896 protein-coding genes, 14 tRNA genes, 11 pseudogenes and 1 CRISPR repeat array (1 of these 922 running past the window's edge) are annotated in these 890,539 nt (G+C 65.7%); of the genes and pseudogenes, 445 read left to right on the top strand and 476 right to left on the bottom strand.

Going from position 1 to position 890,539, the window contains the following annotated elements; genetic code table 11:
• Positions 1-35 precede the first annotated feature (35 nt).
• The 3 genes from DVK03_RS13630 to serS all read left to right on the top strand — a co-directional run bounded on the left by DVK03_RS13630 (position 36) and on the right by serS (position 3,566).
• Complete coding sequence (locus DVK03_RS13630) at positions 36-296, top strand: hypothetical protein (protein WP_049896232.1); 261 nt, start codon at positions 36-38, stop codon at positions 294-296.
• A 141-nt stretch (positions 297-437) separates the two neighbouring features.
• Positions 438-2,006 (top strand): DASS family sodium-coupled anion symporter, encoded by a 1,569-nt coding sequence (locus DVK03_RS13625; protein ID WP_004062977.1) that lies wholly within the window; start codon positions 438-440, stop codon positions 2,004-2,006.
• Between the two features lie 177 nt (positions 2,007-2,183).
• Positions 2,184-3,566 carry a serine--tRNA ligase gene (gene serS / locus DVK03_RS13620; RefSeq protein ID WP_008608299.1) on the top strand — a complete coding sequence of 461 codons (1,383 nt, stop codon included), beginning with the start codon at positions 2,184-2,186 and terminating at the stop codon, positions 3,564-3,566.
• Between the two features lie 49 nt (positions 3,567-3,615).
• Here the strand turns inward: serS and DVK03_RS13615 are convergent, their stop codons facing one another.
• Positions 3,616-3,969 (bottom strand): nuclear transport factor 2 family protein, encoded by a 354-nt coding sequence (locus DVK03_RS13615; RefSeq protein WP_004041801.1) that lies wholly within the window; start codon positions 3,967-3,969, stop codon positions 3,616-3,618.
• 128 nt (positions 3,970-4,097) lie between these two features.
• On the opposite strand from DVK03_RS13615, the gene DVK03_RS13610 reads away from it, so the two are divergent.
• Positions 4,098-4,595, top strand: a complete 498-nt coding sequence (locus DVK03_RS13610) for a DUF367 family protein (RefSeq protein ID WP_115803248.1) — start codon at positions 4,098-4,100, stop codon at positions 4,593-4,595.
• A gap of 45 nt (positions 4,596-4,640) precedes the next feature.
• Here DVK03_RS13610 and DVK03_RS13605 read toward each other — a convergent pair whose 3' ends face one another.
• Positions 4,641-5,003, bottom strand: a complete 363-nt coding sequence (locus DVK03_RS13605) for a DUF5518 domain-containing protein (protein ID WP_115803247.1) — start codon at positions 5,001-5,003, stop codon at positions 4,641-4,643.
• Positions 5,004-5,234: 231 nt separating this feature from the next.
• On the opposite strand from DVK03_RS13605, the gene DVK03_RS13600 reads away from it, so the two are divergent.
• Positions 5,235-6,212: an NOG1 family protein gene (locus tag DVK03_RS13600; protein ID WP_004041804.1), complete on the top strand. Its 978-nt coding sequence runs from the start codon at positions 5,235-5,237 to the stop codon at positions 6,210-6,212.
• Positions 6,213-6,361: 149 nt separating this feature from the next.
• Here the strand turns inward: DVK03_RS13600 and DVK03_RS13595 are convergent, their stop codons facing one another.
• From DVK03_RS13595 to DVK03_RS13580, 4 genes are all read right to left on the bottom strand, one after another.
• Entirely contained in the window at positions 6,362-7,114 is a 753-nt protein-coding gene (locus tag DVK03_RS13595; RefSeq protein ID WP_004062974.1) for an SIMPL domain-containing protein, read from the bottom strand.
• Between the two features lie 91 nt (positions 7,115-7,205).
• Entirely contained in the window at positions 7,206-8,510 is a 1,305-nt protein-coding gene (locus DVK03_RS13590; protein WP_115803246.1) for a TIGR00341 family protein, read from the bottom strand.
• 42 nt (positions 8,511-8,552) lie between these two features.
• A complete protein-coding gene (locus DVK03_RS13585; protein WP_006601124.1) occupies positions 8,553-9,284 on the bottom strand; it encodes a 5-formyltetrahydrofolate cyclo-ligase in 732 nt (243 codons plus the stop codon).
• Positions 9,285-9,375: 91 nt separating this feature from the next.
• On the bottom strand, positions 9,376-10,038 hold the full coding sequence (locus tag DVK03_RS13580) for a helix-turn-helix domain-containing protein (protein WP_004062971.1): 663 nt from the start codon (positions 10,036-10,038) through the stop codon (positions 9,376-9,378).
• Between the two features lie 484 nt (positions 10,039-10,522).
• On the opposite strand from DVK03_RS13580, the gene DVK03_RS13575 reads away from it, so the two are divergent.
• Both DVK03_RS13575 and engB read left to right on the top strand, forming a co-directional pair.
• Positions 10,523-10,855, top strand: a complete 333-nt coding sequence (locus DVK03_RS13575) for a hypothetical protein (protein ID WP_115803245.1) — start codon at positions 10,523-10,525, stop codon at positions 10,853-10,855.
• 138 nt (positions 10,856-10,993) lie between these two features.
• Positions 10,994-11,611 carry a GTP-binding protein EngB gene (gene engB, locus DVK03_RS13570; protein ID WP_004062969.1) on the top strand — a complete coding sequence of 206 codons (618 nt, stop codon included), beginning with the start codon at positions 10,994-10,996 and terminating at the stop codon, positions 11,609-11,611.
• 49 nt (positions 11,612-11,660) lie between these two features.
• Here the strand turns inward: engB and ddh are convergent.
• From ddh to DVK03_RS13555, 3 genes and pseudogenes are all read right to left on the bottom strand, one after another.
• A pseudogene (gene ddh, locus DVK03_RS13565) lies at positions 11,661-12,583 on the bottom strand (D-2-hydroxyacid dehydrogenase).
• Between the two features lie 135 nt (positions 12,584-12,718).
• Positions 12,719-12,847: pseudogene (locus DVK03_RS20280) on the bottom strand (hypothetical protein); the annotation flags it as partial.
• A 372-nt stretch (positions 12,848-13,219) separates the two neighbouring features.
• Positions 13,220-14,461, bottom strand: a complete 1,242-nt coding sequence (locus tag DVK03_RS13555) for an NUDIX domain-containing protein (protein ID WP_115803244.1) — start codon at positions 14,459-14,461, stop codon at positions 13,220-13,222.
• A gap of 60 nt (positions 14,462-14,521) precedes the next feature.
• Between DVK03_RS13555 and DVK03_RS13550 the strand changes: the two genes are divergently transcribed.
• The 3 genes from DVK03_RS13550 to DVK03_RS13540 all read left to right on the top strand — a co-directional run bounded on the left by DVK03_RS13550 (position 14,522) and on the right by DVK03_RS13540 (position 16,928).
• Complete coding sequence (locus DVK03_RS13550) at positions 14,522-15,016, top strand: metallophosphoesterase family protein (RefSeq protein WP_115803242.1); 495 nt, start codon at positions 14,522-14,524, stop codon at positions 15,014-15,016.
• A 117-nt stretch (positions 15,017-15,133) separates the two neighbouring features.
• A complete protein-coding gene (locus DVK03_RS13545) occupies positions 15,134-15,889 on the top strand; it encodes a coenzyme F420-0:L-glutamate ligase (RefSeq protein WP_004062964.1) in 756 nt (251 codons plus the stop codon).
• 52 nt (positions 15,890-15,941) lie between these two features.
• Positions 15,942-16,928: a 5,10-methylenetetrahydromethanopterin reductase gene (locus tag DVK03_RS13540; RefSeq protein ID WP_115803240.1), complete on the top strand. Its 987-nt coding sequence runs from the start codon at positions 15,942-15,944 to the stop codon at positions 16,926-16,928.
• Here the strand turns inward: DVK03_RS13540 and DVK03_RS13535 are convergent.
• A complete protein-coding gene (locus DVK03_RS13535) occupies positions 16,882-17,118 on the bottom strand; it encodes a hypothetical protein (protein WP_004062962.1) in 237 nt (78 codons plus the stop codon). The genes DVK03_RS13540 and DVK03_RS13535 overlap by 47 nt on opposite strands.
• A gap of 153 nt (positions 17,119-17,271) precedes the next feature.
• Between DVK03_RS13535 and DVK03_RS13530 the strand changes: the two genes are divergently transcribed.
• Positions 17,272-17,529 carry a zinc ribbon domain-containing protein gene (locus tag DVK03_RS13530; protein ID WP_115803239.1) on the top strand — a complete coding sequence of 86 codons (258 nt, stop codon included), beginning with the start codon at positions 17,272-17,274 and terminating at the stop codon, positions 17,527-17,529.
• Positions 17,530-17,640: 111 nt separating this feature from the next.
• Here the strand turns inward: DVK03_RS13530 and mutL are convergent, their stop codons facing one another.
• Together mutL and mutS are read right to left on the bottom strand one after the other, a co-directional pair.
• Positions 17,641-19,332: a DNA mismatch repair endonuclease MutL gene (mutL, locus tag DVK03_RS13525; RefSeq protein ID WP_115803238.1), complete on the bottom strand. Its 1,692-nt coding sequence runs from the start codon at positions 19,330-19,332 to the stop codon at positions 17,641-17,643.
• Positions 19,329-22,097 carry a DNA mismatch repair protein MutS gene (gene mutS / locus DVK03_RS13520; RefSeq protein WP_115803236.1) on the bottom strand — a complete coding sequence of 923 codons (2,769 nt, stop codon included), beginning with the start codon at positions 22,095-22,097 and terminating at the stop codon, positions 19,329-19,331. The genes mutL and mutS overlap by 4 nt, the downstream gene beginning before the upstream one ends.
• 207 nt (positions 22,098-22,304) lie before the next feature.
• Between mutS and DVK03_RS13515 the strand changes: the two genes are divergently transcribed.
• From DVK03_RS13515 to yciH, 6 genes are all read left to right on the top strand, one after another.
• Positions 22,305-23,261, top strand: coding sequence for a MoxR family ATPase (locus DVK03_RS13515; RefSeq protein ID WP_004062958.1), 957 nt, complete (start codon positions 22,305-22,307; stop codon positions 23,259-23,261).
• 5 nt (positions 23,262-23,266) lie between these two features.
• Positions 23,267-24,295, top strand: coding sequence for a DUF58 domain-containing protein (locus DVK03_RS13510; RefSeq protein WP_115803234.1), 1,029 nt, complete (start codon positions 23,267-23,269; stop codon positions 24,293-24,295).
• A complete protein-coding gene (locus DVK03_RS13505) occupies positions 24,292-26,541 on the top strand; it encodes a transglutaminase domain-containing protein (protein ID WP_115803233.1) in 2,250 nt (749 codons plus the stop codon). Before DVK03_RS13510 ends, DVK03_RS13505 begins: the two co-directional genes overlap by 4 nt.
• A 52-nt stretch (positions 26,542-26,593) precedes the next feature.
• Entirely contained in the window at positions 26,594-27,892 is a 1,299-nt protein-coding gene (locus DVK03_RS13500) for a hypothetical protein (RefSeq protein ID WP_115803231.1), read from the top strand.
• 165 nt (positions 27,893-28,057) lie between these two features.
• Entirely contained in the window at positions 28,058-29,116 is a 1,059-nt protein-coding gene (locus DVK03_RS13495) for a hypothetical protein (RefSeq protein WP_115803334.1), read from the top strand.
• A 66-nt stretch (positions 29,117-29,182) separates the two neighbouring features.
• Positions 29,183-29,476 carry a stress response translation initiation inhibitor YciH gene (gene yciH / locus DVK03_RS13490; protein ID WP_004041826.1) on the top strand — a complete coding sequence of 98 codons (294 nt, stop codon included), beginning with the start codon at positions 29,183-29,185 and terminating at the stop codon, positions 29,474-29,476.
• 122 nt (positions 29,477-29,598) lie between these two features.
• Here the strand turns inward: yciH and DVK03_RS13485 are convergent, their stop codons facing one another.
• The 8 genes from DVK03_RS13485 to DVK03_RS13450 all read right to left on the bottom strand — a co-directional run bounded on the left by DVK03_RS13485 (position 29,599) and on the right by DVK03_RS13450 (position 38,218).
• The gene (locus DVK03_RS13485; RefSeq protein ID WP_004062953.1) at positions 29,599-29,964 is read right to left on the bottom strand and encodes a rhodanese-like domain-containing protein; all 366 of its coding nucleotides are present in this window, start codon (positions 29,962-29,964) and stop codon (positions 29,599-29,601) included.
• Positions 29,965-30,528: an NUDIX hydrolase gene (locus DVK03_RS13480; RefSeq protein WP_006601135.1), complete on the bottom strand. Its 564-nt coding sequence runs from the start codon at positions 30,526-30,528 to the stop codon at positions 29,965-29,967.
• Positions 30,525-31,010 carry a DUF5809 family protein gene (locus DVK03_RS13475; RefSeq protein ID WP_115803230.1) on the bottom strand — a complete coding sequence of 162 codons (486 nt, stop codon included), beginning with the start codon at positions 31,008-31,010 and terminating at the stop codon, positions 30,525-30,527. The genes DVK03_RS13480 and DVK03_RS13475 overlap by 4 nt, the downstream gene beginning before the upstream one ends.
• A 24-nt stretch (positions 31,011-31,034) precedes the next feature.
• Positions 31,035-31,553: a DUF5810 domain-containing protein gene (locus DVK03_RS13470; RefSeq protein ID WP_004041830.1), complete on the bottom strand. Its 519-nt coding sequence runs from the start codon at positions 31,551-31,553 to the stop codon at positions 31,035-31,037.
• A gap of 263 nt (positions 31,554-31,816) precedes the next feature.
• Complete coding sequence (locus tag DVK03_RS13465) at positions 31,817-32,164, bottom strand: HalOD1 output domain-containing protein (RefSeq protein ID WP_115803229.1); 348 nt, start codon at positions 32,162-32,164, stop codon at positions 31,817-31,819.
• 161 nt (positions 32,165-32,325) lie between these two features.
• A complete protein-coding gene (locus DVK03_RS13460; protein WP_115803333.1) occupies positions 32,326-35,529 on the bottom strand; it encodes a bacterio-opsin activator domain-containing protein in 3,204 nt (1,067 codons plus the stop codon).
• Positions 35,530-35,611: 82 nt separating this feature from the next.
• Positions 35,612-36,100: a ribosomal protein S18-alanine N-acetyltransferase gene (rimI, locus tag DVK03_RS13455; protein WP_006601140.1), complete on the bottom strand. Its 489-nt coding sequence runs from the start codon at positions 36,098-36,100 to the stop codon at positions 35,612-35,614.
• Positions 36,101-36,253: 153 nt separating this feature from the next.
• Positions 36,254-38,218 carry an aconitate hydratase gene (locus DVK03_RS13450; RefSeq protein WP_115803227.1) on the bottom strand — a complete coding sequence of 655 codons (1,965 nt, stop codon included), beginning with the start codon at positions 38,216-38,218 and terminating at the stop codon, positions 36,254-36,256.
• Positions 38,219-38,490: 272 nt separating this feature from the next.
• Here DVK03_RS13450 and DVK03_RS13445 point away from each other — a divergent pair, with 272 nt between their 5' ends.
• From DVK03_RS13445 to DVK03_RS20100, 6 genes are all read left to right on the top strand, one after another.
• Positions 38,491-38,964: a deoxyuridine 5'-triphosphate nucleotidohydrolase gene (locus tag DVK03_RS13445; protein WP_115803225.1), complete on the top strand. Its 474-nt coding sequence runs from the start codon at positions 38,491-38,493 to the stop codon at positions 38,962-38,964.
• 418 nt (positions 38,965-39,382) lie between these two features.
• Entirely contained in the window at positions 39,383-40,621 is a 1,239-nt protein-coding gene (pan2, locus tag DVK03_RS13440; RefSeq protein ID WP_049896234.1) for a proteasome-activating nucleotidase Pan2, read from the top strand.
• A gap of 113 nt (positions 40,622-40,734) precedes the next feature.
• Positions 40,735-41,208: a pyruvoyl-dependent arginine decarboxylase gene (locus tag DVK03_RS13435; RefSeq protein ID WP_004041838.1), complete on the top strand. Its 474-nt coding sequence runs from the start codon at positions 40,735-40,737 to the stop codon at positions 41,206-41,208.
• 90 nt (positions 41,209-41,298) lie between these two features.
• The gene (locus tag DVK03_RS13430; RefSeq protein WP_004041839.1) at positions 41,299-42,144 is read left to right on the top strand and encodes a sensor histidine kinase KdpD; all 846 of its coding nucleotides are present in this window, start codon (positions 41,299-41,301) and stop codon (positions 42,142-42,144) included.
• A gap of 109 nt (positions 42,145-42,253) precedes the next feature.
• On the top strand, positions 42,254-42,637 hold the full coding sequence (locus DVK03_RS13425) for a DUF5811 family protein (RefSeq protein WP_004062941.1): 384 nt from the start codon (positions 42,254-42,256) through the stop codon (positions 42,635-42,637).
• A gap of 171 nt (positions 42,638-42,808) precedes the next feature.
• Positions 42,809-42,970, top strand: a complete 162-nt coding sequence (locus DVK03_RS20100; protein ID WP_006601142.1) for a hypothetical protein — start codon at positions 42,809-42,811, stop codon at positions 42,968-42,970.
• 25 nt (positions 42,971-42,995) lie between these two features.
• On the opposite strand, the gene DVK03_RS13420 is transcribed toward DVK03_RS20100, so the two are convergent.
• Positions 42,996-43,319 (bottom strand): hypothetical protein, encoded by a 324-nt coding sequence (locus DVK03_RS13420; RefSeq protein WP_115803223.1) that lies wholly within the window; start codon positions 43,317-43,319, stop codon positions 42,996-42,998.
• A 116-nt stretch (positions 43,320-43,435) separates the two neighbouring features.
• Entirely contained in the window at positions 43,436-45,238 is a 1,803-nt protein-coding gene (gene infB / locus DVK03_RS13415) for a translation initiation factor IF-2 (protein ID WP_049916525.1), read from the bottom strand.
• Between the two features lie 198 nt (positions 45,239-45,436).
• Between infB and DVK03_RS13410 the strand changes: the two genes are divergently transcribed.
• Complete coding sequence (locus DVK03_RS13410; RefSeq protein WP_004041843.1) at positions 45,437-45,682, top strand: PRC-barrel domain-containing protein; 246 nt, start codon at positions 45,437-45,439, stop codon at positions 45,680-45,682.
• Positions 45,683-45,700: 18 nt separating this feature from the next.
• Positions 45,701-46,159, top strand: a complete 459-nt coding sequence (locus DVK03_RS13405; protein WP_004062937.1) for an NOB1 family endonuclease — start codon at positions 45,701-45,703, stop codon at positions 46,157-46,159.
• 33 nt (positions 46,160-46,192) lie between these two features.
• On the opposite strand, the gene DVK03_RS13400 is transcribed toward DVK03_RS13405, so the two are convergent.
• Entirely contained in the window at positions 46,193-46,930 is a 738-nt protein-coding gene (locus tag DVK03_RS13400; protein WP_115803221.1) for a CPBP family intramembrane glutamic endopeptidase, read from the bottom strand.
• Positions 46,931-47,179: 249 nt separating this feature from the next.
• Positions 47,180-48,472 carry a hypothetical protein gene (locus DVK03_RS13395; protein ID WP_004062935.1) on the bottom strand — a complete coding sequence of 431 codons (1,293 nt, stop codon included), beginning with the start codon at positions 48,470-48,472 and terminating at the stop codon, positions 47,180-47,182.
• A gap of 72 nt (positions 48,473-48,544) precedes the next feature.
• Here DVK03_RS13395 and DVK03_RS13390 point away from each other — a divergent pair, with 72 nt between their 5' ends.
• Positions 48,545-49,078 (top strand): hypothetical protein, encoded by a 534-nt coding sequence (locus DVK03_RS13390; RefSeq protein ID WP_004041847.1) that lies wholly within the window; start codon positions 48,545-48,547, stop codon positions 49,076-49,078.
• A 19-nt stretch (positions 49,079-49,097) separates the two neighbouring features.
• On the opposite strand, the gene DVK03_RS13385 is transcribed toward DVK03_RS13390, so the two are convergent.
• The 4 genes from DVK03_RS13385 to DVK03_RS13370 all read right to left on the bottom strand — a co-directional run bounded on the left by DVK03_RS13385 (position 49,098) and on the right by DVK03_RS13370 (position 51,949).
• Complete coding sequence (locus DVK03_RS13385; RefSeq protein WP_006601147.1) at positions 49,098-49,781, bottom strand: TVP38/TMEM64 family protein; 684 nt, start codon at positions 49,779-49,781, stop codon at positions 49,098-49,100.
• A complete protein-coding gene (locus DVK03_RS13380) occupies positions 49,778-50,491 on the bottom strand; it encodes a PHP domain-containing protein (protein WP_115803219.1) in 714 nt (237 codons plus the stop codon). Before DVK03_RS13380 ends, DVK03_RS13385 begins: the two co-directional genes overlap by 4 nt.
• On the bottom strand, positions 50,488-51,186 hold the full coding sequence (locus tag DVK03_RS13375) for a phosphatidylcholine/phosphatidylserine synthase (protein ID WP_004062931.1): 699 nt from the start codon (positions 51,184-51,186) through the stop codon (positions 50,488-50,490). The genes DVK03_RS13380 and DVK03_RS13375 overlap by 4 nt, the downstream gene beginning before the upstream one ends.
• A 127-nt stretch (positions 51,187-51,313) precedes the next feature.
• Positions 51,314-51,949 (bottom strand): GNAT family N-acetyltransferase, encoded by a 636-nt coding sequence (locus tag DVK03_RS13370; protein ID WP_006601149.1) that lies wholly within the window; start codon positions 51,947-51,949, stop codon positions 51,314-51,316.
• Between the two features lie 114 nt (positions 51,950-52,063).
• Here DVK03_RS13370 and DVK03_RS13365 point away from each other — a divergent pair, with 114 nt between their 5' ends.
• Positions 52,064-52,561, top strand: coding sequence for a DUF5812 family protein (locus DVK03_RS13365; protein WP_115803218.1), 498 nt, complete (start codon positions 52,064-52,066; stop codon positions 52,559-52,561).
• 35 nt (positions 52,562-52,596) lie between these two features.
• Here the strand turns inward: DVK03_RS13365 and DVK03_RS13360 are convergent, their stop codons facing one another.
• A complete protein-coding gene (locus DVK03_RS13360) occupies positions 52,597-52,938 on the bottom strand; it encodes a hypothetical protein (RefSeq protein ID WP_115803217.1) in 342 nt (113 codons plus the stop codon).
• A gap of 127 nt (positions 52,939-53,065) precedes the next feature.
• Here DVK03_RS13360 and secF point away from each other — a divergent pair, with 127 nt between their 5' ends.
• The 3 genes from secF to DVK03_RS13345 all read left to right on the top strand — a co-directional run bounded on the left by secF (position 53,066) and on the right by DVK03_RS13345 (position 56,012).
• Positions 53,066-53,929 (top strand): protein translocase subunit SecF, encoded by an 864-nt coding sequence (gene secF / locus DVK03_RS13355; RefSeq protein WP_004062927.1) that lies wholly within the window; start codon positions 53,066-53,068, stop codon positions 53,927-53,929.
• On the top strand, positions 53,926-55,500 hold the full coding sequence (gene secD, locus DVK03_RS13350; protein WP_004062926.1) for a preprotein translocase subunit SecD: 1,575 nt from the start codon (positions 53,926-53,928) through the stop codon (positions 55,498-55,500). Before secF ends, secD begins: the two co-directional genes overlap by 4 nt.
• 281 nt (positions 55,501-55,781) lie before the next feature.
• Entirely contained in the window at positions 55,782-56,012 is a 231-nt protein-coding gene (locus DVK03_RS13345; RefSeq protein WP_004041856.1) for a hypothetical protein, read from the top strand.
• 66 nt (positions 56,013-56,078) lie between these two features.
• On the opposite strand, the gene rnhB is transcribed toward DVK03_RS13345, so the two are convergent.
• Together rnhB and DVK03_RS13335 are read right to left on the bottom strand one after the other, a co-directional pair.
• On the bottom strand, positions 56,079-56,726 hold the full coding sequence (gene rnhB, locus DVK03_RS13340; RefSeq protein WP_115803215.1) for a ribonuclease HII: 648 nt from the start codon (positions 56,724-56,726) through the stop codon (positions 56,079-56,081).
• 90 nt (positions 56,727-56,816) lie between these two features.
• Positions 56,817-58,100, bottom strand: a complete 1,284-nt coding sequence (locus tag DVK03_RS13335) for a tRNA pseudouridine(54/55) synthase Pus10 (RefSeq protein WP_115803214.1) — start codon at positions 58,098-58,100, stop codon at positions 56,817-56,819.
• Positions 58,101-58,290: 190 nt separating this feature from the next.
• Between DVK03_RS13335 and DVK03_RS13330 the strand changes: the two genes are divergently transcribed.
• Positions 58,291-59,268 (top strand): DMT family transporter, encoded by a 978-nt coding sequence (locus DVK03_RS13330; protein ID WP_006601151.1) that lies wholly within the window; start codon positions 58,291-58,293, stop codon positions 59,266-59,268.
• A 133-nt stretch (positions 59,269-59,401) separates the two neighbouring features.
• Here the strand turns inward: DVK03_RS13330 and DVK03_RS13325 are convergent, their stop codons facing one another.
• From DVK03_RS13325 to DVK03_RS13305, 5 genes are all read right to left on the bottom strand, one after another.
• Positions 59,402-60,010 carry a twin-arginine translocation signal domain-containing protein gene (locus DVK03_RS13325; protein WP_115803212.1) on the bottom strand — a complete coding sequence of 203 codons (609 nt, stop codon included), beginning with the start codon at positions 60,008-60,010 and terminating at the stop codon, positions 59,402-59,404.
• A 100-nt stretch (positions 60,011-60,110) separates the two neighbouring features.
• Positions 60,111-60,704, bottom strand: coding sequence for a DUF4112 domain-containing protein (locus tag DVK03_RS13320; RefSeq protein WP_115803211.1), 594 nt, complete (start codon positions 60,702-60,704; stop codon positions 60,111-60,113).
• Positions 60,705-60,918: 214 nt separating this feature from the next.
• Positions 60,919-62,220, bottom strand: coding sequence for a malate synthase AceB (gene aceB / locus DVK03_RS13315; RefSeq protein WP_115803210.1), 1,302 nt, complete (start codon positions 62,218-62,220; stop codon positions 60,919-60,921).
• Positions 62,213-63,250, bottom strand: coding sequence for an isocitrate lyase (gene aceA / locus DVK03_RS13310; protein WP_058566409.1), 1,038 nt, complete (start codon positions 63,248-63,250; stop codon positions 62,213-62,215). The genes aceB and aceA overlap by 8 nt, the downstream gene beginning before the upstream one ends.
• Complete coding sequence (locus tag DVK03_RS13305; RefSeq protein ID WP_115803209.1) at positions 63,247-63,501, bottom strand: hypothetical protein; 255 nt, start codon at positions 63,499-63,501, stop codon at positions 63,247-63,249. The genes aceA and DVK03_RS13305 overlap by 4 nt, the downstream gene beginning before the upstream one ends.
• Positions 63,502-63,846: 345 nt before the next feature.
• Here DVK03_RS13305 and DVK03_RS13300 point away from each other — a divergent pair, with 345 nt between their 5' ends.
• From DVK03_RS13300 to DVK03_RS13270, 7 genes are all read left to right on the top strand, one after another.
• Entirely contained in the window at positions 63,847-64,800 is a 954-nt protein-coding gene (locus DVK03_RS13300) for an ABC transporter ATP-binding protein (RefSeq protein ID WP_006601154.1), read from the top strand.
• Positions 64,797-65,573, top strand: coding sequence for an ABC transporter permease (locus tag DVK03_RS13295; protein WP_115803208.1), 777 nt, complete (start codon positions 64,797-64,799; stop codon positions 65,571-65,573). Before DVK03_RS13300 ends, DVK03_RS13295 begins: the two co-directional genes overlap by 4 nt.
• A 132-nt stretch (positions 65,574-65,705) precedes the next feature.
• A complete protein-coding gene (locus tag DVK03_RS13290) occupies positions 65,706-66,605 on the top strand; it encodes a S49 family peptidase (protein ID WP_004062915.1) in 900 nt (299 codons plus the stop codon).
• A complete protein-coding gene (locus tag DVK03_RS13285) occupies positions 66,592-67,641 on the top strand; it encodes a DUF4350 domain-containing protein (RefSeq protein ID WP_115803207.1) in 1,050 nt (349 codons plus the stop codon). The genes DVK03_RS13290 and DVK03_RS13285 overlap by 14 nt, the downstream gene beginning before the upstream one ends.
• A 214-nt stretch (positions 67,642-67,855) precedes the next feature.
• Positions 67,856-68,452 (top strand): tRNA (pseudouridine(54)-N(1))-methyltransferase TrmY, encoded by a 597-nt coding sequence (gene trmY / locus DVK03_RS13280; protein ID WP_115803205.1) that lies wholly within the window; start codon positions 67,856-67,858, stop codon positions 68,450-68,452.
• Positions 68,453-68,536: 84 nt separating this feature from the next.
• Positions 68,537-68,609, top strand: a tRNA-Pro gene (locus DVK03_RS13275).
• A gap of 545 nt (positions 68,610-69,154) precedes the next feature.
• On the top strand, positions 69,155-70,396 hold the full coding sequence (locus DVK03_RS13270; protein WP_115803203.1) for an ABC transporter substrate-binding protein: 1,242 nt from the start codon (positions 69,155-69,157) through the stop codon (positions 70,394-70,396).
• 117 nt (positions 70,397-70,513) lie between these two features.
• Here the strand turns inward: DVK03_RS13270 and DVK03_RS13265 are convergent, their stop codons facing one another.
• Entirely contained in the window at positions 70,514-70,708 is a 195-nt protein-coding gene (locus tag DVK03_RS13265) for a cold-shock protein (protein WP_004041873.1), read from the bottom strand.
• Between the two features lie 252 nt (positions 70,709-70,960).
• Here DVK03_RS13265 and DVK03_RS13260 point away from each other — a divergent pair, with 252 nt between their 5' ends.
• Positions 70,961-71,578, top strand: a complete 618-nt coding sequence (locus DVK03_RS13260) for a bifunctional 2-polyprenyl-6-hydroxyphenol methylase/3-demethylubiquinol 3-O-methyltransferase UbiG (RefSeq protein WP_008608314.1) — start codon at positions 70,961-70,963, stop codon at positions 71,576-71,578.
• Positions 71,579-71,622: 44 nt separating this feature from the next.
• On the opposite strand, the gene DVK03_RS13255 is transcribed toward DVK03_RS13260, so the two are convergent.
• Positions 71,623-72,339, bottom strand: a complete 717-nt coding sequence (locus DVK03_RS13255) for a hypothetical protein (protein ID WP_006601160.1) — start codon at positions 72,337-72,339, stop codon at positions 71,623-71,625.
• Between the two features lie 119 nt (positions 72,340-72,458).
• Here DVK03_RS13255 and DVK03_RS13250 point away from each other — a divergent pair, with 119 nt between their 5' ends.
• The 4 genes from DVK03_RS13250 (at position 72,459) to DVK03_RS13235 (ending at position 76,570) form a co-directional block, all read left to right on the top strand.
• Entirely contained in the window at positions 72,459-73,190 is a 732-nt protein-coding gene (locus tag DVK03_RS13250; protein ID WP_115803202.1) for a hypothetical protein, read from the top strand.
• Between the two features lie 46 nt (positions 73,191-73,236).
• Positions 73,237-73,785 carry an NUDIX hydrolase gene (locus DVK03_RS13245; RefSeq protein WP_004062906.1) on the top strand — a complete coding sequence of 183 codons (549 nt, stop codon included), beginning with the start codon at positions 73,237-73,239 and terminating at the stop codon, positions 73,783-73,785.
• 91 nt (positions 73,786-73,876) lie between these two features.
• Positions 73,877-74,650: a CPBP family intramembrane glutamic endopeptidase gene (locus DVK03_RS13240; RefSeq protein WP_004062905.1), complete on the top strand. Its 774-nt coding sequence runs from the start codon at positions 73,877-73,879 to the stop codon at positions 74,648-74,650.
• 48 nt (positions 74,651-74,698) lie between these two features.
• Positions 74,699-76,570: an SLC13 family permease gene (locus tag DVK03_RS13235; protein WP_115803200.1), complete on the top strand. Its 1,872-nt coding sequence runs from the start codon at positions 74,699-74,701 to the stop codon at positions 76,568-76,570.
• Positions 76,571-76,653: 83 nt separating this feature from the next.
• On the opposite strand, the gene DVK03_RS13230 is transcribed toward DVK03_RS13235, so the two are convergent.
• Positions 76,654-78,162: a methyl-accepting chemotaxis protein gene (locus DVK03_RS13230; RefSeq protein ID WP_115803198.1), complete on the bottom strand. Its 1,509-nt coding sequence runs from the start codon at positions 78,160-78,162 to the stop codon at positions 76,654-76,656.
• Positions 78,159-78,440, bottom strand: coding sequence for a hypothetical protein (locus DVK03_RS13225; protein ID WP_115803196.1), 282 nt, complete (start codon positions 78,438-78,440; stop codon positions 78,159-78,161). The genes DVK03_RS13230 and DVK03_RS13225 overlap by 4 nt, the downstream gene beginning before the upstream one ends.
• A gap of 188 nt (positions 78,441-78,628) precedes the next feature.
• Here DVK03_RS13225 and tgtA point away from each other — a divergent pair, with 188 nt between their 5' ends.
• The 3 genes from tgtA (at position 78,629) to DVK03_RS13210 (ending at position 80,912) form a co-directional block, all read left to right on the top strand.
• Complete coding sequence (gene tgtA, locus DVK03_RS13220; RefSeq protein WP_006601163.1) at positions 78,629-80,179, top strand: tRNA guanosine(15) transglycosylase TgtA; 1,551 nt, start codon at positions 78,629-78,631, stop codon at positions 80,177-80,179.
• Between the two features lie 72 nt (positions 80,180-80,251).
• Positions 80,252-80,527 carry a winged helix-turn-helix domain-containing protein gene (locus DVK03_RS13215; protein WP_004041883.1) on the top strand — a complete coding sequence of 92 codons (276 nt, stop codon included), beginning with the start codon at positions 80,252-80,254 and terminating at the stop codon, positions 80,525-80,527.
• A 79-nt stretch (positions 80,528-80,606) separates the two neighbouring features.
• Positions 80,607-80,912 carry a hypothetical protein gene (locus DVK03_RS13210; protein ID WP_008605678.1) on the top strand — a complete coding sequence of 102 codons (306 nt, stop codon included), beginning with the start codon at positions 80,607-80,609 and terminating at the stop codon, positions 80,910-80,912.
• 50 nt (positions 80,913-80,962) lie between these two features.
• Here DVK03_RS13210 and epsC read toward each other — a convergent pair whose 3' ends face one another.
• Positions 80,963-81,826: a serine O-acetyltransferase EpsC gene (gene epsC, locus DVK03_RS13205; RefSeq protein ID WP_004062899.1), complete on the bottom strand. Its 864-nt coding sequence runs from the start codon at positions 81,824-81,826 to the stop codon at positions 80,963-80,965.
• A gap of 276 nt (positions 81,827-82,102) precedes the next feature.
• Here epsC and DVK03_RS13200 point away from each other — a divergent pair, with 276 nt between their 5' ends.
• Together DVK03_RS13200 and DVK03_RS13195 are read left to right on the top strand one after the other, a co-directional pair.
• Positions 82,103-84,118 carry a PGF-CTERM sorting domain-containing protein gene (locus DVK03_RS13200; protein WP_199505995.1) on the top strand — a complete coding sequence of 672 codons (2,016 nt, stop codon included), beginning with the start codon at positions 82,103-82,105 and terminating at the stop codon, positions 84,116-84,118.
• Positions 84,119-84,386: 268 nt separating this feature from the next.
• Positions 84,387-84,887, top strand: a complete 501-nt coding sequence (locus DVK03_RS13195) for a hypothetical protein (RefSeq protein WP_004062897.1) — start codon at positions 84,387-84,389, stop codon at positions 84,885-84,887.
• A 151-nt stretch (positions 84,888-85,038) separates the two neighbouring features.
• Here the strand turns inward: DVK03_RS13195 and DVK03_RS13190 are convergent, their stop codons facing one another.
• Entirely contained in the window at positions 85,039-85,500 is a 462-nt protein-coding gene (locus DVK03_RS13190; protein ID WP_115803192.1) for a pyridoxamine 5'-phosphate oxidase family protein, read from the bottom strand.
• Between the two features lie 112 nt (positions 85,501-85,612).
• Here DVK03_RS13190 and arcS point away from each other — a divergent pair, with 112 nt between their 5' ends.
• The 4 genes from arcS (at position 85,613) to DVK03_RS13170 (ending at position 88,865) form a co-directional block, all read left to right on the top strand.
• Positions 85,613-87,370, top strand: a complete 1,758-nt coding sequence (gene arcS / locus DVK03_RS13185) for an archaeosine synthase (protein ID WP_004062895.1) — start codon at positions 85,613-85,615, stop codon at positions 87,368-87,370.
• 240 nt (positions 87,371-87,610) lie between these two features.
• A complete protein-coding gene (locus DVK03_RS13180) occupies positions 87,611-87,880 on the top strand; it encodes a hypothetical protein (RefSeq protein ID WP_006601167.1) in 270 nt (89 codons plus the stop codon).
• Between the two features lie 102 nt (positions 87,881-87,982).
• Entirely contained in the window at positions 87,983-88,291 is a 309-nt protein-coding gene (locus DVK03_RS13175) for a hypothetical protein (protein WP_004041894.1), read from the top strand.
• Between the two features lie 184 nt (positions 88,292-88,475).
• Positions 88,476-88,865, top strand: coding sequence for a hypothetical protein (locus DVK03_RS13170; protein ID WP_004041895.1), 390 nt, complete (start codon positions 88,476-88,478; stop codon positions 88,863-88,865).
• A gap of 1,127 nt (positions 88,866-89,992) precedes the next feature.
• On the opposite strand, the gene DVK03_RS13160 is transcribed toward DVK03_RS13170, so the two are convergent.
• Together DVK03_RS13160 and DVK03_RS13155 are read right to left on the bottom strand one after the other, a co-directional pair.
• Positions 89,993-90,388 (bottom strand): response regulator, encoded by a 396-nt coding sequence (locus DVK03_RS13160; RefSeq protein WP_004041896.1) that lies wholly within the window; start codon positions 90,386-90,388, stop codon positions 89,993-89,995.
• A gap of 127 nt (positions 90,389-90,515) precedes the next feature.
• A complete protein-coding gene (locus DVK03_RS13155; RefSeq protein ID WP_233521791.1) occupies positions 90,516-91,700 on the bottom strand; it encodes a tubulin/FtsZ family protein in 1,185 nt (394 codons plus the stop codon).
• Between the two features lie 123 nt (positions 91,701-91,823).
• Between DVK03_RS13155 and DVK03_RS13150 the strand changes: the two genes are divergently transcribed.
• Positions 91,824-92,324, top strand: coding sequence for a zinc finger domain-containing protein (locus DVK03_RS13150; RefSeq protein WP_115803190.1), 501 nt, complete (start codon positions 91,824-91,826; stop codon positions 92,322-92,324).
• 81 nt (positions 92,325-92,405) lie between these two features.
• Here DVK03_RS13150 and DVK03_RS13145 read toward each other — a convergent pair whose 3' ends face one another.
• From DVK03_RS13145 to DVK03_RS13125, 5 genes are all read right to left on the bottom strand, one after another.
• Positions 92,406-93,416: a cell division protein FtsA gene (locus DVK03_RS13145; protein ID WP_004041899.1), complete on the bottom strand. Its 1,011-nt coding sequence runs from the start codon at positions 93,414-93,416 to the stop codon at positions 92,406-92,408.
• Positions 93,417-93,581: 165 nt separating this feature from the next.
• Positions 93,582-94,481, bottom strand: coding sequence for a permease (locus tag DVK03_RS13140; RefSeq protein WP_115803188.1), 900 nt, complete (start codon positions 94,479-94,481; stop codon positions 93,582-93,584).
• A 102-nt stretch (positions 94,482-94,583) separates the two neighbouring features.
• Positions 94,584-95,963: a pentapeptide repeat-containing protein gene (locus DVK03_RS13135; RefSeq protein ID WP_115803186.1), complete on the bottom strand. Its 1,380-nt coding sequence runs from the start codon at positions 95,961-95,963 to the stop codon at positions 94,584-94,586.
• A gap of 94 nt (positions 95,964-96,057) precedes the next feature.
• On the bottom strand, positions 96,058-96,417 hold the full coding sequence (locus tag DVK03_RS13130; protein ID WP_004062888.1) for a hypothetical protein: 360 nt from the start codon (positions 96,415-96,417) through the stop codon (positions 96,058-96,060).
• A 271-nt stretch (positions 96,418-96,688) separates the two neighbouring features.
• Positions 96,689-96,961, bottom strand: a complete 273-nt coding sequence (locus DVK03_RS13125) for a PRC-barrel domain-containing protein (protein WP_004041903.1) — start codon at positions 96,959-96,961, stop codon at positions 96,689-96,691.
• Between the two features lie 336 nt (positions 96,962-97,297).
• Here DVK03_RS13125 and DVK03_RS20625 point away from each other — a divergent pair, with 336 nt between their 5' ends.
• Complete coding sequence (locus DVK03_RS20625) at positions 97,298-97,600, top strand: hypothetical protein (protein ID WP_115803184.1); 303 nt, start codon at positions 97,298-97,300, stop codon at positions 97,598-97,600.
• On the opposite strand, the gene DVK03_RS13115 is transcribed toward DVK03_RS20625, so the two are convergent.
• The 5 genes from DVK03_RS13115 to DVK03_RS13095 form a co-directional block, all read right to left on the bottom strand.
• Positions 97,544-98,347 carry a DUF502 domain-containing protein gene (locus tag DVK03_RS13115; RefSeq protein ID WP_004041905.1) on the bottom strand — a complete coding sequence of 268 codons (804 nt, stop codon included), beginning with the start codon at positions 98,345-98,347 and terminating at the stop codon, positions 97,544-97,546. The two genes, DVK03_RS20625 and DVK03_RS13115, sit on opposite strands and share 57 nt — an antisense overlap.
• Positions 98,348-98,609: 262 nt before the next feature.
• Positions 98,610-98,810, bottom strand: a complete 201-nt coding sequence (locus tag DVK03_RS13110) for a hypothetical protein (protein WP_004041906.1) — start codon at positions 98,808-98,810, stop codon at positions 98,610-98,612.
• Between the two features lie 271 nt (positions 98,811-99,081).
• A complete protein-coding gene (locus DVK03_RS13105; protein WP_115803182.1) occupies positions 99,082-99,687 on the bottom strand; it encodes an acetyltransferase in 606 nt (201 codons plus the stop codon).
• A 64-nt stretch (positions 99,688-99,751) separates the two neighbouring features.
• Positions 99,752-99,979: a hypothetical protein gene (locus DVK03_RS13100; RefSeq protein ID WP_004062884.1), complete on the bottom strand. Its 228-nt coding sequence runs from the start codon at positions 99,977-99,979 to the stop codon at positions 99,752-99,754.
• A 670-nt stretch (positions 99,980-100,649) separates the two neighbouring features.
• Positions 100,650-101,882, bottom strand: a complete 1,233-nt coding sequence (locus tag DVK03_RS13095) for a hypothetical protein (RefSeq protein ID WP_115803180.1) — start codon at positions 101,880-101,882, stop codon at positions 100,650-100,652.
• Positions 101,883-102,067: 185 nt separating this feature from the next.
• Here DVK03_RS13095 and DVK03_RS13090 point away from each other — a divergent pair, with 185 nt between their 5' ends.
• Entirely contained in the window at positions 102,068-103,249 is a 1,182-nt protein-coding gene (locus DVK03_RS13090; RefSeq protein ID WP_004062882.1) for a PAS domain-containing protein, read from the top strand.
• Positions 103,250-103,351: 102 nt separating this feature from the next.
• Entirely contained in the window at positions 103,352-103,531 is a 180-nt protein-coding gene (locus DVK03_RS13085; RefSeq protein WP_004041911.1) for a hypothetical protein, read from the top strand.
• A 30-nt stretch (positions 103,532-103,561) separates the two neighbouring features.
• Here DVK03_RS13085 and DVK03_RS13080 read toward each other — a convergent pair whose 3' ends face one another.
• Complete coding sequence (locus DVK03_RS13080) at positions 103,562-103,954, bottom strand: DoxX family membrane protein (RefSeq protein WP_004041912.1); 393 nt, start codon at positions 103,952-103,954, stop codon at positions 103,562-103,564.
• Positions 103,955-104,143: 189 nt separating this feature from the next.
• On the opposite strand from DVK03_RS13080, the gene DVK03_RS13075 reads away from it, so the two are divergent.
• The gene (locus DVK03_RS13075) at positions 104,144-106,321 is read left to right on the top strand and encodes a PAS domain S-box protein (protein WP_004062881.1); all 2,178 of its coding nucleotides are present in this window, start codon (positions 104,144-104,146) and stop codon (positions 106,319-106,321) included.
• A gap of 9 nt (positions 106,322-106,330) precedes the next feature.
• Here the strand turns inward: DVK03_RS13075 and lrp are convergent, their stop codons facing one another.
• Positions 106,331-106,792, bottom strand: coding sequence for an HTH-type transcriptional regulator Lrp (lrp, locus tag DVK03_RS13070; RefSeq protein WP_004041915.1), 462 nt, complete (start codon positions 106,790-106,792; stop codon positions 106,331-106,333).
• A gap of 264 nt (positions 106,793-107,056) precedes the next feature.
• On the opposite strand from lrp, the gene DVK03_RS13065 reads away from it, so the two are divergent.
• The 5 genes from DVK03_RS13065 (at position 107,057) to DVK03_RS13045 (ending at position 113,307) form a co-directional block, all read left to right on the top strand.
• Entirely contained in the window at positions 107,057-108,268 is a 1,212-nt protein-coding gene (locus DVK03_RS13065; protein WP_006601174.1) for a BMP family protein, read from the top strand.
• A 57-nt stretch (positions 108,269-108,325) separates the two neighbouring features.
• The gene (locus DVK03_RS13060) at positions 108,326-109,894 is read left to right on the top strand and encodes an ABC transporter ATP-binding protein (RefSeq protein ID WP_004062879.1); all 1,569 of its coding nucleotides are present in this window, start codon (positions 108,326-108,328) and stop codon (positions 109,892-109,894) included.
• A complete protein-coding gene (locus DVK03_RS13055) occupies positions 109,891-111,021 on the top strand; it encodes an ABC transporter permease (protein ID WP_008575087.1) in 1,131 nt (376 codons plus the stop codon). Before DVK03_RS13060 ends, DVK03_RS13055 begins: the two co-directional genes overlap by 4 nt.
• On the top strand, positions 111,018-112,073 hold the full coding sequence (locus DVK03_RS13050; RefSeq protein WP_115803178.1) for an ABC transporter permease: 1,056 nt from the start codon (positions 111,018-111,020) through the stop codon (positions 112,071-112,073). The genes DVK03_RS13055 and DVK03_RS13050 overlap by 4 nt, the downstream gene beginning before the upstream one ends.
• A gap of 115 nt (positions 112,074-112,188) precedes the next feature.
• The gene (locus DVK03_RS13045) at positions 112,189-113,307 is read left to right on the top strand and encodes a TrmB family transcriptional regulator sugar-binding domain-containing protein (protein ID WP_008605746.1); all 1,119 of its coding nucleotides are present in this window, start codon (positions 112,189-112,191) and stop codon (positions 113,305-113,307) included.
• A 595-nt stretch (positions 113,308-113,902) separates the two neighbouring features.
• On the opposite strand, the gene DVK03_RS13035 is transcribed toward DVK03_RS13045, so the two are convergent.
• From DVK03_RS13035 to DVK03_RS13020, 4 genes are all read right to left on the bottom strand, one after another.
• Complete coding sequence (locus tag DVK03_RS13035; RefSeq protein WP_206043018.1) at positions 113,903-114,229, bottom strand: SHOCT domain-containing protein; 327 nt, start codon at positions 114,227-114,229, stop codon at positions 113,903-113,905.
• A gap of 147 nt (positions 114,230-114,376) precedes the next feature.
• Complete coding sequence (locus DVK03_RS20095) at positions 114,377-114,553, bottom strand: hypothetical protein (protein ID WP_004041923.1); 177 nt, start codon at positions 114,551-114,553, stop codon at positions 114,377-114,379.
• A 437-nt stretch (positions 114,554-114,990) separates the two neighbouring features.
• A complete protein-coding gene (locus DVK03_RS13025) occupies positions 114,991-116,169 on the bottom strand; it encodes an ABC transporter substrate-binding protein (protein ID WP_115803174.1) in 1,179 nt (392 codons plus the stop codon).
• A gap of 309 nt (positions 116,170-116,478) precedes the next feature.
• Positions 116,479-116,979: a hypothetical protein gene (locus DVK03_RS13020; RefSeq protein WP_206043019.1), complete on the bottom strand. Its 501-nt coding sequence runs from the start codon at positions 116,977-116,979 to the stop codon at positions 116,479-116,481.
• Positions 116,980-117,293: 314 nt separating this feature from the next.
• Here DVK03_RS13020 and DVK03_RS13015 point away from each other — a divergent pair, with 314 nt between their 5' ends.
• Complete coding sequence (locus DVK03_RS13015; protein ID WP_006601183.1) at positions 117,294-118,214, top strand: NAD-dependent epimerase/dehydratase family protein; 921 nt, start codon at positions 117,294-117,296, stop codon at positions 118,212-118,214.
• A 315-nt stretch (positions 118,215-118,529) separates the two neighbouring features.
• A complete protein-coding gene (locus DVK03_RS13010) occupies positions 118,530-118,853 on the top strand; it encodes a hypothetical protein (RefSeq protein WP_115803172.1) in 324 nt (107 codons plus the stop codon).
• 283 nt (positions 118,854-119,136) lie between these two features.
• On the opposite strand, the gene DVK03_RS13005 is transcribed toward DVK03_RS13010, so the two are convergent.
• From DVK03_RS13005 to DVK03_RS20275, 3 genes are all read right to left on the bottom strand, one after another.
• A complete protein-coding gene (locus tag DVK03_RS13005) occupies positions 119,137-120,846 on the bottom strand; it encodes an NAD(P)/FAD-dependent oxidoreductase (protein ID WP_115803170.1) in 1,710 nt (569 codons plus the stop codon).
• 103 nt (positions 120,847-120,949) lie between these two features.
• A complete protein-coding gene (locus tag DVK03_RS13000) occupies positions 120,950-121,735 on the bottom strand; it encodes a winged helix-turn-helix domain-containing protein (RefSeq protein WP_223173911.1) in 786 nt (261 codons plus the stop codon).
• 225 nt (positions 121,736-121,960) lie between these two features.
• Complete coding sequence (locus DVK03_RS20275) at positions 121,961-122,305, bottom strand: hypothetical protein (RefSeq protein ID WP_223173912.1); 345 nt, start codon at positions 122,303-122,305, stop codon at positions 121,961-121,963.
• A 1,728-nt stretch (positions 122,306-124,033) separates the two neighbouring features.
• On the opposite strand from DVK03_RS20275, the gene DVK03_RS12990 reads away from it, so the two are divergent.
• A complete protein-coding gene (locus DVK03_RS12990; RefSeq protein ID WP_006601188.1) occupies positions 124,034-125,278 on the top strand; it encodes a hypothetical protein in 1,245 nt (414 codons plus the stop codon).
• Positions 125,279-125,293: 15 nt separating this feature from the next.
• Here the strand turns inward: DVK03_RS12990 and DVK03_RS12985 are convergent, their stop codons facing one another.
• Positions 125,294-127,708, bottom strand: a complete 2,415-nt coding sequence (locus DVK03_RS12985; protein ID WP_394337642.1) for a TraM recognition domain-containing protein — start codon at positions 127,706-127,708, stop codon at positions 125,294-125,296.
• A gap of 2,116 nt (positions 127,709-129,824) precedes the next feature.
• Here DVK03_RS12985 and DVK03_RS12980 point away from each other — a divergent pair.
• Positions 129,825-130,673, top strand: a complete 849-nt coding sequence (locus DVK03_RS12980) for a DNA-binding protein (RefSeq protein ID WP_115803166.1) — start codon at positions 129,825-129,827, stop codon at positions 130,671-130,673.
• Positions 130,674-130,995: 322 nt separating this feature from the next.
• On the opposite strand, the gene DVK03_RS20270 is transcribed toward DVK03_RS12980, so the two are convergent.
• On the bottom strand, positions 130,996-131,238 hold the full coding sequence (locus DVK03_RS20270; RefSeq protein WP_233521789.1) for a hypothetical protein: 243 nt from the start codon (positions 131,236-131,238) through the stop codon (positions 130,996-130,998).
• Complete coding sequence (locus DVK03_RS12970; protein ID WP_115803164.1) at positions 131,239-131,853, bottom strand: winged helix-turn-helix domain-containing protein; 615 nt, start codon at positions 131,851-131,853, stop codon at positions 131,239-131,241.
• 153 nt (positions 131,854-132,006) lie between these two features.
• Between DVK03_RS12970 and DVK03_RS12965 the strand changes: the two genes are divergently transcribed.
• From DVK03_RS12965 to DVK03_RS20530, 6 genes are all read left to right on the top strand, one after another.
• Positions 132,007-133,398 (top strand): ATP-binding protein, encoded by a 1,392-nt coding sequence (locus DVK03_RS12965; protein WP_115803162.1) that lies wholly within the window; start codon positions 132,007-132,009, stop codon positions 133,396-133,398.
• A 189-nt stretch (positions 133,399-133,587) separates the two neighbouring features.
• Positions 133,588-134,448, top strand: coding sequence for an ArdC-like ssDNA-binding domain-containing protein (locus DVK03_RS12960; RefSeq protein WP_115803160.1), 861 nt, complete (start codon positions 133,588-133,590; stop codon positions 134,446-134,448).
• An 89-nt stretch (positions 134,449-134,537) separates the two neighbouring features.
• Positions 134,538-135,074: a hypothetical protein gene (locus tag DVK03_RS12955; RefSeq protein WP_233506068.1), complete on the top strand. Its 537-nt coding sequence runs from the start codon at positions 134,538-134,540 to the stop codon at positions 135,072-135,074.
• 429 nt (positions 135,075-135,503) lie between these two features.
• Positions 135,504-136,433: a transcription initiation factor IIB family protein gene (locus DVK03_RS20435; protein WP_115803155.1), complete on the top strand. Its 930-nt coding sequence runs from the start codon at positions 135,504-135,506 to the stop codon at positions 136,431-136,433.
• Positions 136,434-136,746: 313 nt separating this feature from the next.
• Positions 136,747-137,274, top strand: coding sequence for a winged helix-turn-helix domain-containing protein (locus tag DVK03_RS12940; protein ID WP_115803153.1), 528 nt, complete (start codon positions 136,747-136,749; stop codon positions 137,272-137,274).
• Positions 137,275-137,724, top strand: coding sequence for a hypothetical protein (locus DVK03_RS20530; RefSeq protein ID WP_115803151.1), 450 nt, complete (start codon positions 137,275-137,277; stop codon positions 137,722-137,724). It abuts the gene before it with no gap.
• Positions 137,725-138,011: 287 nt separating this feature from the next.
• Here DVK03_RS20530 and DVK03_RS12930 read toward each other — a convergent pair whose 3' ends face one another.
• The 6 genes from DVK03_RS12930 to DVK03_RS20255 all read right to left on the bottom strand — a co-directional run bounded on the left by DVK03_RS12930 (position 138,012) and on the right by DVK03_RS20255 (position 145,336).
• Positions 138,012-140,117, bottom strand: a complete 2,106-nt coding sequence (locus DVK03_RS12930) for a VirB4 family type IV secretion system protein (protein ID WP_115803150.1) — start codon at positions 140,115-140,117, stop codon at positions 138,012-138,014.
• Positions 140,110-141,225: a hypothetical protein gene (locus DVK03_RS12925; RefSeq protein WP_115803148.1), complete on the bottom strand. Its 1,116-nt coding sequence runs from the start codon at positions 141,223-141,225 to the stop codon at positions 140,110-140,112. Before DVK03_RS12925 ends, DVK03_RS12930 begins: the two co-directional genes overlap by 8 nt.
• 6 nt (positions 141,226-141,231) lie before the next feature.
• Positions 141,232-142,296, bottom strand: a complete 1,065-nt coding sequence (locus DVK03_RS12920; RefSeq protein WP_115803146.1) for a hypothetical protein — start codon at positions 142,294-142,296, stop codon at positions 141,232-141,234.
• A gap of 2 nt (positions 142,297-142,298) precedes the next feature.
• The gene (locus DVK03_RS12915) at positions 142,299-142,973 is read right to left on the bottom strand and encodes a hypothetical protein (protein ID WP_306452309.1); all 675 of its coding nucleotides are present in this window, start codon (positions 142,971-142,973) and stop codon (positions 142,299-142,301) included.
• 161 nt (positions 142,974-143,134) lie between these two features.
• Entirely contained in the window at positions 143,135-144,877 is a 1,743-nt protein-coding gene (locus DVK03_RS12910) for a hypothetical protein (protein ID WP_188423223.1), read from the bottom strand.
• 36 nt (positions 144,878-144,913) lie between these two features.
• The gene (locus DVK03_RS20255) at positions 144,914-145,336 is read right to left on the bottom strand and encodes a hypothetical protein (protein WP_233521787.1); all 423 of its coding nucleotides are present in this window, start codon (positions 145,334-145,336) and stop codon (positions 144,914-144,916) included.
• Between the two features lie 391 nt (positions 145,337-145,727).
• Here DVK03_RS20255 and DVK03_RS12900 point away from each other — a divergent pair, with 391 nt between their 5' ends.
• The 4 genes from DVK03_RS12900 to DVK03_RS12885 all read left to right on the top strand — a co-directional run bounded on the left by DVK03_RS12900 (position 145,728) and on the right by DVK03_RS12885 (position 147,422).
• Positions 145,728-145,892, top strand: coding sequence for a hypothetical protein (locus DVK03_RS12900; protein WP_233521786.1), 165 nt, complete (start codon positions 145,728-145,730; stop codon positions 145,890-145,892).
• A gap of 107 nt (positions 145,893-145,999) precedes the next feature.
• Entirely contained in the window at positions 146,000-146,611 is a 612-nt protein-coding gene (locus DVK03_RS12895; protein WP_004062848.1) for an HD family hydrolase, read from the top strand.
• A gap of 181 nt (positions 146,612-146,792) precedes the next feature.
• Positions 146,793-147,059 (top strand): AbrB/MazE/SpoVT family DNA-binding domain-containing protein, encoded by a 267-nt coding sequence (locus DVK03_RS12890; protein ID WP_006601197.1) that lies wholly within the window; start codon positions 146,793-146,795, stop codon positions 147,057-147,059.
• A gap of 3 nt (positions 147,060-147,062) precedes the next feature.
• Positions 147,063-147,422: a type II toxin-antitoxin system PemK/MazF family toxin gene (locus DVK03_RS12885; protein WP_115803140.1), complete on the top strand. Its 360-nt coding sequence runs from the start codon at positions 147,063-147,065 to the stop codon at positions 147,420-147,422.
• A gap of 245 nt (positions 147,423-147,667) precedes the next feature.
• On the opposite strand, the gene DVK03_RS12880 is transcribed toward DVK03_RS12885, so the two are convergent.
• Both DVK03_RS12880 and DVK03_RS12875 read right to left on the bottom strand, forming a co-directional pair.
• On the bottom strand, positions 147,668-147,925 hold the full coding sequence (locus DVK03_RS12880; RefSeq protein ID WP_004062845.1) for a hypothetical protein: 258 nt from the start codon (positions 147,923-147,925) through the stop codon (positions 147,668-147,670).
• Positions 147,926-148,050: 125 nt separating this feature from the next.
• Positions 148,051-148,365, bottom strand: a complete 315-nt coding sequence (locus DVK03_RS12875) for a hypothetical protein (protein WP_049916507.1) — start codon at positions 148,363-148,365, stop codon at positions 148,051-148,053.
• A gap of 93 nt (positions 148,366-148,458) precedes the next feature.
• Here DVK03_RS12875 and DVK03_RS12870 point away from each other — a divergent pair, with 93 nt between their 5' ends.
• On the top strand, positions 148,459-148,800 hold the full coding sequence (locus DVK03_RS12870; protein WP_004062843.1) for a hypothetical protein: 342 nt from the start codon (positions 148,459-148,461) through the stop codon (positions 148,798-148,800).
• A gap of 405 nt (positions 148,801-149,205) precedes the next feature.
• Here the strand turns inward: DVK03_RS12870 and DVK03_RS12865 are convergent.
• Positions 149,206-149,550, bottom strand: a pseudogene (locus tag DVK03_RS12865) (zinc ribbon domain-containing protein); the annotation flags it as partial.
• Between DVK03_RS12865 and DVK03_RS12860 the strand changes: the two are divergent.
• Positions 149,548-149,799: a hypothetical protein gene (locus tag DVK03_RS12860; RefSeq protein ID WP_233564213.1), complete on the top strand. Its 252-nt coding sequence runs from the start codon at positions 149,548-149,550 to the stop codon at positions 149,797-149,799. The pseudogene DVK03_RS12865 and the gene DVK03_RS12860 overlap by 3 nt on opposite strands.
• Before the next feature lie 239 nt (positions 149,800-150,038).
• Here DVK03_RS12860 and DVK03_RS20250 read toward each other — a convergent pair whose 3' ends face one another.
• On the bottom strand, positions 150,039-150,227 hold the full coding sequence (locus tag DVK03_RS20250; RefSeq protein ID WP_233509310.1) for a hypothetical protein: 189 nt from the start codon (positions 150,225-150,227) through the stop codon (positions 150,039-150,041).
• A 409-nt stretch (positions 150,228-150,636) separates the two neighbouring features.
• Here DVK03_RS20250 and DVK03_RS12850 point away from each other — a divergent pair.
• Both DVK03_RS12850 and DVK03_RS12845 read left to right on the top strand, forming a co-directional pair.
• Positions 150,637-151,420 (top strand): annotated as a pseudogene (locus tag DVK03_RS12850) (NAD-dependent epimerase/dehydratase family protein); the annotation flags it as partial.
• 185 nt (positions 151,421-151,605) lie between these two features.
• Positions 151,606-152,856, top strand: coding sequence for an RNA-guided endonuclease TnpB family protein (locus tag DVK03_RS12845; RefSeq protein WP_115803138.1), 1,251 nt, complete (start codon positions 151,606-151,608; stop codon positions 152,854-152,856).
• On the opposite strand, the gene DVK03_RS12840 is transcribed toward DVK03_RS12845, so the two are convergent.
• Together DVK03_RS12840 and DVK03_RS12835 are read right to left on the bottom strand one after the other, a co-directional pair.
• Positions 152,842-153,267: a putative toxin-antitoxin system toxin component, PIN family gene (locus DVK03_RS12840; RefSeq protein WP_004062839.1), complete on the bottom strand. Its 426-nt coding sequence runs from the start codon at positions 153,265-153,267 to the stop codon at positions 152,842-152,844. The two genes, DVK03_RS12845 and DVK03_RS12840, sit on opposite strands and share 15 nt — an antisense overlap.
• Positions 153,264-153,524, bottom strand: coding sequence for an AbrB/MazE/SpoVT family DNA-binding domain-containing protein (locus DVK03_RS12835; protein ID WP_004062838.1), 261 nt, complete (start codon positions 153,522-153,524; stop codon positions 153,264-153,266). The genes DVK03_RS12840 and DVK03_RS12835 overlap by 4 nt, the downstream gene beginning before the upstream one ends.
• Before the next feature lie 95 nt (positions 153,525-153,619).
• Between DVK03_RS12835 and DVK03_RS12830 the strand changes: the two are divergent.
• Positions 153,620-153,739 (top strand): annotated as a pseudogene (locus tag DVK03_RS12830) (UDP-glucose 4-epimerase); the annotation flags it as partial.
• A 201-nt stretch (positions 153,740-153,940) separates the two neighbouring features.
• Here DVK03_RS12830 and DVK03_RS20090 read toward each other — a convergent pair.
• The 4 genes from DVK03_RS20090 to DVK03_RS12810 all read right to left on the bottom strand — a co-directional run bounded on the left by DVK03_RS20090 (position 153,941) and on the right by DVK03_RS12810 (position 156,821).
• Positions 153,941-154,114 (bottom strand): transcriptional regulator, encoded by a 174-nt coding sequence (locus DVK03_RS20090; protein WP_158547224.1) that lies wholly within the window; start codon positions 154,112-154,114, stop codon positions 153,941-153,943.
• A 194-nt stretch (positions 154,115-154,308) separates the two neighbouring features.
• Positions 154,309-154,722, bottom strand: a complete 414-nt coding sequence (locus DVK03_RS12820; protein ID WP_004062836.1) for a hypothetical protein — start codon at positions 154,720-154,722, stop codon at positions 154,309-154,311.
• Between the two features lie 569 nt (positions 154,723-155,291).
• Positions 155,292-155,684 carry a putative toxin-antitoxin system toxin component, PIN family gene (locus DVK03_RS12815; protein ID WP_004062835.1) on the bottom strand — a complete coding sequence of 131 codons (393 nt, stop codon included), beginning with the start codon at positions 155,682-155,684 and terminating at the stop codon, positions 155,292-155,294.
• 486 nt (positions 155,685-156,170) lie between these two features.
• Positions 156,171-156,821 carry a hypothetical protein gene (locus tag DVK03_RS12810; protein WP_115803137.1) on the bottom strand — a complete coding sequence of 217 codons (651 nt, stop codon included), beginning with the start codon at positions 156,819-156,821 and terminating at the stop codon, positions 156,171-156,173.
• 296 nt (positions 156,822-157,117) lie between these two features.
• Here DVK03_RS12810 and DVK03_RS12805 point away from each other — a divergent pair, with 296 nt between their 5' ends.
• Entirely contained in the window at positions 157,118-157,345 is a 228-nt protein-coding gene (locus DVK03_RS12805; protein ID WP_115803330.1) for a MarR family transcriptional regulator, read from the top strand.
• Between the two features lie 436 nt (positions 157,346-157,781).
• Complete coding sequence (locus DVK03_RS12795; RefSeq protein ID WP_115803133.1) at positions 157,782-158,090, top strand: hypothetical protein; 309 nt, start codon at positions 157,782-157,784, stop codon at positions 158,088-158,090.
• Between the two features lie 329 nt (positions 158,091-158,419).
• On the opposite strand, the gene DVK03_RS12785 is transcribed toward DVK03_RS12795, so the two are convergent.
• Positions 158,420-159,097: a cyclase family protein gene (locus tag DVK03_RS12785; protein WP_115803129.1), complete on the bottom strand. Its 678-nt coding sequence runs from the start codon at positions 159,095-159,097 to the stop codon at positions 158,420-158,422.
• A gap of 1,687 nt (positions 159,098-160,784) precedes the next feature.
• On the opposite strand from DVK03_RS12785, the gene DVK03_RS12780 reads away from it, so the two are divergent.
• The gene (locus DVK03_RS12780; protein WP_049896250.1) at positions 160,785-162,014 is read left to right on the top strand and encodes an orc1/cdc6 family replication initiation protein; all 1,230 of its coding nucleotides are present in this window, start codon (positions 160,785-160,787) and stop codon (positions 162,012-162,014) included.
• 619 nt (positions 162,015-162,633) lie between these two features.
• Here the strand turns inward: DVK03_RS12780 and DVK03_RS12775 are convergent.
• Positions 162,634-163,206, bottom strand: a pseudogene (locus DVK03_RS12775) (glycosyltransferase); the annotation flags it as partial.
• 42 nt (positions 163,207-163,248) lie between these two features.
• On the opposite strand from DVK03_RS12775, the gene glmM reads away from it, so the two are divergent.
• Together glmM and DVK03_RS19830 are read left to right on the top strand one after the other, a co-directional pair.
• A complete protein-coding gene (glmM, locus tag DVK03_RS12770; RefSeq protein WP_115803128.1) occupies positions 163,249-164,574 on the top strand; it encodes a phosphoglucosamine mutase in 1,326 nt (441 codons plus the stop codon).
• A 128-nt stretch (positions 164,575-164,702) separates the two neighbouring features.
• Positions 164,703-164,876: a hypothetical protein gene (locus DVK03_RS19830; RefSeq protein WP_158545160.1), complete on the top strand. Its 174-nt coding sequence runs from the start codon at positions 164,703-164,705 to the stop codon at positions 164,874-164,876.
• Here DVK03_RS19830 and glmU read toward each other — a convergent pair.
• The 9 genes from glmU to DVK03_RS19725 form a co-directional block, all read right to left on the bottom strand.
• A complete protein-coding gene (gene glmU, locus DVK03_RS12765) occupies positions 164,873-166,069 on the bottom strand; it encodes a bifunctional sugar-1-phosphate nucleotidylyltransferase/acetyltransferase (RefSeq protein WP_115803127.1) in 1,197 nt (398 codons plus the stop codon). The two genes, DVK03_RS19830 and glmU, sit on opposite strands and share 4 nt — an antisense overlap.
• A 133-nt stretch (positions 166,070-166,202) precedes the next feature.
• Positions 166,203-166,694 (bottom strand): metal-dependent hydrolase, encoded by a 492-nt coding sequence (locus DVK03_RS12760; RefSeq protein WP_115803126.1) that lies wholly within the window; start codon positions 166,692-166,694, stop codon positions 166,203-166,205.
• Positions 166,687-167,196, bottom strand: a complete 510-nt coding sequence (locus DVK03_RS12755; RefSeq protein WP_115803125.1) for a hypothetical protein — start codon at positions 167,194-167,196, stop codon at positions 166,687-166,689. Before DVK03_RS12755 ends, DVK03_RS12760 begins: the two co-directional genes overlap by 8 nt.
• 68 nt (positions 167,197-167,264) lie before the next feature.
• Positions 167,265-169,064, bottom strand: a complete 1,800-nt coding sequence (gene glmS / locus DVK03_RS12750) for a glutamine--fructose-6-phosphate transaminase (isomerizing) (protein WP_115803124.1) — start codon at positions 169,062-169,064, stop codon at positions 167,265-167,267.
• A 196-nt stretch (positions 169,065-169,260) separates the two neighbouring features.
• Positions 169,261-170,424 carry a sugar phosphate nucleotidyltransferase gene (locus DVK03_RS12745; protein ID WP_115803123.1) on the bottom strand — a complete coding sequence of 388 codons (1,164 nt, stop codon included), beginning with the start codon at positions 170,422-170,424 and terminating at the stop codon, positions 169,261-169,263.
• Positions 170,425-170,539: 115 nt separating this feature from the next.
• Entirely contained in the window at positions 170,540-171,655 is a 1,116-nt protein-coding gene (locus DVK03_RS12740; RefSeq protein ID WP_115803122.1) for a sulfatase-like hydrolase/transferase, read from the bottom strand.
• A 138-nt stretch (positions 171,656-171,793) separates the two neighbouring features.
• On the bottom strand, positions 171,794-173,263 hold the full coding sequence (locus tag DVK03_RS12735; RefSeq protein ID WP_115803121.1) for a polysaccharide biosynthesis C-terminal domain-containing protein: 1,470 nt from the start codon (positions 173,261-173,263) through the stop codon (positions 171,794-171,796).
• Positions 173,264-173,265: 2 nt separating this feature from the next.
• Positions 173,266-174,180 (bottom strand): glycosyltransferase family 2 protein, encoded by a 915-nt coding sequence (locus DVK03_RS12730; protein ID WP_115803120.1) that lies wholly within the window; start codon positions 174,178-174,180, stop codon positions 173,266-173,268.
• Positions 174,177-175,730, bottom strand: a complete 1,554-nt coding sequence (locus DVK03_RS19725) for a hypothetical protein (protein ID WP_147301744.1) — start codon at positions 175,728-175,730, stop codon at positions 174,177-174,179. The genes DVK03_RS12730 and DVK03_RS19725 overlap by 4 nt, the downstream gene beginning before the upstream one ends.
• On the opposite strand from DVK03_RS19725, the gene DVK03_RS19720 reads away from it, so the two are divergent.
• From DVK03_RS19720 to DVK03_RS12720, 3 genes and pseudogenes are all read left to right on the top strand, one after another.
• Positions 175,717-175,995 (top strand): hypothetical protein, encoded by a 279-nt coding sequence (locus tag DVK03_RS19720; protein WP_147301743.1) that lies wholly within the window; start codon positions 175,717-175,719, stop codon positions 175,993-175,995. The genes DVK03_RS19725 and DVK03_RS19720 overlap by 14 nt on opposite strands.
• A gap of 235 nt (positions 175,996-176,230) precedes the next feature.
• Positions 176,231-177,145 carry a glycosyltransferase family A protein gene (locus tag DVK03_RS12725; RefSeq protein ID WP_115803119.1) on the top strand — a complete coding sequence of 305 codons (915 nt, stop codon included), beginning with the start codon at positions 176,231-176,233 and terminating at the stop codon, positions 177,143-177,145.
• Positions 177,146-177,270: 125 nt separating this feature from the next.
• Positions 177,271-177,999: pseudogene (locus DVK03_RS12720) on the top strand (IS6 family transposase).
• A gap of 48 nt (positions 178,000-178,047) precedes the next feature.
• On the opposite strand, the gene DVK03_RS12715 reads toward DVK03_RS12720, so the two are convergent.
• The 4 genes from DVK03_RS12715 to DVK03_RS12700 are packed head-to-tail and all read right to left on the bottom strand — an operon-like array spanning position 178,048 to position 182,668.
• On the bottom strand, positions 178,048-179,247 hold the full coding sequence (locus tag DVK03_RS12715; RefSeq protein WP_115803118.1) for a glycosyltransferase family 4 protein: 1,200 nt from the start codon (positions 179,245-179,247) through the stop codon (positions 178,048-178,050).
• A 15-nt stretch (positions 179,248-179,262) separates the two neighbouring features.
• The gene (locus DVK03_RS12710) at positions 179,263-180,549 is read right to left on the bottom strand and encodes a nucleotide sugar dehydrogenase (RefSeq protein ID WP_115803117.1); all 1,287 of its coding nucleotides are present in this window, start codon (positions 180,547-180,549) and stop codon (positions 179,263-179,265) included.
• The gene (wecB, locus tag DVK03_RS12705) at positions 180,546-181,655 is read right to left on the bottom strand and encodes a non-hydrolyzing UDP-N-acetylglucosamine 2-epimerase (protein WP_115803116.1); all 1,110 of its coding nucleotides are present in this window, start codon (positions 181,653-181,655) and stop codon (positions 180,546-180,548) included. Before wecB ends, DVK03_RS12710 begins: the two co-directional genes overlap by 4 nt.
• Positions 181,652-182,668, bottom strand: a complete 1,017-nt coding sequence (locus tag DVK03_RS12700) for a glycosyltransferase family 2 protein (protein WP_115803115.1) — start codon at positions 182,666-182,668, stop codon at positions 181,652-181,654. Before DVK03_RS12700 ends, wecB begins: the two co-directional genes overlap by 4 nt.
• Before the next feature lie 364 nt (positions 182,669-183,032).
• Here DVK03_RS12700 and aglF point away from each other — a divergent pair, with 364 nt between their 5' ends.
• The 3 genes from aglF to DVK03_RS12685 all read left to right on the top strand — a co-directional run bounded on the left by aglF (position 183,033) and on the right by DVK03_RS12685 (position 185,657).
• On the top strand, positions 183,033-183,761 hold the full coding sequence (gene aglF, locus DVK03_RS12695; RefSeq protein WP_115803114.1) for a UTP--glucose-1-phosphate uridylyltransferase AglF: 729 nt from the start codon (positions 183,033-183,035) through the stop codon (positions 183,759-183,761).
• A gap of 87 nt (positions 183,762-183,848) precedes the next feature.
• The gene (gene aglM, locus DVK03_RS12690; protein ID WP_115803113.1) at positions 183,849-185,153 is read left to right on the top strand and encodes a UDP-glucose 6-dehydrogenase AglM; all 1,305 of its coding nucleotides are present in this window, start codon (positions 183,849-183,851) and stop codon (positions 185,151-185,153) included.
• A gap of 66 nt (positions 185,154-185,219) precedes the next feature.
• The gene (locus tag DVK03_RS12685) at positions 185,220-185,657 is read left to right on the top strand and encodes a hypothetical protein (protein WP_233521784.1); all 438 of its coding nucleotides are present in this window, start codon (positions 185,220-185,222) and stop codon (positions 185,655-185,657) included.
• A 330-nt stretch (positions 185,658-185,987) separates the two neighbouring features.
• Here the strand turns inward: DVK03_RS12685 and DVK03_RS12680 are convergent, their stop codons facing one another.
• The 3 genes from DVK03_RS12680 to DVK03_RS12675 all read right to left on the bottom strand — a co-directional run bounded on the left by DVK03_RS12680 (position 185,988) and on the right by DVK03_RS12675 (position 187,945).
• On the bottom strand, positions 185,988-186,425 hold the full coding sequence (locus DVK03_RS12680) for a type IV pilin (protein ID WP_115803112.1): 438 nt from the start codon (positions 186,423-186,425) through the stop codon (positions 185,988-185,990).
• Between the two features lie 659 nt (positions 186,426-187,084).
• The gene (locus DVK03_RS20085) at positions 187,085-187,246 is read right to left on the bottom strand and encodes a hypothetical protein (protein WP_004041948.1); all 162 of its coding nucleotides are present in this window, start codon (positions 187,244-187,246) and stop codon (positions 187,085-187,087) included.
• A gap of 282 nt (positions 187,247-187,528) precedes the next feature.
• Entirely contained in the window at positions 187,529-187,945 is a 417-nt protein-coding gene (locus DVK03_RS12675) for a hypothetical protein (protein WP_115803111.1), read from the bottom strand.
• Between the two features lie 203 nt (positions 187,946-188,148).
• Between DVK03_RS12675 and DVK03_RS12670 the strand changes: the two genes are divergently transcribed.
• Entirely contained in the window at positions 188,149-188,433 is a 285-nt protein-coding gene (locus DVK03_RS12670) for a hypothetical protein (protein ID WP_004062814.1), read from the top strand.
• A gap of 394 nt (positions 188,434-188,827) precedes the next feature.
• Complete coding sequence (locus DVK03_RS12665) at positions 188,828-189,802, top strand: CARDB domain-containing protein (protein WP_115803110.1); 975 nt, start codon at positions 188,828-188,830, stop codon at positions 189,800-189,802.
• 163 nt (positions 189,803-189,965) lie between these two features.
• On the opposite strand, the gene DVK03_RS12660 is transcribed toward DVK03_RS12665, so the two are convergent.
• The 4 genes from DVK03_RS12660 to DVK03_RS12645 all read right to left on the bottom strand — a co-directional run bounded on the left by DVK03_RS12660 (position 189,966) and on the right by DVK03_RS12645 (position 196,089).
• Entirely contained in the window at positions 189,966-190,586 is a 621-nt protein-coding gene (locus DVK03_RS12660) for a TetR/AcrR family transcriptional regulator (RefSeq protein ID WP_115803109.1), read from the bottom strand.
• A 178-nt stretch (positions 190,587-190,764) separates the two neighbouring features.
• The gene (gene cetZ6 / locus DVK03_RS12655) at positions 190,765-191,877 is read right to left on the bottom strand and encodes a tubulin-like protein CetZ6 (protein WP_115803108.1); all 1,113 of its coding nucleotides are present in this window, start codon (positions 191,875-191,877) and stop codon (positions 190,765-190,767) included.
• A gap of 120 nt (positions 191,878-191,997) precedes the next feature.
• Positions 191,998-194,517: an RND family transporter gene (locus DVK03_RS12650; protein WP_115803107.1), complete on the bottom strand. Its 2,520-nt coding sequence runs from the start codon at positions 194,515-194,517 to the stop codon at positions 191,998-192,000.
• Between the two features lie 3 nt (positions 194,518-194,520).
• A complete protein-coding gene (locus tag DVK03_RS12645; RefSeq protein ID WP_233521782.1) occupies positions 194,521-196,089 on the bottom strand; it encodes a COG1361 S-layer family protein in 1,569 nt (522 codons plus the stop codon).
• 501 nt (positions 196,090-196,590) lie between these two features.
• Here DVK03_RS12645 and DVK03_RS12640 point away from each other — a divergent pair.
• Together DVK03_RS12640 and csg are read left to right on the top strand one after the other, a co-directional pair.
• A complete protein-coding gene (locus DVK03_RS12640) occupies positions 196,591-198,123 on the top strand; it encodes a hypothetical protein (protein ID WP_115803329.1) in 1,533 nt (510 codons plus the stop codon).
• Positions 198,124-198,582: 459 nt separating this feature from the next.
• A complete protein-coding gene (gene csg / locus DVK03_RS12635) occupies positions 198,583-201,075 on the top strand; it encodes an HVO_2072 family ArtA-dependent S-layer glycoprotein (RefSeq protein WP_115803105.1) in 2,493 nt (830 codons plus the stop codon).
• A gap of 358 nt (positions 201,076-201,433) precedes the next feature.
• On the opposite strand, the gene DVK03_RS12630 is transcribed toward csg, so the two are convergent.
• On the bottom strand, positions 201,434-202,189 hold the full coding sequence (locus DVK03_RS12630) for a TrmB family transcriptional regulator (protein WP_115803104.1): 756 nt from the start codon (positions 202,187-202,189) through the stop codon (positions 201,434-201,436).
• 679 nt (positions 202,190-202,868) lie between these two features.
• On the opposite strand from DVK03_RS12630, the gene DVK03_RS12625 reads away from it, so the two are divergent.
• Complete coding sequence (locus tag DVK03_RS12625) at positions 202,869-204,446, top strand: hypothetical protein (protein ID WP_006601228.1); 1,578 nt, start codon at positions 202,869-202,871, stop codon at positions 204,444-204,446.
• Between the two features lie 307 nt (positions 204,447-204,753).
• Here DVK03_RS12625 and DVK03_RS19715 read toward each other — a convergent pair whose 3' ends face one another.
• Entirely contained in the window at positions 204,754-204,933 is a 180-nt protein-coding gene (locus DVK03_RS19715) for a hypothetical protein (protein WP_147298721.1), read from the bottom strand.
• Between the two features lie 97 nt (positions 204,934-205,030).
• On the opposite strand from DVK03_RS19715, the gene DVK03_RS12620 reads away from it, so the two are divergent.
• Complete coding sequence (locus DVK03_RS12620; protein WP_115803103.1) at positions 205,031-206,140, top strand: PH domain-containing protein; 1,110 nt, start codon at positions 205,031-205,033, stop codon at positions 206,138-206,140.
• A gap of 3 nt (positions 206,141-206,143) precedes the next feature.
• Positions 206,144-207,004: a PH domain-containing protein gene (locus DVK03_RS12615; protein ID WP_115803102.1), complete on the top strand. Its 861-nt coding sequence runs from the start codon at positions 206,144-206,146 to the stop codon at positions 207,002-207,004.
• 72 nt (positions 207,005-207,076) lie between these two features.
• Here the strand turns inward: DVK03_RS12615 and DVK03_RS12610 are convergent, their stop codons facing one another.
• Together DVK03_RS12610 and DVK03_RS12605 are read right to left on the bottom strand one after the other, a co-directional pair.
• Complete coding sequence (locus tag DVK03_RS12610) at positions 207,077-209,335, bottom strand: RND family transporter (RefSeq protein ID WP_008606351.1); 2,259 nt, start codon at positions 209,333-209,335, stop codon at positions 207,077-207,079.
• Positions 209,336-209,363: 28 nt separating this feature from the next.
• Entirely contained in the window at positions 209,364-210,920 is a 1,557-nt protein-coding gene (locus DVK03_RS12605) for a COG1361 S-layer family protein (protein ID WP_115803101.1), read from the bottom strand.
• A 391-nt stretch (positions 210,921-211,311) separates the two neighbouring features.
• Here DVK03_RS12605 and DVK03_RS12600 point away from each other — a divergent pair, with 391 nt between their 5' ends.
• The 4 genes from DVK03_RS12600 to DVK03_RS12585 all read left to right on the top strand — a co-directional run bounded on the left by DVK03_RS12600 (position 211,312) and on the right by DVK03_RS12585 (position 217,640).
• Positions 211,312-214,374 carry a right-handed parallel beta-helix repeat-containing protein gene (locus tag DVK03_RS12600; RefSeq protein ID WP_115803100.1) on the top strand — a complete coding sequence of 1,021 codons (3,063 nt, stop codon included), beginning with the start codon at positions 211,312-211,314 and terminating at the stop codon, positions 214,372-214,374.
• Positions 214,375-214,664: 290 nt separating this feature from the next.
• Positions 214,665-215,822 (top strand): hypothetical protein, encoded by a 1,158-nt coding sequence (locus DVK03_RS12595; protein WP_004062800.1) that lies wholly within the window; start codon positions 214,665-214,667, stop codon positions 215,820-215,822.
• 1 nt (position 215,823) lies between these two features.
• Entirely contained in the window at positions 215,824-216,501 is a 678-nt protein-coding gene (locus DVK03_RS12590; RefSeq protein WP_004041966.1) for an ABC transporter ATP-binding protein, read from the top strand.
• Positions 216,498-217,640 carry an ABC transporter permease gene (locus DVK03_RS12585; RefSeq protein ID WP_115803099.1) on the top strand — a complete coding sequence of 381 codons (1,143 nt, stop codon included), beginning with the start codon at positions 216,498-216,500 and terminating at the stop codon, positions 217,638-217,640. Before DVK03_RS12590 ends, DVK03_RS12585 begins: the two co-directional genes overlap by 4 nt.
• Positions 217,641-217,667: 27 nt before the next feature.
• Here the strand turns inward: DVK03_RS12585 and DVK03_RS12580 are convergent, their stop codons facing one another.
• Positions 217,668-218,468, bottom strand: coding sequence for a UbiA family prenyltransferase (locus DVK03_RS12580; protein ID WP_188148487.1), 801 nt, complete (start codon positions 218,466-218,468; stop codon positions 217,668-217,670).
• Between the two features lie 333 nt (positions 218,469-218,801).
• Between DVK03_RS12580 and DVK03_RS12575 the strand changes: the two genes are divergently transcribed.
• Positions 218,802-220,436, top strand: coding sequence for a histidine kinase N-terminal 7TM domain-containing protein (locus tag DVK03_RS12575; RefSeq protein WP_081606187.1), 1,635 nt, complete (start codon positions 218,802-218,804; stop codon positions 220,434-220,436).
• A 545-nt stretch (positions 220,437-220,981) separates the two neighbouring features.
• Complete coding sequence (locus DVK03_RS12570) at positions 220,982-221,980, top strand: formylglycine-generating enzyme family protein (protein WP_115803097.1); 999 nt, start codon at positions 220,982-220,984, stop codon at positions 221,978-221,980.
• A 166-nt stretch (positions 221,981-222,146) separates the two neighbouring features.
• On the opposite strand, the gene DVK03_RS12565 is transcribed toward DVK03_RS12570, so the two are convergent.
• On the bottom strand, positions 222,147-223,517 hold the full coding sequence (locus tag DVK03_RS12565) for an APC family permease (protein WP_115803096.1): 1,371 nt from the start codon (positions 223,515-223,517) through the stop codon (positions 222,147-222,149).
• Between the two features lie 209 nt (positions 223,518-223,726).
• Here DVK03_RS12565 and DVK03_RS12560 point away from each other — a divergent pair, with 209 nt between their 5' ends.
• Positions 223,727-225,379: a sulfatase-like hydrolase/transferase gene (locus DVK03_RS12560; RefSeq protein ID WP_115803095.1), complete on the top strand. Its 1,653-nt coding sequence runs from the start codon at positions 223,727-223,729 to the stop codon at positions 225,377-225,379.
• Positions 225,380-225,457: 78 nt separating this feature from the next.
• On the opposite strand, the gene DVK03_RS12555 is transcribed toward DVK03_RS12560, so the two are convergent.
• Both DVK03_RS12555 and DVK03_RS12550 read right to left on the bottom strand, forming a co-directional pair.
• Positions 225,458-227,560: a glycoside hydrolase family 3 C-terminal domain-containing protein gene (locus tag DVK03_RS12555; protein ID WP_115803094.1), complete on the bottom strand. Its 2,103-nt coding sequence runs from the start codon at positions 227,558-227,560 to the stop codon at positions 225,458-225,460.
• Positions 227,561-227,970: 410 nt separating this feature from the next.
• Entirely contained in the window at positions 227,971-230,187 is a 2,217-nt protein-coding gene (locus DVK03_RS12550; protein WP_115803093.1) for a glycoside hydrolase family 3 N-terminal domain-containing protein, read from the bottom strand.
• A 171-nt stretch (positions 230,188-230,358) separates the two neighbouring features.
• Here DVK03_RS12550 and DVK03_RS12545 point away from each other — a divergent pair, with 171 nt between their 5' ends.
• Positions 230,359-230,733, top strand: coding sequence for a hypothetical protein (locus DVK03_RS12545; RefSeq protein WP_004041972.1), 375 nt, complete (start codon positions 230,359-230,361; stop codon positions 230,731-230,733).
• Between the two features lie 594 nt (positions 230,734-231,327).
• Here DVK03_RS12545 and DVK03_RS20520 read toward each other — a convergent pair.
• Positions 231,328-231,471 (bottom strand): annotated as a pseudogene (locus tag DVK03_RS20520) (galactonate dehydratase); the annotation flags it as partial.
• A 9-nt stretch (positions 231,472-231,480) separates the two neighbouring features.
• Here DVK03_RS20520 and DVK03_RS12540 point away from each other — a divergent pair.
• Together DVK03_RS12540 and DVK03_RS20515 are read left to right on the top strand one after the other, a co-directional pair.
• Positions 231,481-231,699: pseudogene (locus tag DVK03_RS12540) on the top strand (zinc ribbon domain-containing protein); the annotation flags it as partial.
• 149 nt (positions 231,700-231,848) lie between these two features.
• A pseudogene (locus tag DVK03_RS20515) lies at positions 231,849-231,965 on the top strand (IclR family transcriptional regulator); the annotation flags it as partial.
• Here the strand turns inward: DVK03_RS20515 and DVK03_RS12530 are convergent.
• A complete protein-coding gene (locus DVK03_RS12530) occupies positions 231,944-233,269 on the bottom strand; it encodes an aspartate aminotransferase family protein (protein WP_004041975.1) in 1,326 nt (441 codons plus the stop codon). The pseudogene DVK03_RS20515 and the gene DVK03_RS12530 overlap by 22 nt on opposite strands.
• A gap of 246 nt (positions 233,270-233,515) precedes the next feature.
• Complete coding sequence (locus DVK03_RS12525; RefSeq protein WP_006601234.1) at positions 233,516-234,319, bottom strand: IclR family transcriptional regulator; 804 nt, start codon at positions 234,317-234,319, stop codon at positions 233,516-233,518.
• 373 nt (positions 234,320-234,692) lie between these two features.
• Here DVK03_RS12525 and DVK03_RS12520 point away from each other — a divergent pair, with 373 nt between their 5' ends.
• Complete coding sequence (locus DVK03_RS12520; protein WP_115803092.1) at positions 234,693-236,162, top strand: Na+/H+ antiporter NhaC family protein; 1,470 nt, start codon at positions 234,693-234,695, stop codon at positions 236,160-236,162.
• 13 nt (positions 236,163-236,175) lie between these two features.
• Here DVK03_RS12520 and DVK03_RS12515 read toward each other — a convergent pair whose 3' ends face one another.
• Together DVK03_RS12515 and DVK03_RS12510 are read right to left on the bottom strand one after the other, a co-directional pair.
• On the bottom strand, positions 236,176-237,423 hold the full coding sequence (locus DVK03_RS12515) for an ABC transporter substrate-binding protein (RefSeq protein WP_004062790.1): 1,248 nt from the start codon (positions 237,421-237,423) through the stop codon (positions 236,176-236,178).
• 125 nt (positions 237,424-237,548) lie between these two features.
• Positions 237,549-238,562 (bottom strand): NADP-dependent oxidoreductase, encoded by a 1,014-nt coding sequence (locus DVK03_RS12510; RefSeq protein WP_115803091.1) that lies wholly within the window; start codon positions 238,560-238,562, stop codon positions 237,549-237,551.
• A gap of 169 nt (positions 238,563-238,731) precedes the next feature.
• On the opposite strand from DVK03_RS12510, the gene DVK03_RS12505 reads away from it, so the two are divergent.
• From DVK03_RS12505 to DVK03_RS12495, 4 genes are all read left to right on the top strand, one after another.
• Positions 238,732-239,376: an SDR family oxidoreductase gene (locus tag DVK03_RS12505; RefSeq protein WP_115803090.1), complete on the top strand. Its 645-nt coding sequence runs from the start codon at positions 238,732-238,734 to the stop codon at positions 239,374-239,376.
• 83 nt (positions 239,377-239,459) lie between these two features.
• Positions 239,460-240,668 (top strand): nitrate/nitrite transporter, encoded by a 1,209-nt coding sequence (locus tag DVK03_RS12500; RefSeq protein WP_115803089.1) that lies wholly within the window; start codon positions 239,460-239,462, stop codon positions 240,666-240,668.
• Between the two features lie 111 nt (positions 240,669-240,779).
• Positions 240,780-240,929, top strand: a complete 150-nt coding sequence (locus DVK03_RS20080; protein WP_004062786.1) for a hypothetical protein — start codon at positions 240,780-240,782, stop codon at positions 240,927-240,929.
• 97 nt (positions 240,930-241,026) lie between these two features.
• Positions 241,027-241,230, top strand: coding sequence for a hypothetical protein (locus tag DVK03_RS12495; protein ID WP_144858712.1), 204 nt, complete (start codon positions 241,027-241,029; stop codon positions 241,228-241,230).
• Positions 241,231-241,809: 579 nt separating this feature from the next.
• On the opposite strand, the gene DVK03_RS12490 is transcribed toward DVK03_RS12495, so the two are convergent.
• The 7 genes from DVK03_RS12490 to DVK03_RS12460 all read right to left on the bottom strand — a co-directional run bounded on the left by DVK03_RS12490 (position 241,810) and on the right by DVK03_RS12460 (position 246,829).
• Positions 241,810-242,091 carry an HPr family phosphocarrier protein gene (locus DVK03_RS12490; RefSeq protein ID WP_013035533.1) on the bottom strand — a complete coding sequence of 94 codons (282 nt, stop codon included), beginning with the start codon at positions 242,089-242,091 and terminating at the stop codon, positions 241,810-241,812.
• 232 nt (positions 242,092-242,323) lie between these two features.
• Complete coding sequence (locus DVK03_RS12485) at positions 242,324-242,785, bottom strand: PTS sugar transporter subunit IIA (protein ID WP_115803087.1); 462 nt, start codon at positions 242,783-242,785, stop codon at positions 242,324-242,326.
• Positions 242,786-242,900: 115 nt separating this feature from the next.
• Positions 242,901-244,343, bottom strand: coding sequence for a PTS galactitol transporter subunit IIC (locus tag DVK03_RS12480; RefSeq protein ID WP_115803086.1), 1,443 nt, complete (start codon positions 244,341-244,343; stop codon positions 242,901-242,903).
• 172 nt (positions 244,344-244,515) lie between these two features.
• On the bottom strand, positions 244,516-244,812 hold the full coding sequence (locus DVK03_RS12475; RefSeq protein ID WP_004062782.1) for a PTS sugar transporter subunit IIB: 297 nt from the start codon (positions 244,810-244,812) through the stop codon (positions 244,516-244,518).
• A gap of 106 nt (positions 244,813-244,918) precedes the next feature.
• Positions 244,919-245,596, bottom strand: coding sequence for a triose-phosphate isomerase (locus DVK03_RS12470; RefSeq protein ID WP_004062781.1), 678 nt, complete (start codon positions 245,594-245,596; stop codon positions 244,919-244,921).
• A 28-nt stretch (positions 245,597-245,624) separates the two neighbouring features.
• The gene (locus tag DVK03_RS12465; RefSeq protein ID WP_115803085.1) at positions 245,625-246,401 is read right to left on the bottom strand and encodes a class I fructose-bisphosphate aldolase; all 777 of its coding nucleotides are present in this window, start codon (positions 246,399-246,401) and stop codon (positions 245,625-245,627) included.
• 2 nt (positions 246,402-246,403) lie between these two features.
• Positions 246,404-246,829 (bottom strand): secondary thiamine-phosphate synthase enzyme YjbQ, encoded by a 426-nt coding sequence (locus DVK03_RS12460; RefSeq protein WP_004062779.1) that lies wholly within the window; start codon positions 246,827-246,829, stop codon positions 246,404-246,406.
• A gap of 212 nt (positions 246,830-247,041) precedes the next feature.
• Here DVK03_RS12460 and DVK03_RS12455 point away from each other — a divergent pair, with 212 nt between their 5' ends.
• From DVK03_RS12455 to DVK03_RS12445, 3 genes are all read left to right on the top strand, one after another.
• Positions 247,042-247,803 (top strand): IclR family transcriptional regulator, encoded by a 762-nt coding sequence (locus tag DVK03_RS12455; protein ID WP_004041991.1) that lies wholly within the window; start codon positions 247,042-247,044, stop codon positions 247,801-247,803.
• A gap of 347 nt (positions 247,804-248,150) precedes the next feature.
• Positions 248,151-249,611 (top strand): FGGY family carbohydrate kinase, encoded by a 1,461-nt coding sequence (locus DVK03_RS12450; RefSeq protein WP_008605504.1) that lies wholly within the window; start codon positions 248,151-248,153, stop codon positions 249,609-249,611.
• 655 nt (positions 249,612-250,266) lie between these two features.
• Complete coding sequence (locus DVK03_RS12445; protein WP_115803084.1) at positions 250,267-251,031, top strand: IclR family transcriptional regulator; 765 nt, start codon at positions 250,267-250,269, stop codon at positions 251,029-251,031.
• Between the two features lie 69 nt (positions 251,032-251,100).
• On the opposite strand, the gene pdxA is transcribed toward DVK03_RS12445, so the two are convergent.
• Together pdxA and DVK03_RS12435 are read right to left on the bottom strand one after the other, a co-directional pair.
• The gene (gene pdxA, locus DVK03_RS12440; protein WP_115803083.1) at positions 251,101-252,108 is read right to left on the bottom strand and encodes a 4-hydroxythreonine-4-phosphate dehydrogenase PdxA; all 1,008 of its coding nucleotides are present in this window, start codon (positions 252,106-252,108) and stop codon (positions 251,101-251,103) included.
• Positions 252,108-253,346 (bottom strand): four-carbon acid sugar kinase family protein, encoded by a 1,239-nt coding sequence (locus DVK03_RS12435; protein ID WP_115803082.1) that lies wholly within the window; start codon positions 253,344-253,346, stop codon positions 252,108-252,110. The genes pdxA and DVK03_RS12435 overlap by 1 nt, the downstream gene beginning before the upstream one ends.
• A gap of 303 nt (positions 253,347-253,649) precedes the next feature.
• Here DVK03_RS12435 and DVK03_RS12430 point away from each other — a divergent pair, with 303 nt between their 5' ends.
• Both DVK03_RS12430 and DVK03_RS12425 read left to right on the top strand, forming a co-directional pair.
• Positions 253,650-254,861, top strand: coding sequence for an ABC transporter substrate-binding protein (locus tag DVK03_RS12430; RefSeq protein WP_004062774.1), 1,212 nt, complete (start codon positions 253,650-253,652; stop codon positions 254,859-254,861).
• A gap of 133 nt (positions 254,862-254,994) precedes the next feature.
• Positions 254,995-255,930 (top strand): dihydrodipicolinate synthase family protein, encoded by a 936-nt coding sequence (locus tag DVK03_RS12425; RefSeq protein WP_004062773.1) that lies wholly within the window; start codon positions 254,995-254,997, stop codon positions 255,928-255,930.
• Between the two features lie 235 nt (positions 255,931-256,165).
• Here the strand turns inward: DVK03_RS12425 and DVK03_RS12420 are convergent, their stop codons facing one another.
• Positions 256,166-256,942 (bottom strand): aldo/keto reductase, encoded by a 777-nt coding sequence (locus DVK03_RS12420; protein WP_004062772.1) that lies wholly within the window; start codon positions 256,940-256,942, stop codon positions 256,166-256,168.
• Between the two features lie 180 nt (positions 256,943-257,122).
• On the opposite strand from DVK03_RS12420, the gene DVK03_RS12415 reads away from it, so the two are divergent.
• The 5 genes from DVK03_RS12415 (at position 257,123) to DVK03_RS12395 (ending at position 262,271) form a co-directional block, all read left to right on the top strand.
• Entirely contained in the window at positions 257,123-258,067 is a 945-nt protein-coding gene (locus DVK03_RS12415) for a carbohydrate ABC transporter permease (protein ID WP_006601242.1), read from the top strand.
• Complete coding sequence (locus DVK03_RS12410; RefSeq protein WP_004062769.1) at positions 258,064-258,984, top strand: carbohydrate ABC transporter permease; 921 nt, start codon at positions 258,064-258,066, stop codon at positions 258,982-258,984. Before DVK03_RS12415 ends, DVK03_RS12410 begins: the two co-directional genes overlap by 4 nt.
• Before the next feature lie 111 nt (positions 258,985-259,095).
• A complete protein-coding gene (locus tag DVK03_RS12405; protein WP_115803328.1) occupies positions 259,096-260,199 on the top strand; it encodes an ABC transporter ATP-binding protein in 1,104 nt (367 codons plus the stop codon).
• An 11-nt stretch (positions 260,200-260,210) separates the two neighbouring features.
• Complete coding sequence (locus DVK03_RS12400; RefSeq protein WP_233521780.1) at positions 260,211-261,050, top strand: hypothetical protein; 840 nt, start codon at positions 260,211-260,213, stop codon at positions 261,048-261,050.
• Positions 261,051-261,113: 63 nt separating this feature from the next.
• Entirely contained in the window at positions 261,114-262,271 is a 1,158-nt protein-coding gene (locus DVK03_RS12395; protein ID WP_115803080.1) for a sialidase family protein, read from the top strand.
• A gap of 533 nt (positions 262,272-262,804) precedes the next feature.
• On the opposite strand, the gene DVK03_RS12390 is transcribed toward DVK03_RS12395, so the two are convergent.
• From DVK03_RS12390 to DVK03_RS12365, 6 genes are all read right to left on the bottom strand, one after another.
• Positions 262,805-263,014 carry a hypothetical protein gene (locus DVK03_RS12390; RefSeq protein WP_004062765.1) on the bottom strand — a complete coding sequence of 70 codons (210 nt, stop codon included), beginning with the start codon at positions 263,012-263,014 and terminating at the stop codon, positions 262,805-262,807.
• Positions 263,011-264,117, bottom strand: coding sequence for an ABC transporter ATP-binding protein (locus DVK03_RS12385; RefSeq protein WP_004042006.1), 1,107 nt, complete (start codon positions 264,115-264,117; stop codon positions 263,011-263,013). Before DVK03_RS12385 ends, DVK03_RS12390 begins: the two co-directional genes overlap by 4 nt.
• On the bottom strand, positions 264,114-265,196 hold the full coding sequence (locus tag DVK03_RS12380) for an ABC transporter ATP-binding protein (RefSeq protein ID WP_004062763.1): 1,083 nt from the start codon (positions 265,194-265,196) through the stop codon (positions 264,114-264,116). The genes DVK03_RS12385 and DVK03_RS12380 overlap by 4 nt, the downstream gene beginning before the upstream one ends.
• Entirely contained in the window at positions 265,193-266,197 is a 1,005-nt protein-coding gene (locus DVK03_RS12375) for an ABC transporter permease (protein ID WP_004062762.1), read from the bottom strand. Before DVK03_RS12375 ends, DVK03_RS12380 begins: the two co-directional genes overlap by 4 nt.
• Before the next feature lies 1 nt (position 266,198).
• The gene (locus DVK03_RS12370) at positions 266,199-267,158 is read right to left on the bottom strand and encodes an ABC transporter permease (protein ID WP_004062761.1); all 960 of its coding nucleotides are present in this window, start codon (positions 267,156-267,158) and stop codon (positions 266,199-266,201) included.
• Positions 267,159-267,233: 75 nt separating this feature from the next.
• Positions 267,234-268,985: an ABC transporter substrate-binding protein gene (locus DVK03_RS12365; protein ID WP_115803079.1), complete on the bottom strand. Its 1,752-nt coding sequence runs from the start codon at positions 268,983-268,985 to the stop codon at positions 267,234-267,236.
• 184 nt (positions 268,986-269,169) lie between these two features.
• Between DVK03_RS12365 and DVK03_RS12360 the strand changes: the two genes are divergently transcribed.
• From DVK03_RS12360 to DVK03_RS12350, 3 genes are all read left to right on the top strand, one after another.
• Positions 269,170-270,432 carry an amidohydrolase gene (locus DVK03_RS12360; protein WP_004062759.1) on the top strand — a complete coding sequence of 421 codons (1,263 nt, stop codon included), beginning with the start codon at positions 269,170-269,172 and terminating at the stop codon, positions 270,430-270,432.
• 129 nt (positions 270,433-270,561) lie between these two features.
• On the top strand, positions 270,562-271,818 hold the full coding sequence (locus DVK03_RS12355) for a M20 family metallo-hydrolase (protein ID WP_115803078.1): 1,257 nt from the start codon (positions 270,562-270,564) through the stop codon (positions 271,816-271,818).
• Positions 271,819-272,443: 625 nt separating this feature from the next.
• Positions 272,444-273,262 carry an IclR family transcriptional regulator gene (locus DVK03_RS12350; protein WP_006601246.1) on the top strand — a complete coding sequence of 273 codons (819 nt, stop codon included), beginning with the start codon at positions 272,444-272,446 and terminating at the stop codon, positions 273,260-273,262.
• Positions 273,263-273,886: 624 nt separating this feature from the next.
• Here DVK03_RS12350 and DVK03_RS12345 read toward each other — a convergent pair.
• Positions 273,887-274,756 carry a class 1 fructose-bisphosphatase gene (locus DVK03_RS12345; RefSeq protein ID WP_115803077.1) on the bottom strand — a complete coding sequence of 290 codons (870 nt, stop codon included), beginning with the start codon at positions 274,754-274,756 and terminating at the stop codon, positions 273,887-273,889.
• Between the two features lie 644 nt (positions 274,757-275,400).
• Complete coding sequence (locus DVK03_RS12335) at positions 275,401-276,567, bottom strand: Cdc6/Cdc18 family protein (RefSeq protein WP_115803075.1); 1,167 nt, start codon at positions 276,565-276,567, stop codon at positions 275,401-275,403.
• A 133-nt stretch (positions 276,568-276,700) separates the two neighbouring features.
• Between DVK03_RS12335 and DVK03_RS12330 the strand changes: the two genes are divergently transcribed.
• A complete protein-coding gene (locus tag DVK03_RS12330) occupies positions 276,701-276,934 on the top strand; it encodes a DUF2249 domain-containing protein (RefSeq protein WP_004062753.1) in 234 nt (77 codons plus the stop codon).
• 131 nt (positions 276,935-277,065) lie between these two features.
• A complete protein-coding gene (locus tag DVK03_RS12325; RefSeq protein ID WP_115803074.1) occupies positions 277,066-278,406 on the top strand; it encodes a hypothetical protein in 1,341 nt (446 codons plus the stop codon).
• Positions 278,407-278,437: 31 nt separating this feature from the next.
• Here DVK03_RS12325 and DVK03_RS12320 read toward each other — a convergent pair whose 3' ends face one another.
• Complete coding sequence (locus DVK03_RS12320) at positions 278,438-278,737, bottom strand: hypothetical protein (RefSeq protein ID WP_115803073.1); 300 nt, start codon at positions 278,735-278,737, stop codon at positions 278,438-278,440.
• A 161-nt stretch (positions 278,738-278,898) separates the two neighbouring features.
• Between DVK03_RS12320 and DVK03_RS12315 the strand changes: the two genes are divergently transcribed.
• Positions 278,899-279,204, top strand: coding sequence for a cupin domain-containing protein (locus DVK03_RS12315; protein ID WP_115803072.1), 306 nt, complete (start codon positions 278,899-278,901; stop codon positions 279,202-279,204).
• A 35-nt stretch (positions 279,205-279,239) separates the two neighbouring features.
• Here DVK03_RS12315 and DVK03_RS12310 read toward each other — a convergent pair whose 3' ends face one another.
• Positions 279,240-279,854, bottom strand: a complete 615-nt coding sequence (locus DVK03_RS12310) for a hypothetical protein (RefSeq protein ID WP_115803071.1) — start codon at positions 279,852-279,854, stop codon at positions 279,240-279,242.
• A gap of 241 nt (positions 279,855-280,095) precedes the next feature.
• Complete coding sequence (locus tag DVK03_RS12305) at positions 280,096-280,416, bottom strand: hypothetical protein (protein ID WP_115803070.1); 321 nt, start codon at positions 280,414-280,416, stop codon at positions 280,096-280,098.
• 242 nt (positions 280,417-280,658) lie between these two features.
• Here DVK03_RS12305 and DVK03_RS12300 point away from each other — a divergent pair, with 242 nt between their 5' ends.
• The gene (locus DVK03_RS12300; protein ID WP_115803069.1) at positions 280,659-280,925 is read left to right on the top strand and encodes a hypothetical protein; all 267 of its coding nucleotides are present in this window, start codon (positions 280,659-280,661) and stop codon (positions 280,923-280,925) included.
• Positions 280,926-281,092: 167 nt separating this feature from the next.
• Here DVK03_RS12300 and nirK read toward each other — a convergent pair whose 3' ends face one another.
• The 3 genes from nirK to DVK03_RS12290 all read right to left on the bottom strand — a co-directional run bounded on the left by nirK (position 281,093) and on the right by DVK03_RS12290 (position 282,994).
• On the bottom strand, positions 281,093-282,172 hold the full coding sequence (gene nirK / locus DVK03_RS12295) for a copper-containing nitrite reductase (RefSeq protein ID WP_008605605.1): 1,080 nt from the start codon (positions 282,170-282,172) through the stop codon (positions 281,093-281,095).
• Between the two features lie 169 nt (positions 282,173-282,341).
• Positions 282,342-282,494, bottom strand: coding sequence for an HVO_2142 family zinc finger protein (locus DVK03_RS19825; protein ID WP_155821732.1), 153 nt, complete (start codon positions 282,492-282,494; stop codon positions 282,342-282,344).
• Between the two features lie 140 nt (positions 282,495-282,634).
• Positions 282,635-282,994, bottom strand: a complete 360-nt coding sequence (locus tag DVK03_RS12290) for a DUF2249 domain-containing protein (RefSeq protein ID WP_004042025.1) — start codon at positions 282,992-282,994, stop codon at positions 282,635-282,637.
• A 32-nt stretch (positions 282,995-283,026) separates the two neighbouring features.
• On the opposite strand from DVK03_RS12290, the gene DVK03_RS12285 reads away from it, so the two are divergent.
• From DVK03_RS12285 to DVK03_RS12275, 3 genes are all read left to right on the top strand, one after another.
• On the top strand, positions 283,027-284,217 hold the full coding sequence (locus DVK03_RS12285; protein WP_115803068.1) for a TIGR04053 family radical SAM/SPASM domain-containing protein: 1,191 nt from the start codon (positions 283,027-283,029) through the stop codon (positions 284,215-284,217).
• 83 nt (positions 284,218-284,300) lie between these two features.
• A complete protein-coding gene (locus tag DVK03_RS12280; RefSeq protein WP_115803067.1) occupies positions 284,301-284,867 on the top strand; it encodes a halocyanin domain-containing protein in 567 nt (188 codons plus the stop codon).
• A gap of 95 nt (positions 284,868-284,962) precedes the next feature.
• On the top strand, positions 284,963-285,460 hold the full coding sequence (locus DVK03_RS12275) for a hypothetical protein (RefSeq protein ID WP_115803066.1): 498 nt from the start codon (positions 284,963-284,965) through the stop codon (positions 285,458-285,460).
• 1,007 nt (positions 285,461-286,467) lie between these two features.
• Here the strand turns inward: DVK03_RS12275 and DVK03_RS12270 are convergent.
• Positions 286,468-288,750 carry a nitric-oxide reductase large subunit gene (locus DVK03_RS12270; RefSeq protein WP_115803065.1) on the bottom strand — a complete coding sequence of 761 codons (2,283 nt, stop codon included), beginning with the start codon at positions 288,748-288,750 and terminating at the stop codon, positions 286,468-286,470.
• Between the two features lie 119 nt (positions 288,751-288,869).
• On the opposite strand from DVK03_RS12270, the gene DVK03_RS12265 reads away from it, so the two are divergent.
• The gene (locus tag DVK03_RS12265) at positions 288,870-289,190 is read left to right on the top strand and encodes a CGCGG family rSAM-modified RiPP protein (protein WP_115803064.1); all 321 of its coding nucleotides are present in this window, start codon (positions 288,870-288,872) and stop codon (positions 289,188-289,190) included.
• A 34-nt stretch (positions 289,191-289,224) separates the two neighbouring features.
• Here DVK03_RS12265 and DVK03_RS12260 read toward each other — a convergent pair whose 3' ends face one another.
• Positions 289,225-289,878 (bottom strand): hypothetical protein, encoded by a 654-nt coding sequence (locus DVK03_RS12260; protein ID WP_115803063.1) that lies wholly within the window; start codon positions 289,876-289,878, stop codon positions 289,225-289,227.
• A gap of 28 nt (positions 289,879-289,906) precedes the next feature.
• Between DVK03_RS12260 and DVK03_RS19820 the strand changes: the two genes are divergently transcribed.
• Both DVK03_RS19820 and DVK03_RS12255 read left to right on the top strand, forming a co-directional pair.
• Positions 289,907-290,074, top strand: coding sequence for a hypothetical protein (locus DVK03_RS19820; protein WP_158599086.1), 168 nt, complete (start codon positions 289,907-289,909; stop codon positions 290,072-290,074).
• Between the two features lie 7 nt (positions 290,075-290,081).
• A complete protein-coding gene (locus DVK03_RS12255; protein ID WP_004062737.1) occupies positions 290,082-290,279 on the top strand; it encodes a XapX domain-containing protein in 198 nt (65 codons plus the stop codon).
• A gap of 70 nt (positions 290,280-290,349) precedes the next feature.
• Here DVK03_RS12255 and DVK03_RS12250 read toward each other — a convergent pair whose 3' ends face one another.
• Entirely contained in the window at positions 290,350-291,453 is a 1,104-nt protein-coding gene (locus DVK03_RS12250; protein WP_115803062.1) for a halocyanin domain-containing protein, read from the bottom strand.
• A 156-nt stretch (positions 291,454-291,609) separates the two neighbouring features.
• Here DVK03_RS12250 and DVK03_RS12245 point away from each other — a divergent pair, with 156 nt between their 5' ends.
• On the top strand, positions 291,610-292,251 hold the full coding sequence (locus DVK03_RS12245) for a helix-turn-helix domain-containing protein (protein WP_004042034.1): 642 nt from the start codon (positions 291,610-291,612) through the stop codon (positions 292,249-292,251).
• Positions 292,252-292,254: 3 nt separating this feature from the next.
• Here DVK03_RS12245 and DVK03_RS12240 read toward each other — a convergent pair whose 3' ends face one another.
• The gene (locus DVK03_RS12240; protein ID WP_049914811.1) at positions 292,255-292,623 is read right to left on the bottom strand and encodes a helix-turn-helix domain-containing protein; all 369 of its coding nucleotides are present in this window, start codon (positions 292,621-292,623) and stop codon (positions 292,255-292,257) included.
• A gap of 257 nt (positions 292,624-292,880) precedes the next feature.
• Here DVK03_RS12240 and DVK03_RS12235 point away from each other — a divergent pair, with 257 nt between their 5' ends.
• The 3 genes from DVK03_RS12235 (at position 292,881) to DVK03_RS12225 (ending at position 296,753) form a co-directional block, all read left to right on the top strand.
• Positions 292,881-294,038 carry a multicopper oxidase domain-containing protein gene (locus tag DVK03_RS12235; RefSeq protein ID WP_004042036.1) on the top strand — a complete coding sequence of 386 codons (1,158 nt, stop codon included), beginning with the start codon at positions 292,881-292,883 and terminating at the stop codon, positions 294,036-294,038.
• 113 nt (positions 294,039-294,151) lie between these two features.
• Entirely contained in the window at positions 294,152-295,600 is a 1,449-nt protein-coding gene (gene thiC / locus DVK03_RS12230) for a phosphomethylpyrimidine synthase ThiC (protein ID WP_013035563.1), read from the top strand.
• A gap of 118 nt (positions 295,601-295,718) precedes the next feature.
• A complete protein-coding gene (locus tag DVK03_RS12225; protein WP_115803061.1) occupies positions 295,719-296,753 on the top strand; it encodes a sodium:calcium antiporter in 1,035 nt (344 codons plus the stop codon).
• A 71-nt stretch (positions 296,754-296,824) separates the two neighbouring features.
• On the opposite strand, the gene DVK03_RS12220 is transcribed toward DVK03_RS12225, so the two are convergent.
• From DVK03_RS12220 to DVK03_RS12200, 5 genes are all read right to left on the bottom strand, one after another.
• Positions 296,825-297,730 (bottom strand): universal stress protein, encoded by a 906-nt coding sequence (locus tag DVK03_RS12220; RefSeq protein ID WP_115803060.1) that lies wholly within the window; start codon positions 297,728-297,730, stop codon positions 296,825-296,827.
• 88 nt (positions 297,731-297,818) lie between these two features.
• A complete protein-coding gene (locus tag DVK03_RS12215; RefSeq protein WP_004042040.1) occupies positions 297,819-298,016 on the bottom strand; it encodes a hypothetical protein in 198 nt (65 codons plus the stop codon).
• Positions 298,017-298,397: 381 nt separating this feature from the next.
• Positions 298,398-300,653, bottom strand: coding sequence for an NADP-dependent malic enzyme (locus DVK03_RS12210; protein WP_115803059.1), 2,256 nt, complete (start codon positions 300,651-300,653; stop codon positions 298,398-298,400).
• Between the two features lie 175 nt (positions 300,654-300,828).
• A complete protein-coding gene (locus DVK03_RS12205) occupies positions 300,829-301,119 on the bottom strand; it encodes a hypothetical protein (RefSeq protein WP_006601256.1) in 291 nt (96 codons plus the stop codon).
• Positions 301,120-301,569: 450 nt separating this feature from the next.
• Complete coding sequence (locus DVK03_RS12200; RefSeq protein WP_049896263.1) at positions 301,570-301,821, bottom strand: hypothetical protein; 252 nt, start codon at positions 301,819-301,821, stop codon at positions 301,570-301,572.
• A gap of 611 nt (positions 301,822-302,432) precedes the next feature.
• Here DVK03_RS12200 and DVK03_RS12195 point away from each other — a divergent pair.
• On the top strand, positions 302,433-309,152 hold the full coding sequence (locus tag DVK03_RS12195) for a PGF-pre-PGF domain-containing protein (protein WP_115803058.1): 6,720 nt from the start codon (positions 302,433-302,435) through the stop codon (positions 309,150-309,152).
• Positions 309,153-309,269: 117 nt separating this feature from the next.
• Positions 309,270-310,343, top strand: coding sequence for a cell surface protein (locus tag DVK03_RS12190; protein ID WP_115803057.1), 1,074 nt, complete (start codon positions 309,270-309,272; stop codon positions 310,341-310,343).
• A gap of 45 nt (positions 310,344-310,388) precedes the next feature.
• Here DVK03_RS12190 and DVK03_RS12185 read toward each other — a convergent pair whose 3' ends face one another.
• The gene (locus tag DVK03_RS12185) at positions 310,389-310,916 is read right to left on the bottom strand and encodes a metal-dependent hydrolase (protein WP_004042046.1); all 528 of its coding nucleotides are present in this window, start codon (positions 310,914-310,916) and stop codon (positions 310,389-310,391) included.
• 153 nt (positions 310,917-311,069) lie between these two features.
• Between DVK03_RS12185 and DVK03_RS12180 the strand changes: the two genes are divergently transcribed.
• From DVK03_RS12180 to DVK03_RS12155, 6 genes are all read left to right on the top strand, one after another.
• Complete coding sequence (locus tag DVK03_RS12180) at positions 311,070-311,819, top strand: ABC transporter ATP-binding protein (RefSeq protein ID WP_004042048.1); 750 nt, start codon at positions 311,070-311,072, stop codon at positions 311,817-311,819.
• Positions 311,812-313,047, top strand: a complete 1,236-nt coding sequence (locus DVK03_RS12175) for an FtsX-like permease family protein (RefSeq protein WP_004062727.1) — start codon at positions 311,812-311,814, stop codon at positions 313,045-313,047. The genes DVK03_RS12180 and DVK03_RS12175 overlap by 8 nt, the downstream gene beginning before the upstream one ends.
• Positions 313,040-314,329: an ABC transporter permease gene (locus DVK03_RS12170; protein ID WP_115803056.1), complete on the top strand. Its 1,290-nt coding sequence runs from the start codon at positions 313,040-313,042 to the stop codon at positions 314,327-314,329. The genes DVK03_RS12175 and DVK03_RS12170 overlap by 8 nt, the downstream gene beginning before the upstream one ends.
• 74 nt (positions 314,330-314,403) lie before the next feature.
• Entirely contained in the window at positions 314,404-314,679 is a 276-nt protein-coding gene (locus DVK03_RS12165) for a hypothetical protein (protein ID WP_115803055.1), read from the top strand.
• Positions 314,680-315,585 (top strand): DUF4350 domain-containing protein, encoded by a 906-nt coding sequence (locus DVK03_RS12160; RefSeq protein ID WP_006601261.1) that lies wholly within the window; start codon positions 314,680-314,682, stop codon positions 315,583-315,585.
• A gap of 98 nt (positions 315,586-315,683) precedes the next feature.
• Positions 315,684-316,673, top strand: a complete 990-nt coding sequence (locus DVK03_RS12155) for a MoxR family ATPase (RefSeq protein ID WP_004062724.1) — start codon at positions 315,684-315,686, stop codon at positions 316,671-316,673.
• A 15-nt stretch (positions 316,674-316,688) separates the two neighbouring features.
• Here DVK03_RS12155 and DVK03_RS12150 read toward each other — a convergent pair whose 3' ends face one another.
• The 3 genes from DVK03_RS12150 to DVK03_RS12140 are packed head-to-tail and all read right to left on the bottom strand — an operon-like array spanning position 316,689 to position 319,654.
• Positions 316,689-317,708, bottom strand: a complete 1,020-nt coding sequence (locus DVK03_RS12150; RefSeq protein WP_115803054.1) for a hypothetical protein — start codon at positions 317,706-317,708, stop codon at positions 316,689-316,691.
• Entirely contained in the window at positions 317,705-318,199 is a 495-nt protein-coding gene (locus DVK03_RS12145) for a hypothetical protein (protein WP_004062721.1), read from the bottom strand. The genes DVK03_RS12150 and DVK03_RS12145 overlap by 4 nt, the downstream gene beginning before the upstream one ends.
• 18 nt (positions 318,200-318,217) lie before the next feature.
• Positions 318,218-319,654: a DUF58 domain-containing protein gene (locus DVK03_RS12140; protein WP_115803053.1), complete on the bottom strand. Its 1,437-nt coding sequence runs from the start codon at positions 319,652-319,654 to the stop codon at positions 318,218-318,220.
• A 258-nt stretch (positions 319,655-319,912) separates the two neighbouring features.
• On the opposite strand from DVK03_RS12140, the gene DVK03_RS12135 reads away from it, so the two are divergent.
• The 11 genes from DVK03_RS12135 (at position 319,913) to DVK03_RS12085 (ending at position 329,784) form a co-directional block, all read left to right on the top strand.
• A complete protein-coding gene (locus DVK03_RS12135; RefSeq protein ID WP_115803052.1) occupies positions 319,913-322,096 on the top strand; it encodes a DUF4129 domain-containing protein in 2,184 nt (727 codons plus the stop codon).
• A 61-nt stretch (positions 322,097-322,157) separates the two neighbouring features.
• A complete protein-coding gene (locus DVK03_RS12130; protein ID WP_004062718.1) occupies positions 322,158-323,162 on the top strand; it encodes a DUF1616 domain-containing protein in 1,005 nt (334 codons plus the stop codon).
• Positions 323,163-323,353: 191 nt separating this feature from the next.
• The gene (gene rdfA, locus DVK03_RS12125; protein WP_004062717.1) at positions 323,354-324,001 is read left to right on the top strand and encodes a rod-determining factor RdfA; all 648 of its coding nucleotides are present in this window, start codon (positions 323,354-323,356) and stop codon (positions 323,999-324,001) included.
• Positions 324,002-324,036: 35 nt separating this feature from the next.
• Positions 324,037-326,001: an archaea-specific SMC-related protein gene (locus tag DVK03_RS12120; RefSeq protein WP_115803051.1), complete on the top strand. Its 1,965-nt coding sequence runs from the start codon at positions 324,037-324,039 to the stop codon at positions 325,999-326,001.
• Positions 326,002-326,283: 282 nt separating this feature from the next.
• Complete coding sequence (locus DVK03_RS12115) at positions 326,284-326,637, top strand: HalOD1 output domain-containing protein (protein ID WP_309139231.1); 354 nt, start codon at positions 326,284-326,286, stop codon at positions 326,635-326,637.
• Between the two features lie 276 nt (positions 326,638-326,913).
• Complete coding sequence (samp3, locus tag DVK03_RS12110) at positions 326,914-327,192, top strand: ubiquitin-like modifier protein SAMP3 (RefSeq protein WP_004042069.1); 279 nt, start codon at positions 326,914-326,916, stop codon at positions 327,190-327,192.
• A 1-nt stretch (position 327,193) separates the two neighbouring features.
• The gene (locus DVK03_RS12105; protein ID WP_004042070.1) at positions 327,194-327,451 is read left to right on the top strand and encodes a hypothetical protein; all 258 of its coding nucleotides are present in this window, start codon (positions 327,194-327,196) and stop codon (positions 327,449-327,451) included.
• Entirely contained in the window at positions 327,448-327,918 is a 471-nt protein-coding gene (locus tag DVK03_RS12100) for a hypothetical protein (protein ID WP_008575287.1), read from the top strand. The genes DVK03_RS12105 and DVK03_RS12100 overlap by 4 nt, the downstream gene beginning before the upstream one ends.
• A gap of 36 nt (positions 327,919-327,954) precedes the next feature.
• Positions 327,955-328,650: an AzlC family ABC transporter permease gene (locus DVK03_RS12095; protein WP_004042072.1), complete on the top strand. Its 696-nt coding sequence runs from the start codon at positions 327,955-327,957 to the stop codon at positions 328,648-328,650.
• On the top strand, positions 328,651-328,989 hold the full coding sequence (locus tag DVK03_RS12090) for an AzlD domain-containing protein (RefSeq protein WP_004042073.1): 339 nt from the start codon (positions 328,651-328,653) through the stop codon (positions 328,987-328,989).
• Between the two features lie 75 nt (positions 328,990-329,064).
• The gene (locus tag DVK03_RS12085; RefSeq protein WP_115803050.1) at positions 329,065-329,784 is read left to right on the top strand and encodes a hypothetical protein; all 720 of its coding nucleotides are present in this window, start codon (positions 329,065-329,067) and stop codon (positions 329,782-329,784) included.
• A 54-nt stretch (positions 329,785-329,838) separates the two neighbouring features.
• Here DVK03_RS12085 and DVK03_RS12080 read toward each other — a convergent pair whose 3' ends face one another.
• Positions 329,839-331,770, bottom strand: coding sequence for an aldehyde ferredoxin oxidoreductase family protein (locus DVK03_RS12080; RefSeq protein ID WP_004062712.1), 1,932 nt, complete (start codon positions 331,768-331,770; stop codon positions 329,839-329,841).
• Positions 331,771-331,896: 126 nt separating this feature from the next.
• A complete protein-coding gene (locus DVK03_RS12075; protein WP_115803049.1) occupies positions 331,897-332,976 on the bottom strand; it encodes a hypothetical protein in 1,080 nt (359 codons plus the stop codon).
• A gap of 130 nt (positions 332,977-333,106) precedes the next feature.
• Here DVK03_RS12075 and DVK03_RS12070 point away from each other — a divergent pair, with 130 nt between their 5' ends.
• Together DVK03_RS12070 and DVK03_RS12065 are read left to right on the top strand one after the other, a co-directional pair.
• Complete coding sequence (locus DVK03_RS12070) at positions 333,107-333,940, top strand: DICT sensory domain-containing protein (protein ID WP_004062710.1); 834 nt, start codon at positions 333,107-333,109, stop codon at positions 333,938-333,940.
• Positions 333,941-334,018: 78 nt separating this feature from the next.
• Positions 334,019-335,101, top strand: coding sequence for an archaeosine biosynthesis radical SAM protein RaSEA (locus DVK03_RS12065; protein ID WP_115803048.1), 1,083 nt, complete (start codon positions 334,019-334,021; stop codon positions 335,099-335,101).
• A gap of 504 nt (positions 335,102-335,605) precedes the next feature.
• Here DVK03_RS12065 and purQ read toward each other — a convergent pair.
• Both purQ and purS read right to left on the bottom strand, forming a co-directional pair.
• The gene (purQ, locus tag DVK03_RS12060) at positions 335,606-336,280 is read right to left on the bottom strand and encodes a phosphoribosylformylglycinamidine synthase I (RefSeq protein ID WP_004042080.1); all 675 of its coding nucleotides are present in this window, start codon (positions 336,278-336,280) and stop codon (positions 335,606-335,608) included.
• 1 nt (position 336,281) lies between these two features.
• Positions 336,282-336,533: a phosphoribosylformylglycinamidine synthase subunit PurS gene (gene purS, locus DVK03_RS12055; RefSeq protein WP_004042081.1), complete on the bottom strand. Its 252-nt coding sequence runs from the start codon at positions 336,531-336,533 to the stop codon at positions 336,282-336,284.
• A gap of 281 nt (positions 336,534-336,814) precedes the next feature.
• Between purS and DVK03_RS12050 the strand changes: the two genes are divergently transcribed.
• The 3 genes from DVK03_RS12050 to DVK03_RS12040 all read left to right on the top strand — a co-directional run bounded on the left by DVK03_RS12050 (position 336,815) and on the right by DVK03_RS12040 (position 339,657).
• Positions 336,815-338,236: a GntP family permease gene (locus tag DVK03_RS12050; protein WP_115803047.1), complete on the top strand. Its 1,422-nt coding sequence runs from the start codon at positions 336,815-336,817 to the stop codon at positions 338,234-338,236.
• A gap of 145 nt (positions 338,237-338,381) precedes the next feature.
• The gene (locus DVK03_RS12045) at positions 338,382-339,365 is read left to right on the top strand and encodes a formyltetrahydrofolate deformylase (protein WP_115803046.1); all 984 of its coding nucleotides are present in this window, start codon (positions 338,382-338,384) and stop codon (positions 339,363-339,365) included.
• 76 nt (positions 339,366-339,441) lie between these two features.
• Positions 339,442-339,657, top strand: coding sequence for a hypothetical protein (locus tag DVK03_RS12040; protein ID WP_115803045.1), 216 nt, complete (start codon positions 339,442-339,444; stop codon positions 339,655-339,657).
• Between the two features lie 41 nt (positions 339,658-339,698).
• On the opposite strand, the gene DVK03_RS12035 is transcribed toward DVK03_RS12040, so the two are convergent.
• Positions 339,699-340,718: a phosphoribosylaminoimidazolesuccinocarboxamide synthase gene (locus DVK03_RS12035; protein ID WP_115803044.1), complete on the bottom strand. Its 1,020-nt coding sequence runs from the start codon at positions 340,716-340,718 to the stop codon at positions 339,699-339,701.
• A 138-nt stretch (positions 340,719-340,856) separates the two neighbouring features.
• On the opposite strand from DVK03_RS12035, the gene DVK03_RS12030 reads away from it, so the two are divergent.
• Both DVK03_RS12030 and DVK03_RS12025 read left to right on the top strand, forming a co-directional pair.
• Positions 340,857-341,615: a Sir2 family NAD-dependent protein deacetylase gene (locus DVK03_RS12030; RefSeq protein WP_115803043.1), complete on the top strand. Its 759-nt coding sequence runs from the start codon at positions 340,857-340,859 to the stop codon at positions 341,613-341,615.
• Positions 341,616-341,807: 192 nt separating this feature from the next.
• Positions 341,808-343,778 (top strand): ATP-binding protein, encoded by a 1,971-nt coding sequence (locus DVK03_RS12025; RefSeq protein ID WP_115803042.1) that lies wholly within the window; start codon positions 341,808-341,810, stop codon positions 343,776-343,778.
• A 24-nt stretch (positions 343,779-343,802) separates the two neighbouring features.
• On the opposite strand, the gene DVK03_RS12020 is transcribed toward DVK03_RS12025, so the two are convergent.
• Positions 343,803-344,225: a DUF5518 domain-containing protein gene (locus tag DVK03_RS12020; protein ID WP_004062700.1), complete on the bottom strand. Its 423-nt coding sequence runs from the start codon at positions 344,223-344,225 to the stop codon at positions 343,803-343,805.
• Between the two features lie 126 nt (positions 344,226-344,351).
• Here DVK03_RS12020 and cofH point away from each other — a divergent pair, with 126 nt between their 5' ends.
• From cofH to DVK03_RS12005, 3 genes are all read left to right on the top strand, one after another.
• A complete protein-coding gene (gene cofH / locus DVK03_RS12015; RefSeq protein WP_006601276.1) occupies positions 344,352-345,719 on the top strand; it encodes a 7,8-didemethyl-8-hydroxy-5-deazariboflavin synthase subunit CofH in 1,368 nt (455 codons plus the stop codon).
• Between the two features lies 1 nt (position 345,720).
• Positions 345,721-346,269 carry a hypothetical protein gene (locus tag DVK03_RS12010; RefSeq protein ID WP_004042091.1) on the top strand — a complete coding sequence of 183 codons (549 nt, stop codon included), beginning with the start codon at positions 345,721-345,723 and terminating at the stop codon, positions 346,267-346,269.
• A gap of 135 nt (positions 346,270-346,404) precedes the next feature.
• Positions 346,405-347,007, top strand: a complete 603-nt coding sequence (locus DVK03_RS12005; protein ID WP_115803041.1) for a hypothetical protein — start codon at positions 346,405-346,407, stop codon at positions 347,005-347,007.
• Positions 347,008-347,043: 36 nt separating this feature from the next.
• Here the strand turns inward: DVK03_RS12005 and cofG are convergent, their stop codons facing one another.
• The 6 genes from cofG to DVK03_RS11975 form a co-directional block, all read right to left on the bottom strand.
• The gene (gene cofG / locus DVK03_RS12000) at positions 347,044-348,219 is read right to left on the bottom strand and encodes a 7,8-didemethyl-8-hydroxy-5-deazariboflavin synthase subunit CofG (protein WP_115803040.1); all 1,176 of its coding nucleotides are present in this window, start codon (positions 348,217-348,219) and stop codon (positions 347,044-347,046) included.
• A gap of 315 nt (positions 348,220-348,534) precedes the next feature.
• Positions 348,535-349,155: a 2-phospho-L-lactate guanylyltransferase gene (cofC, locus tag DVK03_RS11995; RefSeq protein ID WP_004062695.1), complete on the bottom strand. Its 621-nt coding sequence runs from the start codon at positions 349,153-349,155 to the stop codon at positions 348,535-348,537.
• 6 nt (positions 349,156-349,161) lie between these two features.
• Positions 349,162-349,956, bottom strand: a complete 795-nt coding sequence (locus tag DVK03_RS11990) for a hypothetical protein (RefSeq protein ID WP_049896265.1) — start codon at positions 349,954-349,956, stop codon at positions 349,162-349,164.
• On the bottom strand, positions 349,925-351,112 hold the full coding sequence (locus DVK03_RS11985) for a tubulin/FtsZ family protein (protein ID WP_004042096.1): 1,188 nt from the start codon (positions 351,110-351,112) through the stop codon (positions 349,925-349,927). The genes DVK03_RS11990 and DVK03_RS11985 overlap by 32 nt, the downstream gene beginning before the upstream one ends.
• Before the next feature lie 211 nt (positions 351,113-351,323).
• A complete protein-coding gene (locus DVK03_RS11980) occupies positions 351,324-352,229 on the bottom strand; it encodes a complex I NDUFA9 subunit family protein (RefSeq protein WP_049896267.1) in 906 nt (301 codons plus the stop codon).
• A gap of 146 nt (positions 352,230-352,375) precedes the next feature.
• The gene (locus DVK03_RS11975; protein WP_006601278.1) at positions 352,376-352,621 is read right to left on the bottom strand and encodes a hypothetical protein; all 246 of its coding nucleotides are present in this window, start codon (positions 352,619-352,621) and stop codon (positions 352,376-352,378) included.
• A gap of 84 nt (positions 352,622-352,705) precedes the next feature.
• Here DVK03_RS11975 and tmk point away from each other — a divergent pair, with 84 nt between their 5' ends.
• Positions 352,706-353,299, top strand: coding sequence for a dTMP kinase (gene tmk, locus DVK03_RS11970; protein ID WP_004042099.1), 594 nt, complete (start codon positions 352,706-352,708; stop codon positions 353,297-353,299).
• Positions 353,300-353,318: 19 nt separating this feature from the next.
• Here the strand turns inward: tmk and DVK03_RS11965 are convergent, their stop codons facing one another.
• A complete protein-coding gene (locus tag DVK03_RS11965; protein WP_006601279.1) occupies positions 353,319-353,639 on the bottom strand; it encodes a hypothetical protein in 321 nt (106 codons plus the stop codon).
• Between the two features lie 139 nt (positions 353,640-353,778).
• On the opposite strand from DVK03_RS11965, the gene DVK03_RS11960 reads away from it, so the two are divergent.
• Entirely contained in the window at positions 353,779-354,825 is a 1,047-nt protein-coding gene (locus tag DVK03_RS11960; RefSeq protein WP_004062691.1) for a thiamine pyrophosphate-dependent dehydrogenase E1 component subunit alpha, read from the top strand.
• Positions 354,826-354,841: 16 nt separating this feature from the next.
• On the opposite strand, the gene DVK03_RS11955 is transcribed toward DVK03_RS11960, so the two are convergent.
• Positions 354,842-355,075, bottom strand: a complete 234-nt coding sequence (locus DVK03_RS11955; protein WP_004042102.1) for an Lrp/AsnC ligand binding domain-containing protein — start codon at positions 355,073-355,075, stop codon at positions 354,842-354,844.
• Positions 355,076-355,183: 108 nt separating this feature from the next.
• Between DVK03_RS11955 and DVK03_RS11950 the strand changes: the two genes are divergently transcribed.
• A complete protein-coding gene (locus DVK03_RS11950; protein ID WP_115803039.1) occupies positions 355,184-355,867 on the top strand; it encodes a TrkA family potassium uptake protein in 684 nt (227 codons plus the stop codon).
• 2 nt (positions 355,868-355,869) lie between these two features.
• Positions 355,870-356,106, top strand: coding sequence for an Lrp/AsnC ligand binding domain-containing protein (locus DVK03_RS11945; protein WP_004062689.1), 237 nt, complete (start codon positions 355,870-355,872; stop codon positions 356,104-356,106).
• Between the two features lie 60 nt (positions 356,107-356,166).
• Here DVK03_RS11945 and DVK03_RS11940 read toward each other — a convergent pair whose 3' ends face one another.
• The 6 genes from DVK03_RS11940 to DVK03_RS11920 form a co-directional block, all read right to left on the bottom strand.
• Positions 356,167-356,664 (bottom strand): DUF5813 family protein, encoded by a 498-nt coding sequence (locus tag DVK03_RS11940; RefSeq protein ID WP_115803038.1) that lies wholly within the window; start codon positions 356,662-356,664, stop codon positions 356,167-356,169.
• A 354-nt stretch (positions 356,665-357,018) separates the two neighbouring features.
• On the bottom strand, positions 357,019-359,412 hold the full coding sequence (locus DVK03_RS11935) for a methyl-accepting chemotaxis protein (RefSeq protein ID WP_115803037.1): 2,394 nt from the start codon (positions 359,410-359,412) through the stop codon (positions 357,019-357,021).
• Positions 359,413-359,523: 111 nt separating this feature from the next.
• Positions 359,524-359,700, bottom strand: coding sequence for a hypothetical protein (locus DVK03_RS20075; protein ID WP_004042107.1), 177 nt, complete (start codon positions 359,698-359,700; stop codon positions 359,524-359,526).
• A gap of 69 nt (positions 359,701-359,769) precedes the next feature.
• Complete coding sequence (locus DVK03_RS11930; RefSeq protein ID WP_004062685.1) at positions 359,770-360,069, bottom strand: hypothetical protein; 300 nt, start codon at positions 360,067-360,069, stop codon at positions 359,770-359,772.
• A gap of 114 nt (positions 360,070-360,183) precedes the next feature.
• Positions 360,184-360,268, bottom strand: a tRNA-Leu gene (locus DVK03_RS11925).
• Between the two features lie 41 nt (positions 360,269-360,309).
• The gene (locus DVK03_RS11920; RefSeq protein WP_004062684.1) at positions 360,310-360,654 is read right to left on the bottom strand and encodes a ferredoxin; all 345 of its coding nucleotides are present in this window, start codon (positions 360,652-360,654) and stop codon (positions 360,310-360,312) included.
• A gap of 291 nt (positions 360,655-360,945) precedes the next feature.
• Between DVK03_RS11920 and DVK03_RS11915 the strand changes: the two genes are divergently transcribed.
• Both DVK03_RS11915 and DVK03_RS11910 read left to right on the top strand, forming a co-directional pair.
• On the top strand, positions 360,946-363,507 hold the full coding sequence (locus DVK03_RS11915; RefSeq protein WP_004062683.1) for an extracellular solute-binding protein: 2,562 nt from the start codon (positions 360,946-360,948) through the stop codon (positions 363,505-363,507).
• A gap of 124 nt (positions 363,508-363,631) precedes the next feature.
• Positions 363,632-364,975 (top strand): hypothetical protein, encoded by a 1,344-nt coding sequence (locus tag DVK03_RS11910; RefSeq protein WP_115803036.1) that lies wholly within the window; start codon positions 363,632-363,634, stop codon positions 364,973-364,975.
• Between the two features lie 30 nt (positions 364,976-365,005).
• Here the strand turns inward: DVK03_RS11910 and DVK03_RS11905 are convergent, their stop codons facing one another.
• Positions 365,006-365,524: a peptidylprolyl isomerase gene (locus DVK03_RS11905; protein WP_004062681.1), complete on the bottom strand. Its 519-nt coding sequence runs from the start codon at positions 365,522-365,524 to the stop codon at positions 365,006-365,008.
• Positions 365,525-365,731: 207 nt separating this feature from the next.
• Between DVK03_RS11905 and DVK03_RS11900 the strand changes: the two genes are divergently transcribed.
• The 3 genes from DVK03_RS11900 (at position 365,732) to DVK03_RS11890 (ending at position 368,101) form a co-directional block, all read left to right on the top strand.
• Positions 365,732-366,709: a bile acid:sodium symporter family protein gene (locus tag DVK03_RS11900; RefSeq protein ID WP_006601285.1), complete on the top strand. Its 978-nt coding sequence runs from the start codon at positions 365,732-365,734 to the stop codon at positions 366,707-366,709.
• Between the two features lie 90 nt (positions 366,710-366,799).
• Positions 366,800-366,958 (top strand): YgaP-like transmembrane domain, encoded by a 159-nt coding sequence (locus tag DVK03_RS11895; RefSeq protein ID WP_006601286.1) that lies wholly within the window; start codon positions 366,800-366,802, stop codon positions 366,956-366,958.
• A 111-nt stretch (positions 366,959-367,069) separates the two neighbouring features.
• Positions 367,070-368,101, top strand: a complete 1,032-nt coding sequence (locus DVK03_RS11890) for a succinylglutamate desuccinylase/aspartoacylase family protein (protein ID WP_115803035.1) — start codon at positions 367,070-367,072, stop codon at positions 368,099-368,101.
• A gap of 68 nt (positions 368,102-368,169) precedes the next feature.
• Here DVK03_RS11890 and DVK03_RS11885 read toward each other — a convergent pair whose 3' ends face one another.
• Entirely contained in the window at positions 368,170-369,252 is a 1,083-nt protein-coding gene (locus DVK03_RS11885) for an anthranilate phosphoribosyltransferase (RefSeq protein ID WP_115803034.1), read from the bottom strand.
• 108 nt (positions 369,253-369,360) lie between these two features.
• Between DVK03_RS11885 and DVK03_RS11880 the strand changes: the two genes are divergently transcribed.
• Positions 369,361-370,404, top strand: a complete 1,044-nt coding sequence (locus tag DVK03_RS11880) for an Lrp/AsnC family transcriptional regulator (RefSeq protein WP_115803033.1) — start codon at positions 369,361-369,363, stop codon at positions 370,402-370,404.
• 66 nt (positions 370,405-370,470) lie between these two features.
• Here DVK03_RS11880 and DVK03_RS11875 read toward each other — a convergent pair whose 3' ends face one another.
• Positions 370,471-371,340 (bottom strand): PHP domain-containing protein, encoded by an 870-nt coding sequence (locus tag DVK03_RS11875; protein ID WP_004062675.1) that lies wholly within the window; start codon positions 371,338-371,340, stop codon positions 370,471-370,473.
• 136 nt (positions 371,341-371,476) lie between these two features.
• Complete coding sequence (locus tag DVK03_RS11870) at positions 371,477-372,511, bottom strand: NAD(P)/FAD-dependent oxidoreductase (RefSeq protein WP_006601290.1); 1,035 nt, start codon at positions 372,509-372,511, stop codon at positions 371,477-371,479.
• A gap of 156 nt (positions 372,512-372,667) precedes the next feature.
• Here DVK03_RS11870 and DVK03_RS11865 point away from each other — a divergent pair, with 156 nt between their 5' ends.
• The 5 genes from DVK03_RS11865 (at position 372,668) to msrB (ending at position 375,864) form a co-directional block, all read left to right on the top strand.
• Positions 372,668-373,408: an HAD family hydrolase gene (locus DVK03_RS11865; protein WP_115803032.1), complete on the top strand. Its 741-nt coding sequence runs from the start codon at positions 372,668-372,670 to the stop codon at positions 373,406-373,408.
• A complete protein-coding gene (locus tag DVK03_RS11860) occupies positions 373,405-374,181 on the top strand; it encodes an aldo/keto reductase (RefSeq protein ID WP_004062672.1) in 777 nt (258 codons plus the stop codon). The genes DVK03_RS11865 and DVK03_RS11860 overlap by 4 nt, the downstream gene beginning before the upstream one ends.
• 86 nt (positions 374,182-374,267) lie before the next feature.
• Positions 374,268-374,972, top strand: coding sequence for an ATPase domain-containing protein (locus tag DVK03_RS11855; RefSeq protein ID WP_004062671.1), 705 nt, complete (start codon positions 374,268-374,270; stop codon positions 374,970-374,972).
• Between the two features lie 10 nt (positions 374,973-374,982).
• Positions 374,983-375,399: a hypothetical protein gene (locus DVK03_RS11850; protein ID WP_008606181.1), complete on the top strand. Its 417-nt coding sequence runs from the start codon at positions 374,983-374,985 to the stop codon at positions 375,397-375,399.
• Between the two features lie 63 nt (positions 375,400-375,462).
• Positions 375,463-375,864 (top strand): peptide-methionine (R)-S-oxide reductase MsrB, encoded by a 402-nt coding sequence (gene msrB, locus DVK03_RS11845; RefSeq protein ID WP_004042123.1) that lies wholly within the window; start codon positions 375,463-375,465, stop codon positions 375,862-375,864.
• Between the two features lie 49 nt (positions 375,865-375,913).
• Here the strand turns inward: msrB and DVK03_RS11840 are convergent, their stop codons facing one another.
• The 3 genes from DVK03_RS11840 to DVK03_RS11830 form a co-directional block, all read right to left on the bottom strand.
• Positions 375,914-376,366 (bottom strand): hypothetical protein, encoded by a 453-nt coding sequence (locus DVK03_RS11840; RefSeq protein WP_004042124.1) that lies wholly within the window; start codon positions 376,364-376,366, stop codon positions 375,914-375,916.
• Positions 376,363-376,662 carry a winged helix-turn-helix domain-containing protein gene (locus tag DVK03_RS11835; protein ID WP_004042125.1) on the bottom strand — a complete coding sequence of 100 codons (300 nt, stop codon included), beginning with the start codon at positions 376,660-376,662 and terminating at the stop codon, positions 376,363-376,365. The genes DVK03_RS11840 and DVK03_RS11835 overlap by 4 nt, the downstream gene beginning before the upstream one ends.
• A gap of 206 nt (positions 376,663-376,868) precedes the next feature.
• Positions 376,869-377,309, bottom strand: a complete 441-nt coding sequence (locus DVK03_RS11830; protein WP_004042126.1) for a hypothetical protein — start codon at positions 377,307-377,309, stop codon at positions 376,869-376,871.
• A 249-nt stretch (positions 377,310-377,558) separates the two neighbouring features.
• On the opposite strand from DVK03_RS11830, the gene DVK03_RS11825 reads away from it, so the two are divergent.
• Positions 377,559-377,831, top strand: coding sequence for a hypothetical protein (locus DVK03_RS11825; RefSeq protein WP_004042127.1), 273 nt, complete (start codon positions 377,559-377,561; stop codon positions 377,829-377,831).
• A 138-nt stretch (positions 377,832-377,969) separates the two neighbouring features.
• On the opposite strand, the gene DVK03_RS11820 is transcribed toward DVK03_RS11825, so the two are convergent.
• The gene (locus DVK03_RS11820) at positions 377,970-378,398 is read right to left on the bottom strand and encodes a universal stress protein (RefSeq protein ID WP_004042128.1); all 429 of its coding nucleotides are present in this window, start codon (positions 378,396-378,398) and stop codon (positions 377,970-377,972) included.
• Between the two features lie 120 nt (positions 378,399-378,518).
• Complete coding sequence (locus DVK03_RS11815) at positions 378,519-379,331, bottom strand: helix-hairpin-helix domain-containing protein (RefSeq protein WP_115803031.1); 813 nt, start codon at positions 379,329-379,331, stop codon at positions 378,519-378,521.
• A gap of 96 nt (positions 379,332-379,427) precedes the next feature.
• Between DVK03_RS11815 and DVK03_RS11810 the strand changes: the two genes are divergently transcribed.
• Positions 379,428-379,658: a hypothetical protein gene (locus tag DVK03_RS11810; RefSeq protein WP_004062667.1), complete on the top strand. Its 231-nt coding sequence runs from the start codon at positions 379,428-379,430 to the stop codon at positions 379,656-379,658.
• A gap of 148 nt (positions 379,659-379,806) precedes the next feature.
• Here the strand turns inward: DVK03_RS11810 and DVK03_RS11805 are convergent, their stop codons facing one another.
• Positions 379,807-380,415 (bottom strand): translation initiation factor IF-2 subunit beta, encoded by a 609-nt coding sequence (locus DVK03_RS11805; protein ID WP_004062666.1) that lies wholly within the window; start codon positions 380,413-380,415, stop codon positions 379,807-379,809.
• A 138-nt stretch (positions 380,416-380,553) separates the two neighbouring features.
• Between DVK03_RS11805 and DVK03_RS11800 the strand changes: the two genes are divergently transcribed.
• Entirely contained in the window at positions 380,554-380,772 is a 219-nt protein-coding gene (locus DVK03_RS11800; protein WP_004062665.1) for a hypothetical protein, read from the top strand.
• 61 nt (positions 380,773-380,833) lie between these two features.
• Here DVK03_RS11800 and DVK03_RS11795 read toward each other — a convergent pair whose 3' ends face one another.
• The 6 genes from DVK03_RS11795 to DVK03_RS11765 form a co-directional block, all read right to left on the bottom strand.
• Complete coding sequence (locus DVK03_RS11795) at positions 380,834-381,553, bottom strand: fumarylacetoacetate hydrolase family protein (protein WP_115803030.1); 720 nt, start codon at positions 381,551-381,553, stop codon at positions 380,834-380,836.
• 523 nt (positions 381,554-382,076) lie between these two features.
• Entirely contained in the window at positions 382,077-382,919 is an 843-nt protein-coding gene (locus DVK03_RS11785) for an ion transporter (RefSeq protein ID WP_115803029.1), read from the bottom strand.
• A gap of 82 nt (positions 382,920-383,001) precedes the next feature.
• Positions 383,002-383,817, bottom strand: coding sequence for a hypothetical protein (locus tag DVK03_RS11780; protein WP_004062661.1), 816 nt, complete (start codon positions 383,815-383,817; stop codon positions 383,002-383,004).
• A gap of 130 nt (positions 383,818-383,947) precedes the next feature.
• Positions 383,948-385,336 carry a uracil-xanthine permease family protein gene (locus tag DVK03_RS11775; RefSeq protein ID WP_115803028.1) on the bottom strand — a complete coding sequence of 463 codons (1,389 nt, stop codon included), beginning with the start codon at positions 385,334-385,336 and terminating at the stop codon, positions 383,948-383,950.
• A 166-nt stretch (positions 385,337-385,502) separates the two neighbouring features.
• The gene (gene hpt, locus DVK03_RS11770; RefSeq protein WP_115803027.1) at positions 385,503-386,048 is read right to left on the bottom strand and encodes a hypoxanthine/guanine phosphoribosyltransferase; all 546 of its coding nucleotides are present in this window, start codon (positions 386,046-386,048) and stop codon (positions 385,503-385,505) included.
• A 69-nt stretch (positions 386,049-386,117) separates the two neighbouring features.
• Positions 386,118-387,812 carry an L-lactate permease gene (locus tag DVK03_RS11765; RefSeq protein ID WP_115803026.1) on the bottom strand — a complete coding sequence of 565 codons (1,695 nt, stop codon included), beginning with the start codon at positions 387,810-387,812 and terminating at the stop codon, positions 386,118-386,120.
• A gap of 307 nt (positions 387,813-388,119) precedes the next feature.
• On the opposite strand from DVK03_RS11765, the gene DVK03_RS11760 reads away from it, so the two are divergent.
• Positions 388,120-389,151 (top strand): hypothetical protein, encoded by a 1,032-nt coding sequence (locus DVK03_RS11760; protein ID WP_115803025.1) that lies wholly within the window; start codon positions 388,120-388,122, stop codon positions 389,149-389,151.
• A gap of 176 nt (positions 389,152-389,327) precedes the next feature.
• Here the strand turns inward: DVK03_RS11760 and DVK03_RS19710 are convergent, their stop codons facing one another.
• The gene (locus tag DVK03_RS19710) at positions 389,328-389,750 is read right to left on the bottom strand and encodes a hypothetical protein (protein ID WP_147301742.1); all 423 of its coding nucleotides are present in this window, start codon (positions 389,748-389,750) and stop codon (positions 389,328-389,330) included.
• A gap of 74 nt (positions 389,751-389,824) precedes the next feature.
• Positions 389,825-390,826 carry a hypothetical protein gene (locus tag DVK03_RS11755; protein WP_115803024.1) on the bottom strand — a complete coding sequence of 334 codons (1,002 nt, stop codon included), beginning with the start codon at positions 390,824-390,826 and terminating at the stop codon, positions 389,825-389,827.
• A 176-nt stretch (positions 390,827-391,002) separates the two neighbouring features.
• On the opposite strand from DVK03_RS11755, the gene DVK03_RS11750 reads away from it, so the two are divergent.
• The 4 genes from DVK03_RS11750 (at position 391,003) to DVK03_RS11740 (ending at position 394,246) form a co-directional block, all read left to right on the top strand.
• Positions 391,003-392,004 (top strand): hypothetical protein, encoded by a 1,002-nt coding sequence (locus tag DVK03_RS11750; RefSeq protein WP_115803023.1) that lies wholly within the window; start codon positions 391,003-391,005, stop codon positions 392,002-392,004.
• Positions 391,985-392,674, top strand: coding sequence for a hypothetical protein (locus DVK03_RS19705; RefSeq protein ID WP_147301741.1), 690 nt, complete (start codon positions 391,985-391,987; stop codon positions 392,672-392,674). Before DVK03_RS11750 ends, DVK03_RS19705 begins: the two co-directional genes overlap by 20 nt.
• Positions 392,675-392,783: 109 nt before the next feature.
• Complete coding sequence (locus DVK03_RS11745) at positions 392,784-393,317, top strand: hypothetical protein (RefSeq protein WP_115803022.1); 534 nt, start codon at positions 392,784-392,786, stop codon at positions 393,315-393,317.
• The gene (locus DVK03_RS11740) at positions 393,314-394,246 is read left to right on the top strand and encodes a tyrosine-type recombinase/integrase (protein WP_115803021.1); all 933 of its coding nucleotides are present in this window, start codon (positions 393,314-393,316) and stop codon (positions 394,244-394,246) included. Before DVK03_RS11745 ends, DVK03_RS11740 begins: the two co-directional genes overlap by 4 nt.
• Before the next feature lie 338 nt (positions 394,247-394,584).
• Here DVK03_RS11740 and DVK03_RS11735 read toward each other — a convergent pair whose 3' ends face one another.
• Positions 394,585-394,986, bottom strand: coding sequence for a zinc ribbon domain-containing protein (locus tag DVK03_RS11735; protein ID WP_115803020.1), 402 nt, complete (start codon positions 394,984-394,986; stop codon positions 394,585-394,587).
• Between the two features lie 592 nt (positions 394,987-395,578).
• On the opposite strand from DVK03_RS11735, the gene DVK03_RS11730 reads away from it, so the two are divergent.
• A complete protein-coding gene (locus DVK03_RS11730) occupies positions 395,579-397,174 on the top strand; it encodes a hypothetical protein (protein ID WP_115803019.1) in 1,596 nt (531 codons plus the stop codon).
• Between the two features lie 326 nt (positions 397,175-397,500).
• Positions 397,501-397,872 carry a hypothetical protein gene (locus DVK03_RS11725; protein ID WP_115803018.1) on the top strand — a complete coding sequence of 124 codons (372 nt, stop codon included), beginning with the start codon at positions 397,501-397,503 and terminating at the stop codon, positions 397,870-397,872.
• 135 nt (positions 397,873-398,007) lie between these two features.
• On the opposite strand, the gene DVK03_RS11720 is transcribed toward DVK03_RS11725, so the two are convergent.
• Positions 398,008-398,274, bottom strand: a complete 267-nt coding sequence (locus DVK03_RS11720; protein WP_115803017.1) for a MarR family transcriptional regulator — start codon at positions 398,272-398,274, stop codon at positions 398,008-398,010.
• Between the two features lie 131 nt (positions 398,275-398,405).
• Between DVK03_RS11720 and DVK03_RS11715 the strand changes: the two genes are divergently transcribed.
• Entirely contained in the window at positions 398,406-398,942 is a 537-nt protein-coding gene (locus DVK03_RS11715) for a hypothetical protein (protein WP_115803016.1), read from the top strand.
• A gap of 43 nt (positions 398,943-398,985) precedes the next feature.
• A complete protein-coding gene (locus DVK03_RS11710) occupies positions 398,986-399,426 on the top strand; it encodes a hypothetical protein (RefSeq protein ID WP_115803015.1) in 441 nt (146 codons plus the stop codon).
• Positions 399,427-399,626: 200 nt separating this feature from the next.
• Here the strand turns inward: DVK03_RS11710 and DVK03_RS11705 are convergent, their stop codons facing one another.
• Positions 399,627-400,175, bottom strand: coding sequence for a TATA-box-binding protein (locus DVK03_RS11705; protein ID WP_115803014.1), 549 nt, complete (start codon positions 400,173-400,175; stop codon positions 399,627-399,629).
• Positions 400,176-400,298: 123 nt separating this feature from the next.
• The gene (locus tag DVK03_RS11700; protein WP_115803013.1) at positions 400,299-400,703 is read right to left on the bottom strand and encodes a hypothetical protein; all 405 of its coding nucleotides are present in this window, start codon (positions 400,701-400,703) and stop codon (positions 400,299-400,301) included.
• Between the two features lie 224 nt (positions 400,704-400,927).
• Here DVK03_RS11700 and DVK03_RS11695 point away from each other — a divergent pair, with 224 nt between their 5' ends.
• On the top strand, positions 400,928-403,675 hold the full coding sequence (locus tag DVK03_RS11695) for an N-6 DNA methylase (RefSeq protein ID WP_115803012.1): 2,748 nt from the start codon (positions 400,928-400,930) through the stop codon (positions 403,673-403,675).
• Between the two features lie 922 nt (positions 403,676-404,597).
• On the opposite strand, the gene DVK03_RS11685 is transcribed toward DVK03_RS11695, so the two are convergent.
• The 10 genes and pseudogenes from DVK03_RS11685 to DVK03_RS11640 all read right to left on the bottom strand — a co-directional run bounded on the left by DVK03_RS11685 (position 404,598) and on the right by DVK03_RS11640 (position 412,959).
• Positions 404,598-405,692 (bottom strand): hypothetical protein, encoded by a 1,095-nt coding sequence (locus DVK03_RS11685; RefSeq protein ID WP_115803010.1) that lies wholly within the window; start codon positions 405,690-405,692, stop codon positions 404,598-404,600.
• Between the two features lie 108 nt (positions 405,693-405,800).
• Positions 405,801-406,135: pseudogene (locus DVK03_RS11680) on the bottom strand (amino acid transporter); the annotation flags it as partial.
• A gap of 101 nt (positions 406,136-406,236) precedes the next feature.
• On the bottom strand, positions 406,237-406,926 hold the full coding sequence (locus tag DVK03_RS11675; protein WP_115803009.1) for a helix-turn-helix domain-containing protein: 690 nt from the start codon (positions 406,924-406,926) through the stop codon (positions 406,237-406,239).
• 129 nt (positions 406,927-407,055) lie between these two features.
• On the bottom strand, positions 407,056-408,135 hold the full coding sequence (locus DVK03_RS11670) for a deoxyhypusine synthase (RefSeq protein ID WP_004062654.1): 1,080 nt from the start codon (positions 408,133-408,135) through the stop codon (positions 407,056-407,058).
• Between the two features lie 81 nt (positions 408,136-408,216).
• Positions 408,217-408,978, bottom strand: a complete 762-nt coding sequence (locus DVK03_RS11665; protein ID WP_115803008.1) for a Nif3-like dinuclear metal center hexameric protein — start codon at positions 408,976-408,978, stop codon at positions 408,217-408,219.
• Between the two features lie 141 nt (positions 408,979-409,119).
• On the bottom strand, positions 409,120-409,935 hold the full coding sequence (gene speB / locus DVK03_RS11660; RefSeq protein WP_115803007.1) for an agmatinase: 816 nt from the start codon (positions 409,933-409,935) through the stop codon (positions 409,120-409,122).
• Between the two features lie 15 nt (positions 409,936-409,950).
• A complete protein-coding gene (locus DVK03_RS11655) occupies positions 409,951-410,325 on the bottom strand; it encodes a translation initiation factor IF-5A (protein ID WP_004062652.1) in 375 nt (124 codons plus the stop codon).
• Between the two features lie 94 nt (positions 410,326-410,419).
• Positions 410,420-410,848 carry a DUF5518 domain-containing protein gene (locus tag DVK03_RS11650; protein WP_004042194.1) on the bottom strand — a complete coding sequence of 143 codons (429 nt, stop codon included), beginning with the start codon at positions 410,846-410,848 and terminating at the stop codon, positions 410,420-410,422.
• A 57-nt stretch (positions 410,849-410,905) separates the two neighbouring features.
• Complete coding sequence (locus DVK03_RS11645; RefSeq protein ID WP_008605327.1) at positions 410,906-412,582, bottom strand: AarF/ABC1/UbiB kinase family protein; 1,677 nt, start codon at positions 412,580-412,582, stop codon at positions 410,906-410,908.
• A gap of 8 nt (positions 412,583-412,590) precedes the next feature.
• A complete protein-coding gene (locus DVK03_RS11640; RefSeq protein WP_115803006.1) occupies positions 412,591-412,959 on the bottom strand; it encodes an Hsp20/alpha crystallin family protein in 369 nt (122 codons plus the stop codon).
• 142 nt (positions 412,960-413,101) lie between these two features.
• Here DVK03_RS11640 and glp point away from each other — a divergent pair, with 142 nt between their 5' ends.
• The 3 genes from glp to DVK03_RS11625 all read left to right on the top strand — a co-directional run bounded on the left by glp (position 413,102) and on the right by DVK03_RS11625 (position 417,069).
• A complete protein-coding gene (gene glp / locus DVK03_RS11635) occupies positions 413,102-414,322 on the top strand; it encodes a gephyrin-like molybdotransferase Glp (protein ID WP_115803005.1) in 1,221 nt (406 codons plus the stop codon).
• The gene (locus tag DVK03_RS11630) at positions 414,319-416,223 is read left to right on the top strand and encodes a molybdopterin biosynthesis protein (protein WP_115803004.1); all 1,905 of its coding nucleotides are present in this window, start codon (positions 414,319-414,321) and stop codon (positions 416,221-416,223) included. The genes glp and DVK03_RS11630 overlap by 4 nt, the downstream gene beginning before the upstream one ends.
• Positions 416,224-416,322: 99 nt before the next feature.
• Positions 416,323-417,069: a response regulator gene (locus DVK03_RS11625; RefSeq protein ID WP_008575417.1), complete on the top strand. Its 747-nt coding sequence runs from the start codon at positions 416,323-416,325 to the stop codon at positions 417,067-417,069.
• A gap of 71 nt (positions 417,070-417,140) precedes the next feature.
• Here DVK03_RS11625 and DVK03_RS11620 read toward each other — a convergent pair whose 3' ends face one another.
• The 8 genes from DVK03_RS11620 to DVK03_RS11585 form a co-directional block, all read right to left on the bottom strand.
• Positions 417,141-417,809 carry an HAD family hydrolase gene (locus DVK03_RS11620; RefSeq protein WP_115803003.1) on the bottom strand — a complete coding sequence of 223 codons (669 nt, stop codon included), beginning with the start codon at positions 417,807-417,809 and terminating at the stop codon, positions 417,141-417,143.
• A 46-nt stretch (positions 417,810-417,855) separates the two neighbouring features.
• On the bottom strand, positions 417,856-418,251 hold the full coding sequence (gene lwrS / locus DVK03_RS11615) for an LWR-salt protein (protein ID WP_008575420.1): 396 nt from the start codon (positions 418,249-418,251) through the stop codon (positions 417,856-417,858).
• Positions 418,248-418,523, bottom strand: coding sequence for a 4a-hydroxytetrahydrobiopterin dehydratase (locus DVK03_RS11610; protein ID WP_004042202.1), 276 nt, complete (start codon positions 418,521-418,523; stop codon positions 418,248-418,250). The genes lwrS and DVK03_RS11610 overlap by 4 nt, the downstream gene beginning before the upstream one ends.
• Before the next feature lie 45 nt (positions 418,524-418,568).
• Entirely contained in the window at positions 418,569-419,102 is a 534-nt protein-coding gene (locus tag DVK03_RS11605; RefSeq protein WP_223173929.1) for a hypothetical protein, read from the bottom strand.
• 61 nt (positions 419,103-419,163) lie between these two features.
• Positions 419,164-420,549, bottom strand: coding sequence for a glutamyl-tRNA reductase (hemA, locus tag DVK03_RS11600; protein WP_115803002.1), 1,386 nt, complete (start codon positions 420,547-420,549; stop codon positions 419,164-419,166).
• Positions 420,546-421,193, bottom strand: a complete 648-nt coding sequence (locus tag DVK03_RS11595; RefSeq protein ID WP_004062642.1) for a bifunctional precorrin-2 dehydrogenase/sirohydrochlorin ferrochelatase — start codon at positions 421,191-421,193, stop codon at positions 420,546-420,548. The genes hemA and DVK03_RS11595 overlap by 4 nt, the downstream gene beginning before the upstream one ends.
• A 1-nt stretch (position 421,194) precedes the next feature.
• On the bottom strand, positions 421,195-422,256 hold the full coding sequence (locus tag DVK03_RS11590; RefSeq protein ID WP_115803001.1) for an Lrp/AsnC family transcriptional regulator: 1,062 nt from the start codon (positions 422,254-422,256) through the stop codon (positions 421,195-421,197).
• Between the two features lie 179 nt (positions 422,257-422,435).
• Positions 422,436-422,834 carry a DUF5778 family protein gene (locus DVK03_RS11585; RefSeq protein WP_008575434.1) on the bottom strand — a complete coding sequence of 133 codons (399 nt, stop codon included), beginning with the start codon at positions 422,832-422,834 and terminating at the stop codon, positions 422,436-422,438.
• A gap of 108 nt (positions 422,835-422,942) precedes the next feature.
• Here DVK03_RS11585 and uppS point away from each other — a divergent pair, with 108 nt between their 5' ends.
• Positions 422,943-423,872, top strand: a complete 930-nt coding sequence (gene uppS / locus DVK03_RS11580; RefSeq protein ID WP_004062639.1) for a polyprenyl diphosphate synthase — start codon at positions 422,943-422,945, stop codon at positions 423,870-423,872.
• Between the two features lie 26 nt (positions 423,873-423,898).
• Here the strand turns inward: uppS and DVK03_RS11575 are convergent, their stop codons facing one another.
• The 3 genes from DVK03_RS11575 to DVK03_RS11565 all read right to left on the bottom strand — a co-directional run bounded on the left by DVK03_RS11575 (position 423,899) and on the right by DVK03_RS11565 (position 426,449).
• Positions 423,899-425,260: a serpin family protein gene (locus DVK03_RS11575; protein ID WP_115803000.1), complete on the bottom strand. Its 1,362-nt coding sequence runs from the start codon at positions 425,258-425,260 to the stop codon at positions 423,899-423,901.
• 71 nt (positions 425,261-425,331) lie between these two features.
• The gene (locus tag DVK03_RS11570) at positions 425,332-425,700 is read right to left on the bottom strand and encodes an Rz1 protein precursor-related protein (RefSeq protein ID WP_115802999.1); all 369 of its coding nucleotides are present in this window, start codon (positions 425,698-425,700) and stop codon (positions 425,332-425,334) included.
• Between the two features lie 140 nt (positions 425,701-425,840).
• Entirely contained in the window at positions 425,841-426,449 is a 609-nt protein-coding gene (locus DVK03_RS11565; RefSeq protein WP_115802998.1) for an undecaprenyl diphosphate synthase family protein, read from the bottom strand.
• Positions 426,450-426,597: 148 nt separating this feature from the next.
• On the opposite strand from DVK03_RS11565, the gene DVK03_RS11560 reads away from it, so the two are divergent.
• Both DVK03_RS11560 and DVK03_RS11555 read left to right on the top strand, forming a co-directional pair.
• On the top strand, positions 426,598-427,911 hold the full coding sequence (locus tag DVK03_RS11560; protein ID WP_115802997.1) for a DUF92 domain-containing protein: 1,314 nt from the start codon (positions 426,598-426,600) through the stop codon (positions 427,909-427,911).
• Positions 427,908-428,363: a GNAT family N-acetyltransferase gene (locus DVK03_RS11555; protein WP_233506042.1), complete on the top strand. Its 456-nt coding sequence runs from the start codon at positions 427,908-427,910 to the stop codon at positions 428,361-428,363. Before DVK03_RS11560 ends, DVK03_RS11555 begins: the two co-directional genes overlap by 4 nt.
• 62 nt (positions 428,364-428,425) lie before the next feature.
• Here DVK03_RS11555 and dnaG read toward each other — a convergent pair whose 3' ends face one another.
• Together dnaG and DVK03_RS11545 are read right to left on the bottom strand one after the other, a co-directional pair.
• Positions 428,426-429,844: a DNA primase DnaG gene (gene dnaG, locus DVK03_RS11550; protein WP_115802996.1), complete on the bottom strand. Its 1,419-nt coding sequence runs from the start codon at positions 429,842-429,844 to the stop codon at positions 428,426-428,428.
• 223 nt (positions 429,845-430,067) lie between these two features.
• Complete coding sequence (locus tag DVK03_RS11545) at positions 430,068-430,817, bottom strand: sugar phosphate isomerase/epimerase (protein ID WP_115803325.1); 750 nt, start codon at positions 430,815-430,817, stop codon at positions 430,068-430,070.
• Positions 430,818-431,034: 217 nt separating this feature from the next.
• Here DVK03_RS11545 and DVK03_RS11540 point away from each other — a divergent pair, with 217 nt between their 5' ends.
• From DVK03_RS11540 to DVK03_RS11505, 8 genes are all read left to right on the top strand, one after another.
• Positions 431,035-431,250 (top strand): DUF3311 domain-containing protein, encoded by a 216-nt coding sequence (locus DVK03_RS11540; RefSeq protein ID WP_004042215.1) that lies wholly within the window; start codon positions 431,035-431,037, stop codon positions 431,248-431,250.
• The gene (locus DVK03_RS11535) at positions 431,250-432,749 is read left to right on the top strand and encodes a sodium:solute symporter (RefSeq protein WP_004062631.1); all 1,500 of its coding nucleotides are present in this window, start codon (positions 431,250-431,252) and stop codon (positions 432,747-432,749) included. Before DVK03_RS11540 ends, DVK03_RS11535 begins: the two co-directional genes overlap by 1 nt.
• Positions 432,750-432,818: 69 nt before the next feature.
• Complete coding sequence (locus DVK03_RS11530) at positions 432,819-433,103, top strand: amphi-Trp domain-containing protein (RefSeq protein WP_004042217.1); 285 nt, start codon at positions 432,819-432,821, stop codon at positions 433,101-433,103.
• Positions 433,104-433,178: 75 nt separating this feature from the next.
• The gene (locus DVK03_RS11525; RefSeq protein WP_008605889.1) at positions 433,179-433,676 is read left to right on the top strand and encodes a GNAT family N-acetyltransferase; all 498 of its coding nucleotides are present in this window, start codon (positions 433,179-433,181) and stop codon (positions 433,674-433,676) included.
• A 136-nt stretch (positions 433,677-433,812) separates the two neighbouring features.
• The gene (locus DVK03_RS11520) at positions 433,813-434,610 is read left to right on the top strand and encodes a YqcI/YcgG family protein (RefSeq protein WP_115802995.1); all 798 of its coding nucleotides are present in this window, start codon (positions 433,813-433,815) and stop codon (positions 434,608-434,610) included.
• A 28-nt stretch (positions 434,611-434,638) separates the two neighbouring features.
• Positions 434,639-435,205: a cysteine hydrolase family protein gene (locus DVK03_RS11515; RefSeq protein WP_115802994.1), complete on the top strand. Its 567-nt coding sequence runs from the start codon at positions 434,639-434,641 to the stop codon at positions 435,203-435,205.
• An 80-nt stretch (positions 435,206-435,285) separates the two neighbouring features.
• Positions 435,286-435,669 (top strand): hypothetical protein, encoded by a 384-nt coding sequence (locus DVK03_RS11510; protein ID WP_115802993.1) that lies wholly within the window; start codon positions 435,286-435,288, stop codon positions 435,667-435,669.
• Positions 435,670-435,783: 114 nt separating this feature from the next.
• Positions 435,784-436,911: a putative sulfate/molybdate transporter gene (locus tag DVK03_RS11505; protein WP_115802992.1), complete on the top strand. Its 1,128-nt coding sequence runs from the start codon at positions 435,784-435,786 to the stop codon at positions 436,909-436,911.
• Between the two features lie 270 nt (positions 436,912-437,181).
• Here DVK03_RS11505 and DVK03_RS19700 read toward each other — a convergent pair whose 3' ends face one another.
• Positions 437,182-438,249, bottom strand: a complete 1,068-nt coding sequence (locus DVK03_RS19700) for a hypothetical protein (protein ID WP_147301740.1) — start codon at positions 438,247-438,249, stop codon at positions 437,182-437,184.
• Positions 438,250-438,404: 155 nt separating this feature from the next.
• On the opposite strand from DVK03_RS19700, the gene DVK03_RS11500 reads away from it, so the two are divergent.
• Positions 438,405-439,331: a DUF6293 family protein gene (locus DVK03_RS11500; protein ID WP_004042223.1), complete on the top strand. Its 927-nt coding sequence runs from the start codon at positions 438,405-438,407 to the stop codon at positions 439,329-439,331.
• Between the two features lie 42 nt (positions 439,332-439,373).
• Here the strand turns inward: DVK03_RS11500 and DVK03_RS11495 are convergent, their stop codons facing one another.
• Positions 439,374-440,429 carry a hypothetical protein gene (locus DVK03_RS11495; protein WP_115802991.1) on the bottom strand — a complete coding sequence of 352 codons (1,056 nt, stop codon included), beginning with the start codon at positions 440,427-440,429 and terminating at the stop codon, positions 439,374-439,376.
• Positions 440,430-440,472: 43 nt separating this feature from the next.
• Entirely contained in the window at positions 440,473-441,213 is a 741-nt protein-coding gene (locus tag DVK03_RS11490) for a DUF1405 domain-containing protein (protein ID WP_115802990.1), read from the bottom strand.
• 149 nt (positions 441,214-441,362) lie between these two features.
• Between DVK03_RS11490 and pdxS the strand changes: the two genes are divergently transcribed.
• Positions 441,363-442,271: a pyridoxal 5'-phosphate synthase lyase subunit PdxS gene (pdxS, locus tag DVK03_RS11485; protein WP_004042226.1), complete on the top strand. Its 909-nt coding sequence runs from the start codon at positions 441,363-441,365 to the stop codon at positions 442,269-442,271.
• Positions 442,272-442,362: 91 nt separating this feature from the next.
• Here pdxS and DVK03_RS11480 read toward each other — a convergent pair whose 3' ends face one another.
• The 3 genes from DVK03_RS11480 to DVK03_RS11470 all read right to left on the bottom strand — a co-directional run bounded on the left by DVK03_RS11480 (position 442,363) and on the right by DVK03_RS11470 (position 445,759).
• A complete protein-coding gene (locus tag DVK03_RS11480) occupies positions 442,363-442,866 on the bottom strand; it encodes a universal stress protein (RefSeq protein ID WP_004042227.1) in 504 nt (167 codons plus the stop codon).
• A 133-nt stretch (positions 442,867-442,999) separates the two neighbouring features.
• Positions 443,000-443,881: a homoserine kinase gene (locus tag DVK03_RS11475; RefSeq protein ID WP_004062622.1), complete on the bottom strand. Its 882-nt coding sequence runs from the start codon at positions 443,879-443,881 to the stop codon at positions 443,000-443,002.
• Positions 443,882-443,938: 57 nt separating this feature from the next.
• Positions 443,939-445,759 carry a histidine kinase N-terminal 7TM domain-containing protein gene (locus DVK03_RS11470; protein ID WP_115802989.1) on the bottom strand — a complete coding sequence of 607 codons (1,821 nt, stop codon included), beginning with the start codon at positions 445,757-445,759 and terminating at the stop codon, positions 443,939-443,941.
• Positions 445,760-445,855: 96 nt separating this feature from the next.
• Here DVK03_RS11470 and DVK03_RS11465 point away from each other — a divergent pair, with 96 nt between their 5' ends.
• From DVK03_RS11465 to DVK03_RS11455, 3 genes are all read left to right on the top strand, one after another.
• Complete coding sequence (locus DVK03_RS11465) at positions 445,856-447,169, top strand: NAD(P)/FAD-dependent oxidoreductase (protein WP_115802988.1); 1,314 nt, start codon at positions 445,856-445,858, stop codon at positions 447,167-447,169.
• 147 nt (positions 447,170-447,316) lie between these two features.
• Positions 447,317-447,976, top strand: coding sequence for a TetR/AcrR family transcriptional regulator (locus tag DVK03_RS11460; protein WP_006601366.1), 660 nt, complete (start codon positions 447,317-447,319; stop codon positions 447,974-447,976).
• Positions 447,973-449,457 (top strand): MATE family efflux transporter, encoded by a 1,485-nt coding sequence (locus DVK03_RS11455; protein ID WP_004062618.1) that lies wholly within the window; start codon positions 447,973-447,975, stop codon positions 449,455-449,457. Before DVK03_RS11460 ends, DVK03_RS11455 begins: the two co-directional genes overlap by 4 nt.
• Positions 449,458-449,484: 27 nt before the next feature.
• Here DVK03_RS11455 and DVK03_RS11450 read toward each other — a convergent pair whose 3' ends face one another.
• A complete protein-coding gene (locus DVK03_RS11450; protein ID WP_199505989.1) occupies positions 449,485-450,126 on the bottom strand; it encodes a DUF6149 family protein in 642 nt (213 codons plus the stop codon).
• 123 nt (positions 450,127-450,249) lie between these two features.
• On the opposite strand from DVK03_RS11450, the gene DVK03_RS11445 reads away from it, so the two are divergent.
• The 6 genes from DVK03_RS11445 (at position 450,250) to mptA (ending at position 454,991) form a co-directional block, all read left to right on the top strand.
• Complete coding sequence (locus tag DVK03_RS11445) at positions 450,250-451,158, top strand: winged helix-turn-helix domain-containing protein (protein WP_115802987.1); 909 nt, start codon at positions 450,250-450,252, stop codon at positions 451,156-451,158.
• An 88-nt stretch (positions 451,159-451,246) separates the two neighbouring features.
• Complete coding sequence (locus tag DVK03_RS11440) at positions 451,247-451,615, top strand: hypothetical protein (RefSeq protein ID WP_115802986.1); 369 nt, start codon at positions 451,247-451,249, stop codon at positions 451,613-451,615.
• Positions 451,616-451,740: 125 nt separating this feature from the next.
• A complete protein-coding gene (locus tag DVK03_RS11435; protein WP_115802985.1) occupies positions 451,741-452,982 on the top strand; it encodes an NAD(P)/FAD-dependent oxidoreductase in 1,242 nt (413 codons plus the stop codon).
• Between the two features lie 213 nt (positions 452,983-453,195).
• Positions 453,196-453,435, top strand: coding sequence for a hypothetical protein (locus DVK03_RS19695; protein ID WP_144858646.1), 240 nt, complete (start codon positions 453,196-453,198; stop codon positions 453,433-453,435).
• A 152-nt stretch (positions 453,436-453,587) separates the two neighbouring features.
• Positions 453,588-453,983, top strand: coding sequence for a hypothetical protein (locus DVK03_RS11430; RefSeq protein ID WP_004042237.1), 396 nt, complete (start codon positions 453,588-453,590; stop codon positions 453,981-453,983).
• An 81-nt stretch (positions 453,984-454,064) separates the two neighbouring features.
• Positions 454,065-454,991: a GTP cyclohydrolase MptA gene (mptA, locus tag DVK03_RS11425; RefSeq protein ID WP_115802984.1), complete on the top strand. Its 927-nt coding sequence runs from the start codon at positions 454,065-454,067 to the stop codon at positions 454,989-454,991.
• Between the two features lie 60 nt (positions 454,992-455,051).
• On the opposite strand, the gene DVK03_RS11420 is transcribed toward mptA, so the two are convergent.
• On the bottom strand, positions 455,052-455,855 hold the full coding sequence (locus DVK03_RS11420; protein WP_004062611.1) for a TrmB family transcriptional regulator: 804 nt from the start codon (positions 455,853-455,855) through the stop codon (positions 455,052-455,054).
• Between the two features lie 74 nt (positions 455,856-455,929).
• Positions 455,930-457,588 carry a DUF255 domain-containing protein gene (locus DVK03_RS11415; protein WP_115802983.1) on the bottom strand — a complete coding sequence of 553 codons (1,659 nt, stop codon included), beginning with the start codon at positions 457,586-457,588 and terminating at the stop codon, positions 455,930-455,932.
• A 171-nt stretch (positions 457,589-457,759) separates the two neighbouring features.
• Between DVK03_RS11415 and DVK03_RS11410 the strand changes: the two genes are divergently transcribed.
• From DVK03_RS11410 to DVK03_RS20430, 4 genes are all read left to right on the top strand, one after another.
• Entirely contained in the window at positions 457,760-458,344 is a 585-nt protein-coding gene (locus DVK03_RS11410) for an FxsA family protein (RefSeq protein WP_013035598.1), read from the top strand.
• A gap of 180 nt (positions 458,345-458,524) precedes the next feature.
• Positions 458,525-458,598, top strand: a tRNA-Ile gene (locus DVK03_RS11405).
• A gap of 326 nt (positions 458,599-458,924) precedes the next feature.
• Entirely contained in the window at positions 458,925-459,113 is a 189-nt protein-coding gene (locus DVK03_RS11400) for a hypothetical protein (RefSeq protein WP_004042242.1), read from the top strand.
• Between the two features lie 180 nt (positions 459,114-459,293).
• Complete coding sequence (locus tag DVK03_RS20430) at positions 459,294-459,422, top strand: hypothetical protein (protein ID WP_004042243.1); 129 nt, start codon at positions 459,294-459,296, stop codon at positions 459,420-459,422.
• A gap of 126 nt (positions 459,423-459,548) precedes the next feature.
• Here the strand turns inward: DVK03_RS20430 and DVK03_RS11395 are convergent, their stop codons facing one another.
• Entirely contained in the window at positions 459,549-460,571 is a 1,023-nt protein-coding gene (locus DVK03_RS11395; RefSeq protein ID WP_006601370.1) for a sodium:calcium antiporter, read from the bottom strand.
• 69 nt (positions 460,572-460,640) lie between these two features.
• Positions 460,641-461,864 (bottom strand): enhanced intracellular survival protein Eis, encoded by a 1,224-nt coding sequence (eis, locus tag DVK03_RS11390; protein WP_115803323.1) that lies wholly within the window; start codon positions 461,862-461,864, stop codon positions 460,641-460,643.
• A gap of 139 nt (positions 461,865-462,003) precedes the next feature.
• Here eis and DVK03_RS11385 point away from each other — a divergent pair, with 139 nt between their 5' ends.
• The 3 genes from DVK03_RS11385 (at position 462,004) to DVK03_RS11375 (ending at position 463,329) form a co-directional block, all read left to right on the top strand.
• Positions 462,004-462,225, top strand: coding sequence for a hypothetical protein (locus tag DVK03_RS11385; protein WP_115802982.1), 222 nt, complete (start codon positions 462,004-462,006; stop codon positions 462,223-462,225).
• A gap of 165 nt (positions 462,226-462,390) precedes the next feature.
• Positions 462,391-462,642, top strand: coding sequence for a hypothetical protein (locus DVK03_RS11380; RefSeq protein WP_004062606.1), 252 nt, complete (start codon positions 462,391-462,393; stop codon positions 462,640-462,642).
• A gap of 156 nt (positions 462,643-462,798) precedes the next feature.
• Positions 462,799-463,329, top strand: coding sequence for a DUF5815 family protein (locus DVK03_RS11375; protein WP_004042248.1), 531 nt, complete (start codon positions 462,799-462,801; stop codon positions 463,327-463,329).
• Positions 463,330-463,354: 25 nt separating this feature from the next.
• Here DVK03_RS11375 and DVK03_RS11370 read toward each other — a convergent pair whose 3' ends face one another.
• A complete protein-coding gene (locus DVK03_RS11370; protein ID WP_115802981.1) occupies positions 463,355-464,377 on the bottom strand; it encodes a S66 peptidase family protein in 1,023 nt (340 codons plus the stop codon).
• 144 nt (positions 464,378-464,521) lie between these two features.
• On the opposite strand from DVK03_RS11370, the gene carB reads away from it, so the two are divergent.
• Together carB and DVK03_RS11360 are read left to right on the top strand one after the other, a co-directional pair.
• Complete coding sequence (gene carB, locus DVK03_RS11365) at positions 464,522-467,770, top strand: carbamoyl-phosphate synthase large subunit (protein ID WP_115802980.1); 3,249 nt, start codon at positions 464,522-464,524, stop codon at positions 467,768-467,770.
• A gap of 152 nt (positions 467,771-467,922) precedes the next feature.
• Positions 467,923-468,687, top strand: coding sequence for an SDR family oxidoreductase (locus DVK03_RS11360; RefSeq protein ID WP_004062603.1), 765 nt, complete (start codon positions 467,923-467,925; stop codon positions 468,685-468,687).
• A gap of 15 nt (positions 468,688-468,702) precedes the next feature.
• On the opposite strand, the gene DVK03_RS11355 is transcribed toward DVK03_RS11360, so the two are convergent.
• Entirely contained in the window at positions 468,703-469,524 is an 822-nt protein-coding gene (locus DVK03_RS11355; RefSeq protein ID WP_004062602.1) for an NAD(+)/NADH kinase, read from the bottom strand.
• Positions 469,525-469,734: 210 nt separating this feature from the next.
• Here DVK03_RS11355 and DVK03_RS11350 point away from each other — a divergent pair, with 210 nt between their 5' ends.
• On the top strand, positions 469,735-470,934 hold the full coding sequence (locus tag DVK03_RS11350; RefSeq protein WP_115802979.1) for a KaiC domain-containing protein: 1,200 nt from the start codon (positions 469,735-469,737) through the stop codon (positions 470,932-470,934).
• 137 nt (positions 470,935-471,071) lie between these two features.
• On the opposite strand, the gene DVK03_RS11345 is transcribed toward DVK03_RS11350, so the two are convergent.
• The 3 genes from DVK03_RS11345 to DVK03_RS11335 form a co-directional block, all read right to left on the bottom strand.
• Positions 471,072-471,743: a nitroreductase family protein gene (locus DVK03_RS11345; RefSeq protein ID WP_006601371.1), complete on the bottom strand. Its 672-nt coding sequence runs from the start codon at positions 471,741-471,743 to the stop codon at positions 471,072-471,074.
• 162 nt (positions 471,744-471,905) lie between these two features.
• Entirely contained in the window at positions 471,906-472,340 is a 435-nt protein-coding gene (locus DVK03_RS11340) for a universal stress protein (protein ID WP_004062599.1), read from the bottom strand.
• A gap of 58 nt (positions 472,341-472,398) precedes the next feature.
• Entirely contained in the window at positions 472,399-474,360 is a 1,962-nt protein-coding gene (locus DVK03_RS11335) for an ATP-binding protein (protein WP_008605489.1), read from the bottom strand.
• 135 nt (positions 474,361-474,495) lie between these two features.
• Between DVK03_RS11335 and DVK03_RS11330 the strand changes: the two genes are divergently transcribed.
• Positions 474,496-474,909 (top strand): hypothetical protein, encoded by a 414-nt coding sequence (locus tag DVK03_RS11330; protein WP_115802978.1) that lies wholly within the window; start codon positions 474,496-474,498, stop codon positions 474,907-474,909.
• Positions 474,910-474,975: 66 nt separating this feature from the next.
• Here DVK03_RS11330 and DVK03_RS11325 read toward each other — a convergent pair whose 3' ends face one another.
• Entirely contained in the window at positions 474,976-476,250 is a 1,275-nt protein-coding gene (locus DVK03_RS11325) for a DNA double-strand break repair nuclease NurA (protein ID WP_004042258.1), read from the bottom strand.
• A gap of 149 nt (positions 476,251-476,399) precedes the next feature.
• On the opposite strand from DVK03_RS11325, the gene DVK03_RS11320 reads away from it, so the two are divergent.
• Positions 476,400-477,059, top strand: a complete 660-nt coding sequence (locus tag DVK03_RS11320; RefSeq protein WP_004062594.1) for an HAD family hydrolase — start codon at positions 476,400-476,402, stop codon at positions 477,057-477,059.
• A gap of 19 nt (positions 477,060-477,078) precedes the next feature.
• On the opposite strand, the gene DVK03_RS11315 is transcribed toward DVK03_RS11320, so the two are convergent.
• Both DVK03_RS11315 and DVK03_RS11310 read right to left on the bottom strand, forming a co-directional pair.
• Positions 477,079-477,483 carry a hypothetical protein gene (locus DVK03_RS11315; protein ID WP_115802977.1) on the bottom strand — a complete coding sequence of 135 codons (405 nt, stop codon included), beginning with the start codon at positions 477,481-477,483 and terminating at the stop codon, positions 477,079-477,081.
• 73 nt (positions 477,484-477,556) lie between these two features.
• Positions 477,557-478,003 carry a DUF2240 family protein gene (locus DVK03_RS11310; RefSeq protein WP_004062592.1) on the bottom strand — a complete coding sequence of 149 codons (447 nt, stop codon included), beginning with the start codon at positions 478,001-478,003 and terminating at the stop codon, positions 477,557-477,559.
• Positions 478,004-478,132: 129 nt separating this feature from the next.
• On the opposite strand from DVK03_RS11310, the gene DVK03_RS11305 reads away from it, so the two are divergent.
• A complete protein-coding gene (locus tag DVK03_RS11305; protein WP_004042262.1) occupies positions 478,133-478,510 on the top strand; it encodes a 30S ribosomal protein S8e in 378 nt (125 codons plus the stop codon).
• A gap of 169 nt (positions 478,511-478,679) precedes the next feature.
• Here the strand turns inward: DVK03_RS11305 and DVK03_RS11300 are convergent, their stop codons facing one another.
• Complete coding sequence (locus DVK03_RS11300; RefSeq protein WP_004062591.1) at positions 478,680-479,681, bottom strand: phosphate uptake regulator PhoU; 1,002 nt, start codon at positions 479,679-479,681, stop codon at positions 478,680-478,682.
• 346 nt (positions 479,682-480,027) lie between these two features.
• Here DVK03_RS11300 and DVK03_RS11295 point away from each other — a divergent pair, with 346 nt between their 5' ends.
• The 5 genes from DVK03_RS11295 to phoU all read left to right on the top strand — a co-directional run bounded on the left by DVK03_RS11295 (position 480,028) and on the right by phoU (position 485,516).
• The gene (locus tag DVK03_RS11295) at positions 480,028-481,083 is read left to right on the top strand and encodes a PstS family phosphate ABC transporter substrate-binding protein (RefSeq protein WP_115802976.1); all 1,056 of its coding nucleotides are present in this window, start codon (positions 480,028-480,030) and stop codon (positions 481,081-481,083) included.
• A 63-nt stretch (positions 481,084-481,146) separates the two neighbouring features.
• A complete protein-coding gene (gene pstC, locus DVK03_RS11290; RefSeq protein WP_004062589.1) occupies positions 481,147-482,106 on the top strand; it encodes a phosphate ABC transporter permease subunit PstC in 960 nt (319 codons plus the stop codon).
• Between the two features lies 1 nt (position 482,107).
• A complete protein-coding gene (gene pstA / locus DVK03_RS11285; protein ID WP_115802975.1) occupies positions 482,108-483,736 on the top strand; it encodes a phosphate ABC transporter permease PstA in 1,629 nt (542 codons plus the stop codon).
• A 51-nt stretch (positions 483,737-483,787) separates the two neighbouring features.
• The gene (gene pstB / locus DVK03_RS11280; RefSeq protein WP_004042267.1) at positions 483,788-484,636 is read left to right on the top strand and encodes a phosphate ABC transporter ATP-binding protein PstB; all 849 of its coding nucleotides are present in this window, start codon (positions 483,788-483,790) and stop codon (positions 484,634-484,636) included.
• A gap of 199 nt (positions 484,637-484,835) precedes the next feature.
• Positions 484,836-485,516 carry a phosphate signaling complex protein PhoU gene (gene phoU / locus DVK03_RS11275; RefSeq protein WP_004062587.1) on the top strand — a complete coding sequence of 227 codons (681 nt, stop codon included), beginning with the start codon at positions 484,836-484,838 and terminating at the stop codon, positions 485,514-485,516.
• Between the two features lie 90 nt (positions 485,517-485,606).
• Here the strand turns inward: phoU and DVK03_RS11270 are convergent, their stop codons facing one another.
• Positions 485,607-487,838, bottom strand: a complete 2,232-nt coding sequence (locus tag DVK03_RS11270; RefSeq protein ID WP_004042269.1) for a CDC48 family AAA ATPase — start codon at positions 487,836-487,838, stop codon at positions 485,607-485,609.
• A 193-nt stretch (positions 487,839-488,031) separates the two neighbouring features.
• Here DVK03_RS11270 and larC point away from each other — a divergent pair, with 193 nt between their 5' ends.
• The gene (gene larC / locus DVK03_RS11265) at positions 488,032-489,513 is read left to right on the top strand and encodes a nickel pincer cofactor biosynthesis protein LarC (protein ID WP_115802974.1); all 1,482 of its coding nucleotides are present in this window, start codon (positions 488,032-488,034) and stop codon (positions 489,511-489,513) included.
• A gap of 151 nt (positions 489,514-489,664) precedes the next feature.
• Here the strand turns inward: larC and DVK03_RS11260 are convergent, their stop codons facing one another.
• Positions 489,665-490,411 (bottom strand): hypothetical protein, encoded by a 747-nt coding sequence (locus tag DVK03_RS11260; protein ID WP_115802973.1) that lies wholly within the window; start codon positions 490,409-490,411, stop codon positions 489,665-489,667.
• Between the two features lie 171 nt (positions 490,412-490,582).
• Between DVK03_RS11260 and radB the strand changes: the two genes are divergently transcribed.
• Positions 490,583-491,272, top strand: coding sequence for a DNA repair and recombination protein RadB (radB, locus tag DVK03_RS11255; protein ID WP_004042272.1), 690 nt, complete (start codon positions 490,583-490,585; stop codon positions 491,270-491,272).
• Positions 491,273-491,389: 117 nt separating this feature from the next.
• Here radB and DVK03_RS11250 read toward each other — a convergent pair whose 3' ends face one another.
• A complete protein-coding gene (locus tag DVK03_RS11250) occupies positions 491,390-492,532 on the bottom strand; it encodes a CBS domain-containing protein (protein ID WP_004042273.1) in 1,143 nt (380 codons plus the stop codon).
• Between the two features lie 387 nt (positions 492,533-492,919).
• On the opposite strand from DVK03_RS11250, the gene DVK03_RS11245 reads away from it, so the two are divergent.
• The 6 genes from DVK03_RS11245 (at position 492,920) to DVK03_RS11220 (ending at position 502,499) form a co-directional block, all read left to right on the top strand.
• A complete protein-coding gene (locus DVK03_RS11245) occupies positions 492,920-495,193 on the top strand; it encodes a type II/IV secretion system ATPase subunit (protein WP_115802972.1) in 2,274 nt (757 codons plus the stop codon).
• A complete protein-coding gene (locus tag DVK03_RS11240) occupies positions 495,183-497,309 on the top strand; it encodes a type II secretion system F family protein (protein WP_115802971.1) in 2,127 nt (708 codons plus the stop codon). Before DVK03_RS11245 ends, DVK03_RS11240 begins: the two co-directional genes overlap by 11 nt.
• Before the next feature lie 4 nt (positions 497,310-497,313).
• On the top strand, positions 497,314-499,491 hold the full coding sequence (locus tag DVK03_RS11235) for a hypothetical protein (protein WP_115802970.1): 2,178 nt from the start codon (positions 497,314-497,316) through the stop codon (positions 499,489-499,491).
• Between the two features lie 3 nt (positions 499,492-499,494).
• Positions 499,495-501,225 carry an Ig-like domain-containing protein gene (locus DVK03_RS11230; protein ID WP_115802969.1) on the top strand — a complete coding sequence of 577 codons (1,731 nt, stop codon included), beginning with the start codon at positions 499,495-499,497 and terminating at the stop codon, positions 501,223-501,225.
• Between the two features lie 119 nt (positions 501,226-501,344).
• Positions 501,345-502,049: a haloacid dehalogenase type II gene (locus tag DVK03_RS11225; protein WP_115802968.1), complete on the top strand. Its 705-nt coding sequence runs from the start codon at positions 501,345-501,347 to the stop codon at positions 502,047-502,049.
• 78 nt (positions 502,050-502,127) lie between these two features.
• On the top strand, positions 502,128-502,499 hold the full coding sequence (locus DVK03_RS11220; RefSeq protein ID WP_115802967.1) for a hypothetical protein: 372 nt from the start codon (positions 502,128-502,130) through the stop codon (positions 502,497-502,499).
• An 83-nt stretch (positions 502,500-502,582) separates the two neighbouring features.
• On the opposite strand, the gene DVK03_RS11215 is transcribed toward DVK03_RS11220, so the two are convergent.
• Positions 502,583-503,923, bottom strand: coding sequence for a hypothetical protein (locus DVK03_RS11215; RefSeq protein ID WP_115802966.1), 1,341 nt, complete (start codon positions 503,921-503,923; stop codon positions 502,583-502,585).
• 499 nt (positions 503,924-504,422) lie between these two features.
• On the opposite strand from DVK03_RS11215, the gene DVK03_RS20070 reads away from it, so the two are divergent.
• The 3 genes from DVK03_RS20070 (at position 504,423) to DVK03_RS11200 (ending at position 507,071) form a co-directional block, all read left to right on the top strand.
• A complete protein-coding gene (locus DVK03_RS20070) occupies positions 504,423-504,572 on the top strand; it encodes a hypothetical protein (RefSeq protein WP_171810347.1) in 150 nt (49 codons plus the stop codon).
• Positions 504,572-504,760 carry a hypothetical protein gene (locus tag DVK03_RS11205; RefSeq protein WP_013035537.1) on the top strand — a complete coding sequence of 63 codons (189 nt, stop codon included), beginning with the start codon at positions 504,572-504,574 and terminating at the stop codon, positions 504,758-504,760. Before DVK03_RS20070 ends, DVK03_RS11205 begins: the two co-directional genes overlap by 1 nt.
• Before the next feature lie 403 nt (positions 504,761-505,163).
• The gene (locus DVK03_RS11200; RefSeq protein WP_115802965.1) at positions 505,164-507,071 is read left to right on the top strand and encodes a class I SAM-dependent DNA methyltransferase; all 1,908 of its coding nucleotides are present in this window, start codon (positions 505,164-505,166) and stop codon (positions 507,069-507,071) included.
• Here the strand turns inward: DVK03_RS11200 and DVK03_RS19690 are convergent.
• Positions 507,054-507,875 carry a hypothetical protein gene (locus DVK03_RS19690; RefSeq protein WP_147298716.1) on the bottom strand — a complete coding sequence of 274 codons (822 nt, stop codon included), beginning with the start codon at positions 507,873-507,875 and terminating at the stop codon, positions 507,054-507,056. The two genes, DVK03_RS11200 and DVK03_RS19690, sit on opposite strands and share 18 nt — an antisense overlap.
• Before the next feature lie 109 nt (positions 507,876-507,984).
• Between DVK03_RS19690 and DVK03_RS19685 the strand changes: the two genes are divergently transcribed.
• On the top strand, positions 507,985-508,272 hold the full coding sequence (locus DVK03_RS19685) for a helix-turn-helix domain-containing protein (RefSeq protein ID WP_147298715.1): 288 nt from the start codon (positions 507,985-507,987) through the stop codon (positions 508,270-508,272).
• A 917-nt stretch (positions 508,273-509,189) separates the two neighbouring features.
• On the opposite strand, the gene DVK03_RS11195 is transcribed toward DVK03_RS19685, so the two are convergent.
• From DVK03_RS11195 to DVK03_RS11180, 4 genes are all read right to left on the bottom strand, one after another.
• Positions 509,190-509,264: transfer RNA gene (locus DVK03_RS11195), tRNA-Val, on the bottom strand.
• A 71-nt stretch (positions 509,265-509,335) separates the two neighbouring features.
• Positions 509,336-509,587 (bottom strand): hypothetical protein, encoded by a 252-nt coding sequence (locus tag DVK03_RS11190; protein ID WP_004042283.1) that lies wholly within the window; start codon positions 509,585-509,587, stop codon positions 509,336-509,338.
• Positions 509,588-509,846: 259 nt separating this feature from the next.
• Positions 509,847-510,380 (bottom strand): cob(I)yrinic acid a,c-diamide adenosyltransferase, encoded by a 534-nt coding sequence (locus tag DVK03_RS11185; protein WP_004062575.1) that lies wholly within the window; start codon positions 510,378-510,380, stop codon positions 509,847-509,849.
• The gene (locus DVK03_RS11180) at positions 510,377-510,616 is read right to left on the bottom strand and encodes a glutathione S-transferase N-terminal domain-containing protein (RefSeq protein ID WP_004062574.1); all 240 of its coding nucleotides are present in this window, start codon (positions 510,614-510,616) and stop codon (positions 510,377-510,379) included. Before DVK03_RS11180 ends, DVK03_RS11185 begins: the two co-directional genes overlap by 4 nt.
• Before the next feature lie 188 nt (positions 510,617-510,804).
• Between DVK03_RS11180 and DVK03_RS11175 the strand changes: the two genes are divergently transcribed.
• From DVK03_RS11175 to DVK03_RS20065, 4 genes are all read left to right on the top strand, one after another.
• A complete protein-coding gene (locus DVK03_RS11175) occupies positions 510,805-511,911 on the top strand; it encodes a metal ABC transporter substrate-binding protein (RefSeq protein ID WP_115802964.1) in 1,107 nt (368 codons plus the stop codon).
• Positions 511,908-512,804 carry a metal ABC transporter ATP-binding protein gene (locus DVK03_RS11170; RefSeq protein ID WP_115802963.1) on the top strand — a complete coding sequence of 299 codons (897 nt, stop codon included), beginning with the start codon at positions 511,908-511,910 and terminating at the stop codon, positions 512,802-512,804. Before DVK03_RS11175 ends, DVK03_RS11170 begins: the two co-directional genes overlap by 4 nt.
• Positions 512,801-513,799: a metal ABC transporter permease gene (locus tag DVK03_RS11165; RefSeq protein WP_004042288.1), complete on the top strand. Its 999-nt coding sequence runs from the start codon at positions 512,801-512,803 to the stop codon at positions 513,797-513,799. The genes DVK03_RS11170 and DVK03_RS11165 overlap by 4 nt, the downstream gene beginning before the upstream one ends.
• A 175-nt stretch (positions 513,800-513,974) precedes the next feature.
• Positions 513,975-514,151: a hypothetical protein gene (locus DVK03_RS20065; protein ID WP_004042289.1), complete on the top strand. Its 177-nt coding sequence runs from the start codon at positions 513,975-513,977 to the stop codon at positions 514,149-514,151.
• Positions 514,152-514,173: 22 nt separating this feature from the next.
• On the opposite strand, the gene gcvPB is transcribed toward DVK03_RS20065, so the two are convergent.
• The 8 genes from gcvPB to DVK03_RS11125 all read right to left on the bottom strand — a co-directional run bounded on the left by gcvPB (position 514,174) and on the right by DVK03_RS11125 (position 521,194).
• On the bottom strand, positions 514,174-515,595 hold the full coding sequence (gene gcvPB, locus DVK03_RS11160; protein ID WP_115802962.1) for an aminomethyl-transferring glycine dehydrogenase subunit GcvPB: 1,422 nt from the start codon (positions 515,593-515,595) through the stop codon (positions 514,174-514,176).
• Positions 515,595-516,938 (bottom strand): aminomethyl-transferring glycine dehydrogenase subunit GcvPA, encoded by a 1,344-nt coding sequence (gene gcvPA, locus DVK03_RS11155; protein ID WP_115802961.1) that lies wholly within the window; start codon positions 516,936-516,938, stop codon positions 515,595-515,597. The genes gcvPB and gcvPA overlap by 1 nt, the downstream gene beginning before the upstream one ends.
• Position 516,939: 1 nt before the next feature.
• Positions 516,940-517,320, bottom strand: a complete 381-nt coding sequence (gene gcvH / locus DVK03_RS11150) for a glycine cleavage system protein GcvH (protein ID WP_004062569.1) — start codon at positions 517,318-517,320, stop codon at positions 516,940-516,942.
• A 2-nt stretch (positions 517,321-517,322) separates the two neighbouring features.
• On the bottom strand, positions 517,323-518,414 hold the full coding sequence (gene gcvT / locus DVK03_RS11145; RefSeq protein ID WP_115802960.1) for a glycine cleavage system aminomethyltransferase GcvT: 1,092 nt from the start codon (positions 518,412-518,414) through the stop codon (positions 517,323-517,325).
• Positions 518,415-518,644: 230 nt separating this feature from the next.
• On the bottom strand, positions 518,645-519,445 hold the full coding sequence (locus tag DVK03_RS11140; protein WP_115802959.1) for an energy-coupling factor ABC transporter ATP-binding protein: 801 nt from the start codon (positions 519,443-519,445) through the stop codon (positions 518,645-518,647).
• Positions 519,433-520,245 (bottom strand): cobalt ECF transporter T component CbiQ, encoded by an 813-nt coding sequence (cbiQ, locus tag DVK03_RS11135; protein WP_115802958.1) that lies wholly within the window; start codon positions 520,243-520,245, stop codon positions 519,433-519,435. The genes DVK03_RS11140 and cbiQ overlap by 13 nt, the downstream gene beginning before the upstream one ends.
• On the bottom strand, positions 520,242-520,541 hold the full coding sequence (locus tag DVK03_RS11130; protein WP_004042296.1) for a PDGLE domain-containing protein: 300 nt from the start codon (positions 520,539-520,541) through the stop codon (positions 520,242-520,244). Before DVK03_RS11130 ends, cbiQ begins: the two co-directional genes overlap by 4 nt.
• Complete coding sequence (locus tag DVK03_RS11125; RefSeq protein WP_115802957.1) at positions 520,538-521,194, bottom strand: energy-coupling factor ABC transporter permease; 657 nt, start codon at positions 521,192-521,194, stop codon at positions 520,538-520,540. Before DVK03_RS11125 ends, DVK03_RS11130 begins: the two co-directional genes overlap by 4 nt.
• Before the next feature lie 127 nt (positions 521,195-521,321).
• On the opposite strand from DVK03_RS11125, the gene DVK03_RS11120 reads away from it, so the two are divergent.
• The gene (locus DVK03_RS11120) at positions 521,322-521,738 is read left to right on the top strand and encodes a CopG family ribbon-helix-helix protein (protein WP_004062563.1); all 417 of its coding nucleotides are present in this window, start codon (positions 521,322-521,324) and stop codon (positions 521,736-521,738) included.
• Between the two features lie 98 nt (positions 521,739-521,836).
• Here DVK03_RS11120 and DVK03_RS11115 read toward each other — a convergent pair whose 3' ends face one another.
• The 3 genes from DVK03_RS11115 to DVK03_RS11105 all read right to left on the bottom strand — a co-directional run bounded on the left by DVK03_RS11115 (position 521,837) and on the right by DVK03_RS11105 (position 526,621).
• Positions 521,837-524,284, bottom strand: a complete 2,448-nt coding sequence (locus DVK03_RS11115; protein ID WP_115802956.1) for a DUF2309 domain-containing protein — start codon at positions 524,282-524,284, stop codon at positions 521,837-521,839.
• A complete protein-coding gene (locus DVK03_RS11110; RefSeq protein ID WP_115802955.1) occupies positions 524,274-525,758 on the bottom strand; it encodes a proton-conducting transporter membrane subunit in 1,485 nt (494 codons plus the stop codon). The genes DVK03_RS11115 and DVK03_RS11110 overlap by 11 nt, the downstream gene beginning before the upstream one ends.
• 377 nt (positions 525,759-526,135) lie before the next feature.
• A complete protein-coding gene (locus DVK03_RS11105; RefSeq protein WP_004042301.1) occupies positions 526,136-526,621 on the bottom strand; it encodes an Lrp/AsnC family transcriptional regulator in 486 nt (161 codons plus the stop codon).
• Positions 526,622-527,033: 412 nt separating this feature from the next.
• Between DVK03_RS11105 and tuf the strand changes: the two genes are divergently transcribed.
• Positions 527,034-528,296, top strand: coding sequence for a translation elongation factor EF-1 subunit alpha (gene tuf / locus DVK03_RS11100; RefSeq protein ID WP_115802954.1), 1,263 nt, complete (start codon positions 527,034-527,036; stop codon positions 528,294-528,296).
• A gap of 120 nt (positions 528,297-528,416) precedes the next feature.
• Here the strand turns inward: tuf and DVK03_RS11095 are convergent, their stop codons facing one another.
• Positions 528,417-528,668: a hypothetical protein gene (locus DVK03_RS11095; protein WP_004062560.1), complete on the bottom strand. Its 252-nt coding sequence runs from the start codon at positions 528,666-528,668 to the stop codon at positions 528,417-528,419.
• Positions 528,669-529,090: 422 nt separating this feature from the next.
• On the opposite strand from DVK03_RS11095, the gene DVK03_RS11090 reads away from it, so the two are divergent.
• The 5 genes from DVK03_RS11090 (at position 529,091) to hmgB (ending at position 535,416) form a co-directional block, all read left to right on the top strand.
• On the top strand, positions 529,091-529,567 hold the full coding sequence (locus tag DVK03_RS11090) for an NYN domain-containing protein (RefSeq protein WP_115802953.1): 477 nt from the start codon (positions 529,091-529,093) through the stop codon (positions 529,565-529,567).
• A gap of 106 nt (positions 529,568-529,673) precedes the next feature.
• Positions 529,674-530,522 carry a TatD family hydrolase gene (locus DVK03_RS11085; protein WP_004042305.1) on the top strand — a complete coding sequence of 283 codons (849 nt, stop codon included), beginning with the start codon at positions 529,674-529,676 and terminating at the stop codon, positions 530,520-530,522.
• A gap of 170 nt (positions 530,523-530,692) precedes the next feature.
• A complete protein-coding gene (locus DVK03_RS11080) occupies positions 530,693-531,280 on the top strand; it encodes a DUF2150 family protein (RefSeq protein ID WP_004042306.1) in 588 nt (195 codons plus the stop codon).
• A gap of 57 nt (positions 531,281-531,337) precedes the next feature.
• A complete protein-coding gene (locus tag DVK03_RS11075) occupies positions 531,338-534,016 on the top strand; it encodes an Ig-like domain-containing protein (protein WP_115802952.1) in 2,679 nt (892 codons plus the stop codon).
• A 62-nt stretch (positions 534,017-534,078) separates the two neighbouring features.
• Positions 534,079-535,416 carry a hydroxymethylglutaryl-CoA synthase gene (hmgB, locus tag DVK03_RS11070; RefSeq protein ID WP_004042308.1) on the top strand — a complete coding sequence of 446 codons (1,338 nt, stop codon included), beginning with the start codon at positions 534,079-534,081 and terminating at the stop codon, positions 535,414-535,416.
• A gap of 54 nt (positions 535,417-535,470) precedes the next feature.
• On the opposite strand, the gene DVK03_RS11065 is transcribed toward hmgB, so the two are convergent.
• Positions 535,471-535,773 carry a hypothetical protein gene (locus tag DVK03_RS11065; protein ID WP_004062556.1) on the bottom strand — a complete coding sequence of 101 codons (303 nt, stop codon included), beginning with the start codon at positions 535,771-535,773 and terminating at the stop codon, positions 535,471-535,473.
• A 139-nt stretch (positions 535,774-535,912) separates the two neighbouring features.
• Entirely contained in the window at positions 535,913-536,620 is a 708-nt protein-coding gene (locus DVK03_RS11060; protein ID WP_004062555.1) for a helix-turn-helix domain-containing protein, read from the bottom strand.
• 140 nt (positions 536,621-536,760) lie between these two features.
• Here DVK03_RS11060 and DVK03_RS11055 point away from each other — a divergent pair, with 140 nt between their 5' ends.
• The gene (locus DVK03_RS11055) at positions 536,761-537,417 is read left to right on the top strand and encodes a metal-dependent hydrolase (RefSeq protein WP_115802951.1); all 657 of its coding nucleotides are present in this window, start codon (positions 536,761-536,763) and stop codon (positions 537,415-537,417) included.
• Positions 537,418-537,505: 88 nt separating this feature from the next.
• On the top strand, positions 537,506-538,045 hold the full coding sequence (locus DVK03_RS11050; RefSeq protein ID WP_115802950.1) for a GNAT family N-acetyltransferase: 540 nt from the start codon (positions 537,506-537,508) through the stop codon (positions 538,043-538,045).
• 55 nt (positions 538,046-538,100) lie between these two features.
• On the opposite strand, the gene DVK03_RS11045 is transcribed toward DVK03_RS11050, so the two are convergent.
• The 3 genes from DVK03_RS11045 to DVK03_RS11035 form a co-directional block, all read right to left on the bottom strand.
• A complete protein-coding gene (locus DVK03_RS11045; RefSeq protein ID WP_115802949.1) occupies positions 538,101-538,682 on the bottom strand; it encodes a transporter in 582 nt (193 codons plus the stop codon).
• 184 nt (positions 538,683-538,866) lie between these two features.
• A complete protein-coding gene (locus tag DVK03_RS11040) occupies positions 538,867-539,514 on the bottom strand; it encodes a GNAT family N-acetyltransferase (protein ID WP_008607112.1) in 648 nt (215 codons plus the stop codon).
• Positions 539,511-540,149, bottom strand: coding sequence for a GNAT family N-acetyltransferase (locus DVK03_RS11035; RefSeq protein WP_115802948.1), 639 nt, complete (start codon positions 540,147-540,149; stop codon positions 539,511-539,513). The genes DVK03_RS11040 and DVK03_RS11035 overlap by 4 nt, the downstream gene beginning before the upstream one ends.
• A gap of 206 nt (positions 540,150-540,355) precedes the next feature.
• On the opposite strand from DVK03_RS11035, the gene DVK03_RS11030 reads away from it, so the two are divergent.
• The 3 genes from DVK03_RS11030 (at position 540,356) to DVK03_RS11020 (ending at position 543,509) form a co-directional block, all read left to right on the top strand.
• Complete coding sequence (locus DVK03_RS11030; RefSeq protein ID WP_115802947.1) at positions 540,356-540,748, top strand: hypothetical protein; 393 nt, start codon at positions 540,356-540,358, stop codon at positions 540,746-540,748.
• Between the two features lie 135 nt (positions 540,749-540,883).
• Entirely contained in the window at positions 540,884-542,359 is a 1,476-nt protein-coding gene (locus DVK03_RS11025; RefSeq protein ID WP_115802946.1) for a replication factor C large subunit, read from the top strand.
• A gap of 88 nt (positions 542,360-542,447) precedes the next feature.
• Positions 542,448-543,509 (top strand): zinc-binding dehydrogenase, encoded by a 1,062-nt coding sequence (locus DVK03_RS11020; protein ID WP_115802945.1) that lies wholly within the window; start codon positions 542,448-542,450, stop codon positions 543,507-543,509.
• Positions 543,510-543,556: 47 nt separating this feature from the next.
• Here the strand turns inward: DVK03_RS11020 and DVK03_RS11015 are convergent, their stop codons facing one another.
• The 5 genes from DVK03_RS11015 to DVK03_RS10995 all read right to left on the bottom strand — a co-directional run bounded on the left by DVK03_RS11015 (position 543,557) and on the right by DVK03_RS10995 (position 547,438).
• On the bottom strand, positions 543,557-543,787 hold the full coding sequence (locus DVK03_RS11015; RefSeq protein WP_115802944.1) for a hypothetical protein: 231 nt from the start codon (positions 543,785-543,787) through the stop codon (positions 543,557-543,559).
• Positions 543,788-543,857: 70 nt separating this feature from the next.
• Entirely contained in the window at positions 543,858-544,586 is a 729-nt protein-coding gene (locus DVK03_RS11010) for an amino acid ABC transporter ATP-binding protein (RefSeq protein WP_004042321.1), read from the bottom strand.
• Entirely contained in the window at positions 544,583-545,413 is an 831-nt protein-coding gene (locus tag DVK03_RS11005; protein WP_004042323.1) for an amino acid ABC transporter permease, read from the bottom strand. Before DVK03_RS11005 ends, DVK03_RS11010 begins: the two co-directional genes overlap by 4 nt.
• Positions 545,414-545,456: 43 nt before the next feature.
• Positions 545,457-546,368, bottom strand: a complete 912-nt coding sequence (locus DVK03_RS11000) for a basic amino acid ABC transporter substrate-binding protein (protein WP_115802943.1) — start codon at positions 546,366-546,368, stop codon at positions 545,457-545,459.
• 278 nt (positions 546,369-546,646) lie between these two features.
• A complete protein-coding gene (locus tag DVK03_RS10995; RefSeq protein WP_188148678.1) occupies positions 546,647-547,438 on the bottom strand; it encodes a COX15/CtaA family protein in 792 nt (263 codons plus the stop codon).
• 213 nt (positions 547,439-547,651) lie between these two features.
• On the opposite strand from DVK03_RS10995, the gene DVK03_RS10990 reads away from it, so the two are divergent.
• On the top strand, positions 547,652-548,758 hold the full coding sequence (locus DVK03_RS10990) for a Xaa-Pro peptidase family protein (protein ID WP_115802941.1): 1,107 nt from the start codon (positions 547,652-547,654) through the stop codon (positions 548,756-548,758).
• Between the two features lie 131 nt (positions 548,759-548,889).
• On the top strand, positions 548,890-551,148 hold the full coding sequence (locus DVK03_RS10985; RefSeq protein ID WP_115802940.1) for an NADP-dependent malic enzyme: 2,259 nt from the start codon (positions 548,890-548,892) through the stop codon (positions 551,146-551,148).
• A gap of 174 nt (positions 551,149-551,322) precedes the next feature.
• Here the strand turns inward: DVK03_RS10985 and DVK03_RS10980 are convergent, their stop codons facing one another.
• Together DVK03_RS10980 and DVK03_RS10975 are read right to left on the bottom strand one after the other, a co-directional pair.
• Positions 551,323-552,012 carry a hypothetical protein gene (locus DVK03_RS10980; RefSeq protein ID WP_115802939.1) on the bottom strand — a complete coding sequence of 230 codons (690 nt, stop codon included), beginning with the start codon at positions 552,010-552,012 and terminating at the stop codon, positions 551,323-551,325.
• Between the two features lie 174 nt (positions 552,013-552,186).
• Positions 552,187-552,825 (bottom strand): hypothetical protein, encoded by a 639-nt coding sequence (locus tag DVK03_RS10975; RefSeq protein WP_004062538.1) that lies wholly within the window; start codon positions 552,823-552,825, stop codon positions 552,187-552,189.
• Between the two features lie 219 nt (positions 552,826-553,044).
• Between DVK03_RS10975 and DVK03_RS10970 the strand changes: the two genes are divergently transcribed.
• The 6 genes from DVK03_RS10970 (at position 553,045) to DVK03_RS10945 (ending at position 560,263) form a co-directional block, all read left to right on the top strand.
• Positions 553,045-554,628 (top strand): ABC transporter substrate-binding protein, encoded by a 1,584-nt coding sequence (locus tag DVK03_RS10970; protein WP_233521777.1) that lies wholly within the window; start codon positions 553,045-553,047, stop codon positions 554,626-554,628.
• Between the two features lie 3 nt (positions 554,629-554,631).
• Complete coding sequence (locus DVK03_RS10965; protein WP_004062536.1) at positions 554,632-555,630, top strand: ABC transporter permease; 999 nt, start codon at positions 554,632-554,634, stop codon at positions 555,628-555,630.
• Positions 555,631-555,636: 6 nt separating this feature from the next.
• Positions 555,637-556,701 (top strand): ABC transporter permease, encoded by a 1,065-nt coding sequence (locus DVK03_RS10960; RefSeq protein WP_115802937.1) that lies wholly within the window; start codon positions 555,637-555,639, stop codon positions 556,699-556,701.
• 1 nt (position 556,702) lies between these two features.
• Positions 556,703-557,893 carry an ABC transporter ATP-binding protein gene (locus DVK03_RS10955; RefSeq protein WP_004062534.1) on the top strand — a complete coding sequence of 397 codons (1,191 nt, stop codon included), beginning with the start codon at positions 556,703-556,705 and terminating at the stop codon, positions 557,891-557,893.
• Complete coding sequence (locus DVK03_RS10950; protein ID WP_115802936.1) at positions 557,886-559,217, top strand: ABC transporter ATP-binding protein; 1,332 nt, start codon at positions 557,886-557,888, stop codon at positions 559,215-559,217. The genes DVK03_RS10955 and DVK03_RS10950 overlap by 8 nt, the downstream gene beginning before the upstream one ends.
• Before the next feature lie 110 nt (positions 559,218-559,327).
• The gene (locus DVK03_RS10945; RefSeq protein ID WP_004062532.1) at positions 559,328-560,263 is read left to right on the top strand and encodes a DMT family transporter; all 936 of its coding nucleotides are present in this window, start codon (positions 559,328-559,330) and stop codon (positions 560,261-560,263) included.
• Positions 560,264-560,275: 12 nt separating this feature from the next.
• Here the strand turns inward: DVK03_RS10945 and DVK03_RS10940 are convergent, their stop codons facing one another.
• Positions 560,276-560,575 (bottom strand): hypothetical protein, encoded by a 300-nt coding sequence (locus DVK03_RS10940; protein ID WP_004042347.1) that lies wholly within the window; start codon positions 560,573-560,575, stop codon positions 560,276-560,278.
• Between the two features lie 346 nt (positions 560,576-560,921).
• On the opposite strand from DVK03_RS10940, the gene DVK03_RS10935 reads away from it, so the two are divergent.
• The 4 genes from DVK03_RS10935 to DVK03_RS10920 all read left to right on the top strand — a co-directional run bounded on the left by DVK03_RS10935 (position 560,922) and on the right by DVK03_RS10920 (position 563,223).
• Complete coding sequence (locus tag DVK03_RS10935; protein WP_004062531.1) at positions 560,922-561,188, top strand: hypothetical protein; 267 nt, start codon at positions 560,922-560,924, stop codon at positions 561,186-561,188.
• Between the two features lie 188 nt (positions 561,189-561,376).
• On the top strand, positions 561,377-562,360 hold the full coding sequence (locus DVK03_RS10930) for an aldo/keto reductase (RefSeq protein ID WP_004062530.1): 984 nt from the start codon (positions 561,377-561,379) through the stop codon (positions 562,358-562,360).
• A gap of 60 nt (positions 562,361-562,420) precedes the next feature.
• Positions 562,421-562,981 carry a DUF1684 domain-containing protein gene (locus DVK03_RS10925; RefSeq protein WP_115802935.1) on the top strand — a complete coding sequence of 187 codons (561 nt, stop codon included), beginning with the start codon at positions 562,421-562,423 and terminating at the stop codon, positions 562,979-562,981.
• Between the two features lie 53 nt (positions 562,982-563,034).
• Positions 563,035-563,223, top strand: coding sequence for a hypothetical protein (locus tag DVK03_RS10920; protein WP_004042355.1), 189 nt, complete (start codon positions 563,035-563,037; stop codon positions 563,221-563,223).
• A gap of 177 nt (positions 563,224-563,400) precedes the next feature.
• Here DVK03_RS10920 and DVK03_RS10915 read toward each other — a convergent pair whose 3' ends face one another.
• The 3 genes from DVK03_RS10915 to DVK03_RS10905 all read right to left on the bottom strand — a co-directional run bounded on the left by DVK03_RS10915 (position 563,401) and on the right by DVK03_RS10905 (position 567,852).
• Positions 563,401-563,868, bottom strand: a complete 468-nt coding sequence (locus DVK03_RS10915; RefSeq protein WP_115802934.1) for a type IV pilin — start codon at positions 563,866-563,868, stop codon at positions 563,401-563,403.
• Entirely contained in the window at positions 563,869-564,297 is a 429-nt protein-coding gene (locus tag DVK03_RS10910) for a type IV pilin (protein WP_115802933.1), read from the bottom strand. It abuts the gene before it with no gap.
• A 453-nt stretch (positions 564,298-564,750) separates the two neighbouring features.
• Positions 564,751-567,852, bottom strand: a complete 3,102-nt coding sequence (locus DVK03_RS10905) for an adenosylcobalamin-dependent ribonucleoside-diphosphate reductase (protein WP_115802932.1) — start codon at positions 567,850-567,852, stop codon at positions 564,751-564,753.
• A 535-nt stretch (positions 567,853-568,387) separates the two neighbouring features.
• On the opposite strand from DVK03_RS10905, the gene DVK03_RS10900 reads away from it, so the two are divergent.
• Positions 568,388-568,600, top strand: coding sequence for a hypothetical protein (locus DVK03_RS10900; protein WP_004042362.1), 213 nt, complete (start codon positions 568,388-568,390; stop codon positions 568,598-568,600).
• Positions 568,601-568,690: 90 nt separating this feature from the next.
• Here the strand turns inward: DVK03_RS10900 and trpG are convergent, their stop codons facing one another.
• Genes trpG through trpD form a run of 4 tightly spaced genes read right to left on the bottom strand, consistent with a single transcriptional unit; the run spans position 568,691 to position 572,535 of the window.
• Positions 568,691-569,305, bottom strand: a complete 615-nt coding sequence (gene trpG / locus DVK03_RS10895) for an anthranilate synthase component II (RefSeq protein WP_004042365.1) — start codon at positions 569,303-569,305, stop codon at positions 568,691-568,693.
• Positions 569,302-570,876, bottom strand: a complete 1,575-nt coding sequence (trpE, locus tag DVK03_RS10890) for an anthranilate synthase component I (protein WP_115802931.1) — start codon at positions 570,874-570,876, stop codon at positions 569,302-569,304. The genes trpG and trpE overlap by 4 nt, the downstream gene beginning before the upstream one ends.
• Positions 570,873-571,538, bottom strand: coding sequence for a phosphoribosylanthranilate isomerase (gene trpF / locus DVK03_RS10885; protein ID WP_115802930.1), 666 nt, complete (start codon positions 571,536-571,538; stop codon positions 570,873-570,875). Before trpF ends, trpE begins: the two co-directional genes overlap by 4 nt.
• A gap of 1 nt (position 571,539) precedes the next feature.
• On the bottom strand, positions 571,540-572,535 hold the full coding sequence (gene trpD, locus DVK03_RS10880; RefSeq protein ID WP_115802929.1) for an anthranilate phosphoribosyltransferase: 996 nt from the start codon (positions 572,533-572,535) through the stop codon (positions 571,540-571,542).
• 240 nt (positions 572,536-572,775) lie between these two features.
• On the opposite strand from trpD, the gene DVK03_RS10875 reads away from it, so the two are divergent.
• The 3 genes from DVK03_RS10875 (at position 572,776) to DVK03_RS20060 (ending at position 573,343) form a co-directional block, all read left to right on the top strand.
• A tRNA-Val gene (locus tag DVK03_RS10875) sits at positions 572,776-572,850 on the top strand.
• A gap of 45 nt (positions 572,851-572,895) precedes the next feature.
• A tRNA-Val gene (locus tag DVK03_RS10870) sits at positions 572,896-572,970 on the top strand.
• Between the two features lie 223 nt (positions 572,971-573,193).
• Positions 573,194-573,343 (top strand): hypothetical protein, encoded by a 150-nt coding sequence (locus DVK03_RS20060; RefSeq protein ID WP_004042373.1) that lies wholly within the window; start codon positions 573,194-573,196, stop codon positions 573,341-573,343.
• On the opposite strand, the gene DVK03_RS10865 is transcribed toward DVK03_RS20060, so the two are convergent.
• The 3 genes from DVK03_RS10865 to DVK03_RS10855 form a co-directional block, all read right to left on the bottom strand.
• A complete protein-coding gene (locus DVK03_RS10865) occupies positions 573,344-573,853 on the bottom strand; it encodes a DUF2062 domain-containing protein (protein ID WP_115802928.1) in 510 nt (169 codons plus the stop codon).
• Positions 573,854-573,972: 119 nt separating this feature from the next.
• Positions 573,973-574,410, bottom strand: a complete 438-nt coding sequence (locus DVK03_RS10860) for a CBS domain-containing protein (RefSeq protein WP_115802927.1) — start codon at positions 574,408-574,410, stop codon at positions 573,973-573,975.
• Position 574,411: 1 nt separating this feature from the next.
• Entirely contained in the window at positions 574,412-576,715 is a 2,304-nt protein-coding gene (locus tag DVK03_RS10855) for a methyl-accepting chemotaxis protein (RefSeq protein WP_115802926.1), read from the bottom strand.
• Positions 576,716-576,890: 175 nt separating this feature from the next.
• Between DVK03_RS10855 and DVK03_RS10850 the strand changes: the two genes are divergently transcribed.
• Positions 576,891-577,184 (top strand): zinc ribbon domain-containing protein, encoded by a 294-nt coding sequence (locus DVK03_RS10850; protein WP_115802925.1) that lies wholly within the window; start codon positions 576,891-576,893, stop codon positions 577,182-577,184.
• Between the two features lie 41 nt (positions 577,185-577,225).
• Here the strand turns inward: DVK03_RS10850 and sucD are convergent, their stop codons facing one another.
• The 3 genes from sucD to DVK03_RS10835 form a co-directional block, all read right to left on the bottom strand.
• Positions 577,226-578,095, bottom strand: a complete 870-nt coding sequence (gene sucD / locus DVK03_RS10845) for a succinate--CoA ligase subunit alpha (protein WP_004062518.1) — start codon at positions 578,093-578,095, stop codon at positions 577,226-577,228.
• A complete protein-coding gene (gene sucC / locus DVK03_RS10840) occupies positions 578,092-579,237 on the bottom strand; it encodes an ADP-forming succinate--CoA ligase subunit beta (protein ID WP_004042383.1) in 1,146 nt (381 codons plus the stop codon). The genes sucD and sucC overlap by 4 nt, the downstream gene beginning before the upstream one ends.
• 310 nt (positions 579,238-579,547) lie before the next feature.
• Positions 579,548-580,402 carry a hypothetical protein gene (locus tag DVK03_RS10835; RefSeq protein WP_231896122.1) on the bottom strand — a complete coding sequence of 285 codons (855 nt, stop codon included), beginning with the start codon at positions 580,400-580,402 and terminating at the stop codon, positions 579,548-579,550.
• Between the two features lie 44 nt (positions 580,403-580,446).
• Between DVK03_RS10835 and DVK03_RS10830 the strand changes: the two genes are divergently transcribed.
• From DVK03_RS10830 to DVK03_RS10800, 7 genes are all read left to right on the top strand, one after another.
• Positions 580,447-581,412: an NADPH:quinone reductase gene (locus DVK03_RS10830; protein WP_115802924.1), complete on the top strand. Its 966-nt coding sequence runs from the start codon at positions 580,447-580,449 to the stop codon at positions 581,410-581,412.
• A 108-nt stretch (positions 581,413-581,520) separates the two neighbouring features.
• Entirely contained in the window at positions 581,521-582,228 is a 708-nt protein-coding gene (locus tag DVK03_RS10825; protein WP_008605480.1) for an SDR family oxidoreductase, read from the top strand.
• A gap of 260 nt (positions 582,229-582,488) precedes the next feature.
• Positions 582,489-583,826 carry a sodium-dependent transporter gene (locus tag DVK03_RS10820; protein ID WP_006601415.1) on the top strand — a complete coding sequence of 446 codons (1,338 nt, stop codon included), beginning with the start codon at positions 582,489-582,491 and terminating at the stop codon, positions 583,824-583,826.
• A 172-nt stretch (positions 583,827-583,998) separates the two neighbouring features.
• Complete coding sequence (locus DVK03_RS10815) at positions 583,999-585,417, top strand: sodium-dependent transporter (RefSeq protein WP_004062514.1); 1,419 nt, start codon at positions 583,999-584,001, stop codon at positions 585,415-585,417.
• A 221-nt stretch (positions 585,418-585,638) separates the two neighbouring features.
• Entirely contained in the window at positions 585,639-587,183 is a 1,545-nt protein-coding gene (locus DVK03_RS10810) for an acyl-CoA carboxylase subunit beta (RefSeq protein WP_004062513.1), read from the top strand.
• Positions 587,180-587,449, top strand: a complete 270-nt coding sequence (locus tag DVK03_RS10805; protein WP_004042408.1) for a hypothetical protein — start codon at positions 587,180-587,182, stop codon at positions 587,447-587,449. Before DVK03_RS10810 ends, DVK03_RS10805 begins: the two co-directional genes overlap by 4 nt.
• Before the next feature lie 63 nt (positions 587,450-587,512).
• The gene (locus tag DVK03_RS10800) at positions 587,513-587,815 is read left to right on the top strand and encodes a hypothetical protein (protein ID WP_004062511.1); all 303 of its coding nucleotides are present in this window, start codon (positions 587,513-587,515) and stop codon (positions 587,813-587,815) included.
• Position 587,816: 1 nt separating this feature from the next.
• Here DVK03_RS10800 and DVK03_RS10795 read toward each other — a convergent pair whose 3' ends face one another.
• From DVK03_RS10795 to DVK03_RS10765, 7 genes are all read right to left on the bottom strand, one after another.
• Entirely contained in the window at positions 587,817-588,473 is a 657-nt protein-coding gene (locus DVK03_RS10795) for a glycerophosphodiester phosphodiesterase (RefSeq protein WP_115802923.1), read from the bottom strand.
• A 208-nt stretch (positions 588,474-588,681) separates the two neighbouring features.
• Positions 588,682-588,870: a 30S ribosomal protein S17e gene (locus DVK03_RS10790; protein ID WP_004042417.1), complete on the bottom strand. Its 189-nt coding sequence runs from the start codon at positions 588,868-588,870 to the stop codon at positions 588,682-588,684.
• 24 nt (positions 588,871-588,894) lie between these two features.
• Complete coding sequence (locus DVK03_RS10785; protein WP_006601419.1) at positions 588,895-589,593, bottom strand: DUF447 domain-containing protein; 699 nt, start codon at positions 589,591-589,593, stop codon at positions 588,895-588,897.
• On the bottom strand, positions 589,590-590,450 hold the full coding sequence (locus DVK03_RS10780) for a triphosphoribosyl-dephospho-CoA synthase (protein WP_115802922.1): 861 nt from the start codon (positions 590,448-590,450) through the stop codon (positions 589,590-589,592). The genes DVK03_RS10785 and DVK03_RS10780 overlap by 4 nt, the downstream gene beginning before the upstream one ends.
• The gene (locus DVK03_RS10775; RefSeq protein ID WP_115802921.1) at positions 590,450-591,241 is read right to left on the bottom strand and encodes a tRNA-dihydrouridine synthase; all 792 of its coding nucleotides are present in this window, start codon (positions 591,239-591,241) and stop codon (positions 590,450-590,452) included. The genes DVK03_RS10780 and DVK03_RS10775 overlap by 1 nt, the downstream gene beginning before the upstream one ends.
• Positions 591,241-592,233 carry a 2-phospho-L-lactate transferase gene (gene cofD, locus DVK03_RS10770; RefSeq protein ID WP_115802920.1) on the bottom strand — a complete coding sequence of 331 codons (993 nt, stop codon included), beginning with the start codon at positions 592,231-592,233 and terminating at the stop codon, positions 591,241-591,243. The genes DVK03_RS10775 and cofD overlap by 1 nt, the downstream gene beginning before the upstream one ends.
• 105 nt (positions 592,234-592,338) lie before the next feature.
• On the bottom strand, positions 592,339-592,599 hold the full coding sequence (locus tag DVK03_RS10765; protein WP_115802919.1) for a hypothetical protein: 261 nt from the start codon (positions 592,597-592,599) through the stop codon (positions 592,339-592,341).
• 126 nt (positions 592,600-592,725) lie between these two features.
• Between DVK03_RS10765 and DVK03_RS10760 the strand changes: the two genes are divergently transcribed.
• The 4 genes from DVK03_RS10760 (at position 592,726) to DVK03_RS10745 (ending at position 596,995) form a co-directional block, all read left to right on the top strand.
• Positions 592,726-593,898, top strand: coding sequence for an HD domain-containing protein (locus tag DVK03_RS10760; protein WP_115802918.1), 1,173 nt, complete (start codon positions 592,726-592,728; stop codon positions 593,896-593,898).
• An 84-nt stretch (positions 593,899-593,982) separates the two neighbouring features.
• Positions 593,983-595,206 (top strand): HD domain-containing protein, encoded by a 1,224-nt coding sequence (locus DVK03_RS10755; protein WP_115802917.1) that lies wholly within the window; start codon positions 593,983-593,985, stop codon positions 595,204-595,206.
• 52 nt (positions 595,207-595,258) lie between these two features.
• Positions 595,259-596,272, top strand: coding sequence for an amidohydrolase family protein (locus tag DVK03_RS10750; RefSeq protein WP_115802916.1), 1,014 nt, complete (start codon positions 595,259-595,261; stop codon positions 596,270-596,272).
• Between the two features lie 153 nt (positions 596,273-596,425).
• Positions 596,426-596,995 carry a universal stress protein gene (locus tag DVK03_RS10745; protein ID WP_004062501.1) on the top strand — a complete coding sequence of 190 codons (570 nt, stop codon included), beginning with the start codon at positions 596,426-596,428 and terminating at the stop codon, positions 596,993-596,995.
• Positions 596,996-597,034: 39 nt separating this feature from the next.
• Here DVK03_RS10745 and DVK03_RS10740 read toward each other — a convergent pair whose 3' ends face one another.
• A complete protein-coding gene (locus DVK03_RS10740) occupies positions 597,035-598,039 on the bottom strand; it encodes a biotin--[acetyl-CoA-carboxylase] ligase (protein ID WP_115802915.1) in 1,005 nt (334 codons plus the stop codon).
• 68 nt (positions 598,040-598,107) lie between these two features.
• Entirely contained in the window at positions 598,108-599,907 is a 1,800-nt protein-coding gene (gene pccA / locus DVK03_RS10735; RefSeq protein ID WP_115802914.1) for a propionyl-CoA carboxylase biotin carboxylase/biotin-carboxyl carrier subunit, read from the bottom strand.
• Between the two features lie 197 nt (positions 599,908-600,104).
• Here pccA and asd point away from each other — a divergent pair, with 197 nt between their 5' ends.
• From asd to DVK03_RS10715, 4 genes are all read left to right on the top strand, one after another.
• Complete coding sequence (asd, locus tag DVK03_RS10730; RefSeq protein ID WP_004042439.1) at positions 600,105-601,139, top strand: aspartate-semialdehyde dehydrogenase; 1,035 nt, start codon at positions 600,105-600,107, stop codon at positions 601,137-601,139.
• Positions 601,140-601,250: 111 nt separating this feature from the next.
• Positions 601,251-601,772, top strand: coding sequence for an HPP family protein (locus DVK03_RS10725; protein ID WP_008605371.1), 522 nt, complete (start codon positions 601,251-601,253; stop codon positions 601,770-601,772).
• 297 nt (positions 601,773-602,069) lie between these two features.
• Entirely contained in the window at positions 602,070-602,339 is a 270-nt protein-coding gene (locus DVK03_RS10720; RefSeq protein ID WP_004042445.1) for a hypothetical protein, read from the top strand.
• A 107-nt stretch (positions 602,340-602,446) separates the two neighbouring features.
• Entirely contained in the window at positions 602,447-602,773 is a 327-nt protein-coding gene (locus DVK03_RS10715) for a hypothetical protein (protein ID WP_115802913.1), read from the top strand.
• A gap of 63 nt (positions 602,774-602,836) precedes the next feature.
• Here DVK03_RS10715 and DVK03_RS10710 read toward each other — a convergent pair whose 3' ends face one another.
• Positions 602,837-603,946, bottom strand: coding sequence for a site-specific integrase (locus DVK03_RS10710; protein WP_115802912.1), 1,110 nt, complete (start codon positions 603,944-603,946; stop codon positions 602,837-602,839).
• A gap of 393 nt (positions 603,947-604,339) precedes the next feature.
• Between DVK03_RS10710 and DVK03_RS10705 the strand changes: the two genes are divergently transcribed.
• Both DVK03_RS10705 and DVK03_RS19680 read left to right on the top strand, forming a co-directional pair.
• Positions 604,340-604,660 (top strand): helix-turn-helix transcriptional regulator, encoded by a 321-nt coding sequence (locus DVK03_RS10705; protein WP_115802910.1) that lies wholly within the window; start codon positions 604,340-604,342, stop codon positions 604,658-604,660.
• Between the two features lie 436 nt (positions 604,661-605,096).
• Positions 605,097-605,963 carry a hypothetical protein gene (locus DVK03_RS19680; protein ID WP_147298741.1) on the top strand — a complete coding sequence of 289 codons (867 nt, stop codon included), beginning with the start codon at positions 605,097-605,099 and terminating at the stop codon, positions 605,961-605,963.
• A gap of 406 nt (positions 605,964-606,369) precedes the next feature.
• On the opposite strand, the gene DVK03_RS10695 is transcribed toward DVK03_RS19680, so the two are convergent.
• Positions 606,370-606,582: a hypothetical protein gene (locus DVK03_RS10695; protein ID WP_115802909.1), complete on the bottom strand. Its 213-nt coding sequence runs from the start codon at positions 606,580-606,582 to the stop codon at positions 606,370-606,372.
• Between the two features lie 538 nt (positions 606,583-607,120).
• Between DVK03_RS10695 and DVK03_RS19675 the strand changes: the two genes are divergently transcribed.
• Positions 607,121-607,525, top strand: a complete 405-nt coding sequence (locus DVK03_RS19675; protein WP_147298742.1) for a hypothetical protein — start codon at positions 607,121-607,123, stop codon at positions 607,523-607,525.
• Between the two features lie 261 nt (positions 607,526-607,786).
• On the opposite strand, the gene DVK03_RS10690 is transcribed toward DVK03_RS19675, so the two are convergent.
• The 3 genes from DVK03_RS10690 to DVK03_RS10680 form a co-directional block, all read right to left on the bottom strand.
• Positions 607,787-609,418, bottom strand: a complete 1,632-nt coding sequence (locus tag DVK03_RS10690) for a MarR family transcriptional regulator (protein ID WP_115802908.1) — start codon at positions 609,416-609,418, stop codon at positions 607,787-607,789.
• Between the two features lie 88 nt (positions 609,419-609,506).
• Positions 609,507-609,743 carry a hypothetical protein gene (locus tag DVK03_RS10685; RefSeq protein WP_115802907.1) on the bottom strand — a complete coding sequence of 79 codons (237 nt, stop codon included), beginning with the start codon at positions 609,741-609,743 and terminating at the stop codon, positions 609,507-609,509.
• A 177-nt stretch (positions 609,744-609,920) separates the two neighbouring features.
• Positions 609,921-611,030: a site-specific integrase gene (locus tag DVK03_RS10680; protein WP_121593835.1), complete on the bottom strand. Its 1,110-nt coding sequence runs from the start codon at positions 611,028-611,030 to the stop codon at positions 609,921-609,923.
• Positions 611,031-611,423: 393 nt separating this feature from the next.
• Here DVK03_RS10680 and DVK03_RS10675 point away from each other — a divergent pair, with 393 nt between their 5' ends.
• On the top strand, positions 611,424-611,744 hold the full coding sequence (locus DVK03_RS10675; protein WP_115802910.1) for a helix-turn-helix transcriptional regulator: 321 nt from the start codon (positions 611,424-611,426) through the stop codon (positions 611,742-611,744).
• A gap of 436 nt (positions 611,745-612,180) precedes the next feature.
• Positions 612,181-613,047, top strand: a complete 867-nt coding sequence (locus DVK03_RS19670; RefSeq protein ID WP_147298741.1) for a hypothetical protein — start codon at positions 612,181-612,183, stop codon at positions 613,045-613,047.
• Positions 613,048-613,453: 406 nt separating this feature from the next.
• Here DVK03_RS19670 and DVK03_RS10665 read toward each other — a convergent pair whose 3' ends face one another.
• Entirely contained in the window at positions 613,454-613,666 is a 213-nt protein-coding gene (locus DVK03_RS10665; RefSeq protein WP_115802909.1) for a hypothetical protein, read from the bottom strand.
• A 538-nt stretch (positions 613,667-614,204) separates the two neighbouring features.
• Here DVK03_RS10665 and DVK03_RS19665 point away from each other — a divergent pair.
• Positions 614,205-614,609 (top strand): hypothetical protein, encoded by a 405-nt coding sequence (locus tag DVK03_RS19665; protein WP_147298742.1) that lies wholly within the window; start codon positions 614,205-614,207, stop codon positions 614,607-614,609.
• A 261-nt stretch (positions 614,610-614,870) separates the two neighbouring features.
• Here DVK03_RS19665 and DVK03_RS10660 read toward each other — a convergent pair whose 3' ends face one another.
• The 3 genes from DVK03_RS10660 to DVK03_RS10650 all read right to left on the bottom strand — a co-directional run bounded on the left by DVK03_RS10660 (position 614,871) and on the right by DVK03_RS10650 (position 617,030).
• On the bottom strand, positions 614,871-616,502 hold the full coding sequence (locus DVK03_RS10660; RefSeq protein ID WP_115802908.1) for a MarR family transcriptional regulator: 1,632 nt from the start codon (positions 616,500-616,502) through the stop codon (positions 614,871-614,873).
• A gap of 88 nt (positions 616,503-616,590) precedes the next feature.
• The gene (locus DVK03_RS10655; RefSeq protein ID WP_115802907.1) at positions 616,591-616,827 is read right to left on the bottom strand and encodes a hypothetical protein; all 237 of its coding nucleotides are present in this window, start codon (positions 616,825-616,827) and stop codon (positions 616,591-616,593) included.
• Between the two features lie 132 nt (positions 616,828-616,959).
• A tRNA-Pro gene (locus DVK03_RS10650) sits at positions 616,960-617,030 on the bottom strand.
• A gap of 173 nt (positions 617,031-617,203) precedes the next feature.
• Between DVK03_RS10650 and DVK03_RS10645 the strand changes: the two genes are divergently transcribed.
• Positions 617,204-617,488 (top strand): hypothetical protein, encoded by a 285-nt coding sequence (locus DVK03_RS10645; protein ID WP_004042450.1) that lies wholly within the window; start codon positions 617,204-617,206, stop codon positions 617,486-617,488.
• Positions 617,489-617,497: 9 nt separating this feature from the next.
• On the opposite strand, the gene DVK03_RS10640 is transcribed toward DVK03_RS10645, so the two are convergent.
• From DVK03_RS10640 to DVK03_RS10625, 4 genes are all read right to left on the bottom strand, one after another.
• Positions 617,498-618,367 (bottom strand): RNA-guided pseudouridylation complex pseudouridine synthase subunit Cbf5, encoded by an 870-nt coding sequence (locus DVK03_RS10640; protein WP_115802906.1) that lies wholly within the window; start codon positions 618,365-618,367, stop codon positions 617,498-617,500.
• 2 nt (positions 618,368-618,369) lie between these two features.
• Positions 618,370-618,948: a (d)CMP kinase gene (gene cmk, locus DVK03_RS10635; protein WP_115803321.1), complete on the bottom strand. Its 579-nt coding sequence runs from the start codon at positions 618,946-618,948 to the stop codon at positions 618,370-618,372.
• A 218-nt stretch (positions 618,949-619,166) separates the two neighbouring features.
• A complete protein-coding gene (locus DVK03_RS10630; RefSeq protein WP_004042456.1) occupies positions 619,167-620,084 on the bottom strand; it encodes a DUF106 domain-containing protein in 918 nt (305 codons plus the stop codon).
• A gap of 150 nt (positions 620,085-620,234) precedes the next feature.
• Entirely contained in the window at positions 620,235-620,861 is a 627-nt protein-coding gene (locus tag DVK03_RS10625; protein WP_004042457.1) for an adenylate kinase, read from the bottom strand.
• Positions 620,862-621,069: 208 nt separating this feature from the next.
• Between DVK03_RS10625 and DVK03_RS19815 the strand changes: the two genes are divergently transcribed.
• The 8 genes from DVK03_RS19815 to kynU all read left to right on the top strand — a co-directional run bounded on the left by DVK03_RS19815 (position 621,070) and on the right by kynU (position 629,506).
• A complete protein-coding gene (locus tag DVK03_RS19815) occupies positions 621,070-621,216 on the top strand; it encodes a hypothetical protein (protein WP_158543169.1) in 147 nt (48 codons plus the stop codon).
• On the top strand, positions 621,213-622,232 hold the full coding sequence (locus DVK03_RS10620; protein ID WP_115802905.1) for a YeiH family protein: 1,020 nt from the start codon (positions 621,213-621,215) through the stop codon (positions 622,230-622,232). Before DVK03_RS19815 ends, DVK03_RS10620 begins: the two co-directional genes overlap by 4 nt.
• Before the next feature lie 91 nt (positions 622,233-622,323).
• Positions 622,324-622,719 (top strand): hypothetical protein, encoded by a 396-nt coding sequence (locus DVK03_RS10615; protein ID WP_004042461.1) that lies wholly within the window; start codon positions 622,324-622,326, stop codon positions 622,717-622,719.
• Positions 622,720-622,910: 191 nt separating this feature from the next.
• A complete protein-coding gene (locus DVK03_RS10610) occupies positions 622,911-623,381 on the top strand; it encodes a universal stress protein (RefSeq protein ID WP_115802904.1) in 471 nt (156 codons plus the stop codon).
• On the top strand, positions 623,378-625,624 hold the full coding sequence (locus DVK03_RS10605) for an amino acid permease (RefSeq protein ID WP_115802903.1): 2,247 nt from the start codon (positions 623,378-623,380) through the stop codon (positions 625,622-625,624). The genes DVK03_RS10610 and DVK03_RS10605 overlap by 4 nt, the downstream gene beginning before the upstream one ends.
• Positions 625,625-625,805: 181 nt before the next feature.
• Positions 625,806-626,756 (top strand): alpha/beta fold hydrolase, encoded by a 951-nt coding sequence (locus DVK03_RS10600; protein ID WP_115802902.1) that lies wholly within the window; start codon positions 625,806-625,808, stop codon positions 626,754-626,756.
• A 350-nt stretch (positions 626,757-627,106) separates the two neighbouring features.
• A complete protein-coding gene (locus DVK03_RS10595; RefSeq protein ID WP_115802901.1) occupies positions 627,107-628,147 on the top strand; it encodes an AIR synthase family protein in 1,041 nt (346 codons plus the stop codon).
• Between the two features lie 54 nt (positions 628,148-628,201).
• Positions 628,202-629,506, top strand: coding sequence for a kynureninase (kynU, locus tag DVK03_RS10590; RefSeq protein WP_115802900.1), 1,305 nt, complete (start codon positions 628,202-628,204; stop codon positions 629,504-629,506).
• 27 nt (positions 629,507-629,533) lie between these two features.
• On the opposite strand, the gene DVK03_RS10585 is transcribed toward kynU, so the two are convergent.
• The 4 genes from DVK03_RS10585 to DVK03_RS10570 form a co-directional block, all read right to left on the bottom strand.
• Entirely contained in the window at positions 629,534-630,232 is a 699-nt protein-coding gene (locus tag DVK03_RS10585) for an SDR family NAD(P)-dependent oxidoreductase (protein WP_115802899.1), read from the bottom strand.
• Between the two features lie 119 nt (positions 630,233-630,351).
• A complete protein-coding gene (locus tag DVK03_RS10580; RefSeq protein ID WP_049896316.1) occupies positions 630,352-630,771 on the bottom strand; it encodes a desampylase in 420 nt (139 codons plus the stop codon).
• On the bottom strand, positions 630,758-631,327 hold the full coding sequence (locus DVK03_RS10575; protein WP_004062449.1) for an NUDIX domain-containing protein: 570 nt from the start codon (positions 631,325-631,327) through the stop codon (positions 630,758-630,760). The genes DVK03_RS10580 and DVK03_RS10575 overlap by 14 nt, the downstream gene beginning before the upstream one ends.
• A 69-nt stretch (positions 631,328-631,396) precedes the next feature.
• Positions 631,397-631,810 carry an Lrp/AsnC family transcriptional regulator gene (locus DVK03_RS10570; protein ID WP_004042482.1) on the bottom strand — a complete coding sequence of 138 codons (414 nt, stop codon included), beginning with the start codon at positions 631,808-631,810 and terminating at the stop codon, positions 631,397-631,399.
• A 97-nt stretch (positions 631,811-631,907) separates the two neighbouring features.
• Between DVK03_RS10570 and carA the strand changes: the two genes are divergently transcribed.
• Both carA and DVK03_RS10560 read left to right on the top strand, forming a co-directional pair.
• Complete coding sequence (carA, locus tag DVK03_RS10565) at positions 631,908-632,990, top strand: glutamine-hydrolyzing carbamoyl-phosphate synthase small subunit (protein ID WP_115802898.1); 1,083 nt, start codon at positions 631,908-631,910, stop codon at positions 632,988-632,990.
• A 193-nt stretch (positions 632,991-633,183) separates the two neighbouring features.
• Complete coding sequence (locus DVK03_RS10560) at positions 633,184-634,221, top strand: PAS domain-containing protein (RefSeq protein WP_115802897.1); 1,038 nt, start codon at positions 633,184-633,186, stop codon at positions 634,219-634,221.
• A 49-nt stretch (positions 634,222-634,270) separates the two neighbouring features.
• Here the strand turns inward: DVK03_RS10560 and DVK03_RS10555 are convergent, their stop codons facing one another.
• Both DVK03_RS10555 and gatD read right to left on the bottom strand, forming a co-directional pair.
• The gene (locus DVK03_RS10555) at positions 634,271-635,185 is read right to left on the bottom strand and encodes a GNAT family N-acetyltransferase (RefSeq protein WP_115802896.1); all 915 of its coding nucleotides are present in this window, start codon (positions 635,183-635,185) and stop codon (positions 634,271-634,273) included.
• 4 nt (positions 635,186-635,189) lie between these two features.
• On the bottom strand, positions 635,190-636,437 hold the full coding sequence (gene gatD, locus DVK03_RS10550; RefSeq protein WP_115802895.1) for a Glu-tRNA(Gln) amidotransferase subunit GatD: 1,248 nt from the start codon (positions 636,435-636,437) through the stop codon (positions 635,190-635,192).
• A gap of 255 nt (positions 636,438-636,692) precedes the next feature.
• On the opposite strand from gatD, the gene DVK03_RS10545 reads away from it, so the two are divergent.
• Both DVK03_RS10545 and DVK03_RS10540 read left to right on the top strand, forming a co-directional pair.
• Entirely contained in the window at positions 636,693-636,902 is a 210-nt protein-coding gene (locus DVK03_RS10545) for a PLDc N-terminal domain-containing protein (RefSeq protein ID WP_004042489.1), read from the top strand.
• A 96-nt stretch (positions 636,903-636,998) separates the two neighbouring features.
• Positions 636,999-637,496 carry a hypothetical protein gene (locus DVK03_RS10540; RefSeq protein WP_004042491.1) on the top strand — a complete coding sequence of 166 codons (498 nt, stop codon included), beginning with the start codon at positions 636,999-637,001 and terminating at the stop codon, positions 637,494-637,496.
• A gap of 3 nt (positions 637,497-637,499) precedes the next feature.
• Here DVK03_RS10540 and DVK03_RS10535 read toward each other — a convergent pair whose 3' ends face one another.
• The gene (locus tag DVK03_RS10535) at positions 637,500-638,153 is read right to left on the bottom strand and encodes a metalloregulator ArsR/SmtB family transcription factor (RefSeq protein ID WP_004042493.1); all 654 of its coding nucleotides are present in this window, start codon (positions 638,151-638,153) and stop codon (positions 637,500-637,502) included.
• 65 nt (positions 638,154-638,218) lie between these two features.
• On the bottom strand, positions 638,219-638,920 hold the full coding sequence (locus DVK03_RS10530; protein ID WP_004042494.1) for a DUF1405 domain-containing protein: 702 nt from the start codon (positions 638,918-638,920) through the stop codon (positions 638,219-638,221).
• Between the two features lie 134 nt (positions 638,921-639,054).
• Between DVK03_RS10530 and gpmI the strand changes: the two genes are divergently transcribed.
• Positions 639,055-640,635: a 2,3-bisphosphoglycerate-independent phosphoglycerate mutase gene (gpmI, locus tag DVK03_RS10525; protein WP_115802894.1), complete on the top strand. Its 1,581-nt coding sequence runs from the start codon at positions 639,055-639,057 to the stop codon at positions 640,633-640,635.
• Between the two features lie 59 nt (positions 640,636-640,694).
• On the opposite strand, the gene DVK03_RS10520 is transcribed toward gpmI, so the two are convergent.
• The gene (locus DVK03_RS10520) at positions 640,695-641,327 is read right to left on the bottom strand and encodes a TVP38/TMEM64 family protein (RefSeq protein ID WP_115802893.1); all 633 of its coding nucleotides are present in this window, start codon (positions 641,325-641,327) and stop codon (positions 640,695-640,697) included.
• Between the two features lie 90 nt (positions 641,328-641,417).
• Between DVK03_RS10520 and DVK03_RS10515 the strand changes: the two genes are divergently transcribed.
• Positions 641,418-641,789 (top strand): DUF5830 family protein, encoded by a 372-nt coding sequence (locus tag DVK03_RS10515; RefSeq protein ID WP_006601439.1) that lies wholly within the window; start codon positions 641,418-641,420, stop codon positions 641,787-641,789.
• 33 nt (positions 641,790-641,822) lie between these two features.
• Here the strand turns inward: DVK03_RS10515 and DVK03_RS10510 are convergent, their stop codons facing one another.
• A complete protein-coding gene (locus DVK03_RS10510; protein WP_115802892.1) occupies positions 641,823-642,971 on the bottom strand; it encodes a hypothetical protein in 1,149 nt (382 codons plus the stop codon).
• Between the two features lie 128 nt (positions 642,972-643,099).
• Here DVK03_RS10510 and DVK03_RS10505 point away from each other — a divergent pair.
• Positions 643,100-643,248 (top strand) — tRNA-Met (locus DVK03_RS10505).
• A gap of 57 nt (positions 643,249-643,305) precedes the next feature.
• Positions 643,306-645,800: a CRISPR direct-repeat array (repeat unit 30 nt; unit sequence GCTTCAACCCCACAAGGGTTCGTCTGAAAC).
• 214 nt (positions 645,801-646,014) lie between these two features.
• On the opposite strand, the gene DVK03_RS10500 is transcribed toward DVK03_RS10505, so the two are convergent.
• The gene (locus tag DVK03_RS10500) at positions 646,015-647,064 is read right to left on the bottom strand and encodes a CNNM domain-containing protein (protein ID WP_004062441.1); all 1,050 of its coding nucleotides are present in this window, start codon (positions 647,062-647,064) and stop codon (positions 646,015-646,017) included.
• A 164-nt stretch (positions 647,065-647,228) separates the two neighbouring features.
• On the opposite strand from DVK03_RS10500, the gene DVK03_RS10495 reads away from it, so the two are divergent.
• The 4 genes from DVK03_RS10495 (at position 647,229) to DVK03_RS10485 (ending at position 650,520) form a co-directional block, all read left to right on the top strand.
• Positions 647,229-647,699 (top strand): Lrp/AsnC family transcriptional regulator, encoded by a 471-nt coding sequence (locus tag DVK03_RS10495; protein WP_004042506.1) that lies wholly within the window; start codon positions 647,229-647,231, stop codon positions 647,697-647,699.
• A 625-nt stretch (positions 647,700-648,324) separates the two neighbouring features.
• Entirely contained in the window at positions 648,325-648,477 is a 153-nt protein-coding gene (locus tag DVK03_RS20055; protein WP_004042510.1) for an HVO_2523 family zinc finger protein, read from the top strand.
• A gap of 168 nt (positions 648,478-648,645) precedes the next feature.
• On the top strand, positions 648,646-649,665 hold the full coding sequence (locus DVK03_RS10490) for a phytoene/squalene synthase family protein (protein WP_115802891.1): 1,020 nt from the start codon (positions 648,646-648,648) through the stop codon (positions 649,663-649,665).
• Between the two features lie 57 nt (positions 649,666-649,722).
• The gene (locus DVK03_RS10485) at positions 649,723-650,520 is read left to right on the top strand and encodes a helix-turn-helix domain-containing protein (protein WP_115802890.1); all 798 of its coding nucleotides are present in this window, start codon (positions 649,723-649,725) and stop codon (positions 650,518-650,520) included.
• 4 nt (positions 650,521-650,524) lie between these two features.
• Here the strand turns inward: DVK03_RS10485 and DVK03_RS19810 are convergent, their stop codons facing one another.
• Positions 650,525-650,680, bottom strand: a complete 156-nt coding sequence (locus DVK03_RS19810) for a hypothetical protein (protein WP_158543170.1) — start codon at positions 650,678-650,680, stop codon at positions 650,525-650,527.
• Positions 650,681-650,691: 11 nt separating this feature from the next.
• Between DVK03_RS19810 and DVK03_RS10480 the strand changes: the two genes are divergently transcribed.
• On the top strand, positions 650,692-651,639 hold the full coding sequence (locus DVK03_RS10480) for a DMT family transporter (protein ID WP_115802889.1): 948 nt from the start codon (positions 650,692-650,694) through the stop codon (positions 651,637-651,639).
• Positions 651,640-651,699: 60 nt separating this feature from the next.
• Here DVK03_RS10480 and cruF read toward each other — a convergent pair whose 3' ends face one another.
• The 3 genes from cruF to DVK03_RS10465 are packed head-to-tail and all read right to left on the bottom strand — an operon-like array spanning position 651,700 to position 655,046.
• Positions 651,700-652,581 (bottom strand): bisanhydrobacterioruberin hydratase, encoded by an 882-nt coding sequence (cruF, locus tag DVK03_RS10475; protein ID WP_115802888.1) that lies wholly within the window; start codon positions 652,579-652,581, stop codon positions 651,700-651,702.
• A 24-nt stretch (positions 652,582-652,605) separates the two neighbouring features.
• Positions 652,606-653,547 carry a prenyltransferase gene (locus tag DVK03_RS10470; RefSeq protein ID WP_115802887.1) on the bottom strand — a complete coding sequence of 314 codons (942 nt, stop codon included), beginning with the start codon at positions 653,545-653,547 and terminating at the stop codon, positions 652,606-652,608.
• Positions 653,544-655,046 carry an NAD(P)/FAD-dependent oxidoreductase gene (locus tag DVK03_RS10465; protein ID WP_004062435.1) on the bottom strand — a complete coding sequence of 501 codons (1,503 nt, stop codon included), beginning with the start codon at positions 655,044-655,046 and terminating at the stop codon, positions 653,544-653,546. Before DVK03_RS10465 ends, DVK03_RS10470 begins: the two co-directional genes overlap by 4 nt.
• Positions 655,047-655,141: 95 nt before the next feature.
• Between DVK03_RS10465 and DVK03_RS10460 the strand changes: the two genes are divergently transcribed.
• The gene (locus tag DVK03_RS10460; protein WP_004062434.1) at positions 655,142-655,834 is read left to right on the top strand and encodes an SDR family NAD(P)-dependent oxidoreductase; all 693 of its coding nucleotides are present in this window, start codon (positions 655,142-655,144) and stop codon (positions 655,832-655,834) included.
• Between the two features lie 75 nt (positions 655,835-655,909).
• The gene (locus DVK03_RS10455) at positions 655,910-656,737 is read left to right on the top strand and encodes a zinc transporter (RefSeq protein ID WP_004062433.1); all 828 of its coding nucleotides are present in this window, start codon (positions 655,910-655,912) and stop codon (positions 656,735-656,737) included.
• Here DVK03_RS10455 and DVK03_RS10450 read toward each other — a convergent pair.
• From DVK03_RS10450 to DVK03_RS10440, 3 genes are all read right to left on the bottom strand, one after another.
• A complete protein-coding gene (locus DVK03_RS10450; RefSeq protein ID WP_115802886.1) occupies positions 656,730-658,052 on the bottom strand; it encodes a phosphoribosylamine--glycine ligase in 1,323 nt (440 codons plus the stop codon). The two genes, DVK03_RS10455 and DVK03_RS10450, sit on opposite strands and share 8 nt — an antisense overlap.
• A 61-nt stretch (positions 658,053-658,113) precedes the next feature.
• The gene (locus DVK03_RS10445; RefSeq protein WP_004062431.1) at positions 658,114-658,479 is read right to left on the bottom strand and encodes a hypothetical protein; all 366 of its coding nucleotides are present in this window, start codon (positions 658,477-658,479) and stop codon (positions 658,114-658,116) included.
• Positions 658,467-659,477: a PGF-CTERM sorting domain-containing protein gene (locus DVK03_RS10440; RefSeq protein WP_004062430.1), complete on the bottom strand. Its 1,011-nt coding sequence runs from the start codon at positions 659,475-659,477 to the stop codon at positions 658,467-658,469. Before DVK03_RS10440 ends, DVK03_RS10445 begins: the two co-directional genes overlap by 13 nt.
• A 164-nt stretch (positions 659,478-659,641) precedes the next feature.
• Between DVK03_RS10440 and DVK03_RS10435 the strand changes: the two genes are divergently transcribed.
• Together DVK03_RS10435 and DVK03_RS10430 are read left to right on the top strand one after the other, a co-directional pair.
• Positions 659,642-659,800: a DUF1059 domain-containing protein gene (locus DVK03_RS10435; protein WP_158250835.1), complete on the top strand. Its 159-nt coding sequence runs from the start codon at positions 659,642-659,644 to the stop codon at positions 659,798-659,800.
• 50 nt (positions 659,801-659,850) lie between these two features.
• Positions 659,851-660,252, top strand: coding sequence for a universal stress protein (locus DVK03_RS10430; RefSeq protein ID WP_004062428.1), 402 nt, complete (start codon positions 659,851-659,853; stop codon positions 660,250-660,252).
• Between the two features lie 30 nt (positions 660,253-660,282).
• Here the strand turns inward: DVK03_RS10430 and DVK03_RS10425 are convergent, their stop codons facing one another.
• The 31 genes from DVK03_RS10425 to DVK03_RS10275 all read right to left on the bottom strand — a co-directional run bounded on the left by DVK03_RS10425 (position 660,283) and on the right by DVK03_RS10275 (position 679,593).
• Positions 660,283-660,993 (bottom strand): hypothetical protein, encoded by a 711-nt coding sequence (locus tag DVK03_RS10425; protein WP_115803320.1) that lies wholly within the window; start codon positions 660,991-660,993, stop codon positions 660,283-660,285.
• A 109-nt stretch (positions 660,994-661,102) separates the two neighbouring features.
• Entirely contained in the window at positions 661,103-662,353 is a 1,251-nt protein-coding gene (locus tag DVK03_RS10420; protein ID WP_115802885.1) for a TIGR00300 family protein, read from the bottom strand.
• Positions 662,354-662,463: 110 nt separating this feature from the next.
• Positions 662,464-662,955 (bottom strand): hypothetical protein, encoded by a 492-nt coding sequence (locus DVK03_RS10415; RefSeq protein WP_004062425.1) that lies wholly within the window; start codon positions 662,953-662,955, stop codon positions 662,464-662,466.
• Positions 662,956-663,024: 69 nt separating this feature from the next.
• The gene (locus DVK03_RS10410; RefSeq protein ID WP_115802884.1) at positions 663,025-663,966 is read right to left on the bottom strand and encodes an alpha/beta hydrolase; all 942 of its coding nucleotides are present in this window, start codon (positions 663,964-663,966) and stop codon (positions 663,025-663,027) included.
• On the bottom strand, positions 663,963-664,319 hold the full coding sequence (locus DVK03_RS10405) for a hypothetical protein (protein ID WP_008605701.1): 357 nt from the start codon (positions 664,317-664,319) through the stop codon (positions 663,963-663,965). The genes DVK03_RS10410 and DVK03_RS10405 overlap by 4 nt, the downstream gene beginning before the upstream one ends.
• Before the next feature lie 102 nt (positions 664,320-664,421).
• A complete protein-coding gene (locus tag DVK03_RS10400) occupies positions 664,422-665,150 on the bottom strand; it encodes a hypothetical protein (RefSeq protein ID WP_115802883.1) in 729 nt (242 codons plus the stop codon).
• A 170-nt stretch (positions 665,151-665,320) separates the two neighbouring features.
• Positions 665,321-666,790: a preprotein translocase subunit SecY gene (gene secY / locus DVK03_RS10395; protein WP_004062422.1), complete on the bottom strand. Its 1,470-nt coding sequence runs from the start codon at positions 666,788-666,790 to the stop codon at positions 665,321-665,323.
• Between the two features lie 3 nt (positions 666,791-666,793).
• Positions 666,794-667,291 carry an uL15m family ribosomal protein gene (locus DVK03_RS10390; RefSeq protein WP_004042560.1) on the bottom strand — a complete coding sequence of 166 codons (498 nt, stop codon included), beginning with the start codon at positions 667,289-667,291 and terminating at the stop codon, positions 666,794-666,796.
• Positions 667,288-667,752: a 50S ribosomal protein L30 gene (locus DVK03_RS10385; RefSeq protein ID WP_004062421.1), complete on the bottom strand. Its 465-nt coding sequence runs from the start codon at positions 667,750-667,752 to the stop codon at positions 667,288-667,290. Before DVK03_RS10385 ends, DVK03_RS10390 begins: the two co-directional genes overlap by 4 nt.
• The gene (locus DVK03_RS10380) at positions 667,752-668,396 is read right to left on the bottom strand and encodes a 30S ribosomal protein S5 (protein ID WP_008605703.1); all 645 of its coding nucleotides are present in this window, start codon (positions 668,394-668,396) and stop codon (positions 667,752-667,754) included. Before DVK03_RS10380 ends, DVK03_RS10385 begins: the two co-directional genes overlap by 1 nt.
• A complete protein-coding gene (locus DVK03_RS10375; RefSeq protein ID WP_004062419.1) occupies positions 668,393-668,947 on the bottom strand; it encodes a 50S ribosomal protein L18 in 555 nt (184 codons plus the stop codon). The genes DVK03_RS10380 and DVK03_RS10375 overlap by 4 nt, the downstream gene beginning before the upstream one ends.
• A complete protein-coding gene (locus tag DVK03_RS10370; RefSeq protein ID WP_004042571.1) occupies positions 668,947-669,402 on the bottom strand; it encodes a 50S ribosomal protein L19e in 456 nt (151 codons plus the stop codon). The genes DVK03_RS10375 and DVK03_RS10370 overlap by 1 nt, the downstream gene beginning before the upstream one ends.
• The gene (locus DVK03_RS10365) at positions 669,402-670,109 is read right to left on the bottom strand and encodes a 50S ribosomal protein L32e (protein ID WP_004042573.1); all 708 of its coding nucleotides are present in this window, start codon (positions 670,107-670,109) and stop codon (positions 669,402-669,404) included. The genes DVK03_RS10370 and DVK03_RS10365 overlap by 1 nt, the downstream gene beginning before the upstream one ends.
• Complete coding sequence (locus tag DVK03_RS10360; RefSeq protein ID WP_004042575.1) at positions 670,109-670,645, bottom strand: 50S ribosomal protein L6; 537 nt, start codon at positions 670,643-670,645, stop codon at positions 670,109-670,111. The genes DVK03_RS10365 and DVK03_RS10360 overlap by 1 nt, the downstream gene beginning before the upstream one ends.
• Positions 670,646-670,649: 4 nt before the next feature.
• Positions 670,650-671,042, bottom strand: coding sequence for a 30S ribosomal protein S8 (locus DVK03_RS10355; RefSeq protein WP_004042581.1), 393 nt, complete (start codon positions 671,040-671,042; stop codon positions 670,650-670,652).
• 3 nt (positions 671,043-671,045) lie between these two features.
• Positions 671,046-671,222 carry a 30S ribosomal protein S14 gene (locus DVK03_RS10350; protein WP_004042587.1) on the bottom strand — a complete coding sequence of 59 codons (177 nt, stop codon included), beginning with the start codon at positions 671,220-671,222 and terminating at the stop codon, positions 671,046-671,048.
• Positions 671,219-671,737 carry a 50S ribosomal protein L5 gene (locus tag DVK03_RS10345; RefSeq protein WP_004042589.1) on the bottom strand — a complete coding sequence of 173 codons (519 nt, stop codon included), beginning with the start codon at positions 671,735-671,737 and terminating at the stop codon, positions 671,219-671,221. The genes DVK03_RS10350 and DVK03_RS10345 overlap by 4 nt, the downstream gene beginning before the upstream one ends.
• The gene (locus DVK03_RS10340; protein ID WP_115802882.1) at positions 671,734-672,477 is read right to left on the bottom strand and encodes a 30S ribosomal protein S4e; all 744 of its coding nucleotides are present in this window, start codon (positions 672,475-672,477) and stop codon (positions 671,734-671,736) included. Before DVK03_RS10340 ends, DVK03_RS10345 begins: the two co-directional genes overlap by 4 nt.
• Positions 672,474-672,830: a 50S ribosomal protein L24 gene (gene rplX / locus DVK03_RS10335; RefSeq protein WP_004042593.1), complete on the bottom strand. Its 357-nt coding sequence runs from the start codon at positions 672,828-672,830 to the stop codon at positions 672,474-672,476. Before rplX ends, DVK03_RS10340 begins: the two co-directional genes overlap by 4 nt.
• A gap of 1 nt (position 672,831) precedes the next feature.
• On the bottom strand, positions 672,832-673,230 hold the full coding sequence (locus DVK03_RS10330) for a 50S ribosomal protein L14 (protein WP_004042597.1): 399 nt from the start codon (positions 673,228-673,230) through the stop codon (positions 672,832-672,834).
• Positions 673,230-673,574, bottom strand: a complete 345-nt coding sequence (locus DVK03_RS10325) for a 30S ribosomal protein S17 (protein ID WP_013035359.1) — start codon at positions 673,572-673,574, stop codon at positions 673,230-673,232. The genes DVK03_RS10330 and DVK03_RS10325 overlap by 1 nt, the downstream gene beginning before the upstream one ends.
• Positions 673,565-673,996: a ribonuclease P protein component 1 gene (locus DVK03_RS10320; protein ID WP_004042600.1), complete on the bottom strand. Its 432-nt coding sequence runs from the start codon at positions 673,994-673,996 to the stop codon at positions 673,565-673,567. The genes DVK03_RS10325 and DVK03_RS10320 overlap by 10 nt, the downstream gene beginning before the upstream one ends.
• A complete protein-coding gene (gene rpmC, locus DVK03_RS10315) occupies positions 673,996-674,208 on the bottom strand; it encodes a 50S ribosomal protein L29 (protein WP_004062417.1) in 213 nt (70 codons plus the stop codon). The genes DVK03_RS10320 and rpmC overlap by 1 nt, the downstream gene beginning before the upstream one ends.
• Positions 674,209-675,114: a 30S ribosomal protein S3 gene (locus DVK03_RS10310; RefSeq protein WP_115802881.1), complete on the bottom strand. Its 906-nt coding sequence runs from the start codon at positions 675,112-675,114 to the stop codon at positions 674,209-674,211.
• The gene (locus DVK03_RS10305) at positions 675,114-675,575 is read right to left on the bottom strand and encodes a 50S ribosomal protein L22 (RefSeq protein WP_004042608.1); all 462 of its coding nucleotides are present in this window, start codon (positions 675,573-675,575) and stop codon (positions 675,114-675,116) included. The genes DVK03_RS10310 and DVK03_RS10305 overlap by 1 nt, the downstream gene beginning before the upstream one ends.
• 3 nt (positions 675,576-675,578) lie before the next feature.
• Entirely contained in the window at positions 675,579-676,001 is a 423-nt protein-coding gene (locus tag DVK03_RS10300; RefSeq protein WP_004042610.1) for a 30S ribosomal protein S19, read from the bottom strand.
• 2 nt (positions 676,002-676,003) lie between these two features.
• Entirely contained in the window at positions 676,004-676,729 is a 726-nt protein-coding gene (locus DVK03_RS10295) for a 50S ribosomal protein L2 (protein WP_004042612.1), read from the bottom strand.
• A gap of 2 nt (positions 676,730-676,731) precedes the next feature.
• Complete coding sequence (locus tag DVK03_RS10290; protein ID WP_004042614.1) at positions 676,732-676,983, bottom strand: 50S ribosomal protein L23; 252 nt, start codon at positions 676,981-676,983, stop codon at positions 676,732-676,734.
• Positions 676,980-677,726, bottom strand: a complete 747-nt coding sequence (gene rpl4p / locus DVK03_RS10285) for a 50S ribosomal protein L4 (protein WP_115802880.1) — start codon at positions 677,724-677,726, stop codon at positions 676,980-676,982. Before rpl4p ends, DVK03_RS10290 begins: the two co-directional genes overlap by 4 nt.
• Before the next feature lie 3 nt (positions 677,727-677,729).
• Positions 677,730-678,746, bottom strand: a complete 1,017-nt coding sequence (locus DVK03_RS10280; protein ID WP_004062414.1) for a 50S ribosomal protein L3 — start codon at positions 678,744-678,746, stop codon at positions 677,730-677,732.
• Positions 678,747-678,750: 4 nt separating this feature from the next.
• Positions 678,751-679,593, bottom strand: a complete 843-nt coding sequence (locus tag DVK03_RS10275; RefSeq protein WP_004062413.1) for a putative RNA uridine N3 methyltransferase — start codon at positions 679,591-679,593, stop codon at positions 678,751-678,753.
• 289 nt (positions 679,594-679,882) lie between these two features.
• Between DVK03_RS10275 and DVK03_RS10270 the strand changes: the two genes are divergently transcribed.
• Both DVK03_RS10270 and DVK03_RS10265 read left to right on the top strand, forming a co-directional pair.
• Positions 679,883-679,953: transfer RNA gene (locus tag DVK03_RS10270), tRNA-Gly, on the top strand.
• A 12-nt stretch (positions 679,954-679,965) separates the two neighbouring features.
• A tRNA-Gly gene (locus tag DVK03_RS10265) sits at positions 679,966-680,036 on the top strand.
• A gap of 541 nt (positions 680,037-680,577) precedes the next feature.
• Here the strand turns inward: DVK03_RS10265 and DVK03_RS10260 are convergent.
• The 5 genes from DVK03_RS10260 to DVK03_RS19805 all read right to left on the bottom strand — a co-directional run bounded on the left by DVK03_RS10260 (position 680,578) and on the right by DVK03_RS19805 (position 683,017).
• Positions 680,578-680,868 carry a hypothetical protein gene (locus DVK03_RS10260; protein ID WP_115802879.1) on the bottom strand — a complete coding sequence of 97 codons (291 nt, stop codon included), beginning with the start codon at positions 680,866-680,868 and terminating at the stop codon, positions 680,578-680,580.
• 180 nt (positions 680,869-681,048) lie between these two features.
• The gene (locus DVK03_RS10255; protein WP_115802878.1) at positions 681,049-681,303 is read right to left on the bottom strand and encodes a hypothetical protein; all 255 of its coding nucleotides are present in this window, start codon (positions 681,301-681,303) and stop codon (positions 681,049-681,051) included.
• Positions 681,304-681,374: 71 nt separating this feature from the next.
• Complete coding sequence (locus tag DVK03_RS10250; protein WP_006601451.1) at positions 681,375-681,659, bottom strand: hypothetical protein; 285 nt, start codon at positions 681,657-681,659, stop codon at positions 681,375-681,377.
• A gap of 39 nt (positions 681,660-681,698) precedes the next feature.
• Positions 681,699-682,757: a YihY/virulence factor BrkB family protein gene (locus DVK03_RS10245; protein ID WP_115802877.1), complete on the bottom strand. Its 1,059-nt coding sequence runs from the start codon at positions 682,755-682,757 to the stop codon at positions 681,699-681,701.
• 92 nt (positions 682,758-682,849) lie between these two features.
• On the bottom strand, positions 682,850-683,017 hold the full coding sequence (locus DVK03_RS19805; RefSeq protein ID WP_155821754.1) for a hypothetical protein: 168 nt from the start codon (positions 683,015-683,017) through the stop codon (positions 682,850-682,852).
• A 103-nt stretch (positions 683,018-683,120) separates the two neighbouring features.
• Here DVK03_RS19805 and DVK03_RS10240 point away from each other — a divergent pair, with 103 nt between their 5' ends.
• The 3 genes from DVK03_RS10240 (at position 683,121) to DVK03_RS10230 (ending at position 684,988) form a co-directional block, all read left to right on the top strand.
• On the top strand, positions 683,121-683,435 hold the full coding sequence (locus tag DVK03_RS10240) for an MTH1187 family thiamine-binding protein (RefSeq protein WP_004062408.1): 315 nt from the start codon (positions 683,121-683,123) through the stop codon (positions 683,433-683,435).
• 132 nt (positions 683,436-683,567) lie between these two features.
• Positions 683,568-684,500: a methenyltetrahydromethanopterin cyclohydrolase gene (gene mch, locus DVK03_RS10235; RefSeq protein ID WP_004062407.1), complete on the top strand. Its 933-nt coding sequence runs from the start codon at positions 683,568-683,570 to the stop codon at positions 684,498-684,500.
• Positions 684,497-684,988, top strand: coding sequence for a hypothetical protein (locus tag DVK03_RS10230; protein ID WP_115802876.1), 492 nt, complete (start codon positions 684,497-684,499; stop codon positions 684,986-684,988). The genes mch and DVK03_RS10230 overlap by 4 nt, the downstream gene beginning before the upstream one ends.
• A gap of 44 nt (positions 684,989-685,032) precedes the next feature.
• Here the strand turns inward: DVK03_RS10230 and DVK03_RS10225 are convergent, their stop codons facing one another.
• The 8 genes from DVK03_RS10225 to DVK03_RS10185 all read right to left on the bottom strand — a co-directional run bounded on the left by DVK03_RS10225 (position 685,033) and on the right by DVK03_RS10185 (position 695,043).
• Positions 685,033-686,637 (bottom strand): GTPBP1 family GTP-binding protein, encoded by a 1,605-nt coding sequence (locus DVK03_RS10225; protein WP_115802875.1) that lies wholly within the window; start codon positions 686,635-686,637, stop codon positions 685,033-685,035.
• A gap of 141 nt (positions 686,638-686,778) precedes the next feature.
• The gene (locus DVK03_RS10220) at positions 686,779-687,369 is read right to left on the bottom strand and encodes a J domain-containing protein (protein WP_115802874.1); all 591 of its coding nucleotides are present in this window, start codon (positions 687,367-687,369) and stop codon (positions 686,779-686,781) included.
• A 90-nt stretch (positions 687,370-687,459) separates the two neighbouring features.
• Positions 687,460-688,257, bottom strand: a complete 798-nt coding sequence (gene pyrF / locus DVK03_RS10215) for an orotidine-5'-phosphate decarboxylase (RefSeq protein WP_115802873.1) — start codon at positions 688,255-688,257, stop codon at positions 687,460-687,462.
• Between the two features lie 99 nt (positions 688,258-688,356).
• Complete coding sequence (locus DVK03_RS10210; RefSeq protein ID WP_115802872.1) at positions 688,357-689,553, bottom strand: MFS transporter; 1,197 nt, start codon at positions 689,551-689,553, stop codon at positions 688,357-688,359.
• A gap of 84 nt (positions 689,554-689,637) precedes the next feature.
• The gene (nadC, locus tag DVK03_RS10200) at positions 689,638-690,444 is read right to left on the bottom strand and encodes a carboxylating nicotinate-nucleotide diphosphorylase (protein ID WP_115803319.1); all 807 of its coding nucleotides are present in this window, start codon (positions 690,442-690,444) and stop codon (positions 689,638-689,640) included.
• Positions 690,431-692,044, bottom strand: a complete 1,614-nt coding sequence (locus DVK03_RS10195; protein ID WP_115802870.1) for an L-aspartate oxidase — start codon at positions 692,042-692,044, stop codon at positions 690,431-690,433. The genes nadC and DVK03_RS10195 overlap by 14 nt, the downstream gene beginning before the upstream one ends.
• Positions 692,041-693,198 (bottom strand): quinolinate synthase NadA, encoded by a 1,158-nt coding sequence (gene nadA, locus DVK03_RS10190; RefSeq protein ID WP_004062399.1) that lies wholly within the window; start codon positions 693,196-693,198, stop codon positions 692,041-692,043. The genes DVK03_RS10195 and nadA overlap by 4 nt, the downstream gene beginning before the upstream one ends.
• A 210-nt stretch (positions 693,199-693,408) precedes the next feature.
• Complete coding sequence (locus DVK03_RS10185; RefSeq protein ID WP_115802869.1) at positions 693,409-695,043, bottom strand: amidohydrolase; 1,635 nt, start codon at positions 695,041-695,043, stop codon at positions 693,409-693,411.
• Positions 695,044-695,194: 151 nt separating this feature from the next.
• Between DVK03_RS10185 and hmgA the strand changes: the two genes are divergently transcribed.
• The gene (gene hmgA, locus DVK03_RS10180) at positions 695,195-696,406 is read left to right on the top strand and encodes a hydroxymethylglutaryl-CoA reductase (NADPH) (protein ID WP_115802868.1); all 1,212 of its coding nucleotides are present in this window, start codon (positions 695,195-695,197) and stop codon (positions 696,404-696,406) included.
• A 211-nt stretch (positions 696,407-696,617) separates the two neighbouring features.
• Positions 696,618-696,767 (top strand): hypothetical protein, encoded by a 150-nt coding sequence (locus DVK03_RS19800; protein ID WP_158545159.1) that lies wholly within the window; start codon positions 696,618-696,620, stop codon positions 696,765-696,767.
• Between the two features lie 44 nt (positions 696,768-696,811).
• On the opposite strand, the gene DVK03_RS10175 is transcribed toward DVK03_RS19800, so the two are convergent.
• Positions 696,812-697,351, bottom strand: coding sequence for a DUF5817 domain-containing protein (locus tag DVK03_RS10175; protein ID WP_004042654.1), 540 nt, complete (start codon positions 697,349-697,351; stop codon positions 696,812-696,814).
• A 140-nt stretch (positions 697,352-697,491) separates the two neighbouring features.
• Here DVK03_RS10175 and DVK03_RS10170 point away from each other — a divergent pair, with 140 nt between their 5' ends.
• The 3 genes from DVK03_RS10170 to DVK03_RS10160 all read left to right on the top strand — a co-directional run bounded on the left by DVK03_RS10170 (position 697,492) and on the right by DVK03_RS10160 (position 699,223).
• A complete protein-coding gene (locus DVK03_RS10170; RefSeq protein WP_115802867.1) occupies positions 697,492-697,836 on the top strand; it encodes a cupin domain-containing protein in 345 nt (114 codons plus the stop codon).
• Positions 697,837-698,080: 244 nt separating this feature from the next.
• Positions 698,081-698,584, top strand: coding sequence for a hypothetical protein (locus DVK03_RS10165; RefSeq protein ID WP_115803318.1), 504 nt, complete (start codon positions 698,081-698,083; stop codon positions 698,582-698,584).
• A gap of 183 nt (positions 698,585-698,767) precedes the next feature.
• Positions 698,768-699,223 carry a hypothetical protein gene (locus DVK03_RS10160; RefSeq protein ID WP_008575886.1) on the top strand — a complete coding sequence of 152 codons (456 nt, stop codon included), beginning with the start codon at positions 698,768-698,770 and terminating at the stop codon, positions 699,221-699,223.
• A 114-nt stretch (positions 699,224-699,337) separates the two neighbouring features.
• On the opposite strand, the gene icd is transcribed toward DVK03_RS10160, so the two are convergent.
• Positions 699,338-700,597 (bottom strand): isocitrate dehydrogenase (NADP(+)), encoded by a 1,260-nt coding sequence (icd, locus tag DVK03_RS10155; protein ID WP_004062392.1) that lies wholly within the window; start codon positions 700,595-700,597, stop codon positions 699,338-699,340.
• Positions 700,598-700,715: 118 nt separating this feature from the next.
• Between icd and DVK03_RS10150 the strand changes: the two genes are divergently transcribed.
• The 3 genes from DVK03_RS10150 (at position 700,716) to DVK03_RS10140 (ending at position 703,254) form a co-directional block, all read left to right on the top strand.
• Positions 700,716-701,735, top strand: a complete 1,020-nt coding sequence (locus tag DVK03_RS10150; protein ID WP_004062391.1) for an isoaspartyl peptidase/L-asparaginase — start codon at positions 700,716-700,718, stop codon at positions 701,733-701,735.
• An 85-nt stretch (positions 701,736-701,820) separates the two neighbouring features.
• Positions 701,821-702,756 (top strand): oxidoreductase, encoded by a 936-nt coding sequence (locus tag DVK03_RS10145; RefSeq protein WP_004062390.1) that lies wholly within the window; start codon positions 701,821-701,823, stop codon positions 702,754-702,756.
• A gap of 69 nt (positions 702,757-702,825) precedes the next feature.
• Entirely contained in the window at positions 702,826-703,254 is a 429-nt protein-coding gene (locus DVK03_RS10140; RefSeq protein WP_115802866.1) for a hypothetical protein, read from the top strand.
• Positions 703,255-703,321: 67 nt separating this feature from the next.
• On the opposite strand, the gene DVK03_RS10135 is transcribed toward DVK03_RS10140, so the two are convergent.
• The 3 genes from DVK03_RS10135 to DVK03_RS10125 all read right to left on the bottom strand — a co-directional run bounded on the left by DVK03_RS10135 (position 703,322) and on the right by DVK03_RS10125 (position 706,668).
• On the bottom strand, positions 703,322-703,954 hold the full coding sequence (locus DVK03_RS10135; protein WP_004062388.1) for a DsbA family protein: 633 nt from the start codon (positions 703,952-703,954) through the stop codon (positions 703,322-703,324).
• A gap of 129 nt (positions 703,955-704,083) precedes the next feature.
• Positions 704,084-705,895, bottom strand: coding sequence for a formate/nitrite transporter family protein (locus tag DVK03_RS10130; protein WP_004062387.1), 1,812 nt, complete (start codon positions 705,893-705,895; stop codon positions 704,084-704,086).
• 131 nt (positions 705,896-706,026) lie between these two features.
• Positions 706,027-706,668, bottom strand: a complete 642-nt coding sequence (locus DVK03_RS10125; protein WP_115802865.1) for a dienelactone hydrolase family protein — start codon at positions 706,666-706,668, stop codon at positions 706,027-706,029.
• Positions 706,669-706,834: 166 nt separating this feature from the next.
• Between DVK03_RS10125 and DVK03_RS10120 the strand changes: the two genes are divergently transcribed.
• From DVK03_RS10120 to DVK03_RS10110, 3 genes are read left to right on the top strand one after another with little or no spacing between them, the layout of a single operon-like run.
• Positions 706,835-707,869: a thiamine pyrophosphate-dependent dehydrogenase E1 component subunit alpha gene (locus DVK03_RS10120; protein WP_004062385.1), complete on the top strand. Its 1,035-nt coding sequence runs from the start codon at positions 706,835-706,837 to the stop codon at positions 707,867-707,869.
• Complete coding sequence (locus DVK03_RS10115; protein WP_004062384.1) at positions 707,869-708,909, top strand: alpha-ketoacid dehydrogenase subunit beta; 1,041 nt, start codon at positions 707,869-707,871, stop codon at positions 708,907-708,909. Before DVK03_RS10120 ends, DVK03_RS10115 begins: the two co-directional genes overlap by 1 nt.
• 31 nt (positions 708,910-708,940) lie before the next feature.
• Positions 708,941-709,201: a lipoyl domain-containing protein gene (locus tag DVK03_RS10110; protein WP_004042676.1), complete on the top strand. Its 261-nt coding sequence runs from the start codon at positions 708,941-708,943 to the stop codon at positions 709,199-709,201.
• Between the two features lie 15 nt (positions 709,202-709,216).
• On the opposite strand, the gene ppk1 is transcribed toward DVK03_RS10110, so the two are convergent.
• Both ppk1 and DVK03_RS10100 read right to left on the bottom strand, forming a co-directional pair.
• On the bottom strand, positions 709,217-711,454 hold the full coding sequence (gene ppk1 / locus DVK03_RS10105; RefSeq protein ID WP_115802864.1) for a polyphosphate kinase 1: 2,238 nt from the start codon (positions 711,452-711,454) through the stop codon (positions 709,217-709,219).
• Between the two features lie 76 nt (positions 711,455-711,530).
• Entirely contained in the window at positions 711,531-712,232 is a 702-nt protein-coding gene (locus DVK03_RS10100; RefSeq protein WP_115802863.1) for a metallophosphoesterase family protein, read from the bottom strand.
• Between the two features lie 183 nt (positions 712,233-712,415).
• Between DVK03_RS10100 and map the strand changes: the two genes are divergently transcribed.
• From map to DVK03_RS10085, 3 genes are all read left to right on the top strand, one after another.
• Entirely contained in the window at positions 712,416-713,306 is an 891-nt protein-coding gene (map, locus tag DVK03_RS10095; protein WP_115803317.1) for a type II methionyl aminopeptidase, read from the top strand.
• 80 nt (positions 713,307-713,386) lie between these two features.
• Positions 713,387-713,953 carry an HIT domain-containing protein gene (locus tag DVK03_RS10090; protein WP_004062379.1) on the top strand — a complete coding sequence of 189 codons (567 nt, stop codon included), beginning with the start codon at positions 713,387-713,389 and terminating at the stop codon, positions 713,951-713,953.
• A gap of 81 nt (positions 713,954-714,034) precedes the next feature.
• Positions 714,035-714,970, top strand: coding sequence for a cation diffusion facilitator family transporter (locus tag DVK03_RS10085; protein WP_004042686.1), 936 nt, complete (start codon positions 714,035-714,037; stop codon positions 714,968-714,970).
• A 54-nt stretch (positions 714,971-715,024) separates the two neighbouring features.
• Here the strand turns inward: DVK03_RS10085 and DVK03_RS10080 are convergent, their stop codons facing one another.
• Positions 715,025-715,615 (bottom strand): S26 family signal peptidase, encoded by a 591-nt coding sequence (locus DVK03_RS10080; protein WP_004062378.1) that lies wholly within the window; start codon positions 715,613-715,615, stop codon positions 715,025-715,027.
• Between the two features lie 91 nt (positions 715,616-715,706).
• Between DVK03_RS10080 and DVK03_RS10075 the strand changes: the two genes are divergently transcribed.
• Positions 715,707-716,156: a GNAT family N-acetyltransferase gene (locus tag DVK03_RS10075; protein ID WP_004062377.1), complete on the top strand. Its 450-nt coding sequence runs from the start codon at positions 715,707-715,709 to the stop codon at positions 716,154-716,156.
• Positions 716,157-716,213: 57 nt separating this feature from the next.
• On the opposite strand, the gene DVK03_RS10070 is transcribed toward DVK03_RS10075, so the two are convergent.
• The gene (locus DVK03_RS10070; RefSeq protein ID WP_115802862.1) at positions 716,214-717,503 is read right to left on the bottom strand and encodes a tRNA (N(6)-L-threonylcarbamoyladenosine(37)-C(2))-methylthiotransferase; all 1,290 of its coding nucleotides are present in this window, start codon (positions 717,501-717,503) and stop codon (positions 716,214-716,216) included.
• 365 nt (positions 717,504-717,868) lie between these two features.
• Between DVK03_RS10070 and DVK03_RS10065 the strand changes: the two genes are divergently transcribed.
• Both DVK03_RS10065 and DVK03_RS10060 read left to right on the top strand, forming a co-directional pair.
• A complete protein-coding gene (locus tag DVK03_RS10065) occupies positions 717,869-719,077 on the top strand; it encodes a PQQ-like beta-propeller repeat protein (protein WP_115803316.1) in 1,209 nt (402 codons plus the stop codon).
• Positions 719,074-720,294, top strand: coding sequence for a PQQ-binding-like beta-propeller repeat protein (locus tag DVK03_RS10060; protein ID WP_115802861.1), 1,221 nt, complete (start codon positions 719,074-719,076; stop codon positions 720,292-720,294). The genes DVK03_RS10065 and DVK03_RS10060 overlap by 4 nt, the downstream gene beginning before the upstream one ends.
• Positions 720,295-720,344: 50 nt before the next feature.
• On the opposite strand, the gene DVK03_RS10055 is transcribed toward DVK03_RS10060, so the two are convergent.
• The gene (locus DVK03_RS10055; protein ID WP_115802860.1) at positions 720,345-721,331 is read right to left on the bottom strand and encodes a calcium/sodium antiporter; all 987 of its coding nucleotides are present in this window, start codon (positions 721,329-721,331) and stop codon (positions 720,345-720,347) included.
• A 113-nt stretch (positions 721,332-721,444) separates the two neighbouring features.
• Positions 721,445-722,083 carry a deoxyribose-phosphate aldolase gene (gene deoC, locus DVK03_RS10050; protein WP_115802859.1) on the bottom strand — a complete coding sequence of 213 codons (639 nt, stop codon included), beginning with the start codon at positions 722,081-722,083 and terminating at the stop codon, positions 721,445-721,447.
• Positions 722,084-722,149: 66 nt separating this feature from the next.
• On the opposite strand from deoC, the gene DVK03_RS10045 reads away from it, so the two are divergent.
• The 5 genes from DVK03_RS10045 (at position 722,150) to DVK03_RS10025 (ending at position 726,853) form a co-directional block, all read left to right on the top strand.
• Positions 722,150-722,959, top strand: a complete 810-nt coding sequence (locus tag DVK03_RS10045; protein ID WP_115802858.1) for a DUF63 family protein — start codon at positions 722,150-722,152, stop codon at positions 722,957-722,959.
• Between the two features lie 120 nt (positions 722,960-723,079).
• On the top strand, positions 723,080-723,997 hold the full coding sequence (locus DVK03_RS10040; RefSeq protein ID WP_004062370.1) for a carbohydrate kinase family protein: 918 nt from the start codon (positions 723,080-723,082) through the stop codon (positions 723,995-723,997).
• Between the two features lie 68 nt (positions 723,998-724,065).
• Positions 724,066-724,596 carry a hypothetical protein gene (locus tag DVK03_RS10035; RefSeq protein WP_115802857.1) on the top strand — a complete coding sequence of 177 codons (531 nt, stop codon included), beginning with the start codon at positions 724,066-724,068 and terminating at the stop codon, positions 724,594-724,596.
• Between the two features lie 94 nt (positions 724,597-724,690).
• On the top strand, positions 724,691-725,419 hold the full coding sequence (locus DVK03_RS10030) for a nucleoside phosphorylase (RefSeq protein ID WP_004042710.1): 729 nt from the start codon (positions 724,691-724,693) through the stop codon (positions 725,417-725,419).
• Positions 725,420-725,428: 9 nt separating this feature from the next.
• Positions 725,429-726,853, top strand: a complete 1,425-nt coding sequence (locus DVK03_RS10025) for a universal stress protein (RefSeq protein WP_115802856.1) — start codon at positions 725,429-725,431, stop codon at positions 726,851-726,853.
• Between the two features lie 76 nt (positions 726,854-726,929).
• On the opposite strand, the gene DVK03_RS10020 is transcribed toward DVK03_RS10025, so the two are convergent.
• Positions 726,930-728,189: an NAD-binding protein gene (locus tag DVK03_RS10020; protein ID WP_115802855.1), complete on the bottom strand. Its 1,260-nt coding sequence runs from the start codon at positions 728,187-728,189 to the stop codon at positions 726,930-726,932.
• 100 nt (positions 728,190-728,289) lie between these two features.
• On the opposite strand from DVK03_RS10020, the gene DVK03_RS10015 reads away from it, so the two are divergent.
• Genes DVK03_RS10015 through samp1 form a run of 3 tightly spaced genes read left to right on the top strand, consistent with a single transcriptional unit; the run spans position 728,290 to position 731,293 of the window.
• Positions 728,290-729,501 (top strand): potassium channel family protein, encoded by a 1,212-nt coding sequence (locus DVK03_RS10015; RefSeq protein WP_115802854.1) that lies wholly within the window; start codon positions 728,290-728,292, stop codon positions 729,499-729,501.
• Positions 729,501-731,006, top strand: coding sequence for a cation:proton antiporter regulatory subunit (locus tag DVK03_RS10010; protein ID WP_115802853.1), 1,506 nt, complete (start codon positions 729,501-729,503; stop codon positions 731,004-731,006). The genes DVK03_RS10015 and DVK03_RS10010 overlap by 1 nt, the downstream gene beginning before the upstream one ends.
• A 23-nt stretch (positions 731,007-731,029) precedes the next feature.
• A complete protein-coding gene (gene samp1 / locus DVK03_RS10005; RefSeq protein ID WP_004042720.1) occupies positions 731,030-731,293 on the top strand; it encodes a ubiquitin-like modifier protein SAMP1 in 264 nt (87 codons plus the stop codon).
• 255 nt (positions 731,294-731,548) lie between these two features.
• On the opposite strand, the gene DVK03_RS10000 is transcribed toward samp1, so the two are convergent.
• Positions 731,549-732,394: a cytochrome bc1 complex Rieske iron-sulfur protein gene (locus DVK03_RS10000; protein WP_004062363.1), complete on the bottom strand. Its 846-nt coding sequence runs from the start codon at positions 732,392-732,394 to the stop codon at positions 731,549-731,551.
• Positions 732,395-732,606: 212 nt separating this feature from the next.
• On the opposite strand from DVK03_RS10000, the gene ppc reads away from it, so the two are divergent.
• On the top strand, positions 732,607-735,300 hold the full coding sequence (gene ppc / locus DVK03_RS09995; RefSeq protein ID WP_004062362.1) for a phosphoenolpyruvate carboxylase: 2,694 nt from the start codon (positions 732,607-732,609) through the stop codon (positions 735,298-735,300).
• Between the two features lie 75 nt (positions 735,301-735,375).
• Here ppc and DVK03_RS19795 read toward each other — a convergent pair whose 3' ends face one another.
• Both DVK03_RS19795 and DVK03_RS09990 read right to left on the bottom strand, forming a co-directional pair.
• Complete coding sequence (locus tag DVK03_RS19795) at positions 735,376-735,543, bottom strand: hypothetical protein (RefSeq protein WP_155821702.1); 168 nt, start codon at positions 735,541-735,543, stop codon at positions 735,376-735,378.
• A gap of 174 nt (positions 735,544-735,717) precedes the next feature.
• Positions 735,718-736,518, bottom strand: coding sequence for an aldo/keto reductase (locus tag DVK03_RS09990; RefSeq protein WP_115802852.1), 801 nt, complete (start codon positions 736,516-736,518; stop codon positions 735,718-735,720).
• Positions 736,519-736,605: 87 nt separating this feature from the next.
• Between DVK03_RS09990 and DVK03_RS09985 the strand changes: the two genes are divergently transcribed.
• From DVK03_RS09985 to DVK03_RS09940, 10 genes are all read left to right on the top strand, one after another.
• The gene (locus tag DVK03_RS09985; protein ID WP_115802851.1) at positions 736,606-737,163 is read left to right on the top strand and encodes a sugar O-acetyltransferase; all 558 of its coding nucleotides are present in this window, start codon (positions 736,606-736,608) and stop codon (positions 737,161-737,163) included.
• A 135-nt stretch (positions 737,164-737,298) separates the two neighbouring features.
• Positions 737,299-738,948: a glutamine hydrolyzing CTP synthase gene (pyrG, locus tag DVK03_RS09980; protein ID WP_115802850.1), complete on the top strand. Its 1,650-nt coding sequence runs from the start codon at positions 737,299-737,301 to the stop codon at positions 738,946-738,948.
• Complete coding sequence (gene guaA / locus DVK03_RS09975) at positions 738,948-739,865, top strand: glutamine-hydrolyzing GMP synthase (protein WP_004042733.1); 918 nt, start codon at positions 738,948-738,950, stop codon at positions 739,863-739,865. The genes pyrG and guaA overlap by 1 nt, the downstream gene beginning before the upstream one ends.
• A complete protein-coding gene (locus DVK03_RS09970; RefSeq protein ID WP_006601476.1) occupies positions 739,862-740,182 on the top strand; it encodes an NAD-binding protein in 321 nt (106 codons plus the stop codon). Before guaA ends, DVK03_RS09970 begins: the two co-directional genes overlap by 4 nt.
• A 124-nt stretch (positions 740,183-740,306) precedes the next feature.
• Positions 740,307-741,041: a DUF4397 domain-containing protein gene (locus DVK03_RS09965; RefSeq protein ID WP_004062355.1), complete on the top strand. Its 735-nt coding sequence runs from the start codon at positions 740,307-740,309 to the stop codon at positions 741,039-741,041.
• 118 nt (positions 741,042-741,159) lie between these two features.
• On the top strand, positions 741,160-742,122 hold the full coding sequence (locus tag DVK03_RS09960) for a beta-ribofuranosylaminobenzene 5'-phosphate synthase family protein (RefSeq protein ID WP_115802849.1): 963 nt from the start codon (positions 741,160-741,162) through the stop codon (positions 742,120-742,122).
• 86 nt (positions 742,123-742,208) lie between these two features.
• Positions 742,209-743,045: a hypothetical protein gene (locus DVK03_RS09955; RefSeq protein WP_004062353.1), complete on the top strand. Its 837-nt coding sequence runs from the start codon at positions 742,209-742,211 to the stop codon at positions 743,043-743,045.
• Between the two features lie 84 nt (positions 743,046-743,129).
• Positions 743,130-744,053: a hypothetical protein gene (locus tag DVK03_RS09950; protein ID WP_115802848.1), complete on the top strand. Its 924-nt coding sequence runs from the start codon at positions 743,130-743,132 to the stop codon at positions 744,051-744,053.
• A gap of 15 nt (positions 744,054-744,068) precedes the next feature.
• Positions 744,069-744,611: a hypothetical protein gene (locus tag DVK03_RS09945; RefSeq protein ID WP_115802847.1), complete on the top strand. Its 543-nt coding sequence runs from the start codon at positions 744,069-744,071 to the stop codon at positions 744,609-744,611.
• Positions 744,612-744,695: 84 nt separating this feature from the next.
• Positions 744,696-745,025, top strand: a complete 330-nt coding sequence (locus tag DVK03_RS09940) for a transcription factor S (RefSeq protein ID WP_004062350.1) — start codon at positions 744,696-744,698, stop codon at positions 745,023-745,025.
• 55 nt (positions 745,026-745,080) lie between these two features.
• On the opposite strand, the gene DVK03_RS09935 is transcribed toward DVK03_RS09940, so the two are convergent.
• Positions 745,081-746,166: a hypothetical protein gene (locus DVK03_RS09935; RefSeq protein WP_115802846.1), complete on the bottom strand. Its 1,086-nt coding sequence runs from the start codon at positions 746,164-746,166 to the stop codon at positions 745,081-745,083.
• Between the two features lie 123 nt (positions 746,167-746,289).
• Complete coding sequence (locus DVK03_RS09930; RefSeq protein ID WP_115802845.1) at positions 746,290-746,946, bottom strand: dienelactone hydrolase family protein; 657 nt, start codon at positions 746,944-746,946, stop codon at positions 746,290-746,292.
• A 54-nt stretch (positions 746,947-747,000) separates the two neighbouring features.
• Between DVK03_RS09930 and DVK03_RS09925 the strand changes: the two genes are divergently transcribed.
• Entirely contained in the window at positions 747,001-747,831 is an 831-nt protein-coding gene (locus DVK03_RS09925) for a PspA/IM30 family protein (RefSeq protein WP_115802844.1), read from the top strand.
• Between the two features lie 103 nt (positions 747,832-747,934).
• Positions 747,935-749,035 carry a hypothetical protein gene (locus DVK03_RS09920; protein WP_115802843.1) on the top strand — a complete coding sequence of 367 codons (1,101 nt, stop codon included), beginning with the start codon at positions 747,935-747,937 and terminating at the stop codon, positions 749,033-749,035.
• 70 nt (positions 749,036-749,105) lie between these two features.
• Here the strand turns inward: DVK03_RS09920 and DVK03_RS09915 are convergent, their stop codons facing one another.
• From DVK03_RS09915 to DVK03_RS09890, 6 genes are all read right to left on the bottom strand, one after another.
• Positions 749,106-750,143: a dipeptide epimerase gene (locus DVK03_RS09915; RefSeq protein ID WP_115802842.1), complete on the bottom strand. Its 1,038-nt coding sequence runs from the start codon at positions 750,141-750,143 to the stop codon at positions 749,106-749,108.
• A complete protein-coding gene (locus DVK03_RS09910; protein ID WP_115802841.1) occupies positions 750,144-751,169 on the bottom strand; it encodes a DUF1611 domain-containing protein in 1,026 nt (341 codons plus the stop codon). It abuts the gene before it with no gap.
• 126 nt (positions 751,170-751,295) lie between these two features.
• Positions 751,296-752,225, bottom strand: coding sequence for a Vms1/Ankzf1 family peptidyl-tRNA hydrolase (locus tag DVK03_RS09905; RefSeq protein ID WP_004062340.1), 930 nt, complete (start codon positions 752,223-752,225; stop codon positions 751,296-751,298).
• Between the two features lie 96 nt (positions 752,226-752,321).
• Positions 752,322-752,720, bottom strand: a complete 399-nt coding sequence (locus DVK03_RS09900; RefSeq protein WP_004062338.1) for a DUF5802 family protein — start codon at positions 752,718-752,720, stop codon at positions 752,322-752,324.
• Between the two features lie 237 nt (positions 752,721-752,957).
• Complete coding sequence (locus tag DVK03_RS09895; RefSeq protein WP_006601483.1) at positions 752,958-753,278, bottom strand: hypothetical protein; 321 nt, start codon at positions 753,276-753,278, stop codon at positions 752,958-752,960.
• Positions 753,268-754,308: a zinc-binding dehydrogenase gene (locus tag DVK03_RS09890; protein ID WP_004042764.1), complete on the bottom strand. Its 1,041-nt coding sequence runs from the start codon at positions 754,306-754,308 to the stop codon at positions 753,268-753,270. The genes DVK03_RS09895 and DVK03_RS09890 overlap by 11 nt, the downstream gene beginning before the upstream one ends.
• Positions 754,309-754,545: 237 nt before the next feature.
• Here DVK03_RS09890 and DVK03_RS09885 point away from each other — a divergent pair, with 237 nt between their 5' ends.
• From DVK03_RS09885 to ilvD, 3 genes are all read left to right on the top strand, one after another.
• On the top strand, positions 754,546-755,349 hold the full coding sequence (locus tag DVK03_RS09885; RefSeq protein WP_115802840.1) for a winged helix-turn-helix domain-containing protein: 804 nt from the start codon (positions 754,546-754,548) through the stop codon (positions 755,347-755,349).
• A gap of 100 nt (positions 755,350-755,449) precedes the next feature.
• Positions 755,450-756,073, top strand: a complete 624-nt coding sequence (locus DVK03_RS09880; protein WP_008607243.1) for a molybdenum cofactor biosynthesis protein B — start codon at positions 755,450-755,452, stop codon at positions 756,071-756,073.
• Between the two features lie 96 nt (positions 756,074-756,169).
• The gene (gene ilvD / locus DVK03_RS09875; protein ID WP_115802839.1) at positions 756,170-757,924 is read left to right on the top strand and encodes a dihydroxy-acid dehydratase; all 1,755 of its coding nucleotides are present in this window, start codon (positions 756,170-756,172) and stop codon (positions 757,922-757,924) included.
• A 37-nt stretch (positions 757,925-757,961) separates the two neighbouring features.
• On the opposite strand, the gene DVK03_RS09870 is transcribed toward ilvD, so the two are convergent.
• The 3 genes from DVK03_RS09870 to DVK03_RS09860 all read right to left on the bottom strand — a co-directional run bounded on the left by DVK03_RS09870 (position 757,962) and on the right by DVK03_RS09860 (position 759,605).
• A complete protein-coding gene (locus DVK03_RS09870) occupies positions 757,962-758,222 on the bottom strand; it encodes a hypothetical protein (RefSeq protein WP_006601487.1) in 261 nt (86 codons plus the stop codon).
• Between the two features lie 122 nt (positions 758,223-758,344).
• Positions 758,345-759,304, bottom strand: a complete 960-nt coding sequence (locus DVK03_RS09865) for a D-2-hydroxyacid dehydrogenase (RefSeq protein WP_004062327.1) — start codon at positions 759,302-759,304, stop codon at positions 758,345-758,347.
• Between the two features lie 73 nt (positions 759,305-759,377).
• Complete coding sequence (locus DVK03_RS09860; RefSeq protein ID WP_004062324.1) at positions 759,378-759,605, bottom strand: hypothetical protein; 228 nt, start codon at positions 759,603-759,605, stop codon at positions 759,378-759,380.
• A gap of 324 nt (positions 759,606-759,929) precedes the next feature.
• Here DVK03_RS09860 and DVK03_RS09855 point away from each other — a divergent pair, with 324 nt between their 5' ends.
• Both DVK03_RS09855 and DVK03_RS09850 read left to right on the top strand, forming a co-directional pair.
• The gene (locus DVK03_RS09855) at positions 759,930-761,315 is read left to right on the top strand and encodes an NAD(P)/FAD-dependent oxidoreductase (RefSeq protein WP_006601488.1); all 1,386 of its coding nucleotides are present in this window, start codon (positions 759,930-759,932) and stop codon (positions 761,313-761,315) included.
• Between the two features lie 42 nt (positions 761,316-761,357).
• On the top strand, positions 761,358-761,801 hold the full coding sequence (locus DVK03_RS09850; RefSeq protein ID WP_006601489.1) for a hypothetical protein: 444 nt from the start codon (positions 761,358-761,360) through the stop codon (positions 761,799-761,801).
• A 303-nt stretch (positions 761,802-762,104) separates the two neighbouring features.
• Here the strand turns inward: DVK03_RS09850 and DVK03_RS09845 are convergent, their stop codons facing one another.
• The 5 genes from DVK03_RS09845 to DVK03_RS09825 all read right to left on the bottom strand — a co-directional run bounded on the left by DVK03_RS09845 (position 762,105) and on the right by DVK03_RS09825 (position 767,065).
• Positions 762,105-763,778 (bottom strand): lipopolysaccharide biosynthesis protein, encoded by a 1,674-nt coding sequence (locus DVK03_RS09845; RefSeq protein ID WP_199505988.1) that lies wholly within the window; start codon positions 763,776-763,778, stop codon positions 762,105-762,107.
• Positions 763,779-763,857: 79 nt separating this feature from the next.
• A complete protein-coding gene (locus tag DVK03_RS09840) occupies positions 763,858-764,334 on the bottom strand; it encodes a hypothetical protein (RefSeq protein WP_006601491.1) in 477 nt (158 codons plus the stop codon).
• A 37-nt stretch (positions 764,335-764,371) separates the two neighbouring features.
• A complete protein-coding gene (locus tag DVK03_RS09835) occupies positions 764,372-765,796 on the bottom strand; it encodes a cytochrome bc complex cytochrome b subunit (protein WP_004042783.1) in 1,425 nt (474 codons plus the stop codon).
• A 1-nt stretch (position 765,797) separates the two neighbouring features.
• On the bottom strand, positions 765,798-766,451 hold the full coding sequence (locus DVK03_RS09830) for a ubiquinol-cytochrome c reductase iron-sulfur subunit (RefSeq protein ID WP_004062316.1): 654 nt from the start codon (positions 766,449-766,451) through the stop codon (positions 765,798-765,800).
• Between the two features lie 14 nt (positions 766,452-766,465).
• Positions 766,466-767,065, bottom strand: a complete 600-nt coding sequence (locus tag DVK03_RS09825) for a hypothetical protein (protein ID WP_004042787.1) — start codon at positions 767,063-767,065, stop codon at positions 766,466-766,468.
• A 269-nt stretch (positions 767,066-767,334) separates the two neighbouring features.
• Between DVK03_RS09825 and DVK03_RS09820 the strand changes: the two genes are divergently transcribed.
• The gene (locus DVK03_RS09820) at positions 767,335-768,021 is read left to right on the top strand and encodes a plastocyanin/azurin family copper-binding protein (RefSeq protein ID WP_115802838.1); all 687 of its coding nucleotides are present in this window, start codon (positions 767,335-767,337) and stop codon (positions 768,019-768,021) included.
• Positions 768,022-768,049: 28 nt separating this feature from the next.
• Here the strand turns inward: DVK03_RS09820 and DVK03_RS09815 are convergent, their stop codons facing one another.
• Entirely contained in the window at positions 768,050-769,408 is a 1,359-nt protein-coding gene (locus DVK03_RS09815) for an NRAMP family divalent metal transporter (RefSeq protein ID WP_115802837.1), read from the bottom strand.
• Between the two features lie 143 nt (positions 769,409-769,551).
• Here DVK03_RS09815 and DVK03_RS09810 point away from each other — a divergent pair, with 143 nt between their 5' ends.
• Complete coding sequence (locus tag DVK03_RS09810) at positions 769,552-771,420, top strand: PAS domain S-box protein (protein WP_115803314.1); 1,869 nt, start codon at positions 769,552-769,554, stop codon at positions 771,418-771,420.
• On the opposite strand, the gene DVK03_RS09805 is transcribed toward DVK03_RS09810, so the two are convergent.
• The 3 genes from DVK03_RS09805 to DVK03_RS09795 all read right to left on the bottom strand — a co-directional run bounded on the left by DVK03_RS09805 (position 771,381) and on the right by DVK03_RS09795 (position 774,093).
• Entirely contained in the window at positions 771,381-771,752 is a 372-nt protein-coding gene (locus DVK03_RS09805) for a tautomerase family protein (protein ID WP_004042795.1), read from the bottom strand. The two genes, DVK03_RS09810 and DVK03_RS09805, sit on opposite strands and share 40 nt — an antisense overlap.
• Before the next feature lie 76 nt (positions 771,753-771,828).
• Positions 771,829-772,941: an alanine--glyoxylate aminotransferase family protein gene (locus DVK03_RS09800; RefSeq protein ID WP_115803313.1), complete on the bottom strand. Its 1,113-nt coding sequence runs from the start codon at positions 772,939-772,941 to the stop codon at positions 771,829-771,831.
• 162 nt (positions 772,942-773,103) lie between these two features.
• On the bottom strand, positions 773,104-774,093 hold the full coding sequence (locus DVK03_RS09795; RefSeq protein WP_115802836.1) for a ring-cleaving dioxygenase: 990 nt from the start codon (positions 774,091-774,093) through the stop codon (positions 773,104-773,106).
• 144 nt (positions 774,094-774,237) lie between these two features.
• On the opposite strand from DVK03_RS09795, the gene DVK03_RS09790 reads away from it, so the two are divergent.
• A complete protein-coding gene (locus tag DVK03_RS09790; RefSeq protein WP_004062305.1) occupies positions 774,238-775,122 on the top strand; it encodes an aldo/keto reductase in 885 nt (294 codons plus the stop codon).
• A gap of 41 nt (positions 775,123-775,163) precedes the next feature.
• Positions 775,164-775,910: a class I SAM-dependent methyltransferase gene (locus tag DVK03_RS09785; protein WP_115802835.1), complete on the top strand. Its 747-nt coding sequence runs from the start codon at positions 775,164-775,166 to the stop codon at positions 775,908-775,910.
• A 9-nt stretch (positions 775,911-775,919) separates the two neighbouring features.
• Here DVK03_RS09785 and DVK03_RS09780 read toward each other — a convergent pair whose 3' ends face one another.
• The 4 genes from DVK03_RS09780 to thiE form a co-directional block, all read right to left on the bottom strand.
• A complete protein-coding gene (locus DVK03_RS09780) occupies positions 775,920-776,717 on the bottom strand; it encodes an HpcH/HpaI aldolase/citrate lyase family protein (RefSeq protein WP_004042805.1) in 798 nt (265 codons plus the stop codon).
• Between the two features lie 84 nt (positions 776,718-776,801).
• Complete coding sequence (thiD, locus tag DVK03_RS09775; protein ID WP_115802834.1) at positions 776,802-777,641, bottom strand: bifunctional hydroxymethylpyrimidine kinase/phosphomethylpyrimidine kinase; 840 nt, start codon at positions 777,639-777,641, stop codon at positions 776,802-776,804.
• Positions 777,642-778,538: a hydroxyethylthiazole kinase gene (gene thiM / locus DVK03_RS09770; RefSeq protein WP_115802833.1), complete on the bottom strand. Its 897-nt coding sequence runs from the start codon at positions 778,536-778,538 to the stop codon at positions 777,642-777,644.
• Positions 778,535-779,167, bottom strand: coding sequence for a thiamine phosphate synthase (gene thiE / locus DVK03_RS09765; protein WP_004062291.1), 633 nt, complete (start codon positions 779,165-779,167; stop codon positions 778,535-778,537). Before thiE ends, thiM begins: the two co-directional genes overlap by 4 nt.
• Before the next feature lie 148 nt (positions 779,168-779,315).
• Between thiE and DVK03_RS09760 the strand changes: the two genes are divergently transcribed.
• The 16 genes from DVK03_RS09760 to DVK03_RS09685 all read left to right on the top strand — a co-directional run bounded on the left by DVK03_RS09760 (position 779,316) and on the right by DVK03_RS09685 (position 794,276).
• Positions 779,316-779,891: a flavodoxin domain-containing protein gene (locus DVK03_RS09760; protein ID WP_004062289.1), complete on the top strand. Its 576-nt coding sequence runs from the start codon at positions 779,316-779,318 to the stop codon at positions 779,889-779,891.
• A 95-nt stretch (positions 779,892-779,986) separates the two neighbouring features.
• Positions 779,987-783,187, top strand: a complete 3,201-nt coding sequence (locus tag DVK03_RS09755) for an FAD-binding and (Fe-S)-binding domain-containing protein (protein WP_115802832.1) — start codon at positions 779,987-779,989, stop codon at positions 783,185-783,187.
• A gap of 165 nt (positions 783,188-783,352) precedes the next feature.
• Positions 783,353-784,489: an alanine--glyoxylate aminotransferase family protein gene (locus DVK03_RS09750; protein ID WP_004062285.1), complete on the top strand. Its 1,137-nt coding sequence runs from the start codon at positions 783,353-783,355 to the stop codon at positions 784,487-784,489.
• 127 nt (positions 784,490-784,616) lie between these two features.
• Positions 784,617-784,889, top strand: a complete 273-nt coding sequence (locus DVK03_RS09745) for a hypothetical protein (RefSeq protein ID WP_115802831.1) — start codon at positions 784,617-784,619, stop codon at positions 784,887-784,889.
• Between the two features lie 71 nt (positions 784,890-784,960).
• Positions 784,961-785,569, top strand: a complete 609-nt coding sequence (locus DVK03_RS09740; RefSeq protein WP_233509317.1) for a hypothetical protein — start codon at positions 784,961-784,963, stop codon at positions 785,567-785,569.
• A 226-nt stretch (positions 785,570-785,795) separates the two neighbouring features.
• Positions 785,796-787,028, top strand: coding sequence for an Nramp family divalent metal transporter (locus DVK03_RS09735; protein ID WP_115802829.1), 1,233 nt, complete (start codon positions 785,796-785,798; stop codon positions 787,026-787,028).
• A 125-nt stretch (positions 787,029-787,153) separates the two neighbouring features.
• Entirely contained in the window at positions 787,154-788,434 is a 1,281-nt protein-coding gene (hisD, locus tag DVK03_RS09730) for a histidinol dehydrogenase (protein WP_369333263.1), read from the top strand.
• Positions 788,435-788,530: 96 nt separating this feature from the next.
• The gene (locus DVK03_RS09725; protein ID WP_004062279.1) at positions 788,531-788,896 is read left to right on the top strand and encodes an iron-sulfur cluster assembly accessory protein; all 366 of its coding nucleotides are present in this window, start codon (positions 788,531-788,533) and stop codon (positions 788,894-788,896) included.
• Positions 788,897-788,935: 39 nt separating this feature from the next.
• On the top strand, positions 788,936-789,184 hold the full coding sequence (locus DVK03_RS09720) for a DUF5816 domain-containing protein (RefSeq protein ID WP_004042840.1): 249 nt from the start codon (positions 788,936-788,938) through the stop codon (positions 789,182-789,184).
• Between the two features lie 88 nt (positions 789,185-789,272).
• Positions 789,273-789,617, top strand: coding sequence for a hypothetical protein (locus DVK03_RS09715; protein WP_013035460.1), 345 nt, complete (start codon positions 789,273-789,275; stop codon positions 789,615-789,617).
• A gap of 56 nt (positions 789,618-789,673) precedes the next feature.
• Positions 789,674-790,417, top strand: coding sequence for a hypothetical protein (locus DVK03_RS09710; RefSeq protein WP_004062278.1), 744 nt, complete (start codon positions 789,674-789,676; stop codon positions 790,415-790,417).
• Positions 790,414-791,073, top strand: a complete 660-nt coding sequence (locus DVK03_RS09705) for a hypothetical protein (protein WP_006601505.1) — start codon at positions 790,414-790,416, stop codon at positions 791,071-791,073. The genes DVK03_RS09710 and DVK03_RS09705 overlap by 4 nt, the downstream gene beginning before the upstream one ends.
• Positions 791,074-791,173: 100 nt before the next feature.
• A complete protein-coding gene (locus tag DVK03_RS09700; RefSeq protein WP_004042849.1) occupies positions 791,174-791,971 on the top strand; it encodes a winged helix-turn-helix domain-containing protein in 798 nt (265 codons plus the stop codon).
• Positions 791,972-792,064: 93 nt separating this feature from the next.
• Positions 792,065-792,277, top strand: a complete 213-nt coding sequence (locus DVK03_RS09695) for a dodecin (protein WP_004062268.1) — start codon at positions 792,065-792,067, stop codon at positions 792,275-792,277.
• A gap of 127 nt (positions 792,278-792,404) precedes the next feature.
• Positions 792,405-793,784 (top strand): bifunctional UDP-sugar hydrolase/5'-nucleotidase, encoded by a 1,380-nt coding sequence (locus DVK03_RS09690; protein ID WP_115802827.1) that lies wholly within the window; start codon positions 792,405-792,407, stop codon positions 793,782-793,784.
• Between the two features lie 84 nt (positions 793,785-793,868).
• Positions 793,869-794,276 carry a universal stress protein gene (locus DVK03_RS09685; protein WP_004042855.1) on the top strand — a complete coding sequence of 136 codons (408 nt, stop codon included), beginning with the start codon at positions 793,869-793,871 and terminating at the stop codon, positions 794,274-794,276.
• Positions 794,277-794,380: 104 nt separating this feature from the next.
• On the opposite strand, the gene DVK03_RS09680 is transcribed toward DVK03_RS09685, so the two are convergent.
• Complete coding sequence (locus DVK03_RS09680) at positions 794,381-795,529, bottom strand: mechanosensitive ion channel family protein (RefSeq protein WP_115802826.1); 1,149 nt, start codon at positions 795,527-795,529, stop codon at positions 794,381-794,383.
• A gap of 333 nt (positions 795,530-795,862) precedes the next feature.
• Between DVK03_RS09680 and trmB the strand changes: the two genes are divergently transcribed.
• The gene (gene trmB, locus DVK03_RS09675) at positions 795,863-796,924 is read left to right on the top strand and encodes an HTH-type sugar sensing transcriptional regulator TrmB (RefSeq protein WP_004062257.1); all 1,062 of its coding nucleotides are present in this window, start codon (positions 795,863-795,865) and stop codon (positions 796,922-796,924) included.
• Positions 796,925-796,996: 72 nt separating this feature from the next.
• Here the strand turns inward: trmB and DVK03_RS09670 are convergent, their stop codons facing one another.
• The 8 genes from DVK03_RS09670 to DVK03_RS09635 form a co-directional block, all read right to left on the bottom strand.
• Complete coding sequence (locus DVK03_RS09670; protein WP_115802825.1) at positions 796,997-797,797, bottom strand: hypothetical protein; 801 nt, start codon at positions 797,795-797,797, stop codon at positions 796,997-796,999.
• Positions 797,798-797,839: 42 nt separating this feature from the next.
• Entirely contained in the window at positions 797,840-798,940 is a 1,101-nt protein-coding gene (locus DVK03_RS09665; protein WP_004062255.1) for a Gfo/Idh/MocA family protein, read from the bottom strand.
• 154 nt (positions 798,941-799,094) lie between these two features.
• On the bottom strand, positions 799,095-799,298 hold the full coding sequence (locus DVK03_RS09660; protein WP_004042869.1) for a hypothetical protein: 204 nt from the start codon (positions 799,296-799,298) through the stop codon (positions 799,095-799,097).
• Positions 799,299-799,413: 115 nt separating this feature from the next.
• Positions 799,414-800,601, bottom strand: a complete 1,188-nt coding sequence (locus DVK03_RS09655; RefSeq protein WP_006601508.1) for an ABC transporter ATP-binding protein — start codon at positions 800,599-800,601, stop codon at positions 799,414-799,416.
• A 2-nt stretch (positions 800,602-800,603) separates the two neighbouring features.
• Entirely contained in the window at positions 800,604-801,563 is a 960-nt protein-coding gene (locus DVK03_RS09650; RefSeq protein WP_004061444.1) for a carbohydrate ABC transporter permease, read from the bottom strand.
• 1 nt (position 801,564) lies between these two features.
• Positions 801,565-802,512, bottom strand: a complete 948-nt coding sequence (locus DVK03_RS09645; RefSeq protein WP_004061442.1) for a carbohydrate ABC transporter permease — start codon at positions 802,510-802,512, stop codon at positions 801,565-801,567.
• Positions 802,513-802,638: 126 nt separating this feature from the next.
• Entirely contained in the window at positions 802,639-804,189 is a 1,551-nt protein-coding gene (locus DVK03_RS09640; protein ID WP_115802824.1) for a substrate-binding domain-containing protein, read from the bottom strand.
• 154 nt (positions 804,190-804,343) lie between these two features.
• Positions 804,344-805,321 (bottom strand): aldo/keto reductase, encoded by a 978-nt coding sequence (locus DVK03_RS09635; protein WP_115803312.1) that lies wholly within the window; start codon positions 805,319-805,321, stop codon positions 804,344-804,346.
• A gap of 125 nt (positions 805,322-805,446) precedes the next feature.
• Here DVK03_RS09635 and priS point away from each other — a divergent pair, with 125 nt between their 5' ends.
• Genes priS through bcp form a run of 3 tightly spaced genes read left to right on the top strand, consistent with a single transcriptional unit; the run spans position 805,447 to position 808,091 of the window.
• Complete coding sequence (gene priS / locus DVK03_RS09630) at positions 805,447-806,604, top strand: DNA primase small subunit PriS (RefSeq protein WP_115802823.1); 1,158 nt, start codon at positions 805,447-805,449, stop codon at positions 806,602-806,604.
• A complete protein-coding gene (locus tag DVK03_RS09625; RefSeq protein WP_115802822.1) occupies positions 806,601-807,596 on the top strand; it encodes a DNA replication protein in 996 nt (331 codons plus the stop codon). The genes priS and DVK03_RS09625 overlap by 4 nt, the downstream gene beginning before the upstream one ends.
• Before the next feature lie 36 nt (positions 807,597-807,632).
• Positions 807,633-808,091: a thioredoxin-dependent thiol peroxidase gene (bcp, locus tag DVK03_RS09620; protein ID WP_115802821.1), complete on the top strand. Its 459-nt coding sequence runs from the start codon at positions 807,633-807,635 to the stop codon at positions 808,089-808,091.
• A 285-nt stretch (positions 808,092-808,376) separates the two neighbouring features.
• Here the strand turns inward: bcp and DVK03_RS09615 are convergent, their stop codons facing one another.
• Both DVK03_RS09615 and DVK03_RS09610 read right to left on the bottom strand, forming a co-directional pair.
• Positions 808,377-810,641, bottom strand: coding sequence for a CDC48 family AAA ATPase (locus tag DVK03_RS09615; protein WP_115802820.1), 2,265 nt, complete (start codon positions 810,639-810,641; stop codon positions 808,377-808,379).
• The gene (locus DVK03_RS09610) at positions 810,642-810,893 is read right to left on the bottom strand and encodes an Hsp20/alpha crystallin family protein (protein WP_004042888.1); all 252 of its coding nucleotides are present in this window, start codon (positions 810,891-810,893) and stop codon (positions 810,642-810,644) included.
• Between the two features lie 251 nt (positions 810,894-811,144).
• On the opposite strand from DVK03_RS09610, the gene DVK03_RS09605 reads away from it, so the two are divergent.
• Positions 811,145-811,927 (top strand): alpha/beta fold hydrolase, encoded by a 783-nt coding sequence (locus DVK03_RS09605; protein WP_004061429.1) that lies wholly within the window; start codon positions 811,145-811,147, stop codon positions 811,925-811,927.
• Positions 811,928-811,970: 43 nt separating this feature from the next.
• Here DVK03_RS09605 and panB read toward each other — a convergent pair whose 3' ends face one another.
• Complete coding sequence (gene panB, locus DVK03_RS09600; RefSeq protein ID WP_115802819.1) at positions 811,971-812,780, bottom strand: 3-methyl-2-oxobutanoate hydroxymethyltransferase; 810 nt, start codon at positions 812,778-812,780, stop codon at positions 811,971-811,973.
• A gap of 140 nt (positions 812,781-812,920) precedes the next feature.
• Between panB and DVK03_RS09595 the strand changes: the two genes are divergently transcribed.
• The 3 genes from DVK03_RS09595 (at position 812,921) to DVK03_RS09585 (ending at position 814,756) form a co-directional block, all read left to right on the top strand.
• Positions 812,921-813,427, top strand: a complete 507-nt coding sequence (locus DVK03_RS09595; protein WP_115802818.1) for a type IV pilin — start codon at positions 812,921-812,923, stop codon at positions 813,425-813,427.
• A 129-nt stretch (positions 813,428-813,556) separates the two neighbouring features.
• Positions 813,557-813,793 (top strand): DUF5822 domain-containing protein, encoded by a 237-nt coding sequence (locus DVK03_RS09590; RefSeq protein ID WP_006601514.1) that lies wholly within the window; start codon positions 813,557-813,559, stop codon positions 813,791-813,793.
• A gap of 114 nt (positions 813,794-813,907) precedes the next feature.
• Positions 813,908-814,756: a translation initiation factor eIF-2B gene (locus tag DVK03_RS09585; RefSeq protein ID WP_115802817.1), complete on the top strand. Its 849-nt coding sequence runs from the start codon at positions 813,908-813,910 to the stop codon at positions 814,754-814,756.
• A 51-nt stretch (positions 814,757-814,807) separates the two neighbouring features.
• Here DVK03_RS09585 and DVK03_RS09580 read toward each other — a convergent pair whose 3' ends face one another.
• The 3 genes from DVK03_RS09580 to DVK03_RS09570 all read right to left on the bottom strand — a co-directional run bounded on the left by DVK03_RS09580 (position 814,808) and on the right by DVK03_RS09570 (position 817,652).
• Complete coding sequence (locus DVK03_RS09580) at positions 814,808-815,926, bottom strand: Gfo/Idh/MocA family protein (RefSeq protein ID WP_115802816.1); 1,119 nt, start codon at positions 815,924-815,926, stop codon at positions 814,808-814,810.
• 173 nt (positions 815,927-816,099) lie between these two features.
• Positions 816,100-817,068 (bottom strand): sugar phosphate isomerase/epimerase, encoded by a 969-nt coding sequence (locus DVK03_RS09575; RefSeq protein ID WP_008608883.1) that lies wholly within the window; start codon positions 817,066-817,068, stop codon positions 816,100-816,102.
• 107 nt (positions 817,069-817,175) lie between these two features.
• Complete coding sequence (locus tag DVK03_RS09570) at positions 817,176-817,652, bottom strand: N-acetyltransferase (protein WP_004061415.1); 477 nt, start codon at positions 817,650-817,652, stop codon at positions 817,176-817,178.
• A 177-nt stretch (positions 817,653-817,829) separates the two neighbouring features.
• Between DVK03_RS09570 and DVK03_RS09565 the strand changes: the two genes are divergently transcribed.
• Both DVK03_RS09565 and DVK03_RS09560 read left to right on the top strand, forming a co-directional pair.
• Positions 817,830-818,240, top strand: coding sequence for an archease (locus DVK03_RS09565; RefSeq protein WP_115802815.1), 411 nt, complete (start codon positions 817,830-817,832; stop codon positions 818,238-818,240).
• A 108-nt stretch (positions 818,241-818,348) separates the two neighbouring features.
• Entirely contained in the window at positions 818,349-819,809 is a 1,461-nt protein-coding gene (locus DVK03_RS09560) for an RtcB family protein (protein WP_115802814.1), read from the top strand.
• Between the two features lie 27 nt (positions 819,810-819,836).
• On the opposite strand, the gene DVK03_RS09555 is transcribed toward DVK03_RS09560, so the two are convergent.
• From DVK03_RS09555 to DVK03_RS09545, 3 genes are all read right to left on the bottom strand, one after another.
• Positions 819,837-820,184, bottom strand: coding sequence for a hypothetical protein (locus DVK03_RS09555; protein WP_115802813.1), 348 nt, complete (start codon positions 820,182-820,184; stop codon positions 819,837-819,839).
• A 123-nt stretch (positions 820,185-820,307) separates the two neighbouring features.
• Positions 820,308-820,748 (bottom strand): hypothetical protein, encoded by a 441-nt coding sequence (locus DVK03_RS09550; RefSeq protein WP_004061407.1) that lies wholly within the window; start codon positions 820,746-820,748, stop codon positions 820,308-820,310.
• Between the two features lie 209 nt (positions 820,749-820,957).
• Positions 820,958-821,512 carry an HAD family hydrolase gene (locus DVK03_RS09545; protein WP_004061406.1) on the bottom strand — a complete coding sequence of 185 codons (555 nt, stop codon included), beginning with the start codon at positions 821,510-821,512 and terminating at the stop codon, positions 820,958-820,960.
• Positions 821,513-821,587: 75 nt separating this feature from the next.
• On the opposite strand from DVK03_RS09545, the gene DVK03_RS09540 reads away from it, so the two are divergent.
• The gene (locus tag DVK03_RS09540; protein WP_004061404.1) at positions 821,588-822,001 is read left to right on the top strand and encodes a hypothetical protein; all 414 of its coding nucleotides are present in this window, start codon (positions 821,588-821,590) and stop codon (positions 821,999-822,001) included.
• A gap of 38 nt (positions 822,002-822,039) precedes the next feature.
• Here the strand turns inward: DVK03_RS09540 and DVK03_RS09535 are convergent, their stop codons facing one another.
• From DVK03_RS09535 to DVK03_RS09520, 4 genes are all read right to left on the bottom strand, one after another.
• Positions 822,040-823,185 (bottom strand): acyl-CoA dehydrogenase family protein, encoded by a 1,146-nt coding sequence (locus tag DVK03_RS09535; protein WP_004061402.1) that lies wholly within the window; start codon positions 823,183-823,185, stop codon positions 822,040-822,042.
• Between the two features lie 99 nt (positions 823,186-823,284).
• Complete coding sequence (locus tag DVK03_RS09530; RefSeq protein WP_115802812.1) at positions 823,285-824,481, bottom strand: DHHA1 domain-containing protein; 1,197 nt, start codon at positions 824,479-824,481, stop codon at positions 823,285-823,287.
• 35 nt (positions 824,482-824,516) lie between these two features.
• On the bottom strand, positions 824,517-825,038 hold the full coding sequence (locus tag DVK03_RS09525) for a multiprotein-bridging factor 1 family protein (RefSeq protein ID WP_115802811.1): 522 nt from the start codon (positions 825,036-825,038) through the stop codon (positions 824,517-824,519).
• A gap of 235 nt (positions 825,039-825,273) precedes the next feature.
• A tRNA-Leu gene (locus tag DVK03_RS09520) sits at positions 825,274-825,358 on the bottom strand.
• Between the two features lie 143 nt (positions 825,359-825,501).
• Here DVK03_RS09520 and DVK03_RS09515 point away from each other — a divergent pair.
• The gene (locus DVK03_RS09515) at positions 825,502-826,062 is read left to right on the top strand and encodes a DUF420 domain-containing protein (RefSeq protein WP_004042923.1); all 561 of its coding nucleotides are present in this window, start codon (positions 825,502-825,504) and stop codon (positions 826,060-826,062) included.
• Between the two features lie 354 nt (positions 826,063-826,416).
• Here the strand turns inward: DVK03_RS09515 and purF are convergent, their stop codons facing one another.
• The 3 genes from purF to DVK03_RS09500 all read right to left on the bottom strand — a co-directional run bounded on the left by purF (position 826,417) and on the right by DVK03_RS09500 (position 828,679).
• Positions 826,417-827,898 carry an amidophosphoribosyltransferase gene (gene purF / locus DVK03_RS09510; RefSeq protein ID WP_004061396.1) on the bottom strand — a complete coding sequence of 494 codons (1,482 nt, stop codon included), beginning with the start codon at positions 827,896-827,898 and terminating at the stop codon, positions 826,417-826,419.
• A 377-nt stretch (positions 827,899-828,275) separates the two neighbouring features.
• Complete coding sequence (locus DVK03_RS09505) at positions 828,276-828,452, bottom strand: 50S ribosomal protein L37e (RefSeq protein WP_004042936.1); 177 nt, start codon at positions 828,450-828,452, stop codon at positions 828,276-828,278.
• Positions 828,449-828,679: an LSM domain-containing protein gene (locus tag DVK03_RS09500; RefSeq protein ID WP_004042938.1), complete on the bottom strand. Its 231-nt coding sequence runs from the start codon at positions 828,677-828,679 to the stop codon at positions 828,449-828,451. Before DVK03_RS09500 ends, DVK03_RS09505 begins: the two co-directional genes overlap by 4 nt.
• Positions 828,680-829,061: 382 nt before the next feature.
• Here DVK03_RS09500 and DVK03_RS09495 point away from each other — a divergent pair, with 382 nt between their 5' ends.
• From DVK03_RS09495 to DVK03_RS09480, 4 genes are all read left to right on the top strand, one after another.
• Positions 829,062-830,414 (top strand): ribonuclease J, encoded by a 1,353-nt coding sequence (locus tag DVK03_RS09495; RefSeq protein ID WP_004061394.1) that lies wholly within the window; start codon positions 829,062-829,064, stop codon positions 830,412-830,414.
• Entirely contained in the window at positions 830,414-831,460 is a 1,047-nt protein-coding gene (gene idsA3 / locus DVK03_RS09490) for a geranylfarnesyl diphosphate synthase (protein WP_004042941.1), read from the top strand. The genes DVK03_RS09495 and idsA3 overlap by 1 nt, the downstream gene beginning before the upstream one ends.
• 189 nt (positions 831,461-831,649) lie before the next feature.
• On the top strand, positions 831,650-833,362 hold the full coding sequence (locus DVK03_RS09485) for a glutamate--tRNA ligase (RefSeq protein WP_115802810.1): 1,713 nt from the start codon (positions 831,650-831,652) through the stop codon (positions 833,360-833,362).
• A 66-nt stretch (positions 833,363-833,428) separates the two neighbouring features.
• Entirely contained in the window at positions 833,429-834,088 is a 660-nt protein-coding gene (locus DVK03_RS09480) for a cyclase family protein (protein WP_006601519.1), read from the top strand.
• A 30-nt stretch (positions 834,089-834,118) separates the two neighbouring features.
• Here DVK03_RS09480 and DVK03_RS09475 read toward each other — a convergent pair whose 3' ends face one another.
• A complete protein-coding gene (locus DVK03_RS09475) occupies positions 834,119-834,598 on the bottom strand; it encodes a DUF456 domain-containing protein (RefSeq protein ID WP_004042946.1) in 480 nt (159 codons plus the stop codon).
• A gap of 167 nt (positions 834,599-834,765) precedes the next feature.
• On the opposite strand from DVK03_RS09475, the gene DVK03_RS09470 reads away from it, so the two are divergent.
• The 6 genes from DVK03_RS09470 to DVK03_RS09445 all read left to right on the top strand — a co-directional run bounded on the left by DVK03_RS09470 (position 834,766) and on the right by DVK03_RS09445 (position 840,806).
• A complete protein-coding gene (locus tag DVK03_RS09470; RefSeq protein WP_004042948.1) occupies positions 834,766-835,095 on the top strand; it encodes a ferredoxin family protein in 330 nt (109 codons plus the stop codon).
• 130 nt (positions 835,096-835,225) lie between these two features.
• A complete protein-coding gene (locus DVK03_RS09465; RefSeq protein ID WP_115802809.1) occupies positions 835,226-836,107 on the top strand; it encodes an electron transfer flavoprotein subunit beta/FixA family protein in 882 nt (293 codons plus the stop codon).
• Between the two features lie 2 nt (positions 836,108-836,109).
• On the top strand, positions 836,110-837,858 hold the full coding sequence (locus DVK03_RS09460; protein WP_115802808.1) for an electron transfer flavoprotein subunit alpha/FixB family protein: 1,749 nt from the start codon (positions 836,110-836,112) through the stop codon (positions 837,856-837,858).
• On the top strand, positions 837,855-839,519 hold the full coding sequence (locus DVK03_RS09455; RefSeq protein WP_008610359.1) for an FAD-dependent monooxygenase: 1,665 nt from the start codon (positions 837,855-837,857) through the stop codon (positions 839,517-839,519). The genes DVK03_RS09460 and DVK03_RS09455 overlap by 4 nt, the downstream gene beginning before the upstream one ends.
• A gap of 13 nt (positions 839,520-839,532) precedes the next feature.
• Positions 839,533-839,973, top strand: a complete 441-nt coding sequence (locus DVK03_RS09450; protein WP_115802807.1) for a hypothetical protein — start codon at positions 839,533-839,535, stop codon at positions 839,971-839,973.
• Between the two features lie 98 nt (positions 839,974-840,071).
• On the top strand, positions 840,072-840,806 hold the full coding sequence (locus DVK03_RS09445) for a GNAT family N-acetyltransferase (protein ID WP_008611747.1): 735 nt from the start codon (positions 840,072-840,074) through the stop codon (positions 840,804-840,806).
• A 113-nt stretch (positions 840,807-840,919) separates the two neighbouring features.
• On the opposite strand, the gene DVK03_RS09440 is transcribed toward DVK03_RS09445, so the two are convergent.
• Positions 840,920-841,084, bottom strand: coding sequence for a hypothetical protein (locus DVK03_RS09440; protein WP_172795821.1), 165 nt, complete (start codon positions 841,082-841,084; stop codon positions 840,920-840,922).
• A 78-nt stretch (positions 841,085-841,162) separates the two neighbouring features.
• Complete coding sequence (gene tmcA / locus DVK03_RS09435) at positions 841,163-843,427, bottom strand: tRNA(Met) cytidine acetyltransferase TmcA (protein ID WP_115802805.1); 2,265 nt, start codon at positions 843,425-843,427, stop codon at positions 841,163-841,165.
• A 372-nt stretch (positions 843,428-843,799) separates the two neighbouring features.
• On the opposite strand from tmcA, the gene rpl7ae reads away from it, so the two are divergent.
• The 5 genes from rpl7ae (at position 843,800) to DVK03_RS09410 (ending at position 845,391) form a co-directional block, all read left to right on the top strand.
• Positions 843,800-844,162 (top strand): 50S ribosomal protein L7Ae, encoded by a 363-nt coding sequence (rpl7ae, locus tag DVK03_RS09430; RefSeq protein WP_004042964.1) that lies wholly within the window; start codon positions 843,800-843,802, stop codon positions 844,160-844,162.
• A gap of 6 nt (positions 844,163-844,168) precedes the next feature.
• Positions 844,169-844,393, top strand: a complete 225-nt coding sequence (locus tag DVK03_RS09425) for a 30S ribosomal protein S28e (protein ID WP_004042966.1) — start codon at positions 844,169-844,171, stop codon at positions 844,391-844,393.
• A 2-nt stretch (positions 844,394-844,395) separates the two neighbouring features.
• The gene (locus DVK03_RS09420; protein WP_004061377.1) at positions 844,396-844,596 is read left to right on the top strand and encodes a 50S ribosomal protein L24e; all 201 of its coding nucleotides are present in this window, start codon (positions 844,396-844,398) and stop codon (positions 844,594-844,596) included.
• The gene (gene ndk, locus DVK03_RS09415; RefSeq protein ID WP_004042970.1) at positions 844,597-845,061 is read left to right on the top strand and encodes a nucleoside-diphosphate kinase; all 465 of its coding nucleotides are present in this window, start codon (positions 844,597-844,599) and stop codon (positions 845,059-845,061) included. It begins immediately after the preceding gene.
• Between the two features lie 105 nt (positions 845,062-845,166).
• Positions 845,167-845,391, top strand: a complete 225-nt coding sequence (locus tag DVK03_RS09410) for a hypothetical protein (protein ID WP_115802804.1) — start codon at positions 845,167-845,169, stop codon at positions 845,389-845,391.
• Positions 845,392-845,430: 39 nt separating this feature from the next.
• Here DVK03_RS09410 and DVK03_RS09405 read toward each other — a convergent pair whose 3' ends face one another.
• The 8 genes from DVK03_RS09405 to DVK03_RS09370 are packed head-to-tail and all read right to left on the bottom strand — an operon-like array spanning position 845,431 to position 851,564.
• Complete coding sequence (locus tag DVK03_RS09405) at positions 845,431-846,504, bottom strand: methionine synthase (protein ID WP_006601522.1); 1,074 nt, start codon at positions 846,502-846,504, stop codon at positions 845,431-845,433.
• On the bottom strand, positions 846,501-847,511 hold the full coding sequence (locus DVK03_RS09400; RefSeq protein WP_006601523.1) for a vitamin-B12 independent methionine synthase: 1,011 nt from the start codon (positions 847,509-847,511) through the stop codon (positions 846,501-846,503). The genes DVK03_RS09405 and DVK03_RS09400 overlap by 4 nt, the downstream gene beginning before the upstream one ends.
• A 59-nt stretch (positions 847,512-847,570) precedes the next feature.
• Complete coding sequence (locus DVK03_RS09395; protein WP_115802803.1) at positions 847,571-848,167, bottom strand: HemK2/MTQ2 family protein methyltransferase; 597 nt, start codon at positions 848,165-848,167, stop codon at positions 847,571-847,573.
• A complete protein-coding gene (locus DVK03_RS09390) occupies positions 848,164-849,357 on the bottom strand; it encodes a mechanosensitive ion channel family protein (RefSeq protein ID WP_004061366.1) in 1,194 nt (397 codons plus the stop codon). The genes DVK03_RS09395 and DVK03_RS09390 overlap by 4 nt, the downstream gene beginning before the upstream one ends.
• Positions 849,358-849,360: 3 nt before the next feature.
• Positions 849,361-850,224, bottom strand: a complete 864-nt coding sequence (locus tag DVK03_RS09385; protein WP_004042983.1) for a 16S ribosomal RNA methyltransferase A — start codon at positions 850,222-850,224, stop codon at positions 849,361-849,363.
• 42 nt (positions 850,225-850,266) lie between these two features.
• Complete coding sequence (locus DVK03_RS09380; protein WP_004061364.1) at positions 850,267-850,860, bottom strand: DUF655 domain-containing protein; 594 nt, start codon at positions 850,858-850,860, stop codon at positions 850,267-850,269.
• Positions 850,861-850,913: 53 nt separating this feature from the next.
• Positions 850,914-851,270 carry an RNA polymerase Rpb4 family protein gene (locus DVK03_RS09375; RefSeq protein ID WP_004042989.1) on the bottom strand — a complete coding sequence of 119 codons (357 nt, stop codon included), beginning with the start codon at positions 851,268-851,270 and terminating at the stop codon, positions 850,914-850,916.
• A 3-nt stretch (positions 851,271-851,273) separates the two neighbouring features.
• Positions 851,274-851,564: a 50S ribosomal protein L21e gene (locus tag DVK03_RS09370; protein WP_004042991.1), complete on the bottom strand. Its 291-nt coding sequence runs from the start codon at positions 851,562-851,564 to the stop codon at positions 851,274-851,276.
• Between the two features lie 123 nt (positions 851,565-851,687).
• On the opposite strand from DVK03_RS09370, the gene DVK03_RS09365 reads away from it, so the two are divergent.
• Both DVK03_RS09365 and DVK03_RS09360 read left to right on the top strand, forming a co-directional pair.
• Positions 851,688-852,848: a cystathionine gamma-synthase gene (locus DVK03_RS09365; RefSeq protein WP_115802802.1), complete on the top strand. Its 1,161-nt coding sequence runs from the start codon at positions 851,688-851,690 to the stop codon at positions 852,846-852,848.
• Positions 852,849-852,978: 130 nt separating this feature from the next.
• Positions 852,979-853,236, top strand: a complete 258-nt coding sequence (locus tag DVK03_RS09360) for a hypothetical protein (RefSeq protein ID WP_004042994.1) — start codon at positions 852,979-852,981, stop codon at positions 853,234-853,236.
• Between the two features lie 55 nt (positions 853,237-853,291).
• On the opposite strand, the gene DVK03_RS09355 is transcribed toward DVK03_RS09360, so the two are convergent.
• From DVK03_RS09355 to DVK03_RS09320, 8 genes are all read right to left on the bottom strand, one after another.
• Positions 853,292-853,558: an elongation factor 1-beta gene (locus tag DVK03_RS09355; RefSeq protein ID WP_004042995.1), complete on the bottom strand. Its 267-nt coding sequence runs from the start codon at positions 853,556-853,558 to the stop codon at positions 853,292-853,294.
• A gap of 2 nt (positions 853,559-853,560) precedes the next feature.
• Positions 853,561-853,740 (bottom strand): HVO_2753 family zinc finger protein, encoded by a 180-nt coding sequence (locus DVK03_RS09350; RefSeq protein ID WP_004042997.1) that lies wholly within the window; start codon positions 853,738-853,740, stop codon positions 853,561-853,563.
• Positions 853,741-853,823: 83 nt separating this feature from the next.
• Positions 853,824-855,107 (bottom strand): tripartite tricarboxylate transporter permease, encoded by a 1,284-nt coding sequence (locus DVK03_RS09345; RefSeq protein WP_115802801.1) that lies wholly within the window; start codon positions 855,105-855,107, stop codon positions 853,824-853,826.
• A gap of 208 nt (positions 855,108-855,315) precedes the next feature.
• Positions 855,316-855,657 carry a 50S ribosomal protein P1 gene (gene rpl12p / locus DVK03_RS09340; protein WP_004043001.1) on the bottom strand — a complete coding sequence of 114 codons (342 nt, stop codon included), beginning with the start codon at positions 855,655-855,657 and terminating at the stop codon, positions 855,316-855,318.
• A 21-nt stretch (positions 855,658-855,678) separates the two neighbouring features.
• The gene (locus DVK03_RS09335) at positions 855,679-856,725 is read right to left on the bottom strand and encodes a 50S ribosomal protein L10 (RefSeq protein WP_115802800.1); all 1,047 of its coding nucleotides are present in this window, start codon (positions 856,723-856,725) and stop codon (positions 855,679-855,681) included.
• Entirely contained in the window at positions 856,722-857,360 is a 639-nt protein-coding gene (locus tag DVK03_RS09330) for a 50S ribosomal protein L1 (RefSeq protein ID WP_004043003.1), read from the bottom strand. The genes DVK03_RS09335 and DVK03_RS09330 overlap by 4 nt, the downstream gene beginning before the upstream one ends.
• A gap of 305 nt (positions 857,361-857,665) precedes the next feature.
• Positions 857,666-858,145: a 50S ribosomal protein L11 gene (locus DVK03_RS09325; protein WP_004043005.1), complete on the bottom strand. Its 480-nt coding sequence runs from the start codon at positions 858,143-858,145 to the stop codon at positions 857,666-857,668.
• 116 nt (positions 858,146-858,261) lie between these two features.
• The gene (locus tag DVK03_RS09320) at positions 858,262-859,326 is read right to left on the bottom strand and encodes a M42 family peptidase (protein WP_115802799.1); all 1,065 of its coding nucleotides are present in this window, start codon (positions 859,324-859,326) and stop codon (positions 858,262-858,264) included.
• Positions 859,327-859,488: 162 nt separating this feature from the next.
• Here DVK03_RS09320 and DVK03_RS09315 point away from each other — a divergent pair, with 162 nt between their 5' ends.
• The 3 genes from DVK03_RS09315 (at position 859,489) to DVK03_RS09305 (ending at position 861,851) form a co-directional block, all read left to right on the top strand.
• Positions 859,489-859,839 carry a hypothetical protein gene (locus DVK03_RS09315; RefSeq protein ID WP_115802798.1) on the top strand — a complete coding sequence of 117 codons (351 nt, stop codon included), beginning with the start codon at positions 859,489-859,491 and terminating at the stop codon, positions 859,837-859,839.
• A gap of 159 nt (positions 859,840-859,998) precedes the next feature.
• Entirely contained in the window at positions 859,999-861,108 is a 1,110-nt protein-coding gene (mvk, locus tag DVK03_RS09310; RefSeq protein WP_115802797.1) for a mevalonate kinase, read from the top strand.
• Positions 861,105-861,851: an isopentenyl phosphate kinase gene (locus DVK03_RS09305; protein WP_115802796.1), complete on the top strand. Its 747-nt coding sequence runs from the start codon at positions 861,105-861,107 to the stop codon at positions 861,849-861,851. The genes mvk and DVK03_RS09305 overlap by 4 nt, the downstream gene beginning before the upstream one ends.
• 48 nt (positions 861,852-861,899) lie before the next feature.
• Here DVK03_RS09305 and DVK03_RS09300 read toward each other — a convergent pair whose 3' ends face one another.
• On the bottom strand, positions 861,900-862,646 hold the full coding sequence (locus DVK03_RS09300; protein WP_115802795.1) for an MBL fold metallo-hydrolase: 747 nt from the start codon (positions 862,644-862,646) through the stop codon (positions 861,900-861,902).
• Between the two features lie 133 nt (positions 862,647-862,779).
• On the opposite strand from DVK03_RS09300, the gene DVK03_RS09295 reads away from it, so the two are divergent.
• Entirely contained in the window at positions 862,780-865,536 is a 2,757-nt protein-coding gene (locus tag DVK03_RS09295; protein ID WP_115802794.1) for an ATP-dependent helicase, read from the top strand.
• A gap of 46 nt (positions 865,537-865,582) precedes the next feature.
• Here the strand turns inward: DVK03_RS09295 and DVK03_RS09290 are convergent, their stop codons facing one another.
• Positions 865,583-868,237 (bottom strand): AAA domain-containing protein, encoded by a 2,655-nt coding sequence (locus DVK03_RS09290; protein WP_115802793.1) that lies wholly within the window; start codon positions 868,235-868,237, stop codon positions 865,583-865,585.
• Between the two features lie 138 nt (positions 868,238-868,375).
• On the opposite strand from DVK03_RS09290, the gene DVK03_RS09285 reads away from it, so the two are divergent.
• Both DVK03_RS09285 and DVK03_RS09280 read left to right on the top strand, forming a co-directional pair.
• Positions 868,376-868,960, top strand: coding sequence for a hypothetical protein (locus DVK03_RS09285; protein ID WP_115802792.1), 585 nt, complete (start codon positions 868,376-868,378; stop codon positions 868,958-868,960).
• 101 nt (positions 868,961-869,061) lie between these two features.
• The gene (locus tag DVK03_RS09280) at positions 869,062-869,289 is read left to right on the top strand and encodes a hypothetical protein (protein ID WP_004043015.1); all 228 of its coding nucleotides are present in this window, start codon (positions 869,062-869,064) and stop codon (positions 869,287-869,289) included.
• Between the two features lie 11 nt (positions 869,290-869,300).
• On the opposite strand, the gene DVK03_RS09275 is transcribed toward DVK03_RS09280, so the two are convergent.
• Positions 869,301-870,263, bottom strand: a complete 963-nt coding sequence (locus DVK03_RS09275; RefSeq protein ID WP_115802791.1) for a zinc-dependent metalloprotease — start codon at positions 870,261-870,263, stop codon at positions 869,301-869,303.
• 111 nt (positions 870,264-870,374) lie between these two features.
• Between DVK03_RS09275 and DVK03_RS09270 the strand changes: the two genes are divergently transcribed.
• Positions 870,375-871,193: a VOC family protein gene (locus DVK03_RS09270; RefSeq protein WP_115802790.1), complete on the top strand. Its 819-nt coding sequence runs from the start codon at positions 870,375-870,377 to the stop codon at positions 871,191-871,193.
• Between the two features lie 57 nt (positions 871,194-871,250).
• Here DVK03_RS09270 and DVK03_RS09265 read toward each other — a convergent pair whose 3' ends face one another.
• The 14 genes from DVK03_RS09265 to DVK03_RS09200 all read right to left on the bottom strand — a co-directional run bounded on the left by DVK03_RS09265 (position 871,251) and on the right by DVK03_RS09200 (position 878,691).
• Entirely contained in the window at positions 871,251-872,411 is a 1,161-nt protein-coding gene (locus DVK03_RS09265) for a rhodanese-like domain-containing protein (protein ID WP_115802789.1), read from the bottom strand.
• Positions 872,412-872,585: 174 nt separating this feature from the next.
• The gene (gene rpsB / locus DVK03_RS09260) at positions 872,586-873,368 is read right to left on the bottom strand and encodes a 30S ribosomal protein S2 (protein ID WP_004043019.1); all 783 of its coding nucleotides are present in this window, start codon (positions 873,366-873,368) and stop codon (positions 872,586-872,588) included.
• Positions 873,365-874,564, bottom strand: coding sequence for a phosphopyruvate hydratase (eno, locus tag DVK03_RS09255; protein WP_004043020.1), 1,200 nt, complete (start codon positions 874,562-874,564; stop codon positions 873,365-873,367). Before eno ends, rpsB begins: the two co-directional genes overlap by 4 nt.
• 4 nt (positions 874,565-874,568) lie before the next feature.
• Positions 874,569-874,745 carry a DNA-directed RNA polymerase subunit K gene (locus tag DVK03_RS09250; RefSeq protein ID WP_004043021.1) on the bottom strand — a complete coding sequence of 59 codons (177 nt, stop codon included), beginning with the start codon at positions 874,743-874,745 and terminating at the stop codon, positions 874,569-874,571.
• Entirely contained in the window at positions 874,742-874,936 is a 195-nt protein-coding gene (locus DVK03_RS09245; RefSeq protein WP_004061330.1) for a DNA-directed RNA polymerase subunit N, read from the bottom strand. Before DVK03_RS09245 ends, DVK03_RS09250 begins: the two co-directional genes overlap by 4 nt.
• Before the next feature lie 12 nt (positions 874,937-874,948).
• Positions 874,949-875,347 (bottom strand): 30S ribosomal protein S9, encoded by a 399-nt coding sequence (locus tag DVK03_RS09240; RefSeq protein WP_004043023.1) that lies wholly within the window; start codon positions 875,345-875,347, stop codon positions 874,949-874,951.
• Positions 875,341-875,778, bottom strand: coding sequence for a 50S ribosomal protein L13 (locus DVK03_RS09235; RefSeq protein WP_004061328.1), 438 nt, complete (start codon positions 875,776-875,778; stop codon positions 875,341-875,343). Before DVK03_RS09235 ends, DVK03_RS09240 begins: the two co-directional genes overlap by 7 nt.
• The gene (locus DVK03_RS09230; RefSeq protein ID WP_004043025.1) at positions 875,775-876,125 is read right to left on the bottom strand and encodes a 50S ribosomal protein L18e; all 351 of its coding nucleotides are present in this window, start codon (positions 876,123-876,125) and stop codon (positions 875,775-875,777) included. The genes DVK03_RS09235 and DVK03_RS09230 overlap by 4 nt, the downstream gene beginning before the upstream one ends.
• Before the next feature lie 26 nt (positions 876,126-876,151).
• A tRNA-Leu gene (locus tag DVK03_RS09225) sits at positions 876,152-876,236 on the bottom strand.
• A 144-nt stretch (positions 876,237-876,380) separates the two neighbouring features.
• Positions 876,381-877,160, bottom strand: coding sequence for a DNA-directed RNA polymerase subunit D (locus DVK03_RS09220; protein WP_004061327.1), 780 nt, complete (start codon positions 877,158-877,160; stop codon positions 876,381-876,383).
• 6 nt (positions 877,161-877,166) lie between these two features.
• Positions 877,167-877,559, bottom strand: coding sequence for a 30S ribosomal protein S11 (locus tag DVK03_RS09215; protein ID WP_004043027.1), 393 nt, complete (start codon positions 877,557-877,559; stop codon positions 877,167-877,169).
• Entirely contained in the window at positions 877,556-878,083 is a 528-nt protein-coding gene (locus DVK03_RS09210) for a 30S ribosomal protein S4 (protein WP_004043028.1), read from the bottom strand. Before DVK03_RS09210 ends, DVK03_RS09215 begins: the two co-directional genes overlap by 4 nt.
• Positions 878,080-878,583: a 30S ribosomal protein S13 gene (locus DVK03_RS09205; protein ID WP_004061326.1), complete on the bottom strand. Its 504-nt coding sequence runs from the start codon at positions 878,581-878,583 to the stop codon at positions 878,080-878,082. The genes DVK03_RS09210 and DVK03_RS09205 overlap by 4 nt, the downstream gene beginning before the upstream one ends.
• Before the next feature lie 23 nt (positions 878,584-878,606).
• Positions 878,607-878,691: transfer RNA gene (locus tag DVK03_RS09200), tRNA-Ser, on the bottom strand.
• A 206-nt stretch (positions 878,692-878,897) separates the two neighbouring features.
• Here DVK03_RS09200 and DVK03_RS09195 point away from each other — a divergent pair.
• The gene (locus DVK03_RS09195) at positions 878,898-879,245 is read left to right on the top strand and encodes a co-chaperone YbbN (RefSeq protein WP_004043030.1); all 348 of its coding nucleotides are present in this window, start codon (positions 878,898-878,900) and stop codon (positions 879,243-879,245) included.
• Between the two features lie 77 nt (positions 879,246-879,322).
• Here the strand turns inward: DVK03_RS09195 and DVK03_RS09190 are convergent, their stop codons facing one another.
• The 3 genes from DVK03_RS09190 to moaA form a co-directional block, all read right to left on the bottom strand.
• Positions 879,323-879,793: a zinc ribbon domain-containing protein gene (locus DVK03_RS09190; protein ID WP_115802788.1), complete on the bottom strand. Its 471-nt coding sequence runs from the start codon at positions 879,791-879,793 to the stop codon at positions 879,323-879,325.
• Between the two features lie 253 nt (positions 879,794-880,046).
• Entirely contained in the window at positions 880,047-880,958 is a 912-nt protein-coding gene (locus DVK03_RS09185; RefSeq protein ID WP_115802787.1) for a universal stress protein, read from the bottom strand.
• Between the two features lie 52 nt (positions 880,959-881,010).
• Positions 881,011-881,973, bottom strand: coding sequence for a GTP 3',8-cyclase MoaA (gene moaA, locus DVK03_RS09180; protein ID WP_008576166.1), 963 nt, complete (start codon positions 881,971-881,973; stop codon positions 881,011-881,013).
• A 180-nt stretch (positions 881,974-882,153) separates the two neighbouring features.
• On the opposite strand from moaA, the gene DVK03_RS09175 reads away from it, so the two are divergent.
• The 5 genes from DVK03_RS09175 to DVK03_RS09155 all read left to right on the top strand — a co-directional run bounded on the left by DVK03_RS09175 (position 882,154) and on the right by DVK03_RS09155 (position 885,341).
• The gene (locus DVK03_RS09175; RefSeq protein WP_115802786.1) at positions 882,154-883,194 is read left to right on the top strand and encodes an Mrp/NBP35 family ATP-binding protein; all 1,041 of its coding nucleotides are present in this window, start codon (positions 882,154-882,156) and stop codon (positions 883,192-883,194) included.
• Complete coding sequence (locus DVK03_RS09170; protein WP_004043035.1) at positions 883,191-883,520, top strand: hypothetical protein; 330 nt, start codon at positions 883,191-883,193, stop codon at positions 883,518-883,520. The genes DVK03_RS09175 and DVK03_RS09170 overlap by 4 nt, the downstream gene beginning before the upstream one ends.
• Positions 883,521-883,737: 217 nt before the next feature.
• Entirely contained in the window at positions 883,738-884,373 is a 636-nt protein-coding gene (locus DVK03_RS09165; protein WP_115802785.1) for a uracil-DNA glycosylase family protein, read from the top strand.
• A gap of 82 nt (positions 884,374-884,455) precedes the next feature.
• The gene (locus DVK03_RS09160) at positions 884,456-885,211 is read left to right on the top strand and encodes a hypothetical protein (RefSeq protein WP_004061319.1); all 756 of its coding nucleotides are present in this window, start codon (positions 884,456-884,458) and stop codon (positions 885,209-885,211) included.
• Positions 885,212-885,257: 46 nt separating this feature from the next.
• Positions 885,258-885,341: transfer RNA gene (locus tag DVK03_RS09155), tRNA-Ser, on the top strand.
• Positions 885,342-885,679: 338 nt separating this feature from the next.
• Here DVK03_RS09155 and DVK03_RS09150 read toward each other — a convergent pair.
• Complete coding sequence (locus DVK03_RS09150; protein WP_004043038.1) at positions 885,680-886,411, bottom strand: GNAT family N-acetyltransferase; 732 nt, start codon at positions 886,409-886,411, stop codon at positions 885,680-885,682.
• Positions 886,412-886,545: 134 nt separating this feature from the next.
• Between DVK03_RS09150 and DVK03_RS09145 the strand changes: the two genes are divergently transcribed.
• Positions 886,546-886,866, top strand: a complete 321-nt coding sequence (locus DVK03_RS09145) for a DUF5785 family protein (RefSeq protein ID WP_004061318.1) — start codon at positions 886,546-886,548, stop codon at positions 886,864-886,866.
• A 36-nt stretch (positions 886,867-886,902) separates the two neighbouring features.
• On the opposite strand, the gene udk is transcribed toward DVK03_RS09145, so the two are convergent.
• Entirely contained in the window at positions 886,903-887,598 is a 696-nt protein-coding gene (udk, locus tag DVK03_RS09140) for a uridine kinase (RefSeq protein WP_115802784.1), read from the bottom strand.
• A gap of 186 nt (positions 887,599-887,784) precedes the next feature.
• Here udk and DVK03_RS09135 point away from each other — a divergent pair, with 186 nt between their 5' ends.
• Complete coding sequence (locus DVK03_RS09135) at positions 887,785-889,101, top strand: ABC transporter substrate-binding protein (RefSeq protein WP_115802783.1); 1,317 nt, start codon at positions 887,785-887,787, stop codon at positions 889,099-889,101.
• A 120-nt stretch (positions 889,102-889,221) separates the two neighbouring features.
• Positions 889,222-890,439 (top strand): hypothetical protein, encoded by a 1,218-nt coding sequence (locus tag DVK03_RS09130; protein ID WP_115802782.1) that lies wholly within the window; start codon positions 889,222-889,224, stop codon positions 890,437-890,439.
• 33 nt (positions 890,440-890,472) lie between these two features.
• On the opposite strand, the gene DVK03_RS09125 is transcribed toward DVK03_RS09130, so the two are convergent.
• Positions 890,473-890,539, bottom strand: the end of a protein-coding gene (locus tag DVK03_RS09125; protein WP_006601538.1) for an ABC transporter ATP-binding protein. The gene runs 695 nt beyond the window's last position; 67 of the gene's 762 nt are visible here — the last part of the coding sequence; its start codon lies off the right edge, out of view — the gene reads right to left on this strand; it ends in the stop codon at positions 890,473-890,475.

Here is an 890,539-nt window from a genome sequence, read left to right as displayed (position 1 = left end):
CCACGTTGATTACGGGCGACCGCAAAGCCGTCTCCATGTCCGAACAGGGCAGCGACCCGCTCCCGGACGTCGACATCACGGACATCTCCCCGATGGCGTGGCGACTGCTCAGAGTCGCCGCCGGCTACAACCAGCGGGCCGTCGAGCGCGCCGTCGACGACCTCATGCAGGCGCACGTCTCCATGCTCGAATCCGGGAGCCGCGGCCTCTCGCGGTCGCGCCGCCGCGCCCTGCTCTCGCTGTACGCCGCGGAACTCGACGACGGACAGGTCCGCACGCTCGTCGAACACTTTTAAATCGCGTCGGGGCGCGACGCGAAATCCCCGCTTCAGTCTGCCGATTCCGTCGAGAACGCGGCTGTCGACGCCGATATACCGCCGTTCGCTACCGTATTGAAAATAATTAAGTAAGACTATCGTTAGAAATACCGTGTATCAATGATACGCGGTGTTACAAAGACTGCTCGCGGACGATTCGCCGTCTTCACGCTCGCCCTCGTCGCGTCCCTCGCGCTGGCCTTCGGGCCGTCGCTTGAGGGACTCTCGACGCGGGGACAGTACGCATTAGCGACGATGGTGTTCGCCGGCATCCTCTGGGTGTCCGGCGCGCTCCCTCTCGCGGTGACTGCGCTGTCGATACCGGTGTTGCTCACGGCGTACGGCGTCTACGGCGATATCGACCCGGCGCTGGCGGGCTTCGCTGACCACCTCATCTTCCTCTTCATCGCCGGCTTCATGCTGGCGAACGCGCTCCAGAAGTACAACATCGACCGCCGCATCGCGCTGTGGCTCATGGCCGTCATGGGGTCGTCGCCGCGGCGGCTCATCCTCGCTATCATGCTCGCCACGGCGTTCCTGTCGATGTGGGTTTCGAACACCGCGACGACGGCGATGATGACGCCCATCGCGCTCGGCGTCCTCGCGCAGGTGCTCGGCCGCGAGGAGGTCTACGAGGCCGACGCCGCCGAGGGCTCCTTCTCGAACATGCAGATAGCGACGCTCCTCGGCACCGCCTACGCCGCGAGCGTCGGCGGGGTCGGAACCCTCATCGGCACGCCGCCGAACGCGGTCGTCGCCACCCAGCTCAACGCGCTCCTCGGCTACGACATCGGCTTCGCGGAGTGGCTCCTCGTCGGCCTCCCAATCGTCGCCATCACCCTCCCCATCGTCTGGTACCTCCTCACGTTCCGGTTCTATCCGCCCGAGGTCGACGACGTGGAGGGAGCCCGCGAACAGGCCCGCGAGTACCTCGCCGACGAGGGCGCGCTCTCGACCCGCGGCCGCCGGGTCGCGTACATCTTCGCCGCCACCGCCGGGTTGTGGGTGCTCGGCGGCCTCGACCTCGCGTTCGAGGGCGTCCTCTCGGACCCGGTGTTCAACACCCTGTTCGGCACCGCCGAGGGCATGACGCTCCTCGGCGTCGAGGGCCATCAGGGCCTCCTGTACTACGTGATGGTCGGGATGGTCTCCATCCCGGCGCTCGTCCTCGCGGACACGATGGAGTGGGACGAACTGGTCGACATCGACTGGGGGACGATTCTCCTCTTCGGCGGCGGCATCTCGCTGGCCGACGCGTTCGCCTCCACGGGCGCGACGCGGTGGCTCGCCGAGGCCGTCTTCGGCTCCTTGACCGGCGCACCCATCGTCCTCGTCGTCGGCGCTATCGTGCTTCTCGTCATCTTCCTCACGGAGATGACCTCGAACACCGCCACGGCGACCATCATCGTCCCCGTGCTCATCGGCATCGGGAGCGTCTTCGCGGCGACGCTCGGGCTCACCGAGGTCTCCGCGGCGGTGTTCCTCGCGGTCAGCGGGGCCATCGCGGCCTCGTTCGCGTTCGCGCTGCCGGTGGCGACGCCCCCGAACGCCATCGTCTTCGGGAGCGGCCACATCAAGCAGTCCCACATGATGCGGGCCGGGGCCGTCCTCAACGTCGTGATGACCGGCGTGCTGACCATCCTCATCTGGTTCCTCTTCCAGTTCGTCTGGCCGGCGTTCCTCTGGTAGTCGCTCCGTCGGCTTCCGACTGCGGCGGCCGCTCTCACCGCGGTGTCGGGGCGTTCCGCCGACGCCGTTTCGTCGCGCGCATTTGGCGCGGATTCCTCGCGTTCGCCCGCCGCGTGCTCGCCCCCGTTCCTCAGCGATGCGATACGATTTTCCCGCCCGCCCGGAAATCACAGCCCAATGATTGACAGGCAACTACTCCGCGACGAACCGGAGCGAGTTCGCGACGCGCTCGCCGCCCGAAACATGGAGGACGTGGACATCGACCGCGTCCTCGACGTGTACGACGAGTGGCGCTCGCTGAAGGCCGAGGGCGACGACCTCCGCCACGAGCGCAACGAGGTCAGCCAGCAGATCGGCCAGCTGAAACAGGAGGGCAAAGACGAGGAGGCGCAGGAAGCCATCGACCGCTCGGGCGAACTCAAAGAGGAGCTCCAGGAGCTCGAAGCCCGCGCCGACGAGCTCGAAGCGGAACTCGACGAGGCGCTCATGGAGCTGCCGAACCTCCCCCACGAGTCGGTCCCCGTCGGCGCCGACGAGGACGACAACGAGGAGGTCCGCCGCGTCGGCTTCGACGACCTGCGCGAGCTCCCCGACGAGGTGACGCCGCACTACGACCTCGGCGAGGAACTCGACATCATCGACGAGGGTCGCGCGGCCAAGACCACCGGCGCGGGCTTCTACTTCCTGAAAGGCGAGGGCGCGATGCTCGAACACGCGCTCGTGCAGTTCATGCTCGACGTGCACCGCGAACAGGAGTACGTCGACCTGTTCCCGCCGATTCCGGTCAAGACCACCTCGATGGAGGGCACCGGCCAGCTCCCGAAGTTCGCGGAGGACGCCTACCGCATCGGCGGCGCGGAGACCGAGAACTACGACGACGACGACCTGTGGCTCTGTCCCACCGCGGAGGTGCCGGTGACGAACATGTACCGCGACGAGATTCTCCTGAAGGACGACCTCCCGCTGAAGCATCAGGCGTACACGCCGAACTTCCGGCGCGAGGCGGGCGAACACGGTACCGAGACCCGCGGTATCGTCCGCGTCCACCAGTTCAACAAGGTCGAACTCGTCAACTTCGTCGAACCCGACGAGTCGTACGACCGGCTCGAAGCGCTCGTCGACGAGGCCGCCGAAGTGCTCGACCGACTCGGCCTTCCGTACCGCGTCCTCTCGCTTTGCACCGGCGACCTCACCTTCGCGTCGGCGAAGACCTACGACCTCGAAGTGTGGGCCCCCGGCACGGAGTCCGAGGACGCCCCCGAACAGGGCGGCCGCTGGCTGGAAGTGTCGTCGGCCTCGAACTTCGAGGACTTCCAGGCGCGCCGCGCGGGCCTCCGCTACCGCCCCGAGCGCCACGAGTCGGCGGAGTACCTCCACACGCTCAACGCCTCGGGCACGGCCGTCGGCCGCGTGATGGTCGCGCTGCTCGAATACTACCAAAACGAGGACGGCACGGTCGACGTGCCCGAACCCCTCCAGCCCTACATGGGCGGCCGCGAGGTCATCGAGGGTCACGAGCCCGTCGGCGAGGCCGCGGTCGGCGCTGGCAAGAAAGACTGAGCGTCTGACGCGCCGCGACCCCAGTACTCCGATTTCCAGCGACGCCCCGTCAGTTCGCCGTCGAGGATTTGACGAACGTCTTCAGCTCCGAGAGCTTCCCGTCGCGCGCTCGAAACCGGTCGAGAAAGACGAACAGCTCGTCGCCATCGCCGTCTTCGAGGTGGCCGCGGACGACGATTTCGTCGTCGGACTTCGACTGGATGTAGCGTTCGATGACGTGTCGCGTGTCCTTCTGCGGCCGGTCGTCCCGCATGAACGTGACGAACTCCTCGCGCCCCGAGAGCGTCATGTCGCCGCGGTGCTGGACGAACTCCGGTTCGAGGAGGTTCCGAAGCATGTCGTATCCGTGGTGGTCGAGCGCCGTGTAGTACTGCCGGGCCAGATACGTCGCGTCGGGGTGCACGCGCTTTCTTCGTCGGCGGGCGGGAAGAATCCGACGCCGGCGCTGCCGGCCCTGTCGGTGTTGCCGTCGAACGCCCCGGCCGACACCGCGTTCGGGACGCTTTTCTCCGCCAGCCGCGTACCGCGGCTGTGGACCTGCACGTTCGATACGAGGGCGACGACGACCCGAAGAAGTGCACGGCGAAGAAGCTCGAACGCTTCGACATGGCCGTCCTCCACGGCTCCGACCGCGAGACCCCCTACGGCGTCGTGCTCAACCCGCACGCCGACAGGGCGCTGTCCCCCGCCGACGCCGACACCGGCGCGCTCGTCGCGCTCGATTGCTCGTGGGAGTCGGCCGGCGAGGCCATGTTCTCGCTCCCCGGCGAGCACCGCGCGCTCCCGTATCTCGTCGCCGCCAACCCCGTGAACTTCGGCCGCCCGATGCAGCTGACGACCGTCGAGGCGATAGCCGCCGCGCTCGTCATCTTCGGGGAGAAAAAGCGGGCCGAAGACGCGCTCTCGAAGTTCAACTGGGGCCACACGTTCCTGGAACTCAACGAGGAGCCGCTGCGCCGGTACGCGGCGTGTGCGGACTCGACCGAGGTCGTCGAGATTCAGCGGGAGTACCTCGAACGCGGCGAGTAGCCCGTTGCGACGCCCTCCAACCGCCGCCTCAGATTCAGCTCAGCCTCAGCTCTTCACCCACGCGCCGACGGCCCCGGCGATGGCGCTGTCGATTGCGAAGATGAGCGTCAGCACGACGCCCGCGACGAGGACGCCGACGCCGCCGAGGAGGCCGCCCAGCGGCCCGCCGGCGAGTCCGAGCAAACTCCCGAGGAGCGCCGCGAAGAGCGTGACGACGATGCCCGAGATGGAGCCCGCGACGAGGCCGTTCCACGCGCCGTTACCGGGTGTGCCGCCCGCGAGATAGCCCGCCGCGAAGCCGCCGAGCAGCCCCGCGCCGATTTGGCCGACGACGGGGAGCGCCAGCCCGCCCGTGCCGACGACGACGATGACGACGAAGCCGACGGCGACAGCTTTCCAGTCAGTCATGCGTCGAGGTAGGCCGCGGGCGGGCAAGAACTTCGTGGCGGCCCGGGTGGGGTGGGGTGGGGTGGGGCGTCCGGCCGCGCCCGTTCGCGTCCCCGCGTCCCCGCGCCGACCCCCTGCGACCCCTTCGCTTCCGGTCGAACCGTGCGGGAGACCTGCACGGCGAATCCCCCGCTCGAAGCGCCGAGCCCCAAACGGACGCGCTTTTACGGCTCGGCCATGTAGCGGACTGCAATGATTTTCGAGTCTCTCCCGACCACGCCCCGGTCGGACGAACTCATCGACAAGGCCTTCTCGCGGGCCGCGCGCACGGGGCGAGCGAAGCAGAACAAGTTGGAGGCTCAGCAGTCGATGCTCCAGACGGCGTCGAACATCCTCTCGGACAACCTCGAGAACGTCGTCGTCGAGTGGCCCGACTTCGAGACGGTCGACCCCTTCTACTACGAACTCGCCGACGCCATCGTCGACGTCGACGAGGTCCGAAAGAGCCTCTCGGAAGTGATGTGGGCCTCCCGGCAGGTCGACAACATCGCCCGCGAGTACCAGCCGAAACTCCGCAAGACCGACGCGGACCTCGCGCGCAAGCACCGAAAGCAGGCGTTCGCCCGCATGGCGAGCGTCGTCGAGGAGGTCGAAGACGACCTGCTCCGCATCGGCGAGGCGCGCGACGCCCTGAAGGACCTCCCCGACATCCGCCCGGACGAGCCGGCAATCGTCGTCGCCGGCTACCCGAACGTCGGCAAGTCCTCGTTCGTCAACGACGTGACCCGCGCGTCGAACGAAATCGCCCGCTACCCCTTCACGACGAAGGGCGTCCAAATCGGGCACTTCGACCGCGACCGCATCCGCTACCAGATTATCGACACGCCGGGGCTGCTCGACCGTCCCGAAGACGAGCGCAACGACATCGAGCGACAGGCCGTGAGCGCCCTCGAACACCTCGCGGACGCCGTCCTCTTCGTCGCCGACGCCAGCGGGGCGTGCGGCTACCCCATCGAGTCGCAGCTCGAACTCCGCGACGCCGTGAAAGCGCGCTTCGAGGAGCGAGACATCCCCGTCCTCACCGTCTGTAACAAGAGCGACCGCTCGACCGACATGGACGCCGACATCTACATGAGCGTCGAGACGGGCGAGAACGTCGAGGCCGTCCTCGACGCCGCGGTCGAGGCCATCGGGTTCGAACCCGACATCCCGCCGTCGCGCAACGAGTAAGCGAATCGACGCGGAGTTCCCGGTTCTGTCGGTTTCGCCACGCCGAAACGCCCGGGAAGCCGCGGCTACGCGGTGAGTGTCGGAGAAAGAGGGCGCGAGGTGGGTCGAACCGTGGTTCGGTCAGCGATTCGGTCAGCGGGGGCGGGTTCCTATTCCGATTCGGCTTCGTAGACCATCTGGACGGTCGCAGAGACGGTCACGGGGCCGGGCGAGAGTTCGGTCGACCCGGAGGAGCCGCGGGCGGCGTCCTCGGCGTAGGCGACCGGGTACGGGCCGGGCGAGGCGCCCCCGCCGACGGTGGCGGTGTGGACGCCCGCGACGGTCAGGCCCGAGGCGCTGGCGACCGCGTCGGCGTCGGCCTTCGCGGAGTCGACGGCGCGGTTCAGGGCCTCTTCGCGGAGTTCGGCGCGCTTCTCGTCGGTGAGCGTGAAGGCGACGCCGCGGATTTCGCTGGCACCGGCACCGACCGCGAGGTCGATGACTTCGCCGGCGCGGTCGGGGGCGACCTCGACGCGGAGGGTGTGGGCGGCGCGGTAGCCGAGGAGTTCGCGTTCCTGACCGCTGTAATCGTACTCGGGGTAGATGTTGAAGCCGGTCGTCTGGACGGCGTCCTCGGCGATGCCGGCGTCGGTGAGGGCGGCGCGGACGGCGGCCACGTCGTCGGCGACGGTGCCGCGGGCCTCGTCGGCCGAGTCCGCGGTGGTCGTCACGGCGATGGAGACCACGGCGAGGTCGGCGTCGGCGGTCACTTCGCCGGTGCCGGTCGTGGAGATGGTCGTCGCGTTCGTCGCGTTTATCCCGTCTGCGCCCCCGTCGGCCGTCGTCTGCAAGGGTGCCGAGAGGCAGCCCGCGAGGAGGACGAGGCCGACGAGGAATATCGGAGCAATCGTGCGTCGTTGCATACCTCTCGTACGTCGGTTCAGCTATTCAAGCCGCGCTAGAGACAAAGAGCGATTGTAGCCTTCGAAACGGGTGCTAACCCCCCGCAGCGAACTACTCCACGACGGCGACGTAGCGCACTTCGACGTCGATTTCGCTCGCCCCCCACGGCGACAGCGGTTCGGGGGCGACGGCGTTCACCCGCCTCGTGAGTTCGCGTTCGACCATCGGCGGGTCGGTGGCCGGGTCGTAGCCGACGGTCACGACGATACCCTCCGGCTCTTGCAGCGGCCCGCTGTCGTACCGCAGCTCCATCGACAGCAGGCGGGCGTCGGTGTCCGAAAGCGCGTCTTCGATGGCATCGTGCGCCTCCGACTGGAAGTCGGCGTTCCGGTAGGTCGTGTAGGTGACCGCGCCGAGGAACGACGAGAGGACGAGCAGGCCGACCCCGATGACGGCGATGCGGAACAGGGCGGCCCGGCGGGCCTCGTCGCGACGAATCCAGCGCTCGGGGCGGTAGCCCTGTCGCCAGAGGACGCCGATGGCGACGAAGTTGACCGAAAGGATGTTGACGAGGACGAGGATGGCCGACCCGACGACGGCCTCGGGCGCGCCCCACGCGATGCCGATGCCGACGACGGCGGTCGGCGGGACCAACGCGGCGGCTATCATGACGCCGACGAGCGCGGTCGAGACGCCCGAGGAGAGCGAAATCGCGCCCGCCGCCCCCGCGCCGAGCGCGATGACGAGCGACAGCACGTCGGGCGCGAGGCGCTCGTCCACCTCGGGAATCGACAGCACCTCGGCCGGTGACAGCGGGACCGCCCCGGTCTGTTTGAGCAGGAAGGCGAAGACGGCCGCCGCGCCGACCGCGAGGAGGCCGCCGAGCGCTTGCAGGCGAACCCCGCGGGCGAACATCTCGTCGTCGTCGACGACGGTGCCGACGCTCGCGGACATCGCGGGGCCGACGAGCGGGGCGATGACCATCGAGCCGACGACCACGGCCGGCGAGTCGAGGAGCAGGCCCGCGGTGGCGACGAGCGCCGAGATGACCGTCATGAGCACGTACGTCGACACCGACGGCGCGAGGTCGGCGGCCTTCGAGGCCAGCTCCTCGCGGGCGATGCGGTCGCCGTTCTCGTCGTCTTCCTCGTACTGCTCGCGCAGTTGGTCGAACCGCTTCGAGGCGACCGTCTCGGCCGCGACGACGACGGTGTAGGCGTCGCGCTCGACGCCCGCTTCGCGGAGCCGAGCCAACACCGGTTCGACGGCCTCCTTGGGGACCGGGAAGGTGACGACGGCGACGAAGCCGCGCCCCGAGGTCTCCTCGGAGACGGCGTAGTCGACGCCCTCCTCGTCGAGCGTCCGCAGGACGGCCTCGCGCTTGCCGGTCGGCACCAACACCTGTACGAGTCGCACGGCCTCACGTCGGCCCGGGCGGTGAAATAAGCAGGGGCTCGGCTACTCGCCCACCGCGCCCGACTCGTCGCGCAACCGCCGGAGGACGGGCATCTCGTCGAGGCGCTCGTCGGGGAGCGCGTCCCAGTCGATGCCTTCCGGGCGCGGATACGGGGTCTCGGTTCGGACCAGCCGCTCGGGGGTGACGACGAGGTCCATCGGCACGTCGTGGGCGTCCGGCTCGGGCAGGTCGTCGCGGACCTGTCGCTCGTGGACCGTCGTCGCCACGGTCGTCTCCGCGGTGACGGCTCCCAGCCCCCGCAACACCGCGTATTCGAGGTCGCTGAACCCCTCGCCCTTCCCGACGCGAGCGCCCGCCTCGGAGACGGCGACCGACCCCGAGACGACGAGGTCGATGGGCGGCAGGGTGTCGGGACCGACCGTGTCGGCGTAGGTCTCGACGTGCGAGACGGTCGGCGCGCTGTCGAGGTGTTCGTCGTCGATGCGCGCGGGGTCGAGTTCGTAGAAACACTCCTCGTCGCGGAGTCGCGGGACGGCCATGTAGACGGTCTTGCCCTCGCGGAGCGCCCGCCGCCTGACGGGGAGTTGCGGGGCGTCCGGGTTAGCCTTCACCGCGTCGGCGGCGGCCCACTCGGGCGTCGCCGCGAGTCGCTCGGCGGCCGCCGTCGCGTCGGCAAAGTTCGGAATGCGGCCGTGCGGCGGGAAGGGAAACCGGGCCGCGCCCGACGATTCGAGGTCGTCCCACACCGTCGTTCGGAGCGTCGCTTTGTCCATCGCGTCGCCGTCGCGTACTCGCGCCGGGCCAATAGCTCCCCCGCTCGGGCCGCGAGCGGTTCCGGCCGCCGCGCAGTCTCCCAGTCGGTCGTTACGAGAGGTCGGCCGCCGACTGCGACAAGAGCACCTTCCGGAGGACGGTGTCGGCCCCGCGGCGGACGCGCTCGGAGGCGGCCTGCGGGCTGATTCCGAGTCGGTCGGCCACCTCGTTGAGCGTGGTTCGCCGCGGAACCTCGAAGTACCCCTCGGAGACGGCGGTGACGAGCGCCTCCTGTTGTTCGTCGGTGATGTCGAAGTTGTAGACGCCCGGTTCTCCCTCCGCGAGGGTGTAGATGCGCTCGACGTGGAACTCGATGGCCTCGTCCTGACAGCGGTTGTGGAACTCGGTGAGCGCCGCGTGGTCGTTGAATCTGAGGCGGAACAGCCACGGGTCGTTGCCGCGGGCTTCGAGAATCGTCGCCTCGCTGTCGGTGAGAACCCGGGTCAGACTCGACGTGGACTCTCCCCAGTTGACCTTGTACAACACCCGGTCTTCGATGCGGGCGACGGCCGCCAAATCGTCGACGAGCCGGTCGTCTCGGACGACGCGCTCGAACGCCTCGAAGTCCGTGCCGTGGGCCCAGAAGAATGGCATGACCTCACCGCCGGTCGGGACGACGCGCTCTAACTCGAGGTGGACGCCGTTCGACACGGCGGTGACCCTCCCGAGGTCGAAGCTCTCTGAGTCAATCGTCAACTCGACGATTACGGCCATTGCTGGCTCTCATTTAGCAGCCGCTGTATTGAACACCTATGTCAACCGAAAGCCACGACCGCGCCCGGAGGTCGGCCTCGTCGCCGCCGGGGCGCGCTCGTGTTCGGCAGGATTTCGGCCGACAACGTTCGTGTGTGACCGCAGCCCACTCGGACGCGCGCCCCATCGGCTTCCCGGATGCACTACTTCAATGACCGGACTGTGAAAGCAGAAAGAGAATGCTGGCTTGCTAGCTATGACCCCTCGGGGACGTAGTTGTGAACGCACACAGACATCGACAGCCGTACGCCGCCCGACAGCGCCGTGGTGGTGCAGCCGCGTACGGACGTGTGACTGACGAGCCGCGCTCTCGACGGTACCGGTATCGGGTGGTGTTCGCCGGGTGCCCGGAGCGGGGCCTGTCAGCGACTCGCGGAAGCCGCGTTATCCCGGCGTCTCGCGCCCGTCGCGCGACGCCCGTTCGGATTCGACGGGGGTTGCGCCGATGGTAGCCACAGCGTCCCCTCGCCTCGACGAGGCGTTCGACGCCCTCGGAAACGTCCATCGGCGACGGTTGCTGTTGGGCCTGCGCCGACGGCGACGCACGCGCCTCGACGCGGCAACGCGGGACGCGGCCGTTGGTGGCGGCCGCGACCGCGACCGACTGAAGCTGGAACTGTTCCACGTTCACCTGCCGAAACTCGCTGACGCCGGCTTCGTCGACTGGAACCGTCGTCGCGGTTCCGTCGCGTGCGGCCCTCGATTCGACGAAATCGAGCCGCTGCTGCGATTCCTCGACGAGCACGCCGGCGAGCTATCGGTCGGCGGCTGTGACTGACGCGGCCGCCGAATTCACGCGTCGTCGTCGAGTCGCTGTGGGGGCGACTCGCCCGGAGACGTGATTTTTCGACGCCGACGCCGCGCACCGGCGGGTCCGTTCCGCCCACCTTATCCGTCGCGGTGGCGAACCACCGGTATGTTCCAAGACCGACCGGACCGCGACGAAATCGTCCTCGTCGGGCGGTCGAACGTGGGGAAGTCCACCCTGATGCGAGAGCTGACGGGTCACAGCAAGTTCACGACGGGCAAGAAGCCCGGCGTCACCCGAAAGCCCAACCACTTCGACTGGAACGCGGAGCACTTCATGTTCACCGACCTGCCCGGGTTCGGCTTCATGTCCGGCGTCGACCGCGACACCCGCGAGGCCATCAAGACGGACGTGGTTCAGTACATCGAGGAGCACGCCGACGACATCCTCGCGGCGGTCCTCGTCGTCGACGGGAAAAGCGTCATCGACATCATCGACCGCCACACCACCGAGGACTCCATCCCCCACGACGTGGAGATGTTCTTTTTCCTCGACGAACTCGACATCCCGACCGTGGTCGCGGTCAACAAGATGGACAAGGTCGACGATCGCGACGAGCGCCTGAACGACCTCTGTGACCGCCTCGGCCTCTTCCCGCCGTGGAAGCAGTGGCGGAACGTCATCGCGCCCATCACGGCCAAGCGCGGCGACATCTCCCACCTCGAAGACGCCCTGCGGTCGCACCTCCACGAACAGGGCCGCGACGACCTGTTCAAGTTCCTCTGAGCGACGCGCCGTCCCGCCGACACCCCCGCGACCTGCCCCCCAAGCGAACTCACGCCACGCGGTTCGTGAGCGATTCGCCGGCCGCTATCTTCTCGACGTTCTCCCGCACGAGCGCCGCGATGTCCTCGTGGTACTTCCCCGTCGCGGCGCTCACGTGCGGCGTGACGAGCACTTCGTCGAAGCCCCACAGCGGCGACTCCGCGGGGAGCGGTTCCTCGGCGAACACGTCGAGCGCCGCGCCCGCGATGTCGCCGGCGTCGAGCGCCGCCACGAGGTCGGCCTCGTCGACGACGGGGCCGCGCGCGACGTTCACGAGGTAGGCGTCCCCGCGCATCGCTTCGAACGTCGGCGCGGCGACCATGCCCTCGGTCTCCGCGGTCAGCGGCATCGCCAGCACGACGAATCGGGCGTCGGCGACGGCCTCGTGCAGTCGGTCGGGGGTGAACACCGCCGAGACGTTTTCCACGGGGTCGCCGGAGCGCCGGACGCCGACGACGTCCATGCCGAGGGCGGCCGCGCGGTCGACGACGCCCCGGCCGAGCGTGCCGAGGCCGACGACGCAGACGCGCTCGCCGTCGAGGGTAAAGGGCTCCGTGTAGCGCGGCAGGTCCCACTCGCGGTCGCGCTGGGCGTCGCGGTAGGCGTGGAGGCGGCGGGCGAGCGTCAGCATGTAGCCGACGACCGTCTCGCCGACCGTGGTCCCGTGGACGCCGGTGCTGTTCGTGAGGGCCGTGCCGGCCGCCTCGTAGTCGGAGACGGGGAACTCGTCGTAGCCGGCGCGGACGCAGTGGACCCAGTCGGCGTCGACGAAGGCGTCTCTGTGGCCGAACGTGGCGACCGCGTCGCCCGGCCCGAACTCCTCGTCGTCGCCGACGCGCTCGACGGGCACGCCGCGGCCCGAAAGCGCCTCGACGAACAGCCCCGGGGGCATCGTCCGACCGACTCGTCGACCGCGATGCGTTCGATGTGCATGGCCGAGGGGTCGCGGCGGCTCACGAAGGACGTTGCGGCTTCGGCGTCGGTGTCCGGTTTCGGGGCTCGTCGAGGGTCGGCGCGCCACTCGCCCCACGTCGTCACCGACGACGGGAGAATCGCCAGTCGCTCGCCGGACTGCGGGCCACAGATGCCGGTCGCCAGCAGTTGACTCCAGTAGCTTCCGGTTGCCTCGTCGTAGAGTACGAGGTTGGCGGCGTTTCGGAGTTCGGCGTCGCCGGTCAGGACCGACGCGCCGAACACCCGCCCCTCGGCGGCCGCACATTACCTTCGGTACAGCCCGCGAGTCCGGCGGCCGCCGCGCTCACGACTCCGAGAAACGTGCGGCGGTACACCCCTCTTTGGTCGTTCGGCGGCAAATAGCTAGCTCGAAACGGCTGATTCGGCGCGCCACGGTCGCGGACGCGGCGCTCCGGGGCAACGAGATTCGGAGCGATAGGACGACGGGTCGTCAGTAGTTGGTGGCTCGGATGAAATCTATCATCACAAGGGGCTGAGTGGGGGTAACCTTCGTCATCGCCACCGAATCGGAGTCCGGGTCGGACGTTCAAGAATCCACCCTTTTGCCCCCGCCGGCAGTGGTCCCGGCGGTTCCCAGAACCCCGCACTCCCGACTCAGTCGTCCCACGCCGCCAGCGCGGCGTGTTCGGCCGCGACCGCGCCGATGTCGCCCGCGTTCAACACGCCCGATTCGGTGACGACCCCCGAGAGCGAGTCGGCGGGAACGACCTCGAAAAGCGGGTTCTCGGTTCCTATCGCGGCCTCGCCGTCGTACAGCGCGCCCGCGTCTTCACCGGCGAAGCGGTCGTCGCCGCGCACCTTGTCGCGGGCGCAGACGGCGAACACGGGCACGTCGGCGCGGGCGGCCGCGAGCGCGGCGGGGAGGCTTCCGACCTTGTTGACGACGCCGCCGGACGCGAGCACCGAGTCGGCTCCGAGTAAGACGGCGTCGGCCCCGCCGGCCGCGACGAGTCCGGGGAGCGCCGCGTCGGTGGTTAGCGTCACGTCCCGCCCGTCGCGGGCGAGCCGTTCCGCGACGCCGACGCCCTCGCCGCCGGGTCGGGATTCGGAGACGAGGACGGCGACTGCGGCGGCCTCGGCGGCTTCGAGCGCCGCGAGGACGGTCCCCGACCGCGAGAGCGTGGCGAGTCGGTCGACCCCGCGCTCTCTGATGAGTTCGGCCGCGCGGGCGGCCGCCGCGTCGTCGGCTTCGGCGGCGGCGTCGATGGCCGCCTCGGCGCGGCGGCGAACCGATTCGGGGTCGGAATCCGATTCCGCCATGGCGCGGTTGACGCGATTCTCGACGGCGGCCATGTTCGGGCGGGCGTCGCGGAGTCGCCGGGCGACCGATGCGATCGCCTCCAACGAGTCCGCCTCGGCGGCGGCGTCGCGCAGGACCTCCAGCGCCCGGAGCGAAATCCACGCCGACCCGTGGGTCTCGTCGTCGGCGACGGTCTCGACCGCGGGCGCGACCCGGCGGTAGGTCGCCCACAGTCCGGGGACCGCCTCGCGCTCCCGAATCGCGGTCGGGTGGACCCACTCGACCGCGGCGAGTTCCTCGTTGGTGTCGATATCGCGGCTCTCGGCGTCGAACAGAAACGGGTGGACGGTCCACTCGCGGCCCTCGTCGGTGACCGTGAGGGGTTCCCCAGCACGGACGAGTTCGGCGTCGGTCTCGCGGACGCCGACCTCCTCGGCGAGTTCGCGCCGGGCGTCGCGCTCGGCGTCGGCGGGGTCGCCCTCGACGTAGCCGGAGACGCCGGCCCAGCGGCCCTGATACGTTCCGACGGCGTCGCTCCGGCGGGTGAGGAGGACGCGGCCGTCGTGTCGAAGGAAGACGGTGACGACGTGTGGCATATCGTGACTTACGGCCGCGACTGACAAAACGACTATTCAGGCCGGTCGCGTGGTGTCGGTATGCGACTCGCCATCCTGAGCGACACGCACGTTCCGGGGCGGGCCGACGGGATTCCCTCGTGGGTCGAAGCCAGGGTCCGCGAGGCCGACCTCGTGATTCACGCGGGCGACTTCGACTCGCCGGCCACGCTCGACCGCCTCCGCGACCTCTCGGCGCGGTTCGTCGGCGTCAGCGGGAACGTCGACCCGCCGGCCATCGACCTCCCGTTCGTCGAAATCGTCGAGGTCGACGGACTCACGTTCGTCGTCACCCACGGCACGGGCACGCGAACGGGCTACGAGTCCCGCGTCGCGAAGACGGTCAGAGACGCCGCGGGCACCGACGCGGTCGGCGTCGCGGGCCACATCCACGAGGTGGTCGACGAGGTGGTCGACGGCGTCCGCGTCCTCAACCCGGGCACCGCGACGGCGGCGAACCCGGGCGACGACGCGACGATGATGGTCGGCACGGTCACCGACGGCTCGGTGTCGGTCGAGGTCGTCCGCGACGACTGAGGTCGGCGCGTCGTCGCGCTGTCTCGCAGCTGAGCCGCTTCCGGTCGCCCGCCTGCGATACCGGCCCGGTTCGCCAGCATCCCGTCGTTTTTCACCGCCCTCGCCCTCCGAAGCGGTATGGAGCTGTTTCCCGTCCCCGACGTGCCCGAGATTCGCGAGGGCGACGACCTCGCCGCCCTCGTCTCCGAGCGCGTCGACCTCCGGCCCGACGACGTGGTCTGCGTCGCCTCCACCGTCGTCTCGAAGGCCGAAGGGCGGTTCGCGGACCTCGACGACTTCCCGGCCGGCCCGCGGGCGCGCGAACTCGCCGCTCGCCTCGCCGAACTGACCGGCGACGAGAAGGACCCGCGGTTCGCGCAGGCGGTCCTCGAAGAGAGCGTCGACCTCGTCATGTCGGAGCCGTTCCTCCTGACGGAGACGCGGTTCGGCCACGTCGGCGTCAACGCCGGCATCGACCGCTCGAACGTCCCCGACCACGACCTGCTGTTGCTCCCGAAGCGCCCCAGCGAGTCGGCAGAGCGCATCCGCGCCGGCGTCGACGCCGACCGAGTCGTCGTCACCGACACCTGCGGCCGGCCGTTCCGCCACGGCCAGCGCGGCGTCGCCATCGGCTGGGCGGGCCTGAGCGCCTCGCGCGACTGGCGCGGCGAGGCCGACCGCGACGGCCGCGAACTCGGCGTCACCGTCGAGAGCGTCGTGGACGAACTCGCCGCGGCCGCCAACCTCGTGCAGGGCGAGGGCGACGGCGGCACGCCCGTCGTCGTCGTCCGCGACTTCGAGTGGGGCGACCACGGCGAAAGCGACGCCCACTTCCGAGACATCGACGGCGACTTCGTGCGACAGGCGCTCCGCGAGTGGCGCTACGACCCCTGACGACCCGCTTCACCATTCCACGCTCACACCACGCTCACACTACGTTCACACCATGCTCGGACTCGAACTCACCCCGGAACATCCCGTCGACGACCTCGTCGAACTGGGCGCGCAGGCGGAACGCGAGGGCTACGACTCGTGTTTCGTCTCGTGTCACTACAACAACCGCGACCCCTTCGCGGTCCTCGCGCGACTCGCGGCCGAGACCGACGACATCCGCCTCGGCCCCGGCGTCGCCAACCCCTACGAGCTACACCCCGTGACGCTCGCCGGCAAGGTGGCGACCGTCGCCGAGGCCTCGGGCGGTCGCGGCCTCCTCGGCATCGGCCCGGGCGACCCCTCGACGCTCCGCAACCTCGGCCTCGAAGACGAGCGCGGCCTCCGCTCCGTGCTGGAGGCGTTCAAGGTCGCACAGAAGCTCTGGGACGGCGAGCGCGTCAGCCACGACGGCACGTTCGAGGCGACCGACGCCGGCCTCAACTTCGACGTGCCCGGCGAGGTGCCGGTGTACGTCGGCGGCGAGGGCCCGCACATGTGTCGCATGGCCGGCAAGCACGCCGACGGCCTGCTGTTCAACGGCTCGCACCCCGACGACCTCGCGTGGGCGAGAGAACAGGTCGATATCGGCGTCGAGGACCGCCCCGACTCCCGCGGCGAGTTCACGCTCGCCGCCTACGCCAGCGTCTCCGTCTCGGAAGACGCGGACGCGGCCCGCGAGGCCGCCCGCCCGCCTGTCGCCTTCATCGCCGCGGGGGCGGCCCCGCCGGTCCTCGACAGACACGGCATCGACGCCGACCTCGCGGGCGACATCGGCGAGAAGATTTCGGCGGGCGACTTCTCCGAGGCGTTCGGCCTCGTCACGCCGGCGATGATAGACGCCTTCTCGATGGCCGGCACGCCCGACGACGTTGCCGACCGGATGGACGCGGTGCTCGAACACGCCGACGGCGTCGTGGTCGGGTCGCCGGTCGGCCCCGACCTCGAAGAAGCGATTACTCTCGCTGCGGCGGCCTACCGTTCGACGAGCCGACACCGATGATGCCGAGTTCCGCGCCGAGTGCGCCGAGGGCGACGTAGGCGAACGCGCCGACGGCGAGCAGGATGAAGACGTTGCCGAAGAGGAAACTCACCGTCGAGAGCGGGTCGCTCAGCGCCACGTCGGCGAAGGTCACCACCAGTTCGAGGACGCTCGTGAGGAGCGCGATGACGAAGTCCGTGAGTGTTGCCATGCGCGACTCTCGGGATTCGGGGGTATTGATTGTGTGGGTTTCGCACGGCGCTCACCCGTCCGGTGGAACTCGCCTCGCCCCCCGGTTCGCGGCGGTCGTCAACCGCGCCGCTCGGTCGGCACCGATAAGGACCGCGCCCGCGGACGCTGAGTCATGCCGAACCGCTCGCTCGACGACTTCGCCGGCGGCGACGACGGCGCTGACGACGAACCGACGGCTGTCGACGGCGCTGACGACTCACCCGATGCCGGCGACACCAATGCCAGCGACGCCGACGACCGCGACGTGAGCACGCTCGCCACCTACCGATGGACGCCCGAACCCGCGGCGTGCCCACAGTGCGGCGAGTCGGTGCAAAAGCGGTGGCTCGACGGCGACGAGTACGTCTGTCTGGACTGCAAGGACTGGTAGCGGCCGGGCGCACAAATATAGTAATCATTCGGTAACTATTCCCGCACGAGCCACCGCGCCACTTCGCACGACTCCGTCGGGGTGGCTCGACAACGTTGCTCCCAAGGAATGCTACCCGAGCCGACCGCTTCGTCGGCCGAATCCGCGGACGAACGTCTCCTCGTCGATGGCGAGCACCGTGGGTCGGCCGTGCGGGCAGGTGTAGGGCGTCCCGCACGAGCCGAGGCGCTCGACTAACCGCGCGGCCTCGTCGTCGGTGAGGTCGTCGCCGGCTTTGATGGACGGGTGGCACGCGAGGTCTTTCAGCAGTTCGTCCCTCGGGTCGGCGTCGTCGCCGGCGGCGACGTCGGCCACCACGTCCGCGAGCGCGTCCGGGGCGAACGGGCGACCGAGCGGTGCCGGGACCGCTTCGACGCGGTACGTTCCGGTTCCGTCCCCCTCGCCGAACTCGACGACGCGGAACCCCAGTTTTTCGACGAGGTCGCGGTTCGCGTCGAGGAGCGCCGCGTCGCCCGGCGACAGCGAGACGGTCGCCGGCGGGTCGACGGCGGCCGAGTCGATGCCCGCCGATTCGACCGCCTCGCGGAGTCGCTCGTAGTTGATGCGCTCGTGGGCCGCGTGCTGGTCGACGACGAGGAGTTCGTCGTCGGCCTCACAGAGCAGGTACAGGCCGCGGAAGCGCCCGATGACGCGGAGGTCGTCGAACACCGAGGCGGCCTCGACGGGCGCGAGCGAGCTATCGAGGTCCATCGCCACCTCGCCGCTCCGCCGGAGGTCGGCCGTCGAGAGCGCGTCGCGGACGCTCGCCTCGACCGCCTCGGCGACCGCGTCGGCGTCTCTGAAGCCCACCTCGTCCTTCGCGGGGTGGACGTTGTGGTCGACCCACGCGGGCGGCAGGCGGACTCTGACCACGCCGACCGGTTCGCGCCCGTCGGGAAGCAGCGTCCCGTAGCCGTCCGCGACCGCCCGGCGGAGTCGCGGTTCGGCGAGAGCGCGGCCGTTGACCGAGACGTGGACGTGGTCGCGTCGGGACCGCGTCACCTCGGGATGACAGAGCGCGCCGTCGACGTCGACCGTGGCCGTCTCGCCCGCGGCCTCGACCTCCCGCGCCGCGTCGAACGTCGAGGCGTGGCTCGCGGCGTCGCGGCCGTACACCGCCAAGAGCGCGTCGGCGAAGCGGCCGGTGCCGGGCGTCGCGAGCGTCTCGCGGCCGTCGTGTCGCAGGACGAACCGCACGTCCGGCCGCGTGAGCGCGTAGCGCGTGACGACCGCCGAGACGCGGGCGAACTCGGCTTTCGACGACGCGAGCGACTTCCTCCGCGCCGGGCGGTCGGCAAACAGGCCGGTCACGTCGACGGTCGTCCCGCGCGCCCGACCCGCGGGCGAGACGGTCTTGTCGCGCTCGCCACCGGGCGCGTTCTCGCCGCCGTCGACGACGACTCGCGTTCCCCGCGGGCCGCCGTCGTTCGTCGTCAGTTCGAGGCGGGCGGCGGCCGCGGCGATACTCGGGAGCGCCTCGCCCCGGAAGCCGAGCGTCTCGACGGTTTCGAGGTCGTCGGCCGCCGCAAGCTTGCTCGTCGTGTGTCGCTCGACCGCGAGCGCGGCGTCGGCCTCGGCCATCCCACGACCGTCGTCTGCGACGCGGATTCGGTCGGTGCCGTCGCCGTCGACGTCGGTTTCGACGGTCTCCGCGCCGGCGTCGAGCGCGTTTTCAATCAGTTCGACCACGACGCTCGCGGGCCGGGCGACGACCTCGCCGGCGGCGATTTTCGACCGCGTCTCCGGGTCGAGTCGGTGAATCATTCGAGTCTTCCTTTGAGGTCCGACAGGAGGTTCAGCGCCTCCAGCGGCGTGGTGTCCACGAGGTCGGCCTCGCGGAGCGCCTCGGCGACGGCTTCGAGTTCGGGGTTCGGTTCGGTCGTTTCGGCCGTCGCGGTCGCTCGGCTCGGATTCTCGCTCTCTCGGTGGCCGTTCTCCAGCCCATCGACGTAGGCCGCGAGCGTGCCGTCTTCGGCGGCCTCGTCGACCTCGCCGTTCGCGGCGGCGGCGACGCCGTCCCTTCCTGTGTCGGTCGCGCGCTCGGCGTCGGCGTCGGTCTCGGGTTCGTCCACGAGGGTCCGCGCCCGCTCGACCACGCTCGCGGGCACGCCGGCCAACTGCGCCACTTCGACCCCGTAGGACGACGACGAGGGGCCGTCGGCGACGCTGTGGAGGAACGTGACCTCGCCGTCGCGCCGCGCGGCGGTGAAGTGGAGGTTGAACACGCCCGCGCGGTCGTCGGCCGCGTCGGTCAGGTCGTGGTAGTGGGTCGCAAACAGCGTCGTCGCGCCGACCTCGTCGTGGAGGAACTCGGTGGCGGCACGGGCGATGGCGAGGCCGTCGGCGGTGGAGGTGCCGCGGCCGACCTCGTCGAGGAGGACGAGCGAGTCGCCGGTGGCGTTGTGGAGGATTTCGGTCAGCTCGCTCATCTCGCGCATGAACGTGGACTGGCCGCCCGCGATGTCATCGGACGCGCCGATGCGGGTGAACACGCGGTCGAGGACCGGCAGTCGGGCCGACTTCGCCGGGACGAAGCTCCCGACCTGCGCGAGGAGTGTGACGAGCGCCACCTGCCGCATGTACGTCGACTTCCCGGACATGTTGGGGCCGGTGACGAGCGCGACGCTCCCCCGCGGGAGGTCCGCGGGGTTCGGCACGAACTCGTCCTGCGCGCGCTCGACGACGGGGTGTCTGCCGGCGTCGATGCGGATGCCGGCGCTCTCGTCCGTGTCGCCCGCGTGGAACTCGGGTCGGGCGTAGTCGTTCGTCACCGCCACGTCCGCGAGGGTTCGGAGCACGTCGAGGTCCGCGAGGGCGTCCGCGACGGCCTGAACCCGGGCCGATTCGGTCGCCACGTCGGCGCGCACCTCGCAGAACAGGTCGTATTCGAGGGCGTCGGCGCGGTCCGAGGCGCGGAGAATCTCGTCCTCGCGCTCCTTCAGTTCGGGCGTGTAGAACCGCTCCGAGTTCTTCAGCGTCTGTCGGCGCTGGTAGTCGTCGGGGACGCGGTCGAGGTTCGGGTTCGTCACCTCGATGTAGTAGCCGTGGACCTGATTGTAACCGACCTCCAGCGAGTCGATGCCGGTGCGCTCCTGCTCGCGGGCTTCGAGGTTCGACACCCACTCGCGGCCCGCCTCGGCGGTGCCGCGGACGTCGTCCAGTTCGGCGTCGAAGCCGTCGGCGATGACGCCGCCCTCGGTAATCTCCTGCGGCGGGTCGGAGACGACCGCGTCGCCGACGAGGTCGCGCACGTCTTCGAGCTCGTCCAGCGAGTCGCGCAGGTCCGAAAGCAGGTCGGAATCGGTTCCGGCGAGCGCCTCGCGGATTTCCGGCACTCGGTCGAGCGTCGTCTTCAGCGAGCGCAGGTCGCGGGCGTCGGCGCGCTCCCGGGAGACGCGGGCGACGAGCCGTTCGAGGTCGTACACCGACGAGAGGTGGTCTCGGAGGTCGGCGCGGGCGAGCGCGTCGTCGCAGAGGGCCTCGACGGCGTCCAGTCGGGCCTCGATTCGGTCGCGGTCGACGAGCGGGCGGCGGAGCCACGCCTCCAGTCGGCGGCGGCCGAGCGCGCAGGCCGTCTCGTCGAGGACCGAAAACAGCGTGCTTCCCGCCCGGGCGCTCCGCGACTCGAACAGTTCGAGGCTCCGGATGGCCGTCGCGTCGAGTTGGAGGAACTCGCGGGGGTCGAACCGCGTGACGCGGGTGACGTACGCCAGTTTCGAGTCGCCCTGGGCGTACTCGGCGTAGGCGAGCGCCGCGCCGACCGCCCGGAGTTCGGCGTCCGACTCGACCACGGCGTCCGGCCGGGGCGCGTAGGCCGACAGCGTCTCGCGGGCCGCGTCGGCGTCGAACGCCCCCGGTTCGAACGGCGTCTCCATCGGGTCGAACGACAGGTCCGGGAGGTCGCAGTCGGGACCGACGACGAGTTCGGCGGGCGCGAGGCGTTCGAGTTCTTCGAGCGCCAGCGCGCGGTCCGCACCGGTGACGAGGCATTCGCCGGTCGACACGTCCACGACGGCGAGGCCGTAGGTGTCGCCCTCGGCGTCGTCGTCGCTTCCGTTCTCGCCGTCGCCGCCGCCCCGAGCGACCGCCCCGAGGTAGGTCGCCCGCCCGGCGTCGAGCAGTTCCTCGTCGACGACGGTGCCGGGCGTGATGAGTTGGGTGACCGCGCGGTCGACGAGGCCGGACGCCTCCTCGGCGTCTTCGACCTGTTCCGCGAGCGCGACCCGGTAGCCGGCGTCGAGCAGGCGTTCGAGGTAGCCCGCGGCGTTGTCGATGGGGATGCCCGCCATCGGCCACGTCCCGGTGGAGTCCTCGCGCTGGGTCAGCGTCACCTCGCAGGTGCGGGCGACGGCCTCCGCCGCGCCGCAGAACGCCTCGTAGAAGTCGCCGACCTGAAACAGCACGACGGCGTCGTCGTGTTCCTCGCAGAGGTCGGCGTACTGCGAGAGCATCGGCGTCAGGTCGTCTCGCACTGCCAGCATCTCCGGCGGCGCGCCGTACACCGCCTCCCGCTGGGCGTCCGCGTTCATACCCACAAGGCGGGCGGCCGAGCAATAAAAACGGCCGGGAACGATGCGGTGGGCGGTCGCCCGTCCGCGCCGCCGCCCGCGACTGCGGCGTGTGGGCGACCAGCAAGGCCAATGTACACACCCAGCAAGGTTAGGTAGGCTGAGGCAATACTAACACGCAGAGACCCGTCGGCGGTGCGGACGGTCGGCGGGGCATCCGGGATATCAATGACTGATGCACATGCAGACGCCGACTTCGACCCCGCGCCCTCGGTCGAGGCGGTGTCGGACCTCGCGACACGAATCTCCGAGAACGTCGAACGGGTCATCGTCGGCCACCACGACGCCATCGAAGACATCATCGTGGCGCTGTTCGCCCGCGGTCACCTCCTGTTGGAGGACGTGCCGGGCGTCGGCAAGACGATGCTCGCCCGCGCTATCGCCACCTCGATAGAGGGGGAGTTCGAGCGCATCCAGTTCACGCCCGACCTCCTCCCGTCCGACGTGACGGGCGTGAACGTGTTCAACCAACAGACCAGCGAGTTCGAGTTCCGCGAGGGACCGGTCTTCGGGAACGTCGTCCTCGGCGACGAGATAAACCGCGCGCCGCCGAAGACGCAGGCCGCGCTCCTCGAAGTCATGGAGGAGCTTCAGGTGACCGTCGACGGCGTCACCCGCCGCGTCCCCGACCCGTTCACCGTCATCGCCACGCAGAACGACGTGGAACCCGACCGGACGTACGACCTCCCGCTGGCCGAACTCGACCGGTTCATGAAGAAGATTCACCTCGGCTACCCCAACGAGGCCGAGGAGACGGAACTGCTCGGCCGCGTCTCGGGCCACCATCCCATCGAGTCGCTCGAACCCGTCGCATCGGCGGGCGACGTGCGCGACGCCCGCGAGCGCATCCTCGACGTGACGGTGAGCGAGCCGGTCCGCAGCTACGTCTCTCGGCTCGCCGCCGACACCAGAGCGCGCGCCGACCTCGGCGTGAGCCCCCGCGGCTCCATCGCCCTCGTCCGCGCCGCGCAGGCCCGCGCCGCACTCGACGCCCGCGACTACGTCGTCCCCGACGACGTGCAACGCGAGGTGCGGAGCGTCTGGGCCCACCGCATTCGGACGACCGACGAGCGCGCCGGCCGCGACGTGGTCCAGCGGGCGCTCGACACCGTCCCGGTCGAGTGAGAGCGATGCGGCTCACCCTCCGCGGCTGGGTCGCCGTCGCGGTCGTGGTCGTCGGCGTCGCCAACGCCGTCGCCTACGGCCCGCGGGCGCTCAACGCCGTCGTCGTCCCGGTCGCCGTCGGCCTCGTCGTCGGCGCGGTGCAGGTCTGGCGCGTCTCGCCGCCCCGCGTCGAACGCGTCGCGCCCGACGACGGCTTCCCCGGCGAGACCCACACCGTCTCGCTCGATATCGACGCCGACCGGCCGTTTCCGGCCACCGTCACCGACGCGCTCTCGCCCGGTCTCGACGGCGACACCGTGGTCGATTCGGTCGTCGGTGACGGCCGCATCGACTACGAAGTGACCTACCGCGGTCGCGGCCCGGCGACGCTCGGTCCGGCGACCGTCGTCGCCCGCGACATCCTCGGCCTGTTCTCGACGTCGTTCACCGCCGGCGGGACGACCGAAGTGCTCGTCTTCCCGCGGGTCCGGTCGCTCGGCGCGACCGCCCGCCGCGACCTCTCGGCACTCGCGGACGCGGGGCGAACCGACGAGCGCGCCGAGTTCGACCGCCTGCGGGAGTACGTCCCCGGCGACCCGCTCCGCGACATCCACTGGAAGTCGAGCGCCAAGTCCGGCGACCTCGTGGTGAAAGCCTACGCCGACCGGGTCACGGCCGACGCGGTGCGCGTCTCGGCCGGCGCGACCGACGGCCACGAGGACGACGCGGCGGAGGCGGCCGCGGCGCTCTGCTGTGCGCTCCTCGACGCCGGGGTTCCGGTCCACCTCACCTCGCCCGCGGGGGTCGTCGAGGCGACGCCCGGCGACCGACGGCGCGTCCTCGGCCACCTCTCGCGGCTCCGCTCGGGGTCGGTCCCCGACGAGACCGCCGCGGTCGTCGTCAGCGGCGACGCCGGGAAGACCCGGGTCGCGCTCGGCGGCCGCGAGACCACGTTCGACCGCCTGCGCGCCGACGGCGACGCAGTGGGTGGGTCGAACCGGAATCCGGCGAGTCGCGTCGGAACCCGCCGACCCGACTCGGGGGTGTCGGCGTGACGGTCGCCGGCGAGTCGTCGTCCGGTTCAGCCGGCTCGACGAACACCGTCTTCGGCGTCCCCGCGGGCCTCCTCGCCACGGCGGCGTCGTTGGTCCTCATCGGCGCGTTCCTCGCGGTCGTCTACGACATCACGGACGTGGTGGGCCGCCGCGACCAGTTCGTCCTCCTCGCTGCGGGGACGCTCGGCCTCGCCACCGTGGTGGGGTGGACACTCCGCCCCCGCTACGCGCTCGGCCTCGCGGTTCTCATCGCCGGCGGCGGCTTCGCGGCGTACTTCCTCGCGCTCCCCGAGAGCCAGGTCGCGCTGCTCTCGCCGGAGCGCCTCCTGGCCGACACGTTCGCGCTCCTCAGCGGCCTCTCGGCGCTCCGGCTCCTGTCGGCCGACGTGTGGGCGCTCGCGGTGACGCCCGGCCCGGTGTTCCTCGCGTGGTATCTCGCGGTCCGCGGGCGAATCGCGCCGGCCGTCGCGGTCGCCGGGAGCGGCCTCGGCCTGTTCGTCCTCACCACCGACGCGACGGGGACGCTCACGCTCCTCGGCGTCGGCGCGGGCATGGCCGCGGTCGGCTTCGACGGCATCGACCGCTTCGGGAGCGCCGGCGGCCAACTCGACGTGCTGACAATCGTCCTCGCCGCGATGGTCGTGCTCTCTGCTACCGTCACGGTCCTCCCCGGCGCGGGCGGGTCGCCGGTCATCCCCGACGGGGGCGTGGCCGAGGAGCCGACCGTCGAAGCCAGCCTCGTGAGCGCGGACGACCGCATCTCAATCGTCGGGAGCATCAGTCTCTCGCCGCAGGTCCGCTTCGAGGTCCAGAGCACCTCGCCGGACTACTGGCAGACCGCGACGTTCGACCGCTACACCGGCGACGGCTGGGTCAGGACCGGCGACACCCGCGACTACGAGGGCGGCCGGTTGACCGGTCCCGAAGGCCCCTCGCGGCTGGTCCGCCAAACCGTCACGCCGGCGACGCCGCTCGATTCGATGCCCGCGGCGTGGCGGCCCGTCGCCGTCTCCGGCGAGGTCGAAAACGAGACGCTCGTCACTCAACAGGGGAACCTCCGGCCCGACCGCACCGTCGAAATCGGGGAGACCTACAACGTCACGAGCGAGGTCCCGCAGCACACCGCGGCGTCGCTCCGGCGGACGGGAACCGACTACCCCGACGAGATACGCGAGCGGTATCTCGCGCTGCCCGACAGCACGTCCGACCGCGTTCGCGACCGCGCCGCCGAAATCGCGGGCGACGCGGAGACGCCCTACGACAAGGCCGTCGCGGTCGAGGAGTGGCTCGAAGCCAACAAGGAGTACTCGCTTCGGGTGTCTCGACCCGACGGCGACATCGCCGAGTCGTTCCTCTTCGAGATGGACGCCGGCTACTGCACCTACTACGCCTCGACGATGGTCGTGCTCCTCCGCTCTGAGGGCGTCCCCGCGCGGTTCGTCACCGGCTACACGACCGGCGAGCAGGTCGGTGACGACCGCTACGTCGTCCGCGGCCTCGACTCCCACGCGTGGGTCGAAGTCTACTTCGAGGACACCGGCTGGGTGCGCTTCGACCCGACGCCCGCCGGCCCCCGAGAGGACGCGGAATCGACGACGCTCAGCGACGCCCGCGACGAGGGCCAGACGGGCATCGACACCGACGAGACGGACGCCGAGTCCAACGAGACCGACGAGCCCACGCCGACCGCGACCGACACCGAGACGCCGACCGAAAACGGGACCGAGACGAACGCGACGCCCGCCGACGGCAGCCCGCCGGGCCCCGGTATCGACGAGCGCCTCGGCGTCACCCCCGCGGGCGACGGCGCGGCCGAAGACGACGAGGGCGGCGGCCTCATCCCCGAACTGCCGTCTCGGGAGACGCTGTTCGTCGGTCTCGTCGGCCTCCTCGGCGTCGCCGCCGGCGTCAGGCGAACGCGGCTCCCGGCGCACCTCCGGTTTGCGACCGCGGCGTACCAGCGGCGCACCGACTCGCCGGCCGCCGACGTGTTCCGGGCGTACGACCGCCTCGAACTCGCCCTCGAACGCGAGTACCGGCCGCGTCGCCCCGGCGAGACGGTCAGGGCGTATCTCGACTCGCTGTCCCTCGTCGGCGTCGACGAGCGGACCCGACAGGTCGGCCGCCTCTACGAGCGCGCGAAGTACGGCGACGGCGTCACCCGCGCCGACGCCGACGAGGCCGTGGCCGCGGCGAACGCCGTCGTCCGCGGTCGTCTGCCGCTCGTCAGACGCTGGACGGACTGAGCGGCACGAAGAACCGCGTCACTTTTTCTGCGTGCGCTCGCACGAACGCCCAATGGCGACACGAGACGCTGTCTTCGCACTCCTGTGTGCCGCCCTCTGCGTGCTCGCCGTGGTCGCGCCGACCGCGGCCGCACAGGAGAGCACCGCGAGCGGTCCGGGCGTCGAACCGCTCGTCCAGCAGGGCGTCGAACCCGACAGCACGCGAATCGTCGTCGAGGTCTCCGAGCGCGGCGACGCCCGCTGGGAGATTCAGTACTGGACCCGGCTCGACGACGAGAACACGACCGAGGCCTTCCGGTCGCTCCAAGACGACGTGCGGGCCAATCCCGACGACTACACCGCGGCGTTCGCGGAGCGCATCGCCTCGACCGTCGGGGCCGCCGAGAACGCCACCGGCCGGGAGATGGCCGCGACGAACGTCTCGGTCGCCGCCGAGACGCGGTCGCTCCCCGATAGCTTCGGCGTCGTCAGCTACTCCTTCGAGTGGTCCAACTTCGCGGCGGTCGACGGCGACCGACTCGTCGTCGGCGACGCCATCGAGGGCTTCTTCCTCGACAGTAGCTCCCGGCTCATCCTCTCGTGGCCCGACGACTACGGCGCGACGACCGTCGAGCCCGCGGGCGACGAGACCCGCGAGAACGCGGTCATCTGGCGCGGAACCCAGACCGAGTTCGTCTCGGGCGAGCCGAACGTCGTCCTCGAACGCGGCGCTGGCGGCTCGGAACCCTCGGCGACGCCCACGCCCACACCGACGCCGGGCGACTCCGAGACGCCCGCCGCGGGCGACGACCCGTTCCCGACGACGACCGCGCTCATCGCACTCGCGCTCGCGCTCGTCGTTCTCGTCGGTGCCGGCGCGGTCTATCTCCGCTCGCGGGGCGCGCTCGGCGGCGGCGACGGCGGTGCAGACGCGGCTGGCGAGACAGACGCCGGAGTGTCCGCCGAGGCGACTTCCGCGAGCGCGGGCGAAGCCGGTTCGGAACCGGCGGCCGACGACGCCGCGACCTCGCGGGCGACCGCCGATGCCGGTGCAGATACCGCCGCCGCCGACGATACCGACGAGTCCGACGCGAGCGACGACGGCGAGCCGAGTCCGCCGCCGGAACTCCTCAGCAACGAAGAGCGCGTCCTCCGGCTCATCGAGTCCCGCGGGGGGCGCATCAAGCAACAGGAGGTCGCCGGCGCGCTCGACTGGACCGACGCGAAGACGAGCAAGGTCGTCCGCGGGATGCGCGACGAGGGGACCATCGAGGGCTTCCGCCTCGGCCGCGAGAACGTCCTGCGACTGCCCGAAGACGACGACGGAGGCGCGGACGCCCCCGACGGCGACGGCGACTCGAACGGGGTATAAATTTCTTACGACCGTTTCGGTCGGTGGTCGGTTCCTAATCGGGAGACGGCGTCGCCCCGAACGCGACTCTCAAACTGCCGTTGACTGGGGTTGATTCGGGGGCACGACCGCACGCTTATATCGGAACGGAGTTCCAAAACGAGGGTGATGAGTCGACGAACCGCTGTGCTCGCCGTCGCTGCCGCCGTGTTGCTGGCGACGGTGGGCGCACCGCTCGCTCTCGCCGCCTCGGCCGGACCGACGGGAACGGCGGCCGCGGCCACCGATGGTTCGGTCGCCGCGCCCGTCGCACAGACGACCGCGAACGACAGCGCGACCACCGACACGGCGGGCAACGACAGCGCCGCGTCGTCGGAGACGCTTCCCGGGCAGCGCCTGTCCGCCGTCATCGGCGTACAGGGCTCGGAGACCAACGGCGAACTCGAACGCCGCAGCTTCGACGCGCGCTTCGCGAACGCGAACTCGAACGCCTCGAAGGCCGCGGTCGTGGCCACGCAGGTCGAGACGGTCCGCGAGCGCCTCACCGAACTCGAACAGCGCAGGGACCGCCTCGAAGCCCAGCGCGAAAACGGGACGCTCTCCGAGGGCCAGTACCGCGCGCGACTGACCCGGACGGTCGCCGACATCGAGCGCACTCGGAGCATGCTGAACCAGACGACTGACGCCGCCTCGACGGTCCCCGCCCAAGAGCTCTCGGCCCGCGGCGTCGAGACGGCCGAACTCGACCGGCTCCGCACGAACGCGAGCGAACTCACCGGCCCCGAAGTGGCCGAAATCGCCCGCGGAATCGCGGGGAACCCCGGCAAGGGCATCGGCCGCGAGCGCGCCGCAAACGAGACGGAAACCGACGCCGGCGGACGACCCGACGACGCGGGGCGGAGTGACGCCCCGGGAAACTCGCGTTCTGAGGCGAGCGACCGCGCCGCGGACGCCCGCGCCGACGCCGGGAACGCGACCAACGGAACCGAGACCGACGGAAACGCAACTAACGGAACCGTGACCGATGTGGCCGGTGGCGAATCCGACGGGGCCGCCGACGGCCCGGACCGCGGCAACGCCCCGGAGACGCCGCCCGGGAACGACAAGCGGGCGAAGGACGCCGACGGGAGCGATGTCGCGGTACCCCCCGCCGACGAGCGGTCCGACGACGATACGACCGCGACCGACGACGATACGACGGACGACGAATCGGAAACGTCGTCCACGGACGACTCGGGCGCTTGAGGGCGCGGACGGCGACCCCGCCTCCCGATACTGTTTAATATCCCCATCTTGTAGGTCCACACTGTAATGTCGGAAGTCTGCTCGACGTGCGGGCTCCCTGAAGAGCTCTGCGTCTGCGAGGACGTGGCGAAAGAGTCTCAGGAGATAGTCATCCGCATCGACGAGCGCCGCTACGGAAAAGAGGTTACAGTCATCGAGGGATTCGACCCGAGGGACGTCGACATGGACAGCCTGTCGTCGGACCTCAAGTCGAAGTTCGCTTGCGGTGGAACCGTCGAAGACGATTCCATCGAACTCCAAGGCAACCACCGCGGCCGCGTGGAGGACTTCCTCCGCGAAAAGGGGTTCAACGTCGCGTGACCGACCTCTGAGTTAGCCCGCCGTCGAGATTTTTTCGAAGCAAGCCAGCGCGCGCGAGCCGTTAGTCCGCCAATTCCCCGACCGTTCGCGTCTCCAGTCGCGTCACCGCCCAGCGACGCCGTTCAGTTCCTCTCGTCGCCGTCTTCTTCGTCGCCGTCCGCACCCTCGTCGAGGCCCTCTTCGAGCGGGCCGTCCCACGCCGCGAGCCCGCCGGCCATGCTCTGGATGCGGGCGTCTTCGGTCCCCTCGTAGGCCGACAGCAGGCGGACGGCCTGCACGCTCGCCTCGCCCCGCGGGCAGACGGTGACGATGCGTTCTGCGCCCGCGACGCGGTCGAGATGCGAAACGAGGTTCGAAAGCGGGACGTTGATGCTCCCCGGCACGTGCCCGAGCGCGAACTCCGCCTCCGTGCTCACGTCCACGACGAGCGGCGGGTCCTCGCCGGCGAGGAGTTCTTCGACTGCTGCGGGGGTGACCTCGTCGACCATTTACAGCAGGCCCTCGTCGCGGGCGAAGAGCACGCCCTCGACGGTCGCGTCGTTCGTCGGCGGTTCGGTCGCCCGCTCGATGGCTTCCTCGACCGGCACGGCGCGGACCGAGAGGAACTCGTTGTCGTCGAGGTCGCGCTCGACCGGCGTGAGGCCCTCGGCGAAGACGAAGCCGCGGCGGTGCCGGAGGACGCCCGTCGAACACCACACGTCGCCGATGACCGACGCCGAGTCGGCGGCGAAGCCCGTCTCCTCGCGGAGTTCGCGCACCCCGGCGTCGGTGAACGACTCGCCCTTCTCGACGACGCCCGCGGGCAGTTCGAGCTGCGTCTGGCGGATGTTCGGCCGGTACTGCTCGACGAAGACGACGTGGTCGTCCGCGACCGCGACGACGACGACCGCGGTCGCCAGTTCGGCCCAGTAGTAGCGCTTCGTGGTTCCGTTGGGCTGTTCGACGAGGTCGTAGCCGCCGGTGAACCAGCCGGTGTCGTACTCGGTTTCGGACTCCAGTACGCGCCACTCGGGGTCGGGCAGGCGCTCGTGTCGGCGGCCGTCGTCGGTCATCGGTCCGCTCCGGTCGCGTCGCTCTCGGATTCAGTCTCACTCCCGTCGCCCTCGGCTTCCTCTCCGAGGAGCGCGTCGCGGTAGATGCGGCCGAAGGCGTTGCGTCGGAGCGTGCTGACGGCGGCGTCCTCCTCGTTTTGGAATGTCGTCGCCAGCACCGTCTCCGCGAAGGGGACCGCGTGCCACGCGACGCGCTCTACGTCGGGGTTGCCGAGTTCGACCACCTCGTACTCCTCGTGGGTCGAACGCCAGTCGTCGAACTCGGCGCGCGTGCCGACCGTGACCGAAAGCGACTCCGCGAACAGCGCGTTCCGGACGGTCTCGATTACGTCGCCGGTGACGCGTTCGCTGTACTCCTCGCGGTCGAACTCCATCGCCTTGGCCGTCTCGCGGACGACCACCTGTGCGGTCGGTCCGACGCGGTCGAAGGCGGCCTCGGCCTCGTCGAGCGACGCCGGCGCAATCGTCCCGTGGGTTTCCATCGCCAGTCGGTTCGGGGTCCGGACTTACGACTCTTTCCTGTCCGCGCCGTCGGTCTCCTCGCCGCGGTCGTCGGCATCGGTGGCGTCGCGGGCGTCGTCGCCGTCCCGCGGCGCGTCCTCACGCTCGCCGTTCTCGCCGTCCTCGCCGTCGTCCGCGACCATCTCGCGGGTGAGCGACTGCGCCTCCTCGAAGATGCGCGCGGCGTCACCCGACAGCGACTCCGACCCGCCGGCCCCGCCGAACGGTTGCGGCTGTCGGTCGGGGATGTCGTGGTCGTGTTCCTGTCCGTGCGGGTGAGCATGGCCGGGGCCGCCCGTGCGGTCGACCGTGTCTTCGAACACCTCGTCGAACTCGCGTTCCTCCGCGAGGTCGGCCACGAGCGGGCCGAGCGAGTCGGCGTTCAGGTCGGCCCACTCGGGGGCGTGTTCGTCCAGCCACGTCTCGTGGTCGTCGCCGTGGACGATGGCCTGTAACGCGAGGTGGTTCGCGAGGTGCGTCTCGTCGCGTTGCGGCGCGTCGCAGACCGGACAGGCGTATCCCATGCCCGCCGGTAGCGGCTCTGTGTACCAAAACCCGTCGCACTCTCGCGTCGCCCAGTGTCGCGTTGCGTCGCGTCGTGTCGTTTCGTGTCGCATCGCGCCGCGTCGGCGTCGTCGGTCGTCAAAGGAAATGTGGCCGCCTCGCCCGCGTGGTGATGGTGGTGGTGGGTGCGGGCGGCGGTCGGCAGTCGCGGCACCCCCGTGGAGTGCGGCGTAGTGTGGTGGTTGTGGTGGTGGGATTACCGATTCGTTCGTGTGTCGATGCGTCAGGCGGGCGTGACGATGACCGTGCCGTCGGCCCAGACGGTCACGTCGCAGGCAGCGTACCGGAACCCGATTCGACCGCGAGCGGGCGCTATCGACCCGCGAGTGCCGCCGTCGGTCGCCGCCACCCGCGCCAGCGGGGCGAACAGTTGACAGAGCGCGTCGGGGTCGATAGCCTCGGACAGCGGTGGGAGGTCGATGGCGTCCACGCCGTGCAGTTGAGCGGTCGCGGTGACGACCGTCACCGCCAGAGTGTCTCGTCTGCTCCAGTCGTGTCGGGCGACGACCTCGTCAGTCGACCCCGTATTCCATCCCACATCGTTGCCCGGTAACACGCGAGTTTCGTCCATGGTTCGGTTCGCGCCGGCGCCTCGCCGACATCCGCACCGATGACGCTCGCGGGTATATCGGTCGCTGCTATCCAACTAGTGGTGACGCGCGCGCCACCTCTAGGTACCTAGAACCGCAACTGAAAATCAGTTGGTATCGCTGGTCTACACGTGGTACGTCGTCACTCGAAGACGCGTTCGACCAGTTTTCGCTCGGCCGCGCGCAGGTGGTACTGGTAGGTCGGCGCGCTGATGTCGAACGTCTCGGCGAGCGTCTCGGCGGTGCTGCGGCGCGGCCACTCGTAGAACCCGGCGAGGTGGGCCGCCCGAATCGACTCGTGCTGGCGGCTCGTCCACGCCTCGCGCATCTCGGCGGCGAACGTCTGGGGCGACTCGGCCCCGGCGGCGGTCCGCCGCGACAGCAGACTCGTCCCGGGGTAGTTCGAGTCGAGCGCGTCGACGAACGACCGGACTCGGACGCGCGTCGGAACCTCGGCGGTGAGCGTGGTTTGCGTCGGCGTCGCGTCGAGCGCGCGGAGCGTCGCCTCCGAGGCGTACAGCGTCTCGAACAGCGACTCCCGCGGGAGGCGGAGTTCGAACAGCGACCCCGAGTCGTCGGTCGAGACGTGGCGCACGCGCGTCGCGATGTCTCTCCCGGCGGCGACGACGTCCTCGGGCTCCGCGTCGCTGGCGACGAACGCGATGACCGAGCCGTCGGACTGCGGGATGACGCCGCTGAGACTCACCGCGCGGCCGACCCGCCGGGCGAGCCGCGATATCGACAGCCGGTCGCCGCCGAGCCGTACCTGTACGCTCGTCCGGCGCTCGGTCAACATGGCGTCGGCGCGCCCCGTGGCCGCGAGCGCGTAGCCGACCGCCTCCCCCAGTTCGGTGAGCAGGCCGTCGTCGTCGAAGGCGCTCGCCCCGGTCGCGTGGACGACGAACAGCGCCTCCACTTGGCCGTCAGCGACCGCGGGGATGACCGCGATGGCTCGGAACCCGTAGCTGAGGGCGTCGCCGCGGTGGTCGGCCCACGCGGGGTCGTCGAGCACGTCCGCGACCACCTGCTTCTCTCGGCTCTCCACGGCGGCTTCGAGCAGCGAACACAGCGGGTCCGCGGTCGCCACCTCACCGAGCCGGTCGGCGTAGGCGGTGTCAGCGCCGTGGACCGCGTCGCTCGGCGGGCGGTACGCCTCGTCGATGTCGCTGACCTCGGCGTGCCAGACGACCGTGATACCGTCGGTGTCGACGAGGTGTTCGGCAACTTCCGACAGCGCCGCGCCCCGGGTCGGCGCGCGGATGAGCGACTGGTTGATGTTCCGGATGGTCTCGTTGATTCGGTCGAGCCGGGTGAGCGCCTCGTTTTGGGCTTCGAGCCGGCGGTCGCGCTCGCGGAGCTCCGCCTCGGCGTCGATGCGTTCGAGCAGCTCCTCGACGGTCGCGGAAAGCAGGTTCACGAGCTCCACGTCGACCTCGTTCGGCGCGACGGTGCCGGGATGGCCGGTGACGAGCACGCCGTGGCGACCGAGCGGCGCGGCGATGACGCGCTCGACGCCGTCGACGACGCCCCCGTCGGGCGCGAGTTCGACCACGCGGACCTCGCCGGAGACGAACGCGTCCCAGACGCCGCCGCGGTCGAGGCCGCCGTCGAGCGGTTTGTCGCCGAGGCCGGTCCCCGCCGCGCCCACGCGGACGAGACTCGTGTCCGCCTCGTCGAAGACGAACAGTTCGGTTCGGGCGTCACCGAGCACCTCGTCGCAGGCGTCGGCGGCCGCCCGGAGGACGGTCTGTCTGTCGGTCGCGCCCATCATCTCGCGGGTCCGGTCGTGGAGCGTCGCCAGCAGGCGCTCGTAGCGGTGTCGCTTCGTCACGTCGCGGAGGACGCCGACCGAGCCGACCTCCTCGCCGCCGACGACGAGCGGCGTTCGGTGGTTCTCGACCCGGACGACCTCGCCGTCGGGCGTCCGGAGTTCGAGTTCGACGATGCCTCGCGACGTGGCCGCGAACGCCTCGTCGCTCCCGTCGGTCGCGGTGGCGTGCTGGGCGAGCAGGGCCGTCGACGAGCCGATGACGCGGTCGCGGTCGAGTCCGGTGAGCCGCTCGAACGCCGGATTGACGGCCGCGAACCGCCCCTCGTCGTCCAGCGCGTACACCGCGTCGGCGACGGCCGCCAGCATCCGCCCGTACTGCTCGGCTTCGACCTCGTGTTCCAACCGCTCCGTGATGTCGGTGAAGTAGACGGACAGCCCCGTCTCGGAGGGGTACGCCCGAACCGCGTACCACGTTTCGAGGCGCTCGTAGTAGGTCTCGAAGGTCGCGGGCTCCTGTCGCTCCATCGCGCGCTCGAACTCCTCGCGGAAGACGCTCGCCTCGGGGACCGAGTCCCAGATGCGCGTCCCCAGCACCGCCGCGGCGGACATCCCGAGTCCGTGTTCGGCCGTCGAGTTGACGTACGTGACCCGCCAGTCCGCGTCGAACCCCATCACCGCCTCGTCCATCCGCGCTAACACCTCCGAGAGCGCCCCTTTGAGCTCGTGACGCTCGCTCGCCGCGCCGACGACGGCCGCGATGTTCTCCAAGAACAGCACGTCGTCGTCGCAGAACTGCCCGCAGGCGACGCCGTGGACGTTGATGACCCCCCAGCAGGTCCCGTCGCCGCCGATGGCCGCACTCATCCCGCTTTTCGGTCCCGACGGGGGGCCGTCGGCCGCGCGCTCGAAGCGCTCGTCGGCGTCGAAGTCGTCGACGAGCGTCGAACGGCCGGTCCGGTAGGTCTCGGCCGCCTGCGTCCCTCCGACCGCGGCGGGTCCGTGACTCCGGTCCGCCGACCAGCCCGCGGCGGCGGCGACGCGAAACGCGCCGTCGTCGAGCCCCTCGAAGATGGTGACGGAGTCCGCGTCGAGCACGTCGCGGACGCGACGCGCGGCGTGGTCGAGCGTCGAGTCGAGGTCGGCGGCGGTCAGCGCCCGCGTGCCGACTTCCGAGACGACGCGCTGTTGTTCGATGCGGTCTCGGTGGTCCCGTGCGAGGCTGCACTCGCCGAGCGCCCGCTCGACGCGAAAGGCCAGCCACGACATCGTCTCGGGGTCGTCGTCGCGGACGACGTAGTCCGTCGCGCCGGCTTCGACCGCGCGCGCCGCGACCTCGCGGTCGGCGGCCGCGACGACGACCGGGATGTCGATACCCTGCGCGTAGATGTCGCGGACGAACGCCCCCTCGTCACCGGTCGTCGTGGGTGCGGTGAAGACGACACACGAGACGGCCGCGGCGGCGACGAGCTCCGCGCGCGCCGCGGCGGGGGTGCGAACGTGGCGGACGACCGTCGTCTCGTCGAGCGACGACAGCGACGAGTCGAGCGACGCCGCGAACGCGTCGTCGTCACTCACACAGAGGACGGTGGGGGGCGGTAACACAACTCGTGTACGCGGCTCGTCGTGATAAGCCCTCGTTCGACCGTCTGCGGTCCTGTCAAGCGCTTTGCCACTCGGCTACGTCGAGGACCATGACGTACGCGTCCTCGCCGTCGCCGTAGTAGCTCGGCACCCGGCGGGCGGGTTCGAAGCCGAGGCTCCGGTAAAGGCCGATTGCCGGCTCGTTCGAGGCGCGGACTTCGAGTTTCACGACGGTCGCGCCCGCGATGGCCATCGCCGTCAGCGACCGGACGAGCAACCGCCGGCCGAGGCCGTTGCCGCGGGCCGCCGGGCGGACCGCGAGGTCCTTCACGTGGCCGATGTCGTTGCCGTGGTTGGGCATCACGTCGGCGACGACGTAGCCGAGCACCTCGTCCCCGCGGGCGGCGACGAGGAACGCCGGCTCGTCGACGAACATCTCGAACGCGGAGTACGGCCACGGCTCGGAGAAACAGGTCCGCTCGATGCGGAGCACGTCGAGGAGGTCCGCCCGGTCGACTCGCCTGACGACCGCGTCGTCGGCGAGCGCGTCGTCGAACGCCGTCACGCCCGGCGCTACGTGGTTGGCACGCAAAAGCCCGACGGCACGGGCCTGCGGGAATCGGGAGGAACGCTCACGGTCGCGGGCGGGTCCCCCCGCCGGCCGCGCGATGGCCGCCGCTCGCCGCGCGAAAAAGTGAGAAGGTGGTGTCGGTCGCGTTCAGTCGTCCGCGGGGGCAGCGCCGCCCTCGGCCTGCTGCTTCGTGAGGGGGAGCTTGCCGCCGGCGGTGAGGATACGACGCTCGCGTTCGGAGGCGTGCAGGTTCGCCGTCGCTTCCCAGTCGTCGTTCACGCGGATGGTGAACTCTTCCTGGCCGGATTCGACGGCGTCGGCAACGTCGTCGACGATTTCGACGTCGTCGCCCTGCTCGATCTTCTCGTACGTCTCCTCGTCGATTGCGAGGGGGACGATACCGAAGTTGAACAGGTTCGCCTTGTGGATGCGAGCGAACGACTGCGCGAGGACGGCCTCGATGCCGAGGTACATCGGACACATCGCGGCGTGTTCGCGCGAGGAGCCCTGACCGTAGTTCTCGCCCGCGACGAGGACGCCGGAGCCGGCTTCCTTGGCGCGCTGGGCGAACGTCTCGTCGACGCGCGAGAGCGTGAAGTCCGAGAGGCGCTCGATGTTCGAGCGGAACTTGAGGATGTCGGACGTCGCCGGGATGATGTGGTCGGTCGTGATGTTGTCCTCCATCTTCAGGAGGGTCTCACCCGAGATGTCGGAGCCGAGGGGGTCCTGCAGGGGAACTTCGCCGATGTTCGGGCCCTTGATGAGCTCGTCGTCGATGGCGTCGTCGGCGTAGATGAGGTCCGTCTTCGAGCCGTCGTACTTGTCGGGGAGTTCGACGCCGGGGGCGTCGAGGCCGAGCTCGTCGGCGAGGTCGCGCGGGTCGACGATTTCGCCCTTGAGCGCCGCGGCGGCGGCGACCTGCGGCGAACAGAGGTAGACGTTGTCGTCTTCGATGCCCGAGCGGCCCTCGAAGTTGCGGTTGAAGGTGCGCAGCGAGACGGAGTCGGAGGCGGGGACGTGGCCGATACCGATACACGGGCCACACGTCGCCTCGGAGACGTTGACGCCGGCCGCCATCATCTCGGCCGTCCAGCCCTCGCGGGCGAGCATCTCGCCGGCCTGCTTCGAACCGGGCGCGACGATCATCTCGAGGTGCTTTGCGACCTCCTGGTCCTTGACCATCTTCGCGGCCGGGAGGACGTCCTCGTAGCCGCCGTTGGTACAGGACCCGACGAGGACCTGCTCGACCGTCTCGCCGGCGACTTCGCGGACCGGCACCACGTTGTCGGGCATCGACGGGCAGGCGATGAGCGGTTCGAGCTCGCTGAGGTCGATGACGATTTCGTCGGCGTATTCGGCGTCGTCGTCGGCCGTCAGCTCGACGTACTCGTCGCCGCGGCCCTGACGTTCGAGGTAGTCTTTGGTCTTCTCGTCGGTCTCGAACAGCGACGAGGTGGCACCGAGTTCGGTCCCCATGTTGGTGATGGTGGTTCGCTCGGGCACGGTGAGCGATTCAGCACCGGGGCCGGTGTACTCGAAGACCTTGCCGACGCCGCCCTTGACGGTCTCGCGGCGGAGCATCTCGAGGATGACGTCCTTCGCGGAGGACCACTCGGGGAGCTCGCCTTCGAGGCGGACGTTCACGACTTCGGGCATCTCGACGTAGTACGCGCCGCCGCCCATGGCGACGGCGATGTCGAGGCCGCCGGCACCGATGGCGAGCTGGCCGAGGCCGCCGGGGGTCGGCGTGTGGGAGTCCGAGCCGAGGAGCGTCTTGCCGGGCGCGGCGAAGTTCTCCTTGTGGACGTTGTGGCAGATACCGTTACCGGGGCGGGAGAAGTGGGCACCATATGTCCCGGCCGCGGAACGGAGGAAGCGGTGGTCGTCCGTGTTCTTGAAGTCGAACTGGTAGGTCTGGTGGTCGCAGTACTGGGCCGCGAGTTCGGTCTGGGCCTCGTCGAGGTCGAGCGCCTCGAACTGGAGCCAGACCATCGTCCCGGTCGTGTCCTGCATCAGGACTTGGTCGATTTCGATTCCGATCTCCTCTCCGGGGGTGAGGTCACCCTCGACGAGGTGGTCCGAGAGAATCTTTTCCGTGAGCGTCTGTCCCATAACACCCGAACGTCGATGGTCCTCGGATATAAATCCCGCGTACTTCCCTATCTTCGAACGTGAACGATAGCGCCGTCTCTGGATTTCTAGCGTCTAAGGGCCATTAAACTCCTTGTTGGTTCTCCAATGTGACTGGTCACCGCGGGGGTCGTCACCGCCCCCACCGCGGGCGTGTTTCGGCCCCGTCGCGGCGCGGGAATCGGGGTGGCGTTCAGGCGGTGATGACGGTCGAGGTTCGGCACAGTTTTGCGCCCGCTGGCCGGGGTTCGGATATGCACCGCGCTGGCTCGTTCGTCGCACAGCACATCTCGCCGGTCACGACCGAACAGGTCCAACCCAACGGCGTCGACCTGACGCTCGAAGCGGTCCTCGAACAGGTCGAACCGGGTCGCCTCGGTCGCGAGGGAAAGACCGTCGGGGAGCGCCGCGCCCTCGACTGCGCCGACCCGGACACCGAGACGTACCGACTCGACCCCGGCGGCTACGTCCTCCAGTACGCCGAGACGGTCCACATCCCCGAGGACCACGTCGGCTTCATCTACCCGCGGTCGTCGCTCATGCGGAACTCCTGTATGCTGAACACGGCCGTCTGGGACGCCGGCTACGAGGGGAAAGGCGAGGGCCTCTTGGAGGTCCACCACCCGGTCGAACTCGAACGCGGCGCGCGCGTCGCCCAAATCGTCCTCGCGGACGCGACTCACGACGAGACCTACGACGGCAGCTATCAGGGCGAACGGACCCGCTGACGACCGCCGACCGCGACTCTCGGAAGCGGTCGCTCGCCGGATACTACCGGATGAATACCGACATCCCGATTTACGGGACGTTCTCGGCGATGACGAATTCCTTTCAAGTCGGTGGGCGTCGTATCCCTTCTCGCGGAGGGCACGTCGGGCCGAAACGAGGGGCGACCTGTACACACCGAACCTCCGCAACTTCCTCCTTCCACACCTTCGTCTTCGTTGCTTCGCGCGTTCCTGCGACAGCGCGTTCCTGCGACCCGCTCGTGCCCGTGAGCCGCGGCGTCGCGCTGCCGGCCTGCGATTCGCCGCCGCGAGCGAGCGCCACGGGACCGCCGCCACCTAAAGCCGCTTCGAGCGCGGCAGTCGGGTTCTCTGACCCAAAGGCACATTTACGCGCATACCTAAGTGAGGCCAATCACTGATGTCACGGAGTCCATCTCTCCCGGAACGTCCTCATCTCGATCTGGACCCCGAGATGTCGGATGCAGAGCGGCTGTCTGCACTCCGCCAGCACTTCGAACGCATGGTCGACGTCAACCGCGAACTCGACCAGCGGCTCCAGAACGCCGATGACCGCCACGCCGAGTTAGTCGACGAGGTCGACCAGATGAAAGCGCGCAACGAGGCGCTGAAGACGGCCTCGTACTACATCGCCACGGTCGAGGAGCTGACCGACGACGGCGTCATCATCAAGCAGCACGGCAACAACCAGGAGGTCCTGACCGAGTTCGCACCGAGCCTGAACATCGACGACATCGAGCCCGGCGACCGCGTCGCCATCAACGACTCGTTCGCCGTCCAGACCGTCCTCGACGACGAGACGGACGCGCGGGCGCAGGCGATGGAGGTCGTCGAGTCACCGACGGTCACCTACGACGACATCGGCGGCATCGACGAGCAGGTCCGCGAGGTCCGCGAGGCGGTCGAACAACCCCTCGAAAACCCCGAGATGTTCGCTGAGGTCGGCATCGACCCGCCGTCGGGCGTGCTCCTCTACGGCCCGCCGGGCACCGGGAAGACGATGCTCGCGAAGGCCGTCGCCAACGAGACCAACGCCTCGTTCATCAAGATGGCCGGCTCCGAACTCGTCCAGAAGTTCATCGGCGAGGGCGCGCGGCTGGTCCGCGACCTGTTCAAGCTCGCCGCCGAGCGCGAACCGGTGGTCATCTTTATCGACGAAATCGACGCCGTCGCCTCGAAGCGGACGGACTCGAAGACCTCCGGCGACGCCGAGGTCCAGCGCACGATGATGCAGCTGCTCTCGGAGATGGACGGCTTCGACGACCGCGGCGACATCCGCATCATCGCGGCGACCAACCGCTTCGACATGCTCGACGAGGCCATCCTCCGGCCCGGCCGGTTCGACCGCCTCATCGAGGTGCCCAAGCCCGCCGTCGAGGGACGCCGCCACATCCTCGACATCCACACCCGCGACATGAACGTCGCCGACGACGTAGACCTCGACGCGCTCGCCGAGGAACTCGACGACTACTCCGGCGCGGACATCGCGTCGCTCACGACCGAGGCCGGGATGTTCGCCATCCGCGACGGCCGGACCGAGGTGACGGGCGCGGACTTCGACGCCGCCCACGAGAAGCTCTCGAACGTCGACGAGTCCGGTACCGGCCCCATCTCGGGCTTCACGGACTACCAGTACTGAGGTCGGCGGCCGGGGACCACCGCCGCCGGGGGCGGTCACGGACGCCACCCATTCCCCAGCTTTCGAGCGCCGCTATTCGTAACCCCCTTTTCCGCCGCCGCGAGAGTTCGGACATGAACACGATTCGCGTCGTCCGCGGGGTCGGCACCGCCCCCACGGAGATGGCGTCGTACGACGCCGCGCTCGCCGCCGCCAACATCCACAACTACAACCTCGTCGCCGTCTCGTCGGTCGTCCCCGCCGACGCGACCGTCGAGGCGGTCGACGTGGCTCCCGACCTCGGCCCGGCGGGCAACCGACTGACCGTGGTGCAGGCCCGCGAGACCACCGCGACGCCCGGCGAGACGGTCGTCGCCGGCCTCGGCTGGGCGACCGGCTCCGGTCCCGGGCTGTTCTACGAGGCGTCCGGAACCGACGAAGACAGCGTCCGCGCGGCCGTCATCGACGGCCTCGAAGCGGGCCGGAACCTCCGAGAGTGGTCGTTCGATGACGAGGAAGTCGCGCTCACCACCGGCACGCACGAGGGCGAGGGCTACACCACCGCGGTCACGGTCGCGGCCTACGGGCAAAGCGAGTCCGTCTTCTGACACGCCGCGCTGACCGACGGACTCATCAGCGTTTGTGAGTATTGCTCGGGCATGAGTGGTGATGCGCCGTTCGACCTGTCCCCGAGGCGAGTGGCGCTCATCTACGCCGCCTTCGGGTTCCTCTGGGTCGCGACGAGCGACAGTCTCGTGGCGGGGCTCCCCAACCACGACCTCATCCAGACGGTGAAGGGATGGCTGTTCGTCGTCCTGTCGGCGCTGTTGGTGTACGTTCTCGTCGACCGGAGCCAGTCCGAACTGGACCGGACCTCCGAGCAACTGGAGTCGACGCTCGCCCACACGAGCGTCCTCCATCGAATCCTCAGACACGACATCAGGAACGCCTGCACCGCCATTCTCGGCTACGCCGAACTGGTCGAGCCGCGGGACGACGCGGACGCGAACACCGACCCCGTCGAGGCGATTCGAGAGCGAGCGAGCCGACTGGTCGAGGTAAGCGACGAGGTCGCGCTCCTCAGGACCGTCGAGCTCGCGGAGGGGAACGAGGTCGACGTCGACCTCACGTCTGCGGTCACAGACGCCGTCGAGGACCTCGAAATGGAGTACCCGGCGGTACAGGTCTCGGTCGCCTCGCCGGAGACGCTCGTCGCGCGGGCGCACCCGGCGCTCCCGCGGAGCATCGCAGAACTACTCGATAACGCCGTCGTCCACTCCGACTGCGACGACCCGGAGGTACACGTCGGCGTCTGGCAGCTCGGCGAGGTCGTCGGGGTGACCGTCACCGACAACGGTCCCGGCATCCCGGACGCCGAGCGCGAGGCCCTGCTTTCGGGCTCGGAGACGCCGCTTTCGCACACCAGCGGCGTCGGCCTCTGGCTGGTCCGCGCCATCGTCGACGCCTCCGGCGGGTCGCTCGACATCTCGACGCCGAAGTCCCACGGGACCGTCGTCACCGTCTCGCTTCCGCGACCGGCCTGACGGCGTCGTCACCACGTCGTCACCACGTCGTCATCCGCTTTCGATTCGTCCGCCGCGTCGGTGACCGACGACGGCTTTTTACACGTCCTTCCCGTATCGCAGACGACTGATGAACGGGAACAACCCATATGCGGGCGCTCCCGGCGTGACTGGGGCCGGCCAGGCGTCGGCCGACCGAGAACTGACCGTCGACCAGATGGACGCGCTCCGGCGGGCCGTCGCCGGTATCGTCTCGCGGACGGAGTCGTACCTCCCCGAAGGCTTCGCCGTCGGGTCGGAGCTCTCGACCGGGTCGACCGGGCCGCTCGCCACCGTGGCCGTCCACCCGCCGGTCGGCCACCCCGTCAGCGCCGGCTTCTCGCCGGACGCCGACGAACTCGACGCCGGACTCACCGACGAAGACCGAAATGAGGTCGCCCGCGGGCTAGCCGCAACCGCGGCGTTTCAGGTGATGAGCGCCGTCGGAGACGACCTCACCCCCGCCGCTCGGTAACCCCGACCGACCCCCGTTGCCGTCGGGGTCCGAGTGGCCACTGACGCGCCGTTGTGACCTGCCGACCGATTTCTCGTCGTTGCTTCGTCGTCTCGTCCTTCGTTTCAGCTCGTACTCTCGTCATCTCAGAACGAGAACAATACACTTCACGGAGGCGGTCGAAAGGGAGGTATGGTTTCGATTTTCGACTACGCGGACGAGATTGGCCCGACGACGCTCATCATCGTCGGATTCCTGCTGTTTGTCTTCCCCGAACCGGCGACTTCGGCTCTCGGCGCGGGGCTGATGCTGTTCGGCGCGGCGTACTGGTTCTGGGAGTGGAACCGCCCCTGAGCGCAAGGCGAGCGAGCGACCCCGCTCAGACGCTCCCGCGACGGCGGTTCCGACCGGCGTCGTCGCGGACGCGAGTGGTGACGCCGTCGATCGGGGCGTCGGTCTCGGCGGACGCGCCCGGGCCGCTGGTCGGACCCGCCGCCGATTTCGGTGTCGCAACGAACAACCCGTAGGCGAGCACGGCCGCCGAGACGAGGCCGCTCGTTCCCACGACGGGCGAAATCGGGAGCGGCGAGAGCGCGCCGACCGCCGCACCGACGACGAGCGGGAGCGGTAGTGTCGCGAGAATGGCGTCGTACCGCGTCGCTTCCGAGACGATGCTGTCGCTATGGGATGTTCGTGTGCGCATGATACCACTCGGCGGCGAATACGAACGTGTGAATATTAGCTATTTCGCCCGACGGGAGGGCCGTGCGGCTCACGGGTGCGGTGAACCAACGGAACAATCGGGGCGCGGTTAGTCGCCTACTTCCCCCAGAAGGGGTCGCGCCGGCGGTGTTTTTCGAGGTAGCCCGACAGCGCCTCCAGTTCGTCGGTGGGGATGTCGTCTCGGAGCTCCTGTTCGAGAATCTTCGCGTGCTTCTCGGGGAGTTCGATCCAGAGCTCGTCGCCCTCCGCTATCTGGCGGCCGACCGTCGGGCCGTCGATGGCGACGCTGACGCGCGAGCCGGCGCGGGCGCTCGACACGTCCTCGCCGTTCTCCTGGATGCCCGAGAGCTGGCCGACGCGGTTGGGCTCGCCGTCTTCCCACTTCACGACGTTCATGTTGTTCTTGATGGTCCCGGACATGACTTCGACGCCGACGACGGCGGGGTTGTTCTGTCGGAAGACGTGGTCTTCGAGGATGCGGAACCGACACGGGCGGACGATTTTGTCGAGAATCGTCTCCTGTTGGGCGCGCTTCATCTCCTCGACGTGCTCTTCGTACTCCTCGACGAGCTGATAGATAACGTCGTCTTCGAACAGTTTCACGTCGTTCTTGTCGAGTTCGGCCTCGGCGTTCGAGAGCACGTCCACGTTGAACCCGAGGATGACTTTGTGTTCGGGTTCGCGGGCGGTCGAGGCGACGGCCACGTCGCGCGGGGCCACGTCGCCGACCTCGGCGCGGAGGATGGGCACTTCGGCCTCCTGTAAGGCGTTCGCCATGGCTTCGAGGCTGCCGAGGGTGTCGGCCTTGACGACGACGCCCTCTTCTTCCGTGGTGACCTCGATGTCCGCGAGTTCGGCTTCGACCTCGCGGACGACCTCGTCGAGGTCGCGGTCGCCGACGACGCGGACCGGCGCGCCGGCCATCGCGTCTTCGAGGTCGGGCGCGGCGATTTTCACGCCGGCCGCGGCGCGGACCTCCTCGACCTTGTCGAACCGCTTTTCGGTGCGAATCTCGGCGTTCGGCCGGGGCTGGAGGAGCGCGCGGACCTCGGTGACGATGGGGTCGTTCGCGCCGCCGACGACGACGGTGTCGCCCGCGCGAATCGTCCCGTCGTAGAGGACCACGTCGAGGGTCGCGCCGAAGCCGCGTTCCTCCTTGACTTCGAGGACCGTCCCGGAGCCGGGACCGGCCACGTCGATGGCCATCTCGTCTTTCATGTAGCGCTGCGAGAGGCCCATCAGGACGCCCAGCAGGTCCGGAATCCCCTCGCCGGTGAGCGCGGAGACGGGAACGACGCCGATGTTGGACTGGAAGTTCTGGACGCGCCAGTAGAAGTCGGAGGAAAAGCCCCGGTCGGAGAGTTCACCGATAATCTCGTACAGCTTCTCGTCGAGTTTCGAGCGCGCGCGCTGTGACTGCTCCTCGTAGGTCTTCTGGATGGGTGCCCCCTCTTGGGGGTTCCAGCCCGGCGTGGTGTCTATCTTGTTCGCGGCCACGATGAACGGCGTCCCCGTCCGCTTGAGGATGTCGATTGCCTCCTCGGTCTGCGGCTGGAAGCTGTCGTTCACGTCGACCACGAGGATGGCGATGTCGGCCAGCGCCCCGCCGCGCGAGCGGAGGGTGCTAAAGGAGTGGTGCCCCGGCGTGTCGATGAACAACAGCCCCGGGAGGTCGAAGTCCTCGGGTTTGACCAGACTGCCGGCCATCTGCGAGACGGTGTCTAAGGGGACCGCGGTCGCGCCGATGTGCTGGGTGATAGCACCGGCCTCACCCTCGCTGACGGCGGAGCCGCGAATCTTGTCGAGAAGACTCGTCTTCCCGTGGTCCACGTGGCCGAGGACGGCCACGATGGGTGTGCGAAGCGTATCGGATTGTGACGTCGAATCAGTGTCGGACATGAAGAATCGCCCCGGAGAAAGCTCTTACCGGAATCGAGTCGGTGACTCAAGTTAAGTCCATCGTCACGGCCGCGCGCACGAATCCCACGATTTGCCGTGTCGACTGTTCTCGCGGCCCGCAGGCGGGATGGGGGGTTCGTCGGCCGCTCGTCAGACGTGCCCGTACCGTTTATGTGAACCGACGAGGAAGGGGTGTGTATGGCCGACATACTCGCCGAGAACCTCTCCGGAAAGGCCGTTATGGGCTCGGACGGGACGGAGCTCGGGATGCTGTACAACATCACGATGGATATGAAATCGGGCGAGCTGCACGACCTGCTCGTCCAGCCGAACGAGCAAATCTCCCCCGGACGCGTCTCGTTCGACCAGGACGACCACGGACGGTTCCGAGTCCCGGTGAATCGCGTGCAGGCGGTCAAGGATTACATCGTCGTCCAACGGTAGATTCAGGATAGATTCTCAATGCGGATTCTCGACGCGTCTGCGTTCATCCACGAGTACCACACCGACGACGAGACGGCCTCGATTCCCCTCGTCAAAGAAGAACTCACCGGCGAGCACGCCTTCCGCTTCGACGCCCTCGAAGGCGCGGGCATGTACGTCCACATCCCCGGACAGGGAACCGTGGACAAGGTGCTCCGCGCCGCGGGCGAGACCGGCGACCGCGACGTGCTCTCGGAGACCGACACGCGCCTCATCGCCGCCGCGTTCGAACTCGACGCGACGCTCGTCACCGATGACTACGCGATGCAGAACGTCGCCGAACGGCTCAACGTCGGCGTCGAAGTCATCGCCCAAGACGGCATCGCGGAACAGCGAACTTGGAAGTTCCAGTGTCAGGGCTGCGGCCGCGAGTTCGACGAGGACAAAGAGCGCTGTCCCATCTGCGGGATGGAGCTGTCGCGGAAGAACCCGGCGTAAGCCGGTCGCCGCCCGCGGTTCGATGCCGCTTTTTCAGACCAGCCCGGTCGCCTGCGCGTAGCTCACGAGGAACTGGACCGCGTTGTACAGCCCGTGGACCAGCGCGACGACGAGCAGGTTCCCGCTTCGCTCGTAGACGACCGCGAGGACGCTCCCGAGGACGAGCACCATCCCCAACGAGACGTACAGCCCCTCGCCGGAGAACGACCAGAGGTGAATCGACGCGAACACCAGACTCGACAGGACGACCGCCGGGGCGGGCCCCCACAGCCGCCGGAGTTCGCCGAAGGCGATGCCGCGGAAGATAAGCTCCTCCGCCGGACCGACGAGGACGATGGTGACGACCGTGAGATACAGGAAGTACGCCGGGTTCTCGCGGCCCTGCTGGGCGATGACGCTGTCGCCGCTCTGGATGCCGAGCGCGGACATCAGCGCCGACGCGCCGAGGTAGACGCCCATCACGGCGACGAATCCCCCCGCAATCCACAGGGCGTCGCGCGCGGTCGGTCGCTCGAACCGAATCAGTTCCCAGTCGTCGCGGGCGGCGAGGTAGCCCGCGCCGACGACGCCGAAGCCGACGAACTGTCCGGCGCTCTCTATCGCGCCGATGAGCGCGGTATCGCCCGGCACCACGCCGCGAGCGAGGCCGCCGGCGAGCGAGCCGAACGTCGCGCCGACGAGGAGCGAAAGGGCGACGACGATGATGATGCCACCGTACGCCTGGAGGTGGTCTGCGAGGCTCGCAGACGTGCGGGCGGTGTCGTGTGCCATTGTCCCCCCTTCGGAACGGGGTCGGATAATCGATTCGGGTCGATTCTCGTGACTCCGTGGAGTCACGTGCGTCTGTGTCGGTTGCGTCGTTTCGAGCGGAGGACCGGTCTGTTGGACCCCCTCGAAAGCCCCCGCGGCCCCTTTCAGTCCCACCCCGTGGACTGTTCGGTCGTCGTCGCTGGTTGGCCGTTCGGTCGTCGTCGCAAAAGCCGAGTCTCGGCCGTGGTCGCCGTGCGCCGCTCGCTCCGACTACTCGACGACCAGCCGCGACTTCTCTTCGACCGCGTCGGCCTCCTCGAAGTCGCCGCCGCCGAGCAGGCCGCGGGCGGCGCGTTTGCCCCACTCGACCGCCGGCTGGACGAACGTGTCCACGCTGGCGAGTTCGCCGTAGAGGACGCAGGCGGCCTCCATCGCGTAGAGCAGTTCGCCCAGTCCGTACTCGTCGACGCGGTCGAGTTCGATACGGACGCTCGGCCGGCCGGCCGCGGCGAGGCTCGCCTCGGTCGCTTCGAACTCGGCGTCGAGCAGGTCACCGAGCGACGAGCCGCCGAGGTACGCGAGGCCGTCGAGGTCGGTCTCGGGGATGGCGACGTCGTCGCGCTCCGCGGCGCGGACGAGCGTCACGAACTTGTCGCGCGGGCCGGCGCGGTACAGTTGAAGCTGGGAGTGCTGGTCGGTCGCGCCGAGCGCCCGCAGGGGCGTCTGGCCGAGGCCGTCCTTCCCGAGCGACTCGGCCCACAGCTGGGCGAACCACTCGGAGAACGTTTCGAGCGATTCCGCGTAGGGCATCATCGCGTTCTGCTGCATGCCGCGCTCGGCGAGCGCGTAGGACACCGCGCCGTAGGCGTACGCCGGCGAGTCGAAAAGCGAGTCAGACAGGCGCGCTTCCTGTGCGGCCGCGCCCTCCAAGACCGCCTCGATGTCGTGACCGCAGAGGGCGGCGGCGGCGAGGCCGACCGTCGAGAGCACCGAAAACCGGCCGGGCACGCCGTCCGGGACGGGGAGCGACGGGAGGTCGTGTTTGTCCGCGAGGTCGCGGAGGTTCCCCTCCTCGCCGGTCGTGACGAACGTCCGGTCGGTCCAGTCGACGCCCGCGTCGGCCATGGCCTCCCGGACGACGAGGAAGTTCGCCAGCGTCTCGGCGGTCGTGCCGGACCGCGAGACGACGTTGACGACGGTCGATGCGAGGTCGAGCGAGTCGAGGAGGCGCTCGACGGCCTCGGGGTCGACGTTATCGAGGTAGTAGGCGTCCACGTCGCTTTCGAGCGCGTCGGTGAGGGTGGCCGCGCCGAGGGCGCTCCCGCCGATGCCGACCGTGACGACCGCCGAGGGGTCGTCGAACCGGCTCACTGCGTCGCGAATCGCCGCGGGGTCGGTGGTGTTCGGGAGGTTCAGCGATTCGTAGCCGTGTTCGCCGGCCGCTCGGCCGCGTTCGATGCGGTCGTGAGCGGCCGCGACGCGGTCGTCGAGTCGGTCGAGCGCCTCGCGCGAGACGCCGTGGGCCGGCGCCGTGTCGAGGACGTTTCCGAGGTCTACCTGCATACCGGATGCCGCGTCGCCCGGCGTCAAAACGACACCGGTCGCTTTAATCGCGGCCGCTCCCAAGGGCGACCGATGGCAGACGACTACGGCGGCGTCATCGGCGCGTTCCCGTACGCCTTCCGGCACAGCGAGTCGTGGCTGTTCAAGTGCTACGTGCTCGTCGGTGCGCTGGCGACGGGCATCGTCTCGTTGTTCGTCGCCTTCGGACTCGTGGTCCTCATCGGTGCGACCGCCGGCGTCCCCGGCGGGTCGCTCACCCTCTCGCGGTCGTTCTACGTCCTCGTGGGGCTGTTCGTCGTCGCGCCGCTCGTCGCCCCGATACTGTTCGTCGCCCGCCGACACCGCCGCACCGGGTCGAAGCCGCGGTACGACCTGAGCCTCGCGCTCGCGGGCTTCGTGTTCATGCTGTCGGTGTACGTGGGGCTTCTCGCGTCGGTTCCCGCGGAGCTTCAGACGCCGGCCGAGCCGTTTACCGTGGGCCCCGTGACCGTCTCGGCGCTCGTTCCGGTCGTCCGACTCCTCTACGACCTGCCCGCGCTCTACGGCCTCGTCCCGCCGGTCGCGTGCGCGGCGGGCATCTACGGGATTCACCGACTGCTTCGCTAACCGCGACCCGCGCGTTTTCTCAGCCGACCCTCGCCGCCAACTCGTCGCGGTAGCGGTAGACGACCGCCGAGGCGACGACGCCGATTCCGACGAGGAGCGCCACCGCCTCGTAGTTCGCCGCGCCCGCGTTCTGCCCGGCGGCCGCGGCGAGCGCGAACGTGGGCAGGCGACCGACGGCGACGAGGACGACGAGCGTCCGCAGTCGAAGCGGCGAGAGCCCAGCGAGTGCACAGAGCGCGTCGTCCGGGAACGCGGGCAGGAGAAACAGGACGAACAGGCCGGCGACGCCCCGGCGGTCGGCGAAGCCGTCGAACCGCGCGAGGGCGTCGTCGGCGACGAGACGCTCGACCGCGGGCCGGCCGAAGCGCCGGGCGAGCAGGAAGACGATGGCGCTTCCGGCGACGACGCCGACCATGCTGTACGCCGTGCCGGCGACCGTCCCGAACAGATAGCCGCCGACGGCGGCGAGCGCTTGGCCGGGAATCGGCGCGAGAATCACCTGAAGCGTCTGGATACCGACGAACACCAGCGGGGCGAACGGGCCGGTCGACTCGACGGCCGAGCGGACCCACGCCGGGTCGGCGAGGCGCGGGGCGAACACGGCGACGCCGACCGCGACGGCCGCGAAAGCGACCGCGACGGCCCCGATTCTGACGAGCGCCGCGTTCCGCGCCGCGGGCGAGTCGAACAGGCGACCGGTCACAGGAACGAGGCGGTCTTGAGCCGGGCGTTCAGCGCGTACTTCCGCAGGTACTGGCGGGCGGTCGTCCGCGTCCCGCGAGCGACGGTTCGCCCGGCGCGAATCCCCTCCAAGATGGCGTCCGTCGTGACGCCGCCGTCCGCCTCGACCGAGACGGCCGTGTACGCCTGTCCGACCAGCGTGGGCCGGTGGGCATCGCTCCCGCCCGTGCCCGGGAGTCCCTGCCGGCGGGCGTAGCGCCGCGCCTGTCCGTTTCTGAATCCGGTGAGCGTGTGGGCGTTGTACGCCTCGATGGCCTCGATGGCGTCAACGTCCCGAATCGTCCGCCGGGACGCGCCGTGTCGGAACGTCTGAAACGGGTGCGGCACGACCGCGAGTCCGCCCGCCTCGCGGACCTCTCGTGCCGTCTCCGAGAGCGGTCGCCTCGTCGCCGGCGGGTCGTCGACCCCGAGCGCGAGGAGGTGGCCGTCGGCCGTCGAGACCTCGACGCCGGGGACGACCCGGACGCCGTACTCGTGGGCGATGTCGAACGCCCGCGGGAGCGACCCGACCGAGTCGTGGTCGGTGATGGCGACCGCGTCGAGGCCGACCGCCGCCGCGCGGGCCAACACCGCCTCGACCGACATCTCGCAGTCGTAGGAGGCGTCGGTGTGGACGTGGAGGTCCACCGCGAGCGTCTGTGGCCCCCGCGAGCCCTGCGGCCGACCGCTCATACCACGCCGAATTCGAGCGCGAGGCAGCCGACGACCGTCAGGACGCCGGCGACGCCGACGAGGACGTGGCCCGCGTCGGTCTTGTACGCCTTGTAGTCGGAGGTCATGAGCGGACAGACCGCCACGATTGTCGCGCCCGCGACCCAGCCGTTCCACAGCGGGACGAACTGGAGGAGGAAGTAGTTCGCCAGTACGACGAGGTGCGTGTGGACGACCGTCGTCCCGTGGTAGTACGAGGTACCGCCCTCGTCGCCGAAGCCCTCGCTGTTGTGGCGGATGAGTCGCAGGCCGCCGAAGGTGAGGACGACGAAGCCGACGACGGCGCTCACGGCCGGGTTGGGCGCGAGCGCGACGTGGTACAGGAGCGCCGCCGACACGAGGTACGCGAAGATGTCGATAAACGAGTCTATCTGTCGGCCGAACGCCGAGGCGGTCCCGGTTTTGCGGGCGTAGTAGCCGTCGGCCTTGTCGAAGGCGAAGCCGGCGAGGACGGCCACGATGGCCCAGTTCGGCTCGCCCGACACGAACAGTATCGCGCCGACCCACGCCCAGAAGAGCGCGCCCAGACTCAACCAGTCCGCGGTCCCGAGCCGCGAAATCATGTTCTCCCCCGTCGATGAGCGCACGACCTCGCTCGCCCGCGCGTCGACCGCGTCCAGCCTCCCGCGAACTGCTGACCTGAGTTCGTCCGTCATGCCTGTCTGTCAGACACACTCGGTCGACCGAGTATAAATTTAACCGATATAGTATATATAAATCAAATATCTATATACTAACGTTCCCGAACGGAGCGCTCGGGACGTCACTGACTGTTCTGTACCGCTATGAACGCGGTTTGACGCGCCGGCGTCGCCACGGGCCGACCCGGTAGTACGCCCGGGTGCGGGCGACTCGGAAGCCGACGCTCTCGAAGGTCCACTGCGAGGGTCGGTTGTCGCGGGCGACGAGCGCGTGGACCGTCTCGGCTCCCCGTTCGCCGGCGACGGCGACGGCCCGCGAGACGAGCGCGGTGGCGACGCCGCGGTTCCGCGCCTCGGGCGCGACGAACACCCGGCGGACGTAGCCGCCGGGGAACGTCACGTCGGCCTCCAGCGGGTGGACGTGGTACGTCAGGCCGGGGTCACCGAGAAAGAGGTATCCGACGAGGTCGGAGTCCGCGGCTTCACCGTTCTCACCGCCCTCGCCGTCTCTCTCTCCGCTCTCGGCGTCGAACGCGCACACCGCCGTCTCGTCGTCTCGGAGTTCGGAAAACGCGTCGTAACGCCCCTCGAATCGACGCGTCTCCGCGGGGTCGAGCGCGCGAATCTCGACTCCCGACGGGGGGTCGCGGTCGGCGTCCGCCGCGGCGGCGTCCGCGACGTACTCGTCCATCTGCGTCGCCGTGAGGCCGCGGGCCTTGAGCGCGTCGTAGACGCGGCGGGCCGTCTCGGTCCGGGTCAACCGCCAGAGCGCGGGCATCGTCAGTCGCCTCGAAGCGCCGCGAGAAAAGCCCACCGTCGCCGTGGGTATCGGTGCCACACGCCGCCGTCAGCGCCCGAAACGGGGAAAAGGCCCGGTGGCGTACAGCGGGTGATGACCGAGTCCGAGACCGACACCGAGGCCGAGTCCGAGCGAACGGGAACGTTTCTCGTCACCGCCGCCGACGAGGAGTCGGCCGTCCTGAAGGACGTTCACTCCGGGCAGGTCCACGCGCTCTCGTCGAACCCCGGCGTCTCCGAGGACGAAGCCGTCCACGGGACCGTCGCGCCCGACCCGCCGATGAACGTCTCGTGGCAGCTCGTGGAGGTCGAGTCGCGCTGGACCGTCTCCGTCGAGCGCTCGACCGAGTCGCCGACGACGAACTCCCGGGACATCGCCGCCGACAACCCCGACGGCGAACTCGTCCGCGAGGAACGCGCCGGAACCGGCGAGATTCACGTCCTGTCGGTCCCCGACGACATGACCGAACAGGCCGTCGACGACATCCTCGACGACAGAGAAGGCCTGCTCTCGCGGGCCGCCAGACTCGACGTGAACCGCGTCGAAATCCGCTCGCAGCCGGGCGTCGTCGCGGTCCGCTACATGCCCTGACAGGTCGGTTTTCACCCCGGAGTTCGTCTCGCGTTCTACCGCTGTTCCGCCGTCGAGGAGACCGGCCCGTCCGCGCTCTGGACGCACCAGCCGCCGTGGACGCTCCCCTCGCGCTCGACGAACTCGACTGTCGTCTCGTCGTCGATGCGGGTCGCCCCTTCGGGGTCGAGTTCCTCCACGCGGAGCGTCAGCGTCAGCGAGTCGCCGCAACAGCCAACGTCGAGGAACTCTTCCCACTCGTCGCCCGGCGCGGCGTCCTCGTGGACCCGTCGCAGGTAGGTCACGAAGCGGTCGGCGGTCAGCTGGTCGTGGCCCCACGCGCTGAGTTCGTCGGGGAAGGAGACGACCACGCGGGTCGCCGTCGGTTCGGTCGTCATAGTTCACGATTGTCGGCCAACGACTATGGGCCTGTCGCGGGTTCGCCGCGCGCTCGCCAGACCGCGCCGCGGCCGAAATCGTCCGCGGATAAGAAACCTTATTCCGCACCGCTCAGGACCGCAACCCATGGTTGAGTTTACGGTACCGGAGGTAGACTACACCCGGTACACGAATCGCCAACTCGCGGCCGTCCCCCTCGCGGTCCTCGCGGTGGCCCTACTGGTCATCGGAGGGTGGTACGTCGCGACTGGTGCGCCGGTGAATCCGGGCGTCGACTTCACCGGCGGTACCGAACTCCGCATCGCAACGGATGCCCCGCAAAGCGAGGTCGCCGCGGCCTTCGATAGCCAGCCCGAATCGATTCGCTCCGTCGCGGCCGACGGAACCTACGTCGTGACGTTCCAGTCGGGGAGCGCGACATCGACCGAACTCCAGACGCAGGCCGAGGACGCCGGCTTCGAAGTCAGGTCTATCGACGCCGTGTCGGCTAACTTCGGCGGCGAGACGCAACTGCTCGCCCTCGGCGGCCTCGCGGTCGCCTTCGCGGGCATGAGCGTCCTCGTGTTCGCCATGTTCCGCTCCTTTGTCCCCTCCATCGCGGTCGTCCTCTCGGCGTTCTCCGACATCGTCATCCCGGTGGCGCTGATGAACCTCTTCGGCATCGAACTGTCGCTGGGGACCGTCGCGGCGCTCCTGATGCTCATCGGGTACTCGGTGGACTCGGACATCCTCCTGAACAATCACGTCCTCCGGCGCTCCGGTGACTTCTACGAGTCGACCGCGCGCGCCATGCGCACCGGCGTGACCATGACGCTCACGTCCATCGCGGCGATGATCGTCATGACCATCACGGCGACGCTGTTCGGGATTCAACTGCTCGCCGCCATCGGGACGGTCCTCGTGTTCGGCCTCACCGCCGACCTGATGAACACCTACATGCTGAACGTGACCCTCCTTCGCTGGTACAAGTTCGAGGGGGTGGCTCGATGAGCACGCTCCGCGACAACTGGCGGGTCATCTTCCTCGTCGTGGCCATCCTGCTATCGACGTTCGCCCTCTTCTCGCCGACGATGGGCAATCAGTCCCCAATCGGCGAGGACGACAGCGCGACGAACCTCCAGTTCGGTCTCCAACTCGACGGCGGGACGCGCATCCGCGCGCCGCTCGTCGGCGTCACCGCCGAAGACGTCGAGTTCGAAGGCGACTCCGAGCGCGTCGTCGAACGGCAGGTCGCCGCCCAGATAGCCGGTGCCGACGCCGCGGACATCATCGCCCGCACGGGCGCTGAGTCCAGCACGGTCGAAGCGACCATCGAGAACGTCACGGCCGACGACCTGAGCGCCGCGCTCGACGCCGCGGGCTACGCCCACGGCGAGGTCAGAGACGGCGTCACCGGGACGACCCGCGCCGAGACGGTTCGCGTCCTCCAGTCGAAGATTAACGAGGCCGGCCTCTCCGGCGGGACGGTCCAGCAGGTGACCACGGCGACGGGCGAGCACTTCATCCTCGTCGAGGTCCCCAACCGCGACCAGTCCGACGTCGTCGACCTCGTCGGCGAGCGCGGGACGGTCCAAATCGACATCTACTACCCGACCGGAACGGACAACGGCTCGCGGACCTACGAGACGCGCGAGGCCGTCCTGACGCAGGCCGACTTCACCTCCATCGGGACCGCACAGGAGTCCCAGACCGGAAGCGGGGCGTTCGTCCCCGTCTCCGTCCGCGACGACCCCGCGGCGGAGTTCCAGACGGCAGTTCAGGACACCGGCCTCGCCCAACCCGGCGGGACGCGGTGTACCTACATGGAAGACGGCGGTCGGAACACGACCGAGGGCTGTCTCCTGCTCGTCGTCAACGGCGAGGTCGTCAACGCCTTCGGTATGAGCGGCGGGCTCGCCGACACCATGCGGGCCGGCGAGTGGGCCGGAGCGCCGAGCTTCCAGCTCCAGACGCGCAACACGTCCGAGGCGCAGGAAATCGCCATCAACCTTCGCGCCGGCGCGCTGCCGGCCCGCCTCGACCTCTCGGGCGAGGATAGCGGCACCTCGTCGTACATCTCCCCGAGCCAGGGTGAGAGCTTCAAGTTCGACTCGCTCATCACGGGCATCGTCGCGGTGCTCGCGGTCGCGGGCGTCGTCTTCATCCGCTACGGCAAACCGCAGGTCGCCCTGCCGATGATCGTCACCGGCCTCTCCGAGGTGTATATCCTCCTCGGATTCGCCGCGGCCATCGGCTACCCGCTCGACCTTTCCGTCATCGCCGGCTTCATCGCCGTCATCGGGACCGGGGTGGACGACCTCATCATCATCGCCGACGAGGTGATGGGCGAAGGCTCCGTGAAGTCCCGCAAGGTCTTCCAGTCGCGGTTCCGCCGCGCCTTCTGGGTCATCGGTGCCGCCGCCGCGACGACCATCATCGCCATGAGCCCGCTCGCCGTGCTCTCGCTCGGTGACCTCCAGGGCTTCGCCATCTTCACCATCCTCGGCGTCATCGTCGGCGTGCTCGTCACCCGCCCGGCGTACGGTGACATCCTCCGACTCCTCCTGACCGAGGACCGCTGAGGCCGACCTCGATTCGGCCGACGCGTTTTTCCCGACCGCCCCCCGGACACCGCGAAGTCGCGATTCCGTCCGCTCGGGCGGCCTCGACGATTCTCGAAGCTGATATCTCCGTGTCCGGACGAGTGTTCTCTATTTCAGAATCGGCAGACTGCGGCGGTTTCGGTCGTCCTCACCGGGGCGGATTCGCCGACAGAATCATATAGACTGTCTATAAAATATTGAGTGAAGCGGCAACCAAGCAACCGCCGCCCGTCGGTAATCACGGTGCACGCACTCCACTCATGGACGATACGACCCTTCGACACGACGACCCGGACGCGACGACGACCCGCCCGGACGCCTTGCGGCGCTCCGACGCCGCGGACGACGAACTCGTCGCTATCGTCGCCCCGTACGACGACGCGCCCGACGAGTGCACCATCTTCCCCGCAGGACTCACAGAAGACGAGCTGCTGACGACGTGGCTCTCCGCCCAGGAAGGCGCGTACGTCGCGCTCGCCGAGATGCGGTAATCGTCTCCGCGATTCGCCTCCGAACTACCGGCCCTCCACGTTTTCCACCGCCGGTTCCCCGACGCCTCAGAAATCCCCTAGTGACGACTGTTCGTGCGCGGCCACGAGGTCGGCGCACGTCGACCACGACTTCCGCGCGCAGTCCGGCAGAATGCCGTGGTCGCGGACGTACTCCCGCAGGAACTCGCGGGTCGTCCCGTCGCTCGGATAGCCGCTTCCGACCTCGCCGTACTCGTCAGCGATGGCCTCGACCCGTCGGTCGCGTTCGACTTTCGCCACGATGCTCGCCGCGCCGACGATGGCGTGTTCGTCGTCCGCGCGGTGCTGGGCGCGGACCGCGACCGAGACGCCCGCCTCGGCCAGACCCTCGCGGACGCGACGGCCGAACCGCGACTCGCTCACGTCGCCCGCGTCGCAGACGAGTTCGTCGGCGTCGGCGGCGACGTCGGCGGCCGCTTCGACCTGCGCCCGGACGGTCAGCAGGTTCATGTCCGTCTCGGGGTCGTCGATGGTCTCGGGCTCGACGAACGCGACGCCGACCGAGATGTCGTCGCGCTCTCGCAGCTCTGCGGCGAGTTCCTCGCGCCGCTCGGGGGCGAGGCGCTTCGAGTCGGCGATACCGTCCGGGAGGGCGTCGGGGTCCGCCCGGACCGCCGCGGCGACCATCGGACCCAACACGGGTCCCTTTCCGGCCTCGTCGACGCCGATGTGCATACCTGGTCGGGTCTTGGGGTGGAAAATTAGAGGTTGCGGTCCGCGACGCCGACCAGACCGGTTCCCGCCGACTCCCGCCGGCGTCTCGATTCAGTCCTTGAAGAACGCGTCGTCCTCGAACGGCTCGTCCTCGCCTTCGACCGCGATGACGTCGAGCGCGGTGACGACCGCGCCCGTGTCGAGGATGCCGGCGAGGCTCGGGTTGGTTCGGCCCTCGTCGCCGGAGACGAGTTCCTTGATGTAGAGGCCGCCCTCGCCGTGGATTTCGACGGTCGCGTGGCGCGGGTCTTCGAGGTCGCCGGTGGCGTCGTAGACGTGGCGGGTGCGGGTGATGCTCGCGCGGCGGTGGTCCACGCGGTTGGGGGTGTACTGCTCGATGGTCGCGCCGGTGAGTTCGTCCAGCGCGGCCGCCAGTTCCGCGTCGGTCACGCCGTCGTCGAACTCGACGGCGGCGCGGTACTCCTTGCTCGCGTCGAGTTTCTTCACGCGCTCGACCATGTCGTAGGTGGCGAGTCGGAGCCCCTCGACCTCGATTTCGCCCTCGGCCATCGCGTTGATGTCGCCTTCGAGCTGTTCGACGTCGACGGTGCGGCGACGCGGCTCCATGATTTCGACCACGAACGGTCGGCCCGTGCCGAGCATGAGCGCGTCCACGTCCTCGCGGCCCGCGCCGTGGAACTTCGCGTCGACGCCGTCCATCACGTCCGTCACGACGGGGGCGACGAAGCCCTCGACGCTGTTCTCGTAGAGGTAGCCGGAGCCGCCGCAGTAGTCGCACGGCTCTTTACCCTTGTAGCCCGAGCCGTCGCACTCGCGGCAGGGCCACTCGGTCTGCGGGATGTCGCGGGCGAGCTTCCGGTAGCGCCCGTAGACGAACGCGGAGTTGAGTTGCGCCTCGACGGTGTCGGCTTCGATGTCGAGGAGGAACTGCACGTCGGGACGGGTGAAGTCCACCTCGGTGCCGGTGAGCCGGCCCACGCGCTTTCCGACCTCGCGGTTGAACTCGGATTTGAACAGTTCGCCGGCGTCCTCGGGGAGCCCCGCGCCCTCGCGGAGGAGCAGTTCGTTCTCCTCGACGAGCGGCGGCGCGCGGGTGCCGACCTGGTACGTCTCGACTTCCACGTCCTCGATGGCCTCTGCACAGCGCTCGGCCCAGTCGTCGAACTCGGCGCAGGCTCCCTCGCAGACCCAGCAGTCCTCGGTGTCGACGGCCTCGTACGGTTCGTCGTCGTCGAGGGCGGCGGCGACCCGGAGCGACTTGCCCCGCTCGGCGTTCGTCAGCCCGAAACTGCGCTCGGCGAAGGCCCGGCCCAGACAGGCGTCGCAGACCGGCCCGCTCTCCGCGAGCGCTCGCGCGTCCTCAAGGATGCTCATGGTCGGTCTCTCTCGGGGCGCGCGTAACTAGCTTACTTTGTTCGTCGGGTCGCCGACGGCTTCGCTGACGTTCCGCCACGCTGAGACGGTTGTCAACACGACCCGAGAGGAGTGCTATCTCGGCTCCGAGAAATTTGATGTACGGCGGCGTGGTAGCCGTTTCAACACCTGGGTCTACGGTCGATATCTCGTGTCTATCAATACGCAAACGAATCGGACGCTCGCACTGTTCGCGACCATCGCGGTCCTCTGGGGGACCTCCTTTATGGCTATCGAGGTCGGACTCGACGCCCTCCCGCCCGTGCTGTTCGCCGCCCTCCGGTACGACGTGGCCGGCGTCGTGCTATTCGGCTACGGCCTGCTCGCGGCGGAGGACTGGCGGCCCCGCGGCCGCGACGAGTGGCTCGTCGTCTTCGTCGGCGGCGCGCTCCTCATCGGCGCGCACTTCTCGCTTCTGTTCTCCGGCCAGCGGTACGTGACGAGCGGCGTCTCGGCCATCGTCATCAGCCTCGCGCCCGTCCTCACGCCGCTTTTCGCGTGGCCGATGCTCCCCGAAGAGCGCCTCGACGCGTTCGGCTTCCTCGGCGTCTTGCTGGGGCTGGCCGGAACGGTGGTCATCGCCCTCGCGTCCGGGTCGGTCGGCGGCCAACTCCTCGGCGTCCTCTTGCTGTTTCTCGCCGCCGCGGCGTGGGCGTTCGGCTCGGTACTCGTCAAGCGACTGCCCGGCAACCCGCCGGTCGTTCCGATGCAGTCGTGGATGATGCTCATCGGCGCGGCCATGCTCCACGTCACGAGCCCCGTCCTCGGCGAACCCGGCCTCGCGAGCGTGGCGTGGACGCCCGTCGTCGTCGCCGCGCTGCTGTTTTTGGCCGTGCTGTGCAGCGCCGTCGGCTTCATCGCCTACTTCGTCCTGCTCGACCGCATCGGCGCGGTCGAAATCAGCCTCGTCAACTACGTCACGCCGGTCGTCGCCGCCGTCACCGGCTGGGCGTTCCTCGGCGAGCGCCTCGGCCCCGTCACCGTCGCCGGCTTTGCGCTCATCCTCGCCGGCTTCGCGTTCATGAAGCGCGACGCGCTCGGCCCGCTGGGGCGGCGCTTCGGCGTCCGCGTCGGCCTCGTCGCGCCCGCACCGGCGGCCGACCCGGACGGACTGCCGGCCGACGACTGAGTCGCTCCCGTCGCTGCTCTCGCGTCGCGTTACGCTCCCGTCGCTCCGCGTGCAACAGCGCGAGTCGTCACCCGCTTCGGTCGAAAAAAGCTCCGTCGCGTCCGACGCCGGCGTCGGTCGTCGGTCGTCGTCCTCAGTTGCTGGTCTCGTTGCCGGACGACGTGGTCGTCTCGGTCGCCGTCGTCGTGACCGTCTCGTTGGCGGTCGTCGTCTCGGTGACCGTCTCGTTCGTCGCGGTTTCGTTCGTGGTCGTCTCGTTCGTGGCCGTCGTCGTCGCGGTCTCCTCGGCACCGACCTCGTGAGTCGCGAGGACCTCTTCGGCACCCTCGCTGCCGACCCAGACGACCTCGACCGTCGAGCCGCTTTCTGCGGACTCGATTTCGAGGAAGTTACCGACCGAGACGGGGAACTCCCCGCCCTTGTCGCCGTCAGCGACCCACGTCGCGGTGCGCTCGTCGTCGACGGTGACGTAGACCTCGTCCGTTCCCTCGTCGGTGATTTTCTCGCCGCCCATGTGGACGACGCGGAGGACGCCGCTGTTCGTGCGGAAGGTGAGTTCCGGCGACGGGACCTCGGCCGGTTCGGCCTCGGTCGTCGTCTCGCCAGTCGTACTGTTGCCGGTCTCGTTGCCCGTCTCGGTATCCGCGGTCGGCTGCGACTCGGAGCCACCGCCCATACAACCGGCGGTGGTGAGGAGGGCTCCCGTCGTGGCGACGCTCTTCAGGAAGGTTCGTCGTTCCATACGCCACGGTTTGCAAGCTCGTATATATGTCTTGTAGTTTATATTTTGGGAGGAGATAACCAGCCACACACCCGGTTTAGTTAGTTTGTTTTTCAGATAGTTACAATAGGCCAACCTGTCCGAGCAGCCACAGGACGCCGAGCGCAGTCGCCGCGCCGAGCGCGACGAGCAGGAGGGTGACGGCGGCCACCGCGGCCACGAGGAAGCGCCGGTCGGCCGCTGCGGCCGCGGGGGAGGTGTCGTCGCATCGGGCTTCCAACAGCCGGACGTTCCGGGCGTTGGCCTTCCACGCCGCGTCGAACACGTCGCCGACGAGCGGTATCGACCCGACGGTCGCGTCGAGGACGACGTTGCCGAGCATCCGCGCGAGCGTCGCTCGCGGCACGCCGAGCATGGCGGCCTCGACGAGGATGTACGCCGAGAGCGCCGAGGCCGTCGCGTCACCGACTCCCGGCACGAGCCCCAGTATCGGGTCGAGGCCGACGCGGTAGTTCGTCCCCGGAATCTCGACCGCCTCGTCGAGGTAGAAGCTCACCGTGCGGAGTCGCGCGAGGGTCTCCTCGTCGGTGACGCCAGTCGCCTCGAACTCGACGACTGCATCGGGTTCCAGCGGTTCGTCGCCGTCGCCGCTGCCGTCGTTGGCGTCGTCGCTCTCCGACGCGGTCGTCGCCGGGGTGTTCGAGGAATCGTTCACACGCGTCGAGTCGCGCGCGCGGACCTTGAGGCTAGCGTCGATAGGAGGCCTGTCGAGTCGAAGCGGACCGCGCGAGACTGCCAAAAAAGCGAGGCGCGCCGCCCCCACGGTTCGGGCGCGCGCGCCGCAGAGCTACGAAACCGGACGCCGTCGTCTGACCAAGCCGGAAACCGGGGCCGACGGCGGACCCCCTGTGGCGGACCGTCTTCCGCGCTTACAGACCCACCTCCATCGCGCGCTCGACGACGCCCGCGCCGTAGCGTTCTTCCAGTTCATCGTGTTGGTCCGGGCGGTTCTCGTACACGTCTTGGAACAGGCTGATGGGCGTCATCGCGGCCTGATAGGTCGCTTCGTCCCACATCCGGTCTTTTTCGATGTCGATTTCGGTGCCGCCGATACGGAGCGTCGCGGACTGCGTCATGGCGATAGCGCCGCGGCCGGCCTCCTTGGCAGCCTCGAACTCCTCCATGGAGTCGACGATGTCGTCCATGCTCGGGACGTACGAGGTCAGACCCAGCAGTTCCTCGCGGAGTTCGTCGGCGGTGAGCTCCCGCGCGTCGCCGCCGACCCGGAGTTCGTAGCCGCCGTCGGTGGCTTCGAGCGAGAGGCGGTCGCCGTCGTACGCCTCGACGCCGTCCTCGGACGCGAGTTCGACCTCTTCGCCGTCCGCGTCGAGGAGCCAACTGCCGGTCTTCGGCGGGAGCGGCGAGGTGTTTGCCTCGACGACCTGTCCGGGCGTGAGCGACCAGATGCCGAGCATCCCCTTCGCCTGATTGTCGGTCATGCGCTCGCGGTAGCCCTCCACGTCGCGGATGTCGTCGTAGGGGCCGTCCACGGCGATACAGCCGGCGGCGCTGGCCCCGCGGGAGGTGTTGTGTCGAAGCTCCGGCCACGCCGGGAGTTCGCCCGTCGGCGTCATGGCGCGCATGTCCTTCGTGTAGTCGACCTCGCCGTCGACGAGGAGGAACAGCCGTTCGAGGTTGTTCGTCGGCTTGCCCATCTCGTCGCGGAGGTCGCCCATGGCGAGTTCGGCCTCGCCGCTCTCGATGATGACCGACATGGCGAGGCTCCCCTCGTCGAGTCCGTGCTCGTTCTCGACGATGGTGAACCACTCGTCGGCCTTCTTCCAGTCGTCGATGCCGCCGACTTCGGGGATGACGAAGCCGTCGATGTGCTCGACCGCGCCGTTTTCCGGGTCGGTGATTTCGAGCATGTGCTGGAAGCCCTGATACCGAGTTTCGGGGCTGTCGCGGTGCCAGACCATCCGGGGGTGAATCTCGCCGGGGAACTCCGAGCCGTGTTCGGAGATGACTTCGATGATGTTCTCGGCCCCCTCGTCGCGCATCGACGGCGCGGTGGCGTCCTCGTTGTCGGGGACCCACACGTCGGGCGCTTGCATCCCGCGGAGGCCGGCCGCCCGTCGGAGCATCTTCGCGGAGTCGGCTTCGCCCTCGACGGCCGTCGGCGAGGTGAAGAACGTCCGCACGAACTGGCGGTCGTGTCTGCGCTCAGTCATCGTCGTTGCTCGTGATGGGGTCGGCCTGCTCCTCGCTGAACCCTTCCGACTCCTCGATGCGGCGGCGTGCCTCGGGGTCGAACTGCGTCTCGATGTCCTGATACCGCGAGACGAACGACAGTTCGTGGTGGCTCTCGGTCGGGTGGTCGAGGTAGCGCTGTTCGAGGTCGAACTGGCCTTCCTCGTCCTGTTCGGCGAGCTTCTTGAAGTCCTCGTAGACGGCGTGCGCGCCCGAGTGGAGGCCGAACAGCGTGATGAAGATGTACTTGTAGCCGAGGTCACCCAGCTCCTGGAACGTCAGCGGGTCCTCCTCTTCGGACCACGCGAACGACGACGAGTAGTTGAACGCGAGCTTCAGGTCCGGATGCGTCTCGTGAATCTCCTCGGCGTAGGCGACGGCGTCCTCGCGCGAGGGGTTCGGCATCTCGGGCCAGACGATGTCGACGCCGGCGTCGGCGTAGATGCGGCCGCGCTCGACGTGCTCGTCCCAGTCGCCGTTCGAAGAGCCGTAGGCGTCGGTGCGGGCGATGACGACTGTATCTTCCGACTGCTTGGCGTCGACGGCGGCCTCGAAGCGAGCCTTGGCCTTCTCGCGGGAGACGATTTGCTTGCCCGCGATGTGGCCGCAGCGCTTGGGCGTCGTCTGGTCTTCGATGTGGACGGCGGCGACGCCGGCCTTCTCGTACTCGCGGACGGCGCGGCGGACGTTGTGGATGCCGCCGTAGCCCGTGTCGCAGTCGGCGATGACCGGCAGGTTCGTCGCCTCGACCATGCGCTTTGCGTTCTCGACCATCTCGGTCATCGTGACCATCTCCAGGTCGGGGAAGCCGAACTGCCCGAGGACCGTCGAGTAGCCGGACATGTAGGCGGCGTCGTGGCCCGTCATCTCGGCGAGGCGGGCGTCGAGCGCGTGGTACATGCCGGGGGCGAACACGAAGTCCTGCGTGTTCAGCATCTCCCGCAGTTCGCGGGCCTTCTGGTTGTCAACATCCTGTGCGAAGACGTCGCTGTCGAGTTCGGTCGGGTTCATTGGGTGTCGGTGGGCTGCATCGTTCGCTCGATGCGGTTCAGTTGGGCGCGGAGCGCGGCGAGTTCGCGCCGAATCGTCGTCATCTCGTCGTCCTCACCCGGTTGTCGGATGAAGGGGACGAGCGGCGCGTCCATGTTCTCCTCGTTGTTGGGGTAGCGCCGCGCGGCGGGGGGACGAGTCGGCGTCGAGCGAGCGGTGGTCTGCGTGCGGGTCGTCGTGTCGGTTCGGGTCGTGTTGTCGCGGTTTGTCATCGGTTACGTCGGTGGGGTCGGCGGTCGGTAGCGGTCGGTTCGTATCGCGGTCGTCGAGCGGTCGGACGCGTGGTGTGCTGCGGATACTACCATCGGATGTCTCCTCACCCGGTTCGACTGCCGAGGAGTACTAATAGTTAATGATTGATAATGATAATATTAGTTAATGACTTAGTTCTGTACGGATGGATATTAGGCCCTAATTTGATACATGGTAACACATCGTCCCTCGCAGAGGATTCGAGCGTCGTCGGCTCCACCCGGCGACCGGGCGTGCCACGCCGTGACGGGGCGTTCCGCGGACACTACGCTTAATCGCGTCCACGCCCGACGACGCACCAGCGAATGGCATCTGCGATTGAGATACGCGACTTGACGAAGTCCTACGGCGACGTCCGCGCCCTCGACGGCGTCGACCTCGACGTTCCGGAGGGGTCGTTCTTCGGGCTGTTGGGGCCGAACGGGGCGGGGAAGACGACGTTCATCAACATCCTCGTCGGCCTCGTCCGCAAGACCGGCGGCGAGGCGAGCGTCTTCGGCTACGACGTGGAAGACGACTACCGCGAGGCACGCGACCGCATCGGCCTCGCGCCCCAGGAGTTCAACGTGGACCGCTTTTTCCCCATCCGCGAGGTGCTCGAACACAAGGCGGGCTACCACGGGGTTCCGCACGACGAGGCCCGCGAGCGCGCCGACGAGGTGCTCAAGCGCGTCGGCATCTACGACAAGCGTGACACCCGCTTCGACTGGCTCTCCGGCGGGATGAAACGCCGCTTCATGCTCGCGCGGGCGCTCATCACCGACCCCGACCTGCTCATCCTCGACGAGCCGACCGCCGGGGTCGACGTGCAACTTCGCCACGAACTCTGGGAGACCATCGTCGACCTCAACGACAGCGGGACGACCATCCTCCTTACGACCCACTACATCGAGGAGGCCGAACGCCTCTGCGACGAGGTCGCCATCCTCGACTCCGGGTCCGTCATCGAGGTCGCCAGCCCCGAGGAACTGATGGACCGCGGCACCGACGACATCGTCGTCCAACTCCGCGACCCGCCGACGGCGGTGCCCGACTTCGCGGCCGACGACGACCGCGTCGAGGCCGTCGAACTGGACGGCACTCGCCTCGTCGTGACGGCCCAACAGGGCGGTCTCGTCGCCCCCGACGTGGTGCAGGCGCTCGACCGGCAGGGCCACGAAATCGTCGACCTCGAAATCTCTCGCACGTCGCTCGAAGAGGTGTTCGTCGAGATGACGAGACAGGGCGAGGGCCGCGCCACCGCGGAGGTCGAGCAATGAGCCTCACGAGTCTCGACGTGACCGGCTTTTACGCCCTGCTTCGCCGCGAGGTCCTCCGGTTCGTCCGCCGCCCGCGCAACACGTTCGTCCCGCCGTTTATCACGAACGTGCTGTACTTCTCCGTCTTCGGCGTCATCCTCGGCGAGCGCATCAACGAAATCGCGGGCGTCCCGTACATCCTGTTTATCCTCCCCGGGCTCATCGTCCTCGGGGCCGTCTCCAACGCCTTCGAGAACGCCTCTTTCTCTATCTTCCACGGCCGCTGGAACCGCTACATCGAGGAGGCGCTCACCTCGCCGCTGTCGTACACCTCGATGGTCGGCGCGTACGTCCTCTCCAGTGCGACCCGCGGGGTGCTCGTCGGCACGCTCGTCGCCCTCATCGGGATGGTCTTTACCACCGTCGGCGTCGCCCAACCGTTCTACCTCGTCGCGTTCATGCTCATCATCACTCTGCTGTTCGCGGGCCTCGGCGTGGTCGGCGGCCTCTGGGCCGACGACTTCGACGACCTGACGATGATGAACCAGTTCATCCTCCGCCCGCTGGTGTTCTTCGGCGGCGTCTTCTACTCGCTCAACGAGATTCCGGCGACCTTCCAGCAGGCGTCGCTGCTCAATCCGATGATATACATGGTCAACGGCGTCCGCTACGGCTTCCTCGGCGTCACCGAGGTGGACCCGAACCTCTCTCTCGGCGTGCTGACGGCGCTCACGCTCGCCGTCGTCGGCCTCAACGTCGTGCTGTTCCGGCGCGGCTACGGGCTGACCGACTGAGACTAACCGGCCGACGCTCGGGCGACGGCGAACCCTCGGGCGATGCAGTTCCCCGCCGCCGTTATTGTCTGGTGGACTGTATTTTCTAATGACAAGTATTTTGAAACCGGCTCGAAAACTCACGGTCGACGTATGGTATCAAAACCCTCCTCCGCGGCGTCGACGCGGACCGTCTCGGTCCTCGCCATCGTCGCGGCCGTCCTGGTTGGAGCATTCCTCGCCCCCGTCGTCTACGACGCGGCCGCGCCCACCCCCGACAGGGTCGCGGTCATCTCGGTCGACGGGACCATCACCTCCCACACAGCTGACCAGCTGGAAGAGGACCTACAAGAAGCGCGAGAGAACGAATCGATAAAGGCGGTCGTCCTGCAGGTCGACAGCCCCGGCGGCTCCGCGGCCGCGTCCGAGCAGATGTATCTGGCGGTCAACCGGACCGCCCAAGAGATGCCCGTCGTTTCGAGCGTCGAAGGAACGGGCGCGTCGGGCGCGTACTACACGATGCTTCCCTCCGAGAGCATCTACGTGACGCCCTCCTCGGTCATCGGGAGCGTCGGCGTCCGCGGGTCGGCCCCCATCGGCGGCACGTCCAACGAGATTCGCACCGGACCGGACAAGGCGTCGATGACCGTCGACCAGCGCGAAGCCCAGATTGAGACGCTGAAACACGCCTTCGTCGGTAGCGTCATGGAGCACCGCGGCGACGAGCTCTCGCTGTCGCGCGAAGAGGTCGCCTACGCGAAGGTCTACACCGGCGCTCGCGCCACGCAGAACGGCTACGCCGACGACATCGGCACGCTCCAGACGGCCATCGACCGCGCCGCCTCCGAGGCCGGCCTCGAAAACTACGAGGTCGTCGAGAAGGAGCCGCCGACCCAGTCCGGCATCATCCTTCTCAGCTCGCAGGACGGCAACTCGACGGTCGTCGTCGAAGAGAGTCCCATGGGCTACGACGGCGTTCGCGCGCCGCAGTTCCTGATGGTGTACGGACAGGTGCAGTACGAAGACGAGGTGATCGGCAATGTCTCAGCGTAACTTACTCGGCGGGACGGTCGTCTTCGCGGTCGTACTCGGCCTCATTCTGGTCGGGGCCGCGGTGGCACCCTACGCCGTCCAACTCGGCGGCAGCGACTCGGCAGACACCCAGAACGCCGCGAAACAGGCGTTCAACGCGGACGAACTCGTCGCCACGCCCGGCCCCGAATCGGGCGAGGTGACGATGGACTCCAACGCCGCGTCGAAGACCGTCCTCATCGACGTCGGCCACGGCAACGACGTGAGCGAGTCCGACGTGCAACCGCTCGTCGACGCCCTCGTCGCCAACGGCCACGAGGTTGAGTACCTCACCCGCGAGGACGCCCAGCGGAACTTCAACGCTTCGCTCCGTCGGGCCGACGCCTTCGTCGTCGTCAACCCCGAGCAGCCGTACACCGGCGGCCAACTCGACGGCCTCCGGTCGTTCGAAGACGCCGGCGGCCGCGTCGCTCTCGTCGGGGACCCGCAGTCCGCGGGCACGACGAGCATCCTCGGCCTCGTCAGCGTCTCGGTGTCGTCCGGCCCCACCGGCGGCGACGCCGGACTGACCTCCGACTACGGGGTCTCGTTCGGCTCCACGTCGCTGTACAACATGCACGACTACTACCTCAACTACGAGAACGTCTACGCCACGCCGGAGGGCGACACCGCCCTGACCGAGGGCGTCGACGAGGTCGTGTTCCGCGACGCCGCGCCGCTTTCGATTTCGGCCGACAGCGTCTCGCCGGCGCTCGTCTCCGGCGGCGAGACCCGCGTCGAGTCGATTCGTAAGTCCGGTCCGTACACGGTCGCCGCCCAGAGCGAGACGGTCGTCGCCATCGGCGACGCCGACTTCCTCACGCCTGAGTCGGCCTACGAGGCCGACAACGAGGTTCTCGTCGGCAACCTCGCGGACTTCCTCGTCTCCGGCGACAAGGAGTCCGGTGCGCCCGCTCCGGCCACGCCCGAATCCGGCGCCCCGGGTCCGGGCGGTTCAGCGTCCGGCCCGGCACCGGGTTCAGCACCCACCCAGGGAACCACGCCGACCTCGGCGTAACCGAGTCGCACCGACGCGACTGACACCACCCATCGACGACGCGACCGAAGCCGGACCCCCGGTTTCGACGCGCCCCGTTCGATTCTTTCGAGGCTCAGTCCCCGCGCCTCCGAGCGACGGCTCCCGGCCTCGCCGGGCGTCTTCGCCGCCGTCGCCCCTTGTCGCTCGCCCGCGAGTGGACACCGATAAGGCCCCCACGCGCCGAGTCGGACGCATGCGCCAATTCATCGTCATCGGCCACGACGCGCCGACGACGCCCGACTTCTCGCTCGACGACATCGCGGGCGGGGCCGGCCGACTCGACGTGCTCTGCCGCTGTGTCAACTCCGCGTTCTTCCTCTCGCACGACATCCGCGAGGACGTTCGGGTCCACCTCGTCCTCGGAAACGAGTACACCGTCCGCTTCGAGGGGTCGGAACTCCGCCGACTCAACCCCGACGAGCGCTCCACCGCCGCCCTGATTCGCAAGGCGCTCGAAAAACGCGAGGAGGCCATCGGCCACATGCCCGCCGAGTCGTCGCCGGGCGTCTCTATCCGCCGGATGGGCTTCGAGACGACGCTGGAAGAGACCGCCAGCGACGCGACCGTGGTCGAACTCCACGAGGACGGCGACCCCGTGGTTCAGGTCGAACCGCCCGAAAACCCGCTTTTCGTCCTCTCGGACCACCACGACTTCACCGACGAGGAAGCCGAGTTGCTGGCGGCCGCCGCCGACGAGCGGGTCCGCCTCGGCCCCGAAATCCTCCACGCCGACCACTCGATTACGGTCGCGCACAACTACCTCGACACGGCGGGCTATTCGCGGTACTGAGTCGGGGTCGGCGGTGTGCCACGGCGTCTGACGGTGGCCCGCAATCACAACTGTTAAACGCGACGGTGGCTTGCCTCAAAATGCGGGCCGGTGGGGTAGCTTGGTATCCTTCGGCCTTCGGGTGGCCGTAACCTCAGTTCGAATCTGAGCCGGCCCATATTCTCCCCACCTTTCACGACCCGCGAGCGACAGCGAGTGGTCTGAAAGGTGTGGGCGATTTCACCCGGTGAAGATTCGAATCAAGGAACGAACGAAGTGAGTGACCGTGGTCCACGCGAGCACAGCGAGCGTGAAGAGGCGAGACGACGTCTCGCTGGATTCGAATCTGAGCCGTACTCGCGAACGAAGTGAGCGGGTGCTTGTGACGAGCGAAGCGAGTCACAGTGGCCCATTTCTACCCCTTTCAACGCCAACGAGCACCGCGTAGCGTGTGCGAGTTCCCCCGAAACGGTGTCTGGGCGACCGAAGATTCGAACGTCCGAGCGACAGCGAGGGAAGTTCGAATCTGAGACGGCATCTTCACGGACAACCTACCTGAGTTTTGGACAGTAGTTGCAAACGGGCGGATCCACCGACACGGCCGCCGTTTCGACACCGACGAATCCACGGTGTCTCCGACGACTAAACGACCACTGGCAGTCGTGACCCCGCTGTCGCCCGAGAACCGAAGCAATTATCTATTTTAGGCAGACCTAAAAAACTATGGAGCACGACGAGACGCCACGGACGGGACTGACGCGGCGCGACTACGTGAAGTACGGCGGCGCGGCGGTCGGCGGCGGGCTGCTCGCCGGCTGTACCGGGGGAAGCGGTTCGGAATCGACGGCCGACGGCGAGACCGACGCCCCGACCCAGACCGCGACCGAAGCGGCCACCGAAACGGGGACTGAATCGCCCGCGGACGGGTCGTACTCGGTGACGATGTCGCCGGTCGGCACCGTGGAGTTCGACGAACCGCCGCAGAGCATCTTCACGCGGCTGACCCACCACGCGGGGATGGCGTTCGCGCTCGGCCGCGGCGACGACGTCAACGCGGTCAACGGGCCGGCGTACTACGACGCGACGTGGAAGCAGTTCACGGCGCGGCTCCCCGGCGTCGAGGTGGACTGGGCGGACCTGTACCCCTCGTGGGAGACGAGCAAGGAGAAGCTCTACGAACTCGACAGCGACGTGCATCTGGCCGACCCCGCGTGGGTCGTCCAACTCGAACAGTGGGACATGGCCGACATCGAGGAGGTCGCCGAGAACATCTCGCCGTGGTTCGGGAACTCGTTGAGCGCCCGTCACGCGTCGCCGACGGACGAGTGGACCGGCGACTACGAGTACTACACGCTGTGGGAGCAGTTCGAGAAGGTCGCGCAGATGCTCAGAGAGGAGGAGCGCTACGAGGCGCTTGCGGCCGTCCACGACGACGTGCTCGCCACCATCGAGGCGGGGCTGCCGCCGGAAGACGAGCGCCCGAGCGTCGTGTTGCTCACCGCGTCCGACATCGAGAACCAGGTCTGGGCGTACACGGTCGGCAACCCCGGCTTTATGACCTCGCACATCCGGCCGCTCGCACCGCACGACGCGTTCGAGGGCTCTATCGAGTCGGGGTCGACCGTCGACTTCGAGGCGCTGTTGGAGGCCGACCCCGACGTTCTGCTCTTCCTGAGCGGGATGCAGCCGAGCGTCAGCATGAACGACCTCCGGGCGACGCTCGAATCCGACCCCGTCGCCGCGGAGATTTCGGCGGTCCAGAACGGTCGGGTCTACCCGCAGGGCGCGCGCTATCAGGGGCCGATTCTCAACCTCTTCCAGCTTGAGATGAGCGCCAAGCAGTTCTATCCCGAGGCGTTCGGGGAGTGGCCGACCTCGGACGGCGGCCCGTACCCCGAAATCCCGGAAGACGAACAGCTGTTCGACCGCCAGCACGTCGCCGACATCATCAACGGCGAGTTCTGAGCGGTCTCGCCGCCGCTTTTTCGGCCAGCGACCGGCCGCGAACGCGTCGCTCGCCGGTCGAATATACGCAAAATGTAAGTTATCGTTCTGCCGCGAAACGCGGCGTACTAAATTAGTTTAAAGGCGCGTGAGGTTCGTCGCGCGGGGGCCCTTGGGGGCCTGCTCGATGTCGAACTCCACATCCGTGCCTTCTTCGAGGTCCGGGCCGCCGATGTCTTCCATGTGGAAGAACACGTCGTCGTCAGCATCGTCCGTCGAAATGAAACCGTAGCCGCCAGTGTCGTTGAAGAAATCAACGTTTCCTTTCGCCATTGCTTTTGAACACACACGCCCTTTACGGATAAGACTTGTGAGGGTCGTGTTGTCACGGGGTTATTTTATTGAATACTTTTCTGAATCATCGACGTTTGTAGACGAATGTTCTGATACGTCGGTTCTGGACGCGCTCGCCTAGTGGTTCGACGGCGATTCCGCGGTAAGCTGTGGTATCGGCAGTTCCGATCGTCGAATCCGGCGGGTCGCGGCCGACGAGGCTTTACGCGTGGCCGGACGGTCTCCGACACCGTGGATGCTAACGACGTTCGTCGGAAGTGGGCAGACCGGTCGGGAGAGTTCTCGCCGGAGTACTACGCGTACTACGGGCCGAACGAGACGAGCGAGGCGATTCGGCGGGTGTTCGACGAGCGACTCGACGCCTCGGCGTCGATTCTCGAACTCGGTTGCGGACCCGGCCGACACCTCTCGCACCTCCGCGAACACGGCTTCGAGAACCTCCACGGCGTCGACATCAACCCCGACTGCTTCGAGGTGATGGCCGACGCCTACCCCGACCTCGCCCGCTGCGGGACGTTCCACGCCGCCGCCATCGAGGAGACCGTCGAGGAGTTCTCTCCGGGGCAGTTCGACGCCGTCTACTCCGTCGAGACGCTCCAGCACGTCCACCCCGACGACGCGTGGGTGTTCGAGGCGGTCGCTCGGAGCGCGAGCGACTACGTCGTCACCGTCGAAAACGAGGGCGACCGGTCGGTGCCGCCCGAGGACCGCGGCGTCAACGACGAGGAGTACGACTTCCCGCTGTACTACCGCGATTGGGCGGCCGTGTTCGAGCCGTTCGGCTTCGAACAGGTCGCCTGCGAACACGGCGACCGCGACACCCGCCGCGTGTTCCGCCGGGTCGACTGACCCCGCGAGCGCGGCCGCCACCTCGTTTTCACCTCGTTTTCGACTCAGAACCCGCCGTAGCGGAGGTACACCATGTCGGCGATGAGGACGAGTTGGAACACTCCCTGCACGCCGCCGAGCATGGCGTTCTGTTTTCCGATGGCCGAGATGACGCCGGGGTCCGGGTCCTCGGAGGTCATCTCGAAGTACATCCGTATCTCGCCGGGCATCAGGAAGCCGAAGCCCTGCACCGAGAGGATAGTGACGACGACGAGCGCGACGACGATGGCCGGGGTCGTCATCCGGAAGTCTCCGATGGTGGTCGCGACCCACGCGAGCGACCCGACGGTGGCGACGGCGAAGACGACCTGCCAGCGCCGGTCGCGCCACGCGTTCAGCCGGCGACCGAGCAGGAGGCAAATCGGAATCAGGTTCGCGGCGGTGAACAGCGCGAGCCACGGTTCGGCGTGGGGAAACACGCCGAGTCGCTGGGCGAGCGTGATGCCGCCCGCGATGGTGACGAGCGCCATCGACGGGAGGAAAAACGAGGTCTTCGGCGTGAGGCGCTCGAACACCGCGGCGCTCTGTTCGTCGCTCAAGCCGCCGATGACCGGCCCGAGAATCGCCCCCATGAACAGGTCGGTTCCCGTCCAGAGCAGCCCCGCCATGACGTGGACGAACGTGTGTTGCTGGGGCGACCCGACCGTCACCGCGTAGGCGAGCGCGACCACCGAGACGGCGACGATGCCGCCCGCAAAGGCCGGGTTCGCCCGTCGTGCCATCCCACCGATTGTCCCACCAATCGATGCCCTGTGTTGGCTCATCACATCCGAGACGCGTATCACCGATGATAAATCCGGCGACGGACGCACTTATCCCCTCCAATCGCCACCTTCCGACCATGACTGACGCCCTCTCGTTCGATATCGCGAGCGTCGACGACGTCGCGGCCAACCGAGACGAGGTCGTCGCCGCGGTCGAGGCCCACGCGGGCACCATCGCGCGCGAACTCGCCATCCTCCAGGGCGGCGACTACGGCCAGGAGACGTTCAAGACGCGCCGCGGGACGTGGACGCTCAAGTACGAGGCGGGCGCGCTCCAGTATCTCCGGTTCAAGGGGAAGTCGGGCGGCGAGACGTACGTCGTCTCGACCAAACAGCCGCCGGAGCCGAAGGCGCTGGCGACGGCGATGCAGGACTACCCGGCGTTCGTGGAGGCGTACAACGACCACGTCGAGTCGCTCGACGGCGTCCTCGACGACGTGCCGACGGCGTTCCCCGCGGTGACGACGACCGAGGAAATCGTCGCCCAGCGGGACCAACTCGTCTCGACCATCCGCGAGGTGGCCGACACCATGGCGGGCGAACTCAACCGCTTCGACGGCGAGTACGGCACCTTCACCCAGCGGGTCGGCGGCACGCGCTGGGAGCTGAAGTGGGACGGCCCGCGGGCGTCGTACCTCCGCGTCGGCGGCGAGGGCGGCATCTACCTGCTGTCGCAGTACGAACCGCCCGCCGCGCCCGACGTGCGCGAACTCGCCGGCGACTTCGCCGCGTTCGTGGAGGCGTACAACGACTACGTCGACGACCTCGAAGCCGACCTCGCGACCGTCTCGTTCGACGACGCGGGGTAGGCGGGGTATCGCGACGCTTTTGGAAACACCGCCGTCACTTGCTGTCATGAGCGACGACGACCTCGCGTGGGAGACCACCGACACGCGCATCGACTACTCGTGTCCCGGCTTCGACATCCGCATGGACGACGTTCGGCTCCCCGACGGGACCGAGACGGACTTCCACTACGTCGACGAGCCGGCGGCGGTCGTCGTCCTCCCCTTCACACCCGACGGCGACGTGGTCGTCATCGACGAGTGGCGACAGGCCGTCGGCCGGACGAACCGCGGCCTCCCCGCCGGCGGCACCGAACCGGACGACGACGACTACGCCGCGGCCGCCCGGCGCGAACTCGCAGAGGAGACCGGCCACGAGGCCGAGACGGTCGAACCGCTCGTGACCGTCGAGCCGGCCAACGGCATCGCCAACTCCGTCCACCACTACTTCGTCGCGCGCGGATGCGAGCCGAGCGCCGACCAGAACCTCGACTTCAACGAGAGCATCCGCCCGACGACGGTCGACTACGACGACCTCAAGGGGGCCGTCCTCGCGGGCGAGGTGCGCGACGCCCGGACGGTCCTCGGCGTGCTCTACTACGAACTCGCCGGCGAGTAGCGCACCCGGTCACTCGCGCGCCCGCGTTCGCCCCTCGAACCCCGTTCCGAGGCGAGAAGGATTTTGACGCCGGCGCTCCAACTGGTCGCCTGTGTCTACTACGACGCGTTTCCCCGACCTCGCTCGGTCCTTCCTCGCAGCTATCGCCCTCGGCGGCGGCGGTCTCGTCGTCGGCACGATACTCGTCTTTATCACGCAGTTCGCGGCGGCGAGCGCGGGCGTCGAACTGACGCCCCTCGCGCTCGTCGTCACGTCGCTCATCCTCTTGCAGGGCATCGCCTTCGGCGGCGTCGCCCTCGTCTACACCAGATACCGCGGCCTCGACCGCTCGTACTTCGGCGTCTCGATGCCGTCGCTCCGCGACCTCGTCGCGGTCGTCCTCGGCTACGTGACCGCGCTCGTCGCGGCGTTCGTCGGCGCGTTCCTCGTCTCGACGTTCGGCGTCCAAGCGGGGTCGAACCAAGTGACCGAAATCGCCGCACAGGACCCCGAAGTACTGTTGCTCCTCGTCCCGGCGTCGTTCCTCCTCATCGGCCCGGGCGAGGAACTGCTGTTCCGCGGGGTCGTCCAGAACCGCATCCGCGAGTCGTTCGGCCCGGTCCCGGGCATCGCCCTCGCCAGCGCCATCTTCGCCGCGATTCACTACGTCGCGCTCACCGGCGGCGCGGGCGGCCGCCTCGTCACCATCGGCATCCTGTTCCTCCCGAGCGTCGTCTTCGGCACGGCGTACGAACTGACCGACAACATCACCGTCCCGGCGCTCATCCACGGCGCGTACAACGCGACGCTGTTCTCGCTCGCGTACCTCGTGTTCAAGCTCACCGAGATGAGCCCCGGCGGGGTCCCGACCGAACTGCTGTTCTGAGCAGTCGTCGATACCAGCCTTTTTCGCTCGCTGTCCCCTCGAACAGATGTGTTCTTTTCCACACTCGTGTCGGTAGTCGAAGGACTCGTCCCGGCGGCCGTCACGGGCGATATGCTCGTCGTCTTCGCGCTCATCCTGCTTTCTCTCGTCTTGTTCGCCACCGAGTGGCTCCCCATCGACGTGACCGCCATCGTCGTGATGGTCCTTCTGATGGTGTTGGAGCCGTGGACGCAAATCACCCCGCAAGAGGGACTGTCGGGGTTCGCCAGCCCCGCGACCATCACCGTGCTGGCGATGCTTATCCTGAGCACGGGGGTCAACCGAACCGGTATCGTCCAACTCATCGGGCGGAAGATGGCCGAGTTCGCCGGCAACAGCCGCTCGAAACAGCTCGCAGCGACCATCACCGTCACCGGGCCGGTGTCGGGGTTCATCAACAACACGCCGGTCGTCGCCATCCTCGTCCCGGTCGTCGCGGACCTCGCGCACAAGGGCAAGACCTCCCCGTCGAAGCTCCTCATGCCGCTTTCGTTCGCGTCGATGCTCGGCGGCACCCTGACGGTCATCGGCACGTCGACGAACATCCTCGCCAGCGACATCGCGGCCCAGCTCGGACGGGAGTCGCCCGGCCTCGGCCTCCACGCCTTCGGGATGTTCGAGTTCACCAAACTCGGCGTCATCGTCTTCGTGGTCGGCGCGGTCTACCTCATGACGGTCGGCGTCCGCCTGCTCCCCACGCGGGTGCCCGCCGAGGACGACCTCGTCGAGGAGTACGCGCTCCAGGAGTACCTCGCCGACGTGGTCGTCCCCGCGGACTCGTCGCTCATCGGCCAGACCGTCCAAGAGGCCCTCGGGAACGACGACCTCGACATCGACGTGTTACAGCTCATCCGCTACGGCGAGCAGTTCCCCGAACCGCTGGCTCGCAAGGAGATTCACGAAAACGACACGCTCCGGCTCCGCACGAACCGCGAGACGCTCGAACGAATCATGCGCTCGGAGGGGCTCACGTTCGTCGGCGGCCCCCGCTCCGAGAGCGAACTCCACCCGGGCGAAGAAGAGCCTGTCATGGTCGAAGTCGTCATCCCCTCGGGCTCGTTTCTCGTCGGCGAGAGCCTCGCCAGTTCGACGTTCCGCCAGCGTTACGACGCGAACGTGCTCGCCTTTCGGACCCGCGGGAAGGTCGTCCGCGACCGCTTCGAGGACATCGACATCCGCGTCGGTGACACGTTACTCGTGCAGGCCCCGCCCGACAGCCTCACCCGCCTCGTCCAAAACGAGGACTTCATCGTCGCCCACGAGTTCGACGACGTCGACTACCGAACCGAGAAGACGCCGTTCGCGGTCGCCATCATCGCCGGCGTCGTCGCGCTCCCGGCGTTCAACGTCCTTCCCATCGTCGTCTCTGCGCTCGGGGGCGTGGTCGCGATGATTCTCACCGGCGTCCTCAAGCCGAACGAACTGTACAAATCGGTCGAGTGGAACGTCATCTTCCTGCTCGCGGGCGTCATCCCGCTCGGCGTCGCGCTCCAACAGACGGGTGCCGCGGCGCTTCTCGGTGACGCCGTCGCCTCGACCGCGACGTTCCTCCCCGCAATCGGCGTGCTGTGGGTGTTCTACCTCGCGACCGGGTTGCTCACGAGCGTCATCTCGAACAACGCGAGCGTCGTGCTCATGATTCCGGTCGCCGCCAGCGCCGCCCAATCAATCGGGGCCAACGCGTTCGCGTTCGTCCTCGCCGTGACCTTTGCGGCGTCGACGGCGTTCATGACCCCCGTCGGCTACCAGACGAACCTGTTCGTCTACGGCCCCGGCGGCTACACGTTCTCGGACTTCCTCCGTGTCGGCGCGCCCTTGCAATTGCTCCTGTCGGTCGTCACCGTGGCCGGCATCGCCTTCTTCTGGGGCGTCGGCGCGTAGGCGCGCCTCCCCGGCGCGCGAGTCGGCAGAAAAACGTTCGTCGGGGGCGCTCGCCCGTGCGCCGGTCGTCGGTCAGTTCGGGTTCAGTCGTCGCCGCCGTCGGCCCGCATCGCTCGGTTCGGGGCCGAAGCCGCGGGCGTCGCCGCCTCGCCGCCCGGTGCGCCGTCCGTCGCGTGCCCGGACTCGAACTGCGAGACGAGCGATTTGAGCTGTTGTGCGCGCTCCGAGAGCGACGAGGACGACGCCGCAATCTGCTGGGTCGCCGCCGTCTGTTCTTCGGCCGCGGCGGAGACGTTCTGCGCCTCCGAGGCCGTCTGGTCGCTGAGGTTGGTGATTTCGTCCATCATCGTGACGACCTCCTGGGTCGACTGCGCCTGCTCGTCGGTGGCGCTGCTGATGGACTGGATGGAGTCGTTGCTGTCTTCGATTTTGTGGACGATTTCTTCGAGCACCTCGACCGTCTCGCCGACGGTCTCGCGGCTGGACTCGACTTCGGCCTGCGTCTCGAAGGTGTCTTCGGCGACGTTCTCGGTCGACTGCTCGATGTCACCGATGAGGGAGTCGACCTCTTGGGTCGCCTCGGCGGTCTCCTCGGCGAGCGTCTTCACCTCGCTTGCGACGACGGCGAAGCCCTCGCCCGCGTCGCCCGCGCCCGCCGCCTCGATGGAGGCGTTGAGCGCGAGGATGCTCGTCTTCTCCGCGATGTCGTCGATGAGGTCGACGACCTCGCTAATCTGCGTGACCGACTGCTGGAGTTCCTCGACCTCGGAGACGGTCTCGGTCGACCGCGACTCCAACTGCTCCATCTTCTCGATGGTCGAACTGGCGGCCTTCTGGCTCTCTTTGGCGCGCCCGACGGTCTGTTGGGACTGTCGCGCGATTTCCTCGGACGAGGAGGCGATTTCCTCGATGGTCGCAGAGAGGTTGCTCAGTTCGGACTCCGCGGCGTTGAGGTTCCGGTGTTGCGTCTCGTTGCCCGCCGAAATCTCCTCGATGCTGTTGGCCACGTCCGTGCTCGTGGTCTTCACGGCGTCCGCGCTCGCGGTGACTTCGGAGCTCTTGTCGTCGACCTGCTCTGCGAACGTCTGGATTCGGACGATGACCGAGTCGATGGCGTCTAACATCTCGTTGAAGCCCAGCCCGATGCGGCGCATCGCGTCGTTCTGACTCTCGGCGTCGACGCGGACGGTGAGGTCGCCGTCGGCGGCCTTCTGCATCGCGTCGCCGTACGTCTCAGCTTGTTGTTCGAGGTCCGTCGTGAGCGCGTCGAGTTCGCGCCGCCGTTCGTCGGCGTCGTCGACGAGTTCTTTCATGTCCGCGACGATGGCGAGCGTCGCGGTGCCGCCGATGGCGAAGACGGCGACCGTGGCGGTCATGAGCGGCGAGGTCACGAGGTTGAATACCTCGGTGTAGATGCCGAGTTTCTCCATCGTGAGGCTGATCATCCACAGAATCGCCAGCACGGAAGCGAACGCGTACGTCAGCCAGAACGACGACTCGGCGTCGGTGTCGCGGTAGTTGAGCCACGCCAGCCCCGCCGCGCCGATGAACCCGAGGGTCCCGATGGCGTCGAACAGCGCGTCGATTATCACGAGGCGTCACCGCCGTTGATGACGTTTTTCCGGCGCAGGTACGCCGCCGCGAAGAAGGTGACTCCCGCGAGGCCGATGCCGAACGCGTGCTCGACGAAGTTGAGCACCGACCCGAGGAAGAACACCTCGAGGTTCGTCGCGACCATCCCGATGACGAGCAGGACGTAGCCCGCGGCGAACAGTTTGGTCTCGTCTCTGTACTGCGTGATAACCGGTATCAGCCCGACGAGGGCGACGGCGAGCGCGGTTACTTCGAGTGGTGATAGGTCGGCTAACATCTATACTCTCGGTTGACTCAATCTCTTTGTAAACTGTTCGCCCAAAAAATCACGTTTGATATCTCTCCTGTCTGTTTTTCTAGAATATTTCGATGAATAAACCGATATGTCGTCGTGCGTCTATTTTTCTCCCCGACGACCGGCCCGCGAACGCAACTCTTACCGCCGCCCTCGGGAAACGACAGTCCATGCGCGACCACTTCGAACTCCGCGACGGGGACCTCGCCGGGCGCATCGGCCGGCTTTCGGTCCCGCGTGCGGGGATCACCGTCGAGACGCCGGCGCTCCTGCCGGTCGTCAACCCCAACATCGACACGATTTCGCCCGCGCGACTGGAGTCCGAGTTCGGCGCGGACGTCCTCATCACCAACTCCTACATCATCAAGACGAACGACCACCTCCGCGAGGAGGCCCTCGACGTGGGGCTCCACGAGATGCTCGACTTCGACGGGGCCATCATGACCGACTCGGGGTCGTTCCAACTCGCCGAGTACGGCGAAATCGACACGACGACCGAGGAGATTCTCCAGTTCCAACGCGACATCGGCACCGACATCGCCACCCCGGTCGACATCCCGACGCCGCCGGACGTGGCCCGCGAGCAGGCCGAGACGGACCTCGAAATCACCAGACAGGCCCTCGCCGACGCCGAGGCCGCCGACACGGGCGAGATGCTCGTCAACGCCCCCGTGCAGGGGTCGACCTACCCGGACCTCCGCGAGGAGGCCGGCCGCCACGCCGACGCGACCGACCTCGACGTGTTCCCCGTGGGCGCGGTCGTCCCGATGATGAACGCCTACCGCTACGACGACATGGTCGACGCCGTCGCGGCCGCCAAGCGCGGGCTCGGCGTCGACGCCCCGGTCCACCTGTTCGGCGCGGGCCACCCGATGATGCTCGCGCTCGCCGTCGCGCTCGGCTGCGACCTGTTCGACTCCGCCGCCTACGCCCTCTACGCCCGCGACGGGCGGTATCTCACCGTCCGCGGGACCGAACACCTCGAAGACCTCGACTACCTCCCGTGTACCTGTCCCATCTGCACGGAGTACTCGCCGGACGACCTCCGCGAGAAAGGGCCGAAACGACAGGAACAGCTGCTCGCCGAGCACAACCTCCACGTCACGTTCGCGGAACTCCGCCGCATCAAGCAGGCCATCCGCGACGGCGACCTCATGGAACTCGTCGAGGAGCGCGCCCGCTCGCACCCGGCGATGCTCGACGGCTACCGCGCGCTTCTCGACCACGTCGACCAGCTCGAACGTGAGGACCCCGCCTCGAAGGGCGCGTTCTTCTACGCCTCCAACGAGAGCGCCCACCGCCCCGAGGTTGCACGCCACCACGCCCGCATGGACCGCCTGACCGCCGAGGGCCACGTCCTCCTCACCGAGGGCGGCGTCCCCTCCGGCGACGACTTCGACGCGACGTGGCGGGTCGTCCCGCCGTTCGGCCCGTTCCCGCGGTCGCTCTCCGAGACGTACCCGCTCACCGCCGAGGTCCCCGAGCGCCTCGACCGCGACGCCTACGAGCAGGCCGCCCGCGGCGTCTCGCGGCTGGTCGAGGAGAACCCCGACGCGGCGTTCACGCTGGCGCACGACGACTGGCCCGAGTCGGCGCTCGCCCGCGTGCCCGAGTCGGTCGAGTTGGAGTCGCTGTCGGCGGTTTCGGAGCGATTGGGCGACGAGGCGTCGGTCGGCGGGGACGGCGGGGACGACGGCGGTTCGGCGTCGTCTGCCGAGTAGCGCGCCTCGGTCGGTCGCGTCCGTGTCTGTCGGTCGATGCTCTTAGGTTCACCCGACGTATCAACGAATACGATGGAGGCTGTCCTCTGGTACGTGCTCACGGGAACCCGCGGGGGCGAAAACCGTGTGCGTATTCTCAAGACCGTAGAGGAGCAGCCGCGAAACGCCAACCAACTGGCCGAGACGCTCGACCTCGACTACAAGACCGTCCGACACCACCTCGACGTGCTCATGGACAACGACGTGGTCCAGCGAAGCGGCGACGACTACGGCGCGGTCTACCTCCCGTCGCCGCGGTGTCGCGCCAACTGGGAGACCGTCGAGACAATCGTCGAGCGGATGGACTGAGCGTGCGACACTGTGACGCCACGATTATGGAAAGATTTGGGAAAGCGTATATCAGGATGACGGGGAAAGGAGAGAACGAATGAGTATCTGGGTGGACGTCGCGACGGTCTCCTCGGGCGTCAACGTCGTCGTGCTTCTCGCACTGTCGGCGGTGTGGGCCCGAAACTACCTGACCTTCAGGTCCAAACACGCCGTCGGCCTCCTCGTGTTCGGGGTGTTCCTCCTCGCAGAGAACGCGCTGGCGTTCTACATGTACATCCTCGACCCGACGCTCTCGGGGTGGTTCAGCACCGACGTGCCCGTCATCGCCTGGCGGCTGATGATGCTGTTGCACGTCTTCGAGACGGCCGGGCTCGTGTTCCTCGCGTGGATTACGTTCGACTGAAACCGCTGTTTTCTCCCGCTCCAGTCCGGTTTTGACGCACCTTCGCCCGCTCAGTCCCGGTGTTTCCGCTCGTGGGTCGGGTGTTCCGAGATGTAGACGCTCGTGTGGTCCGGCACGTCTTCTGTGACCCACGAGTTCGCGCCGATGCTCACGTGGTCGCCGACGGAGACCGCGCCGAGCACTTTGGTCCCCGCGCCGATGACGACGCTGTCACCGATGTCCGGGTGGCGTTTGTACCCCTTCTTGAGCGAGTGTTCGTCGTCTTCGTCCTCCTCGAAGTGGAGCGCGCCGAGCGTCACGTCCTGATAGATGCGCGCCCACTCGCCGATGGTCGTCGTCTCGCCGATGACGACGCCGGTGCCGTGGTCGATGAAGAAGTAGTCGCCGATGGTCGCGCCGGGGTGGATGTCGATGCCCGACTCCATCTTCGCGTACTCGGCGAGTTCGCGGGCGTACGCGGGCGCGCCGGCCTCGTAGAAGGCGTGGGCGACCCGGTGGACGACGATGGCCTGCACGCCGGGGTACGACCGGATGATTTCGACGTAGCTGCGCGCGGCGGGGTCGCCTTTGTACGCCGCCTCCACGTCTTTCTTCAGTCGCTCGCGGATATCGGGGAGTCGCCTGACGACCTCGTCCACGATGGGCGCGGGGTCCTCGTCTATGTAGGGGTCGATACCGGAGTAACAGAGCGCGCCGAAGTTGGCGACGCCGTCGCGGAGGAGTTCCTCGTCTGCGACCCACGGCCCCGCGTTCCAACACCGGGGAAACAGGAGGCGCTTGATGAGGTCGACGTCCTCTCGCAGGTGGTTCCGGCGCGGGAACGAAAGCGACGTGTCCGTGGGGAAGGGGTCGTCGTCGGCGCGGTAGGACGCCGCGAGCCCGAGATGCGCGTCGCCCGAGTAGGTGTAGGACATCCGATAGCGATAGTTGGTGGACGAGCGGTATTTAACCCCGTCTCATCGGGCCCGATTCGCCGTCTTCGAGTCGCGGATTGTGTGTTCGAACTGGCGCTCGACAGCCGGCGCGTTCGCTCTGCCGACCCGGCGTGAGCCAACCGCCGGATAAGGATTCTGGCCGCCGAAATCGGGCGACTGGGGACACATCGGGGAGAGATTTGGGTGACAGTTCGGAAAATCTTCTTTTAAATATTCGTCCCCCTCTGAGACATGCGACGCACACTCGCAGTGTTGATGACACTCGTCGTGGTCGTCGGGGGCATCCCGGCGGCCGCAGCGGCACAACAGGAGACCACGGCCGTCTCCTTCGAGAACCAAGCGACCGGCGGGACGACCGTGACGGTCGACTCCGTCACGCTCCCCGAGGGCGGCTTCGTGACGATTCACGACGCCTCCGTCACGGACGGCAACGTCCTCGGGAGCGTCGTCGGGTCGTCGGCGTACCTCGACGCCGGCACCCACGAGGACGTGACCGTCCACCTCGACGAACCGGTCGACGAGTCCGGCACGTTCGTCGCCATGCCCCACATGGACTCCGACGGCGACCGCGTCTACTCGTTCGTCGCGGCCAACGGCGAGACCGACGGCCCGTACACGGCCGACGGGAGCGCCGTCGTCGACACCGCGACGGTCAACGCGAGCGCGACCGTCTCGATGTCCGACCAGCCCACGACCGGCGACTCGGTCGTGGTCGACCGGGTCGAACTCTCGCAGGGCGGCTTCGTGACGATTCACGACGCCTCCGTCACCGAGGGCGCGGTGTTCGAGAGCATCCGCGGCACCTCGGCGTACCTGCCCGCCGGCGTCCACGAGAACGTCCGCGTCGAGCTGGATGCGCCCGTGACCGAGAACACGACGCTCGTCCCGATGGCGCACATGGACACCGACGGCGACGAGACGTACACCTTCCCCGAGTCGGAAGGCGAGACGGACGGCCCGTACACGGCTGACGGCAGCCCCGTCGTCGACACCGCGATGGCCATGCCGTCGGACACCGCGAGCGTGAACTACACCGCGCAGGCCACCGGCGGCTACTCCGTCGTCGTCGACTCGGCGTACCTGCCCGACGGCGGCTTCGTGACGGTCCACGACGGGACGGTCACGGAAGGACAGGTCTTCGAGAGCATCCGCGGCACCTCCGCGTACCTCGAACCCGGCCTGCACCGCGACGTGCGGGTCACCCTCGACTCGCCGCTGAACGAGACGACGACCGTCGTCCCGATGGCGCACATGGACACCGATGACGACGAGACGTACACCTTCCCCGAGTCGGAGGGTGAGGCCGACGGTCCGTACACGGCTGACGGCAGCCCCGTCGTCGACAGCGGCGAGGCGACCGTCTCCGCCAGCGTCGACTACACGACGAAGGCTTCGGACGGCGCGACCGTCGTGGTCGACCGGGTCGAACTCTCGCAGGGCGGCTTCGTGACGATTCACGACCCGTCGCTGTCGGGCGGCGCGGTGTTCGATAGCGTGGTCGGCACCTCGATGTACCTGCCCGCCGGCGTCCACGAGGACGTCGCAGTCACCCTCGACGAGCCGATTCGCTCCTCGCAGGTGCTCACCCCCATGGCGCACATGGACACCAACGACAACGAGGCCTACGACTTCGTGACCAGCGAGGGCGAGGCGGACGGCCCGTACACGGCTGACGGCGGTGCGGTCGTCGCCAGCGCCCACACCTCGGTCAACGCGGTCGTGACCGCGATGGACCAGTCCGGCGACGGCACGACCGTCACCGTCGACTCCGTCACGCTCCACGACGGCGGCTTCGTGACGGTCCACGACGGGACGGTCACCGAGGGCGCGGTGTTCGAGAGCGTCCGCGGCACCTCCGCGTACCTCGCACCCGGCACCCACGAGAACGTCGAAATTACTCTCGACGCGCCGCTCAACGAGTCCGGCACCGTCGTCCCGATGGCGCACATGGACACCAACGGCAACGAGGCCTACGACTTCGTGACCGGCGAGGGCGAAAACGACGGTCCCTACGTGGCCGCCGGCGGTGCAGTCATCGCCACGGCCAACTACACGGTCGAAGGCACGATGTCCGAGACGACGACCGACGAGCCGACCGACTCGATGACAGACGAACCGACCGAGACGATGACCGACGAGCCCGCGACCGAGATGACTGACGAGTCGATGGAGACGACGACCGAGTCGTCAACCGACGCGCCCGGCTTCGGCCTCGTCGTAGCCCTCGTCGCGCTCGTCGCGGCGGCGCTCGTCGCCGCCCGGCGTCGGTAACCCCGCTGAGACGCACCGGCCCACCACCACACAGAGGCACCCTTTTTCGTACGCCGCGCGGGCCACAAGCCACCCCCGCGCGGCACGCGGCCCGCTTTGGGGTTATTTTGCGCTGTCACACGTCGGAGAGCGTCCGCGTTCTGCCCAGCTAACAGACAGCTCTACCCTTGCCTGCAAGACAGCCGCTGTGTTCTGGTGAGTCTCTCAACTACGTCGGTTCGTCGTTGCACCCCAAAGCGCATACGAGACGAAGAGCGAAATTACGTCGATGCGACTGCCCTCCCGCAGAGTCGTTCTCGCCGGTCTCTTGACCGGTCTCGTACTGGTCGCCGGTTGTACGTCACTGCTCTCCGACGATGAGTCACAGGTTCTCATCGAGAACGAACGAGAATCAAGCTACTCGGTCACGGTCTTCCAAAGCGCCCACGAGACCCCCGAGAACCTTCGCTTCGACGTTACCACGGGGGACGGTCGCCAGAGACTCGTTCGGAGAGCGGAACTACGGACCGAGGCGAACTACACCAACGTCACTCTCCACGACCCGGTCCGTTCGGACCGTGTGTCGACCGTTCCGAATGGCAACAGTACGGTGTTTGTCGACGATTGGAACGAAAGCCAGGCGACTGTCTACGTGGTCGAAACACACCAAAATGAACTGTTGGAGGTTTACGTCATGCAGTGTGGTCTCGACATGGCACTCACGTTCACGACCACGCCGGACGGGGAGTTTAGAACCACTTCACGCTGCGTTCAGGATGTCCACGGGTGATTACCACGCGCAAGTCGCGACTGCTTGACTGGACCCGACTGCATACACACTGTATTGGCCGCACAGCGTCCGGTCGTGTTATCTTCTGCGGTTTCAACAGATCCTCCGATTTCGCTACGCAATCAGTAACCGGGGAGTTCACTAGCACCGACTACTCCGACGAACGCATCCGCGCCGCGTAGTCCCACGTGTGCACCCGCTCGGGTCGAATCCGAATCACGACCTCGTCGCGCTCGGGCGAGAGCAATCGCTTCGCCAGTTCCGAGTCGGTGTCGCCGAGATAGCGCGTGATGAGTCGCCGCAGCACTGCCTTCTCCGCGTCGGGTTCGACGGTCGCGGTTCCCCGGCCGCGGACGCCCCGATACGGCGGGTCGTTGGTCGAGATTTCGAACGCCACGTCGTCGCGGGCGCGGAGGAATCGCACCACGTCGGCGTCGGCAGAGGTGGCACACCGAAGTTCGGTCGCTTCGGGGTCCCACTCGTACCACAGCGAGAGCATCCAGAGGTCGTCCGCGGGGGTGCGACACGAGAGCCGGACCGGGACGGTCGACGCGGCGAGGAAGTCGTCGACGCGGGCGCGTGACCACGGGCCGGTGGGGTCGGAGGCGTCCATACCGTCACTTCGTGGCCCGGGGGCTAAGTCGTGTAGGCCGAGTGGTCGGTTTCGGTCGCCGGGCGCGCCCGCAGAAGACAAGTTAATTGCCTATCGGGGGCCGAAAGCGGGTATGACCGATTACTTCGAGGTTCACGCCCGCGACGGCGCCGCCCGAATCGGGGAGTTGCGGCTCTCCGACTCGGTGACGACGCCGGCGGTCGTGGACGACGTGCTCGCGGACGCCGGCAGTCTCTGGGCGGCCGAGCGCGAACTCCCCGACGGCTCCGACGACGTGCTGACCGTGCTCCCCCACCGCTCGCTCCCCGCCGGGAGCGCCGACGAGGTGCGCGAGTCGTTTTCGGTGGCCTACCCCGACGTGGACTTCCCGTCGGCCGCCGTCGTCACCGCCGACACGGCCGACGATTTCGGCGCTGACGCCTACGTCCTCTCCGACGCGCAGGGCTTCGTCGGTCACGCGCGCGCCTTCCGCGACAACGTCATCGAGGCGAAGGAGAACCTCCCCGCCGACACGGCGCTCATGCTCTCGGGCGTCGCCACGCCCCGGAACGTCTCGCTTCTCGTCTACGCCGGCGTCGACCTCGTCGACGAGAAACTCGCCCGCGCCCGCGGGTTGGAGGGCTTCTACCTCACGAGCGACGGCGAGTACTTCCTCGAAGACCTCGACGAACTCCCCTGCGCCTGCGAGGCCTGCCGCAAACCGGCCTCCGAGTTCACCCGCGCCGACGCGGCCGACCACAACGCCAACGCCCTGCGCGCCGAACTCGCTCGGGTCCGGCGTCGCGTCCGCGACGGGCGGCTTCGGGACTACGTCGAGGGGCAGGCCCGCCACGACCAGTGGTTGACCGCCCTGTTCCGCCGGTTCGACCAGCAGTACAGCTTCATGGAACAGCGGGTTCCCGTTATCCGCGACTCGGAACTCACCGCGGCGTCCGAGGAGTCAATCGACCGCGTGGAGATTCAGCGGTTCGCCGACCGCGTGACCAAGCGCTACCGCAACCGCTTCGACAACCCGCTCGTGCTCCTGCCGTGTTCGGCCAAAAAGCCGTACAGCGAGTCACAGAGCCACCGACAGTTCCAGGAGGCCGTCCAGTACCGCGCACACATGGTGTCGATGACTTCGCCCATCGGCGTCGTCCCGCAGGAACTCGAACTCACCTACCCCGCCCAGCACTACGACTCGGTCGTCACGGGCGACTGGTCGGAAGACGAGAAGTCGTTCGTCGCAGAGGTGCTTCGGCGCTATCTGGAGCGCAACGACTACCCGCGAATCATCGCGCACCTCCCGCCGGGCGCGTACACGGACATCGTCGAACGCGTCGCCGACGACTTGGACCTCGACGTGGAGTTCACCGTCTCCGAACACCCGACGACGACGGAGTCCATCGGCAACCTGATGCGGACGCTCGACGGCGAACCCAAGTTCACTCGCGAGGAGCGCGAGCACAACGTCGTGAAGGCCCTCGCGGACTACCAACTCGGCCCGGACGCGGGCGACGCGCTCTTTTCGGACGTGGCGTTGGAGATGACGAGTCGGTACCCCAAACTTCAGGTGTGGAACGATGCGGGCGTGCAGTTGGCGACGATGGTCCCGCAGTACGGCGTGCTCTCCTTTACGCTCGAAGGTGCGAAGGTGTGGCGCGACAGCGACGCGCCGACGAAGACGGTCGAAATCGACGGCTTCGTTCCCCACGGCTCGGTCCTCGCGCCGGGCGTCGTCGACGCCGACGAAGACATCCGTCCGGGCGACGAAGTCGTCGTCGAGGGGCCGAAGGCGTTCGCCATCGGCCGCGCGGAGATGGGCGGCCGCGAACTGGTCGAGTCCACGCGCGGCATCGGCGTCGAAATCCGCCACGTCGAAGAGCGGTAATTCGGCCCCGGTTTGGACGAGAGGTCTCCGACCCGACCGAACGTGACCCGACCGGACCCAAAACCGTCTGACACGCCGAGGCAATTCCCAAAACCACCTTTTTCTGATATTTTGATTCTGATGGTTAATCAGCCTTTGAACGCCGCTAAATGGGCCGTTACCCGGTTTTCTATGCACCGGTATATGGCGGAAATATCATGCCACTACAACTTTAAGTAGCATCACGGCCCAACGTGGGCAATGATGGCAGAACGACAGGAGGGAGAACGACCGGAGTTCGACGAGCTTCCCGACGAGGGGGCGGTAGACTGGATGATTACCCATGCGCTGTTGGCGGCGAGCGATTCGACCTCGCGGGCCTTAGAATCGCATCTGTTGCAGTCGCAGTACCACGGTGACGCCGGTTTCGACGCGGCGGTGACGGCGCGTCACATCGACGACGCAATCGACCGACACACGCGAATTCTCGAGGACTTACGCCTCGCGCGCGACGCGCTCGACCACCGGTAACTCGACCCGAGACCGCCGCGTTGTTGTTCCTCGCCGCGCGAGCCCGACCGGACGCCCTCCCACATAAGTTGTTTATTTAACAGCGGCTACGAACAACCGTGTATGAAGTTGGCCGTCCCAACTGACTTCGACATCCTCGAAGCGCTTTCAGATCGGAGGCGAAACACCGCCGTGAACCTCTCGTATATCCTCGATAAGAACCGCTCGTACATCAACACGCGACTGCCGATTCTCGCGGACTACGGCCTGTTGGCGCGAGTCGGGCCCGCGCCGAACTCCGGGCTGTACGAAATCACCGACAAGGGGCTGGTCGTCCTCGACAACCGCGACCAGTACCGAGCCGACGGCGTCGACTTCGACGCGCTCGTCGAGTCCGAACTCAGGGCGCGGACCGACGAGGCGAACGCCTAACAGGAGCGACGCGCCGCAACCGAAGGTCGGGACGGCCTTCGGAGGCACCCCGGCGCGCTGTTCCTCGCGCGGAGTGGCAACGCCGCTCAGCCCCGCGTTGTCGACGGGGCCGTGGCGTCGGGAGTCACCGCGCTGTGCTGCGACCGTCGCCGCCTTTTTGCCGCTTTGCCGCCCAGTTCGAAGTATGGCTATCGAACCACTCTCGCTCGGCGTTCCGAAGCCCATCATCGACTCGCTGCCGGAGGCGGACGGCACGGCGGCACAGGACATGCAGCGCGCCGTCGAGGGACTCGAAACGCGACTGAACCGCGCAATCGAGGACGCCGACACGGAATCCGAGGCCGCCGGCTACGTCGTCGACGCGCTCGAACGCCTGGAAGGCCACTACGAGCGCTACGACGAGTTCATCCCCGAACTCCGCGCGTGGGGGCAGTCGCCCATCTACGCCATCGCGTGGCGGAACCTCCAAGCGGACCTCATCCTCCAAATCGAGGAGTACGACTGGCTGAAACCCCACATCGACCGCGAACGGAACCTCAGACTGGTCGAAGACGGCATCAGGTACGGCAAGTAGGTACGTCGCCCGCGGCGTCGACTGGGGTGTCGTTTCCGGAGCGAACGCTTGTTCAGTCTTGAAGAAATGTGGATAAGGAACACGACCGTGGACAACCTCGCCATATATAAAAATTTATTCACCAAACCTGAATGCTTGTTTTCTGATTATATTAGTAGAATATATTCTAATATGCCTATATAACTCGAATAGTATCATGAATGCGGTAGATAACACTCTATCTCGATACTCTTGACTCGACCCCTGCATCTCAATAGTGTTGTACATCTAAAACACTACTACACTCCGAAATTCGCCCTCTCACCTGTGTTCTCTCGTTCGGCGGCGGTTCGGATATCTCGCTCGACCACCGCGAGTCGGCACTTCCCTCTCCCTGCCCACTCCGTGGCAGACCGACCGGTTTGGTGTCGACCAACGCCGGCGGTGGCGGCGGGCTCGACTCGACCCGTCCGAGTGATTCATATGACAGCTATCCGGGACGACTCCCGCCGGATTCGAAGCACCTCGTTCGCGCCCGGCCGTTCGACGTCACCGACGCTCTCTGGAGAGACACAACAGCACAGTCGTTAGTGAGAGTCAGTAGTCGCGCCCCGTAAAGGGGTGACCGAACCTAATGGGGAAGGGGGGAAGGGGGGATGAGTTCGGTCATGTGGATGCGTCCGAGGGGTTACTCTGTACGGTGTTGCATCCAATTGAGTACAACCACTTCGGATATATAAATCATTCTGATTGTCAGCCCAGAGGACAGTATCGGGGTTGGTGTAATGAGTGTAATGGTGTTATACAAGATGAAACGACTACGGTACTCGGTAACGTAGCCTGCGATACGGCGGGACCTTTTTCCACCCATCGTATTAACGACACCTTCGACCGGGCCACCGCTCGCGTCGACCGCGCCGAAGAGCCCCCGTGGAATTCGTTCGCGACCTCTCGGACGACGCGGACGACGAGTTCGGCCGACTGTTCGAGCGGTTGTGGCCGTACGGAACGAACTCAAGCGGGTGTCGACTCCCGACGACGCGGACGCCGTGGAGGGCGCAGGAGAGTCGCGGCGTCCCTTCGAGTTCCCGACGACCGACGACTGACCGCGGTTCGCCTTCGGGCGGGGTTCGCCGGACCGGGGTTCGCTACGCTGCCTGCTTCTCTAACCACTCGCTCGCGTCGACGACGAGGTCGGACAGCGCCTCCTCGACGGACTCGTCGCCCGCGAGGCCGACGCTCCAGGTGACCTGCGACTGTATCGCTTGCAGGCTGAGCATCGTGTTTTGGACCCGCGACGCCAACACCACCGGCACTGTCGCGTCGAACCGACGGATACCTTTGACCGCTTCGATGCCCTCGAACGCCGGCGGGGCGTGGAGGCAGATAACCAGATGCACCGGTCTCTCGGTCAATCGCTCGAACAACTCCCGACTCGACCCTACGAACTCGACGTTCACGTCGCGCTCTCTCGCCCCCAACCCCTCGGGCTGCGGGCCGTAGGCGAGGATGCGCGGCGTCGCCGCTATGCTAGTCTCGGACACGCATTCGACTGTTCGTCGAGAGGGTATTTGACAGTTTCTCCGACCCGAGTCCACGCCGGACGCCGACGGCGGTCGCGCTCGGCGTCGGACCGCGGGACCGGCGGGGGCTATCGTCGAGGCGGTCGGGTCAGAACAGCGAGTCGAGGCGGTCGTCGACGACGGCCTCCGTTCCGTCCTCGCGGTCGGCGGCGTCGCTCGCGCTCCGTTCGCGGCGGTTCTGCTCGGCCTCGACGGCGGTCGACCGAATTTCGGCCACGCGGTCGCTCCGCGACACGTCGCCGAGGAGGACCAGCACGCCGACGTGGTTCGACTCCGAAAGCGGGTAGTCGCCCCCGCGGACCTCCATGCTCCCGGTCTGTTCTTCGACCCACGTCCGACTCCGCTCGACGGCCTTCCGGTTGAGCCACTCGGGCGGGCCGCTGACGACGACCAGCCCGCGGGAGGCGGAGTCGACGTCGCACGGGAGGGTGAGCTGTCCGAGCACAGCCTTCCGCGTCTGGGTCGTGATGCGGTTGATGGAGTCGAGTTCGTCCGTCGACGACGAATCCCCGCCCAAGAGTCCCTTGATGCTGAACCCGCCGCCGCCGTCGCTCTCGGGGAGTTCGCTCGCCGCGTAGCCGATCGTCGAGATGCCGCCGCCGCGGAGGGTGTTGATGACCTCCGAAGAGTCGACGACGCTCTCGGCGACCGTCCCCGACTCGGCCACCTCGCCCGAGGCGAAGAGGATGCCGAGGCGTCGAACGAGCTCCTCGTTCATCGTGTCGTGGGCCTGCGCGACGTCCTCGCCGCTTTCGGCCCACGCCCCGTTGTCGAACGCGAAGACGTGGTCGGTCACGTCTACGAACGCCCTGAGCGACCGCGCGGCGTTGCGCGAGTACAGCGCGCCCTCGTCGGCGGCGGGGAGGATGCCGACGCCGTAGATGGGCTGTTCGTAGATGCGGTTGAGATGCTTTGCGAGCACGGGGGCCGCGCCGCTGCCCGTCCCGCCGCCGAGGCCCGCGAAGATGAGAAACGCGTCGGCCGTGGAAGTCGGCGCGCCGTCGGTGCCCCGCAGAAGCTGTCGGCTGTCGCGCTCGGCGAGTTCGGCGGCGAGTTCATTGTCCGCGCCGACGCCGTGACCGCTCACCTCGTCCGCGCCGAAGAGAATGCGGTTTTCCTCGGGAACGAGGTCGAGGCCGTGGAGGTCCGCCGACGCGGTGTTGTACGCGACCGCGTCGACGACGTAATCGGCGTTCGTGCGCTGTTCGTACCGGAGGAGGGCGTCGAGGACGTTCCCACCCGCTTGTCCCATTCCGAAGCAAAGGACCTTCATCGTCTCTCTTTGACACGTCATCAGTGGTGAATCTTCTGTTAGTTGCCTGCCACACCGAGTCGAACGCGCCGCCGGGGACGGGGTAGTTCTATACGACCCGGGCGAGAATCATCGGCAAACTGCATGACTTGTCCGCGGTGTTCACAGCCACTCTCGACGCTCTCGTTCGACGGTCGCGCGGCGCGCTACTGCGAGCGCTGCGGCTTCGTCGGCGTCGAGACCGTCCACGAGCGCGACGCGCCGAGCCGAGAGTCGTGGGACGACGCCATCGCTCGCTTCCACGAGCGGGCGCTCCGCGAGGCGCGCGAGCGGGACGACGGCGCGGGCGGTACCGGCGGAGCCGACAGCGGCGAGGCAACCGACGGCGACACCGCGGTCGAAGCCGAGCGCAACGGAGCCGGCGCGGAGGACGATGAGACGCAGCACCCGGCGGACGATGCGACCGACGCGGCGGACGACGCCGAAGCCGAACACGGGGGCGGCGACACGACTGAAGACGTGGCTGCTGCCGGTGACGACGAGGGCGACGACGAAGCCACCGACCGCGAGCCCAGTGACTCGCAACTGAAAAACGGGGAGGACGGCGACCGCGGGGACCGCGCTGACCGCGCGGGCGACGAGTGACGCGCGCTCGCGCGTCGCCGGCGGCGCGTCGACCTCGGTCGTGACGTACTGTCCGGCCGGTGTGTCAGCTCGGGCCGGCGCTCAGTTCGATTCCGGCGCGGCTTCGGCTTCCGGTTCGGGGTCGGAGGCGCCCCCGTCGGATTCCTCTTCGGAGCGGGCGGCGACGAGCGACCCGCGGGCGACGCTGTACAGGGGGCGGTCGATGCTCCGGACCTCGTTGACCGAGAACGGAATCGTCGAGTCTTCGAGGTGGTGTTCGAACAGCTCCTCGAAGCCCTCGGGGCTGGAGGTGCCGCCGGTGACGACGACGGGCACGTCGAGGCCCTCCTCGATGTCTTCCTCGTCGACCTCGCGTTCGATGTTCTCGATGACGTAGTCGAGGAGGTTCTCGTAGTAAATCGACAGCGCGCCCTCGACGCCGCCGACGTCCGTGCGGAAGTCGAGCTGGAAGTCGTCTTCCTTGATGGACGTGACCTTGTCGACGGCCGTCCCGGTGGCCTGGGCGGTCTGTTGGTCTATCCAGTCGCCGCCGCGGGCGATGGAGAACTGCATGACCGGCACCGCGTAGTACGCCAGGCAGATGTTCGTCATCCCCGCGCCGAACGAGACGCCGAGGCCGGTGAAGTTGTTGTCGGCGAGTTCGCTGTAAATGACCGCCATCCCCTCGTTGATGGGTTCGGGGTCGTAGCCCATGTCGCCGAGCATCGATTCGAGCGTCTTGTCGTGATACAGCGTCGAGAGGTCGGAGTCGATGGGGTCCGCCGGACTCGAATAAAACAGGCGCTCGTTCGGCCGGGAGGGCGAGCCGACGACCTGCTCGATGATGAGCTTAATCATCGGAATCGCGGAGGACTCCTCGCTGGAGAGGATGCCGTGTTGCATCGGCCGTCGCGTCTCCTTGCCGAAGATGTTCGCGAAGTTGAGCGCGTCGTCGCCGACGACGTACACCTTGTCGTCCTTGCGGATGTGGAGCACGTCGCTTCGCGAGAGCATCTGCTCCGCCATGTCGCTGTAATCGATTTCGACGAACGAGTTGCGCTGCTGGACAAATACGGTCTCACTCCCATCCTGACTCGCGGACAGGATGTTCATGGTTCCTACGTCAAGGCCTTTCGCCATACCTCACGCGTCGTAGGGCTGTCGCATAAATCTGTATGCGCGTTTGCGATTCGGTTCGGCCGGGACCGACGCCGAACCACCGTCGCGTCACTCCCTGATCGACGCCGCGTCAGTCCCCGCCCGCCGGCCCGCGACGCCTCAGGAGAACAGCCCGCGAATCCGGTCGACCAGCCCCTCGGCGTCCTCGCGTTCGGCCTCCGCCTGCTGTTGTTTCCGTAACTCGGCCAGCGCGGCGGTCTGGTCGTCCGTGCTGTCACCGACCGCCGTGTCCTTCTTCCCGCCGCGAAGTCCCTGGAGCCCCGCGACCGCGTCGTCGACGCCGCCGCCGCGCGTCTCGGTCGCCTTCGCGTTCTCGAAGCTCGCGCGGTCCGCGTCGTCGACGGCGGAGGTGTCGAGCTTCAGGCGGGTGGTCTCGGTCTTGCGGACGCCGCCCCACGACAGTTCGGTGTTCGACAGCGCCTCGTCCATGTCGCGGCGAACCTGCGCGGAGACGGCCTCCTCTTCTTCCTCGTCGGTCGCGTCGGCTTCTGCGTCGCTCCCGGCCGCGGCGGGGGCGCTCGTCCTCGCGCGGGCGAGTTGGAAGCCGACGAGCGACGTGCCGCTGGCGGCGACGACCGCCACCGCGCCGAGCGAGTAGATGCCGACGATGCGGCCGCTCTGGTCGGCGCTCGCGGAGACGTTCCAGTTGTGGGGGTACGCGCCGACGAACTGGACGACGGCGACCGCACAGACGAGCAGCCCCGCGCCCGCGAGGAGCTTCGGAAACCGGTACTGCGAGGGAAGCAAGACCACGACCGAGGCGAGGAGGAGGGGAATCCCGAGCGCACCGGTGACGCCCGCGACCTCGCGGAGTTCGTACTTGAAGATGTTCTCGGGCGGGATGCCGCCGCTCCACACGACCGCCGCGAGCGCGACGGCGAGCAGTCCGATAGCCGTAAAGAACAGTGCGAAGCCCGCGTAGACGGTTGTCTCGTCGGGGTCGGCGTCGACGTACCGTCGGTAGAGGGCGATGAGGGTGTTCTGCCCGTCACTCGACATACCTCAGACCATTCCCCCGCGCGACATATAATGTTCGCCGGACTCGGGTCGAACCGCGGCCGGGCGTTCGACTCGACTCGACTCGCCCCGACTCGACTCACGTCACGACCCGCCGGCGGGCTCGACGGAGATGTCGTAGGCCGCGACCGTGTCGCCGAGGGCCGCCTCGGTGAGCGAGGGGTCCGCGTCGAACCGGGCGCTCGTGAATCGGGCGGGACCGTGGACGACGGTGTCACCGAAGGCCGCGGCGTCGGTCACGTGCGTGTACGCGAAATCCAGTCGCCCCTCGATTTCGACGCCGAACGTGAGCGTCCCGACGGTGCAGTCGGAGAAGTCGACGTCGCGTCCGACGCGGACGCCGGAGCAGAATAGCTCGTCACCGAAGCGCGCGTGGTCGCAGATGACGCACCCGTCGACCGTGGTTTCGACCAGTCGCACGGGCGAGTCGGCCGAACAGACCGCGTCGGAGAGGTCGAACTCCCCGTCGACGGCCGCGCGGACGAACGACGCCGGTCCCGACCCGAACCGGGCGTTCCGGAAGCGGAGCGCCCGGCCTTCGACGGTCGCGTTGTCGAAGTAGACCGGCCCGTCGAACGCGCTGTGCGTGAAGTCGACGGGGCCGTCGCGGGCGGTCAGCCCCGCGCAGTCGACCCGGCCGCCGAAGGCGGCGGTCGTCGCGTCGATACCGCCGCCAACCGTGAGCCGAGTCGCGTTGAGTTCGCCGTCGACGACCACGTGTTCGAGCGAGAGTCCGCCCTCGACGGTCGCCGACGCGGCCACGACGCCCCCGCGGATGCGGCAGTGCGCCAGCGAGAGCCGGTGGTCGAACGCGGCGTTTCCGAGGTCGAGGCGGCCGCCCAGTCGGGTGTGGGAGAACCACGCCGGCCCGCCGAACCTCGATTTCGCGAGCGACACGTCGTCGTCGACGACGCCTTTCCTGAACGTCGCTCCGCCCTCGAAGCGCGCCTCGGTCGCCACGACGGACCCCGCACTGAAGCCGGTCGCGTCGAAGCGCCCGCTCAGTTCGGCCTCGCAGAGCACCCAGCGGTCACCGACTTGCAGGTGGCGACAGCTGACCGCTCCGGTGGCGTCGAAGCGCTGCATGCACACCGCGCCGCCGACCGAGACGCGGTCGAGTCGGAGCGCGCCGTCGAGCGTCGCATCCCGGAGGTCGATATCCGATTTCACCATCGCGCCGCGGAAGTCCAGCCGCGCGTCGGGCGGGAGCGTCATCCCCGCGAGGTCGACGCGTTCGAACGTCGCGCCGACGAACGCCGAGGGCCGCCCGTCGTCGGTGACCGCCTCGCGGAGCGCCTCGGTGACGGCCGCGGGTCGCGTTTCTTCGACGGGGCGGTGGAACAGACAGCGGGCGGAGCCGTCGCTCGCGGGATGCGGACACCGCCACACCGACGACGACCCGTCGGCACCCGTCTCGTCGGCGGCGTCGAAGACGTGCTCGTAGGCACAGCGACTGTGTTCCACGTCACCTGACCGTTCATTGCCTTAACATAAATAGGTTGTCACTAAATCGGATGTCGTCGTCGTTCTCCCCACTCCTCCCGTCGCGTCGCTCGAATCAGTCTCCGGCGAGCGGTGCGCCGACTTCGGCGTCTCCGACGACGGCCGAAAACGTCGCCGCGAACTCGAAGTCGCGGGCGGGAAGCGTGACCAGTCGAACCGTCTCGCCGGTGCTGTCGTGGAAGCCGACGGTGGTCCGCTCCGGTTCGAGTTCGACGGAACAGCCGGCGAAGACGGGGCGGTTGAGCTGTATCGTCCGTACCTCCCGGACCTCCTCGGGGTTCGCCTGCTCGCCGTCGTGTCGAATCTGGACGAGTCGCGTCTCGGTCAGGAGCACCGTCATCTCCTCGTAGTGGCTCACCGACCGGAGCGTCTCGCGCTCGCCGACGAACTGATGAATCGACTCGTAGAGACTCATACGCCGCCTACTCGGTCCACTCGTATCAACGTATCTACAACAGTTTTTCGCGACCGCCTCGCGGCGTCGCCGCGAGCTGCGTGCTCACAGCCCGCGGTCGAATCGCCGGACCATCGGCCGCCCGTCAGAGGCAACCGGGCGGGACGGATAGGCGTGATTGGGCAATCGTGCTGTCCACATCCTGACTCACTCGACTGCCCGCCGTACAGTCGTCGTTCGGAGTATATCAACGTTGTCCGACGGAGCGGCCAGTCGAGCGAAGTCGCCGCGGTCAGTCGGCGGCTTCGAGCGCCGGGTCACCCGTCAGGACGACGATGTCGGCCATCCCCCGTATCCACTTGAACGGCACTCGGACGCCGCGCGGGCCGACTTCCAACCCTTCCGGGGGGTCTTCGACGGAGACGAGAAGCGCGGTCACGCGGTCGGCGTCGAGGTCGACACAGAGGTCGACGGCCTCGCCCAATCGCTCGCCCGAGGCGGTGTACACGGGGCGGCCTTCGATACTCGGAATCGGTTCGATGCCCGTCGGTGACTGGGGGACCATACCTCCGGTATCGGACGTGTCAATAAAAAATACCTCGGTCGGCGCAGGCCGTGTCGGCTCCGCGGTTGCGACGCCTGCGGTGCGCTCGGTCCGGACGCGGTTTCCAGTTTCGGCGTGCGCCACCGTGACTAAAACGCCGTTTTAGGCGCTCGTGGCGGCGTGAACGGCGAATATCCACAATTTCCGATACGTATTTAGGCTCACCTAACAGATATCTATCTGGTCAGGATAGCTGGGCCTCGGTGTTCCTTCCGTAGACCCACCACCACTACCGGGGCCTCTGGCCACATTCTGGTCTCCGAAGTCGCCGGCGAGCGCGCTTTTTTCCGGCAGCTGTTGGCCGTCGCGGCGGCCGTCAGCGGTGCCGTCATCCGCTCGGGCTTCGTCGCTCTCGACTTCGTGCTCGACGCGGTCACCGTCTGGGGTTATCCGGCCGCGGTCGGCGTGATGGTCGTCTGCGCGGTCGTCAGTTGGCCGACCGACCTCCTCGGTATCCTGTCGAGCGAGTTCGGAGGCAGCGGCGGCGAACCGCCCGGAGCCGACCTCGGAAACGCGACTCGCCTCCGTCCGACTGCGCTGCGGTCAGTCGTCGTCTCGCTTCTCGTCGGTCGTAATCATCGACTCGCGGATGTCCTGTAACCGTTCGGTGCCGCGGAGTTCGGACATGTTCACGCCGAGGGCGTCCTCGTCCTCGTCGGTGGCGACGCCGCTCGTGAGGATGCTCCGGATGCCCTCCTCGACGGTCATGTCGATGTCGTACACGTCGTCGGCGGGGATGTAGGTGAGCAAGCCGCCGGTGACGGGGTTCGGTGCGAGCGGGAGGAACATCGAGACCATCTCCTTGTGGCCGGTCGACTGTTCGATGGTCGCTGGCGACCCCCCCGTCTGGAAGCCCAGCACGTACACGTCGTCGTCGAAACACTGGACGAGTTTCACGTCCTGGAACTCGTCGGCCCCCTCGTCGAGGACCACGTCGCCCATGCGGCGGAAGCTCTTGTACACCGTGCCGACGCCCGGAATCGACGAGACCACGAGGTCGAACACGCCGATTATCTTCTCGCCGTACTGGTTGCGACCGACGGTTCCCACGACTGCGACGATTGCGAAGAGGACCAACAGCGCGACCAACTCGGTGAAGAAGTCGACGACGAACGAGTAGACGCCGAGGTCGATGAGGAGGCTGATGAACTCGACGCTCTCGAAGCGGCTGATGACGCCCGCCCAGCGCAGGAGTTCGATGAACGGTTCGAGGGCGTTTCTGACGAAGTCGATGCCGACGCGCAGGACGTACAGCGTGATGACGATGGGAATCATAATCGCCACGCCCGTCAGCAGGGTGTTGTACGCCCGTTCGTACAGCGACTGACCGGTTTCCTTAGCGCTCACGGCGAGTGTACCCGGCGAGCGCGGAGGGTCTGCGGAGGACACGCCCGGAGATTCCCGTGGGCGGTAAAAATAGTACTGGCAGTCGAACCGTCTGTGTTTCAGGCGCGTGCCGGCGCTGACGCTCTGCGAGCGTCCGGCGAGAAGCGAGTCCGGCGAGCGCGACGAAAACGGGGACCACAAGCGGGCCGAGAAGATGCGGGTACGGTAACCGTGAGCGACGACGGAAGGCGAGACGGCGGCCCGTGCCGTCCCGAACGCGGGGTCAGGAGACGACTTCGAACCGTCCGACCGAGAGGTCGACCGCGAGCTGTTCGCGCGGGTAGACGAACTCCTCGTCGTCGTACATCGTCCGGACGGTCTCGTCTTCGATCTCCACCACCGTCTGTTCCGTACACAGCGTCGAATGCCGGATGGTCGACCCCTCCGTGATTACGTGCGGGGCGACCTCGAGTGTCTGCGTCATCGTTTCACTAACGGGCGGTGAATCGTATAATTCTTTCGCAACTCTCGGGGTCTTGTATCCAAATGTAGCTATATAGTGGTATTGTCGGGTGGATTGTGCACTTTCTGTTGCGGTCGCCTTCACACCGATACGAGTCACTCTGACGGACTCGTGGTCGGACGATGACGGCAGTCGGGAGCGTCAGACGCGCCGCTATCGGGAGCGTCACCACTCGCGGACGGGACTCGCATGACTCGACTCGCACCGCGCCTCGGCGGTTCTCCCCGGCGCGCTACTCGCCGTCGAACGGGTCGCGCTCGGGGAGTTCGTCGTCGAGGACGGCCGCCACGGCGTCGACGAACGGCTCGTGGGCCGACAGCGCCTCGCGGAGCGCCTCGTAGTAGGCGACGGTGTCGCCCGCGAGGAACTGCGAGTCGACCCGCCAGAGCGTCCGCCCGGTGCCGAACTCGCCGGTCGGGAGGTCGTCGCGTTCGTCGCGCGCCTCGTCGAGCGCCGCGACGAGTCGGTCGCGGAGCGCCGCGTACGGCGAGTCGCCCGAGAAGTCGGCGTCGCCGTGGATACCGTCTTCGAGGTGGAGTTCGAGCCGGAACTGCCCGCGCTGGAGGGCGCGCGGCGTCGGGTAGTGCTCGAAGTGGAGGTCGTAGCCGCGGTCGCGGCCGCGCTCCCACGCCGCGGGCGTGACGCGACCCCACGGCTTGCCAGAGTCGAGGGCGTGCCACGTGTGGGGACCCTCCGGCGGGGACGCACGGAGGTAGTCGGCCCACTCGTACTGGAGGACCTCACGAGCGAGCTTCGCTACGGCGTCACGGGTCGCATCGACCTGTAGCTCGTAGTCGAAATAGAAGCTCGTTTCGTCCGCGGTGTCCGGGCCGTTCATACCTCCCTGCTAGACGCCCACACGGATAAAGATTCGACACAGACCCCCGTGGGCCCGTGTTCGCTCAGTTCTCGCGCCGTACTCGGCGTCCGACCCCGAACAGGAGCGCCGCGATGGCGACGTTCGTCGTTCTCGACGTAGTCCCCGTGGCCGTCGCGAAGGCGGCGGTCACGTCCGGCGAGGCGGACGCGTTCGCCGCCGACTGGACGCTCGAATCGAGCGCGCTCGCGTCCGCCTCAGCCGCGACGCCCGCCGCACCGGTGGGGAGCGTCGCGGCCGTGAGATCTAACACCAGTAAAACGTTATAGTGTGTCTGAAAACCGGTCGTGGTGTCGCGTGCGAAAACGGAATTACTTAAATCTGATAATAACTCGGATACATCAGATATAGTAGACTATTCGAAGCGGTAGCCGGGGACCAACTGAACCAGATGGTGCAGACGCCGGCGCTCGCCCGAAAGCCCCCAAGAGACGCCCGGCGTCGAGTGTAGGGTGTCGCGCCGTCGGCGGGCGGTCAACGATGCTGGGCTTCATTCTCAGAACCCCGTCACTCCGCCACATGACCGTGGAGACCCGCGAAGACGGACGGCGACGTTCCGTGATGGCCTCGGGAACGGCGGCGAGAGATGGAGGCTCTCGTAGGCCGTATCGGCCACCGCGAACTGTCCGTTCGAGCCGTGTTTCGTGTTGTTCGAGCCGCGTACCGTTCGCATCTCGTGAGTCCGGGCGGCACGCGGCCGGCTGTCGAACGTACTGGCTGGTCCTGCCGGACGTGTCTCCCGGGCGTGCTCACTGACATCGGTGAGCGCGTTTCCGGCCGAGTTGCGGCGGACACCACGGCCGAATACGCAGTAAATGCACTATTTCAATCATACTTTGAAATCAAAGATGTTCCGTCGTCGCTCCCGGTGGGGCGGCGTCTCTACCGGCGTCTCTCGTCGCGCCGATGCTCCTCCGGCCGAGTCACTCGGCGTTCTCATCGAGCGCGGCGCACACTCGGGTTCGAACGTCGGCGGGACTCGCCGCCGACGCGTCGCGCCGGGCCATCCGTCCGGTGACGAGGTCGAGGAGGTCGAGCGCGGTCAGCGCCTCACGGACCTCGGCGCGGTCGAGTCCGAGGCGACGCTCGACTTCGTACAGCGTCTTCGCGCCCGCGACTGCCGCACACACGTCCGCCGTCGAGCAGTCGAGCGAGGAAAGCGACGCGGGAAGCGACGGGAGGTCGGTCGCGGTCGGCGGCTCCTCGGCCGCCCCGCTCGTCTCGTCGGCGTCGAGCGCGACCGACTCGGCGTCCGCGTCGGCGTCCGGGGCCGCGTTCGATTCCGGTTTGGGAGACGGTTCGGGAGCCGGTGCCGGTTCGGACTCGGTCGCGTCCTCCGCGTCGGCAACGCTCGGCTCCGAGTTCCGCACTTCGTCGTCGCCGTCGCTCGTTCCGCCCGAAGACGCCGGTTCGGACGACGGGCCGTAGCTATCCGGCTCGTGAATCCCGCGTTGAATCATCTGGTTGCGGACGGTCTGCGGGGTCACGTCGACGCCGAGGGCGTCGGTCATCTCCTTGAACGTCTCGCAGGTCTCGTAGGCCTCCCGAAGCCGAACCGGGTCGTGATGGGCCGGTACCGTCTCGGGTTCAGTCTTCGCGTCTGCGTCCGCGCCCGTCGCTGTCTTTCGGCTGGCGTCCGCGTCCGCCCCCGCGGCCGCCTCGACGGCGTCGTCGGCCGATTCCGCTGCGGCCCGGTCGCGCTCCGGCGCTTCGTCTCTCACCGTCGGGACCGCGGACTCCATCGTCGGCGGCGACGCGCCGGGGGTGACGGGTGGGTCGACCGACGAGTTGCGCGTCCCGGAGCCGTCGGTTCGGGCGACCGGCGACGCAGTCGGTTCGGGGTCGTCCTCGCCGGCGCGACCGGACGACATCGGTTCCGGTTCGGCGGCTCCGCTCTCCGGGGGCGCGAGCGTCACGTCGAGTTCGAGTCGAAGCAGGCCGTCGGTAACCGCCGCCGCGGGCGACGACACGCGGAGTCGGTTCGGGTCCACCGCGCACTCGGATGCGAGGTCGTACTCGACGGTGGCGGAAGCCGAGACACCCGCCGCGGTCGAATCGCCTCCGCTCGCCAGTTCGACCCCGGTAACCGCGCCCGTCATCTCCGTCAACTGTTCGAGAACCGCCGTGAGTTCTCGGACGTTTCTGACCACTTCCATATGTGAGTGTCAACTGTCCCACATCGGATATAATTTCTTGCCGCCCACATCATCTAGTAATATATATTCTATACAGGCGTCTATTCCCTCGGTTCCCGGTGTCGCGGGCGGTCCGTGCCCGTCGTCGCCCCGTTCGGCCGCCGCCGTAGCTGTTTTTATCGTTGTGCCGTGATACCACGGATGTAATGGACGTGTCTCCGCTCCACGGCATCGCTCCGTTCAGCACGGGACAGCGTGCGATGCGAATTCTGCTGGTCGACGATGACGAAGCGATGGTGGACCTGTCCGCGACCTTCCTCGAACGCGAACTCGACGATGCCGAGACGGAGACGTACACCGACCCGGAGCCGGCGCTCGACGAACTCACAGACGGAGAGTACGACTGCGTCGTGAGCGACTACGACATGCCGGGGATGGACGGGCTCGAACTGCTGACGGCGGCGCGCGAGCGGTCCATCGAGATTCCCTTCGTCCTCTTTACCGGCAAGGGGAGCGAGGAGATTGCGAGCCGTGCCATCTCCGCCGGCGTCGACGAGTACCTCCAGAAGGGCGGTCCCGAGGAGTACCCGGTGTTGGCGAACAAGGTCTCGAACCTCGTCGAGAAGTACTGGGCCGAGACGCACATGCGACGCGGTTTTCTCGCCATCGAATCTGCCGAGGAGGGAATCGGCATCATCGACGACGACGGCGTCTACCAGTACCTCAACGAGGCGTACGCCGCGCTCTACAACCGCGACCGGTCCGAACTCATCGGTGAGCACTGGGACATCCTCTACCCGGCCGACGAGGCGCGACGCTTCCACGACGAAATCCTCCCGCAGCTCGAATCAGAGGGGTCGTGGCGGGGGCTTTCGACCGGTATCACCAAAGACGGCGAAGCCGTCCCCGAGCGCCTCGTGCTGACGCAGATGGACGACGGGGGCCACGTCTGCATCGTCCAAGAGCTCACCGAGGTCGACGCGCTGCGGGCGGAAGCCGAGCTGAAAGGCCGGGTGCTCGACGCCGTCGAAGTCGCCATCGTCGTCATCGACCCCTCGCGGCCTGACAACCCCATCGTCTATCTCAACGCGGCGTTCGAGACGCTCACGGGCTACGACGCCGAGTCGGTGACGGGGCGCAGCTACCGGTTCCTCTGTGGTCCCGAGACGGACCCGGAGACGGTCGCCGAGGTTCGGCGGGCCGTCGACGCCGGCGAGTCGATTTCGACCGAGATTCGCAACTACGACGCCCACGGCGACCCCTTCGTGAGCCGCCTCGATATCCGTCCCGTCCGGGACGACAACGGTGCGCTCGACTGTTCGATCTGCTTTCATCGTCCGGCCGACGGCGACGGGGACGGCGACGCCGACGACGCGGGGTCGTCCTGACGTGGCGGCCGATGGCTGTCGGCACCCAGATACTGGAAACGGTGGGGTGTCTGTCCCCGGTGTGAGTAAGAACTATGCTCGCGGCGGGTATCAGCCGCGACCGTGTCGGCCCACGTTCGACTCTATCAGGTCCTCGCCCTCTCCGCGTTCGGCTTCGCGACGTACCGGTGGTTCGATGACTCGCCGCTCGTCGCGGCCGGCTGGACCGCCGTCGGGCTGTGGTATCTGTACGCACTCCGGTTCGGACCAGACCGAATCGACGAGTATGCCGTGGATACGTAACAAAAAGACGGACCGGCTGCGTCCGGGCTGTTATTCGTCCGAAGCGCGCTTGAAGAACGCCAGCGCCGCGCCGAACAGCGTCAGGTTCTGGAGGAACGACGTGAGCTCCTCGTCGCGGGCGTCGTCGTCGACGGCCCAGAAGTCGTGCATCGTCGGCGTGACGCCGGCGAAGAACGCCGCGATGCTCGCGGAGGCGAGCCGGGGAAGCTTCCAGAACCCGACGCCGAGACTCCCGCCGAGAAGCAGGCCGGTCGCCGCGGGAACGAGTCGGTCCGCCTCGGGGACGCCTTTCGCCTCCGCGTAGGCGATGCGGCCGTCGAGGTCGGTCAGGTTGCGAATCGCCAGAATCGCGAGGCCGCTCGCGAAGAGGGCGCGGGCGAGCCGAGATGGCGTGCTGCGTTCGGATTCGTCGGTGTCTGTCATCACCGTTTGAAAGCGGATTGCTAATTATAAGCGCTCTGGTTACAGACCGCCCGGTACGCTTTTCATCGTTCGGCGCTCCGTCCGCCGACTTCGGCCGCTCTCGCGTCGCGGACACCGCGGGCGCGCACGGCTGCGTCGGCTTCGCCCGGCACCACCATTATGTTCTCTTGGCGTTATCTACCACCGCGTATGGACACATCTCGTGACGCGCCGCGTTCACTCTCGAAACCGGCGTCTATCGCCGTTCTCTACGTCGGCGGCGGTTGCGACTTCGCGGCGCGCTTGGAACGCGAGCGCGAGCGCTTTACGGTCCATACCGAGTCGGACCCGCGGGCCGCACTCGACCGGATTCGGGGCGGTGACGCGGCGTTCGACTGCGTCGTCTGCGACTACGACCTGCCCGCCCTCGGCGGTCTCGACGTGCTGGACCGCGTCCGCGCCGAGTTCCCCGAACTGCCGTTTATCCTCGTTACCGAACAGAGCGACGACGAGGTCGCGAACGAGGCGATTTCGGCGGGCGCGACCGACCACTTTCGCAAGCGCGACGACGCGGCCCGACACCAACTCCTCGCCGCCCGCATCGAGAACGCCGCCGAGCGCGCCCGAACCTCGCGGGCGCTCGAATGGGGGCTCACGGCCGTCGAGACCGCGCGCGACGCCGTCTGCGTCCTCGACGAAGACGGGACGGTCGAGTACGCGAACGCGGCCTCTGCGACGCTGTTGGGCTCCGACCGCGAGGGCCTCGTCGGTCGCAGGTGGGGGTCGTTCGTCCCCGACGACGAACTGCAACCGACCCGCGACGCGATACTGTCCGAAGCCCGCGAGGGGCGCTGGTCGGGCCGGTCGTCGCTCGTCCGCGGGGACGGCGACCGCATCGAGGTGGAGCACACGCTCACGTCCACGAGCGACGGGTCGCTCGTCTGGACGGCGTCGCGCAGCGACACGCTCGAAGAGCGCCTGTCGCGTCGGGAGCGGGCGATGGACGAAGCGCCAATCGGCATCGTGCTCACCGACCCCAGCCAAACCGACAACCCCATCGTCTACGTCAACGACGAGTTCACCGCCCTCACCGGGTACAGCCGCGACGAGGTCCTGGGGCGGAACTGTCGGTTCTTGCAGGGCGAAGCGACCGACGAGGACGCCGTCGCTGAACTGCGGGCGGCGGTCGACGAGCGCGAGGCCGTGACGACCGAGCTACTGAACTACCGCAAGGACGGCACCGAGTTCTGGAACCGCGTGCGCATCGCGCCCCTGTTCGACGACGACGGCGTAATCGACTTCTTCGTCGGCTTTCAGGACGACATCACGCCGCGGAAGACGTACGAGGAGCTCTTGCGGTCGAACACCGCGCGGCTCGAAGCCCTGTTCGAACACTCACCAGACCTCGTCGTCGTCCACACCGACGACGGCAGCATCCGAGACGTGAACCAACGGATGTGCGAGGAGTTGGGGTACAGCGAGGCGGAACTCGTCGGCAAGACCGTCTGGGAGCTCGACCCCACGTCCGACCCGGAGCGGTCGCGGTCGTTCTGGGCCGGCCTGCCGCCGAACGAACCCACCCGGTTCGAAGGTGCGCTCGAACGCCGCGACGGCACGACGTTCCCGACCGAAGTGCATCTCATCGAACTCAACGTCGACGGCGAGGACCTGTTCGTCGCGATGATTCGAGACATCAGCGAGCAGAAGCAACGGGAGGCCGAACTCGTCGAGCAAAACGAGCGACTCGACCGCTTTGCGAGCGTCGTGAGCCACGACCTCCGCAACCCGCTGCAAGTCGCGATGGGTCGGCTCGAACTGCTCGCAGACGACTGCGACAGCGACCACATCGACGATATCAGCCGGGCGCTGGACCGCATGGACGACCTCATCAGCGACCTGCTCGTCCTCGCCCACGACGGGAACGACGCCATGGATATCCAATCGGTCGCGCTGTCCGACCTCGCGCGGACGTGCTGGCAGAACGTGATGACCGGCGACGCCACGCTCACCGTCGAGACCGAACTGGTCCTCGACGCCAACCCCGAGCAACTCCAACAACTCCTCGAAAATCTGTTTCGGAACGCCGTCGAGCACGGCTCGACGGGCAACCAGACCGCGTCTGGTGACGCCGTCGAGCACGGCTCCGGCGACGGCGGCGTGGCCGTCACCGTCGGCGAGACCGACCGCGGGTTCTACGTCGAAGACGACGGCGTGGGCATCGACCCAGAGGACCGCGACACCGTGTTCGAGGCCGGCTACACCACGTCGGCGCAGGGGACCGGCTTCGGCCTGAACATCGTCTCGCAGATAGCGGCCGCACACGACTGGGAGGTGCGGGTCACGGAGGGCACCGAGGGCGGTGCGCGGTTCGAGTTCCGCGTCGAGTGAGCGACCGACTTAGGCGTCGTCGTCCCCGAGGTCGAACTGCTCGTTCTCGGAGACCGCGTTGAGGACGACGCTCGTGTTCGACTCGCGAATCGGTGCCTCGCTCAACAGCGCCTTGATCTGGCGGTTCATGTCGTCGGTGTTCTTGAACTTCCCGACCGCGAGCACGTCGTAGTCGCCGGTGACCTCGTACACCGAGACCATCTGCGGTTCGTCTGCGAGCAGTTCGGTGACTTCCGCGAGGGCGCTGCCCTCGACTTTGAGGTGCATGACCGCGGTCACGTCGTAGCCGAGCGCGTCGTAGTCGACGCGGGGCGTGTAGCCCTCGATGATGCCCTCGTCTTCGAGGTCTCGCAGGTGGTTCGAGACGGTCGTCACCGACACGTCGAGCTCTTCGGCGAGGCTCCGAAGGCTGCGTCGCCCGTCTTCGAGGAGTGCGTTGATGAGGTCGGAATCGAGGTTCTCGTAGGTCATCTTCGGAACTTTTGCGTGTGATTGTCATTAATCTCCCGGTCTAAATTGACGATTCGGTGAATCGTCGCCCAGTGGCGTCCGGAAACTAGGTCGAACGAGACGGTCGAAGCGCGTTTGTCGTGCGGCCGCCTCGTCGCACCCGGCCGTTTTCGAGCGGACGTGCGATAAACGAATATCTCACACTTTCCTCTCACCCGTTCACAATATGAAAATAGCGAATAATTATTTATGTTACTCAGGACTGAGTGAGTCTGAGGAAACACAATGGCAGCAAGGGACACTGGAAACGGAGATGCGGCAGACGAGACGACTCGGGAGACACGACGCGGCATCGAGCGGCGCGACGTTCTCAAATCGGGAATCAGCCTCGCGGCGATAGCTGGGGTCGCGGGCTGTCTCGGGGGCGGGTCGGACGACGAGACCACCACGACGACCGCCGCGGACGACGGCGGCGGCGACTCGGAGACCACCGGCGAGACGACCGAAAGCGGCGGGTCGGAGGGTGAGACGACGAACGTCGCAATCGTCTCCAGTCCGGCCGGCTTCGGTGACCAAGCGTTCAACGACCTCGCGCTGCAAGGGCTTCAGACGGCGGCCGAGGAGTACGACATCGAGATTCAGCAGGTCGAGGAGACGAACCAGTCGAACTACCAGACGGTTCAGTCTCGACTCGCCGAGAGCACGAACCCCGACTACGACCTCGTCGTACTGGTCAGCTACAACCACACGCAGGCGCTCCAGACGAACGCCGAGGCGTACCCGGACCAGAACTGGATGTTGATTAACGACTCCATCGACCAGCCGAACGTCGCGGGGTACACGTGGGCGAACCACCAGATGTCGTTCCAGGCGGGCGTGCTGGCGGGGACGATGACGACCCGCGAACTCTCCTACGAGGGGAACTCGCTCGACCCGGACTCGTCGACCGTCGGGTTCGTCGGCGGCGTCGACGGCTCGCTCATCAACGCCTTCGAGCGCTCCTACCGGGCGGGCGTCGAGTGGGTCGACGAGAACCTCGACGTCACCGTCGGCTACATCGGGAACTACACGGACACGCAGACCGCCAACAACATCGCCACCTCGCAGTACGACGCCGGCGCGGACATCGTCTACCACGCGGCGGCGGCGGCGGGACAGGGCGTCTTCCAGGCGGCGCAGGACGCAAATCGCTTCGCCATCGGCGTCGACGCGGACCAGTCCGTCACGCTCCCCGAGTACCAAGACGTCATCATGGGCTCTGCGGTGAAGTACATCAACGAGGGGACCTACGAGGTCGCGGAGGCCACCGTGCAGGACAACTGGTCGGCGGTGCAGGGCTCGAACATCCTCGGTCTCGAAGAGGAGGCCGTCCGCGTCGTCTTAGGGCAGGCGGTCGGCGGCGAGCTTCCGGACGTGGTCACGGAGAACCTCGAAGCGGCGAGAGAGGCCATCATCAACGGCGACGTCACCGTGCCGTGTAGCGCCAGCGGCTGCTAGCGACGCAGCCATGGCACCACCTCGCAGGCTTTTTCCAGATAGCGTAGACTCCAACCCATGACAGACACGACCGCACCAGCAGTTCAGCTCACGGACATCACGAAACGCTTCGGCGACGTCGTCGCCAACGACAGCGTCGACCTCACCCTCGACCGCGGGTCGATTCACGCCGTCATCGGTGAGAACGGCGCGGGCAAGACGACGCTGATGAACGTCCTGTACGGCCTGTACGACCCGAACGAGGGGACCATCGCCGTCGACGGCGAACCCCGTTCGTTCGACTCCCCCAGGGACGCCATCGCGGCGGGCATCGGGATGATTCACCAGCACTTCCAGCTCGTCGACAACATGACCGTCCTCCAGAACATCGTGCTCGGTCACGAGCCCTCGACGCGGGGCCTCGTCGACGAGCAGGCGGCCCGTCGTCGCATCACCGACATCTGCGACACCTACGGCTTCTCCGTCGACGAGCACCTCGACACGCCAATCGAAGAGCTCGGACTCGGCATCCAACAGCACGTCGAAATCGTCAAGAGCCTCTATCGAGGTGCCGACACGCTCATCCTCGACGAGCCGACGGCCGTGTTGACGCCCCAAGAGGTCGAGGGGCTGTTCGACGTGATGGAGGCGCTCACCGCCGACGGGCGGTCGCTCATCTTCATCACCCACAAGCTGGACGAAGCGATGCACGCCGCCGACGACATCACCGTCCTCAGAGACGGGAGCGCCGTCGGGACGGTCGACGCGGCGGCGACCTCGCAGAACGAACTCGCCCGCATGATGGTCGGCCGCGAGGTGCTGTTCGACGTCGACTCGCGGGGCGGAACCCCCGGCGAGGTCGCGCTCACCGTCGACGGCGTGACCGTGCGCGACGAGCGCGGGCTCGAACAGGTCCGCGACGTGAGCCTCTCGGTTCGGGAAGGAGAGATTCTCGGCATCGCCGGCGTCGAGGGCAACGGCCAACAGGAGCTCATCGAGGCCATCACCGGGATGCGAACCCCGGAGCGGGGCACAGTCTCGCTTCAGGGGCGCGACATCACCGAGCTGTCCCGCCGTCGCCGCATCGAAGACGGCATCTCGTACGTCCCCGGCGACCGGCTCGAAGAGGGCCTCGTTCAGGACTACTCGCTCGTCAGGAACGCGCTTTTGAGCAATCAGACGATGGACGCCTTTTCGGACGGGCTCTTCCTCGACTGGCAGCGAATCGGTGACCACGCCGACGAGATAATCGAAGCGTACGACGTGCGCCCGCGGAACCCCGAGGCGACCGCGAAATCGCTCTCGGGCGGCAACCAACAGAAGTTCATCGTCGGCCGCGAACTCGAACGCGACCCGTCGGTGCTCGTCGCGGCCCATCCGACCCGCGGCGTCGACATCGGCTCTATCGAGTTCATCCACCAGCGGTTCCAGGACATGCGGGCGGAGGGCGTCGCCATCCTCCTCGTCTCGTCGAAGCTCGACGAGGTTCAGAAGCTCTCTGACCGCACGGCAGTCATGTACGAGGGGTCGGTCGTCGACACCGTCGACCCCGACGACGTGACCGAAGAGGAACTCGGCCTGCTGATGGCAGGCCGGACTCGGGACGGCACCGAACGCGCGGCGCGCGGCGCGGAGGGTGACGCGTGAGCGACGCTGCGACCGGCGTCCGGTCTCTCGCGGACCGCATCGCCGCCCGGATGCTCGACGCCTCGGTGCTCGAACGCGTCGTCATCGCGCTCGTCGCGACCGCGCTCGCGTTGCTCATCGGCGCGGTCATCGTCGCCGCCTCGGGGTACGACGCCGTCGAGTTCGTCTCGTCGCTCGTCTACGGCGCGGTCGGGAACGTCTCGAACCTCGCGTTCATGCTCCGGCAGTCGTCGATGCTGATTCTGACGGGCGTCGCGGTCGCGGTCGCGTTCCGCGCGGGCGTGTTCAACATCGGCGTGCAGGGCCAGTTCGTCGTCGGCGGCTTCGCGGCCACCCTCGGCATCCTGTTCGCCGCGCCGCTGCTCCCGAATTCGCCGGTCTCCGCGATTCCGCTGTTGGCGCTGGCCACGCTGTTGGCGCTGGCGGCTGGCGGCGCGTACGGGGCGCTCCCGGGCGTGATGAAGGCGTACGCCGGTGCGAACGAGGTCATCACGACCATCATGCTGAACTTCATCGCCTCGGGTGTCGTCTACTTCCTGCTCGACGCGTATCTCCGCCCGGAAGGGGCGGCCGCGCCGAACACCGAACAGTTCCCCGACTACGTCGGACTGCCCGGACTCGTCTTCGAGAGCCCGTCGTTTTCGATTCTCGGACTCGGCGTGGCGCTCCTGACGGTCGTCGTCGTCTATCTGGTGATGGACCGGACCGGTTTCGGATACGACCTCGTCACGAGCGGCTACCAAGAGCCGGCGGCCAAATACTCCGGCGTCGACCCCAAGCGGATGATCGTTCGGACGATGACCATCTCCGGGATGATTGCCGGCCTCGCCGGCGCACTGTTTGCGATTATGATTCTCGGCTATTACAGCGACCCCAACACGTTCCCCACGTTCGGCTTCGACGCCATCGCCGTGAGCCTCCTCGCGGCGAACAACCCGCTCGGCGTGATTCCCGCCGGCCTGCTGTTCGGCGGCCTCGACGCCGGCGGCCAGTACATCGGCTTCACGCTCGACGTGCCGAGCGAACTCGTCGACGGCGTCATCGGACTCATCGTCCTGTTCGTCGCCGCGCCGGAGCTGTTCCGCGCGGCGGGGCAGTACACCTCGCTCGGAGGTGACCGCGAATGAGCACCGCTCGCGCGCTTCTCGACGACCAGCGGACGCTCGTTGGCGCGCTCGTCGCACTCGTCGCCGTCATCGCGCTCCTGCTTTTCGTCGACCTCCCGGGGTCTGACCTCGTGACGGTCGGCGCGCTCGAACGCGCCTTGCAGGCGGCGACGCCCATCGCGCTCGCGGCCATCGGCGGCCTGTACGCCGAGAAAAGCGGCGTGTTCAACATCGGGCTGGAGGGGTTCATGATATTCGGCGCGCTCGTCGGTGCCGCGGTCGCGTGGCTCCTCGCCGGCGACGGGAGTATCACGCAGGCACACCTCTGGGTGGCCTTCGTCGCGGTCGCGCTCGTCTCCGGCGTGCTGGCGACGCTGTTCGCCGTCCTGTTGATTCGGTACGAGGCCAACCAAATCGTCGCCGGCCTCGCCGTCTGGTTCATCGGCCTCGGCTTCGGGCCGTTCGCCGCCACCGTGCTGTGGGGCGGCGTCTCCAGCCCCTCGCTGCCGAACGTCGACGCGGTGTCCGTGCCGGTCCTCGCAGAGATTCCGGTCCTCGGACGACTGTTCTTCGACGCCTCGCCGCTGGTCTTGCTGACCATCGTGGTCGCCGTCGCGGCCTGGGTCGTCCTGTTCCGCACGCGCTACGGCTACTGGGTCCAGGCGGCCGGCGAGAACCCGGAGGCGCTCGACACCGCCGGCATCGACGTCAACCGCGTCCGCTACGCGACCGTCATCTTCTCGGGCGTCATGGCCGGCTTGGGCGGCGCGGTCCTGTCAATCGGCATCGGCAGCGGCTTCACCGGCACCGGCGTGACGATGGTCGACGGCCGCGGTTGGATTGCCATCGTCGCGTACCTCTTCGGCAACTACAACCCCCTCGGGACGTACGGCGCGTCGCTCCTGTTCGGGGCGATGGACATGCTCCAGATTCAACTGCAAACCATCGGCATCTCGCTGCCGGGGAGCATCACCGGGTTGTTCCCCTACGTCGCCGTGCTCGTGGTCCTCGTCGGCGTCGGCTACACGCGCGTGCCGTCGGCGGTCGGTGAGTCCTACGACACCGAAGAGTAAGGCACGGCACACTCCCCCTTTCGGCCCCGTTCGCGCCGCTCGACCGACCTGCGGTGGCCGCAGGGCTGTCACCAACGCATACATTCAACTACCGTTCGTCTCGAAAGACAGGCTAGTGACTGTCGACGAACCAACCGTCCGCGAACGACTGAAAACGTTCGGCTTCTCCGACAAAGAGGCCGACACCTACATCGCGCTCTTGGGACAGGGCGAGGCCAAGGCGAGCGAACTCGCCCAGCACGCCGGCGTGTCCAAGCGCTACGTCTACAACGTCCTCGGGAGCTTCGAGGACCGCGGGCTCGTCGAGGTCAACGACCACGAGACGCCGACGACGATTCGCGCCGTCGACCCCGCGGTCGTCATCAGACGGCTCTCCGACCAGCTGTCCTCGCTCGAAACGCAGCTCGAATCCATCCACAACCCCCACCCCGGCGAGGACAGACGCTACGAGGTCATCAAGTCAAAATCTACCGTGAAAAAGCGCATCGCGTCGCTGGTTCGACAGGCCGAAAACGAGGTCAACGTGTCGGTGCCGGCGTCGCTACTGCCGGACCTCGCACCCGAGTTGGAGGCCGCCGTCGACCGGGGGGTGCTCACGCTCGTCCTCGCCAACGGCCACGGCGACGAGGCCGTCTCGGAGTCGACGCTGAAGGGACTCGGCAGCGTCGTCCGCTATTGGGCCGACGGCGGCCCGATGCTCGTCTGCGTCGACCGGCGACACGGGCTGTTCTCCCCGCCGGAGTTCGTCATGGGGCGGGGGTCGGACCACCAGGCGATTAGCTTCACCGAAGACCGCCTCTCCCCCGCGCTCGTGGGGTCGTTTCTCGGAAACTACTGGCCGCTCGCCGAGGAGATTTACCTCCACGAACCGGACGAGCTTCCGGCGACGTACGACCGCTTCCGACACGCGATTTTCGCGGCGACCCGCTATCTGAAACGCGGCTACACGCTCGTCGCGGAAATCGAACTCAGACCGGCGGACTCGAACGAGGCGTTCGAAACCCGGTTCGGGACGATTATCGACGTCACCCAGGGGCTCGTGAAACCGACGACGAACTCGATTCCCATCGAGAACGCGTTCCTCATCGACGACGGCACCGAACAGCTGAGCGTCGGCGGCCCCGGCGCGATTGTCGAGCCCTACGAGGCCAGGCGCGTGACGCTCGACGTCGTCGAATCGTCCGGCCAGTCGGTCCCGGACCTCATCGCTCGCTCGGACGCGCTCAACCGATGACGGTCGCCGTCCGCCGCGTTCTCCCCCAGTAAGTCGAATTTACAAGCGCTCTCACCGAACTCCGCCTTATGACCCGTGACCCGCTTTTGAGTGTCGAGATGAAGACGACGCTCGCGTTCATGTTCCTCGGGCTCACGTCGTGGTACTTGGCGCAGCGATATCTGAACGACGGGTTCGTCGAGCTCGTCGCGCTGTTCGGCGTGGGGGTCCGTGCTTCCCACGCTGATCAACGAACTGCGTCAGCGGTCGCGGACGGAGTGAGTCGCGTCCGAAAGAATCAGAATCATGATAAAAGACGCCTCACACACGGACACAAACACCGATTCGTGAGCGTGACGTAATTAGCAGAAATCAGATATTCACATAGATAGGTGTCGAAAACGAACGCGTTGCATCTCAAGCGAACGCCTGAACTATCGGTTTTATTGCAGAAAAGTTAAATTCGGTATGCAGATTTAGCTATATAGATTCTATCAGATTCAAATAACGAATCGTACATGAATTCGAATAACCCGACTCACTGCTCTCGGCGTTTCGCCGCCGAGAAACTGTCCGTTTCCGGTGAGTTAAAGGGGATGTCTGCGTGCGTTGCGGTCTATCCCCACTCCAGGTTCAACGTGGCCGCCCGGTTTGCGAACTCCTCGTCGTCGATTTCGCCGCGCGCGTACTGCGTCCGGAGGTCCTGCATGGCGCTGTCGGCTTCCTTCGGTGGCGTCGTCTCGGTACTCGCCGCCCGGACGCGACTGACGTACACGAGACTCACTCCTGCGAGTGCGAGAAGCAGGAGGACTCCGGCCGCGAGCCACCACAGCCCCATGCCGCCGGTGGCTGTCGCGCCCCCCGCGGCGACCCCGTGGCCGCCGTGGGGACCCATCGGCCCGTGTCCACCCCACTGGAGTACGACGGTCGCCATTTCGCTCATCTTTCTCACCTCTATGTAGTAGTTCACTCACGGACCGTATCAACTCACGCCGTGATTATCGCTCGCTGGGAACGCCCCCGTCCGGCCGTCCGAATCGCTGTCGAACAGGTACCTCCCGTCGCGCCCTCCCGTTTCGTGCGCTGTGAATCAGCCGTCGACGACGTTCTCAAGGACGACCGCTCCGGCGAGGTACACCGGAAGTAGATACAGAATCGCCATCACGGGGAGCACGATGAACATCGGCGTGTGGCCGTCGCCCGTCTCGTACACCTGTGCGGCCAACAGAACGACTATCAATCCGAGGAACAGGTCCGTCCGGTCCATGTGTACCCGTGGGCGAGCAGTCTGTTAGTTGTGGTGTGTCCGAGACCGCTGTGTTCCGAGACACGCGTCAAACCGCAAGTCTAGACTTCGTTCGAGGGATGAGCGAGTCGTTATCGGGACATTCGAATTTGCAGATATATTCCACTGAAAAAGCAGACCATTGACACAAGTAACAGACCGCCGCTCAGCACGTCTCGAAGGCCGCCAGACACGCCCGGGTTCGTCACCAGTCCGAAGGCACCTTCGAACACGACCGACTGACTGACCAGCGCCAACCCCCCAATCGACATCAGTAGGTGCGGCACGCGTGCGCTCGCGTCTGTACTCATGTTTCGGGGGTCATCGGCGTCGCTCATGAACGCTGCGTATTCTTTCGTCGTTTGGTGAGCTCCGCCGCTCAGTGTTGCGACGAGGCTATCCACCACCTCGGCGTTCGACTACGGCTGCAAGTCCCCGTTGATGATGTCAGCCACGCGCTGTCGGTCGAACAGTCGCTCGGCTTCCGGAACGTCGGGATACGGGCCGCCTTCGTAGGTCGGCCACGCGCCGAACTGCTCGGGATACAGCTGCTTGGCGATCATCTCCAACTGGAACAGGTTCATGAGGGGGCCGCCGTAGCGAACTCCAATCGGGAAGACGCGGTCGTTTGCGACCGCCGAGAGGCCCTGCGCAGTCGGCTCGTCGTACAGTTCCTGTTTGGTCGTCGTCCAGTCCGGGCCGAGGCCACCGTCGACGAGGATGACGTCCGGGTCGGCTTCGACGAGCGCTTCCATGTCGATTTGCGTCCCGCTCGGCACGTCGGCGAGTGCGTCTTCGGCGTCGAACACGCGCGTGTGGGCTCGGACCGTCCCGGGGCCGTTGAGTGGGTACACCCAGATGCCGCCTCGCCACAGGAACCGCGCCGTCGACGGCCGGGCCTCCGTCTCTTCGAGGCCGGCCGTAATCGTCGATAGGAGGTCGCCGTGGATTTCCGCCAGCGCCTCGTACCGCGCCCGTGCTTGGAACACCGCCGCGACCCGCTCGAAAATCTCCCAGAGCGTGTGATACCGGTACTGGTCCGCCCACCTCGCCGGCGGCTCGCTGTGGTTTCGGCTCAGCGAGTTCCCGAACCACGGGGCGACTTCCGTCCCAATCTCCGCAACGTCGTCGGGCTCCCACGCCTCCATCGTCGCCATCAACGCCGGGTCTTCGAGATGGATATCGCTGTCGAGTTCGTAGAGCTCCTCCTTGTCGGGATTCCAGGTATCCACCAGCCCTGACCAATCGACCGAGACGCCGGGGAGTCGCTCGAATAGCAGGTCGTACAACTGCCCGAACCCCTCCGGGTTGTACATCCCGTTGAGCGACTCGCCCTGCCCGAGTGCGACCGCCATATCTGCGTGGTGAAGCAGGACGGTAAACACGTTCTCCGGGGGCTCGGTGAACTCCACACGACCGGCCGGCGAGAGAGTGGCTGCGTAACGCTCGTCGTCCGTTGGTGTCGCCGTCGTGTTCGCTTCGGTTGTCGGTGGGTCGGACGCCGACTGTCCGCCACAGCCGGCGAGTGCGGCCGTCGCTGCCGCAGCCCCGTACTTCACGTAGTCCCGTCGCGTGAGTCGTTTGTACTTGTTCACCATGATTTTAGGCTAGCCTAAAAACAAATAACGGCTTCGATTTTTAGGCAAGCCAAAACACGGTGCGCTGTCGAAGTGTTTACTCTGGTTGGCCGGAGTCTCAGCATTCTGTGTGGGTTTGGTAGCGCCACGCTGTGGCACCGATACGGCTGTTATACCTCACACCGGGCGACCGTTGGTTCCCTCGGTCGTCCCCCCTCGAACGCGTCCCACGTCGCGTTCACACTCCGCTTCGGCGTGAACGACGCCGTGCAGCGACAGTCGCCTGCGGGGAGACGGTTACCCAGTAGAGACTGAATCCCAAGCGGGGATTTACTCCGTTCGCCCGCCGGTCTCTTCTATCGCCTTCGGCCGTAGAACCATTACGAGGCCCAGCATTGCGACAACAATCGCGCTGCCGATGTCCTCGCCAGTGAACACGGTGAGCTCTAAGCCGGCCATCAGTAGTGCGACGACACAGAGGAGCGCGCCGAACCATCTCGTCGACACCGAAATCCACGGTGAGACGATGAACGCAGTAGCGAGCACCCCCAACGCAGCAAACGCCGCGATAGTCCCGCGGTCAGCGAACGCGCTCGGCGCAACAAGCAGTGTGAGACCAGCGACGAGTCCGCCAACGAACAACAACAGCACTCCACTGGCTTGCTCATCGAGCCGATGTGAGACGAACCGATAACCGAACAACAGCGCCAGTATCGTCACCCCACCGAACGCCCGAACCACGTCGGCTGAAGTCGTCGCGTCAACGAGGTTCCGAAGCAGTAGCCCCACGAGAATGAGCGCAATCGCAATCGCTCCGGCGGTCTCTGCCAAATCGAAGTCCCAGCGTGTCCGTCCCACAGTCGAACGAGCGAGAGTGGCTACTTAGTACCGGGAGTGTCGGCCCGCTGGCGTAGCTATGCGGATTTCACCGTCGTACGGACCGGGGCGTACGGTTCACGGTACACAGCAGTACGTCTATCCACGTGCAGTCGGTCCGGCTCTCCTCGCGGAACTGTATCGCTCAAAGCGTGGTGCGGGTCGCGCGGTGACGCAACCGACCCAGCGCCGACGGACACGAGACGAACCCACGCAGATTGCACCACCGCGGGCGATACGTTCTTGTCACTCGGTGAGAGCTTCGGTGTATGGACGGCAAACGAGTCCTCGTTACTGGCGGTGCCGGATTCATCGGCTCGAATCTCGCGAACCATCTCGCCGAAGACAACGACGTGATTGCGATTGACGACCTCTATCTCGGAACGCCCGAGAATCTCGACGACGCCGTGGAGTTCCACGACACGACGGTCCTCGACGACGACCTCCCGACCGAGGGCGTCGACGTGGTATTCCACCTGGCGGCGCTGTCGTCGTACAAGATGCACGAGGAGAACCCGACGAAGGGTGCCCGCGTCAACATCGAAGGCTTCGTCAACACGGTCGAACAGGCTCGCAAGGACGGCTGCGATACCGTGGTGTACGCGACGACATCGTCGATTTACGGGTCGCGAACCGAGCCCTCGCCCGAGGATATGCCCGTCGAGTCCCGGACGGGCTACGAGGCGTCGAAACTGGGCCGCGAGCGCTACGCGGAGTACTTCCACCACCACTACGATATGCAGTTGGCCGGGATGCGCTTTTTCTCGGTGTACCAGGGCTTCGGCGGCGCGGAAGAACACAAAGGGGAGTTCGCGAATACGGTCGCGCAGTTCACCGACAAAATCGCGAACGGCGAGTCGCCGGAGCTGTTCGGCGACGGCACTCAGACCCGCGATTTTACCCACGTCGACGATATCGTCCGCGGGCTGGAGCTCGCGGCTGACGAGCGGTTGCAGGGTATCTACAACCTGGGGACCGGCGAGAGCTACTCGTTCAACGAGATGGTCGAGATGATAAACGAGGTGCTCGGGACGGACGTCGACCCCGTGTACGTCGAAAACCCCTTCGAGGTGTACGTCCACGACACGAAAGCCGACTACTCGAAAATGCACGAAGATACTGGCTGGGAGCCCGAGGTCTCGTTCGAGGAGGGTGTCGAACGAGTCTGTCAGCCGTATCTCGACGGCTAACGCGCACCTCTCGCGGGAGTGTGTTTCGACCGAGGGGTTGCGTTCACTCTCCGACGCGTGGGGTCGACAGTCGAACCCCCTGGACGGGTCACGCGTCATACTGCGGTTGTCGCCCGACACGGCGTCGTCGACGCTTCCGGAGACTGCCCCTCCGAGAACGTGTTCGAGAACGATTGACCTCCGTTTCACTTGGCGTTCGTCATTCGATTGCGCCCCCTATCTCGGCACAGTTCCGACCACACGCTCCCCGAGGGGTCCAACAGAGCCATCGCAGTGTGAAGCACTTTGGCGGTGGAGCCCCTCCGTTCTCGAGCGATGGGTCGAACGGTTTCACTCTCCGGGACGTGGTTCAGCTATCTGCTGTACGCGTTCCAACTGACTGCGCTCGCGTTGATGCTCGTGTTCGTCGTGCCCGCGCTCCAGTACCCGGTCAATCTCTTCTTGGGCGGACTGTTCGCCGCGGTCGTCTTCGCGTCGGGAGTCGCGCTGTGGCGGCGCGCGACCGGACGGGACGAAGGAAGTCGGCTCGGAACCGCCGAAGACATCACCTACGACCCGTTTGCGGACCCCGGGCAGGCCGCCCGCGACCGGTGGGAACGGGCCGTTCGACGGCTTCCCGGTTCGGACGACGAGGAGTGAACTCCCGAAGGTGTGAGGGCGGTCGGTGGCTCACGAACGACCTCCTCCGTCGGTCTGCCGCCTCCACCGAGTGGTACGAACGAACTGCTCAGTACCAGTCCACGAATACGGTCGCATCTCCCACCGAACTGCGGTCGCAACGACGTGCAAGCGTACGGTCTCGGTCGGCGTCAGGTGCGGGCTTGTCACGAGTCGCTCGATAGCCTCCGGCCTCGCGAGCCGCTTGGGTCGGTAGGAAAAAACACGGACCGAGTCAAAGTGACTACCCACCCTAAGCCGATGGCTACGCCATCTCGGGAACGGGGAAGTCGAACAGTTCCGCTCGGAGCTGATCGGGTGATTCGGTCATCCCCCACTGGATGAGTTTGCCCACTAACTCCGGGTCAGAGAAATCGACGTGCCGTGCACGCTCGTCTCCCCAGGCGTAGACATGCTTCGGAAGCCAGTCGGCCCGCCGAAGCTCCGCGAACAACAGTCCGGCTGCCTCGCCAGCACTCGCGTCTCCGTCCCTGTAGACATCCAGTACCTCTGCCATCCGCTGGTGTATCTCGGTCTTCTGCGGGACAAAGGGCGCGCCGTCGCCTGGCGACGACTCCGCGAGGAGCGAGTCGAACTCGGCGGGTCGCCCCGTTGCGAGATAGTTGAAGCAGTGCCGCTGAACGTACAGGTCGTGGAACAGGACCTGCCCCAGCCACATCTGCGTCCACGCGTTCCAGAGCCGGAAGTCACCCATCGACTTGTAAGCGTTGCTGATGACCCGGTCGTTGGTCGCAAGCTGACGGCGGTGCATCTCGTCGATTGGCGCGAAGCGCGCCACCGAGAACTCGCCGTCTTCGAACGCGTCCAAAAGCAGGTTGGTCGACACAAAAACGGATTCGAGGGTGTTCACCAGGCCAACCGCGTACAGCGGGTCGACGAACCCATACGTGTTGTTGGTCAGATAATGGCGGTGTCCCGAGGACTGACTGGCGGTCCGTTGAAGCCTCCCGGTTCGAACCCACGGCCGCACCGGCACCGCTGATTCGAGGTGTCGTTCGATGTCGGGGAACTCGGCGATGATTCGTCGGGCCTCTTGCTCGGCGCTGACCGACTCGTCAACGGGGTACTGCGTTCGGTCGAGGACTACCCCGACGCTCGCCTTGTTCGCCTCCGAGCGCTCGAAGTTGTCGAAGGGGATAATCCACATCCAGCCCCCGTCGAACACGTGGTGGAGCGTCCCGTCGTGGAGGCGGTTGGACTGTCCGGGGCGGGCAGCCTCGTCGAGCACCTCGTCGAACGGGGCGAGCCCTTCGACGTGCGTGAAGATGGCGCGCGAATCCGTCTCCAACGCCGGTGCGTCCTCGCGGTACCCCATCTCCTCGGCGAGGACGGAGTTTCCCCCGGTCCCGTCGACGTAGAACGCCGCCTCGATGTCGCCGCGTCCGGTCGTCACGGTCACCCCGTCGCGGCCGATGTCCACGCCGGTGATTTCGGTCTCGTCGAGGTACTCGACGCCGTACCGCTGGGCGGCCTCAACCAGATACCGGTCGATCTCTGAGCGCAGGAGGTGGCTCTCGCTGTAAAACGGGAGGTCCGGCGGAATCAATTGGTGGCTGTGGTCCGGCGCGACCCTCCGCCCGGGTTCGTGGTAGGCGAAGCCGATGGAGTGTTTGATGCCGCACGACGACGTGACGTTGTCGACGATGTCGTCCGTGTCGCTGAGGTACTGAATCTCCGGGATTCCGTGGTACTCCCCGAGAATCCACATCCACATCGAACTCTGCGGGAGCATCGCCTCGCCGACGGCGAACCGCGGATGCGACCCGGCTTCCAGCATCACCACGTCGAGGCCGTGTTTTCCCAGAATCATCGCCGTGAGAGACGCCGACATCCCGGAACCACCGACAACAACGTCGTAGGAACCCGTCGGTGCTGATTCTACGGCGTCCCAGTTGTCTCGTCGCCTGTGCTGTCGATCGCCGCCGTCCTCCTCGGTCTGCCCTGTCCGTTCCATAATCCGTTCGACGGAAAGCTCAGGATTATAGTCATTCCCTGAGACGGCATCTCAGTTCGTGAGACACAGTTCGATCAGTACACAGATTTCACGCGTAGAGTCGCTACTTCTTGGTGCTCATCTGAGTCACGTTGAGCCTGTCCGCGTCGCGTTTGTAGCGTCGATAGAGGTCGACGGCCCACTTGCGAGCCTCGGGGTCGTCGGTTGTGACCGAAGCAATCGGGAGGGATGTCTCGTCGTCGAAACCGCCGACGATGACAACGTCGTCGATGATACCCATGGTGAACGGCAGTCCGGGGTGAGTGTATAGCGCGGGTGCTTCAGCCGACGCGATGGTGTCGAACGCGTTCTTCGAAGCGTTCCGGTCCGCTTCGAGCGCCAGCGGCGTACAGATAGCCTCGAAGTCCACGTCGTTTCGGGCGTGTTCAATACCCTGTTCTGTGACCTTCGGTGGACACCCTGCGACGACTAGACTCCGCGAGTGCTCGAACGACGCGAAGTGTTCGAGCCACGGTTCGATGGGCGCGTTCGGATTCTGCGGCGTGGCGACGTGGAGGTCGGCGTCGGCGAATAGGTGGACATGACGCGTGAACTCCGGTGCCGAAATCTGAGCGAGGAGGGGTTCTAATCGGCCGGCCGCTGCGACCGACCGCTCGAACCGTGACACGGCATCGGCCACGGCACAGCCCGCTCCGGTCGTCCGGTATCCCGTGGGCGTCTGCTCGAGCAAACTCTCGTCGGTGAGTGAGGATGTCCATCGGTAGGCCGTTGCACGCGAGATGTTAAGTTCGTCTTGGAGCGTCGACCGGTCGAGCGGCCCATCTCGGGTCGCATCCAGCAGCGGTGCTTGGTCCAGTAACTGGTGTGTGTCCGGTTCGTGGTGAGCCATGTCCTCGGAACGGACTTGGAAACCCTAAGTGTACCTCCGGCAAGCGGCTGAAGGTTGCCGCCCCCGCTGACGTCGCTTTCGAACACGTCACCGAATCCACTCGTACAGCTCGAGGAAGCCGAGCGACCACACGAGTCCCCCGATACACCGCTCTGTTTTCACGGTTCGATGTGATCCCGGATAAGTGGTTGGTCGCGCACCTTGATGTGGCCCAACAGCCAAGACTCAGCGAGCATTCGATTTGATTTTCATGTCGAGCTCGTCAATCAACTCCTCAATTCCCGTCGTCATCTTTCGGAGAACCTTCTGTTCCGACCCATAAGTCCAGTTGAAAATCCCGCTCGCTCCCCCACCGACGACGATCTTTAGGAACCAGGTCGTCCTAGTCATCTCTTCGAGGATAATCGTTACCTGCATATTCGAGTTCGTCCGCCAAAATTCGTATTTCTCAATCAGTAACACCGCGAACCCATCTCCTGTGTGAGATTCCTCCGGAGAAAATCGCTCAGTTAGTGCGTCTATGAGGTCCGAAAATTGCCCACCTGTGACAGTATAGTTCACGACTCTCATACCGGTTCATTTCAACGAGGGTACAAAACTTGTGGACTTCATCAGCTCCGCACACTCTTAATTGATCACGCCACGAATTCACGTGAGAGGGAACGCCAGACACGAGAGCACGAACTCAACTGGGCCAGCCCAGCGGACACAAGAAAGAATCGCCGTCTGTCCGAGTGTCGTGGAATCTCAATAGTCGCGCCGCGTGAATTCAGATACCTGTTCCAGCAGTCGTTTGAGCTGCGGGGATTGCCGATACCGGATACACCCGCTTCGTCTGTTGTGTTCGATGACGCCCGCGTTGAGTTTCGGCAGCGAGGTGTGATGTAGACACCGTTCGATTCATGTTTCTTCGTCATCGCCCACTTGGGCTTGTGGTTGAACGCCAATATACCGGGGCGTCCGTTTCTCCATCGGCCACTCATAACGGGAATTCGACTCTCGAGACTGAGCGGGGGCGGGCGGCCTCAGACCCACACACCACCCCGAGGCTAATCGACGCGCTCCCATCCACCGTGGCTGGCAGGTCGTGGCGCTCGGGACGGGTTTGGTGGCTGGGTTGTCGTTGCGGTGAGTTGCAGTCGGTGTGTTGGTGAGTCGGTGGGTTACCATACCTCTGCTTCGATTGGAATACACCCACCGTCTGTCCCGCAACAATAGACTTCACCGAAGCGGTGTGTGGCCGTATCTTCCTCAATGAACAAGCGAGATCGTTCGAACGATCGAAAACCTTCGTGATAACGAGGCATTCGGTGTCTCGAACTACGAGTTCGTCGAGAGCAAGTGCGTTCGATTCGAGAGCGAACACCTGTCATGACACATCTGGGACCGTGGCCTCGTTCAACTCGGACAGACGTACCCAAAGGGACACCACCATCTTCTGAGGCTACTGTGTACAATGGTCCTCGGATGGCACAGGCCACAGTCAACTGGCCTTCCTCGTCAGGGCACAACGACTGGGGCGTAACGCGACGTGGTTCCCACGGGTTAGAACGCGAGCACACCAACATCACAGCGCCACTGCTGGACCGACCTGCCAGCAAAACACGTCCAAAGGTACGTGCAAGCATCTACTGGAAGCCACGTCACCCTCACGCAACCCACTTGGTTCGAAGGGAAGAGAGTTGAAACTAACTGACCGTCCTCGATTTCGTCGCGTCCACGTTTGAGACCACCGTCAGAACCCCCTCTTCAAGTCGAGGCGAACACACCAGTACCACGTCAACGGGTCCCAAAAGCGAGAGTTCGGCGCGTTCGACTCTCTGCTTGGAACGCGACGATGACCAGTACTGAGCAGGCATCAACCACGACCAACGACGCCAACCGAGAATTTGAAAACCGCCCATACACCACCTCTCTGACGTGGTGTACTGGAGAATAGCGGATTCGAGTATACCTGAACACAGGCGGATGGGTGGTGACTTTCGATACAACGGTGGTTCTCCTTCAATACGAATCGCACGTCTGAGCGGCCCTAGACGCCAACACCAAAAGATTCGTTCGAGGTTCATTCCCTCTTGAGGCTGTGGTCCTCGCCTGTATCTACACCCAAGTAAGCCACAACTCACATACACCCATACGGGAAATCGGCGTGGATGTACACCCCTGAAAAATGGGGCTGTAGAGGGTGTATTGACGAATCACTCACTTCCGCCCCAGTGTAGAAATCGAGGGAATCGACCCACCGGTGTAGCAGCACGAAATAGCTATCTATGTGTCCACGAGACCATCGAGTACCCAATGACCCCACCCCTACCCACACGTGATACACTCCCCGATACTCTCCTCGAACGAGACCACTGGGTGGGCTGGCGTAAACAGACACGTGGTGGAGACGAAACGAAGGTGCCTGTCTCGGTGAACGGCGGCTATGCCTCTGCAACCGATGCGGTGACGTGGACGACCTTCGACGAAGCGCTCGCGTATGCAAGGGGTGGCGCGGCAGATGGTGTTGGCTTCGTGTTCAGTACTGACGACCCATATGTCGGTATTGACCTCGACAAATGCCGCACTCGCGAAACGGGCGAGACAGAAGCATGGGCCACAGAGATCATCGACCAGCTTGCGTCGTATACAGAAATCAGTCCGTCAGGGACGGGCTATCACATCATCGTCCGTGGATCATTGCCGCCAGGAGGCAACCGAACAGGGAACCTCGAACTCTACGAACACGCGCGGTTCTTTACGATGACTGGCGACCACGTCGACGAGACGCCCACGACGGTTGCCGACCGAACAGACGAACTCACCGCAATCCACGGTGCGTACTTCGAGACACAACACACCCAGAGTGGCACACAAACATCGAACACCCCGAATATCACTACGACATCGAGCACTGTCGACACGCCAGGAAACGACCTCACCGACGAGGATGTCGTTGAACGGGCATCGAACGCAGCCAACGGGCCGAAGTTCAGCCGACTGTGGAAAGGCGATACGAGTGCGTATGACAGCCACTCAGAAGCCGATATGGCGCTGTGTTCGATCCTCGCATTTTGGACTGGCGGAGACACAGCACAGATTGATCGACTGCTCCGAGACTCTGGACTGTATCGCAAGAAATGGGACGAAACGCATTTCGCCGATGGGTCGACGTACGGCGAAAAGACCATCGAGCGATCGGTTTCGGGGACGTCCGATTTTTATGACCCCTCACAGTGGTCGACCGAAGTCCGTCGGTCATCGTCGCGCACAGACACCACCCGGACTGGACGTGCGGACCACCAGACACCACACGATCCGACGTCGGTCACACCAACCGACAGTACAAAGACAGCCACTCCCCGCGATACCGACACTCTCGAACGGCTCAAAGACCTGCAGAGCCATCTCGAATCGGTACTCGAAGAGAACGAACGACTACACGCGGAGTTAGAAACCGAACGCGAACGGCGACGTGAACTGGAAGCAGCGGTCGCTGCAGGAGACGAGACAGACGAAAGTGATCGTGGGTGGTCGCTATTTGGGTGGTTCAGACGGTAGTCACGTCACCGATCCTCACGAGTGCGAAGCATCTGACTGTAACTCTTGGAGGGTGTGCATCTCGGTGAATCCGGGTTGGTGAATCTGGAACGACGATGGCGGTGAATTCGAACTATAGGTCTTTTCGACGCGTGGGTACCCCTCGTTTGGCTCGTTGAGGGCACGAAGAATCTCATGTGCATCGCTTCGATTCTTCACGACCCACACTGCGGCTTCGGGATCGCACGCAGCCATCTTGTCATAGTCTTCGGGGACCGCAGTCAAGATATCGTGATTCGCTCGTTCAGCTTCAAGTGTGACGACGATGTTTCCATCCTCATCGAGACAGACCGCATCGAGACGCGAGCCTTCGTGTTCGAAGTATGAAACGGCCTCGACAGCCGCGGAGTCATCGTCTTCGACGAACTCTGTTTCGAGATATCGTCGGCCAAGTTCCACCATGACGACGTGGAGACTCGACTCACTGAGATCGCCTCGGCCGTGGCCGTGGGCAATACCTTCGCGGTGGCGAACTGCAATCGCACGGCGGCCTTTTGGGGTGACTGTATAGAGTTTGTGTGGATACGTACAATCGACCGACAGCGACCCACCATCGATGAGTTCTTGAACTTCCTGATATCTGATGCCGGTGTATTCTTGGAGGCGAACCATGCTGTCATACAAAAGGTCGTACTCGAACTCGGGATCGAATCGACGTTGATGTGCAGAGTAGACCGCTTGGAGAAAGCGCAGTTGGGCGTCGGTAAACGCGCTACTGCCGCGTTCGACGGCTGAGAGTTTGAGTGGGAGTTGTGAGATTGGGATTTCGTCGCGGTCGACTGCTTCGAGGCTGTGACAACATTGGATGGCGTTTTTGATGCCTGTGAGTGTTGGGTCGTATCGAGTTGAGCACTCCTCACAGACGACGACGTGAACTTCAGGGTCATACTCGACCATGGGTGGGAGACGCGACGTATACGGCAGCGCGGAGTTGATACGCGCATCGGGAGTTGGCGCATTCCGATCTGGGTATGGGTCTGGTGGTGCGTCTTCGGCTGGCGTGTGTGCGGACGTGGGAGTCGCGCGGTGTGTCGACGCTGCAGAATCATCGAGCGGTGCTGCTTCGCGGTGGCCCAGCGGCGTGTGTGTCTCTTCTGTGGTGGTCCGGCTGCCAATCCCCGAGACGTTGAGACCAGACGCTTGGGCGGTCCGAGCAGTACGCAACTCGAGTGCGGCCGCGTATGCTGTCTCACGAGCGGGCGAAAACGGGTCATCACTTTCTGGGTGGCCAACTGGAAGCGGTGGGCTCTGGAGGACGAACGGCTGTGGCTCTGGTTGTCCAAACTCTGCCGGGAGCGTCGCGAGCCACTGGCCACGGCGAAGCGCGCGGAGTCGATTTTGTACTTCCGTTGCGGGACGGTCGGCTGTTGTAAATCGCCGGCTGAACTCGGGGTCGACTGCGACGTTCCCCGTGATAATCGTCGAGACGTTATTGAGGACTTCACGATAGGCCTCTGGATTGGCCTCTTTGAGTTGTGCAGGAAACTGCATCGCCAAGGTAATCGAGAGGCCGAACGAACGAGACTGGGCAAGGAGATCTGACAAGAGCGATGATGTCGATAACTGCGCAGCTTCTTCGAGATACAGATTCACGAGTGGGTGGTCTGTCTCGTCGTCGCCCTGCTGGGTCCGGCGTCGAAGGGCGGTCCACAACGCCGACAGAAGGACGAGCGTGATGACGCGCTGTGAAGCCGGCCTGAGGCCCCCTGTCTCGATAATAATGACTGCGTCTTCATCGATGAGCCTCCGAAGGTCGAATTCCGGATCGTCGCTATCATCGTCTGGAGTATGATTGAATACCTGTGCAAGTCGGGCATCGATTGGAATCTTCTCGATGCGGTTTGCAACCCCTTGCATGAGCTCGTCGAACGAGCGCTTGGAGTTAGCAGCGACACCAGCGAGCATCGCCTGGAGGTCTTCATCAACGACTGGTGGTGGGTCGCGTGTTTCGTGTAATCTGGCGACGGCCGTCTGGAACTCACGATGGCTAAACGCGTTCGAGCCGTGGATCGGATCAAACATCGCTTTGAGCACGTAGCGAATGATGTCGGGTGACCGAACCGCCTGTTCGAATCTGTCACGACCCATGATACCGATCAGGATATCGATATAGTGGTCGACGACGTCCTCGACGGCGGTCGTGCGGTCGATACCTGCATCGAGTTGATCACGAATGTCGAAAAACGACAGTGCGGGGAGTGTCTCTGTGCAATCGAAATAATAGACATCGTCGAGAGAGCCGTATTTCGCATAATGTGCCTTGAGATAGTCGTCGGCCATCCCGTCGCCTTTGGGGTCGATGAAGATATCAGCGCCATCGGTTGCTGCGTGATTTGCGAGAAGCGCCGCAACGAGAGTCGATGATTTGCCAGAGCCGGTCCGGCCGAACATACCGAGATGGAGTGGCTGGAGTGCGGGCGGCAGTGAGATAGGGACGGCTTCGGCATCGCCGTCGGCCGTCTGTGCATGGCCAAGTGTGAGCCCTGCTGTTCGATACCGCTCAATCCGATCACGCGGTGGGCGTGGCAGACCGTGTTCGTCTGTCGGTGTGGGCGCGAGCCCACGGTGGGCTTCTGTCGGGAGGGTGGCCGCATCGACGAGACACAGCAACGGGAGTTCACACCCATCCATGACGAGTCCACGACTGGCATGGTCGGTCCACGGAAGTCTCGCAGTGAGCTTCGCGTGTTCTGGGTCAACCACGACGCGATTGCGTAGTGATTCGTAGATTGATTTTGCGCGATCGCCGTCGTGTATGCGACCTTCGATTCGGTAGTGGTCGCCATTGAGATGCGAAAACGCAGTCGATACTGGGGTGCAGTCGGGCAGTTGTGCACGCTGGTCGATCGTTGCCGCAACTGCCCGAGCGGTGACTACAAAACTGTGTTGTGCGTCTTTTTCGTCGAGTGCATCCACTCGCGAGCGGACCCTTGGATCAGAGACGTTGTTTTCGGAGTCTGTAGACAAAACCCAGTCCTCGAAGAACCGCTGGAAGGCTGTCTCTCGACCCTGCTTGAGCCGTTGTTTTCTGTCAAGGGCGTGGTGTCGCCAGTCTGGATACGGCCGCACGAGTATCTGGACGGCCATCGGCACGGACGCGTCCGCAAGCGCACTCACCACCGTTGCGAGTGGCAGACGGCTCTGTTTGTCGGTGAACTCGTCGTATCGAGTGAGCGTGGTTTGCCAGTCTTCGCGTCGGTCTGTGACGCCCACGAACTCGACCGCTCGGTATCGTGGTGGTGAATACGATTCAAGAGCCCCATCGTCTGGGTCAGTGGTGGCGTCGGCAGATGAGAGATAACGCAGCGGGTCTGTTGATGAGATCGAAATATCGAACGAATTTGGAACGAGTTCTCGACACCACGCTTCGATCGTCGATGCGAGGGCAGTGTCGACGCTCAGGACGTACTCGATGGGTCCTGTGTCTGACCCATCAGTGACGAGTACCCATTCGAGGGTGGACGGAGTTTGGGTCGACGCTAAGAGGTAGTACAATCGAGTAAACTGTGCGGTGACAGTCGACGGGGTAAACGTATCCGCAGTTGGCGAGAGGTGGATGAAGGCTCGGTCGGTGGTGGACGAAATAATACATTTCACTCTCACTCAGTAGGCATAATCCCTTCTATATCTGTGTTTTCAGAAATAAAACTAGATAGAATTGCATTAATGTTTGATAATTGTGCTGCTACTCGACTTCTCATTGACACCGTCACTGGGTTTGTGACTCAGTTGGCGTCTTTTTCACGCTTGATCGCTTCTCACCCCAACACTGGCGGCTTGGCGAGGTCCCCAACGTAGTCACCCGTCGTTGTTAGCTTTCGTTGCTTTTCGATCGAAATGAGTGTGTCGTGCCACATTGTGAGTGCTATCTCTGGACCCAGGATATCGATGACACCGTCAGTTGAGGAATCCACGAAAGCCCCCGAACGCTCGACGGCCGCGACTCGCTGCGCGCCTCGTTCCTGCGGTGCTTGCGTCGTCGGGGCACGCCGAGCGTCCGGCCCCTTTCAATCCCACCCCTAGGCTGTTGTGTGGCTGACGATGGCTGTCGGTAGCCCGGTGTGGTACGAACGGCACGCCCCACTCGCCGCCCTGTGCCCGCCGTACTCACTCCTCACGTCGTTCGTGACGAGTTGCTCCTTGCAGTCGCACTCGCATCGCTCGCACCCTCCCGGTGCGCCAGCACCAAGCGCGCTGTCGGTCACGACGCCCTCGCTGGCTCGGTCGTCAGACACGAAACCGGCTTGTGTGCTGGCCGCTCGCGGCGGCCAGGCCATCGGGTCGCTCACGATGTTCGCGCCCCGAGTCTCACCTCACTGCGTTCGGTAAGCTGGCGCGCGGTGCTGGGGCTGTGTGTCCGTCGTCGCGCGCACGCCTTCCGCGCCCTACGGGCGCGATGAAGGCGCGAAAGGCGTGCGCAGAGCCAGTTGGGCGAACGAGAGAGCCGCGGCTGGAGAGTCGTGGTGTCGGAAGAAGACGCCGAGTGAGCGCCTTTCAGAGAACTACAATGAGTAGTAAGAAACAGTTCCGTAATGAAGTTTCGCACAGCAATCACCCCTCGACAGTCGACGACGACGTAGTCGATGAGACGCCAGCGCTCCATCCCACAGTTGAACTCGAGATTCAAGCCAAAGTTGACCTGAACAATCCAAAAGCGGTTGGTCGGGGACTGACCCTCGCGGAAGAAGAGCGGCTGGCTGCGCGTGAGTGGGAGATCGAACAGACGCGTGCACGGTGGGACCGGAGACAGACGTCGAGTCGAGAAGCACGGACGGCGACGGCGGTCGAACAGTCGAGTATCGAGGCAACGCGTGAGTTCAAGAAGCGTGCGGGGTGTGTGAATCGGTGGGCCGACCCCGAGGAGTCAGACCCACGTGAGCAACTGACGGCTGAACAGTTGGGCGTTGTGAACAGGGAGGCGGCACGGATGCAGTCGAAACTCGATGCGTGGTCGCGGGCGGCAATCAGCCGGCGTCTGGCCGAGGATGTCGCAGATGGGAACTCGATGATGAGCGCGGTCGTGGGTGTGTTCGAGGAGTTCCAACAGGCACCAGGGCGGGTGATTCCGATTGCAGCGGTCAGTGAGGTCAGTCGTCGTGAAGTGTCAATCGAGGGAACGATTACGCAGTTGTGGGAGTCGTCGAACGCGGCGATTCAGCAGGTGGGCCTCATCGAGGACGAGACGGGACGAACGAAGGTGACTGTCTGGGAGAAATCGAGGCAACCGGCTGTGAGAGAAGGCGAGCGGGTGACGCTGCGGAACGTCGCAAAGAGCTGGTACGGTGGACGCGTGTCGGTGGCTGTGACGGGGTGGTCCGACATCAGCTTCCCAGCGCGCGAGGCGTGGTGGGAATAGCCAGTCATCGCACCCTTCTTTTTTGCTATGTGCCCGGCCGACCCAGACCCCACCTCCCCACCCACCGCTCCGTGCTCGCACCTGCGGTGCTGCGCGCGCAGCCACGACCTCACGACGGATTTTCGGCTGTGTTTAGTGCGTCGAACGAGGCCGTTTCGTACGCTTGACGCCAGAGTTGATGCACCGCTCGTGCAACGAGCATTGGCTCTGTTGTCACGATACAGGACTGCTCTACGTCGTCCGTATTTGCTTCGGGTGGCGTATGAAAGTGCTTCTCTGGTGCCTCCGGTTTGGGACGGTAATCGTAGCGGAACTGTACTCCTCATTCATCGAGACAATGGAAACTGTAGTACTGACGCTGGAACCAGCGAATATCGAACCGACACCACGTCGCCTCGGCAATCTCATCTCGGAAGTGAATCTGTAGCTTCGTTGGGTCAAGGCGACTATCGAATCCGGCATCTTCGACGAGACCATCAGCACGTGTGCAGACTGTGCGAATCTCTTTAAGTGTGACATCATCGATTGAGCCAACAGGGCCCTCAATGTCCGTCTCGTCTGCCATCTATGCAGTCGATTGAGATTCGTCGTCCTGTAGTGCACCCCGGCTGCGGATCGTGTTTTCACGATCGGATAGCCGAGCTGCTGCAGATCGGCTATCATCTGGGTCGAAATCGTAGAGCGTCAGCGCAGCTTGGGCGATCTCAAGGTTCTGCTCAATTTGCTGCCACCGAGTGAGGTCTGCCCACCCGTCAGCACCGGACTCCAATTCCAAGGTCAGCTCGTCGACGGTCGTCGCGTCGTACTGTTCTTGGATCGCTTGACGTTCATCTTTCAGTTCTCGGATTCCCTGTCGAATCTCGTCTTTCGTGTGCTCGCGGTGAATGTCGGCGATCCGCCGCATCGCCAGCATCTGTGGTGCGCGCATGTAGCGAGTGGCATCACCGGCTGAAATTCTTTTAACACGGCCGGTCTCAGCGAGCGCTGAGAGGTGCTTCCGTGCAGTTGGTTCACTCACATGGGCACGTTCAGCAATTTCGCTGGCAGTTTGTGGGTTCGTTGTAACGTCGATTACCTGCCGAATACGTTCGAACGTCGTGGTATCTGCTTTCCAGTCATCAATGACTGTCTCGTTGACGTCACCTTGCCACGGTGTTGTGGGGGAGCCTGCTCCGGTCACTGGTCGTCGTACGAGCGCAGTAAGTAAAATAGATTTGCTGGAAATTAGTAATTTTAGCTGCTTGCGCCCGAATCTAGTTAGTAAAATCACGGTTAGTAAAACCACGATTAAGATAATCAGAACGACTATCATCTACCAAGCCAAACACAGACTATGTCTCGGCCTTCCTTCGTCAACCGCGACGACGAACTCTCGTTTCTTCGATCCCGGTTCGACCGTGATACGGTGGAGTTGCTCGTCATCTATGGCCGGCGGCGGCTTGGAAAGAGTGCGCTCGTCCGTGAAGCAATTCGTGACCGAGACGATGCGGTGTACTGGCAGGCGACCGAAGAGACTCCGGACGTACAGCTCGCAAGCTTCGTTGAGACCGCTCGCGACACGTACCCAGTCATTGACGATATCAAGCGTGACTGGGAGACGATTCTCAAGACGCTTGGACGGCAGGACGCAGTTGTTGTTATCGACGAGTTTCCGTACTTGATCGAATCCGACGATGCAGTTCCCTCGAAGATACAGCGGGTCTGGGACCTCCATCTCGAACAGACGGCGGCGTCGTTGGTACTCGTCGGGTCGTCGATCAGCGTTATGGAAGAGAAAGTGCTCGGAGGCGGGAGCCCGCTGTACGGACGTCGGACCGGAACTATCGACCTCCCACCACTTGCGTTGGCCGACGCACGACAGCTGTACCCCACAGACGACCCAGAGACAACGATTGAGACGTGGAGCGTCTTCGGTGGGACGCCGTACTACCTTCAGGCGCTCACCCCAACGGCATCGCTCGCGGAGAACATCCAGACACACGTCCTCTCCGAACACGGTGTGCTCCACAACGAACCAGAGTTCCTCCTCCGGACAGAGTTTGGGATTCGAGAGCCACAGACCTACTACACAGTCCTCCGCGCGATTGCGACAGGAAAGCGCGAGGCGAGTGAGATTGCTAACTTCGCCGGTATCGATTCGAACGCACTCGGATCGTATCTCGCGAAGCTCCGTCGACTGCGACTGGTCACACGGGATATCCCGGTCACGGCGAATCCCAATGCGACGCGAAAGAGCCGATACCGACTGAATGAACCGCTGTTTCGGTTCTGGTTCCGTTATGTGTACGGTCAAGAAGGGAAGCTCGCCCAGCTCGGTGACAATGCTTTCGAGGAGTTGGTCACACCTTCGTTCTCGGAGTACATGGGCTCGATGTTCGAACTCGTCTGTCAGAATGCGCTCCCGTCGTTAGTTCCCAATACCTACCACGGGATTGGCTATTGGTGGCACAAGCATCATGAACTGGACGTTGTCGGCCTTGCGAGTGACGGCACACTCGTCGCTGGGGAATGCAAGTACACGCAGCGAGAAATGAACGAAGGCGACCTTGCCGACCTAGAGCGGAGCGCTGCGCAGGTCGACTGGACGCCACCGGAGGGTGGTGATCCGGTGTACCACTACTGTTGCTTCGCTCGTTCAGGATTCTCTGACGGCCTGCGAGCGATTGCTGACAAGCGTTCGGATGTCTCTCTGTTCACGCCCAACGATATCGTGGAGTGCGAGTAACCTGCGACTGACGTAGTGGGACCCCTCCGTCACCTCTGTGAGATATGTGTCGGTGGTGAGATTTTGGCTGTTTTGTCACCCCCTGACGGGTGCGGGGCGTACTCAGTGTCCCGCGGGATTTAGATGGCAACGAGAGAACCAACCCAGAGAGAAGCATCGTTTACTGACCAGTCTACTCGCGACGACGAAATGCATCTCGTCGTCGACGAGTGGTTAGCGGACCTCCTTGCCGACGTTGAACAGGCACGAGAAAGCGAGGTGTTCAAAGATTGGTTAGACGTCCAGAGTCGGTTCCACGACTACTCGGCTCGCAATAGCCTCCTCATCGCACTCCAATGCCCGGAGGCGACTCGTGTGGCCGGATACCGAACGTGGCAAGACGACTTCGACAGACAGGTATCGAAAGGGGAGTCGGCAATCTGGATCTGGGCTCCGATCACGGCGAAGACGTGTCCAGTGTGTGGAGAGACGAAAGCCAGACACGACGAGGACTGTGGGAGCGGCGGGGTCCAATACGAGGAGTGGACCACACAACTGCTCAGGTTTAAGCCAGTACCAGTGTTCGACATCTCGCAGACTGATGGCGAGTCCCTTCCAGTGTTGGAAACAGCATCGTACGGTGCGGCTGCTGACTTGGTTGTGTCACTGTGCTCGGCTGCAGACTCGCTTGCACTTTCGGTCAGTCTCGTCCATCCATCAGACTGGGTGCACGGCACTGCACGTGGCATCTGTGAGTACTCCACGCGTGGTCGGCCTCATATTGAGGTTCGAGAACGGCCCAATGACGCTGACATGGCGACGACACTCATCCACGAGTTTGCTCACGGATTGCTGCACGCGGATCAGTCGAATCTGCCTGAACGAGCAAGGCGAGAGGTCGAAGCAGAAGCAGTTGCGTATCTTGTCGGTCGATACGTTGGCCTTGATATGAGTAACTCTGCGTTCTATCTCGCAGCGTGGGCTGGAGAGGATGCAGACTCGGTTTTCGAGCGCCTGAATCGGATTCGGTCGGTTGCGAAGTCGATTCTCGGTGCGATACGAGCGGATTAGTACAACCTCAGTCAGGACCAACGCGATTCTGCGCTTTTTATCGCCCCCTGACGGGTGCGGGGGCACTCAGATGCGCTCGATGAACACAGATGACAGTCTCAAACGACCACGAGCGACGCACAACAACCAGCAGTCCAGCCCACGGTCACGACCTCGTCCGCGTCACCGAATGGGTGCCTGGAAGCGAGCCAACCGATTACGAAATCGAACTCTCTGACCTCGATGGCTACCGGACGATATTTTGGCGCTGCCGGAAGTGTGGCCAAGAGCGGACCCGTCAACGGGAGTTCCGCGAACCCTGCACAGTCATCGATGGACAGACACTCCTCAGTGACGGTGGCTACTCTCTCGACGACTCCCGGACGTGGAAAGCGCTCACCGAAGAGATGGACATTCGGTTCGGTGATGTTGGCCCCATCTATGAGGTTGACTCGTCGAGCGGAAAGACGTACGAGGTTGACGTTGAAGCGGGGACGTGTTCGTGTCCAGATCACCGGAAACGTGGTGCCGAGTGCAAACATCTCCGGCGCGTTCTATTCGAAATCCGGACGCGAGTGCTGCCCCAGCCGACTGGCCGCTTCGCAACGTGCGAGCAGGAGACGAGGCGACTTCGCAATTCAATATAATCGGTGAAAATTAACATTGGGGCTGGGAGTTCCCCCGTAATTCTACTTTTAGCGAGAAATTTTGTCACCCTCGAATGGGTGCGGGGCGGTATGCCTCGCTGATTCGAATGCATACTAGCACAACCCAACGAGTCGGGAGTATCGTCAAGCGGACTGAACAGGGCCACGGACTCGTCGTCGTCACTGAGTGGCGAGCAGCGACCGATACGTCACTGACTGCCCTCGCATTGTTCGACCAAGACCGACGTCGATTCTGGCGGTGTACGGAATGCGGACAGGAACACGCCTCCAGAACGGCGTTCGAGTCGGCGTGTATCACAGACCGGTCGGCCGACACGACTCTCGACTAACCTCGAAACAGACTGACCGCAGTTTTATCTCCCCCACAGGGGTGCGGGGGGTGCCGAAGAAGCGCCTCACAGAAAACTCATGGCACTGAGAGACATCTACGAGCGAACATTCGACGAATCGTGCGGAAAAACTATTGATGCGACTGACTGTCCCGAGTGCGACGGCACGCTCACAACGGAGGGTGGCGAAACGGGGTGTGACGAGTGTGGCCTCATCGTCAACCAGTACTACATCGACCACACCCACGGCCCGCGTGTGTTCGATGACGACCCAGAACCGATGCGGCGGACAGGAAGTCGGCTCACACCTGCCCGACACGACTACGGTGTGTCTGCAGAAATCGGTTACAAGCGTGATGCGAACGGGAATCGTGTTTCATCGAAAAAACAGTGGCAACTTCACCGACTTCGTCGTGAACACCGCCGGGCACGCTACGGGTCGAAAGCAGAGCGAAATCTTGCACACGCCCTTCAGGAAATCGCACGGATGTCGAGCGCGCTCGACCTCCCACGAAGTGTGGTCGAAGAAGCAAGTCAGGTCTACCGACAGGCGCAACATCGTGATCTCATCCGTGGGCGGTCGATCGAAATGATGGCCGCAGGCAGTCTGTATGCGGCGTGTCGTTGCCGTGGGCTTCAGCGGCGGCCAGGCGAGATTGGCTCGGTTGCTCGGTGTACTGCTGACCAGTTGCGAACTGGCTATCGCGCACTCAAAGTCGACATGGAAATCGAACCACAGATTGTGACGGCACGAACGTACGTCCCGCGGCTTGCGTCGGACTGCCGTGTGACCTCAGAAGTCAACGCACGTGCGTACGAACTCGCCGACCTCGCAGACCGTGAACGGATAACGAACGGACGAAACCCCGCGGGCGTGGCCGCAGCGTGTCTGTACCTCGCTGGGAACGAACGAGGAAGTGCGAAGACACAGGCGGAGTTCGCAGCAGCAGCCGACGTGACGGTATCGACGCTTCGGGCACGGTACTACGAACTGCGAGAGCGGGCCTGAGGCGGAATGCTCTCGGCTACTCTTCGTTGTGGTGGCCGGCGTGAGAGGCTCTCGAACCGAGATTGTGCTGTGTCCATTCTGTCTGCTGTTTCATCGGGCTCGTACGTTCCGTTCTCATAGTCTCCATTGGAGATTGTAACAGTCAGGACAGCGTTTTGTTTCCTCGCACGCCATGGTAATCTCCGTGTTCATCCGTGGCAGTGCGATGACACCAACTGTATTTTCTATAGACACTTCCCAGTCGTTCACGCATTATGTCTCAAATATATGCAAAACACAAAAATATATTGAAGTAAAGCGCTTACACCAACGTATGACTGGATTCGACCCTTCACCTGACTCTGCTTCCGCTCAGAGAAGGTGGCAAGAGGGAACAGACACGTTTGACCGTGTCTATGATGTAGCGTTGGGTGTTACGTCGCCCACCGCGTACACTGACATCGCAGAGTTAGCGGACTGCTCACCTAACGCTGCGAAAAAACATCTTGAACGACTCGCTGAGATGGGAATTGTCCAAGCAGACAGGGACAGTCGACCGGCTCAGTATGAGCGGAATGAGGGGTATCTGGAGTGGCAAGACGCCAGTCGAATTGCAAATGAACTCTCTGTCGAAGAGATTATTGAGCGTGTGAAGGCGCTCGAAGAACGACGACGGGAGTACGAGACACAATTCGAGAGCACAGATCCCAAAGAGGTCTCAGTGTTCGACTACGGTGACCACGACACGATTCACGACCGCATGACTGCGGTCAGTGAGTGGCAGGGAGTGATCCGGGATATTCGGCTCTACGAGCTTGCACGCCAGCTCTCCCAGAATGACGGGCACCTCATTCCAGCCTAAATGAGCACACCACCTGAAGACCCAGAACCGAATTCAACTGGGCCTCCAGACCGTCAGACTCTACGATTGCTTGAGCGACATCTCGTGTCGGATTCGCTCGTGGTTGAGACAGAGTTCGACCCGGACTCCTACGAACCACGACTCCTCCACGTATTGCTTGATGCTGGCCGATACCCCGAATCGATAGAAACGGCACGACTATATGTTCGGTGGTTCACGACTGGTGATTTTTCGATTCACTATATCGAAGCGCATGACGACGGATCCCAATGGGAGTGCCGCTGGGACCGACATCCAAACAATCACAACGCACGGTTGCATTTTCACCAGCCCCCAGATGCAGCGGAGGTCACTGACCTTTCCCTGTCTTCACTCCATCCTCTCGAAGTGTACTCGACTGTTCTCACAGCAGTTGACCAGCGACTTGAATCTCTATGGTCGAATCAGTGATGACCTCGTAGATGAATTGGGTTCGCTCCTCGGTTAGTACTCTGCACCGATGCTTTGTGGTGAGTTTCGGGTGGTAGTGTAGGGATCGTGTGCTTGGAGTTCTGCCACACGATGTGTAAGTGTACCACACCGTTTCGAAGAGTGGGTTCACAGACGGATTTTCCGACAAACTCGATGCGTCGTGGACACTCTTTGACCTGCAAAAAATAGACATGCTGACAAGTTCACCAAACTGACGCCGAGCGGTGGTCGCTCACTGAAGAAGGGGACCTCTCGCCTCAATTCAGTTACGAACGTCTGTACGCTTGATGAGTGGTCTCACCACCGGGTAGCGAACCAGTAGCCGACTCCGTTGGATCGAAGTCAATGACCCGCTTTTCTTTGGGCATCGCCTCAACGCGAATCCCACGCCACTCACCGTCGACGCCAACGAGCGCTTCGGAGTACCCCGCATCCTCATTTCCCGGAATCGCATCTTGGACGAATCGCATCTGCGCGTAGTTCAGCCCAAACTCTGTGGCCCACGTTTCGTCCATTCCGTCAAGGTGGTGGAACTGCTTGACTGCACACTGGTCTAAGATTGCTTCGGACTCTGTGTGTTCGAAGAACTCGTCGACGGTCTGTGTGACGAGTCGAATCGAAAGATCGTGGTGGCGGTGATGACGGAACACCGTCTCCAAGAACGCCAGACTCGCGGCGTCCTGCATAATATACCGTGCTTCGTCAATGACGAACACGACTTCTTTGTCTGTTTCCTTGGCACGCTCGTACACCAAGGAGATGAGAAGCTGCATCGTCAGCGCGGTACTACTGCTGACGCTGCCTTCTTGCTGCGCGAGGTCGAGGTAGATGACCTTCTCGTCGCGGATGTTGAATTCGGATGCCCGCCCGAGGTTTGCATACCGTCCTCCCTCTTCGAACAGCCGAAGTTGTCCAAGGAGCCACGTCGCATCCTCGCGGAGTTTGTCCGCTTCAGCGTTCGTCCGTACGACAAACTCGCTTGGTGACGCAACCATGTCTTCGAAGACGTCCATCATATCTCGAATCGTCGGACTCCGATTGCCATGCGTATCGATCTCGTCTGTGATCCCTTGGCGTTCGTAGGCCTGTTGGAGTCCAAGTTCAAGGGTGGTCCGGCGGTCGCCAAGTGAGATGCCGCGGAGCGCGAAGTAGTTGGTCAAGAAGCTCATTGCGTCGTCGAGTTTCTCGTTGAACGGGCTTGCGTCCTCACCCAGTGCTCGCTGGACGTGTTCGGGTGTCTGGCGGATCTCTAAGGGATTCAACCCGAGCGTCCCACCAACGGTGATGCGCTTGGCGTCCAAGGCTTCGGCGACGCCAGCCCAATTGTTGAGTGGTTCGAGAATGATGCCGATTCGGTCTGTGCTTTGTTCGATCGACCGGATGAAGTTCTGTTTCGAGCCAAATGACTTCCCAGAGCCGGTATCGCCGACGGTGAACATCGCATAGCCGTTTTCGCGAGCGAACGGGTCGATGACGACCGGGCTGTGGGTGTCTTTGTGGATGCCGAATTCGACGCCTCCTTCTTCGAGGATTGTTGCGTTGTGTGGCGACGCAAGGAGTGCGCCAACGGCCCCACCAAGCGCGATTGCGTTGTGACCGATGACGTTCTCTCCAATCGGTGCTGCAGATTGGAGTGCGAGGTCTTGGTTGCAAATCGCTGTCTTCGGTGTGAGACTCGCCGGCTCATCGCGAAGCGTGCTTTTGACGCTTTGGACGGCATCGTGAAGGTCGCCGCGTGTGTCGGCACGGACGGTGACGAACAGTGCTTGGTCGAAGACACGAGTCCCACTCTCGACAGCATTGTACGTCGCCGCAGCCTGGTGTGCCCGCTGTTGGAGATAGCCACTTCGAACGCTCTTTTCGAGGTCGGCATCGACTTGGAGGTCATCAGCGATCTCTTGGAGTTCGCTTCGAGCACGCAGCTGATTCTTCGGTCGAATGTGGGCTGTGAGGTCGAATTCGATATCTGTTAGCTGAAACAGATCACTGAGGTAGCCATCGCTCGGGTAATCAGGGTAGTCGGTGATCGTGAGTGTGGAGGTCCACTGCTCGCCCACGCGGGCTGCACGCGTCTCCCATTCGATGGCTGGCGGTGCAATCGTCGTCTTGTGTGATTCTGCGATGTCATCGAGAAGTTGTCCCTCAGTGTGTCCTGTTCGGATTGTGTCTTCGTCGAGGACGTCCGAAAAATCGACTTCAGGGTCGTGGTCTTCGTCGACAGCGCGGCGTTTCCACACACCGATGGTCCCGAGCACAATCACGAGTGCTCCTGTAGCGTAGAGTGACGCACCTTCCAGTGACGTTGGCTGTTGGAGCCACTCGACGAGTTGGTGAGCGAGTTCAGTCTCTATTTGCAGGCAGAGACTACGCATCGAGATCATCCTCTCGACGGGAGCGTCCGATAATCGGTTGGTCACGGATGACCCGTCGTGGATTGTCATAGTCGTGTTCGTGGCCGTTCCAGAAATCCATCGTCAACACGAACAGTTCGACTGTGCTCAATCGACGAGCAGACCACCCCGACGCCTGTTGGATGAATCCAGACTCGATGTTCGTGATTCGGGTCTCTAATCGCTCGAATATCCGTGCACGCTCTTCGGCTTTCGAGAGGTCTTCGCGGCGCGTGACGAACGGGTTGAACAGGAAGCCAAGGCCGGGGAGTTCGGTCAGCTTCTCTGCGGGTGTTTGTTCGTCGCGGAAGCGGTCATAGACTTCGAGTGGCGAGACTTCGACGCCAATGAAGAACCGAATCTGTTGGGTTCCACGGTTTCGCATCGCTTGTGGGCGCGTCTCGCGGTACTCTTCGAGGAGTTCACGGAAGACCGGGTTTTGGGTGACGTCGTCATCCGACAGCCGCTGTTCGATGTTCGCTGTGAGCTGTTCGACCGGGAACGACCGCGTCGTTGCGTGGAACTTCAGCTTTGAATCGAGTTCCTTGTTTGCGAATTCAGCGCCGGCCGCGTGGAGACTCGCCCACTCATCTGACATGGCGAAGTCCATATTCCCTGGGTTGACTTCGATGAACGCCTCCATCACCCCGTCCGACCGCTGGATCGCACCCACGCCGGGCCACGCACGCTCAATGTTGGTGAGGTCCTGTGTTCGTTCATCTGGTTTGAACGGTGTGTAGTTCGCAAGGCCACCCTCGTTTCGGACTGCCCCTTGGGTGACTGTTGCGGTGGGAGCGCTGAACGTTCGACGCGGTCGCATTGCAAAGCGAGACACGTCTTTGGCCCATGCCCATGCAGTGCGGTGGTCCGGTGCAACATAGACCACAGCCGCACCTAGTCCGACACCCCCTGCGATGAGTGGGACTGCGAGTGAGTCGAGTCCGGTGAGTCCGGCGATGAACAATCCGAGAAGTGGGAACGCAATCAGGACACCAACGTCCCCTTCTTCGATATTGAGCCCTGGGATGCGACTTGCTTCTCCGAATTCGTCCATGATACGGCGTTCTGCAGCGTCTGAATCTGTCGACATGATGAACTAGCGATTGGCGTTGTGTGGGTCGTTCTCGGTCCGGCGGTACGAGGCAGTGTCGTGCGTACTGGGGTTTTCAGCTCGGGCAGCGGCTTTCTGGGCGATTACTTGGCCAGCAGCGGCTTTGGGCCCCCAGCGGGCAGCGGTCGTAGCAACGCCTGCACCACCCATGGACGCGCCTGCTGCGACGCTTCCAACGATGACTGCGCCTTTGCTGGCTGACCCGATGGCCCTCGCAGTGAGTGGGGTTGCGTAGGCGAAGGTCTTCCACGTCAGATAGAGTGCGATGACGGGCAGTGAGACGGCGACGAGATATTGGAGGAAGGCAGTTGGTGGGGAGAACGTCCCGCTGGCGAAGAGCAGGTCGTAGCCTTTGAACACGACTGCTGCGGGGAGTGGGAGGACGACTAAGGGGACGAATCGCTTTGCGAATCCAGTTGCGATGTCTGAGAGGACGGGAATGTTTCCATAGCCGAGTGCGATGGCAATCGGCATCCCATAGACGTAGACGTACAGCAAGATCTCGCGGATGAAAAAGAGGGCTTGAATCGCCCACATCGAGATGCCCCCGAGTGCGGCGAGAAGGAGGCCTAAGATGGGGTTGGTGAGTGTTGCGCTCAGCAATTGAAGCATTACATCTGACAGAGACCCCAGGCTCGGGAGTAAGGCGACAGTAATGCCGTCCACTAAGTACAGGGAGAGGGCACCAACCCAGTACCAACCGACAATTAGAATCCCTCCGGTCCAAGCTGTTTTCTGTGTTTTCCGGGCTTTGTACCCGCTTCCGATATTGAAGATTCGCATCGTGTGGCGACCTTGCACACTAACGATGAGAAGTAAGAATGAAATCAGCATGATTTCACCCCCAACGAGTGCATCCTGAATTGTAGGCCACGGAGCATTCGTTGGAGTCCCAAATACGAACCCACCGTCTGTATTCGGGGTTGGTGTTCCAAACATTGATTCAGAGATGGCTCTGTATCCTTCCTTGAGTCCGCTCTCGAAGAGGCTCATAATCCAATCGACGACATCTTTGAATCCCTCAAGAACGACGTCTATGAGTTCAACCATGATTATGGGGCAGAAATGTTGATCTCGCAGTCGCGCATCTCTTCTGAGCCAGAGTACGTGACACCGAACGTTTCTGTAATCTCACGGCCGGAAACCATGGACTCAATAACCACAGTAAACTCACCCCGATTCCCGTCGATTGAACAGCCCATCCCGTCGTCGCCAAGTTGTGGACCGAAAGGTAATGTGCTACTGAAAAGGTTGATCTGACTGTCTGGTAGGACAATGGTTCGTTCAGTCCCGTACAAGCCACTTCCCTCGTAAGTCTCCGCTAAATGAGGAACATCTCCTCTAAATCGAAGTCCGACCACGGCATCGGGGCCTGACCCTGTATTTCGAACTTCGACATACGCTTCGCTATTTCTCGTTCGATTAGTCTCACTCTCCCCGTAGATCTCATCCCACGGCTTGTCTGGGTTGTTCCTGAAGAGACCGACGTCAACGATTTCGAGTTGTGGTCGGATCTCCAACCTCGTCTCGGCTACTGTCTCGTCGCCGTGAACTGCGATCACCCGATAGTCTCCGGGGTCGTACGCAGTCCCAATCTCGAATGCGACCTGCTGAACGCCGGTCACGACCTCGCGCGTCCCAAATAGCTCACCATTTGGCTGGATGAGGTTGATCTGTTCGACAGCACTCCCAGAGCCGAGTCTGACGACAAGCGTGGTTCCCTCCACAGCGACCTGACGCAAGAGTCCTTGGTCGTCGGAGTCGCCATTCGTGCTGGTCGTCTCGTCACTGGAGCGACTGCCGGTGAGACAGCCAGCAATGCCAGCGAGTGAGAGCCCTGCTGCTGTTCGGAGAACGGTCCGTCTATCGAAATTTGATTGATCGTGTGTCATGGATATCGTTCAGAATCATCGCGTGGCCCGAAAAATCGGAGAATCTGCCTCCCTGCATAGAACACTACAACAAATGGAATGAATTGCCAGCCAACCTCAATGAGTAACCCAACCCACCCATCGAGGGTTCCGAGTGGATGCCATCGGACAGTCGCCGTGTCCGAAACATAGGCTGGTGTTGCGACCAGCCACGTTCCCGGATGATAGCGTGCCGTGTAGACCCCGGGTTGGTCGATAGTGACGACCGCGACGCCGGACTCGTTCGTCCGAACACGCTGGTCGGCGATGGCGATATACCCTCCACCGGATTCGCCATTGAGCGAGACGTGGCGTTCGTCGGCAGTGAGGTCGATCGGAGAGCCAGTCGCGGTATCGCGAAGTTCGATGTGGACAGTCGCCTGCTCGTTCGTCTGCGAGACCACTTCGGCGGTGAGTCGACTCTCGCGAAGTTCGCGATCAGGCCCACTGCTCACCGTTGACGTGATGGGTGTCGCGTCGACGCCGCGGACGATACCGCTCACACTGAGTGCATCACGGTCGAGGTTGTCTGTGCGGACTGCAAGTCCGTAGGTGGGCGTATACGCTCGGTCTACGACCTCGACAGAAACCGTCTCTGGGAGTGTCGCGTGTGGTGAGGTACGTTCTCTCCCCCACGAGTCGAGTATCGTCGGGCCATCACGAATTGGTTCGGCTCGCGGCCCGATGCGTGATGGGTAGGCATGAACGTACACCGGAAGTGCCTCGGAGTGAATCTCGGTCTCGGCTGTCGCCGTTGCTTGGGTGAGCCGGTCCCAGCGAGGGTCACGAGCCGTGTAGAACCGCCAGACACCGCGAACGCGTGAATCGCCATCCTCGGTGAGCGTGTAGCCTTGCCACGGCCGAGACTGGAAGATCGCAACCCCGGTGTCGCCATTGGGATACGCCGCGTCGTAGGCAGACGCGTGGAGGTTGTACACCTCGACATCGAGTGAATCCGCGACGGTGATCGTCTCGGTTCGATACGTGACGTCCGTCTGGGTGCGATTCCCGATTGTGGTTGTTGTCGTCTGCTTGAGTCGGACGTGAATGTCGGCTTCGAGGGTGAGCGTCGTACGCCACGTCTCGTCGAGTTGGTACGCAAGGAGTGGTGTATGGCTCCCTCCTGTGCGGACGATAACGTCGTCATCAGACTTTAGGCGGACCGCTGAGATCTCGTCGTCGACGAGTGCCCACGTGATAGACGACCGATTGGAGTGATGGCCATCTGGAATCCGAACACGGTAATCGACAAATCCACGAACGCTCCCATTGGGTGCGACGTACAGTGGCGTGTCACCTGCTTCGAGATGGCCTCGCGTCGATGGATGGACGGCGAAGACTGTCGCGTGTGCATCGTCGATGAAGCGTCCACTTGTGAGAGACGCGTGGTCGGGATACAGCGATGTCTGTGAATTGCCTGCGCTCAGGTCACGGAAGTCATTGCGTGTCCATGTTGCCGCGGTCGCCGGTGGGCGGGTGAACGTGATGTCTGTCCCATTGGCGAGTTGTTGGATCGGGGTTCGGCTTTCGCCGTAGCGCTGGCGATACGCCGTCTCGTTTAGGTACGCATCTGCGTCACGAGACCACAAGGTTGCGGTCTCGTTTTCGGTCAAGCCATTGTCTTCTGTCCCCGAGCGTGGTGGCGTGGCTGTGACGAGACTGGCGAGACCACTCGTGAGAAGGAGGCAAACGAAGACGACAGACCACGCGGGAGTGCGCATACGGGAAGGCAATGTGATGTGAGTCTCTCGACCAGCCTACCAGGGGGCGAGATCAACACACTGCGCAAGTGGCAGTCCCATCAACGACCCCGCAACGGTGTAGAGGGGACCGAGTACGAGCAGGGTGACCGCAGACTTCAGCGCCACCCGCATGTGTTCTTTCAGTTTGGCTTTCTGCTCGTGATTCGTCGTAAACATCTGGAAGAGCGAATCGCCTTGCCAGACAACGATGAGACCGATCAGTCCGAGCGCCGTGGTTAATTGGAAGAAGCCTTCGAGCATCTGCGGCAGTTTGCTTGTACTGCAGATGACTCCATCTTGAGCTGCAACAGGCTGTGTGAGGACGGCGAGTCCAATGAGGGCAGTTATCGCGAGGATACGGCCGGACGAAACAACTCGAATTGAATCGTGAACTGGATTGACTACTGTATTGGTTGGGCTGTCTTTTTCGTTCGACATGTGGGTTGCTTGTGAATTGTGCCGGGGAGCTACAATTCCTATACATTCAACTTTCAGGCGATAATTAAGTTCTTTTGATTGCTGAATGTGTGGTTTGTGTGCTATTATCTGTTAATTATCTAGATTTCAATGGTAGTTCATCATTTCACGACTGTCTTGTATACGAGGAGTTTACTGCAGATTTCAACCCAAGGTCACACCACGAACGATCCTGCTGTTTGTGCGTGAGTGGCCGAACGTGCGTTCACTGCCACTCAATGTGGTGGGCCCCTGCCAGTACTGTCGCTGCATTGCTCACTCGGTGTGCGGTGTGTCTTCTTTCGAGAGCGAAAGGCGAATACACAACACACGCGACCACTACCACATACCACCCCAGCCAGGAGAAGAGCGTGTGATTGATGCAGTCTATCCAGATGATCCGAATGACGTGCTTCGGATGGTTCTTGAGAGTATCGAGAAGCGAATCAACGATATCTGGGCGTCAACAGATCTGGTTTTTCCGTCGGAATACGAATTCGAGCAGGAGGACGGCGCAGACTATCTCGTCGGCAAGTGACTAATTGATTGGTCTTCAAGACGGAAACCCGCAACTTCAGATTGAATGTCGGCAACCCGGCGGACTAGTCTCGATGAGTTGAACTGGCCACTTCCCTTATCCACGATATGATGACCAACGAACTCGACTCCTTGCTTGAATGGTTCGAGTTGAAGGACGAACTTCGGACAGGATGGGTGCTTCGGAATATCGACTCGCCTGAATCGGTCGCAGCCCACACATGGGGGACAGCGTCGCTTTGTCTGCTCTATGCCGAGCAGGAAGACGTTGACCCTCAGAAAGCAGTGACGATGGCACTCATTCACGACCTCGGTGAAGCTCGAGCGGGTGATATCGCAACCCGCGCGGAAGACGGACGCCAGACCATCCCCACGTCCGAGAAGGAGTCGGCTGAACGGAGCGCAGTAACCGATCTCGTCGGACCGTTCGCGGACACCGAACTGCTGTCGCTTTGGGAAGAGTACGAAGCTCGTGACACCCCGACGGCACAGTTCGTCAAGGACATGGATCTAATCGATAACTGTCTCCAGGCGCTCAAGTACGAGCGCCAAGGTCGGTACGACGACGCTGAAGCGAACGACCATTTTACCGAGTTCAAGAATCTGGACGAGTTCTTTGCTACCGCCGCGCCTCGTTTCCAGACAGAAGTCGGCCAAGACTTGTTCGAGCAAATTAAATCGCAGTACGAACGAGAACTCGGGCGACCCTGCCAACTCTGAATACGTCTTTCAGTCGCAACTCCCCCCTGCTCGGTGTAACTCCTGTATTGACCACGACTGGGTCAGAATATATTATTTTCTGAGGATTTCAACAGAGCCCTTTCGACAGATTCCCACATCGGTCCGTACTGACTGCCTTCCGCCCGAAGCGCTTATCAGTATGAATATGATACGAATATGTATGAGTAAGGGTGAACGCCGGAAAGTCGGGGAGCGGGGCCAGGTAACGATCCCCAAAGAGCTCCGCGAACGCTTCGGAATAAAGGGAGGAGATGACGTCGTGATCCACGAAGAGGCGGGCAAGCTCGTTATCGAGCGGTCAATCACTCGTGAAGAGTTGGCCGCAGGGTACCGCCAGCGTGCCCAACGGACCCGCGAACTCGCTAACGAACTGGAGGGTGTCTCGACGGAGGCTGATGAACACCTGGGCGATGCCCCAGAGTGGTAGCGAATGGCCACGTCTGTCCGTCGAGGAGACGTCGTTATTGTTGAACTCAATCCGACGCAGGGATCCGAACAACGGGGAACGCGTCCGTGTCTTGTCGTGCAGAATAACGTCGGGAATGCAAACGCACCGACAACGATCGTTGTTCCGTTCACTACCTCATTCGGAGAGCAGCTCTACCCGTTCGAAGTGCTCGTCCCAGCCGAAGAGTGTGCGCTTCGAGAGGATTCTGTCGCGCTCTGTAGCCAGGTTCGAACCGTCTCCGTAGAGCACCGTATCACCGAGAACATCGGCTCGATTCCGCAAGAGCGGATGGACGAGGTCGATACCGCACTCGAATACAGTCTCGGCCTCACCGAGGTCTGAGAGGGATTGGCAAACGTTCTCGTGTTCTCAGTCGTCTAAGGCCTGTAATAGGGGGTTTCGCATGGTGATGAGCAAGATTTGGGTGCATGGATACTCGTTCGATGCGATGCAGTTGTCTGGCGGGAGACGCCTGTATTCGTCAGTCTATCACTCGGTTCGAGGGGTGGGAGACAGCCGCATCATCCTGTCTGCGTCATCTGCTCAAAGGCAACAAGGGACTCATCGAGCACCCTGAGTACGCCGCGTTATTGCGTGAAGTCGGGCAGGCCGCGGTTCTCGAACTCATCGGAGTTGAGGCCAAGTTCTTCGAGGTCATCGTCGGTGAGGGGTTCACCACCTCCCTCGTGGAGAACAAGAACCTCCGCAAGTTGCGAGAGTGCTTCCGCCCGGGTGTCGCCATCACGTGCGAGATTGGTCTCGGTGTCGTAGGCGGTGATGCTCCCATCATCTTCGCGGACGAACTCAACTCCGTTGGGGTCACCGTCCCGGGTCGCACTTGCCATACTGAACTCGAATCAATCTCAGACGATAAGCGTTCGGACGGTGAAGAGTCCCGTGCAGACCCTTCCTCAATCCCGTTCCCAGGGGGCAGGCGTGAATATCTAACTTTCGAGATTCTACAGTCGGCTCACCCCCAGTCGTGATCTTTGATCCCTTCGTAGTGTTTCAGACGAGTCTCAATCTCCCACGTTTCCCAGCGACATTCATGGTAAAGGACATCAGCAAGCTTGTCGAAATTACTTTTGTCGAGTTCGATACCACGATTTCCACGGTGAGTGATATAGGGCTCGCTCCGAAGATCGGCGTAGACCTCACGTGCGACTGGGTAGTCATTGCCGATAGCCGAGAGGCTGAGGAGGTCTTCTTCGGTAATCGGTGTCCCCCACTTGTGTTTCGCGATCATTGTTGCTAAGAGGGCGCATTTCACCGACGGCTTCTCCATGATCGAAGAATCAAGTCGGCCGCATATAAATACTGTTAATGGCCGTTAACACTAGTGGAAACGTTTATACACGCAGAATGGGTGAATCTCTGTATGAGCAGTATAGAGCACGCGGCTGATCGAGGAGACAAAAAGGAACTCCGAAAGGAGCACCCGAGTGGATGGCTCTATCTCACGCAACACGACGCCATCCCGATTCTCGTAGACGCATTGCTCGATCTTCCGCCAAACCGTGAGTTCAACAAAACAGAGTTCGCAGACCACGCCGGCGTCACACGCCAGACTGTCGGCAATTACACGGACCTCTTGATTGAGGTTGAACTCATCGAAGAAGTACCGGACACGTCACCGCGCCGGTACCGGGTCACAGACAGCACCGTCGTCCGAGAACTCTTTGAACTGAACAGCGCGCTCAATAGCGTCGGTCGCGAGTGAACAGTCGGTCGTGGACTCGGCGTCTCGGTTGTGGTCACGGGGATACCGTATTCAAACGTGGTAACCCACACCCCTCGTACCGAGTGACAGACTGGTGAGTGACGGCGTTGTGACGCCTGAAGTCGTAGAACAGCACACACAACAGGACCAACGAAGAGCGTATCGCTGGCCATGCAAGAACGCCTGTGACTGTAGCTCCTGACGATGCATACAAAGACCACCCTCCAATGTGTTCCGTGTTCTGTCTCTTTATGTCCTCTCTCACACCGGTTTGCAAGTGTTCTCGTCACGTCGTGGGAAGTCGAAGGCATTCGACTACGACGGTGTCACGGAGGGGGACCCACACCGTGATCGAAGTAAGCTCCCACGCCCCGAAGAGCGTGGCATTCAGCGTGGACTCCCGTTCTAACTGCTGAGAGCAGTAGGCGAATATTCGCCATTCACGTTCAACATCCCGCTGTTCAAGCGCACGCCTACGGGTGCGCCTCCACGTCCAGACTTTTGCTGGTCGCGGAGATACTTCAAGCCGATATTCTTCGCCGCGTTGTAATCTGCGTGAACATCGTATCCACACTTCAGACAACCAACTTCGTCTTGACCGTTGGTGTGTGGCCGGTTATCCTCGTGGGTGAACCCACACTTTGAGCAACGTTGGCTCGTGTACGTTGGATTAATCTGCTTCACCACAAGTCCTGCAGACTCGGCTTTGTACGTGACGTACTCGAACAAGCGGTGGAACGCCCACCTGTGCTTACGACCGTGTACGCGCTGCTGCTCGGTGTGACCTACGAACTCACTCGGAATCTTGTGCTCGTGGGCTTGTTCCACGGAACGTTCGACCTCAACCCGCTGTTCGTCGTCAGCGAGACGGGTGCGCCAGTCGAGGACCTGACGCTCCTCGTCTTGCCGGTGGCACTCGTCGTCTTCTGGGGCTATCGACGGTGGGCCAAGACACAGCGGCCGACCGACTTCAAACCACAGACGACCGTCGTCGAGTGAACAGGCAGTCGTTCTGAACGCACATCAGTTGTCGACGACGTTTTCGATGATGACTGAGACATCGGTTGTACCGACTTACTCAAACCGGTCTTAAGCTGATTTAGATAGTGGCGCGATCTGGGCCACTTAGTCAAATTTGGAGCGAGTTTACTGGGTCTGGATGACGCCATCGGTACCGAGGGCCTCTGCCTTCTCGACCACTTCGCTCACGTGTCTGTGAGATACGGCAGCTCGTACTGTCATTCAAATTCATCGCCCCACGAGTACCGAGACGTCGTCGTATCGAGGCCGATTTTCGCACCGACGACGAGTGTTGGGTCTGGTTCGCTCTCGCTGTACCCCTGCGTGTCGAACACGTCGTTGAACGCGTCGCTCCGAACCCACGACAGCCACGTTGTTTCAGCATTTTCTCCAAAGAGTGCAAGCACTCGGTCATCGACCAGCCACTCGACCGCCTGCTCGGCGTCAGTGTCCGTCTCATCGGGGAGAACGAGCAGGTCGGCTGTGGGATTCGCTCACCGTCTCGATGTCTGCAGGGATTGAGAGGTCCAGTCCATCGGCGACGTACACCGGCGTCACGTCGAGCCGCTCGTAGGTCGGCCGCTCTGCGTCCGAAGCGTCCGTTGGGAGGGCCGAACACCAAGCGAGAGAACTGAGAGCGACAATGCCGCACGCATGGAGGGTGTTCCGGCGGGTGTAGTGTTACATGGAACCGAGTCAGTCGGCGGGACTGGAAAAGTATCTATGAGATAATTAGTTCCAATTGGTTCCAGCTGGTAAACCGTGGTCGTCTCTCGTCTGGTGAACGATTACCACCCGCTGTCTGGGTCACACAGTTCTGTGGAGTTCCACGACATGAGTGTGCTCGACGACGACCTCCCGACCGAGGGCGTCGACGTGGTGTTCCACCTCGCGGCGCTGTCGTCGTACAAGATGCACGAGGAGAACCCGACGAAGGGCGCTCGCGCGTGAACATCGAAGGCTTCGTCAATACAGTCGAGCAGGCGCGAAAGGACGGCTGTGATACCGTCGTGTACGCGACGACCTCTTCGATTTACGGGTCGCGGACGGAACCGTCGCCCGAGGATATGCCGGTCGAGTCGCGGACGGGCTACGAAGCGTCGAAACTCGGCCGTGAGCGCTACGCGGAGTACTTCCACCATCACTATGACATGCAGCTCGCGGGGATGCGTTTCTTCTCGGTGTACCAGGGCTTCGGTGGCGCAGAGGAACACAAAGGCGAGTTCGCGAATACGGTCGCGCAGTTCACCGACAAAATCGCCAACGGCGAGTCGCCGGAGCTGTTCGGCGACGGCTCGCAGACGCGTGACTTCACCCACGTGGATGATATCGTTCGGGGGTCGAACTCGCCGCAGAGGAGCGTCTGCAGGGCATCTACAATCTCGGGACTGCCGAGAGCTACTCGTTCAACGAGATGGTCGAGATGATCAACGAGGTGCTCGGGACAGATGTGGAGCCTGAGTACGTGGAGAATCCGTTCGAGGTGTACGTCCACGACACGAAAGCCGACTACTCGAAGATGCACGAGGCGACCGGGTGGGAGCCCGAGGTTTCGTTCGAGGAGGGTGTCGAGCGGGTTTGTGAGCCGTATCTCGACTGACGACGACACTCGCGGTTGTGTTTCAACCGGGCGTTTTGGTTCACAGAGATGCAAGGAGGAAGCCCACGGCTTCAGCCGTGGGAGGAATCCGACAAACCACTCCACCAACCACGAGCAATAGCAGTCTGACTCCCCCACACCGGTCGTAGAAATTATAAAACACCACTCCGTATGTGAAGTTACAGATGGAGGTTAAGCGAACCGTTCCGGTCAAACTCTCGGTTCCCGACGACCGAGTGGACGACCTCCATCAGACCATCGAGCAGTTCAACCACGCCTGCAACTACACCGTCCAGAACGGTAGGAACGACGACGGCTACCTCATCCTCAACAAGTCGAAGATACACGACGAAGTGTACCACGACTTGCGAGACGAGACAGACCTCCCCGCGAACCTCTGTATTCGGGCGTACTCGAAAGCCGTCGAAGCGATGAAGTCCACCGTTGCCGACTGGAAGAAGGGCAACAGCCGACCACTCCCGCGATTCAACGAGCCGTCCGCCGTCTACGACAAACGGACGTTGACCATCAAAGACAGGTCGGCCACCCTCTCCACCATCAACGGCAGAGTCGCCGTTGAGTATGTACTCGGGGACTACCAGAAGTCCTACCTCGATGATGACGACTACGAGAGGCGGATGGGGACGCTCCACTACCGCGAAGACGACGACGCGTTCTACCTCCATATCGTCATCAAGAAAGAGGTAGAAGAACGCGACGGTGACAAGATACTGGGCGTGGACTTGAACCTGAAGAACGTCGCCGTGACCAGCACGGGGTCGTTCTACGATGGTGGCGAACTGTTATGGGGTCAGAACCACTACTTCCGCGTGCGTCGAAGCCTTCAGCACAAAGGCACTCGCTCCGCCAAGCAGGCACTCCGGCAATTGTCGGGGCGAGAAAACCGCTTCGTGCTGAACCGCCTGCACACGATTTCTCGACGCATCGTGGAGGAAGCCGACGTCCACGGCTGCTCGTACATCGCCGTCGAACGCCTGACCCATATCCGCGAGCGGATGAACAACGGGAACGACCAAGTGAAGCGTCAGATGCACAACTGGGCGTTCCGCGAACTCCAAGAGATGCTCGCGTACAAGGCCGCCGAGTACGGTATCCGCGTTGAGGATATACCGCCCGCGTTTACGAGTCAAACCTGTTCTCGGTGCGGGCATCAGTCCAGCACGAACCGTAACTCGGACGGTTGGTTCGAGTGTAACGACTGTGGGTACTCGGTTGACGGTGACTACAACGCGAGCAAGAACATCGGTTTCAAGTTGCTAACTTTACCATCGGGCAAACGTCCCGATGGGTTGGGCGACGGTCATCTCGCCCTCAAGTCTGGGACGCTGAACGGGAACGGCGAGTACACCGCCTACTCCACGTCGGAGGCAGACCGGGAGTCCACGGACAAGCCCACGACTTCAGTCGTGGGTTGATGACGCTTCGAGGTGTTCGTAGAACGTGCGTGGGTCAACAATCGAAATCCCTCTGAACGAATCGAGTGTCAGAAGGTGGTTATCACCTGAGACGACGTAGTCGACGTTTCCAGCGACAGCAGCCTCGAGAAATTTGTCGTCGTCTGGATCGTCTGCAACTGCACGAATCTCTTCTTGGGGGTCAACAAACTCGGCAAAGTACCGGATGGTTTCGACTTCTTGTTGTACCTCGTCTTCATTTAGGTGAAATCGGTCTGGGTACTTGAGGAGCGTCTCTCGGAACTCGGTGAGTGTGTCAACCGAAACGACGAGTTCGTATTCGCCTTCGAATCCTTTGACAACGATGTCGTGAGGAACGCCGGTCGCGATAACGCTCGAAATCAGAACGTTCGTATCGAGGACGGCCTTCATTCGTCAGTTCGGGCATCATGTACGAGTTGGTTGATCTCGTCCATCGAGAGTTCGTCTTCGCTGGCACGCTTTTCAACACGCCGCTGGAACTCCGTGACTGACGGCAACTCGATTTTCTTCAGTACGAGTCCAAAGTCGGTCGGAACGACCATCAGTTTCGTCCCCTTTTCGAGACCGAACTGCTTGCGGAGACGGCTTGGAATCGTGATCTGTCCTTTCGACGTTACCGTGGTCACCTCGGGATCATCTGTGCTCATGTTGGGGCCTACGTAAGAATTCCTTACCCAGTAGGGTGAACCTTTCGGTCGTGTTGGAGCGCCGAGTCAATTCCGTGTCGGTGGTTCCTTCCGTCGAAGTGTCCGTCCACGACACGAAGGCCGACTACTCGAAGATACACGAGGCGACAGGGTGGGAGCCCGAGGTTTCGTTCGAAGAAGGTGTCGAGCGGGTTTGTGAGCCGTATCTCGACTGACGAAGGGGTTCGGTGGTTCGGCTGGGGGGTTTTGCGTTTGATTTTCGAGGTGGTCAAAGACGGTTCATCTGGGAGTCAGTTTCCAAGAAACCGGTTCAGTTCGGTAAATTCGTTGGGTGAGAGATTGACCTCAGATCATCAATCGTCAACACAGTATTCACACCTTGGTCGATCGCTACCCGAGCATACGGTCCACCAGCGTCACTTATCGCAGTGTTTCTCCGCACCCTTTCGAACCGCATCTCTGTGCTTCTGGGCAATTGGGTCGGCCTTTTCGATACGCGGCGTCGTCTCTTCTCGCTTTGAAGACGTTTCCTCAATAAGTTGCTCCATGCGGGCGAGAATTTCTTTGGGGTCGTCTTCCGAGTCAACCATGGCTATACTCCTACAAAGAGTGGGAATGAGTATATCCGATTTGGTCAGTCGACCTCGTTCATCCCTAAGCAATACGTCTACAGAAAACACGCGGGTATGCGATCGCACTATGTATCAACGCAGAGTGCCTCGGGCTTGTCCCTGTGGTACTTCACTATGGCGTCTTGACGCGTGACTTTGGCTATGCACACGGCCTACTTTCTGACCCCACGTCGGTCCGTGGAGTATGCATACAAATAGGTACACACGAGAATCGCCGCGCCAAGGCCGACCATATTCTGCAGCAGGTCTGTGACCGTCACGACGAACATGAGCGAGAACACGCCGTAACACGCCAGCCCGCCAAAGAGACACATCGTGAATCGCTTTCGAACCCAGTACAGTTCGTGTTCGCGTTTCTGTGGGAGGCCATCAACCACCGGCCAGTACGACCCTGCGACAAAGCCGACGGCGATTGCACACACGAACAGTAACAACAGCGTTTGTCCACTCCAATGCAGGAGTTCACTCGGCGTCCAGTGGGTGACGGCACTCACGACGAGGATTGACGCACTTCCGACCGTTGGAGATGCGATGGAGGCAATCCCAGCACCCTGGCAGGCGGCCATGAATCGAGTCAGCGGGTCTGGACGAGTGGGACCGTACGATTCGACCGACATCGTGAGCGGGTCCACTCGCGGCTCGTAGTTGGCTATTACGGCAGGCAGTCGTCGTTGCCAGAGAATGGCCAATCAATACTACTCGGCTCTGTTGAAATCCTCAGCTACTAACAGCTTGCAGCGGCCGTGCTGAATACAGCGCGCGAGTCGGTCACTTGACCTTGCTGGTCTCGATGGTATGTATAGTGAAGACGACACCAACGCTGGCTAGTTCTAAGGTCATAGCGCCTAGCTCAGAACTGAGCGCAACGTCAACAACGTGCGGTAAGTAGTCGAGCATTTTGATGAGTACCCCCTGAGATAACCTTCGGCCGAGGTAGTGGTAATAATTCTTCTGAATTGACCAATCATTGTACAGACATTGATCAGACTGTCCCGTTCAGGGTTCCTACCCAAGGGTTGTTCCACCACTGAGGGAGTCAAATAAACGATACCGGTTGCTGAACTCACCCTCTAAGTTCAGCACGCGATATCTGACAACAGTGATAGAGGTAGAAATAGGAATTCGTCCGTACAGCTCAATCGATTAGTTCTTCGGGTGCAACACCACCGTGATCAAGCAGCTCTCCGTCGAAGGTAACCATGGTCGCATCAACGTCGTTCGCTAATGCGAGCAGCACACAATCCATTGTATAGAGGAGATTGTCTCGCTGTAATTCGTATGCTGCAATTTGGTCGCTGATTTCGGGCGCGTAAATATCTACGCTACTGTAGATATCCGATAACACCGCCTCGACTCGGTCTTGCTCAACGCGCTTTTTCTTCGTCATCACTGACCGAATCTCCATGAGATTTAGAATAGAGGTACAGAACTCGTGGTCTTCGTTGAGTAACTGTGTCGCAATCTCACCGCGACCAGGTTCATCAGTCAAACTAGCGATGAAGACGTTTGTATCGACGAAGACCTTCATTCTCTCTTTCGTTCATCACGTACTGCTTCGACCGAGTCAACGTCTACGTCCGCAAGTCGGCCCGAAAGCAGATCTCCGAGTCGTGGCCGAGGTTGGTCGTCGTCCGACGACTCATCAGTCCAATTCGGTGGTGTTGCGTAGCTACCCATTATCGGTAATTGCAGACGTGCGTGTAAATCGCTTTCTCTGTCTGAGAACTCGTTCCACCAGTCACATCAAGACTGACATCCATCTGCTGAACTCACCCTCTGTCTGTGTCACACAGGTTCTATCAGGTTCTACGGCATTCAACAGATCCTACTAATCACACCTGTTGTGATTTGTCTCGATGGACTCACCACCACAAACTCGTTTTATTCACTCACACTACCGTTGTCCACAGAGGAGCTTTCTTCAGTGCCGCTGCTAGAACGAGCGTCTGTACCCGCGGTGGGTGTCGACGACCTGTGGCGTGCGTCCGACTATCGATCGTTGATCACACGGTCGCTAGCGCCACCTCATCACAACGTCCGTGATCCCACTTCCACCCGCGGACGCAGATGACGTCTCCGCGAGTTCCGAGACAGCGCGTTCGGTGAAGATGACGCGTTTGGTCCCGCGGCGTTTCACGATCTTCACGCCCTCTTTGCCGAGGTCATCCAGAAAGTCCATCACACGACTGACGGTTTGGGTGTGTGGTGTTTGGCCTTCCTTTGCATGGAGGACGGTACGAATCGTACTCGAGTCAAGTGCGAAGCCTGCGGGGACGTTCGTGGCGTACTCTCTGATGTCCTTGGCGATGAAGCGAGCGCGTTCTTGGTTGGCAGTGAGTTTCGAGAGCGCTTGAGAGGGGAGCCGGATGAGTTGTTGGAGGGGGGAGCGACGTGTGTTGGACTCGTCGGTTGGGGTGTCAGCGGATTCCACGGCGTAGAGGCGCTGTTGGAGATGCTTGCGGTGGTCAGATGCGGCGTCGAGTTTGGCTTCGAGGTCGTCGGCACGGGTTTCGTATTGGGTGAGGGCTTCGCGTTGGGACGCGATTGTCTGTGCCTGGGCTTCGACTGTCTCTTCGAGTTGTTGGGTGTCGGTTTCGAGAGCGTCGACGCGCTCTTCGAGTTCGTCGATCCGGGCGGCGAGGTCCTCGATGGAGGACTTGGTCATTCGTGGCCCTCCGTACGGGGTGGCTGTGCGACGAGACCTTTTTGCGTGGGTGGTGTGTTCGGAGACATGCGGTTTGGCTTGAACTGACCGCACCGGATCCGTGTCTTCAGCACGGGTCCTTTCTGAGAGGACTTAGAAATCCGATGAGTCGTTAGATTACTGCACGCAACCGATCTACTTCAATCTGTTTACTAACAAGTAAACAATTAATACGTATTAGTGTATATCGTATCATATACCGGTTCGATTAACACGATAGTGTTGATTGATTCCGTATGCGCAAACGGGGGGATTGGATGAAACCGACCGACGACCAGATTCTTGAGATACTGGGCGATTCTGGTCTTGTACTCTCACCGAGTATAATTGCGTTCAATGCCGGATTCACTCGAACACACGTGAATAATCGGTTGTCAGAATTCGCAGACAAGGGGCTTGTGGATAGAGTTGAGAGAGGGAAATACGAAATCAGCGAAACCGGCCTCGGCTATCTTTCTGGAGACGTCGACGCAACCGAGTTGTAATAACTGGTCTCTCCTCACTTGTCTCGCGGATCACTCACGAATTCGAAGAGCCGAGTTGATTCGTGGACCAGTTTCACGTGTCCACGAGCCTCAAGCACTTCGAGGCGATTATACACACTGTTGCGTGAGTAGCCAGTCTCGTCGACAAGATACCCCTTCGTCGCGATTCCCCACGGACTCTCGCCATCACGTCCTCGCTTGAGTACGTCGAGAATTGCTTTGTCCGTGCCAGTGAGATTTGAGGCGCTCATAGTGCTACTAAACTATCATATGCTATAAAGCATGGTATTACAAATATGCAGTTTGACTGGGCATTATGCATAGTATTAAGTCGGTGAAGATCATAGTTGTAACTGAGAAGCACCGGTTCGTCTTTCGCAGAAAGGCCACGTGCTAGAACACGTGACCGGGTGGCTTCTCAGTCCAGAGTAAGCCAATGTCAACTACGCACACCGCGACACAAGAGCGTACCGTATCGCTAGCCGACCAACTCATCGACGCCCTCGCACGCTCGTTCACCCTTGGTATCGACACCGAGGGATTCACACACCACTACTTCCGTCCTGCCGACGCCGTCGTCGTCTTCGATGGTCGGACCCTCGATCACTACGAACCACTTAGTGGCCGGCCGCTTTGCGAGTGGAAGGTGTTCGTCTCCCAGAAGCGTGGGTGGGATTCGATGGGCCAACTTGCACACCTCGGGCTCCGAGTAGATACCGAGCGTAAGGAGACTCCCCGCGCATGAGTGCCCACGAAGAGCTACAGATGCATCTCGCCCAAGCACTGACGCGAACGACCGAACCCGACGTGCAAGCGCATCTGCACGCCGCGTTGGAATTCTGCCAGGAGTTACCGACGACGCTCGTGGCGTGTTCTGCGTGTGGCACGGTGGGGCTGCCAGAGCGGATTCAGGTTCACGACTGTCGACATCGATAAACCGAGTCTCAAGCACTCTCCGAGCAACTGATATTTCAACGCCCAACTACCAACTTCTTGGGTATTATTTATATATGGTATATCTGGGCTGGATCTGTTGGTATCTGGTTCTTCAGACGGGGTGTCTTTCCCAGCCGATCAGTCGAGTTCTGCGAATACACGAATCGGCATTGCAGCCGTCTGTGATGCCTTAATTGGGACCGCAAACAACCGGAAGGACTCTCCGTGGAGTGCGTCCAATCCGGTCAGATTCTCTACGATGAAGATCTCCTCGTCGAGCAAGCGCGAATGAGCAGGCCGTGACGGATTGCGGTGGTCATCGGCATTGATCGTATCAACACCGACCAGACCCACGTTTTCGTCGATGAGTCTGTCGATCAGTGCATCTGAAATATACGGATACGACCGATACTGCTCTGTATCCCAGTGCTCATCCCACCCGAAATTGAACAAGACTGCTCGGTTTGTGAGCTCTCGATCGCTGGGTACCACCTCAACACCGAGTTCCTCATACGGTTCTAGTCCCCTGGCGTCGACGACACCCGGTAACACGAGTTCGTCAATATCCAGATCACCAATGTCACGACCGCTTGGGTAGCGATGATACGGCGAGTCCAAGTACGTGCCAATCGAGGTTTGAAACCTGATCTCTGTGATCTCGAATGCAGACTCTCCATCGTAGAATGATTCGGATTCGTCGTGGGTGAAGAACGGCTCAATCTCTGCGGTATACTCAGTGACTGTTCCGTCTTCGGTTTCCATACGAAAGCCCGGCATCCCATCTTCGAACGAATGGCTGAGATCGACAAAGCTCATAGACCCACGAACGAGCGTCTCGAAGTAAATGGTAGAGGTTTGAACAGACGCTAGCGAGTACGTACAACGGGTTTTGGTCGGTGACGCTCTTCTAGGGAATACCAGCGAGACACAAGCCTCCGATACTACAGTTGTCGTCCTGCTCAGCGGCTGAATGCGTGGAACAAAACACATCCAATCATTGTCTTGTACCCCTCCTTCCCAAAATCCAGAATAGGACAGCCCACCAATAGAATAAATGGTATTGAAACTGATCATTACTGATTTTAGCAGGCTATAATTCATTTTTTGATCCTCAGGGAAGACCCCTCGTGATGGACTATCGAGTACCGAAAACTTCGGAGCTGGTGTACCGGACATATGGTTGTTATACCTTCTGGCCCCGCTGTTGTCCACAATACTCTGTGACGTGGACGGTCGAGTTGCCCGCTCAGCACGTCTGGCTAGTCAGCGACGCTGTCCCAATCGTACTTCTCGGAGTACTGTTCGACGACTCGATCACAACAATGCGACAGACACAATCTCTAACTAAATGGACGTTCGACACCGCTAGTAGTGTTCTCAGTCCCCCCACTGTGGTCCGGCGTGTCCCTCCAAACACCTCCGTTTCCCGTCGGTGTGCGTGAAACGCATGTGACCGGGCTCGTGGTGCTCATCGGGCTCATCTTCGGCGGGATGTATCTGTACACTCGCTGGCGTCAGTATCTTCGGTAGACACAGCGACGGACCGCGTCGCACCCTCCCGACGAACAATACCACCGTCGAACTGACGGCCGAGTCAGAGAGTACAGTTCGTACGCTCTCCTCTCTGCTGCCTCGCGCTTTCAACGACGAACGAACGCAGGCGAACTGTACTCTCTCCCGTCTCACTTCGGCCATCGCGTTCCGAGTGAGTGAGTACACTTCGTATGCTTTCCTCAATATGAAGCGTTCTACGAGGGGGGAGGGTGCGGAGCTTTGAATGTATCGCGTTGTACAGGTCACCGCAGATGCGATGACGACATGACGGTTCCTCGGGGAGTACCGTTTCGAGTGTATCTCCACGACTTCGAGTGTATCTGATCTCGTGTCCTTCGCATCGGCCTCGGAGTCTCTGTTGCCGATTTCGTGTGTACCACTTCCTGAGACGCATCTAAACAGATGAAGTCGTGGGGGTCAGACTTTCGTCCCGGATTCTCAGAACGATTTCTTTGCAGTCTATTTCCTTCGTCTCCGGTATACGAACTGGTTCAGTTTACAGTTTGGTTGTCACCCCCCCATCGCTTCATGTGTTCTTGTGGTTCGTCTCTATCCACAGCAGCGCTGCACTACCACCGGGATCTCCGTCTCGAACTGGCTTCGACTCGAAGATATTGGCATCTTGAACCCCTGTATGGCTGCTAAACAGATGAAGTGGTGGGGGTAGAACGATTACCAACTCCTCTCGGCTACCTGAACAGCCATGACCAACAATGTTGGAGACTCTCCCACCCCACCACTTCATCTGTTCTGATTATCTGCACTGTTTCTGTGTGGTTTGGGGCTCAATAGTTCGGGTGGTCGCTGGCTCTTAACCATCATTGTCAGTCGTAGACAGATCACACAGCATAGAACAGATGAAGCCACGGGGTTCTTCACTTATATATTCGGAGAACAGATGAAACAGATGAATCGGTGGATATATGTGGTATACAGGTCTGCAACACGTATGGGATCCTTCGAGTTCTCACAATCAAATCAGATCTTCAAAAATCGGGATGTGCTACGTGAGGATTATACCCCCGAAGAACTCGTTGGCCGGGATGAAGAACTGAGTGAGTATCACTCCGCTCTCCAGCCGGTAATCAACAACGAACTCCCGTCGAACATCTTTCTGTACGGCAAGTCTGGTGTCGGGAAAACAGCCGCAACACGATTCTTACTGGATCGGCTCCAAGACGCCGCTCGATCGATTCACGACCTCGACTTGCACGCGGTACGGATCAACTGTGACGGACTCAACACGAGCTATCAAGTCGCCGTAACGATCATTAACCGTCTGCGTAGTCCGGAAAATCAGATTCCCATGACCGGCTATCCACAGTCGAAGGTGTACCAGTTCCTGTGGGAAGAACTCGATCAGTACGGGACCATACTCATCATCCTCGACGAGGTCGACCACGTCAACGACGACTCACTTCTGTATCAGATTCCGCGCGCACGAGACAACGGTTACGTCACGTCAGCGAAGATTGGGCTGATCGGTATTTCGAACGATCTGTCGTACCGAGAAGGGCTTTCGGCAAAGGTCCAATCGAGTCTGTGCGAAAAAGAGGTCTATTTCCCACCGTACGATGCGGGAGAACTCCGTAAAGTGCTCGAACAACGAACCCAAGTCGCCTTCCGTGATGACGCTCTCTCGGAGGACGTCATCCCGCTTTGTGCCGCCTATGGTGCGAAGGATTCGGGTGACGCTCGACAGGCGATTAATCTCCTGTTGGAGGCGGGGGATATCGCACGGAACGAGAACGCACCACAGGTAACGAAACCGCACGTCGACCAAGCCAAACGAAAGCTCGAATCCGACCAAATCACGACTGGGGTGTCGAAGCTCACAGAGCACGCCCGACTGACGCTGTACGCACTTACGACGTTCGCCGCAGACGGTGAGACTCCAGTCACTTCACCGACAATCCGCGAACGCTACCTCGCACTCTGCAGTTCGAGTGGCATCGACCCGCTTTCACATCGGCAGATGCAAAGTCATCTCTCCGAGCTGAAGATGATGGGTGTCATTACGGGCAAAGAGCGGAATCTGGGTCGTCGCGGCGGAAAGAAGGTGCTGTACGGACTCAACTACGACCTTGGGTTAATTACGGAAACCCTCGCCGACACGATCGATGAAATCGGCGTCCACCGCTCGATTCAATCGTTCGCCAAGAACTGCTCGGAGCAGTAACCCACAGAACAGATGAAGTGACGGGGTGCGGGTGGTCATGGCTCTGTTCTGTCTCTCGAAAAAACAGATGAAGTGGTGGCGTGCCCCGGTCCTCAACTGCCGTCTCACGCGATGTCTGCCTTCCTACCCGAAACCGGTGTTTGGTCGTCTCGTCTCGCGCCGCGAGGGTTGCGTGCAGACCGTCAGGACCCAGTCCCGAAACCGGTGTCTGTTCGGCTCGTCTGCTTCTGCGATCGACGCCTGACTCCCATAGCCCCCGAATGCGATGTCCACACGGATGTTTCTGACTCGGAAGCACGCGAAATGCCCACTCTGTATCAGATCGTCTCAGTCTCTCAGTGGATTCTATCTGCTGCTGAAAGACAGTACATCTTGTGTCCCTTTCCCGACTGCATTGGCTTCGATTGGTCGACGAGTCACCCCATGCCGATATCGAAAGAACAGATGAAGTCATGGGGGGAGGGAGGACCGGATCGGCCCGTTCTGTGTGGCTCATTTGACGGCGCGGTTACGGTGATACGACGGACACAATCAACTAACTAAATCGATGCTCGCACCGCTATTCGTGTCTCGCACTCTCCCCCCGTGGTCTGGCGTGTCGCTCGGTCCCCAACGAACATCACCACCGACCGTCGATAGCGCGCTCGTACGCCTTCTCCGCTTGGTCGGCAACGCTGTCCCAATCGTACCGCTCGGCGCGTTTCGTCGGTTCGGTCGGCGGCGTCTCGCCCGCGAGCGCTCGGGCTAACGACTCAGTGACTGAATCGACAGTCGGCTCAGCGAGATAGCCCGCGTCACCGATGACCTCACTCGCCGCGGATTCGGGGTGTTGAACGCCGATAACCGTACAGTCGGCGGCCATCGCCTCGGCGTAGGTGATGCCGAACCCCTCTCTCGTACTCGGCGATGCGAACACGTCCGCGGCGCGCATCTGGCCCAACACGTCTTCGTACTCGTCGAGGAATCCCAGCAGACTCACCCGGTCGGCGTGGTCCAACTCACTCGCCTGTCGTTCGAGACGGTCGGCCTCTGGCCCGTCGCCGACGACGCCTAGCGTCACGTCGTCGTAGTCGTCGGCCACGCGGTCGAACGCGTCGAGGAGGATAGAGACGTTCTTGTCGGCAATGAGTCGCCCGGCGAACAGCACGTCGAACGAATCACTATCGTCAAGGAGCGGTGCGTTTCGAATACGTCGAGACGAAGCGTTCATTGCGAAATGTGTGAATCTGTCTGTATGTTCGGAACGAGTGGGGTTCGGGGTCGATTCGGAGACACCATCACTCCTGAGTTCGCCGCATCGCTCGGACACGCACTTGCCGCCTGTAACTACGGCCGCATTGTCATCGGTCGCGACGCACGGACAACGAGCCCGTTATTAGCAGACGCCGCGAGTTCGGCACTTCGTGGGGCAGGCGTCGATGTCATCCGCGCTGGCCGCGTCGCAACACCGACGCTTGCGCGCGGTGTGTCGGTGACTGACGCCGACGCGGGCCTGATGGTCACCGCCTCACACAATCCACCGGCAGATAACGGATTCAAACTCTGGTCGCCGTCGGGACAAGCATTCAACGAATCACGGCGTGACGCGGTTGAGGGCGCACTCGAAGCGGGTGACGAGATTACTGCGTCGTGGGATTCCGTCGGTAACGAAACGACCGCACCAGACCTCACCAGCTCTCACGTCAACAACCTATGTGACGCGGTCGATATCGATGGCGACGTCTCCGTTGTCGTCGACATCGGAAACGGGATGGGTGGGACAACTGTCGACGCCCTTCTGGAGATGGGCTGTGATGTCCAGACGCTTAATGCAACGCCAGACGGCCGGTTCCCCGGTCGACCGAGCGAACCGACAGCGGAGACGTGTTCGACCCTCTGTTCCGTTGTTGAGGCAACTGATGCAGACCTTGGAATCGCCCACGATGGCGACGCAGATCGAATGATGGCAGTCGACGAAACGGGGTCGTTCGTCGAGGGTGACGAACTCCTTGCGCTCTTTGGCCGTGAAGTAGTTGCTGACGGCGAGCGTGTCGCTGCCCCACTGAATACGAGTCTCCTCGTCGACGACATGCTTGCGTCACAGGGTGCATCACTCACGCGGACGAAAGTTGGGGATGTGTTTGTCGCCGAAGCAACACAAGATGATGGCGTTGTCTTTGGCGGCGAACCGAGTGGTGCGTGGATCTGGCCCGACGAAACGCTTTGCCCAGACGGCCCGCTTGCGGCGTGCAAACTCGTCGAACTCGTTGAACAGCATGGCTCGCTTGCAACCCAACGCTCCGAACTTTCCTCGTATCCGCTTCGTCGGACAAGCCTCGAAGTCGACAATAAGCGGGACATCATGGATGCCGTTCGCTCGTTACTGCTCGAACAGTACGAGACGACAGCGGTCTCTACGCTCGACGGCGTCCGTGTCGAGCATGACGATGGGTGGTTCCTGATCCGCGCGAGCGGTACGCAGCCATTGATTCGGCTGACTGCCGAGGCACGAGCTGATGAGCAAGCTGATGCGTTACTCGAGACTGCGCGTGGCGTCGTTGAGGGAGCCGAAGATCGGTAGCCCGTTCCCACCCTATCGCTTCGCTCAGCTCGTTATTCTTGGTCTCGTGACTGTTTTCAATTGAATCATTGCATATGCAAGTGTAATTCCTAGTAACGGTTATCTATCGGACCTTCGTACCGAGCGCTATGGAACGCGACGATTTCGAAGACACTCAGGAATCAGAGACTGATGACGAACGTACGATCGAAGACGAAGTTGGCGAGCTGTCAGTTGAAACGACCGAGAAAGTCATTCACGTGAGTTATATCAGCGAGGCCGAAGCCCGTTGTGGGCTGTGGGGCAACGAGCGCTGGCGCTAATCCAATTTCTCTTCTAACACAACTCCTCCAGGGGTAGTTCGAACACCACTAGCGAGTTTAGCGCCTGCATTCAAACTCGTTTGAATCCCAGTTTTCACATCGTCACCGCAGACGACACCGAACTTTCGGCGACCAGTCGACGTTGTTTCTCCTTTGACCTGGACACTCACGGGCTCGTCGTCATGGCGAAGGTTCGCAACCGTCGTACTCGCACCGAAGTTCACGTCACGACCGAGAATGCTATCACCAACATACGAGAGATGGCCCACAGTCGCCCCGTCCATGAGGATACTGTTCTTGACTTCGACACTGTGACCGACTGTTGCGTCGCGAGCGATGAGCGTGTGCCCACGGACGTATGCGTTCGGGCCAACTGTTGCACCCTCGCGGATGAGCGCTGGCCCCTCGATTACGACGCCCGCATCGATGGTCGCTCCGTCCTCGACGATGACGTTTCCGCGAATATTGGCATCCTCATGTACTTCCCCGTCGAGCGAGCGACTGACTTCCTCGAGTTTCCATTCGTTTGCTTCGAGGAGTTCCCACGGGCGACCGACGTCTAACCAACGCTCGAATGGCACCGCAGAGACGGTCGTTTCAGTACACGCACGTTCGAGTACGTCCGTCAGCTCAAGTTCGCCGCGTTCACTTTCACCGACTTCGAGCCATGCCTGCGCCGCAGTTGGGAACACGTACGCCCCCGTGTTAATGAGGTTCGATGGTGGGTCTGCCGGCTTTTCGATGACGCCTGTTGCGCGGGTATCGTCCTCGTCTGTGTAGAGGACGCCATACTGCGTGGGATCATCGACTCGATACGACCCGACTGCGGGTGCGTTTTCGAAGAGCTGTGTGAGCGAGGCTTCGTCGTAGAGGGCATCCCCATTCAGGACGGCAAACGGCCCGTCGTCGAGCTGTTGCTCTGCAGCGCGGACTGCATCTGCAGTCCCACGTTGTTCGGACTGGACTGCGTAGTCGACGGGAACGCCAGCGTACTCGTCTCCGAAGTACTCACGTACCGCTTCAGCTTCGTAGCCGACGACGATGATGAGACGGCTTGCGCCTGCGTTGACGGCTGTCGTTGCAGTATGGGCCGCGAGTGGCTTGTCGACGACGGGAAGCATCGGCTTGGCACGATGCTCAGTTAGCGGGCGCATCCGCGTTCCCTGGCCGGCAGCAAGGAGGATTGTCTGCATGGGTAGTACTCTGAAAGTCAAACGAAAATAGTTGTGACTCTCTGTAGATGGTCGGTGACGACGGGATCGGTCACGACAAATACTGAACCAGACGACAGCCGCAGACGGAGATTCGTTGCGACGCAACAGGGTCTTAGGTGGGTTCTCGGCGTTTATCGACGCTCCAAACGACGGCTGCAACAATGCTCAACACGATTGCAGGCCAGATATCGGTGCTCAGGTAGAGTCCAGGGGTTGGCGGGTAAACACGAGAGAGTGGCCATAGAAGTGGGTAGGACAACCCAGTCGGCTTGCGTAGAAGCGCATCTGCGAGGAGGTGCGAACTCGCACCAAGGCTTAGCAGTAACCCAACACGACGGCGCTCGTGCTGGCTGACGAGGATCACCCCAATCAGTACAGAACAAACTGCGGCGCCGAGAGTGTGGAGACCGAACCAGTCGAACGGCATTCCAATGAGTTGCTCAACCCGTGCACTTGGGATGACGAGTGCTGCTTTCGCCATATCGGGGATGAATGCACCAGCCATCGCTGCCGTCACGTAAGGGCGAGTAATCCAGTCGTATCGCCACGACGCAACTGTCGCGAGACTGTAAGCGATGAGCGCGTGTGAAAGCAGATCAGGCATCGTCGCCTCGCGTCACGGAGTTTTCATCGTCGGGGACGAGTGACCAAGTATTCCGATCGAATCGCCAAGTTCGGACAATTCGAGTGAGGACCCAGAGGCCGCCACCAAATGAAACGAGGTACATGTAGAGGTACTGCTCTCCCGGAACGGCGTACGCGTGTTCAATAATGACCGTCTGGTCAGGTTTCGCCGTCCCGAAGAGTGTAACGTGATCTCCCTGGGTCGCTTCGAGCTGTGTGTTTTCGTCTACAACACGGAGTTCGATAACCTCGTCAACACCGTACTCAACGGCAATGGTCAGCGGGTCCGTCTCGACGACAATCCCACCAACGACGACCGACTCGTCAAGGTACGCGTCATAGTTCGTCCCAAGTTCATGACCTCCCGGATATGCACCGACTGCAGGATTCGGTGCAAGTGAGCCGAACCAAATCAGTAACCCACCGAGACACACGACCAATACGATGATACCAGCGACCCGCTGACCCGGTGTGGAGGGCATTAGCAGAGGCTACACAAAGCGAGACATAAGATGCATCGAAAGAGAAACGCGGATTCGTAGTCCGGGAGCTACTCCACAGTCACCGACTTCGCCAAGTTCCGCGGCTTGTCGATGGGACGACCCATCTCGTTGGCGACGTGATACGCAAACAGTTGGAGCGCGACGTTCGCAACAAGTGGTTCGAGTCGACCTAGCTCGGGAATATCGATCGTGTGCTTGCAGAATGACTCCTCAGCACCGTCGGTCGATAGGCCGATGACGGGCGCCCCCCGAGACTCGACTTCTTTGACGTTATTTCGCGTCTCCTCGGGTGAGGCACTCTGGTTCAAGAATGCAAGGACAGGCGTGTTCTCCGTAACGAGTGCGAGGGGGCCGTGTTTCAGTTCACCAGCAGCGAAGCCCTCTGCATGGGCGTACGAGATCTCTTTGAGCTTCAGGGCGCTCTCGAGTGCGACCGGCTGCGCAAGTCCGCGGCCGATGAAGAAGAATGCCTCACTATCGCTGTACTGTTCGGCCAAGCGCTGAATCTGCGGTTCTTCATCGAGAATCGTCTGGACAGCACTCGGGAGTTGCCGAATGTTTTCGAGGATGTCCGCACCTTCACCGGCGGAAATCGTCCCTCGAAGCCGACCGAGGTACGTTGCGAACAGCGCAAGCGCGGTTACCTGCGAGACGAACGTCTTCGTCGCTGCAACCCCAATCTCCGGGCCAGCCTTGATGAACAGCGAGTCGTCAACCTCACGGGTAATCGTACTACCGACGGTGTTGGTCACTGCAAACGTCGTCATCCCCGGTGCCTTTGCACGCCGAATCGCCGAGAGCGTGTCTGCTGTTTCACCGGACTGCGTGACCGCGAGGACAAGCGTATTCTGGGTGTCGTGACCATCGTAGACCTCGTACTCACTCGCGAGGTCGACGCGAACGGAAATGTCGACGAGCAGTTCGATCAGTTCCTTTGCGTAAAGGCCAGCGTGGTACGACGTTCCGCATGCGACGATGTGGATTTCATCGATCGACTGGAGGAAGTCGTCGTCGAGGTCGATGTTGAGTGATGCGTTGCCAGCGAGATCATCGACACGACCTGAAATTGCTTGCCGGAGTGCAGTCGGTTGCTCGTGAATCTCCTTGTGCATGTAGTGGTCGTGGCCAGCCTTTCCAGCGGCAGACGCGTCCCAGTCGACGGTCTGGATCTCACGTGTGACACGCTCGCCATCATTGAAAATCTCAATCCCGTCGTCGTAAAGGTGGGCTACGTCGCCGTCCTCGAGGAACGACACCTGACGAGTGTACTCAACGAAGGCGGTGACGTCACTCCCGAGGTACATCCCTTCGTCACCGTGTCCGATGACGAGCGGACTGTCTTGGCGTGCTGCGACGATTCCTTCGTGGTCGGCGTGCGTTGCGGCAATCGCGAAGCTGCCTTCGAGACGGTCAAGCGCTCGCATCACCGCTGCACGAAGATCCGCACCATCAGCGATTGCCTCTTCGATGAGGTGTGGAATGATTTCTGTATCGGTTTCACTCTCGAAGATGTGGCCACCGAGTTCTTCTTTGAGTTCGTGGTAGTTGGAGATGATCCCGTTGTGGACGACTGCGATATCCCCACTACAATCGGTATGTGGGTGGGCATTTTCGTCAGTTGGCTCGCCGTGAGTCGACCAACGAGTATGCCCGATGCCGTGTGTTGCGTCTGCGTTCGACGGGATAGTTAGCCCATCAATCGTCCCCTCTTGTTTGTGGACGGTGACGTCGTCACCAATGAGGGCAATCCCCGCGGAGTCGTAGCCACGGTATTCTAGGTTCTTCAATCCTGCAGAGAGAACTGATGCGCTCTCGTTGTCGCCGATGTAGCCGGTGATTCCGCACATTGTGGACGTATTCTCCCCTTTGGTGCTGACCTAGCTAGCGAGAGCCTACCCGCTAGTAGTTCACTCACCAAATCGGTTGATACCATCACTTCAGAATGAGACTATTTAGTGTTATTGGAGCGACTAATTCGAACCTGAATATACATCTAGGTGATACAAGGTGAGGGGTAAACAGCCATATGTCTGTTTCACCCGATTACCCTCGGAAGACGTGTGCGTTCTCTGGAATACGGCCAGTTAGTGTCGAGCCGCTCTCTACAGAGACGTTGTTTCCGATAACCGTCCCCGGTTCGATTGTCACGTTTCCAGCGGTCTCAACGTTGTCGCCGACGAGCCCTCCGAATTTCACATCGGTATACAGTTCGTCATCGACGCGGACATCAGTTCGACCGCCTTCGATCGAATTCAGCGGGCCGATCGTTGTTCCGGAACCAATAATGCAGTCAGAGATGACTGATCCGGGGTTGACGACCGCGTCTTCAAGGATGATTGCATTCGTAACGACGGCGTTCGCGCCAATCGTAACGTTGTCCCCGATCACGACGTCTCGGAAGATTCGTGCCCCGGGCTGTACACGAGAGTGCTCACCGATGACGACAGGGTCTCCGAGCGTTGCATCGGAACTGATGTCTGCGGATTGTGAGACTGAAGAGTCAGTTCCTGCGAGGACGCCGCTATTCACGGTGAGTAGGTCCCATGGCCGTGATAGTTCGAGCCACATTCCATCATACGTGACGGCATCAAGTGGGTGTTCATGAACGTAATCACGAAGTGTATCGGTTAATTTAAGTCCGCCATACTGGTCGGTCTGTCTGATTGCCGCGAAAATTTCAGGCCCGAATACGTACACGCCAGCATTGACGAGGTTTGAGCTGACTTCGTGTGCCTCGGGCTTTTCACGTAGAGATGTCACCTGACCGTTTTCAATGGTTACCGTCCCGTATTTCGTTGGGTCTTCAACTTCGGTAATTGCGATACAAGCGTGGTCTGTTGTTTGATGCTGCTCAAGAAGTTCAGTAATCAGTCGTGGCTCTACAATTCGATCGCCATTGATGACAATACAGTCATCACCAACAGTATGTTCGGCTTTGAGTAGCGCATCGCCGGTCCCTCGTGGCGTGTCCTGCGCGACGTACTCTATGGTAACGTCCCGGTCGGTGCCGTTTTGGAAGTGATTCTGAATCCGCTCCTGTCGATGACCTACAACCAGTACGATGTCATCGATTCCTGCAGTTGCGAGCGCATCGACGATATGTTCGAGAAGCGGTTTGTCGCCGATTGGGAGCATTGACTTCGGCCGCGTCTGTGTGAGCGGGTGCAGTCTCGTTCCTACCCCTGCTGTGAGAATGATTGCCTTCATTACTAGGTGTCTCTTGCCGTTTGTATTCTATTTTGGTGATTCATTATGACAAGATACTCGCTGAGAATATTCTGACTACCAAATCAATGGAATTTCAGAGTAATAATAAGTAATCTCAGATGTACCCTAAATCACGAAGTTGGTCTTCACTTGTCAAATCTAGCTCTCTCGTAGTGACTGGCTCTGACTTTTCAACAATCTTCTCGTGATATGCTTTCGCCTCATCATCTCCAAAATTAGGATTGCCCCAAACACGGAATTCACCAATCGCCGCTTTCACAGAGGTATGTAATAGTTCAACTGGATGCTCCCGATTCAGAATAGCATATGGACTTCTTACTAAATGATGAATCCACCATCCAACTGAAAAGATAATAGAGTTATCATTGAAGACGTACCCACCATCGCAATCCCAAACACTACTCTCACCAAACTTTGATTGGGTGAAAGATAGTCTATCAAAAGAAATATTATTTTGTATTATATCGTCTCCCAGGTATTCTCTTGGCAATTCATAATCAAAAATGTTGGCAATAGTCGGGAATAAATCTATGTGTGTCATCCCATCTCTAGGAGTATCCACGCAGTCGTTGTGTATATAAGTTGGCACATAAACCAACTCAGGTGTTGTTGTTGATCCGTGGCCCACTAATCCGTGTTCTCCAAGAATTTCACCATGGTCTGAAGTCAATATCACGAGTGTATCATCTAATATCCCTCTATCATCAAGTATCTCTATTCTTTTCTTAAACTTATTAATTGAATTCAAAGCACCATCATAATAATCGCGTTGAATATTGCCTTTATTCGAGACAGAGTAGTCACGAACGGAGCCGACGTAATCATCCTCAGCATGATTATAGGGTGCATGAGGAATGAGGCAGCGTTCCATGTAGATAAACGGGGGCTCAATACTCTCAAGAGGTACTTCATTGACCTCTGTCTCAGTTCCAAGAACTTTACCAAGTTGTTTTCCTTGGTTGACAAATGATGTATTTTCAACCATGTCAAAAATAGTTGGCATATCTTCTGTTAATTTGTGATCAAATGAATTGACAGAGTGAACTGGTCCTGGTTGACCAGTGATTATTGACGCAAATGATGGTGGACTCCAAGTTCCAGAAGCTATTGTCTTCACAATCTCTTGATCAAGACACCTTTGCACTGCGTCGTACCTCAGCGAATCTGAGACAAATAGTAGTACGTTGTCGAAAGAATGTCCTGACTCCATGGTCCGCTCAAGGAGTCAATATCGTAAAATAATACCGGTCTCAGTACTATCTGTATTAGTGCACTTACTTTCATCAATTATCATTGTGGGGCCCATGGTACCCAATCAGTGGTGCTATCTAAACTGAACCAAAACTTCCTAATTTATTTGAATTGAATTAATTACAGAGGTTATCTCTGATTTGTCTAATGCACCAGTCAATAAAGATACTACTGAAAATATGACTAAACCAATTGGTGGAACAATGAGTAGTGATAGATATGGTGATGAAATTAATTCAGATAGCCCAAATATTAGTATAGTAGAAAAAACAATTGTAGTCATTAGTCTAATAGGCCTAAGGTCTTGTAGTGGGTTGAACCCGATAACTCTCGCAGATGCTAAGTGACAAAAGAACATAATTCCATAGCTTATGCTAGTTGCAGTCGCAGCTCCTTTCATACCATACCGTGGTATAAGAGCTAAATTGAGCAATCCGTTTAGAATGGCTGCTCCAGCCGTAGCGAAAATAATCGGCCTGTAATTTCCTTTTGCTTGGCCAATTGAATAAATTGGGCGCGCTGTAGCGAATCCAATGGAACCAGGAATCAAAATGAGTATCGGTAGAATACTAGGTGTGAACGATGATCCTAAATATAGCGGGACAAGATCACTCGCAAGGCTTGCTAAACCGATACCCAGTAGACTTGTAAATAATAGTACATAACGTGTAAGCCGAGAAGATAACTGATTGATTTCAGAGACTTGTCCAGAATCCCACAGTTCAGAGGCAGACTGTACCATGACTGTTTGTACTGCTATTGGTGCAAACCAAAGAAATTCTACTAAGACAAGGGCCCCTTTATAATATCCAGTTTGTTCGCTTCCGGATATAGGATTTAAAAGGAGGAGGTCAACGTGATAAAGCGAAGCTACTAAAGACATTAAGATAACATTCCCTATGCTAAACATCACCAACTCATGCTTGGGTAACTTATAATCGAACTTGAGGACATGGTTGAGACTAAGATATTTATTAATATAATAGATCCCGACGAGACCAGCAACAAGTAATCCAACAATTTCTCCGAAAAGAACCCCGGTAACTCCCCACCCGTAATATATTAATACTAAAGCGATTGTTCCGAATATTAATTTTCTTATCACAAATAACGGTTCAGAATACCGTTCTTGTTTGAGTCCTCTTAAAGTATTTACAGAAATGGAAAATATCTGCTTTGACATCAATACAACCATTGCAATATATATATACAATACAGTCCCATCTTGTAGTAATTCCCTGACGAAGTTCAACTGAAGTGCTAAAAATACCAGTACTGCGAAAATACCTGCAATAACAATTCCAAGCCGAGTGAAGAATCCATACACTCGGTCACCCCAATGTTGTAACGGACGATTTTCTGCGAGGAACTTTCTAAGACCAACGGAAACGACTGGGGATGTCAATAAACCACCCATCAAAATAATTGATAAAACAAACGCATAATCTCCATACTGGGCCTCTCCAAGGAACCGGACCAGTAAAGGTGTGATTAGAGCTCCAAGGAGAATATCACCAAATTTCCCGAAGAAGACCAGGAGAATCCCTGACTTAATACTTCTAGACATACCTAGAACAGCAGGCGTCCGTGATTTTCTTGCAGGTAGCTCATTGATTCGACATCAAGTGGCTGTCGCTGATCAAGGATTGTGTCCCACTCTAACCACAATTCTCTCATTGCAGAAATCACCGGTCTTGGGTCTCCTCGAGTTTTAAAAATAGAATAGAATATCCACAAGACAGTGGAGATGAACACATATCTCCATGGTAAATACTTTGCGGAGGTTTTTGTCCTATTCTTCATAACATTGTGTATCAATTGATCGTTGTCAATCCTCTCAGCAGGTGATTCTTTATGTGTTACTTGTATGTCTGGGCAATATCTTATTCGATAGCCTTCCCGGATAATCCGATATGACAGATCAATCTCCTCAAACCCATAGGTATAGTCCTCTGGATAATCACCTGCTTCATCAATTACTTCTGATAAAATTGCGTTCCCAACACCAATAAAGTATGAGCTGAAAAATGGTCTGTCTCGGTACCCTGATTTTTTTAATTTCGGTACTTTTTTGTCCTCGATGTCTTTTGTGTGATAATTCACGGACTGGAATGCAATGGCACCCAGTTGAGGATAGCGGCGAAATTTTGACAATAATTCATCAACAAAATTTTCTGAAGAGATAACTGCGTCGTCATCAATTGTGACATAAATATCACCTTTCGCCTTCTGAAACCCAACATTCCGTGCTTGGGATACACCCATTCTCCCTTCATAATTAAAAAATCGGATCTGATCGTGGTCTAAGTCACCACCTTGTTCAAATAGCTCAGAGGTTCCATCTGTTGAGTTGCTAATTATTATAATCTCAAAATCATCAAGTGTTTGATTAAGTATACTCTGAATGCATTCTTGCAACTCGTTCTTCCTATTGTATGTGGCGATTATGAACGAGATGGAAGGTGGTTTTGATATTGAATTCATGAATTATTACTCTCTGAATTAATCTTCACTTCACCATTATCATACACATTGCTATTTTGCAGGGTTTCAGCTTGGATAATGCGACTGTGAGCCTTTGTACTAGAATATCTAAACTTGTTTCTCGCCACTCCAAAATACATTCCGGTTCGTTCATACTGACCAATTCGTAGTAATAAATAACCCTGGTTGATTGATAAGTCGTCTATGTCATTTTGTACAAAGGTTTCATACCGCTTATCATTTGTCTGTCCTGACTGGGAGAATTCGCGAGGCAAGTACTTCCAGACATATGTATCGGTAGTGATTTTTGACTCTTCTGGAACGAATTTCTCAACAAAATCGAACGAGCTCATCTCCCCTTGGTTAAAATACATTTTTTGAGATCCAGTGTTTATGTTCGATATATCACTACTATTGACTGGCGATAACCCTGCGCTCGCAGTAAGTAATAGTACAATAACGACAATTACAGCAGGTGCGACACGCACCTGTCCAGACCTTGCACGTATATTCTCAAACAGCAATAATAGTGCATAACTAACTGAAATTGCAACAAATGGGGCAACCAATACTTTCAGTCGAGTTATTCTAAAAATCTTATTGAGTATATATACCGATTGAAGTGGGTTTGGAATGTAGATGAATACAGAGAATAAGCACACTAAACCGAAAGCAGGTACAGATATGCTTAAGCTGTCAGTCGACCTCCGGCGAACGAGCAACAACACTGCACCAACAAACCCCAGAATTAGTATTGTATTTATATTTATTGTACGAGAAATCTCAACAATAAGTGATGGTTGGATCTCAGAGCCAGTTGCTGGAGGGCCAGCCGGATTTAGTTGAGCATAGTATGAGACAATTATCCGGTCTACGATCGACCGAAAAAACCCACTCTCTCCCAAAAACACCATATGAGAGACCAGGCCAATAGTCAGGAGTTTTAAAACTTTTTTGATGTTTTTATTAATGTCTTCACGTCCACCAGTGATTATTACTTTATTTATTATCAACATGGCAAAGAGTAGAGCAACTATCAAAATACCGGTTACCGAATGTACACCAACCAAGAAACCGATCGTAAGCACACAAAGCAGAGTCTCCTCTACATCCCACCGGGATCGAGCAATAAGATAGACTAAAAATAAGAATCCCAGATACCCGTATACGCGTGTAACCATATACTGAGAATAGAATAGAGTTAGCGGGAGAGTCGCATAAACCACCATGGACACTCGAGCTAGACGGTGGTACTGCAAGAACTCTCGACTGATTAGATACACCAAAACTGAAGAGATGGCAAATGGAATAGGTAATCCAACAAAATAAGCTGTTTTAACATTCTCACCTGTAATGAGTGAGAGGCACGCAGCAAGGACGTGGAATAGTGGTGATTGATTATAATTTGGTGAGAGATTAGCAGGAGTGATTCTGTGAATGTCAACTGTTACTTGTGCAAAATTCAGATGGAGAAGAATATCACTCCATCCAAAATATAATGGATATTTTAGAGTTACTGAATATGTAAATAATAGGATGGCGACAGGCACAAATATGACTGTAGAGATAATTGACTTAGCCTCACTACTTAAAGACAGATACGCAATTAAAGAGATTGAGAACGAAAAGATAGCTACAAATGTGATAGTTCGGAATACATTGGTTACCAGTGTTAGAACACCAGCGCTTAAACACAACAGTAGCAATGAGACCACGATCCTCACATCAATACCCGCTAAAAAGCTCCGTTTGGGCTGGATACTGTCCGAGAGTTTGGGTAAGGCGACCAGTAATACAATGAAGGGAACTGCGTAATATCTTGCTGCAGTTTGTCCCAGACCACGGTTTAGTATATAAAGTACAGGAAGTGTTCCGAGGCCTAAAAGTAGAATAACCTCGAATACGACGATTTCCCAGCGCCTTTCGCCCCACATCTGCTCAGTCCTAGATAATCACTTCAGGTACAATAGTCTTTTGTAGTTTAGTGCTCTACTCTTGAGTTACTTTAATAGCAAAATTATAATAAGAAGTCTAACTCAAATCATGAAACATGTGTGAGATCAGCGTAGTAATCCCGGCATATAATGCTGAGTCTACTATTTCAAGCGCTATTGAGAGCGTCCTTTCACAGTCATATGACAATTATGAGATAATCGTTGTTGATGATGGATCTAAAGATAATACTGTATCGGTGATAAGGAATGAATTTGATGAAAATTTGACGCTAATACAACACAATGATAACAAAGGGGCAGCTGCAGCAAGAAACACAGGAATCAATGCATCAAATGGAGAGTTTATCTCATTTCTGGATTCTGACGACCAATACTGTAAATCAAAACTAAAAAAACAGTATATGTGCTTGAAACAGAAAGATGAGGACTACGTGGCGGTTCACTCAAAAGAAAAAAAAGAACAGAATAGTCTCCCACGAAAGATAGAAGACTACATTGGGCATAAACTACAAGTTTTTGACAAGTATGACGAGGATCTACCAGTGTCTAAGCACAAATTAGATCTACTATCTGCTGACTCAAAATTTGGAAATACCTCTACTTTAATGGTGAGGTCTCAGGCAGTTCAAGCAGTCAACGGCTTCGACGAAAGTTTCCAGAGACATCAAGACTGGGAGTTCCTTATTAGACTTCTTGACATAGGTAAAATATCATTTGTTGATGAGCCATTAGTAATAAGGGGAGATACAGGGAGACCAAGCGCTCATATATACGAACTTGAAAAATCGAGATATTTGAGAAAATATCAAGAATTGGTCCGTGAATTTGAGTCAGTGGGGGACTCAGTGTCAAAATACAACAATCTAGAACTATGCAAATTTTTTCTACGTGATGGTGAGTTACCCAGAGCGTGGTATTACTTAAAAAGATCTAAGTTCAAAAACCCTACACAGGTTTTTGCGTTACTCTGGTCTGCTATTTTGTACCTGCTCACCAAAATCAGGGATTAATCTTGTTCATAATGTGTGAACCGATCCAGTGACTGATTATTTAGAATGGAACAATAAGTTACCATCGGCACTGTCTAGTTAAGCCAGTTTGAGGAACGAGCAGGTCGTTGAGTTAGTTGGTCAAGATACTCGCAGACCTGCTCAGCAGGTCTTTGAGACGGATTAAGAAGAAACGTGGGAGCGTGAGCGGACAGCGACGTTCACGAGAGAAAAGCTCTCGTGCAGCCCATCAGAACGCGAAGCGTTCTGAGGACACCCGTCAGGGTGTTCGCCGTCCAGCTCCACGCGACCGGCTGTTCACTTAGAGAAACAAAAGAAATTCTCCGGTTACTCGGCGCCGAACGGTCTCATCAAGCTGTCTGGCAGTGGGAACATCGACTGGCTGACAGCGGTCACAACCCGCCTGAGGCGAAGCCGAAGCGGGTTGCCGTCGACGAGACCGCTGTCAAAATCAATGGCGAATGGTCTTGGTTGTACGCTGCAATAGACATCGAGACGAAGCTGATTCTTGATGTCGAGTTGTTTGGACAGCATGTACCATCCGGCTGCTGCGTTTCTCCCCCGACTCTCGGAGAAAAACGATCTCTCAGATGCCGTGCTTCTCGCTGATGGCTACGGCTATCAGACTGCCCTCTTTCGATTAGGATTGAGCGGTCGGCTTAACTACGTCGAGCGAAACCTCATCGAAAATGTTTTTTGCCCTCAAAATGCGAGTCGACCGCTTCCATAATTCGTGGGTGGGCAGTCACGGAAGCGTCCGCGAGTGGTTCATACGATTTGCGCAGTACTATAACTATCAACGACCGCATCGATCGGTCGATGGGCGTACGCCGGTTGAGGAGGTCACTAACTAGACGGTGCCTTAGTATCTATTACTCTGAATTACTCGTATCTGCGTAAGGTCAGCTAAACATTGAACCAAGCTCACGACTTAGTGATTTGGCTATGGCTTTTCTGTCGTAATTCTGTGAGATGTGTTTCTTGCCTGCTTCTCCGAGCGAGGCCTGTATCTCATCATTCGATAGTATTTCATCAAACTTTCTAGCTAAGCATTCCGGATCATTATTAACAACTATTCCACCACCAGATTCGTCAATAAGTTTCTCAACTTCTCCAGTTCCAGTAGCAACAACAGGTAGACTACTAGCCATATACTCGTACACTTTCGTTGGTACTGCATATTCAAGGGTCTCAGTCTCTTTGAGAGGAGCCACGCCAATCGATGCATCTGCAAGCATTTTTGGGATATTGTCACGTGAAACTAATCCAGTAAAGTCAATAGAATCACTAACTCCTAATTCTTCAGCCAACTCTTCAAGTTCACCACGAATATCGCCATCACCTACTATTTTTAATGTTACTTTGTGGGTCTCCATTTGATCAACTGCTTTTATACAAGATTCAAGATCCTGGGCATGACCGACATTACCTGTGTAAATAATCGTGCTATCTTGGCTATCTCTATTGACATCAAAGCGATTGGAGTCAACACCATTTGGTAAGTGGAATATCTTGTCGTGATTAATTTTGTATTGCGATACTAGCTCTGAACCGAGTTGGTTAGTAGTAACTGCAATTTTATCTGCGGAGTCAAGAACAAGTCGTTCAAATGCCCTACTTGATTTTTCAACAATACTATCTTCGTTAATAAACCCAAGACCAATCGATGCGTCAATCCAGAGGTCACGAACGTCAACAACGACTGATGTCGTGCTAAACAGACTAAATGGTAGACCTGCAATCCCAGTGAAAATTGGTGGTGATGAGGTGAGAATCACATCTATTTCACCACGGTTTAATAGAAGCCATAGAAGGGCATGGATAGGGAATGTCAGATAGTATGCAATTCGTGAAGCAAAGCTCGGATCTTCTACTGTCGGTTGGTGTGCCCATAGGCGCTTGATTTTAACACCGTCACGCGTATAGGATTCATTCCACTTCCAACTCCGACCAAATTGTCCATGTGGGAACGATGGTGGTGGTGCTAAAACTGTAACCTCCCAATTCTCTTGAGATAGATGTACTGCAGTATCCCGAACTCTGGATGCATTTCCTGAGTTATCAGGGGGGAAATGCTGGCTGACTATGACGACATGTTTCATTGGGATACAAACGGGTTAGATTCTGATCATATCAAATCCATGGTTTTCCCACCGCTTTTGATCAAGGACAGCTTTGGTGTCAACAATCACATTTCCACTCATTAGGCTATTAAACCTCTCTGGGTCTAGTTCTTTGAACTCGTCATGATCGGTTGTCACAACACACACATCCGCTTTGCGAATTGATACGTCTAGGGGGTTGATATTCAGTGTTTGATCAGACACATAGGGATCATGGATCTTTATTTCTACACTAGGTCTGTTCGTGGACGATAATGAATCACTGTCAGATTGGATTGATTGAAGTTCGCGGGCTAACTTCAACCCAGGACTCTGACGTGTATCCCCTACGTTACCCTTATACGCAACTCCAAGGATTGAAACTTTCTTACCGGATAGTGAACCAATGCGCTCTTGAAGAGATTTGATAATATACTCTGTCATCCCATCATTAATCTCTCTTGCCTTCGATATAATATTCAAATCGTCGGAATTCTGTCCTAAAAACCACGGGTCTACTGGAAGGCAATGTCCACCAACTCCCGGACCTGGATGATGGATATTCACCCGAGGGTGTTCGTTGGCAAGACGGATTGATTCTCGGGAATCGATACCGTAGCCATGCGCAATAACTGCAATCTCGTTTGCAAGCGCGATATTAGTATCTCTGAATGTGTTCTGAATGAGTTTAGCAAACTCAGCCGTCGACGGATTTGATGCCTTGTAAATATCCGACTCAACAAACGAACTATATAAATGAGAAGCACGTTCTGTAGAGTGATCGGTGATTCCCCCAACAATTCGAGCATTTTTGCGGAGCTCTTGGATCATGTTCCCTGGAAGAACTGTTTCTGGGCAGTGTGCAAGGCCGAAATCTTCTCCCGCTCCAAGTCCAGACTGTTCTAGAATTGGCTGAAGTACCTGCTCAGTTGTCTCTGGCGGAACAGTTGACTCAAGGATTACGAGATCACCCTCCCGAATATGATCTTTAATCGTCTCTCCTGCTTCCATTACATAATCAAGATTTGCCTTCTTTTTTTCAGCATCAAAAGGAGTAGGCACACAGATAATGTGTGTCTTTGCAGGTTCAACGTCAGTAGCCACGACTAAGTTTCCGGAGTGTCGTGTCTTATTAACGAACTGATCTAAGCCAGGTTCTTCGAAGTGGACATTTCCATTTTGGAGACTTCTGACCACACTACTATCGATATCGTAGCCAACGACTTCATAGCCAGAATTGGCAAACATCGCCGCAGTTGGCAGTCCAATATACCCAAGCCCATGGACACAGATATCAGTCATACAGATGCCTCCACAGGAACGTCTATTTGAATGGTATCTAAAATCAGTTGTGCTGCACTTCCATCGCCGAATGGGTTTTCCCAGTCAAACTCAGTTCCAAACATTGTTCTTGCACCATCAACAATTTCACCGGGTTCGGTTCCAGAAAGACAATTAGCACCTACTTCAAGTGTTTCTGGCCGCTCAGTATTCTCTCGAAGGGTGACACAGGGTATGCCTAAGATACACGCTTCCTCTTGAATGCCGCCCGAGTCAGTAAGTATTAATTCTGCATTGTTCTGGAGCTTCAAAAAGTCAAGGTAATCTTGTGGAGGTATAGTTCTGACATGTTCGGGTACTTCGAGTCCAAACTCTTTCAATTTACCCCGCGCACGGGGATGAATTGGATAAAGAAACTCAATACCAAGATCAGAACCCACTCGATTAACACCTTCTAAGAGATTCTCAAATATTTTTTTGTCGTCAACGTTTTCTGCTCTATGTGCCGTTAAAATCCCATACTCCCCCATTAGATCTAAATCATCTATCGCTGAGCTCTTTCGAGATGCCAATTCTCTATTCTGCTGGACAGCATCCACAACTGTATTCCCAGTTACAAAGATACGTTCTTCTGGTAGACCTTCTTCCAATAAGAACTCCTTAGATTTCTTTGTTGGTGCGAACAGACAGTCCGCAGTATGGTCTGCAACCACGCGGTTCTTTTCTTCGGGCATATCGCGGTCAAAGCTCCGAAGACCTGCTTCAACGTGGCCAACTTTACAATCCAACTTCGTCGCTGCAATTGTTCCTGCAAGGACAGAGTTTGTGTCTCCCTGTACGAGAACAATATCAGTGTCCTCTTCGAGTAGAATCTCCTCAATACCAATAATCATTTCACCGGTTTGCTTCCCATGTGATGCAGACCCAACGCCGAGATTGTAATCCGGTCTTGGAAGTTCGAGCTGGTCGAAAAACACCTCATTGAGACTCTCTGAATAATGCTGACCTGTGTGTATGACACTATGCGAGAGACTACGCCCTTCGCAAGCACGAATAATTGGCGCGAGCTTGATGATCTCTGGACGTGTGCCTAAAATGATAGTCACGTGTGGTGATGTTGCATTCATTGTATGATTTCGTGTTTGAGTTCGTTGAGCATATTAGAGATACGATTCAGGATGAGTCCAACAAAGATACCGAGAACACCGAGGATTGCAAAGAAGCCTGCGGCAAGTACCTTTCCTGGATAGAATATGCCAGATGATTGGTATATGAGGATTGCATCTAAACCGTAAAGCGTGCCAGCAAGAGTCAATACCGAACCCGGCACTCCGAAGAAGATCAACGGATGGCGGTCACGAATCAGTTGCAAAATAAACGTTGCAACGGTCAACCCATGCCGAAGCGGACTATACGTCTGCCCGTCAATGCCTTCATACCGGACATTAATTGGAATCTCCTCAATTGCTAGGCCTTTATCAACGGCATCTCCAATCATCTCGCTTTCAACACCCATCCCAGAAGTCTTGACTGACAACTTCTCGATGGCTATCGGGGAGAACGCCCGAAACCCACTTTGCGTATCAGTCAAATTCTGACCACTTGATCCCACAGTTAAAATATCCAATACACGCTGTCCAAATCGTCGGTACAATGGTGTCTCATCACCTTCCTTCGGTTCAAGATACCGACTACCAATAACCAAGTCAGACTTCCCCTCTACTACCGGTGTAACAACTTGAGGAATGTCTGATGGGTGGTGTTGTCCATCTCCATCAAGGATCACGAACGCATCACATTCAACTTGTTGAGCATGATCTAAAAGTGTCTGGACAGCGCCACCTTTTCCTTGATTTTCCTTGTGGACAATAACTGTCGCACCAGCCGCCCTCGCAATTGGAACAGTATTGTCTGTACTTCCGTCGTCAACAACCACAACATCTTCCGCATACTGCTGCGCTGCTAACACCGTACTACCGATACCAACCTCTTCGTTGTAGGCAGGGATTCCAACAACGGTCTTAGTATCATGGGAGCTACTTTTAAATCGTTCACTACTTCTATTAGAGTCGCTTCCAGTGTCTAGTTTGTTAGTCCCAACACCGGTGCTATTCCCCCGTCTTGTATTAGTCGAGTGCATTACCCTGTTTCCTCGCTAGGGGTCAAACTTTTTTTTTGCATCATTGACTTTCCGACTGGTGGGCGTAAGATGACGACTCACCAATTGCTTGGATTTTGATCCGTTACTATTGTCTCTATGACACACCAATAAAGAGCTTTCTTCTGAAGCATTGAAGATAACCCAAGCAGCCTAATAGGTCTATGTGTTAAAAATAGATGGTTTCAACGATTGTTTTGAAATTATGATAATAAACGTTGGAGCACGTTTGTTTGTATTTGACGCCACCAAAAAAAGTTGGCCACTTTAGATAGCCCACCGTGTCCAGATTGGCGCGACTTGAGTGATAACAAGAACTATACAATCTACCAACACAGTAGCTACCATGAAAGCAGTCGTCCTAGCCGGTGGTGAAGGAACTCGGCTCCGTCCACTTACTGAAGACAAGCCGAAGGGGATGGTCGAAGTCAACGGCAAACCAATCCTAACTCACTGCTTCGATCAACTTGCTGAACTCGGCGCTGACGAACTGGTCGTCGTCGTCGGCTACATGAAAGAGCGAATCATCGAACACTACGGCGATGAATTCCAGGGTCTCCCAATTACGTATGCACACCAGCGAGAGCAGAAGGGGCTCGCACACGCTTTGTTGACCGTCGAAGAGCACATCGACGACGACTTCATGCTGATGCTCGGCGACAACATCTTCAACGCCAACCTCGCCGACGTCGTCAACCGCCAGCAGGAACAACGAGCAGATGCGGCCTTCCTCGTCGAAGAAGTCCCGTGGGAGAAGGCAAGCCGATACGGCGTCTGTGACACGAACAAATACGGCGAGATCACTGATGTCGTCGAGAAGCCGGACGACCCGCCGTCGAATCTCGTGATGACGGGATTCTACACGTTCACGCCCGAAATCTTCCACGCGTGTCACCTCGTCCAGCCGTCGAACCGCAACGAGTACGAAATTAGTGAGGCAATCGACCTGCTCATCCACAGTGGACGTACAATCGACGCAATCAGGCTCGATGGCTGGCGGCTCGACATCGGCTATCCCGAAGACCGCGACGAAGCTGAAGAGCGACTGAGCGGCGAAGTCGCCGAAGCGCAGTAAGCCAAGCCAGTCTTCATACTGGCCTGGCACGTCGCCCCTCCGTTTCCTCCGAGTATTTGATAAGACCTGTGTGGGACACACGTAGTAATGCAACTCTCTGTCATCGGGAGCGGCTATGTCGGAACGACAATCGCCGCGTGTTTTGCAGATCTCGGTCACACCGTCGTCAACGTCGATATCGACACCGGAATCGTCGAAGCGATCAACCGCGGCGAACCACCGATTCACGAAGACGGCCTTCCTGAACTCGTCGCGACCCGTGCAGGCGAAGACGGCACGGGCCGACTGCGGGCGACGACCGACTACTCCGATGTTCTCGAAACCGACGTTACGTTCCTCTGCCTCCCAACGCCACAGCAAGCCGATGGTGAAATCGATCTCTCGATTATGGAGGCTGGGGCGGAACAACTCGGCGAAACACTCGCGCAGAAATCCGACTGGCACACAGTCGTCGTGAAGAGTACCGTCGTCCCAGGGACGACTGAGGAAGTCATCACGCCCCTACTCGAAGAGGCGAGCGGAAAAGCCGAAGGCGAACAACTGGGAATCGGAATGAATCCTGAGTTCCTCCGTGAAGGGACTGCTGTTCACGACTTCCTTCACCCCGAGAAGGTCGTCCTCGGTGCGGACAACGACCGAACGCTCGAGGACATGCACGAGGTGTTTGCACCGCTTATTGCTGAAGCTGACCCGCATGTCGTCGAGACAAACAGCCGAACGGCGGAGATGCTCAAGTACGCCAACAATGGCTTCCTGGCAACCAAGGTGTCGCTGATCAACGATATCGGAAACATCTGCAAAGAGTTCGGTGTCGACGCGTACGAGGTTGCAGATGCGATCGGGCTCGACGACCGGATTGGAGAACAGTTCCTCCGAAGCGGACTTGGCTGGGGTGGCAGTTGCTTCCCAAAAGACACCAACGCGATCATTCACGCGGCCAAACAGCAGGGTTACTCGCCCGCTGTTCTCGAAGCCGCAGTTGAAGTGAACGACACCCAGCCCGAACGGCTGTTGTCTTTACTCGACCAGCATGTCGATGTGGCTGACCAGAAAGTGGCTGTTCTTGGGTTAGCATTCAAACCAGGGACGGACGACATTCGGAACTCCCGCGCAATCTCGGTGATTGAGGGCCTCAAGAAGCGAGGCGCATCCATCACCGCGTACGACCCGGTCGCGACGGCCAACATGCGTGAACGATTCCCGAATATCGAGTATGCTGACTCCGCCGTCGATGCACTTACTGATGCGTCCGCATGTGTCGTGTGTACTGACTGGGACGAGTTCGCGGTGTTAGACGACGAATTCGACCAGATGAAACAGCCTATCGTCGTTGACGGCAGACACGTTATCGATGCCTCTGAGGATCTTACGTATGAGGGTCTGACCTGGTAATGTCGTTTTGACTTGAAACTGGAACCGACGACTGGATTTATTATTTGCATCACACACTCATAGCGTGTGTATCTCCTTGGCCACCTCGCATTCGGCTATCTCCTCGTCGTGGCCCTCGCTCGGGTGCGTGACTGGGAGTTCCGATATCCCCACGGCCTGACGCTCGCGCTGCTCGTGGTCGGGATGCAACTCCCCGACCTCATCGACAAGCCGCTGGCCTACGCGGGCGTGCTGCCGAACGGCCGGTCGCTCGCACGTTCACTCCTCATCGTCGTTCCTGTCGTGGTCGTCGGCGTCCGGTATCTCTTGCGTCGAGGCTACGGTACCGAAGCTCGCGTGCTCGCGGTCGCAATCGCATCACACTCCTTGGCGATTCGTATCTCCTCGTCCTCCGAGGAGAGTGGCGCGAACTTGGCTTTCTGTTGTGCCCGTCGTGCCCGGCCTCCAGTACCCCGGCGACGACATCGCCCCGTGGGTCCGGACTCTCAACGCCGACTTCGATAGCCCACACTTGCAGTTCCAGTACCGGGGGGCGTGGTCATCTGGCTCATAATTGACGTCGGGGACGACGTATTGGTATAATAACCATACGTCTGTTTCACAACCCCAATAACACCAATCATATGTGCTGTGCTAACAGACAATTCATCTGGAGTCAGCGGCATCAGTTTGGCACTCGACATAGAGCAAGATGCACTTACGTGGTTAAGTTACCATGGAAGTTATGCGTTCGTTCATTCGCCACGAAATGTACTCGTGACTACGCGCTACGGCACGGTGAACTCACTCAACCAATCGTTGATATCATCGTAAAAAAGCCAGAAAGACGTTCGCTCAGCCGTTGTACGTCCAGCTCTGTAGGGTCGACGAGCTGGAGCCGGACTCGGAGGTCCAGACGACGCGGACGGTTTCACCGGAGGCAAATGGGGTGGTGTTCGAAGTGACGGTAATCGAACTCCCTGCAGAGATCTCGGTTGCCGAACCGTCGATGTCTGCCCAGGTGTCTCCATTGTCATCCACGGGACCCGAGATAGTGACACTGTCTGCGTCAATTGAGGTCCCACTTTCGTGAGTGATCGTGAGATTACCCGAGGTGCTGTTGTAGTCGAAGTCAAAACTCGCTTGCGGCGACGTTTCACTGACTTGGTCACCGAGACCGAGGACGAACGTGCCGATGACGGCCGCGAGGATGACGGTAATCGCAACCATCAGAATCACACCGATAACCGGTGAGACGGCGGAATCGTCGTTGAAGAGAGTTGTGAGTTGCATTGGAAATTCCTGCGCCCGGACAGGGAGTGGTCGACGCGCGATGCCGACAGTCGAAGCGACGTTCCGTTCGGCGCTCGTCGACGACGTGACCCACCTGCGGGGCTTAGATAGCCATTCGAACGGCTTGCTATTAAAACCAGATTGAGCAATCGTAACATAGCACGGGCGGTCTGCACCGGAGTCGTCGCGGGTCGGCCGACGCGCGCGGCCGCCCATCAACGTCGATCGGTGGCGGTCCATCCGTTGTCGCAGTCACCACGCACGCGACCGCATCGGCAACGAGCGAACGCTGTGTGGGGACACTTCGACGACCAAAATTCCCAGATACAGATATATTATATACTTCTGATGAATAAAATCGAACTCTAAATCCGGTATCTGAATATGTATAAAAATACGAATTTAAGCACGAATAATCTCTGAGAACACACTTTATATGGGAAAATACGTAGTCAAACTCGAATATCTGAACACACAACTCATACTTTCCTGCTGTGACTTATATATGGGAAGCGATTAGATTCAAAATTAATCCGAATATTTACTATTTTCATCACGGCCGGCGTGCGACGCGAGATGACTCGTCGGTCGCCTAGCCAGTCGTCTCGGCGGGAGACCCACAACACGCGGGACCGGCCCCGGTTGCGGTGAGAAGAGCGTCAGTCGGCGTCGTTCTGTTCCGTTCGGTCAGCCACTCCGTCCCACGCACAGAGTTGCAGCGCGTTCCGGAGGTGGAAGTCTTTCTCGTCGGGATCGTCCGTTTCGAGCGCTTTGTAGAGGTGATCTTTGGTCTGCTCGACGAACCGGGACGGCCCACTCATCGCTGTGACGCCCCCATATCAGTCGTTCCCTGCCCAGGGACATCCCGAGTACCGCGACGTACCAAGTTGTACAACCCAACCATCATGTCTAATAGCTAATCTAATCTAAAAAGTGTTTCTAGACCGTCTACCTCTTACGTGCTGTCTTCTCGGTGCGTCCTGATTCAAGCCGGGGCACTGATAATTCTGCGACACGAAGACGCGAGGACCTGACTCCCAGTCGGCTTGAGACGGTTGAACTGGGACGCGGCCCGAGTTGGCCGAGGAAACCGGACCGTAGTACTAGTCTCGGGCGAACCCGACCTGGTAGTAATCGGGCGTTTCGGGGCAGTTTTTTTTCTTTCGCGTCCAGCGGTACGTGCTGTCCGTGTCGATGCTGTTGTCTCGCGTGTAGATTCGGAGCAGTTCCCCTTCGAGCGGGCCGCTCTCGTATTTGAAGTTCCACCACGGGAACGGGAGCGCGCCGCCTTTCCCCGGGGGGAACCGTCCGCCTTGGCCGTTACACCGGAACGGAAGCGAGTCATCGCGACAGGAGCCGTCGGGCGTCCGGTTGTCGCACGTTTCGGCTTCGAGAATGACGAACGACTCCTCTGGGTAGTACTCGTCTTCCTTGACGACCGCTTGGCCGCCTTTGCCGTTGGCGGCTGCTGTCCCCGTGGCGAGGAAGAGCGCCCCCGCACCGGCTGACGCTTGCAGCACCCGTCGGCGCGAGACTCCCTCGGAGCCAGACGTCTCCCGGTCGGCCGCCGACGTATCCGGCGAATTTGACAGTGGCATCATACAGCCCACTCGGACGACGCTAATCAAGATTCCGTCAGACAGCTGTTCGCTGGCTGTCGTGTCGAGCCCGACGCCATATTTATAATGATTGTTGATGAATTACATGGTGGAGGTCGCTACGGATGTACAATCAACACGGGGGAGTGCCCGACGATGACCAATCAACACAGCAAGTAATCCAACCCGCGGAGATTAACGCGACTGAGCACTACGTTTGTAGCCTCATCGGTCTCGTCACCATGGTCGGAGTGGTCGTCCTCTTCACCCCGCTTTTGGTCGCACTCACGCGACCCTTCCAGCAACTGTCGGCTACCGCCTTCGTCTTCGTCCTCGCGACGGTCTGGTTGCTCGTCTGGCTGGGGACGGAACTGGTATGGGAATGGCAAACCGGACGACTCTTCCCCTGAGCCGCTTTTCGGCTAGTCTCGGTCGCGAGCGGCGGGAAAGCACGCCGACATCGGCCACTTGTCAATTATTCATCGAATCCACCGAGTCCTCCCTCACCGAGTATTAGGCTGGCCTAAAAATCGATGGCTTTTTATTTATTTAGGCAAGCCTAAAGTCTGCATGACAGCGAAAATCGACCGCGAAACGGGCGGAGTAGTTGGATTAGTAATGATTCTTTGTTTACTCACGGTTGGAAGTGTAGTGGGTGCTGCGGCAGCGGTACCCGCGCATACCGCCGTTACCGGAGTGAGTGTCTCCGAGGAGGACCCCGAAACTGGCGACCGTATTATAATTACACCGACAATTAGTCATTCTGGGTCGGGGAGCGGCAGCTTCGAAGTCACGGAGGTAACGGTGGAGGACAGCTCTGGAACGAAACATAGCGAAGCGAACCAAATCGGCGTGCTCGGCGCTGGCGACACCGCCGAAGTGCCGGTGAGCGCGCGCTTCGACACTGCCGGTGATAAGCGACTGACGGTGCACGTCCGCGGTCGCTATTACGACTCCGACGGTGCGACCTCGGAAATCGTCCACCTCAAGCATCCGGTGTTCGTCACGGTCTCGGAACCGAGCACGTCGACGACGGTTCCGCCCCGCGTCCACATCGAGACGCACAACGCAGTCGCCGAGACTGACACCACCGTGACGGTCACGGTGTCGAACGGTGACGACGAGGCGCTGACGGACCTGTCGCTTCGACTCGACTCGGTTGACGGCGAAATGCAGAGCCGGACCGCGATCACGCCGGTTCTCGCCGCGGAGAACTCGACGACCTACGAGTTCACGGTCGAACCGTCCGAGGCGGGCGAAACCGCGCTCAAGGCGACGCTCCGCTACAACGACGGCGAATCCGTCGAAGCGTTCGACACCGTCCAGGTCGAGCCGCTTCGGGACGACGTGTCGGTCTACGCGACCGCCTTCGAGGAAAACGACACGGTCTCCGTTCGGTACCGCGTCACCAACCACGGGAACGCACCCATCGACGACGTCGTCATCTCGGGCGTGTCGAACGAGTCGCAGCTGCCGACGACCTCGCTCCAGTCGGTCGATGCCGCGACTTCGAAGACGGTCGTCGTCGACGTGAACGAGCGCCCGTCGAGCACCGCAACGGTCGCGGCAACCTACGACATCGGCGAGACGACTGGTCAGGCGACGCAGTCGGTGCAGTTCGATTCGTCGGCAGCTTCGACAGGTACGAACGCGCTCACCGTGAACCTCGGCAGCGTAGACCCGTCGAACACGTCGACGTTCCTCCTGAGCGGCTTCTTCGGCGGGCTCGTGGTGACCGCGCTGTTGTTCACTGGCCGCCGGTGGGTCCGAGACGACTGAGAGCTGAGCACTGAGCCCGCACACTCCCGTCGGTCGGTCCCCGCTGTCCCTCCCGTCGCCGTGACGACCCTTCTTTCCGACATTCGACAGCAAGCGACCCGCGACTGTCACCTCGCGTAACGCACTCGCACGACGCCTCCCAGCGCCGCGTGTGCCGTCGAACTCAGCGGTAAATCCGATCAGCGAGGTGCTCTTGAATCTCGCTGTGCAGCAGTTCGCTATCGATTGACTCTGTCGTTGCTTGCCGAAACAGGACCCCATCGACGAATGTGATGATGTGCTCGCTCGTCCGCTCCGGATTCACCGGCTTGAACTCGCCTTGGTCGATTCCTGCTTCGATTGTTTCGGTGAGCCGCCGTTTGATGTCTTCCTCTGAGTCGGTGAAAATGGCTCGATAATCCGGATTCGAAATCGATTGCGTCCGTAGTTCGACGTACGTCTTTGCGAGCTGTGTCAGCTCCGTCCCCGACTCACACCCCACCACCGGAATCGTGATAAACAGCGTCAAAAAGTGTTCGAGCTCGTCACGGGGTGTTGTCTCTTCCTGCCCGAATATCTGCTCAAGAAACCGCTCGTGAGCGACATCGAGGAACTCTGCCAGCAATGACTCCTTGTCGTCGTAGTAGTGGTAGATAACCGATTTGCTGATGCCGACCCGGTCAGCGATTTGCGAGATGGAGATTCCATTGTATCCGGACTCAAGTAATATCTGGTGGGTCGCTTCGAGGATCGCCTGCTGTGTCTGGTGGCGATCGGAGTCTGCTGAATCCGAGAAGTAGGTCATAAATTCCGTTATCGTCAGTACGAGGCTAACGAAGCTAGCGCCGATTCGAAGTTAAACGTGTCGTTAGCTGGGACAGCAGTCCGAGAAATCGCGCAACTCCGCGCGGTCGTGGGGCGACCCCCAGTGTTCGCCGCCGCTCTGTGGCGCCGTCTCGCGACGTTTATCGACCCCCGTGCGTTCACGCGTCGCCCGAGTCACCTGCGTCCGCAACGGCTTGGAGCGCGGTCAACTGTGCGGTCGGGTTAATCCCGCCGAGGAGGACTAACACGCTGAGGGCGTCCGCATCCGGCCGGGGGTCGTCGCCGTTCCGAACCTCCAGACTCCCCGTCTGCTCTTCGATCCAGCCTTGGTTCTGACTAATCGCGTCTCGGTTGAGCCATGACGGTCGCCCGGTGATAACGAGCAGGCCGCGGGACGCAGAGCCGATATCGCAGGAGAGCGTCAGCTGTCCGCGGACGGCTTCCCGCGTCTGTGTCGTGATTCGGTTGAGCGAGTCGATCTGGTCGACGGACTCGGCGTCGTCGCCGACGAGTCGCTTGAGACGCCCCACCACGCTCGTATCGCGCGGCGGGAGCGGGCGCTCGGAGTACCCCAGCGTTGCGAGTCCGCCGCCGCGAAGTGTGTTCATGATCTCCGAGGCGTCGACGACGCTCGCGCCGACGTCGTCGGCGGTCGTGACCTCGCCCGCTGCGAAGAGCGTGCCGAGACGGCGTGCGAGCTCCGCGTTGAGCGTGTCGTACGTCTCGTCGGAGATCGGTTCGTCTTCGTTTTTGACCCACGCCGCCGTGTCGAAGCCGAAGACGTGGTCGGTCTTCGACACGAGCTGGCGGAGCGACCGCAACGTGTTCGACGCGCGCTGTTGGTCCGTCGTCGCCGTCGAGAAGATGCCGACGCCGTACACCGGCTGGTCGTACACCTCCGAGAGCCGCTCGGCGAGCACCGCGGCGGTCGGGCCGCCGGTCCCGCCGCCGAGACCGGCACAGACGACGAAGGCGTCGCTCGCTGCAATCGGCGCGTCGTCGGTCGGTTCGAGGAGTTTTCGATGCTCGTCTGCGGCGGCGGCAGCGCCGCGCTCGGCGTCACCGTCGAAGCCCTGTCCGTTGGTTTCGGTCGCACCGAACAGCACGCGTGCGTCTTCGGGAATCAGCTCTAAGGCGTCGAGGTCGGCCGCGGTCGTATCGCAGGCGGCCGCGCCGCTGATGAAATCCGGCTTGCGCTGTCGTTCGTACTCCAGCAGTTGTTCGACGACTCTCCCTCCTGCCTTCCCTGCTCCAAAGCAGAACACGTTCATGTTGTCTGCTCTGCGACGTACCGAGCGAAAAAAATCCCGGTCTCCCGCGGCTTCGCGCGACGCCCCGTTGGACTCCGGGACGTGCCGGCGGTTCGGCTTTCAGCGTGAGCGTCGTCGGGGTTACACCGCACCGCCGGCGCCGTCCGGGCCGCTCGCCGCGTCGGTCGACTCGGCGTCCTCGCCGTGGACGAGTCGCGCCCAGACGACGAGTGCCGGCGGTAAGACGACGAGCGACGCCACGTACGAGTACAGAATCGAGAGCCCGGTCAGGAGCCCGAACTGCCCCAGAATCGGCGTGATTGCGATGACGAGCACGCCGATGCCGGTCACCGTCGTCAGCATGCTGCCGGTCAGCGCACCGCCGGTCCCGCGCACCGTGTCGGTCAGCGCGGCGAACACGTCGGTTCCCTCGTCGTACTCCTCGGCGAAGCGGTGGACGAGGTGGGCGGAGTAGTCGATGCCGAGACCGATACCGATCGATAGAATCGTCCCGGTCATCACGTTGAACGGGATGTCGAGATACCGCATCGTCGTGGCGATGGCGGCGACGGTCACGACGATTGGGACCAGATTCACCACGCCGAGCGAGGGCCGCCCTTCCAGCAGGGCGTAGATGAGGACCAGGAAGACCGCCGAGCCGGCGAGTGCGAGCACGAGGCTGATGAACGCCGACTGGGCGATGACGTCGGAGACGGCTTTCAGGATGACGACGTTCCCGGTGGCCGTCGCTTCCACGCGGTAGCGGTCCGCGACCGTGCGCGTGTCTTCGGTCACGTCGGCCTGGCTGGCGTCGGATTCGACCGCGTACTCGACGCGCGCGGAGGTGTAATCGTCGGTGATGTAGTTGAGCGCCTGGTCGCGGGCCGGCGACGCGAGGAGCGCGTCGTATATCTGCTTGAGGTTGTCGTCGGGGATGCCGTTCGCGTCGCGGTCGTTCCGCGCGACGAGCGCCGCGAACTCGGGGTCCCGCTCCGCGTAGCTCTGGATGACGGTGACGATACTCGTCTCCCGCGCGTGGCCGTCGTCGACGACGAAGCTGTCGGGGGGGCTGTTCCCCGCCCGCCAGATGGATTCTAAGGTACCGCCGTCCGTCAGCGACCCCTCGACGTACACCGTCGTGACGTCTTCCTCGCCGGTCTGGAAGTTGTCTTCGAGGAAGTTCGTCGTCTCGGTCACGGTGTAGTCACGCGGTTGTAGCTGTTGGGGGAACAGTTCGAGATACTCCGGGTTGTCCTCCGGCGGGAGGAACGAATCCTGCGTGAAGCGACTGTCGACGCCCGACCCGTAGTACCCCATCCACGCGGTACTCACGACCAGCAGGACGAGGAACGCCTTCGGGGCGAGGCGCGCGATGTGAATCCCGACCGGGAGAATCTTCCCGAGGACCGAGTCTTCCGCACCGAGTGGCTCGGACCCGAACTCGGGGAAGCCGACCCGCTCTCGGAGGCTGTCGAGATACACCTTCGCCGCCGGCAGGAAGATGCCGAAGATGAAGAAGGTAAACACGATGCCGACGGCCGCGACGATACCGAAGTCGCGGATGGGCCCGAGTTCGCTCGACGCGTTGGCCGCGAAGCCGATGACCGTCGTTCCCGTCACGATAGTGAACGCGACGAGAAGTTGGTCGGTCGCCGTCCGCATCGACTCGTGGATGCCGAAGCCCTCGGTCCGCTCTTCGCGGTAGCGATTGATGGCGTGAATCCCGAAGTCGATGCCGACCGCGAGGAGAAGCGGCGGCACCGCGATGAGCATCTGTGAGAACGCGATTCCGGCCAAGCCCATGAAGCCGAACGTCCAGAGGACGGCCATCGCCAGCGAGATGACCCCGATCAGGAGGTCGATTGGGTCGCGGTACGCGAACACCAAGAAAAACAGGATCAAGACGACCGCCGCCGGCACGACGAGCGCGAGCGAATCGCCGATGACCGAGGAGAACTCCTCGGAGAGGATTCCGCTGCCGAACACCCGGATATCCCCGCCGACGGAGCCGACGATGAACTCGGCGTGTCGTTGAATCTCCGTCAGCGGACTGTCGCCGCCCGTCCCGGCCGAGTCGGACACCTCCGTCGTGAGCGAGTGCGTGACGATGCCGATCGTCGCGGACGCCGACGCGGAACGCGCGTTGAAGTCCTCGCTCAGACTCGACCGAACCGACGGGTTTTGTTCGACGGCGACTTGGACTGCGCGGTCGATTTCCGTCGGCGTCGCCTGTTCGACGGCGTCGATCTCTTCGTCGATGGTTGTCGCCGAGGGGTCTATGGCTCTGGCGACGGCGCGGGCGACGCTCGTCGTCTGTACGACAGATAGCTCGGGATTGGCCTGCAACCGCTGTTGAGCCTTGAGCATCCTGAGTAGCTCGGGCTTCGACAGGACGTTCGACCCCGATTGGATGAGCTGTGTCGTACCGGTGTCTTCCTCGAACGTCACCCGCTCGAAGTTGTCGTTGACCTCTTCGAACGCTTGGTACGCGGCGACATCTTCGGTAAACTGACTGGTTCCAGACGAGGTTCCAGACTGTCCGAGTCCGGCGGAAAACCCCGCCGAAAGCAGTAAGAAGACGAGGAGCACCGTCTTCGGCTGGTCGACTATCCAGCCGTCGACGACGTCGATGTAGTGCTGGTAATCGATCTGGAGGTCCATTAGTTACTCGTCCGTGTTGAAGCGCCGCCAGCCGAACACACCGAGCACGCCGATAACGATGACTGCACCGACGATTAGCCCGACCGGGAGGCCGCCGCCCTCTGACTCGATTACTTCGATGGGCGTGGTGTACGTCTGGGAGACTTCCGTGTCACCGTCCGGCATCTCGTACTGGAAGTCGAACGAGACCGGGTAGCGCTTCGGCAGCGCGTTGGCCCCGGCGCTCAGCGCAATGGTGAACTCTTCGGATTCGCCCGGCGGGAGTTCGCTGATGATTCCCTCGTCGTTGCCGCTACTGAGCGGGTCGCTGACGAACGCCTTCGCTTCGATGTTCGTGAGCGGCTCGTCGCCGTTGTTGGTGACCCGAACGCGGAGCGCTCTCTCACTGCCCGCTTCGATGGTGTTGTTGACGACTTCGACGACGAAGCGGTCCCGATGCGGCGCGATTTCGGCGTTGGTCGTGAGACTGTCGCTGACCCGCGTGTTGCCGCGGCTGTTGCGGTACGCCACCGAGAGGTTGAGCTGTTGGACGTTCGCGTTCGCGGCGTCACTCACGCCGACCTCGTACGAGAAGTCGGCGCTGTCGCCGGGTTCGAGGTCCGGCAGCGCGTACTCGGACGATTCGACGTTGATGTTCGGGTTGCTCGAACTAAACCGGAGCACCGGGTCGTCGACGCGTTTCGGCCCGTCGTTGACGACCGTGCCCGAGACCGTTCCGTCCGCGCCGACGCGGAGGTTCGTGGTGACGTTTTCGAGCGAGAAGCTCTGTTCTTCGACGGGGGTGACGCCGACGTTCAACGTTCGCGACGTTCGAGCGATGCCGTCGGTGTCGGTGTAGTCGACATCGAGGTTCACCGTGTAGCCGCGAACCGTCGCGTCTTCAGCGAGCGAAACCGTGTAGTTGACCGTCCGGCGTTCACCGACAGCCCAGCGACCGACTTGCGCGGTCGAACTCTCCGAGGCCGTTCCGAACACGAGTTCGTCGCTGCGGGAGGTCGCCGTCACGCTCGCATCGGTCGCGGCGCGGGTGCCGGTGTTCTCAACCGTCACCGAGAGGTCGCCGGTGTCTCCGACCTGTGCGGTCGTTTCCGTCTCGACGACTTCGAACCGTGGCTGGTCGCGCACGCGAACCGTCACGTAGTGGGTCCTCGTCCGCGTATTGTCCGTGTACTCGGCTCCCGACGGGTCGTAATCGACGAGTCGGGTGTACGTGTACGACACCTCGACCGGGATTCGATACGTCCCGGGGGTCGCGTTCTCGGAGACCGTGATATCTATCGGCGAGAGGTCGACGGTCCCCGTCGGGACGTTTCCAGCGCCGATTGTGCCGGTGTTAATCTCGACCGGGGCGTCCCCCGGGCGTGTCTCGACCGTGACGCCACGGGCCGTTATCACGCGACTCTCGTATCGTTCTGGACCCGATTGGTCGATCTCGCCGTTGTTTCGGAGCGTGAGCCTGAGCTGGGACTGCGTTCCGGGCTCGAACTCACTCGTCGACGTGAAGACGTCGATGTCGGGAGAGCCGTACACTTGCCCCGAACTGGCAGTCTGGGCGACCGCCGGGGTAACCATAGACGTAGTCAACACGAGAGCGAGACCGAGAGTCAAAAGCGTAGAACGGAGAGAGTCTCTGTGCATCAGTACGTCTCAGACGTGTGAATGAGAACGGTAGTTGAACAAGACTGCGCGCGCCCCGATACCTGTGTATACATCTCTACTAACAGTAGCGACACACAACTAATATCTTTTGTGGATATCGGTCGGTGAATCGACAATAAACCCCCGAATGATGGGGGTAGCGAACGTCAAAAGAGGGTATTCGGGACCGACATACGCTCTGTACGTTGCGTGACATTCCTTTGCTCGAAGCGACGGACACGCTACCTGGTGCAGTTCGCCCCTCGTGTTAGCGTCACATCAAGAGTTCACCGAAAACCGGACGCACAACGGACCTGCAAGCGCGCTAAGGCGTTTGTGGACGGTGGCTGTGACAGAAAGTACTTACTACCGGACCAGATAGTCAGGGGTATGAGTCCACGGACCCGCTCGATACGAACATTATCTGTCATTTTCTTGTTGATTCTCGGGTTGACGGCGATTCCCAGCGGCGCAATCGCTGTCGATTCTGACGAATCGGCAGCTGAATCGGTACGGTTCGCGGACGTCCAACGGGTCGAACAGCAGGGTGACTTCGTAAAGCGCACGCTGGTCCTCAACAACACCGACGAGGCCAGACTCCAAATCTCAGCTGCGGAAGGCGACTTCTCGACGACCGTCTTAGCGACTGACGGCTCCGGCGACGGCAGTGTCACCGTGGTGTTCGACACGCGACAAGCGGATGATTCCGACGCCGCATTCCGGGCGGCGGACGCGAACGACACCGTCTCGGTCCTCACGCGGTCGAGCGAGACCGGCGAGACGACACTCTCGGCAGGTCGGTACAACGTGATTGCCTCTGCCGGCCACACTCGGATTGCGGACCGGCTCTGGATCGAACCTCCTTCGGTTCGTGGGAGTGCGGTGTGTTCAGTACCAGCCGCCCAGCAGCCCAGCCACATCGACTGTGCCGATAGAGTACGCGAGACTGGGTCCCCGTCCGTCGTTGCAGTCGGTGACGATGCGGTCGTGCAGTACCGTGTGAGTGGACTCGAAAGTGCCGTTCAGCAACCCGATCCCGGTACGCAACCGGTGTTCGCACGCAATGCGTCCACGAGCGCGCACACGACACACGTTGTACAGTGGTCGCCAGAGAGCGACGCTCGTACGGGCCAAACGCTTCGGATTACCTACCGCGGGGGTCCGTCTCCCTCGCTGCACAGCTCACAGCTGGTCGACCACATTGGGATTGATACGGATGCCGACGGTGAGATCGACCGGTCACTCAGAACCGCCGTCAATCGGTATCAGGTCACGTCTACTGGCGGGCTGACAGTCGCGTTCGACGAACCGATAACAGTCGCGGACAACGAGACACTGCTGTTCGAATACCACGTCGTCAACCCCCGTACGGAAGGCGTAAGCGATGCTTCGGTATCGTTCGGAGGCGAGACCGTCCACAGTAGTCTCGAATACGCACCGAATGGTCTCGGTAACGTGGGTCCCGGTGTCGACCTCCGGGTTGAGAGCTCCGAGATGGATCTCATCTCCCCGCAGACGGTGTTCGATGTCGCATACGATGCGGAGACTGACAGCCTCAACGTCGTCGCTGACTCCGCCCGCTTGGAAACCGGGACGTACAACGTGACGGTCGTCATCGACAGCGCGATTCACGCTGACGGCGAGCAAGTCGTACTGACTGAAGCGTTCACGGTCGCCGAACCGTCGGTAGATAACCTCTCGGCCGCCATGTCCGACACGAAGCTTAACGTCTCGGCACGGACCAACCTCGCCCCACAGACCAAGATGGATATCGATCTCACGATGTCGCAGGAAGGAACCACGTATTTCTCGCGGTGCCTGACGACGGTCGGCAAGAACGGCGTCGTCACTTGTAGCTTCGCTCCGCCAGGAACCGGCTCTGCGAACGTCTCGATTAGCTACAACGACACGGTCGTCGCGGGACCGGAAGAAATCGAAATCGAGTCGAACGTGACCACTCGCGGGTGACGCTCTTCCACGCGGTACTGCCGTCGGCTCGCGACTGAAGCTGTGGTCTGTCCGTGGATTCTCGGTCTGACTCGTCTCGGCGGTCGTGGTCTCTTTTCTTGCGTCTCGTGGACCTGTCGAGGGTGAGGCTGCCGTCGTCGTCACGACCGCTCTTGTCGTGTCGTTGTCGGTGGTCGGATTGGTCCGATGCTCGGTGGCGGTCGGGTTCTCGGTCGTCTGCTCCGAGAGTGTTGGCCGGAACCGTTCGCTGATTCTAACTATATTGTTGCGTGCGTGCGGGCCCGCGTCCGGACGTCAAGTGGGAGACGGGAACGGGGACAGCGACCAAACATGCAATAGAAACAGAAAGCATTTACCAAGGCCGCTTATATCGTTCTACCGTACCCCTGCCCATCCCCCGCTAGTAGGGATCCGCGTTATAGCGAACTGCGTGGGAAATACTGGCGCTACAAGTACACTATGACAAAGATCAAAAATCAAACGCGTGCGATACTTCTCGCCACGCTGATGGTAACTTCCGTCTTTGCGGGAGCCATCGCGTTTACGGGAAGTGCCGCTGCGCGTCCTACTGATCTTGGACCCAATGAATCGTTCAATAAGACAGTTAATTCCGGGGATAGCGTCTTCCTCGGTGAGGAGATTGACACTGACGCCGGCCTCGGTAACACGAACCCGCTCCTGACGGGTACCGCAGGCAATGCTGAGGGTGTCACGCTGGACCTCTCCTCGCCCATCCCGCAGAGCACGGATGACCAGCCGCTCGGTACGTACTCCGTTGACGGTGAGAGTACTACTGGCTCCGACAACGTCACGCTGCTGGCGCCGCGCATCACTGACAGCGAAATTCAGACGCCGACCGGTGGAGGAAACCTTGGCGATGTCACCGGCTCCGCTATCAGCTCGGAGGACGCTGACAACCTCTACGTCAACGCGGACTACAACTACGAGTCGGCCGAGAAGGTTGAAGTCACTGTTGAAGACCCGAGCGGAACGGACATCACTAACGAAGTCCGTCTGAGCGACGACAGCCTGATCGACAATGACTCGGTTGACACGCAGAACGGGGTCAACATCGACATGTCCGGTCAGGACGCTGGCGAGTACACGATCATCGTCGAAGGTACCGAGGACCTTGACTTCGGTGAGGCACGCCAGACGATGACCCTCGCGATCTCGTCGGATGACGATGTCGGCCTCGAGCTCGACAGCGAGTCTGTGACGCAGGGTACTGACGTTCAGTACACCGTCACGAACGGCATTGACGGCAACCAGCACGTTGTCGCTATCGAAACCTCTGACCTCCAAGACGGTGTTACGACGGAACAGGCCAAGGCGGTCTTCCGTGACATCGGTGACACCGAAGAAGTTGGCATTGCGAACAGCAGCGCTGTTAACAACTCTTCCGCAGCCACGACGATGGACGTTAGCGACGCGGACATCGCGTACGCAGTCGTCGAGATCGACGGCTCGAGTGGTGTTGGTGGCATCGAAACGCAGTACCTCGATGACAGCGACATCGATATCGAAGTGTTCGAGTCTGGTGTGAACGCGACCGCCGCGGTCGACGGGGAATCGTCGGAAGATATCACGCTTACAGTTGAGGAAGGCGGAACGTCACTCACGAGCCCGAGCGGTCAATATGTCGTTGGCTCGGAAGTCGACATTAACGGGACGGCTACCAGCTCCGACGATGTCGCGATCTACGTCCGCGACGATGGCGACTGGGAGCTCCTCAAGATCGACGGCAACGGCAACGACAACACGATCACCGTCGACTCCGACGACACGTTCGAAGAAGAAGACATTGCGCTCTCGAACCTTGACGGCGAAGGTAGCAGTATCCTGTCGCTGACGGGCACCTACCGTATCGGCGTCATCGACGCTGGCGACGCTGACGAGAACAGTGACGGCAGCGTTGACGAGTCTCTCACGACGTCTGACTTCACCAGCGGTGTGAGCAGCAGTAACTCGATCCGAGTGACCGACCAGGCCCTCACGGGTCAGTTCACCACGATCAACGGTCAGGTCGCCCCCGAAGACTCCGGAACGACTGACGTTAACGGTACCGCCTCCGGTGCCGACTCCGTCCTCGTCATCTTCGTCGACGAGCGCGGAAACATCAACTACCAGTCTGTGAGTGTTGACAACGACGGTACCTTCGAAGAGGACGACCTCGCTGTTGGTGATGGCCTCACGCAGGGTCAGATCACCGCCCACATCCTCTCGGTCGGCCGCGACAGTAACGTCGGTGACGGCTCGCTCCCGGACGGTCCGAGCACCAGGGCGAACCTCGACGACCTGACGGACTACCTCGACACGCTTGACAACAACAACAACAACGGTGAGCAGATCAACGAGCTCATCGCTTCTGAAACAGTCGACGAGACGGCGAGCGACGACCTGATCGTCACCGAGACGTTCCGTCTGTCCGAGTCCTCGACGTCCATCGACTCGATCTACCCGGACGCCGCTGAAGCGGCTGGCATCAACCCGGTCGCAACCGGTGAAACGATGGTCATCGCTGGCTCGACGAACCTCAAGCCGGACGACAACACCATCAGCATCGAAGTGATGAGTGAAGACGGTACGTCCGTCGCACTCGAAGACACTGACGAGTGGAACAACGACGGCCAGTGGATGGTCGAGGTTGACACTACTGACTTCGAGACGGGTACGTTCACCGTGGAAGCCGACGACGGCGACAACACGGACACCGTGAACGTCGAAGTCGTCTCCGAGCGTGAGGACACCACGACGTCCGACAACGCGACGGACACGACGACGACCACGGACGAACCCACGGAAACCACGACGACCGCAGAGCCGACTGAGACCACCACCGAGACTGAGGAGACGACCACCACGTCCTCCAACACGCCCGGCTTCGGTATCGCAGTCGCTCTCGTCGCACTCGTCGGCGCGGCCCTTCTCGCACTCCGCCGCGAGAACTAACGCCGCCGTCCCTCCTCGTCACTCCGACGAGGATGTGACAGCAGACGAGTAATTACCGGACCCGTTCCGGTCTTTTTATTCTTTCTTACCCCACTGAGAAACATCTCCGACAGCCGCTACTAACGGAACTCAGCGGTCGCCGGTGTTCAAACCGGGTCTGTCGAACGTCTGGCTTGTTGCGACTTCAAGATAGACTGACGATCAATCTGGGGACGCCTGTGGAACCGATCTCTGCAAAGCGCACACGACAGAGGGTCGTCGAGAGGTCAGACATTCCCGGTCGACAGCCAACGCTCAGAGAGCACTAACGGCACTCGAAAACAGCGGATGGTATCAACCGTGAGCAAGCTGGTGAATATTACTCGGAGACGGGAAGACTACTCGTAAGAAGCTGTAAGAACGCCTCGGCAAACGTCGTGTTTGCGCTCCAAATCGCAATTTCGGGGGCTGATCGATTGCTGCGGACGCTCAGCAGGAAACTATCCGAATCAACGAGCAGTAACCGAACCGCGGGCTCACTTTTCGACTGTTCCGGTGGGATCGACACGCTAGACACACACTCGATCTCTTTCCACGGGTCCGCGATCTCTTGACCGTTATCTTGGAGGAGGAGTACTGACACCTCCCGAGAACAGCATGAACGGACCGAACTCAGGAGTTCGGCATCTGGATGAACGAGGTCCTTGGCACCGTAGATCACTCGCGTTTCGGCTTCGTCGATGAGTTGACTGGTTCGACCGATAATCGCCGGAGTCCCCGTAATGGTCCACACGTCTTCGCTCTGTTCAGCCGACGGGGCGGTCTGTCGCTCAAGCGCCTCAAGTCGGTCGAACGCCGTGTCGCGCTTGGATTCGAACTCACGACTGAGTTGAGATTCGACCTCGGACAGTGAAATCGGTTGGAATACCTGTGGATTGGCCTGTTGAACGCTGATAAATCCTCGTGATTGCAGCTCTTTGGCCGTCGTATACACTTGTGATCGGGGTACGTCCGATGTCTTTGCGACCTCACGCGCCGTTGCCTCCCCGAGTTCGATCAGTGCAGTAAACACTCGGGCTTCATATGTAGACAGGCCAAGTTCGATGAGTCCCTCAATCGCTTCGCTGTTATCCATGGGTGAACTACCTCTCGGTGACTGGTAGCAGTTTGGGTACTTGTCTCCGGTGACATCCGCACCGTCGTAAACGACGGGGCTTCCCACACGGTGAGAATGTCAGTTAGTCGTCGTCACCAGAACCGGAGGTTCTGGTTGGGTCACGAGACGTGGTCTCGTGAACGCTGGCAGTGGGTTTCGACTCTTGAAACGATGTGAGTGTCATCTGCGGGGGTGTCTCGCTCTTGCAGGCACTTGAGCCTCGTGAACATCTCCTTGCGGATTCGCTTGGCTTCCTTCCCGTTGAGTAACAGTGGCTTCGTGAAGTGGTCTGCCTCGTTCCATATCGAAGTCTGCTTGCGATGCGGGTTGAGACCGAAATAGATTAGTATCGATGGCTTTGATGAGAAGAAAGGTTGGCGCTAAGCCAGCCTCTGTATGGGCAGTCATCAGTTTCGACCCGACCAGGTGTGTTAGTGGCCGGTTGTTCGATGACTGTATATGCGGGTAATCGTGTAGATTTGCGTACTCGCAACGACAGGCCAGTAACATTCCATCTTGGACGGGTGGCTCCCGACTTCGGGACCGTCTTGGCCCGCGCTCTTGGAGTCACCTCTGTTGGTCCCCCTCCGAATTTCAACGATGATAGCCGGGTGTGTAGATTTATCTTCGAAACGCTCGCTGGCTAGTGTATTCGAACATGGACTCCAAGCACGTGGGTTGGGCGGCCGCGGTTCTCCTGGTACTTTCTTTTACTGCCGGGGTAAGCGCCGCAGCGGAGCCACCAACGACAACTGGAGACGCAGCTATCGACGTCCCCGACACACACCGGCAGGTCGGGCAGAACAATTCGACTGGCCTCTCAGAGCCGAACCTGACGGTGGTCATCGACAACCGAACCGTCGCCGACGGTGACACGATTACGACCGACGATAACCCCACACTCACGGTCCGAGCAAACGGTTCGGCACCGATCGACTTGCTGGTCGTCCGCGTCGATGGAGACAGCAGACGGATATATACGCCGAACAGCACCGCGGTCAACGAAACGGCGACGCTCGATGTGAACGCCGGTGAGCACGCGCTGGAGGTGCTCGTCCAGTCGAACGGGCGGACCACCGCCCACCGGGCGACGATAATCGAGGATTCGATCGCTCCGGCGATAGTGTTCTCGTCGCCGTTCCGGACGGGCAACACCAGTATCTACGACCGCCCCGAGAACAACTACACGATCAATCGGTCGCAGATCCAACTCGATGGGACGCTTCACGACCACTCTGATGTCGAGCAGGTAACCATCGAGCTACGCTATCACGGACAGGGTATCGATGCCCCCTGGGGGTTCCGAAAACGAATCGTGATCGACGACCCGAACACGTCGATTTCCAAATCACTTCGGCTGGGACCGTTCAACGAGCAAGTGGGTGCCGGCCAAAACAGCCTCAAAATCACGGCACTCGATTCGCGCGGCCATCGCCGTCACTACAATGTCAACCTCTACGTTGAGGACGAGGACCCACCGTCGATCGAGATACTCGACCAGCGTCTGATAAACACGCGCTCGGCAGTTCGGTTGACGATTCGGGTGACGGATCAGGTCGGCATCCGCTCGGTCGGTGTTCGTCGAGGGTCGGCCGACGGGTCGGGGTTGAACTACGAGATTCAGCCGAAGCCAGTCGGGGCACGCCCTATCGAGCACACGTTCACGAAGACGATTCCGCTCGCAGGAGACAGCCGAAACATCACCATCGTTGCGGATGACGGCACCGAGAACGCGACGAAACGCGAAATTGAGGTGGACCACACGCAGCTCGTGCGACCGACGATTGAGGTCCGACCAGATACGCTTCGGGTCAGCGATAACCGCGTCCACGTCGAAGGCCGCGTGTACGATGGCCGCGTGACCAGCGTGTACGCCGAGACGGTCGGCCCCACTGGCAACACCGTCGACCTCGCTCAGATATACGGTGGGGGTGTGACCAGCGCCGTTACGATCAACGAGACACTCCAACTGGATAGCTATCCGGCACGCGTCCGGATCCGCGCAACCGACTCGACCGGGAGGGAACACATCGAGTCGGTCCAAGTCGCACAGCCAAATGCGACGGCCGATCCGGAGACCGCGTCGACGACGACCCCGGATAGCACGGTGCGGACGAACACGCCGTTACCCGGTGTCCCGTCGGAGTCTTCGTCGCAGGGACTTCTCGGAACACTCGTTGAGGCGGTCAGAAACTTGGTTTCAACAACTGCCACCGGTGAGTCCCTCGAGGTGTAACTTCTCGGGGAACGCCGAGGGCTGGGCCCGTGGCCCGTTCGATATTCGTCCACCGCCCCGCGAGCGGTCGTTCGACGTGAAGTGCTGATTCGTTCAGTAGTGCCAAATCTATTATAAATCCTCATTTTGAATACGTCTACCACATGCCCTCCGACACGGAGCCGCCGCGGACCGTACTCATGCTACTGTGTCTCGTTGCGGTCGGTGTGGGACTGACACCACTTGCGACCGCAAGCATGGATGTCGCCTCCAACAACGATGCAGAACCGACACCGCCGGATGCAGACGTTCCGGACCATACGCTGGCTCAAGCCCAACTGTCGTCGACCACGGACACGGCGACCGAGACAGCGAACACGACGCCCACGCCCACGCCCACGACCACAGCGATGTCGACACCGTCACAGACACCAAACACGACAGCCACCGCCACGCGAACTCCCACGCGGACGGCGTCTGCAACACCAAACACGACAGCTACCGCCACACGGACGACTGCTCCGGGGACGGCCGACGCGCCACAGGGGCTTACCGTTGCAGGGCTTTCGGCACCGGAACGACTTCGACCGACGGAGCCGTACACCGTGACCGCGACGGTCCGCAATCCCGCTAACGAGACGCGCTCGGAGCGGATTGAATACGTCTTTTCCGGGTCGACGATCACAAACCGAACGGTTCGGTTGGCCGGTGGTGCGTCGCGCGAGGTCCAGTTCGAACTGACGGCGAGCGGGCAGTTGACCGGCACGGAGACGGTTTCGACGGGGACGTACGTCCACGGCGTTCGTAACGCGTCGGGAGCGGGTATCCCGCGCTACCTGCGTGTGACACCCGACGTCGACCTCGCGATTGAAGCGTTTCAAGCGCCTGCGACGGCACCCAGCGACCGCGAATTTGTCGTCCTAGCGACCGTCTCGAACCCGGCCGAGACAACGATCACGCGTGATGTCGCCTATCGCTTCGCTGGAACGACGATCAGCGAGAAAACCATCACCGTCGGGAGCGGCGAGCAACGGCAGGTCGCATTCGCAGTCACGACCGAGCGGGTCGAGGCCGCAGATAGCCTTATCCAGCGAGGTCGGACCTACGACCACAGTATCGAGACCGCTGGTGGGGCAACCGTCAGCGATGCGATTCGACTGCGAAGCGAACCGAGTGCACGCGCGGCGGCGCTCACGACACGGGACGTGCAACTCCCGAGCGACCTTCGGGAAGATACCCGACACACGGTCGCGGTTACGGTCAGGAACGTCGGAACAACTGCTTTCGACGGGCAGTTCGTCTACCGCCTCAACGGAACCGCCGTTGCGACGCAGAGTCGTAACATCCCGTCTGGCCAACAGCGGAACATCAGCTTCGAAATCGCCTACGCCGACATCGAGCGGGCGGCTCAGCCCCTTTCGACGCGCACGTCGACACAGTCACTCACCGTGGGGAACGCGTCGCTGGCCAGCGAGGATGTTACGGTCCACGGACGCATCGCGGACACGGACAGGCGCACAGAGTCTCCGACGCCTCGACAGGCGGCCAACTTCACCAACGACTCGGAGGAAGACCCCGAAGCGTCTCGTGCGACGTGCGAACGAGGATTTTTCAGTCGATGCGGCGAAAAAACCATTGACCAGATGACACTGACGCTTATCGGCACGCTCAGCTCTGTCGTCGCGATTCTCTACGAAATGCTCTCGGGGACCTAACCAATGGCGCGAGGTCTCCCTGCGCTCTGGAGTTCGGTTTTCGGGCTCCCGCTCGTCGCCGCCGGGGCGTATCTGTCCGGATTCGTCGCGGAGCTGTCGGGCGGCTCACCGAGCCAGTCATCGCCGGCCGCTGGGCTCATCATCGCCGTCTTTGGGCTGTTCATCCTCGCGATGGGGTGGTACGTGCATTTCGTGACGGCTCCGGAAACACCCCAGATGCGAGCCGACGAGCACCTCGTCGAGACGCGGAATCCCGCACAACGAAGCGCGCTCGCGGAAGCCGCGCTCGCCGTGCCCCTCCTCTCCCTTGGAGGGTATCTGCTGTATTTCACGCACCGCCCGCTGTACCAGCCGACGATTGCGTTCGGAGGCGGCCTGCTTTTGTTCTCTAGAGGAATCTATCGCTACTGGCAGAACACGCTTACCACCTACTCCTTGACGAATCAACGCGTAATCGAAGAGTACCGATTTATCTCGTTGTTGCGAAACGAGGTGCCGCTTGAGAAGGCTCGTGGCGTCGAGGAGACCCGTTCGGCGTGGGATTCACTGTTCGGGCTGGGGAACGTCAGGATTCGGTCCGGGGCAAGCGGCGGTCTCACGGTTGCCGTCGAGCAAGTGTACGACCCCGCCGACTTTGCCGGACAGGTCCGCCGGGAACTCTCCTCGGGAAGCGAGCAGACAGCGGCCGCTCAGGAGCCAACGGCTGAGGCGCGTGCTGACGGTGTGGCTCCGCCCTCGGCTGACGCGGGGGCCGAGCGGGAGCGGTCCGTGGACTCGACCGAGCGGGCCACGGGCGACGCGACCGACAGCGAATCAGAGGCGGTATCGGCGGACCGGAGCCCCGATACGGACGAAACCGCGTGATGCCCGTCGGAAGCATCCGTCGCGGACTGCGTTGAGCAGTTTGGGTGGAGGAGAGGGGGAGGGAAGGGTGTGTTACGAGGACGAGGACCGGCTGGCAGCCACGCGCTCGGCAATCGAGTCCAAGAGGACGAGCGTCGGCGGGAGCGTCGCCAACGACGCGATGAGCGTCAGGAACACGACGCCGACGGTCAGGAAGCCGAACCCGCTGAGAATCGGGAACGGCGACAATACCAGCGCCGAAAAGCCGAACACGGTCGTCATTCCCGACACGCTAATCGCCTTTCCGACCCGAGTGGCCGCGGTCTGAACGGCGTCGAGTCGACTGACGCCCGCCCGCTGTTTCTCTTGGTAGTATCGGTCCATCACGATGATGGTGTACTCCGCACCGATTCCGACTGTCATCGCCCCGAGACTCGCACCGAGTGGCGAAACCGGGATATCCAGCAGATACATGTAGATGTTCTGCCAGCCGATGACGAACACCATCGGGATGAGCGGCGCAACAGCCTTCACCAGATTGCGGTAGTACACGAGGAGCAGGATAAACACGAACAGGACGCCCAGTCCGGTCGTCACGTTCCGTGAGTTGATCTGCTCCACGATAGAGGGGGTCGCAATCGCGGCGGTCCCCGTGATTTCCGCCGTCACTCCGGGTGGGGGGCTACTGTACGCGATTGACTCGCGCGTGTTCTCCAGGAACGAGAGGGCCTGCTGAGTGGTCATATCCTGTGCGGAGTAGACCATGATGTGCGCACGCCCGTCGTTGTAATACTGGAGTTTCTGTCTCTCGGGGACGGTTTCGAGCACGCGTTTGACGCCGCTCTCAGTCTGGGGGAGTTGGCCCCCGTTGTACTGTTTAACCAGCGTCGCTGGCGAATCGACGCCTTGTACCAGCGGGGTCTGTGTCGCGATGTGCTCGAAGTCGAGCATCCACTGCAACGTTGCCGGATGTTTGAGATTCGTCCCGGTTACGAGCACGTCGTAACTCGTGCTCGAACCGCCGCCGGCAACAGAGCGGAACTGCTGGAGGTCGGTGTAGGCGGGGAGGTCCTGCGGGATGAACCCTTCCGTGTCCGCGAGCGTGTCGAGCGACCCGCCGGCCTGAAAGCCTACGAGAGCAATCAGCAGTGCGATACTGAGGACGAGCACCGGATGACTCGCGAGTATCCGCGCCGAACGACCGAGCAGTTCCCCGACGAGGCCGACGCGATCCGAGTCGCCTTGGTCTTGAGACTGCGTCGTTGTGGCCGTTGTCGGGGCGTCGTCTTCGTCCGGCGTCTCGTCTTCGGCGTCGCCCCGCCGGCGAACCCAGAGGGTGAGCAGCGGGAGGAGAACGAGTATCCCCGCGATGAAGGTGAGAAGCACGCCGAAGATCGAGGTCTGGGCGAACCAGATAATCGACGGCGACGACGTCGACACCCACGTCGCTCCGAACCCCAACGCGGCGGCGAGCATAGCGACGAAGACCGGTGGACCGATTCCGCCAAGCGCTTGCGGAAGCGCTTCGCGCGGCGGATGGTTTTCGAGTTCTTCCTCGTACCGCTCGTGGAACTGCACGGAGTAGTCGATGCCCAACCCAATCAAAATCGGGAAGACCGCGCTGGTCATCGTCGAATTGGGGACGCCGGCGTATCCAATCGCTCCGAACGTGTAGATGACGCCGACGAAAACGGCGACAATCGGGAGGAGACGAAGGCGGACGCCGCGGAACAGGAAGAACAGCGCCACGACCATGAGCCCGATTGCGAGGCCGAGTAACTGCTGGGTGCTCTGCTGAATGAGCGTCGAGAGCTGTGCAGAGAACGCGGCACTGCCAGTGACGGTTACCGTCGTCCCGGAGGGGAACTCCGCCCAGTCAGTCGCTTCAACGGCCTGCGTGTAGATGGGGCGTTCCTCCGTCTGAGAGAGCCCCGTATCGAAGACGATCTGGACGACCGTGTAGTCCGGCGACCCGATAACGCTTCGAATCTTCGCCTCCGAATCGGGGATTCGGCCGTACTCCTGGCGGACCTGATCGGCCGGACTCGTTACGGTATGGACGTTCGCCTTCGTCGACATCTGCTGGTCGACGCGGTCAATCGCGTGGAGCGTCTGCGGCTCCGTAATATCTCCCCGTACGAGAACGGCGATGCTGCCCCGGTCAAACGACTCCGTAAACGCGTCGAACGTTGGGTTGTCCGCAACGAATGCAGCGTCGCCAGTAACGCTGGTAATCTGCGCAGCACCGCCGAACGCGGTGAAGATAAGCAGGACTGCGAGAAGCAGCACTGCGACCGGTCGCTGTTGGACCTGTCTTCCGACCGCGCTGAACAGCTGGCGTAGCTTATCCATGGTTACTCCTTGTCCCGTCCATGGTCCGTCATCGACGGCGGTAGATGACGGCTATCGCTCCGATTCCGAGGAGTGCGACGACTCCGAGGACCGACATCGGAACCGGGAGTCCACCGCTCGACGGGGAGAGCGCAATGCCGACCGGCAGGCCGTCAGTGTACCTCGTGTCGCCGTCAGCCTCGTCGTACCGAACCTCGACCGAGGCGTCGTAAGCCTTGACAACCGCACTCGACCCGGCACTGACGGTGAACGTCGCCGTTTTGGTTTCTCCCGGCTGCATCTCTCCGAGATACGCGCCGTCGTCGGACGTCGAAATCGGGTCGCTCACGAAGAGCTTGGCGTTCGTCGCCGACACCGGCTCTTCGCCGTTGTACTGCACCGTGACGTCCACCGTGTCGGTCGCGCCCGGCGAGACGCTCGTGTTGACGCCGACGACCGTGAACGGGTCCTGTTCGGGTTCGATTGCTATCGACTTCCGAATCGGCGACGTCGTTCTCACGTCACCGTCTTGGTTCTCGTATTCGACGACGAACGGGAACGTGTTCGTCCCCGGTTCAGCGCCCGCCGGAATCGAGACGGTAAACGAGACCGGCTTCGACTCGCCGGGGGCGAGGTCTCCGATAGCGGACTCGCCGTTCGTCGGCGTCACGAGCGCCGTGTCTCCGATTTGGACTGCGAGGTTGTTCGCGGTGCCGCTGCCCGTGTTGACGACCTGTGCGTTGATTTTCGCTTCACCTTCGTCGACCCTGAATCGCTCCGTCTCGATGTCGCGTATCTCGAAGCTTCGCTCGGGGTTCACCGCGATGCCGGTCGTCAGCGTGTCCGACGTTTCGGTGACGCCGTTCTGGTTCTGGTACGACACGGCCAGGTTGACGGGGTACTCACCTGCCTGGGTCTCCGCCGCCGCACCGACCTGGACCGAGAGGTTCGTCCGCTCGCCCGGTTCGAGGGTCGGGACGTACAGGCTCGTCGACGACTGCGGATTCTGCATCGTGCCGAAGAAAATCGTCGGCGACTGCGTCGTGAGCTGGACCGACGACGACGTCGCGGTTCGCGTGCCCGTATTTTCGAGCGCGAACGAGAGCTGGCCGGTGTCGCCGGCGAATACGGCGTTGTTACCTTCGCTCACGACCTCGAACTGCGGGCGGTCTTCGACTTCGACCGTCACCGACTTCTCTCTCGTGACGGTCCGCCACGTGTATTCCGGCCCGTCGACGCTGCCGTAGGTGACCATCCGGACGTACTTGTACTGCACCTCGACGGGTATCTCGTAGGTGCCCGGCTCGGCGTTGCCGAGTTCGATGTTGAAATCAAACCGAGCGGTCCCCGAGTCGGGGATGGAGCCCGCGGTAACGGTTCCCGTCTTCACGTCGATTGGTGCATCGATCTGTTCTTCGAGAATCTCCATCTCCACGCTCTGTGCGGTCTGGACTTCCTGTTCGTACTGTGCCGGCCCGCCCTGTTCGAGCCGACCGTTGTTGCTTGCGACAACCGACAGCGTCGCGGCCTCGCTCGACCGGTAGGTGTTATCCGACACGCTGAGCGAGAGCTCCGGGTTCCCGTACACCGAACTCTCGGCCGACACGGGGACTGCGGCAATCGACGTTACGACTAGTACACAGAGGAGTATCGCTGATTTGTTCCGAACCATCGTATGATCTTGTTAGGTATCTGACTGGCCGTTCGGAGGGTGACTTCCCGAGTCTTCGTCCGCTCCGATATCCGAGTTCACACCTGTGACGTGATTGGTTGAGGTGTAAAACTCTATCGAACGGTCGTTCTATCAAAATAATTCTATATTGGAACAGCCAGCAGCAGCGCCAAGGCGTTCCCTGTCGAACCAGTGACGTGTAACTTAACGAAGGCGAAAACTAAATCCGTATCCTGACGTATCAAGGTGTAAGACAAACGTGGTGGGTAACAAACTGATTTCGTGGGCGGTGGTGCTCGTTGTCGTCTGTACGCTTTTTACACCCGTGTCGAGTGCCCCGGCCGCGGCAGCGCCGCCCGCGGTCACGTTCGTCGAGACGCCCATCCAGTCGGATACGACGTGGACCGCGGATGAGGGTCCGTATCGACTCATCCGGAGCGTCGCTATCGAGCCCGGTGCGACGCTCACGATTCGCCCCGGTACGGAAGTGCAACTGGCGGAGGGTGTTTCGCTCACCGTCCGGGGCTCGTTGCAAGCCGCGGGCACTGCCGAGCGGCCGGTTCGAATCACGCAGAGCGCGGCGTCGGGGCGGAATCTCAGATGGGAGACGATTCGCTACAACGGCACCGACTCGTCGACGCTCTCGCTTCGACACACGACGCTCCACGGCGGTCACAGCGGGATTACGACGACGAGCGGAGCCGGCTCCGTCACAATCGTCGACTCGCGCCTGGAGAACTTCTCCGTGGCGGGTATCTCCGTCAACGGCACGGCGATGCCCCCGGTCGAACTCACGCGGTCGACGCTGACCGATATCGGCGGCCACGCCGTCCGCGCGAGCCCCTCAATCGGGGCCGTCGAGGAGGTCGAACTGAACACGACGGACCGACGACGGAACCGGACGGCGCGGCACACGCTCGGACTCGCCCCCGGCGTCGGCGTCTCGATGGAGACGATTCGGCTCCGGTATCCCACCGAGCGGTCGGTACGCGACGTCGACGCCGAGACGCTCGACCGAATCGGCCTCGACACCGACAACGATGGAGACATCGACCGGTCGCTCGACGACGACGTTTCGGACGTCTCGGTCAGCGGGCGTCACGTCGAGATTTCGCTGTCGCGGTCGGTGTACGTGTCGAGTCGGGACCGGCTCATCGTCGAGTACGGCGGGGTCGTGAACCCACGGACCCGAGGCGTGTACCCCGTCGGCGTCAGCGTGCTCGAACACCGGACGCCGCAGCTATCGGACGGTGTCCACGCGATGTACGTCGTCGGCGAAGAGACGACGCCGTTCGCGTACACGCGGCCGACCGACCTCACACGCGTCCGAGGTATCACCGTCCGTCAGTCCGTGTTCGACGGGATTGATGGTGCGGGAGTGTTCGCCGCCGCGGATATCGTCACCGGCGTCAGAATCAGCGAGAGTCGGTTCACCGACGTACGGGGCGACGGCGTGGCGATACGGGCCGCCCAAAGTGAAAGCAGTTTCCGCGACAACCGCCTGCGCGCCGGCGATGCGGGGATTCACGTCGAAACCCGAACGCAGACGACGCTGGTCGCGAGCGAAAATCGGATTTCGGAGTCGGAAACCGGGATTCGCGTTCGACAGTCCGAGCGGCGCGTCCGCGGCGTCACGCGGGTGACGCTCCGCGGAAACGAGTTGGTCGCCAACGACCGCAACGGACTCGAAATCCAGTCCGAAACGAGCGAGGGCGAACTGCTGCTCGCGAACAACACGATGAGCGAAAACGGGGACGACGGGGTCGCGCTCTCGAACTGGGCCATCAAGGACAGCCGCGTCAGCGGCAACCAACTGTTCGACAACGGCGACGACGGCATCGCAATCGACAGCCACGTGGTGCGGAACCTCACGCTGTCCCGGAACCGAATCGCGGACAACGGCGGCGGCGGACTCGACGTGTCCGTCCGCGCGTTGGTTCGAGATGTCGCTGCGACCGACAACACGATTTCCGACAACCGGGGCCACGCGCTCGCGGTGCGCTCCGACCTGCTCGTCCATCGCGTTGCTGTCGCGGGGAACGACCTCACCAACAACGGCGGGGCTGGGCTCCTCGTTTCGACCCCGCTCACGCACAACGGGCGGCTCAGCGTGACGGACAACGTGCTCGTTGCGAACGGTTACGGACTCGTGGCTCGCGGGACGCTGAATGCGACGGTGCAGCGCAACGACATCGTGTTCAACACGAACTCGCACGTCCGACCGCCACCGCTTCCCGGCGTCGACCCCGGTACGGGAGTCTATATCGCGGAAGGGCCGCGCGGTGCGGTCCTCGACCAGAGCGACCCGGACGCCCCGTTCGCTGAGCTCGTTGCGAACCCGCAGCTCCGGCAACAGATCGAGATTACGCGGCTCTGGGGCGATACGGTCGCCGTCCTTCGCACCGACGGGGTGAGCCACGTCCGCTCGACGACCGAGGGTGCGGTCGACATCCGCCGCGTCGACGGCACGCTCCCGACGGGTGTCGAACTCTCGTACGCCAACTCGACCCCCGACCGCTTCCGGGTCGCCGACAACGACATCTACGGTCACGACACCGGGATGGAGATAAATATCACGCAGCTCGTCACGGCGAACACGACGGCACGAATCGTCACCGACTCGATACAGACGGTCAACGCGGAGTCGAACTACTGGGGTGCCGCGAGCGGACCCTACCACGCGTCCATCCTGCCGGAAGGCGAGGGCGACGAGGTCACGATTACCAACGGCTGGGTCGACTTTATCCCGGTCGCGGACGCTCCGACCGGCCAGCAGTACCGGCGGCCGACTCCCCGCCTCGACGCGCCGTCGGCGGCCGAGCCGGGCAGTCGAATCGACGTTTCGGGGGCCGATAGCACAGCCGGGACCGGGTCGGTCACCACGTATCATTTCGTCGTTAACGGGACGAACCACACGACGCGGGACAGCGCCGACCTCCGCCTCCAGATGCCGAACGAGACGCTCTCGGTCTCACTCGCTGTCGAAGACGACCTCGGAATCGACAGCAACGCCTCCGCAACGGCGCGCGTCCGGGCGGCGTCATCCGGCGACGCGGCGGTGAGCGCTCCGGGGAGTCCGTCGGTCGCGTCCGGCCCCGAACAGGGGGTGTCGTCCGGGGCTGGACTCCGTTCTGCGTGGGGTCTCCTCGGCGGTGGCTGTCTCCTGGCTGCGCTCTTCTTCGGCGGCTACGGGATGGTCCGGACGGTCCGAAACCAGCCGGTCCCGATGCGCGGGGTGTTCGTGCAGGCGCTCGCGGCGTTCGGTATTCTGGTCTGGCTCGTCGCCGGCTTCGTCGGCTCGACGCAGCTCGTCCTCGTCGGCGGTGCCGCCGGGGTCGTTTGGGGCGGGCTCACCCTCGTCGCGTACCTTCTCGCCACTCGCCTCTGAGGCGTCGTCGAGGCCGACACACGGGTGTCAACCCTGTTCGACTGCGGCGGTATGTATGACGGATTTGGGTCTAAGTAGTGGAAAAACTCATTTATTCTTGGCTCAGTGAACTGTCCTGTGGAAATGGAGCAATCCAACCTGACAGTCCCACTGACCTACCGGCCCTCCCAGAAGCAGACACCGAGTACACGACCGGTTCGGATTCGAGAACGACCCGACTGCGGCGGTGTATCGAGTGTGACATCCGGGGCCGACGTATGACAGCTAAACGCGGCGCTCGACTCGCTGTCGTGGCGACAGTCGCGCTGGTTGCCGTTACGAGCGTACTCGTCGCGAGCCTCCCGGCGGTGAGCGCACAGTCGGGCCAAATCGTGGTCAACTCGACGACGGTCGAGCCGCGCGAGCCGTACGTCGGTGAATCGGTCACGGTCAGGGCGACCGTTTCGAACTTCGAGAGTAGCTCCGGCGGCGTCGACCTCAAAGAGGTCACGCTCCGGTCGGGCGGCGGCATCGTCGCTGAAGCGAACAACCTCGGAACGCTCGGTCCGGGTGGGTCCGTCGACGTGCCGCTGTCCACCACGTTCACGAGCGCAGGGGAAAAACAGCTCAAAGTCCACGTCTCCGGCCGCCACGAAAACGGGAACGTCATCAACGTCGAGTACCCGGTCATCGTGACGGTCGAAGAACGAGACGTGCGGGCTGGCCTCTCGGTGGGCGAACAGACGAACGACACCGTCAACGTGGAGTTGACCAACTACGGGAACACGAACCTCTCGAACGTCGAAATCACCGCGTCAGTAAACGGTTCCCAGATTGCCCAGCGGTACACCGCGAATCTCGACCCGGACGCGAACCGCTCTGTCGTGTTCGACACCGCCGATATGAGCGACCGGGTCGTGCTGTTCACTGCGACGTACACCGTCGACGGAGAGACGTTCACGACCACGCTGTCGGAGGAGATAGACGACGACTCGGTCCCCGGAGAGATTCGACTGACGAGCATCGAGACCACGCAAAGAGCCGGCTCCGTGACGATACAAGGCGACGCCGCAAACGTCGGGAACACGGACGCGAGCTCGGTCTTGCTGACGGTCGAGGAGACGGCAAACGTCACCCACGGTTCGCCGTCCGGCGGCTACTTCGTCGGGCGCGTGGAGGCGAGCGAGTTCGCCACGTTCGACGTGACCGCAGAGCTCAGCGGCGAGCCGACGACCGTTCCCATCGAGGTGTCCTACATCGTCGACGGCGACCGCGTGACGACGACACAGGAGGTGCCACTCGATTCCGGTGGTGCCGCGCCTGTCGCCGCCGGTTCCCAGTCCGAGCAGGGTCCGGGCTCCAATGAATCGCAGTCGGGCGGTTCCCAGCTTCCGTTACCCGTTATCGGGGGCGTGCTGGTGGTCGTCGTGCTCGGTGGGGTCGGCATCTATCGCTGGCGCCAGCACTAGCATGAGTGTCATTGAACTCGCTGACGTCGTGAAACGGTATCAGAACGGCGAGGAGGTCATCGCCGCGCTCGACCACGTCGACTTTCGCGCCGACCGCGGTGAGATGGTGACCATCATCGGCCCGTCTGGGTCCGGGAAAAGTACCATGCTGAACATGATCGGGCTGCTCGACACGCCGACAGAGGGGACGGTCCATCTCGACGGCCGTAACGTGACCGACTTCTCTGAGGACGAACTGACAGAAGAGCGTCGGTCCGGTATCGGGTTCGTGTTTCAGGACTTCCACCTGCTGCCGATGCTGACCGCGACCGAGAACGTCGAACTCCCCTCGATGTGGGACACCTCGGTCGACCGGCACGACCGCGCCCAGGACCTCCTCCAGCGGGTGGGGCTCGGTGACCGACTCAATCACACTCCCGACCAGCTCTCGGGCGGGCAGCGACAGCGCGTCGCCATCGCGCGGGCGCTCATCAACGAGCCGGATATCCTCCTCGCCGACGAGCCGACGGGGAACCTCGACCAAGACACCGGCGAGACGATTCTGACCGAGCTGACTCGGTTGAAAGAAGACGAGAACGTCGCGATTGTCGCGGTCACCCACGACGAACAGATGCTCGAATACACCGACAGCACCGTCCGACTCGTCGACGGCGTCGTGACGGAGGTCTCCGGACGATGAGCGTCGTTGATTTCCTCTGGCGCTTCCCCAGCGTCCAGATGGCGTGGCGGAACCTCGGCCGGAACAAACTGCGGACGATGTTGGCCGCGCTCGGCATCATCATCGGCGTCGTCTCGATCTGTTCGCTCGGAATGGCGACGGCTGCGATTCAACAGCAGGCGACGTCGCAGTTGGGAAGTATCGGCAACGAGGTGTCGATAACGTCCGGTCAGGACAGCGACACGGACGGGGTGACCGACGACCAGGTCGATACGATACGGAATCTGGTGACCGACGCGGAGGTCGTCCCCCAGAAGACGAACTCGACGACGATCTCTTCACGAAACGGACGGGAGGTGAGGGTAAGCGTCACCGGGGTGACGAACGCGGCAGCGCTATACAACCTCACGTCCGGCGAAGCACCCTCCCGGCTGTTGAGCGGCGCGCTCCTCAGCAACAGCACCGCCACGACACTCGGGATTGAGGAGGGCGACCCCGTCGAGTACGACGGCCAACTGTACCGCGTACAGGGGCTCATCGAGGAAGAAAACGCGTTCGGCTTCGGCGGCGGTGAACTGGTGTTACCCGAGTCCGGCCTCTCCGACCAGAACCACTACAACACCGTGACGGTCGTCGCCGAGGATAGCGCGACCGCGACCGAAATCGGTGGGGAGCTGGATCAGTACTTCAACACCGAAGACGAAGAAGAACTCAGCATCAACACGTTCGGGAACGCGGGCCAAGTCGGCGGGTTCTTGGAGACGCTTTCGCTCGCCTTGTTGGCCATCGGCGGCATCTCGCTCGTCGTCGCGAGCGTCGCCATCCTCAACGTGATGCTGATGAGCACGGTCGAACGCCGCGGGGAAATCGGCGTCCTCCGCGCCGTCGGCATCCGCCGCTCCGAAGTGCTGCGGATGATTCTAACGGAGGCCGCCCTGATGGGCACACTCGGCGGGCTCGTCGGGGCGACCCTTTCGCTTGCGGCGGGGCTCGTCATCTTCCAGATGATTACTGGAGACCCGCTCGGAGCGCTCCAGTGGAGCAGTGCGCAGTATCTGGTGTACGGGTTCGGGTTCGCCGTCGTTGCGAGCGTCCTCAGCGGGATTTACCCCGCGTGGAAAGCGGCGAACGACCGCCCGGTCGACGCATTGAGAGGCTGAGTCACTCCCGTGGGAACGCCCGCGGCCTCAGCCGCCGGCGGATTTCTGCGTCGTCTCCGAAGCCGGGCCACCCTTGTGCAGTCGCGTGAGCCGGCGAAACACCGAGAGTACGAGTAGATAACAGAGAACAAGCCCGGCAGCGAACGCCCCGGCGACAACCCAGAACACGACCACCCCTCCCGCTTTGAGCAGTCGAACCAGAAGCGACGCCGCGTTGGGCCCTAAATACCCTGCGAGCGTGGTTTTATTCGCCTGTGAGTCTCCGGTGATATCTTGGATGTTGCGGGACTCGACGCCGGCCGCGGTGATAAGAAACCAGCCGGCGAAAACGGTCACTCCATCGAGCGAATACGGCTGCGGCGTTGCTGCAACGACCGAAAACACGGCCACAAACGCCCAGGTGAACCCGACGCCGATAGAGTCGAGCGTCGGATAGCGCTTCAGCCAGCCGTAGCTTCCGAGGACGACGAGGGGAATCTGCGCAAAGAGTAGGTCGCTGACGTTTGCAGTCCCCGTCCGAAACACCAGCAGACAGACCACGAGCTCGTAGCCGAGCAGCGCGAGTAGCTCCGTCACGAGTAGTTCCGTCTGGTACCGTCGCACGAGCTTCGTCCGATACGGCTGATTCACCTCGTCTTCGGCTGTCACCCCCCGCCGGTCTTCGACATATATGAAATAGAACAGGAGCGGTGCGAGCAGCAGCCCTCCCCCAACTGAGAGGGGTGCAACTCCCAACGCGACACCCGTGATTGCAACCGTCGCGGCAGAGAGCAAGCACAACCAGATGTTCAACTGGAAAAACAGGAATCGCATATCCGCGACTCTCATCTCAGTATGCACCTCCTTGAGGGGAGACGTTGCGGTAGATACGGTGTTGACGCCGCGGAGGGTAGTCCGTCCCGGTCATCTCTCGGACCTACCTCGCTGCTCGTACTATACTTGTTTGGTCAGCAACTCGCGACCGAAACGACAACCCGGCCGTCGACTGCCGTTCACGCCCCGTCGGCACCCGTTTCTTTCATTTCCGTGACTAGATATGCGTCTCGGGTGCAAATCTGTGGACTATATTACATAATTCCAAAAAGAATAATTAGCTCCCATCTACTGGTATAGAACACGGTGTTTGACCGATGGCTCACCCTCGAAATCTCCATAGCGCTGATGTATCTTGGGGTGATTCCATCTGTCGTGAACTGCTGTCTTCTCTGGAAGGAACGTGACAAACCAGGAGTCATCTGGTTTATCTTATCGATGGCCACGGGGGGTCTCTGGGCACTATTGTTCGCGACGTTCACACTCATCCCGGACCCGGGTCTCACGTTAGCGGTCGCAAATTTCTTCTGGGTGTCGATTCCGACTGCCGCAGTGACGTTCTTCTTACTCGCGTACGAGTTCGTTTTCAAACAAACGGTCCCGTCAACCGTCGTTGCTGCGTTGTTCAGCCCACTCGCAGTGCTATTCGTTCTCTCCTGGAGTAACCCGTACGAGTTGGTCTTTACAACTGCATACTACGTGACCGCTGATGGGGTGTTACACTTTCCAGTGTTCGACGGACCGCTGAAAGTTCTCGTAACGCAGGTCTATGGCTACCTCCTCGTGTTTCTGGCTGCGGGCATGTTCGTCGGCGAACTGCTCCGGACGAACGGCACACAGCGCCGACAAACCGTGTACCTCTTGGTCGTGTTTTCGATGCTCGTCGGCTCGACGATGGTTAAGGTCGCGGGGGTCGTTCCGATTTATTTCGATCCCACGTCGGTCTTGTACTCGTTTTCCGGACTCTTTTTCGCGTATTCGATTCGAGAACACGGGTTGCTGAAGTTCGTTCCCGTCGCTCGCGAACAGACGTTTGATGAGATTACGGACCCCATCTTCGTGATTGGCTCTTCCGGGCACATCGTGGATGCGAACCGGGCCGGGAGCCAACTGTCTGATCAGAGTGTCATCGGGACCAAAATCGAACAACTCATCTCCGAATCCGCCGTGTCTTCGGACGAACAAGACACCGGCGTCATCAAATTAGAACTGGACGGCGGCACGCGGATATTTTCCATCGAAGCATCCGAAATCGTCTACGGTCGGGGCGTGACCGGGAAAATCGTCGTGTTGAGCGATATTACGGCGCTCAAGGAGCGCGAAGAGGAGTTAGATCTGCTCAAGCAAGTTCTCTCGCGTATCTTCCGGCATAACATTCGGAACGACCTCAACGTAATCGCGGGGTTTGCGGCGATTATCCGAGACTCAACGAACGGCGAGACCGCGCGGTCGGCGGACCGCATTCACACGCGTTCGATGAAAGTCGTTGACCAAGCGGCGAAAGCGCGGAAGATCGAGACCGTGCTGTCGTACGCCGAAACGGACCAGCGCCCGCTCGAAGAGTACCTCTCCAAGGTCAAACAGAACATGCCGGCCGAGCTGTTGAGCTGTGTCTCGTTCGCTGTCGACGACGTCGTACTCGACGCACACCCCCGGTTTGACCTCGCACTCACCGAGTTAATCGAGAACGCTATCTCTCACCACTCCGGCGAGGAGCCGATTGCTGTGCGCGTCACAACTGACGTGTCCCCGACGGACGTGACGATTATCGTCGAGGACAACGGACCGGGGTTACCGCCATCCGAATTCGCCGTGTTAGAAGCCGGCGAAGAGACGGACCTCGAACACGGGTCCGGTATCGGTCTGTGGTTGGTCTACTGGATCGTCTCCCGCTCGAACGGGACGCTCAGTGTGCAGGTCTCCGATTCCGGAACGGAAGTTCGAATCACACTGAATCGACCGGACTCGACCCCTGACGTTTAGCAACTCCCTGCGACTCCCGCGTCTCCAACAACCCCAGAGTCGTTCGCGAGAGACCGGACACATCCGATAGAATATTGTGATATTTTAAACTACTACACTCGTGTATCACCTACTTTGATACCAATTCATATTGGGTATTTCACTTGGGAAAACTAGCCTACCTTCTTTTACTGCTCATCTACTGGCTGGTATAGCCAAACTTTGCTGTGAAATTGAGTATAAATAATTGAATTAATACTTATTAAATAGAATTTAACTAGAGTTTTGAATCGAGATTAGTATATAATCTTACTATTCTAAATTTATCTATTTTCTTTTCTCATTGGATATGTGATAATCGAACACTACTGCGCGCCTCGGGACGATAGGTTCTGTGACCGAGCCTCGATGCCAGCGTCGTTCTGTTCTTTCATTCCTGTCCCCCACGCTGTGCGGGTTCCGGTGCTCGGTCGCGCGCGAGTCCGGGACTCGCCACTCGTCCTCCACGGCCATCTCCATCGGTGTCGTCGCGTACGCTTTTACTGATCGCGCGTGTATCTCGGGGCATGACTGACAGCGGTTCGCCGTGTTGTTCCGGCTCCAGAGCAGACGTCGAGGAGAGCGCACCGTCTCATCACTCGACGACGGATGGGTCGCGCTCGGCAGCCACCAGCGGTTCGACAGACGCGACCGCGGACCTGTCGCGGATGGTCCAGCTAGACGGCGGGACGTTCGTGATGGGAACGGATTCGGATGTCGGCTTCCCCGAAGACGGTGAGGGACCCGCCCGCGAGGTGACGGTTTCCCCGTTCGCTATCGACAAGTACGCGGTCACGAACGCGGAGTTCCTGCAGTTCGTACGGGACACCGGCTACACGACGGAGGCAGAGCGGTTCGGCTGGTCGTTCGTCTTCGAGGACTTCGTCGCGCCGGAGGACGACGACGCGGTGATGCAGAACGTTCCAGCCGCGCCGTGGTGGGTTGCGGTCCAAGGTGCGAACTGGCTGCGTCCGGAGGGCCCCAGTTCGAGCGTGTTGGAGTCGCGGCTCACACACCCGGTGACACAGGTCTCCTGGAACGATGCGGTCGCGTACGCCGAGTGGGCGGGGAAACGCCTCCCCACGGAGGCCGAGTGGGAGTACGCCGCGCGTGGCGGTCTCGAAGGAAAGCGGTTCCCGTGGGGGGACGAACTCCGACCGGACGGAGACCACCGCTGCAACATCTGGCAGGGCGAGTTCCCCGAGACCAACACCGAGGACGACGGCTATTTGCAGACGGCCCCGGTAAACGAGTTTTCGCCGAACGGTCACGGACTGTACAACGTCTCGGGGAACGTCTGGGAATGGTGCGCGGACTGGTTCAGTCCGGACTACCACACGACCGACGACTACGACCCCCACGACCCGACCGGTCCCGACGACGGTGACAACCGGGTGATGCGCGGGGGGTCGTATCTCTGCCACCGGTCGTGGTGTAACCGGTACCGAGTCGCCGCACGGTCGAAGAACACGCCGGACAGTTCGACGGGGAACATGGGCTTTCGGTGTGTGGCTGACCTCGACTGATCGTCTCCTCGTGCTGAAGCACCCGAATACCACCATGATGGGTTTGGTCACGCCGAGCCCTCGGCGGTGGTTTGCGGGTGTGGGTGCTCCTCGCAGAGATGGTCGGTGCGCTGTGGTGCCGACGATAATAGAAGGTACCGCAGGAGGTGAATTAGCTGCCTAAGCGTCAGTCTTCACTGAGGAACTCAGGAGTTGGCCCAGTTTTCAAGTTGGTATCTGTCTGGGTCCGCTGGTACAGTACCCGCAGGGCGAAAATCACGATCCCCGTAGAGAGGAACAGCCCGTACCACATTGCGCCAGTGGAATTCTGTACCGCGACGTTGACATACATGGCAATCAGGCAAAGCGCTGCGGCCAGAGAAGACCACCGCACGATAGCAGGATGTAAGTAGGCCTTATTTTTGAATTCCTTCCGTTCGAATATCTCTGGATACGTCGACGGAAGACGGAAGCCAGTTAGACAGACGAGAATCGGCGGGCCGAGGATTGCGAGTGTCCCACCGCTCACCATGTCGTAGATTGGGATGTTCAAAAGCGACCCTGCGATGGACGTGATTGCAATGAAGATGAGCACGTATGCCGGCTCGCCGTGAGCATTATTTTTGGAGATGATTTTGGGTAGAATCCCGTCATTTGAGGCGGCAGACACGTGTCTATTCGTAATTGCGACGATCCCAATTACGGAGGTTACACCAGCTAACGCCGCACCAATCGTAGAGAGGATGAGCACCTCTGGTGGAAGATACTGGCTCGTGACAAACCGGAGCGTACGGTTCTGGAGGTCGCTATACGGAACGATCCCAATACTCACAAACACAATGAGTGCAGAGATCACAGCGGTAACCCCGGTGCTCGAGATAAGCAGCTGTCCAAACGTCTTTTCGGGATTTTTGATCTCCCCACTCAGGTCTATCAACGAAATACTCCCGAGTACCGTCCCAAACATCAATCCGAATGAGGAGAGAATCGGAGAGGCTCCTGTCGGGATGAACGGTGTGTAATTATCGACATCCATGTGCGGGATACCTGAGAGAAGAATAATCCCCATCGAGACTAGAAGGATAGCTGCCATTAGAACCTCTATGCGACCGACAGCGCGGAGACCAAACCAAACGACTGTGACTGTTCCGAGTAAGAGTGAGATAGTGAACACCGAGACAGGAACAGCAGGAATGAGCTGATTGAGATACGATGCCCCAGCGATCACGAGGACTTGGACGAGTACAAACCCGGCTATCGCTATTTGTGCCCAGATAATCGTCCACCCAATGAATTTGCTCACACTTCGGTTCTCCGGGACCAACATTCGAGTTGGGTAGTAATAGTGCCCGGGAGAGATTGGCCAAATCTTAGATAATGAGATGTATGCCGGGGCAGCCAGTATAATTGGAATCGTTGCCAGCAGTGTGAGAGCTATTGTAACCGGTCCCGTCACTGATGCTGCGATGATCGGCGTCGTCCAAAGTCCACCACCGATGTTCAATCCGATTGCAACGGCAAATCCGGCTATCCAGCCGAGCTTGTTACTATTGTCCATGTATTTTTTGACTCCAAAGAGTGATTCAGGCCTACATTATAAATAATTTATGACCCTTGGCTACGAATACCACGGTTGAATCATCTCTCGTGCACTCGATGGCAGTCAGCGTGGAATCCCCCCGCAAGAAATGGAATCGGTGTGGGTATGCAGTTGCAAGAGGCTTCGATATGAGGAAGAACTAACACGGCGTACAAAGATGACCGGATATGGCTTCAGCCCACCAGCCGAACATCCTCTGGATATCGCTCGAAGACACGAGTCCTCGATTCGGATGCTACGGAGACGACGTCGCTCAGACGCCGAACATCGATAGTATCGCCGCTGACGGGCGCGTCTACACGGAGGCGTGTGCGACGGCGGGCGTCTGCGCCCCGTCGCGGGCATCGGTCATCACCGGCTGCCACCAGACGGCAATCGGCACGCACCACATGCGGACGAAGCACATGAACGAGGACACGCCGAAACTCCCTACGCCGTACTCCTCGGTCCCACCGCACTACGTGACGGCGTTCCCGGAGTTCCTCCGTGCGGCGGGCTACTACTGCACGAACAACTCGAAGACCGACTATCAGTTCGACAACCTCGGCGAGAGTCAACACGACTTCGACGCTCCCGTCTCCATCTGGGACGAGAACCACAAGGACGCCCACTGGCGAAACCGACCGGACGACGACCAGCCGTTCTTTGCCGTGTTCAACCCGATTCGGACCCACGAGAGCGGCATGTGGGAAGAGGGGCTCGTCGGCGTCAACGGTGAGCCGGAAACCGACCCCGACGCCGTGGACGTGCCGCCGTATCTGCCGGACACCAACGGCGTCAGGAAGGCCATCGCGCGGCAGTACGACAACATCGCGCGGTCCGACGAGGAGGTCGGGCGACTCCTCCGGGAGTTACGAGAAGACGGGCTGGCCGACGACACTATCGTGTTCATCTGGAGCGACCACGGCGAGGGCCTCCCGCGCGCGAAACGGTCGCTGTACGATTCGGGTATCAACGTCCCGTTGGTCGTCAGATGGCCGGGCGAAATCGAGGGCGGCGAGCGGAGCCAGCGTCTCGTGAGCCTGCTCGACCTCGGACCGACCGTTCTGTCGCTCGCCGGCGTCGATATTCCGACGTGGATGCAGGGCCGGCCGTTCCTCGGGCCGGGCGCGGACGAGCCACGGGAGTCCCTGCTCGCGGCGCGGGACCGCATCGACGAGAGCTACGACATGGTGCGCGCGATTCGGACTGACCAGTACAAGTACATCCGGAACTACGACCCGACGAACCCGCCGCTGGTCTGGGTTCCGTTTCGGGCGCGAGGCGAGGCGATGCAGGACCTCCTTCGACTCCACGCGGAAGGCGAACTCGACGGCCCGGCCGCGGAGTTGCTCTCGTGCGATCGTCCGGTCGAGGAACTCTACGATGTGGCGGCGGACCCCCACGAAATCGACAATCTCGCGGACGACCCCGCCCACTCGGAGACGCTGGCAGAACTGCGTGCGGTGATGGACGACCGACTGGACGCGCTCGGTGACCGGGGCCATCTCGACGAGACGCAGATGGTCGAACAGATGTGGCCCGGCGGGGAGCAACCGGTGACCGAGACCCCGACGTTCGTCCCGAACGCACCGGAAAACAGGATGACTGCGGCGACACCAACGGGTGGCGAGTTCACGGCTCCGACGACGATCACGCTCCATTGCGACACGCAGGGGGCGTCTATCGTGTACGCCACGGGTGAGACTGACGACTCCCGCTGGAAGCTCTACACGACACCAATCGAACTGGACGAGGGAGAGACGACGATACGGACGAAGGCGATTCGGTACGGCTACGAAGAAAGCGACGTTCGAGCGGCGAGTTTCACCGTCAACTGAAGCCGCGACGGTACTCCTTGAACGGTGTAATCACGTCCGATTCGAAGACGAGCGGGAGACGCTGCGTCGCCCGGTCGCTTACAGCGTCAGTTCGAACTCGACGTCTCGCGCCGACCGACCGATTTCGATGGTGAACGGCCCTTCGAGCGCGGTCCAGCCCGCGGTCTCGTCGTACTCCGTGAACGCGAGGTCGTCGAGGTCGACGTCGACGGTCACCGTCTCACCGGCCGGAATCGAAACGGCTTCGAAGCCGCCGAGTTCGCGGACGGGCCGGTCGTCGCTCGCGTTCGAGGGTCGGACGTACGCCTGCACCACCTCGCGACCCGCCCGGTCGGAGACGTTTTCGACCGTGACTTCGACGCGGCGCTCGTCGACGAGTTCCGCGCCGCGGTATTCGAACGCCGCGTAGGACAGCCCGTAGCCGAACGGATAGACGGGGTCAGCCTCGGTCGCGTCGAAGTACCGGTAGCCGACGAGCAGGTTTTCGTCGTACTGCACCTCGCCGTCGATTCCCGGGAACGTCGCGTCGTCGGTCACCGGGTAGTCTTCCTCGTTCGCGAAGGTGACCGGGAGCCGTCCCGATGGGTCGGCGTCACCGAACAGGACGGCCGCGAGCGCGTCGCCGTCGGCCTGTCCGGGGTACCACGACTCCAGAACCGCGCTCACGTCGTCGCGCCACGGGAGTTCGACGGGGCCGCTCGACTGGACGACGACGACGGTGTTGTCGTTGACCGCCGCCACGTCTTCGACGAGTTCGTCTTGCCCGCCGGGGAGCGTGAGGTCGTCGCGGTCGACCGCCTCGGCGGCGGCGTCCTCGACGACGACGACGGCGACATCGGCGTCCGCCGCCGCCGAGACCGCATCGTCGAGTGTGGGGTCCGGTCGCTGGTCGTCGCCCTCGTCGTCGCCGCCGAAGAACGAGACTTTCTCGATGGGCGGGACGCCGCGCTCGACGGTGACGCTGCCCGTCGCGCGCGCGTCGATTCCCGTCGCCGTCGGGGCTTCGTGGAGCGCGTCCATCTCCGATGACCCGCCGCCCGTCGAAATCTCCTCGACGCCGGGGCCGATGACCGCAACGTCCGCGTCGTCCGCGAGCGGGAGTGTGCCGTCGTTCTCCAAGAGGACCGTCCCGCGAGCGGCGATGGTCTCTGCGAGTTCTCGGTGGCCGTCGTCCTCGGGTGGCGATGCCGCACGGCCCCCGCCGAGCACGCCGATGCGCTCCATCTGTCGGAGTATCCGCGTGACCATGTCGTCCAGTCGCGCGTGCGGGACGTCCCCGCGTTCGACGGCTTCGCGGAGCGGGCCGCCGAAGTTGCCGGTGTTGGTCATGTCCGGCATCCCGTCCGAAACGTCCGCGGTCTCGCCGAAGACGGCGTCATCGTCGTCTTCGGGGGGTTCGAGGTCGAACATCTCCCAGAGTTCGTCGCGGGTGACGCCCGGCATTTCGAGATCCAGCCCCCCGTTGGCCGACTCGACTGTGCTGACGGCTCCGAACCAGTCGGAGACGACGTAGCCGTCGAAGCCCCACTCGCCTTTCAGCACGTCAGTGACGAGCGGGCGGTTCTCGCTCATGAACGAGTCGTTGACGCTGTTGTAGGCGGTCATGACCGACCCGGCACCGGCGTCGACGGCCGCTTTGAACCCGGGGAGGTAACACTCCCTGAGCGCACGCTCGCTGACGCTCACGTTCACCGACGCTCGGTGTGTCTCTTGGTTGTTGGCGACGTAGTGTTTCGGGGTCGCGATGACGTCGGCCGACTGGATACCCTCGACGGCCGCCCCGGCGAACGCGGCCGTGAGAACGGGGTCTTCGGAGTAGTATTCGAAGTTCCGTCCGCAGTGCGGCACCCGAATGAGGTTGAGTCCGGGACCGAGCAGCGCGTCTTGGTCGCGGGCGTTCGCCTCGCGCCCCATGGCGGCCCCCTGCTCGCGCGCGAGATTCGGGTCGAACGTCGCCGCGAGGGCAATCGACGCGGGAAACAGCGTGGCGGGCGCGCCGTTGACGCGGACGCCGAGCGGTCCGTCGGCCAGCCTGAGCTCCGGAATTCCGAGTCGGTCGACGCCGGGGAGGTAGCCCGTCGCCGTTCCGTCCGGGTCGACCGCGCCGTGGACGAGTTGGATTTTCTCTTCGAGCGTGAGTTCGTCGACTACCGTCTCAACGTCGGCTTCGGCGGTTTCCATCCCTGTGGTCAAATGCCGGCAAACGCTCATAAAACGATTGGAAATATGACTAGTATTACTCGCCGGCTCGCCGCCCCGGATTTCGGGTCGAAACCGAACACTGCACTCGAACGACCGGAAGGAGAACTTCGGAGTCTCGCCTTGAAGCACCGCTGTCTCCCGTTCGGTCGGGAGAGCCATCCCATCGACATCATATCCGTATTACTAGTATTTCTAAAACGGAATCGAATGCGCGGGGTCGACGCGTTCACGTTGGGACTCGACGCGATGTGTGCGTCCCCGCGACCAAAGATTACACGAATAAGAGTGTAATCTCATCTCGCGCCCACCCGACGTTCGGTCCGTGCCCGTATTTAGTTCGGCGGTACAGGTGTGTATAAAACGAACCTCGCGAGTCGGTAATACCGGTATTACGAAATCGCCAGCGTCTGGGTTCGGTCGCCGACGAACAGCTCGTACGCCCCGCTTTCGAGCGTCCGGGAGCCGTCCGGTTTGACGACCCGGAGGTCGTCGGCGGTGAGCGTTATCGTCACCGTTCGCGTCTCGCCCGGCGAGAGTGTGACCTTCGTGAAGCCCTGCAACTCACGGACGGGCGTCACCACGGAGCTGTGTCGGTGCTCACCGAACAACTGGACCGTCTCGGTTCCCGCGCGGTCGCCGGTGTTCGTCACCGTCACCGACACGGTCACCTCGCCTCCGTCAGCGATGGTCTCCTCGGACACGTCGAGCGAGTCGTACGTGAACTCCGTGTAGCTCAGCCCGAAGCCGAATTCGAAAAGCGGGTCGTACGACGGGAGATGTTCGTCCATCCCCAACGGACTCGGATGCGGAAGCCAGTCGTGTCGAACCGGGAAGTCGCCCATCGAGCGGGGGAACGTAATCGGCAGGCGACCGGACGGGTTCGTGTTCCCGACCAGCACGTCGGCAATCGCGCGACCGCCTTCGAGACCGGGGAAGAACGCGACGACGACCGCGTCGACCTGGTCGAGCACGTCCGTCAGAACCAGCGGTCGCCCGGTGACGAGCACGAGGACCGTCGGCGTGTCGGTTGCGGCCACGGCGTCCAGTAGGTCCCGCTGTGCCGATGGCAGTTCCAGCGAGTTCCGTTGCGGGAAGCCGCCGTTCTCGCCGCGTAGCGACGCCGGGCCGAACTCGTGGAGGTACCACGGCTCACCGAGGACGGCGACCGTCGCGTCGGCGCGTTCGGCGCGACTTGCGACGGCGTCTCTCCCTGCGGACTCGTCCGAACCCACGCCCGGTTCGTACGTCACCGTCGTTCCGTCGTCAACGACGTGTTCCAAGCCGTCCCGAACGGTCGGGCCTTCGTTTTCGTCGAAGTCGAACACCGTCCAGCCGCCGAGGAGGTTATCGAGCGAGTCGGCGTTCGGCCCCGTCACGAAGAGTTCGTCCACGTCGCCCAGCGGCAGCGTCTCCTCGTCGTTCTGCAAGAGGGTCACGGACTGTCGGGCGGCTTCCCTCGACACCCGCCGGTGTTCCTCGGACCCCACGTCGATGATTGCAGACCGCGGTGAGACGTACGGGTCCTCGAACAGCCCGAGTTCGAACTTCAGCGCGAGGATGCGCCGCACGCTTCGGTCGAGTAGTGACTCCGGGAGGTCGCCCGACTCGACCAGTTCACAGAGCGTGTCCGCGTGCTGGGTTCCCCCCACGGACGCGATGTCGAGTCCGGCGGTCGCGACTTGTTCGACCGCCTCGGCGAACGATGCGGCGGTCTGGTGCCGCTCGACGAGCATCCAGACGGCGAGCCAGTCGGAACAGGTCACGCCCTCGAACCCGAGGCGGTCTCTGAGGAGGTCGGTCAGGTAGAACGTCGAGGAGTGCGCGGGTTCGTTCCCGAGCGCGTTGTACATGGGCATCACCCCCGCGACCCCCTCGTCGATGGCGCGCTCGAACGGCGGGAGGAAGACGCGTCGGAGCGTCCCCATCGAGATATCGACGGGTGCCGTGTCCTCGCCGCGGGTCGGCTCACTGCTCGCCGGGTAATGTTTCACCGTCGCCGCGACTGACGTGGGGTCGCGCAACGACTCACCTTGGAGGCCCCGCGTCTCCGCCGCGACGAACGCCTCGACGAGCGACGAGGACTCACCGTACGTCTCGTACGTTCGCCCCCACCGGGGTTCTCGGGCGACGTCCGCGGTCGGAGCGTAGTTCTGGTTCGCGCCGGTCGCCGCCATCTCGACCGCCGTGATTCGCGCGGCGCGCTCGGCGAGGTCGGGATTCCACGTCGCCGCCATGGCGAGATTGTGCGGGAACACGGTGGCTCCCTCGATGTGCGCGTGGCCGTGAATCGCGTCGACCGGGACGAGAAGCGGGATGCCCAGCCGCGTCTCGTTCACGGCGACGCGCTGGAGTTGATTCGCGACGCGGCCCGCGACGACGGCGGTGTTGTACGGCGAGAAGCCGGTGCCGAACGGCGTGGCCGACCCGACCTGGTGGTCGCGGATGGCGTCTTTGGCGTCATCTAACGTCGTCGTCCAAGAGGTCTCGCGCTGTAACACGGTGAACGAGCCGACGTGCAGCCCCACCATCTGCCCGGCTTTCTCCCGGAGCGTCATGCGCTCCAGCAGGTCAGCGACCCGGGCCTCGGTCGACTGACCTGAGTCCATGTATGGCGGCTGGCTGGTCATACTAGACGATGCTGTGAAACCCATATCAAACTACCTCCGATGCGGGGAAACTGTTATGCCCGCGGCGAGTAACCCGTAATACGAGTAATACACGATGTCTCTCACAGCGATATTCGACACGGATGCCACCGCTTTCCGGGAGGCTCACGCATGACTGACGACGAACCCACGGACGCCCCGGAACAAAGCCCGCTGGAGCATCAAGAAGCGCCGACCGGGCTCGCAAAGCAGTGGTCAAACCGGTCGAACCAGCAGACGACGCTCCCGAACGACGACCTCGACGTGAAATCCGAGTGGGTGGGGATAACCGTCTACCTCCCCGCGGAACTCCGCGAGGAGCTGGAGCTGGTGTTCCGAGAACACAGCCTCGAATCGAAGCGGTCGAGCGGTGCCGAGCTAAAGAAACTCCGGCACTACTACCCGCTCGTCGTCGCACTCGGTCTCGAACTGCTCGAAGACGCCGAACCGCGAGACATCGCGCCGCTTCTCTCCTACGTGATGGACCAGTACGAGACCGAACAGTAAGTTCACTATTGGGCCGGCAGATTCGACCGCGATATCGCCGCGTTCGGCGGGCTCGGCTCACTCATCGGGGTGGACCGGCGCGTCGAGGATGATTAAAGCGCTGTCGCAGGACTACTCGTCGCTCGGTCTGCGCCGGTCGACTGCGGCGCTCGCTCGTTAGGTCGTGGTGTCCTTGGTATCGAGGACCCCCGTGGTAAACACTGATTCGAGACGCGATTACCGCGAACAATCCCCTATATAGTAGTGCAAATACTATTCAATAATATCTAGATAGAATATATTAGAAGCGACGATATAGAATATCTATTCTCAGAGCTATTTTGAAGTTTTTGACTTATATTGGTATAAATGGAGTTATACTATTCAATTATGATGTAGATAAGTATTTATCTGAGATTTTCCCAACTCTAGTTTGATTTCAGCAATAATGCCATTTCTCAAAGATAGCTAATTCTCTCCACAAAAAATATACTAACATGTATATTCATCTGTTAACTCAGATGGCTGTATTGTTCAAATAGAGCACATATGTGGTGAAGATACTGACCGACCGGCCTGCCTCACGGTGAGTCGTTCGCGGCGGACGCCCCCCGCTCACCACTCGGCGAGTCGGCCGTCGTCGTGGTGCCAGACGGGGTTGTACCAGTTGACCTCGTCTTGGGAGCGCTCGCGGACGTACCCCTCGTCCACCTCGATACCCAACCCCGGACCGGTCGGTCGCTTGACGAAGCCGTCGTCGAGAACTAGCGTGTTGAACGTGGACTGTACGTGTGTAAGGAGTGCGATACAGTGGCGAACGCGGACGTGAATGGTGCAGAGAATATTCGACAAAAGGTACTCTCAAGTCTCGCCACGGATGGCGGTGATAGGGATAGCGGCTGGTTGGCACAGCCAGCGGTTCACCTGTTCGACCGTAGTGAGGGCCGTTTCGCCCCACGAGAACAAGTTGCTAACCGCGAACCCTAATATCCCAACTGCGGTCGGGATTCCCGCGTTGACGAGACGCTCTGCGCCTCGTTCGCACACCAGAACGCTCTGCGTTCTGGGGACGTCTTCAGGCGCGGGGAGATGTCAACGGGGTTGGAACCCCATCGCCCTGACTGCGCGCGCCAGCGGCGGCTATCGGGGTCTGCGGGCCGTCGAGTCGACTCACCGGCCGGTATCTCGAAGAGGACATCACCGGGCAGGTCATCAGCACCGCGAAATCTATTCAGGTCGACCTGACGCGGTGAGTCGCGACGCTGTCGAGGGCGGTTTCGAGGCATTCGAGTGCGAGGTCGAGTTCGCGGTCGGTCACGTCGAGCGGCGGCAGGAGGCGAAGCGACCGCTTACCGCAGCCGAGCGTGAGAAGCCCCTCGGACAGCGCGGCCTCGAGGACCTCGTCGCGACGGTCCTTGGTATCGAATTCGACGGCAGTCATCAGCCCGAGGCCACGCACGTCAGTGAGACAGGGGGTCCGCTCGGCGAGCCGAGAGAGGTCCGAGCGGAACCGCGTGCCCTTTTCGGTCGCGTTCGCCATGAGGTCCTGTTCCTGAATGACGTCGAGCGTCAGCGTGCCCTGAATCGACGCGAGGATGTCGCCCGCACCCCACGTCGATGACAGTCGCGCTTCGGTGTCGGGGAACAGCGCTTCGTTCGCCACCGTCGCGCCGACCCGAAGCGCCTTCGCGCTGGTGATGACATCCGGTTCGAGGTCGTAGTGGTCCGAGGCCCACAGTTCGCCGGTCCGACCCACGCCGGACTGAATCTCGTCAGCGATGACGGGGATGTCGTGTTCGTCGCAGATGGCCTGTACCTCGCGCATGAACGCCTCGCTCGGGACGTGGTAGCCGCCTTCGCCCTGAACGGGTTCGAGGATGAGGAACGCCACTTGGTCGGCGGGGAGGTGACCGTGGGTATCGTCGAGTTTGTCGCGCAGCGTTTCGAGGCCCGCCATCGAGTACGGCACGTCGTGGATGCCGCTCACTTCGGGGAACTTGCGGCGGTGGACGGACTTCGAGCGGTTGAGCGAGAGCGCGCCGAGAGTGCGGCCGTGGAACGCCCCGTCGAAGGTGATGCCGTACTTCGGGGTCTCGCAGGCGTCGTAACAGATTTTGATGGCGTTTTCGACCGCTTCGGCCCCGGAGTTCGACAGGAACACCGTGTCGAGGCCGTAGTGGTCGGTGAGGTCGGTCAGGCGGTCCATGAGGTGGGCCGGCCCGGGCAGCGACGCCGTCTCGGGCGACCCGCCGGTGCTCACGTAGAAGTCCTGACCCGCGATTTTCATCGGGTCGACGAGGTCGAGGTCGTCGAGGCGGGACCGCAGTTCGGGGTTGTTGTAGCCGAGCGGCGCGGCCGCGACGTGGCTCGTGAAGTCCAGCAACACGTTGCCGTCGGGGTCGGTACAGAACGGCCCGACGGCGTCTTTGGTGATATCCCACACGAACTCGTAGACGTACGTGCTCGTCGCGGCGGTCGACTGGTGATACTCGACCCACTCTGAGGCCTTCGGTCCCGGGAGCGACGTGACGGTCGGCTCGACTGAGTCTCGATCCATACGAACACCCTGGTGGACAATGTAACATAAAACTACCTAGAAAAATGATCAACGTCTTCAAATATGGGCATCGGTAGCCGAACGTCTGATTATCAGGAGAGGTTGTTTGATAATAACGAACTATATCGGAGCGTGCGAACGCGTCGCAGGTCGCGAATCGGCGGCGGTTCGCGCCGAGGGCGCTCCTCGTGAGGTGACTCGCCACGCGCCGGAGTCGCGCGACGTTTGGAATCGTCAAAGTCCGGCTCACCGGGACGGGTCGAACGTGGTCGTTTCGAGGTTCACCTCGATGATGTTCGCCGCCTGCATCACGAGTTCGGGGATTTCCGAGCGAAAGCGGTCCCCGGAGAGTCGGCTCGTCGGCGCGGTGACGCTGACCGCCCCGCAGACGTCGCCGTCGACGCCGCGAATCGGTGCACCGATAGAGCGCATGCCGCGAAGCTCCTCTTCGTCGTTGACCGCGTAGCCCCGCTCGCGAATCTCCTCGAGTTCGTCGAACAGGCGGTCGGCGTCGGAGATGGTGTTGTCGGTCTGCTCGACGAGCCCCTGGTCGTCGACGATGTCGCGGACGCGGTCGTCGTCGAAGTGGCCGAGCATCGCCTTCCCGGTCGCCGTACAATGGAGGTACTGCGGGGCCTCGCGCATCCGCAGGTGGTAGTCGGTCGCGACCGCGTTGTCGCCGCGGCTCTCGTAGATGGTCACCTCCTTGCCGCGGGAGACGACCGTCAGGTGGACGTACTCGCTGGTCGTCTCTGCGAGTTTGTCCACCTCGACTTGCCCCGCGCGGTACAGCGGCGTCTCGTTGCGCACGGTTTCGCCCATCGTGACCAGTCGGAGGCCGAGGCGGTAGCGGCCGTCGTCCTTCGCCACGAGTCCCTCCGCTTCGAGCGTCGCGAGATAGGTGTGGACGGTCCCCTTCGAGGCGTCGAGTTCGTCGCAGACGTCGCTGAACGTCGGGTCGGACCGCCGCTGTATCGCGGCCAGAATCTCGCTCGCCGTCTGTACGGATTTGATTCGACGCGGGCCGTCCGCGGGGCGACTGTCGTCCATACGACCCCGAACTCGGTGGAGTGCTATTAGTTCTGTTATATCAAACTGCGATTCGACTGACAACCCCGTTTGTCCGCTCTAGTCGCCATCTTGTTTGACTTTATCAAACATTCGCTGGTGAAATCTCCAAATAAAAATTTATATGGGACATTCATGATTGTTCGAGTGGTATGGTCTGTCAACCATCTGGCCGCCGCCGGGATGCGCCCGCGGTGGACCGGGTGCGAGCGCGCACGTATCGGCTTCCAACGACGGTCGGTGAACGCGGACCGACGGCACGCGCCGACCGCGCCGGTCCGGTCTCGGGCGGCCTCGGCCGCGGAACCCCGACGGGGCGGGCGGGCGACGGACGGCGACCGGTGGAGGTGTCACGATGGGGTTAGCGTTCGAGCCCCGCCTGTACGAGGAACTCGACGCCGACGACCGACCCTCGCTGCTCGAAGCGTTGGTCCCCGTCTTCGGGATGCTCGTCTTCCTCGGCGTCGGCATCGTCGTCTACGGCCTCGACCCGCAGTTCCCCCTGTTTTGGGGCATCAGCTTCACCGGTTTGTTCAGTCGGTACTGGCTGGGCATCTCCTGGGCGGAGCTCTACGACGGCATCACCGACAGCCTCCACATGGGGATTCAGGTCATCCTCATCATGTTCGTCGTCTACGCGCTCATCGCGACGTGGGTCGCCGCGGGGACGATTCCGAGCCTGATGTACTACGGCCTCGACCTGCTGACGCCGACGATTTTCCTGCCCATCACGGCGGTGCTCGCGTCGATCGTCACGTTCGCAATCGGGTCGTCGTGGACGGCCGCCGGCACGCTCGGCGTCTCGTTTATCGGCATCGGCGCCGGGTTGGGGATTCCGGCCCCGATGACCGCGGGGGCCATCCTCTCGGGGGCGTACATGGGCGACAAACAGTCGCCGCTGTCGGACACGACGAACCTCGCGGCCGCCGTCACGAACACCGACCTGTTCGACCACGTCAACGCCATGCGCGACAGCTCGCTCGTCGCGTTCGGCATCGCCGTCGTGTTGTACGCGGTCCTCGGCGTCCAAGCCTCCGGGAACATCCCGGTGGGCCGCATCACCGAGATTCAGGGCGCGCTCACCGGGTCGTACGCGATATCGGCGCTCACTTTCGCCCCGCTCGTCGTCACGTTCGGCCTCGCGCTCTACGGCGTGCCCGCGTTGCCGACGCTCGGCGCGGGCGTGTTCGCGGGCGCACTCACGTCGGTCGTGATGCAGGGAACCGCGTTCGGGGCCGTGTGGTCCATCGCGCAGTCGGGAACCTCGCCGTCGACCGGGATGGAACTCGTCGACGGCCTGCTGGCCAGCGGCGGGATGATCGGCGGCGCGTGGGTGGTCACCATCGCCATCGCGGCGCTGTCGCTCGGCGGGATGCTCGAACGCGCCGGCATCCTCGCCGTGCTCGCACACCACCTCGGCCGGCTGAGCCGCGGTGTCGCGAGTCTCACCGGCGTGACCGCCGTCTCCGCGGTGTCGATGAACGTCCTCGCCGCCGAGCAGTACATCAGCATCGTCGTCCCCGGCATCACGCTCCGGAACCTCTACGAGGAACAGGGACTCCAAAGCGAGAACCTCTCGCGGGCTATCGAGTCCGCGGGGACGACGACGAGCGCGCTCATCCCGTGGAACAGCGGGGCGCTGTTCATGGCCGGCACGCTCGGCGTCGGTACCCTCGAGTACGCGCCGTACTACTTCTTCGGCCTGCTGTCGCCGCTCGTCTTGCTCCTCATGGGCGTGACCGGGTGGCAGATTACCTACCAGCCGGGCGAAGCCCCCGGGGACGCCGGCGACCGTCGCGGCTCGCCCTCGTCGACCGACGACTGACGAGGACCCGCACCTACAAACTCCCTCCCGCGACGAGTTCCTCGACCCGCGCGTGGTCGAACAGCTGTTCGTCGGCCCCGAAGTCGGGGTAGTCGTCGCCGTCCTCGTAGGTCGGCCACGCGCCGAACCGCTCGGGATAGAGCTGTTTGGCCGTCATCTCGGTCTGGAACAGGTTCATCAGCGGCCCCTGCCACCGGGTCCCCTGCGGGTAGACGCGGTCGTTCCGGACGGCCGCCAGTTCGCGGCCGACCGGGTCGTCCCGGAGGTTCTGTTTCAGCCCGTCGAAGTCGAACGTCTCCGTGACCGTCCACAGCGCGAGAATCACGTCGGGGTCGGCTTCGAGAAGTGCCTCCACGTCGACCTCTTGGAACGGCCCCGTGAACTCTTCGTCACCGAAGGCGTCGACCGCGCCGAGCGGCCGGGTGTGGGCGTTCCAGTAGCCGGGCGCGTTCAGGCGGAGCAGGTAGATGCTCGACAGGTCCGTCGAGATGGAGAGGTACGCGGCGGTCGGGCGCTCGGACTCCGGCGGCAGGCCGTCTTCGACGGTAGTGAGCTGGTCGTCGCGGACGGACTGGAGCGCTTCGTAGCGCTCGCGTTCGCCGTACAGCGACGCGACGCGCTCGAACAGCTCCCAGAGGTCGTAATACTCGTAGCCGTCGGCCCACTCTTCGGGCGGCGCGGCGTTGAAGTTACTGTAATAGTTCCCGAACCACGGGCCGATGTTGTCCGCGACTTCGTCGGTGTCGGCTCGGTTCCAGTTGTCCTGCGTGGTCACCCACGCGGGGTCGACGAGGTGGAGGTCGCTGTCGAGTTCGTACAGTCGCTCCTTCGTGAAGCCGTACTCGCCCGCCGCGTCCGCCCACTCGATTTCGAAGCCGTCGAAGCCGGCGGTGAAGTATTCGAGCCCCGCGACGGTGCCGTCCCACCAGAGGTTGTTGACGGTGTCGCCCTGCCCGAGCGCGCTCGCCATGTCCGGGAACCACGGGAAGTGGGTGAACACGTTCGTCGGCGGCTCGTCCAACGTGACCGTCCCGACCGGCGACAACTCGGCCGCGTAGCTCGATTCGGTCGTCTCGGTCGCCGTCTCGGTGGCTCCCGCCTCGGCCTCCGTCGCCGTGGCGGTCTCGGTCGCCGTCGTCGTCGCGCCGTCGCCCGACTGCCCGGCACAGCCAGCGAGCGCTCCGCCACCGAAAAGCGCCCCGCCGTACTTCAGGTAATCTCTCCGCGTCGGTTCCGCGTTCTCGTCGGCGTCGTCCAGCATACGAATTAGGCCAGCCTAAAACAATATAGCTGCTTCGAAATTTAGTCCGGCCTAAAACTGAGTGATACGACGGTTCGCGTTCGGGAGTCGACCGGGACTCCGCCGCCGCCCGCGTCGGCGTCGGGTTAGGACTCCGATACGCCGACGACCTGCTTGCCGATGTTGTCGCCGGAGAACAGTCCGAGGAACGCGTCGGGCGCGTTCTCCAGCCCGTCGACGACGGTTTCGCGGTGTTCGAGGTCGCCCGACGCGACCCACGACCCGAGCTGTTCGCTGGCCTGTCCGAAGCGGGTGGCGTAGTCACCGACCAGCAGCCCTTGGACTTTCGCGCGCGGCGCGATGAGCTGCGGGAGCTTTCGCGGGCCGGTCGGTACGCCCTCGTCGTTGTAGTGGGCGATTTGCCCGCAGACGGCGACGCGAGCGTCGAGGTTCAGCTTCGTGAACACCGCGTCGGTGATGGGGCCGCCGACGTTGTCGAAGTAGACGTCGACGCCGTCGGGGGCGGCGTCGTCGAGCGCCGCCCGGTAGTCGTCGACCGCCTTGTAGTTGATTGCGGCGTCGAAGCCGAGGTCGTCGGTGAGCCACGACACCTTTTCGTCGGAGCCAGCGAAGCCGACGACGCGACAGCCGTTGAACTTCGCAATCTGGCCGACGACGGAGCCGACCGCGCCGGCGGCCCCGGAGACGACGACCGTCTCGCCGGGCGAGGGGTCGCCCACGTCGAGCAGGCCGAAGTACGCCGTCCGCCCGGGCATCCCGAGCACGCCGAGATAGGCGGGGAGGTCCGCGACCGATGGGTCGACCGGCGCGACGTTGTCGGCGTCGAGGACGGTGTAGTCGGCCCACGTCCCGTTACCGCTCACGAGGTCGCCCGCGTCGTACGCGTCGCTTTCGCTCTCGACGACTTCACCGACGACGGCCCCCTGCATCGGGTCACCGACCGACCACGGCTCGGCGTACGACTCCGCGTCCCGCATCCGGCCGCGCATGTACGGGTCGACAGAGAGGTACCGCACGCGAACGAGGAGCTCCCCGTGTCGCGGCTCCGGCAGGTCGCCCTCGCGGAGTTCGAAACTGTCCATGTCCGGTTCTTCCTCGGGCCGTTCGGCGAATATCCACTGGCGGTTCGAATCGCGCATACGTGAACACCGACCTGCGGACCAACGACGGTGTTGCTTCCAGCAGCACCCGCCGGTTCGACGAGGGATATCGGGTGTCGGGGTCGGTGCTCCACCGCGACGAGTCGCGCACGTCACCTTCGCTGAACCCAGCCCCTATCTGGCCGGGGCGACTACGGGACAGCGAACGATGCAGGTCGCAGTCATCGGCGCGAACGGCGGTATCGGCCGAGAGCTACTCCCCCGACTCGCGGACGCCGGGCACGACCCCGTCGGCGTCGTCCGCGACGAATCGCAGTTCGAGGCGGTTCGCGACCGCGGCAGTGAGCCGCGACTGGGCGACCTCGAAGGCGACTTCGAATCGGCGCTCGACGGGGCCGACGCGGTCGTGTTCACCGCCGGCTCCGGCGGGTCGACCGGCGCGGACAAGACGCTCATGGTCGACCTCTGGGGCGCTCGGCGGGTGGTTGACGCCTGCGTCGAGGCGGGTATCGACCGCTTCGTGATGATTAGCTCCATCGGCGCGGACGACCCGCTTTCGGGGCCGGAGCCGCTGCGGCCGTATCTGGTCGCCAAGCGGTGCGCCGACGACTACCTCGAACAGTCATCGCTCGACGCCACGGTTCTCCGCCCCACGGCGCTCACCGACGCAGAGGGCACCGGAGCCGTCTCGCTGGCCGTCGACGGACTCGACGGCGACACGCCCGAGATTCCGCGGGCCGACGTCGCACAGGCGGTCGTCGCCAGTCTCGATATCGACCGGACGGTCGGCGAGACGCTGACGCTCACGGGCGGCGACACGACCATCGAGCGGGCGCTCCGCGGGGACGACTGAGTCGGTGAGGCACCCGCGGCCGCGGCGCAATCGGACCGCAATCACGCGGTTTCATATCCTTCCGCCGAGCAGGTAGCGAAACCGTGAGTACGACTGACGACACGACGGGCACGCGACGCGAGACACTGGGCATCGTCGTCGGCTTCTTCCTGCTTTCGACGGCGGCCGCGGCCTACGAAATCGCCCCGGCGAGCGTCTTTCCGGCCATTCAGGACTCCCTCGGACTGAGTTCGAGCGCGGCGGGCTGGCTCGTCAGCATCATGTACGCGACGGCGGTCGTCACGAGCGTCCCCGTCGGCGTCGTCCTCGACCGCTTTTCCGTGCGCCGCGTGGTCGGACTGGCGACCGTCGCGCTCGTCGTCGCCGGCGGCTGGGGCTGGTACGCGGCCACCGCCGGCGCGTTCGGCTGGCTCCTCGCCTCGCGGGTGCTCGGCGGACTCGCCTACGTCACGTTCTGGAACGCGGGCGCGAACGTCGTCGGCAACGCGGTCCCGCCGGCACGGCGCGCGACCGCGGTCGGCGTGTTCACCGCGAGTGCGCCCGTCGGGTTCGCCCTCGGGCAGTTCGGGAGCCCGCTCATCGCAAACGCGGCGGGCTGGCCCGCGATTCTCCCGCTGTACGCCGGGGTCGCCGTCGTCGGCGTCGTGTTCTTCGCGGCCGCGACTCGCCGCCGCGTCCCCGGTGTCGACGCGCCGTCCCCCGACGGGGCGGCACTCCGCGAACTGTTCGGCAGCCGGGCGGTCTGGACCGTCTGCGGGCTCTGTTTTCTCGCCTACTCGCTGTACCTGTTCGTCAACACCTGGCTGCCGAGCTTCCTCGCCAGCGAGTTCGAAATCTCGTTGGCGGCGAGCGGTCTCCTGACCGCGCTGTTCCCCGCCATCGGCGCGGTCGCGCGGTCGACGAGCGGTGTGGTGACCGACCGCATGTTCGGCGGCCGTCGCCGCCGCGTCATCGTCTCGTCGTTCGCCGTCGCCACGCCCGCGGTCGTCGCCTTCGCGTTCGTCTCGGGACTCGGCCCCGTCGTCGGCGCGGTCGTCGTCGTCGGCTTCGCCATCCAACTCGTGACGGGGCTCATCTTCTCGTACATCGCCGAACTCGTCGCCCCGTCGGTGCGAACCACGGCCGTCTCGCTCCTGACGAGCGTCGGCCTCCTCGGCGCGTTCGCCGCGCCCATCGCTGCCGGCGCAATCATCGACTACGCGGGCTACGCGCCCGCGTTCTTCGCCGCGGGCGGCGTCGCCGTCGTCGGCGTGCTTCTGGCGCTCCGCGCGCCGGAACCGTCGCGGGCGTAACCCCGCGCGCCGCTCCGCCGTCTCCCCGCCCGTAACCGCCGCCCTCGTCCGCCGATATTTATATATTAACTATTCAGTCAGCTTATGTATGATGGGAACGGACGACTACGTATGGCCCGCGCAGTCAACCCCGTTCGAACCGACTACTCGAACACCCAGATGGGTCTCATGGGGACGCTCATCGTCGCTGGGATCGCAGTGCTCATGATTCCGTTCGCGCCGTTCATCCTCCTCGGACTGGTGTGGCGGCTGTTCCACTAGGCGCGCCAACCTCCCGACAGGCCGCACTTCGGCACGTGTTTTTTGACCGCCTGACCGTCGGGTGCGCCGCGACGTCCCCGACGGCGAACAGACGACTATGGACACCGACGACGAACCGGTCGGTCGGTTGCTGACGCGGCGGCAGGCGCTCGCGGTCGGCGGAACGGCCGCGGACGACTCGTTTTCGGCCGGTGGCGGCGGCCCGGGCGAGCCACCGAACGAGTCCGAGCCACCGAACGGGTCCGAACCGCCGAGCGACTTCAGCCCGCCGGCCGCGACGAACGACACGACGACCGAGTAGTCGTCGCTCCGACCTTGGCGAGTCCGTCGTGACGCGGCCACCACAGCGTGACGGCGCTCGTTCCTCGGTAGCGACACATACGCATCCCGCGACCCAAGTTCGTCACCAGACCTACTCATTTGTAATACATATCAGAAATTATGCCATTCGATATCGTCGGAGTAGAGAGATATATCTGAAAACCCCGATAAACGCGTTTGAGAGCGACGAGGAACTCAGATAGCTTCGTCGGACTACGACTGCGATTCCTGACTGTCTGAAATCTCAATCTGCGGTTAAATCCACTCTCAGTTTCTCTATGCGAGATATATCGCTTGCTCTCGGACTGTCGGATGAAATCATAAAGTATCTGGATAGTATTGGAAAATATCAAGTATCTATCTAAGACTCGGCTGGGGGAATCGCGACCGATTCCGCGAGGCCGCTCCCCTCCACGGTCGAAGCACCGACGCGGTTGCAGGCGGCTTTGTAGTCACTCGTCGCGCCCATTCCGTCGTCGGGCGTCGGCTCGGCCACGAGTCCGAGCGGTCGTCTACGGATACGCGAGGCGAGTGCCTCGGGGCCTGACTCCGAGGCGGTTCACGTATCGAGGTCGAAGTCGTTCCGGACGAGTTCGACCAGTCGCTCGACGGCCTGTTCGCCGTCGTTACCGTCGGCGGTGATGACGATTTCCTCGTCCGGGCCGACGCCGAGCGAGAGAACGGCGATACTGCTTTTGGCGTCTACTTCCGTCTCCCCGCCGGCTTTCCGCACGGAGATATCCGTCTCGAACTTCGACGCCGTCTGGACGAACATCGACGCGGGGCGTGCGTGGAGACCGGTCTCGTGCTCTACGACTACTGTCGCTGATTTCGCTGCCATCCGTGCGGGCATTTCCCACGCCGGTACTAAGGCTTTTCCGCTAGGCGAGCGCCTTTGCCGGCGGACGCGGACTCGACGCCGGCGCTCGCCGAGGCGACTCTCAGCGACGAGACCCGCGAGGACGTGCGAGCGCTCGTCGACTGAGAACTGGAGGAGAGTGGAATGGAGTGAAGTGGAGTACTGGTCGCTCGCTCGTCGTGAAGCACCACTCCGCGGCGTCGTCTTCTCCCTTTCAGCCGTCGAAATCGACGCAGCGCTCGACGACGAGGTCGAGCAGGCCGTCGGCGTCGCGGCGCTTCGTCAGTTCGGCGAACTCCTCGGCCTGGAAGAGTTTCGCGAGGTTCGAGAGGAACGACGAGTACCCGTCGGTGTCTGTCACGAGGAGTAACACGACGACTTCGGCGTCGACGCGCTCGTCGGGGTTGTCCATGCTCCGGAACGCTATCGACTCGCCCGCGGGCGGCAGTCCGAGGAGCACGGCCTGTTCTGTGACGTGGTCGGGGTCGGCGTGGGGGATGCCGATACCGAACCCCATCGTCGGGATGTCGAGTCCCGTCGGGTAATCGGCTTCGCGTGCCAGAAGGGCGTCCGCGTAGCTCTTGTCGGCCCAGCCTTGGTCGTAGGCGTACGCGCCGAGTTCCGTGAGGACCGCTTCGTCCGTCTCGCCAGTCAGTTCGAGGCTTTCGGTTCGCATCGATGAGTCGTACGCGGGTCTCCGAGAAAAGTGTTGGTACTGGTTCGCCGGCGATGCCGCAAAACGCGGCGACTCGTCGCGGTCGAGTCGCGGACACCGACGGGTAACTGCGCGGTCAGTCGTCGGAGCGACCCTCTGCGCCCGAGGCGTCGACGGTCGAGCCGAGTTTGTTGGGCAGGAGGCCGCCGCCTTTGCCGGTGTGACGACGTTCGACGGTCTCCCGCGCTTTCTCTTCGGACGCGCCGGCGACCATGTACATCCGCTGGGGCCACATCCGAAGCGCGACCCAGATGCCGAGGACGACGACGAGTCCGACCGCGAGGGCGACCGGTGCCGGGATGAGGGCCAGAATGCCCGTCGCGGGCGACCCCGCGTCAGCGACGGGCGACGTGATGAGCCCGCGACCACCGAGGTCGAAGCCCGCGCTCCCAGCCGCCTGCGTCAGGAGCGGAGCCACCGCGGAGGAGATGTAGTGCAGCGGAACCAGCAGGATGGTGCCCGTGACGACCATCTTCACGATGTTGCCGTTCATGATAGGGACCATCAGCGCGAAGAAGAACGGGAACGTCGCCAGGTCGATTCCCCACAGCACGTCGTTGCCGGGGAGGATAATCGACATCACGATGGCGATGGGGACGATGAGCAGGCTGGACGCGATGACCGACTCGTGGCCGATGAGGATAGCCGAGTCGAGGCCAATCGCCATGTCGCGGTCTTCGAACCGCGAGGTCATGTAGTTCCGAATCGACTCCGAAAGCGGCGTCAGCCCCTCCATGAGGATGCCGACCATCATCGGGAGGATGTGCATCACCGCGGCGAACGAGATGCCGGCGGTGAGGATGGCGTACCAGCTCTCGGCGACGAAGAGCGCGTTACTGTAGGCGGCGATACCGATGACGAGTCCGATGGCGAGGCCGACGAAGATTGGTTCGCCGAGGATGCCGAACCGGTCTTGAATCGCGTCGGGGTCGGCTTCGATGTTCCCGAGCGGCGTCTTATCCACCGCCCAGTGAATCGGAATCGCGGTGACGGCGTAGGGTGCCGAGGTCCCGTGCGGAATGGAGATTCCGGGCGTGTCGAACGTCTCCTCGACGGCCGGTTGCGTCCAGTCCGCGGCCACGAGGACGAACAGCCCCAGCGTCAGCCCGACCGCCACCGAGTACAGCCAGTTGTTCGTGCTCATGTAGACCAGTCCGCCGATGAAGGCGAAGTGCCAGTAGTTCCAGATGTCCACGTTGAGCGTGTACGTGAAGCCGATAGCGAAGAGGACGAGGTTCATCACCACGAACAGCGGAATCATCCAGACGCCGAGTTCCGCGATACCGAAGGCGATGGCGGCGGCGGCGGGCCAGCCGACGTCGACCGCCGGAAGCGTGATGCCGGTCACCTCGACCATCTGTTGGGCCAGCGGACTGATGTTCTCGCTGAACAGCCCGATGACGAGATTGATGCCGATGAAGCCGATGCCGATGAGGATGGACGAGCGCGCCGCCTTCAACACGTCCACCCGGAACGCGAGCGCGATGAGGAAGATGATTATCGGCAGGAGGACGCTCACGCCCAACGATTGGATTACGCTGTTGATAGAATTCAACAGGGAACTCACACCACTCTGTAAGAATACGTCTGGTACTGCCATGTTATTAACTCACAACCCTGTCTCAGAATGAGAGTGTCTCTACATAAATGTTGCTGTCATTCGTGAAAGATTCGTGTCGGCGACGTATCGGTCAGCCTTCGAGCGCCGCGGCGATGTCGTCGAGGACCTCGTCTTGGCCGATACCGGTCATGAACGCCGTCGTGTGGATGACCGGGATGTCGAACTTGTCTTCGTTGAGTTGCGTCGTGGTGACGATGAGGTCGAAGTTCCCCGACGAGACCTTGCCGGGGGCTTCCGTCGCCTTCGCCTTGGCGATGGTCCCGATGTCGAGGCCGCGCTCCGGGAGCTTCTCTTTCAGCGCTTCCTTGACGACCGTCGACGTCGCAACCGATGTGCCACACACTACGAGGATGTTTTTCGCTGTCATTGTCGTGTATTGCACATCATCGATGACCACTAAAAAGATTGCGCCGGTCCGACGCGCCGCAGTCCCGAGCGGAGCGAGACGGGACTGTCTGCCGTCGGCGGCCGTCTCAGGGGAAACTCGCGGCGATGTCGCGGAGGAGCGGCTCCGGCTCCGACGCGAGCGACACGGCCGACGCGGCACCGGTCGCGTGACCTCCCTGTTCGAAGGCGAGGCGGACATCTTCGGCGGTCGAGATGCCGCCGCCGACGAGGACGCGAGTGCGCGGATTCTCCGTCTCGACCATCGACATGAAGTCGCGAACGCGGTCGGGGTGCGTCTGCGTAATCGCGCGGTCCGACGAGATGTCCTCGGGCATCTCGTATATCATCGAGTCGGGGTCGAACTCCGCGACCGCGCGACCCATCTCGATGCTGTCGACGCAGACGACCGAGTCGAGGTCCAGGTCGCGACAGCGCTCGATTTTCCACACGAGGTCGGACAGCGTGTCGCGGTTCTCCGCGTGGTTGATGACGACGCCGTCGGCCCCCGCGTCTGCGACGGTCTCCGGGAGGATTTTCCCCATCCCGCGACCGGGCTCGACGGCGTCCATCGCGGGCGCGGTGACGGCGAGGTCGGTGTGTTCGGTTATCAGCCGGATGTCCGGCAGTTGCGGCGTCAACACGAAGCGCGCGTCGGTCTCCGCCTCTATCGTTTCGAGCAGCCGCGCGAACGCGAGCGCGTCCTCGCCGCTCGTGTCCGGATACACCTTGAAGTTGACCTGAAAGTGGGGGTACGGAAGGTTCATGAGCGGGTCCGGGAACTACCTCGGGGAGTCATAACAGCGTCGCCGCCTCCTCGATAGTCGCGCCCTTGTGGACGATGGCCGAGAGCGCGTCGATGATGGCCGCGGGGTCGTCCCGCTGCCAGACGTTCCGGCCGAACATCACGCCCTGCGAACCGGCCTCGACGGCACCGTGGACCATCTCCAGTACCTCTCGGTCCGTCTCGACGGTGGGGCCGCCGGCGATGTACGTCGGCACCGGCGCGTTGTGCACGATGCGCTCGAAGCCCGTGGGCGGGTACGGGGTCTTCAGGATGTCCGCGCCGAGTTCGAAGCCGAGGCGGTTGGCGTTGACGAGGTAGTCGGTGTCGAACTCGTCGTCAGCGCGCTGGCCCCAGAGTGTGGGCTCGACGATGAGCGGAATCCCCGCGTCGTCGCAGTCTTCGGCCGCGGCCGCGACGAACTCGGCGTTCTCCTTCAGCACGTCGGGACTCTCCCGCCCGAAGACGAGCGCGACTTTCGCGGCGTCGGCCACCTCGGCGCAGTCCTCGACGCTGAACACCTGGGAGTGGATTTCGGCGTTCTCGACGTCGCCCGGCATCGTCGAGTCGTACAGGAGGTCGAGCGTGCCGATGGTGTGGACGTCGGCGGCGTCGATTCGGTCCTCGAAGCGCTTCAGAAACGGCACGCTCGCCAGGATACCGTCGGGGCCGGCATCCAACACCGTGTCGAGGAGCGCCGCGGGGTCCTCGAACCCCTCAAGCGAACCCCAATGGAGGCCGTGGTCGATGGCGACAGTCACCGATCGTCCGAGTCGTTGGTTCGTCATGGTTATCGTAGAATCGTCGTGGTAATCGTTCGCTCGCGCGGGCCGCACAGTTCGAAGAACATGACCTCTTCCCAGGTCCCGAGGTCGAGCTCCCCGTCGCGGAGGACGAGAAGGACCGGTCGCTTGATCATCGCGGAGATGAGGTGCGCGTGGGCGTTCGGCTGCTCGCCCGCGGTGATGTGGTCGAGGTCGTGGTAGTAGCCGTCGTCCGGGGGGGCTATCTCCTTGAACTTGTCAATCATGTCGTCGAGGAGCTTCTCTTCGTACTCGTTGGTCGAGAGCGCCGCAGACGTGTGGGGCGTCGACACGTACACGAGTCCATCGGTCACGCCGAGGTCCTCGATGGTCGCTTCCACCTCGGGAGTGACGCTCAGAATCTCGAACCTGCTGTGGCTCTCGATGGAGAAGCTCTCTGTCTGTATCTCCATACACCGTAGCTCAGGGAGTGAGCGTAAATAGTTTTTGCCGACAATCTCCCGAACGCCGCACAGCGACCGTTAGGCGGCAGATATCTTGGGCTCTCCCTTCTACAACCACCGTTCGGACGGTGTCGGTGGTTCGCTCCACTGTCTCACCGAGTCGAACAGTTGTTCTGCTCGGTGGAACAAACTATTTAGGGTTGCCTCGACGACACGCAGTTATGACAGAAAACGCGCCCAACCGGATCGAAACGAGTCGGAAGACGATTCGGGTGCTCGACGCGCTTCGAGAACACGGGTCGAGCAGTGTGACGTTCCTCGCGCGGGAACTCGGGATGAACAAGAGCACGGTTCACAACCACCTCAGCACGCTCGAAGCCGAGAAGTTCGTCGTCCGCGACGGGACCGATTACGAACTGAGTCTCCGCCTGCTCGGGTTCGGGGGATACGTACAGCACCGCCACCCGCTGTATCAGGTGGCGAAGCGGGAGGTCCACCGGTTGGCGTCCCAGACCGGTGAGCTCGCGAACCTGATGGTCGAGGAGTACGGACAGGGCGTCTATCTCGCCTCCGAACAGGGTGAGCGGGCGGTCGATTTAGACATCTACCCCGGCCTCAGACGGCCGCTCCACGCCATCGGTCTCGGAAAGGCGATACTGGCGCACCTCCCGTCCGAGCGCGTCGACGAAATCATCGAGGAACACGGCCTTCCCGCGGAGACCGACCAGACGATTACCGACAGAGCGGAACTCGACGCACAGTTGGCGACGGTCCGTGACCGGGGCTATGCCGTGGACAACGAGGAACTCATCAGAGGGCTCCGATGCGTTGGCGCCCCCATCATCGCGAAAGACGGGACCGTCCTGGGTGCAATCAGCGTCTCGCAACCCGTCAGCCGCATGAATAACGAGCGGTTCACCGACGAGGTTCCCGACATCGTCCAGAGCGCCGCCAACGTCATCGAACTCCACACGAACCACTAAAGATTACAAGAATACAGTTGTAATGAACGTCTCGACGGCTCTTGCAAGTCGCCGCCGGCTCTGACGGTGTTGTTCAGTCTGAGTGTACATTCGTTCTTAAATACAGAATGCATGCTACTCCAACAATAATTACGGTCTATCTGATTATGTCTCTTCTCTCTGCGGTTATCTAATTGTATTCTCCCGAACCGGAGCCATTTGTCACCCAGATATGCTCTCCGCTAGAGCGTATGCTAACTATTGCCAACTGAACCCCGCTGTTGCCAGTCGGCCGAACTGCGCCCTCGCGCCCTCGTCGAGGTACCATCCTCGGAAGGATTTAATGGCGTCCTGCGTGACAGCGTGGTATGGAGAGCCCGCAACTGGTCGGCGTTCATCTCGGTACCGCGAGCGTGCATGTCGATGTGTACAGCACCGACGGCGAACGACTCGCCGGCGGTGAGGCACCCGTCGCCGAGCAGACGACGCTCGCGTGGGAGCGAGCGCTCCACGAGGCGGCGCCGGCGCTCCCGCAGACCGGCATCGGCTCGGTCGCGAGTACGTCGGGGACCGCCGTGCTCGTCGACAAGTACGGCGAGCCGGTGTTCCCCCCGCAGATGTACTTCGATTCCGCGCCCGAACAGGCGTCGAAGCTCCGCGACCTCGACCTGTCTGACCTCTCGATTAACCAGAATATCGCGTTTTCTCCGACCAGCCCTCTTCCGAAGATTCTGAAGCTTCGCGAGGAGCACCCCGAAAAGTTCCAGCGGGTGGAGTGGATTCTCAGCCCGACGACGTGGCTGTTGTACCGGCTCCGATTCGACGCGTCGACGCCGTGGCGCGATATCGAGACCGACTGGACGAACGCGTTGAAGTTCGGCGCCGACGTGACGACGCCACTCCCCACGTGGTTCGAGTCGCTGTTCGAGACGCTCGACCTGCCTCGGTCGCTCTTTCCGGCGATTCGCCCCCCCGGCTCGTTCATCGGGGTCGCCGACGGTCAGTTGGCCGAGCGGACCGACTTCGACGGTATCAAACTCTTTCAGGGGCTCACTGACGGCAACGCCTCGGTGCTGGCGAACGGCGGCGTCAAACCCGGGGACTTCAGCATCACCTTCGGCGCGTCGAGCGTCGTCAAGTACGTCTCGGAGTCCGTCTCGCCCCACCCGGCGCTGTACTACCACCGCCACCCCATCGACGGCTATCTGCCAGGTGCGTCGTTCGACACCGGCAACCTCCTCCGATGGTTCTTCGACCGCGTCCTCAACTGCACGCCGGAGCGCGGGCTCGAACTCGCCCGACAAGTCCCGAGCGGCCACGGCTACGAGGTGTTCCTCAAGGGCAACCGAAGCCCGTTTTTCGACGCCGACGTCGCGGGGTCGCTCCTCGGCCTCAACTACGACAACTCCCTGTCGACCGAGGAGGTCCACGGCCGACTGGCGCGCGGGCTCATTACCGGCATCATCCTGACCGAGTGGACGTACATCTCGCTGGTCGAAGAACACTTCGACACGGACATCGACCGCGTGCTCGTCATCAACGACGGGACGCCGACGCTCGACGGCAACTACGACTGGTGGAACACGCTCCGGGCGTCGATATGGGACCGCCCGGTCGTCGAGATGGAACCGCGAACGACTGCCGGCGCGGTCATGGCTCCCGCGCTCATCACGTCGATTTACAGCGACGTCGAGACGGCGGCGGAAAACCTCCTCCGAGAGCGTGACGTTATCGAGCCGGACCCGTCGGTCAGCGCGGACTTCGATACGCAAAAAGAGGCGTACTTCGACCGATGGCGGGACATCGCGGCGTTCTATCAACGGGAGTGACATCGACCGTGACGGCGTGGCCCGCCGACTGGACGACGACCGACCGCGTCGACGGCACGGACGCGGGAACCGTAATCCGTCGATGTATTACAAGCATACACCTGTAATCGATACTGCCTATCTCGTATCCGAGCGGAGCGCGTGACCGCTCGCTCCGAAACGGTTTCCAACTCACGTGGAAAGCGACGCACGGCGGCTCCGACCAGCGGCGACCATTCCAATCGGCGTTACGGTTCCGCGGGTCGCTCGCTCGCCGCCGAACCACTCCAACGACACTCGAAACCGTGCGTTCGCGTGGCTATCACGGAGCAAGTCCCCACGCAGTGCAACTCGTACCGTTTAGTGCTTTCACTCGGAGTGGAAACGAAACTCTCGACCCGAACCGTTCGTAATCGTGGCATTACAACGCAGACGATTCCGGAACCGTCCACTTGTCGCACACGGAGGCGGACGTTCTGAAAGCGCTTCTCTGCATGCAACGGTCCCGTTTCGAGACGGAGACGGAGAGCCCTACGCCGAATGGTGGCCGGTGAGACAGCCGATACCCCGACCTAGGGTCGCTTTCTCGGCTAGTGTTCGATTCAGCGGTGATAACCGTGCTCAACTATGCTTCAAACCCAAATATTTAATCAGGTTGGAAACAGTGTGTTATCGTATGGCAACCAACGAACCACGAACGCTCGAGGCGGTTGAACGGACTCTCGAAATCGTCGAGGCGCTAGTGGAGGAGGACTCACTCGGGGTGACGGAACTGTCGGAGCGAACCGGACTCCCGACGAGCACCGTCTACGTCCACCTACAAACGCTCCGAGAGAACGAGTACGTCGTCAAGGAGGACAGCAAGTACCGACTCTCGCTTCAGTTCCTCCACTACGGGGGCAAGATTCGAGAGCGACTTCCGGTCTACCGACACGGGCGAAAGGTCGTCCACGACTTGGCGAAAGAGACCGGTGAACTTGTCAATCTCGCAATCGAGGAGAGCGGTCGCGGCGTCGTGATTTTCATGGCGCGCGGCGACAACGCCGCTGTCGACCTCGCGCCCGTGGGGAAGCACTCGTACCTCCATCGACCCGCCTTCGGGCGGGCTATCCTCTCGTGTTTCTCCGACGACAAGGTGAACGATATCGTCGACAAGTGGGGGCTTCGAGCGGTCACCGAAAACACCGTCCGCACGTGCGAGGCGCTCTTCGAGGAGCTCGACGCCACGCGAGAACGCGGGTACGCTATCGAGCGAGACGAAGGGGACGTCGGTATCAGCTGTGTCGGAGCGCCGATTCAGGACATCGAGGGCAATCCCGTCGGCGCGATCAGCGTGACCGTCCCGTCGAACAAGCTCCGGGACGACCGCGTCGAAGAGGAACTCTCACACAAGATCCTCAACGGGACCAACATCATCGAACTCAAGATAGAACACGCGTAACCGACGATACGATGTTTCCACGCCAGTTGGAAACGCCGCCGAAACCACTTGACGGGTCCTCCGTGTTCGTCACACTCGCTCGACGGCGACGCGGGCGGCGGTTCGAATCGCGTCGACCATGCTCGACTCGGATGCGATTCCCTGCCCCGCGATGTCGAACGCCGTGCCGTGGTCGACGCTCGTCCTGATGATCGGCAGTCCGACCGTCATGTTGACGCCGCTGACGGTGTCGGTACTGTCGAAGCCGAGCATCTTGATGGGGATGTGTCCCTGGTCGTGATACATCGAGACGACGCAGTCGTAGTCGCCGGCGGCCGCCTTGACGTAGACGGTGTCCGGCGGAATGGGCCCTTCGGCGTCGATGCCCGCCGCACGGGCCTGGTCGACCGCCGGCTCGATGGCGTCGTCGTCCTCCGTGCCAAGGAGGCCGCCCTCTCCGGCGTGGGGATTCAAGCCGGCGACGGCGATCGTCGGGTCGTCGATTCCCAGGTCGCGCAACCCCTGAGCGGTGACCGTGATGGTGTCGCGGACGTTTTCGGTCGTCACGAGGTCGCAGGCCTCGCGGAGCGGGACGTGCGTGCTCACGTGCGTGACGCGCAGTCCTCCCTCGATGAGCATCATCGAGTAGTTGTCCGTCTCCGTGTACGCCGCGAGCATCCCGGTGTGGCCCGCGAATTCACTTCCGGCCCGTGCCGTCGCCTGCTTGTGAATCGGAGCCGTCGCGATGGCGTCGATGTCGCCTGCGATGGCGAGTTCGATGGCGCGCTCGACGTACTCCAGCGAGGCTCGTCCGTACGCTTCGTCGATTTCGCCGTGAGCGAGCGACGCGACGTTGTCGAGGTCGAGGACGGGCAGCGTCGACGGGGCGGACCGAACGTCAGCGACGGTGTCGACCGCCTCGACGGTCAGGTCGCTCCCGCACTGCGCTACCGCGTTCCGGACCGCGTCTGCGTCACCGATGACGACCACGTCCGCGTCGTCGGTCACCTGCGGTGCTGCCTTGACGATTATCTCGCTTCCGATACCACCGGGGTCTCCCATCGTCACGCCGACGAGGGGTCTCTCTGCTTCCGTCATCACCGCGTACCGATGAAGTCGAGGCAATTAACTATTGTCGTCGGCTCACCGAACGACCCTGCCTTGGTCACGAGCAACGTCTCGTCCGCCGGTCCGCCGCGAATTCTGGTGAGCGGAACCCCCTCCGAAAGTTCGATTCCCGTCAGGTCGAGCGATGTCGCGTCGAGTTCGTCGAGCACCGCGATAGTCGTCGAACCGCCGGTCGTGAACAGGCCGGTCAGTGGTCGCGACTCGTGGACTCGTCGGACGGTCTCGCGCAACGCCGTCGCGATTCGGTCTTTGACGGCGTTTTCGTCGAGTCCGAGCGCGTCCGCGGTCCGATGCACCGCGTCGACGGCCCCGGGAGACGCGGCCGACGTGACGACAGCGAAGCCGTGGACGCGCTGTGCCTCGAGAAGCGGGCCGAGCGCAGAGGCCGCGGCTTCTTCGGGGCGTTCGAGCATCGCCTCGGGGTCCAGTACCACGAGCGCACCGTCGGGGACTGCGGTGAGTTGCTCGAACGAGGTCTCGCTGACGCTCCCGACGACCCCGAGTACCGCCCCTTCGCCCCCGTCAGTGGGTGAGAGCGACAACGCCCCCGCGAGCCCGCCGCTCCCCGCGTAGGCGATATCGGCGGCGAGCCGGTCGGCCGCGTCGGCGAGCGACCGAAGGTGTGTCTGCGACGTTGCGTCGGCGACGACGACGGCCGGTTCGTTGTGGCGTCTGTGTATCTCGGTGAGCCGCGACCGGACGGCCTGCCGTCCCGCGTCTACGATGCCCGTGTGCATCGTTTCGACGGGGTACGGGACCGACGAGAGCAAATCCACGACGGATGACGCCGAAGGGAGGTTCTCCGAGTCGGTGAGCGTCTGAAGGACCGGGTCCCCATCGACCAGTTGGACGCCGTCTTCCGTCGTCCGTCCGTTCGCCGGAAACGCCGGCGCGAGCAACAGCAGGTCCGGCGTCGCGGCGTCGAGGAGCGCCGTCAGTTCGTCAGCGACGTTCCCGCGGAGCGTCGAGTCGAGTTTCTTGTACAGGACGGGCGCGTCGTGTGCTGCCACGACGGTTCGAACCGAGTCGTACGCCTCCGTCGGCGGCGCTTCCCGCGTCTCCGTGTCGACGACGAGAACGTCACAGTCCGTCGGTGCGTTCGGGTCGAACGCGACGTTCGTCCGATACCCTCGACTGGCGAATTGACTGCCGGTGTCGTTCGCTCCGGTGATGTCGTCTGCGATGACGACTGCGTGCAACTCGGTCATACCGACCGGTTCCGCCCCGCCCTCATGAATGTTCGGCCGTTGTGTGACAAATGTCAACAATGATTAGAAATGTATTTACATTACAATCATGAAGCAGGTTTCATGGCATCGAACGAATGCCGAGACAGCGAGAGGAGTGTCACTCGACGCAGAAACGTCCTGAGAGCCGTCGGCGGCTCAGCGGTCGCCGGGCTTGCGGGGTGTATCGGCGGCGGTGGCGGTGGTTCAGGGTCGACGCCCACGGAAGGAAGTACGACCGGTTCGGTCCAGGAAAACGGTTGGCCGGATTACAGCGGGCGCGAGATGCGCGTCGTCACCGACGAGTGTTCGGACGTGTTCAAGCGCGTCTGGGAGGACGCGTTCGCGGAGTTCGAAAACCGGACGGGCGCGTCAGTCACCCTCGAATGCGGTGCGGAGGGCCAGAGCATCCAAGAGCGAATCATTCAGCTCATTCAGTCCGGCAACCCACCGGAGCTGTTCCCCACGTCGGTGACGCAATCGACGCAGCTCCAGAATCAGGGGACGCTCGCGCCGATGACCGACTTGGTCGAGACGGTTACGGACCGACTGGGCATGCCCCACGAGCGGTCGTTTCTCAAACGCGACGGCGAGCATTACACGATTCCCTTCTTCGCGATTCCCTACCTGCAATGGTACCGAGAGGACATCGCCGAGTCGAAGCCGGACTCCTGGGAGAACATGGTCAGTTGGATGGAGGAAGCCAGCAACTCTGACGAGGTGACCGATGCGACGCTGCTCCCGTGGTCGACGCACTATTGTAGCGAACTCGTCGCTCAGTGCTTCCTTCGGAGTAACGGCGCGAACATGGCGACTCGGAACGACGACGGCGAGGTCGTGGTCTCTATCGACCAAGGAGAGAACCGCGAGCGCTGGATCGAGATGCTCGAATTCCGCAAACGGCTCCAGCCCTACACGGGTCCCGGTTCGGACATCGGCTGTGAGGAGCGAATCAACGCGCTTCACACCGAATCGTCGGCGCACACGACGTACGGCGGTGCACGGCCGAAGATTCAGTCGATTGAACGCGACCGCGACTTCCACCAACACATCCGCGCCGAGCCGATTCCGGGACCCGACGGCCCCGGGGAGTTCTTCGGCGTCATCAAGTCGATCTGTTCGTTCGAGGGGTCGAACACGGACATGGCGAAGACGTTCCTCGACCGATTCATCTTCCAACCGGAGTACTACGAGCGCTACATCAACATCCAGAACGCGCCGCTGTACCCGAAACAAAAAGAGGAGATAGACATGCGGGAGAAGCTCCCGGACTCCTACACCGACGAGGATATCGCGGCGTGGAAATCTGTCACCGACGCGATTCCGCCGGCGCACGAGACCAGCCCACCGAACCCCTACGTCGATTCGATCTTCACGACGCGACCGGGTTCGACCGCCATCTCGCTCGTGATCAGCGAGGACATGGCACCCGGCGAGGCGGTCGACCAGGTCGCCGAGAGCGCCCGCGAGTCGCTGAACCAGGCGAAAGGGCCGTAACGATGCGTGACTCACGTCACAGCCACCGACGCCGGAGGCCTCCGTCTCGACGTGTCGAAGGCCCCGTAACCGCGACAGCGGACTCCGTTACGTTCCAAACGACACACCGATTCACACACGACCCCAACAACAGATGACCAACGAACTTCACGGCGTAAACCCCCCGCTTATCACCCCGCTCGACGCTGATGGCCAACTGAAAGACGACGCGTTCAGAGACGAGATTCGCTACCATCTCGACGCCGGCGTTTCCGGCGTCGTCGTCGGCGGAAGCACCGGCGAAGGGATGCGGATGAACAACGACCAGCTCCAGCACCTCTACGAAGTCGCGGTCGACGAAGTCGACGGCGCCGTTCCCGTGGTCGCGGGAGTCATCGCGCGGCAGACGCGCGAGGCCACCACGAAAGCGGGGCTCGCTCGCGACGCCGGCGCTGACTTCCTCATGGTGATGCCACCGACGGGGTACGCCGGCTCGCATATGGCTGACAACGACTCGATTCGCGACTACTACCGCGCGATTGCGGACGTCTCGGAGCTCCCGATCGTCGTTTACGACGTCATGTCGTTGCTCGACCTCGACGCGGAACTCGTCGGCGACCTCGTCCGGGAGATTCCGGAAGTCGTCGGCATCAAGGTCAGTAGCACGCTCGGTAACTTGACGCGCTATCTCCGAGCCATCGGCGACGACGGCTTCGTGCTCGGTGGGATGAGCATCGCGCAGTTCCCGACGTACACGCTGGGCGTCAACGGCGGTATCGTGGGTATCAGCAGCGTCTGCCCGCGTATCTCCGTCCAAATCTGGGAAGCCACCCAACGCGGCGACTACGACCGCGCTCGCGAGCTTCACCTCTCTATCGTGCCGCTCATCCGCGCCGCGATGGAAGACTACGAGTCGAACTTCCCCGCTGGCGAAAAAGCGGCCATCGACGTCCTCGGGCGCGACCCGGGCCATCTCTTCCACCCGTTCGACGAGGTGACGAACGGCGACGAGAAACGCGCGGCAATCGAGCAGGCCGTCGCACACATGCGCGAACGAGGAGCCAGAGAAGTGGTCGCCGCCGACGATTAGGGCAGTCGTCTCCCGCCCCGAATCTGTCTGCCGTCCAACCGCGACGCAGATTCCGGTGTCGCTCCTGCCTGCGACGACCCGGCGTGCAGTCGGCGTCCCCTACCGATTTCTTTTCTGTGCCACATAGGTACCGACCCCGAGGCGTGTTCGGTTCGGAACCCGCAGCACCGTCACTCGTGTGCCACTGCTGGTGGTTCTTCCAGACGGTTCGTAAAAGCCCGCTCTCGGGTCGGTGTTACCAGTCGACCCAGTCTCGGTCGGCGATTCGTAGCTCGCGGTCGATATCGTCGATACGAGCGAGTTCGTCCGACGCGAGTTCGATATCCGCGGCTTCGAGGTTTCCACGGATGTGGTCTTCGCTCGACGCCTTCGGGATGGGGTGGACCCCGTCTTTCGAGAGCAGCCACGCGATGGCGACCTGCGCCTCGCTGAGCCCGTTTTCGCGGGCGATGTCGGTTATCTCCGGAATCTCGAAGACCTCGCCGCGGGCGAGCGGCGAGTAGGCGACGACTTCGATATCGTGACCGCGACAGTACTCGATGAGGTCCGGTTGCGGGAGCAGCGGATGCAGTTCGACCTGATTGACGGCGATTGGAACGTCGCAGGCGGCCTGCGCCTCGTCGAGCAGGTCGGCGGTGAAGTTACTCACGCCGACGTGTCGAATCAGGCCCTCGTCTCGGAGTTCGGCGAACGCGCCTAACGTGTCCGCGGCGTCGTAGTCTTTCGCCGGCCAGTGCACGTAGAGGACGTCGACGTAGTCCACGCCGAGGCGGTCGAGGCTCTCGGAGACCGCTTCGGGGACGCGGTCGGACGCGAGGTCGCCTGGCCAGAGTTTCGTCCCCAGCGTTATCTCCTCGCGGTCGACGTCCGCACGCTCGATTCCGTCGCCCACGTAGGCTTCGTTGTCGTACAGCTGCGCCGTGTCGATGTGGCGGTAGCCCATCTCCAGCGCCGTTCGGACGCTCTCCGCACAGGCGTCCGGGTCGGTGTTCTGCCACGTTCCGAAGCCCACTCTCGGCTCTCCAAATACCATGGTCGTCAGTACGTTCTCGCATACTCCTATAATAATCTATGGGGGCGGATACGTCCTCGTCGGGGTGCGCTCCGCCTGGTTTCGTCCTTTTCACTCACCCCGATGACTACGGTGATGGGAAGATTTTTACCATTGGTTCATGAAGAATTGGCACGTTCCATGAGTACAATCAACAAGCACGGCTCTCGGGCTCGACAACTACGAGACGAGGCGTTCGAGTTCCTCTCGAAGAAGAAGGTACTGGCCGCGCTGACGATTCTCCCGCCGATGTTGCTCTTCACGTTCGTGAATCTCGTTCCGATTGTCGGCGTCATCGGCGCGAGTTTCTTCAGCATCAACGCGTTCTCGAACGAGTGGCAGTGGATCGGTGTCGCGAACTTCGAGACGCTCCTGTCGAGCGATTCGTTTTACGATGCGCTCAGCCGGTCGGTCGTCTACGCGGGCGGTTCGGTCGTCATTCAGGTGGTCTTCGGCACCGCCCTCGCGTTGCTACTCAATCGGTCGTTCAAGTTCGTCAACATCGCGCGGACGTTCGCGATTCTCCCGTATCTCATCCCGAACGCGGTCATCGGCTTCATGGCGCTCTGGATGCTGAACTCGCAGTGGGGAATCGTCAACCAACTCGCCGTCCAGATCGGACTCACCGAGGGGTACGTGTCGTTCTTCGGCAATCAGGGCTCTGCGATGCTCGCGGCGATTCTCACGAGTAGTTGGAAGGACTCCATCTTCGTCACGGTGATGGTGCTCGCTCGGTTGCAGGCCATCCCGGAGAGCTTCTACGAGGCCGCGAAGATGTCCGGTGCGACGGCGTACCAACGCTTCCGGGATATCACCCTCCCGAACCTGAAGGGCGTGTTCTTCATCGTGTTGCTGCTGCGTGCGGTATGGATGTTCAACACCTTCGACTACATCTGGGTCCTCACTCAGGGCGGCCCTCGCGGGGCGACGACCACCGCACCCATCTACGCGTACAACGTCGCCTTCGGGACGAGTCGACTCGGTATCGCGGCGGCCGTCTCGACCGTGTTGTTCCTCGTGTTGTTGGTCGCGGCGGTGTTGTACTTCCGCATCTTCGAACCGTCCGCGGAGGTGCGTGCAGAATGAGCATCCGCAACGACATCGGGCGGAAGTGGTCGAGCGTCAAGCAGCGAACCGTAGACAAGCCGTGGAACCCGCTGACGCACCTCTCGCACCAAGGTCGGTCGAGAGGGTGGAACCTGCTTTTGAACGCCCTGTTGGTGCTGCTGCTCTTCGTCGTCATCTTCCCCATCTTCTGGATGGTCAGCACGGCGCTGCGGCCGACCGACATGATCTACAACGTTCCGCAGACGCTGTTGCCGCAGACGTTCTCCGTCGAGAACTTCGTCAATACGTTCGAGGGGACGAACTTCCCGACGTACTTCACGAACAGCATGATTCTCTCGGTCGGCGTCGTCGGCGTCACGACGTCGATGTCGACGCTGGCCGGCTACGGGCTCACGCGCATCGACATCCCACACAAGAAGACGTTCGCGAGAATCATCCTCTTCGGGTACATGTTCCCGCAGATTCTCCTCGCGATCCCGATGTTCATCTTCTGGAGTCGCATCGGCCTCATCAACAGTCACCTCGGTCTCATTCTCGCGGTCACGGCGACGGCGCTTCCGTTCGGTATCTGGCTGATGTGGAAGTTCTTCCAGAACGTCCCCATCTCGCTCGAGGAATCCGCTCAGATGGCCGGCGCGTCGCCGTTCCGCGCGTTCTACGAGATCGCACTGCCGATGGCGAAGCCCGGCGTCATCGCGGTCGCGATTTTCTCGTACGCGACGGCGTGGGGGGCGTACACGATTCCCCGCATCATCATGCCGACCAGTGAGAACTGGCCACTGACCGTCGGTATCCACATGTTCACGATACAGAAGCAGACGCTCTGGGGGGAGGTGATGGCCGCGAGCGTGATGATGGTAATCCCGGCGTTCATCTTCGTCTTCGCGCTCCAGAAGTACCTCCTCGAAGGCTTCGAAGTCGGCGGACAGATGTAACGCTCGACCGCAGTCCTGTGCCCTCGTTTTTCGCTCGCAGTCGAGCTGAGAATCTGCATCCACCGAAACGTATAATGGGACCGTCTCACAAGATGTGTGTGGTTGTTAATCATGACTATTGAGGTCAGCTCCCTGCGGAAAGAGTTCAGTTCGCCGTCCGGCACGATAACGGCCGTCGATGGCATCGATTTCAGCATCGACGAAGGCGATTTCTTCACGTTCGTCGGCCCATCGGGCTGCGGGAAGACGACGACGCTCCGCTGTATCGCGGGGCTCGAAACGCCGACGAGCGGGAGCATCCGATTCGATGGCGAGGACATGACGGGGAAGCCGGCTCACAAGCGGAACTTAGCGATGATGTTCCAGAACATCGCTCTCTACCCGCACATGAAGGTAAAAGAGAACATCTCCTACCCGCTGAAAGTCCGGAACGTTCCGAAGCAGGAGCGATACGAGAACGCCGAGGAAGCCGCGGACATCATGCAGATTCGCGAGTTGCTGGAGAAGTACCCCGGCGAACTCAGCGGTGGCCAGCAACAGCGGGCGGCCTTGGCGCGAACCATCGTCCACGAACCGGAGGCGTTCCTGATGGACGAGCCGCTGAGCGACCTCGACGCGAAGCTCAAAGTCGAGATTCGCAAGGAAATCCAGCGCGTCCACGACCGCGTGGAGAAGCCGACAATCTACGTGACGCACGACCAAGAGGAGGCGATGACGATGAGCGACCGTATCGCGGTGTTCAACGACGGCGGCATCGAGCAGATCGGGACGCCCGACGAACTCTACCAGCGGCCGGCGAACCGGTTCGTGGCGAACTTCATCGGCAACCCGTCGATGAACTTCTTCGACGGCACCGTCGACCGCGCGAGCGGCGAGACGGTCGTCGTATCGGTCGACGGTCGAGACGTCGAGCTTCAGGTGGTCGACTCCACGGCGGTCGGCGTCGGCGACGACGTCACGGTTGGCGTCCGGCCCGAAGACGTCAGGCTCGACCGGAACGACGGTGATCTCGAAGGCGAAATCACCCTCATCGAGCGGATCGGAAAGCAGATGCTGGCGACCATCGAGGGCCCGCAGGGCGAAGTCAGGGTGACGCTCCCGGCCGACAACTCCTACGAAAAAGGCGAGGTGGTTCGCCTCGCTATCGAGACTCGGGCGACGCATCTCTTCGATTCCGGCTCCGACGACGTCGTGACCCGCGGCCCGGACGTCTGACGAGGTGACCGATGCACTGGCTACGTCACCGCGGCTCGACCGTGCTCGACCGCGTCAGGAATCCAGCGTACACGGGTGATAATCGGTGTCTCCCCTGTACCGGCGTGAACGCCGTTTTCGCCGTTGCCCTCGCCGGAGTCGTCGCGTGGGCGGGGTCGCCGCTCTTGGGTGCTGTCTCACTCGCGGCGTCGGCCGCAGTCATCGGTCTCCGGGGGTATCTGATACCGGGGACACCGACCCTGACACAGCGATACCTCCCCTCGCGGGCGATGGCGTATTTCGAACACGGGCCGGCACAGACGGCCCTCGATTCGCATCCGGAACCGACCGACGTGAGTGACCGCGACCGCGACCGCGACAACGTCCTCGTCGAACACGGCGTGCTTGTGCCGTGCGACGGCGGGGCGGATTTCTGTCTGACGGACGCCGTTCGTTGTGCGTGGACGGACGCACTCGACGCCATCGGTACCGACGTAGACGCCGCACTCTCGGAGTCCGCGCTTGTCGATGCCGAGTCGTCCGAGTTCGTCGTCGACGAATCGGCCGGCGACTTCGCCGTCTCCGTCGATGGGGCGCACGCCGGTCGGTGGCCCTCGCGCGAAGCGTTCCTCGCCGACGCGGCCGGTGCGGTTGCGCTGGCGAGCGAACTCCCGGGATGGCACGGGCTGTCTTCGCGAACGCGAGGCATCGCCCTCGGCGAGCTTCGACTGTTCCTCGACCGCTGCCCGTCCTGCGGCGGCGACCCCGGCTTTCAGCGTCGAACCGAAGCGACGTGCTGTCGGACGCGAACCGTCACGACGATGCGATGTGCGGACTGCGACGCCTCGTTCGTCGAAGTCGTCGGGGCGTGACCCGTTTTCACCACCGCCTGCGGTATCTTTAATATCCCCGCCCCAACTCTCTGAAACAGACGCATGCTAGCTTCACCCAAGAGAGTCGAGAGTGCCGAACACACCGTCGTCTACCACGGTGACGGCGAGTTCTCGGCGTGGCCCTTCAACGGCGGGATGTGGAAGACCGACGATGGCGTGGTCGTCGCGTTCATCAACCACGACTGCGATTACTCGGTGCCCGAGAACCTCCACGACGCCAAGGTCGTTCGCTACGGGAGCGTCGTCTCCCCGACCGAGAACAAGCAGAATCAGCTGAGCCACGCACGCATCGAGACCTACGGCGCTATCCGTGCGATGCGAACGACCGACGGCGGCGACACGTGGACGGACGACGGGGTCATCTCGGATAACGTCGAGACCTCCGAACAGGTGCTCTACAACGAGATTCCGGACATCGAGCCCCACGACTTCTCGAATCGGGACACCCTCATGGCCTGTTGGTCGTCTCCGCATTCAGCGGCCTCGGACGCGGTTCCCTGGGTGAAGCTGTCCGACGACGGTGGGGACTCGTGGAGCGACGCGAAGCGCCTCCCGATGTTCGACTTCGAGCGAATACAGGGCCGTCCGTCGTACATCACTCGCGAAGACGGCACGCTCCTGTTGATGCTGACGGGGAAGACGGGAAGCGACCCCCACGACGTGCCAATCGTGTACGCGTCGTTCGATGGGGGGCAGAACTGGACGTTCCTGTCGCAGATCGACGGGAGCGAGAAGTACCGCATGCTGTGTCCCTCGCCAGTCCTGCTCGAGGACGGGACGCTCGTCGCGGCCGTTCGGTGTAAGATATCAGTCGACTGCGAGTGGACCGAAATCTATCGCTCGACCGACGACGGGCGCAACTGGTCGTTCGTCTCGCGCGTGAACGACCTCGGCGCACCGAGCAAACTCCTTGAGTACGACGGGTCGCTCGTGTGCATCTACGGCTACCGCCACCCGCCGTACGGCATCCGCGCCCGCGTGAGTCACGACGACGGTGCCACGTGGAGCCGCGAATGGATTCTCCGCGACGACGGCGCGAACTACGACCTCGGCTACCCGCGGGCGGCCGTGCTCGACGACGGGACCATCCTCGCCACGTACTATTTCAACGAACAGGACGACGACGTCGCTGTCGACGGGGGTCAACGACACATCGCGGCCACTCGATTCGACCCGACAGAACTACTCACCGAGCGGTGATTTCCCGGCGAACAACCTCGTAACCGCGCTTTTACTCCATGGCCGTGGCACCGTCTCGTCAGACGAGTCGCTGTTTCGATGCACCCCTACTGGTGTCTCGCTCGTCGTCCGCGGCGCAGTCCGCGGGACCGTTAGTCTCCCCGAGTAGGCATACGACGGGTCATCGAGGACGTAATTCTGACAACAAAATATTGTGAGAAACATACAATATAATTTGGGGGCTTGGATTTCTATCTGATTCGGAAGATATTAATTCCAAACTTAAAATAGCATTTATTACACTTTCTAACTAGATATAATAATATGCGCTACTAAATAGTATGTTAAGTGCGGTGGGTAGCTAGAATTGTCTAATTGGGCGATTCGACTCGATGCGTCACTTCGTGGTGGATTATTGCTTAGTTAATACTATATTTATCGGTGCTCTCGTGAGACTGACTTCGCTATACTCTACTTGTGGGAGAGCGAAGTGAACGCCGCCACCCGGTTGCGCGAAACGCTCCCGAACAGCTACCGAGGTTCGAGCGCTCCCGCTACGTGCGGTCGAACTCGTCGTCTATCATCGCCAGCGCCCCGCCGGCGTTGAACAGCAGGCGGCTCACGACCACCCACGTCGGCACCGCGAGGACGACCAACGCGACCGTGCTCGCCACGGGCGACAGCGGCGGCAACAGCCCGCGGTAGAACCACACGATGGCGAACGTCAGGACGATGCGGAGCATCGGCTTGACGGCGACGCTCATCTGTCGTCGTCACCCCGGCCGTCGGTGACGAGCGTCGGCTCGGCGTCGAAGTTCTCGATGCTGAACCGCTCGTCGACGCCCTGCGCGGCGCTCGGGACGCCCGCGCCGGTCTCGAACTCGTCGACGTGGATGCAGGCGGCCTTGTGGCCGCCGGTCGCGCCCGCCACGTCGTCCAGCGTCGGGTCGACCGACGTGCACTCCTCGGTCGCCGCGGGGCACCGCGGGTTGAACGAACAGCCCGACGGCGGGTCGAGCGGCGAGGGAACCTCGCCTTCGAGCACCTGTCGTTGCCGGGCGAGTTCGGGCACCGGCTGGGGAATCGCGCCCAACAGCGCCCGCGTGTAGGGGTGCTGCGGGTTCGAAAACAGCTCGTCGGCGTCCGCGAGTTCGACGATTTCTCCGAGGTACATCACGGCGACGCGGTCGCAGACGTGGCGAATCACGCTGAGGTCGTGGGCGATGAACAGAAGCGTCAGGTCGAACTCCTCCTGCAAATCGTCGAGGAGGTTGAGAATCTGCGCCTGAATCGACACGTCGAGCGCGGAGACGGGTTCGTCGGCGACGATGAAGTCCGGGTCGACCGCGAGCGCGCGGGCGATGCCGACGCGCTGGCGCTGGCCGCCGGAGAACTCGTGGGGGTAGCGGTTCGAGTACTGCGGCGGCAGGCCGACCGTCTCCATGAGTTCGTCCACGCGGGCGTCGCGTTCGCCCTCGTAGAGGCCGTGAATCTCCATCGGCTGTTTGATGATTTGGCCGACGGTCTTCCGGCGGTTGAGACTCGACGCGGGGTCTTGGAAGACGATTTGGATGCGCTTTCGCATCTCCGTCATCTCCCGGTCCGACAGCGCCGTCAGGTCGGTGCCGTCGTAGCTGACCGTCCCTTTCGTCGGTTCGTCCAGCCGGAGGACCGACCGCGCAGTCGTCGACTTGCCGGAGCCGGACTCCCCGACGAGCCCGAGCGTCTCGCCGCGCTCGATGTCGAACGAGACGCCGTTGACGGCTTTCACCGTCTCGTCGGCTCCGAGCAGGCGGTCGATGAAGCCGTCGTTCTGCGTGAAATACTTGTGGAGTCCCGAGACGGACAACAGCGGGTCGTCGCTCATTGGGACGCACCCCCGTCGGTCGCGGGGGCCGTGGGGCCGCCGCCGTCCGCCTCCGCGCGCTCCGTCTCCGTCTCGATGGCCGACGGCGAGAGGTCGTAGCCGCGGGCGTGGAGACACGCCGCCTCCCGACCGGGTTCGACCTCCCGCAGTTCGGGGTCGTACGACTCGCACTCGGCGGTCGCGTGGGGACACCGCGGGTGGAACGAACAGCCCGACGGCAGGTCGGTGAGGTTCGGCACGTCGCCCTCGACGGGCGTCAGCCGGTCGGTGTCGTCGGTCAGCCGCGGAATCGACCGCATGAGGCCGCGGGTGTAGGGGTGCCGCGGGTTCTCGAACAGGTCGTCCACGCCGGCGCGCTCGACGACGCGGCCGCCGTAGGCGACGGCGACGCGGTCGCAGGTCCCGGCGACGACGCCGAGGTCGTGCGTGATGAGGATGATGCTCATCCCGTACTTCTCCTGGAGTTCGTCGAGGACGTTGAATATCTGCGTCTCGATGGTCACGTCGAGCGCCGTCGTGGGTTCGTCGGCGATGAGCACGTCCGGCTCGCAGGAGATTGCCATCGCGAGCAGCGCGCGCTGACGCATCCCGCCGGAGAACTGGTGGGGGTAGTTGTCCACGCGCGAGGTCGGTTCGGGGATGCCCACGTCGGCCATGAGTTCGATGGTCCGCTCGCGGGCCGCCGCGTCCGACACGTCCTGGTGGGTCTTGATGACCCGGCTAATCTGGTCGCCGACGGTGAACACGGGGTTGAGACTCGTCATCGGGTCCTGAAACATCATCGCGATGTCGTTGCCCCGAATCGACCGCATCTCCGTCTCGCTCTTTTCGAGCAGGTCGTCGCCGCGGTAGCGGACGCTCCCCCGCTCGATGCGACCGGGGCTGTCCACGAGTTGGAGCATCGACAGCGCGGTCACGGACTTGCCGGAGCCCGACTCGCCGACGATGCCCAGCGTCTCGCCCTCGTAGAGGTCGAACGACGAGCCGTCGACGGCCTTGACCGTCCCCTCGTCGGTGTAGAACCGCGTGACGAGGTCGCGGATTTCGAGTACCGGCTGTTCGTCCGGGTCGGCGCTCATCGCTCGCCTCCGTCGTTGCGGGGGTCGAGCGCGTCGCGCAGGCCGTCTCCGAGCAGGTTGAACCCGAGGATAGTGACGACGATGACGAGTCCGGGGAACACCGAGTACCACCACTCGCCGCTGTAAAGGTAGCCGCGGGCGTTCGACAGCATCAGTCCGAGGCTCGCGTTCGGTGGCTGGATGCCGAGTCCGAGGAACGACAGCGCGGCGCTGGCGAGGACGGCCGTCCCCATGTAGAGCGTCCCTTGGACCACGACGGTCGGCAGGGTGTTGACGGCGATGTCCTTCACGAGGATGTGTCGGTCGCTCGCGCCGAGGGATTTCGCGGCGTCGATGTAGTCTTCTTCCATCTCCTTGAGGACCGACCCGCGCATGACGCGCGCGAAACTCGGGATGTAGACGACGCCGATGACGGCGATGACCTTCACGATGTTCGGGAGCGTAAAGGAGCCGTACTCCGTGCTTCCCACCCCGAGCACGCCGAGCACCGCGATTGCGAGGATGAGACTCGGGAAGGAAAACAGGATGTCCATGAAGCGCATGACGACCTCGTCGACCCAGGTGTTGCGGTAGTAGCCGGCGATTGCGCCGGCGGTCACGCCGAGCGCCATCGCGAAGCCGACGACGCCGAGCGAGACGGTCATCAGCGTCCGCAACCCGTAGATGATGCGCGAGAGGATGTCCCGACCGTGGTGGTCGGTGCCGAGGTAGGCCGTCGTCGTGCCGACGACCTCGCCGGCGCTGTTCTCGATGAGCATCTCGGTGCCCATCGGCATCGGGTTGTGTTCGCCGTCCGGTGCCTCGAACTGCGTCGTCGGGTCGTGGGGGGCGAGAAACGGCGCGAACAGCGCGGTCAGGAGCATCGTGAGGATGATCGCGCTCCCCACGAGCGAGAGGGTGTTCTGGCGGAACTCCTTCCAGAACATCTCGAACTGACTGTGGTGCGTGCCGGGGGCTTGCGCGGCGGGCACCGCCTCGTCCGTCTGGTCTGTCGTTGCCATGTTAGTTTCCATCGTGTCTGATGCGGGGGTCGAGGTAGGCGTACAGCACGTCCACCGCGAGGTTCGCGAAGACGAACACGCTCGCGATGAACAGGATGAGCGCCTGGATGATGCGGTAGTCGCGGCGGTCGATGGCCAGTATCAGGAGCTTCCCGATACCGGGGAGGTTGAACACCGTCTCGGTCAGAATCGCGCCGTTCATCAGTTGGCCGAGTCCGACGCCGATAACGGTCACGACGGGGATGAGCGCGTTCTTCGAGGCGTCCTTGAGGACGATTTCGCGCGCGCCGATGCCCATCGCGCGGGCGGTCTTGACGTAATCCTGACTGAGCGTGTCCAGCATCTCCGAGCGCATCATCCGGGCGATGAGCGCGGAGTAGGCCGTCCCGAGCGTGATGACCGGGAGGAACAACTGCTGGAGGTTCGCCACCGGGTCGACCCACGGCGGCGTCCAGCCGCCGGTCGCCCACGGGAACGAAAACTGCACCGCGAATATCATGATGAGGATGATACCCAGCCAGAAGTCGGGAATCGAGATGCCCGACAGCGCGGCGATACGCGCGGCGTGATCCGCGGGCTTGTCCTTGCGGACGGCGCTGATGATGCCCGCCGGGATGGCGATGAGAATCGCCGTAATCATGCTGAGAATCGACAGCTCGACCGTCAGCGGGATGCGCTCGACGATGATGTCGGTCACGGGCGTTCCCTGCTGGACCGTCCACGACACGCCGAAGTCGCCTTGGAGGGCGTCGAGCATCCACAGGCCGTACTGGACGTACAGCGGGCGGTTGAGCCCCATCTCCAGTCGAATCTGCCTGACGAGCTCCTCGCTGCTGAGCGGGCCGAGCATCACCCGCACCGGACCGCCCGGCGCGAGGTGGACGAGCGCGAAGACGACGACGCTCACCCCGAGGAGGACGGGCAGGCTCAACAGCAGGCGCTTGAGGACGAACCGGAACATGCTCACGGCTGAGTCACCTCCCGGGTCGCCGCTGGAAATCGACGGGGCTGGCGCGAACGCGTGTGCATCTGTTCGTCACTCACCCTTCGAGACGAAGCGGTAGTTGTCCTGGAACGTGCCCACGTCGTAGTCGTTGACGGCGTTGCGCCACGCTTCGAGCTTGTTCACGTAGGCGATGTCGATCTGGATGCCGTGTTCGACGAGGTACTCCTCCAGTTCCCAGACGATTTCCTTCTGTTCCTGTTCGTCCGTCGAGGCCTGCGCCTCGCGGAGCTTCGAGACGTACCACTCGTGGCCGTTCGAGAAGTCGCCGTCGGCGTCTTCGGGCGCGGCGGGGCCGCTCGGCGCGTAGATGTCTTCGAGGTCGTCCGACGGGTGGTGCCAGTTGTTGTGGTTGTGGTTGTTGTCGGCGTAGCCGGCGTCGAGCCACGACGTGGCGACCGGAATCGACTGCGCCCAGTCTTCCATCGCGGCGTGCCACGTGTCCGTGCTGTACACTTGGTTGAGGAGCGTGGACTTGTCGACGGCGGTGACGCTGGCTTCGATGCCGATTTCAGACAGCTGGTTCTGGATGACGACGGCCTCGTCTTTGAACCACGAGCCCTTGGTGGCGATGATGTCCATCTCGAAGCCGTCGGGGTTGCCCGCGAGTTCGAGTTCTTTCTTGGCCTTCTCGGGGTCGTACATCTGCATCTCCTTGAGCTTCGGCGAGGTCCAGTCGCTGTCGGGGTACCACGGTCCCTTCTGGACCGCGCCCTGCCCGTAGAACACCTCGTCGAGAATCTCCTCGCGGTCGATGCCGAACAGCACCGCGCGGCGGTTGTGCCGGTTGCTCATCGGGTTGCCCTCCGACTCCATCAGATTCACGTACAGCACCTGCGTGAAGTTGCCGGGGACGGACTCGGTCGTGATGTCGGGCTGGCCGCTGAGGCTCTCGAAGTCCTTCGGGGGGACCTTGTCCGTCAGGTCGAGCTGGCCCGAGCGGAGGTTCGCGAGGCGCGTGGAGTCCTCGCCGATGAAGTCGAACTTGAACTCGTCGACGGCGGGCGCACCCTCCTTCCAGTAGTCCTCGTTCTTTTCGAGGAGGACGTGACTCCCGCTTTTCCACTCGACGAATTTGAACGCGCCGGTGCCCGCGCCGGAGGGGTCCTGCGTGAGGTCGGTCGCGAGGCCGCTGGGTCCCTTCCCGTCTGCGGTGTCGCCGCGGGAGCCCTCGGGAACGATACCCTCCAGGCCGCGCGTGAGCCACCAGTTGAGCGTCCCGAACGGCTGAGAGAGGTTGAGCCGGAGCGTCCGGTCACCGACGATTTCGGTGCCCTCGACGAACGGGAGGCGGCTCTTGACCGGCGACTTGTTGTCGGGGTTGAGAATCCAGTCGACGGAGTACTTGAAGTCCTCGACGGTCACTTCGTCGCCGTTGTGGAACGTGATGCCCTCGCGGAGCGTGTATTCGAAGGCGGTCCCGCCGTCGACGGGGTCGGGCACCTCGGTCACGAGGCCGGGCTGGAGTTCGGAGTCGGGCGTCAGTTCGATGACCTCGTCGTAGATGAGGCCGCCGATGGTGCTGGTCGCGGTGTCCGTCCAGAGCGCGGGGTCGAAGTTCCACGGCTCCGCGGCGAGCGCGACGTTGACGCGGACGGTCTCTCCCGAGTTGCCCGACGAACTGCTGTCGGTGCTCCCGCCGCTCGTCTCGGTTCCGTCGGAACCGCCGGAACCACCGGCGTCACCGCCGGTACAGCCCGCAAACGCGGTCGCGCCGACCGCGCTCGCGGCCGCAATAAATTGCCGTCTGTCCATGTTTATCTCGGTAATGTTGTCGTCTGACATTGTTTTCTGGAGCTACGTACACACCCTTGTAGCGGTACGCGTGATACCTTAGCTCATGAAACACCGTTATTTATAGCTTTGGCAACCTCTCACAATCTTGGTACTATATCGCAATGGAGCCGTGCGCGTTCGTTGTGCTACCGCTTCCCAAACAGTTTAACGGGGTGGTTGCAATGTCGGCTTCATGGCGTACGCCAGCACGCTCTCCCTGCGAGAGTTACGACAGGACCTTCACGCTCACCCCGAGTCCGGGTGGAAGGAGTTCCGCACGACCGCCCTCATCGCCGCCGCGCTCGACGACCGCGAGTTCACGCTTCACCTCGGCTCGGACGCCGTCGCTGAAGACGAGCGACTGGGCGTCCCCGACGACGACGCGGTCGCGGCCGCAGTCGAACGCGCACGCGAGGAAGGCGCACCCGAAGCCTATCTCGACCAGATGGGCGGTGTTACGGGTCTCGTCGCCGAGAAGCGCTTCGGAAACGGGCCGACCGTCGGCGTCCGCGTCGACATGGACGCCCTCGAACGCACCGAGTCGAGCGACGAGGAACACCGCCCCGCGAAGTTGGGCTTCGCGAGCACGCATCCCAACGAGATGCACGCGTGCGGCCACGACGGCCACACCGCTATCGGCCTCGGTATCGCCCGCGCCCTCGACGACGACGGCGGGTTCGACGGCACGCTCCGACTGTTCTTCCAGCCGGCGGAGGAGGGCGGCCGCGGCGGCAAACCGATGAGCGAGACCGACCTGCTCGCGGATATCGACTACTTCCTCGCGCTCCACCTCGGCCTCGGCAACCCCACGGGAACCGTCATCGCCGCCTACGAGAACCCGCTTTCGAACGCGAAACTCGACGTGACATTCGAGGGCGCGCCGAGCCACGCGGGCAACGCGCCCAACGAGGGGCGCAACGCGCTCCACGCGGCGACGGCCGCGGTCCAGAACCTCTACGGGATTCCGCGCCACGCCGACGGGACGACCCGCATCAACGTCGGGAAGTTCGAATCGCCCAACCCGCAGAACATCATCGCCGAGGAGGCTCGCCTCCGCGTCGAGGTCCGCGGCGGGACCGCCGACCTGAACGAGTACATGCTCGACAAGGCCCGGCGCGTCCTCGACCACGCCGCGGGCATGCACGACGTATCGGTCGAGACGGGGCTGTACGGGAAGACGGCGACGTTCACGGCCGACGACGAGATGATAGAGGCCGTCCTCGCGTCGGCGGCCGACCTCGACGACGTGACCGAGACGGTCCCGCGACTCGACATCGGCGGCAGCGAGGACGCCTCCTACCTCATCCGGCGCGTGCAGGAACACGGCGGGAAGGCGACCTACGTCGGCATCGGCGCGAGCAACGAGTTCGGCCACCACACCTCGCGGTTCGACATCGACGAAGACGCCCTCGACATCGGTGTCGACGTGGTGTGTCAGACGATTCGCGCACTCTAACGCGGCGGTCCGACCCGGCTGTTCGACCCCGACCAGCCGCGCGTCTCGCCGGCCGTCGTCCCCCTCGACCCGTAGAATCTGCCACGAACACGCACAACTATTATCCGCTGTTCGCGAGTTGAGCCGCACATGCAGGCCTCCCAGCAACGACTCCGCGAGGATATCGAAGCGAACGCCCGTTTCGGCGACATCGACGCGCCGGCGGGGCGCGGCCGCACCGTCCTGACCGGGAGCGACGCAGACCGCCGCGCCCGCGAGTTCCTCGTCGAGCGACTGCGCGACGCCGGCCTCTCGGTCCGCATCGACGCCGTGGGAACCATCGCCGGGCGGTGGGTTCCCGACGGGGCCGACCCCGACGCGCCCCCCGTCGCCGCCGGCAGTCACCTCGATTCGGTCCCCGAGGGCGGCATCTTCGACGGCCCGCTCGGCGTCTACGCGGCGCTCGAAGCGGTGCGGACGCTCCAAGAACGAGACGCCGGCGCGAGCCTCGACCGCCCAATCGACGTCGTCTCGTTCACCGAAGAGGAGGGCGCGCGCTTCTCGCACGGCCTGCTCGGGTCGTCGGTGGCGACCGGTGCGCGCGACGCCGACGACGCGCTCGCGCTCCGCGACGCCGACGGCACGACGCTCGACGCCCACCTCGACGCCATCGGCTTCCGCGGGACCGACACCATCGACGCCGCGGCGTGGGACGCGTGGGCCGAACTCCACATCGAACAGGGGACGGTGCTGGAGTCCGCGGGCGCGGGGGTCGGCGTCGTCGACGCCATCACCGGCATCACGACCTGTGCGGCCGACATCGTCGGCGAGGCCGACCACGCGGGCGCGACGCCGATGGACGAGCGCCGCGACGCGCTCGTCGCCGCCAGCGAGTTCGTCGTCGACTTCCGGGCCGCGGCCGACGACGTGGCGCAGAACCAGAGTTCGACCGCCGTGGGGACCGTCGGCCAGTTCGACGTGGCCCCGAACGCGCGCAACATCGTCCCCGGCGAGGTCACGCTCCAGATGGACATCCGCGACGTGGACTACCGCGCGATGGACGCCATCGCCGAGCGGGCCGAGGCCGCGCTCGACGAACTCGAAGCCGCCCACCCGGTCGAGACGAACTTCGACCGCTACCGCGACCAGCGCCCGAGTCGGATGGCCGACGACTGCGTCGCCGCCGCCCTCGACGCCGCCGCGACCGAGGATATCGACGCGAAACGGATGCACTCCGCGGCGATGCACGATACTGCAAATGTTGCCGGCGTCACCGATGCCGTGCTCCTGTTCGCGCCGTCGGCGGACGGCCTCTCGCACAACCCGCGCGAATGGACCGACTGGGCGGACTGCGCGACCGCGGCGTCGGTTCTCGCTGGAACGCTCGCACGCCTCGCCGGCGCGTGAGTCGCGGCCGACGGCCTGCTCCCGCTTGTGGACTAATCCTTTGTTTTCAGACAGTTCGTGGCCAGATTCGCGCCTCTGTCGCGATTTCGTCGCGGCCGCGTCGCCTGTCTCGATATGTGACACGCGGCTCCGAATCACCCCGTGTTCCGCGTGGAACCCCGTATCCCGGCAGTGCGTGGGCGCTCGAACTCGAACCGTAGTTTTCTACGCCGCGTCGGTCGAATCCCCGTCCCGTGAGTTATCGGATTACCCCCGAGAATCATGCGGATACGCGCTTTACTCCGGGTGTTGTCACTATATGCAACCACTCTCTAAGCCGTATGCGGCGCGACCGCACACAGCGACGCCGAACGGTCGGATATCGAGTGCGAAGCCGATTCCACGTATCCGACAATTGATGGGAGTCCGGCGACGGGCGTCGCTTCGGGTGTGTCTCGGTCCTGTCTCGGGTCGCGCGCTCGTTCACACGCCAGTCGGGTCCCGGCCGTCCCACGGGGGGTCGCTTGCTGGACAATCATCGAGCGATAGCAGCTCTGATAGCCGGTCCCAACACCGTTTTCCCTCGTCCGAGTTCGATTGCAAGATATTCGGAACAGCTATCACACCAGATGGACGTTCTGGTAGCATGCCCGAGAACCCCAACACCGATGCGCCGTCCCGCACGCTGAGCACGGTGGACACGGCGGTCAGCGTCGTCCGGGCGCTCGAGGAGTTGAACGGGGCGCGCGTCGCGGAGTTAGTCGACTACTTGGACCTCTCGAAGTCCACGGTGTACAACCACCTTGCGACCCTGCGGAAGAACAACCTCGTCGCCAAGGAGGGCGACAGCTACCACCTCAGCCTCCAGTTCCTGCTTCTGGGCGAGTACGTGCGCAACCAGCAGATACTCTACCAGGTCGGCAAGGAGGAGGTCGAGGCGCTCGCGGAGAAGACCGGCGAGTACGCTCACCTCTCGACCGAACAGCACGGCCTGCGTATCAGTCTGCTCAAGGTGCGCGGCGAGCGCGCCGTCGGGAGTCAGTACCAGCGCTCGAAGATTCAGCGCCCTGACAACCTCCACGCGTCGTCGACCGGGAAGGCCATCCTCGCGTTCCTCCCGCGCAGTCGCGTCGAGGAAATCGTCGACCAACACGGCCTCCCGGCGAAGACCGACGCGACCATCACCGACCGCGACGAGCTGTTCGACGAACTCGACGCCATCCGCGAGCGAGGGTACGCCTGCAACGACGAGGAGGAAATCGAGGGACTCCGCGCGGTCGGCGCGCCGATTCGCGACCGCAACGGCACCGTCCTCGGCGCGCTGAGCGTCTCCGGGCCGACGAGTCGCATCAAGGGCGAGCAGTTCCGCGACACCATCCCCGAGATGGTCACGAGCACGGCCAACATCATCGAGGTGAACATGAACATGGCCGCGCGGAGTTCGAACAACGGGCGCTTCGACTGAGCCGCACCGGCCGACTTCCATGACATCGATAAGCGTGTAATTCTGAACGGGTTCTCGCGCGCTCTGTCGTCCGACGGTCACTCGACCAGCTCGGTTTGTTGGAACCGGCACTCCGTCGCAGACCGCAGGCAGTTGCCCGCTTCGCCAGCAAAAATACCTGAAATAGTATATTTAGAAAGTAGTATCAAAATACTGTGTTTTCGGTCGGGTCTCCGATGCCGAACTCGAAATCCGTAGTATCGTATTTCTGCGCCTAAAGCGCGACTATTGGGTGTTTCAATCGCAAGCGCCGCGAATGAACAGAGACTGGCTATTGTCCATGTAATCTCAAAATTAAGGATAACTATCGAATTAACTCTGATTTATCCTAAAAATCAAGCATACTATTCCGAATATATCGACATATGGCTAATATAGGATCAACATCTGTCACCCTAATATATCTAGAAAAAATACATATCTTATATTTGTTAGCTTGGCTCCTCCCGAGTTCATTCTTCCGCGTCTCCAGTGAGTGACGGACCGCCGGCTCGACGACTGGTTTTCGGAACTGCGTCGTGTCAGGCGCAGAAACAGGTCACGTCAGCACCCGCGACTCGCCGCGACGCCGATAAATCGGGACCGTCAGTCCAGCCGCGCTTCCAACGACTCGACGAGCGAGTCGTTGCCGATGTAGACCGGCACGCGGTCGTGGATGTCCTCGGGCGTTCCCGAGAGGAGCGACTGTTCGCCGTCGGACGACCGCCCGCCGGCGCACTCGATGATGTAGCCGATGGGGAAGCCCTCGAACTGCTGGCGGAGTTTGCCGCCCGGCGCGTCGGTCTGTGCGGGGTACGCGAAGACGCCGCCGTAGTGGAGAATCTGGTTCACGTCGCCGATCATCGACCCGCCGTAGCGGAGCTTCATCCCCTCGGTGCGTTCGGTCTCGCGGGCGAACGCCTCGAAGTCGTCGAACCAGCGGTTGACCCGGCCGCCGAAGCTGAAGATGGCGGGGTCGCCGGGCAGCGTTAGTTCCTCGCGGAGCGGGCGCTTGATACCCGATTCGAGGATGTACTCGCTGACGACGCCGTCGCGGGCGGCCACGAGCGTCGTCACCGGGCCGTAGAGGATGTAGCCCGCGGCGAGCAGGTTCTCGCCGCCCGTGGGGAGCGGTTCGTCGTAGATGCTGTACAGCGTTCCCATCACGTTGTTCGGCTTCAGGTTCGTCGACCCGTCGAGCGGGTCGAGCGCGACCGAAACTCCCTCGCCGATGTCGATGACGTCGGGGCGCTCCTCGCTGGCGTACTCGCCGACGCCGTCGAGGGGGCGGAGGCGCTTCAACAGCAGTTCGTCGGCGTAGGTGTCGGCTTCCAGTTGGCGCTCGCCGCTGGGGTTCGTGCCCTCTTCGTAGACGCGACGGCCGGGGAGTCCCGCCCGAATCGACGGCGCGGCCGCACAGAGCGTCTCGACGACGGCGTCGACCACGTCGTCCTCCCGACTCGATACGTCTGTCATGCGTTCGACACGCCCTTCGGAGCCGCGGCTGCACCGAAGCGGTTCGACGGAGCGCCGCCGGGCGGCGCGCGGACGAGCGTCGAGGTGGTCGTCATTACCTACTGGTCCCGTGGGCGAAGTATAGTTCTGTCCCCGTGCGTAAGCGTTGCACCGCGCCGACGACGGCGTTGGTGGCGGGTTTTCGACTCGGGCGCTGGTCGAATCCTCAGTCGCAGAGCGGCTGTCGGGGCCGTGCTGAATACAGGCGCGAGTCGGGTATCGGTTCGAAACCGACGGCGTCTCGTGATGCACCAGCGTCGAGTCACGGACCATCATGCAGCTGTGAGAGAGAACAGGTAGAGAAACAGTAGAATCGAACTGCCAAACGTCAATGCTCCGTACAGCGGCACAGACTTCCACGACGAGATTCGGCTGCACCGGTTCGACACGAGAGTTCCGACTGCTGACAGTCCCAGAAGGCCGTACACGATTGGCATTCCTTCCATCGAGAGATAGCCACCGATAACCTCCACAGCAATCATTGTAGAAAGGAATCCACAACAGACAGCGAGGAGGGCAGCGCTGGACCGTCGCTTAATCGTCAATCCCATACGATGTTATGACAATCTGCTATAATAAATTCGTTGTCGCTCAGTGGAAGCAGATTACCGAGCGTCGAACAGGCGTTCGAACACGACCGTCGGGAACTGCGGTTCGAGCCGGCTCGGCGGCCGGCCTTTCCGTTCGACGCGCTCCGCCGTGACCCGGCGGGTGATGCCGTCTTCTGCGAGTTCGTAGAGGATGCGCTTGACCGTGGTCGGTGAGAGGTCGACCGATTTGGCGATGTGCTGGCTTGTCGCCTGCACCGACTGCTGTTGGTCGGGGCGCAACGCGAGGAGTTCGTGGAGCACCTGCCGGCGGTTCTCCGGGAGCGAGAACACGCGGCCGAGCGAGACGCAGGGTTGGGGGACCGCGGCGATTCCGGCGGCGACGTCGGCGGCCGTGATGCTCCGGTGTTGGTTGCGGACCGCTTCGTCGGCCGCGCCGAACAGCGCCGCGAGCGCGTCGTGAGCGTCGCCGTCGGCCCACTCCGCGATGTCGCGAGCGAGTCGGTGGTCGAGCGTCCGCCGCGACCCGGCCGCCGACACTCGCGTCATCAGCACGTCGACGAGCACCTGACTCTGGTACGGTTCGAACTGAATCGCGCCGGCCGTGTAGTCGGTCAGCACCGTCTCGTCGGGCGGCGCGCGCCCGATAGCCAGCCAACTGACTTTGCTCGGAAGCCCGGCACAGAGGTCGACGAACGCCTCGCCGTCGAGCGTCCCCGGCTCTTCGAGGTGGTCGACGGCGACGACGGCACCCGTCTTCGGCCCGTCGAGCGCGTCCTTGAGCCGCGACTGGAGCGCCTCGGTCTTGATACCCTGCTTGGGCACGGACTCATCGACGAGCGCGTCGAGCACGGCGTGGTAGAACGCGAACGCGCTCGTCGTCTCGCGCGCGTCGACGTAGACGAACCGCGGCGCGAACGTCGCCTGCACGCGGGTCGTCGTGTGGATGGCGGCGTTGTTGACGCTCGACACGCGGACGAGGTGGTCGAACAGCGCCGTCACGACCGCCGACTTCCCCGACCCTTTGGGGCCGTAAACGTAGGCGTTCGGCGGGAGGTGACCGTCGAACACCGGGTCGAGGTAGTCGAGCAGTCGCTCTAACACCGGTCCACAGTTCACCGGGTCGTCGGTGTGCGCGACCGGCGAGAGCGAGTCGTAATCGACGAGGAGGCGAGGCTCACCGTCCCGGCGTTGCCGACGTTGGATCCTCGCTTCGATGTCCATGTCGTAGTGGTAGTTCCGAAATGGGAGGTATATCAGTTCTGACTGCTTACGGCTGCGGTACGTCTGTGGTCGCCCGGTCGTCGAACGTGTTCGGGGCAACCGACTCGGTAGTCTCTCACGAGGTTCGACGCGTATGGCAGACACCACCCTCGACGTGCGCGACCTCCCACCGGCGGAGCGCCATCCGAAGATTCACGCCGCGTTCGACGACCTCGACGCCGGCGAGTCGCTGACGATTCTCAACGACCACGACCCGAAGCCGCTGTTCTACGAAATGCAGGCCGAAGTCGACGCGTTCGACGCCGACAACTACACGGTCGAACAACGCGCTCCCGACGAGTTCGCGGCGACGTTCCCGAAGCGGTAGCGCCGCGGCCGCGGGTCGCGGGTCGCGGCCGCGAGTCGTACTCGCTGTTCCGACCCGTCTCCGCCGTTTCTCCACTCTCGTCGAATATGTTCGGCGTCACCGGTAGGGCTTCGCGCCGCGCTAGTCCGCGTATGAGCGTCATTCCCGCCGATGTCGACACGGCCCGACAGCCCCCGATGACGATTCCGCTCCGGCACTTCGTCGTCGCGCTCGGCTTCCTCGCGGCCGCGGTGGGCCTCCGGGTCGCTCTCGCCGTCGGCGTCGCTCCCGGTGCCGCCCGACTCGCGCACGTCCACCTCCTGCTCGCGGGGTGGGTGTGCGTCACCATCATGGGCGCGATGACGCAGTTCGTCCCGGTCTGGTCCGGCGTCGAACTCTACTCCCGACGACTCGCGACCACGCAGTTGTGGGTCGTCAGCGTCGGTCTCGCCGGCCTCGCGGGATGCTTCCTCCTCGGGGCGTTCGCGTGGCTTCCCGTCTTCGGTGCCGTCGCGCTCCTCGGCTTCTGGACGTTCGCCTACAACGTCGCGCGCACGCTCTCCCGACTCGACGACTTCGACGTGACCGAGCGCCACTTCGGCCTCGCACTCGGCTTTCTCGCGGTCGTCACCGCGCTCGGCGTCCTGCTCGCGGTCGACTTCACGCGCCCGCTTTTCGCCGGTATCGGCGTGAGCCACGCGAGCGTCCGCGCGGCCCACGTCACGCTCGCCGTCTTCGGCGTCGTCGTGACGACCGTCGTCGGCGCGCTCTACCAACTCGCGACGATGTTCACCCAGACGAAGCTCCGCGGCGTCGACGTGTGGCTCCGCCGATTCGAGGAGGTCGGCTACCCCGTCGGTGTCGTCGCCCTCGCCGGTGGCCGACTCGCCTCCGACCCGACGCTCGCGCGGGTCGGCGGCGCGCTCGTCGCCCTCTCGCTTTTCGGCATCGCCGCGATTCTCGCCCGTCGCCTCGTCGAGTCGGCGGTCGATTGGACGCCCATGCTCACCCGGTACGCCGTCGCGGCCGTCGCGCTCGCCGGGTGGGCCGCCCTGACGCTCCCCGCGTGGCTCGCGGACCCGCTGGCGGGGGACCGACTGTTCGGCGCGCCGGGAACCGGGTCGCTGTTCCGGCTCGGCTTCGTCGGCTTCGTCGTGCTCGGGACGCTCTACCACGTCGTCCCCTTCATCGTCTGGGTCCACCGATACAGCGACCGCCTCGGCCTCGAACCCGTGCCGATGCTCGACGACCTCTACGACGCCCGCCTCGCCCGCCTCGATTTCGGTCTCGTCGTCTCGGGCGTCGCCGCCGTCGTCGCACGCGACCTCGCCGGACTCTCGTCAGTCTTCGAGACGGCGGGCTGGACGCTCGTGCTCGTCGGTGTCGCGGTGTTCGCCACGAACCTCCTGCGGGTTATCTGGCTTCACAGCCCGCAGTCGCTGGTCGGCGGCGCGGCCGCGTCGGCTGGCGGTGCGGACGACGGCGCTGACTGAGTCGGCGCGTCAGGGACGGTCTCGCACCAACTCACATCCCGAGCAGTTCGGGTGCAAGAAAGAGGAGTGCGAGCAGGCACGTCAGGACGAGAACCGCCGCGACACGCAGGATGCCGGCCGCTCGTCGTCGGTCCTCCGGGAGCGACTCCGCGATGCCGGACAGGGCGGTCCCGGCTATCATGAACAGTAGCCACCCGCCCGATAGGGACTGTTCCACGACTGCGTACTGCCAGTACAGACCCGAGAAGACGAGCGCGCCAGAGAGTTGGACGACTGGAAAGAGGCCGCCGGTGGGTTCGCTGAACAGGGTTTCGTCAACTATGGAGGGCATTGAACACGTCATCGCCCGCGAAGGTGAAAAGAGCACCTGCCTTCACCACCTCGGTCGCGCTCGCGCTGGCTCTCGTTCACATCCGGTCGCTTCCGGTCCCGCGTCCCCCGAACGCGTTCGGCCGCAGGCTTACCGACCGTGCGGTCGACGACTCACTCGTGATGCCAGAACACGCCGCGCTCGACGACCTCCCGCCGCAGATGCATGCGCCCGTCTTCGAGACCGACCGTCCGAAAACCGTCAGACTCCGCCTCGAAGCCGGCGACGAGGTGCCGGCGCACTCCCACCCCGGGTTCGCCATCGTCTTCCACGTCGTCACCGGCCGGATGGAACTCGCGCTCGACGGCGAGACGCACGAGGTTGCCGCGGGAGAGCTGCTGCGGTTCGGCGGCGACCGCGACATCTCGCCGCGCGCGCCGGTCGACAGCACCGCAGTGCTCGTGTTCGCCCCGGCTGTCGACGACTGAACCGCGGGGCCAACTCCCGCGGACGAACACCTGATTTACTCTGGCTCGCCCGACAGCCGCTTCAGTGCCGCTTCGAACTCCTCGGACAGCGAAACCGAATCCGGCTCGTCGCTGTCGCGCTCACCCGTCGATGACCCGGTATCGGGGACCGAGTCGTCCGTCTCCGCCTGCGCGTCAGCCGGGTCTATCGCGTCGAGCTCCGCGTTGATGGCGTCCGCCTGCTGGTGCATCGGCGCGACGCGGACTCGGACGCGGTCGTAGTCGTGACGGTCGTCGAGGCCGTTCCACGCCCGAAACGCGCCGACGGTGAGCGTCTTCGACTGCGGGCAAAACGGCGTCGTCGGCGTGAACTCCGCGACAAGCACCGACGGGTCGTCTCGATCCTCCGCGTAGCGGAACCCCGCGTCCGGGTGGCGGCGGTCGAGGTTCAGCCGCGCGAGGTTGTAGCCGAACGTCACGTCGTAGACGCCCCGCGCTTCGAACAGGTCGCGGGCGACCCGGTGGACGGCGACGTGGTCGTCGCCGTCGAGGACGCGGTGGCCGTCGAGGAAGGCGTCCGGGTCGGGCAGGTGTTCGGGAACGAACTGGTCGATATCGTCGAAGCGGTCGGCCCGCGACCCGCCGCCGAACAGGGACGGAATGTCTGGCATAGTCCGAAGTGGGGTCGCCACGGGCGTAGGCCCACCCCCGAACACGTTCAATTCACTGTTCGCCGCTGGCGCTCGTCGCGGTCGTGGCACGAGTCGATGGTGCTTGGTGCTGTCAAAGCTCGTCGTCGCGGGGCGGGGGCTACTGATGTGGACGGGCCAACGAGTGGCACAGACAGCCCGGACACGGTTCGGAGCGCAGGTCACCGAAATATCGCCACGACGGAGACGGCTCCGGACGCACTCATCTCCGATTTATCAATCGCTGAAGCCGGTCGCGAACGTCGTCCGCGGAGTCGTAAATCTCGTTGTCGACCGAGGCGAGCACCTCGTGGATGGGCTTCGCCCCGCCTTGCGTTTCGACCTCGTAGTCGCCGTAGTTCTCGACGAGTTGCTCCGTCGTGGTCGGATAGTCCTGAATTTCAAGCGCATCGTCGAGGTCACCGAGCTGCTCCCCGGGGGCGGGTTCGTCGGCGCGGTCACGCGCCTCTTGGAGCGCTCGTTCGCGCTGGCGCTGTTCTTCGTTGGCCGCTTGCTTGTTTCGGCCCTGTTTGTCGTCTGGCATCCTTGGCACTTCGAAAGCGAACGGGATAATGCTGTGGCCGATTCTCGGTAGTCGCTTCCGACACGCGGGTTCTGTTAGCTCCGGCGGGGGTCAACAGCGTCAGGGGAACCCCGGTCAGTCCGGGGACGACCGGTCGGTGCCGGCGCTCCGTTGCGGTCGGAACGGTCGAGTACACGATGGATGCCAACCGTCCTCAGAGTAGCTTTATTTTCGGCCCGATACGGTACACCACTTGCGGAACGATGCGTTCTCACCAATCGCTCGAAATCCTCGTCGTGGCTATCCTCTACATCTGCGTGTTTGTGATAGTCGTCGGACCTGCGCTTGATTCGATAGCCGGCTTGGAAACGCTCTCGATGGATGCTCCGAGAGGCGTTGAACGCACGTGGGACTTAGTCTCGAAGCCACAGGGCTGGATACTCTGTCTCGGCTACGTTCCAGTTCATTTCGCGTACCTGTTCGTCCGCGCACGACTCGCCGGTGAATCGGTCGATTCCTACTGGGAGTAGTGCTCCGATACCTTTCCGAGATTTACAGACGTGAACTCCCACGGCAGCGACGTTGACGCGCCGAACTCACCCGCTAAGCGTTGCACGCGTGTGTTCTCAACACCGAGAGGTTTCGACAGAGACGGGCGAAAAACAGCGATCAATGGTTGCCAGTCGGTGCAACGGCGCTACTGCGGGTCAGGGTCGGGGTCGAATATCTCGGGGTCTTCCGGCCCCTCGGCGCGGACGACCGCCATACAGCCCTTGCGGACGACGCGGGACAGCGAGTGGTCGACGAGCTTGAAGTCGCCGGGGACGGGCGAACTCATCGTCGCGATGGTCGTGCTCCCCGGCGGCACCTGTCGCGTCTGGATGTGGGTCTGCGGCTCGGTCGTCAGCGACCCCTCGGGGTAGAGCGTCTCCCAGACGCTTCCGATGGGGTGGAAGCTACTGGAGAGGTTCGGCCCCCCGTCGACGAAGTACACCCGGACCGTCTCGTCGAGGCCGACCGTCGCGGCCGGCCCCCGGCCGTTGGGCGTCCACGCGTACTTCTCGCCGTTCATGAGGACGTACGTCGGCTCCTCGTTCCGCATGGCCTCGTAGTCGAAGGCGTGTTGGCCCTCCTCGCCGGCGTCCTTGTCGGTGTAGAGTTCGTGCTGGCCGAGGTATATCTCGTGGTCGACCTCGGGCATCCCCTCCGGCGGTTCGACGAGGATGAGCCCGAACATCCCGGCGCTGATGTGCATGTCCATGTTCGGCACGGCGCAGTGGTAGATGTACGCCCCTGGGTAGGTCGCCTTGAACCGCAGGTGCGCCGTCTCGCCGGGGTTCGTCATCGTCGCCTCCGCGCCACCGCCGGGACCGGCGACCGCGTGGAAGTCGACGTTGTGCGGCATGGTGTTCTCCTCGGGGTTCTCGAACGTCACGTTCACCGTGTCGCCCTGCCGGACGCGGACGAGCGGGCCGGGAACCTGCCCGTTGTACGTTGTGTAGGTGAACGTCACGCCGTCTTCTACCTCGGCGGTCACTTCCTCCGGCCGGAGCGTCACGTCGACCTCGGCGGGCTCGCTCCGGTCGATGGGACCGGGGATGTCCGTCGGGTCGGCCGCGACTTGGTCCACCAGGTTCGTCGAACCCTGTTGTGTCGGTTCCTCCGTCTCGTCGAGCGACTGCGCGGCGGTCGGCGATTTCGTCGCACAGCCGGCGAGCGATGCGACGCCGCCGAGTCCGAGCCACTGGAGCGTCCGCCGCCGAGTCGTGGATAGCATCTGTGTCTCCCTCCGGTTGAATCGAGTGCCCGGATACTGGTATAAACGGACACTGGTTGTCCGGGTTGGAGACGCGCTCCGAACATCTTCGCGAACCGTACCACGCCGTGAGACGCGGAGAGGCGCGGTCGCTAACGAGCGCGCGAATCCCGAGCAGACGAACGGGGGTTCAGTCGCCGCCGACGAAGCGGTCGCGGCGGTACCGACACTGCTCGCAGAAGAACTGCGCGAGCCCCGCCGGCTGCGTGCCGGTGAAGGCCATCTCGGAGCCGCAGTCGGGACACCATTCGGAGTGGGTGGTATTCGTGTGGTCTGAACTCATACCACGTACAAACGCATGGGGTATTATTACATTAACGATTATGCCAAATTAGGCGCGACCGATACGTTTCGGGTCGAAAACGGTGCCGCTCCCGGTGCTGACGAGGGGCACGCAGGAGGGGTGTCGGAGACCGCGCCGACTCAGGGCTCCCAAATCGCGGTGACGACGCCCTCGTCGCGCTCGGCGGAACAGTAGGCGAATCCCCGGTCGTCGAGCTTCGGGTAGAGGAACTTCGGCTCGCGGTCGTTAAGCTGGACGAATACGGTTTCGCCGTCGAGGTCGGTGAGGCGGTTCATCGTCTCCGTGAGCGGTTCCGGCGGCGGCAGCTCCCGCACGTCGAGGAAATCCACCGCTCGCTCGGTCGGTGCGTCGAGTCCGTCGAGGTACGCCTCGCGGTCCATATGCGTGTCGTGGGGGCGACAGCGCAGGAAGCTCACCCCGAACGTGTTCGATTCGGTTTCCCCGGCCAGTCGGCCGAACACGTTCGGGGCGTGGCTCACCTTCCGCGACGCCGAACCGCACGACGAGAGCCATGTCTCGACCGCCACACGTCGACACCGACGCCGACGCCGAAGCCAACGCCGACGCGGGAAGTGACGCCGGCGCGCCGCCGACTGCGACCGCCCCGCCGGACCCGTCGAGCATCGACACCTCGCGGCGGCCGTTCGTCCTCATCTGGGAGGTCACGCAGGCGTGCGACCTCGCGTGCGACCACTGCCGGGCGGACGCGACGCCCGCGCGACACCCCGACGAACTGACCACCGCCGAAGGAAAACGCCTGCTCGACCAGGCCCGCGAGTTCGGCCCGGGCCAACTCGTCGTCCTCTCCGGCGGCGACCCGCTGGCGCGCTCGGACCTCGCGGAGCTCGTCGAGTACGGAACCGACCTCGGCCTCCGGATGACGCTCACCCCGAGCGGAACGTCGTCGCTGACGCCCGAGACGGTCGCAGACCTCGTCGACGCGGGCGTCAGGCGCATGGCGCTCAGCCTCGACGGCGCGACCGCGGCGTCACACGACGCCTTCCGAGGAGAAGACGGGAGCTTCGACCAGACCGTCGCGGCCGCCCGCGCCGCCCGCGAGGCCGGTCTCCCGCTCCAGATAAACACGACCGTCTGCGCCCAGACGGTCGACGAACTCCCCGTGCTCTGCGACCTCGTGGCCGACCTCGGCGCGGTCCTCTGGTCCGTGTTCTTCCTCGTCCCCGTCGGGCGCGGGCGCGTCCTCGACCCGATTTCCCCCGAGCGCGCCGAGCGCGTCATGGAGTGGCTGACCGAGGTGAGCGAGGACGCCCCCTTCGGCGTCAAGACGACCGAAGCGCCCCATTACCGGCGGGTCGCTATCCAGCGCCGGCGGGACGCGAGCGACGCGCCCCCGACCGACGGCATCGGCCGCCGGCTCGGCATCACCGCGGGCGACGGCTTCGCCTTCGTCAGCCACACCGGCGACCTGTTCCCGTCGGGGTTCCTCCCGGCGACCGCCGGCAACGTCCGCGACGGCGGACTCGTCGAACGATACCGCGAGAGCGACCTCTTCCGGTCGCTCCGGGACCGCGACGCCCTCGGCGGGAAGTGCGGCGCGTGCGAGTTCCGCCACGTCTGCGGCGGCAGTCGCTCGCGGGCCTACGCACACACCGGCGACCCGCTGGCGAGCGACCCGCTCTGTGCGTACGTGCCCGACGGCTACGACGGCCCGATGCCCGCGACTCGGTCGGCGGGCGACTGACGCCTCGGAATAGCGGTCCGCGGGAGTCAACCCGAACACGTTCGGGACAATCGCTTGCATCCGTCGCCGCCGAGGTACAGCCGATGACGCGCGACACCAACCTCACGAGACGGCGTTTTACGGCACTGACTGCGACGGCGGCGCTGTCGACGGCGCTCGCCGGCTGTTCCGGCTCCGGCGGCGACGCCGCGAACGCGGCCGAGGCGGACGACGGCGGCGAGACGACCGCCGAATCGACCGCGGAGCCGACGACCGACTCCGGCGAGACGACCGGCGCGGAGAGCGGGTCCGGCGGCGGGAGCGCCCCGCAGTTCGACGGCTGGTTCGACAACGTCGGCAACTACGACGGCGTCGTCGACGAGACGGGAAGTTCGACGGTGACGGTGACAGTGGGTGCGCAGGCCAACGGCGGGGGGTTCGGCTTTGGCCCGGCCGCCGTGCGCGTCTCTCCGGGCACCACGGTCGTCTGGGAGTGGAACGGCAAGGGCGGCTCCCACAACGTCGCCGCCGCCGACGGCTCCTTCGAATCGGAGTTGGCGGGCAGTAGCGGCCACACGTTCGAACACACGTTCGAGGCGGCCGGGACGTACACTTACGCCTGTACGCCCCACGAGACGGTCGGGATGAAGGGCGCAATCGTCGTCGAGTAGCGTCCGCCCGCGCCGTTTTTCGGACTGTTTTCGCCCGTTGTCGGTCGGTTCGCACCTCCCGCGAACTTCTTCTCCCAGTGCGCCGAATCTCTCGTATGCCTCGGTCCTCGGTCCTCGCCGCCGCGCGTCGTCGCCCGTCGCTCACGTTCGCCCTCGCGGCCGGCGCGTTCGCGCTCTGGTACGTGCTCGCTGAGCCGGTGGTCGCGTTGCTGACCGGCGGCGACCGGGCCGTCCCCTCCGGACCGATGGCGGTGCTCGTCGCCGGGGGGTTTCTCGGCGGCGGCCTGCTCGCCAGCCTGCTCTGGCGGCGACTCGGCGGGCCGACCTCCCGACCCCGCGGCGCGCTCGTCGGCGGCCTCGTCGGGTTGCTCGCGCTCCCGGTCCCGATGTACCTGCTCGAACTCGCGGTGGTCGTGATGGAGGGGAGCCCGTTCGAAGCGCCGGTCGGGATGGGGCCGGTTGCGGCGCTCGCGAGGAGCGTTGCCCTGTTTCTCGTCGTCCCGCTGTTCCTCGGGGCGCTGGGCGTGATTGCGACGCTCGGCGGGACGGTCGTCGTCGGGGCCGCGACGGGGCTGGTGCTCGCGTGGGAGTGAGTCGGCAGTCCGATGTCGGCGAAAAACAGAGACGGTGAATCAGTCGTCGGTTGCGCTGTTGTGCATCCGTTATCTGATGAGGTGGTGTGACACGGACAGAGGCTGTATGCAGTAATTCGCTATCCTTTGTTTCGCACCGAAGTGAGTGAATAGACCGAGGAAATCACGTGCGAGTTGGTCATCCGAGCGAACTGGGGGTCAGCGTGTTACCGAGAACGTATAGTGGTATTCCAAGCAGAACCCCGATAACGCCAAATGCAATGAATACGAGTGCTGCTGGTCCTCGCACTCGCTCTGTCATTGGAATTGAGTTGACTAACGCAAGCACATATACCGAGAACACGAGTAGATGAGAGAGAATAATCGGCTTACGACTACTCTGCCGAGAAACATAACCCACAGGGAACATTGCTGCGAGTGGAAGGGACAAGTATAGCGAAATCTCGATACTATTGGAACCGAGGAGACGAAGAACTGCAGAGAATTGAAGTCCATTCGCAGCAAGGAGAGCGACCACAACTCCCGCCAGCGATGCAAGCCAACATCCGATGGCAGAGCAGTATGGGTATCGCTGATGTACAAACGAAAATAATCCAAGCGTAAAGTAGACACCTCCAACTGAGAACAGCCACGGGGTTGAATCTCTAATGAGAGGGACCAAAGAAGGATACAGTGGGTGTCCGAGGAAGTAGGCACCAATCACAAACACAGCGACACCAATTCGATTACTGTCGATATTTCGGTTTTGTAGCAACCTCCTCAGCAAACGCTGTATTGTATAGAAAGACCCAGTAACGATAGCAGCCGGAAATACGACGAGCCAGATTAGATTAGTAAGAACCACATCCATGAATTGGATTACTAACAAATATTTGATAAGTTTTGTGGGGATGTCTATCGCTTCGTATCTCGTCAGATGAGAGCTGGCCAGTGCCCGACTCGCGCGCTCTATGCAGCACGACTCCGACAAATATCAGAAAATACGAGGTTCGACAGAGCCTCGCCCGTTAGTCGTCGCCCAAGATACCCTCAGCGACCGCCATATCGTCGACGCTCGGGTCGTCGGCGGACTGCCGGAGGACGAACCGCTTTCTGACGAGGTCGGCCGCGTAGATGACCGTCCCGAGGATGATGAGGGTGTCGCCGGGGAGCCGCGCCCAGAACAGCGTCTGAATCAGCGGCTGGTCGTAGAAGGCGACGCTCCGGGCGGCGGCGTAGCTCCCGGTGAACGCCGTCTCCAGCTGGAGGAAGCCGACCGGGAGGACGGAGACGAACACCATCAACACGAGGCCGACGTTCCAACACCAGAAGGCGGCGCGCAGCCACGAGCCGTCCCAGCGCTCGGGGTCGATGGAGAGCTGGAGCATGTAGGTGACCATGCCGAGCGCGAGGAAGCCGAACGCGCCGAACATCGCGGCGTGGGCGTGGCCGACCGTCAGGTACGTCCCGTGTTCGTAGTAGTTGATGAGCGGGAGGTTGATGAAGAAGCCGAGCACGCCCGCGCCGACGAAGTTCCAGACGCCGCTGGCGACGATGAACATGAACGGCAGGCGGTACGGGAACGACTCGCCCGACATCGCGCGGTACTGCCCGAGCGCCTCGTAGAGGATGAACACCAGCGGGATGAGTTCGAGCGTCGAGAAGACGCTCCCGATGGGCACCCACATGTCGGGCATGCCGACCCACCAGTAGTGGTGCGAGACGCCGATGATGCCCGTCCCCATGACGAGCAGCGCCTGGAGCATGACGGCCTTCTCTGCGCTCCGGCGGGACAGCAGGTTCATCGACACCAGCGTCAGGCCGACGATGGCGACGATGAAGAACTCGAACGCCCCCTCGACCCACATGTGGACGACCCACCAGCGCCAGAACTCCGTGACGGCGATGTTCGTCTCGGGGGTAAAGAGGAAGCCCGCGGTGAACAGGAGGGCGATGGAGCCGCCGGCGTACAGAATCATGTGCGCCAGTCCGTACGGCGGTTCCTTGTCGAGAAGCGGTTTCAGGCCGCGGACGGCCAGTCCCGCCCAGATGAGGAAGCCGGCGAGGATACCGAACTGCCAGAGCTTCCCGACTTCGAGGTATTCGAGCCCCTCGTTGCCGAGAATCCACCACAGCGAGCCGTCGATGTAGCCGTTCGCGCCCAGCCAGATGCCCGACAGGCCGCCGACCACGACGACGACGATAGCGCCGAGGAGGACGTTGATGTACCTCGACTGCTTCGGCGGTTCGTAGCCGGTCAGAAGCGGCGGGAGGAACAGCCCCGCGCCGAGCCACGTCGCGGCTATCCAGAGGATACCGAGGTCGATGTGCCACGTCTTGGCGATGGCGAACGGGAGCAGTTGCAGGATGGGCACGCCGAATAGCGACTCGATGCCGAAGAAGCCGGCGCGCTCGATGTAGAAGTGCGCGAGCAGACCGCCCAACAGCACCTGCGCCAAGAACAACCCGGCGGCGACCGGGACGAACCGGAGCGCCGCCCGCTGGCTCGGGAAGACGCTCACGTCGCCCGGTTCGGGCACCGTGATGTTCTCGGCCGACGGCTCGGGGAGTTCGACCGACTTGTACAGCCAGATGCCGAGGCCCGCCCCCGCGACGAGAAGCACCATGGCGACGACGCTCCACGTCATCGAGGCGGCGGTGGCGTCGTTCCCCGCGCCGGGCTGGTACGGCCAGTCGTTCGTGTACGAGTGGGTGCCGTCGGGGCGGTCGGTGTGCGAGAACCACGCCGTCCACATGGCGAAGTCCGCGAACGCCCGCGCCTCCTCCTCGGAGTCGATCATGTTCACGGGCACGCCGCGCTCGTGGTCGCCCTCGTGGTAGCGCTCGACGTACTCCTGTCGAACCTGCTCGTGGGCGTAGACCTCGGCCGCGGTGTACCGAATCGCGCCGCCCTCGTAGCTGTCGTCGAGGTCGGATTTCACCACGTCGGCGACGGCCGCTTGGTCTGCGGAGTCGAGTTCGTCGTAGGGTTCACCGTAGCGCTCTTGGGCGTAGTAGTTCCGCATGAACCCGACTTTCAAATCCAGCGCGTCGGCGGTGTAGTCCGCGCCGTAGTACGCGCCGTTGCCCAGTATCGACCCGTGGTTCATCAGGCCGTCTTTCTGGAACACCGTCTTGCCCTCTCGAATCACGTCGCCGTTGGCGACGACGTCACCGTCGGGTCCGACCACCTCGTCGGGGATGGGTGGGGCCTCCTGATAGGCGAACCACGCGCCCGCACCCATCACGACGAGGTTGAAGACGAACACGACGACGATTGCCTTCGCGATGGTCTTGCGTTGTATCTCCATACACGTCGTGGTTCACACGCCTGCAATAGGCTCTACACGCCGCTTCCCGGCCTCGCACAGCTCGGACGAACATGTTCGGATGGTCGCTCTTTGAGCCGGACGCCGTTCCTCGAAGCGTAATGACGACCGATTCGCGACCCGCGGCCCACGACCACGACACGCCCGACACGGCGACCGACCGCGTCCACGACACCTCGTGGTCCGCGAACCTCGAACTCCCGCGACACGCCGCCGACCGCGACCTCGTCGTTGCGGAGGCGGTCGCCGCGGTCGAACACACGACCGCCGGCCACCACGTCAACCTCGTCACCCACGGCGACCACGGCCACCCGGAGACGTACCTGTACGACGCGCTCGCGGAACGGTTCGAGGGCGTGGCGTACGAGTACGTCGAACAGTGCGGCTGCGGCGGGCACGTGACGCGGGTGTACGTGGAGTAGTCTCGGTCTCGTGCTCGAACGTCGAGACCGGTGTCTACACTCGCGGCGAGCCGGTGTCTAGCTCCCCCGACGAGTCCGGGGTTTCAGCGGTTCCGTCGCCGGCATCCGTTCCGGCGAAGAAGTCGAACGCCAGTTCGCCGTCGAGGACGTGCGTGTGCTCGAACGCCCCCGTCTCGACGAGTTCCACGGTACTATCGACGACGAGTCTGCGGGCCGAGTCCGGCCATTCGGTGACCGCGAGGTTGATGAACGCGGTCTCGTCGGCGAGCTCGCCGAACCGGTGGACCTCGAAGACCGTGGCCGTATCGTCTCGGAACAGCGACACAGACGGGTGGGGCTCGTGGCCTCCCTCGAACGGCCCTCGGAGTGAGAGTTTCGGCGGAGACCCGTCGCCGTCCGGTGCCACGAACCGCTGTGTGAGCGACCGGAGTTCGGTGTCGTCTGTATGCGAAATCGAGACGGCGAGCGGTCTCGGAAGGGGGCCGGACGTGGGGTCGACGCCCACGGTGGCGAGGTCTCCGTCGTCTCCGGCCCCGTCGAATTCGAGGTATTTTCCCCTGTCTCGGGGGTTGTCGTCGGTCTCGACTACCGGGTCCGTGCGTTCGGTTTGCGGGCCGAGAGAGCTACATCCTGCGGTCAGGGTGGAGGCTGCGATCAGGGCGGACGCGAGAAACGCGCGACGGCGCATACGTAGCAACACACCGGAGTCAGTAACAATGTTCTGGACCGATGACACGCGCTGTGAGTGCTTCGGCAGCGTCCCGGTTCTGTTCGCTGTCGTCCGGTCACAACCGCGGCACACCGCCAACCGCGACCTGGTTGTTGCGGAGGCGGTCGCCGCGCTCGCGTCGATGCTGTACCTATTTATCGGGGAACGCGGATGACTCTCCTATGGCCTCGCAACTCGTTTTGGCCCTGCTGGCAGGCGTCTTCGCCGGAGCCCTGTTCGGCCTCATAGAAACACCGATTCCGGCCCCGCCCGACCTCGCCGGGATACTGGGTATCGTCGGCATCTACCTCGGATACAAGGGCGTCCAGCGGTTGGGGTTCCACGTCGATATCTCGGGGGTGCTCGCGTCGCTGTTCTGAGCGCGCAGTTCGAGAAAGACGGTTCGGTCCGACACTGAACTGAAACCCCCCGACTCCTCCCGCGGACGAGTTACTCCGACTTCCCCTTCGGATACGTCTCACCCGCCGACTCGCCGCCCTCGCCCTTGAGCCACATGAACGCGCCGAACAGCGCGGGCGACGCCAGCATCGCGCCGAACGTCCCGGCCAGCGCGATGCCGCCGAGGCGCTCGGTCCCGGGGTCACCGAACGGTTCGGCCACCTGCGCGTTCGACCCGCCCTCGTCGTCGGTGACGGCGACTGCCCCTTTCATGCCGAGCGTCTTGTGCGGCGTGCAGGCGTAGGTGTACGTCCCGGCCTCCTCGAAGGTGTGTTCGAACGTGTGGTCGCCGGCGCTGACGAGGTCGGATTCGAAGCTCCCGTCCTCGGTGGCGACGTTGTGCGACCCGCCCTCGCCGGTCCACGTCCACGCGACGGTCGTCCCCTTCGAGACGCGAATCGCCGCGGGGCCGAAGCCGAACGCCCCGCCGTTGGCCTGCGACCCGACCTCGACCGTCACGCGCTGGAGGCCGGTCTGCGCCTCCACGCCGTCGAAGTTCGAGGTGTTTTCGAACCACGCGTCGAGGTCCGCGTCTCCCTCGCCGGCGCTCTCGGTGGACTCCGACTCGCCCTCGCCGGCCGAGTCGGTCGAGTCGGCTGCCTCGGTCGCGGTCGCGCCGCCGACGTCGCCGACGACGATTGCACCCTTCATGCCGAGCGTCTTGTGCGGCGTGCAGACGTAGGTGTAGACGCCGGTCGAATCGAACGTCCGCTCGAACGTGTGGCCGCTGTCGCCGACGAGGTCGGACTCGAAGCTCCCGTCCTCGGCGGCGACGTTGTGCGACCCGCCCTTCCCGGACCACTCCCAAACGACGGTCGTTCCGGGGTCGACGCGCACGGCGGCCGGGCCGAACCCGAACGCCCCGCCGTTGGCCTGTGACCCCACCGTCACCGTCACCGTCGAGCGTCCCGTCTCGTCCACCACCCCGTCGTAGTTCGAGGTCTGTGCGAACCACGAGTCGAGGTCGGACCCCGACTGCGCTCGTGCGGAATCGGTGACGCCTCCCAGCGCGGTCGTAGAGACGGCCGCGCCGCCGAGGAGTCGAAGTACGGTTCGCCGGCCGAGCGTCGGAGATGTGGTGTCGTTCGAACTCATGATTGAGGATGGCGAGGCGGTGGACCCGCCCCGCTCGACACTCGACGGTTGGGGGTCCGGTGAAAAGCCCGTCTCGGTGGTTCTCGAACCGCGGCCGGAAGCCGAACATGTTCGGAACTATCTTTGTGCGGCGGGGACGACTTCGTTTCACTACCGATGCCCCGGGCAACACTCTCCATCACGCTCCCCGAGCAGGTCTGGGTCTCCGACCTCTCGGGCCGCTATCCGGACGCCGAGTTCACCGTGCTCGCGGCGATGCCGGCCGACGAGACGGGCGTCGGCCTCGTCGAGATACGAGCGGCCGACATCGAACCCGTCGTCACCACCATCGACGAGTACGAGTCGGTCGTCTCGGTGACGATTCTCGAAGCGCAGCCGGAGCGCGCGCTCGTGCAGTTCGAGACGACCGAGCCGCTGTTGATTCTCACGCTCAGCGAGGTGGGCATCCCGCTGGAACTGCCCATCACCATCGTCGACGGCGAGGTGACAGTCGAGGTGACCGCGCCGCGGGAGAACCTCTCGGAGTTGGGCGAACAGCTCACGCAGTTCGGCATCCCGTTCGACCTCGTCTCCATCCACCAGTCGATAGACACGGAGTCGCTTCTCACCGACGACCAGTACGACCTCCTCGAAACGGCCGTCTCCGAGGGCTACTACGACACGCCGAGGACGTGCACGCTCACCGAACTCGCCGAGGCCGTGGGGCTGGCGAAGTCGACGACGAGCGAGAAGCTCCACCGGGCGGAGGGCAAAGTGATGAAGGCGTTTCTCGCGCGGGACGACGCGACGGTCGGGTAGGTCTCAGTCGTCGGCTTGGTCGCTGACGGCCGACCACATCGTCGAGAGCTGGTCCGAGGCCGACCGCGACGGCGACGACACCGAAAGCGAGAGGTCGCCGGGTTCGCGCGTCACGACGACCTCCTCGAAGCCGAGCGCGTAGCGGGCGGCGTCGCGGCCGCGGTCGCGTTTTTCGAGGAGCCCCGCCTCGACCATCTGTTCGAGCTTTCGGTACACCGTCGACCGCGGGAGGTCGCACGCGGCGGCGATGTCCGAGGCGGTCATCGGCCCGTCGAGCCGCCTGAGGACCGCCCGACACTGCGGGCTGGTGAGGGCGGCGAACACCGTCTCGAAGTCCGGTTCGAGCGCGTCTGAGAGTGGATTGGTCGACATCTGCGTGAGAGTGGATTGCTCGGCGGCGACCCGCGCGCCGTCGGTTCGATTCCCGATACACCTCCGGGGCGTATGAAAGTCGTGGGGCACCAGCGTCGGTGCGGTCGAACCGATGGCCGTCGATTCTGACTGGTACGCCCGACTCGACTGTTTTCCCGCCCGGTACGTATCGACCATGCCGAACATGTTCGGTGAAATCCTGTGCGTCGGGAACCGGCGAGACCGTATTCCATACCCCCGGACAACGACCGACCGTAATGCGAAACTACGTCGGTGCACCCGGTTCGACGGTATCGCGTCGCGAATTCCTCGCCGCAACGGGAAGCGTCGGAGCGCTCGGCCTCGCGGGGTGCGCCGCGCCCACGAACGATGACGGCAACGCCGCCGTCGGCACGGACGAGACGACGGTCGCCCAGACGAGCGAGTCGAGTCTGCCGTACACCAGTCCGCCGGAGGTCGTGCAGGTGGACGAACAGGGCGGGCAGGTCACCCTCAAGAGCGCGCCGGCGCGCCACGCGGCCCACCCCCTCGAAACGATGGGCGGGCCGGTCGAACTCCCGCAGGTGTGGGCGTTCAGCGCCGACGACGGCGAGCCGAGCGTCCCCGGGCCGATTCTCCGGACGACCGAGGGCAACGACATGGAGGTCACGCTGGACAACACCGACGGGATGCGCCCGCACACGGTCCACTTCCACGGCGTGCGCAAGGCCTGGAAGGACGACGGCGTGCCGACGACGACGGGCATCCGAGTCGACCCCGGCGAGAAACACACCTACACCATCCCGGCGAACGTGCCCGGAACGCACCTCTACCACTGTCACTACCAGACCCACCGGCACATCGAGATGGGGATGTACGGCATCCTCCGCGTCGACCCGAAGGGGTACGAGCCGGCCGACCGGGAGTACTTCATGACCGTCCGCGACTGGGACTCGCGGCTCCCCCGGCAGATGGCCGGCGAGAACGTGACGTACGACCCCCGGGACCGGAAGCCGGACGTGTTCACCGTCAACGGGAAGAGCGCGCCGCGGACGCTCCACCCCGAAGACGGCTCGCCCATCATCGTCGAGCAGGGCGACACCGTCCGGGTCCACTACGTCAACGCGGGCTACATGAGCCACCCGATGCACATCCACAACCACCGCTTCCAGGTCGTCGAGAAGGACGGCGGCGTCGTCCCCGAGGCCGCCCGCCACGACATGGACGTGACGAACATCGCGCCCGCGGAGCGCCACACCATCGAGTTCACGGCGGACGCCCAACCCGGTATCTACCTCATGCACTGCCACAAGGTCAACCACGTCATGAACGGGGGCTTCTACCCCGGCGGCATGCTGAGCGGCGTCGTCTACAAGGAGGCGATGGACACCGACATCTTCGCGAGCCTGATGGAGTACGCCGGCTACGAGGGATGAACGACGTACCCTCGTGTCGTCGGAGCCGGTAAGCAGGTCGCCCGCTTGTCGGTCCCCCGTTTCCGACCCGCCCGTCACAACTGTTATTAACCAGTTGTATCACTAGCTAATCAATGGCGTCGACACAGCTCCAACACGCCCGAGCGGGAACCGTCACCCCGGCGATGAAACGGGTCGCAGCGCGCGAGAACCGCGACCCCGAGTTCGTCAGGGAGCAGGTCGCCGAGGGGCAGGCGGTCGTCCCCGCGAACCGCAATCACGACTCGCTGGACCCGATGGTTATCGGCCGCGAGTTCGCCACGAAAGTCAACGCGAACATCGGCAACAGCGAGACGACGAGCGACCTCACCGAGGAGTTGGAGAAACTCCACACCGCGGTCCACTACGGCGCGGACACGGTGATGGACCTCTCGACGGGGTCGAACCTCGACGAGATACGCGAGGCGAACGTCGCGTACTCGCCGGTCCCCATCGGCACCGTCCCCATCTACGAGGCGGTCAAGCGCGTCGACAGCCCCGAAGACATCACCCGCGACCTGCTCCTCGACATCATCGAGAAACAGGCCGAACAGGGCGTCGACTACATGACGATTCACGCGGGCGTGCTGATGGAGCACCTCCCGCTTACCGACGGCCGGAAGACGGGCATCGTCTCCCGCGGCGGCTCTATCCTCGCCCAGTGGATGGAAGAACACGGCGAGCAGAACCCCCTGTACGTCGCGTTCGAGGACATCTGCGATATCTTCGCTGAGCACGACGTGACGTTCTCGCTCGGCGACGGCCTCCGACCCGGCTGTCTGGCCGACGCCGGCGACGACGCGCAGTTCGCCGAACTCGACACGCTGGGCGAACTCACGCGGACCGCGTGGGACCACGGCGTGCAGGTGATGGTCGAGGGACCCGGCCACGTCCCGATGGACCAGATTGCCGAGAACGTCGAGCGCCAGCGGGAAGTCTGCGACGGCGCGCCGTTCTACGTGCTCGGGCCGCTCGTCACCGACGTGGCTCCGGGCTACGACCACATCACGAGCGCCATCGGCGCGACCGAGGCGGGACGCGCCGGCGCGGCGATGCTGTGTTACGTCACGCCCAAGGAACACCTCGGCCTCCCCGACCGCGAGGACGTGCGCGAGGGGCTCGCGGCCTACCGAATCGCCGCCCACGCGGCCGACGTGGCGAACGACCTCCCCGGCGCGCGCGACTGGGACGACGCGCTCTCGGAGGCCCGCTACGAGTTCGACTGGGCGCGGCAGTTCGACCTCGCGCTCGACCCCGAGCGGGCGCGGTCGTACCACGACCAGACGCTCCCCGGCGACAACTACAAGGAGGCGCGCTTCTGCTCGATGTGCGGCGTCGAGTTCTGCTCGATGCGCATCGACCAGGACGCGCGCGAGGCCGACGGCGAGATGGAGACAATCGAGTCCGCGACCGACCTCGACGCGTCGCCCGCGGCCGACGCGAACCTCCCGCCGGTCGGCGCGCACGACACCGACCGCGTCCCCGACGAAATCGAAATCGGCGGCGTCACGTTCACGCCCGAGTCCGCCCACGGCGACGACTGACGACCCGCCGCGTCCGCGGCCCGCCGACCAACCGACTCCGCGGGCAATCGACCGAACCCACCGCGCGACCACCCCGTGTCGGTGGCTTCTTTTTCCGGGTCGCTGAAAGGGAGTACCAATGGTCCTCGGCAGTCTCCTCTCGCCGTCGCCGCTCGCGAACGTCGCCGTGATTCTCCTGATGACCGGTCTCATCTGGGCCGGCAGCGGGTGGCTCGAAGCGTCAGCCGACCACCTCGCGGCGTACTACGGCCTCCCGGCGGTCGTCCAGGGCTCCATCATCGTCGCCCTCGGGTCGAGCTTTCCCGAGTTCGCCAGCGTCGCCGTCGCCGCGGCCGCGGGCGTCTTCGACATGGGCGTCGGCGCAATCGTCGGCTCGGCCATCTTCAACGTCCTCGTGATTCCGGCGCTGTCGGGGCTCGCCACCGACGGCGACCTCGAAACCAGTCGCCTCGTCGTCTACAAGGAGGCGCAGTTCTACATGGTCGCCGTGGCCACGCTCGTCGTCACCTTCTCGCTGGCGGTCATCTACTTCCCCGTGCCCGACGGCCCGCCCCTGACGGGAGAACTCACCCGCCCCATCGCGCTCATCCCACTGCTCCTCTACGGGCTCTATCTATTCATCCAGTGGCAGGACGTGTCGGAGCACGAAGCCGAGGACGCTGGCGTCGCTGACGGCATCGGCCGCGAGTGGGCGCGGCTCCTCGGCGGCCTCCTCGTCATCCTCGTCGGCGTCGAGCAACTGGTCGGGAGCGTCGAGTCGCTCAGCGCGACATTCGGCGTCCCGACGTTCCTCGCGGGCGTCACGGTCGTCGCCGCCGCGACGAGCCTCCCCGACACGCTCGTCAGCGTCCGTTCGGCCGCCGACGGCAACAGCGCGACGAGCCTCGGCAACGTCCTCGGGTCGAACACGTTCGACCTGCTCGTCGCCATCCCCGTGGGCGTGCTCATCGTCGGGAGCGTCCCGGTGGACTTCGCCGTCGCCGTCCCCATGCTGGGCGTGCTGACGCTGGCGACCGTCCTGCTTTTCGGCCTGCTCCGGACGGACCTGTCGCTCACCCGGCTGGAGTCGTACGCGCTCGGCGCGGCGTATCTCGTCTTCGTCGGCTGGGTTATCGCCGAGACCGCGGGCGTCACGTCGCTCCTTCGGAACTGACGGGCGGACGCGGTCGGTCCGTCGGGTCCGCCGACTCGGGCCGACTCGCCCCGACGCCCGGCGACCCCGCCCTACTCCTCTCGCGGCTGTCTGACCGTCACCACCGGCACCGGCGAACTCCGAACCAGCTTCTCGGCGACGCTCCCGAGCATATAGCGGTCGAACCCCGTGTGGCCGTGGGTCCCCATCACCACGATGTCCACGTCGTACTCGTCGATGTACGCGAGGATGCCGTCGTGAATCGACACGTCGCGGCCGACCGACTTCCTGATAGTCTCGACGCCCGCGGCGGCCGCCGTGTCGCTCGCCGCGTCGACCGCGTCGCTCGCCCGCTCTTCGAGTTCGTCGAGGAGGAGCGGTCCGCGGATGTCCGCGCCGAAGGCGGCGACGTTGACGACCGACACCGCGTGGAGTGCCGCGTCGGTCGCCGCGGCCAACTCGCTCCCGAACGTGACCGCCGCGGTCGCGCAGGCGCTCCCGTCGGTGGGCGTCAGCACGTCGGCGTAGGGGTACGCGAGGTCGGTCGCCGCGTCCGGCCGAACGGTGAGCACGGGCACGTCCGACCGCCGGACGACGCGCTCCGTGGTGCTCCCGAGGAGGAGGCGGCTCAGCCCCGTCCGCCCGTGGGTCGGCATGACCACGAGGTCGGCGTCCCGCTCGGCCGCGTACTCGGTGATGACCTGATACGGCTCGCCGCGCTCGACGCTCGTCACGGCCGTCACGTCGGACTGCGACGCGCGGGCCGCGGCGTCGCTCACGAATCGCTCGCCGTCGCTTCGGCGGCGTTCGCTGGGGTCGTCGCCGGCGCCGTCGCCCTCGGAGCCGCCGGTCAGGCTCGGGCGGCGCTCGGGCTCCGGCGGGGCGACGTGCAGTAGGTGGAGGGTCGCGTCGTGGGCGGCGGCCATGTCGACGACGTGGTCGAGGACGGCGTCCGCGCCGTCGCTCCCGTCGGTCGGAAAGAGGAGTTGGTCGAACATGGTTCGATATTCTCAGCGAACGCACAAAAGCGAGGAGGCTGGTCGCCACGGGGTGAGAATCCGACCGCGCCCCCGCCCCCGTCCGCCGTCAGCGTCGGAGCGCCCAGACCGCCAGTCCGATGGCTTCCCGGAGCGTCACGCCCGCCGCGAACACGTACACCGTCTGTAACGGCAGTTCGAGGAAATCGATGGCAGCGACCGCGAACGACATCACGATGGCCATCCCGACCCACCCGAGTGCGAACCGGCGCTCCGACGCCGACGTGTGTGTGCCCAACTCGACCATACTCCCAGACTCGGCCGAATCTATTTAATTTCTCGTGCTGGCGCGCCCGAGCGGGCGGTCGGGTGCGCCGTCGACGGCCGGGTTATTCCGATTGGGTCGTGTTGTTCCGCTCGGGGCCGCTACTCCGATTGGGCGTCCACCACGGCGACACCCGCCAGGTTGCACGACCACCTTTTTCCGGTTCGGGTTCGCTCCGCTCACCCTCTCCGGAAAAATCTGGACCAAAAAACCCTCGCTCCGCTCGGGGCCGCTACTCGGATTGGGCGTCTACCACGGCGACACCCGCCAGATCGAACGACCACCTTTTTCCGGTTCGGGTTCGCTCCGCTCACCCTCTCCGGAAAAATCTGGACCAAAAAACCCTCGCTCCGCTCGGGGCCGCTACTCGGATTGGGCGTCTACCACGGCGACACCCGCAAGGTTGACGATGTCTTTGACTTCGTCGCCGCGCTGGAGGACGTGGACGGGTTTGTCCATGCCGACGAGCATCGGGCCGATGGCCTCCGCGCCGCCGAGGCGCTGGAGCAGTTTGTAGCCGATGTTGCCCGCTTCGAGGTTCGGGAACACGAGGACGTTCGCGGGGTCGTCGAGTTCCGCGAAGTCGTAGGTGTCGGTCAGCATCTCCTCGACGAGGGCGGTGTCGGCCTGCATCTCGCCGTCGACCGGGAAGTCGACCTCGGGGTCGGCGTGCAGTTGTTCGACGGCGTTTCGGGGCTTGCGCGTCCCCTCGTTCGTGACGCTGCCGAAGTCCGAGTACGAGAGGAGCGCCGCGCGGGGTTCGACGTTGAAGCGCCGGGCGAGCTCGGCGGTGTGTTTCGTCACCTCGGCGAGCACGTTCTCGTCGGGGTCGAGGTTGACCGTCGCGTCGGCGCAGAAGATGACGCGATTCCGGAACGTCAGCATGTAGACGCCGGCGGCGTAGTCGGCGTCGTCGGCCGTGCCGATAATCTGGAGCGGCGGGCGAAGCGCCGACGGGTAGTGGTGCGTGAGGCCCGTCAGCATCGCGTCCGCGTCACCGACTTCGACCATCACGCTGGCGAAGTAGTTCGAGTCGCCCCGCACGAGCTCGGCCGCCTCGGTCCGGGTGAGGCCCTTGCGCTGGCGGCGCTCGTAGAGGTGGTCGACGTAGTGGTTCCACTCGCCGCTTTCGGGGTCCGCGATGGTCGGGTCGAAGTCGAGGCCGAGGTCCTCGGCGGTGCGGAGAATCTCTTTCGTCCGGCCGACGAGAATCGGTTCGGCGATGCCCTCCTCGACTAGCTGGCTCGCGGCGCGAATCATCTTCTCGTCTTCGCCCTCCGCGAGGACGACGCGCTTGGGGTTCGACGCCGCCTTGTTGAGGACGACGCGCATCATCTCGCGGGACTTCCCGAGGCGGGCTTCCAACTCCTCGCGGTAGTCGTCGAGGTCGCGCTCGCGGCGGGCCGCGCCGCTCTCCATGGCCGCCTCGGCGACGGCGGGCGTCACCTCGTAGAGGACGCGCTGGTCGAGCGGCTTGGGGATGAGGTAGTCGGGGCCGAACTGGAGCGGGCCGTCGCCGTAGGCCTTGACGACCGCGTCGGGCACGTCCTGTCGCGCGAGGTTCGCCAGCGCCTCGGCGGCGGCGCGCTTCATCTCCTCGTTGATCTCGGTCGCGCGCACGTCGAGCGCGCCGCGGAAGATGAAGGGGAACCCGAGGACGTTGTTCACCTGATTCGGGTAGTCGGAGCGCCCGGTGGCCATGATAACCGTGTCGTCGCGGGCGTCCTTCGCGTCCTCGTAGGCGATTTCGGGCTCCGGGTTCGCCATGGCGAAGATGATGGGGTCGTCGGCCATCGACCGCACCATCTCCTGACTGACGATGCCGCCGACCGAGAGACCGACGAGCACGTCCGCGCCCTCGATTGCGTCTTCGAGGTCGCCGTCGTCGACGCCGCGGGCGAACGGCTCGGCGTACTCGTCGAGTTCGCCGGCCTCGGCCCGCGACTCCGAGAGGACGCCGTCGATGTCGCACAGCGTGATGTTCTCGTGAGGGATGCCCAGCGAGACGTAGAACCGCGCCGTCGCGGTCGCGGCCGCGCCCGCCCCCGAGAAGGTGACGTTCAGCGACGACAGCTCCTTGTCCGCGATGTCGGCGGCGTTCAAAAGCGCCGCCCCGGAGATGATGGCCGTGCCGTGTTGGTCGTCGTGGAACACGGGGATGTCCATCCGGTCGCGCAGGGACTCCTCGATTTCGAAGCACTCGGGCGCGCGGATGTCTTCTAAGTTGATGCCGCCGAACGTCGGCTCCGTCGCGGCGACCGACTCCACGAACGCTTGGGGGTCGTCGTGGTCGAACTCGACGTCGAACACGTCGATGTCGGCGAAGCGCTTGAACAGCACGCCCTTGCCCTCCATCACCGGCTTCGACGCCTGCGCTCCGATGTCACCCAGCCCGAGCACCGCCGAGCCGTTGGAGACGACGCCGACGAGGTTGCCCTTCGCGGTGTACTCGTAGGCGGCGTCTTCGTCCTCCGCGATGTCGAGACACGGCGCGGCCACGCCCGGCGAGTACGCCAGACTCAGGTCGCGCTGTGTGTTCGTCGGCTTCGTCGTCGCTATCTCTACTTTCCCCGCGGGCGGACGCCGATGGTAGTCTCGGGCGTCGTCTCCGAGTGTCATTGCTCGTGATGGGAACGGTGAGGTAAGTAGACCCTTCGCTCCGACAGCGCCACGTCAACGAGAGTCACGCACAGCGCCGCCGCTCGTCGCGCCGTTTCCCCGCCGGGGTGATGAATGTACGGGTCCGGCTGGTGCGTACGGGCGGCAGCGTCGTTGGCACGCCCCACCCGCGCGCTCACCGGAGCGCTTCGTGCGGCATCGTGTAGAGCTGAACGTTGTCCGCTATCGACACCTCCTCGAAGTGACTCTCCGTTACGAACAGGTCCGAAACCGAGTCGACTTGCTCGATGGGATAGATATGCTTCGCGCTGCCGTAGCCGTGGTACACCTCGACCGGCACGGCGAACGCAATCTCTCCCTCGTCGACTTCGACTGTCGCACCGAACGTCAGCTCGTCGTCCTCATCGACAACTGTACAGATAGTTGATGGTACCGTATCCCCTGCATCGTATATCTCTTTGACCATCCGTTGACAACCCACACTATTTTTCATTACCTTTAACCGTGTTTCTCCCCGCCCACTCTTCGGGAACACACTGCTCAAGTTTCAGCCATATGTCCAACGAGCACCGTCATAACTATTACTCAACCGTCAGAACTATATGTGTAGTTGATACGTTCGGCGGCGCGGTGACCCGCGTGCGTCGAGTCACTGCGTCGGAACCGAACCGCGAGCCGCCGACCGCTGGCCGACGCCCGTGGTGTGTCTCTTCGCCCGCCTCGGGGGTGACGAACTCGACAGCCGACGCTCCCGGCCCGGGCGAGAACCCGCGCGTTCACCGACGCGTCGCCGGGTGAACTCCCCGTCAACTGTCTAGTCGTCTCCCTGGTACGTCGTCGTGCGCGCGGCCTGATAGTCGACCATCAGCTTGCGGACAGTTCGTGTCGCACGCGACCCGCGAATGCGACGTCGGGCTCAGCGGAGGGCGTCGTGCGGAATCGTGTAGAGTCGGACCTCGTCCGCGACGGTCATCTCGGCGGGTTCACCGTCCGTGACGAATAGGTCCGAGACGCGTTCGATCTGTTCTGTCGGATAGACGTGCTTCGCGCTGCCGTAGCCGTGGTACACCTCGACCGGCACGGCGAACGTCAGCACATCCTCGGCAGCGGGAACCGAGCAGATATCCGTCGGTACGTTCTCTCCTGCTTCGTATCGCTTGTTAACCATTCTGATTACCCACCCTTTGTGGCGGCTCTGAGCAGTATCTCACCCACCCCTTGAGATATCCTATCGAGTTTCGACTACAACTCCAACGACCACGATGATAATCGTTCCCCCCAAGTGGACGAGAGCGGCGGCCGAACGGGTCTCACACGGTCGGGTGGTCGTGACCGCGAGTTTTATCGCGTTCGAGAACGTCCGACACGCGTGTTCTCGGCCGAGGTCGAACGCGCCAAACCGTGGTCGGTTGTCCCAGAGTGTGATGAAGATACGTCTGTTACATCTCTGTCGGTCACTCGCGTTCCGTCCACCGCGGTCGCCTCGCAACCGCCACCCGCGGTCGCCTCCCAACGCCCCTCGCTTACGCGGGAGCCAAGTCGACACCGCCGATATCATAACATATATTATGGATATTCGCACGTCGGCGGCGACCGCGCCGTGTCGCTTGCGACGACGGGGGTTGATTTCAACGGCGTGAGGTCCGCCCGAGACCAGGCATCGACCTTTCAGAAATTTTCACATTCAAAAGTATTATGCCGTTTCTATCTGTTGGGTGAGATATGAGTCGCTACCGCAGGCTCTCCCGACAAGGGTTGAGTCTTGCACTCACTCTCATCGTGGTATTCTCGGTTATCGCAGGGCCAGTCTCTGCGAGCGCCGGGACCGCCACAGGTGAGGCACAACTGGGTGGACCGCCCGCTAACCAACTCGACACGGTCGACGACGACCAACTGACCCGGGCGTCGGAGAACATTAGCGTCTGGGACGGCGCGTTCCTGTCGCTCCGGCCTGACGACACCGACTCGCGGCTCGACTCGGCCGCGGCGTATCAGGTCCAGTCGACCAACACGTACGTGCGGGTAGACGGGAGGGAGCGGTCCCTCGAAAAGAATCCGATGTACGTGTACAACGTCGGACAGGAGGTCCCGTTCACGTTCTCCGGTTCGAGCGCCGGTGCGCCCCGAGCCATCGAGGGCCAGGACGTCCAACTCGTCGCGGCAAAGCTCGATAAGGGCGCGACGATTCCCCGGAGCGTCCCCGGCATCGCCCAGACGCTCACGAGCGACGACGACGTGAGTTCCTCGGTCGTCGGCTCGGCGCAGGGCACGTCGGACGACAACTCGTTCGCGTTCACGCCCGACGAGTCAGGCATGTGGATGTTCGCGGTCGTCACCGTCGACGACGGCACCGGCTTTTCGGACGCCAACGGCGACGGGAACCTCGAAACCGACGGCAACGTCACGTTCGTCGGCGTCGACGCCCTGCCCGTTCAGCAGGGGTCGTCGTCGGTGAGCGCGCCGTCGCTCGCGGGCAACGGCCAGAACGTGACGGTTACGGTGGACGCCTCGTCGCTCGACGCGACCGAGGTCAGCCACACCGTCGCAATCTTCAACGAGTCCGACCTCTCGAACTACGACCAGACCATCAACGCGACCGACCGGTCGAGCATCTCGCTCGAAACCGAAATCGCGCGGGTCAACGGGACCAGTCGGATGCCGTCGAACGCGAACATCATGGGCGTCACGCCCGGTTCGCGCTCGTTCGTCGGCAGCGAGACGGCCGTTTCGATTTTCGACCAGCTCAACGACAGCACGTCCCGGTTCGACGACGTGACCGTCGTCTCCCCGGGCGCGACCGTCTACGGTTCGGCCGTCACCGAGGTCGCGGGGAACCAGACGACCGTCGAGGTCCCCATCGCCGACGACGCCACGCCCGGTGACTACGTCGTGATGCACGTCGCGACGAACCAGTCGGGCACCGAGTCGGTGACGAACCGCGCGCCGCTGCAAGTCGCCCAGAGCGTCCAACTGAACCTGACGGCGAACACGACCACGCCCGTCGCGGGTGAGGACGTGGAGTTCGCCGTCACGCGCGAAGACACCGGCGCGGCCGTCGAGAACGCCGAGGTCACCGTCGGCGGAACGACCGTCCAGACGAACGCCAACGGCGTCGCGGTCGTCACCGTCCCGACGGCGGGCGAGTACAACGCCACCGTCTCGAAGAACGCGACGAACGGCGAGGCGTTCGCCGGCGACGCGCTCGCGCTCGACGTGTTCGAGCCGGCGACCTTCGAGTACAGCAACCTCACCATCGAACCGAAACAGGTCGTTCCCGGAACCGACGTAGTCGCGAACGCGACCGTCGAGAACGTCGGTGAAGTCAACGGGAGCTACGAGGCGGCGCTCACCGTCGACGGCGAGCCGCAGCCGTCCTCCGACACCGGCGAGCTCCAGCCCAACGAGTCGACCGAGGTGAGCTTCACCACCTCGTTCGAGGACCCCGGCACCTACAACGTCTCCATCGACGAGCTCTCGACCGACGACGCCGAACTCGTCTCGCGGACCGTCCGCGTCATCGCGCCGGCGAACTCGACCGTGACCGACGTCACCGTCGAGCCGACGAGCGTCAACACGACCGAGCGCTACACCACTTCGGCGACCGTCGAGAACACCGGCGGTCGCTCCGACCTGGTCCGGCTCACGTACACGACGACCGACGACTCGGGCACGGAGGTCTCCAACACCACCCGAACCGTCGTCGTGGGCGCTGATTCCACGGTCACGAGAAACGTGACCACGCTCGCGCCGACCGCGCTCGGTGCCGACGACGTCGGAAACTTCACCGTCGCCGTCAACGGCGTCGAAGCGGATTCGACGCTGACGGTCACGCGGCGCGACCGGCTTCCGCCGACCGTCCGGCTTCCGGAACCCGCACAGGGCGCGGTTCCCTTCGGCACGCCCATCACGCTCAACGTGAGCGACGAGTCGGACATCAGGCGCGCGACGTACAGCTTCGGTAACGGCTCGCAGCCGCTCTCGCTCGACGCCAACGGGAGTGCGACCGTCCCGACCGGCGACCTCGACGAGGGAGAGACGACGCTGACGGTCAACGCGACCGACACGGCCGGGAACACGATTACCCGGACGTTCAGCTTCGACTTCGTCTCCTCGCCGCGCGTCACGAGCGTCGAACCGACCGACGTCGTCGGGCCGTCGAGCACTATCTCGGCGTCCTTCGCGGACGACCGCAACGGCGACGCGGAGTCAGGCATCAACGCCAGCGCGACGACGCTCGTGGTCAACGGCACGGCCGTCGACCTCTCGGGCGCGACGACGAACGACAACTCGACGCTCGAAATCAACGTCTCCGAACTCGGCGTCTCGCTCGACGAGGGGCCGACGACCGCGAGACTGACCGTCGTCGACGAGGCCGGCCACGCCACCTCGCGGCTGTTCGAGTTCGAGTACGACGAGACCGCGCCGACCGCGAGTCTCACGCTCGACCCCGACTACGACGAGGACCGCGAGGACGTGAGCGCGAACAACCCCGTCGACATAACGCTCGACAGCGCCGACGACAACCTCGAATCCGCGGCGTTCGTCGTCCGTGACTCGGACGACGAGGCGGTGTACACGCGCGACGTGACCTCCCTCGCCAGTTCGACCGGCGAGTTCGAAATCGAGTGGGACGGCACGAGCGACGACAGCAGTCTCGTCGACAGCTGTTCCTACAACCTCACGCTCGTGAGCACGGACGCCGGCGGTAACACCGGCGTCGCCAACGCCACGGTCTGCGTGGACAACGATGAGCCGACCTACGACGTGTCGGCCGTCGACGGAACGACGGACCCCGTCTACACGAACGGCAGCGTCGATGTCGCGTACAGCACCTCGGAGAGCGTCACCGTCGAATACGCGTTCGAGTCCGACTCGGGCGTGACGGCGACGTTCGAACGGACGCCCGACAACGGGACGGGCAACCACACGCTCGACGTGGCGTCGGCGCTCCCCGACGGGAACTACACGATGACGGCGACCGCCACCGACCTCGGTAACAACCAGGTCACCGTGGAACGGGCCGACCCCGTCGTGGTCGACACGACCGACCCCGGACTCACCGCGACGCTCAACACGACCGAGTCCGGCACCCTCTCGGTCAGCGTCGCCAGCACGGAACCGCTCGCCGGCACCCCCGACGCGGAACTCACCGACCCGAACAGTAACGTCGAGTCGCTGAACCTCACGGAACAGGACTCGACGACGTGGACCGCCGAACTCGACACGACCGAGTCCGGCGAGTACGCGCTCGACGTGACGGGGACCGACCGCGCCGGCAACACGGCGAGCGACTCCAGTACCGCGACCGTCACGAGCAACAACTTCTCGGAGCAGTCGTCGGTGCTGCTCGTGAGCGCGAGCGGCGACACGTTCATCCGCATTAACGCCAGCGACGACGCCGACCTGCCCGCTGGGCAGACCGTCATCACGCTGACCGACACGAACGTCCCGCCGAACGCGCTCTCGCAGGGCACGGCGGCGACGAAGTACCTCGAAGCCAACGCCGGACTCACCGAGGACCAAATCGAGAGCGTCACCTACGGCTTCAACGAAGACCTCGACACCTCCGGAAACGGCTTCAACATCGTCTACATCGAGCGCGGCGGCACGCAGGTGCTGCCGACGACGCTCCAGACCGACCCGTTCGGCCTGTCCGGTAACTACTACACCGCGACCCGAACCGGTCTGTCGACCTACGGCGCGGTCGAAAACGACACGGAAGCGCCGACCATCAGCTACGACGACCCGACGGAAGGCGCCGAGTTCTCCGAGGTCAACGACACGGTCTCGGTGAACGCGACGCTCTCCGACAACGTGGAGGTCAACACCTCCTCGGTGTCGGTGACGCTCGACAGCGACGGACCGGTCAGTAACGTGGACGTGACCGACAACGCGACGGTCACGAACGAGTCGGTCAACTACACCGCGTCCGGTCTCGCGCCGGCGGACTACACCGTCACCATCGAGGCGTCCGACACGAACCTGACCGCCAACACGGCGACCGAACAGGTCAACTTCACCGTGCAGGACGACCGCGAACCGCCGACGATCACCGCGCTCGGCCCGACCAACGGCACGACCTTCCCGTTCGGCACCGACACGGTGGAACTCAACGCGACCTACGAGGAAGCGAGTGACGCGGTGAACGACACCGGCGTCGACGCGGAGAACGTCACCGTCCTGTACGACGGACAGGACATCTCGGCCTCGGCCGCGCCCGACGCGACCGGGTTCAACACGACCGTCTCCGTGGACGGAAACGAGACGCACAACCTCACCGTTCGCGTGCTCGACAACGCCGGTAACAGCGTCGAGGACACGACGAACTTCAGTATCGCCGCTGACGACGCCGAGCCGACGGTCGAGATTTCGAGCCCCGTCGAGGACGAGGAACTCTCGAACACGACGAGCTCGGTCAACGTGACCGCGAGCGTCGACGACGCCGAAAGCGGCGTCAACCTCAGCTCCGTGACCGTCACCTTCGACGGGACCGACGTCACGAGCGAGGCGGCCCTCGACGACCTCTCGAACATCCGGCTCAACGAGACCGGTCTCGAACCGGGCACCAGCCACACGGTGTCCGTCTCGGCGGCCGACGAGAGCGGGAACGAGAACGTCTCGACGGTGAACTTCACCGTCGCGCCCGACCTGACGGCACCGAACGTCACGCGGGTCAGTTCCCAGAACGCCACCTTCGAGAGCGACGCTAACGTCTCGGTCGAAGTGAACTACTCCGACCCCGAGAGCGGCATCGACGCCTCCGCGGTGACGCTGCTGCTCGACGGCGAGGACGTGACCGACGACGCGACGGTGTTCTCGAACCCCGGCGCGACGCTCGACCTCAACTCGTCCGAAATCGACTCGGGCGAACACCTACTCAGCGTGCGCGTCACCAACAACAACGGTGACACGACCACGAACGACACCACGTTCTCGGTCAATCAGGGTCCGGACATCGCCGTGACCGCCGCGGACCTCAACGCGACCAGCGTGCAGACCGGCGACCAGGTCGAGGTGACCGCGCAGGTCGAGAACTTCGGTGACGAGACCGGGTCGCTCGACGTCGGCGTCACCGGCACCAGTCAGGCGGGCACCACCGACTTCGGCGCCACGAAGTCCGTGACCCTCGACACTGGTGAGAACCAGTCCGTGAGCCTCGTCATCGAGCCGACGAGCGCGGGCACCTACTCCATCGCGGTCAACGAAACGACCACGGAGAACGCGCTCGACGTGAGTTCGCCGACGGCCGACATCCAACTGCTCGGCGACTCGTCGGCCAGCCCGTCGACGCTCCTCGAAGACGAGGAGACGACCGTCACGGTCAAACTCGGTAACCTCGGCGGCGCGAGCGGCAACATCTCCGGCGACGTGACCCGGAACGGGACGACGGTCGGGAACATCTCGACCTCGCTCGCGTCCGGCGCACAGCGGACGTTCACCTTCACCGACACGCCGCCGGGAACCGGCGACTACGTCTACGCGTTCGGCGGCGAGACCATCGAGACGGTCAGCGTCTCGGCGCGTCTCCCGGCGTTCAGCATCGACGCGGGCGCGAGTTCCATCTCGCAGTCGACCGTGGACACCGAAGAGACGTTCACGGTCTCGGTGCGCGTGAACAACACCGGAACCGCGGAGGGGACGTACACCAAAGCGCTCACGGCTGACGGCACGACGCTGGCCACGGAGAGCGTCACCGTCGGCCCCGGTTCCTCCGGCACGCTGACGTACACCGTCTCCATCGACGACGCCGGCACGTACGACCTCCAGGTCGACAACGTCACGGTCGGCAGCATCACCGTCGAGGAACCGAACGTCGGTGGCGGCGGCGGCGGTGCCGGCGGGAGCAGCCTCCCCCACGACGACACGACCGACAGCGACCGGCTGTTCTCGGCACGCGGCTTCGACGCCCAGTTCGACGGCGGACAGGGCGTCTCCGCGGTGAGCATCACGTTCAGCGAGCAGACGACCGGCGAGGTCGTCGTCAGCGAACGGTCGGGAGTCCCCGGCAGCGTGGGACAGCCCGATGGCACGGCCGTCAGCTACGTGCGGATTGACGTGCCCGACAGCGCGCGCGACCGCGCGTCGACCCTCCGGTTCACCGTCAAACAGAGCCGGCTCGACGAACTCGGCATCGAATCGTCCGACCTCGTGGTCCGGCGGTTCAACGAGGACGCCGGTTCGTGGGAAGACCTCGAAACCAGCGTCGTCGACAGCGGTAACGGCGCGGTCGTCCTCGAGGCCGACACGCCCGGCTTCTCGTACTTCGCCGTGACGTCGAGGCAGGCCGTCACGACGACGACGCCGGACGACGACGACGGCACGACGACGACGACACCGGACGACGGCACCGACACGACGACTGGCACTGCCGGCTTCGACGACGAAACGTCGACGGCAGCGAGCGGCACGACCGACTCCCCCGTTCCCGGATTCGGCGCGGCGCTCGCCGTGGTCGCGCTCCTCGCGGCCGCGCTCCTCGCCGTCCGTCGGAACGACTAACGACCGCACCGCGCGGTTCGTCCCTTTTTTCATCTCTCATTTCTTCGACCGGTCCAGCGACGCCCGCGGCCGGCGCGACTGCCTACAAGCTTTTACCACCGGTGAGCAAAACGAACGATGATGCTACGACCCCGCGCCTCGATTCCCGTTCTCGTGGTTGCCGCGATGCTCCTCGCGGCCGTCGCGCCCCCCGCCGTGGGGACGACCCACGACTACGACATCGACATCGACGGCTCGATCGACACCGTCGACAGAACCGTCTCGACCTCGCAAGGCGAGTTCACCGTCACCCAAGTCGGCCGCGCCGACGCCGGCGACACCGTCTCGGTCTCCGTGGACGCGCCGAGCGACAGCGACTACACAATCACGATTCTCGACTCCGAACAGCGATTCCGGCGGACCGCCGACGCCACCGGCGACGCGAGCCGCGAGTTCGGAACCGGTGGACTCGAGCCCGGAACCTACGCCGTCGTCGCCGGCAACCAGTCGACAGAAGAGGTCTACGCCGGCGAACCGCTCGTGATTCGCGCCTACGCGGTCTCGACGCAGGCCGCCGAGAGCGTCGAGCAGTCGGACGACCTCGACGTGACCGTCGAACTCGACGAGGTCGAGTCGGGTGAGTCCATCGAGGCCGTCGAGATCGTCCTCGCGGACGACTCCGAGAACCTCCGCGTCGACGCCTCGGCGGTCAACGACACGCACTACTCGGCGTCCGTCTCCACCGACGACGTGGACGCCGGCGACTACTCGCTGTACGCGGTCGTCCGCGGCGACGACCAGGCCCTCGGCGAGAACGAACTCATCGGCGTGAGCGACGCCTCGACGGTCGAGGTGGTCGAACAGAGCGACACGTCGACGCCCGACGAGGGCTCCGGCGGTGCTGGCGGTGGCGGCGGTGGCGCCGCGGACGACGCCACTGAGACGACCACCACGGAGTCCGACGACACGTCGACATCGACGACCGACACCGCGGCGACGACCGACGACGACGAGCGGTCGACCACCGAGTCGACCGAGACGACCGACGCCACCGAGCCGACGGCGACCACGACGACCGATAACGTCGTGACGCCCAACGAGTCCACGACGACGGCCCAGACGACGACGTCTTCGGAAGTCCCGAACACGGCGCTCCACGTCCTGTTCGGCGCGCTCGTCGTCTTCGCGGTCGGTCGCCGCCTCGTCGGCTAACGCGCCCCCCGCGCCCCCGCGTCACTCCCTGTTTTTCTGTGCCTCTCAGCGCTCCGCTCGCGCGCGCCGATTGTCGAGTCGGTTGACCAGCCAGATACCGAACGCGACGGCGGCGAGGGCGTACTGGAAGTTGTACCGCGGGTCGCCGAGCGATTCGAGGACGCGGACCCACGGCGGCACCGAGTCCGCGGCGTAGTCGGTCGCCGGGAACAGGGGCCACAGGAGGAACTGCATCGAACCCCAGTCGCCGGCGAGGAGCGCCCGGGAGGTGTCGCCGAGGTAGTGCGAGAGCGTCGCGACGACGAGGGCGGTCGCGTGCTCGCCGTAGCCCAGCCGATAGCCGACGCCGACGAGGACGACGAGCACGGGCAGCATCACGAGAAGCGAGTGGCCGAGCGAGCGGCCGCTGACGAGGACGCCGTAGTACGCGAGCGGTTTGTCGATGAGGTCGGGCAACTGCGACCCGACGAGCGCGGCGGCCAGCGTCCACCCGGTCGGCAGCGGGCGACGCCGGCCGACCCGGAAGAGCGCGACCGAGAGATATCCGAGCGCGAGGTGGCCGATTGGGAACACTACCGAGGTGGACGGCACCGAGGCTATTCAACCGTGTGGACGGCGCGGGGCCGCACGACCCGCGAATCTGGACGTTCGTCGAATCGCGCTGGACTCTCGGCGCTCGCGACTCCACGCACCAAGTATATGTCACGTCGGGGACCACGTGGCAGTATGTCTGATTCGGTCTCCGAACACCGCCCTCCCGCCGCGGCGGACTCGGCGGCGACGCTCCGTTGCGAGCGGGTCGTCCGCGAGTACACCCGCGGCTCCGACTCGTTTTTCTCCCGCGGGTCCGACGCCCCGACGGTCCGCGCGCTCGACGGCGTCTCGCTTTCGGTCTCGACGGGCGAGTTCGTCGCCATCGCCGGGCCGAGCGGGAGCGGTAAGTCCACGCTGTTGCACCTCCTCGCCGCGCTCGACACGCCCACCCGCGGCGACATCCGGGTCGCGGGCACCGACGTTCGGTCGCTGTCGAACCGCGGGCGGACGAAACTCCGCCGCGACACCATCGGCATCGTCTTCCAGCATTTCCACCTGCTGCCCTCGCTTTCGGCCCGCGGCAACGTCGCGCTCCCGCTCATCGAACGCGGCGCGTCGAAGCGCGACCGCCGCGCCCGCGCCGAAGACCTCCTCGAACAGGTGGGACTCGGCGACCGCGCCGGCCACAAGCCGGGGGAACTCTCCGGCGGCGAGCAACAGCGCGTCGCCATCGCCCGCGCGCTCGTCTCCGACCCCGCGGTCCTCATCGCCGACGAGCCGACCGGCGAGTTGGACACCGAGACGGGCCAACGCGTCCTCGACTACATCGAACAGACCGCCACGGAGCGGGCGGTCGTCGTCGCCACGCACGACGAACACGTCATCGAGCGGGCCGACCGCGTCGTCCGCCTCCGCGACGGCCGCGTGGTGAGCGATGGCTAGGCGACACCGGCTGTTCGGCGTCGTCGGCCTCGCGGGCCGGCGCGTCCTCGGTCGCCTGCGGACCACGTCCTCGAAGCAGGTGCTTCTGAGCGTCATCGGCGTCGCCCTCGCCGTGACGCTCATGACGACCGTCAGCGGCATCGCCCTCGGTCTCGGCGCGGAAAACGCCATCCAGAGCGAGGGCGTCGACTACTGGGTCGTCCCCGAGGCCAGCACGGCCTCGTCGGTCGCCGTCTCGGTCGGCAGCCCGCAACTCGGCGACACCCACGCGATTACCGACCGGCTCTCACGCGACGAGCGGGTGGACTACGCCACGCCGGTCCAGACGCAGTTGGTGACGCTCGCGCCCGAAGACGGCTCGACCGACGAGTACGTCCTCGCGGCGGGCATCATCCCGCCCGAGGAACCGACCTCGGTCGTCGGCGTCTCGACGGAGGCGCTCACGCCGGGCGACCCCCACTACGCGAACGGGAGCTACGACGGTCCCCGAACCGGCGAACTCGTCCTCAACGACGCCGCCGCGGAGCTGCTCGGCGTCTCGGCCGGCGACGAGGTGACCGCGAGCGTCGGCGGCTCGCGGGCCGAGTTCACCGTCGCCGACGTCCGCGAGGGGTCGCTGTCGTCGGGCGTCGGCCCCGTCCCGGTCGCGCTCGTCCACCTCTCGGAACTGCAAACCATGACCGGCTCGACCGAGGGCGACCTCGCGGACCAACTGCTCGTCAGCACCGACTCGGCGGGCGTGCGGTCCGACATCGAGGCGCTCTACCCGCGGACCTCGGTCGTCACCCAGACCGGCCTCGCCGTCCGCGGCGCGTCGACCTCCAGCCTCCCGCTGGCGATGGCCGCCGTCTCGCTCGTCGTCGCCGTCCTCGTCGGCGTGCTGTTCGTCGCCACGATGATGGGCCTCGAAGTAAACGCGGACCGCCGCAACCTCGCCGTGCTCTCGGCGATGGGCTACCGGACGAGTTCGCAGATGTTGCTCGTCGTCGCCGAGACGGTGGTCGTCGCCACCGTCGGCGGCGTCGTCGGCGTCGTGGCCGGCATCGGCGGCATCCACCTGACGAACGCGATTACGCGGGAGCTCCTCGGCGTGCAGGTCGCGCTGTTCGACCCGGTGCTCGTCGGATACAGCGTCGCGGTCGCGGCGCTCATCGGCCTCGTCTCCTCGATTTATCCGGCGTGGCTCACCTGGCGGACCCCCACTCTGGAGGCGATGTCGCATGACTGAGGGCGCCGACCCGAACCGCGGTTCGGACGCAGCCACGACCCCGGAGTCGTCGCAGTTCCCGCGACTCTCTCGGGTCCGCGCGTCTGCGGGCATCGCGGTCTCACAGCTCTCTCACGCCCGCGGGCGGACGGTCCTGACCGTCCTCGGCATCACGCTCGCGGTCCTCGCGGCGACGCTCTTGGCGGGGACGGGTATCGGCGTGATACAGACGGGCCAACAGCAGTTCGACGCGGCGGGTCGCGACGTGTGGATTACCGGCGGCCCGGTCCGGTTCTCACCGACCGGCGTCGGCGGCTTCGAAAACAGCATCGTCGACGCCCACGGGTTAGACGCCGAACTGGAGGCCCGCGAGGACGTGAAAGTCGTCACGCCGATGTCGTTCCAGACGGTGTACGTCAGGTCCAACGAATCGGACTACGAGACGCTCGTCGGCGTCGGCGCACCCGCCCGCGGCGGCTCGGTCCAGATTACGAACGGCTCGGGCTTCAGCCGACCGGACGTCCACTACGCCGGCGGCAACTACACCGGGCCGATGACCCACGAGGTCGTCATCGACCAGCGGACCGCCGAGATGATGAACGTCTCCGTCGGTGATTCGCTGTACGTCGGCGGCACCACGGGCATCGCCCGCGAAAACGAGTTCACCGTCGTCGGCGTCTCGCCGACGTTCTCGCGGTTCCTCGGCACGCCGAGCGTCGTGGTCCACCTGAGCGAGCTTCAGGAGGTGACGGGCTCGACCGGCGCGGACACGGCCACGCTCATGACGCTCACCGTCGCCGACGGGGCCGACCCCGAGGCGGTCGCGGCCGACATCCAAGCGGACTATCCGGACTACGACGTGCGGACGAACCAGGAACAGCTCACGGAGATTCTGCGCGACCAGGCGGTCGTGATGGCCGCCGGCGGGAGCCTCGTCTTCCTCGCGCTCCTCGCGGGGCTGGCGCTCAGCGTGAACGTCCTGCTGTCGCACGTCTACCACCAAAAGCGGGAGCTCGCGGCGCTGAAGGCGCTGGGTACGTCGTCGTCGACGCTGTCGCTGACGCTCGTCGCGCAGGCGCTCGTCCTCGGCACGTTCGGCGGTCTGCTCGGGGTGGCGCTGTCGTTCCCGGCGGCGGTCGGCCTGAACCGACTGGCACAGCTCCTCGTCGGCTTCGGTGACGTGGTCGTCCTCCCGCGGGCGGTGCTCGCCGGCGGCTTCGCCATCGCGTTCGTGATGAGCCTCGTGTCGTCGCTCGCGGTCAGCCGGCAGATAGCCGGCATCCGGCCGCTCGACCACCTGTAATCGCGGGGCCATCCGGGCGTCGCCCGACCCCCGCAAGCGATAGTTTAGTTATCCCGCCCCGTCCACGACCGTACATGGCAACGGCACGACGCGAGCGATTCATCCGCGCCCAGCTCGCCTGGATGCTCGGCGCGACCCTCGTCTTGGCCCTCCTCGATTCGCTCTCCTACGAGTTGGTGTTCGTCGTGTCGCTCATCGGCTTTCTCGTCGTCGTCGAACTCACCGCGCCGGTCGCGGTGACGCCCGCGTGGCGACGACGGCTCCTGTGGCTCATCGGCGGCGGCCTCGTCGCCTTCGGCTACATCGTGGTCAGACGCATCCTCAACATCCTCCCGCCGGGGGTGTTCTGAGTGCGCCTCGGCTCCCGCGAGGTCGGCTATCCGCACCTGTTGGTCGCGGCGCTCCTCGTCGCGATGCTCGTCGGCGTCGGCGTCGGCGCGGGCACCTCGTCGTCCACCTACGGCGCGTTCAACGCCGCGTGGGACGGCGGCTCCGGCGTCCGCGGGGTCGCGGCCGACGCGGGCGCAGAGACCGAGGTCGTCTACAACACCACCGAGTACGACGCGGTCGACCCGGCGGGCTCCGTCGCGTTCGTCATCTCGCCCGAGCGGGGATACACCGACGCCGAGGCCGCCCGCATCGAGGCGTTCGTCCGCGCCGGCGGGACCGTCGTCGTCGCCGACGACTTCAGGCCGCACGGCAACGACCTGCTCGCCCGACTGGGCGCGTCGGCGCGCATCGACCGGACGCCGCTCCGCGACGACCGCCACCAGTACAAATCGGGCGCGCTCCCGGTCGCCACGCGTGTCGCCGCGGACCCGCTGACCCGAAACGTGACGCAACTCAGCTTGAACCACCCGGCGACGGTGACGGCGAACGAAAGCACCGTCCTCGTCCGCTCGTCGAACTTCTCGTATCTCGACCGCGACGACGACGGCGAACTCGACGACGACGAGACGCTCCAATCGCACCCCGTCGTGACCAGAGAGCGCCTCGGCGCGGGCGACGTGGTCGTTGTGAGCGACCCGAGCGTGTTCATCAACGCGATGCTCGACCGGCCGGACAACCGGGCGTTCGCGACGGCGCTCGTCTCTGACCGGGCGACCGTCGTGTTGGACTTCTCGCACGCCGAGGAGCGCCCGCCGCTGCAAGTCGCGCTTCGGGCGCTCCGCGACTCGGGCGCGCTGCAACTCCTGTTCGGCGTCGTCGCCGCCGGTGCGGTCGCGTTGGTCGCCCGACAGGGACGGCTCTCGTAGGCCGTCTCGACGCTCGACCGGCGCTGTCGCCTCGCTGTCCGTCTCGCGGGGTCGCGGAGACCGCAGTTATATGTGGCCGCCGTCCCGACTGTTGCCATATGAGTGCTCCCGAAGAGGTCTACGAGGCCATCCTGGACGAGACGTCGCAACTCCTCGTCGGGAACGAAGACGCGATTGAGGCGCTCACCATCGCGTTGCTGACGAACGGGCACGTCCTCCTCGAAGGGGTTCCGGGCGTGGCTAAGACGACGATTGCCAACCTGTTCGCCCACGCCGCGAACCTCGACTACCAGCGGATTCAGATGACGCCCGACGTGTTGCCTGCCGACATCACGGGCACCCACATCTACCGCGAGAACCTCGGCGAGTTCGAACTCCAGCGGGGGCCGGTGTTCTCGAACGTCGTCCTCGCGGACGAGATAAACCGCGCGACGCCGAAGACGCAGTCCGCGCTCCTCGAAGCGATGGAGGAGGGACAGGTGACAATCGAGGGCGAGACGCTCAAGCTCCCCTATCCGTTCATGGTCGTCGCCACGCAGAACCCCATCGAGTACGAGGGGACGTTCAATCTCCCGGAGGCCCAGCGCGACCGCTTCCAGTTCAAGGTCGTCGTCGACCTCCCCGAACGGGCCGACGAGCGGGAGATTCTCGAACGGTTCGACCGCTCGCCGTCGCTCAAGCCCTCGGACATCTCGAACGTCATCGACGACGCCGACATCGGGAAGGCCCGGCAGGTCGTCACGGGCGTCCACGTCGACGACAAGGTGTTCGACTACATCCTCGACCTCGTCGGCGCGACGCGGACGCACGCCGCGGTCGATTTCGGCGCGTCGCCCCGCGCCTCGCTGGCCTTCCTGCGGGCCGGGAAGGCCGCCGCGGCGATTCGCGGCCGCGACTACGTGATTCCGGACGACGTGAAGCGACTCGCGCCCATCATCATGTCGCACCGCCTCGTTCTCGGGACCGAGGCGGACATCAGCGGGCGCGACCCCCGAGACGTCGTCGAAGAGGTCGTCGACACCGTTCCGACGCCCGAAGTCGGTCTCGACGAGTCGACGACGACCTCGGTCGCGGGCGACGACGACTGAGCGCGAGCCGGCGACCTATCGGCGCTCGTCGGGGTCTGCGTTCTCGGTCTCTCTTCTCGTTTCGGTCGTGCCGTCCGCCGCGTCCGCCGACGGCTCGGTCTCAGTCTCTTCGTCGCCTCCGACCTCCCACCGGCAGGTGACGGCGAAATCCATCTCCTCGCCGGCGGCGACCTCTGTGACGACCGGCGCGTCGAGGCCGCGGGCGACGACCACGGCGACGAACGACGCGACCGGCGTGTCGAACGTCTCGGCGGCGGCGAACCGACAGTCCTCGACGCGGACCGTCAGGCGACCGTCCGCGGCGTCCGTCTCGGCGGTCGCGGCCCCGGCGAGTTCGAACAGTTCCACGAGCGCGTCGGTCGCCTGTCGCGCCAGCGTCTCGGGGTCGTCGCCGAGGGGACCGTCGAGACTTCGCTCGAACTCGTCGAACAGGCCGCCGCCGCTGGGGTCGAACGCGACGCCGCGGGCCAGTTCGTCGTCGGTGACGACGAAGGTGTCCCGGAGCGCCTCGGCGTCGGGAAGCGCGTAGGCGCGGTGCTCCGGGACGAACAGGCGGACGCTGTCGCGGTCGGCGTCGGGGACGTAGACGGTCGCGTCCTGCAATCCAAGCTCGTCGACGACGGCGGCGTGGTTGCCCGCGTGCGCGCCGAACACCGACGCGCCGACGCCGACGGGGATGAACCGCTCGGGGCTGAGATACCGGGTCACCGCGGCGGCGAACAGCCCGATCGCCCCGAGGACGACGAGCGTCTCGCGAACGGGCGGAAACAGCGCCCCGCCGAGCAGTCCGGCGACGCCGAGCGCGGCCAGCGCGACCGCGGTCCGCCGGTACTGCCCCTCTCGGAGCGCTTCGTAGCGCTGTCTGAGCCGGACGTTCTCGCGCCGGAGCCCGGCGAGTTCGGCGCGGTCGGCGTCGGGGTCGCCGGTGTCGGTTCGGCCGGCGTCGCCGTCGCGTTCGGTCGCAGCCGACACGACCGCGTGGGTCTCGCCGTTCGCCAGCCCCTCGTCGAGACGGTCGGGGTCGTCCGCGCTCATCGCTCCGCCTCCGGCGCGTCAACGAGACCGAGGGCGACGCGCTCGTATCGGTGGAGCCCGTAGGCGACCGCCGCGGCGAGGACGGCGGCGACCGCCGCGGCCTGCCACGCCCACCGAAGCGTCGACCACAGCGCCCACGCGACCCCGAGGGCGACGACGTAGCCCGCCGCCAGCCGGGCGAGTCGAGCGCGGTCCGGCGGCCACGCGAACGCGGCGCTCGCGAGGAGCGGGAACGCGGCGAGCTGCGCGCCCCCGACCGCGACGAGGCCGGCGTCTCCGAACAGCGAGACGGCGGTCAGTTGGGCGACGACGAACGCGAGCGGTCCCCCGGTCGCCGCCGCCGCGACGAGGACGAGGACGCCGGCGGCGACGCCCCACGGCCCGCTGGTCAGCCCCACCGCGAGCGTGAAACAGAGGACGCCCGCCGCGTCCATCGGGGTGAGCTCGTTCGCGTCCAACACGGTTCGAATCGTCAGTTCGCTCTGGTTCACAGGTGTCTCCATCGGTGTTCACTCCGCTGTGGTGGCCCGCGCCGTCGCCAGTGCCATCGCGCTCTTCGGGGCGACCTCGTAGGCGGTGACGTTCGGCAGCCGTTCGAGGCGCTTTCTGAACTCCTCGAAGGCGACGAATCCGGCCGCGAAGTCCGTGGCCCCCGCGTCGACGGCGTCGGCGGCGTCGTCGAAGAACGTCGTCGGCGTGAGGAAGACGCTCGTCTGGCTGCTCCGCTTCGATGCGACGACGACCGCCTCGTAGGTCTCGACTTTCGCCGAGTCGTCGGTGACGAGCACGAGGTGGTCCTGTCTGTTCGACCGCGAGCACGCGGATTTCACCGCGTCGAAAAGCGGCCGGTCGCTGACCCGCGAGACGTAGCTTTCGCCGTCGCGGAGATACGGGCGGAGCGTCGCCGCGAACGCCGAGTCGTCGTCGAGGAGGCGACTCCGCTTGCGGGCGTCTTCCGGGGCGACCGGGCGGGACGCGTCGACCGGGCGGCGCGGGCTGGCGGTCGGCTCCATCGAGAGCAGTCGCCGCCGAACCGTCTGGTAGGCGTTCGACGAGGAGGAGGGGCCGAACTCCCACTCCATCGCGTCGTCGCCGACGAACTGCGTCGAGACGGGGTCGCCGTGGGACTCCGCGGCGTCGACGAGGCCGAGCGCGATTTCGCGCGCGTACGACAGCATCGTCCGCCCGGTCGGGCCGCGGTTCATGTGCGACCCGCAGTCGACCACGAGCGACAGTAGGTAGTCGGACTCAGATTCGAACTCGCGGATGTACGGGTGGTTCATCCGGGCGGTGGTCTTCCAGTCAATCTGCGACAGCGTGTCGCCGGGGAGGTACTGCCGCGTCTCGTGGGGGACGAGCCCCGGTCCGGTCTGGTCGCTGGAGTGGTCACCGAACGTCGTGCCGACCAGTTCGCCGCCGCGCCCGACGTGGATTCCCTCGGGGGCCGGCGGTTCGACCAGACAGCGGGCGTCGGCGTCGAGCGTCACCGACTCGGTGAAGAAGCCGGCGCGCCCGTCGATATCGACGGCGACCTCGTCGAAGGCGATTCGCCCGGCGACGGGGAGTTCGACGCTGCACGTGACCGACCCCTCGGTCTCGCCGGGGGCGAGACTGACCGTCCGGCGCGCCCGCTCCGGCGCGTTCACGCTCGGCGGCGCGACGAGTTCGACTTCGACGGGCGCGTCGACGGCCTCGGACAGCGACGCCGTCAGCGTCACCGCGGCGCGGTCGCCGACGAACACCGACGTGGGCTCGACCGAGACGGACGCCGAGAGGTCGCGGTCGACGGCGCGCATCGCCCCGACGGCCTCGACCTGCGCGACGACGAGCCACGCGACGAGACCGCAGGCGGCGACGAGCGGCGTCGGCTCGTCGAGGACGACCGCGTAGACGGCGAGGAAGCAGGCGACGCCTGCGAGTGCGGCCCACCGGCGGGTCGGAAGCATCGTGGATTCGATTCGTGCCCCCGAAGTTGAATGTTTGTGTTGGAGCGGGCCGCAGTCGGTCGCGCGGACCCCGCGATTCACGCCGCGGTCGCGGCTTCAACCGGAGGTTAAACCCGACGTTAACGCATCGCAGTCTGCGAATCGCGCCTCCGAGGTCGCGGCCGAGCGTCAGCCGAATGCCAAAACCCATTACGTCCCCCCGTCTGACTACGAGTAGTGCGTGGAGCATGGGGCCGCCCGGCACGGTTGCTTTGGACGATGTTGGTCGTCGCCTGTCTCGTCGCGACAGCGTCGGCGGCGGCAGTCCCCGCGGGAGCGGCCGCCGACACTGCCGCGCAGTCCGCGACCGTCCCGGCGTCGCCCGGAGCAGACGCTGACCGGTCGGCACTCGGGACGGCCGCGACCCCGCCGCGACAGACCGGGAACGAGACGGACAACAGCACCGGCGTCATCCACGAGAACCCCGACGAGGTCGACGGAGAGAACGAACTCGACCGCCTGCTTTCGTACCTCTCGGGCGAGCTCAACGGCGACATCGGCGCGAGCACGCTGCGACTCAGTCGGGGCGAGTACGAGGCCGCGCGGGCGGCGCTCGGCGACGACTACGACGACTCGCTCGGCAAGTACGTCGACGTCGAAGGCGAGACCGAGACCGACGGCGACGGCGCGAGCGAGGAGTACCGGACCGTCGGCGAGACCCAGCGGGCGTACGTCGACACCGTCAGCGAGTTCCGCGAGACCCGTCGCGAGTACGAGGCGGCGAGGCGGGCCGGAGACGACGAGCGCGCCCGCGAACTCGCCCGCGAGCTGACGCGGCTCGCCGAGGACGGCGAGTCGCAGTCCGACCGACTGCTGACGGCGTTCGACGTCATCTCGAACCGGACGGACGGCGACCTGACGGAGAGCAGCACCCAAATCGAGGCGGTGCAGGCGAACGTCTCCGAACAGCGCGACGAAATCGTCTCCCGCGAGTTCGTCGCCACCAGTCTCACCGTCGACGACTACGACCGGAACATCTCCTTTACCGACCCGCTCGTGCTTTCGGGGTCGCTCGTCGCCGACGACGGCACGCCGGTGACGGGGTCGACTGCCCGCTTCGCGGTCGGCGGACAGACGATTCGAACCGCGGTCGACGCCGACGGCTCGTTCGAACTGACCTACCGGCCGGCGCGGATTCCGGCCGGCAGTTCCTCGGTCACCGTCCGGTATCTCCCGAACGACACGTCGGTGTATCAGGCGACGGAGCGGGTCGTCCCCGTCGCCGTCTCGCAGGTGAACGCGACCGCGGGGCTGTCGGAGCCGGCCGCGTCGGCCTACGGCTACGCCGACGGCGTCTCGGTTCGCGCGACGCTCCGCGTGAACGGGACGCCGGTTCCGAACTACCCGCTCGCCGCGAGTTTTGCCGAGTCGTCGGCGACCGCGCCGGCGACGAACGCGAGCGGCCAGTCGACCGTCTCGACGACCGTCCCGGCGACCGCGACGGGCGCGGCGTCGATTCGCGTCGCGCCCGACGGCGACGGTAGGGCGGTGACGTTCGCCCCGGCGGCGGTGTCGGTCCCGCTCGAAACCGAGGGGACGGCGCTCGACGCGAGCGCCCGCGAGGCCGGGAACGGGACGGTCGTCGTCGACGGCCGCCTCGAAACCGACGAGGGCGAGGCCGTGTCCGGCCAGACGGTCGCCGTCGGCGTCGCCGGGCGGGAGGTCGCGTCGGCGTCGACCAACGAGTCGGGGGCGTACCGGGCGACGTTCGACCTCCCGAGCGACGCCAGCGCCGAGAACGCGACCGTCTCGGCCGCGTTCGACGGCGGGGGGACGAACCTCGAATCGTCCGCCGCGACGGCGAGCGTCCGGCTCGTGGACGGTCCCGCCGCGGCCGGAGCCGGAAACGACGCGTCCGGCGGCCTTCCGCTCGACCTCGCGTGGGTCGTCGCCGGGACCGCGGTGGTCGGCCTCGTCGCCGCCGTTCTCCTCCGGCGGAACCGCGCCGGCGCGTCGGCGACGACAACGACGGTTGACGACGAACCGACCGCGTCGGACACCGACGACTCGTCCGAGCCGGACTCGGTGACGACGGGGACACCGGCGCTGGACGCGGCGGTCGACGCGCTCGACGCTGGCCGGCCGAACGACGCGGTGGTCGTCGCCTACGCGGGCGTCAGACAGTCGCTCGGACCCGCCGCAGGCGTGGACGACGCCGCGACCCACTGGGAGTTCTGCGACCGGTGTGTCGACGCCGGCGTCGCGCCCGCCGACGCGCTCGAATCGCTGACCGCGGGCTACGAGCGCGCGGCTTACAGCGGGCTGTCGGTGAGCGACGAAGCGGCCGCCGAACTGGTCGAGACGGCCCGCTCGCTCGCCGGCACGGCAGCGCCCGACGCGACGGACTCGCCAGATTCCGACGGCGATGCGGACGCCTCGGAAGCGGTCGGCGCGGTCGAGTAGCGCGCTCGCGGAGCCGCGGGTGACAAATGATTTTTGTGTTCGTGCCTCCCACCTCGGGTAGATGTCGCAGCGCCGAGACTGGCGGTTGTTCCTCCCCGAGCCTGTCCGCAGCCTTCCGGCCGACCTCGCGGTCGTCGTCGCGGGGGTCGCGCTCACGCTCGTCGTGACGCTCACGCCCGGACTGGCGGAGACGCCGCTCCGGGACATCGCCGGCTTGGTGTTCTCGCTTTTCCTCCCCGGCTACGCGCTCATCGCGGCGCTGTTTCCCGAGCGCGGCCCGCCGATAGACGCCGAGGACCGCGACCGAATGGGCGGTATCGACGGTATCGAACGGGTGGCGCTGTCGTTCGGAACGAGTATCGCCGTCGTCCCGCTCCTCGGTCTCGTCCTCAACTTCACGCCGTGGGGGCTTCGACTCGGTCCTATCCTCGTCACCCTGAGCGGCTTCACGCTCGTCGCGACGGCGTTCGCGGCGACCCGGCGGTCGGCGCTCCCCGAGGACGAGCGACTTGTGGTTCCGTACGAGCGCTGGTTCGCCGCCGCGCGCGACGAACTGTTCAGCCCGGCGTCGCGGACCGACGCGATGCTGAACGTCGTCCTCGTCGTGAGCGTGGTGCTCGCGACCGCCAGCGTCGGCTACGCGGTGGCGGTGCCGAAAGACGGCGAGTCGTTCACCGAACTGTACCTCCTGACCGAAGACGGGAACGACGAACTCACCGCCGACAACTACCCCGAGGAACTCGTCCGCGGCGAGCCGGCGTCGCTCGTCCTCGGCGTCGGCAACCAAGAACACCGGACGGTGAACTACACCGTCGTCACCGTGCTCCAGCGCGTCGAGGTGTCGAACAACTCGACGACCGTCCTGGAGTCCGAGCGACTTCGGACGTTCACGCCCCGACTCGAACACAACGAGACGTGGCACGAACCGCACGAGGTCCGCCCGACGATGACGGGCGAGCGCCTGCGGCTGACGTACCTCCTCTACGAGGGCGCGCCGCCGGCGGCACCGACGGCGGACAACGCCTACCGCGAAGTCCACCTCTGGGTGACAGTTCGGGCGGAGTGATGGTGAAAACCGACCGCAGTCGGGTGGGTCTCGGCTATCTCACCTTCTGATATTTCGACGTTCCACCCCGAAATCCGCACGAACGAGGGCTCAAATCGTGTAACTCGTTTGTGTTCTAGTTTTATCACGTCTGATAATCCATGGGTAACGTTTAGGGTACTGCACGCTAAGCTTCCGCCGGCGAAGTCACAATGCGAGACTCTGGAAGGTCGGTTTCCCGCCGCGGCGGCCGAGGTCCGAAGATAGAACGCATCGCGAATCGCTACGGCCTCGACGGTCTCGGCGACGACCTCGTCGATGCGTGGCTCGGCGATGGCCGAGCGCAGCGGAGCCTCCGCGAACTGGAAGGCGACGTGAACAAGCGCCTCATCCGGGCCGCACTCGATGAGGCCGGCGCACACGTCCTCGACGGGGAGGCGGAGAACTTCTACCGCCTCCTGACCAGCGACGACGTGACCGCAGGGAGTCGCACCGACGCGCGGAACACGCTCCGCGAACGCGGCGTCGATGTCGAGCAGCTAGAGGCCGACATCATCTCCTACCAGTCGGTGTACAACTACCTCAAGCGACACCGAAACGTCGAACGCGAAGACGATGACGACGACGAGACGGACGCCACCGAGGCGGGACTCGCGACGATTCGAAAGCTCCGGTCCCGACTTCGTACCGTGACCATCGACGTCGTCGACCGCTTGGTGAAGGCCGAGCGGGTCTTCATCGGCGCGTACGAGGTCGAAGTCGACATCAGAGTCACCTGTACCGACTGTGACACTCGAATGACCCCGACGGCGCTTCTCTCCTCCGGGCACTGCGACTGCGAACGCGAGCGAGACGAGTAGCGATTCGGGCTCACCAACACATCCACATCCGACACATGAACGATTCAGAGGCACTTCAGGCGGCGACTGTACGCATACGAAACATCGGCGGTATCGACGAGCGGCGCGTCAGGCTCGACCCCGGCGTGACCGTGCTCACCGGCCGCAACGCGACGAACCGAACGTCGTTCCTGCGGGCGCTCATGGGTGCGTGCGGGAGCGACGCGATCAGCCTCAAAGGCGACGCCGACGAGGGGTCGGTCGAACTCGAACTCGACGGCCGGACGTACACTCGCCTCCTCTCGCGTGAGAACGGGACAGTCTCGACCGACGGGACGCCCTATCTCCGAGACGCGGCGACCGCGGACCGCTTTGCGTTCCTCCTCGGCTCGAACGAGGCGCGGCGGGCGGTCGTCGCGGAGCGCGACCTCTACGACGTCATCATGTCCCCGGTCGACACCGATGCCATCGAGGCCGAAATCGAGCGCCTCCAGTCGCGTCGCACGCAGGTCGAGCGCCGACTCGACTCGCTGGACTCGCTCGACGCCGACCGGCGGTCGCTCGAATCGAAACGCGACGACCTCGAAGCCGAAATCGAGGCGCTCGAAGCCGAGCGGGACGACATCGAAGCCGAAATCGAGGCCGAAGACCGGACGGTCAAGACGCAACGCGAGCACCAAGCCGAATTAGACGAGGTGCTTTCGGAGCTCCAGTCCGCGCGGTCGGACCTCGAGAGCGTCCGCTTCCGCCTCCAGAGCGAGCGCGAGAGCGTCGAATCGCTCCGCGAGGAGCGCTCCGAACTCCAGTCGGAACTCGACTCGTTCGACGCCGAGGCGGTCGACCGCGGCGAGGCGAGCGACCGAATCGAGTCGGTTCGGTCGCGCATCGAGTCGCTCAACTCGACGATTTCGGAGCTTCAGACCGTCGTCCAGTACACCGAAGACGTGCTCGACGGGAAGGCGGGTCTCGTCGAGGATTCGCTGGGCGCGGACGGCGACGGTTCGGTGACGGACCAACTCGTCTCGTCGGAGACGACCACCTGCTGGACCTGCGGCACCGAGGTCGACCGCGACCAGATTCGGGGGACGACCGACCGGCTCCGCGAGGTCAGAGACGAAAAGCGCGAGGAACGCGCCGAGCTCCGCCGCGAACTCGACGAGCTCGAACGCTCGATGCGGGCGGCGGAACAGGCCGAGCGCGACCGCCGGAAGCTCCGCGATAAACTCCGGCGGCTCGAAGACGAACTCGACCGCCGAACGGGACAAATCGAGTCGCTGACCGACCGGCGCGAGGAGCTCGCCGAACAAGTCGACGCGCTCGAAGCCGACGCGTCCGAACTCCGCGGACAGAGCGGAGGGGAAGGCGACCTCATCGAACTCCACAGAGAGCTCAACGAAGTCGAGTTCGCTCTCGACCGGACGCGCGACGACCTCGCGTCGGTCCACGACGAACTCGACGAACTCGACGACCGGTTCGACGAACGCGAGGAACTCGAACGCGAACGCGAACAGGTGAACGAGGAGCTCGAAGCCGCACGGACCCGGATTCGGTCGCTCACGGCCGCGGCGGTCGAGTCGTTCAACGAGGAGATGGAGACGGTGCTCGACCTCCTCGGCTACGACAACATCGAGCGCGTCTGGCTGGAGCGCGTCGAACGTCGGGTCCGCGAGGGGCGTCGCAAGGTCGAAAAAGCCCAGTTCGAACTCCACATCGTCCGCGCGTCCGACTCCGGCGCGGTGTACGAAGACTCCATCGACCACCTCAGCGAAAGCGAGCGCGAGGTCGTCGGCCTCGTGTTCGCCCTCGCGGGCTACCTCGTCCACGAGGTGTACGAGGAGGTTCCGTTCATGCTCCTCGACTCGGTCGAGGCCATCGACGCCGGGCGCATCGCCGCGCTGGTCGACCACTTCGAGCAGTACCCGACGTTCCTCGTCGCGGCGCTCCTCCCGGAGGACGCACAGGCGCTCGACGCGTCGTACCGGCGCGTCACGTGGGGCACCGACGTGACGCCGGCCGCCTGACTGACGTGCCCTGACAGCGCGAGCTTGCGAGGGGCTAGGTGCGTCTCCCGCGTCTCCGCTTCGTCCTATCGTCTCATTCTGCTCCGCTTCGTCCCGTCCCGACCCACATCCCGTTTCGGTCGATTCTCGGTTCGGTCACGCGCTTCTCTCCGTTCTTCCAGCCGTCCGCTCGTTTCCACGACACCGAACGCGCGTTCGCTGCGTCGCCGGTCCCCGCTCGCCAGCACAGTATTGCATTAGAACGGCACTATCAAGGGAACATACCGATAGTACGCAAGAAATATAACACATCGAGACGACGTATCAGACGGACGATACTGGGGGGACGAGACCATCATCACATCTGACACACGGACACGAACTGAGTACGAACCGACGCGTGTTTGGTACGACTGCGAGCGTACCGAACCGGTCTCTGAGGCGGTCGCCGCAGCCGTGGACAAACACGCCCGCGGCGACGCGGACCTGCCGCCGCTCACAGACCACGTAGACACCGACGCCCTCGATACGCTGTTCGGCCGCGACACGCCGGGCGCGCCGCGCGTCTCGGGTGCCTCGCTCGAATTCGACTACGCCGATTTCGTCGTCACCGTCGAGTCCGTCGGCCGCATCGAAGTTCGGGACGCGGGCCGGTAATCTGCCGGGTCGTTCGGCACGACGCTGTGACGGGTCGAGCGTCGCCGGCGGGACCGCTCGCCCTCGCCGCCTCGACCCGCGCCAATCGCTCTCGAAGTCGTCTGAGATGTTCGTTCGAACGAGACCACCGGACGCGGTCTCAACGTTATCAGTTAAGAACTTTCTGGCAGAAATCTTGCAGTTTATTTGAATTACTGTCCCGAATAACGGCGAGTGAGACGCCTCCGCGTCCTCGCCGCGACGTACCTTTTTGTCTCGTGGACGCCGACAAGGGGTATGGAACTCGAATTACGCTTCTTCGCGACGTTTCGAGAGGTGGTGGGTCAGAAGTCCATCTACTGGCGGGTCGACGACGACGCGACGGTCGGAGATGTCCTCCGGTCGCTGGAAGCGGAGTACGACGGCCTCGCCGGCCGACTCATCGAGGACGGCGAGGTCAAGCCGCACGTGAACGTGCTGAAAAACGGGCGCGAGGTGGTCCACCTCGACGGGATGGCCACGGCGCTCGACGACGGGGACGCCGTGAGCGTCTTCCCGCCGGTCGCGGGGGGCTGACGTGGCGCGCCGACAGCGGGCCTTCCGCGGCATCTCGCCCCGCCTCGCGATTCAGTACCTCGAAGGGCTCGGCGGCGAGGCCGACGGCGACGGCCGCGTGGTCGGTCCCGACTGGGCCGTCGACATCGAGACCGAGGAGGTCACGATAACGAGCAGTATCCAGCTCACCGAAGTGCAACTCGCGTTCGAGGGCGACGAGGAGACGCTCGACGACCTCGTCGAGCGGTTCGCCCGCAAGGCGATGCGCGCGGGGGGATGACCGTGGGGGCCGACGGCGACCGGCGGCCGGGTCGCGAACGACTCAGCGAGCGCCTCGCGCCGGACGGCGACGACGGCGCGCCCCGCGGGGGTGCCATCGACGGCACGGCCATCATGCTCGCGGCCGCGAAGGCGAGCGTCCCCGCCAGCAGTCTGCCGCGGCTGCTCGACCGGGCGCAGGCGTACCTCGACGGGCGGGCGACCGAATACGCACAGGGGTTCGAGTGCGTCCACGAGGACGACGACGCGGCGGTGTATCTCGTCCCGCTGGGCCACTGGGACACGAAGGGGCTCGACCTCGACTTTTCCCACCGTGAGGTCGACGCCGTCCGCCGGGCGCACGCCGAACACCTCCGGCGGGTCGGCGCGGACGCCGACCGCCGCGACGAGTTCGAGACGGCGCTCGAAATCCGCGAGGTCGCCGTCGTCAGTCGGGAGGGAAAAAGCCGGCAATCCGCCCGACGATAGACGGCTATTTTGGGGACGGTGCCCTGCTACCGACAGATGCCAACCGTTTCCTCCGACCTCCTCGACGGCGTCCGGGCCGCGGGGCCGCTCCAACTCGGCATCGCGCCGTTCGGCCTCGTCGCCGGCGTCGCGGCCGTCGAGCAGGGGCTGTCGGTCGCGCACGCCCTCGGGTTCTCCAGTGTCGTCTTCGCCGGCGCGTCGCAGCTCGCCATGATAGAACTCCTCGGCGCGGACGCGCCGCTGGCTATCGTCGTCGGCACGGCGGTCGTCATCAACCTGCGGACGATGATGTACTCGGCCTCTATCGCGCCCTACTTCCGCGACCTGACCGCCCGGTCGAAGGCGCTCGCGTCGTACCTGCTGACCGACCAGGCGTACGCCGTCTCAATCGCCCGCTACGGCCGCGACGGCGAGACCGACCGCTTCGCGTACTACGTCGGCGCGGGCGCGTCGCTGTGGCTCGTCTGGCAGGTGACGACCGTCGCCGGCGCGCTCCTCGGCTCCGGGCTCCCGCCCGAGTGGGGCTTCGACTTCGCCGCGCCGCTGGTCTTTCTCGCCCTGCTCGTCCCCACGCTGAAGGACCGCGCCTCCGGCGCGTCGTGTCTGGTCGGCGGCCTCGTCGCCACCGGCGTCGTCGTCGCGGGCGTCCCGTTCCACCTCGACATCATCGTCGCGGCCGTCGTCGGCGTCCTCGCCGGCCTCGCGGTCGACTCGCTCGGAGGCGATGCCTGAATGCCGACCGGCTACGACTCGGCGACCGTCTGGCTCGTCATCGCCCTCGCGGGCGTCCTCACGTTCGCCATCCGCGGGTCGTTCATCTACCTGTTCGGCCGCATCGACGACGTGCCGCCGGCGGTCGAGTCGGCCTTGGAGTACGTCCCCGCGGCCGTGTTCGCCGCGCTCGTCTTCCCCGCGCTCTTGGCTCCATCCGGCGACCTCGCGGTCTCCGTCGGCAACGACAAACTCGTCGCGGGCGCGCTGGCCGCGCTCGCCGCGTGGTACACAGAACGCGTGCTCGCCACCATCCTCGTCGGCATGGGCGCGCTCTGGGTCCTCCGGTTCGTCGTCTGAGCCGCTGTCAGTCCTGTTCGTTGACCCGTCGCCTCCCCCAAGATACTCGTCCCGCGGGCGACCACGACCGCACGTATGTCCTCTCCGTTCCCGCGCCTCTTCTCGCTCCCCCGCGACGACGAGGGTCGCTCCCTTCTCCCGACCGGGGTCGCCGCCGGCGTCGCCGCGTTCGCCGTCGGCACGGTCGCGGTCGCCGGCTGGCTCGTCCTCGCCACCGACGGCCCGTTTTCCACGCTCGACGCCGCGACCGAGATGACCGGCGGCAAGCTCGTTCCGGCCCCGTTCGTCCCCGTCTGGGCGTTCGGCGGCGCGATGGGCCTACCCGTCCGCCTCGTCGAGACGACCGGCCCCGGTCGCGCGGTCGTCCTCCGCAACCTCGTCGACGGACTCGACGGCCCCGCCGACCCGTGGTACTGGCTGGGCGCGCTCCCGCCCGCCTGCCTCTTTCTCGCCGGCGTCGTCACGGCGCGCCTCACGGCGTGGTCTCGACGCCCCGCCGAGGGGTTCGCCACCGGGTCGTCCGTCGCCGTCGGCTTCGCCGCCGCCGTCGCAGTCACCGCGCTCGTCGCCCGCGTCGGCCTCGGTGACGTGCCCCCGAACGCGGAGGGGTTCGTCCGCGTCGGTTCGACCGGGTTCCACCCGACCGACCTCGACGGCGACTCCGTCGGCCTCCCGCTTTGGGGGGCGTTCTCCGGGCTGGTGTACGGCGTCGTCTTCGGCGGACTCGGCGGGGCGGTGGCGTCGCTCGTCGGGCGACTCGTCTCCGCGGTTCGCAATCGGTCGAAAAAGGCGTGATTCGGATTCGCGCGGGAGCCGATTGGACCGAACGGCGTCGGCTCGGTCGTCGGCTCAGTCGTCGGCGGGCGCGGGCGAGTCGCCGCGGGAGACGCCCGTGCCGGGGCCGATGTCGATTCCGAGTTCGTCGAGGCGCTCGTCGGGGACGACGCCGTCGACCCACTGGCGGCGGGCGTAGTACTCTTCTTTCATCTCGTCGAGTTCGCACAGCTGCCCCTCGGACGCGCCCTGTCCCGGAATCGCCTCGTCGCCCTCGACGAAGCGTCCCGGCAGCGAGTCGTCGGCGCCGTCGAAGCCGGCGAGGTTGTTGTAGTACCGCTCTAACGTGTAGATGCGGTCGCCGGTTTCGAGCAGTTCCTCTTCGGTCACGTCGCGGCCGGTCATGCCGTTGTACTGCAGGACGTACTCCTCGATGCCCTCCGCGAACGCGTTGAACTTGCAGATGTCGAACGAGTCCGAGATGGCGTGCATGTCCTGGAACAGCGCCACGAGTTCGCCCTTCCCGCGCCACTCGTGGGGGTCGTGTTTCTCCGGGATGCCGAGAATCTCGGCGGACGGCGTGTAGCCGCGGAGGTGACACGCGCCGCGGTTCGAGGTGGCGTAGCCGATGCCCATGCCCTTCATGCAGCGGGGGTCGTACGCCGGGATGGTCTGACCCTTGACGGCAAGCGAGTTGTCGTGGGCGTCGAAGCGCTCGGCGAGGCCGTTTGCGCCCTCCGCGAGCGCGTCCGCGAGGTCGCCGTCGCGGTTCGCAATCTCGGTGATGAGGTCTATCATGCGCTCGGTGTCGCCCCAGTCGAGCTGCTCGCTCAGGCCGTCGAGCTTGCCCTGTTCGGACATCTCCATCGCCATCGCCATCATATTGCCCACCTCGATGGTGTCGACCCCCATGTCGTTACAGCGGTCGATCATGACGGCGATTTCGTCGCGCTCGGTGTGCCCGGAGTTCGGGCCCAGCGCGTAGGCGGACTCGTACTCGTAGGACTCGCCGCGGACGTTCATCTCCTCGCCTTTGTGCATCACCGACACCTCGACTTCCTTCTTACAGGCGACCGGGCAGGAGTGACACGTCGGCTCGTCCACGAGGATGTTCTCGCGGACGTTCTCGCCGGAGACGCGCTCGGAGTCGATGTCCGCGCCCTCGGCGTCTCGCATCGCCGCGGTCGAGGTGTACTTCCCGTTTTTCGTCGGGAGGCCGTCGAGCTCCTCGCCCGCGTTCATCAGGACGTTCGTCCCGTACAGCGACAGGCCGCCCTCGTTGGGTGCGGTGACTTCGGACTCGCGGATGAGCTGCATCGCCTGCTGGTAGCCCTGCTTGAACGTGTCGGCGTCGGCGGGCTTCGGCATCCGCGTGCCGGACTTCACGACGATCGCCTTGAGGTTCTTCGAGCCCATGACCGCCCCCGTGCCGCCGCGGCCGGACGCGCGGTCGTCCTCGTTGACGATACAGCCGTACTTGACCTCGTTTTCGCCGCCGGGGCCGATAGCCATTATCGAGAGGTTCTTGCCGAGGCTCCCGTCGACCTCGCCTTCGAGCTCCTCGATTGTCTCGTGGACGCCCTTTCCCCAGAGGTGTTCGGCGTCGTGGAGCGTCAGTTCGCCGTCTTCGACGACGGCGTAGCTCGGCCGCTCGGCCTTGCCCGTGAACAGGAGGCCGTCGAAGCCGGACCACTTGAGCCGCGCGCCGCTCCAGCCGCCGTGGTGCGAGTCGGTGACGGTCCCCGTGAGCGGGGATTTCGTCACGACCGCGATTCGGCCGCTCATCACGGTCTGCGTACCGGTGAGCGGGCCGGTCATGAACGCGAGGAGGTTGTCCGGTCCGAGCGGGTCCACGTCCGGTCCCTGGTCGAAGACGTACTTCACGCCGAGGCCGCGGGCCCCGATGTACTTCTTTGCGTCCTCGTCGTCGATTCCCTCGTACGCGATGTCGCCGGACGACAGGTCCACCCGAGCGACCCTGTCGTGATAACCACCGAGTTCAGTCATTGTAATCCTCGTTGATTATATACGGTCGCTGTCGGGTTAGTGATTCCCACCTCGACGTAACCGTTCGAGGTTACGCCGACGCGAGCCGACGCCGGACTGTCTCGGGATTGCGGCAATCCGTGCGACTCATCCCGGTTGCGGGCCGGCGGCCCGGAGCGAGACGGTTCCGGTGGCGTCGACGACGACGCTCGCGGGGCCGCGCGGCGGACAGGACCACCACGTTCCCGAGGTTGCCGCGCCGGTTTCGAGGCTCACCGAGACGGCGTGCGGCCCGGAGGTCGTCACGGGGACGAGTTCGCGGGCCTCGTCGGGGTCGAGCGCGAGCGTGCGGTCGAACGACTCGCCGCCGCCCGCGGCGTCGACCCGGAGCGAGAGCCGGTGCGGTTCGTCGTCGCGGTTGGCGACCGTGAGCGTCGTGTTCGCGGGGCCGCAGCCGGTCGTCCCGCTCGACACGTCGACGTACTTCGTCGGCTGGTCGGGCACCGGCCACGCCGTCTCGACGCGTCGCTCGTCGGTCTCGACGGCGACGCGGTAGGTCCCGCTTCGGTACGTCACCGGAATCGACAGCCGCGCTCCCGTGGGGACGCGGTACGCCCGGTCGACCAGCGACGCGTCCCCGAGGTCGATGCGGAGCCGCGCGGTCGTCTCGGGACCGGCGTTCTCCACGACGACGCCCGCGGGCGCGTACCACCGGGCGGAGCCGTCGCCGACGAGCGGGAGGTCGATTCGCGGCCCGTCGTCGGGGGTCGCCGCCGCGAGCGAACACTCCCCTCGCGCGTCGCACGAGACGGTCTGCCAGAACGCCGCGCCGTCCCGGCCGAGGACGACCTCCAGTCCCTCGAACGCCGCGTCGACGACCCACTCCGACCGGGCCCGCACGCCGGTGTCCGTCTCGACGAGCACCGCCGTCTCCCCGGTCGGCACCGACACCGACAGCGCGGCGCGCTCGCCGGGCACGAGGTCGCGGTTCTCGAAGAACACGTCGCGGCCGTCGCGGACGCCGACGACGGTGGTAAACACGGGGTCCGGCGTCGGGTTCCAGAGCGTCAGCGACCGCTCGACGCGCGCTTCGGGCGTCGGCGTCGCGGTCGGCGCGTCGGTCCCCTCTTCGGGCGTCGGCGTCTCCGTCTCTCCGTCTGGCGTCCCACAGCCGGCGAGCCCGGCGACGCCGCCCGCGAGAAGCGAGAGGAGCGTGCGGCGCTCCATACCCCTCATAGGGCGCGGCGCATATGAACGTCTGTCGCGGCCGCCGCCCCCCGCGACGCGGCGCTCCGCCGCCGCGACACCGGCCTCCAAAACAGCTATTCCGTCGGCGGTCAGTCGTTCTCACGAATCGATGGGACTCGCCAGCTTCCTCGGCGCGATTGACACCGCGAGCCGGTCGCTCTCGGTAGTCAATCGCTCGGCTCCCGACCCCGTACAGCGGATGCTCGAAACCACGTTCGCCGACCAGCCGGTCGACGTCGACGAACTCTCCGACGACGCGCGCGGCGACGACGTGGTCGTGCTCACCGAGCAGACGGCCGAGGGGCACGAGGTCGTCGCGACCTCGCCGCTGGAGGAGGTGATGAACTCCGTCCTCCTCGTGAACTCCGACCTCTACAAGACGGGGCAGGCGAAGCTCGACGAGTTCGAACTTCCGTCGGTGCTCACCCGACTCGACGACGTGCCGTTCTCGCTTCGTGGCTATCCCGAATCGGACAAGGAGAAACTGCTCCTCGTGGCGATTTCGCGGTACATCGAGCGCCACGCGTGGCGCGCCGGCAACGGCAGGCTCCGGTCGTCGTTCCAGCGACTCTCCCGAATCGAAGACGAGCGCGGGACGCGAGCGGTCTACAAGAAGGTCGCGTCGACCGACGTGCAGACCCACATCTACGGCATCCCGGACTGGTCGCCGCCGACCAACTCGAACCTCGTGACCCACGGCGGCTACACGGACGACTTCTACGACTCGTGGTTCGTCGTCTACACGCCGCCCGAAGACGAGTCGGTCGAGGCGGAACCGGGCGACCGAACTGCGGCGAGCGACGGGCGTCTCGACGACGTGGAACCGGACCAGCCCGTCGCCCTCCTCGCCTTGGAGACCGAGCCGAAGCGCTGGGAGGGCTACTGGACGTTCCGGCCGTCGCTCGTTTCCGACATCGACCGCTACATCTCGCGGAACATGTGACGGCGGGACGGGCCGGCGACCGCCGCCCGCCGCCCCCAGACGAAGCCGCTTTACGCACCCGTCCGATACGGGTATCCAATGAGTAAGCCGAGCCCCGAGGTCTACGAACGGGGACGCGGGATGGACGCGCACAACAAGGTGATGCGCGACATCCGTTCGCAAAAGCAGAAGACCTACGACCCCCACGAGCCCACTCGGGTGTGGATAGACGAGGACAACACGCCCGACGGCGTCTACGACTCGCTGACGATTATCCTCAACACCGGCGGCTGCCGGTGGGCCCGCGCCGGCGGCTGTACGATGTGCGGCTACGTCGCGGAGTCCGTCGAGGGCGGCACCGTCGCCCACGAGGCGCTGATGGACCAGATTCAGGTCTGTCTCGACCACGAGGCCGAGGAGATGGACGACGGCGAAAAGGCGGGGCTCATCAAGATTTACACCTCCGGCTCGTTCCTCGACGAGCGCGAGGTGCCCGCCGAGACCCGAGACGCCATCGCCGAGACGTTTGCCGACCGCGACCGGATGGTCGTCGAGTCGCTGCCGGATTTCGTCACGCGCGAGAAACTCGCGGACTTCACCGACCGCGGCCTCGACACCGACGTGGCAATCGGCCTCGAAACCGCCACCGACCGCGTCCGCCACGACTGCGTGAACAAGTACTTCGACTTCGCGGACTTCGAGGACGCCTGCGAGGAGGCCGCCGCGGCCGGCGGCGGCGTCAAGGCGTACCTCCTGATGAAGCCGCCGTTCCTCTCGGAGCCCGAGGCGCTCGACGACATGAAGTCCTCCATCCGCCGGTGTGCGGCGGTCGACAACTGCCACACCGTCTCGATGAACCCGACGAACGTCCAGCGCTACACGATGGTCGACGAGCTATTCTTCAACGGCGGCTACCGCCCGCCGTGGCTCTGGTCGGTCGCAGAGGCGCTCCGCGAGACGGTTGACGTGGACGCCATCGTCGTCTCCGACCCCGTCGGCGGCGGCCAAGAGCGCGGCGCGCACAACTGCGGCGACTGCGACGAACTCGTGTTCAAGGCGGTCAAGGACTTCAACCTCCGGCAGGACCCGAGCGTCTTCGACCAGGTGTCCTGCGACTGCGAGGCGATCTGGGAGTTCGTCCTCGACAACGAGACGAGCTACAACATGCCGCTCGTGAAGTAAGCGCGCCGAGTCGCGCGACTGAGCGCCACCGCCGACGTTCGCCTTCGCGCGGGCGTACACTCGCTGAACCCGAACCGCAGCGTCGCCCGTCCGCATCTCCGACCGTTCGTCCACAATCCCGCGTCGTTTTCCCTCATTCGGCCGCGTTAGGGGGTGCTATCCGAAAGTAACAGGCTCCTAACCGTCGAATAGGATATTCGTATCAAAGAGGGTGTGAGTCGTTGTCATATTCGGTGGTTCGGACGTGTCCATCCGAACCGCCCGCCATCATGACGAAACACACGTACAAGACCGTCTACTACGCGGATGGGTGGTTCGAGATTCGCGAGGAGGAGAACGCCGAGGCGTGGGTCGCCACGGACGCTCCCTGCGCTCTCGCTCCATAGCACACGGCACGCGGGCCGGAACCCTCGACACTCCAACATCGCTCATCGTGTACGCCGCTCCGTTCGCTCACCGGCCCCGTGCCGTCCGCCACCGCGGCGGACGGTCTTTTTTATACTACTATCCCTCGAAGCCCGCCAGCACGCCCCGACCGTCGGTGTTGCCGAGTTGCGGTAGCGACGCCCGCTCGGGGTGGGGCATCAGCACCGCGACGGACTCGCTGTCGCCGAGGACGCCCGCGACGTTGCCGAGCGACCCGTTGGGGTTCGCCTCGTCGGTGACGTTGCCCTCCGCGTCGCAGTAGCGGAACAGGATTCGGTCGTCGGCTTCGAGTTCTTCGTAGCGCTCGGCGTCGAGTTCGAAGCGACCCTCGCCGTGGGCGATGGGCAGTTCGATGACCTCGCCTTCGTCGTACGCCGCGGTCCAGCGCGTGTCGGCGTTCTCGACGCGGAGGTAGACGTGTTCGCACTGGAAGCGGGCGCTCGCGTTCGTCGTGAACGCGCCGGGGGTGAGTCCGGACTCGCAGCCGATTTGTGCGCCGTTGCAGACGCCGAGGACGGGGACGCCGTCGTCGGCCGCCTCGCGGACCGACTCCATGATGGGCGAGCGGGCGGCCATCGCGCCGCCGCGCAGGTAGTCGCCGTACGAGAAGCCGCCGGGGAGCACGATACCCGTCGTCTCCTCGGGCAGGGGGTCTTCGTGCCAGACGCGCTCGGCCTCGAAGCCGAGGTCCGACAGCGCGCGCACGGCGTCGCGGTCGCAGTTCGAACCGCCGAACTGCACGACTGCAATCATCTCAGGCCTCGGCGACCGCGACCTCGTAGTCGTGGATGGTCGGGTTCGCCAGCAAGCGTTCTGCCATCTCGTCGGCGCGGGCCTCGGCCTCGTCGGCGTCGGCCGCGTCGAGGTCCACCTCGTAGCGTTCGGTGAAGCGCAGCGCCTCGAGTTCGAACCCGAGTCGTTCCAGCGCGCGCTTCGTCGTCTCCGCCTCCGGGTCGAGCACGCCGCGCTTGAGGCGCACCGTCACCGTCGCGGTGTAAGTGGTCATCAGGTGGCGATGCGCGGTCATGTGCAAAAACGGTTTTGGGTCGAGTTTGATATGCACAGATGTGGGTATCAACGCGCGAACCGGCGACGACGCCGCCGGCAACCGCGCTACACCGCCGCCGTTGGTCTCTGACGGGCAGGACTCCGCGGCGGCTCTCCCCCTGATTCATATTCGTTGTTATACGTACTATACAAATTATTTCTCTCAATTTTTAATATAATAATTACATACATGGTATATGATAATCATTTTTATAGCACGAGTGAGACGCCGTCTCACGTATGGCACTCGAATTCGCACAGAGTCCGCTCTTGACGTTCGTCATCGGACTTGCGTTGGTCGTGTTGCTACTGGTCGTGTTAGACCTCCCCGCGTTCGTCGGTTTGGCGATAGCCGCGTTCGCGGTCGGCCTCGTCAACGCGGCGTTCGTCCCCGACTTCGCGCTCGCGGACGCGGCGACGCGGACGGCGTCTGCCTTCGGCGACGGGATGGCCGGCATCGGGATTCCCATCCTGATGGCCGCCATCATCGGGAAGTCGATGCTCGAAAGCGGCTCCGCCCAGCGAATCGTCCGCGCTTTCCAGTCGCTCGTCGGGCGAGAAAACAGCGACATCGCGCTGTGGGGCAGCAGTACGGTGCTCGCCATCCCCGTGTTCTTCGACAGCGTCTTCTACCTCATGGCCCCGCTCGCGCGGTCGATGCGGGCCCGGATGGGCGACAACTACGCGCTCTACCTCGTCGTCGTCGGGGCCGGCGCGGCGACGGCTCACGTGTTCATCCCGCCGACGCCCGGCCCGCTCGCGGTCGCCAGCGAAATCGGGGCCGACATCGGCACCACGATGCTCATCGGCGTCACGGTCGCCGTCCCGTCGGCCACCATGGGCGGCCTCGTCTACGGCCGCTGGATTAACCGTCACGTCGATATCCCCCTCCGCGACGCGATGGGGACGACCACGGAGGAACTGCAAGAGCGCGCCCAGCGCGACGTGTCGTCCCTGCCGAGTTTCCTCGAATCCACCGCGCCCATCATCATCGCCGTCGCGCTCGTCGGCTCGCTCACCGTCGTCAACGCCCTCGAAGGCGTGACGGTGGCCGAACCGTTCCGGCCGTTCGTCTCGTTCATCGTGGACAACCGGCCGTTCGTCGCGTTCATCGGCGACAAGAACGTCGCGCTGACCATCGCCGCGCTCGCCGCGGCCTACACGTACTACCGCTGGTCCGACCTCTCGCGGTCCGACTGGGAAGACGAACTCACCGAGGCGCTCAAAAGCGGCGGCAACATCGCGGCCATCACCTCGATGGGCGGCGCGTTCGGCGCGCTCCTCGCGGCCTCCGGAATCGGCACGTACCTCGCCAACGGGCTCGAAGTCTTCGGCATCCCGATGCTCGTGACCGCGTGGCTCATCGCCGCCATCGTCCGCATCGCGCAGGGCTCCGCGACCGCGGCGATGCTCACGGCCGCCGGCATCATGGCCCCGCTCACCGGCCAGCTTCCGGTCCACACCGCGTATCTAGTGATGGTCATCGGCGCGGGCGGCAACATCTGCTCGTGGTACAACGACTCCGGCTTCTGGCTCGTCAAGGAAATCGGCGGGCTCACGCAGGCGGAGACGCTGAAGACGTGGACCGCATTGACGACGATTATCTCCGTGACCGGGCTCGTCGTCGTCCTCGTCGTCTCGTCGGTGCTGCCGCTGGCGTAGGCGACAACGCGCGCACGCCGGCTTTTCCTTTTGACGGGTGCTTCACGGTCGTTCCCGAGGGATTCGCTTGCGGAGAACGACAGCGGTTTACCGTTCGCCGACGCAGGACGGGTATGTTCAGCTTCGAACAGCTGGAGGTGACGGTATGACTCGCGAACTCACCGAAATCACGGTCATCGGAGGAGACAAGACCGGACTCATCGCGAACGTGACCACCCTGCTGTTCGAGCGCGGAATCAACGTCGAGGACTTGGACCAGGCGGTCCGCGAGGGAATCTTCCGGATGACCCTCCACGCCGACACCGCGGAGATGACCTGCTCCCGCGACGAGCTTCGGGCGGCGCTGTCCGACCTCGGCGACGACCTCGGCGTCGACGTGCAGGTCCGGTTCCCCTCGGACCGCGAGACCCGCGAAATCGCCGTCCTCGTCACGAAGGAGTCCCACTGCCTCGAAGCGCTGTTCGAGGCGTGGGCCAACGACGACCTCGGCGCGGAAATCTCGGTCGTCATCGGCAACCACGACACGCTCGAACCGCTGGCGAGCCACTACGACGTGCCGTTCCACGACATCGGCGACGAGAAAGGGACCGCCAACGAAGAGCGCCTGCTCGACCTCCTCGAACGGTACGACGTGGACCTCATCGTCCTCGCGCGCTACATGCGCATCCTCGGCCCGAACGTCGTCTTCCGCTACGAGGACCGCATCATCAACATCCACCCGTCGCTGCTCCCGTCGTTCCCCGGCGCGGCCGCCTACCGACAGGCGAAAGAGGAGGGCGTCCGCATCGCGGGCGTCACCGCCCACTACGTGACGACCGACCTCGACCAAGGCCCCATCATCACCCAGCGCGCCTTCGACGTGCCGGACGACGCCTCCATCGACGAAATCAAAGAGCGCGGCCAGCCGCTGGAGGCCGACGCGCTCCTCGAAGCCGTGAAGCTCCACCTCAACAACGACGTGTCGGTCCACCGCGGGCGCACCAGCCTCCGCGAGAGCGCCGACCCCGAGCGCTACCAACTCGGCCTCACCCGCGAGGCGCAGGCGTCGAACCCCGACCGCCCGGTCGACGGCATCATCGACGCCCTCGGGGAGCGCGAGGCGCTCGCGCCCGAACCGTCCGAGGACTGAGGCGACTGCGGCAGCGACGGCGGGGCGACCCCCGCCAGACACCAGCCCTATTTTGCCGCCGACACGACTCGGAGGCGTGCCCGTCTCTCCCCGCTACCGCGTCGCGCTCGGCTGTTACGCGCTGTGGCTCGTGGCGACCGTCCTCCTCGCCGCGCACGAACTCGGACTCATCCCGCTCCTTCCCGGCGTCGAACCGGGCGTCGTGACCGGCGCGACGGTGTTTTTCGCGCTCGGCGTCGTCCGACTCTCCCGCCGCGGCTGGCGGTTCCTCGTCGGCGACGACGCGGCGTGAGAAGGGGACAGACGAAAAGCGGAGTCGCTCGAGCCGCCCGGTTACAGGTCGCGGACGCGCGCCACGGCGTCCTCGATGGTCGGGGCGTCGAACCAGTCGTGGTCGACGTAGGCGTTGGTGCCGGCGCAGTAGAGGTCCGACAGCGCCTCGACGATGTCGGCGGGCAGGCGGTCGGGTTCGACCGCGCAGTGCTCGCGCCAGTTCGGCTCGCCCGTCTCGATGGCCTCGGCCTTCGCGTCTTTCACGGCCTCGACCCACTCGGGCTGGACGCGCTTGTAGTACTGGCGGACGACCTCCTTCGAGACCTGCTGGCCGCCGTAGGAAAACCGGTTTTCGTCGAACGTGCCGACCACGTCGCCGACCTTGACGGTGCCGTCGTGGTAGAGACACTCGATTTTGCCGTCCTCGTGGTCGAAGCCGGCTTCGTCGGCGCGTTCGGTCAGCACGTGGTTCACGGCGAGCGCCAGCTCTTCGAGGCGGCCGAGGTCGACTTTCCCGGCGATGTCGTCGGCCTCCGCGCGGGAGAGATACCGGTCCTGTTCTTCGTACTTCGTGGAGAACTCCACGACCGGCTCGGGGAGGGAGACGGCCTCGTCGGGCCACTCGTCCAGTTCGAGGCCGTAGTCGGCGGGCTCGCCGCGCCGCCGGAGGCTCGACCCCACCGGGACGGTGTTGCGGAAGACGATTTCCAGCGGGATGAGGTAGTTGTCGCCGGCGGCCTCGTGGTAGGCGTCGTAGTCGTACGCGCCGTCGGCGTGCGGGAGGTCGGGCACCTGCGTGAGTTCGATGGCCATCTCCGTCGGCGGCGACTCGCACTCACCGAGTTCCTTCACCTCGCCGTCTTCGACCACGCCGAGGTAGTGGGTCGGGACGTGGTTCACGTCGAGCAGTTCGAAGTTGTACGCGCCCATGAGACAGAGGCTCGCGCCCTTGTTCGGGACGTGGTCGGGCATCTCGCCCCAGTCGAACACGGAGTAGCGGTCCGAGAAGACGAAGCGGCCCCGCCCGAGGTCGGTCGCCGTCGGCTCCTCCTCGACGCGGAAGTCCTTCACGCTGGTCATGGTCGTCCTCTGGGCTCATCCCACTAAGAAGCTTCCACTTCCGTGCGTATCTCGGTCGGATACGCGGCCAATCTATGCACGAATGCGCTTACCGGGCGAATCGTATCGCTTTTTCGCGGCTGGCCCGTCCGTTGGGCTATGGACGCTGCCCTCGAATCAGACGCCGCGTGGGTCGCCCGCCGACTCCGCGAGGCCGACACCGCAGTCGCCTTCACCGGCGCGGGGATGAGCACGGCCTCGGGCATCCCCGACTTCCGCGGCGACGACGGCATCTGGGAGACCGAGTTCGACCCGGCGTCGTTCCACCGCGACCGCTTCGTCAACGACCCCGCCGGCTTCTGGCGCGACCGCGTCCACTTACAGGAGCGCATGTTCCCCGACGGCGTCGAGCCGAACCCCGGCCACGAGGCGCTTTCGGCCCTCGAATCGCGGGACGTCCTCGACGCGGTCGTGACGCAGAACACCGACGGCCTCCACCGCGAGGCCGGCTCCGACCGCGTCGTCGAACTCCACGGGAACGCCGCCGAAGTCGTCTGCGAGGACTGCGGCGCGCGAACCGACGCGGCCCCCGCGTTCGAGACGGTCCGCGCCGGCGACGCGCCGCCGACGTGCGACGACTGCGGCGGCCTGCTCAAGCCCGGCGTCGTCCTGTTCGGCGAGCGCCTCCCCCGCGTCGCTTACAGCGAGGCGAACCGCCTCGCCGGCGACGCCGACGTGTTCCTGTCGCTCGGCTCGTCGCTGACGGTTCACCCCGCGGCGGGTCTCGCCGGCCGGGCCGCCGAGGTCGGCTCGCTCGTCGTCGTCAACTTCGACGCGACGCAGTACGACGACCGCGCCGACCGGGTCGTCCGCGGCGACCTCGCGGCGTTCCTCCCCGAAGTCGAAAAACGAATCTGAGCGCGACCGGTGCCGCCCGCCCGGGCTCTCGGCGTCGACCGCCTCGGACGCCTCGGGCGACGACGCGTCGGTGTCGTCGGACAGCGGGCTCCCTGTTCTCCTCACTCGCGGCAGATTACCGGCGGCCAACTGTCACGAACCGCCGGTCGCACTCACCAATCAATTGATGCTCTCTCCCAAGCATGTCGGTGCATGACTCGGTCACCCTCGCCGGGTTCGTCGGCGGGGACGGCACCGTCCGTTCTCTTCGTCGCTCCCGACCGCACCCGGGCGGACGCCGTCGCGGCCGCGCTCGACCGCCACGACGTGTCCGTCACCGTCGAGTTCGACCTCGGGACGGCCCTCGGACGCGTCGTCGACCGGACGGTCGACTGCCTTTTGATTCCCGGTCAGTTCGGCCGACACACCGCCGCCGACGTGGTCGCGCTGGTCCGCGAGCGCCATCCCGACGTGCCGGTCGTCCTCCTCGGTTCCGGCGGGAGCGACGACGGGAGCGACGGTGACGCACTCGCGGACGACCCCGCCGCCCACCGCGTTTCCGGCGACATCGAATCCCTCTCCTACGACCGCCTCGCCGACCGGGTTCGGGCGGCGGTCGCCCGCTATCGGAGTTCGGAGGCCCAGCGCACCGAACGCGACATCGTCAGCCGGCTCGAACGCCGCATTCAGCGCACCGAGCGGAAGATAACGTCGCTCCACGGCGTCGCCATGCGACTCGCGTCGGTCTCCGACGCCGACGACATCTACGCGGAGACCGTCGAGGCCGCGGAGCGCATCCTCAACCTCGACATCTGTTTCGCCTTCGCGGCCGAGGCGGACCGGTTCGTCCCGCGGGCGCAGTCGTCGACGCCGACCGACCGCGAACTCCGACCGGTCCCGAAAGACGCGGGCGCGATGGGCGAGACGTTCCGCACCGGCGAGTCCCACCGCGCGGTCGACATGGAACTCCACGCGTTCGGCCGCCCCGAGTTCGGTGACTACCGCTCCGGCCTCAGCGTCGCTATCGGTTCGTTCGGCGTGTTTCAGGCGGTCTCCGAGCAGACCGGCGCGTTCGACGAAATCGATCTCGAACTCGCGGAACTGCTCGTCGCCCACACGAACGCGGCGCTCCAGCGGCTCAGTTTCGAGCGCCGGCTTCGGGTCGAACGCGACCAGTACGCCGCCCTGTTCGAGAACAGCGCCGACTGCATCATCGACTCGGAGTTCGTCGACGGCGAGTCCGTCATCCGCGCGGTGAACCCGGCGTTCGAGGCGACGTTCGGCTACGACGAATCCGAGGTCGTCGGCCGCGCCATCGACGACGTGGTCGCGCCGGACGACCGTCTCGACGAGGCCGCGAAGCTCACCGAGATGGTCCGCGCCGGCGACTTCGTCCAGACGGAGGTGCGCAGACAGACCGCGAACGGCGAGCGGGACTTCCTCCTCCGGTCGGTCCCGGTCGGCGAGGACACGATATACGCGGTGTACACGGACATCACGGCGCGCCGGGACATCGAACGCGAGATGGAAGCCCAGAACCGCCGACTCGACGAGTTCACGAGCGTCGTCTCGCACGACCTCCGCAACCCGCTTTCGGTCGCCACGGGCCACCTCGACCTCGCCCGCGAGGAAATCGACAACGACCACCTCGCGGCGGTGGCGCGGGCCCACGACCGGATGACCGCGCTGACGGAGGAACTGCTCGTGCTCGCGCGACAGGGCACCGACGCGTTCGCCACGACTCCGGTCTCTCTCGCGGAGACCGCAGAGCGGTGCTGGGATCACGTCGAAACCGGGGACGCGGCGCTCGTCGTCGCGTCCGACCGGACCGTCGTCGCCGACGCGGGCCGGCTCCACCAACTGTTCGAGAACCTGATGCGGAACGCTGTCGAACACGGTTCGCCGGACGAATCCGGGTCTGCCGACGGCGGGCAGGACCGCGTCACCGTCACCGTCGGCGCGCTCGACGACGGTTTCTACGTCGAAGACGACGGCGCGGGCGTCCCCCCCGAACTCCGCTCGCGCATCTTCGACACCGGCTTTTCGACCGGCACCGCGGGCATCGGCTTCGGGCTGACAATCGTCTCGAACGTCGTCGACGCGCACGGCTGGACGGTTTCGGTGGGGGAGAGCGCCGCGGGCGGCGCTCGCTTCGAGTTCACCGGCGTCGGTGCCGGTGGCTGAGTGGCGGGTCGGAGCGACCCGGACTCAGGCGAACTCCTCGTGGAGGTACGCGCCGAGGTAGCCGCCGAGCGCGCCGAGGCCGACGGTGTAGACGAGCAGCGCGAGGAGGCCGAACAGCGCGACGATGACGATGCCGAGGATGCCGAGGCCGAAGCCCAACTCGAACGGGGTGACGCCGATGGCGAAGATGCTGAAGAACCCGAGGACGACGACGCCGAGGACCGTCCCGACGAGGCTCACGAACAGCCCCGAGACCGCGCCGGATTTCACGCCCAGTTCGCGGTCGCTTCCGGTCAGGTAGCCGGCGAGTGCCCCGCCGAGGACGGTCGACCCAGGAAGCGGCGAGAGGACGACGCTGGCGACCGCGCCGACGAGGGCCGAAAACAGCAGGCTCTCTCCTCCGTCGTCGAGAGCCGACTCGGTCGTCGAAGTCGGGGAGTGTTCCATGTGCGACCCAACACGGCGGGAGGGCCTAACGCTTTCTCCGCGGCGTCCCGCGGCGTCCCGCTGTATCCGGCGGCCGGAGTTCCGGTACCGCCCCGTTTTTACGACCGTGGCGCGTTGCCAACGAGCATGTCTGGTGCCGCCCACGACTTCGGGTTCGAACACGTCCCGGAGACAGACCAGTCGTTCGAGAACGCCTTAGCGAAGGCGCGAGCGGGCGAGCGCCTCACGGTCGACGACGGCGTCGAACTCATCACGACGGGGACCGACCGCGAGGGAATCGACCCCGAACGCAAGGAACTCGTGCTCGAAGCCGCCGACCGGCGGCGCGCCGAGATGGTCGGAAACGACGTGACGTTCGTCGCCAACCTCAACAACAACGTGACGACGGCCTGCAACACGGGGTGTCTGTTCTGTAACTTCAAGAACACCGCCCACCTGTTCGAGGCCGACTCCGACGCCGACCACGGCGGCTTCACGAAGACGCCCGCCGAGTCCCGCGACATCGTCGCCGACGCGGTCGAGATGGGCATCTACGAGGTCACGTCCGTCTCCGGCCTCCACCCCGCGCTCGTGCTCGACGAGGAACACCGCGAGATTCTCGAAGCCTACGACAACCCCGCCGCCGAGGTGAACTACAAGCCGCCCGAGGCGTACGACACCGACCCCGCGAGCTACGCCGAACAGCTCTCTGCTATGTCGGCCGCCGGCGCGCACGTCCACTCGATGACGCCGGAAGAGGCCCATCACGCCAAGCGCGGCACCGACTGGAGCTACGAGGAGGTCTACCGCCGCCTCGCCGACGCCGGCCTCGCCAGCGCGCCCGGCACCGCCGCGGAGATTCTCGTCCCCGAGGTGCGCGAGGTCATCTGCCCCGGCAAAATCGGCACCGACGAGTGGGTCGCCGGGATGGAGGGCGCGATGGAAGCCGGCCTCGACGTGACGGCGACCATCATGTACGGCCACGTCGAGACCGAGAAACACCGCGTGCTCCACCTCGACGTGATTCGCGACCTGCAAGACCGCTACGGCGGCATCACCGAGTTCGTCCCGCTGTCGTTCATCCACCAGAACACGCCGCTGTACGACCGCGGCCTCGTGACCGGCGGCGCGTCCGACGACGAGGACGAACTGATGGTCGCCGTCGCGCGGCTCTACCTCGACAACGTCGACCACATCCAGTCGTCGTGGGTGAAGTTCGGGAACGCGAAGGCGCTGAAGCTCCTCAACTGCGGCGCGGACGACCTGATGGGGACGATTCTCTCCGAGGAGATAACGAAGCGCGCCGGCGGCGGCTTCGGCGAGTTCCGCTCGTTCGACGACTACGTCGACATGATAACCGCCATCGGCCGCCGGCCGGTCGAGCGCTCGACCGACTACCGGACCCGCCGGCCAATCGACCCCGACGACGGCCCGCACGGCCCGACGCTCGGCCCGCGCGCCGACGGGACGCCCCTGCTCGACGGCCGCCGCGACCCGGCGACCGCAGACGACTGAGATGATGGCGACCACCCACGCGGCCGTGGGGCTGACCCTCGCCGCGCCGCTGGTCTGGGTCGCGCCCGACCTCGCCACAGCGGCGGCCGTCGGCGCGCTCGTCGGCGGCGTCTTCCCCGACGTGGACCTCTTCGTCGGCGTCCACCGCAAGACGCTGCACTTCCCCGTCTATTACAGCGTCGCCGCCGCGGTCTTCGGGGGCGTCGCCGCCGTCTCGCCTTCGACGCTCACCGTCGGCGTCGCCTTTTTCTGCCTCTCGGCGGGGCTCCACTCCGCGTCCGACTGGCTCGGCGCGGGCGGCGAACTCCGGCCGTGGGACCGCACCTCCGACCGCGCGGTGTACGTCCATCCCGCGAAGCGGTGGCTCCGCCCCCGTTATCTCGTCCGCTACGACGGCGCGCCAGAGGACCTCGCGCTGACGCTCCTGTTTTCGGTCCCCGGCTTCCTCGCCTTCTCCGGCGGCGTCCGGGTCGCCATCGCGGTCGGCGTCGCCGTCGCGCTGTTCTACACGGGCTTCAGAAAGCGGATGCCCGAGTGGTTCGGCATCTGAGGCGCGGCGTCTGCGTGACCCGCCGCGCCCGCGAGCGCTCGGCGCAACCACGAAACTCATACGTCTCGGTCGCCGAGTGGTCGAAGCGATGACGACTCGACGGCTCCGACCGGCTCGGGAGGTGGTCGCCCCGTGATGGCCCCGACGCACGTGGCGATGAGCCTCGCGCTCGCCGCCGCCGTCGCGGTCGTCGCCCCCGCGGCCGCGCCGCTCGTCGTCGCGGCGGCGCTCGTCGGCGGCGTCTTCCCCGACTTCGACATGGTCGTCGGCGTCCACCGTAGGACGCTCCATCAGGTCGAGGCGTTCGTCGGCGGCTCGGTGGGGTTCGGCGCGGTCGCGGTCGTCACCGGCGACCCGCTGGCCGCGGCCGCGGCGACCGGGTTCGTCGCGGCGGCGCTCCACTGCGCGGCCGACTACCTCGGCGGCAGCAGCGAGGCTCGTCCGTGGGAGGCGCGGACCGACCGCGGCGTCTACGTCCGCAGCCTCGGCGGCTGGGTCGAACCCCGCCGCCTCGCCGCCTACGACGGCTCTCCCGGCGACCTCGCGCTCGCCGCGGCGCTGTCGGTGCCGGGCCTCCTGACGCTCGGCGGCGACTCGCGAGGGGTTCTCCTCGTCAGCCTCGCCGTCGGCGTCATCTACACACTCGTCAGAAAACGCGTGCCCCAACTCTCGGGGCGCGCGCCCGCCGTGACCGCCGCGGTCGTCGCGCTCTACTCAGTTCTCGGTCGTCGTCGGTAGCAGACGACCACACGGTCGGCCGACGCGGCGTCGCTCTCACCGCGGAATCGACAGCGGGCCGTCGCCGCGGGCGACGTTTCGGAACCGCCGTCCGTGAACGTCGTCGGCGGCGAGCCGGTCGGTAATCGGGCCGCGGAGCCACTCGCGGTCCGGCGCGGCCGCGGGCGCGCCGCCGCTCTCGCCGGGTTCGTCCGCCGGTCCGAGCGCCCCGTTCGGCAGGAACCGCTCGTAGACCGGCAGTCGCTCGCGGAGCGGGACGCCCGCCTCGTCGGCGATGTCTGCGAGTTCCCGGAGCGCGGGCCACTCGTAGTCGGGGTTGACGTAGTCGTCCGTGACCGGCGAGACGCCGCCGAGGTCGTCGACGCCGCAGGCGACGAGGTCGGCCGCCGCCGAGAGGTTCGGCGGCACCTGCACCGACACCTCCTCGGGGAGCGCGACCCGCGCCATCGCCACGACCCGGCGCATCGTGTCGAGCGACGGGCGCTCGTAGTCCGACCGCTCGTTGGGGACGACGTTCTGGACGATGACCTCCTGGATGTGGCCGTAGCGCTCGTGGAGCGCGCGGATGGCCAGCAGGCTCTCCGCGCGGTCGCGCCACGTCTCGCCGATGCCGACGAGGATGCCCGTCGTGAAGGGGACGCCCACCTCGCCCGCGGCGCGGATGGTGTTGAGCCGCTGGCCCGGCGTCTTACGCCGACTGCCCGAGTGGGCGGCCACGTCGGCGGTCGTCTCCAGCATCACGCCCATGCTGGCGTTCAGGGGCGCGAGGTCGGCGAACGCCTCGCGGGTCAGGTCGCCGGGGTTCGAGTGCGGGAGCAGGCCCTCGTCGAGCGCGACTTCGCAGGCCGCCGCGAGGTAGTCGAGGATGTCGTCGTAGCCCCACTCGTCGAGTTGGCGGTGAATCTCCGTGTAGCGCTCGTCGGGGGCGTCTCCGAAGGTGAACAGCGCCTCCGTGCAGCCGGCGTCCGCGCCCGTGCGGACCACCTCGCGGACCTCGTCGAGCGACATGAGCGTCGCCTCGCCGGGCACGTCGTAGTAGGTGCAGTAGGTGCAGGTGTACCGACAGGCGGTCGTCAGCGGGACGAAGACGTTCCGCGAGAACGAAAGCGACGCCGGCGGGTCGGCGTCGTCGGGGGTAACGGCGAGCAGTCGCTCCACGTCGGCATCGTCGATAGTCAGGTCGACTCCGTACTCGTCGGCACCCGTGAACATATCTCTCGGTGCGTGACGAACCACTAAAAGCGTGTCATTCGCGGCGATACGGCGGCGTCGAGACCGAAGCGCGGAAGTCGAGTTCGGGACCGGATAGTTGGTGCCAGACACGTCTCCGGCCCGTCCGAAGCGCCGTCAGGCGCTCGCCCCGAGTTGGTTGCGAGTGAGACTCGCGTCGTCGTCGCGACGTTCGGACTCCACTTCGACTCTCGCGTCGTCTTCGCGACGCGGGAGCGCGCGGCGCACGTTGCCTCAGTTCCCGCCGGGCAGACGGACAACCGCGCCAGACACTGTTTATCGCGGACCGTTAAGGTCCTATCGGCGCTCGCGGACGGCCTCGACCCGACCGGACCCGCGTGCGAGCCGGACGCCGGCGTCGACCAGCCACTCGCGGGCCCGCCCCTCGCCGTGGACGAGCACTTCGACGAGGTCGCTCGGCTCGTCCACGTCGACGGCGAGTCGCATCGAGTCCACCTCGGCGAACGAACAGCCGGCGTCGCGGGCGATTCGTCGGTGGTCGAGAATGGACGCGCCGTGGTAGTCCACGGAGAACTCGGGGTGGCGGACGACGAGCGCGTTCGTCCCTCCGCCGAGGCCGGGCGCGGCGACCACGTCGGCGTCGGTTTCGAACAGCCGCGACAGCGCCGCGGGCGTCGCGAGCGCGAGGTCGGCCATGACGACCGCGACGGGGCCGCCGCCGAGGTCGTCGAGTTCGCCGCCCACGACTTCGGTGAGCGGTCGGTCGTCCACGGTGACGGGCGCGTCGACGGTCACGGGCGCGTCCGCGACGACCGCCGGGTCGCCGCCGACCGCGCGGACCGCGTCGAGCACGTCGCGGAGCATCGAGACGGCGAACTCGCGTCGCTCGTCGGCGTCGAAAAACGGGGCGAGTCGGGTCTTCGGATCGCGTCCCCCGAAGGGAACGACGACTCGCACGGAGAATCAGCCCAGTTTGTCGTAGGTCGTCTGCTGGGACCGCCAGTAGAGGAATCCACCGACGATGAGCGCGACGACGAGCAGACCGCCCGCCGCGTAGATGAGCAGTTGGGTCGTCTGACTCGACTGCCGGGCCTGGTTTGCGCTCGTCTCCGCCTCGTTGGCGAGGTTCGTCGTGAGATTGAACTCCTCGCCGTTGAACGCTTCGACAGCGTTGGCAAACGTCTGCTCGGCTTGTTGCGTGTTGGCCCCACTCGCACGCTCAATCGCGTCCCGCGCGCTGTCGAGTTCGTCGCGCGCGGCGGCGCTTTCTTCGGTGTAGTGGTGGACCGACCACGAGTCGATATCGTTACTGGAGCCGCCTTCGCGGGTCTGGTCGAGCGAGATTATCGTGAACGTCTGTGCGGGGTCGTAGCTGAACGACTCCACTTCGGGAACGATTCCCGTTACGGTGACCTCCACTTCGCTCGTCCCGTCGGCAGTGGCGATCTGCGCGCCGCTGAAGTTCTGCCCGTCGAAGGACTGCTGGTCGACTCTCGCGCCCGTCTGGTCGTAGTACGCGACGGTCCACGTCACGTCCTCCAGGTCGGTCTGGCCCGCGAGCGTCCACGATTCGAGTTGTGGGCTCCGGTACAGCTCTTCGAGGGTGACCGACGCGGTCACCTGCGAACCGACCTGCGCCTCGTCGGGGACGTCGTCGGACGCGACGCTCACCGCCCCTGCCTGCCCTGCGAAGGCCGACAGGAGTACGACGAGCGCGAGCGCCAGCTTAGAAAAGCGACTCCAGTTCGTCCTCGTCATCGTTTATGAGGGTCTCCAGATTCGAATCACTCTCTTGACGGATCTCTTCGATGTTATCCTGTGCTTCGATGGCGACCTGCTGCAGCTCCTTGATGCGCGGGACGTTCGTCACGCCCGACAGAAGGATGACACCCGCCACCTTCTCCGCGCCCGGGATGGGGTAGTCGCCGCCGCGAACTTCCATGGAACCGGTCTGCTCCTCGATCCACTTCCGCCCGCGCTCTATGCCTTTCCGGTTCAGATGCTCCGGCGGACCAGCGAGCACGAGCAGCGCGCGCTCCGCGCCTTCGATTTCACACGGGAGCGTGAGCCGACCGAGCGCGGCCTTGCGGACGAGGCTCGTGATTCGGTTGGTCGTGTGGGCGGTGTCGAGATTGTCGTCGGGCTCGTCGCCGCCCGTCAGCCGAGACAGGAGGCCGCCGCCGTTGTTCTTCCGCGGCTCGACCCCCTCGGAGGCGTAGCCGACCGTCGAAACGCCGCCGCCGGCCAGCGTGTTGATGATCTCCGAGGAGTCGACGACGGACTCCGCGACTTCCTGTCCGTCCTGGACTTCGCCGGCTCCGAAGAGCACGCCGAACCGGTTGACGATTTCCTCGTTGATCTCGTCGTATCCCCCCTGTACCGACTCGCCGGTCTTCCGCCAGGCGTCGTTGTCGAACACGAGGAGGTTGTCGACCTCGCGGACGAACGTCTGGAAGGAGCGCGCGGCGTTGAGCGTGTAGATACCACCCTCGTCGGACCCCGGCAGGATGCCGAGCCCGTAGACGGGTTCGGTGTAGATGCGCTTGAGGTGTTTCGCGAGGACCGGCGCGCCGCCGGAGCCGGTACCGCCACCGAGCCCGGACACGACGAGGAAGGCGTCGACTTCGTGGACGGGGATGCTGTCGATGGCACCCTGTACCTCGTCGATGTCCTCCTCGGCGATTTCGGCACCGAGTTCGTTGTCCGCACCGACGCCGTGTCCCTTCACGCGGGATTGGCCGATGAGGACGCGCTGGTCCTTCGGGATGTTCTTCAGTCCGAGCAAGTCGGCTTTCGCGGAGTTCACCGCGACCGCAGCGCGGACGATTCCGGCGTTGCGTTCCCGGTCGTACTCGACGAACTTGTCGACTACTTTTCCCCCGGCTTGCCCGAATCCGATCATTGCGAGCTTCATAGGTTCAGTCCCCTCGCCATTGCGTGAATTGCAGTACGAACGCGGACATAAGCGTTGTGATGGGGACGTGTCGAACCACCATCAGATTATCGGCGGAACGCGGCGACTCGAAACCGGTGTTAATCAGTCGTTATCCCGTGAGAACCGCTAATTCCGGTAAAATGAGCCGCAGTTCACGGCTGCTTAACGCCGCCGAGTCGTCACTCCGGTGTCAGTTTCGCTCGCCGAGATACGCGCCGAGCGTCTTCATCGACGAGGTGTCGACGCCGAAGACGCCCACGTCGTTCCGGTCGGTCGTGTTGTCGAACTGGAGCGACCGGTACTGGTCTTTCCCCATCGGGAAGCCGGGGACCGCCCCGAGGACGGTCAGGCCGACGCCCGCGAGACCCATCGGCAGCGGAACGATGGTGATGGACTTGTTCTCGGCGTCGTACACCATCTCCGTGATTTCGCGGAGCGTGAGTTTTTCCGGGCCGCCGATGCGGTAGGTCTCGCCGGCGTGGTCGTCGCCCTCGACGGCGTCCGCGAGCATCGGCACGAGGTCTCCGACCCAGATGGGTTGGAACCGCGTCTCCCCGTTGCCGGGTAGCGGGTAGAGCGGGACGCCGGGCGCGAACATCCCCTTGAGCCGCTTCGTGAAGGAGACGAACTCGCCGCCGTCTCCGAAGACGACCGAGGGCCGGAAGATGACCCAATCGAGCCCGGACGACTTGACCGCCCCCTCGGCTTTCCCCTTCGAGCGGATGTAGGCCGTGTCGCCGTCGGAGTCGGCTCCGAGCGCGCTCATCTGGACGAGTCGGGGCACGTCGTTGGCCTCCGCGGCCTTCACGACGTTTTCGGTCCCCTGCCAGTGGACGATGTCGTGCATTCGATTGCCGCCGCTCGGTTCGAACAGCGGCGACAGCGCGACGAGGTTGACGACCGCGTCTTTCCCCTCGAACGCGCCCGCGATGGAGTCGTAGTCCGTCACGTCCCCCATCGCCTTTTCGACGCCGTCGGGGAGGTCCTCGCTGTTCGGACTCCGCGACATCGCGGTCACGCTGTGTCCCCGCGATTGTAGTTCGCGGCAGAGATAGCTCCCGATGAATCCGCTTCCGCCGACAACAAGGACTTTCATGCCGCAATATTCGGCGGAATGAGGGTAAAGCTAACGGGGAATCGGGGTCGATTTCGCCGGAGAACACCCCGATGGGAACGACGCTCTTCCGGGCGGGCGCGTCAGACCGCGCCACCGCCCCGCACCCGCGCCGCCCGCGACCGCGCTCAAAACAGTATCGAGGGCGCGACCGGTCCGTCGGTGCGTTTCACCATCCGACCGACTCGGTCGTAGACGACGAGCTCCTCGGACGGGTCGGGGCAGTCGTCGGGCGCGTCGGCCGGGTGGTCGACCTCCGTCTGCTTCGTCGCGAACGACGCGTCCGTCGGGGGGACGCTCTCGTCGAACCGGACGACGGTGAACGGCTTTTCGCTCGGACGGAGGTCGTCCCACCGCTCGCGGGCGGGTGGCACACCACACATGTCGGGTCGCGTTGACATTATCATTGCGGCGTCTCGCTTCGGCGCGCTTTTTCCGGAGCGCCGAGTTGGTAGGATATGCTCGTCACACTCGAAGGGCTCGACGGGAGCGGGAAGACGACCGTCTGGGAGGCGCTCCACGACGCGTACCCCGACGCCGTCTTCACGCGCGAGCCCACGTCGGACTCGTGGTACGGAGAGGCCGTCAACCGCGCCATCGACGACGACGGCGCCGACCCGCTCGCCACGCTGTTTCTCTTCACCGCCGACCACGCCGACCATCTCTCGCGGGTCGTCCGACCCGCCCTCGCCGACGGGAAGCTCGTCGTCTCCGACCGCTACTCCGACTCGCGGTACGCCTATCAGGCCGCCGCGCTGCGCGACAGCGACCTCAGACGCCCGATGGAGTACATCAGAGGCATCCACACGGCGTTCACCCGTCCGCCGGACAAGACTATCTACCTCGACGTGGACCCCGAGACGGCCGCCGCGCGCAGCGGCGCGACGAACAAGTTCGAACAGGCGGCGTACCTCGCGGACGTGCGCGAGAACTACGAGCGACTCGTCGAGGCCGAACCGGAGCGGTTCGTCCGCATCGACGCGACGCAGTCGCCCGAGGACGTGCTCGACGCGGTCGAAGCGGCGCTCGAAGCGATTCTCGCGGAACAGTAGCCGCCGACCGACTCGCAGTTCACCGCGAGTTCGGGAGGTTCTCGTACTCCTCCGGCGGCGGGACGTAGAGCGTGTCGATGGTGAAGCCGAGCGCGAGCGGCATCCCTATCATCACGCCGAGGGCGGCCGTGGGGCTGCCGAGGTTCACGCCGATGCCGAAGATGCCGGAGAACACCAGCGTCGAGACGAGTAGCACGAGCGGAATCAGAAACAGGGCGTACAGGATGTACCCCCACTGCGTCTTCAACCGCAGGCGGAAAAAGCGGGTCATGACCGCCGCGATGAGCGTGTGGAGGACGATGAGCGCGCCCATGAGCACGAGGTTGACCACCGAGACCATAGCCGACGTAGGGAGGCGGTGGTCTTTGGCCTGTCGCTCTCGGCGGCCCGCTCGTCCCGCGCCGCCGTCGGTCGAACCGCCAGCCGGGTCCGCCCCCGCAACGGGTGACGTTTATCACGAAGGACCGTGACTCACCGCCATGCACCGACTCATCGCAGAGCGCGGGCTGGACGATACGGAGTTCACCGCAGACGACGCCCGCGCCGCCCTCCGCGACATGATTCGAGCGCGACGGTTCGACGAGCGCGCACTCGCCCTCCAGCGACGCGGCTGGATGAGCGGCTATCCGCCCTTCCGCGGACAGGAGGCCTCGCAAATCGGGGCCGCCCACGCCATGCGCGACGACGACGTGTTGCTGCCGACGTATCGGTCGAACGCCCTCCAACTCGCCCGCGGCGTGCCGCCGAGCGACATCCTCCTCTTTCGGCGCGGTCACGCCGAGTACGCCTCGGACCACGACGTGCCGGTGTTCCCGCAGGCGGTCCCCATCGCCTCGCAGATTCCCCACGCCGCCGGCGTCGGCATGGCCGCGAACTACCGCGGCGACGACCGCGCGGCGCTGGTCTGTTTCGGTGACGGCGCGACCTCCGAGGGCGACTTCCACGAGGGGCTGAACTTCGCCGGCGTCTTCGACGCGCCGGTCGTCTTCTTCTGCGAGAACAACGGCTGGGCGATTTCGCTCCCCCGCGAGCGCCAGACCGCAAGCGAGTCCATCGCGGCGAAGGCCGACGCCTACGGGATGGACGGGATGCAGGTCGACGGCAACGACCCCCTCGCGGTCAGGGAGGCCGTCGAGCGCGGCTTCGAGAAGGCCCGCGCCGGGGAGCCGGTGCTCATCGAGAGCCTCACCTACCGGCAGGGGCCGCACACGACCGCCGACGACCCCTCGCGCTACCGCGACGACGAGCCGGACCTCCCCGACTGGCGGACGCGCGACCCCCTCGACCGCTTCGAGTCGTTCTGCCGCGAGGCGGGCGTCGTCGACGACGCGGCGCTCGACGCCATGCGCGACGACGCCGACGAGGAACTGCGCGAGGCCGTCGAGCGCGCCGAGGCGACGCCCGAACCGGGGACCGACGAGCTGTTCGACAACGTCTACGAGGAACTGCCGCCCGAACTCGCCCGCCAGCGCGAGGAACACGTCGCGTTCGTCGAGCGCAACGGCCCGTTCGACATCGAGCGCTGAGCCGCGGCGAGTCGTCTCAGTCGTCCAGCGAGATGTACGTCTTCGTGTCTGCGACGCCCTCTAACCCCTGCACGCGGCTCGACGCGGTCTTCAGCACCTCGTAGACCGCGTCGGTGTCGACCTCCGCGATGATGTCGTACGCGCCCGCGACGATGTGGGCCTCGGTCACCGTCTCGAAGTCGCGGATGGGACCGAGCAACTGTTCCGACTCGCCGGCTCCGGTCTTCACCATGATGAACGCGTGAACCATGCGTGAGATATTCTACCACAGTCGTCAAAAGCCTTGCTTCGACCGAGCGCGGCCCGTTCGTCCGAGCCGGGGGAAGGTTATTTGCCTCCGCCGACATACCGTCTTATCATGCGGTTCGTTATCATTGGTGCTGGACGGGTTGGGCTGCGCACCGCTCGCGTCCTCCGCGAGGAGGGTCACGACATCGTCCTGGTGGAGTTGGACCGCGACCGGCTCAAGCGGGCCCGCGAGGCGAACTTCGAGGTGGTCGAAGGCGACGGCTCCCGCGAGGAGGTGCTCGTCGACGCCGGCATCGAGGCGGCCGACGCCCTCGGCGCGCTCACCGCCGACCTCAACGTGAACTTCGCGGCCTGCATGATCGGCAAGCACTTCGGCTGTCGGACGGTGCTCCGGGTCGACGAGGACTACCGCGAGGTGGTGTACCAGAAGTACGCCAAGGAGGTCGACGAAATCGTCTACCCCGAGCGCCTCGGCGCTATCGGCGCGAAGAACGCGCTTCTCGGCGGCTCCATCCGCGCCATCGCGGATATCGCCCAACACTTGCAGGTCATCCTCGTGACGGTGACGGAAGAGTCACCGATGAACGGGTACAGTATCGAAGAGGTTGCGCTCCCGGCGAACGCCCGCATCCTCGCGTTCGGGAAGAAAGACGGGCCGATGGGCATCCCGCTTTCGGACGACTCGCTGGAGACGGGCGACCGCGTGGCCGTCCTCGCGGACTTCGACGTACTCAACGACGTGCGACAACTGCTCGTCGGCGACGAGGTCGTCACCGCGGCGGGGGGTGCGTGACGATGGTCTACGCCTACATCATGGTCAAGGCCGCGCCCGTCTCCGACGGCATCGACCAGCTGAAACAGGACCTCTTGGCCGTCTCCGACGGCATCGTCAGCGCGCACATCGTCGCCGGCGACGTGGACTTCATCGTGAAAGTCGAGGTTGACTCGCCCGCCGACGTGAAGGGCATCGCCGGTGGCATCCAGTCGGTGGCGGGCATCGAAGACACCCAGACGTACATCGCGATGGACTGAGTCGGCGCGTCGCCACGCGGCGGTCCGCCCCGGCTCGACCGACTGTCACCGACTTGTTCTTCAGAATCCTGCGCCGGCGGCGTCTTTCGCGTTCTGAATGAGGCTCGTCACCGGTTCGCCGTAGTCGTAGCCGGGGATGATGCCCTCGACGAACGTGCCTTCGACGTAGTCGATGACCGCGCCGGCGTCGTCGACGCCGCGGCGCTCGTTGATGTCGGCAAAGCTCGCCCGAACGACCGCCTCGTCGCCCGCGCGCGTCACGTCGGGGTCGAGGTCGTGGTCGCCGGCGACGACGCCGTTTACGTCTTCGAGGCGGAGTTCGAACGTCTCGTACCAGCCGTCTTCGACCACGGGGGCCACGTCGTCTGCGACCGCCGAGAGCATCGGGACGCGCACCTCCACGTCGAACTCGACGCGGCCGCTGTCCTGCGCCGCGACGCCGACGGTGCCGTCGAACGGCGTCGTCACGGACTCGAAGGTTCGGTCATCGACCCGCTCGAACGACCCGTGGTCACCGAACGCGCGGCGGACTCGACCGGGGATGTCGTCTTCGCTCATGCCCGGACGAAGGTCCCGACGGGAGAAAAGCCCGTTGCGTCGCGAGCGCCCCCGAACCGCCCGCCTGCGGCGGTTTTGGTCGAATGGCGGCACGTTTAAGTATCTCGCGGCACTCCGTTCAGGTGACGCTTCGCTTTGGAGGGCCGAAGCGTCAGCGGGGACCAATCTAGGGCGGCATTTGCCGCGCGGGCCGCTCCCGTGCGGCTGCCTATCCCTTTCTCGCAAAACTCACACCGGAGAGCCGCCGGCTCGTATTCGCGCGCGCTCGAATCGAACATCGACCCGAGCGACAGCCGAACAGTACCGACCCGAGCGACAGCCGACCAACAACACTTCGACAGCGACGCGGCCGCGTCAGTTCCCGTCCGGACTGTCGTCGGCGGCTTTGCGTTCTCCCGGGTCAGGTCCGTCCTCGACAGACTCGTCTCCGCCCGAGCCGTCGGCCGCGAGGTCGGCCATCGTCGTCGACGACCTCGACTCAGAGTTCGTCCCGTCCGCGAGCGCGGTTTCAGTATCCTCGTCCCCGAGTTTCACCGCGTCGGCGACGCCGTCACGCGCTCCCTCCTCGCGCACCTCGAACCGGTCCGCGAGCGCCCGCAGTTCGTCGGTCGCCGACGACAGTTCCTGCATCTGCCCGGCGACGGTGACCATCGCGTCGTTCTGCTCGTGGGCCGCGCCGGCCGCGTCGGCGGCCTCGTCGCGCGTCTCGTCGGCGATGTCGGCCGCCTCGTCCGCGAGGCGCGCGACCGACTGCGCGGCCGACGCCTGCGAGGTGGTCGCCTCGTCGACGGCGGCGACGCCGTGGTCCACCTCCTCCAGTCGGTCGACCGCCTCGTCGATGGCCGTGACGCCGGCTTCGACCGTCTCGGAGCCCTGCGCGACGCGCTCTCGCGCGGCTCTCACCGCAGCGACCGTCTCGTCGGCCGTCCCCTCGACGGACTCGATGGACGACTCGATGTCGGTCGTCGCGTCGGCGGTCTCCTCGGCGAGCGCCTTCACTTCGTCGGCGACGACGGCGAAGCCGGAGCCGGCCTCGCCGGCGCGGGCGGCCTCGATGGAGGCGTTGAGCGCGAGCAGGTCCGTCTGCTCCGCGATATCCTCGATGAGGTCGACCACCTCTCCGATGTCCGCTACCTCCTCGCGGAGCGCTTCGACGCCCTCGGCCGCGGTCGCGACGCGCTCGTCGATGTTCGCCATCTCGTCGTGGACGGCGGCGCTCGCGTCGCGGCCGGCCTCGCCGCGCTCCGCGGCGTCGCCGGCGAGGTCAGCGAGTTCGTCGGCGGAGGCGGCGACCTCCTCGACCGTCGCCGAGAGGTCCTGCATCTCCGCGGAGACCTCCGCGAGGAGCGACGCCTGCTCGGCCGCGCCCTCGGAGATGTCGGCGGTCGCCGTCTCGACCCGCTCGGAGGCGGCGCTGACCTCCTCGGTGCCGGCGGTGACGCGCTCGCCCGCCGCGTCGACGGTCGCCGCGAACGACGCGACCCGCCCGATAGTCGCTTCGAGGTCGGAAAGCATCGCGTCGATGCCGTCGCCGACGGCCGCCATCGCCTCGTCGTCCGATTCGACAGACGTGCGCACCGTCAGGTCGCCCGTCGCCGCGGCGTCCATCGTCTCGCGGTAGTCCTCGGCGGCGCGCGCGAGGTCGCGGCGGGCGTCTTCGGCCGCTTCGATGCGTTCCCGGAGGCCGTCTCGCATCTCGGCGAACGCCTCGGTCAGCGCGCCGAACTCGTCGACTCTGCGGGTTTCGAGGTCAACGTCGAGGTCGCCGCCGGCGAGCGCCTCGGCTTTGGCCCGGAGCCGTCGGAGCGACAGCACCGTGTTGCGGCCGATGACGACGCCGACCAGCGCGAGGCCGGCGAGCGCCACGCCGATGAGGACGGCCACGTCGCGCTCGACGACCTGCGCGACCGCGTAGGCGTTGCTCTGCGGCGCTTCCACGAGGACCGCCCAGTTCGTCCCCGAGACGGGGGCGTAAGCGACGACGTCGCCGCCGGCGTCCCCGTCGCCCTCGCGTTCGACGACGCCCGTCTCGCCGTCGACCGCAGCGTCGAGCGCCGGCGTCGCCGCCCCGTCGCGGTACGTCGTGAGGACGTTTTCGCCGTACTTGTCGAAGGCGATGACGCCCGTATCGGTCACCACGCGGGTTTGGGACCCCTCGACCGGCTCGCTCAGCATCTCGGCGTGCTTCGTCGCGTCCACGACGACCATCACCGCCCCCTCGCGTCCCTCGACGGGACTGAGGAACGCGAGGCGCTCGCTGCCGCCGTAGCGGTAGACCTCGGAGACGGCCACTTCGTCGGGGTCGACCATCGTCAGCGACCCGGTCGTCCACGACAGGTCGAGGGCGGAGACCGATTTGGTCTCTATCACGCCGTCGGTGCTGCGGACGATATCGCGGCTCGACGGGTTCACGTAGTGGATCGCCACCACCTCGGCGGGCAGGGTGTCTCTCTCGCGTTCGAGCGCCTCGTCGATGGCGTCGGGGTCGCCCGTCCGGACGGTCTCGTACTCCGAGAGCATCCGGGCCGTCCGAGCGTAGCCGTCCATCCAACTCGACAGCCCCTCGGCCTCCAGTGAGGCGACCATCTCCAGGTCGCTGTGCGTGTCGGCTCTCACCTCGGTCCCGACCACGTCCGAGACGTACAGGCCGAACCCGCCCATCACCGCGGCCACGAGGAGGATAACGAACAGAAACTTCCGGAGGTAACTCCGCCTGAGTACCCTCGGAACCAGCGTGGCGAACTTCATGCCACTCGGTAGCAAGAGACCGACGTAAAGCGTTGTCCCGCTAACTATCAGTTCTGATAGCAGAGAAACCCGATATGCGCCGCTCTCACCGAAGACGAGTCCCGAGAATCGTTACAGTTCGCTCACGGTGACCCCGAGTGCGAGGGCGGCGGCCCCGGTCGCACCGCCGCCCGCGGCCAGCGCCGTCGGCAGCGCGGACAGGACGCCGGCGACGGCCCCGGCGAGGAGACAGACGGCCATGCCGAGGAGCGTGGCGTCGAAACGCGTGATGAGGAGTCCGGGTGACACGGTCTAATTACATCTCATTATCCGAACTGTCAAAATATTTGCGGGTGCGGCCCTACTCGCCTCCCTCTCTCACGCCCGGGCGTCAGAGGCGTCCGCGTCGGCGTAGGCGACCGCCCGTCCGAAACTGTCGATAGCCTGCTCGTACTCCTCGATGGCGACGTAGGCCAGTCCGACCTCGACGAGCGCCGCCGGGTCGACCGCCTCGGGGTCGATTCCCGCCGCGTCCACGAACTCGCTGAGAACGTGGTCGTCCATCGGGTCGACGAGTCGCCCGTTGACCCGATACGTCGGCGGGTCGAGGCCGAACCCGTCGTAGGGGTCTCCGAACCCTTGTCCCTCCGAATAGCGGTGTCTACGCGTCGAAGCCATTCGTACCAGTTGGCGGGGAACCGAGATAACGTGGTCGGCGGTCCCACGAGGACCCGGGCGACAGAGACGGAGCGGGAACGCGTCGCTCGGTTCACCGTCACTCGGCGACGAAAATGCGGGGGACGAGATTCGAACTCGCGAACCCCTACGGGAGCGGATCTTAAGTCCGCCGCTTTTGGCCTGGCTCAGCCACCCCCGCGCACTCTCCCGTTCTTCGAGGGGGAGAAAAGTGCTTTCGCTTTACCAGTCGACCGAGAGCGTCCCGTCGCCGTGGGGGTCCGGCGAGAGCTCCTCGTCGGTTCGGCGGTCGATGACGTGGATGACGCCGCGGCCCTTCTTCGCCGGGCAGACCTCCGCCGCCTCGACGTTTTCGTCGAGTTCGTCCTCACCGACGAAGTACGATTTGGCGCGGGCGAGGCCGGTTTCGAGGTCCATCTCCCAGTTGTCGGCGACCTCCGCGCACCGGCCGGCCCCGAAGCACTTGTTCGCCTCGAAGATTATCTTGTAGGGCTTTTCGTCGACCGGCGGGGCGTTCTCGTCGGTTCCGAAGTCGCTCGGCTTCGGACGGTCGGACTCCTCGCTCATCGTCGGCCCTTACCGCGCGGTGGTCTTTGCGCTGTCGGTCGCGCGGCGACGGCGCGCCCCGGAACCCGCGAGACGCCTCGAACTTCTGGTACATCTGTCGAAGCCCGCTTGTCGTGCTTCGAATCCGAGCGGCGGCGAGCGGGCGTACCGTATTCTATCCGTGGCATCACGTAACAGTGGGATACTCCCGTCACATGAATCATCGACAGACACAGTACCAGTCACGAATTCGTTCTCAGATATGATACCCGGGAGGGTGGTCTTATCACTGACCAGAAATCTTCTGGACCAATGGACGACGACAGCCAGCTCCGGAGACGAGCGTCGTCGGTTCGCGCCTCCGTCCGGGCCGCGCTCGGCGCACGCGCGACCGACGACGAATCCGAATCGGACGCCGCAGACGAGACGGCGCGCGCCGACGACGCGCGAAGCGACGGCGGGGGCACTCCCTCGGTCGCCGTCGAATCGGGACGCGGGGAGTCTCCCGCCGACGATGTCGCCGCGTCGTCGCCCCCGGACGCCGCCGCGCTCGACGGTCTCGACGACTTCTCCGCGGCCATCGAGCGCTGCATCGAGGGCGACCTGACGGTCCGCGTCGACGTTCCCGACGACCCGGCGCTCGCGCGTCACGGCCGCCTCCTCAACGAACTGTTCGAGGAGTGGCAGACCGCCATGCGGAACGTCGACGCCTTCGCAGACCAGGTCTCGGCGTCGACCCGAATCGTGGCCGACGCCGCCGCGGAGAGCCGCGAGGAGAGCCGGTCGGTCGCCGCCTCCGTCGACGACATTGCGGCGGGCGCGCGCCGGCAAAGCGAGAGCGTCGAGGAGGTCGCAGACGAGATGCGGAACCTGTCTGCGACCATCGAGGAGGTCGCCGCCTCCGCCGACGAAATCAGGCACGCGACCGACGAGGCCGTCGAGCGCGGCGACCGCGGCAAGCGCGCCGCCGAGACCGCTATCGACGAGTTGGCGGTCATCGGCGAGCGGACCGACGCGACCGTCGAGCGCGTCGCGGAACTCGACGACCACATCGACGACATCACCGGCATCGCGACCAAAATCTCCGACATCGCGGAGCAGACGAACATCCTCGCGCTCAACGCCTCCATCGAGGCCGCCCGCGCCGGCGAGGCCGGCTCCGGCTTCGCCGTCGTCGCCGACGAAGTGAAGGCGCTCGCCGAGGAGACGCAGGCCGCGACCGCCGACATCGAATCGACCATCGAGACGGTTCGGACCCGGTCGGCCGCGACGGTCGAGGACATCACCGACACGAGCGAGCGCCTCGACGAGGGCAGCGAGACGATTCAGGAGGCGCTGTCGGCGCTCGACGGCGTCGTCTCCGACCTCGAAGAGACGAACGGGAGCCTCCACGAGATTTCCGACGCCACGGACTCGCAGGCGGCGACCTCCCAAGAGGTCGTGAGTCAGGCCGACGGCGTCGGCGAGATAAGCGACGAGACCGCGGCGCTCGCGGCCGACGCCGCGGGGTCGGCGCGCCGCCAGACCGTCTCGCTCTCCGAGGCGGTGACGAAGATAGACGCGCTTTCGGACCAGGCCGACCACCTCCGGGACTCCATCGACGACTACCATCTCCACGCCGAGGCGACCGACTCGGGCCAGACCGTCGTCCAGTTCTGGCACGGCATGTCCGGCGACAAGGCGGCGGTCCTGGAGTCGCTCGTCGACGAGTTCAACGCCAGCCACGACGGCGTCCGCGTCGACACCGCGTCGAAGGGGAGCTACCGCGGCACGTTCGACGCGACCCTCGCCGCGGCCCGGTCGGGGACGCCGCCGACCATCGCGCAACTGTACGAGGTCGGCACCCAGCGCGCCCTCGACAGCGGGGCGTTCACCCCCGTCGAATCGGTGCTTCCGGACAGGGCATCGGCGGGCGAACTCGTCCCCGAAATCGCGAACTACTACCGCCACGACGGCGCGCTCTGGTCGATGCCGTTCAACGCCTCGAACCCCGTGTTGTACTACAACGCCGACGCGTTCGAGCGGGCCGGCCTCGACCCCGACGACCCGCCGGCGACGTTCGACCAAGTCACCTCGGCCGCGGCGACGCTGAAGACGAGCGGGGCGGTCGACTACGGCGCGACGTGGGCGAATTACAGTTGGTTCGTCGAGCAGTGGTTCGCGGCCGCCGGGGAGTGTCTGTTCGACGCCGACAACGGCCGGAGCGGCACCGCCCGCACCTCGAACCTCGACGGCCCGGTCGGGACGCGCGTGTTCGAGTGGTGGCGCGACCTCGAACGGAACGACTTGCTGTTCGACCCCGGCGTCGAGGCCCGACGAGACGCCCGCGAGGCGTTCCTCGACGGCCGCGCCGCGATGCTCGTGGACTCCAGTTCGAGCGCCGCGTCGGTCGTTCGGGGGGCCGCCGACCGCGGGTTCACCGCCGAAGTCGGCCGGTTCCCCGCGCCCGGGTCGTCCCGCGAGGGCGTGGTCGTCGGCGGCGCGTCGCTGTGGGTCGCAGACGGCGTCGAATCCCGGAAGCGGGCCGCCGCGGGCGAGTTCATCGCGTGGCTGACCCGCCCCGAACAACAGCGTCGCTGGCACCGCCGGACGGGCTACTTCCCGGTCCACCGCCGGACGAGGGGCCTCCTCCGCGACGACGGCTGGTTCGACGAACACCCCGGCTTCGCGGTCGCGTTCGACCAACTGGTCGAGACCGACGACACCCCGGCCACCCGCGGCGCTCGCGTCGGCCCCTTCACGACCGTCAGGACCATCGTCTCCGAGGGCCTGTCCGAACTGTTCGACGGCCGCGACCTCGACGCCGTGTTGGCGACGATGGACGAGCAGGTGTCGGCCCGCCTGTCGGAGTACGAGCACTCAGCGAACCGCTGACTCGGCGCGGGCGCAACCGACCCGACCGCGTCAGTGTCGACCGACCCCGACCGACCCCGACCGACCCCGACCGAACCGCGACTCGCCCGGTGATGCTTTCGCCATCGAGTCCTAATTCAGAGCGATGCGGCAGTCCCGTCGCTCGCGCTTCGGCGACCTGATTCGCGCCGCCGGCCCCAGCGACCGCCGCCGATTTCTGGCCGACCTCTGGACCGCCCGCGGGTGGGAGACGACCGTCGAGGGGTCCGTGGTCGTCGCCCGCCGCGGCGACCGAACCGAGCGACTCGCGGTCGTCTCTCGGTCTCGGCTCCGCCCGTCGCCAACGGTCCCCGCCGAGGCGACCGTCGTCGTCGCCCTCGGCGACCCCGAGCGAACCCGGCGCGCGGCCCCCGACGACGCCCGGGTTCTCTCGGTCGACGAGTTCTACGACCTCGTCCGGTACGGTCTCCCGGCGGGCCGCGGCGACGACCTCGTCGCAGACCACTTCGGCGTCCGCCTCGACGACCTCCCGGCCGATGACCGCGGCGTCGGTGCGAGGGGTGCGGACGAGGCGGGTGGCGCAGTCGTCTCTCCGCTTTCTCGCCGGCTTTCGTCGCTCCCGGTCGCGCCGCTCGTCTTCGTCGCGCTCCTGCTCGCGGCGGTCGTCGTGACCGCCGGGCCGGGCGGCGTACCGGTGCTCGGCGAGGCGCTGGGCGGTCATGGGTCGTCGACACCGACGCCGGCCGCGACGACTCCCGAGCCGACGCCGACGCCCGAACCGCGGGCGGTCGCCCCCGGCGTGACAACCGCGGGCGTCGAGAACGCGACGCGCCTCGCGGCGGCCCACCGCCGGGCCGCGGCGAATCGGTCGTACCGCTGGACGCTCGGCTACCGCGAGTCAATCGCCGGCGACGAGACGGGCCGCGAGGTGGAGGACGTCCGCGTCGAGGCCCCGCACGTCTACGTCTCGGAGGTCCGGCGCACCGGGCGACTCCGGGCTTTTCCGCGTCCGACCGCCTCGGAGGACTCCTACGCCGACGGGACCACGCGCTACGCCCGCCGGCCCGCCGAACCGGACGGCGTCGCCGCCCGCGTCCTCGACCCCGACGTGCGCGACGGCCCGGGGCGGCAGGCCTCGCGCGCCGCCCGCTACGTCGACTGGTATCTCTCGACCGACGAGACGAGCGTGACGCGCGTAGAGAGCGTGACGAACGAGACTGCCGAAAGCGGGACCGCGCTGTACCGAGTTCGGGGACTCGGCACCGACTTCCCGCGGTCGCGCGACTATCGGGTCGAAGCAGTCGTCGAAGAAAGCGGGTTCGTCCGCTCGATGCGCGTCGCCTACGAGACCCGCGACGGCCTCGGCGTCGAGGTCTGGTTCGCGTACGACGAGGTCGGCGGGACGACGGTCACGCGACCGGCGTGGCTCGACCGCGCCGACGGGTCGACCGGCGGTCGGACTGTGGTCCCGACGAACGCGAGCGGGTAGCGACCGAGCGCGTCCCGTGAGTCGAGGCGCTTACTGCTCGACGTCGACCGATTCGAGGACCACGTCGGACACCGGCTTGTCCTCGCGGTCGGTCGGGACCGAGCCGATGTCCTCGACGACGTCCATGCCGTCCGTGACCTTTCCGAAGACGGCGTGCTTGCCGTCGAGGTGGGGCTGGGCGTCGAGCGTGATGAAGAACTGCGAGCCGTTCGTGTTGGGGCCGCGGTTCGCCATCGAGAGCACGCCGGGGCCGTCGTGGCTGAGGTCCGAGTGGAACTCGTCGTCGAAGGTGTAGCCGGGGCCGCCGCGGCCGGTCCCCGTCGGGTCGCCGCCCTGAATCATGAAGTCCGAGATGATGCGGTGAAAGAGGATGTCCTCGTAGAGGGGTTCGCCTTCCATCGTCTCGTCGGTCTCGGGGTGGACCCACGTCTTTTCGCCCGTCGCGAGGCCGACGAAGTTCTCGACCGTGTTCGGGACCTTGTCCTCGAAGAGTTCGACCGTGATGTCGCCCTTGTTCGTGTGGAGCGTGGCCGTTGGGTTGTCGCTCATACTCGCCTCGTCGGGCGGGCGAGTGAAAACCGTGCCGCCTCGGGGTCGGTCGCCGGCGACGCGGCGCTTGGTTCATCCTCGGTGACACGACTCCGTTCGGTCCGCGTCTTTCGGTCGGCACCGCGGACTGTCACACCGACAGACATTTCTCTCCCCCGCGACCGAGTGGTGTGAGATGACATCACAACTCGACGGAGGGCGGTCGGAATGAACGCCCGCTCGACGCTCGAACGCCTCTCGGAGCTCGCAAACACCTACTTCGTCGGCCTCGTACTCCTCGCGTCGGCCGCCGCGTTGGCGCAGCCGGACCTGTTCACGTGGATTGCGCCCTACATCTCGCCGCTCCTCGGGCTCATCATGCTCGGGATGGGGCTGACGCTCCAACCCGTTGACTTCCGCCGACTCGCGGAGCGCCCGCGAGACGTGGCCATCGGCGCGCTCGCCCAGTGGCTCGTCATGCCGACCGCCGCCTACGCGCTCACGGTGGTTCTGTCGCTCCCGCCGGAGCTCGCCGTCGGCGTCATCCTCGTCGGCGCGGCCCCCGGCGGCACCGCCTCGAACGTCATGGCCTACCTCGGGAAAGGCGACGTGGCGCTGTCGGTCGCCATCACGACCGTCACCACGCTGGCCGCGCCGCTGGTCATGCCCGCGTGGGTCGTCGCGCTCGCCGGCGAACAGCTTCAAGTCGGCTTCGTGGACCTGTTTCTCAACATCGTCCAAATCGTCTTCATCCCGGTCGTCCTCGGCTTCGCGCTCCGAGTCGTGCTCGACCGCAACGCGCCCGAGGTTGCCGAAGTCGGCCTCGACGTGTTCCCGCTCGTCTCGGTCCTGAGCATCGTCGCCATCGTCGCGGCCGTCGTCGGCCTCAACGTCGATACCATCCTCGGCGCGGGCGCGGCCGCCATCGGAGCCGTCGTCCTCCACAACGCTATCGGCCTCGGCACCGGCTACGGCACCGGCCGCCTCGCCGGGATGTCCGCGGACCGCGTCCGAACGACCACGTTCGAAGTCGGCCTCCAGAACAGCGGGCTCGCGGCGGCCCTCGCGCTGTCGTTCTTCTCGCCCGCCGCCGCCCTGCCGCCCGCGCTGTTCAGCGTCTGGCACAACATCACCGGCCCGCTCCTCGCCAGCTACTTCGCGCGAACTGCGAGCGACTCCGCCGGTGGCGCGCCGGCTGACGACTGAATCGTTCGTCGCAGTCGCGTCGTTGCGCCCCGTCTCGTCGGGTCGGAATCGATTCGGGGGTAATGTATTGTGAGGAGTAAACATCACTGTGTGATTCGAAACGTCGGCACGCTCGACCGGACTGTTCGCCTCGCGCTCGGTGCCGCGTTCGTCGCCGTCGCCGGCGTCGTCCTGCTCGTGACCGGGGCCGGCCGGATTTGCCCGCTGTACCTGCCGTTCGGCATCGACACGTTCGACGACCGGGACTGACGCCTGCGGCTCGCCCCGCCCCGCCCCGCCCCGCCCCGCCCCGCCGCGCTCCGCTCCGTCTGCCTTTCTCGCTCCCCTAACTACAAGACACCCCACCGCGATGCGTCGGATATGCACACCGCGGAGACCGTGACGCTCACTCGCCTCCCCTCCGGCGTCCCGGTACAGACGACAGTTCACACCTACGAACCAGCCGACGGGACCGACGGTCCCACGCTCTACGTGCAGGCCGCCCAGCACGGCCGGGAAATCAACGGCACCGAAGTGCTCCGCCGACTCCACGGCCACCTCGAACGCGCAGAGCTCTCGGGCCGCGTCGTCGCCGTCCCCGTGGCCGACCCGCTGACGTTCGACCGCGTCTCCTACGTCACCCCCGAGGTGCTCGACTCCGTCAACTCCAACATGAACCGCGTCTGGCCGGGCGACCCCGACGGCTCGCTGCACCAGCGCATGGCCGCGACGCTCTGGGAGTACATCAGCGACGCCGACGCCATCGTCGACCTCCACACGGGGAGTCCGGACATGCTCACCCACACGGTCTACCTTCGGGGCGACGAGGAATCCCGCGACCTCGCGCGAGCGTTCGGCGTCGACATCCTCCTCGCGGAGGCCGCCGGCGACGAGGCCGACGACGAGTGGACCGAGCGGAGCTTCGACGGCAAACTCCGCGTCGCGGCCACGAGCGCGGGCATCCCCTCCATCACGCCCGAACTCGCCCACAACAAACAGCTCGTCGAGCCGGCCATCGTCGCCGGCGTCGAGGGCGTCCTCAACGTCTGCCGCGACATGGGCATCCTCTCGGGCGCGGTCGAACCGTGGGACGGCCGCACCTACCGCAACCACCTCGGCCGCGTGCAAGCCGCCGCCTCGGGCCTGTTCGTCGCCCGCGAGGACGTGGCACTCGCCCGCGAGGTCCGCCCCGGCGACCACCTCGGCTGGGTGTACGACCCGACCACCTACGAGGTGCTCCAAGAGGTCGAAGCCGAGCGCGCGGGTCTCGTCTACTCCATCGCCCGCGAGGCGACCGTCACGGCCGGCGAGACGCTCGTCGGCATCGCGCTCCCGCTGGACGACGGCGAGAGTGATATCGAGGGAGACGACCCCTTCGACGACGCCGACGAGAGCGGCGACCTCGACATATAGAAAAAGCGGGCCGGTCGAACGGGAGGGACCGGTGTGTCGAAGCGAAAGCGTTCGAGTCGACTGCGACTTCAGAAGTCGCGCAGGTCTTCGAGCACGGCTTCCGCGTCGCCGGAGGCGATGGTCTCGCGGGCCATCTCCAGCCCCTCGTCGATGGTTTCCGCGTCCTCGCGGGCGTAGATGCGGAGCGCCGCGTTGAGGGCGACGGCGTCGGCGAAGCGGTCCTCGCGGTCGCCGGCGAGCACGGCTTCGGTGATTTCGGCGGAGTCGCCGGCCACGTCGTCCTCGTCGACGCCGAGGTCGTCGTACTCGAAGTCCATGCCGTACTCGGCGGTCTCAATGTCGAAGTCGTCGAAGGTGGCGTCGCCGTCGTCGCCGGCGGTCCACTCGGCGACCTTCGTGTAGCCGGGGCGGATGTCGTCGTAGCCCTCCATCCCCTGGAACATGAGGACGCGGTCGAGGTCGTGGTGCTCGCTCGCCTCGAAGGTGTTGACCATCTTCTTGGCGAACGCGAGGTGGTAGAACGACCCGAGGTGAACCGAGGCGTTCGCGGGGTTGGCGATGGTCTCGATGGTGTTGACGAACGTCCGAACGCCCATGTTGTCGCGGCGCTCCCAGAGGGCGTGGATGGCGGGGTTGAACCGCGGCTGGTAGTAGAAGCCGAAGCCGGTGTCGTCGACCATGTCGGCGGACTCCTCGGGGTCGAGTTCCGTGCGGACGCCGAGTTCGTCGAGGACGTGCTTGTAGGCGTCCTGCTTCTGGGTCGGGACGCGGTCGCCGGAGTGGACGACGACGGGCGTGCCGGCCGCGGCGGCGACGACGCCGGCGGCGACGCCGAGGATGGCGGTCGTGCCCTTGCCGTCGTAGTTCGCGCCGCAGTCGACGGGGTCGGCGTCAGGTTCGGCGTACTCGACGTGCTCGGCCATCACGTCGGCGTAGGCGGCGAGTTCCTCGGCGTTGTTGTGCTTCCAGCGGTTGGCGAGCCAGAACGCGCCGAGCGTCGTGTGGTCCGGTTCGCCGGCGAGGATGCGGCGCATCGCCTCGGACGCCTGCTCGCGGGTCATGTCCTCGGCGGACTTCGTGCCCGTGCCGACGACTTCCGTCATCAGACGCTTCAGCGGCCATTCCCCGAACTCGCTTTCGACTACTGCCATGCCCCTGTGTTCGGGCGAGCGGTCAAAAAACGTCCCGTTCGGTCCCGTCGCCCGGGAGCGTCGACACCGTCCGAAAGCGATAGGCTTCCCGACTCCTAACGCCGGATAATGAGCGCGTTGTCGGATGATTGGCGGGACGCCATCGACGAGGTCGATGCGGCGCTTATCGACGGCTACCAGAGCGGCTTTCCGGTCGAGCGACGGCCGTTCCGCGTCGTCGCCGCGGAGCTAGGTATCGACGAGGACGACGCCCTCGACCGCGTCCGCCGGCTCCGCGACGACGGCGTCTTCCGGCGGTTCGGGCCGGTGCTCAACCCGCCGGTCATCGGGAGTTCGACGCTCGCGGCCGTCGCCGCGCCCGAGGAACGCTTCGACGAGGTCGCGGAGATTATCAACGGCTACCGGCAGGTGAACCACAACTACCGCCGCGCCCACGACTGGAACATGTGGTTCGTCGTCACCGCCGGTTCCCGCGAGACGCGCGACCGCATCCTCGACGAAATCGAGGAGCGCACGGGCTGCGAGGTGCTGAACCTCCCGATGCTCACCGACTACTACATCGACCTCGAATTCCCCATCGTCAACGACGACCGCTTCGCCCGCGAGAGCCTCGGCGCGACCGACGTGAGCGCCACCCGCATCTCCGAGGACGCGACCGGCGACCTCTCGGACCTCGAAGCCCGCCTGCTCGTGGAGATTCAGGGCGGTTTCCCGCTTACGAAGACGCCCTACCGCGACGTGGCCGACGCCCTCGACGCCGCGGTCGACGACGTGCTCGTCGCCGTCGAGCGCCTGCTCGCGGACGGCTGTATCAAGCGCATCGGCTGCGTCGTCAACCACATCGTCACCGGCTTTCGGAACAACTGCATGGTCGTCTGGAACGTCCCCGACGACGAACTCGACGCCCGCGGCGAGGCCGTCGGCAGCCTCCCGTACGTCACGCTCTGTTACCACCGGCCGCGCCGCCCCGAGCAGGGCTGGGAGTACAACCTGTTTACCATGATTCACGGCCGGGACGCCGACGCCGTCGACGAGAAGATAGACGAACTCGCCGCCGACCACCTGCCGTTCGACCACGAGCGACTGTACTCGACGGCGAAACTCAAGCAGACCGGCGCGCAGTACGAGAAACTCGTGGGTTCTGACGACTGAGGACAGAACAAAATTCGCGTTTCGACGCCCGCGCCGCCGCGCCGCCGTCCGCGCCGAATCAGGGCGCTACCGCGAGAGCGGCGACAGCCGGTAGAGCATCCGAGCGGCCTGCGCGACGCCGGTCTTCGCTATCGACCCGCTTTTGAGCGCGCCGAGTTTCGCGTAGTAGCCGGACTTGAACGCGCCCTTCTTGGCGAGGAGCGCGCTCCCGAGCGCCCCGCGTTTGGCGTAGTACGCGGACTTCCGGCCGGCCGCGCCGGCGTAGTGTTTCGTGCTCGTCGGAATCGGCGTCCGGCGGCCCTGTACCTCGGTCGAGCCGCTGCGGATGGCGGTCAGGATGTCGTCGGCCGTGAGCGAAGCGCGCGACACGTCGGGGATGTCGATTTCCGTGTAGGCGCGGCCGACGTACCCGACCCGGTGGGCGTCGCTGCCGGCGACGCCGGGGTACTGGCGCTTCGCCGCGAACCGGCGGGCGCGGCGGTTCTTGTAGCCCGTGAACAGCCACGAGTTGTACGTCTCGATGGCGTCGAAGGCGTCGCCGCCCGCGGCGTCGTGATACCGGCCGAGCCGACGGCGACCGATGCCGTGTCGGCTCCGCTGGAACGGGTGGGGGACGATGGCGACGCCGCCGCGCTCGCGCACCCAGCGCGCCGTCTCGTCCAGCGGGCGACGCCGCGGCGGTAGCTCCTCCACGCCGAGCGCGAGGAGGTGGCCGTCGGCCGTCGAGACTTCCACGCCGGGGATGCCGACGAGACCGTACATGGGGGCGAGTTGCGCCGCTCGGAGCGACTCGTCGATGACGTCGTGGTCGGTGACGACGACGGCGTCCAACCCGATTTCGGCGGCCTGCTCCAAGATGAGCTCCACCGGGTCGTGCGCGTCGTACGAGCCTTCCGAGTGTACGTGGGGGTCGATGCGGACGGTCAGCGCGGACACGACTCCTCGTTAGGCTTCGGCAACGAAAAAGACACGCCCGAATCGTGCTAGCTCGCGGCATCCCTAGCGGACGGCGTCTCAGTCGGGGCAGACACGGTACTCCGGCGGCGGAAACGTCGAACTGTGTCCGCGGGCGCTACTGCTCGGCGATTCGCTCGCCCGCGTCGACGCCGCTCCAGAGCGCGGCGTGGACCCGGCCCTCACCGACCGTCCAGTCGCCAGCGAAGTAGAGGCCGTGAGACTCCCCGCGGCGGAGTATCTCGCGGTCGGCGACGCCGTCGGGCAGCGCGTACCGCCAGCCCTGGTCGTCCACCCAGTCGGGGTCGCGCAGGCGCTCGTCGTCGAGGAGTCCAGCGACCATCCCCGCGACCTCGTCGGCCGCGTCAGAGAGCGGGTCGTCGTAGTGCGCCTCGGACCACTCGGGGCTCGGTTGGACGACGAGCAGGCTCTCGCCGTCGGGGACGTGGCCCTCCTTGCACTCCTCGCGGGCGACCCAGCCGACCGGGTGGGTCTTGTCGGTGTTGACGAGCGCGTACCACGGCTCCTCGCGCTCGAAGGGGTAGTGGAGGACGACGGTTCGAATCGTCCGGTACTCGACGCTTCCGATGGCCTCGCGGAGCGCGACCATGCACTGGTCGCCCCAGCCCATCTCGGTGAGAATCCCGGCCGTCTGCGGGGCCGGCGGCGTCAGGAGCACCGAGTCGAACGGGCCGTGGCGCGTCCCCGCCTCGTCGACGACGGACCAGTAGCCGCTGTCGGGGTTGTGGTCGATTGCGGCGACGCGCGTCTCCCGCTCGACGGTCGCGTCGGTCTCCGCGAGCAGGCGCTTCGCCAGTTGGGTGATGCCCTCGGTCCACGTCCACTTGTGTTGGTCGCGGTCGTCGCCCTCGGAGACGACGCCGTCGCCGTCGAACGTCCAGACCGGCTCTTCGATGTCGACCAGCCCCTCTGTTCCCAGTCCGCGGACGAGCCGTTCGGTGCGGCGGTCGTAGTCTTTCACGTAGTTCGCGCCGTGGTCGTACCGACAGCCGTGTCGGCGGCGCGTCGCGGCGCGCCCGCACACCCCGCGGCTCTTCTCGAGAATCGTGACGTTCGCGTTCGCCTCGCGGAGCGCGTAGGCCGCGCCAGCCCCAGCGGCCCCGGCTCCGACGATGCACACGTCGCGAGTCATCTCGCCACCCCGCGTGTGAGTCCAGCCAGCATCGGTCAGACGTGAGGCTTCGAGGCGCTAAAAGACTCGCAACGCGGCGGGATTGGTGACCGTGTTCGCGCCCGCGACCGCGCCCGGAGGCGAAAACGATTCACGTCGCGCCGCCGGAGTCCGTGTATGTACGACTCGGTCATCTTCGACCACGACGGCGTGTTGACGACGCTCGTCGAACTCTCTCCCCTCCGCGACGCGACGTGGGACGCCTTCGACGAACTCGGCGTTTCGGACCCCGACCCGGACCACGTCGAGCAGGTGGTCATCCACGTCACGCCCGAGGACGTGCGCGCCGCCGCCGAGCCCTACGGCCTCGACCCCGAGGCGCTGTTCCGCGTCCGCGACGAACGCCAGTCGGCCGCCCAACGGCGGGCCATCGCCGACGGCCGGAAAGTCCCCTACGACGACTTCGACGCGCTCCGCCGCATCGACGCCCCGATGGGCATCGTCTCCAGCAACCAGCAGGCGACCATCGACTTCGTCGTCGACCACCTCGACGCCGCGGACCTGTTCGGCACCGCCTACGGCCGCGAGCCCTCGATGACGAGCCTCCACCGCAAGAAGCCCGAACCCTACTACCTCGAACGCGCCATGGCCGACCTCGGCGTCGAGTCGCCGCTGTTCGTCGGCGACAGCGACAGCGACATCGCCGCCGCCGAGGCCGCGGGCGTCGATTCCGCGTTCATCCGTCGGGGCCACCGCGCCGACCACACGCCGACGCCCGACCCGACCCACGAAATCGCCGGCCTCGACGACCTGCTCGAACTCGACGGCGTCCCGGTCGCGGCCGGCGAGGCGGGCGCGTCCGCACCGTCCGACCCCGCGGCCGACGGCGGCCGCGAGGGCGGTGCGTCGTCCCGATGACCGCCTCGCTCCCCCGCATCGGTCTCGGGACGATGGGCCTCGACACGCCCGACGAGGCCGCCGCCGTGACGACGGCGCTGGAGTTGGGTTACCGACACGTCGACACCGCGCAGATTTACGGGAACGAGGCGGTCGTCGGCGACGCGCTCGCGGCCGCCGACGTCCCCCGTGAGGACGTGACGCTCGCCACCAAGGTCTGGGCGGACAGCCTCGCGCCCGCCGACGTGCGCCGGACGACCCGCGAGAGCCTCGAAAAGCTCGGAACCGACTCCGTCGACCTCCTGTACGTCCACCGCCCCATCGACACTTACGACCCCGAGGCGACGCTTGCGGCCTTCGACGAACTCGTCGACGACGGCCTCGCCCGCGGGGTCGGCGTGAGCAACTTCACCGCCGCCGAGTTGGACGAGGCGCTCGACCTGCTCGACGCGCCGCTCGTCGCTCACCAGACGGAGTACCACCCGCTGTTCCAGCGCTCCGAACTCCTCGACCACGCCGAGGAACGCGGCTACGACGTGGTCGCGTACTCGCCGCTTTCGGGGGGCCGCGTCCGCGACGTGGACGAAGTCGTCGCGGTCGCGGAGAAACACGACGCGACGCCCGAGGCGGTGAGCCTCGCGTGGCTGGCCGCGAAGGGGCTGTGTCCCATCCCGAAGGCGTCGAGCGAGCGCCACCTCCGGGCGAACCTCGACGCCGTCTCGCTGGAACTCGACGCGGCCGACGTGGCGGCCATCGATAGTATCGAATCTGAAGTCGAACTGTTTCCCGAGTGACGGTTCAGCCGCTCGGTGCCGTCTCGAAGTCTCAATTTCGATACCGGTCCCGGAACGATTATAACACGGCGGGCGAGTGTCCGACCATGCGGATTCCGAGTGGGGTAAGCGGGTTCGACGAGCTCATTCAGGGTGGCTTCCTTCCGCGCCGACTGTACGTCCTGAGCGGACCGCCGGGGAGCGGAAAGACGACGTTCACGGCGCAGTTCATGGCCGAGGGACTTCGCAACGGCGAGAAGTGTATGTACATCACCATGCACGAGACCGAAGACGAACTCGTCAACGACATGTCGAGTTTCGACTTCGGCTTCGAGACGCTCGCCAGTTCCGAGGGCTTTCGCTTCATCAACCTCGTGAGCCCGAAGGGGAAACACATCCTCAATCAGTTCTCACAGACCGGGGGGTCGTCGAGCGTCCAGAGCCTCACCGACAAAATCGTCGCGTTCGTCAACTCCCGGCAGGTCGACCGCCTCGTCATCGACTCGACGATGCTGCTTCGGCTGTTTTTCGCCAACGGCTCCGAGGAGATGACGCGGTTTCTGACGGCGCTCAAGCAGGGCGACGCCACGACGCTTCTCATCTCCGAGATGACGGACCCCTCGTCGTACTCCGACGAGCACTTCCTCGCCCACGGCGTGGTGTTCTTCCACAACTATCTGGAGGCGACGGGGATGACACGCGGCATTCAGGTCATCAAGATGCGCGGAACGAACATCGACTGCGACATCCGGTCGCTCGAGTTCACCGACAACGGACTGGTCGTCGACCCCCGGTCGAAGGTCGACCTCTGAGGTAACAACAATGTACGAACGGGTCTTCGGAACGGACTGGCGGACGATTTCGGACGAGGAGGCCATCCGCCGGATGTACGCCCTCGGCGTCTCCAGCGCGCTCGGCCACCCGAACCGCGGGGAGTTCGAGCGTATCCGCCGGCAGGCCGGCACCGCCTACGGTCGGAGCGTCCTCCAGCTCGCCTTCGAGGAGGGCAAACAGCGCGTCGCCCGCAACGAGTCGGAGTACGACTCGAAACAGGACGTGTGGGAGGCGCTCGTCGACGAGGAGACGACGCCCGCCACGACGGGTCGCGCCGACGTGACGATGCAGAAGCCGACGGACAAACAGGGCATCCCCGACGCCGTCGGTCGGGCGTCCGCCCTCGACGGCGGCGGCGACGACTTCTCTCGGATTCGGCTGCCGGAGTTCCTCCGACGCGGGTAGCCGGCCACACGGCCGACGCGGGTAGCCGACGAACCTTTGGGCGTCCGAACCCTCTCTCGACGCATGAGCGACAGCGAATTCAGCCTCTCCGAGTCCGAGTGGCGCGAGCGACTCTCTGAGGACGCCTATCGCGTCCTCCGCGAACAGGGGACCGAGCCGCGGTTCTCCGGCGAGCACGTCGACCGGAGCGACGACGGCGTCTACCGATGCGCCGGCTGCGGGGCCGAGCTGTTCGACTCGGAGACGAAGTACGACTCGAACTGCGGGTGGCCGAGCTTCTACGCCGCCGAGGACTCGAACATCGAGCTTCGGCGCGACCTGAGCCACGGCATGGACCGCACCGAAGTCGTCTGTTCGACCTGCGACGGCCACCTCGGGCACGTCTTCGACGACGGACCGGAGCCGACCGGCAAGCGCTTCTGTATCAACTCGGTCGCGCTCGACTTCGAGGCGGACGAGAACTAAGCGTCGACAGAACCAGAACGCCCAACCATCGAACACCACCCCGCCTTCCTCACGCCGAACTCTGGTACGTGAGGAACGTCACGGCGACGGCCGCAAACAGGTCGGGCAGGAACGTGAAGGGTCCCAGCCCGCTGCCTCTGAACCCGAGGAACAGCGACGCCAGCGGGTTCGACGTGAGTGCGTACAGGAGCAGCGCCGCCGTAAAGAGGAGTAAGCTCAGCGTAAAGCGGTTCGGCAGCTCCCGGTAGAGCATCGCGTAGGTTCCCGCGAGGAAGCCGAGCGCGACGAGGTTGTACGTCGAGACGAACAGCTTCAACTGGATGAACAGGTCCGGGATGGGCGGACCGCCGTGGCCGCCCGGCTTGTGCGGGCCGAACAGGTCGGGGGCGAACCACGCCACGAGGTCGGGCGTGAACCACGTCACGAGCGCCGCGATGGCGAGCGAGACGCCCACGACGACCGCGGTCCGCCGAACCGGGTCGCGGTTGGACGTGTCGCTCACGCGTCGTCACCTCCGACCGTCACGTCGTCTAAGTCGGCCTTTCGAGCCACCTCGTCGAGTACGTCGAGGTTGGCTTCCATCTGGTCGGTCAGAAAGTACGTCTTTCCGTAGTTGTCACCCATAGTCATCAACACGTTGTTCTCGACGAGGAGTTCCAAGTGGTGCTGTGTGGTCTTGTAGTCGAGGTCGAGTTCGTTCGAGAGTTGGTTGGCGTTCATCGGCATGTCGTCGAGCGCGCGGATAATTCGCAGACGGTTTCGTCCCCCGCGCGACCCGCCGATAAGCCACCACAGCACACGTCGCATCCGGCTAACTCGTCAAATCCGGACGTAATAAAACGGCAGGCCTCGGCTCCGCGTCTTCGGCGGCCCGCAGTGGAGTCGTGTGTGGCGGGAGTCGGGCGAGTGGGTGTGTTCGGCATGGGGACTGAGGGAGTGCGCCGGTCGCGTTGGGGGGCAGTCGTCAGCGAGGGACACAGGGGCGTCAGCGAGGGACACGGGGGTTAGTTACCGCGCGGCCCGAAGCCGCCGGGTGCGCCGGGGCCGCCCGCGTGTTGTCGTGGGCCGCCACCGCCGTCGCAGGCGAGCGTCGACGTGTCGACGCCGAACTCGGTGAGTTGCTCGTCGACGGCGGTCCGAATCTCCTCGGCCGTCGCGCCGTCGTCGCGCATGTCGGCGACGAGCGTCCAAACCTCGTCGGTCTGCTCGTCGGTCAGGTCGTAGCGGTCTTGCAGGCGGTCGCCCGGGGCGTATCGGGTTTCGTTCGCGGACCCGTTGAACGGGCCGTGCCAGCCGCCGGCGGCTCGGACGGCGGTCCCGTCGGTCGCGTAGACGGTCTCCGAGGCGTGGGTCTGGGCCGCGAGGCCGCCGGCGGCGGCGACCGTCCCCGCGAAGACGAGCGAGGCGACGACGAACGCCACCCCGAGCGTTGTGAGTCTGTTCATGATTCGTTCCTCGTCTGTCCGGTCGTTGGGGGGTTAAAAGAGGATTTTCCGAACTCGAACACGAGTCGGTCGTGAATCCGCCCGGGGTTAGGCCCAAATTACGCCGAAAACCGCTCGCCCGGCGCGGACGAACTGCCGGCGCGCACGACGCATCGAGAAGCCCGCTTTCGCGGCGGTAGGACGGGTCTAACGCACACGCCTTGTGGGTAGTCGACACGTACCAAACTAGGGTGGCGACGTACGTGCTGTATGTCTCGCAGCTACCCGGCCAGTCGTCACCCGACACGGCGGGGCCCGCCGTTCACGCCGTACGCCCTCGTCGTCGCCGGTCTCGTGACGTTCTGTATCGCCGTCCTCGCTCCCGTCGCCGACCTCTCGGCGGGCCTGACGGTGATGAACGTCGCCGTCAGCGGGGCGACCCCGGCGTTCGACGGCGGCACGCTGGTCCTCAGCGGCGGCCTGCTGCTCATCAGCGCCGCCTCGACGTTCTTCGGCGTCCTCCTGTTGCTCCTTCGGCTCTGAATCGCGGTTTGACCCCGGGGCACGCGGCGAGACTCGAAGGTCGGTCGAACTCGGGAAACCGCAGAAGAGTACGCGAGACGCGGGACCTCGGAACCCGCTTCGGTGGTGCGACGTGTTCGCCCACCCGGCGCGGCCGGATTACTGTCGTTCGATGGGGGTGGCGAGCACGGGTATCTTCGACTGGACGACGACCGACCGCGAGACGCTTCCGAGGATGTTGTCCTCGAACCGGGCGTGGGTGCCCATCGAGATGAGCGCCGCGTCTATCTCCTCGGCGAACGCGAGAATCTCCTCGGCCGGGTCGCCGCGGCGGAGTTCGGTGGCGGCGTCGACGCCGTACTCGGCCATCGTCTCGGCGGCCTCGGTGAGCGCGGCCTCGCCCTGCGACCTGAGTTCCTCGTACACCTCGTCGACGCGCTCGTCGGCGAGCGTCAAGAAGGCTCGTTCGTCGACGACGTAGAGCAGGGAGACGGCGGCGTCGCGCTCTGCGGCGAGTTCCGCGGCGTCTTCGACGACCGGCTGCATCGAGTCGCTCCCGTCTATCGGCACGAGGATTGTGTCGTACATCAACTGGGGCTTAGGCGGGGACAGTATCACCCTCTTCGCCAGTTCCCGCGCGATGGGAACTACGCGGGACGAGTCTCGACCGGGGAGACGCGATTCCGGAGACGGGTGCGGTGCAGGCGGCTACCCGTCATCGGTCGCGTCGTCGGCGTCTGTCTCGGGGTCGCTGGCCGCGTCAGTTTCGGACTTGGTTGCCGCGTCGCTTTCCGGTTCGGCCTCGCGTTCCGACGCCGGTCGCTCGGCGTACCGCTCGGCCCGCCGTTTCCAGTCGGTGACCCGCCGCGCCGACACGTCCGCGGCGGCGGCGAGTTCCTCGTCCGACGCCTCGCGGAGCGCCGTCACGGTGTGGATGCCCGCCGCCCGGAGCCGGGTCGCGTACGCCTCGCCGATGCCGCGGATGTTCCGCGGGTCCTCGGGGTCGCGTGCTTCTTTGGCCTCCTCGGCATCGACGCCGCCCGCCGAGACGACCGCTGCGAGCTGTTCGGTCATCGCGTCCACCCGGCCGTCGAGACCGTCAACTCGGCCGTCGATTTCGTCGATGCGCGCCGCGAGGTCGTCGTGAGTGTGTTCGGTCTCCCCGTCGGCGACGCCGGTCACGCCGGCCACGTCCGGGTCGACCCCGGCTTCGACGGTGGTCCGGTCGGAGTCGTCGCTACCGCTGTCGTCTGTCTCGCCGTCGCCGGCCTCGTGTTCGTCTCCGGCATCGTCGGCTTCGCCCTCGTTTTCGTCTTCGTCATCTTCGGACGCGTCGTCCGCATCGGCGAGCGAATCGCCCGGTGCCACGTCGTCGGGGAGGACGTAGACCAGCGCGTCCGCCGGCACGTAGCCGACGACCTGTTTGCGCTTCCTGTCTGCGGTGAGGACGACCCCGCCGGAGTCGAGCGCCTTGTAGCCGCCGCACTCGAAGCTGGTTCCGTCTGTGAGATACACTTTCATAATCAATCATTGGCTTCAGGGCAGAATGAGTGTTGCCGCTCCCGTTGTGTGAGAACGAACGGCGGTTTTTCACCGATTCCGCGCCGATATTCGGGTATGCTCCGAGCCCTGTTGGCGGCGTTCGGTCTGGTGGAACTGCTCGTTCCGGATAAACTCGTCGCCGTGATGACGCGCCTCGCCTACGAGGACGGCGGCGAGATGACGGCGAAACCGTGGGTGACGACGGCGGCGCGCGTCGAGGGAGCGGTGCTCCTGTTGGTCGCGCTCGTCGGCCTCCGCGGTCGGTGCGGCGGTGACGGCGACGACAGCGAAGGCGACGACGCATAACTGCGTCTCGCGGGCGTCGCGACGCCGGTAATCCGGCCCGCGAAAGAAGCGACCGCGGCGAGAGAATATGAGACTGTGCGCGGAAGTCGGTCGCCGAGCGACTCGTGGTCCGGCGCGTCGGCGCGTCGGCGCGACGCGTGCGACCGATTCAGGCGAGTCGCGCGAACGCGAGCGACCCGCTCGTGTTCTTGATGTAGACGCGGACGGTCTGACCTTCCTGCGCGCCGGGCACGAAGATGGTGTACTTCCCGCGCTGGGCGACGCCGTCGCCCTTGCGGCCGGTCCCGGTGATTTCGACCTCGTAGGTGCGACCCTCTTCGACGGCCTCGCGCTGGCGCTTGTTGCTCACGCTGGAGCGCTTCTGGACCGGGCGGAAGGCACCGCAGGCCTCACAGCGAAGCATGTCGACGCCGTCCTCGGTGACGAGGCGAGTGTCCGGCAGGCCGCACTCCGAGCAGATGACGTACTCCTCGACGTAGCCGTCGATGGCCTCCTCGAAGTCGTTGATGGAGAACGACCCGCTGTATCGGGCGCGGTCGCCTTCCAACTGGCCGCTGGTCCCGAGCGTGCGCTGGATGGCGCTGTGGAGGTGCGCGGGCGTCCGCGAGAGCGCGTCCGCGATTTCCCCGAGGTTGGTGAGGCGGGTGAACGCGCCGTCGGTTTCGCCGGACGGATCCGGCACCGTGAGGCGTTCCTGTTCGACGTTTCGTTCCGGTAGGACGTTGAGCGCTCGGTCGAGCGCAGTCTGATACTCCATAGGGGTTCGAGTGTCTGGCGACGTATAGCCGTTCCGTGACCGTCTTTGCCGCGGCACCGACGCGCCGACTTCGTTTCAGCATCTCCGACGACGGAACCGAACGCCACGCCTTCGGCGCTGGCCCTCGAACGACTCGTCATGGGCTACACGTGGCAGTACTACGACCTCGTACTTCTCGGCATCCTCGGGAGCCTCCTCGCCGGCGTCGTCGTCGGCCAACTCACGCCGATGGAGCCGCAGACGACGCTCGTCGGCTTCAGCGCCCTCGCCGCGGTCGTGATGGCGCACGGCCTGTTCGTCAACGGCCCCGTGGACGAACCGGCCGACCTCGGTGACGAGGTCGAGGCGCTGAACTGAGCCGGGCGACTGACGGCCGCCGGCCACCGCCACCGCCCGCAATCGGTCGCCGGCAGCCACCTCACTCGCCGTCGACGACGCGGTTCGTGAGCGTACCGACGCCCTCGTACCAGATTTCCACGTCGTCGCCGGGTTCGACCAGACCGGGATTCGCGGGGCTGCCGAACGAAATCACGTCGCCCGGCTGGAAGGTGTAGCGCTCCGAGAGGAACGAGACCACTTCGGCGGGCGAAAAGAGCATCCGCTCGGTGTTGGCCTCCTGCCGGAGTTCGCCGCCGACGTGGGTCGTCATGTCGATGTTCGACGGCTCCACGTCGGTCTCAATCCACGGGCCGAGCGGCCCGGAGCCGTCGAACGCTTTTCGAGCCGTTCGGCCGGGCTGGTCGAGCGCGTCGAGGTCGTTGAGAATCGTGTAGCCGCGGACCACCTCGTCCACGTCTTCTTCGGCCACGTCAGAGCACTCGCGGTCGATGACGGCGGCCAGTTCGCCGGCGTACGTCAGCTCGTCGGTCCAGTCGGGGTACTCGATGTCCGCGCCGGGGTCGAGCACCGACACCGGCGGCTTGATGAACCAGTCGGGCTGGTCGGGGATATCGTAGTCCATCTGGTCGACCGTCGCCGCGTAGTTCCGGCCCACGCAGTAGAGCGCGGTCGGGTCGCAGGGCGCGAGCAACTCGGCGTCGACGCCGACTTCGTACTCCTCGCCGTCGGCCGTCACGACGCCGTCGTCGTATCGGCCCGAGACCACTCCGTCGTCGGTTCGAATCCGTGCCAATCGCATTACTCGCCCCTGCGTCGGCCACTCACTTCAAGCGACGTGTCTCCGCAAGCGGGTACGAGAGAACCGGACGCGCGGGCCGCCGCCGCGACTCAGTCGGACGTGGACGCCCGATTCATCCGGGGCATCGACCGGTTCTCGCGGTCGACGAGGTTGTGGATGCGCTCGGTGCGCGTCGATTCGAACTGGCGCTGACACCGAGCGACGCCCGACGCGGAGTCGGCGGGGTCGACAGGGGCGGCACGGTCGGGGGTGGTGGTCTCGCGTTCGGCGGACCGTTCGCGGTCGGTTCGCAGGGTCGGTTCGCAGGGTCGGTTCGTAGGTCGGGGTGGCGTGTGTGCTCACGATTTCGGGATGGGTTCGGGTCGGTCGGACGGCTGTGCGGCGACGAGAAGAGTTAGCGACGTACGCGTACGACCGACATTGTTGTACCCGGCAGTACAGACTAATCTATAATAAATATTCATGTTCAAACAGCGGGCGCGTTCTCGGCCCGCGAACCGTCTGCCCGGCCGGAGCCTCGCCTTCACTCCCGCGAGTCGTACTCCTGATAGATGACGTGGCCGCAGGACTTGCAGTGCGAGGCGTCGGCGTCGTGGTAGGCCAGCCCGCAGTTCTGGCAGGTGACGTTGACCTTGTCGCGGTGGCCCCACTCCTTGACGATTTTGCTCGCCTGCCACGGGATGAGGATGACGCCCGCGAGGATGGCGGCGACCGTCACCCACCGCCCCGCCTCGGTCACCGGGACGATGTCACCGAAGCCGACCGTCGAGAGCGCGACGACGACGAAGTAGAAGGCGTCGCCGAACGACCCGATGTTGGGATTCACCCGGTGTTCGAACGAGTAGAACATCCCCGCGGCGACGAAGAAGATGGTGAGCACCGTCAACAGCAGTTTCATGACGCGGAGCGTCCCGACCGAGACGGTGCCGAAGAAGAACTCCTCGTCGCGCGTAAAGCGATAAAACCGGAGGACGCGGACCACGCGAATCGCCCGCAGGAAGCCGATGTTGGCGGCGACCGACGAGACGGGAAGCACGAGCACCGCCAGCGTCGGCAGGATAGCCAGCAGGTCGACGAACGAGTAGACGTTGAGCAGTTCGGCGGTCCGGTCCCGCGCGCCGTAGAGTCGGAGGAGGTACTCCGCGAGGAACACGATGGAGACGGCGGCCTCGACGGACCAGAGCGTCGACTGGACCGACGCCGAAAGCGGGTAGGTCTCGGCGACGAACACCCCGACGAAAAGCAAGTTGAGCCCGAGGAGCGCGATGTCGATGGCCTTGCCGACCGCGGTTCGATGGTCGAGGAGATAGAACCTGACCACGTCCCGCGGCGTCTCGCGGCGCGACCTCCGCGCGTGACCGTCCATACACCGTCTTCGGGGCTGGGCTACTTATACAGTCGTCCGCGGGGTGATGGCCCGACGGCGGGGGGACCCGGCGGCGACCGCCTCAGAGGACGATAGCGCCCTCGGGGAGTAGCTCACGCTCGGTCCGCCGGGCCTCCTTGCCCTCCTCGACGAGCGTCGGCTGGTCGACCGGCTCCGAAAACCGGTTCGGGTCCGGTTCGACCCGCTTGAGCATCGACGAGAACACCGGCCCCTTCCGGCCGCCGGCGGAGGTGATACCGCCGTACTGTCGCTCCTCGAACGTCGACTCGTCGGGGCTGGGGAACTCCTCGCGGATAATTTCTGCGGTGTCTCTGATGTACTCGGCGGCCTCCTTCTGCGAGTAGAGGCTCTCGTTGTAGTAGCGCTCGGCGTACTCGTCGTCGAGTTCCTCGGTGGAGTGTTCCGGCGACTCGTAGAGGACGGACTCCGTGGTCGTGTGGCCGCTGGCGAAGCGGATGTTGACGGTGAAGCAGTCGGGATACCGCAGGATGATGGGGAAAAACAGCATATCGGTGACGGTGATTCGCTGTTGCATCCGCCAGAGCCCCTCGAAGTAGTAGGCCGTGAGCGCGCCGACGCGGTCGTCGCGCTCCCCGCGGTTGTACGCCATCGCAATCTCCTCGTAGTCGTCGCCGGCGATGTGTCGACAGCGTCGCTTGTAGCTCTTGGCAATCCCTTCGAGTTGCGTCTCGTAGGCTTCGAGCAGGGAGATGTCGGGGTCGGCGAGCATATCCGCCTTCCGCTCTTGGGCGTCCGCGATGTTCATCATGTTCTCGTGAAACAGCCGCTCGGCGTCCTCGTTCGGCAGCGGCGTTCTGACTGCCTGCCGGTACAGCACCCGCGTATCCCCGTTGAATGTGACCCGCTGCTCGCTCATCTCGTACACCGGTAAGGCTGCGGACAGAAATGAACTCGTCGGTAATCCGGACTCTTTCCCGACAGTCGTGAGACACGAACGATAACCCACCCATTGAAACCGGAACCAGTTACCATCTGTTCGATGCGTGTCAGTCGTCGGTTGACGCGCGACCGTCCGCGCCGTCGGCGGCGTCCGCGGCGACCGACTCGTCGGCCGCGTCGAAAAGCGGGCTCTGGTCGCCCGGCGCGAGCGTGTTGAGCACGAGCGCCGTCAGCGCGGTCACGATGACCGGCTCGCCGAAGAACGTCGCGGCGGCCTGCGGGAGCCCCGAGAGCGCGTCGGGTCGCGTGGCGACGCCGAGTCCGAGGCCGAGCGAGGCGGCGACGACGACCATGTTGCGGCGGTCGAGGTTCGTGTGGAGGAAGACGAGGCGGACGCCGCTGGCGGCGACCATGCCGGCCATGAGCAGGACCGCGCCGCCGAAGACGGCGCTCGGGATGGTCGCGACCGCCGCGCCGACTTTCGGGCTGAGGCCGAGGACGGCGAGGACGACGCCCGCGATGCCGACGACGTACCGGCTCATCACGCCGGTGAAGTTGACGATGCCCACGTTCTGCGAGAACGAGGTGACGGGGAACGCGCCGAACACCGAGGCGACGGAGCTCATGAGACCATCGGTAAAGAGGCCGCCGCGGAACTCCTCGTCGGTCGGGTTGCGTCCCTCGGCGGCGGTGATGCCGGACATGTCGCCGACGGTCTCCATCGCGGAGACGAGAAACAGGAACGCGAAGGTGACGATGGGGACGGGTTCGAAGGTGACGCCGAACGCCCCGGGGCGGGGAATCGCGAACCACGCCGCGTCGGCGACGGGCGTGAAGTCCACCACGCCGAGCGGGATGGCGACGGCGTAGCCGACGGCGATGCCGACGAGCGTGCTCAGGAGTCGCGTGATGCCGTCGGTAAAGAGGTTGAGCGCGATGGCGACCCCGAGGACGAGCGCCGCGAGGCCGATGTTGTGGGTCGCGCCGTAGTCGGCGGCACCGACCCCGCCGGCGGCGTAGTCCATGCCGACCGGGACGAGGTAGAGACCGATGATGACGACGACGAGCCCCGTCACCAGCGGCGGGAAGAACGGTTTGATGCGGTCGAACTGCCAGCCGATGAGCCCCTCGACGACGAAGCCGGTGACGAGAATCGCACCGAACACCGCGCTCAGGCCGTAGTCGACGCCGATGGTCGTCGCCGCGCCGACGAAGGTGAAGCTCGTCCCCATCACGATGGGGAGCCGCGAGCCGACCGGCCCGACGGCGTACGCCTGGACCACGGTGGCGAGCCCCGAAAACAGGAGCACCATCTGGACCACGTAGGCCGTGTCGGCGACGCCGAGACCGACCGCGCCCGCGACGATGAACGCCACGGCGGTCGCCGGGACGATCATCACCGAGACGTGCTGTATCCCGAGGAGAATCGACTCCAGCAACGGCGGCCGGTCGTCGATTTCGTATTCGAGGCCGAGTTCACCGCTCTCGTCTGACATCTGTACTCGCCACGAGCGACTCCCGTTCAATAATAGTTTCGCGTTCGAGTGTATTTCACTGCACTTGGTGCGATGTATTGAACACAGACGTGCATACTTGACGGGCGAGTGGGGGAACTGACATCGCACCGACTGCACCGACTGCACCGACCGCAACTGGCTCCGCTCAGTGAATCTCGACGCCCTCTTCGTCGACGCTGATGTCCACGAGGCTCGTCGCCTCGTAGTCGGTGTCGTCGAGGGCGGTCTCGCCGACCTTCCGGATGGCGACGACGATGTCGGAGACCTCCGCGCCGATGTCGTCGAGCGCGCCGCAGATGGCCGCGAGCGTTCCGCCGGTCGAAAGCAGGTCGTCCACGATGAGCACGCGGTCCCCGTCTTCGATGTCGTTGATGAACATCTCCGACTCGGAGTAGCCGGTCGTCTGGTGGAGCGCGACTTCGCCGTCGAGGCCGTACTCGCGCTTGCGGATGACGACGAGCGGCACGTCCGTCTGGAGGGAGAGCGCGGTGGCGATGTGGATTCCCATCGCCTCCGGGGCGACGATTTTGTCCACGTCGAGGTCGGCGGCGCGGGTGATGCCGACGACGACCTCGCGCAGGAGTTGCGGGTCGAGCATCGGCACGCCGTTGCTGATGGGATGGACGAGGTAGGAGTAGCCGTCCTTGTCGATGATGGGCGCTTCGTGTAGGGACTCCTCGAGTCGCTGCATGGGGTCCGTTTCACGAATCGGCCCAAAAGTGGTTCGCTCTCTCGGGGACCGGCGTCGCCCCACCGCCGCCTAGAACACGCCGGGGGCGACGACGTAGACCAGAAGCGACCCGACGACACCGACGAACAGCGCGAAGACGACGGTCGGTACGACCACCTTCCGGAGGATGTCGCCCTCGCGGCCCGCGATGCCGATGACGCCGGAGATGGCGGCGATGTTGAGGACCGATATCATGTTGCCGACGCCGCCGCCGACGTTCTGAATAGCGACGACGAGCGCGCGGGAGATACCGACGTCGGCGGCCGCGTTGTACTGCAGGGCGTTGAACAGGATGTCCGACGTGGTGTTGCTCCCGGTGACGAACGTCCCGAGCGCGCCGATCCACGGGGCGACGACTGGAAGCGCCGCCCCCGCCCCTTCGGCTAACACCAACGAGAGGACGTTCATCATCCCGACGGTGTCGGTGGGGTTGATGCTCGACTGAATCATGACCTGCGTGAGCGAGACGGCGACGACGAGCGTCACCGCCGCCGTCGCGACCTGCCGCCCGGACTCGACCCAGGCGTCGGCCATCTCGCCGGCGTCCATCCGGTAGAACAGGCCGGTCAGGACGGCGACGGGGAGAAACGGCACCGTCCCCGGGAGGTAGAGATACGCCAGCGACCACTCCATCGTCTCGTACCCGAATATCCGGTAGGGGCCGACCGTGAACCCCTGTAAGACGGACACGAGGTCGAGCGTCGGCCAGCGCGTGACCAGTAACACGAGCGCGACGGCGACGTACGGTGCCCACGCCATCCAGACCGGCATCCGCTTTCGCGGTTCTTCGGTGTCGAGCGACGACGGGTCGAGGCCGCCTAACCACTCGTCGAGCCAGCCCCGCCGGTCGGGGAACGTCCATCGCTCGGACGGGACGAGCACGCCCCGGTCGGCCATCACGACGCCGACGGCGAGGACGGCGAACCCGGCGGCGATATCGGGGAGCGCCGGGCCGATGAACCACGCGACGGCGAGCTGCACCGCGCCGGTCAGCCCGCCGAGGACGAGCGCGAACGGCGCGATGGGCGCGGCGGCTCGCGCGGCCCCGCGAACCGACCGCTCGTCGTCGTCACCGAACCAGTAGACCAGCAGGAACACGCCGAGGAGCCCCCAGAACGCGAACGTCAGCCCGGTCATGACGCCGGTCCACGCCGAGACTAACTGCCGGAACGGCCCGCCCGCCATCGCCGCCGGGAGAATCGACTCGATTTGGCTGACGCCGCCGATAATCGGCGTCCCCGCGGCCCCGAACTGCGGGTTCGGCGCGTTGAAAAACAGCCCGAACACCGCCGCCGCCAGCGGCGGGAAGCCGAGGCCGATAAACAGCGGCGCGGCCAGCGCTCCCGGCGTCCCGAAGCCCGCGACGCCCTCGATAATCGTCTCGAAGCCGAGGCCGATGAGGAGCAACTGGATGCGGCGGTCGCGCTCCAGCCGGCGGAAGTACCACCGAATCGTCTCGATGGAGCCGCTGACCTCCAAGTAGTTCATGAGCAGAATCGCCCCGAAGACGATGAGGACGATGTTGAGCCCCTCAAGCGCGCCGTACACCGCGGCTCCCGCCCACGCTGTCGGCTCCATACCCCACACTGCGAACGCCAGCGCCGTCGCCAACACCCACCCGACCCCCATCGACCGCGCCGCCGACCACCGAAGCCCGGCGAGGAGGACGAACGCGACGACGATTGGGACGCTCGCCGCGAGTGCCAAAATCACGACTGAAGTCATTGTGTCTTTCTGTGTGTTTGTGACCGAGTTTGTTGTAGTACGCGCACCGTTCTCTGTCCCGTCGAACCGAAAGCAGGCTTAAGAGAGTCGAGCGACAAAGTCACCGGGTCGCGTGACACAGGCTACGGGCTGATGGACTTCGAGTGAGAAAGTGGCCTCGGCACTCACGACTCACAATCTATCCATAGTGAATGTGTTTAGCGCATCTATAGAGCCCGCTGAGACCCTAACAACCAGAACGGAGAGATTTGATTTCGAGCCATATCCTCAGCAAGAACTTTCACCCACTCATCACAATTAGGTGTTCATGAGCACCAACGACCGGCAGGACCGGGTTCCTGGGTTCGTCTATCTGGACATGGACCGAGTAAAATCCATATCGTCCCGTATCGATGAAGGTTATATCGAAGAGAAGGTGGAGGAAGAAGAGGAAAGTAGCGAACTCGCCGCGAGTCTGACTGGCAGCATCAAAGCGTATATTTTGGGTGTCGGTTCCAGTTCGGTGAGTGGGACTGTCGAAGGTCGTACCGGGTCGACTTCCAGAACAGAAGAGTCTCGAGCACTACATCACTACTACTACCCGTTACTCGAAGGCTGGTTAGAGGACTTTGAGGGAGAGTGGTTCCACGACGTAGACGACATTATTGACGATATCGAGGGAGATTACACCGAGCGTGCAGCCCGAAGTTCGGTAGCTTCGGAAGTCTCGGAAGGCGATATCATTCGAGTCAGTGGAAGCGTTGAATTGCTGAATTTCTCGACTAGCATGGAGTTCGTTGATGGGATGCTGAGTGCAGTCAACAGGCTCGAGGAAGTGTTAGATGATTCTGAGGACACAACTAGTGACGAGGCACCAGCGGCAGAATCAGACATCATGCGCGAGGGTCTGACTGAGGACGAGGAATCTCCCGTTGAAAATCTCACTGCAAATGACGTAGTCGGAGTCAACCAAGAGGACCTGAGTGCGATTGAAGTGATGTTCGAGCTATTCCATGAGGTCATCCCAAGCCAGTACGAGGAGATGCTGGCAGCACGTATTCATCCATTCGAAGACGAATCTCCGCTCTGGTTCTGGGCGTTAGTTCAAGACGACAATTTGGATACCGACCCAGTCGAATTGCTATCGAAATACGAGACAAGTGAGATACCGAACTGCACAGTGGTTGCCAGAGTAGAGACAATCACGGAGAACCCAGACGATGAAGACGACGAAAATGAAGAGGGAGAGGGGATTCAGTTCGGGACATTCCACCATTTTGCGGATGCGATAGCCTCTGATTTTGGCTTCAAGGTGAGCTATCCCGCAATCTCAATCTCACCGATTGCTATCTATCGATAAGTGCCTAGACCGCCATTCATAGGAGTCACAACCAGACTTCGTGAGACTGGCAGGTGGTGATTATGCACGGAAGTTCTCGCCGCAACTTCGGCACGTAGCCCATCCTCCCTGTTTCACCTTCTGCTTCTCCTCACACTCTGGGCACTCACGCCAGACGGAACGGTTGTGATTACTCATTAGTTCGATTCCTCTTCTTCTTGAACCTCGTTTTGGTCTTCAATCACGGCCTCGACAATCTTCCTAATTTCTTCCTTGCTCAACTGGTTTAGTTGCACAGAATCGATATAGTTGATGCTCGAATTCCCTGAATCCTCAAACTCAAATGAGTCTATTTGGATGCTGATTTCCATCCCAGTATCCTCTGAACCTGATATTTCTTGGTACAGCCAGTTTGCTAAGATTCCTGCGGTAACACCGCTTCCGAATTGGATTATCAGGTCAGCACTAAACGGAGGTGTTTGTGCTCCAGTCCGTTTCTTAACTTGAACCGCTTCGCCACTCGATAAGGCAACATCAGTCCACTCGTGAAATTCAACACTCGAAAAGGGTGCTTGGTCCGTGTCTTGACCTACGAGTGTAAGGTGAAGTTGATTGGTCATAGTTGTAATTCGAATCCCATGTCTAATTCCTGTGAGGGTGGTTATTGGGAGTGCTCTAACTTCATAACAGGGTTTCAGTTTGCTTCTTCCAATTCGGTCGTGTGCTCGGGGTTCTCCCGCAGCTTTGAGAACGAGACGTAGCGATGCCCTTGGACGAAAGCAACCGTCCGGTCAGAATCACTCGCAGTCTTGTCGTTCTTCACCGGGCGGTTGAGTTCGATACCGTACTGTAGGAAGATGACTTTCTCCGTCTCACCGTGCCGTTCGGATTCCTCCCTGCGAAACTGCGTTACTGCGTCAAGCAGTTGCTCTCGCTGTGACTGCGAGAGGTCGGGGTGATTTCGTACCGTCTCCTCGGTGAGTTCGATGCTCTCGATAGCATCTGTCACTGATGGGACTGCCGTTTTGATTTCGCCGTCAGTGTAGAACGCGAGATGGTCAACGGGCTTGAACGACCGATTCGCCTGGCAGAAGTATAGCCCTTGCTCCTGATACTCGGGCCATGCCTTGCGAGCCGCGACGACCAACACACGGTCCTCCTTGCCGCTCACGAGGTCTTCGTCGTAGAGGAAGCGACTGAGTTCGCGGAGTAGGAACGCTTCACGTTCTGTGGGGACGGACATACTCGCCTCGGCGTTCCCTACGTCTCGTTCGAGCACCGTCTCTATGGTATCAATGAGCGAGTCGAAGTTGGCCCACACGATGCGCTCGTCATTGATTGCGGCCACCTCGTCAGGGAGTCGAGCATCAGGGGTCAGAACGATGAGACGCTGTAGTTCCGCTTCATCCTCGTCGAGCGCATGAAGATGGTTTTCGAGTTGTTCCTTGTCCACAGCATCCCGACTCGTTTTCGTCTCGAACCAGAGCGCGGTCGAACTCTTGATTGCAGCATCCGGCACCGAGTCAACGCCTGTCACCTGATTATCGAACGAGACGAGCGACAGGTCGGATTCGTCCGTCAGTGCTTCCAAAATATCCTCTGCTAACTGATTGTTGACGTGCTCAAGGACTGCGATGACCGTTGATGTAACCCGGTTCTCGCCTTGCGTGTACGTCGAGAAGAGTGGATTTGGCATGCAACGACATACAGACACCTATTTCAAAAGTTATCGGTCGATTCTGCTATCTCAGGCTTTCTCACGGTTTAACCAGATTTTAGCGAGAGGAGGAGATTTATGTCGTTCGGGCTGGACTGTTTTAACAAGCAATTCCCAGAGTGCCTCCGTTGGCTCTAGCACTACGGGAGGTAACCATGACTCCAAGCATCCGACACAGCGCGGACGCTCCGACAGAGGACGCAATTCTGTCTAAAATTGAGACCGCGTTAGACAACGTTCTTGACGACATGGGCCTACCTCGACAAGAGGAAGCCCACGTAAAGCGGCAGAAGTATCTCTACCTCACAATCGACGATTTCACAGAGGATGACGACAACCCCATTACCTATAGTTGGTTCAAGTGGGGTGTGAGTTGTAAAGGCGGGCCAGGTAGCAACGGTCCTGGACAAACGCTATGGACTGACCCTACACTTGCGTATCCGCTTCTCGAAGCACAGTTGCCCGAGCTTGAGGACTTCCTCAGGGATGGTATTGAACATCTTCAGCTTCAGGAATGGTGGGTGGCTGACTTCTTTGATTTTCTTGAGCAGTTCTATACCCACCACGCGCCGGATGAATATCGCCAGTTGTATTTAGCAAATCTCGATTTGCTCCGTATCATCGATGACATTTCAGCCGCTGTCTACAACCGTCGAGACCCTGCGAGAACAGAGACATATGAAGAAGTAATTGAGAGAACGAGTGATTTGAATCAGGAGATACTCGCTGTCGACCATTTGGAAGACCGTTATCGGTACACTTCCGACTTCACGAATCTGTTCGAAGATGTCGTTATGATGCTTGTTGAGTTGGAAGGTCAAGACTTGGAAAGAGGTCATAACACCGTGATTTCTGAGCTTAAGAATTTCTATCGTGACCACGTCTGGCTCATGGTTGCACATAAAATTTCGCTTCATACGGTAGTGGGCCCAAACGCAGATACAATACGAGAAGATTCGAATAATAACTTGACGAGGCTGCGCTCTCAGTTCGATGAAGAACTCACGCAAAACAGACGGCGATGTGACGCTATGAATCTCCTCCCATCGGTGGATGAGTATCCTGACTTCGGTACTAGTTCAGACGATGAGACAGACGAATTTGAAGAGAAGTTTGACGAGCTTATGACGGTTGTTGATGGACGAGATAATGAGTAGTTCACTTGAGGCCTCACAAATCGATTTCTCAGAGGCGTTTTCGGATACATCGGTTCTCTTCAATTACACTTTCGACCAAGATGATGGCGAAGCTAAGGAGCTTCTCTTCGACCACGATTGCGACGATATAGTAAGTTCTTCAGTTCGAGATGAGTACAAGAACGTTCGTGACCGTCGAAAGAGCATCGTAAAATCGATGCTCAAAGCTCAGGGACGGGGTGAATTCGACGACTGGGAGCCTCCCTCTCATATCAATTTGGGAGGACATGATTTAGACTACATGATTAGCCTGATGGAAGAACTACACTCGTTAAATTCCAACAAACTTCGAAAACGGCTCAAAATCGAGGAACGGCGCATCATAAGAGGGTGGCAAACTCTATTTGAATCCCCTGATGAGTATATTGACTTAGTATGGCAGTGTGAACGTGCCCCCACGATATTAGCCAACATACGGTCCACAGTTAATCACGAGAATGATAGCCAAATTCTCTGTGAGGCAGTTGATTGGGCCAGTAACGGCGGGACAGGGACAGTAGTAGCCGCCGACCATGATGATATGATATCTAACCGCGAAGAGATATCTGACACATTGGATGCCATTACTGGAGCCTCAGATTTGACGTTGCTGACAACGGATGAGTTCCTCGACTTAGACAACAGCTCTTAGCCCAATCAGACCATCAAACAGCGATTGCGGGTCTTTCAGTCGTCACATCCATCGTTACTATCCATATGCCTAGGTGCCTCCAGTCATAATTGTCTGTTGTGAGACACGAATGAGTGACGAAGAGCCACAGCAGACCGAGTGGGAGACGGAGGTTGGGTTGTCCGAAGAGACGACCTATGTTGCGATTTACCCCAGTCGCAAGCACGCAGAACAGTGGATGGAGGAAGCGGAGGAGCAGGGTTACGGAAGTCGGTCGAAGTATCTCTACGAACTGATACAAGAGGCACGCGCTGCCCGTCAAGAAGGGTTCCTCGCGTACAGTCAGAACGAGTCGAAGGTCGAAGAACTACAACTGCAAGTCGAGCAGTTGCAGGATGAACTCGAAGACGCTCGTAACTCTGAACCCGGCGAAATCGATATCGAACACGAGGAGTTCGTCACTGCGTTCCTCACCGACCGCTACCAGGAGTTCGAAAGTATCCTCAAGGACGTGACGGGAAGCGGCGTCCTCACTGGCATCGTCAAAGACGCGGTCGAGGAGCAACTGTTCGACCTCGCGGAAGAGGACAAGGTCGAATACAAACAGGGGTATGGGTGGCGGCTCGCTCACGACGACGCTGACACGGAGGCGGTCGAAGCATGACGGGGAAGACCCGCGAGAAGATTTACGAGAACAAGCACGATGCGGTCAACGACTTCATCCAGCGTAAGGAGGCCATGGGTCGTAGTCGGAGGACGCTCAACGCCTACTCCCGAACCCTGAAATCGTTCTTCCACGAGGAGTTCCCCAACCTCGCGCCCGAAGACGTAACGCCGGAACATATCGAGGACTACGTCAGCACGCTTGCCGCCCGCGACCTGTCGCAGAACACGAAGCGGCGCTACCTCGAATCGCTGTCGTCGTTCTACGGGTGGACGATGAAGCGCCCGCGCTTCGAGGACATCACGGGGAACCCGGCGGCGGTCGTCCTCGAAGAAATCCCGCAGAAGTACCGCGAGCGCCCTGACTGCGCGACGTGGGAGAGTGCGAAGAAAATCGTCCACAATATCGCCGACCCGCGGAACAAGGCGATTGCCGTCATTCTCGCAAAGACAGGTTGCCGGATTCGAGAGGCGCTCGAAATCGAACAGGACGACCTGATGCTCGACGACGGATTCATTCGCCTGCGAGAACGCAAGGGCGGTAGTCAGACGGTCGTCCCGGTGGACGAGGAGGTGAAGCACGCCATCAAGCGGTATCGACTTGTTCGCCCAGACAATGACTCCGAGTACCTGTTCCTGAGCATCCAAGGCAACCGCGTCCAGACGACGCAGGTGCAGCGGGCTGTCCGTGACGCTGCGGTCAGAGCAGGAGTGATGGACGAGGGCGAAACCCGTTTCCACAGGAAGTTCACCCCGCATACATTCCGAACCGTCTTCACCACCCTGATGCGCAACCAGGGGATGAAAGACCACATCCTCCAGTATATCCGGGGAGACAGCAATAACCGAACAATCGACGTGTATACTCGTGTCTCTCGTGACGAGGCGAAGCGCGAGTACCTCGAGTGCATCGAGTCACTCGACCTGTAGCCCTCCCTTCGTAGAGGAATACGCGGAGACGCGAAGAAGCTCGTTCGTCTGACGGTCGACGGCATGAGTCCCTGTGTTCCTTCGGACATCTACTGAAACCCAAGAGACGACGGCGTCTTGTGTCTGAGAGGATACGAGATGTTGACGGGACGAACGTTCGGCAAAATTCTGCGTGATGTGCTACTCCCGACACCTGCTCGTCTGCGATATCCACGCTCGTCGCTATGCCTGCCTTCGCGTCTCCGACAAGACGCGCAACGCTCTCCCTGTTCGTGACCCCGGCCCCTACGATGTAACAGATGGAACGTCCTCTGTCAGAGCGAGGTGTCTGCTTCGTCTCACAGGAATCGTTTCTCAACCCGGTTTGAGGAATTCGAGGACGTTATCGGTGACATGCAAGAGTCCCACAGCGGTAGTCCGACGACGAGCACCCCGAACCAGTAGATGAAGAGGGCTATGTCGAGAGGATGCGGGAGCGCAGTGATTGGCAGGCCCACTGCGTTGAGCCCGATGGCGAGCAGGAACGAAACGAACCCGAGGACGTTCAGGAAGCCAACGGCGCGACGAGGTGACTCGAACGGACCACGAGGAGAAGACCAATCCCACGAGTCGCCGTCCATCGAGGTCTCCCTGTCGGTCGTGTCTGGCTCATGGTTGTCTCCGACTGCGGCACCACACTCGGGACAGTACGAAGCGTCGTCGGCAAGCTCTGAACCACACCGTTGGCAGTAGTCAGGCATGCCACGGCGCTCGGAGAAGACGTTGGTAGGTGTGGTGGCGAATTTTCTATTCCGAAATCCTACAAATCGCTGATATAGACATTCTCCTTCTTACTGTGTGACTCGTCTCTCCACTAGTCCGAGTCGTTGTCTCTGTGTTCACTTCGTGGAGACCGAAGAGCAAGGTGGTGCGCTTGCGTTCGTTACCTGTGGTCCCCGTGTTCCATCGCCTCCGCTCTGCTATTGCTTAGACTGTAAGCATCTGCGTTAGACTAGGTTTGAGCTATTTAACGGCGTAGGGGAAGACAGGTGCCAGAGAAAATATGTTGTTCAACTCCATGAGCTAATCGGTCACTATTGGCCTTCGTTTACAGCTAAAAAAGCTAGCTACGTAAGTAGCTAGTAAAAAACTCGATTCGACCGAGTATCGATGAGGTGGAGAATACGGCGTGCTATCTTCTAGCATGTCAAGGCTTCTTCCTAAGCACGGGGGCATTTTTGGCTCGTACGTGTAATCCGAGGTGGTCTCTCACTCTTAGGCGTGAAGTCACGAGATTCAGTCGGGTTGCGGTCGGTTCGCTGGAAGGCTTCACGGACACAGAGGGTATCGAAAATGTCCAAAACCCAATCCCACGACGGACGAAACGAACAACAAACAACCTCCGAGACGGACGCTCCGTTCAGCCGCGACCTCGGGGAGCGCAACCGTGCTATCCCCTCTAACGTCCTCTCCGTGAATCTCTCGCAGTGCTCCGACGACGAACTCGCGGAAATGTACGAGTCGGCGAAGTCAACGTATTCAGACGACGAGATAGAGGAGATGCGAAAGCAGTCGCTACGCCGTTCTAACGGCGAACTTGCGGAAATGCGGGAATCGGCGAGAACGAGGTGCGCCGGCGACGAGGCGGACCGGGCGCGAGAACGAGCCCTACGAGGTCACGCAGACGAAGAGTTCGCTCGGCGCTACAATCGAGTGCGGGGCGGGCCGGTCAGACCCGAAGAAGTGAATCTGGTTGCAGCACCCGACGAACTGGTAGCTCCGCCTTCCCTGACGTACTACGACGTGCGGAAGGTCATCTCCGAGGAGTTCGGCGAGGAGGGCTGGGCCGTGATGAAGCCGCTCTTAGCGACCCACGCAGCGCTCCTGTTCGACGATATCGAGTCATCCCGAGCGATGATGATTGAGGGTCAGTCGGGCGTGGGTAAGACGATGCTGCTCAAGACGTTCGGAGGGCTCGACAAGCAATTCTGTCGCCGCTCCGGCATCACTCCCGCCTCGTTCGTGAGCGCGGGACCGTCGAAGTCCAAAGATGACCCCGACAACGACGACTTGCTCCCGCAACTTGAAGGTCGGACGCTCGCCGTAAGGGACGCGCAAACTCTATTCACGGGCAGTGAGCAGACCGTCCGGAGTCGATGGGGGAAGTTGGCGCGGATTATGGACGGCGACGGGTACTACCGCCATACCGCGACTCACGGCAAAGTCGGGTACGACGACATCCGATTCAATTTCATCGGTGCGACGACTCCGCTTGACCCGCGTGCCTGGAACGTGATGGGCAATGTGGGGCAACGTCTGCTCTTCGTCGAGTGGCCCGAGGAGGACTACGAGGACGGGTGGCTCACCTCTGTAGTTGACGGGGGTGAGCGACAGCCTATCGAACGTGGCCGAGAAGTCGTCCAACAGTTCCTAAACGACCTCTGGGAATACCATGGCGGCTCATCAAGCGTTGCATGGGACGACGAGCGTCCGAATGAAGTCATGGAGGTGATTGAATATCTCGCCAAAGTCGTCATCTACGCTCGCGCTTCAATCACGAATGGAGAGCCGCAACGCGAGGCCCCGAAGCGAATCGGGCAGCTACTCCACGACCTCGCCCGTGGTCACGCGCTCATCCACGGCCGCACCCGACTCGAGCTCGGAGATGTCGAAGTGTGTGGCAGAGTCGCTCTGAGTACGATGCCATCGAAGCGCCGGGAAATCGTCCGAGCGCTTCTCGACCCGAACAGGGACGCCCCACTCACCGCCAGCGATGTGGAGACGATTCTGGACGTGAGCCGGCCGACCGCCCGCGACCGTATTGACGACGTGGTGGCTCTCGGCTTCGGGGAAGTCGTTGAGGCAACCGGACGCGGTGGGACCACGAAGGCGGTCGAGGTAAATTCGGAGTTCCGCTGGCCTGACGGAGTCCCGTTCCCCGAGTTCTAGCGACTCACGGCTCTGTATTTTCTCGACTCCAGTCTCGTGAAGCTGAAAATATTTTAGAGTACCCACGCTTGACGCGCCGGAATCGTCAATCGACCAGTCTGCAACCCCGAATGTAGGGTTTAGTCGTCACAGGTACGTGTTGTTCGAGGATTCTTTCAGCTTCGCATCTACAGAGGTCGCAGTTTGGAACCGCACGACATAGACGGAAATCATTCGTGAACTGTCTCAACCAAGAGACTTACAATCGACTACGGGAAAATCCGCTATCAAAACTATCAGATATTTGAGCAAACTACTTCCGTGCTGGTCACTTACCCTGACTCAGAATGAGTCTGGAACTGTATGAGCAGTTTGCACGGCAGTCGTCCGTCGAGTCGTGCAAGGAAGAAGGTGATGCGGTGGGAGCGTATCGCCCGATGGTTGTTGACCGTCTGCTGAGGCATCTAGAACGAATTGCCGATACTGGGGATATCGACGGGTGGCTGGATTACGTTGACCCGGAGCTCACGTATAACGAAAACAAGGCCAAGCTGAAACGCGAGGCTAGAGCCGAAGGACACGACACACCATTCAAATGCGACAGAGAAGGGTACGTCTCGAAGATGCTGGCCAAACAGGAAGAGTATGAACAGGAGATGAAAGAGGAACGAGATAGCCAACGAGCCCGAGAGGAGATGTACCGTAATTCGATGCGCTAAGTCGCCTATTGCAGCAACCGAAGACGCTAGGGGTCTCTGCGGTTCCTCGCTCGTTCTGATGTATCCCTCGGGGCATCCCGTTGCCCCTGCTTCTCGTGCGAGTCTCTTCGGTCTGCGATGAGAGACAGCCGTTCGTTAATCTGATTTGTCGAGAGTGAGGCTATCTGCATCAACTTCGCCAGCAAGAAATCGCTCTCCAAGGTCAGTGAGACGGTAGTTTGAGGCATCAGCCCGTTGTAGCAGTCCTGCATCTGTTAGCTTCCGACACCGCCGAGATATGTACTCCTGCGTGTAATCGATATTCGCGGCGATAACGCTGGGAGATGCGATTATGTCCTTCTCGTGTAGAAACTCCAGTACTCGTTCGTCCGCCTGCGTCATCCAGTCAACCCGTGGTCGCATTTAGTGACTAGAATACAGGGTTTGACTGCTTCAGAGGGTGTCAAAACGTGGTTGGCAGCATCGAAATCTAGTTCTTTAGCCACAGTTTCTTGTGGTTAATGCTAAGTTGGTGGGGATGTTCTGTCGAGCTAATGGACTTGGGCCGGCGCGTACTCGAACAGCAGGAGTCTCGGTATGCTGAAGAGGAAGACCTGTACGAGGAAGAGGTCGCCCGGCTCGAATCGTTACCAACCGCTTTCGAGGAGGGTGAATGGTCGCGTGAGGATTTGGAGTGGATAATCGAGTGGAAGGTCGGCGTCTTCACGAAACCAACGTTGAAGCACCTCCGCAAGAATGGCGATGAAGAGATTCGAGCGCGCATCGAGGAAGCAGTTCACGAGGCGAGTATTCGGTCCAAGGTTGAGGCTCTCACCTCGTTGACTGGTATCGGCATCCCGGTCGCCTCAGCGATTCTTCTATTCATCAACCCGAATCGGTTCACTGTGATTGATGAGCGTGCATGGAACGTGCTACAAGAGACGGGATACCTCTCACAGGACCTTTCAGATGACCCGACGATTGAGGAGTACCTACTGTACCTCGGTGCTTGCTGGGCGCTTGCCAACGAGTACGACGTGAGTCTCCGAACACTCGACATGGCGCTGTGGGCGCTCGACATTAACAATTGACTGTCACCACCGACTAAATACCGAAAACAGCAATTTACAACGCATGGACGACCCCGAACGTCCCGGTCCCGACGCTGACGCCTCCGAGATAGCGGAGTGGATGGAGGACGATTTCGGGCGAGCCGTGGCTGACGGAGTCGAGAACGCGAGCGGTGAAGACGAGCAGGAGGTTGTCGAGGTTGAGATTATCAATCACAAGCGGGGCGAAGTCGTCGGGACGATAGACACGGACGGGAACCTCGACACGGAGAGTGAGGCGCTCAGAAGCGTCTCACAGGAGTATCTTGAGGAGGGCGTCCCCGTACTGGTCCCCACGACCTACGAGAACGAGGACGGTGAGACAGTTCATGCCGACGCGGAGGTGCTGGTTGAGCCGGGAAGCAGGGGGTTTGTGCGGGCGTTCGTTGACGAACTCCCCGGTCCGTTCGACTGTGACACGGAGGCTCTTGCCGACCTGCCGGTGCACGACGTAGAACAGGACTAATCGCACAGCAAACCCTTCTATTCCGAAAATCGAAATTCGTAGGCATTGGAGATTCCTGTTTTCAGAGCGAGCCCGGCTCTACGACTAGTCCATCATCTCGTCAAGAGACGCGGGGGCTCTGCGGTTCGAGATACAATCCGATGTATCCCTCAGCCCCTCGCCACAATACCGCGTCTCGTCGAAGTCTCTCGGTCTGTCCGTTAGTCGACGGTGAGGAGGTCCGTCACTTCGTCCTGCAACGCTGCAAACGTCTGCTCTGCTGCATCGAGGTTCGGGCTGCCTGTAATCACGACACGACCAGAAGCGAAGAGTAGAACTACGCTATCAGCACCAGATGGCCGGTAAATCAATCCGGGGAACTGCTCAGGCTCGTATTCGGTCTTTTCGAGGCCAAGTCCGATTGCGAGCGCATTGAGATTCAACGATTCTCCCAGTTCTGCGGTGCAGACGAGATTCTGAATTCGGAACCACTCGTCATCGGGCGCTGTAATCATCCCGTTGTCGGCAAGTAGGTTGAGAAAGCGTTCCCGTATCGCATGTGCCTCATCCTCTGAATCTGCCCCGGTTACGATGTATTTTCCAGTTCGGTAGACGGTGATGAGTGGAGCGTCTTCCTCAAATCGCAGATACATGCCGGGATACTTGTCGGGGTCGTACTCAGCGATGGGACCGATATCGGCAGCGACCCTCTCCAAATCAAACTCGGCGTCCAGTGACCCCGATCCGACCACGTTGACGATTTGGACCATTCTAGGCTTAGTGACGTCTCGTGCGGTAATGTTTGTCTGTCATGTTACAAATTCGTACTGGTATGCGGTCGTAGGGGATTGCCAGAGTAAGCCTGTTCTGGCGCTAGTACTACCGAATTGGAGTCAACGCTTGGTGATTATTTGCATGCTTTTCTCATGGTTATGGAGTGCATCTAAGAGTTGCTCAGTATTATTCTCTGAAAGGGCTTGGAACCCACGCCGAATGGGTAGTCGAACCGGATCGTCCGTCTGCTCTGGATCAGCCACCTCGTCAAGCGGAAGTTCGTAGACGGGATCTTCCCAGGTTACATATACCTGATAAGGGAAGCGACCACCCCACGCATGTTCGACGATGTTCATTGTTCCATCGGTAGCGGCCTCGAACGGTCCCATTAGGATATCGGTCTTGTGGTTGTGGAGGAAGAGGGTGTCGCCTTCATGGATGTCGTCGACCATCTCGTGGTTACCGAAGAGCTGCCGGGAGAGACACTCCTTCTCCGTGCCCGGGTCGCAGAGGAACTTCCACATGGGGTCTAGTCCGAGAGGGCTGTTCTTTAAACGGTCTATCTAGTTCACGAGGGTTCGAGTGAGCACTCCCAGAAAGCCGATGAACCATCAAAATCTGCATCCTTTAAGTCAAACACTCTTTGTTGGGGTGAACGATGAAGGTTAGAATGGGAAATTTCGATCTTGGGAGTGCCTACTCCCATAGATACTCTTAAGGACCTGGGTCCTGTCGTCTCGAACGGAAGATGAGCGAGACGGACTATCACTACAGCCCCATCGTCCAAAAGGCGGAGGAGCGGGGCTATCTGACCGTAGACGAGGAGAACGACCGGATCGAATACCATTGTGGTGATCCGTACGAGGATGACTACAGCGACCCAGAGGAGAAGGTACGGGCGGTCACCTACTCGTGGCTGATCATCGAGATGGAGTACGCAGCCGAGTGTATCGCGGTCGAGTTCAACGTGCCTGACCGCGTGCCGACGAAGTTCGTCGACATCGTCGTCTTCGAGGGGGAGGACATGACCGAGCCCTACATCGCGGCGGAAAACAAACCCGTCGAAACTTCGGAGTCTGACTTCGAGCAGGCCATCGAGCAGGGGTACGGCTACGCTAACTCGCTCGGGGCTGAGTTCCTGCTGATAGACAAGTGGGACGAATCAGTCGTCTACAAGGTCGGCGGATTCGGCGGAATGCAGCGCGAGGAGAACCGGCTGGGAAGCAAGGAAGAGAAGCTCCCGGCCGGGTACGACGAGGAGCCGGACTGGAAGCTGATCGCCGGGTCTGACAACGACATCTCGCCCTCACCTGTCGGCGAGCTGGAGAAGAAGATTCGGCGCACGCACGCAGAGATCTGGAGCGGTGGGAAGCGCGACCCGCTGACCTCGTTCGATGAGTGGTCGAAGCTCCTGTTCGCCAAGGTGTACGACGAGGGGCCGAAGGACGGGGAGCCCCGGATGTTCCAGCGTGGTATCGGGATGTCCGACTCGCAGGTCGCCAATAACGTCCACGACCTGTTCGAGGAGGCGAAAGAAGAACACCCGACCGTGTTCCCCGACGACGCCACGATCGAACTGCCGGCGGAGAAGGTGGCCGACATCGTGGACATTCTGCAGGAGGAGGCCATCACCAGCCACGACCTCGACGGGATCGGCCGGGCGTTCGAGGAGTTCTTCGGCCAGATCTTCCGCGGTCAGCTGGGCCAGTACTTCACGCGCCGGGAGCTGACCCGGTACATGGTGGCGACAGTCGACCCGAGCGGAACGGACTTCATCCTCGACCCGACGGTCGGGAGCGCCGGGTTCCTGATCGAGGCGTACTTCCAGCTCTACCACGACGTGCTGTCGGGCGACGACGCCTCGCGCCAGAAGGTCGAGGAGGCGATCAACTTCGGTCAGAGTCACCTGTACGGGATCGAAATCCACGAGACGCTGTCGCGGATCGCGAAGACCAACATGATCCTCCACAAGATGTCCCCGAAGAACATCGAGGGGGATCGGTCGTGCCTCGACACTGAGTTTGACCTGGATCGTCTCAACGGAGAGAGCTTCGATGTCGTCATCGGCAACCCGCCCTTCGGCGACTCGGTCGAGTCCGGAGACCGCGACCGGCTGGGGTCGAACAAGCTGAACAGGTTCGACCTGAAGAAGGGGTCGAAAATCAAGACAGAGATCGCCGTCATAGAGCGGGGGATCGAGTTCCTGAAACCCGGCGGGACGCTCGCGTTCGTCGTTCCCGACGGGCTACTGAACAACTACTCCGAGCGGTCGAACTGCCCCCAACTCCGTCGTCACCTCATCCGGAAAGGGAAGATCAAGGGAGTCACGTCGCTCCCTGAACACACCTTCACGAAGGCAGGCGCCCAGAACAAGACCTCCATCCTCTTCTTCGAGAAGTACACCAAGGAGGAGAAGAAGGAGTTCGACGAGGCCTTCGACCGCGTACTCGAGGAACAGGAGATCGACGACTTCGAAGACCTGACCGGGAGCGAGAAGTGGGACGTGATGACCGACGTGGTCGACGCGAACGACTACCCCGTGTTCCTCGCCGAGGCTGAGGAGATCGGGTACGCGCCGACCGGAGAGAGCGTCGACCGGAACGACCTGTACACGCTAGACGAGGACGGCAACCTCGACCTCGATGACGATGAGACCATCATCGCCCAGTACCACGATTTCCTCGACGACCCCACGGGCTACGAGGGGGCTGACGAGCCGGAGTCCATGTCGATCATGGCCTCCGAGATGTTCGGCCGTCGCGACGACGGCCGGATCGACCCCAAGTACCACCTATTCCAGCAACAGGCCCACGAGGACGCTCCGGACGGGATGAAGAAGCTCCGTCTCGGCGACGTGCTGAACGAGCGCGACGAACGCGTCGACCCGACGAGTCACCCCGACACGACGTTCAAAGTCCCTACCGTGACCCACGACGGGGACATGGAGGAGCGAGAGGCCGGCAAGGGCCGGAACCCCGTGATGTGGAAGGGCCAGTACTTCACCGGCTCGTCGCGGTGGCACTACATGTACGAAGGCGACATCGTCTACTCGCAGATCGACCTCTGGAAGGGGGCCATCAGCACGGTCGGCGAGGACTTCGACGGCGCCATCTGCACCACCGAGTTCCCGGTCTACCGGGTCGTGGACGAGGACGAGCTAGACCCGCACTACCTAAAGCTCCTCCTCCGCAGCGAGTACTTCCAGAAAGCGATCCGAGCCATCGTCACCGGTCACTCGAACCGTCGACGGACGCAACAGGACGACTTCGAAGACCTCGAGATTTTCATCCCCGAGATCGAGGAGCAACGGAAGATCGCCGCCGAGTTCGCCCAGCGGCAGGAGCAGATCGAGAAGGCCGAGAACGAGCTGAACGACCTCCGCGGCCAGCTCGACAAGGCCGTCACCGGCGAACTCTCGATCGACGAGATCATCGAGGAGGAGACGGACGACGTGCCGGCCTCGCAGGCTCAGTCGAGCCAGATGGACGACGACTGATCCGCGGCAGTCGTCGACCGTCTACTCGAACTGCTGATCGAATCGTGCGCGAGCCTCCTCAGAGGAGACGCGTCGGTCGTCCGACTTGTGCGTCACCGTGTCTCGGCCCCAGCCGCACTCCTCGTTGGGCGCAGCGCAATTGAACCAGTATTCTTCGTCCTGTCCGTTCCCCTTGCAGATCGTCACGATATCGGATTGGCACTCAGGACAGTCGCGGTCTTCCAGCCGAATGTGTCTGTAGTCAGATCTCATGTATTAACTGATTAGTTGTGAACGAGATGGTGTCCGTAGCGTTCATTATCGGGTTGTTCCGTTTTCGAATATAGACCTTCGCTAGTCCAGCGGGTCCTTTCTCTTCCACTACTTGCTGTCTGGTCGTCGATGGCTTGAATAACCGTCGAACAGTCGATATGCATTGCTTGCTCACCTTGTGGGTAAGCGCGGGCACGTGCCCATAGCACGTGTCCACCTCCTTCGGTAGCGACCCGCGCTCATTGTCGATTGCGCAGACTACACCCCTATAATTTCCGATATCTGATACTTCTCCGAGACTAGTATACTTGTTTACTTTTACAGAGCGTACTCGATTCCTCTTGCGGTAGTGTCATAAATGGAGAACAGGGAAGTGGCGAAATTATATTCAAAGTCGGTATTCGACTCCCCTATGTGACCTCTCAGAGTGTACTCTATTCGCTTTTAATGACGACTGTCCTTTCTCAGAGGGTAGCAGACGCGATTCTATGACGTTCGTGCACTTCTCCTCGCAAATGTGTGGATAGAAAGCCGGCCTCGGCACTCATAGGGCTCCGCATCACCGAGTGCCTAGTTCGGTTCGGAACGGTGCCGTCGTCATCGGCCACCTCGCTCTCGCCTCGCAACCGAGTAATCACCATCGGTCTCGCCCGCCCCGCAACCGACTCACTCACGACTTCTCTAACACGGACACGTCGATGCGGGGATACTGCACGCCGCCCGAAATCGAGCTTTCGCCGGCGACGACGCCCCAGAGCCGGACGCGCTCGTCGGCGAGCAGTCGAAAGCCGATGTCGTCGTCGAAAAACCGGCCGGTCGGCCAGCGAGCGACCACGTCGCCGCTGAGTCGTCCCCGGTCGTCCTCGACGGCGACGAGCGCCAGTCGGACCTCGTCGCGTTCCATCGTCTCCTCGACGCGGCCGGCGTAGGTGACGGCCGTCCCCGTGTACGTCTCGGGGCGCTCCCGGAGGTCGGCGTAGGGAATCGTCGTCGCGTTCGCCGGCGTCGAGACCGCAGTCGTTCGGTTCGGCAGGGTCGACACCTCCGAGAGCGGCTGTGGCGTCGGGACCGACCACTCGACGGGCGGGAGGCGCACGTCCGGGAGGCGGGCGTCGAGCCATGCCACACGGCGGGCGACCGCGGCGCGGAGTTTCGGGGACCGCTGGACGAAATCGGAGACGCGCTCGACGGCGAGGTAGGTGACGAGGCCGCCGGCGACGTAGGTGCCGACCTTCGTGAGTGCCTCGCGGCGGGTGAGTCGGTCGGCCGCGTCGTTCTCGTCGGCCTCATCGTCTTCTGGGTCTTCGGCGTCGTCGTCGCCCTCGGAGCCGAGACCCCCGCCCTCGCCGTCGCTCGCACCGTCTCCCTCGGCGGCGAGGTCGCGGACGAACGACTCGACGCCCGTCTCGCGGATTTCGACGGCGATGGCCGGCGCGTCGAGGACGACGAGCCCGGGGCGGTGGGCGTCGGGTGCGACGCGGCCGCCGCCGACCGCCGCCACGTAGGGTTCGATACCGGCGCGCTCGCACCGCCGGACGAACGCGCTCGCCTTGTCCGCGGTGACAGTTCCCGTCGACGTCATCCAGATTCGGAGCTCGCGTTTCGCGCCCTCGGGCGTCTTCCCGACAGCGTCCACGTGCACGTCAGGACCGCGGAAGCGGACGCGCGTCTGGTAGCCCCGCGCCCTCCAGACGCGCTCGAAGACGGCGGCGAGTTCGACGTCGGTGCGGTCCGAAACGACCGACGTGAGACGGGGAGCTGTCATTGCGTCCGAGGTGCCGGGCGAGGCTGTTAGGTGTTTGCGCCCGGTTCTCGGCGTTGAGAACGCGCGGCCTCGGGAGCGGGCACGGACGCCGCCTCAGCCGAGGAATCGGACGGCGGCGTCGGCGGCCATGTAGCCGAGCCACTTCGACCACGTCACCACGAACCCGGGGAGGCGGCTGTCGAACGCCCCCGAGACGTAGGCGTACGACCCCGCCGCGCCGGGGAAAATCGTCGTCATCCAGCCATAGTTGAGCGCGATACTCATCGCCAGCAGCCCCGAGAGGACGACGACGAGGATGACGCTCGGTCCCGTCGTCGAACTCGCCGTGCCGAGGGTGACGAACAGCCCCGCGCCGAGGGTGCCCGCGCCACGGTGCTCACCGCGCCGAACAACCCGATGTCCCGCGAGAGGCTCCGTCCGTCGTTCACGTCTATCGATGACATGCTATCACATGGGTCAGTTGTCGCGTAAAGTACCCCTCCCTCTCATGAGTGGGGTGAGCGCCGACCCGTCGGCTTTCGGCCCGGAGAACCGAAACGCGGCGTCAGTAGTCTCCGAGCAGTTTCGATTCGGCTTTCCGGAGGTGTTCGAGGAGCGTCGCCTTCGAGATGTCCAACTCCGCCGCCAGCGACGCCGCGCTCACCTCGCGGGGCCACGTGTAGTAGTCGCGGCGGCGGCCCAACTCGTACACCTCGCGCTGGCGTTCGGAGAGCGCGTCGGTGCGGAACATGCCGCCGCCGTCTTCGGGTGCGGTGATGAGTTCCACGTCGATGTCGGCGTTTCGCTCCGCTCGAATCTCCTCTAGCCGCTCGTGGACCGTCTGGCGCGTCTCGTGGACGAGCACGGTCCAGCGCTCGCGGCCGCCCTCCATCCGAACCGGCTCGTCGGGGATGAACCCGCGGGAGACGAGGGCGTCGTTGATGGAGTTCCCGAGGTCGTAGCGGACGACGATACCGCGGGCCGCGCTCCCCGGCACCCCGGCGTCGCCGTCGTGGTCGTCGGTCTCCCACACCGACTCGGTCAGTGGGGACTCGCGGACGGCTGCGAGCAGGTCGTCCACCTCCTCGACCGTGTCGGCGTAGGCGGTGAAACGCCCGTTGGCGAGGCCGTCTATCTCGTGGACGCCGTAACCGAGCAGGCCGCCGCTCGTCTCCGCGGTCACTTGGAGCGTCCAGCAGTCGGGGTGCCAGATGTCGAGACAGACGCGAACGCCCTGCGCACCCTCTCGTGCCATTCGTTGGCATGGAAGGGTGCTCGCCGGGCAAAAAGGTATCCCACCTGACGCGACGGGCCGCGACGGCCGAGAGGGCGGACGGCCGCGGCAGTCGCGCCCGTCTGCGGCCGGTCGTGGTACCTCGCGGCGTTACTCGATTCGCTCGCGCGCCGCGGCGACGAGCAGCGGGAGCATGATGGTCGCGTCGCCGAGGACCGTCGTGTTGCGGGCGTCCTTCTCCAGTTTGCCCCACGAGCGCGCCTCGTCGAGCGTCGCGCCCGAGAGCCCGCCGGTCGCGGCGGGGTCCATCGTAATCTGGACGCCGTAGTCGTACGCGCCGGGCGTGACGAGCATCGTCTGGAGCGTGAAGTTCTTCGGGACGCCGCCGCCGACGAGGAGACAGCCGGCCGTGTCGGCGTCGTACGCGAGGTCGGTCAGCGGCGTCATGTCGGCCAGCGCGTCCAGCGAGAACGACGAGGTCTGCGAGTACATCCACGCCTGCAAGCCGAGGACGGAGTCCTGCACCGCCGGACAGTAGATGGGCACGTCGGCCTCGTAGGCCGCGGCGGCGACGCCGGCGTCCTCCTCGATTCCCTCGCGGTCGTTGACCTCGCTGTTGGCGCGACCGAGTTCGCGGCAGAGGGCGGCGATGCTGACGGTCCCCTCCGCTTCCAGCGCCGGGAACACCTCGTCGCGAAGGTGCGACTCGAACAGCGCGAAGTGCTCCTGCGGGAGGTAGACGTTGTAGATGCGGTCGACCTCCTCGTCGCGGAGCGTCTCGTCGTGCTCGCGTTCGGTCTTCTCGCCGTGGTGCTCGGCTCCGTGTTCCCGCGAGCCGTGCGAGGGGGAGCTGGACGGGTCCGGATGGGCCCGTCCGTGGTGGTGCTTGCCACCGATGGCCTCGATGGCGTCGTGGGTGAGGTTCGCGCCCGTCGTCACCAGCGCGTCGACGTGGCCGTCGCGGATGAGGTCGGAGACGACCTTGCGCATCCCGGTCGGGACCATCGCGCCGGCCAGCGACATGAACACCGTGCAGTCGTCGTCGGCCAGCATCTCGGCGTAGATGTCGGCGGCCTCGTGTACGTCGGCCGCGCCGATGCCCGCGTGGCCGTACTGCTCGACCAACTCGCCGACGGTCATGCCGCCGCGGACCTCGGCGTGGCCCAGCGGGTCGTGTTGGAACTCCTCGCGGTCCGGCATCTCGTAGCCGTCATCGTCGTGGTCGCTCATGCGAGGGAGTGCGTCGGCCGAGCGTTTGAACGCCCCGGTCCGACGAGGCCGTGCCGCGGGTTGGCAGGCGTTCGCTCGGCCTTACAGCCCGGTCGGATGGCTGACGTACTCGGTTTCGAGCCCCCACTCGTCTGCGAGGTCGCGCAGGCTTCGCACCCCGAACGTCTCGGTCGCGTAGTGGCCCGCGAGGAACACCGAGACGCCGGCCTCGCGCGCCTCGTGGTACACCTTCTGTTTGCCCTCGCCGGTGACGAGCGCGTCGACGCCGCGGTCGATGGCTTCGTCCAGCCAGTCGACGCCGGAGCCGGTGACGACTCCGACCGACGAAAGCTCGTCGGGGCCGAAGTCGAGGACGGTCGTCCCCGCGCTCCCGTCGAGTTCGTCGAGCGCCGCCCGAATCTCGTCGGCCGTCTGCGGCGACTCGAAGCTCCCCGTCTGCCCGATGTGAATCGGGCCGAGCGAGCCGAACGGCTCGGTGTCCCCGAGGTCGAGGTGGTCCGCGACGCCGGCGGCGTTGCCGAGTTCCTGATGGCCGTCAAGCGGGAGGTGCGAGACGTAGAGCGCGAGGTCGCCGCGAACCAGCGGCTCGATGCGGTCGAAGTCGCGGCCGGTCACTCGGTCGAGGCCGCCCCAGACGAGGCCGTGGTGGACGACGAGCAGGTCGGCGTCGGCGTCGAGCGCGGCGTCGATGGTCGCCTCCGCGGCGTCGACGGCGAAGGCGACTTTCTCGACCGATTTCTCGTCGGGGCCGACCTGCAAGCCGTTGGCGCTGGCGTCCACGTCGGCGAAGTCGTCGGTCGCGAGCGTCTCGTCGAGTCGGGCGACGATGTCGGAGAGCTGCATACCGGGGAGTGGTGGCTCGGGGACTTGTAAGGAACGGGACGGTGCGCGGTTCGGTGGTTCGCGATGTCGGCGGCGACGCGCGCGACTCGGCGGTTCGTGGCGACCGTCCAGCGGTCGGCGCTCCGCCCGACCGTCAGTCGCTTACGACCGCCCGGCGGCGTGCGAGAAGACGAACTCCCGGAGGAGCTTCGCCGCCAGCGACGCGGCCTGTCCGTCGTCGCGGTCGTTGACTTCCACCACGTCGAAACCGTCGGCGTGAGGTGCGACCGCTCGGACCACGTCTCGCATCTCCCGGGAGGTGAGGCCGAACGGCTCTTTGGTGCCCGTGCCGGGCGCGAACGCCGGGTCCGCGGCGTCGATATCGACGCTCAGATAGACGGACTGGTCGCCGTCGAACGCCGGCTCCCAGTCGGGGACGGCCTCGGGTTCGACCACCGTCACGTCGTCGGCCGCGGCGCGCTCCCACTCGTCTGGCGAGCCGGTTCGCGCGCCGAGAATCACGGCCTCGTCGACGCCGAGTTCGTCGAGGACGCGGCGGGTGACGGTGGCGTGGCTCCACTCGTTGCCGTCGTACGCGCGGCGGAGGTCGAGGTGGGCGTCGAGGCAGACGAACACGTCGGGGTCGACGCCGGTGACGCCGGCGGCGGTGACGGTGTGTTCGCCGCCGAGGACGACGGGGACGGCGTCGTCCCAGACGGCGTCGCGGACGCTCCCGGCGAGCCATTCGACGTACTCAGGTGCGTCGTCCCACGCGCGGACATCACCCGCGTCGTGGACGCGCAAGTCGGTGAAAAACTGGTCGGTGCGCCGGTCGTAGTCGTCGAACGACCCGGCGAACCGACGGATTCGATTCGGTCCGAAACGGGTTCCGGGTTCGAAGGACGTCGAGATGTCGAGCGGAGCGCCGAGAAGGACGTAGTCAGCGACCTCGCGGTCTGCGGTTGCTCCGGGGAACATCTCTGTGGCCCCCGTTTAGACGATCTTTCGCTGGCCTTCGTACTCGAGGTACTCGATCTCGTCTTCGGGGTTGAGGTCTTCCTCCTCGGGGATGCGCATCGTGAACGTCTGGTACGTCTCGAGGTCCATAATCTGGGCGTCCTCACCGGTGACGGAGACGACCTGACCCTGCTTCCGCTCGATGATGGGCACCCACACCTTCGCGTCGACAGGCTGGGAGAGCGAGCGCTTCTTGCTGTCGAAGACGCCGCGGGCTTCGACGCGCGCCTTCGCGCTGCCGTGCTTGCCCGGCTTGGCGGTACTGTAAGCGTTGATTTTGCACGGCTTTTCTTCCATCATGACGTAGCTTCCTTCTTGGAGCTCGCGCACCTGCTTCTGCTCTTTCGCCATGTCTCTCCGTTATCGGATGGAGGGTATAAACGGTTTGGAACCGTCTTCGCACGCGAATCTCTGCCGTGGAATGCGCGGCCGTCGGCCGGTTCGGTCAGGCGTCTTCGACCGCGTCGACCTCGGCCATCTCCGGGTCGAACCACGTCCCCGTCGCGTCGCGTCTGGCGCGGCTCCCGAGCGCCCCGGACGCGACGTTCGGCAGTGCGAGCGCGAGCATGATGGCGGTCGTCAGCTCGCCGGGCGTCTCGACAAGCGGGATGACGTACTGGAACGGAAAGAGAATCGGCGTCCGTTCGAGAAACGTCAAAAGCACCGACAGCGGCATGAGCAGACAGCCCCAGACGACGCCGGCCATGAGGCCGTGCCAGCCGCCGTCGGCGGGGTCGGTGCCGACGACGTAGCCGGCGAGCGCGCTCCCCGTGACCCCGCCGACGAGCGTGAACTGCCCCGTCATCGCGTAGACGAGCGATTCGGTGCACGCGGCGAGACACACCCCCACGGACACCGCTCGCCACTCCGTCATGACCGAGAGTGTGTCCGCGAGAGCCGATAAACTTACGCGCCCGATTCTCAGCTTTGATTACTCTCTGCGGCGCTCTTTGAGGTTCTGCCGGGTGAACTGCGGCGTCGTCCGGATGCCCCTCCGCGAGCGGAACGACCGCCACAGGAGCAGGGCGACGACGCCCGTCGGTACGCCCGCCGCGCCGACCGCGACGAGGTTCTCCGGGTTCAGCGCGTAGATGATGACTGTCGAGACGAAGCCGAACGACAGGAAGATGCCGTAGATGAGTCGCTTCGCCAGCTTGTCGAGGACGCCGCGGTTGTCCTCCAGCCGGACGTTGAGCGTCAGGTTGTCGCGGTCCGCCCGGTCGAGGACGCGTTCGAGCTTGGGCGGCACGCGGAACAGCGACTGGGCGGTCTTTTGGCCCTGCTGGCCGACGCCCTCGATGATTTTCTGGACGCTCTCCTCGCGGTAGCCCTCCTCGGTCAGGTAGTCGGTCGCCACCGAGATGAAGTCGAACTCGGGGTCGAGCGTGACGCAGACGCCCTCGACGACGCCGGCGACCCGGAGCACGAGCGCGAGGTTCCGCGGGAGCCGAAGCGGGAACTCGTAGATGGTCGATTCGACCTGTTCGAGGATTTGGTTGACGCGGTACTGCTCGATGTCGTCGCCGCGGGCGTCGGCGATGGCGAGTTCCATCACGTCGCCCATCACCTGCCGGTCGACGTTCGGGCTGAGCGTCCCCATCTCGATGAGCGTGTCGAGGATGCCGTCGACGTCCTGGTTGGCGACGGCGATGTAGAACTCCACGATTTTCTCCTGGATGAACGGGTCGACCTCGCCGTGCATCCCGAAGTCGTAGAAGATGATGCGGCCGTCGTCGGTCACGGAGAGGTTCCCCGGGTGGGGGTCGGCGTGGAAGACGCCGTCGTCGACGATCATCTGGAGGTAGATTCGCTGGAGGTTCGTCGCCAACTCCGTGCGGTCGATGCCGCGGTCGTCCAGCGCGTCGATGTCGTTTATCTTGGTTCCGGGGAGGTACTCCATCGTGAGCACCCGGTCGCCGGAGCGCTCGGGAATCGGCTCGGGGATGACGAGCGTGTCGTCGTCCGCGAAGTTCTCCTGAATCTCGACGAGCGTCTCGGCCTCCTCGGCGTAGTCCATCTCCTCGCGGATGGTCTTGGCGAACTCGTCGGCGAGGTTCTCAAGCGAGAACGCCCGCCCCTCACCGATAAAGCGCATGAGAAGCGGCATCGACCACCGAATCACCCGGAGGTCGGCCTCGACGAGGTCTTCGATGCCGGGGCGACGGACCTTGACGGCGACCTTCTCGCCTTCGTACTCCGCGACGTACACCTGACCGAGGCTCGCGCCGCTTATCGGGTCGCTGTCGAACGCGTCGAACGCTTCTTCGACCGGGCCGAGTTCGGCTTCGAGGACGGCCTTCGACTCGTCCCACGGCGCGGCCGGCACGTCGTCTTGGAGGCTGCCGAGCACCTCGATGTACTCCGGCGGGAGGATGTCGGGGCGCGTCGACAGGAGCTGTCCGAGCTTGATGAACGTCGGCCCGAGCGTCAGTAGCGACTCCAGGAGGACGTCGGCGCGCTCGACGCGCATCTCGGTCGTGACGCGTCGGCCGCCGCCGAACAGGAGGTACTTCCGCTTGTCACGGGTGTACGCGACGATGAGCGGAAAGAACTGATACAGGACGACGAGGAACCGCCAGTAGGCGCGGAGGTTGACCAGCGTGACCACCCGCCTCGTCAGGCGTCTTCGTCGCCGGTGGTAATGGGGATGGTCCGCTCGGAGGCGGCCTCGCGCTTGGGGAGCCGGATTTCCAGCGTCCCGCGTTCCATCGACGCCTCGGCCTCGTCGGCCACGGCGTCAGGCGGGAGGGGAACTTCGGCGTCGAGGAACAGCGGTCGTTCCTCGCGGACGTAGTCGAACTCGGCGGGAAGCTGTTTGTCGCGTCGCGCTTCGACGACCAATCGGCCTTTCTCGACCCGAAGCTCCGCCGTCTCGGCGGTCACGCCCGGGAGGTCGAGGACCAAGAGGTAGGCCGTCTCGGACTCCAACAGGTCGGCGAACACCGCGTCCGGGAGGTCGGACAGCGCGTCGCGCAGTGCTGACATGAACGCTCATAGGGAGCCGGGGTCGAAAAACCCGGCGGTCTCGCGCGCTCGCGCGAGCGCGAGACACCATCGTCCGGTTCTGGAATCGCCAGCCGCCGCGCCCGAGGCCGACGCTTTTTGCCCCCCGAACCGAAGGGTCGGTATGAACCACGACGACCGACGCACGGCCGGGTTCAAGCAACGAACGCGGCTGTCGGACGCCCGCGAGGAACTTCTCGCGGCGGCGACGCCGCACGACCGAACCGTGCGCCGACCGCTCGCCGAGGCCGACGGCCGGGCGCTGGCCGAGGACGCGGTCGCCCCCGCCGACGTGCCCGGCTACGACCGCGCCGCCATGGACGGCTACGCCGTCCGCGCGTCGGACACTTTCGGCGCGAGCGGCCGCTCACCGAACGTCCTCCGAATCGTCGACGGCCCGGTCGAACCGGGGACCGCCGCCCGCGTCCACACCGGCAGCGACGTGCCCGACGGGGCCGACGCCGTCGTGATGGTCGAACACACCGAGCGCCTCGGCGACGAACTCGAAGTGTTCGACGCGCTCGCGGAGGGCGAGAACGTCGGGGAGCGCGGCGAAGACGTCCGCGAGGGAACCCCGCTGTTCGAGGCCGGTCACGAGCTTCGCCCGTCGGACATCGGCCTGCTTCGCTCCGTCGGCGTCGAGGAGGTGACGCTGTTCGAGCGCCCCCGCGTCTCCGTCATCCCGACCGGCGAGGAGCTCGTCGAGTCCGACCCCGGCCCCGGCGAGGTCATCGAGACCAACGGCCTGACCGTCTCCCGGCTGGTCGAACGCTGGGGCGGCGAAGCGAGCTACCGCGACATCGTCGTCGACGACGCCGACCTGCTCCGCGAGGCCGTCGAGTCCGACCTCGACCACGACGTTGTCGTCACCACCGGCGGGTCGTCGGTCGGTGAACGCGACCTCATCCCCGAGGTCATCGACGATATCGGTGAGGTGTTGGTCCACGGCGTCGCCCTCAAACCCGGCCACCCCGTCGCGGTCGGCGTGGTCGAGGGCACGCCCGTCGTGATGCTTCCCGGCTACCCGGTCGCCTGCGTCGTCAACGCCTTCCAGTTCCTCCGACCGGTGCTGAAGCACGTCGGCTCGCTCCCCGAGCGCCCCCTGCCGACGCAGGAGGCGACGCTCACCAGAAAACTCCCGAGTTCCCCCGGCACGCGGACGTTCGCCCGCGTCAAACTCGACGCGTCGGGCGACGAGCCGACCGCCGAGCCGACCCGGACGAGCGGGTCGGGCATCCTCTCCAGCGTCGCGCTCGCGGACGGCTGGGTCGTCGTCCCCGAGGAGATAGAGGGCTACGACGAGGGCGACACGGTCGCCGTCGAGGGCTGGGAGTGGTCCGCATGAGAAAGCAGTTCCGCGACCTCGCCTCCCCCGAGGACGCCCGCGAGGCCATCGCGTCGCTCGACCTGACGCCCGACGCCGAGACCGTGGCGCTCGACGACGCCCGCGGCCGCGTCCTCGCCGAGCGCATCGACGCCGAACTCGACGTGCCCGGCTTCGACCGCGCGAGCATGGACGGCTACGCGGTCCGCGCCCGCGACACCTTCGGCGCGGACGAGTCCGACCCGGTCGAACTCGACCTCGCCGGAGCGGTCCACGCCGGCACCGAACCGGACGTGGCGGTCGACTCCGGAACCGCCGTCGAAATCTCCACCGGCGCGGTGATGCCGCCGGGCGCGGACGCCGTCGTCATCGTGGAACGAACCGAGGAGCGAGACGGCTCGCTCGTCGTCTACTCGTCGGTCGCCCCCGGCGACAGCGTGATGCCCGCCGGGACCGACATCGCCGCCGGCGCGCGCGCCCTCGGCCCCGGGACGCGCCTGACGCCCCGCGAAATCGGCCTGCTGTCGGCGCTCGGCGTCGACGAGGTTCCGGTCCGCGGGAAGCCCACCGTGGGCATCGTCTCGACCGGCGACGAACTCGTCCGGCCGGGCGACGAACTACGCCCCGAGGCGGGCGAAATCTACGACGTGAACTCCTACACCATCGCCGCGGGGGTCGAGGAGGCCGGCGGCGTGCCGAAGCTCTACCCCCACGCGGGCGACGACTACGAGGAGATGGAGCGCCTGCTTCGGCGGGCGGCCGACGAGTGCGACCTCGTGCTCTCGTCCGGCTCCACGTCCGCGAGCGCGGTCGACGTCATCTACCGCGTGGTCGAAGAGCGCGGCGAACTCCTGCTGCACGGCGTCTCCGTCAAGCCCGGCAAACCCATGCTCGTCGGCACGCTCGGGGAGGGGAGCGCCTACATCGGCCTGCCGGGCTACCCGGTGTCGGCGCTCACCATCTTCCGGACGTTCGTCGCGCCGGCGGTCCGCGACGCCGCGGGCCTTCCGGAACCCCGGACCGCGACGGTCGAGGGGACGATGGCCGCCCGCGAGCGGTACGCAGAGGGCCGGACGCGGCTCATGCCCGTCGGACTCGTCGCCGACGGCGACGGCAACACGCTCGTCTACCCCGTCGACAAGGGGTCCGGCGCGACGACGAGCCTCGTCGAGGCCGACGGCGTCGTCGAGGTCCCGGCCGACGTGGAGTACCTCGCGGAAGGCGAGTCGGTGACGGTCCACCTGTTCTCGCCCGACGTTCGCGCGCCGGACCTGCTCGGCGTCGGCGAGGACGACCCCGCGCTCTCGCGCGTCCTCGACCGCGTGTCGTCGCCGCGGTATCTCCCGTTCGGCTCCCGCGAGGGCCTGCGACGGCTCCGAGACGGTATCTCGGACGTGGCCGTCGTCGCGGGCGACCGGGGCGACGCCATCGACGACATCGACGCGGTCGAACTCGGCTCGTGGACCCGCGAGTGGGGCCTCGTCGTCCCCGCCGGCAACCCCGACGGCGTGTCCGGCCTCGCGGACCTCGTGGACGACGACCTCCGCTTTATCAACCGGGATTCGAACTCCGGCCTGCGGACCGACCTCGGCAACGCGGTCGCCGCCCTCGCCGACGAGCGCGGGACGACCCGCCACGAACTCGTGGAGTCAATCGAAGGGTTCGACCGCGGGACGAAGGCGTTCGAGAGCCCGGCGCGGACGGTCGCCGCCGGCCGCGCCGACGCGGGACTCGGCCTCCGCGCGACCGCCGACTTGCTCGGACTCGACTTCGTCTCGCTCGGGACACAGCCGGTCGCCGTCCTCGCGAATCCGGCCCGGATCGAGAAACCCGGCGTCGACTCGCTCCGCGACGCGCTCGCGGCGAGCGACGATGCCTTTGCCGACCTCGCAGGGTTCGAGAGGGGCCAAACACCCCGGTAACCCTTTAGAAAGTCGCCGCGAGCGGTTCAGATAGTCGCGTTCCGCTGAAGTATAAACTAAGTGGAACGTTTTTATCCACGTAGCGTGTATAACTGGTATATGAACCGCCCGCTAAAGGTCCTACACGTCGACGACGACCCCGAGATGCTCGCCCTCTCGGCCGCCGCGTTCCGCCAACTCGACGCCGTCTCCTTTCTCACCGCCGAGACGGCGACGGAGGCGCTCGACGTCATCGCCGCCGAGTCGGTCGACTGCGTCGTGAGCGACTCGCTCGTCCTCCCCAACGGAGTGCCGCTCGTCAAGGCCGTCCGACAGGAGCACGCGGACATCCCCATCCTCCTGTTCACGGCGAAAGAATGGCCAGAGGTTGCCGATGTCGCCTCGACCGCCGGCGTCACCGAGTACGTCCAGAAGGCCGGCCCCGGCGACCTCGCGACGGTCCTCCAGCGCGTGCGCGGCATCGTCGACGACGACAGCGCTGACTCCGCGCTCGCCGTCGGCGCCTCCGCGGTCACGCAGGCCCTCGAAGACCACGCCGACGCGGCCGCCGAGGCCACGTTCGGCCTCGACGATAACTGGGAACTCGTCGGGCAATGGTTCGGTGACGAGGAACTCGGCATCGTCATCGTGGAAGCCGTCGAGTCTTACGGCGGACTCTCGGCCATCGAGACGCCGCTGTACGAGTACATCGACACCGACGCGCTCGAAGAACTGCTCCGACCCGTCGTCGAGGACGAAGAGCGCCCCGGCATCGAGGTCCGGTTCCCGTACGAAGACGTTCAGGTCGCCGTCACGAGCACCGGCGACATCTTCGCCCGCCCGACGCCCGAACACACGCTGTCCTGAGCGTCGACTCTTCTCGGCCGCTGCCCCCGCGATTCCCGTGGACTCTGTCTCTGTGAGCGGAATCGGCCGACCTATCCGGAGCGAACGAGGTCGTCGAAGCTCTCGACGCGGTACTCCCCGAGCACGCAGCGCCCGCGGTGTTCCGGACCGTGGCGCTCGACGTGGATGCCGTCCAAACCGGCGTTCCACGCGGCCCCGATGTCGCTTTCGCCGTCGCCGGCGAGCACGCCCGCGGTGCCGCCGTCGGTCAGGAGCCGGTCGTCCAACCCCAGCCCGCCGATAGCCCGCCGCACCGGCGCGGCGTCGGGTTTCCACCCCGTCTCCTCGGTGCAGCAGACGACGGTGTCGAACCAGTCGCGCACGTCGAGATGGTCCAACACGGGGTCGGTCAGGAACTGCTGACAGTGCGTGACGATGCCGACCGGCCGGCCGGCGGCGTGAATCTCCTCGATGAGGCGCTCGGCGTCGTCGTGGAGGTACGTCACTTCGGCTCGCTTTACGGGGTCTTCCTCGCGGTGGAACGCGGGCCAGAACTCGGCGGGGTCGATGCCCCACTCGCGGAGCATCGGGTCGCGCGCGCCGCCGAGTCCGTGCCAGACGGTCTCGGCTTCGCGGTCCGTGAACTGACGACCCAGTCGGTCACCGACGCGGTCGAACACGTCGCGCGTGTACGACCACTCGGCGTCGACGAGGGTTCCGTCGAGGTCGAACAGCCAGAAATCGTAGTCATCGGCGACCATTCGGACAATACAGTACGTCAGGCGTGGATAAATGTCTTGCCCCGCGTCACGAATCGCTCGATTCGACGCGAATCGCGCTCCCGAAGTACTTGTGGAGCACCTCGCGGACCGAGTCGGCGTTGAACGCGTCGAGGTCCGCGGCGACGGCCTCGCGGAACGCGTCCAGCGACGCCTCGTCGGCCCGGACCTCGGAGAACGAACACGAGACGACGGGGGCGTCGAGCCACGACGACGCGAGGTCGCGGGCGTGCCGCTCGTCGTTCACCTCGCCGCGCCACAGCGCGTCGCGGAACAACAGCCAGCCCTCCTCGCCGGGCGGCGGCGGCGTGATGCGGACCGTCGTCTCGAACTCCCGCGGGTCGGTCTCGACACCGGCGGCGGCGTCGAGGCGGAAGCGAACCCGGAAGACGTAGGTGAGTTCCGCGGTCTCCCCGTCGCTCACAGCTCGTCGTCGAACAGGTCAGCGAGTCGGAGGTCCTTATCCGTGATGCCGCCTTCCTCGTGGCTCGTGAGGCGGACTTCGACCTCCTGGTACCGAATCGTTATCTCGGGGTGGTGGAACTCCTCTTCGGCCACCTCGCCCACGCTGGCGGCGAACGCCACGCCGTCGAGGTAGTCGTCGAACTCGTAGACGCGGACGATTTCGTCGCCGTCGCGTTCCCAATCCGACCCGAGCTGTGCGTCGATTTCGTCGTCCGAGAGCAGCTCTGCCATGCCGAACCCGTCGGGTGGCACCCCGATAAGGATTCTGCCGGATTGTCAGGTGTCGCCCGCGCGGACGACGAACCGCGGCCCCGTCAGGAGCCGTCGTCGCTCGCGGTCGCGGCCGCGGACGACGCGTCCCGTCACCGAGACCTCGTCGCCGCGGGCGACGACCCCCGTCACTTCCTCGCCGCCGAACGCGACGTGCCCGCCCGGCGGGACGCGAACCCGAACCTCGCCGGTCGCGTCGCGGAGGACGAACGGGCGCGTCGCACGGCCGACGACCGGCCGACCGCCGTCCCCTCGTCGGCCGTCGCCGGCGCTCGCCTTGCCCCGCCAGACCTCGACCGCCGGCCCGTCGCCCGCGACGCCCGCGACCGTGCCGACGACGGTCGCCCGAGCGACGCCGTCGAGGTCGTGAACTCGTCGTTCCGGGGTCGCCCCGACGAGGCGGCGACGCGCTCGCGCCCGGAGGCGGTTCACGAGACGCCGGCCGACGGCTGGGAACGCGCTGGCCGCGGCTCCTCGGTGGTCGGCGTCGAAACGGGAGCCACACACGAGGCTCGTCGCTTTCGGTCGGCGTGGTAACATCGTCGCGGAGTGGTCCCGCGTTCGGATAAGAAGGTTCGGTCGTCGGCCGCTTCGGCCGCCGTCAGTCGTCGGAGAGCTGTTCGAGAACGCGCCGCGGGACCTCGCCTTCGAGCGCCTCGCGGTCGAGGTCCTCCGGCGGCTCACCCGAAAACTCGATGGACGGCTCGGACGGCCCGGCCGACTCCGACGCCCCGAGGTCGCCGAAGTCGGGATTGAACAGCTGCATGGCGGTCTGGATGGTCGTCCAGTCGTCGTCGCCGGCGGCGTCGCGGAGGCTCTTGGTCGGCGCGGCGAGGATTTGGCCGACGAGCGCGTCCGCGAGCGACTCGACCGTCTCGCGTTGCTCGTCGGTGAGGTCGCCCTGCGATTCGAGCTTCGACAGCGCCGTCGACACCTCGCGGCGCTTGACGTGCTCTGCGGCCTCGTACATCGAACTGATGGCCTCGTCGGCGCGCTTGCGCTTGTAGGCGGCGAGCAGGCGGTCGAACTCCTCGTCTATCATCGCCTCGACCTCGCTGGCGGCGCGCTCGCGGCGCTCCGCGGTCCGGTCGGTCACCGTCTCCAAATCGTCGATGTCGCGGACGCGGACGCCGGCGAGGTCGCTGGCGTCGGGGTCGATGTCCCGCGGCTGGGCGATGTCGATGAGCATCGTCTCGCCGGCGTCGTCCAACTGGTTCGGGGTGACGACGTAGTCGGGGCTGCTCGTGGCCGTGATGACGAGGTCGGCGTCGCGGAGGCGACCGCCGAGGTCGCCCAGTCCGACGGCCTTCGAGACGCCCGGCACCTCGCGGGCGAGGTGGCGGGCGTTGGCGACCGTCCGGTTCGCGACGACGAGGTCGCCCACGTCGACCGACGCGAGCGCCTTCGTCGCGAGCGTGCCCATCTCGCCGGCCCCGACGACGAGGGCTTCGACCTCCCCGATGGGGGCGTCGAGTTCGGCCCGCGCGAGCCTGACGGCGGCGCTCCCGAGGGAGACGGCCCCCTCGTTGATGGCCGTCTCGTCGCGGGCGCGCTCGCCGACGTGGACGGCCTTCATGAGCGCGTCTTCGAGCATCGGACCGATGGCGTCCTGTTCGCGGGCGGCCTCGATGCCGGCTTTGACCTGTCCGAGAATCTGGTCCTCGCCGAGGACGAGCGATTCGAGCCCCGACGCCACGCGCATGAGGTGGCGCAGGGTCTCTTCGTGGTCCATGTGGCGGACGCTCCCGTCTCGAACGTCGGGAGCGAAATCGTCGAGCGCGCGGCGGCCGTCGGCCGCGTCGTCGGTGACGACGTACGCCTCGGCGCGGTTACACGTCTGGAGCGAGAACGCCTCGGAGACGCCGTCGCGGGCGAGGAGTCGCTCGACGACGGTCTGAACGTCGTCGCTCGACGCGGCTTCTATCTCGCGAACGCTGGCCCGGTCGTGGGCGACGCTCACACCGGAGATGACGCCCGAATCTCTCATGAATCACCTCGCTGTGTGTCTCGTATCACGCGCGCTGCCTCTTGGCGGGGATTTGCATCGCCGGTACGTAAAGCCTTCCAAACCGACGGGTCTCGCACGACCGCGCGAATCGCATCACGGCGCTCGGCCGGCGACCGGTCGGACGCCTTGAGCTCCGCCCGAAGCTCCGCGGTCAACGCGGCCATCTCGCCGGCTCCCGCCAACTCGGCTTCGACGCGCTCTCGGAGGTGCTTCGAGAGCGCCGGGCTCGCCCCGCCGGTCGTAATCGCGACCGACACGTCGCCGTCCTCGACGGTGGCCGGGACGACCACGCTCCCCGCGTCGCGCTCGCCGCTCCGGTCGGCCCGGTTGACGAGTGCGCCGGCGTCTCGGGCGGCTGCGACGACCGCGTCGTTCACGTCGTCGTCGTCGGTCGCCGCGACGACGAGCGCCGGGGCGAACCGTTCGACCCAGTCGGAAACCTCGTCGGGCGCGGGGGCCGCCCGGACGCGTTCCGCGTCGCCGAAGTCGCGGTCAGCGAACGCGGGGCTGACGACGACGGTCCGCGCCTCGCGGGCGAACCGGCGGGCCTTCCGCGCGCCGACGGGCCCCCCGCCGAAGACGACGACCGTCTCGTCGGAGAGGTCGTGGACCAGCGGAATCATCTCACTCCGTGTTCGCCTCGGCTCGTTCGTCCAGTCTGATTCCCGTCTTCTTCAGGATGCGCGTCGAAAACAGGGTGTCCCAGTCGTCGTCGCCCACGTCCCAGTAGTCGCTCATGACCTCGCGCACCTGCTCGATGCGGGCTTCGCTTTCCGCCTCGGAGCGGCCGTGGGTCATGGCGAAGAAGTTGTACGGCCAGACGCCCTCGTGTCGCGGCCGGCGGTAGCAGTGGGTGACGAAGTCCAGCGAGGCGATTTCGGGGCCGACCTCCATCACGAGGTCGTCGGGGACGTTCCAGACCGTCATCCCGTTTTCCGAGTAGCCGAGCGCGTAGTGGTTCGGGATGACGCCGACGCGGCGGACCTTCCCCTCCAGATTGAACCGCTTGATGGTCTCGACGACCCACGCCGGCTCCTGTCCGATGGCCGCCGCCACGTCGGCGTAGGGCGTCTCCGTAATCGGCAGGCCGCCCTGAATCTCCATGACGAGGTCGCGCTCGTCGGGCGTCAGGGTGCGCGCGTCCGTCGGCTCCACGTCGGGGCCGAGCTGTGAGAGGTCGAGGTCGCCGTCCGAGATGGGACCGTCGAGGAGGAACTTCGCGCCGACGTGGAACTCGTGGCGCTTGGGCATGTTGTACGTCGCTTGGCCCGTCTCGTCCTCGATGTCACCGAGCACCTCCTCGACCCGCGACTCGTCGGCGACCGAGACGACGAACCACATGTTCAGGTGGGGATGCTCGCGCTCGTAGTTGTGCGCGACCTCGCGGTGGTCGTTCACCTGCTCGGCCACCTCGTCGAATCGCTCGGGCGGCGCGTGCATGGCGACGAGCGTCGCCGTGCCGCCGATTTCCTCGGCGTTGACGAGCGCGCCGAACCGCGAGAGAACGCCCTCCTCGTCGAGCGTCCGCACCCGCTCGCAGAGGTCGGCCGCCGACACGTCCACCCCGCGCTCGCGGAGCGCGGCCGCCGCTGGCTCGAAGGGACGTTCGACGACGGGGAAGCCGCCCTGGAAGGCGTTGACGATGGCGCGGTCGAGACGAGAGAGGTCCGCGTCCGCCTGTATCATGGGCGTCACTCGGGATGCGAGGCGGATAAACGCCTCGCTTGTTCTCACCGCGGCGAACAGACCCGAACGCCCGGCGAGCCGTCCGTGAACGCTCGACGCGGGCGGCGCGAGCGCCCGGCCCGTGGGTAAAAAAGGACGTTCGAGCGTCGAGGGGTCGCGGCCCGCCTCAGGGGGCCGACTTAGGGAACCGGCGTGACGCGGTCGATGTCGTCGAGCGCTTCGAGTCCCTCGACGATGGCGTCCTGGTCGGCGATGGCCTCGTAGTAGAACACGAGGTCGAACGTGCCGTCGCGGACGAGCTGTTGGCACTCCCAGACGAACTCGTCGTCCTCGACCGAGAGTCCCTGGAACTGGTTCGACGAGAAGTCGGTGTCGTCGTTGCCGGCGTAAATCCACGCGTCGCCCTTCCCCGCGTGCTCCGCGATGACATCGTTGATTTCGACGGTCAGCTCCTGCATCTCCAGGTCCTCGCGACTGGTGAGGTCGGTGTGGACGATGGCCCCGACGAGTTCGATATCGCCGGGTTCGAGCAGCGCGAGGGTCCGCTGGTAGAGGTCCTCGTCGATGGTCTCGCTCATGTCCGAGTCTTCTCGGGGAGGTACAAACGGGTGGCGATTCGTCGCCCGCCGCACCGTGCGACGGTGTAACCCACAAGACACATTGCCCCGGGAGACGACCGGCGGTATATGTTCGGGTGGGTCCGACGCGGCTTTCGACGCGCCTACGAGCGGGTGCTCGACCGGGAGATAGACGACGGACCGACCCACGTCGCCATCATTCAGGACGGCAACCGCCGGTACGCCCGGAAGAACGGCGACGACGCCCCCGACGGCCACAAGGCCGGCGCGCAGACGACCGAGGACGTGCTGACGTGGTGCGAGGAACTCGGCATCGAGGAGCTGACGCTGTACACCTTCTCGACCGAGAACTTCGACCGCCCGGAACACGAGCGCGAACCCCTCTTCGACCTCATCGAGGACAAGCTCTACGAGTTCGCCGACTCCGAGCGCGTCCACGACCGCGAGGTCGCCGTCCGCGCCATCGGTGAGGTCCACCTGCTCCCCGACCGCGTCCGCGACGCCGTCGAGTACGCGGAGTCCCGGACCGCCGACTACGACGGCTTCACCCTCAACATCGCCCTCGCGTACGGCGGCCGGGCGGAACTCCTCGGGGCCGCCCGCGACGTCTGCCGGGCGGTCGAGCGCGGCGACCTCTCGCCCGACGAGGTGGACGTGTCGGCGGTCGACCGCCGCCTGTCCAGAAAACCCGTCCGCGACGTGGACCTCATCATCCGCCCCGGCGGCGACGAGCGCACCTCGAACTTCCTGCCGTGGCACGCCAACGGCAACGAGGCCGCGGTCTACTTCTGTGCGCCCTACTGGCCGGAGTTCTCGAAGGTCGACTTCCTGCGCGGCATCCGCACCTACGAGTCCAGAGAGCAGTCGTGGCAGCGCACCCGGACCGAGCGCGCCGTCACGCTCGTCCGGGCCGTCGCCGAAGTCGAGTTAGAGGACGCCCGCACGGTCGCGGGTCGCCTCCGCGAGCAACTCCCCTCGTCCGGGGCCGACGAGGTGTCCGCCGAGTTGGCGAAGCGGACCGACGAGACGGCCGACTGAGTCGGCCGTCCGAACTGTTTTCGCGGCTATTCGTCGCCCTGCGCAGCCCCGGCGTCGACGACGCGGCCGTAGAACAGTATCGCGTCCGTCGGCCTGTCGCGGATGCAGAACAGGAACGGTCGGTCGAACCGGAGTTCGCCCCAGCTCGGCGGCAGCGACGATTCGACGACGACGCCCGTGGCCGCCGCGGCCTCGGTCCCCTCCTCGTCCACGGAGACGAACGACTTGTGGAACACCTCGTCGATGGCGAGACCTGACCCGTCACCCTCGGTCATGCCGCCGAAGTCGGCATCCGGGCCGAACGCGGCGGGCATCCCGAGATCCGACAGCGCCTCCGAGAGTTGGACCTCGGTCTCGAACTCGAACCGCGGGAGCACGACGTCCCCGATTCGCTCTCGCATCTCCTCGAAGACGCCGAACAGTCGGCTCGCGGTCAGACTTTGTTCGAACGACTCGAACTCGCCTTCGTCCGGGAGCAAAAGCACCATCGACACGTCCCGGCCGACGTACGGGAGTTCGACGGCCTGCGCGCTCGGGAAGTCGGCGTAGTTCGCCTTGAGTTCCTGCCGCATGAGCGGCACCGTCGACTCGGACCCGTCCAGCGCGGTGAACGTCCCGTCCTCGGTGTCCTCGGAGTCGAACGTGTGCGCCCACTGCGCCATGAAGTAGATGGCGTTGGTGAGCACGAGCGCCGTGTCGGGCGTGACGGAGCCAGCCGGAAGCAAGTCCTCGATTCGGCCCTCGGTCTGGTCGGCGACCCACTCGTTGATTCGTTCCCGCTCGCCGTCCGGCTCGCCGGCGAAGTCGGCCCGTCGAAGCCCGGCCCCGTAGTTCGATTCGAGGCTGTCGAGGAACGCGTCCGAGAACGCGAACCCCTCGCGCCCCCACAGGGCGTTCGCCACGGCCAATCGGAAGGCGTCGGCTTCGCCGCCGTCGATTGGGGCCCGAGCCGTCTCTCGCTCTTCGAGCGCCGCCCGTAGGTCTGCGAACGCCGGGTGAACGTCCTCGCCGAGCGTGTAGCGGAGCGTCGCTTCCATCTGTTCGCGGGTCTTCCCGCGAGCGCCCGCGTAGGTCATCGCCAACGCGACGGAGATGCTGTACGGCGAGAGGAACTGGTTGCCGCCCTGTTCGGACGCGACCTGTTTGTGCAGGTCGAGGGCGAACTCGGCGTTGCCGGCCGCGAGCGCGGCGAGTCGCTCGTCGTCCACGCTCGGTTCGCCGGTCGGCGGTTCGTCGTTCGGGGTCTCTGTCGGCGCGTCCGTGGTCGCAGTCGCGGTGGTCGTCGTCTCGGTCTCGGTCTCCGCGGACGACTGCCCGTCGCCCGTACAGCCGGCTATCGTCGCGGCGGCGAGCGCCCCCGACAGCGCCAGCATCTCGCGGCGGTTCATGTTGGAGCGTTCAACTGTCTAACAATATGTCTTCTGTACGCACAAACGGCTCTTTGAGAGACGGCACCGGGTCACGTCAGCGGTTGAATCCGCCGCCGGAACGTCCGCCAGCAGAACCATGCCAGCAACGCGGCGCTCTGCCCGAGCACGACGGCGACGACCCGGGCTTCGTACCGCGGCCCCAACAACAGTATCGCCCCGCCGTAGGTGACGGTCGGAACCCACGAGCGCCAGCCCTCGTAACGCGATTCGAGGAACAGCCACGGCGGGACGACAGCGACGCCGACGAGCGCCCACGGCCAGTCCGGCTGGGCGGGCTGATTGAGCCAGAGAACGAGCGGCACTGTGAGCGCGAACATGACGTGTCCGTCTTCGAGCCACTCGCTGGCCGGCGGTGGCGGCGGGAGAAGGTCCGTTCTGTCGGTCGAGGTGGAGGGCATTAGGGACGTGTTGCCATTCAATCAACATATGTGTGCGGTCGAGGAGGACGCGTCGGCAACGCCGCCACGCGATTCGCCCTAGCGGCCGAACTTCTGTCGCACTCTTCGAGCGCGACAACGGTTGGCCGATTCGCTGACGCTCATCGGCCAAACCTCCGCTGGCGGTCCTGATAGTCCCGCAACGCCCGCAGGTAGTCCCGCTTCCTGAAGTCCCGCCAGTTCACGTCGGTGAAGTAGAGTTCCGCGTACACCGACTGCCAAATCATGAAGTCCGACAGGCGCTCCGCGCCCGTCTTGACCACGAAGTCGGGTTCGTCGGGGAACACGAGTCGCTGTTCGATGTCCGCGGCGTCGATGTCGTCGGGGTCGAGCGCGCCCTCGTCGACCCCCTCGGCCAGCGACTGCACCACCGAGGCGAACTCGCGTTTTCCGCCGAGGCCGATGCTGACCTGCACGGGGGCGTCGGCGCGCTCGGTGTCGCCCGGCTCGCGAAGCTCGACTCGGTGCGGAACGTCGAGGTCGCGGAGTTCGCGGGCGAGCGTCGGGACGACCGCCTCGTCGAGGACGCTCACGGAGATGGTGACGCGGTCGCTCCCGAACTCGAACGCCCAGCCGACGAACGCTTCCAGCGTGTCGTACGCGCCCTGTTCCAGCAGGTCGCGCTCGGTGATGACGAGCGCGACGTGCTCGGGGGCGTCGGCGTCGTCGAGGCGGAACCGGAGGGCGAGATAGGAGTCGTACAGTCCCACGGGAATCGTTCTCGCGGCGATTCTCCTAACGCTTCGGGTTCGGCGTCGGCCCGAGATTCCGCCCCTCGGCACCGGCCCGCAGACCCGCGGTTGTGCGGTCGTCGGTGATGTCGGGAGGGTTAAGTGCGCGTCGGGGATACCGAATGGTGTGACTTCCACGGTACGGCGAGCGGGCGGGTTCGCGGTCGTCGGGACGTTGGCCCTCGCGGCCCCCAGTCTCGGCGCGGCCGCGTTCGCGCCCTTCGCCGCAGTCGCGCTCTTGGCGGCGTTCGTCGTCGACGACGGCCCGCTGTTCGAGCTGTTCGCGCGCCCCGGCGACCGGCAGGACGGCCGGCTCAACGGGCTCGCCGGGTTCGCGCTGGCCGCGACCGGCCTCGCCCTCTTGGCGACGGTCCCGCGCGTCACGATGCCGCTTTCGGTGTTCGCCGCCGCGGTGTTGATACTCGCCTACGGCAACCTCGGCGCGCGACTGGTGGATTCGAGAACGTCCGACGAGTCGCTTCGCGCGGCGGGCTTCGTCGCGGCCGCGGTCCTCGCAGGGACCGCGGGACAGGCGGCAATCGCGTCGCTGACGGGCGAGGCGATGCTCTTCGCCCGATTCACCCTGCTCGCGGCCGTCGGCGGCCTCGTCGGCGCGGTGCTCCGGACGGCCCTCTACGAGCGCGACGACCCGCTCGTCATGCTCTCTATCGGGCTCGTCCTCTGGGGCGTCGAGGTGCTCGCGGGGCCGGTATCACCGACGCAGACCGGCGTCGCGCTCGCTCTCACGGTCGCGCTCGGCTACGCCGCCTACGCCCTCGGAACGGCCTCCGTCGCCGGCATGATAACCGGCGTGCTCCTCCTCCTCTTCGCGGTCGTCTTCGGCGGCTTCGGCTGGGCGCTCGTGCTCGTCTCCTTCTTCGGCGTCGGCGCGCTCGCCACCAAGTTCCGGTACGACAGCAAGGCCGAACGCGGCGTCGCCGAGGACAACGACGGCGCTCGCGGCACCGGCAACGTCCTCGGCAACTCGGGGGTCTCGCTCGTCTCCGTCGTCGGCTACGCCGCGGCGCAAACCCTCGGCTATCCGTTCGTCAGCGACCTGCTCGTCCTCGCGTTCGCCGGGTCGGCCGCCGCCGCGATGAGCGACACCCTCTCCAGCGAAATCGGCGGGCTGTTCGACCAGCCGCGGCTCATCACCTCGCTCAAGCCCGTCCCGGCGGGGACCGACGGCGCGGTGACGTGGCAGGGCGAGGTCGCCGGCGCGGTGGGCGCTGCCTTCGTGGCCGGCGTGAGCGTGCTGGTGCTCCCCATCCCGGCTCAGACGGCCGCCATCGCGATTCTCGCCGGCGGCCTCGTCGGCATGACCGTCGATAGCCTCCTCGGCGCGACGGTCGAAGGGGCCGGCCTCGGCAATCAGGCGGTCAACTTCCTCGCCACGTTCGCCGGCGCGCTGGGCGCGGTCATCGTCTGGATTCCGCTGTGACGGGGGGACACGGCCGTGACGGGGGCGACGCCGACGTGGCGGGCGTTCGACCCGCCCGCGACACCGACCTGCCGGCCGTCGAGTCGCTCCAGCGATTCGTCTCTCATCCGTCGCCCGGCCTCTTGGACGCGTGGCCCGCCGTCGGTACGCTGCTCGTCGCCGTCGGCGCCGACGACCGGCCGGTCGGCTACCTGCTCGGCGTCGGCGCGCACCTGACCGAACTCGCCGTCTCGCCGGACCACCGGCGCGAGGGGCGCGCCACCGCGCTCGTGGAAGCCTTCCGCGACGCGCACCGCTCGGGCGCTGACGCGGCTGACGCGCCGCTCACGTTGTTGGTCCATCCGGAGAACGACGGCGCGCGCGCCTGCTACGAGGCGCTCGGGTTCCGGCGGGACGCCCGCGTCCCCGACGCGTTCGACGGCGACGACGGGCTTCGGCTCGTCCTCGACTGATTGCGGCCGGTCGCCTCGGTCGATGTCGCGGTGTGGCTTGTCCCGTCGGGTCTTCAGTCGCTTCAGTCGAGGAGCTGGTCCGCGGTTCTGACGCGGACGCTGACGGGCTTTTTGACGTACTCGCCGGCCGAGCGCGCCACGACGTGCCCGACGCCGCGCTGGGCCGCGATGTCGACGAGTTTCTGACTCGCCTCGCCGTCGACGACGACGATTGCCGGGGCGGGGTCGGCGTACTCGACGGTGTCGTAGACCTTCTCGACCGCGACCTCGTCGTCGATGTCGAGGCCGTCGTTCAGGAGGCGTGCCATGCCGCTCTCGTCGGCGATGACCGCCTGCACGTGGTCGGTGAGCGAGGGTCGCTCGTCGGCGGGGTCGACCGCCTCGGTGACGGCATCGACCTCGGACTCGGTGAACACCTCCGCGTCGGCGGCGTCGCCGTCGGCCGCCGCGTTCTCGCTCGCGGCGTCCGCGGGCCGCTCGACCGCGACGGTGCCACCGTTACCGCCCTCGGCGGTGGTGTCGGTGACCGCGTCGGCCGACCCGTTGATGGGGCCGTCTGCGGGTGGAGTCGACGACGCCTCAGTCGTCGGCGACTCCGTGTGAGGGTCCGTCGGAGCCTCCCCCGCCCCCGTCCCGTTGGCGGCGGCGACGGCGGCCCGGAAGTCCCCGTCGCCGTCGTCCGGAAGCGACGAGAGCGCGACCTTGTTCCGGAGGGCGCGGACGACCGACGCGCGGTCGAGGTCCTCGACCGACCGGCCGTCGGGCGCGAACGCGACGTAATCAACGTCGCCGACCTGCGAGAGTTCACGCAGGATGAGTTCGCCGCCGCGGTCGCCGTCGAGGAACGCCGTGACGGTCCGCTCTTGGGTGAGGCCGGCGACCGCGTCGGGGACGTTCGTTCCCTCGACGGCGACGGCGTTTTTGATGCCGTAGCGGAGGAGGGTGAGCACGTCGGCGCGTCCCTCGACGACGATGATGGCGTCGGAATCGGCGACGCGGGGGCCCGCCGGGAGGCCCTGGTACTCGGTGATATCCTCGACGCGGACGCTCTCTTTGACCGCTTCGAGGATTTCCGTCGAAGACATCACGGTGTCGTCGAACGACTCCGCGAGCAGTTCCTTGGCGCGCTCGACGACCATCCGGCGCTTGGCCTCGCGCACGTCCTCGATGTTCGTGACCTCGATGACGGCCTGGCAGGGACCGACGCGGGTCAGCGTCTCCAGCGAGGCCGCGAGGATGGCCGTCTCGGCCTTGTCGAGGCTGCTGGCGATGGTCATCTGGCCGAACGAGTGGCCGTTTTCCGAGTCTATCTGTACGTCTATCCGACCGACCTTGGAGGACTGTTGGAGGTCGCGGAGGTCGAGTTCGTCGCCGAGGAGGCCCTCGGTCTGCCCGAAGACGGCCCCGACGACGTCGCTCCGTTCGACGACCCCGTCGGCGGAGATGGAAGCGTGAATGAGATATTTTGAAGTGTCGTCCATTGGTGAAGTCACCCCGCTGGGGGTGGTGATGTGATGATTGTGATGGCGTCATGGGCGGAACCCACGAACGTCATTATATAAGTTGCGCCCGAGGGAAATATCTATCGTGGCCGACGGTTCGAACGTCAGTTAGTCGTTCGTCTCGTCCCCGAAATCCGCTCCGTCGCCGGCGAATCCCCGCGTTCCGTCCGCCGCCAGCGACCGCCGCCGACCGCCCGATTCGTTACGCCTCCTCGTCAGTTCGGTACGCCGCGACGAACTCGCCGGCGTCCCGGCAGAACGCCGCGGGCTCGTCGGGGAAGTCGTGTTCGACGACGGCCCACTCGACGGGGGTGTCGCCGGCGGTCGCGAGACAGCGGTCGATGTCCAGTTCGCCCTCGCCGAGCGGGACGGGTCGCCCGCCGCGTTTCGCGTCGGCGTCGAGTACCACGTCTTTCAGGTGGACGACCGGGGTTCGGTCGGCGTAGCGGTCGATGTACGCGACGGGGTCGTAACCGGCGGCGAGAATCCACGCGAGGTCGAGTTCGAAGCCGATTCCCGACTCCTCGGCGAGCCGGTCGAGCGCGGGTTCGCCCTCGACCGTGACGAGTTCGTGGTCGTGGTTGTGGTAGAGCAGTCTGACGCCTCGGTCGTCGCACTTCGCGGTCAGGTCGTCCAGCCGGTGTGCGGTCTCGTCGACCGCGTCGGCGTCGGCGAACGCCTTCGGGGGCAGGAACGGAACGACGAGCGTCTCGACGCCGAGCGCGCCGTAGCGCTCGCAGACGGCGTCGAGGTCGGCTTCGAGGTCCTCGATGGGGACGTGGGCGGCGGGTGCGCCGACCCCGGTGTCGTCGAGGGCCGCGCGGACCGCCGCCGCGTCGTCGACGCCCGCGAACTCCACGCCGTCGAAGCCGGCGTCCGCGGCCCGGCGCACGAGCGCCGCGGTCGACTCGTCGAGGTCTCGAAGCGAGTAGAGCTGGATGCCGAAGTTCATGTGCGTCCGCTCGTCCGCGCCGCTGGAAACTGTTTCGGCGCTCGGTCCGTCGCGGCCGACCGACGGGACCGCCGCTCCGCCACCCGCGACGCGACCGCGACACGGGGAGAACACTGTCGTTCGACACCCGTTGTTGAAGAAAATAGTTCTTCAATCAGGGGCAACGTAGGTCGATAGAGTAAAATTTACGCATCATTATCGATTATCGTTCCTACGAATGACGCGAGTGCGCATCGACTACCGCTGGGTTGCCGTCTTCGCAATCCTCGTGACGTTCGCCGTTCCGTGGTTCCTCTGGGGCGACAGCCGGGTCTTCGCCGGTCTGCCGCTGTGGCTCTGGTGGCACATCGGCTGGATGGGGCTGACCGCCGTCGTCTTCCACCTGTTCACCCGGACGGCGTGGGACCGCGGCATCGTCGGGGAGGGTCGCTGATGGTCTCGGCGCTCGGTATCCAACTCGGCGTCGTCGGCGCGTACCTCGTGGTCGCGCTCGCGGTCGGCCTGCTCGCCTACCGCCTGACCAGCCGCGACGCGGAGGACTACTACCTCGCCGGTCGCTCCATCGGGACCGTCGTCCTCCTGTTCACCACGTTTGCGACGCTCCTCTCTGCGTTCACGTTCTTCGGCGGCCCCGACCTCGCCTACCGGGCCGGCCCCGAGTGGATTCTCGTGATGGGTGTCATGGACGGCGTGCTGTTCGCCATCCTCTGGTACGTCGTCGGCTACAAGCAGTGGCTCGTCGGCCGCGCCCACGGCTACGTCACCCTCGGCGAGATGCTCGGCGACCGCTTCGGCTCGACCCGCCTGCGCGCCGTCGTCGCCGGCATCAGCCTGTTTTGGCTGTTCCCGTACGTGATGCTCCAGCAGATGGGCGCGGGCGAGGCCATCGTCGGGCTGACGAACGGGATGGTTCCCTACTGGGCCGGCGCGGCCGGCATCACCGTGTTCATGATTGCCTACGTCGTCATCGCGGGCCTCCGCGGGGTCGCGTGGACCGACACCCTCCAAGGGCTGTTCATGCTCGGCGTCGTCTGGATTGCGGTCGGCTGGGTCGCCGCCGCGGCCGGCGGCCCCACGGCGCTGTCGAACGCCCTCGCGACCAACAAACCCGAGTTCCTCGCGCTCGGCGGCGGCCTCTACTCGCCGCAGTACATCATCGCGTCGGCCGTCACCATCGCCTTCGGCGTGGCGATGTTCCCGCAGATAAACCAGCGCTTCTTCGTCGCCAAGTCGGGCGCGGTCCTCAAGCGCTCGTTCGCGCTGTGGCCCGTCCTCGTCGTCCTGCTGTTCGTCCCCGCGTTCATCCTCGGTACGTGGGCCGCCGGCCTCGGCGTCGCCGTCCCCGAGGGCGCGAACGTCCTTCCGGTGCTCCTCAACGAGTACACGCCGGTGTGGTTCGCCGCGCTCGTCGTCGCCGGCGCGATGGCCGCGATGATGTCCTCGTCGGACTCGATGCTTCTCTCGGGGTCGTCGTACTTCACCCGCGACCTCTACCGGCCGTTCGTCAACCCCGACGCGAGCGACGCCCGCGAGGCGTGGCTGGCCCGCATCGGCGTCGCCCTGTTCGCCACGCTCACGTTCGTCGCCAGCCTGTTCCGGCCCGGCACGCTCGTCTCCGTCGGCGACACCGCGTTCGGCGGGTTCGCCCAGATGGCCCTGCCGGTCATCGTCGCGCTCTACTGGGCGAAGACGACGCGGACGGGCATGTTCGCCGGCATCCTCGGCTCGCAGGCGTTCTACCTCGCGCACGTGTTCGTCCCCGCGGTCGAAGTCGGCTCCGTGACGCTGTTCGGCGCGACCTACCTCACGTGGGACTACGCCCTCTGGGGGATGGCGCTGTCGGCGCTTCTGACCGTCGGCGTCTCCGCGATGACCGCCGCCGCGCCCGAGGAAAACCAGTCCCGGTTCACCGACGGCCTCCGGGCCGACTGACGCCGGGTCGCGCCGGTCCGCTCTGCTCCGCAACGAACCTTATCTGCCTGCGCGAGTAACCTCCACTCCATGCCCGAAGAAGTGCTGTTCGAGTCCGAGAACCGACAGGCCCGCGCCGAAATCGCGTCGTACCTCCGCACCGTCGCAGACAAACTCGACGCGGGCGAGCCGATTACGCTGAAAGCCGGCGACCAGACCGTCACGATGGAGCCGCCCGCATCACCGACGTTCGAGGTGAAAGCCGAGCGCGAGGGCCCCGCCGGCGGCCCCTACGAACTGAGCATCGAGTTCGAACTGGAGTGGGACGAGGGCGCTGACGACGGTGCCGACGCGGGCGGCCTCGAAATCGAGTGAGGCGGCCGACACTCGCCGCCGGCGACCGCCGAATACAGTTACTCTTTTGACACCGCCGCGAGTCGTCGGTGACTCATGGGAATTCGACCGCTTCAGGCCGACGAGGTGGACGCGCTGGTAGACGACCTGTGGCTCCCGTTCGCCGCGGAGATGGGCGAGGTCGACGACTACGACGCGCTGGCCGAGGACGTCGATGCCCGCGCCGAGGCGCTCGACTACCGGGGCGAGCAGGTGGACGCCGAGGGCGTTCAGACGTTCGTCGCCGTCGCGGACGCGGGTGCGGAAGCTGACGCCATCGACGACCTCCGCGGCTACGTCACCGTCGCCGCGTCCGAGTCGCCGCCGGTGTTCGCCCGCGGGCCGGTCGCCAAGGTGAAAGACCTCTACGTCGCGCCCGCGGCGCGGGGCGAGGGCGTCGGCACGGAACTCCTCGAACGAGCCCACGAGTGGGGCCGCGACCGCGGCTGCGAGCGCGCCGCGCTGAGCGTCCACGCCGACAACGACGCCGCCCGGTCGTGTTACGAGTCGATGGGGTACGAGACGCGCTATCTGAAACTCGACCGCCCGCTGTGAAACTCGACCGCCTACTCTGAAGCTGGGGCCGACGGCGACTCCGACTGCCGAATCGGGTGTCGTCGCCCGCCGCTTCGAGGGTCGTGTTCGCCCCGCGAACCCGAACTCTCAAAGCCGCTGAATCCAATTGACGCGCATGAACGAGTCGGGTCACCAAGTGCTCGTGGAGCAGGACGTGCTCCGCCGCCGCCTCGACGACGGCGACCTCCCCGACTGGGCGAGAAAGCACTACGAGACGTTCCGCGAGACGATGCTCGGCGACCGCGACGGCGCGCCGTTCCCGTGTTACTTCGGCATCGAGTCGGAGCGAAACGGCGACGCCCTCTACACGTTCGTCGATTCGATGACCGACAAGGACGCGCTGTTGGCGCTCCGCGACACCCTCCTCGAATACCTCGACGTGTACCCGGACTACTCCGAGGCGTGCTCGCTCGTCACGTTCTTCAAGCCGCCGGCGGCGGACCTCACCGAGGCCGACTACCACGAACGCCTCTGGCACATCCTCCAGTTCCTCCACGTCAACGACCCGGAGCCGTGGCCCGCAGACATCCCGACCGACCCCGACGACCCGACGTGGGAGTTCTCCTTCGGCGGCGAACCCATGTTCCCGACGACCCGCGCGCCGTTCTACGACGAGCGCATCAGTCGCTACTGCCCGTGGGGCCTCGAAATCACCTTCCAGCCGCGGGCGCTGTTCGACGGCATCACCGCCGACACCGAGGCCGGCCAGCAGGCCCGCGCGGTCATCCAGAACCGCATCGAGGAGTACGACGGCGTCTGCCCCCACGCCGACCTCGGTGACTGGGGCGTCGAGGGCGACCGCGAGTGGCCGCAGTACATGTTCTCCGCCGACGAGTCGCAAGCGCCCGACGAGTGCCCGATTCGCATCACCCGCGAACACCCGAAGGTGCCGACGGCCCCGGCGGACGACTGATGTCGGGGTCCGATTCGAAGGGTGAGCGATGACCGCCGCCGACCTCCCGGCCGCCGCCGTGCTCGTCTGCATCGACATGCAGGTCGGCTTCGACGACCCCGCGTGGGGCGACCGCAACAACCCCGAGATGGAGGCGCGCGTCGCCGACCTGCTCGCGGCGTGGCGCGCGGCCGACCGCCCCGTCGTCCACGTCCGCCACGACTCCGCCGAGCCCGACTCGCCGCTCCGAAGTGACGGGGAAGGCTTCGCGTGGAAGCCCGAGGCCGAACCCGTCGACGGCGAACCGGTGTTCACGAAGCGCGTCAACAGCGGCTTCATCGGGACCGACCTCGAAGCGTGGCTCCGCGAGCGCGACCACTCGACGCTCGTCGTCTGCGGCCTCACGACCGACCACTGCGTCTCGACGACGACGCGGATGGCCGAGAACCTCGGCTTCGACGTGTACCTCCCCGCGGACGCGACCGCGACGTTCGACCGCGAGGGCCACGACGGCGAGCGCTTTTCGGCCGACGAGATGCACCGAACCGCGCTGGCACATCTGAACCGGGAGTTCGCGACAGTCGTCGAGTCGGCCGACCTGTCGACGACGCGGTGAGCGGTCGGCGGGCTGCCGTCGCCGCCGGGCGGCCGCTGGGTTGTAGCTAGTTTTACATCTCCGCGTCGAGACCGGCGCACATGGACCGTCGATTTCTCGCCGTCGTCGGGGTGTTCGACCTCCTTATCGCGGGCGGCCTCGCGTTTCTCGGGCCGCCCGCCCACCCGATTTCGTTCGCCCGGTTCGCGCTGTTCACCGCCGCCGGCGTGCTGTTGGTCGTCGCCGGCGTCCGCGAGTCGGTCGGCCTCGGGTCGACGACGCTCCGGTGGCACGTCGTCGCGGGCGCGGGCTACGTCTGCTTCGGGCTGGCCGTGCTCGCAAACGGCCTCTCGTCCGTCCTCGACGCCCGCGGCGACCCGTATTTCGGCGGGCTGTTCGCGCTCCTGCTCGCCCCCGTGATGCTGTTCATGGGCGTCGATTACCTCCGCGGCGGCGTCCACTTCGACCTCTCGACGTTCGAATGAGCGCGGGGTTCGACCGCGGATGCGCGTAACCTAATCCGGTTTCTCTGACCGACCGTCGTTCCGTCTCTCGATTACGCAAATGCATTTGCCCGTCGACGCGGAATCCCCATCTCGATGGGCGTTTCCTTCCCGTACGGCGACGAGCTCGCGGTGGACTTCGAGTGGCACGAGTTCACCGGCGCGGTGGGTGATTCGGTTACGGTCCTCCCTATCGTCGTCGCCGTCGCCCGCCTGACGGACCTCTCGCTGGCGGTCGTGCTCGTTTGGTTCGGCGTGTTTCAGGTCGTCTGGGGGCTGTACTACGCGGCCCCGCTGTCGGTCGAACCGATGAAGGCGCTGGCCGCGCTCGTCCTCGCGGAGACGGTCACGACCGGCGAAGCGCTCCTCGCCGGGTTCGGCCTCGGCGTCGTCCTCCTCGCTATCGGCCGGACGCGCTCGCTCGGCCGCGTGAGTCGCTACATCGGCGCGCCGGTCGTCCGCGGCGTCCAGTTCGGCGTCGCGCTCGTCCTCCTCTCGACGGGTCTCGAACTCGGCGCGGGCGACCTCCCGCTCGCCGGCCTCGCGGTCGCCGTCGCCGCCGTCGCCCTCCTCACCAGACGCTCGAACGTGAGCGCCCTCGCGGTCCTCGCGGTCGGCGGCGCGGTCGCTTTTTCCGACGTGGGCCACCTGTCGCTCGCCGTTCCGCCGGTCCGGGACGCCGGTCTGTTCTCGCTCGGGAACCTCTCGTTCGCCGTCGTTGAGGCCGCGGTCGCCCAGTTGGCGATGACCGTCGGCAACGCCGCGCTCGCCACGTCGGTCCTGCTCGCGGACTACTTCGACCGCGACGTCTCCGCCGACGAACTCGCCACCAGCATGGGGGCGATGAACCTTCTTGCGGTCCCTCTCGGCGGCTTTCCGATGTGCCACGGCAGCGGCGGCGTCGCCGGCAAGTACGCCTTCGGCGCGCGGACCGCCGGCGCGAACGTGATTCTCGGCGTCGGCTACGTCGTCGTCGCCCTGTTCGCCGCGGACGTGGTCGCCGCCTACCCGGTCGCCATGCTCGGCGTCATCCTGGCGATTATCGGCCTGCAACTGGCGCGGACGAGTCTGACCAGTCTGTCCCGCGCGGACGGCTACCCCCTCGTGGTCGCCATCGGCGTCGTCGGCGTCGCGGTGAATCTGGGCGTCGCATTTGTTGTAGGGATCGTGGTGTGGTTCGCGTGGGAACGATGGGGTAATTCGGGTTGGCTGAAGAGATTGTGAGGAGGAGAGTGGTTCTGGGTTATAACAAACAGATTAGCACATCGCATTCGGCTACTGAGTGCCGAGAAGTCTGTGGTGATCGGTAATTCGACCTACACCGGGGCTTCTTTGAGAATTCACGTGTCGAATAGAAACTCTCCGTCCCGACAGCAAAATGTTTTTCAACCTCCAGATTCTACGTTCACGTACGTCTTCGAGAGAAGACAAATTCTTAGGGTCTCCCACAGGAGACTCATTTGCTATCGTTATAGTGTAGCCTATAATTAGTGGTTATAGCACCAATTCTGATGGTATCTCGTCTAGAAAATGGTTGATAGCTGATTCTGCATCCAGTGTTGTAATTGAATACCGTGTGTTCAAGCGCTTATAATCAGCGTACATCTCTGTATTCCCATCTACACAAACAAGTATATCCTCACCTGAGAAATGGTGCCGGTCATTATTTTCTTCAAAGAATTTCACTGACCCTCCCTTTATCTGAGCATACATACAAGCATGGTGAAACATATCAAGTGAGGTGATGCGGTCTTTTGGAACGTCTCCACGGGCTATGTATACTGTTGGGTCAGGCAAATTAAGATCTGTTCGGATTCCGTCTGTCACGTGGGGAACTAGTCGTTCGAGATCTTCGCCATCGTATACTGAATCTGTAACGACGTAACCTGGAGTCTCGTCTTTGATATACTCTTCAATCTCATCTTTCCTAAGTGGGTAGACCTCTTGTTTTAGCAGCCCTGTAACCAAATCGGCCATCGATAGCACAGGATACGTTTGGTCACCCTGGGGAACGATAAGAAAATTATCTGACCATTCGCCAAGTTCTTGATAGGCACGACAAATCTGTCCCGAGAAATAGTCCGTCATTACGTTGTAATGCGTTCCATCTCCTCCTTGATATCGTTCTAAGTACTTCCAAATTGAGACTATATCGTAGTACTGAAATAAAATATCCTTAACGAAATCATATGATGTCATTCTACGAAACTCATCTTCCTCATCGCTATACAGTTTGATCCATCTGGGTTTTAGGTATGTTTCTGTCACATAGATGGTGTCCAGAACGTCAATGGACAGGAGTTCAAATACAATATCCTTCCTTGCTTCCTCGGTCTGCCAAGTGGGCACATGGCGTGAGATGTCCTTACTCTTGAGAATGGGATGGGGGAGTTTAATGTCATACTTTTCAATCTTCTCTTCCATTATCTCGAAATATCTCTCGTTGAATTTTTGATGGTCTTCAACCGCAATTGCAACAGATACCACATTTACTCCGTGTGGATGCTGCTTGTGGAACTCATTTTTTGTGGCGTCTGCTGCAATTATGCCATCACTTGTCATTATTAGTTCTTTGAACACATTCGGTAAATATCTCACCCCCCAAAGCCGGTGATGAAACTTCATGAGTCTATACTGAACGACGAACTTCTGTGTCGGAGAACGTGAACAATACACCACTTGAAGAGATTAATAAACGTCCCCACGGAGTATAGCGTATGCAGACGCACATCGTTCCCGTCGGGTTCGACTACGACCGACTCATCGCGCCGCTCATCCGCGATCAGTTGGACGTGGACCGCGTCATCCTCCTCGAAGGGGCCGTCGGGAGCGAGGCGAACGTCGAGTACTCGCGGAACCTCTCGGGAAAGCTCGAAAAGGACTTCGAGAACCTCCTCGGCGCGGAGACCGAACGCGTCATCGTCGACGACGTGTACGACTACGACGCGGCGTTCGAGCAGGCGTACGACCTCATCAACGCCGAACTCGACGCCGACGACGAACTCCGCGGCGACGACGACGAACCCGGCGAGGTGTGGGTCAACGTGAGCGCGATGCCCCGGCCGGTCTCCTTCGCCTTCGCCACCGCCGCCCACTCCATCATGGTCGAGCGACAGGCCGACCGCGAGCGCATCCACACCTACTACACAGCCCCCGAGAAGTACCTCGAAACCGAACTCGCAGAGGAGTTGCGGACCGAGCGCGCCCTTCTCCAGGACCTCCTCGACTCCGGCGAAATCGACGCCGACCGCATCCGCGAGCGCCTCGACGCCACCTCCGACCTGCTGTCGGAGTTCGACGAGCGCGGGACGACCATCGGCGCGAAGCAGATAGACGGCCGCCACATCGTCGAACTCCCGGTGGCCTCCTTCTCCAACGTCAAGCCGTTCGAGGAGGTCATCCTGTTCAAACTCGGTGAGCACGGCGAGTTCGGGTCGGTCTCCGAACTCGCGGAGGCGCTCGCCCGCGAGATGAACGAGGAGTACACCGACTCCTTCCGGTCGAAGGTCATCTACAACGTCGACCGCCTCGGCCCCGGCGGCAAGGGCTACATCGAACAGGAAGAACGCGGGAAGTCCTACCGGACGCGCCTCTCCCGCATCGGTGAACTGTGGGTCCGCGCCCACGCCGACAGCGACGAGTAGGCGGCGGGCGGTCGTCGTTTTTTCTCCGACCGAGTCGCGGCGTCAGAACTCCAGGCCGGACGGGTCAGCCGACGGCACGAGCGGGCTCGTCGGCAGGTCCGCCGGCGGGTCGGGGAGGTTGTACTCGCGGGGGGCCACGTCGTTCGGGCCGTCGGGATAGAACACCGACGCGAGCAGTTGGATGTGGTCGCGCCCCGCGTCGAGTTCGAACTGGCCGCCGCCGTACAGCGACATCCCGCGCTCGTCGGCGTACTCGATGGTGTCGAACAGCGACTCGACCGTGCCGAACCGCGAGGGTTTGATGTTCAGCCACGACGGCTCGAAGGGGAGGCGCTCGACGGATTCGACGCCGGTAATCGGGGCGTCCCACGAGACGCGACCCTCGCGGCCGTCGAACAGCGGGCGCGTCTCGTCGGTGAACGCCGGGTCCTCGACGACGGCGTCCGGGAACCCCGACAGGATGCGCTCGTACAGTTCCGGGTCGGGGGCTTGGTCCACGTCGGTCCCCTCGTAGTAGCCTTTGAGGTCGAGGATGCGGACGCCGTCGCGGGCGGCGAGCGACGCCACAAGCTCATCGTCCCAGTCAGTTGTCGGGTCGAGTTTGAACTCGCAGTCGGGGTCGCGGTCGAGGAGCAGTTCGACGCGGTCGGCCGACGGCGGGTTCCCGAGACGGGTGCTGACGACGAACCGGAGCGGGTCGCGCTCGCGGGAGACGGCGGACGCGAGGTCGGTGTCGGCCTGCCGGAGCGCGAGGTCGAGGCCGGCGGATTCGAGCGCCCAGCGCCGGTAGTGTTCGGCCGTCTCGCGCTCGGGGGCTTTCGTCGGAAACAGGTCCACGCCGTCGAGCGCCGCGGAGAAGGCGGCGAAGGAATCGTAGCTCCCGGCAAGGTCGAAAGCGTCTTCGGGGGCGTCAGCGAGAGCGTCGTGGTCCTCGGCGTCGTACGTCACGTCCTCGCCGCGGCCGACCGCGCCGTCGCCGGCGAGCGAGAACACCGTCGTCTTGCGGAGAAAGCCGCTCGACGTGTCGCTCTCGAAGCGGTCGCGGGAGACGGACTCGACGGTCACCGGCAGGTCGGCCACGCGGTCGAAGAGGCTCATGGCGTGTCGGTTGGGCGGGGCGAGGCAAAAGGCTACGTCCGATTCAATCCACGACGCCCCGTTCGAGCTTTGCGACACGCGTCGCGAGCGCGAGGAACGTCGCCGCGACGGTCAGGAGGACCGCGCCCGCCGCGGCGTACTCGTGGGCGGGCGAGACGTGCTGGACGACGCCGTCGACGACCGGCTCGGCCGGGATGAGGGTGTGGTGCGGCGTGCCCACGATGGGAACGAAGTAGTCCACGAGGTCGTTGAGGGCGTACCAGCCGACCGCGACGAGGACGGCGAGAGACGGGAACTCGGCGTACCGCTGGATGAGGAAGGCCTCGACGACCATGGCGAGGTGGCTCCAGAAGAGGAAGTTGTACATCGCCCAGTGGAGGTACGAGAAGTCGCTTTTGAAGGCGAGGAGGACGTACGGCGTCCACAGCCCGAGTTTGAGACAGCCGAAGAAGGCGAGGGCGTTGACGTACTCGTTCGAGCGCCCGAGTTTCCAGAGCGCGAGCGACAGCGCGATAAACAGCGTGGCGACCGGGCTGTCGGGGACGAGCGGCCACATCGCGGTCGGTTCGATGCCGAACTGGTAGCCGTAGTACCAGAAGCCGAAGGCGGTCCCGACGAGGTTGATGACGACCACGAGCCACGCGATGTTGAGGCCGAAGTTCTCCAACCACTCCGGCAGAGGCGCGAGCCACCGCGGGAGGTCGGTTCCCGCCGGGAGGCCGTCGTCCTGAAAGAGCTGGCGGGGGTCATCGAGCAGTCGGCGCAGTCGGGTCGCCGCGTCCATACCCACGCCGAAGCGGGGGGACGAAAAAGTGATGCCGGTCTCGGTGACTGCGGCCGGTGTCGTCGACCGCGAAACACGACCTGTGCGGAATGCGAACGGTTGGCGTGTGGAAGCGACCGCTTAAGTGAACCCGGTCGCAAGCGACGGATATGCCAGAGGAGACCGACCTAGAGGAGCTTCGGCGCGGGACCGAACTCGTCAAGCGCGGGTTCGCCCAGATGCAGAAGGGCGGCGTCATCATGGACGTCGTGAACGCAGAGCAAGCGAAAATCGCGGAGGAAGCCGGCGCGGTCGCCGTCATGGCGCTCGAAGCCGTCCCGGCCGACATCCGCAAGCGCGGCGGGGTCTCCCGGATGGCCGACCCCGAGACGGTCACGGAGATTATCGACGCCGTCTCCATCCCGGTGATGGGGAAGGCCCGCATCGGCCACCACACCGAGGCGCAGATTCTCGAATCCATCGGCGTGGACATGATAGACGAGAGCGAGGTGCTCACCCCGGCGGACAACGACTACCACATCGACAAGCGCGAGTTCACCTCGCCGTTCGTCTGCGGCGCGCGCAACCTCCCCGAGGCGCTCCGCCGCATCAACGAGGGCGCGGCGATGATTCGCACCAAGGGCGAGGCCGGCACGGGCGACGTGAACCAGGCCGTCACCCACCAGCGCACCATCAAACACCAGATTCGCAGCCTGACCGGCCTCAACTTCGACGAGCGCGAGAAGTGGGCCCGCGAGCACGAAGCGCCCGCCGAACTCGTCCACGAGACGGCGGAGATGGGACGCCTGCCGGTCGTCAACTTCGCGGCCGGCGGCATCGCCACGCCCGCGGACGCCGCGCTCATGATGTACCACGAGTGCGACGGCATCTTCGTGGGCTCCGGTATCTTCGGCGCGGAGGACCCAGAACGGATGGGCGAGGCCATCGTCGAGGCCGTCAACAACTGGGACGACCCGGACACGCTCGCCGACATCGCCGCCGGCATCGGCAAGGGCATGAAGGGCGAGGCGAACGTCGGCATGGCCGACGAGGACAAACTTCAGGGCCGCGGCGTCTAACGCGGCGGTATCCGGCGGCCGCCGACTGACTCACCGTCTCGGTTTTCGATTCCTTCCGGTTCCGCTTTTCTTCGGTCTCGGCGCTCCGCTCTCAGGCGAGGAGTCCCGACTTCCCCTTTTCGTTCCCCTTCGCGTCGTCGGACGACGCCTCGCCGAGGAGGACGGTGACCGGGCCGTCGAAGTTGAGCATGACCGACTGCGTCATGTCTCGGGAGATTAGCTTTCCGGCGGGCGAGCGGCGGCGACCGGCGATAAAGAGGTGGTCACAGCCTTCCCAGCGAGCCGTCTCTAAGATGGTGTCGGCCTCGGGGCCGATGTCCGCGACGATGCGGTAGTCGAGGTCCAGCCCCTCGAACGCCTCGCGGGCGACGCGCTTGGCGCGGCGGGTGGCCGACTCGATGGCCTGGTCGATGCCGTACACCACGTCCGAGGAGCCGACGCTGGCGAGCGCCGAGCGGGTTCGCTCGAACTCCTCGTCCGGGAGAACCGTGAGGACGACGAGTTCCGCGCCGCTGCCGGCGGCGAGTTCGCCCGCCTCGCGGAGGATTCGCTGCGACCGTTCTTCGGGGGAGACGACGACGAGTGCTCGTTCCATGATTCGAATATATCGTGATAATGAGAAAAGTCTTCTCGGAATCGTGTTACCACCGGCCGCGACAACGCGTTACAGTGACTCAGGCGCGAGAAAAGGCGAGATACGAGTGTGCGAGTGGTTCTCTCTGTACCACTCAGGATTCGAATACTTCGGCCCCGCGACCGACCCGCGTCTTGTAGGCGCGGGCGGCCACGTCGGCCTCGTCGAACGCTTCGAGCATCGCGCCGGCGACGCGGGTGCGGTCGGCGGCTTGGCAGACGCCGAGGACCGACGGGCCGGCACCGGAGACGGTGACGCCGGTCGCGCCCGCAGCGAGGGCGGCCTCGCGGACGTCGTGGTAGCCGTTGATGAGTTCCGCCCGCGCGGGCGTGACGACGCGGTCGTCCATCCCCGCGCCGACGAGGTCGGCGTCGCGGCGGCACATCCCGACCGCGAGGGTCGCCGCCCGGCCGACCGTGTGGACCATGTCCTCGATGCTGGCGTCGCTCGGGACGACGCGGCGGGCGTCGCGGGTCGAGACGGCGATTTCGGGGAGGCAGGCGACGAGCGGGATGTCGGCGTCGACGGTCGTGACGCCCTCGTCGGTCGCGACGGTGAACCCGCCGAGGAGCGCGGGCGCGACGTTGTCGGCGTGGGCCTCGCCGGAGACGACCGCTTCGCCCTCGGCGGCGACGGGGACGAGTTCCTCCCGGGAGAGGCCGCGGTCGTACAGTTCGTTCAGCGCGACCGCGGCGGCGGCCGAGCTCGCCGCCGACGACCCGAGGCCGGACGACGGGCGGACGCCCTTGTCGATGCGGATGCGCGCGGGGGCGTCGAGCGCCTCCGCGACCGCACCGACGACGTTCCGGTCGGGGTCGGTCGGGATGTACTGGCTGCCGACGCCGGTCACTTCGATTGTCGTCCGGTCCGCCCGTTCGACGTGCACGATGTCGGCGGGGCGGTCGAGAGCCACGCCGAAAACATCGAACCCACTTCCGAGGTTGGCGCTCGTGGCGGGTGCGCGGACCGTAACCATGCCCCGCTGTTGCCTTATCGCAGATAAAAATGTGGCGAACGTCGCAACGGTCCCGGTTCAGTCGCTCGTCGGCTGCTCCGCGTTCACCGACTCCGGTTCGGTCTCGACGCCGGTGAACTCGAACCGCGCGCCGCCGGCGTCCGACTCGGTGAGTTCGACCGACCAGCCGTGGGCGTCCGCGACCGTCTTGACGATGGGCAGGCCGAAGCCCGTCCCGTTTTCGTGGGTCGTGTACCCCCGCTCGAACACGTCGGCGCGCTCCGCCTCGGAGATGCCGGAGCCGTCGTCTTCGACGGTGAAGCCGCCGTCGACTCCCGCGACGACGACGGTGAGCGAGCCGCCGTCGGAGCCGTGCTCGACGGCGTCACCAGACGCAGTCAGGTTGCCCGTGGAACCATGTTCGACGGCGTCGTCGGGAGTATCCCGACTGCCCGTCGAGCCGTGCTCGACGGCGTTCCGAAACAGGTTTTCGAGCAGTTGTCGGAGGCGGCCGCGGTCGGCCGCGATAGTCCGGTCGACCCGAACGTCGAGGGTCGCGTCGCCGACGACCGTGCCGTCCCACGCCTCCTGTGCGACGGTTCGGAGGGCGACCGGCGTCACGTCCGTGAGCGTCTCGCCCTGCCGCGCCAGCGTGAGGAGGTCCTCGATGATGGTCTCCATCCGGTCGTGGGCGTTCTCGATTCGCTCGAAGTACTCCGCGTCGCCGGTCTCGGCCGCCAGTTCGAGATAGCCGCGGGCGACGGTGAGCGGGTTCCGAAGGTCGTGGGAGACGACCGACGCGAACTCGTCGAGCCGCTCGTTTTGGCGTTCGAGCCGTCGCTCGCGTTCGACCCGTTCGGTCACGTCGCGGACGAGCACGAGCGACCCCGACATGTCGGACTCGTCGCCCAGCGGCGTCGTCTCGACGAGGAGGGCGCGCTCGCCGTCCTCCGTCGTGAGGGTCGCCTCCGCCTCCGACCCAGCGGTCGGGACGCCGCCCAACGCGTCGACCAGTTCCGTGGGGAGGACGCGCGCGACGGACTGCCCGTAGGCGTCCGAGAGGGGGAGCGAGAGGAACCGCTCGCCCGCGGGGTTGACGTCGATGACGCGCCCGTCGCCGTCGAGGACGAGCGCGGCGTCGTGCATCGACTCGACGGCCGATTCCCACGCGACGGGGACGAGCGTGAACAGCCGGTGGTGGAAGACGCTCCACGCGACGGCGGCCGAGGTGACGGAGAAGGCCAACACGGGGAGGTCGAGACCGGGGACCGGACTCAGTCCGGCGACGCAGACGACGCCGCCGACGGCTGGGACCAGACCGCCGCCGAGGAGCGCGAGCGTCTGCTCCCGGTAGATGCCGTCGGCCCGCAGGAGCGTCCGGCCGAGGACGCCGCACCCGAGCAGGATGAGCGCGTAGGCGTAGGCGATGAAGCCGTCGAACGCGACGCCGTGTTCGTTGACGAGGACGGCGTAGCCGTGGTCGGCGTCGACCCAGAGGTCGGTCCAGATGAGCCCGTGCCACGGGTTCGTCACCACGAGCGCGACGACGGCGACCGGCACGGACCCGAGTGCGACCCACGCGGCCCGCGAGTTCAGTTTCACGCCGGCGTGGCGCAACACGTACGCGAACCACAGGAGAGGCAGCGGCGCGATGCCGACGTAGCCGAGCTGGTTCAACAGCACCTTCGTCGAGAAGTCGGTCACGGAGAGTTCGAGCGCGTACGTCCCCATCCAGAGGCCGGACGCGACCAACAGGAGCGCGCCGAGGGTCGCGCCGGGCACGAGGCGGCGCTCCGTCCGGCGGCGGAAGAGGAAGGCGGCGAGGACGACAAAGAGGAGCGCACCGATTCCGATGGGAATCGTGTACGGCGTCGTTTGCCAGTACGGAGCGCCGTGCATGCCCCGCTTTCTATCGACAGGGGTTAAAACTCCCACCGTCGGCGCCGGAACCGGCCAATCAGAAAGGACTTTCCACCCCACGCCGAACCTCGGGGCATGATAGGCATCGTCGGCGGCGGCATCGCGGGCCTCGCCGCGGCGTACCGACTCCAGAACCGGGGTCACGACGTTCGAGTCTTCGAGGCGGCCGACTCCCTCGGCGGCCTCGCAGCGACCTACGAGACGAACGGCGACGACATCGAGAAGTTCTACCACCACCTCTCGAAGTCCGAAGAAACCATCGTCGAACTCGCCGCGGAACTCGGCCTCGAAGACGACTTGGAGTGGCGCATCGGCAAGAACGCCTACTACGTCGACGGCGTCGTCCACCCGCTGGACACCGCGTGGCAAATCGCCGCGTACCCCCACATGAGCCTCTACGACAAGTTCCGCCTCGGCATGCTCACCCTCGGCGTCGACGTGCGCGGGGGTATCCCCGACTTCGACGCCTACGAGGAACTCGCGGAGTACGAACACACCCCAATCGAGGAGTTCGTCGTCGAGCACACGACCCGCGGCGTCTACGACAACTTCGTCGACCCGCTTCTCGACGGCAAGTTCGGTGAGCGCAAACGCGACGTGTCGGCGTCGTGGTTCCTCGGGCGCGTGCGCTTCCGCGGCGAGCGCGACCTGCTGCGCGGCGAGAAACTCGGCTACTTCGACGGCGGCTTCGCGCCCTTCATCGACGCGCTGGTCGAGGCGGTCGGCCGCGAGCACATCGAGACCGGCGCGCGCGTGACCGAACTCGACACCGACGGCGAGGCGGTCTCGACGCTGACCGTCGAGACGGACGACGGGACCGAGACCCACGAGGTCGAGTCGGTCGTCGTGGCGACGATGCCGAACGTGCTCGAAGACCTCACGGGTTTCCCCTGCGACATCGACTTCCAAGGGGCGGTCTGCGGGCTGGCGACCATGTCGGAGTCGCTGATGGACACCTACTGGCTCAACATCGCCCACGACGCGCCGTTCGGGTCGCTCATCGAGCACACGAACTTCGTGCCGAAAGAGCGCTACGGCGGCGACCACCTGCTGTACGTCGCCAGTTACGTGCAGGGACCGCACGAAGAGCTCTGGCAGATGAGCGACGAGGAGGTCGAAGACGCGTGGTTCGACGAAATCGAGGAGATGTTCCCCGACTTCGACCGGTCGGCGGTCGAGGAGTTCAAAATCGCTCGTAACCCCCGCGCCGGCCCGGTGTACGAACGCGGCTATCTCGACCTCGTGGTCCCGTACGACCTCGGCGACGACGTGGCCGAGGGCGTCTACTACGCGGGGATGGCGTCGGAGGCGCAGTACCCCGAGCGGTCGCTGAACGGCGGTATCGTGGCCGGCTACGAGGTCGCGGACCGCATCGACCGCAGCCAGTAGCCGTCACAGCGCCGCTTTCGAAGCCGTTTCAGCGCGGTTCGTCGTCGTGGCGTGCAACGGTCTCTCGTGCCGCTTAGTCGCACGCTTACCGGCAATCGGTTTCCCGTTCGCAACTGCTTTTTAAGCTGCTGACTGACTAGTCAGTTAGTGAGTGCAGACGAGACGCCGGACCAGTCGGTCCCCGACGAGGTCCACGAGGAACTGATGGCCGCGACCTACCGGGCGCTGTGCGCCCACGGCTACGCGGACCTGACGATGCAACGAATCGCAGACGAGGCCGGAAAGAGCAAGTCCCTCCTCCACTACCACTACGGAACGAAACAGGAACTGCTCGTCGCCTTTCTCGACTACCTGTTCGACCGCTTCGAGGCGCGGGTCGCCGCGACGGAGGGCGACGCCCCCGAGACGCGGCTCCGGGTCCTCCTCGACAAGATGGTCCCGGACGGCGACTACGACGGCGACTACGACCGCTTCGGACTGGCCCTCAACGAACTGCGGACGCAGGCCCCCTACGTCGAGACCTACCGCGAGCGGGTCGCCCGCAACGAGGCGGTCATCCGCCGCCGCCTCGCCGACATCATCCGCGAGGGCGTCGAGAAGGGGGATTTCCGCGAGGTCGACGCCGACCGAACGGCGTCGCTCCTCTTCGCCGCGCTCGACGGCGCGCGCCTCCAGCGCGTCGCCGTGACCGACCCCTCGGGAACCGAGACGGCGAGTCAGTCCGCCTTCGACGCGCCGACCGAGGTCCGCGCCGCGCTCGACGAGTTCGTCGTCGAGAACCTCGTTCGCGAGGGAGGTGACGAATGAGCGCGAAGGCCAAGGACGTCAACCTCGTCGACGGCGACCTCGTCAAGCCGATGTTGGTGCTGTCGCTCCCGCTCGTCTTCTCGCAGATTATGCAGGTCGCGTACAACCTCGCCGACACCTTCTGGGTCGGGCGCGTCGGCTCCGAGGCCGTCTCGGCGCTGTCGTTTTCGTGGCCGCTCGTCTTCCTCATGATTTCGTTCGGCGGCGGGTTCACCGTCGCCGGGACGGTCCTCGTCGCCCAGAACAAGGGCGCGGGCAACCACGACGAAGTCGACCACGCCGCCGGCCAGACCCTCGGGTTCGTCATCCTGCTTTCGGCCGGGTTCGCGGTCATCGGCTATCTGTTGACGCCGATACTGCTCCCGCTCATCGGGACGACGCCCGGCACCGAAGTCCACCAGTTGGCGGTCGAGTACACGCGCACCATCTTCCTCGGCGTCGCGTTCATGTTCGGCTTCTTCATCTTCCAGGCGCTGCTCCGCGGGTGGGGCGACACCAAGACGCCGATGTACCTGATGGGGCTCGGCGTCGTCATCAACGTCTTTCTCGACCCGTTTCTCATCCTCGGGTTCAACGCGAACCCGATATTCGGCCTCCTCGGGCTCGAAAGCCTCGGACAGTCGCTGTTCGCCGCGACCGGCTTCACCGGCTTCGGCGTGCAGGGCGCGGCCATCGCCACGGTGTTCTCCCGCGGCGTCGGCGCGCTCGTCGGCTTCTGGCTCCTGCTGTCGGGCCGGGTCGGCATCAGCCTCTCGCCGCGCGACCTGATTCCGGAGCGCGAGATGGTCGAGCGCATCGTCCGCATCGGCGCGCCGTCGAGCATCGAACAGTCGACCCGCGCGCTCGGCGTGACCGCCCTCACGGCGCTCGTCGCCTACGCCGCGGTCAACGCCGGCGGAGCCAGCACCGAGACCGCGGTCGCCGCGTTCGGTATCGGCAACCGCCTCAACTCGCTGGTGTTCCTGCCGGCAATCGGCCTCGCGCAGGGGACCTCGACGGTCGTCGGCCAGAACCTCGGCGCTGACCAGGCCGAGCGCGCCGAACACGCCGTGTTCTGGGGCGTCGGCATCATCGTCACCGCGCTGGTGTTCGTCTCCGCCGCCGCCTACCTGTTCGCCGAACCCATCGTCGCGGTGTTCATCCCCGGCGAGCCGGCGGTCATCGCCATCGGCGTGGACTACCTGCGAATCATCGGCCCGACGTTCCTGTTCCTCGGGGCGTTCAACGTCGTCAACGGCGGGTTCCGCGGCAGCGGCTCGACCCGGACGGCGATGGTGTTCTCGCTCATCTCGCTGTGGGTGCTTCGCATCCCCGCGGCGTTCGTCCTCGTGGAGTTCTTCTCGATGGGCCCGACCGGCATCTGGTACGGCATCGCCTTCTCGAACGTCGGGGTGGCGCTGCTCGCCTTCGCGTGGTTCACCCGCGGCACGTGGAAAAACAGCGTCGTCGACGTCGGCCCCGCCGTGCCGACCGACGACTAAGCGAGAAACGACTCCGCGCGGTCCCTTTTAAGCGGTCTTCTCGTCGGTGCGGTCGACGTCCTGCATCCCCGGCGCGGCCGACACGTCCACGTCCTCGGGCTCGTCGGCCCCGCCGACTCCGACCTCGCCCGAGTCGTCTTCGACGTACACGTCGTCGGCGAAGCCGCCCTCAGCGTGGGGGTGGTCGGGGTCGTCGAGTTTGTCCAGCGTCGCGGGCGCGTCGGGGATATCGATGGTGCGGAACTCGCCGAGCGGCTCCGCGATGTCGATGCCGTGGCGCTCGAAGAACTCCTTGTAGCGCTCGTAGTGGGCCTCGATTTCGTCGACCGGAATCTCCATCATCTCGGTCCAGCCGTGGTTGTAGAAGTCGAAGTTGGCCTGCACGTGGGTTATCTCGCGGGCCTCGGCCTCGGGGAAGCCGACGTCGAGCGCCGCGAGGTAGGTGTCGAAGGTGCACTCGAAGAACGCCGCCATGTGGTCCTCGCGCTCGTCTCGGCGGTCGGGGTCCGCGCGCTCGCTGAAGATGCGAACGTGGAGGTCCACCATCTTCTCGGTGGCGATGTCGCCGATGACCGGCATGGTGAGCGCCTTTTTCGTCGCGAAGTGGCGGATATTCTGGCGAATCTTCATTTCGTCGTTCGCTTCGGGTCGAATACACGTAAAGACCACGTCTCCGGGGACGACGACGCGCGTTCGCCCCGAGCGAGACGGACCGACCCCGTCGCGGCCCGCGAAGCTCCCGAACGAGATTTGACGAGGTGATTTAATGCGACTCGCCCGAATGAGGGGGGTATGAGCGACTCCGCATCCGTCCGCGAGGACTCGGTCCTCGACTGCGACGACTGCATCTCGCCGGCCGAAGCGTTCGGCATCGTCGCCGACGAGACTCGACTCACCATCCTCGAAGCGCTCTGGGAGTCACCCGACCGCCCCATCCCCTTCTCCGAGCTCCGCCGACGGGTCGGCGTCGACGACAGCGCACGGTTCAACTACCACCTCGGAAAGCTCCGCGGTCAGTTCGTCCGCAAGACCGACGAGGGCTACGACTTCCGCCACGCCGGCGAGAAGGTCGTCCGCGCCGTGCTCGCGGGGACGTTCAACGAGGACCCCGTCCTCCCCGCCTTTCCGGCCCCCGGCTCCTGTGTCGCCTGCGGCGGCTCGCTCGAAGCCGACTACGGCGACGAGAAACTCACCATCTCCTGTGCCGACTGCGCTCGGGTCCACGCCCACGAGGAGTTCCCGCCCGGCGGTCTCGAAGGCCGCTCGTCGGAGGCGCTCCTGTCGGCGTTCGACCAGCGCGTGCGACACCTCCACTGCCTCGCCGCCGACGGCGTCTGCCCCGAGTGCGGCGGGACGACGAGCACCGCGCTGTCCCGCGACGCCGACCCGTTCGACCTCGAGGTAGTCGTCACTCACCGCTGCGCCCAGTGCGCCTACGAGGCCGTCTCGCCCGTGGGACTGGTGCTCCTCGACGAGTCGACGGTCCTCGGCTTCCTCTCCTCGCGGGGCGAAGACGTGTGCGGGACGCCGTTCTGGCGGTTCCCGTGGGTCGTCGGAGACGAGGCGCTCACCGTCGTCTCCGAGGAGCCGTGGCGCATCCGCGTCCGCATCGACGCGGACGACGAGCATCTCGTCGTCGAACTCGACGGCGACCTGTCGGTCGTCGACTCCGCGGTCGAACCTATCGAGCGAATTTCATAAGCTCGCTACGGTAAACCCGCTTACAGAAATGTAATTCAGATTACTATTTTGGTGTCGACGGTCGTCTCTCCACACGAGGAGAACGACCATGTTCGACGATACTCATCTCGGCCGCGACGACGTGCGAGCGACGCTCCCGCAGCGGTTCAGGACGCTTTCGGAGACCGCTCTCGCCGCGGTCGCGGCGGTCGTCGGCGTCTTCGCGGCCACTGCCGTCGCGACGCTCGTCGCCCCGCTCGTAGCCGGTCTCGGTCTCGTGGCGCTGTTCTTGGGCTGGCCGCTCGGCCTCGCGGTCGGCATCGCCGTCGTTCGCGGGGCCGTCGGTGTCGTCGCTGCCAGCGGCGTTCCCGGCCGCGTTCGCGGCCTCGCCCGCGACGCACTCGCTCGCGGCGACGACGACGCGGCGTCGGGACCGTCGGAGTGCCCCGCTGCCGCCGACGGCGGCTTCACCGAGTGACTCGGTGAGCCGCAGCAACGCCCGCGATTCGGCTCCCGTCTCGCCATCTCGCCCCGAGTTCCGCCTGCAAAACAATCATGAGGGAGATAGCAATCCACATTAACCCCGAATACAAACGTCGGGTCATGAGCCAATCGTACGTGATCGTCGGCGACGGTATCGCCGGGGCCTCAGCGGCTGAGACACTCCGCGAAGAGGAACCCGACGCCGACATCACTATCATCACGGACGAGGGCGAACCGCTGTACAACCGCATTCTCATCAAGGAATTCGCCAAGGGCAAACTGCCCGAGGCCCCCATCTCCATCCACGACGAGTCGTGGTACGACGACCGCGACGTGGACCTCGAACTCGACACGCTCGTCACGGACATCGACCCCGAGGGCCACACCGTCACCGCCCACGACGGCACCGAGTACGACTACGACAAACTCCTCCTCGCCGTCGGCGGCACGCCGACCCAGCTCCCCGTCGAGAACTCCGACGCGGAGGGCATCCACCACTTCTGGACGTTCCAGGACGCCCGGGACATCAAAGAGCACATCGAGGGCGCGGACAACTCCGTCGTCATCGGTGCGGGCCTGCTCGGCATCGACCTCGCGGCCATCACGGCCGCCCAAGAGGTCGAGGGCAAGTACCTCATGCGCGGCAAGGCGTGGTGGCGCTACGCCCTCTCCGAGGAGGGCGCGGAAATCATCCACGAGGCGCTCCGCGAGCGCAACGTCGAACCCGTCTTCGACTCCGGCGTCGACCACTTCGAGGTCGACGAGAACGACCGCGTCACGACCGCCGTCGACCCCAACGGCGACCGCTACGACGCCGACTTCGTCGGCATCGCCATCGGCCTGAACTTCAACACGGAGATTCTCGGCGGCACCGACATCGAGTACGACAACGGCATCTACACGGACGAGTTCATGCGGACGAACCACGATGACATCTTCGCGGCCGGTGACATCACCGAGTTCCACGACCTCATCCTCGGTGACCGCGCCCAGAACGGCGCGTGGGGCTCCGCCAAGGAACAGGGGACCATCGCGGCCAAGAACATGGTCGACTACGGCTCCGAGGAGTTCCGCTGGGTCTCGTCGTACTCCATCACTCACTTCGACTTCCCGTTCCTCTCGTTCGGCCACCCGACGCTCGGCGACGACCACGTCGAGGCCAAGTACTCCGACACCGAGTGGCGGCGGCTCGCCATCAAGGACGGCAAAATCGTCGGCGGCGTCCTCATCGGCGACCTCTCGCCGCAGACGAAGTACAAGAAGCTCATGCGCGAACAGGTCGACGTGAGCGGCCAAAAGGAAATCCTCGTGAAACAGGACTTCCAACTCGACGACCTCGAAGGCGCGGCGGCCGAACAGTAACTCGGGACCCGTTCCCGCTGTTTTCACCCGGCCAGCCGCGTCTGCGCGTGTCCGCCGGTCCGGGCTCGCGCGCCGCCCGCGGCTCGCGGTTCGCTCGCTCCCGTTTTGGCTCTCTTTCGTCCGGCGCACTCACCGTCCCGTCTCGTCTCGTCCCTCGTCGTCCGACGCCCCAACGGCCAAACATTTATCTCTGTCTGTGTAGTGTGTTACCACATGTCATCTAAAGACGGACAGCCGCCGTCTTCTCCAGACGCCACCGCACCGCCGACCGTCGCACCCGTCTCTGACGTACCGCCCGGCGTGCGCGTCCATCACTTCGACGAGCTGAGCGAGCGGACCCAGCGCGCGCTCGCGACCGCGACCCCCGCCGGCACGCTCGACATCGACACGACCACCTCGCGGCTCTCGCGGGGCGATATCGTGGTGTTCACCGACTACGTTCGCGTCAAGTAAGTTCTCTGCGCCGCCCCGTTGCTCGCGTTCGCCGCCCGTCCCGGTCGCCGCCGAGCCGGCGGTCCCCCGCTCGCGGACGGCCGGGACCGAAGTCGTTTTCCACGCGTCGCCGCCTATCGCCGGGTATGGCAACAGGTGGCGGCCAAGGAACGATGACGCTCGCGTTCGAACTCTCCGCGCTCAAACAGCTCGGCGACCCGAACGCGGCGTTTTCGGACGCGCGAACGTGGACGAAGTACATCGGCGTGGTGAGCGAGAAGCCGACCTACGTCGTGACGAACTTCACCCGGAAAGAGCGCATCCGGCAGGACTTCTTCTCCGGACCGCGCGGCGTCGAGGAGAGCCTCGAAAACGTGATGCGCCAGTTCGACACCGACCGGCACGTCTTCATCGGCACGTCCGACGAGGACCGCGCGGTGGCCGAAGAAACCGGCTGGGAGTACCTCCCGGTCGAGGACGCCGCCGAGGCCGCCGAGTGGGTGCTCGCCGGCGACGACGACGCCCCCGCCGACCCCTTCGAGGCCGAGGGGCGCGACGACTGGCCCTAGTCGGAACACAGCGGCGCGTTCGCCCGCGATTCCGTTCCCCTATCGAAAGCACTAATCAGCAACGGCACTTTTTACTCCTCGATGAGTCACCAGTTGCCTGACGTACAGGCCTCCCAGCCGGACGTGACCGTCGGGCTGAGCCAGGTCGGCGTCACGGGCGTCGAGAAGCTCGTCAAGATCGCCCGCGACGGGAAGCGACCCCTCGTCTTGATGGCGGAGTTCGAAGTGTTCGTCGACCTCCCCGGCGGCCGCAAGGGCATCGACATGAGCCGAAATATGCAGGTCATCGACGAGGTCCTCGAAGCCGCCGTCTCCGAGCCGGCCTACCGCGTCGAGGACATGTGCGGCGACGCCGCCGAGCGCCTCCTCGCCAAACACGAGTACACGACGACCGCCGAGGTCAGCATGACCGCCGAACTCGTCGTCCGCGAGGACACCCCCGCAAGCGGCCTCTCCACCCAGAGCACCGCCGAAATCATCGCCAGCGCCACCGCGACCGACGAGGGCACTCGCGAGGAAATCGGCGCGGAAGTGGTCGGCATGACCGTCTGTCCCTGCTCGCAGGGCATGTCCGCCTCCCGCGCCCGCGACGTGTTGCAGGATCTCGCCGTCGACGACGACACCATCGAGGAGTTCCTCGACAAGGTCCCCCAGCCGGGTCACTCCCAGCGCGGCCACGCCACGCTCACCGTCGAAACAGAGGGTTCGCCGGAGGTCGACCTCATGGACCTCATCGACATCGCCCGCGACTCGATGTCGGCGCGCATCTACAACCTCGCCAAGCGCCCCGACGAGGACCACATGACCTACCACGCCCACGCCAACGCGAAGTTCGTCGAGGACTGCGTCCGCTCGATGGCCGAGCTGTCCCTCGAGGCGCTCGACCACCTCGGGGACGACGCGGTGGTCCACATGAAACAGTCGAACGACGAGTCGATTCACCAGCACAACGCCCACGCCGAGCGCGAGGTGACGCTGGGACAGCTCCGCGACGAACTCGACGCCTGAACGCCCTCGACGCCCGAGACGCTCGTTTTTCGAACCTCGATTCTGTACCGCCGCGAACCGCTACAACGGGAGCGGTGCCGCTTCCTCCCAGCGCGGGTCGAACGTCGCTCGGAGGTCGGCGGCGAACTCGGGGTCTTTCAGGTCTATCATGGCGAACGCCTGTCCGGGGTTGAGGGGGTTCGGCACCTCGATACAGACCTCCACGTCGTCGATGAGGTTGAACACGCCCGTGACGTTCTCCGCGGTGCGCGCGCGGAAGTTCGACCTGCTCGACAGCCGGTCCATGTAGCTCTGGCCGACGCTCTCGGGCAGGCTGTCGACGAGCCCCGGCGACATGAGCATCGACACGTCGACCCCGCGGTCGAGCGCCGCCTCCAGTTCGTCCACGACGAGGTCGCCGACGGCGTCGAGGTCGAACTGCGGCGAGGGCGTCCCGGCGACCATCACGAGCGAGTCGTCGGCCGCCGCGAGTCGCTCCACGAGCAGGTCGATGGTCTCGTCAGCGCCGACCGCGGCCGTCCAGAACTGGTCGTGAACCGGCTCGGCGGCGTCGAGTTCGTCGGTCAGCTCGGCGACGACGTTCTCGTACTGCTCGGCCTTCTCGGCCAGCTCTTGGCGCTTCGATTCGAGTAGGCGGTCGAGCGCCGTGTCGGGCTCGACGGCGACGTACTTCTTCGGCCGGCTGGCCGCCTGACTCCGGATGAGGTGGTACTGTTCGAGGCTGTTCAGCACGTCGTAGACGCGGCCCATCGGCACGTCGCTGGCGCGGGATAACTCCTTGGCCGTCGTCGCGCCCGTCCGCAGGAGGGCGCGATAGGCTCGGGCCTCGTACTCGGACAGCCCGAGGTCTCGCAAACTGGTCATGCACCGTCCGTCTCGTTTCTCCCTGATAAACAAACCGGATGTTTACACCCGTCTGCGGTTGCCGCGGGTCGCGGTCAGGCGTCGGGCGTCACCGTGGAGACCGCCTCCATCAACTCCTCGGGAGTGGTTGCCTCCACCGCCGTCTCGCCGGCGCTGACGCGCGCGGTCCCCGCCGGGAGACCGTCGGCATCGGCATCCGGAACCACGAGCGCCTCGTGGTCCGCGACGCGGAGCGCCGCCCGGTGGAGGTCGGAGCCGACGCCGTCGTTGAGTTCGACGAGAAGCGGGTCGCGGAGCAGCCGCGCCGCCGCGGTTCCGTAGGCGGCGACCTGCACGCCGATGCGGTCCCACGCGCCAGCGAACGCGGCGATGGTCTCCTGTGCGACCTCGCGGTAGCGCTCGTCGCCGGTGAGCGCCGCGAGGTCGACGAGCGCGTTCGCCATCTCCACGTTCCCGTCGAGCGGGCGCAGCGGCGACGACAGGAGCGCCTCGCCGCTCGCGGGGCCGTCGAGGAACGAGCCCTCGTCGAACAGTTCGTCGATGGCGGCGTCGGCAACCTCGGCGGCGAAGTCCAGAAGCGGGTCGCCCGCCACCGTTTCGTCGCCGAGCACCTGCCGGGCGCGGCAGGCCGCGGCGACCACGCGCGCCTGGTCTTCGAGCAGGAGGTCCTCGCCCGCGTCGCCGCCGGACCGGAAGTGCGTCACGACGCCGTCGTCGACGAGGTCCTCTGCGACCCGCGAGAGCGCGCGCGAACCGAACTCGCGGGCCCGCTCGTCGTCGGTGAGCCCCGCCAGCACCAACAGCGCGTCCGCGGCGAGGGCGTTGCCGCCGGCGTACACCGTGAGGTCGGTTCGCGGGCCGGGCGCGTTGTCGCGGCCCTCCTTCCCGAGGAGGTAGTAGTCCGTCCCCGCCGCGGGGCCCATGCTCCCGGCGAAGCCGGTCCCGGTCCACAGCGAGTCGACGAGGAAGTCGGCGGTCCCCGACGCGGGGTCGAGGTAGGCGTCCTCGCCGGTGTAGCGGTAGCCGTTGGCGAACGCCCGCAGGAGCGCGGCGTTCGATTCGAGCGTCTTCTCGCGGTTCGGCTTCGACCACGCGGCGTCGTCGGCGTAGCGGAAGAAGCCGCCCTCGACGGGGTCGTACAGCCCGTCGCGAATCGCGTCGAGGGACCGGAGCGCCCGGCTTCGGTCGCGCTTCAGCGCGAACTCGACGGTCCGCGGGAGCGGGAACTTCGCGGCGTCGCCCCAGCCGCCGTGGGCCTCGTCGAAGGCGACTTCCAACTGGCCGGCGAGGTGCGATTCGATCTGCGGCGACACCTCGCCCGCGGGCGGGAGGTCGCCCCTGAGCGCCCGCGGGAGGCGGCCGGCCTCTGCGCCCTTCTTGTCCCACACCTCGCGTACGCGGTCGATAACCTGCCGCATGCCGTCGGGGCCGATGAACGTCGCGCCCGTGATGGGGTGGCCGTCGGGCGCGAGGAAGACGGTCGAGGGGAAGCCGCCCATGTTGTACCGCTCGCGGATGCGCGGTTGGCGGTCCACGTTCACCCGAATCGGGACGAAGCCGTCGTTGAGGTTCGCCGCGATGCGCGGTTCGGCGTACGTCTCGGCGTCCATCTCGTGACAGTCCTCGCACCACGTCGCCGACAGCGAAAGCAAGATTGGCTTGTCCGCCGCTCGCGCCTCGGCGAACGCGTCGGGACCCCACTCTCGCCATTCGACGCGCGTCTCGTCGGTCATGTCCACCCATCCGCGGTGGACGCGGGTAAGCGCTTCGAGCCCTCGTGGCACGACCGGTCGCCGTCCGCGGGTCGCGCGAACCCCTCGACGACCGTCGCGGACCGATTCGAGAACCCGGCGCGCCGCGGGCGGGACAAAAGGGCTATGGGCCGCGGCCCGGTAGTGTCGCCCATGCGAACGCGCACGCTGATGGCGCTCTTGCTCCTCATCCCCCTCTCCGACGCGTTGCTGCTCGTGGTCGTCGCGCAGTACATCGACCTCGTGCCGACCGTCGCGCTCGTCGTCCTGACCGGGCTCGTCGGGATGCTCATCGTCCGCGCCGAGGGGCGACACACCCTCAGAAGCCTCCAGTCGAAGTTCGCCGGCGGCGACCTCCCGACGAACGAGGTCATGGACGGCGGCCTGCTCATCGCCGCGGGCGCGTTCCTCCTCACGCCGGGGCTCGTCACCGACACCATCGGCTTCCTGCTCGCCATCCCGGTGACGCGGTACCCCATCCGCGAGGTGCTCAAGCGCTTCGTCGTCAAGCCGTACCTCGACAAGCGCGCCGACGGCTTCGTCACCGGCAACGTCTGGACGACCGGCTTCCCGCAGGGCGACTTCGGTCCCGGCGGTCCCGGTGGCTCGCCCGGCCCGAGCGGCGGAAGCGGTTCCAGCGGCAGCGGCAGTTCCGGCAGTAGCAGCGGCGGTGACGGCGTCTACGACGCCGACCCCGACTCGTATCGGTTCGACCGCGACAGCAACGACTCCACGTAACCGTTTTCGCCGCTCTCGTGTCGGTTGTTCCGAGTGTTTCACCCGCGCAGCCACGCGATTGGCCGGCGTTTCGAGTCCCGCAATCGACCGACGGCGACGACATTCACTAACACGCACCAACGCGCCTCCGAAAAGAAAGTCTTAAAATCAACAGCGCACAACGAGTGAATGCGCTTACCTGGGCCAATAGCTCAGTCAGGTTGAGCGCTCGGCTGATAACCGGGAGGCCCGCGGTTCAAATCCGCGTTGGCCCACTCCCATCGATAACGTTTCGTTGCCGATGCGAGTCAGGGGCTGAAACTCCCCGGCCACCCAACTTCTGCGAATATCACCGACCGAGAGAACGCTCGGTCTATCGTTCGTGTCGTCGGGACGAATCAGCGACGGAGTCTCGACTCCCCCATCCGACCGACGACGACCCGATACAGAGAATCACTAATGTTTGACTCAGATATCCGATTGTTTCGCACAAACTCACGTCTCTTTACGCAGATTCGTTCGCATTTATCGGCATCTGGTTGGTCGAACGGACGAATACGGAGAAAGATATATCACGCAATAGATTGTGGTACTGAATAACATGGAATACGAACTCACCTGTCTGTACGGGTGCGGCCACACCTCCACGGCCGACTCCCGCGAGAGCGTCGGCGTTCTCGCGATGGAACACATGGACGACGAACACGACACGCCCGTCGACCCGCTCGAAGCGGGCGAACTCGCGTTGAAGCGCTTCGACGGCGCGTCGCTCCGGCAGGCGCGGCAGTAGCAACACTCTGGCTTCTGTCACGTCTTCCACTCCGAGTTTCTCTCGGCACCAACCGTTTCACACCTCCGAACGGCGGCGCTGTCGCCCGGTCTCGTGGCTACGCGTCCGTCCCTCCCGAACAAATTTACTCAGTTCTGTATCCCAGTAGTATTAAATCCGTACACGCCATACGTGTTGGTGATGCCAACCATCGACGTCTCCGAACACCTGTACCGCCAGATTGAGTCCGCCGCCGACGGCGAGGATCTCGACGCGGCGATGTGGAAGATGGTCGGCCGGTACCAGCGTGGTAACACGCCCGGCGACTAACAGGGTTCGGACCGACCCTCGACCCCCGACTGCGCGTGCAGTCATCATCAACCTCGCTCGCCGCGACTGCCCTTCCTGCGGCGAGTCCGTTTTCCGTTTTCTGAGTGGTTGCTCCCGAGCGTCGCCTCAGCCGAGAACGCCCGTCACGCCGAGGCTCTCTGCGACCAGCCACGCGACGAACAGCGCGTAGGTTCCGAGGAGGACGTACGCCTCGCCGCGCGTCAGCGCCATCTCGGTCCGGAGGACGGCGAAGAAGACGACCGACGCGCCCGTGAGGAAACTCATCATCGGAACGACCTCCTCGAACGCGATGACCGCGCCCCCGGCGACGAGGATGCCGACGGGGAGGGCGACGAGGAGCGCGAAGACGTTGCTCCCGAAGACGTTGGCGAGGCTCATCGGCGCGTTGCCCTGCCGAGCGGCTCCGACGCTGACGAAGGTGTCCGGCAGGCTCGTGCCGGCGGCGACGACCGTCAGCCCCCAGAGGAACGGCGACGTGCCGAAGGCGTCGCCGAGACCGACCGCCGCGCGGACGAGCAGTTCGGCTCCGACGAGGATGACCGCGAGCGACCCGCCGAGCGCGAGCCACTCGCGTTTCGGGTTCACGTCGTCGACGACGGCGGTGAGTCCGGCGCGGTGCTCCAGCGTGTCGTGGTACTGCATGAACAGATACAGCCCGTACAGCCCGAGCGGGATGCACGCCAGCGGGCGCGTGACGAACCCGTCGAGGCCCGCGGTGTCGGCGGCGGGGCGGTAGATGACCGCAAGCGAGAACGTGAGCACGAGGACGGCGATAGAAAGCAAGTAGAACTGCGCTTCCTTGTAGACTAAGTCGCGGTTCGAGGCGAGCCGCTGGCCCTCACCGACCAGCGCCGACACGGCCGGGATGATGAGGATGTTGTAGACGGCCGACCCGACGACCGCACCGACCCCGATGTCGAACGACTGGTACCGGAGCGTGGCGATGACGATACTCGATAGCTCGGGGAAGCTCGACCCCACGGCGGCGATGATAGCCCCCTGCACGATGGCGGGGAGTCCGTAGTACGCGCCCAACCGGTCCGAGGCCTGCACGAGCATGTCGCCGCCCTTCCACGCGAGAATCGCCCCGACGACTGTGAACCCGACGAGAATCGGAACTGATGCCACGCCCGGATTTCGGCGGCCGGTGAGAAAAAACCCGACCCGGCCGGGTGTCGGATTCGACGCTCCGCTCGCTCAGAACCCCTCGCGCAGGTAGCGGTCCCGCTCTGTGAACACCGAGGCGAGGGCGTCGGCCGCCTCCGCATCAGCGACCGAGAGGCGGTCGGTGCGAGCGAGCGCCTCGACGGCCCGCGCGCCGACGAGGAGTTGCGAGAGCACCCCGATTTCGACGGTCGCGTCGGGGTCGGCGTCGCGGCCAACCGATTCGACGCTCGCCGCGCCGTCGGCGACGATGAGGCTGAACGGGCCGTCGTTCCAGTCGCACCGGCCGTCTTCGACCGCGAGGACGAGGTCGCAGGCGGCGTCGGCGGGGAACGAGACGGCTTCGAGGGCGGCCGGCACGTCCACGATGCGGACCATCGGGCCGGGCTTGAGTTCGACCGTCGCCGCCCGCGGGTCGGTCAGGTCGTCGATGAGCCGGGAGGATTCGTGTTCCGACGAGAGGACGACCTCGTCGACCTGCGAGTCGTGGTCCCGGAGGAACCGAAACAGGTGGGCGCGGGCCTCGGCGTCGGCGGCGACGAGTTCGTCCACGGACAGCGTCCGCGACTCCCAGTCGCCGGTCACGTCGTAGACGACGTAGCCGCGGAGGTCGCCGTCTCGCTCCCAGCCGTAGACGAACGGGTCGTCGTCCCACCCGCGGAACAGCCGGTGGCGAATCCAGCCCTCGCTTCGGTCCACCGCGAGGTCTTCGGTCGCCGCGGCCGCGGATACGTCTTTGACCCGCCCCCAGTCGTCGGCGTCGAGTCGGACGAACTCCCCGGCCGGGTCGGCGGCGACCGCCCCGAGTTCGTCGGGCGGCACCGTCGTCTTCGCGTAGTTGCTCGCCGTCGCCCAGCCGAACCGGCGGTAGAAAGCGTACTCGAACGGCCAGAGCGCCGAGAGATACCGGCCGGTGTCGCGGAACTCCGCGAGGAGGGCGTCGAGCATCGCGGCGACGTGGCCCTGTCGGCGCGCCTCCGGAGGTGAGGCGACCGCCGAGATACCGGGGAGCGGGTGCCACTCGCCGCGGACGCGGGCCGTGAAGTCGTAGAAGGCACACACCGTCCGCAGGTCGGCCGCGTCGAGGTCCTCGACGGGCGCGTCGGGCGGGGCGTCGTAGAACCCCCGCGGGCGGTAGCTCTCCGGGTCGGGCAGTCGCTCGTCCGACCAGTCGGGGCCGTTCTCGGGCCGGAAGGCGTAGTTGAGGAACTCGCGGTACGTCTCGCGGTGCTCCTCGGGGAGGGGACGGAGGTGCATACCCGCGGTGCGTCGGGGGACGATATAGGTTTTCGGTGCCGCGGGCGCGCAGTCCAGCGATTCGGGCGCGTCGGGACCGGAGTTCGGGGTCGCTCTCGGAACCGTGCGATTCACGTCGCCTCGGTCCCGAGTCCCGCTCATGAGCGAGACGAAGAAGTCGTTTCTGTCGCGGGGGAACCTCCTCCTCGCGGCGGTCGTGACGCTCGGCATCGTCCTCCCGGGCGTGGCGCGACGCCTCCTCGGCGAGGCCGGCTACAACGACCTCGGGATGGTCGTGTTCACGCTCGGCTACGCGGGCATGGTCGTTATCGTCTGGTACGGGTGGATTCGCCCGCTCGACATCACCGGTCCGGCCGAGTAGCGCGCCCCCGTCCGTCGGGCGTCACCCGCACCGACAGCGGTGTTCACCGACTCCCGGGACCGCACCGACCGCCCGGTCGCCCCAATATCGGGGGGTTCGACCGCCGGTTTCCAACGAGAATAACGGAACTTTGATAGTCGATTCGAACCGACCGAGAAAACAAGAATGCTTCCCCTTCAGCTCGTAGACACCTTCCTGCTCGACTACAACATCGGGCAGGCGCTGTTGCTCGTGTTCGTCCTGTCGACGGTCGGAACGCTGCCGCTGAAGTCCCGGCACATCCTCGGCATCAACGCCACGCTGTTCGGGCTCATCTTCCTTCTGACCCCGGTGACGCTGGCCAAGCCCCACTACATGTTCCTCGGCATCACGCTCCTCGTCGTCGGCCCCATCGTCTACGTCTCGGGCCGTCGCTGAGGGGACGCCGACGGGCGGTTTCGCCCGACTCACCGCCGTTTTTCGCGACAGTCCGACGGACCGACCGACCGCAACCGACGGTCCGCGCCTCGTTTTTCGCTCGCGCCGATTCCGAAGAACGCGACGTTTAAACGGCGAGAACCGCAACCCACGGGTATGTCTGAACCGAGCGTTCCCGGCGGCCGCGGGGCCGTCTTGGACCTCCCCTGCGGCGAGACGAAGCGCGTCCGGGAACTCGACTTGGGCAAACGGGAGTTCGACTGTCCGTGCGGCGACAGCCACGCAGTCGTCATGGACGTCCACCCGCCCGACCGCTTCCTCCCGGAGTTCCTCGTCGACATCCTTCAGGAGACCATCGAGACCACGAGCGACGACATGCCCGAGTTCGGGACGGCCCACCTCATGGGCATCGTCTTGGAGGAGTTCCCCGAGGCCGTCGTCTCCGAGGACGTGTCCGAGGACGGCGAACTCGGCGCGGGCATCGTCTGGGTGACCGATTTCGATTCTCGAAGGCTCCACGAGATAATCGTCGAACTCGTCGTGGAGCTGATGGAACACGCCGTCAGCCACGCCGACGACGACGACGTCGTCTCGGAGTTCGAGTCGAAGATGCTCCAGTTCGACGTGGGCGAGTTCGTCGACCAGTACCGCGCCCAGCGCGACCTCGACCCCGAGCCGTACATGTAGCGCTCGGGCGGGGACGCCCCGCTTTTCAGTCGATTCGAAGCCGCTCGACCGCCGGGTCCAGCGTCGCCTTCGCGCCGAGCGGGAGCGGCACCGTCGGGTCGGCGTGGCCGAACTCCACGTCGAACACCGCCGTGGCGTCGGGGTTGTACGCGTCGAGGACCGACAGCAGCTCCGCGCGGAGGTGCGCGCCGTAGTCGGCCGGCGGTTCCCACTCCAGTTCGGGCGAGTACGTCCGCGGCTGACCGACCACGACGCCGTCGAATCGTTCTAACAAGCCGCGTTCGCCCATCGACCGCAACGTGTACCGGACCTCGCGGGGGAGCGGCACGTCCTCCGAGGTTTCGAGCGCGAGCACCGCCCCGTCGAGTTCGTCGGGGTTCGGGAGGTACCGGCCGGTCTGGAGATGCCACTTCACGACGCTGAAGTTACCGCCCCAGAGTCGCCCGGTCACTCGTTCGTCGCCCCGCCACGTCCGACCCGGGTTATCGCGCCACTCTCGGGGCTCTTCGGTGTCGAAGTCGAACCAGTCGTCGGTCCACTCCGAGGCGGGCTCGACGACGCCGAGAGAGCGCTCGAAGAACGCCCGCCGGAGGTATCGCTCGACGTACGGGTGGATTTCGGGGTCCACGGTGAGCGTCGGGTGGAGCGTCGCGCCGTAGCTCACGACGCCGTGGGTCCAGAGGAACAGCCGGAGATTGTCGTTGTCGCTGAAGCCGAAGAAGCGCGTCGGCGACGCGGTCAGCCGCGCCGGGTCGAGATGCGGGAGGATTCGAAGCTGGTCGTCGCCGCCGGTGACAGCGATGACGCCGCGTATCGACGGGTCCTCGAAGGCCGCCATCACGTCCTCCGCGCGCGCCGCCGGGTTGTCCCGGAGCCACTCCCAGTCGCGTCGGGCCGACTCGAAGACGACGGGGTCGAGCGAGAACACGTCGCGGAGCCGCGCGCACGCACGGTCCAACTGTGACTCGTCGATGGGGCGCGACGGCGCGACGACCGCGACCCGGTCTCCGGCGTCGAGCGGCGGCGGCGTCGTGAATACCGCGGGCATGCGTAGCCGGTACTCGGATACCCGTCAAAAGCCTTCCCCGGCCGCGACAGCGGCGTTCGGCAACATTTTCGAAATTCGCAATCGAGTTTCGGACCTCGTAATTTTTCGCCGGACTTATTACGATGTGCGGATTGGATTCCGACGATGACTGACGAGGACACCTCGACCGGCCCTCAGGAAGGCACGGAGGACCGGACGATTTTGCTCATCGGAAGCGGCCCAATCCAGATCGGACAGGCGGCGGAATTCGACTACTCCGGCGCGCAGGCCTGCCGCGCGCTCCGAGAGGAAGGCGCGCGAGTTGTCCTCGTCAACTCGAACCCCGCGACCATCATGACCGACCCCGAGATGGCCGACAAGGTCTACATCGAACCCATCACGACCGAGGCCATCTCCGAGATTATCGAGCGCGAGCGCCCCGACGGCGTCATCGCCGGACTCGGCGGCCAGACCGGACTCAACGTCACGGCCGAACTCGCGGAGGAGGGCGTCTTAGAGGAGTTCGACGTGGACATCATGGGCACGCCGCTCGACACCATCTACGCGACGGAGGACCGCGACCTGTTCCGCCAGCGCATGGAGAAAATCGGCCAGCCCGTCCCGAAGTCGACGACCATCTCGCTGGAGGAAGGCGAGGCGGTCGAGAACATCACCGAGGAGGCCCTCGTAGAGCGCGTCGAAGACTCCGTCGACGCCGTCGGCGGTCTCCCGGTCATCTCGCGGACGACCTACACGCTCGGCGGCTCCGGCTCCGGCGTCGTCCACGAGATGGACGAACTCGTCTCCCGCGTCCGCAAGGGGCTTCGCCTCTCGCGCAACAGCGAAGTCCTCATCACGGAGTCCATCTCCGGCTGGGTCGAACTCGAATACGAGGTGATGCGCGACGCCGACGACTCGTGTATCATCATCTGCAACATGGAGAACATCGACCCGATGGGGATTCACACCGGCGAGTCCACCGTCGTCACGCCCTCGCAGGTCATCCCCGACGAGGGCCACCAAGAGATGCGCGACGCCGCGCTCCAGGTCATCCGCGAACTCGGCATTCAGGGCGGCTGTAACATCCAGTTCGCGTGGCACGACGACGGCACGCCCGGCGGCGAGTACCGCGTCGTCGAGGTGAACCCGCGCGTCTCGCGGTCCTCCGCGCTCGCATCCAAGGCGACCGGTTACCCCATCGCCCGCGTCACGGCGAAGGTCGCACTCGGCAAGCGCCTCCACGAGATTACCAACGAAATCACCGGCGAGACCACCGCCGCCTTCGAGCCGGCAATCGACTACGTGGTCACGAAGGTGCCGCGGTGGCCCAAGGACAAGTTCACCGACGTGGACTTCGAGCTCTCGACGGCCATGAAGTCCACCGGCGAGGCGATGTCCATCGGGCGCACCTTCGAGGAGTCGCTTCTGAAGGCGCTTCGGTCGTCCGAGTACGACCCCGCCGCCGACTGGGACGAGGTGTCCGACGAGGAACTCGAAGCCGAGTACCTCGAAAAACCGACTCCCGACCGCCCGTACGCCATCTTCGAGGCGTTCGAGCGCGGCTACACCACGGAGGACGTGGTCGAACTCACGGACATCCACGAGTGGTACGTCGAGCGCTTCGGCCGCGTCGTCGAGGCGGTCGAGGCCGCCGCCGAGGGCGACTTCGCCGCCGCCGCCTCCGCCGGCCACACCAACGCCAGCATCGCCGCGGCGACCGGCACGAGCGTCGGCGAGGTCGAACAGAACGTCCCCGGCCGCACCTACAAGCAGGTCGACACCTGCGCCGGCGAGTTCGCCGCGCAGACGCCGTACTACTACTCCGCGCGCAAGCCCGAGTTCTTCCGCGGCCCCTTCGAGGGCGACTCGGCGGGTAACGAACTCCGCGTCGACCGCGACATGGAGAGCGTCGTCGTCGTCGGCGGCGGTCCCATCCGCATCGGGCAGGGCGTCGAGTTCGACTACTGTTCGGTCCACGCGGTGCAGGCGCTCCGCGACATGGGCATCGACGCGCACGTCGTCAACAACAACCCCGAGACGGTGTCGACCGACTACGACACCTCCGACGGCCTCTTTTTCGAGCCCATCACGGCAGAAGAGGTCGCCGACGTCATCGAGGCCATCGACGCCGACGGCGTCATGCTCCAGTTCGGCGGGCAGACCTCGGTCAACATCGGCCACCCGCTCGAATCCGAACTCGACCGCCGCGGCGTCGACTGCGAGATTCTCGGCACGACCATCGACGCGATGGACCTCGCCGAGGACCGCGACCGCTTCAACCGCCTGATGGACGACCTCGGCATCCTCCAGCCCGAAGGCGGCTCCGCGACCAGCGAGGCAGAGGCGCTCGACCTCGCCAACGACCTCGGCTACCCCGTGCTCGTTCGCCCGTCGTACGTCCTCGGCGGCCGCGCGATGGAAATCGTCCACTCCGACGCGGACCTCAAGGAGTACATCGAGGAGGCCGTTCGCGTCTCCCCCGACAAGCCCATCCTCATCGACGAGTTCCTCGCCGACGGCGTCGAACTCGACGTGGACGCCGTCTCCGACGGCGAAGATGTCCTCATCGGCGGCGTGATGGAACACGTCGAAGCCGCCGGCGTCCACTCCGGCGACTCCGCCTGTATGATTCCGCCGCGCTCGCTCGACGACGAGACGATGGCCCGCGTCCGCGAGGTCACGGAGGACATCGCCAGCGCCCTCGACACGGTCGGCCTGATGAACGTCCAACTCGCGGTCAAGCAAAACGAGGACGGCTCGAACGACGTGTACGTCCTCGAAGCCAACCCCCGTTCCTCGCGCACCGTCCCGTTCGTCTCGAAGGCGACGGGCGTCCCAATCGCCAAACTCGCGGCGAAGGTCATGGCCGGCAACTCGCTTGCCGACCTCGACGTGAGCGAGCAGATTCCCGAGCAGGTGTCGGTCAAGGAGGTCGTCCTCCCGTTCGACCGCCTGCCGGGTTCGGACCCGCGTCTCGGCCCGGAGATGAAGTCCACGGGCGAGGTCATGGGCACCGCGACCTCGTTCGGCAAGGCCTACGAGAAGGCCCAGTCGGCAGCCAACGACCCGATTCCGGCCGACGGCACCGTCTACGTGGACCTCGCCGACCCCGAGTTCCCCGACGCCGACAGCGAGGCCGGACAGGAACTGCTCGACGCCTTCAACGAGTACTACGAGGTGCTCACGCCCGAGGACGTCGACGACTTCCTCACGATGCTCCGCGAGGGCGACTTCGACTTCGTCGTCTCCCGCGACCGCGACACGCTCATCGACTGCGTCGAAGAGGAGGTCAGCTACTTCTCGACGTACGCCTCCGCGAAGGCGGCGCTCGAAGCCCGCGGCGCGGCCGACGAGGACATCGACGTGCTCCCGGTCGGCGAGCGCCCGCGCGTCGTCGCCAACTGGGGCCAGTAAGAGCCAGTACGGCGCGCGACCCGCGACCCACCCGACTCGATTCCTCGACTTGCCGCCGACTCGACCGTGTTTTCTCGCGGTCGCTGACCGCCGCCGGTCCGGACTTTTGACGCGTTCCCGAAGGTTATTGAGCCGCGCCCCCATGCGCGGGTATGGCACGCAATCGCGGTCGCGTCCTCCTCGCCGGTGCGACGGGTCGGACGGGCCGACACGTCCTCGACGCGCTGGCCGAGACGCCCCTCGTCGTCAGGGCGCTGACCCGCGACGCCGACGCCGAGTCGGAGCTCAGAGCGCGCGGCGCGGACGAGGTCGTCGTCGGCGACCTCCTCGACCCCGACGACGCCCGTCAGGCGGTCCTCGACGCCGACGCCGTCGTCTCCGCGGTCGGCGTCTCGGCGGGGCTCGAAACCATCCGCGGCGACCTCGTCGACGGCGCGGGCGTCGTCAACCTCGTTGACGCCGCGACCGCTTCGGGCGCACAGCGGTTCGTCCTCACGTCCTCTATCGGCGTCGGCGACTCGAAGGGCGGCCTCCCGCTGTCGCTCCGCGCGCTTCTCACGGCGGCGGGCGTCCTCTCGGCGAAGGAACGAAGCGAGAACCGGCTCCGAGACGCGCCGCTCGACCACACGATTATCAGGCCCGGCGCGCTCACCGACGGCCCCGCGACCGGCGACGTGGTCGTCGGGGAGGGCGGCGACTCCGTCCGCGGGAGCATCCCCCGCGCCGACGTGGCGAACGTCCTCGCGCACTCGCTTTTCACCCGCGAGACGGAAAACCGGACGTTCGAGGTCGTCTCTCGCCCCGGACTCCGCAAGCGGGCCGACAACGTGGTCGATATCGATTGGACGCCGCTGCCCCGGGCCGAGGCGGCGGGCGACGAGAGCGAACGAGAGCGAGAGCGAGAACTCGCGGAGTAGTCGGCGGCGGCGCAGTCAGTCGAGTTTGCCGAGCGCTTCGAAGAAGTCGGAGGTCGGACCGGCGAGTCGGACCGGCGAGTCGGACCGCTCGATGCGAACCTCCGTCGGCGGCGACACCGTCCGCCGGGTCCGCCCGTCGCCGACGACGACCGCCGACGCCGCGCCGGTGACGGTGACGCTCACGGCGGCACCCTGAGGGACGACCAGCGGCGGCATCCCCTCGTCGGCCGCCATCTCGGTGACGACGAGTCCCTCGACGCCGGGGTGGACGAGCGGGCCGCCCTCGCTGAGGTTGTAGGCGGAACTCCCCGCGGGCGTCGTGACGAGTACGCCGTCGGCGTGGCTCCCGGAGTACAGCGAGCCGTCCACGCGGACTTCCAGGTCCGCGCCGCCGCCGTGACCCCGCCGAGGCCCGTGGACGACGACCTCGTTCATCGACGGGTCCATCTCCCAGCCGTCGCCGCTGGCAACGATGCGAGGGACCTCTCGAACCGACTGGTCCCCCTCCCGGAACGCGGCGACTTCGGCCAGCACCTCGTCGATGGCGTCGGCGGGCGAGACGGCGTTCAGGAAGCCGACCTCGCCGAGGTTGACGCCGAGAATGGGGACGCCGTCGGCACCGCGGGCGGCGTAGAGAAACGTTCCGTCGCCGCCGATGCTCACCACGAGGTCGCAGTCGTCGAACGACTCGACGGGCGTGCCCTCGACGCCCAACTCCTCGGCGGTCGCCGCGTCGACGACGGCCTCGGCGTCGACCCCGGCGAGCGCCTCGCACGTCTCCGCGGCGAGGTACGCGGCCCGGCTGTTGCCCTTCTGTGCGACGATGCCGACCTTCATGCCCCGCGATTTGACGCCCCCGGGCAAAAGCCCACCGTCACGTCGTCCGGTCCCGGCTCGCTCGGTTCGTCCCGGCGAGTCTCGGCTCGCCGCCCTCGGTGACGCTGCGTGGTAGCTCTGCGCACGGGAAACGTTCATCACGACGCCGACACACCATGTGATGATGGCAGGCACGGACGCCGGCCGCGCTGTCGTTCGGTGGTGGCTCCCGTGAGTGACGACGACTGGTTCGAACGGGCACTCCGCGAGACGGACGACGGCGAGACCGACGCAGACGACGCGGACCCCGAGGAAAGCGAGCAGCGTGACGACGGCGAGACCGACGACGGCGGGACCGACGCGGGCGACGCGGACAGCGGTTCGGCCGCGGAGTCGGACGCGCTGGACTCGTCGGTGACGGGGGGAGCCGAGTTCGGGACCGAAAGCGAAGGGGCCGACGCCGCCGACGAGCGCGACGAGCCGCTGTCGTTCGGTGACGGCCCGTTCGGGGACAGTACGGGCGACGACTCACGCGACGACGACCCACTCGACGGCGACGACGACCCGTTTTCGACCGACTTCGCCACGGCGTTCAACAACGCGCCGATGCCCGACGCGGGCGGCGGGTTCGGCGGCGACTCGTCGGACGACGATTTCGGATTCGGTCCCGCTCCCGGCTCCGGTCCCGAGGGGTCTGACTCCCCGACGTTCGACGACGAGGAGTTCGACTCCGACATCGACCGCATCGACATCGGCATCGAGGGGCTCGACGACATGATTCTCGGCGGCGTCCCCAAACGGTCGCTGATGGTGGCCATCGGGAGCGCCGGGACCGGCAAGACGACGTTCGGGCTACAATTCCTCCGGAAAGCCCTCGAAGACGGCGGCAGCGGCGTCTACATCACGCTCGAAGAGAGCCGCGAGCGCATCCTCGATACGGCCGACGAGAAGGGCTGGGAGTTCTCGACGTACGAGGCCGACGGCCGATTGGCCGTCGTCGACCTCGACCCCGTGGAGATGGCCAACAGCCTGTCGAGCATCCGCAACGACCTCCCGCGGCTGGTCGAGGAGTTCGGCGCAGACCGACTCGTCCTCGACTCCGTCTCGCTTCTGGAGATGATGTACGACCACCCCTCGAAGCGCCGCAGCGAGGTGTTCAACTTCACGCGGTCGCTGAAGGACGCCGGCGTGACGACGATGCTCACCTCCGAGGCGGACCAGTCGACGCCGTACGTCTCCCGCCACGGCATCGTCGAGTACCTCTCGGACGCCGTGTTCGTCCTCCAGTACGTCCGCGGCGACGACTTCCGGGAGACCCGGCTCGCAATCGAGATTCAGAAGATACGCGACGCCAACCACTCCCGGGAGACCAAACCGTACGAACTCACGAATGAGGGCATCAGCGTCTACCAGCAGGCGAATATTTTCTGAGTCCGCGTCCGGCGTTCCGCGTTTCGTGTTCCGTGTTCCGTGCTCCGTGTTCCGTGTTCCGGTGGCGTCGGCCGCTGAAGGGCGCGCCTCCGCGGCAAAAAAGCGTCGCCGGGAGCGGCGGCGTTGCCGTCGAGACCTCAGTCGTCGGCGGTCGCAGGGTCGGCCGACTGCTCGGACTCGAAGCTCTCGAAGTGGACGACCTCGTCGACCGGGCGGCGGTACTTGCGTTCCGCTTGCAGTTCGTCGGCGTCCTCGGCGGGGTACCCCATCGTCAGGAGCATCACGGGTTCGTACCGCTCGCCGTCGATGTCGAACGCGTCGAGGACGGCGTCGGCGTCGAAGCCGCCGACGGGACAGGAGGCGACGCCCTCGTCCCACGCGGCGTACATGAGCGACATCGCGACGAGCGACGTCGAGCGGACGGTCCAGACGCGGCGCTCCTGTTCGGGGAGGTCGGCCATGCCGGCGATGTTGTCGAGGATGCCGTCGCGGACCTCTTCGCTCGGCAGGTAGCCTTTCTCCAGCATGTCGTCGGTGACGGTCTCGGCGTGCGCTTCGGGGTCCTTGTTGCCGAGCACGATGACCGACGCGGCGGCACCGGTGACGTGGTCTTGGTCGTAGGCCGCCTCGCGGAGCAGCTGCTGTGTCTCGTCTTCGCGCAGCACGACGAACTCCCACGGCTGGAGGTTGTAGCTCGACGGGGCCTGCACGGCGTTTTCGAATATCGTCCGGAGCGTCTCGTCATCGAGCGACTCGTCGGCGTACTCGTGGATAGAGCGGCGGGTCGTCACGACCTCTGTGAATTCCATCGGTTGCCGCCAGGGACGGCACGGAAATAGGGCGTTGCAATCCGGTCGAACCGGCCGATTCCGGTGTGCTCGCAGGACTCATAACATCGCCTCATTAGGTGACGCCGGTGTTACCGAAGGGTCGGATACGCGGTCCCGTTGCGGCGTGTCGCGCGCCGTGACTCACCGCACGATGGTCACGGGCACCGGCGACCGCCGGAGGACCTCCTCGGCGACGCTGCCGAGCAGGATGCGCGAGACGCCCGTCCGACCGTGGCTGCCCATCACGACGTGGTCGTAGCCGGCGTCGTCGTCCGCCAGCACCTCGACGATGAGCTTCTGGGGGCTGCCGACCTCGATGCGGTCGGTGACCGGCCTGTCGGCGTCGACGAGTCCCACTTCGGCTTTCACCTCGGCGAACGTCTCTCTCGCCTTTCGTTTCTCCGCTTGGAACCACTCCTCGGAGCCGCTGAGCGCCCGCTCTTTGTAATCGGCGTCGGCGGGGTTGATGACGTTCAACAGCGTGAGTTCGGCGTCGGGCCACTCCGAGGCGGCAAAGCGGACCGCGGCGACTGACTGCGGCGACCCGTCGATTGGGACGAGCACGTGTTCGGCCATGTCGCGGCCTACTCGGGCGCGGGCTAAAAATCCGCCCGCCGCGCCGCGCTGCGGGCGCTCAGTCGCCGTGTCGCGTCACGCAGGTCGAAAGCCCCGTCAGTTCGACGGGGTCGGAGTTGTCGGGCGAGTAGACGACCATCTGGCCCTTCTCCATGTACGGCACCTTGTCTTCGAGGTTCGGCGGGATGTTGACGCTCTTGATGGCGTCCTCGTCGCCGAGGTTGAGCACGACTTTCGTGTTCACCTGCTTGAACACCGGGTCGGCGATGTCCTGTGGGTCCTGCGTGATGAGAAACAGGCCGAGGCGCTCCTTGCGGCCCTGCTTGGCCGCCTCGGTGAACTTCTGGATGACTTTCTGCGCCTGCACCGAATCGGCGTCGGTGAGGAAGTTGTGCGCCTCGTCCATCCCGAGGACGACCGGCGTCTCCTTGATGCGGTCGCTCGACGGGTCGTTCGAGAGCTTATCGTCGATGAGCAGCGCCGACACCGCGAGGACGAACAGTTCTTTCGCCCGACTCGACGAGAGGTGGTAGGTCGGCACGACCGTCAGCCCGCCGGGGCGGACGAGCTGGTGGTCGAGTTCGGTTATCGGCCGGGCGTCCTGGTCGAACACGCCGCTGGGGACGCCGCGAACTCGGCGCTTCACCGCGTCGAAGGTGGCCTCGTGGACCCGCCCCGACTCGTGAAGCTCCTCTTTCAGCGCCGGGTCGTCGAGGTACTGGAGGAACTGCTTGTACGTCCCCGCGTCGCCGTAGTCCCGGAAAAAGCGGTTCAGGAGCTCGGTGAGCGCCGAGTACTGGTTGTCGTTGAGGCTGCTGCCGGCGACGAGCCACGGGAGGTCCCGCGCCATCGAGAAGGGGACGGTGAACTCCAACTGCTCGGCGCGGTGGTTCGCGCCCGGGTACGACGACCCGGCCATCTTGGGGACGAGCGCGACGGTGTCGTCGTGGCCGCCGTGGGCGACGCCCTCGCGCTCGTAGCGCCGGGCCGTCTCGTCGTCCATGTCGGGGTTGTCGTCGTGCATCTGGGCGTACTCGTCCTGCGGGTCGAACTGGACGACTGCGGTCTGGACCTCGCGGCCGTCGTCCATCTCGTAGCTCCGCTCTTCGGAGAGATACTGCCGCAGGATGTTCTTCGAGGCGTGGGTCTTCCCCGACCCGGTGCCGCCGGCGACGAGCGTGTGGCGGAACACGAGCGGGTCGCCGTCGGTGTAGTCGTCTTTCAGCCGGTAGTCGATAGTCGGCGGCCGGGCCGCGGTCCGGACCTTCTCGCCGCCGACCGAGAGGTGGCCGAGGAAGACGCCCGCCTCGGGAATCTTCAGGCCGGTCTTAATCTGGGTCGCGTCGGTGGCCTCACCGACCGTCGCCTGCGGTTTCGGCACGCGGTCGACCATCCGGCGCTTGAGGTCGCCGTCGTCGGAAAACAGCACGGCGATGGGTTCGAGTTCGGCCATGAATTTGAAATCGCGCTCCTCGAACTCGTCTGCGGGGCGGCGCATCGCCCGGCGGGCGTGAATCTCCGTCGCGTCGTCGGCCTGGAACTCCTGGGCGTACTCCAGCCCGACGATGCGGCAGAACAGCAGTTCGTCGTCGGGGTAGGGGACGACCAGATACTTCCCGAGGCGGACGCGCTCGCGGTTGCCCGCGGTCACGAACGCCCGGAGCGCCGTCCGGTCCGAGTCCTCCGACACGCGGAGGCCCTGCGAGACCGCAATCGCACCGAGGCCCCGCTCGTCGCCGACGGGGTCGGCGTCGTAGTCGTCGAACTGGAGATCGTCCCCGTCGTCGGTCGCGCCGGCCCCACCGGTCACACCCGTCGAACTGTCGTCGTCGCGGTCGGCATCGACGCCGTCGCCGTCGGCCGAACTCGCGGCGGTCGCGCTCTCGGTTTCCGAGACGGGGTCGGCCCGCGCCGAGCGCCCGTTCCCGGCGGCGGACCCCGCCTGCTCGTCGCCACCCGCATCGGACGAACTGTCGGGGTCGTCGCCGTCGAAGTCGCTGAAATCCCCCAAGTCGGTCATGTTCCAACGCTTGCGGGCGGCGAGTAAAAAGCCACGCGTCGGCGGCGGCGCGCGGTCTGGCGGCCTCGGGGTGCCGCCTGATGCGGAGTCGGGGCGTCGCGTGCGACTTTTCCGTCTCGCGAACCTAGCCCGGCTATGTTATTGGTCCGCGGTCACGGCGGCGGCACGGCACTCACCGGGACGATATTCGAACGGGGGGAGCAAGCGCCGACCTACCGCGGCGCGCCGGACGAGGACGCGCCCTACGTCTGGGTCTGCGACGAGTTCTACGAGGTCGAAAGCGGCGGCTCGGAGACCGAAATCGACGGGCGGACGATTCGCGTCGCCTTCGACACGCCGCTTCCCCGCGGCTTCGACACCCGCGAGCAGGCGCTGTCGGCCGCGAAAGAACACGTCAGGACGCAGTTCGCGCGGGTCGGCGTCCCGGCCGACGAGGTGCGGGTCGAGGTCGTCAGGCCCGAAGAGGAGGGGACGCCGGAGGCCGAACAGCCGGTCCCGACGGACCGCTCCGCCGACGAAGGCTCTCCCGAGGGCGACGCGTCGCACTAGGGCGCGCTGAGTCGGGCGCGCGCCCCGATGCGATTCCGGTCTGCCGCGCGGGCGACGCCCCGAGACTCACTCGTCGGCGTCGACCCAGCGGATGTTATCGTAGCTTTTCATCTGGTCCGAATCGAGCTTATCGGAGAGTTTGCGCCTGAGCGCCGCCTTCTCACCGACGCTCACCCGCGCGAGTTCGTCCGCCTTCTCGACCGCAAGCGGCGGCCCGCGCGTGGCGGCCACGTCGCGGACGACGTGGTGCATCAGGTCGGCGCGGCGGTCGGGGTCCTTCGTGAACGCGTAGGGCGCTTCGACCCGGTAGCACACGTCGGTTCGGGGGTCGTACAGCACGAAGAACGTCACCGCGTACGCCTCGGGGTCGAGCTTCCGCTCGATGCCGAACGCCTCGCCCTCGGCGCTCAGCTGGCGGTCCGAGCCGCCGCGGGAGACGAACCAGCTCGTGAACGTGAGTTCGTCGGTGCGGCGCTCGTCGCCGTCGGCTCCCTCGCGGCGTTCGAGCAGGCTGACGAAGAAGGCGGCGTCGTCCACCCACGGCCGCCGGCCGGCGTCGCTCCCGTCGAGCTGTTTCCTGACCGTGCGGACGACGTGTTTCGCGCCCGGATTTTTCACGAAGCCGGCGAGGGGCACGTCGCGCTCGACGAAGCGCTCGACGAGGCGGACGTAGTTCTCCACGACGGCCTTCGGTTTGGCGTCCCGCGCGAGGTCCTTCAGTTCGGCGTCGCGGTCGCGCCAGTTCAGGAGTTCCTTCGGATACACCGGCCCGTCGAGGATGAGCAAGTCGGAGACGGCGTCGGCGTGTTCGAGCGCGTGGGCGCTCTCGGCGAGGTAGAGCGCGAGCGCGTGGACGACCCCCTCGGCGTAGCGGTTGACCCGCGGGACGCTCAGGACGCGCCGGCGGCCGTAGCCCTCGTCGGAGTGGAGCCACTCGTCGGTGTCGAAAAACTGGACCGGGTCGTGGGTGTGCGCCGCCATGACGATAGAGCGGTGGCGGTGGAGGTCGAGGTTCGACGGCTCGGCGGCCATCGCGGCGTGGGCCACGTCGAGGACGAGCCCGTTTTTGAACGTCGTCGGGTTGATGGTCCCCGAGTCGAGGCCGTGGACGGTCGGAAACGGCGACTCCGTGAGCGCCACGTCGTCGATATCGGCGGCGTGGAGCTGTTTTTCGCCGAGCGGCTCGACGATTGGGAGTCCCCCGTCGGGCGATTCGAGGGGGTCGAGCCACGACTCCCAGACCGTCCGCGCGAGGTCGTCGTAGTCGGCGTCGTCGACCGAGTCAGCGATGGAACTCGCCATGGACGCGATGTCGTCCACGTGGACGGGGTCGAGGGTCATATCTCGGCGTCGTCGCCGACGAGTATAGTGGTTGTCGTCGTCGGTGGGTGTCGCCGCGACGGGGCCGGTGCGAGCCGGCGCGCGACGACTCGTCCCCTCGACAGGTCCCGGCACGCTCATACCGCTCCGTTGCCAACGCTTCACCGACGATGTCTGTCAGCGCGGTCGGGTTCGACCTCGACTACACACTCGCGGTGCCGACGCGGGACCGCGAGACGATTCTCTCGGAGGCGGCGGCGGCGGCGGGCGCGCCCCCGCTGACCCGAGAGGCGTATCTCCGGGCACACCAAGAGAATCTCACGCGCGAGACCCGCGCGCCCATCTTCGAGACGCTCCTCGACGAGCACGGCTCTCCCGTCGACCCGGAGCGCGTCGCGACGGCGTACAGAGAGCGAATCACCGACGCGGTCGTCCCCGTCGAGGGCGTAGAGGCGATGCTCGCCGGCCTGCGGACGACCTACCGCGTCGGCCTCCTCACCAACGGGCCGGTCGTCGCCCAGGAAGCGAAAATCGACAAACTCGGCTGGCGCGACCACTTCGACACGGCGCTCGTGACGGGCGCGCTCCCCGCCGGCAAGCCGGACGAGCGGGCGTTCGAAGCCCTGCTCGACGACCTCGGAACCGCCCCCGACGAGACCGTCTACGTCGGTGACAGCGTCCACCACGACATCGCCGGCGCGCACGACGCCGGGCTGCGTCCGGTGCAGGTGCTCGGCGACGGCTGTGACGACCCCGACCCGCGAGCAATCGCACATATCCACCACGACGACTTGCCGGCCGAGCTTCCGAAGCTCCTCGCGGACCTCTGAACCGGTCGCGCGAGAGCGTCTATCCTTCGTCTTCCTCTCGTTCCCCGGCGTCGAGCGCCGCGACCAGCGCGCGGAACGCCGGGAGCGTCCACTTCACCTGCGCGCCGTCCTCGACGAACACAAGCGTTCGCGGCGGGCGGACCGCCTTCGGGCGCACGCGAAGCCCCGCCTCGGAGGCGGCCTCGGCGGTCACGTCGGGGTGGGCGAGGAACTCGACGCGGGCGCGGTCCGGTTGGACGTACACCTCGGCGACGCGTTCGTCGTCGGCGGCGACCGCGTAGGCGAGCGCGCCGTCGTCGGTCGGTTCCACGTCGGGGTCGGAATCGACGACGGAGAGAACCGAGAAGGCGTCCTCGTGGCCCGTGACCTCCGAGGCGAGCAGTTGGGCGATGCGTGTCCCGTCGGAGAGCGAATCGACGACCATGCCGGTCGTTCGCGCCCGGGCGGTTTCGGGGTGTCGCTTCGCGGCGGGGGAAGACGAGCGCGGAAAATGTGACCTACTCCGCCAGCGAGCGCTTTGCTTTCGCGGCTGCGTCGTCGACGTTCACGTCGTTCGAGCGCGCGAAGAGGACCGCGGCGGCCTCGGCGGTGATGCCGAGGCGCGACTGCCGCTCGTTGATGCCGGCGACGGCGGCCTGCTTTTCGACGCCGGCGGCGACGCAGGCGTCGAGAATCTGCTCGAACGCCGACTGCTCGCGGAGGACGGCGGCGTCGGGTTCGAACTCCTCGGGAATCTGTACGTCGGCGGGGTCGAACGTCGCGACGACCTCGCCGTCGTCGCGTTCGACGAGGCCGCGGCCCGCCGCGAGGTCGATGAGGCGCTTGGCCTGGTCCGGGGAGAACCAGTCGCGGTCGAGCGACAGGGCGACGACGAACTCGCCCTCGCCGAGGCGGGTCGAGCCGTGTTGCTGGAAGGGGACGGCGACGGTGACGTCGAGACTCATCGCTTCGACGGCGGGCGCGGGCGAACTAAACGGTTTGTGTTGCCTCCGCCCCCGAGCGACGTGGTGGCACCCGTCTCCGCCGAGCACCGATTCGAGCGATTCAAGTAGTCACCGAGGTTTTTACCCCGTATGAAGGACCAAGGACGCTCCAAGCGGAAGCGGACCGGCGGTCGGCGCAAGCCGTCCCGAAACAAGAAGCGATACCAGCTGGGCCGCGAACCCGCCGCCACGACGGTCGGCGAGCCCCGGTTCCAGATTATCGACTCCCGCGGCAACAACGAGAAGCTCCGCGCGCTCTCGACGAACGTCGCGCAGGTCGCAGACGGTGCCGACGTGACGCAGGCCGACATCGAAGGCGTCGTCGACAACCCGTCGAACGTCAACTACGCCCGCCGGAACATCATCACGAAGGGCTCCATCATCGACACGAGCGCCGGTCGCGCCCGCGTCACCTCCCGCCCCGGTCAGGACGGACAGGTCAACGCCGTCGTCGTCGACGACGAGTAACTCTCTCTCCCCGCGTCGTCGTTTCGGCGCGGCTCGACTGTTTTACTCCCGCGAGCCGCGCGGCCGTCGCTCGCGGGCGCGATTGGTCGAAGTCGAACACGGAACTGGACGGTACCGAATCGAATCGTGCGACGAACCGACCGGCGGGCCGACGCGGCGGGTCGGCCGGTCAGGGCGTCGGCGCGGCCTTCTGGAGCGCCGTTTCGGCGATGTTGCCGCCGTAGTCGGCGCTCCGCGAGACGGAGTCGACGATGAGGCCGAGCAGTTGCGCGCGCGCCGGGTCGAGGTCACGGAGGAGTTCGTCGATGCCGCGGGCGCTGGCGTCGATGGCCTGGACGGCCTCGCGGGACTCGTTGGCGAGGCGGCTCGCCTCGTCGCTCTCCTCGGCGAACAGCGCGTCCATCCCGCCGTTGACGACGCTCTCGGTGTCCTTGAACAGCTCCTGAATCGCCTCGACGATTTCGCCGTCGACGGGCTCCTCGAAGTTCAACGAGAGGTGGGCGATTTTGGTCGCGTGGTCACCGATGCGCTCCAGTTGCCGGGCGGCGGACTGGTAGTCGAAGCAGATTTCGCGGGGGAGGCCGAGCTCTTCTGCGGCCTTCGGGGTCCGGAGCGTCGCCCGGAAGATGCGGGAGACGACCATCCAGAGGCGGTCGACGTCGTCGTCGCGCTGGATGACGTCGCGGGCCATGTCGTCGTCCTGCTCGGCGATGGCCGCGATGGCGTCTTCGAGCATCGAAAGCGCGATGAGTCGCATCCGAGTGACCGCGTTGTGGATGGAAAGCTCGGAGGAGTCGAGCAGGTCGCGGATGACGACCCGGTCGCGCGTCTCTTCGAGCACTTCGAGCCCGACGAGACTCTGGGTCGCCTCGCGGATGGTCCGGCGCTGGTCGGTCGTGATGCGCGAACTCTCCAGCGCGATGATGTCGAACCCGCTCACGTACATCGTCATGACGGCGCGCGTGAGTTCGTCGCCTTCGAGGGTCGCGATATCGAGGGTTCCCTCGGTGCGTTCCTCCTCGGAACGGGGCGTCAAGAACAGCGAGTCGCCCTCCGGATAGAACTCGACTTCGCTCCCCGCCGAGACGCCGTTGTCCGTCGCCCAGTCTTTGGGAATCGAGACGGTGTAGGTGGAACCGCCCGTCACCTGCACCTTTCGGGTTTCGACCATGTCCGTGGGTGGTTCTCAATCCACAATAAAACTGTCTATATCTATATATCGAAGTTCGTTCTTATGTGATGAGCGCAACCGAACGTGACTCGTGCCGATTCGAGCGCGAACTGCCGCTCACTCAGTAGTCATTTTGCGCCGCGTCCGTCGCCCTGAACGCCCCGATTTTTCTGACACATCGGAGAAAGTTCGCGCACGAGACGGCCATGAATGGGGCAATCGGCTGTTTCTGCCGATTTCACTCCGTTCTTGTCACACGTTAGCATTCATTGGGGACATACCGGAACGTACCACTATATAGTCGTCATAGCAGGGTATTTACGGAAAAATCGGCTCCTCAAAATCGATGACGCGTAACTCGGACAGCGTTCTTTCGCGGCGTAAGTTCCTGATTGCCTCGGGCGCGACCGGTCTCGCGGGACTCGCCGGATGTACCGAGAACAACACCGGCGGCGAGGGCGGGAGCTCCGACGGTGGCTCCGGCGGCGACTCCGAGGGAACGGACTCGTCGGGCGACGGGAGCAACGAGCTCTCCGGAACCATCGACATCGCCGGTTCCTCGACGGTGTTCCCGCTCGCAACCGCGATGGGCGAGCGCTTCCAGAGTGAGCATTCGGAGGTCAACATCAACCTCCAGTCCACCGGCTCCGGTGGCGGCTTCGCGAACTACTTCTGTACGGGGCAGACCGACTTCAACAACGCCTCGCGCCCCATCAAGGGCGAAGAAGAGACGCAGTGCGAGGACAACGACGTGACGCCCGTCGAACTCAAGGTCGCAACCGACGCGCTGACCGTCATCGTCAACAACGACAACGACTTCCTCGGCGAGGGGCTCACCGTCGAACAGCTCCAAACCATCTTCTCGGCCGAGTCGACGCCGACGACGTGGTCGGACGTCAACTCCGAGTGGCCCGACGAGGAAATCGAGATTTACGGTCCCACCGACGCCTCCGGTACCTACGACTACTTCATCGAGGCCATCATCGGGGAGGAGGGCCCGGGCCACCGTCAGGACTACTCCGCGACCGAGCAGGACCGCACTATCATCCAGGGCGTCGAAGGCTCCGAATACGCGATTGGCTACCTCGGCTTCGCGTATTACAGCGAGAACACCGACGCCGTGCAGGCGGTCGCCATCGAGAACGACGCCGGCGAGTTCGTCGAGCCGTCGCTCGACACGGCGCTGTCCGGCGAGTACAACCCCCTCTCCCGCCCGCTGTTTACCTACCCCGCCCGCGAGTCGCTCGCGGAGGACCACGTCGCCGAGTTCGCCCGCTACTGGATGGAGAACTCCACCAGTCGCGAAATCGTCGCCGACGAGGTCGGCTACGTCCCGCTGGGCGAAGACGAGCAACAGGAGATGCTCGACACCCTCAACGCGGCCATCGAGGAAGCCAACTAGCCGCTTTCTCGACAGAATCAGCTAACGAAGCGCTTTTTCATACACCACGATTCAATCCAACCAATGAGCACAGATGACCTCGAAACCGACCTCACGCGGAACACGGAGAACGCGCCGCGTGAGCTACTGACGCGGTCGTTCTTCTTCCTGTGCGCGGCGTTGTCCGTCGTGACGACCCTCAGTATCGTCGGACTCCTCATCACGGAGGCGGCCAAGTTCTTCACGCTGACGGCCCCGCTGATGGGTGTCGCGGGGGAGACGGCCTCTATCGTCGACTTCCTCACCGGAACCACGTGGCAGATACACAGCCAAGAGTTCGGCGTGCTGGCGCTCGTGTCTTCGACGCTGATGGTCACTATCGGGTCGGCCATCATCGCGCTCCCGCTCGGCGTCGCCACCGCCATCTACCTCAGCGAGTACGCGAGCGCGCAGGCTCGGTCGGTCCTCAAGCCGGCACTGGAGATCCTCGCCGGCGTCCCGACCGTCGTCTACGGCTTCTTCGCGCTCATCTACATCACCCCGGCGCTGGAAGTCGTCTTCCCCAGCATCGGGACGTTCAACATGCTGTCTGCGAGCATCGTCGTCGGCATCATGATTATCCCGATGGTCGCCTCTATCAGCGAGGACGCGATGTCCGCCGTCCCCGACGAACTCCGGCAGGCGGGCTACGGCATGGGCGCGACGAAGTTCGACGTGTCCACCGGCATCGTCGTCCCCGCCGCGCTGTCCGGCATCTTCTCCTCGTTCATCCTCGCGCTCTCTCGCGCCATCGGCGAGACGATGGCCGTCACCGTCGCCGCGGGCGCGCAGGCGAAGTTCCTCAACCCGCTCAACCCCGCGTCGTATCTCGAAGGCGCGCTGCCGATGACCGCCGCCATGGTCCAGCTTCTCACCGGTGACATCACCGGCGGCGGGCTGGCCTACCGCAGCCTGTTCGCCATCGGCCTCGTGCTGTTCGTCATCACGCTCGTCATGAACGTCATCAGCGACTACGTCTCGCGGCGCTACCGGGAGGCATACTGAGATGGCGACCGACACCGACTCCGGCTACATCGACGGCTTCGGACAGGTCAGCCGAACCACCGGGACCGTCTTCCGGTATCTGCTGTTGGCCGCGACGATGTTCGGCATCGTCACGCTCGCGGTCCTCCTCGTCTACGTCGCCAACGACGCGATTCGCCCGCTCACCGCCGACCCCGGCTGGCATCTCACCTTCTTCCTGACGCTCGTCGTCCCCGCCGCGGTCGTCGGCGGCTATCTCGCGCGCCGGAACGTGCCGGCGCTCAAACTCGGCGGCATGGTCGTCGGGATGCTCGCGGTGTTCCTGCTGTTCAGCGGGGGCGTCGCCATCGTCTTCGTCGACATCGTTCCGCCGCTGACCGGCCTCTCGTACGTCGTCGGCCTCCTCGTCCCGGCGGCGCTCGTCGTCGTCCTGACGAAGTACGAACAGCGGATTTCCTTCACCCTCCGCGTCGCCGCGACCGGGGCCGCGTTCGTCCTCTCGCTCGTCGGCGTGCCGGGCTACTTCCACAGTATTCCCGAAATCGTCCGCCAACTTCCCGTGGTCCCCGCCGACTGGGTGATTCTGACGCTCGTCCTCGGCGGCGTGGCCGCGGTCGCCGTCGGCCAGTACGTCGCCCGCATCCGTGAGGACACCACCGCGGGCCTCGCCGCGGGCGCGTCCGCGCTCCTCTTGACCGGCCTCGCGGCCGTCGTCGGCCCGACGCTCGGCGTCGACGCCAACGCCGCCGCCGTCGTCACGTCGGTCGCGTTCGTTCCCACGCTGGCGTACGCCGGCGGCGCGGCGGTCACCCGCGAACGGGAGCGAATCGGCCTCCTGCTCGCGGCCGTCGTCGTCGGCGGCTCGCTCGTCGGCGCGGTCGCGGTCGACGTGCTCGGCTTCGCCGGCCCGCAGTCGTGGGTCGACTGGCAGTTCCTCACGAGCGCCCACAGCGGAACCGCCGAGAACGCGGGTCTCTACCCGGCCATCGGCGGCTCCATCCTGCTGATGGCGACGGTCGCCGCCCTCTCGTTCCCGCTCGGCGTCGGCGCGGCGGTGTACCTCGAAGAGTACGCCCCCGACAACGCCTTCACCCGATTCATCGACGTGAACATCTCGAACCTCGCCGGCGTCCCCTCGGTCGTCTACGGCCTGCTCGGGCTCGGCGTGTTCGTCACCTACCTCGGCCAGCCGACGGGGACGGTCCTCATCGGCGGCGCGACGCTCGCACTCCTCATCCTGCCCATCGTCATCATCTCCTCGCGCGAGGCGATTCGCGCGGTCCCCAGCGATATGCGGCAGGCGTCCTACGGCATGGGCGCGACGCGCTGGCAGACCGTGAAGAACGTCGTCCTCCCGGAGGCGTTCCCCGGCATCCTGACCGGGACCATCCTCGCGCTCGGCCGAGCCATCGGCGAGACCGCGCCGCTCATCATGATCGGCGCGCCGAACGTGCTTTTCAACCTGCCGACGGAGCTCACCTCGAAGGTGAGCGCGATGCCCCTGCAGGTGTACGCGTGGTCCAGCCTGTTCGCCAGCGAGGACTTCTACACGAAAGCCGTCCCGGCGGGCGTCGTGGTCCTCCTGGCGGTCCTCCTCGCCATGAACTCCATCGCCATCGTCCTGCGCAACAAGTTCGAAAGTGAATCCTGAACACCACCAATGAGCCAAAGAGACAAAGCACCCGAGGGAGAACAGCAAGCCATGAACGGAACAGAGGACCCGACGAACGACGAGATGCTCGTCGAAACCGACGTGAGCGACGGGCTCTCTGCGTCGGGGAACTCGGTGAGCCAAGGGGTCGAGACGGTCATCAGCTCCGAGGACATCAACGTCTGGTACGGCGACGACCACGCGCTCACCGACATCACGATGGACATCCCCGAAAACAGCGTGACCGCCATGATTGGACCCTCCGGCTGCGGGAAGTCCACGTTCCTCCGCTGTATCAACCGCATGAACGACCTCATCGACGTCGCCCGCGTCGAGGGCCGACTCACGCTCCGCGGGAAGAACGTCTACGACGACGACGTCGACCCCGTCGCCCTCCGCCGCCGCGTCGGCATGGTGTTCCAGAAGCCGAACCCGTTCCCCAAGAGCATCTACGAGAACGTCGTCTACGGCCTGAAGATTCAGGGCATCGACGCCGACTACGACGCGGTCGTCGAGGAGTCGCTCAAGCGCGCCGCCCTCTGGGACGAGGTGAAAGACCGCCTCCACGAGTCCGGACTCGACCTCTCCGGCGGCCAACAACAGCGCCTCTGTATCGCCCGCGCCATCGCGACCGACCCCGAGGTGCTGCTCATGGACGAGCCCGCGTCGGCGCTCGACCCCGTGGCGACCTCGCAAATCGAAGACCTCGTCGAGGAGCTCGCCGAGGACTACACGGTCGTCATCGTCACCCACAACATGCAGCAGGCGGCGCGCATCTCCGACAAGACCGCCGTCTTCCTCACCGGCGGCGAACTCGTCGAGTTCGACGACACCCAGAAAATCTTCGAGAACCCCGAGAGCCAGCGCGTCGAAGACTACATCACCGGCAAGTTCGGATAACTCCGTCGCCGGCGCTCACCGGCGCTCACCGGCGCTCGCCCGACCCTCGGGTCGCTTCTGTGCGACGTTCGATTCGTACCCGCGGAGCGACGGCCGCGTCCCGCCGCCGCGCATCCGACACGGTCGTTCGGGTGGTATCGGCGGCGCGGCCACCGAAACCATCACAAGGAATTTCACTTCGCCTGTCGGAACGTCACGTATGGCCAGAAACACGTACCAATCTCGCCTCAATCAGCTCGAAGAGGACGTGTTGTACCTCAGCGAACTCGCCGCCGAACGGGTCCGGTACGCCCTCGACGCGCTCGAAGACAAAGACGAGCGGAAGGCACAGGAAGTCATCGAGGGCGACCACGAAATCAACCGCATCTACCTCGACTTGGAACAGGACTGCATCGACCTGCTCGCGCTCCAACAGCCGGTCGCGGGCGACCTGCGGTTCATCGCGGCGTCGTTCAAAATCATCACCGACCTCGAACGCATCGGGGACCTCGCGACCAACCTCGCGCAGTACGCCATCGACGCCGAAAACGACGTGTACGCGGAAGTCGACATCCGCCGCATCGGCGACGCCGCCCTCGACATGGTCGACCAGGCGCTGGACGCCTACGAGTCCGAGGACACCGACCTCTGTCGCTCCGTGGCGGAGCGCGACGACGACCTCGACGCGATGTGCGACACCGCCTCCCAGAGCATCGTCCGCGACCTCATGAGCGGCGACGACTTCGAGGGCGACGGCGACCTCGACCCCGAGACCGCCCTCGTCGACGTGCGCCGACTCCTGCTGACGGTGCGCGACCTCGAACGCATCGGCGACCACGCCGTCAACGTCGCGGCGCGGACGCTCTACATGATAGACAACGACGACTCGCTGCTGTTCTGAGCGGGCGTCTCACGCCGACGCGTCGCTGTCTTCACCGTCTTCTTCGAAAATTGCGAGAACAACACGACCGCAGAACGCCGGCCGTCGGGCTTACTGGAAGCCGATGCGGCCGCCGTCGCGGGTGTCGGGCGACAGCCCCTCGCGGGAGCCGCCTTTGAACTGGTCTTGGATGTCCTCGTAGTAGCGCATCAGTTCCTCGGTGATGGTCGGGCGGACCGACTCCATCGCCTTGCGGAAGTGGCGCATCTCGATTTCCTCGGCGTCGGAGTCCTCGCGGAGCGCCTCGATGGCCGCCTCGCGGCAGATGGATTCGAGGTCGGAGCCGACGTAGCCGTCGGTTATCTCCGCGATTTCGCGGAGGCTCACGTCCGGCGCGAGCGGACTCTGCTGCGTGTGGATGTCGAGAATCTGCTCGCGGCCCTCCTCTTCGGGCTGGCCGATGAGCACGAGGCGGTCGAACCGGCCCGAGCGGATGAGCGCGGGGTCGATCATGTCCGGGCGGTTGGTCGCCGCGATGACCATGACGTTGCCCGCGTCTTCGAGGCCGTCTAACTCCGTCAGGAGCTGGTTGACGACGCGCTCGGAGACGTTGTTGCCCATGTCGTTGCCGCGGGCCGGGGCGAGCGCGTCGAGCTCGTCGAAGAAGATGATGGTCGGGGAGACCTGCCGCGCCTTGCGGAACGTCTGCCGAATCGCCTTCTCCGACTCACCGACCCACTTCGACAGCAGCTGCGGGCCACGCACCGAGATGAAGTTCGCGTTCGTCTCGTTGGCGACGGCCTTCGCTATCAGGGTCTTGCCCGTGCCGGGCGGCCCGTAGAGGAGCACGCCTTTCGGAGCCTCGATACCCATCCGCTGGAACTTCTCGGGGGTCGTCAGCGGCCACTCGACGCTCTCTTGGACCTTCTGTTTGGGCCCTTCGAGCCCGCCCACGTCGTTCCACGTCACCTTCGGAATCTCGACGAGCACCTCGCGCATCGCCGAGGGTTCGACCTCACCGAGCGCGCCGCCGAAGTCGTCGTTCTTGACGACCATGCGGTCGATGAGACTCGGGGGGATGTCCTCCCTGTCGAGGTCGATTTCGGGGAGGTAGCGCCGCAGCGCCTTCATCGCGGCCTCCTTGGTCAGCGCCTCGATGTCCGCGCCGACGAAGCCGTGGGTGTCGTCGGCGAGGTCGTCGAGGTCCACGTCGTCCGAAAGCGGCATCCCGCGGGTGTGAATCTGGAGGATTTCCTTGCGACCCTCCTCGTCCGGAACGCCGATTTCGATTTCGCGGTCGAACCGACCGGGACGGCGGAGCGCGGGGTCCACCGAGTCGACGCGGTTCGTCGCCGCGATGACGATGACCTGTCCGCGGGCTTCCAGCCCGTCCATCATCGTCAGTAGTTGGGCGACGACCCGGCGTTCGACCTCGCCGGTCACGTCCTCGCGCTTGGGCGCGATGGAGTCGAGCTCGTCGATGAAGATGATGCTCGGGGACTCCTCTTTGGCGTCCTCGAATATCTCGCGGAGCTGTTGTTCGGACTCGCCGTAGTACTTCGAGATGATTTCCGGCCCTGCGATAGAGAAGAAACTCGCCGAGGTCTCGTTGGCGACCGCGCGGGCGAGAAGCGTCTTCCCGGTGCCCGGCGGCCCGTGGAGCAACACCCCCTGCGGGGGCTCGATGCCCAGCTTCTTGAATATCTGGGGGTGCTTCATCGGCAGTTCGACCATCTCGCGGACGCGCTGAATCTCGTTGGTCAGCCCGCCGATGTCCTCGTAGGTGATGCCGCCGCCGGCCTTCTCGAAGCCGGAGATGGGCTCCTCGCGGAGCTCCACGTCGGTGTCCTCGGTGACGAGGACGACGCCCTCGGGTTTCGTCTCGACGGCGATGAGCGGAATCGCCTGTCCGGGCGACCGCATAAACGGATGGTTCGTACTCGACATCACCGGGACGATGTCGCGTTCGACCACGGGTCGCTTGAGAATCTGCCGTTTGACCATGCCGGCCGCGTCGGACCCGAACTGCACGCTCGCCTCCTCCGGCGGCGCGAGCACGAGTTTGTCGGCCTTCGTAGCCTCTGCTTTGCGGATAGTGACCCGTTCACCGATGCCCACGTCGGCGTTCTGCCGCGTGAACCCGTCGATGCGGACCGTATCCGTGTTCCAGTCCTGCCGGTCTGCCCGCCACACCTTCGCGGCGGTCGTTTTTCCTCCCTCGATCTCGATGATGTCTCCCGGCGAGAGCTTGAGATGGAGCAAGGTGTCCGGATCAAGACGGGCGATACCGCGCCCCGAGTCGTTCGGGTACGCTTTCGCCACTTCGAGTTGGACTTCGTTCATGATTACCTCGCGGGGATGCTGATACCTGTGAGAGGCCATCGGATAAGTCCTTCCCCGGTCGGCCCGAGGCAGCGTCCTCTCGTGGTTACAGCCTAGCACACCGTAGGGCGGGCGGCTACTAATCCCTGCCGACTGGACAGGGAACGGCGCGTCGATGGCTGGCGTTTTTACGCTCGAACACCACGGTTTACGCATGCGACTCCTCGCGTTCGACGGCCGGATGGGTGCCAGCGGCGATATGCTCCTCGGCGCGCTCGTCGCCGCCGGCGCTGACCCGTCGGTCCTCTCGCCCGTCGAAGACGCCCTCGACGTGACCTACCGCGTCCACGAGGTCGACAAAAACGGTATCCTCGCGACCAAGGTGGACGTGCTCCTCGCGGAGGCCGACGGGGGCGACCCCCGCGGCGAGGGTCACGGCGACGACCACCGACGCCTGCGCGCCGACGGCGACGACGGAGCAGACTCCGACGACGGTGGCGACGGCGACGACGCCGAACACAGCCATCAGCACCAGTACCACCACCACGACCACGCTCACGACGAGGAGCAGACTCACCACGACGGCGACGACAGCCACGGACAGTCGCAGGGCCACGACCACAGTCACCCGCATTCTCACGACGACCACAAACACCACCACTCCCACGACGACCACGCCCACGCCGAGGGTCACGGCCCGCACCGGATCTACCCCGAGGTCGTCGACCTCGTCGAGTCGATGAATCTCCCGCCGGGCGTCGTCGCGGACGCGACGGCCATCTTCCGCGTGCTCGGCGAGGCCGAGGCCGAGGTCCACGGCACGAACCTCGACGCGACGCACTTCCACGAGGTCGGCGCGGACGACGCCGTCGCCGACGTGGTCGGGGTCTGTCTCCTCCTCGACGACCTCGGCGTCGACCGCGTCGTCACCGGTCCGGTCGCCGTCGGCGGCGGCGAAACCGAGATGAGCCACGGAACCTACCCGGTCCCCGCGCCCGCCGTGGTCAACATCACCGCGGCGGCCGACTGGTCGGTCCGCGGCGGCCCCGTCGAGGCCGAACTGCTCACCCCCACGGGCGCGGCCATCCTCGCGCACCTCGCCGAGGGCGTCGAGACGCTCCCGTCGATGTCGGTCGAGTCGTCGGGCTACGGGGCCGGCGGCTGGGAGTTCCCCGACCACCCGAACGTCCTCCGCGCGGTCGTCGGCGACGGCGGCTCGCGGCTCGTCCGCGACGAGATTACCGTCCTCGAAACGAACCTCGACGACGCGCCGCCCGAAGTCCTCGGCGGCCTCCAAGCGACCCTGAAAGACGCCGGCGCGCGCGACGTGACCATCGTCCCGACGACGATGAAGAAGTCCCGCCCCGGCCACCTCGTCAAGGTCGTCGTCAAGCCGGAAGACGCCGAGCGCGTCGCGTACCGCCTCGCGGTCGAGACCGGCACGCTCGGCATCCGCGAGCACGGCGCGGGCCACCGCTGGACCGCCCGCCGCGAGTTCGAGACGGCGACGCTCGACATCGACGGCGACGACTACGAGGTGAGCGTGAAGGTCGCCAGCGACGCCGACGGCGTCGTCTACGACCGAAGCGCCGAGTACGACGACGCGCTCGCGGTGGCGAACGAGACCGGGGTTCCCGTCCGTGAAATCATGCGCCGCGCCGTCGACGCGGTGGCGTCAGAAGCCGGTGGAACGTAGCTATGAACCCGACGCGGCGCGCCTCATAAACCGAGAGTCGGGTTAACAGCGTTCTTTTCCGCCGACCACTCGAACTCTCAGGGGACTCTCTGGGTCTCGTAGCGGACCGTTAGGCGGCCGTTAACGGCGTCGAAACCGCCGCCGCGGACGCTCATTCCTCGCGCGAGCGGTGTTCGTCCAGCGCCTCGTCGATGCTCAGTTCGCCGCCGGCGACGCGCCGCGCGAGGTCCTCGTCGATGGTGCGGTTGTCTTCGGATGCCTCCCGGGAGCGCGCCTTGATGCGCGTCAGTTCGCCCTCGGTCGGCTCTATCTCGCGGGATTCGATGCGCTCGCCGTCCCGGCGGGCGATGTTCACCGCGGCGAGCACGTCGCCCATGCCGCGCGCGCCGCTGCCGAGGTACGGCGTCGTCCCGGTCTCGTCGACGAGTTCGACCGCGACGCCGTCGAGTTCGTTGATGAGCTTCGCGCCCTGTAAGCGCGCGCCGTCGCCGATGCGGACCACGGGGTCGACCGCGTCGTCGGTCTCCTCTCGGATGACGTCGACGGCGTCCGCAAGCGGGACGTGGAACGCGGCGACGACCGTCTCGCCCGAGAGGACCGCGATGCCCGGTCTCGTTCCGGGGTCGACGCCGACGACGGTCTGTCCGCCGTCGCCGCGGAGGCTGGCAAGCGCCTCGTCGACGGCCCGGCGCACGTCGTCGCCCGTGGCGGTCACGCGGGTCACGTTCCCGTCGGAGCCCGTGCCGTCGAGGTCGTCGTCCGGGCCGGTGAGGAGGACGCGCGCCCGCTCGGGAAGCGAGTCGCCCGGCTCGACGGTCGTAAACGTGACACCTCGGCTCCGGAGTTCGGACACGGCCTCGTGGTAGAGGTCGAAGTCCGCGGTGGCGACGACTATCACGGGGGCCTCTTGGCGACGGCGACGAATAAAGCGTTGTGCGCGAGGTGCTCGCGGCGGTCGGGAGCCGGCGTCGACTCGGTGACCGCGCGATGCCGGAACGCGCCGGCGGCGGCCCGGCGACGACCGGGGTGGACCGGGGTCTTTTTCGGCCGGTGGCACTCACCTCCTGACGTGACAGAGTCAGTCTCCACCGGCTGTGACGCGCTCGACGACCTCCTCGACGGCGGGTTCGAACGCGGCACCGTCACGCAGGTGTACGGTCCCTCCGCGGCCGGCAAGACGAACGTCGCGCTCTCGGCGGCGGTCCGGGTCGCCGCCGCGGGCGGCACCGTCGTCTACATCGACACCGAGGGCCTGTCGGTCGACCGCTTCCAACAGCTCGCGGAGGCGGTCGCCCCCGAGGACGTGGAGTCTGTGACCTCGCGGCTGATGATAAGCGAGGCGTACGACTTCGAGGACCAAGAGCAGGCCGTCCGCGACGCCGAGGAGTTCGCCGCCAGCGCCGACCTCATCGTCCTCGACTCCGCGACCGGGTTCTACCGGCTCGAACGAACCGCCGAGGGCGACGGCGGCGAGGCGCTGCGCCGGGTGGCCCGGCAGGTCACCCACCTGCTGTCGCTCGCGCGCAAACACGACCTCGCGGTCGTCCTGACGAACCAGGTGTACGCCGACCCCGACTCCGACCGGACGCGCGCGCTCGGCGGCCACACCCTCGAACACTGGACGGGGACCGTCGTCCGCCTCGACCGCTTCCGCGGCGGCAACCGCCGGGCGACGCTGGAGAAACACCGCGCGAAACCCGCCGGGGAGACGGCGACATTCAAGATAACTGACCGCGGGCTCTCCGCGACTGACGTGTAGAAAAAGGGTCGACGCGGCCGGGGAGACGACCCGGCCGAATCCCGCTCCTGTCTTCGATTTCCGTTCCCGTTCTCGTTCCCGTTCGGGCGCGCCGGTGAGTGCCGGTGAGGCTACGGCTTACAGCTCGTTGAGCTTGCGGAGCAGCTGGCCGCGGTAGCGCTCGTCGGCCTCGAAGCCCTTGACTTCGAGCACGTTGCGTTCGAGCTTGTCGAGCGCGACGTGGAACGCGTGTTCTGCGCCGTAGCCCTCGCCGCTGCCAGCCAGTTGGCCGTGGCTCGTGCGGAGCCGAATCTGGCACTGGATGAGCGGCGTGCCGCGGAGCTTCTCTTTGTGCTCGTGGAAGCGGACGTGGGCGTGGAGCACGCTCATCCGCTGGTACTTGTCCGCGACCTCGGTGATAGCCGAGTTGATGTCGGCGCGGCTCAGCGTCTCGATGAGGCCGATGTTCGTGACCTGCACGTCCATCTGCTCTTCTTCGGTGTAGGTGAGCGCGCGGAGCACGTCGGTCTTCGTCACGACGCCGAGCACCTCGCCGTCGTCGTCGGCGGGCGTGACGACCAGCCCGGCGATGTCGTGTTCCAGCATGCGCGCGACCGCGTCGCGGACGCTCTCGTCGGGCGTCGCCGTGCGCGCCGGGCTGGTCATCAGGTCGTAGACCGGGAGGTCAAGCATCCGGTCGGTGTCGCCGCGGCGGTCCTGTTTTCCCTGCCGACCCTCGTCGCGCACCATGAACTCGACGAGGTCGTAGGTGGTCAGGATACCTTCGAGGCGGCCCTCGTCGTTGACGACCGGCAGCCGCGAGACGCCGTGTTCGCGGAGGCGGTTGATGGCCTGCCCGAGGTGGTCGCGCTCGCCGACGGTGACCACGTCGTCGGTGTAAATCTGCTCGACGGTCAGCGCGTCGAGGTTGTCGAGCACGGCTTCGAGGATGGCGTCCTGCGTGATGATGCCGTACTGTTTTTCGCCCTCGTAGACCGGCGCGACCTTCGTGTCGCCCTCGACGAGCATGCGCGCGACCTCGCGCACGTTCTCGTGACGGTCTATCTTGGGGACGGCCTTCGTCAGCGCGGCCGCTTTGGTGTTGTCTTCGACGTGCGAGTTGATGAGCTGCTTCTCACCGATGACGCCCGCGTACTCGCCGTCGTCCTGAACGATGATGCCCTTAGGGTTTTCCCGCTCGAAGATGGAGCGGACTTTGCCTAATCGCTCGTTAACGTCGACCTCGATGAAATCAGGAGTGGCGATATCAGCAATATCCATAATACATCCTTACATACAACGCCTCGTCTCTTGAAGGTTCGTCCCGTTTCCATCCGCTAGGAAGGACCGAAATCGCAAGGCCACGACGGGGCTGAAGGAGCGAATTCCGCCGGCAGACGGCCTATGACCATTGGTAACACCTCTCTCGATGAATATCACCGTTTCTTGCCGACGCGTCGGCCGGTGCTGTCGGCCGCGAGGAGCAGTACTGTCATTCGATTGCCAGCCGTCGTCGGGTCATCTCGGGGGCGACAGCCGGTCTCGCCCCGCCGAAATCGAACCAGTTAGTTCCCCGAATTCAACGGTAGTCCCGGCCTAACCGGCCGAATTCGGACATCTAGTCGCTCCATACTTACAGCCGTTCCTACCGTTCAGTATTTCCAGAGAATGGCGTCTCCTGACAAGAACTCCCAAACTGACCGCCTCGATGGCGAAGAATCGTTCCGAGCAGACGGTGCCGGCACCGCCGAACTGGTCCCCACGACCGGGCCGGAGGCGATGGCCGCCCGCGCGAGTGAACTCCCGGTCCCCGCGTCGGACCGCATCGAATACGGCCCCGTCGAAGACCTCGCTGTCGACGAATCGGCGGACGACGACCGCCCGGAGACGCTCCGGGAGGCCGTCCTCCGCGAAGTGAAGGCGTTCTTCGCTGAAGTCGACGAGACGGCGTTCGCGCCGGCTCCCTCCGAAGCGTTCATCGAAGACCAGTTCTTCGACTTCTCGTTCCTCGAGGGCGTCGAGACCGTCGAACACTACTGGGTGAACAAGCCCTTCGCGTTCGTCTCCATCCTGTACGACCACGAGAAGCGCGAACACCGGTACCACGTGAGCGAACCGCGCCTCGACGACTTCGAGGACTTCGTGCGCGACGACCTGACGAAGATTCTGCGCAACAGCCTGCTGTACCGCGACCTCGACGCCGACGGCGACCGCGAGGACGTGTTCGACGACGAGGCCCGCGACATCATCTCCGAACACGCGGCGACGGTCGAAGACGGGTCGCTCTGGAAGCTGTTTTACTTCCTGCTTCGGGACTTCATCCACTTCGGCCGCATCGACCCCGTGATGCGCGACCCCGGCATCGAAGACATCTCCTGTGACGGCGACGACGTGCCCGTCTACGTCTTCCACAGCGTCTACCGGGACGTGCCGACGAACGTCGTCTTCGACGACGGCGACCTCTCGTCGTTCACCATCCGCCTCGCGCAACGCGCGGGCAAGCAAGTGACCGTCTCCGACCCGCTCGTGGACGCGAGCCTCCCGGACGGCTCCCGCGTCCAGTTGACTCTCGGCTCCGACGTGGCCACCCGCGGGTCGAACTTCACCATCCGGAAGTTCTCGGACGTGCCGCTGTCGCCGGTCGACCTCGTGCGCTGGAACACCTTCAGCGTCGAGCAGATGGCGTACTTCTGGCTCGCCATCGAGAACAACCGGTCGCTCATCTTCGCGGGCGGCACGGGCTCCGGGAAGACCACCTCGATGAACGCGGTGTCCTTCTTCGTTCCCGGCCACGCGAAGGTCGTCTCCATCGAGGACACCCGCGAAATCACCCTCCCGCACGACAACTGGATTCAGTCCGTCACCCGCGACACGTTCACGGCGGACGGCCGCGGCGAGGTGTCGATGTACGCGCTCTTGCAGGCCGCGCTCCGACAGCGCCCCGAGTACCTGCTGGTCGGTGAGATTCGCACGGAAGAGCGCGTCGCCCTGACGTTCTTCCACTCCATCGCCACGGGCCACACCGCGTACACGACGTTCCACGCCGACTCCTCGGAGGGCGTGGTCCACCGCATGCGCAATGAACCGCTCGGCGTGCCCGCCCAGATGCTGTCGGACCTCGACATCATCTCGGTCCAAAAGCAGATTCACCTCGACGGCGACCGGACCCGCCGGAACATCGCCGTCACCGAAATCGCCGGCGTCCACGACGACGGCGAGGTCGAACTCCGCGACGTGTTCAAGCGCAACCCCGAGAACGACGCTCACGAGCGCGTCGGTGACTCGGTCGTCCTCGACGAAATCGCCGCCGAGCGCGGCTGGACGAAAGCCGACCTCAAATACGAACTCGACGTTCGCGCCGACGTGCTCCGGTACATCGCCGCCTCGGGCGTCGACGACTACCTGACCGTCTCGGCCGTGATTCGCCGCTTCGAGCGCGACCGCGAAGGCCTCCTCGCGCACGTCTACGCCGAGACCTCACTGGTCTCTGTCGACGAAAACGGCGAGGCCGACGAGAGCGACGACCCCGCGGCGGGCGAAAACGACGCCGCGGCCGACGACTTCGACGACGAAATCGAGGTCTCGCCCGAAACCGAACGTCTGCTCGCGGACCTGTTCGACATCGAGTTAGACGACGACGCGGAAGGCGACTCGGACGACGATGCCGACGACGATGAGGTGGCTGACGCCGCCGAGGCGGAGGCCGCCCCCGCCGCCGACGAAAGCGAAGCCGCCACCCCCGACGCCGCCGACGAATCCGATGACCCCGACGATGTCGGGACCGACTGGGAAGTCGTCGGTGACGACGCCGACGCCGGCGCAGACGACGCGGAAGCCGATTCCGCTGTCGTCGCGGACGCCTCGGACGCGTCGCCCGACGACCCCGACGACGCTGACGAGACCGTGACCGACGACGACCGGGAGGCCGACGATGCCCGCTGACTCGTCGACTTCGGTCCCCCTGCCCGACTACGAGGTCGAGCAGTACTTCCCGCGCGAACACTTCGACGAGTCGCCCGAGGAGGTCGAACGACTGCGCCAGCGCTACGGCTACGTCCGCACGTACTTCAAGCGCCACCCGGCGGGCCACCGCGACCTCCAGCGCTGGCTGAACCAGACCCGCGTGGGCACGACCTACGACCTGTATCTCACCCAGTCGATGAAGCTGGCGCTCGTCACCGCGGCGTTCGGCTCGCTCGTCGGCCTCGCGCTCACGTTCGTCCTCGCCCGCACGGGCGTGCTGGCGAACGCGTCGAGCCCCGTGAGCCTCGGCGTCGCGGCGGGGTACGTCGCCCCGCTTGCCCCCTACAAGGTTCCCATCCTCGGCGCGGCCCTCGTCGCCCTCGTCGGCGGGGTAGCGGCCGCCGGGACCTACTACGCCCGGTACTACCTCCCCAAGAGCCGCGCCGAGATGCGCGGCCGCAGCATCGACATCCTGCTCCCGCACGCCATCGTCTACATGTACGCGCTCAGCCACGGCGGGATGAGCTTCCTCGAAGTCATCCGCTCCGTCGCCGACGCGCCCGACTACGGCGAGGTGTCCCGCGAGTTCGAGATGATCGCCCGCGACATGGACCTGTTCGGTAACGACCTGTTCACGGCGCTCCGCAACTCGCGGAACCTGACGCCCTCGATTAACTTCGAGCAGTTCCTCGACGACCTGCTTTCGGTCCTCGACTCCGGCGGCGACGTGACCGCCTTCCTCGACCGCGAGTCCGCGACGTACCTCGAAGAGGCCCGCGACGAACAGGAGGACTTCATCGAGACGCTGTCGATGCTCTCGGAGGTGTTCGTCGCCGCGTTCGTCGCCGCGCCGCTCCTGCTCATCGTCACCCTGATGGTCATCAGCTTCCTCGGCGGCGACACGCTCGTCCAGCTGTACGCGCTGAACTACCTCATCTTCCCGCTGGGGATGGGGCTGTTCCTGCTCCTCGTGGACGTGCTCTCCTCGCCGTACACGCAGGACACGGTCCGGACGAAACACGACGTGACCGTCCTCGAAGAGCTTCGGACGGTCGCGGTCGACTTCCTCGGCGCGATGCGCCGCGAAATCCAGCGCGCCCGCGAAGCCCGCTGGGGGAGCGACGACATCGCCTCCGACGGCGGCTTCGTCGACGAGCGACTCGACGACTACCGCCTCGAAAACGCGGTGTACGAGCTTCGGACGCTCATCGGTGACCCGCTGGACATCATGCGCCGCCAGCCGTACCTCTCGGCGGTCGCCACGGTTCCCCTCGCGCTCCTGTCGGTCGTCGCCGTCTACGCGCTCGGCCTCGCGACGCCGACCCTCGACGCCATGCTCGCGAACCCGTACAACACGACGGTCTGGTACGTCGTCCTCCCGTTCGCCATCGTGGCGGTCCCCCTGACGGTGTTCCACGAGCTTCGGACCCGCCGCGAGCGCACGCTCGAACGGCGCTTCCCCGACACGCTGAACCTGCTGTCGAGCGCCAACCAGATGGGTATCTCGCTGGTCGAGTCGCTCGCGCTCGTCTCCCGCTGGTCGACCGGCGCGCTCGCGGACGAACTCCGCGCGCTCCGCAACGACATCCGCTGGAACCACGACGCCCACGCGGCGCTCATGGCGTTCGCCACCCGGCTCAACGTCCCGCAGCTCTCGCGGGTCATCCGGCTCATCGCCAGCGGCGGCCGCACCAGCGGCGACCTCTCGCGCGTCCTCAGCGTCGCCGCGGAGGACACCCGCAACCGCTACAAACTGGAGAAGTCCCGCCGTCGCGCGATGGGCTCGTACATCGCCATCGTCGTCATCGGGTACTTCGTCTACCTGTTCGTCATCCTGATGCTCGGCGCGAGCTACCTCGGCCCCCTCGCCGAGATGTCCGTGCCCACGACGGCGTCGAACGGACAGTCGCTCCCCATCGGCATCTCGTCGGTGCCGCTGGCGAACTTCCACGTGGTGTTCTTCCACTCCGCGCTGATTCAGGCGGTCGGCAGTGGGCTCCTCGCCGGAAAACTGGCCGACAACAGCGCCCTCAGCGGGCTGAAGTACGCCCTCGGACTGTCCGCGCTGGCGCTCGTCGCCTTCGCACTGGTGTAAGGCCATGACTCACAACACCCCCAACAACACCCAATACACACACTCGCCCCGCAGGCACGCACTGCGCGGGTTCGTCGCGGGCGCGGCCCGCCGCGGCTCGCACCTCCGCGGTGACCGCCGCGGAGCCTCGGCCATCCTCGGCACGATGCTCGCGTTCGCGCTCGTCGTCTCGCTCGTCGCGATGGTGCAGGTCTCGGCGGTCCCCGCGTGGAACCAACAGACCGAGTTCGAACACCTCACGGCCGCCGAGACCGACTTCGCCGCGTTCGACGAGAGCGTCTCGAAGGCGGTCGACGGCCGGCAGACCCGCGCGACCCTCGACGCCGGCGTCGACTACCCGACCCGCGCGCTGTTCGTCTCGCCCGCCGCCGGCTCCGGCAGCCTCCGGACGACCGACCCCGCGACGGCCCGCATCTCCGGCGCGGTCGCGACCGGCGAGACCGGCAGCTACTGGGACGGCTCCGAGCACGCGTTCGACACCCAGCAGTTCGTCTACCGCCCCGACTACCGGTACCTCCAGAGCGAACCGTCGCTCGTCCACGAGGGGACCGCGCAGTACACCGCCTACGCGGGTAGCGAGGTCGGAGCGACCCAGTCGCTCGTCGACGGCACCAAGGTGTCGCTCGTCTTCCTCGAAGGCGACATCGACACCGCGACGAGCGAGGCGACCACCTTCGGCGTCGTCCCCCTGAGCGCCGGCACCGACTACATCACCGTCACCGACGCGGGCGCGCCCATCACCATCTCGGTCCCCACCCGGCTCTCCGAAGACGCGTGGCGCGACCTGCTGGCGGACGAGCCGAACGTCCGCTCTATCGCCTACGCGACCGGCACCGATTCCAACACCCTGACGGTCGAACTCGAACCCGGCAAGACCTACGACCTGCGGCTCTCGCGGGTCGGCATCGACACCCCCGGCGCGCTCCAAGCGCCCGCCTACATCGTCGACGTCGAGGGCGACAACGCCGTCGTCCCGCCGGGTGCGAGCCACCGGGCCGTCGTCGAGGTCCGCGACGCGCAGAACAACCCCGTCCCCAACGCGGTCGTCACGGCCAGCCCCGGCCTGACCGCCGAAAGCGGGCGCATCGTCGCACGTGACTCCGGCACCGTCTCGACCGTCACCGATTCGGACGGCCGCGCGACGTTCGTCTACACCGCGACCGGAAGCGTCGACGGCGTCGTCAACGACGCGTTCGACGTGGTCGTCGAGGACGCCGCGGGCGCGACCGTCGACCGCGTGACCTTCGACGTACAGCTCCGCGAGGGCGGCGTCACCGACCCGCTCCGCGGGCTCGTGGCCGCCGTCGACGACCCCGGATTCGTCTACGCCGATGTCGACGGAAACGGCGAGTTCGACGGCGCTGACTACCGCGTCAACGACACCGGCACGGGCGGCGACGTGACATACGACGCCGGAACCGACCGGCTCGTCGTCCCGCCGAGCACCGGGACCATCGTCTCCGACCGCGACATCACCTTCGCGGGCGACGGAGTCTCGCTCCACGTCGACACCGTCGCCACCGGCTCGAACAGCCGAATCGACATCGACGCCGGAAGCGGCTCGCTGGCCGCGGTCGGCGTGAGCGTCACCTCGGTGTCGGGCCAGGACATCACCGTAGTTGCGGGCGACGAAATCGACCTCTCCGGCGCGTCGGTCACGCAGGGAAGCAAAGCCAGCCTCTCCATCGAGGCCGGCGGCGACATCGACCTCGACAACGCCGGGGTGACGGTCGCACAGGACAGCAACAGCCTCCGTATCGTCTCGACGAACGGCTTCGTCAGCGCCCGGAGCGCCGACATCAGCGGGAAGGGCGACATCCGAATCGACGGCACGGACGGCGTCGACCTCGCCGGGGCCGGCCTCTCGGGGGTCAAGGACAACGGCGCGCTCGACGTCGTCTCCGCGCGCGGCGGGGTCAATCTCAACGGCGTGGTCATGCTCGGCGACGGCGACATCGTCGTCGACGCCGAGGGCAACGTCTTCGTCGTCGGCGCGAACATCGCCTCGACCAAGACGGACGTGGTGATAACCTCCGACGGCGGGATGGTCAGCGGCCGCGAGGCCGCCATCTCAGCCGAGGACGACGTGGTCATCACCGCGGCGGTCCGCATCTACCTGCCCGACTCCTCTATCGAAGACGAGGACACGCCAGAACTGAACGCGCCCGAAGTGGAGGTCTGAGCCATGTCTCGCCTCTCTCTCGACTCCCGCGGCGTCTCGGAAATCCTCGGGTTAGTCTTCGCGTTCGGGCTGGTCGTGTCGGTCATCGCGGTGGTCCAACTCGCGGGCACGCCCGTCTGGACCGCCGGCGACGAAGCCGACCACAGCGCCAGCGTCTCGACGGACCTCGCGTCGCTCGACTCGCAGGTGTTCCGCGCCTCCGGCGTCGAGGCCGGCAGCCGCGTCGCGGTCGACTCGGACGTGTCGTACCCCGAGCGGTATCTCGTGGTCTCGCCGCCCGACAGCGTCGGGACGTTCCGGGTCGACGGCGCGGATGCCGTGACGGTCACGGGCGTCTCCGCGGTCGGTCCCGAAGCGGTGTTCTGGGACGGCACGACCCGCACCTACGAGACCGGAGCCATCGTCTACGAGGCCGACTACGCCGAGCGCGACGAGGCGCGGATGGTGCTCGAAAGCGGCGTCTCGTACCTCGAAACCGACGGGACCCCCGTCGTCCACCGCCAGTCGCTCGTCCGCGGCACGACCGTCACGCTCGTGTTCTTCGAGGGCGACCTCGACGGTCACACGACCGCCGGCGACACCGTGGCGCTCGCTCCCGTCTCCGTGCGCTCCGAGTCGCTGCCGGTGTACAGCGCCACCGACCCGGTGCGCATCTCGGTGCCGACCTACCTCTCTGAGGACACGTGGGTCGACCTCATGGCCGAGGAACCCCACGCGCGAGTCGTCTCCCACGTCGCCAGCGGCGACCACGCGGTCGTCACTATCGAACTCGACGCGGGCGTCCGCTACGACTTCCGCGTCGCCCGTCTCGGCGTCGGCGAGGCCGTCGAACCCGACCCCGCCGCCTACGCGGTCGCGGTCGAAGGCGAGGACGCCGCGGTCCCCTCGGGCGGCCGCGAGACGCTCGTCGTCCGCGCGTTCGACCGCTACGGCGCGCCCGCCGCGGGCGCGACGCTGACCGTCAGCCCGTCGACCCCGCTCGGCGGCACCGTCGCCCCGACCGCCGGGGCGACCGCCGTCACCGACGAGTCCGGCCGCGCGAGCTTCACGTACACCGCGCCCGACGACGTGACCGAAATCGAAGGCGACACCGTCACCGTCACCCTCGACGGGGCGTCCGGCCCCGGCGCGACGGTCACCATCCCGCTGGAAGTCCGCGGGATGGGCGAGAGCTACGAGGTCCGAAACACCACCGCGTCGACGCCGGAGCCCGAAGACGACTTCGACATCGACGACGGCGAGGTCGTCCCGTCGGACGCCTTCACGGGCGATTTCGAACTGCTCGGCAGCGCCATCACGGACGGGCGGGGTCCCGTTCCCGTCTCCGTCACCTTCGTCGTCGACGGCGAGCAGCACCACTCCGCGGACTGGGACGACGTGAACGACCGTCGGTCGCACTCGTTCAGCGTGGCTGGCGACGCCGGTGACTCGCTCGCCATCATCGCCGCCACCGACGGCTACGTCACCGCCGACTCGTCGGTCGACCACCGACAGGTCGCGGTCCTCCGCGACGGCGACCGGGTCCCGAGGATACGGGGCTACAACGGACAGGACGACGCCGCCGAGTTCGTCGCACCCTACATCAGCGACGACGGGAAGACGATGGAACTCGACAGCAACCAGGCCATCTTCCTGTTCGAACTCGGAACGACCGACACGCACAGTCCCGCGTTCGATATGCAGGACGTGGTCATCCTCGTGACCCTCTGGGAGGACGGGGGGGGAGGCGACTGAGTCGGCCGCCACCCGCCCGTCGCGCTCGTCAGGCGCGCCAACCCATTCTTCGGTCTTTTTTCTCGTCGCGTCCGCGCGACCGCCGTATCGTTAACATCCGCGTCGCCGTAGGGTCGCGTATGTCGTTCGACCCCGACCGCGTCTCGACGGTCACGTTCGACTCGTACAGCACGCTCGTGGATGTCGACGCCGCCGAGAAAGCGCTCGCCGAGCGCGTCGACGACCCCGAACCCGTCTCGAAGCTGTGGCGGTCGCGGTCGCTCGAATACACGTTCGTCGGCAACCACGTCGACGAGTACGAACCCTTCTACGAGGTCAACCGCGCGGCGCTCCAGTACGCGCTGGAGGCCCACGACGTGTCCGTCTCCGCGAGCGAGCGCGACGCGATTCTCTCGGTGTACCACGAACTCGACGTGTTCGACGACGTGCGCGACGCGGTCGGTCGCCTCCGCGACGCCGGCTACGACTGCTACGTCGTCTCCAACGGGAACCCCGAGATGCTCGATTCGATGGTCGACCACGCCGACATCCGCGACCTCCTCGACGGCGTCGTCAGCGCCGACGAGGTCGGGGTGTTCAAACCCGACGCGGAGATTTACCGCCACGCGGCCGCCCGAACCGGGACGCCCATCGACGAAATCGCCCACGCGACCGCCGGCTGGTTCGACGTGATGGGGGCGCACCACGCCGGAATGCAGGGCGTCTGGGTCGACCGCAAGGACTCGCCGTGGGAGCCGTTCGGCCCCGAACCCGACCTCACCGTCCCCGACCTCACGACGCTCGTCGATGCGCTCGTCGGCGACGGGCGCGACACGACGGACTGACGCCGCGTTCCCGCCCGAACTCTGGGCGCTATGCTATACGTTCACAATACTGATTGCGTTGGCCGTCCATCTATCCGGATGGAACGGCGGCGCGTGAAAGGCGGCATTCTGGCCGCTATCGGGTTCGTTCTATCTCCGCTTTCGTGGTGGAACGACCTCGTGGTCAACCTCCCGCTGGCCTACGCGTTCGGCGTCGCGGTGAGCCTCATCTCCAGAAGCTGGTTCCTTCCGGGCGTCGTCGCGGGCTACTGGCTGACGAACGTCATCGGGTTCGTCCTGCTTCACAAGGGCGCGGTCGACGCAGTCTCGGCGGAGGCACATCCGTACACCGCCCGACGGTTCACCAAGGATTTCGCCATCTCGGTCGGCTACACCGTACTCGTGGTGCTGTTGGTCTGGCTCGGGTTCCTCAGCGTTCCCGACGGCCTGCTCGCGGCGCTCGGTCGCTGACTTCGGTCGGGCCGGCGCTCGCCGTGTGAAAATAGCTCCGAGCCGACCCGGTGGTGGGTCCGAGTCGGCCGGTAGTCGGCGGTTCAGCTCTCCGTTTCGTTATGGATGGGTGTCTCGGTCGGCGGTGCTGTCTCCGTGTCGTCGTCAGTGGTCGTTGTCTCCGTATCGTCGTCAGTGGTCGTTGTCTCCGGTTCGTCAGTCGTCGTTGTCTCCGGTTCGTCAGTCGTCGTTGGTTCCTCCGTCGTCGGTTCCTCACCGATAGTCACGACTGCGTCGTCGGTGACGGGCGTGCCGTTGACCGTGTACGGGCCGTCTTCAGTTCCGTTGGAGGTGAGGAAGTCGAGCGTCTGGTTGTCGTTGGTGTCGAGATGCGCCTGCGCCGTGAGGTTCACGCTCTCGTTCTCGCTCAGCGGTTCGAGGAGCGGCACGGTAACGTTCTCCTGTGGGCCGGAGTCGAGGTAGTCGGTCGCGCCGACGACCGAGCCATTCTCGTCGAGGATGGCGATGTAGCCACCGTCGGAGAGGTTCGCGCTCGTGACGGTCACGTTACTGCCGTCGGACTCCTGGTCGTCGAACTGGAGCGTCGCGGTCGGCTCGTCGGTTCCGTTCGTCGGCTCCTCGCTGACGGTCACGACTGCGTCGTCGGTGACGGGCGTGTCGTTCATCGTGTACGGACCGTCCTCGGTCCCGTTGGAGGTGAGGAAGTCGAGCGTCTGGTTGCCGTTGGTATCGAGGTGCGCCTGCGCGGTCAAGTTGGCACTCTCGTTCAGCGGTTCGAGGAGGGATACGGTGACGTTCTCCTGCGGGCCGGAGTCGAGGTAGTCGGTCGCGCCGACCACGGAACCGTTCTCATCGAGGATGGCGATGTAGCCGCCGTCGGAGAGGTTGGCGCTCGCGACGGTCACGTTCGTGCCGTCGGACTCTTGGTCGTCGAACCGGAGCGTCGCGGTCGGCTCCTCGGGTTCGGGCTCGGGCTGTTCGCCCACGGTGAGCGTCGCCAGCTCGCCGAAGTCGCGCGTCTCGACGCCGTGGATGTACGTCCCGTCTTCGAGGTCCGTCGTGTTGACGTCGAACTCGATGGTCTCGGTCTCGTTGGGGTTCAGCGCCCAGCCGGTCCGTTCAACCACGTCACCTTCGAGTCGGAACTCGACGCACTGAATCATCGGCACGTCGTTCGGATTGGTGATATCGGCCGACACCGTCACCGGCTCACCGGCTTCGACGCCGGACGGCGCGGAGAGATTGCTCACCCCGAACGACTCATACGTACCGTTGCTCGGATACGTGCAGTACTGTGTCTGCGTCTGCGTCTGTTCTTGTACCTGTGCCTGCTGTGTATCGACCGCCGCCAGACCGGTCCCCGACGCCGCCGCGACGAGGGCGACGACGACGAGGACGCCGGCGATACGTGTTCGTGTGCTCATGTGTCTGCGATGACAATCTACCGACGCCGCCGGCAAAAGCTGACGAGATAGTTTCAATAGTTTCGCGCGTTGGCTGTCAACTTACCTGACGGTGTAGACGGTTAGTCCGCCTCTGATTCCGATACTGGTGGCCTCTCGACCGATTTTTCCGCAACAGTTCACGAAACACGATGTTTCACGCGAGACGCTACGCGTTAACTGTCAGAAAATCGAGTTTGTCGCCAATGCTAACGGGGTAGCTTCTCGTTTATTCGAACGTCCTGACAGTTTGAGTGACGCGGCCGACTGAGCGTTTCGAAACCGGGACGGTGTCGAATCGCTGGCTGTCTCTGAACTACTCGGGAGCTCTAGGGTCGACTTCTCATACGGGTACCGATTGTCCAGTTACGTTGAGTAGTACGAACCGTAGGTACAGTTGGCGTTACATTCGGGGTCGAATCAGAGATATTGCATACATTATATCCAAAACTTCTTGTATCTGTACCGTATTGGGCTGTGTATGAGCGAATCCACCGAGAATTCGCGGATTGCACCGTACACGGAGTACTCGCGCACCCGTTCGCGGTGTCCCCGATGCGGGACCTCGGTCCCGAAGGAGGCGGTCGGCGACGCGCTGTGTGCGAGCTGCAAGACGGACGTCTCCATCTGATGAGCACGGCCGCACCTCACAGTTCCGACGAATTGGCGGATGCGCCCGTGTTCGACCTCGAATGCATCTACGACGACCCGGAGAACCCGACCGAACTGACCGTGTTCTCCCCGAAATCGGAGGAGTTGACCACGTCGTGGATTACGGTCGACCGCGGCAGCGCCGTCTCACTGGACGATATCGCGTAGGCGCTCGGCTGGCGACGGTTTTCCGTTTTTGTTTTTTGAGGTTTGACTATCGTGTCCTTCAACTCCACGGGTGTCTCGCTCGCTAAGCATGCGAGATATGAGACGATCAGTGGGGCGGGTTCGAACATACTCCTGCCCGCGCAGTTCAGCGATTATGGCCCACAATGGGTCGTAGGACGGCGCGGCACGAAGTGGTGAAGACGTGGCCATCCTCGGCAGTACCTCCTGACGTGAGTCCGCTTCAGAGGCAATCAATGAGCCGACGAATGAAACCCGAAGCCGCCGACGAACGGTATCTCAAAGAACGGAAACTAACGAGTATGGCGTTTGGCATCTGCTGACCGCTTTCGACCAGAGGGTTAATACGATTACTTCGTAAATCATAGCCAAGGTACCTTTGTCTATGTCGGCAGAAGCTCAAAATGTGAATTCGATGGATAAAGATGATGTGTTGAGGGTTTTGGAGCAGTATGCGCTTGAGGAACTGGAGGCAAATTTGGTGACGTTTTATCTTGATAATGTTGGTGTGGATTATTCCCGCTCAGAGTTCCTCAATAATGTCACATCATTGGCCACTGACCAAGATATTTCCAAGATCGTTCATATTCTATTCGGTAGGACGCCCGAGAGTATTTCGCTCAATTCGGTATTGAGAGTATTCGAACTAGCTGTTGAGGAGGAAGAACGCGAGATTAACGGTGTATATTACACACCTGAGAAGGTTATAAACTATATCCTTGAGCAAACAATTCATGGCGACGACACAGTCTGTGACTGTGCCTGTGGTGCAGGTGCATTCTTGGTTCAGGCTACCACTCGTCTTCGCCAGATAACCGAGAAGTCAATTAAAACCATCATACGTGAGAACGTGTATGGCTCCGATATTCTGGAGAATAACGTTCGAGAAACTAAAATTGCGTTATCGCTCTTAGCAGCAGAGAACGGGGAACTTGTGGATAATAATGACTTCAATATTATCCAAGCCGATGCGCTCCGACAGGATTGGAATGATGCCTTCCCTGAGATTGCTAATGATGGCGGATTTGACGTTATAGTTGGAAACCCGCCATATATTAATATCCAAACGATGGATAAAAAAACAAAAGAACATGTTTTAGACCAATATGACACAGTCCAATCAGGGAATTTCAACACATATATTCCCTTCATCGAGTTAGGTATTGAGCTGATTAATGAAGGAGGAAAAGTCGGATATATACTTCCACTGAATTACTTTACAACACTGACGGGAGAAGACCTCCGAGAGTATTTACAAACTGGCAAATATGTGTCCGAAATAGTCGATTTCGGAGACACCTTGTTATTTGATGACGCATTAACATACACTGCGATTTCCATATTCTCCAAAAGCAGCAAAAGTAGCTTTGATTATATTAAGGTTGACTCCGTTGATGACCTCAACAATCTCCCCGACCGAGATTTCATCGATATAAAATATTCTTCTATTGATTCGGAAAAGTGGAGGTTGTTAGATGAAGATGAGTTTGGAAATATTCGGAAGATAGAGTCCTTCCGGCCTCTGGATGAAGTCTCTGGAATCCATACGGGAATTGCAACGCTCAAAGATAGCGTGTACATCGTAGATGCGGTCGACCTTGATAGTGAGTATTTCACGATAACATACGAAGGAGAAACATATAGAATCGAGAAAGAGATTACAGAAGAACTCGTGAAAATATCTACAATTGAAGCTTCCTCTGACTTGAAACACAACGCAAAACGGATTATCGTCCCCTATAAAAAGCAAATTCAACGGACACTTGCTGGGGACGGCAAGCAGGTGGAGACAACTATAATCCCTGAAGATGAATTGAAAGAGGAATTCCCGGGGACGTACGAGTATCTTGAGGCAGCCCGCGACGAACTCGCAACTCGTGAGAAAGGCGATGGTGTCGATTACGAGCCATGGTATAAATATGGTCGGGAACAGGGGTTAGAGTATATCGGTGAGAGGCTTTATACACCAACATATAGCAGTGGACCGAAATTCCTCCATCATGAGACGGAGTATTCGTTGTTCGCGAATGGCTATGCTGTTTTCCCAAAAACGGTTGATATTGAGATACTTGAGCGAATTCTGAATTCGAAAGTGATGGATTACTATATCCGCAACACGAGTAAAGAGATTCAAGGCGACTTTCAATGCTATCAAAAGAATTTCATTAGGAAGTTTTCTGTTCCCGAATTCTCCTCATCGGAGAAAGATGAACTGATATCCCTATCAGACCAAAAGGAGATTGATCAGTACCTTATCAAAAAATATGGTCTGAGTTTAGAAGTCAGTAATTGAAGATTTCGAGTCGTCTGTATCGGCTTTCTTGTCAAAGTCGTGAATTTGTGAGTACCGTCTTTTATAATCGCTTAGTAGCTTCTCGAAGAAGTTCTCGACAGAGATTACATTAGAACCATATATTTCAGCAAATTCCGGCGTGACAAGTCCCTGTTCAACAAACTCATCAATGTCGTCCATGATTCGGGGAGGTGATTGCTCGAAATCAACAATAAGTAGGCACATCGCTTCGTATTTCCACTTTTCATCCTCTGGAGTTTCACGACCGCTAAGAGACGAGTAACTGCTTATAAATTTTTGAATATCAAAATTCTCCGAACGCTCGACAATATTTTTCTGTTTTGCTGATGAGTCGTACCCCCTTTTTGGGAGTAGGAAAAAGTACCCGAGAGGGAGATATGGGAATCGGTTATGGAGATTAAGTGACTCGGCATAGATTCGCTCAAAAATCGTGTCAAAATTTTTGCCAATTGAGCTCAGTTGGCTACGAACGTTAATTGCCATTCGCGGACCAACAACAGGGCCATCCTCCTCATAGCTATGAACTAGTATATCCTGGCTTTTTGTCTTCGGAAATCCATATACGGTGGCAGATGTGTCACTAGGATGGGAATCTTCGTGGATATATTGTGGATTCACTCCGTTATCCACCAGCTGGTCAATTATGTAAGAATGAATACGTCCAATAAGCTTTTCACTCCGTATCAAAGAATAGCTTGGATTCTCGTCCGGATCTCTGATAGCAGACTCAAAGTCAGTTTTTATACCCTCAAGAATACTGCCAAGCTCATCTCGGTCGTACATTCCTTTGTTCGTTTCCACTCTTGGTTGAAACGGGTATGTTTCTAATTTTGGAAACTAGTTGCCTAAGTGAGCAACGAACATATTTTCCCGTTAAACGCAACACCCGGTTGTGAACATCGAGGACGTTTGTTCTGCTCTCTCCAACCCAACCCGACGACGGCTTATGTCATTAGTAATTGCAAGAGGGCCGATGAGTAGTAAACAGGCGCACGAAATATACCAACGAAAGTTTGAGACGTACCGGCGTGAGTCGATATATAAATCGTTAGAGACGTTAGTATCGGCAAACCTTCTTGAGAAAGCGTATGATGAAGATGACGGACTTCGATATTCTGCCCGGATAGCTCAGCTCCAATTGAATCTTGAGGACATGGAGGTTGAATCGGTGGCTGAATGAATAGAAATATAGGATAGTATTGTATATCCAGTCTGTTCTGGGTGAAGGTGAATGGGACGCAGCAGTCTGTTCAGGATTACAAGAGAAAGGTGTTACTGCTGATTTCAACAAAGACGCCACGTTCGTTGTCCATCAATTTGTGTCTATATCGACCGACTTAGTCGCGCTACAATCGTCAGACTGCTCCGTCGACAGCATCTTATCTCAGTTCACCCATATCTCGTAATGATTGAGAAGCGAAACTCTTGGCCGTATTTTACTCTGCTGTGTTGCTCTCTGCGCTTTACTGCATCACGTTTCTGTTTTTTCTGTCTCACTCGGTTGTGTTCCAACCCCTTGATGCGGTAAACCGCTTACAGTCGAACTCGATGTGTATCGCGGAGTATCTCACCGGGTAGCCCGCTACTTATTATAATACGAGAAGCTGTCTATTCCCCCCCAATTTTAAGCAAGTCTTCGATATCGTCGGTGTCGAGGCATTTCCGGAGTCGGGACAGAACTATCTGGTAGCAAGAAACCAAACCTTCCTCGGAGAATCCCATCTGGTTGGCAACGTGCTCGATGACGCAGTGGCCGTCTCCGTCGTCACTCGTCTCCTGGGCGCGGAGTCTGGCGCGAGGACATCGATTCCGTTTCGATTTACACGGATAGTTCTTTGTGGTCGGGCAGCACCTCCACTTCTCGCATCGTTGAGGCAAGTAGGACAGCACCGACCGCCTGCTTGGTGTGTTGGGAACAAGGGAGAACACCACGATACCGCCGCCTGGGGTACTCGGCACGAACACAGTGAGTGATCGGTCAGGGCGGATTCGAACCTCGGTCGCTCACTCCGTTCGCTCCCTGCTTCGAATCCGCCGTCACCACTTTCGGTACCACGGACTCCTCGCTGTCGCTCGTCGTTGCGAGGTACCAGAAAGTGGGTTGGGGCGGATTCGAACCGCCGGCCTGCTCCGTGTGAAGGAGCCGTCATAACCTGGCTAGACCACCAACCCGGCTACGATTTCGATTTCCCGCGCCGCCAATTAAGACTTACGTTGTGCCCCGATTCGGGGCGCAGACACACCTACTCGGGTCGCCGCACGCGACGCCGAACCCGCCCGGCGACCCGCCGACTCCGCGTCGCCGCCCGGCGCGCCCCGTACTCGACGCGTTCCCGCGGCGTCTGCGGCGCAGGTTCTTCCTCGTCTTCGACTTCGCGCCCGAGCGCCGCCATGAGGCGGCGACGGAGCGGTGCCGTCTCTTCGTCGAGTCCGGCGTACAGGTGCTCGAACCCCCGTCGGAAGTAGTACCGCGCGTCGGTGAAATGTCGGTTCATACCTCCGGATAGTCCCGCCGACGAGAAAACGATTATGTTACACGATACCGAGAGTCATATGTCTGGGAAAGAGCGATACACTTTAGTGATTCTTAGGCATACCTAAAACTGGGAACGCAGGCCACGCTTCGTGGTCGGTCCCAGTTAGCGTCTGGCCCCTTCCGGGACGGCGATACCGTGGGCACGATTCGTCCGTCCTGGTCCCATTATCCTCGCGAGCGACCGCGCCGACACCGGCCGGTGCGGCGGCCGCTCGGACTCAGTACGTCGGTGACTCCTCGGGTACCCCGTCGCGCTTGTTGACCAGTCGCGCGAAGACGAACAGCGCGTCGGAGAGGCGGTTGAGGTACGCGACGACTTCCTCGTTGACGGGTTCTTCGGCCGCCAGCGAGACGGCGCGGCGCTCGGCCCGCCGCGACACCGCGCGGGCGTGGTGGAGTTTGGCCCCCGTCTCGCTCCCGCCGGGGAGGATAAACGACGTGAGCGGGTCGAGTTCCTCGTCGGCCTCGTCGATCCACGCTTCGAGTTCGTCCACGTGGTCGGCGGCTATCTGCGGGTCGCCCTCGTCGGGGTCGGGGTTCGCGAGGTCGGCCTGCACGATGTGGAGGTGGTTCTGGACGGCTTCGAGTACGTCGTCCACGTCGTCGTGGCCGGTCGGACGGACCGTCCCGATGAGCGCGTTCACCTCGTCGACCGTTCCGTACGCCTCGATTCGGTGGCTCGTCTTCGACACGCGGGTCATGTCCCGCAGGTCGGTCATCCCCTCGTCGCCGCGGCCGGTGTATATCTTCATGCCAGCGTCTGGTCGACGTACCGGAGGATGTTCTCGCTCTCGGACATCGTCACGCCGCGGTCGCCGTCGACGAGCACCGGGACGCCGCGCTGGCCGCTCACGCGCTTGACCTCGTTTCGCTCCGAGTGCAGCGCGTCGACCCACTGCGTCTCGTAGTCGACGCCCGCCTCCGAGAGCGCGTCGTGGACTTTCTCGCAGTACGGACAGCCGTCGAGCGCGTAGAGTTCGATTCCCATGTCCCGCCGTTGGACGCGCCGACCCAAAGAGATTTGCACGCCGGTCGGTCCGACCGCCGCGCCTCGACCGTCGTGCCGTCGGTGCCCTGTGAGCCGTTACGGCTCGCCACTCGAATGTTTTAGACACATCAAAATTCAACCTTAGAGCAACAAATCTATATGGTGGCTTGTATCTATTTCACATAGTGATGAACACGAACGCAGATTCGTCCGACCCCAAACTCTCTCGGCGGTCGGTCGTCGCGGCCGGTTCCGGTCTGTTGACGGCCGGTCTCGCGGGCTGTCTCGGCGGCGGTGGCGGCGCGGGAAGCGGAAGCGACGGCTCGAACACCGACTCGAACGACGCCTCCGGCGGGTCCGAGTCCGAAGACGGCCCTGTCGTGGTCGCCTCGTTCTTCAGCTTCTACGACTTCGCGCGGGAGGTCGCGGCCGACACGCCAGTCACGCTCAAGAACCTCATCCCGACGGGGCTCCACGGCCACGGCTGGGAACCGGACGCGAGCGTCACGCGCGACATCATCGAGGCCGACGCGTTCGTCCACGTCGGGAAGGACTTCCAGCCGTGGGCCGACCGCGCCATCCAGACGCTGAAAGACGACGACGTGGACACTCAACTCATCAACGTCCGCGAGGGCGTCGAACTCGTGGAACTCGCGGCGAGTCTCGACCGCGACGAGGAGGGCGTCGGCGAGGGTCGCGGGAAGGACCCCCACTTCTGGCTCGACCCGCGGCGCGCCAAGACCGCCGTCGACAACATCACCGAGGGGCTGGTCGAACTCGCCCCCGAACACGAAGAGACGCTCCGCGACAACGCCGACGCGTACAAAACCGACGTACTCGACCGCATCGACCGGGACTACCAGGACATCTTCGACCGGGCGTCGCGCAAGGTCGTCCAGTTGGCGGCCCACAACGCCTTCCAGTACATCGGCGTCCGCTACGGCGTCGAGATGCGCCCGCTCGTCGTCAACCTCGCCGCCAGCGGCGACGTGAAGCCCTCGGACATCACCGAGGCGAAGCGCGTCATCGAGGACAACGACATCCGGTACATCGGCGCGGGCGTCTTCGAGACGCGCCGCCCGGCGAAACAGCTCATCGCCGAGACCCCCGTCGAGGCGTACTTCCCCGTCACCCCGTACGCGGGCGTCCGCGAGGACTGGGTCGCAAACGACTGGGGCTACGAGGAAATCGCCGACAACATCAACATGCCGACGTTCGAGGTCGTCCTCGGCAACAAGTCGCCCGAGGAGGTCGGCGGCGACGGCTGGGCCGACGAATGGAGGAACTTCGAATGAGCGCCCTCCGCAACGGCGAATCCGCGGAGTCTGCCGAGTCCACCGACGCCGGCGTCTCCGACGACGCGAGCCGAGACGCCGGCGGCTCGTCCGACCCCCTCGTCGAACTCGCAGACGTCGAGTTCGGCTACACCGCGACGCCCGTCGTGGAAGACATCTCGCTCCGCATCGACCCCGGCGAGTACGTCGCCATCGTCGGGCCGAACGGGTCGGGCAAATCGACGCTGATGAAGCTCATCCTCGGCCTGCTCCGGCCCGACGAGGGGGCCGCGCGGCTGTTCGGCGAGCCCGCCCACGCCTTCGACGACGGCGCGCGCATCGGCTACGTCGCCCAGCACGCCAGCGCCTCCAAGGAGATGCCCATCACCGTCCGCGAGGTCGTGAAGATGGGTCGGTTCCCCCACGTCGGCTTCGGCCGGCTCTCGGCCGAAGACCACCGCATCGTCGACGAGGCGCTCGCCACGGTCGGGATGTCCGACTTCGCGGACCGCCGGGTGACGAAGCTCTCGGGCGGCCAGCGCCAGCGCGCCTTCATCGCCCGCGCGCTCGCCGGCGAGGCCGACCTGCTCGTCTTGGACGAGCCGACCGTCGGCGTCGACGCCGAGTCGGTCGACGCCTTCTACGACCTGCTCGAATCGCTCAACGAGGAGGGCATCACGATTCTCCTCATCGAACACGACCTCGGCGCGGTCACCGACCACGCCCGGCGCGTCGTCTGTCTCAACCGCGAGGTCTACTTCGACGGCCCGACCGACGAGTTCGTCGACAGCGACGCGCTCGCGCGGGCGTTCGGGACGGCGGCCTCCTTCGCGGGCGGTTCGGGCAGTTCGAGCGGTACAGGCGGTTCGGGCAGTTCGAGCGGTACAGGCGGTTCGGGCGGTGGTCGCCCGTGATACCCGTCGAACTGGTCGCCGCGTTGCAGGCGGGGCCGTTAGACGCTGCCCTCGCGCCTCTCTACTGGCTTCTCGCGCTGTGGTCCGACCTGCTTTTCGCCGTCGGCGACGCGACCGGCCTCGGCTTCCTCGACTACCGGTTCATGCACCGCGCCATCCTCGTCGGCCTCTGTATCGGCGTGATGGCCCCCCTCATCGGGACGTTCCTCGTCCACAGACAGCTCGCGCTCATCGGCGACGCGCTCGCCCACACCGCCTTCGCCGGGGTCGCCGTCGGCCTCTTTCTCAACGGCGTGTTCAGCCTCGGCGTCTCGCCGTATCTGACCGCCGTCGTCGTCGCCGTCATCGCGGCGCTCCTCATCGAACTCATCTCGGAGGCGACCGACGCCTACAACGACGTGTCGATGGCTATCGTGCTCTCGACGGGGTTCGCGCTGGGGACCGTCCTCATCAGCCTCAACGCGGGCGGCCTCGCGGTCGGCATCAACCAGTACCTCTTCGGCAACCTCTCGACCGTCTCGGCGGAGAACGCCGCCATCCTGCTCGTGCTGTTCGCCGTCATCGTCGGCACCGTCGCGCTCACGCGCAACCAACTGCTCTACGTGACGTTCGACGAGACGGCCGCCGCCGTCTCGGGTATCTCGGTCACGTGGTACAACCGCGTGATGGTCATGCTGACCGCGCTGGTCGTCGTCGGCGCGATGCAAATCATGGGCGTCATCCTCGTCGCCGCCATGCTCGTCGTCCCCGTCGCGGGCGCGGCGCAGGTCTCCCGGAGCTTCTCGGAGTCGCTTCTCGTCTCCGTCGTGTTGGCCGAACTCGCCGTGCTCCTCGGCATCGGCGCGTCCTACTACGGCGAGGCGACCGCCGGCGGCGTCATCGTCCTCGTCGCGGTCGGCATCTACGTCGTCGCCGTCGCCATCGGCAAGGTACAGGCGCGCGCCGGAGCGGACGCGACCCCCGAACTGGGGAGCATCGACTCCCGCGAGGCGTAGCCGCGGGACTCGACTGCACTCTCTCCTGTCTGCGCTCGGTAGACGGTCGTCGCACGCGGACTGACGTGGAATTCGACCACAATCCCGATTTGCTATCGCGATATTCGATTTATTTCCTCTTCCACAGCGTCCGCGAACCAATATCTTCAACAACGACTACCACGGATTCGACCCCATGAGCGACCTCGAAATCGAACGCGAGTGCCCGGCCTGCGGCAACGACACGTTCTACCTCGCCGCCAGCATGGAGATTCACCTCGGCACGAAGACGAAGTGGCACTGCACGGAGTGCGACTACGGTTACATCCACATCACGGACGACATCGAGACGTACGCGAAGGCCGAAGCGTAACCGCGAAAAAAGGCTTTTCTCGTTATTCGTCGTCGCCGAGCGCCCGCCACGAGAGCCGCGGGTTCCGCGCGGCCGACACCTGGTCGATGCGGCGGGCGCTGGTCTTCGAGGGCGCGGTTTCGAGCGCCTCGTCGGAGTCGGCGTACGCCGCGTTGAAGGCGTGCGCGAGGTCGTCGAGCGACGCCTTGTCTTCGACTTCCGTCGGCTCCGTGAGCATCGCCTGCGAGACGAGTTCGGGCCACTTCGTCGTCGGCGGGTGGACGCCGTAGTCGAGCATGCGCTTCGCCACGTCGGCGGCGTCGCGGTCGCCCGAGGTCGCCGCGAACTCGTGGTGGAACGGCCCGTACGGCACGTCGAGGTCTAGCTGTGAGGCGAGGTAGTTGGCGTTGAGGACGGCCTTCGCGCTGGCGTCCGCGAGGCCCGCGTCACCGAGGCGGGCGATGTAGGCGTACGCCTTCACGAGCACGAGCCAGTTGCCGGCGAAGCCGTGGACCTTGCCGATAGAGGACTCGGGTTCGTACTGCTCGTAGCCGGCGGCCGTCTCGCGGACCATCGGACTCGGGAGGAACTCCGCGAGTTCGTCGACCACGCCGACCGGGCCGGCACCGGGACCGCCGCCGCCGTGCGGCGTGGCGAACGTCTTGTGGACGTTGTAGTGCATGATGTCGAAGCCCATGTCGCCGGGGCGGGCGCGGCCGAGCAGCGCGTTGAGGTTCGCGCCGTCGTAGTACAGCAGGCCGCCCGCGTCGTGGACCAGCTCAGCGATATCGACGATGTCGCGCTCGAACAGCCCCAGCGTGTTGGGGTTGGTGAGCATGAGCGCGGCCGTCTCCGAGGAGACGGCGGCGTCCAACGCCTCCATGTCGACGCGGCCGTCGTCGTCGGAGGGGAGTTCGACCACGTCGTAGCCGGCCATCGCGGCCGACGCGAAGTTCGTCCCGTGGGCCGACGAGGGGATGATAATCTCCGAGCGGTCGTCGCCGCGCGACTCGTGGTACGCCTTGGCGACGAGGATGCCCGTGAACTCGCCCGCGGCACCCGCCGGGGGCTGGAGCGTCACGGCGTCCATCCCGCCGATATCGGCGAGGTACTCCTGGAGGCCGTGCAGGAGGCCGAGCGTTCCCTGAATCGTCCGGTCGGAGCGGTCGGGGTGAACCCCGGCGTTGGGGTCCGCCGCCACGTCCTCCGTGAACGAGGGGTTGTACTTCATCGTACACGACCCGAGCGGGTACGGCCCGAGTTCGACGCTGTAGTTCATCTGCGACAGGCGCGTGTAGTGCCGCGCCAGTTGCGGCTCCGACAGCGCCGGCAGCGTCAGTTCGTCGCGGGTCAGGTCGTCGGGGAGGACGCCCTCCGAATCGACCTCGACGGTGGTGCTGTCCTTTTCGGACAGGAGCGGTTCGTACTCGTCGTCGCGGCTGAATCGGGCTTGGTCGAAGTTCATCAGATGACCTCCTCGAAGGCCGCGACCAGTCCGTCCGCGGCGTCGGCGTTCGCGTCGGTGATACAGACCTGCAAGTGGTGGTCGTCGAGGGCGTGGACCGCGAAGCCGCGGCCCGCGAGGTCGTTCGTGATGGCGGGCGCGGGTTGGTCCGTCCGGACGACGAACTCGCGGAAGTGGTGGCGGTCGTACAGCGGCGCTTTGACGCCCGAGAGGTCGTCCAGCCGGGCGGCGAGGTCGCGCGCGTCGGTGACGGCCTGCGTCGCGAGGTCGACGAGGCGGTCGGGGCCGAGCCACGCCATGTGCATGGCCGTTCGGAGCGCGACCCACGCCTGATTCGTACAGATGTTCGAGGTCGCGCGCTCCTTGCGGATGTGCTGTTCGCGGGTCTGGAGCGTCAGCGTGAACGCCCGCATATCCGCGCTGTCCTCGGAGACGCCGACGAGGCGGCCCGGGACCTGCCGGAGGTACTCCTCGCGGGTGGCGAAGATGCCGAGGCCCATGCCGTAGGCCGTGCCGATGCCGAGCGCGCCGGCCTCGCCGACGACCACGTCGGCACCGACGCTCGCGGGCTCTTCGAGCAGCGCGAGCGCCACGAGGTCGCTGCCGAGACAGAACAGCGCGTCGTTGTCGTGGGCGAGGTCGCCGATGTCGGTGAGTCGCTCCTCGATGACGCCGCGGACCGTCGGGGTCTCGGCGTACACCATCGCGGTCTCGTCGTCGACGAGGTCCGCGAGCGCCTCCACGTCGACCGCGCCGTCGGCCATCGGGTACTCGCCGATTTCCATCTCAGCGCCGTCGAGGTAGTTCTCGAGGACGCCGAGGCGACCCTCGTGGAGGTGCTCGGGAACGAGCACGCGGTGGCCGCTCGCGCCGCGGCGGAGGCGGTTCGCGAGGAGCGCGGCCTCGGCGAGCGCCGTCGCGGCGTCGTACATCGAGCAGTTGGCGACCGGGAGGCCGGTCAGTTCGACCAGCATCGACTGGTACTCGAACAGCACCTGCAAGAAGCCCTGCGCGATTTCGGGCTGGTACTGCGTGTAGGAGGTGAGGAACTCCGAGCGCCGCGAGAGGTCGTCGACCAGCGCCGGCACGTAGTGGGCGTGGTGGCCGCGGCCGAGGAACTCCGTCAGCTCCTCGTTGCGCGAAAACAGGTCGGCCATGGCGTTCCTGAGTTCGCGTTCGTCGGCGCCGGAGACGCCGAACTCGCCGTCGAATCGGATTTCCTCGGGGATGTCGAAGAGCGCTTCGACGCTGTCGACGCCGACGGCGTCCAGCATCGCTTCCTCGTCGGCGTCGGTGTGTGGGGCGTACGGGCTTCCGGCCCGCCGTCCGTTTCCAGCCGTCATCTCACTCCGTCTGCTCGCGGTACTCCTCGGGGGCGAGGAGGTCGTCGAACTCGCTTTCGTCGGCCGGCTCGACTTCGAGCATCCAGCCGTCGCCGTAGGGGTCGTCGTTGAGGAGTTCCGGGGCGTCGAACAGTTCCTCGTTGACGGCCGTGACCGTGCCCGAGATGGGGGCGTAGAGGTCCGAGACGGCCTTGATGCTCTCGACCACGCCGAACTCCTCGCCCGCGGCGAGTTCGTCGCCCTCGGCGGGGAGTTCGACGAAGACGACGTCGCCCAGTTCGTCCTGTGCGAAGTCGGAGATGCCGATGCGGACGGCGTCGCCCTCGGTGGTGGTCCATTCGTGCGATTCCAGATACTTCCGGTCGTCAGGGATTTCGAACATTGTCAGTTGATGAAGGGGGGTGTCACGATCACTGCGCGCTTCTCGCGGCCGCGGACGAGCACCGAAACCTCGGTCTCGTCGTCGGCGTACTCGACGGGGACGTAGCCGAGACCGATGGGCTCCGACAGCGTCGGGCTCATCGTCCCGCTCGTCACGACGCCGATGACCTCGCCGTCCGAATTGGCGATGTCGTAGCCGTGGCGCGGGACGCCGCGGTCGAGGAGGGCGAAGCCGACGAACGTCTCGTCGACGCCGGCCTCGCACTGTCGTTCGAGGGCGTCGCGCCCCACGAACTCGGTGTCGAGGTCGACGACGAAGCCGATGCCGGCCTCGTAGGGGGTCCGGGGCTCCGTCTCGGGATCGAAGTCCTGTCCCGAAAGCAGGTAGCCCATCTCCAGTCGGAGCGTGTCGCGGGAGCCGAGCCCGCAGGGGGTCGCCTCGAGCGCCGCCCAGACGGTCTCGGCGTCGGCCCACGGACAGAGGAGCTCGAAGCCGTCCTCGCCGGTGTAGCCCGTCCGGGCCACCCAGCACTCGACGCCCGCCACGTCGGCGAACGTCGCCTGGAACTTCGAGAGGTCCCCGAGGGCCGCGTCGGGCGCGGCGTCGGTGACCGAATCGAGGGCGTCGGGGCCCTGTACCGCGAACATCGCCCAGTCCTCCGTCACGTCCTCGACGGTGGCGTCGAGGTCCCAGTCGTCGCGGAACGAGGTCCATCGGTCGTACATCTCCTCGTCGTGCCCGGCGTTCGGGACGAAGAGATAGACCCGCTCGTCGCGGTCGGGGAGTCGGTAGACGACGGTGTCGTCGACGATGACGCCCTCGTCGTTCACGATGGCCGAGTACTGCGAGTCACCCGGTTCGAGGGCCGTCACGTCGTTCGTCGTCAGGCGTTGCATCAGCGCGGTCGCGTCCGGGCCGGACACCTCGATTTCGCTCATGTGCGAAACGTCGAAGATGCCGACCGACTCGCGGACGGCCGCGTGTTCGGCCTTGATGGAGTCGTACTCCACAGGCATGTCCCATCCGCCGAACTCGGTGAACGTCGCCCCGGCGTCCGCGTGGACGTCGTACAACGGCGGCTTGCGAAGGCCCATACACGCCCCTGCGAACTGCGATAAGTAATGCTTTGGTATCTGTTCGCTCGGTCTGTTCAGTATCTTGTATGAATACGGGGGACAAATCGGGGTAAAACACCACGAACCCGCAACCACATGGCGAAATCTGCCGCCCGAACGCGGCGCTGATCGGGACCGCGGTGGACGTGATAAACCGATTAGTGCGATACCGAATTCGGCGCGCTGCGCGTGCGTCGGGGGACAGTTCGCTACCGCGTTTGGTCCAGCAGGTGGGCTCGTGCCTCCGAGACGGTCAGCGGAACGTCGTCAACGTCGAGTATCCCCTCGAACAACTGCACCGTCGCCGGCGGCCGGAGACCGTTGTCTCTCAGCAGGGGGGTGTCTGTCAAAACGTCTCGAACGGGGCCGTCCGCCGCTATCGACCCCTCCTTCCCGACGACGAGTACTCGGTCAGCAATCTCGGGCACGGCGTCCACAGACGGCGTGAACAGCACCACGGTCCCCTCGTGGCCGGTCACCAGTTCCAAAATGCGTTCTCGGTAGCCGGCGTCGACAGCGCCGAACGGCTCGTCGAGAAGGAGCACCGCCGGCTCGAACGCGAGGACGCTCGCGACCGCCGCCCGCTGTTTCTCGCCCCCCGACAGACGGAACGGGGGGCGGTCCAACAGGCTCTCTAACCCGAGTTCGGCCGCGAGGTGTGCGACCCGCTGTGTCGCCGCCTGCCGCGACATCCCGAGCTGGGCCGGCCCGTATTCGATGTCCTCGCGGACGGTCGTATTGAACAGGTAGTCGTCGGGGTCTTGCAGGAGCACGCCGAGGCGGTCCCTGACGGCTTCGGCGTCCGCCGTCTCACCGAAGTACTCGACCGTTCCGGCCGTCGGCTCGACGAGGCCGCCGAGCACGAGTTGCAGCGTGCTCTTTCCCGACCCGTTCGCACCGATGACGGCAACTCGCTCTCCCGCCTCGATTGTGACCGTCACGTCTCGGAGCGCCGTCGTTCCGTCCGGGTACTCGTGTGTCAGTCCCCGGGCTTCGATTACAGGCCCCATCGAATCACCCCCGAGCCGGCGACGGCCACGACGGCGAGCGCGACCAGCGCGTAGTCGCCCTCGTCGACGTCCCGCGACCGGCTGTACGGTGACGGCGGTCGGGAACCGCCGCGGGCCCGCATCCCGCGGCCGACCCGTTCGCCGCGGTCGAGCGTCCGCAACAGGAACGTCCCGACGAGCCGCTTCGCATCGCGCCACCCGTCGCGGAGGCTCGACTGTCCGGTCGTGCGACTGTTCCGCGCGAGCACGAGTCGCTGTAACTCGTCGAAAAACAGGAACAGGTAGCGATAGGTGACGGCGACGACCCAGACGAGCGCGACCGGGACGCGCAGTTCCCGCATGGCCGCGACCACCGACGAGAACGGCGTCGTCATCACGATGAGCGACAGGAGCGCGACGCCGACGCCGACGCGGAGCGTGAACAGCACGACGTACGCGACGCCGGCGTCAGTGACGGCGAACCCGAACGCCCGCACGAGCGCGTCCCCGGGGAGCAGTACGGCTTGGGGAACGACGATACCGGCGGAGACGAGCGGCACGACCGCCGAGCGCGCGAGCAACTGTCGGAGCGGAACCGCCGACAGCCGCGCCAAGAGGGCGGTCACGACGCCGAAACAGAGGGTGACCGCGACGGTTCGCGTAATCATCACCGCCAGCGCGAGGCCAGCGACCGAACACAGGGAGACGCGAGGGTCCCGTCGCTGGAGGAACCCGTCGGACGAGGCCACCTGCTCGGCCGTGAACACGGACCGAAGCGCCCCCGTGATGGATTCGACCGAGCGGCCGACGACGCCGGTCACTGTTCGAGGAGGCGACCGACTCCGACTCCGACCGCCAGCGTGAGCCCCGTCCCGACGACCGCCGAGACGAGCGTTCCGAGCGGCGAACTGAGCCCCGGGACGGAGTAGTCCGGCAGTAGTCCGGGACTGACGGGGTCGGCCGCGTCGGCCGCCCCGGTCTCTTCGGCGGCGTTTTCGAGCGGTTCGGCGTACCCGACTGCGCCGGACGCCCAGCCGAACACGGGAGCCAAGACGACGAGCACGAGCAGCCCGATGAGCGCCCGCCGACCCCAGGAGTCAGACACGAGCGCGTTCACAGGCCCACCTCCGGGGAAAGCGAGTCGTCGTCGAGTCGCCCGAGGACGAGGTCCGGCCGAGCGTCCGCGACGTAGCCGTAGACCGCGGCCGTAATCGCGCCCTCGACGAGCCCCAAGAGCGCGTGGCCGACGACCATTATCAGCACGGTCACGCTCAGTTCGTAGGCGAACGCCGACGAGAGGCCGATGCCGACGCCGACGACCAGCGCCGAGACGGTAATCGCTCCCCACCCGGCGACGAACGCAGCGCCGGTTTCGTGAACCCCTCGGAGCGCCCGGAAGAGGGCGTACCCGACGAGGACGTCGACGACGGCCATCGCAAAGAGGTTCGCACCGAGCGCGATGATGCCGCCGTCACCGAACACGAGCGCCTGTATCGTCACGACGGCACTCATCGCGAGGACGCCGAGATACGGTCCGAGGAGGATACCCGCGAACGCCCCGCCGACGAAATGAGCGCTCGTCCCGCCCGGAATCGGCCAGTTCAGCATCTGCGCGGCGAAGATACCTGCCGCAACGACGCCGAGAAGCGGCGTCCGTTCGTCACCGAGTTCGCCGCGGGCGCGTCTGACCGCGATACCGATTACGATGCCGGAGCCGAGCCAGAAGAGACCCGCCACCCAGGGGTCGAGGAAGCCGTCCGGAATGTGCATTCGTATCACACGTGTGATTCGGTCAAGCAATAATACTTTTCTTCCAAATCGTAATACTGGCCGATATGGTGTCGATTCGAAAGCGTTACTGCCAACGACTAAACGGCTGCTGGGAAAAGTCGAGATTATGAGCCAGGACGTCGACCGGATGAGCGTCACGCTCCCGCCGAGTCTGCTCTCCGAACTCGACGACGTGGTCGCCGCCGGCGAGTACGACAGCCGCTCGGAAGCGACCAGAGACGCGCTTCGCGCGTTCGTCACGGAGTTCAATCAGCAGACGGGGCTCTCCGGGAGTCTCAGCGGAACCGTAGTCGTCCTCTACGAGCACGACCACAGCGGCGTGAGCGACGAGATGACCGAACTGCAACACGACTTCACCGAGACCATCATCGCGGTCCATCACGTCCATCTCGGCGACCACCTCTGTCTGGAATCCATCGCCGTCGACGGGACGGGCGAGCGAATCGAGGAGTTGCTCTCGCGGATTCGGCCGCTGAAGGGCGTCCACCAGGTCAAACTCGCCGTCGTCGAAGCGGACCGGTAGCGGACGAGCCGTGAGCGATTTTTGACGGCCTTCCAAGGAACTTCGGGTGACAGCCACAGCGCCCGACCGAGAGCGCGTTCGGGACGAGTTCGGAGCGCTTAGTCGTCCGCGACGGCGGTCGCCGCCGGCGTGTCCGGCGCCTCCGGTTCGGGGTTCGATTCGACCCGTTCGGACGCCGGCGTCCACGTCAGTTCTTCTTCGTAGTGGAACGCGCGGTGGTCCTGCGTCGGGTCGACGACCGTCAGCGAGAGCCAGTCGTTGTCGAGCAGTTCGGTCAGTTCCGCGTGGTCGGCCAGCACGTCGGTGACGCGGTCGACCGGCGCGTGGATAATCGTCGAGAGGCGGAGCGGCTGGTGGTACGGTCTGTCGTCGGCGGCCATCAGCGACTGGAGCGGGAGGCCGGTCATCAGGTCGCCGCCGTTGCCCTGATAGACGCCGACGTTGCCGACGGGGTTTTGGGTCACTTTCGACCCGCTGCCGTAGACGGCGTTGTCGACCGTCGAGAAGTAGTACTGCGCGTTAATCCACTGGGTGACGACCATCGGCCCCGTGAGAATCGCTTCGAGCGCGTCGCCGTCGGGGTCCGTCGCGTGGTCGTAGGAGTGGAGGAACGCGCGGCCGTCGAGGTCGAGGTCGCTCGTCAGTTCGCGGGGGCCGATGACGAAGCCGGCGTTGCCGGCCAGCCCCCATTCGGGACGCGTCTCGGCCCAGTCGGCCGCGCGGCGCTCCGTCTCGCTGACGGCCGCGGAGCCGCCGGCTCCCATCGTCTCGGCGCGTTCGGCGGCCGCGTGCTCGCGGGCGACCGCGAGGTCCGCGCGCAACTGGTCGAGGTCCTCGGCGTGGCTCTCGGGCACGTCGCCGTCGTACAGTTCGATTTCGTCGGTCGTCGTGTTGTGCTCGCCGGCGACGAACACCGTATCCTCGGGGATGTCGAACCCGCGGTCGCGGAGTTCGGCTTTGACCGTCTCGTCGTTACAGATGGCCGCGAGGACGCGAGCGTTCGGGCCGCCGGGGTTGCCGGCGCAGGCCCCGCAGTCCAGACTCGAATCGTAGGGGTTGTTGGCCGTCTCGCTGGCGTGACCGGCGAACACGACGAGGCGACCGAACTCCTCCCAGCCCATCAGCCCGAAGGCGTTCGCGGCGTACTCGACTTTCTCGTCGTCGGTCAGCCCCACCGGGAGGTCGCCCGCGTACGAGTGCTGGTGGTGGACCACTTGGTCGCAGAACTCGTGGTTGTCGGGGACCGCATCGTCGGCGGTTCCGAGCAGGTCGGAGACGCGACCGGGGACGAGCGTGCGGGCCGCGAGAGCCAGCCCGTATCCGCTCCCCGCGCTCTCGACGAAGCCGAAGGCGGTGGCGGGGTTGGTCTTCAGCGACTCGATGGCCTCGCCCGCGGCCTCGCGGAGGCGCGACCAACGGTCGCGGGTCGCCTCGGTGTCCCTGTCGGTCGGGACCTCGGTGACGCGGTGCTGCGGGTCGACAATCGGCGGGCAGGCGTCGACCGCTACCTCGGCGTCGTACCCCCGGTACTCCATCGGGATGCCGAAGAAGCCGGCGTAACCGTGGGTCTCGTAGTCGCCGGTCGCCTCGATGTGCCGGCGGATGACCTCCGAGCGCGTGTCGATACAGAACACCAGTTGCGCGTCCGGGCGGCCCGTGGCGTCGCTGGTGTCGAGCGCCTCGCTCTCGGCGGCGACGCGGTCGACAACCTCGTCGCGGTAGCTCGCCTCCCACGCGCTCAGGAACGCATCGGCGAGTTCGTCGGCCGCCTCGGCCTCGTCGCTCTTCGACCCGGTCGACGGCGCGATGTCGACGCCGAACGCGTCGAGGAGCGCGAGGCGGGCCGCGAGGTAGCCGTCGAGCGAAATCGGGTGCGCGGACTGCCACTCGCCGCCGTCGGCGGCGCGTTGCTTGATGAAGCCGGTCCAGCCGGGGAGCGCGGCGAGCTGCTCCTCGAATATCGGCACCCATTGGCTTTCGGGATACGACGCGACCGCGGCCTCGATGGTCTCGACCGGCGACTCGGGCAGGTCGGAGACGATGCCGTCGTCGGGGATTTGGCCGTCGTACGCGGCCATCGACCGGAAGGCGTTGTAGAACCCGTCTTCGCGGTCCGGCATCGGCCAGTGGGCTTGACCCTCGTCGAGGAACGCCGACAGCCACTTCGTCAGCACGCGGTCGACCCGCGCGGCGTCCGTGTCGGCGGCGTCAGTCTCGGCGTCGTCGCCCGCGCCCGCGGACTCGACGCCGGCGTCCATGCGCTCCAGTAGGGCTTCGGGGTCGCCGTCGTAGCCGCGGTCGGCCAGTTCCGCGTCGAGCGCCGCGGGGTCGATTTGCCCCCCTTCGAGGGCCGCTTCGAACGTCTCGGGACTCGGGTAGCCGCGGCCGCCGACGAGGTCCGCGGCCTGCGTGACCGCCTCGCTGAACGGCATATCTTCGAACCCCGAAAGCGGGTTGGCCGTGACGAACGAGTGAACCGGCCAGACCGAGCCGACGGTCGTCGCGGCTTTGTCGATGCTGTCTTCGATGGCGTGTTCAGTACTCATTGTAGTCCTCCGTGGCGGTCAGCATGGTGCTGGACGCGGGCTGGCTCGCGTTCAACAGCGCGACGTAGAGACGCCGGCTGCGTTCGTGGACGCCGAGTTCTATCGCGACGTAAGTCACGAGGAAGACGCCGGCGACGAGCGCGTGGAGCGCGCTCAGCTCGGCGGGGGCCTCGACGACCGGCAGCCCGGACAGCACGCTCGAAATTCCCTGATAGACGAGGGCGTACACGGCGATGGCCGGCAGGAAGACCAGCGGCACCGCGCCGTAGCGGGCCGTCGCCGGGAGCGCGGCGTGTGCGACGACGTTGCGAGCCGCGTGCAGCGTGGTGAGGACGACGAACGCCACGAGCAGGAGCCCGCTGTCGAGGTGCGTGCCCTTCCCGGTGAGCGCCGCGAACAGCGCGCCGCCGGCCAGTCCGGTCGCCACGATGACCGCGGAACCAACGGCCCCGGTCTCGTGGTCCTCGTGGTCGGTCGGGGCGGTCCGTTCGACCGCGCCGCCCGCGCTGAGGAAGTGGTACGCCTTGTAGAAGCCGTGCAGGATGAGGTGGGTGATGGCGGCCCCGAAGAAGCCGAGCCCGGCCTGCATAATCATGAAGCCCATCTGGCCGATGGTCGAGCAGCCGAGTTCGCTCTTGACGTCCGACTGGACGTTCTTGAGCAGTTTTCCGACGAGGGCGCTCGTCGCGCCGACAGTCACGATTCCGAGCATGAGCGTGGCGTCGAGGGTCACGACCGGCGCGAACCGGAGCAGCAGGATGCCGCCGGCGTTGACGAACCCGGCGTGCATCAGCGCCGAGGCGGGCGTCGGCGCGGTCATCGACGAGAGGAGCCAGCCGTGGAACGGGACGAGCGCGGACTGCATCATCGCCGCGAGCACGAGCGCGACACAGGCGACGAGCCACACCGGGCCGCCGAGTCCGTCGGCGTTCGCGGCGATGCCGGAGACCGTCGTCGCGCCGGTCGCCTGCCACAGCGCCGCGAGCGCGACGCCGAGGAACGCGCTACTGGCGAGGAAGTACCTGCGGGCGACGCTCGAGGCGGCCCGCGCCTGCGGCCAGCCGTCGATGATGCCGATGAGTTTCGCCATGAGGAGTCCCATCGCCAGCCAGCACAGCCAGAACAGCGCGACGTGGTCGGCCGCGACGAGGGCCATCACGGCGACCGTGAAGCCGAACACGGCGGCGAAGAACTTCGTCTCGTGGACGGAGCCTGCCATGTAGCGGCGCGAGTAGCTGTGGACGATACCGCTGAAGAACGTCACGACCACCCACAGCAGCACGGTCAGGCCGTCGACGGCGACGACGCCGGGGACCTCCCACGCGCCGCCGAGTCGGAGTCGGGCGAAGAGCACGGCGACGCTCGCGGCGAACAGCGCCCACACGAGCCGCGTTAGTGCGACGGGCGCGAACGGCGAATCCGCCGTCGCGTCCGGGAGTGCTCCGACCGTCGGTTTCGGGCTGTGTCCTGACATCGTTCGGTTCGTCGTTGACCAGACCGGTCACCGAAACGCACTCGGCGTCCGATATTGGTCGTCCTTACGCCCATCCGAGAACAGATTGTCTATTAAATCTACCTACATTCACAAATCGTTCGCAAATTAGCCATTATAGAACATTATGGTTTCGCGGGTGCGGAGCGTCAAAGACTGTCGACTCTGACGAGCTAAACCCGCGTAGAACAGCTTGTTCGCGGCCTGAAGCACGATAACGCGGCGTGAGCAACCGAATCCGTGCGCCGGCCCGGTCGGTGTCGCCTCGCCGCGGCGACCGGCGACTGCGGTCGCTCGTCGGTCTCAGCGAGCGGTTCGTGAACGCTTCGTTCGTCGGAGGATATCGAGCGCGCGCCCGTTCAGGAGTCGTTCTCGGCGTGCCTCTCGGCATCGAACTCGCCGAACGGCGTCGTCTCGTGCGTGCGGACGAGAACCTCGTCGGCGACGGTGACGCCCATGTCGAGGAGTTCCTGTGCGATGGCCGTGATGTCATCGTCCGTCTCGCAGACGGCGGTCACGAGGAGGTTCTGTTCGCCGGTGACTAACTCCTGGACCGCCACGACGCCATCCATCTTCAGAATCTCGGGGACGAGTTCGCCCCGCTTGGGAATCGAAGCGGTGCAGTACAGCAGCATTCGGAGCGGATAGCCCGACTTCTGATAGTCGACGCTCGCGCTGTATCCCTTGACCACGCCCTCGGATTCGAGCCGCTGGATGCGCTTGCGGACGGTGCTGTCCGAGGTTCCCGTTCGCTTTGCGATGTCGCCGGACGACATGTTCCGGGCGTCCTCCTGAAGTGCGTACAGAATCGCCCTGTCGACGTCGTCGATATCCTCGCCGGACATACCACTCCCTCCGCGAGGAGGACACTTTAGCCTTTGATATCGCGCGACACCGCTCGCGACTCGCCCTCGGCGGCAGATTTATTACCCAAACGATAGAATTAGTTACTATGATTGTTGTAAACTCTAACGCCGGTACGTCCGACGCTCACGAGCAGTCCGTTCGCCGCACGGCCACCTTCGCCGACATGGCCGCGACGATGCGCGGGTTCTGAGCCGTCTGCTACCGCTTCGATTCTCCGCTCGGTTCGCCCGACGGCGTCGTAACGTGACGGCGTTCCTGAGTTTTCGTGTTTCCTGACAACCCGTTTCAGCGACCCGTTCGAACCGGCGCGAGACGCGTTTCTCGCCGGGAAAACGGATTTACCTTTGGGTGTCATATTCTACCAAACTGGGCGACACCGCCCTGATAGCCATGGCAGACAAACCACACCAGAACTTAGCCATCATCGGACACGTCGACCACGGGAAATCCACGCTCGTCGGCCGGCTCCTGTTCGAGACAGGTAGCGTCCCGGAACACATCATCGAACAGCACCGCGAGGAGGCGGCGTCCAAGGGGAAGTCGGGTTTCGAGTTCGCCTACGTGATGGACAATCTCGCCGAGGAGCGCGAACGCGGCGTCACCATCGACATCGCCCACCAGCGCTTCGACACGGAGAAGTACTACTTCACCATCGTCGACACGCCCGGTCACCGCGACTTCGTGAAGAACATGATTACGGGCGCGTCGCAGGCCGACCACGCGATTCTCGTCGTCGCCGCCGACGACGGTGTCGCGCCGCAGACCCGCGAGCACGTCTTCCTCGCCCGGACCCTCGGCATCGAGGAACTCATCATCGCGGTCAACAAGATGGACGTCGTCGATTACAGCGAAGACTCCTACAAACAGGTCAAAGAGGAGGTCCAACAGCTCCTCCAGCAGGTGCGGTTCAACTCCGACGACGCGGGCTTCATCCCCATCTCGGCGTTCGAGGGCGACAACATCGCCGAACCCTCGGAGAACATGACGTGGTTCGGCGGGCCGACCGTCCTGGAGTCGCTGAACAACCTCCCGGAGCCGTCGCCGCCGACCGACGCCCCGCTTCGCGTCCCGATTCAGGACGTGTACACCATCTCCGGCATCGGGACGGTCCCGGTCGGTCGCGTCGAGACAGGGATGCTTAGGACCGGCGACAACGTCCGGTTCATGCCCTCTGATGCGGGTGGCGAAGTGAAGACCATCGAGATGCACCACGAGGAGGTCCCGGAGGCCGGCCCCGGCGACAACGTCGGCTTCAACGTCCGCGGCGTCGGCAAAGACGACATCCGCCGCGGCGACGTCTGCGGCCCGGCCGACGACCCGCCGTCGGTCGCAAAGACGTTCACGGCGCAAATCGTCGTGATGCAACACCCCTCGGTCATCACGGCGGGCTACACGCCGGTCATCCACGCGCACACCGCGCAGGTCGCCTGCACGTTCGAGTCGCTTGACCAGAAGCTCGACCCCGCGTCGGGCGAGGTCGCAGAAGAGGAGCCGGACTTCATCAAGGCCGGCGACGCCGCCGTCGTCACGCTACGTCCGCAGAAGCCGCTCAGCATCGAGCCGTCCTCAGAAATCGCCGAACTCGGGAGCTTCGCCATCCGCGACATGGGACAGACAATCGCGGCCGGTAAAGTGCTCGAAGTCAACGAGTAGCGCCCGGTCCCGACCTCGGATTTTCCGCGTCGCCGCCGCGACAGCGACCGCGCCGTCCTCGGGGACGGTCGGCGCGACCGACGGTCGCACGCGGCGCGCGAGCGTTCGTCGTGTCCGGCGTCACTCGTCAGCGCCGGGGTAGAGCGCCGACACCCGCCAGACGTTCGCGCGGACGCCCGCCCTGACGATATCCATCCGGACGCGGTCGCCGGCGTGGTGGTTCGCGAGGTAGTCGCGGAAGCTGCTGTTCTCGTAGGAAGTGACGTGGTACGTCGAGCCGTTGTCGCCGCGGAGCGTCGCCGCACCGTGGTCGTTTACCTCATTTACGATTGTAAATGTATCCGGGCTATTTTTGGACGCTGTCTGAGACATACTCGAGTATATGTTAATGAGACACATAAAAACTGCCATAGCGTTTAGTAAATCATTATAAACCGTCTCAGGATTGTCGCTCGGGCGGGACTGTCCGCTCGCCGTCTATCGGTTTTCCGAGAATGGCCCGCGTCCGGTGGTCGATTCGACGCGCCGTGCGCCGGCGGTTGGGTTGCGACCGGCGTGGGACGTGACGCGACGCGGCCACGCTGTCGAGCGCGGCTGGGTCGTCGAAACGAATGCATCGCGTAAGTACGGCCTCTCGAATCGGGGACGGGGCGCAGTCACTCTAGGCGGTGGAGCCAATTAACCGAATGGCTTGATATATCCGGCCTCATTAGTGGCCCGCGCCGCCGACGCGACGGGGTTGGCCCGCGAGGCTCCCTCGAAATTTATAAACCCGAAACCGGGCGAGGTGGTGTATGGACCTCCTGCGGCGATTGGTCGGCCCCGACGGGCTTCCCTCGGGCCGAGTGGCGCTCTTCGTGGACGGGCCGAACGTCCTCCGCGACGAGTTCGACGTGGACTTAGACGACATCCGGGCGGCGGGTCGCTCGCTCGGCGGGCAGTTGAGCGCGGCGCGGCTCTACCTCGACGAGCACGCCACGCCGGGGCTGATTCAGGCCGCGGAAGCGCGCGGGTTCGAGGTCGTCATCACGAGCGGCGACGTGGACGTGAAGCTCGCGGTCGACCTCACGCGCTACGCCGTCGAGGACCGCGCCGACGTCATCGCGGTCGCCTCGCGGGACACCGACTTCAAGCCCGCCTTGGAGACGGCCAACGCCTACGGCCTGCGGACGGTCGCCATCGCGCCGGGGAGCTACGGCCGCTCGGACGCGCTTCAGAACGCGGCGACCCACGCGATGACGCTCGACGAGTCCGCCGCCGACGACAACTGAGTCGGGAGACGACTGAGTCGGCGGCGACCTGCCCTCTCCGACCCAACCCGACGCCGCACCGACCGCGAACGGTTCGCTTTTTCCTCCCCCGGCCGACCACACGTCCATGCAGGAGTTCGACACGCCGGTCGTGGACAACCATCTCCACCTCGACCCGGACCACGGGCGCGGGCTGGAGGCGGTGAAGGATTTCGCCCGGAGCGGCGGCACGCACCTCCTCGTCGTCAACAAGCCCTCGTGGCTCCTCGGCCACGAGGTCGAGACCGGCGAGGACTTCCGACCGGTCTTCGAGACGACGGTCGAGGTCGTCCGCGAGGCCTCCGAGCTTCTCCCCGGGCGCGCGTGGCCGGTCCTCGGCGTCCACCCCGGTCTCGTCTCGAAGCTCGTCGACGACCGCGGCTACGACCCCGAGGCCGCCCGCGACCTGATGTGCGCCGGTCTCGACACCGCCGCCGAGTTCGTCCGCGAGGGCGACGCGCTCGCGCTCAAGTCCGGCCGCCCGCACTACGAGGTCACCGACGCCGTCTGGGAGGCCTCGAACGCCGTCCTCAGACACGGCCTCGACCTCGCCGCCGACTGCGACTGCGCGCTCCAGCTCCACACCGAGTCGACCACCGACCTCTCGGACGTGGCCGAGTGGGCCGACGAGCGCGGCGTCCCCGGCGAGCGCGTGGTCAAACACTACGCGCAGGGCCACCTGACCGGCGGCACGCCGAGCGTCATGAGCGACAAGGACCGCCTCGAAGACGCCGCCGAGCGGGGCGACCCGTTTTTCATGGAGACCGACTTCATCGACGACCCCGACCGCCCCGGCGCGGTGATGGGTCCGAAGACCGTCCCCCGGCGCGTCGACTGGCTCCTCGACGCGGGCCGCGACGACGCCGTCAGGAACGCGCACGTCGAGACGCCCGCGTCGGTCTACGGCATCGACACCGAAGCGACGCTCGACCGATAGCCGGAGGGAGAACGAGAGGCGGGTGAGGCGGACCGACTGACGCGGGAGGCGGGACGACCGCCGAGACCGACGCACGAGCCGAATCGCGCCGTCTCCTTCCACGTCGTCGTCTCACACGGTTACAGGCAGGATAAGAAAGGCATTTGAGTCCGGCACGGGAGGTTGTAGGTATGACCGAGGCCGAGGAACGATACTACTCGCCGGAACGCTGGCAGAACTGGTTGACGCGCGTCGAAGAAGAGGACCTGGACCTCGAAAGCGAGGAGACCGGCCGTCTCCTGATGAACATCCAGAACGACGCGGCCATCGCCATCGCCAAGATTCTGACCGCCTACGACGACGACACGCTGGGCGAAGAAGAGGCGCTCGACGAGCTGTCGACCGTCCACGACATCGTCATGGCCGAACCCGAGTTCGAGACGGAGAACGAGGAGGCCGAAATCCTCGTCGGGAGCGTCCAGACGAGCCTCTCGTGCGCCTTCTTCGCCGCCGAGGAGTTCATCGTCGCCGGCCCCGCCGAACTCGAAGACGACATGGACGCCTACATCCGCGCCGCCGCGGACGCCGAGGCCGCCGACGATCTCGACAGCGCGCTCGGCTACATCGTCCAGGTCGGCACCCGCGTCATCGACGGCGAGGACCTCGACATCGAGGTGCTCGACGAACTCGAATTCGGGCTCGTCACCGAGTGGGTCAACGGTCTCGACAGCCTCCAGAGCGGCCTCTCGGAGCCCGAAGTCGTCGAAGAAGAAGACTGAATCCGGCCTCTCGCTTTTGTAGGAGTCTTTTTCCCGTTTCGGATATCTTCACGTCATATGGACTTTCGGGGGGACGAGAGAGCGGTCACTGTCCAAATCGGCGCAGTGCTGCTGTTCGGTATCATCATCATCTCGATGTCGATGTACCAAGCGACCGTCGTCCCGAATCAGAACGAACAGGTCGAGTTCCTACACAACCAGGAGGTTCACGACCAGTTCGAATCGCTTCGCGGTGCCATCATCGAAAGCTCGTCGGAGACGACCCCCCGTCCGTCGACGGTCTCTCTCGGAACGCGGTATCCGAGTCGGACGCTGTTCGTCAACCCCGGCCCCGTCTCGGGGACGTTGCAGACGCGTGAACTCGGCAGTCTCACCGTCACGAACGTCGAGACGACGGAAGCCGAGACGAGCGACTACGTTAACGGCGGCCTCTCGTACGAGACCAAATCGCTCGAATACCGGCCGGACTACAACGTTTTGCAGTCGGCCCCGACGACCGTGTACGAAAACACCGTCTCGTACAATCGGTTCGACACCGGGTACGAGGGGACGCTCAACGACGGACAATCACTCATCAACGGCCGGACGATTTCGCTCGTTCTCCTCCAAGGCGACTACTCCGAAAACGGCGTCGGCTCCGCGACCGTCGACGCGCAGGCGGTCAGCCCCGCGACGCGGACCGTTCCGGTGACTAGGGACGCGTCGGGGAACGTGACCATCTCCGTGCCGACGGAGCTGTCCGAGGACGCGTGGCGTGAGCTTCTCGCAGAGGGGAACGACGACTACGTCCACAGCGTGGACCGTTCCGGCGACAGGGTCGAAATCGAGATGCAAGGGGAGGAAGGTGGCGACAGCGTGACGTACGACCTCCGCGTCGGAGCGGTCGAAGTGGGGTCGGGCGTCGACGAACCGGCCGCGTATTACCTGACGGTCGTCGACGGAGCCTCGCCTCGAAGCATCGGGTCGGGAGACACCGAGACGCTCACCTTCGAAGTTCGGGACCGATACAACAACCCCGTCTCCGGGGTCTCGGTGAACTTCTCTGCGAGCGGTGGTTCGGTCTCAATCGACCCGGAGGGACCGACGACCGATTCCGAGGGTCGAATCCGCGTGACGGTGACGGGTGAGTCGGCGGGAACCGCCGAGGTGCTCGGCAGCTTCGACGACGCGACGTTCACTCCGAGCACGCGACAGGACGCGGGTGTCGAAGTCAGCGTGTCGAGCGGGGAGGCCGCCGAGAGCGGCGGCGTCGGCGGCCTGCTCTACGAGAACGACGCGGTCGCCCGCGACGGCGACGATAGCTTCTCGACGCCGGGTGGCGTCGAGTTCTCGCTACGGAACGTCGGCTCCGACTCCGTCGAACTCCTGAGCGTCGTGGTGAACCCGCACGACGACAGCATCGATGGACTCTCAGACCGGGTCGACGGCGGGGACGACGACCCCGGCGAGACGGAGTTGTACGTCGAGTCACCGAGCGGCGACGCCCTCGTCGACTACCAGATTACCCAGAACGAGTTCGTCGACGTGCCCGAAGACGGGCTCGCAATCGACATCGACGAGAGCGGTGACATCGGCGGGTCGAACCCCGTCGTCGGCAGCGGCGAGTCCGCGCGGTTCTACGTGTACGAGTTTTACGATACAGGTGGCTTCGGCGGCACGAACGTCGACATGACCGGCGAGTGGCTCTCCGTTCGCGTGACCTACCGCCTCCCGTCGGGCCTCGTCGATGCCAAGACGTTCTCGTTCGAAGCCAACGCTCAGCCGGAAGGCGGCGTGAACGCCCCGCCGACCCCTCGGACGACGGGGCCGTACAGCGTCCCCGAAGGCGAGTCGATACAGCTCGACGGCTCCGGGAGTTCGGACAGCGACGGGTCGATTACCAGTTACAGTTGGTCCATCACCGACGACCCGACGGGGCAGGCGAGCCTGTCGAACCCCAGTTCCGCGCGGCCGACGTTCAACGCGCCCGACAGCGTCTCGGGCGACACCGACGTGACCGTCGAACTAACGGTGACCGACGACGACGGGGCGACGAGTAGGAGAACGACGACCGTGACCGTCACGGACACGGACGGCACGCCGTCTCCGTCCGTCTCGATGCGTGTCGACGACCTCACCGACATCCAAACGAACAACCCCGACTTCGTCGTCTCCTACGACATCGGGGACACGAACGCGTCGTTCGAGCGCGTCGAGGTCAGGGCCGATTCGACGGAGGGCTCCGCTTCGGGCTTCGCACAGCAGTCGACATCGCGCGGCAGCGTTCGGTTCCAGCCCGGATACGGAGTCAGACAGACGTTCGAGGTCACGATTGACGTGATTTACGACGGGCCGAACGGCGAATACGTCGAGAGCTCACGGACCGTGACCGACGTGGCCGACGCGCGGAACCGGAACGGCAACGCCGACCTGTCGCTCGGAAGTAGCGCGTCCATCGACGCGTTCGACGTCGAAGACCGGACAAACACCAGGAGAAACGAGGTCTGGTACCGCGCCGACTACGACGTGTCGTCCGGCGACTTCAGCCGGGTCGAACTGGTGGCGCTCAATCTCAACGGCAACGGGGCGACGACCACGACCCAACGTACCGACCGAAGCCGTAACAACGTCGACATCATCGAGCGGCGGGACGGCGCACAGACCGACTATCGGGTCGGAATACTGGTGTACGACGACACCGGTGCCGTCGTCGATATCCAGACCGTCGACGACGTCGCGGACGGGAACGGCCCGTAGTTCGACAACCGACGTAACTCCCCATCGACAAAACCTTATCCCTCGGTTCTGTAACATCGACCATGACTTCCGTCGGCATCGACGCCATGGAGATTTGGACGGGCAAACTCGTGTTAGACCTCCCCAACACCTTCGCGCCGGTGAAGGGCGAAGACCCGGAGAAGTACACGAAGGGGCTGGGTCTCCACACGTCGTCGTTCCCGGACGTGTACGAGGACATCGTCACGATGGGGGCGAACGCCGCCAAGAAACTGATGGACCGAAAGGGCCTCACGCCCGCGGACATCGGCCGCATCGACGTGGCGACCGAGTCGGCGTTCGACAACTCCAAACCGGTGTCGACGTACATCGCCGGCTGTCTCGAACAGGTGTACGACGGCGACTTCCGCCACGCCAACAAGGGCGAGCGCAAGTTCGCCTGCATCGCCGGCACCCAGAGCCTCGACGACGCCTACAACTGGATTAAGGCGGGTCGCAACCGCGGGCGCGCGGCGCTCGTCATCGCCACCGACACCGCCCTCTACGAGCGCGGCGACCCCGGCGAGGCGACGCAGGGCGCGGGCGCGGTCGCGATGCTCATCGACGAGGACCCGGACCTCGTCGAACTCTCGACCGAACAGGGCTACGGCAGCATGGACGAGACGGACTTCCTCAAGCCGAACCAGCAGTTCCCCTCGGTGGACGGCAAGCGCTCCATGCAGGTGTATCTCGCTCGGATGCGCGAGGCGCTCGAGGACTACGAGAGCGTCGCGGGTCGCACCCACCCCGACCTGTTCGAGTACATCCCGTTCCACACGCCGTTCCCCGGCATGGTCCGGAAGGCGGCGCTTCTGGGCTTCCGCCACATGACCCGCGACACCGACATCGAAGACGACCTCGAAAGCGAAATCGGCCGCCAGCCCCGCGAGGAGGACTTCGAGACGTGGGACGACTACGAGGAGGCCATCCGCGGCTACATGGACGAACTGAAGACGACCGAGCAGTACCGCGACTGGTACGGTCGCGTCATCGAGCCGACGCTCGACATCTCCAGCCGCGTCGGCAACTGGTACACCGGCTCGGTCCACATCGCCCGACTGTCTGCCCTGAAGGCCGCCGCGGACGAAGGTAAAGATATGACCGGCAAGCAGCTGCTCGTCGGCTCGTACGGCTCCGGCGCGCAGGCCGAGATTCACGCCGAGCGGGTCCAAGAGACGTGGCTCGACGAAATCGAGGCCGTGGACGTGGACGACCAGCTCGCGGCCCGTACCGAGATTTCCTTCGACGACTACGAGCTCATCCACGACGTGCACAACCACGAAAAGGAAATCGAGGTCGAGGAGTTCACCCAACCCGAAGCCGAGTTCGTCTTCACGGGCTGGGGGCGGATGAACGAGCGCCGCTACGAATACGTCGAATAACAGACCGACCGCACGGCCGAGCGACGGGCGAGCGCCCGCGTTCGCGCTGGGTCGTCAGAACGACCGCGCCTGGTCGGGCAGTATCGACCACGAATCCGCCGGGTCCGCCCCTCGGTCGTCGTAGAACTTTCTGCCGATGTAGTCGTCGCTCACGCTCCCGAGTATCGTGTTGTACAGGTCGGCGGCCGACTCGTAGGTCTCGGTGCCGAGCGGGGCGAGGATGGTCTCGACGGTCTCCGCGTCGTCGACGTTCGGCGCGGTCACCTCGACGTCGCCGGCGCGTTCCAGCACGCGCTCGGTCGTGACCGGGTACTCGAACGCCGTTTCGAGGTACGATTGGAGGGCGCGAATGTCCATGGTCGGACATCGTCGCGGCCGCCCTTCGGCTTTTTTCGCCCTCAGGCGGACACTCTGGAAATGCGAACCGAAGGGAGCGAAACGAATCGAACGAATCGGGTCAGACGGACCGAAAACGGGTACGGGTACTACGGCGTTCTCAGGGGAGCTTCCGCAGGTCTTCGAGCATCTCGTCTAAATCGCGGTCGGTCACGGCGAGGGCGAAGCCGTCGATGGTGGCGAGCGCGGGCGCGTGCTCCCAGAGGTCGTCCTCCGAGAGGCCGTGGAGGACGACGGCGTTCGGCGTCGGTGTGACGACGCGCATGGCGACGAGCGGCGACTCGCCGCGGGTGACGCCGGTGAACACGAGCGCCCGACTCGTCGACTGCCCGTAGAGCCGGTAGAACTCCTCGGAGGAGAGCCGCGTGATTGCCTGAATGCTGTTGATGACGGTGTGGCCGCTGATGCGGTCTTGGTCGCCGTCGACGATGGGGGTCGCGCCGATGGCGTCGTAGAAGCTATCGAGCGGAATCGACGTGGGGTACTCCCGGAGGTCCTGGACGATGTCGCTCTCGAAGCCGGCCGAGAGGACGCGGGCGTACTGCCGGATGCGACTGCCGCCGCGGGCCTCGTCGATGTCGAGGAGCGCTTCGACCATCCGGCGGATGACGCCGATACCGGGGCTCTCGCGGCGGCCGCTCTCGTAGTCGGAGACGACCGACGACGACACGTCCAACTGCTCGGCGAGCGCCGTCTGGGAGATGTCGAAGTCGGTCCGCCACTTCCGGAGCGTCGCGCCGGGGTCGTCCGAGAGGGTAATCTCGCCCGCGATGCGGCGGGCGAGGTCGTCGCGCGGTGCCGCGGTCATCGCGAACACCTCGGCCCGTCCGACGAGTGAGTCATGGGACAACCTGCGTGAGTATCCCGCAAAAGGATGTCGAAAGTGGTAGTCGTCGCGTGACGAACCCCGTGGGAACTCTGAAGGTCGTCGGCCGACCACTACGCGGTATGCCATCGACCCTCGTCCACGTCGCCGTCGGCGGACTCGTCGGTGCCGGCCTCCTCGGTCGCTGGTTCGACGCCCGGTCGGTCGGCGTCGCGCTCGTCGCCGCCGCGGTCCCCGACCTCGACTCGTTCACCAGCACGCTCCTGCCCGGCAGTCACCGCGCGCTCCTCCACACGCTGTTGCTCCCGCTCGTCCTCGCCGCGCTCGTGGCCTACGACACGCGGATGCGGGACCCCGAACGCTCCGCGATTCGCGGTCGCTGGGGCGCTCGGGGGGTCGCAGTCGCGTGGGTCGGCGTCGCCGCGCTCCTCTGCGGCGGCATCTTCCCCGACCTGTTCACCAACGGCGTCAACGCCTTCTACCCGCTTCACGACGCGTTCTACTCGATTAGCGGGCGCGCCGAGTGGTCGAGCACGCGCGGGTTCGTCCAGACGTTCGTCGAGCTACGGCCCGCGTCGCCGCCGCCGACGACGGAGACGCTCCATTACAGCACCGTGGTCGACCCGTCGCCGGGCGCGGAGCCCGAAACCGTCGAGCGGGTGGCCCCCCTCGCCTCGTCGGGGACGGAACTGATGCTCGTCGTGCTCGGCGCGGGCGTGGTCGGCGGACGGCTCCTGTCGGAGCGGCTTCGCGGGCCGGCGGGCGAACCGGCTGAGTGACGGGGCGAGCCGACGACCGAATTGGGGCGAGCCGGGAACGCGGCCGCGACTCCGAGCGTTCATAACCGACGGCGACCCATCCGCGTGCATGAGCGAGACACCGGACGGCGTCGAGGTGCGGCCGTACGAACCGGGCGATGCGGCCGCGTTCTGGGAACTGAAACGCGGATTCGAACTCGGTCTCGGCGCGGGGACCGGCGGCGACGACAAGCTTTCCACGTACGAGGCGAAACTCACGGACGACTACCGCGAGCGATATCTCTCGTGGGTCGAGCGCTGTGCGACCGACGACCCCGGCTGCGTCGTCGTCGCCGAAGCGGTGTCGGACGGCGAACAGAGCGGCAAGAGCGAGGACGCGACGCTCGTCGGCTACGCCTTCGCGCTCCCCGAGGAGATGACGTTCATCTGGGACGCCGCCGTCCTCAACGAACTGTTTCTCGACGCCGACTACCGCGGCTCGGGCGCCGCCGACGAACTCATGGACGCTGTGTTGGCCCACGCGCGCTCGCAGGACCTCCCCTTGGACCGAATCGTCCTCGACGTGGACGAGGCGAACGGTCGGGCGCGAGCGTTCTACGAGCGCTACGGCTTCGACCACTGGGGCGAACTGGTCGCGCGCGACCTCTGAGCCGGAACACGTGCGGGACCGGAGAACGGAGAACCGAACGGGCGGGCGTCCGTGACTACCGGAGCGCCGTGGCCGCGACGCCGCCGACGGTGCCGAGAACGGCGGGGTATGCGACGCCCGCGAGGAGCGCTGACGTGACCGGGTCGGGGCTGACGGCCGCGTCGCCGACGGAGACGGTGAAAAGTGCGATACCGGCGAGCGCGAAGACGAGGTAGCCGACCGTGGTTCCCGCGCCGGCCAGCGCGCCCTCCCGCGGCGAGGACGCGCCGCCGACGACGGCCGCGAGCGCGCCCGCAGCGAGCAGCGCGACCACGGGCACGACGTAGAGCACCGGCGAGAACGCCTCGACGCCTTCGATGAGGTTCGCGCTGGAGGTCGTTCCGAACAGGCCGGGGAACCGGGTCGTCACGCCGTGGGCGCTCATGAACACCCAACCGACGACCTTCCACGTCGAGACGTCGGAGCCGAGGGCTTCGAGCACCTGACTGGCCGTCGAGTTCTCGATAGTCGAGGAGGTCAAAAGGTAGGTCACGAGGTAGCCGAACAGGGCCGCCCCGAGACCGGCGACGCCGCCGCTGCCGACCGACCGAAGCGTCGATGGTGTGGAACCGGGCGTCGATTCAGGTGTCGTTGACATCGTGTCGGAACCGATTGTCGTTCTCCCGTAAATGTCTCGTGGCCGCCGTGAGTGGTCGTCTCGCGGTACGATGTGACGAGACGAGGCGTCCACACCGCGACCCGCGCTCACGGCGGTCTGGAGGGCGGCCGCGTCGTCGCCGGCGCGGTCCTCGGTGCAGTCCCCGGCGGCGAATCGAGTCGGCTCAGCGAACGTCGTCGGGGTCGAGGCTCCAGCGGAACTCGGCGTCGTAGTCGCCGCCGGTCGTCGCCAGCCAGTCCTCGCGGGCGACGCTGTATCGGAGTTCGTCGGCCGGCTCGCCGTCGATGACGATGCTGTTTCGCTCGCGGCCGTCGCGGTCGCCGCCGAGCGCCGCCATGTACTTCTCGATAGCGCGTTTCGATTTCTCGTTGTCCGCGACGTGCGACACCGAGACGACGTCGAGGTCGAGTACGTCGAACGCGAGCGCCGCCAGCGCCGCGGCGCGCTCGCCCGAGTAACCGCGGCCCCAGTCGCGCGGGCGGAGCCACAAGCCGAGTTCTCCGACGCGGCGGTCCCACTCCGTGTGGAGTCCGCCGAACCCAGCAATCTCGCCCGCGCCGTCCTCGCTCTCGCGCGGGATAATCGCGTAGTCGGCGCTCTCGGCGTCGGTCCAACTCGACTCCCCGCGGTCGAGAAACTCCTTCGTCACCTTTGGCGTCTCGTGGCGCGACCACGGCATGTGCCGCGTCACGTCGTCCATCTCGGGGGCCGAACAGAGTTCGTACGCCTCGTGGACGCCGATGTGTTTCGGGCGGCGGGCGACCAATCGAAGCCGCGGCGTCTCGACGACCGCGGGGTAGAGGTCGCTCACTCGCGGCCCTCCCAGCGGAACTCGGCGTCGTAGTCGCCGCCGGTGGCGGCCTCCCACTGTTCGCGGGTCACGGACCAGCCGCGAACGTCGCGCGGGGTGCCGCCGGCGTCGACGGTCTCGTTGGGAAACAGGCCGTCTTCTCCCCCGCCGAAGCGGTCGGTGTACTTCTCGATTGCTCGACACGACGCCTCGTTTTCGGGCATGGCGTACGCGAGCGCCACGTCGAGGTCGAGCACGTCGAAGACCGCGGCGAAGAACGCGGCCGCCCGCTCGCCGGAGTAGCCGCGGCCCCAGAACTCCTTGCGGAGCCACATCCCGAAGACGGCCCGGCGCTTGTCCCACTCGGGGTTGAACCCGGCGGTGCCGGCGAACTCGCCCGCGCCGTCCTCGCCGTCGCGGGGGATGACGGCGTAGACGGCGTTTTCCGCGGACTCGTGGCCTTCTTCGGCCCGTTCGAGGAACTCCAGCGTCTCCTTGGGCGTCTCGTGGGGGCCCCACGTGACGAACTTCGTCTCCTCTTCGATGGTGTCCGACCGCGAGGCGGCGAAGTGGTCGTAGGCGTCCAACGGGTCGACGACCGCCCGCGACAGGGCGCGGAGCCTGAGCCGCGGGGTGACGATTTCGTCGGGGAACATGGAACGGAGTCCACTCGGAGGGCGCTAATAAGTTTTCTGAACATTGACATATGATTGCGTGGAACACGCCCGGGACGGTCGCCGCTCTCGAACCCGTCGGATTCGAACACGTTCCGAGCGCACACACGTTCTCCCGCGCGAGAACCCGGAGATGCGTATTTGTGGCGGGAGCGCGTCTAGCGAGGACGGGAACGGAGTGCAACGAGATGGACTGGGAGCGAACGGTGGGCGGCTACGCGCTCGTCACGGGAGCCGTGACGCTGGCCATCTGGGTGTTGACCGTCGACGGCGGTCCGGTGATGGAACCGCGGACCGACCCGTTTTCGCTGTTCGCGTCGCTCGTGTTGGGGGGGCTGACCGGGGTGTCGCTTCTGGCGACGGGCATGGGTCTCGTTCGGAGACAGTTGTGGGCGCGGCCGCTCAGTCTCGTCGCCTTCGGCCTGCTTTTCGCCGGCGTCATCGACAGCGCCGGCTACTACGCCGGCGTCGGGCGGGTCGGCGTCGTCGTGGCGCTTTTCGTCGTCTGCCTCGCCACGCTGGCGGCGCTCGGTTGGTCGCTCGTCGACGCCCGGAACCGGGCGCGGCGGTCGGCGTGGTGAGACGGCGCGGTAAGACGGCACGGTGGGGCGTCTGAGCCGGTGAGCCGCCCCGGTAGTTCGGGCGCTTCCGGTGGGCGTCCGGCCGGCGCGCGGCGCTCCGCAACCACTAAACGCGCCTCGGTCCTCCTTCCGGTAATGGTAGACTGGACGGAGAAGTACCGCCCATCGACGCTCTCCGAGGTCCGCGGCAACAACAAGGCCCGCGACGCCCTCGCGGAGTGGGCCAAGACGTGGGACGACCACCGGGAGGCCGTCGTCGTCCACGGGAGCCCGGGCATCGGAAAGACCTCCGCGGCCCACGCGCTCGCCGCCGACATGGGCTGGGAGACGGTCGAGTTGAACGCGTCGGACCAGCGGACCGGCGACGTCATCGAACGCTTCGCCGGCCGCGCCGCGAAGAACGCGACGCTCGCCGGTTCCTCCGCGGGCACGTCCACCCGGCAGTTGGTCATCCTCGACGAGGCCGACAACATCCACGGCAACTACGACCGCGGCGGGGCCAGCGCCGTCACCCGCCTCGTCAAGTCGTCGAGCCAGCCCATCGTCCTCATCGCCAACGAGTTCTACGACATGAGCCGCGGGCTCCGGAACGCCTGTCAGGAAATCGAGTTCCGCGACGTGTCCGCCCGCTCTATCGTCCCCGTCCTCCGCGACATCTGCCGCAAGGAGGGACTGGAGTTCGAGTCCGACGCGCTCGACCGCATCGCCGAGATGAACAGCGGTGACCTGCGCTCGGCCGTCAACGACCTCCAAGCCATCGCCGAGGGGCGCGAGAAAATCACCGAAGAGGACGTGGTCATGGGCGACCGCGACCGCTCTGTCGGCCTGTTCGAGTTCCTCGACGCCGTCCTCAAAGAGGAGTCCGCGCAGGACGCGCTGTACACCGCCTACGACGTGGACGAGACGCCCGACGACCTCACGAAGTGGGTCGAGGACAAGGTGTCGCTCGTCTACGAACCCGACGAACTCGCCCGCGCCTACGACTTCCTCGCCAACGCCGACCGCTGGCTCGGCCGCGTGCGCGCCACGCAGAACTACTCTTATTGGCGCTACGCGACCGACAACCTCGCCGCCGGCGTCGCGGCCTCCCGCGACCGAACCCGCGGCGGGTGGACCCGCTACGGCGGCGCGCCCTACCGCTCGACCCGCGACAAGACCCGCGACACCGTCGTCCGGAAAATCGCGGCACAGGGCGGCTTCAGCATGGCGACCGCCCGCCGCGAGGTCCTGCCGTACCTCTCGGCCATCACCCACCACTGCAAGCCCCGCGAACTGACCGTCGCCATGGCCGCCTACTACGAGTTCGACGAGTCGCACGTCTCCTTCGTCACCGGGAGCGGCGAGACGACGAACAAGGTCCAGTCAATCGTCGAGGATGCCGGCGAACTCCGCGAGGAACTGGTCGAGGAACACGCCGCCGGCGCGTTCGCCGGCATGGAAGGCGTATCCGTCGACGACGACGCCGCGGCCGACGGCGACGATGGTAACGGAGCAGACGACGGAACGGACGACGTACTCGACCGCGACGCCGACGCCGACGAGTCGGCCGAAAGCGACGACACCGACGCCTCGACCGACGACGGGCAGTCCGGCCTCGACGACTTCTTCTGAACGGGACTGCGCCGCATTTTGTCCGCTGCACGACAGGCGGGATTGACGCCACGCGGAGCTTTTTGGGGCCGCCCGACGAACCGCGCGTATGAGAGCCGCAGTCCTCCGCGAACACGGTGAACCGCTCGACGTGACGGAAGTACCCGACCCGACGTGCGACGCCGACGGCGTCGTCGTCGAAGTCGAGGCCTGCGGTATCTGCCGGAGCGACTGGCACTCGTGGATGGGGCACGGCGAGTGGGCCGACGACGCGGTCCCGTCCGGGCAGATTCTCGGCCACGAGCCCGCCGGCCGCGTCGTCGAGGCCGGCGACCGCGTCGAGACGATTCGGGAGGGCGACCGCGTCGCCTTACCCTTCAATCTCGCCTGCGGTTCGTGCGGCTACTGCCAGACCGGCCACGGCAACGTCTGTACGGGCGACCACCCCCACGCCCTCGGCTTCGAACCCGCCGCGCAGGGCGCGTTCGCGGAGTTAGTACATCTCCCGTCCGCCGATTACAACGCGATTCGACTCCCCGAGAGCGTCTCTCCGACCGACGTGGCCGCGCTCGGCTGCCGATTCATGACGGCGTACAACGCCCTCGACGCCCGCGCCGGCCTCCGCGCCGGCCAGTGGGTCGCCGTCCACGGCTGCGGCGGCGTCGGCCTCTCGACGATTCAGGTGGCGAACGTCCTCGGCGCGCGCGTCGTCGCGGTCGACGTGCGCGAGTCCGCGCTCGACGCCGCGGCCGACCTCGGCGCTGACGCCGTCGTCGACGGCTCCGCGGAGGACCCGGTTGACGCCATCCGCGGACTGACCGACGGCGGGGCGCACGTCTCGCTCGACGCGCTCGGCGTCGCGGAGACCTGCCGGAACTCGGTTCGTTCGGTCCGGCCGTGGGGCTCGCACGTACAGGTCGGGCTGACGACCGAGGCCGAAAAGGGGAACGTGTCGCTGCCGACCGACTGGATGACGCGACACGAGGTGTCGTTCCTCGGCGCGCGCGGGATGCCGCCGACGAACGCCGACGACCTGCTCTCGCTGCTCGCTTCGGACGCTGTCGACCCCGGGTCGCTCGTGACGAAGACCGTCTCGCTCGACGAGGTGCCCGAGCGACTGGCCGCGATGACCGACTACGACACCGTCGGCGTCGAAGTGATGGTTCCGTAAAATCGGGGTTGGGCGGTTCGCGCTCGTTGACTCGGCTCGGTACCGGGTCAGGGCGTCGGCGTCGGCGCTCGACGCTCTTCAGAGGCCTCATCATCTAGCCCGCGCCAGACGACCTCGCCGCAGTCCGGGCAGTCGAGTCGGACCGTCCGGCCGTCGTGCGTCTGTTCGGGCCACTCGTCGATATCGGCGGCGCGACCGCAGGTCTGACAGAAGAGAACGGCCTTGGTGTGTTCGCAATCGGGCGGTTCGTGACTGAATTCGCGGGGAGCGTAGTTCATGCCGCAGGAAGCGGCGTTTCGGGGGATAAGCTTGTTGGAAGATTCCGGGTGTGTGCCCGGCTACCTCGGCTCAGAGCAGTTTCGAGAGGAACTGCTTGCCGCGGTCGGTCTTCGGGTTCTCGAAGAACACCTCGGGCGGCGAGTCCTCGACGACTTCGCCGTCGGCCATGAGGACGATGCGGTCGCCCACCTCGCGGGCGAAGCCCATCTCGTGGGTGACGACGAGCATCGTCATGCCCTCGTCGGCGAGGTCGTGCATCACGTCGAGCACCTCCCCGACGAGTTCGGGGTCGAGCGCGCTCGTGACCTCGTCGAACAGCATCACGTGGGGGTCCATGGCGAGCGCGCGGGCGATGGCGACGCGCTGTTGCTGGCCGCCGGACAGTTGGTTCGGGTAGGAGTTCGACTGCGCGCCGAGGCCGACGCGGTCGAGCAGTTCGTCGGCGCGGCGCTCGGCGTCTCCTTTCTTGAGCCCTTTCACCTTCGTGGGTGCGAGCGTCACGTTCTCCCGCGCCGTCTTGTGGGGAAAGAGGTTGAAGCTCTGGAACACCATGCCGATGCGCTGGCGCAGGCGGTTGATGTCAGCGTCGGCCGCGGAGATGGACTGGCCTTCGAGGCGAATCTCGCCGCCCTGAATCTCTTCGAGGCGGTTCGCACAGCGAAGCAGCGTCGACTTTCCGGACCCCGAGGGGCCGATGACGACGCACACTTCGCCCTCTTCGACGTTCAGGTCGACGTCTTTCAGGACGTGCGTGTCGCCGAAGTACTTGTTCACCTCGTCGAATTCAAGCAGACTCATCGGCGGTCACCTCCCCAATCCGAGCGCTCCTCCAAGTAGGTCACGAGTCGCATCAGCGGCAGCGTTATCGAGAGGTACGCGATGGCGACGAGGACGAGCGGCGTCCACGGGTCGAACGTCGCGCTGTTGACGCTCCGGAACGCCTGCATCAGTTCGGGGATGGCGATGATGGTGAGCAGTGAGGTGTCCTTCACGAGGATGACCTGGTCGTTACCGATGGCCGCGAGGGCGTTGCGCCACGCCTGCGGGACGACCACCTCGCGCATCCCCTGGATGTAGCCCATGCCGAGCGACCGGGCCGCCTCCATCTGCCCGTCGGGGACGGCCCCGATACCGCCGCGGACCGCCTCGCCGACGTAGGCGGCGTGGTTCAGCGTCAGCGCGATGATGGCCGTCGGGAACCCCCAGTTCTGTACCGGGAACGTCCCCGGCCACAGCGTCGGGATGCCGAAGTAGATGACGAATATCTGGAACAGAAGCGGCGTCCCGCGGAAGAACTGGACGTACGCCGTCGCGATGCCGTTCGTTATCGCCGTCTTCGAGACGCGCGCGAGGCCGACGAACACGCCGGCGGTCACCGAGAGGATACCGCCGATGACGACGATTTGGAGCACCAAGAGGTACGCATCAACGAACTGCGGAAGGATGGTCCGCATCAGCGCGAAGTCGACCTGCGTGGCGACGATGTAAGCGACGAGCGCCAAGACGGCGAGCGCGAACAGACTCGACAGCCCCACGCCGAGCCACTTCAGGCTCGTGTCGTCGATGAACCCGCCGCTCCCGTGGTCACCGTCCTCGGCGGTCGCCCCTGAGTATGTGTCTGCCATGAGTTCGAGTGTCTCTGTCAGTCGATAAAAAGGGGGGCCGCGTTCAGCCCTCGAAGTACTCGGCGTATATCTCGTCGTACGTCCCGTTCTCCTTGATAGCGGCGAGCGCCTCGTTCACCCGCTGGCGGAACTCGTCGTCGTCCTGACGGAACGCGATGCCGTAGTTCTCGACGGTGAGCGTGAGGTAATCGGGGGCGTTCTCGCCGGACTCGGCGGCCGCGCCCTCGCCCTGAAGGAAGCGGACCTCCCCTTCGCCTTGGTTGTTGACGAACTCCGCGTTGACGGTGTTGTCGTTGATGACGGCGACGACCTGCCCGTTGACGAGGGCCTGGAACGCGCCGGTGACCTGGTCGTACTGGTTGAGTTCCAGTTCGCCGTCGAACTCCTCCTGTAACTCCAGGGCGGCGTCGGCGCCGGTGGTGCCCTTCTGGACGCCGACGGTCGTCCCGCGGAGGTCCTCTCTGGACTGGATGTCGCTGTCCTGCCGGACGATGACCGTCTGGTACGCGGTGAAGTAGGGGTCCGAGAAGTCGACCTCCTGCGCGCGTTGGTCGTTGATGGTCATCGCGGACATGATGATGCGGAAGTTGTTGTTGTTCAGCGAGGGGATGATGGAGTCGAAGCTCGTCGGCTTGAACTCGTAGTCGATGCCGAGTTGACCATCGAAGACGGCCTCTGCGATGTCGACGTCGAACCCGGTGAGGTCGCCTTCGGTCGTCTCGTACTCGAACGGACGGTACGGAATGTCCGAACCGATAGTAATCGTCTCGGGCAGCTCGCTCGCCTCGCCGGATTCGGTAGTTTCGGTCGAGTCGGTCGAGTCGGTGGTTTCGGCCTCGGTCGTCGAGGTCGTCTCGGTCGATTCGCTCTCGCCTTCGCCGCCGCCGAGACAGCCGGCCAGCGTGAACGCGGCCGCGGCTCCGGCGGAGCCCTTCAGAAAGGTGCGACGTTCCATAACAGCCCTCAGGTAGCACAGCACCATATAACACTTCTTCGGTCCGCTCCTCAATTCGTGTCGATATTGACGAAAAATATCCGGAAATTGTGTGGATGGGTGAGATATATGTCTAACTGAAACATCTTCACCACACTATCGTCTTCTCGGATTAATCTACAACTATCACGTGAGATGTTGTCTCTGCTGGGGTAGACGGCGGAATCGTTGCCGACGGAACCAACCGAGCTGCCCAAAGAGTGACTGCGAGGAGCAGTGAGCCGCGCCGATGCCCGTCGTCAGTCGGCGTCGTTCAGCTCGCCAGCCTGCGGCACGGGGAGGCCGCCGCGGACGAGGACCGCCGCGCCGACGACGAGGACGAGCGCGAGGACGGTTCCGCCGAGGTGGGCGAGTTCGAGCACCGGGCCGTACACCTGCCGGCCGGCGATGAGGAGCGCGACGACCACGACGCTCGCGGGCGCGGTGACGAACCTGAGCCGGCCGTAGGCGTCCGCCCGCGGGCCGTGGGCGGCGTTCGCCCAGAGCGTGACGGCGAGGAGCGCGGCGTAGGTGGCGAGGCCGACGACGTAGTAGACGGCCTGCGTCGTCGGGCCGAAGGAGACGAACGCGTGGGGCGCGAGGACGAGCATGACGGGCGCGCCGACGAGCGCGAGCCTGACCGCGTCGGCGATGCGGGGGACGCCGCGGTCGACGAGTCCCCACGCGGCGGCGGCGACGACGGCGGTGAAGATGGAGGTCGCGACCACGTAGTGGGCGGTGAGGATGACCCACTCGTACTCGGTGACGGTGAGCGCCCCGAGGACGATTTGGAACGGGAGGATGACCGTGGCGACGACGAGCGCGTAGCGGACCCCTTTTGCGACGCCTTCGCGCCACGCCTGCACGGTCGTCCCGAGGATGAGAAAGCCGGTGAGCATGGCGACGAGGCGGTGGAACCATTCGAGGAAGCTGCCCCAGTTGGCCGGGAACAGGCCGAGGAAGCCGTCGCAGAACGGCCAGCGCCCGGCGCAGGTGAGACCCGCGCCCGCGGCGGCGGTGTACACGCCGAGGACCATCAGGACGCCGGTCATCGCGGCGGCCCCCGCGAGGAGGCGGCGAAGCCGAGGTGTCATACGCGTGGGTCGGGACCGCGCGAACTTATATTTCGTCGGTATGGTCCTCGAAGATGTCATCCCGGAACGCAGTCCCGCGGCCGGCACCGGTCGGCTCCGAACGGCTCTGAGGGGGTTCGTCCCACTTGTCCGAGCCGTCCCATTCAAGTCGGTTCGGTTGGACGCGCGAACATGGACGAGCGACTCGACTCCCGAGCGGACCGACTCGACGCGTATCTCGCAGACCGTGACCTCGAAGCGGTCTGGTTCGCCCGACCGAACTCCTTCGCGTGGCTCCTCGGCGGCGACAACGTCGTCGACCGCGACTCGCCGTTGGGCGTCGCCGCCGCCGGCTACGATGGCGAAGAGTTCCACGTCGTGACGGACAACATCGAAGCGACCCGCCTGCTCCACGAGGAACTGCCCCACGAGGACGTCCGCGTCCACCGCTTCCAGTGGTACGAGGGCTCGCTGGCGTCCGGCGTCGAGGCGGTCTCGCCGACCCCCGCCGCCGCCGACTTCGACGTGCCCGGCTTCGAGGACGTCGACGCCGCGGCCGTCCGCCAGCCGCTTTCGGACGCCGACATCGAGGCCTACCGCGAACTCGGCCGCGACGCGGCGAGCGCGGTCGAGCGGGTCTGCCGCGAACTCGCGCCGGGCGACACCGAACACGAGGTCGCCTCCGGTCTGAAGGTCACGCTCAGCGCGATGGGCATCGAAGCGCCGGTCGTGCTCGTCGGGGGCGGACGACGCGCCCAGAACTACCGCCACTACACGCCCAAACAGGAGGTACTCGGTGACTACGCGCTCGTCTCGGTGACGGCTCAGCGCGGCGGCCTCTACGCGAGTTGCACGCGGACCGTCGCGTTCGACGCGCCCGAGTGGCTCGAAACCCGCCACGAGGGGGCGATGCAGGTCGAGACGGAGGCGCTGGCGGCGACCCGAAAAGCGGCCGCGGAGGGCGGTACTGCGGGCGACGTGTTCGACGCCATTCGCGACGCCTACGACTCGGTTGGCGAGTCCGAAGAGTGGCTGAACCACCATCAAGGCGGCGCGGCCGGGTTCGCCGGCCGCGAGTGGTTCGCCACGCCCGACGCCGACGACGAGGTCCACGCGCCGATGGGCTACGCCTACAACCCGACCATTCAGGGCGCAAAGAGCGAGGGAACCGCGCTCGTCACTGACGAGGGCGTCGAGCCGCTGACCATGACCGGCCGCTGGCCGACACGGACCGTGACCGACGCCGACGAGACCGTCGAACTCGAACGGCCGGAAATTCTTCACATCGAACCGGAGTAATTTTTCGAGCGGAGCGGCGTCGATTCGTCGCCGCGACCTCGCCGCCGTCCGCCGGAGGTTCGACTATTGTCGAAGTCAAAATTCGACGTTGTTGAATAGCTTTTTGCCCCCTGCGTGAGGACGTGTGGGTCATGGGACTGGACGACGACTCACGGGAATATCACAGACAGGACCCGCCCGGAAAAATCGAGATAGCGACGACGAAGCCGACGAACACACAGCGCGACCTGAGTCTGGCGTACTCGCCGGGCGTGGCCGCGCCGTGTCTCGACATCGCGGAGGACGAAGACGCCGCCTACGAGTACACCGCGAAGGGCAACCTCGTCGGCGTCGTCTCCAACGGCTCCGCCGTCCTCGGGCTGGGGGACATCGGGGCGCAGGCGTCGAAGCCGGTGATGGAGGGCAAGGGCGTGCTGTTCAAGCGCTTCGCCGACATCGACGTGTTCGACGTCGAACTCGACATCGCCGACGTGGACGACTTCGTGGCGGCGACGAAGGCGATGGAGCCGACGTTCGGCGGCATCAACTTAGAGGACATCAAGGCCCCGGAGTGTTTCGAAATCGAACGACAGCTCCGGGAACAGATGGATATCCCCGTGTTCCACGACGACCAACACGGCACGGCCATCATCTCCGGGGCGGCGCTTTTGAACGCCGCCGACATCGTGGACAAGGACCTCGACGAACTCGACATCGTCTTTTCGGGGGCGGGCGCGTCCGCGCTCGCGACGGCGCGGTTCTACGTCTCCCTCGGCGCGAAAAAGGAGAACATCACGATGTGCGACTCCTCGGGCATCATCACCGAGTCGCGCGTCGAGGACGGCGACGTGAACAAGTACAAAGCCGAGTTCGCCAAGCCGGTCGACGAGGGCTCGCTGTCGGACGCGATGGAGGGTGCGGACGTGCTCGCGGGGCTCTCGGTCGGCGGCATCGTCAGTCAGGAGATGGTGCGGTCGATGGCCGACAACCCGGTCATCTTCGCCATGGCGAACCCGGACCCCGAAATCACCTACGAGGACGCGAAGGAGGCCCGCGACGACACGGTTATCATGGCCACCGGGCGCTCCGACTACCCGAATCAGGTGAACAACGTTCTCGGGTTCCCCTTCATCTTCCGCGGCGCGCTCGACGTGCGCGCGACCGAGATTAACGAGGCGATGAAGCGCGCCGCCGCCGAGGCGCTCGCCGAACTCGCCCGCCAGGACGTGCCCGACGCGGTCGTCAAGGCCTACGGCGACCACCCGCTCCAGTTCGGTGCCGACTACGTCATCCCCAAGCCGCTGGACCCCCGCGTGCTGTTCGAAGTCGCCCCCGCGGTCGCGCAGGCGGCGATGACCTCCGGCGCGGCCCGCGAGCGCCTCGACATGAACGCGTACCGCGAGCGCCTCGAAGCCCGCCTCGGGAAGTCCCGCGAGATGATGCGCGTCGTCCTCAACAAGGCGAAGTCGAACCCAAAGCGGGTCGCCCTCGCGGAGGGCGAAGACGAGAAGATGATTCGCGCCGCCTACCAGATGCAGGAGGAGGGTATCGCCGAACCCATCCTCGTCGGAGAGACGACGACGATTCTGCGCAAGGCCGAAGAGCTGGGTCTCGACTTCGACCCGACTATCGCCAACCCCCGCGACGGCGAGTGGGACCACTACGTCGACCGTCTCTACGAGCTTCGACAGCGGAAGGGCGTCACGAACTCCGAGGCCGAGGAGCTCGTCCGCCGCGACTCGAACTACTTCGCCAGCGTGATGGTCGAAGTCGGTGACGCGGACGCGATGCTGACGGGTCTCACGCACCACTACCCGTCGGCGCTGCGCCCGCCGCTCCAGATTATCGGCACGGCCGACGACGCCGACTACGCCGCCGGCGTCTACATGATGACGTTCAAGAACCGCGTCGTCTTCTGCGCCGACACGACGGTCAACCTCGACCCCGACGAGGAGGTTCTCGCGGAGATTACGAAGCACACCGCGGACCTCGCCCGTCAGTTCAACGTCGAACCCCGCGCGGCGCTCCTCTCGTACTCCAACTTCGGCAGCGTCACGAACGAGGGGACGCGCAAGCCCCGCGACGCCGCGGCGCTCCTGCAGGACGACCCCGAGGTCGACTTCCCGGTCGACGGCGAGATGCAGGCCGACACCGCCCTCGTCGAGGACATCCTCGAAGGAACCTACGACTTCGCTGAGCTCGACGGCCCCGCGAACGTCCTCGTGTTCCCGAACCTCGAAGCGGGCAACATCGGCTACAAACTGCTCCAGCGCCTCGGCGGCGCGGAGGCCATCGGCCCGATGCTCGTCGGCATGGACAAACCCGTCCACGTCCTCCAGCGCGGCGACGAGGTCAAAGACATCGTGAACTTGGCGGCGACGGCGGTCGTGGACGCGCAGGAAGAGGAGTAAGTTCCCGAGCGGAGCGAGGGCCTTTTTGGTCCAGCTTTTTGCGGAGAGGGTGAGCGGAGCGAACCCGAACCGAAAAAAAGGTGGTCGTGCGACCTGCCGATGACGGCAGTCGTGGACGCGCAGGAAGAAGAGTAGCTGACGACTCCGGTTCTGCTTTTTTTTTCAGCGAAACGCTCACCCGAACTCGGCCCACGCGACGGCGACGCCCAGCCCGACCGCCGGCGGGGCCGCGTAGAGCGCGAACGTCGTCGAATCCGGCGGCGAGAAGCACGCGGCGAAGGCGACGAGACAGAGGAGCGACAGCCCTCTCGTCCGCCCGGCGAGTCGCCGCGAGAGCGCGCCGGCGCGGCGTAATCCGAGCAGAAGCGGGGCGACGGCCGCGCCGCCGCCGACCGCGACCGGGAAGAACAGTTCGAGTTCGAGCGTCGACTGTCGGGAATCGGCGGCTACGCGGCCCCACTCGACCAGTACGTCGACGAGGCCCGGCGCGAGCTGCCGCGCGGCGACGGTTCCGACGAGGAAGCCCGCGGCGGCGAGCGCGAGCCACCCCGAGGCGGCGCGGAGGTCGACCGCCGGGTCGCGGTCGACGAGGGCGACGAGCGAGACGCCGGCGGCGAGAGCGCCGGCGAGCGCGCCCAGTTCGAGCCGGACGAGGAAGGTCGGGCCGCCGACGCCGACGACAGTTGTCGAAACACCGGCGGTCGGTGAGAGGAGCCCCGGGTCGCGGACGGCGACGACGACGACGACGGCCGTCAAGAGTGAGGTGATGACCAGTCGGCGCGCGTGGCGGCGCGCGGTCGCACCGAGCGGCGAGAGCCCGCGTCTCCGAGGGTCGAACGCGCCGACGGTCTCCGCGGGGTCCATACGTCCGGCGTCGTCGCTCCGTGTTGTCAACTTTTTGATGGAGGAGTGACCGGCCGGAGAGGGGACGGTCGCCCGACGGTGGCGGCCCGGAACGGCGCCGCCCCGGTGGGACTGCTCGCGCTCGGCGGCCCACTCGATGGACGGGGCGAACGTGGGGTCGTCGACGACCTGCGTTCAGTCGCTCGCGCGCCCTTCGAACCGCGAGGGCGGGAGGTAGCTCACGTCGGTGCCGGAGTCGGCTTCGAACTCCGGGGGGTCGGGGAGCACGCAGCGGTCTGCCCGCCGGTTGACGTGTTCGTACTCGTTCGGCGCGTTCGCCAGCGGGTGCGCGGGGTTCTCTCGGCTGTCGATTCGCGCGGCGCGAAGCTCTCCGAAGCCGGCGATACGGGCCTGAATCCCCCGCCAGTGGTGTTCGCTGCCGGCGGGGACGACGATTCGCTTCGGTGACTTCCAGTCGGGGTGGTCGCCGGCGAGGACGGCGTTGTTGACGTTCGCGGCGAGGTCGTCGTGGTCGACGAGGACGCCGACCCGAGCGCCGGGGGGCGCGCGATGGGCGAGCACGTCCAGTCCGAGGTGAAGTGCGCGATACTCCGAGACGTTGTTGTCCGGCGGCACGTCAGGGAGTGCGATACGGGCGACTCGCTCGCCGTCGCGGGTCTCTATCACCGCACCGAGTCCACCGCCGTTCGGGCGATACGACCCGTCCGTCGCGACGTAGAAGTGCCGTTGATGCGTGCGCGGCGGGTGTGCGATGTGAGGCGTCGGCGACTCGTCGAACAAGTCCCGAAGTGTGGGACGGCCGGTCACGGCCATACGAACGTTTCGGAGATGGGGCGTAATAAACGTACCCCGTATCTGAGGTGCGATGCGCCCGTGTCAGAAGTCGATTCCTCAGTGGGATAACTATCTGTAATATATTCTCAGAACGCTATACGAAGTCGGGGCACAGGCAATGGATATAAGAACGGTCAACTCAATGTGCCTTCGATGGCTGACAACACTTCGCATACTAGTCGACGTTCATACATTAAGTTGGCAGGCAGCGCGGCGGCGGCAGCGGCGCTCGCGGGCTGTACCGGTAACGGCGGGGAGGAATCGGAGACCACGGAGACGACGACCGGCGGAGACGAGACGGAGACCGCCGAGACGACGACGACCGAGGACAGCGGTTCGTTCGACGTGACTATCACGCAGGGTCAGATGCCCTCCGGCCTCGACCCCCAGGACCACCGCGAGACGTCGACGGATATCGTCGTCCTCCACGCGTACGAGGGCGTGTTGACCCGCGACGCGGCGGGGTCGATTCAGACCGCGCTCGCGACGAACTACGAGCGCATCGACGGGGAGAACGCGGTCCGCTTCGACCTCCGCGAGGGCGTCACGTTCCACAACGGCGACGAACTCACCCCCGAGGACGTCGCGTACAGCATCAACCGCGTCGTCGACGAGGAGGTCGGCTTCGCCAGCCCGCAGAGCGACCAACTCGCCGGCGTCTCCGGCGCGGAGGTCATCGAGGGCGAGAACGCCGTCAGGGTCAACAACGCGTCTCTCAACCCCATCGTGTTCTCCGAGTTCGCGACCTACCTCGACGTGATGCAGCGGTCGTGGGTCGAGGAGAACGACAAGGCGTACATCAGTCAGCACATGAACGGTACGGGGCCGTTCCAACTCGACTCGTACACCGAAGACGAGGAGGTCGTCCTCACGGCGTACGAGGACTACTGGCGGGAGCCCGCGGCGGTCGACACGCTCACCTTCCGCGCCGCGTCCGAGGCCAGCACGCGCGTCAACCAACTCTTGCAGGGCGAGACGGACCTCATCGTCAACGTCCCGCCGCAGGAGGTCCAGCGCGTCACTAACTCCGACAACGCCCGCGTCGCCGCGTCCCCGTCGACCCGCATCATCTACAACGGGATGCGCTACGACGTCGAACCGTTCGACTCGATGGAGTTCCGGCAGGCGATGAACTACGCAATCGACCTCGAAAGTATCGTCCAGAACGTGCTTGAGGGCTTCGGCACGCAGACAGGCCAGCCAACCCTCCCCGAGTTCGTCGGGCACAACCCCGACCTCGACCCCTACCCGTACGACCCGGACCAAGCCGAGCAGTTGGTCGAAGACTCCGGCTACGCCGGCGCGGAAATCGAGCTTCACACGCCGGTCGGTCGCTACCTGAAGGACCTCGAAGTCGCGCAGGCGGTCGCGGGCTACATCGACGAACTCCCGAACGTCACGGCGACGGTCCGCCAGCGCGACTTCGGGTCGCTCGTCGACGAACTGCTCGCGGGCAGTATCGAGGCCCGCCCGCCGTGGTTCCTCATCGGCTGGGGCGAGGCGACGTTCGACGGCGGCCTCGTCATGGAGGCGCTTCTCTCCTCCGACGGGACGCTCACGACGTGGCAAAACGAGGAGTTCGACGCGCTGCTCGAACAGGCCGGCAACCAGTCCGGCGAGGAGCGCGAAGCGACGCTCCAAGAGGCGAACGCGATGGCCCACGAGCAGTGCCCGTGGATATTCCTGAACCAGCAGTACAGCGTCTACGGCGTCAACGACGCCATCGCGTGGGAGGCCCGCTCCGACGAGCGCATCGACGCGTACGCGATGAGCCAGCAGTAGTCGATGTCGCTGTCGAGGTTCCTCATCAAACGCTCGCTCCAGGGGCTGTTCGTCATCTGGGGGGTCATCACGGTCGTCTTCGGCCTCCGGTTCATCTCGCCGGGGGACCCGGCGAACGTGCTGTTGCCGCCCGACGTTGACCCGGAGGTCAGAGCGCAGGTCATCGCCGAACTCGGGCTGAACGAGCCCCTGTACGTGCAGTACTGGGAGTTCATCTCGGGCATCCCGTTCGGTGACCTCGGCCTGTCGCTCGTCACCCGGACGCCGGTCTCGGCCCGCGTCGTGGCGAGACTCCCGGCGACGCTGGAACTCGCCATCGCGGCGACAGTCGTCGCCGTCGTCATCGCGATTCCGCTCGGCGTCCTCTCTGCCACGCGGCGTCACGAGCCGGCGGACTACGGCGCGACCGTGTTCTCGCTGGTCGGCATCAGCACGCCGAACTTCTGGCTGGGCGTGATGCTCATCCTCGTGCTCGCGGTGCAGTTGGACGCGTTCCCGACCAGTCAGCGCCCCATCGGCCTCGACGGCATCGCGGTGCTTCTCGCCGGCGGCGACGTGGGCGCGGCGATACGCGGCTTCGGGACGTGGCTGTGGCATATCACGCTTCCCGCAATCACGCTCGGGACGTACTTCACCGCGCTCATCACGCGGCTCACCCGCAGCGGAATGCTCGACCAACTCGGACAGACCTACGTCCGCGCGACGCGAGCGAAGGGGCTCCCGGAGACGCTGGTCCGCTACAAGCACGCGCTTCGGAACACGCTCATCCCGGTCATCACCGTCATCGGACTCCAACTCGGCACCCTCATCGGTGGGGCCGTCATCACGGAGGCCGTCTTCGCGTGGCCGGGACTCGGGTCGCTCATCATCAACAGCATCAACGCCCGCGACTGGCCGGTCTTACAGGGCTCGCTCATCGTCGTCGCGGTCGGGTTCGTCCTCGTGAACATCCTCGTTGACGCCCTGTACGCCTACGTCAACCCGCAGGTGGCCTACGATTAACGCTCTATGATATCGGAACGCACACGCAGAAACCTTCGCCGGGAACTCAGACGGAGTCTCCTCGCGAAACTCGGCATCGTCGTCGTCGTCCTCATGGTGGCGATGGCCATCTTTGCCCCGTTTATCTCGCCGTATAGCCCGTCTCAACAGGACCTCGACAACGCCCGGCAACCGCCGCTCGGCTTCAGCACGACGGAGACCAGAGAGGTGACGCAGATGGAAAACGGGAGCGTCGTCATCGAAGACGGGCAGGTCGTCACCGAGACGCAGACCGTCTACACGAACGCGACGCTCGCCCACCCGCTCGGCACCGACGGCAACGGGCGAGACATCCTCTCGCGCATCATCTACGGCGCGAGAACGTCCATCCTCGTCGGCCTGTTCGGCACGTCGCTCGCGGCGCTCATCGGCGTCCTCGTCGGGCTGTCGGCGGGGTTCTATCGCGGGCGCGTTGACGACGTGCTGATGCGGAGCGCGGACATCATGCTCGCGTTCCCCTCGCTCGTCCTCGCAATCGCCCTCGTCGGCGTCTGGGGGCAGGCGCAAGCGCCAATCCCCGACCCGTTCGTCGCCACCGGAATCGCCCCGGTGTTCCGCTCGGCGGTCGGGTTACCGACGGGCATGCCGGAGACGGTCGTCCTCCCGGGGACGGTCATCGTCGTCGTCGCGCTCGTCAACTGGGTGTGGTTCGCCCGCGTCGCCCGCGGCGAGGCGCTCTCCATCCGCGAGGAGGAGTACGTGAAGGCCGCGAAGGCGCTCGGCGCGAGCGACGGGCGGACGGTGCTCAGACACGTCCTCCCGAACGCCATCACGCCAATCCTCGTGTTGGCGACGATTCAGGTGGCCGCCATCATCCTGCTCGAATCGGCGCTGTCGTTCCTCGGCTTCTCCGGGGCCGACGTGTCGTGGGGCTTCGACATCGCCCTCGGCCGGCAGTACCAGTCCACCGCGTGGTGGATTTCGACGATGCCCGGCCTCGCCATCGTCGTGACGGTCATCGGGCTGAACCTCGTCGGCGACTGGCTCAGAGACGCGCTCGACCCCGGCATCGAAGGGGAGGGGGGCGTCTGAGATGGCCGACACGATTCTCAGCGTCCGCGACCTCTCCACCCGCTTTTTCACCGAGGAGGGGCAGGTCAACGCGGTCGAACACGTCTCGTTCGACGTCGAAGACGGCGAGATATTCGGCATCGTCGGCGAGTCCGGCTCCGGCAAGTCCGTGACCGCGCTGTCGGTCATCGACCTCATCGAGTCGCCCGGCCGCGTGACGCAAGGCGAGATATGGTACCGCAACGCCGACCTCGCCGAGGAGTTCCGCGAGTCGAAACCGGACGCCGTCGACGGCGACCTCGTGGACATCCGACGGCTCCCGGAGGGCGTCCGCCGGTCGCTCCGCGGCCCGTCGTTCAGCATGGTGTTTCAGGACCCGATGAGCAGCTTCAACCCCTCGATAACCGTCGGCGAGCAGATAGCCGAGGCGGTCGAGGTCCAGCGCCGCGCCCGGTCGAACCCGCGCAGCACGCGCTCGCGGACGCAGGGCTACGGCCTCGGCTCGCTCCTCGTGGACTCGCTTCTCCCCTCGAAGAGCTACGTCGACGACGAGAGCATGGACCGCGCGGTCGAACTGCTCGACCAAGTCGGCATCCCCGACCCCGAGGACCGCGCCGAGGAGTACCCCCACCAGTTCTCCGGCGGGATGCTCCAGCGCGCGATGATTGCGCAGGCGCTCGCCGGCGAACCGGACGTACTCATCGCCGACGAGCCGACCACCGCGCTCGACGTGACAATTCAGGCGCAGATTCTCAACCTCCTGCGCGACTTGCAGGAACAGGAGGGGATGAGCATCCTGATGATAACCCACGACTTGGGCGTCATCGCCCGGATGTGCGATCGTGTCGGCGTCATGTACGCCGGCGAGGTCGTCGAGCGCGGCCCGCTCGCCGACATCTTCGACGACCCCGTCCACCCGTACACGCAGGGACTGTTGGGGTCGATTCCGGACGTGGACGACCCCTCGGGCCGCCTCGAACCCATCTCGGGCAACGTGCCGAGCCTGCTCGACTCGGAGATGCCCGACGCGTGTTACTTCGCCGACCGGTGTCCCAAAGCCATGACCGACTGCCTGACCCGCATCCCAGAGTACGAACTGGACGGCCGACACAGCGTCCGGTGCGTCCTCGCCGAACAGGAGTACGACCCCGCCGACGCCGTCGATTCGGTCGACGGGGGCGAGGCGGCCGGGGAGGTGAGCGCCGATGACTGAGTCGCTCCTCGCGGTTCGGGACCTCCAGAAGTACTACTTCGAACAGGACTCGTTCGTCGACAGCCTCCTCGGGCGCGACCCGACGAGCGTCAAGGCCGTCGACGGCATCTCCTTCGAGGTCGAACGCGGCGAGACGCTCGGCCTCGTCGGCGAATCCGGCTGTGGGAAGTCCACGACCGGAGAGACGCTGCTCCGACTCCGCGAGGCGACCGGCGGCGCGGTCACGTTCGACGGAAAGAACGTCTTCGAGATGGACGACGACGAACTCAAGGCGTTCCGCCGGGACGCCCAAATCGTCTTCCAGGACCCGTTTTCGAGTCTCGATCCGCGGATGACCGTCGGCGACATCGTCGCCGAACCGCTGAAGATTCACGGGATTCCCGAGTCCGCCGACGGCGAGTCCAAACGCGAGTGGCGGCGCGACAGGGTCACGGACCTGTTAGAGCGGGTCGGCCTCTCCGCGAACCACTTCGACCGCTACCCCCACGAGTTCTCCGGCGGCCAGCGCCAGCGCGTCGGCATCGCTCGCGCGCTCGCGCTCGAACCGGAGTTCATCGTCCTCGACGAACCGGTGTCGGCGCTCGACGTGTCCGTGCAGGCGCAGGTGTTGAACCTGCTCGACGATTTGCAGGAGGAGTTCGGGCTGACGTATCTGTTTATCGCGCACGACCTCTCGGTCGTCCGCCATATCTGCGACCGCGTCGCCGTGATGTACCTCGGCAACATCGTCGAACTCGGTCCGACCGACGACCTGTTCGAGTCTCCGAAACACCCCTACACGAAGGCGCTGTTGGAGAGCGTTCCCCGACCCTCCACGGCCGAACACGGCCGACGGGTCGAGGCGCTGCCGGGTGACGTGCCGTCGCCGCGAAACCCGCCGTCCGGCTGTCGCTTCCGGACTCGGTGTCCGGAGGTCATCCCCCCTGACGACCTCGCCATCGAACAGGGGAGTTACCGCGCCGTGATGGACCTTCGGGACGCTCTCGCGGTCGGTGACGTGAACCAAGACCATATCTGGGACGCTGCCGACCCCGACCGGGAGGACACGGAGGCGTTCATCGAGGAGGCGCGCGCGCGACACGTCGACGACGAGCTCCACGACGAGGTCGCGAGCGTCGTCGACACGGCGCTCGGCCACCTCGCGGAGGGCGAGGTCGACCGCGCCAGCGAGACGCTTCGGGACCGCTTCGAGAGCCCCTGTGAGACGCGACGCCCCGGCGTCGGTGACGTGCCGCATCCCGCGGCCTGCCACCTCTACGAGGGTTCGGACGAGGTGATAGTCGTCGAGACGAACGCCGGCACGGCCGCCGAGGCCGACGACTGACTCGGATCCAGCGGGCGACGAGTGCTGGCCTCGGCCGACGCCGCCCTCGCGGCACCGGCGAAACCGCCCCGTAACGAAACGTTCAGGCCCCTACCGGGCGCACCATCGCTGTGACACGGTATCGAAACGTCGGTCTGTTCGTCGTCCTCGCCGCCGTCTGGGGGTCCGCGTTCATGGCGATCAAAGCCGGGCTGGAGTTCTTCCCGCCGGTGCTGTTCGCGGCGCTCCGGTACGACGTGGCGGGGGTCGTGATGCTCGCCTACGCGCTGTACGCCACCGACTCGCCGCTCCCGCGCGGCAGAGCCGAGTGGACCGAAGTCGCCATCGGCGCGGTGTTCCTTATCGCCGCGTACCACGCGCTCCTGTTTATCGGCGAGACCGACCCCACCGTGACGAGCGCCGCCGCCGCCGTCATCGTGAGCCTCAGTCCGGTGCTCACGACCGGATTCGCGCGACTCCTGCTTCCGAGCGAGCGACTCACCCCCCTCGGCGTCGTCGGCCTCCTCCTCGGACTCGTCGGCGTCGCGGTCCTCTCGGAACTCGACCCGAGCAACCTCCTCGCCGGCGGTACGGTCGCGAAACTCCTCATCTTCGGCGCGGCCGCGGCCTTCGCCCTCGGCTCCGTCCTGACACGTCGGGTCGACTCGGAGCTGCCTATCGAGACGATGGAGGCGTGGTCGATGCTCCTCGGCGCGGGTCTGATGCACGTCGCGTCCCTCGGCCTCGGCGAGCGCCCCGGGGCGGTCGTCCTTAACGTCCAGTCGGTCGCGGCGCTCGCGTATCTCTCACTCGCGGCGAGCGCGCTCGGCTTCCTCATCTACTTCGACCTGCTCGCCCGCCTCGGTCCCATCGAAATCAACCTCGTCTCGTACGTCGCCCCCGTCTTCGCGGCGCTCTCCGGCTGGGCGTTCCTGAGCGAGGTTCCGACACCGTCCACGGTCGGCGGGTTCGCCCTCATCTTCCTCGGGTTCGTCCTCCTGAAGCGCGGGGCGATTCGGCGCGAACTCCGCTATCGATTCGGTGACGGTGCCCGCGCGACCGACTGAGTGGGCGCGCGGCTACGCGTCCGTCGCGTCCGTCGCGTCAACCCGCTCGACCGTCTCCACTTCTCCGATCATCGTCCAGCCGTCTTCGCCGGGACGCTGTCGACCGACGACGACCGCGTCGTTGTGCTCCGTCGTCGCGAACCGATAGACTGCGTCGTCGCCGTCGAGTCCGCCTTCGGCCTGAAAGTCGGTCTGGAAGAATTCCGCGCTCTCCAGCGTGAACGTGCCGTCTATCTCCTCGCCGACGACGAGGCGCATAGCGTTCGGGTGGATGTTGTACATGCGCTTTGCGACGCGATTGAGGTCGGGCATACCCCGACAGTTGCGCCCGCGGGCTAAATCCCTGCGGGAGCGACGCCGACCGAACCATCCGTCGGACCGCGGGCGACGTGTCGGGCTCCCGACCGTATCGAGCGCCGCGTTCGAACCGGAGAAAACCCGCGGAAATTCAGGGTTCGACGACCGTTCAAGAACGCGTGACTATTCCGTGAATAAAAGAGTTAGGCGAGGTTATGAAGTATTAGGCGGCCGCTCGTCTATCGATGAAACTTCACATTTACCGGATAGTCGTGGGTAAACGAGTATGAAACGAGTCGAATTCTCGCACCTAATTATGACCCCTCCGCTCCATGTTGTAGTCGTAGGTGCCCCCCAACCAATGTCGAACTCCCCATCCACGGTCCCCCGTGAACGCCTCTCCCAACTCCGCGAGGTCGTAACGGAAGAACGGCCGCTCCGCCTCGGCTTCGAACTCGTCGCCGCACCGCTTCGGTTCGTCGGCTTCTGGGCCGCAGTCGCCCTCCCGTTCCTGTATCTTCCCTTGCTGTTCGGCGGCCTCGAAGCCAGCGAGTTCACCGTCTTCGGAGCGCTTCTCGCAGTCAACGCGCTCGCGCTCGTCATCGGCCACAACTACGCCCGTTCGTAGACGCGGTCGTACACCGGCGCGGGTCGTGGTTTGCGACAACGAACTGCGTTTTCCCTCCATCTCCGCGGCCGTCCTCTCGTTTCCCGTCTCTCGGGCTCTGTGCGGCCATCCGGCCACTGCCGGATGTCCCTCACGTTCGACCATCGGGAACCGAGTCGCTTTACCGCGGTCCGGTCTTCGGAGTCAGTATGTCGCTTTCGATGGTTCCACTGGGACGGACCGGAACGACGGTCTCCGAGCTCGCGTTCGGGACGTGGCGGTTCGGTCGGCAGAACGACGACGGCGCGGTCGAGGTCGGACGCGACCGCGCCCACGAGCTGCTCGACGCCTACGCCGCCGCCGGCGGGAACTTCATCGACACCGCCGATATGTACGGCGACGGTGCCAGCGAGACGTACATCGGCGAGTGGCTGGCCGAGCGCGACCGCGAGGAGTTCGTCGTCGCGTCCAAGGTTTTCTGGCCCACCCGCGAGGACGCCAACGGCCGCGGGCTCAACCGGAAGCATCTCCGCCGCCAGATAGACCGCATTCTCGACCGGCTCGGCACCGACTACGTCGACCTGCTGTACATCCATCGGTGGGACGACGAGACGCCGGTCGAGGAGTTCATGCGGACGCTCGACGGGTTCGTCCGCGACGGGAAGGTGAACTACCTCGGCACCTCGACGCTCGAACCCAACGCCTGGAAGGTCGTCAAGGCGAACGAACTCGCCGACAAGCGCGGCTACGAGCCGTTCAAAGTCGCCCAGCCGCGGTACAACGCCGTCAACCGCGAGATAGAGGGGAACTACCTCGATATGTGCGCCGACTACGACATCGGCATCGTCCCGTGGTCGCCGCTGGCCGGCGGCTTCCTCACGGGCAAGTACGCCCGCGACGAGCGCCCGCCCGCGGACTCCCGAGCGGCGAACGACCAGCGATTCGCCGACTCGTATCTCACGCCGGCGAACTTCGACGCGCTCGAACAGGTCGAGGAGGTCGCCGAGGCGGTCGGCGCGTCGCCCGCGCAGGTCAGCCTCGCGTGGCTCATGCATCACCCGCAGGTCACCGCGCCGATTGTCGGCGCGCGAACGGTCGACCAGCTCGGCGAGAACGTCGTGGCCGCGGACATCGACCTCACGCCCGACCAGTTCGAACGCATCTCGGTCGCCAAGCGTCACTTGTCCGCGTAACAGCTTCGGAAGCGGCCCCGAACCGTCAGGTGTAGGTGTCGTCGGCGGGTATCGGCGCGCATGACCGACGACGCGTTCGACGCCGACGCCTACGTCTCCGAGCTCCGGGCGAAGCGCGAGGAGAAAGACGACTTCTTCGGGTCGCACCCGCAGTCACCGATTCCGCCGGAGGAACGGGACGACTTCGACGGCCTCGACTACTTCGACCCCGACCCCGACTACCGCGTGACCGCGTCAGTCGAGACGCACGCCGACCCCGAACCGGTGACGATGGACACCTCGACCGACGGCGAGGTCCGGTATCTCCGCGTCGCCACGTTCCACTTCGAACTCCGCGACACCGACCTCACCCTCGGCGCGTACCGTCAGGAACACGACGACTCGCCGACGCTGTTCGTCCCCTTCCGCGACAAGACGACGGGACAGCAGACCTACAACGGCGGTCGGTACATGGAACTCACGCCCGACGCGCCCCTCGACGAGTTGGAGGAGGTCGTCGTCGACTTCAACCTCGCGTACAACCCGTTTTGCGCGTTCACCGAGACCTTCGAATGTCCGCTTCCGCCGGAGGAGAACTGGCTCGACGTGGTCGTTCCTGCTGGCGAACGGGACTACGAGTAACCCGGCGAATCAAAAGCGCAAGTTCCATATCGGACGCTTCCGGAGAGACCGACATGGGACTGCTCAGTTCGAAGAAAGCCGTCATCGGGATGGTGCTGATGATCGTCGGGACGCTCGCTATGCTGCCGGGAATGCTGCCGAACTCCGCGCAGGTGATGTCCTACGCACTCGTCGTCGGTGCCGGCGCGCTCACCCTCGGAACGTGGATGGTCGGCACGTCCGAGGACGGCCGCCCGGTCTGAGACCGGCGCGTTCCCCGTTGTAACGGCGAAGAATCGGCTGTTCTCGCGACGACGTAGTTTGTCCGTCTGATCGGGTGTCAGCGACGCGGCCGGACGCGCGCCGCAGGAGTCGAATCAGCCGCGGCTCGGTGGGTCGGCCAGTCGGAAGAAAACGATGCCGCGAAGGCTGTGTCGCGTTCAGGCGTCGGGGCCGGACCAGCTCTGGAGGGTGGCGGAGTTACTGCCACTCTCGGAGGTCCAGATGACTCGAACAGTCGCGGTCGAGAGGTCGTCGGCGTTCTGCTCGACAACCGTCGCTTGGCTCCCGGCGGTAATCTCCGAATCCGAGGTTATCGATTCCCAGGTCTCGGTCGTCCCGCTCGCCCCTGCGAGTTGACCCGCGGAGTCGTTCAGGGCAACCGAGGAGGTGATGTTGACCTGCGCGGCGTCGATTGACGTCCCGCTCTCGTGGGTGACCGTGAGGGCGGTGCCGTTGTAGTCGAAGCCGAAGCTCGCCTGCGGAGCAGTGTCGCCGACCTGGTCCCCGAGGCCGAGGACGAACGTCCCGATGACGGCCGCGAGGATGACGGTAATCGCGACCATGAGGATGACGCCGATGACCGGCGACACCGCGTCGTCTTCCGCGAGGAGGTGTTTGAAATTCATCTATCCGTTGTAGGTCCACTGCTGGAGCGTAGAGGACGTACTGCCACTCTGCGAGTTCCAGACGACGCGAACGGTGTCGCCGTCAGCGAATCCACCAGACTTGTTTGCAATGGCGGACCCTCCTGCTGTGATCGGGTCGGAACCACCGAGATCGGTCCAGTTACTACCGGAGTCGTCGAAATCACCAGTCACTGTCACCTGATTTGCGGCAATCTGTTCGCCACTCTCGTGGGTGATGGTCAGATTTCCTTCTCCGTTGTAATCGAAGCTAAAGCTCGCCTGCGGCGACGTTTCGCTGACTTGGTCCCCGAGGCCGAGGACGAACGTCCCGATGACGGCCGCGAGAATCACTGTAATCGCCACCATCAGGATAACCCCGATGACGGGACTGACTGCACGGTCTTCCGTGAAGAGATGTTTGAGTTGCATGCGTTATGTCCGACACCCGGACGGTATCGCTCGCCGAAGACGCCGGTGGCGCGGTCGTCGCTGCGCGACCAGCATCCCTGCCCGGCACCCGTCGCGGTGTGTCCACCCGACTCGTATCCGCGGGATAACTTAAATCTACGTACCAGATTAATGGTCAATTTCGCCCTCGAATTCGGGCATTAATATAGTGTTTATATTGTGTTTAAGTCCCTAACCACTCCCTTCGAGAGAGAATTTTAAAGAACATCTGACACGTTCTCGGAGGTTTCTTTTCTATCCCGTGTTCGTCGCCGTGCTTACCGGTCGGTCACGACCCCGGCTGTCCCCGTTCACGACCGCGTCGAACACGGCGACGAGAGACGAGATAGTACGAACTCGCGGAGCGGAGACACAAAAGAAAAACGCGGAACGAACGTGACGAGACCGCGACTGCGACGGGGTACTACCTCGCGTTCAGCACTCGGACCAGCCGCAGTTCTGGCAGGTCTTACAGCCTTCGGAGTAGTAGAGGTCCATCTCGCCGCACTCGGGACACTCGGGGCTCTCGCCCGCCGCGAGCAGGTCCGCGACGGCGTCGTCGTCGGACCCGTCGTCGACGGCGACGCCGCCGTCGGTGTCCGCGTTGGCGTCCTCGGCCGCGGCGGCCTCGGCTTCGACCTCGGTCAGGTTCTGCTGTTGCGGGTAGCCCTTGTCGATGTCGCCGTCGAGATACCGCCGCATCGCGGTCCCGATGGCGTCCGGGATGGAGTTAATCTGCTCTCCTTTGTCCCAGGCGACCTTCGGGCTCCGGATACCCTTGAGTTCGTTCGCAATCTCCTCGGGGTCGACGCCCGAGCGGAGCGACGTCGAGACGGTCTTGGCGAGCGCCTCGGTGAAGGAGGCGGTGAAGCCGCCGGAGTTGCCGATGTTGGCGAACAGCTCGAACGGCTCGCCGTGTTCGTCCTCGTTGATGTTGACGTAGAGCTTCCCGTAGCCGGTGTCGATGCGCTGGGTGACGCCGTACAGCACGTCCGGACGGGGGCGCTTCTTGCCCACGTCGCTCGGGGAGTCGGCGAAGGCGAGTTCGAGTTCGCTGCCGATGAGGTCCGAGACCTCCTCGGAGTCGAGGAACGCCTCCACGTCGCCGAACACGTCGCGAATCTGCGAGACGATGGCCTCGGCGGCCTCCTCGTCGTCGGAGAACTCGGTGTTCTTCGCGCGCGTGGTGAGCACCTGCTTCGAGCGGGTGCCGTCGCGGTAGACGGTGACGCCCTTGCCGCCGTGGTCGTAGATGTAGCGGTAGACCTCGTCCATGTCCTCTTTCGAGGCGCTGTTCGGGAAGTTACAGGTCTTCGAGATGGCGGAGTCGACGCCGCTCTGGAGGGCGCACTGGACGCCCGCGTGCTCGATACCCGCGAGGTCCGAGGTCACGACGAACAGTTCGGAGATGGCGTCCGGAACCGTCGACAGCGAGGAGAGGCCGTCGAACTGGTTGCTCGCCATCTGCTCTTGTGCCTCCTCCTTTACGGCCTCAACGTCGATGTCGTTGGCCTCCAGCACGCGGAGGAAGTAGTCGTCGAACTCGACGAGCATCTCGTCGCCCTGCACGTCGTCGGAGACGTTCTTGTAGTAGGCGACGTTGTAGATGGGCTCACAGCCGCCAGTGGTGTTCGACACCATCGACGTGGTGCCCGTCGGGGCGATGGTCGTCGTGTTGTGGTTGCGGATGGGGTAGCCGTCTTCCCAGTCGTCGGCGGACTCGCCGGTGTGGTGTTCGAACCACTCGCGGTACTCGGTCGGGTTCGCGTACTTCGAGTCCTCCCACGCCTCGAACGGGCCGCGTTCTTCGGCGAGTTCGTGGGACGCCCGCTTGGACCCGTGGTTGATGTGGGTCATGAGCTGCTGGGCGATTTCGTTGCCCTCGTCGGAGCCGTAGCGGACGCCGAGCTGGATGTACAGCTGAGCGAGACCCATGATGCCGAGCCCGATTTTGCGGAGTTCGCGGACCTTCTCCTCGATTTTCTCGACCGGGAAGTCCGACATCGTGACGACGTTTTCGAGGAAGCGCGTGCCGCTTTCGATGCGGTGGTTGAACTCCTCCCAGTCGACGGCGTCTTCGAGGAACGCCTCCGTCGCGGCCTCCAGCGAGTCGTACTCGTCGCCGTGGGCGTCGTACCAGACGCGCCAGTCGGGCGAATCCTCCGCGACGAGTGTCGAGAGGTTGATGTGGCCGAGGTTACACGCCTCGTACTCCTCCAGCGGCTGTTCGCCGCAGGGGTTGGTGGCGAGAATCTGGTGGTCGGGGTGTTTCTCGACGTCGAAGGAGTGCTCCTTGTTCGCGCGTTCGAGGTAGACGACGCCGGGTTCGCCGTTCTCCCACGCGCCCTCGATAATCTGGTCCCAGAGTTCCTTCGCGGGGACCGAAAGCACCTCGCCGACCTCGACGTACTCGCCGAGACCGAACATGTCGTAGATTTCCTTCGTCTGGGGCGTGGCGACGTGCGGCTCTTCGGTGCGGGGGTTCGTGAAGACGAACTCCTCGTCGTTGTACAGCGCCTCCATGAAGCCGTCGGTGATGCCGACGGAGATGTTGAAGTTCGAGAGGTGGCCCTCGACGGCGTTGCGGAGGTGCTTGGGGACGCGGCCGTCCTCGTCGATGAGTTCGCGCGCCTCGTCGAGCGCGTCGACGAACTTGGTGTGGGTGAAGTCGTCGGGGTCGTTCAGGCGGAGCGTGTGCGCGAGCGACACGTCCTTGTTCTTCGCGTGGAGGAACTGGATGACGTCGGGGTGGCTGACGCGCATGACGCCCATCTGCGCGCCGCGGCGCGCGCCGCCCTGCGCGATGGTCTCGCACATCTGGTCGAACGTCCGCATGAACGTGATGGGGCCGGAGGCGATGCCGCCGGTCGAGCCGACCGCGTCGCCGTAGGGGCGGAGCTTCCAGAAGGCGTAGCCCATGCCGCCGCCGGACTGGAACACCTCGGCGGCCTCCTTGGCCGTCTGGTGGATGTCCGTGATGTCGTCGGCGGGTGAGTCGACGAAACAGGCCGAGAGCTGCTGGAGTTCGTCGCCGGCGTTCATGAGCGTCGGCGAGTTCGGCATGAAGGAGAGCTGTTCCATCAGCTCCTCGAACGTCTCGCGCTTCTCGACGACGACCTCGCGTACCTCCTCGGGGAGTTCGGGGACGAGGGTGTCGTAGGCGAACTTGTTGACGTTGTAGACCGAAAGCGTCGTCTCGGCCTCGTCGTCGTCGGCCGTGACGCCCTTGCCGAAGACCTCCGCGGCGAGTTCGTCGCGGCGCGGGTGATCCGGCTTGATGAGGTCGGGCGTGACCGTGAGTTCGATGTCGCGTTTTTCGGCCTCGAAGACGGCTTCCGCGAGCGCGATGTTCTTCGCGACGCGGGGGAACAGGTCCTCCTGCGTCTCGACGAGGTCGCCGTCGGCGTCCTTGCGGAGGTAGCGGGCGGGGAGAATGTTGTTGTAGGCGTTGCCCGTCATCCGCGCTTCGAGGGTCTCGCCTTCGGTCCGCTTGACCGGCAGCACGAGTTCGTCCGTCGAGAGGTTCGCGTCGCTCATCTTACTGTCCCTCCCGCCCGAGCCGCGTTCGAGCGAGGTCGCGTCGATAGTGTCCGGAAATTCCGCTCATTGGTGACGATATTGGTGTGTGTTGCGTGGTTGGTTAAGGGCTTCGAACTCGGAGGTTCGACCGCCGAACGTATCATAATTAGTTCAATTACGACGACGGCCGACGACCGGGTCCGAACTGCACGGATTCATACGACGGACGGAAACCACATAACCGTAGGTAGAGCGGAGTGGAAGTGAAATTGTGACGCCAAAAATCGCAAGACGTAGCGGTGATATCCAGTAGAACGTGAGGGGGGAGCCAGGGCGTCTGAACCCGTCACATGGTGAACTGTCCCGCATCACCGGAGAGGATATAAAGGAATCCCGGACAGTCGACAGCCACATAACTATCAGAATTCGTATGTTCGAATTTCGCAGTCACTCAGGGGTTCCGAAATCGGTCGTTTCGGCGGGAAAATCACACCGGAACCGCGCGACGAGACCGCCCACAAGCTTATCCGCTCTACGGGTGTCATATCGGGGTATGGTACTGACTCCCCTCGCGCTCACCCCGTTACAGCTCGGCGGCCTGCTGTCCGGGCCGCTCGGTCAGATGCTCGTGGTGCTCGCGGCCGTCGCCGTCGTCATCCTCGTCGGCCGGCTGTTCCTCAAAATCGCGTGGCGACTGGTCACTATCGCCGCCATCGTCGTGGGCGCGCTGCTGTTGCTCTCGTTTTTCGGCATCAACGTCCTGTAACCGCGGGAGAACAGGCTCCGGTCCGCGACCACGCGAAAGCCGCGAAGGCCGCGGTCGCGGCCGAACCGACGTGGCTGACGCGCCTTCGTCTCAGGCCACGTCGAAGCCGGCGACCGCCGTGAGGAAGTTTCTGACGACGCCGTGTCCCGACCCCGTGAGCACGCTCTCGGGGTGGAACTGGACGCACTCGATGGGGTAGTCGCGGTGGCGGACGCCCATCACCAGCGCCTCGCCGTCGTGGTCGGTCGTCGCCGAGACGTCGAAGCAGTCGGGGACGTCCGTGGCGACGAGCGAGTGGTAGCGCCCGGCCGGGAAGCCGTCTTCGAGGCCGGCGAAGACGCCCGCGCCGTCGTGGTCGACGGGGAACGCCTTCCCGTGAATCGGCTCCGGCGCGTGGCCGATGGTGCCGCCGTAGGCGTACACCGCGGCTTCGAGGCCGAGACAGACGCCGAGGGTCGGAATCTCGGTCGACAGCTCCGTGAGCACGTCGTTGGTCACGCCCACGTCGCGGTCGTTTTTCGGGTGGCCCGGCCCCGGCGAGATGACGATGGCGTCGGGGTCGAGGTCGCGTATCTCGTCGAGCGACGCGGTGTTCTTGCGCACCTCGATGTCGAGCGGTTCGCCCTCGACGGTCTGCTCGGAGAAGTACTCCACGAGGTTGTACGTGAACGAATCGAAGTTGTCGACGACGACAAGCCGAATCATTGCGACGCCTCCTCGGTCCCGTACTCGATGCGGCGGACGGCGTCGAGCACCCCGCCCATCTTCTGTTCCGTCTCCTCGTACTCCGCGGTCGGGTCGGAGTCTGCGACGATGCCGGCACCCGCGCGGACGGTGATGGCGTCGTCCGCGCCGCCGGAGTCGACCGTCGCGGTTCGGATGACGATGGCCATGTCGGCGTCGCCGGTCCACGAGTAGTAGCCGACGCCGCCGCCGTAGACGCCACGGGGCTCGGCTTCGAGGTCGTCGATAATCTCCATCGCGCGGACCTTCGGCGCGCCGGTGAGCGTCCCCGCGGGGAACGTCGCTCGCGTGGCGTCGAAAGCGTCGGCGTCGGGGTCGAGCGTCCCCGAGACGGTCGATTCGATGTGCTGGACGTGGCTGTACTTGATGATGCTCATGAAGTCCTCGACGCGGACGCTCCCGGGCGTCGAGACCCGGCGCACGTCGTTGCGGCCGAGGTCGACGAGCATCGTGTGCTCGGCGCGCTCTTTCGCGTCCGCGAGGAGTTCGCCGGCGAGGCGGCGGTCCTCGACCGGGCCGGACCCGCGCTGGCACGTCCCCGCGATGGGGTTGACGACGACGCGGTCGCCCCTGACGGAGACGAGCGTTTCGGGGCTCGCACCGACGACGCGCCGGTCGCCGTGCCGGAGCAGGTACATGTACGGCGAGGGGTTCACCTCGCGCAGCGAGGCGTACAGGCCGACGGGGTCGACCTGCCCGCGGAGTTTCCGGGTACGCGAGATGACGCCCTGATAGATGTCGCCGTCGCGGACGTGTTCTTTCGTCTGCCTGACCGCGGCCTCGTAGTCCTCGCGCGAACCGGCGTCCTCGCCGGTCCGCTCGAAGCCGCCGGGGGCGGGGTCGTCCGCCGCGCGGAGCTTTTCCGCGACGCGCTCGGCCTCGGCGACGACGCCGTCGTACACTTCGCCGGGGTCGTCGTCGGGCGAGACGACGGGGGTACAGACGAGGCGGACGGCGTCCTCGCGGTGGTCGAACGAGAGGGTCCGGGTCGTGAGGACGAACTCGGCGTCCGGGTCGTCCGTGTCGGGGCGCTCGCGGCCGACCTCGTCGAGCCAGAGGTCGTAGACGGCCTCGTAGGCGAGGAAGCCGACCAGCCCGCCGGTGAGCGTCTGGCGGTCCGTCTCGGGGAAGTTGACGCGCGGGAGGTCGGGGAGCGCGCCGCGCAGGGAGTCGAGCACGTCGCCGTCGCCCGCGCCGACGAACTCCGCGGCGGGGCCGCCGAGGTCGGTCACGTCGACGCCGTCGGGGCCGACCGTCACGACCGCTTCGGGGTCGTAGCCGACGAACGAGAAGCGCGCGTGGGAGTCGGCCGCCGTCGCGGGCGCGGAGAACGCGCCCTGCGGGTTGCTCGAGGAGACCTTCTCGGCGCTCTCCAAGAGGAAGCCGTAGTCGCTGCGGTCCGCGAGCGTCGTGTACGCGGCCAGCGGGTCCACGGACACGTCGAGGTCGGCCACGAGGTGGGTCACGACCGGTCCGTCCGCGTCGCCGGCGAGGGAGACGAACTCCTCGCGGTCGGTGTCGGGGGCCGTCACGCGACGACCCCCTCGTGGTCGTCGACCGCTCCGCGAGCCGTCTTCGCCGCGGCGACGAACGCGCGGACCGCGTCGTGGTCCTTGACGCCGCCGGAGGCCTCGACGCCGCTCGCGACGTCGACGCCGTAAGGTTCGACGGTTCGAACCGCCTCGACGACGTTGTCTGGCGTCAGGCCGCCAGCGAGAATCACGGGCGCGTCGACCGCCGCGACGAGGTCGCGCGAGGCGTCCCAGTCGTGAGTCTCGCCGGTGCCGCCCGCGCCCGAGTCGGAGGGCGTGTCGACGAGGATAGCATCGACGACGGGCGCGAGGTCGCGTGCGCTGGCGAGGTCGGTCGCGTCGACGACCGGGACGACGCCGACGCCCGTCGCGCGGAGCGAGTCGAGGTCGTCGGCCGCGAAGTCGCCGTGGAGTTGGAGCACGTCCGGGCCGACCTCGCGGGCGAGGTCGCGGGCGTGGTTGATGGAGTCGGGCATCGTCACGAGGGTGGTCGTGAGGAACGGCGGCGCGGCGGCGAACAGTTCGCGGGCGCGCTCGCGGGGAATCTCGCGGGGCGTGTCCACGGGCACGTCGCAGATGGCACCGACCGCGTCGGCACCGGCCGCGTCGACGGCGGCGAGGTCGGTTTCGTCGGTGACGCCGCACACTTTGACGCGGGTCATCTCACGCCTCCCGAAGCGCGTCGAGTTTGGCTTTCGCGGCACCGGAGTCGATGGCGTCGCGGGCGACTTCGACGCCCCCCTCCAGCGAGTCCGCGAGGCCGGCGACGTAGATTGCCGCGCCGGCGTTGGCGAGGATGAGGTCGCGCTTGGGTCCGGTCACGTCGCCGGTGAGGATGCCTTCGAGGTCGTCGGCGTTCTCCTGCGGCGTGCCGCCGGCGACCGCCTCGATGGGGGCCCGTTCGAGGCCGAGGTCGGCGGGCGTGAGGGTGTACTCGGTGATTTCGTCGCCGTCGATTTCGGCGACCGTGGTCGCGTCGTGGAGCGCGATTTCGTCCATGCCGGAGCCGTGGACGACGAGGGCGCGCTCGACGGGCATGTGCGACAGCGACTCGGCGATGACGGGGACGAGGTCGGCGTCGTAGACGCCGAGGACCTGCGCGTCGGCCCCGGCGGGGTTCGTCAACGGGCCGAGGACGTTGAAGACCGTCCGCATGCCGAGTTCCTTCCGCGGGCCGATGACGGCCTTCATCGCGGGGTGGAACACGGGTGCGAGCATGAAGCCGACGCCGTTGTCCTCGATGCACGCCTCGACGGACTCGGGTTCGGCCTCGACGTTCACGCCGGCGACCTCCAGCACGTCGGCGCTCCCAGAAGACGAAGAGACGGAGTAGTTGCCGTGCTTGGCCACTGCCGCGCCCGCGCCGGCCGCGACGAGCGCGCTCGTGGTCGAGACGTTGATGGTGTTGTAGTCGTCGCCGCCGGTGCCGCAGGTGTCGACGAGCGGGCCGCGGTCGGGCTCGATGGTCAGGGCGGCGTCGCGCATCCCCTGCGCGAACCCCGCGATTTCGGCCTCGGTCTCACCTTTCGCCCGGAGCGCGGCGAGGAGCGCGCCGATTTGCGCCTCGGTCGCGTCCTCGAAGACCGCCCGCGCGGCGTCGCGCGCCTCCTCGACAGTCAGGTCCGCACCGCCGGTCACACGTTCGATATAATCCTGCATTGGTAATCACCGATGTACTTCTTCGGGTTACGATGTACAAATTCGTACATCGGCTTAAGCGTGTCGGGCTGGCGAAAATCGCCGGCATCGGCCGGTCGGCGCGCGGGTCGAATCGACCGCCTCGGACGGCGGGACCGCGCTGTGACCCGAATCGCCGCACGTAGTCCGATTCGAAAGCTTAAATTGTAACCCCGGACAACGGAGAGATGCGTCCGAACGGACGCGGGAAGCACCGTAACCGGGTTGGTGGTCTAGTCTGGTTATGACACCTCCTTGACATGGAGGAGGCCGGCAGTTCAAATCTGCCCCAACCCACTCCTCTTCCCGCGTTTCGACGTTCGACGATGTTCGCAACACACCGGGTTGGTGGTCTAGTCTGGTTATGACACCTCCTTGACATGGAGGAGGCCGGCAGTTCAAATCTGCCCCAACCCACTTCTCTCCGACGCCACGGCCGCGAGAGACCTCTGTGTCTCTCGCGTCGGCGTCGTGTACGTGGTTCCGGGCAGATTTGAACCAGCGAGCGAACGCAGTGAGCGAGTGTGGTTCACGCGAGCGAAGCGAGCGTGTCACCCGACACAGCACACCACAGCATCCACCCGAACAGACGGCCTCCCGCACCACCAACCACTATGCCGTCCGCCCGCGAACCCCGCCCATGGCCCTCCTGCAAATTCCCGGCGGCCCCGAACTCGTTATCTTGGCGCTGTTGCTCCTCATCCCGCTCGCGCTCGTCTATCTGGGCTACAAGCTCGTCCAGTCGCTCCGGGCGTTCGAGGAGGGCAGAGAGGAACAGTCACAGCGGTAGTCACGACGGCACGTCGGGTCGGGCGTCGTCGCTTCGACTCTCGGCGGCTCCCGCCGGCGACGCCGACCGCTGTCGCCGGTGGTGCAGACGCGCCAGTTGGAGCGTCACCGCGTAGCCGACGACGGCGAGGACGGCGGCGAGAATCGTGTTGCCGACGAGCTGTCGGAGGAGGATATCGAGGCCGGAACTGAGCGACACGTCTGCGACCGAGGCTCCCGAAACCGGCCCGAGCAGATGCGAGCCGAGCCAGAAGCTCGCGCCGTAGACCGCCCACTTGACGGGCGGGTTGAACACGACGAGCGTGGCGACGAGCGCGAGTCGGCTCGCCCGCTCGACGAAGTAGCCGATGAGGGCGAACAGCGCGAGGGCGGTCCCTGCGGTCGGCATGGCCACGAAGAAGACGCCGAACGCGAAGCTGGCGGCCACCTCGTGAGGTGTGTGGTCCGCCGCGAACGCTCGTTCGAGGCCGGACCTGACGCGGGGACGAATCGACGCGAGACGGTCGTACACTCGACGTGACTAGATGCGAGACGGCGTTATCAACGCTTCGCCGGGGATGGGTAGTAATAGCGGTTGCCGTGGGACGACCGGCGACCGGCGACCGGATACCGGCGGGCGACGGGCGGCGGTCAGCGGAATCGGCGGTCCGACTCCCACTTGTCCTTGAGTTCTATCATCTGGCCGACGCCGCGGGCCACGTCCGAGAGGTGGAAGGCGATGTCCGTGGCGGTCACGATGCCGACCATCTCCGAGCCGTCGACGACGACGAGCTTTTTCACCCTGTTTTCGCGCATCTGCTCGGCGGCCACGCGCGTCGTGGAGTCCGGCCGAATCCACTTGATGGGACTCGACATGACCGCGCGGGTCGGGACCGCAGAAAGCGGCTTCCCGCTCGCCACGCCGGCGCGGAGCGCGTCCGATTCGGTGACGATGCCCGCCGGACCGCCGTCGGCCATCACGACGACGCTCCCCGCGCCCTCGCGGAGCATGGTCTGCGCGCAGTCCGCGACGCTCGACCCCAGTTCGACGGTCGCCACCTCCTCGGTCATGATGTCGTCGACGCGCATCTCAGTCGTCCGCGGGCGAGGGTTCTCGGTCGGGGTTCGACTCGGGTGCGGGACGACCCCGGTCCGCGTCGGTGGCCGCCTCCGCGTCCGCCTCGTCGCCGAGCACGTCGTCGACGGTCGCGGCCACGTCGCCGCCGTCGTCGACCTCGAACGCGTCGAGGAGGTCGTCGAGGTGACTCACGTGCGACGAGAGTTCGCGCACGTCCCCGTTGACGTCGACGAGCGCGGCGCTCTGTTCTTGGGCGGTCGCGGAGACGTTCTCGGCCTCCGCGGCGGTTTCCTCGGAGATGCCCGCGATTTCGTCGGTCATCGAGAGCACCTCTTGGGAGGAGTCGGCCTGACTGCCCGTGGCGTCGGAAATCTCGTGGACGCTCGCGGTCGTCTCCTCGACGCGCTCGACGATGCCGTCGAAGGAGGACAGCGCCTCGTCGACCGAGGTTGCGCTCTCTTCGACCTGCGCCTGCATGCGCTCGATGCGGGAGACGACGGCGTCGCGCTGGGCCTCGATTTCGGTGACGAGCGACTCGATGTCGCCCGCCGAGGATTTCGTCTCCTGTGCGAGCTGTTTGACCTCGTTGGAGACGACGGCGAACCCCTCGCCGGCCTCGCCGGCGCGGGCGGCCTCGATGTTCGCGTTGAGCGCGAGGATGTCGGTCTGCTCCGCGATGTCGGTGATGACCTCGACGATTTCCTCGATTTGGGCGAGGCGGTCGTCGAGTTCGCGGACCTCGCTGACGGTCGCCTCCGTCTCGGCGCGCACGGCGTCGATGTCGTCGAGGGCGTCGGTGGCGGCGGTCTGACCGTCGAGCGAGCGGGCCTCGGCCTCCTCGGTGAGTCGGACGAGTTCGTCGGCCGACGAGGCAATCTGCTGGATGGACGCCGAGAGGTCGTTTATCTCGTCGGCGGCGGCGACGAGACTGTCGGTCTGCTCGCTCGCGCCCTCGGAAATCTGCTGGACCGACGCCGACACCTCCTCGCTCGCGGCGGACACGTCGTCGGCGCGGTCGGCCACGCGGTCCGCGAGCGTCGCCACGTCCTCGCCGAAGGTCTTGACCGTGCCGACGGTCTGTTCGATATCGTCCATCATCTCGTTGTACGCGGCGGCGACGGTCGCCATGTCGCGGCTCTCGGAGTCGGTCGGGAGGCGGACGCGCAGGTCGCCGTCGGCCGCGCGGGTCATCGCCTCGCTGTAAACGCGAGCGTCGGCGCGCTGGTCGCGGAGGTCGTCCCGGAGGTTGTCGATGCCGCGGACGACCTGTCCGAACTCGTCGGTGCGGTCGGTTTCGAGTGCCACGTCGAGGTCGCCGTCGCGGAGCGCGGAGACGGTCGACGCGAGGTCGACGAGCGGGCGCGCGGTGTTCCCGCGGATGATGAGCGCGAAGACGACGAATCCGAGGACCGAGAGTGCGAGCAGCGTCGCAATCCCGAGACCGACGCTTCGGGAGAGCGCGAAGACGCTGCTCGCGGGGGCGTGCAGGAGGAGCACGCCGCCGGAGACGGGGACGTGCGCGACGACGTGCGGCGAGGAGACGAGGCCCTCGACGGGGGCGAGGCGGGTGACGCCCGTCTCGCCGGCGAAGGCGGCGTCGAGTTCGGACGCCTCGGCGGCGGGATAGGCGACGTTCGACCGGCCGCCGCCCCCGTCGTAGAGGACGTTTCCGTCGGTCGTCACGAGTTGGGTGAAGCCGCCGTCGATGTGGTTCCCGTCGAGCGCGGCCCCGAGCGAGGACGCCTCGGCGACGAGGACGATTGCGCGGGGTTCGATGGACGGGAGCGGCGCGACGAAGCCCATGTAGGCGACGCCGTCTTCGACGTAGACGGTCGTTCGTTCGACGCCGTCGTCCGAGAGGTCGGCGCTCGCGGGGAGCGGAAGCGACCCGTCTTCGAACAGCGTCGTCCCGACCGCGCCCTCCTCGGACGAGCCGATGACCGCCGTCGTCTCGGTGTTGACGAAGTGGAGCGCGGCCACGTCCGCGGGCATGTCCTCTTTCGCGGCCGTCAGCGTCGCCGAGGAGCGCCCGTCGAGGGTGCTGCCGGCGGAGGGGTCGTCGGCGACGATGCCCACGAGACGTTCGCGCTCGTCGAACCAGGTGTTCACCTGCAAGGCCTCGCGTTCGGCCTCGGTGAGCAGGTCGGCGCGGGCGTCCGCGTCTATCGTGGACGCCGTCTGTTGATACTGGACGATTCCGACGCCGGCGACGAGGACTGAAACGAGCAGCATCGCGGCGACGAGTCGCCGCGTGTAGCTCTCCGTAATCGCATCAGGAAGCCGTGATTCGACCTCCAAAACGAGATTCTCGGCCATTACCGTACCGACCCGAATGCGATGTATAAATCCGCGCGTCAGAGTATCAAACGAGATAATAGGCCGTCGCGGCGACGGTCGAAAAGCCACCGACGAGCGCAGAACACGGGCCGGGTGGGCCAGACCGCCCCGAACCAAGCGTCAGCCATACGCCTGTTGGGCGCTAACAACCTACATGGAAACCGAGTTCCGCCTGCTCGTGGCGGGCTTCTGCATCGTCGCGCCGTCGCTGCTGTTCGTCGGCTTCGTCAGACTGCTCGACGCCATGCGCGAGGACGCCCTCGTCGAGCGCGTCCTCGACAGGGTCGACGAGGGCGACGGGCCGACCGGGACGGCGCTCGACCCGACGGCGTTCCTGCGGTCCGCAGGGGAGCGGTCGCGTCGGCGGACGGCGGTCTGCCGGGAGTGCGGCGCGCCGACCGCGACCGACGGCGGGCGCTGTGGGCCGTGCGGGGCTGGGTTGCGATAGCGCAAAAAAGACGACAAAACCGAAAGCCGCTTCGGGCGAAGTTAGAGGAAGTCTTCGATGTGGTCGGCGACCTCGTTGGGAGTGTCACCGACGGGGACGCCCGCGTCGTTGAGGGCGGAAATCTTGGACTCAGCGGTGCCCGTGCCCGACCCGGAGACGATAGCGCCGGCGTGACCCATGCGCTTGCCCGGCGGTGCCGTGCGGCCGGCGATGAAGCCGGCGACGGGCGTGTCCATGTTCTCCGCGATGTACTTCGCGGCCTGCTCTTCGTCTTCGCCGCCGATTTCGCCGCACATGACGACGGCGTGCGTGTCGGGGTCGTTCTCGAACGCTTCGAGAGCGTCGACGAACGACGTGCCGATGATGGGGTCGCCGCCGATGCCGATGGCGGTGGTCTGGCCGATGCCGCGCTCGGTCAGGTTCGAGACGACTTGGTAGGTGAGCGTGCCGGAGCGAGAGACGAGGCCGACGTTACCCTCCTCGAAGATGTTGCCGGGGAGGATGCCGAGTTTGGCCTCGCCGGGCGTGATGATGCCCGGACAGTTGGGGCCGATGAGGCGCGTGTCGGTCTCAGACAGGCGCTTGTTGACCTTGGCCATGTCCTGCGTCGGGACGCCCTCGGTGATGGCGACGACGAGGTCGAGGTCCGTGTCGAGCGCCTCGAAGATGGCGTCGCCGGCGAACGCCGGCGGGACGAACACGACCGAGGCGTTGGCGTCTTCCTCGTCGACCGCCTCTTCGACGGTGTCGTAGACGGGGATGCCGTCGACGTCCTGACCGCCCTTTCCGGGGGAGGTCCCGGCGACGACGTTCGTCCCGTATTCGACCATCTGGCGGGTGTGGAACTTGCCTTCGCCACCCGTGATACCCTGTACAACCACTCGCGTGTCGTCGTCGACGAAAATGCTCATTGGGACACCTCCTGTGCGTTCTCGACGGCACGCTGGACGGCGTCCTCCAGCGTCCCTTCGACCTGTACGAGGTCCGTGTTCAGAATCTCCATCCCCTCCTCGGCGTTCGTGCCCGCGAGGCGGACGACGACCGGCTTGGGAATCTCGTCGAAGCTCTCCAGCGCCTCGTTGATACCCTTGGCGACCTCGTCGCCGCGGGTGATGCCGCCGAAGATGTTGAACACGACGGAGTCGACGTTCTCGTCGGAGAACACCATGTCCAGCGCGTTCGCCACGCGCTCGGCCTTCGCGCCGCCGCCGATGTCGAGGAAGTTGGCGGGTTCGCCGCCGAAGTAGTCCACGAGGTCGAGCGTCGTCATGACGAGCCCGGCACCGTTGCCGATGATGCCGACGTTACCCGACAGGCGGACGTAGTCGAAGCCGTACTCGCCGGCCTTGGCTTCGAGGTCGTTCTCGTAGGCGTCCTCTTCCATCGCCGCGAGGTCGTCGTGGCGGAACAGGGCGTCGTCGTCGATGTTCATGACGGCGTCCGCGGCGACGATGTCGCGGTCGGACGTGATCATGACGGGGTTGATTTCGATGTCCGAGGCGTCGTTCGACTCGTAGAGGTCGTACAGCGTCGTGAGGAACGAGGCCACGTCGAAGGCCACGTCGCGGGGGATGCCCGCCTCGAAGACGACCTTGCGGGCCTGATAGGGGTGCAGGCCGAACGCGGGGTCGATGTGTTCGCGGGCGATTGCGTCCGGGTTCTCCTCTGCGACTTCCTCGATGTTGACGCCACCCTCCGTCGAGACCATCGCGACGGGCTTGCCCTCGCTTCGGTCCATCGTGACGCCGACGTACAGTTCGTTCTCGAAGTCGACGCCGGCCTCGACGAGCACTCGGTCGACCGTGTAGCCCTTGAGGTCCATCCCGAGGATGTCCTCTGCGGCCTGTCGCGCCTCGTCCTCGTCCGTGGCGATTTTGATGCCACCGGCCTTGCCACGCCCACCGACGTGTACCTGCGCCTTGATGGCGGCGGGGTATCCGATCTCCTCGACCGCCTCCATGACCTCCTCTACCGACGACGCGAGACGGGACTCTGGCACCGGAATCCCAGCCTCTGCGAAGATGTCCTTCGCCTGGTATTCGTGAAGCTTCATTACCATGCGTGGGAGGGAAAGGCACGCGCTTAAATCCCATTCATCTACGTTCAGGGTCGACGGTGTCAGACTCTCCTCATAGCTCACTCGTTTTGCATATATGCGGTCTATGAGGTCTGAGCAGCACACGTAGAGGCAGATGAACTCGACGCTCTGGATAGGAAAACACTTTTGGATATATGCAACCCTCTATGGGACACAGAGATGAACCCAGATACGCTGGATCTAATCAGCAAGAACATCGAGAGAAACCACGATAAATACGTGGCGATGGGTTCACCCGGTGAGGTCACCGAGGACAAAGACTGAGCTAAAACCCGTTCTCCCGGCCGTGGTTGATCACGCTTCGTAGCTGTTCGAGCGTCGGCTTCATCGGCAGTCGATTCTCGCAGTCCAAGAGGAAATTTCTGAAATAGCGATGCCAACTAACGTATAGTTCGTCTTTCAGCCACAGAGAATTGTATTTCACATTCGAATGGAGGCCACGAATTATCTTGGAATGCAGTACGGCACGCTCGATGTGATTTCCGGGCCACTCCTCGTCAGGGAAATCGACATCGTTCTGCTTCAGTAAACCGTACAAGGAAGCCATTCCTGTTCGGTGGTTCGCATCCGGAAACGTGTGAATCCCAGCGAACGCACGCATCCAATGCGCGCACTGCTGTGAGAGTGACTCTGTCCGTGGAAACTCGCGGAGCAAGCGATTTAGTTTCCAATCGGTGGCTCCGAGAATCTTTCGTCGGGTATATGCTGGCGACTCATCGAGGATTCGATAGTCGTTCTCTGGGTCTTCGAAGAACTGCAGATTAATCTGCTTGATGTCTGTCGGGTCCAACTTCGAAAAGTCGGTGAGACGCCAGTCAGAGACACAGAGTTCCTCATCGACGACGAGATCTTCCCCAGAGAACCAGGGAGAACAACCCTCCTCGGTGAAGATGGCCTCGCCAGATGCGGTCGCTTCGAATGTATCTTCAGCGACTTCCACGACTGCCCCTACACGGGCGAGCAAGCGGCATTGAAGCCGAATTACGTTCTCTCGAAACCGGTCCTCCGCGAGGTCCTCGGGCGTGGAAACCCCACGCTCTACTAGCCGGTTCAAGAGTCGTTTCTCAGAGAGGTACATTGGACCGTCTCGTTTCTGCCACGGCGCGAGGTTTCGGTCCATGGTGTAGGGAAAATACGTAATAGGATAAGAACTTCTGTGTATCTATGCGCGCTGTCAGATTCCACGACCACGGCGGACGCGACGTGCTTCAGGTAGACGACATCAAGACGCCCGAGCCGGCCGCGGGCGAGGTCCTCGTCGAAGTCGCGGCCGCGGGCGTCAACCCCGTGGACACGTACTTCCGCGAGGGGTCGTACCAGCCGTTCGCGATGCCGATGATTCCCGGCGTCGACGTGGCCGGGACGGTCGCGGCGGTCGGGGCCGACGTGGAGGTCTTCGCGGAGGGCGACCACGTCGTCGGCACCGGCATCGGCAAGGACCACTACGGCGGCTACGCCGAGTTCGCGGCGGTCCCGACCGACCGGCTCGCGGTCCTCTCGGACGACGTGGACTTCGTCGCGGCCGGCGGCGCGGGCGTCGCCGGTGTCACCGCGTGGCGCGCCCTCGTCGACCACGGCGGGATGCAACTCGGAGACACGGTGCTGATTCACGGCGGCTCCGGCGGCGTCGGCCACGCCGCGGTCCAACTCGCCGCCGCGTCCGGCGCTCGCGTCATCGCCACCGCCGCGCCCGACTACCACGACCGCGTGGCCGAACTCGGCGCGGACGTGGTTCTCGACTACGACCGCGACGACCTCGCGGACGCCGTCGTTGCCGCGGCGACTGGCGACGGCGTGGACCTGACGCTCGACCACCGGCTGGACGACTACCTCCAGTTCGACGCCGACGTGGCCGCCCACGGCGGTCGCGTCGTCGGCATCGGCGAGAACGACCCCGAAGTCGGCTTCGACCTGTCGTCGTCGGCCCGGGGGAAGGACCTCTCGCTGACGATGATGAGCATGTTCAACACGCCCGACCTCTCTGCGCCCCTGCGGGAACTCGCCGGCCAGATGGGCGCGGGCGAGTTCGAAATCGACGTGGCGCGGACCTACGACCTCGACGAGGCCGCCGAGGCCCACCGCGCCGTCATGGAAGACAGCGTCCTCGGCAAACTGGTCATCACGCCCTGACGCGGCCGCCGACGCGGAAAGTGAGGACGCAGCCCATCACCGCGCCCGGTCGCCGCCGGGCGCACAGCCGCGACCGAATTATGTCCCGTGCGCACGTACCGCACGGACATGGACGTGACATTCGATTTCGACGGAACCGTCGCTCTCGTGACCGGTGCGAGCGGCGCGCTCGGCGGCGCAATCGCTCGCGCGTTCCACGAGGCGGGCGCGTCGGTCGCGGCCGCGGACGTGGTCGAACCCGACGACGAAGACGACTTTTTCGAGACCGAAGGAGTGCGGTTCTACGAGGGCGATTTCACCGACGAGGACGACGTGGCGCGCGTCGTCGACGAGGTCGTCTCCGACTTCGGCCGCCTCGACCACCTCGCCAACATCGCCGGGACGTGGCGCGGCGGGACGCCGGTCGACGAGACCGACGCCGACACCTTCGACTTCCTGTTCGACGTGAACCTCAAGACGATGTTCCTCGCGTCGAAACACGCGGTTCCGCACCTCCGGGAGACCGAGGGGTCCGTCGTGAGCGTCTCGGCCCGCTCGTCGCTTTCGGGCGGCGAGGGCGACGGCGTCTACCGGGCGTCGAAAGCGGGCGTGCGCCTGCTCACCGAAACCATCGCCGAGGAGAACCGCGGGGTCGTGCGCGCGAACGCGGTGATGCCGAGCGTCATCGACACGCCGATGAACCGCGAGATGATGGCCGACGCCGACTTCGACTCGTGGGTGAAGCCCGCGGAAATCGCCCGGACCGTCCTCGCGCTCTGTTCGGACGCGACGCCCGTGACGAGCGGCGCGGCCGTCCCGGTGTACGGCGAGGCCTGACCCGACTCCTCTCTCTGATTCGTGGCAACATTCGCCACGATAAGGGATGACATTCGTTTCGGTGCGCACGAATTTTTACACGGTACGCAAGTGATTCACGAACACGACACTCGTTAGAAAAATGAGGCTATTCGGGGGGCGAATTCGGACGAACGAACCATATATTATAGTTAGTTAGAAAATTGTGTCGAATTTTGCTCCGATATGCGACGGCATACCGCGTCATTTATCACACCCACATCGGCAACAGGGTGATAGACATGACCGAACGTGAAACGTGGGCAACCAGGGCAGGGTTCATCCTCGCGGCCGTCGGCAGCGCGGTCGGCCTCGGGAACATCTGGCAGTTCCCGTTCAAGACCGCCCAGTTCGGCGGTGCCTCCTTCCTGATCGTCTACATCGTCGCGGCGCTCGGCATCGGCCTCCCGGCCATCCTCGCCGAGTTCGTCATCGGACGCAAAGCCAACCTGAACACCATCAGCGCCTTCGAGAAACTCGGCTACAAGGAGTGGCGCGTCGTCGGCGCTATCGGCCTGTTCACCGGCTTCTGGATTCTGTCGTACTACAGCGTCGTCGGCGGCTGGGTCCTCCGGTACATCGGCGGCAGTCTGACCGGCGCGTACTTCGCCGCCCCCGCGGAGTACTTCGGTCAGGTGTCCGCCGGCATGGAGGCGCTCGCGCTCCACGCCGTCTTTATGACGCTCGTCGTCGGCATCGTCGCCGCCGGCATCGAAGACGGCATCGAGAAGGCGACGAAGCTCATGGTGCCGAGCATCGTCGTCATCCTCGCCGCGCTCGCCGTCTTCGCCTTCACGCTCCCCGGCGCGTCGGCGGGCTACGCGTACTTCCTCTCGCCCGACTTCAACGCGCTGTCGGAGAACTTCGCTGAAATCGTCCCCTTCGCCGTCGGGCAGGCGTTCTTCTCGCTGTCGCTCGGCATGGGCGCGATGATTACCTACGCCTCCTACATCGACGGCGACCAGAGCCTGTTCGGCGACGGCATCACCATCGTCTTCCTGAACAGCTTCGTCGGCATCCTCGCCGGCCTCGTCGTCCTCCCGCTCCTGTTCGCGCAGGGCATCGACCCCAACACGAGCGGCGCGGGCGCGGTGTTCATCAGCGTCGCCGGCGCGTTCGGTGACATCCCCGGCGGCCAGATAATCGGCTTCGTCTTCTTCGCGGTCGTGCTCATCGCGGCGCTCTCGTCGGCCATCAGCCTGCTCGAAGTCGTCGTCTCGTGGGCCATCGACAACTACGACGTGTCCCGCCCGCAGATGGCCATCGGCCTCGGCGGGACCATCTTCCTGCTCGGCGTCCCGTCGGCTATCGACTCCGCGTGGCTCGGCTGGTTCGACACGCTCGCCTACCAGCTGCTCCTCCCGCTTTCGGTCCTCGGCATCCTCGTCTTCGCGGCGTGGGTCTACGGCGCGCCCGCCATCGACGAACTGATGAAGGGCAGCGGACTCGGAGAGGGCGTCGGGCTGACGTGGCTCTGGCTCGCCCGCACGCTCGTCATCGTCGCCGTCGTGGCGACGCTCGCCCTCGGCCTCCAGACGCTGTTCCTCGGCGAGAGCCCGGCCATCGTCCCGCCCCTCTGAGGCGGCGAACGCTCCCGCTTTTCGAGCGGTTAGGAATCGTCGGTAGCGACGCGTCTTCCTCGACTATTCGACGGCAATTTTCACGCGTAGACCACTCAAAACCGTTAAATTTCTCCGATGACGTATCGTCGGTTCGAAAGCCCTTTTACCGGTGGGCTGTCAATGGGTGGCAATGACACGAGAAACATGGGCAACACGGCTCGGGTTCATCCTCGCGGCCGTCGGCAGCGCGGTCGGCCTCGGGAACATCTGGCGGTTCCCGTGGCAGACCGCCGAAAACGGCGGCAGCGCGTTCCTCGTCGTATATCTCGGCATCGTCCTTCTCGTCGGCGTCCCCGGACTGCTCGGCGAGTTCGTCATCGGCCGCCGCGCGAAGAAGTCGCCGGTCGGCGCGCTCCGTGACCTCTCCGGGTCGAAAAAATGGGGTATCGTCGGCGCGTTCTCGGTCGTCACCGGCATCTCGCTGCTCTCGTTTTACAGCGTCGTCGGCGGGTGGATTATCCGCTATCTCCTCGAAAGCGCGGCCGCGCTCGCCGGCGGCAACCCCGCGTACTTCACGAATCCGGGGCAGTACTTCGGCGGCGTCTCCGCCGGCGTCGACGCGGCGCTCTACCACCTCCTGTTCCTCGGTTTGACCGCGCTCATCGTCTTCGCGGGCGTCCGCAAGGGCATCGAACTCGGCACGAAAGTCATGATGCCCGCCGTGCTCGTGCTCCTCGTCGGCCTCGCCGGCTGGGCCGCGACCCAGCCCAACGCGGCCGCGGGCTACGCCTTCTTCCTCCGATTCGACCCCTCGGTCATCACCGAGAACTTCTTCGCCATTCTCGGTCCCGCCGCCGGACAGGCGCTGTTTACCCTCTCGCTCGGCGCGGGCACGATGATAACGTACTCCTCGTACCTCGGTGAGGACCGCTCGCTTCCCTTCGACGGGAGCGCCATCGCGGTCCTCAACACGAGCGTCGGCGTCATCACCGGCCTCGTCGTCTTCCCGCTTCTGTTCTCGCAGGGAATCAACCCGACCGAGACCGGCACCGGGCCGGGCGCGCTGTTCGTCGGTCTCGCCGGGGCGTTCTCGCAACTCCCCGCGGGGACGCTCATCGCCACCGCGTTCTTCGGCGTCGTGACGCTCGCGGCGCTGTCGAGCTCCATCAGCATGCTCGAAATCCCCGTCGCGTTCCTCGTCGACGAGTACGGCGTCTCACGCCGACGCGCCGTTTCCGGGATGACCGCGTTCGTCGCCGTCACCGGGGGCGTCTGCGCGTTCAACCCGGGCATCTTCGGCTTCGTCGCCGGGCCGCTCGTGAACGTCCTCCTGACCGCCGGCCTCGCGGCGTTCCTCCTGTTCGTCGGCTGGGTCATGGGCCGCGAGGCGCTCGAAGAGTTCGCCGCCGGCGCGGGCGAGTTCTCGAAGTCCCTCGGCACGCCGTGGCTCTTCGCCGTCGGCGTCGTCCTCCCGCTGTTCCTCGTCTTCACGCTCCTCACGCACTTCGGCGTGGACACGACCATCGGCTTCTGGCCGACCGTCGGCGTCGCCGTCGTCGGGTCCGCCGCCGCCTTCTTCGGCCTTCGACAGCCCGATTCGGTCGTCTAACCGGCGACCAGCCCGCCGCATTCGGGCGATAACTCGCCTCCGAACCCTTCGTTTTCCGCCGACCCGTTCCGAGAAGCGACCCGCGTTCGCGCCACCAACCATGATGATTGTTCCACCTATTATTCGACAACTGTCGAAGTAAGGGTTGCCGGATTGCGGAACTCCTTTGACCGAGGACTGCGGACCGACGAGTCAATGAGCGAAGGTGGTCTGGCATGACGATGGAAGACCGGATCGACGAACTCCGCGAGAAGCGCGAGAAAGCCCTGAAGGGCGGCGGCGAGGACCGAATCGCCTCGCAGCACGACAAGGGCAAGATGACCGCCCGCGAGCGCATCGACTACTTCCTCGACGACGGCACCTTCCGGGAGTTCGACCAGTTCCGAACCCACCGCAACCACAAGTTCGGGATGGAGGAGACGAAGCTCCCCGGCGACGGCGTCATCACCGGCTACGGCGAGGTCGACGGCCGAACCGTCTTCGTCTTCGCCCACGACTTCACCGTTTTCGGCGGCTCGCTCGGTGAGGTGTTCGCCGAGAAGGTCTGTAAGGTGATGGACAAGGCGATGGAGGTCGGCGCGCCCGTCGTCGGCCTCAACGACTCCGCCGGCGCGCGGATTCAGGAGGGCGTCCAGTCGCTCGGCGGCTTCGGCGAAATCTTCCGCCGAAACACCGAGGCGTCGGGCGTCATCCCGCAGATTTCGGCCATCATGGGCCCCTGCGCGGGCGGCGCGGTGTACTCCCCCGCGCTGACGGACTTCACCTTCATGGTCCGCGACACGAGCCACATGTTCATCACCGGCCCGGACGTCATCAAGACGGTCACGGGCGAGGAGGTCACCTTCGACGAACTCGGCGGCGCGACGACCCACACCTCGACGAGCGGGGTCGCCCACTTCGCCACCGACACCGAAGAGCAGGCGCTCGACGACATCCGCCACCTGCTTTCGTACCTCCCGCAGAACAACGTCGAGGACCCGCCGCGCGTCGAGCCGTGGGACGACCCCGAGCGCGTCGATGACGACCTCGCCGGGGTCGTGCCCGACCAGCCGCGCAAGCCCTACGACATCCACGACGTGCTCGACGGCGTCCTCGACGAGGGCTCCTTCTTCGGCGTCCAGGAGGACTTCGCCAAGAACATCGTCGTCGGCTTCGGTCGCCTCGACGGTCACTCGGTCGGCATCGTCGCCAACCAGCCCCGCGTGAACGCCGGTACCCTCAACATCGAGGCATCGGAGAAGGGCGCGCGCTTCATCCGCTTTTGCGACTCGTTCAACATCCCCATCCTCTCGTTCGTGGACGTGCCCGGCTTCCTGCCCGGCACGGACCAGGAGCACAACGGCATCATCCGCCACGGCGCGAAACTCCTGTACGCCTACTCCGAGGCGACGGTCCCCCTCATGACCGTCATCACGCGCAAGGCCTACGGCGGCGCGTACGACGTGATGGCCTCGAAGCACCTCGGCGCGGACGTGAACTACGCGTGGCCGACCGCCGAAATCGCCGTGATGGGCCCGCAGGGCGCGGTCAACATCCTCTACCGCGACGAACTCGAGGCCGCGGACGACCCCGACGCCCGCCGCGACGAACTCATCGAGGAGTACCGCGAGGAGTTCGCCAACCCCTACACCGCCGCGGACCGCGGCTTCATCGACGACGTTATCGAACCCGGCGAGACCCGCGAGCGCCTCATCTCCGACCTCCGGATGCTGAACTCCAAGCGCAAGTCCCAACCCGACAAGAAACACGGCAATATCCCGCTATGAGCGGCGAACTGCTGTCGGGGCTGTCGATTCCGGACGACGCCGACGCCGAGGAGGCCGCGGCCATCGCCGCCGCCGTCGGCGCGCACCTCCACGACCAGTCGGTCGCCGCGGCCGCCGCGGCCGCAGGGGACGGCGAGGAGACGTGGAACGAGGAGCGCTGGCGGTACGCCGGCCGTCTCGAATCGGTCACGGGCTGTGGCCACCGCGTCCCCTCCGGCGCGCCGACCGACGCGTGGGCCGCCTCGGGCCGCGTCGACCGGTTCTGAATCGGGGGCCTGCGGATTTACGACAGAACATTCACATTCTCGTCCGACGTCAACCGGGCCAACATGGTCCAAACCGCGCTCGGCTGGCTGTTTCTCAACGCCGTTCTCGCCGGCTTCGCCGCCGTCGCTGTCGCGGCACACTACGCCGACGAGGGGGAACCCGACTTCGTCTCCGCGGCGCTGGCCGCCGTCTTCGCCGGGACCTGCGTCGAACTCGGGACGGCGAACGGCTACCTCCCGGACGGGGTTCTCCCGACCGCCGTTGTCGGTGTCTGCGTCGTCGTTGCGCTCGTCTCGTTCGCACTCGGCGTGCGACGGGACCAGACGGCGTTTCAGGCGTTCCGCGGCGGCGCTCGGTCTCGGTAGCTCACTCCGCGAGCGCCGGGTCGTCGACGACGACGCCGTCGACGCCGCACTCCCGGAGCCGCCGAACTATCTCGCGGTCGGGGACCGTCCACGCGTTGACCTCGAAGCCGCGGTCGTGCGCTTCCTCGACCCGCGCCGACGAGAGCAGGTCGTAGTGCGGGTGGACGGCCGCGCAGTCGAGGTCGGCGGCGACCGACAGCGACTCCGCCCAGTCGGACGCGAAGAGGAACGCGACCGGGAGCGCGGTCGCCTCGCGCACCTCGCAGAGTGCCTCGGCGTCGAACGACGAGACGAGTATCTCGTGTTCCGCGCCGCCGACGACGGCGGCGAGGTCGTCTACGAGGCCGCGTTCTTTCAGTTCGACGTTGACCGAAACGCGGTCCGGCAGGGCGTCGAACACCGCGGCGAGCGTCGGAATCGACTCGTCGGAGTCGTCGATTGTGAGTGCCTGCAACTCCGCGAGAGTCGCCTCGGCGACGCGGCCGGGCGCGCCGGTCACGCGGTCGAGCGTCTCGTCGTGGACGACGACGAGTTCGCCGGAGCCGCAGCGTCGAACGTCGAGTTCGACCCAGTCGAGTCGCGTCGCGGCCGCGTCGAAGGCGGCGAGCGTGTTCTCGGGGGCGAGGACGGGACAGCCGCGGTGACCGATGACGCGCATGTCGGTACGTCGCGGGAGGGCGGCCTAAACGCTTCCTCCGGACCGGTCGAAAGCGCTCGGGAGCGGTTCGTTCGGGTATAGTGGACTGGGGACCGAGCCGCGCGGGGGTCGCGCGCCCGTCGCACGCGCTCGTCGCGCACGAACCGGCGCGGCCGCTCCGCGCGGGCTGGAGAAGATGTGTTCGCAGAGAGAATCGACTGACTCGAACTTACGCGCCCTGGCCGCCCTTCTTGCGCGTGATGTAGCCGGCGATGCGGTTGCGGACGCCCTTCGACTCGACCGTGGTCAGTTCCTCGACGCTGTCCTTGTTCGTCTCGAAGTCCGTGTTGAACGCCTGCGGGTATCGCTCCAGCAGGATGTTACCAAGCTGCTTGACGTACTTGGGCTTGATTGCCATGTCGGAAGATTCCCCGGACGAACACTAAAACGATTCGTTCCGTCTCGCGGCCGCCCGCTCGCGCCAGCCCGTCAACTCGTCGATTCGCGCGAACGCCTCGCGCTCTCGTTTCCCGCCGCATTTCTCGACCGTCTCGGCGAAGTAGTCGAGTCGGGCCAACAGGTCGTCGGTGTCGAAGGCGGGCACGTCGAGCCGCGAGGCCGCAACCGTCGCGTCGATGACCGCGCCGAAGCCGCGGTTGATGGTGAACGGCCGGGTCCGCTCGACCGCGGCATCGACGGGCCGGAGCTCCCACGATTCCCACTCGGTCCCGCCGTCCTCGCCCGAATCGACCGGCGTCGCCTCGACTTCGGCCCACGCGTCCGCCGAGTCGAGGACCGGCGAGTCACGCTCGTAGATAGTCATCGCGGCCTCGACGAACGCCCGCGGGTCGGAGACGAACTGGACGACTCCGCCGCCCTGCCGGTGGAAGTTCCGGCGAGTTCGGGTGTTGCCCCACGTCGTGGCGGTGGCGGGGAGATGCGACCCGGACGACCCGGACGACCCGGAAGACGCGCCGTCGTCATCGCCGCCGGCCGCCGGCGCGTGGACGCCGAGCGCCGCGAAGTTCCACCGGTCGTTCGGCCCGAGCGTGGCGACGACCGTCTCGGTGACGCCGCGGAGTTCGACCGGCCAGTCGGTCGCGGATTCCGGTTCGGATTCGGGCTCGCGCTCGTCGCTCACAGCGGCACCCCCCGCTCCAGCGCGACGAACGTCGCCGCGCAGACGATGTCGGCGGTCGTCCCGGGGTTGATTCCCTCGGCGACGAACGCCTCGGCCAGCTCCTCGGCCTCGTCGAGGTCGGAGACGTCGGCCGCGCGGGCCATCACGTCGCGGGCGACGGCTTCGCCGTGGTTCGTGGCGACGAGCGTGTCCGGCTCCTCCGCGAGGAGGTCGAGAAACGCGCGGGCGACGCGGTCGGTGACGGGGCCGTCGTCATCGAGGATGGTCTCGGCCGCGCGGAACGTTCGGGCGAAGCCGCCGGTCCACTCGCGGGCGTTGGCGTCGCGCTCGGCGCTCAGGCCCATCACGTCGTACAGCGTGCATCCGCGGTCTCGGAGCGCGTCCGCCGCGTCGCCGCCGCGCCGAACGTCGAGGTCCGGGGCGTCGTCGGGCACGTCGCCGACGGCCACGTCGACGTGTTCGAACGCGCGGTAGAACCCGACCGCGTCGGCGACGGTGGTCGACTCGGCCACGGCGGTCGCGCCGGCGGGCGAGAGGTCGCGGTCGTCGTCGGCCGCCGCCCGGACGAGCGGGACGAGAAGCAGGAGACAGCCGAACTGGGTGTTGCCGCCGCCCTGTCGGCTCATGCCGGCGACCGCCTCCTCGAACGCCTCGCCGACCGGCGCGCCCGATTCGGCCAGTTCGAGGCCGGCCGCGGAGCCGACCGCCCCGGTCAGGAACTGTTCGAAGTGCAGGTCCGAGAGGTCGCGTCGGCGGTCGACGTTCCCCGGTTTGGGCGTCCCGGCGACTTCGAGCAGGAGCGCGAGTTCGGCGTGCCGCGCGGGGCCGAACCCGCGGTCGGAGACGGGCGCGACCATCAGGCGGACACCTCGCTTTCGTCGCCCGACTCGGCGGCGTCCTCGCGGCCGGCGAACCAGTCGTCCACGGCGGTTCGGACCCGGCAGAGGACCCGCGGATTGTCGCTCGGCCGCCCGACGCTCACGGCGTCGGCCCCGTAGTCGAGGTACTCGGTCGCCGTCTCGCGGCCGCGGACGCCGTTGTTGGCGACGAGAAAGAGGTCGGGCGCGGCGGCGGCCACGTCGGCAATCACGGCCTCGGAGTCCATCGCGTCGACGTGGAGCCAGTCGGCCCCCGCGTCGGCGAGGGTGGCCGCGAGATTCGGGAGGTCAACGCCGTCGATTTCGGCGCGGACTTTCGCGCCGACGGATGCGCCCGACTCGGCGGCCGCGGCGACGTACGCGGCCAGCCGGTCGGAATCTCGCAGGAGCGTCTCGCCGCAGCCGACGGCGCAGAGTTCGTCCTGTCGGCAGTGGGCGTTTATCTCCACGCCCGCGCCGCGGTCGGCGCAGACGGCGGCGACCGCCCGAATCGGGTCGGGCGAGGTCGCTCTGACGTTGACGGCGACGAACCGGTCTTCCCCGCCGAACTCGTCGAGGGAATCCAGTTGGGCGGCGACGAAGCCGACCGGGTCGTCGGCGAGGAACTCCGAGCGTCCGCGGGCGACGAGGTCGCGGGCCGCCGCCTGTGCGGGCTCGTCGAGGGCGACGCCGCCGAGAAACGCCGCGCCGACGTGGGGGACCGCGGCGTCGGCCCACGCGGCGTCGGACTCGCCGCTGAGGCTCGCAACGGCGACCCGCGGGGCGAACATCACGACACCTCCGCGAGCGCCTCGGAAACGGCGCGGGCGACGCGCTCGGCGTCGTCGGGACCGTCGATTCGGGTGTCGGTCCTGACGACCGGGCGGTCGAGGTCGGTCCCGTCGTCCGTGTCGAGGACGAACGCGTCGGCGAAGGGGTAGGCCGCGGCGACGCCCGCAGTCGACGGCTCGTAGCCGACGCCCGCCATGAGGTCCGCGGCGGGGCCGGAGAACACGGTGTCCTCCACGAACGGCGAGACGGCGACGACCGGCGTGTCGTCGAGGGCGTCCGCGAAGCCGTCGATGGCGAGCATCGGCCCGATGCTCGTGACGGGGTTCGAAGGGCCGACGACGACGGGCTCTTCGAGGGCGTCGGCGACCGCGTCGGTGATTGTGGCGTCGTCAGCGCCGCGGAACTCCACGTCGCGGACGGCGGGGTCGGCGCGGCGGTGGACCCAGTACTCTTGGAAGTGCATCGTCCCCTCGTCGGTGTGAATCAGGGTGGCCACGGGGTCGTCGCTCATCGGAAGGAGCGACACGTCGAGGTCGAAGGCGGCGGCGAGGGTCTGAGTGACTTCGGTGAGTGTGTTCCCCTCGTCGAGCAGCGAGGTGCGGGTGATGTGGACCGCGCGGTCGCGGTCGCCGATTTCCATGAACGCCGCGACGCCGGAGAAGCGCCGCCAGCGGGCGATGTCGCGGCCGGCCATCTGGGCCGACTCGGGGAGGTATCGCGGGCCGGATTCGAGGCCGGCCGCGTCGGCGAGGCGGTGGAGTTCGTCGTCGGTCGCGGTGGTGTCGCCGGCGATTCCCCACCAGCGGTCGGTGTCGAGGACGCCGCCGCCGGCGAAGAGGACGGTGTCCACGTCGGGACAGACGAGGTGGCCGCCGAGTTCCACGTCGTCGCCGGTGTTGGCGACGACGGTCGTCTCGGCGGGGTCGAACACCCCGGCGGCCCCGTCGAGGAGTTTGGGGGTGCCCGTCCCCCCGGCGAGAAACGTAACCATGGTGCGCCGTACGGCGAGTGTCCGTTTGAAAGTTCCTTCACCGGAGACGCCGGCCGGTCGCGGACGACGAGCGCGGGACGGCCGCGGAGACCGGCGAAACCCTCGTCAGCGACCGCCGCGATAGGCCACCGACACGTCGAACTCCGACGGCATCACCTGTCCGGTGACCGCCTTCCTGACGAAGTAGCCGAAAAAACCGGTCGTCACGGCCGCGCCGAGGCCGAAGACGACGAACATCGCGCGCCCGGCGGTCGCGCCGGTCAGGGCGCTCACGGCGGCCCAGTACCCCGCGAAGACCACGAACAGGCACGCGAGGCCGAGGAGAGCGTAACCGAGGGCGCTTCCGAGGGCCGAGCCGAGACTCATAGTCTCGCATCGTCGCCCCCGCGTGAAACGGTTTGTGGGCGCAGCGGCTTCCGAGTCGTCCCCGCCTTTCGACCCTCCGACGACGCGAATGCTCGGCTATTTGATGCCTCTCGCACAACACCCGCTATGACCGCCGTCAAGGACAGCGTCCACGACTACATCTCGCTCGACCCCGTGGCCGCCGAACTGGTCGACACGCCCGCGTTCCAGCGGCTTCGACACATCAAACAGCTCTCGACGGTCCGGCTCGTCTACCCCTCCGCGAGCCACACGCGGTTCGAACACAGCCTCGGCGTCTACCACCTCGCCTCCCGCGCCCTCTCGCATCTCGGCGTCGACGGCGACCGCGCCGCCCACGTCCGCGCCGCCGCGCTCCTCCACGACATCGGCCACGGCCCCTACGGCCACCAGACCGAGGACCTCATCCGCCGTCGGACCGGCCGCGACCACGACGAGATTCACCACCTGCTCGATGGGACCGCGGTCGGAGACGTGCTGACCGACCACGGTCTCGACCCGGACCGCGTCGCCGACATGGTCGACGGCGCGGGCGGCCTCGGGCAGTTGGTCTCCGGGGAGTTGGACGTCGACCGGATGGACTACCTCGTCCGCGACGCCCACCACACCGGCGTCCCCTACGGCACTATCGACCACGGCCGCCTCGTCCGCGAACTCCGGTACCGGGACGGCGAACTCGTGTTGGCCGAGGGGAACGTCCAGACGGCGGAATCCCTGCTTCTCGCCCGGGCGCTGATGAACGCGACCGTCTACCGCCACCACGTCTCCCGCATCGCGGGCGCGATGCTCGAACGCGCCTCCGAGCGCCTCGTCGACGACGGCGTGCCCATCGAGGAGTTCGTCCGGATGGCCGACCACGACCTGCTCGTCGCCCTCGGCGAGCGCGTGCCCGACCTCGGCCGCCGAATCGAGCGCCGCGACCTCTACAAGCGGGCCGTCTGGGCACCAATCGACGCCGTGCCGACCGACGTGGTCGAACTCGACTTCGAGGCGACGCGGGCGGCCGAGCGGGATATCGCCGACGCCGCCGACGTGCCGCCCGAGTCGGTCATCGTGGACGCCCCGTCGCGGCCGCGAATCAAGGAGTCCCGGTCGCGCGTCGTCGTCAACGGCGTCGTCCGACGCCTCGAAGACGCCTCCGAACTCGTGGGCGCGCTCCGGTCGGCCGAGCGGACGCAGTGGCGACTCGGCGTCTACGCGCCCGAAGCAGTCCGCGACGAGGTGGCCGCGGCCGCCGTGGACGCCCTCGGACTTCCGGTTCGCGTGACGACGCCCGCCTGAGAGCGGAGGCATACCGCCCCACCCCAGCCCACCCCACTCTACCCCACCGACCCTTTTTCACCGATGGCGGCCGATTCACCCACAATGACGACCATCAAGGACAGCGTCCACGACCACATCGAGGTCGAGGGCGCGGCCGAAGCCCTCCTCGATACGCCGGAGATGCAGCGCCTCCGGCACATCAAGCAGTTGGGAACCGTCCAGCTGGTCTACCCTTCCGCGAACCACACGCGGTTCGAACACAGCCTCGGCGTCTACCACCTCGCCTCCCGCGCCCTCTCGCATCTCGGCATCGAGGGCGACGCCGCCGCCCACGTCGAGGCCGCGGCGCTCCTCCACGACGTCGGCCACGGCCCGTACAGCCACAACATCGAGGACGTGACCCATCGCCACACCGGCAAGTACCACGACGACGTGGAGGGACTCGTCGCCCGCGGGACCGTCGGTGAGACGCTGGAGGACGAGGGGCTGGACCCCGAACGCGTCGCCGCCTTGGTCGAGGGCGACGGCGAGTTCGGTCAACTCGTCTCCGGGGAGTTGGACGTCGACCGGATGGACTACCTCGTCCGCGACGCCCACCACACCGGCGTCCCCTACGGCACTATCGACCACGAGCGCCTGATTCGAGAGCTGACGTTCGTCGACGGCGAGTTGGTCCTCGCGGAGGGGAACGTTCAGACCGCCGAGTCGCTGCTTCTCGCCCGCGCGCTCATGAACCCGACCGTCTACCAGCACCACGTCGCGCGCATCTCGAAGGCGATGCTCCGTCGCGCGTCGGAGCGACTGCTCGACGAGCCCGACATCGACGCCGAGGAGCTTCGCCGGATGGACGACCCCGACCTGCTCGTCGCGCTCCGCCTCACCGACTCGACGAGCGCCTTCGCCGAGCGGCTGGCCACCCGCGACCTCTACAAGCGGGCCGTCTGGGCGGAGCTGCCGAACGTCCCCGACTCGATTATCGACGCCGAACACGACACGCTCGCGGCGTTCGAGCGGGACATCGCCGCCGCCGCCGACGTGTCGCCCGAGTCCGTCATCCTCGACGTGCCCTCGCGCCCGTCGATGACCGAGTCGTCGTCGCGGGTGATGGTCAACGGCGAGATGCGGCAGTTGGAGCGCGAGTCGCCGCTCGTGCAGGCGCTCCGGACCGCACAGGAACAGCAGTGGCGACTCGGCGTCTACGCCCCGCGCGAGGAGACGGAGCGCGTCGGCCGCGCGGCCGCCGACGTGCTCGGCCTCGACGCGGACGGCGCGCTCGTCGCCGAGGTCAGAAGCGGCCTCAACGCGACGCTCGACGAGTTCGAGTAGCCGCCGTCCCGAGACGGGAGGTTCAAGCACCGCCGAGACGCAGTCGAGAGCGATGCAACTCGAGGGTACGATACTCCGCGGCCGCGACTTCGACCCGGTCGAGGGGCGGGTCGTCGTCGAAGAGGGCACGATAACCGCAGTCGAGGAGACGGCGACCGAGTCGACGGACATCATCCTGCCCGCGTTCGTCAACGCCCACACCCACCTCGGTGACTCCATCGCCAAGGAGGCCGGCGAGGGGCTGTCGCTCGACGACCTCGTCGCGCCGCCGGACGGGCTGAAACACCGGCTCCTCCGCGCGGCCAGCACCGAGGAGAAAGCCGCCGCGATGCACCGGTCGCTCCGCATGATGGAGGCCGGCGGGACGGCGGCCTGTCTGGAGTTCCGCGAGGGCGGCGTCGAGGGCGTCGACGTCATCCGGCGGGCGCTCGACGGCCGCGACATCGAGGCGGTCGTCTTCGGGCGCGAGACGGCGGACGCGATGGAAATCGCAGACGGCTTCGGCGCGTCGGGCGCGCGGGACGGCGAGTTCGGCGCGCTTCGGAACGCGACCGAGGCCGCCGGAAAGCTGTTCGGCATCCACGCGGGCGAGCGCGACGCCCACGACATCAACGCCGCGCTGGACCTCGACCCGGACTTCCTCGTCCACATGGTCCACCCCGAGGCGCTCCACCTCGAGCGCGTCGAGGACAGCGAGATTCCCATCGTCATCTGCCCGCGGTCGAACCTCGTCACCGACGCGGGCGTCGCGCCGATTCGCGAACTGGTCGACCGCACCACCGTCGCGCTCGGCACGGACAACGTGATGCTCAACAGCCCCTCGATGTTCCGCGAGATGGAGTTCACCTCCAAGCTGGCGGACGTTTCCGCCGCCGAGGTCCTCCGCATGGCGACCGTCAACGGGGCCGACATCGCCGGGCTGAACTACGGCCTCGTCGAGGAGGGGCGCGACGCCAAGCTGCTGGTCCTCGACGGCGACACGGACAACCTCGCGGGCGTCGAGGACGTGGTCCGCGCCGTCGTCCGCCGCGCCGGACAGGCGGACGTGAAAGACGTGTATCTCTGAGTCGGGCGGCGGACGCATCGCCGGCTCGCGACCGCCGACCCGCGACCGTCGGCCGTTGGGCCGCGAAACGCTCACGAACGCCGACCTATTCTCGCAGTACTCCTCCCGTAGCAAAGGGTTATTACCGACCCCGAGAATATGTTATCAAGTGTCATGGTGTTGTACGACCGAATCATCGTTCCCATCGACGGTTCCGCCGGCTCCGAGCGCGTCGCGGTCCACGCGGCGGCGTTAGCGGCCGTCCACGGTGCGGAACTCCACGGTGTGTACGTGGTGAACGCGGGGAGCTTCGCGGGGCTTCCGATGGAATCGTCGTGGGAGGGGCTCGACGACATGCTGCGCGCCGACGCCGAATCGGCGCTCGACAAAGTCGAGCGCGCGGCCGAGTCGCAGGGCGTCCCCGTCGAGACGCACGTCCTCGAAGGGACGCCGAGCCGCGAAATCGTCGAGTTCGCCGAGCGCGGCGAGTGCGACCTCATCGTGATGGGGACCCACGGGCGCGGCGGCATCGACCGCCTCCTCCTCGGCTCGGTCGCAGAAAAGGTCGTCCGCGCGTCGAAAGTTCCCGTCCTGACCGTCCGCATCGAGGGCGGCGACGACGCGGACGAGCACGCCGTCGAGGTGCCGGACGACGCTGCGCCGGAGACGCCCGTCGATTCGCCCGCAGAGGCGGAGGCGGACGCGCCCGCCGATTCGACGGCGACCGCCGACGGCGGAGAGTAGCGGAACAGCAGAAACAGCGGTGCAGGTTCGGTCGCGGATTCAGCGCCCGTCGTCGGCCGGGCGCAGGTGTTCGCAGTCGCCGGCGTGGACTCGTTTTTCGCCCGCGTCGGTGCTGACGACGAGCGTGCCGGGGTGTTCGATATCGACGGTGTCGCCCTCGATGACGCCGCTCGCGGTGTGGACGCGGACCCGCCTGCCGAGCGTGTCAGCCCGCTCGCGCCACGCGGGGAGGACGGCGCCGAGGTCGCCGCGCAGTTCGTCGAAGCGTTCGAGCACCCGCTGGACGAACACGCGACGCTCGACGGGGCCGGCCTCGGCGGCGACGCTCGTCGCGCCCTCGGGGAGCTCCGCGGGGTCGAGGTTGACGTTGACTCCGGGGCCGATGACGAGCCACGAGACGCGGTCGGCCTCGCCCTCCATCTCGGTGAGGATGCCGCAGAGCTTTCGGTAGCCGCGGTCGGCGGGCGCGTCGGCGTCGGTCGAACGGTCACCGGCGTGAGCCGGTGAACCTCCGCTCGCTTCGCTCACGATAACGTCGTTCGGCCACTTGATTTTCGCGTCAACCCCGGCCTCGCGCGCCGCGTCGCAGACGGCGACGGCCATCGCCAGCGTGTACAGCGGGGCGTACGCCGGCGGTTCGTCCGGGCGGACGAGCAGGCTCATCCAGACGCCGCCGTCGGGCGCGGACCACTCCCGATTTTTCCTGCCTCGGCTGGCGGTCTGCTGGCGGGCCACGACGACCACGTCGCTCGCGCCCTCGGCGGCGAGGTCGCGGGCGCGGTCGTTCGAGGAGTCGAGCGTCTCGTGGAACTCCACGTCGTAGTCGGCGTCGAGGCCGTACTCGATTGCCGGGCCGCCGTACTCCGGCACGTCGGTGACGACGTAGCCGTCGCCGGCGCTCTCGACGCCGAACCCCTCGTCGCGGAGCGCTTCGACGTGCTTCCAGACGGCGGCGCGGGAGACGCCCAGTCGGTCGGCGAGGTCGGGCCCGGAGACGGGGCCCGCAGCGAGTGCGTCGAGGAGGGTGCGTCGCGTGTCGCTCATGGTGGTCGGTACCGGCGCACGGGAAAAGAGGTTCGCGGTTCAGCGTTGGGTTCGACGCTCCGAGCCGACTATTCGAGGACGAGCAGCACGTCGCCCATGTCGACGCTGTCGCCCTCGGAGACGAGCACCTGCGAGACAGTGCCGCCGCGCTCGGCGACCACGTCGTTTTCCATCTTCATGGCTTCGAGGATGCAGACGGTGTCGCCGGGTTCGACCTCGTCGCCCTCCGCGACTTCGACGGAGAGGATGGTCCCCTGCATCTCGGCGGTGACGGACTCGCCGTCGCCCTCGATAATCTGCTGGGAGTCGTCGTCGCCGTCGTCGCGGCGCTTGCGCGGGCCGGAGGAGTTCGAGCCGCCCGCCGAAGCGTCACCGACCGGGATGGCGGGCGCGCCGCGCTCTTCGAGGCTGACCTCGAAGCGCTTGCCGTTGACCTCGACGGTGAAGGTGCGTTCCGTGACCTCGTCGTCGTCGTCATCGTCGGCGGCGGCCTCGGGCGACCAGCGCTCGACGGCGGCCTGGATGCGGTCGGGGTCGAGCACCTCGTCGAGGTACTTCGTCGTGTGGCTCCCCTCGCGGAACGCCTCGTCGGTGAGCATCAGGCGGTGGAACGGGATGACCGTGCGGAGCCCCTCGATGTCGAACTCGGCGAGCGCGCGCTCGGCGCGGGCGAGGACCTCCTCGCGGTCCGAGGCGGTGACGATGAGCTTGGCAATCATCGAGTCGTAGTCGCCGCCGATTTCGTCGCCCTGGCGGACGGCGTCGTCCATGCGGACGCCGATGCCGCCCGGCGGGTCGTAGGTCGCGAGCGTGCCCGTCGCGGGCGCGAACTCTTTTTCGGGGGCCTCGGCGTTGATGCGGAACTCCATCGAGTGGCCCTCGATGTCCACGTCGTCCTGCGAGAAGTCGAGTTCCTCGCCGGCGGCGACGCGCAGTTGCCACTTCACCACGTCGAGGCCCGTCACTTCCTCGGTGACGGTGTGTTCGACCTGGATGCGCGTGTTGACCTCCATGAAGTAGAACTCGCCGTCTTCGACGAGGAACTCCACGGTGCCGGCGTTGGTGTAGTCGGCGGCGCGGACGCCGCGGCGGGCGGCCTCGCCGATGCGCTCGCGGAGGTCGTCGGACAGCGCCGGCGACGGGGCCTCCTCGATGACCTTCTGGTGGCGGCGCTGGAGCGAGCAGTCGCGCTCGCCGAGGTGGCGGACGTTGCCGTGCTCGTCGGCGAGAATCTGCACCTCGATGTGGCGCGGGGCTTCGAGGTATTTCTCGACGTAGACGGAGGCGTTATCGAAGTACGCCTCGCCCTCGCGCTTGGCCGTCTCGAACTGCTCGTCGACCTCGTCCTCGGAGTGGACGACCTTCAGGCCGCGGCCGCCGCCGCCGCCCTCGGCCTTGATGGCGACCGGGTAGCCGAACTCGTCGGCGACGGCCTTCACGTCCGCGGCGGAGTCGGCGGGCTCGGTCGTCCCGGGGACGACCGGCACGTCGGCGTCCTGCATGAGCGCGCGGGCCTTCGTCTTCTCGCCGAGGCGCTCCATCGCGTCGGCCGACGGGCCGACCCACGTGAACTCGGACTCCTCGACTTTCCGGGCGAACGTGGCGTTCTCCGCGAGGAAGCCGTAGCCGGGGTGGATGGCGTCGGCGTCGGCCTTTCGCGCGGCCTCGATGACCGACTCGTGGTCGAGGTAGGAATCGGCCGCGCGGGCGGGACCGATGTTGTACGCCTCGTCGGCGTACCGCACGTGCCCGCCGTGTTTGTCCGCCTCGCTGTACACGGCGACGGTTCGGACTCCGAGCTCCTCGCAGGCGCGCATGACGCGCACCGCGATCTCGCCTCGGTTGGCGACGAGAACCTTGCTGAACATTTGCGGTAGTCTTTCAGGGAACCGCACGTTATTCTATCGATTTTCCCAACGCACGTCGGTGGCCGATTCGACAGACGACGATTTACGTGTTCGACCGTGAAGGAACGGCCGAGATTACAGTTCTCTGGCACTATACGCCGCGAATACTGGTTCAAATCCAAACGGCCTTATGCGTGTGCCACACTACGACACGGGTAATGGCAGTACGAGTCGGCATCCTCGGTGCAACCGGCGCAGTCGGACAGCGATTCATCCAGCTTCTCGACGACCACCCGACGTTCGAACTCGCGGCGCTGACCGCGAGCGAAGAGAGCGCGGGCAAGCGATACGACGAGGCCGCGAAGTGGCGCGTCAACACGCCCATCCCGGACGACGTGGCCGCGATGGAAGTCGGCAGCACCGACCCCGCGGCCGTGCCCGATGACATCGACCTCCTGTTTTCGTCGCTCCCGTCGTCGGTCGCCGCCGAGGTCGAACCCGCGTTCCTCGAAGCGGGCTACGTCGTCTCCTCGAACTCCTCGAACGACCGCATGGCCCCCGACGTGCCGCTCACGATTCCGGAGATAAATCCGGAGCACCTCGACCTCATCGAGGTCCAGCGCGACGAGCGCGGCTGGGACGGCGCGCTCGTGAAGAACCCGAACTGCTCGACCATCACGATGGTCCCGACGCTCGCCGCGCTCGACCAGTTCGGCCTCGAACGCGTCGACGTCACGACCCTCCAAGCCGTCTCCGGCGCGGGCTACGACGGCGTCACCTCGATGGAGATTATCGACAACGCCATCCCGCACATCGGCGGCGAAGACGAGAAGATGGAGACGGAGTCCCGCAAGCTTCTGGGCTCGTTCGACGGCGCGGAGGTCGCGCTCCACGGCGCGGAGGTCAACGCCTCGTGTAACCGCATTCCGACGCTCGACGGCCACCTCGAAAGCGTCTTCGCGGACCTCGCCGACGACGCCTCCCCCGAGGACGTCGCCGCCGCGATGCGCGAGTACCCCGGCGTCGACCTCCCGAGCGCGCCCGAACAGCTCATCCACGTCTTCGAGGACGAGTTCCGCCCGCAGCCCCGCCTCGACCGCGACCGCGGCGACGGGATGCAGATTTCGGCCGGCGGCATCCAGTCGACCGACCACGGCGTGAAGTACAACTGCCTCGCGCACAACACGATTCGCGGCGCGGCCGGCGCGTCGGTCCTCAACGGCGAACTGCTCGCCCAAGAGGGCTGGATTTAGGCTCTCCTCGCCCGTCGGCGTCGCTTCCGGGCCGGCGCTCGGCGTCGCCGCCGACGCCGTTCCCGCTCGAATTAGACAGCGTTTTCCCCCGACGCCGACAGAGCGTGTCGCATGTCTCGTCGCGGCCTCGAAACGGGGCTCTCCGCCGGCCTGCTCGTCGCCGCGCTCGGCGGCGTCGCGTGGGCCACCGGCCAGCCGTTCGTCTTTCCGAGCCTCGGCCCCACGGCGTTCGCGCTGGCGTTTCGGCGGCGCGGCACGCGCCCCCGCTCGACTCGCATTGTCGGCGGCCACGCCGTCGGTGCCGTCGTCGGTTTCGCGGCCTACGCGCTCATCGCCTCCGGCGTGACGATTAGCCCGTCACTGTCGGTCGCATCGACGGACACGTTGCGGCTCGTCACGAGCGGTGCCATCTCGGTTGCCGCGACGAGTTGGGGGATGGTCGAACTCGACGCGGTCCACCCGCCGGCGTGCGCGACGACGCTCATCGTCTCGCTCGGCCTGCTCTCGACGCCGCAGTCGGTCGCGACCATCGTCGGGAGCGTCGTGATTCTCGTAGGGGCACATCAGGTGGCGGACGCGATGCTCACCGAGATGTACGGAGACGACCCCGCCGACATGGGCGCGAGGAGCTGAACTTCGGTCCTCGGAGCGGTACGCGAACCGGTAGATGCGGGAGAATGGGTGTGTGGTGGGTGACTGATTCCGTTCGCCACCCCGATGTGCCTCTGACAGCAGCAAATACTAACTCGTCACCGAGTTACTTATGAATTCTGTGAAACACGTTCGCACCGGGCGCGCTAGCGTCGCTCGCGCGTACTCGTGACAGTATCCGTACTCGGAGACGGTCCCCCTCGGCCGATATTCCGCGTCAAGAGACACCGGCGACGACAGGTATATGTGGCATGGTCTCAATTGACACGCTGTATCGCTATGAAGCCGTGCCACAGCTGTCAGGCGGTTATCGACGAGTACATCCTGGACAAAAAGCTCGAAGTGCTGCGCGACCTCACGGTTGACGACTTCAATCTGTGTGCGGACTGCACCACAGTCGTCGCCGATGCGTGCGTGGAATGCGGCGGTGGCGTCTATGTCCCGCGGGGCGAAACGACGGTCCCCGACTACTGTCCGGCGTGCCGCGCGGACCTCATCCGGCGGACGGGGAGCGACCCCGGCTGGACCTGCGATGCCGTCTCGACCTGAATAGCGGTTCTCGACCGATTTTTTGCGGCTGTTGCCCGTGAGTGACGAGGATTCGAGCTGTTGGTCTCGTAGTCGCTACGAGGTTTTTCTCCGACGAGAGCTGTTGTATGGCTGAAAAGGATATGGTCGAGTTCGTCGAGGAGTGGCAACGGAGCGCGTTTCTCGTCCTTGGTCCGGCGCTCGGCGGCGGCGTCTCCGCCGTGTTCGTCGGGCCGGTGCTGGCGTTTCTGGCGTTTTCGTATCTGTTCTACGGGAGAGGAGCGTCGGGTGGTGCGGTCGGCCGTCCCGTTGCCATCCGAGCCACTCAGTCGATACGTGAACGAACCACCACCGCACTCAGGTACTGCACCGCGAGGCGAGCGAAGCGAGCCCTCGCGGGACGTTTTTGGTCCAGCTTTTTGCGAGGAGACTGTCGCTCAGAGAGCGACAGTTGACGAAGTAAAAAGGTGGTATGGGACCGCTGAGATGAGACGCCCACATTCTGCGCCCCGCGATTCTTATTCATCGTCCACCTCCGCGTCTCCCTCGAGGTACGGTCTCCGCGATTGCATCCGGCGGAGCAGGTCAGGGTGATCGTAGTGCTGGCGAATTACCTCAGGAGTCGCGTTCGCTCTCTCCGATAGCACTTCAGGCGGCCACCCGCGATCTCGATGATCGGTGATCGCACCTGTCCTGACTCGGTGGGGTGATCGAGCGGACGGACAACGTGCTTCGCGGCCGTGTTGACGAGCTTCGCACTTGTTCACATCACGACCGTGTGGGCATGGCTTTCCGAACTCACAGGGCTGCGTGATGATGTTGAAAACCCGCCGGACAGCGCCCTTCGACATTCGATTCTCGCCTTTCTCAGTCGAGAACAGCGGCGCACGTCCCTCGTCATCGGTGACTGGAACTCGATTCACGCGAATGTACGCATCCAGTACTTCTGCAACTTCGTCAGAGATAGCGACTGGTCGCTGACCCTCGAACTTGTTCTTTAGCGGCGTGTTCTCACGATGCCGGAAGTATACGAACGGGGTTTCAACGTGATCAGTGATCTCCTCAAACTCCTCGTCGCCAATTTCTGGGTAGTGGCGAAGCCGGTCAAGGTCATCGTCATCGAGGAAGCAATCTCCAACGTCCAGCGCCCGAAGCGCACCCAGTCGAACAGTCGTGTGCCATGCGAGTGTGAACATCGCATGTTCACGAGAACTGTATCTGTACGTCGCAAGTGCCTCGAGAATTTCCTCCGCGCGGCCCGATGCAAGTTTCTCTTGGTTGACCCGCTCGTCCTTGAGGAGACTGGGTATCTCGATTGCTGCAACGAGGTTTTCGTCTACTGCGTTCAGATCGGAGCAGAACGAGAGGTAGCGTTTCAGCGTCCCGAATCGATTCTTCAGCGTGGAGGGTGAGAGATTCCGTGATCGGCACTCGGTGTCGAATGCGAAGACATCGCGGGTCGAAAGGTCGTTGAGGTTGGTAATCCCCTGTTCTTCGCACCACTCCACGAATTGCTTAATCCGGTAGTGGTAGCTCTGGACCGTCTCGTCGGCCTTCTCCGTACTCTGCCGAGTGAGCCACATCTCCATCGCGTCACGAGGAGACAGCTCCTCGAGGTCGTCGCTCATTCGGTATCCTCCTCGTTGAACTGAGCGCAGGACTCACAAACGCTGAGCTGAGAGACTGCGTCTAGCCCGGTTGCTTCCTCAGCGCGACAGATCTGGCAGGTGTACTCGTCGCGCTTATCAAACCGTGCTGCGTTGCTCTGGTTGCGGGGTTGTAGCCCCGTATTGGTAATTCCCGTCATGGTATACTGACGGAACTTTCCCACGGGCGGTGGTTCCAGCACCGTCCGTCGGACCTACAATAGTCATCACCAGCCGACAGCACGTCTCACAGTTCCGCATACTCACAAACACACCAATATTACATATATGTAACGCAGATACATTTGGGAGGTCAAATTAACACAGAAGTAATATTAGCCACACATACGACACGAGGTTACTAATGTGTGGGTAATGCGACAGTCGGCGACATGGATGACGCTTTGGGACGATAGGATTCTCGAATACATTCGAGCGGAAGGGTCAGGATCGCCTAAACAGTTGAAAGATAGCGGTTACATCCATATTTCCAAAGCTCAAATTTCTCGCCGTCTTCGGAAACTTGCGGAGCACGACATGCTCACGGGACTGGGTAATGGCGTCTATGTCATCTCAAGCAAAGGTGAGGAATATCTAGATGGGGAGTGGGACGCTGAGGCAGATCGTCCGGTAGCGACAGGTGGAGAAAACGGTGAAAACGGAAATGGAGAAACGCCTGCAGAATCTGAATCGTAGCAATATACCTGATGTCTACAATACGAAAGTCTGGAACGTGGCAATGTGCTCTCGATGATCGTATCCTTGAGGTTCTGCGGACAGAAGGGTTGAGTCCGCCAGAGTTGATTAGTCGGGAGATCACCGCTAATGTATCTCCTCGGCGTGTTCGTGAGCGGTGTCGCGTACTCGCACACGCAGGACTTGCATCGCCGATTGTTGATGAGGAGAACGCTGAGTTCTTCGAAATAACTGGGTGGGGTGAATTGTATCTTGATGGTAAAGTGAACGCGAGCTTGATGCAGCCACTTCCACGACCACGTCCGCCGGACAAGGTTAGGCCGCGCTTCTGGACAAGCCTTGTATAGGTGTGTTATTTGACACTATTGAGTAGGAGTGAACAATATGACCACCGACATCTTGAGGTGTCTGGAAGCTGTCTTTCCACTCACAATATATGCGGAAGATATCACCTACAGGACTAACAGGTGACAATTTATTAGCCTACTATAGGACTGCATTAAATACAAAAGATGAGCTTTTAGAGACACCTGCTGATGAAGATGTTATTCTAGATCTACGCGATGCCGACTGGCTCAATCCCGCATTTCTTGCACCGATTTCGGTGGTCTATCACCAATTGTTGGACCAAAATTCAAAAATGTGGGTCTGGAGACCTGACGATCGTATCAAAAGCTACCTTGATCATATCGGGTTCCCCTCTGGTGATCTGAACCCAGATACTAGCAGTTCAAACAGTTTGCCACTATACTTAATGGAGTCTGAGACTGATACTAAGTCTCCATCAAAAGTCGCCACTAAAATAAGGACATTGATAAAAAAGCACTTATATAACGAATTGGGTGGGAAAATAAATTCATTTCAATATCCTATTGGTGAAATCGTATCAAACATAGAAACACATTCTAAATATTCATACGCAACATTGCTGTCACAATATTATCCAAACAAAGGTTGTCTAGATATCTGTATCGTTGATGATGGTATTTCCATACCTGGCAACTTTGAAGATCATTCAATCTCTTTTGACGATGATTATGACGCTTTGAAAAAAGCATTCACCGAGCGACTCTCAACACGGCCGGATGACGAGAGACAGCAGGGATATGGTCTGTTCACGAGTACAAATATGATCTGTGAGGGGTTGAACGGTCAAGTAGTTCTCTCTTCTCGTAATGCGACTATGAACCGAATGGGATCCTCGATGAACCAGACCTTATTCAATTATAATTGGAGTGGTACCGTATTTGCTGCTCGGCTGAATACACCTTCTCCTGATTTTAATTACTTAGACTATGTGTGATTTCAACCACAAACGCTATGATTACTCTGCTTCCAGATAGCGGTAGTGAGTGCAAATGGTGCAAAAATACGTCGTTCAAGAGTCCTCGATTAACACGAGGAATCAAGCTGAAAGCATTGTCGATGAGGCCAAAGTGCAAGGTTCTAATAGATTAGATCTAAGTAATGTTGAGTTCTTGGCCCGCTCAGGTGGCGACGAACTCATCTACCAAGCGAAAAAACACGGCATTGAGTTAGTTGGTCAATCAGGTGATGTTGAAGGTATGCTTCGTGCAATTGAATCACGAAGAAGCCCACCTACCCCGTGATTGATGTCGTACTTTCCAGAATCTACTGATTTACATTGTAAAGCGCACAGAGAGAAACATATATTCTGATTGGTTATCGCAGTCTTTGCTAACAAGAACCTACAACAGGTTGGTTTCGTGGAGTGGCTGGATCGGTCCATCCTCTGGAACCGGGCGAACGACGTAGACGCCTTTGCCGAGTCGTTGGACGTGCATGTTTTGGTCCTCGCGGTCGTCCTCGTCTGCAGCGATGACGCCGTCGAGGACGAGATCGTCACGGTCGAGTGCAACAAGCGGAGTGCCGTCGTGGTTTCGGAGCTTTCGGAATACCATTGCTGACACCTCACCGGCCACCCAATCCTACTTAGTTCTATCTCCAAAGTCACCTATCACGAATACAGGCCGTGGTCGGTGTAGACCGTATAATTACTAGACCGCGTACACTTCAGGAAACGGCCACCACCACACACCCCCCTGGTGGCGTATAATTACTTACTATATGGTTCGATTTGGCGGGGTTCCGGTGGTGGTCGGTCCCCGGTGATGACTCAATTTCGGATGTTGGGGCGCTCGAGGAACTGCGAGATTGACGTGGGTCAAATATTTTGAAATATCACTTTCGCCCTTCACCAATTACTTATCCTATACTATCAATAAGAATTGATTATGTCTGATGACATTGAGCGTAGGTTGAGCGAGATTGAACGGCGACTTGACAAGCTAGAGAGATCTGTACAGCCAGACCGTGCGTTCGACTCTCTTGACCAACGTGTCGATGAGTTAGAAGATTCAGTTGATGGGAGACGAGGGCTAGAAAGTCGAGTTGATGATTTGGAAAGGACACTAAAAGAGATCAACAGGAAACTGTAAAATGCCAGTAAATACAGACTCAGACAGTTGGCAGTCAGGCGATGAACCTCCTCGTCTGGAAGTCAAAATCATTGATTTTCTCAAAGAGCACCCTGACGAAGCATTTCGGCTTCGTGAGATTGCGGACGAAGTAGTTGACACCAGTTGGTCTGAGGTAGAGAGATTCAATCGGAAACAAGACCAGCTTGAACGAGAGGAACTTGAGAAAGAATACCCACTAGACGAGGATCATCCATCTACACTTAGTGAATTTAGGCCGACAGACCGTCTCCAGGCAATATTAAGGCAACTGGAAGGGGTGGGCCTAGTTGAGACACGATTAGTAGATGTCGGCGCGTTTTCAGAAGCATATCTTCCCGATCTTGATGAAGTAATTGCTTATACGTATTCGACAACGTCTGATTGAAATCGGTTGATAAGTGGTTCCTTTCGCGTGCGTCAACTGGAGTAGCGGAGGCGGAGGGTTATTTTTTCTCAGTTGTGACGTTAGTCACACTCCCTAAGGGGGCTTTCCCATCCAGCGGGAGAGCACCCGATCGATCTCCTCGAGCACGACCGCTCACGGGGAATCGAGACTCCACCCGAAAACAGGGATCAGCCCAAAACCAGAGAGTAGTATATAAACGAAGGAACCGACCGAGAGCGTTGCCACTCAGACGGCCACCGGCTACAGGTGTTTCCGAGCGACTGTGTTCTGCACGGGACCGTACGCCCGGTCATAGGTCACAATCGCGTTGAGGAATCGCCGCGAGTCGAGCCCGGCGTCACACCACGCGCTGTATCCCTCCTCGAGCACGTCGGGAAGGTACTCGCCGGTCGCCGTGGAGTTCTTCGACTGAGTGAGCACCGTCCGGATGCGAATCCGAACGCGGTCGTCACGATCGTCCATCCCGGCGACAACTTCCGCGCCGTATCGATTTAGCCAGTTCTGCAATGCACGACCGGAGCGCTCCAGGTCGCGCGGGTCAACGTTCAGCACGCTCTCGATGCGACCGGCGACCGAGTCTACCACGTCGTCCGCGATGCTCACCAGCTCGCGCACTTCCTGCGCGATCTTCGAAGAAACCCACTTCACGACACCGCCGTCGTTCTCGAGGAGTCCTGAGAGACGTTGGAGAACGCGGTAGATCGTCGTGGAAGACCAACCGGTTCCGTCTTCGAGTTCACCGACTCTCGTGCCGCCGTCGGTGAGCGCCAAGTGCTCAAGCACGTCGTGGTCCGCGTCGGTGAGCCGCGAGAGTGTCCGCATGATGACCGAGTCCTGAGACGCTTCGATCTGTGGGGTCGGGTCATCCCACAGCGCAATCGTCCGACCGGACGCGACCGCGCTGAAGTGGTCGTCAGCGACGAACCACATTCCCGGTCGAGTCGGGATGTCCGCCCACGAAAGGACGTTCAGCAATTTCTCTTCCAGGTCGCCAACCAGATCGTGCCGGTCGTCCCACGCGACCGCCTGATCGCGGTTCAGGTTCTTCTTGTACAGCGCGCCGAGTTTCGGGTGGTACAGCGGGTCACCGTCCGAACTTTCACGGACGTACTGCGGGTGGTAGTGCTTCAGCTGAAGCCCTCGAGGACGGTGCTGGCTGTTCGGGAAGAGATCAGCAATAGCCGACCGATCGAGCCGGAGCTGGTGGTTGTAGCCGACCACGTCCTCGTTGTTCGAATCGTAGACGACGTGCGAACCCTCGATATCGGCCGAGAGCATGAAGAGACGCATGAAGACGCCGTCGCGCCTGACCAGCTTCTTCGCCTGATCGCGGTCGATTCTCAGATACCGCTCGTGCTGGGTTATCGTCGAGAACTTGTGTGGCTCTTCAGCGAAGTACTTGCGCGACCAGTCGAAGCCGACTTTCTCGCAGACTCGGCGCATCACCCACTTGAACACGTGCGGTATCTCGTCTAACTCGAGGTTGACGACGTTCTGTAGTTTGACGTTTGTCGCGGGTCCCAACGTCGCAGGGACGCTGTCAGGACGGTTCTCGTCGGACCACGCGAGTCGCGGCTGTACACAGACCGGAAGCTTCCGCTCACCCTCGCCGTAGGCGTTGATGTCGTACTCGAGAAGCGAGTTTACCGTGTCTGCCTCGCGCGGAGACAGACCCGACTGGTGAAACCCCATCGACACCTCCCACGTCTCGGTTCCGTCCTCCTCGAGGCGGGGAACCTCCACTTCGACTTTCGAGATACCTCCGTCGATGTGGTTGTACAGCTGGCGGACTGCCCAGTACGGTGACGAACCGTATTCGCCGTAGAGGAGATCACCGCGCGTCTCGTGGGGCGCGCTTGCGACGGAACTCACCGCCGGTCCTCCTCCGCGAGATCGCGGCCGCAGTACTCACAGCGGAAGATGCAGTCGCTGTCGCGGCTGCAGGACGGACAGCGAACCGTCATTGCCACCGCTCCGGGTTACCGCCGTGCCGACCGGGAGCACCGTCCCACGGGTCCGGAATCGGAACGTCGAGACCGCCCGCAGAACCGCGCTGTAAGCGAACCAGCGTATCGCACTCGTGACAGCGGTGCGCGCGGTCCTCGCGGTCACCGTAGACGCGGCGGAAGTCGCGGGTGACGTGTGACCCGCAGTTGAGGCAACTGCTCTTTCGGCTCTCCGAGCCGAGCAGCATCATGCCGACCACCTCCCGGCGAAAATGCCGATAAGGGGTGACTTAAAGAGCGAGTTATATCCGTAGAGATTTTCTATGAATTTTGGAAGTACAGAGCTTGTACTACCAGTAATTTTAACCCACGATAGTAAGAAGTGGGACCGCTGAGATGAGACGCCCACATTCTGCGCCCCGCGATTCTTATTCATCGTCCACCTCCGCGTCTCCCTCGAGGTACGGTCTCCGCGATTGCATCCGGCGGAGCAGGTCAGGGTGATCGTAGTGCTGGCGAATTACCTCAGGAGTCGCGTTCGCTCTCTCCGATAGCACTTCAGGCGGCCACCCGCGATCTCGATGATCGGTGATCGCACCTGTCCTGACTCGGTGGGGTGATCGAGCGGACGGACAACGTGCTTCGCGGCCGTGTTGACGAGCTTCGCACTTGTTCACATCACGACCGTGTGGGCATGGCTTTCCGAACTCACAGGGCTGCGTGATGATGTTGAAAACCCGCCGGACAGCGCCCTTCGACATTCGATTCTCGCCTTTCTCAGTCGAGAACAGCGGCGCACGTCCCTCGTCATCGGTGACTGGAACTCGATTCACGCGAATGTACGCATCCAGTACTTCTGCAACTTCGTCAGAGATAGCGACTGGTCGCTGACCCTCGAACTTGTTCTTTAGCGGCGTGTTCTCACGATGCCGGAAGTATACGAACGGGGTTTCAACGTGATCAGTGATCTCCTCAAACTCCTCGTCGCCAATTTCTGGGTAGTGGCGAAGCCGGTCAAGGTCATCGTCATCGAGGAAGCAATCTCCAACGTCCAGCGCCCGAAGCGCACCCAGTCGAACAGTCGTGTGCCATGCGAGTGTGAACATCGCATGTTCACGAGAACTGTATCTGTACGTCGCAAGTGCCTCGAGAATTTCCTCCGCGCGGCCCGATGCAAGTTTCTCTTGGTTGACCCGCTCGTCCTTGAGGGGACTGGGTATCTCGATTGCTGCAACGAGGTTTTCGTCTACTGCGTTCAGATCGGAGCAGAACGAGAGGTAGCGTTTCAGCGTCCCGAATCGATTCTTCAGCGTGGAGGGTGAGAGATTCCGTGATCGGCACTCGGTGTCGAATGCGAAGACATCGCGGGTCGAAAGGTCGTTGAGGTTGGTAATCCCCTGTTCTTCGCACCACTCCACGAATTGCTTAATCCGGTAGTGGTAGCTCTGGACCGTCTCGTCGGCCTTCTCCGTACTCTGCCGAGTGAGCCACATCTCCATCGCGTCACGAGGAGACAGCTCCTCGAGGTCGTCGCTCATTCGGTATCCTCCTCGTTGAACTGAGCGCAGGACTCACAAACGCTGAGCTGAGAGACTGCGTCTAGCCCGGTTGCTTCCTCAGCGCGACAGATCTGGCAGGTGTACTCGTCGCGCTTATCAAACCGTGCTGCGTTGCTCTGGTTGCGGGGTTGTAGCCCCGTATTGGTAATTCCCGTCATGGTATACTGACGGAACTTTCCCACGGGCGGTGGTTCCAGCACCGTCCGTCGGACCTACAATAGTCATCACCAGCCGACAGCACGTCTCACAGTTCCGCATACTCACAAACACACCAATATTACATATATGTAACGCAGATACATTTGGGAGGTCAAATTAACACAGAAGTAATATTAGCCACACATACGACACGAGGTTACTAATGTGTGGGTAATGCGACAGTCGGCGACATGGATGACGCTTTGGGACGATAGGATTCTCGAATACATTCGAGCGGAAGGGTCAGGATCGCCTAAACAGTTGAAAGATAGCGGTTACATCCATATTTCCAAAGCTCAAATTTCTCGCCGTCTTCGGAAACTTGCGGAGCACGACATGCTCACGGGACTGGGTAATGGCGTCTATGTCATCTCAAGCAAAGGTGAGGAATATCTAGATGGGGAGTGGGACGCTGAGGCAGATCGTCCGGTAGCGACAGGTGGAGAAAACGGTGAAAACGGAAATGGAGAAACGCCTGCAGAATCTGAATCGTAGCAATATACCTGATGTCTACAATACGAAAGTCTGGAACGTGGCAATGTGCTCTCGATGATCGTATCCTTGAGGTTCTGCGGACAGAAGGGTTGAGTCCGCCAGAGTTGATTAGTCGGGAGATCACCGCTAATGTATCTCCTCGGCGTGTTCGTGAGCGGTGTCGCGTACTCGCACACGCAGGACTTGCATCGCCGATTGTTGATGAGGAGAACGCTGAGTTCTTCGAAATAACTGGGTGGGGTGAATTGTATCTTGATGGTAAAGTGAACGCGAGCTTGATGCAGCCACTTCCACGACCACGTCCGCCGGACAAGGTTAGGCCGCGCTTCTGGACAAGCCTTGTATAGGTGTGTTATTTGACACTATTGAGTAGGAGTGAACAATATGACCACCGACATCTTGAGGTGTCTGGAAGCTGTCTTTCCACTCACAATATATGCGGAAGATATCACCTACAGGACTAACAGGTGACAATTTATTAGCCTACTATAGGACTGCATTAAATACAAAAGATGAGCTTTTAGAGACACCTGCTGATGAAGATGTTATTCTAGATCTACGCGATGCCGACTGGCTCAATCCCGCATTTCTTGCACCGATTTCGGTGGTCTATCACCAATTGTTGGACCAAAATTCAAAAATGTGGGTCTGGAGACCTGACGATCGTATCAAAAGCTACCTTGATCATATCGGGTTCCCCTCTGGTGATCTGAACCCAGATACTAGCAGTTCAAACAGTTTGCCACTATACTTAATGGAGTCTGAGACTGATACTAAGTCTCCATCAAAAGTCGCCACTAAAATAAGGACATTGATAAAAAAGCACTTATATAACGAATTGGGTGGGAAAATAAATTCATTTCAATATCCTATTGGTGAAATCGTATCAAACATAGAAACACATTCTAAATATTCATACGCAACATTGCTGTCACAATATTATCCAAACAAAGGTTGTCTAGATATCTGTATCGTTGATGATGGTATTTCCATACCTGGCAACTTTGAAGATCATTCAATCTCTTTTGACGATGATTATGACGCTTTGAAAAAAGCATTCACCGAGCGACTCTCAACACGGCCGGATGACGAGAGACAGCAGGGATATGGTCTGTTCACGAGTACAAATATGATCTGTGAGGGGTTGAACGGTCAAGTAGTTCTCTCTTCTCGTAATGCGACTATGAACCGAATGGGATCCTCGATGAACCAGACCTTATTCAATTATAATTGGAGTGGTACCGTATTTGCTGCTCGGCTGAATACACCTTCTCCTGATTTTAATTACTTAGACTATGTGTGATTTCAACCACAAACGCTATGATTACTCTGCTTCCAGATAGCGGTAGTGAGTGCAAATGGTGCAAAAATACGTCGTTCAAGAGTCCTCGATTAACACGAGGAATCAAGCTGAAAGCATTGTCGATGAGGCCAAAGTGCAAGGTTCTAATAGATTAGATCTAAGTAATGTTGAGTTCTTGGCCCGCTCAGGTGGCGACGAACTCATCTACCAAGCGAAAAAACACGGCATTGAGTTAGTTGGTCAATCAGGTGATGTTGAAGGTATGCTTCGTGCAATTGAATCACGAAGAAGCCCACCTACCCCGTGATTGATGTCGTACTTTCCAGAATCTACTGATTTACATTGTAAAGCGCACAGAGAGAAACATATATTCTGATTGGTTATCGCAGTCTTTGCTAACAAGAACCTACAACAGGTTGGTTTCGTGGAGTGGCTGGATCGGTCCATCCTCTGGAACCGGGCGAACGACGTAGACGCCTTTGCCGAGTCGTTGGACGTGCATGTTTTGGTCCTCGCGGTCGTCCTCGTCTGCAGCGATGACGCCGTCGAGGACGAGATCGTCACGGTCGAGTGCAACAAGCGGAGTGCCGTCGTGGTTTCGGAGCTTTCGGAATACCATTGCTGACACCTCACCGGCCACCCAATCCTACTTAGTTCTATCTCCAAAGTCACCTATCACGAATACAGGCCGTGGTCGGTGTAGACCGTATAATTACTAGACCGCGTACACTTCAGGAAACGGCCACCACCACACACCCCCCTGGTGGCGTATAATTACTTACTATATGGTTCGATTTGGCGGGGTTCCGGTGGTGGTCGGTCCCCGGTGATGACTCAATTTCGGATGTTGGGGCGCTCGAGGAACTGCGAGATTGACGTGGGTCAAATATTTTGAAATATCACTTTCGCCCTTCACCAATTACTTATCCTATACTATCAATAAGAATTGATTATGTCTGATGACATTGAGCGTAGGTTGAGCGAGATTGAACGGCGACTTGACAAGCTAGAGAGATCTGTACAGCCAGACCGTGCGTTCGACTCTCTTGACCAACGTGTCGATGAGTTAGAAGATTCAGTTGATGGGAGACGAGGGCTAGAAAGTCGAGTTGATGATTTGGAAAGGACACTAAAAGAGATCAACAGGAAACTGTAAAATGCCAGTAAATACAGACTCAGACAGTTGGCAGTCAGGCGATGAACCTCCTCGTCTGGAAGTCAAAATCATTGATTTTCTCAAAGAGCACCCTGACGAAGCATTTCGGCTTCGTGAGATTGCGGACGAAGTAGTTGACACCAGTTGGTCTGAGGTAGAGAGATTCAATCGGAAACAAGACCAGCTTGAACGAGAGGAACTTGAGAAAGAATACCCACTAGACGAGGATCATCCATCTACACTTAGTGAATTTAGGCCGACAGACCGTCTCCAGGCAATATTAAGGCAACTGGAAGGGGTGGGCCTAGTTGAGACACGATTAGTAGATGTCGGCGCGTTTTCAGAAGCATATCTTCCCGATCTTGATGAAGTAATTGCTTATACGTATTCGACAACGTCTGATTGAAATCGGTTGATAAGTGGTTCCTTTCGCGTGCGTCAACTGGAGTAGCGGAGGCGGAGGGTTATTTTTTCTCAGTTGTGACGTTAGTCACACTCCCTAAGGGGGCTTTCCCATCCAGCGGGAGAGCACCCGATCGATCTCCTCGAGCACGACCGCTCACGGGGAATCGAGACTCCACCCGAAAACAGGGATCAGCCCAAAACCAGAGAGTAGTATATAAACGAAGGAACCGACCGAGAGCGTTGCCACTCAGACGGCCACCGGCTACAGGTGTTTCCGAGCGACTGTGTTCTGCACGGGACCGTACGCCCGGTCATAGGTCACAATCGCGTTGAGGAATCGCCGCGAGTCGAGCCCGGCGTCACACCACGCGCTGTATCCCTCCTCGAGCACGTCGGGAAGGTACTCGCCGGTCGCCGTGGAGTTCTTCGACTGAGTGAGCACCGTCCGGATGCGAATCCGAACGCGGTCGTCACGATCGTCCATCCCGGCGACAACTTCCGCGCCGTATCGATTTAGCCAGTTCTGCAATGCACGACCGGAGCGCTCCAGGTCGCGCGGGTCAACGTTCAGCACGCTCTCGATGCGACCGGCGACCGAGTCTACCACGTCGTCCGCGATGCTCACCAGCTCGCGCACTTCCTGCGCGATCTTCGAAGAAACCCACTTCACGACACCGCCGTCGTTCTCGAGGAGTCCTGAGAGACGTTGGAGAACGCGGTAGATCGTCGTGGAAGACCAACCGGTTCCGTCTTCGAGTTCACCGACTCTCGTGCCGCCGTCGGTGAGCGCCAAGTGCTCAAGCACGTCGTGGTCCGCGTCGGTGAGCCGCGAGAGTGTCCGCATGATGACCGAGTCCTGAGACGCTTCGATCTGTGGGGTCGGGTCATCCCACAGCGCAATCGTCCGACCGGACGCGACCGCGCTGAAGTGGTCGTCAGCGACGAACCACATTCCCGGTCGAGTCGGGATGTCCGCCCACGAAAGGACGTTCAGCAATTTCTCTTCCAGGTCGCCAACCAGATCGTGCCGGTCGTCCCACGCGACCGCCTGATCGCGGTTCAGGTTCTTCTTGTACAGCGCGCCGAGTTTCGGGTGGTACAGCGGGTCACCGTCCGAACTTTCACGGACGTACTGCGGGTGGTAGTGCTTCAGCTGAAGCCCTCGAGGACGGTGCTGGCTGTTCGGGAAGAGATCAGCAATAGCCGACCGATCGAGCCGGAGCTGGTGGTTGTAGCCGACCACGTCCTCGTTGTTCGAATCGTAGACGACGTGCGAACCCTCGATATCGGCCGAGAGCATGAAGAGACGCATGAAGACGCCGTCGCGCCTGACCAGCTTCTTCGCCTGATCGCGGTCGATTCTCAGATACCGCTCGTGCTGGGTTATCGTCGAGAACTTGTGTGGCTCTTCAGCGAAGTACTTGCGCGACCAGTCGAAGCCGACTTTCTCGCAGACTCGGCGCATCACCCACTTGAACACGTGCGGTATCTCGTCTAACTCGAGGTTGACGACGTTCTGTAGTTTGACGTTTGTCGCGGGTCCCAACGTCGCAGGGACGCTGTCAGGACGGTTCTCGTCGGACCACGCGAGTCGCGGCTGTACACAGACCGGAAGCTTCCGCTCACCCTCGCCGTAGGCGTTGATGTCGTACTCGAGAAGCGAGTTTACCGTGTCTGCCTCGCGCGGAGACAGACCCGACTGGTGAAACCCCATCGACACCTCCCACGTCTCGGTTCCGTCCTCCTCGAGGCGGGGAACCTCCACTTCGACTTTCGAGATACCTCCGTCGATGTGGTTGTACAGCTGGCGGACTGCCCAGTACGGTGACGAACCGTATTCGCCGTAGAGGAGATCACCGCGCGTCTCGTGGGGCGCGCTTGCGACGGAACTCACCGCCGGTCCTCCTCCGCGAGATCGCGGCCGCAGTACTCACAGCGGAAGATGCAGTCGCTGTCGCGGCTGCAGGACGGACAGCGAACCGTCATTGCCACCGCTCCGGGTTACCGCCGTGCCGACCGGGAGCACCGTCCCACGGGTCCGGAATCGGAACGTCGAGACCGCCCGCAGAACCGCGCTGTAAGCGAACCAGCGTATCGCACTCGTGACAGCGGTGCGCGCGGTCCTCGCGGTCACCGTAGACGCGGCGGAAGTCGCGGGTGACGTGTGACCCGCAGTTGAGGCAACTGCTCTTTCGGCTCTCCGAGCCGAGCAGCATCATGCCGACCACCTCCCGGCGAAAATGCCGATAAGGGGTGACTTAAAGAGCGAGTTATATCCGTAGAGATTTTCTATGAATTTTGGAAGTACAGAGCTTGTACTACCAGTAATTTTAACCCACGATAGTAAGAAGTGGGACCGCTGAGAGTCGAACTCAGGTCCTACCGACCCCATCGGCAGAGGATACCACTACCCCACGGTCCCGGGGTGCATTCAAACCGATGCGTGTCTCGCGGTTAAGCCCTTCGTTTCGTCGCGGCGACGCGAGGCGCTGGCGTGCCACGGTATCGCACCGTCGTCGTGCGGTTCGAACCCCTCCGGCTCGTCGACGCTGCCCCGCGAGTACGCTTTTGTCTCTCCGCGGGCAACAACGGTGTATGACTCTGCCCCTCCAGAGCCTCCCGCTCGGACTCCTCCCGTTCGTCGCGATGCTCCTCGTCTTCGTCGCGTTGGGCGTCGCGGCCGTTCGGTGGTGGTCGATACGCCGCGGGAGCGAGTCCGAACCGTCGGCGGACCGCTCCGAGGAGTCGCACGGCTACCCGCTGGCGTCGTGGCGCTACGTCTACGACCTCGACAAATCGGACGCCAAACGGGAGGTCGCGTCGGTCAACGAGCAGGCGGAGACGCTCGCGGACGCGGACAAAAAGCGCCGGAGAAAGTAGTATCTCGCTTCAGACTAACACGGCTTCCAGCGAGACGACCTCGCCGGAGTCGGCGTCGGCGTGGCCGACGAGTTCGCCCAGACAGACGGCCGAACCGTCGTCGGTGAAACAGGCGACGAGGTCGCCGCGGGCGGCGTCGGCGTCGACGTCGAAGACGCCGGGGGCGTAGACGGGCGCGCCGTTGGCGACCTCGCGGGCCGCGCTGTTGGCGATGGTCACGGACGGGAGGTGCGACAGCGCTCGCTCGGCGGGCGAGACCACGTCGCGCAGCCACGACTCGTCGCCCTCCGCGGCGAACGCGAGGGCGTCTTTGAGGTCGTGGAGCGTCGCGAGGTCCGCGTCGTCGAAGGGGTCGGTCGCGGTCCGGCGCAGGTGGCCCATGTGGCCGCCGGTGCCGAGCGCGAGGCCGAGGTCGTGACACAGCTTGCGGATGTACGTGCCCGACTCACAGCGGATGCGCAGGAGCGCCTGCCTGTCTTTCACTTCGAGGAGGTCGAGGTCGTGGATTTCGCGGACGCGGAGGCGGCGCGAGACGGCGGACTTCCGCGGGGGCTTCTGGTAGAGCTTCGATTCGAACTCGGCGACGGTCGAGTCGATGTCGGCCGGCGCGGGGCCGTGGAGTTCGAGCACGGAGACGTACTCCTTCGAGCCTTCGAGGAACACCTGCGCCATGCGGGTCGCGTCGCCGAGGAGCGTGGGGAGACAGCCGGTCACCTTCGGGTCGAGCGTCCCCGAGTGGGCGGCGCGGTCGACGTCGGCCATGTCGCGGACCCAGCCGGTGACCTGGTGGGCCGACGGCCCCGGCGGCTTGTCGAGGTTGACGACGCCGAACGAGAGCAGGTCGGCGACGCTGCGGTGTTCGGGCGGGTCTCGGAGCATGGTCAGAAGTCGTAGCGGACGCCGTCGACCGGGTATTTGCCCTCGTCGGCCTCGGGATCGTAGGAATCGACCGCGGCGATGCAGACGGCGGTCACTTCGTCGGGACCCCAGCGGGCGGTGTTGAGCGCGATATCGTAGATAGAGAGGTCAGTGATGTCGATGTCGTAGTAGGCGTCGTACCGCTTGGCCTCGCTCGCCTCGCGGGTCGTCGTCTCCTCGCGGGCGATGTCCACGGGCTTGCCCTCGCGGTCGGCGATACGCTCGGCGCGGACGTCCACGGGGGCGTCGAGCCAGAAACGGAGGTCTGCGGCGTCGCCGGCGAGCCAGCCGGCGAGGCGAGATTCGAGGAGCACGTCGTCGCGGTCGAGCGCGATGTCGCGGAGGCGGCGGTCGAGGTCGCGGTCGATTTGGTCGTCCTCCTCGGCGAGTTTGTTGAACTCGACGGCGGTCATGTCGCGCTCGGCGGCGAGCTCGCGGAAGATGTCCCCGCCGCTTATGTGTTCGAGGTCGAACGCCTCGGCGAGCGCGGCGGCGGTCGTACTCTTTCCGCTGCCCGGTGGTCCGGAGACGGTCAGTAACATATCCATGCTGGGTGCGGTCGGCTAAAAGGTGTTATCGTTGCCGACGACCCCTGCGGAGGGTTCTCACGGGTTCGGGCGGAGCCTCGCGGCGGCGCACCGAGGGAGCATCCGGCGGCTGATGCGCGGCTGGCGAGGGTCGGAACGGAGAGAGAAACGAGGTTGCCTCGAAGCGGGTCGATTCGACTCGAATCGCCCGGGTCGACTGTCGCCCAGTTGGCTTACGACGCCGACGGCGACATGTCGATGTTCAGGCTCTTGCGGATGATCTGGGTGAAGCCCATCGAGCAGAGGAAGTACCAGACAATCCACGCCTGCATCGGCCCGAGGACGCCCTGCTTCCACCCGACGGAGCCGACGAGCGGGAGCACGATGTTCTCGGTGACGATGTGCGGGTCGGAGCCGCCACCGACGCCGATGGCCCAGTACATCCAGAGGAACACCGGGATGGTGAGGAACATGATCCAGACCATCGGGCGGAACTGCTCTTTGAACATGCCCATCTGGTCGCCCATCGCCTCCATCTGCTCTTCTTGAATCTTTTCGAGCTCCGCGTCGTCGCCGCGCTCCTTGGCGTCCTTCTGTCGCTGTTGGATGTCCTTCATCCGCTCTTGGTACTTGCCCATCTTCTCCATGTCCATGAGGTTCGCCTGCAAGAGCGTGGAGTAGAGGCCGGTCGCGAGCGCGAGGACCATCACGACGGCGTAGAACGGGAGCATCTCGGCCAGCGGGCCGAGCGCCGCGTCCATCACGCCGCCGATGACGTTCCGAACCTCGGAGACGGAGTAGCCGAGGAACAGGCCGACGGTGACGACGGCCGCGCCCTTGTCGTACTTCGACCACGACGAGTCGCCGGTGTCGACGTCGGTCGACGAGGACGACGAGCCGCCGGAGCCGGACGTGTCGTCTTCGAGGCCGGCGCGGGTCTCCCCTGCGTCGGCGAGCCGGAACCCCTCGTCGCCGTCGACGAGGATACCCTTCTCGATGAGGCGACCCCACTGGCCGCTCGTGAGCTCGTCGCGGACGTCGGCCCACTCGACTTCTCCGTCGTCCGCCCGGTCGAGGACGGTTTCGACGGCGGCGCGCATGTCGGCGTCGGAGCCGACGAGGTCGCGCACCCGAGATTCGATTCGTGCCATTACCGGCTCTTTAGCAACCGGCTGTTATCAAGGTTTTACTCTGCGGACGACAGCGAGTGCGTCGGCGGCGACGCTGGCGCTCCCGTTTCGTCGGTGAAAAACGTCGCGCCGAACTGCGTCGATGAGGCGGTTCGCGCGTCGAGTCCGCGTTTACGCGTCGTCGACGACGGACTGGATGTCCTCGAAGACCTCGTCGGGGGTCTGTTCGCCGTCGACCTCGACGAGGACGCCCTCGTCGCGGTAGTGCTCGATGACCGGCTCGGTGTTCTCCTCGAACACCGACAGGCGCTCGCGGACGGTCTCTTCGGTGTCGTCGTCGCGCTGGACGAGTTCGCCGCCGCAGTCGTCGCAGACGCCCTCCTCTTCGGGCTGGTTGAACTTCACGTGGAAGTTCGTGCCGCAGTCGTCGCAGACGCGGCGGCCGGTGAGGCGCTCGACGAGTTCGGACTCGGCGACGTTCAGGTAGATGACCGCGTCGAGGTCGGTGATTTCGGTGAGGTACTCCGCCTGCGAGAGGTTCCGCGGGTAGCCGTCGAGGACGTAGCCGTCGGCGTCTTCCAGCGCGGCCTCGACGATTTCGTTGACGACCGCGTCGGGGACGAGTTCGCCCTTCTCCATGAACGAGCGGGGCGTCCCGTACTCGGTCTCCATGTCCTTGTTCGCGCGCAGCGCGTCGCCCGTGGTGACGTGTTCGACGCCGTAGGTCTCGGCGAGTCGCTTCGACTGTGTGCCCTTACCTGCGCCCGGCGCTCCGAGCAAGAGGATGCGCTTTGCCATATCTGACCCCATCCGGCGAGAGCATATAGTGTTGAAGATACGTACTGAGTTCTGCGACGACGATGGTCAGAGGAACAAGAAAATGTTGCTCCTTGTTCGTCGTCCTATCGCTCGCTCGGCCGCCTCACCGCAGTGTTCGGGGTATTTGTTGCCGATTTCGAAGACGGAAGCGACACGTTCAACGGCGCGGCCCTCGTGACTCCGGCAAATGCGCGATTCGTCCCTCATGCGCGACGCGCTCGGCGCGACCGCCGTCGAGCGCGCGTACAGACTGTGGTGTACGCTCGAACGCGGCTGGCGCGCGACCGCCCTCGGATTCGTCGTCGTGACCGTCCTCGCGGCGCTCGGGCCGTGAGCGCCGGGGAGGGTTCGGACGCCGGCGTCGCTCGGCTCGCGCGACTCGCTCCCGGCGTCGGCGTCCTCGTCGCCCTCGCGGGGGTGGCCACCCTCGTCGCCGGCTTCGTCCCCGGCGTCAACGCGCTCCTGCTCGGCGTGCTGTTCGGGGCCGCCGTCGCCAACACGGTCGGCGTCCCCGACTGGGCGCGCCCCGGCGTCGACACGCAGAAACTCCTCCTCGAAACGGGTATCGTCCTGCTCGGCGCTCGCATCGCCGTCGACGAACTCGTCGCCTCCGGCCCCGTGTTGGTCGCGCTCGTCGTGGTCACCGTCGCCGCGGGCGTGCTCCTCGTCGAGGCCGTCGCCGGGCGCGTGTTCGGCCTCGCCGACAAGACCGGGTCGCTCCTCGCCGCGGGCGCGAGCGTCTGCGGCGTCTCCGCGGCCACCGCCATCGCCGGCACCATCGACGCCGACGGCGAGTCGCTCGCCCACGTCGTCGCCGCGGTCCTCCTGTTCGACGCGCTCACGCTCGCCGCGTTCCCCATCGCCGGCGACCTGCTCCCGCTGTCCGGCCGCCAGTTCGGCATCTGGGCCGGCCTGAGCATGTTCAGCACCGGCCCCGTCACCGCGGCGGGCTTCGCCCACTCCGAGGTGGCGGGCCGCTGGGCGACCGTGACCAAACTCGCGCGCAACTCCATGCTCGGCTTCGTCGCCGTCGCCTACGCGGTCCGTTACGCCGGGCGCGCCGAGGAGGCCGCGACCGGCCTGCGCGCCGTCTTCGACGGGGTCCCGCGGTTCCTCGTCGGCTTCGTCGCCGTCGCCGCCGTCGCCAACCTCGGGCTGCTCTCGGACGCGACGCTCGCGACCGTCGGCACCGCCAGCGACGCCCTGTTCGCGCTCGCGTTCGTCGGCCTCGGCCTCGACGTTCGACTCGACGCGATGCGGCGGACGGGCGCGGCCCCGCTCGCCGTCCTCGGCGTGCAACTACTGACCGTCAGCGCGCTCGCGCTCGCCGCTGTCCTCGCGCTGTTCTGATGCGCCGGCGGCCGTCTCGGTCGCCGTCCGACTGACGCCGCACCCGCCCCGACGCGGGTCGCTTTTGTACCGCGCGGCTGTATCGACCCGCATGACTCGATTCGAGGCCGACACCGCCCGCGAGCGCCGGAAGCTCTTCGCCGACGCCGTGTCGGCGCACCGCGACCGCGGCAGCGCCTTTCTCACCATCGAAGCCGAGCGCCTCGACGACATCGACGGCGAGGGGCCCGGCCCGTGGATTCAGTTCGCCGACCAGACGTTCAACATGGACGTGACCGAAGCCGAACTCGACCGGCTCAAGGGACTGCTCTCGGAGTTCCCCGAGTTCCGCATCGACCAGTTGGAGAGCCCCGAGGAGGCCGAGGGGACGAACGTCCGCATCACCGCCCGCTCGGACGCCAACCGCCTCGCCGGCTTCGCGGACCGCGTCTTTCAGGCGGTCTACGGCCGCGACGAGGGCTACCGGGCGTGGGTCACCGCCGTCTGAGGCCTCCGTCTCTCCCGCGTCGATTCGCCCGACACCGTACCCCGGTTTGCGAACTTCTAAACCGATTGGCGCACAATCCCGGCACATGAATTCCCGACGGTCACGTTGTGAATCGGGCGCAGTCGTCCCCGCACAATCCCGTTCCGCCGGGCGGAACCGCTTTTGTCACACCACTCCCGTGGGTTCGACAGATGACTGAACACGTCGAACCGCTGTTCTCGCGTCCCCTGCTGCCGATTGCGAACGCGGACGACGCCGAGCTCACCTGCGCCGCGGCGTTCCCGCGCATCGCCGCGGCCGGCGGTCGGGCCTCCGTCGTCCACGTCATCGAGAAGGCGGGCGGCGCGCCGGACAAAGCCAGCGTCGAACAACGCGAGGAGGTCGCCGACGAACTGTTCGATGTCGCCCGCCGCGCCGCGGACGACGCCGGCATCGACCTCCACACCGACCTCCGGTTTGCGACCGATGTCGGCGACGCCATCCTCGAAGCCGCCGCCGAGGCCGACGCAACGGCAATCGTCTTCACCCCGCGCGGCGGTCGCTCGTGGTGGGACCTGTTTTCGGGCGCGGTCCGCGACCAACTGGTCCGGCACAGCGACCGCCCCGTGGTCGTTTTGCCGGCCGGAGCGGACGACGACGGCGACGCCGGGGGTGAAACATGACCGACGAGGAACTCGCCAAAGACCTCGGACCCGTCGCCGCGCTCACCATCGGCGTCGGAACGATGATCGGTGCGGGCATCTTCGTCCTCCCCCGCGAGGCGTACGGCATCGCCGGCCCGGCCGTCGCGCTCTCGTTCGTCGTCGGCGGCGTCATCTCGCTTTTCACGGCGCTGTCGGCGTCCGAACTCGGCACCGCGATGCCGAAAGCCGGCGGGAGCTACTACTACGTCAACCACGCCCTCGGCCCGCTTTTCGGCTCCATCGCGGGCATGGGAAACTGGATGGGGCTGGCGTTCGCCTCGGCGTTCTACGTCATCGGCTTCGGTGACTTCCTCGTCAGCGTCGTGTCGATACCGGCGGTGAGTCTCGGCGTCGTCTCCCTGTCTGCGGTGCAGGTGGCCGCGATACTCGCCGGCCTCCTGTTCATCGGCGTCAACTACGTCGGCGCGAAGGAGACCGGCGCGCTCCAGGTCGTCATCGTCATCACGCTCGTCGTCATCCTGACCGCCTTCTCGATACTCGGCTTCCTCGAAGCCGACCTCACGACGCTCCGCCCGTTCGCGCCGAGCGAACTCGGCGGCTACGGCGCGGTGCTCCCCGGCACGGCGCTCGTCTTCGTCTCCTTCCTCGGCTTCGCGAAAATCACAACCGTCGCCGAGGAGATAAAGAACCCCGGCCGCAACCTCCCGCTCGCGGTCGTCGGCTCGGTCGTCATCGTCACGACGATGTACGCCATCCTGATGATCGTCATGGCGTCGGTCAAGCCGTGGCAGGAGCTGTCGGCCGCCGGTGCCGACCCCGTCGTCGAGGTCGCGCAACTCTCGTTCGAGTCCGCGCTCGGCCTCGGCGGGCTCGGGGCGGGACTCATCATCTTCGGCGGCCTCCTCGCCACCGCGTCGAGCGCGAACGCCTCCATCCTCGCGTCGTCGCGCATCAACTTCGCCATGGGCCGCGACAAACTCGTCACGGCGTGGCTCAACGAGATTCACCCGCGGTTCGCGACGCCGTACCGCTCCATCGCGGTCACGGGCTTCATCATCGTCTTCTCGCTCGTCGCCGTCGACGACATCAAGGTGCTGGCGAAGGCCGGGAGCGCACTCCACCTCATCGTCTACGGGCTTCTCAACCTCGCGCTCATCGTGATGCGCGAGTCAGACGCGCCCGACTACGACCCCGAGTTCACGGTTCCGCTCTACCCGATTACGCCGATTCTCGGTGCGGTGTTCTCCTTCGGACTCATCGCCTTCCTCGACCCCATCGAAATCGGGCTGTCGGTGCTGTTCGTCGTCTTCGGTATCGTCTGGTACCTGTTCTACGCCCGCGAGCGCACCGACAAGCGGGGCATCCTCTCGCGGTACGTGCTCTCTCGGTCGAGCGAGATGCCCGACGCCGCGGTGTCGGCGGCCTCGACGGTCCAGCCCGACGGCGGCTACCGCGTCATGGTCCCGCTTTCGAACCCCGAAAGCGAGCGCGACCTCGTGTCGCTCGGCGGCGCGGTCGCCAAGGCAAACGGCGGGACGCTCGTCGGCGTCCATATCGTGAAAGTGCCGGACCAGACCGCCCTCGAATCGGCCCGCGAGGAGTACGACTTCGCCGAGGCCGACCGCCTGCTCGAACAGGCCCGCGTCGACGCCGACGAACTCGACGTGGACATCGAGACCCACACCGTCCTCTCCCACCGGTCGTTCGAGGAGGTGTTCGACGCGGCGGAGACGTACAACGCCGACCTCGTCGTCATGGGCTGGGGCCCCGACAGCCACGGGTCGCCCGGCCGCGCCGAGAGCGCGGTCGAGGAGATGACCAACGCGCTCCCCTACGACGTGTTGGTGCTGAAGGACCGCGGCTTCGACCCCTCGCACGTACTCGTGCCGACCGCCGGCGGCCCGGACTCCGACCTCTCGGCGTCCATCGCCTCGGTCCTCCGCGAGTTCTGCGACGCGGAAATCGAACTCCTGCACGTCGCCGACGACGCGGCCGAGGGCGAGCGTTTCCTCCGGGAGTGGGCCGACGAACGCGACCTCGGGGACGCCACGCTCACCGTCGAGACCGGCGACGTCGAGGCGGCCATCGAGTCCCACGCGACCGACGCGTCGCTGCTCGTCGTCGGCGCGACGGAACGCGGCCTCCTCTCGCGGCTCGTCGGCGGAACCGTCGTCATGGACGTCGTCGACGACGTGGAGTGTTCGGTGCTCATGGCCGAACAGAGTCGCGCTCGGAGTATCAGAAAGCGCCTGTTCGGGTAGTCCGCTCCGACCCGCTCCGACCCGCTCGCGCCCCGATCCGACTCGCCCCGTTCCGCACCCCTCTCACCGCCTTTCGCCGTCCCGTCAGCCCCGCGGAACCGACTCGCTTCTCGCGGACCGCGGACGACGGCGGTCGCCAGTCGCCGCGGTACATTTGTCTCTCGCCGCCGTAGCGAGGGGTATGGCGAAGCAATCGGGGCTGTCGTGGGACGACGTGGAGCTGTCCGTCGAGGCGACGAGCCGCCGCATCGACGCGGGCGAAGTCACGCTCCACGCGGTCGAAGCCGGGCCGGAAGACGGCGAACTCGTCGTCCTCCTCCACGGCTTCCCGGAGTGTTGGTACGCGTGGGCGGACTACCTCCGCCCGCTCTCGGAGGCGGGCTACCGGGTCGTCGCGCTCGACCAGCGCGGCTACAACCTGAGCGACCGTCCCCCGGGCGTCGAGTGGTACAGCATCGACGAACTCGCCGGCGACGTGGTCGGCGTCGCGGACGCGCTCGGTCACGAGACGGCCCACGTCGTCGGCCACGACTGGGGGGGCGCGGTGGCGTGGTGGACCGCGCTGCACCACCCGGACCGGGTGCGCTCGCTCACCGCGATGAACCTCCCGCATCCGACGGTGCTCGCCCGACACCTCAGACGCGACCCGGGCCAACAGCTTCGGAGCTGGTACGTCCTGTTCTTCCAACTGCCGAAGCTCCCCGAGCTCGTCGCCCCCGTCGGCGACTGGGCCGTTTTGGAGCGGGCGATGACCGGCTCCGCGCTCCCCGGCACGTTCTCGGCGGCCGACCTCGACCGCTACCGCGCCGCGTGGTCGGTGCCCGGGGCCTACGGTTCGATGGTGGACTGGTACCGGGCGGTTGTCCGCGAGCGCCCGCGCCCCCGAGCCGAGACGGTCGAGGTGCCGACGCTCGTCGTCTGGGGAAACCGCGACCGGTTCCTCCGGCCGAAGATGGCGCGCGAGAGCCTCGCGTTCTGCGACGACGGCCACCTCAAGACGTTCGAGGAGGCGACCCACTGGGTCCACCACGAGGAGCCGGTCGCCGTCGCCCGCGCGGTCGTCGAACACCTCGACGACGCGTGGCGGACCCCGAACAACACCCCCGACGAGGCGGGCCACCGACCGGTCTGACCGCCGGAAGGCGATGTTTCTAAAGCGGCTATATTCTCCGCATCCTCGATGGAGCTATATAGGTCCATCGAGGGAACTTAGCGAGGTTCTTGTACGTCCGGCGTTCAGGTCGAACCGACGCGGGAGCAGTCCGGTGGTGGGACTTTCCATGCCCCTTCGAACCGTCTCCGCGTCTCTTCATGAGCAGGGACGGGGGACCGTCCCACCTTTCGACCGGCGAGCGACCGCGCCGACCAACCGGGCGAGCGCGACCCGCGTCGAGACCGAAACCGAGACCGAAACCGCAATCCGTCCCGGCCCCGCCGGCGACGGATGAGTACGTTCTTACTCGCGGCCCCCGGAGGACGCGTATGACCGACCTCGGAAAGGTCGACCGCGAGTTCTTCGACGAGTACATCTACCCGCGGTTGGGCGCGGCCCGCGACGACGTGGCGCTCGGCCCGACCCACGGCGTCGACTTCGGTCTCCTCGATATCGACGGCACCGCGGTCGCCATCGCGACCGACCCCGTCTCCGTGCTCCCCGCCCTCGGCTTCGAGCGCGCGGGCCGGTTCGCCATCGACATCGTCCTCTCGGACATCGCCGTCTCCGGGCTGGACCCCTCGCATCTCGCCGTCTCCTTTACGCTCCCGCCCGAGATGACCGACGACCAGTTCGCTGAACTCTGGGAAGCGATGCACGATGAGGCCGACGACCTCGGCGTCAGCATCGTCACCGGCCACACCGCCCGCTACGCCGACTGTTCGTACCCGTGGGTCGGCGGCGCGACCGCCCTCGCCGTCGGTGACCACGACGACGTGGTCCGCCCGGACGGCGCGAACCCCGGCGACGACGTGCTCGTGACGAAGGGGCCGGGCGTCGAGGCCACCGGCCTCCTGACGACGCTGTTTCCCGACGCCTTTTCCGACCTCGACGCCGACGTGCTCGCCGCGGCGCAGGACCGACTCGACGAGACCGACGCCGTCCGCGACGCGATGACCGTCTCGGCCGCCGGCGGCCGCGGCGTCCACGCCATGCACGACGCCACCGAGTGCGGCGTCCACGGCGCGCTCAACGAAGTCGCCGGGAGCGCCGGCGTCCAACTCGAAATCGACGAGTCGAGCGTCCCGTTCCGTCCCGGCGTCCGCGAGACCTGCGAGTACCTCGGCATCGACCCGTGGCGCTCGACCACCGCCGGGTCGCTCGTCGTCGCCACGGACCCCTCGGTCACGGACGACGTGGTCGCCGCGCTCGACGCCCGCGGCACCCCCGTCGGCGTCGCCGGCACCGTCGTCGCGGGCGAGGGCGTCGTCGTCGACGGCGAGCGCATCGAACACCCCGACGTGGACCCCTCGTGGGCCGCCTACGACCGACTCGCCCGCGAGGCCGACGAGTCGGACGCCGACGAATAAGGGGCGCCGCCTCGGCCCTCGCACTACTTGTCGCGCGGGCGCTTCAGGTCGCGTATGACTGACTCCGGCGACCCCGACGACCCCAGCGACTCCAGCGACCCCGCCGTCGACGCCGCCCGCGAGATGGACGCGGCGGACTCGCTTTCGGACCTCCGCGACCGCTTTTTCGTCCCCGAGGGCGAACTGTATCTGGACGGCAACTCGCTCGGCCCGCTCTCGGTCGACGCGGAGGCGGCGCTCGACCGCGTCGTCGACGAGTGGCGCGACCTCGCCATCCGCGGGTGGACCGACGCCGACCCCGAGTGGTTCAGCTACGGCGAGCGACTGGGCGACCGACTCGCCCCGCTCGTCGGCGCAAAGCCCGAGGAGGTCGTCGTCGCCAACTCCACGACGGTCAACATCCACGCGCTCGTCGGGACGTTCTACGACCCCGCCCGCGGCGAGAAAATCGTCGTCGACGACCTCGACTTCCCGACGGACCACTACGCGATTCGCGCGCAACTCCGGGCGGCCGGCCGCGACCCCGACGAGGCGCTCCGCGTGGTCGAGAGCCGCGACGGGCGGACCATCGAGACCGAGGACGTGCTCGACGCCGTCGACGACGACGTGGGGATGGTGTTTCTCCCCTCGGTCCTCTACCGGAGCGGTCAGCTGTTCGACATCGAGACGCTCACCGAGGCGGCGCACGAGGCCGGCGCGCTGGCCGGCTTCGACCTCGCGCACTCGGTCGGCGCGGTCCCCCACAGCCTCTCCGAGGTCGACGTTGACTTCGCCGTCTGGTGTCACTACAAGTATCTCAACGCCGGCCCCGGCTCCATCGCCGGCCTCTACGTCAACGAGCGGCACTTCGGCGTCACGCCCGCGCTCGCCGGCTGGTGGGGCAACGACAAGGAGACGCAGTTCGACATGGCGATGACCTACCAGCCGGCGCAGTCGGCCGGCGCGTTCCAGTCCGGGACGGTCCCGGTTTTGTCCGCGGCCCCCCTCGACGGCGCGCTCGACATCGTCGAGGACGCCGGCGGCGTGGGGGCGCTCCGCGAGAAGTCGCTGGCGCTCACGGACTACCTCATCGACCTCGTGGACGAGCGACTGCCCGAGTTCGAGGTCGGCACGCCGCGTGACCCCGCGGCCCGCGGCGGCCACGTCGCGGTCGAACACCCCGAGGCCTACCGCGTCAGCCTCGCGCTCAAGGAGCGCGGCGTCGTCGTCGACTTCCGCCGGCCCAACGTCGTCCGCGTGGCTCCCGCGCCGGCGTACGTCGGCTTCGAGGACGTGTACCGGGCGGTCGAGCACTTCCGCGAGATTCTGGACGACGGGGAATACGAGGCGTTCGAGAGGCAGCGCGGCGGCGTGACGTGAGGGGCGCGCCGGCGGGGTGTCGGTCGCTTACCAGTCGATGACTTCCTTGTCGCGCCAGAACTTCCCCGAGGGCGCGCCGGGCTTGAACGTGGCGAGCCACGTCGGCGTCTCCGCGCCCTTCTCGACCGGCCGGGTGGCCTCCTCGCCGCCCATGTCGGTGCGGACCCAGCCGGGACACACCGAGTTGGCGATGAGGCCGTCGTCGCCGTACTGGCCGTCGAGGTAGGCCGTGAGGCCGTTGAGGCCGGTCTTCGAGATTCGATACGCGGGCGACCCGCCGGACTGCTCCTCACCGAGCGCGCCCATGCCCGAAGAGACGTTGACGACGCGGCCGCCGTCGGTCTGGAGGAGCAGGGGAACGGCGTGCTTGCACAGGAGCATCGGCCCGCGGAGGTTGACGCCGAGCGTGCGGTCGATTCGCTCGGTCGGTTCGGCGACGATGTCCTCGCCCTCGCCGCCGACGCCGGCGTTGTTGACGAGGACGTCGAGGCGGTTCTGGTCGGCGAAGATGCCGTCGACGACCTCCTCGATGTCGCCCTCTTGGGTCACGTCGAGGAGGACGCGTTCGGTGCCCTCGGGCGTCTCGTTCGTCACGCTTCGGGAGCCCGCGTACACCGTCGCGCCGCGGTCGCGGAGGTTGGCGGCTATCTGGCGGCCGATGCCGCGGTTCGCGCCGGTGACGAGCGCGACCTGTCCGTCGAGGTCGTCGTAGCGGTCGGGTTCCATGGCTGCGTCTGCGAACTGAGAAAGGATATTCTCACCGAAGCGTGTCGGGCGCGGGTCGAGCGCGGGCGACCGGTCGGAGGGTCGGCAGGTCACTCGGCGGCGACTGGCCGAGGACCGAGTCACTCGACGGCGACGGAGAGTTCGCGGAACTCGTCGCCGGTCCACTCGTGGGCGGACAGTCGGCCGTCGGGCGAGCAGATGAGATAGACGTAGCCCGGCCACGAGGCCCGTTCCCGGTCGGTCGCGCTCGGGACCGGGTCTGACTCGGGATGCGAGTGGTAGAAGCCGACCGCGTCGTCGCCGGCGGCCTCGACCGCTTCGAGAATCGAAACCGTCTCCTCGGGGTCGAGTTCGTAGGCGACCCGCGGCTCGGCGGCGACGTTCGAAACGGGGTGGACGGCGGTGACGGTGCGCGCGTCGCCGTCGCCGGCGAGGACGCCGCAGACCTCCGCGGGCGGGTCGCGGGCGGCACCCTCGCGGGCGTGCGAGAGCATCGCCGCTCGCGCGTCGGCTGCGAGCGAGAGCCTACTCGAAGTCACGGCGCATGGCGATTTCGAACCACGGGCAGAGACGCAGTTGGCGGTACCACTCGGGGTTGTCGTGGAGGTGCTCGTAGTCCGCCCAGAGCATGCCCGCGATTTCCTCTTCGTCGGGGTCGAGGGAGGTGTCTTCGAGCGTGACCTTCAGGACGGCACAGACCTCCCATTCGAGGCCGGCGCTCTCGTAGTAGCGCTTGTACTCGAACTTGTCCGTGACGCGGAGGTCGGAGTACTGGTCGGGGCTGATGCCGAGTTCCTCTTCGAGGCGCTCTCGGGTGGCTTCCTCTTGGGTCTGTCCCTCGACGGGGTGGGAGGCGACGGTGCCGTCCCAGGAGGTGTCCCACAGGCGCTTGTTGGGGGCGCGCTGGGCGAGGAGAATCTGGCCCTCCTCGTTGAACACGAGGCAGGTGAAGGCGCGGTGGCGGATGCCGTCGCCCGTGTGGGCGTCGAGTCGGTTGACCGTCCCCTCCGCGTTGTCGTCGGAGTCGACGGCGATGACGTCCTGCGCTGCGTTCTTGTGGAGTTCAGTAGCCTCGTCGGCCGCTGCGTTGCTCATGTGCCTTCCGTCGGAGTCGGGGGTCAACTAAGCTTCGATGCGAATCGCGGACCACGCGGCGGCGCGGCGTCAGCCGAGGCGCTCGTCGAGAATCAGGCGGGTTTTCGTGCTCTTCACGTCGTCGTGCTCGCGGGCGCGGGTGATGAGGTCGTTGACGGCGCGGGTGTCGGCGGCGTCGACGACGAGGACGATGTCCTCCTCGCCGGAGACCTGCCAGACGAAGTCCACGTCCTTCCAGTCGGCCATCAGCTCGGACACGTCGTTGGTGTCGACGTCGACCGCGACGGTCACCTCTATCATCGCCTTCAGGTTCCCCGTGCGGGTCGAAATCGTAAAGCGCTCGATGACGCCCTCCTCGACCAACCGCTCGACGCGGTTTCTGACGGTCCCCTCGGAGGTCCCGACCTCGGCCGCAATCTCCGTGTTGGGGGTCCGAGCGTCCCGTCGAAGGATATCGAGAATGCGTCGGTCAAGCTCGTCCATACACCACGTGCCCACCCCAGCGACTTACCGATTACGAATTTCGTAACTCGACTTCGAAAGTAACACTTATGCACCCGTGTTCCGTTCGTTTCTCGTAATGTCGGACGCCTATCTGGCGCTGGAAGACGGACGCGTGGTCGAAGCGCGTGGCCGTGTTCCGGGGCGCACACGCGGTGAACTGGTGTTCACAACCGCATATACGGGATACGAAGAGAGTCTGACCGACCCTTCGTACGAAGAACAAGTCCTCACCTTCTCGTACCCCCTCATCGGGAACTACGGCGTCCGAGCCGAGCGATTCGAGTCCGACCGGGTCCACCCTCGGGCGGCCGTCGCACGCGAGTTCACCGAGGAGGTCGTCGAGTGGCTCGCCGACGAGGGCGTCCCGGCGGTCGACCACCTCGACACGCGCGACCTCGTCACGTCCATCCGCGAGGAGGGTGCGATGAAGGTCGGAATCGCCGTCGGCGAGGACGTGACCCCCGAGGACGCGAAGGAGGAACTCGCACAGTGCAAGGGCATGAGCGAGCACGTCGACATCGGCGCGCAGGTCACCACGACCGAGCTCACCACGTTCGAGGGCGACGGCGACACCACCGTCGCGCTCGTCGACTGCGGCGCGAAGGGCTCCATCGTGGACTCACTCGTCGACCGCGGCGCGACGGTTCACGTGCTCCCCTACGACGCGGCCGCCGAGGACGTGTCCGCGCTCGACCCCGACGTGCTGTTCATCTCGAACGGCCCCGGCGACCCCGAGAACTACACCGCGACGCACGACCTCGTCGAGGAGTTCGCCGGCGAGGTCCCGCTGGCGGGCATCTGCCTCGGCCAGCAAATCGTCGCCAGCGCGCTCGGCGGCACCACGGAAAAGATGGCCTTCGGCCACCGCGGCGTCAACCAGCCCGTCCGCGACCTCCAGACCGGCAAGGTCGTCATGACGACCCAAAATCACGGCTACACCGTCGCCGACCCCGGCGACAAACTCGACGTGACGCAGGTCAACGTCAACGACGACACCGCCGAGGGCCTCGCCAGCGAGGAACTGAGCGTCATCACGCGCCAGTACCACCCCGAAGCCCACCCCGGCCCCCACGACTCGCTCGGCTTCTTCGACGACGTGCTCGCCATGGCGGGTACGGAGGGAAACGAGCATAAGCCCCGAGCCGTCGCCTCGGACTGACCACCGCGGCCGCGACTGCGACCGCGACCACAATCGCAACCGCGACTGACCCGATTCCAGACGCCCGGTCGACTGCACCACGACCGCCGGCGGCCGAACACCGCTTTTCGAATATCTCGCGCCGCGAGCGGGCGGTTCGTCGTTCCCCGCCGTGGTAGAAACTGTCAAACGGGTTCCCAGCGTACGCTCTGTGATGGACGACGTATCGCTCATCGAACGCGGCTTCGAGGAGTTCCCGGCGACGATTGCGCTCCTCGACAGCCGCGGCGACATCGTCTACACGAACCGGTCGTGGCGGGCGTTCGCCGACGCGAACGACTACGCGGGCGACCCCGATTCGACGGGTGTCAACTACCTTGCAGTGTGCGACGCGGCCCGCGAGACCGACGAAATCGCGGGCGTCGTCGCCGACGGCATCCGCGCGGTTCTCAGGGGTGACCGCGACCTCTTTACCGCCGAGTATCCGTGTCACTCGCCCGCAGTCTACCGGTGGTTCGCGCTCCGGGTCGTCCCGATAGACACGCCGAGGCACGGGAGCTTCGCGCTCGTCTCCCACTTCGACATCACCGACAGGCGGCTCGCGGAGCTGCAGGTCAACGAGAAAAACGAGCACCTCGCGGCGCTCGTCAGCGTGCTCGCCTCGGAACTCAAAGCCCAGCTCGCGTCGGCCACCGCGTCCGTCGAGCGACTCGCCGCGGTCGACGGCGACGCCGCGGTGACGCTCTCCGAAAGCCTCTCGCGCATCGATTCGCTCGTCGAGTGGGGCATCGCCGTCGCCGGGCAACCGAGCACGCTCGACCTCGGGGCGGTGGAGTTCCGCCCGCACGTCGCGCAAGCACGGGCCCTCGCGTCGCCCGATGGCGCGGACGACGCTTCGCTCCGGGTCGTCGGCGACGGGTCGCTCTCGGCCGACACCCACCTGTTCGGCCTGTTTCTGGTCGCGGTGCTCACGAACTGCTACGAGCGGAACGCGTCGTCCGGTTCGTCGTCCAGCGTCGTCGTCGGGACGACAGCCGACGGCTTCTACGTCGACGACGACGGCCCCCGCCCGTCACCGGAAGAGCTCGCGGCGGTGACCGCGGATTCGAACCAGCTGCTCGGCGTCGATTACGACGCCACGCATCTCTCGACGGCGCGGCGAATCGCTGACCTGCACGGCTGGCAGTTCGACGTGGGCGACTCGGAGCTCGGCGGGGCGCGCTTCGAAGTCCGCGGCGTCGACTGGAACTGACCGACGGTCGGCGGTCGACGGTCGTCGAAAGCGTGCACTTGCGCGCCCGTCAGGAGAGGTCGGCTTCCATGACGAACGTCGGCTCCTCGGCGAGGTCGCTCCGAGCGAGTGCGGCGTCGGTAATCCAGTCGATGCGCTCGGGGAACAGGACGCGCGTCCGGTCCGCGCCGACCGAAGCGGCGTCGCGTCGAATCGCGTCCAACAGCGACTCGCAGGCCGACGCGTCGTCCCACGCGGCGACCGCGTACTCGGCCCACGTCTCCTCGCCCTCGCCCTCGTCGTCGCGTTCGCGCGAGTAGGTCCGGTTGCGATAGGTGAATCCGGTCGCGCGGTCGTCCCCGACGACGAACAGTCGGTCGTCGGCCGCGGCGTCGTGGAGGCGGTCGCGGGTCAACTCGGAGAGCGCCCACGTCTCGACGGGGTCGAGCGCGAGCCCTGACAGCGCGGTTCGCGCCTCGCTCCCGGTCCAGTAGGTCCACGCGGCGTCGGCGTCGTCGCGGATGGCTGCCGCCGGGTCGGCGGTCGCGTCCGGGTCGGGCGTCGCCCAGCGGAACTCGATGCCGGGGTCGAACCCGACCGTGCGGGCGTTGGCGAGGCTCGGGACGTTCCACGAGTAGACCATGTTGCGGACACGCCGCGCGCCGCGCTCGCGCGCCCAGTCGAGAAGCGCGTGCGACAGTCGGGTCGCGAGACCCTGTTCGCGGTAGTCGGGCGCGACGCGCATACCCTGCGCCCACCCCTCGTACTCCGACAGCATGACGACCTGCGCGATGGCGGCCACGTCGTCGGAGGGCGTCTCCTCGCCCGTGTCGACGAGGAGCGTCGCCTGCGCTAACTCGCCGGGGGAAATCCAGTCGTGGTAGATGTCGGGGATGTAGTCCGACCCGCCGCGGTCGGCCCACGTGTCGCGGGTGAACGCGGCGACCGCGTCGTAGTCCTCGGGTCGGGCGGGTCGAATCTCCATCAGTTCACTCCCACGGGACCGAGCGCTGGGTCAGTTCGCCTTCGAGGTTCCGACCCATCGCGTCGGTCGGGTCCGCGACGTTGGCGAGCGCCCACATGAGCTTCACCTTCGCCGTGCCGGGGAGCGTGTCGCCCGCCTCGACGACGCCGGCGTCGAGCAGGTCGCGCCCGGTGTCGTAGACGCGGTCGCAGACGCGGCCTTCGAGACACTGCGAGGTCATGGCGACGACCGTGCCGCCCTCGACGAGTTCCTCGAACCGCGGGATGAGGTCGGTGTGGACGTGGCCGAGGCCCGTCCCTTCGATGACGACGCCGGCTTTCTCGTCGAGGTAGTCGAGCGCCGCGGGGTCCATCCCCGGCGTGAACTTCACGAGTTCCACCTCGGACTCGATGTCGGCGTGGAGCGCGAGGTCGGCCTCGCCGCGGGGGGTGTAGTCGCGGCGGAACGTGACCTCCTCGGCCTCGTAGTCGACCTCCCCGAGCGGCTTCGCGCCGACGGTCTCGAACGCGTCGCGCCGGGAGGTGTGGTTCTTGCGGACGCGCGTCCCCTCGTGGAGCGCGCAGACGTCGTCTGACTCCGAGGCGTGCATACAAACCATCACCTCGGCGGCGTCGGCCTTCGCGGCCTCGACGGCGCAGACGGCGTTCATCACGTTGTCGGAGGAGGGGCGGTCCGCCGAGCGCTGACTGCCCGTGAAGACGATGGGAACGGGCGTGTCGAGCATGAACGACATCGCCGACGCGGAGAACTGCATCGTGTCGGTGCCGTGCATGACGACGACGCCGTCGGCTCCGGCCTCGATTTCCTCGGCGACGGCCTCGGCGAGGTCGACCCACACGTCGGTCGTCATGTTCTCCGAGAGGATGTTGGCGACGACGCGGCCGCGGTAGTTCGCCCGCCCCGCGAGGTCGGGGACGGCCCGAAGCACGTCCTCGGCGTCGAACTGCGCGGTCACCGCGCCCGTGCGGTAGTCGACCGTCGAGGCGATGGTCCCGCCGGTCGAGATGAGCGAGATCGTCGGCAGGTCGTCGTCGAACTCGATTTCGGAGGTGCCGTCGCCCTCGGACTGCGCGTCTTCGATGTCGTACACGTCGGTTTCGAGCACGTCCACGTCGGCCCCCTCGCGGGCGATGCCGACGTTGTACCCGCCGTCGAGTTTGACGACGAGGTGGTCCTCGGTGGAAGACGGCATGAGCACGCCTTCGTTCGTGACGTCCGCGCGGGTGACGCGGACGCGGTCCCCTGCGTTCATATCGCGGGATACCGCGGGGGCAGACTTCAAACCCACCATTCCACCTTTTTCCTCCTCGGGGTCGCGTAGCGACCCGCTCGGAGCAAAAATCTGGACCAAAAATGCCGAACGGTTCGCTATGCTCACCGTTCGGTGCGATCGCTGGCCACGATTATCACAGATTCATACCCGACCCACGAGCGTGACAGAGGTGATGTTAGCTCCCACGACATAACGAACACAAGACATTTTACCCGACCGTCCGTCGGCCAGCGTATGCTCCCCACGATACTCCTCCAGTCGGGCGGTGCAGGCGCGCTCGTAATCGGCCTGCTGTTTTTCCTCCTGTTCCTCGGGATGGTAGTGTGGACGTACAGCGACGCGCGGCAAAACAGCAGTCACCCGGCGTTCCTCTGGGCCGTCGTCGTCTTCCTCGCGCCCCTTCTGGGACTCGTGTTGTACTTCATCCTCGGCCGCAACGCGTAGGACCGAGACGACCGGCGCACCGTCGCGCGCCGGAACACTCACCACGACCGACTCACCGGCACAAGAGCCATCAGGCTCGCCCGCGACCCTGTACGCATGCAACGGTCGGACCAACGGGAGTCTGAGCAGTCCGTCGACGACCTGCTCTCCGGGGTGAACCGCGAGCGCGACGAGGCGACGCAGGCGGAGCGTTCCGCCTCGTCCGGCGGCGGCGGTCGCCTCGGCGGGCTGTTCTCCCCGCGCGTGTTCCTCGCGGCGCTCCTGCTCTCTATCGGCGGACTGCTCGTCGGCGGCGCGATTCCCCTCGTCGGCTTCATCGGCCGGTTCGTCGGCATCGCCGCCGCCGGCTTCGTCCTCGGCGTCGTCGGCTCGAAGCGATACTACACGGAGGTCGTCCTCGCCGGTGCAATCGCGGCGGGCCTCGCGTTCGTCCTCTCGACGCTGTTCGCCGTGTTCGCGCCCTTCGCGGTCCAACTGCTCGCGGACTACGGCGTCGCTATCGCGGGCGTCGGCGCGGCGAGCGGCGGGCTCGCGGGGCTGGTCGGTCACTACTTCGGCCGCGACCTCAGAAACGGGCTGACCCAGGAGCTGTAAGCGTCAGTCGATTCGCCAGCGGTCGCCGTTGTGGGCGACGAGGCCGCCTTCGGCGAGGTGGTGGAGCGCGCTGTCGACGACCGCGGGGTCCGCGTTGAGTTCCTTTGCGATGCCGCGGACGGTGTTCGACCCGTTGGCGAGCGCGGCCAGAATCTCCGCGTAAAAGCGGCTGTCGGCGTCGACGCCGAGGCGGTCGTTGAGGCGGTCGAGCACGTCGGTGATGCGGCCCTGCACCCACCGCTGAGCCAAGGAGAGTTCGTTGTCGAGCTCCTCCAGTTTCCCGAGTTCGCGCGCCAACTCGGAAACGTCGTCGGTGCCGGCGTTCTCGACTTCGAGCGTCACGTGCGGACAGCGCCCGGCCATGTCGAGGCTCGGACTCGGCGGGTAGGCGCTCTTCGCGCCGAAGCCGTACGGCGAGACGTTCACCTCCAAGCGGAGGTTCCGCGAGATGTGGAAGTACTTGCGCCGTTGGTCGTCGGTGCGCGACTCGATGAGCCCCGCGTCCTCCAGCTTTCGGAGGTGGTCGATGACGGCCTTGGGGCTGACGCCGAGGTACTCGCTTATCTCGGTGACGTAGCACGGTTTGTGCGAGAGCAACCGCAGGATGCGCCGGCGGTTTTCGTTCCCGAGTAGGTCGAGCAGTACCGCGGAGTCCATTACGAGGTCATAGACTGCCGGTGGGGAAAAGCCTGACTCATGTGATACTCCGCGCCGTCGTGCGATTAGCGATTGTGACTCGCGGGGCGTTCACGGGCGGTCTCCGTGGCGTCCGGGAGGCGGTCGAACGCCCGCGACGCGAGGAACACCGCGAGAAACGAGAGGGCGACGGTGATGCCCGCGAGGAGCGCCCCCGCCTCGTACTTCAGCGGCGGGTAGTAGCCGAGGCCGTAGTCGAACACGTCGTTGACGAGCGCGAGCGTGAGGGCGAACCCGAGTGCGCCCTTCGTGGTCGCGCCGTACCGCGGCACGACGAGCGCGAGCGCGAGAAAGCCCGCGTGAGTGAGCATGATGCCCCAGTAGTCCCACAGCGCGGCCCCGGAGAAGCCGACGTAGAGGTCGGGGCGGAGGTTGAGCGCGACGACCGTCCAGACGCCGTATTTGACGAGCCAGACGAACGCGAGCGTGTGGAGGTACGCGAGCGGTCGGTTGACGGGTGCGTCGGCGACGCGGCGACCGAGGTTCGGAAGCAGCGTCGCGGCCGACAGCGTCATCAGCGCGAGGGCGGCCGGCGAGTCACCGAAAAGCGGGTAGAGAAACGTCGGCAGGTCCGACAGCGCGGGGTCGGAGTGGACGTAGAAGCTCACCCCGACGAGGAACGCGGCGGCGTTGAGGACGAGGAAGACGACGAGGCTCGGGCCGTTTCCGAGGTAGTACTCCGTCCAGTCGTCGACCGCCGCGTCGAGGTCGAAATCGCGCAGACCCATCGCCGAGTCGGACGGCGCGCCGAAAGAAAAGACCGTCGGGGCGACACCCCGGGGTCGATGGCTCCGTACGCGACACGTTGTCACCCCATGTCGGGAGCAAAGGACAGTTAGCCCGGCGCGCCGAACGGCGACGTATGGACGCAGCACTCATCATCCTCGACGGGTGGGGACTCGGCGACCACGACCGCCGCGACGCAATCAAGGCGGCGGACACGCCGAACTTCGACCGCTACCGCGACGCGGGCGCGTTCGGGACGCTCATCGTCGACGGCCGGCGCGTCGGTCTCCCGGACGGCCAGATGGGCAACAGCGAGGTCGGCCACCTCAACATCGGGGCCGGCCGCGTCGTCAAGCAGGCGTACACCCGCATCGGCGACAGCATCGACGACGGCTCGTTCTACGAGAACGACGCCATCACGGCCGCCTACGACCACGCCGACGAACACGACGGGCGCGTCCACCTCATGGGCCTCGTCTCCGGCGGCGGCGTCCACTCCGACCAACAGCACCTCCACGCGCTCATCGAACTCGCCGCCGACCGCGGCGTCGAGGCCGTCACCCACGCCTTCACCGACGGCCGCGACACCAGCCCCACCGGCGGCGAGGAATACCTCTCCGACCTCGAAGCCGTCGCCGACGAGCAGGGAACCGGCGGGGTCGCCACCGTCTCCGGGCGCTACTACGCGATGGACCGCGACCAGAACTGGGAACGCACCAAGCGCGCCTACGACGCCATCGTCGAGCGCGAGGCGGAGTGGACCGCCGAGACGGCCGTCGACGCCGTCACCGAGTCGTACGACCGCGGCGACACCGACGAGTTCGTCGAGCCGACCGTCGTCGACGACGCGCCCGCGCTCGAAGACGGCGACTCGGTCGTCTTCTTCAACTTCCGCGCCGACCGCGCGCGACAGCTCGTGCGGATGCTCTGCGACATCGAGCCCGTCTGGGAGTTCGAGACGACGCCGCCGGAGCTTCTCATGACGACGATGACGCAGTACGACAAGACGTTCGACGTATCCGTGGCCTACCCGCCGGAACAGCCCGAGGACACGCTCGGGGAGGTGCTCGCCGGGGCGGACATGACGCAGCTTCGGATGGCGGAGTCCGAGAAGTACCCCCACGTCACCTACTTCCTCAACGGCGGCCGCGAGGTCGAGTTCGACGGCGAGATTCGGAACATCGTCGAGAGCCCCGACGTGCCGACCTACGACCTCCAGCCCGAGATGTCCGCGGTGGAGCTCACCGACACGGCCATCGACATCATCGAGTCCGACGACCCGAACGTGATGGTGCTCAACTACGCCAACCCCGACATGGTCGGCCACACCGGCGACTACGAGGCCGCCATCGACGCCGTCGAGGCCGTCGACGAACAGCTCGGGCGGCTCGTCGAAAGCGTCCGCGCCCGCGGCGGCCACGTCTGTATCACCGCCGACCACGGCAACGCCGACGACATGGGCACCGAAGACGACCCGCACACGGCCCACACGTTCAACCCCGTCCCGTTCGTCTACCTCGCGGCCGACCGCGACGACGAGGCGGCCGCGGAGAACGACGCCGAGGCCGAGCAGGACGAAGTCGACCCCGACCACCCGCTTTCGGGCGGCCGGACCGTCCGCGAGGGCGGCTCGCTGTGCGACATCGCGCCGACAATCCTCGAACTCGTCGGCGTCGACCAGCCGTCCGCGATGACCGGCGAGTCGCTGTTAGATTAGAATAAGACGCCGCCGCTCGCGCACCGATTCTCGCGTTTTCTTTCTCCGTCGCTGTTTTCCTACGCGCCGGACTCGCCCCAGTAGCGGCGGTACGCGGTCGGGACGAGCATCGACACGCCTGCGATAGCGGCGAGGACGACGAACTCCGGGCGGACGGCCGCAGCGAGCGAGTCCGTCGTGAGCGTCTCGACGGACGCGCCGGCGACGACGCCCGCGACGGCCCACGGAAGCTCTCCGGCGGCGGTCCCGAGCGCGAACGCGCCGAGTCGGACGTTGGCGACGCCCGCCGCCACCGACACCACGTCGGAGGGAACCGGCAGCAGACGGCTCGCGGCCACGCCCTTCACCGACCCCGTCTGTTCGACGGTTCGCTCGCCGACGCCGGCAAATCTGGTCGCCCCGCGGTAGCGCCGCGCGAAGAGGAACGGCGGGACGCTCGTGAGGACGATAAGTGCCAGCGCGAACGGCACGCCGACCGGGCCGAGCCCGTAGCCGACGACGAGCGCGAGGAGCGTCGTCGGCCACGCGAGAAGCGGGCGCACGAGCGCGAGCGCGCTCACGACGACGACGAGTCGCACGGGGTCGGCGGCGACCCACGTCGCGTGTGCGATGACGGCGTCTGGCGACGCGAACAGGAGACCGGCGATGACGGCCGCGAGCGCGAGGCCGGCGGCGAGACGCGGACGGGGCACGGAAGCTCTGGAGTCGGTCGTCGCGCCGCGACCAAACGCTTTGTGCTTCGGAGGGCTTTAGCCCGCCCCCGTTCGAGTGGCTCTCGAACCGTGACCGAGCCCACACGCGACGAGCGCGTCGAACTCGCGCTCGACCTCCTCGCGCACCTCGAAGCCGACGAACTCTCCCTCGCCGAGGTCGTCGACCGCATCGAGACGGTCACCACGGACCCGACGCTCACCCGCGACATCCTCGACGCGGCGGAGCTTCGCGGCATCATCGAGCGCGAGGGCGGCCGCATCCGTCACAACCGCGGCGGCACGTTCGTTCGGTTCGAGAGTCAGGTCGTCCAACGCGAGGGCGACTTCGACTGCCGCCGCTGCGGCGCGTCCATCTCGACGGGCCACTTCGTGCGGTTCGACTCCGGCGAACTCGGGCCGTTCGGCTCGTCGTGTGTGAGAAAAGTACTCGGGCGGGAGTAGGTCGCCGCGGTCGTCGCCGGTCGCGCGACCGCGTTACCGCCCGCGGCGGAGTTCTTCGATGAGCTGTTCGACCAGCTCCTGCTGGTGGCGAATCTGCTCGCTTTGGGCCTCGACGACCTCGCGGAGCGACTCGACTTCGGCAGCGAGAGCGGCGTAGTCAGCGTCCGCGGTGGCGGTATCGCCCGCCTCGGACTCGGCGGCCGATTCGAAGCCCGACCCTTCGAATCCGAGGTCGTCGGCGCCGGCGACGTTGCCGGACGACTGCTCGGCGGCCGGCGACTCGGCGGCCGACTGGGTCGTCGCGGCCTCGGCCGCCTTCGCTTCCGCCACCGCGCCGGTCGCGGCGGCAGCCTCGGCGGACCCGGTGGACTGGTTCCGAGCGGCCTGCTGGGTCGGCTCGGCGGGCGCGGCGTCCTCGGAGCGAGTGGCGTTCGCCGGCTCGTCGGATAGCTCGCCGGGGTTCGCGCTCAGCGGGTCCGGCCCCGCACCGAAGTCGGTGTTGTCGCGCTCCGTGTCGGCGCCCTCGGCGGCCGCCTGTGCCTGTTCCATCTGGACGCGGAACTCTTCGAGGCTGCCGACGCCGTGGTAGTCACACAGCGCCCGCGCGAGTTTCTCGCGAACGAGCCGCGCCTGTTCGTTGGGAATCTTGAACCGCTCTTGGCGGCCGTCGACGGTGAGTACGACCGTCGTGGCGACGCTTCCCGACTCGAATTCGAGGTCGGTCACGTCAGCGAAGCGGTACGCCTCGTAGTCCTCGTCCCAGACCGCGCTCCCGATGTGCCGGACGACGCGGGCGTCGGTGATAACGAACGTGAGTTCGCTGAACCGGAACGCCTGAACCAGACGCTCGCCGTCTTCGTCGGTCACGCCGGCGGCCGACAGGACGCCCTCGACGATGGGCTGGAGTGCGTCGTCGAGTCGCTTCGCGGACAGCGAGAACGTCTCGCTTCCGTCGAGACCGTAGTCCAGCGATATCTTCGCTTTTCGTCGCCCCTCCTTGACGGACAGTTGCTCGGCAGCGTGCGAGAACTCGTCGACGGACTCGTCCGAGAGGAGGCCTTCGGCCCGATAGACGAGCGTCCGCGTCGGAGTTACAAACAGTTCGTCCTCGCCCCCGAGGTGGACGCGGGTCACCACGTCTTCCTCTCCGAGGACGGACTGGACGATCTCCGGTTGGCTCATGCGTGTGTGCACCCGGTGTTGGGACATAAATCCGCGGGTGATGACTCGAATCGAGTGCCGTGGTGACCCGTCCCGCGGTCGTCGGAGATGAGAAGCTTAAATACAACCAGCACACAACGGGAAGTTGAGCCCGGGTGGCTTAGCTGGACATAGCGCCGCACTCATAGGGTTTCACAATCGGTGCGGAACGCCTTGGAAGCCTCCGCCCCCCGCGAGGTCATGCCGGCCTCGCACCTGGGACATGCGGAGATCGTGGGTTCGGAGCCCACCCCGGGCATTCTTCGACTTCAGTACGTGATTGACTAATACGGGCATCGCAATGCCGTCCCCTGATTCTTCACTTCGATACGGGTTCGTCTGAAACTCTCAGAGCACGACCGAGACGGAGCAAGCAACGTTGGACGCTTCAACCCCACAAGGGTTCGTCTGAAACGCAAATCCGGGGGTTCGTCCGGCGCGTTGTTGGCTACGCTTCAACCCCACAAGGGTTCGTCTGAAACTCTCATCGCAGGATGCCTTTGCACGTCCGGGTCAGGCTGGCTTCAACCCCACAAGGGTTCGTCTGAAACGTGCGTCTCCTTGATTTGGTGTTCTGGGTCGTGGTCGCTTCAACCCCACAAGGGTTCGTCTGAAACACTGGGAGGGCATCGCGTTCGGTCGCGGCAACTCCCAGCTTCAACCCCACAAGGGTTCGTCTGAAACTCTGCGGTGTCTCAACCGGATGAACGACCGCATCAAGGCTTCAACCCCACAAGGGTTCGTCTGAAACAACTCGACTTTTGCTTCGTCGATGGCCCGTTCGAGCTTCAACCCCACAAGGGTTCGTCTGAAACGCTCGCGGCGTTGACGAACGGCGAGCGCCACCGCGTGCTTCAACCCCACAAGGGTTCGTCTGAAACAATCATCCCGCGGTCCCAGTTAATCCACTCCTCGCGCGCTTCAACCCCACAAGGGTTCGTCTGAAACCAACGAGCGTGTGCGTCGCATCCGGATCGACGACGCGGGCTTCAACCCCACAAGGGTTCGTCTGAAACTTACCACCGGGTCGAGGACGAACTCCCACCGAACCACCGCTTCAACCCCACAAGGGTTCGTCTGAAACGTTCGACGTGACTGGGACCAACCTCCTGATGGTCACTGGCTTCAACCCCACAAGGGTTCGTCTGAAACTCCCGTCGAGCCGCTCTTTCCAGTCTCGCAAGTGTCTGCTTCAACCCCACAAGGGTTCGTCTGAAACTGCTGAACGTTCAGCAACGCGCCGCCCGCACCGCCGAGCTTCAACCCCACAAGGGTTCGTCTGAAACCGCGTCGTCGGGCGCGAGTCGGTCGGCCAGCACGCGGCTTCAACCCCACAAGGGTTCGTCTGAAACTAGGGCGCGAGCTCCTCGTCGTCCTTCCGCTCGTCGCTTCAACCCCACAAGGGTTCGTCTGAAACTGGTAACGTATGGTCCTCACAAAGACAAGGTGGTGGGAGCTTCAACCCCACAAGGGTTCGTCTGAAACAAGTATGAAACGATCATCGATACCCGTGGTTCGGAGAAGCTTCAACCCCACAAGGGTTCGTCTGAAACCATTTTCAGATCATCTCTCCCGATCCGAGGGATATGCTTCAACCCCACAAGGGTTCGTCTGAAACAAAGTCCGCGGTTGGATCGTCGTTAAACCCCATGTGCTTCAACCCCACAAGGGTTCGTCTGAAACGCAGTATTTCTTGGAGCCGTGACCGGTGTCCTGCTTCGCTTCAACCCCACAAGGGTTCGTCTGAAACAAGTGGCGTCTGGTAGCCGCACCCGACACATTCGCTTCAACCCCACAAGGGTTCGTCTGAAACTTCATTAGACATCCCATTCGAGGCGGATGTCACGAGCGCTTCAACCCCACAAGGGTTCGTCTGAAACAAGTTTGCTATTCTTGTGAGTCTAAGTTTTCAGGATGCTTCAACCCCACAAGGGTTCGTCTGAAACGCCGTTCAACTCGAAGAACGCGAGGTTTTCCGGGTCCGCTTCAACCCCACAAGGGTTCGTCTGAAACAACTCCCAACCATAGTGTTCTATGGAAAGCTATAAGTAGCTTCAACCCCACAAGGGTTCGTCTGAAACCCGACGGACCGATGCAGACGAAGACGGTCACGGCGCAGGCTTCAACCCCACAAGGGTTCGTCTGAAACCAGGTCGATTGCCTGCCCTTCGAGGTAGGTGGTGCTTCAACCCCACAAGGGTTCGTCTGAAACCGCGACAGCCAAGGCAGCCGCAGCCGGGAGTGGGCGGCTTCAACCCCACAAGGGTTCGTCTGAAACCAGCGCCATCAGGATGCCTGCGAGTTCTTCCTTCGTGCTTCAACCCCACAAGGGTTCGTCTGAAACAACTACTGTTCCGGCGACGGACCAGCATACGGAGCCGCTTCAACCCCACAAGGGTTCGTCTGAAACGGTCTTCAAACCCGTGGAATTGTTGTCCTCGGCTTGAGCTTCAACCCCACAAGGGTTCGTCTGAAACTGTCTGTCCCCATTCCGTCGCCCCCACGCGCGCCGTTGCTTCAACCCCACAAGGGTTCGTCTGAAACTATTTCCACAGCGACAATGTTAGCGAGGCGGACATGGCTTCAACCCCACAAGGGTTCGTCTGAAACAAAGCTGGAAACACTACCGCGCCGCAGTCGCCGCAGGCTTCAACCCCACAAGGGTTCGTCTGAAACCGTTAGTCATGGCTCTTGAGTTGGGTGATGAGCAGTGAGCTTCAACCCCACAAGGGTTCGTCTGAAACGTCGCCGAACTGGACCGCCGAGCGAGAGTACGTCTTTGCTTCAACCCCACAAGGGTTCGTCTGAAACCATCCCGAATTCACGGGTACAATGACGTGTATCACCCGAATTCAAAAGAGTGTTTCCGTCGACCCTCAATTCACCCGAAACCCCCGGGGGGTCGACGAAAACGTCGGGTCGTCACTGGCGGTGTCGAGAACCACTCGGGCAGTCGTCACGCGGTCGGTTCGTCCGCGGGGCGCGGCCGCACGCCGAAAAAATTCGAGGGGGAGCGTCGAGAGCGCTAGTCGAGCGGGTCGTCGAGTTCGCCCATGACCGCTTCGAGGGCGTCGGTCGCGGTGAGGAGGCCGACGACCTCGCCGTCCCGCAGGACGAGCGCGAGTTCCTGGTCCTCGGCTTGGAACTGGTCGAACGCGTCGCTGACGTTCGTGTCGGCGGCGAGCGTCATCGTCGGCGCGGCAATCTCGTCGAACGAGCGCTCGCCGGCGCGGAGCGCCTCGAAGTTGTCGATGATGGAGGGCGCGTAGACGACGCCGCGGAAGTCGGTGAGCGACTCACCGACGAGCGGGAAGCGGGTGTGCGGGGTGTTCCGAATCCGCTCGAAGTTCTCGCCGGGCGTCGCGGTCGTCGAGAGCGCGACGATGTCGGAACTGGGAATCATGATTTCGCTGATGGAGAGTTCGTCCACGTCGAGCGCGTTGAGCACCTCGTCGCGGCGCTCCTCGGGGAGTTCGCCCTCCTGAAGCAGCGAGTGCAGGCGCTCGCGGAGTTGGCCGCGGGACTCGATGACGTCGGTCTCGGTTTCGAGCCACGCGCCCGTCATCTCGATGCCGAAGAGCTTGAGCGTCCACTTGGCGACCCAGTCGCCGAACTTGATGAGCGGCGAGATGGCGACGTAGAACCAGTGCAGCGGCGTCGCGCCGTAGCGACAGACCATCCGGGAGCGCTCGACGCCGAGGTACGTCGGCGTCTGCTCGCCGTGGGTGAGGTGCAGGAGGTTGATAATCAGGTAGGCGATGAGCGCGCCGGCCCCGATGGTCGCGAGCGTCGTGCCGGCGAACAGCGGCTCGAACAGCGCCGCCAGGGCGGGCTCGGCGACGATACCGACGGCGATGCTCGACGCCGTAATTCCGACCTGACAGGTCGTGAGATACAGTTCGAGCTCTTGGGTCATCTCCCAGGCGCGTTCGAGCCGAGAGTCGCCGTCGACGAACTCGGACTCGGTGAACTGTCGGGCGCGCGTCAGCGCGAACTCGATGGCCACGAAGAAACCGTTCGCGAGGATGAGGAGTACCCCCGCGACGAGTCGTATACCGATCTCTGTTGGGTTCATCTGTGTCGGTGTCCCGTCCGTTCGAGCGCGACCGGTTAGAAAGCATCGGTCGTCCGAATATATATGTAACCAGTTGTCGGGAGTCGGTTATAAATTGAGGAAAACTGCTGTTCTGATAATCTTGTCGGGAAGGTTAATGTCGCGGCCGACAGACGACCACGTGAATGACGAGTCGAGAACTCGACGCGCTGGACAGGCGGATACTGTACACGTTGCAGGCGGAGGCGCGCCGCACGTCGTCGACCGACATCGCAGACTCGCTCGACGCCTCGGCGAGCACCGTCCGGAACCGCATCCAGCGGCTCGAAGCCGACGGGGTGCTCCGCGGCTATCACGCCGACGTGGACTACGAGCGGGCGGGCTACCAGCTGTACACACTTATCGTCTGTACGGCACCGATTCCGGAGCGCGAGGAACTGGCCGAGGCCGCCGCCGCGGTTCCGGGCGTCGTCGAAGTACAGGAGGTGATGACCGGCGAGCGGAACGTCATGGTCCGGGCCATCGGCGTCGACGGCGACGACCTCAGCCGCATCGGCGAGGAGTTAGACGAACTGGGCCTCCGCGTCTCCGACGAGGACCTGATTCGGAACACCCACCGGAGCCCGTACGCGAAGTTCGGGGATGGCGACGAGTGACCGACTGCACGAGCGGCGACACGCCGTCTCACGGGGGAGTTCGCCTCGTTTCGTCTCCGGTGACGCGGTTCCCGAACCACCGGTACAGCTTTGATAGGTGATAACGAACTGGTAATCGCCGTTGTCAGAGACCCTCCCGTTCGCGTCGGTCTCTCGCCGACCGAATGCCCCCCACCACCACCATCACCACCAGAGCGGTTCAACGCGCTCCGACAACGGGTAGACGCAGCTGCAACAGCATCGCGCGGTCGAGGTCCCCGCACTCGCCGCGTGGTACGCTACGTGGTTTCACCGGACGACCGCCCCCGGTCGTTCGCTTCCGACGGCGTCCACGCCTCGGTTGTTCGTTCTCTACCCCCGTTTGTGACCCGTGAGCGACGCGCCCGCCGGTCGAGAGTCGCCGTCCGAGCGACTACTTCGGGTGGGGCCTCCGCCGCGCCGAGTGCAGCGGTGTCGTCGGCTGTCCGAGGCTGCCGGCACCGGGGTGGACCGAGTCGGCCCGAGCCGAACCGGACCGGACCGAACTGGACCGAACTGGACGGAATCGAACGAGCCCGGGGAAATCTCCGAGTGACGCTGCCGACGGCAGTAAGGGATATGTCGGTCGCGTCCTACGAAACCTCGTATGGACGACGACGCCGGACGGAACGCGTGCGCTATCGAATCCCCGAAGGGCAGACCCTGCCCCTTCTGCGGCACGTCGATGGACCACCGCCACTGCAAGTACGTCTGCCCGGAACACGGGGTCGTCTACGATTGCAGCGACACGTTCTGGTAACGAAAACTGACAGAAGCCGCCTGAGATGGAACCGCCGCGAAGTCGGGGGATTCGCGGGTTGATTTCACGACGGCACGAAGCGTTATGTCGGCGGCGGCCTAACAAACGGCCGTCCTCCCCGGTCAGTTCAGTTGGTCCCGAGTCGGACGCGCCCACGCACACGAAACGATGCTCAACGAATCACAGGTCGAGGCGGGAAAAGACATCCAACAGCGGACGGGAAAGACGTTTTACTTCGCGACGCGGCTCCTTCCGGAGCGCGTCAGACACGCCACGTACGTCCTGTACGCGTTTTTCCGCGTCGCCGACGAGGTCGTCGACGCCGAGGAGACCGCGCCGCCGGCACAACAGCGCGACCGGCTCGAACGCCTCCGCGCCGAGGCGCTCGGCGTGGTCGAGACCGACGATCCCGTCCTGTCGGCGTTTGCCGAACTCAGAGCGCGCTACGGTATCGACCCCGACGACGTGAACGTCTTCATCGACGCGATGGAGTCGGACATCGAGAAGGACCGCTACGAGACGTACGCGGAGTTAGAGACGTACATGGACGGGTCGGCCTCGGCGGTCGGCCGGATGATGACCGCCGTCATGCGGCCCGACGACCCCGAGGCGGCGCTCCCGCACGCGACGGCGCTCGGGCAGGCGTTCCAGATGTCGAACTTCCTCCGCGACGTGGGCGAAGACGTGGTCGAGCGCGGCCGGGTCTACCTCCCGCAGACGACGCTGGACCGCCACGGCGTCGACACCGAACAGATTCTCGACCTCGACTTCGACGAGCGCGTCGCCGACGTGATGCGCGACGAACTCCGCCGCACGGAGTCGCTGTACCGCGACGGCGTCGCCGGCATCGAGTACCTCCCGGCGGACTGCCAGTTCCCGGTGTTGCTGTCGGCGGTGCTGTACGCCGACCACCACCGGTCGATTCGAAAGCTCGACTACGACACCCTCACGACGACGCCCGAACTCGGCTTCGGCCGGAAGCTCACGCTCCTCGCGAAGACCGCGGCGTACTGGGCCGTCTGGCGCGACCCCGTCGCCGTGTTCAAGGCCGTCAGCGTCGTCCCGTACCCCGACGACGACGAACTCGACGCGGAGTTCGGCCCCGGTTCGACGCCGGTCGACCACTCGCGGCGGAGCGGGCGCGTCTCGGGGTGGCTTCGGTCGCTGAGCCGCTGGGGCTCGGACTGACGGCGTAATTTCTCCGCGAGTGAAACGGTTTACTGGGTGGCCGACGGAGTCCTCTCCATGTACCGCGTCACCCTCGACACCCGGTTAGACTGTCCGCTGGGACGGGTGACCGCCGCGCACGACGTGACGCTTACCACGCCGTACTGGAATCTCTCGCCCGAGACGGGTCGGTGTGACCTCTGGGTCGAAGCCTCGTCGCCCGGGCGGTCGCAGTTGGAGTCCGGCATCCGGGCGCTCAGAGACGCCGACGGCGTCAGCTATTTCGAACTCAAGCGGAAGCGCGGCTCGCACGCGACCGCCCACGTGGTGCTCGAAGAGACGGTCGCCATCGAAACGGTCCTCGCCAACGGCGGCGCGGTCATCGGCCCGCTCCGCGACAGAGACGGCTGGGAGCGGTGGCATCTCGGGTTCGCCGACGCCGACGCCGCGGCAGCCACCCTCGACTCGCTCGACCGTCGCTACGAACTCGCCGTCGTCGAGCAGACGCCGCTCGACGACTCGATTCCGACCGACGTCTTCCGACACTTCCACGAGGCCGCGACGCTCCTCGACGGCTGCGACCGACTCACCGACACGGAGGCGCGAGTGCTCCGAACCGCGGTCGAACACGGCTACTACGAGACGCCGCGGAGCGAATCGCTCGCCTCTCTCGGTGACCGCTGCGGCGTCTCCGACGTGGCCATCTCGAAGACGCTCCGCCGCGCTGAGCGAAAACTCCTCGGGGCCGCCGTCTCCGCGCTCGCCGGCCTCGATGGGTTCGATTCCGACCCCGACTCCGATTCCAGCTCCGACCCCGACTCCGATTCCAGCTCCGACCCCAATTCGACGAACGCGCGACCCGACGGCGGGGGTTAGCATCCTAACCCTCCGGTTCTCCGGGGTCGCCGGCGTAGGTCTCGGTGATGAGCGCACACGCCGACGCACCGCTCTCGACCGCCGACGGACCGAAGCCGACACCAGAGACGCACCCACAGACCGCCGACTCGCTCACGCCCGCGACCCCGCTGTCTCCCATCTTCACGCGCCATGGTCGGTGAGTCGCTTCCCGCCGGTCGCTCTCGGAGCGCCGCCCTGTTCGTCGTCTTGGCGGCGCTGTGGGGCGGAGCGTACCCCGCGGTGACGCTCGGGCTGGAGTCGTTCCCGCCGGTTCTGTACGCCGCGCTCCGACTCGACATCGGCGCGGCGCTCCTGTTGCCGTACGCGGCGTGGCGCGCCGACTACTGGCGACCCCGGACGAGACGCGATTGGGCGGTCGTCGCCGCGGCCGGACTCCTGTCGCTCGCGGGGTATAGCGCCCTCCAAAACATCGGTCAGCAGAGCGTCCCGAGCGCGGTCGCGTCGGTGCTCGCGGGGTTGATTCCGATACTGACCGTCGGCTTCGCGAAGCTGTGGCTTCCCGACGAGCGGTTCGGCCCGGTCGAACTGCTCGGCGTCGCCGTCGGCTTCCTCGGACTCGTCGTCGTCACCGACCCGGAGCCGGCGAACCTCCTCGGAGCGAACGCGACGGGACAGGCGATACTGGTGCTCGCCGCGGCGGCGTTCGCGCTCGGCGGCGTGCTCACCCAACGAATCGAGACCGACCTGCCGTTCGCCGCCCAGACCGCGTGGGCGATGGTCGTCGGGGCCGCCGCGACCCACCTCGCCAGCGCCGCGAGTCCGACGGAGTCGCTGGCGCAGGTCGACGTGTCGCTGGCTGGCATCGGCGGCCTCGTCTACCTCGGCGTCTTCGCGAGCGCGGTCAGTTACCTGCTGTACTTCTCGCTGCTCCCGCGGCTCGGCTCGGTCGAACTCAACCTCGTCACCTACGCCGTCGCCGGCTTCGGGACGGTGTACAGTTGGCTCCTGTTCACGGAGCCCGTGACCCCGACCACGCTTCTCGGCTTCGGGCTCATCCTGCTCGGCTTCGGCCTGCTCAAGTGGAAACGACTCGGGGCCGTCTACCGTGGCCGGCGTCGCGGCGTCGAGTCTGACTGAGGGACAGCACAGGAGTCGCGCCAGACGAGCACGAGCACGAGCGCGAGCGATTCCCGGCGCTCAGGAACGCCACGGCAACCGCCGCGGGAGCCGGAGGAGCCGCGAGTCGAACCGGTCCGTTTTGAGCAGGCCGACGCCGAACAGCGCCGCGACCGCGACGGGAATCCAGTTGCCGAACCACGCGTTGATGCCGCCCCAGAGGATGACGAAGCTCACGAGGTCGTCGAGCATGAACTCCGTGCGGTCGAGGCGGGCGAGAAGCGCCTCGCGGTCGAACGACCGGTCGAGCGCGACGACGGCGACGGTCGCGCTGACGACCCAGCCGGCGTAGTTCGAAAGCGGGACGCCGTAGAACAACAGTGCGTCGTCGCCGAGGCGGTAGTACTCCCAGAAGCCGAGCGCGACCGCGCCGGGGTCGAGCACCACGTCCATGGCGAGGACGGCCGCGGTGACGACGCCGAGGCGGACGGCCCCGTTGCGGGCGCGGTCGCCCAGCAACAGCAGACACAGCAGGTAGGCGTTCATCACGAGCGGGATGAAAAACACCGGCAGGCCGATTGGAACCCCGGCGACCGTCGGCCCGAGGTCGACGCCGTAGTGGAACCAGCCGTACGGCCAGCCCGTGGTGACGCCGGTGTACTCGATGGCGTAGGCGTAGGTGGTGAGCGCGCCGACGCCGAGTGCGGCACGTCTGGTCACGAGCGGGAGGACGCCCACGATGAGCGGCGAGCGCATCACGAGCGTCCCGAGGAGGATGAGAAACGCGTTGAACGCCAGCGGGTCGGGGAGCCAACCCATCGCGCTGGCGACGAGGAGCACCGCGCCGTTCAGCGGGAAGAACACCGAGATGGTAAAGCGGTTGTCGCGCACCAGCCGGTCGAGCGCGTCTTCGGCCTCGCGGCGGCTAGAAGGGAGCCGCGCTCGCAGGTCGCTCGCGCTCACGGGCGCACCTCCGGGGACTCGCCGTTACCCATTGACGAGCCTCCAGAGCGCCCCGAGGGTGATGAGCATGCCGACGACGGTGTTGATGACGGGGTACCACCAGTACGCCCGGTCCACGTCGACGCCGGCGGCGACGATGCCGAGGACGACGACCGGATAGGCCGCCAACAGCGCGCCGAGACGGAGGTCGACCGCGGCGAAGGCGACGGCGGCGAGCGCCCACGTCGCGGCGCAGTACCAGTAGGTCCGGCGCTCGCCGAGGGCCGTCGCGGTCGTCCGAATACCGGCCTCGCGGTCGGGTTCGATGTCCGGAATCGCGGAGAACGTGTGCATCCCCATCGTCCACAGCCACGCGCCCGCCACGGTGAGCATCGGGGGGTTCGACCCCGAGACGGCCGCGTAGGCGGCGACGCCCGGCAGGACGTACAGCCCGTTCGACACCGAGTCGAGAAGCGGCGTCGTCTTGAACCGAAGCGGCGGCGCGCTGTACTCGACGGCGAGGAAGAAGTGCGCGGCGAGCCACGGCCACGCGACCCGCGGGACGACGGCGAACAGGCCGAGTCCGAGCAGGCCGCTCGCGGCGACGACGGCGGTGTTTACCGGGTCGCCGCGCCAGCGCGCCTCGCGGTCGTCTTTCTTCGGGTTCGCCTCGTCAACGTCGGCGTCGAACACGTCGTTGACGCCGTAGAGAAAGACGTTCGCGGGGACGAGGAAGTACGCGAACAGGGCGACCGACTGGCGGCCGAACAGGTCGGCGGGGGCGCTCGCGGCGGCCGCGACGCCGACGACGACGGGGCCGGCGAGGTAGAGCCAGAAGCGGGGTCGCGAGAGGACCGCGAGGTAGACGAGGCGGTCGCGGAGCCCGCCGTTCTCGGGTCCGCTACCGCCGGGTGTGCCACCCTCGCGGTCCTCGCGGTCCTTACCGCCTTCACCGGCCTCGGTCCCTGCGGCCATGTCGGCGCTCACCTCGCGTCGTCGGCCATCTCCTCGGCGGTGAGCTGGCCGCTGATGAGACACATCGGGACGCCGATACCCGGCGTGGTGAACGAGCCGGTGAAGTAGAGGCCGTCGACCGCGTCGGAGCCGTGGGGCGGGCGGAGCAGCGCCGTCTGGAACAGCGTGTGCGCGAGGCCGAGCGCCGTGCCCTGCGTGCTGTTGTAGCGCTCCTTGAAGTCGTTCACGCAGAACGTCTCCTCGACGACGATTCTGTCGCGGAGGTCGACGCCGGTGTTCTCGGCGATGTCGTCGAGGACGAGGTCGCGGTAGCGCTCGCGGCGTTCCGGCGTGTCCTCCAACCCGGCCGCGATGGGGACGAGCGCGAACAGATTGCTGTGACCCTCGGGTGCGACCGAGTCGTCGGTCTTCGACGGCACACAGAGGTAGTACGCGGGGTCGTCGGGCCACGCCGGGTCGTCGAATATCGTCTCGAAGTGGTCGTCCCAGTCGGTGGGGAGGACGAGCGTGTGGTGGGCGAGTTCGTCCACGTCGCCCTCGACGCCGAGGTAGAGCAGGAACGCCGAGGGGGCGTACGTTCGGGAGTCCCAGTAGTCGGCGTCGTACTGGCGCTTCTTCTCCGGGAGGAGTTCCTGTTCGGTGTGGGCGTAGTCGGCGTCGGAGACGACCTGGTCGCAGAGGAACTCGCGGCCGTCTTCGGTGCGGACGGCGAACCCGCCGCGGCGACCGGCGATTTCGGCCACGGGCGAGTCGGTGTGGAACTCGACGCCCAACTCCCCGGCGAGGTCGACGATGGCGTCGACGACGCCCGCGAGGCCGCCGTCGGGGTAGTAGACGCCCATGTTGAAGTCGACGTGGCTCATGAGGTTGTAGAGCGCCGGGGTGTTGTTCGGCGCGCCGCCGAGGAACACCAGCGTGTACTGCATTATCTGCTGGAGCTTCGGGTGGTCGAAGTAGTTCTCGACGTGGTCCTGCATCGAGCCGACGAGCGACAGCCCCCACGAGTACCGAAACACGTCGAGGTCGATGTAGTCGGTGAGGGCCGGGCGGTCGGTGTAGACGAAGTGTTCCATCCCGATTCGGTAGTTCCGCTCTGCCTTCCGGAGGTAGTCGTCGAGCCTGTCGCCCGCGCCGGGTTCGTAGGACTCGAAGGTGGCCTTGTTGGCCGCGATGTCGGGGAGCATATCGACGCGGTCGCCGTCCTTGAAGAAGATGCGGTAGTGGGGGTCCAGCCGCGTCAGTTCGTAGTAGTCCTCGGGCCGCTTGCCGAAGTAGGCGAAGAAGCGCTCGAACACGTCGGGCATGAGATACCACGACGGCCCCATATCGAACCGGAAGCCGTCGCGTTCGAGCGTGCTGGCTCGGCCGCCGAGCTGTTCGTTCTTCTCCAACAACGTCACGTCGGCACCGGCGTCCGCGAGATAGCACGCCGTCGAGAGGCCGCCGAAGCCGCCGCCGACGACGACGACGGACTCGCCGGCGAGAGAGTCGAGGGCCGAGACAGAATTCATGTCCGTTCGTACGGACGTTGAGGGCATAAATCGACTGACCGAATCGACCGCCGTCGGGGGGTAGCTTTAGGCTCGGTCCCTCCCTACGGCCCCGCATGAACGACACCACCGCGGTGGTCACGGGTGCGAGTTCCGGCATCGGCGCGGCGGTCGCGCGCGCCCTCGGTCGCGCCGGCGCGACGGTCGTCGCCTGCGCCCGCGACGGCGACGCCCTCCAGTCGGTCGTCGACGATATCGAACGCGACGGCGGCAGCGCCAGCGCGGTCCGCGCCGACGTGCGCGACGAACTCGACATGGAGCGCCTGATGGAGACGGCGGCCCGCGCCGGCGGACGCATCGACGTACTCGTCGCCAACGCCGCCGTCGCCCACGGGACGCCCGGCGAGATGCCCGCGCCCGAGGACTCGTACGCGGCGTTCGACGACACCCTCAGAACCAACGTCCGCGGCGTCTTCGCGGCGGTCAAAGAGGCGCTGCCGCACATGGCCGACGACGGGCGCATCCTCGTCCCCTCCGGCTCCATCGCCCGCGAGGCGAAACCGGGGATGGGCGCGTACGCCGTCTCCAAGGCGGCCGCCGAGGCGCTCGTCCGGCAGTTCGCCGCCGACTGCGGCCGGACCGTGACGGTCGTCGACCCCGGCCTCGTCGCCACCGACCTCACCGGCGGGCAGGGCCGCGACCCCGACGACGTGGCCGACCTGTTCGTCTGGGCGGCGACCGACGCCGACCCCGCCGAGTTCGACGGCGACATCGCGGACCTCAAGGCGTGGAAACGGGCGACGCGCTGAGGCCTCCCGCCGTTTCGACCCACCCGTTCCGCCGGAACCGCGCCCCTTATTAATCCCAATCGGTTCGTTCACAATATGAACCGTTCGACGGCGACGGCCATCGGCGCGGGGAGCGTCGCGGCACTCGTCGCGCTCTCCGCGTACGCCGCGAGCGTCGAGGCGTGGAACCTCCTCGTCGTCTCGTGGGCCGCCTTCGGCGCGATGGCGCTCGCCGCCCCCCTCGGCGCGTGGAGTCGGGCCGAGCACGCCGAGGGCCTCGTCTGGGGCTACGGCCTCGCCAGCGGCGCGATGGTGACGAGCGCCGCGGTGTTTCTGGTCCCGCAGGCGCTCGGCCATCACCCCCAGTTCGGCGGCTTCGGCATCGCCTTCGGCATCCTCGCGGGCTTCGCCGCCCACACCGTCGGCCACCGCTTCGCCCACATGGAGTTCCCCGTGGACCGCACCGTGACCGAACTCTCGGCGCACGCCGTCTCCGCGGGCGCGATTATCGGTATCGTCTACGGGAACATCGACGTGGGCGTCGGCCTCGGCCTCGCCATCGTCTCGCACAAGGGACCGGCCGGGTACGCGGCCGCTCGGCGGCTCTCGGGTCGGGGCGAATCGGTCGCGCCGTTGCTCCTCCCCGCGGCGGGCCTCGGTATCGCCGCCATCATCTCCAGCGCGGTGTCGCTCCCCGCGACCGACGCCTTCCGCGGAGTCGTCTTCGGCTTCGCCTCGGGTGTGTTCCTCCACGTCGCCATGGACTTCCTCCCGCGCTGCGAAATCGGCAGCGAGATTCACGAACTGCTGTCGGTCGAAGACGGCCACGCCCACGCGATTCTCGACCGCCTCCGGGTCCACGCCGCGCTGAGCACCGGCGTCGGCGGCCTCGCCGTCTTCGCCGCGTGGCTGGTGCTCAACTAATCTCTCGTTCGCTCGCCGGCCCGAGGTAGCCCCACGCGAGCAGTCGGTCGCCGTCGCCGGCTATCCAGCGCTCGCCGATGTCGTCGCGGTAGTACAGGTTCGGGATGACGATGTCGTCGACGCGGTCGTACGCCTGTTTTCTCGCCTCCTGCATCGTCTCGCCCTTCCCGGTGACGACCAGCGGGATGCCGCTTTCGCCGGCGGCGCGCCACTGCCCGTCGACGAGTTTCGCGTCCTCGATGTGGACGCCCTCGCGGCTGTCGGTCTCGAAGACGACCGCCGCGTTGCGGGAGTTCTCGTCGTAGGTTTTCTCGTCGGTGAAGGGGAACGGCGGCAGGACGATGCGGACCGCGATTTGGTAGCCGCCGTGGACCGAAAGCTCGGGGTCGTTGCCGTGGGCGAGATCGAAGAAGAACTGCGCCGTCGACGACTCGAACGACTCCTCTTGGAGCGTAATCGTCGGGTAGCCGAACCGCGGGGTGAACTCCAGCGGATAGATGCCGTGTTCGTTGACGATGCAGTTGATGTCGATGCTCCCGACGTAGCCTTTCTCGGCGAGCCACGGTTCGAGCCGGCCCAGCGTCTCCTCGAACAGTCGGTTCCGCCTGGCCCAGAACATCGACGTGCCCATCTCGCCGGTCGAGGGGCCGATGTTGCCCGGAAAGAGCTTCTTGTGCTCGAAGTTGAAGTTCACCGGGTCGACGAACGTCTCCCCGTCGAAGAAGCCGCAGACGGCGATTTCGACGCCTTCGACCTTCCGCTGGAGCTGAAAGCCCTTCATCCGGTGGCCCCACGCCTGCTTGTACGCGCGGAGCACCTCGACCACGTCGCTCCCGTCGTCCTCGTTGCCGACGTAGAGGAGTCGCTTGACGTTCTGCACCTCGCCGAGCGGCTTGATGACGTAGGGGGCGCGGTTCCGCCGGACGTACTCGATTCCCTCGTCGAAGTCGCGGAAGACGCGCTGTTCGACCGTGTTGACGCCGTGTTCTTCGAGCACGTCCATCGCGTAGCCGCGGTCCTCTTCGAGGCGGTCGGTGTTCGGCGTCCCGCCGACCACGGCGTGGCCCTCCTCGCGGAGCTCCTGAGCGAGCGCGCCGGTGCCGATGTCCGAGCCGACCCAGATGTCGTCGAAGACGATGACGTCGGCCCACTCGACCTCCGCGCGCCAGTCGTCGGTCTTCGGGACGAAGCCGTCTCCGATTTCCCTGTCGTGCTCGGCCTCGATGTAGTACCGCACGTCGTGGCCCTCTCTGCGGACCTGCCACGCGAGGTCGGTGATGAGCGCGGCGTCCGCCGACACGAAGAGGAAGTTCATATCTCTCGACTCGGGCGGCGGCCTGAAAACTGTGTGCGTGGTGAGAGGTAGCGCGGGCCGCTCAGTCGCTCGTCAGCCGGCGAAGTTGGACGGAGACGCCGAGCGCCGCCCCGAGGAGCAACACGAGGTTAAACGCCATCTGGAACGGCGCGCGGTACTCGGGGTTCACCCACGTCGTGATAGTCTGGCTGGCGTTGAGGTAGAACTGCAACGCCGCGATAAGCGCGAGCAACAGCAGTCCCGCGAGGACGGCGTAGTCGAGGAAGCGGCGCATCCGCTCCGCGAACTCGCGGTTCTCGGTTTCCTCGTCGTCTATCGCGTCCTCGGTACTCTCGGTCGGCTCTGGCGTCGAGTCGGTCGATACCATCGTCTCGATGTCGGCTTCGTCGGCAGTCGTCGAGTCGTCGCGCTCGCTCATTTCGACCACCTCCGGGCGACGAGGACGGCCGCGAGCAGTCCCACGACCGCCACGAGCGGGCCGAATCCGGGTGCCGATGAGGAGGTCTGAGTCGGTTCGTACGCGGTTTCCCGCGGCGCGTCGCCGCCGTCGCCGTTCTCGAAGTCTTCGACGCGGAGTTCCACGTCTTCTCTGGTCTGGTTCACGCTAATCGTCCTCGTTGGGTTCAGGTTCGCCGCGCCGCGGGCGGTGTCGATGACGACCCCGTCGCGTAGCAACACGGCGTCGATGTAGTAGTTGTAGTCGTTCGGGACGCTCGCCGACGCGTCCACCGTCTCGGTTCGCCCGGCCTCGATGGTCCCCGCGTCGACCGTCGTCCGAGAGGCCACGATGTTGGACTCGGCCTGCCGGAGGACGAACAGCACCGAGAGGTCCTCGGCCGGGTCGTCGCCGGCGTTCGTCAGCGTCGCCGTCAGGTCGAGCGTCGTCCGGTCCTCGCCGGTCTCCGCGATGGCGAAGGAGACGGGCGGAAGCGCCTCGCTGTCGGTGAACGAGGTGGTCGACTGGAGGTACGGCGGCTTGATAGCCGAGACGCCGCGGACGCTTTTTCGCGCCTCGTCGACCCGCTCGTCGTCGCTGTATAGGACGACTTCGACGTCGTAGCCGCCCTCGCGGGGGACCGTGAGATTGGTCGTCGCCGCCGTCTCACCGTCCTTCGAGAGCGTCCCCACGTCGAGTTCCTGCGTCGTCGTCAACAGTCCCGACTCGGCGTCGACGGCGCGGACGAGGACGCTCACGTTCTGCGTGGGATTGCCTCGGTGGTCGATTCGTGTCTCGATTTCGAGGGTGACCGTCTCCCCCGTCGCCTCCCCGGCCGCGATGGAGACGCCGGCGACGTCCACCGGACCGGGACGGACGGGCCCGTCGTCGGTGGGGTCCGCGATGACCCCCGGAACGACGGCGGCGGCGACGAGCGCCACGACGACGACGCCGACCGCTCCGGCGGTAAGGAGGGCGTTTCTTTCCATACCCGACTGACATTTACGATTGGGTAAATGTTTTGTCCCCCGACAGGGTGACGGCGCGGGCGACGCGACGGAGACGCCGCGGCCGCGGGAACCGCCCCGCCACCGAGAGTGTCATGGTGAGTGTGAACACACGCTTTGCCCTCGGAGCGCGTATCTGTACCGCTATGTCGAAGGCGATGCAGCAGGCGACGTGTTCGTGCGGGTTCAGCGTGACATCCGAGAACAGAAACGAGGTGGTGAAAGTGATTCAGGAACACGCCCACGACGAACACGGAAAAGAGATGACGAGAGACGACGTGCTGGCGATGATGAAGCAGGCCTGACGAGCGCGGTCGGGCGTGGATTTTTATAGGACGGCGTAGCGATATGGGACATGGCAACATACGTTATCGGGACGAACTCGGTCCACACGAGCGCCGAAGTCTGCGACTACCTCTCGCGGCGCATCGACGCCGGCGACGTGGTCCACGTCGTCAACTCCCACCCCGGCGGCGACGACACCGACAGCGAGGACGTCCGCGACGGCGAAGACGCGCTGAACGTCGTCGTCTCCCGACTCGGTGACCTCGTGGACGTAGAGACCCACCAGTACATCCGCGGCAACGACGCCGCCGACGACGTCCTCCAGTGCGCCGACGAACACGACGCCGACGAAATCGTCATCGGCATCCGAAAGCGCAATCCGACCTCGAAAATCGTCTTCGGGAGCACGGCACAGGACGTGCTGTTACACTCGAACATCCCGATGGCGGTCGTCCCGCTCGAAAAAGTCTGAGTGGCGCGCCCGAGACTGGCCGCGGCCGGCTCAGTTCCCGCTTCGATACTCGACGAGTTCCATCTCGAACGCCGGCGTGTCGTCGCCTTCCTCCTCGTAGAACGCCACGTAGCCCGGCAGCGGGCTCTCCGGGGTGACGCAACTCTCCCAGAAGACGCTCCCGTTCGTCCGGACGACGAACGCTGCACACTCTAAGCCGGCGTAGGTCGAGAGCGCTTCGACTTCGAAGCTGACGGTCCCGTTGGGGCCCGAGGACTCCCAGCTGTCGCCGACGCTGAGGGTCTCGCCGTCGACGCCGTTGTAGTACGGCGAGTCGAATCCGAGGGTGGCGACCGACCCCGACGGCGTCCCGGCGAGTTCGCCGTACACCTCGTCCGGCGGCGCGGTCACGGTCTGTTCGGTCGTCCCGTTGGGCGTGACCAGTTTCGTCCGAACCGTCACCTCGTCGTCGGTCGCGGAGACGACCTCCCACTCGTAGGTCGCGGTGCCGTCGATGCTTCGACTCTCGATATCGTAGCGGTAGTACTGCCCGGCCCGGTACCGCTGGTCCCACGTTTCGTTGAACGTGACTGAGGTGCGTTCGGCGGCGTTGCCGCTCTGGTTGGCCGACTCGCCGTCGGCGGTCGTCGTCGCGTCTGTCGCGCCTGTCGCGTCTGTCGTCGGTTCGGTCGCGGCCGTGGCGTCGCCGCCGACGCCGCCCCCGCACCCGGCGAGGAGAACCATGACCGCGGCGAGGAGCACTCGCGCTGCTTTGGGTTGCATACAGGACACGAGAGACCACCCGGGGTCATAATAGACACGTCAGACGGCGCGACGCGGCGGCGCGGCGGAACGGGCAGGGACGACCCGGTCAGTTGTCGTCGTTGTCGTCGTCGGCTTCGAGCACCTTCTCGGCGAGCGTCGGCACGAACGTCCCGATGTCCGTGACCATCCCGATGGCCTGCGAGGAGCCGCGGTCGAGCAGTTGCGTGACGGTCGCGGGGTTGATGTCCACGCAGACGGTCTTCGCCGTCGACGGCAGGCAGTTGCCGACGGCGACAGAGTGCAGGAGCGTCGAGAGCATCAGCACCATGTCGGCGCGGTGGGCCTGCTCGCGGATGGCGTTTTGCGCCTCGATGGTGTCGGTGATGGTGTCCGGCAGCGGGCCGTCGTCCCGAATCGACCCCGCGAGGACGTACGGCACGTCGTGTTTCACGCACTCGTACATCACGCCCGATTCGATGAGTCCCTCCTCGACGGCCTCGGCGATGCCGCCGGCGCGGATGACCTCGCTGATGGTGTAGATGTGGTGTTTGTGGCCCTTCCGGGGGTGTTCCATCGTCTCCATGTCCATCCCGAGGGAGGTGCCGTACAGCCCGCGTTCGATGTCGTGGGTGGCGAAGCCGTTGCCGGCCGAAATCATGTCCACGTAGCCCTCGCGGACGAGTTCGGCGAGGGCGTCGCCGCCGCCCGAGTGGATGAGCGCCGGCCCGGCGACGACGAGGACGTTCCCGCCGTCGGCTTTGGTTTCGCGGAGCGCCTCGGCAACCTCTCCGATGAGCGACTCCGAGGGGCGCTCCGAGGAGACGCCGCCCTGCATGAATCCGAAGGGACCGGAGGCGTCGCGGGGGCGCTCCGGCGGCTTGACGCGAATCCCCGCCTCGTCGGTGACGACGAGGTCGCCCTCCTCGATGCCGTTGAGGACCTTCGTGGAGGCCCGCGGGCCGTCGTCGGTCTCCTCGATGACTATCGCACAATCCATCTCGATGTCCTCGACCGGGAGCCACTCGCCTTGATACCGAACGTCGGTCGGGTGGTTCGTCGTCGAGTAAAAGCCCACGGGAACGACCCGGTCGGCCGGCGAGGCCTCGACGCGGGCGTCGACGGGGTCCGTGAGGTTCGCGCCGATTTGGTGGAGTTCGTGCAGTATCTCCTGGAGCGTCTCGCGGTCGTCCGCGGACACCGACATCCGGCAGTAGGAGGGCTCGTCTTTCTGCCGGCCGACGTCGAACTGCTCGACGTCGAAGTCGCCGCCGAGGTCCATCACGATGCCCATGGCCCGTTGCATCATCCCCGAGTCGATGATGTGGCCGTCGAGTTCGACCGTGCGCGTGAACGTCATCGACGGAGAGAGGGGGAAGGCGGCAAAGTGGGTTACGGACGCGCGGACGGGGCGACGCTGAGAAAAGCCGGGGTCGGTCGGCGTCCAGTTGCGTCCAGTTCGGGTCGGGCTCAGAGGAAGAAGCTCTTGAACGTGTTGGCGACGGTCCAGACGACCTGGTCGACGGGGTGGCCCCGCTCGCCGTTGACGCGGATGCGGTCGTCGGAGAGGGCGCTTCGCACCTCGGACATCGGCTCGGGCGACTCGGCGATGGTTTCGAGCGTCTCTCGGTCCGTCGTGATTCGGGTCGACGCCTCGCTGTCGGGGCCGGTCGACAGGTCCTCGATTCGCATATCGTCTCGCACCGACGCGGAGAACACCCGAGTCTCGCCCCCGTCTTCGACGTAGACGTTCACCGTTCGCCCCGCGACGAGACTCCGGGCGAACGAGACGTCTAACTCTTCGACGTTGTCGTTGTACAGCGCGACCCCCTCTTCGAGGAGCCGTTGTGTGTCGGCGTCGCTCGGCGCCTCCGACTCCTGTGCGACCACCGGCGCGGACGCGGCCACCGTGACGAGCGCGACGGCGAGGAACAACGAGACGAGACGGGTGGATGTGGACATTTCTGTGTGGTATAGGCCTGCCGAGGTCATAATGGTTCGCGCGAGCGTTCAACGGATTGACGGCTTCCGTCAGCGAACCGTTCGGAGGAACGACAGGAGATGGCCGAACGTCTGTTCGAACGCCCGGTCGTAGTGGTCGAAGTGACCCGCGGGGAGTTCGACGAGCGTCGCGTCCGGAAGTTCGTCCGCGAGGGCGGCGACCGCGTCGGCGGGCGCGAGGTCGTCGCGAGTTCCCGAAACGAGGAGCGTCGGGCAGGTGACCGCGTCCGGGTCGGGAAGCGCTCGGTAGCGAAGTAACGAGAGGAACAGCCGAGCGGGCGTCTCGTCGCGCCACGCGCTCCCCGGCGGCACGAGGTCGCGGTAGGCGGCTCGCACGCCGGGGTCCTCGAAGACGGCCATCGACGAGCCGTCGCCGACGACCGGGACGCGATACGGGCCGAGGAACCGCGACTGGAGTCTGTCGCGGACGCCGGCCGCGAGTGCGGCGAGCGCGCCTTTGACGCCGCGGCCCCGCGTGACGGCCGTCCCGTCGAGCATCGGGTTCTGGGCGACGACGGCGGCGACGCGACCGTCCTCGGCCGCCGCTCGGAGCGCGTAGCCGCCGGAGAGGCCCGCGCCCCAGAGGACGAGCGACCGGAAGTCTATTTCGTCGCGCCCGCGGAGGCCGGAGAGCGCCGCGTGCCAGTCGGCAATCTGCGAGTCGGGGTCGACGAGGTTCCGGGGCTCGCCGTCGGAGTCGCCGGTGTTGCGATAGTCGAAGAGGAACGCCGCGTAGCCCGCCTCGGCCAGCCGCTCGGCGTAGGGGCGGAGGCCGAAGCGACGCTCCGCCGCGAGCTCGCCGGCCATGACGACCACCGGCGGCGACTCGACGCCGTCAGGACGGTAGAGCCAGCCCGCGCAGTTCGACCCCTCGCTGTCGAACGTCAGCGCGACGCGCGAGTACTCGAAGTGCGAGGGCCGACGCGGGCCGCGCGCGGCGGGCGGCTCGCCGCGGTGTCGCCACGCGCTCACGCGTCGCCCTCCTCGTAGAGGCTGTCGAGGACGCGCTGGGACAACTCCTCGTCGTCGAGCGCGTAATCGTTGTACGCGCGAATCCAGTCGGCTTCGAGCGTCCACGTCGCCTGCACGTCGCCCTCGCTTCGGAGCACCGTCGCCTCGACGGTTCTCGGTTCGAACTCGTCGTCGCGGGCGAGTTCGAGGAAGGCCGTGACCGCGCGGCCCACTTCGCCGTGATCGGGTTCGACGTCCGGGAACGCCGTGAGATACGTCAGCGAGACGGCGTCGTCGAGCGAGACCGATTCGACGCTGATGCCGTTGCCGCGGAGCGCCTCCTCGACGGCGGTCGCCGGTTCGAGGTCGTTCATACCACGCGATACGACTGCCGGCGGCTAAACGTTTGCCGCGAGACAGAACGACGCGCGGGTCCGACCGACGGCGTCGCGTCGGCTCGACGGGGACGAACCGGGTCAGTCCGCGCTCGCGTCGGCCCGGCGAAGCGCGTCGTGGAGCGAAAACAGCGGCTCGATGTCGCCGGCGGCGTAGTCGACGAGGAGTCGAGTGAGTTCGGCGTGCGTCCGCGTGTGGTCGAGTTCCGCGACGACGCCCTCGACGTACGCCTCGCCCAGCGCCTCGCCGACGTGCGCGCCCTTGACGTGGTCGGCCTCGACGCCGAGGCGGTCGAGGTAGCCCGCCGGGAGGTCGTAGTCGTCGTACCAGACGGTCGGCTGGTCGACGCCCGCCTCCTTGCACGCCTTCCACAGCGCCGGGATGTCGCGGTTCGGCCGGACCGCCTCCGGGTACGCCTCGGCCGCGAGCGTCCCGAGGTCGACGTGGTCCGCGAACAGCGCGTCGATTCGACGCGGCGCGTCCGCCCAGACGCCGGCGTCGGCGACGCGGTCGGCCCACGCGCGGAGGTGGTGTTCGTCGAAGTACTCGCCGTTGTAGGTGACGACGCCCTCGCCGCCCGCGCCGCGGGCCTCGCACCACTCGACGACCCGCCGGAGGAGGTCGGCGGTGTGGTCGAGCGACCAGTCGCCGTCGCGGAGGAGCACCTCGACGTCGACGGGAGCGTCGTCGCCGGCGCGGTGGCCGAGACCGACGGCGACCAACTCGAAGTCGTCGGTGTTTCGGAAGTCGCTCGGCTGACCGTTCGGGCTTGCCGTCTCGATGTCGACCGCGAGTCGCCCCTCGTGCATACCCCGCTGTTCCGCCGGCGGGAGTCAAAAGTGGCCGGATTATCCGGCGAGTCGGGCGGTCCGAGACGAACGCGCCGCTATCCGGTCGAGCGCGGCAGAAATGAAGTGAAGTGGAAGTGACGTTCGCCGCGGGTGTGCGGCGGCAGTCGAGCGCGTCGGGGCTCGGCTCGCTACTCGGAGCCGAACATGTTGCGCATCATCGGGTGCATCTCCATGAGCTGTTCCTCCGCGATCTCCTCGTACAGCTTGTACGTGATGGAGACCGTAAGGAGCAGCCCCGTCCCGGAGACTGCGCCGATGGTGCCGAGCATGTTCGCCATGACGGCGAGCAGGCCGACGAGCGCGCCACCGATGACGGTCACCTGCGGGATGTACCGCTCCATGACCTTCTCGATGACCTGCGGGTTACGGCGGAACCCGGGAATCTGCATCCCGGAGTTCTGAATCTGCTGCGCGGTCGATTCCGGACCCATTCCCGTCGTCTCGACCCAGAATATCGCGAACACCGCGCCACCGACGATCATGAAGATCAGGTCGATGAGCACGCGGATGGCGATATCGAGCGGGTCGGCCGACGTGAGTCCGAGGAACCACATCCAGTCGGACCGCGACTGGATGGGCGCGAGATAGTAGAACAGGCCACCTGTGACCTGTCCGCTCGTGTACTGGCCGAGCCACGCTGGCATGCCGACCCACGAGGAGTTGAGGAAGCGCCCGAGGAACTGGATGTTCGCTTGCAGGGCGCGAACGAGGATCATCGGCAGGACGCTCGCATAGATGAGCTTCACCGGGAAGCGGCCGCGGGCACCCTTCACGCGGGCGTGCGAGAGGGGAATCTCGACGCGGACGCTCTCGGCGTAGACGACGATGCCGAAGATAAGCAACGTCGTGATGAGCGCGAGCAGCTGTCCCTGACCGAGGAAGACCGTCGACAGCAGGTCGGTCGGCGAGGCCGGTAGTTCGATGGCACCGGTGATGATGCCGATCCACGTCGCGAAGAAGCCCGACGTGCCGCCGAGGCCCTGCCAGCTGAACAGCCCGCCGACGAGCTGTTGGCTGACGCCGGCGATAATGAACAGGCCGACCCCGGATCCGACGCCCCACTTGCTGACGATCTCGTCCATGAAGAGGATGAGGACGCCACCGACGGCGATCTGCGCGAAGATGAGTCCCTTCACGCCGACCGTGCCGATACCGAGCGATGTCGCTACGGCCTGGTCGGCCGGCAGGAAGTTGCCGGCGAACACCATCGGCAGGCCCGTCAGGCAGATCATGACCCCGACGAGCAGCTTCTGCAGTCCCTGATAGAGGACCTGATCGCGCGGGTTGTTGTCCGTGTCGAGCCCGAGCAGGTCAGCACCGCCGAGCAGTTGTAGAACGATGCTCGCGGTGACGATGGGACCGATGCCCAGCTGGAGCACCGAACCCTGCTGGCCGGCCAAGATGGACCGGAACTGACCGAACAGGTCGTTCGCGGTCGCGGCGTCGAGGCCGAACAGCGTCACGTTCGTCAGGAAGAAGTACAAGACGAGAATGCCGCCGGTCCACCCGAGCTTCCGGCGGAACGGAACGTGTCCCTCCGGTCGGGCGACTGCGGGCATCCGCGAAAGCACTGGTTCGGCGGCGTCCTTCCATCCCATGATTTATTCCTCGTCGTCTTCGTCGGCGTCGGCCGATTCCTCGGCTTCAGCCGCTTCTTCCGCGCGTTCGGAGAGTTCGGCGTCGCCGCCGGCCTCTTCGATGAGTTCGACGGCACCGGCCGTGAAGGCGTCGGCGACGACGTGCAGTTCGTTGCGAACCTGCCCGCCGCCGAGCACCTTCACGACGTCCGCTTCCCAGCCGTCCTCGGCCACGTCGCGGGCGTCGATGACGTAGGTGTCGCCGTCCTTCTCGGCGACTCCGTCGGCCGCGAGGAGCGCCGCGTCCTCGTCGAGCTTCTGGACCTTGACTTCAGCGACGTCGTCCTGCAGGACGTCCGGTCGCTTGAAGCCGTGCTTGCCGAGCGGCTCGTAGTTGTGGAACTCGTGTTTGTCGCGTCCGGCGCGGCCGCGACCGCCGCGGTGACCGGCACCGCGTCGGTTCTTGTGCGTACCGCCGCTGTGCGTGCGGGAACCGCGTTGGCGTCGCTTCTTGGACGTCATCGCATGTCCTCCAGGAGTTCGTCGATCTGTTCGGTGCTGTGCTTACCGAGCTGGCCGCCTTCCTTGGTGACGTGCTTCTGTCCGCGGTGGCCGCCGCGCGGCGGGTGCAGACGAAGCACGGGGGAGACGCCCTGCTCTCGCAGCGTCGTCTCCTCGTCGACGATGGCCTGCGCGAGCGCAGCCACGTCGTCGTAGTCGGTGTTCTCGGAGACCCACTCGTCGGTGATGTCGCCGTCGCCCTCCTCGGGCTCGGCGCGCGTGCTGATGAGGGTCTCGACGACGTCGACGCTCGGCTCGCCGTGCGCGACGAAGTCGTTGACCTTCGAAATCATCCCGCGGTAGGCGTCGGTCTCGGGCACGAACGTCGCGTGATTCACGCGGTGGATGTTGAGCATCGTGAGCGTGTCGCGGACGTCCTGTGCGATGTTGACCTCACCGCGAAGCTGAACGATAGCCTGCATTATTCGCGCACCTCCTGACGGACTTCACGAGCGCGCTGCGGAGTACGGGACTGCGACGCGTTCTTGAGTGCGTTGTAGGTCGCCTTCGCGAGGTTGACCGTGGTCCGGGTGTTCCCGTCGCTCTTGGTCCAGGCGTCCTGGACGCCGGCGAGTTCGAGGATGTTCCGGACGGTCTCTGCGGCCGCGAGGCCGAGACCCTGCGGGGCGGGGATAATACGGACCGTCACGGAGCCGGCCTTCCCCTCTGCCTTGCGCGAGAGGGAGTTGAGGCCGCCTGCGCGGTCTTCCCACGACCCCGAGCCGCGGTCTACCTTGATGATGTTCAGTTTCGCCACCTCGATGGCTTTCTGGATGGCACCGCCGACCTGGTCGTCGCGGGCCTCAGCGTAGCCGAGGTAGCCGTCACGGTTCCCGACTGCGACGACACACCGGAACTTCACCCGGCGGCCGGAGTCGGTCATGCGCTGGACCATGTTGATGTCGAGCACCTCGTCGTCCAGTCCGGGAAGGAGCTGGTCGACGAGCTGGGGTTCCTTGAGCGGAAGTCCCGTCTCGAGCGCCTGGTCCATCGACGTGACGTCGCCGTTCTGCACCATGCGGCCGAGCCGCGTTCGCGGCTCCCAGCCGTTGTTATTGCTGCTCATTCGTCCTCCTGAAGGTTCCCGAGCACTTCGTCGAAGTGGTCGGGGAGGTTCGTGGCATCGAACTCTCCACTGTAGAGCGGCTCGTCGAGCTGCTCTGCGTACTCGGCGATGTGGACACCGCGGTTGCGGTCCCAGTCAGCGAGTACTGCATCGTTGTGGGGGATTTCGAGGCCAGCGTCGATAGCACCCTCCTGCACCGCGAAGACCTTGTTTCCGGGCGTGGCCGTGTTGAGGCCGATGTCGAGGACCGCTTCCTCGACGCCGGCGGCCAGCGCCCGCTTACCTGCCAGATACCCCGTGAGGTACGCGCTCGGGAGGTTGCCCGTGGGGGCTTCCCAGCCGTACTCGTCGAGGTCGGCAGAGGTCGCTGCAGCGTGGGTCTCGTCGCCCTGCGGGCCCGGAGTGACCAGCTGCGCCCTGACGTGCTTGTTGCTCACGCGAGCAACGAGGCGGGGCTTGCCCGATTTCAGCAGGCGCAACCTTTGATGGTAATCGGTCCGGACTTCGCGGCGACGCCGCATCGGAACCTTGTATCGTGGTCCGGTCGCCATTATTGAATCTCCACCTGGTAGTTGTTCTGAATGTATGCTTCGAGCCGGTCCACGCTATCGAATTCGCCACCGGACGCCTTGTTGTAGAGCGTGCGGTACTGGGAACGGTCGAGCGTTCCGTCCTCGCGAAGCTCCTTCAGGCGACGGCGCTGGGCGCGGATTCGGCTGACCCATGCGTCCTTCTTGTTCTGTCGAGCGCCGGAACGGCCCTTGCGGGAGCCGGCACCCTTGCGGTGACCGTAGGAACGCTTGGCGGCGCGCTCGCGTGCGCGACCTTTCGAGTTGCCCTTAGCGTCCTTGGCGCGAATCGTGCCCTCGTCGACGAGTTCACGGATGTCTTCGCGCGTGATGGCCTCCGCGATTTCGGCCTGTTCTTCGGGGTCGAACCACACTCGGCTCTTGCCGACGTCGAGGACGTCGGCCGCCATTCGCTTCTGCGCTTTGAGGTCCGTCATCAGTTATCCACCTCGACTTCGACGTAGGTGGGGTTGAGGACGCGAATCTCGCGGTCCTCACACGCTTCCTCGATGCGCTCGCGCTTGCGCGCGCCGACCGAGGAGGCGATGCGAACTGCCTGCGTATCGCCGTCGATGCCTTCGAGGTCGTCCGTGTTGAACACGCGGACCTCCTCGAAGCCCGACGGGTGAAGGCCGCGGGCGGCCTTCGGCGTGCGGTAGCCCGCCTCGACCTTGGCGCCCTTGCCCTTGATGCCGATACGCTGTTTGGAGAGACCACCACGGGGGCGACGCCACGACGTGGGCGTGCGCTTCTTCTTGTGGTAGTCCTGCCGGTTGAACTGCGGCTTGCCCTCGCGGCGCTTCTGCGCCAGGGCTTCCGCGGTTTCGTCGTCGAGCTGGGGCTTCTTGTCCGCGTGACCGCGGGGCTGAAGCTCCGTCTCGACTGCTTCGGCTTCCTCTTCCTCAGGCTCGGCTTCGGACTCGTCTTCGACTTCGGCCTCGGCCTCGTCGGAGACCTCGAGGCCACCGACGTCGGCTTTGATACGCGCGGCGAGCGCGTTCCCGATGCCGTCGACCTCGGCCAGTTCGGACTGGCTCGCGGCCTGTACGTCGTCGACGCTCTCGAAGCCGGCTTCGCGGAGCGCGTCGGCCTTCGACGGGCCGACGCCGCTGATGTCTTCGAGTTCGGTGATTTCTTCCGACATTAGGCATCACCAGTCTGCGGTTTCTGGGTGATGTACACGCCGTCGGTGAACACGCGAGTGTCCTTGTCCTTGACGCGGGTGAGTTGTTCGATGTCGGCGGCGGTCTGCCCGACGTCCTCCTTGTTGGAGCCCGTCAGGGTGAGTTCTTCGCCGTCGACCTGTACGTCCGTGTCGCCGCGAATCTGCGCTCGTCGCGGGGACTTCTCGCCGAGGAAGTTCTTGATGACCACGTCGCTGCCTTCCACGCTGACCTGCATCGGGAAGTGAGCGTAGTGGACTTCCATCTTGTACTCCCACCCCTCGGTCGCGCCGTGAAGCATGTTGTTCACGTGGCTCTCGAAGGTACCGATGGTCGCGTTGGTCTTCGCGTTCTCGACGTCGCTCTCGATGACGACAGCGCCGTCTTCGGCGGAGACCGAGACGTTCGGGTACCAGAGGCGCTTGGTGACGCTTCCGTTGGGGCCCTCGATGGTGAGCTCGAGGTTCTTGACCTCGGCGGATACCTCGTCCGGGATTTCGATTTCTATTCGGCTCATTGTACTAGTAGACGTAGGCGATGATCTGGCCACCGATGCCCTTCTCGCGGGCCTCGTAGTGGCTCATGACGCCGTGGCTCGTCGTGACGATGAGCGCGCCGTAGTCACGGGCGGGGAGGAATCGCTTCTCCCATTTCTCGAAGTCGTCGGCTCCGGCGGAATACCGGGGCTTGACGACGCCACAATCGTTGATTGCGCCTTTCAGTTCAACCTCGAACAGACCGGCCTTGCCGTCGTCGACGAACTCGAAGCCGTCGATGTACCCGCGGTCGTAGAAGACCTCGAGGACGGAGCCGATGATGTTGGAGGCGGGCTGGATCTCGTGGGACAGGTGTCCGACGCTCTCGGCGTTATCCACACCGGAGAGCGCGCTACTGAGTGGGTCGTTGTCAGCCATTGCTTATCGGTACTTCTTGAATCCCATCTCGCGGGCGATCTCTCGGAAGCACTGGCGGCACAGGTTGATGTCGTACTTGCTGACAAGTCCCTGCTTTCGACCGCAGCGCCGGCACTCGTTCTCCTGGCCGGTGCGGCGGGACGCGTGCTCGCCCGTCTGTTCTGTTTCGCTATCGCTCATTCTTCAACCTCCACGTCGAACGTGGACTCGATGAACGCGACGGCGTCCTCGACGGTCATCCGGTGGGACGACGGAATCTGACGGGAACGCTTGTCGCGCTTTTTCACTCGGTAGCCGGGGCGGACGAGGTTGACCGTCACGTCCAGCCCGTAGATACCGATCTGCGGGTCGTACTCCTGGCTCGGGAACTCCGTGTGCTCTTCGACGCCGAAGCCGAAGTTGCCGGTCTCGTCGAACGACGAGACGGAGAGGTCCGCGATGGGGAGTGCGGTTTCGAGGAACTCGACGGCGGTGTCACCGCGAAGAGTGACCTTCGCGCCGACGGGTTCGCCGCGGCGAACGCCGAAGTCCTGGGAGGCGCGGCCGGAGATCGTGCGAACGCTCTCCTGACCGGTGATCTCTTCGAGGATGTCTTCGGCCTTGGCGAGTTCGCGACCACCTTCGCCGACGCCCATGTGGACGACGACCTTCTCGATGCGCGGGTCGCGCATCTCGTGGAAGTCAGCCTCGCTCATTCGTCATCACCGCCGTCAGCAGCCTGACGTGCTTCGGACTCGTCGTCCGAACCCGTGAAGTTCTCGTCGATGACGACGACGTACTGTTCGACCGTCTCGAACTCGCCGTCTTCGGTCTCGACGACAACGGAGTTGTTTCCGCTGCCGGGCGTGACGATGATCTCGGTGACCTCGCCGATTTCGCCGGCGTGCTGGCCGTTGACGGCCGTGACGAGCGCGCCTTCCTCGTAGGGGAAGTGCGCGACGACATCCTTCGTCTCGTTGTCGACGACGATGGAGTCCTTGCCGCTGTACTCCGAGGCGTCCTCGACGACGAGGGTCGCTCCGTCGTGGAGCGTCAGCTGGAAGTCGCCACCGCTGACCTGCGTCTTGTTCACAATCTTGCCGAGACGGCTGGATGCCGAGTCGGCGTCGATGGGCGTCAGCGCCAGGCGGCCTCCCTCGTCGGGGAAGACGCGGTAGTACTCCTCTCGCTGGACGAACGCCAGGATGTCGAACATCCCGATGGGACGGCGGACGTCGGAGGCCACGTCGCCGTTGACCAGAATGCTCTGGTGGTTGAGGGCGTACTGGGCCTCCTTCTTCGAGTCAACGTAGCCGAGCACGTCGCGCAGGACGATGATGAGGGGAACCCCCGCCTCGCCGTGCGGACCCGCTCCGGCCTTGACCGTGAACGTGCCTGTCTTGCGCTCGACCGGCCAGGACTTCGGTACGGACAGTCGCTTCTGGTGTCGAGTCATTCGTTATCCTCCTTGAGTCGGGCCTCGCGCACGTCGTCTTCGAGGTCCAGTTCCGTCACGCGGACGTTACTGGCCTGAAGGGGGCGTGGGACCTCCTCGCCGTCGGCTTTCTCAACGACGACACCGTCGACGTAGATGACGGCGTCGGTGAGGTCGACCTCGGTGACTTCGCTTTCTTCGCCGGCGAAGTCGCCGCGGAGCACCTCGACCGTGTCGCCCGCGTTGACGCGGACGTTACGGCTGCCGTACTCCTCGCGGAGGTCGGCCGACAGCGGTGCGCGGACCTGCTTTTGCCGCTCGTGGAGCGGCGCGTCGCGAATCTGGGTTCGCTGTTTGCGCGGTTGTCGAGTCATACTATACGATCATCGTAGCCGTCGATGCGATACTCCCGAAGCGCTCGGCGACTTCGCGTGCGACGGGACCCTTGATTTCGGTCCCGCGAGGCTCTTCCATCTCGTCGATGATGACGGCGGCGTTGTCCTCGAACTTCACACGCGTGCCATCGGGCCGGCGGATGGATTTCCGCTGGCGGACGATGACCGCTTCGAGCACCTGGCGGCGCATCTCGGGGGTACCTTTGGTGACCGAGACGGTCACCTTGTCCCCGATGCCTGCCTTGGGGTGGCGGTTCTTCGTGCCGGAGTAACCCGCGACGCTGATAATCTTCAGTTCACGAGCGCCGGTGTTGTCGGCGCACGTGACCAGCGAGCCACGGGCGACACCCTTGGTGATGTCCGCTTTGAGCGCTTCCATCACTCGTCACCTCCCATAATCTCGACGACGACGTGAGATTTCGTCTTCGAGAGAGGTCGGGTCTCCGCAATCGTTACTTCGTCACCGACAGCGACGTCGTCGAGCACGCCCGGCACGTGTGCCGGGATGCGGGAACGTCGCTTCATGTAGCGGTCGTACTTCGGAACGAATACGTCGTACTCCCGCTCGACGATGACGGTCTTTGCCATGTCCGTCGAGACGACCGTCCCCTCCAGGGTCTGACCCCGGACGGAGAGCGAGCCGTAGAACGGACATTTTTCGTAGTCGTAAGCCTCGGAATCGTCAGGTTCCGGAGGCATTGGAACGTCAAGTCCTATCGCCATTTCGAGTCACCAGTAGTTTCGGTGCGCAGGGCGGGTCGTGAGAGCAGTTGTGCGCCATCCACCGTAACGTAGGCCACGCCCTCGCAATTCCCCGAGGGGGAAGCCGCCGATGATGAGTCGGCGAGCCGATCAGACTGACTGGCATCAAATCCGCCAGTAGTATCCGACCGAAGTTTGGACGCGGTCCCCGACGCCTTCGCAGCGTCGGCGGCTTCATCTGTACGCGGAATCGCAAATTCGAAGGTCGCCCCTCGCTTTGGCACCTGCCGCACCCGAGACCCGTCGTCGACCATGAACGTGTGCATCGTCTCGACGACGATGCGACCGGCTATTCCGACGAGGTCGGGGTTCGCCGCGTCGACGACCTCCACGTGGAGGCCGTTGAGTTCGTGTCGCGTGAGGGTCTCGGGTGTCAGTGGCATTATTCTTCGTCGAGGTCGCCTTCTTCGCCCTGAATCGTCTTGATTCGGGCGATGGTCTTCTTCAGTTCAGAGACGCGACCGGGGTTCTCCGGCGCGCCACCCGCGGCCTGCACGGCCTTCGCGTTGAGCAGCTCCGTCTCGAGCTCTTCGAGCTCGGCGGTGCGCTCTGCGGGCGTCATGTCGCGAATCTCTTCGGTGTAGAGGATCGCCATTTATTCTTCCTCCGTTTCGTCGTCGTCTTCGTCTTCCATCTCCGCGACGAGGTCGGCCGCCTCTTCGGCGACGTCTTCGTCGAGTTCTTCGTCGTCGTCGACGACTTCCTCGACCGCTTCCTCGTCGTCGGCATCGTCGACGACTTCCTCTTCGACGGCTTCGACGGCCGCTTCCTCGACGACGTCTTCGTCGACGGCGTCCGTCTCGGCGTCGGCGTCCTCGGAGACGTCCGGAACCTCTTCCGGCTCCTCTTCGAGGAGGTCCTCGACGCTTTCGGTCTCTTCGATCTGTTCGACCGCGTCGGGGTTGGCGTCTTCCTCGACTTCGAAGTCGTCGGGGAGTCGCGCACCCGGCGGGATGATCTTGACCGTCACGCCGATGGTACCGAGCTTCATGACTGCGACGCCCTGGCCCTCGTCGACGATCTCCTGTGCGGGCTCGCCGTTGTGCTTGATGTAGCCGCGGTTGAACTTCTCGACGCGGGAGCGAGCGCCCGTGACCTTACCGGAGAGGACGATTTCGGCACCGAGTGCGCCGGCGTCCATGATGCGGTCGATGGTCGTGTGGCCCGCCTTACGGAAGTACCAACCGCGCTCGAGCGCGTTGGCGAGGCGGTCGGCGACGATCCGGGCGTTGAGGTCCGGTTCGTCGACTTCCTGCACGTCGATCTGGGGGTCGTCGAGGTTGAACCGCTCTTCGAGTTCGCGGGTGACCTTACGGATGTTCTTCCCGCCTTTCCCGATGACCATCCCGGGCTTTTCGGCCTTGAGCACGATCTGCGTGCCCATCGGCGTCTTGGCGACGTCCATGCCGCCGTAGCCCGCTCGACCGAGCTCTTCTGCGAAGAACTCGTCGATTTGGGACCGCTGCAGTCCGTTCTCGATGAATTGGTGTTCGTCAGCCATTATTCCTCGACCTCTTCGATGATGAGTTCGACGTCACAGATTGGGGTGTTCCACGGGTCCGCCCGACCGAAGGCGCGGGGCTTGCGACCCTGACGCTCGCCGACCTTGTGGGCGGCGACGTGCTTGATCTCCATGGCCGGTCCGTCGAACCCCTGTTCGGTCGCGTTGTTGCGAACGTTTTCGAGGAGTTCGAGGAACGCCTTGGACGCCTTCTCGGGGTACCGTCCCGCGTCCCAGCCGTCGATGTCGCTTCGGTGACCGACGCCGGAGTTGTGCTGCTTGAACGGAACCGACCGCTCGCCGTCGATGACGGCTTCGAGGTACTCCTCTGCGTCGGCGACGGGCATCCCCTTGATGGCGCGGGAGATGGCCTTGCTGTGCTTGATGCTGATGGGCCGGTCCCGGAGCATACCCTTGGCCGTGGTGTCCGGGTCGGCCTCGACGCTGTAGTTGATTCCCATGGTTTACTTGAGGGGCACGAACTTCGAAGACCGGGTCGCGCCGATACCGGCCTGACCGTGCTCGACCGAGCTACGGGTCAGCTGGAACTCGCCCAGGTAGTGACCGATCATCTCGGGCTGAATCTGGGTGCGTTCGAACTCCTGACCGGTGTAGACGGCGAAGGTGAGACCGACGAATTCGGGGAGAATCGGCATGTCGCGCAGGTGCGTTCGAATGGGCGCGTTGGCCGTCTCCTCTTCCGTCTTGTCCTGAGCCTTCGCGAGCAGCTTCTCGTGCTCGGCCGACAGGCCTCGGGTGATGGTTCGCCGCTGACGAGCGGGGAGCAGTTCCGCGACCTCGTCGAGCTCCATCTCCTGCAGCTCGTCGAGCGTGTAGCCGCGGTAGGTGAACTCACCTTCGCGGCCGGTGCGGTATTGCGTACTCATGGTTACTTACCTCCCTTGCCACCGCGACCGGTGCGTTTGGAGGCGATGTCACCGACCTTCCGGCCCGGCGGAGCGTTCCGCGAGACGGACTTCGGCTGACCGGGGTGCTGCCGGCCGCCGCCACCGAACGGGTGGTCGACGGCGTTCATAGCAACACCACGCACGCGCGGCCACTTGATACCGCGCGCTTTCATCTTGTGGTACTTCTTCCCTGCCTTGACGAACGGCTTCTCCGTGCGGCCGCCACCGGCGACGACGCCGATGGTGGCTCGGCAGTTGGGGTTGAGGCGCTTGACCTCGCCCGACGGGAGCTTCACGATAGCGACCTTGCGGTCGTGCGAGAGCAGCTGCGCGCTCACGCCGGAGGCGCGGGCGAACTTCCCGCCGTCGCCGGGCTGGTGCTCGACGTTACAGACGGGAACACCCTCGGGAATCTCGGCGAGCGGCAGCGTGTTGCCGGGCTTGATCTCGGCGGAGACGCCGATCTGAAGCTCTTCGCCGACGCTGATGCCCTCGGGCGCGAGAATCATGCGCTGTTCGTCCTCGAACTCGACGAGGGCGATGGGCGCACTGCGTGCGGGGTCGTGCTCGATGCCGACGACCGTCCCCGAGATGGTGTCTTTGTCTTCGGACTTCTTGTGCGACAGTTCGGCCTTGTAGCGGTGCGACGGCGCCCGGAACGTGGACGTACCGCGACCGCGACGCTGGCCCTGAATTCGGCGTCCCATGGTTAGAACACCCCGATACGCGACGCGACTTCCTGCGCGTCGTCGTCTTCAGAGAGACGAACTGTTGCTTTCTTTTTGCCTTTCATCGTGACCTGCGTGTTGACCTTCTCGACGGTCACGTCGTAGCGCGACTCGACTTCCGACTTGACGTCGGACTTCGTCGAGTCGATGTGGACGATGAACTGGAGCTTGTTGTCGAAGTCCATCTGGTTCATCGCCTTTTCCGTGACCAGCGGGTGTTCGATGATGCTCATCGTTCTGCGACCTCCTCGAGCGCGCTCTCGGTGAACAGCGTGAGGCGACCGGCGTGGGTGCCGGGCGCGAGGTCCTCGGCGGAGACGTTCGCCGCGGTGGCGACGTCGACGCCGGCGAGGTTGCGAGCCGCCTTCGAGGGCTCGTCGGCCGTCACGAAGAGGATGGACTTCGGACGGGTGTACTTGCGACCGCGGAGTTTGCCCTGGCCGCTCTTGACCTTCTTGTTCTCCTCGGAGCGCTCGATGTCGTCGTAGACGCCGAGCGACTGCAGGAGGTCGACGACCTCCTGCGTCTTGACGAGGTCCTCGAAGTCGTCGGAGACGACGAGGGGGAGTTCGACGTCGTCGTCGAAGCGGTGACCGCGCTCGGCGACCAGTTCGGGGTCCGTCGTGGCGGCGAGCGCCGAGCGGACGGCGAGCTTACGCTCCTTCGTGTTGATCTCCTTCCCCTGGTCCTTCTCGGCCTTCGGCGGGTGAGCGCGACGGCCGGAGACGGCGTGCGGGACGCGTCGGGCGACGCCGTTCTGGCGTGGGTCGTGGGACATCCCACGGCCGCTGCCCATGGACTCTGCCGGGGTTCGAAGTCCGGCGTAGGGGTCGGCACCGTACGGCTGTTTTCGGTTTGCCTGCGCGGCGATGACGGCACGCTTGATGAGGTCCGGACGGTAAGCCGTCTCGAAGACCTCGGGCAGGTCGATGCTGCCCGCGTCGTCGCCGTTCAGGTCTCGGATAGTTGCCTGCATGGTTTAACCCTGGTTCGATGCGGTAGAGACGTAGCGCACCTCGGGGTCGAGGCGCGGCTGGTCGTTCGGCCGGATGGCCGGGCGGAACCGCAGAAGGCGCTTGTTGGGGCCCGGCAGCGAGCCCTTGATGAGCGCGTACGAGCCGTCGACCTCGCCGTAGTTGACGAAGCCACCTTCGACGGAGGCGTCGTCGCCCTCACCGAGGTCGATGAGGCGCTTGTTGAGTTCGGTGCGCTGGTGGTAACCGGTCTGACCGAGCTGCGGAACCGTAGAGCGGACACGGGACGGGTTCCAGGGGCCGAGGTTGCCAATACGGCGTCTCCAGCCCTGGCGGGCGTGCTTGCCCTTACGCTTCTGGACGCCCCATCGCTTGACGGGACCCTGCGTACCCTTACCCTTCGTGACACCCGCGGCGTCGAGGTACTCGCCGGCGCGGAACACGTCGGACATCTCGTGTTCGCCGCCCTCGGCAACGAGGTCGAGGGCGAAGTCGGCGCGCTCCACCATGGAGCCGCCGCCGACGCGAGTCTCCATCACGTCGGGCTTCTTCTTGGGCACGTTCGCGAGCTCGGAAGGCACCGTGTGCGTGATGACGCGAAGGTCATCGACTTCGCCGGCCTCGACGGCCTCGCGAAGCGCGTCGGCGTCCGAGTCGAACGTGTCTTCTGCCGGCAGGTCGAGGACGCGGTCGAGTTCGTCGTGGAACTCGCCCGCCCAGACCTCGGTCTGCGGCTTCATACCGTACGGCGTCTGCTCGTAGGCGCGAAGGGCGACGGCGCGCATCGGCGGCGTCTCGACGACGGTCACCGGGACGGACTCCTCCATTCCTTCGCGGGGGGAGTCTGCCTCGTCGTTGACCATCATCACGTGGGTCATACCGGCCTTGTAACCGGCGAAGCCCTGCAGCGCTGGGGAGCCGTCGTCGGACGGCCACGACTTGATGCGTGGAACCTCCTTGACTGCTCGCTTGCGCGGGCTGAAGCCCATCGAGCCTTTTCGTGGTCTGCTTGGTTGTGGCATGGATTCACTCCGTGAGTGTCAGGGAGGCGAGGGAGGCGAACATCGCTTCCTCCGTTCGCACGACCTCGCTGCCCTGTCGCGGAATCGTATTGAGCCAGAGGTCGAACCCCGGACCAACGGAAGGTTCGACGTCTGCAACATCCTCGGGAGGCATCCCGAGCATGTCCGGAAGCCCACGGCCCGGCGACCCGAAGACGACGGTCATGCCGCCGGCATCGGTGATGCGGGCCGTCAAGTCGCCCAATGTGGGGACCGACAGCGGTTCGCCATAGCGAGACGTGGCGATTCGCACGCCCGCATCCGGCCTGCCGAGTGCTTCCGTGAGGTCCATGCGGGATACGTCGAAGCCCGGGAGGGGCTCGTCGACGATCCGCGCACGGACCGGTTCTCGCGAAGAGATCCTGACAGCGACGCGCTCTCCCTCTGTGAGGTCCATCCCGGGAGGGACGAACAGGGAGATCGGGTGTTGCATTCCGCAATTGACCCGAACGCGGTCGTCAGGTCCGACCTCGGTCACGATTCCTTCTCGCAACGCGGGCGACTCGTCGGAGTCGTCCGCGGTCGTAGACGCGACGAGAACGGGCGGCAGGATACCAGCGTAGCGGAGTTCGTCGCGCTTGCCCCAGACCTCTTTGCGGAGGTAGGGGGGCGTCGCGGCGTACCGAAGTACGGTTTCGACGAACTCGCCGCCCCAGTTGTTCTCGCCGTCTTCGTCGGGGAAGACGACGAGTTCGTTCGCCCGGAAGACCGCCGCCGCGCGGGCGACGTAGCCGAGTTTGCGAGTTGCCTCGCGTTTGTCTTCGGCTTCCCGGACGAGTGAGGACGGCACGAGTACGCTGAGTTTCATGCCGGGTTCATCCTCGTCTCGTCTAGACTGTGGCGTTTCTACCGGGGGCCTACCTAAAAGAGTAGCGAATCCATTCTGGGGTGATAGAGCGTCCCACGACCCAGTTTGCGGGGGATTGGCGAACGTCGCGTGGTACATAATTACACGGCCGGCGACAGGTCGTCGAAGGCGAATCTCACGTGGTAGCAGGTGGCGCGCCGTCGCCCGATTTCTCCCCCGTTTCGCAAGTCTTATTTATCAACCCGACACTATCGAGTAACGCAGCAGCACGCCACGATACACACGGACTGCGCTGGTAGTGTAGTGGTATCACGTGACCTTGCCATGGTCACAACCTGGGTTCAAATCCCAGCCAGCGCACTTCCACCACATGCGTCGGTAGTGTAGTGGTATCACGTGACCTTGCCATGGTCACAACCTGGGTTCAAATCCCAGCCGACGCACTTTCTGAACGGAACCAAACGAGGAGTCGCCGGACTCCGAGTTTCCGTGGAGTGAAGAAGTGCGGCCAAGAGGGATTCTGAACCCGACCAGTCGCGCACAGCGAACGAAGTGAGCGAGCACGTCTGGGTTCGGTTCAAATCCCAGCCGACGCACTTCTGCCGAACACAAACCTCCGAGAGACCTCTGTGTCTCTCGGTCTTGCGAGGCTGCGTGCGGGACGCTGAGATTTGAACTAGCGAGCGAACGCGAGTGAGCGAGTGGAGTTCAAATCCCAGCCGACGCACTTCTACAACGAACCTACCTTCCGAGCGACCGCTGTGCGTGTCGCTCGGACTGTGAGTTGTGAATGCTGGACGCTGGGGTTTGAATCAGGGAGCGACGCGAACGGAGTGAGCAGAGCGACTGAGGTTCAAATCCCGTCTCACCGACTCGGCCGCTGGCCTCGCCGGTGCTCCTGAGTTCACCCCACAGTGTTCGGTGAACTCCCAGCCGACGCACTTCTCTCTGAACTCGACTCAGTCACCGACGCGTCCCGAAAACTCACGCTTCGTCCCGCGCCCGCCACCACCAGCCCATCGCGGCCACGCCGACGACGAGGACGACGACGGCGAGCGCGTCAAGGGCGTAGTTGAGCGGCGTTCCCGTCGGCACGGTCCTGGACTGCGTCACCTGTAAGAGGGCGTACGAGAGCCACGTGAGACACATCCCGACGAGGAGAACCGCCCGCGTGCCGGAGAGTTTCCCGCGCCGGTGCTGGATGGCCGTGCCTGCGAGGAGCAACAGGTACGCGACGAGCAGGGGAACGCCCCCGAAGTCGGCGAGCACGCTCACGGTTCCGTCGGGAACACCGCGAGGGGAATCACAGTCGCGAAGCCGGCGAGCAGTACGCCGAATCCGGATGGCGCGGCGCGGGAAGGGAGAGGGACCATACGCCACCTCCGCAGAGAACACACTAAAGGGTTGACACCATTCGCCTCGAGGGACGCCGGCCCCGCACGCGTGGGCGAAGAATCAGTATCCGAGCGTGTCGACCGTCTCGATTCGCTCGATACCGTCGAGTTCGCAGAGGTCGGAGACGGCCGACTCGGCGAGCGAGACTACGATGCCGCCGAACCGAAGTTCGCGTTCGAGGCTGCCGCCGAGGGACTCGACGCGGGATTCGAGCGCGGCGCGGGCGTCGTCGTCGTCGGGTTCGACGCGGAGTTCCGCGACCGCGTCGTCGAGCGGGTCGTCGCGCATCCGGCGGACGGGGTGAGAGAGATACATATCCGGGGGTCGTCGGCCGGCGGGAAAACGGTCGCGGTCGGCCGGTGGCGGACCGCGCTCGACCGGGGCAGTCAGTCCTCGGTGAAGTAGAACAGCGCCTCGCGACCCGCGCCGCAGTCGGGACACGCCGACGGGAACGCCGTCAGCGAGCCGAGTTCGCCGCAGTCGTCGCAGCGCCAGACGAGTCGCGCCTCGCCGAAGTCCTTCTCGGGCAGTCGCTGATGTTCGACGACGGTCGGCGGTCGAACCGCTCGAGACGCCGTCTCGGCGGTCGTCTCGACGGCCTCCCACCGCGCTCGTTCGCCGTCGAGCGGTTGCGCCGGCTCGGTCGGTCGCGCAGGTGTCTTTATTGCCATAGTGTCGCATACGCACGCCAGTCGCATAAACGCCCGTCGTCACTCCTCGTGACTGTCAGGCCACGAGGACCATCTGAGTTCCAGTCTGACGGGTCCCTCCGGGAGGAAACGGCTGGTCTCGGTGTCAGTGACGACCCGCTCTGGGCGGGGGAGCGTGACGGACTCGTCGCCGACGCGGAGCGTCAGGTCCTCGTCGGGAGCGGCCGCAACGAGGCGGTCGAGTCGTTCGATGGCCGCGGTCACCTCACCGCGAGTCACCGCATCGGTCTGCGAATCGAGGGGGACGCCGCCGAACAGCGGGCGGACGTTCACGTCGCGCGAGCGGTTCGACAGCACCGCGTTGACGGCCGCGCCGAGGAGGATGACGAGCCCGCTGAAGTAGAGCCACGTCAGGAGGACGAGGATGCCGGCGACGACGCTCGACTCGGGGGCGCGGCTACTGAACTCGACGTAGAGCCGGAACAGCGACTCGAACGTCGTCAGCCCGACGGCGGCGACGAGCGTTCCGGGAACGACTTCGAGGGAGGTCACGTCCTCGTCGGGGAAGATGTAGTACATCGGGTAGAACGTCACGAACAGGACGGCGACGAGGAGGCCGCGGTAGACGACCCAGCCGAGCGCGCCGTCGAGCGCCGGGAGCGCGGACTCGATGAGCGCGCCGGCGACGACGGCGAGCGAGACGGTGACGAGCACGACGATGCCGTCCGAAAGCTGGTCGGCGAAGGTGTTGGCCGCCTCCGACTCGTAGATGTCCGAGAAGGCGGTGTCGAGACCGCGGAAGATGCGGAGCGTCCCCCACACCAACACGAGCGCCCCGACGACGGAGAGGCTCGCCAGTTGGGTCGACGACTCCAGTTCGGCGACGATAACGTCGCCCGCGCCGGGGGTCAGGACGGACTGGATGACGGCGATGACGCCCTCGCGGAGACCGCTGTCGCCGGTGGCGGAGACGGCTGCAAGGACGAGCAGAAACAGCGGTAACAGCGAGACGAACGCCCCGTAGGCGATGCTTCCCGCCATGAAGGTGAGCCGCTCGGTGCGCACCTCGTACACGATAGCCCGGCCGAGCGTGAGCGCTCTCGTCATGCGCGGATTCATGGGCGCTGATACGTCGGCAGACGAGAAAAGCGCGCTGCGCGGTCGGGTCAGCGGTGGCGGCTGTCGGTGGTGGCGGCCCTCGGCGGTGGGAGCTACCGACGGGCGGCGAAGACGGCGACCGCCAGCCCCAACACGGCACCCGTCACGGTCCACTCCACCGCGTAGCCGACCGCTCCGCCGATGGCCGAGCCGAGAGTCACCCCGCCGGCGACGTTCGCTCCCGCGACGAGCGCCATCCGAGTGAGTTCGCTCTGGAACATATCGGAATCTGTGGCTGTTCGAGGGGATAGCCTCGTCGGTTCCGTCGTCGATTCGGCCGACAGGTCACCCCGTTTTACTACCGCGTGGCGCGTTGGTTCGGCCATGACAGTCATCGCCATGTTGAGCGTCGCACCGGTCGTCGAAGGGAGCATGTCGGGCGAGGTCGCCAAGGCCGTCGCGGCCCTCGACGACTTCGAGGTGTCTTACGAGACGAACCCGATGGGGACGGTCATCGAGGCCGACGACATCGACGAACTGCTCGCGGCGGTCGGCGCGGCCCACAAGGCGGTCGACGGCGACCGCGTGAGCACGTTCCTGAAGATAGACGACAAGCGCACGAAAGACCAGACGGCCGCCGACAAGGTCGACGCCGTCGAAGCCCATCTCGGACGGGAAGCGAGAAGCGACCGCGAGTAGCGTCGCGGCTCACGGTCACGGCCCGCGGACCCGTCGCGCGGGTCCGGCGTTCGAGACACGAGACACGTCCACGCGACCCGCAGCAGTGGGTGACTGACAAACCCTTTAGCCGAAGGCGCGCAATCGCCTCGCATGGACAGCATCAATCGGATGGCCATCGAACTGGTCGACGAGGCACTCGACTTCGCCGGAGAGCTCGGCATCGAGGGCTACGAACTCGACTCGGGTGCGACGGTCATCGACTTCGGCGTCGACGCCGACGGCGGTGTCGAAGCGGGGATGCTCCTCGCGGAGATTCAGACCGCGGGTCTCGCCACGGTACAGACGCGGATGGGCGAGGTCGCCGGCACGCCCCGTCCGCACGTCGAACTCTCCACCGACCGCCCCGCGCTGGCCCTGCTCTGTTCGCAGAAGGCCGGCTGGGAGCTCACCTTCGACGACTTCGACGGCCTCGGCTCCGGCCCGGCGCGCGCGCTGGTCGGCGAGGAAGAGGAGTTCCACCACCTCGGCTACTACGACGAGTTCGACCTGACGGTCCTCGCCGTCGAGAGCATCGACCTCCCGACCGACGAAGTCGCGGAACACGTCGCGGAGACGACCGGCCTCGAACCGAGCGCCGTCTTCCTGCCGACCTACGCGACCGGCTCGCTCGTCGGGAGCGTCACGGGCGCGGCCCGCGCCGCCGAACTCGCCGTGTTCAACCTCTTCGAAGCGGGCTACGACCCGACGAACGTCCTCTCTATCAACGGCTCCGCCCCGCTCGCGCCCGTCAGCTACGACGAGAGCGTCGCCATGGGCCGGACGAACGACGCCGTCGCCTACGGCGGGCGCGTCCACGTCACCGTCAGCGAGGACTTCGACGAGTTCGACCGCGCGATTTCCACGGCCGGCCCGGACTACGGCGTCCCGTTCGAACAGCTGTTCGAGGACGCCGACTGGGACTTCGGCGCGGTCGACCCCGACGTGTTCGGCCCGGCGCAGGTCACGGTCGACGTGGTCGACGGCCCGACGTACACTCTCGGCGAGACCGACGAGGACGTGCTCGCCGACTCGTTCGGACTGTGAGGCGCAAGCCGGTCCCGCCCGCGCCGGACGCCCTCGACCGGCTGTGGGACGCCCACCGCGCCGTTCCGCTGATTCCGGGCTCCGAAGACGACTGCTGCGGCCGAGTGGCGACCCGACTCGACGTGACGCCCGACGAGGGACGCGACTGGCTCGTGTTCTGTCAGTCGCTCGGGCTCGCCCGCGAGGTGAGCCGCGGCTTCGAGCGCGTCCGCGACGACCCCGACCCAGACGACCTGCGGCGCGCGTTCGAGGAGAACGTCTTCGGCGCGCGCGAGGCGCTCGACGCCCTTGACGACGAACCGAAGTCGGCGGACGCGGTGTTCGAGGCGTTCGAGCCGACCGTCCCGAACTGGGAGCGTCACCGCGACCCGGAGGGGTGGGAGTCGCGCTGGCGCGACAGAGTCGCCCGCCTCCTCGACTGGGCGGTGCTGTTCGACGCGGCGGCGAGAACATCGGACGGCTACGTCGCGGTCGAGCACTCGGCCTGACCGGTCGCCGGCGTCGAAGCGGCCGCCGGGACTCGTCTCTGTTTCTAGTCGACTTTCGTCACGGTTCCGACGCCCTTCGACCGCCCCTCGCGGAAGACGAATCGCTGGCCCTCCTCGACGAAGTACGAACGGAATTTGAACTCCACGCGAGTCGTGCCGGTGTCGCCCGGCAGGAGTCGTCCGCCGTCGGGGTGGAAGACGGCCGCCTCGGAGATGGTTTCGAGGTGGACGACCGGCTCGTAGCCCTCCTGAATCCGCGTCGGGTGGTTGAGCACCATCACGTCGGCTTCGAACTCGCGGACCGCCGTCGGCTCCGCGTCGGCCGGGAGGAGCACCATCCCGCGTTCGATTTCGGACTCGCGGACGCCCTTGAGCGCGATGCCGACGATGCGGCCGGCGTTGGCCCGGTCGACCCGGTGGTAGTGCATCTCGATGGAGCGGACCTCGACCTCGCGGAACTCGCCGTCCGACATCGGCCCCAAGAGGAGTTCGTCGCCGGCCTCGACAGCCCCGGAGTTGACCGTGCCCGAGGCGACCGCGCCGACGCCCGTGACCGAGTAGGTCCGGTCGATGTACATCTTGAAGTCGCCCTCGGCGGCGCTGCGCTTCGGGAGCGACTCGAACAACTGGTCGAGGTCGTCGAGACCGTCCATCGTCACCGCGCTCGTCGGGAACAGCGGGACGACCGACTCGCTTATCTCCTCGACGGCGGCCTCGACGCCGTGGCGCTCGACGCTCAGGGGCGTCCGACCAACGTCGCGGAGGAGTCGCTCGACCTCGCGTTCGACCTCGGCAGCGCGCTCCTCGGAGACGGCGTCGACCTTCGTGATGGCGACGACCGTCGGCAGTTCCATGGCGAGCAGGATGCCGAGGTGTTCGCGGGTCGTCCGCGTCGGGCCGTCGTCGGCGGCGACGACGAGCAGGCCGTAGTCGAGGCGCTGGCCGACGAGGCCGCGAATCGTCGTCCGGAGCCACGGCTCGTGGCCCACGGTATCGACGAACGAGACCAGTCGGTCGGCCTCCTGGACGATTTGCGCCCGGTCGGACTTCCGGTGGGGATTGCGCATGTGGACCGGCCCGTCGTCGGAAAAGCCGTAGACGGCGTACGAGAGGTCCGCCGACAGGCCGCGTTCGACCTCGTGGGGTTGGACGTCGAGGAACGACCGCGTGCTTCCGTTGCCGTTGTCGGCCTGTCCGGTCACGAGCGACCCGACGAGCGTCGATTTGCCGTGGTCGACGTGCCCCGCGGTGCCGACGACGATGTGGTCGTCGTCGACGTCGAGCATCGCGCCCTCGCGGATGGTCGCGACGCCGACGAGGCCGCGTTCGGCCGAGTCACCGACGCCCCACGTCTCCACGTCTTCGATGTGCGCCCCGGCCTCTTCGGCCAGAAGCGACAGCACGTCCATGGTCTCGGAGAAGTCGTCCGGTGGGATGCCGGCGATGCCGCCGTCGTCGGTGACGCCGACCACGTAGGTCGCCACGCCGTCGCCGGAGAGCACTCGGTGTCTGAGTTGAGCCGCGAGCGACTCCATCCGGCCGTCGGACAGGTGAACGGCGCGGGTGAGGCGTTCTTTGAACTCGACGTTTCCGCCTTCTTCCTCACCGCGCTCGAGGGCCTCGTCCAAGAGAGCCCGATCCGCGCTCATGGAAGCGGGTAGGAAACCGACCGTGAAAACGCTTTCCGCGGTAGCGATTGCCATGAGATTGTACCACAACCGAGACGGAAGCGACGCGGACGCGCCCGACGAGACGCGTGGCGGTCGACTGCGAGAGAAACCGAGACGAAGTCAGTCGGTCAGGCGCTCGTAGGCCCGGTTGACCTGTTTGAACGCCTCCTCGTCGCCGGTCTTCGAGTCCGGATGGGTCTCTTTGACCCGCTCGCGGTAGGCCGCTTTCACGTCGTCCGCGGAGGCGTCGCCGTCGAGGTCGAGCGTGTCGAGGGCTTGTTGTCGGCTCATGCCGCGCCGCGGCGGGCGGACGCTCGGCCCGTCACCGCGGGTTCGCTGTCGCCGCCGGCGGTCGCCGTCGAATCCGCCGTCGGGACCGGCGTTAGGGCCGAACCGCCCGGCACGCGGACCCTCTTGTGGGTCGTCGCGGGGGCCCGCGCCGAAGCCACCGGTCTCCCGGCGGTCGCCTCGCCGTCGCTCCGACCGGAAACCGAACCCGCCGCGTCCGGCGTCGGCGCGGACGCGCGTCCGGCGGAACCGCTCGTGGAGGCGGCCGCTGACGTGGGCGTACATGAAGTACGTCGTCGCGCCGAAGGGGACGGCGACGAACAGCAACAAGAGCTGTCGGTAGGCGAACGCCAACACGACGAGGAGCATGGTGATACCCGCGAACACCGCCGCGAGCCCCATGACGAGTCGGTCTCGGTCCACGGGCGCAGTTAGGGTCGCACGGTGGTAAACGTCTCGCCGGGCGGCGACCGCCGGACGATTCGGCCGGGAAAATCGACCGCTTGCGTCGCCTCAGCGGTACTGGTTCAGCCGCTTTTTGAGGCGCTTTGCGGCCTGTCCGGCGGCCTTGTCGAAGTCCTCACCGTCGTCCTCGCCGGCGAAGATGATGCCGCGCGAGGAGTTCACGAGACCGACGCCGTCCGCGAGGCCGAACTCGACGGCGGCCTCGGCGTCGCCGCCCTGCGCCCCCACGCCGGGGACGAGAAACGGCAGGTCGGGCACCTGTTCGCGGAGGTGCTCCAGTTCGTCGGGACCGGTCGCGCCGACGACGAGGCCGACGTTCCCGTGTTCGTTCCAGAGGTCGCAGAGCGCCGCGACGCGCTCGTAGAGGGGTTCGCCCGTGTCGAGTTCGAGCGACTGGAGGTCGGAGCCGCCGGGGTTCGAGGTGCGACAGAGGACGAACACGCCCTTGTCTTCCCGCGAGAGGAACGGCTGGATGGAGTCGCGGCCCATGTAGGGGTTGACCGTGATGGCGTCGGCGTCGTCGAGCAGGTCGGCGTACTTGCGGGTCGTGTTGCCGATGTCGGCGCGCTTGGCGTCCAGCAGGACCGGCACGCCCTTCCCGTGGGCGTAGGCGATAGTTTCCCGCAGGGAGCGCCAGCCGTCTTCGTCCTCGTAGAACGCCGCGTTCGGCTTGAACGCCGCAGCGTGCTCGTGGGTCGCGTCGATGATGCGGCGGTTGAACGCCCAACGCGGCAGGTCCTTGTCGAGGAGATGCTCGGGGATGCGGTGGATGTCGGCGTCGAGACCGACCGAGACGACGCTGTCTGTCGCCTCGATGCGGTCGCGGAGGTCGTCGAAGAAGCCCATTGCCCGCGAGTGCGACGACCGACAGTAAGGGGTTTTCCCTTCGGCGTGGGCGGCGGGCTTCCCGCGCACCGAGCGCGCTGGCCGCCCCACCCCGAACCCTCAGACGGGTCGCTCGACCGTCCAGAGCAAGCCCGCACCGACGACGAGCACCCCGCCGAAGAGCGCGAGCGCGCCGGCCGGCGAGAGGGCGTCGGCGACGACCCCGCCGGCGAGTTCGAACGGGACGACAGCGAGCGAGTAGAGCATCCCGGCGGCCGAGAGGACGGTCGCGCGCCCGGCCGAGTCCACCCGGTCGTTGACGTACTGGTTCCCGAGGACGGACGAGACGTTCGTGACGCCGCGGGCGACCGCGAACGCGGGAAAGGCCAGCGGCCCGAAAAGCGGGACCGACGCGTAGGCGACCGCGAGCACGAGCGGCGAGGCGAGGAACCACCGGCGGACGCCGACGCGGGATTCGACCCAGCCGGCGCGGAACGTCGCCGCGGCCGCGACGAGCGAGAACAGCGCGTAGGAGGCGCTGACGGCGGTGTTCGTCGCCGTCGCGGGGACGCCGAGGTCGAGCGCCACGTCGCGGAGAATCGGCTGGTCGAAGATGTACACCATGTTGGCGACGCCGAACAGGAGCGCGAAGTAGGCGACGAAGCCGCGGAGCGGCGGGCGCGAGAGCTTCTCGCGGATGACCCGGAGCGCCGTCCGCGGCGTGAAGTCGCCGCCGGTCGCGCCCGTCTCGGGGACCGACAGCAGAATCGGAACGCCCAGCGCCGTCACCGCGGCGGTGGCGAAGAAGGGGACCGCGTAGTTCGTCGCGTCGGCGAGGAGGCCCCCGGCGAGGGTCGTCACCGCGCCGATTGCGAGGCCGACGCCGGTGGCGCGCCCGCGGACGGCGGCGAACTCGTGGGTCTCGTCGGTCTCGGCCAAGAGGTCGTAGAGCCACGCGTCGTCGCTGCCGGACCGGAACGTCTGGCCGACCGCCCACGCGCCGTAGACGACCGCGAGTTGGAGAAACGTCTCCGACAGGCCCATCGCCGCGGTCGAGACGGCGATGACGGCCGTGCCGAGGGCCATCGCGCTCCGGCGGCCCAGTCGGTCGCCGAGGTAGCCGGTCGGTATCTCGGCCGCGACGAGCGCGAGCCACCAGACGCTGTTGAGCGCGCCCACTTCAGCGAACGAGAGGCCCCGCGAGCGGACGAACAGAATCCAGATGGCAGTCGTGAACGAGACGAACTCGGTCGTCTTGTAGGCGTAGTACTTCGCGACCGGAGAGCGCAGCCGGGCGGTGACGGGCCACGAAGTCATCGTCCCATGGTCTCGACACGACGCAAAGAACGTGTGGATTCGACCGGCGGCGGCGGTGTCCGGGTCGAGCGAAACGCCCGCTGTTCACCCGGTCCGGAAGGAGAAGTCGGAACTCGGCGCGCTGTGGGTGAGCCACCCCATCGACACCACGTCGACGCCGGTGTCGGCGTAGGCGGGGAGCGTCTCCGGCGTGATGCCGCCGCTGGCCTCCGAGATGACGCCTTCGGGGAGTCGGGAGACGCCCTCGCGGACCGCCTCGGGCGGGAGGTTGTCGAACAGGACGATATCGGCCCCGGCTGCCGCGGCGCGCTCGCCCATCTCGGGCGTCTCGACTTCGACTTCGAGTTTCGTCGCGAACGACTTGCGCGCGGCGAAGCGGCGGACGGCCGCCTCCAACCCGAGTTCGGCGATGTGGTTGTCCTTGACCATCACCATCCCCGAGAGCGTGAGGCGGTGGGTGTCGCCGCCGCCGGCGACGACGGCGCGCTTTTCGACGCCGCGGAGGCCGGGGGTGGTCTTGCGGGTCGCGGCGACCCGAACCGAATCGGAAACCTCGCGGGCGGCGGCGACGGCCTCGCGGGTCGTGGTGGCGACGCCGGAGGCGTGGCCGACGACGTTGGCGGCGACGCGCTCGCCGCGGAGGACGTTCCGGGCGTCGCCGTCGACCCGCAGGACTTCGTCGCCCGATTCGACCGCGTCGCCGGCCGCGACCGCTTTCTCGGCCTCGACGCCGAGGGAGTCGAAGACGGCGACGGCGGCGTCGAGACCGGCGGCGACCGCCGGCTCTTTGGCCACGAGTCGCCCGGTGGTGTCGCCGGGCACGTCGTTCGTCACGTCGCGGTGGCCGACGTCCTCGGCCAGCCAGCGCTCGACCGTCTCAGTCGTCAGCACTCGGCGTCACCCCCCGTCCGGCGTCGTCGCTTCCGTCGCTTCCGTCGCCCCCATCGCGTCCGTCCGGGTCGACGAGCGAGTGACAGCCGGCCGATGGCGCGTCGGCGGCCGCGCGGGCGACGAGGAGCGACGAGACGCAGGCGTTCCGGAGTTCGTAGACGGACCGCGAGACGCGGGTGCGGGCGTAGGCGTCGACCTCGCCCTTCAGGCGACGGAGTCGCGCTCGGGCGGTGTCGAGGCCGTCGGGCGTGCGCTCGATGCCGACGAGCTCGTCCATCGTCCGCCCGAGGCGGTCGAACTTCGCGTCCGCGAAGGCGTCGGGGAGCGCCGGGTCGGAGTCGCGCGGCGGCGCGTACTCGACGGTCTCGGCCTCGTCGCGACCCCGGTCGGCCGCCGTTTCGCCGGCGCGGACGCCCCAGACGAGGCCTTCGAGCAGGCTGGTCGAGGCGAGTCGGTTCGCGCCGTGGACGCCGGTGCGGGCGCACTCGCCGGCGGCGAACAGCCGAGGGAGGGAGGCCCTCCCGCGGTCGTCGACGGCGACGCCGCCGCAGAGGAAGTGCTCGCTCGGCGCGACCGGGATGCCGGCGTCGAGGTCGACGCCGCGGTCGTCGCAGAGCGCCGCGAGGTCGGGGAACTCATCGCGGAAGTCGAGGTCGGACACGTCGAGGACGACGCGGCCGGACCGGTCGCGGGCGCGGGAGACGGCGCGGGCGACCACGTCTCGGGGGGCGAGTTCGGCGTCTTCGTGCACGTCAGGCATGAAGCGGCGGCCGTCGGCGTCGCGCAGGACCGCGCCCTCGCCGCGAACGGCCTCGCTGACGAGGAACGGTTGCGCGTCGTCGTCGGCCCGTGGGTCTGTTCGGGGGTCGTACGCTGTCGGGTGGAACTGGACGTACTGCATGTCGGAGACGGTCGCGCCGGCGAGCGCGGCCATCGCCACGCCGTCGCCGGTCGCGCCCGCGGGGTTGGTCGACCGGGCGTAACAGTCCCCGATGCCGCCGGTGGCGAGGACCGTCGCCCCGGCGAAGACGGGTTCGACCTCGCCGTCCGCGAGGACGGTCGCGCCGCGGACGGTCCCCTCCTCGGTCAGGAGGTCGAGCGCCGTCGCGTCCTCCACGATTCGCACGCCGTCGCGGGCCGAGAGGTGCTGGAGAAACGGCCGGAGGACGTGCGCGCCGGTGCTGGCGTCGACGTGGAGGATGCGGCGGCTGGAGTGGCCCGCTTCGCGGGCGAGGTCGAAGGAGTTGGTGTCGGTGTCGGCATTAGCTTCGGCGTCGGCGTCAGTGCCCTCGCCCACCGCGTCGAACGCGACGCCGAGCGTGTCCAACAGCACGTCCTCGACGACGGCGCGGGACTCGGAGACGAGCGTCTCGACCGCCTCGGGGTCGGCGGTGCCGTCGCTCGCCCGGCGGATGTCGGCGGCGAACTCCGCGGGCGCGGACTGGGTGACGGCGATGCCGCCCTGCGCCCAGTCGGACGCGGCGTCCTCGGGTTCGGTCGCCTTCGTGACGACGAGCACGTCGGCCCCCTCGCGGGCGGCGGCGAGGGCGGCGGCGCAGCCGGCGATGCCGGAGCCGACGACGAGCACGTCGGCCTTCATAGTTCGAGCATGCGGTCGAGCGCGACCGCGGCGAGTTCCTTCTCCTCGGGCGCGACCTCGACGACGTTGGGTTCGCGGCCCGCGGCGAGCTCTTCGAGCACCCACGTCAGGTAATTCGGGTCGACCTGTCGCATGGCGTTGCAGTCCATGCAGGCGTCGCCGCAGAGGGGGCGCACGTCGACCTCGGGATGCCAGCGCGCGAGGTGTCGCGCGAGGTGGACCTCGGTGCCGATGGCCCACGTCTCGCCGGGGTCGGCGTTCGCGACGACGTCGCAGATGTGGCTCGTGGAGCCGACCTCGTCGGCGGCCGCGACGACGCTCGGGCGGCACTCGGGGTGGACGACGACCTTCGCGCCGTCGGCCTGCGCTTCTTCGACGTGGTCGACGCGGAAGCGTTCGTGGACCTGACAGTAGCCGTCCCAGAGGATGACTTCGGCGTCACCGAGCTCCGGGATGTCGGGGTCCAGCTCGTCGGCAGCGCCCATCGACTCGGTCACGTCGCCGGCCCACGGGTCCCACTCGACCACCTCGTCGATGCCGAGGTCGTCGGCCGTGTTGCGCCCGAGGTGTTTGTCGGGCAGGAACAGCACGGCGTCGCCGCGCTCGAACGCCCACTCGAAGGCGTCGGCGGCGTTCGAGGAGGTGCAGATGAGCCCGCCGTGAGAGGCGCAAAACGCCTTCAGGTCGGCGTAGGAGTTCATGTACGTCACGGGGACGATGTCCTTGCCGCCGCTCTCTTCGACGAGCGTCTCCCACGCGGAGTCGACCTGCACGGCCTCGGCCATCCCGGCCATCGGACACGACGCCTCCATCGACGGGAGAATCACCGTCTGGTCGTCGTCGGTGATGATGTCCGCGCTCTCGGCCATGAACGTCACGCCGGCGAAGACGACGTAGTCGGCGTCCGACTCGGCGGCGCGCTTCGAGAGTTCGTAGGAGTCGCCGACGAAGTCCGCGTGCTCGACGATTTCCCGGCGCTGGTAGTTGTGTCCGAGGACGATAACCCGGTCACCCAATGCCTCGCGGGCGGCGGCGATTCGCCGGGAGCGGGCGGCCTCGTCGAGGTCGCGGTGGCTCTCCGGTAGCTGTTCGAGCGTGTCGTATTTGAACAGGCTGAGCTCCGACTCGAACCCGACCGACTGTAATTCAACCACGATTGGTCACCACGGTAGCAGTCCAATCAGTGGGCCTTATTGAAAAATATTTTTCTTCAATACTCGCCACTCATCAGTAAAAATTCTCTACACTATCGATTCGCTGGTGGTAAATACGCCCGATGGGACATTAGAAGCCGAATACAGTCGTTGCCCGTCCGAAGAACAATTTTGTTCAAAGATACGCCGCCGTCGGTGGCGATTACTCGTTCAGTCGCGTTCGAAGACGACGCGACCGTCCACGATGGTCATCGAGACCGCGATATCGCGAATCGAGTCGGCCTCCCACGGCGACTCGTCGAGGACGACGAGGTCGGCGGCGTTCCCGACTGCGACGGTCCCCAGTCGGTCCTCGTCGAAGCCGGCGTAGGCCGCCCCGGCGGTGTACGCCCGAAGCGCCTCGGTGACGGTGAGCGACTGGTCTGGGTTCGGGTGGTCGGTGGCGAGGTCGACGCCGAGCAGCGGCCCGAGCGGCATGCAGTCGCTCCCGAACGCGAGGTCCACGCCGGCGTCGAGCAGGTCGCGGTAGCGGTTGGTCCGCAGGCGCCGCTCCCCGAGGCGCGCGTCGTAGAGGCCGCCCTCGTCGGCCCACTTCAGGAAGTTCGGCTGGACCGAGGCGACGACGCCCGACTCGGCGAACCGCTCGATTGCCTCGTCGGACGCGAGTTCGACGTGTTCGACCCGATGGCGGGCCGCGCCGGGGTCGTCGGTCTCCGCGTACGCGTCGAGCACCGCGTCGACGGCCGCGTCACCGATGGCGTGTGCGGTGAGTTGATAGCCCGATTCGTCGGCGTCGGCGACGAGGTCGCGGAGGTCCTCGGGGGCGACGACCCACTGGCCCGTCTCCTCGTCGGTCGCGTCGGGGTCCGCCGCGGCGTCGGCGTAGGGCTCGGTGAGCTTCGCGGTCCGCCCGCCGAAGCTCCCGTCGGTGAACGTCTTTATCGCCCCGACGGTGACGAGGCCGCCGCGGCTCCCGCCCCCGTGGTTCGTCCGCAGGCCGACCTCGCGGAGCGCGTCGAGGTGGTCGGACCAGTAGTTGATGCGGACGCGGAGCGCCAGTTCGCCGGCCTCGTCGAGGTCGCGGTAGACCTCGGGCGCGCGGGAGCCCCGGACCATGTCGTGGACGCCGGTGACGCCGCGGGCGGTCGCGTACGACTGCGCCGCGCGGACGAGGTCCGCCATCTCCTCGCGGCCCGGTTCGGTCGCCTCGCGAAGCACGTCGACCGCGCCCTCGACGACGACGCCCGTCGGTTCGCCGGCGGTGTCGCCATCGCCGCCGTCAGCGCCGTCACCGCCGTCTCCGTCTCCGGCGGTCTGGACGCCCGAATCGGGCATCTCGTCGGCGTGGCGGTCGAGGACGACCGAGTTGACGCCGGCGGTGTGGAGGTCCTCGCGGAAGGCCACGACGGGACGCGACTCGGAGACGGCGTCGAGGTCGTCGCGGGTGAGGTATCTCGAGTCGTCCCACGTGCTCTCGTCGTAGCCGTAGCCGAGCACCCAGCCGGCCTCGTCGCCGGTCTCGTCGTCGGATTCGACCTCGGCGGCGCGCTCGCGGAGCAGTTCGACCGCCTCCGCCGGGGAGTCGGCGGCGGAGAGGTCGGCGTGGACGAGCGAGCGGCCGACCATCGGGAGGTGCGTGTGGGCGTCGATGAAGCCGGGGAGGACGACGCGGCCGCCGCAGTCGACGACCCGCGTCTCGACGCCGGCGAGCAGTTCCACGTCGAACGCGCGGCCGACGCGGACGACCTCGCCGTCGCGGACGGCGACGGCTTCGTGCGTCTCGTCGGGCGACCCGAGGGTGTGTACCTCCGCGTTCGTCAGTACGAGGTCCGCTGCCGCGGTCATACGTTCGACCCCGACGCGGGAGGGCAAAACGGTTCGGGAGGCGGCGGGGTGGCCGAGCGGCGGTCGGTCGTCGCGGGTGACGCCGGCCGGGTCGGTGGCGGCCGTTGGAAGAACCGGAACGCGTTAGGGCCGGCGCGGGAAACGTCGGGGCATGACAGACGCCGCGTCCCTCGCAGACCGCGTTCGGGAGGGCGAACTCCGCCTCCACGAACTCGAAGCGCACGCCGACGCCGACACCGCCGCCGAGGCGCGCCGGTTGCTCGTCGAAGAGCAGTCCGGCGCGTCGCTCGACGCGGTCGGGAACTACGGCTTCCCCGCGGAGGCCGCCGAGTCGGCCATCGAGAACATGGTCGGCGCGATTCAGGTGCCGATGGGCGTCGCCGGCCCCGTCAGCGTCGACGGCGGCTCCGTCGCCGGCGAGAAGTACCTCCCCCTCGCGACCACCGAGGGCGCGCTCCTCGCGTCGGTCAACCGCGGCTGCTCGGTCATCAACAGCGCCGGCGGCGCGACCGCCCGCGTCCTCAAGTCCGGGATGACCCGCGCGCCGGTGTTCCGCGTCGCCGACGTTGCCGAGGCCGAGGCGCTCGTCTCGTGGACCCGCGACAACTTCGCGGCGCTGAAGGAGGCCGCGGAGGAGACGACGAACCACGGCGAACTCCTCGACGTGACGCCGTACGTCGTCGGCAACTCCGTGTACCTGCGGTTCCGCTACGACACCAAGGACGCGATGGGGATGAACATGGCAACCATCGCCACCGAGGCCGCTTGCGGCGTCGTCGAAGCCGAGACGGCCGCCTCGCTCGTCGCCCTCTCGGGCAACCTCTGTTCCGACAAGAAGCCCGCCGCCATCAACGCCGTCGAGGGGCGCGGCCGGAGCGTCACCGCCGACGTTCGAATCCCGCGCGAGGTCGTCGAAGAACGCTTGCACACCACGCCCGAAGCGGTCGCGGAACTCAACACACGCAAGAACCTGGTCGGCTCCGCGAAGGCCGCGAGCCTCGGGTTCAACGCCCACGTCGCCAACGTCGTCGCCGCGATGTTCCTCGCCACCGGGCAGGACGAGGCGCAGGTCGTCGAGGGGTCGAACGCCATCACGACCGCCGAGGTGCAGGACGGCGACCTCTACGTCTCGGTCTCCATCGCCTCTCTCGAAGTCGGCACCGTCGGCGGCGGCACGAAACTCCCGACGCAGTCCGAGGGCCTCGATATCCTCGGCGTCAGCGGCGGCGGCGACCCCGCCGGCTCCAACGCCGACGCCCTCGCGGAATGCATCGCCGTCGGCTCCCTCGCGGGCGAGCTCTCCCTTCTCTCCGCGCTCGCCTCGCGGCACCTCTCCAGCGCCCACGCCGAACTCGGTCGGTAACTCGAATCCGGTTTCAGTTTCGCCGGCACCGGACACAGTTGAACTGCGTTTCCCAGCCCGTTCTCGGACTATACCTGCGTATTCGCACCTCGTCGTTCACTTTCACTTTCACTCCGCACCCGTGGGTCGCGTTTATTCCGTTTCCGCGGAAACGATGAAAATGCGTCCGTCGGGGAGCACCCGCGGGCGTGTCCACACCCCATCCCCTCCCATGCCCGTCTCCACACGCGCTACCGACCCCGAATCGCCCGACGAGTACGACGACGCGCGGCGGGTGGCGCTCGCGCTCAGGCTGGTGAAACTGGCGCTCGGCGTCGTCGCCTCCGCGCTGACCGTGGCGAAGCTCCTCGGCGCGCTCTGAGGTGCTCGCGGACCCGCTGGCCGGTCGCTCGCCCGCGCCGAATCTCAGACCAGTCGGTGTCGCCCCCGCGACTCGGACACTTCGCCGCGCCGCCGGAGTTTGTCGAGCAGGTCGCGGGCGCGGTCCGCCGGGACGCCCCGTTCGACCGCGGCCGCGACGATTTCCTCTTCGGTCGGCCGGTCGCCGTCCCGTATCGCCTCGCGGACGACCGTCAGGCGGTCGGGCGACCCCGACGACGAGTCCCGCCCCCGCGCGGCGGCCTCGCCAGCCTCGAACACCTCGTCGGCGTCGAGCCCCGAGCCTTCGAGGTACTCGCGGTCGTCGACGCCCGACTCCTCGACTCGCCGGTCGAGTTCCGAGACGTGTTCGACCTGCGCGAACGCCTCGCTGTCGCCGTGTTTCTTCGCCAACAGCGCCGACCGCGCCTGTCGCGCGGCGTCCCTGTCGTCGGACTCGAAGAAGCGCCGGAGCTTCTTCGTCTGGTGTCGCCTGCCGCACCGCGGACACGTCGCCGTCTTCGACCCGTCGGGGTCCGAAAGCAGCCACATGTTCGCGCAGTCCGTACACCCCACGACCGCGTACATACGTCGGTGTTCCGCGGCGGCGGATTTGAACGTTCGGGAGCGCGAGCGACCGCGGACCCCGACACGGTGCCGACCCCCGCGGAGTCTCCCCGGCGGCGTCTCCCCGGCGGATTTATCTTCGCTCCCCGTGGCGTGTCATCATGGACCGAGTTTCTGTCGACGACGCGCCGTCCGCCGAGGCGGCCGACGACGTGTTCCTCTCGCTTCTCGCGGGCGGCGAGGAGCTGAACGTCCAGCACTTCCGCATCGAACCCGGCGCGGCGGTCCCGGTTCACGACCACCCCCACGAGCAGGTCGGCTACATCGTCGCCGGCGAACTGACGTTCCTCGTCGGGGACGAGGGCGAGGAACTCGTCGTCGACCCCGGCGATTCCTACTCGCTCGCGGGCGGCGAACCCCACGGCGCGGAGAACCGCGGCGACGAGACCGTCGTCGGCATCGACGTGTTCTCGCCGCCGCGGGCCAACCCGCCGTGGCTGGACTGAGTCGAGCGCGAACCGCCACCCGGACTAAACTCTCCGTGCGGTGCGTTTCGGGGGAGTTGGAGCCTCTCGAACGAGTGGCTTGGGTCGGCTCAGCCGCGACGTGTAAGGAGAAAGCATTTATCAAACCCGTGTCATCACTCAGTAGACGGTAGTCCCTAACTATGCCCTCCCAACGCGTACTCTTACCATGGACAGCGTACGGCGCGCCGAACACCCCGGTCAGCACGTCGAGCAGCGGGCAACGATGAGCCACTCGAAGCTCGCGCGCGAGCCGTGGCTGTGGGCGTTCGTCGGCGTCTGGGCCGCGGTCGTCAGCGCGCTCCACTTCGGCGGGCTCGCGTACGACATCTACACGCGCATCTGGTGGTGGGACGTGCTCACCCACTCCCTTTCGGGCTTCGGCGTCGCGGGCGTGTTGTTCCTCGTGTTCCCGCAGACGTTCCGCGGCGCTCGCGCCCCGGCGGTCGTCGCGGCCACTCTCCTCGCCATCGGCGCGGGGTTCGAGGTGTACGAGTACCTGTTCAAGGACTTCTGGTGGGGCTGGTCGATGGCCTACTACGCCGAAGACACCGCGATAGACCTCGTGGTCAACGTGGCCGGCGGCCTCGGCTTTTTCGCCTTCATCGAAGGTATCTTCTGGTCGCGGGGGCAGGCGGACGCCCGCCGCGGCGACTCGCCGCCGCGCTCAACTCACGTCCGCTCGGACGGCGGCGAGACGCCGGACGACGACCGCCGCTCGAACCGCTGACTCGACCGCGATGCCCCCGTCGGCGGGGTTAATTTAACCCCAAACGTGTTGCTCCGTCGAGATAACGTACATATCGATGATGTCCTATCTCTCGTCTATGCGTCCGCTCGCAGGAGATACGGCACGGCACTCCGCCACCGCAGTCGACCCGCCCCGCCTACCGCCCCGTCTACCGACCCGCGCATGCTGAGACGAACGCTGAACGAGACGGTGTTGGCCGGCTGGGAAGAACGCCCCCGAGAGATGGCTGCCGTCGCCGTGTTCGGGAGCGTCGTCACCGTGACGCACTTCACGAGCATGGCGCTGTTTCTCTACACGCGCATCTGGTGGTGGGACATTCTCGTCCACGCCGCCTCCGGGTTCGGCGTCGCGGCGATTCTCTACGTCCTCAATCCCCGCCTGCTCCACTCGCGGCTCGCGCTCCTCGTCGTCCTCCCGATGGCCGTCGCCGCGATCGGGACGTGGTTCGAGGTGTACGAGCGGCTCTTCACCGGCTTTTGGGTCGAGTGGCCCCGCTCGGTCTACCTGGAAGACACGGCCGTCGATATCGTCGCCGACACCGCCGGCGCGGTCGTCTTCGGCGTCGTCAGACCGCTGTGGAACCGGATTCGTCGCTGGCGGGACCCGAATCGACTGTAAGCGGCGCGAAACGAGTGCGGCGTCGGTGCCGCGAGAGAGAAGTTGTGTGAGCGCTTACGCGAGTTCGTGAATGTATCCAGAAATCGAAGATTTCTGGCTGCTCAAAGAGTTGGCTTAAGCTAACTCTTTGATGTTCTCGACGACCTTGTCGGCGTACTCGCTCGTGGCGAGCTTGTTGCCGCCCTCGATCTGGCGTTCGAGGTCGTAGGTCACGTCGCCGTCCGAGATGGTCTTCTCGACGGCGTCGCGGATGAGCTTACCGGCGTCCTTCCAGCCCATGTACTCGAACATGAGACGGCCGGAGAGAATCATCGCGGTCGGGTTGACCTTGTCCTCGCCGGCGTACTTGGGTGCGGAGCCGTGGACGGGCTCTGCGAGACAGAGGCCCTCACCGAAGTTCGCACCGGGGGCGATGCCGAGGCCGCCAATCTGCGCGCCGGCGGCGTCGGACATGTAGTCGCCGTTGAGGTTCATCGTGGCGATGACGTCGTAGTCGGCGGTGCGGGTCAGGAGCTGCTGGAGCATGTTGTCCGCGATGCGGTCCTTGACGACGACCTTGTCCTCGGGCTTCTCGCCGTCGTACTCCTCCCAGAGCTCGTCTTCCGTGATGGTGACGTCGTCGAACTCCTCTTCTGCGAGTTCGTAGCCCCAGTCGCGGAACGCGCCCTCGGTGAACTTCATGATGTTACCCTTGTGGACGAGGGTGACGGAGTCGCGGTCGTTTTCGAGGGCGTACTCGATGGCCTCGCGGACGAGGCGCTTCGTCCCGAACTCGGTGATGGGCTTGATGCCGATGCCGACGGGGCCGTCGTGGATGACGCCGTCCGCGCCCATCTCCTCTTCGACGAACTCCTTGACCTGCTGGACCTCGTCGGTACCGGCTTCCCACTCGATGCCGGCGTACACGTCCTCGGTGTTCTCGCGGAACGTGACCATGTCCATCGCCGAGGGGTTCTTGACGGGCGACGGGACGCCGTCGAGGTGGTAGGTCGGGCGGACGTTCGCGTAGAGGTCGAGCTTCTTGCGGAGCGCGACGTTGAGCGAGCGGAAGCCCGCACCGACGGGCGTCGTGAGCGGGCCCTTGATGGCGACGCGGTGGTTGCGAATGGCGCTTACCGTGTCTTCCGGGAGGTTCTCGTCGTACTTGTCGCGGGCGGACGAACCGGCGTAGACGCGCATCCAAGAGACAGAGCGGCCGGTCGCTTCGGCGGCGGCGTCGAGGACCTTCTGTGCGGCGGGGCCGACGTCCGTTCCGATTCCGTCGCCGTGGATGATCGGAATAATCGGATTGTCGGGGACGGAGAGCTCGCCCGTCTCCTCGTCGACCGTGATTTTCTCGCCGTCGTCCGGAACCTCAATCTGGTCGTAGCTCATGAACATTTTGGGTTTTCCAGTGCGGTGTAAAAGTCCTGCCGTTATCGACGGCGAACTGCAAATATCGCTCCATTCGGCGGTCGATACGTTTACACCCGCGCTCGGGAGACACTCGCGTATGCGAATTATCCTTCACGGCGGGGCCGGCGGCATCCCCGGCGAACCGGAGCCCAGACAGGCCGTCTTGGACGACGCGGCCGACGCGGGCGCGAGCGAGTCCGACCCGCTTTCGGCGGTCGAGACCGCGGTCCGCGTCCTCGAATCCGACCGCCGGTTCAACGCCGGCGTCGGCGGCGCGGTCCAGTCCGACGGCGTCGTCCGCACCGACGCGGGCGTCATGCTGAGCGACCGCCAAGTCGGCGCGGCCGCCGGCATGGAGGGCGTCGAACACGCCGTCTCCGTCGCGCGGGCGGTCCTCGAAGACACCCCGCACGTCCTCCTGACGGGCGAGCCGGCGGTCGAGTTCGCCGCCGACGCGGGCGTCGAGACCGGCGTCGACCTCTTCACCGACGAGACCCGCGAGCGCTGGGCGAACGCGGACGCCCCCGATGGCTCGCCCAGCGAACACCTCGCGTGGCTGGCCGACCGATTCGGCGGTAGCACGAGCGACCCGACGGCCGAGGCGGGAGACGGCTACCTCCCGACGAACGAGGGAACCTCAGCAAGCGGTGACCGCTCGGCTCGCAACGCTCGCCTTCCCGGTCACGACAATTCCGAGGAGACCTCGGCAGGCAGTGACCGCTCGGCTCGCAACGCTCGCCTTCCCGGTCACGACACGGTCGGGGCGGTCGCCACCGACGGCGAGACGTTCGCCTCCGCGACCTCGACCGGCGGCCGCTGGTTCGCTCTCGCGGGTCGCGTCGGCGACGTGCCGCAAATCGGCTCGGGCTTCTACGCCTCCCCGGCCGGCGGCGCGTCGACCACGGGAGCGGGCGAAGACATCGCGCGCGTGACGCTCGCGCGCCGCGCCGTCGGCCACCTCGAGCGGGGCTGCGACGCCCAGACCGCGGCCGACCTCGCCATCGCGGAGTTCGGCGAACTCACCGGGTCGTCGGCGGGAATCATCCTCCTCGACGACGAGGGCTTCGGCTCGGCGTACAACTCCGACGGGATGCAGACCAGCACCGCGTCGAACTGAGGTCGTCGCGGCCGGCGGCGACCGCGTTCCGGTCGCGCTGGCCGTCGCCGCCACGGTTTACTCGATTCAGGCCGTTGAATCTCTCATGAGCGATTGGACCGCGGCCGACGTTCCCGACCTCTCCGGGAAGACCGTCGTCGTCACCGGCGCGAACAGCGGCCTCGGCTTCGAGGCGACGCGCGCCTTCGCGGAGAAGGGCGCGCACGTCGTCATGGCCTGCCGAAGCCTCGACCGCGGCGCGGACGCGATGGCCGACATCCGCGAGTCGGTGCCGGCGGCCTCGCTGACGCTCTCGGAACTCGACCTCGCAGACCTCGACTCGGTCCGACAGTTCGCCGACGAGTTCGCCGCCGAACACGGGTCGCTGCACGTCCTCTGCAACAACGCCGGCGTGATGGCGATTCCCCGGCGAGAGACCGCACAGGGCTTCGAGACGCAGTTCGGCGTCAACCACCTCGGCCACTTCGCCCTGAGCGCCCGCCTGTTCCCGACGCTCCGCGACACGCCCGGCGAGACGCGGCTCGTCACGATGTCGAGCGGCCTCCACGAGCGCGGTCGGATGGAGTTCGACGACCTGCAAGGCGAACGCGACTACGACGAGTGGGACGCCTACGCCCAGAGCAAGCTCTCGAACCTGCTTTTCGCGTTCGAACTCGACCGCCGGCTGACCGCCGCGGGCATCGACGACGTGCTGAGCGTGGGCGCGCACCCCGGGTACGCGGCCACGAACCTCCAGTTCCGCGGCCCCGAGGCCTCCGGGTCGACGCTCCGGTACTGGATGAGCAAGCTCGGCAACGCGATATTCGCCCAGTCGGCCGAGATGGGCGCGCTCCCGCTCCTGTACGCCGCAACCTCGCCGGCCGTCGAAAGCGGGGAGTACGTCGGCCCGCAGGGGCTGTTCGGCATGCGCGGCACCCCCGGCATCGCGGAGCCGAGCGACCGCGCCAGAGACCCCGAGACCGCCGCCCGGCTCTGGGACGTGTCGGAGGAGCTCACCGACACGCGGTTCCGGCTGGCCTGATTCACCACCTGTCTCGGACGAGCGCCGGGAGGCGAGACGGCCAAATACTGCGGCGTGCTATCTACTCCCGTGACCGAATCAACGCCGACAATCACCCGGAGCGTCGCCGACGCTCTCGCCTCCACCTGCCGAACGACCCTCGGGGACTCCCTGCGGAGCGTCGTCCACTTCACCCGCGACGACTTCGACGTGCTGTACGTCCGACGGGACCTCCACGACGGCGACGAGGCCGCGGCGCGCGCAGCGAGCGCCGGACTCGTCGAGAGCGAGCGCACCGGATTCGGCCCGCGAGAGACCTACAACGCCGGCGCGACCGGCGCGACCTCCGACTTCGGCGAGTACGAGTTCACCCTGCGCGTCTTCTCGGACGGCTTCGTCGGCCGCGTCGTGGGCGGCGACCGCGGCGTCATCGTCACCACCGACGAACTCGAACTCTCGGAGTTCGAGGAGATGGAAGTCGCGCTCCGCCGGATGCTCGAAACGACCACCGCCGGGTGAATCGACTCGCCGGCGGGCGTGACGACTCGTCGAGCGCTGTCGGTCCCGTTCGTCGCGCGTTCGGTGTCTACACTCCCTCGACGAGTCGCTCTAGCTGCTCCGGCGGCACCGCTCCTCGCGCGGCGTAGCCCTCGTACGCGAAGGTTGGGACACCGGTGACGCCGTGCTGCTGGGCCTCACTGAATCGTTCGCGCACTTCGGCCCGAAGCGTTTCGTCGTCGAGCGCGGACGCGACTTCCTCGCCGTCGATGCCCACCGATTCGGCGAGTTCGACGAGCACCGCCTCGTCGCCGATGTCTTTGCCGTCCTGCCAGAGCGCCTCGAAGACCGACTCGTCGAACGCGAGCCACGTCTCGTAGTCGGCGTGTCCCTTCAGGTAGTACGAGACGATTTGCGCCGGCAGCGAGTCAACGTCGGTCCCGAGGTCAAGCGTCATCTCGACGTCGTACCGTTCTTGTAACCGACGGACTCCCTGCTTCGCTTGCTCGTAGTAGTCTTCGTCTTTGCCGTCGTCGACCGAGAAGTCGATGCTTCCATCGGGGCGACGCTTCTGACTCCGCAGGTCGAACGGGTGCCAGTCGATATCGAGCTCCTCGTCTCTCGTCTCCTGATACTGCGACAGGGACTGTCTTCCGAGATAACAGAAGGGACACACGTAGTCCGAGTAGACCGTTATCGTCTGGTCGGCGTCTGAACTCATGCATATTTGTCTTTTCTACGGTTACAAAAACGACGCGGTCGCTGGCGACACGTTCGGATACCGTCGCGACTGATATCGTCGCGACTGAGAGCAGGGCGGAAGCGCCCGCGAGGAGGGAATCCGACCGACTCAGCGTCCGAACAGACGCTGTCTGAGGCTTCGTTCGGTGGCGCGCTCCACCAAGAGAACCGAGTGGTCGGTGTCGTTGACCACGTCGAGGTGCAACGAGTCGGTCAGGAGTCGAGTGAGGAGCCCCCGTTCGGTCGCGCCCATCAACACCATCGAGTGGCTGTCGGCCCGGTCCGCGATGGCTCGTTCGATGTCGCCGGTGTCGTCGACGATTCGCGTCGCGTCCTGAAGGTCGTGTTCGGTCGCCCAGTCGGAGAGGAACGCCTCGCCCCGTTCGCGCTCGTCCGGACCGTCGACGACGTGGAGGAGCGTCACCTCCGACCCGACGACCGAGCGGAGGGATTTCGCGACCTCGGCGCTGAGCGCCGAGTGGGGGCTATCGACCGTCGGCAAGAGGAGTCGACTGGTGTCGTAGTTCCGGTCGTTGAGGACGAGGAAATCACAGGGCAGGCGACTCGTCAACTCGCTCATCGTCCGTTCTGCACGCCCTCCCGACCAGATTCGGTCGTTGCTCCAACCCATGACGACGAGGTCGGCGTCTTTGCGGCTGGCGACGGTGAATATCTCCTCGAACGAGCGGTGTGAGACGACCGTTGACGTCCGGGCTTCGATGTCGTAGCCGGCGACGCGTTCGCGGGCGTCTTCGAGCTGTTCGTTGGAGTGTGCGATAATCCGTTGGTTCTGTGCGGCACCGTAGCGTTGCGAGACGCGCGAGGGAACTTGCACCACGTGGACGATATCGACGATGGCGTCTTCTTTCGACTTCGCGAGCGCACAGGCGAGTTCGACGACGTGCGACTCGGTCCGCGGGTTCGCGATGGGGACGACGACCCGGTAGGAGTCCGTGTGGTCGTCCGTTCCCTCTTCGGTCTCGATGAGCGGGACGTACGACCGACCGGCGAGTCCGCCCAGCGCCCACTCACGAATCGAAAGCTGGCGTTTCGCACCCTCGAAACGTGCGGATTCTAACCGGTTTTCCGTCGTCTGGAAGTAGTTGACGACGGTGACGAGGACGACGCCGCCGAAGGTGTTGCCCAAGAGCACGGGGACGACGAACTCGGTCAGGCCGACGGAGAACGCCAGCTGGCCGTTCATCACGAGGTAGACCATCTCGGTGTAGGAGACGACGACGTGGAAGAGCCCACCCAGCGGAACCGCGAGGAACGCGAGGTAGACGACGGCGAGACGAGAGATAGTGTCGCGGGCGGCGAAAGTGACCCAGACGACGCCGGCGACGATGAGGCCGGCGAACGCGGCCTTGAAGAAGAGACTCCACCATGGCGTCTCGACGCCTTTCTGAGCGAGTTCGAGCGCCGCGTTCGCGGCCTCCGGCGAGAGAACGCCGCCGAAGGCGAGGGCGGCCGCACCGAGCGTCCCGCCGAAGAGGTTCCCCGCGAGGACGACGACCCAGTTACGCAAGAGCGCGGGAATACTGGCCAACCGCTCCAGCGTCAGCGCGACCGGCGGGAGCGTGTTCTCGGTGTAGAGCTGATAGCCCCCGATGATGATGTAGATGAACCCGAGCGGGTAGAGCATCGCGCTTAACACCGGGTCGCCGCCGGTGGACGCTTTCATCGAGACGTAGAGGAGGAACGTAATCGTAATCGCGAACCCCGCGGCGAGGGCGCTGAAGAACAGCTCCCGCGCGCCGGAGGTTATCTCCTCGTCCGCGGCCGCGACGATGCGCTGGAACACCTCGTCGGACGAAAATCGGTCGCGAACCACCGAACCGACCGCCGGCGCACCGCTTCGTGACCGTTCGACGGCCTCGCGAACGGATTCGTCGAGCTCCGTCGACTCGGGGTCTGTCATTGGTGCGGTGGTTTTCGAACAAACCGTTCTAAACGTACCGGTTCAGGCTGTCTGCAACAGTTCGGCCGCGTCGGAGGTGGGTAGTCATCTATGCTCTGCGGCCGCGGTTTCGACACCGGTGAGTGACGCGCTCACCCGAGGTGCGTCTCGAACCAGTCGGCGGCGAGGTCGGCCACCGCGTCCAGTTCGCCCGGTCCCTCGAACAGATGGCCCGCGCCGGCGACGACCTCCAGCGACTTCTCGCAGTCGAGTTCCGCGAACGCGTCGCGGTTCAGCCTCAACACCGGCTCGTCGGCACCGCCGACGACGAACAGCGTCGGGGCGGTCACGTCACCGAGCCGCGACTCCGCGAGGTCGACGCGCCCGCCGCGAGAGACGACCGCCCCCGCCTCGTCGCCGAGGTCGGCCGCCGCGAGAAGCGCCGCCGCCGCGCCGGTGCTCGACCCGAAGTAGCCGCAGTCGAGGTCGGCGGTGTCGTCGCGGCCGCGGAGCCACTCGGTCGCGCCGAGCAGTCGGCCGGTCAGAAGCGGGATGTCGAACCGCGTCTCGTACTGCTCGTCTTCCGCCTCCGTGAGCAGGTCGAACAGCAGCGTCCCGACCCCGCGGTCGCGGATGACCTCCGCGACGAAGTTGTTCCGCGGGCTGTGCCGACTGCTGCCGCTCCCGTGGGCGAACACCACGAGCCCCGACGCGCCGTCCGGAATCCGAAGGTCGCCCTCCAGCACCGCGTCGCCGACGGATATCGAGACGAGATTCGGCGTCGTGTCGTTCATACGAGACGATACGTCGGACTGCGGCTTAGGCCTGTCTCGACCCGTCGATTCGCGTGAATTCGCAGTCCGCTCGTTCTGATGGTCATGACCTACACAATTAATGTTAATAGTTCTACGGGAGTACACCCGAACGCCAACCATGGTGAGTGTTACCGACCTACGGACGATGTACGAGCAGATGGTGACCGCTCGGCACTACGAGGAGCGACTGGTGGACGAGTACCTCGTCGGGAAACAGCCGGCGTTCGACATCTCGGCGGGGCCGATACCCGGCGAACTACATCTCGCGGCGGGGCACGAGGCGTCCGGCGCGGGCGTGTGTATCCACCTCCGCGACGACGACACGGTGACCGCGCCGCACCGACCGCACCACATCGCCATCGCGAAGGGCGTCGACCTCGAGCGCATGACGGCCGAGATTTTCGGCCGGAAAACGGGGCTGTGCCGCGGGAAGGGCGGCCACATGCACCTGTTCGACCCCGACGTGAACTTCGCGTGTTCGGGCATCATCGCGCAGGGCTGTCCGCCGGCGGTCGGCGCGGCGATGGCCGCAAAAAAGCGGAACACGGACGCCGTGGCCGTCGCCTTCCTCGGCGAGGGCGCTATCGATCAGGGCGGCTTCCTCGAATCGCTGAACCTCGCGGCGGTCCACGACCTCCCGGTCGTCTTCGTCGTCGAGGACAACGACTGGGCCATCAGCATGCCGAAAGACCGCGTGACCGACGTACAGAACGGCGCACAGCGCGCCGACGGCTTCGACCTGCCGGGCGTCCGCGTCGACTCCGACGACGCGATGGCGGTGTACGAGGCCGCGGGCGAGGCCGTGATGCGCGCCCGCGACGGCAACGGGCCGACGCTCATCGAGGTACAGGTCCACCGCCGGATGGGCCACTTCATGGGCGACGCGGAGGGCTATCGCCCCGAGGCCGACATCGACCGCGCGAAACAGCGCGACTCCATCGAGCGACTCGCCGCGGACCTCCGCTCGCACGGCGTGACCGACGACGACATCGACGAGATGCGGGAGCGCGCCCACGAGCGGGTCGAGGCGGCGATTTCGTGGGCGAAAGAACAGCCCGAACCCGAGCCGGCGGAGGCGTACGAGAACGTGTTCACGAACCCGCCGGCGCAGGCGGCGACAGACGGCGGGGCCGCGGCAGACGCGCCGGGCGACGCCGGCGAGACGGGAGGTGACAACTGATGGCGACCGAATCACGAGACTACACGGAGGCGACCGAGACGGACCGCGAACTGACCATGAGCCGGGCGATGGTCGAGGCCATCGCGTGGGAGATGCGCGAGAACGACGACGTGTTCTACATGGGCGAGGACGTGGCCGACTACGGCGGCATCTTCTCCAGTACGACCGGCCTGTTGGACGAGTTCGGCCGCGACCGCGTGATGGACGTCCCCATCAGCGAGACGGCCTACCTCGGGGCGGCCGTCGGGGCCGCACAGGCCGGGATGCGCCCGATTGCCGAACTGATGTTCGTCGACTTCTTCGGCGTCGCCATGGACCAGATCTACAACAACATGGCGAAGAACACCTACATGAGCGGCGGCTCCATCTCCGTCCCGATGGTGCTTACCACGGCCGTCGGCGGCACCTACAACGACGCCGGCCAGCACTCCCAGACGCTCTACGGGACCTTCGCCCACCTGCCGGGGATGAAAGTCGTCGTCCCCTCGACGGCCTACGACGCCAAGGGGTTGATGCACACCGCCATCCGCGACGACGACCCGGTCGTCTACATGTTCCACAAGCGTCTCATGGGTCTCGGCTGGATGCCGTCGCCCTCGGGGCCGAAGACCGGCGTCCCCGAGGAGGACTACGCGATTCCGTTCGGCGAGGCCGACGTGAAGCGCCCCGGCGACGACGTGACCGTCGTCACCCTCGGCCTGCACGTCCACCGGGCGATGGAGGCCGCGGAACAGCTCGACGACGACGGCATCGACGCCGAGGTCATCGACCTCCGGACGCTCGTCCCCCTCGACACCGACACGGTGCTCGACTCGGTCCGCAAGACCGGGAAGCTCCTCGTCGTCGACGAGGACTACCGGTCGTTCGGCGTGACGGGCGAGATAATCGCGCGGGCCGCCGAGGGCGCGCTGGACGACCTCTCGGCGGTCAAGCGGCTGGCCATCCCCGACGTGCCGATTCCCTACGCCCGCCCGCTGGAAGACGAGGTCAACCCCGGCACCGACGACATCGCGGCGGCCGTCCGCGAACTCCACGAATGACGGGCGAGTCGGAACCGAACGGGGGTCGCGCATGACGGACGCCGCGGACGTGAACTCGGCGGACTCGTGGCCCGACGACGCCGACGACGTGGCCGAGGGCTACCTCGCCAACTGGTTCGTCCGCGAGGGCTCGGCGGTCGACGCGGGCGAGACGCTCTGCGAGATACAGGTCGAGAAGGTGAGCATCGACGTGGCCGCGCCGACGACGGGGACGGTCACGGAGATAGTCGTGGCAGAAGGCGACGACTTCGCCCGCGGCGACGTGCTCGCGCGGGTGCAACCGAGCGCCTGAATCGGGCTTTTTTCTTCAGTCGTCGCCGGCGCGGTACGCCGCGCCGAGCGCCCGGTCCATCAGCTCTCGGTGGGCCTCGCGGACCGGTTCGCCGTCACCGGGTCGGCGCTGTTCGTACCGGCCGTCGCTGTCCATCACCCAGCGCCGGCGGTTGTCCGACAGGAGCGCGTCGAGGACGGCGTCGAGTTCGGCGCGGTGCTCGGGGTCTTCGACGGGCGCGACGGCCTCGACCCGGCGGTCGAGGTTGCGGGTCATCCAGTCGGCGGAGCCGACGTAGTAGTCCGGCTCGCCCCCGTTCTCGAAGTAGAAGATACGCGAGTGTTCGAGGAACCGGCCGACGACGCTCGACACCGAGACGTGCTCCGAGAGCCCCTCGATGCCGGGTCTGAGCCGACAGATACCGCGGACCACGAGGTCGATGTCGACGCCGGCCATCGACGCCTCGTACAGTTCGCGGACCATCGCGGGGTCTTCGAGCGCGTTCATCTTGGCGACGATGCGGGCGTCGCGGCCGGCGCGGGCGTGGTCGGCCTCCCGGCGGACGAGCCGGGTCATCTCCTCGCGGAGGTTCGTCGGCGCGACCAGCAGTTTCCGGTACGTCTCCTGCCGCGAGTGGCCGGTGAAGAAGTTGAACAGGCGAACGAGGTCGTGGCCGATGTCGGGGTCGGCGGTGAACAGCCCGAGGTCGGTGTAGAGCTTCGCGGTCTGGGAGTGGTAGTTGCCGGTGGCGACGTGGGAGTACAGCCGCACCTCGTCGCCCTCCTCGCGGACGACGAGCGCGGTCTTCGTGTGCGTCTTCAGCCCGATAGTGCCGTAAGCGACGTGGATGCCTTCCTCTTCGAGCCGGCGGACCCACCGGAGGTTGTTCTCCTCGTCGAACCGCGCTTTGAGTTCGACCATCACCGCGACCTGCTTGCCGTTCTTGGCGGCCTCGATGAGCGTCTCGATGACCTCGGAGTCCGGCGCGGTCCGGTAGATGGTGGCTTTGATGGCCAGCACGTCGGGGTCGGCCGCGGCCGCCGCGAGGAACGTCCCCACCGTGCCCGTAAACGAGTGGTACGGGTGGTGGACGAGCACGTCCTTCCGGGCGATTTCGGTGAACACCGAGTCGGGGTCGTCGGCGGAGCGGCCGGCGAACCGCGGGTGGGGCTGGGGCGTCCACGGCGCGACTTCGAGTTCCGGCCGGTCGAGGTCGAAAAGCGACGCGAGCGCGCCGTAGTCCAGCGGCAGGTCGCGCTCGAACACCTCGCGGTCGTCCACGCCGAGCTGTTCTGCGAGCAGGTCGCGGACGGCCTCGGGCGCGCCCGACTGGACCTCCAAGCGGACCACCGTGGCGAATCGGCGCTGGCGGAGCACGTCCTCTATCGTGGCGATGAGCCCCTCTGCGACCTCCTCGTTGCGGCGGACCTCGGCGTTCCGCGTCACCCTGAACGCGGAGGTGTCGACGACCTCGACGTTCGGGAACAGCAGGTCGATGTTGCGCTCGATGACGGCCACGAGCGGGACGAACCTGACGGGTCCCGCGGGGCCGTCGTCGTCCGCCCTCCCTCCCGCGTCGCCGACGCGCTCGTCCACGTTGACGAGTCGCGGGCGGTTGCCGGGGACTTTGACCCGCGAGAACTTCGTCGGCTCCTCTGGCCCCTCGGTCGTGCGGACCGCGAGCGACAGCGAGAGGTTCGAGATGAACGGGAACGGATGGGCCGGCTCGAACGTCAGGGGCGTCAGCGTCGGCAGGACCGACGCCTCGAAGTAGTCGCGGAGGGCCGCCCGCTCGTCGGGCGCGAGGTCGTCGTAGCCGACGATGTCGATGCCGGCGTCGGTGAGCGCGGGGCGGACGAGGTCGTGGAAGCAGTCGGACTGTCGGTCGAGCAGGTCGCGGGCGCGGTCGAGGACGAGCGACCACTGCTGGCTCGGCGTCCGGCCGTCGGGCGAGAGTTCGCTCACGCCGGCGGCCATCTGCTGTTTCAGCCCGCCGACGCGCTTCATGAAGAACTCGTCGAGGTTCGAGGTGAGAATCGAGAGGAACTTGACGCGCTCGAAAAGCGGGTTGCGGTCGTCTCTCGCCTCGTGAAGGACGCGCTCGTGGAAGGCGAGTTCGCTGAGTTCGCGGTTGAGATACAGCGCGGGGTCTGCGAGGTCGGCGTCGGCCGGCTCCGGCGCGTCTCCGTCGCGCTCGCGGGCGCGGACTGGCGCGGTCGACTGACCGGCGTGTCGGCCCTGCGAGTCGCCGCCGCGAGGCTCGTCGTCGGACATATGCTGAGAGAAGATGGTTCGGCGGCCGCCTTTAGTTCGCCGCCTCCGTCGTCGCCGCCACCGTCGCCTCGGGGGCTCAGACCAGCGCGGGCTGGCGGGGTTCGAGAATCTTCGAGTCCTTGCGGGACTCGTGGGTGACCTCGGAGTCGACGGCGACGAGTTCGTCGGCGTGGAGGTCGTAGGCCGTCAGCGCGCCGCCGTAGACCGCGCCCGTGTCGAGGCCCATCGCGTGCTCGAAGACGGCGGGGTGGGCCATCACGGTGTGGCCGAAGAAGACGCGCTGTGGCCCCTCGTAGTACTCGAACCAGAACGGGCCGTCGTAGCTGTCGCCGGGGTTCATCGCCCGGGTGTTTTCGAGTTCGTCGACGCTGTGTTCGGAAAGCGGCTTTTCGGGGTGGACGCCGCCGTGGACGACGATGGCGTCCTCCCACGTGATGGCGACCGGGAGGTTCGAAATCCATTCGAGGTCGTCGTCGGTCAGCGCGTCTAGCTCCTTCGTGCCGCGGATGAGCTTTTCTTCGTTGTTGCCGCGGACGGTCAGGAAGTTGTCGCGCTCGCGGACGTAGTCCACGACGCCCTTGCTGTCGGGGCCCTTCCGCACGAGGTCGCCGACGAAGACGACGAGGTCGTCCTCGGAGGGGTCGAGCCGGTCGACGAGGCGTTCGAGCGCCGGCAGACAGCCGTGTACGTCGCCGACGACGTACACGTCGTCCCAGTCGTCGATGTCGACTCGAAGGTGGTGCTCGGCGACGTCGGGGTGGAAGGACGGGACACTCATTGGAAACGTTCTCTCCTCTGCCTGAAGACGGCTACCTAAGAAAGGGTTGCTAGTTTCGGACTGTTGTGCTATATAGACATGGCTGCGAGTCTCACGCACGCCGCGCGAGCCGCCGGCGACGACCCGCCCTCTGTCGCCGGCCATCCCGCAATCGCTTTCCGGCGCGGCCGCGAAGTCGCGGCCATGAGCATCGGACCCCTCGACGACGAGACGGTCGAGAAGTATCGAGAGGCAGGGGAGGTCCTCCGCACGGTGTTGGACGAGTCGGCCGAGATGGTCGAACCCGGCGTCACCCACCTCGAAGTCGCCGAACACGCCGAAGCGCGCATCCGCGAACTCGCAGACGGCTGTGCGTTCCCGGTCAACATCAGTATCAACGAGGAGGCGTCGCACGCCAGCCCCGGCCGCGACGACGACACCGTGTTCGACGAGGACATGGTCTGTCTGGACGTCGGCGTCCACGTCGACGGCTACATCGCAGACTCCGCGGTGACAGTCGACCTCTCGGGCAACGACGAACTCGTCGAGTCCGCCGAGGAGGCGCTCGACGCCGCCCTCGACATGGTCGAAGCGGGCGCGCACACCGGGAAAATCGGCGCGGAAATCGAGGACGTGATTCGCGGCTACGGCTACACGCCCGTCCTCAATCTCTCGGGCCACGGCGTCGAGCAGTGGGACGCCCACACCGACCCGACCATCCCGAACCGCGGCGCAGAGCGCGGCGTCGAACTCGAAGTCGGTGACGTGGTCGCCATCGAACCGTTCGCCACCGACGGCACGGGCAAGGTCACCGAGGGGTCGAAAAACGAGATTTACAGCCTCGTCAACGACCGCTCGGTCCGCGACCGCATGTCGCGCAAACTGCTCGACGAGGTGCGCGAGGAGTACAAACTGCTCCCCTTCGCGGCCCGCTGGTTCGAGGGCGGTCGCTCAGAGATGGCGATTCGCCGGCTCGAACAGCAGGGTATCCTCCGCGGCTACCCCGTGCTGAAAGAGGAAGACGGCGCGATGGTCGGGCAGGCCGAAGACACCATCATCGTCACCGAAGACGGCTACGAGAACCTCACGCGATAGTCGGACGGAACCGGGGTCGGAGCCAGCACCGACCGCCTCGAGACCGAAACGGCTTGCCCATCCGGGCCCATTGAGCCGCCATGGACCAACTGTTCGCCCCGTGGCGCATCGACTGGGTCGCCCGCGACGACGACCAAGACGCCGACGCCGACGACCCGGACGACGACCGCTGTCCCTTCTGTGCGCTCCCCGAGCGCGACGACGACAGAGAGAGCAAAATCGTCGCCCGCTCGCCGCACTCGTTCGTCCTCCTGAACAACTACCCCTACGCGCCGGGGCACGTCATGGTCATCCCGCACCGCCACACCGGCGAGTTCGCCGCCCTCTCGGACGCGGAACTCCTCGACCACGCCCGGCTCAAATCGAAGACGCTCGCCGCGTTGGACGCCGCCTTCGACCCCGACGGCTGTAACGCGGGCGAGAACCTCGGCGGCTCGGCCGCCGGCGGCTCCATCGACGACCACCTCCACACCCACGTCGTCCCGCGGTGGAACGGCGACACCAACTTCATGCCGGTCATCTCCGACACGAAAGTGCTCGTGCAGGCCCTCGACGACTCCTACGACCAGCTTCACGAAGCGTTCGCCGGCCTCGACGGGGCACTCGTCGACGGCGACGACGACGCGGTTCGCTTCGAATTAGACTGACTCTAAAACTCACGTCGAGTGCATCTAATAGCCCGCTCCGGCCCGAAGCGCATTTGAACCCCTCTCCCGAAAGCCACGGTAATGGAGCGGAAACGGGCCATCCGTCGGGTCGGATTCGTCGTCCTCGCGGCGAACGTGCTTCTCGTCGCCGGGAAGGCCGGCGTGTGGTGGACGACCGGGAGCCTGGCCCTCGGGTCCGAGGCGGTCAACAGCCTCGCGGACGCGGTTTACAGCACCATCATCCTCGGCGGCCTCTATCTGACGACGAAGCCGCCGGACTGGGAACACCCCCACGGCCACGAGCGTATCGAGCCGTTCATCTCGCTTTTCGTCGCGGTCGGCATCTTCGCCGCCGGCGGGGCGATTCTCTGGCAGAGCACGTCCAGCATCCTCGCGGGGACTTACGGCGGAGACGCGGGGACGCTCGGCGTCGTCGTCCTCGTCGTCGCGGCGGCGGCCAAGTACGTCCTCTACCGCTACTGCTACTCGGTCGGCCGCGAGCAGAACTCGCCGGCGCTCGTCGCCGCCGGCGTCGACAACCGAAACGACATCCTCACCGCCGGCGCGGCGCTCGTCGGCGTGGTCGGCGGGCAGTTCGGCTACCCCATCTTGGACCCGCTGGCCGCCATGGTCGTCTCCATCGGCATCGTCTACACCGGCTACGAAATCGTCCGCGACAACGTGAACTACCTCGTCGGGGCCGCCCCGCCGGAGTATCTCCGGGCGCTCATCGTCCAGACCGCCCTGTCGCACCCCGACGTGTACGGCGCACACGACGTGGTCGCCCACTACGTCGGCCCCGAAATCGACGTGAGCCTCCACATCGAGGTCGAAGGCGACATGACGATTGCCGAGGCTCACGACATCGAGACGTGGGTCGTGCAGGCGATTCGGAACATCGACGAGGTCGACGACGTGTTCGTCCACATCGACCCGAAGGAACTCGGGGAGTGGAAGGAAGACGACGAGACGGAGCGCTACACCATGTTCTCGCCCGACGGCGGCGACGACCGCTGACGGCCACTAACTGCCACTAACGGACGCTGACGACCGCTGACGACCGCTGGGGGTTCAAAGCAGCTTCTGGACTTCCAGCCGTAGCTCCCCGAGATACGGCACGTGGAACTGGCCTTTCGCCCGCACCCAGTCGGGTCGGACGGGCGGGGCGATGCCCCGCGCCTGGTCGTAGTAGTCGTTGTCGTCGCCGCGGGTGACGTAGCCGGCGTGCGGCGCGGGGCAGTACAGGAGTTCCGCACAGGAGTCCGCGTCGTCGACGTAAGACGCGTTGGCCCGGTCGTACCAGTTCTCTCCGTCCTCGACCCAGAAGACCGCGCGGTGGATGATGGGCGAGCCGTCGCGCGACGGCGTGTCGTAGACGACGACATCGCCCGGGCCGCCGAGCCGGCCGTAGCCCTCGCTCGCGTTGGCCGTGACCACGCCGTAGTCGTCGGCCGCGGGGCCGCCGTAGCGACCCTCCGCGGTCACGACGACGAGGTCGCCGCGTTCGAGAGTCGGTTGCATGCTCCCGCTCTCGACGGCGACCATCGGGGGCCACACGCCGCTCACCGCGAACAGCACCGCGCCGACCGCGACGACGACCGCGACCGTCGAGAGCGCGTCTCTGGCGAACGCTCGGGCCTCCGATTGACTGTCGTCGGACACGGGTGCTGTCAGCCGTCGCGTCGCTATCAATCTTGTTGCCGGCGTCGGCGTGAGAGAAACCGTTAGGGCCGGGTGGCGCGACGGTCGAGTCGTGAACGACGACTACCACCTCGTCCCCGAGTTTCCCGCCCCCGAGACGTACGTTTCCCTCCGCGACGCCGCGGGGATGCCTCCCCGGTCTCTCGCGGCCGCCGAGCGCGGCGTTCCGAACACGATTTTCGGCGTGCGCGTCGTCTTCGAGGGGGCGACCGGCGACGAGATAGTCGGTATGGGTCGGCTCGTCGGCGACGGCGGTACCGTCTTTCAGGTCGTCGACGTAGCGGTCCACCCCGACCATCAGGGCCGTGGGCTCGGCACCCGCGTGATGGACGCGCTCGTGGACTACCTCGACCGCGAGGCCCCGCCGTCGGCGTTCGTGAATCTCCTCGCCGACGTGGACGGCTACTACGAGCGCTGGGGGTTCGAACCGACCGCGCCGGCGTCGAAAGGGATGTTTCTCCGAGTGGGCGAGGGCGGCGTCCGCGGGCGCGACGAGAACTGAGAACCGAGCGGAGTGTGAATCGGCGGGGCGACGCGTCTTCGGCGCGCAACCGCCCGCTCAGGCGGCGGTGGGCTCCCGCGGTTCGGGCTGTGCCTCGACCGGTTCGGCGAAGGCGTAGACGGTCTGGTGGGCGGTCACCGTCACGCGGGCGAAGTCGCCGGGTTCGAGGCCGTGTTCGGTGGCGTTCTGGACGATTATCTGGCGGTAGGCCTCGTCGCGGCATTTCACGGAGTCGCCGGTACCCTCCTCGACGACGAGCACCTCGCGCTCCGTGCCGACCATCTCGTCGTACGCGGCGGCGACGATGTCCATCTTCGCCTCGGACATCTCCTTGGAACGCTCCTTCTTGAGCGTCCCGCCGAGGCCCTTCAGGTCCGCGGCGTCGGTGCCGGGGCGCTTCGAGAAGCGCGTGACGTTGACCTTCTCGGGGCGAACCTCGCGGAGCAGCTCCATCGACCGCTCGTGGTCCGCGTCGGTCTCGGTCGGGTAGCCGACGATGAAGTCGGTCGAGAGCGTCCAGTAGTCGAGTTCGCGGTCGAACGTCTCGACGATTTCTCTGAACTTGTCGACGCGGTGCTGGCGACGCATGTGTTCGAGCACCTCGTCGGAGCCCGACTGCACGGGCGCGTGGATGAAGTTGTAGAGCTTGTCGTGTCGGGCGAACACCGCGGCGAGTTCGTCGCGGATGCCGTGGACGCCGCCGGGGTTGGCCATGCCGACGCGGACGCGGAACTCGCCGTCGATTTCGGTGCAGATGCGGTCCAGTAGCTCGGGGAGCTTCCGGTCGCCGTTGTCCCAGCCGTAGACGCCGGTGTCCTGGCCCGTGATGCGGAGTTCCTTCGCGCCGGCGTGGACGAGCGCCCGCGCCTTCTCGACGTTCTCGTCGACCGAGGGCGAATCCACCCGGCCGGTGGCGAACTTCGTGATGCAGTACGAGCAGTTCGACATACAGCCGCGGGCGATGGGCAGGATGCCGACGACGCCGTCCAAGACGGGTTCGACGCCGGGGCCGGGGGTCGGACACTCGCCGTTGGTGACGGCGGTCGGCACGTCGTCCCAGTGGAGAATCTGGGCGTCGATGCCCTCCTCGCGGAAGTCGTTGCCCTGCGCGAGCGCCATACAGCCCGTGATGATGAGGTCCGCCGTCTCCGCCGCCAGCTCTTTGGCCCGACGGAGCATGTTCCGCTCCGTCTTCTCCACGACCGTACAGGTGTTCATGATGGCGACATCGGCCTCCTCGGGCCCGTCGACGCGGTAGTGGCCGGCGTCGCGGAGCGCGCTCTCGATGGCGCGGCTCTCGCCGCGGTTCGAGGTGCAGCCGTATGTCTCGATGTGGTATCGGGCCATTCGGTTATCCCACGTACCGGGTCAGCGGGCAAAAACGCCGCGGTCTCCCCCGAGACTGCCGGCGTCCGCGACCCGTGATAGCGTCTCTCGGGGGTCGTCTGCGCGCTCCCTGAGCGTCATCGCCGCATCCGCAGTCTTCCCTCCGCTTTTTCCGCCTCTCACCTCCCGCTTCCCACTCGCACCCTCGCCACCGCGCCCGGCGAAAAAGTACTTGTCACTGTGCTATGACGTTTCGGTCGATGCGTTCCCGCAGGACACCGCCCGATTCGCCCTCCGCCAGCGACTCGGCCGGGACCGACGACCCGGCTTCGGCCGGCGCTCGGGAGTCGGCTTCGGCCGCCACCGGCACCAGCACCCGCCGCGGCGTGCTTCGCCTGCTCGGAGCGGGCGCGGTCGCCGGGGTCGCCGGATGCCTCGGCGGCGACGAGGGACAGACTGACGACGACTTCCCCGAGGGCGTCCGCTTCGAAGACGGCTGGCGGACCTACGCCCACGACGACGCGAACACCGCGTTCCTCCGCGACGGAACGGCCATCTCCGAGCCGACTATCGAGTACGAACCCGACTTCGGGATGGGCTCGACCGAGCCAGTCGCCGCCGACGGGGTGGCTTACACGCCCAGCGACCCGATACGGGCGCTCGACCCGGCCGCCGGCGAGGAGTTGTGGACCGCACAGGGCGAGGAGTGGACCGCGCCGGTCGTCCTCGACGGAATCGCCTACTCGCTCGGTGTGACGGTCCACGGCCCGAACCGACTCGCGCTCTACCGCGCCCGGACCGGTCGGCTGTTCCGAACTATCGAACTCCCCGGCCGCCCGCGGACGCCGCCGGCGTTCTCCAACGACCGCGAGACGCTGTTTCTCGGCCTCGACGACGAGCGCGTCTGCGCGGTCGATATCGACGCCGCCGAGGTCAAATGGACGCGGTCGCTGTTCGGCGCGGTCCGGCGACCCCTCGCGGTCAACCTCCACTCGATTTTCGTGGTCACCGAGGGCCAGCGGCTCTACTGCCTCGGAACTGACGGACGTGCCCGCTGGCAGGCTCCGACCGAGACGGTCGAAACCGTCGCGCCGGTCGTCGGCGACGAGCGGGTGTACCTCGCCGGTTGGGACCGCATCGCCGCGCTCGAACGGCGCAGCGGCGACGTGGTCTGGGAGGACGACCGCGGCGTCCACGAACGCCTCGCGTTCGACGGCGAGCGCCTCTACGCCGTCCGCGGGTCGCTCCGGGCGCTCGACAGCGCGACCGGCGAGGAGCGGTGGCGCTACGACCCCGAAGAGACCGTCTCCGCCGCGAGCGTCGTCGGCGACACGGTCTACGTCGGCACGGGACGCGGCGACCTCGTCGCCCTGAACCGAACCGGCGACGGTGGCCTGTTCGGTGACCGCGAGCGCTGGTCGATTTCGCTCGGTCGTAACGTCGGCCACTCGCTGGCCGCGACCGACCGCCGGGTGCTCTGCCCGCTCGTCCGCGACGACGGCCTGCCGAGCATAACTGTCGTCGCCGACGCCGACGCCGACGCCGACGAGTCGAGCGCGGGAACGACCGCGGACGCCGGCGGGTCGGAGTCGTGACGAACCCCGACGCGAGACTATCGAGACGGGCGTTCCTCGGGACTCTCGGAACCGGCGCAGCCGTCGGTCTCGCGGGCTGTGTCGGCGGCGATGAGGGCTCCACGGGCGACGGGCGGACCGACTGGCAACATCCGTACTTCTCCCCCGAAGGGACGGGCTACAACCCCCGTGCGACCGGCCCGGCGTCGAAGCCGAGCGAGTCGTGGGGCATCGAGGTGAACGGCCTCGAACTGGCGCGCCCGGTCGTGTTCGACGAGACGGTGTATCTCGCGACCAGCGAGCGCCTCCGGGCGTTTTCGGCCGCCGATGGCACCGAGCTGTGGTCGGTCGAAAGCGACACTCAGAGCGTCTTTCGCTCGTCTGTGACGGTCGGTTCGGAGCGCGTCTACGTCGGCCATTCCGGGGCCAGAACCGGCGTGCTCGCGTACACCCACGACGGCGAAGAAGCGTGGCACGCGCCGACCGAGTCGAGCGTCTGGGCTCCGGTCGTCCGACCCGAACCGGACCGCGACTGTCTCTACACCGCTGACACCGCGGGGAACCTCTACCGCGTCCGCGCCAGCGACGGGAGCGTCGAGTGGCGCGAGGAGGTGTTCGGCCCGGTTCGGTCCCTCGCGGCCCGGAACGACACCGTCGTCGCCGGCACGGAGGGCGGCGAGGTGGTCACGTTCCGCGACGAGGGCGTCAAGCGCGGCCTGACCGGAACGTGGCGAACCAAACTCCCCGGCGGCGTGCAGGCGCTCGCAGTCGCCGGGTCGGGCGACGTGTTCGCGGGCTTCTTCGGCGCGGGCGTCGCCCGACTCAGCGGCGGCCTCCGCGCCGGTGCGGTGGCCTGGCACCAAGAAGACCCCTCGCCCCACGGCTCGCTCGTCGTCGGCCCCCGGCGAATCTTTTCGACCGACGGGGCCGGCCTCGACGCCTTCGACAAACGTTCCGGCTCCCCCTCGTGGGCGGCCGGCGACGATTTCTTTGCCCCGCCGGCGGGTGCCGGCGACACCGTCTTCGTCTCGGATACGAGCGACGACGGCGGCGTCGTCGCCTACGACACGGGGGGCGGCGTCGGCCTCGACGACATTCGCGTCGGGGGCGTCCGCTGGCGCTACGACCTCGCGGGGCGCGCCTTGACCGGTCCGACGCCGGCGGGCGACGCGCTGTTCGTCGTCGAATCCGGCGGCGACGACGGACCACGGCGACTCGTCGCGTTGCGGGCCGGGTAACAGAGCGATTCGGGGGCGCTCGACAGGGTCGTCTCGGGAGACCGCGACCCTCAGATGAGCCCCAGTATCCACCGCGTGACCTCGGAGGTCGCGAAGAAGGCACCTTCCAAGCGGGAGAGGACTCTCCCGGTCCAGAGCGCGGCGACTATGAGGAGAGTGACCGCGACGAGCCACGCGAACGTCCCGAGCGCCGAGGCGCTCACCGCGAGCGGGCGAGCGACCGCCGCGAGGCCGACGATACCCGTGATGTTGAGGATGTTGCTCCCGACGACGTTGCCCACCGAGACGCCGAGACTCCCCCGTCGGAGCGCGACGAGCGAGACGGCGAACTCCGGCGTCGACGTCCCCGCCGCGACGATTGTGCCGCCGATGACCCACTCGGAGACGCCGGCCCCGCGGGCCAGCTCCGAGGCGGCGAGCACCATGTAGTCGCCGCTCACCACCACCAGCGCCAACCCGCCCGCGAGGAACACGGCGTCCCGCCCGGGGAAGTCGATTCGGTCGGTTATCGGGCGGGTCACGCCGCCGTCTCCGAGCGACTGGTCGGCCGATTGCTCAGTTGCTCCATCGGCCTCAGTCTGGGTGCCACGGAGCAGGTACGCCGTGTAGGCGACGAACGCCGCGACTAAGAGCGCGCCTTCGAGCCTCGTCACCCGGAGGTCGAACAGAACCAGTCCGCCGAGGAGCGTGCTCGCCAGCAGGGCGACGCCGTCGCGGGAGACGAGCGACTCCGCGACCGGAATCACCCGGAACAGCGAGATGACGCCCAACACGAACGCCACGTTGTAGATGTTCGAGCCGAGGACGTTGGCGACCGCGATGTCGCCCAACCCCTTGTACGCGGCGTCGACCGCGACCGAGAGCTCCGGCGTCGAGGTCCCGATTGCGACGATTGTCAGCCCGATGGTGAGCTCCGAGAGGCCGAACCGCCGAGCCGACCGAACGGCGGCGTCGACCAACAGCCGCGCGCCGACCCAGAGCCCGAGCACTGACACGAGAATGACGCCGATTTGAACGACGGGTCCGCCTCTGAGCATGGTACTGAGTTCCCGGGAGTCGGATAATCAATGTTGGGCGCGCGGCGTTCACAATCTATCGACGACCGCGAGACCGCGAGACCGCGAGACCGCGAGACCGCGAGACCGCCGACCTACTCCTCGGGCGCGCCGGAGACGATGTCGACGCCCGACGACGCGCCGATGCGCTCCGCGCCGGCTTCGAACATGGCGACCGCCTCGTCGTAGGAGCCGACGCCGCCGGAGGCCTTGACGGGCAGGTACTCGGCCATGAGCGCCACGTCCTCGACGGTCGCGCCGCCGTCGGCGAAGCCGGTGGAGGTCTTGACGAAAGCGGCGTCGGCCTCGGCGGCCGCCTCGCAGGCGCGGTGTTTCTCTGCCTCGGTGAGAAGCGCCGTCTCGATGATGACTTTCACGGGAACCGGGACGGCGGCGACGACCTCCGAGATGTCCTCGGTCACGAGTTCGTCGTCGCCGGCTTTGAGCCGACCGACGTTGATGACCATGTCCAGTTCGTCCGCGCCGGCCTGCCACGCGTCGACGGCCTCCTCGCGCTTGGCCGTCGTCGTGTGCTGACCGTGGGGGAAGCCGACGACCGTCGCCAGCAACACGTCCGGGGCGTACTCGCTCGCTTCGGCGACGTAGCACGGCGGGATGCAGGCGTTCATCCCCCACTCGGCGGCGGCGTCGAGGACGGCCTCCACGTCGGCCATCGTCGTCTCGGGTCCGAGGACCGTGTGGTCGATGCGGGCGGCGAGGTCGGCTCGGTTCATACCCTGTCGAGGCGACCCGAGGCTAAAGAACGTAAGGCTTTCACGCCGCCCCGCCGCGCCTCCTGCATGGCCATCCTCCCCGAGGGGTTCGCGCTCCCGCCGCTCCCCTACCTCGTCGCCCTCGTCGCGGGACTCGTCGGCGTCGGCGTCGGACTGACTCGAACGCGCCCGACGGTCACGCCCGCGCACGTCCTCGCGCTCGTCCCGTGGATGGTGTCGGGGTCGGCGCTCCACGTGCTCTACGTCGTCGGCGCGCTCCCGCCCGCGGTCGAACCGCTCGCCGGCACGCCCGCGGTCTACCTCTCCGTGGCCGTCGTCGCCGGCGCGACGTGGCTCGCGCTCGACGCGGCCGACCTCGCCTCGCCGCAGACGCTCGCGGCTCCGGGGCTGCTCGTCGCCGCCGGCCTCGCCGGCTTCGCGCTCTTCGCCGGCCTCGCCGCCGGGACGCTCTCGGTCGCCTGGCCCGGTCTCGCCCTCGTCGCCGCGGTCGTCGTCACCCCGCTGACGTGGCGGGTCGTGACGCGACTCGCGCCCGAGGCGGCCGCCGCGGGGTCGCTCGGCCTCCTCGCACTCTTCGGGCACGCCCTCGACGCGCTGTCGACCGCCGTCGGCGTCGACGTGCTCGGCTTCGGCGAGCGGACGCCGCTGTCGCGCGTCATCCTCGACGCCGCCGCGGCGCTCCCGACCGCGGAGGTCATCGGCGTCGGCTGGCTGTTCGTCCTCGTGAAACTCGCCGTCGCCGGCTTCGTGGTCGCCCTCCTCGCCGACTACGTCCGCGAGGACCCGACCGAGGGGTCGCTCCTGTTGGGCCTCGTCGCCGCCGTCGGCCTCGGCCCCGGCGTCCACAACCTCCTGTTGTTCGCCATCGCCGGCTGAGGCCGCGACCCTGTTTGGGCCGCCCGCCTACCGGCCTCCGCATGCCCGCTGTTGCGCCGCGCTCCGTAGTCGCCCGACCCGGGAGAGTTATCCCACCGGCGACCCGACCTACGCGGACGCATGTCCCGTGTTATCTGCGCCGGCCACGTCAACTGGGACGTCACCCTCCGCGTGGACGCCCTGCCGGAGCCCGACGGCGAGGCGACCGTCGAGTCGCGGGTCGGCGCGGGCGGCGGCAGCGCCGCCAACGTCGCCAGCGGCCTCGTCGGCCTCGACGTGCCCGCCGCGCTCCTCGGGAGCGTCGGCGACGACGAACACGGCCACGCCGCCGTCGCCGAACTCGCCTCGAAGGGCGTCGACTGCCGCCACGTCGTCAGCGTCGACGGCGGCCCGACCACGGTCAAGTACATCGTCGTCGACGCCGCGGGCGAGGTGTTCGTCCTCGGGTCGCCCGGCGTCAACGAGGCGTTCGAGGCGACCGACCTCCCGACCGACCCGCTCGCGGCCGCCGACCACCTCCACCTGACGAGCCAGTCGCCCGAGACGGCCGCGACGCTCGCCAGACGGGCCCACGAGGTCGAGACGACCGTCAGCTTCGACCCCGGGCGGCGCGTCGGCGACCGGGGCTACGCCGACGCGCTCCGCGAGGTGGACTACGTCTTTCTCAACGACCGCGAGGCCGCCACCGCGCTCGGTGAAGCGGCGGTTCAGCGCGGACGAGACGCCGCCGCAGACCCCGTCTCAGACGTGGCCGAGGCGCTCGCGCAGACGACGCTCGTCCTCAAACACGGCCCGCGCGGCGCGGAGGTCAGAGACGGCGACGACCGACACGTCCACCCCGGCTATCCCATCGACGCGGTGGACACGACCGGCGCGGGCGACGCCTTCGCCTCGGGCTTCATCGCCGCCCGCCTCGACGGAGCCACCTACGAGCGGGCGCTGGCGGTCGCCAACGCCTGTGGGGCGCTCACCGCGGCCGAGCCGGGCGCGCGGACGCAACTCAGTTGGCGGCGGCTGGACGACCTTGTCGAGGGCTGAGCCGCCGCGTCCACGCCGCTCGGCTCCGACCCAACCAGTTTTATCCTCACCAGCCATTCGTCGGGACGATGTTTGACCACCTCCCGGCCGCTGTCGCCGCCCTCGACGCCGTGTCGAGCCTCGGCGCAGTCGCCGGGCGACTGCTTCTCGGCGCGGTCGTCGGCGCCGCGGCCGCCGTCGTGATGGCCATCCCGATGTGGCGGCAGGACGACGGCTTTACCCCCGCGTACGTCGCCGCGGCGGTCGTCCGCCGAACGACGCCCGACGAGGTGAGCTTCGGCGACGCGAACGTCGCCCACCACGCCGCCGGCGCGCTCGCCGGCGTCCTCTACGCGGTCGTCTACCTCGTCACCGACGCCGTCGCGCCGGACCTCGGCGTCGCCGGCATCGGCATCGATCTCCCCTCGCACCTCGTCGCGACCGCGGTCGTCGTGGCGTTCATCTACGTCGCGTTCGCCCGGTTCATCTTCCCCCGCGCCGGCCGGCGCATCTACGAGGAGCGCGCGACGGCGGTCCGCGGGCAGTGGCTCCGCTCCTCGCTCGTGTTCGGGGCGACGCTACTGGTCCTCGCGCCGGCGATTTTCACCGGGTTCGCGTGACGGCGGCTCGGTCGGAAGCCCGGCCGACGGACCGCGGTCCGTGCCCCCCGGTCGAACCGCGTCGTTTTTGCCCGCGACCCGAGTGGGTCGGTACATGGCGAAACAGCCCCACCTCCTCGTCGAAGAAGGCGACGTGAACGACATCGCGCTCATCCCGGGCGACCCCGGGCGCGTCGACCGCATCGCAAAGCAGTGCGAGAACGTCGAGGAAGTCGCGCAGAACCGCGAGTACAAGGTCGTCAACGCCGAGTACGAGGGCGTCCCGCTCACCATCTCCTCGACCGGCATCGGCTGCCCGTCGGCCGCCATCGCCATCGAGGAACTCGCCCGCGTCGGCGTGGAGACGTTCATCCGCGTCGGCACCATCGGCGCGCTGCAAGCGGACATCGAAGTCGGTGATATGATCGTCGCCACGGGCGCGGCCAAGGAGGAAGGAACCTCGAAGCGCTACGAGTCCGAGGTGTACCCGGCCGTCCCCGACTACGACGTGCTCACGTCGCTCGTCGACTCGGCCGAAGCCAACGACGAGGACGTCCACGTCGGCCCCATCGTCTCCGACGACGCGTTCTACAACGAGTCCGACGAGTACGTCGAAGACTGGAACGACGCCGGCCTGCTCGCCATCGAGATGGAGGCCGCGACGGTGTTCTCGCTCGCCCGCCGTCGGGGGCTCCGCGCCGGCGCTATCTGCACGGTCGACGGCAACCTCGTCGCCGGCACGCAGAAGGGAGCCGACTCGGACGAGGAACTCCCCGAGAAGGCGAAGAACAACGTCGAGCGCGCCATCTCCATCTCGCTCGACGCCGTTGCCGACCTCGCGTAGACGACAGCCGTGGACCCTCGCCATCTCGCGGCCCGCGCGGTCGCACGCGTCGGCGCGCTCCGCGACCGGATTCGCCGGATAGAGCGGCGCGAGATGGTGGCGTTCGGCCGCTGGATAGAGAACACGAACAACCTGCTGCATCTCTCGATTCTCCTCATCATCCCCGTGCTCATCGCGGTGGTGACGCTCATCTCCAACTCGGTCAGCACGCTGTCGTTCCTGCTGTTCCCGCCGCTCGCGTCCGGGTCGTACACGCTGTTTTCCGACCCCGAGGGGCGGTACGCCTCGCCCGTGAAGTTCGTCGTCGCCCTCACGGTCGGCGCGCTCTGCGGCCTCGTCGCGGTCGGCTTCACCGGCTGGGCGTACGGCCCGACCGGGACCGCGCTCGTCCACCCGTCGGCGGCGGCGCTCGCCATCTTCCTCGCGGGCGCGACGACGTGGGCGTTAGACGTGGAAGCGCCGTCCGCGTTTTCGACGGCGCTGTTGACGCTCGTCACGGGCAACGTGAACCCCGAGGAGTACGTGGTGAGCATCTTCTTCGCCAGCGTCGTCATCGCCATCGCCTTTACCGTCTGGCGCGAGCAGTTCTACGAGCGCCGCGCGGAGTACCTCTACGGAACCGTCCGCGGCGACGACCACGTCCTCGTCCCGATGCGCGGCGAGACGGCGACCCAGACGGCCTTTTTCGCCGCCCGGCTCGCCGCCGCCCACAGCGCCGGGAAAGTCGTCCTCCTCGACGTGCTCCCGGCGACGCCGGCCGACGAGAGCGACGCGACCCCGGACACCACGGCCGACGGCGAACTCGACGCCGACGCCGACGCGTCGGTCGAGCGCCTCGAATCCTGCGCCCACAACCTACGGACCCAGTTGGGCGTCCCCGTGGAAATCGCCGTCGCGCGCGGCGACCCGCTGACGGCGACCACCGAGGCCGCGGCGAACACCAACTCCGACCTCGTGGTGACGCCCTACGAGGAGGACCGCGGCCTGCTTTCGGACTACATCCGCGGCCTGTTCGGCGGCTCGTACGACACCGTGGCGTTCCGCTCGACCGGCGAGACCTACCGCTGGCGGCGCGTTCTCGTCCTCGTCGCGCGCCCCGGCGACGCCGCCCACGCGATGATAGACTTCGCGACTCGCCTCGCCGGGAAGACGGGGAGCGTGAGCGTCACGACGTGCATCTCCTCGGAGGTCGAACGCCGGCCCGCGGAGTCGAAGCTCGCCAATCTGGTCGAGACGGCCGACGGGAACATCGAGACGCGGGTCGCCCGCTCGGAGGTGACGGCGTTTATCGCCTCCAACGCCGCCTCCTACGACCTCGTGGTGCTCGGCTCCAGCGGCGACCGCTCGCCCGCCTCGCGGTTCATCTCGCCGCCGACGTTCGAGCGCATCCGCGAGATAGACTGCGACGTGGCGGTGTTCGACCGCGGGCACTGAGCGCCGAGAGAGAGAGCGACGCGGAGCAGCGGGCGTCGGAATCGGCTCGCGGTTGCGACCGGCGTCGCCGGGGTCGTCAGTTACGGTCGTCCGTTCCGGGGTCGTCTGCCTCGCCCGTTCCGGGGTCGTCTGCCTCGCCCGTTCCGGGGTCGTCCGCCTCGCCCGTTCCGTCTTCGGCCGGCTCGGTGGGCTGTTCGTCGAGCAGCCGTTCCTCGATGGTTTCGAGGCCGCTCCCGCCGACGGCGGACTCCGCGAGGAAGTGGCCGCCGAGCGCCGCGGGGCTGATGACGGTGTTGGCCCCGGCGCGGCGCAGTTTCCGCTCGTTTTCCCGCTGGGTCGCCGCCGCGACGATGTGCACGTCGGGGTTGAGCTGTCGCGCCGTGAGGATGGCCAGCGCGTCTTCGGCGTCGTTGTTCGTGGCGACGACGACCGAGCGGGCGGCGTCGACGCGGGTCCGCTGGAGCGCCTCCTCGTCGCTCGGGTCGTCGGTGACCACGTCGTAGCCGCGGTCGGTGAGGCGCTTGGCGCGCCCCTCGTCGGGCGTGACGATGACGACGCGGGCGCGGTCGCCGAGCTCTTCGAGAATCGGTTCGGTCAGTTCCCCGTAGCCGAGGACGAGGACGTGGTTCTCCAGGATGTCGAGTTGTGATTCGGTCATGCGTCCGAGTGCTTTGGTGAGTCGCGCTTCGATTGCGGGCGTGAGCAGGACACCGAGCGCCACGGCGAACGTCGCCACCGTGATGAGGAGCGCCGAGATGCCGAACAGCCTGGCGATGGCGGTCTGCGGGTAGATGTCGCCGTAGCCGACCGTGCTACCGGTGACGACGCCGAAATAAAACGCGTCGAACAGCGTGTCGATGCCGTTGAACTGCTCTCTGAGCGCCCACGCGCCGGCGGTCGTGTAGGTCTGTGCGCCCGCGATGGCGAGCAGCGCCGACAGCTGCGTCGCCGTCAGATCGAGGTCGCGGTCGAACGCCCTGTGATTGAACACCAACAGCGCGAGGCTGATAAGCGAGAGGCCGACGAGCGGGGCCGCCCGCTCGGGCGACTGGATGAGCCCCTGCGCGGCGGTCACCGGGAGCAACACCGCGGTCGAGTACCACGCGGCGCGGTAGCGGCGGCGGAGCCCGAAGACGCTCGCGAGGAGCAGAAAGCCCGTCAGCGTCCCGGTGAAGCCGGCGGTGATGCGGACCGCGTCGGGGATGTAGGGTGCCAGCACGCCGCCGGCGACCGGGGAACTGATGTTGAGGATGCCGATGGCGACCGACAGGACGGCGGCGACGAACACCGTCCCGATGGTCGCGCGGGCACCGACCCACTCGCGTACCGAAGCCATGTCTCTCGCAGTTCTGGCGTCCGAGGCCAAAAGCGGTCGGGTATCGGCCCGTCACGGGTGCGTCGTCACGTCTTTATCGCGTCGGTGAGTGTACCGGCGCATGGCTTCACTCCCCGTCGAAGTCGTCTACGGGCTGTACTTCGGCGTCCTCACGGGCCTCGTCCCGGCCGCCGTCGCGTGGCTCCTCGGCTTCGGCTTCCGCTACGTCACCGGCGTCACCGTGCCGGGCCTCGCCGTCGTCGTCCTCAGCGTCGCCATCGCGGGCGCGAGCGGCGGCCTCATGGCGCTGGCCGACCCGACGATTACGCAGTCGGAGAGCCAGGTCAGGCTGACGGTCGCGCTGTTGGTCGTCCTGATGGGGTCGTTGTACGCCCACAACCGCGGCGACGCCTTCGCCAACGACATCCCGCGGAAGATGTCGCTGCGCAAGCTCACAGAGCGGTCGCTGTCGACCGACGTGGTCGAACTCGTCGGCGGCCGCGGGCAGGTCAGCGTCACCGTCACCGGCGAGGTCGGTGACATCGAGGGTTACCCGCCGGTTCCGCTCGACATCCGCACCGGCATCCGCAACGGCGAGTGGACGTTCCCCGCCGACATCCCGCTCGTGGAACTCGAATCGCGGTTCGCCGACCGCCTGCAAAACGAGTTCGACCTCGCAGCCGTCGAGGTCAGACTCGACGAGCGGGCCCGCGCCACCGTCACCGCCGCGGCCCCGGTCGGCGGCCTCTCGAAGCGCCTCCCGGCGGGCAAGCGCGCGGTGTCGGTGACGGCGCTCGTGCCGACGGGGCTCGCGCAGGGCGACGACGTGGTCGTCGTCACCGACGGCGGCACGGTCTCGGCGACCGTCGCCGGAGTCGACTCCGTCGCGGAGGTCCCGAGCGAACCCGACGACGATGACGACGACGCGGACGCCCCGAAGGCCGCGCCGCGCGCCCCCACGGCCGTCGGCGGCGAGGGTCGCGTCACGCTCGCGGTCGACCGGGGGCAGGTCGAACCGCTCCTCACGAGCGACGTGGAGCGGTTCGTCGTCACCTCCCGCGGCGTCCGTCGGGAGTTCGAACTCGTCTCACTGCTCCGCCGCGCCGGCAAGCGCTTCTCTCGGCTCTCGGTTCGGTCCGAGAGCCCGCTCGACGGCGTGACACTCGGCGAGGCGGGCGTCCGCGACGCCTACGGCGTGGCCGTCCTCGCGGTCCGGAACGGCGGAAACTGGACGATTGCGCCGCGAGGGGACCAAGCGGTCTCCGCCGGCGACACGCTCTACGCGGTCGGGTCGAGAACCGACCTGACCGGCTTCGAGGAGGCGGTGGCGTGATGTCGGCGCTGCTCTCCGCGTTCGCTTCGGCCGCCGGCGCGGGCACCGCCGTTTCGGTCGCGCCCGCCGCCGACCTGTTCGCGGCGGTCGGAGGGTCGCCGGCCGCCGCCGGACAGGTGTCGATTCCGCCGGCCGACGACTCGCTCGTCTTGCAGGCGCTCCGGCTCGTCGGCCTCGTCGTCGGCGCGTTCGTCGTGTCGGCGGTCGCCTCGCTGCTCTACCGCTGGTACACCCGCGAGATAATCCCGCGGGCGCTGGCGGTGCTGTTCGGCGGCGCGGTCGTCGCGCTCTACCTGAACACTATCGGGCTGTTCGGCGCGTTCACAACCGGCACCGAAACCGAGGTGTTTCAGCTGGACACCGTGGTTTTCAACGTCGCGTCGCTCGCCGGCGGGGCGCTCATCGCCCCGGTCGGCCGGGTCGCCGGCGACCGACTCGCGACCGACGTGTTCGCCGTCGCGGGCGCGAAGGAACTCGACGCCGACGTGAGCCGACTCGTCCGGACCGTCGGCCGCGTCACGTCGGTGACGCTCCCCGATGATATCGGCGACATCGAGGGCTACGACCCGGTCGCCGAGAGCGTCAAGACCCAGCTGAGCGGGAAGACGCTGCTGTTCCCCCGACGCCTCGGCGAGGCCGAACTCCGCGACCGACTCGCGACGCGCATCAAGGACGACCACGGCGTCGGCCACGTCGACGTGGAGTTCGAGGCCGGCGGGAGCGAGGTGTCGTACCTCGCGCTCGGCAGTCGCGCGGCCGGCCTCGGGCCGACGCTCGCGCCCGGCACCGTCGCGGTCGCGATTCGCGGCGACCCCGGCTCCGGCGCGGCCGCCGGCGACCCCGTACAGGTCTGGTCGGTTCCGAAGCCGGACGCGGCCGACGACGACCCGGCAGCCGACGCCATCGCGAGCGCGGCCGACGCGACCGAATCGCCCGACGCCGCCGACGTGACCGAGACGGCCGGCGGCGGCCCCGACCCCGGTTCGCTGTCGGACGGCGGCACCGACACCGACGCGCCGGCCGAGCCGACCCGCGTCGCCTTCGGCGAACTCCGCGGCGTCGCCGACGACGTGGCGACCGTCGCCCTCGACGCGGAGGACGCCGACCGGCTGGCGAGCGGCGAGACCTACCGGCTCGTGACGCTTCCCGCGGACCCCCACGTGGACCGCGAGTTCGCGTCGCTCCTGCGGAACGCCGACGAGACGATGGCGGTCACGACCGTCGCACCCGGTGCCGACCTCGACGGACTGACGGTGTCGGACGTGGACACCACGGTCGTCGCCATCCGGTCTTCGAACCGTCCGGTGGACGCGATTCCCGGCCGGGGACGCGAACTGGCGGCCGGCGACACGCTCTACGTCGTCGGCCGGCCGGAGGTGCTCCGGAAGGTCGAACGCCGGGCGACGACCGACACGGGCCGCACCGACGGCGGCGACGACGACGGAGCCGACACCGGCGGGTCCGACGGCGAGGCCTCGCGGTCGTCCGGGGCGCAATCCTCATGAGCGCCGGGCGACGAGACGGGAGTATGGAGTGGAAGCTGTTCGCCGACCTCGCGGAAGTCGCCGGCTCGCGCACCGTTCGGGTCGACGTCGACGGCGACGCGACCGTCGGCGACGCGCTCGACGCCCTCGTCGGGGCGCATCCGGCGCTCGAATCGCGGGTGTTCGGTGACGACGGCGAACTGTACGACCACATCAACGTCCTCCGGAACGGCGAGGCGGCCGCGCTCGGCGAGGCGACCGCCGCCGGCGACGAACTCGCGCTGTTCCCGCCGGTCAGCGGCGGCTAGCGCGCGGTCGTCGCCCCGACGCGGCGACGGTCATCGGTTCTCGAAGCCTGACGGACGACCCGCGAGCGGCCGGTCCGTCAGTACGCGGGACGGGGGACGACGGCACGAGATGGAAGGGCGGGAGTAGAACAGCGGGACGGGAGAGAACTGGGTGAGATAGAACAGCGGGACGGGACGCGATAACGCGAGAGAGAACGGAACGGAGAGACGCGTCGCGGTCGGTCGCGAAGCGGGAAGGCGAGTTTCGAGTCCGAGTTACTCGCTCGGGCGCGGCAGCGCCGTAAACAGCGTCTCGACGATGGAGAAGGGGTCGTAGACGGACTGGTGACACTGGCAGTAGACGCCGTCTTCGCCGCCGAACGTGGCGGAGCTGGCCGCCTGCTTGTAGCCGGGGACACAGCAGAAGTGCGTACACTTGTTGAGCCACGCGATGACGCCCTGGTCCGTCGAGGCGGCGAGCCACTCGTTGTCCTGTGCGGCCTCCTCGATGCGCGTCGAACGGAGCACCTGAATCGGAATCGTGTCCTCGGTGTCCTGAGAGCGCCAGGTACCGGTCGCGGGCTGTCCGAGACCGGACTGTCCGATGCCGTTGCCCCACGACTCGTACTCGTCGAAGTCGTTGACGTTCAGGCGGTCGCCGGCGCTGTACGTCTCGGACTGCCAGTCGTAGGCCCCGTTGTCCGAGCGGAAGTAGTTGTCAGACTCGAACGACGGAGAGAGCGCCTCGTAGGACTGCACGCCGCAGTACTGGAACCAGTCCTGCGAGTAGGTGACGCCGGTTCCCTGGTAGTCCTCGGTGATGGCGAGTTCGACTTCCACACCGTTCTGGGTGACGGTCTGAACCTCGGGCCAGACGCCTCTGATGTAGCCCTCGTCGTCGATTTCAATCGGAATCTGTGGCATACCGCGCGGTGCGGGACCGCCGGTGTTCTCGATGGCGTACGCCTGCGTCGGACCGCCACCGGACCCGGTGGACGACGTTGCGCTATTGACGGCGGCCGCGCCTGTCGTTCCCACGCCCGCGAGCGCCGCTCCCCCGACGACGCCCTTGACGAACCGACGGCGACCCGAATCGGCGGGGTACTTGTCGCTATCGCTCATACACTCACCTTCGACCCAGCCAGTAAAAGCGTGACGAATCAACCGTGTTAGTGCGCACGACGAACCGGCCGCCCGCGAGGGGGTGCGGCCGGCCGAGCGACCGAGTGAAAAACTGGACGAACCATTAGAAACGTTCGTTGAGGAATCGTCTCCGGGCAAATTTTCGGCGTTACTCGTGGCCTTTTAGAATGTGGTACTCGTATTCGAGTAGGATGCGATTGCACACCAGAGACGTGCGGCAAGACGTTCGCGAGCTGGGGGCGCTGCTCGGGGACGTGCTCGAAGCGCAGACGTCGACGGCGTCGTTCGAGACGGTCGAAGAGCTTCGACAGGCGGCCATCGCCTACCGGAAGGGCGAGTCCGGGTCGCGCGAGCGGCTCTACGACGTGGTCGGCGACCTCGAACCGGAGCGCGAGAGCGTCGTCGCCCGCGCGTTCACGACCTACTTCGAACTCATCAACCTCGCCGAGGAGCGCGAGCGCGTTCGCGTCATCCGCGAGGCGTCACAGGAGGGGACGCTCGAAGACGGCATCCTCGACACGCTCGACGCGCTGGACGACGAGGAGGTCGACGAGGAGCTTCTGGGACGGGTCCTCGAAGACGTGCTCATCGAGCCGACCTTTACGGCCCACCCGACCGAGGCCCGCCGGAAGACGGTGAAATCGAAGCTCCGCTCCATCGCCAACCGGCTGGAGACGCTCGACGAGCGCCGCCTCACCGACCTCGAACACGACCAGGAGTGGCGGCACGTCGTCGCCGAGGTGACGAGCCTCTGGCAGACCTCGCAGGTCCGCGACCGCCGCCCGGAACCGACCGACGAGGCCCGAAACGTCCAGTGGTACCTCGAAAACACGCTGTTCGACGTGGTCGGCGAGGTGTACGAGGAACTCGAAGAGGAGCTCCGCGCCGAGTACCCCGGCCTCGACGTGCCGAAGCTGTTCGAGTTCCGGTCGTGGGCCGGCTCCGACCGCGACGGCAACCCCTTCGTCACGCCCGAGGTGACCGAAGACACGCTCGAACGCCAGCGAAGCGTCGCCCTCGAAAAGTACAGCGACGCGCTCAAGCGTCTCTCCGGTGTGCTGAGCCAGGACGCGACGCGAATCGACCCCGGACACGAGCTCGAACGCTCGCTGAAGGCCGACCGCGAACACCTCCCCGTCGTCGCCGAGGAGGCCGACGAGCGCTACCCCAACGAGCCGTACCGCCAGAAGCTCAAGCTGATGCGCGAGCGGCTCCGCCGCGTCGAGGACGTCCGCCCGAACGGCTACGCCGACGCGAGCGAACTCATGGCCGACCTCGAGGTCGTCGACGCCAGCCTCCGGCGGACCGGCGCGGAGCAGGTCGCGGACGTGTACGTCGAGCCCCTGATGCGACAGGTCGACACGTTCGGCTTCACCCTCGCCAGCCTCGACCTCCGGGACCACCAGGAGAACCACACCGAGGCCGTCCACGAGGCGCTGGCCCACGAGGGTCTCGACTACTACGGCAGTTCCGAACAGGAGCGCGTCGAACTCCTCACGGACGCGATTCTCCAGGAGGAGCCGGTCGTCGACCTCGAAGACCCCGGCGACGTGTCCGAGACGGCCGAGCGCGTCCTCCGCCGCTTCCGCAAGCTCGGCGAGTGGCAGCGCGAGTACGGCGTCGGCGCTATCGACACCTACTGCATCTCGATGACCGAGGAGCCGTCGCACGTCCTCGAAGTGCTGTTCCTCGCCGACCAGGCGGGCGTCGTCTCCCTGCCCGACCACTGCGGCATCGACGTGGTCCCGCTCCTCGAAACCGAGTCGGCGCTCAACGGCGCGCGCCGCATCATGGGCACGCTGTTCGAGAACGAGGCCTACGGGACGGCGCTCGCCGCCCGCAACGACGTCCAGGAAATCATGCTGGGCTACTCCGACTCCAACAAGGAAAACGGCTTCCTCGCGGCCAACTGGGACCTCTACAAGAACCAGCGCCGCCTCGCGGACATCTGCGACGACTTCGACGTGACGATGCGGCTGTTCCACGGCCGCGGCGGCTCCATCTCCCGCGGCGGCGGCCCGATGAACGAGGCCATGCTCGCGCTCCCGAACGAGACCGTCACGGGGCAGATTAAGTTCACCGAACAGGGCGAGGCCATCGCCGAGAAGTACGCCAACCCGCGCATCGCGGAGCGGAACCTCGAACAGATGCTCAACGCCCAGATTCGCGCCCGCCTGCAAGCGATTCGGACGCCCGAGGAGGAAGTCCCCGACCGCTGGGTCGACGCCATGGACACCATGGCGGCCGCCGCGCGCGAGGAGTACCGCGACCTCCTCGAATCCGACGGCTTCGTCTCCTACTTCGAGCAGGCGACGCCCATCACCGTCATCGAGGAACTCAACCTCGGCTCCCGGCCGGCCTCCCGGTCCGACGAGCGCAGCGTCGAGGACCTGCGGGCCATCCCGTGGGTGTTCTCGTGGACCCAGTCGCGGTGTATCCTCCCCGGCTGGTACTCGCTGGCCGCCGGCGTCAACGCCTTCCTCGAAGACGGCGGCGACATGGACGACCTCCGCGAGATGTACGACGAGTGGGCGTTCTTCCGCAGCACGTTCGACAACGCCGCGATGGCGCTGGCGCGCACCGACCTCGAAATCGCCACGGAGTACGCGAACCTCGCCGACGAGGAGCTCCGCGAGGAGTTCTTCACCCGGCTCACCGAGGAGTACGAGGACGCCGCGGACCTCATGCTCGACATCAGCGAGCGCAGCAGCCTCCTGAAGCGCGAGTGGCTCGAAGAGAGCCTCCGCCGCCGCAACCCCTACGTCGACCCGCTGAACCTGTTGCAGACCCACCTGCTGTCGCAGACCCACCGGACCGACGAGGAAGAACGGACCCTGCGGCTCACCGTCAAAGGCATCGCCGCCGGGATGAAGAACACGGGATAACGCGACCGCGACGCCGACGCCCTCGGCCACCCGCCGAGGTCGACCCCGTCACCGTCGCCGCGCCGCCGGGACCGACTAGGCCCGACGGAGGTCGTACGGATTCGAACAGACCGGACAGGTCTGCCGCGCGACGCGATACTCGCTTTTCAACCGCTGTCTGACGCCGTCGAAGTCGGCGTCGCCCTCGTATCTCGATTCCACTTGCTGTCCGCAGTGTGGGCACACCACCACCACCGTTGCCATATTCGACGGTACGGGCGAGTCAATCATATATGTTCACCCTGTTTGTGTCGGGGTCGCACGTCCCACTCAGCCGCGGCTGCCGGTGGCAACGAATACGAGGCACAGGGCGGTCGAACGCGGCGAAAACGAGGGTTTCGTCGGCACCGCCGTCCGCCGGGTGCGGACCGGCTCAGCTCAGGCGTGATTCCACGGCGCTTCCTCGAAGTCGACGATGCGGTGGGTCGAATCGAGGTCGTCGATGGCGGCCACGTCCTCGTCGTCGAGGTCGAGGTCGAGCGCGGCGAAGTTGTCGCGGATGTGGTCGGGCGAGGCGGCCTTCGGGATGGGCGTCGCGCCCTTCTCGATGAGCCACGCGAGGGCGACCTGCGCGGGCGAGGCGTCGTGCTTCCCGGCGATGTCGACGATGACCTCCTCGTCAGCGACCTGATTGCGCGCGATGGGCGAGTAGGCGACCAGCCGGTGGTCGTGTTCGGCGGCGACCTCGCGGAGTTCGGTCTGCTGGAGCATCGGGTGCATCTCGACCTGATGAGCGAACACCGGCGCGTCGAGCGTCTCGATGGCCGATTCGAGCTGGTCGGGTCGGAAGTTGCTCAGGCCGACGTGGCCGATGACGCCGTCTTCGACGAGTTCGTCGAGGGCCGCGAGCGTCTCGTCTTCGTCGTAGCTGTCGATTGGCCAGTGGACGTACAGCAGGTCGATGGTGTCGACGCCGAGCTTGTCGGCGGACTCGCGGGCCGTCTCCAGCACGTCGTCGTAGCCGAGGTTGTCGGTGTCGAGCTTCGTCGCCACGAACACGTCGTCGACGTCCACGTCGGATTCGGCGAGGCCCTCACCGACGTACTCCTCGTTGTGGTACATCTGGGCCGTGTCGACGTGGCGGTAGCCAACGTCGAGGGCGGTCTTGACGGCCTCGACGCACTCGTCGCGGTCTTCGAGCTTGTACGTCCCGAAGCCGAGTCGCGGGAAGTCCTTCATGGGCGAACGATTGCGGGCTGACGAGTCAAATCCTGCGGTTGCGGAAGCCGTGGATACACTTACCACCGGCCCGCCAGTGGTTGGGGTATGCCCTCCGAGAAGGAGAAGATGCTCGCGGGCGACTCGTACGACGCGAGCGACCCGGAACTCGTCGCGGAGCGAAAGCGCGCGCGCCGGCTCACGCGCCGGTTCAACGACACCGACGAGACCCGAATCGAGCGCCGCGAGGAGCTGATTCGGGAGCTGTTCGGGGCGGTCGGCGAGTCGTTCGAAATCGAGCCGCCGTTCCGCTGCGATTACGGCTACAACGTCCGCGTCGGCGAGGAGTTCTTCGCCAACTTCGACTGCGTCTTCCTCGACGTGTGTCCCATCACCATCGGAGACAACTGCCAACTCGGGCCGGGCGTCCACGTCTACACGGCGACCCACCCGGTCGACGCCGCGGAGCGAATCAAAGGCCCTGAGTCGGGCGAGCCGGTGACAATCGGTGACAACGCGTGGCTCGGCGGCCGCGCGGTCGTCAACCCCGGCGTCACCATCGGTGACGACGCGGTGGTCGCCTCGGGCGCGGTCGTCACGGAGGACGTGCCCGACTCGGTGGTCGTCGGCGGCAACCCGGCGCGAGTCATTAAACGGCTGGACTGACCGGGCGCGCGCCGTCGCGTCGGCGTCGCCGCCGCGTCGCCGTCGCGCGATTCTCTCGGATTCGGGTGCGTGCGGTGCTCTGGCACACGATGTTCCCTCCGAAATGGTTTTGAAGTACGCTCGCACACGGTCAGTATGCCGACGGACGAATACGACCCAGAGATGGGGCGCAAGTTCATTTTCGTAACCGGGGGTGTCATGTCCGGCCTCGGGAAGGGTATCACGGCCGCGAGCACCGGCCGACTCCTGAAGAACGCCGGGTTCGACGTCACCGCGGTCAAGATAGACCCGTACCTGAACGTCGACGCCGGGACCATGAACCCCTACGAGCACGGGGAGGTGTACGTCCTGAAAGACGGCGCGGAAGTCGACCTCGACCTCGGGAACTACGAGCGGTTCCTGGGCGTCGATATGACCGCCGACCACAACATCACGACGGGCAAGACCTACCAGCACGTCATCCAGAAGGAGCGCGACGGCGACTACCTCGGGAAGACGGTCCAGATTATCCCGCACGTCACGGAGGACATCAAGCGCCGCATCCGCGAGGCTGCCGAGGGCACCGACGTGTGTATCGTCGAGGTCGGCGGCACCGTCGGTGACATCGAGTCGATGCCGTTCCTCGAATCGCTCCGCCAGTTCGCCTCCGAGGAGGAAGACGGCGACGTGCTTTTCACCCACGTCACGCTCGTCCCCTACTCGAAGAACGGCGAGCAGAAGACGAAGCCCACTCAGCACTCCGTCAAGGAGCTTCGGAGCATCGGCCTCCAGCCCGACATCCTCGTCGGCCGCGCCGACGACAAACTCGAACCGGCGACGAAGACCAAAATCGCGCAGTTCTGCGACGTGCCGGACGCCGCCGTGTTCTCCAACCCCGACGTGCCGGACATCTACCACGTCCCGCTGATGGTCGAAGAGGAGGGCCTCGGCGAGTACGTCATGGAGCGCCTCGGCATCGCCGACGAGGCGCTACCGAAGGCAGAGCGCGACAACCGCTGGCGCGAACTCGTCACGGCCGACCGAACCGGCTCGGTCGACATCGCGCTCGTCGGCAAGTACGCCCTCGAAGACGCCTACATGTCCATCCACGAGGCGCTCAAGCACGCGGGCATCGAGTGCGGCGTCGACGTGAACATCCTCTGGGTCGACTCCGACGAGATGCTCGACAAGCACGAAGAGCGCCTGAAGGACGCCGACGGCGTCGTCGTCCCCGGCGGCTTCGGCTCCCGCGGAACCGGCGGCAAAATCGAGGCCATCCGCTACGCCCGCGAGAACGACGTGCCCTTCCTCGGGCTGTGTCTGGGCTTCCAGATGGCCGTCGTCGAGCAGGCCCGGAACGTCCTCGGCCACGAGGAGGCCCACTCGGCCGAACTCGACCCCGAGACGCCCTACCCGGTCATCGACCTCCTGCCGGAGCAGTACGAGGTCGACGAGATGGGCGGCACGATGCGCCTCGGCGCGCACGACACCGACATCGACGCCGGAACGCTCGCGGAGGCGGTGTACGGCGACACCTCCTGTACGGAGCGCCACCGCCACCGCTACGAGGTGAACCCCGAACTCATCGACGAACTCGAATCCGAGGGGCTCCGCTTCTCCGGCCGCGCCGAAAACCGCATGGAGATTCTCGAACTGACCGACCACCCGTTCTTCTTCGGGACGCAGTTCCACCCCGAGTTCCGCTCCCGACCCGACCGCGCGAGCCCGCCGTTCCTCGGCTTCCTCCGCGCGGTCCTCGGCGACCTCGACGCGCGCGAACTCGGCAACGAAGAGGTGACAGCATAATGGTAAACGTAGACGAATTCATCGAAGACGCGACCGCATCGATTCGCGACCAAATCGGCGACGAGCACGCCATCATCGCCCTCTCGGGCGGCGTGGACTCCTCGGTCGCCGCGACGCTCGCCTACGAGGCCGTCGGCGAGCAGCTTACCCCGGTCTACGTCGACACCGGCCTGATGCGCAAAGGCGAGACCGAGCAGATTGCGGACACCTTCTCCTTCATGGAGAGCCTCCGCGTCGTCGACGCCCGGGACCGCTTTTTCGACGCCCTCGAAGGCGTCGTCGACCCCGAGGAAAAGCGCAAGGTCATCGGCGAGCAGTTCATCCGCGAGTTCGAGCGCGAGGCCAAAGAGACCGACGCCCAGTACCTCGTGCAGGGGACCATCTACCCCGACCGCATCGAGTCCGAGGGCAACATCAAGTCCCACCACAACGTCGGCGGCCTGCCGGACGTGGTGGACTTCGAGGGCATCGTCGAACCCGTCCGCGACCTCTACAAAGACGAGGTCCGCGAGGTCGCCCGCGCGCTCGGCCTCGAATCCATCATCGCCGAGCGGATGCCGTTCCCGGGGCCGGGGCTGGCGGTCCGCGTCCTCGGCGAAGTCACGCCCGAGAAGGTGCAGGTCGCCCGCGACGCGTGTCACGTCGTCGAAGACGAGACCGAAAAGCACGACCCGTGGCAGGCGTTCGCCGCCGTCATCGGCAAGGGCACCGGCGTCAAGGGTGACAACCGCGTCCACGGCTGGATCGTCTCCGTGCGCTCCGTGGAGTCGCGCGACGGCATGACCGCCCGCGCGCAGGAACTGCCGTGGGACACCCTCCAGCGCATCCAGTCGCGCATCACCGGGACGAACGAGAACGTCGCCCGCGTCGTCTACGACGTGACCCACAAACCGCCGGCGACCATCGAGTACGAATGACGACGGCAGTCGTCGCGGGGGCGGACCCCGACGGACTCGGTGAAGCGCTCGAAGACGAGGGCGCGACGGTCGTCCGCGTCGCCGGCATCGCCTCCGCCGACTCCCTCGGCGAGGCCGGCATCGAGGACGCCGACCTGCTCGTGCTCACCGACATGGACGACGCGACGGCCATCGCGGTGGCCAAAGAGCAGAACCCCGACGTGCGCGTCGTGACCTACGCCTACGACACCCTTCCGGAGTTCGCCAAGGGACAGGCCGACCTCGCCATCGACCCGAACCTGCTCGCGGTCGACGTGGTCGCCGAAGAACTCGTCTGAGACGGTCTGGGATTCCTGACCGTCTCGGTGCGCAGACTTTCTTTCAATATTCTAGTTGTGCAAATATTGATATCGTCACGGTCCTTCATGATGGTTGCAGATGTCGTCCCTCTCCCGACGAACGATGCTGAAGAGCCTCGGCGCAACCGGCCTCCTGCTCGCAGGCGGCGCGACGACCGCGGCGGCACGCCCCGGCGGCGTCGCCGCGGGTGACGCGCGGTTCCGAGTCGGCCACTTCTCGCCCGACGCGCCCCCCGTAGACGTGTACGTGAACGGCGACCCCTTCCCCGGCTTGCAGGGCGTCCCGTTCGGCGTGCTCTCCGACTACTTCACCGCCCCCGCGGGGACGTATCAGGTCGAGGTGACGCCCGCGGGCGACGCCTCGACGGTGGTCATCGACGCCGAGGTCACGCTCCGGCGCAACCGCGATTACACCGTCGCGGCGACGGACGTGCTCGACGCTATCACGCCCGTCGTGCTCACGGACACGAACCGCCCGGCACCGTACGGCAAGGCCAGCGTCCGCGTCGTGCACTTCTCGCCCGACGCGCCCGAGGTCGACATCGTCGTCAAAGACGGCCCGACGCTGTTCTCGGGACTGGCGTTCGGTGACGTTTCGCAGTACGAGACGGTGCCCGCCGGGACGTACGACCTCCGGGTCGTCCTGTCGTCGAACGGGGCGGTCGTGCTCGACCTCCCCGGGACGACGCTCCCCGGCGGCCGGACCATCTCGGTGTTCGCCATCGGGTTCGCCACCGGCGGGTCGCCCGGCTTCAGCGTTCTGCCCGTGGTGGACGCCGTCTCGCCCGCTCGCAAGCCCAAGCCACCGTCCGGCGGCGACGTCTGTCGCGTGGGCTGAGTCGATACCGGTCGCCGCCCGCCGCGAGAGTCGAAACCGCCCGACTGCGGCGGGTGACTCCGGCCCGCGTTGCCATGGTCGAAACCCCCTTTTGGCGTCCCCGCCGATAGCCGGTGACATGGTTCGGGTCTCGACCGGCGCGCGCATCCACTTCGGTTTCCTCAATCTGAGCCTCGCCCGCGACCGCCTCTACGGCGGCGTCGGCGTCGCGCTCGACGAGCCGCGGGTAGTCGTCGCCGCCGAGCCCGCCGCCGACGTTCGGTGTCGCCACCCCGCCGCCCGCGAGTACGCCGAGCAGGCGGTCGACCTCCTCGGCGTCGACGGCGTCGACGTGTCGGTCGAGCGTACCCTGCCGCGACACGCCGGCCTCGGCAGCGGGACGCAGCTCGCGCTCGCGGTGTTGCGGTCGGTCGCGGCCGCCACCGACCGCGAGGCCGACGTACGCCGACTCGCCCCCGAGATGGGTCGCGGCGGGCGCTCCGGAGTCGGCGTCGCCACGTTCGAAGCCGGCGGGGCCGTCCTCGACGCGGGCCACCCGACCGCGCGCTTCACCACCGACAGACCGGAAGACGGCTCGTGGTCGGTGCCGGCGGTCGCCGCCCGACACGAGGTGCCCGACCGCTGGCGGTTCCTGCTCGTCGTCCCCGACGCCGACCCCGGCCGCAACGGCGCGGCCGAGGAGTCGAGCATGCGCTCCGTCGTCGAGCGCGCGGACGCCCAGACCGGCGACCGAATCGCCGGCATCGTCACCCGGCGGCTCCTCCCGGCGCTCGCCGAGGGGTCCGCCGAACGTTTCGGTGAGGCCGTCGAGTCCGTCGGCCGGCTCAACGGGACGTGGTACGCCGACGAGCAAGGCGGCGTCTACCGGCCGCCGGTCGGCGCGCTCGTCTCGTCGCTGTCGGAGTCGCCCGTCGTCTACGGCGCGGGCCAGTCGTCGTGGGGGCCGACCGTCTACGGCGTGACCGACGCCGACCACGTCGACGAGGCGGTCGAGGCGGGGCGCGCCGCGCTGTCCGACGCCGACATCGAGGGCACCGTCTCGGTCGCCCGCGGGCGGAACCGCGGCGCGAGCGTCGAGTGACGGGGCGGCGCGACAGGCGGCAGGGCGGCGGCATCCGGGTCGCGCTCCCCGAAACGCCTAACCGACGCGGCCGAGTCGGGTTCGGTATGTCTCAAATCCCCTTCGGCGTCCCCCGCCTCGACAGCATCATCGGCGGCGGCGCACCCCCGGGGAACGTCGTGCTCCTCGCGGGGGAGTCCGGCGCGGGCGCTCGGGAGTTCCTCTACACGAGCGCGACGATGAACGCCCTCTCGCACACCGACGAGGAGCTGTTCGACCTCCACTACGGCTCGCTCGCGGACACCGCGACGCCGCCGCCGGAGATTCACTACGTCTCGTTTACCGCCGGCGAGGAGTACCTGCGCCGCGAGATGGGGTACACGATGGACGACGAGGTCGTCGAGTCCGCGGTCGAACACATCGAGTTTCACGACCTCTCGCCGGAGTACTTCCAGCTCAGCCCGATTCCGCGCGAGTGGTATCTCGGCCAGCCGACGAAGTTAGAGGACCTCGGCCACCGACACAACCGCGAATCCGTGTTGGGCGCGCTGGGGAGCACCCTGAGCGAACACGCCGCCGGCAACCTCGTCGTCATCGACTCCCTGACCGACCTCGTGGCGAGCCAGTCCGACGAGATGACGTGGTCGGACATCGCCATGGTCATCAAGGGGCTGGAGAAGGCCTCCTACCAGTGGGGCGGACTCATCCTCGTGCTCGTGAGCACCGAAGCGCTCTCGAAGACCGAACTCGGCGTCCTCAAGGGCGCGACCGGCGGGACGCTGCTGTTCGAGTGGGAGTCCGGCGGGTCGAAGCGCGCGCGGACGATGGTCGTCCAAGAGTTCCGCGGCGTGCTCGCCCGACTGGAGAGCGAGAACATCGTGCAGTTCGAGACCGAAATCAACGAAAGCGGCCTCGACGTGAGCGACGTGCGGAAGATTCGCTGAGCGACCCGCCGCGACGGGGACGCGATGAACTGTCGAGAATTCGGGGATAGTTCTTAAGTCCACAGGGACAAAGAGGGGACGAAGATGCAAGGGGAAGACCGGGCGTCGCTCCCAGACGACCTCCGCACGTGGGTCGAAGCGCGCGCCGACGAGGAGGGCGTCGACCCGGAGACGGTGCTCGCGCGGGCCCTCGGGACCTACCGGCTCGCCGTGAGCGACGCGGGCGAATCGCTCGACGGCGACGCGACGGTCCCCGAACGCCTCGACGGGGTCGAAGGGCGCGTCGAGGCGCTCGAAGGCGAACTGGACGAGAAAATATCCGACGTGCGGACGCGCGTCGTGCAGGTCAAACGCGAGACCGACGAGAAAGCGCCGCGCGACCACGCGCACCCGGAGTTGGACGCCGAACTCGACCGACTGGCCGACGACGTGCACGCGACCCGAAACCGCATGGCCGACCTCGACGAGCGGGTCGACGCCGGCTTCGAGAACTTCGAGGAGATTCTCACCTATCTCGACGAGACGACCGCGACGGTCGACGAGAACCTTCGGACGGTCGCGCGGACGCTGTTGGACCTCCGCGCGAGGGCGGCGGACCTCGAAGCCGCCGAGCGCGAACGGACGGCGCTCTCGGAACTCCTCCGGACTGCGAACGCGACCGGAGAGAAGAAAGCCCGGTGCGAAGACTGCGGCGAGACCGTCCACCTGGACCTGCTCTCCGAGCCCCGGTGTCCGTCGTGTCGGACCCCCTTCCGCGACCTGTCGTCGTCGCCCGGCTTCTTCGGCTCGGCGACGCTCCACACCGGCCGTCCCCCCGCGCTGGAGTCGGCCGATTCGGCCCGCGCGACCGACGCGGTCGAAGACCTGCTCGACGAGGCGCCCACCGGCGTGGTCGACGACGACCCCGCGACCGGCGGCGCGACCGACCGCGACCGACCCGCCGCTCCCCGAGAGGAGGAGTCGCCCCAGCAGGGCGCTGCGGCGGGGAGCGAACACGGTGACGACTGACACCCCACGAGGACGATGACCGACGACAACGACACGGACGACGCGGCGAGAGACGAGCCGTTCACCCTCGGTGACCGCGACGACGGACGTCCCGAGCGCTCCGACCCGACAGACGGCGCCTCCGACGCCGAGAACACCCCGGGGGAGGACCGTGACGGCCGCGACGACGATTCGGCCCCGCTTTCGGACCTCGCGGGCCGCGTGGCCGAGCGTCGCACCCGCTCGCACGTCTCCGACCAGGGCGACGACGTGGACGAACTGTTCGAGTCGGTCGAAGTCGGAGAACTCGACCGCGACGACGTGTGGACGTCGCTCGTCGAGGGCGGCGACGACGTGGAGGCGGAGGGCGTCGGCGTCGGCGCCGAGGCCACCCCGGTCGACGACGGCGAAGGCGTCGCGGACCACGTCGTCCCCAAGACCGAGTTCTGCCAGCGCTGCGAGCACTTCGCCGCGCCGCCGGAACTCGCGTGCCACCACGAGGGGACGACTATCGTCGAACTCGAAGATAGCGACCACTTCCGGGTGCGGAACTGCCCGATGGTCGAGCGAGACGACTGACGGCGGTCGCGCGGCGGGCCGGCTCTGATTCTCCCGACGGCGCGGAGTGACAGCTTCTTTGCCCTCGGTCCGCTACCGGCGGGTATGCAGTTCTGCGACGAGTGCGGTTCGATGATGGTGAGCCAGAACGGCGCGATGACCTGCACGAACGACGACTGCGGGGGGACCGCCGAGCGCGACGAAGAACTCGCGGCGGAGTTCGTCTCCACCGAGGCGCAGTCGGGCGACGAACTCATCGAGACCGAAGAGGGCGCTGAGTTCGAGGGCAAGCCGACCGCGAAAGACGTTCACTGCGACGAGTGCGGCCACACGAAGGCGTGGTACACCATCAAGCAGACCGGGTCGGCCGACGAACCGCCGACGCGATTCTTTAAATGTCAGGAGTGCGGGTATCGGTGGCGGGAGTACAACTGAGAGACTGACAACCCCTCTTTCTCCCCCGCTCAGGAACCAAGTCCCGAGAGCCGAATCACCCGTCTCCCAACTCCTCGGCCGTCACCGCACCCGGCCCCTCCTCACGCTCGTCTTCCGAATCGCTCGCGAGCGCGTAGCCGTAGGGGACGAGCAACAGGCTCCCGAACCAGCCGACGACGAGTCCGAGCGTGCCGAAAATCGTGCCGACGAGGCCGATTGCGACGGCGTCGGCCGCGACGACGACGGCGGCGAGCGCGACGCTCCAGCCGACGAGCGACTTCCACGACCCGCGACGGATGCAGAAGCCGGCGAACAGGCCGAAGGCGGTCACGACGCCGATGCCGGGGATGAGGACGTAGCGCATGCCGAGCGACCCCGTGTTGGTGAGCGTCGTCCCCAGCCACATGGCGGCGAGCGTGCCGGGGACGACCAAGACGGCGGTTCGGCGGTCCAGCGGGCGGGCGCGGCGTCGAACCCGGAACGCGCCGAGGAGGCCGAGGCCCGCGACGGTGTACGCCCAGCCGATGGGATTGAACAGGAACCCGCCGACGAGGGCGAGGAAGTTCCCGAGAATCTCGCCCTCGTTCGCCGGGTGGACGAGGTAGTGCGCGCCGCCGCGCTCGTAGACGCCGGGCACGACGAACGTGCTGTTGGTGACGGTGCCGCCGTCGATGGCCTCGCGAACGTCGGCGCTGGCGTTCGCGGCGGGCGTCGAAACCGCGGTGCTGACCGTCTCCCAGTCGGTCGGTTCGAGTTCGATGGTCGCGCGGACCGGGTCGCCTGAGACGTTCAGCGAGAACCGATAGTAACGGCCGTCGTAGACCGCGAACTCGGCGTCTTCGTTCACGTCCGAGAGGGTCATGTACGCCTCGGGCTCGATGTCGCCGTCGTACCGACCGGTCCGGGCGGCGGTGGCGACCGGTTCGCGGAGTTGCGGCGTCTCGTTCACCGTCGCGGCGAGGTTGACCACGTCGGGGTCGTAGGAGGCGACGAGGCCGGGCGGCGAGTCGGCGGTCACTTCCTCGGCTCCGTACGTCGATTCGAGCGACGAGGTCGAGGTCGCGACGGCGAACGACTGACTCAGTGCGATGCCGACGAGGAGAAGGGCGACGACGGCGGCGAGTCGCTTGCGGGGGACCATAACCCCGGCTTCGGAGCCGAGCCAAAAATGTCGTTCGGTCGAATGGTCACGGGCCGTTTCGTCGCAGGTCGGTTCGTCGCAGGTCGCTGACGGCGGCGGCGACCCGGTCGCTCGCTTCCGTTCTCACTCGACGCCGAGGTTCGATACGAGGAAGTCGGCGACGGCGGCCGCGACTTTGTCTTCCTGTCCGATGAAGAAGTGGTCGGCCGCGAACTCGGCGACCGGTTGGTGGTACTCGCGGGCGCGCTCGACGACGGGTTCCCAGTCGGCGACGTCGTCGCGGGTGCCGTAGACGACCTGTACGGGGACGGGAACGCGGTCGAAGGCGGCGACCGCATCGAGGTCGTCGGCGAGTCGCCCGGCGGGGCCGAGCGCGGAGACGGCTCCCACGTCAGCCCCCTCGGCGGCCGCGAGGAGCGCCATCGCGCCGCCGAACGAGAAGCCGAACAGGCCCACGCGGTCGTAGCGCTCCGCGGCCCACTCGACCGCCCGAAGGGCGTCGGCGCGCTCGCCGTAGCCCTCGTCCCACGGGCCGTAATCGAAGCGGAGGCAGTCCACGCCGCGGGCGGTGAGCGCGTCGCTGACGGCGACAAGGCGGGCGTCGCCGCGATGGCCCTGGTGTTGGGGGTGGGGCGGACAGGCGACGACGACCGCGTCGCGTCCGGCCGCCGCGTCGTCGGTATCGCCAGTCTCGTCCGCGTCGTCGATACCGTCGCCGCGGGCGCGGTCGAGGGTCGCCCGCACGTCGCGGCCGCCGGGCACGAGAATCGTCTCGGTCATAGGGACAGGTTGCGCTGGTGAGGTTTTAAGCCGAACGTCGCGTAGTAATGGAGTATGGGAATTCTCTCTCGCACGTCGTACGTCATCCGGTCGAAGATAAACTCCCTCCTCAACCGTGCGGAGGACCCGACGGAGACGCTCGACTACTCCTACGAGAAGATGCGCGACGAGCTACAACAGGTCAAACAGGGTATCGCCGACCTGACCACCCAGAAGAAGCGACTGGAGATACAGAAGCGTCGCCTCGAAGAGAACGTCGAAAAGCACAACGACCAAGCCCGCGAGGCCGTCCAGCAGGACCGCGAGGACCTCGCCCGCAAGGCGCTCGAAAAGAAGCAGGCCAAGATGAGCCAAATCGAGGAGCTGGAGACGCAAATCGCCAGCTTGCAGGAGACGCAGGACCAACTCGTCAACAAGAAGGACGAACTCCAGAGCCGCATCGAGGAGTTCCGCACGAAAAAGGAGACGATGAAGGCCCGCTACGAGGCCGCCGAGGCGTCGAGCCGCGTCTCCGAGGCGATGACCGGCGTCGGCGACGAGATGGCCGACGTGGGGCGCGCGCTCGAACGCGCCGAGGAGCAGACCGACGAGATGGAGGCCCGCTCGGCCGCGATGGACGAACTCATGGACTCCGGCGCGTTCGACGACGCGCTGTCGGACAAGGACTCCATCGAGCGCGAACTCGAAGCCGGCCGCACCAGCGCCGAAGTCGACACCGAACTGGAGACGCTCAAGGCCGAGATGGGCAAGTCCTCCGGGTCGTCGTCGAGCGAGAGCGCGAGCGCGAGCGACGCCGACGTGGATGTCGAAACCGACGTGGCCGACGAAGAGGTCGAAGCCGAACTCGAAGAGCTGAAGAACGAAGACGACTCCTCGTCCTCCTGAGCGCGCCCGCCCGAACCGACGCCGTGCAGTCCCCCGCGGCCCACCCGCTCCCGCGACTCGCCCGCCAGTACGCACTTGACCCCACCCCGCGATAGCTTCGGTCATGTCGAACACCGGCGGGCCGTCGGCCGGCGAGCCCGACGACACGATGCGAGAGCGCGGGACGACGAGCCGCGCGAAGCTCCGCGCCCTCCTCGACGCGGACCGCCGCGTCGTCGCCGCGGCCCCGCTCGTCGTCGTCTTTGGTAGCGTCGTCGTCCTCGGCCAACTGGACCCGACCCCGCTCCGGGTCGCCGTCGAGTCGTCGGACCCAATCGAGACGCTCGCGCAGGGGCTTCTCACCGCGATTATCACTGGCGTCACGCTCGTCGTCACCATCAATCAGCTCGTGCTCTCGCGGGAACTCGGCCCGCTGGGCGACCAGCGCGACCGGATGGAGGGGTCGATGCGCTTCCGCGAGGACGTGGCCGACCTGCTGGACGCGCCGGTCGCGCCGCCGGAGCCGTCGGCGTTCCTGCGCGCGCTGGCCGAGGGCATCGCGTCGCGGGCGCGGGCGGTCGAAGACACGCTCGATGCGGGTGGGAACGGGGACGCCGGCGAGAGCGACGACGCGGCCGCGAGCGACGCCGATAGCGACCCGACGACCCGCGTCCGCGAGTTCGCAAGGGAGGTCGAGTCGAACGCCGAGGCGGTCGCCGGGCGGCTGGAGGGCCGGCAGTTCGGGACGTTCGCGGTGCTGTCGGCGGCGCTGGACCTCAACTACTCGTGGAAAATCTATCAGGCGGCGCGGCTCCGCCGCGTCCACGACGCCGACCTCTCGGCGGAGACGAAGACCGCGCTGTCGGAGCTCCGCGACGCGCTCGAACTGTTCGGCCCCGCCCGCGAGCACGTCAAGACGCTCTACTTCCGGTGGGAACTGGTCGACCTCTCGCGGACGATGTTCTACGCGGCGGTCCCCGCGCTCGTGGCGAGCATCGGCGCGATTCTCTTTCTCGACGACCCGACGACGATTACGGGCGCGACGCTCGGCGTGTCGAACCTGCTTCTCACCGTGGCGTTCGTGGTGGCCGTCTCGCTTTCGCCCTTCGCGGTGCTCGCGTCCGCGGTCCTCCGCATCTCGACGGTCGCAAAACGGACGCTCTCCATCGGGCCGTTCGTGCTCCGGTCGGAGACCCGCGAAGACGACCTCGACTGGGAGTCCTGACGGGGACCGAGTCCCGAATCGGCGTCGGTGGGTGTCGCCGCGTTACCGCATCTGCGTCACCGCGCCCGCCTTACCGACGCTGCGCGCCGGTTCCCGGTCGGTCGAGCGCGTCGAGGTCGATTTCGCCGTTCGGCATCGGGACGCCCTCGTAGGGGTCGTCCGCGAGGAGGAGCGAGCCGTCGAGGTCGGCGTAGTCGAGCAGCGGCGCGAGGTGACAGCCCGCCGCGATGGCGGCGTTCGACTCTATCATGCAGCCGAGCATGACCTCCAGCCCGTGGGCGCGGGCGGCGTGGATGGCGCGTTTCGCCTCCGTGAGGCCGCCGCACTTCATCAGCTTGAGGTTCGCGATATCGACGCGGTCAGCGATGCGCGGGATGTCGTCGGCGGTGATGCAGGACTCGTCGGCCGCGATGGGGAGCGCGCCGCGGTCGTAGACGAACTTCAGGCCCTCGTGGTCCTCGGCGGGGACCGGCTGTTCGACGAACTCGACGCCGTGGTCTGCGAGGAACTCGGTCATCTCGACGGCCTCGCGGGGCGTCCACGCCTCGTTGGCGTCGACGCGGATGGTCACGCCGGGAGCCTCGTCGCGGACGGCCTCGATGATAGCTCTGTCGCGGTCGGTGCCGAGTTTGACCTTGAGCACGTCGTAGCCGGCCTCGTAGGCCTCCGCGGTCTTCTCGCGCATCGTGTCGAGGTCGTCGAGACCGACGGTGTACGACGAGGTGGGCGTCCGCGAGGGGTCGAGCCCCCAGAGGCGGTACAGCGGGACGCCGAGGCGCTTGGCCGCGAGGTCGTGCAGCGCGATGCTCACGGCGGTCCGCGCGGCCGGGTTGCGGCGGACCGTCTCGGCCATCTCGCGCTCGATGCGGTCGATGGCGTGGGCGTCGCCGACCGCCTCGACCACCGAGAGCAGGTCGGGAAGCACGGCCTCGACGGTGTCGGCGGTCTCGCCGTAGTGCGACGACGGGGCGGCCGCGCCGACGCCCGTCATGCCCCCTTCGTCCTCGATGCGGACGACGACGTTCTCGGCCTCGGTCTGGACGCCGCGGGCGATGCCGAACGGCTCCGCGAGCGACATCGAGACGCGCTCGAACTCGGTCGCGAGCATCTAGAACACCTCGTCGATGAGGTCGGCCGAGCCGAAGCGGACGGGGTCGACCGCGGGGACGCCGAGTTCGTCCGCGAAGGCGTCGACGGCCTCGGCCGCCTCCACGTCGTCGTCGACGTGGGAGGTGTTGAGCATCCCGGCGACCACGTCGGCCTCGTGGACAGGGTCCGCGAGGTTCTCGTACAGCGAGACGTACTCCGAGAGGTCGGGCAGGGCGAACTCCTCGTAGCCGTGAATCGCCTCGCGGGTGGCCTCGTGACAGAGCACGAGCTTGTCGGCCATCGACCCGTGGAGGATGCCGCAGGTGACCGCGGAGTACGCCGGGTGGACGATGCTCCCCTGGCCCTCGACGAACAGCACGTCGTGTTCGTCGCCTTTCTCCAGAATCATCTCCTCGACCGCGCCGGCGGTGAAGTCGCTGACGACGCGGTCGACGGGGTTGCCCCAGCCCGCAATCATGATGCCGGTCTGGCCGGTTGGGATGAAGCCCGCGTCGATGCCGCGCTCGCGGGCGGCCTCGACGAGTTCGAGCGTCGCGGTCATCTTGCCGACCGAGCAGTCGGTGCCGACCGTGAGGACGACTTCGGCGTCCACGTCGGCGGATTTCCCCTGCGCGACGCCGAGGTCGTCGTGGGGCTTGCGAACGTCGTTGATGTCGCAGCCGTGTTCGTCGGCGAGGCGGGCGAACTCCTCGTCTTCGGCGAGGAAGTAGTGGAGGCCGGAGATGAGGTCACAGCCGCGTTCGAGGGCGGTGCGAACGTCGTCGCGCCACGTCTCGTCGAACGCGCCGCCGATGGGCGAGATGCCGACGAGGAGGGCGTCGGCGTCGGGCGCGTCGGCCATCGAGGCGACGACGGGCACGTCCGGGAGGTCGCGGCGGTGGTCGGCGGCGGAGGTGCCGGGGTTGTCGCGGTCGAGGACGGCCACCACGTCGTAGTCGGCGTACTTCAGGACGCCCGTGGCGGTCTTCGCGCGGTCGGGGAACTTCTCGTGTGCGAGGACGGCGACTCGCTGTGGGTCGTTCATACAGGGTGTCACTACGTGCCACCCTAAAAGGGGAGGCGATTCGGCGGCGGCTGCCGGGTCGCGCCGCCGAGTCGTCCGCGTGTCTTCGGGTATTCTCTGGAGAACATCCGCGGCGTCGCCGCCGGCTCAGAGCCGGTAGAGCCGCGTGGTCCAGAACTCTCTGGACGCCTCCGTGAGCGCCGTCTCGGGGTCGCCGCTGGCGTCGACGGTCGCGGTCAGCGCGGCTCGGTCGCGGAACTCACCGAGGACGGTTCGCTCGCCGAGCACGACGAGGTCGGCGTCGTCGCCGGCTCTCTCGCCCGCGCCGGACCCGCCGCCGAGGAACTCGTCGAGCGCCTCGTGACAGCGGTCGATGTGGTCGTCGATTTGGCCCTCGCGGATGCGCTCGAACCGCCCCTGCGAGAACCCGCCTTTCGAGTGGGCGGACTTCACGTCGCTCTCGAAGCCCTCGACGAATTCGAGGTCGCCGTCCTCGTAGCGGCCGAGGGCGAACAGGTCGCCGCGGACGAGCGCGACGGCGGTGGTCTCGGTCGGGTGGAACCACGCCGGGTCGAGGTCGAATCCGTCGCTCCAGCGGTCGAAGTCGTCGGGCTGGCGGGGCGGCGAGAGCGCGACGCTCACTACTCCGGCGTCGTCGGTGAGCGCGACGCAGGGCGCGGCCCGGCGGACGAGCGGGGCGCGGCCGCCGAACGCGGACTCGGCGGCCGCGGGGAGCGAGCGGTCGTCGGAGACGGCGGCGGTGAGCGCGCCCTCCTCGTCGGTCGAAAGCGAGTCGAGGCGCGACAGCACCTCGCGGAGGCGGTCGCCGCGGAGGTCCTCGGTCCCGCGGAAGTCCAGCGAGTCGTCGTCGCCCGAGAGGCGCTCCACGCGGTCTTCGAGTTCGGTGATGCGGTCTTCGAGGCGGTTGACCTCCGCCTCGGCTTCCTGTCGCGCGCGGGCCGCCTCCGCTCGCCGCTCGGACTCGCCCTCCAGACGCCCGGCTAACGCGTCGCGTTCGTCTTCCAACTCGGCGATGCGCGCTTTGAGTTCGGCTCGACCCAACAACTCGTCCAGCATACACGGACGCGTGCGGGCCGACCACTTGAGCGTTCGGACGCGGGGACGGGGCGCGCGGCGGGCGTTCCGCCAGCGCGACGACGGCGGCGGAGCGACTCAGGCCAGCCTGTCGTCGGGTCGGTCGGGGCCGGAGCCGCCGGGGCCGCCGGGTGCGAGGTCGTCGGGGTCGTAGCCGGCGTACCGGAGCAACTCGGCGGCTCGCGGGGCGTCGGCGAGAAGCACCGGTCGGTCGTCCGGGAGCGCGTCGGAGTCCACGGCGTCTCGGGGGAGCGCGAGCGTCCCCGAGGGAACGCCGTCGTCGCCGACGACCGGGAAGTGGGCCGTGTCGAGTTTCATCACGAGCGGGTAATCGACTCGCTCGACGCCGCGGCCGTCCGTGTAGACGCACTCGTTGAGTCGCTCGTGTTCCGTTCGGTGAATCGCCGCCTCGGCCCCGTCGTACGGTTCGACGTACAACCGACCGAGGAAGTAACTGCTGGAGAAGCGTTCGAACATCTGTGCGTGTGAATGTCAACCACGAACAGTGATAAGCCTTGTCGGAACCATTTATATCGACACGCAATTCCACCGTCGAGAACCGGGGACGAGAGTCGATACCGGCAGACGAGAGCGCGACTCGGGAGGGGGAGAATCGGTGGTGAAAACGGGCGCGCGGGTCGCTCGCTTCGAGGGAGCGGTTTCGGCGGGTCGATGGGGCCGTTTCGGCGGGTCGAAGGGGCGGCTACGGGTGGTTCAGTCGTCGCCGCGGGTCGCCGCGGTCATCGACCAGACGGCGACGAGGCCGAGCGCGAGCGCCGGGAGCATCGGCAGGGCCAGCATGGCCGCGAGGTACGGCAGGCCGGCCATCGCCGGCAGCGACGGCACGAGGTACACCGCGCCGGGGATGACGAGGAAACAGAGCGCGACGACGCCGACGAGCACCCAGCCGCGACTTCCGAAGCCGGTCGCTTCCGGCTCCGAGCCGTCGCCGCCGACCGCGGGGCCGTCCGGCCGGTGGACGTAGGTGTCGGACTCGGCGGTCGCGTCCTCCCGAGCCGTGGTGTCAGAGCTCACTGTCTGGGATTACGACCACCTTGCCAAAGCCCTGTCGCTCCTCGATGAGTTCGTGCGCGCGGTCGATTTCGCTCATGGGGAGCGTCTCGCGGATGCGGGGTTCGAAGGTGCCGTCCCAGACGAGGTCGAGCACCTCGTCGGCCTCGCCGGGCGTCGCCATCGTCGAGCCGATGACCGAAAGCTGGTTCCAGAAGATGTAGTTGAGCCCCGCGCCCGGGTCGGGGCCGGTGGTCGCTCCGCAGGTGACGACGCGGCCGCCCTTGACGAGGCTCTTGAGCGACTGCTTGTAGGTGGCCTCGCCGATGTGGTCGACGACCATGTCGACGCCGCGGCCGTCCGTGAGCGTCTGAATCTCCTTCGAGAAGTCGTCTTCCTCGTAGTTGATGACGTGGTCCGCGCCGCACTCCTCGGCGTACTCCAGTTTCTCGTCGGTGGAGGCGGTGGCGTACACCTCAGCGCCCGCGTAGTCGGCGATTTGGACGGCCGCGTGGCCGACGCCGCCGGACGCGCCGAGGACGAGCACTTTCTCGCCGGGGCGGAGTTCGCCGCGGTCGACGAGCATCCGCCACGCGGTCTGGAAGACGAGCGACGCGGAGCCGGCGACCTCCCACGGCACGCCCTCGGGGACGGGCACGAGGTTCTCCTCGGGAATCGCCGCGAACTCGGCGTGGACGCCGCGGACGTGTTCACCGATGATGTGGAAGTCCGGCGCGAGCGTCGGGTCGCCCTTCCGGGAGAACTCGTCGCCGCCGCCGGCGACGCCCGCGATGAGTGCGACGCGGTCGCCCGCCTCGAACCGGGTCACGCGCTCGCCGACCTCGGTGACGACGCCGGCCATGTCGCTGCCGGGGATGTGCGGCATCTCCAACTCGACGCCCGGAAGCCCCCGTCGCGTCCAGATGTCGAGGTGATTGAGCGACGCCGCCTTCACGTCGACGAGGACCTCGTCGGGGTCGACCTCCGGCTCCGGGAAGTCGCCGTATTCGAGGACGCCTCGGTCGCCGTGTTCCGTGAATTGGACCGCTTTCATCTCGACCCGACCGAGGATGGGCAGGAACTAAAGTGTGTTTTTACGCCAATCGTCTTTCCTCTTGTTCGACAACCGACGAACCCTCGTGGATTCAAATCATATCGGTGCGAAGATATATACGGCACAGGGTTCCCAACACAGTCGAGTTCGACAGTCACGCGCGCCGACATCTACACCGGCGACCCGTACAGGTGGTGGTCGACAGCCGTCCGACTCGTTGGAAGGAGTATCAGGTACGTGAACGGAGACGAGACTTCAGCACAGCTTTCGCACCTCCTCGTGAGGCGGTCGTCGTTCATCCGGGCGCTCGCGGAGCGACCGCGAGACAAGCGCGGCCTCGCGGACGACCTCGACACCTCGCGGTCGACGGTCGACCGCGTCGTCCGCGAACTGCTCGACGCCGGCCTCGCCGAGCGCGCCGAGGGTCGGTATCGGCTGACCTGCGTCGGCCGGTGCGCGCTCGGCGCGTACGACGAGTGTCTCGACTCGCTCCGCGGCGTCCGCGCGGCGCGGGACCTCCTGTCGATGCTGCCGGCCGACGCGCCGCTCGACCCCGCGTTCCTGACGGGCGCGACGGTCCACACGTCGACGCCGGACATCCCGGACAGCGCGATTCAGGAGCTGTTTTCGAGCGTCGAGGACGCGGAGCGAGTCTACGGCGTCGCCCCGGTCGCGCTCGTCGGCCAACTTCGCCCGTTCTACGAGACCGCCACCGAGGGCGGGACGGTCGTCGAGATGGTTATCGCCGACGAGCTGTTCGACCGGCTCGCCGCCGCCCCGGACTCGCACGCGGTCATCGCAGACCAGCTCCGACACGACTCGGTGACGCTCTACCGCGGGGAGGTCCCGTTCCGGTTCGGCCTCTGGGTGACCGAAGCGGAGGCGGGACTCGTCGTCTACACCGACACGGGCGTCGGCGGAGTCGCCCGCAACGACACCGAAGCCGCCGTCCAGTGGGCCACAGCGCAGTTCGAAGCGCTCCGCGAGAACGCGGACCGCCTGACGCTCGACTCGCTCGACGAAGTCACAGACGACGGGTGAGCCGCGCCCTCCGAAGCGGGGTGTCCGTGAACCGGCGGCCGCAGACAGACGACCGCCGGGCGACGCGGGAATTTTATCGCCAGACGACGAAGCCGCGGCCGTGAGCGACCACGACCAGCACCACGGGGCCGACGACCACGGCCGCGACCAGCACCACGGCGAGGGGGACGGCGACGACGACCACGGCCATCACCACCACGACGACGACCACGGCCACAGCCACGACCATCACCACCACGACGTCGACGACCTCGAAGCGGCGGTGCTGACGATTTCCTCGACCCGCGACGTTGACGACGACCCCGCGGGCGACGCGATAGCGGAACTGCTCCACGAGGCGGGCCACTCGGTGTCGGTCCGTCGGGTCGTCGACGACGACTACGACGAGATACAGACCGCGGTCGCGCGGATGGCCGACCGCGGCGACGTCGACGTGACGGTCACGACCGGCGGAACGGGCGTCACGCCCGACGACCGAACCGTCGAGGCGGCGACGCAGTTGTTCGAGAAGACGCTCCCCGGCTTCGGTGAACTGTTCCGGCGGCTCTCGTACGACGACATCGGAACCAAGGTCGTCGGCACCCGAGCCACCGCGGGCGTCGTCGACGAGATGCCGACGTTCTGTCTGCCGGGGAGCGAGAACGCCGCCCGACTCGGGACCGCGGAGATAATCGTCCCGGAAGCGCCGCATCTCACCGGACTGGCGCGGCGCGACGCGGAGTAGGAAAACGCCCACAGAATCGGGGGTCGTCGGGCGAATCCGACTGCAACGTCTGCCCAGTCGCGGCCATTTAAGTTCGCGCACGCGCTCCGAAGAGATATGAGCCAGCAGTCCCCACGCGAGGAGGACCCGGACGACGTGTTCTCCAGCGGTAAGGACCCGAACCTCCGCAGCACGGAGGTCACGGAGGGTCCAGACAAGGCCCCGCACCGTGCGATGTTCCGCGCCATGGGCTTCGACGACGAGGACTTCTCGTCGCCGATGGTCGGCGTGCCGAACCCCGCCGCCGACATCACCCCGTGTAACGTCCACCTCGACGACGTTGCCGACGCCGCCATCGAGGGCATCGACGCCGCGGGCGGGATGCCCATCGAGTTCGGGACCGTCACCATCTCCGACGCCATCTCAATGGGGACTGAAGGCATGAAGGCCTCGCTCATCTCCCGCGAGGTCATCGCCGACTCCGTCGAACTCGTCTCCTTCGGCGAGCGCATGGACGCGCTCGTCACCGTCGCCGGCTGCGACAAGAACCTCCCCGGCATGATGATGGCCGCCATCCGAACGGACCTTCCCTCCGTCTTCCTCTACGGCGGCTCCATCATGCCCGGCCAACACGAGGGACGCGAGGTGACCGTCCAGAACGTCTTCGAGGGCGTCGGCACCTACGCCGAAGGCGACATGAGCGCCGACGAACTCGACGACCTCGAACGCCACGCCTGCCCCGGCGCGGGCTCCTGCGGCGGGATGTTCACCGCCAACACGATGGCCTCCATCTCCGAGGCGCTCGGGATGGCCCCCCTCGGGTCGGCCTCCGCGCCCGCCGAGTCCGACGAGCGCTACGAGAACGCCCGCCGCGCCGGCGAGGTCGTCCTCGACTGCGTCGAAAACGACCGCCGCCCCTCCGACATCCTCACGAAGAAGTCCTTCGAGAACGCCATCACGCTCCAGGTCGCCACCGGCGGGTCGACCAACGCCGTGCTCCACCTGCTCGCGCTGGCCGCCGAGGCCGGCGTCGACCTCGATATCGAGGAGTTCAACGAGATTTCCCGGCGCACGCCGAAGATCGCCAACCTCCAGCCCGGCGGCACGCGCGTCATGAACGACCTCCACGAAATCGGCGGCATCCCGGTCGTCATCCGCCGTCTCGTCGAGGCCGGCCTGTTCCACGGCGACGCGATGACCGTCACCGGCCGCACCATCGCCGAGGAGCTCGACCACCTCGACCTCCCGGACGACGACGGCCTCGAAGCGGACTTCCTCTACACGGTCGACGAGCCGTATCAGGACGAGGGCGCAATCAAGATTCTCACCGGCAACCTCGCGCCCGACGGCGCGGTGCTGAAGGTGACCGGCGACGACGCCTTCCACCACACCGGTCCCGCCCGCGTCTTCGAGAACGAGGAGGACGCGATGCGCTACGTGCAGGAGGGCCACATCGAGGAAGGCGACGTCATCGCCATCCGAAACGAGGGACCGCGCGGCGGCCCCGGCATGCGCGAGATGCTCGGCGTCACCGCCGCCGTGGTCGGACAGGGCCACGAGGACGACGTGGCGCTTCTCACCGACGGTCGGTTCTCCGGCGCGACGCGCGGCCCGATGGTGGGCCACGTCGCTCCCGAGGCGGCCGAGGGCGGCCCCATCGGTCTCCTCGAAGACGGCGACGAGGTGACCGTCGACATCCCGAACCGCGAACTCTCCGTGGACCTCTCTGACGAGGAACTCGACGCGCGGAAGGAAGACTGGGAACCCAAGCCGCCGGCGTACACCTCCGGCGTGCTGGCGAAGTACGCCCGCGACTTCGGCTCCGCCGCGAACGGCGCGGTGACGAACCCGGCGCTCACGCGCGACGAATAACGGCGAGTCGCCGCGACGCGGACGCCGCCGTCCGCCGTCAGAACAGGCCGGATCCGAACGCTCGGTACAGGGCGAGAATCCCGACTCCGAGCGCGGTTCCGGCCGGAACCATCGCAATCACGTTTCGCGGCTGTTCGGTGAACCCGTAGACGCACAGGCCGAGCGGGACGGACCGAAGCACGTCTATCGTCCACTCCGGGAGGACGGGCGAGAGCCCCGACCACGGAACCAAAAAGAGGAGTCCAGCGCCGCCGAAGAACGCGATGATTCGGTTCCACCGCCACGAGGAGAACTGCACGGCGCAGTCGACAGCAGCTATCGAGTTGACAGTTTCGGTGCGGAATCCGGTCGCGGCGTCACCGACTCCGCATCTGCGATGTCACCGACTCCGCGCCCGCGGGGTCGCCGGGTCGACTCGGCTTAGGCCACGCGGTTCCGCAGGTCGTCGTCGCCGGCGTCCAGTTTGTCGAGGTTTTCGGCGATGATGTCGGCCATGCGCTCCCAGTACTTCGGGGTGTGGCCGGCGTTGTGGGGCGTGATGAGGACGTTCTCGAACTCCCAAAGCGGGTGGTCCGCGGGGAGCGGTTCGGGGTCGGTCACGTCGAGCGCGGCCCCGCGGATACCGTTGCTCCGGAGTTGGGAGACGAGCGCGTCGGTATCGACGACCGGACCGCGGCCGACGTTGACGAGGACGGTGTCGGGAGCCATCGAGGCGAACGCGTCGGCGTCGACGAGGCCGCGGGTGGCGTCGGTCAGCGGGCACGCGATGACGACGTAGTCGGCGCGCGCGAAGGCGTCGTGGAGGCCCTGTTCGTCGTCGAAGCCGACGACCTCGTCGGTCGGGCCGCCCTTCTCCGGCGAGTAGCGCACGCCGACGGTCTCGACGCCGAACGGGTCGAGCCGGTCGACGACGGCCTCACCGAGCGCGCCGAGGCCGACGACGGCGACCGTCGAGCCTTGCAGTTCGACCGTCGGGTACGACTGCCAGACGTTCGCCTCCTTCTGTCGCTCCGCGACGTGGAAGCGGCGGGCGAAGTAGAGGAGGCTGCCGAGAACCTGCTCGGCGATGTTCGGGCCGTGGACGCCGGAGGCGTTGGTGACGGCCACGTCGCGGGCCTCGAACGCCTCGATGGGGAGGTGGCCCGTGCCGGCGAACACGCAGGCGAACAGGTCGAGGTTCTCGGCGGCGTCGAGGTCGGCTTCGCTCACGTCGAACCCGGTCGCGACTTGGACGCGAGAGAGGAGGTCGCGCTCCTCGGCGGGCGTCGTTGCGAGGGCGACCTCGCGGTCGGGGAGGCGCTCGCGGAGCGTTTCGGCGTACGCCTCGGCAGACAGGCCGTGAATCTTCTGCCGAAGCACCGCGATATCTGGGTCGGACATGCTCGATGATTCTCGAAGGCGGTGATGAATCTGTCCGATTCGGGCGGGGCAGAGCGGGGCGGGAGGGGGCCGCTCACTCGATGGGCTCGCGCCGCCGCGGGCGACGTTTCGAAATCGTTCGGGTGACCGCGACCGCATCGACCGTCGGGTCGACGACGAACCGGGAACCGTCTTCACCGAGTTTCCACGCAACGGGCGCATACCCCTGTGGGGCGGGGCCGCCGTCGACGAAGACGAGGTCGCCCGTCTCGTCGCGGAACACGACGGGCTCTCGCGATTCGTCCGGCTCGTCTGCGGTCATTGACTCGGAGCTACCGCGGTCTCCGCTATAAACCTCCGTCTCTGGTTATCAGACGCGGTATTTAGTTGGTATTCTCCGACAAAATCGATAGCAACTACCGGGATGTTCGTCCTCTCGAAATTATCCCTGTTCGTACCGTCGGGCGCGGTGCGGAGGCCGTCGGGGCGTCGTTCTCGGAGCGTGGCCGAGCGGCGGCGCGTCGGTGTCGCGGTCGCGCCACGCGCCGGAAAACGGGGCGAGCGGCGCTCGGGCGCGCGGTCTCGAAACCGTCGGACGCCGCGTCGGTTCAGGGGGTTTAATACCCGAGCAAAGTGCTGTAACGGTATGGAACGCGTAGATGTCGCCATCATCGGCGGCGGTCCGGCCGGCACGTCGGCGGCACACGCCGCGGCCTCGGCCGGGGCCTCCGCCGTGGTCCTCGAAAAGGGCGTCCCCCGAGCAGACCGACCGGGCCTCGGGCCCGATTCGACGGACGCGGCCGGTATCCTCGACTACTGGGTGGACATCATGGGCATCCACCCCGACGAGTTCCCCGACGACATCGTGCTCGATATCCTCGACCGCGCGGAGTTCATCGGGCCGAACGAGTCGCTGACGCTTCGAAGCACCGGTATCGACTCCTCGTACGACGAGTTCGGCTACACCTTCCACCGCGCGAAGTTCGACGACTGGCTCCGCAGTCGCGCCGAAGACGCCGGCGCGGAGTACCGCGTGAAAGCCTCCGTGCGCGACGTGGAGACCGACCTCGACGCCGCGGGCGACGACCCCCGCCACGTCGTCCGCCTCGCCAACGGCGAGGACGTGGGCGCGGAGTTCGTCGTCCTCGCCGACGGCCCCCAGCGGACGGTCACGAACAAGGTGCTCGACGACCTGCTTCCGTTCCCCATCACGGACCGGCTGTCGTCCACCGAGGCGAACCACATCGCCTATCAGGAGCACCGCGAGTTCCCGCCGGAACTGTTCGACGAGGTCGACGGCGCAATCAAGTTCTGGTGGGGCTACATGCCCGGCCACACGGCGTACCCGTGGGTGTTCCCGAACGACGACAACGTCTGCCGGGTCGGTCTCACGATGCCAATCGGCCTCGATATCGACGAGGTCGACGACCGCGATGCGTACAACCTCCTCCGCGAGGACGACGAGCGCATCCCGCAGGGCCGCGAGTACGTCCGCCGCCTCCTCGAACAGGAGTACGGCGACGAGTACGACATCGACGAGGACTTCCCGCTCGTCGAGGACCGCGGGAAGACGAAGGGGACCGAGACGTACGCCATCTCCTCGACGCGACCCATCGACTCGCCCGCGGAAGCCGGCATCGCCGTCACGGGCGGCGCGATGGGCGCGACCTCCGCCTTCCACGAGGGCGGCGACCACGTCGCCGTCCGGACGGGGGCCATCGCCGGCGAACTCGCCGCCGAGGGCGACCTGAGCGACTACAACGAGCGCTGGAAGGAGGCCATCGGCGACGAGATTCTCCGCAACGTCGCCATGGCCGAAATCGTCCACGACTACGGCCCCGCCCAGTGGGACAAGACGTTCAAGGCGGCCCGGAAACTCCTCGAAAAGGACGAGGGCTACAAGGCGTTCGGGGCCGCGAAGCTCAGCGCCGGGTTCAGCGCCGCCAAACTCGCCACGCAGTACCAGCGAACGAAAGTGAAGTACCGCAAGGGCAAGTACGTCCAACTGCGCGAAGACGAGTACGCGTTGTAGCCGACGGAAGAGTTATCGGTTTCTCCGAAGCTCTGTTAGTCGATGGCCGGTCGACCCTCTCGGCGTCAGCTGCTCCGCCGCGGAGCCGTCGCCGTCGGCGTCGGACTGACCGGCGCGCTCGCGGGCTGTTCGTCGCTTCGAGGCTGTTCGTCCGCCGAAATCTTCCTCCGGGCGGAACTGGTCGGGAACGCCCCGGACGGGGCGACCGTCGTCGACGCCGCCGACCCGCGGGTCGCAAACAGCCCGTGGGTGCTGAAGGTGGTCGAGGCGGCCGCCGAGGGCCACCCGCGCGAGTCCAGCGTCACCGACTGTCTGAGCGACTACGACGCCCTCCGCGCGGACCTCGACGCGCTCCCGTCGGTCGACCGGTCCGAAGACCGTCTCTACTACGTCCGCGTCGACGGGCAGGTCGTCCGGCTTCGGGCCGTCTTCTTCGCCGGCGACGACGCCCGCCGGTCGGAACTCGTTTTACCCCCGGCGCGCTAGGGTCGGGTGCGTACCTCAAGTCCCCGGCCGAGTGTTCCCGCTTCGGGAGCGATGACAGCACGGCGAACCCGGGTGCGCGACAGCTACTGGCCGGCTGACGCCGGCGTACTTCGGAACGTCCGCGCCCGAAAGACGGACCGCCCGGCACGAGGGTTTCCCGGTCGACGCGGCACGCCGCCTCGGGATGAGACCGGCCGTTAGTGTTCTGGGCGACATCTTCACTCGGCGAGCGGCGTCGCTGATTGTCGGCGGTCCCCAGTCCGACCCGCGAGTGTGACGAATCAGAACCCCCGCGAGCGACCGCTATCGGTCCCCGAACGTACCGGACCGTCCACCGAGAGCCACGAGTATCGCCCGGCGGTAGCGGGCGGCCAACGCCGTCACCACGAGCCGGTCGCGGTCGTTGACGCCGAGGGCGACGAGCGCGCCCACGTACGTCACCAGACCCAGCGCCGCGCCGGCGACGACGAGTCCGCCGGTCCCGGCTCCGACCAGCGTCTCGCGGACGAGGAACATGACGCCGGCCGCGGCGACGCCCGCGCCGAGGGGTTTGAGAAACGTCGCGTCGAAGGGCCACAGCCCCTCGAAGCGCCGCAGGAGGACGACCTGAACCGAGTTCTGGACGGCGATGGCGACGGCCGTGCCCAGCGCCGCGCCGGCGAGGCCGAACGCCCGGACGAACGCGAACGTGAGGAGCGTGTTGAGGACGGCCAGAAGCCAGTCGAGCGCCATCCGGGCGTACTGGTGGTCGGTCATCATGAGCAGCCACCCCGTCGCGCCGACGGCGCTGCCGACTAACACGCCGCCGAGGTAGATGACGAGCGGGACGTAGCCCGCCGCGAAGTTCGGCCCGAACGCGGAGAGAATCGACCGCCCGTACACCGCGAGCACGGCGAGAATCGGAACGACGCAGGTGACGATGAGCCGCGTCACCGCCGTGTACACCGCGTTGAGCGTCTCCATCTCGTCGTCCGCGTAGAGTCCCGACGCGACCGGCGGCAGGAGCATGTTAAACGAGAGGAGCGGAATCCACGCCAGCGTCACCAACACGAGCACGACGTTGTAGACGCCCGCCGCCGTCGCGGTCAGGAGGAAGCCGACGAGCATCACGTCGACGCGGTTCTGGAACACCTTGCCGAGGCTGCTCAGCGCGATGGGCGCGGAGTGGTTGTAGAACCGCCGGGCCTCGGAGCGCAGGCCGCCGACGGACGGTCGGATGCCGCTCGCCGAGACGACCATCGGAAAGCCGAGTACCGCGAGTCCGGCCATGCCGACGACGAACGCGGCGGCGACGCCGACCAGCGAGTACCCGAGCGCCATCGCACCCACGGCACCGACCAGCTTGACCGCCGGGCGGAGGACGCGATTGAAAAGCGCCTCGCCGCGGGCCGACTGCACGGCTCTGAGGACGCCGGCGTGAATCCGCACCACGCCGACGAGGACGACCAGCGCCGCGAACAGGTGTATCGTCGGCGGGAAGTCGGGGTGCGAGACCGTCGCGTCGTTGAGCCGCCCGCTCGTGAGTACCAACCCGCCGGCGAGTCCGAGCCCGACCGCGAGAGTCGTGAGATACGCCAGTGCCACCACTCGCCCCCGTCGCTCGGGGTCGTCGTCGTCCGCGGAGAGATACCGCTGGAGCGTCCCGACCGACCCGAAGTTCACGAGGCGAAACAGGAGTTGCGAGATGCGCCACGCGAACGCGTAGACGCCGTAGGCGACCGGGCCGAGGCCCTGCGCGAGCACGTACTCGGTCGCCGTCGTCAGCGCCCGCTGGAGCGACTGCCCGCCGGAGGCGACGACCGCGCCGTGCCCGATGGTCAACAGCGCCTCGCGCTCGTCGTCGGGGATGTCGGCGTCGGGCGCGGCGTCAGAGATATTGGCGGCGGAGATGTCGGCGTCGGGGATATCGGTGTCGGAGATGTCGGCGTCGGGACTCCGGTCGTCGGAACCGTCGGCGTCGGGTGTATCGGAGGGCACTGTCGCGTCTCTGTCGCTTGTCGAGGTCGAAAATAAGTCGCCTGATTCGCCCGCGAGTCACCACCGCGCGGAACCGCGGTCAGTCCCGACGCGAGGCGAGCGCGAGCCAGCCACCGCCGGCGACGATGCCGAGGATGCCGACCAGTCCGAGGGGGCCGGAGAGCCCGAACAGCGTCGCCGCGAGGCGGTACGAGCCGGCGGCCCGGAGGGCGACGCCGGCGGCCGCGACGCCGAACGCCGAGAGCCAGAGCGCGCCGCCCAGCCGAGCCAGCCGACTGCGCCACAGGCGCTTTGCGAGACTCGTGAGCGGTCGTCGGGGGAGGTCGTCGGGGGGGTCGGCTGCCGGGGCGGCGTCGTCTCCGCGGTCGTCGTCGGGTGGGGCCTCGCGGGGCGAGAGAAACGCGGTCCCGACGCCGACGACGAAGCCCGCGAGGCCGACGGCGAGCGAGTGCGGGGCCGCGGCCCCGTTGAGCGCGGCGGCTATCGCCACGAGGCCGACGAGCTTCGAGCCGGCGTCGACGAGGCGGAACGCGCGGGGCGAGAGTGGAACGTTCATAGTCGAAGTCGGGGTCGGCGGGTCGCGAGCCTGTGCGTCAGCCGGCGGTGCCGAGTCGGCGCTTGCGACGTTTGAGGAGCCAGTAGACGACGGCGAAGTCGAAAAGCGGCATCCCCACGGTCAGCGCGACGAGCCACGGGTAGAGGACGGCGTCGGAGACGCCCAACACGGCGGCGACGGTGGCCCGCATCCCGTCGATAGAGAGGACGATGATGAGCATGACGGCCGCGACGCCGAGGGCCGTCTGGAGCGGTCGGTCGAGCGGGTCGGCGGTGAAGTGGACCGGGTGTTCGGGGTTATCGAGGAGCGGCCAAATCATCATCACGCCGATGATGAGCGAGGGGACGACGACGCCGCCGGCGAACCGGCCCCACTCGCCGAGCCACGAGGGCATCATCTTCAGCGAGCCGAACACCCACATGAAGAACCAGTCCGGGCCGACGTGCGAGGGCGTCGACGTGGGCGTCGCCGGGCCGATGGCGGCGATGCGCTGAACCGGGAAGAAGCCCGCGAGGAAGGCGACGGTCGCGGCCGTCAGGAGGAAGACGATAGTCGAAACGAGGAACTGCTGGGGGAAAAGCGGCATACCGACGACGACGCTGTCGTCATCGCCGTCGGGGCGGCCCTCGCCGCGGGAGCTCGGCGCGTGTTCGGTGTGTTTCTGCCGCATCAACACGGCCATGTGGAGGACGATAGCGCCGACCAGCGCGGCCGGGATGAGAAAGACGTGGAGGAAGAACATCCGCGGGATGACCTGGTCGGCTCCCGCCGGGAACGCCCCGCCGAAGACGAGCGACTGCAAGAACGAGCCGACGCCGGGAATCGTGCCGGTCATCTGGAAGCCGATGGTCGTCGCGGTCTTGCTGAAGTTGTCGTAGGGGAGCGCGTAGCCGAAAAAGCCCTCCACGAGGGCGAACAGGAGGAGGGTGCTCCCGATGAACCAGTTCGGCTCGTGGGGGTTGCGGTACGCGCCCGTGAAGAAGACGCGGAACATGTGCAGGGCGATTGCGGCGATAAAGAGGTACGCCGCCCAGTGGTGCATCATGCGTGCGAACATCCCGAAGGTGGTGTCGTAGGTGATGTGCAGGACGCTCGCGAACGCCGCTGGAACCTCCGTGCCGGCGTACTGGAGCGCGTTGCCCTCGTAGGTGACGCTGTTGACCGCCGGATTGTACAGGAGGCCGAGGAACGTCCCCGTCAGCCCGAGGATGACGAAGGTGAAAAGCGCGATTTCGCCGAGGAGGAACGAGCCGTAGTCGTCCTCCGGGAACGCCTTGCCGAGGAGCGTGTGGTCCAGTTCGAGCCGCTGGTCCAGCCAGTCGAACAGGGCGTTTCTGGGGTACGCCTCGTGGGTCCGGACCGTCAGGTCGGTCTCCGGGAGGTCGCCGCCCGCCTCGCCGCCGTCCGACCGCGCGTCGGGTCGGTCGTCGCCGGAGCCGTCGTTCGGTGCTGTCCCCGTCATCTCATTCCTCCGTCCCTATCGGCCCCTCGAACGGCCCCGTTGCGAGCAGGAGCGTCCCGTCCTCGTCGTCAGCGATGCCGAGGGGAAGCTGCGGGAGCGATCGCGAGGCCGGGCCGCCGGTCACGGACGCGCCCTTCGTCGGGTCGTAGAGGCTCCCGTGACAGGGACACCGAAGCTCGGAGCCCTGGTCGCCGGCGACGAGACAGCCCTCGTGGGTACAGACCTTCGAGTAGGCCACGTAGCCCTTGGCCGTCCCCTCGATGTTCGTGGGCGCTTCGTACTCGTCTTCGGGGAAGCGAAGCAGGAGCGTGGTCGCACGCTTGGTGACGAGCGCGCCGCCGCCTTCCTTCTCCGGAAAGACGTCCATCTTGTCGAACTCGTCGGTCGAGAGCGCGTCGGCGGCGGTCAGGGGGTTGCCGTCCCTGTCGACGAGGCGGGTTCCCTCGACGTAGAGCGTCTCGCTTCCGGTGTCGAGGCTACCGGGAAGCCCGGCCGCGTAGTCGACGCCGAAGCTTCCGATGGCGGCCGCGCCGCCGATGCCGGCGAGGAGCTTCGCCATGTTTCGCCGCGTCAGTTCGTCGTCGCTCTGCGGGATGTCCGGGGCGTCTGTGTCGGTGTCGGTCTCAGTGTCGGTGTCGGTGGTGCGTTTGCTCATATCCGTGCGGGTGGTCAGTGGTCTCTGGTCTCTGCGACGGTGATGCTCGGGACGAAGTACGCCGTGTACGCGAGGACGGTCAGCGCGAGCGAGAGGAACAGCATCCCGGCGTAGGTGCCGAGGAACTGCGTCCGCGCCGGGCCGAGTCCCTCCAGCGCGAGGAGGGCGGCGAACGACACGTCCACCCACGAGAGGAGCGCCACGACGAGCAGTCCGGTCCGCGACGACACGGCCGGGACGTAGTCGAGAATGCGCCGGGACTCGGTCTCCATGTACGGGGGGACGGAGACGGTCGCGTGGCCGCCGTCGGCGACGACGGAGTCGCCGAGGTGGCTGATGCGGTCGAGGAACCGCTTTGTCCCGACCATCACGCCGACCATCCCGAGCAGCGCGACCCACGCGACGACGCCGGCCTGATTGACGCCGACTTCGACCGGGCCGGGGAGGTAGCCGCTCGCGGGCTGGAGGTCGGACGAGGTGTTGACGGCGACCGGCTCCGCGCCGGTGCCGACGCCGATACCCCCGCCTTCGGTCCCGCTCGTCAGCGCGACGTACCACATCGGGAGCAGTACGACCGCGATGAGGAGCAGGATGACTGCGGTTTCACGCCGCATCGGTTCTCACCGCCGAACGTCGGGTCGGATTCACCACGAATTTCATGAATGTACCAATAGTCTTACCTAATCGTTACTGCCGGATTGACGCTCCCACGACTGTGGGCCGACCGCGGATTCGCGGGAGCGACGATGCCACGTAAGCGTTCAGACGAGCGGTTATTTGTCTTTCTGTTTCGGAATGTTCGAGAACCAACAGAACTACAAGATAGTAGACGAACGGTCAGATAGTAGGCAGTATCAGCGGTAATACGAACTCAAACACCATTATGAACAGACGAACGTTCATGAAAAATATCGCGGGTGGAGTCGCCGTCCTCGGGACGTCGACGGGCGTCACCGGGGCGTCGAACGAGAACTCGACCGCCGAGTCCGGCGGCGGTACAGACGCCGGCGGCGGTTCGGGCGGCGGCGGTTCGACCACCCATACTATCCAGATGGTGACAGAAGACGGGGAGTACTATTTCGACCCCGTCGGACTGCACGTCGACCCCGGCGACACCGTCGAGTGGGTCCTCGAAAGCGGCGACCACTCCGCGACGGCCTACGCCGAGTCGAATCAGGCCGAACAGCGCATCCCGGCGGACGCGTCCGGTTTCGACAGCGGCCTCTTGGGGGAGACCGGCGCGAGCTTCTCGTACACCTTCGAAGTCGAGGGCACCTACGACTACTTTTGTAGCCCGCACAAGCAGCTCGGGATGGTCGGTCGGGTCGTCTGCGGCGACCCCGGCGGGCCGGCCGAGGAGGGCGCGATTCCGAACGAGCCGGGGTCCGGTCTCATGCCCGGGTCGGGAGACATCGTCGAGGCGGGGTCGCTGTCGTATCCCTACGTCCCGAGCGGCGGGTCCTCGGGATCGCTCCCGTGGCAGTTCTGGGCCGCGGCGGGCGGACTCGGGACCGCCGTCGTCGCGATGGTCTCCAAGTACGACCGGGCGTCGGGCCGTTACAGCGAGTAAGCCGGGTCGCCCGCGGTTCGGATTCAGGTCAGGCCGCGGTCGGTCGCCCGACCGTCTCGCGGACGAACTTCCCGAGCAGGCCGAGCGTCGCCGCTCCCATCGCCGCGGCGAAGACGACGACGAAGACGGAAAGCGGGTCGCCGAGGTCGGAAAGCGCCCGCGAGCGGACGAAGTTCGCGGCGAGAACCGTCGTGACCGCGAACAGGACGACGCCGCCGAGGTTCGCCGGCGTCGAGTTCGGCTCCGAGACCGCGTCGCCGTTGAGTAAGACGAGCACGACGGCGATGGCGAACGGCGTGCCGACGAGGCCGAACGCCAGCACCAACACGAGAAGCGGGAAAAAGGCCCCGCCGAGGAACGCGCCGACGCCGGAGAACAGCGCCACGCCGGCGAGGAGCGCGCGGTAGCGGCCGTCCGAGAGGTCCGTCCCCCAGCCGAGTTTGTCGGCGACGAGGAACGGCGGGACGACGGTGTTGCCGCCGAGCGTGGAGACGGCCGCGCCCAAGAGGCCGAGCAGGAACAGCCACTTGGCGTTCGCGCCCGCAATCGGGCCGAGCGCCTGCGCGGCCGCCACCGCCGTGAGGTCGCCCGCGGCCACCTCGGGGCTGTGGAGGACGCTCGCGGCGACGAGGAAGATGGCGAGGCTGTAAACGCCGAAGGCGACGAGCATCGACGCGCCCACGTCGAACGTCGCCAGCCCGTAGTCGCGGGTCGTCCAGCCGCGGGCGCGCATCGTGTACGAGTGCATCGTGATGAGCGTGATGTGGACCGCGCCGCCGAGGATGCCGGCGGCGACGAGCGCGCCGTCGACGCCGGACGGGACGCGCGGGACGAGCCCGCCGGCCGCGGCCGCCGGGTCGATGGGAACCAACACCAGCGACGCGAGAAACGCGACGACGACGGCCGCCACGAGTCCCTTCGCGAGGAGTTCGACGAAGCGGTAGCCGCGCCCGGCGAGGCCGGCGGCGAGGACGACCGCCCACACGACGCCCCAGACGCGGGCGTCGACGCCGGTTATCGTCGCGCTCACGTTCGCGAGGCCCTGCATGATGACCAACTGGGCCAGCCCCGCGGCCAGCACCGCGTCGGCGACGAGCGCCCACGCCCAGCCGTCGCCCAACTCGCGTTCCACGACCGAGACGATGCCGTCCTCCGTGAGCAGGCCGAGCCGCATCGAGAGATACTGCGCCGACGCCCCGAGCACCGCCGAGAGCACGACGACCCACAGCATCGCGTAGCCGAACGTCGCGCCCGCGGTGAGCACGGTCGCCATCGTCGCCGGCCCCGCCGCCACGGCGCCGGCGACCCACGACGGCCCCATCTCCGAGAGATATCCCCGCCAGTCGCCGCCCGTCACCGCCGATACGTCGAGTCTGGGTTCGTTCATGCCGTCGTGGTCTCGGCGGTCGTCACAAAAGTGTTGTTACTGGGTGTTACAACCGAGTAATTCCCCGCGTCGCGGGAGGTGGCACGCGACGTTTTATCCGATGTTCGCGACAAACATAGGTAATGAACGATGGTGTCGGCACAATGAGACTCCTCGTCGCCGCTGACTCGGGCGTCGCGGCGGCGGTCACCGAGGCCGTCCGTCGGCGGCTACCACGGGTCGACATCGACGAGGTTCGAACCGCGGCTGCGGGGCTGGCACTGCTCGACGACGCCGATGCCGACGCCGGTTTCGACTGCGTCGTCTCGGCGGACGACGTGGGAGCGACCGACGCGCTCGAGTTCCTCGCCGCGGTTCGGAAGCGAGACGCCGCGCTGCCGTTTCTCGTCGTCGCCGGCGGGGACTGCGAGGTGACGGCGAGCGACGCCCTCGACGCCGGCGTCACCGACTACGTCCGGGTCCGAGGGCCGGAGGGGTACGACGAGGTGGCCGCCCGAGTCGAGCGGGCGGTCGCGGCGTCCGGCCGGCGACCGGTCGACCCGTCGCTCGTCTACGAACGCGTCTTCGAACAGATACTCGAGGGGGCGTGCCTGTACGACCGCGATGGGCGGTTCATACTCGTGAGCGACTTCCTCGCCGGACTCTACGGGGCGACGCCCGCCGAACTCGAAGGCGAGCGGAGCCGCCTCGTCGAGACGATTCGCGAGGAACGCCCGGGCGACCCGTATCAGCGACTCTTGGACGGCGAGACAGACTCCCTCGAAGGGGAGACCGAACTCGTCACGCCGGACGGCGAATCGCGGATACTGAGCTATCGCTTCGCGCCGCTTCGGATGGCCGGTGAGGTCGTCGGCGTCATCGGCGTATCGAGGGACGTCACCGAACGACAGGAGCGAGAGCAGAAACTGAAGCGCGCCCGCGAGGAGTACCAGGAGCTCATCGACGGGATGAACGACACCGTCTGGGTCATCGACATCGACAGCCACATCCTCGCGGTGAACGAGACCGCGGTGGAGCTGCTGGGCTACTCGCGGGACGAACTCCTCTCGATGACGGTCCACGACATCGACGCGGGACTCAGCGACGACGAGGCGTCGGCGCTCGTCACCCAGATGCCGACCGACGGGACGCAGGTGTTCGAAACGGTCCACCGGGCGAAAGACGGTCGAGAGATACCCGTCGAAATCAGTTCGAGCCTCGTGACCTACCGGGGGGAGACGGTCGTGTTGAGCGTCGCCCGCGACATCACGACGCGGAAGCGCTACGAAGCGGAGCTCCGCGAACAGAATCGCCTCCTCGAAACGCAGCGCGACGAGCTCGGGGTCCTGAATCAGGTCGTCCGCCACGACGTTCGCAACGACCTGCAGTTAGTGACCGCCTACGCGGAACTGCTCGCTGAGTACGTCGACGACGGCGACGCGCGGGAGTACGTCGAAATCGTCCGGAGGCGCGCGAACCACGCGGTCGAACTGACGAAGACGGCCCGCGACATGGCCGAGATGATGAGCACCCGAGGGGTCGAGACCAAGCCGGTTCCCCTCCGGGGGGTGCTGGACGCGGAGCTCGCGTCGGTCCGCGACATGGCACCGGACGCGAACGTGGCGGTCGACGGCGAGGTGCCCCCGGTCACGGTGCTCGCCGACGACATGCTCGGCTCCGTCTTCCGAAATCTCCTGATGAACGCCATCCAGCACACCGACGAAGACGAGCCGACTGTCGACGTGTCCGTCACGCACGCCGAGCGCGAAGACCGCGTCGTCGTCCGCGTCGCCGACGACGGCCGCGGCGTCCCGGACGAGCGGAAAGACGCCATCTTCGCCAAGGACGAAAAGGGGCTGGAGAGTCGGGGGACCGGACTCGGACTGTACCTCGTGCAGTCGCTCGTCGAGAAGTACGGCGGCGACGTGTGGGTCGAGGACAACGACCCCAGCGGCTCCGTCTTCGCGGTCGAACTCCGACTCGTCGACGGCGGTCAGTCCGACTCGGACCAGTCGTCCCCGACGCGGTCGTAACCCATCATCTGGCTCCCCTCGTGTTCGGTGAAGACGACCTTCTGGTTCGACTCCGGCACGCCGAACCGCTCGGTGACGGCCTCGATGACCGCGAGGGCGAGGTCGCGCTTCCGGTCCGCCGTCCGGCCCGCCCGGATGTCGGCCTGCAAGACGACGGTCTTGTCTCCGGTCGCCCGGCCGAGGTGAATCGCCCGGGCCTCGCGGACGCTGACGGCGGCGTAGTCGGTGTCGGCGTCCATCCGTTCGGCGTACAACTCGGCCATCTCGGTCGCGAACTGGTCCGCCTCGCGCGCCGTGACCTCGAAGTCGAGGTCGAACTGGAGATGCGGCATCTGCGTGTGCGTCCGATACGCCCGCGGCGCAAAAGAACCCCCGTGGGAGGCGTCGAGACGTGCGGCGAGTCGCGGCTTACAGGTCCGCCACGTCTTCGATGGCGTCGGTCAGCGCCTTGATGGACTCCACGTCGTGTTCGCCCATGTGGCCGATGCGGAACGTCTTCTCCCCGAGCGCGGAGCCGTAGCCGTTCGAGAACGCCATGTCGTACTCCTCGTTGACCTTCTCGATAGTGGCGGCGACGTCGATGCCCTGCGTGTTCTCGATGCAGGCGACGGTCTGGGACTCGTAGCCCTCCTCGGGGAACATGTCGAAGTGCTCGTAGGCCCACTCGCGGGTGTACTCGGCCATCTCGCGGTGGCGCTTGTCGCGGCCCTCGTGGCCCTCTTCGAGCATGTGTTTCATCTGCTTGCGATACGCGAGCATGATGGGAATCGCGGGCGTCGAGTGGGTCTGGCCCTTGCGGTCGTAGTAGTCGAGGGTGCGCTGGAAACCGCCGTACCACGACGCGGAGTCCTTCGACAGTTCGCGCTCGTAGGCCTCGTCGCTGACGGTGCAGATGGCCAGCCCCGGGGGCATGGCGAACGCCTTCTGCGACGAGGCGAAGATGACGTCGATGTTGTGCTCGTCGATGTCGACGTAGTCGCCGCCGAGGGCTGACACCGCGTCGACGACGAAGTAGGTGTCGGGGTACTCGGCGACCACGTCACCGATTTCCTCGATGGGGTTGCGGACGCCGGTCGAACTCTCGTTCATCACGGTGGCGACCACGTCGTACTGCTTGTCGCTGGATTCCAGCGCCTCGCGGATGTCCTCGGGCTTGATGGCCTGCCCCCACTCGTACTCGATGCGGTCGACGTTCTTGCCGAGGCGCTCCGCGACGTTGGCGTGGCGCTCGCTGAAGCTCCCGCAGGTCGGCACGAGGATGTTCTCGTCGACGAGGTTGAGCGTCGACGACTCCCAGATTTCGGTGCCCGACCCCGTGAGAATCATCACGTCGTTGTCCGTGCCGAGGAACTCCTTCGTATCCTCGACGATGGTCGTATAGAGGTCGGTCATGCGGTCCATGCGGTGGCCGAACATCGGCTGGCACATCTCCGCGATGACGTCCTCGCGCACCTCGGTCGGACCGGGGATGTACAGCGTCTTGTCCTGATAGTCGTCCGTGTATTCGCGTTTTTCCGTCACGTCATCCACCTGAATACGGGTCACTGCGTCGTGGGCGATGATGGTACTTGTGATTGCGACACTCGTCGCAGTTGCTCAGGCGGTGTTAACACGGGACAATACGGGCCGGCAGACGACGGATGGACGGATGGAGAACCCCCGCGGAGCGCGGCGGGTCCGCGCTCAGTCGTCGGCTTCGGCCGACTCGGCCCGCGGGACCGTCACGTCGGTCAGGCCGGCTTCTATCTGCTCGCGCCGACCTTCGAACTCGCCGGGGAGGACGAGGCGGCCGCCGAGGTCGTCGAGGGGTTCGTCGGCGGTGTAGCCCGGGTCGCTCGTGGCGAGTTCGAACAGGACGCCGCCGAACTCGCGGAAGTAGACCGACCGGAACCAGTGGCGGTTGATTTGGGCGGTCGGGCGCAGGCCCTTCGACTGGACGGCCTTGCGCATCGCCTCTTGGTCCTCGTCGGTCGGCGTCTGGAAGGCGACGTGGTGGACCGTGCCGAGGCCCTGTCGGCTGCTCTCGATGGTCGGCAGCACGTCCACGTACTTCCCGACGCTCCCGGTCGCGGCGAACCGCGTCCGCTCGTCGCCGGGGGTGTCGCCCTGCGCCTCCTCGGTGCCGACGCGCTCGAAGCCCATCGTTTCGAGGAGGTCTTCGGTGGGCTGGGGGTCGGCCAGCCAGAGCGTCACGGAGTGGAAGCCGCGAATCGCAACGTCTTCTGGGACGAACTCGGTCCACGGGACGGTCGGGTCGTCGCCGGGAATCTCGACTTCGACCAGTTCGACCGGGAGACCGTCGGGGTCGCTGAAGGGGAGGACCGTTTCACCGAATCGCTCGACTCGGTCGTCGTAGTCGACGCCGTACTCGTCGAATCGGTCCTCCCAGTAGTCGAGGCTCCCCTCGGGCACGCGGAACGCGGTCCGCGAGACCTGCCCGGTGCCGACCTTCCCGCGCGAGAGGTTCTCCCACGGGAAGAACGTCATGCTCGTGCCGGGCGTCCCCTCCGCGTCCGTGAAGAAGAAGTGGTACGTGCTGGGGTCGTCCTGATTGATGGAGCGCTTGGCGAGGCGGAGTCCGAGCGTCTCGACCCAGAAGTCGAGGTTCTCCTGCGGGTCGCCCGCGATGCAGGTGACGTGGTGGATGCCGGGTGTCGGCGTGGGTTTTGCCATAGGCGGTCCTACGGGCCGCAAGGACTTGAGTATCCGCTGACGCGAGTGTTACCGGGTCGCGGCGGCGTCATCGCCGCTCGCACGGACCCGGCAGTCGAATCGGTGAGACACACGTTTTTGACCATCGACGGTGACGTTCGACGTATGCAGACACGCGCACTCGGCGACACCGGCCACGAGAGTACCATCGCGACGTTCGGCGCTATCGCGCTCAACTGGCTCGAACAGGAGGGCGCGAACCAGATGGTCGAACACGTCCTCTCGAAGGGCGTCAACCACTTCGACGTGGCCCCGACCTACGGCGACGCGGAGCTCAAACTGGGGCCGAAGCTCCGCCAGCACCGCGAGGACATCTTCCTCGGCTGTAAGACCCAAGAGCGGAGCTACGAGGGCGCGAAACGGAAACTCGACCGCTCGTTCGACCGCCTCGGCGTCGACTACATCGACCTCTATCAGGTCCACGGCCTCGAATACGAGTCCGAACTGGACGAAATCACCGCCGACGACGGCGCGCTCGCGGCCTTCCGCGAGGCGAAAGACGAGGGGAAAATCGGCCACATCGGCCTGACGAGCCACGGGAATCCCGGACTCATCCGCGATGCCATCGACCGCATCGACGACCTCGAAACCCTGATGTTCCCGCTGAACCCCGTCGTCGTCGGCAAGGGCGACGACGAACACGACTACGAGGGCGTCTTCGAGGCGGCCGAAGAGGCCGGCATCGGCACGCTCGGCATCAAGGCGTTCGCCCGCGGCCCGTGGCCCGACACCGACGAACTGCCCGAGGCCGACCGACCGTTCCCCAACTGGTACGAGCCGGTCGACACCCCGAACGAAATCGCGGAGCGGTTCGACTTCGCGGCCGCGCAGGGCCTCACGAGCGTCGTCACGCCGGGCGACCCGAAGCTCGTTGCGATGGTTCTCGACGCCGCGACGCGGTACAACGGCATGGACGAGACGGCCCAGCGGTCGCTCGTCGAGCGCCTCCGCCACGACGAGAGCCCGGTGCCGGAGCAACTGCACCACTAGCGAGGCGAGACGACTCCCGCCTCGGATTCCATCCGCCGCAAATGGACGTTCCAACGACCGTCACGGCCGCCCTCGACGACCGGCCGGTCCGGGGCGCGGTCTGTCTGGAGGCCGGCGCGGGGACCGGCAACGCCACCGCCGGACTCCTCGACGCGGGCGCAAAACAGGTCTACGCCGTCACCAACGACCCCGAGCACGCGACAATCGTCCGCGACCGCGTGGCCCCGTCGCCGACGGACCGAGCGAGGACCGCAGTGCTGGAGGCGGATGTTCGAAGCCTCCCGCTCGCAGACGATTCGATCGGTATCGTCACCGCTCACGGGCTGTTCAACCTCGTCGGTCCAGCGTCGGTCGCCGCCGTCGCGCGCGAGCTGACGCGGGTCGCCGCGCCCGGCTGTCACCTCGTCGTCGACGACTACGAACCGCTCCCCGACGACGCCGCGATTCGGGAGCTGTTCGCGCTCGAAAACGCGGCGAGCCAGTTGGCCCGCGGGCGACCCGCGCTGACGTTCTATCCGGCCGACGCGCTCGGGGCGCTCTTTTCGGGACACGGCTGGCGCTTCGACCGCGAACTGACCCTGCTCGACCCGGTCCCGTGGTCCGAAAGCCACGTCGAGGCGCACGCGTCGGTGGCGAAGTCGCTGGCGGCGGAGGTCCCCGGCGAGATGGGCGGGTGGCTCGCGGGCGAGGCTGACCGCGTCGCCGACGCGGTCGAATCGGAGTCCGCGGGCGAGATGTACAGCGTGGCGATGCGGCTGTCCGACTCGCGGACGGACGCGACAGAGTAGGCGCGGCCGCTACTCCTCGCGGTCGAACGTCACGGCGTCGAACCAGCCGTCGACGACGCCCTTGAGCGCGCCCGTGGTACTGCCGAGATTGATGAGCTGATAGCCGTTTTCCGCCTTCTCGTTCACGTCGTCCATGCCGAAGCCGAGGCCGCCGACGGGGACGCCCGCATCGACCGCGGCCGAGCGGATGCGCTCGACCGCCTCCTGCACGTCCGGGTGGTCTATCTCGCCGGGGTGGCCGAGCGCCACCGAGAGGTCGAACGGCCCGATGAAGACGAAGCCCAGTTCGGGCACGTCGAGAATCGCGTCGAGGTCCGCAAGCGACTCGGCGGTCTCGATGGTCACGCCGACGAGCGTCTCGCGGTCCTCACCTGCGACGTAGTCGTCTGCGAGTCCCCAGCGGCGGGCGCGCGGCGACGCGAGGCCGCGGTCGCCGGGACCGTCGCCGTAGGTAAAGCGGGCCGACCGAACCGCCTTGCGCACCTCCTCGGCCGACTCAACGCGCGGGAGGAAGACGTTCCTGACGCCGAGGTCGAGGGCCTTCCGGACGAACTCGGGGTCGGTCGTCGGGAGCCGAACCAGCGGCTCGATGCCGGTTCGTTCCGCCGCGCGGAGGAGGTCTTCCATCGCGCCCGAGTCGAGCGGGCTGGGGCCGCCGTGTTCGAGGTCGAGCCACACGAAGTCGAGACCGAGTTCGCCGTAGAACTCCACGAGCGTCGGGCAGTAGGCGTTGTCGAGGACGCCGAGCGCGACGCCGCCGGCCTCGATTCGGGCGCGGAGCGCGTTCGATGATGGTGTCGCTACCATGTTCGTGATACGACACGTAGCCAGAAAAGGGGCGTGGCGAGCGTCGGAGAGCCGCGTCGCCGGTCGTTGGTCGCCGGTCGTCTCTTACGACTCGTCGGGCGTCCAGCCGTCGCCGACGCCGACGAGGTGGTTCACGCTCCCCGCGCCCTCGCCCACGTCGGCGGGTTCAGCGAGGGTCGCACGCGTGAACTCGATGCCGTGCCGGACCGCGTCTGTGAGGTCGTCGCCGCGGGCGAGGCGGGCGGCGACGGCGCTCGAAAGCGTACAGCCCGACCCGTGAGTCGCCGCCGCGTCGATGCGCGGGTTGACGAACGTCGTCGTCTCACTCGGTGTGACGAGCGTGTCGACCACGGTGTCGCCGTCGGTGGCGACGTGGCCGCCCTTCAGGAGCACGGCGTCGGCACCCCGCTCGAAGAACCAGTCGGCCGCGTCCGAGACGGCCGCCGGGGAGTCGGGAAACACGCCCGTCAGCGCCTCGGCCTCGTCGGCGTTCGGGGTCGCGAGCGTCGCCTGCGCGAACAGGGCGTCGTAGGCGTCGACGGCGTCCTCGGCCAGCAGTCGGTCGCCGGAGGTGGCGACCATCACGGGGTCGAGGACGACCGGGCCGTCGTAGTCGACGAGGCAGCCGGCGACCGTCTCGACGGCCGAGGCCGTCGCCAGCATCCCGATTTTTACGGCGGCGATGTCGAAGTCGTCGGCGACGGCCTCGTACTGGGCGCGAATCGACTCGGTCGGGAGGACGTGCGACCCCTCGACGCCGCGGGTGTTCTGGGCGGTCGCGGCCACGATGACCGACCCGCCGTAGACGCCGAGTCGGGTCATCGTCTTCAGGTCGGCCTGGATACCCGCGCCGCCGCCGGAGTCGCTGGAGGCGATGGTGAGGGCGTACGGCGGCGTCTGCGGGTCGGGCGCGGTTCCCGGCATCTACCGCACCTCGATGCGGTCGATTCGGTCGGCGATGTCTGGCGTCGAGGCGTCCGCGAGTCCCGCGACCGCGTCGAGGAAGGCGATTTTGTAGCTCGCCGGGCCGCGGTAGTCCCCGAACGCGCCCTCGGCGGCGAGTTCGCCCGCGAGTCCGTACGCCGCGGTCCCGGAGAGCACCGCCGCAAGCGGGTCGTCGAGGGCGGCCCCGAACACGGCGAGCGTCGCGCCGAGCATACAGCCGGTGCCGACGACCGCGCCCATCATCGAGTGGCCGGTGTCGACCTCGAAAGCTGCCTCCTCGGTGGCGACGATGTCGGTCTCGCCGGAGGCGACGACGACCGCGCCGGTCTTCCGGGCGCACTCGACGGCCGCGGCGGCGATTTCGGCGTACTCCCCGACCGACTCGACGCCGCGGACCTCGGCGTCGTCGCCGGCGAGCGCGGAGATTTCGCCGTAGTTGCCGTTGAGCACGTCCACGTCGAGGTCGGTGACGAGGCGGTCCGCGACCCGGTCGCGCGTCGGGGTCGCGCCGACGCCCACGGGGTCGACGACGAGGGGAACGCCGTGGTCGTTCGCGGCTCGGCCGGCGGTCAGCATCGTCGCCTCGCCCGACTCGCTCACGGTCCCCATGTTGAGCAGACAGCCGTCCGCAATTCCGACCATGTCGCCGACCTCGCGCTCGTCGTCGGACATGACCGGCAGGCCGCCCCAGTAGAGCGTGACGTTCGCCACGTCGTTGACCGTCACGTCGTTCGTGACCGAGTTGATGAGCGGTTGTTCGCCCGCGACGGCGGCGAGCGCTTCGTCCAGCGCCACGTCGGGGACGCCGCCCGCACCGGTCGCGTCGTCCGACCCGCCCGACCCACCCGCGCCGTCCGAGCCGTCGCGTCCGCTCATCGGCGGTTCCTCCCGGCTGCGACCGAATCAGCGAGGTGGCGGGTCGCGTCGGCGGGGTCGTCAGCGGCGGTGATGGCCGACACGACCGCGACGCCGTCGGCTCCGGCGGCGACCACGTCGGCGGCGTTGTCGGGCGTGACGCCGCCGATACCGACGAACGGAGTCGAGACGGCGTCCGCGATGGCGGAGACGCGCTCGGTCCCGATTTCGGACTGCTCCGGGTTCGTCTCCTTCGTGTCGGTGGCGAACACCGCGCCGACGCCGAGGTAGTCCGCGCCGGCCTCCTCGGCGGCTCTCGCACCCGCGACGGTCGAGACCGACCGGCCGACGATTGCGCCCTCGCCGAGCTGTTCGCGCGCGACCGAGACGGGCACGTCGTCGTCGCCGAGGTGGACGCCGTCGGCGTCGATTGCGGCCGCGATGTCGACCCGGTCGTTGACGACGAGCGGGACGCCCGCGTCGGCCGTCACGGCGCGAAGCTCGCGGCCGACCTCGTAGCGGTCGCGGGCGCTCGCGTGCTTCTCCCTGAGTTGCACGACATCGATGCCGCCGTCGACCGCGGCCCGCACCACGTCCGGCGTCGACCGCCCGCCGGAGCGGTCCGACTGCGTGACCAGATAGGTTCCCATCGAAGTATTCATGAGTTGTATTTTGGAGTGATGCGGCGACGGGCAAAATAGTTCCTCCTCCGGGCGTCGTCCGGCCGGATTCCCGGCGGCTGAGAGCTGTCGACCGCCGTTATGGTGTGAGCGAGCCAACAGGTGCGCGGTGAGCTGTATGGGGACGATACTCGTCGCGTACGGGAGCAAGGAGGGACAGACCGAGAAGATAGCCGGGCGCATCGCGGTGGCGCTGGCGGCCCACGGACACGACGTGCGGACCGAGTCGGTCACCGACGACGCCGCCGCCGAGGCGCTCGTCGACGCCGACGCGGTGCTCGTCGGGTCGTCGGTTCACCTCGGCGCGCACTCGAAGTCGGTGTACGGGTTCGTCCGCGAGCACCGCGACGACATCGAGACGCGGCCCAACGGCTTCTTCCAGGTGTCGCTGTCGTCGGCGCTCGACGACGCGGACGCCCGCGCCGAAGTCGCGACGTACATCGACGAGTTCGTCGAAGAGAGCGGCTGGCACCCCGAGCGGATGGCCGCGTTCGGCGGGGCGCTTCGGTACTCCGAGTACGGCTTTCTCACCCGGCTGGTGATGAAGCGCATCGCCGCGGACGCGACCGGCGACACGGACGCCTCGCGGGACTACGAGTACACCGACTGGGACGAAGTCGAGTCGTTCGCCGCCGACTTCGTCGAGTACGTGGAGTCGACGGCGGGCACCGCCGCGGGAGGTGCGGCGGTCTGAGCGGGCGGGCTGACCCACCGCGAACGACTACCGCTTCGGGCAAACGTGGCGAGCCACACACAGGTTTTTGCTATCCTGCACGATTATAGATGATAATGTCTGGTGACGGCCCTTCACGGGCGACACGAATCACGGCGGAGACGGACGGCGAGAGACGGGGGGACTTCCAACGATTTCAGGAGTCGCGCGACTACGACGTGGCGGACGTGGCCGAACACGCCGACCTCGCCGCCGACCTCCGGGACGTCGTCTCCGGCGAGGTGCGATTCGACGAGTACGCGCAGGTGTTGTACGCGACCGACGGCTCGATTTACCGGGCGCGCCCGGCGGGCGTGGTCATCCCCCGCGACGAAGACGACGTGCGCGCCGCGGTGCGGACGGCGGCCGAACACGACGTGCCCGTGCTCCCGCGCGGGGCGGGGTCGTCGCTGGCGGGACAGACCGTCGGCCCCGGCTGTGTCGTCGTCGACTGCTCGAAGTACATGGACGAAATCGTCCGCGTGGACCCCGACGCGCGGCGGGCGCGGGTCCAACCCGGCGTGGTGCAGGACGACCTCGACGACCGCCTCGCGGACCACGGCCTGAAGTTCGCGCCGGACCCCGCCTCCTCGAACCGAGCGACCGTGGGCGGCGGCATCGGCAACAACTCCACGGGCGCGCACTCGGTCCGCTACGGCATCACTGACGCTTACACCGAGGAGTTGCGGGTCGTCCTCGCGGACGGGTCGGTCGTCCACACCCGCGACGTGGTCGTCGGGAGCGACGAGTGGGACCGCATCGTCGGCAAGGACGACCGCGAGGCCGACCTCTACCGGACCGTTCTCGGCCTCGTCGAGGACCACGAAGAGGAAATCGAGCGGCGGTATCCGAGTCTCAAGCGGTCGGTGTCGGGCTACAACCTCCACAAGGTCGTCTCCGAGACCGACGACGGCGAGACGGTCGTCAACCTCTCGAAGCTGTTCGTCGGCGCGGAGGGCACTCTCGGCGTCGTCGTCGAGGCCACCGTGTCGCTCGTGACGGTCCCCGAGGAGACGGCGCTCGTCCTCTACGCCTACGACGACCTCGTGGAAGCGATGGCGGCGGTCCCCGACGCGCTCGACTTCGACGCCAGCGCGGTCGAACTCATGGACGACGAGGTGTTGCGGATGGCCGCCGAGTCCAGCGAGTACGCCCAGTACGTCGAGGCGATTCCCGACGGGACGGCGGCGACGCTGATGCTGGAGTTCGACTCCGAACTCCACGACGACTTCGAGGCCGTGATTCGTGAGGCGAACGACCACTTCCTGCGGGACGGCGACGGCGAGGCGGCGACGGACGACAAGTCGGCGGTGGGCGACGAATCGGCGGCGGGTGACGCCACCGACGGCGGCGACGGCGGCGCGTTCGAAGCCATCGAGGCGTACACGCCCGCGGCGCAGGCCGACCTCTGGAAGCTCCGCAAGGCGGCGATACCGCTTCTCATGTCGTTGCCGGGCGACCCGAAACCCTACCCGTTCATCGAGGATGCGAGCGTCCCGCCCGAGGAGTTGGCCGAGTACGTCCAGTCGTTCGAAGACGTGTTAGAGGACCACGGCACGTCGGCCGTGTACTTCGCCCACGCCGGCGCGGGGACGCTCCACATCCGCCCCATCCTGAATCTGAAAGACGGCGAGGGCATCGAGACGATGCGCGCCATCACCGACGACGTGACCGACCTCGTGTTGGACCACCGCGGGGCCTTTTCGGGCGAGCACGGCGACGGAATGGCCCGGACCGAGTGGAACCCCAAGATGTACGGTCCGGAACTCTGGGGCGCGTTCAAGGAGCTGAAGACCGCCTTCGACCCCGAGTGGCGCATGAACCCCGGCAACGTCGTCTACCGCGACGGCCCCGACGATCTCGGGCCGGACAGCGACCGCGGCGTCGGCGCGGACATGCGCGAGAACCTCCGGTACGGCGCGGCCTACCGGTCCATCGAGCCAGCGACGACGCTCGACTTCTCGGACGAGAACGGATTCTCGCACCTCGTCGAACTCTGTAACGGCTGCGGTACCTGCCGGCAGACCGGGTCGGAGACGATGTGTCCGACCTACCGCGCCTCGAAGGACGAAGCCGAGACGACCCGCGGGCGGGCGAACATGCTCCGCGCGGCCATCTCAGGCGACCTCTCGGACGACGAGATCCACTCCGACCGCTTCCAAGAGGAGGTGCTCGGCCTCTGCGTCGGCTGTAAGGGCTGTCAGAACGACTGTCCGACCGGCGTCGACTTGGCGAAGCTCAAAGCCGAGGTGAAACACGCCCACCACGCCGAGGCGGGCGCGTCGCTCCGCGAGCGCCTGTTCGCCAACATCGACCGGCTGGCCGGCGTCGGCAGCGCGCTCGCGCCCGTCTCGAACTGGGCGGCCGAACTCCCGGGCGCGCGGGCCGCGATGGAGCGACTCGCGGGCGTCGCCGCCGACCGGGCGCTCCCCTCGTTCACCCGCGACACGCTCGAATCGTGGATGGACGGGCGACGGCCCCGCGTCCCGGCGAGAGAGGCCGACCACCGCGTCCTCCTGTTTCCCGACACCTACACGAACTACGTCACGCCCGAAATCGGGAAGGCCGCGGTTCGCGTGCTGGAGGCCGCCGGCGTCCACGTCCGCCTCGCGGAGGGCGTCGGACCGAGCGGCCGGGCCGCCTACTCCGGCGGCTTCCTCGACCTCGCTCGACGGCGCGCGGGTCACAACGTCGAGACGCTCCGCCCGTCGGTGGAAACCGGCTGGTCGGTCGTCTTCGTCGAGCCCTCGGACGCGGTGATGTTCCAAGACGAGTACGCCGACCTCCTGCCGGACGACGCGGTCGCCCCGGTCGCCGCGGCCGCCTCCGGCGTCATGGAGTTCCTCGACGCCCACCGGCTGGACGAGAACCTCCCGATTCGCGGGCGCTCGGCCGACGGCGACGACGCGGCCGGACCCGTCGCCTCCGCGGTCGCTGACGGCGGTACGCTCGGGTCCCTCACCTACCACGGCCACTGCAACCAGAAGGCGATGAACAAGGACCACCACGCGGTGGGCGTCCTCCGGCGGGTCGGCTACGAGGTCGACCCGCTGGATTCGAGCTGCTGCGGCATGGCCGGGAGCTTCGGCTACGAGGCCGAACACTACGACCTCTCGAAGGCAATGGGAGACATCCTGTTCGAGCAGGTCGACGACAGTCAGGGAGACGAGGTGGTCGCTCCCGGCGCGTCGTGTCGGACGCAACTCGAAGACAGGGACGACGCGGCGCGGCGACCCCCGCACCCGATAGAGAAGGTCGCGCAGGCGCTGTCGGGCTGAGCGGGCGCGCGTCGGCGCGGTCGTCGGGTTCCCGCGGGTCGGGACGGTATCCGTCTCGCGGCGTTCCGCAATCACATCCCTTTTGCCGGTTTGCGTGGCAGGTGAAGGCAGACCATGTCCGATGCACCCGATGTCGGCGAACTCACCCCGCCGAATCGCACGCTGATGGGCCCCGGCCCGAGCGACGTTCACCCGCGCGTCCTCCGCGCGATGTCCACGCCGCTCGTCGGCCACCTCGACCCGTCGTTTATCGAGGTCATGAACGAGGTGCAGGAGCTCATGCGCTACACGTTCCGCACCGACAACAAGTGGACGATTCCGGTCTCGGGGACCGGGTCGGCGTCGATGGAGGCGGCCATCGGCAACCTCGTCGAACCGGGTGACACGATGCTCGTCCCGACGAACGGCTACTTCGGCGGGCGCATGGAGTCGATGGCCGAGCGCGCCGGCGGCGAGGTCGTCCACGTCGACGCGCCGTGGGGCGAGCCGCTCGACTCCGCGGACGTACAGGACGCCTTCGACGAGCACCAGCCGGACGTGTTCGGGTTCGTCCACGCCGAGACCTCGACGGGCGTGAAACAGCCGAGCGTCCCCGAACTGACGAGCATCGCCCACGACCACGACGCGCTCGTCGTCGCCGACACCGTCACCTCGCTCGGCGGGGTCGAACTCGAAGTCGACGACTGGGGCATCGACGTGGCCTACTCCGGCCCGCAGAAGTGCCTGTCGTGCCCGCCGGGCGCGAGCCCGCTGACGCTCAACGACCGCGCGATGGACAAGGTGCTCTCGCGGGAGGAGCCGCCCCGCTCGTGGTATCTCGACCTGTCGCTGTTGGAGGGCTACTGGGGCGACGACCGCTCGTACCACCACACCGCGCCCATCACCAACGTCTACGCCATCCGCGAGGCGCTCCGACTGGTCGCGGAGGAGGGCATCGAGGAGCGGTGGGCGCGCCACCGCCGGGTCGCGGGCGCGCTGAAAGCCGGCGTCGAGGCGATGGGCCTCGGTCTCAACCCCGAAGACGAGTACTGGCTGCCGAGCCTCAACGCGGTGCTCGTCCCCGACGGCGTGGACGCCGGCGCGGCAATCGACTACGTGCTCGACCACTACGACCTCGAAATCGCCGGCGGCCTCGGCGCGCTCGCGGGCGACATCTTCCGCGTCGGCTGCATGGGCCACTCGGCGCGGCCGGAGAACGTCTCGTTCCTCCTGACCGCCCTCGGTGAGGCGCTCGAAGCGCAGGGCGCGGACGTGGACCCCGAAGCCGGCTTCGCCGCCATGCGCGAAGCGCTGAACCAGTAACGGCTCCGAACCGGCGGCAATTCGCCGTGAACCGCGTCGAAACTCAGCGAAACCGACGCAAAACGCCCGCCACGGTGTCCGCTTTTCATGAGCATCGACCCGCGAGTGGCGACCGGAGCGACTCACCATGAACCGACGCAGACTCTCCCTCGTCGGCGTCTTGCTCGCCGTCCTCGTCACGACCGCGGGCGTCGCCGCCGCCGCACCGAACGACACCGCGCGCGAATCGTCCCCCGCGTCCGAGGCCGGCCAGCGGGGGCCGCCCGGCGAACTCCCCGACCCGGTCCCCGAGTTCGTCTCAGGCGTCCACGACCTCGTGAGCGACTTCCTGAGCGGGGCCCTCGACGGGTCGCTCGGGGGCTCGCTGAGCGACCGCGCGAACGACGTTTCGGGTGCGTAACTAAGTGTGACCCGACGCTATCGAGCGACGTGGCAGATGACAGCCGCCCAATATGAGGTCCCAACTCAGTTATGAGACGCACAGTTTTCGTCGCCGCGACAGTGCTGGCCCTGCTCACGGCCGGTGTCGCCGCCGCGTTCCTGGCGGGAGTCGGACCGTTCGCTGACACGACCTCCGCCGACGGCTCCGACGGAGCGTTCCCCACGCAGACGACCGCGTCGCCCGACGGCGGCGGGGGGGACAGCAGTGACACCGGCGGGAACGACACCGGGAGCAACGACAGCGATGGCGACGGCGATAGCGGCGACGGTGACGCGACCGAGACCCAATCGAGGCCGCCGTTCGGCGTCGTCGTCGACGACATCGAGGAGTGCGGACAGACCTGCCGCGACGTGACGAGCACGATAACGAACCAACAGGACACCGATAGCTCCGGCGTCACCGTGTACAGTCGTATCTTCGTCGGCAACGACACCGACCCGGACGACGAGGTCTGGCGCGGGACCCAAGCGGTCGGTGACCTCGCGGCCGGCGAGTCGTACACGACGACGAAGCGCGTCGAACTGTCGTACTCGGAGGCGTTCGCGGTCCAGCAGGCGGACGGCTGGATTACGGTCCAGACGACCATCGAGACGGACAACCGGACGCTGACGTACACTGAACAGCGCGACGTGGCGTAGTCGGAGAGGCCGCGGCGCGGGACTGAGCGACGAACTCACCCGCCGTCCCCGTCGCGCGATAGTCTTCGGTCACTGGTGGGCCGGCCGTCACGCTTCCGACTGACACCGTGACTGTGGTTCGCGTCTGAAACGACCGATAGCAGTTTTACTTGACAGGTGAAATTATTATTTAGACATGGCAAATACAAGCGTTTGCGTATGTGAAGAACTGAGGTGTCGGTAGGGGATGCGCCCCTCGCTCCGCGAACTGCTCTCGTATCTCGGCCCCGGTTTTATCATCAGCGTCGCCTACATGGACCCCGGTAACTGGGCGACAAACATCTCGGGCGGCGCGAAGTTCGGCCCCGCCCTGCTGTGGGTCATCGTCCTCGCCAGCGTCATGGCGATGGGGATTCAGGTGCTCGCCGCCAAACTCGGCATCGCCACCGGGAAGGGCGTGGCACAGCTCTGCCGGGAGCGCTTTTCGGGGCCCGTCGTCGTGCTCCTGTGGGCCGCCGCGGAACTGGCGATGGTCGCCACCGACATGGCCGAAATCATCGGGGCCGCCATCGGGTTCAGCCTCGTTTTCTCCCTGCCGCTGTGGGCCGGAGCCGTCCTCGCGGCGGTGAGCTCGTTCGCCCTGCTCGGCGTTCGGACCGCACACAAACGGGGGTTCCGCTGGGTCGAACTCACCATCATGTCGCTCGTCGGCGTCATCGCCCTCGCGTTCGTCTTCGAGATGGCGCTGGCGAGACCGACCGCTTCGACCGTCGCCTCCGGCCTCGTCCCGACCGTCCCGAACGCCTCGGCGCTGTACGTCGCCATCGGCATCCTCGGCGCGACCGTGATGCCGCACAGCGTCTATCTCCACCCGTACATCGTACAGGACCGCCGCGACCGGCTCATCGAGTCCGACGGCGACACCGAGGCCGTCCACCGCCGCCACTTCCGGCTGGAGCGCCTCGATACCGTCGTCGCGCTCTTCGGCGCGATGTTCGTGAACGCCGCGATGCTCATCGTCGCCGCCGCCGCGCTTCAGGGGACGGGCATCGAGACGCTCGAAGAGGCGTACGTCACCCTCAGCGGCGTCTTCGGGGCGAACGCGAGCCTCGCGTTCGGCGTCGCGCTCATCGCCGCCGGGCTCTCGTCGTCGCTCGTGGCGACGATGGCCGGCCAGACCGTCATGGACGGCTTTCTGGACCTCGACATCAACGTCTGGCTCCGGCGGTCGGTCACGCTCGTGCCGAGTCTCCTCATCGTCGCCGCGGGCTTCGACCCCACGTCGGTGCTCGTCGCCTCGCAGGTCGCGCTGAGCTTCGAGCTCCCGTTCGTCCTGATTCCGCTCCTCTGGTTCACCCACGAGGCGTCGCTGATGGGAAACTTCCGCAACCGGGCGACCACGACCGGCGTCCTCGGCGTCGCCATCGCCGTTATCGTGGCCCTGAACGGCTGGCTCCTGTACTCGACGCTCCTCGGGTGACCGGGCGGGGCGGCCGAACGTCGGATTAGCTCCGCGACTGTCCGGAGGACCGGACGGCCGCCGACAGCCCGCCCCACCGCTTCCGCAACGACTTTTCGCGCCGGCCGCAAAGCCGGGGTATGAACATCGAGGTTCGCGAACTGGCCGACCTCGGCACCGACGCCCGCCGCGCCTTCTTCGAGCGGGACGCCGGCGTCGGGGAGGTCCAGTCCGACGTGCGCGACATCGTCGAGCGCGTCCGCCGAGAGGGCGACGTTGCGGTCCGGGAGTTCTCAAACGAGTTCGACGGCGTCCAGGTCGGCAACATCGACGTGACCGACGCCGCCGAGCGCGCCTACGACGAACTCGACGACGACGTGCGCGAGGCCATCGAGGCCGCCGCGGCGAACGTCCGCGCGTTCCACGAAAAACAGGTCCCCGCTGACTGGCGCGAGGAGTTCGGTGACGACGGCACCCGCGAACTCGGGCGTCGCTACCGGCCGCTCGACCGGGTGGGCGTCTACGCCCCCGGCGGCACCGCCGCCTACCCGTCGAGCGTCCTGATGGGCGTCATCCCCGCGAAGGTCGCGGGCGTCGAACACGTCGCGGTCGCCACGCCGCCCGCGGAGCCGATGAACCCCGTCACGCTCGCCGCGATGCACGCCGCGGGCGCGGACGCGGTCTACTCGGTCGGCGGCGCGCAGGGCATCGCCGCGCTCGCCTACGGTACGGAGACGGTGAAAGCCGTCCAGAAGGTCGTCGGCCCGGGCAACAAGTGGGTCACCGCGGCGAAGGCCGAGGTCCGCGGCGACGTTGACATCGACTTCCTCGCCGGCCCCTCCGAGGTACTCGTCGTGGCCGACGAGACGGCCGAGGCGCGGTTCGTCGCCGCCGACCTCGTCGCGCAGGCCGAACACGACCCGAACGCGTCGGTCGTCGCCGTCACCGACGACGCCGACCTCGCCGCCGATGTCGTCGCGGAGGTCGAGCGACAGGCGGGCGAGCGCGAGCGCGCGGAGACCATCGAGGCTGCGCTCGAAGGCGACGCGTCGGGCGTCCTCCTCGCGCGGTCGATGTCCGAGGCGGTGCTGTTCGCCGAGGAGTACGCCGCCGAGCACCTGACGATTCAGGCCGACGACGACGAGGCGCTGTTGGACCGCATCGACTCCGCGGGGAGCGTCTTCCTCGGGCCGTACACGCCCGTCGCGGCCGGCGACTACGCCTCCGGGACGAACCACGTCCTCCCGACCGGCGGCGGCGCGAAGCGACAGGGCGGCCTCTCGGTGGACCACTTCGTCCGCTCGACGACGGTCCAGCGCCTCGACCGCGACGGGCTGTCGGAGCTTTCCGAGACGATTACGACGCTCGCGGAGGCGGAGGGCCTCGACGCCCACGCCCAGAGCGTCCGCGAGCGGTTCGAAGAGTGAACTGAGGCGTTCCACCGGGTAGCCACAGCCTACCGGGACGGCGCGCGAAGTTCCGCCTGCGCCACAGTTATCCGTTCCCACAGTATAGTGGGACGTATGAGCACGGAATCCGCGAGTGGCGGCGGCGATGTGGCGGTCACGGTCACGCCCGCGGCCGCGGACGAAGCCGTCTCCCTCCTCGAAGGGGAGTCGATGGACACCGACGTGGCCGGACTCCGGCTGTTCGTCCAGCAGGGCGGCTGCGCCGGACTGTCCTACGGGATGCGCTTCGACAACGAACCGGAAGACGACGACACAGTCGTCGAACAGCACGGCCTCCGCGTGTTCGTCGACCCCGCGAGCATGAACTACATCGGCGGTTCGACCCTCGACTTCGAGGGCGGCCTGCAAGGCGCGGGCTTCCACGTCAACAACCCGAACGCCGAGAGCAGCTGCGGCTGCGGCGAGTCGTTCCGGACGTAGGGACCAATTTCTTAAGCCACCCGCGCGCGAATCGGTGGCATGGCCGAACTCCAGACCCAGACCGTATCGAGCGGTAAGACCGTCTTCGTCGCCACCGACGAGCCCGAACGCGGCTCGAAGGGACCGTTCTACGTCGTCTATTCGACCGAGGACGCCGAGAACCGATGGGGCTATCTCTGCGGCAACTGCGACTCGTTCGACACCGCGATGGACACGATGGCCCGCATCGAGTGCAACAACTGCGGGAACGTCCGCAAACCCGAGGAGTGGGACGCCGCTCACGAGTAGCCGGGCGTCTCGGCGCGACCGTTCGTCAATTATTGGTATGGTATAGCGTGACAATCTTTATCAGGAGTGCGGGTGTACGTAGACGTGCATGGCCCAGGCTTCGATGCCTCCTGTTCAGGAGGCTCGGTCGATATTCGGCCGGCTCGGCTACTCCGTCTCGGGGGACGGACCCGATATGCTGGCCGAACGCAAGTGGCGTACGGTCCACGTGACCGCACTGAGTTCGCGCGAAGCGACCGAATGCCGTCCGGTGCTCGCAGACGGCGGCACCGAGACACCGTATCGGTTCCGCTGCTTCGTGACGTGGGACGACCACATCAGCGCGCTTCGAGAGCGGCTTCGCGGTATCGACCTTCCATACGAGTGGGCAATCATCGGCGTGTCGAACGGTGGTGGGAACGACTACGAGGTCGTTCACGGCACGAACACGTAATCGAAACGGGGCGGTTTCGCCCAAACGTTTTCTCAGCCCGTCGCTAACGGACGAGCATGTCGCAGGCCGCACAGACGGAGTTGGCGCGATTCGTCCGGAGCAGACGGCTCAACGCGGCGCTCGCGTGGCTGTTCGTCGGCTTCCTCGTCGCCGTCGCCGTCGGGAGCGTCGTCACCGGCGGCGACCTCGTCTGGGGCGGGTTCGCGGCCGTCGTGGCCGCGGTCACCGTCGTCCCGGCCGTCGCCTTCCGCGAACCGCGAGCGATGCTGCCGTGGGAGGTCGTCGCGCTCGCCTCGTTCCCGCTCGTGGCCCGCGTCCTCGTTCGGGGCCAGACCATCGGCGGCGTGACGTTCACCGGGCGCGTGTCGACGTATCTCGCGGTGGCCGCCATCGCGCTCATCGTCGCCGTCGAACTCGACGTGTTCACGCCGGTCCGGATGAACCACTCCTTCGCCGTCTTCTTCGTCGTCATCGCCACGATGGCCGCCGCGGGCGTCTGGGCGGTCGTCCAGTGGCTCTCGGACCTCTACCTCGGGACGCGCCTGCTGTTGAACGGGCGGCCCGAGCACGTCGTCGAGGCGGGGCTGATGTGGGACTTCGTCGCCGCCACCGTCGCCGGACTCGTCGCCGGATTGCTGTTCGAGTACTACTTCCGCCGCCGGGCCGGGTCGCGCGAGCGACTCCCCGAAGAGGTGGCGGAGATGGCCGAGGAGTCGGAGGCGGCGGAGGTAGCCGGGCTGTCGGACGCGGCGGAGACGGACGGCGATTCCCGCGCGCCGGAGGGAGGTGAGTCGCCGTGAAGATTCGCTCGCACCTCCGTATCGACGAGCGACGGCAGTCCCAACTCTCGCGGGCGATGCAGGTCGTCCTCGTCGGTCTCGTCTTCATCGGCCTCGACCGCGGGAACCTCGGCATCGTCGTCAACGCGCTCGTCGGTCTCGGCGTGACCTATCTGCCGGCGATACTCGAACGCGACTACCGCATCCCGATGGACGCCGGGCTGACGCTCTGGATATCCTCCGCGGCGTTCCTCCACGCGCTCGGGACGGTCGGCTTCCCCGGTTCGGAGACCAGTTTCTACGCGGGCGTCTGGTGGTGGGACCATCTCACGCACGCGCTGTCGTCGTCGGTCGTCGCGGCCGCCGGCTACGCGACCGTCCGCGCGGTCGACGAGCACACGGCGGACATCTACCTGCCGCCGCGGTTCATGTTCGTCTTCATCCTGCTTTTCGTCCTCGCGTTCGGCGTCTTCTGGGAGGTCATCGAGTTCGCCATCTCCGGGGTCGCCTCGCTCGCCGGCACCGCGTCGGTGCTGACGCAGTACGGTCTCGACGACACGCTCTTGGACCTCGTGTTCGACGCCGTCGGCGGCGTCATCGTCGCCGTCTGGGGGACCGCCCACCTCTCGGACGTGGTCGGCGCGTTGCAGCGGCGGTTCGAAACGGCGTCTCGCTGACACGAACCGGCGGGGACCAGGCCGTCAGAATCAGCCGACAGCAGGCGATTTCTCTCGAATCCCGATATACATTTGTACACGGACTGAGACGTTCACACCGATGTCGAGTTGGATCGGTGATGGAGACGAGGACGCCGCCGACGCGTTCGAGACGGTCGGCCGTCGCCGGCAGATTCTCCAAGCGCTCTCGACGGAGTCACTTTCGAAGGCCGAACTGGTCCGCACGCTCTCGGTCTCTCGGTCCACCGTCGACCGCGGCGTCGAGCGACTCGTCGGGCTCGGTCTCGTCGAGCGGTCGAACGGCAGGTTCGTCGCCACGAGCGCGGGTCGAGTCGCGCTGGAGACACACGACGAAGCGATTCGGGCGATGGCGAACGTGCTCGGCGCGGTACCCGTGCTCGACCACCTCCCCGAGTCGGTCGAGCCGCCGCCCTCGCTGTTCCGCGAGGCGGTCGTCTGTACCGGCGACCTCTCGGAGATGGAACGGCGCGCACCGCTCGATTTCGATATCAACGAGGTGACGGAGCTCGCCGGCTTCAACGGCCCGTTTCTGTTCAGTAACTGGCCCGAGGCGCGCGAGCAGCTCACCCGGCTCGGCGACAGCGTCACGCTCGTCCTCTCCGCGGAGTCGCTCGACTGGCTCTCGAACCGCTATCCCGACGACCTCGACGCCATGGTCGACGCCGGCGTCCGCGTGGCCGCGGTCGACGAGGACCCGACGTTCGGCGTCGTGGTCATGGACCGACCGACGACGGCCTCCGTCACGCTCGTCGTCTACGACCACATGGGCGCTCCGGAGGCGCTAGTCGTGAGCTACGAGCCCTCGGCCGTGGCGTGGGGTCGCAGACTCGTCGCGGCGCGCGCCGAGACCGCGCGCCCGTATCGGCCCGACGAGTGAGCCCGCGACAGCGCGATGCGAGATGACCCGCCCGCCCACCGCCGCCGAATCGGGGACGATTATTTGTGATAGTACGACGAAGGGTCCGACGAGATGGTGTTCAAGAAAATCACCCTCGTCGGTCGGAGTGCAGAGAGTTTCGACGCCGCCGTCGACGACGCGATTAACCGCGCGGAGGAGACGCTCGCGGGCGTCCACTGGGTCGAAGTAAAGGAACTCGGCGTCGAACTCGCGTCCGTCGAGACGCGAGAGTACCAAGCCGAAGTCGAAGTCGCGTTCGAACTCGAAGCGAAAGACGACGAGTAGCGGCGAACTCGCCCGCGTCGAGGCGCTGGCGGCTGCCCCGGTTCGCGCCGGTTCCGCGCCGTCTCACCCGCCCGCGGGTCGTCCCGACGGCTTCTTATCCGCCCGCGCCGCCACATTCGAGAAGCGAATGCCTCGGCTCCTCCACTACTCCGACATCGAGAACGTCTTCGACGACTCCGAGCGCGCCGGCCGCCTCGCGGGCTGTGTCCGCGCCCTCGACGGCGACGACACCCTCGTGGTCGGCTCCGGCGACAACACCGCGCCGGGCGTCCTCTCGCTCGTCGAGCGCGGCGGGCAGGCGCTCGACTTCTACGACGCCGTGGACGCCGACCTCGAAACGTTCGGCAACCACGACTTCGACTACGGGCCGAGCCGGACCCGCGAACTCGTCGCCGCGAGCCGGCCGACGTGGGTCACGAGCAACGTCCGCGGCGAGGACGGCGGTCGGTTCGCCGCCGCCGAGGGGAGCGTCCCGCGAACGACCCGCGAGGTGGACGGGCTGACGCTCGGCTTCTTCGGCGTCACCGACCCCGCGACCGGCACCATCAACCCCGAGGCGACCGACCTCGACTTCGCGGACCCCTACCCGGCCGCCTCGGCCGCGGCCGACGCCCTCAGGGACGACGGCGCGGACCTCGTCGTCGCGCTCTCGCACCTCGGGAGCGGCGACGACGAACTGGTCGCCCGGTGCGACGTGGACCTCGTCCTCGGCGGCCACGTCCACGCCGAGCGCGACGACGTGGTCGACGGCGTGCCAATCGTCCGCCCCGGCGCGAACGGCCACGTCGTCTGGGAGGTCCGCGTCGCCGCCGACCGAATCGAGACGGTCCGTCACCGGACCGCCGAGTACCGGCCCGACGCGGAACTCGTCGCGGCGCTGGAGGGCCGGGTCGACGCCGCCGGACTCGACGAGGTGCTCTGCCGCATCGACCGCCCGATGGACCGCGCCGAGGAGACCGTCGCGGCCGGCGAGTGCCGCGTCGGCAACGCCATCGCCGACGCCTACCGCTGGGCGACCGGCGCGGACGTGGGACTCCAGAACAGCGGCGGCATCCGCTCCGGCCCGCCCGTCGGCCCCGAGATAACCCACGCCGACCTCGTGAGCCTCGTCCCCTTCGAGGAGCACCTCGTCGTCGCCGACGTGACCGGCACGGAGCTCTTAGCGGCGTTCGGAGCCGCCCGCGGTGCCGAGATGGGCTTCGGGGAACCGGACTGGTGGCACGCCCACGTCAGCGGCGCGCGCATCGTCTGGGACGACGACCGAAACGAGGTCGTCGAGGCGTTCGTCGGCGGCGAGCCACTCGACCCGGAGGCGCGCTACACCGTCGCCACGAGCGACTACCTGCTCCACAGCACACAGGAGTTCCCGGCCATCACGCAGGCCCACCGGGGCGGCGAGTTCGAGATTCAACACGACGCGCTGGCGCGCTACGCCCGCGAGGTCGGCTTCGACGCCGCCGTCGGGGGGCGCATCGAGCGCCGGTCGGCCAGCCGCGCCGACGACTGACGGAGACGGAAAGAGCGTGAGCAACGGCGACGCGGCCGTCGGAGAGGGAAAGGTTCACGCACGCCCGGCGAGTGGTCTCGGAGTATGACACGGGTCGTGGTCCCGGTTCGGTACCCGCTCTCGAAGCACTCCCGGGCGACGCTCGAAGAGGCCGTCCGCGTCTCGCGCGAGCGCGACGCCGAGCTGACGGTCCTCCACGTCGACCTCTACCAGTCGAACCGCGGCGTGACGCGGACCGAACTCAAGCGGGCGGTCGAAGCCGAGTTCGGGCCGCTTGTCCGCGCGCGCTACGTCGTCCGTCGGGGATTCCTCGTCGAGGAGACGATTCTCGAAGAGGTCGCCGCCGAGGAGGCCGACATCGTCGTCATCGGGTCGAAACAGGCGAGCCGCTGGCGGCGGATGCTCCGCCGGTTCCTCGACGACCCCGACATCGACGTGTTCCTCCGCGAAAAGCTCGACTGCACGGTCATCACCGTCCGCGCCGACGACTGAGCCGGCGGCGCACGGACCGGTTCGGTTCGAGTTCGGACTCGGATTCGAGTTCGGGTTTCCCCGTTTTCGATGCGACCAGCTTCGACTGCGTTCGCCGTTCCCCGTCAGTTCTCGGCGGTGTCCGCTGACTCCGCGTCCGCCGAGTCCGGGGCGTCGGTCGCGTCGGCCGAATCAGCCGCATCGACCGGGGCTTCGCCGCCCTCCCCGTCGGAGACCGACTGGACGGGCGCTCCCGGAGCCGGCGACGCGGTGGCGTGACGCCGGTTCGCGGCCTCGTCGCCGGTGACGTGGAGGCTCCCGCTGGTCTCGTCGAAGACGAGGTGCGTGTGCGGGTAGGCGAACTCGACGGTCGCGTCGGACTCCTCGACGAGCGTCCAGAGCCGCGTCTGGACCTCCGACTGGATGCGGCCGATTTTGTACGGTTTCAGCGCCCAGTAGCGGAGGCGCAGGAGGACGCCGTTGTCGGCGTAGGAGTTGATGTAGGCGGTCGGCTTCGCCGGGTAGCGGGCGCTCCCGATGCGGATGTCGGGGCCGCCTTCGACCACCGCGTCGCAGTCGCGGGCGGCGCGCTCGACGAGGTCGCGGGCGGCGTCGATGTCGGACTCGTAGGTGACGAGCACGTCGAGCGACAGACGGGTCCGCTCGTCTTCCGCGGAGTAGTTGATGACGTCGCGGTCGCGGATGTTCGAGTTCGACATCACGAGAAAGGTGTTGTCGAGGGTGAATATCTTCGTGTAGCTCAGGGTAATCTCGTCGATGAAGCCCTTCGTGCCGTCGTCGAGTTCTATCATGTCGCCGATTTCGAACGGCTGGTCCGAGAGGACGAACACCCCGTTGATGATGCTCCCGACGATGGGCGCGAGAACGATACCGAGCACCGCCGAAAACACCGTCACCGAGAGGACGATGTCGCCGAGTTCGAGGCCGAGGACGTTCGCGCCGACGCCGACGCCGACGAGGACGATAGAGAGGCGGACGATTCGGAGCACCGTCTGGGCGACGCTCTGCCGGCGGAACTGTCGGGCGACCGGCCGGCCGAGCAGGCGGACGATGTACTTCGAGAGCCCGACCGACAGGGCGACGATGACGAGGGCGACGGCGATGCGCCACCCCGGAAACAGGAAGTAGTCCGGCACGAACGGCGGCGGCGTGAGCGCCGTCGACTGGAGCGGGGCGACCGCGAGGTGGCTCCCCGCAGTCGATACCCCGCCGACCGCGGCCGACGCGTCGGCAACCCCCTCGACTCCGTGCATGGAACCCGCAACGGGGAGCGGCGAAAAAAGGGTTGTTACTCCGGGGGTTCGGTCGCGGTGAACGGCTACGTGTCGGGCCGTCGCAGTATCCGCACGGCCGACGCGACGACCGCCCGCCTCGCCGCGCTTCGTCCCGTTTGTCCCGCTTCGTCCCGCTTCGCCTGATTCGACTCGCTCCGCCCCGCTCCGCTCTGCTCCACCCGTCGCCCTGCCGTCCCGCCGTTCCGCGACGCTCGCCGTCCGCCCTGCCATCAGTTGTGCCACTTGTTTTCGGAATTTCGTGCTACTCGGATTTCAGTAAATGATTTAGGTGATGCCGTACACGTCACGAGCATGGCTGACGAACTGCGGCTCACCATGGAGCGAGTCGGTGAGCGCTTCAACCTCGGCGAGTACGAGATAGACGCGTATCTGGCCGTTCTCGAACACGGACAGTTGACGGCGAGCGAAATCGCGGACCGAACCAGCATCCCCCAGCCGCGGGTGTACGACACGGTCCGAAGCCTGTCGGACCGCGGCCTCGTCGAACTCCGCGAGTCGCGCCCGATGAAAATCGTCGCCGTCGACCCCGACGACGCCTTCGCGAACGTCAAGACCTCGCTGGAGGAACTCATCGAGGAACTGGAGGCGCGCTACACCGCCCCCGCCCGCGACACCGAGGCCGTCTCGCTCGTCAAGTCGCGGTCGACCATCCTCCGCTACATCGAGGAGATTATCGAGGCCGCGGAGTACGAACTCGTGCTCTCGTTGACGCCCGACCTGCTCCGTCGCTTCCGCGACGACCTCGCGGCGGCCATCGACAGCGGCGTCAGCATCGACCTGCTCGTGACGCCCGCCTCCCGCGCGCCCGACCCCGAGGAGTTCAACTACCTCGACGTGGCGACCATCGCCCGCGCCCGCCGCGGCATCACCTCGCCCGTCCTCGCGGTCGCTGACGGCGAGTACTCCATCTACGCGACCCAGGACGCCCTCCGCGACGACCGCGACCGCTACGGCGTCATCTTCAACCGCTCCGCGCTCGGCTTCCTCGTCAGCGGGTTCTTCGGGACCGTCCTCTGGAGCACCGCCGAGACCATCGTCGCCAACGGCAAGCGCCGGCCGTTCCCGCGGCGCTACGCCTCTATCCGCCGGGCCGTCAAGGACATCCGCGAGATAGACGGCGACTTCTACGCCTCCGTCTCCGGCCGCGACATCGAGACGGGCGACCCCATCGTGGTCGAAGGCCGCGTCATCGAGACGGCGTTCGAGGACACGGAGGAGGTCGCGTCGCTCCACATCGAGACCGAGGAGGGCGTCGTCGAGGTCGGCGGGCTGGTCGCCGCGCTCGAAGACGTGGAAGGACAGGAGATTCTGCTCGGCCGCGACGAGGTTCCGAACCGCGACGAAATCGTCTGAACTCGCAGCGTCAGTCACCGCACGCATCGCCGCACGCAGCTTTTCGGGCCCCCTCGCCTCGCCGGCCACCGGCTACTCGTCGGGGAACTCGTAGACCACCGCGCCGCAGTCCGCACAGCCGAGCACCTCGTGGTCCGGCGAGTCGTACAGCCCCGCGGTGCCGCCGCAGCAGTTGCGCGTCGTCGTCTCCTCGACCGGGCCGCCGCAGTCCGGACAGACCTCGACGAACATCCGCATCGGCTCCGTGGCCGCGAGCGCGACCGTCGGGTCGACCCCGCGCTCGACGACCGCGTAGAGGGTCGCCACGTCCGCGATGGCCTGCGGCCGGGAAATCCACACGGACATCGAGGGGCCGTCCAGCGAGATGCCGTCGAACTCGGCGTCGACGGTCGCCTCGAACGGGACCGCGTTGGCGACCGCCTCGGCGAGTTCATCGTCGGTGGTCTTCCGGAGCGTCGCCATCGTCGACTCCCACTCCTCGCGGGCGTCGTCAGTGAGGAACAGCCCGTCTGCTTCTTCGACGAGGACGCCCGCGTTCAGGAGCGCCGACAGCATCGCGTCGGGGTCGACGTCGGCGTCGAGCGACTCCGAGCGGCGGTCCGAGGTCGACCCTTCGCCGCCGTGGTCGAAGACGCCGGCGAGGCCGGCCGCCGCGACCAACCGCGGCGCGAACGAGGGCGTACCGGGGACGACGTAGCCCCGGAGGTACACCGACAGCGCGCCGCCGACGAGGACGACGAGACCGGCGACCGGCGAGAGCACGCTGACCGCGAGACCGACGACGACGACGAGTGCGACGTTGACGGCGGTACACGGGAGACAGCGGTTCTCGCCGGTGTGTTCCGGTCGCCTGAGTGAGTCGATGACGGACATGGTGTGAACAGTGGGGCTGTGAGGGGTGTGCGTCCGCGGTGGTCAGTTCGCCGGGGGCGTCTCGGTCTCGGTCTCGGCCGCGTCGAGGCGGACCGCCTCGCCCGTCTCCGACGAGCGGTAGATGGCGTCGATGACGCGCTGGACGGCGAGACCCTGTTCGACCGTGTTGCGGCCGGGGTGTTCGCCCTCGGCGACGGCCGCGAGGAACGCCTCCTGTTCGGTCTTGTGGGTGTCGTTGTCCTGCGTCTCCACGTCCGTCGTCGAGAGGTGGTTGCCGCCGCCGACGCCGTCCTCGTAGAACTGGAGGTCGTGGCTCGCGCGGTCGAAGCGGACGCCGCCCTCCGTGCCGCGGAGGAAGAACTCGTCGTTGGTCGGGCGGTTCGTCGCCCACGCGACTTCGAGGGAGATGGTCGTCCCCTCGTCGGTGCGGATGAAGGCGCTCGCGGAGTCGTCCACGTCGAAGGCCTCCGGGCCCACGTCCTCGCCCCACATCTCGACGAAGGTGTAGTCGTCGCGGTCACCGAACTCCGAGCGGGTGACGCCGGAGACCTCAACGACCTCGGGGAAGTCGAGGAAGTAGAGCGCGAGGTCGATGGCGTGGACGCCGATGTCGATGAGCGACCCGCCGCCGGCGATTTCCTTCGAGGTGAACCACGACCCGCGCCCGGGGATGCCGCGGCGGCGGACGTAGTTGGCCTCGACGTGGGTCACGTCCCCGAAGCGGCCCTCCTCGTAGTGGTGGCGGACGACCTCGACGGGGTTGGCAAAGCGGTTGTTGAAGCCGACCATGCAGAAGCCGTCGGCGTCTTCGGCCGCCGCGGCGATTCGCTCGGCGGATTCGAGCGAGTGCGCCAGCGGCTTTTCGAGCAGCACGTCGAGGCCGGCGTCGAGCGCGGCGACGGCGTACTCCTCGTGGAAGCGGTTCGGCGTGGTGATGATGACCGCGTCGACTTCCTCGAACAGTTCCGACTTCTCCTCGTAGGTGTTCACGTCGTACTTCTCCGCGAAGCGGCGACGGGCGTCCGCCTGAATGTCGAGGCCGCCGACGAGGGTCGCGCCGAGGTCGACGAGGCGGTCCGCGTGGTGGTGTCCGATGTTGCCGAGGCCGACGATGCCGACCCGGACGGATGATTCGGTACTCATGATTCGATGATTAACTACTGGTGGTGTTAAGTTTCACGTTCTTTGGGCTGATTTGCCAGAATCGACCGCGAGACCCCGGTCAGAGAGCGTTTTCACTGTGACGGGTGGCACGCAATAGAGGCGGGGTGAGGCGAGCAACACGGGTCGAGTCGGGTCAGTAGAGCTGTTCTTCTCGCTCTTTGCGTTCTTCCTCGCGGCGTTTTTCTTCCTTGAGGCGGCGTCGCCCGCGGAGGTACTGCTTGCCCTTCGGGATGAACTTGTTCTTCAGGTCGAGCAGGAACGAGACGATGCCGTAGGCCCAGAAGAAAAACAGGACGGTCATCCCGCCGAGGTAGAACAGGCCGAGTTCGTTGACCATTGTGTGGGTGAGTGTGCTGTGGGTTGGTTCGGTTCGCGTTGTGCGGGCTGTGCGAGTCGGAGGCGGGACGGCGACGAACCCGGGAGCCCCCGGAGCGGGCCGCGTTACGGCCGCGTCAGTCGTCGCTTTCGGCTTCCGTGCCGGGCGCGCCGCTCGTCTGGACGGGCGTCTCGATGCCGTGGCTGATGGCCTCGCCCGTCGCCGTGTCGAAGAGGTGGACGCGCGAGCGGTCGAGGACGACCGTCACGTCTTCGTCCTCCGCGATGTCGGTGTCGGGGGCGACGCTCATCAGCAGTTGGTCGTTGGCGACGCCGCTCGTGTCTTCGAGGTCCGTCTCGGCCGACTCCGAGAGCTTCAGGTAGACGAATATTTCGTCGCCCATCGGTTCGAGCACGTCGGTCACGGCGTCGATGCGGTGGCTCGGGTTCGATACGAGCGACTCCTCGTCGACGAGGTAGACGTCTTCCGGGCGGATGCCCATCGTGACGTCCGTCCCCGGTTCGACGCCGAGGTCCGCGGGGTCGAACTCCACGTCGATGTTGGTCGACGAGAAGCCGTCGGCCGCGACCTCGCCGTCGAGGAAGTTCATCGACGGCGAGCCGATGAAGCCCGCGACGAACAGGTTCGCCGGCTCGTTGTAACAGACGAGCGGCGGGTCGATTTGTTGGAGTTGGCCGGAGTCGATGACGGCGATGCGGTCGGACATCGTCATCGCCTCCGCCTGGTCGTGGGTGACGTAGATGATGGTCGTGTCCAACTCCTTGTGGAGGCGCTGGAGTTCGGTCCGCATGTGGACCCGGAGCTTCGCGTCGAGGTTCGCGAGCGGTTCGTCCATCAGGAAGACGCCGGGGTTCCGGACGATGGCGCGGGCGATGGCGACGCGCTGGCGCTGGCCGCCGGACATCTCGTCGGGCATGCGTTCGAGCATCCCCTGCAACTGGACGATTTCGGCGGCGCGCTCGACGCGGCGCTCGATTTCCTCCTTGTCGTAGTTGCGGAGGCGGAGCCCGAAGGAGATGTTGTCGTAGACGTCCATGTGGGGGAACAGCGCGATGTTCTGGAACACCATCGCCACCCCGCGGTCCTTCGGCGGGAGGTTCGTCACCTCGCGGTCGCCGATGAACACCTTCCCCTCCGAGGGGATGGTCAGCCCCGCTATCATCTCCATGGTCGTCGACTTGCCGCACCCCGACGGACCGACGAGACAGATGAATTCTCCGTCGTCGATGTCGAGGTTCATGTCGTCGACCGCCGTTACGTCGTCGTAGTGCTTGCTTACGTGTTCGAGTGTTACGTCTCCCATGATTACTCCTTCAGCGCTCCTGCGGTCAGTCCACTCACGATGCGTTCCTGTGCGATAATGACAAGAATTGCCACGGGTAAGACCCCCACGATTGAGGCGGCGGCCATCAGGTTGTACGGGGTGTCGAACTGCCCCTGATACTTCAGGATACCCGCGACGATGGGGGCCCACGAGTCGGCCTCGCCGTTGTTCATCAGGAACGAGAAGAAGAACTCGTTGTAGACGCTGATGAACGTGAGGACGCCCGCGGTCGCCACGCCGGGTGCCGAAAGCGGCACGATGACGCGGAACAGCGCGCCCAGTCGGGTCGTTCCCTCCACCCGCGCCGCGTCCTCCAACCCGTCGGGAATCTGCCCGTAGAAGGTCGTGAGGATGAATATCGACAGCGGCAGGAACAGCGCGCTGAACGGGAACACCATCGGTGCCGGCGTGTTGAACAGGTCCGGCGTCGATATCGTCACCATCCCGATGCTAATCGCCGTGTTCCCGGTGAACAGCTCGAAAAGCGGGATGAGGAACGCCGCCGGCGGGAAGTAGCTGATGGCGAGGATGCCGAGCATCAGCACGCCCTTCCCGGGGAAGCGGAGGCGGCCGAAGACGTACCCCGCGAGGCTGGCGATGAGCAACACGAGCACGGTGGTCGTGATGCCCAGCACGAAGCTGTTGAACATGTAGAGGTGGAACGGCACCCGTTCGAACATCGCGATGAACACCTCGGGGTTGAACCCGTTGGGCACGAGCCCCATATTGGCGATGAGGTTGTTCGGCGTGAGCGCGAGCACGAGCAGCCAGTAGAACGGGAACAGCGTCGTGACGAGGAAGAACAGCATCGCGACGTAGAACATCGCGCGGTAGACCCGGTCGGGGTTCTTGATGGCCGAGTCGACCCAGCGGCCGAGCGGCCCGCGCTTCGTCTCGGGGTCGTCGGAGCCGATGCCGGCTCCCGGAGTTTCACTAGCCATCTCAGATTCCCTCGCTGGCGAAGTTCACGATGTACACCGAGACCACGACGGCGATGATGCCCGCGGTGACGAACGCCACGGTCGCGGAGGTCCCGTACAGCGGCGTGTTGAACGTCGTGACGACGAGACACGACAAAGACGGGACCGTCTGACAGCCGGCCATGGTCTGGATGATGCCGTAGACGCGCATCGCGTCGATGGTTCGGAACAGCATCGCCACGAGCACCGTCGGCAGGATGAGCGGGAAGGTGATGAGCTTGAACTGCTGCCAGCGCGACGCGCCGGCGACCTTCGCCACGTCGTACAACGACCGGTCGATGCTCTGCATCCCCGCGAGGATGAGAAGCGCCATGAACGCCGAGGTCTTCCACACGTCGGCCACGATGATGAGGAACAGCGCGTCGGCGGTGTTCCGAAGCGGCGTCGTGCCGATGAGCCCGAGTTGGTTCAACAGCGCCGGGTTCTCGCTCGTGCCGACGAGGAAGCCGATGTTCGGCTGGAACATCAGATACCAAATCATCCCCTGGATGACGATGGGCACGGCCCACGGGATGATGATGGCGACGCGGACCCACCGCCGCCCGCGGAAGTCCTGGTCTAAGATGAGCGCCTGACCGAAGCCGATGAGCGTTTCGAACAGCACGCTGAACACGGTGAAGATGAGCGTCACCGCGAGCGCGCTGGCGTAGATGTTCGTGACGAAGGGGAACTCCGAGGTGAACGTCGGGAGGAACTGCGACGGCAGCGCGTAGTTGCGCGCGCCGGAGAACAGGTCGACGTAGTTCTGCAGTCCGACGAACTCGCCGAGCCGCGCACTCCCGGTCAACTGGTCTGCGAACAGCGACATGCTGAACGTCGAGACCAGCGGGTAGACGGCGATAACCCCCAAGAGGACGAGCGCGGGCGTCAAAAGCAGGTACGCGAACTGCGTCTCGGAAAGCGACTCCATCCAGTTGACGGCCGAGGCGTACGGGCCGCTTCTCCGGGTGTCGGAAAGTGTCTCCCCTGATTGTTGTTCGGTAGCCATGTCAAATGATAACGTGTATGTTTGTTACGTCTCGGTAAAGACGTTGCTCTACGCGTTCTGCTCGATCTGTTCGAGCTGTGATGCGAGGTCGGACATCGCCTGTTCGGGGGATTTCTCCTGGGCGAACGTGGCGTTGACCTCCTGGGCGATGCGGCCGGACTGCTGCGGCCAGACGACGGAGACCGGGCGCGGAATCGCGTTCTCGCCGGCGACCTTCAGGGCGTCGAGGTAGCGGCCGATGATGGGCACCTCGGCGGCCTGGTCGGAGTCGAGAAGCGACGGGCGCGGCGGAATCCAGCCGATGATGCGGAACATATCGAGCTGGAACTGCTCGGTCTGCATCGTCCGAAGCACCTGCACCGCGGCCTGCTTCTGTTCGTCCGAAGAGTTGGGGTTCATCGTCATGTGCCAGCCGCCGAGGGCGGCGACGGGGCCGCCGGTGCCCTCGTACTGGGCCTCGTCGGCGGTGACGCCGTACGGAATCGGCATGACGCCGAGGTCCTCGCCGAAGCCGGTCTGGTCGTTTTCGTCCGAGGGCTCCGCGCCGTTGATGACGATGGAGTACGGCCAGTTGCGGTGCATGACCGCGTTGCCCGTCGTGAAGGGCTGGCGGGACGGGTCTTCGGTCCACTGGAGGACCGCCTCGGGCGAGATACCGCCCGTGATGCCGTCGAGGGCGTACTCGTCGTCCTCGCCGTGAATGAGCGTCCGGACCATCCGAATCGCGTTGATGACCGGCTCTTCTTCGACCGTGATGGGGCGGTCGCCGATGGGGCCGAACAGGTTCTCGCGGCCGCCGAAGTACGCGCCGCCGTACGAGGTCATGAACTCGTTGAAGTCACAGCACGACAGGCCCTCGTAGACGTCCGCCTGGAACGTAAAGCCGTTCTCGATGTCCTCGTTGGCGTCGAGCGCCTCCCGCGTGATTCGCGAGAACTCCTCCCACGACATCGACTCGGTCGCCCACGTCGAGAAGTCGTCGTCGGTGTAGCCGGCGTTTCGAAGCAGGTCCTTTCGGTACTGAATCGTCGGGAAGTCGGGGAACAGCGGCTGTCCGTAGAGGTCGCCGTTCGGCCCCGTCGCCGTCGAGACGCTGGCCTCGAAGTACTCCTCTTCGATGGTCGAGGTCAGTTCCGACGGGAGCGACTGCGAGAGGTTCTGCAGTTGGTTGCGGGCGATGAACGGAATCGTCCACCCGCTGTCCATCATGAGCAGCGTCGGCTCCGAGCGACCGCCGGAGAGCCACTGCTGGTACTGCGCCTGCCGGTTATCCGTCACCTGCGACCCCGCGAGGATGTCGATGGAGATGTTCTCCGGGAGGCCGGCGTCCCGAAGGGCCTGCACGACTTCCGCTTCCGCTTCCGCGACGCGGGTGTCGGCGGCCCACTGAAGCGTGATCTCTTCTGTGGTCTCCTCGGTGTTAATCGGCGTGTCGGTGTCGGCGTCGGTCTCGCCGTTCCCGCCGCCGTTGTCGTCACCGCCACCCGTACTGACGCAGCCAGCCAGCCCGACGGCGACGCCCGATGCGCCGGCCGCCTTCACAAAACTACGTCGAGAGACGCCAGTACGCTTGCCCTTGCGTGAGTCAGCATCAACCATTACAGTCTGTATTCTACAATTAGTGATTATTTATAGTTTTGGTGCTGGCCACTACCGGTGTTGTAGTAAACTACTTGATAATAGTATCTGCGCCCCGAAATTCAATCAATCCAATGATTGTAACAATCGTATATTATGATTGTAGGCTGAAAACTTAGTCCTTTCCCGGCGCGGGCCACCGCGGCGTCTTCGGGGCCTCGATTCGCTCGATATCGTCGTCGCTCAGGGCCACGTCGAGCGCGCCGACGTTCTCTTCGAGGTGGTCGAGTCGCCGCGGGCCGATGATGGGCGCGTCCACGACGGGCTTGTGGAGCAGCCACGCGAGCGACACCTGCGCGGGCGTCGCCCCCTTTTCGTCGGCGATGGCGCGAATCGCGTCGAGGACGGCCCAGTTCTCGTCGGTAAAGCGGTTCGACGTGTACTCGTCCGAGTTCGCGCGCGTGCCCGCCGGCACCTCGGCGTCGCGCTCGTACTTGCCCGTGAGGAAGCCGCCCGCGAGCGGCGACCACGGGACGACGCCGACGCCTTCGCCCTCGCACACCGGAAGCAGGTTCGCCTCCTCGTGGCGGTCGACCGCGTTGTACTCCGGTTGCATGCAGGCGAAGCGTTCGAGGTTCTCCACGTCGGCGGTGTACAGCGCCTTCGTGAACTGGTACGACGACATCGTGGACGCGCCGACGTAGCGGACCAGCCCCTCCTCGACGAGGTGGTCGAGCGCCGACAGCGTCTCCTCGATGGGGACGCCGTCGTCCCAGCGGTGAATCTGGTAGAGGTCGATGTAGTCGGTGCCGAGGCGGTCGAGGCTCGCGTGCGCCTGGTCGATGATGTGCTTGCGCGAGAGCCCCGATTTGTTCGGCCCGTCGCCCATCGGAAAGTAGACTTTCGTCGCGATGGCGAGTTCCTCGCGGTCGCGCTCGGCGATGGCCTCGCCGACGATTTCCTCCGACTCCCCGCGGGAGTAGGCGTTCGCCGTGTCGAGGAAGTTGATACCCGCGTCGAGCGCGCTGTCGAGCAGGTCGAGGCTCGCCTGCCTGTCGTTCATCATCCACTCCGCGCTGGAACCGAAGTTCATACAGCCCAGACAGAGCCGCGAGACTTCGAGTCCGGTGTCGCCGAGGTAGGTGTACTCCATGTCGGTCACACCGGTTCATACACGAACGACAATGATAAGCATACTCACAATACGGTAGTGAGAGAAACGACCACGGAGGCGCGGAGACGTAATCGCTTTACCCACGCCTCCGGAACCCGAGGTGTATGGACGGGCGCACACGCGAGTACCTCGAAGGTCGCTTCGGTGACTACTACCGGAGCACCGACGTTCCGCTCCCGCCCGCGCCGGGCGAGCGAGAGTGGGGCGTCATCCCGTGGTCGGCCGGCGGCACGCGGATGCACCGCCACCAGTCGCTGCTCGACCTCGGGGACCTCTCGGACTACCTCGCCCGCAGCGCCCCTCGACACGTCTACTTCTCGTCGGCCCGGTTTGCGGACCCCGGAGCGGGGTCGATGGACGACAAGGACTGGCGCGAGGCGGACCTCGTCTTCGACATCGACGCGGACCATCTCCCCGGTATCGACCCCGAGACGACGGGCTACGCCGATATGCTCGACGCCGGGAAGGAGGCCCTGTTGGACCTCCTCGACCTCCTCGAAGACGACTTCGACTTCGAGGAGATGCAGGCGGTGTTCTCCGGCGGCCGCGGCTACCACGTCCACGTGCGCGACGAGTCGGTCCGCGGCCTCGACAGCGAGGCCCGCCGCGAAATCGTGGACTACATCCGCGCCATCGACCTCGACTTCGACGCGCTCATCGAGACGCGACAGCACGGAACGACGACCCAGCGCGTCCTCCGAACCGAGGGCGGATGGGGGCGGCGGACCCACCGGCGACTCCTCGACTTCGTGGACGCGCTGTTGGAGATGGAAGAAGACGCCGCGCTCTCGCGGCTGAAGGAACTCGACGGCATCGGCGACGGGCGCGCGAAGACGATTCTCGGCGCGTTCCGCAACAACCCCGACGCCGTCCGCGAGGGCAACGTCGAGGCCGGCGGCCCCGGCGTCAGGACGCTCGTCGAGGCGCTCGCACACGAGACCGTCGAGGACCAGACCTCACCGATAGACGAACCCGTGACGACCGACACGAAGCGGCTGATTCGCCTCCCCAAGAGCCTCCACGGCGGGTCGGGGCTCGTCGTCGAACCGCTCGACCGCGACGAAATCGACGGCTTCGACCCCCTCTCCGATGCGGTCCCGGACCGCTTCCGCGGCCGCGACATCAGCGTGAACGTGACCGACCCCGGCGCGGTCGAGTTCGACGGCGATAGCTTTACACTCGACTCCGGCGTGCAGTCGGTAGACGAGAGCCTCGGCGTGTTTCTCATGACTCGCGGTCGAGCCGAGAAGGTGACAGAATGAACGTGGACGACCTCAGGAGCGTGCTTCGGACGGAGCGACAGAAAGACAGCTTACAGCACCTCCGCGAGTCGTTTTACGAGGACGTCGCGGAGTTCATCGCCGAGCAGAAGGCGACGCGCGAACGGAAGGCCGAACAGCTCGGCACCCACTACTCGCCGGAGATTCGGCGGCTCACGGACGAAATCGAGACGGCCGAGGAGGTCGTCACCTCCATCTACGAGCGCCGCGTCGGCAAGGTCGTCAAGGCCGCGAGCTTCGCGGCCGCGGGGATGACCTCCGAGACGGACGGGCTGACCCGCGAGGAAAAGCGGCTGTTCGACGACCTCGTCGCCCGCATCGAGGAGAACCGCGGGACGGTGCTGTCCGCGCTCGAAGACGTGTCGGCCGCCGACTCCCCGCGGGGAGACGTTGCGGCGACCGACGTGACGACCGCGGAGCCGGACGCGCCCGGGGATTCCGGGGCCGCGATTCCGCCGGACGAACCCGACCCGGAGACCGCGCCGACCGGCCCCGGAACCGACGCCAGCGCTCCCGAGGCCGTCACCGGCGACTCGGCCGCGGGCGACGTGCTCGCGGACGCGATGGGCGGCGGAACCGGCGGCGACGCCTCGAACGCGCAATCGACGCCCCAACCGGACGCCGACCGACCGGCCACCGAGGCCGCCGCGGTCTCCGGTGAGTCCGGGCCTTCGGACTCCGACGCTGCGAACTCCGGCTCTGCGGATTCCGACCCCGCGATTCCCCCGGACGACCCCGACCCGGAGACCGCGGCCCCGCCGGCGGGCGACACCGACACGGTGGAATCGTCCGCGGACGACCCGCTTTCCGGCCTCGCCGACGAGCGCGAGACGGTGCGCATCACCGCCGACGTGGGGACCATCCTCGGCGTCGACGAGCGCGAGTACGACCTCGCCACCGAGGACGTGGTGACGCTCCCGGCGGCCAACGCCGACCCGCTGGTCGAGCGCGGCGCGGCCGAGCGACTCGACTGAGAAAGACCCTTCTTTCCGCCGCCTGAACAGGTGGCCATGCTCGAACCCGGCGACGACGCCCCCGACTTCGAACTGCCCGACCAGCACGGCGACCTCGTTTCACTGTCCGACTTCCGCGGCGAACACGTCGTGGTTTACTTCTACCCGCGCGCCGACACGCCGGGCTGTACCACCGAGGCCTGCGGCTTCCGCGACTCGTGGGACGAGTTCGAAAACCGCGACGCGACGGTCATCGGCATCAGCGACGACCCCGTGTCTGACCTCGATTCGTTCGCCGAGAAGTACGACCTCCCCTTTACGCTCCTGTCGGACGAAGACGGCAGCGTCTCCGCGGCGTACGACTCCTACGGCGAAAAGAACATGTTCGGCAAGACGTTCGACGGCGTGTTCCGCAACTCCTACCTCGTCGGCCCCGACGGGACCGTCGAACGGGTCTACGAGGGCGTCTCGCCCGACGGCCACGCCGACGAAATCCTCGCCGACCTCGACGGCTGAGCGGGCGGCCGGCCACTCCGCGCCCCCTCGCGTCGAACTGACAACTACCGACCGAGTATATTCTTTACAAACGACGGGAGACACACCGCATTTCCGGTGAAATAAACGCAGAACTCGTTGATTATTTCGTATCCCGAGAACCGCGTACCACTACGTAGCAGTTGGGAGTGATATGAACGTGACGGTCGCGCCTCTGAGTCGGGCGGATGGTGGGCGAACAGTCGCCATCGCTCGGTGGCTGGAACGCGTTCGGAAAAATACGTCTGAGCGGGCGTTACGAGGCGCTTACTGGAAGGTGCGACCGACTTCCGTCTCGCGGTCGCGTTCGACCTCGCTCTTCTGGAAGCGCTCTTCGATTTCCTCGTAGCGGCGGCGCACGTCGTCGGTGACGCTCGCGCCGATTTCGTCGAGGGCGTCCTCGAAGTGGTCCATCGTCACGCGGACGTTGCCGACGCTCTCGCCGATTTCCTCTTTCTCGACGCTCCGGATGAACTCGCGGGAGGCGTTCATCGACGCCTCGCGGGCGAGCGCTTCGAGGTCGGCACCGACGTAGCCGTCGGTCTTCGACGCGATTTTATCGAGGTCCACGTCGTCCGCGAGCGGCTTTTCGCGGGTGTGCACGTCGAGGATGGCGCGGCGAGCGTCCTCGTCGGGCACGGGCACGTGGACGTGGCGGTCGAGGCGACCGGGGCGCAGGAGCGCCGAGTCGATGAGGTCCGGCCGGTTGGTCGTCGCGATGACGACCACGTCTTCGAGCGCTTCGAGACCGTCGAGTTCGGTGAGCAGTTGGGAGACGACGCGCTCGGTGACGCCCGAACTCGACGAGTCGCGGCCGCGCTCGGTCGCGATGGAGTCGATTTCGTCGAAGAACACCACCGTCGGGGCGTTCTCGCGGGCCTTCTTGAACACCTCGCGGACGCCCTTTTCGGACTCGCCGACGAACTTGTTCAGGAGTTCGGGGCCCTTGATGGAGATGAAGTTCGACTCCGCCTCGTTGGCGACGGCCTTCGCCAGCAGGGTCTTCCCCGTGCCCGGCGGGCCGTACATCAGGACGCCCTTGGCGGCGTCCATGTCCATCTGCTGGAACACCTCGGGGTATTCGAGGGGCCACTGGATGGTCTCGCGGAGGCGCTCTTTGGTTGGTTCGAGTCCGCCCACGTCCTCCCACGTCACGTCGGGGACCTCGACGAACACCTCGCGGAGCGCGGAGGGTTCGATGCTCTTGAGCGCCTGCTTGAAGTCGTCTTCCGTGACTTTGAGGCCTTCGAGCACCTCGGCGTCTATCTCCTCGGCGTCGAGGTCGAGCTGCGGGCGGATGCGCCGCAGGGCGTGCATCGCCGACTCCTTGGCCAGCGATTCGAGGTCGGCCCCGACGAAGCCGTGGGTGCTGTCGGCGTAGGCGTTGAGGTCCACGTCGTCGGTCAGCGGCATGTTCCGCGTGTGGACCTGCATGATTTCCTTGCGGCCGTCGCGGTCCGGGACGCCGATTTCGATTTCGCGGTCGAAGCGGCCGCCGCGGCGGAGCGCGTTGTCGATGGCGTCCACGCGGTTCGTCGCGCCGATGACGACGACCTCGCCGCGCTCGTCGAGGCCGTCCATGAGCGACAGCAGCTGGGCGACGACGCGGCGCTCCACGTCACCGCCGGCCTCGCTGCGCTTGGGCGCGATGGAGTCTATCTCGTCGATGAAGACGATGGCGGGCGAGTTCTCCGTCGCCTCCTCGAAGATTTCCCGGAGCTGCTCTTCGGACTCCCCGTAGTACTTCGACATAATCTCCGGGCCGGAGATGGTGTGGAACGAGGCGTCGATTTCGTTGGCGACGGCCTTGGCGATGAGGGTCTTCCCCGTGCCCGGCGGGCCGTGGAGGAGCACGCCTTTCGGCGGCTCGATGCCGAGGCGCTTGAACAGTTCGGGGTGGCGCATCGGGAGCTCTATCATCTCCCGGACCTGTTCGAGCTCCTTGTCGAGGCCGCCGATGTCCTCGTAGGTGACGGAAGGGCCGCCGTCGTCGCCCGGCGCGGACTCCGAAATCTGCTCGGCGGGCTTCTGGCTCACCTGGAACTCGGTGTTGTCGGTGACGACGACGGTCCCGTCGGGGTCCGTCGACGCGATTTTGATGGGGACCGACTGGTTCGACGCGCTCATGAAGCCGAAGCCGAGCGGGAGCTGGACGCTGTGGCCCTGTGCGACCGGCTGGCCCGAGAGCTTGTCGCGGATGTAGGTCCCGATGTTGCCGCCGATGCGGAGGTTCTGCGGGAGCGCGATGGTGACGCGCTGTGCGGGCTTCACGTCCGCTTTCTCCACGTCCACGCGCTCGTCGATGCCGACGCCGGCCTGCTGGCGGAGGCGGCCGTCGATGCGGATGATTCCCGTCCCCTGGTCTTCGGGGTAGCCGGGCCAGACGCGGGCGATGGCGGTCCCGTCGTTCGGACCGTCGATGCGGATGAAATCCCCGCCTTCGAGGTCGAGTTCCGCGGCCGCGGCTCGGTCGATGGCGGCGAGCCCGCGGCCGGCGTCCTTCTGTTTGAGGGGTTTGACGATGAGTTTCATTTACTTGGTGAGGGTGATGGTGAGCACGCCGTTTCGAACCGCCACGTCGGCGTCGCCGCCGGCGGGGAGTTCGAACTCAGTCTCGGTCACGCGGTCGCCGGTGTCGGCCACGACGATGGCGGTCGACCCGACGATGTCCACGTCGACCTCGTCTTCCGAGAGACCCACGTCGGCCGCGATGACCCAGCTGTCTTCGTATTCGTACCGGCGAATGAACCGCTCGTTCCCGCCGGCGAACTGTTGCATGCTCATGGTAAGTCTAACCCAAGGTTAGCGTTTTGAATATATAAGTCTTTCTCCGACGAATCGGGTGACGACACCGATATGCCGCATTTCGGTTGAATTGCGGTTCACAGTCGCCACGCCTCACCGAGTAGTTCGCGGCGGAGTAACGTCAAACTAGTGGCCTCGGCAGCGGGCCGCCCGGTCGACCGACTCGCTCCGCCGCCGAAACTCGGTGCCGGCGTGGGGGTTTATTGGCTCGCGGCGACCAGTTTCGAGGTATGGAGACGGCTTCGGTGGACCACCACGGACGGGAGACAGCCTATCGACACCGCGACGCGGGGGGCGAGGGACCGACGCTCCTCTGCGTCCACGGCAGCGGCGGCGCACACGGCGTCTGGCGCGGCCAGTTCCGCCTCGCGAGCGACTACCCGGTCGCCGCACTGGACCTGAGCGGCCACGGCGACAGCGACGACGTAGACGCCGACGCCGGCTACGAGACGCTGTCGGCCTACGTCGACGACGTGGTCGCCGTGGCCGAGGAGACCGACGCGAGCGTCCTCGTCGGCAACTCGCTCGGCGGCGCGGTCGCGCTGACGCTCGCGCTCGAACGCGACCTCGACCTCGACGCGCTCGTCCTCGCGGGCACGGGCGCGAAACTCGCCGTGCTCTCGGACCTGTTGGACTGGCTCGAAAACGACTTCGACCGCGCCGTCTCCTTCCTCCACGGCGAGGACAAACTGTTCCACGCCGACGACGAGCGCCTCGTCGAGGGCTCCAAAGAAGCGATGTACGACGCCGGACAGGCGGTCACCCGCCGCGACTTCCTGTCGTGTCACACGTTCGACGTGCGCGACGAAGTGAGCGAGATTTCGGTGCCGACGCTCGCGCTCGTCGGCGAGTACGACCGCCTGACGCCGCCGTCGTACCACGAGTACCTCGCGGAGACGATGCCCGACGGCGAACTCGGGACCGTCGAAGACGCCGCGCACCTCGCGATGCTCGAACGGCCGGCGGCGTTCAACGAGGCCGTGAAGTCGTTCCTCGACCGCCGCGTGGCGTAAGTCGTCGCAACCGGGCGCGAGCGCGGGTCTCGGGGTCGCGCGCTCAGTACAGTTCGTCGAGGTCGTCTTCGACGTGGCTGTGTTCGTCCGCCGGGAACTCGCCGGCCTCGACGGCGTCCCGGTACGCGCCGACCGCCTTCTCCATCTCCGATTTCACGTCGCCGAACTGCGCCGCGAAGGGCGGGGTGCGGTCGCTCATGCCGACCACGTCGTCGACGACGAGCACCTGCCCGTCGCAGTCGGGGCCCGCGCCGATGCCGATTGTCGGGATGTCGATGGCCTCTGTGACCTGTTTCGCGAGGTTCGCCGGGACGTGTTCGAGGACGAGCGAGAACGCGCCCGCCTCGGCGTGGGCCTTCGCGAGGTCGAGAATCTCCTGTGCGTCGTCGCGGTCGGTGCCCTGCCTGCCGTAGCCGACCTCCTTGACGCGCTGGGGCGTCAGCCCGAGGTGGGCCATCACGGGGACGCCGAGTCGGACGAGGCGTTCGGTCAACTCGACGGTGTGGGGACCGCACTCCAGTTTGACCGCGTCGGCGTCGGCCTCCTTGAGCATCCGGCCGCAGTGTTCGACGCTCGACGCCTCGTCCACGCCGACCGAGAGGAAGGGCATATCAGCGACGACGAGGGCGTCGTCGGTCGCGCGCGCCACCGCGGCGGTTCGGCTCGCCACGTCCTCGACGGTCACCGGGAGCGTCGAGTCGTAGCCGAGCGCCGTGTTACCCATGCTGTCGCCGACGAGGACGATGTCGATGCCAGCTTCGTCGACGACGCCCGCGGTCGGCGCGTCGTACGCCGTGAGCATCGTGATGGGCTCGCTACCAGCCTTCGCCCGAATGGACCGTACCGTGACCATGCGTGCCGTTCGCGCGTCCGGGTTATCAGCGTCACCCTTGCGCGCCGCCGACCGCGAGTCGCCGGGAGTCGCGGCGGTCCGCGCCGACCTGCGATTGAAGTAACACTTTACTTAGGAGGGCGCGCCTGTCCGAACGACGCATGCCCGCTTTAGCACCCTCCGAGCGCCGCTCGTCCCGCGGCATCTCCCCGGTCGTCGGCGTCTCGCTTCTCGTCGTCATCGTCGTCCTCCTCGCCGCGATGGTCGGGATGATGGTGATGGGGTTCGAAGACGTGCTCTCCGAGCCGCAACCGCAGGTGTCGTTCGACGTGGACTACCACCCCGACGGCGTCGACAACGGCGCGAACGGCGCGTACATCAACATCACCCACGAGTTCGGGAGCATCGAAGACGGCAGTCAGGTGTTCGTCGTCGACGACGCCAACAACCGCATCGCGTGGGAGGACGTGTGGACCGGCGACGAGGAGGTCGGTCCCGCCGGCGAGTACGCCCACATCGACGGTGCCGGCTCCGACAGCGCGCTCCGGCCCATCTGCGAGGCGGGCCAGCGCTACCGCGTCGTCATCGAACACGAAGGCGGGTCGTCGAGCGTCCTCGTCGACTACGAGATTCCGACCGAGCCGACCGCGACGAACGCCGCCTGCTGAGCGCCCGGGGTCGCGAGTCGGGCGCGCGCCGCGAGCGCGAACCGGCACGCATTAGCCGTCGCCGTGATACTGCTACCCGTGCAACCAGTCGAGCGCTCGAATCCGGACGGCGTCGATTACGGGTGGGTCATGCAGATGACGTTCGTCACGACGATTCTCGTCGGCTCGCCCATCGTCGCGGTCCTCTCGATTAACGCCGGCCTCCAGACGTGGGGCGCGCGAGCCGAGTTCGCGGTTCGCGTCGGCGCAGTTATCTGGTTCCTGACCGCCGTCGCCCTGTTCGTCTACGCCAAGCGGACCAACGCGGGCGACGGCGGGACGCCCCCCGAAGCGGAGTTGGACACCGACATCGACGCGGAAGACTGAGGCCGAGCAGCGGGCGACTGCGGGCAAACGCGGGGGCGCGCCCACGGTGGCGACGGCGACCGCGGCGGCGCTCGCTCCCGGAAACTCTTTCACACGATACGGCGACGTTCTCGTATGATAGACGAGACCATCGAGGAGATTCGCGAGATGCAGACGCACAGCTCCTCGGTCGTCGCCGTCAAGGCCACGCGGGCGCTCGCGGAACTGACCGAGCGCGACTACGCGACCGTCGAGGAGTTCGAACGCGACCTCGAACGCAACGTCGGCGCGCTCAAGCGGGCGAACCCGTCGCACGCGTCGCTGTACAACGCCCTCCAGGACGTGCTTCACAGCGTCCAAGGCGAGGCGGACGACCTCGACGAGGTGCGGGAGCTCACCCTGTCGACCATCGACCGCGTGGTCGAGACCGTCGAGACGGGCAAGCGCCACGCGGCCCAACAGGCGGCCGCGACCATCGAAGACGGCCAGACGTTCCTCACCCACGACTACTCCTCGACGGTCATGGAGGCCGTCGAACTCGCCGTCGCCGACGGCGCGGAGCTCACCGCCTACGTGACGGAGGCCCGCCCGCGCTTCCTCGGCCGGAAGTTCGCGCGCGAACTCGCCGCCATCGACGACGTCGAGCCGCACCTGATGGTCGACGGCGCGTCCGGGATGTTCCTCCCGAGGTGCGACCGCGTCATCATCGGCATGGACTGCATCGTCGAGGAGACGCTCTACAACCGCATCGGGACGTTCCCGCTCGTCGCCGCCGCCAACGAGGTCGGCGTGCCGGTCACGGTCGTCGGTTCGGGCGCGAAAGTCGTCGACGGCGGCTTCCGCTTCGAAAACGAGATTCGCTCGCCCAGCGAGGTCATGCTCGAACCCGTCGAGGGCATCGAACTGGAGAACCCCGCCTACGACGCCACGCCGGTCGACCTCATCGACGAGGTCATCACCGACGAGGGCGTCATCGAGTTCTGAGCGGGCGGCGCGTCGCCCGCGGCCCGATTCGACTTCTCGCCGTTCGACCCGTCAGCCGAGGCTGACCCACTCGCCGGCCGCGTCGGAGCGCTCGATGGCGTCGAGAATCGACTGGACCTCGTAGCCGTCCTCGAACGACGGCGAGAAGTCGCCGCCGCCGGCGACCGCCGACAGGAACTCGTAGTTCTCGTGGACGAACGTGTGTTCCCAGCCGAGGACGTGGCCCGGCGGCCACCAGTGGTCGAGGTAGGGGTCGTCCTCGTCGGTGACGAGCACCGTCTCGTAGCCGCGGGCGTCGCCGGTTTTCACCTCCAGTTCGTTGAGGCGTTCGAGCGAGAACTGAAGGCTGCCCTCGGAGCCGTGAATCTCGATGGTGTGGTCGTTCTTGTGGCCGTCTGCGAAGCGCGAGGCCTCGAAGCTCCCGACCGCGCCGTTTTCGAACTCGGCCTGCGCGGTGTAGGCGTCGTCGACGGTGACGGGCCGGTACTCGTCCTCGCCGGGGACGGGCCGCTCGTCGACGAACGTCTGGAGATGCCCCGAGATGCGGTCGATGTCGCCGGCGCGGTCACCGACGAGGAACCGAACGAGGTCGATGGTGTGCGCGCCGAGGTCACCGAGCGCGCCGGAGCCGGCGGCGTCTTCGTCCATGCGCCACGTCCACGGCGCGTCGGCGTCGACGAGCCAATCCTGCAAGTAGCGCCCGCGAACGTGTCGAATCTCGCCGAGTTCGCCGCTCTCGATGAGTCGCTTGGCGTACCGGATGGCGGGCACGAAGCGGTAGTTGAACGCACAGCCGGCGACGCCGTCGGCCGCGTGGGCGGCGTCGCGCATCGCCTCGGCCTCGTCGAGCGTCGGCGCGAGCGGCTTCTCGCAGAAGACGCTGGCACCGGCTTCGAGCGCGGCGATGGAGGGTTCGGCGTGGAGGTGGTTCGGGCCGAGGTTGTAGAACACGTCCACGTCGTCGACCACGTCGCGCCAGTCGGTCGCGGTCGATTCGAAGCCGAAGCGCTCCGCCGCGTCGGAAAGCGCCTCCTCGTCGCGGCCGACGATGACGGAGCGCTCCACGTCGGGCGCGTCGGGGAAGAACATCGGCAGGCGGGCGAGCGCGTTGGAGTGCGCCTTCCCCATGAAGCGGTAGCCGAGGACGCCGACGGTGAGTGGTTCAGTCATTGTGCCACCTCCGTGACCGATGCAGTACCGCGAGCGAGGCCGGAGGCCGAGTCTCGCGGCGTTTTTTGGTCCAGATTTTTGCGGTGAGTGGGTTGCGAAGCGGCCCCGAACCGGAAAAAGGTGGGCCTGAATCGGTAGCCGAGGACGCCGACGGAAAGTTTGTCAGTCATGAATTACTCCGCCCAGTAGGCGTCGCCGGGTTGCGTCTCGAAGACGGCGCGCGAGAGCACGTCGACGGCCTTTTCGAGTCCCTCCGTGGACGACGTGAGCGCGTCCTCGTGTTCGATGGAGAGCGCGCCCTCGTAGCCGACCATCCGAAGCGTCGAGACAACGTCCTTCCAGTGGCCCTCGTCGTGGCCGTAGCCGATAGAGCGGAACAGCCACGAGCGGTCGGCGGTGTCCGCGTAGGAGGTCGTGTCGAGGACGCCCTTGATTCGGGACTCGGACTCGTACACCTTCGTGTCCTTCGCGTGGAAGTGGTGGATGGCGTCCGCCTCGCCGAGGAACCGAATCGCGTCGGTGATGGAGATGTCCTGCCAGTAGAGGTGCGAGGGGTCGAAGTTCGCGCCGATGCGGTCGTTGGTCGCCTCGCGGAGCTTCAGCATCCCCGTCGGCTCGTAGACGAGCATGTTCGGGTGCATCTCGATGGCGATGTCGACGCCGTGGTCGTCCGCGAACGCGGCGAGGTCGGACCAGTAGTCGACGGCGACCTCCCACTGGTAGTCGTGGGCGTCGGCGTGCTCGGTCGGCCACGGCGCGGTAATCCAGTTCGGCACCTCGTCGTTCGGGCCGCCGGCGGGGAGTCCCGAGAAACAGGTGACGGTGTTCGCGTCGAGGGCGTCCGCGAGTTCGATTGCCTCGCGGAGTTCGGTGTCGGCCTCGGCGGCCGTCTCCTCGACGGGATGCAGCGGGTTGTTGTGCGTCGCGAGCGCGCTGATTTGCAGGTCCCGGCTCTCGACCGAATCGAGGAGGTCGGCCTGCGCGTCGTCGTCCGCGAGGACGGCGCTCCGGTCGACGTGATCCTCGCCGGGCCAGCCGCCGACGGCGAGTTCGACGCCGTCGACGCCGATGCCCGACAGATAGTCGAGCGCGTCGTCGAGGGGTTCGTCTCCGAGCGGGACGGTGAGCACTCCGATGTACATATCAACCACATATACTAGGAAGTGAATAAAAATTAAGGATACGCGCAAGGGGAGCGAGGAGGGCGCTGGCGCTCTCGAATCGGCGTCGAACGCGACGGTGTCGGTCGTTACCGGCGGAGGAACTCCGAGAGCTTCTCTCTGAGGCCTGCTTCCTCGCCGAGTCGGAGGTAGAACGCGGCCCCGCCGTCCTCGTAGTAGTTCTCGATGCGGCGGCGGACCTCGAAGCCCATCCGCTCGTAGAAATCGAGGGCGTTCGTGTTCGTCGTCCGGGCGTGGCAGGTCACGACCGGATGTTCGTCCGCGACCTCGGCGACGAGGCGCTTGCCGTAGCCCTCGCCGCGGGCGTCGGGCGAGACCGCCAGAAAGAGGATGTAGCCGTCGCGCCGCGTGGAGGCGAACGCGACGAGCGCGTCGTTCTCGTAGAGGAGATACGTGTTCGACCGCCGGTAGGCGTCCATGAAAAAGCCCCGTCGCTGCTTGAGGAGGCCCTCCTCGACCCGAATCCGCTCTTTCAGGTCCCAGGCCGCCTCGGCGTACTCGCGCTGGCCGGGGGCGTCGACCCGCATCTCCACGTTGACGCTCACGTCCCGTCGTAGCCGGAGCGAGAATATAACTCCACCGTCCGTCAGAACGCGTGGTTGAGGCCGCCGCCGTCAGATTGGATAGTCGTTCGACACGAATCGCCCGCGGACGACGGGGTTCGAGGCGCGCGCTCGCCGCCGACCGAAAGGACGAGGGTCGGCCGCGTCCGTCCCTTCGGTATGGGATTCACGCTCCGCGACCACACCGCCGACGTGGCCGTCGCGGCCGACGGCGAGAGCCTCGGTGCCGTCTTCGCCGCCGTCGCCGACGGACTCACCGCCGCCATGTGCGACGACCCCGCCGAGACGGGCGACCGATTTTCGTTCACCGTCCGCGCGGAGGGCCGCGAGGCGTTGTTGTTCGACTACCTCGACCAACTCATCTACGAGCGCGACGTGCGGGGCGTCCTCCCCGCGGCCCACGAGGCGACCGTCCGGCGGGAGGGCGACGAGTGGGTCGTCGAGGCGTCCGCGCGGGGCGTCCCCTTCTCCGACGTGGACGCCCGCGACGTGAAAGCAGTCACCTACTCCGAGATGCGACTGGAAGCGACCGACGCCGGCTGGGAGGCGTACGTCGTCTTCGACGTGTGAGCTGTCGGCTTCGTCTCCGTCGCGCCGACGGTCGCGCCGCGCGCCGCTCGTCGCGGGCGCTCGCGGCGTGACGGAATCCTATTGAGTCGCCGCGTCGATTGTCCGCGTATGGAAACACGCGAGTTCGGCGACATCGAACTGCGACGAGTTCGCGAGCACGTCTGGGAGATTCCGCAGGAGGGCGAGATGAACGCCCCCGCGCGGGTGCTGGCCTCCGAGGCGCTGCTCGACCACATCGGCGACGACAAGACGCTCGAACAGCTGCGGAACGCGACGCACCTGCCGGGTATCACCAACCACGCCATCTGCATGCCCGACGGCCACCAGGGCTACGGCTTCCCCGTCGGCGGCGTCGGCGCGACCGACACCGCGGACGGCTGTATCTCCCCCGGCGCGGTCGGCTACGACATCAACTGCGGCGTCCGCATGATGACGACGAACCTCACCTACGAGGACCTCCAGGGCCACGAGGAGGAACTCGTCGACGCCCTGTTCGAGGCCGTCCCCTCGGGACTCGGCGGCGGCGGCGTCGTCAAGGGCGACGCCGAGACCATCGAGGACATCCTCGCCCGCGGGATGCGCTGGGCGGTCGACGCCGGTTACGCCACGGACGACGACCTCGCCCACTGCGAGGACGAAGGCTTCCGCGACGACGCCCGTCCCGAGTTCGTCTCCCAGAAGGCGAAAGACCGCGGCCGCAACCAAATCGGCAGTCTCGGCTCCGGAAACCACTTCCTCGAAGTCCAGCGCGTCACGGACGTCTACCGCGACGACGTGGCCGAGTCGTTCGGCCTCGAAGCCGACCAAATCGTCGTTCTCATCCACTGTGGCTCCCGCGGACTCGGCCACCAGACCTGCACCGACTACCTCCGGCGCATCGAGCAGGAACACGCCGACCTGCTCGACGACCTGCCGGACAAGGAGCTCGCGGCCGCGCCCGCCGGCTCCGAACTCGCAGAGGAGTACTACGGCGCGATGTGCGCCGCCATCAACTTCGCGTGGGTGAACCGACAGCTCATCATGCACCGCACGCGCGAGGTGTTCGCGGACGTGTTCGACCGCGACTGGCGCGACATGGAGATGCGCCTGTTGTACGACGTGGCGCACAACATCGCCAAGAAGGAGGTCCACATGGTAGACGGCGAGGAGCGCGAACTCTACGTCCACCGAAAGGGTGCGACGCGGGCGTTCCCCGCGGGCCGGCCCGAACTCCCGCCCGCCTACGCCGACGTGGGCCAGCCGGTCATCATCCCCGGGAGCATGGGTGCGGGGAGCTACGTCCTCCGCGGCGGCGACCAGTCGCTCGACCTCACCTTCGGCTCGACGGCCCACGGCGCGGGCCGGCTCATGAGCCGAACGAAGGCGAAACAGGAGTACTGGGGCGAGACGGTGCAGGACGAACTCCGCGAGCAGGAGAAGATATACGTGAAAGCCCAGTCGGGCGCGACGGTCGCAGAAGAAGCGCCGGGCGTCTACAAGGACGTCGACGAGGTCGTCCGCGTCTCCGACGAGTTGGGCATCGGCGACAAGGTCGCGCGGACGTTCCCCGTCTGCAACATCAAGGGCTGAGTCCCCGACCCGACCGCGTTTCGCGGCTCAGGCGACGGTCGTCCCGACCGCGCGGCGCTTGTAGAAGTAGTACGCGAGCGCCGCGAGACCGACGAACACCGCGGTCACGCCGTCACCGACCGCGCCGCCCGAGAGGAGCGCCGAGACGACGCTCCCGAGACCGATGGCGAGGACGAGCAGGCCGCCGCCGAGAGTCCACGCCCGCGAGTCGCGGTCGCCCTCGTCGTAGTGGCCGCGCTCGATGAGCGCCATCTCTTTTCTGTGTTCGAGGTAGACAACCGCGCCGGCGAACGCGAAGATTACGACGGCGAGGGCGACGAACGGCGCGAAGAACAGCGCGTCGCCGAGACCGAACGAGGACTGAACGGGAACCATGGTGGATAGTCGGCGCGTGAGCTATTGAATACGAGATGAGACCTGCTCGCACGACGTGGATGGTCTCGCCGTCAAGCGACGAGATGGCCGGGCGACCGAGTGTGTGCGAGTCGCGGACGAGGCTCAGAACCCGCCGGGACCGCGCGGCCCCGCGTCCGGTCCTCGCGGGCCGGGCGGCCCCGAGGGGCCGCGTCCGCCGATGACGACGTAGTCGCTCTCGGGCACCGCCTCGACCTCGCGGCCGTCCTCGTATCTGACGAACGAAAGGTAGAACTCGCGGCCGCAGGGCGACGCCAATCCGGGCTGTTCGACGTCGTCGGCGTCGACCACGTCGCCGGTCCACGACAGGGGTGAGTCGCCCTCACTCGCACCCGCGTTCTCATCCGCGCCCTCGCCGCAGACGAACCGGACGCCCTCGGCGTCTTCGAAGTCGTCTAACGGGTCGGCGTACGCCCATCCTTCGAGCGGGTACGGCGTCACCGACTTGTCGGCCAGATAGCCGTCGCGTTCGAGTTCGACGACCGCGCCGCAGTGCGGACAGTAGTACGAGACGGGGAATCCCATGGGTGAGCGTAGGACTCCGCGGGCTTAACGGCCGCGCCGGTACGGAGATTTATCACGTATTCCGCGGCCAGCGCCCTCGTGCGTTGAGCATCGCCGCCGGGCGCAACGAGGGAGCGCGGCACGCCGCCCGGCGGAGCGACCGTGCCGCCTGTCTGCTCCCGTCGTAGCTTCTGCTCTGTCCAGACCAGTCCAGTTCCTTCGACCCTCGCTCAAACGCCGGTGGGACCGCCGTCGACGTATCTGAAGGCGACGCCGGCGCGGTCGGCCGTCACCTCGTCGCGGGCCGAGTCGCCGACGAACACGGCCGAGTCGGGGTCGACCGTCATGCGTTCGAGCGTCGTGAGCAACGGCTCCGGGTCGGGCTTGCGCGTCGCCACGCTGTCGCGGCCGACGACGGCGTCGACGTGGTCCGAAAGGTCGTGCACGTCGAGCGCGACCCGGCAGGCGTCCTCGGCGTTGAGCGAGCAGACGCCGGAGGGGACGCCGTCATCGGCGAGGTGGTCCGCGAGGGGAAGGCGGTCGGAGAGCCACGCGCCCTCCCGTTCGTGGGCCGCGAGCTCTCGCTCTAGGTCGTCGCGGACGCCGGCGTCGTCGGCCGCGTCGAGCATCTTCCAGAGGTCCAGCGAGTCGGCGTCGACGCCGGCGTTCCGTAGGACGGCCGCGGCGTCGCTGGCGGCGTCGTTCCAGTCGACGCGGAGGTCGACGAGCGTCCCGTCGAGGTCGTAGACGACCGCGTCGAACGCCGAGAGGTCGGGGAGCGTCATTGCCCGCAGTAGGGCACCGCGGGGAAAAGACGCTTCGGGCGAAGGCCTATACGGGACCCCGGCGTCGCTTCCCGCATGGCATCCGCGCTCCGCGAACGCCTCGCGCCGGTCCTCCCGTCGCTCGTCGTCGCGGCCGGCGTCTTCCTCCCGTGGATACAGGTTGACCCGGCCCACGAGGGGCCGGTCATAGACGTTTACTACGGCGGCATGGGAAACGGGCTGGAACTCGTCCACGGTATCGTCCTCCTCCCGACCGTCGTTTTGCTCTCCGTGGCCGCGCTCGCCGGACGGCGCTCCCGACGCGCGGAACTCGTCGTCGGCGTCGTCGGGACCGTCGCGGTCCTGCGGTTCATCCAGCTGTGGGACGAGACGTTCGTCTCGGCGGCCGGCGCGTGGGTGACGCTCGTCGGCTGTCTCCTCCTCGCGGGCGTCGCCGCCGTCGACGTGGTCCGCGAGCGAAGGCTGCCGACGCTCGCCCGGAGTCCGTGAGCGACTCGACCGGCCGAAAAAGAGGTCTGCTCGCCCGTTCAGTCGAGGAGCGACCGCGCGATAATCTCTTTTTGAATCTCGCTGGTCCCCTCGTAGATGGTCGTAATCTTCGAGTCGCGGTAGTACCGCTCCACGTCGAAGTCGGTGGTGTAGCCGTAGCCGCCGTGGACCTGCACGGCCTCGTTGGTCACGTCGACCGCGGCCTCGCTGGCGAAGTACTTCGCGATGGACGCCGCGGTCCGCGGGTCGTCGCCGGCGTCGGCGACGCGGGCGGCCTCGCGGACGAGCATCCGCGAAGCGTGGACCTGCGTGCCCATGTCCGCGATTTTGTGGCGAATCGCCTGAATCTTCGAGATGGGCTTGTCGAACTGCTCGCGCTCGTTCGCGTAGTCGATGGCGTCGTCGAGCGCGGCCTGCGCGAGTCCCACGGCCTGCGAGGCGATGCCGATGCGACCGCCGGTCAGAATGCGGAAGGCCGCAGAGAGGCCCTTGCCCTCCTCAGTGAGTCGGTTTTCCGCAGGAATGCGCACGTCGTCGAAGAGCAGCGCCGTCGTGTCGGACGCGCGGAGCCCGAGTTTCTCCTCTTTCTTGCCGACCTCGTAGCCGGCCGACTCCGGGACGAGGAACTGCGTGACCGACGAGGGGTCGTCGGGGTCGGTCTTGGCGAAGAGGATGCAGACGCCGCCGCGCTGGCCGTTCGTTATCCACTGCTTTTTGCCGTTGATGACGTACTCGTCACCCTCGCGCCGGGCGACCGTCGACATCTCCGCGGGGTTCGATCCGGCGTCCGGTTCGGAGAGGCCGAACATGCCGACCGGTCGGCCGCGGACCATCTCGGGGAGCCACGTTTCCTTCTGTTCGTCGGTCGCGAACTCGGCGATGCACTCGGTGGCGAGACAGTGCACGGAGAGCGCGGTGGCGACGGCGAGTTGGCCGTAGGCGACCTCCTCGTTGACGACGGCGTAGGTGGCTCGGTCGGCACCGAACCCGCCGTACTCCTCGGGGACGGTCAGGCCGGTCAGGTCGAGGTCAGCGAGGCCGTCCCACACGTCCTCCGGGAACGCCTCCGTCTCGTCGGCCTCGCGCGCAGTCGGGCGAATCTCCTCGACGGCGAACTCGTGGACCACGTCGCGGATGGCCCGTTGCTCGTCGGTCAGACCCGTGGCAGACCCTACGGTTTCCATGGTGATGAGTACAGACCATCATTGAAAAAGATGATTGAACCGCCGGTCGTCCGTCGGGCGTCAGCACGCCACAGTCTCGGTCGCTGTGCGGGACTCCACTCAGTCGCGTAGGTACGCGAGAACCTCGTCGGCCGGCGCGCCGAGACCGCCGCCCTGCGCGAACGTCGGCCCGCCGCCGCCACCGCCGCCGAACTCGTCTGTCACCTCGGCGACGACCTCCCCGGCGGCCGCGTCGCCGGCGCTGGCGACGACGACGAACGGCGCGTCCGATTCGCCGACGGCGACGAACACGTCTACGGCCGCTCCGTCGCGGGCCTCTTTGGCGGCCTCCCCGACCTCGTTCGCGTCGAAGCCCGAGACTGCACCGACGTTCCACGTCAGCCCGTCGCGTTCGACCGTCTCGAAGTCCGCGAGTCGGGAGCGCAGTACCTCGGACTTGAGGTCCGCGAGTTCGGACTCCAGTTCTTCGCGCGCGGCCGCGACTGCGGCGGCTGACTCTCCGAGGCCGTCGAGGTTCGTCCCGAGCGCTCGGGCGGCCTCGTAGGCGGACCCGCGGACCGCGGCGCGGCGGTCGACGGCCGACGGCCCGACCGCGAACTCGACGCGGGTGAGACCCTCGCCGGGGTTCGACCGGCCGAGCACCTCGACCGGCCCGATTTCGACGGTGTTCGAGACGTGCGTGCCGCCGCAGGCCGCCCAGTCCCAGCCGTCGATGGAGACGACTCGGACGGTTTCGGACTCGGAGAAGACGCCTTCCTCGGTCTTGACGTTGAACGCGATTTCCTCGCGGTCGCGGGCCTCCGCGACGGGAATCTCCTCCCACGACACCTCGCGGCTGTCCCACACCGCCCGGTTGACGAGGCGCTCCAGTTCGACGAGCGCGTCGTCGTCGACCTCGGTCGAGGTCTCGAAGTCGACGCGGACCTTCTCCGCGGAGATGTCGAAGCCGCCGTAGCCGAGGTCGTCGAAGATGCGGCGACCCGCGCCGTAGAGAACGTGACTCGCGGTGTGCGCCCGCATGCAGTACGTCCGGAAGTCGTCGTCGACGACGCCCGTCACCTCGTCGCCAGCGGCGAAGTCGGGGTCGGCCGCGAGGTCGTGGACGACCGCGCCGTCGGCGTTCGTGCGGACGTGTTCGACGTCGACGCCGCCGAGAACGCCCCGGTCGGCGGGCTGGCCGCCGCCTTCTGGATAGAAGTACGTCTCGTCGAGGACGACCGACCGACCGTCGACGCGCGTCACCGTCGCGTCGAACGCCCGGACCGTCGGGGAGTCGGGTGCGAGTGAGTCGGACATATGCGCGTCGAGACGCCCGACCGAGAAAAATCGTGCTACTCGTCGACGAGGGTCACGCCGAGGCGCTCTTCGAGGGCGCGGATGGCCGACCCCCCGACGTTCGCCCGCGTGGCGCGGCCCTGCTCGATGGCGAGCAGTTGCTTCTCGTCGAGGTCGAGTTCGTCCGCGAGTTCAGCGAGCTGGAGCCCGGCGTCCTGCCGGGCGGACTCGACGACGCCGCCGTAGCCGGAGACGAGGTAGGGAAGCCGGTCTTTCTCGTAGTTCGTCCCTTTTTCCTCCCAGTGTTTGGAGTCGCCCTTCGCGCTGTCGTACAGCTTGGCGGTGCGCTGGGCGGCGCGCTTCTTGCGGTTCCCCGATGAGCTGTCCCGGGAGGCGTCGCTCGACCCGCTTTTTCGGTCCGCGTGGCGGTTCTCGCCGTGCGGCGCGCAGTCCGGACAGACCAACAGGTCCGCGCCGGCCACGTTCGCACGCCGGAGCTTCGCGGTGCTTCGGCCGCAGAGTTCGCAACTGTCGCCGTCGCCGCCGCCACCGCCCCGGTTCGTCGAGTACTTGGCCATGCCGCGTGTTACTCGTTCGACCCTTTTAAACTCGCGGCACGGGGATGCGGCCGAGACCGAGGTCGACGGTTGCACGGCCACTGGCCGGTGAACACCGAAAAAACCCGGAGAAGGATGCCTCTCGGGGTGTAGTTTCGTGGAAGGATTGTGCGTGGGTGATGTCCGTGTAGGGACGTCACCTGCATCATTCGGCGGCTACGCCGCCTCATTGCGGACTGTGAGTCCGCACATGCGATGCGTGGGACCGGATTTGAACCGGCGGACCTCTACAGGACAGCGCCCTCAACGCTGCGCCGTTGGCCTGGCTTGGCTACCCACGCTCGCTGTGTCTTACTGCACTCTCCGTTACCCCGCGGTAATTTAAATGACTTTCCTTTCGACTCGGCAATGTCGGGCGTTTGCAGGCGTCGTACCGCGGTCGGGCGACCGAACGATTTTGGCCTCGCGGCCCCGGAGTACGCCCATGGAGTTCCGAGCACGCGACCACGTCCGCGGACTGACCGCTCTCCTCTCGGTACTGTCGCTCGCGCTCGTCTTCGGCGCGGCGCTCGGCGCGATTCCCCGCGCCGCGATTCCGACCGCGCCGGCGGCCGCGCTGAACGCGATTCCGCACGTCAACGCGGTCATCAGCACCGTCGCCATCGTCACCATCCTCGCCGGCGTCCGGTTCGTCCGCCGCGGCGACATCGAGCGCCACCGGCGCATGATGCTCGCCTCGTTCCTCCTGTTTGCGACGTTCCTCGTCCTCTATCTCTACAAGGTCGTCGTTCAGGGGACCGCCGAGTTCCCCGGCCCCGACGCGGTCTATCAGTTCGTCTACCTCCCGACGCTGGCGATTCACATCCTTCTGGCTATCGTCTGCGTCCCCGTCGTCTACTACGTCCTGCTGTTGGCACTGACGCGACCGATAACCGAAGTCTTCGGAACCGAACACGCTCGGTTCGGCCGCGTCGCGGCCTCGCTGTGGCTCGTCTCGTTCGTCCTCGGAAACGTCGTCTACGTCCTCCTCTACGTCATCTACTGAGGAGGGACGGCGAGCGCCGTCGCTCGGGCGTTCCAAGGGAGTACCCGTCCGACGCCCGCGGCGGAGCGCGCGGCCCGAGGGCCGTTAGTTCGGACGGGCGGTAGTACGTGGTGCGACCGGCAGGTCACAGAGACGGGGCGTGCGAGCCCTCCCGCGGCGTCCGCCCCGTCGATTCGCACTCCGTACTCCGCTCGCAACCCGGTTCTCGGCGAGTCGGAGTACGGTCCGAACGACGGGCGCGAGAGAAAAGAAAGGCCGCGTTGACTATGCTATCGCGGCTCTCGGTGACTGTCTTCTGTGTCGAGAGGTCGGCGGGTCGGACGGGTCGGCAGGTCGGACGGGCGTCGGTGAGACTCAGTCGCTCAGCGGCGCTTCGGCGCCGACGACGGGGCGACTCACGTCGCGGTCGGTTTCCTCGCCGTCGATGTCGTAGGGGTACTCGCCGGTGACACAGCCGAGACAGAGGTCGCTTTGGGACTTTTCGAGCACTTCGGCCACGGAGTCGATAGAGAGGTAGCCGAGGCTGTCGGCGTCGATGGTGTCGCGGACCTCCTCGACTGACTTGTCCGAGGCGATGAGCTCCTCGCGGGTGGCCATGTTGATGCCCATGTAACAGGGCGCGACGATGGGCGGCGCGCCGATGCGCATGTGGACCTCGGTCGCGCCGGCGTCGTACAAGAGTTGCACGAGCTGATTCGAGGTCGTCCCGCGGACGATGCTGTCGTCGATGAGCGTGACGGACTTCCCCTCGACGGTGCTCTTGATGGGGTTGAGCTTCAGGCGCACGGCGCGCTCGCGCTCGTCTTGGGTCGGCATGATGAACGTCCGGCCGACGTAGCGGTTCTTCATCAACCCCTCAGCGAACTCGACGGTCGCGTCGTCTTCCTGTGCGGCCTCGGCGTAGCCGGAGGCGAACGCGCGGCCCGAGTCGGGGACGGGCATGACCACGTCGGTGTCGACGCCGTTTTCGTCCCAGAGCTTCCGACCGAGTCCCCGGCGGGCCTCGTAGACGAGCGTGTCGTTCATCACGGAGTCCGGGCGGGCGAAGTAGATGTGCTCGAAAAAGCAGTGGGCCGTGTTGTCGCGTTCGACCAGTTGATACGAGTCGAAGCCGGAGCCGTCGGGTTCGAGGACGACGAGTTCGCCCGGCTTCACGTCGCGGACGAGTTCGCCGTCGAGCGTGTCGATGGCGGCCGACTCGGAGGCGAGCACGTAGCCGTCGTCGACTTTCCCGATGCAGAGCGGCCGATTCCCCTCGGGGTCGCGCACGCCGAGGACCGTCTCGTCGTGCATGATGGTGAGCGCGTACGAGCCGTGGATGCGCTCCATCGTTCGCTTGACGGCGCGGACGAGGTCCTCCTCGAGGAGGTTGCGCGCGAGGTCGTGGGCGATGACCTCGGTGTCGCCCGTGGAGGTGAAGGCGTGGCCGAAGTTCTCCAGTTCGTCGCGGAGTTCGTCGGCGTTGACGAGGTTGCCGTTGTGCGCGAGACCGAGCGAGCCCGACTTGAACGAGACGGCGAACGGCTGGGCGCACGACTTCGACACGTCGCCCGCGGTTGGGTAGCGGACGTGGCCGATGCCGGCTTCGCCCTTCAGGCCGTCGAGGTCGTCGGCACCGAACGCGTCGCCGACGAGACCCATCTGGACGTGACTGTGCTGTTGGAACCCGTCGTGGGTGACGATGCCTGCGGACTCTTGGCCCCGGTGCTGGAGGGCGTACAGCGAGTAGTAGAGGGGCCGTGCGGCGTCTCGACCGCCGAGTGCGACGCCGACGACACCGCACTTCTCGGTCGGTCCGCCGATGTGGTGGTGGGAGTCGTCCCGCCCAGTTACCATGGAAGATGATAGAGAGTCGAGGGGGTAAAAAACCCGTCCTTATGCAGTAACGACGGGGTCCCCAACCGATAAATATCCACGTTAGTGCATATGTTTACGGAGCGGGGCGGCGACTACGAGCCGGCGCGTAACCCGACGAGAACGGAAGCGACGCACCCGGGGCTGGTCTCGTCGGCCGCGGCGACAGCGTCGGCTCGGGGCGGTAGCGGTTGTCTGGAAAGTGGTGAGAACTGCACGCAGGTCGGGGGTGGGACGCCGTACTCGGTGCTAGCGAGTGTCACGGGGTCGAAGACGAACCGGGAGTCAGGAACGCGGGTTCGTTCTCGCCGCAGACGGCGAGAGAGAAGACAGAGACGGTCGGAGACCGTCGAGAGTCGTTAGTTGTCGCCGGACTTCGACTGCCAGGCGTAGCTCCGACGCTTCTTCGACTTACCGAAGCCGCAAGACGAGCAGACCTTCTTCTTCACGTGGTAGGACTTCTCGCCGCAGCGACGGCACTTGACGTGCGTCGTCTTGTTCTTCTTTCCTTGGCTGGGGGTTCCTGCACCCGTCATGCTTTGATGGTGACGACGTTATCGCCGCGTATAATGGTTGTGTCTTGGACTTGCTCGAGTTCGATATCCCCGGGCACGGTGTCTTCGTCCAGCGCTTCTTCGAGTACGACGTTCATGTGCTGGTCGTAACCAGCGAGGACGCCGAAGTACGCGTTTCCGTCCTTGAGGAGAACCGTCACCGGCTCGTCGAGTGACGCTTCGAGGACGTCGAGAGGTCGGCCGCTCATGCATCAAATCCGTCTCGTAGTTATCTTAAATGTGCCGGACCGACAGTGCGAGATGGCCGTCGAATCCGACCGTCCGGGTCGAAATCGTCGTCGGGCGAGGGAATCCTCGTCTCACGTGAGATGTTCTCTCACGACCCCGGGCGTGCGGGCGCGATGAACCCACGTAGTTTTTAGTACCCCCGCGAGTAGAACTCAGTACCAGAAACCCGCGGGTAAGTGCGGGCGCGCCCAAATCGACCGGTTCGGGCCGTCTCGTACGCGGGGTCATTCGACCGACGAGCTGCAAGACGCCGGGGCCGGTGGCCCCCAGACACCCGTCTTTCCGTGAGCACCTTCGCCACATCGTGGCTTTCGATGCTCGGAATATCGAGACACACAAACCATGGAAATCGAAATCGCAACCATAGGCGGATACGAAGAAGTCGGCCGTCAGATGACGGCCGTCCGTGCCGGAGACGACGTCGTCGTCTTCGACATGGGTCTCAACCTGTCGCAGGTCCTCATCCACGACAACGTCGAGACCGAAAAGATGCACAGCCTCGACCTCATCGACATGGGCGCTATCCCGGACGACCGGGTCATGAGCGACCTCGAAGGAGACGTGCAGGCCATCGTCCCCACGCACGGCCACCTCGACCACATCGGGGCCATCTCCAAGCTCGCCCACCGCTACGACGCCCCCGTCGTCGCCACGCCCTTCACCATCGAACTGGTGAAACAGCAGATCGAAGGCGAGAACAAGTTCAACGTCAACAACGACCTCGTCAAGATGGAAGCCGGGTCGACGATGTCCATCGGCGACTCCGGACAGGTCGAACTCGAATTCGTCCACGTCACCCACTCCATCATCGACGCCATCAACCCGGTCATCCACACGCCCGAGGGCGCAATCGTCTACGGCCTCGACAAGCGCATGGACCACTCGCCGGTCCTCGAAGACCCCATCGACATGAAGCGCTTCCGCGAAATCGGCCGCGAGGGCAACGGCGTGCTCGCGTACATCGAAGACTGTACGAACGCCGGCCGGAAGGGCCGCACGCCCTCCGAGTCCGTCGCGCGCCGCCACCTCAAAGACGTGATGACCTCCGTCGAGGACTACGACGGCGGCATCGTCGCGACGACGTTCTCGTCGCACATCTCCCGGGTCTCCTCGCTCGTCGAGTTCGCCAAGGATATCGGCCGCCAGCCGGTCCTCCTCGGCCGCTCGATGGAGAAGTACTCCGGCACGGCCGAGCGCCTCGGCTTCGTCGACCTCCCCGACGACCTCGGGATGTACGGCCACCGCAAGTCCGTCGACCGCACCTTCAAGCGAATCATGAAGGAGGGCAAGGAGAACTACCTGCCCATTGTCACGGGCCACCAGGGCGAGCCGCGCGCGATGCTCACCCGCATGGGCCGCGGCGAGACGCCGTACGAGATTGACGACGGCGACAAGGTCATCTTCTCGGCGCGGGTCATCCCGGAGCCGACGAACGAGGGCCAGCGCTACCAGTCCGAACGCCTCCTGCGCATGCAGGGCGCGCGCATCTACGACGAGATTCACGTCTCGGGCCACCTCCGAGAGGAGGGCCACTACGAGATGCTCCAGGCGCTCCAGCCCCAGCACGTCATCCCGGCTCACCAGAACCTGAAAGGCTTCGCTCCGTACGTGGACCTCGCGGAGAGTCAGGGCTACGCCCTCGGTCGCGACCTCCACGTCACGCGGAACGGCAACATGATTCAGCTGGTGGAGTGATGACTCCCGACGCGACGGAAAAGCGGGTGCTCGAGGCGATTCGCGAGCGGCGCGAACTCGTCAACGACGCGCTCGACGAGGACGTACCGATGGCCGAGCCCGAACGGCTCTACGAGGCCTCACGGTACCTCCTGAAAGCCGGCGGCAAACGCCTCCGGCCGACCGTCTCCCTCCTGACCGCGGAGTCCCTCGCGGACGTCGAACCGATGTCGGAGGACTACCGGGCGTTCCCGACGCTCGCGGGCGACCCCATCGACGTGATGGTCGCGGCCGTGAGCATCGAGGTCATCCAGTCGTTCACGCTCATCCACGACGACATCATGGACGACGACGACCTCCGTCGCGGCGTCCCGGCGGTCCACAAGGAGTACGACAACTCGACCGCCATCCTCGCCGGCGACACGCTGTACGCCAAGGCGTTCGAACTCCTGACGAAGACGGGCGCGGACCCCGCCGACGGCCTCGAAGCCGTCCGCCGGCTCGCGACCACCTGCACGCAGATTTGCGAGGGGCAGGCGCTCGACATCGAGTTCGAGCGCCGCACCGAGGTGCTCCCCGACGAGTACCTCCAGATGGTCGAACTGAAGACGGCGGTGCTCTACGGGACCGCGGCCGCCGTTCCGGCGGTCGTCATGGGCGCCGACGACGAGGTCGTCGAGGCGCTCTACCAGTACGGCATCGCGTCCGGCAGCGCGTTCCAGATTCAAGACGACGTGCTCGACCTGACCGTGCCGTCCGACCAGCTCGGCAAACAGCGCGGCTCGGACCTCGTGGAGAACAAAGAGACCATCATCTCGCTTCACGCGCGCCAGCAGGGCATCGACGTGGACGACCTCGTCGACGCCGAGACGGCCGAGGAACTCACCGAAGACGCCGTCGAGGCCGCCGTCGCCGAACTGAACGAGGCGGGCAGCATCGACTACGCCCGCGAGATGGCCGAAGACCTCACCGAACAGGCCAAATCGCGGCTCGACGTCCTCCCGGACAACGAGGCCCGCGACCTGCTGTGCGACATCGCGGACTACCTCATCACCCGCGGCTACTGAGCGCGCGGCGCACCCCGAGCCCACAGCGAACCGCTGTCGTGCGGGCTTTTCTTTCGACCGTCCGCCACCGAGCCCCGCCGCAACTCATATCTGCTCTGAAATGCTAACATGTACCGTACCCCTGCCCGCGCGAGGACCCTTCCCCGCAATCCGGGCCTGTTTTTAGGCGCGCCGCGGAAGCGAACGGTAATGGACGACGAGCTTCGAGAGCGCATCGAGCGAGAGGCCGAGAAGCACGCGCTTCTCAACGCGGTGAAACACGACAGCGACGCCGACGTGGGCGCGATTATGGGCCCGCTGATGGGCGAAAACCCCGACTTCCGACAGCACGGCGGCGAGATTCCGGGCCTCATCGGCCCCGTCGTCGCCGAGGTCAACCGGCTGTCGGCGGGCGAAAAGCGCGAGCGACTCGAAGACCTCGCGCCCGAGGAACTCGCTGAGATGGAAGCCGAAGAAGAGGCGGACGACTCGCTGCTCCCCGACCTTCCGAACGTCGAGGCGTACGACGAGGTCCGCATGCGCGCCGCGCCGAACCCCAACGGCCCGTGGCACCTCGGCCACGCCCGCATGCCCGCGGTCATCGGGACGTACAAGGAGATGTACGACGGCTCGTTTATCGTTCGGTTCGACGACACCGACCCGGAGACGAAGCGACCGGACCTGACGGCGTACGACGCCATCCTCGACGACATCGACTACCTCGGGTTCGAGCCCGACGACGTGATTCGCGCCTCCGACCGGGTGGAGACGTACTACGACCACGCCCGCGAACTCATCGAGATGGGCGGCGCGTACACCTGCTCGTGTTCGGGCGAGGAGTTCTCGAACCTGAAGAACGACGGGAAGCCCTGTCCGCACCGCGACAAGGACCCCGAGACGACCCGCGAGGAGTTCGAGGACATGGTCGCAGGCGAGTACAGTTCGGGCGAGATGGTTCTCCGCGTCAAGACCGACATCGAGCACAAGAACCCCGCGCTGCGCGACTGGGTCGCCTTCCGCATGATAGACACGCCGCACCCCCGCGAGGAGGCGGCCGACTACCGCGCGTGGCCGATGCTCGACTTCCAGTCCGGCGTCGACGACCACCTCACGGGCGTCACCCACATCATCCGCGGCATCGACCTCCAGGACTCCGCGAAGCGCCAGCAGTTCGTCTACGACTACTTCGGCTGGGACTACCCCGAGGTCGTCCACTGGGGCCACGTGCAGGTCGACGCCTACGACGTGAAGATGTCCACGTCGAGCATCAAGGAACGCATCGACGCGGGCGAGGTCGAGGGCTGGGACGACCCGCGCGTGCCGACCATCAAGAGCCTCCGCCGCCGCGGCATCCGCGGGCAGGCCATCGTGGACGCGATGGTCGGCCTCGGCACCTCCACCTCGAACGTCGACCTCTCGATGTCGACCGTCTACGCGAACAACCGCGACCTCGTCGACGACGACACGGACCGCTACTTCCTCGTCCGCGAGGGGGAAGCGTTCGCCGTCGAGGGCGGCCCCGACAGCGCCCACCCGCCGCTCCACCCGAGTTTCGAGGAGCGCGGCACCCGCGACATCCCCGTCGGCGACAGCGTCCTCCTCGAATCGGGCGACGTGCCCGCCGAGGGCGAGCGCGTCTGGCTGAAGGGCTTCGGCGCGGTCCGCCGCGAGGGCGACTCGCTCGTCGCCACCGGCGACGCCCTCGACGTGGTCCGCGAGGGCGACGTAGACGTGATTCACTGGGCACCGACCGACGGCGTCCCGGTCCGCATGCGCACCATGGACGGCGACGTGACGGGCGTCGCTGAACCCGATTTCGGTGACGTGCCCGAGGACGCACTCGTCCAGTTCGAGCGCGTCGGCTTCGTCCGCGTGGACGACCGCGGCGACGACGAGACGGTCGTCTACTTCGCGCACAAGTAGGTCGAGCGACGGACAGTCGCTTTCGACACGAACACTCGTTTTACCCACCCCCGCCTAAGGAGCCGTATGACCCTCCTCGACCTCACCCGCCGCGTCGAAACAGGGATGCCGACGTACCCCGGCGACCCGCCGGTCGCAGTCGAGTCGCACGCCGACTTCGAGACCGACGGCTATCGCGTCTCGCGGCTCGAACTCGGAACCCACGCGGGCACGCACGTCGATGCCCCCGCGCACACCGAGCCGGACGGCGCGACGCTCGACGACTTCCCGGCCGACGACCTCCGGTTCACCGCTCGCGCAATCGACTGTCGAGGCGCGGGACCCCGCGGTCGAATCGGCCCGGACGCGATTCCCGAACGCCTCGAACCGCGCGTGGATTTTCTCGTGTTCCGAACCGGCTGGGAAGACGAGTGGGGGACCGAACGCATGGCCGACCACCCGGCACTCGCGCCCGAGACGGCGCGCGCCTGCGCGGACCGCGGGCTCTCGGTCGGTATCGACGCGCTCAGTCCGGACCCGACCGGCGGCGACGGCGTGCCCGCCCACCACGCGATTCTCGGGGCGGGGCTCCTCGTCGTCGAGAACCTTTGCGGGTTGGACGCGCTCCCGACCGACCGGACGTTCGACCTGTACGTCATGCCGCTTCGGGTGGACGCCGACGGCGCGCCCGCGCGGGTCGTCGCCGACGCGGAGACGGGGCTGATTCGGCGGCGAGACGAGCGGTGAGTCGGCGGGAACGCGAAAACCGGCCTGCGCTCAGAGCACCACGGTCAGGACGAACCCGACGAGCATCGAGAACGTCAACAGCGCCTGCACCGCCGCGGTGGCGAGGACGCCGACGGTGGCGACGAGGGCGCGCCGACCGCTCTCTTCCGCGTCCTGATGGTCGACGTATTCGAGGGCGAAGACGGTGCCAGCGACGCCGACGAAGATGCCGAGCGGGCCGATGAGGAACATGAGCAGGAAGCCGACGACGCCGGCGACAATCGAGGTTCGGGTCGACGCGCCGCCGAACCGCGCGGCGACCATCCCGCCGGCGTAGTCGGTGACGAGCGCGACGAGGCCGACGAGAGTGAGCCCGACGAACGCGATGGGACCGGGCTCCGAGAAGCCGGTCGACACCCAGTAGACGACCACGCCGACTACGGACAGGAGCGCACCGGGAAGCAGCGGGAGTACGCTCCCGACGACGCCGAGGACCAAGAGGGCGAGCGCGACCCAGAGGAACACGTCCATACCGGGGTGGTTCGGGCCGGGGGCTATTCACCCCACCGAGTGGGCGCGTGGCGGCCCCGACGCGGCCGCGGCGGGGGTCGAGGTACCGACTCATGCGACGAGTCGCCCGCTTTCTGCCCGTTCGGGGGATAGTTTATTGCCTCTACCGGAATATGTCACTAAGAGTCATGGCTATCGACCCGCAGTTCGAGGCAAACAGGGAGAAGGTCGGCGAGGAAAACGGCGTGGCCGTCTGGGGACCGGTCGACCCGCCGGAGAAACACGGCATCCACGGCACGCACGTCGCGGTGGACTTCGACATCTGTCTCGCCGACGGGGCGTGTCTGGAGGACTGCCCCGTGGACGTGTTCACGTGGGTCGACACGCCGGGGCACCCGGAGTCCGACATCAAGGCCGAACCGACCCACGAAGACCAGTGCATCGACTGCATGCTCTGTGTCGACGTCTGCCCGGTCGACGCCATCGACGTCGACCCCGGGCGAGCGGGACGCATCTGAGGGAAGAAACCCCGATTTTTTGCGGGTAGCCCCGCCGAGAACGACGCCGCTGAGCGGCACAGACGTTCCAATCACCTAGCACAAAAGATTATTATGAATATGAGCTAGCACTAACTGGAGAGTGTTCTCAATGCACATGGTGGTACTTACCAAAGGCGTGCCCGACTTCCGGGAGGGCCAGGTATCGTTCGACGAGGACGGGCATCTCGAACGGGGGAAGACGCCCACAGTGATGAATCCGAACGACCGCTTCGCGCTGGAGGCGGCGCTCCAGACGCGGGTTCGACACGGCGGGCGAGTGAGCGTGATGAGCATGGGGCCGCCGGGGTACAAGGAGGTGTTACAGGAGGCGATGGAGACGGTGTACGCCGACGACCTCCACCTCGTCTCGGACCGCGAGATGGCGGCCGCCGACACGTGGGCGACGGCCATCACGCTCAGCGCGGGCATCGAGACGCTCGGCGAACCGGACGTGGTGTTCGCCGGGTTCAAGACCGCGGACGGGGAGACGGGCCACACCGGCCCGCAGACGAACTGGTGTCTCGACATGCCGCTCGTCACGCACGTCATCTCCCTCGACATCGACGAGGAGGCGGGGACCCTGCGCGCCAAGCGACTGGTCGAAGGCGACATCGAAGAGATAGAGACCGTGGAGACGGAGCTTCCGGCGTTCGTCGTCGCGGACCCCGAGTTCGAGCCGTCGTATCGAACGGCGGGCGAGCGCCTGACGCTGAAGGACCTCCGCGAGGAGACCCGAGCGCGCGCCGAGAACTACGAGGCGCACCTGACGGTGCGGGACCACGCCGACATCAACGTCGACCCGGACTACATCGGTCTCGACGGCTCGCCGACCATCGTCTCGTCGGTCGACCCGATTCCGAAGGCCCCGGCGGAGCGGGAGGCGACGATGGTCGACCCCGACGACGCGGGAGCCATGCAGGACGTGCTGACCGCGATGCAGTCGGCGGTGGGCGACGGCGACGGGGACGCCGCGGCCACGGGGGGTGACTGAGCGTGACCGACTTCGACCCCGGCGACTACGAGATTTCGGAGCTCGGTCCGGCTATCAAAGACATCGACGACCTCGGCGAGTTAGAGGAGATTCTGCAGGCCGAACACCGCGGGCAGAACCGCGCGCCGGCCGTTGCGCTCATCGAGAGCCGCATCGAGAAGTTCTCCGAGGACGAGGAGCCGGCCGACGCCGACGGGCTGGACCTCGCGTCGATGAGCACCGCGGAGGTCGGAAACGCCCTCCAGAGCGTCGAAGAGGTCTCGGAGCTCGAATCGCTCCTCGAACGCGAGGAGGCGGGCGAGAACCGCGACCCGGTGAAGCGACTCATCAGAAACCGCATCGACTCCGTGAAGGGAAGCGACGAGGAGGACACGGAAGTCGAGGTGGACGACCGGACACCCGAGGAGCGCCACCCGGACCTCGACCACCCGACCCGCGACAAGCGTCACGTCCGGTCGCTCCACGGGGGAACCTACCGCGACATGTGGGTCTACTGCGAGACGCAGGCGGGCGAACTCGTGGACGTGTCCAAGGAGATGCTCGGGAAGGCCCGCGAACTGATGGACACCTACAACGACGACTACACGACCGACGAGCGGGTCGTCGCGGTGCTCATCGGCGCCGACGTGTCGAAGCACGTCGAGGACGTCATCGCCTACGGCGCGGACGTGGTCGTCGTCCGCGAGGACGCCAGACTCGAACGCTTCCAGCACAAGCCGTACACCGAGATATTCTGCGACATGGGCCGCGCGGGAGCCACCCACCAGAACTTCGAGGTCACGGACGGCCGCGACGAACCGTGGCGCGACTACGACAAGCCGCGGTACGTGCTGTTCCCGGCGACGAACAACGGCCGGGACCTCTCGGCGCTCGTGCAGGCCGAACTCGACTCCGGCCTCGCCAGCGACTGCTCGGGGCTCTACATCACAGAGGAGGTCATCTCGAACCCGGTCAAGACCGGCGTCGCCGGCGAGAAAAAGGAGTTCCAGCGCGTCCTGCACATGAAGCGCCCGGACTTCTCCGGCTTCGAGTACTCGACCATCCTCTGTATCGACAACCCGACGCGGGAGTTCCACCCGCAGGGCGCGTCGGTCATCCCGGGGAGTTTCGACCTGCCCGAACCCGACGCCGAGCGCGAGGGCCTCGTCGTCGAACACGACGCCCCGCTCGACGACGACTGGTTCCGCGTCACCGTCACCGACTACGACCGACTGGACGAGGGTATCGACCTGACCGGCCACGAGGTCATCGTCGCGGTCGGCCGCGGCATCGGTGACGACCCGACGAAGGGCATCGAACTCGCCTTGGACCTCGTCGACCAGTTCGAGGACGCCGAGGTGGGCGTCACCCGCGGCATCGTCACGGGGTCGTTCAACTTCGACGGCCACGTCGAGCAGTACACCCACGAGGACAGACAGATAGGCGAGACGGGGCAGGTCGTCGCGCCGAAACTCTACATCGCGGCGGGTATCTCCGGCGCGGTTCAGCACAAGGTTGGCATGGACGAGTCGGACACCATCGTCGCCGTCAACACCGACCCCGACGCCCGCATCCGCGACTTCTCGGACTACTTCATCGAGGGCGACCTGTTCGAGGTGTTGCCGAGGCTGACGACGGCGCTCAAGGAGGGCCGGTTCGAGGCGGCGGTGGCGAGCGACGGGGGGTGCGCGGCATCGACGCCGCCGACCGGAACGCCCGACGATGGCGCTGGCGCTGGCGCGGCCGCGGACGACCGGGGTGAGTCGCGATGAGCGACTACGAACACTACGAGGCGCTCGTCGTCGGGGCGGGTCCCGGCGGCGCGGCGGCGGCCGCGACGTTCGCCAACTACGGCATCGAGACGCTCGTCCTCGAACGCGGCGTCGAGGCCGGGTCGAAGAACGTCTCGGGCGGGCTCATCTACGCCGAGGAGTCCGCGCCGTACACCATCGACGACCTCTTTCCGGGGTTCCGCGAGGCGGCCGCCGAGCGGCCCATCACGAAGTACCGCATCCACAACATCGCCGGCGACAAGGTGGAGTCGTTCGACCTCACGGACCTCCACGAACACGACACCGAGTGGTCCGACTCGGTCCTCCGGCGGAAGATGGACTCGTGGCTCGAAGCCCGTGTCCACGAGCGGACCCGCGAGACCGGCGGCGGCCTCCTGACGGGCGTCCACGTCAACGGCCTGCTCCGCGAGGAGGGCCGCATCGTCGGCGTCACGCTGGACGAACTCGACCCGATAACCGCCGATATCATCGTCGCGGCCGACGGGGTGAACTCCGAACTCGCCCGCGACGCGGGCCTGATGGACTGGGACGAGCCAGACGAGTGGTTCCAAGGCGTCAAGGCCGTCGTCGACATGCCGGAAGCCGCCATCGCCGACCGGTTCGACGTGGCCGAAGACGAGGGCGCGGCGCACCTGTTCTCGGGCGACCTGTTCGAGGGCGTCCGCGGCGGCGGCTTCCTCTACACGAACCGCGACACGCTGTCGCTCGGGACGGTGTTCCACCTCGACAGCCTCGTCGCGGAACGGGCCGAACCGCACGAGCTACTGGACGGGCTCTTGACCCATCCGTTGCTCGCGCAGTGGCTCGGTGACGACTACACCGAACTGGAGTACAGCGCGAAGCTCGTGCCCGACTCCAAGAAGGTCGCCCTGCGCGAACCGCACTTCGGCCGCCTGCTCCTCGTCGGCGACGCCGCCGGCCAGATGCAGGCGCAGGGGCCCATCATCAAGGGCATGAACCACGCCGTCACCGCCGGGGCGCTCGCGGCGGAGTCGTACGCGCAGGCCAAGTCGCGCAACGAACCGGAGAAGGCGGGGACGCGATACGCCCGCAAACTCCGGAGCGAGGGCGTGATGAAGAAGCTCCGGCCCCGCGGCTACGAACTGCTCCGCGGCGTCGCCGAGGACGACGGCGTGACCGACGTGGTCGACACCGTGCTCACCTCGGCGGTCGGACGCGCCGGCATCAGGGCGCTCTCGGGGCGGCTCGAACGCCTCTACAACGTCCCGACGCTGTCGGCTTTGATGCCGGACACGCGGACGCCCTACGTCACGCTCCCGACGGTCATCGCCGAGGAGTTGGGGACGCGGGTGCGCGAGACGAGTTCGGTGACGCCGCCGGACCTCGAAGCCCGCATCGGCGGGCTGACCTACGACACCGACATCGGCAACCCGCACATCACGCTTCGCGACGAGTCCTACGAGGCGAGCGGGGCCGCGGTGGCGGCCTGTCCGGTCTCGGCGGTCGATTTCGGCGGCGGCTGTTACCGCGAGGAGGTCGTCCGCACCAACGGCTCCGAGGAGCGCGTCGTCAGCCTCGACACCCAACCCTGCGTCGAGTGCGGCACCTGCGCCGTCGTCGCCGACACCGACTGGAGCCACCCGCGCGGCGACAAGGGCGTCGAGTTCAAGTGGGGATGACCGAGGTGAGCCCATGAGTCGCGACGTGACCCAATCGGAGTCCCGCCCCGTCGCTGACGGCCGCGGGGCCGCGGAGCGCCACCCCGAAGACGTTCGGTTCGGGGAGCGCGCCAGAGCCCTCGCCGCCGAGGCCCGAGAGGCCCGGGAGTCGTTCGAGCCGCCGCCGTCGTCGGCCGCGGACCGGCGCGCGCTCGAATGTGCCCGCGACGGCGTCGGCCCGGCGGTGTCGCTCTACGTCAGCGCGCGGACGGGCGACCGGCAGGTCTCGTTTACCGGCGAGGAGTTCGAACTGCTCCACCGGGCGATGAACGACTGGCTGGCCATGTACGCCCGGTGCTACGGCGTCGACCTCGACGCGGACTTCACGGTCCGCGAGGCCGCCGAAGTCCTGCTCCGGACCCACGACGTGGTCGACACCGCCCAACTGCTGACCTGCGTCCCCGAGCGGCGCTGAGGGGGCCCACAGCTCCCCCACCCTACCCGTTGGCGGGGCCGACTGTCGTCGGGTCCGGCACGAACAACAATTATAAATCATGGGTGTGATTGTGTACCATGGAAGTAACTGACAGTCTCAACTTCGGACACAAAGACCGCAAAGACATCTACGAGTACATCGAGCGTCACGGGACCGTCCGCGAGGACGAGGTACGGCGGGCGCTCAACTTCGAGCCGGCGGCGCTGGGGGCGCACCTGACCGTCCTGCGACGCGACGGCTACATCCGAAAGGTGGGCAACCACGTCGAGGTGGCCTACGCGCCCGGCGAGGCGGAGACGGTCGAACTCGGTGACCTCGACGTGACGATTCGGATGGCCCAGAACGTCGACTTAGAGAGCCTCGTCAACGCCATTCACGAGGTCGCGGACGAGGGCCGGTACATCGAGGCCGAGACGGTCGCGGACCTGCTCGACCACGAGGAAGTCGTCCTCCGACACAACGAGGTCAGTTCCCGGATGGTGTTCGTCGCCACGGTCGGCGACGAACTCGCCGGCTGGGTCCACCTCGACCTGCCCGAGGCGGAGAAACTGAGCCACACCGCCGTCCTGACCGTCGGTACGCGACCGGAGTTCCGCGGCCACGGCATCGGGAGCAAACTCCTCGACCGCGGCGTCGACTGGGCGCGCGAGCGCGGCTTCGAGAAGCTCTACAACAGCGTCCCGGCGACCAACGAGGAGGCAATCGCGTTCCTCGAAGGCCACGGCTGGGAGACCGAAGCCGTCCGCGACGGCCACTACAAGATAGACGGCGACTACGTCGACGAAGTGATGATGGCCGTCTCGCTCCGGTGAGCGCAGATTCGCTCCGTCTCCGACCCTGATTTTCTGCGCGTCGTCGCGCTCGCCAGCGACGCGTCGGCTTCGCGGGTCCCGCCCACGACCGGTCGCGCGACCACCCGACCGGCTTACGACCAGTCGTCTTCGGCCCCGTCGAGGGGTTCAGCGACGACGCCGTCCTGCTGAACGAGCGCTCTCGCGTGAGCCGTACAGACGTTCCTGTCGGCGTCCCACGGCACGTAGAGCCTGACCGCCGCGACGTTCTCGCAGTCGGGTTCGCTGCACTCGGCCATACGGAGAGCGTCGGCTCCGACGACCATCGGTGTGTCGGCGGGCGAGCGACTGAGACGCGGCCGCTCCCCGGGCGGGTCTCACCGGAATCGCTCGCGTTCCTCGCGTGCCGCGTCGGTGCCGTACTCGTCCACGAGCGGTTCGTAGGCGTCGCCGAGCGCGCGCATCGCGCCCGCGGTCGAGTGGAAGTCGAGTTCGTCCGCGACGGCGTCCCACGGATGCGTCTGGAGGACCTTGCGGACCACCAGTCGCTCCTCTCGGGGGGTGAGCGACGCGCGTTCGGGGTTCGTGAGGTGCGCGAGTCCGAGACGGCGGAACGCGCCGGGCGCGGTCGTGTAGAGCCCCGGGCCGTAGGACGCGCCCACGACGACGCGCCACTCGTACTCGGAGAGGTCGGGCGAGAGGGAGCTATCGACGGCGGCGAGGGCGGCCCGCGCCACGTCGGCGTCGAGGTCCGAGAGGGCGTCTCCGAGCACGTCGCCGACGCGGCCGAGGAACCAGTTCGCGTGGCGGTCGCGGAGGTCGCGACCGGCGGACGACAGCGGGCGCATCATGAGCGCCGAGTACTCGCCGCTGGTGTCGTTTCTGGTGGTCGAGAGGTGGACCGTGCCGTAGCCGTTGTCGCGCCAAAACGAGAGGAGCTCGGGGGTCGCGCCGAAGCCGACGCCGAGGTAGTCCGCGTCGTCCGCGAACTCGTCGCGTAGCTCCGTGAGGAGCCGCGAGCCGAGGCCGGACGACCGGACCGCGTGGTGGGTGGCGATGCGCATCACGCGGTAGCCGACGGGGACGCCCGCGCCCTCGTCGCGGAGTTGGCTCGTGAACACGTCGGGGAGCATGTTCCCGCGGATGCGGCCGCCGTCGTACATCTGCCGGCGGGTGTCGGCGTCGAGGCCGCCCTCGCGGGCGAGGAGCGCGACCGAGACGACCCGGCCCTCGTGGGTGAGCGCCCGGAGCGTCAGGTTCGGGGCGTCGAGGAGGCGGGCGAGGTCGTCCGGTTCGGTCCGGTAGTGGGCGAGGACGAGCAGGCCGAACGCCTCGCGGAGCAGGTGTTCGTCAGCCAGTAGGTCGTCGGGCGAAAGCGCCCGGTAGGAGACGGTCTCAGGCGTCGCGTCCGCGACGAGTTGGTCGACCGGCGGGCGGGCGTCGAGGAGGAGCGCGCGGAACGTCCACGACTCGACGGGGTCGCCGGCGGCGTAGCGAATCGGGTCGTCGAGGCGCGCGTCGGTCACCTCGCGGTCCGCGTCGTCGAGACGGTCGCGGAAGCGGACGGCGAAGCCGCGGCCCGCGCCCTCGTAGCCGCGGACGGTCGTACAGAAGGCGACCGCGGGCGCGGCGAGGAACGATTCGAGGAGCCCGACGGGGAGGGCCGCGGCCTCGTCCACGACGAGCGCGTCGGCGTCGGCCGCCGCGTCGCCGGCCTCTGTCGGCGGGACGTAACGGACCCGCCCGCCGCGGTCGGCCGCGATGTCGAAGTCGTCCGCGCCGCCGCCGCGGAGCGCGCCGAGTTCGGAAAGAAGTCGCTCGGCGCGGGCGAACACCTCGGCGGCGTTCCGCTCGCCGGGCGCGGTCACGACCACGTCTTTGCCCTCGGCGGCGAGGCTCCCCGCGGCGAGGCCCGCCGCGCTCGACTTCCCGCGGCCGCGGTCGGCCTCAACGACGACGGCGGTCCCCGGTTCCGTCAGGGCTTCGAGCGCGGCGAGCGCCTCGGACTGGTCGGCGGTGAGGCAGTCCTCGTAGGCGCGCCGCGGGAATCGGCGGTCTTTCTCCGTCGGCACCCGCGGCGGGGCGGCGTCGAAGCTGATTCCCTGTCGGTACGCGCCGTCGCGTTCGACGGTCCCCGAATCGAGGTCGACGAGCGCGACGCCGGGGTGGTCCCGGAGCGTCGAGACGAGTCGGCCGCGGAAGCGACCGGTCACGTCCGCGACGGAAAAGGGCGGGACGGCCAGTCGCTCGTCGAACGAGTCGCGGCGAGTCGGCCAGTCGTCGAGCGAGGGGGTGAGCAAAACGAGCAGGCCGCCGCCGTCGACCGCGCCGGCGACGCGGCCGAGCGCGTTCGCCGAGAACTCCTCGTGGGCGTCGAGGACGACGAGCGTCCGGGTCGTCCCGAGGAGCGACGAGGCGCGCTTCGGCTCAACGCGGTGGAAGCGAAACCCCTCGCGGGCGGTGGCGAACGTCACCTCGTCGTCGGGCACGTCGGCCCCGCGGACCGCGTCGAAGGCGGCGTCGATGCCGGCGTCGCGGTCGCCGGCGAGGACGAGGAGGCGTCGCTGGTTCGTCGCCAGCGCCTCCTCGCGGCGGGCGGCGGCGAGCGCCTCGACATCGGGGTCGTCGCCGAGTTCGGTCATGGGATGGATACGTCGGCGCGGCTATTCACCTCCTTCGGTCGGCTGCGAGCGACCTCGTCCGTCGGTCGGTGAAGCGGCGGTTCCAGTCGGGCGTCACGCCCAGCACATGATGGGTCGAGTGACCAACCGACACGGATATTTCGACAGTCCCGTCGACGAGAAATCGGGCGATTCGCGGGTCGTGCGGACGCGTCGCACGGCGCTACGATTTTGAAAGCGCTTTTATGGGGGCCGGAGCAAAGGATGGTTACAGCCTGTCCGGGGTTGATGAACCTCCTCGCCGTAGGGATATCGTTGACCGGTCGCGACCGACCGACCGGTGTGATACCGGCGAGGGAGTCGAGCCCGCGAGCAGGATATAGGTGAACAACAATGGCTGTCTACGTAGACTTCGACGTACCGGCCGACCTCGCTGACAGCGCCGTCGAGGCGCTCGAGGTCGCCCGAGATACTGGTATCGTGAAGAAAGGAACCAACGAAACGACCAAGTCCATCGAGCGGGGCAACGCCCAGCTCGTCCTCATCGCGGAAGACGTTTCCCCCGAGGAAATCGTCATGCACCTGCCCGAACTCGCCGACGAGAAGGGCATTCCGTTCATCTTCGTCGAGACGCAGGACGACATCGGCCACGCCGCCGGCCTCGAAGTCGGCAGTGCCGCGGCCGCCATCGTCGACGCCGGCGACGCGTCCGACGATGTCGAGGACATCGCGACTAAGGTCGAGGACCTTCGATAACCGACCATGAGCGCGGACGAACAAGCCAGCGACTCGACGCCTGCCGAAGTCATCGAAGTCGTTGGAAAGACTGGGATGCACGGCGAGGCCATGCAGGTCAAGTGCCGCATCCGCGAAGGCTCCAACCAGGGCCGTATCATCACGCGAAACGTGCTGGGTCCCGTCCGCGAGGGCGACATCCTCCAGCTCCGCGAGACTCAGCGTGACGCCGACTCCATCGGAGGGCAGTAACAATGGTCGAAAAGCGCACGTGCGACTACAGCGGTGAGGAAATCGAGCCCGGCACGGGCACGATGTACGTCAAGACCGACGGCACCATCCTCCACTTCAAGGACTCGAAGGCCGAGAAGAACTACTTCCTCGGCCGCGAGGCCCGCGACCTCGAGTGGACGGAGGCCGGCCGCCGCGCGAGCGGCAAGGCGGAGGACAACTAGATGTCCGACGCAGAGCGCACCTTCGTGATGGTCAAGCCCGACGGCGTCCAGCGCGGCCTCATCGGAGACATCGTCTCCCGCTTCGAGGACCGCGGTCTCAAGATGGTCGCCGGCAAGTTCATGCAAATCGACGAGGAACTCGCCCACGACCACTACGGCGAGCACGAGGGCAAGCCCTTCTTCGAGGGTCTCGTCGACTTCATCACGTCCGGTCCCGTCTTCGCGATGGTCTGGGAAGGACAGGACGCGACGCGACAGGTCCGCCGCATGATGGGCGAGACGGACCCCGCAGAGTCCGCCCCCGGCACCATCCGCGGCGACTACGGTCTCGACCTCGGCCGGAACGTCATCCACGGCTCCGACCACGAGGACGAGGGCGCGAACGAGCGCGAAATCGCGCTCTTCTTCGACGAGGACGAACTCGTCGACTACGAGCGCGTCGACGAGACCTGGCTCTACGAGTAAGTCTCGTCTCGCGGTTCTCACGCTTTCTTCCGAGAGGAGCGACGGCCACGTCTCCCCTCTCGTCCGCGCTCCAGCCGTCGGACATCGCGTCGTCTGCGACGGGGTGTGCGGAATACTACCACCAGCCACGCGAGGCCGGACGAGGCCGACCCTCACCGCGGCCTGACCGTCCACCGCGCGGCGAACAACGGTTTTCTCGCCTCCCGGCGAACCGCGTGTCACACGGTCGAGATGGAACCCGTGGCCCTCGCGCTCGCGGCGGTGTTCGCCGTCCGCTGGGGCGCGACCGAACGCGGTGAAGGCCCGCGGCTCTGGGGTCGCGGGTCGTGACGGACGAAAAAGAACGAACGCGAACGCGGCGGCGGTCGCTCAGTCGGCCTGCGGGACGGGCGCGTCGAGGTCGATTTCGCCGGCGTCGAGTTCGGCTTCGACCTCGCGGGCGGCCTTGACCATGTTCTCCATCTTCTGGTAGGCGACCTCGCGGGGGAGGAGCTTCACGCCGCAGTCGGGCGAGACGGTGAGCTTCTCCGGCGGGACGACTTTCAGGCCCTGCTTGATGTTCTCTTTTATCTCCTCGACGCTCTCGACTTCGGCGGTGTGGACGTCCACGACGCCGAGCGCGAGGTCCGGCTCGAACTCGGGGTCGGTGAACACGTCAATCTGCTCGTAGCCGCCGTTGCAGAGCTCCACGTCGAACTCGTCGATGGGATAGTCGTTGAGTTCGGGGTAGATGCGCGAGTAGTCGCCGTAACAGACGTGGAGGCCGATGCGGACCTCGTCGGGGACGCCCGCGACGATGCGTTCGAGACACTCGCCGACGATGGCGTGGTCGTCCGGCGTCGTCGCCAGCGCGGGCTCGTCGATTTGGATGTAGGTCGCGCCCGCCTCGACGAGCTGTTCGATCTCCTCGTTGACGAGGTCGGCCAGCGCGTACGCGAGGTCCGCCTCGGAGTCGTAGTGCTCGTTGAACGACCAGCTCGCCAGCGTGTACGGGCCCGTGATGGGCACCTTGACGGGCTTGGCGGCCACGTCGCTCGTGAACTCGAACTCGTCGACCAGCCACGGCTCGTCGTACTCGACCTCGCCGACGACGGAGGGCTTGTCGAAGTAGTTGTGGCCCCACACCTTCACCGGGCCGTTGAACTCGTAGCCGGGGATGCGGTGGGCGAAGTACTCGACCATCTCCTCGCGGCGCATCTCGCCGTCGACGACGGTGTCGAGGCCGGAGCGCTCGTGTTCGCGGGTGATGACGCGACAGGCGTCGTCGTGAGCCTCGTGGAGGTGCTCTTGGGTGAACTTGGAGTCGGGGTCCTCCGCGAGGTCGTTGGCGCGGTTGAGCCACTTGGGCTTGGGGTAGGAGCCGACGACGGTGGTGAGCAGGAAGTGCTCGGTGTCGTGGGCTTCGGGGCGGAACTGCTCGCGGTTCTCGGCGTCGCGGCTCATGCTTCCACCTCCAGTTCGTCCTCGGTGGCGGCCGCGAGGGCGGCGAGTTTCTCCGTCGCGCGGTTCTCCGGCAGGTAGAACAGTTCGGTGTTGGAGGTCACGTAGGCGGTGTCGAACGTCTGGCTCTGGACGTTGTCGAGGGTCCACTCGACGCGCTCGCGGACCGTCTCGGGGTCTTCGACCAGCGTGTTCTGGCCGTCGACGAGGCCCAGGGCGATGTCGTCTTTCGTGCCGTACTCGTTGACGTTGTAGAGCGTCTGGTCGCGGTCGCCGGCGACGAAGTCGAAGCCGATGGCGTCCACGTCGGCGTCCATGAGGTGCGCGTAGACCTTCTCGTCGAGCGCACCCCAGTAGGTGTGGACGACCACGTCGGCGTCGGTCGCGTCGGAGACGGCCGAGATGGCCTCGGGAACGCGCTCGTCGACGTCCTCGCCCGGCGGCGAGAACACGAGCGAGGGTTCGAGGAGGAACAGCGTCTCGTGGTCGGGGAAGGCGTCGACCTCGCCCGCGAGGAACTCGCTCACGGCGTCGAGGAACTCCGCCTCGTCGCCGTAGTGCTCGTCGGTCGCGAGGTCCGAAAGCGAGTACGGGCCGGGGAGGACCGCCTGCAGCGACTCGTCGCCGCCGAGGAGGTCGGCGGTGGCGTCGAGTTCGGCCGCGACGTCGCCGGAGAAGGTGAGTTCGCCGCTGACCTGCGGGTCGCGGTAGAAGTTGTTGTTGTCGTAGTAGCGGACGATGCCGCCGGTCTCGACGTTCTCGTGGACCGTCAGCGGGTGCGCGAGCATGTCGTCCCAGCGGAGTTGCCCCTCGACGACGCGGTCGAGGCCGGCGTCGGTCTGTTCGGAGACGACCTCCTCGCGGGCGCGGTCGTACGCGCCCACGATGTCGCCGCCCTCGTTACCGGAGATGAGGTCGTGTTTCTGGTGGCCCTTGAGGTCCGAAAGCTCCTGTTTCGCCCAATCCGGGAGGGGATACAGTCCCGGTGTCGTCGAGACGAGTTCAGTCATCACCTCTCGCTAAGAAATGACGGTGTATAATATTTCCTGTATCAATATATGCGCATTAGTTATTCCAACGCGAGCACCGTGAGCGTCTCGTAGGGGTACGACTCCTGAACGACGACCTCGTGGCCGAAGCCGTTCGCCTCGGCGCGCGCGAGCACCTCGTCGTAGCCGGTGAAGCTACTCACGAGGAGGAACACGGTGCCGCCGGGTTTGAGCACGCGCTCGACGGTGTCGAGGAAGGGGTCGATGATTTCGCGGCCGTCCTCGCCGCCGGTGAGCGCGACCTCCATCCAGTCGTCGCGCGCGGCTTCGAGGTCCTCAGGGAGGTACGGCGGGTTGAACGCCACCGCGTCGAAGGCGTCGTCGCGGAACGGTTCGGCGAGGCTCCCGCGGACGACCTCGAACCCGCGGTGGCCCTCCTCGCGGAGGGCGGCGGCGCGCTCGGCCGCCTGCCGGCAAGCGTGGGGGTTGAGGTCGCTCGCGACCACGTCGGCGTCGGTTTTCGTCGCGAGTTGTTCTGCGACCCAGCCCGAGCCAGTCCCGACTTCGAGGACGCGCCCCGAGACGCGTCCGACCGCGGCCTGCGCGAGCAGGCCCGAGTCCTCCGCCGGCTGGTAGACCGAGGTGTTCATCCCGCGGCGCTCGGCGAGGTCGGTCATTCGTCGCCTCCCTCGACGCCGCCGTCGGCCTCGGGGCTCGCCTCGGGTCGCTGATCCGTGAGCGAAATCGGACCCGAAGGGTCGCGCTCGGACAGCGCGCGCTGCGGGAACGGGATCGCGATTCCCTCCTCGTCGAACGCCTCGCTGACGGCCGAGATGGTCGCGGTGCGCGCGCGCCACCACCGCCGAGCGCTCGGGCGGTCTATCCACGGGCGCACCCCGAGGACGACCGCCGAGTCCCCGAACCGCTTTGCGACGACCTGCGGCTTCGGTACCGACAGCACCTCGTCGAGGTCTTCGACGGCCGCCTGCGCCACCTCTGCGGCGCGGTCGATGTCGGCGTCGTAGTCGACGCCGACCTCGATGTCGAGGCGGAGCCGCCCCTTTCGGCTCCGGTTGACGAGGCTCTCCGAACTCACCACGTCGTTCGGAATCATCACGAACTCGCCGTCGAACGTCTGGATACGCGTGTTCACGACCGTGATTTCGGTGACGATTCCCTCGTGGTCGCCGACTTCGACCCAGTCACCGATTTCGAACGGTCGGGAGAACATGATGACGAAGCCCGCGATGAGCGACCCGAGGGTCTGTCTCGCGGCCATCCCGACCACGATTCCGAGGAAGCCAGCGCCGACGAGGAAGCCGCCGAGGTCGGCCCGCCAGATACCGAGGATGACCGCGAGCGTGGTGAGGTAGGTCGTCACCTGCGCGATGCGGTAGATGATTTCGCGCTGGTGGTCCGAAATCTCCGGGCGCGTGCTCGCGATTTCACCGATGAACCGGCCGAGGACGCTCGTGAGGACGTACGCGCCGACGACGAACGCCGCCGACAGCGCGATGCGGACGAACGTCTCTCTGCCGAGGTCGTACTGCGCCGAAATCGTGCCGATGTCGCCCGACAGCGACCAGAGCGCGAAGACGAACCCCCCGCCGCCGGCGACGACGACGAGTCGAAGCACGGTCACCGAGAGATGCCACACCGGCATCGAGACGGCCTCGAGTTCCTTGTCGTGGAGCCGAGCGCCGAGCCGCCAGACGGCGACGACCGCGACGGTCACGAGGACGCTCGCGGCGACGCGGAGTTCGAACGTCGGGAACAGCGACGCGATGTCGAGAACCGTACCGCTCTGGAGGGGGGTTGCCGTCGAGGCGAGGCGGAAGAGCACCGCGGCGAGTGCGGGGAGCGTCATGGATTAGCGGCCGACCGACGCGGCGAGTTGCGCGAGTTCGGCGAACTCGGCGGGTGCCATGTTGCCGGCGCGTTTTCGGAGCACGTCCTCGTCGGCGGCCTCGACGACCGCTTCGGGGTCCGACAGTCCGGAGATGTGCGCCGTGTTGCGGATGCCGTTTCTGATGGTCTTTCGCCGCTGGGTAAACAGCGCCTTCACGAAGTCGAGGAAGAACGCCTCGTCGTCGACCTCGTACTCCGGCTCGCGCGGCGTGATGCGGACGACGACGCTCTGGACCGCGGGCTTGGGGTCGAACGCCTCGCGGGGGACGTGCTCGCAGAGTTCGACTTCGCCGTAGTGTTGGGTGCTCACCGAGAGGCGGCCGTACTCCGAGGTGCCCGCCTCGGCGGCCATCCGCTCGCCGAACTCCTTTTGGAACATCAGCACGAGCGGCTTGCCTCGGGGGAGCAGGCGGAACGAAATCTCCGAGGAGATGCCGTACGGGAGGTTCGAGACGCACGCGGTGAACTCGGGGAGGTCGACGTCGAGCGCGTCGCCCTCGACGACGGTGAGCCGGTCCGATTCGACCTCGTCAGCGAACTCGCGGCGCAGGTGCGCGGCGAACGTCCGGTCCTGTTCGACGACGGTCACGCGGTCGGCCACGCCGAGCAGTCGGTCCGTGAGGACGCCCGGCCCGCCGCCGATTTCGAGGACGTGCGAGCGGTCCGCCTCCTCGGGGAGATACGTCGGGATGCGGTCGACGACGCGGTCGTCGACGAGGAAGTGCTGGTCGTGGTCCGGGTTCCCGCGAGCGCCCGCCCGCCGGATGAGGGCGTCCGGGTCGCGCGCGGCGACCTCGCGGACCTGTTCGCTGCCGTCGCTCGTCATTGGGAGAGGTATCGTGCGGGAGCGGGTAAAAGTCCCGTTCCGCTACTGTCCGTCGCGTCCGACGAACGTCTTGTACTTCACGTCGTTGTCGCGGAGTTCGTCGAGGATGCGCTCGACGATGACCTCCTTCGGGCGGTGGAGCCCCGAGACGCGTGCTTCGAGGTCCTCGAACGACTCGAACGGTCCCTGTCGCTTCCGCGATTCGAGAATCTTGTCGCGGAGCTTCTTACCGATGCCGGGCAGCAAGTTGAGCTGGTGGAGCCGCAGCGTGATGGGCTGTGCGTCGTTGTAGAAGTCGACGAACCGCCGTTCGTCGGCCTCGACGATGTCCTCGACGACGTAGTCGACTTCGGCCGTCGCCGTGTTCGAGAGGTCGCCGTACGAGAGTTCTTCGACGGACTGAATCAGCTCGCGGTCGGCGACCGGGGAGACGACCAGTCGGTCGCCGATGCTCACGTCGGCGTCTTCGACGAGGGTCAGCTCGAGGAGACGGAAGTCGGACTCTCCGAGCGCGTACGCGATGGGTGCCGCGTCGAAGCGCCGTCGGTCGTCTCCCTGACGCCCGTGGCGGAGTACGTCGAGTACGACGACGTACTCGGTCGTGGCGTCGGCGTCACCGCTCTCCGTACGTGTCATACCAGTAGTTACGGCGAGCCGATATTTAAATAGTTGGCCGCGCTGTCACGCGGTCAGACGTACTTCGCGACGACGTTGAGGATTTCGTCGAGTTCGTCGCCCGAGAGCGCGTAGCGCTGCTGGGCGAACACCGCGCGGAGTTCGTCGCGCGACTGCGGGAGGAGGTCCGCGATTTTGATGGCGGTCGGACCGTCGACCTTCTCGAGCTCGGCGAGCTCCTCGACGAGTTCGCGAGATTCCTCGGGGTCGAGGTGGGCGAACCGGTTGACGTGTTCTATCGCACGGGCCAGTTCGTAGCGCATCTCGCGCTCTTCGTCGGCGGCGCGTTCCGCCTCAACCTCGGCGAGCAGTTCCTTGACCTCGGAGGTCGTCAGATACTCCTCGTCGAGCTTTTCTTTGAAGATGGTCATCGCTTACTGCTGGGCGCGCAGGTGAGCGGGACGGACGATGACCGTCTTCTCTTTGCCGCCGTCGTTGATCTGGACCTTGAACGCGCGGCCCTGCTTCCCGGTGACTTCACCGGTGAGACCGTTGAAGCGCGGGTGGAAGCGACCCTCGCGAACGCTCGGGTCGAGGTTGAGGTGGACCTTCTGGCCCTCCTCGAATTCCGCGATGGCGCGCTGCGGCGGCGAAGTGCCGCGCTCGCGCGGCTTGTTCGAGAGCTTTCCTCGCGTCCCCTTCATCGGACCGTTGGAGCTCGGCATAGTCGTGAGAACGAATACTTGCGTCGCCATTATAAATTGCACGTTACGAACCGCGCGTGTGTGTCTCCCGCGTGGTCGCGCGGGAGGGACGGACTTAACCCGAGTCGGCGCGGCGCTTCTCGTATGTCCGAAGACGAGCGGCGCATCGAGACGCGCGCCATCCACGCGGGACAGGAGCCCGACGAGGAGACGGGGGCGCTCATGACGCCCATCTACGCGAACTCGACGTACGCCCAAGACGGGCCGGGCGACCACCGCAGCTACGAGTACTCCCGCACCGGGAACCCGACGCGAACCGACCTGGAATCGAACCTCGCGGCGCTCGAACACGGCTCGTACGGCCGCGCCTTCGCCTCGGGGATGGGCTCGATAAACACCGTGCTCAACCTCCTCGAAGCGGGCGACCACGTCGTCGCCGGCAACGACGTCTACGGCGGCACCCACCGCATCTTCACGCAGGTGTACGAGAAGTACGACCTCGAATTCGACTTCGTCGACACCACCGACCACGACGCCGTCCGCGACGCCGTCAGCGAGGAGACCGAACTCGTGTGGGTCGAGACGCCGACGAATCCCCTCATGCGCGTCAACGACATCGGCGCGCTCGCCGACATCGCCCACGAGGTCGACGCGCTCTGCGCCGTCGACAACACCTTCGCCACGCCGTACCTCCAGCGCCCGCTCGACCACGGCGCGGACATCGTCTCGCACTCGCTGACGAAGTACCTCGGCGGCCACTCCGACGTCGTCGGCGGCGCGCTCGTCACCGACGACGAGGAACTCGACGAGGAACTCGGCTTCTACCAGAACTCCGTCGGCGCGACGCCCTCGCCGTTCGACTGCTTCCTCGTCCTCCGCGGGACGAAGACGCTCCCGGTTCGGATGGACCGCCACTGCGACAACGCCCGCGACCTCGCCGCGTGGCTCGACGACCACGAGGCGGTCTCCGAGGTGTTCTACCCCGGACTGGACTCCCACCCGCAACACGATCTCGCGGCCGAGCAGATGGACGACTTCGGCGGGATGCTCTCGTTCGAACTCGACGGCTCGCTCGAACAGGCCTCGACCGTCGTCGAGGAGACCGAGGTGTTCACGCTCGCCGAGAGCCTCGGCGGCGTCGAGAGCCTCATCGAACAGCCCGCGGCGATGACCCACGCGGCCATCCCCCGCGAGGAGCGCCTCGAAGCGGGCCTCACCGACGGCCTCATCCGCGTCTCGGTCGGCATCGAGCACATCGACGACATGAAGGCCGACCTCCAGCGGGCGTTCGACGCGGCGTTCTGAGGCTCGGACCCCGCGACTCGTCCGCACGCGCCCGCCCTCGCGCACCCTCACGCACCAGTGGTCGACCAGTCGTTGCCGTAGATTGGGAACGCGAGTAAGGGTTATTGAATAGCACGATGAATAGTGAGGTATGTCCCAGGAGTCAGTCTCCCTGAGCGCGGAGTCCGCACAGCGACAGAGCTACGCCGAACCGACCGACAGCGTGACGGTCGATTCCGACGACCACGAGGGGTCGAGCCACAGCGCCGAGCAGTTCGGTATCGGGCTGTCTCTCGGGTTCCTCCTCGGCGGCGTCGCGGGCGTCATCGGCAACTCGCTACCCATCGGCGTGATGCTCGGGCTCACGTTCGGCGTCGTCCTCGGCGTCTACTTCATGGAGCGCCGCTGACGACGGGCGACGCGGTCGCTCCGGGACTTGCCTGCGAAAAAGGTCGGTCGTCCGTTCAGATACGGCCGACGTTCTCGACGGAGACGCTCTCGACGCCTTCGACTTCGATGAACGCTTCCTCGACGGCCTCGGTGCCGCCGGCGTCGTCGGGGACGATGACGGTCGGCAGGAGGGCGACGAGTCCGAACGCGACGTCGTCGCGTTCGAAGCCCTTGATTTTCGCACCCTCGGGCAGGGAGTCTTCGAGCGCGTCCTCGAGGCTGTCGAGGTCGAGTTCGGGGCTGTTCGGCATGACCTTGATTTTAGCAGCTACTTTTCCCATGATTATGGACCCATGAAGCCGCAGTCGGGACACTCGTAGAGGTTGCTCTGCTTGCGGCACTTGGAGCAACGCGAAATCTCCTGGCCGCAGTCGGGGCACTTGAACGTCGCCGCGCTCATGCCGGCGATGTTGATGCCACAGGACACACACTGGTGCGCGTGTCGCTGTTCGGACTCGCTCATACGCTCATAAACCGGCGCGCGACTTTTAACCGTTGTCTTTCCGGGTTCCTGCGGGGGAAATCCGTGGCCCGCGTGGACACGGCTCACCCGAGCGCCAACGGTCCCATGAGGACGCACATCAGGTGGACGCGCCGACAGCCGAACCGGACGGGGAGGTGCCCGACGACCGCGGCGACGACGAGGACGGCGACGCCGCCGCCCCCCGCGAACGCCCACGAGAGCGCGACGAGCAGGGCGCAGACGGCGGCGACGAGTCGGCGCTGGTCGAGCCGTCCGACGACCGCGAGCGCCCGGTCACCGACGACCGGCACCAACCCCGCCCCGCAGAGCCCCGAGACCACCGTCACCGGCACTGCGAGACCGAGTCCCGTCGAGAGTTCCGCTTCGGTGAGCGCGACGAGCGCGCCCGTTCTGGGCGTTCCCAAGCCGGCGAGCGCGAACAGCGCGAACACCGTCGTCGCCGTCGTGGCGGCGCTGGTCGCGGTGACGTAGGCCCGCGTCGACTCGTCGGGGTCGCGGCCGGGGAGAACGGCCAACGCGAGCGTGCCGGCGACCCCCGCGGAGACGCCGGGCAGATAGCCGACGAACGCCCCGCCGCCGGTCCCAGCGGCGACGCTCCGCGCGACCGACCCCGGCGACGTTGCGAGCGCGGCGTCACCCTGCGGCGGCACGCCGGAGCCCCGCCGCGCCGCCAAGAGGACCGGGACGCCGAACAGCCCGGCCAAAAGCGGGGCCAACACGCCGCCGACGGGGAGCGGCCCCCCGAACGGCCGGTCGAGGACTGCGAGTCCGAGTCCCGTCGAGGCGGCGATGGTCACGCAGGCCGCCAGCTTCGCCCGCCGGCTCGGTTCGGTCCAGACGAGCGCGGCGGCGACGCCGACCAGAACCAGCCACAGGTGGTCGCGGACGACGGGGTAGCCCTCGACCAGCACCTCCGTGAGCGGCACCGCGACCGGCACCGCCAGACAGAGCGCCGCACCGCTGCCGAGCGCCGACAGCCGAAGCGCCTCCCGCCCGCGCCCGCCGAGGACGAGTTCGTGCGCCGGCAACGCGCCCGGCGCGAGCGCGGCGTCGGGCACGCCGAGCGTCAACGCCGGCACCACGTCGAGGAACGTGTGGACGGTCGACGCGGCGAGGACGGCCGCCGCGACTGCGACCGGTGGACCGGGGAACTCCGAGGCGACTCCGGCGAGAAGTAGGGCAAAGGCGTTGGCGTGGAGACCGGGGACCAACCCCGAGCAGGTTCCGAGGCAGACGCCGGCGACCACGCCGAGGAGGGCCGCGGTCGTCGGGTCGGCCGCGGCGGACGACGCGAGCGTCGCCACTCGGCCGAGGTGGGTGACGGCCGCGCCGCCGATGAGGAGCATCGAGGCGGAGTGGCCGCGGCTTCGGGTATGAAGCTACGCGCCGCAGCGCGCCCTCGTCGCCACCGACGCCGACGGCGATGCTGGCGCTGCCGGCGCGGTCAGTATCCGAGTCGGGAGACGGACGGAGCCGCCGCTTGCGGGTTCCATCGAAAGAAATCGGAGTTTCGAAGCGAGCGTCGCCGCGGGTGCGGCGGGGTCTCGCGAGAGTTTAGCCGAAGAGCGCGCCGAGGCCCTCGCCGTCGGCTTCTTCGTCGTCGTCGCCATCGTCGTCGCCGCCTTCGTCAGCGGCCTCTTCTTCGGCGTCTTCCTCGTCGTCGTCGTCAGCGGCCTCGACCTCGCCACCGGCGGAACCGCCCGCAGCGGGCGCGGGGGCAGCGGCGGCCGTCTCGATGGCCTCTTCGATGTCGACGTCCTCGAGCGCGGCGACGAGCGCCTTGACACGGGATTCTTCGACATCGACACCGGCGGCCTCGAGGACCGCGGTGATGTTCTCTTCGTTGACCTCTTCGTCCGACTCGTTCAGGATGAGCGCAGCGTAGACGTATTCCATTGTTGTGTACCTTGTGTGTTGTTAGAACAGGGAGCCGAGGGCGTCGCCAGCGTCTTCGTCGTCGCCGTCGTCGTCGGCGGCGTCGTCGTCTTCGGCGGCGTCTGCCTCGTCGGCGTCCGCTGCTTCTTCGTCAGTCGATTCTTCTTCCTCGGCGGCACCCGTGTCAGCCGCGGACACGCCGCGGAGTTCCTCGGGAAGCGCCTCTTCGTCGTCGATGTTCGCCGCGAGCGCCCGAAGCTGGGCGTCCGCCTTCGAGATGAGCTCGGGCATGAAGTCCGGGCTCTCGATGTTGGCGAACAGACCGACGGCCTTGGCCTCGCTCGTCGCCTTGGCGATGAGCGTCGGCGCGGTCTGGGCGGTCGGGTAGACCGCGTTGACAGAGAGGTTCGTCGCGGCGGAGACGGCCGACTGGATGTCGGCGCGGTACTCGTCCACGTCGATGGCGAGTTCGTCGGGCTCGAACAGGACGCCTTCGGAGAAGACGCCGCGGAGGTCGAGACCGACCTCCTTGGGCTCGATGCCGAGTTCCGCCAGGACGTTCGCGAGTTCCTCGGAGACTTCCTCGCCCTCGGAGAGGACGTTGGAGTCTTCCGTCACCTTGATCGAGCCGTCCATGATGCGGGCGGACGCCCCGACCTGCTGGAGTTCGCCGACGAACGGACCCGGGTCGACACCGGTGTCACCCTCGGGGATGACGATGTCGTTCGGGGCGACTTCACCGGCGTTGATGGGCGCGGGCGTCTTCGACGCCTCGAGCTCCTTGAACAGGGCGAACGGGTTGTCGTTCGTGCCGATGAGGGCGACCTGCCCGGCGATGTACTCCTTGAGCTCCTCGAAGCCGTCGTTGACTTCGTCGAGCGCGCGGTTCACGAGCGTGTTCCGGCTCATGCGCACGGCGGCCGAGCCGTGAAGCTCGCGGCGCATGGACTGAAGCTGGCGGCTCGGAATGCCCGCGACGCCGACGACGCCGACGGATTCGTAGGATTCGATGAAGTCGACGAGCTCGTCGACCTCTTCACGCTTCCACTGCGGGATGACCTCGGTCTGCCGAACCTCGGATTCGCTCATGCGGGCACCTCCACGGACGGCCCCATCGTCGTCTTCACGTAGACGGAATCGATGTTGAGCGGGCCCTTTTCGAGCGTCGCTTCGAGACGACGGACGATGACGTCGATGTTCTCCGCGATTTCGTCGGGCGTCATGTCGTCTGCGCCGACGCGCGTGTGGAACGTCCGACGGTCACGCGAGCGGAGCTGCACCGTGTTCTTCATCCGGTTCACCGTCTCGACGACGTCGTCGTCGGGCTGAAGCGGGGTCGGCATCTTACCACGGGGACCGAGCACGGTACCGAGGTAGCGACCGATGTCCTGCATCAGTCCAGCCTCGGCAACGAAGAAGTCGGTCTCGTCGGCAAGGTCTTTCGCCGCATCGGTGTCGTCGCCGAAGTCTTCGAGCTCATCGGGCCCGAGAACTTCGTCGGCGGCATCCTCTGCGCGGAGCGCGGTTTCACCGGTCGCGAACACCACAATCTGGGTGTCCTGGCCGGTGCCAGACGGGAGCACGATGCTCTCGTCGACACGCTTCGACGGGTCGTTAAGATCTAAGTCTCGCAAGTTCACGGCGAGGTCAACCGTTTCGCGGAAGTTCCGCCCGGGTGCCTCGTCGAGAGCGCGAGAGACTGCGTCAACTATTGTGTCTGCCATTATTCACCTCCGTAGTACGCAGGATTGCTCCTACGGGTCAGTGAAACAGGCTACTGCCTGCCTCGTCCGGCAGGACGAGTAGGCTCAACTTAAGTCCGTCGAACTACGGGAGCCGAAACCCTCGAATTCGGGGGTTTCGCGTGCCACAGCCACACATGCGGGCTGGCGAGCACGCGAGCGATGTGAGGTCGTCGACGGTCGGGCCGCTCCGGGTCGAATCGGGTCGGTGGAGAGAAGAAAGCGGGCCGAGTCGACTCGGCCCGACGGAAAGGGCGGTTCGAACCGCCGAGACGGTTCCGAGACGATTACTCGTCGTCGAAGTAGTCGTCGAAGTCGCCGCCGTCGATGCGCTGTTTGAACGTGCGGGCGTCTTCGCCCTCGATGGTGACGCCGAGGGACGCACACGTCCCGGCGACTTCCTTCGAGGCGTTCTTGAGGTCGTACGAGAGCAGGTCAGAGGACTTCTGCTCTGCGACCTTCTTCAGCTGTTCGATGGACATGTCGGCGACGAAGTTCTCCTGGGGTTCGCCGCTGCCGGTGTCGAATCCGACTTCGTCCTTGATGAGCGCCGCCGTCGGCGGGACGCCGACTTCGATGCTGAACGAGCCGTCGTCGTCGTACTCGACGGTGACGGGGACTTCCATGCCGTCGAAGGCAGCCGTCTGGTCGTTGATGTCGTTGACGACGTCCTGCACGTCGACGGGGGTCGGGCCGAGTTCCGGGCCGAGCGGCGGACCGGGGTTCGCCTTCCCGCCGGGAACGAGTACTTCGATAGTTCCAGCCATACGTGGAAACACCGTGTGGCGACTTTTAACGGTTTTCTTTCGGCCGGAGGCGTGTGCGACAACTACGCACAGATGGCGGAGTCACCGCCCGCCAGCCGACGGGTCGACGGGGACGCTCACAGTTCGACGCCGAACGACTCCACGTCGCCCGCGAGCGCGGCCATCGACCCGAGGAGTTCGGCCACGTCGTCGAGGTCGCTCGTGGAGACGACCTCCACGGGCGTGTGCATGTAGCGGTTCGGGATGCCGACGTTGAGCGAGGGGATGCCGGAGCGACTCGTGTAGAAGGCGTCCGCGTCGGTGCCCGTGCGGATGCCGGCGGCCTGCAACTGCACGCCGATGTCGGCCTCTCCGGCCGCGTCGCGGGCGAGCGCGACGACGTTCGGGTGGTTCGCGCTCCCGCGGGAGACGACCGGTCCCTCACCGAGTTCGACCGGCCCTTTGCGCTTGCCGGGCACGTCGGGGTTGTCCGTGGCGTGGGTCACGTCGACGGCGACCATCGCGTCGGGGTCGAGGTCGTAGCCGACCATCTTCGCGCCCTGCACGCCGACTTCCTCCTGGACGGTGCTGACGGCGTACACCGTCGCATCCACGTCGGCCTCGACGGCGGCGCGCAGTCCCTCGGCGGCCGACCACGTGCCCACGCGGTTGTCCATCCCGTTGGCCGCGACGCGGTCGCCCGCGAGGTCGCGGACCCGCGCTTCGACCGTCACGGGGTCGCCCACTTCGACGTGGTCCTTCGCGTCGCCCTTGCTCGTCGCGCCGATGTCGACGAACTGCTCTTCGAGGTCGTCGTACTCCTCGCTGCCCACGTCGCGGAGGTGGATGGCGGTCTGACCGATGACGCCCGCCACGTCGCCGTCGTCGCCGTGGACCGTCACGTGCTGGCCCTTCGAGACGGTGCGGTCCGCGCCGCCGATGGGGCCGATGCGGACGAAGCCGTCGTCGTCGATGTCGCGGACGATGTAGCCGATCTGGTCCGCGTGGCCGGTGAAGGCGATTTCGGGGCCTTCGCCGGTGCCCTCGTGGACCGCGACGGCGTTGCCGTAGTCGTCGACCGTCACGTCGTCGGCGAACTGCGAGACGTAGTCCACCCACACGCGCTGGCCGGCGACCTCGTAGCCGGACGGACTGGGTGTGGTGAGCAGGTCTTCGAGGAAGGCGCGTCGGTCGTCGTCCATACGGGACGTTCGGGGGCGGCGAAACAAGAACACAGCGACTCCAGCACACCACACCGGAAGCCGAGCAGAGCGTCGTGGCTCGCAGCGTCCCGCGGCGGCCCGAGACGGCCCTATCAGTCCGTCGCCACAAGGCATATCCATCTTGTGAACGTACTGACGAGTATGGCCGACTTCACCCTCTTCGAGGTTCACCTGCACGACGGCTTCGAGTTCAGTCCGACCAACAGCGCGCCGCTCCTCTCCAAGGGCGTCGACGCCCTCACCGACGCCGACGACGAATCGCGCGACGACTACGACGCCGAGTTCGACGCCGACGAAAGCGACGAGTTCGACGAGGCCGACGACGCCGAGTCGGGCGGCCGCCCCGGACTGGGGCTTCTCGTCGGGCTGGTTCTGCTCGTCGGCATCGCGGCGGCGGTCCGCTACATCCGCGGCGACGACGACCTCGACGAACTGGCCGACCTCGACGACGCCGACGACGAGGAGCGCGACGAAGTCGAAGTCGACGCCTGAGCCGGCATCCCGAACACCGTTTTTCCGCGGCCGTTTCCACCGAGCGTTTCCACTGACCGGTTCTCCCGACCGTTTCCACCGACTGCTCCCCTCGACGCCCGCGGCCGGGTTCGACCGCAGTCGGATACCCTTAAGCGAATCCCGTAGCAACTCCGGGGTATGACCGTTTCGAGCGCTCCCGGCAAGGTGTATCTGTTCGGGGAGCACGCAGTCGTCTACGGCGAGCCGGCGGTCCCCTGCGCGGTCGAGCGCCGGGCGACCGTCACCGTCTCCGCCCGCGACGACGACCACGTCCGCGTCCGCGCCGAGGACCTGAGTCTCAACGGCTTCACCGTCGAGTACCGCGGCTCGACCGGCGACCGGCCCGACGTGGACGTTCCGGCACCGCTCGTGGAGGCCGCGATGGGCTACATCGACGCCGCGGTCGACCAGGCCCGCGCCGCCGCCGACGCGCCCGACGCCGGCTTCGACATCACCGTCGAAAGCGACATCCCGCTGGGGGCCGGCCTCGGCTCCTCCGCGGCGGTCGTCGTCGCCGGCATCGACGCCGCGACCCGCGAACTCGGCGTCGAACTCGAACCGCGCGAACTCGCGGAACGCGCCTACCAGGCCGAACACGAGGTCCAAGACGGACAGGCCTCCCGCGCCGACACCTTCTGCTCCGCGATGGGCGGGGCCGTCCGCGTCGAGGGCGACGACTGCCGGACCATCGACGCGCCGCCCCTCCCGTTCGTCATCGGCTTCGACGGCGGCGCGGGCGACACCGGCGCGCTCGTCTCCGGCGTCCGCGCGCTCCGCGAGGAGTACGACTTCGCCGCCGACACCGTCTCGACCGTCGGTGACATCGTCCGCCGGGGCGAGGAACTGCTGGCCGAGGCGGACCCCGACGCCGACGACCCGCCCGAAGAACTCCTCTCCGAACTCGGCCGCTTCATGGACTTCAATCACGGCCTCTTGGAAGCCCTCGGCGTCTCCTCGCGCTCGCTCGATTCGATGGTGTGGGCCGCCCGCGAGGCCGGCGCGTACGGCGCGAAACTGACCGGCGCGGGCGGCGGCGGCTGTATCGTCTCCTTGGACCCGACGCCCGAGACGCAGACCGCGCTCCGGTTCACCCCCGGTTGCGAGGACGCCTTCCGCGCCGAACTCGCCACCGAGGGCGTCAGAGTCGAGGTGCCGCCGGACGCGGATGCGGACGCCGAGGGCGAGGGCGAGCGCGAGCGCGACCCCGACGACGGGAACGGGACGGAGACGGGGGCGGACTCGTCGTGAGCCTCGTCGTCCTCAAACTCGGCGGGAGCGTCGTCACCGACAAGGACGAACCGGAGACGGTCGACGAGGCGGGACTGGCGGCCGCCGCGGACGCGGTTGCGACCCTCGCTGAATCGGGCCGCGTCGTCGTCGTCCACGGCGGCGGGAGCTTCGGCCACCACCACGCCGCCGAACACGGCGTCTCCTCGGAGTCCGGGAGCCACGACGCCCGCGGCGTGCGCGCCATCCACGACGCGATGAAGTGCCTCAACGACGCCGTCCTCGACGCCCTCGAAGAGCGCGGCGTCGCGGCCCTGCCGGTCCACCCGCTTTCGGCCGGCGCGCGCGAGGCCGACGGCTCGCTGTCGCTTCCGCTCGCGGCGACCGAGACGATGCTCGACGAGGGCTTCGTCCCGGTCCTCCACGGAGATGTCATCGCGCACGCGGGCAAGGGCGCGACCATCGTCAGCGGCGACGACCTCGTGGTGTCGCTCGCGTCCGGCCTCGGCGCGGACCGCGTCGGCCTCTGTTCGACCGTCCCCGGCGTGCTCGACGCCGACGGCGACGTGATTCCCGAGATTACGGCGTTCGCGGACGCGGCCGACGCGCTCGGCGGGTCGGACTCAACCGACGTGACCGGCGGGATGGCCGCGAAGGTGCGAAAACTGCTCGCGCTCGGCGCGCCGGCGCACGTCTTCGGCCCCGAGGGACTGTCGGCGTTCGTCGCCGGCGAGTCGCCGGGAACCGTCATCCGCGGAGAGTGAGAGGAGTCGGGATCGGATTCAGACTCGGAGTCAGACTCAGACTCAGACTCAGAGTTCGACGACCAGCCCGTCTTCTGCGACCCGGACCTCGCCGTCGAACTGTTCGCTCACGCTCGCCCGGAGGTCGTCGGTGACGCGGTCGGCGTGCGGGTAGAGATGCGTCAGGTAGACCGAGTCGATGTCCCGCCCGGCGAGCGCCTCGCCCACCTGCGACGGCGTCGGGTGGTTCGACACGTCCACGTCGTCCGGGAACGAGCAGTCGTGCGCGAGGACGCTCGCGCCGTCGGCGAAGTCGCCGAGGGCGGAGAACGCCTCGGTGTCCCCCGAGAAGACGAAGTCGGCCTCGCCGCGCTCGTTGCTGAAGCGGTAGGCGAGCGTCGGCATCGAGTGGCGGACTTCGAACCCCATCACGTCGAAGCCGGCGATGCCGAACTCGGTCGGGCCGACCTCCCGAATCTGGATGTCGAGGCGGCCTCGGAGGTAGTCGTGGACGTCGAACAGCCCCTCGACGAGTTTCTCGGTCCCCTCCGGGCCGACGATTTCGAGGCTGTCAGCGCCGGCGAGCCACCGGGCTTTCACGAGCGCCATGAGGTCCGAGACGTGGTCGAGGTGGTGGTGCGTGAGGAGGACCGACGAGACGCCCTCGTAGCCGACTTCCGTCTCGGCCAGTCGGGCGAGGACGCCCGACCCGCAGTCCACGAGGAGGGCGTTACCGTCCGATTCGAGGAGGAGCCCGGTCTGGGCGCGGCCGGTGACTGGCATCGCACTACCGGTTCCGAGGAACGTGACTCGCATGCGCAGAGCTACCACGGCGGCGGCGTTAGTCCTTGTGCTCGCATAAACGAGTCAATCCTCGTTCCCGGCGGCGGGTCCGACCACCGCGGGGACAGGCACAACCCTCATACCCGCGCAGGCTAACCCCGAGGTAATGACCCGGCGCGGCCGCTCGCTTCTCGCGTCGAGAGGCGGCGACTACGAGTTCGACCCCGAGTCGGTGTCGGTCGCCGACGAGGACGTGCTCGACCTGTTGGAGCCCGCCGTGCAGGAGTGGTGGGTCGACCGGTTCGGGGAGTTCGTCCCCGGCAACGGCGGCTTTTTCACCCCGCCACAGCGTGGGGCCATCCCGCGCATCCACGACGGCGACAACGCCCTCATCTGCGCGCCGACGGGGTCGGGCAAGACACTCGCCTCCTTCACGGCCATCATCAACGAGCTGTTCCGCCGGGAGCGCGAATCCCCCGACGGCCTCGACAACTCGGTGTACTGCCTCTACGTCTCGCCGCTGAAGTCGCTCGCCAACGACATCCACCGGAACCTGACCGAGCCGCTGTCGGGCATCGCCGACATCGCCGCCGACCGCGGCGAGACCGTGGACATCAGACACGCCATCCGGCACGGCGACACCTCCTCGGCGGACCGCCAGAAGATGCTCTCGGAGACGCCGCACATCCTCAACACGACGCCCGAGACGCTGGCGATTCTGCTCAACTCACCGAAGTTCAAAGAGAAGCTCCGAACCGTCGAGTACGTCGTCGTCGACGAGATTCACAGCCTCGCGGAGAACAAACGCGGCACCCACCTGTCGGTGTCGCTGGAGCGACTGGAGGACCTCGCCACGTCGTCGCCGACACGCATCGGCTGTTCGGCCACCGTCGAACCGCTCGACACGGTCGCGGAGTTCCTCGTCGGCCGCGAGGACGGCGAGCCCCGCGACTACGAACTCGTGGACACGCGGTTCGTCCGCGACTTCGACGTGCGACTGGAGTGTCCGACAGACGACCTGATTCGGACGCCCCGAAGCGAGGTCCAGAGCCGGTTTTACGACCGCCTGCACGACCTCGTCGCCTCGCACACGAACACGCTCGTGTTCACCAACACGCGGTCGGGCGCGGAGCGCGTCCTCCACAACCTCCGCGAAGGGTTCGACGACATCGACGAGTCGAACTCCGGCTGTCACCACGGGAGCCTCTCGAAAGATCGCAGACAGGAGATAGAATCGAAGCTGAAGGCGGGCGAGTTACGCGTCGTCACCACCTCCACGAGCCTCGAACTCGGCATCGACATGCCCCACATCGACCTCGTGGTGCAGGTCGGCTCGCCCAAGTCGGTCGCCGCGCTCCTCCAGCGGGTCGGCCGCGCGGGGCACCAGCTCGGCCAGACGGTCGAGGGCCGCGTCATCGCTCTCGACAGAGACGAACTCGTCGAGTGCGCGGTGATGCTCTCGAAGGCCGAGTCAGGGTTCGTCGACCGGGTGTTCATCCCCGAGAACGCCTTCGACGTGGCCGCCCAGCAGGTGTACGGGATGGCAATCAACGCGATTCGCCCCGAGTCGGAACTCCGCGAGACGCTCCGGCGGGCCTACCCGTACCGGAACTTCTCGGACGACGACTTCGAGCGCCTGTTCCGCTATCTCACCGCCGACTACGACGGCCTCGAAGACAAGAACGTCTACGCGAAAATCTGGCGGGACACCAACGACCCGCCGGACGGCGAACACCACTACGAGGAGTATCCCGTGGGCGAACCCCTCATCGGCAAACGCGGCCGGATGGCCCGCGTCATCTACATGACCAACATCGGCACGATTCCCAACTCCTTCACCTGCGACGTGCTGGTCCGCGGGGCCGACCAGTGGGTCGGCACGCTCGACGAGGGCTACCTCGACACGCTGGAGAAAGGCGACGTGTTCGTCCTCGGCGGCGACCACTTCGCCTACCGCTACCGCCGCGGGTCGAAGGTGTACGTGGACCGCACCTCACAGCGCCCGACGGTCCCCTCGTGGTTCTCCGAGCGCCTGCCGCTTTCGTACGACCTCGGCCGCGAACTCGCGGCGTTTCAGGCCGACCTCGTCGACCGACTCGACGCCGGCGGCGCGCCCGCCGTCAGGTCGTGGCTCCGGGAGTTCCCGCTCGACGAGAACAGCGTCCGCGCCGTCACCCGGATGTTCGACGAGCAGGTCAGATACGCCGGCCCCGAGAGCGTGGCGACGCCCGACAGGCTCGTCGTGGAGACCGAACTCGACCGCGAGGCCTACCGCCGACAGTTCTACGTCCACTGCACCTACGGCCGGCGGTTCAACGACGGCCTCTCGCGGCTCCTCGCGTACCACGCCGCCCGCCGGACGAACGCGAACGTGCAGGTCGCCGTCGCCGACAACGGCTTCTCGCTGTCGATGCCGCTCAACCGCAAAGTCGACCTCGCGGGCGTCCTCCGCGACCTCGACCCCGAGGCAGTCGAAGCCGACCTGCGGGCCGCCCTCGACGGGACCGACCTCCTGAAGCGCTACTTCCGCATCAACGCGACGCGCTCGCTCATGATTCTCAAGCGCTACAAGGGCTACGAGAAGTCCGCCGCCCAACAGCAGGTCTCCTCCGAGATGCTGCTGTCGTTCGCGCAGGACCTCGACGAGTTCGCCGTGATGGAGGAGACCTACCGCGAGATTCTCGAAGACAAACTGAACCTCGCCGCCATCGAGGACGCGATAGCGGCGATTCGGGCGGGCGACGTGGACGTGGTCGGCCAGCAGGTCTCGTCGCCGACGCCGCGGGCGTTCGGCCTCGCCACGCTGACCGCGAGCGACGTGGTCCTCGCCGAAGACGAGAGCGCGGCGCTCCGGGAGTTCCACGAGCGCGTCAAGGCCGAAATCGGTGACGACGAAGCGGACCTCGGCATCGACGTGAACTGACAACTGATAGGATAGCGGTTCGACGGTCGGTGCGCCGCGGAGACGCCTACCGCCGCGCCCACGCGAGCATCCGGTCGTAGAACGGGTCGGATGCGAGCGCGTCGGCGTCGCCGACGAGACACAGCGCCTTCTTCGCCCGCGTCAGCGCGACGTTGATGCGGCGGTGGTCCTCGAACAGCGGGCCGTCCAACTCGCCGGTGGCGACGAACGAGACGACGATGACCTCCTTCGAGGAGCCCTGGAATCGGTCGACCGTGTCGACGGTGGCGTCGGTTCGGCGGGAGATTTCCGCGACCTGCGCCCGGAACGGAGCGATGACGCCGATGTCGTCGATATCGACGCCGGCGGCCTCGTAGGCGGAGACGACCTCGGCCACGCGGTCGGCCTCCGTGGGGTTGGTGTTGCCGACGCGCCGGCCGCCCGGGTCGACGAAGGCGACTTGGTCCGCGAGTTCGGCGGGGAGGTCCGCGGTGTCGACGCCGAGGTCGCGGAGGTGCTGGGCGGCGACCGCGCCCGTCGCCGGGCGGAGCGCGCCGTCGTAGAACTCCTTCGAGGCAAAGGCCTGAATCCGCTGGGACATGCGGTACTGGCGGTCGAGCATGACCGAGGCGTCGGGGTACGTCTCGATGAGTCGCTGGAAGAGCGATGTCTGGAGGTCGTTTTCGGCGCGGACGACCGGCGGAAGCTGTTTGTGGTCGCCGACGAGGACGAACCGGTCCGCGAGGTTGACCGCGGCGAGCGTCCCCGGTTCGGTTATCTGCGACGCCTCGTCGACGAGCGCGGCGTCGAACGACTGCTCGCGCATCACGCGCGACCCGCAGGAGGCGGTGGTCGCGGCGACGACCGGCGCGTCGCGGAGGGCGGCGGCGAGCGCGTTCGGGTCGCCGCTCCGCGAGAGGCGCACGTCCTGCATGTCCTCTCGGACGCCCGATTCGGTTCCGACGCGGACGATGTCTTCGAATCCTTGGTCGCGCAGGGCTTCGAGCGCGTTGTCGACCGCGCGGTTCGTGAAGGCCGACAGCAGGACGCGGTTGCCGTCTTCGACGAGCGCGCGGATGGTCCGGGCGATGGTGTAGGTCTTGCCCGTCCCCGGCGGCCCGTGGATGAGCGCGAGGTCGTCGGCGTCGACCGCGAGGCGCACCGCGTCGTCCTGGGCGTCGTTGTTGTCGATGAACGTGCGGCCCGCAGAGCGGTCCGAAACGTCGGGGTCGCGGCGGCCGAACAGCACGTCCTTGCGGTCGGGCGAGCCCTTGAGCACCGCGTCGTGGAGGGCGGTGAGCAGGCGGTCGACGGTGAGTTCGGACGGGTACACGTCGAGGCGGCGGAGCGGCACGGGTTCGTCGGTCGTGACGACGATTTCGTCGCCGAGTTCGACGATGCGCGCGAGTTCGGCGTGCCCCTCGACGGGGTGGCCGTCGCTGGCGAGCGCCACGTCGCCGGCGCGGAGCTTCGACACCGCGTCGTCGGTCTGCTTCGCCCGGAGTTCCCACGTGCCGTCGGCGCGCTCGGTCTGGCCGAGGGGTTCGAGGCCGATGAGCGCCCGGTCGTCGTCCGCGCGCTCCTCGGCGCTCTGGTCCCAGAGTTTGCGGTACTCGTTGTGGACCGACCGGCGCTCCTCCTCGACGGCGCGGTAGAACCGGTCGAAGTAGTCGCGTTCGTCTTCGGGCACCGGTTTCCCGACTGCGCCGGCTTTCGACTCCTGGTCGAGCCTGCCGGAGACGACCATGCAGGTGTCTTTCTCGAAGCAGTACTCGCACTTCGAGTTCACCTCGTAGCCGGTCGGCACCGACGCGTCGTGTTCCATCGCCGCGATTTCGTTGCGGGTGCGGACGACGAATTCGAGCAGGCCGCGGCCGATGGAGAAGTCCTTCGCCGGCGAGAGGTCGCCGGACTCCTCGGTGCGGTCGAGCGTCGTGTTCTTCGTGTAGAGGAGCGTCCCCGTGTCGACCGGGACGCCCCGCTCGTCGAGGATGAGCGCGTAGGAGGCGGCCTGAATCTTGTCCTGAAACCGCGGGTCGCGGTTGAGGTTCTTGCCGGTCTTGAGTTCGACGGGCGACCCCCGGCGGAGGGCGTCGGCGCGGCCTTTGATGCCGAACGTCGGTGAGATGAGGGTGTACTCCGAGCGCCACTCGTCTTCGTCGGTGAGGACGCCCTGCGAGAGCCACCCCTCGATGGCGGCGGCGTTGCGGCGCACCTCGTCCGCGACTTCGTCTACCTCGCGGCCGAGCAGGCCGAGTTCGAGGCCGCGCTCGTCGATGCGCTCGTCGATGGACGAGTCGAGGTCGCGGCCGCGGAGGAGGTCGCCGAACACGTCGTGGACGATGGTCCCCTTCACCACCGGGTAGTTCAGCGGGATGCCCGAGAGCTTGTTCAGGTAGTACATCCGCGAGCACTGCACCCACGAGCGGATGTCGGTCACGTCGACGAGGAAGTCGGGTTCGACGACGACGAACGACTCGGAGCCCGTCGAGTACGTCGTCTCGCCGCGGTACTCCGACTCCTCGGCGTCGGTGACGAGGATGTCCATGCCCGGCTCGGCGTGTTCGGCGGCGTGGGTCCACTTCCCCCAGAGGGTGACGGTGACTGGCTCTCCGGTCCCGCGCTCGGGGCGGAGCGTCACCTCCGCCAGCGAGCGCTCGCCGTACTTCGTTTCGACGTCGCGCGGCTCGCCGACCTCGACGAGCGGACCGCGAAGGTTCACGTCGAAACCGTCGGTGAGGCGCGGGCAAATAGCCGTCGGTGGAACCCGGGGACCGGACGTGCGCCCGCGACGGGGCGGGGCGCGCCCGAACCCCCCGCGACCGTCACGCTCTTTCTCTCCCGCGCGGTACGCACATCCATGCGCGTCAGAGATTGGCAGGACATCCTCTCGGAGGTCGTCGACGCGGGCCGCGACCGCGACCGCGACCCCGACGCGTGGCGGGCCGTCGCGGGGAATCGCCGCCGAAGCCTCGGCGAGGACCTCTTTCTCGCCCACCCCGACGCCGGCGTCTACCAGCTGAAGACGTACGCGAAGAACCCCTACGAGGTCCGCGGCGTCGGCGCTCGCGTCGCCCGCCGCATCGACGACGACCTCGACCCGCTGTTCCCGCGTCGGCGCGACGACGGCGACGGCGAGGCCACCCCCGGCCGGTTCGCCGTCCAGAACCCGCCCGAAGACGAGTCGCAGGCCGAGTCGATGGCGCGGCGGCTCGAAGAGACCGTGAAGGTCCACGCCGACGCGCCGACCACCGCCGACGACTTCTTCACCGACGTGATGGAGGCGCTCGACAGTCCGGCGTTCGGCCCGATGGACTACGAGTTCGACGCCCGGCCCGACCGCCTCGACGACCTCACGGAGGAGTTCACGGACGCCGACGAACTGCTCTCGTCGGACCTCGACGACCTCATCGAGTCCGACGGCGTCGACCGCGGCTTCCAGTGAGAACCTCGGTTTCAAACCCTCGGCATCCAATACACGGATATGGACGATAGGCTCGGCGGGCGGTCGCGACACTCCCCGCACGGCGCGACTTCGGAGGGACGATGGTCGGTTCGAGCATGAGCGACGAGGAGACGCGACTCGCCAACAACCGACTCAAAATCGGCTTCATCCTGCTGGTCGGCGCGTCGGCCGCGCTCGTCGCCGTGCAGGCGGGGGCGACGCTCGTTCAGGCCGCAGTCGCGCTGCTCTGTGGGGTGGTCATCGGGGGGCTCCTCACGTGGTATCTGCGGCGGTGGAGCCGCGAGTTCACCGCGGTGAACCGCCGGTAGCGACGCCGCCCTCAGGGCGACACCCGGGCGACCCATCGCTCGGGCGCGTCCAGTTCCGCGTCGGTCGGTAAGTTCTCCGGATGGTCCCACACCTGCGACGCGGCGGCGACGCCGCGCTCGTCGGCGACGTGCTCGAAGAAGCGAGCGCCGCGTTCGTACTGCCGGCGCTTGAGGCCGAGTCCGAGGAGCCGACGCGCGAGTTTGGCGACCGGGCCGCCGCCCTGCCGACGCTCGTCGAGCTTCCGGCGGAGGTCCTCGTAGTCGTCGTCGAACGCCCGGTCCATCAGCAGTTCCGCGTAGCCCTCGACGGCGGTCATCGCCGTGTCGAGTTCGCGGAAGGCGTCGCGGTCGAGGTCGCCGTCGACGAGGGCGTCGACCCCGCGTTGCATCCGCGATTCGAGATGCGTCGAGAGCCACGGGGCCGCGCCGAACTCCGCGGCGTGCGACACCTCGTGGAAGGCAATCCAGCGGCGGAACCGCGGGTAGTCCACGTCGAGGCTGTCGGCGACCCGGCGGATGTTCGGGTGGACGAAGTACAGTCCGTGGTCGTCGTCGCCGTCGGCGAGGAGCAGCGGGTCGTACTGGCCGAGGACGTTGTTGCCGAGAAACGAGAGGACGAAGGCGAACGACCCGGTGTTGACGGCGCGCGTGAACCCGGGGAGCACGGTGGGGCCGTGTTCCTCGAACGGGACCATCACCCGGCGGAACGTCGCCACGTTCGCGTCTATCCAGTGGTGTCGGTTCTGGACTTCGACGACCTCGGGCACGTCGAACTCCACCTCGGCGACGGCCGCGAGGCGGTCGCGCGCGTCGCGAACGTCTGCCGCGTAGCCCGCGCGCTCGGCGTCCGTGAGGTCGAGCGAGCCGGGGTCGGTCGCGGACTTCGCGGCCTCGGCGACGGCGTCCCAGTCGATGGTTCCGGAGCCGGTTGCCGAAGCGTCCGCGACCGCTCTGACGCTCCGAAAGAGGTTCATACCGTATCGTGGTGGGCCGGACGCAAAACGCTTCGGTCGGGGGAGTCCGACTCGCTAACTCGCAGACAGGACCGCCCCTAAGCACTATACCGAGTCGAACGTGGAAGGCGTATGGACCGAACCATCGACCACGTCGCGTTCGGTGGGACCGAACTGTACGAACTCCGGGCGGCCGCGAGCGAGGTCGGACTGACGCCGACGTACGGCGGCGAACACGGGACCGGGACGACCCACATGGCCGTCGTGCCGTTCCCCGACGGATCGTACCTCGAACTCATCGCGCCGACGCTCGGGACCGACGCCACGGACGCCGGCTTCTGGCCCGACTACCTCGCTGCCGACGCCGGCCCCGCGGCGTGGTGTCTGGAGACCGACGACGCCGCCGCCAGCGCCAAGACCGCCATCGACGCCGGCCTCCCCGTCGACGGCCCCCACGAGGCCTCTCGCGCCCGACCGGACGGCCGCCTCGTCGAGTGGGACATGTGTTTCGAGGGGTCGGACCAGCGACTCCCCTTTTTCATTCACGACCGCACCCCGCGGGGCTACCGCGTCCCGGAGGCCGCGCCGAACGCGTCGCTTCGCGGCCTCCAGACCGTCGTCGTCGCCACCCGCGACCGCGAGGCGACCGCGGCGCTGTTCGCCCGGCGACACCGGTACCCCTCGCCGGTCGATATCAACGGCCCGTTTCCCGAGTTCGCCACGCTTCCGGGCACGCCGCTCGCCCTGTGCGAACCCGGCGACGGCGCGCTCGACGCGCGCATCGACGAGGTCGGAGAGGGGCCGTGTGCGTTCCTCGTCGGCGTCACCGACCTCGACCGCGCGCGCACCGCGCTGTCGCTCGGTCCCGAGATTCGATACAGCGACCGGCGCATGGCGTGGTTCGACCACGACCTGTTCGACGGTCGGTTAGGCGCGGTCGAACTGTCCTGAACCGACCGATTCCGTCCTGAAAAGCCTCGAATCACCGACCGATGCCGGACGGTCGGCTCAGGCGGCGCAGTTGTTCGGTCCGAGTTCGAGTTCGGTCGCCTCCTCCTCGCCGCCGACCGAGGCCCGCCCGGTGTTGATGTCGATGACGCGCTCGTAGTTCGCGGGCTTCTCGGGCGTGTCCTCGGTGACGCGGGCGACGAACGCCGACTCGTCCATCGACAGCAAGTCGAGTCCCTCGCGCAGGTCGCCGAGCGTCGCGCTCACGAGTTCGCCCGGCGCGGCGACGCCGTAGCGCCCGTCCGCCCCGACGGAGACGTGGCCGGGGAGGACGCGCGTCTCGTCGGGCAGCGACAACAGCGTGTCGTGAAGCGTCTCGTAGAGGAGTTCCGCCCCCGTCGCGGCGTCCGAATCACCGAACTGGAGTTCCGTCCGGCCGACCGATTCGACGAACAGCGTGTCGCCGGTGAGGAGGAACCGACCGTCGACGAGGTAGTTCGTCATGTCCGAGGTGTGCCCCGGCGCGTGCATCGCCTCGATATCGTAGTCGCCGACGGCCAGCGTCTCGCCGTCGTCCAGCGCGGTGAACTCGTGGGCCACGTCGCGGTCGGTCGCCTCCGCCCCGAGGTAGTACGGCACGCCGAGGCGGTCAGCGAGGGCTCGCCCGCCCGAGACGTGGTCGGCGTGGACGTGCGTGTCGAGCACACCAGCGACCGTCATCCCGGCGTCGGCGGCGACGAGTTCGAACTCGTGAATCTGCCGGGTGGCGTCCACGACGACCGCCTCGCGGGCCGACCGCGAGCCGACGACGTAGCCGAGACAGCCCTTTGCGCGGCGCTGGACCTGCGCGACGAACAGATCGTCGTCGCCGGTGTCGAGTTCGACTACCTCGTACAGTTTGCTCCAGTCTTCCATGCCGCCTTTGACGACCTCCACGTCGTCGTAGCCGCGTTCGGCCAGTTCGAACCCGAACGACGTCGAAGACAGCCCTTTCCCGCAGATGGCGACGACCGGCCCCTCACCGACGAGGTCGCCGACGCGGTCCCAGTCCCAGTCGCCGCCGAGGCCGTCGACGGGGTGGAAAGGGACGTTGACCGCGCCCTCGATGTGCCACGACTCGAAGCTCTCGGGCGGCCGCGTGTCGACCACGGTGAACGACTCTCCCGCGTCCACCCTGTCTGCGAGTTCGCCCACGGTGAGCTGGTGAAGGAGTTTGCTCATGTGTTTAGCTATGGGAATGACGCACAAAACCGTTTGTGGCGGATTCGGGGCCGCGGTCTCGCGTGGCGTCGACTCGACTCGCGTCGGCGTCGTCGTGGCTGCACCGAACTGAGCGACAGCGCCGCCGCTCACCGGGCGAGCGTCAGAAAAGTCGAATCGGAAGGTCGTCCCGAACTACAGTTCGGCCTCGAAGTCTTCGAGGGCGTAGACGGTGTCGGAGCCGCGGCGGTCGAGCGTCTCGTTGGCCAGCAGCCAGTAGACGACCGACAGCGCGCGTCGACCCTTGTTGTTCGTCGGGACGACGAGGTCGACGTTCGACGTCTGGTTGTTGGAGTCGCACATCGCGATGACCGGGATGCCGACCGTGATGGCCTCCTTGACGGCCTGCGCGTCACCAATCGGGTCGGTGACGACGACCACGTCGGGTTCGATGTAGCCGGCGTAGTCCGGGTTCGTCAGTGTACCCGGAATGAAGCGGCCCGTGCGGGCGCGAGCGCCGACGGCGTCGGCGAACTTCTCGGCCGGGAAGCGACCGTACTGGCGGGAGGACGTGACCAGAATCTGCTCCGGACTGTAATTCGCGAGGAAGTCCGCGGCGGTGCGGATTCGCGAGTCAGTCTGGCTGACGTCGAGCACGTAGAGCCCGTCGTCGCGGACACGGTGGATGAACCGGACCATGTCCTTGGTCTTCTGCTGGGTACCGATGTGGACACCGGCGGCCAGGTAGTCCTCGACCGGGATGAGCAGGTCGGCGTCTTCGTCGGGCATGACGTCCTCGTCGAAGGCCGGTTCCGGCTCTGCTTCTTCGGCCTCGGCGGCGTCGTCGGCCGCCTCGGCGGTCTCTGCTGTCTCGTCTTCGGTGGCGGCCTCGGCGGGTTCCGTCTCGGCGACCGCTTCGGTCTCCGTCTCGGGTTCCTCGTCTGCGACCTCCACCGCGTCGTTTTCGTTGTCGCTCATACTGCGTCGTCCGCGATGCGGATGAGTTCGTTCAGTTTGGCGGTTCGCTCGCCCTGCACCGTGCCAGTCTTGATGAACGGCGCGTCGGTTGCGACGGCGAGGTGTGCGATGGTCGCGTCTTCCGTCTCACCGGAGCGGTGAGAGATGACGGCGTCCATCCCGTTTCGGGAGGCCAGTTCGACGGCGTCGAACGCGTCGGTCAGCGTCCCGATCTGGTTCGGCTTGATGAGGATGGAGTTCGCGGCGCCCACGTCGATGCCGTCCTGCAGACGGTCGACGTTGGTGACGAACAGGTCGTCACCGCAGATGAGCGTGCGGTCGCCCACGCGCTCTGTGAGCTCCGCGAAGCCCTCGTAGTCGTTCTCGTCGAGGGGGTCTTCGACGTAGACGAGGTCGTACTCGTCGACCATCTCGGCGACGTAGTCGATCTGCTCGTCGGTCGTCTTCGTCTCGTCACCGTAGTGGTAGACGCCGTCTTCGAACATCTCCGAGGCGGCGATGTCGAGACCGAAGCCGATCTCGAAGCCGAGTTCGTCCTCGACGTCGGAGACCGCTTCGCCCATGATTTCGAACGCCTCGGCGTCGGAGACCGGCGGTGCCCACGCACCCTCGTCGCCCTTCGCGGCGGGTACGCCGCGCTCGTCGAGAATCTCGGACGCGCGGGCGTGGACCTTCGCGTTGGCGAAGACGGCTTCGGAGACGCTCGGCGCGCCGACCGGCGCGGCGAGGAACTCCTGGATGTTCGTCGCTTCCTTGGCGTGTTCACCGCCACCGATGACGTTCCCGAGCGGCGTCGGGAAGTTGTCGCCGCGGAACGCGCCGCCGAGATGCTGGTACAGGGGCGCACCGAGCACGTCGGCACCGGCCTTGGCCGCCGCCATCGAGATGGCGACCGCGCTGTTCGCGCCGATTTCCGAGAAGTTCTCGGAGCCGTCGGCGGCGCGGAGCGTCGCGTCGACCTCGCGCTGGTTGCCCGCGTGGACCTCGTCCACGAGTCGGGGAACCGCGTGTCGCCGCGCGGCGGCGATTGCTTCGGTCGGCGGCAGTTCGATCGCCTCGTACTCGCCGGTGGATGCCCCGCTGGGGGCCGCAGCGCGACCGAACCCACCGGATTCGGTGAGCACGTCGGCTTCGACCGTCGGGTTTCCACGGGAGTCGAGCACGCGGCGCAGAGCTACGGATGTGATTCGAGTCATGTTGTCACTTACCCTCTCGTTTGACGGTGAACGGAAGTACACCTGCGTCGTACTCCTCAGCGGCGATTAATATCGGTTCTGTCTGTTCCGAATCGACGAGAACCGGGGCCCCGTAGGAGACCTGCAGCGCTCGCGCGCCGAGGATGCGTGCCTTCTCGTATCGGTTGTACCGTTGCATCATTGGTAGGGGGATACGACGTCCACGAGGTCCTTGTGCGACACCATCATCCGCCGGCAGCAGGCACGCGTGACCCCGAGGTCGTCGAGGACGTCAGCGGGGTCCTCGTCTCCCTCGCGAGCACGGGCTTTGAACTCGTCCCAGTGTTCGCCGATCACTGTGCCGCAGGTGAAACACCGGACGGGAATCATCATGGTTAGATCACCTCAGCGGTAGGACTTCTGGTAACGAGCGCGCGCGCCCGGTCCGCCCCACTTCTTGGGTTCGGACTGGCGAACGTCGTTGACCAGAAGCGAGCGGTCGAACTCCATGTACGCGTCGCGAAGCTCCGCGTCGTTCAGGTACTGCACCAGCCCACGAGCGAGCGCGGTGCGGACTGCGTCGGCCTGACCGGCCACGCCGCCGCCGTTGACGCGCACGTCGATGTCGACCTGCGAGCGGAGGTCCTCGCCTGCGATGCGGAACGGCTCCAGCATCTTGAGGCGGGCCATCTCCGGCTCGACCAGCTCGACCGGCTGGGAGTTGATTCGGACTCGACCCTCGCCTTCACGCACGGTGGCGCGGGCGATTGCGGTCTTCTTCTTACCGGACGTGTTCGTTACCATGTGACGTTAGCACCCAGCTTCTCGGAGACCTCTCCGAGCGAGATGAACTTGATGTTCGAAAGGCGGTCCAGCGAGGTGTCTTCGAGCATCTCGCCGTCTTCGTCGTACGGATTGCCGACGTAGACGCGGACGTTCGAGAGCGCCTCGCGGCCGCGGGGCTTCTTGTACGGAAGCATGCCGCGGATGGCACGCTTGAAGATGCGGTCGGGACGCTTCGGGTAGTACGGACCCTGGTCCGAACCGACTTCGACGCGCTTTCTGTACTTGGCCATCACGTCCTCTTCCGAGCCCGTGATGACGGCGTCTTCCGCGTTGACGACGGCGACCGTCTCGCCTGCGAGGGCGCGCTGTGCGACCTCCGAGGCGACGCGGCCGACGATGCAGTTTCGAGCGTCGACGACGACGTCTGCGTCGAATTCTGCGAGGCTCATCGGATCACCCGTACGTTGGACCCGTCGGGGTTCTGTTCAGCGAGTTGTTCTAGCGTCACGGTGTCGCCGACCTGCTCGATCTTCTTTCGAGCGGTGGACGAGAAGTCCACGGCCGCGACTGTGACGTTCTTCTGCAGCACACCGCTACCCAGCACCTTGCCGGGCACGACGACGGTCTCGTCTTCCTGAGCGTATCGTTCGATACGACCAAGGTTGACTTCCGCGTGGGTGCGCCGTGGCTTTTCGAGACGGTCCGCGACATCCTGCCAGACGTTGGCACCGGACTCACGCGAGACCGCCTTCAGCTCGGCGATGAGACTGTTGAGTCTCGGGTTCGTCTTACTCATTGTCTACCTCCAGAGAGAAAGCGGAGTGCAGGGAGCAGGATTTGAACCTGCGGACTCCTATGAGACAGCGCCCTGAACGCTGCGCCGTTGGCCAGACTTGGCTATCCCTGCAAGCATTCCGCTGTACTTCATGCCCCGTAAAAACACCTTCGGTCCGACCCGCCGCCGTGAGGGAGTCACACGCCACGCTATCGGTGGCTGCAACCCCTCGTGGGGCGGGCGAACGCCGGTGTTGAGACGGGGCAGTGTTCATTCTTACAGTGCGACCTTCTCTTCGAGTTCGGCCGCGCGGTCACCCAAGGAGGCGACGGCGCGCGTCACGAGCTCGTCGACGTCGAACGACCCGTCCGTCTCCACACTGAAGACGAACGCGCCGGGCACGTCGTGTACTTCGACCTCTTTTCCGGGGTACCGCTCCGTCAGGTCGTTGCCGAACGTCTCCGTCGCGACGAGGTCGCCGTCTTCGGCGTCCCCCTCGGCGTGCTCCGCCGCGGCCTCTTCGATGACGCCGCGGAGGATGTTCGGCTCCTGTTCATCGAACTCGCCGGCGTCGCCGACGACCTCCACGCGCTGGAGGTGTCGGTAGCCGACGGCGACCCCGCCTTGGTTCTTGGCGTGGTCTTTTCCGTAGCCGAGGACGGCGTCGGCCTCGAACTCGAGGCGCTGGCCCTCCTTCAGCTCGATGATGGGGATGTTCTCGTCCGCCGGGACGACCATGTCGTCCGCGGATTCGATATCCCCGGAGTAGGCGGTTGCCGGCCCGTCGACTTCGAGCGCGACGGTGACGGTGTCACCGGGTTCGAAGTCGTCGAGAGGCGTGGTCAACGGAACCAGACCGAGACGAAGCCCGATCATCTCGTCGAACATGACCGAGGTGTTCTCCACGAACCGAACGGTGTCGATGGAGAACGTCGGCACGTCGGCGACCATCGCCCGGCGAATGCCGTTGGCTAGCGCCGGGGTCAGACCGCGCGCGACGAAACGGGCGCGTCGGTCTTCGCGTTCGATGAACTCGACCTGGAAGTCGTTTACCATGGTGTGTTAGAGTCGGCTGTTTTTCGGCGCGCGAGTTCCGTCGTGCGGAATCGGCGTCACGTCCTCGATGCGACCGATCTCGAGACCGGCGCGAGCGAGGGCGCGAATCGTTGCCTGTGCGCCGGGTCCGGGGCTCTTGTTACCGTTGCCACCGGGACCGCGAACGCGGACGTGCAGACCGGCGATACCGGCCGCCTTGATCTGGTCGGCGACGCTCTCTGCCATCTGCATGGCCGCGTACGGAGATGCCTCGTCACGGTTCTGCTTGACGACGGAACCACCGGACGACTTGACGATCGTCTCGGCGCCCGTGATGTCAGTCACCGTGATGAGCGTGTTGTTGAACGATGCGTGAACGTGGGCGATGCCCCACTTGTCACCGGTTTCGGATTCGCTCATTCTTGGGCCTCCGCGCGCTCAGGGTGCAGTTCGTCCGCGAGCTTCGACGTCTCGTCGAACGCCACGGTGTCCTCTTCGTCGACCTCGACCTTGCGGGAGGGGACGGTCGTCCGCGCACCGTCGACGGTCACGTGACCGTGGACGATGAACTGACGGGCCTGCTGGGGCGTCTGTGCGAGCCCCTTGCGGTAGGCGACCGTCTGGAACCGACGTTCGAGGATGTCGGTCACGTCGAGACGCAGCGTCTGGGAGATGTCGTCCTCCGCAGAGAGGATGCCGTAGCGGCGCATGCGCGCCATGAACTCGGCACCGAGCGACTCGGCTTCTTCGACGTCGCCCTGGGCCTCGCCGAGGAGGCGTCGCGCCTCGCGGCGGAGGTTGCGCAGTTCGGACTGCGCGCGCCAGAGCTCTTCCTTGTTCTTGAGACCGTACCGAGAGAGGAGGTCCGATTCCTGTGCGATGCGCTCGCCCTGGAACGGGTGGTTCGGGGTCTCGTAGAACTTGGTGTTGTTACCCGTCGTCATTCTTCAGCCTGCGCCTCCTTGATCTCCTCGACGTTGACACCGATGGTGCCTTCGGTACGTCCAGTGGACTTCGTCCGCTGGCCGCGAACCTTCTGGCCGCGCTGGTGTCGAACGCCCTTGTAGGAGCTGATCATCTTCATGCGGTTGATATCATGCCGCCGCTTCTCTTCGAGGTCCGAACCCGTGATGTGGTCGGTGTCACCGGAGAAGAAGTCCTTCCGTCGGTTTGCCATCCACTCGGGGGCGTGGTCCTCGAAGTTCTCGACGACATCGACAACGGAGTCGATCTCGCCTTCGGGGAGCTTACCGAACAGCGCCGTTCGGTCCACTTCCGCGGCGTCGGCGATGATGCGCGCTGTGCGCTTGCCGATACCCTTCATGTCCGTCAGACTGCGCTCTACCGTCTTCGTTCCGTCAAGGTCGGTCTGACCAATTCGGATGAAGTAACGGAGGTCCTCTTCCTCCTCCGGAGAGCCGTCCTGTGGTTCTTCTGCACTCATGACTTTGGAAGTCGTGTTGTGAGCGTTGCGGCGGGGATTCGAACCCCGGGGGCTTGACGCCACTGAGTTAGCAACCCAGCGCCTTGGGCCAGGCTTGGCTACCGCAACACTTCGGTCGTGTTAGTTTCGCCCTTCCGGACTCGGGGACGACATTCCCCTACATCGATTGCATCCGTTACGAGACGGGGGCATTACTTAAACATCACGAAAGGGACCTCGCGTGACAGCCCGAGTCACCGCCGCTCGCCGCCGAATCGTGGTATGGTACACCACCTCTCCAAAATCATAAGAACTCTGGTTACGTATTTCCATCAATGAGTTCGACAGAGTCCGCGACCGCGCCGACGAAGCCCGTTCGAATCGACACCGTCGAGGAACTCGACGCCCTCGTGGCCGAACACGACCGCGTCCTCCTCGACATCTACACGAAGGGCTGTACGCTGTGTCAGAGCATCGAACCCGTCCTCGGCAACGTCTCGAAAGCAACCGACGTGGTCGTCGCGATGCTGAACCCGCAGACGGATATGTCGGTCGCAGAGCGGTACACGATTCGGAGCGTCCCGACGCTCCTCCTGTTCGAAGACGGCGAACTCGTCGACCGCCTCGCCGACGGCTTCCAAGGGGCGCAGGCGGTCGTCGACTTCGTCGAGAAAGAGCGGTAAGGTCGGGTCGCGTCAGTTCGGCGTGGACTCCGTCGGGGGTTCGGACGGGGGCACTCTTTCGACCCCGCGGTGGCATCTCAGCGGTCGGCCGGGTCGTCGAGAGGGGTCGTACACCAGTGGCAGAAGTCGATGTCGGCGTCGACCTCGCGACCGCATTCGGGGCACGTAACGGTGGCCGCGTCGGGGTCGGCGACGGGGTCGGTGACGGTGGCCGCCGACTCCTCGGCGTCTTCGACGGCGGAGCGGTCCGCCCGCGCCGCGGCCTGCCGCAAGCCGAGGAAGAAGGCGTCGAGGACGCTCGCGAAACTCACCACGAGGATGGGGACCAGTTCCCTGAGCACCGCGGCGAACTCCGACGGCGGGATGACCGCACCGCCTGTCAGCGGGTCGAACGCCTCCACCGGAACGAACAGCGCGGACACCGCGAACGTGAGAAGCACCCAGAACGCGGCCCGCCGCCAGCGTCGTAGATACAGATGCCCGAGACCCGTGATGACGAGGCCGAGTATCGCGGCGAGCCAGGGGCGGAGTTTCGTGAGTGCGGACATACGTGGACTCGATTGGGATTCGCTCATGAGAGTTCCGTTCGTAAAGCGTCGGTGGAGTCGCGGTCGGGGTCGGGGTCGGAAGCCGAAGCCAGTTCGCGTGCGATGCAGCGGCCGGGGAGCAGTAAACGGATTCGACGGGTCGGCTTGTGGAGATTCGGGCGGTCCGTTGCGGCCGCCCGCACGCCCGAGCAACACGCGACGGTTCGTGGTGCGCACGTATAAATTGAACAGAACTACAAACGGATTCGGCGTTTCATCGTCGCCCGCGCGGCCCGGAAGCCTCGCCGTCGCCCGCGCTCGGTGGGACGACGAGTGTCGGAACCTCAGCGTGGCGGACGACGCGACCGGCGACGGTTCCGGCGGCACGGTACCCCGCAAGCCGAGCCTCGTCGTCCCCACCGACGCCGAGGACGACCGCGTCGGCTCCCGTCCGTTTGACGTGCGCCAGCAGCTCGGTCGCGGGGACGCCGGTTCGGACGGTTCCGCCTGACTCGACTGCGTCTCTCGCGGCCGCGGCGGCGACGGCGTTCACGCGGGCTCTCGCCTCGGTTTCGAGCGTCCTGCACGCCTCGCGCGACGCGGTTTCGGCACCGCGCTCGTCGACGACCGCGAGCGGTTCGAGAACCCCGCGGGTCGCCGCAGCGATGCGACGAGCCAGCGTCTCGGCCGACGCGGACGGTGCTCCGTCGGCGGCGAGGAGCGCCACCCGCCGGTACGTCGGCCGGGGTGATGCCGACGGGACGACGAGCGTCGGAACCGGCGGCGCGTCGAGGACGCGCTCCGCGACCGACCCGACGAGGAACCGACCGGGACCCGAGCGGCCGTGGCGGCCGAGAACGAGGAGGTCGCCGTCACCGACGACGCGTTCGACCGCTGTCGCGGCCGGCCCGCCGACGACTTCCGAAGTCAGACGAACGCCCGCGAGGAGCGCCCGACGCGTGACCGCGCCGACGGCTTCCTCCGCTTCGAAGGCGGCGCTGGCGGACGCTCCGGCGGTTTCGGTTTCGGTCGTCTCGGTCGCGGAGGACTGCGGCGTGCCGGTCGCGGAGACGGCGTGGAGCGACGCGTCGAGGACGCGGGCGAGAAACAGCGCGTGGGCCGCGGCGGTCGCCGCGGAGGCGCTTCCGTCCGTCGCGAGAACCACTCGCTCGACGGTGACAGTCATGCGCCCCGAGAGGTCGTCGGAGGAGAAAAACTCGCGCGTCGGAGGGGCGTTCTCAGGCCCCGATGTACTCTTCGTTTATCGTCCAGCCGTCGTCGCCGTCGCGGACGAGGTACTCGCCGTAGTACGGCACGCGGTTTTCGACGACCGCTTCGAACGTCTCGCGGATGTCCTCGCGGGTCATCTCGCCCATCGGGCGTAGGTCGTCGTTGCGGTTGAGACAGCCCTTCAGGTATCCTTCGTGCGTCACGCGCACGCGATGGCAGTTGGCGCAGAACTCGGGGTTCTCGACGGGGTCGACGATTTCGACCATGCCCTCGCCGACGTAGTAGCGGCGGCGGTGGTGCATATCGCGGACCTCCACCTCGTCGGCGAGGTCGGTCAGCCACCGGTGGACGCGCTCGATGTCGATGTTCCACTCCGGCTTGCCCGTCAGTTCGGGCATGTACTGGATGAGTTGGAGCTGTAACCCCGGGTTTTCTGCGACGTACTCGACCATCTCCTCGACGTGGCCCGCGGTCTTCGTGAACACGACCATGTTGAGCTTCACGGGCGTGAGGCCGGCGTCGACGGCGGCCTTGACGCCCTCCATCACCTTGTCGTACGCGCCGGACTTCGTGATTTGCGCGAACGCCTCGGGGTCGAGGGCGTCCTGCGAGACGTTCACCCGGTCGAGGCCGGCCGCGACGAGGTCCTCGGCGCGGTCGCCGAGGAACGTCCCGTTGGTGGTGAGCGAGGTCTCCATCGAGTCCGGCGTCCGCCGGATAATCTCTTCGAGGTCCGCGCGGAGCATCGGCTCGCCGCCGGTGAACTTCACCTTCTCGACGCCGTACTCCTCGACGACTTCGAGAAACCGGACCACGTCGTCGGCGCTCATCTCCTCGTCCGAGGCGTCCATCGGCCCGCGGGTGTCGCCCAGCCCCTCGTTGTGGCAGTAGACGCAGTCGAAGTTACACCGGTCGGTCAGAGAGATTCGAACGCCGGTTACCTCGCGGCCGAAGTCGTCCACCAGCACCATATACCGAATCCTGGGAGCGTACGTTGATAAATTCGCTGTCGATGACCGTGGCGTGGTAACTGGAATCCGTTACGCTCTCGGCGTCTCGAAGCCGGTGTCGGTCGGGTCGTCGCCTGCGACCGTCACCGCGCGACGAGACCTTACAAAACCCTTATCGGCCGCACCGCCGGAGTGACGGACATGGACGAAGCCGACGTACGCGACCGCTTGCGTGCGGTCGAGGACCCCGACCTCGGAGACGACGTCGTCTCGCTCGGACTGGTGAACGCCGTCGAGGTGGACGGCGACACCGTCCGTATCTCGCTCGCGCTCGGTGCGCCGTACTCCCCGGCGGAGACGGACATCGGCCGCCGAATCCGCGAGGTGCTCGCCGAGGACGGGCTGGAGGTCGACCTCACCGCCAAAGTGCCGACCGACCGCGACCCCGACGAGGAGGTGCTCCCCGGCGTGAAGAACATCATCGCCGTCGCCTCCGGGAAGGGCGGCGTCGGCAAATCGACGGTCGCCGTGAACCTCGCGGCCGGCCTCTCGAAGCTCGGCGCGCGCGTCGGCCTGTTCGACGCCGACATCTACGGGCCGAACGTCCCGCGGATGGTCGCCGCCGAGGAAGCGCCGCAGGCGACCCAAGACCAGACCATCGTCCCGCCCGAGAAGTACGGGATGAAGCTCATGTCGATGGCGTTCCTCGTCGGAGACGACGACCCGGTCATCTGGCGCGGCCCGATGGTCCACCAGCTGCTCACCCAACTCGTCGAGGACGTGGAGTGGGGCAGCCTCGACTACCTCGTGCTCGACCTGCCGCCGGGCACGGGCGACACCCAGCTATCAATCCTCCAGACGCTCCCGCTCACGGGCGCGGTCATCGTCACGACCCCGCAGAACGTCGCCCTCGACGACGCCAACAAGGGCCTCCGGATGTTCGGCAAGCACGACACGAACGTCCTCGGCATCGTCGAGAACATGAGCACGTTCCGGTGTCCCGACTGCGGCAACCGCCACGACATCTTCGGCGCGGGCGGCGGCCGCGAGTTCGCCGCCTCGAACGACCTGCCGTTCCTCGGGGCGCTCCCGCTCGACCCGGTCGTCCGCGAGGGCGGCGACGGCGGCAAGCCCATCGTCCTCGAAGACGACGACGAGACGGCCGACGCGTTCCGCGTGATGACCGAGAACATCGCCGACATGGTCGGTGTCGTCCAGCGACGGACCGTCAGCGAGCGATGAGCGACGACGGGCGACCCGACGCTGACGCGGACGTGGACACCGACGCTGACGCCGGGGCGGACACCGACGGCGATGCCGAGGAGGTCGACTGGGAGATGGCCCCGGACTCCGACGCCGACTTCCCCGCGGACCCCGAGCGCGTCGCGTTCCTCCGCGAAATCGCCGACGACATCTACGGCGAGTCCTCCGAGAGCCGGCAGGTGTCGGCCATCCTCTACCGCGTCAGCGACCTCTACGACCCCGACGGCGACACCTCGCCCGAGGAGATTTACCTGAACGTCCGCCACATCATGGACATCAAGGCGCAGGGCGGCATCGACCGCTGAGCCGTCCGAGACCACGTCTCTCCAACACTCCGCCCGGCGTCCGCCTCCGGACGTTCACTTCCGCTTTCTTCGAGTCCGCGATTCGACCGCTAGCGTCGTCTCCGGGGACTCACTTGCCAGTCCACTTCGTGTTCACTTTCACCACGGACTGAAAGCCGGGGAGCGCTGAACCTGCGCGGACCGGGCGGGTTTTGGTTCCGGAGCCGAATTCGAGGGTGTGGACGCACACCAACGCCAGTTCCGGAACCCCTTCTCGATGGACACCGACTGCACGAACTGCTCGGCGCTCTGCGAGACGCGCGAGCAGGTCGTCCACGGCTACGGCGACGTGGGCGCGGAGTTCCTGTTCGTCGGCGAGGCTCCGACCGCGGCCGCCGAGCGGACCGGCGTGCCCTTTACCGGCGACGAGGCCGGACGGCGCGTCCAGCGCATCCTCGGCGACCTCGGCTTCGTCCGGTCCGAGCCGGACGCCGACGAGCCGGACGTGCAGAACGTCTTTTTCACGTATCTCACGCGCTGTCGACACCCCGACCGCGGGCCGAGCGACGACGAGGTTGCGACCTGCGAGCCCTACCTGAACGCGGAGATTCGGATGATAAACCCGCACATCATCGTCCCCGTCGGACAGGCCGCGCTGGAGGCGCTCGCGTTCGATTACACCACGCGCGCGGCCGACAGCTTCGACGTCGACGCGGAACACGCGACGACCATCCGCGGCCGCGGCTTCGAACTCGTCCCGATGAAGGAGCCGGAGCGCCTGACCGACGCCGACGCCGAGGCGTTCGTCGAACACGTCCGCGAGTCCGTGTTCGGCCGGGACTACCGGCAGACGAAGGGACGGCAGAGTCGCTGAGTCGGGCGGACGATTCCCGTCGCGTCCGGGGCCGCGTCCCGCAAGCGGCGGGTTCAAGGGTTCCCCGGCGCGAGGGGAGGGTATGACGGTCATCGCCGTACTCGCCGAACCGCCGCGGCCGGGACTGGTGCTTTCGGAACTCGCGGAGACGAGTCCGCTCTCGGAGGCCGAAGCCGCGGACCTCTACGCCGCGATGCTCAAAGACGTCTGTATCGCCGTCGAGCGGTCGGGCGGCGACCTCCTCGTCAACTACCGCGCCGAGGACGACCTCCCCGACGAGTTCGCCGGGGACCACGACTCGGAAGCCGAGATTCGGAGCGTCGTCGCCGACGCCCTCGGCGGCACCGACGACGCGCGGTTCGAACCGCAGGTCGGCTCGACGTTCTCCGCCCGCGCGGGTAACACCGTCTCGCATCTGCTCAACGAGGAGGAGGTCCACTCGGCGGCAGTCGTTCGACCCATCGCGCCGCTGCTCGGCCGCACGCACCTCGACAGCGCGGCGATGAAGCTCCGGAGCACGCCGGTCGTCCTCGGCCCCTCGACGGAGGGCCGCGTCTACTTCTCGGGCTTCCTCGACCCCATCGACTTCACCGACGCCTACGCGGAGCCGGAAGTCGAGACGCTCGCTCGCCGCGCCGACGACGCGGGTCACGGCCTCGACTACGTCCCGATGCTTCCGGTCCTCGAAACCGGCGCGGACCTCGCCACGGTCGTGCCGATGCTCCGGTCGCGGGTCGAATCCGAGCGGCTCGTCCCCGAGCACACGACGACGTTCGTCTTCGAGAAGGGACTCCGGGTCGAGTCGACCGACGGCGTGCTGGAACTCGTCCGCGACTGAGCGAAGCGACAACTCTTAGGTATCCGACTCAAAATCCCCGTGTGAAGGTGGGATGGCGGAGTGGCCTAACGCGCCTGCCTTGAAAGCAGGTTTCCTCACGGAATCCTGGGTTCAAATCCCAGTCCCACCGCATTTTCCACGAACCCTACGCCGCGCAGTGGCATCTGCGCGGCTCTGTGAGTGGACATCGGAGACGGACTGGGATTTGAAGCAGGGAGCGGAGCGAACGACGTGAGCGGAGCGAGTGAGGTTCAAATCCCAGTCCCACCGCATTTTCCACGAACCCTACGCCGCGCAGTGGCATCTGCGCGGCTCTGTGAGTGGACATCGGAGACGGACTGGGATTTGAAGCAGGGAGCGGAGCGAACGACGTGAGCGGAGCGAGTGAGGTTCAAATCCCAGTCCCACCGCATCCACTCCAAGCGACACCAACGACCCCGAAAAAGCGACCCACAGCCCTCGACCCGTTCAGAACCGGTACGCCATCATCACCTCGTCGACGTGTTCGTCACCGATGGTGTAGTGGTCTCTGCGAATCGCTTCGGTCTCCCAGTCGTGGTCGCCGAGGAACTCCAGCGCGCGGTCGTTCGTCATCGGGACGCTGTTGTACACTTTCCGGAAGCCGTTGGCTTCGGCCCAGTCGAGGCCGCGGCGCAACAGGAGGCTGCCGATGCCCGCCCCGCGGTAGTCCTCCTTGACGCCGACGGTCTGCTGGGCGGTCTCGCGGATGCGCGACACCTGCGGGAGGTCGAGGTGCGTCCAGCCGACGACCTCCTCGCCGAGCGTCGCGACGAAGAACACGCGGGACTCGACGCGGTTGTGGCGCGTGACCGCCTCGTCGTAGAGGAGTTGTTCGGCGATGGTCTCGGCGACGACGTACGTCTCCTCGGAGGTCACGTCTCGAATCGCGTCGATGAGGCCCTCGAAATCGCGTTGACGGCCGGGCCGGATAGTGACGATGCCGGCGTCGGTGTCGTGTTCCTCGATGGTGCCTACGTCGAGCGCCAACTGGAGCGTGCCGCCGTCTTCTTCGAGGTAGCCGCGCGATTTCAGTCGGTCGAGTTCGGTTCGGAACTCGTCGGACGGCACGGGCGCGACGTCGAGGAGGACGTTTCGCTTGGCGGTGCCGTGCCGCTCGACGTACTCGTAGATAACCTTGCTCGCCTCGGATTCGAACGTCGGGCGCTCGGTCGCTCGCATGACTCCAAGAACCATGGCGTGCCACGCGTATATTTCTTGTTCATCGGTAGCAAACACCGTGACCACGCGGCGTTCCGCATGACAGATATCAACAGATGCGTAACGGCTTTGAATCGGCCTGCCAACACTCGGGTATGGATTGGCCACACGACCCGGACGGCGAAGAGGGGAGCGAAGGCGGACGCAAGTACGGCCAGGCGGTCATCGCGAAGAAGGTCGACGAAGACGAGGACTTCCCGCTGAACAAAGCGGCGTTCGTCGAGGAGTACGGCGACCACCCCATCCGACTCGACTCCGAGCGCGTCGTCTCGCTTTCGGACATCTTCGAACACGTCGAAGGCGAGGAGTTCGGCGACTTCGTCGAACTACACAAGGCCGTCGGCAAGGCGATGCGCGAAAACGACTTCTGGTTCTACGAGGGCGCAGACCAGTTCGTCACCGGCAAGAAAGCGTAGTCTTCGAAGCTCGAACGTTCGACCCGCGACGGCGAGTTAGTTTCCGGACCCGCGGAACGAGGTCCGCTCTTGGACTTCCCGCTCGATAGCGTCGCGCTCCCAGGTGCGCGTCTCGTCGCCCTCGACTTCGGCTTGCACCTTCTCTTCGAGCAGCGTGACGGCGACGCTGTTTGCCCCTTCGGGGATGATGAGGTCGGCGTGTTTCTTCGTCGGTTCGATGAACTGCTCGTGCATCGGCTTGACCGTCGAGAGGTACTGGTCGATGACGCCCTGGAGGTCGCGCCCGCGGTCGATGGCGTCGCGCTGGATGCGCCGGAGGATGCGAACGTCGGCGTCGGTCTCGACGTAGAGCCGAAGGTCGAGCATCTCGTTTACGTCCTCGTCGTAGAGCGCGAGAATCCCTTCGAGAATGATGACGTCGGTCGGCTCGACGGTCTCACGCTCGGACTTTCGGTTGTGAATCTCGAAGTCGTACTGCGGCATCTCGACCGCCCGTCCCTCCATGAGCTCCGAGAGCTGTTCGTACAGCAGGTCCCACTCGAACGCGGAGGGGTGGTCGTAGTTCAACTGCTCGCGTTCGGCCATATCGAGGTGACTCTGGTCTTTGTAGTAGTTGTCAATCGGAATCCGGGTCACGGACTCACCGACGTTCTCCGTGATGAGTCGAGCCACGGTCGTCTTTCCGGCACCGCTGCCCCCGGCGATACCGATGACGAACGACGGGATGGTCATTGTCCCAAAGACGCCCGCGAACGGGTTTGAACGCAGCGGTTCGCCGGCTTCGACTGACGAGTATATAAAACACATTGACAGGCAGTTTCACACAACCGATTCTCGCGCCGCCGTCGGTCGCAATTATCATGGCTTTTCAAACGCAGGAAGTAAGTTTTATAAGCGGGAGTTGCCATTGGCTTTCACATGGTACGTGATATCGTACGCCGCGACTTCCTCAAGGGAGTGGGAGCCGCGGGCGCGGCAGGCTTGACTGGCTTATCCGGATGCATCGGTGGCGGCGGTGGCGGTGGCGGCGGCCCCGAAGGGCTCGTCGTCATCGGCTACCCCGAAAGCGGTATTCAGCTGTTCCGCGACTATTACAGCGCGTCCGACGGGAGCGAGGAGATACTCGTTCCCGACGGGATGCGCTCCGGGTCGATGCCCGGGCAGGTCGGCAACGACATGGCGAACGTGACCGGGACGGCACCCGCAGCGGGCGGCCCGAACCAAGACACGTTCAATCAACTGTTCGAAGACGAGTACGACGCTGCGCCGGGCGTCTTCACGTCGCAGACGTACGACTCGGTCGCGATTCAGCTTCTCGCGAACGCCGCTGCGGGGGAAAACTCCGGGCCGGCCATCAAAGACCAGATGCGGCGGATGGCGAACCCCGGCGGGATGACCGTCGGCCCCGACAACCTCGTCGAGGGCGTCGAGGCCGCCGCGAACGGCGAAGACATCGACTACCAGGGCGCGTCGTCGTCCGTCAACTTCGACGAGAACGGCGACCCGGCGGAAGCCGCGTACGCCATCTGGACGTTCGACGCCGACAACAACGCGACGAGCCAAGAGGACGTCCAGAGCTTCGAAGGCGACAGTCCTGACGGCTCCGGACCGGCGGCCGACAGCGGCCCCGGCGGTTCCGACCGCGAGATGTCGATCGGTATCCTCCTGCCCGAGACCGGCGACCTCGCGGCCGTCGGTGCGCCGATGATTCAGGCCGGTCAGATTCCGGTCATGCAGGTCAACGACGCCAACCCGGCCGGACTCTCGGTCAACGCCCAAATCGAAGACACCCAGACGTCCCCGGACGCCGGTGTCTCCGCCGCGCAGTCGCTCGTCTCCGCGGGCGTTCCGTCCGTCTGTGGGTCCGCGTCGTCCGGCGTGAACGTCCCCGTCTCGCAGCAGGCGTTCATCCCGAACGAAATCGTCGGCTGCTCGCCGTCCTCGACGGCGCTGTCCGTCTCGAACCTCGACGACAACGACTTCATCTTCCGGACCGCGCCTTCGGACTTCTTGCAGGGCCGCGTCATGGCGCAGGTCATGGCCGAGCGCCTCGAAGCCAGTTCGGTCTCGACGCTGTACGTCAACAACGACTACGGCCAGCAGCTCTCGGAGCGCTTCGCGAGCGTGTTCAGCGACTCGTTCGACGGCGAAGTGTACAACCAGGTCGCGTTCAACATCGGCGAGTCGTCGTACTCCTCCGTCATCGAGACGGCGCTCTCCGGCCCGGATAGCTAAGACCGACCCGACAGACCCGATTTTTTCTTCGTCGCCGCCGACGCGAGCGGCCGCGCTCGGCTGTCGCGCACGACTCGGCCGACACAAGACACTCATACGACCGCTGACAGCTATGCGTCGATGAAGCGCCGCGCCCTCCTCTCGACGGTCGCCTGTTCGGCACTCGGGCTCGCAGCCGGCTGTCTCACCGACTCGGACGAGTCAGTCGAGACCCCAACGAACCCACGGACGACCACGACAACGACCGACTCGACGGCCGATTCGACGACCGAGACGAACACGTCGGGACCGAAGCCGAACCCCGGCGTCGGCCTCTCAGTCGTCAACGAGGACGACGAACCGCACACGCTGTCGGTCCGAGTGACCGACGGCGACGAGACACACTTCGACGGGTCGCTCGACGTCGGGGCCGGACCCGGATACGGCCGGAACGTCGCGAACGACCTCGTCGGCGACGGCAGCTACCGCGTCGTCGCGGAACTCGAAACGGGGGCGACGCTCGACTACGGGTGGACGGTCACGAACGAGGCGCGCCGCCTCGAACTCGTCGTCACGTCCGACGCCGACCTCGAAGCGCGGCAGCGCGTGACGCCGGTACTCGACGACGCCGACCTCCCGTACACCGTTCCGGGCGCGGCGGACATCTTCGCGCCGCCGGGGGCGACGATTCGGAACCGGAGCGACGCCGACGCTCGGCTCACCGTCGCCATCGACCACGACGGGGGGCGCGTTTTCGAACGCACCTTCGACGCGGCGACCGACCGCGAGGTTTCGACGCCGCCGCTCGTGGCGTCCCACGGGACCTACGAGGTCGTCGTGGAGACCGAAGACGGCCGCACCGCGACCCACGAGTGGGACATCCCGGAGAAATGGGGGTGGCCGACCCTCGCGGTGCTCGTCGCGGCAGATGGCTCGCTCCGGGTCGGCTCCGGTTGGCCCAAGACGGTCTCGGTTCACGTCGAAAACGAGAGCGAGGCGGAGCGCGACCTGACGCTGACGCTCGTTCGGCCCGACGGCGCGGGCGCCGACAGTGACGACGTGGATGGGACTCGCTCTGGTGACGCGGTCGTCTCGGAGACGGCCCGGACTGTCCCGCCCGGCGAGTCGACCGTCGGATTCGGGGTCCCTATCGGCGACGTGTACGAACTCACTATCGAAACGGCCACGGCGTCCGAAACAGTCGCCTACGCGGCGTGCTACTGCTGGAACACGAACACGACGGTGACGCTCAGTGGGAGTTCAGGCGGTGACGGTGGCGGCGACGGGGACGAAGGCGGCGACGGTGACGGTGGAGATTCCGGTCTCTCAGTCGAGTCGTTCCAGTACGTCTGCGAATGAGCGCCGAAAAAGAGCGTGGCCCGCCGAGACGGACTAGCCGCCGAGGAAGTCCTGTCGGACCTGCTCGTCGTCGAGGAGCGCCGTCCCGGAGTCCATGTAG

Origin of the sequence: Haloferax sp. Atlit-109R, from assembly GCF_003665865.1 — an archaeon.
Classification (GTDB): domain Archaea; phylum Halobacteriota; class Halobacteria; order Halobacteriales; family Haloferacaceae; genus Haloferax; species Haloferax volcanii.
This window is presented reverse-complemented; position numbering and strand designations above follow the sequence as displayed.

What these genes read in the sequence shown, in the direction of transcription:
- DVK03_RS13630 (WP_049896232.1), top strand. Translation starts at nt 36, where the DNA reads ATGTCCGAACAGGGCAGCGACCCGCTCCCGGACGTCGACATCACGGAC.
- DVK03_RS13625 (WP_004062977.1), top strand. Translation starts at nt 438, where the DNA reads ATGATACGCGGTGTTACAAAGACTGCTCGCGGACGATTCGCCGTCTTC.
- serS (WP_008608299.1), top strand. Translation starts at nt 2,184, where the DNA reads ATGATTGACAGGCAACTACTCCGCGACGAACCGGAGCGAGTTCGCGAC.
- DVK03_RS13605 (WP_115803247.1), bottom strand. Translation starts at nt 5,003, where the DNA reads ATGACTGACTGGAAAGCTGTCGCCGTCGGCTTCGTCGTCATCGTCGTC.
- DVK03_RS13600 (WP_004041804.1), top strand. Translation starts at nt 5,235, where the DNA reads ATGATTTTCGAGTCTCTCCCGACCACGCCCCGGTCGGACGAACTCATC.
- DVK03_RS13595 (WP_004062974.1), bottom strand. Translation starts at nt 7,114, where the DNA reads ATGCAACGACGCACGATTGCTCCGATATTCCTCGTCGGCCTCGTCCTC.
- DVK03_RS13585 (WP_006601124.1), bottom strand. Translation starts at nt 9,284, where the DNA reads ATGGACAAAGCGACGCTCCGAACGACGGTGTGGGACGACCTCGAATCG.
- DVK03_RS13580 (WP_004062971.1), bottom strand. Translation starts at nt 10,038, where the DNA reads ATGGCCGTAATCGTCGAGTTGACGATTGACTCAGAGAGCTTCGACCTC.
- DVK03_RS13575 (WP_115803245.1), top strand. Translation starts at nt 10,523, where the DNA reads ATGGTAGCCACAGCGTCCCCTCGCCTCGACGAGGCGTTCGACGCCCTC.
- engB (WP_004062969.1), top strand. Translation starts at nt 10,994, where the DNA reads ATGTTCCAAGACCGACCGGACCGCGACGAAATCGTCCTCGTCGGGCGG.
- DVK03_RS13555 (WP_115803244.1), bottom strand. Translation starts at nt 14,461, where the DNA reads ATGCCACACGTCGTCACCGTCTTCCTTCGACACGACGGCCGCGTCCTC.
- DVK03_RS13550 (WP_115803242.1), top strand. Translation starts at nt 14,522, where the DNA reads ATGCGACTCGCCATCCTGAGCGACACGCACGTTCCGGGGCGGGCCGAC.
- DVK03_RS13545 (WP_004062964.1), top strand. Translation starts at nt 15,134, where the DNA reads ATGGAGCTGTTTCCCGTCCCCGACGTGCCCGAGATTCGCGAGGGCGAC.
- DVK03_RS13540 (WP_115803240.1), top strand. Translation starts at nt 15,942, where the DNA reads ATGCTCGGACTCGAACTCACCCCGGAACATCCCGTCGACGACCTCGTC.
- DVK03_RS13535 (WP_004062962.1), bottom strand. Translation starts at nt 17,118, where the DNA reads ATGGCAACACTCACGGACTTCGTCATCGCGCTCCTCACGAGCGTCCTC.
- DVK03_RS13530 (WP_115803239.1), top strand. Translation starts at nt 17,272, where the DNA reads ATGCCGAACCGCTCGCTCGACGACTTCGCCGGCGGCGACGACGGCGCT.
- mutL (WP_115803238.1), bottom strand. Translation starts at nt 19,332, where the DNA reads ATGATTCACCGACTCGACCCGGAGACGCGGTCGAAAATCGCCGCCGGC.
- mutS (WP_115803236.1), bottom strand. Translation starts at nt 22,097, where the DNA reads ATGAACGCGGACGCCCAGCGGGAGGCGGTGTACGGCGCGCCGCCGGAG.
- DVK03_RS13515 (WP_004062958.1), top strand. Translation starts at nt 22,305, where the DNA reads ATGACTGATGCACATGCAGACGCCGACTTCGACCCCGCGCCCTCGGTC.
- DVK03_RS13510 (WP_115803234.1), top strand. Translation starts at nt 23,267, where the DNA reads ATGCGGCTCACCCTCCGCGGCTGGGTCGCCGTCGCGGTCGTGGTCGTC.
- DVK03_RS13500 (WP_115803231.1), top strand. Translation starts at nt 26,594, where the DNA reads ATGGCGACACGAGACGCTGTCTTCGCACTCCTGTGTGCCGCCCTCTGC.
- yciH (WP_004041826.1), top strand. Translation starts at nt 29,183, where the DNA reads ATGTCGGAAGTCTGCTCGACGTGCGGGCTCCCTGAAGAGCTCTGCGTC.
- DVK03_RS13485 (WP_004062953.1), bottom strand. Translation starts at nt 29,964, where the DNA reads ATGGTCGACGAGGTCACCCCCGCAGCAGTCGAAGAACTCCTCGCCGGC.
- DVK03_RS13480 (WP_006601135.1), bottom strand. Translation starts at nt 30,528, where the DNA reads ATGACCGACGACGGCCGCCGACACGAGCGCCTGCCCGACCCCGAGTGG.
- DVK03_RS13475 (WP_115803230.1), bottom strand. Translation starts at nt 31,010, where the DNA reads ATGGAAACCCACGGGACGATTGCGCCGGCGTCGCTCGACGAGGCCGAG.
- DVK03_RS13470 (WP_004041830.1), bottom strand. Translation starts at nt 31,553, where the DNA reads ATGGGATACGCCTGTCCGGTCTGCGACGCGCCGCAACGCGACGAGACG.
- DVK03_RS13465 (WP_115803229.1), bottom strand. Translation starts at nt 32,164, where the DNA reads ATGGACGAAACTCGCGTGTTACCGGGCAACGATGTGGGATGGAATACG.
- DVK03_RS13450 (WP_115803227.1), bottom strand. Translation starts at nt 38,218, where the DNA reads ATGGGACAGACGCTCACGGAAAAGATTCTCTCGGACCACCTCGTCGAG.
- DVK03_RS13445 (WP_115803225.1), top strand. Translation starts at nt 38,491, where the DNA reads ATGCACCGCGCTGGCTCGTTCGTCGCACAGCACATCTCGCCGGTCACG.
- pan2 (WP_049896234.1), top strand. Translation starts at nt 39,383, where the DNA reads ATGTCACGGAGTCCATCTCTCCCGGAACGTCCTCATCTCGATCTGGAC.
- DVK03_RS13435 (WP_004041838.1), top strand. Translation starts at nt 40,735, where the DNA reads ATGAACACGATTCGCGTCGTCCGCGGGGTCGGCACCGCCCCCACGGAG.
- DVK03_RS13425 (WP_004062941.1), top strand. Translation starts at nt 42,254, where the DNA reads ATGAACGGGAACAACCCATATGCGGGCGCTCCCGGCGTGACTGGGGCC.
- DVK03_RS20100 (WP_006601142.1), top strand. Translation starts at nt 42,809, where the DNA reads ATGGTTTCGATTTTCGACTACGCGGACGAGATTGGCCCGACGACGCTC.
- DVK03_RS13420 (WP_115803223.1), bottom strand. Translation starts at nt 43,319, where the DNA reads ATGCGCACACGAACATCCCATAGCGACAGCATCGTCTCGGAAGCGACG.
- infB (WP_049916525.1), bottom strand. Translation starts at nt 45,238, where the DNA reads ATGTCCGACACTGATTCGACGTCACAATCCGATACGCTTCGCACACCC.
- DVK03_RS13410 (WP_004041843.1), top strand. Translation starts at nt 45,437, where the DNA reads ATGGCCGACATACTCGCCGAGAACCTCTCCGGAAAGGCCGTTATGGGC.
- DVK03_RS13405 (WP_004062937.1), top strand. Translation starts at nt 45,701, where the DNA reads ATGCGGATTCTCGACGCGTCTGCGTTCATCCACGAGTACCACACCGAC.
- DVK03_RS13400 (WP_115803221.1), bottom strand. Translation starts at nt 46,930, where the DNA reads ATGGCACACGACACCGCCCGCACGTCTGCGAGCCTCGCAGACCACCTC.
- DVK03_RS13395 (WP_004062935.1), bottom strand. Translation starts at nt 48,472, where the DNA reads ATGCAGGTAGACCTCGGAAACGTCCTCGACACGGCGCCGGCCCACGGC.
- DVK03_RS13390 (WP_004041847.1), top strand. Translation starts at nt 48,545, where the DNA reads ATGGCAGACGACTACGGCGGCGTCATCGGCGCGTTCCCGTACGCCTTC.
- DVK03_RS13380 (WP_115803219.1), bottom strand. Translation starts at nt 50,491, where the DNA reads ATGAGCGGTCGGCCGCAGGGCTCGCGGGGGCCACAGACGCTCGCGGTG.
- DVK03_RS13375 (WP_004062931.1), bottom strand. Translation starts at nt 51,186, where the DNA reads ATGACGGACGAACTCAGGTCAGCAGTTCGCGGGAGGCTGGACGCGGTC.
- DVK03_RS13370 (WP_006601149.1), bottom strand. Translation starts at nt 51,949, where the DNA reads ATGCCCGCGCTCTGGCGGTTGACCCGGACCGAGACGGCCCGCCGCGTC.
- DVK03_RS13365 (WP_115803218.1), top strand. Translation starts at nt 52,064, where the DNA reads ATGACCGAGTCCGAGACCGACACCGAGGCCGAGTCCGAGCGAACGGGA.
- DVK03_RS13360 (WP_115803217.1), bottom strand. Translation starts at nt 52,938, where the DNA reads ATGACGACCGAACCGACGGCGACCCGCGTGGTCGTCTCCTTCCCCGAC.
- secF (WP_004062927.1), top strand. Translation starts at nt 53,066, where the DNA reads ATGGTTGAGTTTACGGTACCGGAGGTAGACTACACCCGGTACACGAAT.
- secD (WP_004062926.1), top strand. Translation starts at nt 53,926, where the DNA reads ATGAGCACGCTCCGCGACAACTGGCGGGTCATCTTCCTCGTCGTGGCC.
- DVK03_RS13345 (WP_004041856.1), top strand. Translation starts at nt 55,782, where the DNA reads ATGGACGATACGACCCTTCGACACGACGACCCGGACGCGACGACGACC.
- rnhB (WP_115803215.1), bottom strand. Translation starts at nt 56,726, where the DNA reads ATGCACATCGGCGTCGACGAGGCCGGAAAGGGACCCGTGTTGGGTCCG.
- DVK03_RS13335 (WP_115803214.1), bottom strand. Translation starts at nt 58,100, where the DNA reads ATGAGCATCCTTGAGGACGCGCGAGCGCTCGCGGAGAGCGGGCCGGTC.
- DVK03_RS13325 (WP_115803212.1), bottom strand. Translation starts at nt 60,010, where the DNA reads ATGGAACGACGAACCTTCCTGAAGAGCGTCGCCACGACGGGAGCCCTC.
- aceB (WP_115803210.1), bottom strand. Translation starts at nt 62,220, where the DNA reads ATGACTGAGCGCAGACACGACCGCCAGTTCGTGCGGACGTTCTTCACC.
- aceA (WP_058566409.1), bottom strand. Translation starts at nt 63,250, where the DNA reads ATGAACCCGACCGAACTCGACAGCGACGTCTTCGCACAGGATGTTGAC.
- DVK03_RS13305 (WP_115803209.1), bottom strand. Translation starts at nt 63,501, where the DNA reads ATGACAAACCGCGACAACACGACCCGAACCGACACGACGACCCGCACG.
- DVK03_RS13300 (WP_006601154.1), top strand. Translation starts at nt 63,847, where the DNA reads ATGGCATCTGCGATTGAGATACGCGACTTGACGAAGTCCTACGGCGAC.
- DVK03_RS13295 (WP_115803208.1), top strand. Translation starts at nt 64,797, where the DNA reads ATGAGCCTCACGAGTCTCGACGTGACCGGCTTTTACGCCCTGCTTCGC.
- DVK03_RS13290 (WP_004062915.1), top strand. Translation starts at nt 65,706, where the DNA reads ATGGTATCAAAACCCTCCTCCGCGGCGTCGACGCGGACCGTCTCGGTC.
- DVK03_RS13285 (WP_115803207.1), top strand. Translation starts at nt 66,592, where the DNA reads ATGTCTCAGCGTAACTTACTCGGCGGGACGGTCGTCTTCGCGGTCGTA.
- trmY (WP_115803205.1), top strand. Translation starts at nt 67,856, where the DNA reads ATGCGCCAATTCATCGTCATCGGCCACGACGCGCCGACGACGCCCGAC.
- DVK03_RS13270 (WP_115803203.1), top strand. Translation starts at nt 69,155, where the DNA reads ATGGAGCACGACGAGACGCCACGGACGGGACTGACGCGGCGCGACTAC.
- DVK03_RS13265 (WP_004041873.1), bottom strand. Translation starts at nt 70,708, where the DNA reads ATGGCGAAAGGAAACGTTGATTTCTTCAACGACACTGGCGGCTACGGT.
- DVK03_RS13255 (WP_006601160.1), bottom strand. Translation starts at nt 72,339, where the DNA reads ATGGCACGACGGGCGAACCCGGCCTTTGCGGGCGGCATCGTCGCCGTC.
- DVK03_RS13250 (WP_115803202.1), top strand. Translation starts at nt 72,459, where the DNA reads ATGACTGACGCCCTCTCGTTCGATATCGCGAGCGTCGACGACGTCGCG.
- DVK03_RS13245 (WP_004062906.1), top strand. Translation starts at nt 73,237, where the DNA reads ATGAGCGACGACGACCTCGCGTGGGAGACCACCGACACGCGCATCGAC.
- DVK03_RS13225 (WP_115803196.1), bottom strand. Translation starts at nt 78,440, where the DNA reads ATGTTAGCCGACCTATCACCACTCGAAGTAACCGCGCTCGCCGTCGCC.
- tgtA (WP_006601163.1), top strand. Translation starts at nt 78,629, where the DNA reads ATGCGCGACCACTTCGAACTCCGCGACGGGGACCTCGCCGGGCGCATC.
- DVK03_RS13215 (WP_004041883.1), top strand. Translation starts at nt 80,252, where the DNA reads ATGGAGGCTGTCCTCTGGTACGTGCTCACGGGAACCCGCGGGGGCGAA.
- DVK03_RS13210 (WP_008605678.1), top strand. Translation starts at nt 80,607, where the DNA reads ATGAGTATCTGGGTGGACGTCGCGACGGTCTCCTCGGGCGTCAACGTC.
- epsC (WP_004062899.1), bottom strand. Translation starts at nt 81,826, where the DNA reads ATGTCCTACACCTACTCGGGCGACGCGCATCTCGGGCTCGCGGCGTCC.
- DVK03_RS13200 (WP_199505995.1), top strand. Translation starts at nt 82,103, where the DNA reads ATGACACTCGTCGTGGTCGTCGGGGGCATCCCGGCGGCCGCAGCGGCA.
- DVK03_RS13195 (WP_004062897.1), top strand. Translation starts at nt 84,387, where the DNA reads ATGCGACTGCCCTCCCGCAGAGTCGTTCTCGCCGGTCTCTTGACCGGT.
- DVK03_RS13190 (WP_115803192.1), bottom strand. Translation starts at nt 85,500, where the DNA reads ATGGACGCCTCCGACCCCACCGGCCCGTGGTCACGCGCCCGCGTCGAC.
- arcS (WP_004062895.1), top strand. Translation starts at nt 85,613, where the DNA reads ATGACCGATTACTTCGAGGTTCACGCCCGCGACGGCGCCGCCCGAATC.
- DVK03_RS13180 (WP_006601167.1), top strand. Translation starts at nt 87,611, where the DNA reads ATGATGGCAGAACGACAGGAGGGAGAACGACCGGAGTTCGACGAGCTT.
- DVK03_RS13175 (WP_004041894.1), top strand. Translation starts at nt 87,983, where the DNA reads ATGAAGTTGGCCGTCCCAACTGACTTCGACATCCTCGAAGCGCTTTCA.
- DVK03_RS13170 (WP_004041895.1), top strand. Translation starts at nt 88,476, where the DNA reads ATGGCTATCGAACCACTCTCGCTCGGCGTTCCGAAGCCCATCATCGAC.
- DVK03_RS13155 (WP_233521791.1), bottom strand. Translation starts at nt 91,700, where the DNA reads ATGAAGGTCCTTTGCTTCGGAATGGGACAAGCGGGTGGGAACGTCCTC.
- DVK03_RS13150 (WP_115803190.1), top strand. Translation starts at nt 91,824, where the DNA reads ATGACTTGTCCGCGGTGTTCACAGCCACTCTCGACGCTCTCGTTCGAC.
- DVK03_RS13145 (WP_004041899.1), bottom strand. Translation starts at nt 93,416, where the DNA reads ATGAACATCCTGTCCGCGAGTCAGGATGGGAGTGAGACCGTATTTGTC.
- DVK03_RS13140 (WP_115803188.1), bottom strand. Translation starts at nt 94,481, where the DNA reads ATGTCGAGTGACGGGCAGAACACCCTCATCGCCCTCTACCGACGGTAC.
- DVK03_RS13130 (WP_004062888.1), bottom strand. Translation starts at nt 96,417, where the DNA reads ATGAGTCTCTACGAGTCGATTCATCAGTTCGTCGGCGAGCGCGAGACG.
- DVK03_RS13125 (WP_004041903.1), bottom strand. Translation starts at nt 96,961, where the DNA reads ATGGTCCCCCAGTCACCGACGGGCATCGAACCGATTCCGAGTATCGAA.
- DVK03_RS13110 (WP_004041906.1), bottom strand. Translation starts at nt 98,810, where the DNA reads ATGACGCAGACACTCGAGGTCGCCCCGCACGTAATCACGGAGGGGTCG.
- DVK03_RS13105 (WP_115803182.1), bottom strand. Translation starts at nt 99,687, where the DNA reads ATGAACGGCCCGGACACCGCGGACGAAACGAGCTTCTATTTCGACTAC.
- DVK03_RS13095 (WP_115803180.1), bottom strand. Translation starts at nt 101,882, where the DNA reads ATGGAAGTGGTCAGAAACGTCCGAGAACTCACGGCGGTTCTCGAACAG.
- DVK03_RS13090 (WP_004062882.1), top strand. Translation starts at nt 102,068, where the DNA reads ATGGACGTGTCTCCGCTCCACGGCATCGCTCCGTTCAGCACGGGACAG.
- DVK03_RS13080 (WP_004041912.1), bottom strand. Translation starts at nt 103,954, where the DNA reads ATGACAGACACCGACGAATCCGAACGCAGCACGCCATCTCGGCTCGCC.
- DVK03_RS13075 (WP_004062881.1), top strand. Translation starts at nt 104,144, where the DNA reads ATGGACACATCTCGTGACGCGCCGCGTTCACTCTCGAAACCGGCGTCT.
- lrp (WP_004041915.1), bottom strand. Translation starts at nt 106,792, where the DNA reads ATGACCTACGAGAACCTCGATTCCGACCTCATCAACGCACTCCTCGAA.
- DVK03_RS13065 (WP_006601174.1), top strand. Translation starts at nt 107,057, where the DNA reads ATGGCAGCAAGGGACACTGGAAACGGAGATGCGGCAGACGAGACGACT.
- DVK03_RS13060 (WP_004062879.1), top strand. Translation starts at nt 108,326, where the DNA reads ATGACAGACACGACCGCACCAGCAGTTCAGCTCACGGACATCACGAAA.
- DVK03_RS13050 (WP_115803178.1), top strand. Translation starts at nt 111,018, where the DNA reads ATGAGCACCGCTCGCGCGCTTCTCGACGACCAGCGGACGCTCGTTGGC.
- DVK03_RS13035 (WP_206043018.1), bottom strand. Translation starts at nt 114,229, where the DNA reads ATGAGCGAAATGGCGACCGTCGTACTCCAGTGGGGTGGACACGGGCCG.
- DVK03_RS20095 (WP_004041923.1), bottom strand. Translation starts at nt 114,553, where the DNA reads ATGGACCGGACGGACCTGTTCCTCGGATTGATAGTCGTTCTGTTGGCC.
- DVK03_RS13025 (WP_115803174.1), bottom strand. Translation starts at nt 116,169, where the DNA reads ATGGTGAACAAGTACAAACGACTCACGCGACGGGACTACGTGAAGTAC.
- DVK03_RS13015 (WP_006601183.1), top strand. Translation starts at nt 117,294, where the DNA reads ATGGACGGCAAACGAGTCCTCGTTACTGGCGGTGCCGGATTCATCGGC.
- DVK03_RS13010 (WP_115803172.1), top strand. Translation starts at nt 118,530, where the DNA reads ATGGGTCGAACGGTTTCACTCTCCGGGACGTGGTTCAGCTATCTGCTG.
- DVK03_RS13005 (WP_115803170.1), bottom strand. Translation starts at nt 120,846, where the DNA reads ATGGAACGGACAGGGCAGACCGAGGAGGACGGCGGCGATCGACAGCAC.
- DVK03_RS13000 (WP_223173911.1), bottom strand. Translation starts at nt 121,735, where the DNA reads ATGGCTCACCACGAACCGGACACACACCAGTTACTGGACCAAGCACCG.
- DVK03_RS20275 (WP_223173912.1), bottom strand. Translation starts at nt 122,305, where the DNA reads ATGAGAGTCGTGAACTATACTGTCACAGGTGGGCAATTTTCGGACCTC.
- DVK03_RS12990 (WP_006601188.1), top strand. Translation starts at nt 124,034, where the DNA reads ATGACCCCACCCCTACCCACACGTGATACACTCCCCGATACTCTCCTC.
- DVK03_RS12985 (WP_394337642.1), bottom strand. Translation starts at nt 127,708, where the DNA reads ATGTTCGGCCGGACCGGCTCTGGCAAATCATCGACTCTCGTTGCGGCG.
- DVK03_RS12980 (WP_115803166.1), top strand. Translation starts at nt 129,825, where the DNA reads ATGAGTAGTAAGAAACAGTTCCGTAATGAAGTTTCGCACAGCAATCAC.
- DVK03_RS20270 (WP_233521789.1), bottom strand. Translation starts at nt 131,238, where the DNA reads ATGGCAGACGAGACGGACATTGAGGGCCCTGTTGGCTCAATCGATGAT.
- DVK03_RS12965 (WP_115803162.1), top strand. Translation starts at nt 132,007, where the DNA reads ATGTCTCGGCCTTCCTTCGTCAACCGCGACGACGAACTCTCGTTTCTT.
- DVK03_RS12960 (WP_115803160.1), top strand. Translation starts at nt 133,588, where the DNA reads ATGCATCTCGTCGTCGACGAGTGGTTAGCGGACCTCCTTGCCGACGTT.
- DVK03_RS12955 (WP_233506068.1), top strand. Translation starts at nt 134,538, where the DNA reads ATGACAGTCTCAAACGACCACGAGCGACGCACAACAACCAGCAGTCCA.
- DVK03_RS20435 (WP_115803155.1), top strand. Translation starts at nt 135,504, where the DNA reads ATGGCACTGAGAGACATCTACGAGCGAACATTCGACGAATCGTGCGGA.
- DVK03_RS12940 (WP_115803153.1), top strand. Translation starts at nt 136,747, where the DNA reads ATGACTGGATTCGACCCTTCACCTGACTCTGCTTCCGCTCAGAGAAGG.
- DVK03_RS20530 (WP_115803151.1), top strand. Translation starts at nt 137,275, where the DNA reads ATGAGCACACCACCTGAAGACCCAGAACCGAATTCAACTGGGCCTCCA.
- DVK03_RS12930 (WP_115803150.1), bottom strand. Translation starts at nt 140,117, where the DNA reads ATGCGTAGTCTCTGCCTGCAAATAGAGACTGAACTCGCTCACCAACTC.
- DVK03_RS12925 (WP_115803148.1), bottom strand. Translation starts at nt 141,225, where the DNA reads ATGTCGACAGATTCAGACGCTGCAGAACGCCGTATCATGGACGAATTC.
- DVK03_RS12920 (WP_115803146.1), bottom strand. Translation starts at nt 142,296, where the DNA reads ATGGTTGAACTCATAGACGTCGTTCTTGAGGGATTCAAAGATGTCGTC.
- DVK03_RS12910 (WP_188423223.1), bottom strand. Translation starts at nt 144,877, where the DNA reads ATGCGCACTCCCGCGTGGTCTGTCGTCTTCGTTTGCCTCCTTCTCACG.
- DVK03_RS20255 (WP_233521787.1), bottom strand. Translation starts at nt 145,336, where the DNA reads ATGTCGAACGAAAAAGACAGCCCAACCAATACAGTAGTCAATCCAGTT.
- DVK03_RS12895 (WP_004062848.1), top strand. Translation starts at nt 146,000, where the DNA reads ATGATGACCAACGAACTCGACTCCTTGCTTGAATGGTTCGAGTTGAAG.
- DVK03_RS12890 (WP_006601197.1), top strand. Translation starts at nt 146,793, where the DNA reads ATGAGTAAGGGTGAACGCCGGAAAGTCGGGGAGCGGGGCCAGGTAACG.
- DVK03_RS12885 (WP_115803140.1), top strand. Translation starts at nt 147,063, where the DNA reads ATGGCCACGTCTGTCCGTCGAGGAGACGTCGTTATTGTTGAACTCAAT.
- DVK03_RS12880 (WP_004062845.1), bottom strand. Translation starts at nt 147,925, where the DNA reads ATGGCAAGTGCGACCCGGGACGGTGACCCCAACGGAGTTGAGTTCGTC.
- DVK03_RS12875 (WP_049916507.1), bottom strand. Translation starts at nt 148,365, where the DNA reads ATGGAGAAGCCGTCGGTGAAATGCGCCCTCTTAGCAACAATGATCGCG.
- DVK03_RS12870 (WP_004062843.1), top strand. Translation starts at nt 148,459, where the DNA reads ATGAGCAGTATAGAGCACGCGGCTGATCGAGGAGACAAAAAGGAACTC.
- DVK03_RS12845 (WP_115803138.1), top strand. Translation starts at nt 151,606, where the DNA reads ATGGAGGTTAAGCGAACCGTTCCGGTCAAACTCTCGGTTCCCGACGAC.
- DVK03_RS12840 (WP_004062839.1), bottom strand. Translation starts at nt 153,267, where the DNA reads ATGAAGGCCGTCCTCGATACGAACGTTCTGATTTCGAGCGTTATCGCG.
- DVK03_RS12835 (WP_004062838.1), bottom strand. Translation starts at nt 153,524, where the DNA reads ATGAGCACAGATGATCCCGAGGTGACCACGGTAACGTCGAAAGGACAG.
- DVK03_RS20090 (WP_158547224.1), bottom strand. Translation starts at nt 154,114, where the DNA reads ATGGTTGACTCGGAAGACGACCCCAAAGAAATTCTCGCCCGCATGGAG.
- DVK03_RS12820 (WP_004062836.1), bottom strand. Translation starts at nt 154,722, where the DNA reads ATGGCCGCCTGCCAGGGTGCTGGGATTGCCTCCATCGCATCTCCAACG.
- DVK03_RS12815 (WP_004062835.1), bottom strand. Translation starts at nt 155,684, where the DNA reads ATGAAGGTCTTCGTCGATACAAACGTCTTCATCGCTAGTTTGACTGAT.
- DVK03_RS12810 (WP_115803137.1), bottom strand. Translation starts at nt 156,821, where the DNA reads ATGACCAAGTCCTCCATCGAGGACCTCGCCGCCCGGATCGACGAACTC.
- DVK03_RS12805 (WP_115803330.1), top strand. Translation starts at nt 157,118, where the DNA reads ATGAAACCGACCGACGACCAGATTCTTGAGATACTGGGCGATTCTGGT.
- DVK03_RS12795 (WP_115803133.1), top strand. Translation starts at nt 157,782, where the DNA reads ATGTCAACTACGCACACCGCGACACAAGAGCGTACCGTATCGCTAGCC.
- DVK03_RS12785 (WP_115803129.1), bottom strand. Translation starts at nt 159,097, where the DNA reads ATGAGCTTTGTCGATCTCAGCCATTCGTTCGAAGATGGGATGCCGGGC.
- DVK03_RS12780 (WP_049896250.1), top strand. Translation starts at nt 160,785, where the DNA reads ATGGGATCCTTCGAGTTCTCACAATCAAATCAGATCTTCAAAAATCGG.
- glmM (WP_115803128.1), top strand. Translation starts at nt 163,249, where the DNA reads ATGTTCGGAACGAGTGGGGTTCGGGGTCGATTCGGAGACACCATCACT.
- DVK03_RS19830 (WP_158545160.1), top strand. Translation starts at nt 164,703, where the DNA reads ATGGAACGCGACGATTTCGAAGACACTCAGGAATCAGAGACTGATGAC.
- glmU (WP_115803127.1), bottom strand. Translation starts at nt 166,069, where the DNA reads ATGCAGACAATCCTCCTTGCTGCCGGCCAGGGAACGCGGATGCGCCCG.
- DVK03_RS12760 (WP_115803126.1), bottom strand. Translation starts at nt 166,694, where the DNA reads ATGCCTGATCTGCTTTCACACGCGCTCATCGCTTACAGTCTCGCGACA.
- DVK03_RS12755 (WP_115803125.1), bottom strand. Translation starts at nt 167,196, where the DNA reads ATGCCCTCCACACCGGGTCAGCGGGTCGCTGGTATCATCGTATTGGTC.
- glmS (WP_115803124.1), bottom strand. Translation starts at nt 169,064, where the DNA reads ATGTGCGGAATCACCGGCTACATCGGCGACAACGAGAGCGCATCAGTT.
- DVK03_RS12745 (WP_115803123.1), bottom strand. Translation starts at nt 170,424, where the DNA reads ATGAAGGCAATCATTCTCACAGCAGGGGTAGGAACGAGACTGCACCCG.
- DVK03_RS12740 (WP_115803122.1), bottom strand. Translation starts at nt 171,655, where the DNA reads ATGGAGTCAGGACATTCTTTCGACAACGTACTACTATTTGTCTCAGAT.
- DVK03_RS12735 (WP_115803121.1), bottom strand. Translation starts at nt 173,263, where the DNA reads ATGTCTAGAAGTATTAAGTCAGGGATTCTCCTGGTCTTCTTCGGGAAA.
- DVK03_RS12730 (WP_115803120.1), bottom strand. Translation starts at nt 174,180, where the DNA reads ATGAATTCAATATCAAAACCACCTTCCATCTCGTTCATAATCGCCACA.
- DVK03_RS19720 (WP_147301743.1), top strand. Translation starts at nt 175,717, where the DNA reads ATGGCGACAGGCACAAATATGACTGTAGAGATAATTGACTTAGCCTCA.
- DVK03_RS12725 (WP_115803119.1), top strand. Translation starts at nt 176,231, where the DNA reads ATGTGTGAGATCAGCGTAGTAATCCCGGCATATAATGCTGAGTCTACT.
- DVK03_RS12715 (WP_115803118.1), bottom strand. Translation starts at nt 179,247, where the DNA reads ATGAAACATGTCGTCATAGTCAGCCAGCATTTCCCCCCTGATAACTCA.
- DVK03_RS12710 (WP_115803117.1), bottom strand. Translation starts at nt 180,549, where the DNA reads ATGACTGATATCTGTGTCCATGGGCTTGGGTATATTGGACTGCCAACT.
- wecB (WP_115803116.1), bottom strand. Translation starts at nt 181,655, where the DNA reads ATGAATGCAACATCACCACACGTGACTATCATTTTAGGCACACGTCCA.
- DVK03_RS12700 (WP_115803115.1), bottom strand. Translation starts at nt 182,668, where the DNA reads ATGCACTCGACTAATACAAGACGGGGGAATAGCACCGGTGTTGGGACT.
- aglF (WP_115803114.1), top strand. Translation starts at nt 183,033, where the DNA reads ATGAAAGCAGTCGTCCTAGCCGGTGGTGAAGGAACTCGGCTCCGTCCA.
- aglM (WP_115803113.1), top strand. Translation starts at nt 183,849, where the DNA reads ATGCAACTCTCTGTCATCGGGAGCGGCTATGTCGGAACGACAATCGCC.
- DVK03_RS12680 (WP_115803112.1), bottom strand. Translation starts at nt 186,425, where the DNA reads ATGCAACTCACAACTCTCTTCAACGACGATTCCGCCGTCTCACCGGTT.
- DVK03_RS20085 (WP_004041948.1), bottom strand. Translation starts at nt 187,246, where the DNA reads ATGAGTGGGCCGTCCCGGTTCGTCGAGCAGACCAAAGATCACCTCTAC.
- DVK03_RS12670 (WP_004062814.1), top strand. Translation starts at nt 188,149, where the DNA reads ATGTACAATCAACACGGGGGAGTGCCCGACGATGACCAATCAACACAG.
- DVK03_RS12660 (WP_115803109.1), bottom strand. Translation starts at nt 190,586, where the DNA reads ATGACCTACTTCTCGGATTCAGCAGACTCCGATCGCCACCAGACACAG.
- cetZ6 (WP_115803108.1), bottom strand. Translation starts at nt 191,877, where the DNA reads ATGAACGTGTTCTGCTTTGGAGCAGGGAAGGCAGGAGGGAGAGTCGTC.
- DVK03_RS12650 (WP_115803107.1), bottom strand. Translation starts at nt 194,517, where the DNA reads ATGGACCTCCAGATCGATTACCAGCACTACATCGACGTCGTCGACGGC.
- DVK03_RS12645 (WP_233521782.1), bottom strand. Translation starts at nt 196,089, where the DNA reads ATGGTTACCCCGGCGGTCGCCCAGACTGCCAGTTCGGGGCAAGTGTAC.
- csg (WP_115803105.1), top strand. Translation starts at nt 198,583, where the DNA reads ATGACAAAGATCAAAAATCAAACGCGTGCGATACTTCTCGCCACGCTG.
- DVK03_RS12630 (WP_115803104.1), bottom strand. Translation starts at nt 202,189, where the DNA reads ATGGATAACAGCGAAGCGATTGAGGGACTCATCGAACTTGGCCTGTCT.
- DVK03_RS12625 (WP_006601228.1), top strand. Translation starts at nt 202,869, where the DNA reads ATGGACTCCAAGCACGTGGGTTGGGCGGCCGCGGTTCTCCTGGTACTT.
- DVK03_RS12615 (WP_115803102.1), top strand. Translation starts at nt 206,144, where the DNA reads ATGGCGCGAGGTCTCCCTGCGCTCTGGAGTTCGGTTTTCGGGCTCCCG.
- DVK03_RS12610 (WP_008606351.1), bottom strand. Translation starts at nt 209,335, where the DNA reads ATGGATAAGCTACGCCAGCTGTTCAGCGCGGTCGGAAGACAGGTCCAA.
- DVK03_RS12590 (WP_004041966.1), top strand. Translation starts at nt 215,824, where the DNA reads ATGAGTGTCATTGAACTCGCTGACGTCGTGAAACGGTATCAGAACGGC.
- DVK03_RS12585 (WP_115803099.1), top strand. Translation starts at nt 216,498, where the DNA reads ATGAGCGTCGTTGATTTCCTCTGGCGCTTCCCCAGCGTCCAGATGGCG.
- DVK03_RS12580 (WP_188148487.1), bottom strand. Translation starts at nt 218,468, where the DNA reads ATGAGAGTCGCGGATATGCGATTCCTGTTTTTCCAGTTGAACATCTGG.
- DVK03_RS12575 (WP_081606187.1), top strand. Translation starts at nt 218,802, where the DNA reads ATGTATCTTGGGGTGATTCCATCTGTCGTGAACTGCTGTCTTCTCTGG.
- DVK03_RS12570 (WP_115803097.1), top strand. Translation starts at nt 220,982, where the DNA reads ATGACTGACAGCGGTTCGCCGTGTTGTTCCGGCTCCAGAGCAGACGTC.
- DVK03_RS12565 (WP_115803096.1), bottom strand. Translation starts at nt 223,517, where the DNA reads ATGGACAATAGTAACAAGCTCGGCTGGATAGCCGGATTTGCCGTTGCA.
- DVK03_RS12560 (WP_115803095.1), top strand. Translation starts at nt 223,727, where the DNA reads ATGGCTTCAGCCCACCAGCCGAACATCCTCTGGATATCGCTCGAAGAC.
- DVK03_RS12555 (WP_115803094.1), bottom strand. Translation starts at nt 227,560, where the DNA reads ATGGAAACCGCCGAAGCCGACGTTGAGACGGTAGTCGACGAACTCACG.
- DVK03_RS12550 (WP_115803093.1), bottom strand. Translation starts at nt 230,187, where the DNA reads ATGGACTCAGGTCAGTCGACCGAGGCCCGGGTCGCTGACCTGCTGGAG.
- DVK03_RS12545 (WP_004041972.1), top strand. Translation starts at nt 230,359, where the DNA reads ATGACTGACGACGAACCCACGGACGCCCCGGAACAAAGCCCGCTGGAG.
- DVK03_RS12530 (WP_004041975.1), bottom strand. Translation starts at nt 233,269, where the DNA reads ATGGATCGAGACTCAGTCGAGCCGACCGTCACGTCGCTCCCGGGACCG.
- DVK03_RS12525 (WP_006601234.1), bottom strand. Translation starts at nt 234,319, where the DNA reads ATGGACGACAGTCGCCCCGCGGACGGCCCGCGTCGAATCAAATCCGTA.
- DVK03_RS12520 (WP_115803092.1), top strand. Translation starts at nt 234,693, where the DNA reads ATGGGGTTAGCGTTCGAGCCCCGCCTGTACGAGGAACTCGACGCCGAC.
- DVK03_RS12515 (WP_004062790.1), bottom strand. Translation starts at nt 237,423, where the DNA reads ATGCTGGACGACGCCGACGAGAACGCGGAACCGACGCGGAGAGATTAC.
- DVK03_RS12510 (WP_115803091.1), bottom strand. Translation starts at nt 238,562, where the DNA reads ATGCGCGATTCGAACCGCCAGTGGATATTCGCCGAACGGCCCGAGGAA.
- DVK03_RS12505 (WP_115803090.1), top strand. Translation starts at nt 238,732, where the DNA reads ATGCAGGTCGCAGTCATCGGCGCGAACGGCGGTATCGGCCGAGAGCTA.
- DVK03_RS20080 (WP_004062786.1), top strand. Translation starts at nt 240,780, where the DNA reads ATGGCCCGCGCAGTCAACCCCGTTCGAACCGACTACTCGAACACCCAG.
- DVK03_RS12495 (WP_144858712.1), top strand. Translation starts at nt 241,027, where the DNA reads ATGGACACCGACGACGAACCGGTCGGTCGGTTGCTGACGCGGCGGCAG.
- DVK03_RS12490 (WP_013035533.1), bottom strand. Translation starts at nt 242,091, where the DNA reads ATGGCAGCGAAATCAGCGACAGTAGTCGTAGAGCACGAGACCGGTCTC.
- DVK03_RS12485 (WP_115803087.1), bottom strand. Translation starts at nt 242,785, where the DNA reads ATGCGAACCGAAAGCCTCGAACTGACTGGCGAGACGGACGAAGCGGTC.
- DVK03_RS12475 (WP_004062782.1), bottom strand. Translation starts at nt 244,812, where the DNA reads ATGACAGCGAAAAACATCCTCGTAGTGTGTGGCACATCGGTTGCGACG.
- DVK03_RS12470 (WP_004062781.1), bottom strand. Translation starts at nt 245,596, where the DNA reads ATGAACCTTCCGTACCCCCACTTTCAGGTCAACTTCAAGGTGTATCCG.
- DVK03_RS12465 (WP_115803085.1), bottom strand. Translation starts at nt 246,401, where the DNA reads ATGACGAACCAACGACTCGGACGATCGGTGACTGTCGCCATCGACCAC.
- DVK03_RS12460 (WP_004062779.1), bottom strand. Translation starts at nt 246,829, where the DNA reads ATGGAGATACAGACAGAGAGCTTCTCCATCGAGAGCCACAGCAGGTTC.
- DVK03_RS12455 (WP_004041991.1), top strand. Translation starts at nt 247,042, where the DNA reads ATGACAGAAAACGCGCCCAACCGGATCGAAACGAGTCGGAAGACGATT.
- DVK03_RS12450 (WP_008605504.1), top strand. Translation starts at nt 248,151, where the DNA reads ATGGAGAGCCCGCAACTGGTCGGCGTTCATCTCGGTACCGCGAGCGTG.
- DVK03_RS12445 (WP_115803084.1), top strand. Translation starts at nt 250,267, where the DNA reads ATGGCAACCAACGAACCACGAACGCTCGAGGCGGTTGAACGGACTCTC.
- pdxA (WP_115803083.1), bottom strand. Translation starts at nt 252,108, where the DNA reads ATGACGGAAGCAGAGAGACCCCTCGTCGGCGTGACGATGGGAGACCCC.
- DVK03_RS12435 (WP_115803082.1), bottom strand. Translation starts at nt 253,346, where the DNA reads ATGACCGAGTTGCACGCAGTCGTCATCGCAGACGACATCACCGGAGCG.
- DVK03_RS12430 (WP_004062774.1), top strand. Translation starts at nt 253,650, where the DNA reads ATGCGCGTCGTCACCGACGAGTGTTCGGACGTGTTCAAGCGCGTCTGG.
- DVK03_RS12425 (WP_004062773.1), top strand. Translation starts at nt 254,995, where the DNA reads ATGACCAACGAACTTCACGGCGTAAACCCCCCGCTTATCACCCCGCTC.
- DVK03_RS12415 (WP_006601242.1), top strand. Translation starts at nt 257,123, where the DNA reads ATGAGTACAATCAACAAGCACGGCTCTCGGGCTCGACAACTACGAGAC.
- DVK03_RS12410 (WP_004062769.1), top strand. Translation starts at nt 258,064, where the DNA reads ATGAGCATCCGCAACGACATCGGGCGGAAGTGGTCGAGCGTCAAGCAG.
- DVK03_RS12405 (WP_115803328.1), top strand. Translation starts at nt 259,096, where the DNA reads ATGACTATTGAGGTCAGCTCCCTGCGGAAAGAGTTCAGTTCGCCGTCC.
- DVK03_RS12400 (WP_233521780.1), top strand. Translation starts at nt 260,211, where the DNA reads ATGCACTGGCTACGTCACCGCGGCTCGACCGTGCTCGACCGCGTCAGG.
- DVK03_RS12395 (WP_115803080.1), top strand. Translation starts at nt 261,114, where the DNA reads ATGCTAGCTTCACCCAAGAGAGTCGAGAGTGCCGAACACACCGTCGTC.
- DVK03_RS12390 (WP_004062765.1), bottom strand. Translation starts at nt 263,014, where the DNA reads ATGAGCGTCGCCGTCAAGCCGATGCTCCGCATCGTCCTGACGTTCGCC.
- DVK03_RS12385 (WP_004042006.1), bottom strand. Translation starts at nt 264,117, where the DNA reads ATGAGCGACGACCCGCTGTTGTCCGTCTCGGGACTCCACAAGTATTTC.
- DVK03_RS12380 (WP_004062763.1), bottom strand. Translation starts at nt 265,196, where the DNA reads ATGAGCGCCGACCCGGACGAACAGCCGGTACTCGAAATCCGCGACCTC.
- DVK03_RS12375 (WP_004062762.1), bottom strand. Translation starts at nt 266,197, where the DNA reads ATGGCAACGACAGACCAGACGGACGAGGCGGTGCCCGCCGCGCAAGCC.
- DVK03_RS12370 (WP_004062761.1), bottom strand. Translation starts at nt 267,158, where the DNA reads ATGTTCCGGTTCGTCCTCAAGCGCCTGCTGTTGAGCCTGCCCGTCCTC.
- DVK03_RS12365 (WP_115803079.1), bottom strand. Translation starts at nt 268,985, where the DNA reads ATGTCAGACGACAACATTACCGAGATAAACATGGACAGACGGCAATTT.
- DVK03_RS12360 (WP_004062759.1), top strand. Translation starts at nt 269,170, where the DNA reads ATGGCGTACGCCAGCACGCTCTCCCTGCGAGAGTTACGACAGGACCTT.
- DVK03_RS12355 (WP_115803078.1), top strand. Translation starts at nt 270,562, where the DNA reads ATGCAGGCCTCCCAGCAACGACTCCGCGAGGATATCGAAGCGAACGCC.
- DVK03_RS12350 (WP_006601246.1), top strand. Translation starts at nt 272,444, where the DNA reads ATGCCCGAGAACCCCAACACCGATGCGCCGTCCCGCACGCTGAGCACG.
- DVK03_RS12345 (WP_115803077.1), bottom strand. Translation starts at nt 274,756, where the DNA reads ATGACAGACGTATCGAGTCGGGAGGACGACGTGGTCGACGCCGTCGTC.
- DVK03_RS12335 (WP_115803075.1), bottom strand. Translation starts at nt 276,567, where the DNA reads ATGGACATCGAAGCGAGGATCCAACGTCGGCAACGCCGGGACGGTGAG.
- DVK03_RS12330 (WP_004062753.1), top strand. Translation starts at nt 276,701, where the DNA reads ATGGCAGACACCACCCTCGACGTGCGCGACCTCCCACCGGCGGAGCGC.
- DVK03_RS12325 (WP_115803074.1), top strand. Translation starts at nt 277,066, where the DNA reads ATGAGCGTCATTCCCGCCGATGTCGACACGGCCCGACAGCCCCCGATG.
- DVK03_RS12320 (WP_115803073.1), bottom strand. Translation starts at nt 278,737, where the DNA reads ATGCCCTCCATAGTTGACGAAACCCTGTTCAGCGAACCCACCGGCGGC.
- DVK03_RS12315 (WP_115803072.1), top strand. Translation starts at nt 278,899, where the DNA reads ATGCCAGAACACGCCGCGCTCGACGACCTCCCGCCGCAGATGCATGCG.
- DVK03_RS12310 (WP_115803071.1), bottom strand. Translation starts at nt 279,854, where the DNA reads ATGCCAGACATTCCGTCCCTGTTCGGCGGCGGGTCGCGGGCCGACCGC.
- DVK03_RS12305 (WP_115803070.1), bottom strand. Translation starts at nt 280,416, where the DNA reads ATGCCAGACGACAAACAGGGCCGAAACAAGCAAGCGGCCAACGAAGAA.
- DVK03_RS12300 (WP_115803069.1), top strand. Translation starts at nt 280,659, where the DNA reads ATGCGTTCTCACCAATCGCTCGAAATCCTCGTCGTGGCTATCCTCTAC.
- nirK (WP_008605605.1), bottom strand. Translation starts at nt 282,172, where the DNA reads ATGCTATCCACGACTCGGCGGCGGACGCTCCAGTGGCTCGGACTCGGC.
- DVK03_RS19825 (WP_155821732.1), bottom strand. Translation starts at nt 282,494, where the DNA reads ATGAGTTCAGACCACACGAATACCACCCACTCCGAATGGTGTCCCGAC.
- DVK03_RS12285 (WP_115803068.1), top strand. Translation starts at nt 283,027, where the DNA reads ATGTCTCGACCGCCACACGTCGACACCGACGCCGACGCCGAAGCCAAC.
- DVK03_RS12280 (WP_115803067.1), top strand. Translation starts at nt 284,301, where the DNA reads ATGACGCGCGACACCAACCTCACGAGACGGCGTTTTACGGCACTGACT.
- DVK03_RS12275 (WP_115803066.1), top strand. Translation starts at nt 284,963, where the DNA reads ATGCCTCGGTCCTCGGTCCTCGCCGCCGCGCGTCGTCGCCCGTCGCTC.
- DVK03_RS12270 (WP_115803065.1), bottom strand. Translation starts at nt 288,750, where the DNA reads ATGGAGATACAACGCAAGACCATCGCGAAGGCAATCGTCGTCGTGTTC.
- DVK03_RS12265 (WP_115803064.1), top strand. Translation starts at nt 288,870, where the DNA reads ATGACGACCGATTCGCGACCCGCGGCCCACGACCACGACACGCCCGAC.
- DVK03_RS12260 (WP_115803063.1), bottom strand. Translation starts at nt 289,878, where the DNA reads ATGCGCCGTCGCGCGTTTCTCGCGTCCGCCCTGATCGCAGCCTCCACC.
- DVK03_RS19820 (WP_158599086.1), top strand. Translation starts at nt 289,907, where the DNA reads ATGTTCTGGACCGATGACACGCGCTGTGAGTGCTTCGGCAGCGTCCCG.
- DVK03_RS12255 (WP_004062737.1), top strand. Translation starts at nt 290,082, where the DNA reads ATGGCCTCGCAACTCGTTTTGGCCCTGCTGGCAGGCGTCTTCGCCGGA.
- DVK03_RS12250 (WP_115803062.1), bottom strand. Translation starts at nt 291,453, where the DNA reads ATGAGTTCGAACGACACCACATCTCCGACGCTCGGCCGGCGAACCGTA.
- DVK03_RS12245 (WP_004042034.1), top strand. Translation starts at nt 291,610, where the DNA reads ATGCCCCGGGCAACACTCTCCATCACGCTCCCCGAGCAGGTCTGGGTC.
- DVK03_RS12240 (WP_049914811.1), bottom strand. Translation starts at nt 292,623, where the DNA reads ATGTCGACCAATCCACTCTCAGACGCGCTCGAACCGGACTTCGAGACG.
- DVK03_RS12235 (WP_004042036.1), top strand. Translation starts at nt 292,881, where the DNA reads ATGCGAAACTACGTCGGTGCACCCGGTTCGACGGTATCGCGTCGCGAA.
- thiC (WP_013035563.1), top strand. Translation starts at nt 294,152, where the DNA reads ATGGCGTCGACACAGCTCCAACACGCCCGAGCGGGAACCGTCACCCCG.
- DVK03_RS12225 (WP_115803061.1), top strand. Translation starts at nt 295,719, where the DNA reads ATGGTCCTCGGCAGTCTCCTCTCGCCGTCGCCGCTCGCGAACGTCGCC.
- DVK03_RS12220 (WP_115803060.1), bottom strand. Translation starts at nt 297,730, where the DNA reads ATGTTCGACCAACTCCTCTTTCCGACCGACGGGAGCGACGGCGCGGAC.
- DVK03_RS12215 (WP_004042040.1), bottom strand. Translation starts at nt 298,016, where the DNA reads ATGGTCGAGTTGGGCACACACACGTCGGCGTCGGAGCGCCGGTTCGCA.
- DVK03_RS12210 (WP_115803059.1), bottom strand. Translation starts at nt 300,653, where the DNA reads ATGACACTCGGAGACGACGCCCGAGACTACCATCGGCGTCCGCCCGCG.
- DVK03_RS12205 (WP_006601256.1), bottom strand. Translation starts at nt 301,119, where the DNA reads ATGGTCAAAGAGATATACGATGCAGGGGATACGGTACCATCAACTATC.
- DVK03_RS12200 (WP_049896263.1), bottom strand. Translation starts at nt 301,821, where the DNA reads ATGGTTAACAAGCGATACGAAGCAGGAGAGAACGTACCGACGGATATC.
- DVK03_RS12190 (WP_115803057.1), top strand. Translation starts at nt 309,270, where the DNA reads ATGATGCTACGACCCCGCGCCTCGATTCCCGTTCTCGTGGTTGCCGCG.
- DVK03_RS12180 (WP_004042048.1), top strand. Translation starts at nt 311,070, where the DNA reads ATGTCTGATTCGGTCTCCGAACACCGCCCTCCCGCCGCGGCGGACTCG.
- DVK03_RS12175 (WP_004062727.1), top strand. Translation starts at nt 311,812, where the DNA reads ATGGCTAGGCGACACCGGCTGTTCGGCGTCGTCGGCCTCGCGGGCCGG.
- DVK03_RS12170 (WP_115803056.1), top strand. Translation starts at nt 313,040, where the DNA reads ATGACTGAGGGCGCCGACCCGAACCGCGGTTCGGACGCAGCCACGACC.
- DVK03_RS12165 (WP_115803055.1), top strand. Translation starts at nt 314,404, where the DNA reads ATGGCAACGGCACGACGCGAGCGATTCATCCGCGCCCAGCTCGCCTGG.
- DVK03_RS12155 (WP_004062724.1), top strand. Translation starts at nt 315,684, where the DNA reads ATGAGTGCTCCCGAAGAGGTCTACGAGGCCATCCTGGACGAGACGTCG.
- DVK03_RS12150 (WP_115803054.1), bottom strand. Translation starts at nt 317,708, where the DNA reads ATGAGCGCGGACGACCCCGACCGTCTCGACGAGGGGCTGGCGAACGGC.
- DVK03_RS12140 (WP_115803053.1), bottom strand. Translation starts at nt 319,654, where the DNA reads ATGCTTCCGACCCGCCGGTGGGCCGCACTCGCAGGCGTCGCCTGCTTC.
- DVK03_RS12135 (WP_115803052.1), top strand. Translation starts at nt 319,913, where the DNA reads ATGTTGGTCGTCGCCTGTCTCGTCGCGACAGCGTCGGCGGCGGCAGTC.
- DVK03_RS12130 (WP_004062718.1), top strand. Translation starts at nt 322,158, where the DNA reads ATGTCGCAGCGCCGAGACTGGCGGTTGTTCCTCCCCGAGCCTGTCCGC.
- rdfA (WP_004062717.1), top strand. Translation starts at nt 323,354, where the DNA reads ATGCGAGACTCTGGAAGGTCGGTTTCCCGCCGCGGCGGCCGAGGTCCG.
- DVK03_RS12120 (WP_115803051.1), top strand. Translation starts at nt 324,037, where the DNA reads ATGAACGATTCAGAGGCACTTCAGGCGGCGACTGTACGCATACGAAAC.
- samp3 (WP_004042069.1), top strand. Translation starts at nt 326,914, where the DNA reads ATGGAACTCGAATTACGCTTCTTCGCGACGTTTCGAGAGGTGGTGGGT.
- DVK03_RS12100 (WP_008575287.1), top strand. Translation starts at nt 327,448, where the DNA reads ATGACCGTGGGGGCCGACGGCGACCGGCGGCCGGGTCGCGAACGACTC.
- DVK03_RS12095 (WP_004042072.1), top strand. Translation starts at nt 327,955, where the DNA reads ATGCCAACCGTTTCCTCCGACCTCCTCGACGGCGTCCGGGCCGCGGGG.
- DVK03_RS12090 (WP_004042073.1), top strand. Translation starts at nt 328,651, where the DNA reads ATGCCGACCGGCTACGACTCGGCGACCGTCTGGCTCGTCATCGCCCTC.
- DVK03_RS12085 (WP_115803050.1), top strand. Translation starts at nt 329,065, where the DNA reads ATGTCCTCTCCGTTCCCGCGCCTCTTCTCGCTCCCCCGCGACGACGAG.
- DVK03_RS12080 (WP_004062712.1), bottom strand. Translation starts at nt 331,770, where the DNA reads ATGACTGAACTCGGTGGTTATCACGACAGGGTCGCTCGGGTGGACCTG.
- DVK03_RS12075 (WP_115803049.1), bottom strand. Translation starts at nt 332,976, where the DNA reads ATGGAGCGCCGCACGCTCCTCTCGCTTCTCGCGGGCGGCGTCGCCGGG.
- DVK03_RS12070 (WP_004062710.1), top strand. Translation starts at nt 333,107, where the DNA reads ATGGGACTCGCCAGCTTCCTCGGCGCGATTGACACCGCGAGCCGGTCG.
- DVK03_RS12065 (WP_115803048.1), top strand. Translation starts at nt 334,019, where the DNA reads ATGAGTAAGCCGAGCCCCGAGGTCTACGAACGGGGACGCGGGATGGAC.
- purQ (WP_004042080.1), bottom strand. Translation starts at nt 336,280, where the DNA reads ATGATTGCAGTCGTGCAGTTCGGCGGTTCGAACTGCGACCGCGACGCC.
- purS (WP_004042081.1), bottom strand. Translation starts at nt 336,533, where the DNA reads ATGACCACTTACACCGCGACGGTGACGGTGCGCCTCAAGCGCGGCGTG.
- DVK03_RS12050 (WP_115803047.1), top strand. Translation starts at nt 336,815, where the DNA reads ATGGCACTCGAATTCGCACAGAGTCCGCTCTTGACGTTCGTCATCGGA.
- DVK03_RS12045 (WP_115803046.1), top strand. Translation starts at nt 338,382, where the DNA reads ATGACTCGCGAACTCACCGAAATCACGGTCATCGGAGGAGACAAGACC.
- DVK03_RS12035 (WP_115803044.1), bottom strand. Translation starts at nt 340,718, where the DNA reads ATGACCAGCGTGAAGGACTTCCGCGTCGAGGAGGAGCCGACGGCGACC.
- DVK03_RS12030 (WP_115803043.1), top strand. Translation starts at nt 340,857, where the DNA reads ATGGACGCTGCCCTCGAATCAGACGCCGCGTGGGTCGCCCGCCGACTC.
- DVK03_RS12025 (WP_115803042.1), top strand. Translation starts at nt 341,808, where the DNA reads ATGACTCGGTCACCCTCGCCGGGTTCGTCGGCGGGGACGGCACCGTCC.
- DVK03_RS12020 (WP_004062700.1), bottom strand. Translation starts at nt 344,225, where the DNA reads ATGGAACACTCCCCGACTTCGACGACCGAGTCGGCTCTCGACGACGGA.
- cofH (WP_006601276.1), top strand. Translation starts at nt 344,352, where the DNA reads ATGTCTGGTGCCGCCCACGACTTCGGGTTCGAACACGTCCCGGAGACA.
- DVK03_RS12010 (WP_004042091.1), top strand. Translation starts at nt 345,721, where the DNA reads ATGATGGCGACCACCCACGCGGCCGTGGGGCTGACCCTCGCCGCGCCG.
- DVK03_RS12005 (WP_115803041.1), top strand. Translation starts at nt 346,405, where the DNA reads ATGGCCCCGACGCACGTGGCGATGAGCCTCGCGCTCGCCGCCGCCGTC.
- cofG (WP_115803040.1), bottom strand. Translation starts at nt 348,219, where the DNA reads ATGTTCACGGGTGCCGACGAGTACGGAGTCGACCTGACTATCGACGAT.
- DVK03_RS11990 (WP_049896265.1), bottom strand. Translation starts at nt 349,956, where the DNA reads ATGACGAGGACGAACTGGAGTCGCTTTTCTAAGCTGGCGCTCGCGCTC.
- DVK03_RS11985 (WP_004042096.1), bottom strand. Translation starts at nt 351,112, where the DNA reads ATGAAGCTCGCAATGATCGGATTCGGGCAAGCCGGGGGAAAAGTAGTC.
- DVK03_RS11980 (WP_049896267.1), bottom strand. Translation starts at nt 352,229, where the DNA reads ATGAAAGTCCTTGTTGTCGGCGGAAGCGGATTCATCGGGAGCTATCTC.
- tmk (WP_004042099.1), top strand. Translation starts at nt 352,706, where the DNA reads ATGCTCGTCACACTCGAAGGGCTCGACGGGAGCGGGAAGACGACCGTC.
- DVK03_RS11965 (WP_006601279.1), bottom strand. Translation starts at nt 353,639, where the DNA reads ATGGTCTCGGTGGTCAACCTCGTGCTCATGGGCGCGCTCATCGTCCTC.
- DVK03_RS11960 (WP_004062691.1), top strand. Translation starts at nt 353,779, where the DNA reads ATGCACCGACTCATCGCAGAGCGCGGGCTGGACGATACGGAGTTCACC.
- DVK03_RS11955 (WP_004042102.1), bottom strand. Translation starts at nt 355,075, where the DNA reads ATGGTTCACGCGTTCATCATGGTGAAGACCGGAGCCGGCGAGTCGGAA.
- DVK03_RS11950 (WP_115803039.1), top strand. Translation starts at nt 355,184, where the DNA reads ATGCGGTTCGTTATCATTGGTGCTGGACGGGTTGGGCTGCGCACCGCT.
- DVK03_RS11945 (WP_004062689.1), top strand. Translation starts at nt 355,870, where the DNA reads ATGGTCTACGCCTACATCATGGTCAAGGCCGCGCCCGTCTCCGACGGC.
- DVK03_RS11940 (WP_115803038.1), bottom strand. Translation starts at nt 356,664, where the DNA reads ATGAGCGAAGACGACATCCCCGGTCGAGTCCGCCGCGCGTTCGGTGAC.
- DVK03_RS11935 (WP_115803037.1), bottom strand. Translation starts at nt 359,412, where the DNA reads ATGAAGTTCGCCACGCTGGTTCCGAGGGTACTCAGGCGGAGTTACCTC.
- DVK03_RS11930 (WP_004062685.1), bottom strand. Translation starts at nt 360,069, where the DNA reads ATGGCTTCGACGCGTAGACACCGCTATTCGGAGGGACAAGGGTTCGGA.
- DVK03_RS11920 (WP_004062684.1), bottom strand. Translation starts at nt 360,654, where the DNA reads ATGAGCGAGGAGTCCGACCGTCCGAAGCCGAGCGACTTCGGAACCGAC.
- DVK03_RS11915 (WP_004062683.1), top strand. Translation starts at nt 360,946, where the DNA reads ATGGACGACGACAGCCAGCTCCGGAGACGAGCGTCGTCGGTTCGCGCC.
- DVK03_RS11910 (WP_115803036.1), top strand. Translation starts at nt 363,632, where the DNA reads ATGCGGCAGTCCCGTCGCTCGCGCTTCGGCGACCTGATTCGCGCCGCC.
- DVK03_RS11905 (WP_004062681.1), bottom strand. Translation starts at nt 365,524, where the DNA reads ATGAGCGACAACCCAACGGCCACGCTCCACACGAACAAGGGCGACATC.
- DVK03_RS11900 (WP_006601285.1), top strand. Translation starts at nt 365,732, where the DNA reads ATGAACGCCCGCTCGACGCTCGAACGCCTCTCGGAGCTCGCAAACACC.
- DVK03_RS11890 (WP_115803035.1), top strand. Translation starts at nt 367,070, where the DNA reads ATGCACACCGCGGAGACCGTGACGCTCACTCGCCTCCCCTCCGGCGTC.
- DVK03_RS11885 (WP_115803034.1), bottom strand. Translation starts at nt 369,252, where the DNA reads ATGGCAGTAGTCGAAAGCGAGTTCGGGGAATGGCCGCTGAAGCGTCTG.
- DVK03_RS11880 (WP_115803033.1), top strand. Translation starts at nt 369,361, where the DNA reads ATGAGCGCGTTGTCGGATGATTGGCGGGACGCCATCGACGAGGTCGAT.
- DVK03_RS11870 (WP_006601290.1), bottom strand. Translation starts at nt 372,511, where the DNA reads ATGACTCGCGACGTGTGCATCGTCGGAGCCGGGGCCGCTGGGGCTGGC.
- DVK03_RS11865 (WP_115803032.1), top strand. Translation starts at nt 372,668, where the DNA reads ATGTACGACTCGGTCATCTTCGACCACGACGGCGTGTTGACGACGCTC.
- DVK03_RS11860 (WP_004062672.1), top strand. Translation starts at nt 373,405, where the DNA reads ATGACCGCCTCGCTCCCCCGCATCGGTCTCGGGACGATGGGCCTCGAC.
- DVK03_RS11855 (WP_004062671.1), top strand. Translation starts at nt 374,268, where the DNA reads ATGCGGATTCCGAGTGGGGTAAGCGGGTTCGACGAGCTCATTCAGGGT.
- DVK03_RS11850 (WP_008606181.1), top strand. Translation starts at nt 374,983, where the DNA reads ATGTACGAACGGGTCTTCGGAACGGACTGGCGGACGATTTCGGACGAG.
- msrB (WP_004042123.1), top strand. Translation starts at nt 375,463, where the DNA reads ATGAGCGACAGCGAATTCAGCCTCTCCGAGTCCGAGTGGCGCGAGCGA.
- DVK03_RS11830 (WP_004042126.1), bottom strand. Translation starts at nt 377,309, where the DNA reads ATGAACAGACTCACAACGCTCGGGGTGGCGTTCGTCGTCGCCTCGCTC.
- DVK03_RS11825 (WP_004042127.1), top strand. Translation starts at nt 377,559, where the DNA reads ATGTCTCGCAGCTACCCGGCCAGTCGTCACCCGACACGGCGGGGCCCG.
- DVK03_RS11820 (WP_004042128.1), bottom strand. Translation starts at nt 378,398, where the DNA reads ATGTACGACACAATCCTCGTGCCGATAGACGGGAGCGACTCGATGCAG.
- DVK03_RS11815 (WP_115803031.1), bottom strand. Translation starts at nt 379,331, where the DNA reads ATGAAAGTGTATCTCACAGACGGAACCAGCTTCGAGTGCGGCGGCTAC.
- DVK03_RS11810 (WP_004062667.1), top strand. Translation starts at nt 379,428, where the DNA reads ATGCTCCGAGCCCTGTTGGCGGCGTTCGGTCTGGTGGAACTGCTCGTT.
- DVK03_RS11805 (WP_004062666.1), bottom strand. Translation starts at nt 380,415, where the DNA reads ATGGAGTATCAGACTGCGCTCGACCGAGCGCTCAACGTCCTACCGGAA.
- DVK03_RS11800 (WP_004062665.1), top strand. Translation starts at nt 380,554, where the DNA reads ATGGGCTACACGTGGCAGTACTACGACCTCGTACTTCTCGGCATCCTC.
- DVK03_RS11795 (WP_115803030.1), bottom strand. Translation starts at nt 381,553, where the DNA reads ATGCGATTGGCACGGATTCGAACCGACGACGGAGTGGTCTCGGGCCGA.
- DVK03_RS11785 (WP_115803029.1), bottom strand. Translation starts at nt 382,919, where the DNA reads ATGGACGGTCACGCGCGGAGGTCGCGCCGCGAGACGCCGCGGGACGTG.
- DVK03_RS11780 (WP_004062661.1), bottom strand. Translation starts at nt 383,817, where the DNA reads ATGAGCGAGCAGCGGGTCACATTCAACGGGGATACGCGGGTGCTGTAC.
- DVK03_RS11775 (WP_115803028.1), bottom strand. Translation starts at nt 385,336, where the DNA reads ATGTCAGACGAGAGCGGTGAACTCGGCCTCGAATACGAAATCGACGAC.
- hpt (WP_115803027.1), bottom strand. Translation starts at nt 386,048, where the DNA reads ATGCAGCGACTCGAGGAGTCCCTACACGAAGCGCCCATCATCGACAAG.
- DVK03_RS11765 (WP_115803026.1), bottom strand. Translation starts at nt 387,812, where the DNA reads ATGACTTCAGTCGTGATTTTGGCACTCGCGGCGAGCGTCCCAATCGTC.
- DVK03_RS11760 (WP_115803025.1), top strand. Translation starts at nt 388,120, where the DNA reads ATGAGCACCAACGACCGGCAGGACCGGGTTCCTGGGTTCGTCTATCTG.
- DVK03_RS19710 (WP_147301742.1), bottom strand. Translation starts at nt 389,750, where the DNA reads ATGACCAATCAACTTCACCTTACACTCGTAGGTCAAGACACGGACCAA.
- DVK03_RS11755 (WP_115803024.1), bottom strand. Translation starts at nt 390,826, where the DNA reads ATGCCAAATCCACTCTTCTCGACGTACACGCAAGGCGAGAACCGGGTT.
- DVK03_RS11750 (WP_115803023.1), top strand. Translation starts at nt 391,003, where the DNA reads ATGACTCCAAGCATCCGACACAGCGCGGACGCTCCGACAGAGGACGCA.
- DVK03_RS19705 (WP_147301741.1), top strand. Translation starts at nt 391,985, where the DNA reads ATGGACGAGATAATGAGTAGTTCACTTGAGGCCTCACAAATCGATTTC.
- DVK03_RS11745 (WP_115803022.1), top strand. Translation starts at nt 392,784, where the DNA reads ATGAGTGACGAAGAGCCACAGCAGACCGAGTGGGAGACGGAGGTTGGG.
- DVK03_RS11740 (WP_115803021.1), top strand. Translation starts at nt 393,314, where the DNA reads ATGACGGGGAAGACCCGCGAGAAGATTTACGAGAACAAGCACGATGCG.
- DVK03_RS11735 (WP_115803020.1), bottom strand. Translation starts at nt 394,986, where the DNA reads ATGCCTGACTACTGCCAACGGTGTGGTTCAGAGCTTGCCGACGACGCT.
- DVK03_RS11730 (WP_115803019.1), top strand. Translation starts at nt 395,579, where the DNA reads ATGTCCAAAACCCAATCCCACGACGGACGAAACGAACAACAAACAACC.
- DVK03_RS11725 (WP_115803018.1), top strand. Translation starts at nt 397,501, where the DNA reads ATGAGTCTGGAACTGTATGAGCAGTTTGCACGGCAGTCGTCCGTCGAG.
- DVK03_RS11720 (WP_115803017.1), bottom strand. Translation starts at nt 398,274, where the DNA reads ATGCGACCACGGGTTGACTGGATGACGCAGGCGGACGAACGAGTACTG.
- DVK03_RS11715 (WP_115803016.1), top strand. Translation starts at nt 398,406, where the DNA reads ATGGACTTGGGCCGGCGCGTACTCGAACAGCAGGAGTCTCGGTATGCT.
- DVK03_RS11710 (WP_115803015.1), top strand. Translation starts at nt 398,986, where the DNA reads ATGGACGACCCCGAACGTCCCGGTCCCGACGCTGACGCCTCCGAGATA.
- DVK03_RS11705 (WP_115803014.1), bottom strand. Translation starts at nt 400,175, where the DNA reads ATGGTCCAAATCGTCAACGTGGTCGGATCGGGGTCACTGGACGCCGAG.
- DVK03_RS11700 (WP_115803013.1), bottom strand. Translation starts at nt 400,703, where the DNA reads ATGTGGAAGTTCCTCTGCGACCCGGGCACGGAGAAGGAGTGTCTCTCC.
- DVK03_RS11695 (WP_115803012.1), top strand. Translation starts at nt 400,928, where the DNA reads ATGAGCGAGACGGACTATCACTACAGCCCCATCGTCCAAAAGGCGGAG.
- DVK03_RS11685 (WP_115803010.1), bottom strand. Translation starts at nt 405,692, where the DNA reads ATGACAGCTCCCCGTCTCACGTCGGTCGTTTCGGACCGCACCGACGTC.
- DVK03_RS11675 (WP_115803009.1), bottom strand. Translation starts at nt 406,926, where the DNA reads ATGGCACGAGAGGGTGCGCAGGGCGTTCGCGTCTGTCTCGACATCTGG.
- DVK03_RS11670 (WP_004062654.1), bottom strand. Translation starts at nt 408,135, where the DNA reads ATGAGCGACCACGACGATGACGGCTACGAGATGCCGGACCGCGAGGAG.
- DVK03_RS11665 (WP_115803008.1), bottom strand. Translation starts at nt 408,978, where the DNA reads ATGCAGCTCTCCGACATCGTCGCCCGACTCGACGAGACGCTCGCGACC.
- speB (WP_115803007.1), bottom strand. Translation starts at nt 409,935, where the DNA reads ATGTTCCCCGGAGCAACCGCAGACCGCGAGGTCGCTGACTACGTCCTT.
- DVK03_RS11655 (WP_004062652.1), bottom strand. Translation starts at nt 410,325, where the DNA reads ATGGCGAAAGAGCAGAAGCAGGTGCGCGAGCTCCAAGAAGGAAGCTAC.
- DVK03_RS11650 (WP_004042194.1), bottom strand. Translation starts at nt 410,848, where the DNA reads ATGACGGAGTGGCGAGCGGTGTCCGTGGGGGTGTGTCTCGCCGCGTGC.
- DVK03_RS11640 (WP_115803006.1), bottom strand. Translation starts at nt 412,959, where the DNA reads ATGTCAGCACTGCGCGACGCGCTGTCCGACCTCCCGGACGCGGTGTTC.
- glp (WP_115803005.1), top strand. Translation starts at nt 413,102, where the DNA reads ATGAACCACGACGACCGACGCACGGCCGGGTTCAAGCAACGAACGCGG.
- DVK03_RS11630 (WP_115803004.1), top strand. Translation starts at nt 414,319, where the DNA reads ATGAGAAAGCAGTTCCGCGACCTCGCCTCCCCCGAGGACGCCCGCGAG.
- DVK03_RS11625 (WP_008575417.1), top strand. Translation starts at nt 416,323, where the DNA reads ATGAACCGCCCGCTAAAGGTCCTACACGTCGACGACGACCCCGAGATG.
- DVK03_RS11620 (WP_115803003.1), bottom strand. Translation starts at nt 417,809, where the DNA reads ATGGTCGCCGATGACTACGATTTCTGGCTGTTCGACCTCGACGGAACC.
- DVK03_RS11610 (WP_004042202.1), bottom strand. Translation starts at nt 418,523, where the DNA reads ATGGCAGAGCTGCTCTCGGACGACGAAATCGACGCACAGCTCGGGTCG.
- DVK03_RS11605 (WP_223173929.1), bottom strand. Translation starts at nt 419,102, where the DNA reads ATGTTACCACGCCGACCGAAAGCGACGAGCCTCGTGTGTGGCTCCCGT.
- hemA (WP_115803002.1), bottom strand. Translation starts at nt 420,549, where the DNA reads ATGAGAGATTCGGGCGTCATCTCCGGTGTGAGCGTCGCCCACGACCGG.
- DVK03_RS11595 (WP_004062642.1), bottom strand. Translation starts at nt 421,193, where the DNA reads ATGATTCCGCTGGTCCACGACCTCTCCGACGAGACGGTCGTCGTCTTC.
- DVK03_RS11590 (WP_115803001.1), bottom strand. Translation starts at nt 422,256, where the DNA reads ATGATACAGGCGGACGCGGACCTCTCTCGTCTCGACCGCGCCATCGTC.
- DVK03_RS11585 (WP_008575434.1), bottom strand. Translation starts at nt 422,834, where the DNA reads ATGAGCGAGACCATCGACGAGGACCTCTACCAGCGGACCCTCGCGCTG.
- uppS (WP_004062639.1), top strand. Translation starts at nt 422,943, where the DNA reads ATGTTCGGGTGGGTCCGACGCGGCTTTCGACGCGCCTACGAGCGGGTG.
- DVK03_RS11575 (WP_115803000.1), bottom strand. Translation starts at nt 425,260, where the DNA reads ATGAACCGCCGCGAGATGCTGGCGCTGTCGGGGGCGCTCGCCGCCGCG.
- DVK03_RS11570 (WP_115802999.1), bottom strand. Translation starts at nt 425,700, where the DNA reads ATGCCCTCCACCTCGACCGACAGAACGGACCTTCTCCCGCCGCCACCG.
- dnaG (WP_115802996.1), bottom strand. Translation starts at nt 429,844, where the DNA reads ATGGACGACACTTCAAAATATCTCATTCACGCTTCCATCTCCGCCGAC.
- DVK03_RS11545 (WP_115803325.1), bottom strand. Translation starts at nt 430,817, where the DNA reads ATGAACTTCGGCATCCAGCTCTACTCGCTTCGAGACCTCGACGAGTCG.
- DVK03_RS11540 (WP_004042215.1), top strand. Translation starts at nt 431,035, where the DNA reads ATGACGCGAGTGCGCATCGACTACCGCTGGGTTGCCGTCTTCGCAATC.
- DVK03_RS11535 (WP_004062631.1), top strand. Translation starts at nt 431,250, where the DNA reads ATGGTCTCGGCGCTCGGTATCCAACTCGGCGTCGTCGGCGCGTACCTC.
- DVK03_RS11530 (WP_004042217.1), top strand. Translation starts at nt 432,819, where the DNA reads ATGCCCGAAGAAGTGCTGTTCGAGTCCGAGAACCGACAGGCCCGCGCC.
- DVK03_RS11525 (WP_008605889.1), top strand. Translation starts at nt 433,179, where the DNA reads ATGGGAATTCGACCGCTTCAGGCCGACGAGGTGGACGCGCTGGTAGAC.
- DVK03_RS11520 (WP_115802995.1), top strand. Translation starts at nt 433,813, where the DNA reads ATGAACGAGTCGGGTCACCAAGTGCTCGTGGAGCAGGACGTGCTCCGC.
- DVK03_RS11515 (WP_115802994.1), top strand. Translation starts at nt 434,639, where the DNA reads ATGACCGCCGCCGACCTCCCGGCCGCCGCCGTGCTCGTCTGCATCGAC.
- DVK03_RS11510 (WP_115802993.1), top strand. Translation starts at nt 435,286, where the DNA reads ATGGACCGTCGATTTCTCGCCGTCGTCGGGGTGTTCGACCTCCTTATC.
- DVK03_RS11505 (WP_115802992.1), top strand. Translation starts at nt 435,784, where the DNA reads ATGGGCGTTTCCTTCCCGTACGGCGACGAGCTCGCGGTGGACTTCGAG.
- DVK03_RS19700 (WP_147301740.1), bottom strand. Translation starts at nt 438,249, where the DNA reads ATGACAAGTGATGGCATAATTGCAGCAGACGCCACAAAAAATGAGTTC.
- DVK03_RS11500 (WP_004042223.1), top strand. Translation starts at nt 438,405, where the DNA reads ATGCAGACGCACATCGTTCCCGTCGGGTTCGACTACGACCGACTCATC.
- DVK03_RS11495 (WP_115802991.1), bottom strand. Translation starts at nt 440,429, where the DNA reads ATGAGCCTCTTCGACCGCGTGGCCGACCTGCCGGTGACCGTCGAGTCC.
- DVK03_RS11490 (WP_115802990.1), bottom strand. Translation starts at nt 441,213, where the DNA reads ATGGACGCGGCGACCCGACTGCGCCGACTGCTCGATGACCCCCGCCAG.
- pdxS (WP_004042226.1), top strand. Translation starts at nt 441,363, where the DNA reads ATGCCAGAGGAGACCGACCTAGAGGAGCTTCGGCGCGGGACCGAACTC.
- DVK03_RS11480 (WP_004042227.1), bottom strand. Translation starts at nt 442,866, where the DNA reads ATGGAACGAGCACTCGTCGTCGTCTCCCCCGAAGAACGGTCGCAGCGA.
- DVK03_RS11475 (WP_004062622.1), bottom strand. Translation starts at nt 443,881, where the DNA reads ATGGTTACGGTCCGCGCACCCGCCACGAGCGCCAACCTCGGAAGTGGG.
- DVK03_RS11470 (WP_115802989.1), bottom strand. Translation starts at nt 445,759, where the DNA reads ATGCACGGCGCTCCGTACTGGCAAACGACGCCGTACACGATTCCCATC.
- DVK03_RS11465 (WP_115802988.1), top strand. Translation starts at nt 445,856, where the DNA reads ATGATAGGCATCGTCGGCGGCGGCATCGCGGGCCTCGCCGCGGCGTAC.
- DVK03_RS11455 (WP_004062618.1), top strand. Translation starts at nt 447,973, where the DNA reads ATGAGCGCGAAGGCCAAGGACGTCAACCTCGTCGACGGCGACCTCGTC.
- DVK03_RS11445 (WP_115802987.1), top strand. Translation starts at nt 450,250, where the DNA reads ATGAGCGACTCCGCATCCGTCCGCGAGGACTCGGTCCTCGACTGCGAC.
- DVK03_RS11440 (WP_115802986.1), top strand. Translation starts at nt 451,247, where the DNA reads ATGTTCGACGATACTCATCTCGGCCGCGACGACGTGCGAGCGACGCTC.
- DVK03_RS11435 (WP_115802985.1), top strand. Translation starts at nt 451,741, where the DNA reads ATGAGCCAATCGTACGTGATCGTCGGCGACGGTATCGCCGGGGCCTCA.
- DVK03_RS19695 (WP_144858646.1), top strand. Translation starts at nt 453,196, where the DNA reads ATGTCATCTAAAGACGGACAGCCGCCGTCTTCTCCAGACGCCACCGCA.
- DVK03_RS11430 (WP_004042237.1), top strand. Translation starts at nt 453,588, where the DNA reads ATGACGCTCGCGTTCGAACTCTCCGCGCTCAAACAGCTCGGCGACCCG.
- mptA (WP_115802984.1), top strand. Translation starts at nt 454,065, where the DNA reads ATGAGTCACCAGTTGCCTGACGTACAGGCCTCCCAGCCGGACGTGACC.
- DVK03_RS11420 (WP_004062611.1), bottom strand. Translation starts at nt 455,855, where the DNA reads ATGACCAGTTTGCGAGACCTCGGGCTGTCCGAGTACGAGGCCCGAGCC.
- DVK03_RS11415 (WP_115802983.1), bottom strand. Translation starts at nt 457,588, where the DNA reads ATGACCGACGAGACGCGCGTCGAATGGCGAGAGTGGGGTCCCGACGCG.
- DVK03_RS11410 (WP_013035598.1), top strand. Translation starts at nt 457,760, where the DNA reads ATGCGAACGCGCACGCTGATGGCGCTCTTGCTCCTCATCCCCCTCTCC.
- DVK03_RS11400 (WP_004042242.1), top strand. Translation starts at nt 458,925, where the DNA reads ATGGAATACGAACTCACCTGTCTGTACGGGTGCGGCCACACCTCCACG.
- DVK03_RS20430 (WP_004042243.1), top strand. Translation starts at nt 459,294, where the DNA reads ATGCCAACCATCGACGTCTCCGAACACCTGTACCGCCAGATTGAGTCC.
- eis (WP_115803323.1), bottom strand. Translation starts at nt 461,864, where the DNA reads ATGCACCTCCGTCCCCTCCCCGAGGAGCACCGCGAGACGTACCGCGAG.
- DVK03_RS11385 (WP_115802982.1), top strand. Translation starts at nt 462,004, where the DNA reads ATGAGCGAGACGAAGAAGTCGTTTCTGTCGCGGGGGAACCTCCTCCTC.
- DVK03_RS11380 (WP_004062606.1), top strand. Translation starts at nt 462,391, where the DNA reads ATGCTTCCCCTTCAGCTCGTAGACACCTTCCTGCTCGACTACAACATC.
- DVK03_RS11375 (WP_004042248.1), top strand. Translation starts at nt 462,799, where the DNA reads ATGTCTGAACCGAGCGTTCCCGGCGGCCGCGGGGCCGTCTTGGACCTC.
- DVK03_RS11370 (WP_115802981.1), bottom strand. Translation starts at nt 464,377, where the DNA reads ATGCCCGCGGTATTCACGACGCCGCCGCCGCTCGACGCCGGAGACCGG.
- carB (WP_115802980.1), top strand. Translation starts at nt 464,522, where the DNA reads ATGACTGACGAGGACACCTCGACCGGCCCTCAGGAAGGCACGGAGGAC.
- DVK03_RS11360 (WP_004062603.1), top strand. Translation starts at nt 467,923, where the DNA reads ATGGCACGCAATCGCGGTCGCGTCCTCCTCGCCGGTGCGACGGGTCGG.
- DVK03_RS11355 (WP_004062602.1), bottom strand. Translation starts at nt 469,524, where the DNA reads ATGAAGGTCGGCATCGTCGCACAGAAGGGCAACAGCCGGGCCGCGTAC.
- DVK03_RS11345 (WP_006601371.1), bottom strand. Translation starts at nt 471,743, where the DNA reads ATGGAATTCACAGAGGTCGTGACGACCCGCCGCTCTATCCACGAGTAC.
- DVK03_RS11340 (WP_004062599.1), bottom strand. Translation starts at nt 472,340, where the DNA reads ATGGCCGAACACGTGCTCGTCCCAATCGACGGGTCGCCGCAGTCAGTC.
- DVK03_RS11335 (WP_008605489.1), bottom strand. Translation starts at nt 474,360, where the DNA reads ATGACCGACTTGGGGGATTTCAGCGACTTCGACGGCGACGACCCCGAC.
- DVK03_RS11330 (WP_115802978.1), top strand. Translation starts at nt 474,496, where the DNA reads ATGTTATTGGTCCGCGGTCACGGCGGCGGCACGGCACTCACCGGGACG.
- DVK03_RS11325 (WP_004042258.1), bottom strand. Translation starts at nt 476,250, where the DNA reads ATGACCCTCGACCCCGTCCACGTGGACGACATCGCGTCCATGGCGAGT.
- DVK03_RS11320 (WP_004062594.1), top strand. Translation starts at nt 476,400, where the DNA reads ATGTCTGTCAGCGCGGTCGGGTTCGACCTCGACTACACACTCGCGGTG.
- DVK03_RS11315 (WP_115802977.1), bottom strand. Translation starts at nt 477,483, where the DNA reads ATGGTCGTCGATTCGCTCTCCGACGGGACACGCATCGCCCAACTGCTC.
- DVK03_RS11310 (WP_004062592.1), bottom strand. Translation starts at nt 478,003, where the DNA reads ATGAGTCTCGACGTCACCGTCGCCGTCCCCTTCCAGCAACACGGCTCG.
- DVK03_RS11305 (WP_004042262.1), top strand. Translation starts at nt 478,133, where the DNA reads ATGAAGGACCAAGGACGCTCCAAGCGGAAGCGGACCGGCGGTCGGCGC.
- DVK03_RS11300 (WP_004062591.1), bottom strand. Translation starts at nt 479,681, where the DNA reads ATGGTCGAAACCCGAAAGGTGCAGGTGACGGGCGGTTCCACCTACACC.
- DVK03_RS11295 (WP_115802976.1), top strand. Translation starts at nt 480,028, where the DNA reads ATGACGCGTAACTCGGACAGCGTTCTTTCGCGGCGTAAGTTCCTGATT.
- pstC (WP_004062589.1), top strand. Translation starts at nt 481,147, where the DNA reads ATGAGCACAGATGACCTCGAAACCGACCTCACGCGGAACACGGAGAAC.
- pstA (WP_115802975.1), top strand. Translation starts at nt 482,108, where the DNA reads ATGGCGACCGACACCGACTCCGGCTACATCGACGGCTTCGGACAGGTC.
- pstB (WP_004042267.1), top strand. Translation starts at nt 483,788, where the DNA reads ATGAACGGAACAGAGGACCCGACGAACGACGAGATGCTCGTCGAAACC.
- phoU (WP_004062587.1), top strand. Translation starts at nt 484,836, where the DNA reads ATGGCCAGAAACACGTACCAATCTCGCCTCAATCAGCTCGAAGAGGAC.
- DVK03_RS11270 (WP_004042269.1), bottom strand. Translation starts at nt 487,838, where the DNA reads ATGAACGAAGTCCAACTCGAAGTGGCGAAAGCGTACCCGAACGACTCG.
- larC (WP_115802974.1), top strand. Translation starts at nt 488,032, where the DNA reads ATGCGACTCCTCGCGTTCGACGGCCGGATGGGTGCCAGCGGCGATATG.
- DVK03_RS11250 (WP_004042273.1), bottom strand. Translation starts at nt 492,532, where the DNA reads ATGGATATTGCTGATATCGCCACTCCTGATTTCATCGAGGTCGACGTT.
- DVK03_RS11245 (WP_115802972.1), top strand. Translation starts at nt 492,920, where the DNA reads ATGGCGTCTCCTGACAAGAACTCCCAAACTGACCGCCTCGATGGCGAA.
- DVK03_RS11240 (WP_115802971.1), top strand. Translation starts at nt 495,183, where the DNA reads ATGCCCGCTGACTCGTCGACTTCGGTCCCCCTGCCCGACTACGAGGTC.
- DVK03_RS11235 (WP_115802970.1), top strand. Translation starts at nt 497,314, where the DNA reads ATGACTCACAACACCCCCAACAACACCCAATACACACACTCGCCCCGC.
- DVK03_RS11230 (WP_115802969.1), top strand. Translation starts at nt 499,495, where the DNA reads ATGTCTCGCCTCTCTCTCGACTCCCGCGGCGTCTCGGAAATCCTCGGG.
- DVK03_RS11225 (WP_115802968.1), top strand. Translation starts at nt 501,345, where the DNA reads ATGTCGTTCGACCCCGACCGCGTCTCGACGGTCACGTTCGACTCGTAC.
- DVK03_RS11220 (WP_115802967.1), top strand. Translation starts at nt 502,128, where the DNA reads ATGGAACGGCGGCGCGTGAAAGGCGGCATTCTGGCCGCTATCGGGTTC.
- DVK03_RS11215 (WP_115802966.1), bottom strand. Translation starts at nt 503,923, where the DNA reads ATGAGCACACGAACACGTATCGCCGGCGTCCTCGTCGTCGTCGCCCTC.
- DVK03_RS20070 (WP_171810347.1), top strand. Translation starts at nt 504,423, where the DNA reads ATGAGCGAATCCACCGAGAATTCGCGGATTGCACCGTACACGGAGTAC.
- DVK03_RS11205 (WP_013035537.1), top strand. Translation starts at nt 504,572, where the DNA reads ATGAGCACGGCCGCACCTCACAGTTCCGACGAATTGGCGGATGCGCCC.
- DVK03_RS11200 (WP_115802965.1), top strand. Translation starts at nt 505,164, where the DNA reads ATGTCGGCAGAAGCTCAAAATGTGAATTCGATGGATAAAGATGATGTG.
- DVK03_RS19690 (WP_147298716.1), bottom strand. Translation starts at nt 507,875, where the DNA reads ATGTACGACCGAGATGAGCTTGGCAGTATTCTTGAGGGTATAAAAACT.
- DVK03_RS11190 (WP_004042283.1), bottom strand. Translation starts at nt 509,587, where the DNA reads ATGAACCGACATTTCACCGACGCGCGGTACTACTTCCGACGGGGGTTC.
- DVK03_RS11185 (WP_004062575.1), bottom strand. Translation starts at nt 510,380, where the DNA reads ATGAAGATATACACCGGCCGCGGCGACGAGGGGATGACCGACCTGCGG.
- DVK03_RS11180 (WP_004062574.1), bottom strand. Translation starts at nt 510,616, where the DNA reads ATGGGAATCGAACTCTACGCGCTCGACGGCTGTCCGTACTGCGAGAAA.
- DVK03_RS11175 (WP_115802964.1), top strand. Translation starts at nt 510,805, where the DNA reads ATGAACACGAACGCAGATTCGTCCGACCCCAAACTCTCTCGGCGGTCG.
- DVK03_RS11170 (WP_115802963.1), top strand. Translation starts at nt 511,908, where the DNA reads ATGAGCGCCCTCCGCAACGGCGAATCCGCGGAGTCTGCCGAGTCCACC.
- DVK03_RS20065 (WP_004042289.1), top strand. Translation starts at nt 513,975, where the DNA reads ATGAGCGACCTCGAAATCGAACGCGAGTGCCCGGCCTGCGGCAACGAC.
- gcvPB (WP_115802962.1), bottom strand. Translation starts at nt 515,595, where the DNA reads ATGAACTTCGACCAAGCCCGATTCAGCCGCGACGACGAGTACGAACCG.
- gcvPA (WP_115802961.1), bottom strand. Translation starts at nt 516,938, where the DNA reads ATGACGGCTGGAAACGGACGGCGGGCCGGAAGCCCGTACGCCCCACAC.
- gcvH (WP_004062569.1), bottom strand. Translation starts at nt 517,320, where the DNA reads ATGTTCGAAATCCCTGACGACCGGAAGTATCTGGAATCGCACGAATGG.
- gcvT (WP_115802960.1), bottom strand. Translation starts at nt 518,414, where the DNA reads ATGGGCCTTCGCAAGCCGCCGTTGTACGACGTCCACGCGGACGCCGGG.
- DVK03_RS11140 (WP_115802959.1), bottom strand. Translation starts at nt 519,445, where the DNA reads ATGGGGCCTGTAATCGAAGCCCGGGGACTGACACACGAGTACCCGGAC.
- DVK03_RS11125 (WP_115802957.1), bottom strand. Translation starts at nt 521,194, where the DNA reads ATGCACATTCCGGACGGCTTCCTCGACCCCTGGGTGGCGGGTCTCTTC.
- DVK03_RS11120 (WP_004062563.1), top strand. Translation starts at nt 521,322, where the DNA reads ATGAGCCAGGACGTCGACCGGATGAGCGTCACGCTCCCGCCGAGTCTG.
- DVK03_RS11115 (WP_115802956.1), bottom strand. Translation starts at nt 524,284, where the DNA reads ATGAGTACTGAACACGCCATCGAAGACAGCATCGACAAAGCCGCGACG.
- DVK03_RS11110 (WP_115802955.1), bottom strand. Translation starts at nt 525,758, where the DNA reads ATGTCAGGACACAGCCCGAAACCGACGGTCGGAGCACTCCCGGACGCG.
- DVK03_RS11105 (WP_004042301.1), bottom strand. Translation starts at nt 526,621, where the DNA reads ATGTCCGGCGAGGATATCGACGACGTCGACAGGGCGATTCTGTACGCA.
- tuf (WP_115802954.1), top strand. Translation starts at nt 527,034, where the DNA reads ATGGCAGACAAACCACACCAGAACTTAGCCATCATCGGACACGTCGAC.
- DVK03_RS11095 (WP_004062560.1), bottom strand. Translation starts at nt 528,668, where the DNA reads ATGTCTCAGACAGCGTCCAAAAATAGCCCGGATACATTTACAATCGTA.
- DVK03_RS11090 (WP_115802953.1), top strand. Translation starts at nt 529,091, where the DNA reads ATGGACCTCCTGCGGCGATTGGTCGGCCCCGACGGGCTTCCCTCGGGC.
- DVK03_RS11085 (WP_004042305.1), top strand. Translation starts at nt 529,674, where the DNA reads ATGCAGGAGTTCGACACGCCGGTCGTGGACAACCATCTCCACCTCGAC.
- DVK03_RS11080 (WP_004042306.1), top strand. Translation starts at nt 530,693, where the DNA reads ATGACCGAGGCCGAGGAACGATACTACTCGCCGGAACGCTGGCAGAAC.
- DVK03_RS11075 (WP_115802952.1), top strand. Translation starts at nt 531,338, where the DNA reads ATGGACTTTCGGGGGGACGAGAGAGCGGTCACTGTCCAAATCGGCGCA.
- hmgB (WP_004042308.1), top strand. Translation starts at nt 534,079, where the DNA reads ATGACTTCCGTCGGCATCGACGCCATGGAGATTTGGACGGGCAAACTC.
- DVK03_RS11065 (WP_004062556.1), bottom strand. Translation starts at nt 535,773, where the DNA reads ATGGACATTCGCGCCCTCCAATCGTACCTCGAAACGGCGTTCGAGTAC.
- DVK03_RS11060 (WP_004062555.1), bottom strand. Translation starts at nt 536,620, where the DNA reads ATGACCGCGGCACCGCGCGACGACCTCGCCCGCCGCATCGCGGGCGAG.
- DVK03_RS11055 (WP_115802951.1), top strand. Translation starts at nt 536,761, where the DNA reads ATGCCATCGACCCTCGTCCACGTCGCCGTCGGCGGACTCGTCGGTGCC.
- DVK03_RS11050 (WP_115802950.1), top strand. Translation starts at nt 537,506, where the DNA reads ATGAGCGAGACACCGGACGGCGTCGAGGTGCGGCCGTACGAACCGGGC.
- DVK03_RS11045 (WP_115802949.1), bottom strand. Translation starts at nt 538,682, where the DNA reads ATGTCAACGACACCTGAATCGACGCCCGGTTCCACACCATCGACGCTT.
- DVK03_RS11035 (WP_115802948.1), bottom strand. Translation starts at nt 540,149, where the DNA reads ATGTTCCCCGACGAAATCGTCACCCCGCGGCTCAGGCTCCGCGCCCTG.
- DVK03_RS11030 (WP_115802947.1), top strand. Translation starts at nt 540,356, where the DNA reads ATGGACTGGGAGCGAACGGTGGGCGGCTACGCGCTCGTCACGGGAGCC.
- DVK03_RS11025 (WP_115802946.1), top strand. Translation starts at nt 540,884, where the DNA reads ATGGTAGACTGGACGGAGAAGTACCGCCCATCGACGCTCTCCGAGGTC.
- DVK03_RS11020 (WP_115802945.1), top strand. Translation starts at nt 542,448, where the DNA reads ATGAGAGCCGCAGTCCTCCGCGAACACGGTGAACCGCTCGACGTGACG.
- DVK03_RS11015 (WP_115802944.1), bottom strand. Translation starts at nt 543,787, where the DNA reads ATGAACTACGCTCCCCGCGAATTCAGTCACGAACCGCCCGATTGCGAA.
- DVK03_RS11010 (WP_004042321.1), bottom strand. Translation starts at nt 544,586, where the DNA reads ATGAGTCTGCTTGAATTCGACGAGGTGAACAAGTACTTCGGCGACACG.
- DVK03_RS11005 (WP_004042323.1), bottom strand. Translation starts at nt 545,413, where the DNA reads ATGGCAGACACATACTCAGGGGCGACCGCCGAGGACGGTGACCACGGG.
- DVK03_RS11000 (WP_115802943.1), bottom strand. Translation starts at nt 546,368, where the DNA reads ATGGAACGTCGCACCTTTCTGAAGGGCTCCGCCGGAGCCGCGGCCGCG.
- DVK03_RS10995 (WP_188148678.1), bottom strand. Translation starts at nt 547,438, where the DNA reads ATGACCGGCGTCCTGATGGTCCTCGGCGTGTACACCGCCGCCGCGGGC.
- DVK03_RS10990 (WP_115802941.1), top strand. Translation starts at nt 547,652, where the DNA reads ATGGACGAGCGACTCGACTCCCGAGCGGACCGACTCGACGCGTATCTC.
- DVK03_RS10985 (WP_115802940.1), top strand. Translation starts at nt 548,890, where the DNA reads ATGGGACTGGACGACGACTCACGGGAATATCACAGACAGGACCCGCCC.
- DVK03_RS10980 (WP_115802939.1), bottom strand. Translation starts at nt 552,012, where the DNA reads ATGGACCCCGCGGAGACCGTCGGCGCGTTCGACCCTCGGAGACGCGGG.
- DVK03_RS10975 (WP_004062538.1), bottom strand. Translation starts at nt 552,825, where the DNA reads ATGGCCGTGACCGGCCGTCCCACACTTCGGGACTTGTTCGACGAGTCG.
- DVK03_RS10965 (WP_004062536.1), top strand. Translation starts at nt 554,632, where the DNA reads ATGTCGCTGTCGAGGTTCCTCATCAAACGCTCGCTCCAGGGGCTGTTC.
- DVK03_RS10960 (WP_115802937.1), top strand. Translation starts at nt 555,637, where the DNA reads ATGATATCGGAACGCACACGCAGAAACCTTCGCCGGGAACTCAGACGG.
- DVK03_RS10955 (WP_004062534.1), top strand. Translation starts at nt 556,703, where the DNA reads ATGGCCGACACGATTCTCAGCGTCCGCGACCTCTCCACCCGCTTTTTC.
- DVK03_RS10950 (WP_115802936.1), top strand. Translation starts at nt 557,886, where the DNA reads ATGACTGAGTCGCTCCTCGCGGTTCGGGACCTCCAGAAGTACTACTTC.
- DVK03_RS10940 (WP_004042347.1), bottom strand. Translation starts at nt 560,575, where the DNA reads ATGCCCGACCTCAATCGCGTCGCAAAGCGCATGTACAACATCCACCCG.
- DVK03_RS10935 (WP_004062531.1), top strand. Translation starts at nt 560,922, where the DNA reads ATGTCGAACTCCCCATCCACGGTCCCCCGTGAACGCCTCTCCCAACTC.
- DVK03_RS10930 (WP_004062530.1), top strand. Translation starts at nt 561,377, where the DNA reads ATGTCGCTTTCGATGGTTCCACTGGGACGGACCGGAACGACGGTCTCC.
- DVK03_RS10925 (WP_115802935.1), top strand. Translation starts at nt 562,421, where the DNA reads ATGACCGACGACGCGTTCGACGCCGACGCCTACGTCTCCGAGCTCCGG.
- DVK03_RS10920 (WP_004042355.1), top strand. Translation starts at nt 563,035, where the DNA reads ATGGGACTGCTCAGTTCGAAGAAAGCCGTCATCGGGATGGTGCTGATG.
- DVK03_RS10915 (WP_115802934.1), bottom strand. Translation starts at nt 563,868, where the DNA reads ATGAATTTCAAACACCTCCTCGCGGAAGACGACGCGGTGTCGCCGGTC.
- DVK03_RS10910 (WP_115802933.1), bottom strand. Translation starts at nt 564,297, where the DNA reads ATGCAACTCAAACATCTCTTCACGGAAGACCGTGCAGTCAGTCCCGTC.
- DVK03_RS10905 (WP_115802932.1), bottom strand. Translation starts at nt 567,852, where the DNA reads ATGAGCGACGCGAACCTCTCGACGGACGAACTCGTGCTGCCGGTCAAG.
- DVK03_RS10900 (WP_004042362.1), top strand. Translation starts at nt 568,388, where the DNA reads ATGGTACTGACTCCCCTCGCGCTCACCCCGTTACAGCTCGGCGGCCTG.
- trpG (WP_004042365.1), bottom strand. Translation starts at nt 569,305, where the DNA reads ATGATTCGGCTTGTCGTCGTCGACAACTTCGATTCGTTCACGTACAAC.
- trpF (WP_115802930.1), bottom strand. Translation starts at nt 571,538, where the DNA reads ATGACCCGCGTCAAAGTGTGCGGCGTCACCGACGAAACCGACCTCGCC.
- trpD (WP_115802929.1), bottom strand. Translation starts at nt 572,535, where the DNA reads ATGCAGGATTATATCGAACGTGTGACCGGCGGTGCGGACCTGACTGTC.
- DVK03_RS20060 (WP_004042373.1), top strand. Translation starts at nt 573,194, where the DNA reads ATGGCCCTCCTGCAAATTCCCGGCGGCCCCGAACTCGTTATCTTGGCG.
- DVK03_RS10860 (WP_115802927.1), bottom strand. Translation starts at nt 574,410, where the DNA reads ATGCGCGTCGACGACATCATGACCGAGGAGGTGGCGACCGTCGAACTG.
- DVK03_RS10855 (WP_115802926.1), bottom strand. Translation starts at nt 576,715, where the DNA reads ATGGCCGAGAATCTCGTTTTGGAGGTCGAATCACGGCTTCCTGATGCG.
- DVK03_RS10850 (WP_115802925.1), top strand. Translation starts at nt 576,891, where the DNA reads ATGGAAACCGAGTTCCGCCTGCTCGTGGCGGGCTTCTGCATCGTCGCG.
- sucD (WP_004062518.1), bottom strand. Translation starts at nt 578,095, where the DNA reads ATGAGCATTTTCGTCGACGACGACACGCGAGTGGTTGTACAGGGTATC.
- sucC (WP_004042383.1), bottom strand. Translation starts at nt 579,237, where the DNA reads ATGAAGCTTCACGAATACCAGGCGAAGGACATCTTCGCAGAGGCTGGG.
- DVK03_RS10835 (WP_231896122.1), bottom strand. Translation starts at nt 580,402, where the DNA reads ATGGACCGAAACCTCGCGCCGTGGCAGAAACGAGACGGTCCAATGTAC.
- DVK03_RS10830 (WP_115802924.1), top strand. Translation starts at nt 580,447, where the DNA reads ATGCGCGCTGTCAGATTCCACGACCACGGCGGACGCGACGTGCTTCAG.
- DVK03_RS10825 (WP_008605480.1), top strand. Translation starts at nt 581,521, where the DNA reads ATGGACGTGACATTCGATTTCGACGGAACCGTCGCTCTCGTGACCGGT.
- DVK03_RS10820 (WP_006601415.1), top strand. Translation starts at nt 582,489, where the DNA reads ATGACCGAACGTGAAACGTGGGCAACCAGGGCAGGGTTCATCCTCGCG.
- DVK03_RS10815 (WP_004062514.1), top strand. Translation starts at nt 583,999, where the DNA reads ATGACACGAGAAACATGGGCAACACGGCTCGGGTTCATCCTCGCGGCC.
- DVK03_RS10810 (WP_004062513.1), top strand. Translation starts at nt 585,639, where the DNA reads ATGGAAGACCGGATCGACGAACTCCGCGAGAAGCGCGAGAAAGCCCTG.
- DVK03_RS10805 (WP_004042408.1), top strand. Translation starts at nt 587,180, where the DNA reads ATGAGCGGCGAACTGCTGTCGGGGCTGTCGATTCCGGACGACGCCGAC.
- DVK03_RS10800 (WP_004062511.1), top strand. Translation starts at nt 587,513, where the DNA reads ATGGTCCAAACCGCGCTCGGCTGGCTGTTTCTCAACGCCGTTCTCGCC.
- DVK03_RS10795 (WP_115802923.1), bottom strand. Translation starts at nt 588,473, where the DNA reads ATGCGCGTCATCGGTCACCGCGGCTGTCCCGTCCTCGCCCCCGAGAAC.
- DVK03_RS10790 (WP_004042417.1), bottom strand. Translation starts at nt 588,870, where the DNA reads ATGGCAATCAAGCCCAAGTACGTCAAGCAGCTTGGTAACATCCTGCTG.
- DVK03_RS10780 (WP_115802922.1), bottom strand. Translation starts at nt 590,450, where the DNA reads ATGGTCGCGCCCGTCTCCGACCGCGGGTTCGGCCCCGCGCGGCACGCC.
- DVK03_RS10775 (WP_115802921.1), bottom strand. Translation starts at nt 591,241, where the DNA reads ATGTTCGCCCCGCGGGTCGCCGTTGCGAGCCTCAGCGGCGAGTCCGAC.
- cofD (WP_115802920.1), bottom strand. Translation starts at nt 592,233, where the DNA reads ATGGTTACGTTTCTCGCCGGGGGGACGGGCACCCCCAAACTCCTCGAC.
- DVK03_RS10765 (WP_115802919.1), bottom strand. Translation starts at nt 592,599, where the DNA reads ATGAGTCTCGGCTCGGCCCTCGGAAGCGCCCTCGGTTACGCTCTCCTC.
- DVK03_RS10760 (WP_115802918.1), top strand. Translation starts at nt 592,726, where the DNA reads ATGACCGCCGTCAAGGACAGCGTCCACGACTACATCTCGCTCGACCCC.
- DVK03_RS10755 (WP_115802917.1), top strand. Translation starts at nt 593,983, where the DNA reads ATGACGACCATCAAGGACAGCGTCCACGACCACATCGAGGTCGAGGGC.
- DVK03_RS10750 (WP_115802916.1), top strand. Translation starts at nt 595,259, where the DNA reads ATGCAACTCGAGGGTACGATACTCCGCGGCCGCGACTTCGACCCGGTC.
- DVK03_RS10745 (WP_004062501.1), top strand. Translation starts at nt 596,426, where the DNA reads ATGGTGTTGTACGACCGAATCATCGTTCCCATCGACGGTTCCGCCGGC.
- DVK03_RS10740 (WP_115802915.1), bottom strand. Translation starts at nt 598,039, where the DNA reads ATGAGCGACACGCGACGCACCCTCCTCGACGCACTCGCTGCGGGCCCC.
- pccA (WP_115802914.1), bottom strand. Translation starts at nt 599,907, where the DNA reads ATGTTCAGCAAGGTTCTCGTCGCCAACCGAGGCGAGATCGCGGTGCGC.
- asd (WP_004042439.1), top strand. Translation starts at nt 600,105, where the DNA reads ATGGCAGTACGAGTCGGCATCCTCGGTGCAACCGGCGCAGTCGGACAG.
- DVK03_RS10725 (WP_008605371.1), top strand. Translation starts at nt 601,251, where the DNA reads ATGTCTCGTCGCGGCCTCGAAACGGGGCTCTCCGCCGGCCTGCTCGTC.
- DVK03_RS10720 (WP_004042445.1), top strand. Translation starts at nt 602,070, where the DNA reads ATGAAGCCGTGCCACAGCTGTCAGGCGGTTATCGACGAGTACATCCTG.
- DVK03_RS10715 (WP_115802913.1), top strand. Translation starts at nt 602,447, where the DNA reads ATGGCTGAAAAGGATATGGTCGAGTTCGTCGAGGAGTGGCAACGGAGC.
- DVK03_RS10710 (WP_115802912.1), bottom strand. Translation starts at nt 603,946, where the DNA reads ATGAGCGACGACCTCGAGGAGCTGTCTCCTCGTGACGCGATGGAGATG.
- DVK03_RS10705 (WP_115802910.1), top strand. Translation starts at nt 604,340, where the DNA reads ATGCGACAGTCGGCGACATGGATGACGCTTTGGGACGATAGGATTCTC.
- DVK03_RS19680 (WP_147298741.1), top strand. Translation starts at nt 605,097, where the DNA reads ATGCGGAAGATATCACCTACAGGACTAACAGGTGACAATTTATTAGCC.
- DVK03_RS10695 (WP_115802909.1), bottom strand. Translation starts at nt 606,582, where the DNA reads ATGGTATTCCGAAAGCTCCGAAACCACGACGGCACTCCGCTTGTTGCA.
- DVK03_RS19675 (WP_147298742.1), top strand. Translation starts at nt 607,121, where the DNA reads ATGCCAGTAAATACAGACTCAGACAGTTGGCAGTCAGGCGATGAACCT.
- DVK03_RS10685 (WP_115802907.1), bottom strand. Translation starts at nt 609,743, where the DNA reads ATGATGCTGCTCGGCTCGGAGAGCCGAAAGAGCAGTTGCCTCAACTGC.
- DVK03_RS10680 (WP_121593835.1), bottom strand. Translation starts at nt 611,030, where the DNA reads ATGAGCGACGACCTCGAGGAGCTGTCTCCTCGTGACGCGATGGAGATG.
- DVK03_RS10675 (WP_115802910.1), top strand. Translation starts at nt 611,424, where the DNA reads ATGCGACAGTCGGCGACATGGATGACGCTTTGGGACGATAGGATTCTC.
- DVK03_RS19670 (WP_147298741.1), top strand. Translation starts at nt 612,181, where the DNA reads ATGCGGAAGATATCACCTACAGGACTAACAGGTGACAATTTATTAGCC.
- DVK03_RS10665 (WP_115802909.1), bottom strand. Translation starts at nt 613,666, where the DNA reads ATGGTATTCCGAAAGCTCCGAAACCACGACGGCACTCCGCTTGTTGCA.
- DVK03_RS19665 (WP_147298742.1), top strand. Translation starts at nt 614,205, where the DNA reads ATGCCAGTAAATACAGACTCAGACAGTTGGCAGTCAGGCGATGAACCT.
- DVK03_RS10655 (WP_115802907.1), bottom strand. Translation starts at nt 616,827, where the DNA reads ATGATGCTGCTCGGCTCGGAGAGCCGAAAGAGCAGTTGCCTCAACTGC.
- DVK03_RS10645 (WP_004042450.1), top strand. Translation starts at nt 617,204, where the DNA reads ATGACTCTGCCCCTCCAGAGCCTCCCGCTCGGACTCCTCCCGTTCGTC.
- DVK03_RS10640 (WP_115802906.1), bottom strand. Translation starts at nt 618,367, where the DNA reads ATGCTCCGAGACCCGCCCGAACACCGCAGCGTCGCCGACCTGCTCTCG.
- cmk (WP_115803321.1), bottom strand. Translation starts at nt 618,948, where the DNA reads ATGTTACTGACCGTCTCCGGACCACCGGGCAGCGGAAAGAGTACGACC.
- DVK03_RS10630 (WP_004042456.1), bottom strand. Translation starts at nt 620,084, where the DNA reads ATGGCACGAATCGAATCTCGGGTGCGCGACCTCGTCGGCTCCGACGCC.
- DVK03_RS10625 (WP_004042457.1), bottom strand. Translation starts at nt 620,861, where the DNA reads ATGGCAAAGCGCATCCTCTTGCTCGGAGCGCCGGGCGCAGGTAAGGGC.
- DVK03_RS19815 (WP_158543169.1), top strand. Translation starts at nt 621,070, where the DNA reads ATGCGCGATTCGTCCCTCATGCGCGACGCGCTCGGCGCGACCGCCGTC.
- DVK03_RS10615 (WP_004042461.1), top strand. Translation starts at nt 622,324, where the DNA reads ATGACTCGATTCGAGGCCGACACCGCCCGCGAGCGCCGGAAGCTCTTC.
- DVK03_RS10610 (WP_115802904.1), top strand. Translation starts at nt 622,911, where the DNA reads ATGACTGAACACGTCGAACCGCTGTTCTCGCGTCCCCTGCTGCCGATT.
- DVK03_RS10605 (WP_115802903.1), top strand. Translation starts at nt 623,378, where the DNA reads ATGACCGACGAGGAACTCGCCAAAGACCTCGGACCCGTCGCCGCGCTC.
- DVK03_RS10600 (WP_115802902.1), top strand. Translation starts at nt 625,806, where the DNA reads ATGGCGAAGCAATCGGGGCTGTCGTGGGACGACGTGGAGCTGTCCGTC.
- DVK03_RS10595 (WP_115802901.1), top strand. Translation starts at nt 627,107, where the DNA reads ATGACCGACCTCGGAAAGGTCGACCGCGAGTTCTTCGACGAGTACATC.
- kynU (WP_115802900.1), top strand. Translation starts at nt 628,202, where the DNA reads ATGACTGACTCCGGCGACCCCGACGACCCCAGCGACTCCAGCGACCCC.
- DVK03_RS10585 (WP_115802899.1), bottom strand. Translation starts at nt 630,232, where the DNA reads ATGGAACCCGACCGCTACGACGACCTCGACGGACAGGTCGCGCTCGTC.
- DVK03_RS10575 (WP_004062449.1), bottom strand. Translation starts at nt 631,327, where the DNA reads ATGAGCAACGCAGCGGCCGACGAGGCTACTGAACTCCACAAGAACGCA.
- DVK03_RS10570 (WP_004042482.1), bottom strand. Translation starts at nt 631,810, where the DNA reads ATGGACGAGCTTGACCGACGCATTCTCGATATCCTTCGACGGGACGCT.
- carA (WP_115802898.1), top strand. Translation starts at nt 631,908, where the DNA reads ATGTCGGACGCCTATCTGGCGCTGGAAGACGGACGCGTGGTCGAAGCG.
- DVK03_RS10560 (WP_115802897.1), top strand. Translation starts at nt 633,184, where the DNA reads ATGGACGACGTATCGCTCATCGAACGCGGCTTCGAGGAGTTCCCGGCG.
- DVK03_RS10555 (WP_115802896.1), bottom strand. Translation starts at nt 635,185, where the DNA reads ATGGAGATTCGACCCGCCCGACCCGAGGACTACGACGCGGTCGCCGCG.
- gatD (WP_115802895.1), bottom strand. Translation starts at nt 636,437, where the DNA reads ATGAACGCAGGGGACCGCGTCCGCGTCACCCGCGCGGACGTCACGAAC.
- DVK03_RS10545 (WP_004042489.1), top strand. Translation starts at nt 636,693, where the DNA reads ATGCTCCCCACGATACTCCTCCAGTCGGGCGGTGCAGGCGCGCTCGTA.
- DVK03_RS10540 (WP_004042491.1), top strand. Translation starts at nt 636,999, where the DNA reads ATGCAACGGTCGGACCAACGGGAGTCTGAGCAGTCCGTCGACGACCTG.
- DVK03_RS10535 (WP_004042493.1), bottom strand. Translation starts at nt 638,153, where the DNA reads ATGGACTCCGCGGTACTGCTCGACCTACTCGGGAACGAAAACCGCCGG.
- DVK03_RS10530 (WP_004042494.1), bottom strand. Translation starts at nt 638,920, where the DNA reads ATGGGTCTGCGCGATTTCGACCTCGACGCGGCGGTCGACGACTGGACG.
- gpmI (WP_115802894.1), top strand. Translation starts at nt 639,055, where the DNA reads ATGGACGCAGCACTCATCATCCTCGACGGGTGGGGACTCGGCGACCAC.
- DVK03_RS10510 (WP_115802892.1), bottom strand. Translation starts at nt 642,971, where the DNA reads ATGAGCCAACCGGAGATCGTCCAGTCCGTCCTCGGAGAGGAAGACGTG.
- DVK03_RS10500 (WP_004062441.1), bottom strand. Translation starts at nt 647,064, where the DNA reads ATGAACCCAACAGAGATCGGTATACGACTCGTCGCGGGGGTACTCCTC.
- DVK03_RS10495 (WP_004042506.1), top strand. Translation starts at nt 647,229, where the DNA reads ATGACGAGTCGAGAACTCGACGCGCTGGACAGGCGGATACTGTACACG.
- DVK03_RS20055 (WP_004042510.1), top strand. Translation starts at nt 648,325, where the DNA reads ATGGACGACGACGCCGGACGGAACGCGTGCGCTATCGAATCCCCGAAG.
- DVK03_RS10490 (WP_115802891.1), top strand. Translation starts at nt 648,646, where the DNA reads ATGCTCAACGAATCACAGGTCGAGGCGGGAAAAGACATCCAACAGCGG.
- DVK03_RS10485 (WP_115802890.1), top strand. Translation starts at nt 649,723, where the DNA reads ATGTACCGCGTCACCCTCGACACCCGGTTAGACTGTCCGCTGGGACGG.
- DVK03_RS19810 (WP_158543170.1), bottom strand. Translation starts at nt 650,680, where the DNA reads ATGGGAGACAGCGGGGTCGCGGGCGTGAGCGAGTCGGCGGTCTGTGGG.
- DVK03_RS10480 (WP_115802889.1), top strand. Translation starts at nt 650,692, where the DNA reads ATGGTCGGTGAGTCGCTTCCCGCCGGTCGCTCTCGGAGCGCCGCCCTG.
- DVK03_RS10465 (WP_004062435.1), bottom strand. Translation starts at nt 655,046, where the DNA reads ATGAATTCTGTCTCGGCCCTCGACTCTCTCGCCGGCGAGTCCGTCGTC.
- DVK03_RS10460 (WP_004062434.1), top strand. Translation starts at nt 655,142, where the DNA reads ATGAACGACACCACCGCGGTGGTCACGGGTGCGAGTTCCGGCATCGGC.
- DVK03_RS10455 (WP_004062433.1), top strand. Translation starts at nt 655,910, where the DNA reads ATGAACCGTTCGACGGCGACGGCCATCGGCGCGGGGAGCGTCGCGGCA.
- DVK03_RS10450 (WP_115802886.1), bottom strand. Translation starts at nt 658,052, where the DNA reads ATGAACTTCCTCTTCGTGTCGGCGGACGCCGCGCTCATCACCGACCTC.
- DVK03_RS10440 (WP_004062430.1), bottom strand. Translation starts at nt 659,477, where the DNA reads ATGGAAAGAAACGCCCTCCTTACCGCCGGAGCGGTCGGCGTCGTCGTC.
- DVK03_RS10435 (WP_158250835.1), top strand. Translation starts at nt 659,642, where the DNA reads ATGTCGAAGGCGATGCAGCAGGCGACGTGTTCGTGCGGGTTCAGCGTG.
- DVK03_RS10430 (WP_004062428.1), top strand. Translation starts at nt 659,851, where the DNA reads ATGGCAACATACGTTATCGGGACGAACTCGGTCCACACGAGCGCCGAA.
- DVK03_RS10420 (WP_115802885.1), bottom strand. Translation starts at nt 662,353, where the DNA reads ATGACGTTCACGCGCACGGTCGAACTCGACGGCCACATCATCGACTCG.
- DVK03_RS10415 (WP_004062425.1), bottom strand. Translation starts at nt 662,955, where the DNA reads ATGTCCACATCCACCCGTCTCGTCTCGTTGTTCCTCGCCGTCGCGCTC.
- DVK03_RS10405 (WP_008605701.1), bottom strand. Translation starts at nt 664,319, where the DNA reads ATGAACGACCTCGAACCGGCGACCGCCGTCGAGGAGGCGCTCCGCGGC.
- DVK03_RS10400 (WP_115802883.1), bottom strand. Translation starts at nt 665,150, where the DNA reads ATGCACGAGGGGCGACTCGCGGTCGACATCGAGACGGCAAGCCCGAAC.
- secY (WP_004062422.1), bottom strand. Translation starts at nt 666,790, where the DNA reads ATGGGATGGAAGGACGCCGCCGAACCAGTGCTTTCGCGGATGCCCGCA.
- DVK03_RS10390 (WP_004042560.1), bottom strand. Translation starts at nt 667,291, where the DNA reads ATGACGTCCAAGAAGCGACGCCAACGCGGTTCCCGCACGCACAGCGGC.
- DVK03_RS10385 (WP_004062421.1), bottom strand. Translation starts at nt 667,752, where the DNA reads ATGCAGGCTATCGTTCAGCTTCGCGGTGAGGTCAACATCGCACAGGAC.
- DVK03_RS10380 (WP_008605703.1), bottom strand. Translation starts at nt 668,396, where the DNA reads ATGAGCAGCAATAACAACGGCTGGGAGCCGCGAACGCGGCTCGGCCGC.
- DVK03_RS10375 (WP_004062419.1), bottom strand. Translation starts at nt 668,947, where the DNA reads ATGGCGACCGGACCACGATACAAGGTTCCGATGCGGCGTCGCCGCGAA.
- DVK03_RS10370 (WP_004042571.1), bottom strand. Translation starts at nt 669,402, where the DNA reads ATGACGGACCTCAAAGCGCAGAAGCGAATGGCGGCCGACGTCCTCGAC.
- DVK03_RS10365 (WP_004042573.1), bottom strand. Translation starts at nt 670,109, where the DNA reads ATGTCGGAAGAAATCACCGAACTCGAAGACATCAGCGGCGTCGGCCCG.
- DVK03_RS10360 (WP_004042575.1), bottom strand. Translation starts at nt 670,645, where the DNA reads ATGAGCCGAATAGAAATCGAAATCCCGGACGAGGTATCCGCCGAGGTC.
- DVK03_RS10355 (WP_004042581.1), bottom strand. Translation starts at nt 671,042, where the DNA reads ATGGCTGACAACGACCCACTCAGTAGCGCGCTCTCCGGTGTGGATAAC.
- DVK03_RS10350 (WP_004042587.1), bottom strand. Translation starts at nt 671,222, where the DNA reads ATGAGCGATAGCGAAACAGAACAGACGGGCGAGCACGCGTCCCGCCGC.
- DVK03_RS10345 (WP_004042589.1), bottom strand. Translation starts at nt 671,737, where the DNA reads ATGAGCGAGGCTGACTTCCACGAGATGCGCGACCCGCGCATCGAGAAG.
- DVK03_RS10340 (WP_115802882.1), bottom strand. Translation starts at nt 672,477, where the DNA reads ATGACTCGACACCAGAAGCGACTGTCCGTACCGAAGTCCTGGCCGGTC.
- rplX (WP_004042593.1), bottom strand. Translation starts at nt 672,830, where the DNA reads ATGACTCGACAACCGCGCAAACAGCGAACCCAGATTCGCGACGCGCCG.
- DVK03_RS10330 (WP_004042597.1), bottom strand. Translation starts at nt 673,230, where the DNA reads ATGGAAGCGCTCAAAGCGGACATCACCAAGGGTGTCGCCCGTGGCTCG.
- DVK03_RS10325 (WP_013035359.1), bottom strand. Translation starts at nt 673,574, where the DNA reads ATGGCGATAGGACTTGACGTTCCAATGCCTCCGGAACCTGACGATTCC.
- DVK03_RS10320 (WP_004042600.1), bottom strand. Translation starts at nt 673,996, where the DNA reads ATGCCACTGACACCCGAGACCCTCACGCGACACGAACTCAACGGCCTC.
- rpmC (WP_004062417.1), bottom strand. Translation starts at nt 674,208, where the DNA reads ATGGCGATCCTCTACACCGAAGAGATTCGCGACATGACGCCCGCAGAG.
- DVK03_RS10310 (WP_115802881.1), bottom strand. Translation starts at nt 675,114, where the DNA reads ATGGCTGACGAACACCAATTCATCGAGAACGGACTGCAGCGGTCCCAA.
- DVK03_RS10305 (WP_004042608.1), bottom strand. Translation starts at nt 675,575, where the DNA reads ATGGGAATCAACTACAGCGTCGAGGCCGACCCGGACACCACGGCCAAG.
- DVK03_RS10300 (WP_004042610.1), bottom strand. Translation starts at nt 676,001, where the DNA reads ATGAGTACGCAATACCGCACCGGCCGCGAAGGTGAGTTCACCTACCGC.
- DVK03_RS10295 (WP_004042612.1), bottom strand. Translation starts at nt 676,729, where the DNA reads ATGGGACGCCGAATTCAGGGCCAGCGTCGCGGTCGCGGTACGTCCACG.
- DVK03_RS10290 (WP_004042614.1), bottom strand. Translation starts at nt 676,983, where the DNA reads ATGAGCATCATCGAACACCCGCTGGTCACGGAAAAGGCGATGAACCAG.
- rpl4p (WP_115802880.1), bottom strand. Translation starts at nt 677,726, where the DNA reads ATGCAGGCAACTATCCGAGACCTGAACGGCGACGACGCGGGCAGCATC.
- DVK03_RS10280 (WP_004062414.1), bottom strand. Translation starts at nt 678,746, where the DNA reads ATGCCACAACCAAGCAGACCACGAAAAGGCTCGATGGGCTTCAGCCCG.
- DVK03_RS10275 (WP_004062413.1), bottom strand. Translation starts at nt 679,593, where the DNA reads ATGAAACTCAGCGTACTCGTGCCGTCCTCACTCGTCCGGGAAGCCGAA.
- DVK03_RS10255 (WP_115802878.1), bottom strand. Translation starts at nt 681,303, where the DNA reads ATGTATCTCTCTCACCCCGTCCGCCGGATGCGCGACGACCCGCTCGAC.
- DVK03_RS10250 (WP_006601451.1), bottom strand. Translation starts at nt 681,659, where the DNA reads ATGGCAATAAAGACACCTGCGCGACCGACCGAGCCGGCGCAACCGCTC.
- DVK03_RS10245 (WP_115802877.1), bottom strand. Translation starts at nt 682,757, where the DNA reads ATGAATCCGCGCATGACGAGAGCGCTCACGCTCGGCCGGGCTATCGTG.
- DVK03_RS19805 (WP_155821754.1), bottom strand. Translation starts at nt 683,017, where the DNA reads ATGTTCCAGAGCGAACTCACTCGGATGGCGCTCGTCGCGGGAGCGAAC.
- DVK03_RS10240 (WP_004062408.1), top strand. Translation starts at nt 683,121, where the DNA reads ATGACAGTCATCGCCATGTTGAGCGTCGCACCGGTCGTCGAAGGGAGC.
- mch (WP_004062407.1), top strand. Translation starts at nt 683,568, where the DNA reads ATGGACAGCATCAATCGGATGGCCATCGAACTGGTCGACGAGGCACTC.
- DVK03_RS10225 (WP_115802875.1), bottom strand. Translation starts at nt 686,637, where the DNA reads ATGAGCGCGGATCGGGCTCTCTTGGACGAGGCCCTCGAGCGCGGTGAG.
- pyrF (WP_115802873.1), bottom strand. Translation starts at nt 688,257, where the DNA reads ATGGGCTTCTTCGACGACCTCCGCGACCGCATCGAGGCGACAGACAGC.
- DVK03_RS10210 (WP_115802872.1), bottom strand. Translation starts at nt 689,553, where the DNA reads ATGACTTCGTGGCCCGTCACCGCCCGGCTGCGCTCTCCGGTCGCGAAG.
- DVK03_RS10195 (WP_115802870.1), bottom strand. Translation starts at nt 692,044, where the DNA reads ATGAAGGCCGACGTGCTCGTCGTCGGCTCCGGCATCGCCGGCTGCGCC.
- DVK03_RS10185 (WP_115802869.1), bottom strand. Translation starts at nt 695,043, where the DNA reads ATGACCGCGGCAGCGGACCTCGTACTGACGAACGCGGAGGTACACACC.
- hmgA (WP_115802868.1), top strand. Translation starts at nt 695,195, where the DNA reads ATGACAGACGCCGCGTCCCTCGCAGACCGCGTTCGGGAGGGCGAACTC.
- DVK03_RS19800 (WP_158545159.1), top strand. Translation starts at nt 696,618, where the DNA reads ATGCCCGTCTCCACACGCGCTACCGACCCCGAATCGCCCGACGAGTAC.
- DVK03_RS10175 (WP_004042654.1), bottom strand. Translation starts at nt 697,351, where the DNA reads ATGTACGCGGTCGTGGGGTGTACGGACTGCGCGAACATGTGGCTGCTT.
- DVK03_RS10170 (WP_115802867.1), top strand. Translation starts at nt 697,492, where the DNA reads ATGGACCGAGTTTCTGTCGACGACGCGCCGTCCGCCGAGGCGGCCGAC.
- DVK03_RS10165 (WP_115803318.1), top strand. Translation starts at nt 698,081, where the DNA reads ATGAGCCACTCGAAGCTCGCGCGCGAGCCGTGGCTGTGGGCGTTCGTC.
- DVK03_RS10160 (WP_008575886.1), top strand. Translation starts at nt 698,768, where the DNA reads ATGCTGAGACGAACGCTGAACGAGACGGTGTTGGCCGGCTGGGAAGAA.
- icd (WP_004062392.1), bottom strand. Translation starts at nt 700,597, where the DNA reads ATGAGCTACGACCAGATTGAGGTTCCGGACGACGGCGAGAAAATCACG.
- DVK03_RS10150 (WP_004062391.1), top strand. Translation starts at nt 700,716, where the DNA reads ATGCGAATTATCCTTCACGGCGGGGCCGGCGGCATCCCCGGCGAACCG.
- DVK03_RS10145 (WP_004062390.1), top strand. Translation starts at nt 701,821, where the DNA reads ATGAGCGATTGGACCGCGGCCGACGTTCCCGACCTCTCCGGGAAGACC.
- DVK03_RS10135 (WP_004062388.1), bottom strand. Translation starts at nt 703,954, where the DNA reads ATGAGTTCAGACGCCGACCAGACGATAACGGTCTACTCGGACTACGTG.
- DVK03_RS10130 (WP_004062387.1), bottom strand. Translation starts at nt 705,895, where the DNA reads ATGACAGACCCCGAGTCGACGGAGCTCGACGAATCCGTTCGCGAGGCC.
- DVK03_RS10125 (WP_115802865.1), bottom strand. Translation starts at nt 706,668, where the DNA reads ATGAACGACACGACGCCGAATCTCGTCTCGATATCCGTCGGCGACGCG.
- DVK03_RS10120 (WP_004062385.1), top strand. Translation starts at nt 706,835, where the DNA reads ATGTACGAGCAGATGGTGACCGCTCGGCACTACGAGGAGCGACTGGTG.
- DVK03_RS10115 (WP_004062384.1), top strand. Translation starts at nt 707,869, where the DNA reads ATGGCGACCGAATCACGAGACTACACGGAGGCGACCGAGACGGACCGC.
- DVK03_RS10110 (WP_004042676.1), top strand. Translation starts at nt 708,941, where the DNA reads ATGACGGACGCCGCGGACGTGAACTCGGCGGACTCGTGGCCCGACGAC.
- ppk1 (WP_115802864.1), bottom strand. Translation starts at nt 711,454, where the DNA reads ATGTCCGACGACGAGCCTCGCGGCGGCGACTCGCAGGGCCGACACGCC.
- DVK03_RS10100 (WP_115802863.1), bottom strand. Translation starts at nt 712,232, where the DNA reads ATGAGTGTCCCGTCCTTCCACCCCGACGTCGCCGAGCACCACCTTCGA.
- map (WP_115803317.1), top strand. Translation starts at nt 712,416, where the DNA reads ATGAGCATCGGACCCCTCGACGACGAGACGGTCGAGAAGTATCGAGAG.
- DVK03_RS10090 (WP_004062379.1), top strand. Translation starts at nt 713,387, where the DNA reads ATGGACCAACTGTTCGCCCCGTGGCGCATCGACTGGGTCGCCCGCGAC.
- DVK03_RS10085 (WP_004042686.1), top strand. Translation starts at nt 714,035, where the DNA reads ATGGAGCGGAAACGGGCCATCCGTCGGGTCGGATTCGTCGTCCTCGCG.
- DVK03_RS10070 (WP_115802862.1), bottom strand. Translation starts at nt 717,503, where the DNA reads ATGGCCCGATACCACATCGAGACATACGGCTGCACCTCGAACCGCGGC.
- DVK03_RS10055 (WP_115802860.1), bottom strand. Translation starts at nt 721,331, where the DNA reads ATGCTCAGAGGCGGACCCGTCGTTCAAATCGGCGTCATTCTCGTGTCA.
- deoC (WP_115802859.1), bottom strand. Translation starts at nt 722,083, where the DNA reads ATGAACCGAGCCGACCTCGCCGCCCGCATCGACCACACGGTCCTCGGA.
- DVK03_RS10045 (WP_115802858.1), top strand. Translation starts at nt 722,150, where the DNA reads ATGGCCATCCTCCCCGAGGGGTTCGCGCTCCCGCCGCTCCCCTACCTC.
- DVK03_RS10040 (WP_004062370.1), top strand. Translation starts at nt 723,080, where the DNA reads ATGTCCCGTGTTATCTGCGCCGGCCACGTCAACTGGGACGTCACCCTC.
- DVK03_RS10035 (WP_115802857.1), top strand. Translation starts at nt 724,066, where the DNA reads ATGTTTGACCACCTCCCGGCCGCTGTCGCCGCCCTCGACGCCGTGTCG.
- DVK03_RS10030 (WP_004042710.1), top strand. Translation starts at nt 724,691, where the DNA reads ATGGCGAAACAGCCCCACCTCCTCGTCGAAGAAGGCGACGTGAACGAC.
- DVK03_RS10020 (WP_115802855.1), bottom strand. Translation starts at nt 728,189, where the DNA reads ATGGCTTCGGTACGCGAGTGGGTCGGTGCCCGCGCGACCATCGGGACG.
- DVK03_RS10015 (WP_115802854.1), top strand. Translation starts at nt 728,290, where the DNA reads ATGGCTTCACTCCCCGTCGAAGTCGTCTACGGGCTGTACTTCGGCGTC.
- DVK03_RS10010 (WP_115802853.1), top strand. Translation starts at nt 729,501, where the DNA reads ATGTCGGCGCTGCTCTCCGCGTTCGCTTCGGCCGCCGGCGCGGGCACC.
- samp1 (WP_004042720.1), top strand. Translation starts at nt 731,030, where the DNA reads ATGGAGTGGAAGCTGTTCGCCGACCTCGCGGAAGTCGCCGGCTCGCGC.
- DVK03_RS10000 (WP_004062363.1), bottom strand. Translation starts at nt 732,394, where the DNA reads ATGAGCGATAGCGACAAGTACCCCGCCGATTCGGGTCGCCGTCGGTTC.
- ppc (WP_004062362.1), top strand. Translation starts at nt 732,607, where the DNA reads ATGCGATTGCACACCAGAGACGTGCGGCAAGACGTTCGCGAGCTGGGG.
- DVK03_RS19795 (WP_155821702.1), bottom strand. Translation starts at nt 735,543, where the DNA reads ATGGCAACGGTGGTGGTGGTGTGCCCACACTGCGGACAGCAAGTGGAA.
- DVK03_RS09990 (WP_115802852.1), bottom strand. Translation starts at nt 736,518, where the DNA reads ATGAAGGACTTCCCGCGACTCGGCTTCGGGACGTACAAGCTCGAAGAC.
- DVK03_RS09985 (WP_115802851.1), top strand. Translation starts at nt 736,606, where the DNA reads ATGCCCTCCGAGAAGGAGAAGATGCTCGCGGGCGACTCGTACGACGCG.
- pyrG (WP_115802850.1), top strand. Translation starts at nt 737,299, where the DNA reads ATGCCGACGGACGAATACGACCCAGAGATGGGGCGCAAGTTCATTTTC.
- guaA (WP_004042733.1), top strand. Translation starts at nt 738,948, where the DNA reads ATGGTAAACGTAGACGAATTCATCGAAGACGCGACCGCATCGATTCGC.
- DVK03_RS09970 (WP_006601476.1), top strand. Translation starts at nt 739,862, where the DNA reads ATGACGACGGCAGTCGTCGCGGGGGCGGACCCCGACGGACTCGGTGAA.
- DVK03_RS09965 (WP_004062355.1), top strand. Translation starts at nt 740,307, where the DNA reads ATGCTGAAGAGCCTCGGCGCAACCGGCCTCCTGCTCGCAGGCGGCGCG.
- DVK03_RS09960 (WP_115802849.1), top strand. Translation starts at nt 741,160, where the DNA reads ATGGTTCGGGTCTCGACCGGCGCGCGCATCCACTTCGGTTTCCTCAAT.
- DVK03_RS09955 (WP_004062353.1), top strand. Translation starts at nt 742,209, where the DNA reads ATGTCTCAAATCCCCTTCGGCGTCCCCCGCCTCGACAGCATCATCGGC.
- DVK03_RS09950 (WP_115802848.1), top strand. Translation starts at nt 743,130, where the DNA reads ATGCAAGGGGAAGACCGGGCGTCGCTCCCAGACGACCTCCGCACGTGG.
- DVK03_RS09945 (WP_115802847.1), top strand. Translation starts at nt 744,069, where the DNA reads ATGACCGACGACAACGACACGGACGACGCGGCGAGAGACGAGCCGTTC.
- DVK03_RS09940 (WP_004062350.1), top strand. Translation starts at nt 744,696, where the DNA reads ATGCAGTTCTGCGACGAGTGCGGTTCGATGATGGTGAGCCAGAACGGC.
- DVK03_RS09935 (WP_115802846.1), bottom strand. Translation starts at nt 746,166, where the DNA reads ATGGTCCCCCGCAAGCGACTCGCCGCCGTCGTCGCCCTTCTCCTCGTC.
- DVK03_RS09930 (WP_115802845.1), bottom strand. Translation starts at nt 746,946, where the DNA reads ATGACCGAGACGATTCTCGTGCCCGGCGGCCGCGACGTGCGGGCGACC.
- DVK03_RS09925 (WP_115802844.1), top strand. Translation starts at nt 747,001, where the DNA reads ATGGGAATTCTCTCTCGCACGTCGTACGTCATCCGGTCGAAGATAAAC.
- DVK03_RS09920 (WP_115802843.1), top strand. Translation starts at nt 747,935, where the DNA reads ATGTCGAACACCGGCGGGCCGTCGGCCGGCGAGCCCGACGACACGATG.
- DVK03_RS09915 (WP_115802842.1), bottom strand. Translation starts at nt 750,143, where the DNA reads ATGCTCGCGACCGAGTTCGAGCGCGTCTCGATGTCGCTCGCGGAGCCG.
- DVK03_RS09910 (WP_115802841.1), bottom strand. Translation starts at nt 751,169, where the DNA reads ATGAACGACCCACAGCGAGTCGCCGTCCTCGCACACGAGAAGTTCCCC.
- DVK03_RS09905 (WP_004062340.1), bottom strand. Translation starts at nt 752,225, where the DNA reads ATGCTGGACGAGTTGTTGGGTCGAGCCGAACTCAAAGCGCGCATCGCC.
- DVK03_RS09900 (WP_004062338.1), bottom strand. Translation starts at nt 752,720, where the DNA reads ATGTTCGAACGCTTCTCCAGCAGTTACTTCCTCGGTCGGTTGTACGTC.
- DVK03_RS09890 (WP_004042764.1), bottom strand. Translation starts at nt 754,308, where the DNA reads ATGAAAGCGGTCCAATTCACGGAACACGGCGACCGAGGCGTCCTCGAA.
- ilvD (WP_115802839.1), top strand. Translation starts at nt 756,170, where the DNA reads ATGAGCCAGCAGTCCCCACGCGAGGAGGACCCGGACGACGTGTTCTCC.
- DVK03_RS09865 (WP_004062327.1), bottom strand. Translation starts at nt 759,304, where the DNA reads ATGTCCGACCCAGATATCGCGGTGCTTCGGCAGAAGATTCACGGCCTG.
- DVK03_RS09860 (WP_004062324.1), bottom strand. Translation starts at nt 759,605, where the DNA reads ATGACCGCAGACGAGCCGGACGAATCGCGAGAGCCCGTCGTGTTCCGC.
- DVK03_RS09855 (WP_006601488.1), top strand. Translation starts at nt 759,930, where the DNA reads ATGGAACGCGTAGATGTCGCCATCATCGGCGGCGGTCCGGCCGGCACG.
- DVK03_RS09850 (WP_006601489.1), top strand. Translation starts at nt 761,358, where the DNA reads ATGGCCGGTCGACCCTCTCGGCGTCAGCTGCTCCGCCGCGGAGCCGTC.
- DVK03_RS09840 (WP_006601491.1), bottom strand. Translation starts at nt 764,334, where the DNA reads ATGAACGTTCCACTCTCGCCCCGCGCGTTCCGCCTCGTCGACGCCGGC.
- DVK03_RS09835 (WP_004042783.1), bottom strand. Translation starts at nt 765,796, where the DNA reads ATGACGGGGACAGCACCGAACGACGGCTCCGGCGACGACCGACCCGAC.
- DVK03_RS09830 (WP_004062316.1), bottom strand. Translation starts at nt 766,451, where the DNA reads ATGAGCAAACGCACCACCGACACCGACACTGAGACCGACACCGACACA.
- DVK03_RS09825 (WP_004042787.1), bottom strand. Translation starts at nt 767,065, where the DNA reads ATGCGGCGTGAAACCGCAGTCATCCTGCTCCTCATCGCGGTCGTACTG.
- DVK03_RS09820 (WP_115802838.1), top strand. Translation starts at nt 767,335, where the DNA reads ATGAACAGACGAACGTTCATGAAAAATATCGCGGGTGGAGTCGCCGTC.
- DVK03_RS09815 (WP_115802837.1), bottom strand. Translation starts at nt 769,408, where the DNA reads ATGAACGAACCCAGACTCGACGTATCGGCGGTGACGGGCGGCGACTGG.
- DVK03_RS09810 (WP_115803314.1), top strand. Translation starts at nt 769,552, where the DNA reads ATGAGACTCCTCGTCGCCGCTGACTCGGGCGTCGCGGCGGCGGTCACC.
- DVK03_RS09805 (WP_004042795.1), bottom strand. Translation starts at nt 771,752, where the DNA reads ATGCCGCATCTCCAGTTCGACCTCGACTTCGAGGTCACGGCGCGCGAG.
- DVK03_RS09795 (WP_115802836.1), bottom strand. Translation starts at nt 774,093, where the DNA reads ATGGCAAAACCCACGCCGACACCCGGCATCCACCACGTCACCTGCATC.
- DVK03_RS09790 (WP_004062305.1), top strand. Translation starts at nt 774,238, where the DNA reads ATGCAGACACGCGCACTCGGCGACACCGGCCACGAGAGTACCATCGCG.
- DVK03_RS09785 (WP_115802835.1), top strand. Translation starts at nt 775,164, where the DNA reads ATGGACGTTCCAACGACCGTCACGGCCGCCCTCGACGACCGGCCGGTC.
- DVK03_RS09780 (WP_004042805.1), bottom strand. Translation starts at nt 776,717, where the DNA reads ATGGTAGCGACACCATCATCGAACGCGCTCCGCGCCCGAATCGAGGCC.
- thiD (WP_115802834.1), bottom strand. Translation starts at nt 777,641, where the DNA reads ATGCCGGGAACCGCGCCCGACCCGCAGACGCCGCCGTACGCCCTCACC.
- thiM (WP_115802833.1), bottom strand. Translation starts at nt 778,538, where the DNA reads ATGAGCGGACGCGACGGCTCGGACGGCGCGGGTGGGTCGGGCGGGTCG.
- thiE (WP_004062291.1), bottom strand. Translation starts at nt 779,167, where the DNA reads ATGGGAACCTATCTGGTCACGCAGTCGGACCGCTCCGGCGGGCGGTCG.
- DVK03_RS09760 (WP_004062289.1), top strand. Translation starts at nt 779,316, where the DNA reads ATGGGGACGATACTCGTCGCGTACGGGAGCAAGGAGGGACAGACCGAG.
- DVK03_RS09755 (WP_115802832.1), top strand. Translation starts at nt 779,987, where the DNA reads ATGTCTGGTGACGGCCCTTCACGGGCGACACGAATCACGGCGGAGACG.
- DVK03_RS09750 (WP_004062285.1), top strand. Translation starts at nt 783,353, where the DNA reads ATGGGCCCCGGCCCGAGCGACGTTCACCCGCGCGTCCTCCGCGCGATG.
- DVK03_RS09745 (WP_115802831.1), top strand. Translation starts at nt 784,617, where the DNA reads ATGAACCGACGCAGACTCTCCCTCGTCGGCGTCTTGCTCGCCGTCCTC.
- DVK03_RS09740 (WP_233509317.1), top strand. Translation starts at nt 784,961, where the DNA reads ATGAGACGCACAGTTTTCGTCGCCGCGACAGTGCTGGCCCTGCTCACG.
- DVK03_RS09735 (WP_115802829.1), top strand. Translation starts at nt 785,796, where the DNA reads ATGCGCCCCTCGCTCCGCGAACTGCTCTCGTATCTCGGCCCCGGTTTT.
- DVK03_RS09725 (WP_004062279.1), top strand. Translation starts at nt 788,531, where the DNA reads ATGAGCACGGAATCCGCGAGTGGCGGCGGCGATGTGGCGGTCACGGTC.
- DVK03_RS09720 (WP_004042840.1), top strand. Translation starts at nt 788,936, where the DNA reads ATGGCCGAACTCCAGACCCAGACCGTATCGAGCGGTAAGACCGTCTTC.
- DVK03_RS09715 (WP_013035460.1), top strand. Translation starts at nt 789,273, where the DNA reads ATGGCCCAGGCTTCGATGCCTCCTGTTCAGGAGGCTCGGTCGATATTC.
- DVK03_RS09710 (WP_004062278.1), top strand. Translation starts at nt 789,674, where the DNA reads ATGTCGCAGGCCGCACAGACGGAGTTGGCGCGATTCGTCCGGAGCAGA.
- DVK03_RS09700 (WP_004042849.1), top strand. Translation starts at nt 791,174, where the DNA reads ATGTCGAGTTGGATCGGTGATGGAGACGAGGACGCCGCCGACGCGTTC.
- DVK03_RS09695 (WP_004062268.1), top strand. Translation starts at nt 792,065, where the DNA reads ATGGTGTTCAAGAAAATCACCCTCGTCGGTCGGAGTGCAGAGAGTTTC.
- DVK03_RS09690 (WP_115802827.1), top strand. Translation starts at nt 792,405, where the DNA reads ATGCCTCGGCTCCTCCACTACTCCGACATCGAGAACGTCTTCGACGAC.
- DVK03_RS09685 (WP_004042855.1), top strand. Translation starts at nt 793,869, where the DNA reads ATGACACGGGTCGTGGTCCCGGTTCGGTACCCGCTCTCGAAGCACTCC.
- DVK03_RS09680 (WP_115802826.1), bottom strand. Translation starts at nt 795,529, where the DNA reads ATGCACGGAGTCGAGGGGGTTGCCGACGCGTCGGCCGCGGTCGGCGGG.
- trmB (WP_004062257.1), top strand. Translation starts at nt 795,863, where the DNA reads ATGGCTGACGAACTGCGGCTCACCATGGAGCGAGTCGGTGAGCGCTTC.
- DVK03_RS09670 (WP_115802825.1), bottom strand. Translation starts at nt 797,797, where the DNA reads ATGTCCGTCATCGACTCACTCAGGCGACCGGAACACACCGGCGAGAAC.
- DVK03_RS09665 (WP_004062255.1), bottom strand. Translation starts at nt 798,940, where the DNA reads ATGAGTACCGAATCATCCGTCCGGGTCGGCATCGTCGGCCTCGGCAAC.
- DVK03_RS09660 (WP_004042869.1), bottom strand. Translation starts at nt 799,298, where the DNA reads ATGGTCAACGAACTCGGCCTGTTCTACCTCGGCGGGATGACCGTCCTG.
- DVK03_RS09655 (WP_006601508.1), bottom strand. Translation starts at nt 800,601, where the DNA reads ATGGGAGACGTAACACTCGAACACGTAAGCAAGCACTACGACGACGTA.
- DVK03_RS09650 (WP_004061444.1), bottom strand. Translation starts at nt 801,563, where the DNA reads ATGGCTAGTGAAACTCCGGGAGCCGGCATCGGCTCCGACGACCCCGAG.
- DVK03_RS09645 (WP_004061442.1), bottom strand. Translation starts at nt 802,512, where the DNA reads ATGGAGTCGCTTTCCGAGACGCAGTTCGCGTACCTGCTTTTGACGCCC.
- DVK03_RS09640 (WP_115802824.1), bottom strand. Translation starts at nt 804,189, where the DNA reads ATGGTTGATGCTGACTCACGCAAGGGCAAGCGTACTGGCGTCTCTCGA.
- DVK03_RS09635 (WP_115803312.1), bottom strand. Translation starts at nt 805,321, where the DNA reads ATGGAGTACACCTACCTCGGCGACACCGGACTCGAAGTCTCGCGGCTC.
- priS (WP_115802823.1), top strand. Translation starts at nt 805,447, where the DNA reads ATGGACGGGCGCACACGCGAGTACCTCGAAGGTCGCTTCGGTGACTAC.
- DVK03_RS09625 (WP_115802822.1), top strand. Translation starts at nt 806,601, where the DNA reads ATGAACGTGGACGACCTCAGGAGCGTGCTTCGGACGGAGCGACAGAAA.
- bcp (WP_115802821.1), top strand. Translation starts at nt 807,633, where the DNA reads ATGCTCGAACCCGGCGACGACGCCCCCGACTTCGAACTGCCCGACCAG.
- DVK03_RS09615 (WP_115802820.1), bottom strand. Translation starts at nt 810,641, where the DNA reads ATGAAACTCATCGTCAAACCCCTCAAACAGAAGGACGCCGGCCGCGGG.
- DVK03_RS09610 (WP_004042888.1), bottom strand. Translation starts at nt 810,893, where the DNA reads ATGAGCATGCAACAGTTCGCCGGCGGGAACGAGCGGTTCATTCGCCGG.
- DVK03_RS09605 (WP_004061429.1), top strand. Translation starts at nt 811,145, where the DNA reads ATGGAGACGGCTTCGGTGGACCACCACGGACGGGAGACAGCCTATCGA.
- panB (WP_115802819.1), bottom strand. Translation starts at nt 812,780, where the DNA reads ATGGTCACGGTACGGTCCATTCGGGCGAAGGCTGGTAGCGAGCCCATC.
- DVK03_RS09595 (WP_115802818.1), top strand. Translation starts at nt 812,921, where the DNA reads ATGCCCGCTTTAGCACCCTCCGAGCGCCGCTCGTCCCGCGGCATCTCC.
- DVK03_RS09590 (WP_006601514.1), top strand. Translation starts at nt 813,557, where the DNA reads ATGCAGATGACGTTCGTCACGACGATTCTCGTCGGCTCGCCCATCGTC.
- DVK03_RS09585 (WP_115802817.1), top strand. Translation starts at nt 813,908, where the DNA reads ATGATAGACGAGACCATCGAGGAGATTCGCGAGATGCAGACGCACAGC.
- DVK03_RS09580 (WP_115802816.1), bottom strand. Translation starts at nt 815,926, where the DNA reads ATGACTGAACCACTCACCGTCGGCGTCCTCGGCTACCGCTTCATGGGG.
- DVK03_RS09575 (WP_008608883.1), bottom strand. Translation starts at nt 817,068, where the DNA reads ATGTACATCGGAGTGCTCACCGTCCCGCTCGGAGACGAACCCCTCGAC.
- DVK03_RS09565 (WP_115802815.1), top strand. Translation starts at nt 817,830, where the DNA reads ATGGGATTCACGCTCCGCGACCACACCGCCGACGTGGCCGTCGCGGCC.
- DVK03_RS09560 (WP_115802814.1), top strand. Translation starts at nt 818,349, where the DNA reads ATGGAAACACGCGAGTTCGGCGACATCGAACTGCGACGAGTTCGCGAG.
- DVK03_RS09555 (WP_115802813.1), bottom strand. Translation starts at nt 820,184, where the DNA reads ATGGTTCCCGTTCAGTCCTCGTTCGGTCTCGGCGACGCGCTGTTCTTC.
- DVK03_RS09550 (WP_004061407.1), bottom strand. Translation starts at nt 820,748, where the DNA reads ATGGGATTCCCCGTCTCGTACTACTGTCCGCACTGCGGCGCGGTCGTC.
- DVK03_RS09545 (WP_004061406.1), bottom strand. Translation starts at nt 821,512, where the DNA reads ATGACGCTCCCCGACCTCTCGGCGTTCGACGCGGTCGTCTACGACCTC.
- DVK03_RS09540 (WP_004061404.1), top strand. Translation starts at nt 821,588, where the DNA reads ATGGCATCCGCGCTCCGCGAACGCCTCGCGCCGGTCCTCCCGTCGCTC.
- DVK03_RS09535 (WP_004061402.1), bottom strand. Translation starts at nt 823,185, where the DNA reads ATGGAAACCGTAGGGTCTGCCACGGGTCTGACCGACGAGCAACGGGCC.
- DVK03_RS09530 (WP_115802812.1), bottom strand. Translation starts at nt 824,481, where the DNA reads ATGTCCGACTCACTCGCACCCGACTCCCCGACGGTCCGGGCGTTCGAC.
- DVK03_RS09525 (WP_115802811.1), bottom strand. Translation starts at nt 825,038, where the DNA reads ATGGCCAAGTACTCGACGAACCGGGGCGGTGGCGGCGGCGACGGCGAC.
- DVK03_RS09515 (WP_004042923.1), top strand. Translation starts at nt 825,502, where the DNA reads ATGGAGTTCCGAGCACGCGACCACGTCCGCGGACTGACCGCTCTCCTC.
- purF (WP_004061396.1), bottom strand. Translation starts at nt 827,898, where the DNA reads ATGGTAACTGGGCGGGACGACTCCCACCACCACATCGGCGGACCGACC.
- DVK03_RS09505 (WP_004042936.1), bottom strand. Translation starts at nt 828,452, where the DNA reads ATGACGGGTGCAGGAACCCCCAGCCAAGGAAAGAAGAACAAGACGACG.
- DVK03_RS09500 (WP_004042938.1), bottom strand. Translation starts at nt 828,679, where the DNA reads ATGAGCGGCCGACCTCTCGACGTCCTCGAAGCGTCACTCGACGAGCCG.
- DVK03_RS09495 (WP_004061394.1), top strand. Translation starts at nt 829,062, where the DNA reads ATGGAAATCGAAATCGCAACCATAGGCGGATACGAAGAAGTCGGCCGT.
- idsA3 (WP_004042941.1), top strand. Translation starts at nt 830,414, where the DNA reads ATGACTCCCGACGCGACGGAAAAGCGGGTGCTCGAGGCGATTCGCGAG.
- DVK03_RS09485 (WP_115802810.1), top strand. Translation starts at nt 831,650, where the DNA reads ATGGACGACGAGCTTCGAGAGCGCATCGAGCGAGAGGCCGAGAAGCAC.
- DVK03_RS09480 (WP_006601519.1), top strand. Translation starts at nt 833,429, where the DNA reads ATGACCCTCCTCGACCTCACCCGCCGCGTCGAAACAGGGATGCCGACG.
- DVK03_RS09475 (WP_004042946.1), bottom strand. Translation starts at nt 834,598, where the DNA reads ATGGACGTGTTCCTCTGGGTCGCGCTCGCCCTCTTGGTCCTCGGCGTC.
- DVK03_RS09470 (WP_004042948.1), top strand. Translation starts at nt 834,766, where the DNA reads ATGGCTATCGACCCGCAGTTCGAGGCAAACAGGGAGAAGGTCGGCGAG.
- DVK03_RS09465 (WP_115802809.1), top strand. Translation starts at nt 835,226, where the DNA reads ATGCACATGGTGGTACTTACCAAAGGCGTGCCCGACTTCCGGGAGGGC.
- DVK03_RS09455 (WP_008610359.1), top strand. Translation starts at nt 837,855, where the DNA reads ATGAGCGACTACGAACACTACGAGGCGCTCGTCGTCGGGGCGGGTCCC.
- DVK03_RS09450 (WP_115802807.1), top strand. Translation starts at nt 839,533, where the DNA reads ATGAGTCGCGACGTGACCCAATCGGAGTCCCGCCCCGTCGCTGACGGC.
- DVK03_RS09445 (WP_008611747.1), top strand. Translation starts at nt 840,072, where the DNA reads ATGGAAGTAACTGACAGTCTCAACTTCGGACACAAAGACCGCAAAGAC.
- DVK03_RS09440 (WP_172795821.1), bottom strand. Translation starts at nt 841,084, where the DNA reads ATGGCCGAGTGCAGCGAACCCGACTGCGAGAACGTCGCGGCGGTCAGG.
- tmcA (WP_115802805.1), bottom strand. Translation starts at nt 843,427, where the DNA reads ATGACCGAACTCGGCGACGACCCCGATGTCGAGGCGCTCGCCGCCGCC.
- rpl7ae (WP_004042964.1), top strand. Translation starts at nt 843,800, where the DNA reads ATGGCTGTCTACGTAGACTTCGACGTACCGGCCGACCTCGCTGACAGC.
- DVK03_RS09425 (WP_004042966.1), top strand. Translation starts at nt 844,169, where the DNA reads ATGAGCGCGGACGAACAAGCCAGCGACTCGACGCCTGCCGAAGTCATC.
- DVK03_RS09420 (WP_004061377.1), top strand. Translation starts at nt 844,396, where the DNA reads ATGGTCGAAAAGCGCACGTGCGACTACAGCGGTGAGGAAATCGAGCCC.
- ndk (WP_004042970.1), top strand. Translation starts at nt 844,597, where the DNA reads ATGTCCGACGCAGAGCGCACCTTCGTGATGGTCAAGCCCGACGGCGTC.
- DVK03_RS09405 (WP_006601522.1), bottom strand. Translation starts at nt 846,504, where the DNA reads ATGAGCCGCGACGCCGAGAACCGCGAGCAGTTCCGCCCCGAAGCCCAC.
- DVK03_RS09400 (WP_006601523.1), bottom strand. Translation starts at nt 847,511, where the DNA reads ATGACTGAACTCGTCTCGACGACACCGGGACTGTATCCCCTCCCGGAT.
- DVK03_RS09395 (WP_115802803.1), bottom strand. Translation starts at nt 848,167, where the DNA reads ATGACCGACCTCGCCGAGCGCCGCGGGATGAACACCTCGGTCTACCAG.
- DVK03_RS09390 (WP_004061366.1), bottom strand. Translation starts at nt 849,357, where the DNA reads ATGACGCTCCCCGCACTCGCCGCGGTGCTCTTCCGCCTCGCCTCGACG.
- DVK03_RS09385 (WP_004042983.1), bottom strand. Translation starts at nt 850,224, where the DNA reads ATGACGAGCGACGGCAGCGAACAGGTCCGCGAGGTCGCCGCGCGCGAC.
- DVK03_RS09380 (WP_004061364.1), bottom strand. Translation starts at nt 850,860, where the DNA reads ATGACACGTACGGAGAGCGGTGACGCCGACGCCACGACCGAGTACGTC.
- DVK03_RS09375 (WP_004042989.1), bottom strand. Translation starts at nt 851,270, where the DNA reads ATGACCATCTTCAAAGAAAAGCTCGACGAGGAGTATCTGACGACCTCC.
- DVK03_RS09370 (WP_004042991.1), bottom strand. Translation starts at nt 851,564, where the DNA reads ATGCCGAGCTCCAACGGTCCGATGAAGGGGACGCGAGGAAAGCTCTCG.
- DVK03_RS09365 (WP_115802802.1), top strand. Translation starts at nt 851,688, where the DNA reads ATGTCCGAAGACGAGCGGCGCATCGAGACGCGCGCCATCCACGCGGGA.
- DVK03_RS09360 (WP_004042994.1), top strand. Translation starts at nt 852,979, where the DNA reads ATGTCCCAGGAGTCAGTCTCCCTGAGCGCGGAGTCCGCACAGCGACAG.
- DVK03_RS09355 (WP_004042995.1), bottom strand. Translation starts at nt 853,558, where the DNA reads ATGGGAAAAGTAGCTGCTAAAATCAAGGTCATGCCGAACAGCCCCGAA.
- DVK03_RS09350 (WP_004042997.1), bottom strand. Translation starts at nt 853,740, where the DNA reads ATGAGCGAGTCCGAACAGCGACACGCGCACCAGTGTGTGTCCTGTGGC.
- DVK03_RS09345 (WP_115802801.1), bottom strand. Translation starts at nt 855,107, where the DNA reads ATGCTCCTCATCGGCGGCGCGGCCGTCACCCACCTCGGCCGAGTGGCG.
- rpl12p (WP_004043001.1), bottom strand. Translation starts at nt 855,657, where the DNA reads ATGGAATACGTCTACGCTGCGCTCATCCTGAACGAGTCGGACGAAGAG.
- DVK03_RS09335 (WP_115802800.1), bottom strand. Translation starts at nt 856,725, where the DNA reads ATGAGCGAATCCGAGGTTCGGCAGACCGAGGTCATCCCGCAGTGGAAG.
- DVK03_RS09330 (WP_004043003.1), bottom strand. Translation starts at nt 857,360, where the DNA reads ATGGCAGACACAATAGTTGACGCAGTCTCTCGCGCTCTCGACGAGGCA.
- DVK03_RS09325 (WP_004043005.1), bottom strand. Translation starts at nt 858,145, where the DNA reads ATGGCTGGAACTATCGAAGTACTCGTTCCCGGCGGGAAGGCGAACCCC.
- DVK03_RS09320 (WP_115802799.1), bottom strand. Translation starts at nt 859,326, where the DNA reads ATGGACGACGACCGACGCGCCTTCCTCGAAGACCTGCTCACCACACCC.
- DVK03_RS09315 (WP_115802798.1), top strand. Translation starts at nt 859,489, where the DNA reads ATGGCCGACTTCACCCTCTTCGAGGTTCACCTGCACGACGGCTTCGAG.
- mvk (WP_115802797.1), top strand. Translation starts at nt 859,999, where the DNA reads ATGACCGTTTCGAGCGCTCCCGGCAAGGTGTATCTGTTCGGGGAGCAC.
- DVK03_RS09300 (WP_115802795.1), bottom strand. Translation starts at nt 862,646, where the DNA reads ATGCGAGTCACGTTCCTCGGAACCGGTAGTGCGATGCCAGTCACCGGC.
- DVK03_RS09295 (WP_115802794.1), top strand. Translation starts at nt 862,780, where the DNA reads ATGACCCGGCGCGGCCGCTCGCTTCTCGCGTCGAGAGGCGGCGACTAC.
- DVK03_RS09285 (WP_115802792.1), top strand. Translation starts at nt 868,376, where the DNA reads ATGCGCGTCAGAGATTGGCAGGACATCCTCTCGGAGGTCGTCGACGCG.
- DVK03_RS09280 (WP_004043015.1), top strand. Translation starts at nt 869,062, where the DNA reads ATGGTCGGTTCGAGCATGAGCGACGAGGAGACGCGACTCGCCAACAAC.
- DVK03_RS09275 (WP_115802791.1), bottom strand. Translation starts at nt 870,263, where the DNA reads ATGAACCTCTTTCGGAGCGTCAGAGCGGTCGCGGACGCTTCGGCAACC.
- DVK03_RS09270 (WP_115802790.1), top strand. Translation starts at nt 870,375, where the DNA reads ATGGACCGAACCATCGACCACGTCGCGTTCGGTGGGACCGAACTGTAC.
- DVK03_RS09265 (WP_115802789.1), bottom strand. Translation starts at nt 872,411, where the DNA reads ATGAGCAAACTCCTTCACCAGCTCACCGTGGGCGAACTCGCAGACAGG.
- rpsB (WP_004043019.1), bottom strand. Translation starts at nt 873,368, where the DNA reads ATGAGCGACAACGAAAACGACGCGGTGGAGGTCGCAGACGAGGAACCC.
- eno (WP_004043020.1), bottom strand. Translation starts at nt 874,564, where the DNA reads ATGACTCGAATCACATCCGTAGCTCTGCGCCGCGTGCTCGACTCCCGT.
- DVK03_RS09250 (WP_004043021.1), bottom strand. Translation starts at nt 874,745, where the DNA reads ATGATGCAACGGTACAACCGATACGAGAAGGCACGCATCCTCGGCGCG.
- DVK03_RS09245 (WP_004061330.1), bottom strand. Translation starts at nt 874,936, where the DNA reads ATGATGATTCCCGTCCGGTGTTTCACCTGCGGCACAGTGATCGGCGAA.
- DVK03_RS09240 (WP_004043023.1), bottom strand. Translation starts at nt 875,347, where the DNA reads ATGGTAACGAACACGTCCGGTAAGAAGAAGACCGCAATCGCCCGCGCC.
- DVK03_RS09235 (WP_004061328.1), bottom strand. Translation starts at nt 875,778, where the DNA reads ATGAGCCTCGCAGAATTCGACGCAGACGTCGTCGTCGACGCTCGAAAC.
- DVK03_RS09230 (WP_004043025.1), bottom strand. Translation starts at nt 876,125, where the DNA reads ATGAGTAAGACGAACCCGAGACTCAACAGTCTCATCGCCGAGCTGAAG.
- DVK03_RS09220 (WP_004061327.1), bottom strand. Translation starts at nt 877,160, where the DNA reads ATGGTAAACGACTTCCAGGTCGAGTTCATCGAACGCGAAGACCGACGC.
- DVK03_RS09215 (WP_004043027.1), bottom strand. Translation starts at nt 877,559, where the DNA reads ATGAGCGAATCCGAAACCGGTGACAAGTGGGGCATCGCCCACGTTCAC.
- DVK03_RS09210 (WP_004043028.1), bottom strand. Translation starts at nt 878,083, where the DNA reads ATGACGACGGGTAACAACACCAAGTTCTACGAGACCCCGAACCACCCG.
- DVK03_RS09205 (WP_004061326.1), bottom strand. Translation starts at nt 878,583, where the DNA reads ATGAGTGCAGAAGAACCACAGGACGGCTCTCCGGAGGAGGAAGAGGAC.
- DVK03_RS09195 (WP_004043030.1), top strand. Translation starts at nt 878,898, where the DNA reads ATGAGTTCGACAGAGTCCGCGACCGCGCCGACGAAGCCCGTTCGAATC.
- DVK03_RS09190 (WP_115802788.1), bottom strand. Translation starts at nt 879,793, where the DNA reads ATGTCCGCACTCACGAAACTCCGCCCCTGGCTCGCCGCGATACTCGGC.
- DVK03_RS09185 (WP_115802787.1), bottom strand. Translation starts at nt 880,958, where the DNA reads ATGACTGTCACCGTCGAGCGAGTGGTTCTCGCGACGGACGGAAGCGCC.
- moaA (WP_008576166.1), bottom strand. Translation starts at nt 881,973, where the DNA reads ATGGTGCTGGTGGACGACTTCGGCCGCGAGGTAACCGGCGTTCGAATC.
- DVK03_RS09175 (WP_115802786.1), top strand. Translation starts at nt 882,154, where the DNA reads ATGGACGAAGCCGACGTACGCGACCGCTTGCGTGCGGTCGAGGACCCC.
- DVK03_RS09170 (WP_004043035.1), top strand. Translation starts at nt 883,191, where the DNA reads ATGAGCGACGACGGGCGACCCGACGCTGACGCGGACGTGGACACCGAC.
- DVK03_RS09160 (WP_004061319.1), top strand. Translation starts at nt 884,456, where the DNA reads ATGACGGTCATCGCCGTACTCGCCGAACCGCCGCGGCCGGGACTGGTG.
- DVK03_RS09150 (WP_004043038.1), bottom strand. Translation starts at nt 886,411, where the DNA reads ATGCGAGCGACCGAGCGCCCGACGTTCGAATCCGAGGCGAGCAAGGTT.
- DVK03_RS09145 (WP_004061318.1), top strand. Translation starts at nt 886,546, where the DNA reads ATGGATTGGCCACACGACCCGGACGGCGAAGAGGGGAGCGAAGGCGGA.
- udk (WP_115802784.1), bottom strand. Translation starts at nt 887,598, where the DNA reads ATGACCATCCCGTCGTTCGTCATCGGTATCGCCGGGGGCAGCGGTGCC.
- DVK03_RS09135 (WP_115802783.1), top strand. Translation starts at nt 887,785, where the DNA reads ATGGTACGTGATATCGTACGCCGCGACTTCCTCAAGGGAGTGGGAGCC.
- DVK03_RS09130 (WP_115802782.1), top strand. Translation starts at nt 889,222, where the DNA reads ATGAAGCGCCGCGCCCTCCTCTCGACGGTCGCCTGTTCGGCACTCGGG.